Genomic DNA, 922,746 nt, shown 5'->3' with positions numbered 1-922,746 from the left:
TGGTCGGGTCGATCCCGGCGCGTTCCAGCGCTTCCCACGAGGTCTCCAGCATCAGACGCTGTTGGGGGTCCACGGCCAGCGCCTCACGCGGCGAGATCCCGAAGAAGCCCGCATCGAATTCCCCGGCATCGTGCAGAAACCCGCCTTGGTGCGCATAGCTGGTGCCGGGGTGGTCCGGGTCCGGGTGGAACAGATTCTCCAGATCCCAGCCACGGTTCACCGGGAAGTCGCTGACCCCGTCCCGCCCATGAATCACCAGGTCCCACAGCTCTTCCGGAGTGGAGACTCCACCCGGCAGCCGACACGCCATGCCCACGATCGCCACCGGCTCAGTCGACACGGCCGCGAGCGCTGATGGCGGGCCCGGTACCTCCTCCGGGGCCGCCGTGTCCCCGATGAGCTCGTCACGGAGGAAGGCGGCGAGAATCAGGGGCGTGGGGTAGTCGAAGAGCAGAGTGGTCGGCAGAGTCCGGTCGGTGAGTGCGTTCAGGCGGTTGCGCAACTGCACGGCGGTGGCCGAGTCGAACCCGATCTGGTTGAACACCATGTCCGGTTCGATGGCATCCAGTGAGGGGTGCCCCAAGACGCTTGCGGTCTCCTGGCGGACGGTCTCCAGCAGGATGCGTTCCTGTTCCGGCGCGGACTCCCCGAGAAGGCGAGTGATCAACATACCTGTCTCGGCGGGCAGTTCGGCCATGCCCGGGAGCTGATCGTCGATGGACCCCGCATCGGCAGGAGCGGCGCTCTTGAGCCAGTAGTGCTGGTGTTGGAAGGCATAGGTGGGGAGCTCCAGCGCGGCATGCGCCGGGATGTCGCCGAGCAGCGCGGTCCAGTCGACGCGGACACCCCGCACATACGCCTCACTCAGGGACGTGAGCACGCGACGCATGCCACCCTCGTCCCGGCGGAGCGTCCCCGTCACCACGACCGGTCCGGCATCCGCCTGCTCCGCTGCCGCCTCGATGCTCATCGTCAGCACCGGATGCGCGCTCACCTCAACAAACGCCGCAAAGCCTTCCTCAAGCAACTGGTCAATCGACGGCGCGAACCGCACCGAGCTCCGCAGATTCCGATACCAATACCCCGTGTCCAGCTCCGCCGTGTCCAGCCACCCCGCCTCCACCGTGGAGAAGAACGGGATACGGGACGACACCGGCCGGACCTGCGACAACGACAGGGCAAGCTCCTCCTCCACCGCCTCCACCTGCGCTGTATGCGAGGCGTAATCGACATCGACCCACCGCGCGCGCATCTCCTCCCCCTTGCACTCGTCCACCAGCTCCCGCAGGGCCTCCACCTCACCGGCCACCACCACCGACGACGGCCCATTCACCGCCGCCACCTCCACCCGCCCCGACCAACGGGACACCAGCGACTCCGCCTTCTCCACCCCCACTGCCAGCGACACCATCCCCCCACGACCCGACAATCCCGCCGCGATCGCTCGACTCCGCAACACCACCACCCGCGCCGCATCCTCCAACGACAACCCACCCGCCACACACGCCGCCGCAATCTCCCCCTGCGAATGACCCACCACCGCCGCAGGCTCCACCCCAAACCACCGCCACACCCGCGCCAACGCCACCATCACCGCAAACGACACCGGCTGCACCACATCCACCCGATCCAACGACACCCCACCCCCCACACCCCGCACCACATCCACCAGCGACCACCCGGTCAGCGGGTCCAACACCCCCGCACACTCCCGCAACCCCTCCGCGAACACTCCACACGACTCCAGCAACTCCGCACCCATACCCACCCACTGCGCCCCCTGACCAGGGAAAACAAACGCCACCCGACCCCGGACATCCGCCTTTCCCGCCCCGCTGCCCTCCGCAACCGCCGCCAGCCCCGCCAACGCCTCAACCCGATCCCCCGCCACCACCACCGCACGATCGGACAACGCCGCGCGGCCAACGGCCAGCCCCGCACCCAACTCCCCAACACTCACGTCCGGATGCGCCCGCACGTACTCCACCAACCGCCGCGCCTGCCCCCGCAACCCCGCACCACCACGCCCCGACACCACCAACGGCACCACACCACCCGGCACCTCCATCACCGGCGCCACCTCAGTGGCCACCTCCGGAGCCTGCTCCAAAATCACATGCGCGTTCGTCCCACTGACACCAAACCCCGACACCCCGGCCCGCCGCGGACGCCCCACCTCCGGCCACGCCCGCTCCTCGGCCAGCAGCTCCACCGCACCCGCCGACCAATCCACCTGCGCCGACCGCTCATCCACATGCAACGTCCTCGGCAACACCCCACGCCGCAACGCCAACACCATCTTGATCACACCAGCCACACCCGCAGCCGCCTGCGCATGACCAATATTCGACTTCAACGACCCCAACCACAACGGACGCCCCTCAGGCCGATCCTGGCCATACGTGTCCAAGAGCGCCTGCGCCTCGATGGGGTCGCCCAGGGCCGTGCCCGTCCCATGGGCCTCGACCGCGTCCACGTCCGCCGCCACCAGCCCGGCGCTGCTCAACGCCTGCCGGATGACACGCTGCTGCGACGGACCATTCGGCGCCGTCAACCCATTTGACGCACCATCCTGATTCACCGCACTGCCCCGCACCACCGCCAACACCCGATGACCAAGACGCTCCGCATCCGACAACCGCTCCACCAGCAGCACACCCGCGCCCTCGGAGAAGCCGGTGCCGTCCGCCGCGGCCGCGAACGCCCTGCAACGGCCGTCCTTGGACAACCCGCGCTGACGCGAGAAGCCGACGAAGATACCGGGGTTGGCCATGACGGTCACCCCTCCGGCCAGCGCCATCGAGCACTCGCCCAACCGCAGTGCCTGTACGGCCAGATGCAAGGCCACCAGCGACGAGGAACACGCCGTGTCCACCGCGACCGACGGACCCTCGAAGCCCAGCGCATAGGACACCCGCCCCGACAGGACGCTCGCCGAGGTGCCCGTGCCCATGACCGCCTCGAGCTCCTCGGGGACCCGCGCTCCGGAGCCGTAGCTGTGATACGTCACCCCGGAGAAGACGCCGATGTCCTTGCCGCGCAGCGCCGTCGGGTCGATCCCGGCGCGCTCGAACGCCTCCCAGGAGGTCTCGAGCATGATGCGCTGCTGGGGATCCATCGCCAGCGCCTCACGCGGCGAGATCCCGAAGAAACCCGCGTCGAACTCCCCCGCATCACGCAGAAAGCCACCCTCGCGGACATAGCTGGTGCCCGGGTGATCCGGATCCGGGTCGAAGAGGTTCTCCAGATCCCACCCACGGTCCTCCGGAAACCCACCGACCGCGTCACCACCAGAGGCCACCAGGTCCCACAGCTCCTCCGGCGTGGTCACCCCACCCGGCAACCGGCACGCCATCCCCACGATCGCGATCGGCTCCGACAGGCCACGGCGTATGTTGGCGTTCTCCCGCTCGAGCCGCTCGTTCTCCATGAGCGTGACACGCAGCGCTTCGACGACCTGCGCTTCGGGAGTGGTCATCCCAGCCTCCGCATTCCGAACCGACATTACTTCCCGGCCTTGTTCATGGCTCGTTGCACCAGACTGGCGACATCCATATCGGCGATGGTGGCGGCCGACTGCCCATGCGCCGGTTGCCCGTCCGCCGGTCGCTCTTCCACCGGCTGCTCCGCTTCCGCATCCCGGACCAGCGTCATGAGGGTGTCCAGGATGCCCAGCTCCTGGAAGCGGCTCAGCGGTGTGCCGGCCAGCGCGCGGCGCAGGTCCTCCTCGCTGCCGTTGTCCCTTTGCGTGGGTGGAGCGTCGTCCGGGCAGAGTCTCATCCGCAGGTGGCGCATCAGGGCGGTGGGCGTCGGATAGTCGAAGACCAGCGTGGCCGGGAGGCGTATCCCGGTGTGGTTGGCCAGGCGGTTGCGCAGTTCCACCGCCGTGAGGGAGTCGAAGCCGATTTCGTTGAACGCCAGGTCCGGCCCGATGGCGTGAGCTGAGGCGTGGCCCAGGACCCGAGCGGCTTCCCGGCAGACCAGGCCGAGCAGGATCTGCTCCTGCTCCTCGGCCGTGGCCCTGGTCAGGCGCTGGGTGAAGGCGTCCAGGTCGGCGGCGGTCCGTGCGGTGCGCCGACTCCGCCGGACGAGGCCACGGAGCAACGGTGGCACCGGTCCGGTGGCGGCCTGGGCCCGCAGTGCGCCGGGGTCCAGTTTCATGGGGAGCACCACCGGCTGGGGCATGTGCAGTGCGGTGTCGAACAGTTCCCCGCCTTCGCTCTCCGACAGCCCGGCCACTCCCCCGCGCACCATGCGCTGCTGGTCGGCGTCGGTGAGGTGGCCGGTCAGCCCGACCCCCGCACCCTGTGCCCACAGCCCCCAGGCCAGGGAGATGCCCGGGAGGCCCTGGGCGCGGCGTCGGTGTGCCAGCGCGTCCAGGAAGGCGTTGGCCGCCACATAGCTGCCCTGCCCCGAGCTGCCCAGCGTGCCCGCGGCCGAGGAGAACAGGACGAAGGCCGCCAGATCCAGGTGTCGGGTCAGGTCATGCAGATGGAGTGCGGCGTCCACCTTCGGGGCGAGGACCGTGTCCAGTCGCTCCCTGGTCAATGCGGTGATCACACCGTCGTCCAGCGCGCCGGCGCTGTGCACCACGGCCGTCAGCGGCGCGTCGCCGGGCAGCGAGGACAGCAGCTCGGCCAGGGCGTCACGGTTTGCCACATCGCACGCGGCGATCCGTACCCGTGCGCCGAGTGAGGTCAGTTCCCGCTCGAGCTCGGTGGCGCCGCTGGCCTGGGGTCCGCTCCGGCTGGTCAGCAGCAGATTCCGCACGCCGTGCTCGGTCACGAGACGCCGGGCGGCCACCTTGCCCAGCGATCCGGTGCCACCCGTGATGAGCACGGTGCCGTCCGGGTCCAGTCGGCGCGGCAGGGTGAACACGTTCTTGCCGATGTGCTGCGCCTGGCTCATGAAGCGGAAGGCGGCCGGAGCGCGCCGGATGTCCCATACGGTCACCGGCGGCGGGGTCAGCACCCCCTTCTCGAAGAGGTCGACCAGCTCGGTCAGCATCTGCTGGATGCGCTCGCCACCCGCCTCGGCCAGGTCGAACGCCCGATAGGCCACGCCGGGGTGCTGGATGCCCACCTCTTCGGCGTCCCGGATATCGCTCTTGCCCATCTCGATGAACCGGCCGCCCTTGGGCAGCAGTCGGAGTGAGGCGTCCACGAAGTCGCCGGCGAGGGCGTCCAGCACCACATCGACGCCACGGCCCCCGGTCATCGCGAGAAACCGCTGCTCGAACTCCAGCGTCCGGGAGTTGGCCAGCCGTCCCTCCGGGACACCGGCGGCGCGCGCCGCGTCCCATTTGGCCGGCCCGGCCGTGCCGTAGACCTCGGCGCCCCAGTGCCGGGCCAGCTGCACCGCGGCCATGCCGACGCCACCGGCGGCGGCATGGACCAGGACCGACTCCCCGGGCTCCAGCCGGGCCAGGTCCCGCAGCCCGAAGTAGGCGGTGAGGAACACGCAGGGGACCGCGGCCGCCTGCTCGAAGGACCACCCCTGGGGGATACGTACGAGGGTGAGGCAGTCGGCCACGGCGATGGGGCCACCCGCACCCTCGAAGAGCCCCATGACCCGGTCACCCGGTGCGAAGCGGGTGACACCGGGGCCGACCTCCGTGACCACACCGGCGCCCTCGTTGCCGATGCTGATCTCGCCGGGGTACATGCCCAGCGCCATCAGCACATCGCGGAAGTTGAGTCCCGCGGCACGTGTCTCGATCCGGACATGGCCCGGGGGAAGTGGCGCGAGCGCCCCCGGGGACGGCAGCAGTGCCAGGCCCTCCAGCGTCCCCGGACCGCGGGTGCCCAGCCGCCACGCGGGCTCTCCCTCCGGCGCCACGAGTGCCTCGTCGGCCGTCGCCCGGGTCAGGCGCCGCAGATGGCAGACGCCGCCGCGCAGCGCGAGCTGTGGTTCGTCTCCGGCGAGCAGTGCGGGCAGCAGCGTGGGCAGGGCCTTCGTGGAGGCCGGTGTGGCGTCCAGGTCGAGCAGCAGGATCCGCCCGGGGTTCTCCGACTGCGCGGTGCCGACCAGCCCCCAGGCCGCGGCGACCGCCGGGTCGACCGGATCGGCATCCCGCACCCCTACGGCACCCCGCGTCAGCACCACCAGGCGAGAGTCCTCCAGCGAGGGCTGCGCAAGCCACGTCTGCAGCACGTCCAGCACCTGGCCGGTCAGCTCACGTGCGCGGGCCGCGTCGGTGTCGTCACGTACGGCCTCGCCGGGGCCGATCTCGTACAGCAGCACTGGCGGTGCGTCGGCTCGGGAGGCCAACTGCCGTACGTCATACGGGGTCTGCACAGAGACGGTGTTCAGTGGTGCGTCGGCGGCGGCGATCCGCAGCTCCTCCCACCCCACGAGGAACATCTGGTCCGTCGACGTCCGTGTGGCGGCATCCGGCAGCGTCGTCGGCATGGGCCGTGACACCAACGATTCGACCACCGCGACCGCCGCCCCGCTCGGATCGGCCAGTCGCAGGCCCACCCCATCCGTGCCGTTGGGCGTGATACGTACGCGCAGCGCCGAAGCGCCGGAGGCCTGCAGGGAGACTCCGCGATAGGCGAACGGCAGTGTGGGCCCTGCCTGGTCCTCGGGACGGTCGCGGAACGCGGTGGCGTGCAGGGCCGCGTCGAGCAGCGCGGGATGCAGCCCGAACGCGGTGGCGTCGGCCGACAGTTCCTCGGGCAGGGTGACCTCGGCATAGATCTCGTCGCCCCGCGTCCACGCGGCCCGCAGACCACGGAAGGCCGGGCCGTAGCCGTAACCGCCGGCCTCCAGCTCCTCATAGATGCCACGCACCCGCTCCTCCGGGACCGCCACCGCCCCGGTGGGAGGCCACTGCGTCAGGTCCGCGTCCACCTCATCGGGGATCTCCTGGGAGAGCGTGCCGCTGAGGTGGCGAGTCCAGGGTGCGTCTGAGGCATCGTCCTGGCCACGTGAGTGCACCGCCACCGGGCGACGGCCGGAATCATCCGGTGCGCCGACACTCACCCGCACCTGCACACCCTCGCGCTCGGGCAGGGCGAGCGGTGCTTCGACGACCAGCTCTTCCACGACACCACAGCCGGCCTCGTCACCGGCGCGCACCGCCAGCTCCACGAACGCCGACCCCGGCAGCAGCACCGTGCCCGCCGCCGCGTGGTCGGCCAGCCATGGATGCGTACGGAGCGACAGTCGAGAGGTGAACAGCAGGCCCCCCGACTCCGGCAGTTCGGTGACGGCGCCCAACAGCGGGTGGTCGGCCCGGGCAAGTCCCAGCGCGGCCGCGTCCACCGTCTCGCCTCGCCGTCCAAGCCAGTAGTGCTGATGCTGGAAGGCGTAGGTCGGCAGCTCCAACGCGGCATGCGCCGGGATATCGCCGAGCAGCGCCGTCCAGTCGACGCGGACACCCCGCACATACGCCTCACCCAGCGATGTGAGCATGCGGCGCATACCACCCTCGTCCCGGCGGAGCGTCCCGGTCACCACGATCGGCCCGGCGTCCGCCTGCTCCGCTGCCGCCTCGATACTCATCGTCAGCACCGGATGCGCGCTCACCTCAACAAACGCCGCAAAGCCTTCCTCAAGCAACTGGTCAATCGACGGCGCGAACCGCACCGTGCTCCGCAGATTCCGATACCAATACCCGGCAGCCAATTCCGCCGTGTCCAGCCACCCCGCCTCCACCGTCGAGAAGAACGGAATACGTGAGGACACCGGCCGGACCTGCGACAACGACCGGGCGAGCACTCCCTCGATCGTCTCCACTTGCGCCGTATGCGAGGCGTAGTCCACCTCGATCCGCCGCGCTCGCACCCCCGAGCCCTCGCACTCCGCCACCAGCTCCCGCAAAGCCTCCACCTCACCGGCCACCACCACCGACGACGGCCCATTCACCGCCGCCACCTCCACCCGACCCGACCACCCCTCAACCAGCCGCCCAGCCTCGTCCTCCCCCACCGCCAGCGACACCATCCCCCCACGACCCGACAACCCCGCCGCGATCGCACGGCTCCGCAACACCACCACCCGCGCCGCATCCTCCAACGACAACCCACCCGCCACACACGCCGCCGCAATCTCCCCTGCGAATGACCCACCACCGCCGCAGGCTCCACCCCAAACCACCGCCACACCCGCGCCAACGCCACCATCACCGCAAACGACACCGGCTGCACCACATCCACCCGATCCAACGACACCCCACCCCCCACACCCCGCACCACATCCACCAGCGACCACCCGGTCAGCGGGTCCAACACCCCCGCACACTCCCCCAAAGCCTCCGCGAACACTCCACACGACTCCAGCAACTCCGCACCCATACCCACCCACTGCGCCCCCTGACCAGGGAAAACAAACACCACCCGGCCCTGAGCGTCCGCCCTTCCCACGACATCGCCACCGGCCGCCTCACCTCCCGCCACGGCCTCCAACCCGGCCACGGCCTCACTCCGGTCCCCCGCCAGCACGACCGCGCGCTCCGACAACGCCGCCCGCGACGCGGCCAATGACCGTGCCAGATGACCCAGCTCCACGTCCGGCCGCCGCTCGACGACATCCAGCAACTGCCGCGCCTGCGCCCGCAACCCCGCATCACCGCGCCCCGACACCACCAACGGCACCACACCACCCGGCACCTCCGGCATCGGGACACCATCCCCCGGCCGGTCCGGAGCCTGCTCCAAAATCACATGCGCGTTCGTCCCACTCACCCCGAACCCCGACACCCCAACCCGACGCGGACGCCCCACCTCCGGCCACGCCCGCTCCTCGGCCAGCAGCTCCACCGCACCCGCCGACCAATCCACCTGCGCCGACCGCTCATCCACATGCAACGTCCTCGGCAACACCCCACGCCGCAACGCCAACACCATCTTGATCACACCAGCCACACCCGCAGCCGCCTGCGCATGACCAATATTCGACTTCAACGAACCCAACCACAACGGACGCCCCTCAGACCGATCCTGGCCATAGGTCGCCATCAATGCCTGAACCTCGATCGGATCACCCAGCGTGGTGCCCGTGCCATGCCCCTCGACCGCATCCACATCCGCCGCCACCAGTCCCGCCCCGGCCAACGCCTGGCGGATGACACGCTGCTGCGACGGACCATTCGGCGCCGTCAGGCCATTCGACGCACCATCCTGATTCACCGCACTACCCCGCACCACCGCCAACACCCGATGCCCACGCCGCTCCGCATCCGACAACCGCTCCACCACCAGCACACCCACACCCTCGGCCCACCCCGTACCGTCCGCCGACGCCGCGAACGACTTGCAGCGGCCGTCTTCGGCCATGCCGCGCTGCCGCGAGAAGCCGACGAAGGCGCTGGGGGTGGACATGACGGTGGCTCCTCCGGCCAGCGCCATCGAGCACTCCCCCGACCGCAGCGCCTGCGCGGCCAGATGCAGGCCCACCAGTGAGGAGGAGCATGCCGTGTCGATGGTCATGGCCGGTCCCTCGAACCCCAGCTCATAGGCGACCCGGCCGGTGAGCACGCTCGCCGAACTGCCCGTCATGAGGTAGCCCTCGACGCCTTCGGGGACCGTGTCCACGTCCGTGGCGTAGTCCTGGTTGAGGGTGCCGAAGTAGACGCCGACATCCTTACCGCGCAGGCCCGTCGGGTCGATTCCGGCGCGCTCCAACGCCTCCCACGACGTCTCCAGCAGCAACCTCTGCTGCGGATCCATCGCCAGCGCCTCACGCGGCGAGATCCCGAAGAAACCCGCGTCGAACTCCCCCGCATCACGCAGAAAGCCACCCTCGCGGACATAGCTGGTGCCCGCGTGATCCGGATCCGGGTCGAAGAGGTTCTCCAGATCCCACCCACGGTCCTCCGGAAACCCACCGACCGCGTCACCACCAGAGGCCACCAGGTCCCACAGCTCCTCCGGCGTGGTCACCCCGCCCGGCAACCGGCACGCCATCCCGACAATCGCGATCGGCTCCGACAGGCCGGCCTCGATCTCGGTGAGTCGCTGCCGCGCCTGGTGCAGGTCGGCGGTCACCCGCTTGAGGTACCGGACCAACTTCTCGTCGTTGTCCACCGGAGGTCACCTTCCCCTTCACTCGTAGGCGCGGTCGGAATCCGACGGGTCCACGATTCCGAACTCGTCGTCGATGAAGGCCAGTACGTCGTCCACCGACGCCGCTTCGAGCGTCGCTTCGATGTCGGTGCCTCCGGCAGGCCCGGGGGCATCGGTGCTGAGCTTGGCCGCCAGGGCCCGGAGCCGGGCGGCGGCGCCGGTGTCCTTGGCGCCTTCCGGTGGCCGGGCGGCCACCAGTTCTTCGAGCCTCGCCACTTCGGCCAGCACCGGGTCCTGGGTGGTATCGGCGCCCAGACGGGCGGTCAGGTGGTCCGCCAGGGTCAGGGGGGTGGGGAAGTCGAAGGCGAACGTGGCGGGGAGTCGCAGCCCGGTGCGGGCGAGGAGCCGGTCCCGTAGCTCTATCACCGTGAGCGAGTCGAAGCCGACGTCCGTGAAGGCGACATCGAGGCCGATACGACCGACCGAGGCGTAGCCGAGCACATACGCCGCCTCCTGCCGCACCAGGTCGAGAAGGATCGCCTGCCGGTCCGTGGCGCCCGCCCCGGCCAGTCGTACGGTGAGCGCGTCGGCGTCGTGCGCATGCGCCGACCGGGCCTTCTGCCGGGTCCGCCGGGGCTGGGGGACCAGCCCACGTAGCAGCGGCGGCACCGCCCCGGTGGCGGCCTGGGCCCGTAGCACACCGAGGTCCAGCTTGATCGGGAGGACCATGGGTTCGGCTCCACGCAGCGCGGTGTCGAACAGTTCCATGCCCTCGGCCTGGGATAACGCGGCGAGTCCGTCGCGTGCCAGCCGACGGTGATCGGTGTCCCCGAGCTGGGCGGTCATGCCCTCGTCCTGGGCCCACATACCCCAGCCGAGGGAGATCGCGGGGAGCCCTTGGGTGACCCGGTGCTGTGCCAGCGCGTCGAGATAGGCGTTGGCGGCGGCGTAGTTGCCCTGCCCCGAACTGCCGAAGGTGCCGGCGGCGGAGGAGAACAGGACGAAGGCCGACAGGTCCAGATCCAGGTCCCGGGTCAGCTCATGCAGATGGAACGCCCCGTCCACCTTCGGCCGCAACACCGCGTCCATACGCTCCGGCGTCAACGCCGTCAGCACACCGTCGTCCAGAACACCGGCCGTATGCACCACCGCCGACAACGGGGCATCCTCCGGAATCACATCAAGCATCCCAGCCACCGCATCCCGATCCGCCACATCACACGCCACGATGCGTACCCGCGTACCCGCCTTCACCAGCTCCGCCTCCAGCTCGACGGCACCAGCGGCCCCAGGCCCACTCCGACTCGCCAACACCAGACTCCGCACCCCATGCACCGCCACCAGATGCCGCGCCACCACCGCACCCAGCGCGCCCGTGCCACCCGTCACCAACACCGTCCCATCCGGGCCCACAACACCCGGTACGGGCTCGGGCACCGCCACGACACGGGTCAGCCGCCGCAGGAAACACGCACCCGAACGGACCGCGGCCTGGGTCTCATCGGCGGCGAACAGGGCGGGGACGAGGGTGCTCAGCGTCGCGTACGACGACGGCTCGTCGTCGACGTCCACCAGCAGGATGCGCCCGGCGTTCTCCGACTGCGCGGTGCCGATCAGCCCCCATACGGCGGCGATGGCGGGGTCGACCCGATCATCCGGGTCGACGGCGACCGCACCCGTGGTCAGCACGACCATCCGTATGCCGTCCAGCGCGGGTTCGGTCGACCACGCCTGGACGACCTCCAGTACGCGGCCGGTCAGCTCACGCACGCTTCCGGTGTCGGTCACTTCGACGGTCACGGCGTCGAACCGGCCACCTCGCTCGGCCAGGGCGCGTACGTCGTCGGCCGTGGCCACCCGCACCGTGCTCAGTGGGGAGCCGCCGGGCGTCAACGCCGTCTCCTCCCATATCGGACGGAGCAGACGGTCGTGTGTCGAGGCGGCCTTGAACTGCTTCGGCTCGACCGGGCGGGACACCATCGAGCCCACCGAAGCCACCGGGGTACCGGACTCATCGGCCAGGTCCAGGGTCAGGGTGTCCTCTCCGGTGAGGACCACCCGGACCCGCAAGGCCGTGGCACCGGTGGCGTACAGCGCCACATCGCGCCAGACGAAGGGGAGGGCTGTCCGCTGGTCGGCGCGTTCCGCACGGGGCTGGAACGCGGCCGCGTGCATGGCCGCGTCGAGGAGTGCCGGATGCAGTCCGAACCCCGCCGCCCGGACCCGATGCTCCTCCGGCAGCGCCACCTCCGCATACACCGCACCCTCCGACCGCCACGCCGCCCGCACCCCCTGAAACACCGGCCCATACCGATAGCCCACCCGTTCCAGACCGTCGTACAAGCCCTCCACCTCAGCCGGATCCACCGCCACCGCACCCACCGGAGGCCACACCGACAGCCCCGCGTCGGGGACGGAGATCCCCTCCGCAGGACGCAACGTCCCGGTGGCATGCCGCACCCACGCAGCACCTACGCCAGCGTCCTCCGCCCGTGAATACACCCGCACCCCACGCCGACCACCCTCATCGGCCTCACCCACACTCACCCGCACCTGCACCGCCCCACCCTCCGCCAACACCAGCGGAGCCTCCATCACCAACTCCTCCACCCCACCACACCCGACCTCATCCCCGGACCGCACCACCAACTCCACAAACGCCGCACCCGGCAACAACACCGCACCCGCAGCCACATGATCAGCCAGCCACCCATGCGACCCCAACGACAACCGCGACGTGAACAACACCTCACCCGAACCCGGCACCTCCGTCACCGCTCCCAACAACGGATGCCCAACACCCACCAACCCCGCGGACGTCACATCGCCCACACCCTGCCGCTCCCCCACCAACCAGTAATGCTCCCGCTGGAACGCATACGTCGGCAGGTCGACCGAACCGGTGGGCGTTCCGCCCAGCACGGTCGCCCAGTCCGCGTACACACCCCGCGTATGGCAGGTGGCCAGAGCCGTGATCAGGGCACGGGTCTCGTCGCCCTCCCGACGGAGAGCCGGTACGAAGGCGGCGTGCGCGTCGTCCACGCACTCGCGGCCCATCGCGGACAGCGTGCCATCGGGACCAAGTTCCAGATACGTACTCACCCCATACTCGGCCAGCGCCCGCACACCGTCCGCGAACCGCACCGCCGAACGCACATGCTCCACCCAGTACTCCGGCGAACACACCACTTCCGGGTCCGCCAACGCCCCCGTCACGTTCGACACCAGGGGGATCACCGGCGCCGAGAACGACAGGCCCTCCACCACCCGCCGGAACTCCTCCAGCATCGGCTCCATCCTCGCGGAATGAAACGCATGCGAAACCGCCAGCCGCCTCGTCCGACACCCCCGCGCCGATAGCTCTTCCGCCACCCGTAGCACCGGCTCCTCATCCCCCGAGAGCACCACCGCCGCAGGCCCGTTCACCGCAGCGATATCCACCCCCGCCACCAGCAGCGGCCGCACCTCCTCCTCACTCGCGCCCACCGCCACCATCGCACCGCCCTCCGGCAGCGCCTCCATCAACCGACCCCGCGCCGCCACCAACACCGCCGCATCCGCCAACGACACCACACCCGCCACATACGCCGCCGCCACCTCACCCACCGAATGCCCACCCACCACATCCACCACCACACCCCACGACTCCACCAACCGGAACAACCCCACCTCCACCGCAAACAACCCCGCCTGAGCAAACACCGTCCGCTCCAACAGCTCCCCATCCCCGAACACCACCTCCCGCACCGAACCCGACACACCACCCGCACCCAACTCCCGGTCCAACGCCTCACACACCACATCAAAAGCCTCCCGGAAGACGGGGAACGCCTCATACAACCCACGCCCCATCCCCACCCGCTGACACCCCTGACCAGCGAACAACACCCCCAACCGACCACGCACCACCGAACCCGACACCACACCGGCCACCGACTCACCCCGCACCACCGCCGCCAGCCCCGCCAACGCCTCCTCCCGATCCCCCGCCACCACCACCGCACGATCCGACAACCCCGCCCGCCCACAACCCAAGGCGAGGGCGACCTCGCCGAGATCCTGGTTCGGTCGCTGAACCAGGAGGGACAGCAACCTCTGCGCCTGAGCACGCAGCGCGCCCTCGCCTCGCCCGGACACCGGAAGAAGCGCCAGACCACCCGGCAACTGCGGTGGTGCGGAAGGGGCAAGGTCAGGCACGTCCGGAGCCTGCTCCAGAATCACGTGGGCGTTTGTCCCACTCACCCCGAACCCCGACACCCCGGCCCGACGCGGACGCCCCACCTCCGGCCACGCCCGCTCCTCGGTCAGCAGTTCCACCGCACCCGCCGCCCAATCCACCTGCGGGGTCGGCTCATCCACATGCAACGTCCTCGGCAACACCCCATGCCGCAGCGCCAACACCATCTTGATCACACCAGCCACACCCGCAGCCCCCTGGGTATGGCCGATGTTGGACTTGAGCGAGCCGAGCCACAGCGGACGGTCCTCCGGTCGCCCCTGGCCGTATGTGGCCAGCAGGGCCTGCGCCTCGATCGGGTCGCCCAGCGCCGTACCCGTCCCATGGGCCTCCACCGCGTCCACCTCGGAGGCGGTGAGGCGCGCATGGGCCAGTGCCTGCCGGATGACACGCTGCTGCGAGGGGCCATTGGGCGCCGTCAGGCCGTTCGACGCACCGTCCTGGTTCACCGCACTGCCCCGCACCACCGCCAGCACCTGATGACCGTTCCGCTCCGCGTCCGACAGCCGCTCCAGCAGCAGCACTCCGGCGCCCTCGGAGAAGCCGGTGCCGTCCGCGGCCGCGGCGAATGCCTTGCAGCGTGCGTCGGCGGCGAGTCCGCGCTGGCGTGAGAAGCCGATGAACGCCCGGGGGGTGCCCAGGACGGTGACGCCACCGGCCAGCGCCATCGAGCAGTCTCCCGCCCGCAGGGCCCGCGCCGCCAGGTGGAGGGCGACCAGGGACGCGGAGCACGCGGTGTCGACCGTGACGGCGGGGCCCTCGAACCCGAAGGTGTAGGAGATCCGGCCGGACAGCACACTTCCGGCGTCGGAGGTCATCAGATAGCTCTCCAGGGCCTCGGGCAGCTCCGGCAGCCCGGCGCCGTAGTCGCTGCCCGCGAACCCGGAGAAGACACCGACGTCCTTGCCGCGCCACGCGGTCGGGTCGATTCCGGCCCGTTCGAACGCCTCCCAGGAGAGCTCGAGCATGATGCGCTGCTGCGGATCCATCGTGACCGCCTCGCGCGGGGAGATCCCGAAGAAGCCCGCGTCGAACTCCCCGGCGTCGTGCAGAAATCCGCCCTCGCGTACGTAGCTGGTGCCCCGGTGGTCGGGGTCCGGATGGAACAGGTGCGCCAGATCCCAGCCGCGGTTCTCCGGGAAGCCGGTGATTCCGTCCCGCCCGTGCAGCACCAGGTCCCACAGTTGCTCCGGGGAGGACACTCCGCCCGGAAGCCGGCAGGCCATCGCGACGATCGCGATCGGCTCCGTTTTCTCGGCCTCCAGCTCGCGGACCCGCTTCTGGGAGCGGCGGGCGTCCGCCAGCACACGCTTGAGGTATTCGCGCAGCTTCCCGTCATCTGCCATCAGTGGTCACTCCTGAAGGAAACGGTGGCGTGTGCTGGAGGGTCGGCGGTGTGCGGTGTGCGGTCACGCGGGGCCGGGCGGTCACGATGTGCCGAACTCCCGGTCGATGAGCTCGAACATGGCTTCGTCGGTCGCGGTGTCCACGTCGAACTCCTCGTCCTCGTCGGCGGGTGTGGCGCCTTCGGCGGTTTCCCACTGCTCGACCAGTAGCTGGAGGCGGGCCAGCACCGTGGCGTGGGTCGTGGCGTCGGGGGTCACCTCGGCCAGGGTCGCGGCCACGGTGTCGAGCTCGGCCATCAGCATCTCGGAGGTGTCGACCTCCTGGCCCAGTTCGGCCAGCAGATAGCGGGCCAGTGGCGCGGGGGCGGGATGGTCGAAGATGAGGGTGGCCGGCAGCCGCACCCCGGCGCGGCGGGAGAGCCGGTTGCGCAGCTCCACGGCGGTGAGCGAGTCGAAGCCGATCTCCTTGAAGGGCTGGTTCGGTTCGATGAGGTCGGCCGAGGCGTGGCCGAGGACGGCGGCGGCCTCCTGCTGGACCAGGTCGAGCAGGATCTTCTCCTGCTGGCCGGCGGTCGCCCTGGCCAGCCTGCTCACCAGGTCGTCCGTGTCCGCAGCCGCGTTGTCGACGGCCCGGCGGGGGGCTCGGACGAGGGCGCGCAGCAGTGCGGGCAGCGAGCCGGATCCGGCCAGGGCGCGCAGTGCGGCGAAGTCCATGTGGGCGGGGACCAGCACGGTGTCGGGTCCGCGCAGCGCGGTGTCGAAGAGTTCCATGCCCTCGGGTACGGAGAGGCCGAGCATGCCGCCCTTGGCCATGCGCCGCTGGTCGGAGTCGTCCAGGTGTGCGCTCATGTCGGTGACCTGTTCCCACAGGCCCCAGGCGAGCGAGGTGGCGGGCAGCCCCCTGGCGAGGCGGTAGCGGGTCAGTGCGTCGAGGAAGGCGTTGGCTGCGGAGTAGTTGCCCTGGCCCGGGGAGTCGAAGGTGCCCGCACCGGAGGAGAAGAGGAGGAACGCGGCGAGGTCGAGGCCGCGGGTCAGCTCGTGCAGGTTGAGCACTGCGTCCACCTTGGGACGGAACACGGCGTCCAGCCGTTCCGGCGTCAGGGTGGTGATCACTCCGTCGTCCAGCAGGCCGGCGGTGTGCACCACGGCGGTCAGCGGGGCGTCCTGGGGGATCGAGCCGAGCAGTGCGGCCACCGCCTTCCGGTCGGCGAGGTCGCAGGCCGCCGTGCGCACGGTGGCTCCCAGCGCGCTGAGCTCGTCCTCCAGCTCCGGCATTCCCGCGGCGGCCCTGCCGCGGCGTCCGGCCAGGACGACGTTGCGCATCCCGTGTTCGGTGACCATGCGCCGGGCCACCAGGCGGCCCAGGGAGCCGGTGCCGCCGGTGACCAGGACGGTGCCGGTGGCGTCGAGGGGGCGGGGCAGGGTGAACACGTTCTTGCCGATATGCCGTCCCTGGCTCATGTACCGGAAGGCGGCGGGGGCGTTTCGTACGTCCCAGGTGTTCAGCGGCAGCGGGTGCAGCGCTCCCCGGTCGAACAGCTCGGTCAGTTCGCGGAGCATCTCCCCGATCCGGTCGTTGCCCGCCTCGTAGAGGGAGAACGCCTGGTAGGAGACGCCGGGATGGGTGGCTGCCACCTCCTCGGGGCTCCGCAGATCGGCTTTGCCCATCTCCAGGAACCGGCCTCCTCGGGGCAGCAGCCGCAGCGAGGCGTCCACGAACTCCCCGGCCAGGCTGTCCAGCACCACATCGACGCCCCGGCCCTGGGTGGCGTCCAGGAAGCGCGGGGCGAAGTCCACCGTGCGCGAGTTGGCGAGCCGGTGTTCGCCGATTCCGGTGGCGCGTACGGCGTCCCATTTGGCGGTGGCGGCGGTGGCGAACACCTCGGCGCCCCAGTGCCGGGCGAGCTGTACGGCGGCCATGCCGACCCCGCCGGCGGCGGCGTGGATCAGTACGGACTCACCGGATCGGAGCCCCGCGAGGTCGCGCAGCCCGTAGTAGGCGGTGAGGAACGCCATCGGCACGGTGGCGGCCTGCTGGAAGGACCAGCCGTGCGGGATCCTGGCCACGGTGCGGTGGTCGGCCACGGCCAGCGGGCCGACGGCGTCGGGGAACAGCCCCATCACCCGGTCGCCGACGCCGATCCCGTCCACTCCGGGACCGATCTCGGTGACCACTCCGGAGCCCTCGTTGCCGATGGTGGCGTCGACCCTGTTCATGTCGAGGGCGACCAGCACGTCCAGGAAGTTCAGCCCCGCCGCCCGGACCTCGATCCGGACCTGACCTGCGGCCAGTGGCTCCAGCGCGGCGGGCGCGGGGCGCAGGGCCAGACCTTCGAGGGTGCCGTCGGTGCCGGGCTCCAGCCGCCAGGCCGCCGCGCCCGCGGGTACGGCCGGCGCGCCGGTGGTGTCCGCGCGGGTCAGCCGTCGGGCGTAGCGGATGCCGTCGCGCAGGGCCAGTTGCGGCTCTTCCTCGGTGAACACGCTGGACAGCAGGGCCAGGGACGGCTGCGCCCGGTCGGTGTCGACCAGGGTGATCCGCCCGGGGTTCTCGGCCTGGGCGGACCTCAGCAGACCGCATACGGCGGCGGCGGTGGGGTCGGTCAGCTCCCGGTCGTGGTGCACGGCCACCGCGCCGTGGGTGAGCACGAGCAGCCGGGTGTCCTCCAGTTCGGATGCGGCCAGCCAGGTCTGCAGCAGTTCCAGCACCCGGCCGGTGGCCTCCCGTACGCCGCTCGCGCTCGGCTCCTGGTCCTCGCCGGCCAGGTCCGGGAGCAACGTCTCGGGGGCGAGGTCCGGGAGCGACGTCTCGCGCGTCAGGTCCAGGAGCAGCACTTCGGGCACGCCCAGGTCGGCGGTCTCGGCCAGTTCCCGGATGTCCTCGGCGGTCGCCACCGGTACGGGGTGCGGTGTGTCCGCTGTGGTGGCGGGCGCCGGAAGCTCGTCCCAGCCGACACGGAACATCCGCTCCCGGGCCGGGGAGGCTCCGGTGTCCAGCAGTTCGGTGGCCACCGGCCGGGAGACCACCGATCCGACGGCGGCGACGGCCGCGCCGCCGGTGTCCGCCAGCTGAAGCGCCACCTCCTCGGGGCCGTTCGGCGTGATGTGGACGCGCAGGGCGGACGCTCCGGCGGCGTGCAGGGCGACGTCCCGGTAGGCGAAGGGCAGCGCCAGCGTGGCCTGCTCGGCACCCAGGTCACGGAAGGCGATGGCGTGCATGGCGGAGTCGAGCAGCACCGGGTGCAGGCCGAAGCCGTCCGCCGAGAGCCCCTGGTCCTCGGCCAGTGCGACCTCGGCGAACACCTCCTCGCCCCGGGTCCACACCGCGCGCAGGCCCCGGAAGGCCGGTCCGTAGCCGTATCCAGCGGCCGCCATGTCCTCGTACGCCTCCGACACCCGCTCCGGGTCCACTGGCACCGCCCCGGCCGGTGGCCACTGGGTGAGGCCGGTGTCCGGTGGGGTGGTAGTGGCGGCCGGGGCCAGGACACCGGTGGCATGTCGCGTCCAGGCCGCCCCCGGTGTGCTTCCCTCCGCGCGGGAGCGCACGGAGAGCGGGCGCCGCCCGGCGTCGCCCGCCTCGCCCACGAACACCTGGAGGCGGGCGCTGTCGCCCTCGGACAGGGTGAGCGGTGCCTCGATGACCAGCTCTTCCACCACACCACAGCCGACCTCGTCACCGGCGCGCACCGCCAGCTCCACGAACGCCGCCCCGGGCAGCAGCACCGTGCCCGCCGCCGCGTGGTCGGCCAGCCACGGATGCGTGCGCAGCGACAGCCGGGAGGTGAACAGCACACCGCCGGACTCGGGGAATTCGGTGACCGCGCCCAGCAGGGGGTGCTGGGCCGGTTCGAGGCCGAGCCCGGCCGCGTCGCCGAAGCTCTCGGTCGATTCCAGCCAGTAGTGCTGGTGCTGGAAGGCGTACGTGGGCAGCTCGATCCGGCGCGGCTCCGCCCCGGCGAACACCGTCGACCAGTCCACCGGGAGCCCGCCCACATGGCCCTCGGCGAGGGAGGCCAGGAACCGCCGCGCACCCCCTTCGTCGCGTCGCAGTGAGCCCACGGCCACCGCGTCGGCCCCGGCGTCCTCGAACATCTGCTGTAGGGCTGTCACCAGCACGGGATGGGCGCTGGACTCGACGAAGAAGCCGAATCCGTCGGCGAGGAGTTCGCGGACGGCGCCCTCGAAGTTCACCGGCCGGCGTGCGTTGCGGAACCAGTACTCGGCGTCCAGTTCGCCGGTGTCGAGCACACCGCCGGTGACCGTCGAGTAGAACGGGATGTGTCCGCGGCGCGGAGCGATGTCGGCGAACATCGCCAGGATGCGGTCCCGCAACGGGTCGACCTGGGCGCAGTGGGAGGCCACCGTCGAGCCCACCACCTGCGCCCGGATCCCGTCGGCCTTGCAGCCGGCCACGAATTCCTCCAGCGCGGCCACCTCGCCCGCGACGGTCACCGCCGAGGGGCCGTTGCGTCCGGATATCACCAGCCGCTCGCCCCAGGCCGCCAGCCGCTTCTCCACGGCGTCGGCCGACAGCGCCACGGAGGCCACCGCGCCCTTGCCCACCAGTTCGTCGGCGAACAGGGCGCTGCGCAGGACCACGATCCTGGCCGCCTCCTCCAGGGACAGCGCCCCGGCCACATAGGCCGCCGCGATCTCTCCTTGGCTGTGGCCGACCACCGCCGCCGGTTCGACTCCGGCCGCCGCCCACGCCGCCGCCAGGGACACATGCACCGCGAACAGCGCGGGTTGCAGAATCTCGATGCGGTCCAGGGAGGGCGCTCCGTCGGCACCCCGGATCACATCGGTGACGGACCAGTCCAGGAGACGGCCCAGCGCGTCGTCGCATTCGGCGAACCGGGTGGCGAACGCCGGTGAGGAGAAGAGCAATTCGGCCGCCATGCCCCGCCACTGGGAGCCCTGGCCGGGGAAGACGAAGGCGATGTGCCCGGTGGCCGGGCCGGTACCGCGGATCACCTCGGGTGCGGGGGTGTTCTGTGCCAGGGCGGTCAGGCCGCGCAGCGCGCCGTCCCGGTCGGCGGCCAGCACCACGCCGCGCTGCTCCAGCGCCGCGCGCCCGGAGGCCAGCGACCAGCCGAGGTCCGGCAGGGCCACCGCGGGGCGTTCGTCCAGGAACGACAGCAGGCGCCGCGCCTGGGCGCGTAGTCCCGACTCGCCCCGCCCGGACACCAGAAGCGGCACCGGGACATCGTGGCCAACGTCGAACAACGGCGATGTCGGAGAGGACGGCGCCGGATCGGTGGCGGCGGCGGTTTCGGCAGCCGAGCCAGTGGTGGGGTCGGGTTCGGTGGGCTGGGGGGACGGGGCCTCTTCGAGGATCACATGGGCGTTGGTGCCGCTGATGCCGAAGCCCGATACGGCGGCCCGGCGCGGTCGTTCCGTCTCCGGCCATGGCTGTTCGCTGGTCAGGAGCTCCACGGCGCCGGCCGACCAGTCCACCTGGGGCGTGGGCGCGTCCACGTGCAGGGTGCGGGGCAGCAGGCCGTGCCGCATCGCCATCACCATCTTGATCACACCCGCCGCACCGGCGGCCGCCTGGGTATGGCCGATGTTCGACTTCACCGACCCCAGCCAGAGCGGGCGATCACGGTCCCGGCCGTACGTGGCCAGCAGGGCCTGCGCCTCGATGGGGTCGCCCAGCGCCGTACCCGTGCCGTGTGCCTCCACCACGTCCACCTCGGCGGCCGAGAGTCGCGCGCTGCTCAGCGCCCGGCGGATGACGCGACGCTGCGAGGGGCCGTTGGGTGCCGTGAGGCCGTTGGACGCACCGTCCTGGTTGACCGCCGAGCCGCGCACCACCGCCAGCACCGGGTGTCCCGCGCTGACCGCGTCGGACAGGCGCTCCAGCAGAAGCACACCGGCGCCCTCGGAGAACCCGGTGCCGTCCGCCGAGGCCGCGAACGCCTTGCACCGGCCGTCGGGGGCCAGTCCGCGCTGCCGGGAGAAGCCCACGAAGGCGTCGGAGGCCGCCATCACGGTGACCCCACCGGCCAGCGCCATCGAGCACTCCCCCGCGCGCAGCGCCTGCGCCGCCAGATGCAACGCCACCAGCGACGACGAACACGCCGTGTCGATCGTCACGGCGGGGCCTTCGAGGCCGAGTGCGTAGGAGACCCGTCCCGACAGCACGCTTCCCGCGCCACCGGTGAGGATGAAGCCCTCCAGCCCTTCGGGTACCTCGGCGAGACCGGCGCCGTAGTCGTGGAACGCGATACCGGAGTAGACACCGACGTCCTTGCCCCGCTTGCTGGTCGGGTCGATCCCGGCGCGCTCGAACACCTCCCAGGACAGTTCCAGCATGATCCGCTGCTGGGGGTCCATCGCCACGGCCTCGCGGGGCGAGATGCCGAAGAAGCCCGCGTCGAATTCGCCGGCGTCGTGCAGGAATCCCCCTTCCGTGGCATAGCTGGTGCCGGGGTGGTCCGGATCGGGATGGAAGAGGTTGTCGAGGTCCCAGCCGCGGTTCACCGGAAAGCCGGAGATGCCGTCACCGCCGGTGGACACCAGCTCCCACAGCTCCTCCGGGGTGCTCACCCCGCCCGGCAGCCGGCAGGCCATGCCGACGATGGCGATGGGAGCGGAGGTGGCCGCGACCGCCTTGTCGTACTCGTGCTTCAGCCGGGCGTTGTCCTTCAGCGAGGCGCGCAGGGCTTCGACGATCTGTTCACTCTGGCTGCTGCTGCTCATGGCTGCTCCCACCGCTTCGAGTGCGCGATCACAACTGGGTTCCGTCGAATGCCCGTTGGACCAGTCCGGCGATATCCATTCCATCGATCAGGTCGAGCTCTTCGTCGGCGGACGGCCGACTCCCGTTTCCCTCGGTCGCATCCGTCCTGGCCAGCGACCGCAGCGCGTCGAGCACTCCGGCCTCGCGGAACCGGCTGAACGGCACGGAGGCCAGGACGCGGCGGATCTCCTCCTCATCGGCCTCACTGACCTCGTCGTCGTCCTGGTCTCCGAGGAGTTCGGTGCGCAGGTACTCCACCAGCGCGGCGGGCGTGGGGTAGTCGAAGACGAGAGTGGCCGACAGCCGGGTGCCCAGAGCGGCGCCGAGGGTGTTGCGCAGGTTCACCGCCGCCAGGGAGTCGAACCCCATCTCCTGGAAGGCGCGTTGCGGTTTGACGGCCTCGACACCGCTGTGTCCCAGTGCGACGGCCGCGTTCTCGCGCACCACCTTCATCAGCGCGCGTTCCCGCTCGGCGTCGGAGCCCGCGGCCAGTTCGCGCAGGAAGTCCGAGGCGGACTCGTCGGTGGCCTCGTCCGCCCTAAGACTGTCGACGATCTCCTGAACGCCCGGTAGGTCACCGATCAACGGACTGGGCCGCAGCGAGGTGAAGGCCGGAACGAACGCCGCCCAGTCGATGTCCGCCACGGCCACCAGCGTGTCGTCATGGCGCACGGCGTGTGTCAGGGCCGCCATGGCCGCCTCGGGCGCCATGGGCAGCACCCCACGGCGGCGCAGCTGCTCCTGGGCGGTGGCGTCGGCGGCCACACCGAAGCCGTCGATCACACCCCAGGCCACCGAGGTGGCCGTCTGCCCCCTGGAGCGGCGACGCTCGATCAGGGCGTCGAGCTGTGCGTTGGCCGCGCCGATCAGTCCTTGGCCGCCACCGCCCCAGACGCTGGCGACCGAGGAGAACACCACGAACAGGTCCAGCTCCCGATCGGCCAGGAGCGTGTCGAGATGGAGCAGACCGTCGGCCTTGGCCGCCAACGTCCGGGCCAGTTCATCGGCGCTGGTGGCGTCGGTCTGGGCGATCCGTGCGAGGTCGGCGGTGTGGACGACGCCGGTGACCTCGGGATACGCGGCGGGGCCGGTGAGCAGCCGCTCGACCGCGTCCCGGTCGGTGAGGTCCGCCGGGCACACCGTCACCTTGGCGCCCTGACCGCTCAGCTCGTCCCGCAGGGCCACCACATCCGGCGCCTCCGGATCCGGCGCCTGCGGATCGGTCCCGACGGTCAGCACCAGGTGTTCGGCACCGGCACCGGCCAGCCAGCGCGCGGCGTGTCGGCCCAGACCCTCCGTACCGCCGGTGACCAGGATGGTGCCACGCGGCCGCCACTCCGGCTTGGCCACGGCGGCGGGCAGTGGATGGCCCCGCATCCGTCGTACGAACGCGCCCGTGGCACGGATCGCGAGCTGGTCCTCATCACCCGGATCGGCCAGCGCGCCGAGCAGGGTCCGGGCGGCCCGGTCGTCGAACACGTCCGGAAGGTCCACCAGCGCCCCCCAGCGGTCCGGCTGCTCCAGCGCCACGGCCAGGCCGAGTCCCCAGACCGCCGCCTGTTCGGGGGCACTGAGCCGGTCCGCCGCTCCGACACTCACCGCGCCTGTGGTGGCGCAGTACAGACGGTGGCCGGAGCCCAGGTCGCCGAGAGCTTGCACCAGGGCCAAGGTGGCCGCGACACCCTCGGTGAGCGTCGCGGAGCCGGGACGTTTGCGCTGGTCGAGCGCGAGCAAGGACAGCACTCCACCGATGTCCTCATGGTCCGCCAGCACGCCACGCAGCGTCTCGGCGAGGGCGACGCGGTCCGCCGATTCGGCTCCGCCGAGCCGTAGCGTCGTGGTGCGCAGACCCTGGCGATTCAGCGCCGGGGCCACCTGGGCCGCGTAGTCCTCGTCGCGGCAGCCGTACGGCAGGACGACCAGCCAGGTGCCGGTGGGTACGCCGGAGGCGGCACCGGGAAGCGGCTTCCAGGTGACCTGGTAGCGCAGCCGGTCGGCCGCGGACTTCTCACCGCGCTTGCGTCGCCAGTCCGACAGCACGCCCAGCGCGCCGCCCACGGCGTCCAGCGCGGCGCGGTCGTCCTCGCCGTCGGCCAGGTCCAGCGCCTCGGCCACCGAGCCCAGGTCCTCGCGTTCGACGGCGGCCCAGAACCGGGCGTCGTCGGTGTCGTCGGAGGAGTCGGGGCTCTGGTGAGCGGCGGGCCGGGTGTCATGGAGCCAGTAGTGCGCACGCTGGAAGGCGTACGTGGGCAGATCGGGGAGGTGGACGGGCGGAACGGCACCGCCGAACAGGGCGCCGAAGTCGATACGTACGCCTGCCACATGGAGTTGGGCGACGGCGGACAACAGCGCACGGACCTCATCGCCCTCCCGCCGCAGGGACGGCACCACCACGGACTCCGCGGCCGCCGACTCTTCCGGCAGACAGTCACCGACCATCGCGGACAACACCGCGTCCGGCGCGAGCTCCAGATACGCGCTCACTCCGTAGTCGGCGAGTGCTCGCACTCCATCCGAGAACCGCACGGCCGAACGCACATGTTCCACCCAGTACTCCGGCGAGCACACCGTCTCCGCATCCGCCAACGCACCCGTCACGTTCGACACCAAGGAGATCACCGGCGCCGAGAACGACAGATCAGCGATCGCTGCCCGGAACTCCTCCAGCATCGGCTCCATATGGGCCGAGTGGAACGCATGCGAAACCGCCAGCCGCCTCGTCCGACACCCCCGCGCCGATAGCTTTTCCGCCACCCGCAACACCGGCTCCTCATCGCCGGAAAGGACCACGGCCGCAGGCCCGTTCACTGCCGCTATGTCCACCCCTGCCACCAGCAGCGGCCGCACCTCCTCCTCACCCGCGCCCACCGCCACCATCGCACCGCCCTCCGGCAGCGCCTCCATCAACCGACCCCGCGCCGCCACCAACACCGCCGCATCCGCCAACGACACCACACCCGCCACATACGCCGCCGCCACCTCACCCACCGAATGCCCACCCACCACATCCACCACCACACCCCACGACTCCACCAACCGGAACAACCCCACCTCCACCGCAAACAACCCCGCCTGAGCAAACACCGTCCGCTCCAACAGCTCCCCATCCCCGAACACCACCTCCCGCACCGAACCCGACACACCACCCGCACCCAACTCCCGGTCCAACGCCTCACACACCACATCAAAAGCCTCCCGGAACACGGGGAACACCTCATACAACCCACGCCCCATCCCCACCCGCTGACACCCCTGACCAGCGAACAACACCCCCAACCGACCACGCACCACCGAACCCGACACCACACCCGCAGACGACTCACCCCGCACCACCGCACCCAACCCCGCCAACGCCTCCTCCCGATCCCCCGCCACCACCACCGCACGATCCGACAACCCCGCCCGACCACAACCCAACGCGAGCGCGACCTCGCCGAGATCCTGGTTCGGCCGCTGAACCAGGAAGGACAGCAACCTCTGCGCCTGAGCACGCAGCGCGCCCTCGCCTCGCCCGGACACCGGAAGAAGCGCCAGACCACCGGGCGGCTGCGGAGCAGAGGGGGCGGGCTCGGGTACGTCCAAGGGCTGTTCCAGGATGACGTGGGCGTTGGTGCCGCTGACCCCGAACGCGGACACCCCGGCCCGGCGCGGGCGCCCCACCTCCGGCCACGCCCGCTCCCCGGTCAACAACTCCACCGCACCCGCCGACCAATCCACCTGCGGGGTCGGCTCATCCACATGCAACGTCCTCGGCAACACCCCATGCCGCAGCGCCAACACCATCTTGATCACACCAGCCACACCCGCAGCCGCCTGCGCATGACCAATATTCGACTTCAACGAACCCATCAGCAGCGGCCGCTCACGATCCTGGCCATACGTGGCCAACACCGCCTGCGCCTCGATCGGATCACCCAACGGCGTACCCGTCCCATGGGCCTCGACCGCATCCACATCGGCCGCCACCAGCCCCGCAACCGACAACGCCCGCCGGATCACCCGCTGCTGCGACGGACCATTCGGCGCCGTCAACCCATTCGACGCACCATCCTGATTCACCGCACTGCCCCGCACCACCGCCAACACCCGATGGCCAAGACGCTCCGCATCCGACAGCCGCTCCACCAGCAGCACGCCCGCGCCCTCGGCCCACCCCGTGCCATCCGCCGCGGCCGCGAACGACTTGGATCGGCCATCCGGGGCGAGCCCACGCTGACGGGAGAACTCCACGAAGGCGTCCGGCCCGGCCATCACCGTCACCCCACCGGCCAGCGCCATCGAGCACTCACCCGACCGCAACGCCTGCGCCGCCAAATGCAACGCCACCAACGACGACGAACACGCCGTATCCACCGTCACCGCAGGACCCTCGAACCCCAGCACGTACGACACCCGACCCGACAGCACACTTCCCGCGCCGCCGGTCATGAGGTAACCCTCGGAGCCGTCGGGAGCCGTGTCGAGGCGGCTGGCGTAGTCGTGGTTGACCATTCCGGCGAAGACACCGATGTCATGGCCGCGGAGCGAGGCCGGGTCGATCCCGGCCCGCTCCAACGCCTCCCACGACGTCTCCAGCAGCAGCCGCTGCTGCGGATCCATCGCCAGCGCCTCACGCGGTGAGATCCCGAAGAAGTCGGCGTCGAACTCGGCCGCGTCGTAGAGGAATCCGCCTCGCCGCGCATAACTGGTCCCGGCGTGGTCCGGGTCCGGGTCGAACAGGTTCTCCAGATCCCAGCCACGGTCCACGGGGAAATCCCCGATGCCCTCGCCCCCGGCCGTAACCAGCTCCCACAGGTCCTCCGGCGAGGACACGCCGCCCGGCAACCGGCACGCCATCCCGACGATCGCGATGGGCTCCGTGGGGTCGCTCGCCGCCCATGCCGATCCGGTCGGGCCGGTGTCCCGTCCGAGAAGCCGGGCGTGCAGGAACGACGCGAGCGCGGCCGGTGTCGGATAGTCGAAGGCGAGTGTGGTCGGCAGCTCGGCGCCGGTCAGGTCGCGCAGGCGGTTGCGGAGCCGGACCACGTTCAGGGAGTCGAAGCCGAGTTCCTGGAAGGCCCGTTCGCCGTCGATCGTCGACGCGTCGTCATGTCCCAGCACCGCGGCCGCGCTGCTCAGCACCACATCCAGGGCCAGCAGGTGGCCCTCGGCCTCCGTGCCGGCCTTCAGTCGCTCGGCGAAGGCCGTGGTGCCGCCGCCCGGGGTCACTGCCTCCTCCGGCGGCAACCGTCGTGCGGGAAGCAGCTGACCTGCCGTAGTGGCGTCCGATACGGGGGCGTCGGGCCAGTACCGCCGGTGCTGGAAGGCGTAGGTCGGCAGGTCGACCCTGCGCCGAGAGGCCCCCGAGAGCAGCGCGGTCCAGTCGACCGGAACGCCACGGACGTGCAGCCGGGCGAGCGCGGCCACGGCGGCGACCGGATCGGCCTGTTCGCCGTGCAACGTGGCCACGAACATGGCCGGGTCGGCACCGTCGCCCAGCGCTTCCTGCGCCATGGCGGTGAGGACACCGTCGGGGCCCAGTTCCAGGAACGTCGTGGTGTCCCCGGCGTGGAGCGCACTGACGCCGTCGAGGAAACGGACGGTCCTGCGGGCGTGCTCGACCCAGTAGTCCGGGGAGCACAGCTGGTCGGGGGTGGCCCAGTCGCCCGTGACGTTGGAGACGACGGGCACCGTCGGAGGCGCGTACGACAGCCCGGCGGCGACGGCGCGGAACGCCTCCAGCATGCCGTCCATATGCGCGGAGTGGAAGGCATGGCTGACCCGCAGCCGCTTGGTCCGGTACCCCTCGGCGGCGCATTTCCGCTCGACGGCCACCACGGCGTCCTGGTCGCCGGAGACGACGACGGAAGCGGGCCCGTTGACCGCGGCGATGTCCACGGCGCCCGGTTCATCGGCCAGCAGAGACCGCACCACGGCCTCGGGAGCGTTGAGCGCGACCATCGCGCCAGCGGGCAGGGCCTGCATCAGCCGCCCGCGCGCGGCCAGCAGCGCGGCGGCGTCATCGAGTGACAGCACGCCCGCCACATGGGCCGCGGTCAGCTCTCCTACGGAGTGGCCGGCGAGGGCGTCGGGGCGCACTCCCCAGGACGCGTACAGCCGGAACAGCGCGGTCTCCAGCGCGAACAGCCCCGCCTGGGCGTACACCGTCCGGTCGAGCAGTTCCGCTTCGGGGGATCCTGGCTCGGCGAACACGACGTCCCGGACGGGGTGCGCGACATGCCCGGCGTCGACCAGATGCCGGTCCAGTTGCGCACAGGCCGCGTCGAAGGCTTCGCGGAACACGGGATAGCGCGCATGCAGCTCCCGGCCCATGCCCCCGTACTGGCTGCCCTGTCCGGTGAACAGCACCGCCAGCCTGCCGGGACTCGGCACACCTCGCGCGACCGGACCATCGCTCGGCCCCATGATGGCGTCCAGCCCGCTCAGCAACTCCGCACGCCCCACGCCCACGACCACGGCCCGGTGGTCGAATACGGCTCGTGTGGTGATGAGCGAGTGGGCGATGTCGCCCGGGTCGACTTCCGTGTGCCGGCGGGCGAAGTCCGCGAGCCGGGCCGCCTGGCCGAACAGCGCGTCGGCGCTCCTGGCCGAGATCACCCACGGTATGGCGGGGAGCGCGTCCGGGTCCGCCGCGACGGGCTCGGGGGCGGTGGCAGTGGCGGGCTCGGTGGCAGTGGCAGGCGCCTGCTCGACGATCACATGGGCGTTGGTGCCGCTGACGCCGAACGCGGACACTCCGGCCCGGCGCGGGCGTTGCGCCTCCGGCCAGGGCCGTTCCTCGGTCAGCAGTTCCACCGAACCCGCCGACCAGTCCACCTCCGGGGTGGGTGCGTCGACGTGCAGCGTACGCGGCAGGACACCGTGCCGCATCGCCATGACCGTCTTGATCACACCGGCCACACCCGCGGCGGCTTGGGCATGGCCGATGTTGGACTTCACCGAGCCCAGCCACAGTGGCCGGTCGCGGTCCTGTCCGTAGGTGGCGAGGATGGCCTGCGCCTCGATGGGATCGCCCAGTGCCGTTCCCGTGCCGTGCGCCTCGACCACGTCCACCTCGGCGGCCGACACACCCGCACTGGCCAGTGCCTGCCGGATGACGCGCTGCTGCGACGGTCCGTTCGGCGCCGTCAGACCGTTCGACGCACCATCCTGGTTGATCGCACTGCCCCGCACCACCGCCAGCACCTGGTGGCCGTTCCGCTCCGCGTCCGACAGCCGCTCCAGCAGCAGCACACCCACACCCTCGGCCCACCCCGTGCCATCGGCCGCGGCGGCGAAGGGCTTGCACCGGCCGTCGACCGACAGTCCGCGCTGGCGGGAGAAGTCCACGAAGGCGTCCGGCCCGGCCATCACCGTCACCCCACCGGCCAGCGCCATCGAGCACTCCCCCGACCGCAACGCCCGCGCCGCCAGATGCAACGCCACCAACGACGACGAACACGCCGTGTCCACCGTCACCGCGGGACCCTCCAGGCCCAGGGCGTAGGCCACGCGCCCGGACAGGACGGCCGCGGAGACGCCGGTGATCCGGTGTCCCTCGACCTCGTCCGGAACGTGGCGCAGGCGGATCGCGTAGTCCTGGGTGTTCATGCCGGTGAACACGCCGATGGCGCTGCCGCCCACCGTGGTCGGGTCGATCCCGGCCCGCTCGAACACCTCCCATGAGGTCTCCAGCAGCAGCCGCTGCTGCGGATCCATCGCCAGCGCCTCACGCGGTGAGATCCCGAAGAAGTCGGCGTCGAACCCGGCGGCATCGGGCAGGAAGGCGCCGTGCCGGACGTAGGAGGTGCCGGGGTGGTCCGGGTCGCGGTCGTAGAGCGCCGACAGATCCCAGCCACGGTCGTCCGGGAAGTCGCCGACGGCATCACCGCCCTCGCTGATCAGGCGCCAGAAGTCCTCGGGACTGTTCACCCCGCCCGGGAAGCGGCAGCTCATCGCCACGATGGCGATGCCATCGTCCGATGCCTTGTCCGCAGGTGCCGGGGCGGCGGGGGTGCTCGGCGAGCCCAGCAATTCGGTGTGCAGATGGCTGGTGAGGGCCCGCGGGCTGGGGTGGTCGTAGAGCAGGGTCGAGGGCAGCCGGAGCCCGGTGGTCGCGTTGAGCCGGTTGCGCAGTTCCACGGATGTCAGTGAGTCGAAGCCCAGATCCCGGAAGGCACGTGCGGCGGCGAGACCGTCCGCCGAGGAGTGCCCGAGCACCTGGGCGGCATGGCGTGTGACCAGGTCCAGCAGCATCTGCTCCCGTTCGGCGGGGTCCGCTGACTCCAGCCGTCGTACGAGGTCGGTCCGCGGCAATTCCGTACGGCTCACGACCCGGCGGCCTGGCGGCACCAGCTTGTGCAGCAGAGGGACGACCGGGGTGGTAGTGGCGTGGGCGCGCAGGCCCGCGAGGTCCAAGCGGGCCGCCACCAGTGCGGGCGCGGCGCTGCGCAGACCGGCGTCGAACAGCGCCAGACCGGTCTGCTCCGACAGGGCGGTCATCCCGAAGCGCCGGGCGTGCTGGCGCAGGTCGGCCGCGGTGAGATGGGCCGTCATCTCGCTGCTGAGCGCCCAGTGGCCCCAGGCGAGCGCGGTGGCCGGGAGCCCTGCCGCCCCGCGCTGCCGGGCCAGTGCGTCCAGGAAGGCGTTGGCCGCCGCGTAGTTGGCCTGTCCGGGGTTGCCGAAGACGCCCGCGGCCGAGGAGAACACCACGAACGCCGCGAGGTCCATGTCGCGCGTCAGCTCGTGCAGGATGAGGGCCGCCTCCGCCTTGGGGCGCAGGACGGTGTCCAGCCGTTCGGGTGTCATGGCGGTGACCACGCCGTCGTCCAGGACCCCGGCGGTGTGGACGACCGCCGTCAGGGGAGCCTCGCCGGGAAGCGCGGCCAGCAGCTCCGCCACCGCGGTCCGGTCACCGATGTCGCAGGCCACGGTGCGTACGGACGCGCCCAGCGCGCCCAGTTCGGACTCCAGCTCCGCCATACCTTCGGCGGCACCGCCACGGCGGCTGACCAGCAGGAGGTTGCGCACGCCGTACTCGGCCACCAGGTGCCGGGCGAACAGCCGGCCCAGTGCACCCGTGCCACCGGTGACGAGAACCGTACCCGCCGGGTCCAGCGGCCGCCGTGGCCCTTCCTCATCCCGCGTCGCGCGCACGAGCCTCGGTACGGATGCCGCCCCGGCGGTGATGGCGATCTGCGGTTCGCCGGTGGCCAGCGCGGCGGGCAGCAGCGCGCCGGAGGCGGCGTCCTCGTCCATCGCCACCAGGACCAGCCGGTCCGGGGCCTCCGACTGTGCCGAGCGCACGAGCCCCCAGACCGCCGCACAGATCGGGTCGGTGACCTCGCGGGTGACGATGACCAGCCGCGCATCGGTCTCCGGCACGGCCAGCCACGCCTGGACCCATTCCAGCGCCTGCGCGGTCAGCGCCCGGAGGCCGTGCGTGGTGTCCGCCAAGTCCACGCAGAGGAAGGGCGGTACGTTCCCGTGGGCGGTGAGCGTCGTCAATTCGGCCGGGCTCGTGACCGTCGCCGTCGCCGGATCCGAGGTGGCGAGGGCGGATGCGGCCGACGCGACCGGGAGGGGGCACCACTCCACCTGGAACAGTCCGTCCTGCGGATCTGTCCCGGCGCCCGACAGCAGCTCGTCGGCGGGGAGTGGCCGCGACATCACCGAGCCCACGGAGCCGACCGCCCGACCTGCGGAGTCCGCCAGCTCCAGCGCCACACCCCCGTGACCGTCCGGGCTGATCCGGGCACGGAGTGCGGTCGCCCCGGTCGCGGACAGCGACACCGCGCGGTAGGCGACGGGCAGCGCCAATGCCTCACCGTAAGTGTCAGCATGTGTGTCGGCGTGTGTGACGGCGTGGCATACGGCTTCCAGCAGTGCGGGGTGCAGTGTGCAGCGCTCCGCTTCCTCGTGCTGGTCGTCGGCCAGTTCCACCTCGGCGAAGATGTCGGTGCCACGGGTCCACGCCGAGCGCAGGGCACGGAATGCCGGACCGACGCCCCGTCCGCCCTGTGCCATGTCGTCGTACACCTGGTCCACATCGACGGGTGTGGCTCCGGCCGGCGGCCACAGCGCAAGGTCGATATCGGGTGCGGTGGTGGTCTCGGCGAGGGTGCCCGTGGCGTGTCGGGTCCAGTCCGTCCCGTCCGACCCGTTGCCCTGCCGCCGGGAGTGGACGGTGAGTCGTCGCCGGCCGGAGTCGTCCGCCCCACCGACGACCACCTGGAGCTGCACGCTCATGCTCTCCGTCAGCACGAGCGGGGCCTCGATCAGCAATTCGTCGACGACACCGCAGCCGACCTCGTCACCGGCACGTACCGCCAGTTCCACAAAGGCCGATCCTGGGAGGACGACCGCACCGGCCACCGTGTGGTCGGCCAGCCATGGGTGAGTGCTCAGCGACAGTCGGGAGGTGAACAACACCCCGTCCGTGTCGGGCAGTTCCACCCATGCGCCCAGCAGGGGGTGCTGAGCACCGGCGAGACCGACGGCGGTCACCTCACCGGATCGGTGGCCACTCTTGAGCCAGTAGTGCTGGTGCTGGAAGGCGTAGGTCGGCAGCTCCAGCGCGGCATGCGCCGGGATGTCGCCGAGCAGCGCGGTCCAGTCGACGGGGACACCGCGTACGTACGCCTCGCCCAGGGACGTGAGCACGCGACGCATGCCACCCTCGTCCCGGCGGAGGGTGCCGGTCACCACGACCGGCCCGGCGTCCGCCTGCTCCGCTGCCGCCTCGATGCTCATCGTCAGCACCGGATGCGCACTCACCTCAACAAACGCCCGGAAGTCCTCCTCCAGCAGACGCTCGAGGGACGGCGCGAACCGGACGGTACTCCGCAGGTTGCGGTACCAGTACCCGGCGTCCAACTGCGCCGTATCCACCCATCCCGCCTCCACCGTCGAGAAGAACGGAATACGGGACGACACCGGCCGGATCTGCGCCAACGACCGGGCAAGCTCCTCCTCCACCGCCTCCACCTGTGCTGTATGCGAGGCGTAATCCACATCCACCCACCGCGCCCGCACCCCCGCACCCTCGCACTCCGCCACCAGCTCCCGCAGAGCCTCCACCTCACCGGCCACCACCACCGACGACGGCCCATTCACCGCCGCCACCTCCACCCGGCCCGACCACCCCTCAACCAGCCGCCCAGCCTCGTCCTCCCCCACCGCCAGCGACACCATCCCCCCACGACCCGATAGCCCCGCCGCGATCGCACGACTCCGCAACACCACCACCCGCGCCGCATCCTCCAACGACAACCCACCCGCCACACACGCCGCCGCAATCTCCCCCTGCGAATGACCCACCACCCCACCCGGCACCACACCAGCCGCCAACCACACCCGCGCCAACGACACCATCACCGCAAACGACACCGGCTGCACCACATCCACCCGATCCAACGACACCCCACCCACCCCCACACCCCGCACCACATCCACCAACGACCACCCCGTCAACGGATCCAACACCCCCGCACACTCCCCCAAAGCCTCCGCGAACACCCCACACGACTCCAGCAACTCCGCACCCATACCCACCCACTGCGCCCCCTGACCAGGGAAAACAAACACCACCCGGCCCCGGACATCCGCCGCGCCTGCCCCGCCGCCCTCCGCCACCGCCGCCAGCCCCGCCAACGCCTCAGCCCGGTCCCCAGCCACCACCACCGCACGGTCCGACAACGTTGCCCGACCGGACGTCAGCGCCGCCCCCAGCTCCACCACACTCACACCCGGGTGGCCCTCGACGAAGCCCAGCAACTGCCGCGCCTGCGCCCGCAACCCCGCATCACCACGCCCCGACACCACCAATGGCACCACACCACCCGGCACCTCCGGCATCGGGACACCATCCCCCGACCGGTCCGGAGCCTGCTCCAAAATCACATGCGCGTTCGTCCCACTGACACCAAACCCCGACACCCCAACCCGACGCGGACGCCCCACCTCCGGCCACACCCGCTCCTCGGCCAGCAGCTCCACCGCACCCGCCGACCAATCCACCTGCGACGACCGCTCATCCACATGCAACGTCCTCGGCAACACCCCATACCGCAACGCCAACACCATCTTGATCACACCAGCCACACCCGCAGCCGCCTGCGCATGACCAATATTCGACTTCAACGAACCCAACCACAACGGACGCCCCTCAGACCGATCCTGGCCATACGTCGCCAACAGCGCCTGCGCCTCGATCGGATCACCCAACGGCGTACCCGTCCCATGGGCCTCCACCGCATCCACATCGGCCGCCACCAGCCCCGCAACCGCCAACGCCCGCCGGATCACCCGCTGCTGCGACGGACCATTCGGCGCCGTCAACCCATTCGACGCACCATCCTGATTCACCGCACTACCCCGCACCACCGCCAACGCCCGATGCCCAAGACGCTCCGCATCCGACAACCGCTCCACCACCAACACACCCACACCCTCGGCCCACCCCGTGCCATCCGCCGCGGCCGCGAACGACTTGCACCGCCCATCGACTGCAAGCCCACGCTGACGGGAGAACTCCACGAAGGCGTCCGGCCCGGCCATCACCGTCACCCCACCGGCCAGCGCCATCGAGCACTCACCCGACCGCAACGCCTGCGCCGCCAAATGCAACGCCACCAACGACGACGAACACGCCGTATCCACCGTCACCGCAGGACCCTCGAACCCCAGCACATACGACACCCGACCCGACACCACGCTCGCCGAGGTGCCGGTCATCAGGTGGCCTTCCAGACCGGCCGGTGTGTCCGCTCCTTCGGTGGAGCCGACTCCGTAGCTCTGATGCATCATCCCGGCGAAGACGCCCACGTCCTGGCCTCGTAACGAGCCCGGATCGATTCCGGCCCGCTCCAACGCCTCCCACGACGTCTCCAGCAGCAACCTCTGCTGCGGATCCATCGCCAGCGCCTCACGCGGCGAAATCCCGAAGAACCCCGCGTCGAACTCCCCGGCGTCATAGAGAAAGCCGCCCCGCCGCGCATAGCTCGTCCCCGCGTGATCCGGATCCGGGTCGAAGAGGTTCTCCAGATCCCACCCCCGATCCGCCGGGAATTCCCCGATCCCCTCACCCCCTGCCAGAACCAGCTCCCACAACTCCTCCGGCGAGCCGACCCCACCCGGCAATCGGCAGGCCATCCCCACAATCGCGATCGGATCGTCGCCCGCGCCAGAGCCCGCGGCCGAAGCAGGAGCCGAAACCGCAGCGGTCGGCGGCCCCGATGCCACTGCCGTACTACCGCCGCCGAGCAGCTCCCGCCGCAGCATGCCCCCCAACGCCAGCGGTGTGGGATGGTCGAAGGCGGAGGTGGCGGGCAGGCGGAGCCCGGTGGCCTCGCTCAGCCGGTTGCGCAGCTCCACCACGGTGATCGAGGTCAGGCCGAGGTCGGTGAAGGCCCGCTCGGGCTCGACGGCCTCCTTGTCGGCGAGGCCCAGCAGGTCGGCGAGGTGTGCGCGGACGAGGTCGGTGAGCAGCCGGCCCCGGTCGGCTTCGTGCGCATCCGTGAGCCGCTCCCGCAGTGCGACCGCGGCGGCCTCGTCCACGGTGGCGGTACGGGCCGGGACGTCGATCAGGTCCCGCAGCAGCGGGGAGGACGTCCCGGTGGGCACGGCCGTCGAGTCGAGCTTCATGGCGACGAGTTGGGCCTGGTCCACGGCCAGGGCGGCGTCCAGCGCCGCGAGCGCCTGCTGCGGGTTCAGGGCACCGGTCGTCTCGTCGGTCTCCCCTTCCCACGGCCCCCAGGCGATGGACTGGGCCGGTATCCCGCGCATGCGCAGATGCTGCGCGTAGGCGTCGAGGAAGGCGGCGGAGGCCGCCTCGGTGGTCTCCCCCGCCGCGCCGAGCAGCCCCTTGGTCGAGGAGGACAGTACGAACGCGGTGAGATCGGCGTTCCGGGTGAGCTCGTGGAGTGTTCTGGCCTCGGCGGCCACTCGCGCGTCGGACGGCTCGTCCACGGCCTCCCAGGCATGCACGACCACGCTCAAGGAGCTCCCCGCCTTGGCCAGCGCGCGCCTCAGCTTCGTGCGGTTGTCCAGGTCGCATTCGACGAGCCGCACATCGGCCCCGGCGTCGGTGAGCTGGGCGCACAGCTCAGCCGCCCGCCCGCCCTGCCCTGGCGGGGCGATCAGCAGCAGTCGGCGGACACCGTAACCGGCCACCAGGTGCCGGGCGATGGCGGCGCCGCGCCGGGTGTCCACTCCGGTGACGACCGCGGTGCCGTGCGGGTCGAAGGCCACGGAGGTGTCCCGCTCGGCGTCCCAGCCCAGGCCCACGCCCAGGCCCACATCCGGCCCCACGCCCACACCCAGGCCCGCGTCCAGCGCCACCCGTTCGAGCCGTGGCAGCAGCACCACGCCCGAGCGCACCGCGCTCTGTGGCTCTCCCGAGGCCACCGTGGCCACCAGGGCGGAGACAGACGCCTCGTCATCCGGCTCGTCGAGGTCGACGATGGCGATACGGCCGGGATGAGCGGCCTGCACGGACCGCACCAGCCCCCACAGCGCGGCCTGTCCCGGATTCCGCAGGTCCTCGCCCGTGGTGGTGGCCACGGCACTGTGGGTCAGCACCACCAGCAGCGCATCGGACAGTTCGGCGGAGGCGAGCCACGTCTCGACTTCCCTCAGAACCACCTCCGTCGCGGTGGCGCGCCCGGAACCCTGAGCGGTGGCGTCGGCCGCGGTATCCACAACAGCCGCTAGCAGGGCCACGGCAGGCGGGGGGCTGCTTCCGGCGGCCACCGCCGCCCCCAGCCCATCCGTGTCGAGGTGCTCGACCGGCTCGATGCCGGTGGCCCGCAACAGGCCGACGAGCCCCGTATCCGGCTGTCCGAGCAGGGCCCACCGACCGGGCCGGGGTTGGGAGGCGGTCGGCTGGGAGGCGGTCGGCTGGGGGATCCAGTTCGTGCGGAAGAGCGCGTCGTGGTAGGTGTTGCCGACCGCGCGCAGCCGTGCCGGGCCGTCCAGGAGCCGGTGCCGGGTGACCTTTCCGGTCGTGGTGCGCGGGATCCGCGCGATCTCGTACAGCTCCTCGGGGACCTTGAAGTACGACAGCCTCTCCCGGCACAGGGCGAGCGCCTGGGCCGGATCGAAGCCACCGGGCGCCGGGACGATGAAGGCCACGGGGACTTCGCCGAACACCTCGTGCGGCTTGCCGACCACGGCGGCGTCGGCCACGCCGGGTGCCATCCGCAGGACGTCCTCCACCTCGACGGGGTGGATGTTCTCCCCGGCGCGGATGATGAGTTCCTTGAGCCGCCCGGTGACCGTGAGATAGCCGTCCCGGTCGCGGCGGGCGAGGTCGCCGGTGTGGAACCAGCCGTCCCGTAGCGCCTCGGCGGTGGCTTCGGGCTGGTTGTGGTAGCCGGCCATGATGTTCGGGCCGCGGACCCACACCTCGCCCTCGGTCCCGTCGGGCACGTCCAGGCCGGTGCGGTGGTCGACCACCCGCAGGGCGAGGCCGGGGACGGGGAGTCCGCAGGAGCCCTCGACCCGGGCCCCGGTCGGCCAGTTGATGGCGATCGAACCCGAGGTCTCGGTGCTGCCGTACGCGTCGATGAGCGGCGCCCCGAAGGCCTCCTCGACCGAGCGCCGCAGCGCCGCGGTGGTCACGGCGCCGCCGACCAGGCCCACCCGCAGCTCCGGGGCGGTGAACCCGGGCGCCTTGGAGGCGCGGACGAGGAAGTGGTACAGCGTGGGGACCCCGGCGATGACCGTGGAGCGCTCCTGGCCCCACTGCTCCAGCACATCCTCGGCGGAGTGTCCGTCGGTGATCCGGGCGGTCGCTCCGACAGCCGTCACGGCCAGCACGCACACGATGTGGGAGAGGCTGTGGAACAGGGGCAGCGGCCAGAGCACGCGGTCCTCGGCGGTGAGGCCGAGCGCGGGTACGTACGACGCGGCGACCGACCAGAGACAGTTGCGCTGGGTGGCGAGCACGCCCTTGGGCTTGCTGGTGGTGCCGGAGGTGAAGAGCATCCAGGCGATGTCGTCGAGCCCGTGGTCGTCGCGGGCCGGTGTGCCCGGCTCGGTGGTGGCGAACCGTTCGTAGGACAGACAGCCCGGGGGGACCGGATCCTCCCCCACGACCAGCACGGTCGGCGGGCTCGTCCCGGGTGACAACCGGCGCAGCAGCGGCAGGTGGGCGGAGTCGGTGATGACGACCTGGCTGCCGCCGGCGGAGAGCAGATGCTCCAACTCGGCCTGGGAGACATGCGGATTGACCGGGACGCCGATGCCACCGGCGCGGACGACGGCGAAGTAGCTCTCCACCATCTCGACGCGATTGCCGAGGTACATGGCCACACGGTCACCCGGCAGCAGACTCAGTCCGGCCAGATGGCCGGCGAGGCGGCGGGTGCGCACCTCCAGTTCGCGGTAACTGATGGCGCGACGGGCGTCGATGTAGGCGGTTTTGTCGCCGAAGCGGCGGCTCTGCTCGGTGAGGAGGTCCTGGATCGGGCGGATCAGTTCGGCGCGCAGCATGCACCTCTCCCCTCCCTGCGGTCAGGGTTGCGGGTGATGTGTCAGCGGCTTCACCCACTCCAGCTTCACACCGGAAAACTAGAAGAATCCCCTGATTCACCCCCCTCATCCCCCCTTACTTGGTGATCGCCAAGCCCCCCTTATCCGTGGTCGGTTCGGCCGCTCTCCGTAGGCCGCGCGGCACCCGCTGATAGGTTCACCGCACCGGAGGAGGGAAGAGCGGATGTGCCCTGCGGGCCCGGACACACCACAAGCGGACACGCCGAAAACGGACACGCCGGAGCCGGACACACCAGAAGCGGATGCGCCGGAAGCAGACGTGCTCATCGTCGGCTACGGACCCATCGGCCAGGTGCTGTCCATCCTGCTGGCCACCCGGGGCTGGCGCGTGCTGGTCGTGGAGCGGTGGGAGCACCCGTACACGCTGCCCCGGGCGACCAGCTTCGACGGTGAGACGGCCCGGACCCTGGCGTCGCTGGGGGTGGCCGGCTCGTATCCGGAGATCGGTCTGCCGGCCGACGCCTACGACTGGCGCAATGCCGAGGGCAGGTCCCTGCTGCGGGTCGAGCTGGCCGAGCGCGGTGCGCACGGCTGGCCGGAGACGACCACCATCCACCAGCCGGCGCTGGAGGCGGTACTGTGCGCCCGCGCCGAGCGGCTGCCCAACCTGCGGGTGCTGCGCGGTTACGGCGCGACGGACCTGGTGGACCACGGCGCCGGGGTCGAGCTCACGGCGACCGATACGGCGGGTGGGCGGTTGCGGTGCGCCGCCTCCTGGGTGGTGGGTTGCGACGGGGCGAACAGCTTCGTCCGCGACCACATCGGGGTGCGCACCACGGATCTCGGCTTCTCCTTCGACTGGCTGCTGTGCGATGTGGTGCTCCATGAACCGCGGGTGTTCTCCCCGCTCAATGTGCAGCACTGCGATCCGGACCGGCCGACGACGGCGGTGGGCAGCGGTCCGGGGCGGCGCCGCTGGGAGTTCATGCGGCTGCCCGGGGAGAGCGTGGCCGAGCTGAACCGGGCGGAGACGGCCTGGCGCCTGCTGGAACGCTTCGATGTCACCCCGGAGAACGCCACGCTGCAGCGGCACACCGTCTACAGCTTCCAGGCCGCCTGGGCCGACGAATGGCGGCGCGGGCGGGTGCTGCTGGCCGGGGACGCCGCCCATCTCATGCCACCGTTCACCGGTCAGGGCATGTGCGCGGGCATCCGGGATGTGCTCAATCTGTCCTGGAAACTGGACCTGGTGCTGCGGGGCGCCGCCGGTGAGCGGCTGCTGGACAGCTATCCGCGTGAGCGCGTCGACCATGTGCGGGAGGCCATCGACACCGCGGTACGGCTGGGCAGGGTGCTGTGCGTGACCGACGCCGCCACCGCCGCGAGCCGGGACGCCTCGCTGCTCGCGGGCGTGAGCGCGGACACCGGCCGGGGCAGGCGGCGGGGCGCGGGTCCGCCGCTGCGGACCGGTCTGCTGTACACCGGGATCGGCACGGCGCCGGTGCCGCCGGCCGGGGAGGTCATGCCGCAGGGCCGGGTGCGGCGCGAGGGCGTGACCGGGCTGTTCGACGAGGTGGTGGGCACCGGTCCGGTGCTGCTGGGGTCGGCGGATCCGGCCGCCGCGCTGGAGGAGTCTCAGCTCACCTTCCTCACCGGGCTCGGCACACCTGTGGTGCACATGGTGGCGGGGGACGCCGAGGCGGCAGCGGGTGCCGTCGTCGATGTCGACGAGGTGTATCTGCCGCTGCTGAGAGCGGCGCGGGCGCGGTTCCTGCTGGTACGCCCGGACCACCACATCTACGGCGCGGCCCGCACCTCCCGTGAACTCACCGCGCTGGTCGGTCAGTTCAGGTCCGGGCTGCTGGAATGACGAGGCTAGAGGAAATGCGGCAGATCCTGCCGCCGCTTGACGTTGACTTTACGGAACACCCGGGTGAGGTGCTGCTCGACCGTGCTCGCGGTGATGTAGAGCTTGGCGGCGATCTCGCGGTTGGTGTAGCCCTTGGCCGCCAGTAGCGCGATCCTGCGCTCCTGCGTGGTGAGGGCGGACAGCCCGTCCTGGCGCTGTTGCGCTGCCAGCTCGGCCTCGGGAGCGATGGGGTCGAGAGCGGCCTCCCGGCACAGGTGCTCGGCGCCGGTCTGCTTCGCGAGATGCCAGGCGCGGTGGGCCACCCGGCGGGCATTGCGCTGGTCCCCGGTGTCCTTGAAGGCGATGCTGAGGTCGATCAGCGCACGGGCCAGTTCGTAGTCGTCGCCGCTGTCCTTGAGCATGTCGACGGCCTCGGTGAGCAGTTGCGGGCGGCGGGTGACCCGGCTGACCGCCGCCAGGGTGCGCAGGCACAGCCCGCGGGCCCGGGAGGGGCCCGGGAACAGCCGGGCTATCTGTTCCCGTACCAGACGTTTGGCCTGGTCCTGGTCGTCCTGTGCCAGCCATGCCTCGGCCGCGCTGGTCCGCCACGAGACCGCGTCGGCGCCGGGCGCGTGCCAGGTTTCGGCGAATCTGCCGCAGGCGAGGAAGTCCGCGAGCGCGGCCTGCGGGTGGTGGGTGGCCAGCCGGTAGTGGCCCCGGGCGTGCAGATAGTGTGCGCCGTGGCGGCTGTGCAGGACCGGTTCGGGTATCGGCTGAGCCACGTACTTCTCCGCCTGCTCCAGCCTGCCGGACCGGGTGGCGGCGAGGATGGCGCAGCCCAGCACCCCGGCCAGGCCGATCCCCCAGCCCTGGGGCGCTACGAGGGCCATGGCGCGGGCCGCCAGGTCGTGGGCGCGGATCAGGTCTCCCTGCCGCAGATGGGCCTCGGCGCGGAGGGCGAGGAACTTCCCCTGCCAGGCGACGGCATGGTGGGCGGCGGCCTCGGCCTCGAGCTTTTCGCACCAGGCCACGACCTCGTCCGGGCGACCCGCGGAGAGCAGCGCGCGCAGGGCGAGGGCTCCGGCCTCGGCGTTCCACAGTGAGCCGTGGTCGAGGTGGAAGGTGCGCAGCAGCAGTTCGGCGCGGTGTACCAGCTGGTCGTCGCGTCCGCGGATCAGGTCGTCGGCCAGGGTGACCGCCGAGGGCAGCCAGGGGTCGTGGCAGGGGGCGGCCTCGGGGGTGGCCGCCGCGACCGACTGGGCCAGTTTCCGCAGCCCGGTGTGGAGGGGGTACGCCATCGCCGCCCAGTTCGTCAGGGGGCGCAGGTCCTCGGTTCCGGAGCCGGCGCCCTGGTGGGAGCGGGTGCGCAGGGCGTCCAGTAGGGCGGTCAGCTCGGTGAGCGCACCGGCGTTGGCCAGACCGAGCACCAGCTCGGAGACATCCTGCCGGTCCAGGTGGCCCGCGGTGAAGTCGCGTAGCTGGGGACGGAGATGACGGACGGCGACCTGCGGTTTCAGCTGCCACTCCAGGCGGCTGAGCCGGGCGCGGATGCGCGCCGCGGTGGGGTCGTCGGTCCGGGTGCGCTGGGCGAGGTCCAGGCAGCCGAGCGCGGTGCCCACATCGCCGGCCGCCAGCGCCTCGTCGGAGGCCGTCACCAGCACCTCGGTGGCGCAGTCGGCACGGGGGTCCCCGGCGCTCATCAACTGCCCGGCCACCGTCAGCGCGGGCGCACCGGCCTCATGCAGCAGCTCGGCGGCGGCGCGGTGCAGTGCGGCCCGGCTGTCGGCGGGCATGTCGTCCAGTACGGCGGTGGCGGCCACCGGATGGCGGAACGCATGGCCCTTGGTGAGCAGTCCGGCGCCGACCAGGGCGTGCAGGGCCCAGCTGGTCACCGTGGCGTCCACCCCGGCCAGCCGGGCCACGTCGGTCACCGAGGCCGCACCGCCGAGTACCGCGAGGGCGCGCACCACGGACAGCATCGACGGCCGGGAGTGCGTCACGAGGTCGAGCAGGGCCCGTCCGTAGCCGTCCGGATAGCATGCGCCACCGGCCTGCTGATCGATGATCAGGGCCTGGACCGCCAGGGGGTTGCCGCCGCTGATGCGGTGGAGCTCGGCGGTCAGCCGCGGGGAGGCGATGTGCGGTCCGAGCAGCCGGACGGCCAGGGCGTCGACCGCGCCGCGGCTCAAGGGGCTCAGGGGGATGCGGTGTGCGTTGGGGCTCTGCGAGAGCAGTCCGGCCAGCAGGGGCGAGCGCGGCCACCGCAGCGTGTGGTCGTCGGTGAGCAGCACCAGGATGCGGGCGGAGTGCAGCCACGGGACGATGCCGGCGAGGAAGTGCAGGGAGGGCGGGTCCAGGTAGTGGGCGTTGTCGATCCAGATCACCAAGGGGGTGGTCTCGGCCAGCTGGGCCAGCTCCATGGTGAGCTTCTGGAAGACGTCGACGACGTGGACCTCCCAGTCGCCGCCGGCTAACTCCCCGTCGATGCCGGTGTGTTCGACCGCCGAGGTGAGCAGGGCGCGCACTCGGTCCCGGCTGGGCGGCGGGATCGTCATGCCGTGGAAGAGCTGGGTCACCACGCCGAACGGCAGCAGATGTTCCCGGAGCGAGGCGGTGGCCCTCAGGACCAAGGCGCCGTCCGGTTCGAGGGTTTCGAGGAACTCGTGCACCAGCCGGCTCTTGCCACTGCCCAGCGGCCCGTCCACGACGGCCAGCTGCCCCTTGCCCCTGGAGGCATCGGCGAGCAGCCCGCCCAGGCCGGCCAGGATGTCGTCGCGCTCGACCAGGTCGGGGGGTCCGCCGCCGGGCCCGCGATCCCCCTCGTTTCCCTGGCCTTCGTGGTCCCTCCGGAAACCGATCGCCGGCCGACCGGCGTCGGCCGTTGCATCGTGGCATTCCATCAAGCTCACAGGCACCCCAGCTTTCTGAAATTCCTCAATCCGCGCGGCCGCTCATAGGGCATGTCCGCGCGAAAGCGCATGACGAGCAGGCAGAACTCCTCGGCGGCACAAGCGCGTCGCCCACCCTCGATGCCCGCGGCGTCCCGCCGGGGAAGAGAATGGGTGAGGGAAATATACGAGCCGGGCCGGAGTCTTTTGTTTCAACAGCATGTAAACAGCGTGGGGCTGCGACATGCACCGGATGGGGGCACTCTCGGGTCCTATGCGTAGGTCCCGGTGCGCCGCGCTGTCAAGCGAGTGAGTCGTACATCACGAAACGATCACGCCGCGCTTTTCGGCCGCCTCGGTGTGGCCCTCGTCCCTACGGGAGGGCACCGTACGGGCGGTGTGGACGAGCGGAGGGGGCCGGCGATTGGGCCGAAAGTCGACGGTCCTCGAGGGGTCCCACGTACGTGGCTCGGCGTACCGCCGCCGAACGAGGCCGGCACGGCGAGGGGATCGCCGCCCGACGCGAAGAGGGATCAGGTCACCGCGTATGAAGTGACCCGATCCCCTGGGTGTGTGCGCCTTACATCACCTCACTGCTGTCAGACCAGCCGTACCGCCTGCTCGTACGAGGGCCGCGGCAGCCGGTCCCGGTAGGCTTCGGCGCCCGGGTAGCCGATGTTGACCAGCAGAATCGACCGCCACCGGCCATCGGGGAAGAACTCCTTGTCCACCGCCGCGGCGTTGAAGCCCTTCATCGGCCCGGCGGCGAGCCCCGCGGCGCGGACGGCCAGCACGAAGTAGCCCGCCTGGAGCACCGCGTTGAAGTCCATGTGGGACTCGCGCAGCTCCTGGTTGGCCTCCAGCATCTGCTGTAACTGCGGGTTGGACGGCGCGAGGAACGGCACATACTCCGGGTAACGGGTGTCCGCGGCCAGCACCGCGGTGACCGGAGCCGAGGCGGTCTGCTCCTGGTTGGGCTGCGCCACCCCGGTCAGCAGCCGCTGCTTTCCTTCCTCGGTACGCACGTACAGAATGCGCAGCGGATTGATATTCGCCGAGGTCGGGGCCCATTTGAACAGTTCGTAGATGGCCTGCAGACGGTCGTCGCCCACCGGCTTGTCGCTGAAATCATAGGCCGTCTTGGCCTCGGTGAAGAGAAGTTTCCGCCCCTCGGGGGAAAGTGCGTACAGGGCCTGATCTATATCGGGGGCCAGGGTGCTGTCCGACATGGCCGTTCCACTCCTTGCTCACGGTATGGCAATCGCGTCCACAGCGTACGCGTAGGTCATGTGCGGCGGATGAGACTTGGTCAGGTGCGGCAGTGCGTGGTCTATCGCCGCGCGGATCATGTGTGGCACGCTCTTGGCATGATGCTGGCGGCGCGTCTTTCCGGAAAGCGGGCGTTCCCTTGAGGGCCGCCGTGCTGACGGAGCCCGGTGCGCTGTCCGTGGTGTCCGTGCCGGAGCCGTCCTGCGGCCCCGGTGACGTGCTCATCCGCATGCGGGGCACGGGGCTGTGCGGCTCCGATCTCGCGGTGCACGCGGGACACCGGCGGCCACCGCGGCTGCCCTGGATCCTGGGCCACGAGGGCACGGGGCGGATCGTCGAGCTGGGCAGTGCGGTCAGCGGTCTGCACACCGGCCAGGACGTGGTCATCGAACCGGACTACTGCTGTCTGACGTGTGCCCCCTGCCGAGCCGGACGGACGTCGGCCTGCGCCGGCCGGGCCGCCGTGGGACTGACCGTTCCCGGTCTGCTGAGTGACTACGTCGTGGCGCCGGCCGCGTTCGTCTGGCCCGTCGCCCCGCGGCTGCCCCTGGAGGACCTGGTCTGTGTGGAACCCGCGACCGTGGCCCGGGCGGCGATGCGGCGCTCGGGCATCGCGCCGGGGCAGAGCTGCCTGGTGATCGGGGCCGGTTCCCAGGGTCTGCTGCTGTGTCAGGCGCTGGTCGGCCACGGTGTGACGGTGTTCGTCCAGGAGCCCAACGAGGCCCGGCTCGACCGCGCGTGTTCGCTGGGTGCCACGCCCCTGCCACCGGACACGGACGGCCTCCCCTGTCTCTTCGAGACCTCCGGCGCCCCCGGAGTCATCGAGCAGGCGCTGCGACGGCTCGCCACACCCGGCACCGCCGTTCTGATCGGGATGAACACCTCCCCTCTCGGGGTCTCCCCCCGCGATCTGGTGGCGGGGCAGATCACCCTCATCGGCAGCATGATCTACGACCATCCGGTGGACTTCGCACAGACCGTCAGCGCGCTGGAGTCGCCGACACCGCCCCGGCTCGGGGCGGTGGTCAGCGACGGCTATGCCCTGGAGGACGTCCAGGAGGCGTTCACCGCGGCGTACACCGCGGCGGGAAAGGTGTGGGTCGACCTCTCCTGAGCGGCGGCTCCGGCGCGGCCGCCCGGCGGCGAACCTCACGCGGCGGGCCCGCTCAGCCGCAGCACACTCCCCTCCCCATTGGCCGCTACGAGGAGAGCTCCGTCCGGGGCGACGGCGAGCCCGGCGAACTGGCGCGGGCGGCCGGGGACTCCGGGGACCGGCTCGGGTTCGGTGCGCGTGATCCCGGGCGGCAGGCCGACCGCGAGGTTCTCGGCTTCGATCCTGCTCGCTCCCGTGGCCGGCGAGATCGCCCGCAGCCGCCGGTGCGCGACCTCCACCGTGAACAGCTCATCCCCGCGCACGGCCAGGCCCTGCGGCGCGCCGAGCCCGTCAGCGACGACCACCGCCACGCCGTCCTCCAGCCGGAGCACCGCGCCACGTCGGTCGTCGCTGACGTAGCAGCGCCCTTCGCGGTCGATGGCGACGTCCACGGGGTGGTCGAGTCCCTCGGCGAGCACGCTCACGGTGTCGGTGTCGTCGATGCGCAGGATGCGGCCCGCACCGGTCTCGGCCACCACGAGGGAGCCGTCCGGTGCGACGGCGATCCCGGTGGGCTGGTCCAGCCCGGTGGCGCGTGCCCGCGTGGTCTTGTTGACGGGGTCGTGGGTGCGCACATCGCCGAGTTGTGAGGTGAGGTGCAGCAGGCCGTCGTCGGCGGTGACGTTGTGCACGGCGTACATCAGCTCGTGGGTGACGATACCGGGCTCGTCTTCATCCTCGCCGGAGCCGAAGCCGGAGCCCGAAACCTCCGGGCTGGCCAGGCGGAAGTGGTCGGCCGCGTACACCGTGCCACCGAGGTCGACCGTGATGCCGAACGGCCCGTCGAACCCCTGAGGGACCACCACCCGGGTCCTGCCGTCCGTGTGCATCTCCGCGATCCCGCCACTGGCGAAGCTGGAGACGAACATCCGGTTCTCGTGGTCGAACGCGGCATTGTCCAGCCCCACGATGCCGCTGGCGACGACCGTCCGGGCCCCGGTGTTCAGATCGATCCGGGTCACCAGACCGGCCATGCCACGGGACAGGACGACGAGCACACCGCCCCGGTCGAACCGTACCGCGACCGGGTCGTCCACCTCCTCGGCGACCAGCTCGGGCACCCCACCGTCGGGCGGGATCCGCCAGACCTGGTTGCGCATCATCTGCGGGTAGTACAGGCAGCCGTCGGGTCCGAGCTGCATGGCATTGCCCAGGGCCAGTCCGTCGGTCAGCACCGCGGGGTCACCGCCGCCGGGGAACAGCTCCATCAGCCGGCCGTTCATCTTCATCTCGTTGACGAAGAGGCGGTCGCCGACGCAGGTGATGCCGTTGGGCACCGACACCTGGTCGGAGACGAGGGTGTACGCGCCGTCCGGGCTGCGCCGCCACACCCGGCCGGGGGTCAGATCGGCGATGTACATCGAGCCGTCCGCCCCGAAGGCCAGGTCGTCCGGCGCCTCCACCGGGCCGTCGAGCGGCACCACCGCCTCGACGTCACCCGAGGCGGGGTCCACGGCGCTGATCTGCCCGGCGAGGAACTGCGCCACGTACAGCCGTCCGTCGGGGCCGAACGTGACGCCGTTGGAACCCCACAGCCGGTTCGCCCTGGTGAGGCGGCGCACCTCCATGCGGTCGCTGGTGGCCTGGCCGCGGCCGGTGCCGTCGAACCGGCTGGGGTGCATCGTCGCTCCTTGGGAGTGGGTGATATCCATCGGGTGACATCCATCGGTGTCAGACGACCAGCACGTCGTTCATGCCGCCGTTCGCGCGCCAGCGCCTGAGCAGCTCGTGGAAGGCGATGGGCCCGTCGCCGAAGGACTCGCTGCGCTCCCTGGGCATGCCCTCGTTGTTGTAGTAGCCGGGGGTGCACTCGGCCTGGAAGGCGTAGAGGTCCGCCGCCTTCTCCCGGATGGTGGCCCGCCAGGCCGCCTCGGCCTCGGCGGTCGGCTCGACATACCGGGCCCGGCGCTCGCGCGCCTCGGCGAGCACCTCGGCGACATGGATGGCCTGCTCGTCGAGGATGTGCACATAGTTGACGGCGCTGGCGTTCTGCAGCGGGCCGAGCTGGAAGAGGTTGGGGAAGCCGTGGCTGTAGAAGCCGTGGAGTGTCTTCGGGCCGTCGCGCCAGGCTTCGGTCAGGGTGAGCCCGCCGCGGCCGTGCACCGGGAGGAGTCCGGAGGTGACGCCGGAGACGCCGACCTCGAAGCCGGTGGCGAAGATGACGCAGTCGACCTCGTACTCGACGCCGCCGGCCACGACGGCGTTCTCGGTGATGCGCTCGACACCCCCGTGGTCGGCCGTGTCCACGAGTGTGACATTGGGCCGGTTGAAGGTGTCCAGGTAGGTGTCGCTGAACGTGGGGCGCTTGCACATGTAGCGGTACCAGGGCTTGAGCGCCTCGGCCGTCGCGGTGTTCTCGACGATGGAGTCCACGCGGTCGCGGATCCCGTTCATCTTCTGGAAGTCGGCGATCTCGTAGAGGCGTTCGCGCTCCTGGGGTGGCAGGCCCAAGTAGCTGTCGGTCGGGACGAGCTTCTGCTGCAGCCGCGCGGTGCTCGTCCAGCCGTCGTTCACCAGGTCCTCGGCCACCTCGCCGCCGGTGACGACGGCGAGGAAGTTGTCCCTGCGGCGCCGCTGCCAGCCGGGCGTCAACGATGCGGCCCACTCCGGATCGGTGGGGCGGTTGCCGCGCACATCGACCGAGGACGGCGTGCGCTGGAACACATACAGCTGCTCGGTGTCCCGTCCCAGATGGGGCACGACCTGGATGGCGGTGGCGCCGGTGCCGATGAGGGCCACGCGCTTGTCGGCGAGTCCGTGGAGTCCGCCGCTCGCGTCACCGCCGGTGTAGTCGTAGTCCCAGCGGCTGGTGTGGAACGTATGGCCCTTGAAGGTCTCGATGCCCGGGATGCCGGGGAGTTTCGCCCGGCTGAGTGTTCCGCTGGAGATCACCACATGGCGCGCCCGGATGCGGTCGTCCCGGTCGGTGTGGACGGTCCACTCCAACTCGGCGTCGTCCCAGTGGAGTTCGGTCACCTGCGTCCGGAAGCAGACATCGCGGTAAAGGTCGAAGTGGCGCCCGATCGCCCGTGCGTGCTGTCTGATCTCCTCGCCCGGCGCGTATCGCCACTGGGGTACGTAGCCGATCTCCTCGAGCAGGGGCAGATAGACGTAGGACTCGATGTCGCACTGGACACCCGGATAGCGGTTCCAGTACCAGGTGCCGCCGAAGTCCCCACCCTGTTCGACCATGCGGATATCCCGCACACCGGCCTGCCGCAGCCGCGCACCGGCCAGCAGACCGCCGAAGCCGCCCCCGATGATCAGCACGTCGACCCGGTCGTGAAGTGGTTCCCGGGTGAACTCCGGTTCCACGTACGGGTCCTGGGCGTAGGAGCCGAAGTCGCCGGCGATGCGCCGGTACTGCTTCCGGCCGTCGCGGCGGATCCGGCGGTCACGCTCGGCCCGGTACTTCGCCCGCAGGGCGTCCGGGTCGAATCCCAGCTCCTCGGCGTCCAGGGAGGTGGCGGCGGTGGGCTGATGGCGGGGGGTGGACATAGGGGGTCCTCGTGCCTCTGGCGTCGGAAGGTCTGCGGGGCTCGGCGCCGCAAGAGGTCCGTTGATCGGCGGCGCGGGCTCAGCCTCACAGAAAACGTTCCCATTGCGCAAGGTTTCCCATTGGGCAAGAATCGGCCTTATCCCGTATGCTCACCGGCGATGACTATCGGCCTGCGCGAACGCAAGAAGGCGGCGACCCGCCAGTCACTGCACGACGCCGCCGTGCGCCTCGCCGCCGAGCACGGCGTCGAGCACCTCACGGTGGAGGCCATCGCCGATGCCGCCACCGTCTCCCGGCGCACCTTCTCCAATTACTTCGCCAGCAAGGAACAGGCGCTGCTGCATCACGACCGGGCGCGCACGGTCCGGCTGGTCGAGCTGATCCGCGCCCGCCCGGCGGGAGAGTCCCTGATGACGGCGGTGATCCGGGCGGCCGAGCAGCACTGCACCGAGTTCGCCGCCGACCCGGCGCAGGAGGAGCACTACCGGACCCTGCGGCTGCATCCGGCGCTGCTCCCGGAACTGGTCGCCACCTACGCCGCCGCCGAGCGCGATCTCGCCGAGGCCGCCGAGGAGCGCCTCCCCGCCGGACCGGACACTCCCCTGCGGGCCCAGGTCCTCGCCGCGACCTTGCTGGCCGCCTTCCGCGTCGTCGGGCAGACGGCTCTCGAACGCCGTGAGCACGATGTCGTGGACCTGCTCCGGCAGGCCATCGGCATCACCCGCGAGGGCTTCCGCTGACCGTTTTCACCCGGCCGGAGGACGGCCGGGGAGACCGTCGGCCCAAGCGTGGCCGGATCCGAGCGGCCCTCGATAGGTACCGGCTATCGAGATGATCAGAATCATATCTTGGCCCTTTCGACCCGCCGGGTTCTACCGTCGTGTCCATGGCATTGACAACGCGGCCGGAGCAGCGTCCGACGCGGGCGGAGCGACGGCCGTCCATGGCGCTCACATTCTGGCAATCGACGCTCGGCAAGAAGATCGTCATGGGCGTGACCGGTCTGATCATGATCGGTTACCTCTGCGTTCACCTGCTCGGGAACATGAAGATCTTCTTCGGTCCCGGGGAGTTCAACGGCTACGGACACTGGCTGCGCGTCATGGGGGCGCCCGTCCTGCACCATCAGTGGGGCCTGTGGATCGCCCGTATCGTCCTGGTCGCCGCGGTGGTCCTGCACGGTGTTTCCGCCTACCAGCTGAGCAAGCGTGACATCAAGGCCCGCCCGCAGGCTTACGTCCACGCCAAGCCACGGACGAGCTATGCCACTCGGACCATGCGCTGGGGCGGGGTGATCCTGGCCCTGTTCATCGTCTGGCACATCCTGGACCTCACCACCGGCACCACGCACAGTGGCGGATTCCAGGAGGGCCACCCGTACCAGAACGTGGTGGACACCTTCTCCACCTGGTACGGGAACGTCATCTACATCGTGGCGATGCTGGCCATGGGCATGCACGTCCAGCACGGCTTCTGGAGCGCCGCGCAGACCCTCGGCGCGGGCAGCCGTACCCGTGACCGTGCCCTCAAGGCCACTGCCAATGGGCTGGCGATTCTTCTCACCGCCGGGTTCATCTCGATACCCGTCGGTGTCATGACCGGAGTGGTGAGCTGACCATGACCTCGTACAGCGAATACACCGAGTACACCGTCGGCGAGCCGATCGAGGACGAGCAGGCGCCCTCCGGGCCGGTGAGCGAGCGCTGGGACACCCGCCGCTTCCAGGCCAAGCTGGTCAACCCCGCCAACCGCCGCAAGCACACCATCATCGTGGTGGGCACCGGCCTGGCCGGTGGCGCCGCCGGCGCCACCCTGGCCGAGCAGGGCTACCACGTGGTGCAGTTCTGCTACCAGGACTCGCCGCGACGGGCCCACTCCATCGCCGCCCAGGGCGGCATCAATGCCGCGAAGAACTACCGCAACGACGGCGACTCGATCCACCGGCTGTTCTACGACACCGTCAAGGGCGGCGACTTCCGCGCCCGCGAGTCCAACGTCCACCGCCTGGCGCAGATCTCGGTGGAGATCATCGACCAGTGCGTTGCCCAGGGCGTGCCGTTCGCCCGGGAGTACGGCGGTCTGCTGGACACCCGCTCGTTCGGCGGTGTGCAGGTCTCCCGCACCTTCTACGCCCGCGGCCAGACGGGCCAGCAGCTGCTGCTCGGCGCCTATCAGGCGCTGTCCCGCCAGATCGCGGCGGGCAATGTGGAGATGCACGCCCGCACCGAGATGCTGGACCTGATCGTGGTCGACGGGCGGGCGCGTGGCATCGTCGCCCGCGATCTGGTGACCGGCAAGATCTCCACGTACTTCGCCGACGCGGTGGTGCTGGCCAGCGGCGGCTACGGCAACGTCTTCTATCTGTCGACGAACGCCATGAACTCCAACGCGACCGCCATCTGGCGGGCGCACCGGCGCGGCGCGTACTTCGCCAACCCCTGCTTCACCCAGATCCACCCGACCTGCATCCCGCGCTCCGGGGACCACCAGTCCAAGCTGACCCTGATGAGCGAGTCGCTGCGCAACGACGGCCGGATCTGGGTGCCCAAGGCGAAGGGCGACACCCGTCCGGCCGCCGAGATCCCCGAGGACGAGCGCGACTACTACCTGGAGCGGATCTATCCGTCGTTCGGCAATCTGGTGCCGCGCGACATCGCCTCCCGCGCCGCGAAGAACGTCTGTGACGAGGGCCGCGGCGTCGGCCCCGGCGGCCAGGGCGTGTATCTGGACTTCGCCGACGCCATCGCCCGGATGGGCCGCAAGGCGGTCGAGGAGAAGTACGGCAACCTCTTCGACATGTACGAGCGGATCACGGCGGAGAACCCGTACGAGGTCCCGATGCGCATCTACCCCGCGATCCACTACACGATGGGCGGGCTGTGGGTCGACTACGACCTGCAGACCACCGTGCCGGGGCTGTTCGCGATCGGCGAGGCCAACTTCTCCGACCACGGCGCCAACCGGCTCGGCGCCTCCGCGCTGATGCAGGGCCTGGCCGACGGCTACTTCGTCCTGCCGTCCACGATCAACGACTATCTGGCCCGCCACCCGCACAAGGAAGAGGTGGACGCCGGGCACCCCGCGGCCGTGGAGGCGGTGCGGGAGACCGAGGACTGGCTGGCCAAGCTGCTGGCCGTCGACGGTGACCGCACCCCCGACTCGTTCCACCGCGAGATCGGCGAGCTGGTGTGGGAGTTCTGCGGCATGGCCCGCACCGACGAGGGGCTGCGCAAGGCGCTGGACCGCATCCCGCAGATCCGCGAGGAGTTCTGGCGCCGGATCAAGGTGCCGGGCACCGGCGAGGAGTTCAACCAGTCGCTGGAGAAGGCCAACCGGGTCGTGGACTATCTGGAGCTGGCCGAGCTGATGTGCCTGGACGCCCTGCACCGGGCCGAGTCCTGCGGTGGCCACTTCCGCGAGGAGTCCCAGACCCCCGATGGTGAGGCCGCCCGCCGGGACGAGGAGTTCACCTACGCCGCGGCCTGGGAGTTCACCGACACCGGCGCCGCCCCCGTGCTCCACAAGGAGCAGCTGACCTTTGAGTACGTCCACCCCACTCAGCGGAGCTACGCATGAAGCTCACCCTGCGCGTCTGGCGCCAGAAGAACGCCGACACACCCGGTGCCATGGCCACTTACCAGCTCGACGGTGTCTCCCAGGACATGTCCTTCCTGGAGATGCTCGACATCCTCAACGAGGAACTCATCGTCAAGGGTGAGGAGCCGGTGGCCTTCGACCACGACTGCCGCGAGGGCATCTGCGGTGCGTGCAGCCTGGTGATCAACGGTGACGCCCACGGTCCGGAGCGCACCACCACCTGCCAGCTCCATATGCGGTCCTTCCAGGACGGCGACACCATCGACATCGAGCCGTGGCGTGCCTCCGCCTTCCCGGTCATCAAGGACCTGGTGGTGGACCGCTCCGCCTTCGACCGGGTGATCCAGGCCGGTGGTTTCATCACCGCCCCGACCGGGGCCGCGCCGGAGGCACACGCCACTCCGGTGCCCAAGGCGGACGCGGACTTCGCGTTCGAGCACGCCGAGTGCATCGGCTGCGGCGCCTGCGTGGCGGCCTGTCCCAACGGTGCGGCGATGCTGTTCACCTCGGCCAAGGTCAACCACCTCAATGTGCTGCCCCAGGGCTCTCCCGAGCGGGAGACCCGGGTGCTGGACATGGTGTCCCAGATGGACGCCGAGGGCTTCGGCGGCTGCACCCTCACCGGTGAGTGCGCCACGGCCTGCCCCAAGGGCATCCCCCTGTTCTCCATCACCGCAATGAACAAGGAGTGGCTGCGGGCGACCCGCAAGGTCAAGCGCTGATCCGCACTCCCCCGAGAACGGCACCCCTCGACAACGCTCCGTGGATGGGGTGTCCCGGCGGCGGAGGTCTCACCGGACGCAAGACCTCCGCCGCCACCCGACCCAGCGGCCGGGCGCCGGGCAATCGGCTCATGTGCCCGGCGCCCGGCCGCTAGGTTGGGCGCATGTATGCCACGCGAGTCTCCCGACGTGTGAACGCTCCGCGCTCGGCCGTCTACCGGGCGCTCCTGGACGCGAGCGCGGTCGCGGCCTGGCGGGTGCCCGACGGCATGACCTGCCGGGTGCATGAGTTCGACCCCCGCGAAGGCGGGACCTTCCGCATCTCCCTCATCTACGACGACCCGGCGGGCACCGGCAAGTCGGGCGGCCATACGGACACCTACCACGGCCGCTTCAGCCGGCTGGTGCCGGACGAGCAGGTGGTCGAGGTGTCCGAGTTCGAGACCACGGACCCCGCCCTGCGCACCACGATGACGATCACGACCACGCTCACCGACGCGGCGGGCGGCGGCACGGACGTCCACATCCTGCACGAGGGGCTCCCCGACGCCGTACCGGCGGCCGACAACGAGCTGGGCACCCGGATGAGCCTGGACAAGCTGGCCGCGCTCGTCGAGACGGGCCGGGCGCCTCGGTAAGAGGATCCGCTACTACCGCCGGTCGCGGTCGAAGAACGCCTGGGCAAGGCCGTCGAGCACATGGCCCAGACGGCGGTCGAAGGCGTCCTGCGGATCGGGGGGCCGGGGGGCCTCCCGCAGGGCGCGCGTGGAGAGCGGGTACGCACCGCTCTCGGCGGCCTTGTCCAGGAACGACGGCCCGGGCGCGCCGGTTTCGCTCGCCCCGGTCTCGCTCGCGCCGGTCCGGCGCTGTCCGGCCTCGTGCCGGCGGGCCTCGGCGAAGGCATGCCCCTGGACGAACGCGAGCAGGGTCCGCCAGGCGTCGAGCATGTCGCCGGTGTCCAGCCCGTGACCGTCCAGAAGGGCCAGGGTGGACTCCGTCATCGCCAGCGTGCCCGGCCCGAAGTCCTCGGCGTTGAGAGCGTGTCGGGCCAGCCAGGGATGGCGCAGGGTCACCTGGCGGATCCGGTGGGCGGCTTCGGTGAGATCGGCACGCCAGTCGCCGGTGGGGGGCGGGGCGATGGCCTCGGCGCTGACCCGGTCGACCATGAGGGTGATCAGGTCGTCGCGGCTGTCGACATAGCGATAGAGGGACATGGCACCCGCGCCGATGTGCTCGGCGACCTTCCGCATGGTCACCGCGTCGAGCCCTTGGCCGTCCGCCACCTCGATGGCGGCGGTCGCGATGGCCTCGTGGGACAGGGCGGCTCGTGCCGCCTTCGCCGGTTGCGCGGCCTTCTCCCAGTTCACCATGGGCAGCAATCGTACGCTAGCGTACGCTGTACTCTTAGGCGTACAACGTACGCAAGGGGTTCTCGTGCCCTCCGCGACCCCGCGCCGTCCCGACACCTGGAGCGCCACCATGGACACCATCGCCCCCGCCGCCGACTGCGACGTGCTGGTCGTGGGCGCCGGTCCGACCGGCCTCACCGCCGCGGGCGTACGCCGCCACCGAGGGCGAGTACGTCCTGGTCCGCCCCGACGGGCACATCGCCATCCGCACCCACGACCAGGCGGCCCTCGACGACTACCTGCGCCCTGCCCTGCCCCCTCCGGGCCGTGCGGGCAGCGACCGTGCGGGCAGTGCGGACCGGCCCCGGTAACTCATGCGGGCCGATCGTCGTCGAAGGAGTCCAGATGGGCAGTGAGGTCGTCGACGAAGCGGGCCAGAAGCCGGCCGAAGACCTCGCGGTCGTGCGGGCTCCAGCCGGCGAGGGCGTCGCCGAAACATCCGAGGACGGTCCGCATATAGCGGTCGGTCGCCGCAGCTCCCTCGGTGGTCGGCTCGATGAGCCGAGCGCGCTGATCGTCCGGATCGGCGACCCGGTGGACCAGTCCGCGCCGCGCCAGCTCGTTCACCTGCCGGGTCACATGGGGCCCGACGACCTGCATCCGTGAGGCGATCTCCCCCACCCGCAGAGGACCGCCCGCCACATGCAGGATGACCAGCACCGACATCGCGGGCCGGTCCACGGATACACCGGCGGCCTCCATGGCGCGCTCGGTCAGGCGGCCCCGGTTCACGGCAGCGCTGAGCTGCGTCAGGCGGGGCAGCATGGCCAGCAGGTCGTGTCCGCCTTCGCCGCCCTGCTCGGCCTCCGGTTCCTCGGCGGCCATCCCGCCCTCCACATCTACCTAAGTTAGGTATATAGTCAACCCATCGCGCCCACGCCTGGGGCCCATTTACGCCACCAAAAAGGATACCTGAGTTAGGTATGCGCCAGGCCTTCCCCGCAGGAGGGCCGGAGAGGAGTGCCCATGGGCGCCATGAACACCGCGCCGAAGCGCACGGCCCTGGTCTCCGGCGCCAGCATCGCCGGTCCCGCGCTGGCCTACTGGCTCCACCGGTACGGCTTCGCGGTCACCCTCGTCGAGAAAGCTGCCGCCCTACGCGGTGGCGGCTACCCCATCGACATCCGCGGCACCGCGGTCGAGGCCGTCCGGCGCATGGGGGTGCTCCCCCGGCTCCGGGACGCCCACGTCGGCGTCCGCCGGATCTCCTTCGTCGACGCGGAAGGCCGTCCGATCGCCGACCTCCGGCCCGAAGCCCTCTCCGGCGGCGAGGAAGGCCATGACCTCGAAATCCCCCGCGGAGAGCTGGCCGAGATCCTCTACGGCGCGATCCGCGACGATGTCGAACTCCTCTTCAACGACTCCATCGCCACCCTCCACGACCATGACGGCGGTGTGGACGTGACCTTCCGCGGCGGAGCCCGGCGCACCTTCGACCTGGTCATCGGCGCCGACGGCATCCACTCGCACACCAGGGGCCTGGTCTTCGGCCCCGAGGAGCCCTACCACCGCTATCTCGGCCACAGCTTCGCCGGATTCACCATGCCCAACCATCTGGGGCTCGCCCACGAGGGTCTGACCTGGAACGTACCGGGCAGGACCGCCGTCCTCTACGCACCCCGCGACGGCGACCGCGTCCACGCCTTCCTCAGCTTCCTGCGCCCCGACCCGCCCCTCGACGCCTTCCGCGACCCCGCCGCCCAGCGCGACCTCGTGGCCGGGACGTTCGCCGGGTACGCATGGGAGATCCCGCGCATGGTCGCCGCCCTGCACGCCAGCGACGACCTCTTCTTCGACGTGGTCAGCCAGATCCATATGCCACGGTGGTCCACCGGCCGGGTCGCCCTGGTCGGCGACGCCGCCTACGCCCCGTCGTTCTTCTCCGGCCAGGGCTCGAGCCTGGCACTGGTCGGCGCGTACGTCCTCGCCGGCGAGCTGGCCACAAGCCCCGGCCACGCCGACGCCTACGAGAGGTACGAGCGCACCCTGCGGTCATTCGTGGAGATGAACCAGGCACTCGCCACCGAGGGGAGCGCGGGTCTGTCTCCCCGTACCCCCGAGGACCTGGCCCGGCGCAACGAGGCGCTGCGCGACCCGTCCCCCGTGCTCAACAGCGCGGGCCGGCACGCGCACTCGGCGCTGGCCCTCCCCCGCTACGACGCCGCCTGAGGGCAGGTCACGCCGATATCGGCGCCGGCCCGGTCAGCCGGTGGCGCCGTTGGCCCGGGTGGGGCCCGAGCCGGTGGTCACGATGGACGGGACCCGGCCGGCGGGGTCGAGCCGCGCCCGCCAGTGGCGACGAGTTCACCCGGGCGGAGCCTGGCGGGCAGTGGATGTGGCAGGCGAACGCCGACCCTGCGTGGTGGTCGCTGCGCCGCTCCCCGGGCCGGCTCGCCCTGGTCTGCCAACCGAGCCCGGTCGCCGATGACTTGCGGCCGGTGCCCCATGTGCTGACCGGCCCGGCAGGGCAGGGGCCTCGCCGAAGGCACGGTACGGCTCGGCTGACAGGACCAGGGGCACGGTGGGCGGGTGCGGACACCGTCCCGCTCAGAGGCCGTAGCGGCTCTTCAGATGGCGCCAGAAGTCACGGAGCATCCACGTGTCGAACTCCGTGATCCGCGTGGCGCTTCCCGCCTTCATGAGGAAGCAGCACTGCCCGGTCGGGGTCCAGTCGTAGAAGTCGTCGAGGCCGAAGGTGTGGCCGACTTCATGCAGGTAGATGTGGATGTTGTCCTGGTTCAGCGCACCGGTGAAGTACTCCTGCCCCACACGCTGACCCCAGTCCCCACCGGCGCCGCCCTGGAAGCCCTTCGTCAGCCACAGCGACTGGTCGTAGTGGCGGGCCGCACCGCCCGGGCAGCGCGAGTAGTTACCGTCCTGGTGGAAGAAGCGTCCGCAGTCGGGGGAGCACTGCGGGGCGCCGCCGCCGTCGAGGTTCCCGGCGTAGATGTCGACCGAGTTGTCGGTCCACTGGAGTGTGGAGCGGTTCTTCACGGCCCAGCCGACGATGTTGACGGGGACATTGGTGTAGGGCCAGGCGTTGTGTCCCTTGCCGTTCTCCACCATGGCCGCCATCCACTTGGCGTACTGCTGCTTCACCGCGGCGTGGATCCGGTCGCGCAGCGCGGCGCTGACGGGGGCGTCGGACTCCCAGCGGACGCAGTAGTTGACGCTTCCCCTGTTGGCCATGACCTGGTCCCAGCCGTAGTTGCGGAAGCCGTAGAGGTCCGGGTAGGTCGACTCGACGTGGTTCCACACTTCGCCGAGCGGCTGCACCAGGTTGGCGGGCGGGTTCCAGTCGTCGGCGACCCGCGACGGGGCGGCCGTCGCGGCACCGGGCGCGGCGACCAGCGCGGCCAGAGCGGCCAGCACGGTGGCCAGGCGCGCGAGGAATGAGCGCACTGTGAACTCCCTTGAGTGGCTGACACGTTGTCAGCCTCAGGTCGCCGCCACCGGCGCTGGGGTTGCCGCCATGGATCCGCGATCGCCGCGTACGCGTGGGTCTCGCTCGCTTCGGCCGGTGGCCAACAGTCCCGCTCAGACCGGCCGGGTGGCCACCACCAGTCGGCAGCGAGGGCTGCCGTCCGCCCGCCGGCCGAGCTCCTCCAGCGCCCGCAGTTCGACCTCGAACCCGGCCCGGAGCAGCTCTTCCCGCACCTCCGCGAGCCGGAAGGTCCGGTAGTACATCACAAAGCGCGGCCGCCAGACCGCGTTGCGCACCCGCATCGCGGTGTCGAACGCCAGGAGCTCCCAGTAGTGCCGGGATCCCGGACGGGCCGGTGCCCCGATCGGGAAGGCGAACCGGCCGCCCGGGCGGAGTACGGAGTGGACCTGGGTGAAGAGCCCAGGCAGCTCCCGCGGCAGGAAGTGGCCGAACGCCCCGAAGCTCACCGCCAGGTCGAAGACCGGCCCGAACGGAAGGGCGCGTACGTCGGCGCGTACCCAACCCGTGTGCGGGGCGTCCGGCGCCATCGGCGCACGGGCCCGTCCCGCGGCCAGCATGCCGACGCTGAAGTCGACGCCAGTGATCCGCTCCCGGCACACCTGCCGCAGCACACCCATGCCCGCGCCGGTTCCGCAGCACACGTCGAGGCCGCTGTCGAAGGGCCCGAGCCCGCGCAGAGCGTCGGTCACCGAGTCCAGCACCGAAGCGGGGGTCCGATATCCGGTGTGGTCGAACTTCGGGGCCAGCAGGTCGTAGCCGTGCTCGACGGACGACAGCGCCTGGACGACGAGCTCACGGAAGGTGGGGCCCTGGGGTGCGGACATCACCCTCAGCATAGAGCCCCACCGGCGCAGGGCGGTCGTACGTGTCGCACTGAGTCACTTGTCACGCCCCGACCTGTCATGCACCTGGACAGGGCGCCGGTGGCGTGCTGTGATGCCCGACAACGATGTCAGGCACGACGTGTCGTCCTTGACCATCCCCCGGCACTTCCTCGGCACTTCCTCGGCACCCCACCGACAGGAGCCGCACGATGCCCCTCGACCGACGTCGCTTCCTCCGCACCAGCGCCCTCACCCTCGGCACCCCCGCGCTCGCCGCCCACCTGGCCCCGGCCGCCGTGGCATCCTCGGCATCCCCGGCCCGGCGGCCGAGGGCCCCGCTGGCCGACGCCCTCGACCGGCTCCCGTCCGGGAGCGTCACCCCGCGCGGATGGCTGGCCGAGCAGCTCCGTCTCCAACTCCATGGACTCTGCGGCCGGTACGAGGAGCGCTCGCACTTCCTCGACTTCGATGCCACCGGCTGGACCCACCCGGACCAGGACGGCTGGGAGGAGGTGCCCTACTGGCTGCGTGGCTATGTCCCGCTGGCCGTGGCCACCCGTGACCAGGCAGCGCTCGCGAACTCCCGCAAATGGATCGACGCCATCCTCGCCACCCAGCAGAGCGACGGCTTCTTCGGGCCGCGCTCCCTGCGGACAAAGCTGAACGGTGGCCCCGACTTCTGGCCGTACCTCCCCCTCCTCATGGCCCTGCGCACCCATGAGGAGTTCACCGGCGACCAGCGCGTGATCCCCTTCCTGACCCGCTTCCTGAGCTTCATGAACGCGCAGGGGCCGGGCGCCTTCGACTCCAGCTGGGTCTCCTACCGCTGGGGCGACGGGCTCGACACCGCGATGTGGCTGTACCGCCGCACCGGCGAGGCATTTCTCCTCGACCTCGTCCACAAGATGCATACGTACGGCGCCAATTGGGTCGACAACCTCCCGAGCCCGCACAACGTCAATATCGCCCAGGGCTTCCGCGAGCCCGCCCAGTACGCGCAGCTGACCGGCTCCGCCGAGCTCAGACAGGCGACCTACCGCACCTATGCGTCGGTGCTCGGTGCGTACGGCCAGTTCCCGGGCGGTGGCATCGCCGGCGACGAGAACTACCGCCCCGGTTTCGCGGACCCCCGGCAGGGGTTCGAGACCTGTGGCATCGTCGAGTTCATGGCCAGCCATGAGCTGCTGACCCGGGTCACCGGCGACCCGGTCTGGGCGGACCGCTGCGAGGACCTGGCCTTCAACATGCTGCCCGCCGCCCTCGACCCCCAGGGCACCGGCACCCACTACATCACCAGCGCGAACAGCATCGATCTGAACAACGCGGTGAAGTCCCAGGGGCAGTTCCAGAACGGCTTCGCGATGCAGTCGTACCAGCCGGGCGTCGACCAGTACCGCTGCTGTCCGCACAACTACGGCATGGGCTGGCCGTACTTCGCCGAGGAGCTGTGGCTGGCCACTCCCGACAAGGGGCTCGCCGCCTCCCTCTACGCCGCGTGCCAGGTGAGCGCGAAGGTGGCCGGCGGTACGGCGGTCACCTTCACCGAGGACACCGACTATCCGTTCGACGAGACCATCAGGCTCACCCTGGCCACCCGCGAGAAGGTGGCCTTCCCGCTCCATCTGCGCATCCCCGGCTGGTGCGAGAACCCCCGTATCGAGGTCAACGGCCGGGCGGTGGCCGCGCGCGGCGGTCCGGCCTTCGTCAAGGTCGACCGGAGCTGGACGGACGGCGATGTGGTGACGATCCGCCTGCCGCAGCGCACCACCCTGCGGACCTGGTCCGCCCAGCACGGCGCGGTCAGTGTCGACCACGGCCCGCTGACGTACTCCCTGCGCATCGGCGAGGACTTCGTGCGCTACGCCGGCACCGACACCTTCCCCGAGTACGAAGTGCACGCCACCACGCCGTGGAACTACGGCCTCGCCCCCGGAGCCCTTCCCGTCCTCACCCGCGACGACGGTCCGCTCGCCGCCAATCCCTTCACTCACGAGGGCACCCCGGTCCGCATGACCGCCCAGGCGCGTCGCATCCCCGAGTGGGTCTCCGACGACGAGCAGGTGGTCACCCCGCTGCAGCAGAGCCCGGCCCGTGCCGACACACCGGCCGAGACGGTCACCCTCATCCCCATGGGCGCGGCCCGGCTGCGCGTCACCTGCTTTCCGACGGCCACGCCGGACGGCCGGGCTTGGACCCCGGAGCCGCCCTTCCGCCGTCTGCGGAACAAGCACAGCGGCAAGGTGCTGGCGGTCGACCAGATGTCCACGGCCAACAGCGCCCGTGTGGTGCAGTACGACAACACGCCGACGGGAGACCACGCCTGGCAGTGGATCGACCGGGGCGACGGCTGGTTCCTGATCCGCAACGGCCACAGCGGCAAGGTCCTGGGCGTCGACCGGATGTCGACCGCCAACAGCGCCATCGTCGTCCAGTACGAGGACAACGGCACGGCCGATCACCTCTGGAGGAAGGTGGACAACGGCGACGGATGGTTCCGCGTCCTCAACAAGAACAGCCAGAAGGTGCTGGGCGTCGACGGCATGTCCACCGCCAACAGCGCCCAGGTGGTGCAGTACGACGACAACGGAACCGACGACCATCTGTGGCGGCTCGTGTGATCGGGCCGGGGCGGACGAGCAGGGCGGGGCCAAGTGGTCGGGCCCCGCGCTCCCCTGGTGACTCGTCGTAACGCATTGACGGAGTGAGTACTCACTCCGTACGGTACCGGCATGCCAGAGAACCCCTCCACCCCGCCCCGGCGCCGTGCGCCGGCCATGGATCCCGACCAGCGCCGCGCGATGATCGTCGCCGCCGCGCTGCCCCTGGTCGTCGAATACGGTGCCTCCGTGACGACGGCGAAGATCGCCCGGGCCGCGGGCATCGGGGAAGGCACGATCTTCCGCGTCTTCGAGGACAAGGACGCCCTGCTCGCGGCCTGTATGGCCGAGGCCGTGCGGCCCGATGACACCGTGGCCCATCTGGAGTCGATCGCCCTGGACCAGCCGCTGGCCGACCGGCTCGCCGAGGCGGCCGATGTGGTGCGCGGGCACATGGCGCGCATCGGCGCGGTCGCCGGGGCGCTCGCGGCGGCCGGGCGGCTGGAACGTGTCGCCCCCAAGCCCGATAAGGACGGGCGCCTCCCGGACCGCGAGGCGAGCCTGGCCCGGCCGCGCGCGGCGCTGGCCGCGCTCTTCGAGCCCGACCGGGACAGTCTGCGGCTCGCCCCGGAACGGCTCGCGGACGCCTTCCAGCTGACGCTGATGTCGGCCGGGCGGCTGGGTGCCCCCGAGCCGCTGACCACCGAGGAAGTCGTGGACCTCTTCCTGAACGGCGCGCTCGCGGCACCCGGGGAGGCCAGGTGACCGGACCCGACACGTACGCCGAACTCCCGCCCCGTCGCCGGACCCTGGTCACCCTCGCCCTGCTGGGCTGTGCCTTCCTGGCCATGCTGGACGGCACCGTGGTCGGCACCGCGCTGCCCCGCATCGTCGAGCGGATCGGCGGAGGGGACGCCTGGTACGTCTGGCTCGTCACCGCCTATCTGCTGACCTCCTCCGTCAGCGTGCCGGTCTACGGCCGCTTCTCCGACCTCTACGGCCGCCGCCGGTTACTGATCGGCGGGCTCATCGTCTTCCTGATCGGCTCCGTCGCCTGCGGCCTGTCCGCCGCCATGCCGGCGCTGGTCCTCTCCCGCGCGCTCCAGGGCCTGGGCGCCGGAGCCCTGCTGACCCTCGGCATGGCGCTGGTCCGCGACCTCCACCCACCCTCCCGCCCCCAGGGCCTGATCCGGATGCAGACGGCGATGGCCACCATGATGATCACGGGCATGGTCGGCGGCCCGCTCCTCGGTGGGCTGCTCGCCGATCACGTCGGCTGGCGCTGGGCGTTCTGGCTCAACCTCCCCCTCGGGCTGGCCGCCATCGCCGTCATCGCCCTGGCCCTGCCCGACCGCCGTCCCGCCGCCCCGCCGTCCGGCCGGCTCGACGCGGCGGGGATCCTCCTCCTCGCCGCCGGGCTCTCCCTGGCGCTGACCGGCCTCAGCCTCAAAGGCAACGCGACCGCCGGACACGCCCCCGCCTGGACGGACCCGGCCGTCATGGGCTGTCTGCTCGGCGGTCTGGCGCTGCTCGCGTCGCTCGTACCGGTCGAGCGGCGGGCCACCGTCCCCGTCCTGCCCCTGCGGCTGTTCCGGCACCGCACCTACACGGCCCTGCTGACCGCCGGTTTCTTCTTCCAGGTCGCCGCCCTGCCGGTGGGGATCTTCCTGCCGCTGTACTTCCAGCACATCCGCGGCCATTCGGCCACCGCCTCCGGTCTGCTGCTGCTCCCCCTGCTCATCGGCATGACCCTCGGCAACCGGCTCACCGCGGCCGCCGTGCTGCGCAGCGGGCACGTCAAGCCGGTCCTGCTGACCGGAGCGGGGCTGCTCACCGCCGGCACCGCCGCCTTCGTCGCGCTGAGGGCCACGACGCCGCTCGCGCTGACGTCCGTCCTGCTGCTGCTCATCGGGCTCGGCACCGGACCGGCCATGGGCGGGCTCACCATCGCCACCCAGAACTCCGTCCCGCGCGCCGACATGGGCACCGCCACCGCGGGCTCCGCGCTCACCAAGCAGCTCGGCGGCGCGGTCGGCCTGGCCTGCGCACAGTCCCTGATCGGCCACTCCGGCACGGCCGCGCCCACCGCGCCGGCCATCGGCTCCACCATCGCCTGGAGCGGAAGCGCCGCCGGGCTCCTCGCCCTCGGGGGGCTGCTCCTGATGCGCGACATCCCCATCGCCACGCCCGGACGGCGCCCCGGCGCGCCCACGCCGGCGTCCGGCGTCGCCACGCCCGGGACGTCCCGGTAGCCCACCGGCCCGGCAGTTTCGGCACGGCCTGTCGATCGCACTTGACCTCAAGCGCTTCAAGTGTCGGATGCTCGTCATATGACAACGACAGGGACAGAGGTCCGAGGCTCCCCGATGACCATCCAGCAGGTGTCGAGACTGAGCGGCCTCTCGGAGCCGACACTGCGCTACTACGAGAAGATCGGCCTGATCCCCGCGGTGGACCGCGACCGGGACAGTGGCCACCGGCGCTACCACCCCACCGTGGTGGAGACGATCAAGGCGCTGGGGTGTCTGCGATCGACCGGCATGAGCGTGCAGGACATGCGTGCCTACCTCAGCCACCTCGACGAGGGCGCGCAGGGCGCCGCGCCCCTGCGCGACCTCTTCCGGCGCAATGCGGAGCGCCTGGAGCGGGAGATGGCGCTCATGGCGGTCCGTCTGCGCTATCTGCGGCTCAAGGCGGAGATGTGGGACGCGCGGGAGCGCGCCGACACCGATGCGGAGCACCGGGCGATCGACGAGATCACGGGCGTTATCGACGCGCTGTGAGCAGTGCGTTTCGGAAAGGATGCAAAGGAATTCATGGAAGGCAACACTGTCCCCGTGTCCGCTGACACCGACCCTGGTGGTGGCGAACTCGTCCTGGTGACCGGAGGCAATGGCTATGTCGGCACCCATGTGATCAGTGGCCTGCTGCGGAGCGGCCATCGGGTGCGCACCACGGTCCGTTCGCACGGCCGGGCGGCGAGCGCCGCCGCGAGCGTCCGGTCGGCCGTCGCGGCCTCCGGTGTCGAGCCGGGCGGGCGGCTCGACATCGTCGGCGCCGACCTGACGGCGGACGACGGCTGGGACGACGCGGTGGCCGGGTGCACCCACGTTCTGCATGTCGCGTCGCCGTTCCCCTCCGTCCAGCCGGAAAACGCGGACGAGCTGATCGTCCCCGCACGGGACGGCACCCTGCGGGTGCTGCGGGCCGCACGGGACCACGGTGTGCGCAGGGTCGTGATGACGTCCTCGTTCGCCGCGGTGGGATACAGCTCCAAGGACGGTGACACCTACGACGAGAGCGACTGGACCGACCCCGCGGACGACAACCCGCCCTACATCCGGTCCAAGACCATCGCGGAGCTGGCCGCCTGGGATTTCGTGGCGAAGGAGGGGGACGGCCTCGAACTGGCGGTGATCAACCCGAGCGGCATCTTCGGTCCGGCGCTCGGCCCCCGGCTCTCCGCCTCGACGGAGCTCGTGAAGGCGATGCTGGAAGGGGCGATGGAGGCCGCCCCTCGAATGCACTTCGGCATGGTGGACGTGCGCGATGTGGCCGACCTCCATCTGCGGGCCATGACCCACCCCGCCGCGGCCGGGCAGCGCTTCCTCGCCAGCGGCGAACGGGCCGTCAGCTTCCTGTGGATCGCTCGGATACTGGCCGAGCACCTCGGAGAGCGCGCCGCCCGGGTACCGATGCATGAGGTGAGCGACGAAGAGCTACGGGAGGCCGCCGGCGCCGATCCGGCGCTGCGGGAAGCGGCCGGGCAGGCGGAGAAGGTACCGGTCCTGCGGAACGAGAAGGCGCGTGCCACCTTCGGCTGGACCCCGCGCGATCCGGTGACGACCATCGTCGACACCGCGGAGAGCCTGTTCCGCCTGGGCCTGGTGAAGGGCTGAACCGCCCCTGGCCCGGGCCGCCCGCCCGCCGTCCGTCGGTGGTCCGGCCACCAACCGTCGGTGGTCCGCCCGCCAACCGTCGGTGGTCCGCCCGCCCTCCGTCGGTCTTCCGGCGCGGCGGGCCCGGGTCCCGGCGGGGGCGGTAAGGTCGGCTCATGAAGTGATGACCCGGCGCACCGATCGCGATCCGCGTGAACGCCGTCCGAGCCTGTGCTCCGGCGTCCGATCGTTGTGCCCGCAGCACCCGTCATCCACTTCACACGATCGGATCCGTATGACCGACCTGACCGACGCCACGTTTCTCGACGAGGTCGCCGAGCGACTCGCCGCCCTGCCCGCCGTACGCGCCGTCACCCTCGGGGGCTCGCGTGCGCAAGGCACCCACACCCCGGAGAGCGACTGGGACCTGGCCGTGTACTACCGGGGCGGCTTCGACCCGGCCGACCTGCGGGCCGTCGGCTGGGCCGGCGAGGTCTCCGAGCTCGGCGAGTGGGGCGGTGGTGTGTTCAACGGGGGCGCCTGGCTGACGATCGACGGACGGCGCGTGGACGTCCACTACCGCGACCTGGAGTTGGTGGAACACGAACTCGCCGAGTCGCGGCAGGGCCGCTTCCACTGGGAGCCGCTGATGTTCCACCTCGCGGGCATCCCCAGCTATCTGGTGGTGGCCGAACTCGCCCTCAACCAGGTGCTGCGGGGCACCCTGCCCCGCCCCGAGTACCCGGAGGCGCTGCGCGAGGCGGCGCCTCCGGTGTGGCGCGGGCGCGCGGCGCTGACACTGCGGTACGCCTCGGCCTCGTACGTCGGACGTGGCCAGGCCACCGAGGTGGCGGGGGCGTTGGCGACCGCCGCCCTGCAGACGGCGCACGCGGTGCTGGCGGCGCGCGGTGAATGGGCCACCAACGAGAAGCGCCTCCTCCAGCGGGCGGGTCTGCGCGGTATCGACACGATCGTGGCAGGGCTGCGGCCGGAGCCCGCCGCGCTGGCAGAGGTGGTCGCCGAGGCGGAGGCGCTGCTCGAAACCGCCGGCTGAGCGGTGTCGTCCTGGGCGTGCCTCAACCGAGTCCGTGCCGGTGCGCGTAGGCGATGGCCTGGCCCCGGTCACGGCTGCCGGTCTTGGCGAAGACGCGGTTGACGTGGGTTTTGACGGTGGCCTCGCTGACGAACAGCGATCGGGCGATCTCGCGGTTGGACAGGCCCTTGGCCATGCAGAGGAGCACTTCGGCCTCGCGTGCGGTCAGCCCGGCGGGCAGCTCCCGCGATCCGGCGGTGGGCTGCTGCCGGGCGAGCGCGACGAGGCGGGCGTGTACGGCGGGGTCCAGAAGGGCCTGCCCGCGGGCGGCCGCCCGCAGCGCCCGATCGACGTCCTCGCGCCCGGCTTCCTTGGTGAGGTAGCCCAGGGCTCCGGCGGTGAGCGCCGCGTTGATGGATTCATCGTCGACGAAGGTGGTCAGCACGACGACATGCGTCCCGGGATGGTCCATGGTGATGTGCCGTGTGGCTTCGATGCCGTCCATGTGCGGCATGCGCAGATCCATCAGCACCACGTCCGGGGAATGCTCGGCGACCGCGGCCAGGGCCTGCCGACCGTCGCCGACGGCGGCGACCACCTCGACATCGGGCAGCCGCTCGCAGATGGTGACCAGTCCGTCGCGGACGATGGTCTGGTCGTCCACGATGACCACCTTCACGCCGGGACCTCCGCTTCCACACTCCAGCCACCGGCTTGGGGAGCCGCGCCCTTGGGACCCGCGTCTTCGGGACCTGCGTCCTCGGGACCCGCGTCCTCGGGACCCGCGCCTTCGGGACCCGCGTCCTTGGGACCCGCGTCGAGTGTGCCGCCGAGCAGTTCCACACGCTCGCGCATGCCCGTGAGGCCGAAGCCACCGCCGGTCCCGGCAAGCTCTCCGGCCGGATCGACGCCAGATCGTACCGTCGCCTCATTGGTGACCGTCAGACGGGTGGACGCTTCACCGAAGGCCAAGGTGACGGTGACGGCGGCGCCCGGTGCGTGCTTGCGCGTGTTGGTGAGCGCTTCCTGGACGACCCGCAGCAGGGCCATTCCGGCCGCCGGTGGCAGCGGCCGTACGGAACCGGCGATCCGGAAGTCGGCGCCTTCGTCCGCGGCGAGGGCGGTGAGCTGTTCGTCGAGGGCGACCGGCTCCTCGCGCAGCGCCCGCACCGCCCGGCGGGTCTCGTCCAGGCCCTCCACGACCAGGCGGCGGGACCTGCCGATCGCGGCCCGCACCTCGTCGGTGCCGGCGCCGTCCTCGACGATGGAATCAAGAGCGGTGATCTGCACCGACAGCGCCGACAGCGTGTGGGCCAGCACATCGTGCACCTCCCGCGCGATCCGGTTGCGCTCGGCGAACAGCTCCGCGCGCTCGTGCTCGACGGCGCCGCGTTCCCACGCCACCGCCAGCTCGGCCTCGGATCGCAGCCGGTCCCGGCGCTGGCGGCGTACGACGCCCAGCAGCAGGCCGAACAGCGCGCCCACCCCCACGGCGGCGAGCTTCGTGACGTCCTGCCCGTCGATGGCGAGGGCGACGGCGGTGGCCGCGAAGCCGAGGCCGGCCAGGGCCGTGGCGGGGAGCAGCCCCACCAGCATGACGGCACACATCGCCGCCACCCCCACGACCACGGCGCCGAAGGAGGCCGACGCCCCCGCCACCCCGCCGCAGACCGCCACCAGAGCCACCGAGCACACACCGACCGTCGGCCGGTCTCTCCGCAGCCCCACCAGCCAGCCGACCCAGCCCAGACCCAGGCCCACGGTGGCCACCAGCGCGACGAGGCCGCGGGCGTCGAGGCCGGGATGTGTCGCCTGCACCGCCCCGTACATCAAGCCGCCCAAGGCGAGCAGGCCCACGGCCCATTCCGCGGTCGGCTCATTGACATCCAACCGGCCGGACGGTCCGCCGGGGCCCGACCGGAGTTCACCAGTACTCATCCGACCAGCATGCCGCGCCCATGACCTGCCCAGTCCCGGGGGCCACCGCGCACACCGTGGCCCGTCGCTCACCGAACGCCCAGCCGGCCCCGGTCCGACGCCCCGAGGAGCACCTCCCGCGCACGCCAGGCCACGATGGCGGTGCGGGCGATCACCTCGGCGAGCGCCATCAGGAGAATCGCCGGGGCCCAGGCCGTCGGATCAAGGTGGTAGTCGGTCGAGAAGCGGCCGATCGCCTCGTCGCCCCCCTGCGTGGCGAACAGCTGGAAGGCCATGCGGAAGCCGCAGCCCACCACCCACAGCACGGCCGCCATGGCCGTGGCGCGCGCGATGACCTCACCGGCGTCGTTGTGGTACACCCGGGTCAGCATCCCGGCCCCCGCGCCCAGAGCGAGCCCGATCAGCGTCGTGGCCACGATCAGCACGAGATCGTTGCCCGACGTCGGGATCTCGTGCAGGTACTTCGTCGCCGCCCATGCCACCAGCGCCACCGGGAGCAGCAGCGCCTTCGCCGTCAACCGTCGGCCACGCAGTTGCAGCAGCACGATGCCCACGAGGGCGATATCGATCAGCCAGTCGTTGATATCCATGCCGCCATGCTCGGCCGGAGCCCCCGCCGCACACGTCAACCCACAGGTCCACCCCGGGTGGACATGAGCCTCCACCCCACATCCGAGCACCGCGCGGTGAGCGGTGGCGTCGTGCCCGCCGGGACGGAACCGTCAGCGGTGTGGCGCACCGGCCGTCCGCGGCGGTAGGCGGTCCTTCAGCCGCGCCGGGTGAGGATGCTCAGTGTGTTGGCCGCGACGATGGCGCCTATGCTCGTCCACTCCGTCCAGCCCAGGTTCTGCCCGAGGCCGACCCAGCCGACCAGGGCGGCGAGGACGGGGTTGACGCTCATGAAGAGTCCGAACGCCTGGGCGGGCACCCGGCGCAGGGTGAACAGGTCCGCGAGGTACGGCACGGCCGAGGAGAGGACGCCCGCGGTGACGGCGTACGCCACGGCGCTCGCGGTCGGCGGCTGATGGACGGCGACGGCGATCCCGACCGGCAGGAACATCAGGGCGGAGAGCCCCGCGGCCGCCGCCGACCCCTGGGCGCCGGGGACCCGTCGGCCCACGGTGCGGTTGAGCAGGATGTACGACGCCCAGCACACGGCGGCCAGCAGCCCGAGGCCCATGCCCAGGTAGTCGGCCGAGGGCCGTGGGCGCATCAGTGTCACCACGGCGGCCGCCGCGATCAGCGCACAGCACGCGTCCGCCCGGCGCCGTGAGGTGGCCAGCGCGATGCACAGCGGGCCGAGGAACTCCAGGGTCACCGCCAGCCCGAGGCCGATGCGGTCGATGGCGGTGTACAGGGAGAGGTTCATGGTGCCGAACACCACGGCAAGCCCCATCACCGGCCGCCACTGCCACCAGGTGAAGCTCCGCAGCCGGGGCCTGCCGACGGTCAGCAGGACGATCGCGGCCACGTACTGGCGGACGGCGACGACCCCGACCGGGCCGAGGACGGGGAAGGCGTGGGAGCCGATCGCGGCGCCGGTCTGGTTGGACAGTCCGCTGCCGATCATCGTGGCCACACCGGCGAACCGCCGCCCGGTCGGCTGCTGATCCGGGTCCGGGTCCGGGCTCGGGCTCGGGCTCGTGCTCGGCCCCAGGTCCGCATCCAGGCCGGGGCCCGGGTCGGAGGCGGGGGTCGGTGGGATCCGGTGTGCGGTTCCCGTCGATCGTGCGGCGGCGATACGTGACGCGGGAGCTGGTCGCATGCGTCGATCGTGCGCCGGACCCACACATGCGCATAATGCGTTCGGTGTCTTATCTATACGCTGGACGCATGGATGTGGAGCTGCGGCAACTGCGCTGCCTCGTGGCGATCGTCGACGAGGGCACCTTCACCGACGCCGCCATCGCGCTCGGAGTCTCCCAGGCCGCCGTCTCGCGGACCCTGGCCTCGCTCGAACGCGCCCTGGGGACACGGCTGTTGCGGCGGACCTCTCGCGAGGTGACCCCGACGGGCACCGGGCTGCGCGTGGTGGCACACGCCCGGCGGGTGCTGGCCGAGGTGGACGGCCTGATCCGGGAGGCCATATCGGGCCACGCACATCTGCGGATCGGCTACGCCTGGTCCGCGCTCGGCCGCCACACCCCCGCCTTCCAGCGCCGCTGGGCCCAGGCGTACCCCGAGACGGATCTGCACCTCGTCCGTGTGCATTCCGCGACCGCCGGGCTGGCGGAGGGCGTCTGTGACCTGGCCGTCGTGCGCAGACCCCTCGACGAGCGCCGCTTCGACTCCGCGATCGTGGGGCTGGAGCGACGGCTGTGTGCCGTGGCCGCCGACGACCCCCTCGCCAGGCGCCGCTCGGTCCGGCTGGCCGACCTCAGCGGACGCACCCTGCTGGTCGACCGGCGGACCGGCACCACCACCGCGGAGCTGTGGCCACCCGACTCCCGTCCGGCCACGGAGGAGACCCACGACGTGGAGGACTGGCTCACGGTGATCTCCGCGGGCCGCTGCGTCGGCATGACGGCGGAGTCCACCGCCAACCAGTACCCGAGGCCCGGAATCGCCTACCGGCCGGTCCGCGACGCCGAGCCGATCGCGGTGCGTCTCGCCTGGTGGCGGGACGACCCGCATCCCGCCACCCAAACCGCGATCGAGCTGCTCACCACCCTCTACCGCAACGGCTGACACCGCCGGGGATGGACGGTTCCGGATAATCCAGTACGGATCGAATTGCTTATCCTGGGCCACATGACCGCGATGGCGCCCACCCAGAACGAACCGGACCTGTCCTTCCTCCTCGACCACACCAGCCACGTCCTGCGCACCCAAATGTCGGCCGCACTCGCCGAGATCGGACTGACGGCACGGATGCACTGCGTACTGGTCCACGCCCTGGAGGAAGAGCGCACCCAGGCACAGCTCGCCGAGATCGGCGACATGGACAAGACCACGATGGTGGTGACGGTGGACGCACTGGAGAAGGCGGGTCTCGCGGAGCGGCGCGCCTCGACCCGGGATCGCCGGGCCCGGATCATCGCGGTGACCGAGGAGGGCGCGCGGATCGCCAAGCAGAGCCAGAGCATCGTGGACCGCGTCCACCGGGAGGCGCTGCAGACGCTCCCCGAGACCCAACGCGCCGCCCTGCTACGGGCCTTGACCCGGCTGACGGAGGGGCATCTGGCCGCACCCGCCGAGAGCCCCCGCCCGGCCCGACGGGCGCGCCAGAGCGAGAAGTAGCAACCGCAGCCGGAGCCACGCCACACCTGGAGCCACGGGCTGAGCCACGAGCCGAGCCACGAGCCGAGCCACAAGTAGAGCCGAAACAAATAGTCTGCAACAAAACCATCTGCTACGGTCACTCCTGTCGCGTCTACCGACAGGAGTGACCGCATGTCCGCCACCGCGTCCGAGTCCGCCCCGCCCTCTTCCCGCGTCCCCCGATCACGCCAACTGGCCCTCGGGGTCATCGCCACCGGGATGTTGATGGTCATCCTCGACGGCAGCATCGTGACCGTGGCCATGCCCGCCATCCAGAGTGATCTGCGGTTCTCCCCCGCCGGGCTGAGCTGGGTCGTCAACGCCTATCTGATCGCGTTCGGCGGTCTGCTGCTGCTCGCGGGCCGAATCGGCGATCTCATCGGCCGCAAGCGGATGTTCCTGGCCGGCACCGCGGTGTTCACCGCGGCCTCGCTGCTGGCGGCCGTGGCCACCTCCCCCGCGGCACTGATCGCCGCCCGGTTTCTGCAGGGGGTCGGCAGCGCGCTGGCGTCCGCGGTCAGCCTGGGCATTCTCGTCACCCTCTTCACCGAACCCGCCGAACGCGCAAAGGCGATCGCCGTGTTCAGCTTCACCGGCGCCGCCGGAGCCTCGATCGGCCAGGTGCTCGGGGGCCTTCTCACCGACGCGCTCAGCTGGCACTGGATCTTCCTGATCAATCTGCCGATCGGACTGCTGACGCTCGCGGTTGCCATATCCGTCCTGCCCGCCGACCGCGGGCCCGGTCTCGCGGCCGGCGCCGACGTCCTCGGCGCCCTGCTCGTCACGGCCGGGCTGATGCTGGGCATCTACACCGTCGTCAAGGTGGCGGACTACGGATGGACGGCGGCGCACACGCTCGGCCTCGGCGCCGTCTCGCTCCTCCTGCTCGCCCTGTTCCTGGTCCGCCAGGCCACCGCCCGGACCCCGCTGATGCCCCTGCGGATCCTGCGGTCGCGCGGTGTCGCTGGGGCCAACCTGGTCCAGGTCCTGATGGTGGCCGCGCTCTTCTCGTTCCAGATCCTCGTCGCCCTCTATCTGCGGAATGTGCTGGGATACGGTGCCACCAGGACCGGCTTGGCCATGCTCCCGGCCGCCCTCGCCATCGGTGCCGTGTCACTCGGCGTCTCCGCGCGGCTCAGCGCCCGCCTCGGCGACCGCGCGGTGTTGCTGGCCGGGCTGACGCTGCTGGCCGGGGTCCTCGGACTCCTCGTCCGCGTCCCGGTGCACGCCCGGTACCTCCCCGACCTCCTCCCGGTCATGCTGCTCGCCGCCGGCTTCGGACTGGCCCTCCCCGCGCTGACCAGCCTCGGGATGTCCGATGCGAAGGCGGACGAGGCCGGGCTCGTCTCCGGGCTGTTCAACACCACGCAGCAGATCGGCATGGCGCTGGGCGTCGCGGTGCTGTCCACCCTGGCGGCCGGCCGCACCGACGCGCTGCTCACCCGGGGCAAGGGCCGGGCCGAGGCGCTGACCGGCGGCTACCACCTGGCCTTCGCCGTCGGAGCGGGGCTCATCGTGACGGCCTTCGCCGTGGCGTTCACCGTGCTGCGAGGGCCCGCGCCGAAGCGCCCCGCCGCGCCGCGGAAGGCCAACCCGCCCGCCGCGCCCGTCACCACCATCTGACCTCCTCTTCCCCCCTTCCGAACGAAAGGTGCGCCCTCATGGCGACGACCGAGACCACCAGCCCGACGAACGACGCAGGAACGAAACCGGGAGCCGGACCCGCGCCCCGGGTGCTCACCGAGGACGAGCTGTCGCTGATGCTGCGGGACCAGCGGTTCGGGGTGCTCGCCACGGTCAGGCGCAGCGGCCATCCCCATCTGTCGACCGTGATCCACCACTGGAGTCCGGAGGAGCGGGTGCTGCGCATCTCCTCCACCGCCGACCGGCTCAAGGTGCGTCAGCTGCGGCGCGATCCCCATGCCGCCGTGCATGTGGGCGCGCCGGACGGCTGGTCGTTCGCCGTCGCCGAGGGCGAAGCGGAGGTATCGGAGGTGACGGCAGTCCCCGGGGACGCGGTCGGGCGCGAACTGCTCTCCATGACGCCCGGCTTCGCCGATCCGCGCGAGGAAGCGGCCTTCCTGGAGCAGTTGGTGGCGGACCGGCGGGTGGTGATCAGGATCCAGGTGTCCCGGCTGTACGGAACCGCCCTCGACATGGCCACCAGCTGACCACCCGCCGGAACTTCCTCCTTCCCCGGGCCGGTGGTTTCCCTGCCCGGACACGGTGAACATCGTGTCCGGGCCGTACGTATCGGAAGTGTGGCGCACGTGATGAACGCACCCGGTGTTCGGGTGCGGAGGGCCGGGTGTCCCCCATGAGGAGGAGAGCTACCGTGAACGCACATCATCTGCCGTCCCGTCCGCGGGCGCCGCGGTTCGGCGCCCTGGCCATCGCCGCGTCGGCGCTCGTCCTCGCCACGGCCTCCCCCGCCCTGGCTCACACCGCGGTGAGCGCCTCCGACTCGCACACCCTGGCGAAGAACGTGACACTGACGTTCGAGTCGGAGCCGCGGTATCCCGCCCGGCCGCTGAAGCTCGAACCCGCCACCCCGTCCGCCTCACCCTCGGCCTCCCCGCACCCGGAGAGCCGGGCGCCGAACTCTGACGGCAAGTCGCCCTCCAAGGCGGCGACGTCGGACGACGGGTCCCCGTGGCCCGCCGTGGGAGTCATCGTCGGCGTCTGTCTGGTCGCCCTGGCCGGAGGTTTCGTGCTGATTCAGCAGCGGCGCGGCACGGGCACCGGATGAGCCAAGGGGCGCCCCGCCGCGCCGACGGCCCCGCGCCCCGGGTTTGCTGCCGGGCCGAGTGGTAACGCGGTGGACATGACCGAGAAGAAGAACGCACACACCAGTGTCAGGAGCGCCAACGCTCACGCGAAGGCCACCACCACCAAGGCCAAGGAGGCAACGGCAAAGGCCAAGGACACCGCGAGTGAGGCGGAGACCACGGCGAAGACCGCCGCCGCGAGCGCCGCGACGACGGCCGCGCACACCGCTCATGTCGCCGCCGACAAGGCCCATGTGGCTGCTGAGAAGGCCGTGGCCACCGGTCGTACCGTGGCGGCCGAGGCCCCCAAGAAGGCGGCCGCGGCGGCCGGTTCGGCCTGGGTCGCGCTCAAGGCGCGGAAGGTCCAGGCAGCCGTCGCCGGCGCGGGAGCCGCCGCGGCGGGCGCCACCGCGGTGGTCCTGCGCAGGCGCGCCGCCCGGCGTCGCAGCCCGCTCGCACGGCTGACCGGTGGCCGGCTCGGCGCCTGAGGTCCGGCGTCGGCGTACGCGGCCTCTTCCCCTGCGCGCCGGCCACCGCCGCCCGCCCCTGGCCTTCCGGCCACCGGCCGGGCTTACTCGGCCGCCCAGGTCACCGGCAGCTCATGGACACCGTAGAACGAGGTGTTCTCCCGGTACCGGATCTCCTCCGGGGCCACCGCCAGACGCAGGCCGGGGAACCTGGCGAGCAACCGCTGCAGGAGCACCTTCAGCTCCACCCGCGCCAGCTGCTGGCCCAGGCACTGGTGCACACCGTGTCCGAACGCGAGATGGGACGTGTGCGGCCGGTCGAGGGCGAGGCGGTCGGGGTCGGCGAAGCGCTCGGGGTCCCGATTGGCGGTGGACACCAGACCGGCCACCATCTCGCCCTTCGCGATGGGATGACCGTTGATCACGGCGTCCTCGGTGGCGGTGCGCACGGTGCCGAAGTTGTTGACGGGGAAGTAGCGGAGGAACTCCTCCACGGCGTCGTCGAGCAGGTCGGGGTTCTCACGCAACCGGGTCAGCTTCTCACGGTCCTCGAACAGCGCCAGCATACCGAGGCCGATCAGGTTCTCCACCGGTTCATGACCGGCGAAAATGATGGTCATGGCGATGCCGACCACCTCCTCGTCGGTCAGCGCCCCGCCCTCGACCTCGCCGTGCAGCAGCCTGCTGATCATGTCGTCCGCGGGCTCGGCCCGTTTGGCGCGGACGAATCCCCGCATCTCGTCCCACCACGCGGTCGCCATCGCGCCGACGGCCTGGTCGTCGCCGCCGGTCTCCCTGAGCGTGCGTACCTCGTGGTCGAACTTCTGGTGGTAGGTGTACGGCACGCCGAGAATCTCGGAGATCACCATCGCGGGCACCGGGTTGGCATAGGCCGCCACGAGATCGGCGCTGGTGCCCATCGCCTCCATCGCGTCGAGGTGCTGGTCGGCCAGCCGCTCGATCCGGCCGGTCAGTTCGCGCGCACCGCGCACCGAGAACTCGGCGGTGAGCGTGCGGCGGTAGCGGGTGTGGTCCGGTGGGTCCATGGAGAAGAAGAAGCCCGCCGGTATCTCCGGGCTCATCGCCGGGAACGGCACCCTGGCGCCGCTGAAGCGGGAGTCCGCCAGCATGGCCCTGATGTCGTCGTGCTTGGTCAGGAACCACATCACCAGGCCGCCGGGCAGCTCCAGTTTGCCCAGCTCACCCGCGTCCCGCAGGCGGCGGTGGTTCTCCGGGGGGTCGTACGGACAACGCCGTTCGGCCTTCACGGTCCCGGGAAGGGGCACGGTCTCGCTCACTGTTGACTCCCTCGTTTGTGCCTCAGGGGCGGATGGTGCGTCAGGCACGATGCGGTGTGGTCTATCCGCTCGTATGTGGTCATGGATGTGTGGTCAGGGATGTGTGGTCAGGGATGATCCGTCCGCTCGATCCACTTCGCGGACAGATCCTGGAGCAGGGTCGAGATCCGCACCCGCGCCGCGCTTGACGGATCGAGGTCGAGGATCGACTCGTCGAGTTTGTTGAGCTCTTCGAGGACGAGAATGGCGGCCGCCGCGTCGTCGGGCAGCATTTCGGCGCGCAGATGGCGGGCGAGTTCGACGGCCGTGGGATGGTCGAAGGTGAGGCTGGCGGGCAGTCCCAGCCGAGTGGCGCGGGCCAGCTGGTTGCGCAGTTTCACGGCCGCCACCGAGTCGAAGCCCATATCGACGAAACCCCGGTCCGGGTCGACCATGGCGGCGTCCGGATGGCCGAGGACCATCGCGACCTGGTCGCGGACGAGCTCCAGCAGGATCTCCTCCTGCTCGTCCTCCGACCGCCCGGCCAGCCGCTCCAGCAGCGTGGCCGCGGATGCCTCGGCCGCCACGGGTTGATCGACCGGCTGCCGGGCCGGTTCGGTGCGTGCCGGGGCCGGTGTCGCGGTGGTGACCCGGACCGCCTCCCCGGGCCCGGCGCATGCCACGTCGAACAGGGCGAGGCCCAGGTCGGTGGAGACGGAGACCGCGGGCAGTCCAAGGGCCCTCCGGTATGCGGCCAGCGCGTCGGCGTACGCGGGGCCCGGTGTCCCGTCGGCGGAGGTGAGCAGCACAAAGCGGTCCAGCTCCAGGTCCCGCGTGGCCATGTGCAGATTCCAGGCCGCCTCCAGCTCCGACCGCAGCCGTGCCCGCAGGGCTTCCGGGGAGAGCGCGTGGGCCGGGGTCCGCTCCGGGTCCTCGGCCACGGTGTGCACCACGCTCCGCAGGCGCGGAATCGTCTCCAGCAGCTCTGCCAGCGCCTGACGGTCCGCCGGATCGCACGGGGCGAGCCGGACGGTCGCGCCGAGGGCTTCCAGCTCGGCCATGTCGCCGTTCCCGGCCGCGTCGCGGTTCCGGGCTGCGTGGCCGCTCCCGGCCATGTCGCCGTCCGCGGCTGTGTCGCCGTCCCCGGCCAGGACCACGTCGTTCACGCCTCGCTCGACGATCAGGTGCCGGGCCACGTCCATGGCCGACCCGCCGGTCACCAGCACCGTGCCCGCATCCCAGGCGGGCGGGTTCTGCTCGGTGACCGCCACCGCGGCCAGATCGGGCACCAGCAGCGCCGACGCCCGGACCGCGATCCGGCCCTTCCCCACGGCCACCGCGGCGGGCAGCAGCCGCAGATCGGACGCATCGGTGTCGACGAGTGTCAGCCGTCCCGCGTGGGCCGCCTGGCTGCCCTCGACCAGCGACCACACCGCGGCCGCGGCCAGGTCCTCGACCTCCTCGCCGCCCGCCACGGCGAGCGCGCGCCGGGTCACCAGCACCAGCCGCGAGGCGGTGAAGCGCTCCTCGGACAGCCACGTCCGTACGGCGTCGGTGGCGCGGAGGGCCACCTCGGACGCCGTCGCGCCCTCGGACACGCAGGGGAGGAGCACGACGTCCGGCACGTCCTCGATGGCCGCCAGGTCCGGATACACCGCGACCGGCGCGCCGAGCGTGTCCGGTTTCCAGCCCTTCGGGTCGCCGACGAGCCCCCACCGGACGAGGCCGAGGTCCGGTTCGTACGGCGGAGCGCACACCGTCCACGCCGTCCTGAACAGTGACGCGTTGGCCTGCCGCAGCCGCTGCCCGGACACCGGGCGCAGCACCAGCGAGTCCACCGACAGCACGGGCGCACCGGCGGCGTCGGTCACCTGGAGGGAGACCGTGTCCGGGCCGAGGGGCGCGAGGGTGACCCGCAGTCGGGTGGCACCCTCCGTGTGCAGGGTGACCCCCGTCCAGGAGAACGGCAGATGGGTCCGCTCGGGCTCGGTGACCAGCCCGGCCAGCGCCTCCGCGCACAGGGCCCGGTCGAGCAGGGCGGGGTGCAGGGTCCACCGCCCGGCCTCGGACCCGGACATCTCCGGCAGCTCGATGTCGAGGTAGATCTCGTCGTCGCGGCGCCACGCCGGTGTCCCGGTGGACTCCAGCGGACGAGCGCCGGTGGGCGGCCAGGTCTCGGTGTGCGGCGCCGTCGCGGGCGGCCGGTGCGCGCCGAGGACGGCGGTGGCGTGGCGGACCCACCGCTCGTCCCGGCGGCAGTAGACGGTGACCGGGCGGCGGCCGGACTCGTCCGCGTCCCGGACGGACACCTGCACCTCGGCCCCGCCCCGTTCGGGGAGGACAAGTGGCTCGTGGAGGGTGAGTTCGTCCACCGTACGGCAGTCGAACTGCAGCCCCGCCTGGAGCACCAGCTCCAGGAAGCCGGTCGCCGGGAACAGGGGCACGCCCAGGCCCCGCCGACCGGTCGGCCAGGAGTGCGCGTCGGCGGAGATACGGCCGGTGAGGAGGACACCGTCCGCGTCGGGAAGTGGCACCGTCGCACCGACCAGCGGATGGTCCAGCGCGCCGAGCCCGAGACCGGCCGCGTCCCCGGGGGTACGGGAGGGCTCCAGCCAGAAGCGGGCGCGCTGGAAGGCGTAGGTCGGCAGCTCGACCCGCCGGGCGCCGGGGAAGACGGCGGCCCAGTCCAGCTCCACGCCGTGGGTGTGCAGCTGGGCGAGGGCGGTGGTGACCGTGACCGGCTCGGGCCGGTCGGCGCGCAGGGTGGGGATGAACTCGGCGTCGGCTCCGGTGATCTGGGCCTGTGCCAGGGCGGTGAGGGTGCCGTCCGGTCCGAGTTCGAGGAAGGTGCCGGTGCCGAGCTCGCGCAGCCGGTCCAGCCCGTCGGAGAACCGCACCGTCTCACGCACCTGCCGCACCCAGTACGCGGGAGAGCACAGCTCCTCCCCCGCCACCGAACCCGTGAGGTTGGATACCACCGGTATCCGCGGGGTGCGGAAGTCCACGGTGCCGAGCACCTCGGCGAACGCGGTGAGCATGTCGTCCATCAGCGGCGAGTGGAAGGCGTGGCTGACCCGGAGCCACCGCGTCTTCACCCCACGGGCGGCCAGTGCGTCGGCCACACCGCTCACCGCGTCCTCGTCCCCGGACACCACGACCGACGACGGTCCGTTCACGGCCGCGAGGGCGACCCGGTCGGTCAGGAACGGCCGTACCTGGTCCTCCGGTACGGCCAGGGCCACCATCGTGCCGCCCGGGGGCAGCGCGCCCATGAGGCGGCCACGGGCCGCGACCACCTTGGCGGCGTCCTCCAGCGACCAGAGGCCGGCCACATACGCGGCGGCCAGCTCTCCGACGGAGTGCCCCAGCAGATAGTCCGGGCGCACCCCCCAGGAGGACACCAACCGGAACAGCGCCACCTCGAGGGCGAACAAGCCCGCCTGCGCATACGCGGTGGCGTCCAGTGCGCCGGTGGCGTCGGACACCACCTCGTCGAGCGGACGGTCCAGATACGGGTCGAGCGCGGCGCGGACCTCGTCCCACGCGGCCGCGAACACCGGGAACGTCTCGTACAACTCTCGTCCCATACCGGCCCGTTGCGCACCCTGGCCCCCGAAGAGCAGGGCCACCCGGCCGGGGCCGGCGGTGCCGAGGACCACGCCCGGCGTGGGCTCACCGGCCGCCAGCGCGGCCAGTCCGTCCAGCAGCTCCGCCCGGTCCGCGCCGACCACCGCGGCGCGGTGCGAGAGCGCAGAACGGGTGGTGGCCAGCGACCAGCCGACGTCCACCGGGTCGGGCCCGGGGTGCGCGGTCAGGAAAGAGCGCAACCGGGCGGCCTGCGCCCGCAGTCCGGGCTCACCCCGGCCGGACAGCACCCAGGGCAGCACCACCGGGGCGGGCTCGGGTGCCGGTTCCGGATCGGCCCCCGGCTCCGCGGGGGGCTGTTCGAGAATCACATGCGCGTTGGTCCCGCTCACTCCGAACGAGGACACCCCGGCCCGGCGGGTGCGGGCGGCCGACGGCCACTCCATGGGCTCGGTCAGCAGCTCCACCGCACCGGCCGACCAGTCCACATGGGTCGACGGCCGGTCCAGGTGGAGGGTCCGGGGCAGCACCTCGTGGCGCATCGCCAGCACCATCTTGATCACACCGGCCACCCCCGCGGCCGACTGGGTGTGCCCGATGTTGGACTTGACCGAGCCCAGCAGCAGCGGGCGTTCGCGCTCCTGCCCGTAGGTCGCCAGCAGCGCCTGTGCCTCGATGGGGTCGCCCAGGCTGGTGCCGGTGCCGTGTGCCTCCACCGCGTCCACGTCCGTGGCGGCCAGCCCGGCACTGGCCAGCGCGGCCCGGATCACTCGCTGCTGCGAGGGTCCGTTCGGCGCGGTCAGGCCGTTCGAGGCGCCGTCCTGGTTGACGGCGGAGCCCCGTACGACCGCAAGGACCCGATGGCCGTTGCGGCGAGCGTCGGACAGCCGTTCCAGCAGCAGCAGGCCCACGCCTTCGCCCCAGCCGGTGCCGTCCGCCGCGTCGGCGAACGCCTTGCAGCGTCCGTCGGCGGCCAGTCCGCGCTGCCGGGAGAACTCCACGAAGATGCCCGGGTTCGCCATCACCGTCACCCCGCCGGCCAGGGCGAGCGAGCACTCGCCGGACCGCAGCGCCTGCGCCGCCAGGTGCAGGGCGACCAGCGACGACGAGCAGGCGGTGTCCACGGTGACCGCCGGCCCTTCCAGACCGAAGGTGTACGAGAGCCGGCCGGAGACCACGCTGCCGGCGCCACCGGTCAGGAAATAGCCCTCGGACCCCTCGGCCGCCTGGCCTGCTCCCGTTCCGTAGCCCTGCGATGCGGCGCCGACGAACACCCCGGTCTGGCTTCCCTTCAGCGACGCCGCCGGGATACCGGCCCGCTCCACCGCCTCCCAGGCCACCTCCAGCAGCAGCCGCTGCTGGGGGTCCATCGCGAGCGCCTCACGCGGCGAGATCCCGAAGAACCCGGCGTCGAACTCCCCCGCGTCGTACACAAAGCCACCGGCGCGGACGTACGAGGTACCCGTGCTGTCCGGATCGGCGCTGTACAGGCCGTCCAGGTCCCAGCCCCGGTCGTCGGGCAGGTCCGAGATCGCGTCACGCCCGGTGTCGAGCAGCTCCCACAGCTCCTCGGGCGAGGTCACCCCGCCCGGATAGCGGCAGGCCATCCCGACGATCACGACGGGGTCGCGGCCGGTGTCCGCGGGGGCGGCGGGCGTCGGCACGGCCTCGTCGACGGTGCCGCCCAGTTCCCGGAGGAGATAGGCGGCCAGGACCGCCGGTGTCGGGTAGTCGAAGATCGCGGTGGCCGGCAGCCGGACCCCGGTGGCGGTGCGCAGCCGGTTGCGCAACTCGACGGCCGTGAGCGAGTCGAATCCGGTCTCCGCGAAGGTACGCGCCGTGTCGACATCGGCGGGGGTGCCGTGCCCCAGCACGGTCGCCACATGCGTACGGACCAGGTCGAGCACATGCTGTTCGCGCTCGGCGACCGGCATGGCGGTCATCCGGTCGCGCAGTGAGGACGCGTCGTCGCCCGATCCCGCGCCGGTCGCGCGGCGGATCGGGGCGCGGACCAGACCGTGGAAGAGCGCGGGCAGCGCACCGGCATCGGCCTGTGCCCGCAGCGCCGCGGCGTCCAGCGGTGTCGCCAGCACGACCGCCTCGGTGGCCGCCCTGGCGCTGTCCAGGAGGCGGAGCCCCTGATCGGTGGCAAGCGGCGTGGCACCGGCCCTGGCCATCCGGGCGAGGTCCCGGTCCGACAGATGGCCGGTCATCCCGCTGCGCTCGGCCCACAGTCCCCATGCCACGGACACACCCGGCAGCCCGGCGGCCCGGCGATGCGCCATCAGCGCGTCCAGCCAGGCGTTCGCCGCCGCATAGGCGCCCTGTCCCGGACTGCCCAGAACACCCGCGGCCGAGGAGAACACCACGAATTCCGCCAGCTCACGACCGGCCGTCAGCTCGTGCAGATGCCATGCGGCGTCCACTTTCGGCCGCAGCACCTCGCGCACCCGCTCCGGGGTGAGCGACTCCACCACCCCGTCGTCGAGCACGCCCGCGGTGTGCACCACCATCCGCAGCTCGGGCACGGTGTCCAGCAGCCGGGCCAACTCGTCCCGATCGGCCACATCACAGGCCACCACTCGTACCTGGGCGCCCAATTCCCTCAGTACGGCGGTGAGTTCGGTCGCGCCCGGTGCGTCCGGCCCCCGCCGTCCGGCCAGGACGACGTCCCGTACCCCGTGCCGTTCGACCAGGTGACGGGCGACCAGCCCGCCCAGGGTGCCGGTGCCGCCCGTGATGAGCACGGTGTCCCGCTCCCGCAGCGGCTGCTGAATGGACAGCACCAGCTTGCCGACATGGCGTGCCTGGGAGAGGAAACGCAGCGCGTCGCCCGTCTGCCGGACGTCCCAGGACCGGGTCGGCAGCGCGGTGAAGACCCCCTGTTCGAAGAGTGACACCAGCAACTGGAGCAATTCGCCGATCCGGTCGGGGCCCGCGTCCATGAGATCGAACGCCTGGTAGCGCACCCCGTGCTCGGCGGCGACGCGCTCACCGTCGCGGATGTCGGTCTTGCCCATCTCCAGGAAACGGCCGCCGTCGGCGAGCAGACCGAGCGACGCGTCCACGTACTCGCCCGCGAGCGAGTTCAGCACCACGTCCACCCGGTCGAAGCGCTCGGCGAACTCCAGAGTGCGGGAGGAGGCGATCCGGTCGTCGGCCACTCCGCCGGCGCGCAGTGTGTCCCACTTCCCCGGGCTGGCGGTGGCGTACACCTCCGCGCCCAGCCAGCGGGCCACCTGCGTCGCGGCCATGCCCACCCCGCCCGCGGCCGAGTGCACCAGCACCGCTTCACCGGACCGGAGACCGGCCAGGTCCATCAGCCCGTACAGGGCGGTCAGGAACACCACCGGCGTGGCCGCCGCGTCGGCGAACGACCAGCCCTCCGGCAGCCGCGCCAGCAACCGGTGATCGGTCAACGCCACGGGGCCGAACGCGCCGGAGAACAGGCCCATCACCCGGTCACCGGGCGTCAGGCCGGACACACCCGGGCCGATGTCGAGCACCACCCCGGCGCCCTCGCTGCCGATGACGTCCTGGCCGGGGATCATGCCGAGGGCGACCACGACGTCCCGGAAGTTCACCCCGGCCGCGTGCATCGCCACCCGCACCTGCCCGGCGCCGAGCACACCCGCGGCTTCCGGGCAGGGGACGGCGGCCAGATTCTCCAGCGTGCCCTGGATGGTGACATCCATCCGCCACGGCGTCCCGTCCCCGGGGGCCGGAGCGGTGGCGGAGGGGGTCAGCGCAGCCAGCCGAGGCGTCAGGGCACGGCCACGGCGCAGCGCGAGATGCGGATGGCCCGCAGCCACCGCTGCGGCCAGCACCGCACCGGAATCCTGGTGGCCGTCGTGGTCGACGAGGAGGAAGCGGTCCGGATGCTCGGCCTGCGCGCTGCGGAGCAGGCCCCAGACCGCCGCCGCGCCGAGGTCCTCGACGTTCTCGCCGGGAGCCGTCGACACCGCGCCACGTGTCAGCACGGCCAGCCGCGACCGGGCGCAGCGCTCGTCGGCGAGCCACCGCCGGATCGCCGTCAGCACCCGGCCGAGGACGGTGGACACCGCGTCACCGGCCGACTCGCAGGGCAGCACGACGACGTCGGGGACGGCGGTGTCGGAGACGACGGTGTCGGAGACGACGGCGACCGGTCCCAGGTCGTCTCCCAGGACATCTCCCAGGTCGTCTGCCAGGACGTCTACGAGGTCGTTGAACTCCACCAGTGCCTCGGCGGCCGTGGCGGTCGGCAGCGGTGTCTCGGTCCAGTCCATGCGGTACAGCACGTCCTGGTCCATGCCCCGAGCGTCCGCGATCTGTCGGCCGGACAAGGGACGCAGCGCCAGCGACGCCACGGACAGCACGGGCGCACCCGTCGGATCGGCCACCTCCAGCGACACCGCGTCCGGACCGGCCGGGGACAGCACCACGCGGATGGCGGAGGCGCCGACCGCGTGCAACGCCACCTTGCTCCAGGAGAACGGCAGATAGGCCTGGCCGGGTTCGGTGAGGAAACGACCGAGCCCCACTCCGTGCAGGGCGGCGTCGAGGAGGGCGGGGTGCGCACCGCACCGCGCCGCCACGTCCTGTGCCGTCGGCTCCAACGTCACCTCGGCGAATATCTCGTCGTCGCGTGTCCACGCGGCGCGCAGCCCTTGGAAGGCGGGGCCGTATCCGTGGCCGCGCTCCGCCATCGCCTCGTACATCCCCGAGACGTCGACGGGCCGCGCGCCCTCGGGCGGCCACACCTCCAGCGACCGGGTCGGCGCGGTGGCGCCCCCGGCTTCTGTGACACCGAGGGTGCCCGAGGCGTGCAGCAACCACTCCCCGGCGCGGCACGAGTGCACCGTGACCGGCCTGCGGCCCGACTCGTCCGCCGCGGAGACGGCCACCTGCACCTGGACGCCGCCCTGGTCCGGCACCACCAGCGGGGCCTGGAGGGTCAGCTCCTCCACCACCGGGTGGCCGAAGTGCTGCCCGGCCTGCAGGGCGAGCTCGACAAAGCCCGTACCGGGGAAGACCACCGTGCCCCGCACCCTGTGGTCCGCCAGCCAGGGCTGTCCGGCCGGCGAGAGCAGTCCGGTCAGCACACCGCCCTCGGTCCCGGGCAGCGGCAACACCGCGCCCAGCAGGGGGTGCTCGATATCGCCGAGCCCCAGACCGGACGCCTGGGTCACCGCCCGCACGGGTTCGAGCCAGAAGCGTTCCCGCTGGAAGGCGTAGGTGGGAAGGTCGACCGTCCGGGCGCCCGCGAAGAGCGGACGCCAGTCCACCTCGAAGCCGTGGGTGTGGAGGTCGGCGAGGGCGGTGAGGAAACGGACGGGACCGCCGTCGTCACGGCGCAGCGATCCCGTCACGACGATGTCGGTGTCGACGGCGTCGGCGGTGTCCTGGATGCCGACGGTCAGCACGGGGTGCGGGCTCACCTCGACGAACACGGTGTGGCCCTGACCCATCAGGGCTTCGAGGGTGCTCTGGAATTCCACCGTGTGCCGAAGGTTGCGGTACCAGTAGTCGGCATCGAGTGCGCGGGGGTCGGTGAGCCGCCCGGTCACCGTGGAGTGGAACGCGATCTGCCCGGCGCCCGGCTGGACCGGCGCCAGCGCGTCCGCCAGCTCCTCCCGGATGCGTTCCACCTGTGGGGAGTGCGAGGCGTAGTCCACCGGGATCCGCTTGGCTTTCGGGAACTCCGCGAGCACCGCGTCCAGCGCCTCGACCGACCCGGACACCACGGTGGACGCCGGGCCGTTCACCGCCGCCACCGACAGCCCGGGGCGGTCGCGGAGCCGGTCGGCGGGCACCGGTACGGACACCATGCCGCCCTCGCCCGACAAGGCCAGCAGCGCCTTGCTGCGCAAGGACACGACCCGCGCTCCGTCAGACAGGGACAGAGCGCCCGCCACGCACGCCGCCGCGATCTCGCCCTGCGAATGGCCCACCACCGCCGATGGCACCACACCATACGAACGCCACAGCTCGGCCAGGGACACCATTACCGCCCACAACACCGGCTGCACGACATCGACACGGGCCAGCGCTTGTTCATCCGCCAGCACATCGAACAGCGACCACTCGGCGAACGGAGCCAGCGCATCGGCACATTCACGCATTCGCCGTGCGAACACGGGCGAGGAGTCCATCAACTCCAGCGCCATCCCGGCCCACTGCGAACCCTGTCCCGGGAAGACGAACACCACCTCCCGGCCGGGCTGGGCGGCGGCGCCGCCGATCTCGATGGCGTCCAGCCCCCGTCGTAGTTCGACGAGGTCCGCGCCCACCACGACGGCACGGTGCGACTGAAGCGAACGGGCGGCCACCAGCGTCCATCCGACATCGGCGGGATCCAGCCCCGGATGTGCATCGATGAAGGACGCGAGGCGTTCGACCTGGCCCCTCAGCCCGGCCTCTCCGGCGCCGGACAGCACCCACGGTAGGGGCAGCGCCCTCCGGTGCAGGTCGGGCAGCGGCTCGGGGACCGATTGCGGGAACGTCTCGGACGCCGACTCCGCCAACGGCCCGGGGACCGGCTCCGGCAACGGCCCGGACGCCGACTCCGGCAACGGCCCGGGCACCACCTCCGGTCCGTCCACCGCCTCCGGCCCGGCCACCGCATCCGGCCGGGCCGTCACCGGCCCCTGTTCGACGATCACATGGGCGTTGGTGCCGCTGACCCCGAACGAGGACACGCCCGCCCGGCGCGGAGCGCCGTCCCCTGGCCACTCCCGCGCTTCGACGAGCAACGCGACCTGGCCCGCCGTCCAGTCCACATGGGGCGAAGGCTCGTCGACATGCAGGGTCCGCGGCAGTACGCCGTGCCGCATGGCCATCACCATCTTGATCACACCGGCCACACCGGCGGCCGCCTGGGTGTGCCCGATGTTCGACTTCACCGAGCCGAGCCACAGTGGCTGGTCCTCGGGCCGTTCCTGACCATACGTGGCGAGCAGCGCATGTGCCTCGATCGGGTCGCCGAGGCTGGTGCCGGTGCCGTGCGCCTCCACGACGTCGATGTCGGTGGCGGACAAGCGGGCGTTCGCCAGCGCCTGGCGGATCACCCGCTGCTGCGACGGGCCGTTCGGCGCCGTCAGGCCGTTGGAGGCACCGTCCTGGTTGACGGCGGAACCCCGCACCACCGCCAGCACCCGGTGGCCGTTCCGCTCGGCGTCGGACAGCCGCTCCACCAGGAGCATGCCCGCGCCCTCACCCCAGCCGGTGCCGTCCGCAGCCGCCGCGAACACCTTGCAGCGTCCATCGGCCGCCAGCGCGCGCTGGCGGGAGAATTCCAGGAAGGCCGCCGGGGTGGCCATGACGGTCGCGCCACCGGCCAGGGCCAATGAGCATTCGCCGGAGCGCAGGGCCTGCGCGGCCAGATGCAGCGCGACCAGCGACGACGAACAGGCGGTGTCCACGGTGACCGCCGGGCCCTCGAGACCGAAGGTGTACGCCAGCCGGCCCGAGGCGACACTGGCGGCGCTGCCCGTGCCCAGGTAGCCCTCCGCGCTCTGCGGAGCCCCGCTCGCCAGAGCGGCGTAGTCCTGGCCGTTGGTCCCGATGAACACGCCGGTCCGGCTGCCCTTGAGCGTGGCGGGGGACATATGGGCGCGCTCGAACGCCTCCCAGGCGACCTCCAGCAGCAGCCGCTGCTGCGGATCCATGGCGATCGCCTCACGCGGCGAGATCCCGAAGAACCCGGGGTCGAACGCGGCCGCGTCATCGAGGAAGCCGCCCGCCCGGACGTAGGAGGAGCCAGGATGGTCGGGATCCGGGTCGTACAGCTCGGCCAGGTTCCAGCCACGGTCCGCCGGGAACTCCGAGACGGCGTCGCGGCCATCGGCCAGCAGCCCCCACAGGTCCTCCGGCGAGTTCACCCCGCCGGGGAAGCGACAGCTCATCCCGATGATGGCGATCGGTTCGTCGTCCACCGGACGTGGCGCCACCGGGACCGGTGTCCGGACGGCCAGGCCCAGCGCCTCCCGGCACACATGCTCGGCGAGCGCCGCCGGGGTCGGGTAGTCGTAGATCACGGAAGCCGGGAAACGTGCGCCGGTGGCCGCGGTGAGCCGGTTCCGCAGCTCCACGGCGGTGAGCGAATCGAAGCCGATTTCCTGGAACGGCCGGGCCGGGTCGATCGCCTCGGATGCCGCGTAACCCAGTACGGCGGCCACATGCGTGCGGACGAGGTCCAGCACGGTGGCCTTCCGTTCCCGCTCGGCCATGGCTTCCAGGCGGGTGGCGAACGCGTCGGCCGCCTCGCTGCCGGCCGGACCGGTCAGCCCGGTCGTCCCGGTCGTGGATACGTCCCTGAGCAGCTCCCTCAGCAGCGGGCTGGGCCGTGAGGCGGTGAGCCGCGCCCCGAAGGTCGCCCAGTCGATGTCGGCCACCATCACGGTGGTTTCGTCAGCCGCCAGCACCAGGCCCAGGGCGGAGAGCGCCGACTGTGGCTCCATGCCCTGCGACCGCGCCACTCCCGCGGCCATCCCGGAATCGGCCCAGGCTCCCCAGGCCACGGATGTGGCCACCAGTCCCTCGGCCCGGCGCCGCTGGGCCAGTCCGTCCAGAACGGCGTTGGCCGCCGCATAGCTCCCCTGGCCCGCATTGCCTACGGTGCCGGCGGCCGAGGAGAACAACACGAAGGCGTCGAGGCCGGTGTCACGGGTCAATTCGTGAAGATGGCGTGCGCCGTCGGCCTTGGTCCGCATCACGTCGCGGATCCGCTCCGGAGTCAGCGATTCGAGCACACCGTCGTCGAGAACACCCGCCGCATGCACCACGGTACGCAGATCCGGAATCGTCCCCAGAACAGCCGCGAGTGCCTCGCGATCGGCGACATCGCACGCCACCACGCGCACCAGGCCACCCAGCTCGGCCACCAACTCCGCGACGCCAGGCGCCTCGGCCCCCCGACGACTCGTCAGCACGATCCGCTCCACGCCACTCTCCGCCAGCCAGCGCGCCACCTGGCGGCCCAGCGCCCCCGTACCACCCGTGACCAGCGCGGTGCCACGACCACGCCACGCGGCCGACACCGCAGCGGTCGGCTCCGCCCGCGTCAGACGGGCAGCCCACACCCCGGTGGCACGGATGGCGATCTGATCCTCACCAGTGTGCCCGGCGAGGATGGCGGCCAGTGCCTCCCCTGCCTGATCGTCCATGACCGCCGGCAGGTCGATCAGCCCACCCCAACGATCCGGATGCTCCAAACCGATCACGCGGCCGAGACCCCAGACCCCGGCCCGGTCAGGCTCCACCACGTCCCCGTCCGCCACGAAGACCGCACCGCGGGTGACACACCACAACGGCGCATCCATCCCGGCGGCCAGGAGGCTCTGCAGCAGGGACACCGTCGCCTCGACCGACAGCAACGACACCACACCCGCGACCGTCACATCGCCCGGCTCCACCGCTGTCACGACCCGGACCTCGGCCCCGGCCGACCGCAGCGCGACGACCACCTCGTTTCCGTCAGTACCGTCGGTACCGTCAGCACCCGGCTCCACCACGATCAGCCAGGTCCCCGTCAGCACCTGCCCGGACGGCACGCCCGTGACCGACGTCCAGCCAAGCCGGTAACGCCATCCGTCGACCACCGACTGTTCCTGCTGCGCCCTCCGCCACGACGCCAAGGCAGGCAACGCTGCACTCAACGGCTGTTCCTCGTCAACGCCCAGGGCCTTCGCATCCCCGCGCTCGACGGCGTCCCAGAACGCGGTGTCAACGGCGCTGGCCGCGGGCCGGAGCGAGGACGGCTCCAGCCAGAACCGCTCACGCTGGAAGGCATAGGTGGGCAGATCGACCCGCCGACCTCCGGGGAACACCGCCGGCCAATCGATCTGGATGCCCCGGACGTACAGCCCGCCCACGGCCTCCATGGCAGCGGTCGGCTCCGGGCGATCCGGGCGGAGTACGGGCAGTCCGTCGCCATCGGCCAGAGCTGACAGCGTGCCGTCGGGGCCCAGCTCCAGGAAGGTACTGACGCCCAGGCCACGGAGTGTCTCGAGCCCGTCGGCGAACCGGACGGTCTCCCGAACGTGGCGCACCCAGTACTCCGGCGAGCACAGCTCCTCGCCCACCACCACACCGGATACGTTCGACACCACCGGCACGTTCGGGGCCCGGAACTCCACCCCCCGCAGCACCTCGCCGAACTCCGCCAGCATCCCGTCCATACGCGACGAATGAAACGCATGGCTCACCCGCAACCACCGCGTCCGCACTCCCCGCCCGGTGAACACCTCCTCGACGGCACGAACCGCCGCCTCATCACCGGAGATGACGGTCGCCGCCGGGCCGTTGACCGCCGCCACGCTCACCCGGCCCTCGTAACCGGCCAGCTGCGGAAGGACCTCGGACTCCGCGGCCTGGAGAGAGACCATCGAGCCGCCCTCGGGCAACGCCTGCATCAAACGACCCCGAGCAGCCACCACCCGCGCCGCATCCTCCAACGACCACACACCCGCCACATACGCCGCAGCCACCTCACCAACGGAATGACCCAGCAGATAATCCGGCTTCACACCCCACGAGACCATCAGCCGATACAACGACACCTCAAGCGCAAACAAACCCGCCTGCGTATACGCCGTCTCCCCGATCAACTCCTCGTCATCACCCCACACCACCTCACCCAAAGGCCGCTCCAGATGCCGGTCCAGCTCCCCACACACCTCATCCCAGGCTGCGGCAAACACCGGGTAGGCCTCATACAACCCACGCCCCATCCCCAACCGCTGCGACCCCTGACCCGCAAACACCACACCCAACCCACCACCAACAGGAACACCCACAACCACCGAACCCAACCCACCCAACAACTCATCACGATCCGCACCCACCACCACCGCACGATGCGACAACGCAGAACGAGCAGCCACCAACGACCAACCCACATCAGCCAAATCCCATTCGGGGTTGTCCACCACAGACCTGCGCAACCGCTCCACCTGCGCGTACACCGCGGCCTCGCTCTGACCGGACACCACCCACGGCACAGCAGGCAGCCCAACCCGCTCGCCCTCAGCCTCCTCCACCACCTCAGGCGCCTGCTCCACGATCACATGCGCATTCGTCCCACTCACTCCAAACGCCGACACGCCCACCCGACGCGGCCGATCCACCTCCGGCCACACCACCTGCTCAGTCAGCAACTCCACCCCACCAACCGACCAATCCACATGCGGCGACGGCTCATCCACATGCAACGTCCGCGGCAACACCCCATACCGCAACGCCATCACCATCTTGATCACACCAGCCACACCCGCCGCCGCCTGCGTATGACCGATATTCGACTTCACCGACCCCAACCACAATGGCCGACCCGCATCCCGATCCCGACCGTAGGCGGCCAACAACGCCTGCGCCTCGATCGGATCACCCAGCCTCGTCCCCGTCCCGTGCGCCTCCACCGCGTCGACATCCCGGGCAGCGAGCCCGGCGCTCGCCAGCGCCTGGCGGATCACCCGCTGCTGCGACGGACCATTCGGCGCCGTCAACCCATTCGACGCGCCGTCCTGGTTCACCGCGGAGCCGGAAACCACGGCCAGCACCGGGTGGCCGTTCCGCTCGGCGTCCGACAGCCGCTCGACCAGCAGCATGCCGACACCCTCGGACCAGCCGGTCCCGTCCGCGCCGGCGGCGAAGGACTTGCAGCGGCCATCGGCGGCCAGCCCGCGCTGGCGCGAGAACTCCACGAAGGTGGCGGGCGTCGCCATCACCGTCACCCCGCCTGCCAGGGCGAGGGAGCACTCGCCCGACCGCAGCGCCCGCACCGCCCAGTGCAGCGCCACCAGCGAGGAAGAACACGCCGTGTCCACCGTGACCGCCGGGCCCTCCAACCCGAACGTGTAGGCCACCCGACCGGACACCACACTGCTCGCGTTGCCGGTCAGGCGATATCCCTCGGAGCCTTCCGGGGCCTGCCCGTCTCCGCCGCCGTATCCCTGCGCGGACGCGCCCACGAAGACACCGGTCTGGCTGCCCTTGAGCGTCGACGCCGCGATTCCCGCCCGTTCGAATGCCTCCCATGACGCCTCCAGCAGCAGCCGCTGCTGCGGATCCATCGCCAGCGCCTCACGTGGCGAGATCCCGAAGAACCCGGCGTCGAACTCGGCCGCGTCATGGAGGAAGCCACCCGAGCGGACGTACGACCGGCCCGAGTGAGTGGCATCGGCGTCGTACACACCGGCCAGATCCCAGCCACGGTCGGAGGGGAAGGGCGACACGGCGTCGTCACCGGCGCTGACCAGGCGCCACAGTGCCTCCGGAGAGTCCACACCACCCGGGAAACGGCAGCTCATCGCGACGATCACGATCGGATCGTCGTCCACGGCACTCGGCACCTGCGGTATCTGTATCTCTTCGGCCAGCCCGAGCGCCTGACCGCACACATGCTCGGCCAGCGCCGTCGGGGTCGGGTAGTCGAAGATCACGGAAGCCGGGAAGCGCAGCTGGGTAGCCGTACTGAGCCGGTCCCGCAGTTCCACGGCAGTCAGCGAGTCGAAGCCCAGCTCCTGGAACGTCCGGTCGAGATCGATCGCGGTCGGTTTCCGGTGACCCAACACCTCGGCGGCATGCGTCCGTACGAGCTCCGCGACCGCACGATCCCGCTCCTGCCGCGACAACCCGCTGAGCGTGGCGACGAATTCGCCGGCCGTCGATGTGATCGGCTCGGGCGTGTCGGCGATCAGCTCGCTCAGCAGTGGGCTCGGGCGCAGGACCGTGAACCTCGGCCCGAACCGCTCCCAGTCCACATCCGCCACCACGAGCGCCGTCTCGCCATCACACAAGGCCCGCCGCAACGCCACCACCGCCAACCCCGGCGCCATCCCCGACACACCACGCTCAACCAGAAACTCCTCACCCCCAACAGCCATACCACCGCCGTCCCACATACCCCACGCCACCGAAGTCGCCACCAACCCCACACCACGACGCCGCCACGCCAACCCATCCAAGAACGCATTCGCCGCCGCATACGCCGACTGACGACCGCTCCCCCACACCCCCGCAACCGACGAGAACAGAACAAAGGCATCCAGATCGGCGTCCGCCAGCAGTGCGTCCAGGTGCGCCGCTCCGGCGACCTTCGATCGCACGCTCTCCTCGAACTCGTCGGATGTCAGGCTGTCCGCCGCGCCCCAACTTGGCACCCCCGCGGCGTGCACAACGACCCGGAGATCGGGAATGCCGGCCAGCAGTGCCGCGACCGCGTCCCGATCGGCCACGTCACACCCGGCCACAGTCACCTGGACTCCGAGCTCCTCCAGCTCGGTCACCAAGTCGGCGGCACCGGGGGCCTCGATCCCCCGTCGGCTCGTCAATACGATGTGCTCCACGCCGGTCCCGGCCAGCCAGCGCGCCACATGACCACCCAGCGCGCCCGTACCCCCAGTGATCAAGGCGGCTCCCCGGCCATGCCACTCGGCCGACGTGTCCGCCGAGTGTGTCACCCGTGTCAGCCGGGCGCCCCACGCCTCAGCGGCACGGATTGCCACCTGATCCTCCCCGGTGCGCCCGGCGAGAACCCCGGCCAGCAAGGAGCCCGTACGCGCATCCACCTCCGTGGGCAGGTCGATCAACCCGCCCCAACGCTCCGGATGCTCCAGGCCGATCACACGGCCCAGCCCCCAGACCGCCGACGCGTACGGATCCACCACATCCCCGTCCACCACGGAGACCGCGCCCCGGGTGACACACCACAACGGCGCATCGATACCGGCTGCCAGGAGGTTCTGCAGCAGCGACACCGTCGCCTCGACCGACAGCAACGACACCACACCCGCGACCGCCACATTGCCCGGCTCCACCGCTGTCACGACCCGGACCTCGGCCCCGGCCGACCGCAGCGCGACGACCACCTCGTCTCCGTCAGTACCGTCAGCACCCGGCTCCACCACGACCAGCCAGGTCCCCGTCAGCACCTCCCCGGACGGCACACCCGTGACCGACGTCCAACCAAGCCGATACCGCCAACCGTCGACCACCGACTGTTCCTGCCGCGCCCGCCGCCACGACGCCAAGGCAGGCAACACGGCACTCAACGGCTGCTCAGCATCAACCCCCAGAACATCCGCATCCCCGCGCTCGACCGCGTCCCAGAACGCCGCGTCCACCGCGCTGGTCGGGGCCTGGACCGGGGACGACTCCAGCCAGAACCGCTCACGCTGGAACGCATACGTCGGCAAATCCACGTGCCGAGCCCCCGGAAACACCGCTGCCCAATCGATCTGGATGCCCCGGACAAACAGCCCGCCCAAAGCCTCCATGGCAGCGGTCGGCTCCGGGCGATCCGGGCGGAGTACGGGCAGTCCGTCACCATCAGCGAGAGCGGTCAGCGTGCCGTCGGGTCCCAGCTCCAGGAAGGTACCGACGCCCAGCCCACGGAGAGTGTCAAGCCCGTCGGCATAGCGCACGGTTTCCCGCACATGACGCACCCAGTACTCCGGCGAGCACAATTCCTCGCCCGCCACCACACCCGACACATTCGACACCACCGGCACGCTCGGGGCCCGGAACTCCACCCCCCGCAGCACCTCGCCGAATTCCTCCAGCATTCCGTCCATACGCGACGAATGAAACGCATGACTCACTCGCAACCACCGCGTCCGCACCCCCCGACCAGCCAACACACCCGCGATGTCAGCGGCCTCGTCCGCATCCCCCGAGATCACCACCGACTCGGGACCGTTCACCGCCGCGACAGACACACCCCTGCTCAACAGCGGACGCACCTCATCCTCCGACGCCGCCACCGCCACCATCGCCCCACCCGACGGCAACGCCTGCATCAAACGACCCCGAGCAGCCACCACCCGCGCCGCATCCTCCAACGACCACACACCCGCCACATACGCCGCAGCCACCTCACCAATGGAATGACCCAGCAGATAATCCGGCTTCACACCCCAGGACGACACCAACGCAAACAACGACACCTCAAGCGCAAACAAACCCGCCTGCGCATACGCCGTCTCGCGGATCAACTCCTCGACATCACCCCACACCACCTCACCCAAAGGCCGGCCCAGATACCGGTCCAGCTCCCCACACACCTCATCCCACGCCTCCGCGAACACCGGATACGCCTCATACAACCCACGCCCCATCCCCAACCGCTGCGACCCCTGACCCGCAAACACCACACCCAACCCACCACCAACAGGAACACCCACAACCACCGAACCCAACCCACCCAACAACTCATCACGATCCGCACCCACCACCACCGCACGATGCGACAACGCAGAGCGCGCAGCCACCAACGACCACCCCACGTCAGCCAAATCCCATTCGGGGTTGTCCACCACAGACCCGCGCAACCGCTCCGCCTGCGCCCGCACCACCGCCTCACCCACACCCGACACCACCCACGGCACCGCAGGCAGCGCCACACGCTCGCCCTCAGCCTCCTCCTCCACCACCACAGGCGCCTGCTCCACAATCACATGCGCATTCGTCCCACTCACCCCAAACGCCGACACGCCCACCCGACGTGGCCGGCCCACCTCCGGCCACGCCACCTGCTCGGTCAGCAGCTCCACCGCACCAGCCGACCAATCCACATGCGGTGACGGCTCATCCACATGCAACGTCCGCGGCAACACACCGTTGTGCAGGGCCAAAACCATCTTGATGAGTCCGGCGACACCCGCGGCGGCCTGAGTGTGCCCGATGTTGGACTTCACCGAGCCCAGCAGCAGCGGCCGCTCCGGATCCCGGCCCTGACCGTACGTGGCCAACAACGCCTGCGCCTCGATCGGATCACCCAGCGTCGTCCCCGTCCCGTGCGCCTCCACCGCGTCGACATCCCGGGCAGCGAGCCCGGCGCTCGCCAGCGCCTGCCGGATCACCCGCTGCTGCGACGGACCATTCGGCGCCGTCAACCCATTCGACGCACCATCCTGATTCACTGCCGAACCCCGCACCACCGCCAACACCCGATGCCGGTTCCGCTCAGCATCGGACAACCGCTCCACCACCAGCATCCCCACACCCTCGGAGAATCCGGTGCCGTCCGCCGCCCCCGCGAACGCCTTGCACCGACCGTCCGCGGCCAGGCCGCGCTGGCGGGAGAACTCCACGAACAGGCTCGGTGTGGCCATCACCGTGACACCGCCCGCAAGCGCCAGCGAACACTCACCGTTCCGCAGCGCCTGCACCGCCAGATGCAACGCCACCAGCGACGACGAACACGCCGTATCCACCGTCAGTGCCGGTCCTTCAAGGCCGAGGACATAGGCGATCCGGCCGGACATCACCGATGCCGAATTGCCCGTTCCGACATGGCCTTCGAACTCCTGCGGATGATCTGCGCCCAAAAGACTGACGTAGTCCTGGCCATTGGTACCGGCGAACACTCCCGTCGTGCTGCCCCGCAGCGACCGAGGATCGATCCCCGCCCGCTCGAACGCCTCCCACGACGCCTCCAGCAGCAGCCGTTGCTGCGGATCCATCGCGGTCGCCTCACGCGGGGAGATACCGAAGAACCCCGCGTCGAACGAGGTCGCGTCATGTACGAAGCCACCTGTCCGCGTGTACGAGGTACCCGAGTGGCCGGGATCGCTGTGGAAGAGCCCGGCCAGGTCCCAGCCACGGTCGGTGGGGAAGGCCGACATCGCGTCCCCGCCCTCGGTGAGAAGACGCCACAGGTCCTCCGGCGAGCTCACTCCGCCGGGGAAGCGGCAGCTCATTCCGACGATCACGATCGGATCGTCGTCCACGAGGGGCCCGCTCGGCTCGGCGCGCAGGGGCTCGGCAGGCAAGGGCTCCGCGGCCGTCCCCAGCAGTTCGGAACACGCGTATTCCGCCAGGGCGAGGGGGGTCGGGTAGTCGAATACGGCAGTGGCCGGCAGCCGCAGACCGGTCGCGGCACCCAGTCGGTTGCGGAATTCGACCGCTGTCACGGAGTCGAAGCCGAGCTCCTTGAAAGCGCGATGGGACGGCACGCTCTCCGGGTCGGTATGCCCGAGCACCACCGCGACGTTGCGGCGCACCGTGTCGAGCAGAAGTCGCCGCTGCTCGGCCGCGTCGAGTCCGGCCAACCGCTCACCGAGTCCGGACCGGTCGACGCCCGTCTCCTCGACGACGGAAGCGGCCCCCGCGTCGACGAGTCGCCGTACTTCCGGAAGGTCGGCGAGCAGGGGACTGGGCCTGGTCGCGGTGAAGGCGGCGTAATGACGTTCCCACTCGATGTCGGCGACGGTGACCACCGTGTCGCCCTGCTCGATGGCCGTACGGAGAGCGGCCACCGCCAATTCGGGAGACAGTGCCGGAACGCCATGCCGCCGGGCCACCTCACCGGCTTCACTCTCCCCCATACCGCCACCGGCCCACAGGCCCCAGGCCACGGAGGTCGCCACCAGGCCCTCGGCCCTGCGGCACTCGGCCAGTGCGTCGAGGAAGGCATTGCCCGGTGCGTAGTTGCCCTGCCCTGGTGTACCGACGGTCCCGGACAAGGAGGAGAAGAGCACGAACGCGGACAGCTCCATGTCGCGGGTCAGCTCGTGCAGATGCATCGCACCGTCGGCCTTGACGCGCAGTACCCGGTGCAGCTGCTCAGTGGTCAGGGACTCGACCGTCGCATCGTCCAGCAGGGCGGCCGTGTGCACCACGGCCGTCAGCGGGCCTACCTCGGCTATCAGCGCGGCCAGTTGGGCACGGTCGGCCACATCGCACTCGGCCACCGTCACCGCCGCCCCGGCCACCTCCAGGTCCGCGACGAGCTCGGAGGCCCTGGGCGCGTCCATGCCGCGTCGGCTCGTCAGCACAAGGTGCTCCGCACCCTGCCGCGCCAGCCACCGCGCGATATGGCCACCCAGTGCTCCGGTGCCTCCGGTGACCAGTACGGTGCCGCTCGGATTCCAGGACGGCAGGTCGGTCCGCAGCGCGGGGGCATGGGCGAGCCTGCGCCCGAAGGTCCCCACCGCCCGGATCGCGACCTGGTCCTCACCCGAGGCACCAGACAGGACCTTTGCCAGCTGTGCACATGTCCTCGCGTTCACGTCGGTCGGCAGGTCGATCAGACCACCCCAGTGCAGTGGCTGCTCGAGCGCGATCACACGGCCGACGCCCCACACCAGCGCCGATGCCGGTGCGGGCTCGACGAGGGTGTCCCCGGGCCCGGTCGACACGGCTCCTTGGGTCAGGCTCCACAGCGGGACCTCCACACCCGCGTCCCCCAAAGCCTGAGTCAACAGCACCGTCATCGCGAAACCGACGGGAACGGAGGCGAAGTCCGGGTGCGGCCGCTGGTCCAGGGCGACCAGCGACACCACACCCCTGACATTCGTCGCGCCGCTCGTGCCGGTGGTGCTGCTCGTGCCGGTCTGGCTAGTCGGACTGGTCGACGTAGTCATGCTCGTCAGCTGGGCGGACAAGGCAGCACGATCCATGTGCCGCTCGTCCACCGAACACACCACTGGCTCGGCCCCGTGCTGAGCGAGTGCCTCGCAGACGCCGGAGACCCACGCATGCTGGGCCTCCGCCTGGGAAACCACAACCAGCCAAGAGCCCGACAGCATCGCGGCCCGGTCGTCGGCGAGCGGCTTCCAGTTGACCTGGTACCGAACCGCCTCGAGCGCGGACCTCTCGTGCCGCCGGCGGCGCCAGGCCGACAAGGCGGGCAGCAGGTCACCCAGCGACGCGTCATCGACCTGCAGAACGGTCGCCAGCGATGCGGCGTCCTCGCGCTCGATGGCTGCCCAGAACTCGCTGTCCGCGCTGGTGTCCCCGTCTCGGACCACGCCCGGGGCGGTGGGCTCGGCCCAGAAGCGCTCCCGCTGGAATGGATAGGTCGGCAAGTCGACATGCCGGGCGCCGGTCCCTCCGAACACCTGCTGCCAGTCCGCCATCACCCCTCGTACGGACAGTTCGGCCAGCGCGGTCAGGAAGCGGGCGGGGCCGCCGTCGTCGCGGCGCAGCGATCCGGTGGTGATGACCGGGGTGTCGGTGGCGTCGGCGGTGTCCTGGATACCGATGGTCAGCACCGGATGCGGACTGGCCTCGACGAACACCGTGTGCCCGAGCTCCAGCAGCCCCTCGATCGTGGACCGGAATTCCACGGTCTCCCGCAGATTCCGGTACCAGTACCCCGCGTCCAGCTCCGCGGTGTCCATCAGCCGCCCGGTCACCGCCGAATAGAACGGCACCTGTCCCCCGCGCGGCGCGACGCCCGCCAGAGCCTCCGCCAGCTCTTCCCGGATCTCCTCCACCTGCGGGGAGTGCGAGGCGTAATCCACTGGAATCCGCTTGGCCTCAGGGAACTCCACCAGCACCGCGTCCAGCACCTCAACCGACCCGGACACCACCGTCGACGCCGGACCGTTCACCGCCGCCACCGACAAACCGGTACGGTCCCGCAGCTGATCGGCGGGCACCGGAACCGACACCATCCCACCCCGCCCAGACAAGGCCAGCAGCGCCTTACTCCGCAGCACCACCACCCGGGCGCCATCCGACAGCGACAGACCACCCGCCACACACGCCGCCGCGATCTCGCCCTGCGAATGACCCACCACCGCCGACGGCACCACACCAAACGAACGCCACAACTCGGCCAGGGACACCATCACCGCCCACAACACCGGCTGCACCACATCGACCCGCCCCAGCGCCACCTCATCGCCCAGCACGTCCGACAGCGACCACTCCACCAGCGGAGCCAACGCATCCGCACACTCGTCCATCCGTCGCGCGAACACCGGCGAGGACTCCATCAACTCCAGCGCCATCCCGACCCACTGCGACCCCTGACCCGGGAAGACGAACACCACTCCACCAGGCGATCCGGCCTCGCCGGTCACCACTCCTCGGTCGGGAGTTCCGTTCGCCACCGCCTCCAGACCACGCAACAGTTCAGCGCGGTCGGCCCCCACGACCACCACCGCACGGTGAGACAACATCGCTCGGGTGGATGCCAGCGACCAGCCGATATCGACCGGATGTACGCCACCATCGGCACCCACGAAGGACCGAAGCCTGGCGGCCTGGGCCCGCAACCCCGCCTCGCTCCGTGCCGACAGCACCCACGGCACGGCTGAGGGTTCGGTCGTTCGCACCGTCTCGGGTTCGGCCGCCACGGATGCCTGTTCGAGAATGACATGCGCATTGGTGCCACTTACGCCGAACGACGAGACCCCGGCCCGTCGCGGCACTCCCCTCTGAGGCCAGCGGGACGGTTCCGTGAGCAGTGCGATCCGTCCGGCCGTCCAGTCCACGTGGGGAGTGGGCTCGTCGATATGGAGGCTCTGCGGCAGCACACCGTGGCGCATCGCCATCACCATCTTGATCACACCGGCCACACCCGCCGCCGCCTGCGTATGACCGATATTCGACTTCACCGAGCCCAACAGCAGCGGCCGCTCGGGATCCCGGTCCTGACCGTAGGTGGCCAACAGGGCCTGCGCCTCGATCGGATCACCCAGTGTCGTCCCCGTACCGTGCGCCTCCACCGCGTCCACATCCGCCGCCGACAGACGAGCATTCGCCAGCGCCTGCCGGATCACCCGCTGCTGCGACGGACCATTCGGCGCCGTCAACCCATTCGACGCACCATCCTGGTTGACGGCGGAGCCACGCATGACGGCCAGCACCCGGTGGCCGTTCCGCTCGGCGTCGGACAGCCGCTCCAGCAGGAGGATGCCCACGCCTTCGCCCCAGCCGGTGCCGTCCGCCGCCGCCGCGAACGCCTTGCACCGGCCATCGGCAGCCAACGCCCCCTGACGGGAGAACTCAGCGAACGCGGTGGACGTGGCCATCACCGTCGCGCCGCCCGCGAGCGCCATACCGCACTCGCCCGCGCGCAGAGCCTGCGCGGCCAGGTGCATGGCGACCAACGACGACGAACACGCGGTGTCCACGGTGACGGCCGGTCCCTCGAGCCCGAAGATGTAGGACAGCCGGCCGGACGCCACGCTCGCCGCGCTGCCGGTGGCCAGATGGCCGTCGGTACGTTGCGGCGCGTTGCCGACGAGGGCGGCGTAATCCTGGCCGTTGGTGCCGACGAACACTCCGGTGGAGCTCCCCCGCAGCGCGTCCACGGCGATCCCGGCCCGCTCGAAGACCTCCCACGAGACCTCCAGCAACAGCCGCTGCTGCGGATCCATCGCGACGGCCTCGCGCGGCGAGATCCCGAAGAAGGCGGGGTCGAAGTCGGCAGCCGTGTAGAGGAAACCGCCCTCCCCGACCGAGACGCCATCGGCTCCGTCGACCAGATCCCAGCCCCGATCCAGCGGAAAGGCGGATATGGCGTCCGTTCCCGATTCCAGGAGCCGCCACAACTCTTCGGGTGAGTCGACGCCACCGGGGAACCGGCAGCTCATGCCGATGATCGCAATCGGGTCGTCATGCACCAGAGTCGTGGCGACCGTCGCCGAGCGGGCTGCCGATCCCACCCCTAGCAGCCGCTCCCGCAGGTGGCCGGCGAGGAGTTCCGGCGTGGGGTAGTCGAACACGACCGAGGCAGGTGTCTGTACGCCGGTGGCCGCCACGAGGCGATTGCGAAGCTCGATCGCGGTCAGAGAGTCGAAACCGACTGACTGGAACGTGGCCGCGGGGTCGATCGCCGCCGGGGTGGCATGGCCCAGAACGGCGGCCACCTGGCTACGTACGAGCTCAAGGACCGCCCGGTCCCTCTCGACCGGAGGGAGGCCCCGCAGTCGGTCGACGAACTCGTCCGCCACGGGCGCGCGGCGAACGGCGCCACCCAGCACATCACCAAGCAATGGGGTGGGCCGTGCCCCGGCGAACCGCGAGGCGAAGTGCTCCCAATCGATGTCCGCGATCAGCAGCGCGGTCTCGTCATCGTCCAAAGCTCCCTGCAGGGCGGCCAGCGCCAGTCGTGGCGCCATGGCCCGTGCGTGCCCGGCCCCCATCCCGCTGTCGGCCCAGGCGCCCCAGGCCACAGACGTGGCCACCAGCCCCTCCGCCCGGCGCCGCCACGCCAGACCGTCCAACACCGCATTGGCCGCCGCATAGCTCCCCTGGCCCGCATTGCCCACGGTCCCGGCGGCCGACGAGAACAACACAAAAGCATCCAGATCCCGACCCCGCGTCAACTCATCCAGATGCCGCGCCCCCGCCACCTTGACCCGCATCACGTCGCGGATCCGCTCCGGGGTCAATGATTCGAGCACACCGTCGTCGAGAACACCCGCCGCATGCACCACGGTACGCAGATCCGGAATCGTCCCCAGAACAGCCGCGAGTGCCTCGCGATCGGCGACATCGCACGCCACCACGCGCACCAGGTCACCCAGCTCGGCCACCAACTCCGCGACGCCAGGCGCCTCGGCACCCCGACGACTCGTCAGCACGATCCGCTCCACGCCACTCTCCGCCAGCCAGCGCGCCACCTGGCGGCCCAGCGCCCCCGTACCACCCGTGACCAGCGCGGTGCCACGACCACGCCACGCGGCCGACGCCACACCGGTCGGCTCCGCCCGCGTCAGACGGGCAGCCCACACCCCGGTGGCACGGATGGCGATCTGATCCTCACCGGTGTGCCCGGCGAGGATGGCGGCCAGTACCTCCCCTGCCTGATCGTCCATGACCACCGGCAGATCGATCAGCCCGCCCCAACGATCCGGATGCTCCAAACCGATCACGCGACCGAGACCCCAGACCCCGGCCTGGCCAGGCTCCACCACGTCCCCGTCCGCCACGAAGACCGCACCGCGGGTGACACACCACAACGGCGCATCCATCCCGGCGGACAGCAGGTTCTGCAGCAGGGACACCGTCGCCTCGACCGACAGCAACGACACCACACCCGCGACCGGGGCCTCGCGCTGGTCCACCTCCGTCACGACCCGGGCATCGGCCCCGGCCGACCGCAGCGCGACGGCCACATCAGCACCGTTCGCACCCACCACCAGCCACGTGCCCCGCAGACTCGGCTGCTCAGGAACATCTCCGATCGGGGACCAGCCGAGGCGGTACCGCCACGATTCGACCAGTGACCTCTCCTGGTTGCGGTGGCGCCATGCCGCCAGGGCGGGCAGAGCCGCGCTGAGTGACTGCCCGGCGTCGATACCGAGCGAGCCGAAATCCTCACGTTCGACCGCGTCCCAGAAGGCCGCGTCAACGGCGCTGGTCGCGGGCTGGACCGGGGACGGCTCCAGCCAGAACCGCTCACGCTGGAACGCATACGTCGGCAAATCCACCTGCCGAGCCCCCGGGAACACCGCCCGCCAGTCCACCTCCACACCCCGGATAAACAGCCCACCCAGGGCCTCCACAGCAGCGGTCGGCTCCGGACGGCCCGGACGCAACACTGACACACCATCGCCACCGGCCAGCGCGGTCAGCGTGCTGTCGGGCCCCAGCTCCAGGAAGGATCCGACACCCAACCCACGAAGCGTCTCCAGCCCGTCGGCAAAGCGCACGGTCTCCCGCACATGACGCACCCAGTACTCCGGGGAGCACAACTCCTCGCCCGCCACCACACCCGACACATTCGACATCACCGGCACGTTCGGGGCCCGGAACTCCACCCCCCGCAGCACCTCGCCGAATTCCTCCAGCATTCCGTCCATGCGCGACGAATGAAAGGCATGGCTCACCCGCAACCAGCGCGTCCGCACTCCTCGCCCGGTGAACACCTCCTCGACGGCTCGAACCGCCGCCTCATCACCGGACAACACCACTGACTCGGGACCGTTCACCGCCGCGACAGACACACCCCCGGTCAACAGCGGACGCACCTCATCCTCCGACGCCGCCACCGCAACCATCGCCCCACCCGACGGCAACGCCTGCATCAAACGACCACGCGCGGCAACCACCCGCGCCGCATCCTCCAACGACCACACACCCGCCACATACGCCGCAGCCACCTCACCAACGGAATGACCCAGCAGATAATCCGGCTTCACACCCCACGAGACCATCAGCCGATACAACGACACCTCAAGCGCAAACAAACCCGCCTGCGCATACGCCGTCTCCCCGATCAACTCAACGTCATCACCCCACACCACCTCACCCAAAGGCCGGCCCAAAAGCCGGTCCAGCTCCCCACACACCTCATCCCACGCCTCCGCGAACACCGGATACGCCTCATACAACCCACGCCCCATCCCCAACCGCTGCGACCCCTGACCGCACACACCACACCCAACCCACCACCAACAGGAACACCCACAACCACCGAACCCAACCCACCCAACAACTCATCACGATCCGCACCCACCACCACCGCACGATGCGACAACGCAGAACGAGCAGCCACCAACGACCACCCCATATCAGCGGAATCCAGATCCGGATTCCACTCCGCGAAGGCCCGTAGCCGCACGGCCTGCGCCCGCACCGCCGCCTCACCCACACCCGAAACCGCCCACGGCACCGCAGGAAGCCCAACTCCCCCATCCCGAGGCCCCTCCACCACCACAGGCGCCTGCTCCACGATCACATGCGCATTCGTCCCGCTCACTCCGAACGACGAGACACCCGCCCGACGCGGCCGGTCCGCATCCGGCCACGCCACCTGCTCGGTCAGCAGCTCCACCGCACCGGCCGACCAGTCCACATGGGTAGACGGCTCGTCCAGGTGCAGGGTTCGGGGCAGCACCCCGTGGCGCATCGCCATCACCATCTTGATCACACCGGCCACACCCGCCGCCGCCTGCGTATGACCGATGTTCGACTTCACCGAACCCAGCCACAACGGCCGCTCCGGATCCCGGTCCTGACCGTAGGTGGCCAACAGAGCCTGCGCCTCGATCGGATCGCCCAGCGTGGTGCCCGTGCCATGCGCCTCGACCGCGTCGATCTCCGACGCCGAAAGTCCGGCGCTCGCCAGCGCCTGCCGGATCACCCGCTGCTGCGACGGACCATTCGGCGCCGTCAACCCATTCGACGCACCATCCTGATTCACCGCCGAACCCCGCACCACCGCCAGAACCGGATGTCCGTTGCGCTCAGCATCAGACAGCCGCTCCACCAACAGCAGCCCCACACCCTCCGACCAACCCGTCCCATCCGCACCAGCGGCGAAGGACTTGCACCGGCCATCGGCAGCCAGCCCCCGCTGACGCGAGAACTCCACGAAAGCGGTGGGGGTCGCCATCACCGTGACACCGCCCGCAAGCGCCAGCGAGCACTCACCCGACCGCAGCGCCTGCACCGCCAGATGCAATGCCACCAGCGACGACGAACACGCCGTATCCACCGTCACCGCCGGACCCTCAAGCCCGAGCGTGTACGACACCCGACCCGAAATGACGCTGCCCGAACTGCCGGTGAGGAAGTAGCCTTCCGATGTGTCGGCGGCGCCGTAGCCCTGCGGGGAGGCTCCCACGAACACTCCCGTCCGACTGCCCCGGACCGAGGCGACCGGCACCCCCGCCCGTTCGAACGCCTCCCATGCCGCGTGCAGCAGCAGCCGCTGCTGCGGGTCCATCGCCAGCGCCTCACGCGGCGAGATGCCGAAGAGGCCCGGGTCGAACTCGCCCGCGTCGTGGACGAATCCGCCGACACGCGCATACGAGGTGCCCGGCTCCCCCGCAGTCGCGTCGAAGAGGCCGGTCAGATCCCATCCACGGTCCGCAGGGAAGGCCGTGATGGCGTCGCCGTCGGAATCGACCAGCCGCCACAGATCCTCGGGAGACTCGACATCCCCGGGGAAGCGGCAACTCATGCCGACAATGACGATGGGGTCGTCATGATCCGGTGCGACCACCGGCAGCGGCGGCACACTTTCCCGCGGCGCGCCGAGCAATTCCACCTTCAGATGTTCGGCGAGGGCCGCGGGAGTCGGATAGTCGAAGATCATCGTGGCCGGCGGTCGGATGCCGGTGGCTGTGGCAATCCGATCGCGCAGCTCCACCGCGGTCAATGAGTCGAAGCCGATCTCCTGGAACGTCCTGCCGGGGTCGATCGCCTCAGGGCCCGGGTGCCCCAGCACCGCCGCCGCAGAAGCACGCACCAGCTCGACGGCCGCGCGCATACGCTCGCCCTCGGACAGGGCGTGGAGGCGGGCCGCGAATTCGCCCGCTCCAGTCCCCAAGTCGGCTGTGTCGGCTATCAGCTCGCTCAGCAGTGGACTCGGACGCAGCGCCGTGAACCTCGGCCCGAACCGCTCCCAGTCCACATCCGCCACCACGAGCGCCGTCTCGTCATCACACAGCGCCCGCCGCAGCGCCACCACCGCCGACCCCGGCGCCATCCCCGACACACCACGCTCAACCAGAAACTCCTCACCCCCAACAGCCATACCACCGCCGTCCCACATACCCCACGCCACCGAAGTCGCCACCAACCCCACACCACGACGCCGCCACGCCAACCCATCCAAAAACGCATTCGCCGCCGCATACGCCGACTGACGACCGCTCCCCCACACCCCCGCAACCGACGAGAACAGAACAAAAGCATCCAAGGACATATGGCGCGTCAGCTCATCCAGGTGGAGGGCGCCCATGACCTTCGGCCGCATACCGGCCTCAAGGCCCTCTGCCGTAAGGGCGCTCAACGGGCCCCAGCTCGGGACTCCCGCGGCATGGACGACCACGCGAAGATCCGGGATCGTCCCGAGCAGTTCCGCGACCGCGTCCCCATCGGCCACATCACACGCCACGATCCGGGCCGACACACCCATGGCCGATAGTTCGGCGACCAGTTCCCGAGTCCCTGGAGCGTCCGGGCCTCGCCGACTCGTCAGCACGATCTCCGCGACACCGGTCCCTGCGAGCCATCGGGCGACATGGCTCCCCAGGGCCCCCGTTCCACCGGTGATCAGCGCGGTCCCCGACGCTTCCCACGCAGCGGACTGCCCCGGGCCCGGCGTCATCACACGGCTCAGACGACAGCCGAAGACTTCATTGCCACGGATCGCGGTGTGATCCTCACGCGTGGCGCCTGAGAGCACCGAGCACAACAGACCGGAGGTCCGCTCATCCCATGAGGTGGGCAGGTCGACCAGCCCGCCCCAACGCTCCGGATGCTCCAGGCCGATCACACGGCCCAGCCCCCAGACCGCCGACGCGTACGGATCCACCACATCCCCGTCCACCACGGAGACCGCACCCCGAGTGACACACCACAACGGCGCGTCGACCCCGGCGGACAGGAGGTTCTGCAGCAGCGACACCGTCGCCTCGACCGACAGCAGCGACACCACACCCGCGACCGGGCCCGCGTCCAGCTCCTCGACCGTGACAACGCGCACCTCGGCGCCGCTGGCCCGCAACGCGGCGACAACGTCCGTCTCCGCTCCGTCGGACTCGATCACCACCAGCCACAGCCCGGAGAGTTGCGAAGGGGGACCCACAACCGGGGTCCAGGTCACCCGATACCGCCATGCGTCGACCACCGACTCTTCCCGCCGCGCCCGCCGCCACGACGCCAAGGCAGGCAACGCGGCACTCAACGGCTGCTCAGCGTCAACCCCCAGAACATCGGCATCCCCGCGCTCGACCGCGTTCCAGAACGCCGCGTCAACGGCACTGGTCGCGGGCTGGGCCGAGGACGGCTCCAGCCAGAACCGCTCACGCTGGAACGCATACGTCGGCAAATCCACCTGCCGAGCCCCCGGAAACACCGCCCGCCAATCCACCTCCACACCCCGGACGAACAGCCCACCCAAAGCCTCCATGGCAGCAGTTGGCTCCGGACGACCCGGGCGGAGTACGGGCAGACCATCACCATCAGCGAGAGCGGTCAGCGTGCCATCCGGCCCCAGCTCCAGGAAGGTACCGACGCCCAGCCCACGGAGAGTGTCGAGCCCATCGGCAAACCGCACGGTCTCCCGCACATGACGCACCCAATAATCCGGCGAACACAACTCCTCACCGGCCACCACGCCCGACACATTCGACACCACCGGCACGTTCGGGGCCCGGAACTCCACCCCCCGCAGCACCTCACCGAACTCCGCCAGCATCCCGTCCATACGCGACGAATGAAACGCATGGCTCACCCGCAACCACCGCGTCGGCACCCCCCGACCAGCCAACACACCCGCGACCTCGGCCACCTCATCCGCATCCCCCGAAAGCACCACCGACTCGGGACCGTTCACCGCCGCGACAGACACACCCCCGGTCAACAGCGGACGCACCTCACCCTCCGACACCGCCACCGCCACCATCGCCCCACCCGACGGCAACGCCTGCATCAAACGACCCCGAGCAGCCACCACCCGCGCCGCATCCTCCAACGACCACACACCCGCCACACACGCCGCAGCCACCTCACCAATGGAATGACCCAGCAGATAATCCGGCTTCACACCCCACGAGACCATCAGCCGATACAACGACACCTCAAGCGCAAACAAACCCGCCTGCGTATACGCCGTCTCACCGATCAACTCAACGTCATCACCCCACACCACCTCACCCAAAGGCCGCTCCAGATACCGGTCCAGCTCCCCACACACCTCATCCCACGCCTCCGCGAACACCGGATAGGCCTCATACAACCCACGCCCCATCCCCAACCGCTGCGACCCCTGACCCGCACACACCACACCCAACCCACCACCAACAGGAACACCCACAACCACCGAACCCAACCCACCCAACAACTCATCACGATCCGCACCCACCACCACCGCACGATGCGACAACGCAGAACGAGCAGCCACCAACGACCAACCCACATCCACCGCATCCAACCCAGCATCACCGGCCACAAACCCACGCAACCGCTCCGCCTGCGCCCGCACCGCCGCCTCACCCACACCCGACACCACCCACGGCACCGCAGGCAGCGCCACACGCTCGCCCCCAGCCTCCACCTCCACCACCACTGGCGCCTGCTCCACGATCACATGCGCATTCGTCCCACTCACCCCAAACGCCGACACCCCCACCCGACGCGGCCGATCCACCTCCGGCCACACCACGGGCTCAGTCAGCAACTCCACCCCACCAACCGACCAATCCACATGCGGCGACGGCTCATCCACATGCAACGTCCGCGGCAACACCCCATACCGCAACGCCATCACCATCTTGATCACACCAGCCACACCCGCCGCCGCCTGCGTATGACCGATATTCGACTTCACCGACCCCAACCACAACGGCCGCCCCGCATCCCGATCCTGGCCATACGTGGCCAACAGTGCCTGCGCCTCGATCGGATCACCCAACGCCGTGCCCGTACCGTGCGCCTCCACCGCATCCACATCCACCGCCGACAAACGCGCATTCGCCAACGCCTGCCGGATCACCCGCTGCTGCGACGGACCATTCGGCGCCGTCAACCCATTCGACGCACCGTCCTGATTCACCGCCGAACCCCGCACCACCGCCAACACCCGATGGCCGTTCCGCTCAGCATCGGACAACCGCTCCACCACCAGCATCCCCACACCCTCGCCCCAGCCGGTGCCGTCCGCCGCCGCCGCGAACGCCTTGCACCGCCCATCGGCGGCCAGGCCGCGCTGGCGGGAGAACTGGACAAAGGTGCCGGGTGTCGCCATCACCGTCACGCCGCCCGCAAGCGCCAGTGAACACTCACCGTTCCGCAGCGCCTGCACCGCCAGATGCAAGGCCACCAGCGACGACGAACACGCCGTATCCACCGTCACCGCCGGGCCCTCGAGCCCCAGCGTGTACGACACCCGACCGGACGCGACGCTCGCCGCGCTGCCGATTCCGACATATCCCTCGAGCTCGTCCGGAACCGCCGAGAGCCGCGAGACATAGTCGGAGGACATCAGTCCGGCGAACACCCCGGTCCGGCTGCCCTTCAGGGAGCCGGTCGGAATACCCGCCCGCTCCAGAGCCTCCCATGATGCCTCCAGCAGCAGCCGCTGCTGCGGATCCATCGCCAGCGCCTCACGCGGCGAGATCCCGAAGAGGCCGGGGTCGAAGTGGCCGGCGTCCGGCAGGAAGGCGCCCTCTCGGGCGTACGACCGACCGGCGCGATCAGGGTCCGGGTCGTACAGGCCGTCCAGATCCCAGCCACGGTCGGTGGGGAAACCGGAGACCGCGTCCACCGCCGACTCCGTCAGCCGCCACAGATCTTCCGGCGAGCTGACTCCACCCGGAAAACGGCAGCTCATGCCGACGATCGCGATCGGCTCGCGGCTCTTGGCCTCGACATCCGCCAGGCGCTGGCGCGTCTGACGCAGATCGGCGGTGAGCTTCTTGAGGTACTCGAGTACCTTTTCGTCGTTCGACATCCCCGTGCCAGTCCCCTCGATCCCCGGTCGGACGTTCTCGCTGCTCATGACCCATCGAGTTCCTGGTCGATGATTCCGAACATGTCGTCGAGCGAGGCCGATTCCAGGTCTCCCTCGACGTTGCTCGACCGCGCCGGACGGTGCAGGTCAGCCCACATCGAAACGATGGTCTCCATCCGCGAGGACAACTGCTCGCGCATGGTGTCGTCCTCCGCCATCACCGAAATCATGGCGGCGACCTTGTCCAGCTCCCTGAGCCGGGCCGCGACCGGGTCGGCGGTCTCCGGCGCGACCTCGGCGAGCACATGCTCCGCCAGCGCCGCCGGGGTCGGATAGTCGAAGATCGCGGTCGCGGCCAGCCTGATTCCGGTGGTGGCGCCCAGCCGGTTGCGCAGTTCCACCGCGGTCAGCGAGTCGAAGCCGATCTCCTGGAAGGTCCGCGCCGGATCGATCGCCGACGCGTCCGGGTGCCGCAGCACCGCGGCCACCTGCCCGCGTATCAGCGCCAGTACGGTCTGGCTCCGTTCCGCGTCCGCCATCTCGGCCAGGCTGTTCCGCAGCGCCACCCCACCGTCACCGGCGTCGGCGGCCCGGCGCGGCGGGGTCGGTGCCAGCGCGCTCAGCACGGGCGGCACCGTACCGGTGGCCACCACCGCCCGCAGGTGCAGCGGAGTGGCCACGAGGGTGGCTTCGCCACTCCGGCACGCGGCGTCGAACAGCTCAAGACCACGCTGATCGGACAAGGGAACTGCGCCCGTGCGGGCCATCCGGGCCACGTCCTCCTCCGACAGGTGGGCGGTCAGGCCACTGCGCTGCTGCCACAGGCCCCACGCCACCGACACCGCCGCGAGTCCCTGGGCCCGCCGGTGGGTGGCCAGCGCATCGAGGAAGGCATTGGCCGCGGCGTAATTGCCCTGCCCGGGGCTGCCCAGCACTCCAGTGGCGGAGGAGAACAGTACGAACGCGTCCAGGTTCAGTCGGCGTGTCAGCTCGTGCAGATGCCATGCGGCGTTCGCCTTCGGCCGCAGGACGGTCTCCATGCGTTCGGTGGTCATGGAGCCGATGACACCGTCGTCCAGCACCCCGGCGGTGTGAACGACGGCACGCAACGCCGGAATGGTGGCAAGCAACGCGGTCAGCTGGGCGCGATCGGCCACATCACAGGCGGCGATGCGGATGCGGGCACCGAGCGCCTCCAGTCCGGCGGCCAGGTCCGCGGCGCCGGCCGCGGTGGCACCGCCACGGCTGGCCAACACCAGGTCAGTCGCGCCATGGGCGGTCACCAGGTGGCGTGCGACCAGACCACCGAGGGTCCCCGTCCCGCCGGTGACCAGTACGGTGCCGGTGTCCCAGGCGGGGGCCTTCCCGTCCGGTACAGGTGCCTTGACCAGCCTGGGCACCAGTACCGTCCCGGTCCGGATGGCCGCTTCGGGTTCTCCCGTCGCGAGCACCGCGGGCAGAACCCCGAGGTCCGAATCGTCGTGGTCGATCACGACGAGCCGGTCGGGGTTCTCCTGCTGTGCGGTGCGCAGGAGACCCCGTACGGACGCTGCCGCCAGATCCTCCACGTCGTCTCCGGTGGAAGTGGCCACCGCGCGGCGGGTGAGCACCATCAGGCGGGTATCGGTGAATCGCGCGTCCACCAGCCAGTCCCGCACCACTCCCAGTACTCGGCGCAGGGCGGACGAGACCGCTTCCGGGGCCGGACCGTCGTCCGTCTCCGGCAGACACGGCAGGACCAGCACATCCGGCACCTGGCCGACGGAGGCGAGGTCCCGATGGCGCTGTGGCGGCACACCGGCCGTGGTCAGCGCGGCGGTCAGCCGCGGCTCGTCGTGGCCGCCCAGCAGTGCCCAGGACAGAGGCTGCGAGCCGACGGTCCCCGTGGGGAGGGGGAGCTCCTTCCAGTCCAGCCGGAACAGCGCATCGCTCCGGCCGCCACCGGCCACTTCGAGCAGCCGGCTCTCCGCCACCGGACGCATCGCCAGCGTGTCGATGGACAGCACGGGAGCCCCGGTGGCATCCGCCATCCGAATGGCCACCGTATCCGGACCCGCCGGGCTGATCGCCACCCGGACGGTGGTCGCACCCACCGCGTGCAGGGCCACCCCGCTCCAGGAAAAGGGGAGATGGGCCTGACCCGGCTCGCTCACGAAAGCGCCCAGGCCGATGCCCTGCAGGGCCGCGTCCAGCAACGCGGGATGCACTCCGCACCGGGCGGCGTCGCCCGCCAGCTGCTCGGGCAACGCGACGTCCAGGAAGACCTCGCTGTCATGGATCCACGCCGCCCGCAGCCCCTGGAAGGCAGGGCCGTACTGATACCCCCGCTCGGCCATCGCCGCGTACAGCTCGGTGACGTCGATCGGCCGGGCATCGGCCGGTGGCCAGGCCGACAGGTTCGCGGGCGGATCGCCATGCTCGCCCGTGCGCAGGGTGCCGCCGGCGTGGCGTATCCAGTCGCCCTCGCGGCGGGAGAACACCGTGAGGGGGCGGTTCCCGAGGTGGTCCGGGCCGCCGACCGACACCTGGAGCTGCACGGTCTCCTGGTCGGGCACGACGAGCGGCTCGTGCAGCGTCAGCTCTTCGAGTGTGTCGCAGCCGAACCGCGCCCCCGCCTGCAGCGCGAGCTCCACGAACGCGGTGCCCGGAAGAAGGACCATGCCGAGGACGGCGTGGTCGGCCAGCCAGGGCTGCCCGGCCAGCGACAGCGCGCCGGTCAGCACACAGCCGTCCGCGTCCGGGAGCGGCACCGCCGCGCCCAGCAGTGGATGGTCAACGGCTCCCAGGCCCAGTCCGGATGCGTCACCGATGCGTGTGGACGGCGTCAGCCAGAACCGCTCACGCTGGAAGGCATAGGTGGGCAAGCCGACGTGTCGAGCGCCGGTGCCGGCGAAGACCGTCCGCCAGTTGACCTCGGCGCCGTGGACGGACACTTCTGCCAGCGACGTCAGGAACCGATTCACGCCTCCCTCGTCGCGGCGGAGGGAACCGGTGGCCACGATGGGGGTGCCCGTCGCATCGGCGGTGTCCTGGACTCCGATGGTCAGCACCGGGTGCGGACTGGCCTCTACGAACACCGTGTGGCCCTGCTGCATAAGGGTTTCGACCGTGCCCTGGAACTCGACAGTCTCGCGTAGGTTTCGATACCAGTACCCGGCGTCCAGCTCCGCGGTGTCCATCAGCCGCCCGGTCACGGTCGAATAGAACGGCACCTGCCCACCGCGCGGCTCCACACCCGCCAGAGCCTCCGCCAACTCCCCCCGGATCTCCTCCACCTGCGATGAATGCGAGGCGTAATCCACTGGTATCCGCTTGGCTTCCGGGAACTCCGCGAGCACCGCGTCCAGCACCTCGACCGCACCGGACACCACCGTCGACGCCGGACCGTTCACCGCCGCCACCGACAAACCGGTGCGGTCCCGCAGCCGATCGGCGGACACCGGGACGGACGCCATCCCGCCCCGGCCCGACAGAGCCAGCAGCGCCTTGCTGCGCAAGGCCACCACCCGCGCCCCGTGCTCCAGCGACAGACCGCCCGCCACACACGCCGCCGCGATCTCGCCTTGTGAGTGACCCACCACCGCCGATGGCACCACACCGTACGAACGCCACAACTCCGCCAGGGACACCATCACTGCCCACAACACCGGCTGCACCACATCCACCCGACCCAGCGCCGCCTCATCGCCCACCACATCGAGGAGCGACCACTCAGCGAACGGAGCCAGCGCATCGGCACATTCACGCATTCGCCCCGCGAACACCGGCGAGGAGTCCATCAACTCCAGCGCCATCCCGGCCCACTGCGACCCCTGACCCGGGAAGACGAACACCACCTCGCGACCGGGCTGGGCAGCGCCGCCGATTTCGATGGCGTCCAGCCCGCGCAGCAGTTCCGCGCGGTCCGTGCCCACGACGACCGCCCGGTGCGACAGGGCCGCGCGGGTCGCGACCAGGGACCATCCCACATCCAGGGGGTCGAGCTCAGGGTTCTGCCGCACGAAGGATGCCAACCGCTCGGCCTGCGCCCGTAGCCCGGCCGCCCCAGCACCCGACAGCACCCATGGCACCGCGGGCAGCCCCGCCCGGTCGGGGGCCGGCTCACCGCTCTCGTCCAGCTCCGGTGCCTGTTCGAGGATCACATGGGCGTTGGTGCCGCTCACTCCGAACGCGGACACCCCGGCGCGGCGTGGGCGGTCCTGGTGGTCGGGCCACGTGGTCTGCTCGGTCAGCAGCTCCATGGCCCCGGCGTTCCAGTCGACGTGCGGGGAGGGTGCATCGATGTGCAGGGTTCGTGGCAGCACGCCGTTGCGCAGGGCCAGAACCATCTTGATGAGTCCGGCCGCGCCCGCGGCCGCCTGGGTGTGTCCGATGTTGGACTTCACCGAGCCCAGCAGCAGCGGCCGTTCCGGATCCCGGTCCTGACCGTAGGTGGCCAACAGGGCCTGCGCCTCGATCGGATCGCCCAGCGTCGTCCCCGTGCCGTGTGCCTCGACCGCGTCCACATCCGCCGCCGACAGACGGGCATTCGCCAGCGCCTGCCGGATCACCCGCTGCTGCGACGGACCATTCGGCGCCGTCAGCCCATTCGAGGCACCATCCTGGTTGACGGCGGAACCACGCACCACCGCCAGCACGCGGTGGCCGTTCCGCTCCGCGTCGGACAGCCGTTCCAGGACGAGCACCCCGGCGCCTTCGGCGAACCCGGTGCCGTCGGCGGCGGCGGCGAATGCCTTGCACCGCCCGTCCGGTGCGAGTCCGCGCTGGCGGGAGAACTCGACCAGCAGGTCCGGTGTCGTCATCACGGCCACGCCACCCGCCAGCGCCAGTGTGCTTTCGCCACGACGCAGCGACTCGCAGGCCCAGTGCACGCTGACCAGCGAGGAGGAGCACGCGGTGTCCACGGTGACGGCGGGGCCCTCGAGGCCGAGGGTGTAGGCCACGCGGCCGGAGATCACGGAGGTGGAGTTCCCGGTGAGCAGGTACCCCTCGGAGCCGTCCGGAGTGGCGGCCTGGCCCGCGCCGTACGTCGTCGATGCGGCACCCGCGAACACCCCGGTGCGGGTGCCCTTCAGGGCGAGGGGATCGATACCGGCGCGCTCGAAGGCTTCCCAGCACGCCTCGAGCCACAGACGTTGCTGAGGATCGGCGGCCAGCGCCTCCCGGGGGGAGATGGTGAAGAATCCCGCGTCGAAGTCCGCCGCGTTCTCGAGGAAGCCGCCGGTCCTGGCGTAGGTCGTGCCGGGCCGGCTCCGGTCCTGATCGTAGAGCGCGTCAAGGTCCCAGCCGCGGTCGGTCGGCAGTTCCGATATCGCGTCCGCGCCGCTCTCCAGCAGCCGCCACAGCGCCTCCGGGGAGTCCACACCGCCCGGGAGCCGACAGCTCATGCCGACGATGGCGATCGGCTCGTCGGCCGGGTGCGCAACCACGGGTGCCGGTACGGCCACCGCCCCATCTGTGGAGCCGGACAGCACGGCGTCGAGATGGCGGGCGAGCGCGGCCGGAGTGGGATGGTCGAAGATCAAGGTGGCCTGCAGCCGTCGTCCGGTTGCCGTGCGCAGCCTGTTGCGCAGTTCGACGGCGGAGAGCGAGTCGAAGCCGAGTTCCTTGAACGGCCGCTGCGGGGTCACCGATTCCGGACCGCCGTGGCCGAGCACGGCCGCCGCCTGTCGGCGGACCAAGTCGAGCAGAGCGTCGAGACGTTCGTCCTCCGCCAGCCCCGCGAGACCGTCGTAGCCACCGTTGTCCACCGCGTCGGCCGGGCCCGGAAGGGCGCGGGCGAGCGGAGCGCGTACGAGGCCGCGCAGCAGGGCGGGCACCGGCTCGGTCGCTGATGAGGATGGTTCGTACCGCATCGGCACCAGCAGGGTGTCGCCGGTCGCCAGGGCGGCGTCGAAGAGGGCCAACCCCTCATCGGTGGACAGCGGGCGGACGCCGGACCGGGCGAGCCGGTCGGTGGTCAGGTGTTCGGTCAGCCCGCTGCGCTGCTCCCAGAAGCCCCAGGCCAGCGAGGTCGCGGGCAGTCCCTGTGCCCGGCGGTGTGCGGCCAGCGCGTCCAGGAAGGTGTTGGCCGCCGCGTAATTGCCCTGCCCCGGGCCGCCGAGCACCCCGGCCGCCGAGGAGAACAACACGAACTCGGCCAGGTCCCGGTCCCGGGTCAGTTCGTGCAGATGCCATGCGGCGTCCGCCTTGGGGCGCAGCACCGTCCGCAGCCGCTCGGGGGTGAGCGACCCGATCACGGCGTCGTCGAGGACACCGGCGGTGTGCACCACGCCCCGCAGATTCGGTAGCGAGTCGACCAACGCGGCGGTGGCGTCCCGGTCCGCCACATCGCATGCGGCCACCCGCACGCGCGCCCCGGCGGCCTCCAGCTCGGCGACCAGCTCCGCCACGTCCGGAGCGGTGTTGCCGCGGCGGCCGGCCAGCACCAGCTCCGTCACTCCGTGCTCGCGCACCAGGTGGCGAGCCACCAGGCCGCCCAGCGTCCCGGTGCCGCCGGTGATGAGTACGGTGCCGCCGGAGAGCGGTCGGGGAATGGTGAGGGCCAGCTTGCCGATGTGCCGCGCCTGGGAGAGCCGGCGGAAGGCGTCATCCGCCTGACGTACGTCCTGGATCCGCAGCGGCAGCGGGGTGAACACGCCCTGCTGGAACAGGGAGAGCAGCTCGGTGAGCAGTCGGTGGATCCGGTCGGGGCCGGCGTCGAGCAGTTCAAAGGCCCGGTACGCCACGCCGTGGCGCGCCAGCACCTCCTCGGCGTCCCGGAGGTCGGTCCTGCCCATCTCGATCAGCCGCCCGCCGGGGCGCAGCAGTCCGAGTGAGCAGTCGAGGAGTTCGCCGGTCAGCGAGTTGAGTACGACATCCACCCCGTCCGGCGCGCCCGAGCGGAAGTGTTCCGCGAACTCCGTCGAGCGGGAGGACGCGATCCGCTGCGGGGCGACACCGCATGCGCGCACCGCATCCCATTTGGCCGGGCTCGCGGTGGCGAAGACCTCGGCGCCCAGCCAGTGGGCCACCTGCACTGCCGCCATCCCGACGCCACCTGCTGCCGCGTGCACCAGCACCGACTCGCCGCTGCGCACATCGGCCAGGTCGACCAACGCGTACATCGCGGTGAGGAAGGCGATCGGGGTGGCGGCGGCCCGCGGGAAGGACCAGCCGGCCGGGATCGGGGCCACCAGCCGGTGATCGGTGATCGCCACCGGCCCGAAGGCCCCGGAGAACAGGCCCATCACCCGGTCTCCGGGGGCCATTCCGGCCACTCCGGAGCCGATCTCCAGCACGGTTCCGGCGCCTTCGCTGCCCAGTAGGCCAGCCTGGTCCGGGTACATCCCCAAGGCCAGGAGGACATCACGGAAGTTGACCCCGGCGGCGTGCATGGCCACCCGGACCTCGCCCGCGGCCAGTGGCCTGGACACCTCCGCGCAGGGCGCGAGGACCAGATGCTCCAAAGTGCCCTCGCCGTCGGCCTCCAGCCGCCAGGTGTCCGTTTCCGCTGGGATCGGCAACGCCGGCGAGGTGGCCCGTACCAGCCTGGGTACCAGCGCCTTTCCGGCCCGGATGGCCACCTGTGGTTCGTCGGTGGTGAGCAATGCCGGGAGCGCGGACCCTGCGGACGGATCGTCGGCCGCCGTGTCCACGAGCACGAAGCGGCCGGGGTTCTCGGTCTGCGCGGTGCGTATGAGGCCCCACACCGCGGCGGCGGCGAGGCTCTCCGGATTTTCACCGGCCATGGTCGCGACCGCGCCCCGCGTCACCATAACAAGGCGGGTGTCCGCGAACCGGTCGTCCGCCAGCCACGCCTGCGCGACTTCGAGGACGCGGCTATTGAGCGCGTACACGCCTTCCGGGCCTTCCTCAGCGGCGGAAGCCCTGAACACCACCGCCCCGGCCTGGGGCTGGACCGCCGCCAGCTCGGCCAGTTGCGCCGCGGACTCGATGACGGGGAAGTCATCCTCATCCGGGCCGTCGGGCGAGCCGGGCAGGGCGAGCTCCGTCCAGTCCACCCGGAACAGCGCATCGCTGTGGCCATCGCCCAGCCCGCGCTCGGACACCGGGCGCAGGACCAGAGAGTCCGCCGAAAGCACCGGTGCCCCCGTGCCGTCCATGGCCAGGAGCGAGATGGCGTTCGGCCCTGCCGGTGTCAGCGCGACCCGCAAGGTGGTGGCACCGACGGCGTGCAGGGTGACACCGGTCCAGGCGAACGGAAGGTGCGGCCGGCCCGGTTCGGTCACGAACGCGCCCAGTCCGGCGCCGTGCAGGGCGGCATCCAGCAGGGCGGGATGGACACCGAAGCGGCCCGCGTCGCTCGCGGCCGTCTCGTCCAAGGCCACCTCGGCGAACACCTCGTCACCGCGCCGCCATGCCGTGTGCAGCCCCTGGAAGACGGGCCCGTACGCGTAACCGCGGGTGCTCATCTCGGCGTAGACATCGGTGAGATCGACCCGTGTGGCGCCCTCCGGCGGCCACACCGTCCGGTCCACGGTGGCCGTGTCGCCACCGGGGCTGACGCTGCCGGTGGCGTGCCGTATCCAGGCCCGGTCCCCGCCCGGCCTGGAGTACACCGTGACCGACCGGCGACCGTTCTCGTCCGGCCCGCCGACCGCCGCCTGGATCTGTACGTCTCGTACGTCTCCGTGCTCGGGCAGCACGAGCGGCGCCTGCAGGGTCAGCTCGTCGAGCGTGCGGCAGTCCACGTGCAACCCGGCTTGTACGGCCAGTTCCACGAATGCGGTGCCCGGCAGCAACACCTTGCCCAGCACGGCGTGATCGCCCAGCCAGGGGTGGGTGGCGGTGGAGAGCGAACCGGTCAGCACACAGCCGCCGGATTCGGGCAGGGGCACCACCGCGCTCACCAAGGGGTGATCGAGACCGACAAGGCCCGCGCCCCCGACATCGGTCGCGCCGCGCACCGGATCCAGCCAGAACCACTCATGCTGGAACGCATAGGTCGGGAGATCGACCCTCCGCGCCCCGGCCTCGGCGAACAGCGGCTGCCAGTCCACCGGCACACCCTCGATGAACAGCCGGCCGACGGTGCTGAGGAAGCGGGCGGGGCCGCCGTCGTCGCGGCGCAGCGATCCGGTGGTGATGATGGGGGTGTCGGTGGCGTCGGCGGTGTCCTGGATACCGATGGTCAGCACCGGATGCGGACTGGCCTCGACGAACACCGTGTGCCCGAGCTCCAGCAGCCCCTCAATCGTGGACCGGAATTCCACGGTCTCGCGCAGATTCCGGTACCAGTACCCCGCATCCAGCTCCGCGGTGTCCATCAGCCGCCCGGTCACCGCCGAATAGAACGGCACCTGCCCACCGCACGGCGCGACGCCCGCCAGAGCCTCCGCCAGCTCTTCCCGGATCTCCTCCACCTGCGATGAATGCGAGGCGTAATCCACCGGAATCCGCTTGGCCTCAGGGAACTCCACCAGCACCGCATCCAGCACCTCAACCGACCCCGACACCACCGTCGACGCCGGACCGTTCACCGCCGCCACCGACAAACCGGTACGGTCCCGCACCTGATCGGCGGGCACCGGGACGGACACCATTCCGCCCTGGCCCGACAAGGCGAGCAGGGCCTTGCTGCGCAGCACCACCACCCGCGCGCCATCCGACAGCGACAGACCACCCGCCACACACGCCGCCGCGATCTCGCCCTGCGAATGACCCACCACCGCCGACGGCACCACACCAAACGAACGCCACAACTCGGCCAGGGACACCATCACCGCCCACAACACCGGCTGCACCACATCGACCCGCCCCAGCGCCACCTCATCGCCCAGCACGTCCGACAGCGACCACTCCACCAGCGGAGCCAACGCATCCGCACACTCGTCCATCCGCCGCGCGAACACCGGCGAGGACTCCATCAACTCCAGCGCCATCCCGACCCACTGCGACCCCTGCCCCGGGAAGACGAACACCACTCCGGAGTGCGTTCGGGCCTCGCCGATCGGGGCGCTGCCACTGGCCACGGCCGCCAGCTCACGGAGGAGGCCATCGCGGTCGGCGCCGACGACCACGGCACGGTGTGGCAGGGCGGCACGGGTCGACGCCAGCGACCAGCCGACATCCACCGGACTCAGCTCCGGCCGGTCGCCGACAAAGGCCATGAGACGCTCGGCTTGTGCGCGGACACCGGACTCGCTCGCGCCCGACACCACCCACGGCACGACCCTTGATCCGTCGCGTTCCGGCGAGAGTTCGGGCTCGGCGACCGGTTCGGGGCCTTGCTCCAAAATCACATGGGCGTTGGTGCCGCTCACGCCGAAGGCCGACACTCCGGCGCGGCGGGGCCGTGTGGTCTCGGGCCACGGCGTCTGCTCGCCCAGGAGCCGCACCGCGCCGGTGGACCAGTCCACATGGGGAGTCGGCTCATCGATGTGGAGGCTCTGCGGCAGCACACCGTGGCACATCGCCATCACCATCTTGATCACACCGGCCACACCCGCCGCCGCCTGCGTATGACCAATGTTCGACTTGATCGACCCCAGAAGAACCGGCCGCTCCGGATCCCGATCCTGACCGTAGGTGGCCAACAGCGCCTGCGCCTCGATCGGATCACCCAGTGTCGTCCCCGTACCGTGCGCCTCCACCGCGTCCACATCCACCGTGGACAAACGGGCGTTCGCCAGCGCCTGCCGGATCACCCGCTGCTGTGATGGACCGTTTGGCGCCGTCAGCCCATTCGACGCACCGTCCTGGTTCACCGCCGAACCCCGCACCACCGCCAGGATGGGGTGCCCGTTGCGCTCAGCATCGGACAGCCGCTCGACCACCAGCATTCCGGCACCCTCGCCCCAACCGGTGCCGTCCGCCGCCGCCGCGAACGCCTTGCAGCGTCCATCGGCCGCCAGTGCGCGCTGGCGGGAGAATTCCACGAAGATGCCGGCGGTCGTCATGACGCTCGCGCCACCCGCCAGGGCCAGCGAGCACTCGCCGGACCGCAGGGCCCGTACCGCCAGGTGCAGGGCCACCAGCGACGATGAACACGCCGTGTCCACGGTCAGCGCGGGGCCTTCGAGACCGAGGACGTAGGAGACCCGGCCGGACATGACCGATGCCGAGTTGCCCGTGCCCACCCGGCCCTCGAAGTCGCCCGTCTCGTCCGCCTTCAGCAGGGCCGCGTAGTCCTGGCCGTTCGTCCCCGTGAACACGCCGGTCTCACTGCCCCGCAGCGTCGTGGGGTCGATGCCGGCCCGCTCCAGCGCCTCCCACGACACCTCGAGCAGCAGCCGCTGTTGCGGGTCCATCGCCACCGCTTCACGCGGGGAGATTCCGAAGAATTCGGCGTCGAACTCTCCGGCTCCGGTCATGAACGCGGCCGCTCGGGTGGCGGAGGTGCCCCGGTGGTCGGGGTCCGGATGGAAGAGGTTCGCGGTGTCCCAGCCCCGGTTCTCGGGGAACGGGCCGATGGCGTCGGCGCCGTCGGCGAGCAGCCGCCACAGATCCTCGGGAGACATCACGTCCCCCGGGAAGCGGCAGCTCATCCCCACGATCGCGATGGGCTCGTCGTCCACCGCGCCGATCGCCTGGACCGGGAGGGCCGGGGCCGAGCGGTCCTGGCCACCGTGCAGCAGTTCGCCGCGGAGGTACTCCGCCATCGCCAGTGGGGTGGGCTGGTCGTACGTCAGCGTGGCCGGCAGCCGGAGGCCGGTGGCCCGGTTGAGCCGGTTGCGCAGTTCGACCGCGGTGACCGAGTCGAAGCCGCTCTCCTGGAAGGCCCGGCCGGGGTCGATGGCATCCGGGCCGGTGTGCCCGAGTACGACCGCGACATGGCGCCGGACCAGGTCCAGCACCGCGCGCTCCCGGTCGGCGTCGGCCATCCCGGCGATCCGCTGCGCGAATTCCGAGCGCTCGTGGCCCGGCTCGGCGCTCTCCTGACCGACTCCGGCCTGGATCAGCGCCCGCACCTCGGGGAGTTCGGACAGCAGCGGGCTGGGGCGGGTCGCGGTGAACGCGACGTAGTGCCGGTCCCAGTCGATCTCGGCGACCGTGACGACGGTGTCGTCCTGCTCGACGGCGCGTGCCATGGCCGCGACCGCCATCTCGGGTGCCATCTCCGGTACGCCGTGGCGGCGGGCCACCTCGCCCACCCCGCCCTCGCCCATGCCGTCGCCGGCCCACAGACCCCAGGCGATGGAGGTGGCGACCAGGCCCTCGGCCCGGCGCTGCTCGGCCAGCGTGTCCACGAAGACGTGGCCGGGTGCGTAGTTGCCCTGTCCGGGTGCGCCCAGGGTGCCCGACAGCGAGGAGAAGAGGACGAAGGCGGACAGGTCCATGTCGCGGGTCAGCTCGTGCAGATGCACCGCACCGTCGGTCTTGACGCGCAGCACTCGTTGGAGTTGCTCAGTGGTGAGCGAGTTCAGGGTGCCGTCATCGAGCACCGCCGCGGTGTGCACCACCGCGGTCAGCGGTCCGACCTCGGCCAGCAACGCGGCCAGGGCGTCCCGGTCCCCGACGTCACACGCCGCCACCGTCACCCGGGCGCCGAGCGCCTCCAGCTCTCCGGCCAGCCGCTCGGCGCCCGGCGCGGCCATGCCGCGGCGGCTGGTCAGCACCACGTGTTCGGCGCCCCGGTCGGCCAGCCACCGGGCGACATGGCCGCCCAAGGCTCCGGTGCCGCCGGTGACCAGTACGGTGCCGCGAGGTTGCCAGGACCCGCCGCGCTCGCGGGCCGGCGCATGCGCCAGCCTCCGGCCGAAGAGCCCACTCGGGCGGATCGCCACCTGATCCTCGCCCGAGGTGCCGGCCAGCACACCGGCCAGGTGGTCCTGGGTACGCGGGTCCACGCCCTCCGGCAGATCGATCAGACCGCCCCAGCGCAGCGGCTGTTCCAGGGCGATCACCTTGCCGAGGCCCCAGGCCAGGGCCTGCTTCCGGCGGACGGCCGGGTCGCCTTCGCCACCGCCTTCGCCACCGGTTGTGGCACCGCTACGGGCATCGTAATTGGCACCGCTTTGGGCACCGCTTTGGGCACCGCCACCGACGCCGTCGCCGTAGCCGAGCGAGATGCCACGTTGGGTGAGGCACCACATCGGCGCTTCCAGACCGGCGTCTCCGAGCGCCTGCGAAAGCAACAGCGTCATCGCGTATCCCTGGGGGACCGAGGGATACGCGGGGTGCGGGCTTTCGTCCAACGCGGTCAGCGACACCACACCGCTGATCCGGGGGGTGTCGGCCAGGACGGCGCCCAGCCGGTCGGCCAGCGTGGCACGGTCCAGTTCGGACTCGCCGAGAACGACCATGAGGGGCTCGGCACCGTGACGGGTGAGCGCACCGGTCACCCCGGCGACCCACTCGTGCTCGGCCTCCGCATGGGAGACCACGACCAGCCAGGCGCCGGCCGGCGACGTGGCGGGTGCGGTGAGCGGCTTCCAGCGGACCTTGTACCGCCATGAGTCGATGGTGGAGACATCACGGCGTTCGCGCCGCCACTGGGACAGGGCGGGCACCACCTCGTGCAGCGACTGCCCGTCGATGCGCAGCGCTCCGGCGAGCGACTCGAGGTCCTCACGCTCTACGGTGTCCCAGAAGTCGGTGTCGACCGTGCCGGTGGAGGTCTCGGACGGCGTGGCGTCCAGCCAGTAGCGCTCCCGCTGGAAGGCGTACGTCGGCAGGTCCACCCGGCGGGCGCCGGGGAACAGCGGCAGCCAGTTCACCTCGACACCATGTGCGTACGCCTCGGCCAGCGCGCTGAGGAAGCGGACGAGGCCACCGTCGTCCCGGCGCAGTGAGGCCAGGACGAGTCCGCCGTCCGCGCCCGCGTCGTCGAGCGTTTCGCGCAGGCCTGTGGTCAGGACCGGGTGGGGGCTGATTTCGATGAAGGTGTGGTGGCCGCCCTCCAGCGCCGCGCGGGTGACCTGCTCGAGCTGCACGGTCTCGCGCAGGTTGCGATACCAGTAGTCCGCGTCCAGTTGCGCGGTGTCGATGGGCCGTCCGGTCACCGTGGAGTGGAAGGGGGTCGTGCCGGTGCGCGGCTCGATGGACGCGAGGACCTTCAGCAGTTCCTCGCGGATCCCTTCGATCTGGGGCGAGTGGGAGGCGTAGTCCACGGGAATCCGCTTGGCCTCGGGGAACTCCGCCAGCACCGCGTCCAGCACCTCGACCGCACCGGACACCACCGTCGTCGCGGGGCCGTTCACCGCCGCGATCGACAGCCCGGGGCGGTCCCGCAGCCGGTCGGCGGGCACCGGGACGGACACCATTCCGCCCTGGCCCGACAAGGCGAGCAGGGCCTTGCTGCGCAGCACCACCACTCGGGCGCCATCTGCCAAGGTCAGACCACCCGCCACACACGCCGCCGCGATCTCGCCCTGCGAATGACCCACCACCGCCGAGGGCACCACACCGTACGAACGCCACAACTCCGCCAGGGACACCATCACCGCCCACAGCACCGGCTGGACCACATCGACACGAGCCAGCGCCGCTTCATCACCCAGCACATCGAACAGCGACCACTCCACCAACGGAGCCAACGCATCCGCGCACTCGCCCATCCGTCGCGCGAACACCGGCGAGGACTCCATCAGCTCCAGCGCCATCCCGGACCACTGCGCCCCCTGACCCGGGAAGACGAACACCACCGAGCGTCCCGGCTCGGCCGCGTCCGCCGCCTCCACCACGCCCGGTGCCGGTGCGCCCTGTACCAGGGCCGTCAGCCCGGCCAGCAGTGCGGTGTGATCGCCGCCGAGCACCACCGCGCGATGTTCCAGCATCGCGCGGCTGGTGAACAGCGAGAAACCGATGTCCGCCACGCTCTCGTCAGGGTGGCTCATCACGTGTGCGCGCAGTCGTTCCGCCTGTGCGCGAATGGCGCGCCGGTCCCGGCCCGAGATGATCCACGGGACCGCCGCGCCTGGTTCGGCATCGTCGGGCGCCTCCGCGTGCGTCGGCGTCGGCGCCTGCTCGATAATCAGGTGTGCGTTCGTTCCGCTGATGCCGAACGACGACACTCCGGCGCGCCGGGGCCGCCCGGCCTCCGGCCACGCCGTCTGCTCGCCCAGCAGCCGCACCGCGCCGGTGGACCAGTCGACATGGGGAGTCGGCTCATCGATGTGGAGGCTCTGCGGCAGCACACCGTGGCGCAGCGCCATCACCATCTTGATCACACCGGCCACACCCGCCGCCGCCTGCGTATGACCGATATTCGACTTGATCGAGCCCAGCAGCAGCGGCCGCTCCGGATCCCGGTCCCGACCGTAGGTGGCCAGCAGGGCCTGCGCCTCGATCGGATCACCCAGCGTCGTCCCCGTGCCGTGCGCCTCCACCGCATCGACGTCCTGGGCGGCGAGTCCGGCGCTGGCCAGCGCCTGGCGGATCACCCGCTGCTGCGATGGACCATTCGGCGCCGTCAACCCATTCGACGCACCATCCTGATTCACCGCCGAACCCCGCACCACCGCCAGGATGGGGTGCCCGTTGCGCTCAGCATCAGACAGCCGCTCCACCAGCAGCATGCCGATGCCTTCTGCGAAGCCGGTGCCGTCCGCCGCTCCCGCGAACGCCTTGCAGGTGCCGTCCGGTGCGAGCCCGCGCTGACGGGAGAATTCCACGAAGACGGTGGGGGTGGACATCACCGTGACGCCACCGGCCAGCGCGAGTGAGCACTCACCGAGGCGCAGCGCCTGTATCGCGAGGTGCAGTGCCACCAGCGACGACGAACAGGCCGTGTCCACGGTGACCGCCGGGCCCTCGAGTCCGAAGGTGTAGGCCACGCGGCCCGAGGCGACGCCGGCCGCCGCGCCCGTGCCCAGATATCCCTCGACGCCGTCCGGGGTGGTCGACAGGCGGGTGAGGTAGTCGTGGTGCATCACGCCGGTGAACACACCGATGCGCTCGCCCTTGACGGAGGTGGCGGGGATACCCGCGCGCTCGAACACCTCCCACGATGTCTCCAGGAGCAGCCGCTGCTGCGGGTCCATGGCCGCGGCCTCGCGCGGCGAGATGCCGAAGAACCCGGCGTCGAACTCGGCCGCGTCGTAGACGAATCCACCGCTGCGGGCATACGACGTACCGGGGCGATCCGGGTCCGGATCGTACAGGCCGTCCAGGTCCCAGCCGCGGTCGGTCGGCAGGACCGATATCGCGTCGCCGCCGGAGCGCACCAGGTCCCACAGCGCTTCCGGTGAGGTGATCCCGCCGGGGTAGCGGCAGCTCATTCCGACGATCACGATCGGATCGTCGGCGACGAGGGCGCCCCCGGCCGGTGTGGCGACGGCGCCGCTGTCCGCGCCGACGACTTCGGCCAGCAGATGCTCGGCGAGCGCACGCGGTGTCGGATAGTCGAACACGGCGGTGGCGGGCAGCCGTACGCCGGTGGCCGCGCTGATCCGGTTGCGCAGTTCCACCGCGGTCAGCGAGTCGAAGCCGATCTCCTGGAAGGTCCGCGCGGTGTCGACCGATTCCGTGGACGCGTGGCGCAGCACCGCCGCGATGTGATTGCGCACGAGGTCGAGTACGGCCTGATCCCACTCGGCGCGGTCCACGGCGGCCAGTCGGTGTCCGAGCGCGGAGGCCGAGTCAGGGGCGTCGACCGCCTGGGCAGCGCGCCGGATTCGGGGGCGGACCAGGTCGCGCAGGACGGCGGGCAGGTTGTCGACACCCGCCCATGCCTGGAGATTCAGCGGTGCGGCCAGCACCATCGCCTCATCGGCGGCGAGCGCCGCGTCGAACAGATCGAGTGCCTGAGAGGTGGGCATCGGCACCGCGTGGGAACGCGCCAAATCGTCGCCCGACAGGTGCTCGGTCTGCTCGCTGCGTTCTTCCCAGAACCCCCACGCGATGGACACCCCCGGCAACCCCTGCGCCCGCCGATGCGCAGCCAACGCATCCAGAAACCCATTCGCCGCCGCATAACTCCCCTGACCCGCATTCCCCAACACACCCGCCGCCGACGAGAACAACACAAACGCCGACAGATCCAACCCACACGTCGCCTCATGCAAATACCAAGCCCCCAACGCCTTCGGCCCCAACACCCCAACCAACCGCCCACCATCCAAAGAACCAACCACCCCGTCATCCACCACACCCGCCGCATGCACCACCACCCCCAACCCCTCAATCGACCCCACCAACCCCGCCACCGCACCCCGATCCGCCACATCACACGCCACCACCCGCACCCGCGCACCCAACCCCTCCAACTCCCCAACCAAACCCCCAACACCCGGAGCACCCCACCCCGACGACTCACCAACACCACCTCACCCACCCCATACACCGACACCAAATGCCGCGCCACCAAACCACCCAACAACCCCGTCCCACCCGTCACCAACGCCACACCACCACCCACATCCGAAACCACACCACCAGCCGGACCACCACCACTCACACCCACCAACCGCGGCACCCACACCCGACCCCCACGCACCGCAACCTCCGACTCCCCCAGCCCCACCACACCCGCAACCACACCCACATCCCCATCAACACCCACATCCACCAACACAAACCGCCCCGGATGCTCCGACTGCGCCGACCGCACCAACCCCCACACCGCACCACCACCCACATCCACCACACCCTCACCACCCACCGACACCGCACCCCGCGTCACCACCACCAACCGCGAACCCCCAAACCGCTCATCCCCCACCCACAACCGCAAAACCTCCAACACACCCACAACATCAACCCCCGACAACACCACACACCCCGGCACCACCCCACCCAAAGCCACCTCACCCCACTCCATAAACGACCCCACCCCACACACACCCACATCCACCCACTCCACCCGATACAACGCATCGGTCCCGTTCCCCCGCCCGTCGTGCAGCTGCTGAGCGGAGACCGGTCGCAGGGCCAGTGAGCGTGCCGACAGGACGGGCGCACCGGTGACGTCCGTGGCCCGGAGGGCGACCGCGTCGCGGCCGGCCGGGGTCAGGGTGACGCGCAGGACCGTCGCACCGACCGCGTGCAAAGTGACGCCGCTCCAGGAGAACGGCACATAAGCCTGGTCGTCGTCGGTGACGAAGTCGCCGAATCGCACCCCGTGGAGTGCGGCATCGAGCAGTGCGGGATGGATCGCGCACCGGGCCGCGTCCCCCCGAGCCTCCTGAGGGACCGCCACCTCGACGAAGACCTCGTCTCCCCGGCGCCAAGCCTCCCGCAACCCCTGGAACACCGGCCCATACGCATACCCCCGCTCCGCCAACACCCCATAAACCCCCTCCACCCCCACCCGCTCCGCACCCACCGGCGGCCACACCTCCACAGCCGACACCTCAACCTCGGCCACCCCCACCACACCCACCGCATGCCGAACCCACTCACCCTCCCGACACGAAAACACCGACACCGAACGACGGCCCCCCTCGCCAGGACCACCCACCGCAACCTGAACCTCCACCTCACCCCGCCCCGGAAGCACCAACGGCCCCTCCAACGTCAACTCCTCAACCACCCCACACCCCAACCGCAACCCCGCCTGCAACACCAACTCCACAAACCCCGTCCCCGGCAGCAACACCACACCGGAGAGGGCATGATCAGCCAGCCAGGAGTGGGTGGCCAGGGACAGCCGACCGGTGAGCAGGCGGCCGCCGGACTCGGGCAGCGCGACCGTGGCCCCGAGAAGGGGGTGGTCGAGCGCCCCCAGTCCCAGCGCGGAGGCGTCACCGTGGCCGGGCCGGGGCGTCAGCCAGTAACGCTCCCGCTGGAACGGGTAGGTCGGCAGTTCCACCCGTCGCGCCTCACCGAAGGCCGCGGCCCAGTCGACCCGTACGCCGTGCACCTGCAGCCGCGCCATGGCCGAGTAGAACTGGGCGAGCCCGCCCTGGCCACGGCGGAGCGAGCCGGTGACCACCACGGTCTCGCCGGAGGCGTCCGCCGTGGCCTGGATGCCCATGGTCAGGGCGGGGTGGGTGCTCGATTCCACGAAGACGCGGTGGCCGTCGGAGAACAGGGCCTGCAGCGCGCCCAGGAAGTCGATGGGCTTGCGGGCGTTCCAGAACCAGTAGTCCGCGTCGAGTTCGGTGGTGTCCAGGAGTCCGCCGGTGACCGTGGAGTAGAACGGAACGGTGGACTGGCGGGGCGCCACGTCGGCCAGCAGGGTGAGCAACCGTTCGCGCAGCGGTTCCACCTGAGGGCCGTGGGACGCCACGGTGGCGGGCACGACGCGGGCACGTACGCCGTCCGCCTCGCATGCGGCCACGAACTCCTGGAGACTGTGCGGGTCGCCGGCCACCGTGGCCGCCGCGGGCCCGTTCACCCCGGCCACCGCGAGGCGTTCGCCCCACGGTTCGATCCGGGCGGCCACTTGCTCCGCGGGCAGGGCGACCGAGGCGATCGCGCCGTTGCCCACCAGCGTTTCGGCGAACAGGCGGCTGCGCAACACCACGACCTTGGCCGCGTCCTCCAGCGACAGCGCCCCGGCCACACAGGCGGCCGCGATCTCGCCCTGGGAGTGGCCGACCACGGCGGAGGGAGTGATCCCGTAAGAAGCCCACAGCTCGGCGAGGGACACCATCGCGGTGAACAGCACCGGCTGGACGACCTCGATGAGGTCGAGCGAGGGCGCACCGGGCGCGGATCGCACCACGTCCTCGATGGACCAGTCGAGATGCGTCTCCAGTGCACGGGCGCACTGGGCGAACCGGCGGGCGAAGGCCGGGGAGGTGTCCAGCAGTTCCACGGCCATTCCGGCCCACTGCGAGCCCTGTCCCGGAAAGACGAACACCACGCCGGTGTCGGGACCGGCCACTCCCTCCACCACGTTCGGGGCCGGCTCTCCGGTGGCCACCGCGGCAAGGCCGGTCAGCAGTTCCCCCGGGGTGGATCCGATCACCACCGCGCGGTGTGACAGCGCCGAGCGGGTGGTGGCGAGGGTCCACCCGAGGTCGCCGGGGTCCGCTGCGGTGGCCACGGTGGCGAGCCGGGCCGCCAACGCGCGCAGACCGGCCTCGCCCTGGCCCGAGAGCACCCAGGGCACCGCCACCGGTTCGGTGCGGGGCTGATCGGTACGGGGCGGATCGGTGTGCTCGGCCTCCGGCGCCTGCTCCAGGATGGCGTGCGCGTTGGTGCCGCTCACGCCGAAGGCGGACACACCCGCCCTGCGCGGCCGGTCGCTCTCCGGCCAGGGAGTCCGCTCCGTGAGCACTCGCACCGCTCCTGCGGACCAGTCCACATGCGGGGTCGGCTCGTCCACGTGCAGGGTGCGCGGCAGCACACCGTGCCGCATGGCGAGCACCATCTTGATGACCCCGGCGACACCCGCGGCGGCCTGGGTGTGGCCCAGGTTCGACTTGACCGATCCGAGCCACAACGGCCGGTCCCGCTCCTGACCGTAGGTGTCCAGCAGGGCCTGTGCCTCGATCGGGTCCCCGAGCCTGGTGCCGGTGCCGTGCGCCTCCACCACGTCGACGTCGCCCGTGGACAGCCGGGCGTCGGACAGTGCCGCGCGGATGACCCGACGCTGCGAGGGCCCGTTGGGCGCCGTCAGCCCGTTCGACGCGCCGTCCTGGTTGGCGGCGGTGCCACGCACCACCGCCAGCACCCGGTGGCCGTGTCGTTCGGCGTCGGACAGCCGCTCCACCAGCAGCATCCCGGCGCCCTCACCCCAGCCGGTGCCGTCCGCTCCCGCCGCGAACGCCTTGGACCGGCCGTCCGGTGCCAGTCCGCCCTGCTTGGACAGCTCGACGAAGGTGTTCGTCGTCGTCATCACCGTGACGCCGCCCGCCAGCGCCAGCTCGCACTCCCCGTTGCGCAGCGCCCGGACGGCCAGATGCAGGGCGATCAGCGAGGACGAGCACGCGGTGTCCACGGTGACCGTCGGCCCTTCGAGGCCGAAGGCGTAGGCCACCCGTCCCGAGAGGACGCTGGCCGCGCTGCCCGTGCCGAGGTGGCCTTGCACATCGTCCCGCGCCGCGCTGAGCAGCGTCGCGTAGTCCTGACCGTTGGTGCCGATGAACACCCCGGTCAGGCTGCCCCGCACGGCGTCCCGGTTGACGCCGGCCCGCTCGAACGCCTCCCAGGCGGTCTCCAGCATCAGCCGCTGCTGCGGGTCCATCGCGATGGCCTCCCGGGGGGATATCCCGAAAAGCCCCGCATCGAAATCGGCGATGCCGTGCAGGAATCCGCCGTAGCGGGTGACCGACTTCCCGGCCCCGCCCTCGGGGTCGTAGAGGCCTTCTGTGTCCCAGCCACGGTCGTCGGGGAATTCCGACACCGCGTCGCCACCGTCGCGCACCAGGTCCCACAACGCTTCCGGCGTTGCGATGCCGCCGGGGAAACGGCAGCTCATGCCGATGATCGCGATGGGCTCGTGGCCCTTTGCCTCGATGTCCTGCAGGCGCTGGCGGGTCTGCCGCAGATCCTTCGTGACCTCTTTGAGGTAATGACGAAGTTTCTCTTCATTCTCCACAGGACGACCCTCTCAACGCGGTGCTGGACTCACTCGGAGTCGAACTCGACGGCAGGTTCACGAGATACCGAATTCCTTGCCGAGGAGGTCGAACATCTCCTCGTCCGTCGCGGAATCCAGTTCAATGTCACGGTCGGTGGCCGCGCCCCAGTGGGACAGCAGGCTCTTGATCTTCGCGGCGACCTCGGCACCGGCCACGTCGCTCGGGGACAGGTCGGACAACACCGCTTCGAGCCGGTTCAGCTCGTCGAGCACGGACGTCGTATCGTCCTCGGTCCCGCCCTGGAGGAGTTGGGCCCGGACGTGGTCGGCCAGCGCCGCGGTGGTCGGATAGTCGAAGATGACCGACGCCGGGAACGGTACGCCGGTGGCGGTGGCCAGCCGGTTCCGCAGCTCCACCGCGGTGAGCGAGTCGAAGCCGACCTCCTGGAAGGTCTTCGAGGGGTCGACTGAGGCGGGCTTCGCATGCCCCAGCACGGCCGCGACGTGGGTACGGACCAGTTCCAGCACCGCTCGTTCGCGCTCGATCGGCGACATGCCGCGCAGCCGGGTGGCGAATTCCTCGACCGGTTCCATGGGAGGGGTGGCGATCGTGAGTAGTTCGCTCAGCAGCGGGCTCGGTCGTACGGCGGTGAACCGGGAGCCAAAGCTCGACCACTCCACGTCCGCGATCATCATCGTGGTCTCGTCCGCGACCAGTGACTGCTGAAGCGCGGCGAGCGCCAGATCCGGGGGCATGCCGGGGAGCTGTCGCTGAGCCGCCCCCATGCCGCTGTCGGCCCATGCTCCCCAGGCCACGGATGTGGCCACCAGCCCCTCGGCCCGGCGCCGCTGGGCCAGTCCGTCCAGAACGGCGTTGGCCGCCGCATAGCTCCCCTGGCCCGCGTTGCCCAGCGTCCCCGCAGCCGACGAGAACAACACAAAGGCATCCAGGTCCCGACCTCGCGTCAACTCATCCAGGTGTCGCGCCCCCGCGACCTTGACCCGCATCACCTCCCGGATCCGCTCCGGGGTCAGCGACTCCAACACACCGTCATCCAGCACACCCGCCGCATGAACCACCACACGCAAATCCGCGATCCCGGCTACCAACGCCGCCACCTCTCCCCGATCAGCCACGTCACACCCCACCACCGACACCACCGCACCCGACGCCTCCAGCCCCGCCACCAACTCCGCGACGCCGGGTGCCTCGGCCCCCCGACGACTCGCCAACACAATCCGCTCCACGCCGGCCCCGGCCAGCCAACGCGCCACATGGCCGCCCAGCGCGCCCGTACCCCCGGTGACCAAAGCAGCCCCACGACCACGCCACTCGGCGGACGTGTCCGCCACCGGTGCCACCCGGGTCAGCCGGGCACCCCACGCTCCAGCGGCACGGACCGCCACCTGGTCCTCTCCCGTCCCGCCGCTCAGAACCCGACACAGCCAGGCCCCGACACCCTCATCCACAACCGGCGGCAGATCGATCAACCCACCCCAGCGATCCGGATACTCCAAACCGATCACCCGGCCAAGCCCCCACAGCCCCGCCTGATCCGGATCCACCACATCCCCGTCGACCACCGAGACCGCCCCCCGAGTAACACACCACAGCGGCGCGGTCGTTTGAAGCGTCTGCAACAAGAGGACGGTCTCCTCGACGGGCAGCAGCGACACCACACCCGCCACGGCAGGGACGGTCTCCGGCGCCGTGATGTCTGCGAGCTCCGCGACCTCCGCCACCGTCACCATCCGCACCTCGGCCCCTGCCGCGCGCATCGCACCCATCAGGTCATCGGCGCCGCCGCCGGGCTCGACCACCAGCAGCCATGTGCCGGTGAGGACGGACTCCTCGGAGACGCCCGGAATCGGCGCCCACCCGAGCCGATAGCGCCAGCCGTCGATGACAGATTGCTCCTGACGCACCCTTCGCCACGCCGCCAGAGCGGGCAGAGCCGCGCTCAGCGGCTGCCCAGCGTCGATGCCGAACGAACCGAGATCACCACGCTCCACCGCGTCCCAGAAGGCCGCGTCAACGGCGCTGGTCGCGGGCTGGGCCGAGGACGGCTCCAGCCAGAACCGCTCACGCTGGAACGCATACGTCGGCAGATCCACCTGCCGAGCACCCGGGAACACCGCCCGCCAATCCACCTCCACACCCCGGACGTACAGCCCGCCCAGAGCGGCCATGACGGTAAGGGGCTCCGGGCGATCCGGGCGGAGTACGGGCAGTCCGTCGCCATCGGCCAGAGCTGACAGCGTGCCGTCGGGGCCCAGCTCCAGGAAGGTACTGACGCCCAGGCCACGGAGTGTCTCGAGCCCGTCGGCGAACCGGACGGTCTCCCGAACGTGGCGCACCCAGTACTCCGGCGAGCACAGCTCCTCGCCCGCCACCACACCGGATACGTTCGACACCACCGGCACGTTCGGGGCCCGGAACTCCACCCCCGCAGCACCTCGCCGAACTCCGCCAGCATCCCGTCCATACGCGACGAATGAAACGCATGGCTCACCCGCAACCACCGCGTCCGCACTCCCCGCCCGGTGAACACCTCCTCGACGGCACGAACCGCCGCCTCATCACCGGAGATGACGGTCGCCGCCGGGCCGTTGACCGCCGCCACGCTCACCCGGCCCTCGTAACCGGCCAGCTGCGGAAGGACCTCGGACTCCGCGGCCTGGAGAGAGACCATCGAGCCGCCCTCGGGCAACGCCTGCATCAAACGACCCCGAGCAGCCACCACCCGCGCCGCATCCTCCAACGACCACACACCCGCCACATACGCCGCAGCCACCTCACCAACGGAATGACCCAGCAAATAATCCGGCTTCACACCCCAGGAGATCATCAGCCGATACAACGACACCTCAAGCGCAAACAAACCCGCCTGCGCATACGCCGTCTCGCGGATCAACTCCTCGTCATCACCCCACACCACCTCACCCAAAGGCCGGCCCAAAAGCCGGTCCAGCTCCCCACACACCTCATCCCACGCCTCCGCGAACACCGGATACGCCTCATACAACCCACGCCCCATCCCCAACCGCTGCGACCCCTGACCCGCACACACCACACCCAACCCACCTCCGACTGGGCCGCCCACAACCACCGGCCCCTCCAAAGCCCCCAGCAACCCCGCGCGATCCGCACCCACCACCACCGCACGATGCGACAACGCAGAACGCGCAGCCACCAACGACCACCCCACATCAGCGGAATCCAGATCCGGATTCCGCTCCGCGAAGGCCCGTAGCCGTGCGGCCTGCGCTTGCAAACTCGCCTCGTCCCGAGCCGAGAACGCCCAGGGAATCGCCGGGAGTTCCAATCGCTCCGGCCCGGGCTCAGCTTCGTCCGTCCTGTCGGGGGCCTGCTCCAGAATCACATGGGCGTTGGTACCGCTCGCCCCGAACGATGAGACTCCGGCGCGGCGGGGCCGCCCGGCCTCCGGCCACGCCATCTGCTCGCCCAGGAGTGCCACCGCGCCAGCGGACCAGTCCACGTGCGGTGTCGGCTCGTCGATGTGCAGGCTCTGCGGCAGCACACCGTGGCGCATCGCCATCACCATCTTGATCACACCGGCAACCCCCGCCGCCGCCTGCGTATGACCAATGTTCGACTTCAACGACCCCAACCACAGCGGCCGCTCCGGATCACGATCCTGACCATAGGTGGCCAACAGGGCCTGCGCCTCGATCGGATCACCCAGCGTCGTACCCGTACCGTGCGCCTCTACCGCATCCACATCCACCGCGGACAAACGGGCATTCGCCAGCGCCTGCCGGATCACCCGCTGCTGCGACGGACCATTCGGCGCCGTCAACCCATTCGACGCACCGTCCTGATTCACCGCCGAACCCCGCACCACCGCCAACACCCGATGGCCGTTCCGCTCAGCATCAGACAGCCGCTCCACCAACAGCAGCCCCACACCCTCCGACCAACCCGTCCCATCCGCACCAGCGGCAAAGGACTTGCACCGGCCATCGGCAGCCAGCCCGCCCTGGCGCGTGAACTCCACAAAGACCTGCGGCGTCGCCAGCACGGTGACTCCGCCCGCGAGCGCCAGCGAGCACTCCCCGCGCCGTAGCGATTCGCTCGCCAGATGCAGCGCCACCAGCGACGACGAACACGCCGTGTCCACCGTCAGAGCAGGCCCCTCCAGACCGAACGTATAGGCCAGCCGCCCGGATGCCACGCTGCCCGCGATGCCCGTGCTCCGATAGCCCTCGATGCTCTCCGGGACATCGGCGAGCCACGAGCCGTAGTCGTGGTACATCACACCCGTGAAGACCCCCGTCCGGCTGCCTTTGAGCGTGTCCGGGGCGATTCCGGCCCGCTCGAACACCTCCCAGGCCGCCTCCAGCAGCAGCCGCTGCTGCGGATCCATCGCCAGCGCCTCACGCGGCGAGATCCCGAAGAACCCGGCGTCGAAATCAGCGGCGTCATAGAGGAATCCGCCGTCTCGGGCGTACGAGGCCCCGGCGCCGTCCTTGGCCCCGGCCAAGGTCGCCAGATCCCAACCCCGGTCCGTGGGCAGCGCGGAGACCGCGTCGGTGGCCGAGTCGACCAGGCGCCACAAATCCTCGGGGGACTCGACACCCCCGGGAAAGCGGCAGCTCATGCCCACGATCACAATTGGATCGTCGTCGACGGCCGGCAGCGGCGCGGTCGGGTCGGCGGCGGGCAGGGAGCCCCATATCTCGGCCAGCACACGCTCGGCCAGCAGCTGCGGGGTGGGGTGATCGAAGACGGCGGTGGCGGGCAGCCGTACGCCGGTGGCCGCGCTGATCCGGTTGCGCAGTTCCACCGCGGTCAGCGAGTCGAAGCCGATCTCCTGGAAGGTCCGCGCGCTGTCGATGGACTCCGCGGAGACGTGGCCGAGGACGCCGGCCACGTGTTCCTGCACCAGGCCCACGACCCGGTGTTCCCTTTCGGTCTCTGTTGCCCCGGCGAGTTCGTGTCGCAGTCCGGCAGGGGTACCTCCGGTCCCGACTGCCCTACGGACGGGGGCGGTGACCAGACCGCTCAGGATCGACGGCAATGTGCCCGCGGCAGCCTGTTCCCGTAGCGCCGGCATGTTCAGGGGCGTGGCCAGGACCATCGCCTCATCGGCGGCGAGCGCCGCGTCGAACAGGTCCAGTCCTTGTTTGTTGCTGATGCTCGTTCCCACGGACCGGGAGATCCTCGACAGCTGCACCTCGGCCAGATCAGTGGTCAGTTCGCTGCGTTCTTCCCAGAACCCCCACGCGATGGACACCCCCGGCAGCCCCTGCGCCCGCCGATGCGCAGCCAACGCATCCAGAAACCCATTCGCCGCCGCATAACTCCCCTGACCCGCATTCCCCAACACACCCGCCGCCGACGAGAACAACACAAACGCCGACAGATCCAACCCACACGTCGCCTCATGCAAATACCAAGCCCCCAACGCCTTCGGCCCCAACACCCCAACCAACCGCCCACCATCCAAAGAACCAACCACCCCGTCATCCACCACACCCGCCGCATGCACCACCACCCCCAACCCCTCAATCGACCCCACCAACCCCGCCACCGCACCCCGATCCGCCACATCACACGCCACCACCCGCACCCGCGCACCCAACCCCTCCAACTCCCCAACCAAACCCCCAACCCCCGGAGCACCCCACCCCCGACGACTCACCAACACCACCTCACCCACCCCATACACCGACACCAAATGCCGCGCCACCAAACCACCCAACAACCCCGTCCCACCCGTCACCAACGCCACACCACCACCCACATCCGAAACCACACCACCAGCCGGACCACCACCACTCACACCCACCAACCGCGGCACCCACACCCGCCCCCCACGCACCGCAACCTCCGACTCCCCCAGCCCCACCACACCCGCAACCACACCCACATCCCCATCAACACCCACATCCACCAACACAAACCGCCCCGGATGCTCCGACTGCGCCGACCGCACCAACCCCCACACCGCACCACCACCCACATCCACCACACCCTCACCACCCACCGACACCGCACCCCGCGTCACCACCACCAACCGCGAACCCCCAAACCGCTCATCCCCCACCCACAACCGCAAAACCTCCAACACACCCACCACATCAACCCCCGACAACACCACACACCCCGGCACCACCCCACCCAAAGCCACCTCACCCCACTCCACAAACGACCCCACCCCACACACACCCACATCCACCCACTCCACCCGATACAACGCATCGCGGCTGCCGACCCGGGCGTCGGCGAGCTGTCCCTCCGGGACGGGCCGGAGTACCAGGGAGTCCACCGACAGGACCGCCTCACCCCCCTCATCGGTCACCCTCAGCGACACCGTGTCCGGCCCGGCGGGCGCCAGCGCCATCCGGACGGCGGAGGCGCCGACCGCGTGCAGCCTGACGCCGCTCCAGGAGAACGGGAGATACGCCCCGCCGTCGTCGGTGATCAGGCCGCCCAGTCCGACGCCGTGGAGCCCGGCGTCGAGCAGAGCCGGATGTATCGCGCAGCGAGCCGCATCACCTCTCGCCTCCTCCGGTACCACCGCCTCGACGAAGAGCTCGTCTCCCCGGCGCCAGGCATCCCGCAGCCCCCGGAACACCGGCCCATACGCATACCCCCGCTCCGCCAACGCCCCATAAACCCCCTCCACTCCCACCCGCTCCGCACCCACCGGCGGCCACACCTCCACAGCCGACACCTCAACCTCGGCCACCCCCACCACACCCACCGCATGCCGAACCCACTCACCCTCCCGACACGAAAACACCGACACCGAACGACGGCCCCCCTCACCCGGACCACCCACCGCAACCTGAACCTCCACCTCACCCCGCCCCGGAAGCACCAACGGCCCCTCCAACGTCAACTCCTCAACCACCCCACACCCCAACCGCAACCCCGCCTGCAACACCAACTCCACAAACCCCGTCCCCGGGAACAGGACCACACCGGATACCGAGTGTTCGGCCAGCCACGGCTGACCGGCCAGCGAGAGCACACCGGTGAGCAGCGCACCTCCGGAATCGGGCAAGGGCACTATCGCACCCACGAGGGGGTGGTCGACCTCGGCCGAGCCGGGTGTCGACCGGAGGGAAGCCGCCCAGAAGCGCCGACGCTGGAAGGCGTAGGTCGGCAGGTCGATGGCGTGCGCGTCCAGCCCGGCGAACGCCGCCCGCCACTCCACCGCGACGCCCCGGACATGCAACCGGCCCAGCGCGGTGAGGAAGGAGACCAGGCCGCCGTCGTCGCGGCGCAGCGATCCGGTGGTGATGACCGGGGTGTCGGTGGCGTCGGCGGTGTCCTGGATACCGATGGTCAGCACCGGATGCGGACTGGCCTCGACGAACACCGTGTGCCCGAGCTCCAGCAGCCCCTCAATCGTGGACCGGAATTCCACGGTCTCGCGCAGATTCCGGTACCAGTACCCCGCGTCCAGCTCCGCGGTGTCCATCAGCCGCCCGGTCACCGCCGAATAGAACGGCACCTGCCCACCGCACGGCGCGACGCCCGCCAGAGCCTCCGCCAGCTCTCCCCGGATCTCTTCCACCTGCACCGAATGCGAGGCGTAATCCACCGGAATCCGCTTGGCCTCAGGGAACTCCACCAGCACCGCATCCAGCACCTCAACCGACCCGGACACCACCGTCGACGCCGGACCGTTCACCGCCGCCACCGACAAACCGGTACGGTCCCGCAGCTGATCGGCGGGCACCGGGACGGACACCATCCCACCCCGACCCGACAAGGCAAGCAACGCCCTACTCCGCAGCACCACCACCCGGGCGCCATCCGACAGCGACAGACCACCCGCCACACACGCCGCCGCGATCTCGCCCTGCGAATGACCCACCACCGCCGACGGCACCACACCAAACGAACGCCACAACTCGGCCAGGGACACCATCACCGCCCACAACACCGGCTGCACCACATCCACCCGGCCCAGCGCCGCCTCATCACCCAACACATCGAACAGCGACCACTCCACCAGCGGAGCCAACGCATCCGCACACTCACCCAACCGCCGCGCGAACACCGGCGAGGACTCCGCCAACGCCAGCGCCATCCCCACCCACTGCGACCCCTGACCCGGGAAGACGAACACCACTCCACGATCCGCCCCGACCGCGCCGGTGACCTCCACCGCGTCCAACCCACGTCGCAGTGCGGCGAGGTCCGAGCCCACGACGACGGTGCGATGGGGCAGCAGCGCACGCGTAGATGCCAACGACCAGCCCACGTCCACCGGGTCAAGCGAGGGGTGGTCGTCGACAAAGGTCCGCAAGTGCTCGATCTGCGCCCGCAGACCCGCATCGCTCGCGCCCGAGAGCACCCAGGGCACCGCCACCGGCTCGACACGATCCTGCCTGCTCTCGGCCGCCACCTCCGGTGCCTGCTCCAGGATGACGTGGGCGTTGGTGCCGCTCACGCCGAAGGCCGACACTCCGGCGCGTCGCGGTCGACCCTCCTCCCGCCACTCGGCCGGCTCGGTGAGCAACTCCACCGCACCGGTGGACCAATCCACCTTCGGTGTCGGCTCATCCACATGCAGTGTGCGCGGGAGCACTCCGTGCCGCAGCGCCATCACCATCTTGATCACACCGGCCACACCCGCCGCCGCCTGCGTATGACCGATATTCGACTTCAACGACCCCAACCACAGCGGCCGCTCCGGATCCCGGCCCTGACCGTACGTGGCCAACAGCGCCTGCGCCTCGATCGGATCACCCAGCGTCGTCCCCGTACCGTGCGCCTCCACCGCATCCACATCCACCGCCGACAAACGAGCATTCGCCAACGCCTGCCGAATCACCCGCTGCTGCGACGGACCATTCGGCGCCGTCAACCCATTCGACGCACCGTCCTGATTCACCGCCGAACCCCGCACCACCGCCAACACCCGATGGCCGTTTCGCTCAGCATCGGACAACCGCTCCACGAGCAGCATGCCCACGCCCTCGCCCCACCCCGTGCCGTCCGCCGCCCCGGCGAACGCCTTGCACCGCCCGTCCGGGGCCAGCCCGCGCTGGCGCGAGAACTCCACGAAGGTGCTGGGCGTCGCCATCACCGTCACGCCGCCCGCGAGCGCCAGCGAACACTCGCCCCGCCGCAGCGCCTCACTCGCCAGATGCAACGCCACCAGCGAGGACGAACACGCCGTGTCCACGGTCAGCGCGGGGCCCTCCAGACCCAGCGCGTAGGCGATCCGACCGGACATCACGCTGGTCGCGGCACCGGTCAGGGCATATCCCTCGTCCGACGCCGAGGGATAGCCCTGGGCCCAGCCGCCGATGAAGACACCGGTCCTGGTGGCCCGCAGAGAGGTCGGCGCCATCCTGGCGCGCTCGAAGACCTGCCACGCCGACTCCAGCAGCAGTCTCTGCTGGGGGTCCATCGCCAGCGCCTCACGCGGTGAGATGCCGAAGAGTTCCGGGTCGAACTCCGCGGCGTCGTAAAGGAATCCGCCGGTACGCGCATAGCTGGTGCCGGGACGGTCCGGATCCGGGTCGTACAGCGCGTCCGTGTCCCAGCCACGGTCGTCGGGGAAGTCGCAGAGCACTTCCCGGCCCTCGCTGACGACCCGCCACAAGTCCTCGGGGGATTGGATGTCTCCCGGGAAGCGGCAGCTCATCGCGATGATGGCGATCGGCTCGTCGAGGGCCGCCGCGCCGACGGGCACAGCCTCCTCGGCGGAGGGCATCTCGAGGGAGCCCGCCCGGTCGCCGCCGAGCAGCTCCGAGCACAGCAGGTCGGCAACGGCCCGACAGCTCGGGTGGTCGAACAGCAAGGTGGCCGGGAGACGCAGTCCGGTGCTCGTGTTCAGCCGGGTCCGCAGTTCGACCGCCGTCAGCGAGTCGAAGCCCAGTTGCCGGAAGGGCACCATCGGGTCGATGGCCGCCGGGTCGCGATGCCCCAGGAGTTCGGCCGCGTGCTCGCGTACCAGATCCACCAGCATCCGGTCCCGATCGGCCACGGGCACCCCGGCCAGTCGCCCCCGCAATCCGGAGCGGTCACCTGCCACCGCCAGGGCGCCGGAGTCCTTTCGCAGCTGTGGCAGTTCGCTGAGCAGGGGGCTGGGCCGACCGGCCATGAAGGCCGGGCCGAAGGTCTCCCAGTCGACGTCCGCGATGACCGGGCAGGGCTCGTCCGCTCCGACGACGTGGCGCAGCGCGGCGACGCCCGTCTCCGGCCGCATCGGGCGCAGGCCGAGGCGGCTCAGCCGCTCCTCGTTCTCGGGCGCGAGGCTGCCGCCCCAGGTGCCCCATCCGATCGAGGTGGCCGGTAGGCCGCGTGCCCGGCGTCGCTGTGCCAAACCGTCGAGCACAGCGTTCGCCGCCGCGTATCCGGCCTGGCCGGCGCCACCCCAGACCGCCGCTGCCGAGGAGAAGAGGACGAACGCCTCAAGCGACGCGTGGTCGAGCAGCTCGTCCAGGTGCAGGGCGCCGGTGACCTTGGCGTCGAAGACGGCGGCGTACTCGTCGAGATCCGCGTCGATCGCACCGCCGAACCGCACGGTTCCCGCGAGATGGACCACGGCGGTGAGGTCCGGCACCGACGCCAGCACCTCGACGAGAGCGGCCCGGTCGGTCACATCGCAGGCCGTCATGGTGACTCGTACGCCGAGCGCGGTCAGTTCGTCCTCCAGCGCGGCCGCCCCCGGGGCCTGCGAGCCGCGACGGCCGAGCAGCACCAGGTGCTCCGCACCCGCCTGTGCCAGCCACCTTGCCACCCGCGCACCCAGCGCACCGGTGCCTCCGGTGATCAGAACCGTGCCGTGCGGGCGCCATGCGTCGGCCGGTCCGGTCGTGGCCGCCGGTTCCAGCCGTCGGCCCAGGGCCGCCGAAGGCCGCACCGCGACCTGGTCCTCGCCGACCGTCTCGGCCAGCACGGCGACGAACCTCCCCGCCACCTGTGCGTCCCAGTCCGTGGGCAGGTCGATCAGCCCACCCCAGTGTCCGGATCGCTCCAGTCCGGCCACGCGTCCGAATCCCCATATCGCCGCCTGGGCCGGGCTGGGTTCCGGATCCCCCGGCAGGGCCGCGACGGCCGACCGGGTGACACACCACAGCGGAGCCTCGACCTCGGCGGCGGCGAGCGCACACAGCAGCTCGACAGTGTGCGCCATCCCCTGGGACAGGGCCCGGTGGGTCGGATGCGGACGCTCGTCGAGGGCCAGGAACGAGACGACACCGGAGATGTCATCGGATCCGACCGCGTCCGTCAGCAGCCCGGTCAGGCTCTGACGCTCCGCGTCGTACGGCACCTGGAGGGTACGGACCCGCGCGCCACCCTGCTCGGCCAGCGCCTGGGCACCGGCCATGGCCCACTCGTCCCCTTCGGGGACCACCGCCAGCCACTCTCCGGACAGGGGCGGGGTGTCCATCCCGGGCAGTGGCTTCCAGGCGATCCGGTATCGCCACGCGGCCGCGGCGGACTCGGCAGTGTCCGCTCCAAGCCAGAACCGTTCCCGTTGGAAGGCGTATGTCGGCAGCTCGACGGGCGAGACACCGGCGAAGAGCGGTCGCCAGTCGACCCGGACACCGCGCACATGGAGTTCGGCCAGGTGGCTCAGAAAGCGCTGGATCGTGCCGTCGTCGCGGCGGAGCGATCCACTGGTGAGGATCGGGGTGTCGGTGGCATCGGCGGTGTCCTGGATGCCGATGGTCAGCACCGGATGCGGACTGGCCTCGACGAACACCGTGTGATCCTGGCGTATGAGGGTCTCAACGGTGCCCTGGAACTCCACGGTCTCGCGCAGATTCCGGTACCAGTACCCGGCATCCAGCTCCGCGGTGTCCATCAGCCGCCCGGTCACCGTCGAATAGAACGGCACCTGCCCACCGCGCGGCTCCACACCCGCCAGCGCCTCCGCCAGCTCTCCCCTGATCTCCTCCACCTGCACCGAATGCGAGGCGTAATCCACCGGAATCCGCTTGGCCTCCGGGAACTCCACCAGCACCGCATCCAGCACCTCAACCGACCCCGACACCACCGTCGACGCCGGACCATTCACCGCCGCCACCGACAAACCGGTGCGGTCCCGCAGCCGGTCGGCGGGCACCGGGACGGACACCATCCCACCCCGGCCCGACAGAGCCAGCAGCGCCTTGCTGCGCAAGGCCACCACCCGCGCCCCATCCGCCAGCGACAAACCACCCGCCACACACGCCGCCGCGATCTCACCCTGCGAATGACCCACCACCGCCGACGGCACCACACCAAACGAACGCCACAACTCCGCCAGCGACACCATCACCGCCCACAACACCGGCTGCACCACATCCACCCGGCCCAGCGCCACCTCATCACCCAACACATCGAACAGCGACCACTCCACCAATGCCGCCAGCGCATCCGCACATTCGCCCATCCGCCGTGCGAACACCGGCGAGGACTCCATCAACTCCAAGGCCATCCCGGCCCACTGCGACCCCTGCCCCGGGAAGACGAACACCACGTCTCCGGATGCTCCGGCGCCCCGTACCACGCCGGGCGCGGGCACCCCATCAGCCACCGCGTCCACACCGCGCAGCAACTCGTCGTAGTCAGCCCCCACGACCACAGCGCGGTGCGACAACGTCGTACGTGTCGATGCCAGCGACCATCCCACCTCTGCCGGGGTGGGACGGGGACCGCGCGCCAGGAAGGCACGGAGCCGCTCGGCCTGCGCCCGTAGCCCCGCCTCGCCCTGGCCCGACAACACCCAGGCGACCGTCGTGGCTTCGGGGCCACCTTCCCCGATGGGATCGGTCGGCTGGGCCGCCTCCGGGGCCTGCTCCAGAATGACGTGCGCGTTGGTGCCGCTCACTCCGAACGACGAGACGCCCGCTCGGCGCAGACCACCGGTCGCGGGCCACGGCATTGCCTCGGTGAGCAGCTCGACCCGGCCGCCGGACCAGTCGACGTGTGGCGACGGCGCATCCACATGCAGGGTCCGGGGCAGCACGCCGTGGCGCATCGCCATCACCATCTTGATCACACCGGCAACCCCCGCCGCCGCCTGCGTATGACCGATATTGGACTTCACCGAGCCCAGCAGCAGTGGCCTATCCGGCGCCCGGTCCCGACCGTAGGTGGCCAGCAACGCCTGCGCCTCGATCGGATCACCCAGCGTCGTCCCCGTACCGTGCGCCTCCACCGCGTCCACATCCACCGCGGACAAACGGGCATTCGCCAACGCCTGCCGGATCACCCGCTGCTGCGACGGACCATTCGGCGCCGTCAACCCGTTCGACGCACCGTCCTGATTCACCGCCGAACCCCGCACCACCGCCAACACCCGATGCCCATGGCGCTCGGCGTCCGACAGCCGCTCGACCACCAGCATCCCGGCGCCCTCGGCCCACCCTGTGCCATCCGCCGCCGCAGCGAACGCCTTGCACCGCCCGTCCGCGGCCAGCCCACGCTGGCGGGAGAACTCCACGAACATGGCCGGTGTGGCCATCACCGTCACTCCGCCCGCCAAGGCCAGCGAGCACTCGCCCGCCCTCAGCGACTGCGCTGCCAGATGCAATGCGACCAGCGACGACGAGCATGCCGTGTCCACGGTGACCGCCGGACCTTCGAGGCCCAGGGTGTAGGACACCCGGCCCGAGGCCACGCTCGCCGCGGTGCCGGTCAGCCGATAGCCCTCGGCCGCCTCTCCGGCATCCGCCGCGTAGCCCGCCGACGAGGCTCCGATGAACACACCTGTGCCACTGCCCTTGAGGTGCCCGGCGGGAATCCCCGCCTGTTCCAGCGCCTCCCACGCCGTCTCCAGCAGCAGCCGCTGCTGCGGGTCCATCGCCGCGGCCTCGCGCGGCGAGATGCCGAAGAACCCCGCGTCGAACTCGGCCGCGTCATAGAGGAATCCGCCGTCGCGTGCGTACGAGGTACCGGGGTGGTCGGGGTCGGGATGGTAGAGGCCATCGAGGTCCCAGCCCCGGTCGGAGGGAAAGCCGGAGATGGCGTCTTCGCCGTCGGCCACGATCTGCCAGAGATCATCCGGCGAGTGCACCCGGCCGGGGAACCGGCAGCCCATGCCCACGATCACCACCGGATCGCCACTGTCGGGCGTCGGCCCCGTCGCGGGCACGGTCCGCTCGTCCACCCCGTCGTGGAGCCTGCGGTGCAGATGCTCGGCGAGTGCGGCGGGCGTCGGATAGTCGAACAACAGGGTGCTGGGCAGGGGGAGGGCGGTCGCCTCGCCGAGCCGTTCGCACAGCTCGACGGCGGTGATCGAGTCGAACCCCAGTTGCTTGAAGGTGTGCTCGGCGCCGATGGCCGCCACCGACTCGTATCCGAGCACGACGGCCGCGTGCGCCCGGACCATGCCGAGCACCTCGCCACCGCTCCGGCCCGGGTCCGAGTCCTCAGGCTCGGAGACAACCGCAGGTGCGGAGACAACCGCAGGTGCGGAGGTGACCGCACGCGCAGGCGTAGCCCCGCCCTCGGGGCCTGACGCGGACATCCAGTACGACTCCCGCTGGAAGGCGTACGTGGGCAGCGGGATCCGCCGTCCCCCGGACACCAGCGGGTCCCATACCACCTCGGCGCCCGAGACATACAGCTCGGCCAGCGCGGTGACCAGGGCCAATGGCTCGGGCCGGTCGCGGCGGAGCGCGCCCACCAGCGTCCCGGGCCTGGTCAGGCAGTCGCGGGCCAGGGTGGTGAGCGCCTTGTCCGGGCTCAGCTCCACGATGGTGGTGACGCCCTCGTCCTCCAGCGCGCGGATGCCGTCCAGGAACCGTACGGTCCGACGGACATGCCGTACCCAGTACTCGGGGGAACACAGCTCTTCCGCCGTGGCGCGGCTGCCGGTCACATTCGATATGAGCGGTATCCGCGGCGGCCGGTACGTGAGGCCCTCGGCGACATGCCGAAGCTCGTCGAGGACGGGGTCCAGATGCGGCGAATGGAAGGCGTGGCTGGTCCGGAGCCGCTTCGTTCTGCGTCCGCGGTGGGTCCACTCCGCCGCGAGGTCGAGTACGGCGCGCTCATCCCCCGAGATCACCGTGGCGGCCGGTCCGTTGACCGCGGCCACGCAGATCCGGGCGCTAGCGTCCGACGCCTCGCCCGTCATGAGGGTCCGGGTGACCTCGTCCTCGGTCGCTTCGAGCAGAACCATGGCGCCCGGTTCCGTCACGGCCTGCATCAGCCGGCCGCGGGTGGCGACGAAGGCGGCGGCGTCCGTCAGCGACAGCACACCGGCGACATGGGCGGCGCTCACTTCGCCGAGGGAGTGGCCGATCAGCACGTCCGGTACGAGCCCGAAGTCCTCGAGCAGCCGGAAGAGCGCCACCTCCACCGCGAAGAGTCCGGCCTGGGCGTACACCGTCTGGTCGAGCAGCTGGGCGTCGTCGCCGTGGATGACGTCCCGAAGGGGACGGTCGAGGTGTGCGTCCAGCGCCGTGCACACGGTGTCGAGCGCTTCGGCGAACACGGGGAAGGCGGCGCTGAGTTCGCGTCCCATGCCGAGACGTTGGGATCCCTGGCCGGCGAAGGCGAAGGCGAGCCTTCCCGCCCTCGCCGTGCCGGTCACCAGGCCGGGCGCCGTGCCGCCTTCGGTGAGCGTGTCCAGGCCGGGTGCCGCGTCGGTGGCCTCCGTGGCGAGGAGCACCGCGCGGTGTTCGAAGGTGGTCCGGGTGGTGGCGAGGGAGAAGGCGAGGTCGGTGAGGTTCGGCGACCGCTCCAGATACGGCCGTAGCCGCATCGCCTGGTCCCGGAGCGCGGCCGCGGTCGTCGCCGACAGCGCAAGTGGAACCGGTACGGAGACAGGAAGGGGGCTCGGGTTCGGGAGCGCCCCGGGTTCCGGGTGTGCCGAGGCGTGCGAGGGGGCCCGGACGGGTGGTTCGGCAACCACCACATGGCAGTTGGTGCCGCCCATCCCGAACGAGCTGACGCCGGCGATCAGGCGGTGGTCCGCCTTCGGCCACTCCCCCGGCGCCAGGCGCATTTCCAGGTTGAGCTCGCCCAGGGGGATGCGGGGATTCGGCGTGCGGTGATGGAGAGTGGCGGGCAGCCGACGGTGGTGGATGGCCAGTGCCGTCTTCAGCAGTCCGGCGATACCGGCGGCGGCTTCGAGGTGGCCGATGTTGGTCTTCACCGAACCCAGCTGGACCGGCCCCGTCCCGCTCCGGCCGAAGACGGCGCTCAGGGCCGCCGCCTCGACCGGGTCGCCGAGGGCCGTTCCGGTGCCGTGCAGTTCCACGTACTGCACGGCGCCGGGTGAGACCGCGGCCCGCCGCTGGGCCAGCCGGAGCACCTCTTGCTGACCGCGGGGGTCGGGGGCGGTGAGCGAGGTACCGCCGCCGTCGTTGTTGACCGCGCTGCCCTCGATCACGCAGTAGACGGTGTCGCCGTCGGCGAGGGCGTCGGACAGCGGTTTCAGGACGACGATGCCACCGCCCTCGCCCCGCACATAGCCGTTGGCGCGGGCGTCGAAGGTGAAGCAGCGGCCGTCCGGGGAGAGCGCACCGAAGGCGGCGATGTCGGCGGCGGTTTCCGCGGAGAGGTTCAGGTTCACTCCGCCCGCAAGCGCCAGCCGTGACTCGCCGCGGCGCAGGCTCTCCACGGCCATATGTACCGCGACCAGGGAGGATGCCTGGGCCGCGTCGACGGTCACGCTGGGGCCGCTCAGGCCGAGCACATGGGAGAGCCGGTTCGCGAGCATGCCGCGCTGGACGCCGGTCAGCGTGTGGTGCGAGCGGCCGCGGGCGCGGATCAGCGAGGCGTAGTCGGCGGACCCGGCGCCGATGAACGCGCCGACGGTGGCTCCCCGCAGGGTGGCGGGCACGATGCCCGCGTCCTCCAGCCCCTCCCATCCCAGCTCCAGGATCAGTCGCTGCTGGGGGTCCATCGTCACGGCTTCGCGTGGCGAGATGCCGAAGAAGGCGGGGTCGAAGCGGTCGACGTCGTCGATGAAGCCGCCGTGGCGGATGGCGGGCGGCATGGACGGGTCGCCGGCCCACCGCCCGGCGGGCACCTCGCTGATCGCGGAGACGCCCTCGCTCAGCAGCCGCCAGAACGCCTCGGGGTCGGGTGCCTGCGGAAAGCGGCAGGACATTCCGACGACGGCGATGGCCTCGTCCGGTTCCATGCTGTTCCTCGGGGCGGAATCGTCTGTGGAAGGGTCTGCCGGACCGTGCGCCGAATCACCTACGGGGTCGTCGTTCACTGATCGCGCCCTCGGACCTGCCAGACCTGCCAGACCGACCGTCCGGGGTCCGCGGCGGCCGCGGAGACCACGGCCACCACGTCGTCGCAGAACCGCTCGATCGTGGCGCGGTCGAAGAGGGACGTGCTGAACAGCACGGTTCCGGCGAGGCCGCCGTCCTCCGCGTTCTCGTACAGGTCGATCTCCATGTCCACGTTGACGGTCACCGGGGGATGGGTCATCAGGAACGGTTCGGCGGTCAGCCCGGTGAGCATCAGGGGCCGCTGTGGGGTGTTGACGATCTGGAAGATCACCTTTACCGGCGGATCGTCCGACAGCCGCTTCCCGGCCTGGCCGCCGGTGGCTTCGTCCGAGTGCTTGAGTACGGAGACGAACGGCAGGTCCTGGTGGGTGAAGGCGTCGGACATCGCATCGCGCACCGTGGCCAGCAGGGTGCCGAAGTCGGTGGCGCCGGAGACCTCGGTGCGCAGCGCCAGCATCTTGGAGACGAGGCCGACCACGTTCTCCAGTTCGTCCCGGCCACGGTTGGCCATGGGCACACCGACGAGGACGTCCTGGTGGTCCGAGCGGGCGGCCATGACCACCTTCAGCGCGGTCAGCAGCGTCATGTACAAGGTGGCGCTGGACGATTCGCCCAGCCGCCGGGCCGCCTCCACGGCGTCCTTCGGCAGTCGCCAGTGGTGGATGCCGCTCTCGTACCGGGCCGGCGTGGCGCGGGGCCGGTCGGTGGGCAGTTCGGCGGGTGCCATTGCGTCGAAGTGCCGCTGCCAGTAGTCGAGTTGGCGGCGCAGCAGGTCCCCGCGCAGCCACTCGCGCTCCCAGTTCGCGACATCGGCGTACTGGACGGGCACGGGTGGCAGATCGGGTTCGGCGCCGCGCAGCAGCGCCGAGTACACGAGGGACAGATCGCGGACCAGCACACCCTGGGACCAGCCGTCGGTGACCAGATGGTGCAGGGTGAGCACCAGCACATGGTCGAGCTCGGCCAGGCGCAGCACACGCAGCCGCGCCAGTGGGCCGCTCGTGAGATCGAAGGGCCGGGCCGCCTCCTGTCCGGCCAGTACGGAGGCCTCGGCCTCGTCGTCCGCCTCGGCCACCTCCACCCGGACCGGCACATGCGGCCGGATCACCTGGACGTACCCGTCGGCTTCCTCGACGAAGGTGGTGCGCAGGGCCTCGTGCCGGTCGATCAGCAGGTCCATCGCCCGCCGCAGGCAGTCGAGGTCCAGTCGGCCCGACACGCGCACGGCCATGGGGATGTTCCAGTGCCCGGCGTCGAGGACATCGCCGAAGAAGAGGTCCGTCTGCTGCTGTGCGAAGGTGAGGGGGACGGGCTGATCGCGTCGGGTGGGGATCAGCGGCGGCAGCTCGGGGTCGGGAACGGACCGGGTCGCGGCGGTGAGCGCGGACGCCAGCTCCCTGGGCGTGCGCTGCTGGAACACGGTCTTCAGCGGTACGTCGACGCCAAGGGCGGTCCGGAGCCTGGCGACCACCCGGGTGGCGATGAGGGAATGGCCGCCCAGTGCGAAGAAGTCGTCGTCGATGCCGACCCTGGTGGCGCCGAGCAGATCCGTGTAGACGCGGCAGACGGCCTCTTCCTCGGGGGTGCGGGGGGCGACGTAGCCGACCTCGAGCACGGTGCGCAGGTCGGGGGCGGGCAGCGCCTTACGGTCGATCTTGCCGCCGGAGGTCAGGGGCATGGTGTCCAGCAGGACGAACGCGGAGGGCACCATGTACTCGGGCACCGCGGACTCGACGTGGTGGCGCAGGGTTTCGGTCAGCCGGTCGTGCCGGTCCGCGGCGGTGGCATCGGCCACCACATAGGCCACCAGCCGCTTGTCCCCCGGGGTGTCCTCACGCACCATCACGGCCGTGTGGAGCACGTCCTGGTGCCTGGCGAGGATCGCCTCGATCTCGCCCGGTTCGATCCGGAAGCCACGGATCTTCACCTGGTCGTCGATCCGGCCGAGGTATTCCAGGTTGCCGTCGGGCAGCCAGCGCACCAGGTCGCCGGAGCGGTACATGCGCGATCCATCGCCGTGGAACGGGTTCGCCACGAACCGGGCGGCGGTCAGGTCCGGGCGGCCGAGATAGCCCCTGGCCAGGCCCGCTCCGGCCACGCACAGCTCACCGGGCACTCCCACGGGGACGGGCCGGAGCCGCCGGTCGACGACGTACACCCGGGTGTTGCCGATCGGGCGGCCGATGGGGGCGGTGAGCGGCCACTCGGCCACTTCGGCGGGGAGCGAGTACGAGGTCACCACATGGGCTTCGCTGGGACCGTAGTGGTTGTGCAGCCGCAGCTCGGGGCGGCGGGCGCACAGCTCGCGCAGATCGTGGTGGAGGGAGAGGGGTTCACCGGCCTGGGAGAGATGGCGCAGCGCGGCGAGTTCGGTGCCGTGCGGATCCACTTCCTCGGAGATCGCCCGCAGCATCACATTCGGCACGAAGAGCTGGTCGATCTCATGGGTGTGGACCCATCGGGCGAACTCGACGGGGTCCATGCGCAGTTCTTCGCCGGGGATGACGACCGTCTCGCCGTACAGCAGCGCCGAGAAGATCTCCTGCAGCGAGATGTCGAAGGTCAGCGTGGCGAACTGGGCCGTCCTGGCGTCGGGGCCGATCGGCAGGGCCTTCTTCTGCCAGGCCACCAGGTTGAGCACGCAGGCGGCGGGCATGAGGATGCCCTTGGGGACTCCGGTGGAGCCGGAGGTGTAGATGACGTAGGCGAGGTTCTGGGCGCTGGGCCGTGCCGTGGGCGGGGTGGAGGGCCGGCCGGTGAGCGATTCGCGCTCGGTGTCGAGCAGGATGAGCCGGATCCCGGCGGTCCCGGACTCCGTTTCGGAGGACGTTTCGAGCAGGCCGGTGAAGCGCTGCTGGGTGACGGCGACGGTCACCCCGGCGTCGGCCAGGACGAACTGGATACGGTCCCGGGGGTGGTTCGGGTCGATGGGCACATAGGCCGCTCCGAGCTTGAGGATCGCGAGGATCGCCACGATCATCTCGGCGCCGCGGTCGACACACAGCCCGACCAGGGTCTCGGGGCCGATGCCCCGGCTCTCCAGGAGGTGGGCGAGCTGGTTCGACCGCTGGTCCAGCTCGGCGTAGGTGATGCGGTCGGCGCCGCTGATCACGGCCACCGCGCCGGGGCGGCGCTCGGCCTGGGCGGTGAAGAGCGCGGGCAGCGATCCGGCCGGTACGGGGCCCGTGGTGTGGTTGAACTCCTCCAGGACCTTCGTCCGCTCGGCGTCGTCGAGCGGGGAGATCTCGGAGAGGGGCCGGTCCGGCTCGGCCAGAACACCTCGCAGGACGACGGTGACATGGTGCAGCAGCCGCTCGACGGTGCTCCTGTCGAACAGGGCCTTGCTGAAGACGATGTGACCGAGCACGCCGTCCTCGGTCTCGACGAGATGGACCTCCAGGTCCATGCGCGTGAGGATCCGGCCGTGGTCGTAGGGCTCGGTCTCCGCGCCGGGCAGGGCGAGCCGCTCCCCCGGCACGTTGATCATCTGGAAGAGCACCTGTACCAGGGGGTTGCGGGACAGGTCCCGCTCGGGGTGCACCTGCTCCACCAGATACTCGAAGGGCAGGTCACCATGGGCGAAGGCACCGGCCGCCAGGTCCCGGACCCGTGCCAGCAGTTGGCGGAAGGTGGGGTCGCCGGACAGGTTGGTCCGCAGCACCACGGTGTTGACGAAGAACCCGATGAGCCCCTCGACCTCGGCGCGTCCCCGGTTGGCCACCGGGGTGCCCACCGTGATGTCGTCGCTGTCCACGTACCGGCCCAGGACCAGCTGGAAGGCGGCCAGCAAGGTCATGTAGAGGGTCGCGTTCTCACCGGCGCCCAGCCGGCGGGCGGCCTGGATCAGTTCGGCGGGCAGCTCCCAGCGGACCGCGTCGCCTTCCTGGCGGGCGACCGAGGGCCTGGGCCGGTCGGTGGGCAGCTCCAGCGCGGGCGCCATACCGTCCAGCCGCTTCGTCCAGTAGTCCAGCTGGCGGCGCAGGGTCGGACCGGACAGCCAGTCGCGCTCCCACTCGGCGTAGTCGGCGTACTGCACGGGCAGCGGCGGCAGTACGGGCTCCCGCCCGGCGTCGAGGGCCTCGTACGCGGCGGACAGCTCACCCACCAGAATGCCCTGTGACCAAGCGTCCGTGGCCACGTGGTGCACCGTCAGCAGCAGGACGTGGTCGTGTTCGTCCAGCCGCAGTACCTTGGCCCGCAGCAGCGGCCCGGTGCTCAGGTCGAAGGGCTCGGTGATCTCCGCTCCGGCCAGCTGCCGGACCGCGGTGAGCCGCTCCTCCTCCGTGCCGTCGGGCACCGATGCGATCGGCACCGGGACGGGGGCGGGGGGCTGGATCCGCTGCACCGGTTGGCCGCCGGTCTCGGTGAAGGTGGTGCGCAGCGCCTCGTGCCGGGCGACCACGAGCGAAAGGGCCCGGGAGAGATGGGCGACGTCCAGGCGGCCGCGCACCCGCACCGCGAAGGGGAGGTTGTACGAGGCGTTGCCGGGCTCCAGCTGGTCCAGAAACCACAGTCGTCGCTGCGCGAATGACGCCCTCAGCTCACGGTCCCTGGCGACGGGCACCACACCCGTGGATTCCTTTCGCCTGGTGCGCTCGAAGAGATTACTCATGGCCGCGCTGAGACCTTGGGATTTGGGCGCGCCTGATTGCCCCACAACACAGCCTTCCCCGACGACTGATGGAAATGGTTTTGCGCGATTATTTCGCTGATACTGCCACTGCTGCTTGCCCAGCTATGGCGCGGACGCCATTTAAAGCTATGGCGCGGACGCCGTTTATAGGGAAGTCAGCACCCGTGCACCATCGCCCCGGCCCGCGCCGGTATTCGACGTGCGGCATACAAGGATCCGAGGTCCGGCGAAGCGCGCCCGTCGGCTGAAACTCACCGGGCGGGCGGCGCCCCTATTCGAGGCGAGCATCCGGAGCCCCTCGAACTCCGCGGAGCGGGCGGGCGGTTGGGCGACAGCCCGCGTACCGGCGCCCACCAGGCTCTTGCCGGATTCATGAGGCGTCAGCCATGCGGTGACGCCAGGACCGGACAGGGAATTTCCGCGAAATGCGCCACGCTGCGGTGAGATGTCGTTTTCCTCGCGATCCTCGCGATCCAAGACAGCGTTTCCTGAGGTCAACCGGTCGGTCATTCGGTCCATTAAGGCAGCACGTGCAACCGGTCGCGCGATCCCGGTGATATCGGATGCGCGCAACGCCAAAACACTCACCACAGCCCCCGTTCGCCGTCCAGCGAGTCCCCCTGAGGTGAACCTAGATCGTTGGCTGATCCGCTGTCAACCCGCACCTTTTCGGCGATAAATAGGGGGAGTTGCCGACCTGCGCGAACTCACCGGCCCGCGTGATCCGCCGGTCGGCGGTGACGCGAGGTGATTTCGGTCACCACGCCCATTTCGGTGTCCAGGCGCCGGTGTCGCGGTGGCCGGGCGGCGCGGAGGCGAGGTGGTCGCGGAGCGCGCTCAGGGCGGGGTGCGGGTTGTCGCGGTGCCAGATCAGCGAATGCGGATAGACCGGGGTCGGGTGGCGCACCGCGATGCGCCGCAGCCCGTAGTCGGCGGGCCAGACCAGGCGGGTCCGTTCGCCGACGAAGGTCGCCAGCGTCGAGGAGTCGGCGATCGTGTCGAGGAGCGGCTCGGGGCCGAAGTACGGGCCGATCGCGTCGATGGTGATCCCGAACGCGGCGGCGAGGTCGTCGTAGTAGGCGGCCCATTCGGTACCGGGCACGATGCCCGGCATCCAGATCCGGTGCCCGGCGAGCTCGGCCGGGGTGACCTCGCGGGCGGCGGCGAGCTCATGGGACGGTCCGGTGAGCAGCTGGATGGGCTCCTCGTGGACCCGGGTGGCCTCGATGCCGCCGGGGAGCCGCCGCGCGGGCACGGTGACCGCCCGGAACGACGCGTCGATCGTGCCGGTGCGTACGGCGGCGATGGCCGCCTCGGCGTCGAAGAGGGTCACCACATCGAGTTCGACCTCGGGGTGCGCGCGGTGGAAACCGCGCAGCAGATCGGCCGGTGCGAGCCGCCGCCCGATCACATCGACGCGCAGCGCGCGGCGGCCGGGGCGTACGGAGGCGGCGGCCCGCTCCTCGGCCCGCAGCAGCTCCCGGGCGTGGGGCAGGAACGCCTGCCCGTCGATGGTGGGCCGGGCGCCGCGCGCGGTACGGGTGAACAGCCGCACACCGAGCTCCTTCTCCAGCGCGGCGACGCGCTTGGAGACGGCCTGCTGGGTGATGGACAGCTCGGCGGCCGCCTCCTGGAACTGGCCCGCGTCCGCGACGGCGACGAAGGTGCGCACGGCCTTGAGGTCCACGTCGGCCACCTTAGCCGCACAACTCATGGTTGTGGCATGTCGAGGGCGTTGTTTGAACCGACCGCCCCGGCTCGCTTGGATATCGCCCGTTCCACGTGAGGTTCTTCGGGCGAGATGGCGGGGTGCGCTGCACATGGGGGCGAGGCGGAAGCTGGGGCGGCAGTTCGGATGGCTCTGGGCGGCCTATGCGGTCAGCGCGTTCGGCACCTGGCTCGCGTTCGACGCGTTCCCCATGATCGCGATCACGGTGCTCCATGCCGGGGCGGCCCAGGTGTCGCTGCTGGCGGCCGCGGGGCTGGCGGTGGGTGCGGCGGTGGCGGTGCCGCTCGGGCCGTGGATGGAGTTCCGCCGCAAGCGGCCGGTGATGATCACGATGGACGTGGTCCGGTTCGCGGCCCTGATGACCGTACCCGTCCTGTTTCTGCTCGGCCGGCTCACCTTCGTCCAGCTCGTGGTCGTGTCGGTGGTCGTCTCCGCGGCCGACATCGCCTTCACCGCGGCCAGCGGCGCGTGTCTGAAGGCGCTGGTGCCACGGGATGACCTGCTGGTGGCGAACGCGCGGTTCGAGTCCACGTCCTGGACCGCCACCATGCTCGGCCCGCAGATCGGCGGGGCCGCGATCGGGCTCTTCGGCCCGGTGATGGCCGTGGCGGCCAACGCGGTCAGCTTTCTGCTCTCCGCGGCGGGGATCCGTGCGATCGGCGGCACCGAGCCACGCCCCGAGCGCACCGGCCCGCCTCCACGGCTCCGCGCCGGTGAGCTGCTGGAGGGCTGGCGGTGCATTCTGACCCACCCGACACTGCGCCCGCTGTTCTTCAACCAGGTCCTGGTGGGCGGGCTGATCATGGCGACCGCGCCGCTGCTCGCCGTCCTCATGCTGGGCAGCCTGGGGTTCGCGCCCTGGCAGTACGCCATGGCCTTCACACTGCCGTGCGTCGGCGGCCTGATCGGCTCCCGGCTGGCTCCCCGGCTGGCAGCGCGGTTCGGGCGGCACCGGGTCATGCTGACCGCGGGGGCGCTGCGGGCGTGCTGGCTGCCGGGGTTGGCCTTCGTGCGCCCCGGTACGGCGGGGCTGGTGCTGGTCATGGCGGTCGAGCTGGGGCTGATCTGCTGCATGGGCGTGTTCACCCCGTTGTACGCCACCTATCGGCTCGACCGGACCCCGGCGGACCGGGTCGCCCGCACCCTCTCCGCGTGGTCGGTCTCCAGCAAGGCCACCATCGCGACCCTGACCGCCCTGTGGGGCCTGCTGGCCGCTGTCACCGGCCCCCGGATCGCGATCGCCACAGCCGGAGTCCTCAGTCTGGCGACCCCGCTCCTCCTCCCCCGGCACGGGCACGACGCACCCCGCCCCGAGCAGGAGCCGGCGCCGAGCCACACCTGATCCGCGGTCCGCATCACCGGCCCGGAACACGATGGACGACGCCGTCACGACGCCGCACGCCAACAAGACGCCGCACGCCAACAAGGGGATCAGGAGCGGGGATGCTCGGCGGTAGCCGTCATCCGGGCGACATGAGCCGGGGCCACCACCGGGGTTCGCACGATCTACTCCCCCATTACGCAAGCGACTTGCAATTCTTGCGCTACGCTTGCGTGCATGACGCGACGACTTGCTGAAGTGGCGAAGAAGGTCGGTGTCAGCGAGGCCACGGTCAGCCGGGTGCTCAATGGCAAGCCCGGGGTCTCCGAAGCCACCCGGCAGGCGGTGCTGTCCGCGCTGGACGTCCTCGGCTACGAGCGGCCCACCCAGCTGCGGGGCGACCGGGCCCGGCTGGTCGGGCTGGTCCTGCCGGAGCTGCAGAACCCCATCTTCCCGGCGTTCGCCGAGGTCATCGGCGGGGCGCTGGCGCAGCTGGGGCTGACTCCGGTGCTGTGCACCCAGACCAAGGGCGGGGTCTCCGAGGCCGATTACGTGGATCTTCTGCTGCAACAGCAGGTGTCCGGGGTGGTGTTCGCGGGCGGGCTGTTCGCACAGGCCGACGCGCCGCATGACCACTACCGGCTGCTCGCCGAGCGCAACATTCCGGTGGTGCTGGTCAACGCGGCGATAGAGCATCTCGGTTTCCCGGGCGTCTCCTGTGACGACGCCGTGGCCGTGGAGCAGGCGTGGCGGCATCTGGCCTCCCTCGGCCACGAGCGGATCGGGCTCGTGCTCGGACCGAGTGACCATATGCCGTCGGCGCGCAAGCTGGCCGCGGCGCGCGCGGTCGCCGGCCGGCTCCCGGACGAGTTCGTGGCCCGGGCGATCTTCTCGATCGAGGGCGGCCACGCCGCGGCCTCGCGGCTGATCGACCGGGGGGTCACGGGCATCATCTGTGCCAGTGACCCGCTGGCCCTGGGGGCGATCCGGGCGGCGCGCCGCAAGGGGTTCGGCGTGCCGTCGCAGGTGTCCGTGGTCGGCTACGACGACTCGGCGTTCATGAACTGCACCGAGCCGCCGCTGACCACCGTCCGCCAGCCCATCGAGGCCATGGGCAGAGCGGCCGTTGAGCTGCTGAACGCGCAGATCGGCGGTGCGGCCGTACCGTCCGAGGAGCTGTTGTTCGAGCCGGAGCTGGTGGTACGCGGCTCCACCGCGCAGCCGCCACGGGAGTGAGGCGCCGGCGGCGCGACCGAGGAGGCCCAGCGGCTGGTCTCGGGGCCCGTCCAGAGGCGGCCGACAGGGGGTTGAGCAGGGGGTTGGCAGGCGGCCGCAAGGCGGTCGGCAGGCTCAATCCGGCTGATCCACAGTTCAGTTGAATAATTACAGAATCTACGCGACATCTTGCGGCCCGTTGTCGACGGTGCTTGAGTGTGCGGCGCACTCACGGTTGTGTGCGCCCCGCTCGCGGCCGTGGGGCTTCCCTGCTCCTGTACAGAGGGGTCCACCCATGAGAAGCACCGGGTTCCGCCGTACGCTCATCGCGCTCAGCGCCTGCTCCCTCGCCCTCACCGCCTGCGGAGGGTCCAACGACGGCTCGGCAGACGGAAAGACGCGTATCACCGTCAACTGCATGCCGCCCAAGAGCGCCAAGGTCGACCGCCAGTTCTTCGAGGAGGACATCGCCTCCTTCGAGAAGCAGAACCCGGACATCGACGTCGTCGCGCATGACGCGTTCCCCTGCCAGGACCCGAAGACCTTCGACGCCAAGCTGGCCGGCGGCCAGATGGAGAACGTCTTCTACACGTACTTCACCGACGCCCGGCATGTCGTCGACATCAACCAGGCGGCCGATCTCACGCCGTACGTCAAGGAGTTGAAGAGCTACCCCACCCTCCAGAAGCAGCTGCGCGACATCTACACGGTCGACGGCAAGGTCTACGGCATCCCGCGCACCGGCTACTCGATGGGCCTGATCTACAACCGCAAGCTCTTCGAGAAGGCCGGGCTCGACCCCGACAAGCCGCCGATGACCTGGGAGGAGGTCCGCGCCGACGCCAAGAAGATCGCCGCGCTGGGCAAGGGCACGGTCGGCTACGCGGACTACAGCGCACAGAACCAGGGCGGCTGGCACTTCACGGCGGAGCTCTACGCACAGGGCGGCGACGTCGTCAGCGCCGACGGCAAGAAGGCCACCATCGACACCCCCGAGGCGCGCGCCGTCCTGCGGAATCTGCACGACATGCGCTGGGTGGACGACTCGATGGGCAGCAAGCAGCTCCTCGTCATCAACGACGCCCAGCAGATGATGGGCTCGGGCAAGCTGGGCATGTACCTCGCCGCGCCCGACAACATCCCGATCCTGGTGAAGGAGAAGGGCGGCAACTACAAGGACCTCGCCATCGCCCCCATGCCCGGTGGCAAGGGCACGCTCATCGGCGGCGATGGCTATATGTTCCAGAAGAAGGACACACCCGCCCAGATCCGGGCCGGCCTCAAGTGGCTCGACCACATGTTCCTGACCCCGGGCAAGGGTTTCCTCGGCGACTACGTCCGCGCCAAGAAGAACGACGCCCCGGTGGGCCTGCCCGAGCCGCGGCTGTTCACCGGCGCCGCCGACACCAAGGACCAGCAGGTCAAGAAGGCCAACGCCAATGTCCCCGTGGGCAACTACCAGACCTTCCTGGACGGCAATCAGAAGCTGCGGATGAAGATCGAGCCGCCGCACGCCCAGCAGATCTACTCCGTGCTGGACGGAGCCGTCTCCGCCGTCCTGACCAAGAAGGACGCCGACATCGACCAGCTCCTCGAGGACGCCTCCGGGAAGATCGACAGCACCCTGGCCCGGGGCTGACCCGATGACCAAGACGGCTGCGCGGCCGCCCGCCGAGGCGATCGCCGTCCACCCGGTGCAGGCGCCGCCCCCGGCGGGGGGTCGGGGGCGGCGCCGCCTCGCCGACCAGGCCCGTGCCTACGGCTTCCTCCTCGGCGGTCTCGTCTGCTTCGCGCTGTTCTCCTGGTACCCGGCGATCCGCGCGGTCGTGATCGCCTTCCAGAAGTACACGCCCGGCTCGTCCCCCGAATGGGTCGGCACCGCCAACTTCACCCGGGTCCTGCACGATCCGGAGTTCACCGCGGCGTGGCGGAACACCCTCACCTTCACGCTGCTGGCGCTGGTCATCGGCTTCGCGATCCCGTTCCTGCTCGCCCTGGTCCTCAATGAACTCCGGCACGCCAAGGCGTTCTTCCGGGTCGTGGTCTATCTGCCGGTGATGATCCCGCCGGTGGTCAGCGCCCTGCTGTGGAAGTGGTTCTACGACCCCGGCGCCGGGCTGGCCAACGAGGCGCTGCGCTTCGCGCACCTGCCCACCTCGAACTGGTCCAACGGCGCGGACACCGCCCTGGTCTCCCTCGTCATCGTCGCCACCTGGGCCAATATGGGCGGCACCGTCCTGATCTATCTGGCGGCCCTGCAGTCCATCCCCGGCGAGCTGTACGAGGCGGCCGAGCTGGACGGTGCGAGCCTGCTGCAACGCGTCCGCCATGTCACGATCCCCCAGACCCGGTTCGTCATCCTCATGCTGATGCTGCTGCAGATCATCGCGACGATGCAGGTCTTCACCGAGCCCTTCGTGATCACCGGCGGCGGCCCGGAGAACGCCACGGTCACCGTCCTCTACCTCATCTACAAGTACGCCTTCCTCTACAACGACTTCGGTGGCGCGTGTGCGCTGAGCGTGATGCTGCTCGTGCTGCTCGGCGCCTTCTCCGCCCTCTATCTGCGGCTGACCCGCTCCGGGGAGGACGACGCATGAGTACCCGGACCCTCGTCTCCCCCGCCGCCCTGGCCCGCCCCCGCGGCCGGGCCGTCTACTGGACGGTCTTCACGGCCGTGGTGGTGCTGTTCGCGGTCGCCTTCCTCTTCCCCGTCTACTGGATGGTGACCGGGGCGATGAAGTCGCCGGACGAGGTGGCGCAGACCCCGCCCACCCTCGTTCCGAAGCACTGGCACTCCAGCGGCTACACCGACGCCTGGGACCTGATGCAGCTTCCGCAGCATCTGTGGAACACGGTGGTCCAGGCGGCCGGTGCCTGGCTGTTCCAGCTGGTGTTCTGTACGGCCGCCGCCTATGCCCTGTCCAAGCTGAAGCCCGCCTTCGGCAAGGTGATCCTCGGTGGCATCCTGGCCACGCTGATGGTCCCGGCCCAGGCGCTGGTCGTGCCGAAGTACCTGACCGTCGCCGATCTGCCGCTGATCCACACCAGCCTGCTCAACGACCCGCTCGCGATCTGGCTGCCGGCCGTGGCCAACGCCTTCAACCTCTATCTCCTCAAGCGGTTCTTCGACCAGATCCCACGCGATGTCCTGGAGGCCGCCGAGATCGACGGCGCCGGGCGGCTGCGCACCCTGTGGTCGATCGTGCTGCCCATGTCGCGTCCGGTGCTCGGCGTCGTGTCGATCTTCGCGCTGGTCGCGGTGTGGCAGGACTTCCTGTGGCCGCTGATGGTCTTCTCCGACACCGGCAAGCAGCCGATCAGCGTCGCACTCGTCCAGCTGTCGCAGAACATCCAGCTGACCGTGCTCATCGCCGCGATGGTCATCGCCAGCATCCCGATGGTCGCGCTGTTCCTCGTCTTCCAGCGGCACATCATCGCCGGGATCAGCGCGGGCAGCACGAAGGGCTGACTTCGCCCCCTCGACAGAAAGGCATCCACCGTGGCCCAGCCCACCCCTGCCCGGACGCCCCTCGACTGGTGGCGCTCCGCGGTCATCTACCAGGTGTACGTGCGCAGCTTCGCCGACGGGGACGGCGATGGCACCGGCGACCTCGCGGGCGTCCGCGCCAGGCTGCCGTATCTCGCCGAACTCGGCGTCGACGCCCTGTGGTTCAGCCCCTGGTACCAGTCGCCCATGAAGGACGGCGGCTATGACGTCGCCGACTACCGCGCCATCGATCCGGCCTTCGGCACCCTGGCCGAGGCGGAGAAGCTCATCGCCGAGGCCCGGGAGCTGGGCATCCGCACGATCGTCGACATCGTGCCGAACCACGTCTCCGACCAGCACCCCTGGTGGCGTGCCGCCCTCGCCGGCGGCCCCGAGCGCGAGCTCTTCCACTTCCGCGCGGGCCGTGGCGACCACGGTGAACTGCCGCCCAACGACTGGAAGTCGGAGTTCGGCGGCCCGGCGTGGACCCGGCTGCCCGATGGCCACTGGTATCTGCATCTGTTCGCCCCCGAGCAGCCGGACCTCAACTGGGCGCACCCTGCCGTACGCCAGGAACACGAGGACATCCTGCGCTTCTGGTTCGAGCGGGGTGTGGCGGGCGTCCGCATCGACTCGGCCGCCCTGCTGGCCAAGGATCCCCGTCTGCCCGACTTCGTCGAGGGCCGCGATCCGCATCCGTACGTGGACCGCGACGAGCTCCATGACATCTACCGCTCCTGGCGAGCGGTGGCCGACGAGCACGGTGGTGTGTTCGTCGGCGAGGTGTGGCTGCCGGACAGCGAGCGCTTCGCCCGCTATCTGCGCCCCGACGAGCTGCACACCGCCTTCAACTTCTCGTTTCTGGCGTGCCCCTGGGAGGCCCGGCGACTGAGGGCGTCGATCGACGAGACGCTCGCCGAACACGCTCCGGTGGGCGCGCCCGCCACCTGGGTGCTGTGCAACCACGATGTGACCCGCACGGTCACCCGCTACGGGCGCCAGGACACCGGTTTCGACTTCGCCACCAAGGTCTTCGGCACCCCCACCGACCTCGCCCTCGGCACCCGGCGGGCACGCGCCGCCGCGCTGCTGTCGCTGGCCCTGCCCGGCGCCGTCTACGTCTACCAGGGGGAGGAGCTGGGCCTGCCCGAGGCCGACATCCCTCGCGACCGCATCCAGGACCCGATGCACTTCCGCTCCGGCGGCACCGACCCGGGCCGCGACGGCTGCCGGGTGCCGCTGCCGTGGGGGGCCAGCGCGCCGTACGCCGGTTTCGGCTCGCGCGAGGAGCCGTGGCTGCCGCAGCCCGCGCACTGGGCGGCGTACGCGGCCGATGCGCAGGAGGCGGACCCGGGGTCGATGCTCGCCCTCTACCGCGAGGCGATCCGGATCCGCCGCGCCACCCCCGGTTTCGGCGACGGGCCGCTGACCTGGCTCCCCTCGGCCGACGGTGTCCTGGCCTTCGCCCGTGACCACGGCCTGGTCTGCGTGGTCAACCTCGCGGACACCCCCGCCGAGCTGGACCACACCTCCCGGCTACTACTCAGCAGCGGCCCGCTGGACGACCAGGGCCGCCTTCCGCGGGACACCGCGGCCTGGCTGCTCGCCTGAGCCACACCCCCACCGCACCGCGCTATCCCACCACCCCCACCACGAAGGGATCAGCACATGCACAGCAGCAGCATCGCATCGGCATCCGCCAGGCGCCTGTCGGCGATCGGCGCGACCGTCGCCCTGGCGGCCGGCATGCTCGTCACCCTGACCCCCACGGCCGCCCACGCGGCGGCGGGCGCCTCCTTGCCCTTCACCTCGGTCGAGGCCGAGTCGGCCACCACCACGGGTTCGAAGATCGGCCCCGACTTCACCCAGGGCACGCTCGCCTCCGAGGCGTCCGGGCGCCAGGCCGTCCGTCTCAACGGCGGTCAGCGCGTCGAGTTCACCGCACCGCGCGCCGCCAACGCGGTGAACGTGTCCTACAGCGTGCCGGACGGCCAGTCGGGCGCGCTCAACGTCTATGTCAACGGCACCAAGCTGGGCAAGACCCTCACGGTCACGTCCAAGTACTCGTATGTGGACACCGGCTGGATCATGGGCTCGAAGACCCACCACTTCTACGACAACGCCCGGCTGCTGCTCGGGCAGAACGTCCAGGCCGGTGACAAGATCGCCTTCGAGGCGGCGAACGCCCAGGTCACCGTGGATGTGGCCGATTTCGAGCAGGTCGCGGCGGCGGCGAGCCAGCCCGCCGGATCGGTCTCGGTCACCTCCAAGGGCGCCGACCCCAGCGGGCAGGGCGACTCCACCCAGGCGTTCCGGGACGCCATCGCCGCCGCCCAGGGCGGCGTGGTCTGGATCCCGCCGGGCGACTACAAGCTGACCTCCTCCCTGAGCGGTGTCCAGAACGTCACCCTGCAGGGCGCCGGCAGCTGGCACTCCGTCGTGCACACCTCGCGGTTCATCGACCAGACCAGCTCCTCCGGCAACGTCCACATCAAGGACTTCGCGGTCATCGGCGAGGTCACCGAGCGCGTCGACTCCAACCCGGACAACTTCGTCAACGGCTCGCTCGGCCCGGGCTCCAGCGTGTCGGGCATGTGGCTCCAGCATCTGAAGGTCGGTCTCTGGCTGACCGGCAACAACGACAACCTCGTGGTCGAGAACAACCGCATCCTCGACACCACCGCCGACGGCCTCAACCTCAACGGCAGCGCCAAGGAGGTACGGGTCCGCAACAACTTCCTGCGCAACCAGGGCGACGACTCGCTCGCCATGTGGTCGCTGAACTCCCCGGACGTGAGCAGCAGCTTCGAGAACAACACCATCTCGCAGCCGAACCTCGCCAATGGCATCGCCATCTACGGCGGCAGGGACATCGCGGTCAAGAACAACCTGATCTCCGACACCAACGCGCTGGGCAGTGGCATCGCCATCTCCAACCAGAAGTTCCTGGACCCGTTCCATCCGCTGGCCGGCACGATCACGGTCGACGGCAACACGCTCGTGCGCGCGGGCGCCATGAACCCCAACTGGAACCACCCGATGGGCGCCCTGCGCGTCGACTCCTACGACAGCGCGATCGACGCCACCGTCAACATCACCAACACGAGCATCACGGACAGTCCGTACAGCGCCTTCGAGTTCGTCTCCGGCGGCGGCCGGGGCTACGCGGTCAAGAACGTCAATGTGACCGGCGCGACCGTGGCCAACCCCGGAACGGTCGTCGTCCAGGCCGAGGCGCAGGGAGCGGCGAAGTTCAGCAAGGTCACCGCCTCCAGCGTCGGCGCGGCGGGCGTCTACAACTGCCCGTTCCCGGCCGGTTCGGGCACCTTCGAGGTCGGCGACGGCGGCGGCAACTCCGGCTGGAGCAGCACCTGGTCGGACTGCTCCACCTGGCCCCAGCCCGGCCAGGGCAACCCGGACCCCGACCCGGGCCGCAATCTCGCCAAGGGCCGCCCGGCCACCGCGACCGGCTCCCAGGACGTCTACACCCCCGGCAAGGCGGTCGACGGCGACGCCGGCACCTACTGGGAGTCGACCAACAACGCCTTTCCGCAGGCCCTGACCGTGGACCTGGGCTCCAGCCAGGCCGTCCGCCGGCTGGTGCTGAAGCTGCCGCCCTCCTCGGCGTGGGGTGCCCGTACCCAGACCCTGTCCGTGCTGGGCAGCGCCGACGGCTCCGCGTATACGACGGTGGTGGGCTCGCAGGGCTACCGCTTCGACCCGGCGACCGGCAACAAGGTCACCGTCGCCCTGCCCGGCACCACGCAGGTGCGCTATCTGAGGCTCAATGTCACCGGCAATACGGGCTGGCCGGCGGCCCAGCTCAGTGAGGTGGAGGCGTATCTGACCTCGTGACCCCCGCCCCCGCGCTTCGCCGCCCGGAGCCGCCCCAGAACCGCCCGGAACCGCCCCGGAGCCACCCGGGCGCCCCGGTTCCCGGCCCGGCGAAGCGCGGGACGAGGCGTTTGGATCATGAGCATCACCAGGGGCGCTTGCATGATCATGCATAAGACTGCATACTCCTGCTGTGTCCAAAGTTCTCACCTCCCTCCCTGTCGGCGAACGCGTCGGGATCGCCTTCTCCGGCGGCCTCGACACCTCGGTAGCGGTCGCGTGGATGCGCGACAAGGGCGCGGTGCCCTGCACCTATACCGCCGACATCGGCCAGTACGACGAGCCCGACATCGCCTCGGTCCCCGGGCGCGCCACGACGTACGGCGCGGAGGTCGCCCGGCTGGTCGACTGCCGGGCGGCCCTGGTCGAGGAGGGGCTCGCGGCCCTTGCCTGCGGGGCGTTCCACATCCGCTCCGGCGGCCGGGCCTACTTCAACACCACCCCGCTCGGGCGGGCGGTCACCGGCACCCTGCTGGTGCGCGCCATGCTCGAGGACGATGTGCAGATCTGGGGCGACGGCTCCACCTTCAAGGGCAATGACATCGAGCGGTTCTACCGCTACGGCCTGCTGGCCAACCCCTCCCTGCGGATCTACAAGCCCTGGCTGGACGCCGACTTCGTCAGCGAGCTCGGCGGCCGCAAGGAGATGTCGGAGTGGCTGGTCGCCCACGACCTGCCCTACCGGGACAGCACCGAGAAGGCCTACTCCACCGACGCCAACATCTGGGGCGCGACCCACGAGGCCAAGTCGCTCGAGCACCTCGACACGGGCATCGAGCTCGTCGAGCCGATCATGGGCGTGCGGTTCTGGGACCCGACGGTCGAGATAGCGGCCGAGGACGTCACGATCGGCTTCGAGCAGGGCCGGCCGGTGACAATCAACGGCAAGGAGTTCGCCTCCGCCGTCGATCTGGTGCTGGAGGCCAACGCCATCGGCGGCCGGCACGGCATGGGCATGTCCGACCAGATCGAGAACCGCGTCATCGAGGCCAAGAGCCGGGGCATCTACGAGGCACCGGGCATGGCGCTGCTGCACGCGGCGTACGAGCGGCTGGTCAACGCGATCCACAACGAGGACACCCTGGCCACCTACCACAGCGAGGGACGGCGGCTCGGCCGGCTGATGTACGAGGGCCGCTGGCTGGACCCGCAGGCGCTGATGGTGCGCGAGTCGCTGCAGCGCTGGGTCGGCGCGGCGATCACCGGCGAGGTGACCCTGCGGCTGCGGCGCGGTGAGGACTACTCCATCCTGGACACCTCCGGACCGGCGTTCAGCTACCACCCGGACAAGCTCTCCATGGAGCGGACCGAGGACTCCGCCTTCGGGCCGGTGGACCGGATCGGCCAGCTCACCATGCGCAATCTCGACATCGCCGACTCGCGCGCCAAGCTGGAGCAGTACGCCGGTCTCGGCATGGTCGGCAACGCGCATCCGGCGCTGATCGGCGCCGCGCAGGCGGCCTCGACCGGGCTGATCGGCGCGATGCCGCAGGGCGCCTCCGAGGCGATCGCCTCGGACGGACATGTGTCCGGGCAGGACACGCTGCTCGACCGCGCCGCGATGGAGTTCGGCGCCGACTAGGTCTTCGCTCCACACCGCGCGACAACGGCCAGGGCACCCCTCGACGGGGCGTCCTGGCCGTGTGCTTTCCCCGGTGGGCGCGGGCCGGGTCAGCCCGCGGGCTTGTCCGCCGCACCGCCGCCGAGGCCATCGACGTACGAGGCGATCCAGGCCAGCGGGGCGTTCCAGTTGATGGTGATCTCGTTGGTGGAGTACGCCATCAGGCTGTCGGTGTAGCACATCGCCGGGGCGCAGCCCTTCAGCTTCTTCTTGGCGACCACGTCCTGCAGCCCGGAGTTCGGGCCACCGGCCAGCGAACCGGGTGCCGGATGGGGCAGCCTGTGGTCCCGCTGGTGGGCCCAGAAGCGGTGGTGCTGGTTGTGCGAGTTCCGCTCGCCGTAGCCGGTGACATAGGACTGGTTGAGCGGATTTCCGCCCAGCACGTAGTCCATGCCGCGGAGCACCGCGTCGAGGTAGCGGGGCTTGCCCGTCAGGTCGTGTGCGGTGGCGAGCACGATCATGTTGTTCAGCACCTGGCTGTTGGAGCCCCACTCGTACTTGCCGTCCTTCGGCGCGTACGGAACGCCGTAGGCCGACTTCGCGGAGTCCGCGGCGTAGCGGTCGGCGGCCTTCGTCACCATCGTGCGCACCTCGGCGCGCTGCTTCGCGGTGAGCTTGCCCGGCACGGTGGCCAGGTCGAGCGCGCCGAGGCCCGCGGTCGAGGCCCAGGACATGCCGCCGCCGCGCGGGAAGAGCGCGTCGACGTCGCGGTGCAGCGGCGAGCCGAGCACCGCCTTGGCGTAGGTGTGATCGCCGGTGCTCAGGAACAGTTCGGACGCGGCCCAGTAGAACTCGTCGCCCACGGAGCGGTCGCCGTAGGCGCCGCCGCCCGTGGAGTCCTTGTCGCTGGCGAAGATCTTCGGATGTGCCTTGGCCGCGTCCCACGCGGTCCGGGCCGCGTGCAGACAGCGGGCGGCGAACTCCGGGTCGTAGGACTTGAAGACGCGGGCGCTCTGCGCGGCGGAGGCCGCCAGGTTGAGCGTGGCCGCGGTGGACGGCTTGTGCAGCTCACGCTGCTGCTTGTCCTGGTCGGGCCGGGTCGGGAAGCCGGTCCACTGCTTGTCGTGCACCTTATGGAACGCCATCCCGGCGAGCGGCTTGCCCTGGGGCACCTGCATGCGCAGCAGGAATTCCATCTCCCAGCGGGCCTCGTCCAGGATGTCCGGAACGCCGTTGCCGCGCTCGGGCACCCGGAGCCGGCCGTCGCCGAGCGGCGCGGCGTCGACACCCTTGGTGGTGTGGGTGCGCTCGTAGGCGGACATCAGCTGGGCCACCGAGATTCCGCCGTTGACGACGTACTTGCCCTGGTCACCGGCGTCGTACCAGCCACCGGAGACATTCCGGCGGTAGTCGCACTCGCCCTTCTGGCACGGGACGTCGGTGTCGCCCCGGTGCGGGGCGGCCTTGTCGTGGCCCGCGGGGCGGGCGTACTTCGAGCCCACGAGGTCCGCGTCGATCTTGATGCCGCTGCGGTTGTGGTAGAAGTACGCCAGCGCGTCGCCGCGCAGCGAGCGGTAGAGGTGGTCGCCGATGGTGAACGGCTCGCTCTTCTTCCCGCCGATGGTGACGGTGTACCCCTCGCCCGCGTCGGTGACCTTGCTGAAGTCGAAGGTCTGGACGTTCTGCCGGGAGCTCGGGTCGACGCCCGCGGGGTGGGTGGTCCCGCTCGCCCGCTCGGTGCCGTCGGCGGCCCGGAGCGTCCAGGTCAGCGGCTTGGTGGCAGACGTGACGACGGTCCCCTTCTTGGGGCCGTGGGTCAGATAGCCGACCTGGTTCACCCGCACCGGCGAGCCGGTGTCGGCCTTGGGAGCGGCCGTCCCGGCGCCGTGCCGTGCGTGGTGATCCACGGCGCCGGCCGCGGGCGCGGCCAGGGCGCCGAGGGCGAGGCCGGCCGCGATCGCCGCGCCCAGCGTGCGGCGGCGGCGATCGGTCCGATCAGGGGCGGTACGTACGCGAGGAGCAGAAGACAAGTCTCAGCACTTCCGAGGGTTTCGGCGTCTTTTCCGTCCCTCAGAGGCTAAGAAAACGTCCTGGCCTGCAGCTTCGTACGCTTAGCCGAAATCCGCATACACCAGGTGACCGAGCACGGCCTCCTTCAATCGAGGTATTCCGGCAGGTGAGCACGGGTGGCGGCGGGCTACCGGCGGGGGTCTACCAGCGGGCGAGATCGGCCTGGAAGGACGGGTCGAAGCGCCGCATGTACCCGGTGTCATCGCGGTTGCGCTGTCCGCAGTGGACGTACTGCTCGTGCAGCCGCGCCAGGGCGTCGGGGTCCAGCTCCACACCGAGGCCGGGGGCGGTCGGCACGGGCACCGAGCCGTCGGTGAACGTCAGCGCGCCGTCCACGATCACGTCCTCGGACTTCCAGGGCCAGTGGGTGTCGCAGGCGTAGGTGAGGTTCGGGGTGGCGGCGGCCAGGTGGGTCATCGCGGCCAGGCTGATTCCCAGATGCGAGTTCGAGTGCATGGACAGGCCCATGCCGAAGGTGTCGCAGATACCGGAGAGCAGCTTGGACCGGCGCAGTCCGCCCCAGTAGTGGTGGTCGGAGAGGACGACCTGGACGGCGTCGGCGGCCACCGCGGGGGCCAGCTCGTCGAAGGCGACCACGCACATATTGGTGGCCAGCGGCATGGGAACCTCGCGGGCGACCGCGGCCATGCCGTCGATCCCGGGGGTGGGGTCCTCCAGGTACTCCAGCACACCGTCGAGCGCCCGCCCGACCTTCACCGACGTCTGTGTCGTCCAGACGGCATTGGGATCCAGGCGCAGCGGATGGCCGGGGAAGGCGTGGCGCAGCGCCCGTATCGCCTCGATCTCCTCCTCCGGGGGCCGGACGCCGCCCTTCAGCTTGATCGCGGTGAAGCCGTAGTCGTCCACCATCCGCCGGGCCTGCGCCACGATGGCGTCGGGGTCGAGGGCCTCGCCCCAGGAGTCGGGCTCCTGGCCGGGGTGGGCGGCCCACTTGTAGAAGAGGTAGGCGCTGAACGGGACCGCGGACCGCACGGCGCCGCCGAGCAGGTCGCAGACCGGGCGCCCGACGGCCTTGCCCTGGATGTCCAGGAGCGCCACCTCGAACGGGGAGGCGACCCGGTCGACGGTGCTGCTGGTGGTGATCATGCCGGTGAGCCCGGAGCCGCCGGCGCCGCCCACGCGCTCGATGACCCGCTGGACGCGCTGGTGCAGCTCCTCGGTGGCGAAGGCGTCGAGCCCGACGATCTCGTGTCCGACGGCCGCGAGGCGCTCCAGGTGGAGCTCGTCGGCGTAGGTCTCGCCGAGCCCGGTCAGGCCCGCGTCGGTGTGGAGCTGCACGATCGAGCGGAGCGCGAAGGGCTCGTGGACGCCGACGGAGTTGAGCAGGGCCGGGTCGCGGAAGGCGACGGGGGTGATGGTGACATCCGTGATGCGCAGAGGCGCTCCGTCAAACATCGACGTCCATTCATGTGGTTGAACGTGTGGTAGGTGTGTGAAACCCACCAAGGGCATGCCCGGGCGAGGAGGGGGCAAACCACCGGCTACAACTCATGCGTTTCCCTGCGGAATTGTTGCTTCGGGAGTCATGGACCCGCGGGAGCGGGCGATCGCAAGGCCTGCACACACTCCACGAATGTTCGCATATGTGAACGACGCGAGGAGAGCCGTGAATCCCCCCGTCCCCGCCCGGACCGTCTCCGGGTGACCCCGGCGCGCCCGCCCGGAGCGGTGTGTTCCGGGCGGGACGGGGCCGTCGAGCGGCAGCGGCGGACCGCTGTGGCCGTCATGACACGACCTTCGGCAGGACTCGGTCAGCGAAGCCCTGAGGCCGGCGTGGGCACGGCACGGGTGACCTGGATCTTCTCCCGGAACATCAGTTCCTCGACCCGGGGGGCGATCTCCTGCTGCCACCGCTCGCTCTCGTAGACCGCCGCGTAGAGCCGCTCGCGTTCCGCCTCGTCGGCGAACCGCCGCATCCACACATAGCCGTCGGGGTCCTCCTCGTCCATGAACGAGGCGATGACGTTCATCCCCTTCGACTTCTGGAAGGGAATGATCACCTCCTCGATGAAGGCGACCCATTCGTCCCGGCGGCCGGGCCTGATCTGGTAGCGGCGGATCTCGTAGAACATGCACGTCTCCTTGCGGCTGGTGTGGGGGCTGATGTGACGGGTGGATGGCCTCGGGCGTCCGCCGTCGGCGCGGAGTGGGTCAGGCGCCGACGCGGAGGACCAGCTTGCCGCGGGTGTGGCCGTCCTCCCCCTGGCGGTGGGCGCGAGCGGCCTCCTCCAGCGGGAAGACCTCCTCGACCTCGACCGCGACCTCGCCCTTGTCGATGAGTCCGGCGATCGTGGTCAGGGCGGCACCGTCCGGCTCGACGAGGAAGGCGCTGGTGCGGATCCCACGGGCGTCCGCGGCCTCCCGCACCTCGGGGGCGACGCCACCCGGGACGGCCACCAGCAGTCCGCCCTTCCTGAGCACCTTCAGGGAACGGGTGCCGGTGGCGTCGTGGTCCTCGCCCAGCAGGTCGATCACCACATCGACGTCCTCGACCACGTCCTCGAAGCGCTGCGCGGTGTAGTCGACCAGCTCCGCCGCTCCGAGCCGGCCGAGCCATGCGTGCCGGCTCTCCCGGGCGGTCCCCACCACCCGCGCCCCCAGATGCCGGGCGAACTGGACGGCGAAGTGTCCGACGCCACCGGCGGCGGCGTGCACCAGAACCCGCTGCCCGGCCGTCACATGCGCGGTGTCCACCACGATCTGCCAGGCCGTCAGCGCCGCCAGCGGCACGGCGGCGGCCTCCTCATGGCTCAGGGTGGCCGGCTTACGGGCGAACTGGCGGGCCGGAGCCGTGACGTACTCGGCGTAGCCACCGGCCTGCCGGGGGAACCACGGCATGCCGTACACCTCGTCGCCGGGGGCCAGCGTGGTCACCCCGAACCCGACTTCCTCGACCACACCGGAGACATCCCAGCCCAGGGTGAACGGCGGCTCGCCGAGCACACCCGCCATACCGCCACCCTGACGGGTCTTCCAGTCGACCGGGTTGATACCGGCGGCACGCACCCGCACCAGCACCTCGGTGGGCAGCGGCTCCGGCCGCGGGACCTCCGCGACGCGCAGCACCTCCGGGCCGCCGAGCGCGTCCTGTACCACCGCACGCATCATGGACCTGGCCACGTGTGCCTCCTGAACTCATCGTTCTCGTCACGCCCGCTCTCCGGGCGCGCTCGCACGCTATCCGCGGGGGCCTGGTTACCCACAAGGGACACTGCTACCTTTTGGGTAGTACCAGCATCCGGAAGGTCCTCCATGAGTACGCGATGTCACACCGGCCAGCACGACCATCATGATGTGTACGAGGCCCAATGCCCGTGCCGCGCCATGCTGGATCTGCTCGCGAACAAGTGGTCGGCGCTCGCCATCGGGGCGCTGGAGGACGGCCCGCTCCGGTTCGGCGCCCTGCAGCGCCGTCTTCAGGGGGTCAGCCCCAAGGTGCTCACCCAGACGCTGCGCCGCCTCGAAGACGCCGGTCTCATCGAACGGACGGTCTACCCCGCCGTCCCGCTCCACGTGGAGTACGAACTCTCTCCCCTGGGCCACAGCGCGTCCGTCCCGCTCAGGAACCTGCGCCTGTGGGTCGAGGACAACCTGGACCTCACCACCGCGCCCGCGAAGCCCATGTGACGGCGCCGGTCCCCTCCGGCGCCGCCCGCCCCCCCCTCAGCACCCTCCTCGCGGTCGGAGAGCGCCCTTTCCGGGTCCGGGGCTCCTCAGGCGGCGGGGACGGTGCGGATGGCGGCGATGTCGAACTGGAGGCGGACCTTCTCACTCACCAGCGCGCCGCCCTCGGCCAGTCGGGCGTTGTAGGTCAGGCCCCATTCGGAGCGGTTGATGGTGGTGGTGCCGTCGAACCCCGCCCGCTGGTAGCCGAAGGGGTCCGTGACGTACCCGATGTAGGTGAGTTCCAGGACGACGGGGCGGGTGATGTCTCTGATCGTGAGGTCCCCGATCATCCGGTAGACGTCCGGGCCCGCGAGTTCCACGGCGGTACTCGTGAACCGGATGTGGGGGTAGGTTCTGGCGTCCAGGAACTCCCGGCCCATCAAGTGGTCGTCGCGCTGCTCGACACCGGTCTGGACACTGGCGGTGGACAGCACGACCTCGGCCCGGGAACGGCGCGGGTCGCGGCCGTCGAAGTAGAGGCGGCTCTCGAATTCCGTGAAGGCGCCACGTACCGTGCTCACCATGGCATGGCGGACGGAGAAACCGATCCGGCTGTGGGCCGGATCGACGATCCACTCTCCGGTGAGCGCCGCGAGGCCGGTGTCCGGCACAGCGACGGCGCCGGACGTCGCCCGGGCAGGGGGGACCTCCGATGCGGCGTTGGCGACCGCGCGACGGGAAGTACTGCGGCTGAACAGGTTCATGCCACCCGTTGTTACTTTCAACTTAGGGGGTGACGCAACCCTTGATCAAGAGCAGTTACTCAAGGATCTTGAGTAATTACGGCCGGGTGCCCTCCGAGCGCGCTCAGTTGTGGCCCGCACGAGGACGCCCGTGCCCGACGCGGGGCGGCGTCCACACGGCTGTATAGGTCATCCTTGTCAACGCCCGCTGATCACCACGATGTTCCCCCCGAGGAGAAGTCCCCGTTGACGACCGACAGCTACTACGAGCCGATCGATGAGTACCGCTACAAGCCCACCGCACACGTCAGTGGCGCCTGGAGCACCGACGAACAGCACTTCAGCCCGCTCGGTGGGCTGATCGTCCACGCCATCGACCGCCACCTCGCCGCCCTTCCGCACACCGGGCTGCTCCTCAGCCGCATCAGCTTCGACATCCTCGGGCGCCTGGCCCTCGACGAGTGCGAGATCCGGGTGGAGACCGTACGGCCCGGCCGCACCATCGAACTCATCGAGGCCGTCGTGCTCATCGCCGACCGCCCGGTGGTCCGGGCCCGTGCGTGGCTCCTCGCCGCCGTGGACACCGCGGCCGTCGCCGGTGGCGCCGGGGACCGGCTCACCCCTCCCGAGAAGCTCGCCCCCTGGGCCATGGCCTCCCTGTGGCCCGGCGGATACATCGCCTCCCTGGAGTCCCGTCCGCTGGCACCGCCCCAGCCGGGCCGCGCGACCGTCTGGGTCTCCACCCCGCTCGCCCTCGTGGCCGGGCAGACCAGCACCCCCCTGGCCTCGTACGTCGCGCTCGTCGACACCGCCAACGGAATCGCCGTACGCCAGCCGCCCACCACCTGGATGTTCCCCAACGTCGACCTGACGCTCCACCTCCACCGCCAGCCCGAGGGCGGCTGGGCCGGGCTGGACACCACGGTCACCTTCGGTCCCACCGGCCAGGGCATCACCAGCACCGTGCTGCACGATCTGCGCGGCCCGATCGGACACGCCCAGCAGATCCTCACCGTCCGCCCGCTGCCCGGCGCCTGACCTCGTACGAGACCCGCCGCCACCGGTGAGGTGGCGGCCTCCCTGTACGATGACGCGGCAAGCAACGAACCACTCTGCCTGACGCAGAGCTGGCGCGACCGCCCGGCGGCCGCGGTCTTCTGCCCCTCATCGGCGCGGACCCGGTATCTACCCCGGTCCAGCGCGAGAGGACAGCTCTCGGCGCACTCCGCCATGCCGGCCCGGGTGCGCTACCAGGCGGCGGAAAGGCGTCGGCCGTGGCATCCGCGGTCTCCAGCACCACCCCTCCTCCCGCACAGCGCGCCGGCTACCGGCACCTGCTGCGCACACCGGGCGCATGGACCTTCCTGCTGCCCGGCTTCGCCGCCCGGCAGCCGTTCGCGATGCTGACGATCAGCATCGTGCTGCTGCTGCGCCACACCACCGGGTCGTACGGACTCGCCGGCGCGGTCGCGGCCGTCACCGGCGTGTCCATGGCGCTGTTCGCGCCCCAGAGCGGCAAGCTGGCCGACCGCCATGGGCAGAGCGCGGTCCTGGTGCCGGGTGTGCTGCTCCACGCGGCGGCCGCCGCCCTGCTGACGGCGCTCGCCCTGGCCCATGCGCCCCTGTGGGCGCTGATCGCCGCCGCGGTGCCGACGGGCGCTTCCGTCCCGCAGGTGGGGCCCATGGTGCGGGCCCGCTGGGCGGCCGCGCTCGGGGACGGCGCTGTCGGGGACGGCGCCCCGGGCGGATCCGGGCCGCGTTCGGGACGCCATCCGCTGCTGGCGACGGCGGCCGCGTTCGAGTCCGTGACGGACGAGCTGACGTTCGTCATCGGCCCCGTGCTCGCGACCGGTTTGAGCACCGGTGTGCACCCGGCGTCCGGCCTGATCGCGGAGGCGGCGCTGACGCTGGTGGGCGGACTGCTCTTCGCGGCCCAGCGCCGTACCGCCCCGCCGCTGGGCGCGGCGCGGGCGGACACCCGGAAGCGGCCCGCCTCGGCCCTGTCCGTACCGGGCGTACGGGTCCTGGCCGTGGCCTTCCTGGGCGTCGGCTCGGTCTTCGGCGGAATGCAGGTGGCCCTCACCGCCTTCGCCCAGGAACACGGCCAACCGGGCCTGAACGGCGTGCTGTACGGCGTCTTCGCGGCGGGCAACATGCTCGCGGGCGTGGCCTGTGGCGCCATCGCCTGGCGCACCTCCCCCCGGCGGCGGCTGCTGACCTCCTACGCCGCGCTGACGCTGGTCTGCGCAACGCTGTGGGCGGTACCCGCGCCGCTGCCGCTGGGCGGGCTGGGGCTGCTGGCGGGCCTGTGCATCGCACCGGCGCTGATCACCGGATACACCCTGGTGGAGGCCCTGGTCCCGGCCACGTCCCGGACGGAGGCGTTCACCTGGCTGACCGGCTCGGTCGCGCTGGGGCAGGCCGCGGCGGTGACGGCGGCCGGACAGCTGGCGGACGGATTCGGCGCGAGCGCCGCCTTCACGGTGCCGCTCGTCGGCACGGCGCCGGCCCTGCTGACCGTGGTGTCCCTGCGCGCCCGGATCACACCGCGCGGCGTCTCCACGGCGGTACGCCATGAACAGCCCACCGCCGATACGCACAACGGGTCGCTCCAGACGGCGGACACCGCCTGAGCGACGCCCCGGCCCTCCGGGCCGTACGGTCCCGGCACGCGCTCAGGCGAACGTCACCCGCGCCGTGGCGTGCCGGGCCTCCCGGTGGGTGGCGATGCGCAGATCGGCGCCGCCGCCGGAGGGGGTGCCGGACGCCACGAGGCGTTCCCCGGCGAACAGCGGCTTCCGCAGCCGGTAGGACAGCGAGGCCACCCGCCGCGCCGGGGCGTGGCGGCGGACGAGTTCGAGCATGAGCAGGGCCAGCAGCGGACCGTGGACGACGGGGCCCGGGTAGCCCTCCTCCCCTTGCGCGTACGGCGTGTCGTAGTGGATGCGGTGGGCGTTGGCGGTGAGCGCGCTGAACCGGAACAGCAGGGTCGGATCCGGCTGCAGCGGGAGCTGCCACGTCCCCTCGGGGTCGGGCGCGGCGGACGCGTCGAGGGCTGCCGGGTGGTGGCGTACCGAGCCGCGCCCCGCCCGGTAGACGATGTCCTGTTCCTCGACGAGGCAGGTCCGGCCGCGCTGGCGCAGTTCCCGGCGCTCGGTGACGAACAGCAGCTCCCCCGTGCTCCCGTGCTTGGCCGTCACCGTGCCCAGGCTGCTGATGCGTTCGGCCGGCTCGCCGAGGCGCGGCGGCTCGGTGATCTCGCATCGTCCTCCGGCGATCATTCGCTGCCGGTGCGGGATGGGCGGCAGGAAGTGTCCGTTGCGGGGGTGTCCGTCGGCTCCGAGCTCCCGCTGGGCGGGCCAGTGCAGGAAGTAGAGCCAGTGCCACAGCGGTGGCAGGGGCTCGCCGTCCTTCGCCACGGCCTCGGGCAGGTCGAGGACCGCCGACAGGGCCGCGACGGGGCCTACGGGCAGCGCGTCCTCGGCCGCGACCGGTCCCGGGGCCCATGAGGCGACGTACGAGCTGAGCGGGGGCGGGGTGGGTTGCATGGTGCTTCTGTCTCTCCTCGTGCGTGAGTCGGTGGTCAGATCATGCGTGAACGGGTGGTCAGACCGGGAAGGGTTCCTCCGCCAGGAACGACGACACGATCGTGGCGGCCGCCGGGCGGCACTCCTGGAAGTAGCCGTGCCGCGCGCCCTCGAAGATGTGCGTACGCGCCTGGGGGATGCGCGAGGCGAGCAGGGGTGCGTTGACCGCCGGGGTGAGCCGGTCGTCCGCGCCGTGCAGGATCAGGGTGGGCGCGGTGATCAGCGGGAGGACGTCCCAGGCGTCGTGTCGATTGCTGGCCACCAGGTGGCCTCGCCGGGCGTGCGGGGGCATACCGGGGGCGCCGAGGGTCGTATAGGGCCCGGGGTGTGCGGACCGCCAGGCCGGGGTGTACATCAGGTCGATCAGCGCTTCGTTCGCCGCCCGCCCGTCGGCCTGGGCCAGGGAGCGCCGCACCCCCATGTCGCGCTCCGTCGCGTGGGGCCCGCCGGGCGAGGTGCAGCCGAGGACGAGCCGGCGGATCCGGTGCGGATGGCGGGCGGCGACCCACTGGGCGACCCGTCCGCCCATGGAGGTCCCGTACAGATCGGCGCGCTCGATGCCCAGATGGTCGAGGACGGCGATCACATCGTCGGCGAAGCCCGGCGTCGAATAGGGCTGGTCGGGCTTTTCGCTCTCCCCCGTGCCACGCCAGTCCATGGTGAGGGTGGTGTGGGTGGCGTGGAAGTCCGCCCGTATGCCGTCCCACCAGTGGTGGTTGTTGGCCTGGCCCGCCAGGAGCACCAGCGGGGGCCGTCCGGTGCCGTGGTGCTGATAGGCGAGGAGGGTGCCGTCCAGCGCGCGGGCGTGGCCGCTGACCTGCTGATGGACGTCGGTGCTTGCCATGGGTGTCTCTCGCCTTTCGGGCCTCGGGTGCCGTTTTCGGGTTCGGGCCTCAGGTGTCGCTTTTCGGGGCTTCGGGCTTCAGTTGTCGTCGGTCGGTGCGGCCCTCGTGTGCAGCTGGGCGGAGGGCCACCGCTCCTGGTCCACGGCCGAGGTGATCTGGTGGAGCAGTTCCCGGGCGACGGCCTCCACCGCCGGGGGTGTCCGCCCGGCTCGCGACATCCCGAGGGCGATCGAGCGCCATACGTCGGGTTCGCACAGCGGTGCCGCGCCGAGTGTCCCATCGGCCACGTCCTCGGCGATGCCCAGCCCCGGCAGGATGGTCCAGCCGTGCCCGGCCCGGACGAGTTGCTTCTGCACGCGCATGGAGTTTGTCTGCACGGCGATGTCCATCTCGACCGCGGCCCGTCCGGCGGCCCCGTCGATCAGGCTGCGCAGGGCGTGCCCGGCCGCGGGCATGACCAGCGGATGCTCGGCGGCCCGCGCGAGGGGAACGGGCTGATCGTCCGCTCGAAGAGGGCGACGCCCAGCTTCTCCCCTGGGACCTCCATGAGTATCCATGATGACACTGAGCTCGGAGGCCAATCCCGCCTCACCCCGCCTCCCCCCGTCTTCCCGTCTCACAGGAGCGTCAGAGCATGAGCACCCTCGACATCGTGTCCGAGGACGAGCGGTTCATCACCGAGGAACTGGCCCGTGGCTGGATGAGCCTGGCCGGTGCGATGGGCGGCCACACCGTGGTCTCCACCCTCCTGCTGCGCTTCGGCACCGAGGAGCAGAAGCGCCGCTATCTGCCGAAGATGGCCACCGGCGAGATCCGGGCCACCATGGCGCTCACCGAACCGGGCGGCGGCTCCGACCTCCAGGCGATGCGCACGGTCGCCCGTAGGGACGCGGACGGCTATGTGGTGGACGGCTCCAAGACCTGGATCACCAACTCCCGCCGTTCCCGGCTGATCGCCCTGCTCTGCAAGACCGACCCCGACGCCGCCCCCGCACACCGGGGCATCTCCATCCTGCTGGTCGAGCACGGGCCCGGTCTGACGGTCTCCCGCGATCTGCCCAAGCTGGGCTACAAGGGTGTCGAGAGCTGCGAATTGTCGTTCGACGGCTACCGGGCCCCGGCCGACGCCGTTCTGGGCGGTGTGGAGGGCAAGGGGTTCGCCCAGATGATGAAGGGGCTGGAGACCGGCCGGCTGCAGGTCGCCTCCCGTGCGCTCGGCGTCGGCCGGGCGGCGCTGGAGGACGCGCTGGCCTACGCCCAGGAACGCGAGTCGTTCGGCAAGCCGATCTGGCGGCACCAGTCGATCGGCAACTACCTCGCCGACATGGCCACCTCGCTGACCGCGGCCCGTCAGCTCACCCTGTACGCGGCGCGGGAGGCCGACGCGGGGCGGCGCGTGGACATGGAGGCGGGCATGGCGAAGCTGTTCGCCTCCGAGACCGCCATGGAGATCGCGCTCAACGCCGTGCGCATCCATGGTGGTTACGGCTACTCCACCGAGTTCGACGTGGAGCGCTACTTCCGCGACGCGCCCCTGATGATCGTCGGTGAGGGCACCAACGAGATCCAGCGCAATGTGATCGCGGCTCAGCTCGTGAAGCGCGGCGGGCTGGAGTGAGGGCGAGGGGAGTCAGACGGGCTGGAGTGGGGCGGGCCGGTGTGGGGCGGGCCGGAGTGGCGTCCGCCCGCCCGCCGCGCGCTCAGCCGCCCGCGATGACCTTGCCCGGGTTGAGAATCCCGTGCGGGTCGAGGGCCGCCTTGACGGCACGGTGCATGTCCAGAACGGCCGGTGCGAGCTCCCGCTCCAGACCGTCCCGCTTCAGCAGGCCCACCCCGTGTTCGCCGGTGACCGTGCCGCCGAGGTCGATGGCGTCCGCGATGATGTCGTGGAAGGCGGCCTGGGCCCGCTCCCGGGCCGCGGTGTCGCCGGGCTGGGTGATCAGCAGCGGGTGGAGGTTGCCGTCACCGGCATGGGCGATGTTGGCGATGAGCGTGTCATGGCGGGTGGCGGCCCGCTCGATCCGCGCCAGCATCTCCGGTACGGCCGCCTTGGGCACGCAGACGTCCTCGGTGAGCACCGGGCCCAGCCGCTCCAGCGCCGGATAGGCGAGCCGCCTGGCCGAGAACAGCGCGTCGGCCTCCTCCTGGTCCGTGGACTGCGCGGCCCAGGTCGCCCCCGCCTCCTCGAAGCAGGCGAGCATGCGCTCGGCCTCCTGCGCCCCGGCCGGGCCCGGGGCGTCCGTACGGCCGAGGAGCACCACGTCCGCGTCGACGGACAGGCCCATGTTCTTCCACTTGTCGACCGCCGCCAGGCAGTGCCGGTCGATCAGCTCCAGCGCGGACGGGGTGAGCCCCGCCGCCCCGATCGCGGCCACCGCCCGTCCCGCCGCCACGACCGAGGAGAAGTATCCGGCGACCGTGCGCTCGGCCTCACGCCGCGGCCGCAGCCGCACCGTGATCTCGGTGATCACTCCCAGGGTGCCCTCGGAGCCGACCATCAGCCCCGCCAGGTCGTACCCGGCCACCCCCTTGGCGGTCCTGCGGCCGAGCCGTACGAGCTCACCGGTGCCGGTCACCATCTCCAGGCCCAGCACATAGTCGCGGGTGACGCCGTACTTCACACAGCACAGCCCGCCCGCGTTGGTCGCCACATTGCCGCCGATGGTGGACCAGGGCGCGCTCGCCGGGTCCGGCGGGTACCAGAGCCCCTGCTCGGCACAGGCGGCCCGCAGATCGTCGTTGACCACACCCGGTCCGACGACCGCGAGGCGCTCCACGGGGTCGATCTCGTGGATGGTGTCCATGGCCTCGGTGGAGAGCACCACACAGCCCTCGACGGCGTTGGCACCACCCGAGAGACCGGTGCCCGCGCCGCGGGTGACCAGCGGAACGCCGTGCCGCACACAGGCCCGCACCACGGAGCGCACTTCCGGCGCCGTACGTGGCCGCACCACCACGAGGGGTGTGCCGTACGGCGCCCACTCCGCCTCGTCGTGGACGAACCCGGCGGCGACACCGGGGTCCTCGACCATGCGGCCGTCCGGCAGCTCCTGCCGCAGATCATCGATCAACACGCCCGGTCCCCTGCCTTGTCGTCGAGCACGGTGCTTCCGCCCGCACGGTACCCACCGACCCGAGAAGCCCTGATCACCGCCCCCGCCACCGGTGGGCCGCGGGCCGGTCCTTGTGCGAGAACCATCGTTCTCCTACGCTCGTACCCGAAGGGGAGAATGCTCGTTCTCCCGTTCCGTCCGCTCCCCTCCCCCGCCCTGCTCCACGGCCCGCAAGGAGACGCTGTGACCGACGCCCCACGCCCGCCGTTCCCCCCGTTCACCCGGGAGACCGCCATCCAGAAGGTCCGTCTGGCCGAAGACGGCTGGAACTCCCGCGACCCGGAGAAGGTCGCCCTGGCCTACACCGTCGACTCGCGCTGGCGGAACCGCGCGGAGTTCGTCACCGGGCGCGAGGAGATCATCGCCTTCCTCACCCGCAAATGGGCGCGCGAGCTGGACTACCGGCTCATCAAGGAGCTGTGGGCCCACGACGGCGACCGCATCGCCGTGCGCTTCGCCTACGAATGCCACGACGACTCCGGCAACTGGTTCCGCTCCTACGGCAACGAGAACTGGGAATTCGACGACGCCGGTCTGATGCGCCTGCGCTACGCGTGCATCAACGACCTCCCCATCGAGGAGTCGGAGCGTCTCTACCACTGGCCGCTCGGGCGCCGCCCCGACGACCACCCCGGGCTGAGCGACCTCGGCCTCTGACCGACCGGCACCAGGAGAGCGGCGAAATGATCAGTCCCGAGACCGCGGAGCTCCGGATCCTCGACGCGGCCGAGACCTTGTTCTACGGACGGGGGCTCCAGGCGGTGGGCATGGACGAGATCCGTTCCGCCTCCGGCGTCTCCCTCAAACGGCTCTACCAGCTCTTCCCGTCCAAAGGGGAGCTCATACAGGCGTATCTGCGGCGGCGCGACATCCGCTGGCGCCGGAAGCTGGCCGCGTACGCCGATGCCCAGGACACACCCGAGGAACGCATCCTCGCGGTCTTCGACTGGCTCCACGAATGGTTCGGCGAGCCGGACTTCCGCGGCTGCGCCTTCAGCAACTCCTTCGGGGAACTCGGCGCCACCTCCTCGCCCGTGGCCGAGACGGCACGCGCCCATAAGGAGGCGTTCTTCGGGTACCTCGCCGAGCTGACGGCGGCCGCGGGCAAACCGGCCTCGCTCTCCGGCCACGTGGCCCTCCTCGCCGAAGGCGCCATCACCACCGCGGCCATCACCGGCAGCGCCGAACCCGCGCACCGGGCGAAGGAAGCGGCACGCGTCCTGCTGGCGGCGGCATAGCCGTCGCCACCAAGGACATGGCCGTCTCCCACCAGGACATGGCCGCCACCGACAAGGGCGTAGCCGCTACCATCCAGTCTCATGCGGGGGTGGTGGGAGCGGGGCCGGGCGCTGGGAGCGGCCCACCCCCAGGTCGTGGACATCGGGATCGCGCTCCTGGTCCAGGCGGCCATGACGATGCCGTTCGTGGTGCCGCGGCCGCCCGATCAGGAGCCGGCGACCTGGCCCGCCTACGGGCTGACCACGCTCACCGTCATCCCCCTGATCTGGCGGCGGCACGCTCCCCTCGCCGTGCTGACCGCGATCATCGCGACCAGTGCGCTGTACAAGCTGGCGGTGGAGGGGCCGGGCCAGCCGCTGCCGTACACCGGGCTCGTCATCATCTACACGGTCGCCGTCGTTTCACCGCCGTGGAAGCGGCTGGTCGCCGGGGGTCTGCTGACGGTCGCCGTGCCGGTGTCGGTGTGGCTGAACACCCGGACCGCCCGTGAGCTGACCTTCTCCCTCTTCGTGTTCGCGGCGGCCTATGTCTTCGGGCGGCTGACCGATGCCCGGCAGCGGGAGCACCGGATCGAGGCGGAGCGGGCCGCCGCGCGCGAACGGGCCCGGATCGCCCGGGAGATGCACGACATCCTCTCCCATGCGGTGAGCCTGATGATCGTGCAGGCGGAGGCCGGTCCGGTGGCGGTGCGGACGGCGCCGGAGCGGGCCGAGGCCGCCTTCGACGCCATCTCCGCGACGGGCCGGGACGCCATGGTCCAGCTGCGCCGGATGCTGGGTGTGCTGCGCGAGGCCGATGAGCCGGACCGCGCTCCGCGTACGCCACAGCCGGGCCTGGCCGGTCTGCCCGAGTTGCTCGACCGGATACGGGCGAGTGGTCTCGAGGTGGCGTACGTGTCGGCGGGGGCCGTGCGGCCGCTGCCGGAGGCCACCGGGGCGAGCGTCTTCCGGATCGTCCAGGAGGCCCTGACGAACGTGGTCAAGCACGCGGCGGCCCGCGGCGTTTCCGTCCGACTCACCTATGGCGACGGTGCGGTGGACATCCGGGTGCTGGACGACGGGCGGGGGCCGCGGTCCGGTTCCGGCGGCGGCCACGGTCTGATCGGGGTCCGCGAGCGGGCGGCGGCGCACGGCGGTACGGCGGTCACCGGGCCGGGCCCGGACGGCCGGGGCTTCGAGGTACGGGTCCATCTCCCCGTATCCTCCGCGGCGGAGGTGGCGCGTTGACGATCCGGGTGGTGGTGGCCGACGACCAGGAGCTGGTGCGCAGCGGCTTCGCCATGATCCTCGACGCCCAGCCGGACATCGAGGTGGTCGCGGAGGCGGGCGACGGGGCCGAGGCCGTCGAGGCGGTGCGGCGGCACACGCCCGAAGTGGCCCTGCTGGACATCCGGATGCCAGGTGTGGACGGTATCGAGGCGTGCCGCGAGATCGCCGCGTCCGGCGCCTGCCGGACGGTGATGCTGACGACCTTCGACTCCGACGAGTATGTCTACGAGGCGCTGCACGCGGGCGCGAGCGGCTTCCTGCTGAAGGATGTGCGCAGGGACGATCTGGTGCACGCGGTACGGGTGGTGGCGCGGGGCGACTCGCTGCTCGCCCCGTCGGTGGCCCGGCGTCTGGTGGAGCAGTACACCCGGGCCACCGCCCGGCCACGGCGGCCCGACCCCCTGCTGGACACCCTGACCGGACGGGAGCGGGAGACACTGCTGCTGCTCGCGCGGGGGCTGTCGAACGCCGAGATCGCCGCGGAGCTGGTCGTCAGCGATCACACGGTCAAGACACATGTCGGCAATGTGCTCGCCAAGCTGGGGCTGCGGGACCGGATCCAGGCGGTGATCCGGGCATACGAGACGGGCCTGATCACGGCCGGGGATCCCCCGCCCGGGGGAGCTACCCGGCCCGGCTCCTCCCCCGCGTCGGCGAGGAACTGACACCCCGAACACCGCTCGCGCGGGCGATCCGCCCGAGACCGCCGGTCACCAGGATGGAGCCACCGAGAACAACGGCTCATTTCACTGGAGTTGACCATGAAGAACACCAGCCGCACCCTGCTGGCCGCGGCGCTTGTCCTGGGCGCCGTGGCGGGCCCGGCGGTGCCGCCGGCCCTCGCGGCCACCTCGTCGCCCGCGGACACCTTGCCCGCCACGGCCTCCACACCGTCCGGGATCCCCGAGCTGGAGGCCGCCATCGCGGAGCTGCCGACGGATGAGGCCACGGCCGCGCTGGTACGGCTCGGGGGCACCGGGGGCGTCTGGAGAGGCAGTTCGGGCGTGCACGACCTGACGACCCACCGCCCGGCCGATCCGGCGGGCCGCTTCCGCGCCGGTTCGGTGACCAAGGTCTTCACGGCCGCGGTCGCCCTGCAGCTGGCCGCCGAGGGCACACTCGACCTGGATCGCACCGCACGCTCGTATCTGCCGGAGCTGATCCCGGCGTCGTACGCAACGGTCACCGTACGGCAGTTGCTCAATCACACCCACGGCATCCCGGCCGCCGATGTCCCCGGGGACACGGTCGAGGAGCGGTACGCCGACCGCTTCCGGATCCACACCCCCGAGGAGATGGTCCGCTCGGCGACCGCGGAGAAGCGCGAGTTCGCGCCCGGCGAGAAGCAGCACTATCTGAACATCGGCTACACCATCGCCGGACTGGTCATCGAGCGGATCACGGGCGACACCTACGAACACCAGGTGACCCACCGGATCCTCGAGCCCCTGCGGTTGCGCGACACCTACCTCCCGGGGACGGATCCGCATATCGCGGGCCCGCACAACCACGGCTACCAGAGGATGCGGCTGGAGGACGGCACGACCGGGTTGCGCGATGTGTCGGTGTGGAGCCCGACGGACGGCTGGGCGGCCGGGGACATCATCTCGACCACGGCGGACCTGGAGCGCTTCACCCAGGCCCTGTTCCAGGGCCGGGTGGTGCGCGGTCCGCTGCTGCGGGAGATGTTCACCCTGCCGAAGGTGGCGGACTTCACCACCGGCGACCCGGCCGCGTACTCGGCCGGTCTGTCGATGAAGAAGCTGGGCGGCCGGGAGGTGTGGGGGAAGTCGGGCGCCCGCTGGGGCTACACCACCGGCATCGCCTCCACCCGCGACGGCTCGCGCACCCTCGTCTACAGCGTCAACTCCACGGACGCCAAGGGCCAGGAGATGAACACGGTGGTGCGGGACATCATGGTGGCGGCCTACGGCAGCCCCTGAGCGGTGCCTCACGGCGGCGCGTCGCCCCGCGCCCGTGCCGTCGCGAGCACCTCGGGCAGATCGGCCAGCCGGTCCAGGCCCCGCACCGCCCTGGCCATGCGGTGGTTGCCGGAGAGCGGGCCGCGATGGCGGTGCAGAAACGACCAGTAGCCGGTGGTGTAGGGGCAGGCGCGCTCGCCGGTGCGGTCCCTCGGGCGGTAGGCGCAGGGGCCGCACAGGTCGCTCATCCGGTCGATGTACGCCCCGCCGGAGGTGTACGGCTTGGTGGTCATCAGGCCGCCGTCGGCGTACTGGGACATCCCCACGACGTTCGGCAGCATCACCCAGTCATAACCGTCGACGAAGCAGCGGTGGAACCAGTCCGTGACCGCCGCCGGGTCCCAGCCGTCCTGGAGCGCGCGGCTGCCGAGCACCATCAGCCGGGGGATGTGATGGGTCCATCCGGTGTCCCGGACCTGTTGCAGCGCGTGGCGCAGGCAGCGGGCGGTGACCGCGTCGGCGTCCAGCTCGAGGAACCAGCGCGGCAGCGGCTCGGTGTGGCCGAGGGCGTTGTGGCCACGGTAGTCGGGGCCGAACCACCAGTAGACGTGCCAGATGTACTCGCGCCATCCGGCGATCTGCCGGATGAACCCCTCGACGCTGTTCAGGGGCGCGTCGCCGGCCCGCCACGCCCGCTCGGCCCGGTCCACGCATTCGGCCGGGTGCAGCAGCCCGAGGTTCAACGGTGCCGAGAGCAGGCTGTGGCCCAGCACGGGATCCGCGGCGAGCATCGCGTCCTCGTACGGGCCGAACCACGGCAGCCGGTGTGCGATGAAGTGGCGCAGGGATGCCAGTGCCTCCCGGCGGGTGGCGGGGAAACATCGTGGACCGTCGCGTCCGACGAAGGACACCCGGCCCTCGCGCTCCCAGCGGTCCAGATCGTGCCGGACCTCGTCGTCGATCTCGTCCTCCTGGGGGCGCCACGGGTCGGGTGCGCCAAGGGTGCGGGCGCCGCGGGGCGGGGGCTCCCGGTTCTCCCGGTCCAGGTTCCAGTGCCCGCCGGCGGGCTGGTCGCCGTCCATGAGCAGCTCGTGTTCCCGGCGCACCCAGCGGTAGAAGTCCTCCATCCGCATCCGCCCCGGGGTGCGCTCCTCGGCCCAGGTGGCAAAGGCGTCGAGCGGCGTCAGAAAGCCTCTGGCGGGCAGCACATGGACCTGTTCGAGCGACTCGACCAGGCCCAGCGCGGCGTGGGAGGTCGGCCGGCAGACGGTCACCGGCTCGCGCCCGGCGGCCTCGGCCAGCCCCTCGCGGTACGTCCGCGCCCGTACGTACCGCACGCGGTCGCCGAGTTCGGCGGCACGGTGCCGCATCGCGGACAGCAGGAGATGGGCCTTGGCGCGGTGGAAGCGACGGCGGCGCAGCACCGCCCAGGACTCGATCATGATGAGCGGGGCCCGTGGATCGGGGCCGTGGTGGCGGTGGTCGATGAAGTGCGGGCCGAGTTGATCGCCGAAGAGCCAGTGCGGGCGTACGGCCATCGTGCGAACTCCTGGGAGGCGGCTGGAGGGACGGACTCCTGGCGGTGGGAGGATGGCGCCCGCCGCGGGCGGCCCGGCGGACCGGGCGGCGGCGGACGCCCTCAGGCTATGCGCCACTCCCGCCCGGTCGGCCCGCGACGCGCCTCAGTCCGCCTTCAGGGCCGTGAGGACGTTCAGCCGGGCCGCGCGGCGGGCGGGCCACAGGCCCGCCACCACGCCGACGAGTGCGGCGCCCGCGAGGGCCATGGCGATGCGGCCCCAGGGGATGACCATCTCGTACCCCTGGATGCTGTCGGAGGCGAGCCTGCCCGCGGCCCAGCCGAGGAAGATGCCCGCGCCGATGCCCAGAAGGGCACCGAACAGCGAGATGAGGACGGACTCCAGGTGGATCATCCGCTTGGTCTGCTCGGGCTGTAGCCCGACCGCGCGCAGCATCCCGATCTCTCGGGTGCGCTCGAACACGGACATCGCGAGGGTGTTGACGACTCCCAGGACGGCGATCACCACGGCCATGGCCAGCAGCCCGTACAGGACGTTGAGGAGCAGGGTGATGGCCTCGCCGCCGGCGGACTCGGCCAGGTCGTCGGTGTTCCGCAGCTGGATGAGGGGGTTCTGGTCGAGGGCGCGCTGGAGGGACCGACGTACCGTCTCGCCGTCGCCGTCCTTGGTGTGCACCAGGACCGAGGCGTCCTCGATCTCCTTCAGATGGGGCTGGAGGGTGGCCAGCGGCATCATGGTGGCCGGGAGGAATTCGTCGTCGCGGTAGATGCCCCCGATCCGCAGGGTGCCCCGGCTGCCGTCGCCGTAGACCACCGGCACCCGCTGTCCCATGGTCCATCCGTGGATGTCGGCCGTGGAGGTGTCGATCAGCAGGTTCTTGCCGCCGTTCGCGCCCAGTGCCGCGAGCGACCCCGATGCGAAGCTCGGGTCGAGGAGGTCGCGGATGCTCCGGGGGTCCACACCGGTCAGGTTCACCTCGTCGCCGCTGATCCGCACGGCGCTCCGGCGCTGCGGGCTGGAGGAGGTCACGGCCGTGGACTTCGCCAGGGTGTCCTGGACCGACGCGGGCAGGGGGCCGCTGTTCCGCGACGAGATCTCGAAGTCGGCGGTGACGGTGTTTTCCGCCCGCTGGTGCAGCGATGTCGTGGCGGACACCGCGACCACGGTGAGGCCGGTGACCATGGACAGCCCGATCATCAGGGCCGAGGCCGTGGAGGCGGTGCGCCGGGGGTTGCGCCGGGCGTTGCGCGGGGCCAGCGTGCCCGGGACACCGAAGCGGCGCAGGAGGGGGCCGGCCAGGGCGATGGCCGGGCCGGAGAGCGCCGGGGTCACCACGATGATGCCGATGAGCAGCAGAACGGACGGGAAGAGGACGGTGGTGCGGCCCTGCTCGCCGCTGGACGCGGTGTACAGCACGCCGAGCACCCCGATCACGATCAGGGCGACACCGATGGCGTTGCGCCTGCGGAGGCTGCGGACCGGCGGGGGCGTGTGGAGCGCGGACATGGCGGCCACGGGAGGCACGGCGGCGGCGCGGCGGGCGGGCAGATAGGCGGCGAGCATGGTGACGACGACGCCCACCAGGAACGAGACGAGTACGGTGCCCGGGGCGATGACCAGCGGCCCGTCGGGGAAACCGGATCCGGTGGACGCGAAGAGCTGCCGGAGGCCCATGGCCACGCCGATGCCGAGGAGGAACCCGGCGGCGCCCGCGCACAGCCCCAGCAGGGCGGCCTCGATGAGGACGGAGCGGGTCACCTGACGGCGGTCGGCGCCGACGGCCCGCATCAGGGCCATCTCCTGCGAACGCTGGGTGACCAGCATGGTGAAGGTGTTGCCGATGACGAAGATGCCGACGAACAGGGCGATGGCCGCGAAGACGAGCAGCACCTGGCTGAGCCCGTCCGCCCCCTCGGCGGCCTCGGCCTGCTGCCGGGCGCGCAGTTGGGTCCCCGTGCTGATCTCGGAGTCATCGGGCAGCAGGTCGCGCGCCTCGGCCGCGAGCCGCTGCTCGGAGGTGCCGCGCTTGGCCTGAAGGGAGACTCCGTCGTACTGGCCGGGCTTCAGCAACAGCTTCTGCGCGGTGGCGTCGTCGAAGAACACCGCGGTGCCGCCGGAGCCGGAGGTGTCGTCGGTGCGGACGATGCCGACGAGTCTCTTGTGCAGCACCGGCCCGTCGACGGCCAGCCGGACGGTGTCGCCGACCTGGTAGCCGCCCTGATCGGCGGTGCTGGTGTCCATCAGCACCTCGTCGGGCCCGGTGGGGGCGCGTCCGGCGGTCAGCGGGTGGCGGTTGTCCTTGCCGTCGGCCTGGGGGAAGTAGTTGCCCGCCATGGTCACGTCGTCCTCGCCGAGGGGGTGGCCGTCCTTCGCGGCCACGGCGGCGAACCCCTCGACGGAACCGGTCACAGACGCCACGCCGGGCAGCCGCTGCAGACGCCGCAGGGTGTCCTCCCCCACCGTTCCGGGCTCGCCGGCCTTCTGGTCGAACGGCGGTGTGGCCTGGACCGAGATAGTGCGCAAGGTGGTGAGGTAGCGCTCCTTGTAGGCGTTGCCGACGGTGTCGGTGAAGACGAGGGTGCCCACGACGAAGGCGACGCCGAGCAGAACGGCGAGCATGGTCATCAGCAGGCGGGCTTTGTGCGCGAGGACGTTGCGCAGGGCGGTGCGGAACACGGGGGCCTTCCGGGAGGGTGCCGGGTGAGGGGTGCTCGGGGAGCGGGACGCGCGTCAGGCGCGGCGCGTGGGCGACAGGCGCGGGAGTCTGCGGCAGGCGCGGGGCGCGGACGTCAGACCTGGTGCGCCGGCGTCAGGCGGCCCATGCGCTCCAGGACGGCCTCGGCGGTGGGCGCGTGGAGTTCGTCGACGATGCGCCCGTCGGCCAGGAAGACCACACGGTCCGCGTAGGAGGCGGCGGCGGGGTCGTGGGTGACCATGACGACGGTCTGGCCCAGCGCGCTCGTGGAGCCGCGCAGGAACTCCAGGATCTCGGCGCCACTCCGGGAGTCCAGGTTGCCGGTGGGCTCGTCGGCGAAGACGATGTCGGGCCGCCCGGCCAGCGCGCGGGCGACGGCGACGCGCTGCTGCTGACCGCCGGAGAGCTGGCCGGGCCGGTGGTCGAGCCGGTCGGCCAGGCCGACGGTCTGGATGATGCTCTCCAGCCAGGCCCGTTCCGGCTTACGGCCGGCGATGTCCATGGGGAGGGTGATGTTCTCCACGGCGCTCAAGGTGGGCAGCAGATTGAACGCCTGGAAGACGAAGCCGATGCGGTCGCGGCGCAGCCGGGTGAGCTGACGGTCGTTCAGGGAGCCGATCTCCGTGTCGCCGAGGCGGACCGACCCGAAGGACAGCGAGTCGAGACCGGCCATGCAGTGCATCAGGGTGGACTTCCCCGATCCGGAGGGACCCATGATCGCGGTGAACTGGCTCCGGACGAAGCCGACCGTGACCCCGTCCAGGGCCACCACACGGGTGTCCCCCGTGCCGTACACCTTGGTCAGGTCGGTGGCGTGGGCCGCGTAGCTCTCCGGGGCGGAAGGGGGCAGGTTTGCGTGCATGCCGATCCTCGGTGGACGCTCGATGGATTGCCCCTCGTGGCCGAGGGTGCCGCCGCTGATGGCGACGTCCATGAGCCTCCCGCTCGGCCACCCTTCGGCGGATCCCCCGAACCTCCGGCGCCGCATCCACCGATCGGGGGAGATTGCCGCGGGACGGCCCTTCCGGCCGGACCGCGATGACGCGGGACCGCGATGACGCGGGACCGCGATGACGGCGGGACCGCGATGACGCGGGACCGCGATGACGGCGGGACCGCCCTTCACGGCGAGAGCACTCTTACGGCTCGACCGCTATTCGGCACGCCCCGTGCGGAACGCCCAGGCCGCGACCTCGACCCTGTTGCGCAGGCCCAGCTTCGCCTGGACCGACCCCAGATGGGTCTTGACCGTGCTGGGCGCGATGTACAGCTCGGCCGCGATCTCCGGGTTGGTCAGTCCGCGGGCGATGCCCTGGATGACCTCCTCCTCTCGGTCGGTCAGCGGATCGGCCGGCTCGGACGCGCCACGTCGCCGCGCCTTGGTGAAGTGCTGCAGCAGACGGAGGGTGATCTGCGGGGCGACCATGGCGTCCCCGCGGACGGCCGCCCGGACCGCCTCGGTCAGCAGCGCCGGACCGGCGTCCTTGAGCAGGAAGCCCGACGCTCCGTTCGACAGCGCCGTGTACACATATTCGTCGAGGTCGAAGGTGGTGACCACGACCACTTTCGGCGCCCCGGCATGACCGCCGCCGGCCAGTCGGCGGGTGACCTCCAGACCGTCGGGCGGAGGCATCCGGATGTCCACGAGACACACGTCCGGCCGTGTCTCACGGGCCAGCGACAGGGCCGAGGCCCCGTCGGCGGCCTCGGCCACCACCTCCATGTCGGACTCGGCCGACAGCACCATGCGGAACCCGGCCCGCACCAGATGCTGATCGTCCGCGACCAGGATGCGTATGGTCATGCCGTCCTGCCCTCCCGTAGCCGCAATCCGGATCGTACGGCGTGCCGCCCGCGCGCACGGGCGTTCCGTGACGCCTCGTCGGGGTGCAGCGGTACGGAGGCGTGGACGCGCCACCCGCCTTGGGGGCGGTGCCCCGCCTCGAAGGCGCCGCCGAGGAGCTCGATCCGCTCGCGCATGCCCATGATGCCGAAGCCGCCGCCGAGCCGGCCGAGGCTGCCGCGGTGTCCGGACGGGGAGCCTTGTCCGTCGTCCTCGACGACCAGTTCGGCGTGGCGTGCCGCGACCCGGGCGGACACATCCACCGACCGCGCCCCGCGCGCATAGCGCTGGGCGTTGGTCAGGGCTTCCTGCAGGACGCGGCTCAGCCCGCCGGTGACCTCCGCGGGGACGTCCTCCGGCAGGTCGCGGCCGAGGTCCAGCCGGATCGGCAGCCCCGTCGCCCGTGCCTCGTCGACGATGCGGGTCAGGACCTCGCCGAGGTTCTCCGGATGCCTCGGGGTCTCGTCACCGCGCATCGAACCGACCAGACGCCGCATCGATGTCAGCGCCTCGCCGCCCGCGTGCTCGACGGCCTCGAGCATCTCGTTGAGCATCTGCGGGTCGGGGGTGCCCCGGCCGGTGACATGGCGCACGGCCTGCAGCTGGACCACGATCGCGGTCACCTGATGGGCCACGGTGTCGTGCAGGTCGCGGGCGAGCGCCAGCCGTTCCTCCTGGCGCACCAGTTGTCCGGTGCGTTCCTGCTGGGCGTCGTAGAGGCGCAGCACCAGGCCGCAGACGAAGGCCAGGGCCAGCACCAGCAGGGTGTTGTCGGAGAAGTCGCCGGGATTCGAGTCCCGCAGCACCGGGACGGAGTACACGCTGACGCTCACCGCCGCCACGGCCGCCAGGGCCCACCGGGGTGTGCAGCGGCGCACCGCCACGGCGAGGAGGAACAGCAGACCCATGAGTTCGCTGCCACTGGTCTCGCTGGTCACCATGTTCACCGGCAGCAGGTGATAGGCCACGGTGGCCACGAAGGTGCCGGCGCAGGCCACCAGCACGGCCCGCGGGACCCAGCGGACATCGCGCACCACGGCCAGCACGGCCATCGCCCCGGCCAGGGCTCCGGAGCAGACCGGCACCCAGTCCCCGACGTAGGACTCCGTGTCGAAGGTCGGGTTGAAGACCATCCGTTCCCGCATGTCCTCATAGACGGAGAAGAGGAACAACAGCGCCAGCGCCAGGATCAGGATCCGCCCCGGCCAACGTCGGTAACCGGCGCGCCGGCCGGTGGACACAGCTATTCGCACCCGCGCCACCCTACGCACCTACGGAGGCGATTGCCGCCCGCCTTCCGCGCGCGGGTCGGTGGGCATGGGTGCGGGCCGGGCGTCGCGCACCCGCTCGGGTGTCCAGTACGCGGGGTCCGGCGGATCGGCCCGGTGGGTCCGCGGGGTGTCCGGGGCCTGGGGATCGCCGGTGTCCTGGCCCCGGGCGGTGACGGCGAGGGCCGCGACGATGCCGGTGGCCGCGATCGCCGCGGTGAGGAGGGTTGCAGTGAGCGGGCGCATGGCGTTCTCTCCCGATGCCGGAGGCTCTCCCGATGCCGGAGGCCGGGACCCCTGGGTGCGGGGCCCCGGCCGAGTGCGGTGTGGTGCTCAGCCGTTCGCGGTGTTGTTGTAGATCGTTTGGATCTTGTTGTCGAAGTAGGGGCTGTCGATGTAGGCGGGCGGATCGGTCCGGGTGCTGGTGACCCCGATCTCGGTACCCAGGCCGGTGGTCTCGTTGTAGTCCCGCAGCCAGGGGCCGCCGCTGGCGCCCTCGACCATGGTGCACCCGTTCCGCACCCGGGAGCCGTCCTGCCACGTGCCGATGTTCTGGCACACGTAGGGCACCTCGCCGTCGTAGCCGAAGGCGGCCGGGTAGCCCCAGACGGTCACGGTGTTGACGTACCCGTAGTTGTAGCCGAGCCCCATGCCGCCGACGGTGTTGACCAGCTTGCTGGAGCCGTTGTCCCAGACGTTGGCCACGCCGATGTCGTAGTTCAGGTCACTGCTGTTGATCCAGCCGTTGAACGAGGTGAGCGTCTTGGCCGACCAGGTTCCGTAGGGCCGGGAGCCGTTGTAGTAGGCGGGAACGAACACCCAGTTGGTCGCCCAGGTGCCGCCGGCGCCACCGTGGACGCAGTGCCCGGCGGTGAACACCATGTTCTTCGTGGGATTGTTGACCGCCGCGGCGGAACAGGCGTAGTCGCCGCCGTTGGTCGGGTTGTGGAAGAAGACCTTCCCCTGCACGATCGAGGTCGCGATACGGACCCCACGGGCCTTCTTCGACGTGGTCGCCTTCTGCGGTTTCGCGAGCTGAGAGGGTTTGGCCGCCGCGTCGACGGCCGCCTTCCGGGACGCCTTGGCGTCGGCGGGCGTGTCGGCCTCGACGGCTCTGCGCATGCGCTGCGGAGTCCAGTAATTCTCGGCGGACTCAGCGGATGAGCGGGACGCCGCACTCTTGTGCGTGGACACCGCGGAATCCGCGGTACGTGTGACGGTGCTGTGCGAGTCGGCGGACGCGGCCGCCGGAATCGTCAGGGCGAACGCGAAAACCAATCCGCTCGCCGACAGAACGACCTTGCGTATCTGCACCAGTCCCCCCAAATTCTGATCGGGACAGGGGGCGGACGCCCCCGGTGAAATCCCGGCCGCACCGTATCGTTCGCCGAAGTGCGCACGCCAAGGGCCTAGGGGTGGCGAGAACGGTATCCGGCCAGGCATGACAGCCGGGCGGTACGGAAAATCGCTTCCCGGCTCCTGGGCTGCCCACCCCGGCAAAAGCGGAATGGGTCTTGTACCGCATTGAACGAGGAATTCCGACGCGTCGACGCGCGTCAACGCACGACACGTCCCACCACCGCCTCTGTGGCGACGGCCGCCCCACTTCCACAGTGTCCGGAATCCGCATTCGCATTTAGCCCGCTGAATTCATGGAGGGGGCATTCATATATGCACAGCAGTCCCGCACAGCGCGATATGCACCGCCTACCGCAGTGGATACGGGAGCACGACGGACCGCCCGCCGCCCCACCTCGTCCACGACCCGCCGGGCGCACCACGGGGATCCGCCGAGGAATCGTCACCGCAGGGAAGTTGGCCTGACGCGATCACTTCGTTAGCCTCCCGGCAGCCCCGCAGATCCGCCGCTCCCGAGGAAGACAATGCAGTGACGAACCCCCAGGACGACCAGGACACGCAGGCCCCGCACCCCACATCGGACGCGCCGCCCCCGGGCTGCCCCGCCCACGCCGCACGGCTGTACGGGCCGGACTTCCGGCGCCGGCCGGCCGAGACCTACCAGCGGATACGGCACGAGAGCGGACAGGTCGCCCCCGTCCTGCTCGAAGGCGACATCGACGCCTGGTTCGTCCTCGGCTACCGCGAGACGCGCCAGGTGCTCTCCGACGTCGAGACCTTCGGCCGGGACCCGCGCCGCTGGAACGGCTGGGACAGCGTGCCGCCGGACTGGCCGCTCCTGCCGTGGGTGGCGTACAGCCCGATGATGACCTTCACGGAGGGCGACGAGCACCGCCAGCGCGCGACGGCCGCCAGCGACGCCCTCGCCACGATCGACCCCTTCGTGCTGCGCGGGCACTGCGAGCGCTTCGCCGACCAGCTGATCGACAAGTTCGCCGCGAGCGGCAAGGCGGACCTGGTGTACGACTACATCTACTCGGTGCCCACCCTCGCCACGGCCGAGATGTTCGGCCTGTCCGACGACGAGGCCGGGCTGGAGGCCCTGGCGGGAGGGCTGACCGTCTCGTTCCTCTCCAACGAGGAAGCCATCGCCGGCCAGCAGCAGGTCGCCGCGTACGTGGCGGAGCTGGTGAAGGCCAAGCGCGAGGCGCCGGGTCCCGACCTCACCTCGCAGTTCATCCTGAACACCCCGGACCTCACCGAGGAGCAGCAGGCCGGCGACCTGATGGTGCTGATGGCCGCCGCGCTGCCGCTCACCTCGTACTGGATCGGCAACACCCTGCGGCTGATGCTCACCGACGAGCGCTTCGCCATGACCCTCTCGGGCAACCGCCGCAGCATCGGCGAGGCCATGAACGAGGTGCTGTGGGCGGACTCCCCGCTGCAGAACCTCATCGGGCGGTACGCCACCCGCGACACCGCCCTCGGGGGCCGGCGCATCCGCACCGGCGACCTCGTCGTCCTCGGTCTGGCCGCCGCCAACGCCGATCCGCTGCTGTGGCCCGACACCCCCGTCGGCCACGGCGGGAACCACGCGCATGTCAGCTTCAGCGGCGGTGACTACGGCTGCCCGGTGGGCGGTCCCGAGACGGCCAGGATCATCGCGGAGACGGCGATCGAGGTGCTGCTGGACCGCGTTCCTGACCTGACGCTGGCGGTCGCGCCCGAGGAGCTGAGGTGGGTGGACTCCTTCTGGTACCGCTGCCTGGAATCGCTGCCCGTCACGTTCAGCCCCACGGCGGTCAACGCGGGCTAGCACCCGAGACTCCCCCGGCGCCGGGCGGCGCCGGGGGCCGTGGGTGTCCGGTGGTGTCAGTGGCCGGGTGGCTGCTGGAGCATGGCGAGGGTCAGGACGTTGCCGCCGATGCCCCAGCCGCCGTCGGTGACCTCCTCGACCAGGACCATGGTGTTGGCGCGGGCGCGCTCGCCGTAGATCTCGACGTACAGCTCGGTGGTACGGGTGACGATCTCCTGCTTCTGCTTCTCGTCGAGGGATCCGGCGGGAACCTTGAAGTTCGCGAAGGGCATGGTCGTTCTCTCTTCCGGTGGGGAAACGGGGTGGAAAGTGGTCGTGCGGGGCGCCGTGGCGGTCAGACGATGCCGCCGTTGGCGCGGATGACCTGGCCGTTGACCCAGTGGCCGGCCGGGGAGGCGAGGAAGGCGACGACCTCGGCGATGTCGGTGGGGGTGCCGAGGCGCTCCAGCGGGGGCTGGGCCGCCATCCGGGCGATGGTCTCCTCGTCCTTGCCCTCGAGGAACAGGTCGGTGGCGGTGGGGCCGGGGGCGACGGTGTTTGCGGTGACGTCCCGGCCGCGCAGCTCGCGCGCCAGGATCATCGTGAGCGCCTCGGTCGCTCCCTTGCTTGCGCTGTAGGCGCCGTAGGTGGGGAGGGCCAGGCCGACGATGGACGTGGAGAAGGTGATGAGCGCCCCGCCGGCGCGGATCCTGCGGGCGGCCTGCTGGGCGACGACGAAGGTGCCGCGGATGTTGGTGCGGTGCAGCGCGTCCAGCTCAGCCAGGTCCAGCTCGGCGATGGGGGCCAGGTACAGCCGGCCCGCCGCGTGGACGACGACGTCGACCCCGCCGTATTCGGACTCCGCGGTGTCGAAGAGCGCGGCCACCTGCCGCTCGTCGGCCACATCGGCCCGCACGGCGACGGCCCGGCCACCGGCTGCGGCGATGTCCTGGGCGGCGGCTTCGGCCGACTCCCGGTGGCCCCCGTAGCCGATCACGACGGCGTATCCGTCGGCGGCCAGCCGCTTCACCGTCTCGTGGCCGATACCGCGGGAACCGCCGGTGACGATGGCGACGCGGGGCCGGTCGGTGGGGTGCTGGGGCGGGGTTGCCTGGGGTGACATGGAGACTCCTGGAACAGGGTGCTGGCGGGCGGATGCCACGGGGTGTGGCCGTGTCCGGGGCGTCGGCGGTGTCGCCGCCGACGCCCCGGCGGTGTCTCCACTCTGGGCCGGGGTCTCGGGGTCAGCCAGGGCTGTCCCCACCCAGGGGTTGTCAGCCCCTGGCTCCGCCCACCGGCACACGCGACCATGGGGGCGTGAACCACTCCGAATTCGCCGCGTTCCTCAAATCCCGGCGCGACCGCATCCGCCCGGCCGACGTGGGCCTGCCCACCGGGCCGCGGCGGCGGGTGCCCGGGTTGCGCCGCGAGGAGGTCGCCCAGCTCGCCGGGCTGTCCGCGGACTACTACACCGAGCTGGAGCGCGGACGCGGCGCTCAGCCCTCGGCCCAGGTGCTGACCGCCCTCGCCCGGGCGCTGCGGCTGAACGGCGACGAGCGCGACCATCTGTTCCACCTCGCCGACCGCCCCGTTCCCCCGGTGACGCACGGCCCGGCCGCGCAGGTCCAGCCGGCCCTGCTCGGCCTGCTGGACCGGCTGGCCACCACCCCCGCCCAGGTCATCACCGACCTGCACCAGACCCTGGTGCAGAACGAGCTGGCCGCCGCGCTGGTCGGCCGTCCCCCGGCGGTCCGCGGGCCCGCGGCGAGCTTCGTCCACCGCTGGTTCACCGATCCGGACGCCCGTGCGCTCTATCCGCCCGAGGACCACCCCCACCACTCCCGGGTCTTCGTCGCCGATCTGCAGGCCGTCGCCGCCCGGCGCGGCGGCGACACCGAGGTACGGCGGATGGTGGCCGCGCTGCGACGCCACAGCGAGGAGTTCGCCACGCTCTGGGACACCCACGACGTCGCCCTCCGGCGGACCGACCACAAGCGCATCGTCCACCCCGCGCTGGGCGTCATCGAGCTGGACTGCCACTCCCTGTTCAGCGAGGACGGCCGCCAGCGCCTGCTGTGGTTCAGCGCCCCGCCCGGCACCGAGGGCGCCGCCCAGCTGGAACTTCTCTCGGTGATCGGCACACAGGACATGACGGCCGACGCACACGGGACATGACGGCCCACGAGATCGCGCCAACGTGGTGACGTTCGGGGTGCGGAGCGAGCACACGGCCCGTCATCGGGAACCCCTGTCGCAGTACGAGCGGACCTCGCCCCGTGCCGGGGCACGGCACCGGGCGGGCCCGCAGGTCTCCGACGCACACAAGGATCCCGTATGACTGGACCAGCCCCTCTTCTGACCCTGAACAACGGCGTGCGGATGCCCGCTCTGGGCCTCGGCGTCTACCAGAGCCCGCCCGACGAGACCATCCCGGCGGTGACGACCGCGATCGAGAACGGCTATCGCCTCATCGACACCGCGGCCGCGTACGGCAACGAGAAGGAGGTCGGTGAGGGCATCGCCCGCTCGGGCATCGCCCGCGAGGACATCTTCGTCATCACGAAGGTGTGGATGAGCGACTACGGCTACGACGCCACCCTCCGCGCCTTCGACACCAGCCTCACCAAGCTGGGCCTGGACCATCTCGACCTGTATCTGCTGCACTGGCCGGCCCCGTCCGCGTTCGACACCACGGTGGCCTCGTACAAGGCGGCCGAGAAGCTGCTGGCCGACGGCCGGGTGCGGGCCATCGGCGTGTGCAACCACACGCCGGCGCACCTGACCGATCTCATGGCGCGCACCGACGTGGTGCCCGCGGTGAACCAGGTCGAGCTGCATCCGTTCTTCAGCCAGCCCGAGCTGCGGGCCTTCGACGTCCGCCAGGGCATCCAGACCCAGTCCTGGTCGCCCATCGGCGGCGTGAACCGCTACGGGGGCGAGAGCCCGGACAAGGTCAGGGACCCGCTCCAGGAGCCCACCATCACCGGCCTCGCCGAGAAATACGGCAAGACCCCGGCCCAGATCATCCTCCGCTGGCACATCGAGCACGACCTGTGCGCGATCCCGAAGTCCGTCAAACCACATCGCATCGCGGAGAACATCGCGATCTTCGACTTCTCCCTCACCCCGCACGAGGTGGCCGCCATCGACGCGCTCGACACCGGAGCGCGTGGCGGTCCCGACCCCGACCAGGTCGGGCCCGACACCTTCTCCTGAGACAGCCGCTTCTCCCGGACACCGCTTCTCCCGGGACACCGCGCGGGGCGGCCACCGGGCCGCCCCGCACAGCTCCCGCCACACCTCCTCGGACCGGGTCAGGGCTCCGGGTCGTCGGCGAAGTGCCGGAAGCCGTGCCGATCCTGGTGCAGGGTCCACAGGGTGTCCGCCAGCACGGCCGGATCCTTCTTCTCGTGCCCGGGAACGATCGCACCCGGGATGATCAGCTGCGCCACGTGGATGCCCTCGCCGGCGAGGGTGTCGTGCAGCAGCCGGCCGTACGCGCTCTCGGCGGCGAAGGCGACGGAGGTGCCCGCCCGCTCGGGATGCGGCACCACGGCGGTGCCCCCGTTGACGAAGAGCACCGTGCCGCGGCCCAGGGCGCGCATACCGGGGAGCACCTGCCGTACGGCGGTGACCGGGCCGTACACGGAGAATTCCAGCGGGCCCGTGAGGTCGTCGGCGGTGGTGTCCAGGACCGGCAGCATGAACTCCCGCTGCGGCACCGGGCTGTACTGCAGGACCTCGATCGGCCCCAGGGCCGTGGCCGCGGCGTCCAGGGCGGCGGCGAGGGCCTTCGGATCGCGTACGTCCGCGGCGAAGCCACGCGCCGTTACCCCCTCGCCGGCCAGGCCGGCGGCCAGGGCGTCGAGCCGGCCCTGGTCGCGGGAGACGAGGGCGATGTCGTAGCCCTCACGGCCGAAGCGGCGCGCGACGGCGGCGCCGAGACCGGGGCCGGCTCCGATGATGGCAAGGGTGGTCATGGGTTCTCCGGGTGCTCGGGCGCCTCAGGGGCCGGGGTGTCGCGGTGACGGGGTGGCGGGGTGGGGTGAAGGGGGTGGGCGGTGGCCGGGTGAAGGCGGTTGTCGGTGGCCGGCTCGTTCACCGTCACCGGGGCAGGAGCCTCATCGTGGTGGCGCGCGCCGTGTCCGCGACCATGGGCTCCACGTAGGTGCCGCTGTAGCGGCTGTACTTGGAGCGGTACGCGTCGTCGACCCGGTCGTTGACACCGGGGTCGCCCTCCTCGATCAAGGTGACGTCCCGGTCCACGCCGCCGGAGCGGATGTGGCCCTCGTGGCTCCCGTGGGCGGTGCGCCACCAGGAGCCGTCGGTGCCGCGGTAGGAGCGGACGTAGAGGTCGTCGCCGTCACGGACGACCCAGATCGGCACCGCCGTACGCGGTGTGCCGTCGCCCCGCAGCGGCGCCATTTCCAGCTCGTCCGTCGTCGCGATCCGGTTGAGTTCGTCGCTCGTCCATGTCGTCATCGTCTGCCTCCTTCACGAGTAACCGAAAGGGGAGAATTCCATCTCGGGAGGAAGACAACCAGGGAGAGAATCTTCCCCCCGGGCGGCCGGCGAACGATGCCCCACCGACCAGTATGCCGAGCGGGAGGTCACCCGGCGAGGGCGGCGAACGCCTCGTCCAGGAGGGCGGTGAGGTCGGGGCGGCCGTCGGAGGCCGTCCAGTGGTCGAGGGCGATGTTCAAGCAGCCCAGAGCGGCCGCGGCCTTCACCGACAGGGCCAGGGGCGTGGCACGCCGAGCGTCGCCGGGCCGCTCGGCGAGGGCCCGGGCCAGCACGGGCCGCCAGCCGTTCTGCTTCTCCAGCAGCCGGGCGCACAGCGCGGGGGTGTTCCGGACCAGGCGGGTCGTCGCGAGGGCGCCGACCGGGTCCCGGCGGTGGTACGCGATGACGACGTCCAGTGCGCGCCGCAGTGCCGTCCAGTCGTCCTCGTCGGCGGGTCTGGTCCGCAGGGCGTCGGCGGCCTGCTCGCCGTAGGCGTCGAAGGCGCTGAGGACGGCCTCTTCCTTGCTGCCCACGTAGCGCAGGAAGGTGCTGCGCGAGACACCGGCGGCCGCGGCCAGGTCGTTGATGGTGACCTGCTCGAAGCCCTTGCTCCGGAACAGGGCGGACGCCACCTCGGCCAGCTCGGCCCGGATGGCCGCTCGCGCGATGTCTCTCGTGCTCGTACGCGCCGCTCCGTTCACCCCGCGATCGTACCGCCGGGCTGAACCACGATCGCGGTGATGAGATCCGAACCCTGTTGTGACACCGAGTTCCATGCTAGGAATGCTGCTCCACGGCGATCCTTCGGTTCCAGACCTCGGTGAGCGGGAGAGCGGCATGCGGGGACTTCAGGGCAAGAGGATCGTCGTCGCGGGCGGCGCCACGGGAATCGGCGCCGCCACGGCCGAGCGGCTCGCCGAGGAGGGCGCCTCGGTCGTCGTCGGCGACATCAATCTCGTGGGCGCGAAGGCCACCTCCCAGCGCATCGCCGAGGCCGGCGGCACCGCGGTCGCCGTCGCGTTCGACCTCGCCGACGAGGAGTCGATCGGTGCGCTGGTCGACCGGGCCACCGCCGAGTTCGGCGGGATCGACGGGCTCTACAACGTCGGCGCCGACCTCTCGGACAACCATCTGGGCCGGGACACCGACCTGCTGGAGATGGATCCGGCGGTGTGGCGGCGCACCCACGAGGTGAACCTGCTCGGCTACGCCCTCACCTGCCGGGCCGCCATCCCGCGACTGCTGGCCCAGGGCGGCGGCGTCATCGTCAACACCTCCTCCGGCGCGGCCTGGGGAGGGGAGCCCCGGCGTCCCGCGTATGCCGCCTCCAAGGCCGGGATCAACGCACTGACCCGCCATATCGCCTCCCGCTGGGGCAAGGAGGGCATCCGCTGCAACGCCGTGGCGCCCGGGCTGGTCATGGGCGACACCCAGAAGCAGCGGGACGACCAGCGGCTGCAGGCCATGGCGCTGAAGATCGCCCGCAGCCCGCGGCTGGGCGAGCCCGCGGACGTGGCCGGCACCGTGGCCTTTCTCCTCTCGGACGACGCCGAGTGGGTCAACGGCCAGGTGTGGTCGGTCTGTGGCGGCATGAGCCTGCGCGACTGAGACGTCGCCGGCTCACCTCACCGGTCCACGACGTGGCCGGTCACCGCTTTCCGCACCCCTTTGTCACCCGGCGTTCGCACGCCGTTGGGCGGCAATCCCGCCGCCGTCCTCGGTCTCGACATCGCTCGGCGGCCCACCGGGATCCCGGCCCGGGAAAGGCGTTCGGAGAGGAGTAGTCTCCTGCGCAGCGGCTCGTACGGTTCGTTGGCCCCACACCCATACGAGGAGAGACCGGTTGTCGACGTTTGTCGTGTTCGACCTCGAGTTCACCTCGTGGTCGGGATCGCTCGAGCAGGACTGGTCGGAGCCGGGGCAGCTTCGCGAAATCGTCCAGATCGGCGCGCTGCGCATCAGCACCGGTCATTCCGCTGACGACCACTGTGTTGTCGAGGAATACGAGGCGCTGGTCAGGCCGGTGGTCAATCCGCGGCTGTCCCCGTTCTTCACCGGTCTCACGGGCATCGACCAGGAAACCGTGGACCGCGAGGGAGTCGCCCCGGCCGAGGCGCTCAGTGACTTCCTGGCGTTCTGCCGGGGGCAGTCCGTGCTCTCCTACGGCAACGACATGGTCGTCCTCGGGGAGAACGTGGGGTGGGCCCGGGCGCGCGGGGAGCAGATCAAGAACGGCTTTCTCGGCGCCGGCTTCCTGAATATCCGCCCATGGCTGAATACCATCGCCCCGATCACGGCATCGGCCAACTCCGGTCGGCTGTGGGAAGCGCTCGGCCTCCCCAAACCCGTGGCCGGCAGGGAGCATTCAGCCCTCTTCGACTGTTATTCGATCGCCGCGGCGATCAGACACCTCTGCGCCGGTGGGGCCGTCCTGCCCGAGGGCTGCCTCTAGCGGCTGGGCGAATCGGCCATGGCGAGCGTGTCGTCCGACGCGCCCCCGGCGAGTGGCACGATGGCCCGGAGATCTTGGTCGGCGGCGCTCATGCGCGTCGTCCGATAGGCAGGAAAGGAACCCCCTTATGACCGCAGTGCGCGGAACAGCCGTCGACATCCCCACCCGGGACGGCATCGCCGACGCCTATCTGGTCCATCCCGACGACACCGACCGCCACCCGGCCGTTCTGCTGTACATGGACGCGTTCGGCCTCCGGCCCCATCTGCGGGGGATGGCCGACCGTCTGGCCGCGGCCGGTTACACGGTGCTGGCGCCCAACGTCTTCTACCGCCACGGGCGCGCTCCGGTGGTGGAGCTGCCCGACTTCCTCGACCCGGCGGCGCGCCCGGCGATCTTCGAGCACATCGCCCCGATGGCGCAGGAGCTCACTCCCGAGCGCGCGATGAGCGACGCCGGCACCTATGTGGAGTGGCTGGCCTCCTGCCCGCAGGCCACCGACGGGCCCGTGGGCCTCACCGGGTACTGCTTGGGCGCCGGGCTGGCCCTGCGGACCGCCGGAAGCTACCCCGACCGCGTTGCGGCGGCGGCCGGTTTCCACGGTGCCCACTTGGCCACCGAGGCGGCGGACAGCCCGCACACGGTGGCCGGGCAGGTCACCGCCGAGCTGTACTTCGGACACGCGGACCAGGATCAAGCCCTTCCCCCCGAGCAGATCGAGCGCCTGGACAAGGCCCTCAACGAGGCCGGCGTCCGCCACCGCACCGAGGTCTACACGGGCGCTCAGCACGGCTACACCCAGGCCGACACCTCCGCCTACAACGCCGAGGCCGCCGAACGCCACTGGGCGGCCCTGCTCGACCTCTTCGGCCGCACGCTCTGACCGCGGCTGGTGACCAGCCGCCCCGGGCTGGTCACCACCCTCCGGCGGCCGGGCCTAGAACTGCCGGAGGTGGTCACGGAGGGTGCGGGCCACCTGCGCCATGAGGGCGTCGGCGCCGGGCTGGGTGCTCGCGGGCACGAGCGACTCGGTGAGCACGGCGATGGCGAACGCCTGGCCGTCGGAGTGCTCGACGATGCCGACCTCATGGCGGAGGTTGAGGAGGGTGCCGGTCTTGGAGGACCAGGTGGTGGCGTCGGAGCTGAAGTCCGGGGCGAGCCGGTGCCGCAGCACGTTGTGGGCCATGAGGTCGCGCACGTGCAGCGCCACATCGGGGTGGATCTTCGACGGTGTCCACAGGGCCTGGAGCAGGTCCACCCAGGCGCGCGCGCTGCCGGTGTTGGCGCGGGTGGTGTCGAGTTGCGGCACCCGGTGACCGCGGCCGCTGGTGCCGGCGTCGATGGCCAGCGCGTGGGCGAGATGCACCTGCTCGGCGTCGAAGCGCTCCACGGGGGTTTCGGTCAGTTCGCGCATGCCGTGCCGGACGGTGATGCCACGCAGCCCGAGTCCCTGGAGGATCTCGGCGACCTGGGCGGGCGGGGTGAGGCCGAACAGCGCGTCGGCCGCCGTCCCGTCGCTCACACAGGTGCTCAGGTAGAGCAGATCCCCGATCGCGATCCGGGCGGGGTGGCGGAATCGGCTCAGCCCGGTGGGGCCGGGCGTGGTGATCCGTCCCGGGGGCACGTCGAGCAGCGTCGCTCCGTCGAGTTCGCCGCGCCGGATGCGCTCGGCCGTCGCCAGCGCGAGCGGGACCTTGACCAGGGAGGCGGACGGCAGCTGGGTGTCCGGGTCGATGCCCAGCTCGTCCCCGGTGTGGAGATCCCGTACGAGCAGGCAGCCGTGCAGTCCGCCGTCGCGCAACTGCTCGCGCAGATCGCGCAGCAGGGTCTCGGTGCTCACGCTTCCGTTCCTTCCTCGGTGTCCGCCCGGGTGTCCGCGCCGAGGCAGCGGGCGATGGCGCCGCCCAGGCGCCCCTCGATGGGCTGCGGATTGCCGTCCGCGGCGGCGGCGAGAGCGAACCCCCGGCCGAGCGTGATCTCGCCGATGGGCCGCCACTTCAGGGCGAGTTCGGCGGCCTGCGCGGGAGAGCACAGCAACAGGTCGCGGGTGCTGAGGACTTCGGCGGCCGCGGCCGTCAGATCGGTGGCGGCCACGAGCTGTGCGGGCCGCAGACCGACCGCGTCGCGCAGCCGGGTCAGCGGGTCGCGGATATGCGGCACATCGTCCTCCGGCTGGATCCAGATACGGCGGGCCGGGCCCGGAGCGGCCCGGCCGACCCGCAGCGTCTCGAGATAGACCCGCCGCACACCGGGATCCCGGACTCCGGCGAGCCCGAGCGGCACGGACCAGGTGGCCTCGTCCGCGGGCACCGCGAGCAGGGCGGCCCGCACCAGCTGTGCGTGGATGAGCTCCAGGCGCTGCGCCGGCGCCGCCACGCGGAGCTCGAGCGTGATGCCGTGCGCGCGTGCCTCGGCGACGAGGCGGGCCAGACCGGCCGTTGTGCAGATGCCGGGCACCGCGAGCCGCCACGGCTTGCGCTTGGCGGCCTCGGCCTCGTGCAGCAGCACATCGGCCGCCTGTACGAGCTGTCTGGCCACCGGCAGCATCTCCCGCCCGAAGGGGGTGAGTTGGGCCCGCCGTGAGGTGCGTTCGAAGAGCTGCTCACCGAAGCGCTCCTCCAGAGCGGCCACCCGACGGCTGGCCACCGACTGGGACATCCGGGCGGCGGCCGCCCCGACGGTGAAGCTGCCACGCTCGCTCACGCTGACGAACGCGCGGCACGCTCCCACCAGATCCACATCCGCACTCTATGCCAGATCGGCATGGAGATGCGCATGAGCGTATTGGACCGCATAGCCGCCGGGCGGCGAAGGTGATCCCGATGCCCACGGCCGCGCCCCGGTAAGGGGCCGGTCGTTCCATCCCCTGTGCCCCCTGCGTGACGGGGGCCCAACCGGAGGTCAGGATCATGCGATTCCCCCGTGCCCGGCACACCGCCCTCGGCGCGCTCACCGCGCTCACGCTTCTCGTCCCGCTGACGGCCTGCGGCCAGGACGGATCCTCGGACTCGTCGGGGTCGTCGAGTGCGTCGGGCTCGCCGTCCGCGTCCACCGATCTGGCGGCGAAGGCGGGCAAGGACACGGCGTCGTCCACCGTCGAGTTCAAGAAGCTGGAGCACTCCTACGACGCGCGGCTGGGTGTCTACGCCATCGACACCGGCACCGGACACGAGGTGGCCTATCGCGACGGCGAGCGGTTCGGCTACGCCTCCACGTTCAAGGCGCTGGAGGCCGGTGCCGTGCTGCGGAAGGTCGAACTGGGCGGGCTGGACCGGGTGATCAGGTACTCCAGGGACGTTCTCGTCGACAACTCCCCCGTGACCGAGAAGCGCGTCGACACCGGGATGAGCCTGGGCGCGCTGTGTGACGCCGCCGTCCGCTACAGCGACAACACGGCGGCCAACCTGCTCTTCGACCAGCTCGGCGGGCCCAGGGGCCTCGACGCCACGCTCGAGAAGATGGGCGACGACGTCATCCGGATGGAGCGCCGCGAGCCGGAGTTGAGTCGCTGGGTCCCCGGTTCCACCCGGGACACGAGCACTCCGCGGGCGATGGCCAAGGATCTGCGCGCGTTCGTGCTCGGCGATGTCCTCGGCGACGGAGAGCGCGCACAGCTCACGAAGTGGCTGCGGACCAACACCACCGGGGACGCGCTCATCAGGGCCGGGGTGCCCAAGGACTGGCAGGTCGGCGACAAGACAGGAAGCGGCAGCTACTACGGTGGCCGCAATGACATCGCGGTGGTGTGGCCGCCCGACTCCGCTCCCATCGTCATGGCGATCATGTCGAACCGCGGTGACAAGGACGCCACGTCCGACGACAAGCTGATCGCGGACGCGGCGCGGGTCGTGGCCGGCCGGCTTTCGTAGCACCCCTCCCCTGCCCATCCGCTCCTCCGCGGGGATGAGCCGCCCGCTCAGCCCCGGAGGAAGTACAGGACGGTCATGGTGACGGCGGTCGTCAGAACGACGCCGCGCAGCAGCCAGGCGGGGAGACGACGGGCGATGTGCGCCCCGGCCACCCCGCCGGCCACCGCGCCGACCAGCATGGTGATGAGCACGGACGGTGCGCTCAGCGCGTCGGAGGCGATGAGGAACAGCCCGGTCGCGCTGAGGTAGATGGCCGTGAGCTGGGCGACCCGCATCGGGTTGCCGGCCGAGGTGTCGAGGCCGAGGCCGATGCTCCACACGGCCAGCATCATGATGCCCACGGCACCGCCGAAGTAGCCGCCGTACAGGGCGAGGAGGAACTGGCCGATCAGGACGGCCCGGGGGCTCATGCCGACCGCATGGCCCTTCGCGTCGCTCAGCACACGGGAGACGTGGCGCCCGAAGGCGAGGATCACCGTGGCGAAGGCGAGCAGCCAGGGCAGCGCGGCGTCGAACGACACCGCGGGCAGCGTCAGCAGCAGACCGGCACCCAGCCCGCCGCCGATCGCACTGACCACGGTCAGCGCCCGCGTGGACGTGCCCCCGACCGGGGCGAGATCGCGCCGGTACACCCACGCGCTCGCCACGGTTCCGGGTACGAGGGCCACGGTCGAGGACGCGTTCGCGGTCACGGGGGACAGACCGGCCGCGACCAGGGCGGGGAGCGCCACGAACGTGCCGCCGACGGCGTTCAACGCCCCGGCGACCACGCCCGCCAGCAGAACAATCACCATCTCCGACACCCGCCGAGCATCGCCCCACGGCCCGTGGGCGCACAATGCGTGATCCACAGAGCCTGCGCAAGGCTGTGCCATAGGCTCGACAGGGTGCGTTATGACCTGGACGACCTGCGGCTCTTTCTCCACATCGTGGCGGAGGGCTCGATCACGGCGGGCGCCCGCCGGATGCATCTGAGCCTCCCGTCGGCCAGCGCCAGGGTGCGCTCGCTCGAGCACCACGCGGGCGTGGCCCTGCTGATCCGTGGCAGGCGGGGGGTGCGCCCCACCCCGGCGGGGACGGCGCTGGCCCGCCACGCCCGGGATGTGCTCGACCGGACGGCGCGCCTCGAAAGCGCCGTGGCGAGCTACGCCCGGCCGCCGACCGCGCCACTGACCCTGCTGGGCGGCGGCTCCGCGATGCATCACCTCGTGCCGCGGGCCCTGGTCTCGTTCCTCCGCGCACACCCGGACGTCGATGTGACGGCGTCCGAGAGCCGCACCCCACGCACCGTGCGGCTGCTCGCCGACGGCGAGGCGGATCTGGGCGTCGTTCTCGACACCGAGGCGCGCGACTGCGGTCTCGCCATGGAACCCCTCTGCGATGACTCCCTGGTGGTGATCGGCCAGTCCGGCGGGATCCTCGCGGGGCGCGCCGCGGTGGCCTACAGCGAGATCGCCGAGCACCCGCTCGTGGGGCTCGACGCCGGCTCCTCGCTGCGGCGCTCGATCGAGAAACACCTGGGTCCGCACGCTCCGGCGGTGCGCTACCGCACCACCGTCGCCCACCTGCCCACTCTTGTCTCCCTCGCGGCCGCCGGTGTGGGACTCGCGGTCGTGCCGCGCCGCGCCATCGCCCCCGGCCGGCCACTCGATGTGTGCGAGCTCCAGGATCCCTGGTCACGCCGCACCCATCTGCTGGCCTGGGGCGAGAAGGCCCGGACCTCGTCCACCGCCACCGCGGCGCTCGCCGAGCACCTGCGCCGGGCGGCCGTGTCCGGGCCGGAAGGGGGCACGGGCGTTCCGGCGATGTGAACGCGGGGCTCGTAGGAGCCGAATCAGCGCTGTCGCGCGCGTCCCGTATCGAGACGGCGCAGTTCCAGCACACTGTCCGCGAGTGTGCGGTCGCCCAGCGATTCGAGCACCGCTTCCTCGGCCTCCGCGGTGAGCGTGGCGAAGTACTCACCGGCGTGTGCGGTCACCTGGCACACCGGCTCCACCCCGGGCGAGCAGGCCCACAGGGGCTTGTCGCCGACGGCGCAGCGGTAGATCTCCGCCAGGGTGATCCGGTCGGTCGGCCGCCCCAGCCTGGCCCCACCGGTGCGGCCCTTGACGCAGACGACCAGCCCCTCCTCCGTCAGCGGGACGAGGAGCTTGCGGACCAGACTCGGGTTGGTGTTCAGCATGCGGGCCAACTCGGCGGAGCTCAGCGGTCCGGAGTCGTCGTCGGCGGCGACCGCGAGGAGGAGCATCAGCTGCAGCGCACGGGAGAACCGGATGTCCAACAAGGTCTCCACCTCCGCGCGCAGATCGTGGCACAGCCTACTCGACGGTGCCATTTCGCCGTTCCCCTAAAGTGCAATCGATGCAGTTGCAGTTTACGCGATCAAAACTGTACCTTTCAGATTCACACTTTTGGCCCTCCGGGGGAAGCCACCCCGGAGCGACACGACTGGAGAGCGACACGGTGAACACCCGCGCGGCCACGGCACTGTCCCGCCCGTTCGCACTGGGTTCGGCCAAGCTGCCGAACCGGATCGTCATGGCACCCATGACCCGCGGACACTCCCCCGACGGCGTTCCCGGTGAGGATGTCGCCGCCTACTACGCGCGCCGGGTCGCCGCGGGGACCGGCCTGATCATCACCGAGGGCACCACCGTCGACCACCGGTCCGCCGGCTTCCTCGACGGCGTCCCCCGGTTCCACGGCGAGGCGCAACTCGCCGGATGGCAGAAGGTCGTCGACGCCGTGCACACCCACGGTGGCGCGATCATGCCCCAGCTCTGGCACGTGGGCATACAGCGGCCCGCAGGGGCGCCGCCGTTCCCCGACGCCCCGTCCGTGGGGCCGTCCGGGGTCGCGCTGGACGGCACGGCCGGAGCGGGCGAGACGATGACCCTCGCCGACATCGACGATGTCATCGGCGCCTTCGCGAAGGCCGCGCGGGAGGCCGAGCGGATCGGTTTCGACGGCGTGGAACTGCACGGCGCGCACGGCTATCTCATCGACCAGTTCCTCTGGGAGCGCACCAACCGGCGCACCGACGGCTACGGCGGCGACCTGGCCTCGCGTACCACGTTCGCCGCCGACCTGGTGGCCGCCATCCGCGAACAGGTCGCGCCCGACTTCCCCGTCGTGCTGCGGTTCTCCCAGTGGAAGTCCGAGAACTACGAGGCCCGGCTCGCCGAGAGCCCCAAGGAACTGGAAGCCGTGCTCACCCCGCTGGCGGAGGCCGGGGTCGACGCGTTCCACGCGTCCGGACGCCGCCACTGGCAGGCCGAGTTCCCGGACACGGGGTCGGAGCTGAACATCGCCGGATGGGCGAAGAAGGTCACCGGTAAGCCGGTCATCACCGTCGGCTCGGTCGGCCTGGACACCGTCTTCCAGCCGGGCTCCCTCTCCGGTGCGAACGCTGCCGTGGACACCATCGAGCGGCTCCTCGACCGTCTGGAGCGGGACGAGTTCGACCTCGTGGCGGTCGGCCGCGCACTGCTCGCCGACCCCCAGTGGGCCGAGAAGGTCCTGAACGACCGGATGAGCGAGCTCATTCCGTTCAGTAAGGACTCGGTGGCGTCCCTGCACTGAGCCGAGCGCCCGCTCGGATGCCGCGGCGGGGGGAATCGGCGCCGACCGGCACGGGGGGGGGAATCCGGTCGGCGCCGAGCACGGGGTGTAGAGGTAGTTTAACATTTCACGACCACCTCGCTCGGGCCGGGCCGGGGTGGGCGGACGTCAAGGCTTCCGGTGCGAACCGGAATGCGGACGGGGGCGCCGAGGTTATGACGGCATGAGCGATTCATCCCGTCATGGCGCTCTGTCTCCGGCCGAGCGCGCGTCCATCCGTGAACAGCTGGTGGCCGAGCAGGTCGGCACCAGGGAGCAGATCGCGGCCCTGAACCGCGAATTCGAGGGGATCGTCGCGTCGAACGCCCTGGTGGCGGTCGATGACGAGCACGACCCCGAGGGGTCGAGCACCGCCTTCGAGCGGGCCCATGTCGCCGCCTTGCTGGCCCAGGCACGCGATCATCTGACCGCCCTGGACGAGGCGCTGCGGCGGCTGGACCGCGACGACTACGGACTGTGCGCGGTGTGCGGCGAGCCGATCCCGGCGGAGCGCCTGGAGGTACGCCCGGCGGCGGACACCTGCGTACGCTGCGCTACCGCCCGGCCCCGCTGACCGGCGCGACGCCGAGCGGCTCCGGCCTGCAGAGGGCCGGCTTCGTGGGTGGCCCGCCCCGGCCGATGGCTCAGACCACGGACGCGCGGTACGCCGAAGGATGTATGGGCGGTTTCATCAGTGGCTACGACCTTCGTGGCGATGTGGGACGTGAGGATGGCGGAAGTCACCCCGCCTTCCGGAGGACCTCCCCATGACCGAGCCGCACACCGGTACGCCCGCCCCCTCGACCGCCGCCGCCCTGCTCCGGGCGCTGACCGGTGGTCTGGTGATGGCCACGGCACTCGGCGTCGGCACGGCCCTGGGTCCGGTCGCCGCCGACGCCCTCGGGCTCACCGGCTTCGCGGCCCGGGTGCTCCCGGGCGCGCTGGTCACCGCGCTGGCCGTGCCACTCGTACTCCTCCTCCTACGCCGGGGGCGCCGGTCCCCGGCGTGGCTCGGGTTCGGCGGGGCGGGCGCGAGCCTGCGTGCGCTGCTGACCGGAGTGGGGGTGACGGCGGCCGCGGCCGCCGTCGTCCTCGGCGCGGGCACCGCCGCGGGCATGCTGCGCTGGTCGCGTATCGAGCCCGCCGCCCTCGCCGGGTTCCTCCTCTCGAACGGGGTGGTCGCCCTCCTGCTCGAAGCCCTGCCGGAGGAGACGACCCTGCGCGGCTACGCCTGGACCTCATTGCGCACCCGGTTCGGCGCTGCCGTGTCGGCCCTCGGTACGACGGCGGTGTTCCTGCTGGTGCCGGGGGCCTCGACGGTGGTCGGGGCCGCGACCGCGCAGCTGGCCGACGGCGATCCGGAACCGATCGGGTTCGCCCCGGACGGGCAGAATCCCGCCGACTACCTGATCCTCCTGACCGTGTTCGGACTGACGCTCGTGGCGGCCCGGACGGCCGTGAGCCGGGCTCCGCTGTGGGCCGCCATCGGCACCCATCTGACCTTCCTGACCGTCAACCGGATCGTGCTGGAGGGCGACCGGCGCGGCGCGGGCTGGCACACCGAGCAGACGACACCGGACGCGGTGCTGCTCGTCCCCGCCTATCTGCTGCTGGCCACCGCCGGTTTCGCGGTGTGCCGACGGGCCGCGCGACGGCGTGGCGCCGAGCCTCCCCTGGCGGTGGCGGAGCGGCCCGAACACCCGGCGCCATACGCGTGACGCGTTGATCAGCGCTGACGGGATCTCTGTCAGGTAGCCGGCCAGCTGTCAGGTCGCGGTCCAGCTGTCGGGCCGCGACCCGTCGGTGTCGGTGAATCCGTACTCCCCGGCGAGCTCGGCGGAGCTCACCGACCGCTGGTTCCACCTGGCCCGGTCGGGGTCGGCGGCCAGCGCGGCGACGGCGCGGCCGACATAGCGCGGGGACTCGGAGGACGCGAAGCCTCCGGGAGCGGTCGGGCGGCCCTCGCCCCTGTCCGGCAGCAAGGCGTCACGCCAGTTGTCCTCGCCGACTCCGTAGGCGTCGAGCATCATCTCCGAGCGCAGCCAGCCCGGTGTGATGGCCACCGCCGTCGCCCCGTACGGCGCCAGTTCGTGGCCCTGGGAGAAGGCCAGCCGGTTCACCGCGGTCTTCACCAGGTCGTAGAAGACCGAGATGCGATACCGGTCGGCGTTGTACGCGGCGGTGCCGTCGGTCATCTCGACGAGCAGACCACCCGGCTTGCCGATCAGCAGCGGCAGCAGGTGGTGCGAGGTGATCAGGTGGGTGTCGAGACCGAGCCGGAGAATGCGCAGCCCGTCCTCCAGGCTGTGTTCCCAGATCGGGGTGTTCCAGTCGGCGGGCCCGCCCTTGAGCCGCTCGGCGCCCCAGATGTCGTTGACCAGGACGTCGATGCCGCCGTGATCGTGGCGGATGCGCCGGGCCAGCCGCCCGACCTGCGCGGAGTCGAGATGGTCGGTGCGGATGGCGATGCCGGTGCCACCGAGCCGCGTGACGAGCTCGGCCGTCTCCTCGATCGTCTCGGGCCGGTCGTAGTCCGACCCGCCCCTGCCCGACACGCTGCTGCGCCCGGTGCAGATGACGGTGGCGCCGGCCTCGCCCAGCGCGGCCGCGATCCCGCGCCCGGCGCCGCGGGTCGCCCCGGCGACGACGGCGACACGTCCACGCAGTGCCTCGTGATCGAGTGTCCGGCTCACCCGATGAGTGTCGCAGACCGAGGAGCGCACACACCGGACCGCGCGGCCGTGGCGGACCAACCGTGCTGGCCCGGCGAGTAGTTGTCTCCCCGATGCCATCGCCTGGCCGATACCCCGAAGCGCAGGCGCGTTTCGCCCGGTGAGACGATGCGGTCGCCCAATCTTCAACAATCGAAACGGAGGGCGAATGCATAAACGTCGTGGAATCGTGACCCCCCGCTGGAGAGTCGCGGCGGTCGCGTCCACGGTGGCCGTAGCGATCGCGGTTCCGGTGGCGATGGCCCAGGCTTCGGCCGAGCCGCCACCGGAGGTCAGCGCCCAGGGCGCCTACCTGCTCGACACCGGTTCCAACAAGGAGCTGATGGCCAAGGACGCCAACACCAAGCGTCCGATGGCGAGCACCACCAAGATCATGACTGCCCTCGTGGTGCTCGAGACCCGAGGTCTGGACCTCAACAAGCAGGTCACCGTCAAGCAGGAATACCGCGACTATGTCACCAAGGCGGGCGCCAGCACGGCGGACCTGCAGACCGGTGACAAGCTCACCGTCAACCAGTTGCTGTACGCGCTGATGCTGCCGTCCGGCTGTGACGCGGCGATGGCGCTGGCCGACACCTTCGGCACCGGCGACACCACCGCCGAGCGCACCAAGTCCTTCATCTCCAAGATGAACGCGAAGGCGAAGGACCTGGGGCTGGCCAACACCAACTACGACTCGTTCGACGGTGTCTCGGCCGACAGCGACAACTACTCGACGCCCCGTGACCTGGCGCAGCTGACCCGCCGCGCCATGGACAACGCCACGTTCGACACGGTCGTCAAGTCGGTGTCCACCAAGCAGGAGGCACCGGCGGCCAACGGTCACACTCGGTACTACTCCTGGGACAACACCAACCAGTTGCTGGGCTCGTACCAGGGCGCCATCGGCGTCAAGACCGGGACCACCACCCCCGCCGGACCCTGTCTGGTGTTCGCCGCCAAGCGCGGTGACAAGGAGGTCGTGGGAGTCGTGCTCAACGACGCGGACCGCTACCCGGACGCGAAGAAGATGCTCGACTGGACGTACGACACCACCACCGAGGTGAAGTGGCGCCAGCTTCCCAAGGGCGCCCAGCGGGACTGATCCACAAGCCCCGCGAAGGCGACAGCACGGTGCCCCGGCCGGACTCGTTCCGGCCGGGGCACCGGTGCGTGGGCACCCGCGCCCGCGGGTTTCGCCGCACCCTGGGGTTTCCCTGGAGTACGGGAGCGGACGCGGGGAAGGCGCTGGTCGGGAGAGCCGAGGGTCAGGGGCGGGCACCCCGAAGGGAAGGGGCGCCCGCCCCGGGGGCTCCTGCCGCGCCATGCCGGCTTTCCCCGGCCGCCCCGGACTCCGCGGCCACACTGGGGCTTCCGCGGCCGCCGCCAAGTTTCTGTACCGGCTCTCAAGCGCAACTCAGCGGCCCTTGAGGACAGTTGGGGTAGCCACCCGCCGTCCTCGAACGGAGTCGACCATGGCCTTCACCCTCGACCCTGAGCTCGCCGCGGTGCTGCAGGCCCTCGCCGAGCAGAGTGGCCCCACTCCCCCGCCCGCACGCGACGACTGGCGGACCCTGCGCGCCAGGGGCACGGCCTCGATGCGGTGGCTGGCCTCCCTGCTCCCGGCCTATCCTTCCGGCTTTCCCCTGGTGAAGGCTGACTCGCACAAGGTGCGGTCCGCGGACGGGGCGGAGATCCTCGTCCGCTGGTACGAGAAGGCCGACTCCGCGCCGGGTTCCGCGGTCGTCTACGCCCATGGCGGAGGGATGATCGCCGGCAGCGTCGACCTCTACGACTCCGTCGTCGCCGGATACGTCCAGGCCACCGGGGTGCCGTTCCTGTCCGTCGACTACCGCCTGGCCCCCGACGCGGCCACCGGCACCGGACCCGTCGAGGACGTGTTCGCCGCGCTGACCTGGTTGGACGGCCAGGCGGCCGAGCTGGGGGTCGACCCCCGCCGCATCGCCGTCATGGGCGACAGCGCCGGGGGCGGGCTCGCCGCGGGCACCGCGATCCTCGCCCGGGACCGCGGAGTTCCCCTCGCTCGCCAGGTGCTGCTGTATCCGATGCTGGACGACCGCACTCTCACCCCGGATCCACGGCTGACCCCGTATGTCGCCTGGACCTGGGACGACAACTGGACCGGCTGGCACGCCCTGCTGGGCACCGCCTTCGGCACCGACGCGGTCCCGCCGGAGGCGGCGCCCGCGCGCGTCGCCACCGTCGCGGGCCTGGCACCCGCCTATGTCGAGGTCGGAGAGCTCGACATCTTCCGCGCCGAGGCCGTCACCTACACACAGCGGCTCGCCGAGGCCGATGTCTCCACCGAACTGCATGTCCACAGCGGGGCCATCCACGAGTACGACCGCCTCGCCCCCGCTTCCCGGCTCGCCCGCCGGGCCATGGAGGACCGCAGGCGGGTGATCTCCGCGCTCTGAGAGCCCGTCATGAGCCGGAGCGGGGATCCGGCACCGCTCGCCCGCCTGCGTCGATGGCGTCGGTCCGCCGGGCCGCGGCGCTCTCGCGCAGCGAGCCGATGAACGCCCCGGCGGCAGGGGTGAGGGCATGGTCGGCCATCCGCACAAGCAGGATCCGGCGCACCGGCGCGGGCGGCCGCAGAGGCAGTACGCTGACGCCCGGGCGAATGCCCTCCAGGGCAAGGGTCGGTGCCAGCGCCACGCCCAGACCGGCGGCCACCATGGCCTGCGCCTCCTGGTAGTCGTGCGCCGCGTAGGCGATCTGTGGTTCGAAGCCGACCGCCCGGCAACTGCGGACCAGGGCCTCCGCCACCGGGTGGCGGTCGGCACGGGTGATCCATGGATCGCCGGTGAGATCGGCGAGGGTGGCGTCGGTACGGGAGGCCAGCGGGTGGCGATCGCCGACCAGGAGGGCCGGCGGATCGTCCAGGAGCGGGGTGATGTCGACATCCTCGCGGTCGATGCGGCACCAGTCATAGTCCCACATCAGCGACATCTCGATCTCCCGGTTCTCGAGCATCGACCACAGGCCCGCGATGCGGGCGCTGCGCACGCTCAGCCGTACGTCGGGATGGGTGTCGCGGAAGGCGATGACCGCGGGCGGCAGCAGCGAGGCGCCGACGGTGGGGAAGGTGCCGATGCGCAGGGTGCCCGCCCGGAGCCCCGCGAAGTCGGCGAGCTCACTCTCCGCGGCCTTCAGCTCGCGGGCGATCCGCTCCCCCCGGTCGGCCAGGGCACGCCCGGCGTCGGTGAGGGTGACACCCCGTGCGTGGCGCTCCAGCAGCGGCTGGCCCGCCTCCGTCTCCAGTCGGCTGATCTGCTGCGACACCGCTGACGGCGTGTAGTTCAGGGCGCGGGCGGTGGCCGTCACCGAACCGCGCCGGGCCACCTCGGCGAAGAGCAGCATGCGCCGGACGTCCAGCACGGCATCGCCTCCAGCGTTCAGTCCTGCTTAATACCCCTGCAGATTTTCGAGATTGTACTTCACGCTGCGGTAACACACCGTAGATGCCACCGCCCACGGATGAGCTGTCGGCGGGGTGTCTGTTCCATGTCCATGGGGAGCCGGTTGTGTTGCGTCTGCAGGGCGAGATGATCCGCGGGGGAACCAGCAAGTGCTGGATCTTCGACCACCACGATGTGGTGGCCACCGGAGTGGACGCCGACACCCTGCTGCTCGCCGCCTTCAACGCGGCCGACCCCCGCCAGATCGACGGGGTGGGCGGCGCCTCCTCCACCACCTCCAAGGCCGCGATCGTCCGGACTTCGGCCGAAGCGGGCGTGGATGTCACCTACGCCTTCGCGCAGGTCGGCATCGGCGACGAGCGGGTGGAGTGGACCAGCAACTGCGGCAACTGCGCTACCGCGGTCGCGCTGTACGCCGTCCACCGCGGTCTGGTGCCGATCACCTCGGACACCACCACGGTCCGCATGCTCAACGTGAACACCGGGGCCCGTCTCACCGGCGCCATCCCCACCCCCGGCCTGACCGCGCCCGACGAGGGCACCGCCGCGGTGCCCGGCACCGACGCGCTCGGGGTGCCGGTCCTGCTGGGGTTCCAGGACCCCGCGGGTTCGACCACTGGCCGTGCGCTGCCCACCGGCCGCCCCCTGGACACCCTGACCGGACCGGACGGCCCCGTCGAAGCCTCGCTCGTCGACGCCGGCGCTCCCGCCGCGCTCTTCGACGCCAAGGCGTTCGGCCTCGACGGCTCCGCGTCCCTGACCGCGTTCGCCACCGTGGTGCCCGCGCTCACCGTGCTGCGCCGCCGGGCGGCGCTCGCGATGGGGCTGGTCCGCGAGGACGCCCCGGTCAGTCACGCGGTGCCCAAGGTCGGTGTCGTCGGCGACCCCGTAACATATCGCACCACTCACGGCCGTCCGGTCACTCAGGACCAGTACGACGTGGCCGTGCGCATGGTCTCCATGCACGCCGCGCATCCGGCGATCGGCCTCACCTCCGCCGTCGCCCTGGCGACGGCCGCCGCGACCCCCGGCACCCTCGCCCACCGCGTCACCCGGCAGACCGCCGACGGCACGCTGCGCCTGGGCACCCCCGCGGGCGTCATCACCGCCCGAGCCGTCCCCGCACCGGACGGCGCGTCCCCCACGGTGCTCCTGCACCGCGCCGCCCGGCGCATCGCCCGAGCCGAACTCCTCGTTCCCGTCCCGGAAGGACGCCCCGTATGAGCCGCAACGTCGCCGCCCCGGGCACCGTCGCCGCGCCCGACCGGCGCGGCCGCATCCGCCTGCTGCTGTCCCGCCTCTATGTCCAGTGCCTGCTCGCGGTCCTCGCAGGGGTCGTCGTCGGTTCGCTGTGGCCCTCCTTCGGAGCCGATCTGAAACCGCTGGGAGACGGTTTCGTCGCGGTGGTGAAGATGATGATCGCGCCGATCATCTTCTGTACGGTCGTCCATGGCATCGCCTCCATGAGCGACCGCCGGACGGTCGGCCGGGTGAGCCTCAAGGCCCTGGTCTACTTCGAGATCCTGACCACCATCGCTCTGGTCATCGGCCTGGTCGTGGTCAACGTCGTCCGGCCCGGCAGCGGACTGCACGTCGATGTCTCCACCCTGAGCAGCGACAGCCTCCCGGCGGAGGCGACCCAGGCCCATGAGAGCTTCGCGGACTTCGTTCTCAGCACCATCCCGGACACCCTCGTCAGCGCGCTGACGGGCGGCGAGATCCTGCCGGTGCTGCTCGTGGCGGTCCTGTTCGGCTTCGGTCTGCAGGCCAGTGGCGAGCCCGGGGCGAGCATCGCCACGAGCATCGAGAAGCTTTCCACGGTGCTGTTCCGGCTCATCCGCTGGATCATGCGGTTGGCCCCCATCGGCGCCTTCGGCTCCATGGCCTTCACCATCGGCAACTACGGCCTGGGCACCCTGCGCCATCTGGCCCTGCTGGTCGGCTCGTTCTGGCTGACCGCCCTCTTCTTCGTCCTGGTGGTCCTCGGCACGGTCATGCGCCTGGGCGGCCTGCGTCTGCTGCCGTTCCTCCGCTACATCAAGGAGGAGCTGCTGATCGTGCTCGGCACCTCGTCCACCGAACCGGTGCTGCCGCGCATGATGGCCAAGCTGGAGCACGCGGGCGCCTCGAAGCCGGTCGTGGGCATCACGCTTCCCGCCGGATACTCCTTCAACCTCGACGGGACCGCCATCTACCTCACCATGGGGTCGGTCTTCCTCGCCCAGGCCGTGGGGGTGGACCTCAGCCTCACCCAGCAGCTGACCATGCTCGCCGTCATGCTGCTCACCTCCAAGGGCGCGGCGGGGGTGACCGGTTCGGGGTTCGTCGCCCTGGCCGCCACGCTCAGCGCCGTCCCCCATGTCCCCGTGGCAGCCCTCGCGCTGATCTTCGGCATCGACCGCTTCATGTCCGAGGCGCGGGCCCTGACCAGCCTGGTCGGCAATGGTGTCGCCACCTTGGCCGTGGCTCGCTGGGAGGGGCAGCTGGACGAGGCCCGGGCCCGGGCGGTGCTCCGTGGTGACCTGCCCTTCAACCCCGACGACACGGCCGCCACCGACCTCGTTCCCAAGGAGCCGGCGGGACCGTCCCGCGAACCCGTACCCGCCATCGGCTGACCCCGCCGCCACGTGGCGATCCGCCCGGGCCGGAAGCATCCGCTTCGGCCCGGGCGTGTGCTCGTCGACCCGCCACCTTCCCTTGCACGCGGGTAACACCAGCAGTGCCGGATGTGCAATTGCCGTTCATCGATGAGGTTGCCTACCGTCGAGGCGCAGACGGCGAAGCGCGCGCCAAGCCTCCCCTCTCTTCACCACTCGCGGGAGCACCTCATGTCCACTTCCACCGGCACCACCCCCGACACCGGCCTCGACGCCACCTTGCTCAACCGGGTCACCGAAGCCGTGCGCACCGCCGGCGAACTGCTGCGGAAGCGTCACACCCCCCAGGCCCGCGGGGTGTCCCTCGACGAGATCGTCACGGAGATCCACGCCAATGACGACGCCGTACTCGACGTCCTGAAGGCGCCACTGATGGCCGCGAGGCCCGGCGCGCACTGGGCCGAGGACGAGTTGGAAGGCGGTGCGCTGCCTCCGGGCGAGTGGTGGATCGTCGACCCGGCCGAGGGCAATATCAACCATGTGCACGGCATGGACGACTGGGCCGTGACCGCCACCCTCGTCCGCGACAACCACCCGGTCCTCACCGTCGTCCACCTTCCGCTGACCGGCGACTGGTACACCGCGGTGGCCGGTCACGGCGCCCAGCTGAACGGGGCGCCGCTGCGGGTGTCGGCCAAGACGGACCTGGGTGCGGCCCTGGTCGGCACGGGTCAGGCCCGGCCCGGGGAGGACGAGCGCACGTTCCATCGGATCGGCGCCTCGGTCACCCAGATGCTGATCCACGGCCTGGTCGTCCGGGTCTCGGTGCCCGCCACCCTGCAGCTGATCCAGGTCGCCGCCGGCCGTATGGACGCGTTCTGGCAGTTCTCCGATGTGCGCTCGGGTCTGGTGGCCGGGGCCCTGCTGGTCGCCGAGGCCGGGGGCACGGTCACCGACACTCAGGGCGATCCATGGGACCTGACCGGCCGTGACTTCCTGGCCACCGCCCCCGGTATCCACGCCGCGGCCGTCGCCGTCCTGTCGCCCCGCGCCTGACGACCCGCACCCGGCAGGTCACGTGTCAGGCATCGCCTGACCCCCGCGCCCGGCAGGTCACTTGTTACGCACCGTCTGACCACCCGCGCCCGGCAGGTCCTGCCGCGCACCGTCTGACCACCCGCACTCTCGCAAGGAGCACACCCGCATGACCAGCATCGGCATCCTCGGCACCGGACGCGTCGGAGGCGGTCTCGCCCACGCCCTCGCCACCGCCGGCCACCAGATCACCCTCGGCCACCGGCAGCCGCCCCAGGAGGCCACCGACGAGACCAACACCGCCATACCGGCGATCCACCGCGCCGACCAGCGCACCACCGCCGCCACCACCGACATCGTCATCAACGCCACCCCGGGTGACACCGCCCTGGAACGCCTCTCCGCCCTGCACACCGAGTTGGCGGGCAAGATCCTCATCGATGTCTCCAACGCCACCCGGCACACCTCCGACGGGCTTCCCTCCGACCTGTGCTACCCCGGCGGCAGCCTGGCCGAGCGGCTTCAGCGGGCGCTGCCCGCGACCCGGGTGGTCAAGACCCTCAACACCATGCTCTTCCCGGTCATGACCGCCCCCGCCGTGCTGTCCACCCCGCCCACCGCCTACCTCTCCGGGGACGACGCGGACGCCAAGGCCCTCACCGCGGACCTCCTCGCCGACCTCGGCTGGAAGCCCGAGTGGATCGAGGACCTCGGCGACATCAGCACCGCCCGCGCGACCGAAGCCCTCGTCCTGCTCGTGCCCCATGTGCTGCGCCGCCACGGACTCCGGCCGTTCGCCGTCTCCCTGGCCCGCTGAACCTCCGCGCACCATCCGCAGAACCTCAAGCCAACATCGTTCGTCTTCTCCTTCGAACAGCCGCCGGACGAAGGACGCGCATGACAGGCAGAGACGGGGAGACGACGGGGAGTCCCACCACGGGGTCGGCCGACCCGGGCGGGCAGCGCAAGGGGCGCCGCCCGCTGCGGATCGCTCTGCTGGTCGTGGTGTCGTTCCTGGTGCTGCTCGGCGGCGGGGTGGGCTGGGTCTACTTCAAGCTGAACGGCAACATCACCACCTTCGGGGCGGACGGTCTCTCGGACGATCGGCCCGAGGGCAATGCCGCCGGCCAGAACGTGCTGGTCATCGGATCGGACACCCGGTCGGGCGAGAACAGCAAGCTGGGCGGCGGCACCGGAGACGTGGGCCGTTCGGACACCGCCCTCCTGCTGCATGTCTACTCCGATGGCAAGCACGCCGTGGGGGTGTCGATACCCCGCGACACCCTGGTCGACATCCCGCCGTGCCGGCTGCCCGACGGCAAATGGACCAGAACGCAGCGGAACACCATGTTCAACTCGGCGTTCTCCGTGGGCGAGACCGCGCAGGGCAACCCGGCCTGCACGCAGAACACCGTCGAGAAGCTGACCGGGCTGCGCATGGACCACACCATGGTCATCGACTTCGAGGGCTTCGCGCGGATGACCTCCGCGGTCGGCGGGGTGCGGGTGTGTGTGCCCCAGGACGTCTATGAACGCGATCTGAGCCCCAATCGCGGGACCCGCGGCAAGCGCATCTTCAGCAAGGGGGTGCAGACGGTCTCCGGACAGAAGGCGCTGGACTACGTCCGCATCCGCCACGGCATCGGCGACGGCTCCGACATCGGGCGCATACAGCGGCAGCAGGCGTTCATCTCCAGCCTGCTCAAGAAGGTGAAGGGCCAGGGGTTCGACCCGACCACGCTGTATCCGCTGGCGGACGCGGCCACCAAGTCCATGACCGTGGACCCCGGGCTCGGGTCGGCCAAGAAGCTGATGTCCTTCGCCATGTCGCTGAAGGACATCGATCTGCACAACACCAAGTTCCTCACCATCCCCTGGCGCTACCAGGGCGAACGCGTGGCCATCGTCCAGCCCGACGCCGATGCGCTGTGGGCCGACATCAGGGCCGACCGCACCATCGACGGGAAGGCGGCCGGTGGGAAGAAGGACGGGCAGCGGGCCTCCGCCACTCCGAACGGCACCCCGAGCGCCACGTCCACCGTGGCGGGCGCGGGCATCAGCGTCACCGTGTACAACGGCACCACCACCCCGGGGCTCGCCGCACGCGCCGCGGACACCCTCAGGACACATGGCTTCACCGTGGCCGGCGCCACGAACGCCGACAGCCAGGACCACGCCACCACCGTGATCGGCTACGGCCCGGGCGAGCGGGACAAGGCCCGGACCGTGGCCCGGCTCTTCCCCGGCGCCGGACTGCGGCCCGCCACCACCGCGGGCATCAGCCTCACTCTGGGACAGACCTACCTCACCGCGCCCTCTCCCGGCGCCTCCACGTCCTCCACACCGTCCGCGCTGCCCTCGAAGGTGGCCGAGGACGCCCGCTCCGCCGACGACGACCCCTGTTCCAATCTGTCCTACGGCTGACCGGCGTTCTTCACGCACTGTTCAGGCATGGCGCCCGCTCCCCCGGGCATCCGGAGATCAAGCCGCTCACCCCGGCACGGCACAACCGCACCAGAGCACATCGAAGGGGACGACAACGTGGGCATCGTGAGCTGGATCATCCTCGGCCTGCTGGCCGGAGTCATCGCCAAGATCCTTCTCCCCGGGCGTGACCCGGGCGGGCTGGTCGGCACCACGATCATCGGCATCGCGGGGGCCTTCGTGGGCGGCTGGATCTCCGCGCAGTTCTTCGACCGGGAGGTGCAGAAGGAGTTCTTCGACCCCGCCACCTGGGGCGCGGCGATCGGCGGCGCGTTCGTTCTCCTCGTGCTGTATCGCCTGCTGTTCGGCAATTCACGGAACTGACGGCGCGCGGGCCACGCCTCAGGACGCCGTCGCGCCCGCGAGCCGGCGGATCGTACGGGCGGAGGGCGACCCGGGGTCGGCCGTGATCAGGACCACCTCCTGGTCGTCCTCGGGTACCAGCAGGACGTCGCAGTTCAGATTGAGCGTCCCGGCCGTGGGGTGGTCGATGGTCTTGGTCCGGTGGCCGGGAGCGTGGACCGGACGCTCGTCCCAGATCTGCCGGAACTCCTCGCTGCCGGTGCGCAGTTCGCCCAGCAGCGCGGTGAGCGCCGTGTCATGGGGGTAGCGGTCGGCGGCCCGGCGCAGCCGTGCGACCACGATGTGGCCGAACTGCTCGGCGCTGGAGCTCTCGTACGCGTGGCCCCGGGCCAGGAAACGACGGCGGGCTAGGTTGCCGTGCCGGCCGAGGTCGTCGCCGAGCAGGGCCTGCGCCAGCGGGTTCCAGGCGACCACGTCATAGGCCGCGTCGGTGACGATCGCCCCGGTGTCGGGCAGCCGCCGCAGCATCTGGGCGATATGCGGGCGGACCCGCCGCACCGCTCGCACACCCGGGGGCGCGCTCGTCCCCGCGAGCCGGAACAGATGGCTGCGCTCGGCGGGCGTAAGCCGCAGCGCCCCCGCCAGCCCGTCCAGGATGCGCGGCGAGGGCCGCGGGCCCCGGGCCTGTTCCAGGCGGGTGTAGTAGTCGACCGACATATGGGCCAGCTCCGCCACCTCCTCCCGCCGCAGACCCGGCGTACGGCGGTGCGGGTCGGCGGGCAGACCGATGTCCTGGGGGCGCAGCCCCTCGCGGCGGTCCCGCAGGAAGCGGGCCAGTTCGTGCCTCGCCATGCTGCCTCCTTCGGCTGCCTGGTACAGGTTGTCCCTGGCAGGGTGGCCGTGGCCGGGGAACCCTTGATGTCATGAACGATCGCACAGCACTGGTCACCGGTGCCAACAAGGGCATCGGCAAGGACATCGCACGTCAGCTGGGAGCCGAGGGGCTCACCGTGTACGTGGGCTCGCGGGACGCCGAGCGGGGGCGCCGGGCCGTCGAGGAGATCGGCGGCGGCGCCCGGCTGATGGTGCTCGACGTGACCGACCCCGAAAGCATCGCCTCGGCCGCCACGCGGCTGGACCGGCTGGACATCCTGGTCAACAACGCCGGGATCATGGTGGACGGCGCCACGGCGCCCGAGGCGGATCTCGATAGCTTCCGCCGGACGTACGAGACCAACGTCTTCGGTGTTCTCGCCGTCACCAACGCCTTCCTTCCGGCCCTGCGCCGCTCTCCCGCGCCCCGGATCGTGAATGTTTCCAGCGGTACCGGTTCGCTGACCTGGAGCTCGGACCCGGAGCATCAGTTCGCCTTCTCCGCCGGAACGGGCGCGGCCTATCGCTCCTCCAAGACGGCCCTGAACGCCCTGACCCTCTACACCGCACAGGCCCTGGCCCCCGAAGGCTTCAAGGTCAACGCACTGGCCCCGGGGCTGCGCAGGACCGATCTGAACGCCCGCGCCGCCGAGAGCGACGGGGACCCGGCCGAGGCGGCGGCGGGCGCGGTCCGGCTCGCCCTCCTGCCGGACACCGGGCCCACCGGCGGGTTCTTCTCCTGGGACGGCACTCCGGCGCCCTGGTAGGCCCCGGTTCGCACGGGCCGTACGGTGGCGGCTCCCGCCCGTCGCCGCGGTGTCCGCCCGCTCCCGCCGACCGGGTCAGTCGGCGGAGAGCTGGGTGTTCGGCACCCGCCAGGCGGCGATCACGAAGGCGATCAGGCCCACCGCGGCCCCGGTGAGGAACACCACCCGCAGGGCGCTGACATAGCCCTCCAGGAACGGCTGCGCCACGCCCGGATCGAGGTGGCGGAGGAAGGCCGAGTCCTCCAGGTTCACCCCGCCGTCGGGCCGCAGCACGCCCTTCAGTGCCTCCGCGTTCGCCGGGTCCCCGGCGAGCCGCCGGAACGAGGCGTCCTGGGAGGCCACGGTCAGGCGCTCGCTGATCCGCGAACCGGCCAGGGAGAAGAGGATGGACAGGAAGGCGGCGGCGCCCACCGTGCCGCCGTTGGAGCGGAAGAAGTTCACCGACGCGGTGGCCGCCCCCATGTCCCGCCCGGGCACCTCGGACTGGGCGAGCGTGGTGATCGTCTGCATCGCGGCGCCCAGGCCCGCCCCCATGAACACCATGCCGATGGCGACGTACCACAGCGGGCTGTCGTCCCTCAGCGTGGCGAACACCAGCATGGCGACGGTGAGGGAGCCGACACCGCCCACCAGATGGACCTTGAACCGGCCCGTCCGTGACATCAGCCGGCCCACCACGAGGGTCACGGTCACATTCGCGGCCATGGTGGGCAGCGTGGCCAGGCCCGCCTTCATCGGGCTCATGCCCTTGGCCAGCTGCAGATACAGCGGAAGCGTGGTCATGGCGCCGAACATGGTGATGCCCACGGTGAAGTGCAGCACGGTGCCCAGCCGGAACGCGCGGATGCGGAACAGCTTGACCGGCAGCAGCGCGGCGTCCGCCATCCGCCGCTCCAGGAGCACGAAGGAGACCAGACCGACCACTCCCACCGCGTACATCACCAGCGCCCGGGGAGAGCCCCAGCCCCAGCTCCGCCCCTGTTCGGCGACGATGAGCAGGGGCACGATCCCGACCGCCAGCGTCAGCGCCCCGCCGTAGTCCAGGCGGTGCCGTACGGGCTGGTGGGGCACGTGCAGCACACGCAGGATCACCACGATGGCGAGGGCCGCCAGCGGTATGTTCACCAGGAAGATCCAGCGCCAGCCGTCGAGCCCGAGCAGGGTGGCGCGCCCGGCGAACACCCCGCCCACCAGCGGGCCGACGACGCTGGAACCGGCGAACACCGCCGTGATGTAGCCCTGGTAGCGGCCGCGCTCGCGTGGTGAGGTGATGTCGGCGATGATCGTCATGGCGAGGGACATCAGTCCGCCACCGCCGAGGCCCTGGACCGCCCGGAAGGCCGCGAGCTGGTGGATGGACGTGGCGAAACCGCACAGCAGCGACCCGAAGGTGAACAGCACGATCGCGGTGAGATAGACCGGCCGGCGGCCGTAGATGTCCGAGAGCTTCCCGTACAGCGGGGTGACGATGGTGCCGGTGACGAGATAGGCGGTGGTCACCCACGCCTGGGCGGTGAGGCCGTGCAGATCGTCGGCGATGGTGCGCAGCGCCGAGGAGACCACGGTCTGGTCGAGCGCGGCGAGGAACATGCCGAGCATCAGCCCGGACAGCACGGTGACGACCTGGCGGTGGGTCAGCCGGCCGGGGCTCTGGGGCTCGGTGGGCTCGGTGGTGGTGGATGAGGAGGACATACGTACCTGCGAACCTTCTCTGCCGCGCGTGGGGGGCCGGGGAAAGCCGGGGCTCCAAGCCCGGAGCGGGGAGTCGACACCGGAGGCCGGGGAAGAGCGGAGGGCCGGGAACCGGGGAAGGGCGGAGCCCGGGCGCGGGGGCCCGGGCTCCGGGAGCCGGGTGTTATCCGGCGATCTTCTCCAGGTCGGCGACGGCACTGTCGATCTCCGGCAGCGCCAGCATCTCCAGCCGCGCCCGGCGGGCCTTGGCGTGGCAGTCGTCGTCGGCCAGCAGCTCACGGCAGACGGTGGTGATGCCGTCCGGCGTGGGGTCGGTGATGTGCCGGCCGAGGCCGAGTTCCTCGACCCGCTGTGCGTTGCCGGGCTGATCGCCGAACTGGGGCAGCACCGCCATCGGCGTGGCCGTGCGCAGCGATTCGCGGATGCTGTTGAAGCCGCCGTGGGTGAGGAAGAGGTCCACGGATTCCAGCAGCAGGGGCTGTGGCAGCCGTTCGGTGATGTGCACATGCGGCGGCACCCCGTCGGTGTCCACGGGGAGACCGGCGGTGGCGAGGACGACGGTGCACTCCTCCAGCCGCGACAGCCCCTGGATCATGGCGCGCAGGGTGTCCACCGGATCCGGCAACGGCATGGGCGACGCGGGGACGTCCGCGTCGCTCTTGCCGTGGAACATGGGGATCGCGGTGCCGATGGCGGCGAATATCAGGGGCCGGTCGGTGGGCAGGTCGGCCACCCAGCGCGGCAGCACGGCGCCGCGGTCCACGTCCACCGTCTGCCGGTAGGACCAGGAGGCCGGCAGATGCCGGGCGAAGGAGAAGGCCGGTGGCACGTAGTCGATGCGCCCGTGCGGGATGAGCGACAGCGGGTCCTCGGCGGTGGACAGCCCCTGTCGTTTCCGCAGGGCGTTGAGGCCCGGCAGGATTCCGGCCGGGTCGAAGGTGTTGGAGGCCCCGGAGGGGGTGGGCAGCTGGGGTATGCCGAGCGCTTCGGCGATCACGCAGGAGGCGAGGTCCATGCCGTCGCGCAGGATGAGGTCGGGGCGGAAGTCGTGTGCCACGGGGAGCAGGGTGTCCAGCAGCATCGTGGCCATGGGGCCGGAGATGGCCTTGGTCATGAGGCGCAGTATGCGCGCCAGCGGTGGCTCGCCGTCCCTCTCCGGCGGACCGCCCTGGGCGTTCTCTTCGGCCAGTACGGTGCCGAGGAAGACGGACGGGCTGAAGTCGCCGATGGCGCTGGTCACCCGCACCTCCTCCCGCTCGAAGACGAAGGCGAGGGCCGGGGTGGTGACGACCAGCACCTCATGGCCGGCGGCCGCGAGGGACCGGGCGAGGGGTAGCTGGGCCCGTCCGTGGGAGGGGCTGCCGAGCGTGGTGAACATGACCCGCAACGCAGGGGCCTTTCTGTGGGAAGGGTCTCGTACGGCGAGAGGGGGTGGTGGGGCGGTCAGCCGGCCATCGCGAGCGTGCGGCCGATGCCCTCGCAGGTCAGCCCGGCGCGGCGGAGCCGGTCCGGGTCGAGCAGATTGCGGAAGTCGTAGACGTGCGGGGAGCCGAGCAGTCCGGCGATGTGCTCCCAGTCGAGGTCGCGGAACTCCGGCCACTCGGTGAGCACAAGACAGGCGCGCGCTCCCCTCAGGGCCTCCTCGGGGGTGTCCGCGAGGGTGAGCAGATCGCTGAGGTCGGGGCGGGTCTCGCGGAGGGCGGGGTCGTAGGCGTGGAGCTCGGCGCCCCGCTCCTTGAGCAGCCGGGCGATGGCCAGGGCCGGTGAGTCGCGCAGGTCGGAGGTGCCCGCCTTGAAGGCCAGGCCCAGCACGGCCAGCCGTACGCCGCGCAGTGAGCCGTCGCCCGGTGTGCACCCGGCCACCACGCGCTCGACGAGCCGCCGCTGGTGCTCGACGTTGGTCTCGATGGTGGCGCCCAGCAGCGGGAAGTCCACGCCCGACTCCTGGCAGACGGTCAGCAGGGCGTGGGTGTCCTTGGGCAGGCAGGAGCCGCCCCAGCCGGGGCCCGGCCGCAGGAACGCCGAGCCGATACGGGGGTCGTGGCCGATGCCCGCGAGCACATCGTCCACATCGGCGCCGAAGTGCTCGCACAGGGTGGCGAGGTTGTTGGCGAAGGAGAGCTTCATGGCCAGGAAGAAGTTGGCCGCGTACTTGGCGAGTTCGGCGCCCGCGGCGTCGGTGAGCACCAGCGGGGCGTCCAGCCCGGCGTACAGGCCGGCCACCCGCCGCGCCGCGTCCTGGTCCGCGGCGCCGACCACGATGCGGTCGGGGTGGAGGAAGTCGCGCACCGCGTAACCCTCGCGGAGGAACTCCGGGTTGCTCACCACGGCCACGTCCGGACGGTTCAGCAGCGCGGCGACGCGCTCGGCGGTGCCGACGGGCACGGTGGACTTGTTGACCACCACGCTGCCGTGCGGCAGTTCGTCACGGATCTGGTCCGCCACGGCCTCGACGGCGGCCAGGTCGGCGGCGCCGCCGACGCCCATCGGGGTCGGCAGGCACAGGAACACCACATCGGCGCCGGCGACCGCGGCCCGGGTGTCCCGGACGAACTCCAGCCGGCCGGAGTCCAGTCCCTCGCGGACGAGTTCGGGCAGGCGGGGCTCGAGGATGTCCACCTCGCCCCGCCGGAGCCGCTCGACCTTGTGGCGGTCGGTGTCCGCGCACACCACTCGATGGCCGAGGGTGGCCAGACAGGCGCCGGTGGTCAGTCCGACGTATCCGGTGCCCACCACGGCGACGCGTCGTATCTGCACAGGGGTTCACCACTTCTGCTGGGGGTCAGATGCGGGCACGTGGCAAGGGCCGGTCCGGCGGTCGCCCGGTAGCAGACGAGCGGGCCGGACACCCTCGTCCGGCCGGGACCGCGAACCGGAGACCAAAGTCACCACGCGTTGACAAAACATAACGCGTTGACCCCGATCTTGGTCAACAAGTGATGACAACGGTGGATGACTTCTGGACATGCGAGGCTGAACCGGCAGCATGTACGGCACGGTCCAGGCGGAGGTACGACAAGTGAACCGGGCAAGCGACCCGCGAGGGTGCGACGATCTCCCCCCGCGCGCCCGCAGATACGACGCGGCGGGCACGCGCAGCGCACTGCTGGGGGCCGCCGCGCTGCGTTTCGCCAGGTACGGCTACGACCGCTGCAGCGTGCGCGACATCGCCAAGGACGCGGGGGTGGACGCTGCCCTGGTCTACCGCTATTTCGGCTCAAAGCAGGCGCTGTTCGACGCCGTGTCGACCAGCACCGGCCTGTTCGAACCGCTGCGCCATCTGCCGCTGGACGAGGTGTCGGCGTGGATCTGCGATGTGGTCTCGATGGGGCCCACCGAGGAAGAGGCCCCGCATCCGCTGCTGACCAAGCTCCGCTCCTCCAACCGGGAGGAGACCGTGGGGCGGCTGCGCGAGGAGGTCGCCGAGGTGTTCTCGCAGGGGTTCGCGCGGCGCCTGGAGGGCGAGGACGCCGAGCTGCGGGCCGAGTTGCTGGCCGCGTGGCTGATGGGCATCACCCTGCTGCGGCTCGCGATCCGCTCACCGGCGCTGGCCGCCACGCCGGACGAGACCCTGCTGCGGTTCCTGCGGGCGGGTATCGATCCGCTGCTGGACTCGGGCTGCCCCGGGGGCGGAAGCGAGGAGGGCTGACCTCTCCTCGCTCCGCCCCCGGGGCAGGGGAAACCCGCGCCGCGGCTAGACGTTCGGCACGCGCAGCTTGTCCCAGCTGGTCTTGCCGGGGACGCCGTCGGCGTCATCGCCGGAGTAGCCCAGTTTGCGCTGCCAGGCCGCGTAGGACTTGCGGTCCGCCTCGGTCCAGTCGGGGCTCGGGCCCTCCTCGTAGCGTCCGCAGCCCTCGGCCACCAGCCGCTTGCCCATTGCCGTGATGATCTTGCTTACCCGGCCGGAACGGAAGAAGTCGGCGCCCGGGAACGGCTCATACTGAGCCGGTGGCTTGGGCGCCGGGCCGTCCGGCTTGGCGCCGAGCCGCTTGGCGATGCGGCCGCGCATGGAGTCCATCGTGAAGCCACGCGGGTCGATCTTGCCCGGCTGCCACTCCAGATGGCCGATCACCGACCGCTGGGTCCAGCCGTGGGCGCGGCAGATGGCCGCGGACACCTTCTCGATCGCCAGCTTCTGCGCCTCAGGCCACGGGTCCTCGCCATCGCCGAGGTTGATGCACTCGAAGCCGTAGAAGTGGCGGTTGCCGTCGGTGTCCGCCTCGTTGTCGGGCGGCAGCGCGGATTCGTCGACGACGGCTCTGAGCACGTCGCTGTCGCCGAGCCCCGCGTGGTTGGCGCGGCCGTGGCCGACCATGTGGACCACGCCCGCCTTGTCGATGACACCGTGGCACAGCGGCCCCGGCAGTGCGGAATGTCCCTCGTAGCACAGCTCCACGGAGGAGTCGGTGCCCTGGGTGACGGTGTGGTGGATCATCACCCCGTTGACCGGGCCCCAGGGCCCCTTGGAGTTGCGGTTGTGAGTGCGCCAGTCGCGGTACTCATGGACTTCCAGTCCCTCGTCGCGAAGCGCCTTGAGCAGACGGTCGGCGGTGAGCGGCGTGGCCATGGATGTGCTCCTTAGGGGTTCGGCATGGTGATGTACGGATGCCACGGTCACGGAACTCAATGGGCTCCGGACCGGGCCTATGTTTCCGGTTCGGCGTCCTTCCCGGCCCTGGTCTCGGCATCCGCCTCGGCCTCCGCCGCGAGCGCCTGCGCGTCCGCGGCCGGGGCGGGCGTGGCCAGCGGCCCGAACACCATCCGCAGATCCAGCTCCGCCTGTTCGGCCGTCACCCAGGCCAGCGGGGCGTAGTGCACCTGGATCCCGGCCGGGGCCTGGAACAGCGGGGTGCGGGCCGCGTTCACCGGCCACTCCACGGTGCCGGTGGCGGTGCGGGCCGGGATCAGCCAGTGGTCCCCGGAGCGGTAGGCGCCGTCGGGGGCGAAGTACACCTCGACGCCGTCCTCCAGCGGGAGCCAGCGGCCCTCCTCGACCTTGAGCGCACCGCGCTTCAGCCGCGCGGCCGCGCCCTTGCGCGGGCGCCGGGCGCTCTCCCGGTGGTCCCAGCGGCGCAGGAACGGCCGCAGCTCCGGGCGGCGTCCGACGCCCGGCTCCGGCTCACCGGACAGCCGCACCCGCCGCCCCGGCAGGTCGACCTCCTCCACCCGCAGCAGCGGCAGCGGTTCACCCCGGCTGGTGTAGGCGGTGTCCACGAACTCCACCAGGTCCCCGACGCCCAGATCCAGCTTGTCGTCGCCGCCCAGTGACGCCAACTCCACCCAGGTGCCGTCGAGTTCGTCGACCGGGAAGACCACCGAGCCGTTCTCCCGGGACCATTTGAAGGTCGCCTCCTTCGCCGTACCGCCGTCGTGGATCTCCACCCGGTACAGCTGGTTCTCCGGGCCCCGGTAGCGGGCGTCCGGCCGCACCAGGCAGGGGTCCTCATCCGCGTGTTCCGGCCGCTCGCCGCGGGCCGCAAGACGGGACCCGGGCGCCGACGCCTTCCGCGCCCACGCCTCGAACGCCTTGCCGACCTGCTCCTTGCTCGCCCCTTCCGGGCTCTCCAGCTCCAGGGCCGAGCCCTCCAGCGGCAGCACCTGCCAGACCACCTTGACCCGCGCCGCGGTGTCCGGCATGGCCGAGCCGAGGGCCACCTCGCGCAGCGCCGGGTCCTCGGCCGCGGTGACCGACCGCTCCCACACCTTGAGGCAGACCAGGAACGGCCGCTGCTCCGGCAGCCGGTCCCCGGGTCGCTCCGGGTCCCGGTAGGCGTCGGGCTGGTCCCAGTAGGTCCAGGTGGCGGACGGCTCCTCCGGCTCGGGCGCGTCGGCCTCGCCCTCCTTGCCGGTGGCCCCGTCCGTCGCCTCGTCGTCGACCGGCACACCGGGCAGCGGCCGGGTCGCGTCGCACAGGATGCCGTCGACGTAGTAGCGGCCGCCCTCGATGATCAGGTCGTCCAGATCGCGGCTGCCGCCCTTGAAGGTGATGTGGAATCCGGCGTCCGTGGCCGGGCCGCCGTGCCGGCCGATCAGGTCGGCGGCCAGCGTTCGGGCCTGGTGGAGCTGGATCGCGGTCTGCTCGTTGGCGTCGGCGTCGAGCTGTACGCGGCCCTGCTGGGCGACGACGGCGGAGTAGCGCCGGTCGGGCCGGAAGGTGAGACGGGAGAGATCGGCGTGCATGGAAGGGGTCCCCCTCGAAAGGTTCGGAAGTCGGGCGGGCGCGGGCCGGGGCCCGGACGAGCGGGCCGGGGGTCGGTGTCACATCGGGTCATGTCACGGCGATGACTCCCGCGTCCGTGCCCGCCGGGGCGTACTCCGCGAGCCGCGCCCGTAGGCTGTCCTCGCGCTGCGGCTGGTACAGGTCGTGGAAGGCGCCCATCTCGGCGCCGTCCTCGGCGCCCCGGCGAACCTCCTCCGCGCAGCCGGCCGCCAACTGCCCGTACACCGGTGTGCCGTACCGCTCGCCGCCGAACAACGGCCGCACCCGCCACGCCTCCTCGGCCCCCACCAGATCCGGCTGGCAGCGGTGGCGGCGGGGGGTGCGCGAGCCGGGCGGCACATAGCTGAACCGCAGACATCCGACCCCGCGCCGGGCCACGTGCATCCGCCCGGTGAAGAGGCTGTTCTCACCGATCTGGACGGCGTGGGTGTGCACTTCGCCGATGACGGTGGTGCGGTGGGCGTGCAGCACGGCGTGGGCGTGGCGGCAGTCCGGGGCGGACAGCGCCGGGCGGTCGTGTCCGGTGGCGTCCAGGATGGAGTCGCGGATGTGGAGGGCGAGCGGGTCGGTGTGCACCTCCTCGCCGATGACCTCGATGGTGCCGAGGATGCTGCGCTCGATCTGGACGCATGCGGTGGTGCGCTCCAGGACCAGACTGGGCTCGTCGGGCGAGCGCGGCTCGCACTCCGGCTCCAGGGACCAGCCGGGGACGAGGGTGCAGTGGCGCAGCACCACGGCGCCGACCGGCCCGGTGACATTGAGGCCGCGCCCCGCGATCAGCAGCCCGTCCAGCACGATGCGCGGCGCCTGGCCACCGGGGTGCTCCGGTTCCTCCCGCGCCCGGATATTGAGCGCGTCGGGGCGGTTGCTGTACCAGTCCAGCAGCCGGATCACCGGCCGGGTTCCCTCGGCGGCGCGCAGTTCCAGGCGGTCGCCCGGGTCCAGGTCGAAGTCCAGCTGCTCCTGGTAGGCGCCGCTGTGGGTGATCTCGATGATGCCCTCGGGGCCGCACCGCCCGCCCCGCCGGTCGTGCTGCCACTGCCGGTACGCGTCCATGATCCGCTGATGGGCGCAGCCCGGCCCGACCCGGTAGACCTCCGCGGCCGGGGAGGTCTCGCGGTCGTCCCGCTCGTACTCCCCGCCGCCCATGTCGTCGGGGTACGCGTAGTGGTAGGTGACCCAGACGCCGTGGCGTGGCGCGGCGCGCGAGCCGAAGGCGATCCGGCCGCGCTCGGGGTCGATGACCACCTGGCCGCGCTTCGCCCGGTAGCGCCAGTCGGTCAGATCGGCCACCACGATGTCCGACGGCGGTACGGGCTCGTCGTGGCCGTCGCGCCAGACGGTGAAGCTCTTGCCGGGTCCGTAGGAGTCGAGGAGATGGTCCGCGAGCTGCCGGCGGCCGATGTACGCGGGCACGTTGTCGAGGGTGGCGATGTGCGCGGTGGACGGCTCGGGTTCGGGCCGGGTCACCAGCGGGGTGTCGTTGCCGAGGATCGAGAAGGTGTAGAGGTTGCGGGCCCGGTCGATGCAGTACGCGGGCGCCTTGGTCACGTGGTAGGGCTTCAGCCGCCAGACGAACAGCCCGACCCCGGCCGGGGTGTGGCCGCCCTGCCTGCGGCGGGAGCCCGCGCGCCGTACGTCCACCGAGCGCGCCACCGTCCCGAACGGCCCGCCCGCCAGGTCCAGCGCCGCGCCGTCCCGCAGATCGGCGAGCCGGCCCCGGGAGAGCCTGCGCAGGTCCGCCGCCGCGCCACCCGTCCCGCCGTAGAGCTTGACCGGCTGCTGGTGCGCGGTGAGCCGGGAGAACTCCACGGCGCGGGCGGGCCATCCGGCCACCGACGCGGAGAGCTCCTCCAGCAGCGCGAGCGTGCCCTTGCGCCGCCGGTTGGCCACGGTGGCGGCGACGTCGCGGCGCGGCGCCAGTGCCTCGGCCAGCCGTGCCCGGGACGCGTCCGGCGGCCCGCCGTCGCGCAGTCCGGTGGCCAGGACCCGTTCGTAGCCGGGCAGCGGGCGGTAGCCCACCAGATCGCCGAGGTAGGGCAGCACCCATGCGGTGGCGGTCTCCACGAACCAGTCGTCGTAACTCCGCTCGGCCCCGTCGCGTACGCGATCGACCTGCTCGGCGATGACGGCGAGCAGGGCGCGCAGGGGCTCGCCCGCCTCGGCGTCCCTGAGGCGGTGCCACTGCGGAAGCAGCTCGGCGAGCCCGTCCGGCTCCCTGCTCATGAGGTGACCTCCGTAAGGATCAGCGTGTCCGGGACATCGGGTGAGAGCAGCGCGAGCCGCGCCGGGCGGATGCCGCGGAAGACGGACACCGAGCGGCCCTCGGCGAGCCGGCGGGTGTCGGTGATGTCGGGGTTGAGGCGGAGCAGTTCGGCGAGCGGGATGCCGTGGCGCCCGGCGATGTCGGTGAGGGTCTCGCCGTCCGTGGCGGTGACCCGGTAGGTGTCCTCGGCGTACTCGGCGGGCCGGGCGGGGACCACGGCGCTGGGCTCGGTGAGCCGGCCGGCCAGGTCGGCCAGCTCCCGCGGGGTGCTGGAGGCCGGGACGCCGGTGAAGGCGTCCACGTCCACATAGTCCACACCGGGCACCGACTGGGCGGTGGCGAGGACCTCGGAGAGCACGGCGGGCTGCCCCAACTCCCGGCCCGGATAGCCCAGTTCGCGCAGCAGGGCTTGGCGCAGCCGCGGTTCGACCAGCTCCCAGGAGTGGTCCGGCGCCACCTTCACCCGCGCCACCAGTACCAGCAGGACGAGCTCGCGCACATCCACCCGGACCGGCAGCCGGGTGTCCCCGTAGGCGGCCAGCGAGGTGCGCAGGGCGCGCAGCACCTCCGCGTCCGCGCCGATCGGCGCGTCGTCCACCCCGGCCACGGTGACATGAAGCACCTTGCGCCGCCCCTCGAACAGTTCGCGGGCCAGGGCTCGGCCGATGCCCGCGCGGGATCGGGCGAAGTCCTCGTAGTCCTGGAGGGAGACCAGCCGGTCGAGCGCGGAGACGGCGAGCGGGATGGTGCGGCGGGTCATCCCCGGGCCGTCGCCGTCCGCGCCACCGGTGGCGGGCTGCGGGTTGGTGACGGCGGTGACGCCCAGCGGCCGGGTCAGGGCCTGGGTGATGCGGTCCGCGGGGACGTTGGCGGCCTTGCCGGTGCCGAAGCGGTAGCGGGCCCGTACGTTCTCGTGGCCGCTGGGCAGCCGGGCCCCGTGCACCCCGTCGCCGAAGGTCACCGTGGTCCGCCCGTCGCCGGTGGTCCCGGTGACGTAGACGCGCTCGTACGGTCCGCGTCCGGCGAGGCTGTCCACCCGGTGCCACAGCAGCCCGTCGACCCGAATGTCGAGGGCGGGGGTGGCGCCCAGCGGGTTGTCCGCGGGGAGCCAGGTCAGTGGCGACTGCCATAGCGCGAAGGTCTGGTTGGCCAGGGCGGGATCGCCGCTGCCGATGGGTTCGTCACGGCTCTCGCCGTGGGTGGCGGGCACCACGTTGCCCTGGACCCGGACCGTCTCCCGGCGGTAGCGGTACGCCAGGTCGGCGGTGAGGGTCAGGGTGGTGTGGACGTGGTCGCCGGGCAGTTCGGGGTCGACGCGCTGGTCCACGGCGGCGATCATCGCCAGTTCCGTGCCCCGCACCCCCGTCGGGCCGCCCGGCCCGGCCGGGCCCGGGATGTCGGTGCGCTCGCCGGAGACGGCGATCCGGCGGCCCGGCCGCAGCCCGTCGTACAGCTCGGCGAGCTCGATCTCGTTGCCGTGCACATCCTCGCCCAGTGGCTCGTCCGCCGGGCGCAGCGGCTCACCGCCCGCGTGCACGGTGGTGTCGCGGATCGCGGAGAGCAGCACATCGTGTTCGTCGAGCCACGGGTCGGCGAGCGTGAGCTGGGTGCCGCGGCCGGTGATGCCGTAGTTGGTGTACGCGGCGGTGCGCACGGCGACGACGCGTGTGGTGACGAAGGCGAGGTTCTTGTCGCCCGGAATGCCGTCCGGCTCGCCGGAGCCCTTGCGGGGGCGCTCGATGGCCACCCAGCTGCCGACGGTGACGGAGTTCTGGACCGAATCCAGTGGCAGGACATAGCGGTTGGCGGGCTCGGGCACGGTGGCGATGCCGATCTCGACGGCCGGCGGCTCGCTGCCGGGGGTGAACCGCAGCGTCAGTTCGTAGCTCCCGTACGGGATCTGCTTCGGGGGCTCGCCACGGCTCAGCATCCACTGCTGGGTCTCCCCGTTCTCCACGACCACATGCACCCGGCCGTCCTCGGCGGGCCGGGACACGAACAGGGTGAGCGGGGGCAGTCCGGGCAGCAGGGTGGCGGTGACACCGGGCTCCTGCGAGTCGGTGGGACGGCTCCTGAGCCAGCCCAGGTCATGGTCCTGGCCGAGGCGGGTGGAGAGCTGGACCTTTCCGGGGCCGAGGTCGAACTCGGCGCTCTGCGGCAGGTTCTCGGAGCGCTGCCACGACGTCCCGGTCTCGATGTGCTGGAACTCCGCCTTCACCGGCACCTTGCCCGCCGTGTCGTACACGATCCGTACGGCGGTCAGCTCACCGCCGGTCAGCGGCCAGTCGGTCTGCCGGATGACCCGGCCCCGGTCGTCCTGCACCGGCTTGAGCGGCGCCATCGCCCCGAAGGGCGCGGCCGTCACCCGCATCGCCAGCAGCTCGCGCAGGAGGGGGACGGTCCCCGGCGGGGCGGTGGCGGCCGGGGCGGCCCGCCGCCACGCCGCGTACATCCCGTGGGCCACCCTTGGGTCGAGGGCGGAGAGCAGCCCGGCGGCCAGGTCGGAGCCCGGCCCGAAGAGCCGCCTCGGATCGTGCGCCGCCGTGGAGCGGGCGCCGGAGGGGGGCCGTACGACACCGGTGCGCAGGGCGGGGAGGACGGCGCCGAGCGCGCGTACGGCGGCGGAGCCGTGGGCGGCGGTGGCAGGGGACCCGGTGGCGCTGTCGGCCGCGGGCCGGTCCTCGGCGAGCTGCGACCTCAGCCGCACCTCGCCGCCGGGACCGGAGGAATCCAACTCCCCTGCGTGCTCTCGCAGTTGGCCGAGAACCGCCTCCAGCCGCTCGAACCAGGCGGCGACCTCCTCGTACGGGGCGGCCAGCACCTGTGCCTCCGCCAGCCGGTCGTGCGGTTCGGCGAGCCGCCGGGCGAGCTGCGCGGGCGTGGTGATCCCGTCCAGGTCGGCTCGCAGCGGCGCCAGCACCTGCGCGTCGAACTCCTCGATCAGACGGCTGACGGGACGCGGATTGGGATGGTCCGGCGCGGGCTCGGCGTCCCCCCGGTCGTCCGGGTCCTCGCCCGCCTCGGGGTCGGTGATCCACCGGCGTACCTCGTCCACCAGTTCCTTGAGGGACGGCGGGGCGGACTCCGGCAGCCCGATCGCCGTCACGTCCTCCTCACGGTCGACGCTCACGCGCGCGACCGGCAGCAGCAGCCGCTGCCCCCCACTCCCGGACTCGGCCGTACCGCCGAAGACGAAGAGCAGCTTGTCGCCGACGGTCAGCCCGAGCGAGGTCCCCGAGACGAACAGTTCGGACCTTCGCCGCAGGTCGTCGGGGCCGATCAGGGCGGGCCTGCGGCGGCGCACCGCCAGTTCGTTCCAGGCCCAGCGGGCAGCCAGGTCCTCGCTCGTCTGATAAGTCTGCGACTCCTCGTCGGAGGCCGCCGGGACGCTGTGGCTGATGGCGCCGCGCGGAATCGTCACCACCACGTCCTCGGCGCGCGGATCCCGGTCCAGGGTGTACGCGAGGTGGGTGTCGGCGGCCACGCCGGGCCGTGGCACATGCCCGACCAGCCGCCCCAGGAGGGCGAGCGAGCGGTGGTCGTGGGCGGTGCGCAGATAGCCCTCGTCGGCGATGCGCTCGGAGTGGAAGGTCAGCAGGTCGCCCAGGACCGCCCAGGCGTCCAGCAGCCCGATGGCCGGGTCGTCCGGGGTGCGCACGGTCAGGCCGCGCAGCGCGGGGTAGGCGGGAGAGGCGAGCCGGTCGAGCATGGCGGCCAGGAAGGAGCCGTAGTCGCCGACGCGGTAGTCCAGGGCGGTGCGGCCGGGCGGGTTGTGCGGGGCACCGGGGGCCCGGCGCTCGTCGTGGCCGCCGCAACCGCAGCCGCAGCCACCGGAGTTGATGTGGTCGGGGTGGTCGCTCATCGGGCCCCCTTCAGCTCGATGACCAGACGGCCGTTCTCGGGCCGGTCAGGGTCGTTGTCGCATTGGGCGATCTCCAGGGGGCCGAGCCGCAGGATGCCGTCCTCCAGCGCCTCGCCGTGCGATGTCTCGTACGAGGTGCCGTCGTCGGGCCCCTTCGGTCCCTCCAGCCCCTCGTGCCACAGCCGTCGCAGCCGGGTGACCTCGACGCTCAGCACGCCCGGCACCGCCGCGGCGACGGCCACCAGCCGGCTGAGCCGCACCGGTTCGCCGAAAGTCAGGGCGTCGGGGTGGAAGAAGCCGAGCCGCCCGCCGGAGAACCGGCGGCTGCCCAGCGCCCGGTACAGCTCGGCGAGGATCTGCCCGTGCTGGTGCCCGGGCGCGGCGCACACGGCGAGCGCGATGTCCAACGGCACGGCGCGGGCCGGGCCGACCACCAGGTCGTGTCCGATCCGGCGGTAGCCCTCCAGGGCGTGCGCGACCGAGTCGAGGAGGGCGGGGGACGGCGCCCCGGTCCCGTACGCGTCGATGGCGATGTGCGCTTCCTGCACACTGCCGGTCCAGCGGATCTCCGCCGCCGCCCGCCGCACACCGGGCAGCCCGGAGGCGAGCGCCGCGTAGTCCTCGGCGGTGATGGCCCGGTGCCGGGTGCGCTTCAGGTCGAGCGGGGCGAGCTGGCGGACCTGCTCGACCGGCTCGGGCTCGGTGCCGCCGACGGCGGGCAGCGGATTGCGCACCCCGGCCACGGGCAGGGGTCGCCCGGTGGCAGCCTTTTCGGGGCGTTCCGGATCCCGGCACAGCACCAGGTGGTTGATGGCCTCGGGCCCGACGTTGCCCGCCGTGCCGCCGCCGATCCGGTAGTGGACGGCGAGCCGCCCCCCGGGCGCCGGTTCGGCGCCGTAGCGGCCGTCGCCGAAGCGCAGCGCGATGCGGCCGTCGTCCTCCAGCTCCCCGACGAAGTGACGGTCCCGGGGGCGGGAGCCCAGCAGATCGCGGCGCGGTGTCCAGGTCTCGCCGTCGGCTTCGATCCGTACGGCGGGGAGCGCGGCCCGTGGATCTGGGGCGAGGGCGGCGGCCGGTCCGTGCAGCACCGGGTCCTCGGGGCGCAGCCCGGCCGCGTAGGCCCGGCCCCAACTGTGGGCGATCTCCCAGGCGATGCGCCCGTCCAGGACGGTGCCCGCCCGGGCCCTGGCGGTCAGTGCGCCAAGGCGCCGCAGCTTGGCGTCGAGCAGCCGGTCGCAGCGGTGCAGCAGTTCGCGCAGCGCGCGGACGGGGTGGCGGGCCAGTTGGAGGCGCTCCAGCACGCGCAGCCCGAACAGGACGGTGAGCTCGGCGATCTCCTCGTCCGAGAGCCCGTCGCGGTCGCGGGCGCTGCGCCACAGCTCGGTGAGCCGCTGCCGCACCCGCCCCGGAATGGCGGCCAGGTGCTCGGCCTGCCCGGCGGCGATATGGCGCGGATCGGGGAAGGGCACGGCCTGGGTGACGGGCGCCTGGTGCAGTACGGGCCGAAAGCGCGGCGCGATCCCCGGGTAGACGGACTGGGCGAGAAGTGTCCGCAGGGCCTCGGCCTGGGCGTACGCGGTGCCGGGCACGACCTTCTCGCGCCGCTGCCCGGCCGACTCCAGGCCGATCCCGGCCCGGCCGGTCGCCTCGAGGCCGACGGTGGTGAACAGCTCCCGTACGTCGTCGGCGGTGAGCGGCCGCCCGTGGCGGGCCCGGTCCAGCAGGGAGTCGATGAGCCGCGCGGGCGCGTTGCCGGCGTCCTTGTCGAAGCAGCCGAAGGCGGGAGGTTCGCACGAGCCGACGACGGCGGGGACGGGCGGCACGGTGAAGGTCTCCGGTGTGCCGCAGCAGAAGGTCAGCGAGCGCCCGTGGTCGACGAGCACCACATTGCCGCGCGCCACGCTGACGTCCTCGATGGGTGCGCAGTCCGTACCGCCTCGCGTTCCCGCTGTGCCTGACAGGCACAGCGGGAAGGCCAGGGCGTCCTCCGCCGCCCAGGTGACCTCCAGCACCGGCTGTTCGGCGAGCCGGTCGACGGCGGGGGTGACGGAGGTGAGGCGCACGGCCTGCCGGTGCGACGGGTCGGCGTCGCCGGGCGTGCCGGAGCGCGGCCCCCGCACCTCCTCGAAGAGCAGCAGATCGCCGGGGTGCAGGTCGATCGTGCGGGTTTCGCACTTCTCGTCGGCCCATGCGTCGCGCAGCGTGGCGGAGGTGGCGCCGACGGGCAGCGAGCAGACCTCGCCGCCCCAGGTCCACAGGCGGATGCGGTGGTGTTCCGGCCGCAGGTGGAGGGGTCGATCGGTGACGACGGGCTCGAACACCTCCACCGACCCGCGCTCGTCGAGCACGGCCAGCTCCCGGTCGTCGAGCACCGCCCCGATGTCCGGCCGGTCCAGCGGGCCGAGCGTACGGATATCCACGGCGGCGAAGCGGTACTCCCCCGGGTCCAGGGTCAGCGGCTCGACCGTCTCCACGGTGACGAAGGCGCGGGCGTTGCAGCCGTCGTGCATGGCGTAGTCGATGAGCCGTACGTGGCGGCGTACGGACACCCGGCGGCGGGCGGTGTCGAGATAGGCCTCGGTGGCGACCGCGTCCTGCTGGTAGCTGATCTGGTCGGCGGTGTAGGCGAGCAGCTCGACCAGGGTGGTGCCGAGGTCGGCGGCGTTGCGCTCGATCCAGTCGGGGGTGGTCAGGCGCAGCCGGTCCAGGACGACCTGGCGGAGGGTGTCGTAGTCGCGGGCGGTGTAGTCGATGACGGGGGCGGGACCGGGAGCGTGCGCGGGCCGGAAGGTGGCGGGGAGGTCGTCGCCCGCTTCCTTGCCGTCCACGCAGTCGAAGGGGGTGGGGCAGTCGGGCCGGAAGGTGAACTCGGCGGAGAAATACCGCTGGTCGAAGCCGGGGAAGGGCTCGGTGCCGGGCCGCCCGTAGGGATCGGTGTCCACGAGGGAGAGCCGGTAGGCGGAGGTGTCCCCGGCCCGGTCGACGGTGACGTGCAGCTTGTCGTCGAGCTCCGGGTCCTCCTCGCGCTCGACGGAGATGTCGAGGACCTCGATGCCGGTGATCCGGCGGCCGCCGTCGATGCGTACGTTCTCCGGGCACAGGCCGTGCGGGGCCTTGCCGAGGAAGGTGACGGTGAGGGTGGTGCCCTGTTCGGTGCTGTCGCCGACTTCGACGGCGTCGACTCCGTTGAGGTGGGCGGCCCTGATGAGACCGCGCCGTGACCCGGCGGTCTGCTGGTTCATGCGGATCCCCTCCCCTCGAACACCTCGTCGCGCAGACTGGCGGTGGCGCGCACCACGTACCGCAGATGGACACGCACGACGTTCTCCTCGCTGACCACGTCCAGCGACTCCACCTCGATCAGCTCGCCGAGCCACCGCTGCAACGACGCCTGGACGGACAGCTCGACGGCGGAGGCCAGTTCGGGGCTGTTGGGCGTGAAGACGAGGTCGAGGAGGCCGCATCCGAAGTCGGGCCGCATGACGCGCTCGCCCGGGCTGGTGAAGAGCAACTGCTCGATCAGATCGCGTATGTGCTCGTCGTGGTCCGCGTGTGCGGTGCGCCCGCGCCGGTCGATCCGGAACGGGAAGGCGATGTCGGTCCGTACCGTGCGGCTCCTGCCGGTCCGTGTCCTCATCCGCACCTCACCCCTTGCCGCGCGGCGGAGACGACCGGTGGCCCCTGCGGCACGAGCCCCGCGCTGAAGCACTGTGCCGAGGAGGTGTCGAGCAGTACGGGCACACCGTCGATCAGCACCGCATCGCGGTCCGGAGTCCACCGGACGGTGGTGCACGGCAGTGGGACGCGGTCGACGGTGTGCGGGCAGCCGACGACCGTGAAGACGTCGTCGGCGGATGGCATGGGCTGCCCGTCGAGCCGCACACCGGACGACGGAACGGATGCCGCCCGTACGCGTCCGCCGTGCGGGCAACTGATCACGGCGGTATGGCTGACGAGATTGCCGGAATTCCCGGACACGTCCCTTGTCCCTCCCCGTTCTCGTGCGCTGGCTAGGTGGCTAGCAGGCTGGTTATCGCTTCTTGGGCACGGTCAACCGGCCCTGGTTGAGGTCGACTTGGTCTCCGACCAGGGAGACGGAGGCCCCTTGGCCGTTGTCGATGTGCACGCCGGTCGCGTCGATCCGTATGGACGCGCCGCCGGGCGCCTGGAGCAAAATGCCCTCGGCCGGAACGTCGGACATCACGATCTTGTGCTTCCCCGGTGTCTGGATCACCACGGGGTGCGCGGTCGCCGGATCGGTCCGCGCGTCCTCCGGGAGCTGCTCCCTGGCCCCGAACCAGCACCCCGTCCAGATGGGGAAGCTGGGGTCGCCCTGCTCGAACTCCACCCACACCCCGGCCCCGACGGAGGGCACGACATATTGCCCGGCGGGCCGCAGCTGGTCCCCGGTGAAGGGAAAGCAGGGCATGGCCCAGGTCGACGGCTCATCGCCGAGGACATCGGGCACCTCGACGGTGATCCGGCCTATTCCGAGCGGGTCCTGGTTATCCCGCACCCGGCCCCGGAACTTGCCGAGGAAGCGGTTGTTGGGCGTTGCCGCCATAGGGGCTCCTTGAGGGCTCAGGCCCGAACGGTGTCGCTCCGGGCGATGAGCCCTTCGCGGGTGAGGGTGAAGTTCTGCTGGAAAGAGCCGGGCCGCAGATGGTGGGTGACGGACTTGACGTAGTACTCGCCGTCATAGGTGGCCCCGGCGCCCCGGACGCCGACGAGCTGGCGTGGCTGGAGGATGTACCCGTGCCGATTGACGTCCAGCGAGCCGGAACCGGAGATGGCGTCGGCGGAGACGGCGGCCCGCGCCAGCGCCTCGGCCTCGGCCTGCGCCCGGTCCTTCTTGGCCGTGCCGGAGAGCGTCTTGCGCTTGAGGGCGGGGGTGGCCCGCTTGCCGAGGGGCGGCCTGAGGGGGCTGATGTCGGGCTGGGCGAGGAGGGTGGAGGTGCGGGTGGCCGGGTCCTGCCACCGGGCCTGGGGCTCCTCCCGTGCGGTGCCGTCGTAGGCGAACGTCAGCTGGTCGACGGTGGAGTTGACGTCCATGTTGACGCTGAGCGCGTGCTGGGGTGTCCCGACGCGCTTCTCGGGGCCCCAGTAGGCGGTGGAGACCCCGGCCACGGGCCCGGGGATGAGGTAGAAGACGTAGCCGTTGGCCTGCGCGAGGTCGGTGACGTACTGCAGGTCGGTGCCGGTCTGGTAGTCGACGCGGCGTTGCGCGTTGGGCGGCTGGAGGATCTTCTCCTCGATGACCTCCGCCTCGATCCCGTAGTCGGTGTACTTCGAGAGGATGCGCGTCACGCGCTTGAAGGGCGGGAGGTTGGGATAGCGGTCGGTCCGCTCCTCGAGGTCCATGAGGAGGGTGAGGTCCTCGCCGGTGACGGTGAGGGTCGTCTGCCCCGGCTGATTGCTGGCCCCCACCTCGTGGCGCACGATGAGCCCGTCGAGGAGGACGATCGGCGTGCCCTTGACGGCGGCCGTGACGACCACGCGGGTGCGGGGGTCGAAGAACCCCTCCGGGAGCAGCCGGTCGATGATCGCGCCCTTTTTGGTGAGGTCGAACGCCAGCTGGAAGCCGCTGCGTTCGCCCGCGGTGGTGGTGATCTGCGCGGACAGCAGCGCCTCGGTGACCTCGGGGGGCACGGGGCGGGTGAGCTTGGGCCCCATCCGTAATTCGAGGTGAATGGGCCCCTGCCCGACGGGCTCATCGGCCACGCATCCCACCCCCTGGCCCGCTTCCGGGGAACCCGCTCGGGAACCCGTCCGGGATCTCGATCTCCTCACCCGGCTCGGCGGTCAGCTCGCGAGGGTCGAGGACAGGGTTGGCGTCGGCGATCCGCCACCAGGCGGCGGGGTCGCCGAAGTAGCGCTGACCGAGGTGGTCGGGGCGCTCGCCGCTGCTGACGGTGTGGGTGGCGGTGTTCTCGTCCGGCTCGCCGAGGGGCGGCAGCAGCCGCCGCTTGACGTACCGGACGGGGGTGCCGTCGGGCTGGGTGTGGATCCCGATCTCGGCGTCGTGGTAACGGCTGGAGCGGGGGTAGGGGTGCGCCCCCGGAATCGCGTCGAGCGCGCTCTCGTACGGCTGTGGCTCTGTCATCTGCCTCTACACCCTCCCCAGTCCGATATCCCCGCTGTTCAACCCCAACGCGCTGAGTGCGCCTCCGCGGGCCGCCGCGGCGAGCCGCTCCTTCTGCGCGAGATGCGCGAGATAAAGCTCTGCGCCCCGGTGGCCGGCGGGGAGATCACTGACGGTGAGCACCTTCAGCCCGATGCTGAGGGAGGCGCGGATGGGGTTGAGGTTGACGTCGAACGCCGATTCGTTGATGGAGAGCTCGGTGATGCGGACCGGCATGACGCGCTTGCTGCCCCAGGTGAAGAGGGTCAGCGGCATCTCGAGCGGGCTGATCTCGATGGTCCCCTTCTTGGACAGCCGCATGGCCTCCCGCAGTTTGGCGGTGGTCGGCTGCACGAGCATTTCGAGCGTCGCGAGTTGCGGGTGTATCCCGTCGGGCGCGGCCACCTCGAACTGATCGGTCGCGTCGATCTCCGCCGTGAACTTCCATGTCTCCTGGGCGGGGCCCTTGAGGCGCAGCGCCTCGTTCTTGTCCCCGCTCCCGCTGCCGCCTCCGCCGCTGTCGGCTTGGTCGCCGGCGGATTGGGGAGCCAATGACCGCTCCAGTGTGTCCGGATTGAACTGCAGCACAATGATGCGCTGCGGCGTCCCCCGCTCAGGATCGACGAGGACTATTCCGGAGCGGATGGGTTTGGGGATGTCGGGGTAGCGGGTCATAGACGGGCCTCCAGGCGGGCAAGCAATGGCGAATAGTCGTAGTCAGGGAAGAGCCGAGGAAACAGCTCCAGCATGTACGTCAAGTTATCTGCGAAGTCCCTGAAACGTTCATCTCGGATAGACGCCTCGGTAAAAAGGTACTGCCAGCCGAAAACACCCTTCGTCATAACTAGAGCCTCAAGGTATCCACAGTAGTCCACATCCATTCGGATGCATTCATCCTCATATTCTGCAGTTCGGTCCAAGTTGCTGTCGATAAACCAAATTTCCAGAGGGTTCACGCTAGGCTGAACACGAACGGCCGATAGCATTCCATTCGCCGCTCGAGGTGCGTAGTCGATGATTCGGAGCTGTGAGTAGAACTCCGATTCCTTCGATGGAGATCCGTCCCGCCCGGGTTCGGGCGGGAGGTCAAGAAGGCAGTCAAAGAACTCCTTGATCGAGAACTCCCCTCGGAGGCGACGGGAGGTGCCAACAGTGGTCCAGCAGGAGGACATCTCAGAAATCCCTACCATGCAATTTTCCAGGCCCGGATCCAAAATCACCCCTTCCCATCCACTCAGATTTTCAAATACCCCCCTCAGGGTTCCGGGAGGCTCAGCCTCTCCCCAGATTCCCAAGTTTTCGAACAGAACGTCTACAGAGCTACACTGACGGAGCTCGTTGAATGACTTCAGGTGGGCCTTTTCCGTGAAACTCAGTTCGCGCATGGCACCGCCCTTCGGGTGTCGTCAAGGCCACTATGGCTTTGGGTCGAAAGTGGCATGCCCTTGATTTACGGCGTCGATGAGATTCTGCTTGTCTGCGGCATAATTCTCGAGGGGTGTTTTCTTTTTGCTATGCAGGGCGTCTATGGTGGCGAGAAGCTGCACCTTTGTCCTGATGTTGCGATTCCTGGATCTTGCGGCTTCCTCGATCAACTTTGCGAACGACTCTCGAATGAAGAGCATTCTTTCGAGGCGTGATACAGGGTCATGATTAACGAAGGCCCTGTTTGACGGATTCGGCACCGGCGGCTTTTCTAGAGTGGAATTTGACTTACTGGATGGAAGTCCGGCTGGAGCGGGTTTCTCTTCCCATGTGCCGCGCTCGCGATTCGGCTCGTATATCCCCCACTCTGTTCGTAGGTGACTCGGGAATCCGATAATGCTACCGGCATGGTAGTTGAGATCCACCTTGTACCACACCGGCTTCTTATCCCCGGACCTCACCCAATTCTCTGGGTACCGCTCGACATCCCACTTGAACCTGGTATTGACGCCGCGTCGCGCTGGTATCAGGTTAGAACCCTTCGCAGGCCCTCCCAGTCGCTTCGTCAATAGGTGCATGCGAACCCAGAGGTTTCGCCTATCGGTATTGAAGTCGTATTTGTTTAAATGCCTGAAGCCGATGGGTTCTGTTGCCAACTCTGCTTCAGTTGATTCCTCACCGTGAGTGCCGACGAATGCTTTGTTGATGTACTCGGCTTTGAAGTTCCGCGCCAACTTATTGTCGGCAAAATTTGGGATCTTCGTCTTTGGCAGAGATGGATCGGCCGGGATTTCTATGTAATCATCTTCATCGTCGGCTGAATATTCTCCTGGGGTTACGGGAAGCGTCGGATTCAAGGTTGCGACGTCGGTGAATTCTTTTCCTCCCGCGCGTTGCAGGCTCGTAAGTCTGAAGTGCAGCCGCAGCCCTGCAAGCATTGCCATGTGAATGAGTCGAGGAATTCCTCGCCGCAACTTGGGACGCAGGATGCGTCGAAGTCGTTGGACGATGAGCGTCAATCGCGCCATCTTTGCGGCGGGCGATTCCTCATCTTTCTTCTGTCGCTGCTTGTGCGGCTTGGACTTGGGCCGGCCCGGGCCGCTCTTGCCGGGATGGGGCTTGCGCTTGTCGGGGCCCTTCTTCCTCGGCCGCCTGCCGGGGCCGTCCTTGTCGGGTTTGGGCTTTCGGGCGCCGGGCTTGTCGCCGTCCTTGTCGGGCTTGGGTTTCTTGGGGTCGTCCTTGTCGGGCTTGGGCTTGGTCGGGTCCTGGTCCTTGGGATCCTTGGTGTCCTTGGGCGAGGACGTGTCGTCGTTCTTCGGCCTGTCCTCGGGGCCCTTGTCGTCCTTGGGGGTGCCCGGGGTTTTGTCGTCCTTGGGGTTGGGCTTCGGCTGCGGCTCGGGCTTCGGCTTGGCCGGGGGTTCCGGCTTGGGCTTGGGTTTCGGGGAGGGGGTCGGCCGGGTGTCCGGGCGGTCTTCGGTGGGCTTGGGTTTGCCGTTCTTGTCCTTCGTGGTGGAGGCCGGGGTCTTGGTCTCCGATGTTGGCTTCGGCCTGCCAGGGGTTTCCGGCCGGGTGGGCTTGGTCTGCGGCTGCGTTGTGGGCTTCTTGGGGTCCGGCCTCGTGTCGGGCTTCGGCTTCGTGGTGGTTGCCGTCGGGCGCGTTGTGGGGGTGGTCGTCCCGGGCGGGGGCGGCTCTTGGGTTTTCTGGTTGCCGGGCTTACCCGCCCCCTCGTCCGCACCGCCCTTGCCCCCCGCCCCACCCTTGCCGCCCTTGCCCTGCCCCAGCTTCGCCGCGATGGCCCTGAAGCGCCGGCCCACCTTCGCGACGTACTTGCCGATCCCCGACAGCAGCGCCTGGTAGGCCAATTCGAGAAGCGCCACAATGCCCGCCGCGACGGCCTTCGCGAAGAGGATTCCCGCGCCGCCCATGCGGACGAGCTTCAGCCAGTCGAGGACCGCGCCCACCGCGCGCAGGATCGCGCCGAGCGCGCCGATGGCCGTGCGGATGGCGTCGATGACGGCCATCACCCAGCCCGCCCCCGGGATCAGCTTGGCGATGACCTTCGTGATGACGATCTCGCCGATGATCAACGGCAGTTGGGGGACGATCGCGTCCCACGTCTCCTTGACGATCTGCTCCAGCGTGAAGCCGCCCTTGAACAGCTTGTCCAGGATCGCCTTCGGGACGCCGATAATCTCCTGGATCTTGGACTGGAACCACTCCTTGACGGCCGACTTCACCTCGCGGAAGAGGTGGTTCTTCGCACCGTCCACGGCCGAATTCTTCGCGCCGCTCAGCCACCCGCCAGGGTCGGTGAGGAAGTCGACCGCGATGAGCATGAAGTCGCCGAGCGCGCCCAGCAGCTTGGAGGCGAAGTCCAGGACCGCCTTGACCGCGTCCACGACGGCCTTGATGACGTCCATCAGCATCTTCTTGAGGACGTCCAGGATGCTGCTCAGCAGCTTGCCGAGGGCGTTCAGCAGGTCGGTGATGGCCTGCTTGAGCATCGTGGCGAGCTTGTTGACGAGGGCGATCGCGGCGTTGATCAGGCCGGTGATGAAGTTCCGGATGCGCTTGGCAAGGTCGATGACGGCCCGCACCATCGCCTTGGCGAACTCGATCAGGTCATTGATGAAGTTCTTGATCGCGTCGACGATCGCCTTGCGGGCGTCGTTGATCCAGCGCTCGACGGTCTCCTTGAAGTTCTTGATGAAGTTGACGACCGCGTCCCGCGCCTCCCGGATGACACGGACGATCGCGTTCTTGATCTCGATGACCTTGTTCTTGATCCATTCAAAGGCTTTCGAGATCCAGTTGCCCGACTCCTGGACGCTGTCGTCGCGCTTCTTCTCGGCGTCCCGCTCGGCCTGGTCGCCCTTGTCCTTGATCTTCTTGTCGCTGTCGTCCTTCTCCTTGTCGACGTCCTTGTCGGTCTGCTCTTCCTTGTCCTTGACGTCCCTACGGATCTTCTCGTGGCGCTCGGTCTTCTTGTCGCCGAGCGACTGGAGCTCCTTGTCCTGCTCCGTGCGCCAGTCCGCGCGCTTGGCGGTGACCTCCGTCATCGCCTTCTCGCGCTCGCTCGCCTGGCTCTTCGTATTGCCCGCGACCTCGGCGTCGACCTGCTGTTTGTGCTTCTGCTGACCGTCCCGGAAGTCACGGTCCTTGGTCTGCCGCCCCTCGGACATGCCCTTCTGGCCGTCGGTGAACGCCGCCTGGAACTGCGGTCCGCGTTCGTGCTCGGCCACTTCCGACGCGGCCTCGGGAGGGACGGCCCCCGTCGCCGCGCCGCCGCCGGGCGCACCGCCGCCCCCGCCGCCTCCCTGCCCGGGCACCTTGGCGGACATCTGCTCCTTGGGCGCGTCGGGATAGACCTGGTCCTCGCCCATCCCACGGCCCGCGTCGTCGCGGCCCGTCGCGACGGTCTCCTGGCCCTTGGTGTCGACTGCGGAGCCCTGCTCACCGGCCGTCCGGTCGGCGTCGCCCCGCATCTGCACGCCCGGCGCGTTGCCCGCCTGGGCCTGCTTGAGCGCTTCGTCCTTGGTCGGCAGCCCGGCGAACTTCGCGGCCAACTCCTGCGGGTCCACTACGGGTTTGTCGGCGCCGAAGAGGCTCGCGACCCCGTTCACGATCTTGCCGCCGATGAAGCCCAGCGCCATCTTGAAGGTGTCCCAGCCGCCGGGCTCCTCGGCCTTCTCCGCCTCGATCTGCCCCTCTGGCTCCTTCGCGCCCGTGACCTCGGCATCTTCCTTCTCCGGCGCCTCGGACTTCTGGGCCGGATCCTGCGAGTACTGGGCCGCGGCGTCGGTTGCCGGTTTGCCCTGGAGGGTCTGCGGGGCGCCCGCCGGGCGCTGCATCGAGGGCGGGGCGGCGGCGAGCGCCTTGTGTTCGTCGCCGACGGTGCGGTCCACCGAGCCGCTCACACCGGTCATGGCCTGCAGCGCCACATGCGGCTTGAGCCTGGAGGCGGTGGACAGGCCCGCTTCCGGGGACACCTGGGAGAGGTTCGGGGCCGGGCCCGAGTCCTTCTTCTTGCCCTTGGCCGGGGCTGACGCCTTGCCACCGCCGCCACCAGCTCCGCCACCGCCACCACCGCCGCGCGGTGTCTTGGCGACCGGGACCGACTTGGGCGCTGTGGGCTTCGCTCCTGACGCGGACTTGGGTGCCGGCGTCTCCTTCGGTGGCGAGGGTGCAGGGTCGGCGGACTTCTTCGGTTCCGGGGCGGGCGGTGCGGCCTCCGCCGCCGGGGCCTCCGTACGCTCCGCCGGCGTGCCCTGCTCGCTCTGCGCCCCGCTGCTCGCCCCGCCGGGCGTATCCGCGTTGGAGCCGCCCGTGACCTGGGTGTCCCTCGCGGGTGAGGGGGACTTGGCGTCCGCCGTGGGCTCGCTCTTGGCCGCCGGCTCCGCGTCCGCCTTCTTCTGCTCCGCCTTGGCCGCGGGCTCCTGCGCCGCCTGGCCGCCCACCGCCTGCTGGGACGCCTTCTCCTGCGCACCGCCGGACGCCTCACCCCCCGCGGAGGTGCCCTTCTCCTCCTTCGCGGCCTGTTCCGTGGCTTCGCTGCCGTCCTCCGACCTGCCCGCGGCCTCCTGCACCGTCGTCTGGGCGACGACGGGCCCGTCCTTGGGATCGGCGCCGCTCTTCGGGTCGCGTGTCAGGGCAGGTCCCGGTCGGCTCTCGGCGGCCTGCTCCACGGCGAGTGCGCCAAGCCCGCCGCCTGCCGCCGCGCCGTCGTCCGCCTCCGCCGACGGCTCGGCCTCGGCGCCCGAGTCCAAGGCGTCCTCGTCGGGTTCGGCGTCCGCCGCCTCGTCCTCGGCGTCCTCCGCGTCCCGTTCGGCCTGCACCTTGTCGGCCTTGGTCACCGGTGGGGCGGGGAACGACGGGGCGGGAGGGGTGGCGGACGAGGAGGGGTCGAGCGTGTCCGCGGTCGGTACGCCGGACACATCGAGGTCCTGCTCGGGCAGGAAGTCCTCCGGCTGGAGCTTGATGTCCCAGGCGCTCTTCTCCCCGCCCCCGACCTCGACCTCCGACTCGCTGCCCGAGCCGAATGGATCCCCCTCGGCCTGCTCCTCCGGGCCGTCCAGATCCTGGCCACGCATGCCGTCGAGGGTGGAGAACGCGCCGGGCGACTGGGTGTCCTTGCCGGACACCGTCGGCGAACCGGTGGGTTTCTCCGCGCCCCGCTTGTCCCGCTGCTTCAGCTGCTGACCCGCCACGAGCGCGTCGGCCGCGCCCGGACGGTTCTTGGCCGCCGACTCCTCCTTGCTCGGCGTCGCGACGCCCTGCTGCTCCTGGCCTTCCTTGCCCTCCCCCGCCTTCCCTTGCTTCCCCTTCTCGGAGCCCTCGGCCTTCTTCTCGCCACCCTGCTGCCCGCCTTCCGGCTTCCCGCCCGAGGACGAGGAAGAGGACGACGACGGCTGCTGGGACGAGGGCGCGGCGGCGGGTGCCCCCGAGGCCGAACCGCCGGACTTCCCACCCGACGCGGGACTTCCGCCCTCCCGCCCCGCCTCGGCGCCCGGCCTCTGCTCCTGGCTCCCGCCCCGGCCCTCCCGCTCGGGTGTGCCCCCACCGTTCCGCGGCGTACTGCCCGGCGCGCCCTCCCCCGCGGGCTCGTCCTTCTCCGGACCCGGCGCGGGCGCGGGGCGCCGGTCCTCCTCGCGGCGCTCCTCCGCCCTCCCCCGCTCCCTCTCACGCTCGAACAGCAGCTCCGCGACCGGATCCGGCTCGACGTCCGGGGCGGCCAGCGACTCCCGCTCCAGATCGTCGTCCGCCTCGATCTCGTCGACGAAGTCGAGCACCCGCTCGTGCTCCGAGCTGAGGAGCCTGGTCTCCAGGCGGTCGAGGACGGCATCTTGCACCTCGTCCGGCATTCGCGCCAGTTGCATACGGGTGCGCTTGGAGCGGTCCTCGGGGTCGCCGCGCAGGGAGCGGATCACCCCATTGGCGAGACGGTCCACCAGCGTCGCCGGGTCCAGTTTCTCCATGCGGTTGCGGTCGGCGTCGACCGTGGCGTAGCGGAGCCAGCCCGGGGTCGCGGACTCCCGCGGCGCCACGTCCGCAACCGGTTGCCCGCCGCGGACCAGCTCCCGCGCCGTGCCCTCCGCCTCGCGCTCCATCGCGTCCTGCGGCAGGCTCACCGCGCCCAGGTCGCGGCCCGCGCGCAGGGTGCCGAGGCCGTGGGGGTTCTGGACGGTGTGCAGCAGTTCGTGGGCGAGGAGCCGTTGGCCTTCCGTCGTGCCGGGGCGGTAGGTGTTCTCACGGAAGAAGATGTCCTGGCCGACCGCCACCGCGTCCGCGCCCAGCAGTTCGGTGAGATGGCCGGCGTCGCGGTCGGTGTGCAGGCGGACCTGGCCGAGGTCGTGGCCGAGCTGTTCCTCGAGGTCGCGCCGGACGCTCGGGTCGAGGGGCTGTCCCGCGCCGCTGACGATGTCCTTGGGCTCGGGCGCACGGGCCTTGCCGGTCCGCTCCTTGCGCTTGCGGCGCTTGGCGGACTGGGACGCGCGGTCGTCCTGGGTGGCGGACGGTGTGTTGCTCATGTCCCCTCCCGCCCCCTTCCGGACAGGCCCGCATGCACGGCCCGGGCCAGGGCCTCGCCCAGCCGCGCCGGGGAGGTGGTGGCGGGGAGCGGGGGCAGCTCGGACAGGGCCTCGATGGCCGTGCCCTCCCCGGCCGCCGCCAGCGGTACGCCACGTTCCTGTACGAGGCGGGTCAGCTCGGTCTGGAACGCCGCCGAGACCCGGTCCGGGTCGATCCCGGCGCCGAAGCCGGACAGCGTCAGCTCGCCGATGTCCACCCGGACCGCACGCGGTTGCTCGTTCAGACCCATCCGTGGACCTCCGAGGGCGTGAGCGAACGGTCCAGCTTCTGGTACTCGGTGCGTGCCGCCGCGAGCATGTGGCGCATCTGGAGGCGGTCGCCCTCCTCCGCGGCGAGGAAGGCGCCCGAGAGCGCGATGTTGCGGATCGAGCCGCCCGCCACGGTGAGTTGGGCGAGGCGCTGGGGGTCGATGTCCTTCATCGGCGCCCGGGCGGGGAGCACCCGGCGCCAGATCTCGGCGCGCTCGCTCTCGCCGGGGAAGGGGAAGTCGACGACGAAGCGGATCCGGCGCATGAAGGCCGGGTCGAGGGCCTTCTTCATGTTGGTGGTGAGGATGGCCAGGCCGCGATACGCCTCCATGCGCATCAGCAGATAGCTGACCTCCAGGTTGGCGTATCGGTCGTGGCTGTCCTTGACCTCGCTGCGCTTGCCGAACAGCGCGTCGGCCTCGTCGAAGAGGAGCAGTGCGCCTCCGCGCTCGGCGGCGTCGAAGACCTTGCGCAGGTTCTTCTCCGTCTCGCCGATGTATTTGCTGACCACTTGGGAGAGGTCGATGATGAAGAGGTCCAGGCCCAGCTCCTTGGCCATCACCTCGGCGGCGAGGGTCTTGCCGGTGCCGGAGCCGCCCGCGAAGAGGGCGGTGACGCCGAGGCCCCGGCGGAGTGTCGCGGCGAAGCCCCACTCCTGGTGGACGGTGGCGCGCTGCCGCACATGGGCGACGACCTCGCGCAGGATCCGCGACTGGTGCTCGGCGAGCACCAGATCGTCCCAGGCGGCCTCGGGTTCGATCCGCCGGCCCAGCTCGTCCAGACCGATGCGCGCCTCGATGAGCCCGGCCCGCCAGACGAGTTCGGCGGGGTCGAGCGCGTCCGTGTCAGCGCCCGTTTCCGCGCCCGTGTTTGCGCCCGTGTCCGCGTCGGGGAGGTCACGGCGTACGGCGGCGGCCGCGGAGCGGATGACATGCGGCGGCAGCTGGAACTGGGCGACCAGCGACCGCAGATGGCGCTCCTGGATCCGCGGGACGTCGGCGAAGGCGTCGGCCCAGAGGGCGAGTTGTTCGGCGTCGTCCAGCCCGGGCACGGTGACGCGCTCACCGCGCGGGCGGCCGGTCGGGCGCGGGTCCGGGCTGGAGACGACGAGGGGCACGGCCGCGGCGGCGATGAACGCGTCGGTGGCGGCCGTCTGTTCCCGGTCCATCTCACCGACCTCCAGCAGGAGTGCCGCGGGCAACAGCACGGCCTCGCGCTGCCAGAGGCGGGCGAGCCGGTCGCGCTCGGCCGCGTCGGTGGGGACGTCGTCCGAGGCCATGACGTACAGGGCGAGTCCGGTACGGCGGGCGGCCGTGGCGGCGATGTCGGTACGGGTGGTGAGGTCGCCGCCGACGAGTTCGACGCGCAGCGGGGCCTCCGGGCGGGACTCGTTCCAGCCCGCGGCCACCCGGTCCGCCGCCCGGCCGTAGGAGGCGGGCAGGGTCCGCGGGGCCTGCGCACGGCGCAGCAGTCCGTGCAATCGGGCGTCGAGGTAGGGCGATCCGGCCAGGAAGTGCAGGATGCGCTCGTCGATCCGCAGCCGGGAGGTGGTGAGCCGGGTCTCGTCGTCCAGCTCCATCAGGCGCCAGCGGCGGAGCGGGGACACGGGGGTGAGCGCGCTCCAGTGCGGCTCGTCGAGGGCGGCGAGGGCGAGCGAGAAGGTGGGGTACGTACGGGTCGGGTCGCCGCTGGCGGCGCCGCACCGCGCGGCGGCGGTGGGGTCCAGTTCGGCGGCCGCCGCCAGCAGGACGAGCTGGCGCTCGAAGGTACTGAGGCCGAAGCAGGCCACGAGCGCGTCGAGGGTGGCGGGGCCGGAGATCGCCTGCGGAGTGGGGGCGGGGTGGGTGGCGGTGTGCCGCTCGCGGGCTCCGGTGGGGGGCGGCTGGGCGGCGGTGGCGGGGGCGTCGTCCGAGGCCGCGGAGGGGCTGTGCGTACGACTCCTGCCGGAACGGGAGCCGTTGGGTGCGGGCCCGGTGGTCGTCGCCTGGGACCTGGTCCGTTGGGACGTATGGCCGTCGTCGGCGGGGGCGGTGGTGGCGGCATCTCGGGATGCGGCGGCGCCGCCGGAGGAGGAGGCGGTGGGCCCGGAGCCGTTGGAGGTGGCGCGGCGCGCGTGGGCGTCGACGCGGGCCAGCACGGCCTGGACGGCGGCGGCCAGGGCCTGGCCGTCCTCGGCCGCGATGGCGTTCCCACGCGTGACGGCATCCCCACCCGCGACGGAGTCCCCGCCCTCGTTGGCGCCCCCACCCGCGATGGCGTCCCCGCCCGCGACGCCGTCACCGTCCGCGATGGCATCGGCGGCCGCCGATGTGCGGCCGTCCCGCGTACCCATGCTGTCGTCCACCCCCTTCTCCCCCATCACGCGCCTCAGCTCTCCGTGTCCTCGGAGCGCCCGCCGCGGCGCCGGGGCGTGGCCTTGCGCGTACGGGCGGGCGAGGCGGCCGACTTGGCGGCGGCGGTCTTGGTGGTCTTGGTCGCGGCCGACTTGGTGGCGGCGGCCTTGGCCGTCTTGGCAGCGGCGGTCTTGGCGGCGGGCGTCTTGGCAGCGGCCGTCTTCGCCGCGGCGGAACGCTTCTTGGCGGGCTTGGCGGGGGCCGAGGTCTCGTCCTCCTCCGCCGCCGCCTCCGCCCGGGCGGGCTCCTCGGGTCGCTCCGGCTCGGCCCCCGGCAGGGAGGGCGGCTCCGGCGCTCCCGGCGCGCCGAAGGGCAGCACCCGCACCGTGGGCCGTTCCACCGGCTTCGCCGGGACCGGCTGCTCGCGCCCCTCGATCAGGACCAACGAGCCCTGGTAGCAGACCGACAGCACATACGGGGTCTGGTAGAGCATCCCCCAGAGCTTGGAGGTCTCGTCCACGTCCATCTGCGTCGGTGTGAAGCGCACCCGCTGCAGCGAATCGGCCAGGTCGCTGCCCGTCAGATACGAGCGCCGGGCGGCCTCCTCGATCACGTCCTTGGGCAGGATCGGTATCTCGTGCAGGGTGCGCACCACGCTGCCGATCAGGCGCTGCCCGACCAGCTCGGACTCCTCCCCGTACGCGCTGATCAGGTAGTGCAGATCCATCGCCGCGGCCGGTCGCTTGAGCAGCGTGCCGTCCGAGGCCCGGGTGGGCAGGTCGGTGGAGCGCAGGGAGGCGTTCGGGGTGACCTGGTAGAGGAAGATGTTGATGGTCGGTTCGGTGGGCGGCTCCGTGGGGGGCCTACGGGTGTCCACCGTGACCGCGATGTCGATCTCGGGCCGCAGATTGTTCGCGATCAGCAGCGCGAGGGCCTGGGTGACGGTCGCGAACGCGAGTCCGTTGCTCATCGTGTCAGTCCCTCCTCTCGCCGCGCGCCAGGTAGTCGTCCAGGCTCAGCGCGGGTGCGCGCCGTCCCGTCGGTCCGGGGCGGGCGGCCGCGGCGCGGTCGGCGCCGGGCGGGGCGGCGGCGGTGACCTCCAGCCGCCCGATCTGGACATGCACCGTGCGCTGGGCGGCTCGGCCGCGGCGCCGCCCGGCGGGGACCCGCGCGGCATCCCGGCCCATGGCTGCGTCGGCCGCGCGGGGCGGCAGCGGCGCGGCGGCCGCCGCGGGCCACAGGCCCCCGGACGGCGGGCCGGGCCGGGGCCCGGCGGCGGCCGGTGCGGCGTCGGGTGCCGGGGCGGCCGTGTCGCCCCGCCGGGTGGCCGGGGTGTCGGGGGCGGCCGGTTGCGGCCTGACGGTGATCTGTGTGCTGGGGAGCAACAGCGGTGCCGGGGCCGGGGGTTCGGCGTACCGCTCCACGTCCTCGTACGGTGTGGGCTCGGCGCGTATGACGGTGTGCCGGTCGGTCCTGACCTCGCGCTCGTGCCGGACCACCTCCTGGTGGCGGTCGGCCGCCGGTGGCGGGGCCACCCGAGTGGACGCGGACTCCCCCGGCAGCGGCCGATCTCCCCCCAGCGCCTCGATCCGCTCGTACGGTCCTGGCAGCCGCGGCCGGGCCCGGACCGGGCGGTCGCCGGCGCCACCGCCCGCCGCCGACCCGGGCGCGGGCACGGGGGCGTGCCGCGCGAGCAGCCGGTCGAAGAAGTCAGCCATCTGCGCACAGCTCCAGGTAGTAGCGGCGCCGCAGCGGGCTGAGCGCCAGGATCTGAGGCTCGCTCCAGCCGTATGCGGTGGCGAGCAGGTGGACATCGAGGAGCAGGTCCCGTGCCCAGTGGTCGAGTTCGGCCCACAGGTAGGAGGCGATATCCAGCTCGGCCCGGGTGGCCTCACCGCATTCAGGGCAGGCGACGTTGAGCGTCACATCGGCCGCGGGGTCGGCGCGTTCGGCGGCCTCGGCGAGCTTTCGCTGCACCGGCTCGGGCAGTTCGGCCACCGGGAGGCGGTCGGCCGGGACGGGCTGCCCCGCACGGTGTACGGAGACGAGGCAGCGGGCGAGCAGGGCCCGCCGGGCGCGGGCCGCGGCCGTGAACGCATCGGCGGCCTCGCCACCGCCCGCGGCCACCGGCCCGCCCACGCCCACGTCCTCACCCAGGAGACCGTCCCCGGCCCCGCCCGGTCCGGACGCCGCACGACCACCCACGTCGCCCGCCACACGCCCGCCCGCATGGCCCTCCGCAGGCCCGCCCGCTCCACCCGCCACACGCCCGCCCGTTCCGGGCGCCGCCTGCGCGGCCGCTTCGAGGTCGGCGACGGTGGGCAGCCGGAACTCGACCGTCCACTCACCCTCCTCCACCCGGAGCGGCCCGTCCCGCTCCCGTGGGCGCACCCCCAGGTCGCGGGCGTCGAGGTCGAACTCCATGGCCTCGCCACACGCGCCGCATTCGGCCCGGATCTGCATCCGCTCGCCGAAGAGCGCGCGCCGCAGGGCGTACAGGTCCGCCTCGCGCTCGCCCACCGGCAGCGACAGCAGTTCGTCCGCGGCGGACTCCGGGCGGGCCGCCCGGTGCAGCAGCAGGGCGCGGCCGGGGCCGTGGTGCGCCAGCCCCGACTCCCAGATGGCCAGCAGCTCCGCGGGCCCCGTGTTCCCCATCTCTCAGGCCGTCCGCTCCCCGTAACGTACCGTTCCCCGTACCCGCGACCGGCGCCGTCACGATGACCGTCGCCGTCACGATGACACCGCCGCCGTCGCGTCGCGATGACCGTCGTCCCGATGACGGCCGCCGCCGCGCCACAGCCCCAACAGCGCCGTAGCCGCTCCCGTCCGCCGTCCCGCGCCCCGTCCCCCGCCTACGCGGGGTGGGTGAACGAGGGCTCTTCCGGCTCCGGCACCTCGTAGTCCCGCTCCCAGCCCTCGCACTCCAGCTTCAGGCTCTGGATCGCGACCGCGTTGGCGTTGGCGTCCAGCTCGCCGAGCACCTGGTACTCGCTCGGCCAGGTCCGGTAGAGCTTGTGCGAGACGGCGACCTGTCCGGCCTCGTTGAGGACCTGGATGACGATGTCCTTGCGGAAGTCGGCGAGCGAGACCTCGGAGCCGAGCCCCGCGCCGACCTGCCAGACCTTGTTGGCCCAGCGGTCGAACTCGGGGTCATGGGTCACGCCGCGCTCCAGGGTGATCCCCTCGAACTCGGAGCGGCCCGGGGACTTGCGGGGCGAGCTGGGGTCGCCGCCGTTGCGGTGCTTGACGACCTCGGTGGTGCGCTTCAGCGGACTGATTTTGCTGATGCCCGCGACCGTACGACCGTCCCAGAGGACCAGAAACTTAAAGTTCTTGTACGGGTCGAAGCGATGGGCGTTGACCTGGAACTCAGCCATCACATTCCTAAATCTCGAACTGTCCGGCCATCTGCTGGATCTTGACGATCACGAACTCCGCGGGCTTGACCGGCGCAATACCGACCACGACATTCACGAGGCCGTTGGCGATGTCCTCGTCCGTCGTCGTGTCCTTGTCGCACTTGACGAAGTACGCCTGACGCGGAGTGCCGCCCTTGAACGCGCCCTTCTCGAACAGCGTGTGCAGATAGCCGGATGCGTTCAGCCGGATCTGCTGCCACAACTGCTCGGTATTGGGTTCGAAAACGACCCATTGCAGTCCGCGACGCAGGCTCTCCTCGATATGCAGCGCCAGCCGCCGTACCGGGACGTACTTCCATTCGCTGTCGAGCGCGTCGGCGCCCCGCAGCGTGCGGGCGCCCCAGACCAGCGGGCCGACCACCGGGAAGGTGCGCAGGCAGTTGATGCCCAGCGGGTTGAGCAGTCCGTTCTCGCGGTCGGTGAGCTGGACGCCGAGCGAGTAGACCCCGGCCAGCCGCGCCTCGGTCCCGGCCGGTGCCTTCCACACCCCGCGCTCGCCGTCCGTACGGGCGATGACGCCCGCGAGCGCCCCGGAGGGCGGGAAGGCCCGCAGCCGCCCGGTGAGCGGGTCGGTGAGCCGCAGCTGCGGGAAGTACAGCGCGGCGTGGTCGCTGCGGACCGGCTCGAAGGCGCCGATCCCGGCGCGGGCCGCGTCCACGCTGCCCCAGGCGGAGGGCGCGTCGACGAGCAGGAAGATCCGCCGCTCCCGGCAGAGCCGGTCGGCCGCCGACAGCACGGTGACCATGTCGCCGACGGACTCGTACCCGGCGAGCTCGGGCAGCGAGAGCAGGTTGACGTCCTCGATGTCGCGCAGCGCCTGCAGGCCGGTCTTGTCCGCCTCGCTGCCGATGAGGTCGCGGGGGCCGGGCGGGGCGCCGTCCTCGCCGCCGGACAGCGGGAAGACGGGCGGGTTGACCGATGCCTCCAGGCCGAGGTCATTGGCGCATTCGCCCAGGAAGCGCACCACGTCGTCGGGGTCGATGGAGCCGGCGACGACCTGGAGGCGGCGGCCGAAGGCGGTGACCTCGGTGCCCGCGAAGGCGTGCTTGCCGGGCGCGTCGGGCAGGGCGCGCAGCTTGCGCTCCAGGAGCAGGGCCAGCTCGGTGACGTCGCACGGAGCCTCGCCGTCGCAGTCCGGGTCGTACAGGGTGAACGCGCGCTCCACCTCGCCGATCTTGACCGTCAGCTCGACCGCCAGATGGGGGAGTTCGCCCGCGAACGGCTTGGAGACCGTGCCGGAGGGGTCCGGCCGGCCCTCGCCGACGGCCTTGACCCGGATCAGCGCGGACCCGGCGTTGATCACGGTCTCGGCGTGGCGGCCGTGGGCGGGGTCCATGGACAGGTTGGTGAAGGACTCCCGGGAGGTGCCCCGGGCGTCGAGCACATGGAGGTTGAAGGTCTCCTCCGGGCACGGGGTGTCGTAGTCGATGGCCAGCCGCAGGCCCGAGCCCCAGTGGCCGGGCTCCTTGGCGTGCACCTCCAGCACGGGGCATGCGCTGTGGCCCTCGGTGGAGTCGAGGGTGACGCAGGCGGCCTTGCCGGTGCCGGCCTTGGTCACGCGGACGACGACCGCCACGGTGCCGCCGTTGCCGAAGAACTGGTGCACCGCGTAGCCGACCGCGCTCTGCGAGGTCAGCCCCCCGAAGCGGCGCTCGAAGTCGGCGAAACTGGTGATGCGCACCGGGGTGTTCAGCGGGCCCCGCCGGGTGTGGCCCACGAACGCGGTCACCGAGGTGGTGACCGAGGCGATGGTACGGACGCTGCTGGGAAGCTCTTCGATGTAGACACCGGGATAGCCCGCGGGCGTCGGCATTCCCCCTCCATTCTCTTCGCGCATCAAGAGATGAGGAGGGGAAGTGAAGATCACACGCGCGGATTTCCCGCCGTGTGCACACTTTCTCCTTACACTTCCCCCGGTCGCACGCCCCCGCGAAACCGGTATCGCAGGATTCGGAACGTCGCTTGCGGCTCCTGATGCGTGAGTGCGCCTTGAGTCTCCGTGCCGGGCATGATTCCGGTCAAGACATTGATCCGGTCATCTCTTTCCTGGTGAATTACTAGATCGTTTTGCGGTCTCCACAAAGTTGACCAAGCTATTATCGTGCGCGAACACTCCCGGCAATTCGTGATCACGAAATTCCGCCCGGAGCGTGCGGGCGACGAGAACGAGCCGAAAAGGTGAACGATGCGGCGCGCCGTTTTGCGGTCCCGCGCTCCGGGCGTTATCGCACCCGCGCCCGCGGGCCGCACGCCTGGTGACCAGCGCGTCAGTCGTGCGCGAGGGGCTCCGTCGTGCGCGAGGGCCTCAGTCGCGTGCGAGGTCCTCAGTCGTGCGCGAGGGGCGACGGTGCGAGGACCGCGCGCCCGTCCAGCCAGGCCGGCCGGCTGAGCAGCGGGCGGAAGTGGGTGAACAGGGCGAGGAGTTCGGGACCACGCCGTTCCCGGAGCACGGGGTCCCGGCGGACGAGGTCGAGTTCGTTGGCGGCCGACAGCTCGGCGAAGTCCCGGAGCAGCCGCGGTTCCGGGGTGTACGCACGGCCGGTGAAGCGGTCGTGGAAGACCACATCGGCATCCCCGAGGGCCCGACACGTGGCCTTGCGGTCGCAGCTCGCGTAGAGGTAGACGATGGCTTCGGCTTCCGCGCCGATCACCGCCGCGAGCTCGCCGCGACGCCCGAGGGGCAGCAGGGTCACGGGAAAGCCGTCGGTTCCGTAGAACGCGTGGCACAGTCCGGCGAGTTGGAGTTCCGGACGGGCTCCCCAGGCGGCGAGCCGGGCCCGTACGCGCTGGAGGTGGGCGAGGAGGGTGCCGCCGGGGTGGGCGATGCGCGCGGCGCCGAGCCGGCGCAGCAGTGTGACGGCCCGGTCGGCGGCGGCAGGAGGGGGAGCAGCAGGCACAGGTCGGGTCCTTTCGGTGCTGGGCAGGTCGGCACCCGTACCGCACCGGCACCCGGTCCGGATCCTCGTGCGAGCGCCGTACGGGTTGCCGCCTGAGCCCTACAACGATCGTCGCGACCACCGGCCACCCCAGTCAATCCTGGGGATTGCTCGCCAACTCCAAGCTCTAACTTGGAGGTTATGACTCTGGATGATCTGCGGGTGTTCGTGGCCGTGTGCCGCGCCGGCAGCCTCAGCGCCGTCGCCCGGGAGCTGACCTGCACACAGTCGGCGGTGAGCCAGCGGGTGAAGCGGCTGGAGCGCGAGACCGGCGTCAGCCTGCTGGAGCGCCAGCCGCGCGGTGTCGTACCCACCCCGGCCGGACGCATTCTGTGCGAGGCGGCCGCGGACGGGATCGCCGGGCTCGATCTGGCGCTGCGCCGCCTGAGCGACCTCGTGCACGGGGAGAGCGGCTCCGTACGGATCACCACCGGCAGCACCACCGTGCGGCACTTCATGGCCGAGGCGATCGTCTCCTTCCGCCGTCGCTATCCGAACGTGAACCTGGAGTTCCAGACCGAGAGTTCCAGCCGCGGCTGCCTCGACGCCCTGATCGCCGGCCGGCTGGATCTGGCCTGGATCACCCTCGGCGCCCCGGTGCGCGGTGTCGAGCAGCGGCCCGTGGCCGAGCTGCCCTGGGTGCTCGCCATGCGGGCCGGGGACCCGCTCGCGGCCCGGTCGCATGTGGAGGTGTCCGACCTCGCCGACATCCGTCTCTTACGGCTGCCGCCGAACTCCACCTCCGGCGGGCGCCTCCACGCCGCCCTGGCCGAGCTGGGCATACGGGCCGGCTCCGATACCGGCGTCGCCGACTGGGACACGGCCCTGCTGCTGGCCGAACTCGGCCTGGGGCGCGCCGTGGTGCCCGCACTGCCGGGACTGCCGGTGCCCGGGGGCGAGGGGCCGCTGCGGCTCGTCCCGATCCCGGCGCTGCCACCGCTGCCGGTCGGCTGGGCCGCACGCCGCTGGGACGCGCTGCCGCCGCTGGCCCGGGCCTTCGCGGACACGGTGGCCCGCACCCTGAGCGAAGACGCCTCCCGCGAACGGCACTCCGCCCGGCCCGTCGAGTGATCATTTTCGGACTTCCCCCGCCAACGCGCGCAGATGGTCATCCCCAGGAGGCGCACACCCCATATGCTTCTACATGCGTGTAGAAGCGCGGAGGGCGGACGCAGGCAAGAACGTGCGATGGGCCGCGAACGTTCCGCGGCCCATGGCCCGTTGTCGCGCGACCGCCGTCCTTCGCCGCACGCGCCCGTAACCCCCCACGCTCACGCGTGCAGTAGGCAAAGCGAAGGAGTGAACGCCACGATGGTGTTCAAACGACTGCTCGGCTCGCTCGGTGTCGGCGGGCCCACCGTGGACACGGTGCTGGACCCCGGCCCGGTCCGCCCCGGCGGGCCGCTGACCGGTCAGGTCCATCTCCGGGGCGGCACGGCGGACTTCGAGATCGAGCAGATCACGCTGGAGCTGGTGGCCCGGGTGGAGGACGAGCACGGCGAGGAGGAGCGGGAAGGGGTCGTCCTCTTCGACCGCTTCACCGTCGGCGGCGGCTTCCGGCTCGCCGAGGGCGAGCAGCGCAGCCTCCCGTTCACCGCCCACCTCCCCTGGGAGACGCCGATCACCGAGCTGTACGGGCAGCCGCTGGGCATCATCCTCGGGGTCCGCACCGGGCTGGAGATCGCGGGCGCGAAGGACAAGGGCGACCTCGACCAGCTGACCGTGGATCCGCTGCCGGTCCAGGAGGCCGTTCTGGAGGCGCTGGGCCAGCTCGGCTTCGGCTTCAAGTCCGCCGATCTGGAGCTGGGCCATGTCGGCGGCACCGGGCAGCGGCTGCCGTTCTACCAGGAGATCGAGCTCACCCCGGCCCCCCAGTACGCCCACGCCATCAACGAGCTCGAAGTGACCTTCCTGGCGAGCCCGGGCGGTATGGACGTCGTCCTGGAGGCCGACAAGCGCGGCGGGCCCTTCTCCGCGGGGGACGACGCCCTCACGCTCTTCACCGTCGGCCATGAGGGCGTCGAGCACCGCGACTGGAACACCGAGGTGGACGCCTGGATCCGCCACCTCGTCGAGCGGCGCGCGGCGTACGGCTCGTCCGGCCCCTACGACTCCTACGGCCACGGCGAGTACGGCGCGCCCGGCCACGGCCACCACGACGGCCACGGCCACGGCCATGGGGACCACCACCATCACGGCGGGCGGCGCTCCGGCCCGAGCACCGCGGCGATCGTCGGGGGCGTCGCGGCGGGTGTCGCGGTCGGCGTCGTCGGCGGAATGGTCGCCGCGGAGGTCGTCGACGAGATCGGCGACGCCTTCGAGGACGAGGAGGACGAGGACTGACGGCCGCCCCGGCCCCGGGGCGGTCCCCGGCCCCGGGGCGGACCCCGGGCCGGTAAGTCCGCTCCCGCACCCGGCGTTTGGGCCTGCCCCGGTGCGGCCGCGGCCCGACGGCCGTGGTCCTATGGGGCCACATCGCCAGCCGGCGATCGGACCCGCCGTCGAGGAGGACGCACCACCATGACCGCCGACAGCCGCCCGGAGCCGCCCCACCTCGGCGACGAGCGCGCGACCCTGCGCGCCTTCCTCGACTACCAGCGGGCGACACTCGCCATGAAGTGCGAGGGGCTCGGCGACGAGGAGTTGCGGCAGCGGTCGATGCCGCCCTCGACGCTGACCCTGCTGGGCCTGGTGCGGCACATGGCCGAGGTGGAACGGGCCTGGTTCCGGCGGGTGTTCGAGGACCCCGACGCGCCGATGGTCTGGGCGCCGACGATCGACTTCCAGGCGGCGTACGACGTGAGCGGGTCGTCCAGGGCCGAGGCGTTCGCGGCCTGGGAGGCGGAGGTCGAGACCTCGCGCCGGATCGAGCGGGAGGCGGAATCGCTCGACCTGGTGGGCTATCAGCCCCGGTGGGAGGAGGAGGTGTCGCTGCGGATGGTGCTGGTGCATGTGCTGCTGGAGTACGGCCGCCACAACGGGCACGCGGACTTCCTGCGCGAGGGCGTGGACGGGGTCGTGGGGGCCTGAGCCCCCCGCTCGGGCGCATGCGCGCTGTCCGGCACACCATGCCCCGGCCCGGTCCCGGCGGATCCCACCGCCCGCGCACGCGCCCCGGGCCACGCCGGGGCGCAACGGGCGCCCTTCCGGCCCGGTGAGGACTGCGGTGTGCGCCCGCCACGGTGATCGCGCCCGGCCTGGCGTCCGGCAGCGGACCGCGCCCTCGACCGGGCATGGCGGCGTCATCCGGTGCCGCATGTGACGTCGGCGGGTGGTTCGGCGGGCGGCAGGCGGCCGGTTCCAGACAGCGGCTGAGGCCGCGCGGCCCGGCCGGGGCCACGCGGCCCCGGGAACTGGTTGAGGCGGCCAGGGCTGGGCACTCCGTGGGGCGCGCGGACTGATACGACCTCGCCGCGTCCGGAACTCCCGGGACATCCGGAAGGACGATCATGAGCGAGCCCAGGACATCCCCCCGCATGCTCGGCATCTACCTCAACGACCACCTCGCCGGAGCGACGGCCGGAATGGAGCTGGCCCGCCGCACGGCCCGCGAGCACCGGCGGTCGCCCTTCGGCGGTGAGCTGGAGGACCTCGCCGTACAGATCATGGAGGACCGTGCGGCGCTCCTGTCCCTCATGGCCGACCTCGAGGTGCCCGTACGCCGCTACAAGGTCTACGGGGGCTGGCTGGGCGAGAAGGCGGCGCGGCTGAAGCCCAACGGCCGCCTGCGGCGGCGTGCCGGGCTCAGCTCGGTCGTCGAGCTGGAGTCGCTGCGGATCGGCGTGGAGGGCAAGGCGATGCTGTGGCATTCGCTGCTGGCCGCGGCCGGCGAGGACACCCGGCTGGACACCGACCGGCTGACCGAGCTGCTGAACCGGGCGCGGCTCCAGCGCGAGCTGCTGGAGTCGCTGCACGACGGCGCGGCCGCCACGATGTTCAGCCGCGACCGAACGGAGTCGCGAGAGGCGGTGGTCGGGCCATGACGCCTCCGCCGGACGGCGCCGCCGAGTTCCTCTTCGTCGGCAACGCCACCCTCCTCATCCGCTACGGCACGCTGACACTGCTCACCGACCCGAACTTCCTGCACCGGGGCCAGTACGCCTATCTGGGCAAGGGGCTGATGTCCCGGCGGCTGACCGAGCCCGCCCTGGCCGCCTCCGACATACCGTCCGACCTGGACGCCGTGGTGCTCTCGCATCTGCACGGCGACCACTGGGACCGGGTGGCACGCCGAAGGCTGGACCACTCGCTGCCCATCATCACCACCCCGCACGCCTCCCGGCGGCTGCAGGGCGTCCATGGGTTCAGCCGGGCGACCGGGCTGCCCACCTGGCACGATCAGGTCCTGGTGAAGGATCACAGCCAGGTCCGGGTCACCGCGCTGCCGGGCAGACACGCCCCCGGCCGGTGGCAGAAGCTGCTGCCACCGGTGATGGGAAGCCTGCTGGACTTCGGCGAGCCCGGACGGCCTCCTCGGCTGCGGGTCTACATCACCGGCGACACGCTGATGTTCCCGGGCATCCATGAGATCGCCCGGCGCTACCCGGAGGTGCATCTCGCGGTGGTCCACCTGGGCGGCACCCGGCTTCCGGGCGGGCTCATCGTGACCATGGACGCGCTCCAGGGGGCCGGTCTGGTCAAGGCCGTACGGCCGGAGCGGGTGCTGCCGGTGCACTACGACGACTACGCCGCCTTCAGCTCCCCGCTCTCCGCGTTCCTGGAGGAGAGCCGGAGCCCGGACTTCCCGTCCACGGTCGTCCACTGCGCACGCGGGGAGCGCGTCACCGTGAACGCGCAAGGGGTGCTGGCGACGCCGTGAAGGCCGCCGTCGCCGTCGTGGCGGGCGTGGCGGTCAGACCGCGCTGGTGGGCGTCTGGTCGTCGCTGTGCAGCCGTCGCAGACGTTCCACCAGCTGCGGACGGTGCAGGTCCACGACGAGCGCCATCAGATCCGGATGGCGCAGCAGCGGTGCGGCCCGGCAGTCGAGCGCGTCGGGGGCCGTGAGCCGCCGCCACTCCCCGGGGGATCCGCCGCCGTGCTCACAGTGGCCGAGCGCCGCCACGGCCTGGGACGCCAGCGTGGAGCAGGTGAGCAGGGCCGCCGCCCAGCTCGCCACGACCTCGTCCACCCAGGTGCGCCAGACGCCGTCGGGGCCGCTGATCTCGTACGGCTCCGCGTCCACGAGCCAGTCCAGCCGGAAGGAGCCGTCCGGCCCGGCGAGGGGCGCCAGGGGGCAGTCGGTGGGGGTCGCGTAGCGCAGCAGGGTGGCCAGCGTCACGGCCTGTCTCGCCTGGGCCTCGGCGAGCGCCGCGTTCATCGCTCCGTCAGCCGCCGGGTAGGCCCTGATCAGCCACTGCGTGGTCGCAGCGATGACGGATGACAGGTCCAGGGACAAACGACGCCGCTCCTTGTACGCGATAGATGTCAGCACCGTACCCGCGGAACGGCGGTGTCTAACATGACATAGATCACATTGACGGGCTCCGGCATGACGCAGATCACGCCATGCGTCGGCGCGCCGAGCACTGCGTAACCGGCCGCGCACCGCATAGTGGCCGGTTGGCCGGGTACCTGGGGCCCATGAACGCGCCGGGCCCCGCCGTCGGCGTGGTCGTCGCCACCCGCGACCGCGCGGAACGTCTCGCCACGGCTCTGGACCACCTCACCGACCTGCCGGAGCGGCCACCGGTCGTGGTCGTGGACAACGGCTCGACGGACCACACCAGGGCCATGGTCGCCGAACGGTATCCCCAAGTACGGGTCCTGGCCCAGGGGGACGACCGCGGGTCGCTTGCGCGCAACGACGGCGTACGCGCCATCGGCACCCCCTATGTGGCCTTCAGCGACGACGACTCCTGGTGGCACCCCGGAGCCCTGGCACGGGCCGCCACCCTGCTGAACGGCCATCCGCGGCTGGGCGCGCTGGCCGGTCAGCTGCGGGTCGGCCCGGCGGAGCGGCCCGATTCGCTGAACACCACGCTCGCCGCCTCCCCCGTCGGCCGCGCGGAGGACCTTCCCGGACCGGAGGTGTACGACTTCCTCGCCTGTGCGGCCGTGGTACGCCGCGGCGCCTTCCTGGAGGCGGGCGGCTTCCATCCGCTGGTCCTCTCCGGCGGCGAGGAGACCCTGCTCGCCTACGACCTCGCGGCGATGGGCTGGGGCGTCTCGTACTGCCCCGAGGTGGTCGCCCACCACGAACCGGCCCCCTCGCCGTCCGAGGAGCGCACCGCCGCGATGCGACGCGACGAGCTGATCGGCTGCTGGCTCCGCCGCCCCCTCCCCCTCGCGGCCCGCCGCACCGCCGAACTCCTCACCGAGGGCGGCCGGGACCCGGTGGCGCGCGCCGCACTGCGCGGCCTGCTCGCCCGGCTACCGGCCGCACTGTGGCTACGCCGCCCGCTGCCCCCGTGGGTCGAGGAGGCCGCCCGGCGCGTGGACGAACAGCGCGCGGACGAGGGCCTGCGGCGGGACGAGAGGCAGATCGTCACCTATGACTGATGACGGGGCCGCCCGTCGATGCGACCCGGCGGCGCCGGGGGTGCGGTAGACGCCGGGGGCGCGGCAGGGACGGGGTGCGGCACGCGCTGCAGCTGCGGCAAGCACGGGGGGTGCGGCACGCGCTGGGGTGTGCGCCAGGCGCCGGGGGTGTGGCACACGCCGGAGGTGCGGCACACGCTGAGCGCGTGGCGCGCGCTAAAGGTGCGATACGCGCTGGAGGCGCGGCACGCACTGGAGACGCGGCACGCACCAGAAGCGCGGCAGACCGGGGGCGCGGCACGCACTGGGGGGACGGCAGGCGCCGGAGGTGCCGCACGCGCCGGAGGCGCGACAGGCCCCGGAAGCGGCGGCGTGGGAGTCGCGGGCGGGGCCGGTGATGGCCGCACGGCGGTCGCCGTCAACACCCCGCGCCCCCCAGGCGTATCCGCCGCGCACACCCCGAACCGGCCGGCCGAACGCCCGAGCCGCCGCCCGTGATCGTCACCGACAGCGGACGGCGGGGACGCACGGGCAGCCGCCCAGCGGCACACCGGCGGCGGCGCCGCCTACCTGGTGACCGCGCGCCGCACGCCGTAGGCCGCCGCGCCCAGGGCCAGCACCGCCGTGCCGGAGACCACCGAGGAGACGGGCAGGGCGAAGGCCAGCAGCAGGCAGCCGGCCAGGCCGAGCCCCGGCACGATCCGCGGGGGGCGGCCCTCGGCAGGGGTGAGGGTCCAGGCGGAGGCGTTGGCGACGGCGTAGTACGCCAGCACCCCGAAGGAGGAGAACCCGATCGCACCGCGCAGATCCGCCGTCGCCGCCAGGACCGCCACCACCGCGCCCACGGCCAGTTCGGCGCGGTGCGGCACCGCGAACCGGGGGTGCACGGCGGCCAGCGCGGGCGGGAGGTGCCGGTCACGGGCCATGGCCAGGGTGGTCCGGGAGACGCCCAGGATCAGCGCGAGCAGCGACCCGAGCGCGGCCACCGCCGCGCCCGCCCGCACCACCGGCGCCAGCCACGCGAGCCCGGCGGCGCGCACGGCCTCGGCCAGCGGGGCGCCCGCCGCGGCCAGCCCGCCGCTGCCCAGCACGGTCAGCGCGGCGATCGCGACCGCCGCGTAGACGGCCAGGGTGATGCCGAGCGCGAGCGGAATGGCACGGGGGATGGTGCGTGCCGGGTCGCGGACCTCCTCGCCGAGCGTGGCGATACGGGCGTATCCGGCGAAGGCGAAGAACAGCAGGCCGCCCGCGCGCAGCACCCCGCCGAGGGTGGCGTCCCGGCCGATCTCCAACCGTGCCGCGTCCGCCTCCCCGGAGGTGAGGAGGGCGACGACCACGGCGGCCAGCACCGCGAGTACGACGGCCACGATGGCCCGGGTCAGCCAGGCGGCCTTGTGCACCCCCACGAAGTTGATGGCCGTCAGCGCCACCACGGCCGCCACCGCCACCGCGGACGCGTGGTCGGGCCAGACGTAGGAGCCGACGGTCAGGGCCATCGCAGCGCAGGAGGCGGTCTTGCCGACCACGAACCCCCAGCCGGCCAGATACCCCCAGAAGTCGCCCAGCCGCTCACGGCCGTAGACATAGGTGCCGCCCGAGCGCGGATAGCGGGCGGCCAGCCGCGCGGAGGAGGTGGCGTTGCAGTACGCCACCACTCCGGCGGCCACCAGGCCGAGCAGCAGCCCCGACCCCGCCTCCCGCGCCGCGGGCGCCAGCGCCCCGAAGATGCCCGCGCCGATCATCGACCCCAGACCGACCACGACCGCGTCGAAGACCCCCAGACGGCGCCGCAACTCCCCAGGCCCGGCCGGGTTGTTCGCCGTATCGCCCACCCCCTAAGCCCCGGTCCGTGATCATCAACCGCGAGGGAGCGGCCAAGGCCTGCAGGGTGGTGGTGATGGCGGCGGAGTCCGCGTCCAGATGCGCGACCAGGATGGTCCGACCGTCGGCTCCGTGTCCCATGGGGGCATCGTAGCCACAGCAACACCTCAACAGGTCTGCGGGTGTTCCACGTGACGGGCTTCGACCATCGCCGCGCCGGCCGGGCGGGGGCGCGGGCACGCCCGGCCGGGCCGCCGAGCGCCGAGCGCCGTGCGGGCCGAGCGGGGTCCTCCTCTCGGCCCGCCGCTCTACGATGGGGACATGCCGGTCAGCGAACCCTCCTCAACTGCGACCCGGTCGCATACGCACCACAGCGGCGCCGCGCAGTTCTCCACGGCCGCCAATGTCTTCTCGCTGCTCTCCGACCCGACCCGGCTGCATCTGGTCTGGTCCCTCGCCCGGGGCGAGGCCGATGTCAACACCCTCACCGAGGCCAGCGGGGCGGCCCGCCCGGCGGTGAGCCAGCATCTGGCGAAGCTCCGGCTGGCCGGGCTGGTCCAGGTGCGCAAGGAGGGCCGCCGCTCGGTGTACTCCCTGCACGACGGCCATCTGCGCCGACTGGTCACCGAGGCCGTCAACCACGCTGACCACATGGTCACCGGCGCCCCGCCGCACGACTGAGCGCCGGGGCGCGGTGGACACCGACCGCACCGCACCCCTCCCCCGGCGTCGCCGGAGCTCCTCACCCGCCGTGATGCGCCAGCAGATGATGCGGGTCCCGCGCGCCCGGCCCAGGAGCCGGATCGGTGTGCACCAGGGCGGCGGTCAGCCGGGGCACCGTATGGCGGAGGGCGTGTTCGGCCTCGACCGCCACATCGTGTGCCGCGCGCAGCTCCAGGCCGCCGTCCACCTCGACCGTGACCTCGGCGCGCAGCCGGTGGCCGATCCAGCGCATCCGGAGTTCGGTCACGCGCAGCACTCCGGGGACCGCGCGCAGGGCGGCCTCGCCCGCGTCGACCACCGCCGGGTCGACGGAGTCCATCAGCCGCCGGAACACCTCGCGGGCCGCGTCCTTGAGGACGAGCAGGATCGCGGCGGTGATGGCCAGGCCGACGAGCGGATCGGCCGCCCGCCAGCCGAGCGCCACACCGCCCGCGCCCACCAGCACGGCCAGCGAGGTGAAACCGTCGGTGCGGGCATGCAGTCCATCGGCGACCAGGGCCGCCGAGCCGATCCGCCGCCCGACCCGGATCCGGTGGCGGGCCACCCATTCGTTGCCCAGGAAGCCGAGGACCGCCGCGACCGCGACGACGCCCGGATGGGAGATGTCGCGCGGGTGCAGCAGCCGGTCCACGGCCTCGTAGGCGGCCAGGGCCGCCGAGGCGGCGATGGTCAGGACGATGACGATCCCGGCCAGGTCCTCCGCCCGGCCGTAGCCGTAGGTGAACCGGCGGTTCGCCGCACGGCGCCCCAGGACGAACGCCACGCCGAGCGGCACCGCGGTGAGCGCGTCGGCGGCGTTGTGGACGGTATCGCCCAGCAGCGCCACCGAACCGGACAGCATGACGACCCCGGCCTGGAGCACCGCCGTGGCGCCCAGGACGGCCAGGGAGAGCCACAGGGCACGCATGCCCTCGGCCGAGGACTCCAGCGCGGAGTCGACCTTCTGCGTCGACTCATGGGAGTGCGGTTTCAGCAGATGCGCGAGCTGGTGCCGCCGATGGGACCAGCGTCCGTGGTGACGGGACTCCATGACGCCATTATGTGCATACACGCGCACCCGTGCACCTGTCGGGTTCCAGGGTCCCCAGCGCAACCCGTAGGGTCCAGCGTCCTAACGCGACCCGTAAGGCAACAGCGCCATCTCCCGCGCGTTCTTGATGGCGCGGGCCAGCTGCCGCTGCTGCCGCGCGCTCACCCGGGTCACCCGGCGGCTGCGTATCTTGCCGCGGTCGGAGACGAACTTCCGCAGCAGCTCGGTGTCCTTGTAATCGATATAGGTGATCCCCGCCTTGTCCAGCGGGTTCACACGGTTGCGCCGGGCGTCCCGGCGGGTGGGGTCGAGGCGTCGGGCCATCATCGGGTCCTTGTCTACGTGGTACGTGCGGTGTCCGTGCTCAGGTCAGGACACCTGGTCGAGCAGTTCGTCGAAGGCGTGCGGCAGCCGGCGCCAGGCGTCCGGCCCGGCCGCGTACTCGGCGTCGGTCAGCAGACACGAGTCGAGCAGCGCCAGCAGCCCGTCACGGTCGAGGCCGGGCGAGGTGAAGGTGAGGTGCTGACAGCGGTCGCCGTGGTCGGGATGCCAGTCGAGCGCGGCGGCGACCCGCCGCTCGGCCGGGACCATCTCCCAGGCGGCGTCCGGCAGCGCGGCCAGCCACGGCCCGGCCGACTCCACGCACAGCGCCCCGCCCGCCGCCTCCCACGACAGCAGGGTCTCGCCCCGGTCCGCCAGCCAGAAACGGCCCCGGCTGCGGGCGGCCGCGCAGGTCAGGTCCTCCAGCGCGGCGTAGAGCCGCCCCGGGTGGAAGGGCCGCTCGCGCCGCCAGACGAGGGTGGCCACCCCGTGGTCGTCGCCGTCCTGCGGCAGCAGCGCGCACGCCGGATGCTGACGGGCGGCCGCCGCCGCGATGTCGAAGCCCTGGAGAAGGGCGGGCCCCAACACCCCCTCGCCGAGCCGCTTGTGCCGAGCGCCCGGGGTGAGGTGGGCGAGCAGGGCCAGGTCACCGTCGTCCGCGGACTCCTCGGACGACTCGTCCTCGGCCACGGCGATCACGGTGGGATACTCCAGCTGCCGGGCGAAGGTGTCCGCGATGGTGCGCTGGTCGGTCGGGGCGGCGGCGAGACCGGCCTCGGCGAGGTCGTCGCCGTTGGCGAGGTACGGCACCATCAGGGCCGGGTCGACCGCGGTGGCCACCCCGGTCAGCTCCAGCGGCGCGCCCTCGGCCGCGATGACGGCGGCCATGGCCTGGGGCTCGACCGACTCCCACAGTTCGACAACGGCGAGCCGGTGCCCGCCGCCCGCGGCCAGCCGCAGCAGCTCGGGGACCATGTCCTCGCGCAGCGCACAGCACGCGCAGTCGTTCACCAGCGGCGCCTCGCCCTCGCCGAGCGGCCCGGAGGCATCGCGCACGGTGCGGCGCACGGCGCGGTCGGTGGCGGCGGACAGGTCGTGGTGCAGCGCCACGGAGCCGGGCACCGTGCGCAGGATCTCCTCGACGGCGGCGCGGCGGGCGTCGGCGTGCAGTCCGCCCACGACCGCCACGGCCAGCCGGTTCTCGTCCGCGATCACCGGCCCCTCCGCCCGCGTCCGTAACGCCGCTCGAACCGCTCGACGCGGCCCGCGGTGTCCACGACGCGCTGGTTGCCGGTGTAGAAGGTGTGGCTCGCCGAGGAGATCTCCACGTCGATCACCGGGTAGCTGTTGCCGTCCTGCCATTCCACCGTCTTGTCGCTGGTGGCGGTGGAGCGGGTGAGGAAGGCGAAGTCGGCGGACCGGTCGCGGAAGACGACGGGCCGGTACGCGGGGTGAATTCCGGGCTTCATGGCGATCAGCGCTCCTCGCGGAAGTCGACGTGGCGGCCGGCGACCGGGTCGTACTTGCGCAGGGTCATCCGGTCGGGGTCGTTCCGCCGGTTCTTGCGGGTCACATACGTGTAGCCGGTGCCCGCGGTGGACCTCATTTTGATAATCGGGCGTAGTTCATTGCGTGCCATGAGCCACAGCATACACGGTAGTGGTTTTCATTTTCATCTAGCTGCTAGGCTGCCGCGACATCCACACCACACCACCGAACGGAGGAACCATGTCCGCCCACTGCCAACTCACCGGCCGGCAGCCCGGCTTCGGGCACCACATCTCCCACTCCCACCGCCGCACCAAGCGCCGGTTCGACCCCAACATCCAGCACAAGCGCTACTGGCTGCCGAGCGAGGGCCGCCACATCCGGCTCACCCTCAGCACCAAGGCCATCCGGACCGTCGACGTGATCGGCATCGAAGCGGCCGTGGCCCGTATCCGCGCCCGGGGAGGGAAGGTCTGATGGCCAAGAAGAGCAAGATCGCCAAAAATGAGCGGCGACGCGTGATCGTGGCGCGCTACGCCAAGCGCCGCGCCGAACTGAAGGCGCTCATCGCCGACCCCCGGACCCCGGAGCAGGAACGCCTCGACGCCCAGCGGGAACTGCGCCGCCAGCCCCGCGACGCCAGCGCCACCCGCGTACGCAACCGCGACTCCATCGACGGCCGCCCCCGCGGCCACCTGCGCGCCTTCGGCCTCTCCCGCATCCGGCTGCGCGAAATGGCACACGCGGGCGAACTCCCGGGGGTGACCAAGAGCAGCTGGTGATTCCCCACCGCTCCGGGTCCGGGTCACACCGCCGGGGTGTGCCGCTTGGCACACTATTCATGTCGTGCCGACGTCGGTGGTCCGCCCGTCGGCGTCGACGGCTCTCGTCCGCCGGCGCCGACAGGGCGTCCGGCTACGGGACGTCGGCGAGGCGGAGGTCACCCTCGGCGGGCGGTGCGAAGAAGCCGGCCACCTCCGCGACGGTGACCTCGGCGAGAGCGGCCGGGGTCCAGCGGGGGCGGCGGTCCTTGTCGATCACCTGGGCGCGGACGCCCTCGACGAAGTCCGGACGGGACAGGGCCGCACACGAGACGCGGTACTCCTGCTCCAGGACGCGCTCCAGCGAGTCGAGCTCCCGCGCCCGGCGCACGGCGGCCAGCGTGACCTTCAGCGCCGAGGGGGACTTGGCGAGAAGGGTCTCGGCGGTCTCCTTGGCCGCCGGTTCCCCGACGGCCATCAGCCGGTCGACGATCTCCTCGACGGTGTCCGCCGCGTAGCAGTGGTCGATCCACTCCCGCTGGTCGTCCAGGGTTCCGGCCGGGGCCTGCGCCGCGTACCGGGGAAGGACGTCCGGCACCGGGTCCGCGGCCAGGTCCCGGGTCAGCGCGGGCAGCAGCTCGGACGGGACGACATGGTCGGCCAGCCCGCACCGCAGCGCGTCGGCGGCGCCCACCGACGCGCCCGTGAGCGCCAGATGCGTCCCCAGTTCGCCCGGTGCGCGGGACAGCAGATAGGTGCCGCCGACGTCCGGGACGAAGCCGATCGTGGTCTCGGGCATGGCCACCCGGGAGCGCTCGGTGACGATCCGCACGCTGCCGTGGGCCGAGACCCCGACGCCCCCGCCCATCACGATGCCGTCCATCAGGGCCACATACGGCTTGGGGTAGCGGGCGATCCGGGCGTTGAGCGTGTACTCGTCGCGCCAGAACGCCCTCGAGGCCGCGCCGCCGCCCGAGGTCACATCCCGATGGATCATGCGGATGTCGCCGCCCGCGCACAGCCCGCGCTCCCCCGCCCCGTCGATCACCACGGCCCGGACGCCCGGATCCCGCTCCCAGGCGGTGAGGGCCTCGGCGATCCGGGTCACCATCGGATGGGTCAGGGCGTTGAGGGCGCGGGGCCGATTGAGGGTGAGATGTCCGGCGCGGCCCTCGGTGCGCGTCAGCACGGCGTCGTCGTCGAGCACGGAGTCGGTCACGCGGTCGGTCACGGAGTCGCTCACGGGGTGTTCGGTCCTTCCGGCGTCTGGTGCGTTCGCGGATCACCACCGATCCGTCACCGCCGATCCTCTCAACACCGCCGATCCTCTCAACGGGCCATCGGCCCGGGACAGCCGCGCCCTCTGCTTGACTGGGTACATGCTGTCGATCGGTTCCGTGGTACTGGGGGTCTCGGACGTCCGGCGCGCGGCCGCGTTCTGGACGCGGGCCCTGGGATACGTCCCGCGCGGGGAGATCGAGGACGACTGGGTGGTGCTGGTGCCGCCGGACGGCCGCGCCGGGACGGGCCTGTCGCTCGGCCGCAGCGATACCCCGGTCCAGGGGCGCCCACGGGTCCATCTGGATCTCTACGCGGGGAACGCGGCCGATCAGGCCGCCGAGGTGAAGCGGCTGGTGTCGCTGGGGGCCCGGCGGGTCCGCTGGGAGCTGTATCCGCCGGACGCCGATTTCATCGTCCTGGCCGACCCGGACGGAAACCGCTTCTGCGTCATCGACACCGGCCGCGGCTGAGCCCCGCTCCCGCACCGCGAGCGCCGCGGCACAAAACGCTCTGGACAGGCGCGGCCCCGCCGGGGAGGGTGGGCGCGGCCCATCACTGACCCCCGAGGACCCGTCTGATGACTGCTCATCCGCTGCCCACCAGCACCCCCGCCGCCGAGGGCGTGGACGCGCGGGGCGTCCACGCCTTCCTCGACGCCATCGAGGGCGCGCCGGACATCGAGCCGCACAGTCTGATGATCCTGCGTCACGGCCGGCTCATCGCCTCCGGCTGGTGGGCGCCGTACACCGCCGAGCGGCCGCATCTGCTCTACTCCCTCAGCAAGAGCTTCACCTCCACGGCGGCGGGGCTGGCCGCGGCCGAGGGGCTGCTGAACCTCGACGATCCCGTGATCTCGTACTTCCCCGAGTTCGAGGCGGAGATCACCGACCCGGGCAGCCGCGCCATGCTCGTCCGCCATGTCGCGTCCATGGCCAGCGGACATGCCGAGGAGACCGTGGAGCGGGCGTTCGGCGGGGACCCGGAGGAGCCCGTGCGCGGCTTCCTGCGGATTCCGCCGGATCACGCGCCGGGCACCGCCTTCGCCTACAACCAGCCCGCCACGTACACCCTCGCCGCGATCGTCCAGCGGGTGACCGGGCAGTCGCTGACGGAGTATCTGCGGCCGCGTCTCTTCGATCCGCTGGGCATCGGCGAGACGGCCTGGCTGCAGGTGCCGGCCGGGCGCGACCTGGGCTTCAGCGGGCTGTTCGCCGCCACGGACGCGATCGCCCGGCTGGGGCTGCTGTATCTGCGGGGCGGCGCGTGGGAGGGCGAGCGGCTGCTTCCGGAGTCCTGGGTCGCCGAGGCGACGCGGGAGCACATCGCGACCGAGGAGGCCATGGCCAATGGCTCGGGGCCGGACTGGCGGCGGGGGTACGGATTCCAGTTCTGGATGTCCCGGCACGGGTACCGGGGCGACGGGGCGTTCGGGCAGTTCTGCCTGGTGCTGCCGGAGCATGACGTGGTGATCGCCACGACGGCGGAGACCGAGCGGATGCAGGCCGTCCTGGACGCGGTGTGGGAGCATCTGCTGCCCGCGTTCGGCGAGGCGCCCCTGACCGGCCGCGAGGACGAGGACGCCGCGCTGGAGCGGCGGCTGTCCCGGCTCGCCCTGCCGCCCCTCACGGCGAAGCCCGCGCCGCTCACGGACCCCGGCGCCTGGTCGGGCGCGGAGTTCGGCCCAGAAGACGGCGCCTGCGCGGATCAGCCGACCCTGACGGGGGTCACGGTGGCCGAGGACGGCTCCGGCGGGTGGACCGTCTCGCTGGCCGAGGAGGGGTCCCGGCTGGACCTGGGGTTCGACGGCGCGGGGTGGCGCGTCCACGACGGGCCGCGGGCGCCCGTCCCCACGGCGGTGAGCGGGGGCTGGACGGACCCGGACACCCTGACCGTGGACGTGGCGTTCCTGGAGACCCCGCATCACCTGGTGGTCACCTGCTCCCTCGCGGACCGCGTCTTCACCGCACGGTGGCGCACGGTTCCGCTGCACCGGGCCCCGCTGCACGTCATGCGCGCACCAAGGCCGCGTTGACGCCTTCCGCCGTTCTGGAAGGGCACCGTTCTGAAAGGGTGGGGCTCTGGTCCGGGGCAGCCCCCGGGATGGACCGAGGCCCCGTTGCGGGCGGACTGCGGAACGAGGCTGAGATGCGCGAGATCGATGCGACGGGCGGGGTCGAGGGACAGGGCGCACGGAGGGATGCGCCGGGCGTGCGGGCGCACCCGGCCGGGGGTGCGGGATCCGCGGGCGCGGTGTGGGTGCTGCGCCCCGACGGGGGCCTCGACCGGCCGGACCACCCCCTGTTCACCGGCGCGTGGCAGGTCGGCCGGGACAGACCCACCGCCGCCGTGATCGTGGATCTCTCACGGATCCGGGAGATCACGGCGGACGGGGTACGGGGGCTGCTGCAGTGCGCGCGGGCCCTGGCCGAAGCCGGTGCCGCGCTGCTGCTCGCCGGGGCCGACGAACCGGTGGCACGGCTGCTGCGCGTGGCACTGGTGGACGGCACGATCCGGATCCACGACACCGTCGAGGCGGCCGTCGCCGCCTGCGGCGCGGCGGCGACGGGGGCGGACGCCGCCGCGCGGGACGGCGGCCGGACGGCGGTGCCCGAGGTGATACGGCTGCGCCGGGAGACCGTCGATCTGCGCGCCAGACTGCGCTCGCACCCGCTGATCGCACAGGCGCAGGGCGTCCTGCGGGAGCGCTACCGGCTGCCCGATCCACAGGCGGCGTTCACCCTGCTCCAGCGCAGTTCACAGACGCACAATGTCAAACTGCGGACCCTGGCGGCCGCGCTGCTGCGCATGGACCGGCCCGATCCGGACAGCCCGCTGTGGTTTCCGCGGCGCGTGCCCGAGGACGCCCCCGCGCTGCCGTTCCTGCCGGGGGTACGGCCCGGCGAGGTCAACCGCGGCACGGTGGTGAAGAGGGTGCTGAACCAGGCCCTGGAGGTGCTGGGCTCCGACATGGGCGATCTGCAGCTGGCGGACCCGGTGAGCGGGCTGCGGATGGAAGAGCACCAGGGGTTCGGCAGGGAGTTCCTCGACTTCTTCGCCCATGTCGACGGCGAGACCTCGTGTGCGACGGCGGCGGCCCGCGCCCGGCCGGTGATGTCGGACATCGCCACCGACCGCGTCTTCTCCGACGCCGCCCGCGAGGTCATCCTGGCGACCGGCTCCCGCACCGCGCACAGCATCCCCATGACCGGCGCCTCCCGCCGGGTCGTCGGAGTGTTCTCGGTCCATGTCTCGCAGGCGGGGCGCAGCCTGACCAACGCCGAGGCCGGGATACTCCACCAGCTGGCCACCCGGGCGGGGCTGTGGCTGGAGTGGCATGAGCGCACCGTCGTGCTGGACGCGCTCGAAGATCTGCATCAGCGCGCCCAGGGCGCGGACCCCGAAGCGGCTCCCCGTCGGGCTGACCCGGAAGCGGCTCCCCGACGGCCTGACCCGGAAGCGGCCCCCCGACGACCGGGCCCCGGAGCGGCTCCCCGGCGGTCGTCTCTTGGGAATCCGCGCAGGGGGTACCCGGCAGGGTCGTGACAGCGCTGCTCGGGGCCCGGCGTCGGGAGGATGACCATGGCTGTACCGGCCGCGACCCGCTCCGGTGGCATCCACGCGCCGCCGTGGCTCGGGATCTACCTCAACGACCACCTGGCCGCCGCCACCGCGGCGGTCGGGCTGGCCCGCCGGATGACCCGCAGGCACCGGCGCTCTGCCTACGGCGGCGAACTGGCGCGGCTCACGGCGGAGTTCGTGCAGGACCGCAGGTCACTGCTGTGGTGCATGGCCTCGCTGGACGTCCCCGTCCGCCGCGGCAAGATCCGCGCGGCGCGGGCGGCCGAGCGCGCCTCACGGCTGACGCCGGCCGGCCGGCCGCGGCGACGCTCGGGGGTGAACACGCTGGTGGGGCTGGAGGCGCTCCGGGTGGGCGTGGAGGGCAAGGCGCTGCTGTGGCGGTCACTGCTCGCCGTGGCCGTCCACGACACCCGGCTGCAGACGGGCCGCCTGGCCGAGCTGCTGGAGCGGGCCGGGCAGCAGCTCACGGCCCTGGACTCGCTGCACTCCCGGGCCGCCTCGGCGCTGATCTCGGCCGACGACCCGGCGCGGGCCGCGTCCGGTCCGCCCGCTTCAGTCGGTCGCCGGCGGGCACTCGGGGACGATGAATGACCTTCCTGGCGTGCCCGAGTCGTACTGGCTGGACACCGCGCCGCCCGGCACCCCCCACCCGGCCCTGACCTCGGACCTGGAGGTCGATGTCGCCGTCGTAGGCGCCGGCATCGCGGGGCTGAGCACCGCATGGGAGCTGACCCGCGCCGGGCACCGAGTGGCGGTGCTGGAGGCGGACCGGATCGCCGCGGGGGTGACCGGCCACACCACCGCCAAGCTCACCGCGCTGCACGGGCTCATCTACGACCGGCTGCGCCGCACCCGCGGCCCCGAGGGCGCTCGGATGTACGCGCGGTCGCAGTCCGACGCCGTCGAGCGCGCGGTGGCGATCACGGCCGAGCTCGGTATCGACTGCGATCTGGAGGACGTCCCGGCCTTCACGTACACCGAGGACCCGGCGCGCGCGGACACCATCCGCGCCGAGGTGGACGCCGCCTACGAGGCGGGGCTGCCCGCCTCGTATGTGACGGAGACCGGGCTGCCCTATCCGGTCGCGGGCGCGATCCGGGTCGAGGGAGGGGCGCAGTTCCATCCGCGCGGCTATCTCCTCGCGCTCGCCGAGGATCTGCGCGCCCACGGCGGGCGGATCCACGAGCACACCCGCGCCACCGGCCTGGTGGAGGGCTCCCCCTGCCGGGTCACCACCCGGAGCGGTGCGGTGGTGACGGCCGGGGACGTGGTGATCGCCACCCACTACCCGGTGTTCGACCGGGCGCTGCTGTTCACCCGGCTCTCGCCGCGCCGCGAACTCGTCGTGGCCGGGCCCCTCCCCGCCGAACGGGACCCCCGGGGCGCGTACATCACCCCGGAGCATCGCACCCGGTCGGTGCGCACCGCGCCGTACGGCGACGGGACGCGGCTGCTGATCGTGACCGGGGAGTCCTTCACACCCGGCACCGGGGACACCCCGGAGCGCTTCGAGCGGCTGGCGGACTGGACCCGGGAGCGCTTCCCCGGTGTGGAGATCACCCACCGCTGGGCCGCCCAGGACAACGACCCCACCGACAGCGTGCCGATGGTCGGCCCCTTCCACCCCGGCGCGCGCCACACCTACGTCGCGACGGGCTTCGCCGGCTGGGGCCTGAGCGGCGGCATCATGGCGGGCCGGCTGCTCACGGCGCTCATCAGCGGCGAGCGGCCGCCGTGGGCCGGGCTGTACGACCCCCGGCGGCTGCGGACCGCGCTGCGCGAGGCCCCGGCGCTGCTCGGCCACCAGCTCGAGGTCGGGCGGCATTTCGTCGGCGACCGGCTGCGCGCCCCGCAGGCCGGCTCGGTCGACCGGATCGCCCCCGGCACCGGGGCCCTGGTCCGGGTGAACGGGCGGCACTGCGCCGTCTACCGGGACGAGGACGGCGCGGCTCACGCGGTCTCGGCCCGCTGCACCCATCTGGGCTGCCTCGTCGCGTTCAACGCCGCCGAGCGGACCTGGGAGTGCCCCTGCCACGGCTCCCGCTTCGGAACCGACGGCCGGGTGCTCCAGGGCCCGGCCAACCGGCCCCTGGAGCAGCGCGACATCTGACCCCCGCCTGCCCCCGCGCGACGCCTGAACTCCGACTGAACTCCGCTACGCATGCCCCCGCGGCATCCGCCCGCGGCGTCTGATGAAAAGACGCACATGGCCTCGGGCCATGGGGGTATACGCGCTGGCGTCACCCCTCCGGCTGAGAAAGGACCACTGCCGTGCTGATGGCCCACCCGGTCGTACTTCAGAACCTCATCGAGCAGTACGAGACGCTGCGGATACTGCACGCCGAATCGGGCGGCACCGAGGTACGACAGCGGATGGACGACCTCGCCTACACCCTGTGCGTCTCCACCGGGACGCGGGATGTGGACGCCGCCCTCATCGCCGCCCGGCACCAGCTGCCCGGCGCCCGCGTGGGGGACGACTCGGCCCTCACGGCCGGGGCGGGTACATCGGGCGGCTGAGCCCGCGCCGCCCACCCTGGAGGCGCCGCCGCCGGATCAGCCCTCGGCCCCCCGAGCCAGCTCGGCGAGGTCCATGGTCTGGTTCGCGGGCGGCGCCTTCACCGTGACCGGCTCATTGAGGCCCGAGAAGGTGATGGTCATGTCGAGCGGGCCCTTGTCCCCCTCGCCGCGCATCCGGAACCGCTTGGTGTGGCCGTCCTGGTCGATCCACAGGTCCATGGACAGCCGGTCGACCCCCATCTTCTCGTACTCCGTAAGGCTCTTCTCGCGGCGCTTGCGGGTCGCCGCGTCCTCGTCCTTCAGGCTCTCGCGCATCTGGGCGAGGGTGATGGTGCCCCGGTAGTGCGTCGTGCGCGCCCCGTCGATGGTTTCCTCGCCGACCCGCTTCACATCGTCGGCACCGGAGAGGAAGGCCGAGTCGTCGGCCGGGTTCTTGTCGGCCTGGCGGGAGAGCGAACCGCCGCCCAGCCCGCCGGTCGCCTTCTCGCCCAGGGCCGAGAAGTCCAGCTTGAGCCAGCTCTTCCCGTTCAGCTCGCCGGCGGCCTCCTTGCCCCCGTCGAGGTACATCGCCCCGTCCACCATCCGGATCTCCACCGCCGCGTCGGTGCCCTGGCCGACCGCGCGCATCGTCATCCGGACCGCGACGGGCTTGGTGCTCATCGCCGCCTCGCCCTCGATCCGCCCGTCCTCGGGGGTGCGCCCGGTCATCCGGTAGCGGAACGAGGTGAGCTTCTCGCTCTTCTTCGCGGCTGCCCGCACGGCCGCCGCCGGGGCCATCCGCACCTGCTCCGAGGACTTCTCCCCCGCCTTGCCCTCCGGCTTCCCGTCCGCCCCGGACGAACCGCAGCCGACCGCACCGCCGCAGAGCAGCACGGCGGCGAGCACGGCACCGGCCGCGCGAGTGCCTCTGCCATGTCCCCCATATACGACCATGGCCATATACCCCACCCCTTGCAGAACTTCTGTTCGTTTCTCTGTGATCCGGGACAGTACCAGCAGCGGGTGACAGCCGACTCCCGACGGTCATGCGCACACCGCGCAGCGTGTGCCGACCCCTCTCGGCGTGGGCATACTTGAAGGCGCGACATTGGTTCGCTCTCCGCCAAGGGCGCCACGGTGGAGCCGCCACCTCGCACACGCGCTCATGGCGGACGACCCGGGCAAGGGTGAGATGACACCATGACGCGACCGGACACCCCGCGGGACGAGCGGTCCGTCCGGTCGGAGGATCTCCCCGGCAAGGGGGCCACCGCCAAGGCCACGGTCGACGGGCACGGCATCGTCACCCAGTGGAACGAGGCGGCCCGCGGGCTGCTCGGTTACCTCCCGGCCGAGATCGTGGGCCGGCCCGCGGCCGATCTGCTGCATGACGCCTCGCCCGCCCGCGCCGAGGTGCTGGCCGCGCTGCGCTCCCCCTCCCCGCCCACCCGGCTGAACGGGCGGGCCACCCTGCTGCGCCGCGACGGCTCCAGCGTGGAGCTGGGGATGCTGGCGCACCGCCGCACCTCGGCCACCGGGCCCCCCGAGTGGCTGGTCGTCTCCGCCGTACCGCGCCCGGTGCACACCGTCGGGGACGAGGAGCTGATGCGGCGCACCTTCCTCGAGGGGCCCTGCACGGCGGCGGTCTACGACTCCGGGCTCCGGCTGCGCTGGGCCAATCACGACCTGCGGCGGGTGATGGGCCTGGCCCAGGAGGAGATGCGCGGGCTGCGGCTTCCGGAGCTCCTGCCCGGCCCCGAAACCGAGGCGGCCGAGCGGACCATGCGGCGGGTGCTGGAGACGGGTAAGCAGCGGAACCTGGATCTGACCACGCCCGTACCCGGCCACCCCCGCCCCCTCGCCTGGTCCATCGACATCGCCCCGCTGCGCGACGACGAGGGCCGGATGGCGGGCGTGATCCTGTCCGCCCATGACATGACCGGCCCGCGGACCGCCCGGGACCGGCTGACGCTGCTCAACGAGGCCAGTGTCCGGATCGGCAGCACGCTGGACATCGACCGGACCGGGCAGGAGCTGGCCGATGTGGCCGTCCCGGCGCTCGCCGACTTCGTGACGGTCGATCTGCTGCCCACCGTGCACGACGGGGGCGAACCGCGCCCCGGCTCGCCGGGCGACCATGTGCTGCTGCGCCGGGTCGCCGTCCAGTCGGTCTTCGCGGGCTGCCCGGAGGCCGTGCTGCGGCCGGGGCAGGTGGCCGCCTACCCCGACTTCTCCCCCTCGGCCGAGTGCCTGAAGGCCGAGCGGGGGCTGCTGCACCGGGTGACCGACCCCGCCGTCGCCCGGTGGGCCGACGAGGATCCGGACCGGGCGGTCATGGTCCGCCGGTTCGGGTTCCACTCGACGATGGCCGTTCCCCTGCGGGCGCGCGGCATCACCCTCGGCGTGGCCAACTTCTCCCGGCACCGCCGCCCCGAGCCGTTCGAGCAGGACGATCTGCTGCTCGCCGAGGAGATGACGGCCAGGGCCGCCGTGTGTGTCGACAACGCCCGGCGGTACACCCATGAGCGGCACACCGCGCTGGCCCTGCAGCGCAGTCTGCTGCCGCGCACCCTGCCCCCGAGCGCCGCGGTGGAGCTCGCGTCCAGCTATCGGCCGGCCGACTCCCGGTCCGGGGTGGGCGGCGACTGGTTCGACGTCATCCGGCTGTCGGGCGCGCGGGTCGCCCTGGTCGTCGGGGATGTGGTGGGCCATGGCGTCCGGGCGTCGGCGGCCATGGGACGGCTGCGGACGGCGGTGCGCACCCTCGCCGACGTCGATCTGCCCCCCGATGAGCTCCTCACTCATCTGGACGATCTGATCAATCATCTCACCACCGAGTCGGAGAGCAGCGCCAGCGATCCGGACGCGGCGGAGGCGGCCTACGCACAGGTCGGCGCCACCTGTCTGTACGCGGTCTACGACCCGGTCTCCCGTCGCTGCTCCCTGGCCCGGGCCGGGCATCCGCCGCCCGTGCTGGTCACGCCCGACGGCACCGCCACCCTCCTCGACCTGCCCGGCGGACCGCCGCTGGGGCTGGGGAGCCTGCCGTTCGAGGCGGTCGACCTCGAACTGCCGGAGCGCAGTCTGCTGGCCCTCTACACCGACGGTCTGATCGAGACCCGCTGCCAGGACGTCGACAAGGCGATCGACACGCTGCGCCGCACGCTCACCCGGCCCGCCGACTCGCTGGAGGGCCTGTCCCGGACGGTGCTGGCCAAGCTGCTTCCGGGCCATCCCACCGACGATGTCGCCCTGCTCCTGGCCCGCACCCGGGGGCTGGGCGCGGACCAGGTGGCCACCTGGGAGCTGCCGAACGACCCGGCCGTGGTGGCCCGGGCCCGCCGGGACGCCGCCGAGCGGCTGGCCGCATGGGGCCTCGAAGAGGCCGCCTTCACCATGGAGTTGGTGGTCAGCGAACTGGTCACCAACGCCATCCGGCACGCCACACCGCCCATCAGGCTGCGCCTGATCCACGACCGGGCGCTGATCTGCGAGGTCTCCGACGGCAGCGGCACCTCACCGCATCTGCGCCGGGCCCGCGCCTTCGACGAGGGCGGCCGCGGACTGCTGCTGGTGGCCCAGCTGACCCAGAGCTGGGGCACCCGGCAGACCGCCACCGGCAAGACCATCTGGGCCGAGCTGGCCGTGCCGACGCCGTAGGGGCGGTCGGGTAGGGGCGTCGGGTAGGGGCATCCAGTGGACCTCCCGTAGCGGCCCGGGGCCTGAGGCCGCACGACGGCGGCGGCCACCGGACGGCTTCACGGCAGCAGCTCCCGCCGCACGGCTTCACTACAATCGCGGAGCAACGAAGCCCCGCTCAGCACAGGCTGAAGGCTGTCATCCATGCGTTCCCAGCACCCACGCGACGCCGGTCCCCTGGCCGCGCTGAGCCCCGCCGAATCGGCCCGTCTCATGGCGGTGATCCGCGAGACGGCGCTGAGCCGGGGACGGCTTCCGCTGCCCGCCCGCCCCGTGATCGGCGCCTCCTGGGACCGGATGCTGCGCCTGGGCCTCGACCCGGATCGCGGCCGCGCCCCGCGGCCGCTGGCTCTGGACGAGCTGGAGCTGCGCAGGCGGCAGACCCGGCTGGCCGAGGTGCTGCCCACCTTGCACAACGGGCTGCTGGAGGCGGCGGAGGCGGCAGGACACATCATGATCATCGCCGATGCGGAGGGCCGGATCCTGTGGCTCGACGGCCATCGGGGCGTCCGCCGGCAGGCCGACGGCATCGCGCTCGTGGAGGGTTCGCACTGGGCCGAGGACGTGGCCGGAACCAGCGGAATCGGCACCGCGCTGGCCGTGAAGTCCCCCGTACGGGTGCATTCGGCGGAGCATTTCGTGAGCGCCTTCCACACCTGGAGCTGTGCCGCCGCCCCCGTCCACGACCCGCGGGACGGACGGCTGCTGGGCGTCATCGACGTCAGCGGCCCCGCCGGGACCGCCCATCCGACGGTGCTCTCCCTGGTCACCGCGACCGCCCGGTGGGCCGAGGGCGAACTGCGCCTCGCCCACAGCCGGGATCTGGAGGGCCTGCGCGCCGTCGCCGCCCCGCTCCTGGCGCGGATCCACGGCAAGGCCGTCGTGGTCGATCACCACGGCTGGATCGCCGGGGTCACCGGGGTGACCCCGCGCGAGCGCCGGCTGTTGCTGCCGAAGGCGCCGTACGAGGGGCCGGTCTGGCTACCGGCGCTCGGCGCGTGCGCGGTGGAGCCGCTGCCCGGCGGCCATCTGCTGCGGGTGCTGGACGGCGAGAGCGCCGAGGGGGGCGGTCCGGCCGGCTGGGGCGATCTGCTGCTGGACGTACGCCATCCGCACCGCTGGAGCCTGACCTTCTCGGGCCCTTCGGGCGCCTGGACGCATGAACTCAGCGCCCGCCAGGCCGAGGTGCTGCTGCTGCTCGCCGCGCACCCCGAGGGGCGTACGGCGGCGCAGCTGGCCGAGGACCTGTTCGGGGACCCGACGCGGACGGTGACCGTACGGGCCGCGATGTCCCGGCTGCGCGGGCGCATCGGGGCGGTGCTGGCGCACCGCCCCTACCGGATCGCCGACAGCGTCCGCATCGACGTGGCAGGCCCGGACCACCCCGCCGAACTGCTCCCCTTCAGTTCGGCCCCCGCCATCGCCAAGTTGCGCCGCAACCCCGCGATGTAGAGATTCCATCCGCCTCCACCTACCTCAGCGGCTCCCCGCGATCTCCTCCGGGCGCAGCACCTGGGCCAGCCGGTCGGCCGGCAGCAGGCCCTTCTCCAGGACGAGTTCGGCCACGCCGCGCCCCGTGGCCAGCGCCTCCTTGGCGATGCTGGTGGCCGCGCCGTAGCCGATGTACGGGTTGAGCGCCGTGACCAGGCCGATGGAGTTCTCCACGGAGGTGCGCAGCCGCTCGGTGTTGGCGGTGATGCCCGCGACGCACCGCTCGGCCAGCACCAGGCAGGCGGCGCGCAGATGGGTGACGCTCTCGGAGAGGGAGTGCAGGATGATCGGCTCGAAGGCGTTGAGCTGCAGCTGTCCGGCCTCGGCGGCCATCGTGATGGCGACGTCGTTGCCGATCACCTCGAAGGCGACCTGGTTGACCACCTCGGGGATCACCGGGTTGACCTTGCCCGGCATGATGCTGGAACCGGCCTGCACCGGGGGCAGGTTGATCTCGTTGAGCCCGGCCCGCGGGCCCGAGGAGAGCAGCCGCAGGTCGTTGCAGCTCTTGGAGAGCTTGACGGCGATGCGCTTGAGGACGCCCGACAGATGGACGAAGGCGCCGCAGTCCTGTGTGGCCTCGACCAGGTTGGCGGCGGTGACCAGCGGCAGTCCGGTGATGGCCGCGAGGTGCCGGCGGGCGGCCTCGGCGTAGCCCTTGGGGGCGTTGAGGCCGGTGCCGATGGCGGTGGCGCCGAGGTTGATCTCGTGCACCAAGGTGGCGGCCTCCAGCAGCCGGCTCTGGTCCTCCTCCAGCATCACGGCGTACGCCGAGAACTCCTGGCCCAGCGTCATGGGCACCGCGTCCTGCAGCTGGGTGCGGCCCATCTTGAGGACGTCGCGGAACTCCTCGGCCTTGGCGGCGAACGCCTGGCGCAGCGTCTCCATGGCCGCGTGGAGCTCACGGACGGCGATGATCGTGGAGACGTTGACGGCGGTCGGGTAGACGTCGTTGGTGGACTGGCTGAGGTTGACGTCCTCGTTGGGGTGGAGGTGGGCGTAGTCGCCCTTCTCCTGGCCGAGGAGTTCCAGCGCCCGGTTGGCGATCACCTCGTTGGCGTTCATATTGGTCGAGGTCCCGGCGCCGCCCTGGATCACATCGACGGTGAACTGGTCGTGCAGGGCGCCCCCGCGTATCTCCTGGCAGGCGGCGGCGATGGCGTCGGCCTTGGCGGAGGTGAGCAGCCCGAGGTCCTCATTGGCGCGGGCGGCGGCCTCCTTGACCGCGGCCAGGGCGCTGATCAGGTGCGGATAGGCGGAGATGGAGGTGCCGGTGATGGGGAAGTTCTCGCCGGCGCGCAGGGTGTGGATGCCCCAGTAGGCGTCGGCGGGGACGTCGCGGTCGCCGAGCAGATCATGTTCGCGGCGATAGCCGGTGGCAGTCATGGCGTGCGGTCTTCCTTGGTTCCTCGGGGAGGGTGGGCGGGTCAGGCGGCGGGCGGGGCGAGGGCGTCGGTGGGGTGTACACCGCCGACGCCGACTCCGCCGCCGTACACCGGCGTGGTGGCGAATTCGGTGAGGACACCGGCGTCGATCCCGCAGTGGGCGAGGGCCGCGGCGGTCACCGGCATCCGGGCGCGGTCCGCGCCGTCGGCGATCTTCACGGCGACGGCCCGGCCGTCGGGCAGCGCCGCGATCTGTACGCCCTCGAAGCCGTCCTTGGCGATCAGGCCCGGTACGGCGCGCATCAGCCGGGCCACGTCGCGGTCGGGGCCGGACGCCATGTCCGGGTGGGCGCGCAGCGCTGCCGCGACCCGGCCCTCGGGGGTGTCCATGGTGCCCGAGGCGATCCGGGCGGCGGCCGTCGCGAGCCCGCGCAGGGAGACGGAGAACAGCGGGGCGCCGCAGCCGTCGACCGAGACCTGGGCGACCCGCTGTCCGGTGAGGTCCTCCACGGTCTCGGCGATCATCCGCTGCAGCGGATGGGCCGGGTCGAGGTAGTCCGCCAGCGGCCAGCCGCGCAGCTGGGCGGTGAGCAGCATCGCGGCGTGCTTGCCGGAGCAGTTCTGGGCCAGCCGGGTGGGCTCGCCGCCGTCCCGCAGCCAGGCGTCGCGCTCGGCGGCGCCGTACGGCAGGTCGGGGACGTTGCGCAGATCGGCCTCGGTGAGCCCGGCCTGGTCGAGGATGCGGCGCGCGCCGTCCAGATGGCGCCGCAGGCCGGAGTGGCTGGCGGCGGTGAGGGACAGCAGCTCCCCGTCCAGCGGCAGCCCGGCCCGCAGCAGGGCGACGGCCTGGACGGGCTTGAGCGCGGAGCGCGGGTAGAAGGCCACGTCGATGTCGCCGGCCTGGAACGCGACCCGGCCGTCGGCGGCCAGGACGACGACCGAGCCGTGGTGGACGCCCTCGATGACCCCGCCGCGTACGACATGGGCGAGCGGCACATGGCGGGGTTCGCGGAGGGCGGGGGGCTCGGCCGGGGTCCGGCGGGTCGCGTCGAGGGTCCGTCCGAGGGGGGTGTTCATGGTGGTGCTCTCGTACTCGGGGGTGTTCACGGGGTGGGATTCCTCCAGGAGGTGGTGGAGGGGCAGGGCGGCCGAGGGGTGGCCTCGGCCGCACGGGAGAAACGATTCCTCAGTGGGGGTCAACGGCGCGGGTTCACCGGCGCGGCCTCACCGGGGGTCCTTCATCCGGCCGCGGGACGCGAACCAGCCGATGACCAGCGCCGCCAGGATCGCCGGAAGCGCCATCACGGTGAGCCGGCTGGGTCCGCCGTCCGCCCACATCAGGACGAGGACGGAGGCCAGGAAGCCCAGAGTGACGATCTCGGTGTACGGAGAGCCGGGAAGCCGGTAGCCGGGGCGGGTGAGCTGACCGGCCTGGGCGCGCCGCCAGAACAGCAGATGACAGAGCATGATCACGGCCCAGGTCGAGAGGATGCCGATCGCGGCGAAGTTGAGCACGATCTCGAACGCCTTGTCCGGCACCACATAGTTCAGGCCCACGCCCAGCACACAGAAGAAGGCCGTCAGGAGGATGCCTCCGTAGGGCACCTGGGTACGGCTCATGGCGCCGGTGAACTTGGGCGCGGAGCCGGACATCGCCATCGAGCGCAGGATCCGGCCGGTGGAGTAGAGACCGGAGTTGAGGCTGGACATCGCGGCGGTGAGCACGACGAGGTTCATCACGCCGCCGGCCGCCGGGACACCGATCTTGGACAGCACGGTGACGAACGGGCTCTCGTCGCCCGAGTAGGAACCGGAGGGCAGCAGCATCGAGAGCAGCACCACGGAGCCGACGTAGAACAGGCCCACGCGCCACATGATGGAGTTGATCGCCTTGGGCATGATCTTCTCGGGGTTCTCGGTCTCACCGGCGGCCACGCCGACCAGCTCCACGGAGGCGTAGGCGAAGACGACGCCCTGGATGACCAGCAGCATCGGCAGTACGCCGTGCGGGAAGACGCCGCCGTGGTCGGTGATCAGGCTGGGCCCGGTGCTGGTGCCGGCCACCTGCTCGCGGGTGACCAGCAGGAAGATGCCGATCGCCATGAAGACGACGAGCGCGCCGACCTTGATGATCGCGAACCAGAACTCCAGCTCACCGAAGATCTTCACCGAGATCAGGTTGACCGTGAGCACCACGGCGAGCGCGATCAGGGCGATCACCCACTGGGGGATCTCGGTGAACATCCCCCAGTAGTGGGTGTAGGTCGCGACGGCCGTGATGTCGGCGACCCCGGTGGTGGCCCAGTTCAGGAAGTACATCCAGCCCGCGACGAAGGCCCCCTTCTCCCCCAGGAACTCACGGGCGTAGGAGACGAACGCGCCGGAGGACGGCCGGTGCAGCACCAGCTCGCCCAGGGCGCGCACGACCAGGAAGGCGAAGATGCCGCAGACCGCGTAGGCCACGGCCAGCGACGGCCCGGCGTCCTTGAGCCGCCCGCCGGCGCCGAGGAAGAGGCCGGTGCCGATCGCGCCGCCGATGGCGATCATGTTGACATGCCGGGCCTTGAGGGACTTGCTGTAACCGGCGTCGCCCGCGTCCACATGCGCGGGGTGCCCGGCCTGCTGCTGTTGGCGGTCTTCTTGCCGGAGGGACTGCTCGCTCACGCCTGCTGTCCGCCTTCCGTCGGTACTGTCGTCCGGTCGTCCGCCGTGGCGGGCCGCACGATGGAGGTCAGGGTGGTCTCCACGCGTTCGAGGTGGTGGGTCATCGCTTCCACCGCGTCGTGCTCGGACCCGTCGGCGAGCGCCTCGACGATCGCCCGGTGTTCTCGGTTCGACTGCTCACGGCGGCCGCCGAGCTCATTGAGAAATGCCGACTGCCGGGCCAGGGCATCGCGGATCTCCTCGATGACCCGACGGAAGACCGGATTCCGGGCCGCCTGGGCGACGGCGAGATGGAACAGCGTGTCCATCGCCACCCATGCGGTGGTGTCGGTCTCCCGCTCCATCCGCTCCAGCAGATGGGACAGGTGGTCGAGGTCCTCGGCGGAGCGGCGCAGCGCCGCGTAGCCCGCCACCGGGATCTCGACGTGCCGGCGCACCTCCAGGAGGTCACTTGCGGCGTAGTCGCCGAAGGTGGGATCCTCCACCGGCCCGCTGGAGATGACGAAGGTGCCCTTGCCGGTGCGTGAGGCGGTCAGCCCCATGGTCTGCAGGGCCCGCAGGGCCTCGCGGAGCACCGGTCGGCTGACCTCCAGGCGACGGCAGAGCTCCGCCTCGGAGGGGAGTTTGTCCCCCACCGCGTAGTCGCCGCGCTCGATCGCCTCGCGGAGGTGGGTGAGGACCGCTTCCATCGCGCTGATGCGGCGGGGGAAGTCGAACCCTGAACCACCTGTCTGGCTGTCTGACAAGTTCACGCGGTGATCCTCAGGCGTACACCGGAGGGTTGTCAAGGGTCGACTTTCCCCTCCCCGTCGACCGTTCTGTGTTGATATGGGGTATTCATCCCGAACGCCGAAGACCGTTGAGTCCGCGGCCGACGACCAAGGCGCGGCGTCCGGGACCGTTCCACCGAGCCGGATTCAGGAGCCGAGAGCACCATGCGCCACCGCCTCACCAGCGCCACCGCGGCCCTGCTCCTGCTGTGCGGCCCGGCCGCCGCGGGCTGCGGCGGCGGGGCGGACCCGGACCGGGTCGGCGTGGTGCTGCCACTGCTGGCCTCGCCCTTCTGGGAGGCGTACAACGACGAGATCCCGAAGCAGGCCGCCAAGGCGGGCGTACGGATCCTGCCGACGGTCAACTCCGATGACCAACCGGGCAAGCAGATCACCGATATCGACAATCTGCTGGCTCAGGAGGTCAAGGGCCTCGTCGTCACCCCGGTCGACTCCGCCGCCATCGGTCCCGGCCTCAACGCGGCCCGGCGCGCCCATGTACCGGTCGTCGCCGTCGATGTGGCCCCCGACCGGGGCAAGGTCGCCATCGTGGTACGGGCCGACAACCGGGCGTACGGCGTCAAGGCGTGCCGGAGCCTCGGCGACGCGGTACGGCGGGGCACGGTGGTGCAGATCCAGGGCGATCTGGCCTCGACCAACGGCCGGGACCGCACGGCCGGCTTCGACCGCTGCATGGCGCGGCACTACCCGGACATCAAGGTCCTGGACGTCCCCGCGGCCTGGCAGGCGGAACGGGCGGCGGCCGGTCTGGAGGCGCTCTACAGCGCCCACCCCGGCATCAAGGGCATCTACCTCCAGGCCGGCGGCGTCTATCTGGCCCCCACCCTGCGCACCCTCCAGAGCCACCACGCCCTGGTCCCGGTGGGCCGCCGCGGCCACATCACCATCGTCTCCAACGACGGGATCCCGCAGGAGCTGACCGCGATCCGCGAGGGTCTCATCGACGCCACCGTCTCCCAGCCGGCGAACCTCTACGCCGCCTACGCCATGCGCTATATCAAGCGGGCCATGGCCGGGAAGCCCTTCAGGGTGGGGCCGACCCGCCACGACAGCACCATCGTCCGGCTGCCCGGCGGCAATCTGGAGGATCAGCTGCCCGCCCCGCTGGTGACCCGGGCCAATGTCGACAGCCGCTCCCTGTGGGGCAACCAGGTATGACCGAAGAGCCGCCCCCGTCGGCCGAGGCGGGTGGGATCAGCGCACACGTCGTCGCCCGGCTCACCACCGGGGAGGCCCAGAAGTCATAGTATTAAGGGAAATGTATCCGCAGATGGGACGGGTGCGATGGCCATCCCCCAGGGAATCGCGCCGACCGAGACGCATGTCCCGTTCGACATGGCGGATGCGGCCTCGGCGCTGATCGACGCCACGGGGATCATCATCGGCTGGACCCCGGCGGCGGAGAGACTTCTCGGCTATCCGGCGGCCGACGCGATGAAGCAGCCGGCCAGGATGCTGCTGGTGGCACCCGAGGACGCGGCGCAGGCCGAGGCGATCGGCTCGTGGTGCCAGGCGCACGACGGCTGGGGCGGCCTGGGGCGGCTCCAGCACCGGGACGGCCGCCGGATCGAGGTGGGGCTGCGGGTCTGCGCGATGCGCAATCCGGGCGGCGACGTCTCCTGGCTGGTCTCCGGGATCGATGTGGGCTCCGTCCCGGCCTGGGCGCTCAGCGGCTCGCTGCTCCAGGCGTTCCTCACCCGGTCGCCGATCGGGATGGCCGTGCTCAGCCCGGATCTGCGCTATGTGTGGATGAACGACACGCTGGAGCGCTACGGCGGGCTTCCGCGCGAGCAGCGGATGGGGCGCCGGATGTCGGAGTGCCTGCCCGGGCTGGACACCGAGGCGCTCGAAGGGCAGATGCGGCAGGTGCTGAAGACCGGCAGGCCGGTGATCGACTACGAGTACCGGGGCTGGACGATGGCCCATCCGCACCACGAGCACGCGTACTCGACCTCCTTCTTCCGCCTGGACAACGCCGAGGGCCGTCCGGTGGGCGTGTGCTACATGGGCATCGACGTCACCGACCGCTGGCACGCCCGGGAGCGGCTGGCGCTGCTGAATGAGGCCAGCGCGAACATCGGCAGCACCCTGGACGTCATGCGCACCGCCCAGGAGCTGGCCGACTTCGCGGTGCCGCGGCTCGCCGACTTCGTCACCGTCGACCTGCTGGACTCCGTACTGCGCGGCGAGGAGCCCATGGAGAGCGCCGGCGACACCCTGCCCGCCTTCCGCCGCACCGGTCAGGCATCGATCCGGGAGGGCTGTCCGGAGTCCATCGCGAGGCCCGGGGACGCGGTCGCCATCTCGCCCACGTCCCCCTTCGCCTGCTGCTTCTTCTCCGGGGAGGCCCTGCTCGACCCCGTGATGGACAGCTCCATCAGCGCCTGGTCCGGGGACGATCCGGCGCGGACGGCGAAGGTGCGCGAGTTCGGGATGCGGTCGCTGATGGTGGCGCCGATCGGGGCCCGCGGCGCCCTCCTGGGCGTGGCCTCGTTCGTCCGCTCCCGCCACCCCGACCCGTTCGAGGAGGACGATCTGCTGCTCGCCGAGGAACTGGTCGCCCGGGCCGCGCTGAACATCGACAACGCCCGCCGCTACAGCCGTGAGCACGCCGCCGCGCTGGCCCTGCAGCGCAGTCTGCTGCCGCACGCCCTGAGCGGCGGCCAGGCCGTCGAGGTGGCCTCGCGCTATCTCCCCACGGACGCGCGCAACGGAGTCGGCGGCGACTGGTTCGATCTGATCCCGCTGTCCGGTGCCCGGGTGGCGCTGGTGGTCGGCGACGTGGTCGGGCACGGCATCAACGCCGCGGCCACCATGGGGCGTTTGCGCACCGCCGTGCACACGCTCGCCGATATGGACCTGCCGCCCGAGGAGTTGCTGGCCCACCTCGACGACCTGGTCATCCGGCTCACCGAGGAGGAGTCCGGGCAGGAGGGCGTGGCGGCCGCGGTGCTCGGCGCCACCTGTCTGTACGCGATCTACGATCCGGTCACCCAGCGGTGCACGATGGCGCGGGCGGGCCATCCGACCCCCGCGATCGTGGACCCCTCGGGCGAGGTCTCCTTCCCCGCGCTGCCCGCCGGTCCCCCGCTGGGCCTCGGGTCGCTGCCGTTCGAGTCGGCGGAGCTCGCGCTGCCCGCCGGAAGCCTGATCGCCCTCTACACCGACGGACTGATCGAGACCTGCGACCAGGACATCGACATCGGTCTCGGCCGGCTGAGCAACGCCCTCGGCCAGGCCGGGCTGCCGCTGGAGGAGCTCTGCTCCCTGGTGGTCGACACCCTGCTCACCTCCCCGCAGACCGACGATGTGGCCCTGCTGCTGGCCCGTACCCGCGCGCTGGGCGCCGGGCATGTCGTCTCCTGGGACCTGCCCTGCGATCCGGCCGTCGTGGCCAGCGCCCGCTCCCTGGCGATGCGCCAGCTCGCCGAGTGGGGTCTGGAGGAGGTGATGGCGACCACGGAACTGATCGTCAGCGAGCTGGTCACCAACGCCATCCGCCATGGCGTCGGCCCCATCCGGCTGCGGCTGATCCGGCACGACGTGCTGATCTGCGAGGTCGCCGACACCAGCAGCACCTCACCGCGGCTGCGCCACGCCCGCACCACCGACGAGGGCGGCCGCGGGCTGTTCCTCGTCGCCCAGCTGACCCGTCGCTGGGGGACCCGCTACACCGAGGGCGGCAAGCTCATCTGGGCCGAACAAGACCTCCCGGAACCGGCATGAGGCACGCTCCGGCGCACCCCCGCCCTATTCATGATCGGCTGACTCCCGCACACTGGCCCTGGGCCAACAGGAGGGGAGCGTCGAAGGTGCGGAGGCCGGTCGGCGGCGGGGATCGGTGGGGGCGGCGGCTCGCCTCCCCGTGGTGGCGCGGCGCGCTGGCGCTGCTGGCGGGCGCGCTGCCCGCGCTGGCCTTTCCCGAGCCCTCGCTGTGGTGGTGGGCGTATGCCGCCCTGGTGCCGTGGCTGCTGCTGGTGCGCTCGGCGCCCACCGGCCGCCGGGCGGTGCTGGACGGCTGGCTGGGCGGCGCCGGGTTCCTGCTCGCGGCGCACCACTGGCTGATGCCGAGCCTGCATGTGTTCATCGTGGTGCTGGCGCTGCTGCTGGGGCTGTTGTGGGCGCCCTGGGGGTGGCTGACGCACCGGCTGCTGCACGGCCGCCCGGGTTCCGGACGGGTGGCGGCGGCGCTGGTGGTGCTGCCGTCCGCCTGGCTGATGGCCGAGCTGGTGCGGTCCTGGGAGTATCTCGGCGGGCCCTGGGGGCTGCTGGGCGCGAGCCAGTGGCAGGTGGCGCCCGCGCTGCGGCTGGCCTCGGTGGGCGGGGTGTGGCTGCTCGGCTTTCTGCTGGTCATGGTGAACGTCGCGGTGGCCGTGCTGATCGCGGTGGCCCGGGCCCGTACGGTGGCGCTGGCCGGGCTCACCGCGTGCGGCGCGGCGGCGGCCGCGGCATGGGCCTGGGTGCCGCAGGCCAAGGAGCCGGGGACGGCGCGGATCGCGGTGGTGCAGCCGGGGGTCATCCACGGTCCGGGGCCGCGCTTCGAGCGCAGCGCGGAGCTGACCCGGCAGCTGGCCGACCGCCATGTCGACCTGGTGGTGTGGGGCGAGAGCAGCGTGGCCCAGGATCTGACCACCCACCCGGAGGTGCGCCGGCGGCTGGCCGGGCTGTCCCGGACGGTGGGCGCGGATCTGCTGGTCAACGTGGACGCGCGGCGCAGCGATAGGCCCGGGATCTACAAGAGCTCGGTGCTGATCGGGCCGAACGGCCCGACGGGGCAGCGCTACGACAAGATGCGGCTGGTCCCCTTCGGGGAGTACGTCCCGGCCCGGCCGCTGCTGGGCTGGGCCACCTCGGTGGGCAAGGCGGCCGGTGAGGACCGCCACCGCGGCACCGGGCCGGTGGTGATGAACCTCCCGGGCTCGCTGCGGATCGGGCCGCTGGTGTGCTTCGAGTCCGCGTTCCCGGACATGAGCCGGACCCTGGCGCGGGAGGGGGCGCGAATGCTCGTCGTCCAGTCCTCGACCTCGACCTTCCAGGGGAGCTGGGCGCCCGAGCAGCACGCCTCGCTGGCCGCGCTGCGCGCCGCCGAGACCTGGCGGCCGATGGTGCACGCCACGCTGACCGGGGAGAGCGCGGTGTTCGGGCCGCGCGGCGAGCCGGTGGGCCCCCGGATGCCCACCGACGCCGGCGCGGCCACCGTCTACACCGTGCCGCTGGGGCAGGGCACGAGCCCGTATGTGCGGATCGGGCCCTGGCCGGTGTACGGGGCGATGGCGGCGCTCGCCGTCTTCTGCGCCGCCGAGGGGGGCCGGGCGCTCAGACGGCGGACGGACCGGCCGTCGGACCACGGTCCGGACCGGCGGACAGACCAGCCGACTCCAGGGCGTCCCTGACGACCCGTTCGCACAGCTCGTGGGTACGCAGCGCGTCCTCGGCGCCGATCCGCCGCCCGGAGCGCACCGCGTCCAGGAAGGCGTCGGTGATCTGCTCGATCCCGCGCTGCCGCGCCACCGGCACCCAGTCGCCCCGGCGGCGCACGCTCGGCTGGCCCTTGTGGTCGATGACCTCGGCGAGGTTGAGCACCTGCCGCTTGGTGTCCTGGCCGGAGACCTCCAGGACCTCCTCGGTGGAGCCGCTCATCCGGTTCATCACGCCGAGCGCGGTGAATCCGTCCCCGGACAGCTGCAGCAGTACATGGTGTATCAGCCCGTCGCGGACCCTGGCGCGCACATCGATGTGGTCCACCGGCCCGGGCACGAGGAAGCGCAGCGTGTCGACGACGTGGATGAAGTCGTCCAGCACCAGGGTGCGCGGGTCCTCGGCGAGGCCGACGCGGTTCTTCTGCAGCAGGATCAGATCGCGCGGATGGTCCAGGCACTGCGCGTAGCCGGGCGCGTAACGCCGGTTGAAGCCGACCATCAGGCTCACCCCGCGCTCCTCGGCGAGCCGCACGATCCGCTCGCTGTCGGCGAGGTGGTACGCGAGCGGCTTGTCGACGTAGGTGGGCACCCCGGCCTCGATCAGCCGGGTGACGAGGCCGGCGTGGGTGTCGGTCGGGGCGTGCACGAAGGCCGCGTCCAGCCCGGCCGCGAGCAGCGAGTCGAGGCCGGCGTGGCGCTGGGCTTCGGGGACGCGATAGGTGTCGGCGACCCGCCACAGGGTGGCGGGGGTGCGGGTGTGCAGATGCGGCTCCAGGCCGGGACGGGCCATGAGTACGGGCAGATACGCCTTCTGCGCGATGTCGCCGAGCCCGACGCAGCCGACCCTCATATGTGCTCCCCGCAATCCTCGCTCATGCCTTCCGCTGTGCCCCCGAAGGATACGTGCGGGTGGGCGGATGCCAGTCGGCGATGCCGTCGAAGGAGCGCAGGGCCAGACCGGGGACGAGGCGGCCGACGGCTGCGATGGCGGTGTCGCGCAGGGCGACGGCCGGGGCGCTGGTGAGGGTGATCATGCGGGCGGTGCGCGCCGAGCGGCGTACCACGTCCATCGTGCGGGGCAGCCGGTCGCGGGTGTAGGCGGCCAGGGCTGCGGAGGGGTCGGCGGCGCCGGGGGCCAGATGGTGGGCGAGGACGACGGCGTCCTCGATGGCCTGGTTGCCGCCCTGCCCCATCGTGGGGGCCATCGCGTGGGCGGCGTCGCCGAGGAGGGCGACCCGGCCCCGGTGGTAGGCGGGCAGGGGCTCGGCCATGTACCGGATGTCATGGCGCAGCACGTCCTGGGGCGCGGCGGCGGCGAGGATGTCGGGGACGGGCCGGTGCCAGTCGCCGTAGAGCCGCAGCAGTTCGGACCTCTCGTCGTCGGGGGCGCGGCCGCCGGACGGGGCGACGGCCGCCGCGTAGGCGTAGACCCGGCCGTCCTTGAGCGGCTGGGTGCCCCAGATCCGGCCCCTCCCCCAGGTCTCATGGGGCTCGAACGGACGCCCGGGGTCGGGGATGACGACACGCCAGGTGGTGAATCCGGCGTAGCGGGGCCCGGGGTGGTCGGGGAAGAGCGTGCGGCGGACGGCCGAGTCGATGCCGTCGGCGCCGATGACGAGGTCCGCCTCGTGTGTGCCGTCCTCGGTGGTGACGCGGGCCGGGCGGTCGGCGCCGCCGGGGTCGGCCAGCCGGGCGGCGGCCCCGGTGCGGACCACGCCCTCGGGGAGCCGGGAGACCAGCAGGTCGACGAGGGTGGACCGGTGGAGGAGGACCAACGGGCCGCCGAAGCGCTCGGCCGTCGCCGCGCTGTCCATCCGGGAGAGCCGGCGGCCGCCGGGGGTGCGCAGTCCGCCGCCGCCCTGCCAGGCGGCGAGCGCGCGTACGTCGTCGCCGAGGTCGATGGCGTCCAGGGCACGCTGGGAGTTGGGGGCGAGCGAGATACCGGCGCCGACGGGCTCGAGGCGGGCGGCCCGCTCCAGGACGGTGAGGGACCAGCCGCGGCGGTGCAGGGCCGCGGCGGCGGTGAGCCCGCCGACTCCGGCACCGATGACGACGGCACGGGGCTGCTGCATGACTCCTCCAAGTCAACTACAGGTGTAGTACTCATGACGTTACTACATGTGTAGTGCGGACGGCGGATGGGCTTAGGTTGGGCCCCATGACCGCTGATCGAACCGCCGCCTCCGCATCGGCCGCGTCCGTCTCCGCGTCGGCCGCGTCCGCGTCCGCCGCCTCCCGGGCCGAGCTGATCGCCGACACCGCCCTGGGGCTGCTGGCCGAGCGCGGGATGCGCGGGCTGACGCACCGTGCGGTGGACGAGGCGGCCGGGCTGCCGCTCGGCTCGACCTCCAACCACGCCCGGACTCGCGCCGCCCTGCTCAAGGCGGCGGTCCGGCGGCTGGCCCAGCGGGAGTCGGAGGTGCTGACGCCCGATGAGATGCCACGTTCGGCCGGCGCGGCGCGGAACGGGGCCGATCCGGTCGCGGAGCTGGCCGACGCGCTCTCGCTCGCCCTGCACCGCTCGCTCACCGCCCAGCGCGATCTGCTGATCGCCCGCTACGAACTCGCCCTGGAGGCGACCCGCCGCCCCGAACTGCGGGAGTTCTACGACGCGACGGGGCGCGGCTTCCGCGAGCCGCTCGAGGCGATGATGACGGCACTCGGCTCCACCGAGCCCCGGCGGCACGCGCGGTCGCTGGTCGCCTGGTGCGAGGGGCTGATGTTCAGCTGCGCCGCGGGCGCCGACCACGACGCCGTACCCGACCGCGCGACACTGCGCACCGGCTTCGCGGAGCTGCTGCGCGGGATGCTGAACGAATAACGCGTGGCGGGCCGAGTGGCCGGACCGCCATCATGACCGCCATGACGACCACAGAACGCCATGAAGCACCCCGGACCGCCGATGAACGCACCAGCCTGGAGGGGTGGCTGGACTTCCATCGCGCGACCCTCGCCCTCAAATGCGAGGGGCTGGACGACAAGCAGCTGCGCGAGGCGTCGGCGCCGCCGTCCGACCTGACCCTGCTCGGCCTCGTACGGCATATGGCCGAGGTCGAGCGCAACTGGTTCCGGCGGGTCCTCGCCCACGAGGACGTACCGCCGATCTGGTACAGCGAGGAGGACCCGGACGGGGACTTCCACACCACCGACGGGGACACCACGGAAAGCGCCTTCACCATCTGGCGGGACGAGATCGCCAAGGCCAAGGAGGCCGCCGCGGGCCGTTCCCTGGACGATGTCGTCACCCGTCCCGGCCGTGGGGACTACAACCTGCGCTGGATCTATCTGCACATGATCGAGGAGTACGCCCGCCACAACGGCCACGCCGACCTCATACGCGAGCGGATCGACGGCGTCACCGGCGACTAGGGCACATAGCGAAGGCGCCCCGCGGTCAGTGGGCGTGGTGGTGCTCGTGGGCGTGGTGGTGCTCGTGGGCGTGGCCGTCGCGGTGGTCGTGGCCCGGGGGGCGTTGCGCCAGGGCGAGGGTGCGGGCGGTGACTTCGTCCGCTGAAACGGCGCACCGGCCGGCGAGCGTGTCCTCCAGGGCGGCCAGCCAGAGCCGGTAGTAGTGGTACGGCTCGTCGGGCGCCGCCGCGGCCTCCCAGGCCGCGATCCGGGCGATCAGCGCGGCCTGGAACTCCGGCCAGGTGAAGGCGCCCGCCTCGTACAGGCTGACGGCCATGCCGAAGGCCCGGCTCTCCCAGGGCTCGGCGAACACCAACTCGCCGTTGGAGCGCGGTGGCGCGGCCGGGCCCTCGATGTCCAGTGGCGCGGTCATGGTGCCGCCACCTTGGCCACGCCGACCATCACCTCCCGGGTCACCAGCGGCACGAGCTGTTCCTCGGAGAGGTGCTCGGTGCCGGCCGGACGCTCGGGCAGTACCAGCCAGCGCACCTCGCTGGTGGAGTCGTGGACGGTGATCCGCACGTCGTCGTCGAGTTCGAGGCCCATCTCGGACAGCACCGTGCGGGGCTCCTTGACCACGCGTGCGCGGTAGGCGGGGTCCTTGTACCAGCTCGGCGGCAGTCCGAGCACCGGCCACGGGTAGCAGGAGCACAGCGTGCACACCACCACATGGTGGGTGGTCGCGGTGTTCTCCACCACGACGATGTGCTCGCCCTGCGACCCCGAGAAGCCGAGCTCCTCGATGGCCGCGGTGCCGTCCTGGAGGAGCCGCCGCCGGTACTCCGGGTCGGTCCACGCCCTGGCGACGACCTTGGCGCCGTTGAGCGGGCCCACGTTGGTCTCGTAGGTGGTGATGATCTCGTTCATCACCTTCGGGTCGATCAGGCCCCGCTCGGTGAGCAGTTGCTCGAGCGCCTCGGTGCGCAGGGCCACGGGAGGGGCCTCGCCCGGTCCGCCATCGGTGGGGGTCATGAGGTGGCCTCCAGGTAGTTCTCGAACAGGTCGGCGGTGACCGCGAAAGGCTCGGCGTCGGCGCCCCACAGCTCGCGGGAGTCGAAGCGCACCGAGTAGACGTACTGCGGGTTCTCGCCCCGGAAGTGGGCGTTGGTGTCCGGCAGTACGAAGGCGGGCTGGACGACCTCGACGGTTCCGGTGTGTCCCCGTGCGTAGCCCGGCAGCCGGGTGTGCCCGGGCACCGACATGGCCTTCGTCCGCACCCGCTCGCCGACGGCGAAGGCGGGCGCGCGGTCCACCGGGCGCAGCGAGCCCTCGGCGCTCGGCGCGTAGTCGGGCACGGCGGGCTCGGGGATAGGCGGCTCCTCCACGTCTTCGCCCCGCAGATTGCGGGCGCGTGCGCCGATCGCGCCCGGCGCGAGGACGGCGCTGTCGGCGAGCATCAGCTCCGCGCCGCCCAGCCAGCGCCCGTAGTAGCCGTCGTCCAGGTAGGCGGCACGGTCCAGGCGCTCGAGCGCGTGCCGGAAGGCGTCCAGGTTGACGCCGCCGAAGGCGATCCGGCCGGAGAGACTGGCCAGCGCGAAGGCCCGGCCCTGCCAGGGCTCCTCGAAGACCGGCTCATCGCGCCTCGGTGGACGGACGGGGCCCCATCCGGGGGTGCCGCCCATATCAGCGATGCCATCCATGGCACGCCTCCCCACATGGCCACATAACGGAACTATGGGAATGAATCGTATGCGACGGGCGCCATCCGGGCCGCGCCGACGGCGCCGCGTAGGCCCCGGGGACCGCACCGAACGTCGCGGCCCCGGCACCCGGGCGAGTCAGACCAGGACGCGGCCGAGGAAGTCGCGGATGTACTCGGTGATCGGCCGCAGATGGCTTTCGAGGGCGAAGTGCCCGGTGTCGAGCAGATGGATCTCGGCGTCGGGCAGGTCCTGGCCGAACGCCTCCGCGCCCGCCGGGCCGAAGATCTCGTCGTTGGCGCCCCAGACCGCCAGCAGCGGGACCCGGGAGTCGCGGAAGTACTGCTGGACCCGCGGATAGAGGTCCACGTTGGTGGAGTAGTCGCGGAAGAGCCTGAGCTGGATCTCGTCGTTGCCGGGCCGGTCCAGGAGCGCCAGGTCGTGCACCCAGTTGTCGGGGCTGACCAGAGTGGGGTCGGGGACTCCGTTCAGATACTGCCAGCGAATACTCTCGGCGGTCAGCGCGCCGCGCATGGGAGCCTCGGTCTCCGGTCCGGAAGCCTCGGCGTAGGCGAACACGCCGTCCCAGAACGACTTGACGAAGCCGTCGACGTAGGCGTTGCCGTTCTGGGTGATGATCGCGGTGATGCGGTCCGGGTCGCGCAGCGCGAGCCGCCAGCCGATGGGGGCGCCGTAATCCTGTACGTACATCGCGAACCGGTCGACGCCGAGGCTCTGCAGCAGGCCCGAGGTGACCTGGGTGAGGGCGTCGAAGGTGTAGGGGAAGTCCCGCAGCGAGGGCATCGCGGACTGGCCGAACCCGATGTGGTCGGGGGCGATGACGCGGTATCGGTCGGCGAGTGCCGGGATCAGCCGGCGGAACATGTGCGAGCTGGTCGGAAAGCCGTGCAGCAGCACCACGACGGGCGCCTGGGGGTCGCCGGCCTCCCGGTAGAAGACCTCCAGGCCATCGACGGTGGCGGTGCGGTGGTGGACTACGGTAGTCATCACTCTAACCTTTCTGCGGGGCTTCGGTGGTTACACAACCCAGTCGAGCACGCCGGAGCTAACCAGTCAAGAAGTTTTAGAGGGTTAGATTGAATCCTGGGGTCGCCGTCTCCGTACAGCGGCGCCCTGATTCCAGCCTCCGCCCGCCCACAGGGGTCGGCCAGTGCGGTCGACACCGAGGCGCCCGCCATCACATCGGCGTCCGGCACCCGGCACTCGGCGCCCCGCACTCGGCACAACCGCTCACACGCTGCGCTAACCTGTCACACGAGGCAAAACGGTTAGGACGTGTCATGGTGACCACGCAGGAGCAGCAGGACACGCTGCTGGAACTCCTCAACAGCACACCGGTGGTCCGCGGGGTCGTCCAGGACCAGCTCGCGGATCCGGAAGCGGCAAGGGCCTGGCAGCAGGCACACGGTGGCAGCGGCACCGCGGAGGAGCACGCCTGGCTCCTGCGCGCGCGGGACGCGCTGCAGGACGTGGTGCGCGGCGCCCGGCCCGCCGCTTCACTGGCTCCGCTCCTCGACGGGGTCACCTCCCACCCGGAGGTCTCCTCCGAGGGGGTGTCCTGGGAGCTCGACGCCCCCGAGGAGCGCCGGATGGCGGTGGAGGCGGTGCTGGCCTGGAGCGCGCTGCTGGAAACGATGTCCGGGCGGCTGCGGCCGTGCGCCAACCCGGAGTGCCGGCGCTTCCTCCTCGACCGCAGCAAGACCAACAAGGCCCGCTGGTGCTCGATGGCGGTCTGCGGCAACAGGATGAAGGCCAGGCGCCACTACCAGCGCACCCGGGACGGAGCGGCCGAGTAACCGTCGCAGCGGCAGCGGCAGAGGGCAGCGGCAGCGGCAGCGGCCTGAGCCTCCGGCCTCTGCTCGGCCTCCAGCCCGCTACCAGTCCTCTAGTCGTCGACGGCCCCCTCCAGAGCCAGCGTCAGCCGCAGGATGGCGGCCCGTACCCCGTCGCCGTACGGGTCCTCGCCGAGCGCAGCGGCGGCCGCCCGCGCGAGCGCCAACTGGCCCCGGGCCGCCTCCTCCTGGCCCAGCTTCAGGTAGCCGGTGGCCACATTGAGGTGGAGGGAGGGGAAGAACGCGCGCGGCGCCAGGGCCCCGGTGAGCCCGTCGGCGGCGGTGAGCGCCCGCAGGTTCCAGATCAGCTCGTCGAGCGGATCGTCCTGGGTGTCGGCCAGATAGTGGGCGAGGGCGCAGCGGTGGAAGGGGGCGCCGTCCCGTTCGATCTCCTGCCACAGCGCGGCGAGGCGATTGCGCGCCTCCTCCCGGTCACCGCCCCGGTGCAGCATGACCGCCTGCCCGATCCGGGTCAGTACGGCATCACCCTCGGGCGCCTCCCGCTGCGCTTCCGTCATCGCGGCCTCCCGTCCTTCGAGCGGAGCTAGGGGGTGTCCTGCGGATCATGCACCGTTCTCCCGGCCCCGCTCGGCGTGTCGTGGTTCGGCGGGGCCCCGGGGGTGTCGTCCTTCGGCGCGCCGTAGCGGAGGGCCAGTTCGGCGACGGCGCCGGCGACGGCCGAGCGCAGCTCGGGCGGCCCCAGCACCTCGGCGTCGGTGCCCAGCCGCAGCATGTCGTGGACCGCGACCGGCAGCGATTCCACGGGGAGGACGACACGCCGGCGCCCCCGGTCGTCGGGCGGGTCCGCCGCGGCCACCGCCTCCGCGCCCACCGCCCCGAACTGCATCGGGAGCAGCTTCACCCCGCGCTCGGAGAGCAGGAGTTCGGCCTCGCCGTGGAAGCGCGAGGACTCCAGACGGCGGGACGACTCCTCCCAGTAGGCGGCGAGGTCGAACCCGGCGGGCCGTTCGAAGGCCTCCTCCAGCACCTCGGCGGCGAGGATCCGGGAGACCCGGTAGCTGCGCACGGTGTCCTCGACCCGCGCCACCAGGTACCAGATGCCGCCCTTGAGGACGAGGCCCAGCGGGCACAGCTCCCGCCGCACCTCGCCGCGCCAGCGGCGGTAGTGCACCCGCAGGACCCGCAGCTCCCACACGGCCTCGGCGGCGGCCGCCAGATGGGGCACCGGCTCGGCGTCCCGGAACCAGCCCGGCGCGTCGAGGTGGAAGCGCTCCTGGATGCGGCGGGAGCGCTCGCCCAGTTGGGCCGGGAGCGCGGCCCGCAGCTTGAGCTGGGCCGTGGTGAGGTCGGCGCCCAGGCCCAGCTCGGCCGCCGGGCCCGGCATCCCGGCGAGGAAGAGCGAGTCGGCCTCGTCGCCGGTGAGCCCGGTCAGCCGGGTGCGGTAGCCGTCGAGCAGCCGGTAGCCCCCGGCCGGGCCGCGGTCGGCGTACACCGGCACACCGGACGCGCTCAGCGCCTCCACATCGCGGTAGACGGTGCGCACCGAGACCTCCAGCTCGGCGGCGAGCTCGGGCGCGGTCATCCGGCCCCGGTTCTGCAGCAGCAGAAGCAGCGAGAGAAGGCGGTCGGCGCGCATGCGGTCCATTGTGGCCGCCGTACCTGACAAAAGATGTCAGGTACGGCGGCCAGGGTGGCTTCCACGGCCGAACCACAGCGGATCCGGCCCCTGACCGGTCTCTGACCGGCCCATGTCCGGCCGCTGACCGGCCCCTGACCTGCCCCTGAAAGGACCCGCCATGACCACGCACACCACCGGCCACTTCACCTACGCCGACTGGAAGGAGACCGCCCTCGAAGAGGTCGAGGACGGCGGCGCGAAGCTGGCCCAGGCCGTGGTGACGAACGCCTTCTCGGGCGGCATCGAGGCACCGCGGACCAGCTGCAATTACGCGATCACCTATCTGTCCGAGAAGACCGGCGTCTGCTGCGGCTACGAGCTGCTGACCGGCACCCTCGACGGGCGCGCGGGCAGCTTCGTCGTCCTGCAGCACGGCAGCTGGGGCGAGGACGCCACCGTCCACTGCACCTTCGAGGTGGTGCCCGGATCCGGCACCGGCGAGCTGGCCGGGCTCACCGGATCGGGCACCTTCGCCGCCGTACGCGGGGAGACCGAGATCCCCTACAGCTTCGACTACACGCTCTAGCCGTGCGGTCCGGTCAGGCGCCGAGGTCCGGGATCCGCCAGTCGATCGGGGTGTGCCCCTGGGCCTTGACCGCCTCGTCGATATGGGTGAAGGGGCGCGAGCCGAAGAACTTCTTCGCCGACAGCGGGGACGGGTGCGCCCCCTTCACCACCGCATGCCGCGACTCGTCGATCAGCGGCAGCTTCTTCTGGGCGTAGTTCCCCCAGAGCACGAAGACGGCCGGATCGGGACGCGAGGCCACGGCGCGGATCACCGCGTCGGTGAACTTCTCCCACCCTTTGCTCTTGTGGGAGTTGGCCTCGCCGCCCCGGACCGTCAGCACCGCGTTGAGCAACAGCACACCCTGCCGCGCCCACGGCATCAGATAGCCGTTGTCCGGCACCGGGTGGCCGAGCTCCTCCTTCATCTCCTTGAAGATGTTCCGCAGCGACGGCGGGGTCTTGACGCCCGGGCGCACCGAGAAGCACAGACCGTGGCCCTGACCCTCGCCGTGGTACGGGTCCTGCCCGAGGACGAGCACCTTCACCTGGTCGAACGGCGTGGCCTCCAGGGCGGCGAACACCTCCTCGCGCGGCGGGTACACCGGCCCCCTGTCCCGCTCCCCCTCGACGAACTCGGTGAGCTCCTTGAAATAGGGCTTCTCCAGCTCCTCGCCGAGGACTCCGCGCCAGGACTCGGGCAGCACATAGGGCACGTCTACAAACCTCCGGTCGTGTTCCGTCTAGGGCACAGAACCTACCGGCGGCCACTGACAACGCCTCATGTGGACCGGGCACCGACCGGCGGTGCCCAGCCTCATGGGACCGGGCACCGGCCCGCGGCGCCCCTGCCGCGGGGTCGGACCGGGCGCCGGTCAGCCGATTCCGGCGCCCAGCAGGATGCCGCCGTCCACGACGAGCGTCTGGCCGGTGACCCACGCCGCCTGGTCGGAGGTGAGGAACGCGGCCGCGCCCCCGATGTCCTCCGGCGCGCCGAGCCGCTTCATCGGATAGGCCGCGGCGGCCTCCTCCTCCCGCCCCTCGTACAGGGCGGTGGCGAACTTGGTCTTCACCACGGCCGGAGAGATGGCGTTGACGCGGACCCGCGGGGCGAACTCCTGGGCGAGCTGCACCGTGAGGTTGATCATGGCGGCCTTGCTGACGCCGTACGCCGCGATGAACGGCGAGGACGACATCCCGGCGAGCGAGGCGATGTTGACGATCGTGCCGCCGTTCTCCTGCTGCCAGGCCTTCCAGGTCCGCTGGGCGAAGCCGAGCGCCGAGACGACGTTGGTCTCGAAGACCTTACGGATCACATCGAGGTCGAGATCGGCGATGGGCGAGTACACCGGGTTGGTGCCGGCGTTGTTGACCAGGTGGTCGATCCGCCCGAACGCCTCCATCGTCCGCTCGACGGCGGCCGCCTGGTGCGCCTGGTCATGGGCCTTCCCGGCGGCGTAGATCGCACGGTCGGACCCGAGCCGCTCCACGGCCTCCTTGAGCGCGTCCTCGTTGCGCCCGGTGATGCACACCCGGTCACCGCGGGCCACCATCGCCTCGGCGATGGCGTAGCCGATTCCCCGGCTCGCCCCGGTGATGAGCGCGGTCTTGCCGCTGTCCTGTATCTGCTCGGACATCTGGTGGGTGACTCCTGATCAGTTGAGCGGGCCGCCGGCTACGTACAGGACCTGGCCGGAGACGAAACCGGCCGCCTCGCCGGTGAAGAAGGCGACCGCGTTGGCGATGTCGCCGGGCTCCCCGACCCGCTGCACCGGGATCTGGCTCGCGGCGGCCTTCTGGAAGTCCTCGAAGCCCATGCCGACGCGCTGGGCGGTGGCGGCGGTCATGTCGGTGGCGATGAACCCGGGCGCCACGGCGTTGGCGGTGACCCCGAACTTGCCGAGTTCGATGGCGAGGGTCTTGGTGAAGCCCTGCATTCCGGCCTTGGCCGCGGAGTAGTTGACCTGGCCGCGGTTGCCCAGCGCCGAGCTGCTGGAGAGGTTGACGATCCGGCCGAAGCCCGCGTCCACCATGTGCTTCTGGCAGGCGCGCGACATCAGGAACGCGCCCCGCAGATGCACGTTCATCACGGTGTCCCAGTCGGACTCGCTCATCTTGAAGAGCAGATTGTCGCGGAGCACGCCCGCGTTGTTGACCAGGATCGTCGGCGCGCCGAGCTCCTCGGCGACACGCGCGACGGCGGCCTCGACCTGCTCGGCGTCCGACACATCGCAGCCCACGGCGATGGCCTTGCCGCCCGCCTCGGTGATCTTCTCCACGGTGTCCGCGCAGGACCCCTCGTCGAGGTCGAGCACGGCGACGACGCGACCCTCCTCGGCCAGGCGCACGGCGGTCGCCGCGCCGATGCCGCGGGCCGCGCCCGTCACGATGGCAACGCGCTGCTCGGTGGTGGACATGCGGGTTCTCCCTCGCATCGATGGCGGCTCACCGTCCCGGCCCCGGGAGTGAGCAACCGCTTAGTCTCTCCTGCGCACGAGACGCTATGAGGCCCGCCACCGCCTGTCAACGACCGCCCATATGTACTCGCTCACCTCCGGCCACTTTCACCCGGTGTGTCACCGCACCGGCAGCCGTTGTGTCACCGCACGAGCAGCCGGTGTGTCACCGCACCAGCAGATCGAGCAACCGCTCGACCTCCGCCTCCGCGTCCGCCGTCAGCCCCGTGTGCACCGGCCCCGGCTGGACGACCGTGGAGCGCGGCGCGACCAGCCAGCGGAAGCGCCGTCCCGGATCGTCCTCCGCCGCCTGACCGGCCCGCTCTCCCCCGCAGCAGACGCACTCCACCGCGCGCAGCGCGGCCCGTACCGCCCGCACGTCCGCCGAGGGATCGAGGGCACGCAGCCGGTCCTCGTCCAGATGGACCCGGGCCGCGACGAAGGACGTGGCGCGGCAGTAGACGACGACACCCGCGTTGATCTGCTCACCGCGCTCGACCCGGGGGACGACGCGCAGCACGGCGTATTCGAAGACGTCCCGGCCGTTGTGGAACCCGCTCACTTCGACGCCTTTCCCTCGACCCACACCCGCAGCCACTCCGGGGCCTTGGACGGCTCCTCACCGGCGCGCTCGCCCAGCGTGATCCCCGCCCCGACCGTGGCCGCCCGCTCCAGCAGCACCTCGACATAGGCGCGGCGCACCGCGTCCGGCCCGTCGAAGCCCGGCTCATCGGTCAGCCACTCGTCGGGGACGTCCGCCACCACCTCGGTGAGCAGTTCCTCGGTGATCAGCGGCGCCAGCGCCTCGGCCGCCGCGGCGACATCGGGCGCGAACGGCGCGAGCACATGCTCGGAGGCGTCGTACGGCTTGCCGGCGGCCTTGTCCAGACCGCGCCAGCCGTGGTGCCAGATCATCGTGGCGCCGTGGTCGATGAGCCACAACTGCCCGTGCCACACCAGCATGTTGGGGTTGCGCCAGGAGCGGTCCACATTGCCGATGAGCGCGTCGAACCACACCACCCGTCCGGCCTCCTCCGCACCCACCTCGAAGGCGAGCGGGTCGAAGCCGAGCGAGCCGGGAAGGTAGTCCATGCCCAGATTGAGCCCACCACTGGCCTTGAGCAGCTCCTGCACCTCCTGGTCGGGCTCGCTCAGACCGATCACCGGATCCAGCTGCATCCGCACCAGCTCCGGAACCCGCAGCCCCAGACGACGGCCCAGCTGACCGCAGACCACCTCGGCGACGAGAGTCTTACGGCCCTGTCCGGCGCCGGTGAACTTCATGACATAGGTGCCCAGATCATCGGCCTCGACGATGCCCGGCAGCGACCCGCCTTCACGCAAGGGCGTGACATAGCGGATCGCGGTGACTTCGGTCAACATTTTGCCAGGCTATCCGACGTACTGACCTTGCAATTCACCATTGACTCCGGGCAGGAACACCGCTCATGACGGTCGCCCCCACGCGCCGGAGTGTTCTCACCACGGCAGCCGCACCGATCGGGTGATCTCCGCCGTGACACTGGCGCTGACCTCCGTACCGGACTTCGTGCTGGCCCTGCTGCTGGTCGGAGTCGTCTTCCTGCGCCTGGGGTGGCTGCCACCTGGGTGGGGGCCGACGACCAGTGGCGGCGGCACCCGGAGCTGTTCGTGCTGCCGGTGACCGTACTGCTGACCCGCACCGTGTGCGTGCTGTCCCGGCAGGTCCGGGCCGGGGCGATCGCGGCGCTGAACGCCGGATACACGGCGCAGGCCCGCCGTCTGGGCGTGCCTGCGGCCCGGCTGGTGCTGCGCCATGCGCTGAGCGATCAAAACCGCCGCACGACACGGTCCCCCGTCCTGATCGCCGAAGCCTGGCATGACCGTGGCCCGGGTGCAGAATGGGCCAGGGGGAGAAAGAAGGTGTCTCCATGACCACGCACGCTCCCCACACCGACCACGCCCACCAGCATGGCAGCGGCTGCGGCCACGTCGCGGTCCCGCACGACGATCACACCGACTACGTCCACGCCGGCCATCTGCACCGGACACACGACGACCACGTCGACGAGTGCGAGCCCAGTGGCCACACCGTCCACGAAGGCCACGACCACCAGCACCACGACGACTGCGGACATGTCGCCGTACCGCACGGCAATCATGTGGACTACGTCCACGACGGGCACCGTCACGCCCAGCACGAGGGCCACTGGGACGACCACTGACCCCGGGGAAAGCCCCGGACCGACGGCCTGGGGCTGAACCGTGTGCCCGCCTTTCACCGGCCCGTTCTACCGGCCCGGCCGGGTCACCGCCGCATCGTTGTACGGGTCCTTGGGCGCGGGGACACGCTTGACGGTCGTGGTGTCCAGGGCCGGGCTCGCGTCGTCCGTCCCGACCTTGCCGGTGGGGTGCCAGGTGCCGGTGACGGTGACCCAGGCATCGGCGGGCGGCGCCGCGGCCCCGTGGACACGCACCTTGCGCACCGTCGCGTCGGCGGCGCAGCAGCTGATGGCCAGGCGGCTGACGTACCAGGTGCCGTGGTGGCCGGGGGTGACGAAGCCGGTGAGTCGCACGGTGTGCCCGCGGAGGGTGCCGTCGGTGTCCCAGACCGCGCGGGAGCTGAAGTCGTTCAGCGACATCTCCACGATCCCGTTGCGCGGGAGGGCGGGGAAGAGGCTGTCTCCGGTGGTGGGGGGCTTCGCCTTGGCCTCGTCGCGGGCGGCGGTGTACGAGCCGAGAGCGGGGGGCGCGAGGAACAGGATGGTCAGGGCCGGTACGTACAGCAGCCAGGCGATCCGCGGCCCCCGAGCGTGATCGTGTCCTTGGCCTTGACGGCCACCGCCCTGACGGCCACCGTGGTCGTGATCCGTACGCGGGCGGTTGAAGGGAAAGCCGTCGCGGGCGGCGCTGACCGCGCCGAGCACGATCAGCAGCACCCCCGAGGCGATGAGCGCGGGCCGCAGGCCCGGGCGCACATAGCGCAGATACAGATCGGTCAGCAGCGAGATGTGCAGCAGACCGACACCGGTGAACAGAAGCAGCAGCACCTGGACGTTGCGCTTCACAGCAGCCACCACCCCACCAGAGCACTGGACAACACCGCCACGACCCAGGTGGCCGACGAGAAGCGCAGGGCGAAGGCCCGCCCGAAGGTGCCCGACTGCAGCGCGATCAGCTTCAGGTCGACCATCGGGCCGACCACCATGAAGGCGAGCCGGGCGCTGGGCGAGAACCCGGTGAGCGAGGCGGCGACGAACGCATCGGCCTCGGAGCACACCGCGAGGAGCACCGCGAGCAGCCCCAGCATGGGCACCGACAACCACACGGAGTCGGAGAAGAGCCGCAGCACGGAATGCGGCACCGCCACATTGAACGTGGCCGCGGCCGCCGCACCGACCACGAGAAACCCCCCGGCGTGCAGGAAGTCGTGCTGGAGCGAGACCCGGAACTCCTCCGCCCGGCTCGCACCGGCGGTGTGCCCGGTGGGCCCCTTCGGGGCGCGCAACCACTCCTCACGGCCCAGACGGAGCCACAGCCAGCCCATCACCACGGAAGTCAGCAGCGAGGCGACGAGACGGGCCGCGACCATCCAGGGATTGCCGGGAAAGGCCACGTACGTCGCCATCAGCACGATCGGGTTGATGGCGGGGGCCGACAGCAGGAAGGCCAGCGCCGCCGCCGGGGTCACCCCACGCCGCATCAGACTGCCCGCCACCGGAACCGACGCACACTCACATCCCGGCAGCACCGCCCCGGCCACGCCCGCGACCGGCACCGCGAGCGCCGGGTTGCGCGGCAACACCCGGGTGAACACCCACGCCGGCACGAAGGCGCTGATCGCGGCCGACACCACAGTGCCGAGCAGCAGAAACGGCACCCCCTGGATGACGATCGCGGTGAACACCGTCCGCCACGCCGCCACCGCCCGGCTGTCGAGCCCGGCGGAGATCTCGGGCCCCAGCACGATGGCGACGACACCGAGCACCGCCACGGGCAACCCCGCGATCAGCGCATGAGAGGCGACACGTACGGCCACGCGCAGGCCACCGCCCCGGTCGGGATATGCGGCCGGTGGCGTCCGGTCGTCGGCAGGGCTCTCGGGCAGCGGTGGCGCGACGTCGACATCCCTGTCCACTACGCCTCCCCTCACACAGGACTCTTCATCACGGCGACATCCGCGGCCACACCCTAGCGGCGGTCGATCGATGACCGTCATGGTGCCGTGTCAGCTCTCCGTGTCAGCTCTCCGGACCGGGCGCCGCGTCGCCGAGCAGCGGATCGGGCAGGCGGGCCCAGCGCTCGGCGCCGAGGGCCAGTTCACCGTCGTCGAGTACGGCCGAGTCCAGCGCGGCCCGCAGCCGGTCGGGGTCCAGGTCGGCGCCGGTGAAGACGATCTCGTTGCGCCGTTCGCCGTAGTAGTCGTCCCAGTACCACGAGGCGAGCGTCCGGCGCTGGGGCGAGGCGGCGCGCCATGCCGCGGGGTCCTCGTCCTCCAACCAGCCTCCCGCCTCGTGCAGTTCGAGGTGGCGCCCGGCCGAGCGCCAGGAGATGACCGTCCGCGGGCGGGTGGCCATCCACAGGTGTCCGCGGCTGCGCACCACCGACGGCATGACGCGCGGCAGGCTCTCCGTCAGCCGCTCGGGATGCAGCGGGCGCCGGGACCGCCAGAGCACCGAGGTCACGCCGTGGTCGACGCCGCGGCGGCGTACGACGGGGGCGACGATGTCGAGACGGTCGGCCGGTGCGGCCGTGCTCCAGCCGGAGTCGGCCCGCACCAGAGCCGTCAGCGCGGTGAGATCGGCGTCGTCGGAGTCGAGATGCACCAGTGCCGACGGGTTGAGATGGCCGAGCAGGGCGCGGCATCCTTCCCGGCGGCCGTCCCCCTCCCCCGGTCCGCCCCGCAGGACCATCACCTGGGCGGCCTCCAATTGGCGGGCGGCGGCCTCGGCGACCGTGAGGGGCGCGGCGTTCGGGTCGTGGCCGAAGACGCGGGTGGCGCGGTGCACACAGCGCAGATCGTTCAGCAGGCGGCCGGGGTCCACGCCGACGGCGGTCGGGGCCAGTTCGTAGTGGTGTGACAGCGGAGTCCTGCCCAGTGGGGTCCGCCACAGCTCGGCGAGAAACGGCGCGGTGTCCACGGTGTCAGGGAGCGCGAGCACGACATGCGGACGCGAGGCGGTCCGGGCGATGGTGTCCAGGTCCTGCCGGATGATCACCGCCGGGTCTCCGGTCGCCCCCTGGCACAGCGAGCCGCGCCGCCGTTCCTCACCACCCATGACGAAGCGCTGTACGAAGGGGTACCGCCCCGTCCCGTCGGCGTGGACCGAGACCGAGAGCACCAGCGCGTCGGGCGAGGCACACCGCAGCAGGTCCAGTACGCGCCCCCGGACTTCCGGGGTGTTGCCGCACACCAGGCCCAGGAGACCCCGGCGCGCGGTCGCACCGGCGTTCACTCGTCCGCCCGCGCAAGGGCGGTCACGACGGCGTGGGCGGCTCTGCGCATCCGTAGCAGCACCGGCGGCACATCTCCTCTTGGATATCGACGTCACGGTGTCACCGCGGAGACTACATGGAAACGGTACCCATTTTCATATACGGTGCGGGGGACCACCCGCCGAACAGGAAAGGACCCTTGACGTCATGGCCGTGCCCAAGCGGAAGATGTCCCGGAGCAACACCCGCCACCGCCGCGCCCAGTGGAAGGCGAACACGCCGGAACTGGTGACGCTCACCATCGACGGCCGCGAACACCGCGTACCGCGCCACCTCGTCCCCGCCTACCGGCGCGGACTGCTGCACCCCGAGGGCTGACCGCCCGATGGCCGACCGGCTTCCGGTGACGGTCCTGTCGGGTTTCCTGGGATCCGGCAAGACCACCCTCCTCAACCACCTCCTCAACCACGTCCTCAACACCGCGAAGGACTGCGCGCCGCGGTGATCGTCACCCCATCCTCGGCGCGGCCACGAGCGCGGCCATCCCGTCGGGCTGCGTCACCGCCGTGACCCCGTCCTCCGGCACGGGCACCATCACCTCGCCGCGCGGCAAGGCCAACAGCGGCTCGAACACCTGGAAGGCCAGCACCGACGGCTCGGCCTTCGCCGCGGCCACCCGGGGGAAGGCCATAGGGGCGGGTGACACGATCGTCCTGCGCCGGGGCGCCTGAGGACGGTGCGGGAGCCGGGGCCCGCCCCCGGGCAGGCCCTAGGGTCGCGGCATGCGCATCGTCTCCCTGCTGCCCGCCGCGACCGACATCGTCGCCGAACTCGGGCTCGCCGAGCACCTGGTCGGCCGGACACACGAATGCGACTGGCCACCGCAAACCGTGGCGTCCGTTCCCGTGGTCACCGGAGCCGACCTCGACCAGAACACCCTCACCAGCCGGGAGATCTCCGACGCGGTCGGCGGATCGGCACACTCCGGGTCGTCCCTCTACACCCTCGACACCGAAGCGCTCGCGGCCCTGAGCCCCGACGTGGTGCTCACCCAGGACCTGTGCGAGGTGTGCGCCGTCTCGTACGAGAAGGTCAGCCGGGCCGTCCGGCTGCTCGACGCCGACACCCGCGTCCTCAGCCTGGAGCCACGCACACTGGAGGACGTACTGGACTGCCTGGTCACCGTCGGTGAGCTGCTCGGCGTGCGCGAGCGTGCCGAGCGGCGCCGGGCCGCCCTGCGCGACCGCCTCGAACGGATCCGCCGGTCGGTCGCGGGCCGTGCCCGGCCCCGGGTCGTGGCGATCGAATGGCTCGACCCGCTGTGGCCCGCCGGGCACTGGGTCCCCGACCAGATCACCGCCGCCGGCGGCGAACCGCTGCTCGCCGCGTCCGGCGCGCACACCAAGCCGATGACCTGGGAGGCGGTGCGCACCGCCCGGCCGGAGGTGGTGCTCGTCCTGCCGTGCGGCTTTCCGCCCGAACGGACCCTGCGCGAGACGGCCCTGCTCACCCGCCTCCCGGGCTGGGCGGACCTGCCCGCCGTACGGGACGGGCGGGTCTGGGTGCTGGACGGGCCCGCCTACTTCAACCGCCCGGGCCCGCGCGTGGTGCGCGGAGCGGAGGTGCTGGCCCACGTCCTGCACGGCGTACAAGCCGGGACGGCGGTGACGGCGGACGAGGCATGTCCGTACCCGGACGCGCCCGGCCGGTGAACGCGGGGGCGGGTTCGGGAAGGGCTCCCGCGAACAGGTCGCCCGCGGGAGCCCTTCGCTGTCCGCCTGCCGGTGAAAGGTGAGAAGACGATCACAAGCAGGACATCTGCCGGACTACGCCGTCACGGTGCCAGCAGCAGGCTGTTGCCGCGCTCCTTGGCGGCGGCGTAGCGCTTGGCCACGTCCTGCCAGTTGACGACCTTCCACATGGCCTCGATGAAGTCCACCTTCTGGTTCTTGTACTGCAGGTAGAAGGCGTGCTCCCAGGCGTCGAAGACCAGGATCGGGGTCGAGCCCTGGCCGATGTTGCCCTGGTGGTCGTAGACCTGCTCCACGTTGCAGCGGATGAACTGCCGGATCGGACCTCTCTCCGACGCGTCCGACTTTCCCCACCGGCATGCGACCGCTCGGGTACACATCACCGGCCCACTTATTGCACACTATGCGCAATAACATAACGAGTGCAGGAAGGGGTCGGCGTGAGTTCTCCGATCGTGCTCGGCATCGAGTCGTCGTGCGACGAGACCGGCGCGGGACTCGTCCGCGGCGGGCGGCTGCTGGGCCATGCGCTGGCGTCGAGCATGGACGAGCACGCCCGCTACGGCGGCGTCGTCCCCGAGATCGCCGCCCGCGCGCATGTGCACGCGCTGCGGCCGGTCGTACAGCGGGCCCTCGACGAGGCAGGTCTGCGGCTGTCCGATATCGGCGCGGTCGCCGTCACCACCGGTCCGGGCCTGTCCGGCGCGCTCCAGGTGGGCCTGGCCGGGACGAAGGCCGTCGCCTACGCACTCGGCGTCCCGCTGTACGGCGTACACCACCTCGCCGGCCATGTCGCCGCCGACACCCTGGGACACGGCCCGCTGCCCGACCCCTGCATGGTGCTGATCGTCTCCGGCGGCCACACCTCGCTCCTCCTCGTACGCGATCTGGTCCGCGATCCGATCGTCCACCTCGGGGACACCCTGGACGACGCCGCGGGGGAATGCTTCGACAAGGTGGCGCGGGTCTTCGGGCTGCCGTATCCGGGCGGTCCGGCCATCGACCGGGCGGCGCGCGCGGGGGATCCGCGCGCTGTCCCCTTCCCGCGCCCACTTGCCGGATCGCCGGACCACCGGTACGACTTCTCCTTCTCCGGTCTGAAGACGGCCGCCGCCCGCTGGGCGGAGGGGCACGCGGGCCGCGAGCTGCCGGTGCCCGACGGCGCGGCCTCGCTCCAGGAGGCGGTGGCGGACGTACTGACCCGCAAGGCGGTCGAGGCGTGCACCGAGCACGGCGTGGACACACTCGTGGTGGTCGGCGGGGTCGCCGCCAACTCGCGCGTGAGGTCCCTCGCCGAGGAACGCTGCCGGACCGCCGGCATCACCCTGCGCGTGCCGCCGCTGCGGCTGTGCACGGACAACGGCGCGATGATCGCCGCCGTCGGCGACCTCCTCGTACGCGCCGGAGCCGAGCCCGCCCCGCTCGACATGTCGATCGACCCTTCGGCGCCACTGGAGTACGCGGCTCTGCACCCCGTCGCGACGACCACGGCCAGGACGGTGGCGGCGTGATGGACATCCGTGTCTTCAAGGGCACCGGCCTCCTCGACCACGCCGCCGCCCTGCACTCCGTCTACGTCGACGCCTTCTGCGCCCCGCCCTGGAACGAGGACGAGGAGAAGGCGGCGGAGTTCGTGGAACGGCTCCCGGTGAACGCGGGTCGCCCCGGCTTCACCGCGGCCCTCGCCTTCGCGGGCCCGGATGTCGTCGGCCTGGCCACCGCCTGGACCACTCTCGTCCCCTTCCCCACCGACCGCTGCTATCCCCAGGCCGCCGTCAGCCTCGGCCCCGACCGCACCGTGGAGTGGCTGTGCGGGGCCCGCGAGATAGACGAGCTGGCCGTCCGCGCCGATGCCCAGGGCACCGGCCTCGCCGCCGGGCTGCTGGAGGCGGTCACCGCGGACGCTCCCGACGGCCGCTCCTGGCTGCTCACCTCCGTCCAGTCGGGGCGGGCCATGTCCTTCTACCGCCGCCAGGGCTGGACCCAGGCCACCCATCCCGCCCCCGACGGCAAGGGCATCGTCGTCTTCCTCGGCCCCGGCCACCCCGCCCGGCATCTGGCCGTCCCGCCCCTGTAAGCATCCGGAGCCCCACCTTGCGCACCGCCGAGATCCGCCGCCGCTTCCTCGGCTTCTTCGCCGAGCGCGGTCACACCGTCGTGCCCAGCGCCCCGCTGGCGACGCCCGACCCGACGCTGCCGTTCGTCAACGCGGGCATGGTCCCCTTCAAGCCGTACCTGACCGGCGAGGCCTGAGACAGCGGCGCGCGGGTCCGCATCCGCTCGGGGGATGCGGGTCCGCATCCGCTCGGCCCGTCACGCCGGATACGCGGACCTCGGCCGCCGGAGGTGACGGGGTCGGCGCCCGCAACCCCCTTGGGCATGCCGTCGTACGGAGGGACGGCGTACCGGGGTGGCCGAGCGGACCGGCCACCCCGGTCTCTCCCTGGCCGCGGTCGCGGTGCCGGTCGCCGGTGTCGTGGGCCGATCGCCACCGGCATCGCCGTCGGCCGTGACCGTCGGCCCCAATACCGACGACCACTTATTGCATATGGCTTGCAATAGCTACATCATTGCAGCAGGCTGATGGTGTGCGGGGTCGACCCGACAGCCTTCGTCATGATCCGCGCCTGTCGGTCCGGGGCATGTCCTTCCGATGGCTGATCGTCTTCTCAATCCGGCACCCGCCGGACAGGCCGACCCCGCACACCGACTCGCCCTGATCAGCGATCCAGCGCCCGCCGGTCACACTCTCCGCGATCGACTTCAAGGCCAGCAGGGCCGATGGCGAACAATCCGTCGTCTTCCCGCTGAAGGTGGCCGGGCTGACCACCCCGTCCATCGGCGAGATACGGCTCGACGGCCAACCGCTCCCCCGCCGCATCGACCGGCGCACACCACCCAGCGCCGCGCCATCCAGTACGTGCACCAGAACAGCGCCGGCTCCTTCGAGGAACACCGTCCAGTGCAGGCACTGCGACCGCCCTGCTCTTCATCAGCCACGACCTGCCCGCGGTCCGCGCGCTCGCGGAGGAGGCCGCACTGTTCGAGGACGACCGCTGTGTGCGACGCGGGCCCGTCAACAAGGTCCTGTCCGCCGCGTGGTCCGGTACGCCGAGCTCCGGCGGCGACGGCGCGTGACCACGCAGCCCGGAACGCCTTCGGCGCCCCCTCATCGGCCAGGCCGAGCGAGGGCGAGGCCGCCCAAAAGCCTGTCCGGATCCGGTTGACCGCGCACGGCCGGGCTCGGAGTCGCCGGAAGCGCCTGAGTCCGCAACGCTGTTGTCGTAACCGCTTCCGTCCACCAAGAGTCTTACGGCGCGTCCACCGCCGAGTTCGGAGTTCCGCAGTGCTTTTCGACGTCACCCGCACCGGACTCGCCGACATCTTCGGCGACGACCGGCTCGCGACCCTGCCCGCCACCGCCTTCCCGCCCTCCACCGCAGACACCGAGGGCGCCCGCCTCCTGCAGACCGTCGGCGTCCCCACCGGGACGCTCCGGCTGCGTCAGCCCGACGAGGACTCCGGTCGGCTGCCCCTCGTCCAGGACGTCGTTGACGCCGAGGACTTCGAGGGCTTCGAGGACTTCGAGGGCGCCTCGGAGGGCGGCGCGGGCGAATGGCCCGTCATCGGCTGGCTGCTCAACGCCCACCTCGCCCTCGACCCTGGTTCCGGCAAGGTGCACGCCTTTGACGCCGACGAGGAGACCGTGCAGGAACTCCACACGGACGTCTCCTCCTTCGTCCAGGTCGCCCTCCGGTTCCAGTGCCTGCTCGAGGAGTTCACCTTCAGCGGCGACGACGCGGACGAGGAATCCGACTTCGAGCGCCTGGAGCGCGAGGTCACGCGTATCCGTCAGGAGACGAGCAGCGTTGACCCGCTCCCCTTCCAGGACGACGAGACGGTCTGGTCGGTGGTCGCCGGGGAGATCGCCGCGGGCCGGCGCTTCAAGGGCGACAGCCCGGGAGCCCGCTCGCTCTATGGGTGATCGCCAGCGGATGTCGCCCACGCACCGCGCGCGCCGACCGCTCCACCCGCAACATCTCCGCGCACGGCATCGGTTACGTTCTGGCCGACGTTCTGGCCGTTGCCTGCTCGACCCGGGCGAGAGCCAACCACGGCTTCGACACAGTCCACCACCCATCCTCCGTCTCCCCTTGCTTAACCTATCGAAATTCGATAGATTCCCATCGTGACTCGATGGAAGGATGGGGCATGGGACAGCTGGCAGTGCGTGCGCTTCGCGCCGTGCTCGCGGTGGTGCTCGCCGGCACCGTGAGCGTGCAGGCATTGATGATGTGGGTGCTGGTCAGTGGGAACGACCCGGAGGACGGGTCGCTCCCACTGACCCCGCTGCGCGTGATCACGATCCTGGGCATGATGTCGGCCCAGGTCGCCGTGGTCAGCGTCTGGCGGCTGGTGACGATGGTGCGGCGCGGCACCGTGTTCTCCCATGCCGCCTTCCGGTACGTGGACGCCGTGATCGGCGCGATCGTCGCGGCCGCCCTCCTGTGGTTCGCGGTCACGGCCATCAATGCGCCGGGCCAGCGGGACGACCCGGGCGTCACCGTCATCATGGGCGGGATCGGCGTGGCCATCCTGGGGGTCGCCCTCATCGTCCTCGTGCTGCGGATGCTGCTCGCCCAGGCCGTCGCGCGCGACGTCGAAGCGACACAGATGCAGGCCGAGCTGGACGAGGTGATCTGATGCCGATCGTCGTCGACATCGACGTCATGCTGGCCAGGCGGAAGATGTCCGTGGGCGACCTCGCGGACCGCGTCGGGATCACACCCGCCAACCTGGCGGTACTCAAGAACGGCCGGGCCAAGGCGGTACGCTTCGCAACGCTCGCCGCGCTCTGCGAGGTACTCAAGTGCCAGCCGGGCGACCTGCTGCGCTGGGAGCCCGAGGACGCCGCGAGCGAATGACCCGCCCACGGGCGGCCGCGACAACGCCGGGGCGTCGCTCTCGTCGCTGCCGCCGATGACCGCGAGGAAGATTTCCTCGAGAGTCGGCTGCTTCTCGACGTACTCGACCTTGGCGGGTGGGAAGAGCTGCTTGAGCTCGGCGAGCGTACCGTTCACGATGATCCGACCCTGATGAAGGATCGCGATCCGGTCCGCCAGTTGCTCGGCCTCGTCCAGATACTGCGTGGTGAGCAGCACGGTCGTTCCGTGGCCGGCGAGCTCCTTCGCCGCATCCCACACCTCGATGCGCGCCTCGGGGTCAAGACCGGCCGTCGGCTCGTCCAGGAATATCACCGGCGAATTCCCGATGAGGCTCATAGCGATGTCCAGCCGGCGGCGCATCCCACCTGAATACGTGGACACTCTCCGCGCGCCAGCTTCGCTCAGCGAAAAACGCCTGAGCAGGTCATCCGCGATGGCGCCGGGGTCCTTGACGCGGCGCAGCCTGGCGACGAGGCGGAGGTTCTCCCGACCGCTGAGGATCTCGTCGACGGCGGCGAACTGTCCGGTGAGACTGATGGACTCCCGCACGTCCGCCGGTTGCGTGGCAACGTCGAAGCCATTGACGTTCGCCACCCCCGCGTCGGCTTTCAGAAGCGTGGCGAGGATCCATACGGCCGTGGTCTTACCCGCTCCGTTGGAGCCGAGCAGGGCGAAGATGCTGCCCGGCGCCACGTCGAAGTCCACACTGCGCAGCACTTCGAGTTTCCCGTACGACTTTTTGAGACCTTGCACGCGAATCGCCGGTCCGGCGATCGATTGGACTGTCATGGTCATCTTCCTCCCTCATGGAGCTGTTCCAGGCGACTGCGCGGAAGCTCCTGCGGAAGAATGGAGGGTTGACCCAGCGTCAAGGTCAAGCCTGTTCCGACCATGACATCCAGATCACCGGTCGATCGGACACATCGCAGCAACGACGGACTGCTTGCCCCGAGCTCGGTAGGCCGCGAACCCGCCATACTCATAGCTGTCGGTGAACCACTCACGCGTCGGTTCCTGCGACTCACCGGCCAGAAAGCAGCGAACCCGCATGCTTCGCCCGGCGGCAACGCCGACGCCGGTGAAGACCCCCTGGAGACCGCACGCCGCGAAACGGCCGAGGAAACCGGACTCGAACTCGGCCGGGGCCAACCACGCCTGCTGCTGACGCACTACCGCCTGCCGGGTCCCCGCCGGCCACTGGGCAAGATCGGTTTCATCTTCGACGGCGGCCGACTCAGCCCCGAGCAGCTGCGCCGCATCCGGCTCGACCCGGCCGAACACGACCTGTGGGCCGGTCCCGGCGTCACCCCAGACCTGGTCACCGACCTCGTCGACCACTCCTACGGCCTCGCCCTGGAGACGGTTCCGCACCACCGCCGTCCCGGATGACGCAGTGACGCGATGGCTGCGCCGGCTTTCGCCGGGCTCAGCCGCACACCCCCTCAGTCGGCCAATTCCGCGAGCAGACGCAGAGCCTCATGCGACCGGCTGTCCGACTCCGCGGAATAGGCCACCAGTTGCTGGCCCGGCGCTGAAGGCACAAGAAGCCGTTCGAAATCGAGCGTGAGGATACCGACCAGCGGGTGAGCGATCGTAGCCCTGCCATTGGTGCGGCCCCGGACATCGTGCCTGGCCCACAGACGTCGGAAGCTCTCGCTGCGCAGGGACAATTCGCTTACCAGCGCCTCCAGGTCCGGATCGTCGACCTCCGTGCCGGCCAGCCCGCGCAGGCAGGCCACGAAGTCCTGACGCGGATCCGGTTCGACAGGGAAGTTGTCCGGGTCCAAAAACACGGTCCGGAGGAGGTTGGTCCCCGGTGTGTGCACGGGCGAGAGGGCCTGAGCCAGCGGATTCGCCGCCAGCACCAGGAACGTATGGGTCTGCACGAACGCCGGCGTCGTCGGCCAGGAGTCGATCAGCCGAGCCAAGACGGGAGAGACCCGATGACGGTGAGCACGCTCGCGCGAACGCGGGACATACGGGACAGAATGGGCGAGCGCGAACAAGTGCGTGGTTGCGGACTCGTCGAGCCGTAGAGCCTGAGCGAGCGCCCGGAGGATCTCCGCGGACGGCCGCCGGTCACGTCCCTGTTCCAGACCGAGGTAGTAATCCACGCTGATACCGGAGAGCGTCGCAACTTCCTCGCGACGCAGGCCGGGCACACGCCGACGTGCGCTCTCCGGAAGGCCGACATCCGCAGGACGCAGGAGCTCGCGACGAGCCCGCAGATACTCGCCCAGCAGATTCACGGTGCTGTCACCCATGAGGGCAAGGGTAAGCCGGAACGAGCCGCGGACCCTGGTGCCGACAGCACCAGGGTCACGGCTCACTTCCTCCGCTGCGACGCGGGACCTAGCGTCGGGTCCATGGCAGCAGAAACACTTGACGGCCTGACCGCCGTCGTCACCGGTGCCAGTTCCGGCGTCGGCGCGGCCGCGGCACGGCAGATGGCCGCGATGGGTGCGTCAGTCGTCGTCGTGGGCCGCGCGGTGACCAGAACCCGCGCCGTCGCCGACGAAGTCGGCGGCACCGCCCTTCCCGCGGACTTCGCGCGCTTCAGCGAAGTGCGCGAACTCGCTCAGCACCTGATCTCCCGCATACCGCGGATAGACATCCTGGTCAATAACGCCGGTATCGTTTCGCCTCAGCGGCAAACGACGCCAGATGGTCATGAATTGACCGTGCAGGTCAATTTCCTCTCTCCGTTCCTTTTGACATCGCTTCTCCGGGAGAAGCTCCTGCGGGCTCCCTCCGCCCTTGTCATCAACACCGGCTCCAATCTCTACCGGTTCGGCAAGCTCGACCCGGACGATCTGGACCAGAATCGGAGCCGTTACTCACAGATGCGCACGTACAACGCCTCGAAGCTGGCAAGTGTCGTACACGCCGCCGAGATCAACCGCAGGGCACCGGACACCATGACCGCTGTCGCGTTCCACCCCGGCACCGTCCGCTCCGGCCTCGACCGCAACTCCGCCCTGATCACGACAGCAAAGGCAAGCCTGATCGGTCGGCGCCTGACGCGGTCACCGGAGGAGGGCGCCGAGCCGATCATCAGGATCGCCACCACCGAACGCAGCAAACTGAGAAACGTCTTCTACAACCGGCTCGAGCCGGAGCCACTGCGTGCCCCCGCCGCGGACGCGGATCTGGCTGCGCGTCTGTGGCAGCGGGCCCACGAGCTTACGCACGCATCGACGTAACAGCCCCTACTGAGACGATGTCTCAACGACATTGGTTCGTCGTTCACGGCGTACTGCCTCGTGTGCGCTGCCGGTGTCCCCTGACGTCGCAGGCGTCCGATGTGGCCCGCCGCGCGCTGGGACTCGCCGAGCCAGATCCGCGGGACGTACCGCTGAACCGTCTCGACCACCGACCGCTGGTCGGGGGCGGTGAGGGGGATGCGGTAGCGCAGGCGGGGAAGGCCGGGGTGGAGCGGCTCCTCGTCGCGGACCAGACCCCACAGGGCGGGGTCGTGTGCGGCGACGACATGGTGCGTGAGCTTAGTGGGCCCCTGGGCGATGCGGGCAGTCAGCTGGGCTGGGTGTCCACGTCGCTCGCTACAGAACGTTCGTGGACGACCTACGGGTTCCCGGCGCCCTCGATGTTGAAGATCATCCTGCGCAGCACCTTGAGCGCGGCCACGTATTCCTCGTCGCTGATGCCGTCGTGGACCACAGCACGAAGTTCGGTTACCAGTTCGCGCAGCCGCATCCTGGCGGCTTCTCCGGCGTCGGTGACGTACAGACGATGTCCGGCGTCGGTCCGCAGCCAGCCGCGGTGGAGCAACTGGGCGACCACACGGGGAATCTCGTGTTGCCCGTCTGCGAGGGGCAACAGCTGGGCGGCTATCTCATCGCGGCTCGGCGCCGCGGGCCAGTACTTGACGCTATTGAGTACCCAGTACTGCGGCTGCGTGACGTCGATCCCAGCCATGGCGTCACACAGATGCCGGGTAACGACCGCGTGAACCTGACCACTCCAGTAGCCGATGGGCTGGCTGGCCAGCATGTCGTCGGTGGCAGCCGGATCGGCCGGCGCCTGGTCGGTGGTGGTACCAGTCAGGAAGTCCATGATCACGACGCTACATCCGCACACCCAACGCCGTTGCGGTGGCGCGGCGCATTTTCCCTGCTGACCGTGTTCGTGGCTTCGTTGGCGGTGGTTGTTGGGTGAGGTATGAGGAGGCGTGACTTCTGAGGGGGGTTCGCGGGGCGGTGGCCCGGTACCCGTTGCCGACCGGGCTGTCGGCGGCGGCCGGCCAGTCGGTGAGGATCCGCGTGCCGCACCGCTCGGCCTGGTCGATCATGGCGTGCACCGATCCGTCGCCGCCGTCTCGACGCGCACACGGGCCACGGTCGCGCCCTGGAGGGTGAGGCGCGTGTCTTCGGCGCCGGGAAGAATCGCGTCGAAACGCTCCAGCCGTCGGCCGTCGAGCGTGACGATGCCGTCAAGGACCACCAGAACGGTGGCGAACGCGGCCGAGACCGACAGCTGGGCGTCGCCCCGGAGAAGATCGAGGCTGCCGCGGATGCCGCTGCGCACCATGAGGTTGAGCGCCCGCGCCCTGCCGTGAACAGCGGTCGTGGCCACTTCGGAGGTCCCGGCGAACGCGACGATCTGGGTGTGACTCAGATCGTGGACGACACCGTCGATGGACAGCTGAAGAGGCACGGGGGCGGCCGACAGCAGATGGCGCTCCATCCCCGGAAAGGGTGAGAAGGGGCCGGTGTCCTCGATGTCCGCGAGGCTCAGCCGCCACGTGGCCGTCCCCGGGGAATCCGCGGCGGGCTCGCGGTGGATCTCACGGGTCCAGCCTCGTCCGTTGGCCCACCGCTGTGGTTCGAGCGTGTCCATCGGGATGATGTGTGCGGTGTCGGCCGAGGCGTTTCCCGGTTCTCCGGAGGGCTTCTTCGGTGACTGCATGTCGAGTTCGTCTCCATCCCGTCCGGCCTGGCCGATCGGCTTCAGTGGCGGGAGTGTCGGGGGTGCGGCTTCGGTCGGGGAAGTACGGGGGTGGTGCGGGTTGCTCGTCCTGCTCAGGGTCAGTATCCGGCGGTGCCCATGTGGGGGTAGGTCCAGTCCAGGTCGGGGTTCGGCCTGCTCATTTTCTTCGGCCGGCCGCGCGAAGGCGAAGAATGCCGCACACGCCCGCCCCGCGCACGTCCGCCCCGCGCACGTCCGCCCGGCCCGGGCGAAGAAGCTCGCGGGTGAGGACCGGCGCGGCCCGACCGCCCGCTTCCGCGGGGCACTTCGATATTCGATCGCGTGAGACGGAGGGGGCTGCCAGGCTGCCGCCATGCATCACGCGGAAGTACTCCTCATCGGAGGGCGGGCCGGGGTCGGCAAGACGACGGTGGGGTGGGAGGTTTCGGCGTTGCTCCGAGGTGCGGCGGTCCCCCACGCGGTCATCGACGGTGACTTCATGGGGCAGGTGCATCCGGCTCCGGAAGGAGATCCGCACCGTGCGGAGATCACGGAAAGCAATCTGACCGCGGTGTGGACGAACTACGCCCGCCGCGGCTACCGGCGTCTGATCTATACCAACACATTGAGCGTGGTGCCCGAGGCGGCCGGCATGTTCGAGCGGGCCATGGGCCGCGGGGTGCGGATCGTGCGGGTTCTTCTCACGGCCACCGACACGACCACGCGGGAGCGGCTGGAGCACCGGGAAATCGGCTCGGAATTGGAGACGGAATGGGAGAGCAGTACCCGTAAGGCGCGGTTGCTGGACCAGCGGGCCCCTGCGGACGCGGTACGGGTGGCGACGGACGGGCGGGCTGTCGCGGACATCGCGCGCGAGGTGGTGGCTGCCACCGGCTGGGCCGAGCAGCACTCCACGAGCAGGCCGTGATCAGACCGGTGGACCGGTCCGGCGGTGGCCGCTGGACGGATGCTCGACTGCGTCAAGGAAGGCGAGGGAGCCGAGGAAGTCAAGGGAGCCGAGGAAGTCGCGGAAGGCCCGGTCGGTGCGGGTGGTGTCACCGGTGGCGTCCAGGTCCATGAGGAGACCACGGATGACGGCGAGAACGAGCGTCGCGAGTTCCGGCCGACCGATGCTGCGCAGGCCGTCCTCGAGCGGCCCGAGCCAGTCGGTCGTCGCGGTGCGCCGGAAGTCGGGCCACAACTGCTGCTCCGCGCTCTCGCGCAGCTGACCGAACATCCGCAGGTAGGGCTGCCCGTCCGGGCCGGTGATGGAGATCCAGGCGCGGTTCAGGGTGGCGGTGTACGGCTCGTCGGGTCGCGCCCGCAGGAGGTCGCCGAAGGTGTCGAGCTGACGTTGCCGCGCGTGCCCGAGGACGGCCCGCAGCAGGGCGTCGCGGGTGCCGAAGTGATAGATCAGCATCCGGGCTGAGGTGCCGGTGGCGGTGGCCAGCGGCTCGAGCCGGTCGGGGAGGCCGTGCGTGAGGGCGTAATCAGCGCAGGCGTCGAGCAGCCTCTCCTTGATCTGCGGTTGCGGTCGTCTGCCCACGGTTCTACTTTTTCACGTAACAGCTACTACGTCTATATTCGGCAGGGGCGGTCGATGCCGACGTGGAGGTGGTGGCGATGAGAGTGGTCTTCGTGCACGGGGCGTGCGTGCGGGACGGGTCGTGGTGGTGGCACCGCACCGCCGAGCTGCTGGAGAAGCGGGACGTACCGAGCGTGGCACCCGCGCTGCCGAGCTGCGGCGAGGCGGGTCTGCCCGGCGGCGTCGACGGTCCCGGGCTGCCCGAGGATGTCGCCGCGGTGCGGCAGGTGCTGCGGGCCGGCGACGAGCCGACCGTCGTGGTCGCCCACAGCTACGGCGGCATCGTCACCGCGGAAGCCGCCGCGGGCGTCGGGTCGGTGCGCCACCTGCTACTGGTCTCCAGCTACCTGCCCGAGGTCGGGCAGAGCCTGTCGGACTTCGGGGACGGCAGCCCCGCCCCGTTCCTCGACGTCGACCCCGACGCCGGCACGTTCGGGGTCCGCCCCGGACTGCTCGTGGACACCTTCCTGCAGGACTGCGACCCCGAGGTCCAGGCGCGGGCGGCGGACCACCTCGCCCGGCAGAGCGTGCGGGTGACCGGGCAGCCGGTCGGGGCGGCCGCATGGCAGCAGGTGCCCTCGACGTACCTCGTCTGCGCCCAGGACCGGGGCACCCCGCCGAGGCTGCAGCGGGAGTTCGCCCGCCGGGCCGACAGCGTCGTCGAACTCGACGCCGGCCACCACCCGTTCCTGTCCCAGCCCGAATCGGTCCGGGACCTGCTGCTGAGCCTGTGACGGCAGCCGCGGACGGGCCGGGCCGGCGGTCCGAGGGCCAGGAGGCCGCCGTGAAGCCCGGGCACCGGCGGCACCGCCATCCGCACCGCACGGAGGTCCGGATGGCGCTGCTGAAAGGCGCCGGGATCCGCGGCACTCCGCACCACACCACGCACCACGCACCACTCGCTGCTCGGCCGAGTGCCCGAAGAGGCTGCCTGAATACGGTGCCCGTGGAAGGGGCTGTCAGGCCGCGCGCGTCAGCTCGATCCGGCCGAACAGGAGGGCATAGCCGGAGGGAAGCTGGGCGAGGATACGGTCCACCAGGCCGTCTCCCGCGAGTTGCGTGACGACCTTGAGGACGGAGCCGGTGTCCCAGCGAGCGGTGGCGGGAGTGCCGCCCACCCGGGTGGCGATGTCCTTGACGAAGCCCCAGCCGGTGAGGGGCTCGGGGGCGGGGATCTGTTCGGCGAGCACCCGGGCCGCCTCCACGGGCAGACGGGCGGCGAGGTCGACCCGCTCATCGCCGGTGAGCTGCCGGCCCAGGCCGGCGAGCACGGCACGGACGACCGTCTCGGCCCGTTCACGGGTGGGGTAGGCCCCTTCGTAGCGGACCTTCTCCAGCATCTGGTCGAACGTCATCTCCGCCGCGGTCGGGGCGTATTCGGACTGGACCGGCATGGCTGGGTCGATTGCCTTTCTCGTCATGCTTGCTCATCATGCTCGCTCGTCATGATGTGGTGTATGCAAGTGATCGCAGGGTGTACGGGAGTGATCGCGGAGATCGGACGGAGGCCGGAGGTCGGGAGGGGCGGCCGGAGGCCATGGAGGGCGGGGCAGAGGACGGGAAGGGAGTGCCCGGCCTTCCTGGCGTCCTCCGCCCGCGATGGTGAATCCCCCTGGACTCCTGGGCCCCTGGGTCAGCCCCGGATCTGCTTGCGCTCGGCGCCCTCGCCGATGGCGATCTTGCGGGGCTTGGCCCGCTCGGCGATCGGGATGCGCAGCGTCAGGACACCTGCTTCGTAGTCCGCCTCGATGCGCTCGGTGTCGAGGGTGTCGGCCAGCATCAGCTGGCGGGAGAAGACTCCGAGCGGCCGCTCGGACAGCTCCATCTGCACATCGTCGGCCTTGGTGATCGGCCGCCGCTCCGCCTTGACGGTGAGCATGTTCCGCTCGACATCGATATCGATCGCGTCGGTCGAGACGCCGGGGAGGTCGAGGGCGATCACATAGTCGTCACCCTCACGGTAGGCGTCCATCGGCATGGTGGACGGCCTGGACCAGGTGCCGGACGAGCCCATGAGCTGCTGGGTGAGCCGGTCGAGCTCGCGGAACGGGTCGGTGCGCATCAACATCGTGAAACACCTCCACTGTGATTGTGTCTTTGGGCGGTAACCGCCAATGCGCTGTAACCTGCGTCTGTTGTAGCATGTCATCGGAACGATGACAAATGATTGTGTCGTCGATCCGATGACGAAGGAGGGATACGCCATGGTCAACCCGGAGGAGTCTCACGAACCCGCCCCCCACCCCGCCCCCACGTCGTTCCCTGCCACCTCGGCGGCGCTGGAGGCCATCAACGAGGTCGTGCGCACCGCCACCGCCCCACCAGACCGAGGGCCGGAGGCACCCCGGACCAGCTCGGAGCAGGCCCTGGCCGCGCTGTTGCTGCTGCGGGAGGTCAGGGACCAGCTCGCCGGATGGGAGCCGTGGCTGATCGAGACGGCCCGCGAGGCGGGCGCCAGCTGGGCCGAGCTCGCCCATCCCCTGGGCGTGGCGAGCCGCCAGGCCGCCGAGCGTCGTTACCTGCGCGTACGACCCGGGTCCCCCGGTGCCACCGGCGAACAGCGAGTGCAGGCCACCCGTGACCGCCGCGCCGCGGACCGCACCGTCACCTCATGGGCCCGGGGCAACGCGGCCGATCTGCGGCGGCTCGCCGGGCAAGTCACCGCCCTCACCGATCTGCCCGCCGAGGCCCGCGACCACATCGCCCGACTGACGGACGCCCTCGCCCACGACGACGCCGCCCAGCTCGTCGCCCCGCTCGCCGAAGCCCATCAGCACCTGACGGAACGTCATATCGAGCTCGCGGACCGCGTCGACACCGTGGCCCGCCACGCCGACGAGCTGCGGCAAGCGAGCGGCGACCAGCGGCGCGGCACGGACTGACCCCGCCCCGAGCCGGCCGATGCGCCATCGGGACCCGCGGCGCAAACGCTCGGCTACGCGACCCCCAAGGGCGCGGCCGCGACGTTCCAGGAGGAACTCATCGCCGCCGGCCGGAATCCGCGTCGGCGTCGGCCGCCACCTGGCGCAGTGTGCGCCGCGTCCGTACGGACCTGGCCCGGGCCGGATCGGGGCTGCGGTGCCGGGAGCCATGCGTGTCGTCCTTCTTCACCAGGAGCCACGCTTCCCGCTCCGTGCCCTGACGGATGCGGGTGAGCGCGTAGCCGCCGTGGAGTTTGTGGCCGCGCAACTGGAACGAGGCGTGGCCGCGTTCGAGGGCTTCGGCGAACGGGATCTCCTTGCCCTTACGGTCCGCCGAGGTGCTGCGGTACGTCCCCTCGTCCCACAGGATCACGGTGCCCGCTCCGTACTCGCCTTCGGCGATGGTGCCCTCGAAATCAGCGTATTCGAGCGGATGGTCCTCCGTGGGCATGGCGAGCCTCTTGTCGTGCGGATCGCCGGAAGGCCCCTTGGGGACGGCCCACGATTTGAGGACGCCGTCCACCTCGAGCCGGAAGTCGAAGTGGGTTGTGGTGGCGTCATGGATCTGCACGACGAAGGAGGACTGAGCATCTCGGTGCTCGCCACGGCTCACGCCGCCCTTCGGCTCCGCCGACTTCGCGAAATCCCTCTTGCGGCGGTATTCCTCAAGATCATCGGTGGTCGGCATGGTTCCTCCCTTCCGGCGCGGGGTCCGCCGGGCAGGTACCCACCCGATTCCACGCTAAGCGGGTGCATGGGGGCGGGGGGCGAGCTCACTCACCGATCGCCGCACGGACCAGCTGAGCGTCGGCTCCACCAGGGCCGCTGACGGAGCCGGCGCTCAGTTACTCACGCCGCCGGCCGAGGACGCAGAACTCGTTGCCTTCGGGGTCCGCCATGACAACCCACGGCTGGTCGCCCTGCCCGATATCAACACGCCGTGCGCCATGAGCCTCCAGGCGAGCCACCTCGGCGTCCTGGTCATCGGGCACGAAGTCGAGATGCAGTCGGCTCTTGGCCTTCTTGGGCTCATCGAGCAGGACGAACTCCAACCCCGGCAGGCGATCCCGCTCCGGGCGGATGGCGAACTCCACATCGGAGGAGTGGACCACAACCCAGCCAAGAGCCTCGGCCCACCACTGCCCCAGAGCCGCCGGATCCGCGGAGTGAACGATGACGTGTCGCCATTCCAAGGTCATCGGCTGAGCGTAGACCTGACAGGGCTTCGACAACAGGCATGCGTGCGCCGGCGCTGCTCGGGCTCGGCGGATGAGCGCCGACTGGCACCGGCTAGCGCGTCACGCGGTAGCGGAGACAGACGACTTTCGAGCTGAACGTGTGGGTCTCCACGAGTTCGAGATCCACCCGGCGCTCGTGCTGGGGAAAGAACGGAGTGCCGCCGCCGACCAGCACCGGGTAGACCCTGGCCCGGTACTCGTCGATCAGACCCAACGCGGCCACCTCGGCGGCGAGAGCCGCGCCGCCGATCGCGATGTTCCCCTCCCCCGGCTCGGCCCGCAATCGCTCGATCTCCTCCGCCGGGCCGCCGGTGGCCAGGCGGGCATTGCCCTGCACCGCCGACAGCGTGGTGGAGAACACCACCTTGGGGAGCGGCTTCCAGAGTGCGGCCCATTCGAGCATGGAGTCGTCGAGCGATGGATCCTGATCGGCGGTCTCCCAGTACAGCATCGTCTCGTACAGCCGTCGTCCCAGCAGGTGGGCGCCGACCTCTCGAATCTCGTCGGTGACGAAGCGAAAGACCTCCTCGTCGGGCGCCGTCCAGTTGAAGCCGCCGTCCGGCCCGACGATGTAGCCGTCAAGTGAGACGCCCATCGAATAGGTCACCCTGCGCATCGGAAGTCCTCCTCGGTAGGGGGTTCGACAGATACGACCGCCGGACGCCGCAGAACTCATCGCGGCTCGCGGAATCCTGCCGTTCCGGCGGGCCTCGCGGGGTGTGTTCACCGCGAAAGCGGTGGGGAGACCCGGAGCCAGACGTGGCCAGCCGATCGGTCGCGCAGCACCCCTCCGGTGCGGCCGGCCGATGGTCAACCCTTGGATTCCCCCGGCGTTCGCTTGCTCAGGAACTGCTTCGCGGCCTCGATCGCTTCATTCTCGAGTTCCTCGACGGAGACGCCCCAGGACTCTTCCCAGCCGACCAGGTTGTGCCCGCAGTTGACCAGCGGCTCCAGGTCTTCGGGAAAGCCGAGGTCATACGCGATGTCCGTCCAGATGAGATGCGTTCCGGCGGGAGGATCGAGGGATCCGTCGGCGATCTGTTCAGCGATCCAGTAGGCCATGGCCCACTTCGCCTCCCGTGGGTCATCCGGCGGGTGGAAACCCAGTCCCAGTTCCTCCAGTACTCGGTCGAAGAGCTCAGGCGCCTCGGGCTCTTCGCTCCGCAGCAGACCGGCCAGCATGGCGAGCGAGGGACTGTCGACACCGGCGATCAGCGCGTCCAGACCCGCCTGGATCAGTCGATCCGACCCGATGCGTTGACCGAATGCCCTCTCCCTCGCCATATGGCGGAGTTGCTTGAGGGCGTCATCCTGGTTCATCTCGGGCTTCTTCGTCGGCATCTGGAGCAAGGGCACTCTCGCACGGCCGCCGACATGTCGCCATCGAGTTTCCCTCCGCCTGGCGGGTGATCAGGACATGAGGACGCTACGCGTATTCGCGGCAACGCTGCCATCGAGGAGCCGACCGAGTTCGGTTACCCACACGCGCCTGAGTAGCCATGCTCAGGTGGTCGCGCCGTCTCCCGCCTAGTTTTCCGAGCATGATGCCGCCGACGCAGCCCCGTGATCTTCTTGAGGATGAAGCGCCGCTACCGCACTCCACCGGCAATACCTCGCTGGTCCTGGGCCTCGTGGCCGTCATGATGCTCGGCTGCCCGTGGTTGCCTGATCCTGTACCCGGATGGATGCGGTACTTGCCGCTCTACCTCGTTCTGCCCACGGGCATCTGGGCGGCTCTGGAGGGTGCGGTCACCCTACGGAGCATGCGCGGCCAGGCGGACGCCGACCGTCGCCGGGCACGGGCCGGCATCCTGCTCGGCACCATCGCCATCATCGTGCCCCTGGCAGTCCTCGCCTGGGCCTGCTGGCAACTGCGTGACATCTGATCCTGGGGCGATGGCTTTTCGTGCCGCGTCGGGTGCCGCAGCGGCGCGTGCCGGGCACGGGGTCATCGGCTGATCGGGGTGGCACCGGTCGCGGTGAGGGACAGGTCCCACAGCCGGGCGGCCGCGTCGGAGTCGATGGCGTATGTGCGGACGCCGCCGTCATCCATGGGCGCGTCAGGGGCGGAGACACGTGCGACGTCGCAGTCTTCCAGGTAGAGGCCGCCGCGGTCGTCGAGGAGTGGGGACGTGGCTGCCCACAGGCCGGTGGCGGCGCCCTGGGAGGGCGTCTTGAAGTCGGCACCGATCACCTTGCCGTGCTCGTCCACCCAACCGCGATCGACCTGCTCCCGGAGCGTCATCTCCCGTTGCAGGCCGGTGACGATCTTGCCCGGGTGGAGTGCGAGCGCCCGGATGCCGTCGTTGCGTCCGAGAGCGTCGAGCCGCACGGCGAACAGAGCGTTGGCGGTTTTGGCCTGGCCGTAGGCCAGCCACTTGTCGTAGCCGGTGCGAAAGTGCGGGTCGTGCCAGCGGACGTCGGTCAGGGCATGTCCGGCGGAGCTGTTGACGACGACGCGCGCACCGCCCGCGGCGGCCAGGAGCGGATAGAGCTCGCAGGCGAGAGTGAAGTGTCCGAAGTGGTTGGCGGTGAACTGGCCCTCCCAGCCCGGGCCGACGCGCCGCTCCGGGGTGGCCATGACGCCGGCGACGGCCATGAACAGGTCGAGCCGGGCGAGGGAGTCGCTGATCCGTGCGGCGGCGGCGCGCACACTGCCGAGGTCTGTCAGATCCATGGGGATGACCTCGCAACCCGCCACCTCCGCGAGCGCGGCGCGGGCGATGTCGGGTCGGCGTGCCGGAACGATGACCCGGGCCCCGGCCGCCGACAGCGCCCGGGTGGTCTCCAGGCCGAGCCCGGAGTAACCCCCGGTCACGACGGCGCTCGTGCCGGAGAGGTCGAGGCCGGTCATGACCTCCTCGGCGGTGCTGACGGCGGAGAAGGGCGAGCCGAGCGGCTGCTGATCAGTGCTGGTCATGTCGACGACGCTACGATCTAGAGCGAGGTCTAGATCAAATCCTGGAGTGGGGCACATGGCGACTGGCGAGACCACCGCGGAGTCACTGAGCATCGGTGTGGTGGCCGAGCGGACCGGACTCAGCGTGCACGCCCTGCGCTTTTACGAGCGCGAGGGCCTGCTGGTCGGACCGGTCGAGCGCACCTCCGGCGGTCGGCGGCGGTACACCGCGTTCGACGTCGACTGGTTGCTGATCTGCGTCAAGCTGCGCGCATCCGGCATGCCGCTCGCCGACCTCAAGCGGTTCGCCGAACTGGTGCGGCACGGTCCGGGCAACGAGGCGGAACGGCTGCGGCTCCTCGACGCCCACCGGCAGCGGGTCGACGCACAGATCCAGGCGCTGGAGGAGTGCCGTTCCGTCATCGCCTGGAAGGTCGGCGTCTACGCCGAACACCTCGCCCGCGGCGAGGCCGGCGGACTCTGGGACCCGACGGCCTGAGGGGCAAGCACAGAACCGCGAGGGCCGGACGCAGTGCGTCGTGGGTGGCGGTCATGACCGGCGAGAGTGACCTGCGGAAGCCACGGCCATTCGTCGACGGCCGGCCGCGACAGCTGGAGCCCGTCCCACCCCGCTGCGGGCGTTCGGTGTCCGATTCGCAGGGTGGCGTGGGGGCGCGCAGCATGGAAGTGGCCGGCTGCCTTCATTGCGCGAGGTGACAGGCCATGACCGGTTGAGCCCGCTGGAAGCACGGGTCGCGGCCCGGGCCGAGGCCGTCCGGACGGTCACCTAGGGGCGTGGCGAGACGTCGAGGACCGCCCGCCGGGGACGCTCCCGGCACGGTGTGCCGGTCGGAGGAGCCAGTGTGCCGGTCGGAGGAGCCATAGGAGGTCGGCGATGGCGTCGCACGCACACGGAGACGAACCGATCGTGGTCGGCCTCGACCCCGAGCCGGGCAGACGCGCGGCACTCGGCTGGGCCGCCGACGAGGCGGACCGGCGCCGCCTGCCGCTGCTGCTGGTCCTCGCGCAGAACGTGCCGACCCCCGGGTACCGGCCGACGGGCGGGCGGCCGTCCTGGGAGGAGTGGAACGAGTCGCTGCACACGACGGGAGACCGCATGCTGAAGGAGGCGGTGGCCTTCGTCGAGTCCCGGCATCCGCAGGTGCGGGTATCGGGGCTGCTGGCCGAGGGGCATCCGGCGTGGGTGCTGCGTGAGCAGGCGCGGAACGCCACGGTGGTGGTGGTCGGGTCCTGGCGTCTGAGCGCGCTTCAGGAGCTCTTCACCTCCGCCGCCGTCGCCCTGCCGCTCATCGCCCACGCGCCCTGCCCCGTGGTGGTCGTGCCGGAGCCGGAGCAGGTGCCCGAGACGGAGCGGGCGCCCGAGGCCCAACACGTCCCCGCGCCGGAACACGCCCCCGAGGCGGAGCACGCCCCCGAGCGGCAGCCGCATTTCGTGGTCGGGGTCGACGGCAGCCGTCATTCCGCGGCCGCCGTCGACTTCGCCTTCGACGAGGCCGCCTTGCACGGCTCGGCCCTGCGCGCCCTCTGCGTGTGGCAGCCCCCGCGGCTCGGAACCCCCGACGAGGAGGCCGCCGTCCAGGAGTGCCGTCGGCTGCTGTCGGAGACGGTCGCCGGGCGTACCGCCGACCATCCGGAGGTGGAACTGCGCCAGGACGTCGTGGCGGGCCACCCGGTGCAGGTCCTGACCGAGGCGTCCGAAGACGCTCTCGGCCTGGTCGTGGGCACCCGCGGACACGGCGGGTTCACCGGCCTGCTGCTGGGCTCCGTCAGCCAGGGGGTGACGCAGCACGCACGCTGTCCGGTCATCACCGTCCCGAGCGCCTGACCACGGCCGCGGCCCCAAGGGCCCGTCCGGTTCGGTGTTCCTCAGGCCCTGGTGTGGTGGGGGGCGATCTCCCTCAGCAGCTCCATCACCGCCCGGGCGCGGGCGGTCTGGGTCATGCCCTTCACCGAGGCGATCTGGACTTCGAGCGGGGGGCTTCCGTCCCGCAGCTCCAGTTCCGCGATCTCGCCGCCGCCGTAGGTCTGGCCGGTGGCCGGCCGCTGGTTCAGGACGGAGTATCCGAGCCCCCGGGCCACCAGGGAACGTACGGTTTCATAGCTCCGGGTGCGGTAGCGGACATCGGGCGCGGTGCCGGTGGCGGCGACCAGCGAACGGAAGTAGTCGCGGCTGTGGGGCAGGTCGAGCAGGACGAGGGGTTCCGCCGACAGTTCGGCCAGTTCCACGGAGCCCTGCCGGGCCAGCGGGTGATCGGCCGCGACGATGACATAGGCCGGGGCCCGCGCGATCGTCTCGCTGCGCAGGTCCGTCTCGGCCGTCAGACCGAGGTCGTAGGTGAGGGCGAAGTCGATGCGCCCCGCGCCCAGGGCCTGGACGAGCTGGTCCGTCTCCCCCTCCACCACATCGATCTCGATGCCCGGGTAGCGGTCGGTGCATTCGCTGAACAGGGGCGGCAGATAGTACGGGGCCAGGGTCACGAAACAGCCGACGGCCACCGGTCCGGAGATCGTCTCGCCGTCTCCCCGGGCCTCCCGCTCGATCTCGCGCGCGCGGGCCAGCAGCTCCCGCGCGTGCTGCTGCAGCCGCTCCCCCGCGGGCGTCAGGGTCAGTCCCCGGCCCCTGCGGCGGATGAACAGCTGCACCCGCAGGTCGCGCTCCAGGTTGTGGATGGCCGCGGACACGGCGGACTGCGCGATGTGGAGCGCCCCCGACGCCTCCGTCATCGAACCGCGCTCGGCGGCGACGAGGAAGTAGCGGAGCTGGAGGAGGGTGAAACCCACCGGTGACGTCATGCGTGACCCTCGCGCCTGGTGATCGGTGTCCGTGCCGATGCCGACCCTATGCGGCGCCCGGACCCTATGCGGGCGGTGCAGGGTGGCGCTCCTCGGGCGCGTCGGAGACGTCCTCGGGGCGCAGCAGGGCGGAGCCGGCGGTCTCCTTGAGGGACAGGGCGGCGATGAGGCCGCCGACGGCGAACACCATCAGATAGGGGCCGGGCAGCAGGGTGCTGCCGGTCGCGGAGATGAGCACGGTCATCAGGTACGGCACCGTGCCCGCGAACAGGGCGGCGGTGAGGTTGTAGGCGATGGACAGGCCGCTCTGGCGAGTGCGGGTGGGGAAGATCTCCGCCGACCACACCGCGTAGGTGCCGAGGATCGCGGCGAGGATCGCGCCGAGCAGCAGACCGGCGACCCAGGTTCCGGCGAGCCCGGTGCGCATGAGGAGGAAGGCGGGGGTGGACAGGACCAGGAGGGCCGCGGTGGCCCCGACGAAGACCGGTTTGCGGCCCACGCGGTCGGACAGCAGCCCGAACACGGGGACCAGCACCAGCCCCAGCAGTGAGATCACGGTGGACAGCAGGGCCGCGCTGCCGGCCGAGTGGCCCAGGTGGTCGGTCTCGTAGGTGACCAGGTACGTCAGCACCATGTAGAAGGGCACGTGCATGGCGGCCATCAGGCCCGCGGCCTGGAGCAGGTGCCGCTTGTGGCGGCGGAGCAACTCCCGTACGGGGGTGCGCGGCACGGTGTCGTTGGCTTCGAGCGTCCGGTATTCGGGGGTGTCCTCGATCTTGTTGCGGATGATGAAGCCGATGACGCCGAGCGGCGCGGAGACGAGGAAGGGGATGCGCCAGCCCCAGGCGGTCAGCTGGTCCTCGTCGAGCCCCGTCGACAGCAGCAGATAGACGAACGAACCGGCGAGGAAGCCCAGCAGGGAGCCGACCTCCAGCCAGCTCACCCCGAATCCGCGGCGGCGCCGGGGGGCGCTCTCGGCCAGGAAGCTCGCCGCGCTGCCGAACTCGCCGCCCGCCGCGAATCCCTGGATCAGGCGCAGGATCACCAGGAGCACCGGGGCGGCGACCCCGATCGCCGCGTAGCCGGGCAGCAGGCCGATCGTCAGGGTCGCGCCGGACATCATGAAGATGACCAGCGACAGCGTGCGCTTGCGGCCGATCCGGTCACCGAGCGGTCCGAACACCAGGGCGCCGATCGGCCGGATGCCGAAGGACACGGCGAACACGCCGAATACGGCGAGCAGTCCGGTGGTGCTGTTCTCGTCCGGGAAGAACACGGTCGCGACGGTGCCGGCGAGATAGGCGTAGGCGGCCCAGTCGAACCAGTGCACGAACACGCCGACGGCTCCCGCGGCAACGCTTCTGCGCAGTGCGACGACGTCGGTGGCCACCTCGACCTCGGCCGTGGTGACGTCGGTGTGAGTGGTGGGCATGCGCGCCTCCTTGGGGATGGGTGGAACAAGCCGGAGCTGTGCGGGGGCCGCCTCGGTCAGGAGGCCGCACTGGGTGCCGCCTCGGTCGGGAGGCCGCACTGGGTGCCGCCTCGGTCGGGAGGCCGCACTGGGTGCCGCCTCGGTCAGGAGCTCGCGCTCGCGTAACGGCTCGAACTCCGGTCCACACCGGTCCAGGCCAGCGCCACCGCCCCGTCGAGCAGGGCCCGCTGGGCGTTGCCGCCCACGCAGAACGCGGCGAACTCGTGCTGATGGTTGGTGGCGGGCAGCGAGCCGATGCCGATGTACGGGTGGATGGCGGGCACCGTCTGCGAGACGTTGCCCATGTCGGTGGAGGCGCGGTTCATCCGGGCGGCCTGTCCCGGCGGCGCGAACTCCCGCCCCAGGGCGAGGGCGTTCGCGCGGTAGTGGGCAAGAGCGGTCTCGTCCGTGCGGAACTCCGCGTACGGCTTGCTCTCCGGCTCGATCTCCAGCTCGCATCCGGTCGCGAGGGCACCCGCCTCGAAGGCCCGCATGACCCGTGGTTCCAGCTCGGCCAGTTCGGCGAGGGTCTCCGCCCTGACGTACCAGCGGCCGGTGGCCCGCTCCGGGATGGCGTTCGGGGCGTCCCCGGCGTGGGTCACCACGCCGTGCACCCGGGCGGAGGCGGGCAGTTGCTGGCGGAGCAGCCCGATCGCGACCTGGGCCACGGTGAAGGCGTCGGCCGCGTTGATCCCGGCCTCGGGGTAGGCCGCGGCGTGTGCGGACCTGCCGGTGTAGGAGATCTTGGAGTGGCTGACCGCGAACGGACGGGCCTCGGCGACGTCGACCGGCGCCGGGTGCACCATCATCGCGAGGTCCGTCCCGGCGAAGGCGCCCCGGTCGAGCAGCTCGATCTTGCCGCCGCCGCCCTCCTCCGCCGGGGTGCCGTAGACCTCGACGGTGAGGCCGGCGTCGTCGGCGACGGCGGCGAGGCCGAGCGCGGCGCCGACCGAGCTCGCCGCGATGAGGTTGTGCCCGCATGCGTGGCCGAGGCCGGGCAGCGCGTCGTACTCGGCGCACAGCGCGATCCGCACGGGCCCGCTGCCGAACCGGGCGTGGAAGGCGGTCTCCAGGCCCCGATAGGACGTGGTGATGTCGAATCCGGCGCGGTCCAGCGGCTCGGGTACGGCGGCCGCCGCCCGGTGTTCCTCCCAGGCCGTCTCCGGGTCGGCGTGCAGCCGCTCGGACAGCCGGATCAGCTCCTCGGCGTGCCGGCCGACCTCGCGCCGGGCGGCCTCTTTGAGCGTGTCCGTCGTCCCAGGCATCCCTGGGGTCCCCATCGTCCCCATCACCGATCGCCCGGCACGCCGTAGGAGGGGGCGGAGGCGGGATCGAGTCCACGGCGCACATAGTCGTCCCGCTGCGGCAGCCAGACGGCGAGGAGTTCGGCGAGCCGGTCGACGGGGTCGTCGGCCCAGTCCACGCGCAGGTCGGTCACCCGCCACTCCACGTCCGCGACGACCGCGAGGCCCGCGGAGTGCACCGGCCCCTCCTCGCCACCGGCCTCGACCGCGGCCTTCAGGGCGGTGACCAGCCGCTCCTCCAGCTCCCCCGAGGCGGCGGAGTAGGCGTCGAGGAGGACGCCCGGGATGTGCTCGCCGCACAGCATGTTGCCCGCCGCCACCGCGCCCTCCGCGGTGGCCGAGGCGTGCTTGCCCAGGGTGTGCGCGCCGCTGTGGACGACCCCGGGCCCGGAGCGGCCCAGCACGGTCAGCTGACGGTGGACGATGGACCTCGCGTTCCGCGCCGCGCCGGTGACAGCGGCCAGGGCGCGTTCCGCGTCGCCGTGGTCGGCGAGTTCCGCCAGCAGGCTGGTGCCGAGCGTGGGGTCGGTGACGTTCTGGGACGCCGCCGCGCCGACCCCGGGCCGCAGATGGGCGACCCGGGCGGCGACCGCCGGGCTGGACGAGCTGACCGCGATGCCGAACCGCTCGCCGTCGCGGACCACCAGGGAGAATGTCATGCCCGCTCCTCCCCGGGGATCACGGCGACGGCGTCGATCTCGCACAGCCACTCCGGGCGGGCCAGGGCCGATACGACCAGGCCGGTGGAGATGGGGTGGACGCCCTTGGTCCAGCGACCCACGGTGCGGTACACCGCCTCGCGGTAACGCGGGTCGATCAGATAGATGGTCAGCTTGACCAGGTGCTCCATCCGGCTGCCCGCCTCTTCGAGCAGCATCTTGATGTTCGCCATGGCCTGTTCGGCCTGTGCCTCGGCGTCGCCGATGCCCACCGACTCGCTGGTGTCGAGGTCCTGGCCGATCTGGCCCCGGACGTACACGGTGTCGCCGGCGACGACGGCCTGGCACAGGTCGTTGTCGAGGTTCTGCTCGGGATAGGTGTCGCGGGTGTTGAACGGACGGATCCGGGTGTGCCCGCCGGCAACGACCGGGGCGTTGACGCCGTTCGCCCGGCGGCCCTCGTTCGTGGAGGTCATCGTCTGCTCCTCAGTTCTTCCAGACCGCCGGCTCGGCGCCGGGCCGGTCGGTGGTGCCGTACGCGAGATAGCCGCGCTGGGTCGTGATGTGATCGGCGACGTATCCGGCGTCGTGCCAGACCCCCCAGATGAAGCTCGATCCGCGGCGGGACAGCCAGGGCAGGCCCAGGAAGTACACGCCGGGCTCGGAGGACACCCCGCGTCGCTGGTTCGGCCGGCCGTTCTCGTCGAACGCGTCGACCTCGAGCCAGCTGTAGTCGGTGGCGAAGCCCGTCGCCCAGACGATCGAGGTGACACCGGCCGCGGCCAGGTCGAGCTCCAGCCGGGGGTCGGCCACGCCTGCCGGGTCCGGGCCGAGGACGTGGGCCGCCGGCTCCTCGGGGAGGTCGAGCCCATTGCGCTCGACGTACTCATCGGCCGCCCGGAGGAGTTCGAGGTACTTCTCGTCGCCGAGCGAGATATTCGTGGCGAGATCCGGCGCGAAGCGCAGCACACCGTCGTCGTAGGACGCGGTCAGACCGACGAGCTCGACGCCGTCGGCGGCCAGGGCACGGAAGTCCACGGTGTGGCCGCCGCGGGCGCCGCTCACCGCGATGGTGACGTGTTCGGCCCCCTGGGGAGGCGTCTCCGCGTCCCAGCGCCCGAGCACACCGAGCCACCAGCAGAAGTCGCGTCCGCGGTACTGGCGGGCGGGACGGTCGTGCGGGCCGACGGAGAGGAGGACCCGGCGGCCGGAGCGGCGCAGCTCATCGGCGATCTGGACCCCCGAGGAGCCGGCCCCGACCACGAGGACCGCGCCCTCGGGGAGCTGCTCCGGGTTGCGGTAGCCGCTGGAGTGGAGCTGCACGGGGACGGCGCCGTCCGGGACGATGGGCGGGACCACGGGCCGCTGGAACGGCCCGGTCGCGGCCACGACGAAGCGCGCGTCGACGGGGCCCCGCGAGGTCTCGACCCGGAAGCCGGGCCGACCGGTCCGCCTGCGCACCGAGGTCACCTCGACACCGCACCGGACCGGGGCGCCTATCTTCTCGGCGTAGGTGACGAAGTAGTCGGCGATCTGCTCCTTCGAGGCGAAGGCGTCGGGGTGGACGTCGGGGTCGACATCGGAGAACTCCAGCCCCGGGAACCGGTCGTGCCACGCGGGCCCGTTGGCCACCAGGGAATCCCACCGCTCCGAGCGCCACCGCTCGGCGATGCGGTGCCGCTCCAGGACGATATGCGGCACACCGTGGGCTCCCAGGTGCTCGCTCATCGCCACGCCGGCCTGGCCCGCCCCGACGACGACTACCTCAGTCTCTTCACTCAACTTTCCGCCTCCGCTCAGGCGGTAGCGCATCCCGGTGTCGCGTTGACCGTGCTGTGGGTGCTACCGCACGAGGGATCCTTGGGCATGGCCGCAGTGCTGTCCAACAGATGTTTCCGCTGTAGGCGATCTGATTTACAGATGTGGACACCTGTGGCCGGTGGCTACGCGGGCGCAACTGCCCAGCGGCGCGGGAGGCTTGGCCGCACTCCTGAACGTCACCTAGCGACGGGAAGCCTCTCCGGAGTGTTGGCCAGCACTTCTTCGCGTGTACCGTCGGGCCCCGCCGAGCGGATGACTGGTCGGCACCAGGTGTCACAGGCCTGGTCTAGCCTCCCGAAATATGAACCTGGACCTGGTGGGACGACGGGCGATGGTGACGGGGAGCAGCGGAGGCATTGGCGCCGCAGTGGCCCAACGGCTGGTCGACGAAGGGTGCTCCGTTTGGGTGCACGGTCGCGACCCTGAGCATGCCGGAGGGGTCGCGGCGCGGCTTCGTGCTGCCGGCGGGATAGTGGACGTCGTACTGGGGGACCTTGCTGATGCCAATGCCGCCGGGACGGTGGCTGAGCAGGCCCTCGCGTGGGGTCCTCGCTCAGCGTGCGACCGCGGTGCCGCGGCATGGCCGTGGGCGCCGATCCGGTCGAGACCCAGTGCCCATGCCGCCGGCTACGGGCCGGGTGGCAGGAGTCCGCGGGCCAGAGTGAAGGCGGCCGTGGCGGTGGAAAGGAGGGCGTTGATCCGTCCGAGGATGCGTGCCGTCCTGTCGGGGTCCTGTGCGTCGACGGCCGCGGCCAGGTCGTCGGCGTACTCCCGTGCCCTCACCGCCTCGTCGGACGTCGCGGTGTCCGCGTCCCTGCGCAGGGCGTCGATCAGTTGCTGATGGGGGATGTCAGGCGCGTTCGTCCTGTTGCCGTAGCCGCCGTGGACCACCGAATGATGGCTGTTGACGTTCGCCACGACGAAGCCGCCCGGTCCAGTGGAGATGTGCACCCCTTCGCCTCCCGTCCAGATGAAGTTGCCCTCGTACTCGGTCCAGCCCTTGTACGTCACGCTGTAACTGCCGAACCGCCAACCCTCCACATCGATCAGCTTGTGCTTGAGCGGCTCGGCCAGGACGCGCATGGCGTCCGCCCGGTTCCATCCTCGCCGGGCGAAGTAGTCGGTCATCATCACGCGCCGCCCCGGGTTCGCCGCCCGTCGGCAGATCTCGCGGAATGCCTGCCCCTGATACATCTCCAACTGGCTCGCGGCGACCGACGGCTCCGGCAGCCGCCGCCGATGCACGATTCCGCGGATCCATACGAACAGGGCGTAGATCATCCAGCAGAGCAGGGCGATCAGAACAACCAGCTTCTGTGCCAACTCCACGCTCGTCACCCTCCCCCGTCGGCCCCAAGCCAGCCCATTTTAGGACCGGTTGGTGCGCTGTGACCCTGACCTGTCACGGGCTTCGCGGACAAGCGGCTACTGGGGCAGGGGACGGTCGTGGACGACGTTCTTCATGACGAGGGTGGAGTTCAGGCGCTGAACGCCCGGGAGTCTGGCCAGCCGCTGGTCGTAGAGCTGCTGATAGGCGGACAGGTCGGTGGTGGCGACGCGCAGCAGGTAGTCGGGGTCGCCGAAGAGCCGCTGGGCCTGGGTGACATGCGGGATGGCGGCCACGGCCTCTTCGAAGGCGGTGACGGTGTCGGCGTCCTCCCAGCGCAGGGTGGCGAAGACCAGGGCCTCGAAGTCCAGGCCGACGGCGGCCGGGTCGACGACGGCGCGGTAACCGCGGATGGCGCCCTCGCGTTCGAGGTCCCGCAGGCGGCGGTGGCAGGGCGAAACGCTCAGCCCCACGCGGGTGGCCAGCTCGGTGATCGTCAGGCGGCCGTCCAGTTGCAGCTCGGTAAGAATTTTCCGGTCCAGGGCGTCCATGGAGAAGATTCTCCCTCATTCGGCGCGATCACGAGGATGGAGCGGAAACACTTTCGGGCAATTCGCACGTAATCTTCCCTCTCGGGGCAAGGGATGCGAGAGGGATCGATCGATGGACACGACGACGGTGGCGGCTTTCCTGGCAGTGGACCTGCTGCTGGTGTTCACCCCCGGCGCGGACTGGGCCTATGCGATCGCGGCCGGGCTGCGGGACCGTTCGGTCGTCCCGGCGGTCGCCGGGCTGATAGCCGGATACGCGGGATACACGCTGCTCGCCGTCGCCGGTCTGGTGGTGATCGTGGCGAGTTCGGCCACGGTCCTCACCGTGCTGACCGTCGCCGGGGCCGCCTACCTGATCTGGCTGGGCTGGGGCGTACTGAGGCAGCCCGCCGCGTTGACCGCGTCCACGGCGACCATGGCCGCCTCACGCTGGCAGATCGCGCTCAAGGGAGCCGGTATCAGCGGCCTGAACCCGAAGGCGCTGCTGCTGTACTTCTCGCTCTTCCCGCAGTTCATCCACCCCTCGGGCGGCTGGCCCGTCGCCGCGCAGACCGGGCTGCTCGGCACCGTCCACATGACGGCCTGCGCGGCCGTCTATCTCGCCGTCGGCGTCCTGGCCCGTACCGTGCTGAGGACCCGGCCCTCGGCGGCCCGGACGGTGACCCGGGTCTCCGGTGTCATGATGATCGCCATCGGCGGCCTTCTGCTGGTGGAACGCCTGGCGGGCTGGTGAACCCGCCCCCCGTACGAACATGCGATGCAGGCGGCTACGCGGCCCTCACGCTGTTCCCCGCACCTCCCCCTCGAACCCGACGGGCAGCTCGGCGATGGTCCACACAGCGCCGCCTACGGCCCGGCCCTCAGCGTGTGTGGCGGCGGACCGCACACTGCCCCACGGCGAGGTGAGGGCTGCCAGGCTCAGACCGTTGGCGGCGGACCCGGTGGAGACCATGAAGACATCGACGTCCCGCTCGAAGATCTCGCTCAGCCTGCGGCGGGCGCTGTCGGTGAAGGGGTCGTTGCCGTACGGCAGGACCTGCCCGGCAGCCGCGTCGGCGACGGCCTGGACTATCTCCGGGGATGCTCCGGCCATGTTGTCGCTGATGAAGGAGCGGCCGGCGGGGGTGGTGGCGATGGTGGTGCTCATGAGTGGGCTTTCCTCGGTGTCAGGTTCCGGACGGGTCAGAGGGTGATGGTGCCGCGGATGTAGCCGGTGGCGGCGCCGCCGACCCAGACGGTGCCGTCCTCGTCGGCGGTGACCTCGATGGTCCCGGCCCGGCCCAGGCGCGCGCCCTGGGAGACCCGGTAGGCGGACGGCACCGCGCCGGTGGCGGTGAGCCACTGCCCCACCGAGGCGTTCATGCTGCCGCACACGGGATCCTCGGCCACGCCGACGCCGGGAGCGAAGGTGCGCATCTCGAAGTCGTGCCCGGATCCCTCGGGGTGGGCACCGATCGCGCCGACCATCGCGTCCGGGATGAGGGACAGGTCGGGTTCGAGGGCGAGCACCTCCTCGGCCGTGGCAAGCCTGACCACCGCCCAGCCGGGTCCGTTGTCGACCCGCTGGTGGCCGATGACACGATCCCGCCGGATACCGAACGCGGTGACGATCCGGTTCAGGTACGCGTCGTCGAGCGCGCCGTCGCGGACGAGCGGCGGGGCGGCGAACGACAAGATGCCTGCACCGCGGCGCACGGTGACCAGGCCGGCGCCGCACTCCTGCACGATGCGGTCGGCGTACCGGGGCGCGCCCCCGTTGTCCAGCCACGCGCGCGCGGAGCCGAGCGTGGGATGCCCGGCGAACGGCAGCTCACCTCCAGGGGTGAAGATCCGCAGCCGGTAGTCCGCGTCCGGCGTGGTCGGGGGCAGGACGAACGTGGTCTCGGACAGATTCGTCCAGCGCGCCAGGCGCCGCATCTCCTCGTCGGTGATATCCGTCCCGTCGAGGACGACGGCGACCGGGTTGCCGAGACAGGGGGTCGTGGAGAACACGTCGACCTGCATGAACGAGCGTGCGCGAGGCGTCGTCATCAAGGGCCTTTCACAGTGGCGGAAGCGGCGGAAGCGGTCCTCGGGCGGCCCGCGTGCCCATGGAAGCCCCATCCCAGCGGCTGCCGGCCCGGTGGAAAACAGCCAGTCACGACCGAGTGGACTGGTTGCCGGTGCCGGGAGAAGGCGGGGGCAGGATCCCGCACGATGGCGTCGCATCCCGTACCGACGCGCACGCCCGCCTCGACACCCATGTGCCGTGATCGCGTCCGAATACCGGCGGCGACCGGGGCAAACCCCAGGCCGGGCACGATCATCTTATCGAGTTAATGCCAGCGGCTCTCCGAGGCCGAATGGGTGCACCGGCCGCTACTGTTCCCCGGGTCTGGACGGATTCCCGGATGTTTGCCCCCTCCTTTCCTCTTTGCCGGTGACACGCACGCACGCCAGCCATCGCCCTCACGAAGGAGAGCCCGCCCGATGACTGTTGGTACCAGCTCGGAAGCACCTCTGGAGCCGCCACGGCAGTCCAGCCTGAGCACGGCGGCCGCCCGCAATCTCGCCACCACGACCAAGTCCGCCCCGCAGATGCAGGGGATCACCTCGCGCTGGCTGCTGCGGACGCTCCCCTGGGTGGAGGTCAAGGGCGGCACCTACCGGGTGAACCGCCGGCTGAGCTACACCGTCGGCGACGGGCGCATCGAGTTCGTCCAGGACGGTGCCGACGTCCGGGTGATCCCCCGCGAACTCGGCGAACTGGCCCTGCTGCGCGGCTTCGAGGACGTGGAGGTGCTGACCGCCATCGCCGACCGGTGCGTCCAGCACGACTTCCGTGCGGGCGAAACGCTGGTGGAGCGCGGGAGGCCCGCCGAGGAGTTCCATCTGATCGCCCACGGCCGCATCAGCCAGACCTCCGTCGGTCCGTACGGCGATGAGACCGCCGTGGCCGTACTGGCCGATGGCGACCGGTTCGGCGAGGGCGCTCTGCTGAACGAGGATGCCCGGTGGGACTACACCGCCACCGCCGAGACCTCCGGCACCCTGCTCACCCTCTCCCGCGCCGACTTCGCCGCCGTGCTGTCCTCGGCGCCCAGTCTCCAGGCCCACATCCGGGAGTTCAGTTCACTCCGCGGCCAGGCACAGAACCATCGCGGCGAGGCCGAGATCGCCATGGCGGCCGGTCACACCGGCGAACCCGCGCTGCCCGGTACGTTCGTCGACTACGAGCTGAAGCCGCGCGAGTACGAACTCTCCGTCGCGCAGACCATTCTGCGGATCCATACGCGGGTCGCCGACCTCTACAACGAGCCGATGGACCAGACCGAGGAGCAGCTCAGGCTCACCATCGAGGCGCTGCGTGAGCGCCAGGAGCACGAGCTGATCAACAACCGGGAGTTCGGTCTGCTCCACAACGCCGACTTCAAGCAGCGCATCCAGCCCCACTCGGGCCCGCCCACCCCCGATGACCTGGACGAGCTGCTGTGCCGCCGCCGCGGCTCCAAGTTCTTCCTCGCCCACCCCCGGACGATCGCGGCGATCGGGCGGGAGTTCAACGCCCGTGGGCTCTACCCGACCCATGTCGACCTCGGCGGGCAGCAGGTCCCGGCCTGGCGCGGCGTCCCGATCCTGCCCTGCAACAAGATTCCCATCACGAAGGAGAACACCAGCTCGGTCCTCGTCATGCGCACCGGCGAGGACAACCAGGGCGTCATCGGGCTGCGTCGGACGGGTCTGCCGGAAGAGTACGAACCGGGGCTGTCGGTGCGCTTCATGGGCATCGACGAGAAGGCGATCATCTCCTACCTCGTCAGTACGTACTACTCCGCCGCCATCCTGGTGCCGGATGCGCTCGGTGTGTTGGAGAACGTGCAGATCGCCCGCAGCCGCGACTAGCGGTCCTGCCCTGCCCGGCGGCTACGGGAGCCCGGCGCTCCGAGCCGGCCGAGCGTGTCCGAGATCCGGGACAGCCACCCACCCCATCGAGGAGCCATGGATGCCCGCGCCCGAGCCTTCCCCTCCACGGCCGAGTCCGCCCGCGGCCGCTTCCCCCTCCGGGGCGTTTGTCCTCGCTGAGGCCGCGGCCCGCGCCCGCGACATCAGGGCCGCCTTTGGCGGCGGCGGATCCCCCGCGCCGTCCTTGCCCGCACCGCCGCCGGCCGACGTCCCTGCCACCGACGTTCCCGCCACCGACTCCCCTCCCTCCGACGCACCTCCCGCCGACGCACCTCCCGCCGACGTTCCTGCCGCCGAGGTGCCAACGCCGGGCGCCGGCCTGGGCCGGATCCCGCGTGGCCCCAGTGGCCTGGGCACCGTGGGCCTGCACCTGGCCCGGTGCGAGAGCGCGTCGGCGCAGGTAGTGCCGGTGGAGCCCGTGGAGCCGCCGATGGCTCCGGCCGAAGGCACCCCGGTCCCGGGCCTCTACCACCATCCGGTGCCGGAGCCCGACCCGGTACGGGTGGAGGAGGTCAGCCGCAGGATCAAGGCCTGGGCGCTGGACGAGGTCGATCTGTACCCGGAGGACTGGGAGGACCAGTTCGACGGCTTCTCCGTGGGGCGCTATATGGTCGCCTGCCATCCGGACGCTCCCACCGTCGACCACCTGATGCTCGCCACGCGCCTGATGGTCGCCGAGAACGCGGTGGACGACTGCTACTGCGAGGACCACGGGGGATCGCCCATCGGCCTCGGTGGGCGCCTGCTGCTGGCGCACACCGCCCTCGACCCCTTGCACACGACGAAGGAGTACCAGCCGCGGTGGGCGGAGTCGCTCCACTCGGACGCGCCCCGGCGCGCGTACCGCTCCGCCATGGAGTACTTCGTCCAGGCGGCCAGCGCCTCCCAGTCGGACCGGTACCGGCATGACATGGCCCGACTGCACCTGGGGTACCTCGCCGAGGCCGCCTGGGCCCAGACGGACCACGTGCCCGAGGTGTGGGAGTACCTGGCGATGCGCCAGTTCAACAACTTCCGCCCCTGCCCCACCATCACGGACACCGTCGGCGGCTACGAGCTGCCGGCGGACCTGCACGCCACGCCCGCCATGCAGCGCGTCATCGCGCTCGCCGGGAACGCCACCACCATCGTGAACGACCTGTACTCGTACACCAAGGAACTCGCCTCCCCCGGGCACCACCTGAACCTGCCCGTGGTGATCGCCGACCGTGAGGGCATCTCCGACCGCGAGGCCTATCTGAAGTCGGTCGAGGTCCACAACGACCTCATGCACGACTTCGAAGCCGCCGCCGCGGACCTGGCCGCGGCCTGCCCCGTCCCGAGCGTGCAGCGCTTTCTGCGGGGCGTGGCCGCGTGGGTCGACGGCAACCACTACTGGCACCGGACCAACACCTATCGCTACAGCCTGCCCGACTTCTGGTGAGAAGAATGGACTTATCTGTGACCAGCACCGACCTCTCCACCGACGCCGCCGTCTCCACCAGCGCCGCCTCCGTGTTCATCCCCGCCCCGGTGACGCCCTACCAGGGGGACATCGCCCGCTACTGGGACCGCGAGGCCAGGCCGGTGAATCTGCGTCTCGGCGATGTCGACGGCCTGTACCACCACCACTACGGCATCGGCGCCGTCGACCGCACCGCCCTCGGCGACACCGGCGACAGTGCGTACGAGAAGAGGCTGATCGCCGAACTCCACCGGCTTGAATCGGCACAGGCCGAACTCCTCCTGGACCACCTCGGCCCCTTGGAGCGCGACGACACGCTCGTGGACGCCGGCTGCGGCCGTGGCGGTTCGATGGTCATGGCCCACCAGCGTTTCGGGTGCAAGGTCGAGGGCGTCACTCTGTCGGCCAAGCAGGCGGACTTCGCCAACCGGCGTGCCCACGAGCTCGGCATCGAGGACCACGTCCACGCCCGCGTCTGCAATATGCTCGGTACGCCCTTCGAGACCGGGCAGACCGCGGCCTCGTGGAACAACGAGTCGAGCATGTACGTCGACCTGCACGACCTCTTCGCCGAACACTCCCGCATCCTCGAGGTCGGCGGTCGCTATGTGACCATCACCGGCTGCTGGAACCCCCGTTATGGCCAGCCCTCGAAGTGGGTCTCCCAGATCAACGCGCACTTCGAGTGCAACATCCACTCCCGCCGGGAGTATCTGCGCGCCATGGCCGACAATCGCCTCGTACCGCAGGCCGTCGTCGACCTGACCGCCGCGACCCTGCCGTACTGGGAGCTGCGGGCCACGTCCTCGCTGGTCACCGGCATTGAGGAGGCGTTCATCAACTCCTACAAGGACGGCTCCTTCCAGTACCTCCTGATCGCGGCCGACCGCGTCTGACCGCCTCCTGGAACCTCGCCCCGTCGCCGTCCGGTGGCGGGGCGAAGCGCTGTCGGCCGGCTCTCGGGCTGTCTCCGTACACTGACGGGCATGGCATGCCGCATCAGTGAACTGGTCCTCGACTGCGCCGACGCCGAGCGGCTCGCCGCATTCTGGAGCGAGGTCCTCGGCTACGTGGAGCTCGGCCGGGAGGACGACGGAAGCATCGCGATCGGGCCGCCCGACACCGGTTTCGGCGGTCTGCAGCCCACCCTCGTGCTCAGCCCCAGCAGCGACCCGCGGACCGGGAAGCTCCCGCTGCACATCGACGTCAACGCCACCGACCGCGACCAGGACGCCGAACTGGAGCGGCTGCTCGCCCTCGGCGCCAGGCCCGCGGACGTCGGCCAGACCGGCACCGAGAACTGGCACGTCCTGGCCGACCCGGAAGGCAACGTGTTCTGCCTTCTGCGCACCCGCCTGCAACAGCCCTGACCGGGGCCGGACGCGGCCACTCCGGGTGCCCTGGGCCGGTGTCTCACCGGGTGTGCTCGTGGCCGGTCATCATGGTGATCAGGCTGTGGGGTGCGCCTGCTCCGTAGAACATCTCGTGGACCTGGACTCCCTCGGCGGCGGCCGCGGCGCTGCGGGGGAACATGGCCCCTTCGTACGCGGTGAGCGCGGCCTCGGTGTCCTCGGGGTGCGCGGCGAGGGCCTTGCCGAGTTCGGCGCCGTCGTACATGGCCAGGTTGGCGCCCTCGCCGTTCGGGAGCGAGAGGTGGGCGGCGTCGCCGAGCAGGGTCACCCCCGGCCGCCGCTCCCACCGGTGCTCGACGGGCAGGGCGTGGAGGGACCGCAGGACCGGCGCGGTGTCACCGTCGGCGATCAGCGCGATGAGTTCCGGTGCCCAGCCGTCGAATTCCCGCGCGATCCGTGCGGTGGCCGCGGCGGCATCGGTGAAGTCGATGTCCGCGAACCAGTCCCGCGGCCGGGCCAGCATCACGTAGGAGTGCAGCGTGCCGGCCCTCTCCCGGTGAGCCAGGAATCCCTTGCCCGGCGCGAGCGCGAACAGCGACCCGCTGCCGACCGCTTTCGCGCCGGCCGGGTGCCGGGTGTCGGCGTCGAACAGGGAGGTCTCGACGTACGACATGCCGATGTACTCGGGTGCCGCACCGGAGAGCAGTGGCCGGACTCGGGACCACGCGCCGTCGGCGCCGACCAGCAGGCCGGTGGTGACGGTGGTGCCGTCGGCGAAGGCCACCTCGTGGCGTCCCGCGCCGAGGGCACGGGCACCGCTGACCTTGTGGCCCCACCGGACGGTGCCGGCCGGGAGCGAGTCGAGGAGCAGCTGCCGCAGCTCGCCGCGCAGCACTTCGGGGTTGCCACCCGCACCGTCGTCGGCCTTGTCGAGGAGGACGGTCCCGGCCGGGTCGAGAACCCGTATCGCCTGGCGGCCCTCCAGGACGATGCCACGGAACTCGTCCATCAGGCCGGCCGTCCGCAGTGCGGGCTGGCCGCTGTCCTCGTGGATGTCGAGCATCCCGCCCTGCGCACGCGCCATCGAAGAGGCCTCCGCCTCGTAGACCGTGGCCGGGATGCCGTTGAGGTGCAGGACGCGGGCGAGTGTCAGGCCGCCGAGTCCGGCACCGATGATCGTGACGTCAGTGGTCATGGTGGTTCCTTGCCGTCGGACGCCCGCCGAATGGGCATCCGGCAGGATGTCCCGAACGGTTCCGGACTCCGCCGACACGCCACCGACAGCGCGACCGACAGCCACCGACAGAGGGCATGTGCGTACCGACAGCGCCGTCACCCCTGACGGGCGTAACGTGTGCATATGGGTGATGTTCGGTGCGGTTGGTGCGATGCGCCGCTACCGGATCAGGCCGGCCGCAACCGGCGGTATTGCAGTCCGGCACACCGGCAGGCGGCCTGGCGGGCGCGGTCTCGATGGCCGGCGGCGGCCGAGACGCGGCAGGCGATGGTGCTCGCGGGCACGGAGCTGCTGGACCGGGTTCAGTCGGCGGCGCGGCAGGCGGGCGAGCTGTCCCCGGCGCGGGAAGCCACGGTGGGCTCTCACTGTGCCGCGGTGGCGGAGGTTCCCGGGCTGGCCGAGCGGTTGGTGCGGTATGCGGTGCTGGCCGATCGGCAGGCCGGGGTCGGCTGGACGCGGATCGGTGCCGCCTTCGGGATCAGCGCCGAGGCGGCCAGGCGCCGCTTCGGGCGGGTGCGGCACGTGGCGGAGGAGGAGCAGGGGCCACGGGACGATGCCCCGCCTGCCGCCGGCTCCGGTATGGAGCTGCTGGATGCGTTGCTGTGCACGGTGGTACGGGAATCAGGCGCGTCCATGGGGCTGGTGTATCTGCTGCCACCGGGCGGACAGGTGCTGCGGCTGGCCATGATGACCGGGGTGCCGCCGAAGATCGCCGAGCTCTGGGAACGGTTGCGGCTTCCGGCTTCGGGCCCGTTGGCGGACGCGGTGCGTGAGCGGCGCCTGGTGTGGCTCGTCAGCCAGGCGGAGCTGGCGCGCCGCTATCCGAGGGCAGCGCTGGTATGGCCCTACCCGGTGGCGCTCGCCGCCGCACCGATCACATCCGGCGCCACCGCTTGGGGCGGACTGGTGCTGCTGTGGCCCGGTCCGCACCGGCCGCACCTGAGCGCCCGTGAGCGCGCCGTGATCGGCTCCACCTGCGACCGGGTGGCGGCCTTCCTGCGGCATGCCGCCGCGGACGGGCACCCGATAGCGCCCGAAGAGCCGCATGTGGCGGCCCCGCCGCGCGCCTGGACCGCCGGGCCCCTCCAGGCACAGGCCGCGGTGGACTTCGCCGGCCGCCTTCCGGAGGGCTGTTGCGCGCTGGACGTGGCGGGCCGGATCACCTTCATCAGCGCCACCGCCGCCGATCTGGTCGGTGGCAGCGTTCCGGATCTGCTCGGCGCACCGCTGTGGGAGGCGCTGCCATGGCTGGACGACCCGGTCTTCGACGACCGCTACCGGGCCGCGGTGCTCGGCCGCAGGCCCACGTCCTTCACCGTCCTGCGCCCGCCGGACCGCTGGCTGTCCTTCCAGCTCTGCCCGGATGCCTCCGGTGTCAGTGTGCGCATCTCCCCCACCGACGACACCGCCCCGATCGACCGCCCGGAGCGCGGGGCGGACATCGCCACACCGACCCGCTCCGGCAGGCTGTACGACCTGATGCACCTGGCCGGCGCGCTCACCGAGGCCGTCGGCGTTCAGGACGTGGTCGAGCTGACCGCCGACCTGATCCTGCCCGCCTTCGGCGCCCAGGGCTTCGTCCTGTCCGTGGCAGAGGGCGACCGGCTGCACATCGTCGGCCAGCGTGGCTACCCACCCGATGTTCTCAACCGCCTCGACACCCCCGCGTTCCGGGACGACACGGCCCCCAGCGTGCGCGCCGTGAGCACGGGAGCGCCCCTGTTCTTCGCGTCCCCGCACGAGATGAACCGGCTCGCTCCCCACATCCCACGGCTGACCAAGAGGGCGGCCTGGGCGTTCCTGCCGCTGCTGGCCTCCGGTCGCCCGGTCGGCTGCTGCGTGGTCTCCTACGACCGGCCCCACGACTTCACCCCCGACGAACGCGCCGTCCTGACCTCTCTGGCCGGACTGATCGCCCAGGCCCTGGACCGCGCCCGGCTCTATGACGCCGAACACCAGCTCGCCCTCGGTCTCCAGAGCGGCCTGCTCCCCGCCGCCCTTCCGACCGTGCCCGGGCTGGAGGTGGCGGCCCGCTATCTGCCCACGGCGCGCGGCATGGACATCGGCGGCGACTTCTACGACCTCATCCGCTGCGACGCCACCACCATCGCCGCGGCCATCGGCGACGTCCAAGGCCACAGCGTGAACGCCGCCGCCCTCATGGGACAGGTCCGCACCGCCGTCCACGCCACCGCCGGGGCGCATCCCGGGGAAGTCCTCGCCCGCACCAACCGCCTGCTCACCGATCTCGACCCGGGCCTGTTCACCAGTTGCCTCTACGCCCATATCGACCTGGCACGCCACGTTGCCCACCTGGCCACGGCCGGCCACCCGCCCCCGCTCCTGCGGCACCCCGACGGACACACCGAGGTCCTCGACCTGCCACCCGGCCTGCTGCTGGGCATCGATCCCGGCGCCGACTACCCGGCCACGGAGATCCCACTGCCGCCCGGCGCCGTGCTGGCCCTCTACACCGACGGCCTCGTCGAGAGTCCCGACATCGATCTCGACGACGCGACCGCCCAGCTCGCCGACCAGCTCACCCAGGCCGGAGGCCAGCCCATGGACACCCTCGCCGACACCCTCATCCACCACGATCCGCACACCGATCCCCACAGCGATGACATCGCCCTGCTCCTGCTCCACCCGCAATCGGTCGTCGCATGACAGAGCCGTCGCCCGGCTCGCCGGGCCCGCGCCCTCAGCGCCGTGCCCGAGCCCTGTGCGGTGGGACGAGACGCTCGCCGGACACGAGCGTGCCTGCCTGCTTGATCTGCCGCAGCACAGGAGAGACCTCCATGCTCTGGAGGCCGGGCAGCGACCCGATGCGGTCCGAGGTGTACTCGAACAGTTCGTCGAGGTCGCGGCAGTGCGCGACGGCCTGGAGGTTGTAGGGCCCGGAGACGGCCGCGGCGAAGGCTATGCGGGGTTCCCGCGCGAGGGTGCGTCCGATGTCCTTGACCGCCGTCGGGTGCGCGCGGAGCCAAAGGTTCGCCCGAGCGTGATAGCCCAGTGCGGCCGGGGCGATCTCGACATCGATGTGGACGACCCGGCGCCGGAGCAAGGCCTGCAGACGGCGTGACGCGCGCCCGGGCGTGAGGTTCGCCGCCGCGCCGAGATCGACGAGGCCGGCGCGACCGTCCGCGGCCAGAAGGTCGAGCATCTTCTCATCCTCGGGTCCGAGGTGCACCGGAACGCGAGGGACCACCGGGGATTCGGTGAAGGGGACGCCGTCGCTCCCGAGCGTCGACTCCTGCTGTGGCGTCAGCGTGCCCCGTAGCGCGGCCCAGTAGTGGCCACGGCCTCCGACGAACTGACGCAGTATCGCGGACGCGTTGATGTCGACGACGGCTGCGGTGCGCGGAAGTCGCCGGCCGAGGAGGTCCTCGCGCTGTTCCCGCGTCCGCGACCGTACCGCGCAGGTGATTTCGGAGCCCGCGGCGCCGAGCGCCACCCAGCTGACATCGTCGCGCTGCGCGAGCGCGTCGGCGATCGCCGTGACACTGCCGGGGCGGCACCGCAGTCGCACCAGCCATCTGCTCTGTCCCAGCGCCCCCGGATCGACGACACCGGCTACGCGGATGACGCCATCGGCGAGCAACCGGCGATAGCGGCGGCCGACGGCCCCCTCGGAGAGGCCGAGCACCGCCGCGATCGAGGCGAACGAGGCCCGCGGAGCCACCTGGAGTGCGCGCATGACCCGCACATCATCGGGCCGCACAGCGGCGGATTCGGCCATCAGAGCTCCTGTCATGAGGGCGATCGTACAAATCCGTGCCCCGGACGTGCCCCGAGTGCCATGGAGCGGCAAGGCTTGCGGCGCATCAGGGGTGCCGCTCGTGGCAGTCGGCACTCCGCAACTCGAAGCACGGGAAAATAAGGGGATGACACGGAATGTCGTCAACTGACGCGGACCGGCACCCGCCAACCGCTCTCATCGTCGGGGCGTCGCGGGGTCTCGGACACGCGATGGCGGCCGAACTCTTGGAGAGGGGATGGGACGTCATCGGCACGGTCCGGGACGTCACCGCTCGTACTCTCCTGCACGATCTCGCGGACCGCTCCGACGGGCGCGTCCGCGTCGAGCGCCTCGACATCAACGAGCCCACCCAGCTGGCGCCCCTCCACGAGCGTCTCGCCCCACGCACACTCGACGTGCTCTTCGTCAACGCGGGGACCACGAACAACGAGCCGACGCCGATCGGTGCCGTTCCGACAGCCGACTTCGTGGAGGTGATGGTGACCAACGCGCTCAGCCCGATGCGCGTCATCGAAGCACTCGAAGACCTCGTCTCTCCGACCGGGCTCATCGGGGCGATGTCCTCCGGCCAGGGCAGCATCACCAACAACACGACCGCATCGCGCGAGGTCTACCGCGGCAGCAAGGCAGCGCTGAACATGTTCCTGCGCGGCTTCTCGGTCCGGCAGGCCCAACAGCACGGAGCCCAGCGGGCCTTCGTCCTCATGGCGCCCGGCTGGGTCGGCACCGCGCTGGGGGGACCGGACGCGCCACTCACCATCGGCGAGAGCGTCCCGCGGGTGGTGGATGTTCTGCTGTCGAGGCTGGGGAAGCCCGGTCTCGCGTATCTGGACCGCTTCGGTCAGACCGTCCCCTGGTGAACTCCACCGCGGAAGCGGGCACCGCTCACTGCGCTCCGCCCGCGACAGCTCCCCGTTCGATTGCCAGCCGGGTCAGTTCGACCCTCGTGTTGATGTCGAGCTTGGTGAAGATGTGCTTCATATGGGTGTTGACGGTGTGCACGGACACATAGAGCCGGTCGGCGATGGCGCGGTTGGTGAGACCGTCCACGACCAGCGGGATCAGTTTCCGCTCGGATTCGGTCAGGGTCCCCCACCCCGGGGGGCCGGTCGTGTGGTGCCGCGGGGCGCCGGTGCGCACACCGAGCTGGCGAAGGCGCCGCCGGATCCGTTCGTGATCGCGCAGGGCTCCTGAGGCCGACACCAGCTCGCCCGCCTCTTCGAGGTGCGGGATCGCCGCCGTCGTATCGGCCGAGGTGGCCAGGAGTTCGCCGAGGTCCTCGCAGGCCGCGGCCAGGGCCAGCGGCCTGTCACCGCTCCGGTAGGCGGTGATCGCGGACGCCAGTGCCCGGGGGTCGCGGTGGAGCAGGCCGTCCACATGGGCGCGGACCGCCGCCATGATCTGCTGGCTGTCGTCCCGTGCGACCAGGGTGCGCAGTGCGTCGGACACGGACCGCGCGGCTGACGAGTCGGCGCCACGCAGCGCGATGCGCACGATGCCGGGCCAGTGGGACGGACCCACCGTGAGCAGCCGCGTCGGCTCACCGTCCCCGAAGTTTCCCGTGAGTGCCTCGGCCGCGGCGCCGTCCTGGCCCTCCGCGTCCGCCAGGCAGGCGCGCGCGAGCACCACCCACCGGCCGTAGCGCTGGGTGTGGGTGCCGGAATCGGCTTCGGCGGCGCGGAGATGGTCCCTGGCCTTGACGAGGTCACCGCGTCTGATCTCCACCAGTGCCCGTACGGAGTGGGCTCGCGGATTCGGGCGGGTGATCTCGAGTTCGTCCGCCACCATCAGACTGGCCTCGGCCTCCACGGCCGCGTCGTCCAGCGCTCCCTGTTCGAGGAGTGCGCAGGCGCGGGCGGCATGCCAGTGGGGAAGTGACCAGCCCAGGCCCCGCGCCTCCGCCTCGCGCTGTCCGTCCCGCAGCATCCGCTCGGTGTCCGCGAGCCGGTCGGTGGCGGTCAGCACCATGGCCAGCCACAGCGCCGGAATCCGCGGGGGCCGCAGATAGAACCCGGCGGATTCGGTGCCGGAGTGTCCGGCGGCCGCCTCCGCGAGTTCGAGGGCGCGGGCGAGGCGGCCGCGGTAGAAGAAGGTCTGCGACTGGAACACCATGGCGCTGACGACGACGGCCGGATCGTCGCTGCGGTAGGCCTCCGCGACCAGCCCGGTGTCGGTCTGCTCGGCTGCGGTGATGTCCCCGAGGTACACATGGCCCGTGGCCTTGGTCTTCAGCAGCCGGACACGTAGGTCGGACGGCAGCTCGGGCAGGTCCAAGGCCTGCCGGAGGTGGGTCATCGCGGCGGCGTCGTCGCCCGCGGCCTGGTGGATCTCGGCGGCCGCCAGGCGCAGGCATGCCTCCTGCAGCGGCTCGGGACCGTCCGACAGGGTGGCGTCGACCAGACCGAGCGCCTCGTGGATCCGGCGGGTCCGGCCGAGGTATTCGGCGGCGTCGGTCAGCAGGGCGATACGCCGCCGGTCGTGCGGGTGCAACAGTGAGGCGATCCGCTGGGCCAGGTCCGCGGCCGCGTCGGGGGCCGACGGCGACAGTTCCTGTACGGCGGTGGTCAGCGTGGTCACGGCGTCGTCGTCGACCGGGCCGCCCGCCATGACGACGTGCCAGGCAACTTCGGCCGACCGGGCCCCGATGCCCCGCAGACTGTCGGCCGCCTCCCCGTGCAGTGCGGTCCGCACCGCCCGGGGCAGGTTCTCCTGGAGAGCCTGCCGGATGAGGTCGTGGCGAAAGGCGAGTCGCGGGCCGTCGGCCGAGAGCAGACCGGCGCTCAGGGCGGCCTCGACGCCCGACAGCAGGCTGCCGACGCGCCTGCCGAGCATGCGGGCGGCCGTGCCGAGGTCGAATTCGCGGCCGAGGACGGAGCCGATCTGGAGCAGCCGCACGGCGTCCTCCGGGAGCCGGTCCAGACGCGCGGCGACACTGCGCCGGAAACCGGCGGGGACACCGGGGTGCGGGAGGCTCGCCACGCCCGTCTCCCCTGTGCCGGCGTCCGTCTCCGCGAAGGCGCGCACCAGTTCCAGCGCCAGGAACGGATTGCCCGCGACGCCTCGCAGGAGCCGGGCCAGACCGGGTGACGGCCTCGTCCCGAGCACATCGGAAGCGATGTGCAGCAGCTCCTGCTGTGGCAGGGGACCGAGGGTCAGCCAGCGGGCTCCGAGGTGTTCGAGGTCCTCCCGCACCCGGGCCACGGTCGGCCGCTCCGCCTCCGACCGCACCGCCAGCACCCACAGGATCCGCGAGGCGGCCAGTCGTCCGGGCAGCGTACGGAGGACGAAGAGGGTGGCCGGATCGGCCCACTGCGCGTCGTCCACGACCACGGCCACCGGGGCGCGCTGGGCCCGGGCCTCCAGGGCGTCCGCGATGCCGTCCAGCAGCCACAGCCGCTGGTCGTCGGTGGCCGCGACGGCTTGGTGGGAGTCGTCGGAGGGCTGCAGGGCGGACTGCAGGGCGGCGCCCGCCGCGTACTGGTCGAGTTCGTCGGCCCGTACGGACACCACGTCGAACCCGAACCGCCGCGCCATCTCGTCCAGCTCCGCGAGCAGCCGGCTCTTGCCGACGCCGGGGGCGCCCTCCACGACGACGTAGGCACCCCGTCCGCCACGCACCGCTTCCAGGTCCTCACGGACAGCGGCCATCTCGTGGTCGCGTCCTCTGAGGGGCAGCCCGGCCGAGGCCCCCTTGCCGCGCCCACGCGCCCGGTCGCCCGCGGGGTCTGTGCTGCGCATGGGGCAAGCATGCCGCACGGCCACAGCGCCCTCAACGCCGGTGCCTTTGTGATCGACTCTTTCACCCGGGTGATTCCCGCCGCAGCGCCGTCCTGTCACCCCATCGCGACGCATGCTCCGGACCGTCCAGATCTCTTGCCCCTGGAGAGGAGCACGACGTGCGTACAGGCAAGGAATACCTGGCGGCGCTGAACGACGGCCGCACGGTATGGGTGGGTGACGAACTCGTCGAGAACGTGGCCACGCACCCCAAGACCCGGGCGTATGCCCGCAGGCTCGCGGACTTCTACGACCTGCACCACCGCCCGGAGCTCCAGGACGCCATGACGTTCGTGGACGAAGAGGGCGTCAGGCGGTCCATGACGTGGTTCCAGCACCGCTCCAAGGAGGACCTGCGGCGCAAGCGGCGCTACATGGAGACGGTGCTGCGGGAGCTCGGCGGCGGGGCGACCCCGCGCACCCCGGACGTCAACAACTACGTGCTGCTGACCTACGTGGACGACCCGGAGCCCTGGAGCAGCCAGTCCGTCGGCACCGACGGCAGGGACCTGACCGAGGGGATCCTCGACTTCTGGCACGAGGTGCGGGAGGCCGACCTCAATACGACACCGGCGTTCGTCGACCCGCAGACGGACCGCTCGCGCGATGCCGCACAGGCCGATTCCCCGGCCCTGCAGGTGGTCGGCACCTCGGACGAGGGCATCACCGTGCGGGGTGTGAAGGCGATCAGCACCGGCGCGGCCTTCGGCGACTGGATCCACATCGGCGTCTTCTACCGGCCGGGCATCCTGCCGGAGCAGATCATCTTCGGGGCGGTGAAGCCCAACACCCCCGGGGTCACCATCGTCTGCCGGGAGAGCAACGTCCGGGACGGCGAGGACGTCGAGCACCCGCTCGCCTCCCAGGGGGACGAGCTGGACAGCGTCATCGTGTTCGAGGATGTGCTCATCCCCTGGAACCGGGTGTTCCACATCGGTAACCCCAAGCACACCTCGCTCTACCCGCAGCGCGTCTTCGACTGGCTGCACTACCAGGCCCTGGTGCGGCAGATGGTGCGCGCCGAGCTGATGCTCGGTCTGGTGCTGCTGATGACCGAGCACATCGGCACCTACCAACTGCCGCCGGTGCAGACCCGTATCGCCCGGTTCGCCGGCTTCCACCAGACGATCAAGGCGCATGTGATCGCCTCGGAGGACGAGGGCTTCACCACGCCGGGCGGCCTCTACAAGCCGAACGTCCTGATGTTCGACTTCGGGCGGGCGTTCTACCTGGAGAACATCGCGGGCATGGTGCACGAGGTCATCGACCTGGCCGGTCGTGCCTCGCTCATCTTCCCGACCGAGGGGCAGTGGCAGCGGCCCGAACTGCGGCCGTGGCTGGAGGCGCTGCAGACGGGACCGGTCGGCAGGCCGCACGACCGGCTGAAGATCAGCCGCGTGATCCGCGACCTGTTCCTGTCCGACTGGGGCGACCGCATCAGCACCTTCGAGAACTTCAACGGCACGCCCCTGCTGGCGATTCGCACCCTCACCATGAAGCGCGCCGAGATGTCCCCGGGCGGCAGCATGGCGGACCTCGCGCGCAAGGTCTGCGGCATCGAGCCGGCGCGCGACGCCGAGGAGAAGGAGACCGCGTACACGGCTCAGGCGGACTACGCCCGGCGCCAGGACGCTTCCCGCAAGGGCGCCTCCTAGCGGGATGCCGGGGCCCGGATCAGAGCACACCGCACTCCCGGGCCCTGGCGATCGCTCCGCTCCTGTCGTGCGCGTCGAGCTTGCGGAAGATCGCCCGTACCTGTGTCTTGACGGTGTTGTGGGACACATAGAGCTCGGAGGCGATCTCCCGCAGGGTCAGCGGGCCGCACAGGGCGCGGAGCACTCGGCGCTCCCCCAGCGACAGGTCCTGGGGACCGGGCACGGCGGGCGGCACGACCGCCTCGCCGCCGACTCGCCTCAGCAGATCCGTCATGACGCCGGGTGACTCGCACCGGTCCGCCGCCCGCTCGGCCGCCTCGCGGGCCTCCCGCGAGGCGTCCGCGTCATGCCGCGCGTTCTCCAGTCGCACCCACATGACGTGATACAAGGCGCGTACGTGGGGTTCGCTGCCGGTCTTTGGCGAGCCCGCAAGCGCCGTCTCCGTGTCGGCCAGGACCCGTTCGGCCTCCTCGATCCGTCCCTCTTCGACGAGGAGGCCGGCCCGGCAGATATGAGCGGGCACGGCGACGAAGTGCCGGCCCAGACCGGCCGTCGCGGCCGCCTCGACGGCCTCGTCGCTCAGCATGCGCGCGGGCTCCTGCCGTCCGGCCATCAGCGCGCACAGCGCCCGCAGTCCCAGCGCGCGAACGAGCGCCAGGCCGTGACCCGCGGCGTGCGCGTCCCGGGTCGCCTCGCCGAGCAGCACCTCCGCCTCCTCGTACCGGGCGGTCCACAGCAGCGCGGCGCCGCGGGCCGTACAGCCCAGGGCGCGCCAGGACGTGAGCGGCAGGGCGCCGGCGACGGCGGATTCGCCGAGCCGGTCGGCGGTCAGGACCTCCCCCTTCAGACAGCAGGCCACGGCCTGGGCGACGGCGGCGGCGTCGGACACCGTGCTGCCTCCGCCGACCGTCTCGGGTCCCGTCGCCCGGAGCTGGGCCACGTCCAGCCAGCGCCGGGCCGTTTCCGGGGCGCCCCCTGACAGGGCCGCCATCGCGGCCACGACGCACAGGCGTGCGTCGGTGGCCACCGTGCGGGGCGGCAGGAGGCCCAGCCACCGCGAGACCCGCGCACCGCGGCCCGCCGAGATCGTCTTCTCCCAGGCGCCGAGGATCGAGGTGACGGCCGCCGGCTCATCACCGCCCAGCACCCAGTGCCGTACGGCCGCGGTGGTCTCCCCCTGCCGCGCGTACCACCGGGCCGCGGCCCGGTGCAGGGACACCACGGTGTCCGGCCCTTCGGAGGTGAGGGCGTCGGACAGCAGCGGAGCCAGTGCCCGGTGATGCCGGTACGCCGACGGATCGGCGGCCACGGGCACCAGCAGTTGCACGGTCCTGGCGAGCTCGCGCAGCAGTACGCCCGCCCGGTGCCCGGCCAGGGCCTGGCACGGGCCGGTGGTCAGCTCGTCGAGCACACTGGTGCGCAGCAGGAACTGGCGCTGTTCCGTGGTGAGCCGGAAGAGCACCTCGGTGGCCAGATACTCGGCCACCGCCTGCCTGCCGTGCGCCACGTTCGCTTCCGTGTCGGCCGAGCGGGCGAGGGTGCGCCCCATGATGCACAGTCCCGCCGCCCAGCCCTCGGTGGCCTCGTACAGCGCCTCGGCGATGTCCACGGCCGGAGCGGACCCGAGCAGGCCGGTGAGCACCTCTTGTGCCTCGCCGGGGGTGAAGGCCAGGTCGTGCTGGTCGAGTTCGGCGATCAGGCCCCGGGCGCGCAGGGTGGGAACGGGCCGTCCGGGAACGTGCCGGGTCGACAGCACGACGCGGAAGCCCTGGGGCAGCCTGGCCAGGAAGTCCGCAAGGCTGCGCACCGCGTCCGCGTCCGTGATGGCTTCCAGTCCGTCGAGGATCAGTGTGAGCGGCCCCTCGCCGCCCAGTCCGGCCACCAGGCTCGGCAGGATCTCCTCGAGCCATGCGTCGAGCGTCCACTCGTCGCTGTCGAGGCGGACGGGCAGTTCGGGCCGTACCTCCCGCAGCGCCCGCAGGATGCCGGCCCAGAGCCGGCCCGGGGCGTTGTCGTACCCGTCCAGGCCGAGCCAGGCGCACTCTCCCCGGGCGGCGGGGCCACGGGACCACTCGGTCAGGAGCACCGTCTTTCCGGCCCCGGCCGGCGCGGACACCACCACCACGGGCTCGGACATGGCGTCGAGCCGGCGCAGCAGACGCGGGCGGGTCAGCAGATGCGGGGGCTGGACCGGGGGACGCAGCTTGAAGGCGGGCACGGAGTTGGTCATGGCACCTTTGCGTGGGGTCGTCGGGACGGGCTGAGCCCCCGACGTCCCTGGCCGGCCTCGTGGGAGCCGGACGTCGGGGGCGGCGGGGCCGGTCACGGGCCCCGCGGCGGCCTCCTTTCGGGCCGCTGCCATACGCGCTAGTGGGGCGCCCCGAGCGTGCCGAAGCCGCCCGCGAAGTGGAGCAGCGGCCGGCACTCCGTCCGGTGGTCGCAGTAGCGGACGTCACCCACGAAGATGGTGTGATCGCCGCCGGGGAGCGCCTCGGCGACATCGCACACGATCACCGCGATGGCGTCCTTGAGCACGGGCACACCGTGGTCGTCGAAGGTCTCGACGCCCGCGAACTTGTCCGGCTTGGAGGCGGCGAAGTTGCGCGCCAGGGCCTCGCTGTCCTCGCCGAGGACGTTGACGGCGAAGCGGCCGTGCCCGGCGATCGCGGTGCGGGTGTACAGGTGGTTGGCGATGCACACGAGCAGCTGGAGCGGGTCCAGGGAGAGGGCGGATACGGCGCTGGCCGTCATGCCGATGGGTGTGTCTCCTGAGCGTGTGGTGATCACGCTGACGCCCGTGGCGAGCCGGCTCATCGTGGCTCGGAAACCGACCGTGATGTCGAGGGTTTCAGTCATCGGGGGACCTCCGTGAGAGTGGGGCTGGACCCTGGTGCCTGCCGAGCAGTGTGTGTCGCGGGCTGTTAACACCGGCGAAATCGGTTCGTGGGCCGGAGGCCACCGGGCGTCCACGCGGGCTGCCCGCTCATCGGCGCAGCCGGTCGACCAGGCGTCTGAGATCGGCGGACGGCGCCACGCCCAGCTCCTCCATGACGCGCAGATAGCCTCGGTACAGGTCGAGCAGTTCATCGTCCGAGCCGGCCGCCTCGGCGGCGCACAGGGCGACCCGCCAGGCCTGTTCCCGGTAGGGGTCGCCGTCCAGCACCTGGCGTGCCAGCCGGCGGGCCTCCCGGACGCGGCCGAGGTGCAGCGCCACGGTCGCCGCGTCCACGCGGGCCCGCAGGAGGGCGGCGTCGAGTTCGGCGCGCCGGGTGTCGAGCCATTGCGTCGAGAGGGAGTCGAAGTAGGAGCCGCGTTCGGCGATCTCCAGGGCACGCCCGAGGGTGTCCCACCGGTGCTCGCCGTCCTGCCGCGCGGCTTCCGCCAGCAGCCGCTGGAGGGTTCCCGAGGCGCTGATGACGGCGGAGGCCGGTGTCAGCCGGTACACATCCGCGTCCTGGAGAAGCGACAGCCCGTCGGGCAGCACCTCGCGCAGCCGGTAGACGGCCTGCCGGAGGTAGCTGCGCCCGGTGGTGTCGCTCCGTCCGGGGAACAGCGCCTCCACCAGCGCCCGGCGTCTGGCGCTCGCCGCGGGCTGGTGCAGCAGATAGGCGAGCAGTTCGACGCTCTTGGCCAGCCGCGGGTGGATCTCCCGCCCGTCGACGGCCAGCCGCACCGGGCCGAAGTCCTCGAGGGTCAGCCGGGGTACGGCGCCCCCGATCACCGGCCTGGCGGTGGCGAGCGCGGACACGAGCTCGTGCCAGCGTGAGGAGTGGGTGGGTTCCGCGTCGGCCCGCCGCACGGCGACGGAGGGCATGTCCTCCAGCGCCTGCACCAGGAGATTGCGGGGCCCTTGGGTGGTGGCGACCTCCAGCGCCAGATCGGCGGCGGCGTCCGCGCCGTCCTCGTCGCCGGTGCGCCACAGCGCTTCGCTCAAGTAGACGGCCGCCGTGGGGAGTTCGACCCGTCTGCCGCCCGTGCGCATGGTGGAGACCGCGGTGGTGAGGTGGGGCACGGCCTCGTGGTCCCGGCCGGCCAGCAGCAGCTCCAGACCTCGCCAGGTGCCGGCCAGTTCCGCGGTGAACGCGTAGCGCGCGCACCCTCGGCGCTCCGCCTCGGCCAGGGCCCGGCCCGCTCGTGGCAGATCGCGGTCCAGACGCAGGGCCAGCTTCGCCTCCAGGAGCAGGCTGAGGATCTCGTACACCCGGGATCCGGTCGAGGCGATCCGCTGTCGCCCGGCCAGCAGCGCGGGCCACGTCTCGTCCCGGCGTCCGAGGTCCGCCATCAGCTCGGCGGCCTCGAAGGCGGCCAGCCAGACGGGCCCCGGCGCGTCTCCTACCGCCGCGTACGCCTCCTCCGCCTGGGAGATACGTCCTTCGGCGCGCAGCGCCGCGACCGTCCATGACGTGCCCGCCACCTTCCGCCAGGCGCCGGACATGCTGTCCCGCAGTTCGCGCAGGTGCCCGGAGCGGTAGGCGATGCGCATCACCATGGCTTCGAGGGGGCCCGCGACCCGGTCGAGGAGGTCCGGGGCGAGCTGGGGTGTGCTGTTGTCCGCCAGGGCCAGCACGGCCGCCGCGATGTCGCGGGGGTCTCCCGGCGGCATGACGTCCAGGATCTCGCGCGCCCCGTCGATCCTGCCGACGTGCCACAAGCACCACACCAGCAGGGCCAAGTCCTCGTCGCCGCCCGGCTGTTCGGCGAGCGCGCCCCACCACGCACGACCGTGGTGGTCGGCCAGCTGCGCGCCCCGCCAGCACTGTTCGAGCCCCAAGGCGACGCGGAGCGCCGCCGAGGCCAGGCTCGGGGTGGGCGCCGGGCGCATGCGGTCGAGCCAGCTCTCGGCGGTCGTCAGGTCGAATCGCCCCAGGACCTCGGGCAGGGCCCGTTCCGCCACGTCCCGGGCGGCGGCGGTGTCGCCGCTCATGAGCAGCTCGGACACCGCGTCCTCATGCCGCCCCCTGCCCTGGAGCAAGGTGGCGTATCCCCGGCGCAACACCCGCAGGGTGTCCGCGTCCAGGCCCTCGATCTCACGCTGGAGATGGTGGCGGAACCGCGGCAGGGCGACCATCCGGCTCCCGTCGGAGGACCAGCTCAGCGGCAGCCGCCGGCCGCGGAGGGCGGCCAGCGTCCGGTCCGGCGAGGCCAGTCCGAGCGCGTTCGCCCGCTCGGCCGTCACCCCGTCGTCCAGCAGGCTGGTGCGCACCAGCAGTGCTGTCTCCGCGGGCGTGAGCTGGGTCAGCAGGTCGGCCGCGAGACACCCGTGCTGTACGGCGGAGGCCGAGGCGTCGGCGCCCCACCAGTCGTACAGGACTCCGCCGACCCATCCGCCCGTCGCCTCGACCAGCCGGGACGGGTCGTCGGCCCGGTCGACGGCCCGCAGGGCCTCGGTGGCCTCGGCCACGTCGAAGGCCAGGTCCCGGTCCTCGAGGAAGGCGACGCGATGGACATCGCCGAGGACTCCTTTGAGGCCCGGGGGCAGCTCCACGCGCGAGATCAGGACCAGCCGCGGCCCGTCCGGCAGGCTCCCGGCCAGGGCGTCGAGCAGCCCCTGCGCACCGGGAAGCCCACCGATCGTCTCCGCGCGGTCGAGCACCAGCACCAGTTCGGTGCCGGCGAGCGCCCGGGCGAGCAGGAGGCCGATCTCCGACGCCGAGAGTCCCCGCGCCGGCGCGTCGGTGAGTGCGGCGGCCGCGGCCGGCGCATGGGGCTCGACGGCCGCCCGCAGACGGCACGTCAGCGCCTCGGCACCGGGATCGACATGGCCGGGCATCCCGGCGAGCGATACCCAGGCGACCGGTCCGGACAGCGCCTGGGCCGCCTGGACCGCGGCGGTCGTCTTGCCCGACCCCGCCGAGGCGGCCATGACCAGTACCGGGTTTTGGTCCAGCAACCGGTGGATGCTCCGGACCAGCCTCGGCCGGGGGATGACATGACCGGGCAGCCGAGGCAGGCCACCACCCGCCTCGCCCGGGTCGTTGCTCCTCATGGATGACCGCCTCTCGACGGTGTGCCCGCTCGCCGAAGTCAGTCCGCCGTGCGGGGTTCGAGAACGAAGGTGTGCCGCAGCAGGGTGTACGGCTCGTCGGTCAGCTCGCTGCAGGGCCCGGCGTCGGCCGCGTAGGTGTCATAGGACTCGACCAGCGACTCCTTGACCCCGAACACCGGGTCCGCGTCCAGGTACGGGTCGTCCGACGGGAAGAGCATGGTGGTCACGCGCTGGAATCCCGGCGCCTCGATCAGCAGGTGCACATGGGCGGGACGCATGAGCGACCTGCCGGTCGCGCTCATGAGCTCGCCGACCGGGCCGTCACCGGGGATCGGGTAGCTGGACGGGCGAATGGAGCGGAAGCCGAAGTGTCCGCTCTCGTCGGTCCGGAACAGCGCGCGCATGGCCGGGTCGACCTGGCCGGGCACATCCACGTCGTAGTGGCCGTCCGCGTCACTGTGCCAGACGTCCACCGCGGCGCCCTCCACCGGCGCTCCCGCACGGTCCACGACCCGTCCCTCGAAGAACAGCGGGGTGCCGGGCAGACCGCCGGAGATGTCGGCGGCGTCGGCGTGCCGCGGCCGGTCCTCCCGGAAGAAGGGGCCCAGGACGCTGTTCTGGGTGGCTTCCGTGGGGCGCTGATTGCTCAGGGCGTCGACCAGCATGGTGATGCCCAGCACGTCGGACAGCAGGATGAACTCCTGGCGCGTGGACGTGCACTTCTGCCCGGTGCGGGTCAGGAAGTCGATGCCCCGGGCCCACTCCTCCTCCGTCAGGTCCACATCACGGACGAAGTCGTGGAGATGGCGCACCAGTGATTCCAGGATCTTGGCGACGCGGGGGTCCTCGGTGTCCCGCATGGTCGAGATCATGGCCTCGGTGATGGTGTCGCTCGTCAGATCACGCATGCGCGCTCCCGTGGTGGTTGAGTGTTCGCTGACGGAGTGGGTCGCAGAGTTGTTCGTCGCCGGGTGAGTTCATGGCGTCTCGCCGGCCCAGGCGCGGGTCAGGAGGGCACGTACCGCGTCCCGTTCCACCGGTCGCGGATTCCAGTAGCCGTCCCGCACGATGAGGTCGGCCGCCTGCTCGATCCCCGATTCCGGCATGCCGAGGTCCCGCAGCGCCCTGGGGGCGCCGAGCCTTCCGGCGAAGTCGAAGAGGCCGCTCGCGGCGTCGTCCCAGGCCAGCGCCCAGGCGATGCGTGCCATGGCCTCGGGGGCCGCCGACCGGTTGTAGGCGACCACATGCGGCAGCACGACCGTATGGGTTTCGGCGTGCGGAAGCCCGAAAGTGCCGCCCAGCACATGGCACACCTTGTGGTGCAGGGCCATGCCCACCGTGCCGAGGCAGGTGCCGGCCAGCCACGCGCCGTACAGCGCGTCCGCCCGCGCCTCGGCGTCGTCCGGGCGCCACGCGACGACCGGAAGGGATCGCGTGAGGGAGTCGAGCGCCTCGCCGGCCATCAGGAAGGCGACCGGGTCGCGGTCCTGTGCGTAGAGGGCCTCCACGGCGTGCGCCATCGCGTTGATGCCGCTGACCACCGATATCGCCGCGGGAAACGTGAGCGTCAGGTCGACGTCGTACACCACCGTCCTGACCAGCACTTCCGGCAGTCGGCGGGTGGTCTTCTTATGGCCTTCGGTCTCTCCGAGGATCGGTGTCATCTCGGAACCGGCATAGGTCGTGGGCAGCGCCAGCTGCGGAAGACCGGTCCGTACGGCGATCGCCTTGCCGAGACCGATGGTCGATCCGCCGCCGATGGCGAGCACGCAGTCCGCTTCCACGGATTCGGCGTACGCGACCGCCTTCTCGGTGACCTCGACGGGGGTGTGCGGTGCCGCCTCGGTGAACGTGCCGACCGCCGCGGCTCCCAGCAGCTCGCGGATCTTCGATGCCTGGTCCACTTGGCCAGGGGTGCACAAAATGAGCACCCGACCGCATCCGAGGGCATCGACCTCCTCAGGGATACGGCTGCGTGTACCGCTGCCGAAAACCACCTTGGTGATCTGTCCCCGATGCACGAATGTCTTCATCAGAATTTCCTCGGTCCCGCCGCTCCTCGGTTTATGGATGAAGCCTCGGCACTGGGATCTCGCGCGTCAATGGATTCGATGGGCGATAGCGGGAAGCGACGTGGAAATACCGTGTTCAGGCGACCGTTACCGACACGGTGGCCGCGGTGCCCTGACCGATATCACTCATCTGCGGGATGTCCGGGACCCGCCGCCCCGGCCGAATACTTGAGATTGCCTTTCGGAAGCAGCGTCCGATGGATCCATATTGGCCAAGGGTGGAGTAGAAAAGATGGATAAAGTGGTCGCCACGGCCCTGGAGGCGGTGGCGGATGTGCCGGATGGTGCGTCATTGGCGGTGGGCGGATTCGGTTTGAGCGGTGTGCCGAACGTGTTGATCCAGGCGCTGTTCGAGCGGCGCGTCGGCGGCCTGTCGGTCGTCTCGAACAACTGCGGGGCGCTGGAGTCGGGTCTGGCGGTGCTGCTGGCGGCGGGCCGGATCGGGCGGGTGACCGGCTCGTACATCGGGGCGAACAAGGAGTTCGCGCGGCAGTATCTGGCCGGGGAGCTGGAGGTGGAGATGATTCCGCAGGGCACCCTGGCCGAGCGGCTGCGGGCCGGCGGTGCGGGGATCCCCGCCTTCTACACCCCGGCCGGGGTCGGCACCCAGGTCGCGGAGGGCGGACTGCCCTGGCGGTACGACGGCTCGGGCGGGGTGGCGCTGGCCTCACCGGCCAAGGAGGTGCGGACCTTCGACGGGGTCGCGTACGTACTGGAGCGCGGAATCCGCACCGACTTCGCGCTGGTACGGGCGGCGAGGGGAGACCGCCACGGCAACCTGGTCTTCGGCAAGTCCGCCCGCAACTTCAACCCGCTGGCCGCGATGGCGGGCAAGGTGACCATCGCGGAGGTGGAGGAGCTGGTGGAGCCGGGCGCGATCGACCCCGACGCGGTGCATCTGCCGGGGATATTCGTGCAGCGGGTGGTGGCCCTCACCGCGGAGCAGGCGGCGGACAAGAAGATCGAGCGGCGCACGGTGTCCGTGCCCGCGGCGCGAGGGTCGGTGAGCGGCTGATGGCCTGGAACCGTGAGGAGATGGCCGCCCGGGCCGCGGGTGAGCTGGCGGACGGCCAGTACGTCAATCTCGGCATCGGGCTGCCCACGCTGATCCCCAACCATCTGCCCGAGGGCGTGGAAGTGATCCTGGAGTCGGAGAACGGGATCCTGGGCACCGGCCCCTACCCCGGCGCGGAGCAGGTCGACCCCGACCTGATCAACGCGGGCAAGGAGACCGTGACGGTGCTGCCGGGCGCCTCCTTCTTCGACTCGGCGCTGTCGTTCTCGATGATCCGCGGCGGCCATATCGATGTGGCGGTGCTGGGCGCGATGCAGGTCTCCGCGCGGGGGGACCTGGCCAACTGGGCGATCCCCGGGAAGATGATCACGGGGATCGGCGGGGCGATGGACCTGGTGCACGGCGCCCGCACGGTCATCGTCGTGATGACACACACCGCCAAGGACGGCTCGCCGAAGATCCTCGCCGAGTGTGCGCTGCCGCTGACCGGGCAGCGCTGTGTGAACCGGATCATCACCGACCTCGGCGTCCTCGACATCACCGACGCGGGCCTGGTGCTGGTCGAGTGCGCGCCGGGCGTCGCCGTCGAGGAGATCGTCGCCAGGACCGGCGCCGAACTGACCGTCGCGGAGGGCCTGCAGTGAAGAACGTGTACATTGCCGACGCCGTGCGCACCCCGACCGGGCGCTACAACGGCGGCCTGGCCTCGGTGCGCCCCGACGATCTGGCGGCCCACGCCATCCGCGAAATCCTCGTCCGTACCCCCCAGTTGGACCCCGCGCGCATCGCGGACGTGTACCTCGGCAACGCCAACGGCGCCGGTGAGGAGAACCGCAACGTCGGCCGCACGGCCGCGCTGCTGGCCGGTCTGCCCACCTCGGTGCCGGGCGTGACGGTCAACCGGCTGTGCGCCTCCGGTCTGGAGGCGGTCGTTCAGGCCGCCCGGGCCATCGCCGTCGGCGACGCGTCCATCGCGGTCGCCGGGGGCGTGGAGTCGATGACCCGGGCTCCGTATGTGCTGCCCAAGAACGACCGGCCGTTCCCGGCCGGCCACGCCGAACTGCACTCGACCACCCTGGGCTGGCGCATGGTCAATCCGCAGATGCCCCCGCGGTGGACCATCCCGCTCGGGGAGTCGGCCGAACTCATCGCCGACAAGCACACGATCAGCCGCGCGCGGCAGGACGAGTTCGCCCTCGACAGCCACCGCAAGGCCGCCCGCGCCCAGGCCCGGGAGCTGTTCGACGCCGAACTCGCCCCCGTGCCGGTCCGGCAGCGCAAGGGCGACCCGCGCCTGTTCGCGGCCGACGAGTCCGTCCGCCCGGACGCCTCCCTGGAGGCGATGGCCAAGCTCAAGCCGTCCTTCCGGACCGAGAACGGCACGGTCACCGCGGGCAACGCCTCCCCGCTCAACGACGGCGCGGCCGCCCTGCTCCTGGTCGACGAGGAGGGTCTGCGGGCCACCGGCCGCGAGCCGCTGGCCCGGGTCTCGGCCACCGGAGTGTCCGCGATCGACCCGGACTACTTCGGCCTCGCCCCCGTCGAAGCCGTCCACCGGGCCCTGGCCAAGGCCGGCCGGACCTTCGCCGATCTCGATGTGCTGGAGCTGAACGAGGCCTTCGCCGCACAGGTCCTCGGATGCGTGGCCGAATGGCCCGAGTTCGACCCGGCGATCCTCAACCCGCAGGGTGGCGCCATCGCCCTCGGGCACCCACTCGGCGCCTCCGGCGCCCGCCTCGCCGGAACCGTCGCCCACCAACTGGCCCGGCGTGGCTCCGGAACCGGCATCGCGACCCTGTGCATCGGCGTGGGCCAGGGCCTCGCGCTGGTCCTCGAACGCTGAACCGGACCCGCCCGCCTCTCCGCCGCCCCGCCGCGCGTCCATGCCGCGCACGTCGCCGCCTTGACAGCGCGGGGGCGCGTCACCACGATGGAAACTATGGAAACGAATCGAGTTTCTGCAGTTTCCAAGCGTGTTTCCGAACGCGTTTCCGAGCGCGTTTCCGAGCCGGCTTCCGAACGCGTTTCCGAGCGCGACGAGCGGCGTGCCGAGGTGATCGTGGAGGCGGCCGGCCGGCTGTTCTTCGCGCCGGGCTTCGCGCGGGTGAGCATGGACGAGCTCGCTCGTGAGCTCGGGATGAGCAAGAAGACGATCTACCGTCACTTCCCGGACAGGCGCAGCCTGGTGGCCGCGGTGCTGGATCGGCAGTTCGCGGCGGTGGAGCGCACGCTGGCGGCGGCCGAGGACTCACCGGGCCAGCCGTTCGAGGTGCGGGTGCAGCGGTTCCTAATCGCGGCGGGCACGGAGCTCGAGCGGATCGGAGCGGCCCAGCTCGCGACCGGGCGGGGCGACGCGATGCTGCGCCAGTACGTGGAGCAGCGGGTGGACGCGGTGATCTACCGGCGGCTCGACGAGCTGTTCCGGGACGGGCACCGGCGGGGGCTGCTGGCGACGCCGCCCGAGCTGCTGAGCGAGATCACCCGCGGCGCGCTGGAACGGCTGCTCACCTCGCGACTGCCGCATGAACTCGACTGGACCGCGGCCGATCTGCTGCGGGCGGCCGTCGACACCGTGCTCCACGGGGCGATCCGCTCCGCACCCCCCGGCACCGGCGAGGAACGACCCCCGGTGGTGCCCCCGACAGGCCGCGACGAGAAGGAGGGCCCATGACCGAGGCGACCGGCAGGGTGGCATTGGTGACCGGAGCCAGCAGCGGAATCGGAGCGGCCACCGCGCGCCTTCTGGCCGCGCGCGGGATGCGCGTGGTGGTCAACTACCTCCGCAGCGAAACGGCTGCCCAGGAGGTCGTGGCCGACATCGAGGCATCGGGCGGCCGGGCCATGGCCGTGCGGGCCGATGTGCGCGAGGTGGCCGCCATCGAGAACATGGTCGAGCGGGTCCGGGCGGCATGGGGCGGCATCGACGTGCTCGTGCACAACGCGCTCATCCCGTACGCGGTGAAGTCGTTCCACGACATGACGTGGGAAGAACTGGGCGGCAAGCTCGACGCCGAGATGCGTGCGGCGTTCGCGGTCACCAAGGCCGTTCTGCCCGCCATGACCGAACAGGGCTGGGGACGCATCGTCTATCTCAGCACCGGCCTCAGCCGCAGGCCCCGGGAGGGCATGATCGCGCTGGGCACGTCCAAGGCAGCCCTGGAGCAGTTCGCCCGGTACCTCGCCCAGGAGTTGGGGCCGCAGGGCATCACGGTCAACATCGTCGCGCCCGGTCCGGTGGAGGACACGCGCATGGCGGATGTGTTCGACGATGCGCACAAACAACGGCAGGTGGCCGCCACTCCAGTGGGCCGCCTGGCCCACCCGGCCGACGTCGCCCAGGCGGTCGCCTTCTACACCGGCGAGGACAACGCCTTCATGACCGGCACCACGGCCGCGGTCAACGGCGGGATGTCCATGTACTGAGCGCGCCCGCGGCACGCGCCGCCGCATGGCGGTGACACGATCAAGGAAAGGCGTTCATGCACACCATCGATCTCGCCTACGTCGGGCGGGGCCTGCACGAGGAGCTGGCCGCCTACATCGCCGACCAGCAGGACTACTACGCCGATGAGGGTGTCCATGTCGCGCTGCGCGACGGCTGCGCCTGGGACGAGGAGCGGCTGCGCCGCGGCGCCACCATCGGACTCGGCCGGGCGCTGCTGTCCCGCCTGACCGACGGCACCCCCTGGGTCGCGCTCAACGTCAACACCCATCGCCCGCTGTTCTGGTTCCTCGCCCGCCCCGGCCTGACCTCCCTGGCCGACCTGGCCGGGCGACGGCTGGCGGTACACGCCCCCCACACCGCACCCGGGTGCTTCGCCCGGATCGTGCTGCGCCAGGCCGGCCTCGACCCCGACCGCGACCTCCACACCGTCGTCCGCCCGCCCGGCGACTACGGTCTGGACCTGCGGGCGCTGCACGACGGCAGCATCGACGCCGCCTACGTCGGCAGCACCATGGCGCCAGAGGCGGTGGCCGCCGAGCACGGCTGGCAGGTGCTGGGCTGGGTCGGCGACCACTTCCGGATCCCCACCGTCGGCGTGGCCGTCGACCCCACGTACATCGCACCGGACGACCCCGCGGTCCAGGCCGTCGTACGAGCCCACCGGCGTGCGCTGAAGGTGATCCGCGAGGACCCCGACACCACGGTGCGGCACATGCGGACGTTCCTCGGCGGACAGACGGCGGAGGAAGCCCGAGCGCACTACGAGCGGTTCATCGCGCCGTATTTCACCGCCGACGGCCAGGCCGACCTGTCCATCGGCGCCACCGCGATCACCGCGGTCGCCGCCGAACTCGGCGTCCCGGCCACCGTCACCGCGGCCGAGTTCTACCGCGCCCCGGCCACCACACCCTAGGAGCCGCGGACGTCGGCGCGCCGCCGCGGTGGGTGGCACACGGGTCTTCGGGGACACGCCGACACCGCCATGGCCAGGGGCCATGGCGGTGTGCGGGAGAGCATCGATTCCGCTGGGGAGATAAGGCGGACGCCCCGGCTCAGCCGAACTGGCCGACCTTGTAGTCGCCGGCCGGCTGCTGGTTGATGATGTTGATGCGGTTGTAGCAGTTGATGATGGCGATAAGGGTGATCAGCGCGGCGAGCTGGTCCTCGTCGAAGTGCTTGGCGGCGTTGGCCCAGGCCTCGTCCGTGACCCCACCGGCCGCGTCCGCGACCCGGGTGCCCTGCTCGGCCAGCTCCAGTGCGGCACGCTCGGCCTCGGTGAAGAGGGTCGCCTCCCGCCAGGCGGCGACCAGGTTGAGCCGGATCGAGGTCTCGCCGGCGTGGGCCGCTTCCTTGGTGTGCATGTCGGTGCAGAAGCCACAGCCGTTGATCTGGCTGGCGCGGATCTCCACCAGGGTCTGAATGCTGTGCGGCAGCGTCGAGTCCGCGAGCACCTTGCTGACCGAGGCGAAGCCCTTCATCGCCTTGGCCGCGAGGCCGTTGCCGTAGTAGTTGACACGGGGGTCCATGGGTCCTCCTAGCAGAATGGCCGTTACGCACTCATGACCGGGCAGCCCGGCGAGGTGTGACACCCATGGCCGTGTGAGGTGGGTCTCCGCGGCCGTGTCATCGCCGTACCGGCCGGGCGACCGGAAGCGGCCGCGCCGCGGGAGCGCGAAGCGAGGAATGCGGCGATCTTGCTCGGGGTGAACACCCACATCACCTTGTGGATGCCTTCCTTCGAGGCGGCCACCGTCAGGAACGTCTCGGGCTCGCCGTCCCGGTAACACACCACGCCCGTCAGGCCGTTGGCCTCGACCAACCTGGGCTCCGCGTCCCGCCAGAGCCGCGGATAGGTCGCCAGTTTGGCGATACGCGCAGGGCCCAGCACCGGGATACGAGCGCAGGCCCGCAGCCCGTTGCCGTCGGACAGACTGGTGGCATCGGGGGTGAGAAGGGCCTCCAGCGACGCCACGTCCCCGGTGCGCGCCGCGAAGACGAAGGTGTTCAGCAGGCGCCGGTGCTCCGCCGTGTCCACGCTCTCCCGCTGCTCGTCCGACAGATGCTTGCGGGCCCGGCTGACGATCTTCCGCACGTAGACCGGGCTGATGTGCAGCATGTCGGCGATCTCGGGATAGCCGTAGTCGAACGCCTCCCGCAGCACATACGCGGCGCGCTCGAGGGGGCTCAGTTTCTCCAGCACCAGCAGCAGGGCCAGCTCCAGTGCCTCCGCGCGCTGCGCGCCCACCTCCGGATCCGCGCTGGTGTCGATGGGCTCGGGCAGCCACGGCCCGATATAGGTCTCCCGGCGCACCCGCGCCGATTGCGCCACGTTGATGGCCAACCGGGTCGTGGTGCTCGAGAGGAAGGCCACCGGGCTCACCACCGCGGAGCGGTCCGTCTTCTGCCAGCGCAGCCACACCTCCTGGACCACGTCCTCGGCCTCGACCACGCTGCCGAGCACGCGGTAGGCGATGCCGAACAGACGCCCCCGGTGCCGCACGAAGACGGAGACGGCCTCTTCAAGGTCCCCTGCCGGGGGACGCGGTTTCAGATCCATGATCCTGCGGTCATACCTCTGAGTAGTAAGCCGTGTGCGTTCCTACCCGGCCACACTGGATCGGGGCGGTCCGCAACCGCATCGCATAAACGAGTGATTCGAGCCGGTTGCCGCTTCGTGCACACCGCCATCACACGGCGCGGCAGGCCGTCGCTTTCCGTACCGCCCGCCCCGTACCGCCGGCCGCGGTGGCCCGCTACGGGGCCAGCGTGATGGTGGTCGCCGTTCCCTGCCGCGCCATCTTCGCGTAGGGGCTCAATGTCCCGGCCTTCTCCAGGAGCGGGTCGGCGACGGCGGGATCGATGCCCGGCCACCTGACGGAGAGGTCGACGCGCAATACGTAGCCCCCGTCTTCCGGGTCCCGCCCGAAGGCCACGGTCGCCGCCACGGAGATCGCGGCGGGGTCGAGCGCGGCCTGCCGTGCCACCAGGCTCAGCGCGCCGTGGAAACAGGCGGCGAGACCGGCGGCGAACAACTGCTCGGGATTGGTCCCCTGACCGTCCCCTCCCAGCTCCGCGGGCATGCGCAGCGGGAGATCCAGGAGTCCGTCGGCCGAGCGGGCTCTCCCCGAGGCCCGCCCATGCCGCGCCGTTCCACCGCTCACCGTCACGGTCGCGGTGTAGACGGGGGCGAAGGACGCTCCGTCGAAGTCATGGTCGGTGGACAGCTCGGGCAGCCGGATCTGCTCGGTCATTGCGTCACTCCGTCGACGTTGGCGGCACACGGCCGGGCGCGAACACCTAGTTGACCGGCGAGTCACACGTGGTGTGACAGTCCCTGGTCAAGCACCACCCATCACGGTGGCGGCGGGAACGAAAGGTGTCACATATCCTGGGACGGTCTGGTCGTAGTGAGTGGCAACCTCTCGACGATCGGAGCAGACCGTGGCTATCACCGAACGACGTCTTTCCACCATGGTGCTGGTGATCGGCACCGGAGGGGCCGGGCTGCGGGCGGCGATCGAACTGGCCGAGGCCGGTGTCGACGTCCTCGCCGTCGGCAAGCGCCCCAAGGAGGACGCCCACACCGCCCTCGCCGCCGGAGGGATCAACGCGGCCCTCGGCACCATGGATCCCGAGGACAGCTGGCAGCAGCACGCCGCCGACACGCTCAAGGAGAGCTATCTGCTGGCCGATCCCCGCACGGTCCAGATCGTCACTCAGGGTGCCGCCCGGGGAATCGACGACCTGGAACGCTACGGCGTGGACTTCGCCAGGGAAGAGGACGGGCGGATCTCCCAGCGCTTCTTCGGCGCGCACACATTCCGGCGCACCGCCTTCGCCGGCGACTACACCGGCCTGGAGATCCAGCGCACCCTCATCAGACGCGCGGAGCAGCTCGACATCCCCGTGCTCGACGGCGTGTACATCACCCGGCTCCTGGTCCACGACGGGGCCGTTTTCGGCGCGTACGGCTTCGACCTCACGCAGGGAACGCGCTATCTGATCCACGCCGACGCCGTCATTCTCGCGGCGGGTGGCCATACCCGTATCTGGCGGCGCACCTCCTCACGACGTGACGAGAACACGGGCGACTCCTTCCGCCTGGCCGTGGAGGCCGGAGCCCGGCTGCGCGACCCGGAGCTGGTGCAGTTCCATCCCTCCGGGATCATCGAGCCGGAGAACGCGGCCGGCACCCTCGTCAGCGAGGCCGCCCGGGGTGAGGGCGGCACGCTGCGCAACGCGCTCGGGGAACGGTTCATGAGCCGCTACGACCCGGCGCGCATGGAGCTGTCCACCCGCGATCGCGTCGCCCTGGCCTCCTACACGGAGATCAAGGAAGGGCGCGGGACGCCCAACGGCGGGGTGTGGCTCGACGTCTCCCATCTGCCACGGCACACGATCATGACGAGGCTCCCCCGCGTCTACCAGACCATGCTGGACCTCCAGATGCTGGACATCACCCGCGATCCGATCGAGATCGCGCCCACGGCGCACTACTCGATGGGCGGGGTGTGGGTGCGTCCCGAGGACCACAGCACCGACGTCCGCGGTCTGTACGCCATCGGTGAGGCGTCGAGCGGGCTGCACGGCGCCAACCGCCTCGGCGGGAACAGTCTCATCGAGCTGCTGGCCTTCGGCCGCATCACGGGCCAGGCGGCCGCCGCCTACTCGGCGTCCCTGACCGCGCAGCCGCGGTCGGCCTCGGCCGTCGCGGCGGCCCGCGCCGAGATCGACGATCTTCTCGCGGCCGACGGACGGGAGAATGTCCGCGCCCTGCAGCGCGCCATCCGCAACACCATGACCGAGCATGCGGGGGTCGTACGCGACGAGGAGGGGCTGCGCGCCGGGCTGGTGGAGCTCGCGCTGATCGAGAAGAGGATGCAGGACGTCGGCGTGCACCCGGACATCGCCGGCTTCCAGGACCTCGCGCACGCCTTCGATCTGAAGTCCGCCGCCCTGTCGGCCCGGGCCACCCTCGAAGCGGCGCTGGAGCGGCGCGAGACCCGCGGCTGCCACAACCGCAGCGACTACCCCGACCTCGATCCCGCTCTGCGGGTCAACCTCGTGTGGTCCCCCACGACCGGTGTCACCCACGAGAGCATCCCGGCCGCACCGGACGAGATCTCCGCGCTGATGCAGGAGGTCTCGACCGAGGGAAAGCTCGTCGAATGACCTCGTAACACTGAGTACCGAGAGAGGAATCCGTTATGAAGATCGCAGTGATCGGTGGAACGGGGCTCATCGGCTCGAAGCTGGTCGGCAAGCTCAAGGCACACGGGCACGAGGCGGTCGCGGCGGCCCCCAACACCGGGGTCAACACGCTGACCGGCGAGGGGCTGGCCGAGGTCCTGGAGGGCGCGTCGGTCGTGGTCGACGTGTCCAACTCCCCCTCGTTCGAGGACGAGGCCGTGATGGACTTCTTCCGCACCTCCACCACCAACCTCCTGGAGGCGGAGGCCCAGGCCGGTGTGGCGCACCATGTGGTGCTGTCCGTGGTCGGCACCGACCGGCTCCAGGACAGTGGCTACTTCCGGGCCAAGCAGGTCCAGGAGGACCTGATCAAGGCGTCCGGCATCCCGTACTCCATCGTCCACGCCACCCAGTTCTTCGAGTTCATGAACCGGCTGACGGACGCGGCGACCGAGGGCGACACCGTTCACCTGGCCCACGTCAAGATCCGGCCCATCTACTCCGACGACCTGGCCACGGCCGTGGACCGCGCCGCGCTCGGTACCCCGACCAACGATGTGGTGGAGGTCGCGGGCCCCGATGAGTTCGAGCTCGACCAGCTCATCCGCGAGATGCTCGCCGCCAGGAACGACCCCCGCCAGGTCGTCGCGGACCCGGGCGCGAAGTACTTCGATGTCGAGCTGCAGGAGACCTCGCTGCTGCCGGGTCCGGACGCGGAGATCACCGAGACCAAGTTCAACGATTGGCTGGTGCAGCAGCGCTAGCCCGCGGGCGGCCGCACGGCGCCCGTCGGCGGAGGGGACCGGCCGTCCCCCGCCACGGGCGCCTTCGCCTGCCCGGCGGAAGAGTGGCAAAAAGGTGCCGCGATACCGGTGCCGGGTGTCACAAGTCGGAGTGCCATCTGGTCACGCAGGTAGAAAGGCTCATCGTCTCACCCGTACCCGTACCTCGACGGCGGCGCGCCACCGGCGCGATCGCCCGAGTCGGAATGGAGATGACACAGCATGCGGCACCATACGGACTCTGATTGCGGCCGGCGTATCGCTGCGGAGATCGAGCGTGTTTCCTGCGGCTCCGGCTCCGGACGTCATGGCAAGTGGCTGGTGGGCCTGCGGTTCCACACCGCCGACTGCCAGCGGTTTTGGCTGTACTACGTGGTGGACGGGGCCTGCGATTCGTCTCATGCGGTGTGCCGGGCCCTGCGGTGTGCCGACCATGACCCGGACCGGATGGCCCGCAGTGGGGTCCGGGCCGAAGCCGATCGGATCCAGGTCCAGCAGATCCTTCGGGACGCTCTCGGCTCTTTCAGCCTGACCCGTTCCTTCTGACGCGTGAGGGAGGTTGCCGTATGGAGCACGCTGACGCGGTGCCGATCGCGGAGCTGCTCGACGAACGCCGGTATCTGCTGGACGTCGCCTACTGGATGCTGGGCGGCCCCCGTGAGGCGGAGGACGTCGTCGATGAGACCTACCGCCGGTGGTACGGGCTGTCCGACGCGGAGCGCCGGCGGATCACCGCGGCCCGGTCCTGGCTCGCGAAGACCGCGGGCGGGATCTGTCTGAGCCGGCTCACCCACCCCGACCGGGGTGCGACCGGCCGGAAAGAGGTTCACCGCACGGAGACCGGAGACACCGAGGGGGTACCGCCGAGGCTGGTGGCGGAGGTCAGCCGGGTCCTGCTGAACGCGCTGGACTCGCTGCCGCCGCCCGAGCGGGCGGTGTTCGTGCTCCATGACGCCTTCGGCATGGCCCCCGATACGGTCGCCGACATCGTGGGGCGCACCGAACCGGAGTGCGCCGAACTCGCCGACCGGGCCCGCCACTGCCTCCGGACGCGGCGCTCACACCCCACGACGCCGGAGGAGCACGATGCCCTCGTCCGCGCCGTCCGCGGGGCCTGTGCGAGCGAGGACGCCGAGCAGCTCGCGTCGCTGCTGTGCCCGGACGCCACGGCGTTCTTCGACGGCGGTGGCAAGGTCCGGACGCTGATCAGGCCCGCGCACGGCAGCCGGGGGGTCGCCCACAGCCTGCTGACCCTCCTGGCCCACCGCCCGCGCACCACGCTGACCACCCATTCCGTCAACGGGCGCACCGGCCTGGTCGCCCGCTACGACCGCCGGGTCGCCGCCGTCATCAGCCTCGATGTCACCGACCACCGCGTCGCACAGGTCTGGGTCGTCCTCAATCCCGAGAAACTGCGCTCCTGGAACCGGCCCCCCGCCCCCGGTCCCGATCACCTGTGAGCGGCGGCGTGCCCGTCCAGCCAGTCGCCGTAGCGGGTGGGGGCGATATGGGCGTCGGCGCCGGGGAGGAGGTCACCGGGTTTGAGACCGGCGCCGAAGCAGGGGCTGCGGGAGTCGATGAACACCCGGCGGTGCTCCCCGGCGTCGGTGAGGACGGCACGGACGAACGCGTCGAGCGGGATCTGGGCGGGGCCGGCGATCTCATGGACGCCGAGGAGGGGGCGGAAGCAGGCGGTGTGCGCGACCAGCGTCGCGACGTCGGCACAGGACACCGGCTGGATCTGGGCGGGTGCCAGCCAGATGATCCAGTCTTCCGTGGCGGCATCGGCGATGTCACCGACGGACTCGAAGAGCTGGGTGGTGCGGATGATCGAGTACGGCATGGGAGACCGCCTGATCAGCTCTTCCTGGGCGTGCAGGGCCCGGAAGTACCCCTCCTCCCGCAACCGCTCCACACCCACCACGGACAAGGAGACGTGGTGCCTCACACCGACGGCGGCCTCCACGGCGAGGAGGTTGGCCGCCCCGCGGCACAGCGTCTCCATGACCGCCTGCTCATCGATCACCAGGCCGGATTCCTCCGTGAGGACCCCGTCGTCGAGTGAGGGCGGTCCGGACAGATCGACCACGACGGAGCAGCCTTCGAGGGCCTCGGCCAGGCCTTCTCCCGTGAGGACATCGACCCCGCTGAAGGCCGAGACCAGATGGGCCTCGTGTCCGTGTTCTCTGATTCCGGCAGCGGTCTCGACGCCCAGGGGTCCACCGTCGTCGATCACAACGACCTTCATGGAGAAGCCTTCCCTTCCTGCGGAGGCCGGTCCGGATGCCCCCAAGACGTCATCCACGGCAGCGCTCACCGTGGGGCTCTTCACATCACATGGACCGGGTAGTGCGCCCGTCTGTGACAGGTGCCGCTGAAGGCGGGGCAGCCCGCTGAGCCTCGCGGGCGGCGGGGCCGGAAGGACGGCTCGCCCATGATCATCCAAGGGCGCCAAAAAAGTTCGGCCGGCGATGTCGAGAACGCGCGACCTGCTCCGTCCCCGGGGTGAACGCGACCACAATGGGTCGCATCAGCACCGAGGAGACACACGATGGCCAAGTACTTGCTGCTCAAGCACTACCGTGGCGCTCCGGCCGCGGTCAACGACGTGCCCATGGACCAGTGGGCGCCGGAGGAGGTCTCCGCGCACATGAAGTACATGAACGACTTCGCGGCGCGGCTGGAGGAGACCGGCGAGTTCGTCGGCGGCCAGGCACTCGCCCCCGAGGGGACCTGGGTGCGGTACGACGGTGAGGGGCGCCCGCCGGTCACCGACGGCCCGTTCGCCGAGACCAAGGACCTCATCGCGGGCTGGATGGTGATCGACGTCGACAGCTACGAGCGCGCCGTCGAGCTGGCCGGGGAGCTGTCGGCCGCCCCCGGGGCGGGCGGCAAGCCGATCCACGAGTGGCTCGAGCTGCGCCCGTTCCTGGCCGAGTCGCCCAACACCACGGACTGCCCTCATCAATGAACGAGGCCCTGATCCGGAGCCTCACGCCGAGTGTGCTCGCCATCCTCGTCCGCCGCGGAGCCGACTTCGCGGCGGCCGAGGACGCCGTACAGGACGCACTGGTCGAGGCGGTCCGCGGCTGGCCGGCCGACCCTCCGCGGGATGCGAAGGGCTGGCTGGTCACCGTGGCCTGGCGCAAGTTCCTCGACGCCACCCGCTCGGATGCCGCGCGCCGCCGGCGTGAGGACCGGGTCGAGGAGGAGCCGGCGCCCGGGCCCGCGCCCGCGGTGGACGACACGCTCCAGCTCTACTTCCTGTGCGCCCACCCGTCGCTGACGCCGTCGTCCGCGGTCGCGCTCACCCTGCGCGCCGTGGGCGGGCTGACCACCCGCCAGATCGCCGAGGCCTATCTGGTGCCCGAGGCGACCATGGCGCAGCGCATCAGCCGGGCCAAGCGCACCGTCTCCGATGTGCGATTCGACCAGCCCGGCGATGTCGCCACCGTGCTGCGCGTCCTCTACCTGGTCTTCAACGAGGGCTACTCCGGCGACGTCGACCTCTCCGCCGAGGCCATCCGGCTCACCCGGCAGCTCGCGGCCCGGGTCGACCACCCCGAAGTGGCGGGGCTGCTCGCCCTCATGCTGCTCCACCACGCCCGGCGCGCCACCCGGACCGCGCCGGACGGCAGTCTGGTGCCGCTCGCCGAGCAGGACCGCGGCCGGTGGGACACCGCGTCGATCGCCGAGGGGGTGGTGATCCTGCAGGCGGCCCTCGCCCGCGACCGGCTGGGCGAGTTCCAGGCCCAGGCCGCCATCGCGGCACTCCACGCCGACGCGCCCACCGTCGAGGAGACCGACTGGGTGCAGATCCTGGAGTGGTACGACGAGCTCGTGCGCCTGACCGACAGCCCGGTCGTCCGGCTCAACCGCGCGGTGGCCGTCGGCGAGGCCGACGGCCCGCGGGCCGGCCTGGCGGCGCTCGCGGAGCTGACCGACTCGTCCCCGGCCTCTCCGAAGAGGGGATCCCCCATGCCCCGCCACACCGCGGTGGCGGCGTACCTCCACGAACGCGACGGCGACCTGGCGACGGCGGCACGGCTGTACGCAGAGGCGGCCCACCAGGCGCCCAACCTCGCCGAGCGCGACTATCTGACCCGCCAGGCCGCCCGGCTCAACACCCTTCGGCGTGGCTGACGCGTCGCGCCCGGCGGCCCGGCCTCCGCGCGGGCTCGGCCGGGTGCGCGCGGTGCCGCGATGAGTTCCGGCCGGGACGCGAGTCTGTTCTGGTGACCGTCGTCGGACGCCGTACGACGCTGCCCGGTACGAGACACCTCGGAGGACAACCATGACGACCGCACCGGACGACCCGACCACCACGCTGCCCGGCCGCCCGCCCATCGTCGACCTGGCCACCTGGCAGGCCGCCCGTGACGAGCTGCTGGTCCGCGAGAAGGCCCACACCCGCGAGGGCGACGCCATCGCCGCGGCCCGCCGCTGGCTGCCGATGGTGGAGTTCGACGGGACGGTCGAAGTCGTCGGACCGGATGGCCCGGTCCCGTTCCTGGACCTGTTCCAGGGCCGCGACGAGCTCATGGTCTACAAGCACATGTGGTACGACGGCGCGCCGCACCAGGGGCAGTGCGAGGGCTGCACCACCACGGCCTGGCAGCTGAAGGACGCCGTGTACCTCAATGCCCGCGGCGTCTCGTTCGCCATCGTGACCACGGGCCGGTGGGACGAGGTGGCCTCCTTCGTCGACTTCATGGGCTACACCCAGCCCTGGTACTCGGTGCGCGACGTGGACGCGCCGGTCGGCGGGGACATGGGTTACCTCACCTGCTTCCTGCGCGACGGCGACCGGGTGTTCCTCACCTACTCCACGACCGGCCGTGGCAACGAGACGGCCAGCGGGTTCCTCGGCCTGCTCGACATGACGCCCTACGGTCGCCGCGAGGCGTGGGAGGACGACCCCGAGGGCTGGCCCGAGGCCCCTGAGGTCGGCGCGCCGGTCGGCGGGCATGGCGCGCCGATCTGCTGGTACTGGCGCACGGACGCGGACGGGAACGCCGCCTGGGGCCCGACCAGCCGCCCCGCAGCGCAGTGGACCCGCCCCGGAGCGACCCGCGCGGAGACCCTCGGAAGGCAGGGCCCGCACTGCTGACACGCCTTCGCCGACGGTGTCGGCAAGGGCGTGGGGCGCCCGCGCGCCCGGTCGACACGGGCCCTGGTGGGAGACGGACGCCGTCCAGGCTTGCCACTCCCCCGGGGTCCGACCCGGTCTACCGCTTGTACGGATCCCCGTCGGGGAGCCATGCGTCCGGCGCGTGGATGCCGAAGTCGCCGACGCCTTCCGTCAGGGCGTCGACGGTGCTCAGTACGGCCGGGCGGAGTTCGTCCCGGCGCCAGACGAGAGACCAGGTCCAGTAGAGCTTCGGCCCGGCCACGGGGCGGGCGGCCAGATCGGGCGGCAGCGAAGTGGTCTGGCCCTTGGGCGAGTTGAGGACGGGCCGCCCGCTCCGGCGCACATGGTCGAAGAACACGGGACCGGTGATGCCGCCGTCCGTGATGCGCGCCACCGGGACGCCGGTTTCTTCGGCCAGTCGCCCCGCGTAGTCGTTCCAGGAGAGCCATGTGGTGGTGTCGTCGTCCAGCAGCGCGACGGTGTCCCGGGCGCGGACCTCGCCGGTGTCCTGCCCGGCCGAGACGGCGTAGAGCCGCTCCGCGCCGATGAGTCTGGCGCCGAGTCCCAGCTTCTCCAGGTCGTCGTCACGGATCCAGCACACCGCGAGGTCGAGGCCGCCGTCGGCGACGCGGGCGGCCTGGGCGTGGGAGGGCGCGACCCAGGCGTCGATGTGCAGGCGCGCCACCGATGAGGCGCGGGCGGTCAGGTCGGCGGGCAGCCAGTTGACGTAGCCGAGCCGGACCGGTTCCGAGCCCGCGATCCTGGCGGCGCGGTTGCGGAGGTCGTCGGCGCGCTCGAGCAGGTCCCGGGTGTGCGGGAGCAGGGCCGCACCGGCCGGAGTGAGGGCCACCGAACGGCGGTCGCGGTCGAAGAGCCGGACGCCGAGATCCCGTTCCAGCGACTTGATCTGCTGGGAGAGGGAGGGGCCGGCGATCAGGAGCCGCTCCGCGGCCCGGCCGAAGTTCAGCTCCTCGGCTACAGCGACGAAATACCGCAACTGGCGCAGCTCCACGCCCGCAATGCTACCCGCGGCCGGAGCCCCGGCCGGTCCCGCCCTCGTCCCCGGGTACTCCCGCTCTGCGGCCCCGACGCACGGGTGCGGACGGTCTCGTATCGGGGCGTCCATGTGACCGGCTTCCTCCCAGCTGGCAGGCGCCGCCTCCCATCGCAGGTCACAGCGGTGCCGGGGCGAGTGGGAGGCACCTCGCCCTCCTTGGGTTTTTGTCGACCGGTCGTCTATGTTCATGGAGAGCCGGTCATGAACACCGGTCCGGACAACCCCACTGGAGACAGTCACCATGAGCACTCCTGACCAGAAGGTCGCCATCATCACCGGCGCCTCCCAGGGCATCGGCGCGGGCCTGGTCGAGGCCTACCGGAAGCTCGGCTACGCCGTCGTCGCGACCTCGCGCGGGATCGCTCCCTCACCGGACCCGCAGCTCCTCACCGTCCAGGGCGACATCGCCGACCCCGCCACCGCCGAGCGGGTGGCCGGCGCCGCGATAGAGCGCTTCGGCCGCATCGACACGCTGGTGAACAACGCCGGCGTCTTCGTCGCCAAGCCGTTCACCGAGTACACGCAGCAGGACTACGACACGGTCACCGGCATCAACCTGAGCGGTTTCTTCCGCATCACCCAGCTCGCGGTCGAGCAGATGCTCCGTCAGGGCGGCGGGCATGTCGTCCAGATCACCACCAGCCTGGTCGACCACGCCAACTCCGCGGTCGCCTCCGTACTGGCCTCCCTGACCAAGGGCGGACTCCAGTCGGCGACCAAGGCCCTGGCCATCGAATACGCCACCCGTGGGGTGCGCAGCAACGCCGTGTCACTCGGCATCATCAAGACGCCGATGCACCCGGCGGAGTACCACGACACCCTCGCCGCCCTCCACCCGGTCGGCCGGATGGGAGAGATCGGCGACATCGTCGACGCCGTGACCTACCTGGAGAACGCCCCCTTCGTCACCGGCGAGATCCTCCACGTCGACGGCGGCCAGAGCGCCGGCCACTGACGCCCGCACCGCCCGGGCGTCATTCCCGCCGCCCGGGCGCCCTTCTCGGCGTCGGCTCTCAGGCGACGCCCCTCATCGGAGCTGACACCATGAGTACTGATTCGCTGAACGACCCCCTGCACGAGGTGCTGAGCCGCTGGCAGGCCGCTTTCGACGGCCACCGGACGGACGCGATGGCCGACCTGTTCACCCCCGACGCCCTCTTCCAGGGGTTCGGACCCGAAACGATCTCCGGCCGGGACGCGGTGCGCGGCTACTACGCGGCCGTTCCGGACTACCGCAGGGCCCATCTGGGGAACGTCCAGGGCTACCGGATCGGCGAACACGTGGCCGGTGGCTTCGCCGACGTCACCTTCCGGGATCCGACGGGCTGGGAGGCCGCGGTACATCTGTCGTTGGTCCTGCGGCGCGAGGGCGGCGGTTGGCGGATCCGCCAGTATCACGTCTCCCGGATCGTCGCTGATCACTGAGGCGTCGGCGCCCGTAAGAGGCTGCGCCTACCAGCAGAGAGGACGCCGATCCTGGCATTCGCCCTGGTGGCGGGCGCAGCCTGGGGCCATGCAGCAGCACGTCACCGACGCCCGAGGCCTACGTCACTCACCCTGGGGCCATGTCGTCCAGGCCGCCGCCGCGCTGGGAGCGGGCATGGGTGTGGGCCGTTTCGTCTACACCCCGATTCTTCCCCTGATGCACGCTCAGGCCGGGCTGTCCGCCGCGACGGGGGCGAATCTCGCCACCGCCAACTACGTCGGCTATCTGCTCGGCGCGCTCGCCGGAACCTTCCTGCCCCGGCTGACGCGTTCCCCGGCCGTGCTGCGGGGTTGCCTGGTGGTGCTGGCGGTGTCCCTGGCCGCGATGCCGCTGACCCACTCCCCCGGCGTATGGCTGGTGCTCCGGCTGGGTGCGGGCGTGGCCAGTGCGCTGATCTTCGTCATCGCCGCCGGTTCCCTGCTCAGCCATCTGCGCGACCACCCCGCGCACCTGCCGGGGTGGGCCTTCGGGGGAGTCGGGGCCGGTATCGCCCTGTCCGGGCTGCTCGTCCTCGCCCTGCGCACCATCGCCGACTGGCAGGCCGCGTGGTGGGCCTCGGCCGGGCTGACGGCGCTGCTCGCCATGCCGGCATGGTTCCTGCGGCCGGAACCCGCGCCCCCGTCGGCGTCCGCCACGCCCGGCGCGGAGCGGCGGGCGGCCGGCCCGCGCACCCATCGGTGGTTCACCGCGCTCCTGGCGTCCTACACGCTGGAGGGCATCGGCTACATCATCGCGGGCACCTTCCTGGTGGCCGCGATCGAGCAGAGCTCTCCCGGCTGGATCGGCAGTGGTGCCTGGGTGCTGGTCGGCCTGGCGGCCATCCCGTCCGCCGCGCTGTGGGCGGGGCTGGGCCGGCGCTGGTCCCGCCCGGGCCTGCTGCTGGCCGCCCTGGCCGTCCAGGCCGTCGGCATCGCGCTGCCCGCGCTGATCGGTGGCGTCGCCGCCGCGCTGCTCTCCGCGGTGCTCTTCGGCGCCACGTTCATCGGCGTCAGCACGCTCGCGCTCGCGACCGGCGCGCATCTGCGCTTCCCGCGCGCGGTCGCCCTGCTGACGGCCGGATACTCGGTGGGCCAGATCCTCGGTCCGCTGGTCGCCACCCCGCTGCTGCGCCACGGGTACCACCAGGCCCTGATCCTCGCGGCCGCCGTCGTCCTGGCGGCCGCCGTCGCGGCAGCCCTGCTCCGGATCGGTTTCCCCCACCACATGCCCACGCCCGGCCATCCGGTCGCGCGCTCGGAACCCGCACCGGGCGGGCAGCCCGCGGCCGTCGACACCGCGCGGGCGCAGGCGGACTGACCTCCGCAGGAGGCCCGCCGTCGTGGGTGGCACGCCCCTCAGCCGGATCCGGGCATCCCCGGCCGACCGGGCCGGTCCCTCAGAAGGGGGATCGACGGGTGCACAGTGGAAGACATGGGGTTTCGTCGGCGGCTGACGGATCTGATGAGGCCATGGCAACCGGGACACGCCTTGGTGGCGATCCCGGTCGGGCTGATCGTGGTGATCACCTGTGTGGACCTGCTGACCCCGACCCAGGTCCATCTGGGCCCCCTGCTGGTGGTCGCCCCGGCCCTCACCCCGTCGTTCGCCGGTCCCCGGGTCACCGCGCTGATCGGCGCGCTGGCGGTGGCGGCCCAGGTGGTCATCGCGGCGCTGCGCGGTGGCTTCACCGTCAATCACCAGGTGCAGATCGCGGCCATCGCCGTGATCTCGCTGCTCATCGTGGTCTACGCCCAGGAGCAGCGGCGGCGCCACCGTGAGCTGGCCCGGGTGCGGTCGGTGTCCGAGGCCACGCAGCGGGTCGTACTGCGGCCGTTGCCGCACCGGCTGGGCCCGCTGCGGGTCGCCTCGCTGTACATGGCGGCCGAGGACGAGGCGCAGATCGGCGGGGACCTGTACGCGGCGACCCGGGTCAAGGACTGCACACGGCTGATCATCGGAGATGTCCGGGGCAAGGGGCTGACCTCCATCAGCGACGCGTCGGTGCTGATGGGTGCCTTCCGGGAGGCCGCCCATTTCAGCCCCGGGCTGGTGGAGCTCGCCGATGTCCTGGAGCGCAGCGTCTGCCGGCATCTGGCCGAGCACACCACCATCGCGCACGCCGAGCGCGTCGGTGCCGCCGAGCGGCTCGCGGCGGAGGCGGAGCTCAAAGAGCACTTCATCACCGCCCTGCTGGTCGACATCCCGGACGAGGACAACGTGGTGTACATGACCAACTGCGGGCATCCGCCGCCCCTGCTGCTGCCCGAGCGGGGCGGGGTGACCACCCTGTCCGCGACCCAGCCCGCCCCTCCGCTGGGCATGTGCGGACTCCCGAGGGGCTCGAGCTCCTCCGGCACGCCCGACGCCTTCCCCTTCGAGGACGGTGACACGCTGCTGCTCTACACGGACGGGGTGATCGAGGCCCGCGCCCCCGACGGGTCCTTCTATCCGCTGGCCCAACGGGTCGGGCAGTGGAGCGGCTCCGGTCCCGAAGGGCTGCTGCTCCACCTCCGCCGCGATCTGCTGGACCATGTCGGCGGGCGGCTGGGGGACGACGCCGCCATGGTGGTCATCCAGCGCTCGCCCGCCCTCCACCCGGTCCAGCAGCTGAAGAGGATCGTGCCGGTCAACGGCGCCCACCGCTGATCCGCGGCGTGTCGATACGCGGCTCCGCCGCATGGGCGACCGGCCACGACACCGCCGCGGATGAACGACGCACCTCGCGGCACTTCCCGCGGAGCGCTCAGCGGACCCGGTCGACGCGGCGCTCGTCCCAGACCGGCTCCGCCGTCTCGCGGACGACACCGTCCGAACCGAAGACCAGGAAGCGGTCGAAGGACCGCGCGAACCAGCGGTCATGGGTGACAGCCAGCACCGTCCCGTCATAGGCGCCGAGCCCGTCCTGCAGCGCTTCGGCCGACTCCAGGTCCAGGTTGTCCGTGGGCTCGTCCAGCAGCAGCGCGGTCGTCCCGGCCAGTTCGAGCAGCAGGATCTGGAACCGGGCCTGCTGACCGCCCGAGAGCCGGTCGAAGGTCTGGTCGCCCTGGCGGTCGAGCTCATAGCGCCGTAGCGCGCTCATCGCGCGGCCCCGGTCCCGGGCGTGCTCGGTCCACAGGATGTCGACCAGCGTGCGCCCGAAGAGCTCCGGATGGGCGTGGGTCTGGGCGAAGTGACCGGGCACGACCCGCGCGCCCAGCTTCCACTCCCCCCGGTGGTCGACGCTCTGGCCCGCCAGGAGCCGCAGGAAGTGGGACTTGCCCGAGCCGTTGGACCCCAGGACGGCCACCCGCTCACCGTAGAAGACCTCCAGGTCGAAGGGGCGCATCAGGCCCTCCAGCTCCAGCGCCCGGCAGGTCAGCGCCCGCACCCCGGTGCGTCCGCCCGCGAGCCGCATGGTGATGTCCTGTTTGCGCGGGGGCTCCGGTGGCGGCCCTGCCTCCTCGAACTTCCGCAGCCGGGTCTTGGCGGCCTGGTAGCGGGAGGCCATCTCATCGCTGCGCGCCGCGTACCGCTGCATGTCCAGCACCAGCCGTTTGAGCTGGGCATGCTTCTCGTCCCAGCGCCGCCGGAGTTCCTCGAAGCGCTCGAACCGCTCCTCGCGGGCGTCGTGGTAGGTGGCGAAGCCGGCGCCGTGCACCCACACATCGCTGCCCGCCGGGCTCGGCTCGACGCTGACGATCCGGTCGGCGGCGCGGGCCAGCAGTTCCCGGTCGTGGCTGATGAACAGCACGGTCTTACGGGTCTCGCGCAGCCGCTCCTCCAGCCACTGCTTGCCCGGCACATCCAGGTAGTTGTCCGGCTCGTCCAGCAGCAGCACATCGTCGGGCCCGCGCAGCAGCGCCTCCAGCACCAGCCGCTTCTGCTCACCGCCGCTGAGGGTGCGCACCTGGCGCCACTGGGCCCGTTCGTACGGCACTCCGAGCGCCGCCGTGGTGCACATGTCCCATACCGTCTCGGCCTCGTAGCCACGCGCCTCGGCCCAGTCGCTCAGGCTCTGGGCGTAGGCCATCTGGGCGGCCTCGTCGTCCCGCTCCATGATCGCCAGCTCGGCCGCGTCGACCGCGCGGGCGGCCTCGCGGACCCGGGGCTGGGCCACCGACACCAGCAGGTCGCGCACCGTCCGCTCATCGCGCACGGAGCCGATGAACTGCGGCATCACCCCGAGCGAGCCGCTGACCGTGACCGTGCCGCCGTGCGGCTCCACCTCGCCGGAGACCAGCCGCAGCAGCGTGGTCTTGCCCGCCCCGTTGGGCCCGACCAGGGCGGCCACCGTGCCCTCCGCGACGCGGAACGACACATCGCCGAGCAGCAGTCGTCCGTCGGGCAGGAAAAAGGCGAGGTGCGCGGCCTCCAGATGTCCCATGGTCCGGCATTCTCACGGCCCGGCCGCCCGGTCGGCAAAGCGATTTCCCGAACCGGGCCCGGCGAATTCCCCAACCGGGCCCGAGGACGCCCGCAGATGGCTGAACGCGGGGGCCGGGCCATCCGTATGGGAGAGAAACGTCCCCTGATCAGGAGGCACCACCATGACGCAGTCGGCAATCAACGGGCAGGGCACCACCCGCCGCGCCGTCGTCACCGCGGCGGGAGCGGCCGGGCTGGCCGCCACGCTTGCCGCATGCGGCAAGGACGACAGCGGCGATTCGGACAGCGGCAGCGCGGGCAGCGCCCAGGACGCCGGCGGTTCGCAGCCGTCGCAGAGCGCGGAGGGCGGTCAGTCGGCCGGCGGGGACGGTATGGAACTGGCCAAGACCTCCCAGATCCCCGAGGGCGGCGGCATGGTCTTCAAGGACCACAAGGTCGTGGTGACCCAGCCCAAGGCGGGCGAGTTCAAGGCGTTCTCGTCGATCTGTACGCACCAGGGCTGCTCGGTCGGCGATGTGACCGGCGGCACCATCAACTGCCCGTGCCACCAGAGCAAGTTCGACATCACCGACGGCAGCGTGAAGGGCGGACCGGCGCAGAAGCCGCTGCCGGGCGCGCAGATCAAGGTGCAGGGAAGCTCGATCTGGATGGCGTGACGGCCGTCCTCCGCCAGCAGGCGACCACCTCGTCGGCCGCGGTGACGGCGGCCACGAGGGCGAGGGTGTGGCGGACCATCGCCGGGGTGTACGAGGCGGGCACCCCGGCGATCGCGTCCTCGGGCACCACGGCCGTATAGCCGAGGTTGACGGCGTCGAAGACGGCGGCCGGGATCGCCACATTGGCCGACACGCCGGTGATGACCAGCGTGCGGCAGCCCAGATTGCGCAGCAGCGCGTCCACCTCGGTCCCGGCGATCGGCGAGAGGCCGTGCAGCCGCCGTACGACCAGGTCCTCGGCGGCCACCGGAACCGGTTCGGCGATCTCCACCGCCGCGCTTCCGGTGAGCTGCCGGACCGGCAGCCGCTCGACGGCCCGGAACAGGGGTGCGTTGCGGTTCGCGCCGCGTCCGTCGGCGCGCCGCTCGGCCACCGCGTGCAGCACCTGGACGCCCGTGTCGTGGGCGGCCGCCACCAGCTGGGCGACACGCCCGAGCGCACCGGACTCCTGGGCCACGGCGGCCAGTTCGGGCAGGGCGCTGTCCGGGCCCACCACACCGCGCTGGCATTCGACGGTGAGCAGGGCGCAGGCTTGCGGCCGGAGCAGTTCCACCAGGTCTTCGCGGGGGCTCGGGGTCACGGCGCCGGAGAGTAGCGTCCCTTGCGTCATCAAGGAAGAGCCATCATCCTGTGCCGCACATCCAGTGACCGGGAGGTACAGGGTCGGATGACCGTCACCCAGCGGCGGGGACGCCGCATCATGATGGCCCAGGACGAGCTGGACGCCTTCCTCGCCGAACAGCGCACCTGCCGGGTGGCGACCGTGGCCGCGGACGGGCGGCCGCATATCAGCCCGCTGTGGTTCTGCTGGGACGGCGCCGCCCTGTGGCTGTACTCCCTGACCCGCAGCCGCCGCTGGGCCGAGCTGCGCCGCGATCCGCGGATCGCGGTGGTGGTCGACGACGGACACGACTACGGCGAACTGCGCGGGGTGGAGCTCTCCGGCGAGGCGGTCCCGATCGGCGAGGCGCCGCGCACCGGCGTGTCGTGCCCCGAACTCGACACGCCCGAGCGGATGTTCGCGGCGAAGTACTTCGGCCTGGACGCCATGCCGCACGACGGGCGCCACGCATGGCTGCGTCTGGCCCCCGAGGCGATCCGCTCCTGGGACTTCCGCAAGATGCCACAGGGCTGACCCGGGCCCCGGGCGGGGGCTCCGGGTCGGTCGGCGGGTCAGTCGATGATCTTCTCGCCGACGGAGCGCAGCACCTCGACCGCCGCCCGGATCGAGGGCCTGCGGTCGGCGTCCGCGCGCCAGATCGCGTAGATGTGCCGCCGCATCGTGGGCTGGCTGACGGGCACCATCCGCACCCCCTCGGGCACCGGGCCGCGGCCCAGCCGGGGCACCACGGCGATGCCCAGCCCGGCGGCGATCAGCGAGAGCTGGGTGTGGTGCTCATGCGCGGTGTGCCGGATCCTCGGCTCGATGCCCTTGCCGCGCAGGGTCACCATCAGCCAGTCGTAGCAGAACCCGCCCTTGGGCCAGGAGACCCACTCGTCGTCCACGAAGTCCTCCGGCTCGACCGCGCGGCGGTGGGCGAGGGGGTGGTCGGCGGGCATCGCCACATCCACCGGGTCGTCCAGCAGGGCGGCCTTCACCAGCCCGCCGGGCATCGGCAGGGGCTTGTTGTACCAGTCCAGGACCACGGCCAGATCGATGTCGCCGCGCACCACCGAGGGCACCGACTCATCGGGCTCCATCTCCTGCAGCCGCACATTCAGCTGCGGATGCTCGGTGCGCAGTCGGCCCAGGGCTTCGGGGAAGAGACCGCGGACGGCGGTCGGGAAGGCGCCCAGCAGCAGCTCGCCGACGGCATGGCCACGCTGCGCCTCCAGATCCGCCTGGGCCAGCTCCACCTGGGAGAGGATGCGCGCCGCGTGGTCGGAGAGCAGCCGCCCGGCGTCGGTGAGCCGGATCCCGCGCCCGTTCTTGGCGAGCAGTTGCTGACCGGTCTCCCGCTCCAGCTTGGCGAGTTGCTGGGAGACGGCGGAGGTGGTGACGTGCAGCCCCTCGGCGGCGCCGCTCACGGAGCCGTGGCGGGCCACGGCGTGCAACGTCCGTAGGCGATCCAGGTTCAACAACATGTAAGGAATCCTACGCGATACCGCGAACGAAATCTCGCTTGTCCTAAGAGGTTGTAGCCCACATCGTAAGGGCATGACCTCAGCGCCCGCCTCGGCACCCCCTGCCGCCGCCTCCACCGCGGAGACCCCCTCCTCCCCCGCCCGCCGACCGCTCCTCGACTGGCGGATCCGCTTCGGCGTGCTCTCCCTGATCTGGGGTTTCAGCTTTCTCTTCATCAAGGTGGGCAACGAGGCGTTCGCCCCCTTGTACGTCACGCTCGGGCGGATGCTGTTCGGCACCGCCGTGCTGCTCGTGACGCTGGTGGTGCAGCGGGAGCGGCTACCGCGCGGGGCGCGGGTCTGGGGCCATCTGGCGGTGGCCGCGTTCTTCCTCAACGCACTGCCGTTCTCGCTGTTCGCCTACGCCGAGCTGACCATCCCCTCCACCCTGGCCGGTATCTGCAACGCCGCCTCGCCGCTGTGGGGGATGCTGCTCGCGGTGGTCGTGGTCTCCGACGACCGGCCGAGCCGTCAGCGTGTCGCGGGTCTCGGGCTCGGCTTCATCGGCGTGTTGATCGTGCTGGGCGCCTGGCAGGGCTTCTCCGGCCAGGACCCGCTGGGCACGGTGCTGGCGCTGATCGCCTCGGCCAGCTACGCGGTCGGCTGGCAGTACGTCCGGCGCACGCTGAGCGACACGGGCCACTCCCATCTGTCGATGTCCGGCGGCCAGCTGCTGCTCGGTACCGTGCAACTCGCCCTCGTCGCACCGGTGTTCGCGACGTCGCCCACCTCCTTCCCCCTGCTGCCCGTGCTCTCCGTGCTCGCCCTGGGCGCGCTGGGCACCGGCGTGGCGTTCCTGGTCCAGTACGGGCTCGTGGATGAGGTCGGCCCGACGACGGCGATGATGGTCACCTACTTCGTCCCGGTGATCGCCACCACCGCGGGCGTGGCGATCCTCGGGGAACACCTCACCTGGAACACGCCGGTGGGCGCGGCCGTCGTCCTCATCGGCGCGGCTTTGACCCAGCGGCGCTCCGGCGCGTCCCGGGCCGCGTCCGGCGGACGCACCCGCACCATACGGGTCCATCGCACAGGCTCCTGAGCAGGTCAGATGTGTCGATGTGGGGCGGCTCCGCCGCGTGGGCGGCCGGCCGCGACGGGGCCGCCGTCGGCCGACGACGCATCGCGACACTTCCGGCGGAGCGCTCAATCCAGCCGCCCCGAGACCGTCGCCCCCGCCGCCGCGGCCACCGCGGCGGCGACCGTCTCGATCTCGTCGGCGGCCAGCGGCGAGACCGTCAGCCGGATCCCCGGTGGCGAGGCCACGCGGAAGCGCGCCCCGGGGGCGACGGCCCAGCCCGAGGCCAGCAGCCGGGCGACGGCGCCGGTCTCGTCCGGGACCGGCACCCACACATTCATCCCGCTCCGCCCGTGCGCGGCGATCCCCCGCTCCCGCAGCGCCCGCACCAGCGCGGCGCGCCGTGTGTCGTACGACGCCGCCACCGCCGCCGCGTCGACCGCGCCCGTCCGCCACAGCCCGCCGACCGTGTCCTGCAGCAGATGGCTGACCCAGCCCGGCCCCAGCCGCTGGCGGCCGCGCACCCGGTCCAGGGTGACGGGGTCGCCGGTGAGCACCGCGAGCCGTAGATCGGGGCCGTAGGCCTTGGCGGTGGAGCGGACCAGCGCCCAGTGGTCGGTACCCCCGGCCAGGGGGCGCAGCGGGAGGTCCACGATGCCGTGCCCGTGGTCGTCCTCGATCAGCAGCACGGAAGGGTGGGCCGCGAGCACCGCTCGCAGCTCGCGGGCGCGGGTCGCGCTCACCACCGCGCCGGTCGGGTTCTGCGCCCGGTCGGTGACCACCAGCGCCCGCGCCCCCTGGGCCAGCGCCTGCTCCACCCGCTCGGGCAGCGGTCCGTCGTCGTCGACCCCGACCGGGACGGCGCGCAGCCCGAGCGCCGGGATCAGGTCGAGCAGACTGCCCCAGCCGGGGTCCTCGACCGCGACCGCGTCACCGGGACGCAGATGCGCGGCCAGCACCCGCTCGATCGCGTCGAGCGCGCCGGAGGTGACGGCGACCGGCCCGGCCGGCACCCCGTCCGCGTCGAGGGCGGCCCGGGCGAGTTCGGCGACCTCGGGGACGACGTCCGGCGCGCCGTACAGCGTGGGGCGCTCCGCCGCGCGGGCCGCGGCCGCCGCGAGCGGCGCGCCGAGCGGGGGCAGCAGCGCGGGGTCGGGGTTGCCGCTCGACAGATCGCGCGCCCCGGTGGCATCGACGCCGATCCACTCGCGGGGCGTACTGGAGGGGCGCGAGCGCACCCGGCTCCCCCGGCGCCCCGCCGTTTCGATCACGCCCCGTTCGCGCAGCACGCGATAGGCGGCCGCGACCGTATTGGGATTCACGCTCAGCCGCTGCGCCAACTCCCGCAAGGGCGGCAGCAGTTGGCCCGGTGGCAGCTCGCCGGCGCCGACCGCGCGCTCCACACTGGCCGCGATCTCGGCTGCGCGTCGGCCGACGATCGGATATTCTCCTAGCACAAACGCTATTTTGCACTAATGCAATGGAGGACGCAAATGCCCGCCCCGGACGCCACCGCCGCGACCAACGCGCCCGACAACGCCTACGCACCGACCGACCGCACCGTGCCCACCCGCTCCCGCGAGCGCGCGTCCTACGACCGGGAGGTGGTGCACGCGATCCTCGACGAGGGCTACGTCTGCCATCTGGGCTTCATACGCGACGGCGCCCCCGTCGTCCTGCCGACCCTCTACGGCCGGGTCGGGGAGCGGCTGTACCTCCACGGCTCGACGGGGGCGCGTCCGCTGCGCATGGCGGGCGCGCCGGGCGGCGCGGAGCCGGGGCTGCCGGTGTGTCTCACCGTCACCCATGTCGACGGGCTGGTCCTGGCCCGCTCGGCGTTCCACCACTCCATCAACTACCGCTCGGTGGTGGTGCACGGCATCGCCCGCCCGGTGACCGATCCTGCCGAGCGCACCGCGGCCCTGGACGCCCTGGTGGACCATGTGGTGCCCGGCCGCGCCGCCGACTCCCGGCCCGCCAACGCCAAGGAGCTGGCCGCCACCGCCGTGCTCGGCCTCGACCTCGAGGAGGTCTCCGCGAAGATCCGCACCGGCGGGCCCAGCGACGACGCCGAGGATCTGGGACTCCCCCACTGGAGCGGCGTGGTGCCCGTCGCCCGCGTGTACGGCGCGCCGGACCCCGCCGACGACCTCGCGCCCGACACGCCGGTGCCCGGCTACCTCACCCGGCTCTGACCCGCCCCGGAGGGCGGGGGCCCTGGTCACCGGGGGCGGGGGCCCTGGGCCACCGGGGGGCGGGGGCCCTGGGGCACCGGCGCGCGGGGGCCGGTCACCCTCCCGCCGTGTACTCCCGCTCCCCCTCGACCGGCGCCGAGGCCGCCACCGGCTCGGCGGCGGCGCCCTTCGGGGTGGAGGTCTGGGCGATCAGGGCGCCTGCCAGCACCACCACACCGCCGACGACCTGCGCCACGCCCAGGTGCTCATCCAGCAGCACCCACGCCAGAACGGTCGCGATCACCGCCTCCAGACAGGCGAGCACCCCGGCCACCTGCGGTGAGAGCCGGCGCACCGACAGCACCCCGGTGAGATACGCGATCACCGTGGCCACCAGCACGATCCAGGCGAGCAGCACCAGGGCGGGAACGCGGGCGCCCGCCAGGTCGGCGCCGCCGGTGAGGACCGTCCAGTCCATGCCCCAGGGGCGGCCGACCGCGGTGAGCGCGACGGCTCCGATCAGCAGCCCGTAGGCGATGACGCCGAGCGGATCCGCCGGGTCCTGGCCGTCGCTGCCGTGGTCGGAGAGGACGAAGTAGCCCACCTGGCAGAAGGCCGCGCCGAAGGCGAGCAGCAGGCCGAGGGGGTTGAAGCTCAGCCCGGACCAGACCTCCACCACACACGCGAGCCCGCCGACGGCCAGGACGACACCGACCGCCGCGGCCCGGCTCACCGGGCGGCGCTGGACGAACCGCACCCACCCCAGCACCAGCGCGGGCGCCAGGTATTCGACGAGCAGCGCGACGCCGACCGGGATCCGGGAGAGCGCCGCGAAATAGCAGGCCTGCACCCCCGCGACGGCCAGCAGACCGAACCCCACCAGCAGGGCGGGACGGCGGGCCGGCAGCCGGCGATGGCGCCAGACCAGGGGCAGCAGGATCAGGGCAGCGCCGGTCACCCGCAGCCAGGTGACCTCGAGCGGTGCGAGCCCCGCCTCGATCAGTGGTTTGGCGGCGACACCCGATCCGCCGAACGTGAGCGCCGACACCAGGGCGAGCCCCAGGCCGACCTTCCTTTGCTGTGAGTGGCCTCCGGATACCTGCACCGGGCCATCATGTCAGCTCGCGTCAGCACCGTCATCCCGTTGACTGCTGGCAGGCCTCCACGGCCAGGGCGGTGACCAGCGGTTCGACGGCGACGCCCGCACACCGCAGCACCTCCACGGCGCGACACTCCCGGTCGCGGACGAACGCGGCGAGGAGGTCGAGGCCCCCGGCGCGGGACCCGCCACGGGAGGCGGCGCGGCGGACCGCCGCATCGAGAGCGGCCGTCGCGGCGGGCGACCATCCGGCGAGCCCGCTCCCCGCCGGCGCCGCCGCCCCCGAGACCTCGACGGTGCCGCTCCACCGGAGCCCGTAGCCGATGACGCGCTGCACCAGATACCCCAGCAGCCGTATCACCTGGGGCGTGCCGCCGGGAAACACCTCCCGTACCTCCGGGTCGGACTCCAGGAGGCCGTGCAGCAGATGGGCGGTGTCGATCTGCGCGTCACCATCGCGTACGGCGCGCCGGCGAGCCCCCGCGATCACGGTGGCCACCACCTCGCTGACCCGGTCCTGGCATCCGGCGTCGTCCGGGCCGGCGGAAAGGGTACGACTTCGCACGCTCTCACCCCATCAGTCCCTTGAGGCCGGAGCATCCTCGCGGGGAAGCATGTGCGCATCCCACCATGGTTGTGCGCGGATGACCGGTTCTCATCCTCGGGGAGGAGAGGAAGGGGGCACACCGGAACTGACGACTCGTCAGTATTGAATGTTCCGGACCCCGGGGCTACGTTGCCCGGCACCGTCGCACCACCCACCGCAGGAACCCGCCGAAGGGACTCCCCCATGGCCGAGGTCAGCGCGCAGACACGCATCGAGGCACCGGCCGAGAAGGTCTGGGCCCGGCTGACGGACTTCTCCGCATACGGCGACTGGAACGCCACCCACACCAGCTTTCCGCGGGGCGGCCCGGCCACGTTGGAAGTGGCGGCGACCTACGAGGAGAACATGAAACTGATGGGCTTTCCGGCCGAGGTGACCTGGACCGTCGAGGAGTGCGAGCCCGCCCGGCTGCTGGCCACCCGGGGCAAGGGCCCGATGGGCGTGAACCTCGCCATGCGCTATTCGCTCACACCGGACGGCGATGCCACGACGGTGCGCGTGGACGGGGAGTTCACGGGGGCGGCGGTCTCCTTGATGGCCGGGAAGCTGAAGGACTCGGCGACCAGCGCGCTCAACGAGTCGCTGCGCAAGCTGAGCGCGCTGGTCGTCTGACGCCGCATAGGCACCGGGTTCCCCGTCCACCCCGCCGCCCCCGCGCGGCGTACCCCCGTCCGATCGGGCTCAGCTCTCGCCGCCCCGCTCGGTGCCGCCGTTTTCCTCGTCCTGTTCGGCGAGGATGAGATACAGCCGCTTGCGCGACTCGTTGATGACGGAGACGGCCTTCCGCCGCTGCTCCGCGCTGCCGGTGCGCCAGACCTGGGAGAACGCCTCCATCAGCCCGAATCCCGCCTGGCGGACCTCCTGCATGGCCTCCCAGTCGATACCGCGCCCGGCCTCCTCCCACGGGGCGGCGGGCCCCGCCTCGGCCTCGGCGCGGCCGGCGTCGGTGAGCGCGAACAGCTTCTTGCCGCCCTCGCTCTCGCTGCCGATCAGCCCCTCGTCCTCGAGCAGCTGAAGGGTGGGATACACCGAGCCGGGGCTGGGCCGCCAGGCTCCCCCGCTGCGCTCGGCGATCTCCTGGATCATCTCGTAGCCGTGCATCGACCGGTCCTTCAGCAGGGCCAGGATCGAGGCGCGCACATCGCCGCGCCGCGCCCGCCCACGCGGCCCGCGGCCACCGGGGCCGCCGCGGCCTCGGCCGCCGAACGGGGGCCCACCGAAGGGCGGGCCGTCGAAACCGGGGCCGAACGGGCCGAATGCCGCGCGCCGCCCCTCACCCTCGCCCCGGCCGCGGTGGCCGGGTCCGCAGTGTTCACGTCCATGTCCATGGGAACGCATCGTGACGCTCCTTTCTATCGTCGATCCATCACGACACGTCAACGATATATCGGAACCGATCGGATGCCAACCCCTTGGCTCGCCGACCTGTGTGAAGCCGGTTGTCGTCCGAGGGCACAGCCACGGGTTCTTCCTGGCCGCGCCGTTTCCTAGACTCACGGCATGAAGAACAACACGTGCACCCACTGCGGCACCGTCGGCCTGGCGGAAGGTTTCATCGAGGACGCCGGTGAGCACTCGCGCGGGTACGCGCGCTGGATCGAGGGGGCGATGGAACGGGGATTTTTCGGGGGCGCCAAGCGGATCGGCCGTCCCCGGCGGAAGATTGTGGCGTTCCGCTGTCCTGAGTGCGGGCACCTCGAGCTGTTCGCCGCCGACGAGGGGTAGTCGGCCCTCGTTCCCGCGCCACCGGCCAAGGCCCCACCGCCGCCCCTGAGGGTGCCACGGCCGGGCGATTGGCCATGGCTGACCCGCCACAGGCCGCCTACGGTCGGCGTATGCGGATACGTATCGTCGACGCCTTCACCGAGCGCCCCTTCGCCGGCAACCCGGCCGGGGTCGTCCTCCTCGACACCGACACCTTCCCCGACGACGGCTGGCTGCAGCGGGTCGCCGCCGAGGTCAATCTCGCCGAGACCGCCTTCGCCCACCCGCTCCCGCGGGCCGCGGAGGCGGACTGGGCGCTGCGCTGGTTCACCCCGGTCACCGAGGCGCCCATGTGCGGCCATGCCACGCTCGCCACCAGCCATGTCCTGAAGACCACGGGGACCGCGACCGGCACGGTCCGCTTCGCCACCCTCAGCGGGGTCCTGTCGGCGACGGCCGACGACGGCGGCTCGATCACGCTGGACTTCCCCACAGCCTCACTGACCGCGCTGCCGGTCTCCCAGAAGACGGCCGAGGTCGCCGGAGCGCTCGGCGCCGAGATCGTGTCCGCCCATCACGCCGGCCCGCACATCGACGATCTGCTGATCGAACTGGCCGACGAGAAGACCGTGCGCGCCCTGGCCCCCGACCTCGCCGGGCTCCAGCGGCTCAGCCACCGGGGTGTCATCGTGACCGCGGCCGCCGAGGACCCCACGCGCGGCTACGACTTCGTCTCGCGGATGTTCGCCCCAGCCGTCGGCATTGACGAGGACCCGGTCACCGGAAGCGCCCACACCGCGCTCGCGCCCTACTGGTCGGCCCGGTTCGGCCGCGACGAGCTGACCGGGCTGCAGGCGTCCGCGCGCACCGGCCTGGTCCGCACCGCGCTGCGCGGCGACCGTACGCTGCTGACGGGCGGCGCCGTCACCGTCATCGACGGCGAATTGCTGGCCTGAGCCCCCCTCGGCCACGGCGGACGGGTGGATCAGGCCGTGGGCAGCCAGTCCACCCGGCCCGCCAGCAGGGCGTATCCCACGAAGGCCACGATGTCGATCAGCGCATGCGCGGCGATCAGCGGCCCGACCCGCCCCCAGCGGCGGTAGAGCAGCACGAAGATCACACCCATCGCCAGGTTGCCGAAGAAGCCGCCGATCCCCTGGTAGAGGTGGTACGAACCGCGCAGCACCGAGCTGGCCAGCAGGGCGGCCATCGGGGTCCAGCCCAACTGCCCGAGCCTGCGCAGCAGATAGCCGACCACGATCACCTCCTCCAGCACCGCGTTCTGCACGGCGGAGGCGATGAGTACGGGGATCTTCCACCACACATCGGGCAGCGACTCGGGCACCACCGTCAGATTGCCCCCGGCCGCCCGCGCCCCCAGATACAGCAGCAGCCCGGTGCCGCCGATCGCGGCCGCGACCGCGGCGCCCCACGCCAGGTCGAACCGCGGCCGGTCGCGGTCGAAGCCGATCGCCCGCAGCCCGGCGCCCTCGCGCAGCAACAGATGGGCCACGAGCGCGACCGGCACCAGCGCGGTCGAGATGCCGAACAGCTGCCAGGCGAGATCCAGCCAGGGCCGCCCCGGCGCGGCGGAGGAGTTGAGATGGGCCGCCTGGTCCTTGAGCCCGCCCGGTTTGGTCACCGAGCCGATAAAGCTGATCAGTGCGGACAGCCCGCTCGCGCCGAGGGACAGCGCCAGCACGAGCAGCGTCTCGGTGCGCAGCATCCGCCGCGAGAGCCCGTCCTCGACCGGGGCATCCACGCCCCGCGCCTGTGACCGCACTCCTGTCCCCACTTCCGCTTGTCCGCCTCATCGGGTGCGTCCGCCCCGCTCACCGGACAATACGGTGTCATGGTCGCCGGTGTGGGTGTCACCCGGAGAGATCGGTGGGCCAGGTGTGCACCGGTGCGTCGGTCCGCATCAGGGCGCAGTAGCGGCGGGTCATGGACGCGAGCGCGGCGTCCCGGTCCAGCCCGCCGGCCAGCGCCCGGTGGTAGGTGGCCGTCTGCCAGGACGCGCCGTTGACCCGCAGCTTGCAGCGCTCCTCGATCACGCCGAGGTAGCGGTCGCGGTCGGCGGGCTCCACACCCCAGGAGTCGAGGCCGGACGCGGCGAGCGGCAGCAGCTCCTCGCGGACCAGCCGTACGGCGGAGGTGCGGGCCAGGGAGGCCGACCGGCCGGATTTGGGCCATTGCAGGACCGCGTCGATGCCGTGCCGGCAGGCCGCGTCGAAGTTGGCGGCGGCGGCCGTGAAGGGCAGCCGGGTCCACACCGGGCGGGACTCCTCGGCGAGCGCCCTGACCAGCCCGTAGTAGAAGGCGGCGTTGGCGATGACATCGGTGACGGTGGGCCCGGCCGGGAGCACGCGGTTCTCCACGCGCAGATGCGGCACACCGTCCACGACGTCGTAGACGGGCCGGTTCCAGCGGTAGATCGTGCCGTTGTGCAGCGCCAGTTCCTGGAGCTCGGGCACCCCGCCCTCGTCCAGCACCCGTAGCGGGTCCTCGTCCTCGCCGGTGGAGAGCAGGGGCGGAAAATAGCGCAGGTTCTCCTCGAACAGCTCGTAGGCGGAACCGATCCAGCGCTCACCGAACCAGGTGCGCGGGCGGACCCCCTGGGCGGCGATCTCCGGCGGACGCACATCGGTGGCCTGCAGGAACAGCGGCGGCCGGGATTCGCGCCATGCCTCATGACCGAAGACGAAGGGGGAGTTGGCGCCGACCGCGATCTGCACGGCGGCCACCGCCTGCGCCGCGTTCCACGCGTCCGCGAAGCGCCCCGGGGTGACCTGGAGATGGAGCTGGACGGAGGTGCAGGCCGCCTCGGGGGCGATGGAGGCGCTGGCGTAGGTGAACCGCTCACGGCCCTCGATGTCGATGAGGAAATCCTCGCCGCGGGCGGCCAGCATCTGCTCGTTGAGGAGTTTGTAACGGTCGTCATAGGACAGGCTCGTGGATCCCAGATCGTCCGCGGCGAGGGTCGGCAGAATTCCGATCATCACGATCTCGGAGGACACTTCCCGCGCCTTGCGATCGGCATATGACAAACCGGTTCGGAGCTCTTCCGAGAGCTGATCGAGAACGCGTCCGCGCAAACGGTGGGGCACGATGTTTACTTCAAGGTTGCACTGCCCGAGTTCGGTCTGGAAATCATGACTCCCGATGCGCTCCAGAACCTCCGCGTTCATCATCCTCGGCAGTCCGTCGGCCCCGGCGAGATTCAGCTCGATCTCCAGCCCCATGAGATTCTTCGGGCGGTCGAATCGCTTGTCGGCCAGGAGCCGGCCCAGCCCGTCGAGGCACTGCCGCAACCGGACGCGCTGCCGTCGCCGGCCGGACGGGTCGAACTCACCGGCCATGAGCTTGTCCCCCATCGAAGCGTCCCTCCTCGAGTGGATCATCGGTGCCAGCCGTCTGCACACCACGCTCGATGATGCCCACCAATGTGATCGATAACGCCCCGCGATCCCCACCCAGCCGGTAGGCTCTCTGGAACTGTTCATTGTGCCGGAAAAATGGACCGGCGAGTTCCAGCCTACCGCGCCGGCCTCAAAATGCCAGGTCATATCCGTTCATCTGGCATGGAATCGGGGAAAATCCCCGCCTTCTCGGGGTCTGGATAAGGTCTTGTCGGCAATGCGGGCAGCGGCTAGATGAAACACAACGGGAACACGTGTCGTATAAACTCGGCTAACGAGGCAGAGAGATAAGGCCCGAACGGTCTGTTCCGGTTCCCCTCTGACCCGTGTTCCACCGACAGCGCCGCCCAAACCCGGCCCGCTATCGCTTCACCGTGTCTCCAAGCGAGAGGCGACCCACCATGCCGCTGCATGTGCCCCAGGCCCCCGCGCCCGCCCTGCGCAGCGTCCTCACGGCCCTTGATTCCCCCACCGCCGTCCGCGAGGCCCGCACCCCGGTACTCTCCACGCTCACCGGCCCCTTCGAACCCGAACTTCCGCTCCCCGTCCATGTCCTGGACGACATCACCACCGCCGACGGCCCGCCGACCACCCGGCTCACCGGCTGGCGCTTCCTGATCCGCGACGGCGATCGCACGGTGGCCGCAGCCGAGGCGATGCTCACCGCCGACGGCTGGGCCTTCTCACACTTCTCCGAGGGCCCCTATGTCAGCTCGGCCGAACTCGCCCTGAGCCAGGCCGAGTCGCTGCCCTCGGCGTACCAACCGCGGCTGCTGTCCATCCCCGAGCTCTACATGGTCACGCTCTGGCTGCACGGCGACCTGACGGCGGACGGCGCCGAAGGCGGCCTCGGCGCGGGGGACCTGCTGGTGCCGCTCGCCCCGGCCCCACCGGGGATCGCGCCCCACCGGGCGCATGGCGCAACGGATCTGCTGTCGGTCCTCACCCACCGGCTCACCCGGGCTCCCTTGCTTGGCTCACCCGCCTGACCTGGGCCTCCGTCAGGTTGGGAGCGCCCCGTGACCGCCGGGTCACGGGGCGCTCCGCAGCATCCTCGTAACAGTCCGGCGGCGATGAACCGTCCGGACGGGTGATGCGTCATTATCTAGCGAGACCGGTACCGCGAAATCCCTGCGGATTCCAGGCCGTAGGGCAACACTGGAGCAATCGACCGACTCAAACCACGGGGGGCGGCCATGAACGCCGCAGCGAGCCGCAGGACATTCACCACTCCGCAGCGAAAGAACCCTGTCATGTGCCAGCATCAACCACCCTGCCCGTCAGCCGACTCCGCCGACCGGGAGGCCGCCCATCTGGTGGCGCACCACCCGGAGCAGGGATGGAGCCTGCTGTGCAACGGCGTCCTGCTCTTCGAGGACACCGGTGAGCTGCTGCCGGACGGGCGCGTCATCGCACCGTGCCGGCCGCGGGGTTCCGAGCACATCGTCACCGCGGCCTGACGGCCGCCCACGCCGTCACCACGGCCTGACCCGCCGTCGACGGCACGTACCCGCAGGGGCCGGCCCGGCGTATCCGCCGCACCGGCCCCATTGACGCATCTGCCGCATGTGTCGAGGGGAAGCCCTCAGCCCTCGTAGGACTCCAGCGGCGGGCAGGAGCAGACGAGGTTACGGTCGCCGTAGGCCCCGTCGATCCGCCGCACCGGCGGCCAGTACTTGTCGGCCGCCGAGACCCCGGCCGGGAAGACCGCTTCCTCCCGGGAGTACGGGTGGCCCCACTCCCCGGTCAGCGACGCCGCCGTATGCGGGGCGTTCCGCAGCGGGTTGTCCTCCTTGGCCCACTCGCCGGAGCCGACCTTCTCGATCTCGGCCCGGATGGCGATCATCGCCTGGCAGAACCGGTCCAGCTCCGCCAGATCCTCGCTCTCGGTCGGCTCGATCATCAGCGTCCCGGCGACGGGGAACGACATCGTCGGCGCGTGGAAGCCGTAGTCGATCAGGCGTTTGGCCACATCGTCGACCGTCACGCCGGTGGCCTTCGTCAGCGGCCGCAGATCCACGATGCACTCATGGGCCACCAGGCCGCCGGGGCCGGTGTAGAGCACCGGGTAGTGCGGTTCGAGACGCTTGGCGACATAGTTGGCGCCGAGCACCGCGACCTGGGTCGCGCGGCGCAGCCCCTCGGCGCCCATCAGCCGGATGTACGCCCAGGAGATCGGCAGGATCCCCGCCGAGCCCCACGGCGCGGCCGAGACCGGGCCGACGCCGGTGGCCGGGCCCGCGGCGGGCTGCAGCGGATGGTTCGGGAGGTAGGGCGCCAGGTGCTCGCGCACCGCGACCGGGCCGACGCCGGGGCCGCCACCGCCGTGCGGGATGCAGAAGGTCTTGTGCAGGTTCAGATGCGAGACATCGCCGCCGAACCGGCCCGGCTCGGCGAGCCCGACCAGCGCGTTGAGGTTGGCGCCGTCCACGTAGACCTGGCCGCCCGCGTCGTGCACGGCCGCGCAGATCTCGGTGATGTGCCCCTCGAACACGCCGTGGGTGGAGGGGTAGGTGACCATCAGCACGGCCAGTTCGGCACCATGCTTCTCGATCTTCGCGCGCAGGTCATCGGTGTCGATCTCGCCGTCCTCACCGGTCTTGACCACGACCACCTTCATGCCGGCCATCACGGCGCTGGCGGCGTTGGTGCCGTGCGCGGAGGACGGGATCAGGCAGACGGTGCGCCGGCTGTCCCCGTTGGCGCGGTGGTAGGCGCGCACCGCGAGCAGCCCGGCGAGCTCGCCCTGGGATCCGGCGTTCGGCTGCAGGGAGACCTTGTCATAGCCGGTGACCTCGGCCAGCCGCTCCTCCAGCTCACGGATCAGGGTCAGATAGCCCTGGGCCTGCTCGGCCGGTGCGAAGGGGTGCAGCGCGCCGAACTCGGGCCAGGTGACCGGCTCCATCTCGGTGGTCGCGTTGAGCTTCATGGTGCAGGAGCCGAGCGGGATCATGCCCCGGTCCAGCGCGTAGTCCCGGTCGGCCAGCCGCCGCAGATAGCGCAGCATCGCGGTCTCGGAGCGGTGCTGGTGGAAGACCGGGTGGGTCAGATAGCCGTCGTGGCGCAGCAGGGCCGCGGGCAGCGCGTCCGGCGCCGCGGCGTCCAGCTCGTCGATCCCGGGGATCCCGGTGGGGTCGCCGTTGCCGCCGTCCACCCCGAAGGCGGACCACACGGCGGCGAGCTGCGCACGGGCGGTGGTCTCGTCGCAGGCGATGCCGACGTGGTCGGCGTCGGTCAGCCGCAGGTTGACCCCGGCCTCCCGGCCCGCGGCGACGACCTCGGCGGCCCGGCCCGGCACCCGCGCGGTGAGGGTGTCGAAGAACGCGCCGTGCACCACCTCGACACCGCCGGCCCGCAGCCCCTCGGCGAGCACGGAGGCGTAGCGGTGGGTGCGGCGGGCGATCGCGGCGAGCCCGTCCGGGCCGTGGTAGACGGCGTACATCCCGGCCATCACGGCCAGCAGCACCTGGGCGGTGCAGATGTTGCTGGTGGCCTTCTCCCGGCGGATGTGCTGCTCACGGGTCTGCAGCGCCAGCCGGTACGCCTTGTCGCCGTCGGCGTCCACGGAGACCCCGACCAGCCGGCCGGGAAGGTTGCGGGCGTAGGCGTCGCGCACCGACATGAACCCGGCGTGCGGTCCGCCGAAGCCCATCGGGACGCCGAACCGCTGGCTGTTGCCCACCGCGATGTCCGCGCCCAGCTCACCGGGCGAGGTGAGCAGGGTGAGCGCGAGCAGATCGGCGGCGACGGTGACGATGGCGCCCAGCTCATGGGCGCGCTCGATGACCGGCCGCGGATCGCGCACCACGCCGGAGGCGCCCGGGTACTGCAGCAGTACGCCGAAGACCCCGCGCTCGGCGATCTCGTCCGGAATGCCCTCGGCCAGATCGGCGACGACGACCTCGACACCGGTCGGCTCGGCGCGGGTCCGCAGGACCGCGACGGTCTGCGGCAGGCACTCGGCGTCGACCAGGAAGACGCCCTCCTTGACCTTGCCGACGCGCCGCGACAGCGCCATCGCCTCGGCGGCCGCGGTGGCCTCGTCCAGCAGCGAGGAACCGGCGGTGGGCAGCCCGGTCAGATCGGCGACCACGGTCTGGAAGTTGAGCAGGGCCTCGAGCCGGCCCTGGGAGATCTCCGGCTGGTAGGGCGTGTACGCGGTGTACCAGGCGGGGTTCTCCAGCACATTGCGCAGGATCACCGGCGGGGTGTGGGTGCCGTAGTAGCCGAGACCGATCATCGACGGCAGCACCTGGTTGCGGTCGGCGAGTCCGCGCAGCTCGGCGATGACCTCCGGCTCGCTGCGGGCCGGGGGCAGGGCATCCAGCGCCTCGGTGCTCTTTATGACCTCCGGTACGGCGGCCTCGGTGAGCTCGTCCAGCGAGCCGAAGCCGACATGGGCGAGCATCTTGGCCTGCGCCTCGCCGTCGGGGCCGATATGGCGCTGCTCGAACGGAGTACCGCGTTCCAAGTCGGAGAGTGCGATGCGATTGGCGGTCATCTGCGGGGGCCTCCTGGTCTGTAACGACCGGCGAGGGGCACCGCGGCGCGGGTGCCCGGACGGCCTCCCCCTCTGTCATCTCAACCTGAGAGCTTCACCGGTCCATATACCGCCTGACCGGTTTTCACCGTCGGTGAGGAGGGGTTCCGGAGCTCTGCTCGCCCGTGGCCCGCCCTGCTTTCCAGAGTGACCTCACCCGCACGGTACGTGTGCCTGAGAGATTCCGGGGAGGGTTTGCTCCTTCGGCGCCTCCGACAGCGTCGGCGGAGGACTCTCCCGCACGGGGTTTACAGCCACAGTCAGCGTACCAGCGGTTCTACCGTGGGGGACGGTCACCGGCGTTCGAGTGGCCGAGCGCGGAGATGTGGCTTTTTGTAGGTATCAATGGTCACTTGCCACCTGTGGGAGAGAGCGTGCAGACCGATATCGACCCGCGGACCCTGATCGGCCGCAAGGCATTCGACCGCGAGGGCTCCAAGATCGGCACCGTGGACGAGGTCTATCTCGACGACGCGACCGGCGAGCCCGAATGGGCGGCCGTACGCACCGGGCTGTTCAGCCGGGACGTCTTCGTGCCGCTCGAACCGAGCGAGGTCGTCGGCGACACCCTGCGGGTGCCGTACGACCGGGCACTCATCAAGGACGCCCCGGACTTCGGCGTCGGCCGCCACCTCTCCCCCGAGCAGGAGCTGCAGCTCTACCACCACTACGGGCTGGACGTCACGGGCTGACCTTGGCGGCTGCGACCGGCCTTGCTGGTGGCCTGGGGCGGCGGCCTGCTGGTGTCCCGGGGCCTGCGCGCGGCCCCGCATGTGGCCTGAGCTCTGCCCTCCGCTTGGCCTGAGCTCTGCCCTCGCTCGTGGCCCAGAGCCTGCCCCCGCTCGGGTCCGACGCCCGGTCCCGGGGCCAGGCCATCCTGTCCCCGGGACTGCTCACGGCCCGGGCCGTTGCCCCGCATACGGCCTGGACCCCGCCCCGCTCAGGTCCGCGCCCCAGCACCGGAACCGAGACATTACGCGCCCGCGGCCAGGGCGTCGGGGCCCGAGGCCTGCTCACGCTCGAGCCCGACGCCCGATCCCGAAACCAGGCCATACGCCCCCGCGGCCAGGCCGACCGGCCCCAGGGCCTGCCCGCCGCCCGGACCGTGGCCCCGCATACGGCCTGGACCCCGCCCCGCTCAAGTTCCGCCCCCCAGTCCCGGAGCCAGGACATTACGCGCCCGCGGCCAGAGCGTCGGGGCCCGAGGCCTGCTCACGCTCGAGCCCGACGCCCGATCCCGAAACCAGGCCATACGCCCCCGCGGCCAGGCCGACCGGCCCCAGGGCCTGCCCGCCGCCCGGACCGTGGCCCCGCATACGGCCTGGACCCCGCCCCGCTCAAGTTCCGCCCCCCAGTCCCGGAGCCAGGACATTACGCGCCCGCGGCCAGAGCGTCGGGGCCCGAGGCCTGCTCACCCTCGGGCCCGACGCCCGATCCCGAAGCCAGGCCATACCAGGCCGACCGGCCCCAGGGCCTGCCCGTGGCCCTGCATACGGCCTGGGGCCCGCCCCCGCTCAGGTCCGCCGTCCGGGCTCGGGGTCAGCCCATCCACGCCCGCGGCCGGTCCACTCGGTCTCGAGGCCAGGTCATCCGGGCCCTCGGTCTGCTCTGAGCCCATGGCTATGCGCTCCCCCGGGTTCCGGCCCGTGGTCCGCTCCCGGCCCCTGGTCCCGTCCGGGGCCAGGTCCGAAGCCGCCTCCGCAGCCACGTCGAGGGGCGGACCCGCGGCGTCCTCCGAGGCCGGGCCCGGGCCCGTGACGGCCTCCCGGGCCACGTTCGGGCGCGGGCACGCGGCGGCCTCCGAGACCAGGTCCGCAGCCTCTCGCGGGATCGAGTCCGAGTCCGTGGCCGCCTCCCGGGCCACATCGGGGCCCGGGCTCGCGGCGTCCTCCGGGACCTTCTCCGGGCCCAGATCCGGGCTCAACTCCGGCGTCGTGACCGCCTCCCGGGCCACGTCCGGGCGCGGACTCGCGGCGTCCTCCAGGACGGGGCCCGCGACCTCCTCCGTGGTCGGGTTCGCCTCCGGGTCCGGGCTCACGGCCCGGTGCGGGGCCAGATCCGCGTCCGGGTCCACGTCCGCGCCCGCGCCCGCGCCCGGAGTCCCGTCCGCGTCCGCGGTCGCGGCCCTCCCCGGGATCGCGTCCAGACCCGGAGCCGCATCCGCCTCCGGTCGCAGCAGGGGCAGCGGTTCGGTTGGCTCCAGCGCTGGGTCGTCCACGGCGAACGTCCGCACCCGCCCCGGCCGCGACCACGGCTCCTCGAAGCGCACGGTCACCCGGCCCACCCCGCTCCCCTGCACCCAGCCGGCCCCGTACTCGGCGTGGCGCACATCGGAGCCCGGCATCCAGCGTCGCGGCTTCCCAGCGTCCTCAGGAGCCTCTCCCGCGCCCTCTGCCACGGACTCCGGCCTCTCGGGGCCCGGCACGCTCCGGGCGTCCCCCAGCGCCTCATGAGCCGCTTGGGCGGCCTGCGCGGCCTGCGCCGCCTGCGCGAAGAGATCCTCCTGGGTGTAGTCCGCCAGACCGCTGACCCCGACCCCCAGCAGCCGCACACCCGCCGTGGTGTCCACGCCGTCGATCAGCCGCGCCGCGGCCTCCCGCACCACCCCCGGATCGTCGGTCGGCCCGCGCAGGGTCTCCGAACGGGTCAGCGTGGAGAAGTCGTACCGCCGCACCTTGATCACGACCGTCCGCCCCGAGCGGCCGGCCTCGCGCAGCCGCCGCACACAGCGGTCGGCGAGCCGCGCGATCTCCAGCTGCACCCGGGTGCGGTCGGTGACGTCGACGTCGAAGGTGTCCTCCACCGAGATGGACTTGGCGTCCCGCTCGGCGACGACGGGCCGCTCGTCCCGGCCCTCGGCCATCAGGAAGAGCGACGCGCCGTGGGCCCGGCCCAGCAGCCGCACCAGCTCGGCCTCGCCCGCCTCCCGCGTCTCGGCCACGGTGTGGATCCCGGCCCGGCGCAGTGTCTCCGCCGTGGCGGGGCCGACGCCCGGGAGTGTCCGCACCGACATGGGGCCGAGCAGCTCGCGCTCCGTCCCCGGGTCGATGACCACCAGCCCGTCGGGCTTGGCCTGCTCCGAAGCGATCTTGGCGAGCATCTTGGAGCCGGCGAGCCCCACCGACCCGGTCAGCCCGGTGGCCGCCTTGATGTCGGCCCGCAGCCGCTCCCCCACGGCGCGCGCCGCCCCGACGGTGGGCTCGGTGCCGCCCGCCTCCAGATCGACGAACGCCTCGTCCAGACTGAGCGGCTCCACCAGGGGCGAGAGCGTGTGCAGCAGGGTCATGACCGCGTCGCTCACCGTGCGGTAGAGGGTGAAGCGGGGGATGAGGAACGCCGCGTTCGGACACAGGCGGCGGGCCTGGGCCATCGCCATGGCCGAGTGCACGCCGAACACCCGGGCCTCGTAGGAGGCCGTGGCGACCACGCCACGCGGCCCCAGACCCCCGACGATCACCGGCTTACCGCGCAGGCTGGGCTTGGATGCCTGCTCCGCCGAGGCGTAGAAGGCATCCATGTCCAGATGGAGAATCGTCGGCGCACCCCTCACACCTACGATGCTGCCGCACACCACTGACAATGGGCGGCACGACGGCCCGGAGGCGGGCCCGGGGCGCCGCTCGGCTCACGTCCGGGGCGGCGCCTGACGAAAAGGCGCCTGGCGAAAAGTGCCCGACGAAAGCTGCCCAGCGAAAGGGCGAGCGCTCAACCGGCCCGGTTGCGACGCGCCGCGAGCTCATCGGTGGGGTTGTGCCGGATCAGCGTCTCACCGGTGTCCACCCGCTCGCCGTGCAGCTGGGACAGCGCGCTCTCGACATCCCGCCAGACGACGCCCACGGCGATCCCGAAGACGCCCTGACCGCCCTGGAGGAGGTCCACGACCTCATCGGGCGAGGTGCACTCGTAGACGGTCGCGCCGTCGCTCATCAGCGTCATCTGGGCCAGGTCGTCGAGCTCCCGGGCGCGCAGATGGGTCACCGCCGCCCGGATGTTCTGCAGCGATACGCCGGTGTCCAGCAGCCGCTTCACGATCTTGAGGACGACCACGTCCCGGAAGCTGTAGAGCCGCTGGCTGCCCGAGCCGTACGCGGGCCGGACGCTCGGCTCCACCAGGCCGGTGCGGGCCCAGTAGTCGAGCTGGCGGTAGGTGATGCCCGCGGCCGCGCATGCGGTGGGTCCGCGGTACCCGACCCGCTCCGTCTCCCCCGCGGCGGGCTCACGCGGCGGTGCTGCCTGTGCCGCGACCCGAGCCTTCAAAGCCGGATCGGCCGGTGCGCTCCCCTGGAGCGTATACGGACCGCCGGCTGCCGTGCCGTCGCCGGTGCTTCTCACGCCGACCTCCGTCCTCGACCTGCCATCTTGAAGGTAGGCAGTCACCCGGGGTGCGTCAACGATCGCCACACTCGGCACGCCGAGTGATAATCACCCTAAGGGTGGTTTCCCGTGTCCCTCGTCCGGGAAAGGCTACTCGAATGCGCGAGCGAGGACCGGCATACCGTTCACTGGCTGCTGGTTCCGAAGTCCTCGGGCGAGATCTGGTCGAGGAACTCGCGGAACTTCTCCACCTCGTCCTCCTGCTCGTCCGGGATCGCGATACCGGCGTCGTCCAGCACGCCGTCGCTGCCGTAGATCGGCGTTCCGGTGCGCAGCGCGAGCGCTATGGCGTCGGACGGCCGGGCACTGACCTCCACGCCGCTGGCGAAGACCAGCTCCGCGTAGAAGACCCCCTCGCGCAGATCCGTGATCCGGACCTCCGTGAGCTGCTGGCCGACCGCTTCGAGTACGTCCTTGAAAAGGTCATGGGTCAGCGGGCGCGCCGGAGCCATGCCCTGCTGAGCGAAGGCGATCGCGGTCGCCTCACCTGGTCCGATCCAGATGGGGAGGTACCGGTCGCCTCCCACTTCACGCAGGAGCACGATCGGTTGGTTGGAGGGCATTTCCACCCGGACACCCACGACGTCGAGCTCGTTCACACAGCAACCCTAGGACGTGCCCGGCCGGTTTGGATAGTCGGGGCCCGGTCGCTCACCGCTCCTGGACCCTCAGAGCCGACCGCACCAGCGCCGCGTGCAGCTGTACGGAGAGCGTGGCAAGCTCCCGCACGCTGGCCTCCGCATGCGCTCTGGTCTGCGGGTTTCTATGCAACCGCAGCGGAGCGACCACCTGCTCGACCATTCCGGCCTCGCGCTCGGCGGAGGCTTTCATGATTCGCAGATGACGTGGTTCCAGGCCGAAACGACCAAGTTCGGCGATGAGCCGGGCGACGGTCACCGCCTCGATGTCGTACCCGCCGTCCGCGGTGGGCGCGAGCAGCCCGTACGACTCCCATTCGGCCAGCTGCACCTCGCTGACCTCGGCCGTTGCCAGCAACTCGGCACGACCCAGCCGGGCGGCCGTGGGGCCGCCCGCGCCCATCCCGGTACCGCCGTCGAGCGCACCGGGCTGCAGCGCTCCCTGCGAGACGGCAGGAAGCTGCAACGGCTCGCCCCGCTCCAGGGCGTCCAGATGCTCCCGGATGACCTTGAGCGGCAGGTAGTGGTCACGCTGCATCCGGAGGATATGGCCGAGCCGCTCCACATCCCGCCGGCTGAATTTGCGATAGCCGGAGGGCGTCCGCCGCGGCTCGACCAGACCTTCCGACTCCAAGAAGCGGATCTTGGAGATGGTGACCTCGGGGAACTCGTCCCGCAACAGATTCAGCACGGTGCCGATGCTCATCGACCGGCTGCCCGTGGGGGCGGTGCCGGTACCGGCACCGCCCGACGGTGTCTGAAGCATGGACCTCCCCTGACGGGTCAGATGCCGACGCCCCGCTGGCTCGGGTAGAAGACCAGCCGGTACTTCCCGATCTGCACCTCGTCGCCGCTGGCCAGCACCACCGGCGCGTCGATCTGCTCCCGGTTGAGGTACGTACCGTTGAGGCTGCCGACGTCCGAGACGGTGAAGCTGCCGTCCTGGCCGCGCCGGAACTCCACATGGCGGCGGGAGACCGTCACATCGTCCAGGAAGATGTCGCTCTGCGGGTGACGGCCCGCCGTGGTGACATCACTGTCCAGCAGGAAGCGGCTGCCCGAGTTCGGCCCGCGGCGGACCACCAGCAGCGCCGAACCCATCGGCAGCGCCTCGACGGCGGCCTGCGCCTCCGGGCTGAGCGACGGCAGCGGCGTCTGCCCGGTCACCTCGGAGTCGTACGCCTCGAGACCCGAGATCGAGATGGTGGAGGTGGTCTCCGAGGCACGCTCGGAGGGCGCGCCGCCCCGCAGCGGGGCGCCGCAATTGGAACAGAACCGGCTGGCCTCCGCGTTCCGGTGGCCGCACCGCTGACAGACAGGCAAGCCGAACCCTCCACCACTGTGAGCGGCCGCTGGCTCCTGGAAACCTATGGGGCCGGTCGCGGAGGGGTCAACAGACTCGCCCTGGGCACCGACCTGGTCCCGGAACAGCGGGCGCTCCTCGGTCCCCCCTCCGCTCTCCTCCGCGGCACGCGAGGCGCGGTGGCGAGCGGTGCTGCTGCCGCCATCCTGGCGGGCACTCTTGCCGAACAACTTCCCGAACAACTTCACGGGCGATTCCCCTTGACTGAAACAGACCCGCCCGTGGGGCAGGACAAACCCTCGATGCACACACCAGACGGTCCGGACATCCTCACAACGTCCGTGACCACCAGACAGTTTCCATCACGCGCGGATCTTCTGGTGCGTTGACCCCCCGCGTCCACATGGTCTCCCCGAGAGACCCTCATTTCGAACCGCCTCACCGTGATGACGACCGAGCGTAGTCAGGCCGCTTCGCCGATCGCAAGGCATCCACAACGATCTTCTTCTCCCGCCGCACGGACACAGTGGCCTGCTCCTTCTCCAGGCTCTGCACCACCCCGCCGGGGATGTTCAGCGCCGGCTCCAGATCTTCCGGCTTGCCGATCACCTTCACAACATACGGTTGCGTCACTTTCTGTCCATCGATCTGGATCGCGCCACCGCTGTCCGCGAAGTAGGTGCCGGCGACCACCCGCACCTTGCCGATCTGGATCGCCTCGGCGCCCGCCGCGCGCAGCTCCTGCACCGTGTCGAGCAGCATGTCCGACTCCACGGAGCCCCGGGAGTCGTCGATGGTGATCGTGATGCCGGGACCCTGTGCTGCCACCGTACCCGCGAGCACGCCCAGCTGCTGCTCCTTCTGGAGCGTCTGTTTGCGGGCCTCCTCGGCCTGGTCCGAGCTGTTCTCCAGCTCGGTGCGCTGGTTCTCCAGCCGGCGCTTCTCGTCCTGGAGCCGCTGGGTGCGGGAGTCCAGCTCGTCGAGGATCCGGACCAAGTCCTCCTGCCGGGCGCCGCGCAGCACGCTGTTCTCGTTGGTCGAGCGCACCTGGATGGCGAGGCCCAGGCCGAGGCCGAAGAGCAGCAGGGCGACGATCAGCTGCGCACGGGTCAGCCGCGGCGGCCATACGCCCTTCAGCAGCCGCTGGCGGCCGGACAGGGCCGCTTCCGACCCCTTCTCCGCCCCACGGCCGCCCTGCCCGGCTCCGGGGCCGGGGGCGGGCCCCACACGCTCTCCGGAGCCGCTCCCGGGCCCGCCGGGGGGCCTGGTGCCCTCGGTGGGCGGAGTGGGCCTGCCACCCGCCTTGACGGGCCGGTCCTGGGCCTGCGGCGGCAGGGCCTCGGGCAGCACGGCCTTGGGCAGGGGCGTCCGGAGAGCGACGTCCTTGAGACCGCCCGGCGGCGGCCCGGCGGGCCTGGCCGGCTCGCGTCGCGGGGGCGTGGACGGCCTGCCCTGTTCACCTCGCGGAGGCGTAGAGGGCCTGCCCGGCTCACTCCGCGGGGGCCCGGCGGGCCTGCCCTGCTCACCTCGCGGAGGCGTAGAGGGCCTGCCCGGCTCACTCCGCGGGGGCCCGGCGGGCCTGCCCGGCCGCTCCCGTACGTCACGGTGCTCGGGCTTCCGGGCGGGCGACGGGGTGCCCGGCCGCGGCGTTTCGGCCACCGAGGGCCGCGCCCGCTCACGCGGCTCCCCGGAGGGCGCGGGCTTCTCGGCCGTCTCCGGCCTCCGCGGCGGCTCGGGCGATCGCCGCGGCTGCTCAGCGGCCGGTTCGGGCTTGTCGGCCTTCGCTGCCGGCTCCGGCTTCTCGGGCTTCGCGTCCCCCTCGGCCAGTCGCGGCGTTTCGGCCGACTGTCGCGGCGTTTCGGCCGGCCGTCGGTTTTCGGCCGACTCCGGCCGCTCGGGCTTCTCAGGGGTGTCGTCGGTCGTCATCGGCGTCACGCCCGGAAGACATGGCGGCGGATTGCGGCCGCGTTGGAGAAGATCCGGATACCGAGCACCACCACGACTCCCGTCGACAGCTGGGCACCGACGCCCAGCTTGTCGCCGAGGAAGACGATCAGTGCGGCCACCACCACATTGGACAGGAACGATACGACGAAGACCTTGTCGTCGAAGATCCCGTCCAGCATCGCCCGGAAGCCCCCGAAGACCGCGTCGAGTGCCGCCACGACGGCGATCGGCAGATAGGGCTCGACCACCGTCGGCACCACGGGTCGGACCACAAGCCCGACCACGACTCCCACGATGAGCCCCAATACGGCGATCACGATGTGCCCTTCCCTGTGTCGGCGTCACCCTTGCCGGAGCCACCGGCTATCGGTTCCGCGGTGCGTACGATCAGGCTCGGCGCGGCCGGAAGCCGGAGCGAGTCCTGGGCGGAAATGCTCGTGCGGATGTCATAGTTCTGCTGCAGCACATGCAGATACTGGCCGTCCGCACTGTTCTGGAAAGCGGTGCTCAGCCGCTGCCCGTCCCCCACCGCGAGCACCGTATACGGCGGCGCCAGCGGCTTGTTGTCGACCAGTATGGCGTCTCCCGCGGCCCTGATCGCCGAGAGCGCCGTCAGCCGCTGCCCGTTGATCGAGATGGCCTCCGCGCCCGACTCCCACAGGCCGTTGACGACGCGCTGCATATCGTGGTCGCGCACCCGGCCGGTATCGGAGAAGTCGGCGCTCTCCCGCGGTCCCCCGCCGCTGCCGGCCGCGCCCTTGGCGTCGTCGACCACCAGCTTCACCCCGGGGCCGGTCACTTCGTTGGCCCCCGAGAGCAGCGCCACCAGATCGGCCTTGGCTCCGCCGTGCTTCTCCAGTGCCTGCCGCTGCTTCTCCCCGACCTCGCCACGGAGCTTGTCCACGCTCCTGGCGAGCTCGTCCGCGTTCGAGTTCCCCGTCTCGATACGGTCGATGAGTTCTCCCCGCTCCTTGGCCAGCGTGGGCGCCGATATCCGCGCCTCGGCGGCGCCGACGGTGATGACCACCGCGACCAGGACAAGGCCGAGAGCCAGCCCCAGTTTGGCCCGCATGGTGCGCGGCAGGCCCGAGCGACCGGTCTCACCGCGCCGCGCGGCGGCCTCGGCGTAGCCGTCGTCGAGACTGTGGTCCATCACATTGGTCAGCAGCGACATGGACGCGTCGAGGCGCGGACGAGGGCGCGGCGATGCTGTGCTCCGAACGGGGGGCGGCTGCGACATGCCGCACATCGTCGCACGTGGGGGCCGCCGCCACCGAATGGCCCCTCCGGCGTGCCGGATCGGGGACCTCGGGGCGGCGGCCCCCACGCGCTCAGACGTGCGGAGACGGCCTCGGGATCAGCGCCCCGCGCTGTCCACCACGCTCGACCACTCGTCCAGCAGGGCCTGCGCGGACGCGTCGTCCGGGCCCTCCGCCCACAGATGGGTGACCGCCTCGGCCGGGTCGGGCAGCACCATGACCCACCGCCCGTCGGCCTCCACGACCCGCACCCCGTCGGTGGTGTCCACGGAACGGTCGCCCGCCGCCTCCACCACATGCCGCATGACCAGGCCCTTGACCGCCCAGGGGGTGGCCAGATCGCGCCGCTGGACATGCGCCCGCGGGATGCGCGCATCGATCTGGCTCAGCGTCAGCTGGGTGCGCGCCACCAGCCCGATCAGCCGGACGAAGGCGGCCGTACCGTCGAAGACGCTGCTGAACTCGGGGATGATGAATCCGCCGCGCCCGTCACCGCCGAAGATGGTGGTCTCCGACCGGGCGACCCGGGTCAGATCGTCCGCCGCGGTCGTCGTCCACTCCACCTGCGTGCCGTGATACGCCGCCACCTGCTCGGCGATACGCGTCGTGGTCACCGGAAGCGCCACCCGCCCGCTGCGCCGCTCCGCGGCCACCAGGTCCAGCATCACCAGCAGCGTCCGGTCGTCCTCCACGATGCGGCCCCGCTCGTCGACGAGCGAGAACCGCTCACCGACCGGGTCGAACCGCACTCCGAACGCGGCACGCGCCGAGGCGACGATCTCGCCGAGCCGGGCCAGCCCCGACCGGCGGGCGTCGGCGGTCTCCGTCGGACGCGCCTCGTTCAGACCGGGGTTGATGGTCAGCGCGTCCACCCCGAGCCGTCCCAGCAGGCTCGGGAGCACCAGCCCGGCGCTTCCGTTGGCGGCGTCCACGACGACCTTGAGACCGGATTCGGCGATCCCGCTGATGTCCACGGCGCGCAGCAGCGAGCCCGTGTACGAGTCGAAGACGCTCGACGGGAAACTCAGGTCACCGATCTCGCCCGGGAAGGCCCGGCGGTACTCCTGCCGGGCGTAGACCCGGTCCAGCTTCCGCTGACCGGCCGCGGACAGATCGGCGCCCCGCTCGTCGAAGAACATGATGTCCACCGAGTCGGGCACCCCGGGCGAGGTCCGGATCATGAAGCCGCCGGCACTGCCTCGCGCGGTCTGCTGCCGGGCCACCGGCAGCGGCACGTTCTCCAGGTCCCGTACGTCGATGGCGCTGGTCTGCAGGGCGGAGATCATCGCCCGCTTCAGCGCCCGCGCGCCCCTGGAGTGGTCACGCGCGGTGGTGACCGTGGAGCCCTTCTTGAGGGTCGTCGCATACGCTCCGGCGAGCCGCACCGCGAGCTCCGGAGTGATCTCCACATTGAGGATGCCGGAGACGCCGCGCGCGCCGAACAGATGGGCCTGCCCCCGGGACTCCCAGATCACCGAGGTATTGACGAACGCACCCGCCTCGATGGTCTTGAACGGATAGACCCGGACATTGCCCTGGACGATCGATTCCTCGCCGATCAGGCACTCATCACCGATGACGGCCCCGTCCTCGATCCGGGCGGCGCGCATGATGTCGGTGTTCTTCCCGATGACACAGCCGCGCAGATTGCTCTGCTGGCCGACGTACACGTTGTCGTGCACCACCGCCTTGTGCAGAAAGGCGCCGCTCTTCACCACGACATTGGAGCCCACGACGGTGTGCTCACGGATCTCGGTACCGGCCTCCACCTTGGCGTAGTCGCCGATGTAGAGCGGGCCGCGGAGCACGGCCTCCGGATCCACATCCGCTCCTTCGGCGACCCATACGCCGGGCGAGATCTCGAATCCGTCGAGCTCGACATCGACCTTGCCCTCGAGAACGTCGGCCTGGGCTTTCACATAGCTCTCATGGGTGCCGACGTCCTCCCAATAGCCCTCGGCGACATACCCGAAGATGGGCTTGCCTTCCTTCATCAGCTGAGGGAAGACATCTCCGGACCAGTCGACCGGAACATCGGGCTCGACATAGTCGAAGACCTCCGGCTCCATGACATAGATGCCGGTGTTGACCGTATCGGAGAAGACCTGACCCCAGGTGGGCTTCTCCAGGAAACGCTCGACCTTTCCGGCCTCGTCGACGATGGTGATACCGAATTCGAGGGGATTGGGGACGCGCGTCAGACAGACGGTGACAAGGGCTCCGTTTTCCTTATGGAAATTGATCAGATCCGTGAGGTCAAAATCCGTCAGGGCGTCACCCGAGATCACCAGGAAGGTGTCGTCCTTGAGCGCTTCCTCAGCGTTCTTGACGCTACCGGCAGTGCCGAGTGGCTTCTCCTCATTCGCGTACGTGAGCTCCATGCCGAGCTCCTCGCCGTCACCGAAGTAGTTCTTCACCAGGGACGCGAGGAACTGGACTGTCACCACGGTCTCGCTGAGCCCATGCCGCTTCAGCAGCCGCAGCACATGCTCCATGATCGGCCGGTTGGCCACGGGCAGCAGCGGTTTGGGCATGGTCGAGGTCATCGGGCGCAGACGAGTTCCCTCGCCCCCTGCCATCACGACGGCCTTCATGTCGGAAGCGTCCTCCTTGAAGAGACGACGGTCATGCCGACCGTGCACGCCCGATGGCCCTTACACTTACCGTGCTACGGGCCCCGGCCTCATATGGACGCCGCTACGGCGAGCTCAGTCGGCCGCGGTGTCCGCCCTGACAAGTCGGCGGACCTGAACCACGTAGAGGACTCCTGCCCACCAATAGAGTGTTGTACCCCATCCGGCGAACGCCCATCCGAAAATTGCGGCGGTCGTGTGAAGCAAGCCACTTCCCTCACTCAGAAGGAGCAAGGGGAAGGCATACATCAGGTTGAAGGTCGCCGCCTTGCCGAGGAAGTTCACCTGGGGCGGCGGATAGCCGTGGCGCCGGAGGATGCCCACCATCACCAGCAGGACCAGCTCTCGCGCGAGAAGGACCGCGGTCAGCCAGAGGGGCAGGATCTCGCGCCAGGTGAGACCGACAAGCGTCGACAGTATGTAGAGCCGGTCGGCCGCCGGGTCGAGAAGCCGGCCGAGGCTGCTGATCTGGTTCCAGCGACGGGCCAGCTTCCCGTCGAGATAGTCGCTGACACCGCTGAACGCCAGCACCAGCAGTGCCCAGCCGTCGCTCTTGGGCCCGCCGAACTCGGGCCGGAGGATCAGCCACAGGAAAAGCGGCACGCCGACGAGGCGCGCCGCGCTGAGGATGTTCGGGATGGTGAGCACACGGTCCGTCTGAACTCGTGTCTCCTGTACCTCCACCCGGGAGCCTCCCGTGAGAAACAGGCCGATGATGCTCCATGACTCTACCGGTAGGCCCGCATGGGTTCCGCACCGGGGCGTACCGGACATGGACATAAAAAAGACCCCGAGGGAAGTAGATTCCCATCGGGGTCTTTTTGAAGAATTGTTCGGCGGTGTCCTACTCTCCCACAGGGTCCCCCCTGCAGTACCATCGGCGCTGAAAGGCTTAGCTTCCGGGTTCGAAATGTAACCGGGCGTTTCCCTAACGCTATGACCACCGAAACACTATGAAGTTGAACCGGAACCACACCCCAAAGGAACAACAAAGGGGGGTTCAATACGGTTCGTTGCTTCAGAACCAACACAGTGGACGCGAGCACCTGAGGACAAGCCCTCGGCCTATTAGTACCAGTCAACTCCACCGGTTACCCGGCTTCCATATCTGGCCTATCAACCCAGTCGTCTACTGGGAGCCTTAACCCATCAAGTGGGTGGGAGTCCTCATCTCGAAGCAGGCTTCCCGCTTAGATGCTTTCAGCGGTTATCCCTCCCGAACGTAGCCAACCAGCCATGCTCTTGGCAGAACAACTGGCACACCAGAGGTTCGTCCGTCCCGGTCCTCTCGTACTAGGGACAGCCCTTCTCAAGACTCCTACGCGCACAGCGGATAGGGACCGAACTGTCTCACGACGTTCTAAACCCAGCTCGCGTACCGCTTTAATGGGCGAACAGCCCAACCCTTGGGACCGACTCCAGCCCCAGGATGCGACGAGCCGACATCGAGGTGCCAAACCATCCCGTCGATATGGACTCTTGGGGAAGATCAGCCTGTTATCCCCGGGGTACCTTTTATCCGTTGAGCGACGGCGCTTCCACAAGCCACCGCCGGATCACTAGTCCCGACTTTCGTCCCTGCTCGACCCGTCGGTCTCACAGTCAAGCTCCCTTGTGCACTTACACTCAACACCTGATTGCCAACCAGGCTGAGGGAACCTTTGGGCGCCTCCGTTACTCTTTAGGAGGCAACCGCCCCAGTTAAACTACCCACCAGACACTGTCCCTGATCCGGATCACGGACCCAGGTTAGACATCCAGCACGACCAGAGTGGTATTTCAACAATGACTCCCCCTGAACTGGCGTCCAGAGTTCACAGTCTCCCACCTATCCTACACAAGCCGAACCGAACACCAATATCAAGCTATAGTAAAGGTCCCGGGGTCTTTCCGTCCTGCTGCGCGAAACGAGCATCTTTACTCGTAGTGCAATTTCACCGGGCCTATGGTTGAGACAGTCGAGAAGTCGTTACGCCATTCGTGCAGGTCGGAACTTACCCGACAAGGAATTTCGCTACCTTAGGATGGTTATAGTTACCACCGCCGTTTACTGGCGCTTAAGTTCTCAGCTTCGCCACACCGAAATGTGACTAACCGGTCCCCTTAACGTTCCAGCACCGGGCAGGCGTCAGTCCGTATACATCGCCTTACGGCTTCGCACGGACCTGTGTTTTTAGTAAACAGTCGCTTCTCGCTGGTCTCTGCGGCCACCACCAGCTCACCGAGTACATCGGATCACCAGCAATGGCCCCCCTTCTCCCGAAGTTACGGGGGCATTTTGCCGAGTTCCTTAACCATAGTTCACCCGAACGCCTCGGTATTCTCTACCTGACCACCTGAGTCGGTTTAGGGTACGGGCCGCCATGAAACTCGCTAGAGGCTTTTCTCGACAGCATAGGATCATCCACTTCACCACAATCGGCTCGGCATCAGGTCTCACCCACATGAGGGACGGATTTACCTACCCCTCGGGCTACACCCTTACCCCGGGACAACCACCGCCCGGGCTGGACTACCTTCCTGCGTCACCCCATCACTCACCTACTACAGGTCTGGTCCGTCGGCTCCACCACTCCCCTTTGCCCGAAGGCTCCGGGGCGGCTTCACGGACTTAGCATCGCCTGGTTCGACGTTGGCGCTTCAAAGCGGGTACCGGAATATCAACCGGTTGTCCATCGACTACGCCTGTCGGCCTCGCCTTAGGTCCCGACTTACCCTGGGCAGATCAGCTTGACCCAGGAACCCTTAGTCAATCGGCGCACACGTTTCCCACGTGTGTATCGCTACTCATGCCTGCATTCTCACTCGTGAACCATCCACAACTCGCTTACACGGCTGCTTCACCCGGCACACGACGCTCCCCTACCCATCACAGCGGTCGTTGGACCTCATGCTGCAATGACACGACTTCGGCGGTACGCTTGAGCCCCGCTACATTGTCGGCGCGGAATCACTTGACCAGTGAGCTATTACGCACTCTTTCAAGGATGGCTGCTTCTAAGCCAACCTCCTGGTTGTCTCTGCGACTCCACATCCTTTCCCACTTAGCGTACGCTTAGGGGCCTTAGTCGATGCTCTGGGCTGTTTCCCTCTCGACCATGGAGCTTATCCCCCACAGTCTCACTGCCGCGCTCTCACTTACCGGCATTCGGAGTTTGGCTAAGGTCAGTAACCCGGTAGGGCCCATCGCCTATCCAGTGCTCTACCTCCGGCAAGAAACACACGACGCTGCACCTAAATGCATTTCGGGGAGAACCAGCTATCACGGAGTTTGATTGGCCTTTCACCCCTAACCACAGGTCATCCCCCAGGTTTTCAACCCTGGTGGGTTCGGTCCTCCACGAAGTCTTACCTCCGCTTCAACCTGCCCATGGCTAGATCACTCCGCTTCGGGTCTTGAGCGCGCTACTAAAACGCCCTATTCGGACTCGCTTTCGCTACGGCTTCCCCACACGGGTTAACCTCGCAACACACCGCAAACTCGCAGGCTCATTCTTCAAAAGGCACGCAGTCACGACCGTGCTCCGAAGAACACGGCGACGCTCCCACGGCTTGTAGGCACACGGTTTCAGGTACTATTTCACTCCGCTCCCGCGGTACTTTTCACCATTCCCTCACGGTACTATCCGCTATCGGTCACCAGGGAATATTTAGGCTTAGCGGGTGGTCCCGCCAGATTCACACGGGATTTCTCGGGCCCCGTGCTACTTGGGAAATACTCAAGCAAGTTGCTGACATTTCGGCTACGGGGGTCTTACCCTCTACGCCGGGCCTTTCGCATGCCCTTCGCCTACATCAACAATTTCTGACTCACCGACCGGCCGGCAGACCGATCAAGAGCACTCCCACAACCCCGTATGCGCAACCCCTGCCGGGTATCACACACATACGGTTTAGCCTCATCCAGTTTCGCTCGCCACTACTCCCGGAATCACGGTTGTTTTCTCTTCCTGCGGGTACTGAGATGTTTCACTTCCCCGCGTTCCCTCCACATACCCTATGTGTTCAGGTATGGGTGACAGCCCATGACGACTGCCGGGTTTCCCCATTCGGACACCCCCGGATCAAAGCTCGGTTGACAGCTCCCCGGGGCCTATCGCGGCCTCCCACGTCCTTCATCGGTTCCTGGTGCCAAGGCATCCACCGTGCGCCCTTAAAAACTTGGCCACAGATGCTCGCGTCCACTGTGCAGTTCTCAAACAACGACCCGTACCCCGTCACCCACACCCATTGATGTGGTTCACCGGGACCGGTCGAAGGAACAAGCAAAAATTGCCCGTGCCCTCAGACACCCAACAGCGTGCCCGACACCGTCCTGTGTTCCGAGCCGTGTTCCACGCCCCGAGGGGCAGTACTAGCGGTCATCACACGAAGGACTGTGCCGAATAGTCAACGTTCCACCCATGAGCAAACCGTGCGAGACATGCGCTCGCAGTCGGCTATGCGCTCCTTAGAAAGGAGGTGATCCAGCCGCACCTTCCGGTACGGCTACCTTGTTACGACTTCGTCCCAATCGCCAGTCCCACCTTCGACGGCTCCCCCCACAAGGGTTGGGCCACCGGCTTCGGGTGTTACCGACTTTCGTGACGTGACGGGCGGTGTGTACAAGGCCCGGGAACGTATTCACCGCAGCAATGCTGATCTGCGATTACTAGCGACTCCGACTTCATGGGGTCGAGTTGCAGACCCCAATCCGAACTGAGACCGGCTTTTTGAGATTCGCTCCACCTCACGGCTTCGCAGCTCATTGTACCGGCCATTGTAGCACGTGTGCAGCCCAAGACATAAGGGGCATGATGACTTGACGTCGTCCCCACCTTCCTCCGAGTTGACCCCGGCAGTCTCCTGTGAGTCCCCATCACCCCGAAAGGCATGCTGGCAACACAGAACAAGGGTTGCGCTCGTTGCGGGACTTAACCCAACATCTCACGACACGAGCTGACGACAGCCATGCACCACCTGTACACCGACCACAAGGGGGCCTCTGTCTCCAGAGGTTTCCGGTGTATGTCAAGCCTTGGTAAGGTTCTTCGCGTTGCGTCGAATTAAGCCACATGCTCCGCCGCTTGTGCGGGCCCCCGTCAATTCCTTTGAGTTTTAGCCTTGCGGCCGTACTCCCCAGGCGGGGAACTTAATGCGTTAGCTGCGGCGCGGACGACGTGGAATGTCGCCCACACCTAGTTCCCAACGTTTACGGCGTGGACTACCAGGGTATCTAATCCTGTTCGCTCCCCACGCTTTCGCTCCTCAGCGTCAGTATCGGCCCAGAGATCCGCCTTCGCCACCGGTGTTCCTCCTGATATCTGCGCATTTCACCGCTACACCAGGAATTCCGATCTCCCCTACCGAACTCTAGCCTGCCCGTATCGAATGCAGACCCGGAGTTAAGCCCCGGGCTTTCACATCCGACGCGACAAGCCGCCTACGAGCTCTTTACGCCCAATAATTCCGGACAACGCTTGCGCCCTACGTATTACCGCGGCTGCTGGCACGTAGTTAGCCGGCGCTTCTTCTGCAGGTACCGTCACTCTCGCTTCTTCCCTGCTGAAAGAGGTTTACAACCCGAAGGCCGTCATCCCTCACGCGGCGTCGCTGCATCAGGCTTTCGCCCATTGTGCAATATTCCCCACTGCTGCCTCCCGTAGGAGTCTGGGCCGTGTCTCAGTCCCAGTGTGGCCGGTCGCCCTCTCAGGCCGGCTACCCGTCGTCGCCTTGGTAGGCCATCACCCCACCAACAAGCTGATAGGCCGCGGGCTCATCCTGCACCGCCGGAGCTTTCCACACGCATCCCATGCGGGAGCGTGTCGTATCCGGTATTAGACCCCGTTTCCAGGGCTTGTCCCAGAGTGCAGGGCAGATTGCCCACGTGTTACTCACCCGTTCGCCACTAATCCCCGGCCGAAACCGGTTCATCGTTCGACTTGCATGTGTTAAGCACGCCGCCAGCGTTCGTCCTGAGCCAGGATCAAACTCTCCGTGAATGCTTCCGGGATATCCCGGTGACACAGCCACGAGAGCGGAGCAGACCGGAGGAATAATCCAGTCCGCTCACAGCGTCCTCGCTGTGTATTTTCCAAAGGAACCTCGTCCGAGATGGACGGGGTTATCAACATATCTGGCGTTGACTTTTGGCACGCTGTTGAGTTCTCAAGGAACGGACGCTTCCTTCGAAACCGTTTCACCGGTTTCTCCGGGCGCTTCCCTTCGGTGTTTCACACGCTATCAGACCATTTCCCGCTCTCCGAACCGGTGTCTTTCGCAAGGCATGCGAAAGCGGATCCGAGATTTGGATCAAGTAGCTGATGGCGCCGCCCTGAACCTGGATGTACACGCAGATGACCGCAGTGCTTCATCCGGTGGGCAGGGCTACGACAGTACAGCGCCCCGCGCGGCCGTGGCAAATCGATTCCAGGCCCGAGCGTCCACTCTGCCAGCGCCACGTGTGCGGAATCCGAAGTTCCTATGACTTACTCTTCTGGGCAGTGCGCTGTCCTGGACAGACGGTGACGGCGCGTGATGATTCTTCACCCCGGGAGGCCCCATGACCAGCGTGACCTCACCGGTCACCGGCCGCGTGATCGGACTCGAAGCGGTTCCCGATCCGGTGTTCTCCGGCGCCATGGTCGGTCCGGGCACGGCGATCGACCCGGTGCTCGAGCCCTTTGTGGCCGTGGCTCCGGTCGACGGCATCGTCGTCTCTCTGCACCCGCACGCGTTCGTCGTCGTGGACGGGGAGGGGCACGGTGTGCTCACCCACCTCGGCATCGACACGGTGCAATTGAACGGTGAGGGCTTCGAGGTGCTCATCAACAAGGGGGACACCGTCAAGCGGGGCGACGCGATCGTGCGCTGGGACCCGGCCACCGCCGTGGCCGCGGGCAAGTCGCCGATCTGCCCGATCGTGGCGCTCGAGGCCACCGCCGATGCCCTGTCCGACGTCAAGCAGGACGTCGACGTGAAGCCGGGCGACACGCTCTTCAACTGGTGAGCCGCGCGTACGCTCGGCGGCCGGTGGGGACCGGAGCCGTGCGGCGCGCACTGCTGGTACGACATCCACCATGGCGGGGTTCCGCCGTATCGACCGGGGACGGGTGACATGGAGACAACGCTGCGAGGCGTCGGCGTGAGCCACGGGGTGGCCATCGGCGAGGTGCGCCATATGGGGACGGCGGTCCTGGAGCCGCCGGCGAGGCAGATTCCGGCCGATGAGGCGCCGCGTGAGCAGGGGCGGGCGCGCCAGGCCGTGGAGGCCGTGGCGGCCGATCTGGTCGCGCGTGGCAATCTGGCGGGCGGCGAGGCCCAGGCCGTGCTCGAGGCGCAGGCCATGATGGCGCAGGACCCGGAGCTGATGGCCGACGTCGAGCGGCGTATCGCCGTGGGCAGCACCGCCGAGCGCGCGGTGTACGACGCCTTCGCCGCCTACCGGGCGTTGCTCGCGGGGGCCGGTGACTATCTGGCGGGCCGGGTGGCCGACCTCGATGATGTGCGGAACCGGATCGTGGCGCGGCTGCTGGGTGTGCCGATGCCGGGTGTGCCGGACAGTGATGAGCCGTATGTGCTGATCGCGCGGGACCTCGCCCCCGCCGACACCGCGCTGCTCGACCCGACGCTGGTGCTGGGGTTCGTGACCGAGGAGGGCGGGCCGACGAGCCACAGCGCGATCCTCGCCCGTGCCCTGGGAGTGCCGGCCGTGGTCGCGCTGCCCGGTGCCGGGGATCTGGTCGAGGGAACCCTGATCGCCGTGGACGGCAGCACGGGTGAGATCTTCGTGTCCCCGAGCGAGGAGAAGCGGGCCGAGCTGACCCGGGCCGCCGAGGAGCGCCGGGCCGCGCTGGCCGCCTCCTCCGGTCCGGGCGCGACGTCGGACGGGCACAAGGTGCCGCTGCTGGCGAACGTCGGCGGACCGGCCGATGTGCCGGCGGCGGTCGAGGCGGGCGCCGAGGGTGTGGGGCTGTTCCGCACCGAGTTCCTCTTCCTCGACGACAGCACCCAGGCGCCGTCGGAGGAGAAGCAGGTCGAGGCGTACCGCCAGGTGCTGGAGGCGTTCCCCGAGGGCCGGGTGGTGGTGCGGGTCCTGGACGCGGGCGCGGACAAGCCGCTGGACTTCCTCACCCCGGCCGATGAGCCCAACCCGGCGCTGGGTGTGCGCGGTCTGCGTACCCTGCTGGACCACCCCGAGGTGCTGCGGACACAGCTCACGGCGCTGGCCAAGGCGTCGGAGGGGCTGCCGGTCTATCTCGAGGTCATGGCCCCGATGGTGGCCGACCGGCTGGATGCCAAGGCGTTCGCGGACGCGTGCCGTGAGGCGGGGCTGCGGGCCAAGTTCGGCGCGATGGTGGAGATTCCGTCCGCCGCGCTGCGGGCGCGCTCGATCCTTCAGGAGGTCGAGTTCCTGTCGCTGGGCACCAACGACCTGGCGCAGTACACCTTCGCGGCCGACCGTCAGGTGGGTGCGGTCTCGCGGCTGCAGGATCCGTGGCAGCCCGCGCTGCTCGACCTGGTGGCGGCGTCGGCGGAGGCCGCGCAGGCCGAGGGCAAGAGCTGTGGGGTCTGCGGTGAGGCCGCCTCCGATCCGCTGCTGGCGTGTGTGCTGGCCGGTCTGGGCGTCACCAGCCTCTCCATGGGTGCGGCCTCCCTTCCGTATGTGCGCGCGACGCTGGCCAAGCACACGCTCGCGCAGTGCGAGCGTGCCGCGTCCGCGGCGCGCGCGGCGGACACCGCCGAGGATGCCCGCCGGGCGGCGCAGGCGGTGCTGTCCGGCGAATGAGCCGGGTGAGCTCCTGACCGTGAGCCGGTGAGCTTCTGGTGAAGGCGTCCCGCCGTGTGGCGGGACGCCTTCGGTCATTCCGGGCCGCCGAACGGGATGCCCGCCCGGTATTCGACGCCGTGCTCCGGAGGGATGGGCTCACCGGTCTCGGCGTCGGTGCAGTACGCGGTGAACACCTCCGCCTCGCTCAGCGGGCGCAGCCAGCCGTCGTGCAGCGCCCAGCCGCGAACCGTCTCGGGGGCGTCCGCGACGATGGTGCGCAGCACCAGACCGCCGGCGCTGCGCAGGGCGAACCCGCAGGCCAGGACGGTGCGGAAGACCAGCCCCGAGGGCTCGGGCAGCTTCGGCGGGCCCGCTTCCCCGGCGTCGGCGTGGAGCACGGCGACCAGCGAGGTGCCGTCCGCCGGGACGCTGCAGACCAGATGGTGGACGCCTGGCCCGACCGCCTCGACGACCTTGCGCAAGGCGGCCCCGGCGCGGTCGAACGCGGCGCGGGCGGTGGTGTCGTCGCGGCACTCCCCGCGGTGGCCGGCGCGGGAGAGCAGCGCCGTGGCGTACTCCCAGGTGGCCTGCTCATCGGCCACCCCGATGAGGCGTGGGACCAGGCGGTCGATCGGCTGGCCCTCATAGGTGACGGTGCCGCCCGCGGCGGCCAGCTCCGCCGTATAGCGAGTGCGGCTCGCGGGGGTGTCCGGGTCGAGCCGGGTGTCCGCGCAGAACTCCTCGTAGGCGACGGGGTCGAACAGGGCGACGGTGGTGTGGACTCCCTTGGCCGCCAGCGCCTTCAGCAGCCCTTCCATCTGCCGTAGATACGCGCCGTGGTCGTCGAAGGCGAACGATGCGTAGTGCCGCATGGCCGCGAAGTCCCGCTCGTCGGCGAGCAGGGCCACCGTGCTGGGCACCTCTCTGCGCAGGGCGCGGCGGGCGGTCTGGCTCCTCGTCCGGTGCCGGGTCCTCGTATTCGTCTTCGCTGTCTTCGGCTTCGTCGTCTTCGGCTTCGTCGTCTTCGGATGCGGCTTCGGTTTCCCGTGCTCGCCCCGGTGACTGCCGGGGCGGCCCCAGTCCTCGCTCCGCTGTCCGGTGTGCGCCATGACTCCCCCTCAGCGCGGATGTTCAGTGCTCACTCACCGTAACCGGGGCCACTGACAACGCCTCGTCGCCGCGGTCCCGTACCAGGTGGCGCTGTGCGCCGCACATCGCTGCCAGTCCGGCGCCGAGGCCGAGCCAGCCGAGGGGGCCCGCCGCGATCGCCGCCGTCACCGCGAGTGGTCCCACGCTGCGCTGGACGGCCTGGGCCAGGCCGTGCACGCCGAGGTAGGCACCCTGCGCGGCGGGCGGGGCGAGGACGACGGACAGCTCCCAGGAGATCGTGGCGTGCAGCATCTCCGCGACGGTGAAGGCGGTGGCGGCCAGCACCAGCGTGACGGCCGCGAGCCAGGGCGCGCCCACGGTCGAGGCGGCCAGCGCCGCCCCGCCGAGGAGGAACGCGCCGGCCAGCGGCCACAGCGAGGCGCGTGCGGTGTGCGGGGTGGCGCCGAAGCGGGCGAACGGGACCTGGAAGAGCACCACGAGCACGTTGTTGAGAACGAGCAGCAGGGGGACGAGTTGATGCGGTGCGCTGGTGGCCGTCACGGCCCACAGCGGCAGACCGATCTTGAAGACGGAGTCGTCGAGGAAGAGGACGGCCTCGCTGGCGGTGTAGGTGAGATAGCGGCGGTCGCGCCAGGGGTTGGGGGCGGTGGTTTTCCCGGGTGCGGATGCGGAGTTGCTGGGTGCGGATTGGCTCGGTGCTGATTCGCTTGGTGCGGAGTCGTGCGGCGTGGGTTCGCCGGGTGCGGTGGCGTCGGGCGTGGGTTCTGCGGATTCCCCTGGCGCGGGAGTGGACTTGGCCGCTACGCGGGCGGCCGGGGGCGGTTCGGCGCAGCCGAGGGTGAACAGCGCGGAGGCGAGGAAGGAGAGCGCGTCGCCGATGAGGAGCCAGCGGTAGACGGTGACCGTACCGCCGGTGAGTGCCGCTGCCGCCGCGAGGCCGCCGACGGCCCAGCCCACGTTCATGGCGGTGCGGCTGATGGCCTGGTAGCGGACGCGGTCGGGGCCCGCTACGCGGGTCGCGTACAGCTTGGTCAGTACGGAGGCCGCGCGGTCGCCGATGCTGCCCACCGAGGTGATGGCGAGCAGGAGCCCGAGGTCGGTGGTGGTGAGGAGGGCGAGTGAGGCGACGGCGCGGACCAGTTGGACGATGATCAGCAGCGGGCGCAGCGGTACGCGGTCGGCGAAGAGGCCGCCGAGGGGTGGGCCGGCGATGCCCACGCTCCCTGACACGGCGAGCAGTACGCCGATTTCGGCTGTGCTGAGCCCGGCGGCGTAGGTGAAGTAGAGCGTCGCGGTCGCGCCCCACAGGCCCGAGCCGATCCGGTCGACGAAGGTGACGGTCAGCATGCGCCGGCCGTCCCGGCCGCCGGGGATGCGGTCGCTCAGCGCGGTGCGCCACGTTGGCTTGCCCACCCTGGTCCCCCTTGACATTCGATTTTGTATTGATACAGAATGTTTTCTGTGGCGACACAATATGAGATCACCGGTGCCTCGGCCAAGGGGATTGCCGCGTCCGTCGAACAGGGCGTGGTGGAGGGGGCGTTGGCGCCCGGCACCGCACTGCCTCCGGTGCGCCGGCTGGCCGAGCGGCTGGGCGTCAGCCCCGGCACCGTCGCGACCGCCTACAAGGAGCTGCGACGGCGCGGGATCGTGGTGACCCACGGGCGGGGCGGCACGGTGGTCGCCCCGACGCCCGCGGTCGCCTCGCGGCGCCCGCCGCCGGTGCCGGAGGGGGTGCGCGATCTGGCGGGCGGTCACCCCGATCCGGCCTTCCTCCCCGCGCTGCTGCCGGCCGCCCGCCTCTCCCCCGGAGTCCGGTCGCACCGCGCCCAGCCCCGGCTGCCCGGTCTGGAGGAGCTGGCCCGCGCCTGGTACGAGCGCGATGGCGTGCCGGCCGAGCACCTCACGTTCGCCCATGGCGCGCTGGACTGCGTGGCCCGGCTGCTGTCGGTCGAGCTCAGGCCGGGTGACGCGGTGGCGATGGAGGACCCCGGCTACCACCATCTGCTGGACCTCGTCCCGGCGCTGGGGCTGCGGACCGTGCCGGTGGCCGTGGACGACGAGGGGATCCGGCCGGACGCGCTGCGGGCGGCGCTGCGGTCCGGGGCGCGTGCGCTGATCTGCAGCCCGCGCGGGCAGAACCCTTACGGCGGCTGGTTCTCGGCGGGGCGGCGGGATGCGCTGCTGGCGGTTTTGGGCGAGGCGGCGGGTGAGGTGCTGGTGATCGAGGACGATCATGCGGCGGATATCGCGGGGGTGCCGCTGCACAGCCTTACGGCGGGTGGCCTGGAGCGCTGGGCGCAGGTGCGCACGGTCTCCAAGCACCTGGGGACGGACCTGCGGTGGGGTGCGCTCGCCTGCGACCGTACGACGCTGGCGCGGCATGACGGCCGGATGGTGCTGACCTCGGGCTGGGTCAGCCATGTGCTGCAGGAGACGGTGGCCCGGCTGATGACCGACCCGGAGACGCAGGGCCTGGTGGCCGCGGCGCGGTCCGCCTACGCGCGGCGGCGTGAGGCCCTGCTGGCCGAGCTGTCGGCTCGGGGGGTCGCCGCGCATGGGGCGAGCGGGATGAATGTGTGGGTGCCGGTGCGGGATGAGGCGGCGGTCGTGAACGGGTTGCGGACGCGGGGGTGGTGGGTGGCGGCCGGTGCGAGGTTTCGGCTGGGTGCGGGGGCGGGGGTGCGGATTACTACGGCGGGGTTGGGGGTGGGGGACGCGGAGGGTTTGGCGGGAGATTTGGCGGGGGTGTTGGGGGAGGCGCAGGCCACGTATGGGGGGTAGGCGGGGGTTTTCCCCACCCCGCCCCTTCCCGAACCGGGGCGCTGCCCCGGGCCCCGCTGGGGCTGCGCCCCAGACCCCGTTTCGGGGGCTCCGCCCCCGGACCCCCGCCGGGGCTCCGCCCCTGGACCCCGCTCCTCAAACGCCGGAGGGGCTGGGAGTGGGGGCCGGAGGGGGTGGGGGTCTGGGGGGCGGAGGGGCTGGGAGTGGGGGGCCGGAGGGGCTGGGGATCTGGGGAGGCGGAGGGGCTGAGGGTGGGCGGACAGGCTGCGGGCGCGGACGTGCCGGAGGGGCTGGAAGATCGCACGGGCTGGAGGGTCCAGAGAGGACGGGCTGGAGGGTGCAGAGAGGCTGGGGTGCGGCTCCGCCCCGGGCTTGCTCCTCTCAAGCGCCGGCCAAGCCTCGCTTCTCCTCCGCCAGGCGCTCGTAGTACCGCAGCAGCTCCACGTCGTCCACCGAGCCCGGGTTGACCGCCTTGTCCAGGGAGGTGCCCTGGAGGAGGCGCTTGACCGGGACCTCGATGCGTTTGCCGGTCAGGGTGTGGGGGACGCCGGGGACCTCGATGATCTCGTCCGGGACGTGGCGTGGGGAGAGCTGGGTGCGGATGGTGGTCTTGATGCGGGTCAGCAGGTCCTCGTCGAGGGTGGCGCCGGGGGCGAGGTGGACGAAGAGCGGCATCCAGTAGCCGCCGTCGGGTTGTTCGACGCCGATGACGAGGGATTCGCGGATCTCCGGGAGCCGTTCGACGGCCTCGTAGATGTCGGCGGAGCCCATGCGGACGCCCTGGCGGTTGAGGGTGGAGTCGGAGCGGCCGTGGATGACCACGGTGCCGCGGGAGGTCAGGGTGATCCAGTCGCCGTGGCGCCATGCGCCGGGGAACATCTCGAAGTAGCTGTCGCGGTAGCGGCTGCCGTCGGGGTCGTTCCAGAAGCGGACCGGCATCGACGGCATGGGGCGGGCCACGATGAGCTCGCCGACCTCGTCGACCACCGGTTCGCCCTGGGGGTCCCAGGCCTGGAGGTCGGTGCCGAGGCCGGGGGCCTGCAGTTCGCCGATGTAGACGGGGAGGGTGGGCACGGCGCCCGCGAAGCAGCTGCAGACATCGGTGCCGCCGCTGACGGAGGCGATCCACATGTCCTCGGCCACCTCGTCGTGGATCCACCGGAAGCCGTCGGGCGGCAGCGGGGAGCCGGTGGTGGCGACGCAGGTGACCCGGGAGAGGTCGAAGTCGCGGCCGGGGTGGACATCGGCCTTGCGGCAGGCCATGACGTAGGCGGCGGAGGTGCCGTAGAGCGTGGTCCCGGTGCGCTCGGCGACGCGCCACTGGGCGGCGGTGTCCGGATAGCCAGGGCTGCCGTCGTAGAGGACCACGGTGGCGCCGACCAGCAGCCCGGACACCAGGAAGTTCCACATCATCCAGCCGGTGGAGGTGTACCAGAAGAAGCGGGCGCCGGGGCCGAGGTCGCAGTGGAGGCCGAGCTGCTTGAGGTGTTCGAGCAGGATGCCGCCCTGGGACTGGACGATCGCCTTGGGCAGGCCGGTGGTGCCGGAGGAGTAGAGCACCCACAGGGGGTGGTCGAAGGGCAGCGGCTCGAAGACCGGCTCCACCGGTTCGCGCACGACGTCGTCCCAGACCAACGCGCCCTCGGGGGCGGGGGTGTCCAGCAGCGGGATGTGGACGACGGCGCGCAGGCTGGGCAGCTCGGCGCGGAGTTCGGCCACGGTCGCGGTACGGTCGTGGGTCTTTCCGCCATAGCGGTAGCCGTCGATGGTGAAGAGCACCACCGGTTCGACCTGCTGGAAGCGGTCCAGGACGCTGCGGGCGCCGAAGTCGGGGGCGCAGGAGGTCCATACGGCGCCGACGGCGGCGGTGGCCAGGAGGGCGACGGTGGCCTGGGGGATGTTGGGGACATAGCCGCTGACCCGGTCGCCCGGGCGGACGCCGAGGCGGCGCAGCTCGGCGGCGACGGCGCCGACCTGGCCACGCAGTTCGGCCCAGCTGACCGGGCGCGGGTCATTGGCCTCGTCGACGTGGAGCAGCGCGGGCTCGTCCGCGCGGGCGGGGTCCTCGGCGGCGCGCAGGGCGTGCTCGGCGTAGTTGAGGGTGGCGCCGGGGAACCAGCGGGCGCCGGGCATGGTGGCGTCGGCGAGCACCCGCTCGTACGGGGTGGTGAAGCGCACCTCGAACCATTCGGCGAGGGCCTGCCAGAAGGTCTCCAGCTCCTCCACCGACCAGCGGTGCAGTGCGGCGTAGCCCGCGGCCGGGTCGTCCTTGCTGGGGGCGGGCGCGCCGTGACGCTCGGCCGCCCAGGCGTGGAAGGCGGTCAGCCGGGACCGGGCGATCCGGTCCGCGCCGGGCTGCCACAGGGGCTGTGGCCGGTGGTCGGAGTGGGCTGCGGTGGTCATGGCTGTCGGCTCCCGGGCTGTCCGCGTCGGATGTGTCCATGGGTGGTGCATCCGCCTCGTATGCGTCCGGTCAGGACGATGCCATGTGATCGACTCCGACACCAGGGGCGCCACTCCACATCACAGGGCGGGATCATGTGGGAGGACCACAGGTGAACGGCAGTTGAACCATATCTCTGCCGGGTCTCGGCAATGGCAGGCTGATCAGTATGGATGCGCGTGACCTGGTGCGGTCGGAGAAGCTGGTGCGGTCGGTGAAGGTGATCTGCACGGCGCAGGGGCTGCGGTCACTGCGCTCGGCGTGGCGGCGTCGGCGTGCCGACGCGGTCGGGCTGCCCCGCCGGGGCACCGAGCTGGCCCGGGTGCCGGGTGAGGTGGAGGGGGCCGATCCGGAGCCGGGTGGCGGGGTGGTGCGGTTCGCCAGGTCCTCGCTGCGGGTGCGGGTGACCACGGGTGGCGCGGTGTTCTGCGGCTGGGACGGGGCCGAGCCGGAGCCGTCGTACGCGCTGGACGGGCCGTGTCCGGAGGCGGACGAGCGGGCGGAGCTGGAGCCGGACACCGGGGGCGGCTGGCGGGTGGTGTCCGAGCGGGTGACGGTGATGGTGTCGCGGACCGGCACGGTGGAGGTGCGCACCCCGGGCGGGGTGGTGCTGCGGCGGGATCTGCCGCCGCGCTGGTGGGAGCCGGCCGGGGCGCCGGGGCCCGCGGAGCCGGGTGCGGGGGTGGGCGGGGAGGGCGCGCGCTGGCTGCAGCGGTCCGAAGTGGCGGCGGACGCACGGTTCTTCGGGCTCGGCGGCCGGGCGTCGGGGCCGCGGCTGCGGGACGGGGTGTACCGGCTGTGGAACACCGATCCGGGCGGCAGCTTCGGGCCGGGCGACGATCCGCTGTATCTGACCATGCCGGTGCAGCTGGTGGTGGCCGACGCGGGCACCCATCTGGTGTTCCACGACAACTCCTGGGACGGCTCGGTCACCCTGCGGGAGGGCGAGGAGGGCGCGGGTTCGGGCCACGACCGGCCCGGCGGCTGCCGGACGCGGATGGAGGGCGGCCCGCTGCGCTACTGGGTGATCGTGGGCACCCCGGCGCGGGTGCTGCACGGCTGGACGGCGCTGACGGGCGCCCCGGCCGTTCCGCCGCGGTGGGCGCTCGGCCACCATCACGCGCGCTGGGGGTTCCGCGACGCGGAGGAGGTCCGGCGGGTGGTGGCGGGCTATCGGGAGCGGGATCTGCCGCTGTCGGCGCTGCATCTGGACATCGACCACTTCGTCGGCCACCGGGTGTTCACGGTGGACGGCGCGCGCTTTCCCGATCTGCCGGGGCTCGCCGCCGAGCTGCTCGAGGACGGGGTGCGGCTGGTGTCGATCGTCGACCCCGCGGTGAAGGCGGAGCCGGGCAACGCGGTGTACGCGAGCGGGGCGGCGGAGGACGTCTTCGTACGCGACACCCGGGGCCGTGAGGTGCGCGGAGTGGTGTGGCCGGGCGAATCGGTCTTCCCCGACTTCACCGATCCGCGGGTGCGCAAGTGGTGGGGCGGGCTGTACGCGGAGCGGCTGGCGCAGGGCTTCTCCGGGGTGTGGCACGACATGAACGAGCCGGTGTCGTTCGCCGCCTTCGGGGAGACGACCCTGCCACGCTCGGCCCGGCACGCCCTGGAGGGCCGCGGCGGCGACCACCGCGAGGCGCACAACGTCTACGCGCTGGCGATGGCGCGGTCCGGCTACGAGGGGCTGTGCGAACTGCGCCCCGACGAGCGGCCGTTCCTCTTCTCGCGCTCGGGGTGGGCCGGGCTGCAGCGGTACGGGGGCAGCTGGTCCGGCGATGTGGCCACGGGCTGGGCGGGGCTGCGGGCCTCGCTGTCGCTGGTGATCGGACTGGGCCTGTCCGGGGTGCCGTATTCGGGTCCCGACATCGGCGGTTTCACCGGCTTTCCGTCGCCGGAGCTGTATCTGCGCTGGTTCCAGCTGGGCGCGTATCTGCCGTTGTTCCGCACCCATTCGGCGATCTCGGCGGGGCGGCGGGAGCCGTGGGAGTTCGGCTCGGAGGTACTGGAACACGCGGCGGCGGCACTGCGCGAACGGCAGCGGCTGATGCCCTACTTCACGACACTGGCGCAGCTGGCCGCGCGCACCGGCGCCCCCTACGTGCGCCCCATGTGGTGGCGGACGCCCAAGGACCGCGCGCTGCGCGACTGCGAGGACGCCTTTCTGCTGGGCGACGCCCTGCTGGTGGCGCCGGTGCTGGAGGAGGGCGCCCGCCGGCGCCCGGTGCGGCTGCCGCGCGGCCGCTGGTACGACACGGTGACCGGCCGGGCCCACGACGGCCCGGGCCACGTGGTCCTGGACGCGCCGCTGTCGGGCATCCCGGTACTGGCCCGGGCCGGTTCGGTGGTCCCGGTGGCAGGGGCGGACGGTGGGGTGGAGCTGGAGGTGTGGACACCGTGTCAGGGCCGTAAGGGCGTGGGGGCGGGCACGCTGGCCGTGGAGACCGGCGACGGCTGGGAGAAGCCGGAGCTGCTCCGGTTCGCCACCCGGCTGCGGGACGGTGTGCTGACGATCGAGCGGGAGGGCGGTGGCGAGGTGGGATATCCGGTACGGATACGGGGTGAGGCACCGGCGGAGGAGGGCAAGGCGGCGCGTCGGACGAGTTGAGGGGGCGCGGGCGATCCGCGCGGAGGCCCAGCGCCGTGGGCAGCGGCGGATCCCCCCGAGGGCGGGCTTGTGGCCGTGGGCTTGTTTTCGCTTCGGGGGGTGGGATAAGTGATGGGCATGCCAAGACTCGCCGTCGCGCTGCGTGCGCTCGCCCTGCCCGTTGCCGCTCTGTTGGCCGTCGCCCCGTCCGCTCCGGCGCAGGCGAAGCCGGAGCCGAAGGCTCCGAAGGAGTTCGTGGCCCTCGGCGACATCGATCCGACGATCCTGCAGGAGATCCGCTACTTCACGCCGCACAACTTCACCGGCGATCCCGTGGACGGTTACCGCCGGCCGATGTGCATCCTGACCCGCCCGGCCGCCGAGGCGCTGCACCGGGCACAGGGGCAACTCCTGGAGCGCGGCTACACGTTGAAGGTGTACGACTGCTATCGGCCGCAGCGCGCGGTGAACGACTTCGTGGAGTGGGCCAAGGACCTCGGCGACCAGCGGATGAAGGGCGAGTTCTATCCGGAGGTCGACAAGACCCGGCTGTTCGAGGACGGCTATATCGCCGAGAAGTCGGGGCACAGCCGGGGCAGCACCATGGACCTGACGATCGTGCGGCTGCCCGCGCTGCCCACCCGGCCCTATGTGCCGGGCGAGAAGCTGGTGCCGTGCTACGCGGCCAAGAAGGACCGCTTCCCGGACAACTCGGTGGACATGGGGACCGGGTACGACTGCTTCGACACGCTCTCGCACACACTCGATCCGCGGATCAAGGGCGTGCAGCGGGCCAACCGGCTGCTGCTCAAGGGCACGTTGGAGAAGCTCGGGTTCGTCAATCTGGCCGAGGAGTGGTGGCACTACACCTACAAGCCGGAGCTGTTCCCGGACACCTACTTCGACTTTCCGGTCTCGCGCCGCTCGTTGACCGGCTGAGCCTCACAGCCGTCCCCCGGCGGTGTCCGAGGACAGCCGCTGGGCGATGTGGACGGGGATCACGGACGCCAGGATGAGGAGCGCGGCGACGACGTTGACGACGGGGGCCTGGTGGGGTCGGGCCAGGTTCTCGTAGATCCAGATGGGCAGGGTGCGGGTGCCGGGCCCGGCGGTGAAGGTCGTGACGACGATCTCGTCGAAGGAGAGCGCGAAGGCCAGCAGTCCGCCCGCGAAGAGCGCCGAGCGCATGGCGGGGAAGGTGACGTACCGGAAGGTCTGCCAGGGGCGCGCCCCGAGGTCCGCGGACGCCTCGGCCAGCGAGGGCGCGATACGGCGCAGCCGGGCGCCGATGTTGTTGAAGACGATGACGACGCAGAAGGTGGCGTGCCCGACGACCACCGTGAACAGGCCGAAGCCGATGCCGATCGGGTCGAGGACGGTGCGAAAGGCGGCGTTGAGGGCGATGCCGCTGACGATGCCGGGCAGCGCGATGGGCAGGACGAGCAGGAAGGACACGGTCCGCCGTCCGAAGAAGCGGTGGCGGTGGACGGCGTACGCGGCCAGGGTGCCGAGCACCAGGGCGATCGCGGTGGCGGCGAGGCCGGCCTTGAGCGAGGTGAGCAGGGCCTGGCGGGCGCCCTCGCTGTGCAGGGCGGCCCGCCACCAGCGGCCGGTGAGGCCGCTGGGCGGCCAGCCGAAGGAGCGGTCGGTGTTGACGGAGTTGAGCAGCACCAGCAGCAGCGGGACGTAGACGATCGCGAGGCCGGCCGCGGTGACACAGCCGAGGACCACCCGGGCGGTGCGCGAGATGCGCATCTGTCCACCTCCTGGAGCGACTGGAGCGATAGGGCGGCTGGGGCGATAGAGCGACTGGAGCGATAGGGCCGCTGGAGCGGCTAGAGCGAGTCGAGGGCGCCCGCACGGCGTACGGCGGCCAGATAGCAGACGATGAGGACCACGGGTACGGCCGAGAGCGCGGCGGCCATCGGCAGGTCCAGGGTGACCTGCGAGGCGATGACATTGCCCAGCAGCTGGGTCTTGCCGCCCACGATCTGCACGGTGAGGTAGTCGCCCAGGCTGAGCGAGAAGGTGAAGACGGATCCGGCGAGCACGGCGGGACGTACGGCGGGCAGGACGACGGAGCGCAGGGTGCGCCAGGCGCCGGCGCCGAGGTCGGCGGAGGCTTCCAGCATCCGCTCGGGGAGCCGTTCGAGGGCCGCGTACACCGGCAGGATCATGTAGGGCAGCCAGAGGTAGGCGAGCACGATGACGACGGCGGTGGTGCCGTAGCCGGGTCCGTGCAGCCCGAACGGGGCGAGGGCGGCGCCCACCACGCCGTCCTCGCCGAGCATGACCCGCCAGGCGTACGCCTTGACCAGATAGCCGGCCCACAGCGGGGTGAGGACGGCGACCAGCAGCGGCCGCCGCCAGCGCCCGCCCGCGACCCGTGCCATGAAGAAGGCCATGGGCAGGGCGAGGAGCGCGTCGACGACGGTGACGGCGGCCGCGATGGACAGGGTGCGCAGGGCGATGGTGCGGTAGACGGGGGTGGTCAGCAGCTCGTGGAAGTTGTCGGTGTTCCAGGTGCGGACGACATCGGAGGTGAAGGAGTCGGTGGCCCAGAAGGCCGACAGCAGCAGGATGGCGAGCGAGCCCAGATAGGCCAGGGTCAGCCAGAGCAGGGGCGGGGCGAGGAGCGCGGTCAGCCGCAGCCGCGAGCCTGGGGTGGGCGCGGCGGGCATCTCAGCCCTTGACCTCCGTCCAGGCCCTGGTCCACTGGGCGTAGTCGGTGCAGTCGGTGTCCTTACGGCCGTCGAGGCACTGCTTGATGGGCGTGGTCCAGAAGTGGACGCGCTGGAAGTACTTCTCGTCGTCCGCGTGGAAGATCGCGCAGTGGTCGGGGGCGGCGGTCTCGGCGCACGCCTTACGGTTGGACGGAGCCTCGCCGAAGTACTCGGCGACCTGGGCGTTGACCTTGGGCGAGACGATCCAGTCGAGCCACTTGTAGGCGCAGTTGGGGTGCTCGGCCTTGGCGGAGACCATCCAGGTGTCGGACCAGCCGGTGGCGCCCTCCTTGGGGAGCACCGCCTTGACCGGGGCCTTCTCGGCCTGGGTGAGGTTGGCGATGACCTGCCAGCTGGTGCCGATGACGCTGTCGCCGCCCTTGAAGGCGGTAATCTCCTTCTGGTAGTCGCTCCAGTACTCCCCCACCGCCTTGTGCTGCTTCTTCAGCAGGGCCACGGCCGCGTCGAGTTGCTTCTGGTCGAGCGCGTAGGGGTTCTTGATGCCGAGCGAGGGCTTGGCGTGCATCAGATAGAGCGCGGCGTCGGCGATGTAGATGGGCGAGTCGTAGGCCGTGACATGGCCGTCGTACCGCGCGGCGTCGTCGAAGACGGCGCGCCAGGAGTCGGGCGCCGAGGTGACCTTGTCGGTGCGGTACATGAGGAGGTTGGCGCCCCGGCCGTGCGGAATGCCGTACATCCGGCCGTCCTTGGAGTTGAACGGCTGCTGTTTGAGGGCCGGGAAGATGTCCTTGTAGTTCGGGACCAGCTTGGTGTTGACGGGGGCCGCGTCGCCGGAGGCGATGAGGCGCAGGGTGGCGTCGCCGGAGGCGGAGACCGTGTCGTACTGCCCGGTCTTCATCAGCGAGACCATCTCGTCGGAGGTGCCGGCCGTCTTGGTGTTCACCTGGCAGCCGGTCTTCTTCTCGAACGGGTGGACCCAGTCGACCTTGGGGTCGTTGGAGCCGTCCTCGGCGTAGCCGGCCCAGGCGATGATGTTGACCTTGCCTTCGCCCTTACCGAGCTTGTCGGGTGCGTGGCCGCCCTTGTCGTCGTCGTTTCCCGAACCGCATCCGGCGGCGGTCAGCAGCAGCGCGCAGATGGCGGCCGCGGACCTCCACGCAGACGTCTTCCGTTTCCGCATCTGGTCCTCCTCGTCCCGCTTGGCACTTGAGGCTCGGCCAGTATCAGGCGGGTGGTATGCCCCCGCCAGGGTGCCGTCGGCAATGACAAGGTCAACTCGGTACGGGGAAGGCATCCCGTTCGTCCCAGGAAAGCCCGATCTCGCCGCCCGGGCGTGCGGATTCGGGGAGTCCGGTGAGGTTCTGGCGGAGCACGGTGAGCCGGTCGCCGTGCGGAAGCACGATGGTGAAGCGGGTGTGCGCCCCGGCGTGCACGATATCGGTGATGCGCCCGGTGACGGTCCGGCGGCCGTCGGCGGACTGCCGGGCGGACGGTTCGGCGGACTGCAGGGCGGGCACTTCGGCGGACTGCCGGGCGGACGGTTCGGCGGGGTCGGTGAGCAGGATCCGCTCGGGCCGGATGGAGTAGGTGCCGGGGCGGCCCACGACGCGGACCGCGGCCTCCCCGCGCAGCAGGTTGGTGGTGCCGACGAAGCCCGCGACGAAGGCGGTGGCGGGGCGTTCGTACACCTCGACCGGCGGACCGGTCTGTTCGATGCGGCCGTCGCGGACCACGGCGATGCGGTCGCTCATGGTCAGCGCCTCGTCCTGGTCATGGGTCACCAGGAGAAAGGTGATGCCGGTGGTGCGCTGGAGCTCCTTGAGCTCGGTCTGCATCTCCTGCCGGAGCGCCAGGTCGAGCGCGCCGAGCGGTTCGTCGAGCAGCAGCACGGCGGGCCGGTCGACGAGCGCACGGGCGAGGGCGACGCGCTGGCGCTGGCCGCCGGAGAGCTCGGTGGGGCGGCGGGAGGCGAAGCCGTCCAGCCGTACGGTGGCCAGCGCCTCGTGGGCACGGGCGAGCCGCTCGGCCTTGCGGACGCCGCGCACGGTCAGCGCGTAGGCCACGTTCTGCTCGACGCTCATCTGCGGGAAGAGCGCGTAGTCCTGGAAGACGGTGTGCACATCGCGGCGGTTGGGGGGAGTAGCGGTGACGTCGTCCCCGGCGAGTTCGATACGGCCGCCGGTGGGCTGCTCGAACCCCGCGATCAGGCGCAGCAGGGTGGTCTTCCCCGAGCCGGAGGGCCCGAGCAGGGTGAAGAACTCGCCCTCGTGAACGGTGAGGTCGACGGCGTCCACCGCGCGCACCGTCCCGAAGTCCTTGGTGACGGCCTCCAGCCGGACGGCCGTGCCGGTCCGCGTCGTGGCCCGGGCCTGCGTCTGCGTTTCCGTCTCCGTCTCCGCCACCGACCGCTCCCCTCGCCCTTCGGCTGATCAGGACCGTGATCGCGGTCACTGTACCGGGGTTACGCGCGCTACGGTCCCCGTGCCACACTTCTGACACATCGTCAGTTACCAGGTATCGGGAGGGGCCGTGTCCCCCACGCGTGTGCCCGTGGTCGACGGGTGGTTCAGCTCCGAGGGCGGGGAGTTCCGGCTGCTGGGGACGGGCTGCCGGGGCTGCGGGGCGGTGTACTTCCCGCGGGAGGACGTCTTCTGCCGCGCCCCGGGCTGCGCGGGCAGCGAGCTGGCGGAGGTGCCACTGTCCCGGCGCGGCCGGGTGTGGTCCTACACCGACGGCCGCTACCGGCCGCCCGTCCCCTACCCGTCAGGACCCGAGGGCGAGTGGCGGCCGTACACCCTGATCGCCGTGGAGCTGGCCGCCGAGCGGATGGTGGTGCTGGGGCAGGGCGCCCCCGGGGTGACCGTGGCCGATCTGGCCGTCGGGATGGAGGTCGAGGTGGTGCCCGGGGTGCTGGGCGAGGAGGGCGGGCGCACCCTCACCACCTGGCACTGGCGGCCGGTCGCCGGGGAGGCGTCATGACCGGTGAGGTGGCGGTGCTCGGCGCCGGGATGCACCCGTGGGGGAAGTGGGGCCGCGGCTTCGTGGAGTACGGCACGAAGGCGGCGCGGGCCGCGCTCGCGGACGCCGGGCTCGAGTGGTCCGCGATCCAGTCCGTGGTGGGTGCCAACACCGTGCGCTGCGGCTATCCCGGTCAGGTCGCGGGCGCGACCTTCGCCCGGGCGCTGGGCTGGCAGGGCGCCCGGGTCACCAGCGTGTACGCGGCCTGTGCGTCCGGCGCGCGGGCCATCGACACCGCCCGCGCCCAGATCCTGGCCGGTATGGCGGACACGGTTCTGGTGGTGGGCTCCGACGCGGCGCCCAAGGGCTTCTTCGCCCCGGCGGGCGGTGAGCGGCCGGACGATCCGGACTGGCTGCGCTTCCGGGTGCTGGGCGCCACCAACCCCGCCTATTTCGCGCTCTGGGCCCGCCGCCGGATGGCGATGTACGGCGACACGGCCGAGGACTTCGCGCGGGTGAAGGTGAAGAACGCGGCCGCCGGCGCCGCCAATCCGTACGCCCGCTACCGCTCCCCCGTCACCGCCGAGGAGGTCGCCGCGTCCCCGGTGGTCGCCGATCCGCTGCGGCTGCTGGACATCTGCGCGACCTCCGACGGGGCGGCGGCGCTGGTGCTCGGCAGCATGGAGACGGCGCGGCGGCTCGGGGTGAGCCGCCCGGTGCGGATCCGCGCGGTCTCCTCCGTCTCCCCCAGCCATCCGCGCACCGCGCTGGATCTGCCGGACATCGCCACCGACTCGGCCCCGCCGGGCTCCCCCGCGTCCGATCCGTTCCGGCCCTCCATCGCCCGGGCGGCGTACGAGGAGGCGGGGCTGGGGCCGGAGGATCTGTCGCTGGCCGAGGTGTACGACCTGTCCACCGCCCTGGAGCTGGAGTGGTACGAGGACCTCGGGCTGTGCGAGCCCGGGGAGGGCGCGAAGCTGCTGCGCGAGGGGGCGACGGCGCTGGGCGGGCGGATTCCGGTCAACCCGAGCGGCGGGCTGGCGTCCTTCGGGGAGGCGGTTCCGGCGCAGGCCATCGCCCAGGTATGCGAGCTGACCCAGCAGTTGCGCGGGCAGGCGGGCGAGCGGCAGGTGGCGGGGGCGAGCGCCGGAATCACCGTGAACCAGGGGCTGTTCGGGCACGGCTCATCGGTCGTCGCGGTCCGCTGAGCGGTGCCCGAGGGGGCGCCGGTGCCGGGGCAACGTCCTTACGGTTGTCACGAACACCGTTGCCGTCCATCACCTTGACGCCCCCTGACCACCGGTGAACACTGCTGCGGTGTCAGTCGGCGTCGCCGCGCGCAGGCTCTTCTGACGTTCACCCCCCATGGGCGATTCCGATGCACCCGCACGCTCGAAACGACCCAGCACGGAGGACCGGGGCCACCCGCCCCGGGCGAGGTCCTAGGAGCCGACATGAGCAATGGGGACATCTTCACCGGTGAGGTCATCGGCACCGCGATACTGATTCTCTTCGGGGCGGGCGTGTGCGCCGCCGTCACGCTGAACGGCTCCAAGGCCAAGGCGTCGGGGTGGATCGTCATCGCCTTCGGCTGGGGCTTCGGCGTCATGGCGGGCGCCTACACCGCCGCCCCGCTGTCCGGAGCCCATCTGAATCCGGCGGTGACCGTGGGCGTCGCCGTGGACACCGGCGACTGGGACAAGGTGCCGCTCTACATCCTCGGGCAGCTGATCGGCGCCGTGATCGGCGCGGTGCTGGCCTGGGCGCTGTACTACGCGCAGTTCGCCGCCAACGCGGACGAGAAGACCGCCCTTCCCACGCTCGGGGTCTTCTCCACCGTCCCGGAGATCCGGAACCCGGTGGCCAACCTCGTCACCGAGATCATCGCGACGGCCGCGCTGGTGCTGCCGCTGCTCGCGTTCGGCCAGGTCGACGGCATCGGGATCGGACCGGTCGCCGACGGCGGCGGCACCGTGGTCCTCGGCTCGGGCATCTCCGTGCTGCTCGTCGCGTTCCTGGTGGTCGGCATCGGCCTCTCCCTGGGCGGGCCCACCGGCTATGCCATCAACCCGGCGCGCGACCTCGGGCCCCGCCTCGCCCACGCCCTGCTGCCCATCCCCAACAAGGGGACCTCCGACTGGGGTTATGCCTGGGTCCCGGTGGTGGGCCCGCTGATCGGGGCCGTGCTGGCGGGTCTCGTCTTCAACGCAGCCTTCTGACCGAAGGAGACGCCATGCCGCATCCGACGGACACCTACGTCGCCGCGATCGACCAGGGCACCACCTCCAGCCGCTGCATCATCTTCGACCGCGACGGCGCCATCGTCGCCGTCGACCAGCGCGAGCACCGCCAGATCTTTCCCAAGCCCGGCTGGGTCGAGCACGACGCCACCGAGATCTGGGCCAAGGTGCAGGCCGTGGTGGCCGGTGCGCTGGCCAGGGCGGGGCTTCGGGCCGACCAGCTGACCGCGCTGGGCATCACCAACCAGCGCGAGACGACGGTCCTGTGGGACCGCCGCACCGGCAAACCGGTGCACAACGCGATCGTCTGGCAGGACACCCGCACCTCGGGACTGTGCGACCAACTCGGCGGCGAGGTGGGCCAGGACCGCTTCCGGGACACCACCGGGCTGCCGCTCGCCAGTTACTTCTCCGGGCCCAAGGCCGCCTGGCTGCTGGACAACGTCCCCGGGCTGCGCCACCGTGCCGAGCAGGGCGAGATCGCCTTCGGCACCATCGACTCCTGGCTGATCTGGAACCTCACCGGCGGCACCGACGGCGGAGTGCACGTCACCGATGTCACCAACGCCGGACGCACCCTGCTGATGGATCTGCGGACCCTCCAGTGGGACCCCTCGATCCTGGCCGCCATGGGCCTGCCCGAGGCGATGCTCCCGGAGATCCGCTCCTCCGCCGAGGTGTACGGCACGGCGGTCGGGCAGCTGGCCGGTGTGCCGGTGGCCTCCGCGCTCGGCGATCAGCAGGCCGCCGTCTTCGGCCAGACCTGCTACGGCGTCGGCGAGGCCAAGAACACCTACGGCACCGGCAGCTTCCTGCTCCTGAACACCGGTGACCGCCCGGTGCCGTCCAAGAGCGGGCTGCTGACCACGATGGGCTACCAGCTCGGCGGTGAGCGGCCCGTCTACTGCCTGGAGGGGTCGATCGCGATCACCGGGGCGCTGGTGCAGTGGTTCCGCGATCAGCTGGGCATCATCCGCTCCGCCGACGAGATCGAGCCGCTCGCCGCGAGCGTGGACGACAACGGCGGGGCGTATATCGTCCCGGCCTTCTCGGGTCTGTTCGCCCCGTACTGGCGCTCGGACGCCCGAGGTGTGATCACCGGCCTCACCCGCTATGTCACCAAGGCGCATCTGGCCCGTGCCGTCCTGGAGTCGACCAGCTGGCAGACGCGCGAGGTGGTCGACGCGATGTACCAGGACTCCGGGGTGCGGATCAGCTCGCTCAAGGTCGACGGCGGAATGACGGCGAACGGCCTGCTGATGCAGCATCAGGCCGATGTGCTGGGCGTCCCGGTGATCCGCCCGGTGGTCGCCGAGACCACCTGCCTGGGCGCGGCGTACGCGGCCGGGCTGGCCACCGGCGCCTGGCAGGACCTCGACGAGCTGCGGGCCCACTGGAAGCGGGACACCGAGTGGACCCCGGGGATGTCCGAGGAGGACAGGACGCGCGAGTACGGCAACTGGCGCATGGCGGTGGAGCGCAGCTTCGGCTGGCACAAGGAGGAGCAGCCGGCCGAGGGCTCCTGAGCCGCGTACGGTGCCATCGCTCGCGAACGGCGGCCCGTACCCCGGACGGCGGGGTACGGGCCGTGCCGCGCGGTCAGCCCCGGGGGGCGGTGGCCAGCATCGCGTGCTCCACCACCGAGATCAGCACATGCTTGACCGACTCGCGCTCCCGGGCGTCGCACAGGACCACCGGGGTGCCCGGGTCGAGGTCCAGCGCGTCGCGCACCGAGTCCTCCGGATAGCGGTCGGCGCCCTGGAAGCAGTTGACCGCCACGGTGAAGGCGATGTCCCGCCGTTCGAAGTAGTCGATGGCGGCGAAGCAGTCCTCGAGACGGCGGGTGTCGGCCAGCACCACGGCGCCCAGCGCGCCGGTGGCCAGCTCGTCCCACAGGAACCAGAAGCGGTCCTGTCCCGGGGTGCCGAAGAGATACAGCACCAGGTCCTCGCGGAGCGTGATGCGCCCGAAGTCCATGGCGACGGTGGTGGTCGTCTTGGACTCCACCCCCGCGATGTCGTCGACCGGCCGGCCCGCCTCGGTGAGCAGTTCCTCGGTGCGCAGCGGCCTGATCTCGCTGACCGCCCCCACCAGGGTCGTCTTGCCCACCCCGAAGCCGCCCGCCACCAGTATCTTCAGCGTGACCGGTTCGACGACATGCGGGCGGACCAGGTCAGAGTGCCCGTAGCCCATTGATCACCTCGCGCAGAATCCTCTCGTCCGGCAGTTCCGCCGGAGGTACGGGCCGCGACACTCGGACGAGTGCGGCGTGGAGCAGATCGCCGATGAGCACACGGATCACGCCGATCGGAAGGTCGAGCTCCGCCGCCAGTTCGGCGACGGACTGCGGACTGTCCCGGCTCAGCTCGACGATGTCGATGTGCTCCGGGGACAGCGTCTGGTCGGCGACGGACCGGTGGTTCGCGCTCTCGGCGACGACGACCGCGATCAGATCCAGCTTCTCCTCCGCGGCGCTGCGGGTGCGTCCCCGCGTCATCGCATACGGTCTGACCACCGGTCCCGCCGCGTCGTCGAACCACCGGGCGGCGCTTTCCGGGTCTCCGCTCATCTTCCCCCGGCCTCCGTCACCCGCTGGAGCGCGGAGCCGAGCCCAGATGCACGCCGACCCGTTTGACCAGCAGCGTCATCTCGTATGCTATCTGGCCCACATCGGAGTCGGCGTCGGCGAGGACGGCGAGACAGCTGCCGTCGCCCGCCGCGGTGACGAAGAGGAAGGCGTCGTCGAGTTCGACGATGGTCTGGCGGACCCGGCCGACGTCGAAGTGGCGGCCGACGCCCTTGGCGAGGCTGTGGAAGCCGGAGGCGACGGCGGCCAGGTGCTCACCGTCCTCCCGGGACAGATCGCGTGAGCCTCCGGTGGCGAGCCCGTCCCCGGAGAGCACCAGCGCCTTGCGGATGCTGCCCACTCTGCCGACCAGTTCATCGAGCAGCCAGTTGAGTTCGCCCGTTCCATTGGGCGAGCCATTGGATGCTGCGGCGTTCGATGCGGTCATCGACCGTCCCCCTCATGTGTCGTTCCCGGGCTGACGCCCGCATCGCCGGATCCGGTGGCCGACTGCCGCCGACCGCGCTGCCAACCCCGTTGGAGCGAGGCCATGGTGGCCCTCGCCTGCTCGGCTTCGCGCTCGGGATCGATCTCGGCAGCGGTTTTGTCCGCCTCGTCCGGGGGTGCGGGGTCGTTCTTCAACTGCGGGGCCAGGCTGGCCTGCCGTACCCGCTTGGGGAGGCCGGAGGCCGCCCGCTGGGTGGGCACCGGGCTCTGCTCCGGGCCCTTGCGCTCCGGCCCCGTGCGCCGCGGGCCCTGGTTCTGGCCCTGGGCCTGGTCCTGGCCCTGGCGTTCGGAGCGGTCGGCCCAGGACGGCTGTCCCGGGCCCTGCGAACGGGTGTGCCGTCCGCCGGACGTGCCCTCGACCGGTCGGCCGTGGTCGGCGACCAGTACCGGCGGGACACGGCGGGGCAACGGCGCGGGGCCGCCGCCCGGTGCCGGGTCCGGGCCGTCCGGAGTCTGCTGATGCTGCTCGACGGTGGACGGGGCGGGCCCGGTGCGCGCGGACTGACGCGCCTTCAGGCCGCGGGCCCGGAAGATCCCGCCCACTTCCTCGTCCTCGTCGGCGCCGTCGTGACCCTCATGTGCGAAGGACGAGGTGAGGGAGGCGAGCTGCGAGGCCTGCTCGGCCTCGTCCACGGGCCCGAGCCGGACGTCGCCCACGCCGCGCCGCGTGGTGTCGGCGAACCGCCCGCCGGTGTCCCGGTCGCCGCTGTCGCGGTCGTCGCTCTCCCCCCGGCCGCCCTCGTCGGTGAGCAGGTTGGAGGGGATGAGCACGATGGCCGTGGTGCCGCCGTACGGGGAGGGCTGCAGCGAGACCCGCACCCCCTGCCGCTGGGCGAGCCGGCTGACCACGAACAGTCCGAGCCGGTCGGTGTCGGAGAGCTGGAACTCGGGGGTCTCGGCGAGCCGGAGGTTGGCCTCCAGCAGCGCGTCCGGCGTCATGCCCAGACCGCGGTCGTGGATCTCCAGGGTGAAGCCCTTGGCGACCCGCTCGCCGTGCACCTGGACGGCGGTGTGCGGCGGCGAGAAGACGGTCGCGTTCTCCAGGAGTTCGGCGATCAGGTGGGTGAGGTCGCCGACGGCCGGGCCGACGGCCGCGATCCGGGGCAGCCGGCGGATCTCGATCCGCTCGTAGTCCTCCACCTCGGCGACGGCGGCGCGCACGACGTCCATCAGCTGGATCGGTTTGCGCCACTGCCGGGAGGGGGCGGCGCCGGAGAGGATGACCAGACCCTCGGCGTGCCGCCGCATACGGGTGGTCATATGGTCCAGGCGGAACAGATCGGCGAGCTCGTCGGTGTCCTCGGTGCGCCGCTCCATCGTGTCCAGGAGGGTGAGCTGACGGTGCAGCAGCACCTGGCTGCGGCGGGCGAGGTTGACGAAGACCTCGGAGACGCCCTGGCGCAGTTCGGCCTGTTTGACCGCGGCCTCGACGGCGGCCCGCTGGAGGGTGTTGAGGGCCTGCCCGACCTGTCCCATCTCGTCGGGGCCGTAGTCCAGCCGGGGCGCCTCGGTCTCCACGTCGATCTGCTCGCCCGCGCCGAGGCGGCGCATCACGCTCGGCAGCCGGACGCTGGAGACCTCCTGGGCGTCCCTGCGCAGCCGGGACAGATCGCGGACCAGGCTGCGGCCGATCCGGAACGAGACGAAGACCGAGACGATGAGCGCGATCAGGCCGAGGACGCCGGCGATCCCCGCCTTGAGCAACACGCTGCTGGCCACCGGGTCGATGCGCTGCTTGAGCCGGTCGGTGGCCTCGTCGCCCAGCCGGTCGTAGTCGTTGAGGACGGGGTGGGCCGCGGCCTCCCAGTGCTCCTGGTCCAGGGCCCTGATGGCCGTGGTGGGGTCCATCGAGGAGAGCACCTTGCCCTCGGCCACCCGGAGGGCGGCGGGGGCGGCGTTGGTGCGCCGGTAGTCGGCGAAGACCTTCTGCTCGGAGTCGGGGAGGATCGGCAGGTTGATCTCGTAGAGCAGGGTGCGCTCGGCGATGAGGTCGGACATCGCCTGGAGGTCCGACATCGTCATCTTGCGCGCCGTCAGCGCCGAGACGTACAGCGCGTCCTCGCGGGAGAGCGCCTCCCGGGCGCGGATCATGGCGACCAGCGCGCGGCCCTGTTTGTCGAGGTCGGTGTCGGGCACCGCGTGGAGGGAGCTGCGGAAGGTGTAGCAGAGGTCGACGAGCTTGTTGTAATACTCATATGCCTGGGTCGAGGAAATGCCGTCGTCCTCGACCTTGCGGCGCAGGCTGTCCAGCCCGTCGGCCGCCTTGAGGATGTTGTCGAGCTGTTCCTCGGAGTCGTCGTTCATCTTGCCGTGCATATCGCCGTCCGACTCGGCGGCCCGTAGCTTGTCGATGGCCTGGTCGGTTTTGCGCTGCAGGGAGTGGAGCACGGGCAGGGCGTCCGACTGCCGCGGATCGGCCAACAGGATGAGCGTCTGGCGGCGTTCCTTCTGGACGGCGTGCACCGCGTCCTCGGCCGGCCGGCCCGCCTTGTCGATGATGTCGGCCGCGTCCAGCAGCTGGATCGCCTCGCGACCGGTGATCACCGTGGCGAAGGCCCATATCGCCGTCAGCGACACGAGCGGCACCAGCAACAGCGCCACGATCTTCCTGCGGATGGACTTACCGCGAAAGCGCATGGCCTCCCTAACGTCAACCCCGAATTCCGGGGGCCGTGTTCCGAGTTCCGACAACGAGCGGCGCGAGCCTACTACTGCCAGTTGGACATATCGAAGGCATGTCCACTTGATGCAGGGAACTCCTTACACTGCGTGATCAGGAGTTGTCGGGCGATTCCCCGACTTACCCCCCGCGCTCGGGGCTCTTCTCCCGGGCACCGCATGCCGCCATTCGGCCGCGGTTGGCTGGTTTTCCCCTCCCCAGGGGAACCCCGGGTCGGTGCCATTCGTGATCCGTAGGGGCACACTAGGGGGGCATACAACCCAAGTCCCGCTATCTGACTCGGCCGCACCGGGGCAGCCTTGGAAAGGGGTGGGAGCGTCATGGACGCGATGGACAAGGATCGCGACATCCCGGCACACGGGGCCCGGCCGTTGTGGACCGAGGAGCCGGCGCGCAGGCGGCGGCTGCCCGATCCCGTCCGCGCCGCGGCGGTGCGGGCGGTCATCATCATCGCCGTGACGCTGGTTCAGACGATGGTCGCGCTCCTGTGCACGCTGGCCGGCTCATGGTCCGCCTTCCCCACCGTGCTCGCCACGGTGGCGAGCACGGTGGTGGCGACCTGGGGCGTGCTGGACGTATGGGTGACCCGGCAGGTCTGGCGCCAGCGGTACGGAGTGGTGTCCCGGCCCAGCAGCACGGCCCGGGAGATGCGCCGGCAGCGCCGCCGGGCCGGTGAGGCGGAGCCGGTCACCTCCCGGCCGGCTGCGGAGCGCGGGCCAGCTCGCGGCGCAGCCGCATAAAGGGCCTGGGCCGGTCGACGCCGAGGGCGGCGGTGGAGATCCCGCCACGTTCGTAGACGGCGAGGAAGCCGCCCCCGTCGGCCGGGGCGCCCTCGACGATCCGGACGGTGTCGCCCGATGCGCGCCGCCCGGCGTACTGGATACGGGCGCCGTACTGGTCGGACCAGAAGTAGGGCAGCGCCTCGAAGGGTTCGACGGTGGCCCCGGCGAGCAGATTGCGGGCCGCCACGGCGCCCTGCAGCATTCCGCTGGTCCAGTGCTCGGCCCGGACGGTGCGCGCGGTGCCAGGCTGGGCCAGCCGGGCCACGTCCCCGACGGCCACGACATTGGGCAGCGCGGTGACACAGCCCTCGTCGCACCGCACCCCGTCCTCCAGGGCCAGACCGGAGCCTTCCAGCCAGCCGGTGACGGGACGCACCCCGACGCCGACGACCACCACATCGGCGGGCAGCACGCGCCCGTCGGTGAGTTCCACGCCGGTGACCCGGACGCTGCCGCGCAAGCCCGCGACGCCGGTGCCGCACAGCAGGGTGGCCCCGCCCCGCGCGTGCAGCCCGGCGCACACCCGGGCCATCTCCTCGCCCAGTTGGGGCACCAGCGGCAGCGGCGCGGCCTCCACAACGGTGACATCGAGCCCGAGGGCGGCACAGGAGGAGGCCACTTCGGCGCCGATGAAGCCCGCGCCGATCACCACCACCCGGGCGGCGCCCGCGCGCAGCGCGGCGCGGAGCCGGGTCGCGTCGTCGAGGGTGCGCAGGGTGTGCACCCCGTCCAGCCGCGGAAGGGGCAGCGTCCTCGGGGTCGCCCCGGTGGCGATGACGACGCCGTCGGTGCGCAGCGCGCGGCCGCCGGTGAGGCGGATCTCCCCGGCGGCGGTGTCCAGCGCCTCGGCCCGGACGCCGAGCAGCCATTCGGCGTCGAGTTCGGCCTCCTCCTCGGGGTCGGTCAGGGCGAGGCGGCCGGGCCCCTCGCCCGGATCGCCGTCGCCGGTCAGGAACTCCTTGGACAGCGGCGGGCGGTCGTAGGGGCGGTGGCGCTCCTCCCCGACGACGACCAGCCGCCCGTCGTATCCCAGCGAGCGCAGGCCGCGCGCCGCGTGCAGTCCCGCGAGCGAGGCCCCGACGACCGTGACCGTGGTGAGCGTCCGGGCCGTCGTCATGCGACGGCTTCTTCCGGTGCCGCGTGCACGGGCTCGCCGGGAACGGTGCGCACCGCGGGGTGGACATACAGCATTCCGTCCACGACCGTGACAGCGTGGGTCCGTACGGGCTTGCGGGCGGGCAGACAGGTCGGCTCGCCGGACCGCAGATCGAACAGCGCGGCGTGCAGCGGGCATTCGACGTAGCAGCCCTCCAGCCACCCATCGGAGAGGGAGGCGTCCTGGTGGCTGCAGGTGTCATCGATGGCGTAGAACGCTCCGTCGGTGTGGAACACCGCGATCGCCACGGTGGCGTCGCCGGCCTCGACACGCAGCGACTCACCCTCCGGCAAGTCCTCGATACGGCAGACGGGAATCATTGGCCCCCCTCACGTTGATCGGTATCATGCGTTGTGGATAGTGCACTGAAAAGCGCGATGCGCAACAGAATCCAGATCGGGAAGGCAGCCGTCAAGAGTTCCCCGGACCGAGGGGCCCCACGCAGAGCCACCGGATGGTGAGATCAGAACCATGACGAACACGACCGAGGATCGGGCCGAGGAGAAGCGGGGGGCCGCCGGGGCAGTGCAGTCGGTGGACAGGGCGGTGAGCGTCCTGGAGATCCTTGCCAGGCTCGGCGAGGCCGGAGTGACCGAGATCGCCGACGAGCTGGGGGTCCACAAGTCGACCGCCTTCCGGCTGCTCGGCGTTCTGGAGAACCGCGGACTCGTCGGGCAGGAACGCGACCGGGGGAAGTACTACCTGGGCGCCGGGGTGCTCAGACTCGCCGGCGCCGCCGCCATCCGCCTGGACATCTCGCAGGAGGGCGCCCCGGTGTGCCGGGCGCTGGCCGACGAGACCGGCGAGACGGCCAATATCGCCGTTCTGGACGGGGACGCGGCGGTCAACATCATGCAGGCGCGCGGCGCCGCGGCGGTGACCGCCTTCAACTGGCTGGGGCGGCGCACCGCGCTGCACGCCACCGCGAGCGGCAAGGTGCTGCTCGCCCACCTGTCGGGCGAACGCCGGGAGCGGCTGGTGACGCGGAAGCTGCCGCGGTTCACCGAGCACACCATCACCACCTCCGCCGAGCTGCGGCAGCAGCTGGAGACGGCGGCCGAGCGCGGCTACGCCTACTCCTGCGAGGAGTTGGAGATCGGGCTGAACGCGGTGGCGGCGCCGGTGCGCGGCCACGACGGCGCGCTCATCGGGGCGATCGGCGTCTCGGGCCCGGCGTACCGGATGGCGCAGAGCCGGCTGCCCGATCTGGCCGAGTACGCCGTGAAGACCGCCGAGGAGCTGTCCCGGCGGATGGGCTTCCCCGGCTGAGCCGCCGCATCACCCCACCCACCCGACGAGGGGGCCGGACGACTCCGGCCCCCTCGTCGCGTCTGTGGCCAGGGGCGCCGGGGAGCGTGTGATCGACGCGAAACCCCCAGTCAGCGCCGGTTTACAGGCGGTTTTCGCGAACCCCTTGACCGCACGGGGCGGCGACTTTCAGGATGTCTCTCATCGCGCAACATGCCGCGCTATACGCAACTGGGTGGTAACCGGCGGCCGTTGGAACGGCCTCGGCCTCACCCTCCATCGAGGCAGTCATGCCAGCTCCCGTGCACCGGTCCCTGCGATCGCAGGAGAACAGAGGAGTGAGCCATGCCGCAAGAAGCCCGCGCCGTCGTCGCGGTCAAAAAGGGCGCCCCCGTGGAGGTGCTGCCCGTGCTCGTGCCCGAACCCGGCCCCGGTGAGGTGCTGGTGGGAGTCCAGGCGTGCGGGGTGTGCCACACCGACCTGCACTACCGGGACGGCGCGATCAGTGACGAATTTCCCTATCTGCTCGGACACGAGGCGGCCGGAACGGTCGAGGCCGTGGGCCCCGGCGTCACCGGACTCGCACCCGGTGACTATGTGGTCCTGGCCTGGCGGGCGCCGTGCGGCGGCTGCCGCTCCTGCCGCCGGGGCCGCCCGTGGTACTGCTTCGACAGCCGCAATGCCGCCCAGCCGATGACCCTGACCGACGGCACCCCGCTCAACCCGGCGCTGGGCATCGGCGCGTTCGCCGAGAAGACGCTGGTCGCGGCGGGACAGGCGGTGAAGATCGACCCCTCGGCACGCCCCGAGGCGGCGGGCCTGATCGGCTGTGGGGTGATGGCCGGCTACGGCGCGGCCGTGCACACCGGCGGGGTGTCCAACGGCGACACGGTCGCGGTCATCGGCTGCGGCGGCGTCGGCAACGCCGCGATCGCCGGGGCCGCGCTGTCCGGGGCGCGCCGGGTGATCGCGGTGGACATCGACGACACCAAGCTGGACGCGGCCACCCGCTTCGGCGCCACCGACACCGTCAACTCCCGTGGTACGGACCCGGTCGAGGCGGTGCGCGAGCTGACCGGGGGCTTCGGCGCCAATGTGGTCATCGACGCGGTGGGCCGTCCGGAGACCTACACCCAGGGCTTCTACATGCGCGATCTGGCCGGGGTGCTGGTGCAGGTCGGGGTGCCGGATCCGGAGATGCGCATCGATCTGCCGCTGATCGATCTGTTCTCGCGGGGCGGTGCGCTCAAGTCCTCCTGGTACGGCGACTGCCTGCCCAGCCGCGACTTCCCGGTCCTGGTCGACCTCCATCTCAGCCGCAAGCTGGATCTGGACGCGTTCGTCAGCGAGACGATCACGCTGGACGAGGTCGAGACCGCGTTCGCCAAGATGCAGCGCGGCGAGGTGCTGCGGTCGGTGGTGGTTCTGTGAACACCCAGAACAAGCGTGTCGTCATCGTCGGGGCCGGAATCGTCGGCTGCTCGCTCGCCGATGAGCTGACCGCCCGCGGCTGGCAGGACATCACCGTCCTGGAGCAGGGCCCACTGCTCGCCCCCGGCGGCTCGACCTCACACGCCCCCGGCCTGGTCTTCCGGACCAGCCCCTCCAAGACCCTGACCGACTTCGCCACCTACACCGTCGAGAAGTTCTCCTCCCTCGAGGTCGACGGGCTGTCCTGCTTCAACCCGGTGGGCGGCCTGGAGATCGCCACCAGCGAGGAGCGCTGGGCCGATCTGCACCGCAAGGCCGGGCTGGCGGCCTCCTGGGGCGTACGGGGCGAGCTGCTCGGCCCGGCCCAGTGCGCCGAGCTGTGGCCGCTGCTGGACGCGGACCGGATCCTCGGCGGTTTCCACACCCCGGACGACGGGCTGGCCCGGGCGCTGCTCGCCTCCCGCGCCCAGATGGAGCGGGCCACCGCGCACGGCGCCCGCTTCCTGGACCGGCACACCGTCACCGCCATCGAGCGGGAGGACGGCCGGGTGACCGCCGTCGTCACCGACCGGGGCACCTTCCCCGCCGACATCGTGGTCTCCGCCGCCGGGTTCTGGGGCCCGCTGATCGGCGCGATGGCGGGGGTCCCCGTCCCCCTGCAGCCGCTGGCCCACCAGTACGCCAGGACCGGGCCGCTGCCCGAGCTCGCGGGACTCAACGACCCCCGTACGGAGGCGAGCCGGCCGATCCTGCGCTTCCAGGACCGCGACCTCTACTTCCGCGAGCACACCGACCGCATCGGCATCGGCAGCTACGCCCACCGCCCGCTCCCCGTCGAGCCGGCGCGGCTGCCCGCGTACGACGAGGCCCCGGTGATGCCGTCCTCCCTGCCCTTCACCGCCGAGGACTTCGCCCCCAGCTGGGCGGACAGCGTCGAACTGCTCCCCGCGCTCGGCGCGAGCCGGGTCGAGGAGGGCTTCAACGGCGTCTTCTCCTTCACCCCCGACGGTATGCCGGTCATCGGCGAGTCCCGCGAGGTGCGCGGCTTCTGGCTGGCCGAGGCGGTGTGGGTGACCCACTCCGCGGGCGTCGCCCGGGCCGTGGCCGAGTGGCTGACGGACGGACGGCCGGGCATGGACGTCCACGAATGCGATCTGTACCGCTTCGAGGACGCGCAAGCCTCTCCCGCCTATGTCGCCGAGCGCGGAGCCCAGAACTTCGTCGAGGTCTATGACGTCATCCATCCGCTGCAGCCGATGGAGCAGCCGCGTCCGCTGCGGGTCAGCCCCTTCCACGTCCGGCAGCGGGAGCTGGGCGGGTACTTCCTGGAGGCCGCGGGCTGGGAGCGGCCGCACTGGTACGAGGCGAACGCCCCGCTCGCCGAGTCCATCGACCTGCCGCCGCGCGACGCCTGGTCGGCCCGCTACTGGTCGCCCATCGCCGCCGCCGAGGCAAGGGCCACCCGGGAGCGGGTCGCGCTGTACGACATGACCCCGCTCAAGCGGCTGGCGGTCACCGGGCCCGGGGCGCTGGACTTCCTGCAGCACATGACCACCAACCAGCTGGCGAAGAAGCCCGGTGCGGTCACCTACACCCTGCTGCTGGACGAGGCCGGGGGCATCCGCAGCGATCTCACCGTCGCCCGGCTGTCGGAGCGCCACTTCCAGGTCGGCGCCAACGGCGGACTGGACCTGGACTGGCTGCTGCGCCACGCACCCGATGACGTCCATGTCTCCGACATCACGCCCGGCACCTGCTGCATCGGCGTGTGGGGCCCACTGGCCCGGGAGCTGGTCCAGCCGCTGACCCGCGACGACTTCTCGCATGAGGCGTTCGGCTACTTCAAGGCCCGGCAGACGTATATCGGCCATGTCCCGGTGACCGCGATGCGGCTGTCCTACGTCGGCGAGCTCGGCTGGGAGCTGTACACCACCGCCGACATGGGGCTGCGGCTGTGGGACACCCTGTGGGAGGCGGGACAGCGCCACGGGGTGATCGCCGCCGGGCGCTCGGCCTTCAACAGCCTGCGGCTGGAGAAGGGCTATCGGGCCTGGGGCCATGACATGACCACCGAGCACGATCCCTACGAGGCCGGGGTCGGCTTCGCCGTCCGGATGAACAAGGGCGACTTCGTCGGGCGCGCGGCGCTCGAGGGCCGCGGCGAGCAGACGGCGGCGCGCAGGCTGACCTGTCTCACCCTGGACGACCCGGCCGCGGTCGTCATGGGCAAGGAGCCGGTGTACGCCGATGGCGTCCCGGCCGGCTATGTGACCAGCGCGTCCTACGGATACACCATCGGCCGGACCGTGGCCTACGCCTGGCTGCCCGCCGCGGCCGCCGTGCCCGGCACCGCGGTCCACATCGAGTACTTCGGCGAGAAGGTCCCCGCGACCGTCGCCGCAGAGCCCCTCTTCGACCCGCGCATGGAGCGGATCCGCCGCTGACGCGAGCGCGTGCCCCGCTGACGCGAGCGCGCGCCGAGAGCGTGTGTCACGAGCGCCCGCGGGCGCGGGAATCGACCGCTTGGAGGACCCCTGATGGCCCCCGTCCACGCTGTGATCGTCCCGGGCCCCGGCGGCATGGGCCCGGCCGCCGCCCACCCCCTCGAACTCTTCGACCCCCGCCGGCTGATCGCCGCACCCGCCTGAGGAGAACCCCATGACCGTGGCTCCCGAGTCCCCCGCCGCCACGACCCCCAGTCTGCTCGCCACTCTCCCCGGCCATTGGTACACCGCTCCCGGGATCTTCCGGCGGGAGCAGGAGCACCTCTTCGAGGCCATGTGGTTCTGCGCGGTGCGCGGGGCCGATCTGGACCGGCCGGGTGCGTTCCGCACCGTGCAGATCGGCCGGGAGAACGTGCTGATCACCCGCAACCGGCGGGGTGAGCCGCGGGCGTTCCTCAACATCTGCCGGCACCGCGGCGCCCGGCTGTGCACCGAGGAGTCCGGGACGGTGCGGCGCTCGCTGCAGTGCCCGTACCACGCCTGGACCTACGATCTGGACGGCAGGCTCACCGCCGCCCCCAACCTTCAGAAGATGCCCGATATCGACCGGGTCGAGCGCGGACTGGTGCCGGTGCGGCTTCGCGAATGGCTCGGCTATGTCTGGGTCTGCCTGGCCGAGGAGCCACCATCGTTCGAGGAGACGGTCATCGGGGCGGTGGCCGACCGGCTCGGCGACGCGGCATCCGTGGAGCGCTACGACGTGGCGGGGCTGGCGCTGGGCCGCCGGATCTCCTATGACGTCCGGGCCAACTGGAAGCTGATCGTCGAGAACTTCATGGAGTGCTACCACTGCGCGACGATCCATCCCGAACTCACCGACGTACTGCCGGAGTTCGCCGACGGCCTCGCGGCGCAGTACTTCGTGGGGCACGGCGCCGAGTTCGCCGAGGAGGCCCAGGGGTTCACGGTGGACGGCAGCGAGGGGTTCGGCCGCATCGCCGGGATCGCCGAGGAACAGGACCGCCGCTACTACGCGATCACGGTACGGCCGCAGGTCTTCCTCAACCTGGTCCCCGACCACGTGATCGTGCACCGGATGTTTCCGCTCGCCCCCGATCGCACAGTGGTCGAATGCGACTGGCTCTACGCACCCGAGGTGGTGGCGTCCGAGCGGGATCTGTCGAAGTCGGTGGAGCTGTTCCACCGCGTCAACGCCCAGGACTTCGACGCCTGTGAGCGCACCCAGCCCGCCATGGACTCCCGCGCCTACCGCGACGGCGGGGTGCTGGTCCCCAGCGAACACCACATCGGCGCCTTCCACCGATGGGTGACCGACCATGTCCCGACCCCCGACGCGGAGGAATGCCCGTGACGGACCTCTTCATCGGTGGCCAGTGGACCCAAGCGATCGACGAACGCACCCGTGAGATCCGCTGCCCGGCCGACGGATCGCTGGTGGCGGTCGTCGACGAGGGCGGCGGCAAGGACGCGGCCGAGGCGGTGGCCGCCGCCCGGCAGGCGTTCGACCAGGGGCCCTGGCCCCGAACTCCGGTCGGGACGCGCGGCGATCTGCTGCTGCGCGTCGCCGATCTGGTGGAGCGCGACAAGGCCGGGCTCGCCCGCGCCGAATCGCTGGACACCGGGAAGCGACTGGCCGAGAGCGAGCTGGACATCGACGGAGTGGTGGCCTGCTTCCGCTACTACGGACAGCTGGTGCGCACCGAGGCGGACCGGATCGTGGACACCGGCACCGAGCACACCGTCAGCCGGGTGGTCCATGAACCGGTCGGGGTCTGCGCGCTGATCACCCCCTGGAACTATCCGCTGCTGCAGACCTCGTGGAAGGTCGCGCCCGCGCTGGCCGCGGGCAACACCTTCGTACTGAAGCCCAGTGAGCTGACCCCCAGCACGGCGATCGCCCTGATGCGGCTGCTGGCGGAGGCCGGGCTCCCGGACGGGGTGGCCAATCTGGTGCTCGGCCCGGGTGCCGAGGCCGGGGCCCCGCTCACCGACAACCCCGATGTGGACATGGTGTCCTTCACCGGCGGCCTGCGCACCGGGCGCCGGATCATGGCCGCCGCCGCGGGCACGGTCAAGCGGACCTCGCTGGAGCTGGGCGGCAAGAACCCCAACATCGTCTTCGCCGACGCGGACTTCGAAACGGCCGTGGACTACGCGCTCACCGCGGTCTTCCTCCACTCCGGACAGGTCTGCTCGGCCGGGGCCCGGCTGCTGGTGGAGGACCGGGTGCACGACGCCTTCGTCGAGGAGGTGGTGCGCCGCGCCCGCGGGATCCGGCTGGGCGGGCCGTTCGACGAGCGGGCCCAGACCGGCCCGCTGATCTCCGCCGCGCACCGGGCCAAGGTCGAGGCGTATGTGGCGACGGGGCTCGCGGAGGGCGCCCGGCTGCGCTGCGGCGGCGCCCGTCCCGACGATCCGGCCCTGGCCGACGGCTACTACTTTCTGCCGACCGTCCTCGACCGCTGTCACAGCGGTATGTCGGTGCTGGCCGACGAGTCCTTCGGGCCGGTGCTCACGGTGGAACGTTTCGCCGGTGAGGACGAGGCGGTGCGGCTGGCCAACGACACCGTGTACGGGCTCGCCGGAGCCGTATGGACCGGCGACGAGGGGCGGGCGCAGCGGGTGGCCTCCCTGCTGCGGCTGGGCACCGTATGGATCAACGACTACCACCCCTATCTGCCGCAGGCGGAGTGGGGCGGGTTCAAACAGTCGGGGAGCGGACGGGAGCTGGGGCCCTGCGGGCTCGCGGAGTACCGGGAGGCCAAGCACATCTGGCGCAATACCCGGCCGCGGCCGCAGGGCTGGTTCGCCTGACCGGTGAATCCGCCCCCGGGCCCGGGGGCGCGGGGAGGCGGCGAGGGCCCGCGCTGCGCCATTCGGGTGAGCTCCGGTCAAGGAGATTGCCCGCACCCCACCGGAATGGGTTACTGAATCCGTCCGATTCCGGTGGGCTGCCCATCCTTTCCGGTGGAGTGGAAGACGCCTTGCCAGATCGGAGCCGTCATGCCCTTTCGCCCGCATGGACTCATCCTCGTCACCGATCCCGGTGAGAACTGCATCGCCGTCGTCGATCCGGAGTCCCGCAGGCTCGTCCCGACGCTCAGCGCGCCGATCCCGCTTCCGGCGCGGCGCATGCCCGACCGCCTGGTGGTGCACACCGCGCTCGACGGTCTCGACGCGCTGGCGGCCTTCCACCGCGGCACCCTGCTGGACGGCCTCCCCGGCGCCCCGGACGGGCCGGCACTCACCGGGGCGCGGGCGGGCGAGTGGCCCGGTGTCGACATCGCCCGTCCGCTGGGCACGTTCGAGCTCTTCAACCAGTTCTCCGGGATCTTCCCCGACCAGGGCCCGTACAGCGGCGGGACGTTGGTCACCATCATCGGCAGCCACTTCTCGGGCGCCACGGCCGTGTTCTTCGGGTCCCGCCGGGCGGCGAGCTTCTCCGTCCTGGACGACCAGACCATCATCGCGGTGAGCCCCTCGGGGACCGGAGCGGTCCCGGTCAAGGTCACCACTCCGGGCGGTACGGCCCCCATCGGCTACTTCTACTACGTCGCCTGGCCCACCCTGACCGGGCTGCTGCCCATCGCCGGCCCGATCGGCGGCGGCAATATCGTCGAGCTCACCGGCGTCAATCTGAGCACCGCGCGGCTGGTGCGCTTCGGCAGTGCCATCGCCTCCCCCACGGCCGTCTCCGACCAGCATCTGCTCGTGGCCGCTCCCCCGGCGTCGGGGCCCGGCACCGTCTCGCTGTACGTCATCAGCGTGGGCGGAGTGAGCAACCGGCTGCTCTACACCTACGCGCCCGTGCCGGTCGTCACGGAGGTCAACCCGGCCACCGGGTCGGTCGCGGGCGGCGAGACCATCGTCCTGACCGGCACCGGGCTCACCTTCGTCACCGGTGTCACCATCGGCGGAGTCCCCGCGGAGTCCTTCGAGTCGTACTCCGACACCCTGCTCGCCGTGGTGACGCCCCCGGGCGTCCCCGGCCCCGCCGACATCACCGTCACCACCGCCGGGGGCAGTGTGACGGTGCCGGGCGGCTTCGCCTACACGGCGTCGACCACGACGGCCATCACCTCCGCGCCCGATCCCTCCGTCGTCGGCCAGCCGGTGACCTTCACCGCCGTGGTGACGGGCGTTCCGCCCACGGCGGGCACCCCCACCGGCACGGTCACCGTCGACTTCGGCGACGGCAGCCCGAGGGTGAACGCCTCCCTCACCGACGGCACGGCCACGGTCAGCCATGTCTACACCGCACCGTCGGTCACCCCGTACGCCATCACCGCCGAGTACGGCGGCGCCGCGTACTTCACGTCCTCCACCGGGACGGACACCCAGACCGTCGAGGCGGCGGCGACCACCACCACGGTGACCTCCACTCCCGATCCGTCCGTGCCCGGACAGTCCGTCACCTTCGTGGCCCAGGTGGCCCCCGCGCCGCCGGGGGCCGGTGCGCCGACCGGGACGGTGACGTTCGACTTCGGCGACGGCTCCCCGACCGTCACCCTGCCGCTGGCGAACGGGGCGGCGACGGCGACCCACGCCTACACGGACGTCCCCGGGAGCCCGTACGCGGTCACCGCCACCTACAACGGCGACACGAACTTCACCTCCTCCGTGGGCACGGACAGCCATACCGTCGAGCAGGCCGCGACGGCCACCTCCGTGACCTCCGCGCCCGACCCCTCGGCGGTGGGCGAGCCGGTGACCGTCACCGCCACGGTCACCGCGGTCCCCCCGGGAGCGGGCACACCGACCGGCACCGTCACCCTCGACTTCGGCGACGGCACCCCACCCGTGACATCACCCCTCACCGGCGGCTCGGTGACCGCCACCCACACCTACACCGGTGCCACCGGCAGCCCCTACAGCATCACCGCCACCTACAGCGGCGACAGCAACTTCTCGGCCTCCACGGGGACCGACCTGCAGTCGGTGGGGCAGTCCTCGACCACGACCGCCGTGGTCTCCGCCCCCGACCCCTCGGCGGCGGGCGAGCCGGTCACCGTCACCGCCACGGTCACCGCGGTCGCCCCCGGAGCGGGCACACCGACCGGCACCATCACCCTCGACTTCGGCGACGGCACCGCGCCGGTCACCGCGCCCGTGTCCGGGGGCCAGGCGACGGCCACGCACACCTACACCTCCGCCGCGGGCAGTCCGTACCCCATCTCCGCCACCTACAACGGCGACGCGGACTTCCGGACGTCCCTCGGCACCGACTCGCACACCGTCCAGCCGGCCGCCACCGCGACGGCCGTGACCACCACGCCCGACCCCTCGACGGTGGGCGATCCGGTGACCTTCACCGCCACGGTCACGGCCGTTCCGCCCGGCGCGGGCGCCCCCACCGGCACGGTCACCTTCGACCCCGGGGACGGCACCCCGCCCATCACCGCGCCCCTCACCGGCGACACGGCGGCCGCCACCTACGCCTACACCGACACCGCCGGCAGCCCGTACACGGTCACCGCCACCTACAACGGCGACACCGACTTCACCGCGTCCAGCGGCACCGACACCCAGACCGTCGCCCCGGCCGACACCGCCACCGCCATCGCCTCCGTGCCCGACCCCTCCGCCGTGGGCCAGTCCACGACGTTCATCGCGAAGGTCACCCCCGGCACTCCGGCGGCCGGTTCGCCCACGGGCACCGTGACGTTCGAGTTCAGCGACAGCACCCCACCCGTCACGGCGCCCGTCACCGGTGGCACGGCCACGGTCACCCACACCAACCCGGAGACCGCGACCCCGTACACGGTCGCGGCCACCTACAGCGGCGACCAGAACTTCAACCCGTCCTCGGCGGCGGACACCCAGCAGGTCGTCCAGGCCGTGTCGACCACGGTGGTGACCGACTCGCCGGCCCCCTCGGTGACCGGCGAACCGGTGACCTTCACCGCGACCGTCTCGGCCGCCCCACCCGCCTCCGGCACTCCGACCGGCACGGTCACCTTCGACTTCGGCGACGGCACGGCGCCCGTCGTCCTCCCCCTCACCGGCGGTACGGCGACCACCGATCACGCCTACACCACCGCGGCCGGCAGCCCGTACACGGTCACCGTCGGCTACGGCGGCGACGACAACTTCGTGGCGTCCGTGGGCACCGGCCTCCACACCGTCGACCCGGCCGCGACCGCCACCACGATCACCGCCACGCCCGACCCGACCGTCACGGGCGAGCTGGTCACGGTCACCGTGGCCCCCACCGGGCCCGGTGCGGGCACCCCGACCGGGCCGGTCACCATCGACTTCGGCGACGGCACCCCGCCGGTCACCGCCGAGTTGGTGGCCGGTTCGGCGGCGGTCGTCCACGCCTACACCAGCACGGCCGGCAGCCCCTACACCATCTCGGCCGAGTACGCCGGCGACACCGACTTCGCCCCGTCCGAGAACAGCATCGACCACGCCGTCGCACCGGCCTCGACCACCACCCTCGTGAACTCGTCGCCGAGTCCGTCGGCGGTGGGCCAGACCGTGACGCTGATCGCGCGGGTGGCGCCGGTGCCGCCGGGCGCGGGCGCGCCGACCGGCACCGTCACCTTCGACTTCGGCGACGGCAGCGCGCCCGCCACCGCGACGATCGCGGGCGGGGTGGCCTCGACCTCACACGCCTTCACCTCCACCGCGGGCAGCCCGTACACGGTCACCGCCACCTACGGCGGGGACGACAACTTCGCCACGTCCACCGGCACCACCGCCCACCAGGTGGAGATGAGCGTCTCCGCCACCTCGACGACGGTGAGCTCCGCTCCGGACCCGTCCGTCGCCGGTGAGGCGGTGACCGTCTCCGCGACGGTCGCGGTCCTCCCGCCCGCCTCGGGCACCGCCACCGGGACGGTGACGTTCCTGTTCGGCGACGGCAGCCCGGCCGTGACCGTCCCGCTCACCGGCGACACGGCGACGACCAGCCATGTCTACACCTCCACCGCGGGCAGCCCCTACACCATCAGCGCCGAATACAGCGGCGACGGCGACTTCACCGGGTCGACCGGGCTCGACACCCAGACGGTCACCCCGTCCCCGTCGTCCACGGCGGTGAGCTCCGCGCCGGATCCGTCCGTGACGGGCGAGCCGGTCACCTTCACCGCGACCGTCACCCCGGGCCAGGTGGCCGCGGGCACCCCGACCGGCACGGTGACCTTCGACTTCGGCGACGGCAGCCCGGCGGTCAGGGCGCCCCTGGACAACGGGACGGCGATCGCCGTCCACGCCTACCCCTCCACCGCGGGCAGCCCGTACGACGTCACCGCCACCTACAGCGGGGACGCGAGCTTCACCGGATCCACGGACACCGACACCCAGACCGTGAACGCGGCGGCCACCTCCACCACCGTCTTCTCCTCACCGGATCCGTCCCAGTCGGGCCAGCCGGTGACCGTCACCGCCAATGTCGCGGTGCTCGCCCCGGGGACCGGCACCGCCGGTGGCGCGGTCGTCTTCGACTTCGGCGACGGCACTCCGACGGTCACCGCCACCAGCGTGGCCGGAGTGGCGACGGTCACCCATGCCTACACGGGGACCTCCGGCAGCCCGTACACCATCACCGCCACCTACGGCGACGACGGCGACCTCGCCTCCTCCACCGGCACCGACGTCCACACCGTGCAGCCGGCCTCGACCCTCACCACGGTGACCGCCGATCCCGACCCGTCGCTGGTGGGCGAGGCGATGACGGTCACGGCGACGGTCGCACCGCTGGCACCGGGGGCCGGGGTGCCGACCGGCACGGTCACCTTCGACTTCGGCGACGGCACCGCGCCGGTCACCGTGCCGCTGGCCGGAGGGGCCGCGATCCTCGCGCACGCCTACGCGAGCAGCCTCGGCAGCCCGTACACGATCACCACGACGTACAGCGGCAGCGACGACTTCAGGTCCTCGGTGAGCACCGAGACGCAGACGGTCCTGCAGGCCGCGACGACCACCACGATGAGTTCCGCGCCGCGGCCGTCCGTCGTGGGCCAGCCGGTCACCTTCACGGCGACCGTGGCGCCGGTGGCACCGGGCGGGGGTTCGCCGACCGGGACGGTGACATTCGACTTCGGCGACGGCGGCGCCCCGGCCGCGGTCCCGGTCGTCGACGGCGTGGCGACGGCCGTGTACGCGTATACGAGTGCGGCGGGCAGCCCGTACGCCGTCACCGCCACCTACGGTGGCGACCCCGACTTCACGGCCTCCGCCAACACCGTCACCCACTCCGTCGGCCGGGCCTCGACCGCGATGGCGGTGGCCTCGGCCCCGGATCCGTCGGTGGCGGGCCAGCCGGTGACCGTCACCGCGGCCCTCTCGGTCGTCGCCCCGGGAGCCGGAACCCCCACCGGCACCGTCACCTTCGACTTCGGCGACGGCACGCCGATCGTCACCGCACCGGTCACGGCCGGGGTGGCGTCGGCCACGCACGCCTGGGCCGACACCTCGGGCAGCCCGTACACCATCACGGTGGGCTACAGCGGCGACGGTGACTTCACGGCCTCCAGCGGCACCGACACCCACACCGTCGGCCCGGCCGGCACCCACACCGATGTGGTGTCCTCGCCCGATCCATCGGTGACGGGCGAGCCGGTGACCATCACCGCGACCGTCTCCACCGTCGCCCCGGGCGCCGGAACCCCCACCGGCACCGTCATCGTCGACCCCGGCGACGGCACGGCCCCCGTCACCGCCTCCCTGACCGGGGGCGTGGCGACCGTCGTCCACGCCTACACCGAAGCCTTGGGCAGCCCGTACACCATTACGGCCACCTACAGCGGCGACGCCGACTTCACCGCGTCCAGCGGCACCGGCACCCAGACCGTCGGCCTCGCCTCGACCACCACCACCATCAGCGATCTGCCGGAGCCGTCGGTCACCGGCCAGCCGGTGACCTTCCAGGCGCGGGTGGCGCCGGTCGCCCCGGGGCAGGGCTCGCCCACGGGCACGGTGACCTACGACTTCGGCGACGGCACCGCGCCGGTCGACGTCCCGGTGACGGACGGGGTGGCGACCGCCGTGCACACGTACGCGACCGCGGCGGGCAGCCCTTATACGGTCACCGCCGCCTACGGCGGGGATGACCTGTTCATCGCTTCCGTGGTCACGGAAACGCACTTCGTGGAGCGGGCGTCGTCGAGTACGACGGTCGGCTCCTCGCCGAATCCGTCGGTCACGGGCCAGCCGGTGACCGTCACCGCGACCGTCTCGGCCATCGCACCGGGGGCCGGAACCCCCGGCGGCACCGTCACCTTCGACTTCGGCGACGGCACCCCGACCGTCACCGCACCGGTCACCGGCGGGACGGCCACCGCCACCCATCGCTATCCGACCGCCCTCAACAGTCCGTACACCATCAGGGCGGACTACAGCGGCGACGCCGACTTCGCACCGTCCAGCGGCACCGCCACCCAGAGCGTCGCCCCGGCCGCGACCGGCACCACGGTGACCTCGGCCCCCGACCCGTCGGTGCCGGGTCAGGAGGTGACCATCGCCGCCACCGTCGCACCGGCCGCGCCCGGCAGCGGAATCCCCACCGGCAGCGTCACCTTCGATCCCGGCGACGGCACACCGACCGTCACCGCGCCGCTCACGGCGGGGTCGGCGAGCATCACCCACACCTATACCGGCACCTCCGGCAGCCCCTACACCATCACCGCCGCCTACAGCGGCGACGCCGACTTCACCACCTCCACCGGCACCGACACCCAGACGGTCGGTCAGGCGGGCACCGCCACCGCCGTGGTCACCTCTCCGGACCCGTCCGTGGCGGGTGAAGTGGTCACCCTCACCGCCCGGGTCTCGGCGGTGGCTCCGGGGGCGGGCTCCCCCACCGGCACCGTCACCTTCGACTTCGGGGACGGCACACCGACCGTCACCGCACCGGTCGCCGGCGGGGTGGCGAGCACCACCCACGCCTATGCCACCTCGGTCGGCAGCCCCTTCACGGTCACCGCCGCCTACGGCGGAGACCCCGACTTCGCCCCGTCCACCGTCACCGGGACCCATACGGTGCTGGTGAGCGCCGCCACCACATCGACCACCGTGACCTCTTCGCCGGACCCCTCGGTGACGGGCCTGCCGGTGACCTTCACCGCGACCGTGGCACCGACGCCGCCCGGCGCCGGGGTGCCCACCGGTACCGTCACCTTCGACTTCGGCGACGGCTCGGCGACCGCCACGGCGACGCTGTCCGGCGGGGTGGCGACCGTCGTCCACGCCTACTCGAGCGCGGCGGGCAGCCCCTACACGGTCACCGCCGGCTACAGCGGGGACGTCAACTTCAGCACCTCCGCGGGCACGGACACCCAAACGGTCGCCCCGGCGGCCACGACCACGACGGTGGCCTCCGCACCGGATCCCTCCGTGGTCGGCCAGCCGGTGGCCCTCACCGCGGCCGTGGCCCCCGTCGCCCCGGGCGCGGGGGTGCCCACCGGCACCGTCACCTTCGACTTCGGCGACGGCTCTCCGGTCGCGTCGGCGTCGCTGACCGGCGGGGTGGCCACGATCAACCACGCCTATGCGAGCGCCGCCGGCTTCACGGTGACCGCGACCTACGCCGGTGACACCAGCTACACCGCGTCCACCGGCAGCGACACCCAGACCGTGAACCAGGCGGCCACCGCCACTGCAGTGGTCTCCTCGCCGAACCCCACGGTCAGCGGTCAGCCCGCCACCCTCACGGCGACGGTGGTGCCGATCGCCCCGGGGGCGGGGGTGCCGACCGGGACCGTCACCTTCTCCTTCGGGGACGGCACCCCGAACGTCACCGCGCCGCTCACCGACGGCCTCGCGTCCGTCAGCCACTCCTTCGCGGGTGCCGCCGGCGGCCCGTACGCCGTCACGGCCACCTACAACGGGGACGCCGACTTCACCGCCTCCACCGGCACCAACGTCCAGACGGTCAACAGGGCGGCCACCACGACGGCGGTGACCTCCTCCCCCGATCCCAGCGTCACCGGACAGACCGTCACCCTCACCGCGACGGTCTCCGCGCTCGCCCCGGGCACCGGGACGCCCACCGGCACCGTCACCTTCTCCTTCGGCGACGGCACCCCGAACGTCACCGCGCCCCTGTCCGGTGGCACGGCCCTCGCCACCCACGCGTACACCAGCGCCGCCGGCAGTCCCTACGCGGTCAGGGCCACCTACAACGGCGACGCCGACTACACCTCGTCGACCGGAACGGACACCCAGACGGTGGGCCGGGCGGCCACCACCACGACCGTCACCTCGTCCCCCGACCCCACCGTCGCCGGCCAGAGCGTGACCCTCACCGCCACCGTCGCCGCGGTCGGGCCCGGCTCGGGCACCCCGACCGGCACCGTCACCTTCACCTACGGCGACGGCACCCCGGCCGCCACGGCTCCGCTCGCCGGGGGCGTGGCCACCGTGACCCACGTCTACGCGGGGACTTCGGGCAGCCCCTACGCCGTCACCGCCACCTACAACGGGGACACCGGCTTTACGACATCCACCGGCACCGACACCCAGACGGTCAACAGGGCGGCCACCACCACGACGGTCGCCTCCTCGCCCGACCCCAGTGTCACCGGCCAGACCGTGACGCTGACCGCCACGGTGGCGTCCCTGCTGCCCGGCGCCGGGATCCCGACCGGGACGGTCACCTTCTCCTTCGGCGACGGCACTCCTAACGTCACCGCGCCCCTGTCCGGTGGCACGGCCACCACCACCCATGCCTACACCACCCGGACCGGCAGCCCCTTCACGGTCACCGCCACCTACAACGGGGACACCAACTACACGGCGTCCACCGGCACCGACACCCAGACCGTGGGCCGGGCGGCCACGACCACCGCCGTGGTCTCCGCGCCGGACCCCTCGGCGACCGGGCAGTCCGTGACCCTCACCGCCACCGTGGCATCCGTCTCCCCCGGTGCCGGAACCCCGACCGGGACGGTCACCTTCTCCTTCGGCGACGGTACGAACAACAGCACCGCGACCCTCTCCGGCGGCGTCGCGACCGTCACCCACACCTACACCACCAAGACCGGCAGCCCCTTCCCCATCACGGCCGCCTACAACGGGGACACCAACTTCAGCTCGTCCAGCGGCACCGACACCCAGACCATCAACGCCAAGATCACGACCGCCACGACGGTGACATCATCCCCGGACCCCTCGGTGGTGGGTCAGTCGGTGACCATCAGGGCGACGGTCTCGTCCCCGACCGGTACCCCGGTCGGGGCGGTCACCTTCTCGTTCGGTGACGGCACCAACACCGCCGTGGGAATCCTGTTCGGCGGTATCGCGACCGTCACCCACACCTACACGACCACCACCGGGAGCCCGTTCACCATCACGGCCACCTACAACGGGACCGAGAACTTCGCCACCTCCAGCGGCACCGACACCCAGACCGTCAACAAGAGCGCCACCGCGACGGCCGTGTCCTCGTCCCCGAACCCCTCGACCACGGGTGACCAGGTGACCGTCACCGCGACCGTGACGCCCGTCGCCCCCGGAGCGGGGACGCCCACCGGGACGGTCACGCTCGCCATCACCGGGCGCAGCCCGCAGACCGTGCCGCTCGTGTCCGGCACGGCCACCGCCACGTTCAACCCGCTGCCGAAGGGGACGCATACCGTCACCGCCAACTACAACGGCGACGTCAACTTCGCGACCTCCTCGGCGACCACCACACAGACGGTGAACACCGGTCAGGGGTAGCCCGCCGGGCTCACGGCCGGTCCGCCGCCTCGACGGGCGCATCCGCGTCCGCCTCGGGGCGGCGGTACATCCGTGTCGCGGTGATCTGGCCGTGCACCTGCTGCTCCTCCTCCGGCTCCCGGACCGGCAGGCCCGGCCGCAGATGCTCCTCGACGCTGATGTACTTCAGCCCGGCCCGCAGATCCGCGTCATTGCGCAACCGGATCACCAGCGGGAACTCGGCCAGCGCGGTGGTGTCGAACAGCCCCGTCGTATAGAGGAGCTGGACCCCGAGCGCGTCCGCGACCGCACGCTGAAGCTCCAGCAGATAGGTGGCGTTGGCGCGGCCGATGGGGTTGTCGAGGAAGAGGGTGCCCGCGTGGCGGTGCTTGTCGCGGCCCCGGTCGTTGCTGCGCAGGGCCGCCATCGTGCAGTACAGCGCGATGGCGGCGGTCAGCAGCTGGCCGCCGGAGAACACATCGCCCATCTGTCCCACCGGCACCCGCTCGGCCCGCAGCACCGCGTCCGGTTTGAGGATCTCGACGGCCACTCCGCGCGGCTGGAGCGCGGCATGCACGCCGCGCAGCAGCAGCGACATGCCGTCCCGCCGCAGATCGGAGTTCTTGCGGACGGCGGAGCGGGTGGCCTCGTCGATGACCTCGCCGAGCCGCTCGGCGAGCGTGGCCTGGTCGGGATCCTCGAAGCGGATCCGCAGGAACTCCTGTCCCGACCACTCGCCGAGCCCCTCCGGGAGCCGGGAGAGCCGCTGCGCCGAGCGCAGGGTGGCCAGGCAGGACTCGACCAGGCCGCGCAGCCGGTCCACGATGGAGTCGCGGTTGCGCTCCAGCTGCTCCAGCTCGTCGGTGAGCACGCGCAGCCGGGGGGCGAACGCGTCGGCCCAGGCGGCGGCGTGCTCGGGCAGCGCGGCCGCGGGGAGCTCGCGGATCTGCTGGCGGGCGGGGGTGCGCACCTGCTCGTAGCGGGTGGAGTTGGCGTGCCGCACGAGCACATCGCCGGCCTCCCGCACCGCCGACTCGGCCCCCGACAGATCGGCGGCGCAGCCGCGCAGTGAGCGGCGGGTCTCGGCGGCGGCCTGACGGGCCTCGGCGAGATCGCCGGCGTACGGCTCGGGCCGCTCGCCGTCGTCCTCCGCGCCGGGGCCCTCGCGCAGCAGATCCCGCAGCAGGGCGGCGGTCTCGTCGAAGCCGCCCGCCGCGTCCTCGGCGGAGCGGTGGGAGCGCACCAGGTCGGCGTGGGCGGTACGGGCGGTGTCCAGGGCGTCCGTACGGGCGGCCAGTTCGCCGTTGGCGGTGCGCAGCAGCTCCTTCGCCTGCTCGGCGTCGGCCGGGACCGTCTCCTCCGGCAGCTCGGTGTGGGCGTCGCCGTCGGCGGGGGCGAGCCGCTCGGCCTCGCCGCGCAGCCGTCCGAGCTGCTCGCTCGCCGTCGACGCGCGGCTCTCCAGCATCTGGACGAGCGATTCGGCGCGGGCGGCGGCGGCCTGCCGGGAGGGTCCGTCGGCGCCGTCGGTGCCCTCCAGGAGCTGGGCGGCGCGGGTGCGGACCTTGTTGGTGAGCCGGTCGAGGGAGGCGAGGGCGGCGCTCTCGTCGCTTTCGGCGCGGGCCTGTTCGGCGCGCAGATCGGCGCCGACGCCGACCTTCTCGTAGACCTGGGAGGCGGCGCGGTACGCCTCGCGGAGCGCGGGCAGCGAGGTGGTGGGCGGCTCGGTGTCCTCGCCGAGGTCGTCGGGGGCGCCCGCGATCTCCGCGCGCTCGGCACGCAGGGCGCGGGCGGTACGGTGCGCGTCGTCGGCGGCGCGCTGGGCGGCGCGCCGGTCCTCGTCGGCGGAGCGGGCCCGGTCCACGCAGGCCGCGGCGCGCTCCTCGTACTCGGCGGCCTCCTCGGCCAGTTCGCGCAGCCGGGTCTGCCAGGTGGCGCGCTCCCGCAGCCGGTAGGCCAGACCGGCCAGCGCGTCCGCCACCCGGCGGGCCCGCTGCGCCGCCTCCTGGCGTTCGTCCCGGACGCGGGCGGCCTCGGTGGCGGCCTCGTCGGCCTCCGCCCGTACCGCACGCGCCTCGACCAGCTCGCGCTGCGCGCTGTCGGCGGTCTCCCGGCCGGTCTCCGCCGCCGCCGCGAGCTCCGCGAGCCGCCCCGGCGGGCAGCCGGTGCGCCAGGAGGCGAGCCGCGCGGACAGCGCCCGGTCTCCGGCCAGCCGGGCGGCGAGCGCCCTGATCTCCTCGTCCCGCTCGGTGGCGCGGGCCCGCAGCTCGCGCCGCTCGTCGTCGGCGGCGCGCTCGTCGTGCATCGCCGGGTTCGGCGGCACGAGGAAGACCCCGCTGTCCTCGGTGCCGGGGGCGGGCGTCGGCGCGAGCAGCGCGGCGGAGGTCCCGACGGCCACGGCGGACCGCGGCAGCAGCGACGCCTGGCCGAGCACCGCGCGGGCGCGGGCGTGGGTGTCGGGGTCGGTGATGACGACGCCGTCCACCAGCTCGGGGCGGGCCGCGAGGACGGCGGCGTGGTCGACGGGGTCCACGGCCTGGGCGAGGTAACGCCAGCCGGGGAGGGCGGGGATGCCGTGCTCGCCGAGGTATTCGACGGCCGCCAGCACATCGGGGCTGGGCGGCAGCAGGCCCCCGTCACCGAGCGCGCCCAGGATCCGCGCGTCGTCGGCGGCGGCGGTCCGCAGCTCGAAGAGCTGGCGCTCGGCGGAGGCGACGCTCTCCTCGAGGAGCTCACGCAGCGCCTCGGCGTTGCGGTCCAGCTCCTCGGCGGTCAGCGGCCCGTCCGCGAGGGGCCGCGGGGCGGGGCGGGAGCGGTCGCCGCGGCCCCGGCCGGGTGTGCCACCGGGCTCGGGGGCCCAGCAATCGGAGTCGTCGGTGGGGGCGGTGTCGCTGTCGGCGTCGGGGGCGTAGGAGCCGGGGTCGGGTTCGGCGTGGATGCCGTCGGCAGTGCCGGTGGCAGCCTCCGACTCGCCCCGACCGTCGCCATGGGCTGCCTCCGACTCGCCCCGACCGCCATGGGCGGCGTCCGCGGAAGCCTCCGTCCCGGCCCGACCGCCATCGGCCGCATCGGCCGCAGCCTCCGTCCCGACCCGACCGCCGCGGGCGGCATCAGCCTCTGCCCGGCCGCCATGGGCCGCATCGGCGGCAGCCCGCGACTCGGCCCGGCCCTCGTCGCCGTCCCCGACCCGAGCCGACACCTCCCCGGGCGGCCGGGAGTCGGCCGCCACGGTCCGGGCGCCGTCGCGCGGGCCGTCCGGGCACGGGCCGCCGCCCAGCAGGGCGTCCCCGACCTCGTCGATCCGCACGGTCACCCGCCCCGCGCGCCGCGACTCCGCCGCGAGCGGACGACGCCGAGGAGCCTCCCCCGGACCCGCCTCCGCGTCATCGCCAAGGGCCATTCCCTGCGGAGCGGAACGCGTCTCCTCCGCCTCATCCACCGCTCCGGCATCCGCCCGCCAATCGCCGATGGAAGCGAAGTCGTCCACCGACTCCTCAGCACGCGCCGCCATCTGGCCCGCATGGCGCGGCTCACCGAGCGTACGCGGGCCGGAAAGGTCATCTCCGCGCGCCGGCCAGGCATCCGCCCGCCGGTCGCCGACGGAGGCGGCATCGCTCCTGATGGGCTCGGCAGGGCCTGCCTCGCCCAGTGGGCCTGCGCCCGGGAGTCCGTCGCCCGCGGAGGCGGGGGCGCCCTTCGCGCCCGCACCCGGGCGCGCCTCGTGCGCCGGGCCGACGTGCGGCTGTCCGTACTCGACGCCTGCGGCATCATCCTCCGCGCCCGCGACACCATCCGTCCACGGGGCCGCCGGGCTGGTCGCGGGCGAGCCGGGGTCGGCGTCCTCGTTCCCCGGGATGGCGGTCGGCTCGCCCGTCGCGTGCGCCGGGTCGGCACCCGGCGCGTTGCCCTCCTCGCCCGGGAGGTGTTCGCGAGTGTCGGGGAATGGCTCCTCGAAGGCGTAGGCGTAGGCGTGGTCGGGGGGCGCGGGCTCGGCGTCCTGGGGGATCGTGGGGGTGGAGGCGCGGAAGGCGGCCGGGAGTTGGGACAGGCCGATGTCGTCCGCGTCCTCCTCGTCCACACGGACCGTGATCCACCCGGCCCGGTCGGAGTCGGTCGGCAGGGCGCGGGTGCCCCGCCGGCCCACGGCGCCCGCGTCCGGAACGCGCACCGTCACCCCGCGCGCCGCGCGCGCGTCCGCCGCCGAGGGGCGGGCGGCGGCGCGCGGGGCGGGGACGGCGGCGGAGGGCTGCGGCAGGCCCAGCAGTTCGATCAGGCGCTGTTCCGCGCCCAGCGCCTCCGCGGCGCTCCGCTCCGCGTCGTACGCGGACTCCGCGGCCCGCGCCGCGTCCGCCGCTCGCGCCGCGGCCAGGTCGGCGCGGGCCTCCTCGGCGGCGGCCGTCTTCGCGTGGTCGGCGGTGCGCCGGGCGGCCTCGCGGGCCTCGTCGAAGGCGGCGACCGTGGTCTTCTCGGCGTCGCTCGCGGCGAGGGCGGCGCGGGCCGGGTCGGCGTCGGGGGCGGAGTCGTCGAGCCAGCCGGCGCGGACGGCCTCGGCGGTCTCCTGCTCGACCTCGGCGAGCCGCTGGCGCAGATGCTCGGCGTCGCTGCGGGCGCGCTGGGCCGCCGTGGCGGCGGAGGTGGCGTCGCGGTGGGCGGCCTCGCCGGCCTCCTGGAGGGCGGCGGAGCGCTCCTCCTCCTCGCCCGCGACCCGCTCTCCGTCCGCCGCCGCCGCGTGCAGGGCGCGGACGAGGTCGCCGGCGGCCTTGGCGCGGGCGGCGAGCGCGGGGGCGGCGTCCCGCTCGGCCTCGCGGATGGCGGCGGCCACGCGCGCGGAGCGGTCGGCGGCGGCGCGGTGGCGCAGCACCGTCTCGGCGGCCTGCCAGGCGGAGTGCAGGGTGCGGGCGTCGTTGAGCTCGCGGCGCTGCGCGGCGGCGCCCTTCTCGGCGGCGGCGAGGGCCAAGGAGGCGTGGCGGTAGGCGAGTTCGGCGGCGACGAGGTCGCTGCGGCTGCGGGCTGACTCGGCATCGGTGACGGCCTGGGCGGCGGAGCCGACCCGCTCGGCGAGCTCGGCGGCGCGCGCCCGCTCCTCCGCGCCGCGTGCGGACAGCCGCCGGGCGAGCGTACGGGTGCGGCGCTCGGCGCCCGCGTGCACACCGCGGGCCTGCTCACGCCGCTCCGCGGCCTCCGCGATGCGCTGGAGCAGATCGAGCGAACCGGCGGTGAAGTCGCGCTCGGCGGTCAGCTCGGCGCGGCGGCCGAGCTTGTGGGCGAAGCCGTGGACGAGGTCGGCGAGCCCGTCGGTGTCGCGGGTGTCGGTGACGGCGCGCAGCAGCAGGTCGGTGAAGTCGGAGTCGTTCTTGACCGCGAAGAGCCCGGCGGCCTCGCCCTCGTCGGCGTTCATCTCCCGCTGGTAGCGGAAGAGTTCGGGGTCGAGGCCGAGTTCGCCGAGGTGTTCGTTCCAGCGCTCGTGGATCTCCACCCAGACCACGTCGAGATGCGGATACGCCTTGCCGGCCTCCGTAAGGGCGTCACGGAAGCCCTTCATGGTGCGGCGGCGGCCGCGTGCGGTGGAGGCGCCCTCGACGGCGGGCCGCACCGCCGCGGACTCGGCGACCGGAAGCGAGTCCAGGCTCATTCCGGGGCCGGGCCGGAAGGAGTACCACGCCTCGGCGAACTTCCGCGGGTCGTTGGAGACCTGACGGCCGCGCCATTCGCTGACCTTGCCGACGACGACGGTCTCACCGGTGACGGTGTGCTGCCATTCCAGCGCGACATGTCCGCAGTCGTCGGCGAGCAGGAACTTGCGCAGCACACCGGAGCTGGCTCCGCCCAGGGTGTTGCGGTGGCCGGGCAGCATCACCGAGAAGATCAGCTTGAGCAGGACGGACTTGCCGCCGCCGTTCTCCAGGAAGAGCACACCGGCGGGGGCGGGGCGGCGCGGCGGGCCGACCGGCTCCTCCTCGAAGAACTCCGCCTGGGTGGGCGCGGGGCTGGGCACCGGCTCGCCGACTCCGCGCAGGTCCAGCACGGTGTCGGCGTAACGCGCACCGGCCGGCCCGATGGAGTAGAGGCGGATCCGGGACAGCTCGTACATGGCGGCGGACTCTCGTTGTCGGAAGGGGTGGTGATGTCGGGCGGGCGGGGAGGGGGCGGGGTTCAGGAGTGGAAGGGAAGACCGGCGTCGGCCACCAGATCGAGGTCGTCGCCCTCGTCGGGGGGCAGCAGGGTGGCACTGCCGTCGCTGACGGGGACGACACCGAGCTCCAGCAGCTCGGCCATGGCGGCGGTGGCCGCCATGTCGCGCACCTGGAGCTGATAGCGGGCGGTGGTGCGGTAGGTGCCGCCGGACTCGTCCCCGGTGCGCTGCAGAAAGCCGGAGTCGACCAGGAAGGCGAGGGCCTTGCCGACGATGCCGGTGGTGGAACCGGCGAGCCTGCGCGCGTCCTTGGTGGCGCCGGTCGCGCTGCGCCGGGCGTACACCCGCCAGGCGGATTCCAGCCCGGGCGCGCCGGTGGCGGGGTCGGTGTTCTCCCCCTGCTCCTCGGCGCGCTCCTCCAGCCGGCGGCACGCCTGGCGGACGAAGGCGTCCACACCGTTGACGGTGACGCGGCCGATATAGCCGTCGTCGGCGAGGTCCTCGGGGCGGGGGAACGCCAGGGCGGCGACGGCGAGATGGGCGAGGCCGTGGAGAAAGCGGTCGGCGGAGTCGGTGGCGGCCCGGCGGGCGTAGTCGCCCATGCGGACGGCGAAGACGGAGTCCTCGGCGGCGGTCACGGCCATTCCGGCGCGGGTGGAGACCTCCAGCACGATGAGCCCGAGCCCGGCGGCGACGGCGTCGGCGAGGCGTGCGAAGGCCGGTTCGTCGCGGTGGCGGCGCAGCAGCTCGGCGTATTCGACGTCCCGCGCGGGCAGCAGCTTGGGCTGGAGTCCGAAGGCCACCAGCCGTGCGGCGTCGGCCGCGTCGGCGGGCGTGATCCCGGGGGCCGCCGGGGCGGGGGCCGCATCCGGGGCTGTCATGTCGTCGGTGTCGTACTCGGTCACGGCTGAACCTCCTCGCGCGGGGCGTCTTCACTGGTCTTGGCCATCAGGCCACCTCCGCCCGGTCGGCCGCCATACCGACCGCGTCCAGGAGGGCGGTGCCCACTATCAGGTCGGCGCCGCCGAACTCGGGGTCGTCCAGCTCGGTGCCGTCGTCCACGGCGAACAGCAGCCGCTGCTCGCCCTGGCGGTAGGCGGTGCCGACCGGGGGGCTGGCGGCGTGGACGGCGAGGAGGGCGATCAGATAGGGCAGTTCGGGGTCGCGGCGGCGGGCGTCGGCGAGCAGCCCGGACAGCCGGCGGGGGGCGTCGGCGGGCAGCTCGAGCAGCTCCATGGCCACCGCCAGCTGCTCCTCGCTGAAGCGGCTGTCGTCGGGGGTGGCGATGAGGTCCGGCTCGGGCATCTCGGCGCCGAGGTGCTCCCGTTCCACCGGCGGGGTGAGCAGCATCTCGACCAGGTCGCCCATGCGCACCGAGGTCGGGGTGCGCAGGCCGGTGCCGCGGGCGAAGAACGCGTCGGTGACCCGGGCCGCGCGGTCGAGGGGGAGCGGGAGGACGGGGGCCAGCAGCTGTCCGTACAGGTCGTATCCGGAGCGCGGGGCGGGGGGTGCGAAGGCTTGGCGGTCCTGCTCGGCGCGGAACAGCGGACCGGCCTCCAGCAGCCGCGACTGCAGCTGGGTGTGGCGCCGGATGCAGTCCTTGACGATGTCGACGAGCTCGGCGGCGCGCCGCTTGTGCTCGGCGCCCTCCGCTTCGTCGCGCGCCTTGCGGATGTTGGTGAGGATCGCGTTCTCATGGCGGTAGCGGTCGGCGACGTGGTCGAGCGCCTCGCTGATCAGCTCGGGGACGGTGCTCAGCCAGTCGACCGCGCGGACGTTGCGCCGGGTGGCGTCGAGGGTGCGGCGCAGCGTCTCCGAGTACTGCACGGTGCGGTAGCGGGCCTGCTCGGCGGCGAGTTGGGCATCGGCGAGCCGGCCGCGGCTGATGAGGACCTCCAGCTTGACCTCGGCGGCGATCTGGGCGCTGGTGACATCCGTGTCCAGCGCGCCGACCAGGACGTTGACCGCCTCGTCGGTGGTGCGCAGATAGACGCTGCCGCCGGGGCCGGGCACCTCTTCGATCAGCTTGAAGTCATAGTCCCTGCGGACATAGACCCCATCGGGCCCGAAGGTGCCGTAAACGGCGCGGAAGCCGCGGTCCACACTGCCGACGTTGATCAGGTTCTCCAGCACCCAGCGGGCGACCCGGTCGTGCTCGGCGGCGGGGCGTCCGGGGGCCTGGGCCGCGACGCGGGGCAGCAGCCTGGCCACTATCTGCTCGTGGTCGGCGCCGGTGTCGAAGTCCATGTGGAGCGTGACGAGGTCGATGGCGGCGAGGGCGACCTCCGCCATCGCGTACACCCCGTACTCCCCCGCCAGGTTGGCCTTGCGCGCGTCGAGGTCGTGCAGCGGCGCGGTGCAGGCGAGCGCGCGCAGCCGCCGGGCCAGGCCCTCGTCGGCGGCCGGGCCCGGGGCCGGCCGGGCAGCCCCTTCAGCGGTGTTGAGCTGGGGCGCGGCGGCCCCCGGGGGTGGAGATGTCACGTCGCACAGAGTAGGCGGTCGCACCGACAACGTACGAAACGGCACGGAGATCCCGGTATGACGCACCCGGTCCCCCGGGCGTGCACGCGCGTACACCGGCGTGTCCCCCGCACCTCACCGATCCGTCAGTCTACGGCTCACCGGCCGGTGGTCCGTCCAGGGCGAGCGCCGCGAAGGTGGCCAGCCAGTGGTCGCCGGTGAAGTCCCCGGAGTCGGTGGCCGGGAGCCCGGCGGCCAGATGGTCGCGGGCCGCCGTCCGCAGCACGTCCGCCCGCGGATCGCCGTGCGGCAGGGCGGCGGCCAGGCGGCGGAGCGCGGCGGCCCGGCTGAGGATGAGGCCGAGGAGATGACCGATCTGCGGATCGGCGGGGTCGGAGACGACGGGCGGGGTGAGCACGGTGACGGGAGCGCCCCATTCGACGCCGGGCAGGAAGCGTTCCAGCCAGCGCGCGAACTCCTCCTGCGGCAGCACCCGGCTCATCGCCTCGGCCTCGGTGAGCGCGGGCGAGAGGAAGTCCTGTCCGGAGGGCTCCCAGTGGACGGGGGCGTCGCGGTCGTCGGCGAACCAGCCGAGGAGGGCCTCGGTCACCGGTTCGACGATCGTCTTGAGGCCGGCGGCGGCCGCGCTGTCCAGGACCAGGCCGAGGGCGAAGGCGCTGTTGGTGTGGACGCCGTGCCGCACCGGGTAGGTGGCGCGTGCCAGCCATTCGCCCAGCAGCGCGCGGACGGCGTCGGCGGCCGCTTCCAGGGCCTTCGCCCAGCGCTCGCCCGCGGGCCCCGGGAGGCTCCGGCACTCGGCGGTCAGCGCGAGCAGCCAGGCCCATCCGTAAGGGCGCTCGAAGGAGGGGTGGGCACGGAGGTAGTCCGCCTCGGCGGCCAGGGCATCGACCGTAAGGTGCCCGTCCAGTACGGCGGTGACCTCGTCGGCGCGGACGCGGTCGGGGCAGCGGCGCAGCAGCCGGACCAGCAGCCAGTGCATATGGACCGCGGAGTGCCAGTCGTAGGAGCCGTAGAAGGCGGGGTGGTGGTGACGCGGCTCCACCAAGTCTTCGGGCCCGCACAGCAGATGGGCCGGGGCGTTGGGATAGGCCCGGGTGACGTTGGCGGTGGCGAGGGCGGCGAACCGGGCCGCGTACCGGCCGAGTTCGCTCGCCGTCTCGTCCGGCCCGTCGGATTCGTGCGGCTCGTGTGGCTCGTGCGGCTCGTGTGGCTCGTTCAGCGCATTCGGCTCGTTGGGGTCGTGCGGCTCGTGCGGCTCGTTCAATGCGTTGCTCCCTCGGCGATGCGCAGGTCGGTCCGGGTGCGCACGGCCGCCCCGATGATCGCCCGCAGCGCGTCGGCGGACATGGCGGCGGGCAGCGCGGGTTCGGCGCGGTCCACGACCTGTTCGGGCGCGTACGGGAGGTGGACGAAGCCGCCGCGCAGGGCGGGCCGCTCGGTGGCGATGAGATGGGCCAGGCCGTAGAAGACGTGGTTGCACACGAAGGTTCCGGCCGTCTGCGAGACGGCGGCCGGAATCCCGGCCTCGCGGACGGCCGCGACACACGCCTTGACGGGCAGGGAGGCGAAGTAGGCGGCCGGGCCGCCCTCGATGACCGGTTCGTCGATGGGCCGGCGTCCGGCGTTGTCGGGTATGCGGGCGTCGTCCACGTTGATCGCGACCCGCTCGACGGTGACATCGGGGCGCCCGCCGGCCTGGCCCACGCACAGCACCAGATCGGGGTCGGCCTCCGCCACGGCCGCGGCCAGCTCCTCCAGCGCGGTGCCGAAGACGCAGGCGAGCTGTACGGCCGTGACCTCGGTGCCGGGCGGCGGATCGGCGGCGACGAGGGAGACGGCCTGCCACGACGGGTTGACGTCCGCGCCCGCGAAGGGCTCGAAACCGGTGAGGAGAACTCGGGTCACAGCGGCCCCCTTCAGAAGGCGAAGAGCGAGATGATGGCGATGTTGCAGACCAGCAGCGCTCCGGCGGTGGGGATCTGCGCCTTGATGGGCCCGTACTGGTCCTTGAGTTCCAGCAGCGCGGCGGGGACCAGGTTGAAGTTGGCGGCCATGGGGGTCACGAGCGTGCCGCAGAAGCCGGCCAGCATGCCGACGGCGAGGACGACGGGCGGATCCCCGTGCATCTGCTGGATGAGCACGGGCCAGCCGATGGCGGCGGTCATCACCGGGAAGGCGGCGAAGGCGTTGCCCATGATGATGGTGAACAGGGCCATTCCGACGCAGTAGACGGCCACCGCGATGTACTTCTGGCCGTCCGGCAGCAGCTGTTCGGTGATCTTGCCGACCTGGGTGCCGACCCCGGCCACCTGGAAGATGGAGCCGAGCACGGCGAGCAGCTGGGGCAGCAGCAGCGCCCAGCCCATGGACTCCAGCAGGCTCCGGCCGGCGTGCAGGGGCACCGAGGGCCGCCGCTCGCGCACCACGACCATGGCGACCAGCAGCCCGACGATCGCGCCGAAGCCGAGGCCGAGAATGGTCTCGCTGCCCTCCTCCAGGACCGGTTCGCCCCCGATGTGCCAGTGCTTGACGGCCGACGCGCAGACGACGGCGACCAGCGGGATGGTGAGCGCCGGGACGAACAGCTTGCTGCCGAGCCGGGCGGCCGTGGCGACGCGCTGCTCGGTCGTGGTGGTGCGCGGCACACCACGCCCGGTGAGCTGGAAGCCGCCGAGGCAGACCATGGCGAGGACGGCGACGCCCAGCGGTTCGGCCGGGGCCTTCTTCTCCACCACCCAGCTGCTGTAGAAGAAGCAGCCGCCGAGCAGCCCCCAGAAGGCGGCCGAGCCGAGGCGCTTGGGGTTGCTGCGGTCGACGGCCATCTGGGCGGCCATGGCGAGGAAGACGGCGCCGACGAGCCAGTAGAACCACTCCGCCTTGATCACTTGGCTTCCTCCGCGGTGCGGCTGCCCTCGGCAGCGGATCGGCCGCCCAGGGCGGCGAGTTCGTGGTCCAGGGAGCGGTCCAGGCGCAGCAGCCGGAAGCCGTGGATGAGGAACGCGCAGACGGCGGTGGGGATGGCCCACAGCGCGAGCTGCAGCGGCTCCAGATGGGTGTGGTAGGTGGTGTTGACGAAGCCGGTGATCAGCAGGATCGAGCCGATGGCCAGGAAGCAGTCCTCGCCGAAGAACAGCCCGACCGTGTCGGCGCTGGCGGAGTACGAGCGGACGCGCTCGCGGACCCGCTCGGGCAGCGGGCCGTGGCGGCGTTCCGCGGCACCCTCGGCCATCGGCGCGACCATGGGCCGCACGCTCTGGGCCGGGCCGCCGATGCTGGTGAGGCCGAGCGCGGCGGTGAGCTGGCGCAGCGCCAGGTAGAGGGCGAGGAACCGGCCGGTGGTGAGCTTGCCGAGCCGCCCGATGAGGGTCCGGGCCTGCTCCTGGAGGCCGTTGCGCTCCAGGAGACCGATCACGGGCAGGGTGATGACGAAGATCGTCACCGAGCGGCTGGAGGCGAAGCCGTCGCCGAAGGCCGCCAGGATCTCCTGGGGCGAGAGCTTGGCCAGCAGTCCGGTGGCGATGCCGGCGACCCCCACCACCAGCAACGGGTTGCGTCGTGTGGCGAAGCCGAGGATCACCACGAGGACGCCAAGGAGAACGATCATGCGTCCCGCCTTCCGCGCAGAAGGACCTCACGGGGGCGTGAGGAGAGTGCACCGGAGGCTAGGCGTTCGTTCAACGATCCGACAAGAGCCTGAAACGAACTTGTTCCGGCTCCGTCGGATCGTTTACCGCTGGGAAACCTCTATCGCCGGGACATCTTCCGCCCGTAGGCATCGGCCAACTGCCCCTGGGAATCGTCCAGATAGGAGGCGAGCAGCCGCTCCGCCTCCACCGCGTCGCCGCTCTGCAGCACCTCCAGGATCTGGCGGTTGCGCACCAGATAGGGGGCGTGGAAGCGGCGGGGGTCGGCCATGACATGGAAGACCAGCCGGAGCTCGGCCAGCACCCCGCGCATGAGTTCGTCGGCGCGGGGACTTCCGGCGAGGGAGACGATCGCCTGATGGAAGCGGATATTGGCGGTGGACAGGTCCTGCCAGGCCCGGTCCCGCGCGGCGCGCTCGCCCGCCAGGACCGCCGCCTCGACCGCCTGGACCGCGTAGGGCGGCTCCCCCAGGCCGCGCACCGTCGCGCATTCGACGAGCCGGCGCACGCGGTAGATGTCATTGAGGTCGTCGACCGTGACGACGCGGACGAACACCCCGCGGTTCAGCTCGTGCACCAGCAGCCGCTCATGGGTCAGCAGGCGGAACGCCTCGCGGAGGGTGTTGCGCGAGACGCCGAGCGCGCCGCCCACGCTGTCCTCGGACAGCCGGGTGCCGGGCGGGAAGAACCCCTCGGCGATGCGGTCGCGCAGGATGTCGGCGACGCGCTCCGCCGTACTGGTGCGGCCCAGCAGCGCCCGGTCGGCCTCGAGCCCGGCGGCGAGACCGGAGACCTGGGAGTACCCGGTCGCCCCCGCAGTCTCCGGCGCCTCCGGCACCGCCGCCGACTCCGCCGTCTCCGGGCTCTCCGGCAGCCCCGGCGACTCGTCCGACGATCCCCCCGACGATTCGCCGGACCGGCGATTTACGCCTTTTGTCCCGTTCGCCACATCAGCCCCTGTTCGATGTCTCGTTCGTCCCGTATAGCGAGAAGTCAAGCCCAGAAACCGTCACCGGACAACAGACATCTTGTCGGATCGTTCAACGATCGCTTACCTTGTGGTGCCATCCATAGCCCCTCACGTATCCCCACGCCCCGATACGCCCCGAACGGACGGATATGACCGCATCCTTGGCGAACCTGTCCATCGATCTCAACGCCGACCTCGGCGAGGGGTTCGGCCGCTGGGAGCTCACCGACGACGAGACCCTGCTGTCCATCGTCACCAGCGCCAATGTCGCCTGTGGCTTCCACGCCGGGGACCCCTCGACCATGCGCCGGGTGTGCGAGCTGGCCGCCGAGCACGGGGTGCGCATCGGGGCCCAGGTCTCCTACCGGGACCTGGCCGGTTTCGGCCGGCGCAGCATGGACGTCCCGCCGCGGGAGCTGGCCGACGAGATCGCCTATCAGATCGGCGCGCTGGAGATCTTCGCCCGCGCCGCCGGGGCGCGGGTGCACTACGTCAAGCCGCACGGCGCGCTCTACAACCGCAGCGTGCACGACGAGGCGCAGGCCGCCGCCGTGGTCGAGGGCGTCCGGCTGGCCGCCGGGGGCCCGCTGCCGGTGCTGGGGCTGCCCGGGTCCCGGTTGCACGAGGCGGCCCGCGCGGCCGGGCTGCCGGTGATCGCCGAGGCGTTCGCCGACCGCGCCTACACCGCCGCCGGGACCCTCGTACCGCGCGGCGAGCCCGGCGCCGTGGTCCACGACCCGGACACGGTGGTCAAGCGCGCCCTCGGCTTCGCCCGGGACCGCGCGGTGACCTCGATCGACGGACAGCGCATCGAGGTGGACGTGCGCTCGCTGTGCGTCCACGGCGACACCCCCGGCGCCGCCGACCTCGCCCGCCGGGTGCGGAGCGAGCTGACCGCCGCCGGAGTGCGCGTGGCGGCGTTCACATGACCCTGCGGTCCCTGCCCGTCGGCGAGCACGGGCTGCTCATCGAGGTGGACAGCGGCGAGGCGGCCGAGGCGCTCCACGCCGAGCTGCTGCGCCGCGCCGCCGCGCGGAAGCTGCCCGCCGTGCGCGAGATCGTGCCCGCCGCCCGCACCGTGTTCCTCGACGGACTTGCCGACCCCGGGCGGCTCGCCGCCGAACTGCCCGGCTGGCGGATACCGCCGCTGGACCGCGGCCACAGCGAGATCGTCGAGGTGTCCGTGCGCTATGACGGGCCCGATCTGGCCGAGGTCGCCAAGCGGTGGGGGGTGACGCCCGAGGAGGCCGTACGGATCCACTCCGGCGCCGAGTTCCGGGTGGCCTTCTGCGGCTTCGCGCCGGGCTTCGGCTATCTGACGGGCCTGCCCGAGCGGTTCCATGTGCCGCGCCATGCGACGCCCAGGACCCGGGTGCCGGTCGGCTCGGTGGCCCTCGCGGGCGGGTACACGGGCGTCTATCCGCGCTCGTCGCCCGGCGGCTGGCAGCTCATCGGCACCACGGACGCCGCGCTGTGGGACACCGCGCGGGAACCGGCGGCGCTCTTCACCCCCGGCACCCGGGTCCGCTTCGTCCCGGAACCGGGTACGGCGGGCCCGGCACCGGGCGTGCGTCCGGAAGGGACGGCGCCATGACCGACAGCGCCTTCGTCGTCGTCCGGCCGGGAGCCCTGACCACCGTCCAGGACCTGGGCCGCACCGGCCATGCCCATCTGGGGGTGCCCCGCTCGGGTGCGCTCGACCAGCCCGCCCACCGGCTCGCCAACCGCCTGGTGGGCAACGCCGAAGGGGCCGCGACCCTGGAGACCACCCTGACCGGCTGTGCGGTGCGGCTGCGCCGCCCGGCGACGGTCGCGGTCACCGGCGCGCCCTGCCCGGTCACGGTCGACGGCCGCCCCGCCGCGTGGGGAGCGGCCGTACGGGTGCCGGCGGGGGCGCTCCTGGAGGCCGGGGCCGCCGCCCACGGGGTGCGCAGCTATGTGGCGTTCGACGGTGGTGTCGAGGCCGAGCCGGTGCTCGGCAGCCGGGCCACGGATGTGCTCTCCGGGCTGGGCCCGGCGCCGCTCGCGGACGGCGCGGTGCTGCGGCTCGGGGCGCCGGGCGGGCCCGCGCCCGGGGTGGACGGGGTGCCCCATCGGGGCGTCGCACCGGAGCTGGTGCTCCCGGTGGTGCTCGGCCCGCGCGACGACTGGTTCACCCCGGCGGGGCTGCGCACCCTCACCACCGGGGAGTTCCGGGTCTCGGCCGCGAGCAACCGGATCGGTCTGCGCACCGAGGGCCCTTCGCTGGAGCGGGCGAAGGACGGTGAGCTGGCCAGCGAGGGGATGGCACTCGGCGCGCTCCAAGTCCCGCCGGACGGACGGCCGGTGCTCTTTCTCGCCGACCATCCGACGACCGGCGGCTACCCGGTGGTGGGCGTCGTGCCGGAGCCGTATCTGGCCGCCGCCGCGCAGGCCGTCCCCGGCACCCCGGTGCGGTTCACCCCGCTGGGCCGGGCCTCCTGGGGACCGCGTGCGCCGCGGACCGGCGCGGGCGGCCTCGGCCAATAGCGGGCCCTTGCGCCAGGAGGCCAGGAGGTGTCCGGCGGGGTGTGACGCCTGCGGCGGGCTGCTCCCCTCCCCGCCCCTTCCCACAACTGGGCTCCGCCCCAGCCCCCGCTCCTCAAACGCCGGAGGGGCTGGAAGGCGGGGCCTCGCCCCGGACCGGGGTCCAGGGGCGGATCCTCCGCCGCATGGTCCGCCGGACGCCCCGTCACCGGCCCTGCCCCGCAGCCGCGGATGAACGACCGCACCTCGCGGCACTTCCCGCGGAGCGCTCAGCGGGCCCGCCGAGCGCCGACCCGCTCCCTGCGCTGCGCCTTGCGGCGCAGGGCGCGGCGCTCCTCCTCGCCGACGCCGCCCCAGACCCCGTGGGTCATCCCGGTCTCCAGCGCGTACTCCAGGCATTCCTGGATCACCGGACAGCGGTGACAGACCTCCTTGGCCCGCGCCTCCTGCTGCTGGGCTGCCGGGCCCGCCACCCCCACCGGGAAGAACAGCTCCGGGTCCTCGTGCGTGCATTCGGCCTTCTGCCACCAGGCCATGGCTGCCCCTTCCGTGAACGACGGTGCTGAAAGTCGCCCGCCGTCGGGCTCACACGCATGGTTCGCGAGCGGGCGCCGCCCGGGAATCATGCGGGCGCGTCCTGGCGGGCTTTGATATGGGTCGGGTTTCCGATCGCGGCGGCGGCAAACGGATCCGAACGCGCCATGCCCCATACGGGGCTTACGGGGCTTGCTCGGCGAGTTCCCAGGCCCTCAGTCCGTCCCCGGCGGCGTCCGTTCCGGCGGGCCGTAACCGCCGCCGCCCGGCGTGTGGACGACCAGGATGTCCCCCGCTCCGACGTCCGCCGCGTCGCGGCCCTCCAGGCGGTCCACCGAACCGTCGGCGCGCTCGATCAGGTTCGCCCCCAGCGCGCCCGCCTCGCCGCCCGCCATGCCGTACGGGGGCACCCGGCGGTGGCCGGTGAGGAGGGCGACGGTCATCGGCTCCAGGAAGCGGATGCGGCGGGTGACGCCGTGGCCGCCGCGCCGGCGGCCGCGCCCGCCGCTGTCCCGGCGGATCGCGAAGCTCTCCACCCGCACCGGAAAGCGCCACTCCAGCACCTCGGGGTCGGTCAGCCGGGAGTTGGTCATATGGGTCTGTACGGCGTCCGCGCCGTCGAAGCCGTCTCCGGCGCCGGAGCCGCTGGCGACCGTCTCGTAGTACTGGACGCGGTCATTGCCGAACGTGACGTTGTTCATCGTGCCGGAGCCCTCGGCCTGGACGCCCAGGGCCGCGTACAGCGCGCCCGTGACGGCCTGGGAGGTCTCGACGTTCCCGGCGACCGTGGCGGCCGGGAAGACGGGCGCCAGCATGGAGCCCTCGGGGATGCGGACCTCGAGGGGCTTCAGGCAGCCGCTGTTGAGCGGGATGTCCTCGGCGACCAGCGTCCGGAAGACATAGAGCACGGCCGCCATCACCACCGAGCTGGGCGCGTTGTCGTTGCCCGGCCGCTGGGGCGAGGTGCCGGTGAAGTCCAGGAGGGCGCCGCGCGCCGTGCGGTCCACCGTAAGGGTGACGTGGATGACCGCCCCGCTGTCGGTCTCGTAGCGGTACGAGCCGTCGCCGAGGCCGGTCACGATGCGGCGCACCGACTCCTCGGCGTTGTCCTGGACGTGGCCCATATAGGCGTGCACGACATCGAGGCCGAACTGCCCGATCATCCGGCGCAGTTCCTGGATGCCCTTCTCGTTGGCGGCGATCTGGGCGCGCAGATCGGCCAGGTTGGCGTCCGGGGCGCGGGACGGATAGGGCCCGCCGGTCAGCAGTTCACGGGTCTCCCGCTCGCGCAGCGCCCCGTCCCGTACCAGCAGCCAGTTGTCGAAGAGGACGCCCTCCTCCTGGATGGTGCGGCTGAAGGCGGGCATGGAGCCGGGGGTGATACCGCCGATCTCGGCGTGGTGGCCGCGCGAGGCGACGAGGAAGAGCAGTTCGTCCCCGGCCTCGTCGAAGACCGGGCTGACCACGGTGACATCGGGCAGATGGGTGCCTCCGTGGTACGGGTCGTTGATCGCGTACACATCGCCGGGCCGCATCGTGTCCCCGTTGCGCCGCAGCACCTCCTTGATGGACTCGCCCATGGAGCCCAAGTGCACCGGGATGTGCGGTGCGTTGGCGATGAGATTGCCCTCGGCGTCGAAGAGGGCGCAGGAGAAGTCGAGCCGCTCCTTGATGTTGACGGAGTGGGCGGTGTGCTCCAGGCGCACGCCCATCTGTTCGGCGATGGCCATGAAGAGGCTGTTGAAGACCTCCAGCATCACGGGGTCCACCTCGGTGCCGACCGCGGTGGTGCTCGGCCGCGGCCGCACCCGGGTGAGCAGCAGATGGCCGCCCTCGCCCGCGGTGGCCTGCCAGCCGGGGTCGACCACGGTGGTGGCGTCCTCCTCGGCGATGATCGCGGGCCCGGTGACCCGGTCCGACGGGCGCATACGGTCGCGCTCGTACAGCGCCGTCCGCTGCCATCGCCCTTCCGCGAACATCCTTACGGTCGTCACGGGCGCCAGTTCGCCCTCTGTGGGCGGCCGCTGAACGGCATGGCCGCCGACGGGCCCGGACGCGCCGACCGCCTCGACCGACACCGCCTCGACGACCAGCGGCTTGTCCATGGTGAAGGCGTAGCGCTCGCGGTGTGCCCGGACGAAGTCCTCGGTCATCGCGGGGACGGAGCCCAGCGGGACGGGGATGCTGGAGTCGGTGCCCGCGTACCGCAGATGGACCCGGGCGACGGTGTCCAGGGTGTCCTCCGGGACGCCGTCCGCGAGCAGTTCGTCGCGGGTCCGGCCGGCCAGCCGCCCGCACAGTTCGCGCACCCGCGGCAGCGTCTCCTCCCCCAGCTCCGCCTCGACGGCCTGCTCGCGCATGGCGGTGGCGTCGGCCACCCCGATGCCGTACGCGGAGAGCACCCCGGCGAGCGGCGGCACGATCACCGTGCCGATGCCGAGCGCGTCGGCGACCGCGCAGGCGTGCTGGCCGCCCGCGCCGCCGAAGCTGGTGAGCGCGTAGCGGGTGACATCACGCCCGCGCTGTACGGAGATCTTCTTGACCGCGTTGGCCATATTGAGCACCGCGATGTCCAGGAAGCCCGCCGCGGCCTCCTCCGGTCCGCGCCGGTCGCCGGTCGTCTCCGCGATCTCCTCGGCGAGCGCGGCGAAGCGCTCCCGGACCGTCGCCGCGTCCAGCGGCTGGTCGGCGTGCGGGCCGAAAACGGCCGGGAAGTGGTCCGGCTGGATCCGGCCGAGCATCACATTCGCGTCGGTCACGGTCAGCGGGCCGCCGCGCCGGTAGCAGGCGGGGCCGGGGACGGCCCCGGCCGAGTCCGGCCCCACGCGGTAGCGCCGGCCGTCGAAGTGGAGCACCGAACCGCCGCCCGCGGCCACGGTGTGGATGTTCATCATCGGGGCGCGCATCCGCACCCCCGCGACCTCGGTGCCGAAGACGCGCTCGAACTCGCCCGCGTAGTGCGAGACATCGGTCGAGGTGCCGCCCATGTCGAAGCCGATGACGCGGTCGTGTCCGGCCTCGCCGGAGGAGCGCGCCATGCCCACCACCCCGCCCGCCGGTCCGGACAGCACCGCGTCCTTGCCCCGGAAGTGCGCGGCCTCCCGCAGCCCTCCGTTGGACTGCATGAACATCAGCCGGATACCGCGCAGTTCGGCGGCCACGTCCTCCACATAGCGGCGCAGGATGGGCGAGAGATAGGCGTCGACCACGGTGGTGTCGCCGCGTGACACCAGCTTCATCAGCGGGCTGACCTCGTGGGAGCAGCTCACCTGCGGGAAGCCGAGGTCGCGCGCCACCTCGGCCAGGGCCCGCTCGTGGGCGGCGTGCCGATAGCCGTGCAGCAGGACGACGGCTGCGCTGCGGAAGCCGTCGCGGTGGGCGGTGCGCAGCGCCTCGGCGGCGGCGTCGAGGTCCAGGGGGCGGACGACCTCGCCGTGGGCGTCCACCCGCTCGGGGATCTCCACCACCCGGTCGTACAGCGCCTCGGGGAGCAGGATCCGGCGGTCGAAGAGGCGGGGGCGGTTCTGGTACGCGATGCGCAGCGCGTCCCGGAAGCCTTCGGTGACGACGAGGACGGTCGGCTCGCCCTTGCGCTCCAGCAGGGCGTTGGTGGCGACCGTGGTGCCCATCTTGACGACGTCGATCCGGTCGGCCGGGACCGGGTCACCGGGGCCGAGCCCCAGCGTCTGCCGGATCCCGGCGACAGCGGCGTCGGTATAGCGCTCGGGGTGGTGGGAGAGCAGCTTGCGGGTGACCAGGCGGCCGTCCGGACGCTTGCCGACGACGTCCGTGAAGGTTCCGCCCCGGTCGATCCAGAATTCCCAGCGACCCGTCACCCCGCCATTGTCGCAGCGGGCGGCGGTGTGTCGGCGGTGAGCGGGTCGGCGGGCGGCGGAGACAGCGGCGGCGTGGTGGGGACAGGCTGCGGGGCGGCGGACGAGGGCGTGGGCCGCTCGGTGAGGGGGCCGGCGGGCGGATGAGGGAGCAGGGCGGGGGCAGGACCGCTGGTCACCGCGGTGAGCGCGGCGAGGGTCGCCCCCCGGTCCCGCTCCTCGAGCAGATGGGCGGTGCCCCGGAGGCGGTGCCTCCACTCCTGGGCGGCCAGCGCGACCAGACCGGGCAGGAGGTCGGTGCAGCGGTCCGCGATCCAGCGGGTGCCGCGGGTCGCCATCCACCACGCGGAGGCGGCGCGCGAGGGCGCTGGGCCGTCGAGCTCCAGGGACGGCGGGGCGCCGGTCGCGACGGACCGGGCGCGCAGGGCGCTGTGGAACTCCCTGGCCAGCAGCCGGTGCCCGAGCTCGCTCGGGTGCAGCCGGTCCACGCTCCAGGCCCGCCGCTCGGCGACCCAGCTGTGGTCGCCGAGCTCCACATGGACCGCCTCGTACCGCTGGGAGAGCGCGTGCACCACTGTGTTCACCGCGCGCATCCGGCGCCCCAGCGGGCGCGCGAGCGCGGACGGCAGCCCCAGCATCCGCCCGGGGTCGGGCAGGCAGGCGGTGAGCACCACGGCGCCGTCGGCGCGCAGCGCGCCGATCGTGCGGTCGAGGGCCTCGGCGACCCGGTGGATGTCGAACGAGTCGCGCAGCGTGTCGTTCCCGCCGACCACGACCGAGGCCAGATGCGGGCGGGCGCGGCGGGCTTCGGCCAGTTGCTCATCGGCGACATCGGCGGCCAGCGCCCCGCTGCGGGACACATTGACGAACTCCACCGGCTCATCGGGATGCGGCCCGGTGGCGGCCGCCAGCAGTGCGGCCCAGCCACGCCATCCGCCGCCGGGCGCCGGGTCGCCCAGCCCCTCGGTGAGCGAGTCGCCGAGGGCGGCGAACCGCAGCCTGCGCGGCTCGGCGCCGTCGCCCGGGCCGGGCGTCTGGCCCGGTGTCTGGCCGGGCGTCTGGCCGGGCGTCCGCCCCGCCGGGTGCGGGGCAGTGGTGGAACCCTGCCCCGCACCCTCCGGCTCCGTCTCCGCCTCCGTGAGGACGGCCTCCGTAAGGCCGGCCTCCTTGAGGACGCCCTCCGTAAGGACGGTGTCCGCAGCGACGGCCTCCGTAAGGACGTTCTCCGTAAGAACGTTCTCCGTACGAGACGGTTCCGTACCAGCGCGGTCCCCCGTGTGAGCGCCGGTTGCGCTCACCGCACACCGCCGACTGCCCGGTGCGCCGAGACCGCCGCGGCGGCCGGGAGCGCCGCGGCCGGGACCCGGCCGCCGTCGGCGCACCGGACGCCCTCGGTGGACGCGTCATGGGCGGTCAGGAACGAGGCGACCGCCGCGGGCCAGCCGTAGCGCTCGGCTCGTGCCCGGGCCGCCGCCCGGCGGAGGGGCTCGGAGCGGGACAGGACGCGCTCCACGGCGTCCGCGAAGGCCGTTCCGTTGTCCGCGGCGGTCTCGCCCGCGGCGCCGACGATGTCGGGCAGCGCGGAGAGCGCGCTGACGACGACGGGCGAACCGCAGGCCAGCGCCTCCAGGGCCGCGAGCCCGAAGGTCTCCGCCGGGCCCGGCGCCAGCACGACATCGGCGCTCGCCTGGATGGCGGCGAGCCCCGCCCGCTCCGCCACATGACCGAGGAAGACGGCCGGAAGCCCCTCGGCGTGGGCGCGGGCCTCCAGACGGGCCCGCAGCGGCCCGTCCCCGGCGACCACGAGCGCCGCGGAGACGCCGCGCCGCCGCAGCTCGGCGAGCGCGTCCAGCGCCCGTCCCGGCCGCTTCTCGGGCGAGAGCCGCGAGCACATGGCGAGGAGCACGGCCGCCTCGCCGCGGTGGTGGTCGCGCAGCGCGGCGTCGTGGTGGGAGGGGTGGAAGTGGCCGAGATCCACGCCCAGAGGGGCGCGTACGACATTCCGCGCGCCGATCCGTACAAACTCGCGCGCCGCCCATTCGGTGGTGCAGACGATCCGCGAGTACGCCCGCGCGGTACGGAGGTTCAGCCGGTCCGCGGCGCCCTGGGCGAACCCCTCCGGCACACCCCAGGTGCGCAGCACGGCGTCCGCGCTCTCGTGGGAGACCATCACGGCCGGTACGCGGGCGCGCCGCGCCCACTCCCCCGTCCAGCGGAGGGTGGTGCGGTCCGACACCTCGAGCCGGTCCGGTGCGAGGCCGTCGAGCAGCCGGGTCAGCCGCCGCCGGTCGGTCAGGACGCGGTAGCCGCCGGTGCCGGGGATGGTCGGCCCGGGCAGCGTGATCACCCGCCCCTGCCGGGTGTGCTCGTCCGAGACCCGCTCGCCCGGCACCACCAGGACGGCCTCGTGCCCGGCCGCCTGATAACCGGCCCCGAGCTCGCGCAGCGCGGTGCGGAGGCCGCCGGAGGCGGGGGTGACGAAGTTGGCCAGCCGGACGATGCGCAGGCCCGTGCCCTCGCTCATGCTGCTCTCTCCTCCCACGGCGCTCATGCTGTGCGCCTTTCACTCGCTTCTCCGCCGACGCGGCGCAAAGGCGCGGGCATCGCGGCCACCCGCGGCCCGGCGGCCGCGCCTGCGGCGCTCATAGCGCGCCCTTCACCCGCTCCTCCGCCCACGCGGCACAGAGCCGCGGCCATCACGGCCACCCGCGGCCCGGCGGCCACGCGTGCCGCGCTCATAGCGCGCCCTTCACCCGCTCCTCCGCCCACGCGGCACAGAGCCGCGGCCATCACGGCCACCCGCGGCCCGGCGGCCACGCCTGCGGCGCTCATGCCGCGACCGCCGTACGGGCCGCCAGCACCTCGGTGTAGTGGTCGATCAGCTGGTCGCCGATCGCCTCCCAGGTGCGGCCCTCGACCGCCTCCCGGCCGGCGTGACCCAGGGCCGCGCGCAGCTTCGCGTCGGCCGAGAGCAGCGATACGGCGTCGGTCACCTCGGTCGCGTCCCCGGGCGGCACCAGCAGCCCCGTACGCCCGTGGTCGACGAGGTCGAGCGGGCCGCCCGCCGCGGGCGCGACCACCGGGACGCCGCTGGCCTGGGCCTCCTGCACGGTCTGGCAGAAGGTCTCCTGGGGCCCCGTGTGGGCGAAGACGTCCAGCGACGCGAAGACGCGGGCCAGGTCGTTGCCGGTGCGGCGGCCGAGGAAGCGGGCCCTCGGCATGGCCGCCCGCAGTGCGGGCTCGCTCGGCCCGTCCCCGACCACGACGACCTGGACGCCGGGCAGCCGGCTCAGCGGCGCGAGCAGCTCGACGTTCTTCTCCGGGGCGAGACGGCCTATGTAGCCGACGATCAGCTCACCGCCGGGGGCGAGGGAGCGGCGCAGCTCCGGGTCGCGGCGCGAGGGGTGGAAGCGCTCGGTGTCGACGCCGCGCGGCCACAGCCGGATCCGCGGCACGCCGTGGTCCTCGAGGTCGCGGGCGGAGGCGGTGGAAGGAGCCAGGGTGCGGTCGGCGGCGGTGTGCACGGCGCGGATGCGCCGCCAGGCCGCGTTCTCGCCCGCGCCGAGGTAGGTGCGGGCGTAGGAGCCGAGGTCGGTCTGGTAAACGGCCACCGCCGGTATCCGCAGCCGGAGCGCGGCGGTCATCCCGCGCGCACCCAGCACGAAGGGGCTGGCGAGGTGGACGACGTCGCTGTGGTGGGAGGTGATGGCGGCGGCGAGCTTACGGCTGGGGAGGGCGACCCGGACCTGCGGATAGCCGGGCAGGGGCAGGGAGGGGATGCGTATGACGGGGTAGGGATGGGACCGGTCGAGCTCCCCTTGGCTCTCGGGTGGACCGCCGGCCGTGGCGGGCGGTGAGCCTCCGGGGGGACCCGCCGGTGCGATGACCAAGGGGTGATGACCACGGCGGTGGAGATGGTCGGCCGTCTGCAGCGTGCAGTGAGCGACGCCGTTGATGTCGGGTGGGAAGGATTCAGTCACGATGGCGACACGCATACCGGTGTTGTCGGCGTACGAAGGGTGGCTCCGGCATCGTGCACGTTTCGCGCCGTAGAACGTCCCATGAGCGTTGGCCTTCGCACTCCCCGGGCACCGCTCATGACCCCGGCGAGATCACATCAAACCCGTACGAACCCGCCTCGATGAGCGCACGGTCACCCGGCGTGAAACTGTCGCCCGGGTGAACACCCTGTTCGGGCGGCGCGGAGGTACGGAGGGTGACGAGCCCTTCACCCTGCCGGGGAAGACGCGTCTTTCGCCCCCGAGGTTGCGCCCCGCGCGAGATCGCGCTCCGGGGCGGCCGACGGGGTCAGAAGTCCGGGGTCTCGGGCCCGATGCGGCTGCGGACCGCCGTCTGGACCTCGGCCTCCTCCGCCGGGTCGGCGGCCAGCCTGCGGAGCTGTTCGACGACGCGGGTGTCGGCGGTGGCGGCGTGGCGGGCGGCGAGTTCGCGGGTGCTCTCCTCGCAGTCCCAGAGGCATTCGACGGCGAAACCCGCCGCGAAGGACGGATCGGTGGCGGCCAGCGCGCGGGCGGCGCGGCCGCGCAGATGGGAGGAGGCCGTCTCGCGGTAGACATGGCGCAGTACGGGCGCGGCGCAGGAGATCGTCAGGCGCCCGGCGCCGTCGACGAGCGTCCACAGGATCTGGGAGTCCGGGCCCTCGGCCCGGACCGTGCGGCGGAGGGCGGCGAGCACGAGCGGGCTGTCGTACTGACCGCCGCGGCAGGAGAGCATCGCGGCCGCCGCGTCACCGAGGGCGTCGGGGCGGTGGGCCCAGACGCGGGCCCGGTCGAGGGCGGAGATACTGCGCATGCGTTCGAAGGCGGAGAGGGCCGCCTGGGAGACCAGCTCCGAGGCGTCCGGTTCGGTCACGGCCGCCTCGATCAGGTCGAGCACCTCGGGGTCGCCGATCTCCGCGAGATGCCGCAGCGCCGCGGCGCGGGCGGCGTCGGGGGCGGACGCGGCGGCGGCGAGGAGTTCGGGCCGGTCCTCGGGACCGGCGACGGCGGCCAGGCAGCGGGCGGCCGCGTCGGGGCGGCGGGCGTCCGGCTTCAGATCGTGCTCCCGCTGGGCCCACAGCAGGATGTCGTGGACGCTCCATCCGGGGCGCGGTCCCGAGGGCCGCAGCTGGCGCTGCCACCGGTCGAAGGCGCCCTGCTCCGCCGCCGCGCGCACCCGCGGCCCGTGGTGCGGATCGCCGGCCCACAGCCGCCAGGGCCGGGGCTCGTAGGCGCCGCGTACGACGGCGGCCAGCTCGGCGTCGCCCTCGGAGGTCTCGGGGAAGCGGGCGAGGACCGCGGGGGCCAGGCCGCGCAGCCCGGGGTCGTCGTCGCGCAGGGCCAGCTCGTCCAGGGCCCATTCCCAGTTGCTGCCGGCCGCGGTGTAGCGGCGCAGCAGCCGCAGGGCGTCGGCCCGGCCGTAGGCGGCGAGGTGGCCGAGGACGGAGAGGGCGAGCCCGGTGCGCGCCTCGTCGTCGTTGACCAGGTCGTCGGGGTGGAACAGATGCTGTTCGATTTCGTCGAGCTCGGCGTCGAGGTCCAGGCAGAGCCTGGCGTAATAGAGCGAGCGGTTCTCGACCTGCCAGTCACGGCGGGGGTCGCGCAGCACACAGTGGTGCAGTGCCGCGAGCGCCTCGGCCCGCGGCGCGGCGAGGGCATGCAGGGTCCCGTCGCCGCGGCCTCGCTGAAGGAGGCCGAGCAGGGTGCCGCTGGGCGCTATGTCTGGATCGAACATGAGGTCAGCATCCGGTGCGGGAGGTTCGCTGGCAACGGGATTTCCGTCGATCGGCATTCTTGCCGATGTCCTGGCGCCGTATGCCTGATGAACGGCGTGGGACTGCGGGACTCCCGAGCGCCGCAGCCTACCCGGAATCGCGCCCTCCGCCGATTCCCCGCCGATATGACCCCGGAAGGCCATCGGCATATGCCGCAAGCACCACCGGATCGGGTATTGCCAAACCGCTTACGGGATGTCGCAGCCTGTGCAAGAGTCGTTACCGGTCCCTCCCCTCAAGACCCGGCCGCGCCGCGCCCGTATCGGAGAACGTCATGCCGTCCCCCCGCTCCGCGGACCATCCCGCCGTTCCACCTCCCCAGCGTGACACGGTCGACGCCCTTATCTCGCAGACCCAGCGGCTCCGTGGCGGACTCGACGCCGTCCGCCGCGACACGGTCGCGGATCTGGGCGGTACGGACGACGCGCAGGTGCGCTGGCAGCGCGCGCTGTGCGAGCTCGCCGTCCACCAGCTGGACGATCTGGACCGGCATCTGGGCGAGCTGCGCGAGGGACTGCTCGCCGATCCCCCCGGAACGGAGGAGGGGACCGAAGCCGACGCGGCGGAGACCGGGACGGAAGCCGACGCGGCGGAGACCGGGACGGAAGCCGACGCGGGCGCGGCGGACGGGGCCCCGGCCGGGAGCGGCGCCACCGGCCGCGGTTCGCTGCTGAGCCGGGTCGGCAGCGCCGAGTGGAACCTCCTCTCCGACGAGGTGACCTGGTCCGACGAGCTGTGCCGGATCTTCGGCCGCGACCCGGCGGACGGCGGGCTCACCCTCGACGAGCTGCCCTCCTGGGTCTTCTCCGAGGACCAGCCGATCCTGACCGCGATGGTCACGGACTGCCTGGTGGACGGAAAGCCGATCGACGGCGAGTTCCGCGTCGTGCGCGCGGACGAGGTGGTGCGCACCGTCCATATGGCGGGCGAGCCGGTGCTCGACACCGACGGCAGCACCGCCTCCATGTGGGCCGTGCTCCGGGACGTGAGCGAGCTGCGCCGCAGCGAACGGGCGGTGCGCGAAAGCCGGGACACCCTCAGCCACCAGCGGCGGATCGCGCGGACCGAGCGCCGGCTGGCGGTGGAGGTGCAGGAGGCCGTGCTGCCGCCGTGGCGGGGCTCCCTCCGGCTTCCGTCCGGTGACGGCTTTCCGGGCGCCGGCCCGGCGGCCGACGGCGCCGCCCTCGACATCGCCGCCCACTATCTCCCCTCCGAGTCCAGCGCCCAGATCGGCGGCGACTGGTACGACGCGCTCGAACTGCCGGACGGACGGACCCTGCTGAGCGTCGGCGGCCTCACCGGCCATGGCGTGACCGCGACCTGCGGTATGGCCATGCTGCTGGGCGCGGTGCGCGGCATGGCGGTGGCCGGGATCGAGCCGGGCCCGCTGATGGGACGGCTCAACCAGCTGCTCGCCGTCTCCTCCCAGCCCGCGCTGGTCGGCGCCGCCTGCGGGCAGTACGACCCGCGCACCCGCACCCTGGTGTGGGCGCAGGCCGGACACCCCGCCCCGCTGCTCTTCCGCGACGGGACGGGGCGCCCGCTGCGCTCTCCCGACGGCGTGCTGCTCGGCGCCACCACGGGCGCCACGTATACCCAGTCCGAGGAGCGGCTGGAGCCGGGCGATCTGCTGGTGCTGCACACCGGGCGGCTCGCCGGGGACGCCGAGGGCGCCACCGAGCGGCTGCTCGCGCTCGCCCCACGGCTGACCGCCGCCCATGGCGCACAGGAGTGCGTACGGACCGTGGCCGAGGCGTTCGGCGACGAGCCGCGCGAGAACGACGCCTGTGTGCTGATCGCCAGGGTCACCGGTGCCCGCGCATGACGGGGCTTCCCGCGTCGGCGTGGCGCGGTGATCGGTCCTCGTAGGGCACGGTGATCGGCGCTCGTAAGGCGTTGGCTTCCCGTACGGGTGACGTGTTTCGTCGGGGTTGACTCGTCGTAAGGCGCTGCCCCCTCGTCGGGCCCCTGGTGCGCTGTGGCCCGGCCGCTAGACGGCCGCGCTCCGGGCGATGGAGCCGGACCCTTTCAGCCCCGGGCCACCCTTGCTCGCGCCGGCCTTCGGCATCACCTGCTGGATCTCCTCACGCAGCTCGCGGATGGCCGGTGTCGTGGAGTACCGCCCGGTGAGCCGGTACATCTCGCGCAGCCGGTCCCAGGTGCGATGCGAGGAGTTCTGCTCGATCGTCAGCAGGGCCATCCGGGCATAGCGCTCGGCCTGCTCGGGATCGCCGCCGATGAAACAGGACGAGGCGATGGAGATGTGGTCGAAGATCTGGGACCGCTGGCGCCCGCCCTCCCGCATCCGCAGCGCCTTCTTGGCATGGCTCTCGGCGATGCCCGCGACCCCCGGCTCGTGCTCGGCGAGGGTGCGGTAGACCAGCCCCTGCATCCCGTACAGATCCGCCTCGTTGAACAACTGCATCCAGCTCGGCGCCGGCCCCTCGTCCCGGTCCGAGATGAACAGCTCCTCCGCCTCGCCCAGGGTGCGGCGCACCGCCTGGCCGTGGCCCTTGGCCGCCTGCGCCCATGCCTCGATGGTGCAGAACATGGCCCGGGTGCACGGCAGCGCCGCCTCGCCCGCACCGGCCTTGGCCAGCTTCATCAGATCCAGGGCGTCGTCCGGGCGGCCCAGGTGGACCATCTGCCGGGCGGCCCGGGAGAGCGCCTCGCTCGCCCGGGGGCGGTCGCCGCCCTCGCGGGCCGCGTGGGCGGCGATGACGAAGTACTTCTGGGCGGTGGGCTCCAGGCCGACGTCATGGGACATCCAGCCGGCGAGCACCGCCAGGTTGGCCGCCACCCCCCACAGCCTGCGCTGCAGATGCTCGGGGTGGCGGTAGGCGAGCATGCCGCCCACCTCGTTGAGCTGGCCGACCACGGCCTTGCGCTGGAGCCCGCCGCCGCGGGCCGCGTCCCAGGCGCGGAAGACCTCGACCGAGGTCTCCAGGGCGTCGATCTCCTGGGAGCCGACCGGGGCGGCCTCATAGCGGTCGAAGCCCACGGGCTCGACGGACAGGGGATTGTCGGTACGGGGCGCGTCGGTGGCGAGGGTGGGGTCGGAGAGCAGAAACTCGCTCATGGCACCGGTGATGGCGGATCCTGCGGCGAGCGCGGCGCCCGCACCCACCAAGCCGCGTCGGTTGAACATAAGGTCCATTCCCGTGAATTCGGTGAGGACCGCGGCCGTGGACTCGGGCGGCCAGAGCAGCCCGTCGGCGGGCTGCCCCTTTCCCGAGCGCCCCCCTCGTCCGAACCCGAGGTCCTCAGTGGTCACGACTCGACCGAGACGCTCGGTGAACAGGGCGGCCAGCACCTTGGGCACGGGATCGCGCGGCGTCTCGCCGGTGTCGATCCAACGCCGCACCCGCGAGGTGTCGGTCGCCAGCTGCGGATGGCCCATGGCCGCCGCCTTCCGGTTCACGAGCCTCGCGAGCTCCCCTTTGGACCAGCCGGCGAGGCCGAACAGGTCCGCAAGACGGGTGTTGGGTTCCCTCGTCACGTCAAGCCCCCAGGTTCCTCGGCTGACTTGACAGTAACGGTCCCGTCACGAGCCGTGCGACTATTCGCCAGGGTTCGCCAGGGTCCGCCAGATGGTGTGCCACCCGTACAGGGGTGTGATGTAGGAGTGCGTTACCCGGCCCCGTGGCGGATCGAGCTGAACCGACCGCATTCCCCAGGGTGCGGCCCCGCCTCGGGCCCGGGTGCGTACGCAACTCGTCGGCACACGAAGGGATCTGTATCGCCCATGTACGCAGCGTCGTCCTCCGTGTCCGTCCCGCCCCGGCCGTACCGGCGGCAGCTGCCCGGCTCCGGGCCGTACCTCGATCCCGCCCACGGCGGCCGGGCCCGGCGGACCGCCGCCCTCGGCACCGTGCCGCCTCGCGGGAGACTCGACTTGTCCGGTCCACAGGGTGCGCAGCTGCGCACCGCGATCACCTCGGTCCATCGCATCTGTCCGGAGTTCAACCCGGTGCAGGTGCTGCGGCGCAGCGGACGGTCCGTGCTCCTGATCGGGGCGACCGGTCGCAGCACCGCGGTGGCCAAGTGCCTGCTGGACCACTCCCCCGCGTGGGCCGAGCGGTTCCGCCGGGAAATAGCGATGTACCGGACGTTCGTCCGCCAGCGCCCGCCGGTGCGGGTGCCCCGGCTGATCGCCGCCGACCCGGACAACTGCGCGCTGGTCATCGAGCGGATGCCCGGGCGGATCGCGGCCGCGCAGCGCCACCCCACCGAGCCCCCGCCGCGCGCCGATCTGGGGGCGGTGCTGGGCGCGATCCGCAGGGTCAACCAATGGCGGCCGCCCGCCGATCTGTTCGACGCCCCCATCGACTACGCCGGCCGGCTGACCCGCTATCACGAGCTCGGGCTGCTGACCGACCGGGACATGGGCGATCTGCAGAAGCTGCTGCGCGGTGTCTCGCAGGCCTGCGGGCGGCAGACCCCGGCGCAGTTCTGCCACGGCGACGCCCTGTTGAACAATGTCCTGCTCTCCCCCGCGGGCCCGGTGCTCCTCGACTGGGACCACGCGGGCTGGTATCTGCCCGGCTATGACCTGGCCACGCTGTGGACGGTGCTGGGCGACGCCCCCGTCACCCGACGCCAGATCAGCCAGTTGGCGCAGGCCTCGGGCCCGGCCGCGCGGGACTCCTTCCTGGTGAATCTGATGCTGGTGCTGACGCGGGAGATCCGCCAGTACGAGACCGCGGTGCAGCGCACCATGCACGATCCCGCCCCCGTGGTGCCGGGCGCCGTCCCGGCCGGTGAGGAGCAGCGGCTGCTGCTGCGCCGGCTGCATGACGACTGCGCGCTGGCCCGGCGCGCGGTGCGGGCGGCGGTCGGCACCCGCTGAGCGGAGGCGGATGGCGGCAGGGGCGCGTCACCGGTCTGGACCGGTGACGCGCCGCGGTCGGGCTGACATGCGAACACGCGTCTGGGTGACGGCGATTGACGTCACGCCTGGCAGCGCATATCTCTAAGTGGCTCGGCCCGGCCCGCTTGAGGAGGCTGCAATGCCAGAATCCGCACAGGACAGCGCCCACGACGCGAACAGAAACCCGTCCGGCCCCACCCGGAGAACCACACTGCGGACCGCGGGAGCCGCGGCGTCCGCCGCCCTTCTGCTCCCGCTGGTCTCGGCGACCCCCGCCGCCCATGCCGACCAGCCGCGGGCCGACGGTCCTCCTGCCGATGGCGGTGCCCTGCAGCGCGCCTTCGCGGCCGCGGCCGCCGAGTACGGCGTTCCGCTCAGCGTGCTCCTGGGCGTCTCGTACCTCCAGTCGCGCTGGGACGGCCACCGCGGCGCGCCCAGCGTCACCGGCGGCTACGGGCCCATGCATCTCACCGACGCCCACACCGCCCTGCTCAGCGCCCCGCACCACGGCCAGGGCACCGAGGACGCGCGCGGCGACCTCGCCCGGCCCCTGAGGGTCCCCAAGGCCGCCGTTCCCGAGCCCCGGCAGCTGCCCGCCCGGCTGCGCACGCTCGGCCGGGCCGCGGAGCTCACCGGGCTCTCCGCGGAGGCGCTGCGCGGCGATGAGAGCGCCAATGTGCGCGGTGGCGCGGCCCTGCTGGCCGCCACGCAGAAGCGGCTGGGGCTGCCGCCGAGCGAGGACCCCGCCGGCTGGTACGCGGCGGTGGCGGCCTACTCGGGCGCCGATGACGCCACGGCCGCGGCCGCCTTCGCCGACGAGGTGTACGCGGTGATCCGCGGCGGTGCCGCGCGGACGACCGCCGACGGTCAGCGGGTCTCGCTCGACGCGGCGCCCGCTCTGGCGCCGGACACCCGGCAGCTGCGGACGCTCGGTCTGCCGTCCCGTGCCCGGGATCCGCACGTAGAGGCCCCCGAGGATGTGTCCTGCGAGTGGATCCCGGCGCCCTACGAGGAGTTCGGGGACAACGACTACGGCAACCACGACCTGGGCGACCGCCCCGCCTCGCAGTCCATCGACTACATCGTCATCCATGACACCGAGGGCTCCTGGGACACCACCATCAAGCTGGTCCAGGACCCCACCTACGTGTCCTGGCAGTACACCCTGCGCTCCTCCGACGGGCATATCGCCCAGCATGTGCCGCTCAAGGACGTGGCCTGGCACGCGGGCAACTGGTACGTCAACGCCAAGTCCATCGGCCTGGAGCACGAGGGGTTCCTGACCGCTCCGGACGCCTGGTACACGGAGGCGATGTACCGCTCCTCGGCGCGGCTGGTGCGCTATCTCGCCAAGCGGTTCGACATTCCGCTGGACCGCCAGCACATCCTGGGCCATGACAATGTGCCGGGCACCACCACCGCCACCATCGCGGGCATGCACACCGACCCCGGCCCCTACTGGGACTGGGCACACTACTTCACCCTGCTCGGCGCGCCCTTCCGGCGCACCGCGGGCGCCTCCGGCGGGCTGGTCACCATCCGCCCCGACTACGACACCAACCGGCCCGTCTACACCGGCTGTGAGACGGCGGGCAAGGAGTGTGCCCCGCACGGCTCGGCCGCGGTGCGGCTGCACACCGCGCCGCGTGCGGACGCCCCGCTGGTCAAGGACATCGGGCTGCGCCCCGACGGCTCCGACTCGACCACCGGCGTCAATGACACCGGCGCCCGCGCCACCACCGGGCAGCAGTTCGCGGTCGCGGGCCGTGAGGGCGACTGGACGGCGATCTGGTACCTCGGCCAGCGGGCCTGGTTCCAGGACCCCAAGCGGCGGCCGACGGCGGTGAGCGCCAAGGGGCTTGTGGTGACGCCCAAGGCCGGGGTGGCGGAGGTTCCGGTGTACGGCCGCGCCTATCCGGAGAAGGGGGCGTATCCGGAGGGTGTGCCGGTGCAGGCGGTCTCGCCGCTGCCGTACAAGCTGCTCGCCGGGCAGTCCTATCCGCTGGGGCTGAGGACGCGGGGCGAGTATCTGTGGGCGACCACCTTCGATCCGGCCGGTCACAAGGTGGTGCGCGGCCAGGACGTGTACTACCAGATCCAGTTCGGGCACCGGGTGGCGTTCGTCCGCGCCGCCGATGTGACGGTCCGGCGCTCGGGGAAGTGAGCCCGACGGGCCGTCAGTCCGCCGCGTGAGCGTGGTGGGACGGGCCGTCCGGGGGCCGTGGGCGACCGTGCCGGCTGTGTGCCGCACGGGCGTCTCACGGCCCTCGGCGTGTGTGCCGTACGGTCCCTCGGCGGCACTCCTCAGCGCTGCTGGAACATCTCCGCGGGCAGCGGCTTGAGCAGCCGGTACAGATCGTCGGTGATCGGCCGGTCCCAGCTGGCGATGGTGACGAGCACGCCGTCGCTGCGGTCGAACTGGGCGCAGGAGATCCGGCCCTCGGAGAGTTTGATCCGGCGGACGATGAGGAGGTTGTCCTCATGCATGACCGGGCTGTCCTCGGTGTCCACCACCTGGACCGGCTCGTCGTTCCCGAGCGCCGCCAGCAGCTGGGTGACCTCGAACGGCGGCTGGCCCTCCGCGACCTCCCGGGCCGGGGACCCCTCGGGCAGATTGCCGATGATCATCGCCGGGCCGCGGCCGCCGAACAGGTCGTAGCGCAGGAAGACGCCCTGGCAGGTGCCGTCCGGAGCGGGCAGCAGCCCCGCCCCGAGATCGCCGGGCCAGTCTCCCGGGTCCATGGCGAGGACGTCGAAGTCCGGCCCGGTGGGCGTGGCGGCGCTGCGGCGGCGGAGGAAGGACATGCGGACATGGTACGTGGCCGCGTGCCGGTTACCGTGCCGGGGAGCGGGCGGGCCGCACCCCTCATCCGGGGTCGGGAGCCGGGCGCTGGGGCAGGCCGACCGTGGGGGTGATCAGCCGCTTCGCCAGCCCGGCGCGGTCGGTGCCGACCTTACGGTAGACATCGGACAGCAGCCGGGCGACCTCACGCTCCTCCAGCCCCGTCGCCTCGCTGATCCGGGCGTCCGGCCAGCCCTCGGCGGCCCGCTCGGCGACCGCCTGCTCCTGGGAGGTCAGCGGGCTGGTGTGATCGACACGCAGCTGCATGGGGCGCAGCCCGGCGGCGGACAGCTCGTCGCGGGCCCGGGCCGCGAGCGCGTCGGCCCCGCAGCGCACCGCTCCCTCCAGACCGCGGTAGAGCCGGTCGCCGGCCTCCTGGGGCAGGCCGATGCGGCGCAGCGCGGCGCCGTGGTCGACCAGCGCCACGGCCAGGTCGTAGGAGGCCGGTGACCGCATCAGATGGCTGACGGCCTCGGCCAGCAGCTTGATCCGGTCCGGCCCCTGGGTCACGGTGGCCGCGGTGTGCAGCGCCTTGCCGATCGCGGAGTGGGTGCCGAACTGACGGGCGCGGCGCACCGCGTCGTCGGCGACCTCGGCGGCCTGCGGGGGATCGGTCAGCGCGAGGGTCTGGGCGAGGTGGAGCTGCCAGGGGCACCAGGCGGGGTTGCGCATACCGCGCCCGTCCATGCGGCGGCCGACCTCGGTGAGCTGGTGCCGGGCCTCGCGGTGCAGATTGGCGGCCAGCAGCAGCTCACCGCGGACCGCCGGTACGTCGGGGCAGAGCGTGGCCTGCGGCAGGGTCTCGCCGCGGTGCCCGGCCGAGAACTCCTGCGCCTCGCGGACCCGGCCCTGGCAGATCAGCGTTCCGATGAGGGTGCCGACCGCGGTCCAGTGCGCGGGTGTCGAGGAGCCCACCAGATCGGCGATCCGCATCCCCTCCCGGGCCAGTTCCTCCGCCTCCCCGAGCGCGCCGCGGCGCAGCCGGGCGTACCCGAGAAGAGTGAACCCGAACGCCAGATGGGAGCCGCGCCAGCCCTTGCGCTCGCATTCGGCGATGCCCTTGTTGAACAGTTCCTCGGCGCGCCCGGGCTGGTCGCAGTGGAGGAAGACGAGGGCGACCAGGATCGGCCCTCGAAGCCCCAGTCGTCATCGGTCCAGCTGAGGCCGTCGCCGAGGGCCTCCTCCGCGTAGTGCAGCGCGGTGGCGACCGGCTCGCCGCGGGTCATCGCGTCCCAGGCGCGCAGCCCCAGCAGATAGCGCTCGGCCATGCCGCGGCCGGTGAGGTGGTCCGCGAGCCGGGCGAGGCGCCGGGAGCGGGCGGGCGACTCCTTCTCATCGGCGCGGAACATGTTCCACATGAGCTGCTCGGTCTGCATCCGCAGCCGGGTGCGGGCGCTGGTGGCCCGGCCGATCTCGGCGGCGACGACCTGGGCGGCCTCCTCCATGCGGCCGCTGTGGCCGTATGCCTGGGCGAGCCGGTAGGTGATCGCCTCGCGCAGGTCGGGGCCGAGCGCGGGCTCTTCGAGTGCGGCCCGCAGATGGTTGACGGTGACGTCGGGCTCGGTGAGCTGGGCGGCGCAGCCGAGCTCGTACAGCACGGCGGGGCGCTCCTCCAGGGCGGGTGGTTCGCGCAGCGCCCGGGCCAGACAGCGGCGCCCGGCGTCGGGGGCTCCGGCGCGCAGGTACTCCCGGGCGGCGGCCCGCAGATGGTGCACCACCCAGGTGTCGCCCTCGGGGTGCATCTCCAGCAGATGCCGGCCGGCGGCCGCGGAGCCCAGACCCGCGCCGAGCACCACGGTGGCGGCCTGGCCGTGCATGGCCACCCGCAGGGCGCCGGGGATGGCCTGGTAGACGGCGGTGGCGATGAGCGGGTGGAGGTATTCGAGGGGCCGGGTGCCGTTTCCGGGGCGCGGCGGGGCCAGGATCCGGGCGTCGACGAGCCGCGCCACCACATCGACGGCCTCGCTCTCGCTGAGCCCGGCGACATTGGCGGTCAGCGCCGGGGTGGCCTCGATACCGAGGACGGCGACGGCCCAGGCGAGGCGGACGGCGGCGGTGCCGAGGCGGGTGAGCCGGTCGTTGAGCCCGCTGTCCTTGGCCGAGGAGACCAGTTCACGCAGCGCGGGCAGGTTCTCCGACTGCGGTTTCAGCCGACGGTCGCGGATCTTGGCGGTGAGTTCGGTGATCTCCCAGGGGTTGCCGCCGGTCATCGCCCAGCACTCGCGGCAGAACGCGTCGTCGGCGTGGTCCCCGAGGACCTCCCGGACGATCCTGCCGACTCCGCTCGGGGTCAGCGGCGCCAGTACATGGGGACGTGATCCCTGGCGCTCGACAAGAGCCCGTATCACGGCGACGTCGGCGGTCAGGCCCTCCGGGCGGTAGCCGACGGCGAGCAGCAGGGGCAGGTCGGCGGTGCGCGAGGCGAACCGGGTCAGCCAGTCCAGCGATTCGGGGTCGGCCCAGTGGACATCGTCGAGGATCATGACGACCGGGGCGTGTTCCACGGCGAAGCGGGTCACCAGCCAGTCGAGGCCGTCGCGGACGCCCTGGGGATCGGGTGCGCCGCCGTGGCCCGAGACCACCAGGCCGACCGCGGGCGCGACGATGTCGTACCAGCCGCCGAGGATCCTGCGGTGCTCGTCCTCGCCGGTCGCCGCGAGCACCGGCTGGAAGAGCTGGCGCACCACATGGAAGGCCGCGCCCTGTTCGTGCTCACCGCCACGGGCCCGGAGCACGGTGCAGCCGCGTGCGGCGGCCCTCCGGCGCGCCTCGCCGAGCAGCGCGGTCTTGCCGACGCCGCCGGGGCCCTCGAAGGCGATCACTCCGCCGCCGCGGGTCTCGGCCCGATCGGCGGGGCCCGTCCCGCACAGTTCGGTCAGCGCGGTGTCCACCGCGCGCAGCTCCCGATCCCGCTCCAGCAGTGTCCGGCGCGTCAGGTCCTGTTGGCTCATGTCCTCCGCCACGTTCATCCCCTCCGGCAGGTGACGCCGAGCGTAGCGCGGATGGCACGCTCCGTAGCCCCCAATGGGGGTTTTTCCGCCGGGCATTGCCAGTGGCACACGCCAATTCACTGCCTCCTCTATCGATGCCACGTTCCGCACGCGAGGATGACCGGATTCACCGGGTTGGCCAGATGCCGCGCACGCCTGTGGTATGCGCGGCCGCGGCCGCCCGACCGACGAAGGGGGCGGACACGATCATGCACGCGCACGCTTCGCGACCACAGGCCCGGCAGACGACTCTGCTGCGCCGGGCGGCCCTGTTCGACTTTCCGGCCTCCGCCGACCTCAGTCCCGGCACCGAGGCGGCCAGGCAGCACACCATCCAATGGCTCTCGCGGTTCGGCGTCTTCGAGGACCGCGCGTCCGTCGCGGAGTACGACGCGCTCCGCTTCGACGTGCTGGCGGGCCTGTTCTACCCCAGGGCGACCGGCGCCGATCTGAATCTGGGCAGTGACCTCGTGGGCTGGTACTTCGTCTTCGACGATCAGTTCGACGGCGAACTGGGCTCCCGTCCGGAGGCCGTGGCACGGCTGGTGGCGGACGTCATACGGATCACCGAGGAGGACATGGCGCACGGCAGGGCACAGGGCGGCGAGGGGCCGCTCCTGGAGAGCTTCCGCGACCTGTGGCGCCGGATCAACTCCGGGCGGCCGCGGGTGTGGCGGGACCGCTTCCGCCACCACTGGCTGGAGTACCTGCACTCCTACCACCACGAGGCCCTGGAGCGGACCGGCGCGCTGCCCGGCGGCGGGGACGCACCGCGCTCGGTGGAGGCCGTGCTGGCGCTGCGGCGTCACTCGATAGGCGTACAGCCCTGTCTCGACCTGAACGAGCCGTTCGGCGGCTACACCCTGCCGCCCGCGCTGCACGGCGGCTTCCCGATGGCGCGGATGCGGGAGGCTACGGACGATGTGGTGGTCTTCACCAATGACATCGCTTCCCTGGACAAGGAACTGGCCGTAGGGGACGTCCACAACAGTGTCATCGTCCAGTGGGAGCGCGCGGGTGGTGAACTGGAGGACGCGGTAGGCCATATCGCCGACCTCGCCAACGCACGCTATCGATGGTTCGAGGAGACCGCGGCCAGGCTGCCGGCGCTGCTCACCGAGGCGGGGGCGGACCCGGGAACCCACCGGGCCGTGGGGCGCTATGTGGACGGCATGCGGCATGTGATGACGGGCAATCTGGGCTGGTCGCTGCGTACGGCACGCTACGACGAGCGGGGCACCGAGGCGGTCAGCGGGGGACGGCAGCGGCCCTGGGCCCAGTTGACCGGCGCGGAGGAGCTGATCCGCGCGGGGCGGGGCGCGCCGCTGCCACCGCTGGACAGCGGTTCGGGCTCCCGTTAGCCGGGTTCAGCCCGCGTAGAGCTGCTCGATCTGCGCGGCACAGACCTTGTAGACCGCGTCGCGCCGCAGTTTGAGCGAGGGCGTCAACAACCCGTCCTCCACGGTGAATTCCTTCGGGAGAATACGGAAGGCCCTGATCGACTCCGCCCTGGACACCGAGAGGTTCGCCGTGGAGACCGCCTGCTGGATCTCCGCGTGCAGCGCCTTGTTCGCCGACGCGTGCTCCCGGCCGACGGGAAGCCGCGCGCCGACCACCTGGTGCCACCGCGCCAGCATCTCGGCGTCCAGGGTGATCAGCGCCCCCACGAACGGGCGGTTGTCGCCGACCAGGACGCACTGCGAGATCAGCGGATGCGCCCGCAGCCGCTCTTCCAGCGGCAGCGGGGAGACGCTCTTGCCGCCGCTGGTGATGATGATGTCCTTCTTGCGGCCGGTGATGGTGAGATAGCCCTCGCCGTCGAGGAATCCGACGTCTCCGGTGTGCAGCCAGCCGTCGCGCAGCGCGGCCCCGGTGGCCTTGGGATCGTCCAGATAGCCCTCGAAGACGGTGCCGCCGCGCACCCACACCTCGCCGTCCGGCGCGATGCGCACCGTCGTGCCCGGCATCGGGCGGCCCACCGTGCCGTGCCGGGGACGGCCGGGCGGCTGGGCGGTGATCGCCGCCGTGGTCTCGGTGAGGCCGTAGCCGTTGTAGACGGTGATCCCGGCGCCGGCGAACGTCAGCCCCAGCTCCCGGCTGAACGGTGAGCCACCGGTGACCGCGTAGCGCACCCGGCCGCCCAGGACGGCTCTCAGACGCCGGTAGACCATCCGGTCGAAGACGGCGTGCAGGGCCCTGCGCCCCGGGCCCGGGCCCTTTCCGCCGCCCTGTGCCTGCCGCTCGACGGCCGCGGCGTAGCGCATCGCCGTGGCCATGGCCCGCTGGAAGACCACTCCCCTGCCCGCGTCCTGGGCGGCGGTCCGCGCGGCCGCGATGATCTTCTCGAAGATGTAGGGCACCGCGAAGACACAGGTCGGGCGGAAGCTCTGGAAGGACGGCAGCAGGGCGGACGGGGTGAGCTCGGGTTCGTGCCCCATGAGGATGCCGCCGCGCACACAGAGCACTTGGACCATCAGCCCGTAAATGTGCGCCAGCGGGAGGAAGGCGAGGATGGCGGGCTGCACCCCGGGCTCGGCGAACAGCCCGCTCCAGCCGGCGGACAGGGTGTCGCATTCGGCGGCGAGATTGGCATGGGTGATCATGCACCCCAGGGGCTGTCCGGTGGTGCCCGAGGTGTAGCAGATGACCGCGGTGCAGCGGGGTTCCACGAGCCAGCGGCGCTCGGTGACCAGTTCCTCGTGGACGTCGGCGCCCCGCCGCCACAGCTCCGCCACGCACCCCTGGTCCATCTGCCAGATGGAGCGCAGCCAGGGCAGGTCGTCGCAGACGGCGCCGACCGTCATGGCGTGGTCCTCGCCCTCGACCACCACGGCCACGGCCCGCGTCTGGGCCAGGATGCAGCGCACCTGCTCCGCCGAGGAGGTGGGGTAGACGGTCACCACCTGGGCCCCGACCGACCACAGGGCATAGCTGAACAGCGTCCACTCGTACCGCGTCCGCGCCATCAGGGCCACCCGGTCCCCGAACCGCACGCCCTCGGCCAGCAGGCCCTTCGCCAGCGCCAGCACCTCGTCCCGGAAGGTCCCGGCGGTCACCGGAGTCCACCGGCCGTGGTCGGTGGCGTCGCGCCGGGCGAGCTGGGCCCGGTCCGGTTCGCGGGCCGCGCGTTCGTAGACCGAGTCCGCGAGCCCGCCCGCGCCCAGAGGTTCCACCATGTGAGGGAGACTGAATTCGCGCACGACACCCCCTGTTTTCGGCCGACTTGCCGCCCCGCACAACGGGGAAGTGGGAGGGAAAACTACCCTCCGGGGCCGGGGCTGCATAGAGCGATGGACGATTCTGTTCCCGCCCGCGGAGACCTGCCGCGACCTGCCGCTGTTACCGTGAGTCATCCTCACGTTTCACCACGGTACATGACCAACTCGTGAACCTCTGGTGAACGTACGGAAAAACGGGCCTCTCGGTCGTGCCCGGCGAGGCAGGGATCCCTCAGGGCATTCCGCGTGCTGATTCTGGCCGATAACGCACTCACCGCCGCGGGGCCGGGCGCCGCGGTGTGCTCCTCCGAGGGGCGACATGCCAGGGGCGGGCGGGTCCGGTCGGACCCGCCCGCCCCCGATCGGCGGTACCGGTTCAGGTGAGGTCGAACTCGCCCTCACGCGCGCCCAGGACGAAGGCGCGCCACTCGGCCGGGGTGAAGATCAGTGCCGGGCCCTCGGGACGACGGCCGTGGCGCATCGCGATGAACCCCTCGACGAAGGCGATCTCCACATCGCCCACACCCTGGCTACTCGACTGCCACTGGGCGCCCGAGAGGTCGAGATCGGGCTTCTCTGCGCTTCCTGTCAGTGGCTGTGCGGTGGTGGTGGTGTCGGCCACGTCAGCTCATCCTCCCGGATCGTCGTCCGCGCCCCACCCTAGCGATCGTGACGGGTGCCGCACAGGCCACGAAAGAAGGACTGAGGAGGAGACTCAATTGGCGGGCGGCGTGTCCGCGACCACCCACATCGAGAAGAACTGCGAGCCCCCGCCATAGGCGTGGCCGAGCGCCTTACGGGCGCCGTCGACCTGGTGTTCGCCCGCCCGTCCGCGCACCTGGAGCGCGGCCTCGGCGAACCGCAGCATCCCCGACGCGCCGATGGGGTTGGTGGACAGCACCCCGCCGGAGGGGTTGACCGGAAGCTCGCCGTCGATCTCGGTCACCCCCGACTCGGTGAGCTTCCAGCCCTCGCCCTCGTCCGCGAAGCCCAGGTTCTCCAGCCACATGGGCTCGTACCAGCTGAAGGGCACGTACATCTCCACCGCGTCGATCTCCCGGCGCGGATCGGTGATCCCGGCCTGGCGGTAGACATCGGCCGCGCAGTCCCGGCCGGCCCTCGGCGAGACGCAGTCCTTCCCCGCGAAGAGCGTCGGCTCGCTGCGCATGGCGCCGCCGTGCATCCAGGCGGGCGGATACGGGGCACGTTCCGCCCCGGCCCGGTCGGTGAGCACCATGGCGCAGGCGCCGTCCGAGGAGGGGCAGGTCTCCGAGTAGCGGATGGGGTCCCACAGCATCGGGGACGACCGCACCTTCTCCAGCGTCAGATCGTGCTCGTGCAGATGGGCGTAGGGGTTGCGCAGGGCGTTGCGGCGGTCCTTGTAGGCCACGAGGGCGCCGATACCGGAGGGCGCGCCGGTGCGCCGCATGTACGCCCGTACGTGCGGGGCGAAGAAGCCGCCCGCCCCGGCCAGCAGCGGCTGCTGGAAGGGGATGGGCAGGGACAGCCCCCACATGGCGTTCGACTCCGACTGCTTCTCGAAGGCGAGGGTGAGCACGGTCCGGTGGACACGGGAGGCGACCAGGCCCGAGGCCACCAGCGCGGTGGAGCCGCCGACGGAACCGGCGGTGTGCACGCGCAGCATCGGCTTGCCGACCGCGCCGAGCGCGTCGGCGAGGTACAGCTCGGGCATCATGACGCCCTCGAAGAAGTCGGGCGCCTTGCCGATGACGACGGCGTCGATGTCCGCCCAGGTCAACTGGGCGTCGTCCAGGGCCCGTACGGCGGCCTCCCGGACCAGCCCGGCGATGGAGACATCCCGGCGTGCGGCGGTGTGCTTGGTCTGGCCGATCCCGACGACGGCCACCGGCTCCTTGGTCACAGGACATCCCCTTCCAGGACCGCCACCAGGTTCTGCTGCAGACACGGGCCCGAGGTGGCATGGGCGAGGGCCCGGTCGGCGGCGCCGCGGTGGATGGCGGCGGCGGCCTCGCCGAGGCGGATCAGCCCGGCGGCCATCATGGGGTTGGCGGCCAGCGCCCCGCCGGACGGATTGACGCGTACGCCCTCCCCCAGCCCCAGCTCCCGGCGGAGGATCAGCTCCTGCGAGGTGAACGGCGCATGCAGCTCGGCCAGGTCGGCGGGGGCCTCGAAGGCGCCCGCGCGCTCGGCGGCGAGCCGGGTGGACGGGGAGCGGGTGAGGTCCCGTACGCCGAGGCTGTGCGCCTCCGTCCGGTGGTCCATGCCGCGGATCCAGGCCGGGCGGTGGCAGAGCCTGCGCGCGGTGTCCCCGGCGGCGAGCACGACGGCGGCCGCGCCGTCACCGACCGGCGGGCAGTCGTGGCGGCGCAGCGGCCGCACCAGATAGGGGTCGCCCAGCAGGGCCTCGGGCGGCGGTGAACCGGTCACCTGAGCGTGCGGATTGTCCTCGGCCGCGGTCCGGCTGCGCGCGGCGACCGCGGCCAGTGCCCGCTCGTCGGCGACGGTGTCTTCGGCGTCTTCCGCGTCGAGCAGCGCCTGGGCCTGGAGGGCGGCGAGGGAGACCGAGTCCGGCCACAGGGGCGCCACGTAGTACGGATCGAGCTGGCGGGTCAGGACCTCCCGCAGATCGCCGGGCGAGGACTTGCCGTAGGAGTAGACGAGCGCGGTCTCCGCCTCGCCCGTCAGCAGCCTCGTCCACGCCTCGTACAGCGCCCAGGCGCCGTCCATCTCCACATGGGACTCGGAGATCGGCGGCCAGGCGCCGACGCCGTCGAGGGCCATGGTGAAGGAGAAGGCCCGGCCCGCCAGATAGTCGGAGGAGCCGGAGCAGGTGAAGTCGATCTCGCCCGCCCGGAGTCCGACGGCGTCGAGCACCTCATGGAGGACGGGCATCAGCATCTCGACCTCGGAGACCTCCGCGCTGTCGCGCCGGTGGTCGCTCTGGCCGAAGGCGACGATGGCAACCTCTCGCATCTACAACAGCTCCTTGTAGGTGTCGTAGTCGGCGTCGGGTTCGCCGGTGGGGCGGTAGTGGTCGGGGTAGCGGCTGTCCTCGCTCCATACGGGCTCCACGCGCAGCCCCATGCGCACCTGTTCGTAGGGGATGCCGCCGACGCGCCCGTGGAGGGCCAGACCGGCGCCGTCCAGGGCGATATGGGCGTAGACGTACGGCACTTCGATATCGAGGTTGCGGGCCTTGATGTTCACGATGCAGAAGGTGGTGACCGTGCCGCGCGGGCCGACCTCCACCTGCTCGTCGGTGGCGACCCCGCAGGTGGGGCAGGCGCCCCGGGGCGGGACGTACACCTTGCGGCAGGACGGGCAGCGCTCCCCGCGGATGGTGTGGTCGGCGAGGGCCTTCAGATAGCGCGACTGGGCGCGGCCGGGTGCGTAGGTGTAGTCGAGGCGGGCGGGGGCCACGATGCCGGTGACGGGGTCGGTGAACTCCCCGCTGTGCGGCACGGCTTCGCCGCCCTCGGCGCCGTCGTACGGCTCGAAGCAGGCGATGTCGGTGATGGCGCCCACCCGCTCCCCCGCCCAGCGGATCCGCACCCGCATACCGGTGCGCACCGCGTCGGGGCCGGGCGCGTCGAGGACGTGGAGGAGAGCGGTGTCCGCGCCGTCCAGCCGCACCAGCACCCAGGCGAAGGGGGTGTCCAGGGGCTGGCCGCGGCGCGGCGCGGGGTTCCAGGCCCACGTGGTGACGGTGCCGGTGGGAGCGACCTCGACGAGGTCGGACAGCTCGTCGGCGGTGACCGGGTCGTATTCGACGGGCGGCATCAGCACCCGGCCGTCGGTGGTGCGCACGCCGAGCACGGTGCGTGTCCGCAGTCCGGTGAGGAAGGCGCTCTGCACCGGGCCGAGGGAGCGGGTGAAGGGGAACTCGACGATTAGAGGCGCCTGGAGCACCTCGGGTGAGGGAGCCGGGGTCATGGGGGTGTGTCTCCTTCCGCGCGGCCGGCGTGGGGCGGCGGCCTGAGGTGTTGGGGGATCACGCCCGGCGGTAGACCGGCGGCCGTTTCTCCGCGAAGGCTTTCGAACCCTCCTTGGCGTCGGCGGTGTCGAAGACCGGCCAGCCGCGTTCGAGTTCGGACTTCAGGCCGTCGGATTCGGTCATCTCGGCGGTCTCGTAGACCGACGCCTTGACCGCCTCGACGGCGAGCGGACCGTTGGCATTGATCAGCTCGGCGATCTCCAGGGCCTTCTCCAGCGCCGTGCCGTCCGGGACGACATGGCCGATCAGCCCGATCCGCGCCGCCTCCTCGGCCGGGTAGGGGCGCCCGGTCAGCAGCATCTCCAGGGCGTGGGTGCGGGGCAGCTGGCGGGCCAGCCGTACGGTGGAGCCGCCGATTGGGAACAGCCCGCGCCGGACCTCGAAGAGCCCGAAGGTGGCGCCGCGGCCGGCGACCCGGATGTCGGTGCCCTGCAGGATCTCGGTGCCGCCCGCGACACAGGGGCCCTCGACGGCGGCGATCACCGGCTTGCGCGGCCGATGGTGGCGGAGCATCGCCTTCCAGTGCAGATCGGGGTCGGCCGCGAGGCGGTCGCGGACGTGCTCCCCATCCATCCGGCCGCCGGCCGCGAGCGCCTTGAGGTCCATTCCCGCGCAGAAGGCCCCACCGGCGCCGGTGAGCACCACGGAGCGCACGGCGTCGTCCTCGTCGGCCTCGGTCCAGCCGTCGTACAGCCCGACCAGCATCGGCAGCGAGAGCGCGTTCCTGGCCTCGGGCCGGTTCAAGGTGAGCACCAGGGTCGCGCCGACGCGCTCGACGATGAGGTGTTCGGTCCCGCTTGTCACGACGTCCTCCCGTCTCGAGACCTAGAACAGGTTGCAGCAGGGGAAGGCCGACTTCAAGAGAAATCTGATGCTCAGTCAGATTTCTTCGACCGGGGGCCTTCCCACCTCATCCCGGCGCGGCTCTAATGAGCGCCGAGCCGCCGGATCGAGGGGTCAGGAGGAGTCATGGAGTACAACCTTGCCGACCTGTTCGAGTCGATCGTCGACACGGTGCCGGACAGAGAGGCGCTGGTGTATCTGGACCACCCCGGCACCGGAGCCGAGCGGCGGCTCACCTACGCCCAGCTGGACGCGGCCGCCAACCGGCTCGCCCACCATCTGCGGGACAGCGGTATCGCCCCGGGCGAGCATGTCGGGCTGCATCTGTGCAATGGCGTCGAGTACCTCCAGACCGCTCTGGCCTGCGTGAAGATCCGGGCGGTGCCGGTGAACGTCAACTACCGCTACGTCGAGGACGAGTTGGTCTATCTCTACCGCGACGCGGACCTGGCCGCGCTGGTCTACGACGCCGAGTTCGGCGAGCGGGTGGCCGCCGCGCTGCCGCACACCGACAGCCTGCGCCATCTGGTGCGGGTCGGCACCGGGGGCGGCAACGGAGACGGCCCGGGAGACGGCTCCCGTACGTCCGTGGCGTTCACCGACGCCGAGGCGTCCGGGTCACCCGAACGCGGCTTCCCGGGGCGGTCCCCCGACGACCGCTTCATCATCTACACCGGCGGCACCACCGGTATGCCCAAGGGCGTGATGTGGCGGCAGGAGGACCTCTTCTTCTCCGGACTGGGCGGCGGCGCTCCGACCGGCCGGCCCGTCGGGCGCCCGGAGGAGCTGGCCGAGCGGGTGGCCGCGGGCGGCGAGGGGCTGGTCTTCTTCCCCACTCCGCCGCTGATGCACGGCACCTCCACCCTCACGGCCTTCATCGCGTTCAACTTCGGTCAGAAGGTGGTGCTGCACCGGAAGTTCGTGCCTCAGGATGTCCTGAGGACGGTCGAGAAGGAGAAGGTCACCACCGTCTCACTGGTCGGCGACGCGATGCTGCGGCCCCTGGTGGACGCCCTGACCGGCCCCCTCAAGGGCACCGACCTCTCCTCGCTGCTCAGCGTCAGCAGCTCGGGCGCGATCCTGTCGGAGACCGTACGCGCCCAGTTCGCCGAACTCGCCCCGCACACCCTGCTGCTGAACAACTTCGGCTCCTCGGAGTCCGGGTTCAACGGCACGGCCACCGACGACTCCGGCCCCGAGAAGGGCTTCCGGCTGCACGTCAACGCCCGTACGACGGTGGTGGACCCGGCGACCCTCGCCCCGGTGGCACCCGGCGAGCCCGGCCGGATCGCCCAGCGCGGCCATGTGCCGCTCGGCTACTACAACGACGCGAAGAAGACCGCCGAGACGTTCTTCGAGGCGGACGGGGAGCGCTGGGTGCTGCTCGGCGACATGGCGACCGTCGACGAACAGGGCGTGATCACCGTCCTCGGGCGCGGTTCGCAGTGCATCAACACCGGGGGCGAGAAGGTCTATCCCGAAGAGGTCGAACAGGCCCTCAAGGCCCATCCGGACGTGTACGACGCGCTGGTGGCGGGCGTCCCCGACCCCCGCTGGGGCCATCGCGTCGCGGCCGTCGTCCAGCCCCGGACACAAGCCTCCGGGCTCACCGCCGACGCGGTCCGCGACCACTGCCGGGAGCGGCTCGCGGGCTACAAGATCCCGCGTACGGTCGTCTTCACCGACCGCATCCAGCGCTCCCCCAGCGGCAAGGCGGACTACCGCTGGGCGCGGGCGGTCGCACAGGAGGCGGACCCGGACAGCCCGGACGGGGACTGAACCGCCCAGCACGGCGGCCAGGGCCTGTCCGGCGGATGGTGACGCCTGCGGCGGGCCGCTCCCCACCACGCGTCGGGTCACGGATGGAACCGCCACCGGCCTTCGGACAGGACATCCACCTCGCCGTCCCTGACGCGAACGGCCGTCTCGTCGTCGATGAAGTAGATCGGGAAGTCCGCCCGCGCAACGATGCGATCAGCCCAGGCGTCGTCCCGCTCGGGGAAGTCCGGCGAGTACAGGTGGGGCTTGAGATACCAGTCGAAGAGGCCGAACGGCGGCTCCACGGTCGTCGCGCCGAGCACGTGGAGGTCCGCGGCGTCCCCGATGACGTCGGCGGAGTGTCCGGTGAGATTCCGGCTGAAGATCATTGACCCGGCGCTCACCCCCACGTAGACCCGGCTCTCCAGCGCCTCCAGGAAGCCGTCGGCCAGGCCGTTGCCGGTGATGCTGCGCGCGAGGTGGTAGTGGCTGCCGCCCTCGACGTAGATGACGTCGGCGTGCAACAGCCGGTCGAGCACCATTTGCCGGGGCAGGCCGTTCAGCTCCAGGACGTCGAACTCCCGCCAGCCGAGGCCGTGCAGCAGGTTCATGTCGGCGACGAACCACCCGTGGTCCCCGGGCTCGGCAACGGACGCCGTGGGAACGTACACGACGTTCGCCTCCCCGAACGGCTTTCCCAGCATGTCCCGCAGCGCATCCCGCAGCGTCTCGTTACGCAGGCCACTCGCCGTCAGCAGAAGGTTCATCGGGCGAGCCAAGCACGACTGACGGGCGCGCGCAACGAACCCAGGATCCACCCATACCGCCATGACATGGCCGCATCAGGAACCGGCACTGAGGAGCGGGCCGCCGGTCGGAGGCCGGCGGGGCGGGGGCCCGACCCGCACCGCGGGCTTACGGCGCCGTCCGCTCACACACCGACGGCAGGGACCGCCCCAGCGCCACGCTGTGCAGCGCGTCCAGATGCCGCCCATGGATCACCGCCGCGGCCCCGGCCGTGAGCCGCCCCACGCAGGAGGGGGCCTCGCGCACGGCGGCCGAGTCCGCGATGGCGCGCACGAGTTCGCCGTTGATCCGGTTGATCTCCAGCCGGATCTGCCCGAGGTCGGGGCGTTCGGTGGGAGCCTGTGAGGGGTCGGCGTCCCAGCGGCGGTAGAGGCCGCGCTGGACGACCTTGCTGGCCTCGATCTGGTCGCGGAAGATCCTGGAGGTCGCCACGGGATCGGCGCCCAGCTCCTCGGCCTGCCGCGCCACCGCGTCCAGCACCTCCCGCTCCCGCGCCGGGTCGTCGATCGGGCTGTCCGTGCCCCACTTCGCGGCGGCGACCTCATCGGCCACCAGCACCCGTTGCGCGGACAGATCGACCAGCGGCCGCAGGGCGCCGTGGACACGGGCCGGACCCGCCGGAGCGGCGAAGGCGGCGGTGGCCCCCGTGGCCAGCACGGCGGTGGTCAGCGCGGCGATCAGCGCATGACGCGGGGACAGATGCGGTCGCATGGGCGGGGGTTCCTCTCTCGCGGGGCGGGCGGCCCGAGGCGTCGCCCCAGCAGCCCCGGGGGGCGCCCGACGGGTTCTGGAACGATAGGACGCCACACCCTCGGCACGCCACGGGGCCGGTCCCGCGGGAAAGCGGAACCGGCCCCGTGGCGCGTTGGCCGGATCGGGCGGCGCCGGCGCTCATCGGCACTGCTCGCCTTACTGGTTGCCACTGGCGCTCAGCAGGCCGCCCCACACCCTCACTACTGCGACTCCGCACCCTCCCAGTAGGGCGCGCGCAGCCGCCGCTTGTAGAGCTTGCCGTTGGGGTCGCGCGGCATCTCGGCGATGAACTCCACCGACTTGGGGCATTTGTAACCCGCCAGCCGGGTGGTGCAGTGGGCGAGGATCCCGGCGGCCAGCTCGGGCCCCGGCGCATGCCCCTCGGCGGGTTCCACGACCGCGATGACCTGCTCGCCCCAGTCCTCGTGGGGGATCCCGAAGGCGGCGGCGTCGGCGACGGCCGGGTGGGTGAGCAGCGCTGCCTCGATCTCGGCGGGGTAGATGTTGACCCCGCCCGAGATGATCAGGTCGATCTTGCGGTCGCGGAGGTAGAGATAGCCGTCGTCGTCCAGGAGGCCGAGGTCCCCGACGGTGAAGAAGTCGCCGATGCGGTTCTTCTCGGTCTTGCTCTTGTCCTTGTGGTAGGCGAAGCCCCCGGTGCTCATCTTCATGTAGACGGTGCCGAGTTCACCGGCCGGGAGCCGGGTGCCCTCGTCGTCGAAGATGGCGAGCTCGCTGATGGGCCAGGGGCGGCCGACGGTCCCCGGCTTCTTCAGCCAGTCCTCGGCGGTGGCGAACGCGCCGCCGCCCTCGCTGGCCGCGTAGTACTCCTCGACACAGCCGCCCCACCACTCGATCATCGCGCGTTTCACATGGTCGGGGCAGGGTGCGGCGCCGTGGATGGCGTGGCGCATCGAGGAGACGTCGTAGGACCGCTTGATCTCGTCGGGCAGGGCGAGCAGCCGGTGGAACTGGGTGGGCACCATATGGGTGTGCGTACAGCGGTAGGTGTCGATGAGGCGCAGCATCTCCTGGGGCGTCCACTTGTCCATGAGCACCAGGGGATGGCCGATGTGCAGCGACGAGCTCGCGAACTGCAGTACGGCGGTGTGGTAGAGCGGTGAGCACACCAGATGGACGTGGTCGGGCTCCTCGGAGCGCGGGGTGATGCCGAAGAAGCGCAGAAAGCCGCCGAGGTGGCTCTCCTCGGGGAGCTTTCCGGTCAGCGCACGGCGGATGCCGCGCGGACGGCCGGTGGTGCCGGAGGTGTAGTTCATGACCCAGCCCAGCTCGCGGTCGGCGGGCGGCTCCTCCGGCTGCCCCTCGATCAGCTCGGCGTACGGGCGGAAGCCGTCGATGGCACCGACCGCGTAGCGGTGGGTCGCGGGCAGCGCCGCCTCGTCGGCGGCCGCGGCCGCCCGCTCGCCGTAGCGCTCATGGGCGATCAGCACCTTGGCGCCGGAGTCGGAGACGATCCAGGCGATCTCGGGGCCGACCAGATGGTGGTTGACCGGCACCAGATAGAGCCCGGCCTGGGTGGCGGCGAGGGCGGCGACGAAGAACTCCACCCCGTTGGGCAGGACGACCGCCAGGGCGTCGCCGCGTCGCAGCCCGGCGGCGCGCAGCCCGGCGACGAGCCGGTTGCACGCGCTGTGCAGCCGCCCGGCGGTCCACTCCTCACCGTCCGGGGCGATGAGCACGGTGCGGTCGGGCTCGAGCGCGGCCTGGGCCCAGAAGCCGTTGGGTGTAGGGGACATGGCGGTCCGGTCCTCCTTCTGACGGCGGTGTCAGGCGGTGTGGGACGAGATCGGGCGAGGTGGGGCGGGGGCGAGCAGGGTCGGGCGAGGCCGGGCGGGTTGCGGTGCGCCCGGTCAGGCGCGCTCGGCGATGCGGATGACGCGGTCGATGGCCCGCTCGAAGCCCCGGGTCAGGTCGTCGAAGACGGCCTGGACCGGGCGGACCTCGTCCATCCGGCCGACGATCTGGCCGACCGGCGTGCCGAGCAGCGGTTCCACCTCGTGCTTCTGGATGCGGGAGACGGCCTCGGCGACGAGCAGTCCCTGGAGCGGCATGGGCAGTGGGCCCGGGCCGTCCGGGTCCTCCCAGGCGTCGGTCCACTCGGTGCGCAGCTGGCGGGCGGGTTTGCCGGTCAGAGCGCGGGAGCGCACGGTGTCCCCGGAGCCGGCCGCCAGCAGCTTGCGGATGAGGGCCGGCGAATGCAGTTCGGCCTCCTCGGTGGTGAGCCAGAGGGAGCCGATCCACACGCCCTGGGCGCCCAGCGCCAGCCCGGCGGCGATCTGCTCACCGCTGCCGATACCGCCCGCGGCGAGCACGGGCAGCGGGTCCACGGCCCGCACCACCTCGGGGGTGAGCACCATGGAGGCGATCTCGCCGGTGTGGCCGCCCGCCTCGTACCCCTGGGCGACGATGACATCGAGCCCCGCCTCCTTGTGGTGGAGGGCGTGGCGGGCGCTGCCCGCGAGGGCGGCCACGAGGATGCCGTGGTCATGGGCGCGGGCGACGACATCGGCCGGGGGCGAGCCCAGGGCGTTGGCCAGGAGTTTCACGGGGTAGTCGAAGGCGACGTCGAGCTGGCTGCGGGCCACCTCCTCGAGCCAGCCGGTGATCCGCCAGCCGGACGCCTCGCCCTCGGCGAGCTCGGGGACGCCGTGCTTGGCGAGGGTGTCCCGGACGAACGCCCGGTGGCCTTCGGGGATCATCGCCTCGATATCGGCCTCGGTGACCCCCTCCACCTTCTTCGCGGGCATCACCACGTCCACGCCGTAGGGCTTGCCGTCGGCGTGCGCCTCCATCCAGTCGAGGTCGCGGGCCAGCTCCTCGCCCGCGCCGTAGCGGACCGCGCCGAGCACACCGAAGCCGCCGGCCCGGCTGATCGCCGCGGCCACGGCGGGGAACGGCGTGAAGCCGAAGACGGCGTGCTCGACACCCAGCCTTGTGCTCAGCTCCGTCTGCATGGTCGGCAGGATGCCGCAGGGGGGCGGACGAGGGAAGAGTTTTTCTGACGCTACGTCAGATTCGGTGGAAGAAATGCGCCCCCAGGGCCGTCGGGAGGACTCTCCGAGGACTTTCGGGTGTCACTTCCCCAGCACCGCCATGGCCGCGTTGTGCCCGGGGATTCCGCTCACCCCGCCGCCGCGCACCGCCCCCGCGCCGCAGAGCAGCACATTGGCGTGGCGCGTCTCCACGCCCCAGCGGCCGGTGCCCTCCTGGGCGTACGGGAAGGCCAGGTCCCGGTGGAAGATGTTGCCGCCGGGCAGCCGCAGCTCGGCGTCCAGGTCCAGCGGGGTCTTGGCCTCGATGCACGGCCGGCCGTCGGCGTCGTGGGCGAGACAGTCGGTGATCGGCTCGGCGAGATGCGCGTCCAGCTCCGCGAGGGTGGCGCGCAGCAGGGCGGTGCGCGCCGCGTCGTTGTCCTCGGTGAACAGCCGGGCGGGGGTGTGCAGTCCGAACAGGGTCAGGGTCTGATAGCCCTCGCGTGCCAGCTCCGGGCCGAGGATCGACGGGTCGGTCAGCGAATGGCAGTAGATCTCCGACGGCGGCCGGTGCGGCAGCTCCCCCGCGGCCGCCTGGCGGTACGCGTCCTCCAGGGCGCCGTACCCCTCGGCGATGTGGAACGTCCCGGAGAACGCCTCGCGCGGGTCCACCTCGCGGTCGCGCAGCGCGGGCAGTCTGCGCAGCAGCATGTTCACCTTGAGCTGCGCCCCTTCCGCGGGCGGGCCGGGCGGCTCCTCGCCCAGCAGCCGGGCCAGCTCGCGCGGCGCGGCCCCGACGAGCACATGCCGGGCGGCCGCGGTGGACTCCCCCGCCTCGCCCTCGTACCGCACCTCGGCCGAGGTGCCGTCGGTGGCGATCGCGGTGACCTCGCACCCGGTCGCGATCCGCGCGCCCGCCGCGCGGGCGGCGTCGGCCAGGGCATCGGTGAGCGCGCCCATGCCGCCGACGGGGACGTCCCAGTCGCCGGTGCCGCCGCCGACCACGTGGTAGAGGAAGCAGCGGTTCTGACGCAGCGACGGGTCGTGGGCCCGGGCGAAGGTGCCGATGAGCGCGTCGGTGAGGACCACGCCCCGGACCAGGTCGTCGTCGAACGCCGCCTCGACCGCCTCCCCCAGCGGCCGCTCGAACAGCGCCTGCCACGCCGCGTCGTCCCCGATCCGGGCCCGCAGCTCCTCCCGGGTGGGCAGCGGCTCGGTCAGCGTGGGGAAGACGCGCTCGGCGACGCGCTGGGTCATGCCGTAGAAGCGCTGCCAGGACTCGTACTCCCGCTCCGATCCGGTCAGCCGCGCGAACGCGGCGCGCGTCCGGGCGGAGGAGCCGGCGTCCACCAGCAGCCCGGTGTGGCGCCCGCCCCGGACCTCGGGCGTGTACGAGGACACCGCGCGCTTGCGCACCGCGAAGCGCAGTCCGAGGTCGTCGACGATCCGCCGCGGCAACAGGCTGACCAGGTAGGAGTAGCGCGAGAGCCGTGCGTCCACGCCGGGATAGGGCCGTGTCGACACGGCGGCGCCACCGGTGTGGCCGAGGCGCTCGAGCACCAGCACGGTCCGCCCGGCGCGGGCGAGATAGGCGGCGGCGACCAGACCGTTGTGACCGCCGCCGACGATGACGACGTCATACGCATCGCTGTGAGACATGCCCTCTGGTTAGCACGCGCTGATCGCCGGGGCCAGAGCGCCGCAGGTCACCCCTGCCGCACCCGCCGTCCCGGCGCTTGGGCCATGGCCGCCGCCCAGGCCGTCCCGGCCACCTGGGCCCGCTCGGCCGCCTAAGCGCTCCGCGGGAAGTGCCGCGAGGTGCGGTCGTTCATCCGCGGCTGTTTCGTGGCCGGTCGCCCACGTGGCGGAGCCGCACATCGACACAGCCCCGCGCCCCTTCGGGGCGCACCCGAACCGCACCGGACTTCATCGAGGCCGCTCAGGCCCGCTCGGCCCGCTCACCCGGCCCCGCCGCCTGGGCCGTGGCCACCGCCTGGACCCTCTCGGCCGTCTCGGCCACCCAAGCCCGCTCGGCCCGCTTCAGCCGCCCAGGCCCGCTCGGTTGCCTAGGCTGTCTCCGTCGTCTCCGTCGTCTCCGTCGTCTCCGCCGTCTCGGCGCCCCGGCCCAGCCGCTCCAGGCAGTGGGCCTCGTCACCGCGGCTGACGACGGTGTCGGGATGGTCGGGGCCCAGGACGCGGGTGCGGGCGCGGGTCACCCGGCGGTAGCCGTCCAGCGCGTCGGACCAGCGGCCGAGCCAGCCCAGAGCGACGGCCACCTCACGACGGCTGACCAGGGTGTCCGGATGGTCGGGGCCCAGGGCGCGCTCGCGGAGGTCGCAGACCTCCCGCGCCTCGGCCAGCGCCTCCTCCCAGCGGCCCAGCCGGCCGAGGCTGACGCCGAGGCCGTGCCGGGCGCGCAGGGTCTCCGGATCGGCCGGGCCGTGGGCGCGGGTGCGGTCCTCGACGAGGGCGCGGTAGGCCGCGAGGGCCTCCGCGCCCCGGTCCAGCCGCCCCAGGCCGACGCCGATCTCGTAGCGGGCGGCGAGGGTGTCGGGATGGTCGGGGCCGAGGGTGCGGGCGCGGTCGGCGGCCACCTCGCGGAAGATGTCCAGGGCCTCCCGCCAGCGGTCGAGGCGGCCGAGGGCGTACGCCACCTCGTAGCGGGTGACCAGCGTGTCGGGGTGGTCGGGGCCCAGCACCCGGGCGCGGTCGGCGGCCACCCCTTCCGCCATGCGGTACGCCTCCGTCAGGCGCCCCAGACAGCCCAGGTTGAAGGCGAGGTTGTGGCGGCAGCGCAGGGTGTCGGGGTGGTCGGCGCCCATCGTGCGCTCGCGGGCGGCGAGCACCGCCGCATAGAGGTGCTGGGCCTCGGTGAAGCGGCCGAGGCGGCCCAGGGTGAACGCGGTCTCCTGGCGGGCGGCGAGGGTGTCCGCGTGGTCGGGGCCCAGGGCGCGCCGGCGGCCCGCCGCGACCCGCTCGTACTCGCGCAGGGCGTCGCCGGGGCGGCCCAGGATCCCGAGGGCGAAGGCGGCCTCATAGCGGCTGGCGAGGGTGTCGGGATGGTCGGGACCCAGCGCGCGCTCGCGCTCGGCGGCCACCTCTTGGTGGGTTGCCACGGCCTCCTCCCAGCGGCCCAGCCGCCCGAGGTCCAGCGCGGCGCGGTGCCGGTCGGCGAGCCGGGCCCGGACTCCGGACGGAGGCGGCGGCGCGGGCAGCGCGCTGACGCGGCGTCCGGTCCAGGCGCCGGTGAGCCCGGCCGTCGCGTCGGGCGGGGTCGCCGACAGCAGTCCCACGCCGCCGGTGTGCGCCTTGGAGCCGGTGGTCATGTCCCGGGCCCAGGACGGAAGTCGGGGAGCCGGGGGTCCGGCGGCCGGGAGGGCACCGCGCGGCCCGGGGAGCGGCGGAGCCGTCGGCCATCGGGACGGGCGCGCCGGGGCGATCCGCCGGGCGAGCTCGGCGGCGTCGCGTGGCCGCCCCTCCGGGGTCTTGGCCAGCAGGTCGAGGACGGCGCGCTCGAACCGCTCGGGGAGTTCCGGCCGGTGGCCGCGCGGCGGGGCGGGCTGGGTGTGGCGGTGGCCGACGAGGACCGCCCATGCGTCGTCGAGGGCGAACGGCGGCGCCCCCGTGGCCAGTTCGTAGAGCACACAGCCCAGGGAGTACAGATCGCTGCGGTGGTCGACCGGGTCGCCCGCGATCTGCTCGGGCGACATGTAGTGCGGGGTGCCCATGGCGACGCCGGTGCCGGTGAGCCGGGAGGTGAAGCCGACGTCATGGCCGAGGCGGGCGATGCCGAAGTCGCAGAGCTTCACGGTGCCGTCGGTGAGCCGCATGATGTTGGCCGGCTTCAGATCGCGGTGCACCACGCCCTGGTCATGGGTGTAGGCGAGGGCCGCGGCGACCTGCTCCGCGATGTCCAGCACCTCGGGGACCGGCAGCGGGCGGCGCTCGTTGTCCTTCAGCAGCTGACTGAGGTTACGGCCCTCCAGCAGCTCCATGACCAGGTACAGCGCGCCCTCGTACTCACCGAAGTCATGCACCACCGTGACCCCGCGGTGCTGCAGCGCGGCGGCCACCCGCGCCTCCCGGCGGAAGCGCTCGCGCACCACACCGGTGAACGAGGGGTCGTGGCGCGACCCCAGCGGTTTGAGGCATTTGACGGCGACGCGGCGGCCGAGCGATTCGTCGCGCGCCCGCCACACCTCGCCCATTCCCCCGCGCCCGATCCGGTCCAGCAGCCGGTACCGGCCCTGGATCAGCCTGATGTCCGCCATGCTCCCCCTGCCTTGGCGGAAGTCAGCTTCCGCCGCCCCCGTGGAGACCGGCCGCGTGCGGCCGAACCCCCGTCGCATCCCCGCTGTCCAGTATGGCCGCGTTTCTGCGCAGTTTGTAGGGCGAGGGGCGGCTGCCCGGTCCGAGCCGCTCGACCGCGCGCATGATGTGCTTCGGCGGGAGCTGCCAGCGGGCCGTGGGCGGGATGCAGCGCAGCGCCCTGCCCATCGCCCGCAGGCGGCGGGTGACCGCGGCCGGCGGGGGCGCGGGGCGCCCGTACAGTTCGTGGGCGTACGGGGGCAGGGACCCGTAGGCGAGCGCGGCGAAGCGCCCCCAGATCGCCTCACGCGCCGGGACGAGCAGGGCATGGACCGGGGGCCGCCGCAGAAAGGCGTCCACCTCCCGGGACTCGGGGGTGTCGGCGAGTTGGGGGCGCACCTTTGCGAAGTACGCGGCGAGCGCCGCCGTATCGGCCGGTACGTCGGCGGGGTCGAGGCCGACCAGCCGGGCGGACACCACGTTCTCGGCGACATAGGCGTCCGCCTGGGCGTCGGTGAGCGGATAGCCGGAGCGCCGCATCACATGGAGGTACGAGTCGATCTCGGCGCAGTGCACCCACAGCAGCAGCTCGGGCTCGTCGACGCCGTGCCGGACACCGGTGACGGGGTCGGTCAGGGAGAGCCTGCGGTGGATGCCCCGGACCTTGGCGCCCGCCCGCTCGGCGGCCTCGGTGGTGCCGTAGGTGATGGTGGCGACGAACCGCGCGGTGCGCAGCAGCCTTCCCCAGGCGTCCTTGCGGAAGTCGGAGTTCTGGGTGACGCCGCGCACCGCGAGCGGATGCAGGGCCTGGAGGTACAGGGCGCGCACCCCGGCGATCCACATCACCGGGTCGCCGTGCATCTGCCAGGTGACCGACCGGGGGCCGTAGAGCCCCGGGTCGGCGTCCGATCCGCCCTGCCGTATGGCCGATCCGCCCTGCCGTATGGCCGCCGCCATGGCCACCACCTCCCGACGGCCAGCCTAGGCGGCGCCGGGCCCGTGGGCGGGCCCCGAGGGGCTCACTTCTTCAGGGGCTGGGTGAAGCGCAGCATGTTGCCGGAGGGGTCGCGGAACGCGCAGTCGCGGACGCCGTACGGCTGGTCCATCGGCTCCTGCAGCACCTCGCCGCCCGCGGCGCTGACGCGCTCGAAGGTGGCGTCGCAGTCGTCGGTGGCGAAGATGACACCGCGCAACAGGCCCTTGGCCATCAGCTCCGCCATGACCTGTCTGTCGGCGGGCGAGGCGTTGGGGTCGGCCAGCGGCGGCTCCAGGACGATGTTCACGTCCGGCTGTGAGGGCGCCCCGACGGTGACCCAGCGCATTCCCTCGAACCCGACGTCGTTGCGGACCTCGAGGCCGAGGGCATCGCGGTAGAAGGCGAGCGCCTTGTCGTGGTCGTCGACGGCGATGAAGCAACTGGAGAGTGTGATGTCCATGCGCTCACGCTACGGCCGGTCGGCGGGGCTCGCTTCTCCGTTCCTGACCGGTCGCGTGTGGATCTTGGCGATACAGGCCGGGATGGCGGCGCCGTGGTCATGGCTCCGGGCCCGGTAGCTGCTCGGGCTCTCGCCGACCAGCTCGGTGAAGCGCGAGCTGAACGACCCGAGCGAGGTACAGCCGACCGCCATGCAGACCTCGGTCACCGTGAGGTCGCCGCGGCGCAGCAGCGCCTTGGCCCGCTCGATGCGGCGGGTCATCAGATAGCTGTACGGCGTCTCGCCGAAGGCGGCGCGGAAGCTGCGGGAGAAGTGGCCCGGCGACATCAGGGCGCCACGCGCGAGCGCCGGGACGTCGAGCGGCTCGGCGTAGTCGCGGTCCATCCGGTCGCGGGCCCGCCGCAGCCGGACCAGGTCATCGAGCTCCAGCCGTTTCACCGGCTCAGTTTCCCACAGCGCCGGAGGCCGGGAAGGAACTGCCCGGGGCCGGGAAGGAGGTGCGACCGGCCGGGAGAAGCGGCCGGCCGCACCGGTCAGGAATGGAGAAGCCCCCGTCACGCGGGCGCGGCTAGCGTCATCGCCATGGACCTCACCATTCACTGGACCTTCCTCCCGCACGACGACCCGGACGCCTCGCTCGCCTTCTACCGCGACACCCTCGGCTTCGAGGTCCGCAAGGACGTCGGATACGACGGGATGCGCTGGATCACGGTCGGCCCGGCCGGGCAGCCCGGAACCTCCATCGTCCTGGAGCCCCCGGCCCTCGGCCCCGGCATCACCGACGACGAGCGCCGCACGGTCATCGAGATGATGGCCAAGGGCAGCTACGCCCGCGTCACCCTGGCCACCGCCGACCTCGACGGCGTCTTCGCACGGGTGCGGACCAGCGGCGCCGAGGTCGTCCAGGAGCCGACCGAGCAGCCGTACGGCATTCGCGACTGCGCCTTCCGCGATCCCGCGGGCAACATGATCCGCATCAACGAGCTGCGCTGAGCCGTCCGGCCCCGGCAGCCACGAGCCGTGAACCGGACGTATTGTTCGAACCTGGTCAGATCGAGCCAGGCGACCCCGCTGGAGATCGCGAAGGCGGCCCCGCCCGAACAGATGGAGACACGATGAGCATGGCCACGGACACGGACCAGCGGTCACCTGTGCCCCACATCGCCGACAGCCACGATCTGATCCGGGTGCACGGCGCGCGCGAGAACAACCTCAAGGACGTCAGCATCGAGATCCCGAAGCGCCGGCTGACGGTGTTCACCGGCGTCTCCGGCTCGGGCAAGAGCTCGCTGGTGTTCACCACCATCGCCGCGGAGTCGCAGCGGCTGATCAACGAGACCTACAGCACCTTCGTCCAGGGCTTCATGCCGACCCTGGCGCGGCCCGAGGTCGATGTACTCGACGGGCTGACCAGCGCGATCATCGTCGACCAGCAGCGGATGGGATCCGATCCCCGCTCCACCGTCGGCACCGCCACCGACGCCAACGCGATGTTGCGCATCCTCTTCAGCCGGCTCGGCGAGCCGCACATCGGCCCGCCCGGCGCGTACTCCTTCAACGTGGCCTCGGTCTCGGCGAAGGGCGGGTTCACGGTCGACCGCGGTGCCGAGAAGACCAAGACCGAGACGGTGAGCTTCAGCCGCACCGGCGGCATGTGCACGCACTGCGAGGGCCGGGGCTCGGTCTCCGACATCGACCTCACCCAGCTCTACGACGACTCCAAGTCACTGGCCGAGGACCCGTTCACCATCCCCACCTACACCGGTGGCGGCTGGGTCGTGCGGGTCATCGCCGAGTCGGGCTTCTTCGACAAGGACAAGCCGATCCGCGAGTACACCAAGAAGGAGCGGCACGACTTCCTCTACCGCGAGCCCACCAAGGTGAAGATCAATGGCGTCAACCTCACCTACGAGGGGCTGATCCCGAAGATCCAGAAGTCGTTCCTCGCCAAGGACCGCGAGTCGATGCAGCCGCACATCCGGGCGTTCGTGGACCGGGCGGTCACCTTCGCCGAGTGTGCCGAATGCGGCGGCAGCCGGCTCAGCGAGCTGGCCCGCTCCTCCCGGATCGGCAAGGTCAACATCGCCGACGCCTGTGCGATGGAGATCCGCGACCTGGCCGAATGGGTCCGCGGACTGGACGAGCCGTCGGTGGCACCGCTGCTCGCCAAGGTGCGGCACACCCTCGACTCGTTCGTGGAGATCGGCCTCGGCTACCTCTCGCTCGACCGGGCCTCGGGCACGCTCTCCGGCGGCGAGGCGCAGCGCATCAAGATGATCCGCCACCTCGGCTCCTCGCTCACCGATGTCACCTATGTCTTCGACGAGCCCACCATCGGCCTGCACCCGCATGACATCCAGCGGATGAACGACCTGCTGCTGCGGCTGCGGGACAAGGGCAACACGGTGCTGGTGGTGGAGCACAAGCCGGAGACGATCGCCATCGCCGACCATGTCGTGGACCTCGGACCGGGCGCCGGCACGGCGGGCGGCACCATCTGCTTCGAGGGCAGTGTCGAGGGGCTGCGGGCGAGCGAGACCGTCACCGGCCGCCATCTCGACGACCGGGCCGGGCTCAAGGAGACGGTCCGCAAGGCCACCGGCGCCCTGGAGATCCGGGGCGCGACGGCGAACAACCTGCGGAACGTCGACGTCGACATCCCGCTCGGCGTGCTCTGCGTCGTCACCGGCGTCGCCGGCTCCGGCAAGAGCTCACTGCTCCACGGTTCCATCCCGGCCCCGGAGGGTGTGGTCTCGGTGGACCAGACCCCGATCCGCGGCTCGCGCCGGAGCAACCCGGCGACGTACACCGGGCTGCTCGACCCGATCCGCAAGGCGTTCGCGAAGGTCAACGGCGTCAAGCCGGCGATGTTCAGCGCCAACTCCGAGGGCGCCTGCCCCACCTGCAACGGCGCCGGCGTGATCTACACCGACCTGGGGATCATGCAGAGCACCGCCACCACCTGCGAGGAGTGCGAGGGGAAGCGGTTCGACGCGTCGGTGCTGGAGTACCACCTCGGCGGCCGTGACATCAGCGAGGTACTCGCGATGTCGGTGGCCGAGGCCGAGGAGTTCTTCGGCAGCGGTGAGGCGCGCACGCCTGCGGCCCACAAGATCCTCCAGCGGATGTCGGACGTCGGACTCGGCTACCTCACCCTCGGCCAGCCGCTCACCACGCTCTCCGGCGGCGAGCGGCAGCGGCTGAAGCTGGCCGTCCACATGGCCGACAAGGGCGGCGTCTACGTCCTCGACGAGCCGACCACCGGTCTGCACCTCGCCGATGTCGAGCAACTGCTCGGCCTGCTCGACCGGCTCGTCGACTCCGGCAAGTCGGTCATCGTCATCGAGCACCACCAGGCGGTCATGGCACACGCCGACTGGATCATCGACCTCGGCCCCGGTGCCGGTCACGACGGCGGCCGCATCGTCTTCGAGGGCACCCCCGCCGACCTCGTCGCCGAGCGCTCCACCCTCACCGGCGAGCACCTCGCGGAGTACATCGGCGCCTGACCGAGGTGGCCGGCGCGGGCCACGAGAGCCGCCGGAGCCGCGGTGTCGGTGGTATCTCGGGGCTGTCGGTCCGATGCCGGTGGCTTGTCGGCGCAGGGCCGGTGGTTTGTCGGCGGAGGACCGGAGCCTTGCCGGAGAGCCTGCCGGGTGCCCGTCCGGCGGGCATCCGACAGGCGAGGAATCCGCATGACCACTCATGTCACGATCATCGGCGCCGGACTCGGCGGGCTCACGCTCGCCCGCGTCCTGCACGTCCACGGCATTCCGGCCACCGTCTACGAGGCGGAGTCCTCGCCGACGGCGCGTCCGCAGGGCGGGATGCTCGACATCCACGACTACAACGGCCAACTGGCCCTGAGGGCGGCCGGTTTGATGGATGAGTTCCGCGGCATCGTCCTGGAGGGCCGTCAGGCGGTGCGGGGTCTGGACCGGGAGGGAAACGTCCTGCTCGACGAGCCCGACGACGGTACGGGCGGACGCCCCGAGGTGCAGCGCGGCGAGTTGCGGCAGCTGCTGCTCGACTCGCTCCCGGCGGGCACCGTCCGGTGGGGGCACAAGGTCCGCTGCGTGCGTGGCCTCGGCGAGGGTCGCCATGAGGTGACCTTCGCCGACGGCGGCACCGTCGTCACAAGCCTGCTGGTCGGCGCGGATGGCGCGTGGTCACGGGTCCGGCCGGTGGTTTCCGGCGCGAGCCCCGTGTACGCCGGCACATCGTTCGTCGAGACCTATCTGTTCGACGCGGACACGCGGCACCCCGCTGCCGCGAAGGCGGTCGGTGGAGGGTCGATGTTCGCGGGCGATCAGGGCAACCGGCAGATCGGGGCCCAACGGGAGAAGGATGAGACCCTTCACGTCTACGCGATGCTGACCGAACCGCTGGAGTGGTTCGGCGGTATCGACTTCGACGATCCCGCCGCGGCCACCGAACGGATCCTGCGGGCGTTCGACGGCTGGGCACCGGAACTCACCGCCCTGATCACCGAAAGCGACACCGCACCGGTGCTGCGCCCCCTCTACTCGCTGCCGGTCGGCCACCGGTGGGACCGGGTGCCCGGGGTGACCCTGCTCGGCGACGCCGCCCACCTCATCCCCCCGAACGGCGAGGGCGCCAACCTGGCCATGCTGGACGGCGCCGACCTCGGTGAGGCCCTCGCCGCGCACCCGGGCGACACCGAGGCCGCGCTCTCCGCCTACGAGCAGGCGATGTTCCCGCGCAGCGCCGAGCAGCTCCCGACAGCCGAAGACCCTGACCATCCCACCCTCCAGGACGTGATGAACATCTTCGCCCGGGACGAGCAGCCCTCATGAGCCGCCGGCTGAGGCCACCACGGTGACGGGCGCACCTCCTCAGGTGCCCGACGGCTCCGCGATCGCCGTTCGTGGAACGGTGCACCGTGACCGTTCCACGAACGCGCTCGTCTAGGCCGCCCGCCCGGCGGTCACCTGCGACGCGGAGCCCGACGCGGCGGGTGCGGCGATGCGCAGGGACTCCACCAGGTCGCGGTAGAGGGCGTCCGACTCCAGAAGTTCCTCGTGGCGGCCCTGGGTGCGCACGCGGCCGGCCTCCATGACGACGATCGTGTCCGCGTCGACGACGGTCGACAGGCGGTGGGCGATCGTCACCACGGCGCCGGTGACCGCACGCGAGCGGATGCAGTCGTGCACGGCCGCCTCGGTCGGACCGTCCAGCTGGGCGGTGGCCTCGTCCAGGAGCAGCACATCGGGGGTGGCGAGCAGGGCACGGGCCAGGGCGATGCGCTGGCGCTCGCCGCCGGAGACGTCGGCCGAGGACAGGGGTGTGTCCAGGCCGTCGTCGAGTGCGTCGACCTTGTCGGCGAGCCGGACGTCCCGCAGCGCTTGCCGGAGTTGATCCGTGGTGGCGTCGGGTCGGGCGAGCAGGAGGTTGTCGCGGATCGTTCCGGGGACCAGCGGGGTGTCCTGTTCGACGTAGGCGAGGCGGGAACGGACGTCGGCGTGGGTGAGACCGCGGTACGGACGGCCGTCCAGGAGCAGCTCGCCGTGTGTCGGTTCGAGGAAGCGCAGCACGAGGGAGAGCAGGGTCGTCTTGCCCGCGCCCGACGGGCCGACGATCGCGGTGTGGCCGCGCCGGGGGATCGTGAGGTCGATGTCCCGCACGGTGGGCGCCCGATCCGGGCCGTAGGCCGCGGTGACCTTGCTGAGGCGCAGAACGGGAGTCTCGTCCGGGCTCGCGACGGTGCGTGTGCCGTCGGCGGTGGAGGTGCCGTCGGCGGTGGGGGCGGTGGCCTCGGTGGACAGGGCGTCGGCCTGCCGGATGCGTTCGGCCGCGGCGATGCCGGCTTGCAACTTGGTGACGTTCTCGCTGACTTCGGTGACGGGCTCCATCAGCGCGAACGCGTACAGCAGGAAGGCGATCAGGCCCGAGACCTCGAGCCGGCCCTCGCCGACGCGCCAGGCCCCCACACCGAGGATCGCGATGATGGCCAGGTGGATGCCGGACCACGCCGTCGTCCAGGCCAGCGCCTCGCGGCGGACCGCCCGGGTGCCGTACCGCGCCGCCGCACGCGCGTCGGTCATGATCCGCCCTTCCATGCGGTCCTCGGCGCGGTTGACCTTCACGGTGCGTATCGCCCGCAGCGTGCCCTCCAGGAGGCCGCCGAGCCGCCCCACGTGTTCCTGGGCCTGCTGCTGCGCCTGCGCGATCCCGGGCATCAGGAACGCGAAGACCGCACCCGTGAGCACCACGGCGACCAGGGTGGTGGCGAGCAGCACCGGGTCGAGGCAGCCCATCAGGACGAGGCTGCCCACGAGCATGACCATCCCGTTGATCAGGCCGATCAGCGATTCCGAGGCGGCCTCGCGCAGCAGCACCGTGTCGGAGGTGACGCGGGTGACGAGCTCGCCGGCCGGGCGCGAGGTGACGGCGGGCACGGTGGCCCGCAGGAAACGGCGTACCAGCGACTGCCTGGCCTCGAGGACCACGCGCTCGCCCAGCGTGCCGAGCAGCGTCCACTGCCGGAACGACACCGCGCCGCCGACCACCAGCAGGACGAGGAGCGTCGTCACCGGGCCCACCAGCGACGTCGAGCTGCCCAGCGCGTCGAGGATCTGCTTGGTGACCATGGGGGTGGCGAGGCCGAGACCGGATACGACCAGGGCCAGGCACAGACCGTGGATCAGCGTGGGCCGATGGGGACGGGCGAACGACCACAGGATGCGCAGCCGCGGTGCGGCATTTCGGACGCGGGGCAGGGACGGGGTGGAGGTGGACATACCCATAATGGAACATCGCCGTTCCAAAAAGGTCAACTGAGTTTCGATTCGGCATGCGGTGCACCGGCGAGGCACTACCGTGGGCGCATGGGGTCCGACCGCACTGCCGCGCACGGCACAACCACGCACGAGAGCACCACCCGCGCCCGCACCCGGCGCGCGATCCTGGACGCCGCCGTCGCCCGGCTCTCCGCCGACCACGCGGCCTCCCTGGCCGACGTGGCGGAGGCGGCCGGGGTGGGGCGCACCACCGTCCACCGGTACTTCCCCGAGCGGTCCGACCTGCTCGCGGCCATCGGTACGGACGTACGCGAGCGGATCGAGACGGCGACCGACCGCGCACGGCTCGACGACGGCACGGCCCCAGAAGCCCTGGACCGCCTGTGCCTGGAGTACTTCGAACTCGGTGACCGTCTGATGCTGCTGGACGACGTGCCCCAGTTCTGGGCGTGGTCGGGCCTGGAGGACGAAAAGGACGCTCCGTCCGACCGTGCCGTGCTCGCCCTCGTCCGGCGCGGCCAGGAGGACGGCACGCTCGACCCCGACGTCGACGCCACCTGGCTGCAGAACGTCCTGTGGGCCCTGCTCTACGCGGCCTGGGAGCAGACCCGGGAACACGGCACCCCCAAGCACACCGCGATCTCCCTGTGCCTGCGCACGCTCAGGAAGGCCACCACCGCCTGAGCCCCGGCCGCTCCGGGCCTGGCGCGGTGAGTGCCCGTTCCCTCCGGTCGGCGGGGGTGCGACCGCCGGTCGGTGGATGCCGGTCGGACGGCCGGGGCGGGAAGTGTGGGCCGCACAGAGCCCTCACGACCAGGAAGCCGATGCGTCATGGAACACAAGCTCCGCCTGCTGAGCCGGCGTGCCGTCCTCGCCGGTGGCACGGCAGCGGTCGCGACCGGAAGCCTCGCGGCGTGCGCGAAGGAGAAAGGGGGCGGCGGCAACCGGAGCAACGGTGGGCGGTTCCGACAGCGGCGGCGCGGCCGGCGGGGGCCCTACCCGTTCCTCTGCCCTCCCGCGGCCGGAAGCGTTCCCGCGGACATCCCGGTCCGCCGACCCCTACGCACTGGGTTCCTACTCCTGCCTGGCGCCAAGCCCTCTCGGGGCCTCCTCCCGGAGGATGCTGACCGCGCCGGTGGACCGGCTCCATTTCGCGGGAGCACGCGGCCGAGTGGGCGGGCGCGTCTTGACCGAGCGCCGGGGCCTCCAGCCACTTGGCGGAGGGGTTGACCACTCGTCCATGGACGCACGTCTGACCTGCGTGTTCGCAGACCGGCCAGGGCAGAGGAGGAGCGCTTGGTCCCGGCCCTGTCCCCTGCTGGCCAGGCGATGATGCCCCCGGTCGGGGGCATTCACCGCGGGGAGGCGGATGGTGGGCGCGGCGCCGCGTCAGTCACGGTGAAGGGCAGGCGCAGCACAGCATCGGCGAGATGCACCCCACGCATACGGCACTGCGGGCGACCGATCGCCCCTCACCTTCTCAGCGGCGCACCCGTGGCATCCCCAGGCCGATCCAGGAGATGATCTCCCGCTGGATCTCGTTGTTGCCGCCGCCGAAGGTGAAGACGACGCTGCTGCGGTAGCCGCGCTCCAGCTCTCCGTGGAGGACCTCGCCCGCCGAGCCCTCCTTGAGGGGACCCGCGGCGCCGACGATCTCCATCAGCCAGGCGTAGGCGTCGCGGCGCGCCTCGGAGCCGTACACCTTGACGGCGGAGGCGTCCTGTGGGGTCAGGGTGTCGCGCTGGAGGGCGTCCACCATCTGCCAGTTGAGCACCTTCATGGCGTCCAGCCGGGCGTGGGTACGGGCCAGCCGGCCGCGCACCCAGGCCAGGTCGATCACCCGGCGGCCGTCGGGGAGCTTGGTGTCGGCGGCCCACTGGCGGACGCCGCGCAGGGCGCGGATGGCCATGGTGCCGTGGGCGGCGAGGGTGACCCGCTCGTAGTTGAGCTGGGTGGTGATCATGCGCCAGCCCTCGTTCTCGGGGCCGACCCGGCGGGTGGCGGGGACGCGGATGTTCTCGTAGTAGCTGGCGGTGGTGTCGTGGGAGGCGAGGGTCTTGATGAGGGTGGCGGAGTAGCCGGGGTCGGCGGTCGGGACCAGCAGGATGCTGATGCCCTTGTGGGGTTTGGCGTCGGGGTCGGTGCGGACCGCGAGCCAGACCCAGTCGGCGGTGTCGCCGTTGGTCGTCCAGGTCTTCTGGCCATTCACGATGTAGTCGTCGCCGTCGCGCACCGCGCGGGTCTTGAGGGAGGCGAGGTCGGTACCGGCGTCGGGCTCGCTGTAGCCGATGGCGAAGTCGATCTCGCCGGAGAGGACCTTGGGCAGGAAGTACGCCTTCTGCTCCTCGGTGCCGAACCGCATGATCGTGGGCCCGACCGTATTGAGCGCCATCAGCGGCAGCGGCACACCGGCCTGGGCCGCCTCGTCGAAGAAGATGAACTGCTCGACCGGGCCGAGCCCGCGCCCGCCGTACTCCTGGGGCCAGCCGACCCCCAGCCAGCCGTCGGTGCCGAGCCGGCGGATGGTCTCGCGGTAGAACCGCTTCTGCCCGGTGGAGTCGGCGTAGCGGGCGTAGGCGTCGTCGGGGACCAGTTGGGCGAAGTACGCGCGCAGCTCATCGCGCAACCGCCGCTGATCAGGGGTGTATTCGAGGTCCACGGCCCCTCCTGGAGTCTCGCGTGCGCCGTGACGGCGGTCTGGGAGCGTCCTGGGATCGAGGGGCACGGTAGAACGTGTTCCAACAATACGGAAGGGCCGTGGACCGGGCCCGTCGACCCGGTCCACGGCCCGGGCCTCAGCCCTCCACCCGGGGCGGGCTGTCGTCGGTGCCGCGCCGCAGGACCTGTACCGGCTGGCCCGGACGCCAGGTGCGCAGCACCATTTCCCCGTTCTCCAGGGCGGTGTGCACCACCTCGGTCAGCTCGGCGCGGTAGAGGTGGAAGGGTTCGGGCGGCCGGACCTCCTCGGCGAAGCGGGCGACCGTCTCGGGGTCGGTGACCTCGACCGCCCGTCCGCTCACCCGCACATCGCCCTCGGTCAGCCCCTCGCCGGGGCCGGGATTGGCCTGCACCGAGAACCGCGGATCGCGGCGCAGGTCGAGCGCCTTGCGCGAGTCGGGCATCATGCCCAGCCACAACTCACCGGAGGAGAAAGTGACTTCGAGCGGTGTCACCCGCGGGGAGCCGTCCTGGCGCAGGGTGGCCAGCACATGGTGGCGGTAGCGGCCGAAGCGGTCCTGGGCCCAGTCGGCGAAGGCGGGCTCGGCCGCCGCGAATCCGGCCCAGCTGGTGGTCGGGTAGGTCATCGTCATGGCGCCCATGCTCGGGCCGTTTCCGGACGTCTCCTGTCGGGATTTCCCGGCTTCCGACTCCCGCGCCTGATCCGGCGGCAGATACGCGTTCCACTCGGTGCCCGGCAGCGGATAGGCGACCCAGGTCCGGGCGTAGGACGGCGGCCGGGCCTGGCCGCGCCGCAGCAGCAGCGCGGTGGGTTCACGGGCGGCGCGGCGCAGCAGCGTGGGCAGGGTGGTGGACCGGTTGTTGCCGCTGGTCTGCGCGGAGGAGCAGCCCGCGTGGTACGCGACGGGCAGGGCGCGGTCGCCGGTCACCAGACAGGGCGGCCGCAGCCCCAGCCGCTGCAGCCCCTGCGCGGCGGCGCGATAGCGCCCGGTGGTGTGGTCCGACTGCTTGGCGGTGTGGTGGAGAATGACGAACTGGCTGGCCAGATGGAGGGTGATGACCACCCCGAGGGCGACCGCCAGGTGCTGCGGCGAGCGCGCGGCCCGCACCGCGCGGAACACAAGACCGGCGATCGGCAGCGCCAGCAGCGCGTAGGAGGGCATCAGGAAGCGCGGTGCGGAGTAGCCGATGAGCAGCAGATACGGCAGGGCGAGGGTGGCCGCGCAGACGATGGGCAGCACGGTCAGCGGTACGGCGGGGAGCCGGGCGGCGGGTCTGCCCAACCCCACCCGCACCCGGCGCAGCTCCTGGCGGTCGCGCAGTGCGGCGTGGACGCACAGGAGGGTCAGCACGGGCAGTGCCAGCCACCATACGGTCAGCTCCGGGTGGCGCAGCGGCACCTCGCAGGGGCGGCACAGCTGAGGTCCGTTGAGGCTGCGCAGCGCGGCCCCCACGCTGAAGTGGAGGCCCATGCCGCCCTCGACGTCGCTGGAGATGTTCAGCCGCTCGCCGATGCCGCCGAAGCGGTCGTACGCCTCGCCGATCCACTGGGCGGCGCCGAGCAGCGGTCCGCCGATCAGCGCGGGCAGGGCCGGCCGCCAGGTGCGCACCCCGATCGCGCCGATCAGCAGCGGCAGGGTGAGCCATCCCCCGTCGGGGGTGCGCACCAGGGTGACGCCCGCGAGGACGGCGGCCAGCCACCAGCGGGCGTTGGTCTCGTGCGACGCGCGGAGGAACCAGCCGACGGCGGCGACGGCGCCGATCGCCACCCAGAGGTTGGGCATCACCGCGGGCCCGCTGATCTGGGTGATCCACAGTCCGGAGAAGAGCAGCGCGGCCAGGGCGACCTGGGCCGGGGGCAGCAGCCGGGCCCAGACCCGGAAGGCGCCGTAGAGCGCGCCCGCGGAGAGCAGCATGAGCAGGATCCGCAGTGCCGGGATGGAGTCGGTCGCCGCCACGAGGGGCGCGACCAGGAGACTGACGCCGCGCGAGCGGGGTGCGCTGAAGTACGCGGGCGGGGTGCGCGGATCGACCTGGGAGACGTACACGGACTCGTCCCAGCCCAGCGCGTGGCCGGTGTGCGGGATGACCATGGCGAGCTGGACCAGGGCGTACCCGATGGCCACCAGCCCGAGCCAGGGGGCCGGGCGACGGTACCGCCGCGGCTGGCGTGGCTGGGGGCGCGGGGGCAGGACGGCGGCCGCCGGTGCGGCAGTATTCTCCATGCGCGCACCATATGATATCTATGTACCTTTTTCGTCCTATTAGGCCATCCGGCTCAGTGTCCAAGGGGTGCCATGGACGCGACGGATCCGTAGGCTGTTGCAGCGGTGCACAGCCCCCATCCGGCGGAGGACGGACACACCCATGAAGATGCTCATCAACGTCCCCGAGACGGTGGTCGCCGACGCGCTGCGCGGAATGGCCGCCTGCCACCCCGAACTGATCGTCGACGTCGAGAACCGGGTGATCGTCCGGCGGGACGCGCCGGTCGAGGACAAGGTGGGACTGGTCTCCGGCGGCGGATCGGGACATGAGCCGCTGCACGGCGGTTTCGTGGGACCCGGCATGCTCGACGCCGCCTGCCCCGGCGAGGTGTTCACCTCCCCCGTGCCGGACCAGATGGTGCGCGCCGCGGCGGCGGTGGACAGCGGCAAGGGCGTGCTGTTCATCATCAAGAACTACACGGGCGATGTGCTCAACTTCGACATGGCCGCCGAGCTCGCCGAGGACGAGGGCATCCAGGTCGCGAAGGTCCTGGTCAACGACGATGTGGCGGTGACCGACAGCCTCTACACGGCGGGCCGGCGCGGCACCGGGGCCACTCTGTTCGTGGAGAAGATCGCGGGTGCGGCGGCCGCCGAGGGCGCGCCGCTGGAGCGGGTGGAGTCGATCGCCCGGCGGGTGAACGAGCTCTCGCGCAGCTTCGGCGTCGCGCTCAGCCCCTGTTCCACCCCGTCCAAGGGCGGCCCCACCTTCGAACTGCCCGCCGGGGAGCTGGAGTTGGGCGTGGGCATCCACGGCGAGCCGGGGCGTGAGCGGCGGGCGATGATGACCTCCCACGAGATCGCCGACTACGCGGTGCAGGTGGTGGTCGAGGACCTGCGCCCGGAGAACCCGGTGCTGCTCCTGGTCAACGGCATGGGCGCGACCCCGCAGCTGGAGCTGTACGGCTTCGCCGCCGAGGTGCACCGGGCACTCGGCGAGCGGCAGGTGGCGGTGGCGCGTACGCTCGTCGGCAACTACGTCACGTCACTCGACATGGCGGGCGCCTCGATCACACTGTGCCAGGTCGACGAGGACCTCCTGCGGCTGTGGGACGCGCCCGTGCGGACCGCCGGGCTGCGCTGGGGTGCCTGAGGCCGGCCGGCCCCCGATACGTACGCTGTCGCCGTTGGCTACGACCGAGGAGGCGCCTGTGTCCAGCAGTGAACCCGCCGTCGATGACACGCTCGACACCCCTTTCTTCCTCCGCTGGCTCACCGCCGCGGCCACGTCCGTGAGCCGTGAGGCGGCCCGCCTCACCGATCTGGACTCCGCGATCGGCGACGCCGACCACGGCACCAATATGCAGCGCGGCTTCGCCGCCGTGACCGAGGCGCTGGAGAAGGAGCCGCCCGGCTCGCCCGGGGCCACGCTCATCCTGGCCGGGCGCCAGCTGATCTCCAAGGTGGGCGGGGCCTCCGGACCGCTGTACGGAACGCTGCTGCGGCGGGCCGGAAAGGCGCTCGGCGACGCCGAGCAGATCACCCCGCAGCAGCTGGCGGACGCGCTGCGGGCCGGGGTGGACGCGGTGGCGCAGCTCGGCGGCGCCGCGCCCGGCGACAAGACGATGCTGGACGCGCTGCTTCCCGCCGTCGAGGCGCTGGGCGGGGCCACCGGGTCGTTCGCCGCCGCGGGCGAGGCCGCCGAGAAGGGCGCGCTGGCCACCGTGCCCATGCTGGCGCGCAAGGGCAGGGCCAGCTATCTGGGTGAGCGCAGCGTCGGCCATCAGGACCCGGGCGCCACCTCGTCGGCGCTGCTCATCGCGGCACTGGCGGAGGCGGCACGATGACCGACGAGGGTGAGAAGAAGCTGGTCGGCATAGTGCTGGTGTCGCACAGCGCGGCGGTGGCGGACTCGGTGGCCGAGATGGCGAAGGGGCTGTCCGGCGGTGGCGCGGCACCGGTCCGCGCCGCGGGCGGCACCGAGGACGGCGGGTTCGGCACCAGTCCGGAGCTCATAGCGGAGGCGGCCCAGGCGGTCGACCGGGGCGCCGGAGTGGCCGTCCTGGTGGACCTGGGCAGCGCGGTCCTGGCCGTCAAGGCGCTGCTGGCCGAGGGCGATGAACTGCCGGAGGGCACCCGATTGGTGGACGCGCCGCTCGTGGAGGGGGCGGTCGCGGCCCTCGTCACCGCCTCCACCGGGGCGGATGTGGACGGGGTGCTCCAGGCGGCCTCGGAGGCGTACGACTACCGCAAGGTCTGACACCGCACCGCTATTGAACGGGGCTCCGCCGACGAAGGCGGGGCCCCGTTCAGCCTTCAACGACTCCCCCGTCGCAATATTGCGGGCCGTTTATTGCACTGATGCTCGCCGCGTACGGGGCGAGTCGCCCGTTTCGGACCGCCTCGCGCACGGCGAGACCTCACCGGCCCCCGGCCGTCAAGTGATAGGCGCGATACCAGAACGGGCTTCCGAATCCGTCGATCTTGCGTCTAGACTGCTGATGTCCGAGTGGGGGGACCGGCGGCACTCAGGGGGAATAAATGGGCGTAATTGAGTGTGCCCGCGCGCACCTGGCATCCATCGAACCGATGATGCCGACGCGGGTGTCCCACCGGCCAGGGCCCCATTGCGGGCCGGCTCGGATTCCACGTGCGGAAATGACCCGACCGCGCCGATCTCATGGTTCCTTGAGCGTCTGATCTTCGCGCCCGTCGCGGCGCGTTCGACACATCGACCATGAGGCAGCGGTCGCACCCCCGCTTCTGCCTTCATGGTGCCGCACACAGCGCGGACGGCAATCCATATTTTCCGGAGAAGCAAGGGTTTCCGCGTGCCTGTTTTCTTCTCCTTAATCAACGGATATCGACATTTTCGACGTGGAGGAGTCAGTCGCATGACCACACCCACGCTCAGCCCCGGCCGCTTGGACGCGGATACCGTCCGCGAGTCGGTGGACGTCGTACTCGAAGACTTTCTGACGGCCAAGGCCCGTACCACTCCGCAACACCATCTGCCGTATCTCTCCGGACTGCTCAAGGATTTCCTGTCCGGCGGAAAACGCATACGGCCCCTGTTGTGTGTCACCGGATGGCAGGCCGTCGGCGGCGGTGAGGACACCGACGCGGTGTTCCGGGTGGCCGCCTGCCTGGAGATGTTCCACGCCTTCGCGCTGATCCACGACGACGTCATGGACGACAGCGACACCCGCCGCGGCCGGCCGACCATCCATCGCACCCTGGCCGCGCTGTGCGCCACCGACCGCAGGCCGGAGCAGATCGAGCGGTTCGGGGTCAGCGGGGCGGTGCTGCTCGGCGACCTCGCGCTCACCTGGTCGGACGAGCTGCTGCACTCGGCCGGCCTCACCGCCGCCCAGTTCGACGCCGTACTGCCGCTGCTGTCGGAGATGCGCACCGAGGTGATGCTGGGCCAGTACCTCGATCTGCAGGCCACCGGGGAGCTGACGGACGACGTCGAGGCCACCCTCACGGTCAACCGGTACAAGACCGCCAAGTACACCATCGAGCGTCCGCTGCACGTCGGAGGCGCCATCGCGGGCGCCGGCCCGGAGGCCATGGAGGCGTTCACCGCCTACGCCCTGCCGCTCGGCGAGGCGTTCCAGCTCCGCGACGACCTGCTGGGCGTGTACGGCGATCCGGAGTCCACCGGCAAGTCCCAGCTGGACGATCTGCGGGCCGGGAAGAACACCACCCTGATAGCGCTCGCCCTGCGCGGCTCCGACAGCGCCCAGGCGGCGCGGTTGCGCAGCCTCATCGGCAATCCGCGGCTGGACGAGCGGGACGCCGTGACCATCCAGGAGATCTTCGCCGCCACCACCGCCCGGGAGGCCGTCGAGCAGATGATCGACGACCGCCGGACACAGGCCCTGCGGGCCCTCGACGACGCCCCATTCACCGCGGACGCGGTCAACGCGCTGAAGCTGATCGCCCGCATGGCCACTGTGAGGAACTCATGACGACAGGACTTTCCACGGCCGGGGCCCAGGACATCAGCCGGAGCAGCGTCCGCCCGTACCTGGAGGAGTGCACCGGCCGCTTCCAGGAGATGTTCGACCGCCATGTCGTCACCCGGCCCACCAAGGTCGAATTGACCGACGCCGAACTGCGCGAGGTCATAGCCGACTGCAACGCGGCGGTGGCCCCCCTCGGCAAATCGGTTTCCGATGAGCGCTGGATCTCCTATATGGGGGTGGTGCTGTGGTCCCAGAGTCCCCGCCATATCAAGGACATGGAAGCGTTCAAGGCCGTCTGCGTCCTGAACTGCGTGACATTCGTGTGGGACGACATGGATCCCGCACTGCATGACTTCGATCTCTTCCTGCCGCGGCTGCGCGCGATCTGCGAGAAGTACTACGGCCCCGAGGACGCACAGGTCGCGTACGAGGCCGCCCGCGCCTTCGTCACCAGCGACCATATGTTCCGCAACTCGCCCATCAAGGCGGCGCTGTGCACCACGTCCCCGGAGCAGTATTTCCGTTTCCGGGTCACGGACATCGGTGTCGACTTCTGGATGAAGATGTCGTACCCGATCTACCGGCATCCGGAGTTCACCGAACACGCCAGGACAAGCCTGGCCGCGCGGATGACCACCCGCGGACTCACCATCGTCAACGACTTCTACTCCTATGATCGCGAGGTCTCGCTGGGCCAGATCACCAACTGTTTCCGGCTCTGCGATGTGAGCGACGAGACCACGTTCAAGGAGTTCTTCCAGGCCCGGCTCGATGACATGATCGAGGACATCGAGTGCATCAAGGTGTTCGACCGGCTGACACAGGACGTCTTCCTCGATCTGATCTACGGCAACTTCGTCTGGACCATCAGCAACAAGCGCTACAAGACGGCCGTCAACGACGTCAACTCCCGCATTCAGTAAGGGAACGGGGAACCGTGACTCCCGCGAAGAGCTCCGCACAGCCGGAGCGCCCCTGGACCACCGGCACGGCGCCCGGCTCGATGCCGCTGCTGGGACACACCGTGGCGCTCTGGCGCCGTCCGCTGCAGTTCCTGGCGTCCCTGCCCGCCCACGGCGATCTGGTGGAGGTCAGGCTGGGGCCCAGCCGCGCCTATCTGGCCTGCCATCCCGAGCTGGTCCGCCAAGTGCTGCTCAATCCCCGTGTGTTCGACAAGGGCGGGGTCTTCGAGAAGGCGCGGCAGCTGCTCGGCAACAGCCTCTCGGTCTCCCGGGGCGAGGACCACCGCACCCAGCGGCGGATGATCCAGCCCGCGTTCCACACTCCGAAGATCGCCGACTACACCGCCGCGGTCGCCGATGACACCCGCGCCGCGATCGGCTCCTGGGAGCCGGGGCGGACGCTGGACATCGGCGACACCATGCACGCCCTGCTGATGCGGGTCGCCGCGCGGACGCTGTTCTCCACCGGGATCGACGAGGCGACGATCGACGAGGCGCGCCACTGTCTGCGCATCGTCTCGCACGGCATCTACAAGCGCACCATGGCGCCTTTGGGCATCATGGAGAAGCTCCCCACCCCGGGCAACCGCCGCTATGACCGGGCCAATGCCCGGCTGCGGAGCATCGTGGACGAGCTGATCCGCGACCGCCGCCGCTCCGGCGCCGACCACGGCGATCTGCTCTCCATGCTGCTGCGCGCCGAACACCCCGAGACCGGCGAGCGGCTGGACGACGGCGAGGTCCTGGACCAGGTGGTCACCTTCCTGGTCGCCGGGAGCGAGACCACCGCCTCGACGCTCGCCTTCGTCTTCCATCTCCTGGGCGCCCACCCCGAGGTGGAGAAGCGAGTGCACGCCGAGATCGACGAGGTCCTCGAGGGCCGCATCCCCACCTTCGAGGACCTGCCGTCCCTGGAGTACACCCGCGGGGTCATCACCGAGTCGCTGCGGCTGTATCCGCCGTCCTGGATGGCGATGCGGGTCACGGCGGCCGAGACCGACCTCGGCGGGCGGACCATCCCGGCGGGCACGATGATCCTCTACAGCGCCCAGGCGCTGCACCACAACCCCGACCTGTTCCCCGGACCCGAGCGGTTCGACCCCGAGCGCTGGCTCCCCGACCGGGCCAAGGACGTGCCGCGCGGGGCGCTGCTCCCGTTCGGCGCGGGCAGCCACAAGTGCATCGGGGACGTCCTGGCGCTGACCGAGACCGCCCTGATCGTGGCGACGATCGCGAGTCGGTGGCGTCTTCGCCCGGTGCCCGGGACGACGTTGCGCCCCGAGCCGAAGGCGACGCTCGAACCCGGCCCGCTGCCCATGGTGTGCGAGCCACGCTGACGACGTCCGGTCCGGGGTCCGCCCCGGACCGGACGCCCCGTACCTTCCGTACTCTCCACCTCGCGAGCGAAGGACATCTTCCGCATGAGGACCGCGCAGCATCCGGCGACGCGCCACTGGCGGCACGCCCTCGCCCCCGGCCGGCTTCCGCTGGCCGGCCATGCCCTGCTGATGGGCCGCAAGCCACTTCAGTTCCTGGCCTCCCTGCCCGCCTACGGCGATCTGGTCGAGCTCCGGCTGGGGCCCCGGCCGGTCTTTCTGCCCTGTCATCCGGAACTGGTCCAGCAGGTGCTGGTGAACGCGCGGATCTACGACACCGGCGGGCCGGTCAAGGAGAAGGCGAAGCCCATCCTGGGCAACGGCCTGATCACCTCCGACTGGGCGGACCACCGACGGCAGCGCCGGCTGGTGCAGCCCGCCTTCCAGGCCGCCCGGATCGCCACGTACGCCGAGGTGATGGAGGAGGAGTGCGAGGCCGAGTCGACGGCGTGGACGGCGGGCCGTCCCCTCGACGTGAGCCATGAGATGCTCGCGCTCACCGCGCGGGTGACGGCCCGTGCGCTCTTCTCGACCGATATGGCGCCGCATGCCGTGGCCGAGATCCAGCACTGTCTGCCCATCGTCGTGGAGGGCGCCTACCGGCAGGCGATCGACCCCACCGGGCTCATGGCCAGGCTCCCGCTCGCGGCGAACCGGCGCTTCGACGACGCGCTCACCCGGCTCAACCAGCTCATCGACCGCATGATCGACGACTACAAGCGGGCGGACGACGGCGACCGCGGCGATGTGCTGTCCGCGCTCTTCGCCGCGCAGGACGACGAGACCGGCGGCACGATGTCGGACCAGGAGATCCACGACCAGGTCATGACCCTGCTGCTGGCCGGGATCGAGACCACCGCCTCCGCGCTGACCTGGGCCTGGTTCCTGCTCGGCCGCAATCCCCGGGCCGAGGCCGCGCTGCACGCCGAGGTCGACGAGGTGCTGGGCGGGCGGGCCCCGCGCTACGCCGACGTCCCCCGGCTCGCCCACACCCAGCGGGTGTTCAGCGAGGCGCTGCGGCTCTTCCCGCCCGCGTGGCTGGTCACCCGGACCACCACCGAGGCCACCGAGCTCGGCGGACGGCGGCTGCCCCCGGCGTCGGACGTGCTGATCAGCCCGTATGTGCTGCACCGCGATCCGGCCCTCTTCCCCGACCCGGAATCCTTCGACCCCGACCGCTGGCTTCCCGAGCGGGCCAAGGACGTGGCGCGCGGCGCGTATCTGCCGTTCGGCGGTGGCAGCCGGAAGTGCATCGGCGACGTCTTCGGCATGACGGAGGCGACGCTCGCCCTGGCCGCGATCGCGGGCCGCTGGCGGATGCGCCCGATTCCGCGGACGAAGATCCGGCCGAGGCCGCAGATGAGCCTCACGGCCGGTCCGCTGCGCATGATTCCGGAACCACGCTGAACGCACTGGCGCTCGGCGGACCGGGGCGGTCCGTCGAGCGTCCCCTGCTGAGGCGGGCCGTCGATCACGCCCTCCCGCAGCGGCCGATCGCGGCTTCCCCCGAAACCGGAATCGGGGATCGTTCCCCGTTCCTTCAATGATCTGAACACCTAACCGGAGAGATTCCCCCGGTTAGTGTTAGGGTTGCGGGCCATGGGCAGCCGTGTGGAGAAAGAGACACCGTTGCGCCGAGACGCACGGCGCAACCGCGAGATGCTGATAGCTGCCGCCCGGGAGATCTACACGGATCAGGGTGTGGACGCCCCGCTCGACGACATCGCCCGTCGGGCCGGAGTCGGCAGCGCCACTCTCTACCGGCGGTTCGCCGGCCGGGCGGAACTCATCGAGGCGGTATTCGGCGATTCCCTGCGGGACATCCTGCGGGCCGCCGAGGAGGCCCGCTCGGCGCCGGACGCCTGGATCGGCCTGACGGCCTATCTGGAGCGCATATTCGGGCTGCTCGCCGCCGACCGGGGCACCAACGACCTGATGACCACCGGCATCCAGGGCGTCCCCTCGCTCGACGCGCTCCGTAAGGAGAACCACAAGACGCTCGACGTCCTTCTGCGCCGTGCGCAGGAGCAGGGCGCGGCCCGTAAGGACGCCACCGCGGAGGACCTGCTGTTCCTGCTGGCCGCGCTCGGCCGCGCGGTCCCCGGCTCGACCGTCGCCGCACCGCTGGCCTGGCGCCGCTATCTGGCCCTGCTGCTCGACGGACTGCGCCCCGAGGGGTCCCACCCGCTCCCGGCCCCCTCGCTCACCGGGGACCAGCTCGGCGCCGCCATGCTCCAGCTCGGCAAGGTGCGGCGGCCGCGGATGGGACGGGCCGACTAGCCGCGGATGGGACGGGCCGACTAGGGGGCATTCGGGGCGGGACGCGCCGACCCGGGGCGTCCTGGGCGGGGCGGATCACCACAGCGGCCGGGTGAAGTGTGTCGCCCGCCTACATATCCGAGCCGAAGTGCGCATTTCTACGGTGTGGCAACACAAAATCGTCCCCGCACCCCGCTCGGAAGTGGTGACCCATGACCACCCCGGATTCTCCGGCCTCCGCTCCCCCGACCCCGCCCGGTTCGCTGCGCCGTATCGTCGCCGCGAGCCTGATCGGCACCACCATCGAGTGGTACGACTTCTTCCTCTACGGCTCGGCGGCCGCGCTCGTCTTCAACAAGCTCTTCTTCCCGGACTCGGATCCGCTCGTCGGCACGCTGCTGTCGTTCCTGACCTACGCGGTCGGCTTCGCCGCCCGCCCGGTCGGCGCCCTGGTCTTCGGCCATTACGGCGACCGGCTCGGCCGTAAGAAGCTGCTGATCCTGAGTCTGCTGATGATGGGCGGCGCGACCTGCGCCATCGGGCTGCTGCCCACCCACGCCACGGTCGGTTCGGCCGCGCCCGTACTGCTCACCGCGCTGCGTCTGATCCAGGGCTTCGCGCTCGGCGGCGAATGGGGCGGGGCGGTGCTGCTGGTGTCGGAGCACGGGGACGCGCGACGGCGCGGATTCTGGGCGTCCTGGCCGCAGACCGGCGCCCCGGCCGGGCAGTTGCTGGCCACGGGGGTGCTCTCCGCGCTCACCGCCCTGCTCTCCGACAGCGCCTTCGAGTCGTGGGGGTGGCGGGTGCCGTTCCTGCTCTCGGGGGTGCTGGTCCTGGTCGGCCTGTGGATTCGTCTCTCTGTCGATGAATCGCCGGTCTTCAAGGCGGCACAGGCCCGAGCCGAGGCCCGTAAGGCGGCCGCGGGCGAGGCGACCACCGAGAAGATGCCGCTGGTGGCGGTCCTGCGCCACCACTGGCGCGATGTGCTGATCGCCATGGGCGCACGGATGGCGGAGAACATCAGCTACTACGTCATCACCGCCTTCGTCCTGGTCTACGCGACCTCCGACCATGTGGGCCTCGGCAAGCAGACCGCGCTCAACGCCGTACTGATCGCCTCGGCCGTGCACTTCGCGGTCATCCCGGCATGGGGCGCGCTGTCGGACCGGATCGGGCGCCGCCCGGTGTATCTGCTGGGCGCGGTGGGCGTGGGCGCGTGGGCCTTCCCGTTCTTCCTCCTCATCGACACCAAGGGCTTCCCGGCCCTCTTGCTCGCCGTGACGGTCGGGCTGGTCTTCCACGGGGCCATGTACGCGCCCCAGGCGGCCTTCTTCTCCGAGATGTTCGCGACCCGGATGCGGTACTCGGGGGCGTCGATCGGCGCGCAGTTCGCGTCCGTCGCGGCCGGTGCGCCCGCCCCGCTGATCGCCACCGCGCTCCTGGCCGACTACGGCAGCGCCACCCCGATCGCCCTCTATGTGATCGCGGCGGCCCTGCTCACCCTGGTGGCCGTGGGCGTCGCCAAGGAGACCCGGGACCGCGATCTGGCCGCCGTCGAACCGACCTCGGCCCCGTCCCCGCGGCCGGCACCGGACGCGGCGGAGCGCACGGCCCGTTCGGCCTCGGCTCAGTAGCCCACGGCCGAGGCCAGGCGGTGCAGCCGCAGGGCGAGCTGGATCTCCAGGGAGCGGGCGGGCGACTGCCAGTCGGGGCCGAGCAGCCGCCCGACCCGCTCCAGCCGCTGCGCCACCGTGTTGACGTGCACGTGGAGGGCGTCCTTCGTACGGGCCGGGCTCATGCCGCCGGCGAAGTACGCGTCGAGGGTGCGGATCAGCTCGGTGCCGCGCCGCTCGTCGTAGTCGATGACCGCGCCCACGGTGCGGGTCACGAAGTCCTGGACGCCGGTGCCGTCCGGGGCGCCCTCGCGGGTACCGGCCAGCAGCAGCCCGAGAAAGCCGAAGTCCTCGGCGGCGGCGCCCTGTCCGGCCCGGCCCAGCACCCGCAGGGCGGCCAGACAGCGCCGCGCCTCGGCATAGCCCGCGGCGACCTCCCCGGGCCGTGCGGCGGGCGCGGGGACGGGTGCGGAGGCGCCGACGGTGACCGCGGCGTGTACGGCGGTGCCCAACTGCCGGGCGGTGCGGCGGGCGAGGGCGTCGGCGGTGTCGCCGTCGGCCAGCGGCAGCAGCAGCACGGTGCCGCCGTCGCGGGTGGCGGCCAGACCGTGCCGGGTGACCGCCAGATGGGACGCGGCGGACCACAGCCGCCGACGGCCCTCGGCGTCCTCGGCGGGCGCGCCACCGGGCCCACCGCCGGGTGCGCCGCCTGATCTGCTTCCCGGTGTCGCACCCGGTCCGCTTCCGGGTGTGCCGCCGGGGCCGCTTCCGTGTGCGGCGGCGGAACCGGTGGCGGGGGCGCCGCTGTCCAGGGCCTCGATGCCCGCGGCGAGCACCACATGGGGCGTGTCCAGGTCCGCCCGCAGGCGCGCGGCGCGCTCGCGCAGCAGCCGGGGCTCGCGGTCGGGGGTGTCGAGGAGGTCGTCCAGGAGCTCACCGCGCACCCGCTGTTCGGCCTCGCCCGCCGAGCGGCGGGCGAGCTGCAGCAGCGAGGTGACCATCGCGGCGCGCTCCAGGGTGCGCTGGTCCATGGGGTCGAGCCGGGGGTGGCCGCGCAGCACGAGCGCGCCGAGCAGTTCGCCACCCGCCGAGACGGCGGCGACCCAGTCCTCCTCGCCGTCGCGCACCGCGTGGCCGTCGGCCCGGGACCGGTCGACGGCCGCCGCGGGCGCCTCGCCGACCTCGAGGAACTCCACGGAACCGCTGAGCACCTCGGCCACGGCATCGGCCACGTCGTGCACCCCGCCACCGCGCAGCACCAGCTCGGTGAGCCGGTCGTGGACCTCGGAGGCGCGCTCGATGACCCGGCTGCGGTCCCGGATGATCTCGTTGGCGGCCTCCAGCTCGGCGAGCGCCGCACGGGTCTCGGCGAGCAGATGGGCGGTGTCGATGGCCACGGCGGCATGGGCGGCGAACGAACCGAGCAGGGCCGTCTGCTCGCGTTCGAACACCCGGGCCCGGCGGTCGGCCGCGAACAGCACGCCGATGACACCGCTGCCGAGCAGCAGCGGCACCCCGAGGATGGCCACGAGCCCCTCGTCCCTGACGCCCGCGTCGATGGTGTGGGTGTGCTGGAACCGCGGATCGTGGAAGTAGCTCTCGGTGACATAGGGGCGGGCGGTCTGGGCCACCAGGCCGCCGAGCCCCTCCCCCATGCCGAGCCGCAGCTGCTGGAAGCGGGCCGAGACCGAACCGTCGGTGACCCTCATATAGGTGTCACCGGCCGTCGGATCGTTCAGCGTCAGATAGGCGACCTCGGTGCCCAGCAGGGAGCGGGCGCGCTGCACGATGGCCTGGAGCACCGCGTCCAGATCGCGCAGCCCCGCCAGGTCGTGGGCGGTCTCGTAGAGGGCGGACAGTTCGGCCTCGCGGCGCCGTCGCCCCTCCAGCTCGCCGCGCACCCGCAGGGCGAGCAGCTTGGCGCTCTCCAGGGCCGCCAGCCGGTCGGCCGGGGCCTTGTCGGCGCGGGCGCGCAGCACCGGGCGCTCGTACGCCTCGGCGGGCGCGCCGCGTACGAGCAGTTCCAGGTAGGGGGCCTCCGGCCGGTCGTCGGGCATGGTCACAGGCATACTCCCGCCGGGCCCGACGACGCCAGCCGTAAGGCGGCCCGGTACCCCTTCTATGGAGCGGCCGGGCAATACGCGGCCTGGTGGCTGAGCCAATGGACCACCGTCCGTCGATGGCTGAGCCAATTTGTCCGCCAGTGGCTGAGCCAATCGGCCACTGTCCGCCAATGGCTGAGCCAATTGGTTTTCGTGGCCCGGTGGCTGAGCCAATCGGCCCTCGTCGCCCGGTGACCGATCCGATGGGCCGCTCAGTGGGCGCTCCATCCGCCGTCCATACTCAGCGAGGCACCGGTGACGAAGGACGTGTGCGGACCGCAGAGATACGCGACGGCCTCGGCGACCTCATCGGGTTCGACCAGCCGCTTGACCGCCGTATCGGCCAGCATCACCTCGGCGACGACCCGCTCCGGCGAGATCCCGTGGGCCTCGGCCTGGTCGGCGATCTGCCGCTCCACGAGCGGGGTGCGCACATAGCCGGGGTTGACGCAGTTGGAGGTCACCCCGTGCGCCGCGCCCTCCAGGGCGGCGACCTTGGAGAGCCCCTCCAGACCGTGTTTGGCGGCCACATAGGCCGACTTGTACGGGGAGGCGCGCAGCCCGTGCACCGAGGAGACGTTGACGATCCGGCCCCAGCCCTGTGCGTACATATGCGGCAGCGCGCCGCGCACCAGCCGGAACGGGGCCTCGAGCATCACGGTGAGCACCCGGGAGAAGACCTCGGGCGGAAAGTCCTCGATGGGCCGGACGAGTTGCAGCCCGGCGTTGTTGACCAGGATGTCGATGCCGGCGGCGACCCGTTCGGCGGCGTCGAGGTCGGTGAGGTCGAGGGGGTGGGCCTCGACCGGGCCGGGCAGTCCGGAGGCCGCGGCGACCAGGTCGGTGAGGCCCTCGGCGTCCAGATCGACGGCCCGCACCCGCGCCCCGGCGGTGGCCAGCCGCAGCGTACAGGCCCGGCCGATGCCCCCGGCGGCGCCCGTGACAAGTGCGGTACGGCCGGACAGATCGAGGCCGTCGGACGGCCGGGGGCCCGGGCCTGGTGTGGTGGACGCGCTCATGAGGGGCACATTAGGCAGCCCTGGGGCCCGGTCCGATGTGGGGGCGGCACATACTTCACTCCGCGACGGTGGGCTCGAACCATGTCGGGCCGTCCTCGAGCGCCTGCTTGATACGGGACAGGGAGAAGTCCTCCATCTCGGGCAGCGCGTCGAGCGGGAACCAGCCGACGTCCAGCGACTCGTCGTCGTTCACCCGCGCCTCGCCGCCGACCGCGCGGCAGCGGAAGCAGACGTCCACGAACTGGCACCGGTCGTCGTTGGGGTAGGTCACCGGCGCCAGGGTCCGTACGAGCACGATGCGTTCGGGGACACAGCGCACCGCCGTCTCCTCCGCCACCTCGCGGACCACCGCCGTGGCCGGCTGCTCACCGGGTTCGGGGATGCCGCAGATGATCGTCCAGCGGCCGTTGTCGGCCCGGCGGCCCAGCAGCACCCGCCCCTGGTCGTCGAAGACCACGGCGCTCACGCCCGGCAGGTACAGCAGTTGGTGACCGATGGAGGCCCTGAGGTCACGGATGAAGTCGGGGGTCGGCATGGGCCGAGCGTATCGGGCGGAAAAGGGGGCGCGCACGGCGGCCGAACGGCGCCCTCCGCGGCGGGTGTTTCACGACCGACTCATCGTTTCTGCGCACCATATACACATTCCTTATGACAAGCGCTACGGTTTCGGGTGTCATGGCTCGCACCACGGCCGTAAGGCGTGTCGGTGCGGTGCCCGTCACGACGGGGGGTCGACGGGATGACGTCATCAGTGGTGGAGCCTGTCGTGCAGGACCACGGCAGACCGGCCGACGGATGTGCCGGCGCATCCGATATCGCGGGGGTTCTGATCCTGGCCGGCTGCGCCGTCTGGGCCCTGATCGCGGCCATGGGGCGGCCGGCCCGCCCCGAGGGGGTGCTGCTGGCGGTGCTGGCGGTGGCCGCCGGTTACGCCTGCGGCCGGATGGCCGGCTCGCTGCTGCCGGTGGCCTCGACGGCGGCCGCCGGGCTCGCGGGGTTCGGCCTGGCCTGCGCCTCGCCGTATGGGCTCACCGGCCATGAGGGAGCGGGCCCGGGACAGCTCACCCTGGCCACGGGCGCGGTCTGCTGTGCGGCCTGGGCCGCCCCGCGGGCGCTTCGCCCGGCGCTGTGGCTGCTGGCCACGGCGATCACGCTGACAGCCGCGATGGCCGGCTCGACGGCGGGCGCGGTCGCGAGCGGGGCCGTCCTGGTGTGCTCGCTCACCGCCGCCCGGCGCCGGCACCGGCTGCCGGCGCTCGCCGTATGTGTGCTGATCGCGGCGGTCGCGGTCGGCGGCACCTGGGCGGTGTCCAAGGACGCGGTCCCGGGCGGTCTCCCGCCCGCCCTGCGCGCCCATCTCACCGAGCACCGGATCCGGCTGTGGCAGGACGCGGTCCGTATCGAGGAGACGGACCCGCTGCGCGGTGCGGGCCCGGACCGCTTCGGTGAGCTGAGCCCCGCGGCGGCCCAGCCGCAGGGCACAGAGGCCAAGCCCCATTCGGCGCCGCTGCAGCAGGCGGCCGGTCAGGGGCTGCCGGGGGTGATCCTGCTGGGCGCCGCCTTCGGCTGGATGCTCCACGCCCTGTGGCGCTCCCCGCGCCCGACTCCGGTGGTCCTTACGGCGGCCGCGGCGCTCACGGCACTGGCCGTCGTGTCCTGTCTGGGCAACGCCCTGAGCTTCTCCCAGATCACCGCGGGAGCGGGTCTCCTCGCCGGACTGGCGACCGCCCGCCTGAACGACGACCCGGGGGCGGTGCCATGAGACCCGGCACGGCGGGAGAGCACGCGCTCTCGAACGCGTCCGACGACAGTGCATGCGGGCCGCCGATGGCCGCGACGGACAGCGCCTCCCCCGAAAGACATCCCCGTCCCCCGCAAGAGGGGAACGGGGACCGGCTAGACCTGGGAGGTGCGCGCCGCGATCAGCCGCAGCCGGTCGCGGATGACCCGGACCGCCGCCTCCGCGTCGTCCACCGTGACCGTGAAGACGCGCCCGTCCCCGAGGCGGACCACCACGCCCTCGCCCCGGCGCACCACCACCGCCGTGCCCTTGTCGGGGCGCCAGCGGTAGCCCCAGCCGCCCCACTGGCAGGGGGTGACCTTGCGGGCCACATCGGCGTGGACCACATCGCTGAGCGGGATACGGCGGCGGGGGAGCCCCATATGGCCGCAGCGGATCTCCAGCACTTCGTCGTCGACCCGTACCGCCACATGGACGAAGGCGAGGGTGCCGAAGAGCATCAGCAGCCCGGCGGCGACACAGCCGATGACGGACATCAGCAGCGGAGCGAGGCCGGAACCCCATGGTGAGTCGACGGCGAGGTCGACACCGAGCGCCAGGCACGCGGCGCCCGCCACGGCCAGCACCCACTGCACCCGGTTGTGGGCTCGTCCGGTCCAGACCGCGGGCGGCTGCCCGTGGGCGCTCGGCGTTCCGTGGTCGTGGTGCCTCATGGTTGGCAGCGTACTCAGATTCCGCCCACACGGCAGCGGGGAGAGTGATTCCGCTGGTGAAGAGCGTTTCGGTCAGCGCACCGCAAGAGGCGCCGCTGTCAACCCCGCGCCGGGGCCACGGGTGCCAGCAGCGCTCCCTCGGCGTAGGTCAGGGCGACCTCCGGCAAGGCGGCCTCGCGCCCGCCGAGGATGACGGTCAGCCCCCCGGGGGCGGCCGCGCCGTCCGGCGGGAAGGGGTCGGCGCCGATCCGGCGCAGGGCCTGGGCGGCGACGGCCCCGGCCGAGCCGTGGAGGGCGATCGGCGGCGCGTCCGGCTGCTGCACGGCGGCCCGGATGCGGTCGGCGACCAGTTCGTAATGGGTGCAGCCCAGGACGACGGTCGTTACCTCGCGCGGGGTGCGGGCCGCCGCGGCGGCCACCGCGGCGTCGATCCCCTCGGTGTCGGCGTGCTGCACCGCGTCCGCGAGCCCCGGGCACGGCACCTCGGTCACCTCGACGCCGTCCGCGAAGTCGCGGATCAGTCCGCGCTGGTACGGGCTGCCGGTGGTGGCCGGGGTGGCCCAGATCGCGATCGGACCTCCCCCGGCCGCCGCGGGCTTGATGGCGGGCACGGTCCCGACGACCGGCAGAACGGGCTCCAGCTCGGCGCGCAGCGCGGGCAGGGCGTGGACGGAGGCGGTGTTGCAGGCGACGATCAGCGCGTCGGGGCGGTGCGCGGCGGCGGCCCGGGCGCAGCCCAGGGCGAGCTCGGTGACGTCCTCGGGCGTGCGCGGACCCCACGGCATGGTGGCGGGGTCGGAGGAGAGAAGGAGATCGGCGTCCGGCCGCAGTCGGCGCATCGCGGCGGCGGTGGGCAAGAGCCCGATTCCGGAGTCCATAAGCGCGATCTTCACCCGGTCACTTTAATGGATCGGTCCGGTGCGCCCGACGGCCGGGCACACCTTCGGGCAGACTTCGGCGGGTGAGCGCGCTGATGTGGATCGCCGCCGGGTCGTTGGCCGCATGGCTGTGGCTGCTGCTGGGCCAGGGCTTCTTCTGGCGTACGGACGTCCGGCTGCCCCGGAGGGGCCCGGACGGCTCCGGGCCGCCGGAGCCCGCGGCATGGCCCTCGGTGGCCGTCGTGGTGCCCGCCCGGGACGAGTCCGCCGTGCTTCGGGCCAGCCTGCCCTCGCTGCTCGCCCAGGACTATCCGGGGCCGGCGGAGATCTTCCTGATCGACGACGGCAGCTCGGACGGCACCGGAAAGCTCGCCCGTGAACTGGCCGAGGAGTACGGCGGGCTGCCGCTGACCGTCGACTCCCCCGGCGAACCCGGCCCCGGCTGGACCGGCAAGCTGTGGGCGGTGCGGCACGGCATGGCGCTCGCGACGACCCGTCTCGCCGCGGACCGTAAGGACGACGGCGCCCATAGGGACGACGGCGGCCGTGACGACGGCGACCGTGACGACGGCGACCGTAAGGACGACGTCGGCGTCGACTACCTCCTGCTGACGGACGCGGATATCGCCCATGAACCGGACTCCCTGCGGGAGTTGGTGCGCGCGGCCGAGGCGAACGGACTGGATCTGGTCTCCCAGATGGCGCGGCTGCGGGTGGCGACCGGCTGGGAGCGGCTGATCGTGCCCGCCTTCGTCTACTTCTTCGCCCAGCTGTACCCCTTTCGGTGGGTCAACCGGCCCCGGGGGCGCACCGCGGCGGCCGCGGGCGGCTGTGTGCTGCTGCGCCGGGAGGCCGCCGAGCGGGCCGGGATCCCGGAGGCGATCCGGCAGTCGGTCATCGACGACGTGGCGCTGGCCCGCACGGTGAAACGGTCCGGCGGACGGATCTGGCTGGGGCTGGCCGACCGGGTCGACAGCGTGCGGCCGTATCCGCGGCTGGGCGAGCTGTGGCGGATGGTCACGCGCAGCGCGTACACCCAGCTGCGCCACAATCCGCTGCTGTTGCTGATGACGGTCGCGGGGCTGGCGGTGGTGTATCTCGCGCCGCCCGCGGCCGTGGCCGCCGGGGTGCTGACGGGGCGTCCCGCGCTCCTGTCGCTGGGCGCCGCCGCCTGGGTCCTCATGGCGGGCAGCTACATCCCGATGCTGCGCTACTACCGGCAGACCCTGTGGCTGGCACCGCTGCTGCCCCTGACGGCCCTTCTCTACCTCCTGATGACCGTGGACTCGGCGGTGCGGCACCACCTCGGACAGGGCGCGGCCTGGAAGGGGCGCACCTACGCCCGCCCCAGCGCCGCGCCCTGACGGCCGCGCCCCGTGCACCGGGACTTCACTTGCGGCCGGGCGTCCAGTTCATGCCCCAGCCGTAGGCGTGGTCGAGGGTGCGCTGCGGGCTGACGCCGCGCTGCGGCACCAGATAGCGGGCCTCGCGCTGTACGACGAGATCGCTGCCGGTGTTGGTGATGAGCGCGAGCGCGCAGACCGGGGACGGGACGGTGCACTCGTCGAGCGAGAAGTCGATCGGCGCGCCGAACTGAGGCTGCAGGGTGACCGTGGCGTGGAGGTTGGCGAAGCTGCGGGCGCCCTCGTAGATGGTCACGAAGACCAGGATCCGGCGGAACGAGCTCAGGTGGTCGAGGTTGATGGTGAGGTTCTCACCGGCCGCCCGGGCACCGGTCCGGTCGTCCGCGTCCAGGTGGATGAAGGGCGGCTGGTGCAGCGAGCCGAACGAGTTGCCGAGGGCCTGGACCACGCCCTTGCTGCCGTCGGAGAGTTCGAACAGCGCCCCCAGGTCGAGATCGAGCTCGTTGTGCATGGCCATGGCCTTGCCCAGCTTGGAGGCCCAGCCCGAGAACTGCTTGTGCACCTGCCAGTTGAGGTTGACCCGCATGGTGCCGGAGGTGCCGCCCTGCTTGGTGAGCGAGACCGCGGGCGCCTCCTTCGTCAGGGTGACCTTGCTGAGGCTCACCGGCGCCGTGGCGGGCGCGGGGGCCGGGGCGGCCGGTGCGGTGGGCGGGGGCGGCGGAAGGGGCGTGGAGGCGGCGGTGGGCGGCGGAGGCGGGTACGCCCCGGCCGGCGGGCCGGACGGCGGTGCGGGGGCGGCGTACGGGTTCGGCGCGGCCGCGTGCGGGGCCTGTGCCGCGTACGGGTTCTGCCCGGCGTTCGGCGGCGCGGCGGGGGCGGGAACGGGGGCCGCGGGCTGAGCCGGCGTCTGCTGCGGTTCGTCGACACTGATGCCGAAGTCCGTGGCGAGCCCCGCCAGCCCGCTCTCGTACCCCTGGCCCACCGCGCGGAACTTCCAGGCGCCCTGCCTGCGGTACAGCTCGCCGAGGACGAAGGCGGTCTCGACGGTGGCGTCCTCGCTGTCGAAGCGGGCGAGCTCCGCGCCGCCCGCCGCGTCCAGCACCCGGATGTGCAGACCGGGGACTTGACCGAACGTTCCGCCATCGGCCGAGGCCGCGAGGACCACGGTGTCGATGGCGGACTCCACGCGGGCGAGGTCCACCGAAAGGGTGTCGGTCACGGTGTCACCCGTGGTCCGCTTCCCCTCGTGGCGCACCGCGCCGGAGGAGTGCGCCGCCTGGTTGTAGAAGACGAAGTCCCCGTCGGACCTGACCTTCCCGGACATCAGCAGCAGCGCCGAGGCGTCCACGTCCGGTGCCCCCGGTCCGGCGCGCCAGCCGAGCTCGATCCGCACCGCGCTTGCCGGTACTGGCGTGTTACCGCCCTTGCGCATCGCCATTTCCGTCCCCCTGCCTCTCTGTTCGCTCGGCCACCGGGCCGCTCGGCCGCCGCATATCGCGTACGGCCGGTGGCTACCCGCTGAAAACGCGCTCTTTACACGATCTCAACGTACCCTGACGACCGATTTTCCCTGGTTCGCTCGGATTGGGGATCCACGGCCACTCCGAACACTGAAAACAACCCTCCTACCGGACTCCCCAATCAGCACATGGTGGGCTTAACTTATGGTCTATGACCTCCCCCCGCAGCACTTACGGTGGCGGCTACTACTCCTCGCCGTCCTTCCCGGACACCCCCATCTACGACAGCCTTGTCGCCGAGCGGGGCACACCACAGATCGCGCCCATCAGGGTGCCGTCCGCGTACGACACCGGAAGTCATCTTCCGGCCCTGCCCTCAGCGCTTCCCGCGCTGCCGGCCGCGCCCTCGCCGCAGCCCATGTACCAGGGCTACCAGCAGCAGCCGCAGCCCACCGGGCTGCAGCAGGCGCACGCGCCGTACATCCCGCCGCAGCCGACCGGCCCGCGGGGCTACCCGGGCGCCCAGCAGCCGCAGATGCAGCGCCCCGGCCCGGCCGCGCCGATGGGCTACGAGGCGATGCGCCCGGCCATGACGCGTCCGGCCGCGCCGCGTCCGGCGGCCCCGGCGCCGTCTCCCTACGACGACCCGTACGGACGTCAGCAGTACCCGGGCGGCCGGTCGCCGCAGCCGGGAGGCGGCTACTGACACGTGTCGGGAGGTGGTGCGACCGGGCCGGTGCCCGGTCGCGGGAAGGATCGGGCCGGATGGGGCTTCCCCGTCCGGCCCCTGACTTTTTTCCGGGGCCTCACGCCCCTGGATGTCCGGGGGCCGGGACGGTGCCGATTCTCGAGGGGCCGTTCGGCCCCTCCCCGGCGGTGGAACGCCTCGCGATGCTGGACCGAGCAATGCCGCGAGCCCTCTCCATCACGGGGGCGGACCGGGCTCTCACTCCACTGCGGTGAAGGGCGACTCGACCGGTCCGCCTCGTTCGGTGTGGGGCGCGGGGCCGGCAGGGGAGCCGGTCCCGCGCCCCATGCGTAACGCGCGCCGGGCCCACCGTAAGGACGTCACCAGGACCACTGTGAGAGCGTCATCCGGCCCGCCGTAAGGACGTCATCGGCTCGTGGCCGTACCGCGCACGGTCTCACTGACCCGTTTCGCGCTCCTTGATCCGCTCGGCGATCACCGCGGCCTGAATGCGCCGCCCCACGCCCAGCTTGGACAGGATCGAGGAGATGCGGTTCTTGACGGTCTTCTCGGCCAGGAACAGCCGCTCGGCGATCTGCCGGTTGGTCAGCCCGTCGCCGATGAGCTGGAGGATCTCCCGCTCCCTCGGTGACAGGTTCTCCAGCTCCACGGGACCGCTGGGCGCGGGGCCGCGCAGCCGGGCCATCACCCGGGCGGTGGCGCCGGGGTCCAGCATGGACCGGCCGTCGGCCACCGTACGCACCGCCGACACCAGGTCGGACCCGTTGATCTGCTTGAGCACATAGCCCGCGGCCCCGGCCATGATGGCGTCGAACAGCGCCTCGTCGTCGTCGAAGGACGTCAGCATCAGACACGCGAGATCGGGGAGCCGGGCCCGCAACTCCCGGCAGACCTCGATCCCTTCGTGGTCCCCGCCGTCGCCCGAGGAGCCGAGCCGTACGTCGAGCACCGCGACCCGTGGCCGTACGGCGGGGGCGCGGGCGATGGCCTCGCGGGCGTTGGCCGCCTCGCCGACCACCTCCAGATCGGACTCGGCGTCGAGCAGGTCACGCAGTCCGCGCCGCACCACCTCGTGGTCGTCGAGCAGAAAGACCCTGATGGGGCCGTCGGGGTCGGCGGTCTGGGGCACGGCCTCTCCTCCATGGCGCACGGGTCGCCGGTCGCGATCCGGCTGCCCAGCTTTACGTTCTGCCGCAGGGCGGCGTAAGGGGCCATTCGGCCCCCGGGCCGCTCCCCGCGCCCTCCGGCCCGATCATGGCGAGATCCCGCCCGCGTAGGGCCCGTACAGATCCAGCAGCCGGGTGCGGGCGCTCTGCAGCCGGCCCCCGATCACCTGGGCGCAGGCCAGCGCGAGGGCATAGCCGAGCTCCGGGTCCTCGTCGCACAGCCGGCGCACCGTCTCCGCGTTGAATTCGTGCGCGCGCACCGGGCTGAGCGCCTCCGCGCCCAGATGCCAGGTGTCCGGCGGGAAGAGCCAGGACCAGCCGATGAGCTCCCCGGGGCCGAGGGTCTCGATCACCGCGGGCCGACGCCCCGGAACATGCAGATCGAGGGTGACCGCCCCGGTGCGGATGATCCAGAAACGGTCCGCCTTACGGCCCTCCTCGAAGATGCGGCCGCCCGCGGGGAAGGACACATCGTGGGCGAGCGCCATCAGCCGCTCACGATGTTCGGTCTTCAGCGCGCTCAGAAGTCCCATCATGACCTCACCTTGCCGTCTCCTCTCCCCCCTCGCCCCTCGGCGGTCACTGTGCGTACGAACTGTGCGTACGAGAGGCACCGATCCAAAGCGATACACCGACGATCGGGTATCGCTTCACCCTTACCCATTTCCGGTCACGTTTCCGATATGACACGTCATTCGTGGTCGTGATGACCGATGAGACCCCACTCCCCGTACCCTCGGCTGCTTCACCGACCCTGCGATGTCGCTCGTACTCGTCACCAAACGGGAGGCACTGGTGCTAGCCGACCCTCGTCGGTCCGCCGATCGAGCCGGAGAACACCTGCTCCACCGCCATTTCACCGCCGACGAGCTGCCCCGGCTGCGGGTGCAGATCGAGGAGTGCGCGGCCTGGGCCGGGCTCAGCGAAGCCCGCCGCGGGGACTTCGTGCTGGCCGTCGACGAGATCGCCAACAACGCCATCGAGCACGCCGGGGGCACCGGCTCGCTGCTGCTGCGGCGGATCGGCGACGAGTTGGAGTGCCGGATCAGCGACTCCGGCCCCGGCTTCTCCGAGGACGTCATCCCCCGGATCCTGCCGGGGCTGGACGGCGCCACCAGCGGCCGCGGACTGTGGCTGACCCAGCTGGTCACCGACCGGCTGGTGATCAGCGCGGGGGCGGTGGGGGCCGTGGTGACGCTGGCCATGCGGCTGCGCTGAGTGAGCCGCCGGACTCCCTCGGCGATCGCTTCGGCGGGACAATGGGAGGGGACACACCCATGTACCGGCAGGAGAGGCGGTGGGCACGGTGGAGCTTCCCGTGGTCGTCGGGGTCGACGGTTCGCAGGCCGCCTCGGACGCCCTGGACTGGGCGGCCGAGCTGGCCGGGCGCCGCGGGCTGCCGCTGCGCGTCGTCCACGCCTCCCTGTGGGAGCGGTACGAGGGCTACGTCGCCGGAACGGCCGCCGACCGCCCCGCCGAGCGGCTCCACAGCGAGGCGGTGCTGGCCACCGCGGCAGAGCGGGCCGGGCGGCGGGTGCCGGCCCTGAAGGTGATGACCGACCTGGCGGCCGACGACGCGGTCACCGCCCTGCTGCGCGCCGGGCAGAGCGCCGAGGCGCTGGTGGTCGGCTCGCGCGGCCGCGGCGAGTTCGCCTCCCTGCTGCTCGGTTCGGTCGGGCTGGGCATCGCGGCCCGCGCCCAGTGCCCGGTGGTCGTGGTGCGCGGCCGCCCGGAGAACGTGCACGGCGGGATGAACCGGGTGGTGGTGGGGATCGCCGAGCACGAGCGCCCGAGCGACCGGGAGCCCGCGCCGCCCTCGGCCGCCGTCGCGTTCGCCCTGCGCGAGGCGCGGCTGCGCGGCGGGGAGCTGGAGGCGGTGCACGCATGGCGCTGCGCGGGCCCCGAGGACCACGAGGCGCGCGAGAACCATGGAGCACACGAGGACCACAGGGCACGAGAGAGCGAGAGGGCGCCTCAGGACCACAGGGCACGTGAGAACCACGGGGCGCGTGAGGACCACGCACGGCGCGCCGCCGAGCTCCTGGACGAGACGCTGGGCGGCGCCACGGCGGCCGGGCTGCCGCCGGTGCCGGTGGCGCACCGCCCGGTCGAGGGCTCGGCCCGCAAGGCGCTGCTGGACGCCTCCGCCCACGCCGATCTGCTGGTGGTGGGGGCCCGGCGGCGCCAGGGGCACTTCGGCATGCAGCTGGGGCTTGTCAACCACGCCGTACTGCATCACGCCAAGTGCCCGGTCGCCGTGGTGCCGGTTTCCTAGGCTCCCGTCCCTCAGCGGCCCCTGACCCTGGCCGAGTTCCTTCCATAGCCGCCACCGCGGGCCCCTGCCCCGGCTACCCTGCTGGTGAGAGGCTCATGGGGGGATGGTGGCCAGGTGTCGGGCAGTGCGGATCAGGGACGCCATCCGGCCCTCCCCCAACTCCGGCTCGACCAGCTCCTCGATGAGCTCCAGGCGCGGCTGGACGCCGCCCGGTCCACCCAGGACCGGATGCACAACCTCCTGGAGGCCGTGCTCAGTGTGGGCCGCGAGCTGGACCTGGAGCAGGTGCTGCGCCGGATCGTGGAGTCCGCGGTGGTGCTGGCCGACGCGGAGTACGGCGCGCTGGGCGTGATCGACCGGCATCGGCTCTCGCAGTTCCTGCCGGTGGGCATATCCGAGGAACGGGCCCATCGCATCGGCCCGTTGCCCAGCGGTCACGGACTGCTCGGCGAGCTGATCCGCCACCCCCAGTCGCTGCGGCTCACCGATCTGTCGGAGCATCCGGCGAGCTACGGCTTCCCCGAGCACCATCCGCCGATGCGCTCGTTCCTGGGGGTGCCCATCCGGGTCCGTGACGAGGTCTTCGGGAATCTCTATCTGACCGAGAAGCGCGGCGGCGCCCAGTTCGACGCCGATGACGAGGCGGTGCTGACCACCCTGTCGGTCGCCGCCGGGGTGGCCATCGACAACGCCCGGCTGTACCACGAGAGCCGGCGCCGCGAGCAGTGGCTGGAGGCGCTCGGCGTCATCACCCGTACGCTGCTGGCGGGCACCGCGGCGGGCGAGGCACTGAGCCTGATCGCCCGGCTCGCCCTGCAGGTGGCCCTCGCCGACTCGGCGGCGATCCTGCTGCCGGCCACGGGCACCGACTCGCTGGTGGTCGAGGTGGCCGAGGGGCATGACGCGGGGGCCATCGACGGGCTCATGGTGCCGTCCGACGGCTCGCTGGCCGGGCTCGCCGCCCGCACCGGACGCCCCGCGGTCGCCTCGGACGTACGGGTGGACTCCCGGGCCCGGTCCTGGCCGCTGCCGGCTCCGGAGAGCGAGTTCGGCCCGGTGGTGGCCGTGCCGCTGGTCGCGGGCGCGCGGGCCTCCGGTGCGCTGCGGCTGTGCCGGCTCGCCGGGCGGCGGCCCTTCGACGACCATGAGGTGGAGCTGCTCTCGGGGTTCGCGGCGCAGGCGGCGCTCGCCCTGGAACTGGCCCGGCACCGCGCCGAGTCCGAGCATATGGCGCTGCTCCAGGACCGCGACCGGATCGCCCGGGACCTCCATGATCTGGCCATTCAGCGGCTCTTCGCGACCGGCCTCACCCTGCAGAGCGCGGGCCGGCTGATCGAACGCCCGGAGGCGGCCGAACGGGTGGGGCGGGCCGTGGACGACCTGGACGAGACCATCAAAATCATCCGTTCCACCATCTTCGCCCTGCGCACGGTCGGGGACGACGGCGGCGAACCCGCCACGCTGCGGCGCCGGCTGGTCAAGGCCGTCCGGTCGGCCTCCGACACCCTGGGCTTCGCACCGTCGCTGCTGATGGACGGCCCGGTGGACACCGATGTGCCGGACACGACCGGCGACCATGTGCTGGCGGTGCTCGCCGAGGCGCTCAGCAACACCGTGCGGCACGCCCATGCCCAGCGGGTGGAGGTGCGGCTGACCGTCGGCGCCGACATCACCTTGGTGGTCACGGACAACGGGGTGGGCATCGGGGGCGCCGCCCCCAGCGGAGGGCTGGTCAACATGCGGTCGAGGGCCGAACTCCTGGGCGGCACACTGGACATCGAGGCGCCCGAGGCGGGCGGCACCCGGCTGGTCTGGTGTGTCCCTCTGAACCGCCGACGGCCCGCCGGAACGGCGAAAGGGCTGGCCCCGTGATATTGCTCTCTCTTCACCGAATCCGCGCATATCCGGCCCGCCATGCGGTACCCACGGATGGGGAAGGGGGTATGTGATCCATGCGAATGATCTGGGGGCTGTGGCGCTGGCGGCGTAATCCGCTGCGCCGTAAGACGGACATCGTGGAGGCGTGCGCGGCGATGATCGCCGCGGCGCTCATCCTGCTCGTCGCCCCCGCCGCCGGCTGGGCATCGGGCTCCATGGCACACGGAGCGCTGGTGAGGGCCGCGCACGAACAGCGGGCCGAGCGCCATCCGCTCTCGGCCACCGTGCTGAAGGTGCTGCCGCATCCACCCATCGACTCCGATCCCGAGACCGCTTCCGCGTCAGACGCCCACCGTCGCGTCCTCGCCCGCTGGACGGGACCGGACGGCAGCAGACACCAGGGCACGCTGGGGGCCCACCCCGGTGCCGACCCCGGTGAGCGGTTCCGGATCTGGACCGACGACCACGGCCGCCCGGTGGGCCGCCCGCTGGACGCCGCGACGGCCACCACCCACGCCGTGCTGGCGGGGATCGGCGCGGCCGGTGCGACGGCGGTCCTGGTGGACGGCGCCCGGCGGCTGATCGTATGGCGGCTCATGCGCCGGCGCTACACACAGTGGGACATCGCCTGGGAGCGAGCCGGTCAGGACTGGGGCCGGGCGGACGCCGGCAGCTAGCCCCCGCGAGCGGGCCGTCGGTCCCTGCGAGTGGGCTGTACACGGGCGGGAGTTGTCATATGAACGCCAACTCCGCCCGTGGTCCACAGGCAGGTCATCTCATGGTGCCGTGCGCACGCTACGGTGGGGCATTCCATATGCGCAGCGGCAGTCGGCAGCGGCGGTCAGGCGCGCACACCGGCAACGCACGAGGTGGGGGCACAGCAGCACCATGGCACAGGGCTCGGTCGTCCAGGTGACGCACAGCGGAACGTCGCGGTGGCGGCGCCGCACCGGAGAGTACGCCTCCCTCACGGCGGCCCTGGAGGCCGCCGGGGACGGTGATGTGCTCTCCATCTCGCCCGGCACCTACCGCGAGAATCTGGTGGTGGGCCGGGCCGTCACACTGCGCGGTCCCGAGGGCTCGGCCCGCGGTTCGGTGCGCATCGCGCCGGTCGACGGAGTCGCCCTGACGATTCGTGCCTCCGCCGTGGTCCAGGATCTGCATGTCGAGGGCCAGGACTCGGCCGCCCCCGCGCTGCTGATCGAGGACGCCACCCCGGAGGTGTCGGACGTACGGGTCGCCACGCGCTCGGCGGTCGGCATCGAGGTGCGCGGCGGCGCCCGTCCCACCGTGCGGCGCTGCACCGTGGACAACCCCGCGGGCGTCGGGCTCAGCGTGCTGGACGGCGCGGGCGGGGTGTTCGAGGAGTGCGAGGTGGTGGCCGCCGGGCAGTCCGGGGTGGCGGTGCGCGGCGGCGCCCGTCCGCGCCTGGACCGCTGCCGGGTCCACCACGCGTCCGGGGCGGGCTTCTCGCTGACCGGCGAGGGCTCCTCGCTGGAGGCCGTCGGCTGCGAGGTGTACGAGATCCGGGGCGCCGGGGTGCAGGTCTCCGGGCGCGCGACCGGGCACCTCACCGACTGCCGGGTGCACCGTACGACGTCCGACGGGGTCAATCTGGACACGGACGCGGTGCTCACCCTCGCCGACTGCGAGATCCATGACATCCCGGAGAACGCCATCGACCTGAGGTCGCGTTCGGTGCTGACGCTGACCCGCTCCACGGTGCGCCGGTTCGGGCGCAACGGCCTGTCGGTGTGGGACCCGGGCACCCGGGTGGACGCCAACCAGTGCGAGCTGCACGAGAGCACCGGCGACTATCCGGCGGTGTGGGTGAGCGACGGGGCGACCGCCGTGCTCGACTCGTGCCGGGTGCGCGAGGTGCCGGACGCGCTGTTCGTGCTGGACCGCGGGTCGCGGGTCGATGTGGTCGACAGCGATCTGTCCCAGGTGCGCTCCACCGCGGTCTCGGTCAGCGACGGGGCCATCGTCCAGCTGGACGACTGCCGCATCCGGGAGGCGGCCACCGGGGCGTGGTTCCGCGACCACGGCAGCGGCGGCACGCTCGCCAACTGCACCATAGACGGGGCCTCCACCGGAGTGATCGTCACCAAGGGCGCCGATCCGACGGTCGAGCGCACCACGGTCTCCGGGCCGACGGAGGCCGGGTTCTATGTGTCCGCCGAGGGCCGCGGCACCTTCACCGGCTGCCGGGTGACCGGCAGCGGGGGCTACGGCTTCCACATCATCGACGGCTGCCGCACCACCTTGACCCGGTGCCGCACCGAGCGGTGTGCGCGCGGCGGGTACGAGTTCTCCGAGGCGGGGCCGCTCGTCGAGGACTGCACCAGCGACGAGAGCGCCACCACGGCGCTGGGCTCCCCGACCGCGCCCGGCGGGCTCCCGCTCACCGCGCCCGCCGTGGAGACCGCCGCCTCGACGGGCGGGCTGCTGGGCGGCGTCCCGTCACAGCGGTCCGTCCAGACCTCCGCGCCCGCCGTCGAGCCCCCGGTCTCCGTCCGCCCCTCCTCGGCGGTGCTGGGCGAACTCGACACACTGGTCGGGCTGGAGAGCGTCAAGCGCGAGGTGCGCGCCCTCACCGACATGATCGAGGTGGGCCGGCGGCGCCAGGAGGCCGGGCTCAAGGCCGCCTCCGTCCGCCGCCATCTGGTCTTCACCGGCTCCCCGGGCACCGGAAAGACGACGGTCGCCCGGCTCTACGGGGAGATCCTGGCCTCCCTCGGAGTGCTGGAGCGCGGCCATCTGGTGGAGGTCTCCCGGGTGGACCTGGTGGGTGAGCACATCGGCTCCACGGCCATACGCACCCAGGAGGCGTTCGACCGGGCGCGCGGCGGGGTGCTCTTCATCGACGAGGCGTACGCCCTCTCGCCGGAGGACTCCGGCCGGGACTTCGGCCGGGAGGCGATAGACACCCTGGTCAAGCTGATGGAGGACCACCGGGAAGCGGTCGTGGTCATCGTCGCGGGGTACACCGCCGAGATGGAGCGCTTTCTGTCCGTCAACCCCGGTGTGGCCTCCCGCTTCTCGCGCACCATCACCTTCGGCGACTACGCCCCGGAGGAGCTGCTGCGGATCGTGGAGCAGCAGGCCGAGGAGCATGAGTACCGGATCGGCGAGGGGGCGGCCGAGGCGCTGCTGAAGTACTTCACGGCGCTTCCCAAGGGCCCGGCGTTCGGCAACGGACGCACCGCCCGGCAGACCTTCGAGGCGATGGTGGAGCGGCATGCGGGCCGGGTCGCCCAGCTGAGCGACCCGACCACGGACGACCTCACGCTGCTCTATCCCGAGGATCTGCCGGAGCTCATCTGACCGGCGGCCCCCTCCTGCGGAGGGGGCGGCGTCTGTTCCGGGAGCCGGGCCAGCAGTCCGGCCCGCTCCCGGTCGAAGACGGGGTCGGCCTGGTAGTCCCCATGCCCCAGGATCGGCGCGGGCAGCGGGTGTTCGGGCGTACGGCCGTAGACCAGCGGGTCCTTGAGCGCGTCGCGGTCGACCTCGGGCCCGCTGCCGTCGGGCAGCCGGATGGGGCCGCCGATCGGGTCGGTGTAGCGCCACAGATTGCGCCAGCAGCGCACCTCGCCGTGGAGCGAGAGCAGCTGCGTGGGCCCGAAGTAGGCGGGGAACCAGCGCCCGTAGAGCCGCTCCAGCGGTGAGCCGTAGGTGAGCAGCGCGACCTGGCCGCGGGTGCGGTGGTCCAGCTGCCAGACCGCCGCGGCAGCCAGCACACTGCCCTGGGAGTGGCCGGAGATGACCAGCCGGCCGCCGAACCGGCGGGTCCAGGTCTCCATCCGCCAGGTCAGATCGGGCACCGCCCGCTCGGCGTAGCACGGGGGCGCGAAGGGGTGGGCGGCGCGCGGCCAGAAGGTGCCCACGTCCCACAGGATGCCGATGGTGCGGCGGGCGGAGGGGCTGCGGTAGGCGCGGCGGGCCCAGGTGACCAGCATCAGGAAGGCCAGCCCCATCAGCCAGGAGCCCAGCGCCTGGGCGGTCTGGGCGGCGGCGTCCACGGCCCCGGGCGCGTCGTCGGCGGCCCGCCCCGGCACCTGGTCCGTGACCCAGGCCCCGGTGACGGCGGCGGCGCCGAACAGCAGGGTCAGCAGCGCGACGGGGCCGACGATCCACGGGGCGGAGTCGGTGAGACCGGCGCGGGCGATCGTGCGCGCGATCCGCCGGGTGCGCACCGGATCGGGCCGCTCCCCCGGATAGCCGTCCATGATGGTCGGCAGCAGCCGGTTGCGCACCCGCCACACCCTTACGGTGAAGATCAGCAGCAGGACGACCAGGGCGAGCAGCAGCGCGGGGATGGACGTGGCCAGCCAGGTCAGCAGAACCGGCGGGGCGATGCCCGGCCCCTCACCGGGGGTGGCGCCGCCGTCCAGCCAGTCGGCGAAGCGCTGGGCGATACCGCCCGCGAGTACCGCGCCGAGCCCGCAGGCGAGCACGGCCACGGCGGGCCCGGCGAGCCCGTACAGCGGAGTGCGGCCGGGAGCGGACCGGTGGAGGACCAGGGCGCACACCGCCATGGTCACGATCAGCGCGCCCTCCCCTATGGCGATGGCGCAGAACGCCTGGTTGCCCGGCAGCTTGCCGGTGGAGGCCCAGTCCGGGCGGGACCATCCGGCGTAGAGCACGGAGAGCGCCAGCACCGCGAGGGCCGCTCCGGGCAGCGCGGTGATGGTGATGCGGTCCAGCTCCCCGTCGACCTTGGTCTCGCTGCGGCCGCGGTAGCACACCACGGCCACCACCGCGACCGCGACCGCGGCGAGCAGCGTCAGCAGGGCCCAGCCCGCGGCGTCCTGCAACCCGCCGCCGCCCGGCTTGCGGTCGTAGGTGGTGGTGGGCAGGGTCAGGCCCGCCGCGATGGTGAGGAATCCGGCGGCGGTGTGCGCGGCACGCAGCCGGGCGACGATCCTGCGGCCGTACCAGAAGCCGGGCAGGCACAGCGCGGGGCGGTTGCCCGCCTCGGGGGCGGACTCGTCGACCGGGCGCTCCAGCGGCGGGGAGGACTCGTACGCGCTCCAGGTGCGGTTGGACAGGTACCACAGCAGTCCGGTGAGCGCGCCGGGCAGCACCGCGGCGAGCGCGAGCCTGCGGCCGGGCTGGCTCCACCATCCGTGGTTCTCCGGGGACAGGAAGCCGAGCCAGGACTTGCCACCGGCGCAGTCGGCCGAACCGGCACACTGCCAGGCGATCAGGTCCAGGGCCACCTCGCAGGCCCCGGCGATCAGCAGCACGGTCAGGGTGAGCGCCACGAGCCGGACGAACAGGCCGTAGGTGCGCACGGTCCGCTCGCGCCGGTCGGCCGGGGGCCGCATCCAGTGGGCGAGGTTGGCGACCATGAACGGCAGTAAGAGCAGCCACAGGGCGCGGGAGCTGTTGCCCGAGGTGAGGTTGCACCATACGTACGCCTCGCGGATCGGCCCCTCGCGGTCCGGGCCCTCCCGGTCCTCCGGCGGCCGCTGCTCGGCGTCGACCTCGTCCGTCCTGCGGTAGACCGCCGCGGTCTCGTCGCCGGTGACCCGGCAGGTGCGCGGATCGCGCAGCATCTCCTCGGGGGTGGTGCCGCCCACACCGTGGACGAGGAGTTCGAGATCGGACGGCGATGCTCCGCCCTTACGGGCTGCCGTCGCCCGCTGCGCCCCGTCGGCCGGCGTGTCCGTAGGCATGGTCGCTGGCACCGTGTTCCCCCGATTCCGGTGTGGTGCGGTCGTTCCGCTCCAGGATTGTGCCCATCGGCCACCTCCCCCGACCCTGACAGGCCGGGCGTGGCGAAATCGTAACCCCGGGTGCTGTGGCGACCGGCTGTCCCCGCCTCATGCGAAGATGAACGCGCGGGCGACGAGGGCCGACCGGAGGGAGACGAGGCAGGGTGAGCGACAACCAGAACCTCCTCGCGGAGCAGCGGCGCGCCCTGATCCTCGACGAGGTCAGGCGGCGCGGCGGGGTGCGGGTCAATGAGTTGACGCGCAAGCTCAATGTCTCGGACATGACGGTTCGTCGCGATCTGGACGCGCTGGCCCGGCTGGGCGTGGTGGAGAAGGTGCACGGCGGGGCCGTGCCGGTGGCCGAGGCGAGCACGTACGAGCCCGGGTTCGAGGCCAAATCGGGCCTCGAGCTGAGCGCCAAGGAGGACATCGCGAAGGCGGCGGCCGCGATGGCCACGCCGGGCACCGCGATCGGTCTGGCCGGGGGCACCACGGCCTTCGCGCTGGCCCAGCAGCTGCTGGAGGTGCCGGATCTGACCGTGGTGACGAACTCGGTCCGGGTGGCCGATGTGTTCTACAACGCCCAGCGGTCGGCGGCGCTCGGCGGGGTGGGCCCGCGCCCCGGTGCGGCCACCGTCGTGCTCACCGGCGGGGTGCGCACACCGTCGGACACCTTGGTGGGGCCGGTCGCGGACGCGGCGGTGCGCTCGCTCCACTTCGATGTGCTCTTCCTCGGAGTGCACGGCATATCGGTGGAGGCGGGTCTGTCGACGCCGAATCTCGCGGAGGCGGAGACGAACCGCCACTTCGTCAGGGCCGCGCGGCGGGTGGTGGTGGTCGCGGACCACACCAAGTGGGGCACGGTGGGGCTGAGTTCCTTCGCCACGCTGGACCAGGTGAACGCGCTGGTCACGGACCCGGGGCTGCCGGAGGAGGCACGGGCGGAGATCTCCGAGTATCTGCCGGAGCTGGTGGTGGCGGGCGAGCCGTCCCGCACCGCAGACATCTGACACCCCGGCAGTTATCGTGTGTCCATGACACACCGGTTGCGTGCCGTCGGACTGGAGTACGTCGAGACCGCCCCGTTGCGGCTGGTCTTCGTCGCCGAGATCTCGGCCTCTCCCGAGGCGGTGTTCGAGGCGTTCACCGATGTCGAGGGCTGGCCTCGGTGGTTCCGGTCGGTGAAGGAGGCCCGCTCCACGGACGGCGGCAAGGGCCGGGCCATCCGCCTCGTGGGCGGCGGCCGCTTCCGCGAGACGGTCATGGCGGTCGAGCCGCACGAGCGCTATGCCTACCGCGTCGACGAGACCAACGCACCGGGCCTGCGGGCGCTGTTGGAGGAGTGGACGCTGCGGCCCACGGACGGCGGCGGGACCGTGGTGCGCTATGTGTTCGCGGTGGACGGCACGCCACTGCTGCGCGCCGTCGTGCGGGCGATGCGGCCGGGGCTGCGGCGCGCGTTCCACCAGGCGGTGCGGAACCTGGACCGGATGGTGGCGGCGGCCTGACGGCCCCACGGGCGCGGGCCGGCCGGTCCGGCATTGTGCGCCGTCAGTCGGTCCAGTCGCCCGTGGTGAGGAAGATGTCGAGCGTCTTCACATACGGCTCGATGTCCAGCCCCTGCTCCTCGAGCCACGCGTCCGAGTAGTACTTGTCCAGATACCGCTCCCCCGGGTCGCACAGCAGGGTCACCACGCTCCCGGTCCGCCCCGCGGTGACCATCTCCGCGACGATCCGCAGCGCGCTCCACAGCCCCGTCCCGGTGGAGCCGCCCGCCTTACGGCCGATGGCCCGCTCCAGGGCGCGCACCGCCGCGACGCTCGCCGCGTCCGGGACCTTCATCATCCGGTCGATCGCGCCCGGTACGAAGCTGGGCTCCATCCGGGGGCGGCCGATGCCCTCGATGCGTGAACCGTGGTCGCTGGAGGCGGCGTCGTCATGGTGGACCCAGCCGTCGAAGAAGCAGGAGTTCTCCGGGTCGGCCACGCACACCCGGGTGTCGTACTGCATGTAGTGGACATAGCGGGCGAGGGTCGCCGAGGTGCCTCCGGTGCCCGCCGTGGCGACGACCCATGCCGGTTCGGGATACCGCTCCAGACGCATCTGCTGATAGATCGACTCGGCGATGTTGTTGTTGCCGCGCCAGTCCGTGGCCCGCTCGGCGTAGGTGAACTGGTCCATGTAGTGACCCCCGGACTCCGCCGCGAGGGCGGCGGACTCCTCGTACATCGTCCGCGGGTCGTCCACGAAATGGCACTGGCCGCCATGGAATTCGATCAGGCGGCACTTCTCCCGGCTGGTCGTGCGGGGCATCACCGCGATGAAGGGCACCCCGATCAGCTTGGCGAAGTACGCCTCGGATACGGCGGTCGAGCCGCTGGACGCCTCGATCACGGGTTTGCCCGGCCGGATCCAGCCGTTGCACAGCCCATAGAGGAACAGCGAACGTGCCAGACGGTGCTTGAGACTCCCTGTGGGGTGGGTGGACTCGTCCTTGAGGTAGAGATCGATCCCCCAGCGCTCGGGCAGCGGGAAGCTCAGCAGATGGGTGTCCGCGGACCGCTGGGCGTCCGCCTGCACCTTTCGGACGGCCTCCTTCAGCCACTCGCGATAGCCGTGGTCGCTGCGGTCCACGTCGATCGTCTTGATGATCCCGCGCGCCGTGCCGTCCAACGCCCACTCCTCCTGCTCGTGCCCACGCCCAGCCCAGGTGGCATACTCGTGCCGTTTCGATCCTCATTGTCCCCCAGTGCGCCCTGGTGCCCGGGGCCGGTCCCGGGCACACTGCGCAGCAGGGAAAATGAGAGACGGCGGCAGAAGCGCCAGTCGGAGCCATCGGGGAGGCGGTTGTGATGGCCGATAACGAGTTCAACGCCAGGGGAGTGCGGATCGAGCGGTTCCTGCGCTCGGTCACCCGCGCCGGACAGGTCTTGATCAAGGACGGCAGGCTGGAGTTGCTCACCAGCAACGGCCGCGAGATCGACAGCGCGCCGGTGCAGTCGGTGCGCGCCAGCAAGCCCTGGTTCGTGGACGGGGACCAGGCCATGGCCACCGTGAACGGCACCCGTTACCGTCTCACCCTCGGCTCGCAGGACACCAAGTCCACCTCGGCCAAGACCGGCTCCGGGGCCGCCAGCCGCTTCCTCGACGCCGTCCGGTCCGCTCGGGGGCACTCCCAGAAGCGGTGAAGTGGCCGAGTTGCGCATGCGCGCGGTGGGGCCGACCCTGGACGAGTATCAGTATCACTGAGGGTCAACAAGCGGTGACGCTGAGAACCGTCCCACCGGTCGCGCCCAGCAGCCACCACTGCTGAACGTGTTCGTCGCCCGCATCTGAATCAGGCTAGCCCCAACTTCTTCAGGGAGTCGCAGCCGTGATCAGTCGTCCTAGCAGGCAGTGCACGGTGGAGCTGCAGGCCCTGCCGTCGCGGATCGGACAGGTCCGCAGAATCGTGTCGGCGCAGTTGCGCTACTGGCATCTGGATCCGCTCATCGACCCGGCGGCGCTCGGCGTCACCGAACTGCTCACCAATGTGCATCGGCACGCCGAGCCGGACAAGCAGTGCACGGTGGAGATCGTTCTCATGCTGGACCGGTTGACCGTTTCGGTCCGCGACCAGGATCCGCGGCTGCCCCGCCTTCGGGCATGCGATCCCGTGGCCACGCATGGCCGGGGGCTCGCGCTGGTCGCGGCCGTCAGCCAGAGCTGGGGAATGCACGCACGGGAGGACGGCAGCGGGAAGGTCGTCTGGTTCACGCTGGCCGTGCCGCGGCCCACCGCCTCCGCCAAGTCGCCCCTCACGGCGCATGGAGCGGGCCGTACCGCACCGCCCCATCGCACGGACGCCTCCCGCCCGGCGGCGCCCACCACGCCCATCACCGGCCCCGCTCCCCCGCCCGGACCCGCCACCGCCCCGACACCGGTCGCCCCGGCACCGGTGCCCGTCGCACCGGCACCCACCCCCGCACCCGTCGCCCCCGCGCCCGTCGCCCCGGCACCGGCCCCCGCGCCCGTCGCCGCGGCCCCGGCACCGGCACCGGCCGCTGCCGCGGCCCCGGCGCCTGCGGTGCGCGAGCGGGCTCCCGCGGCCGCCCGGTCGGCAGCCTCCCGCTGAGCACGCAGGCGTCCCGCCTCCCGCGAGGCGGGACGGTCCGGACGGCCCCGGCAGCCCGGACAGCCCCCACCGCTCCACCCGCCTCAACCGCCCTGTCAGCCCGGACCGCCTGAGCGCCCCGCGTCAGCGCCCCCACCGTCAGCGGCGGTCAGCGGGCCCCGCCCTTCGCATGGCGTCCGAACTGCTCGTCCAGGACGGACAGTCGGCGCCAGTACTCGTCCTCATCGATCTCACCGGCCGCGAAGCGACGGCCCAGCACCGCGATCGGCGATCGCTCGCCGAACTCCACGGACCCGTGCCGCCAGGGGGCGCGTCCGCGCCACCCGGCGCGCCTCAACAGGAAGACCGCACCACCGACGACCAGCGCCCACATCAGCGGGAAGAGCAGAATCCACGGTCCGGGGCCGTCGCCGTCGGCGAAGCCGTGCGCCAGGGTGTTCATGATGATCGCGCTCCTCGGGAGTGATTGTCTCATGGCCCGTTCTCATGGCCACCTCTCACGGCCTTTTCTCATGGCCACTTCGAGGATCACTCCCTTACGGCGCCCGGTCGTCGTACGGCCGACGACATTCCCGGTACCTCCAGGGGAGTACGCGTGCCGGGGGCGGCCCGTTCTGTACCTACTAGTGTGTACGATCGCATCGAGCGGAGCGAACGTAAGCGAACGCCCGCGAACGCACGCCCCGCCGACAGGAGTTCACCGATGCTCGTCATGCAGTACCGGATCACCCTGCCCGCCGACTACGACATGAGGATCATCCGGGACCGGGTGGAGACGAAGGGGCCGCTGCTCGACGACTTCTCGGGGCTGGGCCTCAAGGCCTACGGCATCCGGGAGCGGGGGGTGGACGGCTCGCCGGTCCATCAGTACGCCCCGTTCTATCTGTGGACCGCGCCCGAGGCCATGAACCGCTTCCTGTGGGGCCCCGGATTCCAGGGCATCGTCCGGGACTTCGGCAGGCCCACGGTCGAGCACTGGCAGGGGCTCGCCTTCGAACGGGGCCCCGCGGCGGGCGCCGCGCCGCGCGCCGCCACCCGCCACGCCGTGCCGGTTCCGGCCGCCGCCGACCCCGCCTCCGTCGTCGAGGACGCGCTGGCGCGGCTGGCCGAGCGCGCCCGTACGGACGGTGTCCACGCGACGGCCCTCGGCATCGACCCGCGTGGCTGGGAGCTGATCCACTTCACGCTCTGGGAGGGCTCCGCACCGCCCTCGGAGCCCGGCGACCGCTATCAGGTGCTCCATCTGTCGACCCCGGACCTGGACGCGCTCCCCCGGGGCCGCCAGTGGTGACGGCCGTAAGGAGCGCGCGGTGGTCCGGTGAGCGCCGTAAGGGCCGGGCGCTCACGGGCCACCGGCCATGGGCGGGTCAGCCCACGCCCAGGGCCGCCAAGGGGTCGTCCAGCACCGGCTGCCACGCCAACTCCGCCGCGCCCACCAGGCTGTTGTGGTCCAGCGTGCACGGCAGAATCGGTACGCCGCCGCTCCGGCCCCACAGGCTCCGCTCCGCCACCACCGCGCGCAGCCGCTCCGGGTCCGCCTCCAGGAGTTCGCGGTGCAGCCCGCCGAGGATGATGCGGTCCGGGTTGAGGATGTTGACCAGTCCGGCGAGCCCGAGGCCGAGCCGGTCGATGAGCTGGCTGGTGGCGGCCCGTACGGACGGTTCGGTGGCGTACTCCTCGCGCAGCAGATCGCGGGCCTGCTGCAGCAGGGACACCTCCGGGCCCGGGTCGCGCCCGGCCGCCGTGAGGAAGGCGAGCGGATCGGCCTCGATGTCCAGACAGCCGCGGCTGCCGCAGTGGCAGGGCGGGCCCTCGGGGTTGACGGTCAGGTGGCCGACTTCGAGGGCGAGCCCCGCGCTGCCCGTGTGCAGCCGCCCGTCGAGCACCAGCGCGCCACCGACGCCCCGGTGCCCGGTGGCGACACAGAGCAGATGCTGGGCGCCGCCGCCCGCGCCGTGGCGGTGCTCGGCGAGCGCCGCCAGGTTGACGTCATTGCCCGCGAAGCCGGCGACCGGTTCCCCGTCGTCGCCACGGATCCCGGCCGCGGCCAGGCTGCGGTTGAACAGCTCGCGCACCGGAGCGCCCGCGGGCCAGGCGACGTGCAGCGGGTTCAGGGCGGTGCCCTCCGGTTCGGCGACCGCGGACGGGACGGCGAGCCCCGCGCCCACACAGCGGCGGCCGGTCTCCCGCAGCAGCCGGGCACCGGCCTCCACCACCGCGTCGATGACATGCGCCGGGTCGGCGGGCACGGTCATGCAGCCCGGGGCGGTGGCCACGGTCCGGCCGCCGAGCCCGACGAGCGCCGCGCGGAAGCCGTCGGCGTGCACCTGGGCGGCGAGTGCGACCGGCCCCCGGGGGGCGACCGACAGCCGGTGCGAGGGACGGCCCTGCGCCCCCGCGGCCCCGAGCGGCCGTGAGTCGACCTGGATCAGGCCGAGCGCCTCCAGCTCGGCGGCGACGGCGCCCGCGGTCGCGCGGGTCACCCCGAGCTCGGCCGTGAGCACCGCGCGGGTGGGCGCGCGGCCGGTGTGGACGAGTGCCAGTGCCGGGCCAAGAGCGCTTCGGCCGCGCTCGAGCCTTGTCCGTGTCTGGGTCACGCCCCTATTCTCACTTTGTGCCGACTCCAAACAAAACACGGACGGCCATCCTGGGCGCGCGCCGCTCCGTCGCCGCGGATCGCGACCTCGCCCGACTCCGCGCCGCCATCACCGTGTTCTTCTTCCTCGACGGCTTCGTGTTCGCCGGATGGGTCGCCCGGATCCCCGCGATCAAGGACCAGACGAGCGCCTCGGAGGGCGCGCTGGGGCTGGCCCTGCTCGGCGTGTCCGCGGGCGGGACGGCCACGATGATGGCCACCGGACGCCTGTGCCGCCGCTTCGGCAACCACCCGACGACGGTGGCCGCCGGTGTGCTGTTCGCCGGCTCCGTGGCGCTGCCGCCGCTGACCCACTCCGCACTCGCCCTCGGCCTGGTGCTACTGGTCTTCGGCACCGGGTTCGGCGCGCTCAACGTGGCCATGAACAGCGCGGCGGTCGACCTCATAGCCGCCCTGCGCCGCCCGGTCATGCCCGGCTTCCACGCCGCCTTCAGCCTGGGCGGGATGGCCGGGGCCGGGCTCGGCGGGCTGATCGCCGACCACCTCTCCCCCACCCGCCATCTGTCGCTGCTCGCGATCTTCGGGCTGCTGCTCGCGGCGGCCGCCGGCCGGACGCTGATCTCGCTGCCGGTGCCCGCGCCGCGGGACGGCGCCGGGCCCGCGGCCGAGGCCGGAAACGCCGCCGCCGCACCGTCTCCCGGCGCGGAGCGGCCGGGCCGCGCCCGGTGGCTCGTCGCCGTCTTCGGCCTGATCGCGCTCTGCACGGCGTACGGCGAGGGCGCGATGGCCGACTGGGCGGCGCTCCATCTGCACCAGGACCTCGACGCGTCCGCCGGGCTCGCCGCCGCGGGCTACTCCGTCTTCGCGCTGATGATGGCCGTCGGCCGGCTGACCGGCACCGCACTGCTCGAACGGCTCGGCCAGACCAGAGCGTTGATCGTGGGCGGCACCACGGCCGCGGCCGGCATGCTGCTGGGCTCGCTCGCGCCCACGGTCTGGCTCGCGCTCCTGGGCTTCGCGGTCACCGGGCTGGGGCTGGCCAACCTCTTCCCCGTCGCCATCGCCCGGGCGGGCGCGCTGACGGGGCCGGGCGGGGTCGCCGCGGCCTCCACGCTCGGCTACGGCGGCATGCTGCTGGGCCCGCCCACGATCGGCTTCCTCGCCGACTGGTACTCGCTGCCGATCGCGCTCACCACGGTCGCGGCGCTGGCGGCCGTGGCGGCGGTGGTCGCGTACGGCACACGGAACGCCGTACGCCCGGCCGGAAACTGACGCCCTCGCCGTCCGGCCCCGGCGGATGTCCGAGGCGGCTGGCATGATTCCGCCATGGATACTGCCGAGTTGATCGAAATCGTGGACCGCGAGGGCCGGCTGCTGGCCGACGCCGCGGCCGAGGCCGGAGTGGACGCCCCGGTGCCCACCTGTCCCGACTGGCGCGTCCGCGACCTGCTGTCCCATCTGGGCCAGGTGCACGGCTGGGCCACCCGGATCGTCGGCGAGTGCCTGACGGACCCGGTCCGGCCGACGCTCCAGCCGGCGCCGGCCGACGCCGAGCTCGTGTCCTGGTACCGCGAGGTCCATGGACGGCTGGTCGGCACCCTTACCGATGCGGACCCCGAGCTGAAGTGCTTCACCTTCCTGCCCACGGAGTCCCCGCTGGGCTTCTGGGCCCGGCGCCAGGCCCATGAGACGGCCATCCACCGGATCGACGCGGAGTCGGCACGGGGCGGGGACCTCTCCCCGTTCACCCCGGAGTTCGCGGCCGACGGGGTCGATGAGCTGCTGGTCGGTTTCCACGGCCTGGACCGGTCCCGGGTGCGCACGGACACCCCGCGCACGCTCCGGATGAGGGCCACGGACCATGACGCGGTGTGGACGATGCGGCTGTCCCAGGACGTTCCGCGCACCGAGCGCGACGGCGAGGGGGCGGCCGACTGCGAGCTGAGCGGCCCGGCCGGCGATCTCTATCTCGCGCTCTGGAACCGGCTGCCGATCACCGCGCTGACCACCGAGGGGGACGAGAAGCTGGCCGATCTGTGGCGGGAGCGCTCGGGCATCTGATACACCGAGCCACTGGGTTACCGACGGGTAATATCACGTGCTAGCTTCCTGACATGTCACGTCGATCGATGTCCGCGCGCCGCCTGCGCCGCGCGATGAACTGGTGGCCGCCCTATCTCTTCGCCGGAGTGCGGGTGGTCCACCTCGCGGAGGACTGGAGCAGTGTCCGGGTCAGGCTGCGGCTGCACCGCTTCAACTCCAACTATGTGGGGACCCACTTCGGCGGTTCGCTGTTCGCGATGAGCGACCCGTTCTGGATGCTGCTGGTGATGAACCGGCTCGGCCGGGACTACATCGTCTGGGACAAGGCCGGCGAGATCGACTTCGTCTCGCCCGGCCGCGGCGATGTGTTCGCCGACTTCAAGCTCACCGAGGAGCGGCTGGAGGAGATCCGCGAGGCCACGGCGGACGGCGGCAAGGCACTGCCGTGGTTCGAGAACGACGTGGTCGCCGCGGACGGTACGGTCGTGGCACGCGTACGGAAGCAGCTGTATGTGCGCCGCAAGCAGCGTGACGGGCAGCGCGAGCCGGGGAGGACCGACTCGGCGGCAGCCACCGGACAGCAGGCGGAGGGCTGATTCGAGATGACCGGACCCCGTTCCCAGGACGAGCGCGACGCGCTCACCGTCGAGATGGTGTTCGCCCTGGTCACGGCCGGTCTACTGGCGGCCGTGCTCTATGTCGCGGTCGCGAGCCCCGCGCTCTTCGGCGAGCTGGGCCGGGCCCGGGAGACGGCCTGGAAGGGCGCCGCCTTCGCGGTGGCCACCGCCGGATTCGCCGTCCGCCTGGTCCGGGCGCTGTGGCTCTTCTCCCGGGCGCGGCGCTGATGGCCGAGAGCCCGCGGCCGACACGGTGGCAGTGCGCGGGAGCGCGCTGGGGCCGGCGCGGGCCCGCGCTCGTCTGGCGCCATCCGGCCCAGGGCGAACGGCTCTCCCCGCTGACGCCGGACCGCCCGCTCTCCTTCACCACCGGGCCCCGGCGCGACTGCGTCGGCGTCCGCAGGAGCGCCCGGCACACCCCGTGCCCGGCCGGGGCCGAGGTCCCGGCCGCCGCCGTATCGGCGCAGTGCCCGGACTGCGCCCGGCTGGACCGCTCGTACTCCGTGGCCGCCGACACCCGTACCGACGACCCGCGCCCCTACGACGTCTATCTCGCCTGGTTCGGCCCGGATCTGATCAAGGTGGGGATCACCGCGGCCGAGCGGGAGGGGGCGCGGCTGCTGGAGCAGGCCGCGCTCTCGTACTGCCTGCTGGGCCGTGGCCCGCTGATGGCCGCGCGCCGCGCCGAGGCCGTGCTGGGCTCCGCGCTCGGCGTCCCGGACCGCTTCCCCTACGCCGCCAAGCGCACCGCCCGCGAGGCAGCGCCGCCCCCGGAGCGGCGGGCCGCCGACCTCGCCGCGCTCCACCGTCGGGCGCGCGGCCTGGGCGGGCTGCCGGAGTCGCTGGCCCTGACGCCGTTCGAGCCGGTGCACCACGACGCGGCGTTCCAGCTGGACCGGGTGCGCCCCGCGCCGGGGCTGATCCAGCTCGTCCCCGAGGCCACCGTGGCCGGGCGGATCGACGCCGTGGCGGGCCCGGACATCCACCTGACCTCGACGGACGGCCGGATCCTGCTGCTGGACACCCGCCGGCTGGCGGGCTGGCCGCTGGCGGCGGCCGCGGCTGACGCCCCGACGACGGCACCGGTGGCGGCACGGGAGCGGGAGACGCGGGCCCCGGAGGGGCTGTTCTGAGCGGGCCCCGGAGCACCGGGCACCGAGCACGTGGCACTCTCGCCACCGCTCCCCGGGCCCTTGCTCAGCCCAGCCAGCCGGGCCGGACCAGACCCGACTCATAGGCGAGCACGACGAGTTGGGCGCGGTCGCGGACGCCCAGTTTGACCATCGTGCGGCTCACATGGGTCTTGGCGGTGAGCGGGCTGACCACCAGCCGCCGGGCGATCTCCTGGTTCGACAGCCCCATGCCGACCAGGGCCATCACCTCCCGCTCCCGCTCGGTCAGCTCCGCCAGCGCGGCCGCGGGCGCGGGTTCCCTGGAACGGGCCGCGAACTCGGCGATGAGGCGGCGGGTCACCCCGGGCGACAGCAGCGCGTCGCCGCCGACGACCGCGCGCACCGCCCGCAGCAGCTCCTCCGGTTCGGTGTCCTTGACCAGGAAGCCGGAGGCGCCGGAGCGGATCGCCTCGAAGACGTACTCATCGAGCTCGAAGGTGGTCAGCATGACCACCTTCACCTCGCCCAGGGCCGGGTCATCGGTGATCCGGCGGGTGGCGGCGAGGCCGTCGAGCACCGGCATCCGGATGTCCATGAGGACGACATCGGGGTGCCGCTCCCGCACGAGCGCCAGCGCCTGCTCCCCGTCGGCCGCCTCGCCGACCACCTCGATATCCGGCTGTGCGGCCAGCAGGGCGCGGAAGCCGGCGCGGACGAGGATCTGGTCATCGGCGAGCGCGACACGGATCACGGCCTCTTCCCCGTACCCCTCACTCATGGTGTCTCCCTCGCGCTCCTGAACGGGATCCGGGCCCGGACGCGGAAGCCGCCGTCCGGGCGGGGGCCCGCCTCCACCGTTCCGCCGAGCGCGGCGGCCCGCTCACGCATGCCCACCAGACCGTTGCCACCGCCCGTCACCTCGCCCCCGGCCGCCGGACCGTCGTCGTCCACCCGCAGCTCCAACTCACCGGGGGCGTAGCGCAGCAGGACGTGGGCGTTCCGGGAGCTGGAGTGGCGGACGACGTTGGTCAGGGCCTCCTGCACGATACGGAACGCCGCGAGGTCGGCGCCGGGCGGCAGGGCCGTGCGTACGCCCTCCACCTCCACCCGCACCGCGAGCCCCGCGTCCGCCGCCTGTCCGGTCAGCTCCTCCAGCCGGTCCAGGCCGGGCGCGGGCGAGCGGGGCGCGGCGCCGGACGCGCCGGAGGTCCGCAGGGTGTCGAGGACCTGGCGGACCTCACCCAGCGCCTCCTTGCTGGCCGCCTTGATGGTGGTCAGCGCGGTGCGGGCCTGTTCGGGGTCCTGGTCGAGGAGAGCGAGGCCGACGCCCGCCTGGACGTTGATGACCGAGATGCTGTGGGCGAGGACGTCATGCAGTTCCCGGGCGATCCGCAGCCGCTCCTCATCCGCCCGGCGCCGGGCCGCCGCCTCCCGTTCGGCCCGTTCGCGGACCCACCGCTCACGCCGTACGCGGACGAGCTCGGACGCGGCGACGATCGCCATCGCCCAGGCGGTAATCCCCAGCTCCTGCCCCCATCCGACGGGCCCGTCACCGTCCGGCGGCAGCCAGCGGTAGAGCCAGTGGCCGATGAGCAGATGGCCGCCCCACAGCAGCCCGAGCGCGCTCCACGCGGCGATCCGCCGCCCGGCGGCGACGGCCGCCACACAGGCGACGACGACGCTGAGGAAGACGGGCCCGTACGGATATCCGGCGGCGATGTACACCACCGTCACCGCCGCCGTGCCGACCACGACGGTCCCGGGGTGGCGATGGCGCAGGAGCAGCAGCGCGGGCCCGGCGAGCAGCAGCGCGCCGGCCCCGGGCCCGAGGCCCACCCGGGCGGGCTGGTCATGTGCGGCGAACCCCGTGCCCATCAGCTGGACGACGGCGATGGCGAGCGAGGAGGGCCAGGGGACGGCCGAGCGCGGTGCGCCGAAGGGCATCTCGCGCCAGCGTCCGCCCGGCCGGTGCCAGGGGCCGGGCTCCCCCGTGAATCCGTGCATACGGGCAACGCTAAACCGGCCGGGCGGACCCGGCGTCCCCCTTGCGCGGTGCCCGCACGTACTCCCGGCGGAGTACGTCGCGCCGGGTGAGCCCGGAGGGCCGGGACGCTCCCGGTCCTCCGCGTCACCGGCGAGGCCGCGCGACGCTTCATCAGCGAAGCCTCAAGACCGCCACGCGACCCACTACCGGCGAAGCCTCAAGACCGCCACGCGGCACATCACCGTCGTATGACGCGTGTTCGCCGCGCGACGCCCGAGCGAAGGCGGCTAGTTGCGGTCCATCGCCGCCAGGGCCCGGCGGGCGGCCGGGTGGGTGCGGACGAGGTCGCCCAGGGTGGTGGTGCCGCGGGTGATCTTCGTAAAGACGCGCCAGGCCGGGCGGAAGCCGGTGAGCGCCGCGTGGAACATCCCGGGGCGGCGGGCGAAGACCGTGTACAGACGGCGGCCGACGCCCATCTCCACACCGAGCCCCGCCTTGATCGCGAAGGCGTAGTTCAGGGCCTGGCGGCGGGCGTCCACCGCGTCATGCGCCTCGGCGACGCGTACCGCCCACTCCCCCGCGAGCCGGCCCGAGCGCAGCGCGTAGGAGATGCCCTCGCGGGTCCACGGCTCCAGCAGCCCGGCCGCGTCCCCGCACACCAGGACCCGGCCGCGGGAGAGCGGCGAGTCATCCGCGCGGCAGCGGGTCAGATGGCCGGAGGAGATGCTCGGCTCGAATCCGGCGAGGCCGAGCCGGGCGATGAAGTCCTCCAGATAGCGCTTGGTCCCGGCGCCCTCGCCGCGCGCCGAGATGACGCCGACGGTCAGGGTGTCGCCCTTGGGGAAGACCCAGCCGTAACTCCCCGGCATGGGGCCCCAGTCGATGAGCACCCGGCCCGCCCAGTCCTCCGCGACGGTTTCCGGAACGGGGATCTCCGCCTCCAGGCCGAGATCCACCTGGTCCAGCTTCACGCCGACATGCGCGCCTATGCGGCTGGCGCTGCCGTCCGCGCCGACCACGGCCCGCGCCAGCACCGTCTCGCCGTCGGCGAGCACCACGGCGACCGTGCGCCGGTCGGGCACGGCCGGGCCGTGCTGTTCGACGCGGGTCACCGCGACGCCCGTTCGGATCTCGGCGCCCGCGTCCTTGGCGGCCTCGACCAGGGCCGCGTCGAACTCCGGCCGGTTGATCAGCCCGAAGAGCGCGTGCTTGGAACGGCGGGTGCGGGCCAGCTTGCCGTTGAGCGAGAAGGTCACCGCGTGCACCCGCTCCCGCAGCGGCAGTTCGAAGCCCGGCGGGAGCGCGTCGCGCGAGGGACCGATGATGCCGCCGCCGCACGTCTTGTAGCGCGGCAGTTCGGCCTTCTCCAACAACAGCACCCGGCGTCCGGAGCAGGCGGCGGCATGGGCCGCGGAGGCACCCGCGGGGCCCGCGCCCACCACGACGACGTCCCATACCGTCTCATTGTCCGGGGCTGCGTTGTCGCTGCTCACGTGTGGATCCGCTCCCAATCGACCGACCTGATGCGCCTTCCCGGCATCCTACGGCTCCCCGGCGGATGACCCCGCTGTGGGATGATCGGCCACGCGGCATCAAGCCGTACATACGTGCCCATCGCAGCGCATCCCGCCGCCCACCGTCGCACCCAGGAGTGACCCCCATGGAGAAGGCACCTCTCGCCGCCACCGTAGCCGCCCTGCAGCCGCGCGCCAGGGCCGAGCTGGCCGAGCTGGTGGCCTTCAAGTCGGTCGCGGACCCGGCGCAGTTCCCGCGCGAGGAATGCGAGGCCGCCGCCCGCTGGGTCGCCGACGCCCTGCGCGCCGAGGGGTTCGAGGACGTGGCGCTGCTGGACACCCCCGACGGCACCCAGTCCGTCTACGGCTTTCTGCCCGGCCCGGCCGGTGCCCCGACCGTTCTGCTGTACGCCCATTACGATGTGCAGCCCCCGCTGGACGAGGCCGCCTGGCACACCCCGCCCTTCGAGCTGACCGAGCGCGACGGCCGCTGGTACGGGCGGGGCGCCGCGGACTGCAAGGGCGGCGTGATCATGCACCTCACCGCCCTGCGGGCGCTCAAGGAGCAGGGCGGGGTCCCGGTCAACGTCAAGATGATCGTGGAGGGTTCGGAGGAGCAGGGCACGGGCGGCCTGGAGCGCTATGCCGAGGCCCGTCCCGAGCTGCTGACCGCCGACACGATCGTGATCGGCGACGCGGGCAACTTCCGGGTCGGGCTGCCGACGGTCACGGCCACGCTGCGCGGAATGACGCTGCTGCGGGTCTCGGTGGAGACCCTGGAGGGCAATCTGCACTCCGGCCAGTTCGGCGGGGCGGCCCCGGACGCGCTCGCCGCGCTGATCCGCGTCCTGGACTCGCTGCGCGCCGAGGACGGCTCGACCACCGTCAAGGGCCTCGATGCGGACGCGGAGTGGGACGGGCTGCAGTATCCGGAAGAGGCGTTCCGCGCCGACGCCAAGGTTCTCGACGGGGTCGGACTGGTCGGCTCCGGTACGGTCGCCGACCGCATCTGGGCGCGCCCCGCGGTCACCGTGCTCGGCATCGACTGCCCGCCGGTGGTCGGCGCCACCCCGTCCGTCCAGGCGAGCGCACGGGCGCTGATCAGCCTGCGGGTGCCGCCGGGCGTGGACGCGGCCGAGGCCAACCGGCTGCTCGCCGAGCACCTCCGGTCCTCGGTGCCGTGGGGCGCGCGGCTCTCGGTGGAGCAGGTCGGCCAGGGCCAGCCGTTCCGCGCGGACACCACGAGCCCGGCGTACGCGGCGATGCGGGAGGCGATGCGCCTGGCGTACGACGGCCAGGAGATGGCCATCGCCGGGCAGGGTGGCTCGATCCCGCTGTGCAACACGCTGGCCTCGCTCTACCCGGAGGCGGAGATCCTGCTGATCGGGCTGAGCGAGCCGGAGGCGCAGATCCACGCGGTCAACGAGAGCGTCTCGCCGCAGGAGTTGGAGAAGCTCTCGCTGACCGAGGCGCTGTTCCTGGGGATGTACGCGGCGAGCAAGGGCTGAGCCTCCCCCGCCTGCCCACGGGTACGGGGTGGGCCGGTGACGTACGAGGCGGGCCGGTGGGTCAGCCGGTGGGGACGCCCGCTTCGAGGTAGAGCGGGCGGCCCTGCTCGCGGGCGCGCAGCGCCCAGCGCAGTCGGCTCAGCCGCACCGGCGGCAGCAGCGCGGCGGCCTCGCTCTCGGTGACGAAGCGCCAGCCGCGCAGTTCGGAGCCGGGCAGCAGCACCTCCCGGGCGGCCGCGCTGGAGAGCTTGCCGCCGTCGAAGAGCAGCCGCAGGCCCCCGTAGCCGGGCGGCTGGGGGCGTTCCCAGTCGGCGACCAGCAGCCGCAGGGGCTCGTCCAGCCGTACGCCCAGCTCCTCGGTGACCTCGCGCACCCCCGCGCACATCGGGGGTTCGCCCGGTTCGACGACGCCGCCGGGGAACTCCCAGCCGGGTTTGTAGGTGGGGTCGACGAGCAGCACGCGGTCCTCCTCGTCGAAGAGCAGCACCCCGGCGGCCAGCGTCTCCGCCGTCGGCTCCGGGGTCTGCACGATGTCGCAGCTCCCGGCGCCCTCGCGGACGGCGTCGGCGATGTGCTGGGCGGTCTGGCGCGGGGTGATGCCGGTGGTGTCCACGACATGGGCATCGGCGGTCAGCCAGGGCAGGGCCGCCCGGTAGGGGGCGAGATGGGCCAGGCACCACTGGCGTACGGACTCGCTCGCGTCCGGGTCCCCGGGTATCGCCTCGCGCCCGGCTATCCGCTCGCGAAGGATCGTTTCATCGGTGTGGAGCAGTACATGCCGCACGGGGATGCGACGGGCCGCGAAACCACCGAAGATCTCATCCCGGTACTCCTGTCTGAGGAGCGTCATCGCCACCACGAGCGGACCACCGACCTCCGCGATCAGCGCCGCTCCGGTGTCCACGACCAGCCGGCGCCAGGAGGGCAGATCCTGGTAGTCGGACACCTGTTCAAGACGTTTACGCGGAAGCATCATCCGCAGACCGTTACCGACCAGCTCCGGGTCGTAGAACGTGCTGCCGGGCATGAAGTCCACCAATTCACGGGCCGTGGCGGTTTTACCCGCACCGAACGCACCGTTCAGCCAGACGATCACATTTCCCCCTATTCCATCGCCTCCTGACAGTTGCCCGCATCACCCTGCCACGGAAACGCCCGAAGACGACCGAGTGACGGATCGCGCCGCTCCGGACCGTATGGGCGCAAGACGCGGGGCGGTGCGGTGGGGCTCGGCCGGGGGTCGTGGGGCCCTTGTGCCACAGGGGTCACCGTGACCACATGGACCACGGTGACCCCTGTCGTATCAGCCCTTGCCGTGTCAGCCCTTGCTGGCGCCGAGGGTGAGTCCGGCGATGAAGTGGCGCTGCAACAGCAGGAAGACCAGCACCGTGGGCAGCGCCACGATCACCGAACCCGCGGCGAGCAGGTTGTAGTCGGTGAAGAACTGGCCGCGCAGATTGTTGAGCGCGGAGGTGATGGGCAGCTTCTCACCGTCGGAGATGAAGACGAGCGCCCACAGGAAGTCGTTGTACATCCAGGTGAATTGCAGGGTGGCGAGCGCGGCGAGGGCCGGCCGGCACAGCGGGAGGGTGATGTTCCAGTACTGCGTCCACACCCCCGCGCCGTCCACCCGCGCCGCCTCCACGATCTCCTCGGGGAGGGTGCGCATGAAGTTGGCGAGGACGAAGACGCAGAAACCCACCTGGAAGGCGACCTGGACGGCGAGCACGGCCCAGTAGGAGTCGTACATCGTCATCGAGTCCGACATCCAATAGGGCAGGTTGATCTTGGTGAAGAGCACATAGAGCGGGGTGACGATGACCTGCTGGGGCAGCAGATTGCCCGCCGTGAACACCATCAGCAGCACAAGCGCGCCGCGCATTCTCAGCCGGGTCACACAGAAGGCGACGAACGAGGCGAGAAACAGCGTCAGCAGCACTCCGGGCACCGCGATGATGAGCGAGTTGATGAAGTACTTGCCCATTCCGGAGTCGTTGAACGCCTGCGCGTAGTAGTCGAACGACAGATGGCGCGGCAGCGAGAAATAGCCGTATTTGGCGGTTTCCTCATACGGCCGCAGCGAGGCGTAGACGGCGAGCAGCAGTGGGGCGAGAAAGGCGAGCGACACGGTCATCAGGAACGCGTGCAGCCCGAGCCGTCCACGGCTCACCCGGCGCTTGCCGGTGCCGGTCACCGGCGCCACGGTCCGTGCGGGGGCGGTCCGGGTGATGGTCATCCCTTCTTCCCCCCTCGGAGCTCCTGCACCAGATAGGTCACGATGAATCCCATGGACACGGTCAGCAGGACGACGGCGATCGCGGAGCCGAAGCCGATCCGGCTGGCCTCGCCGATGATGTTGTCGGTGACCAGCACCGAGAGCAGTTCGAGCCCGTTACGGCCGTGGTTGATGGCGTAGACGATGTCGAACGCGCGCAATGCCTCGATCACGGTGATGACGCCGACGATGACATTGACCGGCCGCAGCGTGGGCAGCACGACCCGGAAGAAGGTCTGGGTCTCGCTGGCGCCGTCGATCGCGGCCGCTTCCTTGAGCGAGGGATCGACGGATTTCAGCCCGGCCAGATAGAGGATCATCACATACCCGGTATGTCGCCAGGCGGCCGCCAGCAGGACCATCCAGATATTGAGTTCCGGATCTCCCAGCCAGTCCACCGGATTGTCCTTGTTGGCCAGAATCGCGTTCAGCGCGCCCTGGTCACGGGAGAAGATCAGCTGCGCGATGAAGCCGACGATGGCGAGGGAGAGCACCACCGGCATATAGAGGGTGGACTGATAGAACCGGCTGAACCGGACGCCCTTGTCCAGCAGTACGGCCAGCAGCAGCCCGAAGGGGGTCGCGACACAGCCGAGGAAGGCCACCCAGAGCAGATTGTTGCGGACGGCGGGCCAGAACGGCGGATAGTCGGTGAAGAGGGTCTTGTAGTTGTCGATGCCGACCCATTGGATATCGCCGATCCCGTCCCAGTTGGTGAAGGACAGACCGATGGAGGCGAGGGTCGGACCCCAGATCAGGGCCAGGTCGAGCAGGATGGGTATGCCCAGCAGCACGCCGATAACGGCGAGGTCGCGGGAGGTGAACCTCCGGGGACCCCGCCGTTTGGCACGCCGCGCGTTGATGAGCGGCACGGCGCGAATCTCCTAGTTGGCGGCGAAGATGGTCTTCTTCTGGGACTCGATGTCCTTGGTCAGGGAGTCGATGTCGTTCGGCTTGTTGATGAACTGCTGAATGGCCCGGATCATCACCTGGGACGCGAAGTCCGGCCGGGTGTCGCGGTCCATGAACTGGGATATCTGCTTGGCGTTCGAGACGAGGTCGACGGCCTTTTTCTGCAGCGCGTTGTACGAGGAGGTGGACGCGCCGTCGTTGACGGCGATGTTGTTCGGGTCCCGCTTCAGGTAGATCTCCTCGGCGGCAGGTGTGGCGAGGTACTTCAGCAGCTCCTTGCCCTCCTTCTGCCGCTTGGACTTCTTCGCGAGCAGAAAGCCGTCGATCGGTGCCTCGACCGCGTCCTGGCCATAGGCGGAGTCGATCTCGGGGAAGGCGAAGAAGTCCAGATCCTCGCGGTCGGCGTCGGAGAACTGCTGTCCGGGGTGGGGCAGTCCGAAGACCGCCATACCGGACTTCTTCTGCGCCAGGCTCTGGGCGGCCTCCTGCCAGGTCCGTCCGTTGCCGCCCTTCTGGTGGTATGGCATCAGCCCGCGCCACAGATCGAATACGTTCTTGACTCGGGGATCGGTCCAGGACTCCTTGCCGCCCATCAGGGAGATATGGAAGTCGTAGCCGTTGGCCCGCATATTGAGATAGTCGAAGGTCCCCATGGCGGGCCAGCCGTCCTTGTCGCCGAAGGCGATGGCGTCGAGGCCGTCCTTGTCCATGCGCTTGGCGAGCGCCCGGAACTCGTCGAAGGTCTTCGGGACCTCATAGCCGCGCTGGGCGAAGACGCTCTTCCGGTAGAAGACCGCCCAGGGGTAGTAGTAGTACGGCACGAGGTACTGCTTGCCGTCCTTGCCGCTGGACTGCGCCTTGAGCGCATCGGAGAAGCCGTCGAAGCCCTTCCACAGGTCGCTGATCTCGGCGAGCTGCCCCTGCTCGGCGAAGAACTGCATGCGGTACCCGGCGAACCACATGAAGACGTCGTCGGGGGTGCCCTTCAGATAGCGGTTGATGCCTTCCTGAAAGGCTTCGTGGTTGACGGTGTTGACCTTGACCTTCTTGTCGGACTTCTTCTCGTACGCGTTGAAGACCTCGGCGAACGCCTTCCGGGGCACGGCGTCGGAGGCGTTGGAGCCGATCTTCACTTCGTTGCCCGGACCACCGCAGGCGGTCAGCAGCGTCGGCAGGGCGACCGCGCCGGCTCCGGCCGCGGTACCTCGTAGCAGCGCACGGCGGGAGATCCGATGTCCTGACAATGACGGTGCCATGTGCCCCTCCACAGAGGTCCAATCAAACACAATCGAACGCGAGTGAGGGGATCTCACCCGGCACCCAGGCAAATCGTCAAGGGTTTTGACGAGATATCGAACAACTGTTATCGCATCTCTTCCAACAGACTCCAACAGGGTCTACCGTAAACGCTCGCATGTGACGCAGCCATGACACTGCGTCACCCCCGTTGGGAACGGAGGACCCGCATCGTGCGCCACCGCTGTTTTCGACCCTCGAAGCGAAGAGTCATCGGAGCACTGAGCGCCGGCCTGCTGGCCACGGCCGGCCTGGCCCTCCCGGCCGTCGCCCAGCCGTCGCACCCCGCCGAGGTCACCACACCGGCCTCCGCGCCAAGCGCCGCGCCCGGTGACGGGCTCGCCCTCACCCCTCCGATGGGCTTCAACAACTGGAACTCCACCCACTGCCGCGCCGAGTTCAACGAGGCGATGGTCAAGGGCATCGCCGATATCTTCGTGGCGAAGGGGCTGAAGGACGCCGGATACCAGTACGTCAACCTCGACGACTGCTGGGCGCTGCCGCAGCGCGACGCGAACGGCAAGCTGGTCCCCGACCCGGTCCGCTTTCCGAACGGCATCAAGGCCGTCGCCGACTACGTCCACTCCAAGGGTCTGAAGATCGGCATCTACACCAGCGCGGGCACCAAGACCTGCAACACCGCCGGCTTCCCCGGGGCGCTCGGTCATGAGAAGTCCGACGCCCAGCAGTTCGGGGACTGGGGCATCGACTACCTCAAGTACGACAACTGCAATAACCAGGGTGTCGACGCCAAGCAGCGCTACCGCGACATGCGCGACGCGCTGAAGGCCGCGTCCGAGTCCACCGGCCACCCCATCGTCTACAGCATCTGCGAATGGGGCGAGAACAAGCCATGGCAGTGGGCCGGCGAATTCGGCCAGCTGTGGCGGACCACGGGCGACATCAGCGACAGCTGGGGCAGCATGCTGTCGATCGCCAAGCAGAACCTGCCGCTCGCCCAGTACGCCGGACCCGGCCACTGGAACGACCCCGACATGCTGGAGGTCGGCAACGGCGGGATGACGGACACCGAGTACCGCAGCCACTTCTCGCTGTGGTCGATCATGGCCGCACCGCTGCTGATCGGCACCGATCTGCGCAAGGCCAGCGCCGAGACCTATGAGATCCTCGGCAATCACGAGGTCATCGGCGTCGATCAGGACCCGCTCGGCAAGCAGGGCACCGTGGTCTCCTCCGAGGGCGGGCGCTGGGTCATCGCCAAGGAGATGGCGGACGGCAGCCGCGCCGTCGCGCTGTTCAACGAGACCGACCGGCCGCAGCACATCGCCACCACGGCGACCGGGGTCGGGCTGCCCCAGGCGACCGCATACCGGCTGCGCGACCTGTGGTCGCACAAGGACTACAACACCGCCGGGGCCATTTCGGCCACCGTCCCGGCCCATGGCACCGTGCTCTACCGGGTCTCGGCCGACGCGCGCTGGGCCTCCTACCCGCCCGTCGCCGAACTCGGCATCGACGGCACCTCGCTGACCGAGGCCGGGGCCACCGCCCAGGTCGCCACCACGGTCACCGACCTCGGCCGCACCCCCGCCCATCAGGTCTCGGTCCGCCTCACCGGCCCCGACGGCTGGCGGATCAAGGCCACCTCCCCGACCCGGGCCGCCTCGCTGCCCACCGGCTCGAAGCTGGTCACGCGCTGGCAGGTGACCGCGCCCGCCGGGGCCGCGCCCGGTGCCTACGATCTGACGGTCGGCGCCGACTACCGCTCACCGAAGGGCGCCAAGGCCGCCGCGCGGCTGGTCTCGGCGGTCCATGTGGTGGTCGCACCGCCCTCCGGCAGCTCGTACGCGAGCGATCTGCCCTGGCTGAGCGCGCTCAATGGCTGGGGTCCGGTGGAGAAGAACACCAGCGTCGGCGAGAGCGCGGCCGGTGACGGCCATCCGCTTACCCTCGGCGGCACCACGTACGACAAGGGCCTGGGCGTGCACGCGCCCAGCGAGGTCACCTACTACACCGGTGGCCGGTGCTCGCGCTTCACCGCACAGGTCGGCGTGGACGACGAGGAGGGCGCCGAGGGCACGGTCGCCTTCGAGGTCTGGGCGGACGACACCAAGGTGGCGTCGTCCAAGACGCTGACCAACGCCGATCCGGCCACCGCCCTCGACGCCGCCATCGGCAAGGCGAACACGGTCCGGCTCGTCGTCACCGACGGCGGGGACGGGGTCACCAGCGACCACGGGGACTGGGCCGACGCGTCCTTCACCTGCTGAGACCTCTTCACCCCACGGAAACGCGCCCCTCCCCGCGGCCGCCCGGGCTCAGCACTCGGGCAGCCCGGGGAGGGGCTCGTCGTTGTTCCCGCCCTTGACGTAGACGACGCTCACATAGACATCACGATGGCCGTTGTCGTCGTCGGTCCTGGCCCACCACACGTTCGACCACGTGCCGTAGGTCTCCCGGCGGCCCAGGTTCTCCTGGCAGAAGAAGTAGTTCACGCCGTGTCCGAGGGTGCCGACCGGCTCACCGCCATGGGTGTACGAGGTCGCGTCCCGCCACACCTCGCAGTCGTACCGCCCACCGCCGCTGCCGTGGCAGACGGGCGCGGCCCCCGAGGGCGGGGCCGATGAAGCCGCCGGGCCGCCCCCGTCGCCATTGCCGCCGTCCGGGCCGCGGGACGCGGACGGTGAGGCCTTGCCATCCGGCCGCTCGCCGTCCTGCCCGGCCGTGCCGCTCGCCCTTCCGCCACCCGGTGAGGCGGTCTTCCCGGGCCCCGTCGGCTTGCCCGGCGGGTCCTGGTCCTTGGCCGACTCCGCCGCCGGATCCTTCGTCGGCCCCGAGGCCGTGGTGTGGTCGTCGCCACCGACCAGCGCGTACGTCACCCCACCGGCGATGAGCACCACGGTGGCGGCCGCGGCCGCGATGAGCGCTCGGCGGCGCCCGCGCCCCGCGCCTCGCGCGTCGGCCCCGTCCCCCGCGCCCGGCTCCCCGCTCACCAGCGGCTCCGCCGGGGGCGGCGGCCCGAAGCCCGGTGACGGGGCGGCCACCGTGCCCGGTGCGGACGGGGGCCGCACGCCCTGCGGCGTCCGCCCGGCGGCCACGTCCGCCAGCATCCGGCGCGCCTCGGCGGCGGACGGCCGCCCCCGCGGATCCTTGTCCATCAGCGCGTGCAACACGGGTGCCAGCGGCCCGGCCCGCCGCGGCTCGGGCAGCGGTTCGGTGACGATCGCGGTGAGCGTCGACCATACGGAGGTGCGGCGGAACGGCGACGAGCCCTCCACCGCCGCGTACAGCGTCATCCCCAGCGCCCAGATGTCGGAGGCCGGGCTCGGGTCCTGCCCCTGGGCGCGCTCCGGTGCGAGATAGTCCAGGGAGCCGATCAGCTCGCCGCTGCGGGTCAGCTTGGTGGTCGCGCCGTCCTCGGGCGCCTCCAGGCTGGCGATGCCGAAGTCCGTGAGGACGACACGGCCCGCGCGGTCCAGCAGCACATTGCCGGGCTTCACATCCCGGTGCAGCACCCCGGCGGCATGGGCGGCGCCGAGCGCGTCGGCGACCTCGGCGCCGATCCCCGCGGCCTCCCGGGGGTCGATGGTGCCCCGCTCGTCGATCACATCGTCGAGCGAGGGCCCGTCGATCAGCTCCATGACGATGAGCGGCAGCCCGTCCTCCTCGGCCACATCGTGGACCGTGATCACCCCGGGGTGCCGGATCCGGGCCGCCGCCCGCGCCTCCCGCTGCATCCGGGTGCGCAGATCGGCCAGCTCGGCACTGGAGGCGTCGGTATGGGGCGCAGCACCTTGACGGCGACCTCCCGGCCGAGCACCGCGTCCACGGTCCTGCAGACCACGCCCATGCCGCCCCGGCCGAGCCGGCCCGTCACCCGGTACCGCCCGCCCAGGAGCCTGCCGGACAGATCGCCGCCCATGTCCACCGGTGCCACCGCTCCGCTTCCCCCTCGCGCCGTCCTCGGCCCAGCCCGGCCGCTGCCGGGCTCGGGGCCTGGGACTTCGGCTCAGGGCGAACAGCTTAGGGGGAGTCGGTGACAGCGGGGCTCAATCGCCGGTCGGACGCGTGCCCGCCGCCGGGCCGAACCCCTCCAGCCGCGCCTCCTGGGCTGCCGCGGCGGCCGCGCCCACCAGCCCCGCGTCGGTGCCCATCTGTGCCGGGACGACCTCCAGTCCCTGGACGAACGACAGGGTCGCGTAGTCGCGCAGGGCGCGCCGCAGGGGCGTGAAGAGCACGTCCCCGGCGCCCGCCACCCCGCCGCCGATGACCGCCACCTCGATCTCGACGAGCGCGGCGGTCGCGGCGATCCCGGCGGCCAGGGCCTGGGCGGCCCGTTCGAAGGAGGCCCGCGCGACCGGGTCGCCCTCCCGCGCCGAGGCGGCGACGGCCTGGGCGCTGGTGTCGCCGTCCGGGCCCGGGCGCCAGCCGCCGTCCAGGGCGCGGCGGGCGATGTTGGGACCGCTGGCGATCCGCTCCACGCAGCCGCGTCCGCCACAGGGGCACAGGTCGCCGTTCAGCTCCACGCTGATGTGGCCGATGTGCCCGGCGTTGCCGGTCGGGCCCGGGTGCAGCAGGCCGCCCAGGACCAGCCCGCCGCCCACGCCGGTGGAGACCACCATGCACAGCGCGCTCCTCCGGCCGCGTGCCGCGCCCTGCCAGTGCTCGGCGGCCGTCATCGCCGGCCCGTCGCCGACCAGCGACAGCGGCAGTGCGCCGGTGGTCTCCCGGACCCCGGCGACCAGCGGGAAGTCACGCCAGCCGGGGATGTTGACGGGACTGACGGTGCCCACGGTGGCGTCGACCGGGCCCGCGCTGCCGATGCCGACGGCGGCGACCCGCGACCAGTGCGCGGTGGCCCTGAGCTCCTCGAGCACGGCGGTGACCTGCCGCATGACCGTCGCGCCGGCTTCCTGGGCACGGGTGGCGCGGCGGGCCCGTACGACCAGCTTTCCGCTCCCGTCCACCAGAGCGCCCGCGATCTTGGTCCCGCCGATGTCCAGTGCGGCGATGAGGTCACGTGGCATAGGTGTCGACTCTCCTGGTGGGCATGCTGGTGGGCATGGGCGTGTTCAGTGTGCGACAACAGTCTTCCCGCCGCTGACAACGTTGTCCAGGGGCTATGCTCGTCACTCCCTCCCCCACGACGACCAGCGACGGGACGAGCGCACTGTGACCGACACCGCCCCGAGCACCGCCACCCGCCGTTACGGCACCCGGCCCACTATGAAGGATGTCGCCGCACGGGCCGGGGTCGGCCTCAAAACCGTCTCCAGAGTGGTCAACGGCGAACCGGGCGTCACCCCCGACACCGAGCGCCGCGTCCAGGAGGCCATCACCGCACTCGGCTTCCGCCGCAACGACAGCGCCCGCATTCTGCGCAAGGGCCGTACGGCGAGCATCGGACTGGTCCTGGAGGATCTGGCCGATCCCTTCTACGGTCCGCTGAGCCGCGCCGTCGAGGAGGTCGCCCGAGCCCATGGCGCGCTGCTGATCAACGGGTCCAGCGCGGAGGACCCCGAGCGCGAGCAGGAGCTGGTGCTCGCCCTGTGCGCGCGCCGGGTCGACGGCCTCGTCATCATCCCGGCCGGCCATGACCACCGCTATCTGGCCCCCGAGATGGCGGCCGGAATCGCCACCGTCTTCGTCGACCGGCCCGCGGGCCGGGTCGGCGCCGACGCCGTCCTCGCCGACAGCTTCGGCGGTTCCCGCGACGCCGTCGCCCATCTGATCGCCCACGGCCACCGCCGGATCGGCTTCCTCGGCGACCTGCCGGGCATCCACACCGCCGCCGAGCGGCTGCGCGGCTATCACGCGGCGATGAGCGAGGCCGGGCTGCCGGTCCATGACGCCTGGGTCTCGCCCGGCCCCACCGATCCGGAGCGGGTCCGGGCCGCGGCCACCGCGATGCTGAACGCCGCCGAGCCGGTCACCGCGCTCTTCGCGGGCAACAACCGGGTCACGGTCACGGTCGTACGGGTCCTGGCCGAGCGCCCCGCACCCGCCGCGCCGGTGGCCCTCGTCGGCTTCGACGACTTCGAGCTCGCCGATCTGCTCTCCCCCGGGATCACCGTCATAGCCCAGGACTCGGCCCAGCTCGGCCGCACCGCCGCCGATCTGCTCTTCCGCCGCCTCGACGGCGCGGGCGGGGACCCCCAGCGGGTCGTCCTGCCGACCCGGCTGATCCCGCGCGGCTCGGGCGAACTGCCCCCGCCCACGACGTCCACCCCCTGACCGGCCTGCCCCCGCGCGCGACGCCCCTGACCGGCCTTCCGCCGCGCGCTGTGGCCGTTCCCCGAACGGCGCGTTTTCCCCCGAACGCCTGAACGGCCCCGCTCCGGTTGCCCCGGCCCCCCACCGCCCCGAGGGTGGATGCGGAGGGCCCGGGACCCCGGCCGACGGAACGAGGGAGACGCGATGAGCGGGCGCCGAACGCGGACGATCTGCGCGGTGAGCCTCATGGCCGTGCTGGCGCCGGCCGCCGTCGGCTGTTCGGACGACGGGGGCGCCCCGTCGTCCCAAGTGTCCCGGGCCTCCGCCGCGATCGCCTCCGCGAAGGCGTCGGCCCAGGCCGAGCTGGGCAAGATCAAGGGTGGCTCCCAGGCCAAGCGCGAGGTGCGGGCCGGCCGGGTGACCCGCGACGGCGCGGGGCGGGCCGTGGCACCGCTGACCGTCACCAACGGGGGCAAGCACGCGGCCAACTACGCCATCGAGGTCAACTTCCGCAACGGGAGCGGGGACTTGGTCGACGCCGTCGTCCTGCACCTGTCCAAGGTGCCCCCGCACCGGCCCACCAGGGCCACCGCCCGCAGCCACCGCAAGCTCACCGGCCGCACCACGGCACAGGTGGGCACCGCGGTGCGGTACTGATCACCGCGGTGCCGATGGTGCGTTCAAGGTGCCGACGGTTCGTTCAAGCCGCCAGGACCTTGGCCTTGGCCCGCTCGTACTCCTCGGGCGTGAGCTCGCCGTGGTTCTTGAGCTCCACGAGATGTTCGAGCTCCTCCGCCCGGCCGGTGGTGGCGGTCGTGCGCATGAACTCCCGGAAGTCCTTCTCCGCCTGCTCGGCACGCTTCACCTCGCGCATGCCCATGCCCCGCCCCCGTGCCACCAGGTACACGAAGACCCCGAGGAAGGGCAGCAGGAGGGCGAAGACGGTCCAGCCCGCCTTGGCCCAGCCGCTCAGCGAGTCGTCACGGAAGAGGTCGGTGAAGACACGGAACAGAAGCGCCAGCCAGAGGATCCAGAGAAAGACCCACATCGTGGTCAGGAAAACATTCAGCAATGGGTAGGTCATCGTCAGCCTCCCGTCGGCCACGCCCGGCGCGGCCGTGAGCACCCCGCCGGGCCCCACGCCTTCAGCTTACGGCGCCACGGTCGGCGCAGCGCCGGATGCCGTGGCGGCGGGCCGTGCGTAGAACTGGGAGTCCGGAGGGTGATCGGGCGACGCGGGCTGGAAGGGCAGGCGGCCGTGGATCTCCAGATTCTCCCGCTGGCCGTCACCATGATGGCCGGTCCTCAGATCGTGGCCGCGGTCATCCTGGTGACCACCGCGCGGCCGGTGCGGGTGTCCCTGGCGTTTCTGCTCGGGGTGGCGGTCGCGACCGCGGCGGGGGTCGCTCTCGCCCGGTGGCTGTGCGGGCTGCTGGGGCAGGTGGTCTCGCCGGGCAGTCCGGACCACCGGGGATCGGCCGCGTCGGTCGTACAGCTGGTGCTGGTGGGGCTGTTGGCACTGGTCGCTGTCAAGAACGTGGTGCGGCGGCGGACGGTCGAGCCGCCGAAGTGGCTGGGCGCGCTGATGGAAGCCGGTCCCCGTAAGGCGCTCACGACCGGCTTGCTGATCATCCTGCTCATGCCGTCCGACATCGTGGTCATGCTGACCGTAGGGGCGAATCTGGAGCAGCACCGGGCGGGGTTGGCGGCGGCGCTGCCGTTCATCGGCGCCACCGTACTGATCGCGGCGCTGCCGCTGCTGGTCTACCTCCTCCTCGGCGACCGGGCGCGACGCGCGATGCCACGGCTCCGGGAGTGGCTCGCCACCCATAGCTGGGTGGTCAATGTCGCCGCATGCCTGATCTTCATCGTGCTCATCCTGACTCCCTGAGGCCTCCCCCCGCCACCTGAGGTCTGCCCCCCTGACGGCTCGTGGCCCCTAACGGCCCCTGCCATGCGCCCCCGTGCGGCCCGTGGCGGCCAGGAGGGCGATCACCGCGAGGGCGGCCAGCAGGATCAGCACCAGGAAGAGCACCGTCAGCACGGTGGGGTGGTTCCACAGGGCGAACACCGCGACCGGCACCAGCAGAGCCGCCGTCGTCAGTCCCCGCCGGTGGTCCGCGGTCCAGATGCCCGCCCGGCCGGTACGCATCCCATGGGCGGCGCCCCAGCGAGCGGCGCTGTCGGCGAGGACCTCGGCCGTGCCGCGTACCCTGCTCGGCAGCCGACCGGGGCCGACGAGATAGGCGCCGAGCGCGACCACGACGCCGAGCACCAGCACGGTGAGCACGGTGACCCGCAAAAAGCGCACCACCGTGTCGAAGAGGACCGAGGCGGCCTCCCTGGACAGCACGCTCGCCGGCACATGGTCGAGGTAGTAGCGACGGCCCACCGCGAGAACCAGCGCCAGGGCGAGGGAGGCGAGCGCGGTGCCCAGGGCCGCGCGGGCGAGCGCCCGGCGGCGCCGGTGGGCGAGCAGCACTCCGGTGCCGCCGAGCATCACCGTCAGCGCGGGCAGCCAGTTGCCCGCCAGGTCGAGGATGCGCGCCGACCGTCGGATGGTGTCGAGCCGGTCGGAGTGGAAGAGGACGAGCCGCTGGTGGATGTCGGGGATGCCGGTCACCGCGGGCAGCCCGGCGTCCACGAGCTGCTGTCTGACCCGCTCCACTGCGGCGCCGACGTTGAGGGTGACGGTGTGGCCCTCGACGCCGACCGGCCCGCCGCCCTTACCGGTGAGGGCACCCACGACGGCGGTGTGCGCGGCCCGGTTGGCGCCGGTCCACACGGCGGGGAACTGCTCACTGCGTACGATATGGGCCGCCACCTTCCGCACCGCCTGGTCCAGGGCCGAGTCCAGTTGCGGGGCCAGCCCCTCGATGGTGTCGGCGGCCCGTTCCGGAAGGCCGTGGGCGCGCAGCCAGGAGGCGATGTCGGCGGTGACCTCCCGGCTGTTGTGGCGGATGTCGACGGCCTCGCTGACCTGGTCCACGGCGGTGTCCTGGATCGCCGGGTCCTGAGCCAGCGGGGCGACCGTCGCCACGTAGCGGTCGGTGTCCAGGACGATGTCGTGGACCCACACCGTCAGCACGGACACCGGTACGAGCAGGCAACCGAGCAGGATCAGCAGGGCCGACACGGCGCTTCTGGCCATGAACCCATCTCCCGCCTTCTCGGGCGGGGCCGCATCCCGGGTGACACGTGCGGGTGAGCGGATATGGCCAAGCGGATCAGCGGGCGCGGCGGACCGGGTGGAACTGTGGACTCCGGCGCGGTGGGCCCCGGCGGACGGGCGGACTCAGTCGGGTCTACGGCTCCCGCAAGTCGACAAGCGCCCACCGAACTGCGGACTCCAACAGGCCCGCAGGCTCCAACAGACGCGCGGGCTCCAACGGGCCCGCAGCCTCCGGCAGATGAGCTGGCTTCCGCCGATCTGCGAGCCCCGGCGGACCGACGGAACCGATCGACTTGCCGAGGTCAGGACGCGGCAGGGGCCCGCCCCGCCAGCGCGTCGAGTTCGGCGCGGCCGAGGCCGGTCAGCCGCTCGACCTCGGCGCCGTCGAGCGCCCCGCAGTCCAGCCCACGTACCAGATGGCCGCTGAGCGCCTTGGCGGTGGCCGGTTCGTCGGCGATGCCGGTGCCTCCGGCCGTACGGTCCACATACGCGGCGAGCCGTTCCGCCGCTGCCTCCAGGCCCTCGCGGTAGAACGCGTAGACGGCGGCGTAGCGGGTGGGGAGATGGCCGGGGTGCATGTCCCAGCCCTGGTAGTACGCGCGCGCCAGGGACCGCCGGACCAGGCGGTGGTGGAGCCGCCAGGCATCGTGGACCCGCTCGGTGGGGCCGACGGGCAGGACGTTGGTCGAGCCGTCGGAGAGCCGTACGCCGGTGCCGGCGGCGGCGACCTGCATCACGGCCTTGGCGTGGTCGGCGACGGGGTGGTCCATGGACTGGTGGGCGGCGCCGACCCCGCAGGAGGCGCTGTAGTCGAAGGTGCCGTAGTGCAGTCCGGTGGCGCGCCCCTCGGCGGCGTCGATCATCCGGGCGACGGTGGCCCGGCCGTCCGAGCCGAGGATGGCCTGGGTGGTCTCGATCTGGATCTCGAAGCCGATGCGGCCCGGGGCGAGCCCGCGCGCCTTCTCGAACTCCTCGCACAGCCGGACCATGGCGGTGACCTGCTCGGCATACGTCACCTTGGGGAGGGTGAGCACGAGGCCGTCCGGCAGTCCGCCGGCGGCCATCAGCCCGGTGAGGAAGATGTCGAGGGTGCGGATGCCGCGGTCGCGTACGGCGGCCTCCATGCACTTCATGCGGATGCCCGCATAGGGGGGCGCGCCGCCCTCCGCGCAGGCGGCCGCGAGGAGCGAGGCGGCGCGGGCGGCCGCGGCGTCCTCCTCGGCGTCGGGGCGCGGGCCGTAGCCGTCCTCGAAGTCGATGCGCAGATCCTCCACGGGCTCGCGCTCCAGCTTGGCCCGCACCCGGGCGTGGACGGGTTCGGCGAGGTCGTCGGGGAGGCCGAGGACGGCGGCGAAGGAGTCGGCGTCGGGCGCGTGCCGGTCGAGGGCGGCCAGTGCCTGGTCGCCCCAGTCGCGCACGGTGGTGACGGTAAGGAGGTCGGCGGGCACGTAGACGGTGTGGACGGGCTGGCGGGTGCCGGGGTCGCCGGGGTAGCGGCGGGCGAGCTCGGCGTCGACGGCGGCGAGGGAGTCGGCGATCGACGCCCGTACGGCACCGGGCAGGCTGGTCGGCACGGTCTCCTGAGGCTTCATGTCCGCTCCTCCGCCCTTCCCACCGAACCCAGCTTGTTTCCACGCTACGGAAACGATGATCCGTAGCGCGAAGTTATCCGGGCGTTCGACGGCGGGTCAACACCCCCTTCGGCAGCCGCGAGGCCCCGTACGCGCATCGCGTACGGGGCCTCGCGGAATGCCCTGCGGGGATCGCGGAGGATCAGCCCTTGCGGGTCTTGACCTCTTCGGTCAGCTGCGGGACGACCTCGAAGAGGTCACCCACCACGCCGTAGTCGACCAGATCGAAGATCGGGGCCTCGGCGTCCTTGTTGACCGCCACGATCGTCTTCGAGGTCTGCATACCGGCCCGGTGCTGAATCGCACCCGAGATACCCGCCGCCACGTACAGCTGCGGCGAGACCGTCTTACCGGTCTGCCCGACCTGGTTGGTGTGCGGATACCAGCCCGCATCCACCGCCGCACGCGAAGCACCCACCGCCGCGCCCAGCGAGTCGGCCAGCGCCTCGACGACGGGGAAGTTCTCCGCACCGCCCACACCACGACCACCGGAAACCACGATCGCCGCCTCGGTCAGCTCCGGACGCCCCGTCGACTCACGCGGCGTACGCGACACCACCTTCGTCCCCGTCGCCTGCTCCGAGAACGACACCGACAGCGCCTCCACCGCACCCGCGGCCGGAGCGGCCTCCACCGCCGCCGAGTTCGGCTTCACCGTGATCACCGGCGTACCCCTGCTGACACGGGACTTGGTCGTGAAGGCCGCGGCGAACACCGACTGCGTCGCCACCGGACCCTCCTCACCCGCCTCCAGATCCACCGCGTCGGTGATGATGCCCGACCCGATACGGACCGCGAGGCGCGCCGCGATCTCCTTGCCCTCCGCGGAGGACGGAAACAGCACGGCGGCCGGCGACACGGCCTCATACGCGGCCTGGAGCGCATCCACCTTCGGGACCACGAGGTAGTCGGCGAACTCGGGCGCGTCAGCGGTCAACACCTTCACGGCACCGTGCTCGGCCAGAGCGGACGCGGTGCTCTCCGCACCGGCACCCAGCGCGACCGCGACGGGCTCGCCGACACGGCGGGCCAGGGTCAGCAGCTCCAGAGTGGGCTTGCGGACGGCACCGTCCACGTGATCGACGTAGACAAGGACTTCAGCCATGGGAATCGCTCTCCTGCGACATGCGAAAGAAATGAGGGCGGGGGAAACAGGTCAGACGAACTTCCGACCCGCCAGGCGGCATCAGATGAACTTGCGCTCCGCGAGAAAGACGGCGAGCTGCTTGCCGCCCTCGCCCTCGTCCTTGACGATCGTGCCCGCCGTACGGGCCGGGCGCTCCGTGGCACCGTCCACCGCGGTCCACGCACCCTCGAGACCGACCTCGCCCGACTCGATCTCCAGGTCCTCCAGGTCCCAGGACTCCACCGGCTTCTTCTTCGCCGCCATGATGCCCTTGAACGACGGGTAACGCGCCTCACCCGACTGGTCCGTCACCGACACCACCGCCGGAAGCCGCGCCTCCAGCAGCTCGGTCGCGGAGTCGCCGTCCCGTCGCCCCTTCACGGTGCCGTCCTCGACCGACACCTCCGACAGCAGCGACACCTGCGGCACACCCAGACGCTCCGCCAGCATCGCCGGGAGCACGCCCATCGTGCCGTCGGTGGACGCCATACCGCAGACCACCAGGTCATACCCGGTCTTCTCCACCGCCTTGGCCAGCACCAGCGAGGTACCCAGCGCGTCGGTGCCGTGCAGATCGTCGTCCTCGACATGCACCGCCTTGTCCGCACCCATCGACAGCGCCTTGCGCAGCGCGTCCTTGGCATCCTCCGGACCGACCGTCAGCACGGTGATCTCCGCCTCGTCAGCGTCCTCCGCGATCTGGAGGGCCTGCTCGACCGCGTACTCGTCCAGCTCCGAGAGCAGACCGTCCACATCGTCGCGATCGACGGTCAGGTCCTCGGCGAAGTGCCGGTCGCCGGTGGCGTCAGGCACGTACTTCACACAGACAACGATCCTCAAGCTCACGCCGGCTCTCCTACTGCATCGTCTCTACCGAGCTGCCTTGTTGCTGGCAGCATAGGCGCCTTCGGGGGCGGGACCCGGGCGGTACCGCGGGCGGTTTCCTGCCGGGGCGGCCCATGCACCGAAGCAAAATATTACTCGTCAGTACACCCAGCTCATTCCCCGGACGCAAGCCGCGTGAACTGTGACCTTGCCAACGCGGCGATCAGCGGGAGGAGCGCACGCCGCCGGGCGGCGCGGCTCAGTCGCGCAGCGCGTTGAAGCGCCCCTGGTGGTACAGGAGCGGACGGCCCGCCCCGGCCGCGGTGCCCGTGGTCACCTCGCCGATCACCACCCGGTGGTCCCCGGCGGGTATGCGGGTCACCACCCGGCACACCAGCCACGCCAGCACCCCGTCCAGCACCGGTACGCCCTCCGGTCCCGAGCGCCAGTCGGTGGCCGGTCCGAAGCGGTCGGCACCGCTGCGCGCGAAGGTCGCGGCCAGCTCCCGCTGGTGCTCGCCCAGGATGTGGACACCGACGTACTCGGCCTCGGAGAGCACCGGCCAGCTCGAGGAGCCGCTGCCCACGCCGAAGGAGAGCAGCGGCGGCTCGGCGGCGACGGAGGCGAGGGAAGTGGCGGTGAAGCCGACGGGGCGGGTGCCCTGGGCGGTGATCACGGCGACGCCGGAGGCGTGCCGGCGGAAGACGGAGCGGAAGAGGTCGGACGTGCCGAGTGAGGACGTGCCGAGGTCGTGCGTTGCCGTCATGGAGTTGTCCTTCTGCCGGAGGTACGGGCGGGGGGGCGGTGCTTGTCGTCGTTCGCTCACCCGCCCGGACACCGTGCGCCGGCGGTCCGCACCGGGTCCCCGTGCACACGTCCGCAGAGAAGGAGTCCAGGCCGCATGCTGTTCAGCCTGGCCACGTCGGGTGCGGACCGTCAAGTGCGTCCGGGGCGCGGTGGCTCACACGGCATCACCCAGAGCGGCGATGACATCGGCCCGGCGCGGCTGCCCGGAGGCCCGCCGCACGATCCGCCCGGCCGCGTCGAGCACCAGCACGGTGGGGGTACGGGCGATGCCCAGGTCCCTGACGAGCTCCAGCCGCGACTCGGCGTCGAGCTCGACGTGCGCCACCCCGTCCACCATCGCGGCCACCTCGGACAGCGTCCGCCGGGTGGCCCGGCAGGGCTGGCAGAAGGCGCTGGAGAACTGGAGCAGCGTCGCCCGCTCCCCCAGGTCCGCGCCCAGCTCGGCGGCGCCCAGCCGCCGGCCTCCGTCGCCGTCTCGCACCTGTCTCCTCCCGATAGGGCCTCCCCCCTGCAGCGTTACGGGCGGCCCGGAGATTCCCGGGAGGCCCCTGACGTGATGAGGATCTCTTGGCCGGGCGGCGCCGTCCGGTAGCACATCGAGACGACATCGGGCACCATCTGCCAGAAGCCGGAAACCTACGGCCGCGTAACTTCCGCCGGGAGAACCCTCCCAGGGCATACGACGAAGGGTCCTCAATGGCAGAGCTCGTCTACCCGCCGGTGATCGGCATCGCCCGCACCATGTTCAAGGCGCTCGATCTGCGCTTCGACATCAAGGGCACGGAGAATATCCCGCAGGCGGGCGGCGCGGTTCTGGTGAGCAACCACATCGGCTATCTCGACTTCGTCTTCTGCGGGCTGACCGCCCGTCCGGCGAAGCGGCTGGTGCGGTTCATGGCGAAGGAGTCGGTCTTCCGGCACAAGGTCTCCGGGCCGCTGATGCGCGCGATGAAGCACATTCCGGTGGACCGCGCGGCGGGCATGGACGCGTACAAGCACGCCCTGAGGGCGCTGCGCTCCGGCGAGATCATCGGGGTCTTCCCGGAGGCGACGATCTCGCGGTCGTTCGCCCTCAAGAACTTCAAGTCGGGCGCGGCCCGGCTGGCGCAGGAGGCGGGCGTCCCGCTGCTGCCGATGGCCCTGTGGGGCACCCAGCGGCTGTGGACCAAGGGCCAGAAGCGGGCGCTGGGCCGCCACCACTTCCCGATCACGATGCGGGTCGGCGAGCCGATGGAGGCCGACCCGACCGAGCCCTCGGACACCCTGACGGAGCGGCTGCGCGGCCGGGTGCAGGAGCTGCTGGAGGCGGCGCAGCGGGCGTATCCGGTGCGGCCCAAGGGCCCGGACGACACCTGGTGGGTGCCGGCCCATCTGGGCGGCACCGCTCCCACCCCGGCCGAGGCGCTGGCCCTGGACCGGGGCCGGTAGCGAAACCTGAGCGGGCGGGCCCCGGAGGCCCGCCCGTACCGCACCCCGGGCCCCAGGCCTGTACCGCCTCCGGGCCCTAGCGGCCCATCTCCTCCTTGACGGCGGTGATGAAGCCGTCCACGTCCTCCTCCGTGGTGTCGAAGGAGCACATCCAGCGCACATCGCCCGCGGCCTCGTCCCAGAAGTAGAAGCGGTAGCGCTTCTGGAGGCGCTCGCTGACCTCGTGCGGGAGGCGGGCGAAGACCGCGTTGGCCTGGACCGGGTGGAGAATCGTCACTCCGTCCACCGAGCGCACGCCGTCGGCCAGCCGCTGGGCCATGGTGTTGGCGTGGCGGGCATTGCGCAGCCACAGATCGCGGGCGAGCAGGGCCTCCAGCTGGACGGAGATGAACCGCATCTTGGACGCGAGCTGCATGGACAGCTTGCGCAGATGCTTCATGGCGCCCGCCGCGTCCGGGTCCAGGACGACCACGGCCTCGCCGAAGAGCATCCCGTTCTTGGTGCCGCCGAAGGACAGGATGTCGACGCCCGCCGCATTGGTGAACGAGCGCATCGGCACGTCCAGGGACGCGGCCGCGTTGGCTATCCGGGCGCCGTCGAGGTGGACCTTCATCCCGCGCTCGTGGGCGTGATCGCAGATGGCGCGGATCTCGTCCACCGTGTAGACGGTGCCGAGCTCGGTGTTCTGGGCGATCGAGACGACCTGCGGCATCGCCCGGTGCTCATCGTCCCAGCCCCATGCCTGGCGGTCGATGAGCTCGGGGGTGAGCTTGCCGTCCTCGGTGGGGACGGTGAGCAGCTTCAGCCCTCCGACGCGCTCGGGCGCCCCGCACTCGTCGACGTTGATATGGGCGGTCTCGGCGCAGATGACCGCGCCCCACCGGTCGGTGAGTGCCTGGAGGGCGACGACATTGGCGCCGGTGCCGTTGAAGACCGGGAAGGCCTGTGCGTGCGGGCCGAAGTGGCTGCGCATGACGAACTGCAGATGCGCGGTGTAGTCGTCCTCGCCGTAGGAGACCTGATGGCCTCCGTTGGCGAGCGCGAGCGCGGCGAGGATCTCCGGGTGGGCGCCGGCGTAGTTGTCGCTGGCGAAGCCGCTCACCTCGGGGTCGTGGTGGCGACGGGCGTCGGTCCTCACGGCTTGGGGGTCAGCCACAGGCGGGTTCCGTTCACTTCCTGGGCGGGCTGGTCCCAGAGTCCGGTGATGGCCTCGGCCAGCTCCTTGACGTCCGTGAAGCCCGCGAACTTCGCGTTGGGGCGCTCCGCGCGCATGGCGTCGTGCACCAGCGCCTTGACCACCAGGATGGCAGCGGCCGCCGACGGGTCGCCCTCGCCCCCCAGTTTGCGGAAGGAGTCGGCGAGCGCGAGCGTCCAGGCCTCGGCGGCGGCCTTGGCGGCGGCGTACGCGGCGTTGCCCGCGGTGGGCTTGGTCGCGCCCCCCGCGCTGATCAGCACGAAGCGGCCCTTGCCGCTGCGCAGCAAGGCGTCGTGGAAGGCGAGGGAGGTGTGCTGGGCGGTCCGGATCAGCAGATTGTGCAGGGTGTCCCAGTCGGCGAGCGGGGCGTCGGCGAAGGTCTTACTGCCGCGCCAGCCGCCGACCAGGTGGATCAGCCCGTCGACCCGGCCGAACTCCTTCTCGGTGCGGTCGGCCCAGGCGCGGGTGGCGTCGAGGTCGAGCAGGTCGACCGTCTCGCCGGTGACGCTGGCACCGCCGTGGGCGTAGCGCGCCGCGTCCACGGCCTCGGCCAGGCGCGCCGGGTCGGAGTCGGAGGCGACGACGGTGGCACCGGCCTCGGCCAGGCGGAGCAGGGTGGCCCGGCCCGCGGGGCCGGCCGCGCCGGCCACCGCCACCACCGCACCGTCCAGCGGCCGCTCGCCCGGTTCGTTCGGGCTGGGGCTCGACGTCGGTGTGGTCATGCTCACTGCCTCCTCGTCCTTCCCCGCACGGCGGCTGTCCGCCGTCGCGGGGCTCATGCCGCCGCCGGAAGGTCGCTGCCGGCCGTGATCCCCTTGGTGGAGGCGACCACGTCGCGCAGCTTCTTCGCGAGCGCCTCGTAGAACATGCTCAGCGGAAACTCGTCGGGGAGCACGTCATCGACGAGCTTGCGCGGCGGCTGGGTCAGGTCCAGGGCTTCCGGGCCCTTGGCCCAGACCGAGCCGGGGTGGGGTGCGAGATACGTCGACACCAGCTCGTACGCCTTGAACCAGTGGACCAGTTTGGGGCGGTCGATGCCGTCGCGGTAGAGCTTCTCGATCTCGCCGCACAGCTGGTTGGTGACCTGCGAGGCGCGGGACCAGTCGATATGCAGGGTGTTGTCCGTCCAGCGTACGACGTCGTGCTGGTGGAGGTAGGCGAAGAGCAACTGGCCGCCGAGCCCGTCGTAGTTGCGGACCCGCGCGCCGGTGACGGGGAACCGGAACATCCGGTCGAAGATCACGGCGTACTGGACGTCACGGCCCTGGGCGACGCCCTCGGCCTCCAGCTTCACGGCCTCCTTGAAGGCCGTGAGGTCGCAGCGCAGCTCCTCCAGTCCGTACATCCAGAACGGCTGCCGCTGCTTGATCATGAAGGGGTCGAACGGCAGGTCGCCATGGCTGTGGGTGCGGTCGTGGACCATGTCCCACAGGGCGAACGCCTCCTGGCAGCGGCGCTGGTCGGCGAGCATGTCCCGGATGTCCTCGGGGAGTTCGAGCCCCAGAGCCCGGACCGCGGCGTCGCTGACCCGGCGGAAGCGGGCCGCCTCGCGGTCGCAGAAGATGCCGCCCCAGGTGAACCGCTCGGGGGCCTCGCGGACGGCGATGGTCTCCGGGAAGAGCACCGCGGAGTTGGTGTCGTAGCCGGAGGTGAAGTCCTCGAAGGCCAGGCCGCAGTAGAGCGGGTTGTCGTAGCGGGTGCGCTCCAGCTCGGCCAGCCAGTCCGGCCAGACCATGCGCAGCACCACGGCTTCCAGGTTGCGGTCCGGGTTGCCGTTCTGCGTGTACATGGGGAAGACCACCAGGTGCTGGAGGCCGTCGGCGCGCGTACGGGCGGGCTGGAAGGCGAGCAGCGAGTCGAGGAAGTCGGGGACGCCGAAGCCGCCCTCGGCCCAGCGGCGCAGATCCGCGACGACCGCCCGGTGGTAGTCGGCGTCGTGCGGCAGCAGCGGGGCGAGCCCCTCGATGGCCTCGATCACCCGGGCGATGGTCGCCGCGGCGGTCTCGCGGGTGGGCGCGCCCTCGGCGTCGAAGTCGATGGAGCCGTCCTTGGACTGCCAGGGGCGAAACGTTTCGACGGCGTCCTTGAGGGTCGGCCAGGCCGGATGTTCGACCACACGCTCTGCAGGCAGAACGCCACCTTCAGCTATCGGTGACGAAAGAATTTCCGTCATGACCACTCCTTCACCGGAGAAACTTGCGTACGGCCACCGTATCCGTCGGACACCCCCTCGCTCAAGCGACGGTACGGGAAATCATCCTGTGCCACACCCGCACCACCGCAGTTTTTCCTGCCCCCATCGGCTCGGCTCATGCCACGGCCCCGCTTGAGCAGTCCTGTCATGAGCGGCCGGTATGGTGTGCGCCGGTCCGGCGGCCCGCCCGCCGAGAGCCGACGAATCTGCCTCCCCACTGCCTCCCCCCGACCCGACGAAGACGACCCGACGAAGGCCGTCAAGGGCCGTCAGAAGAGCGAGACAGCGTTGACTTTTCTCACCATCGGACACCGCGGAGTGATGGGCGTCGAGCCGGAGAACACCCTCCGATCCTTTGTCCGCGCCGAACACGAGGGCATGGACGTCATCGAACTGGACCTGCACCTCAGCAAGGACGGCGCGCTCGTGGTGATGCACGACGCGGACGTCGACCGCACCACCGACGGCAAGGGCCCGATCAGCGACTTCACCCTCGCGGAGCTGCGTGAGCTGGACGCCGGGGAGGGTGAGCGGATCCCCGTCTTCGAGGAGGTCGTGGACGCCGTCAAGGCGCCGCTCCAGGCCGAGATCAAGGACACGGCGGCCGCCCGGGCGCTGGCCGAGGTGCTGGCCGGCCGCGATCTGCTGGACCGGGTGGACGTCCTGTCCTTCCACGACGAGGCGCTCGCCGAGATCCGCAGCCTGCTGCCGACCGCCCGCACCGCCCTCGTGGCCAGCCGCTTCGGCCTCGATGTGATCGACCGGGCGCACGCCGTGGACGCCGGGATGCTGGTGCTCAACATCCGCAGGGTGACCCTGGAGCTGGTGGAACGGGCACACGCCGCCGACCTCAGGGTGATCGGCTGGACCGTGAACACCCCCGACCATCTGAAGCTGGTCCGCGGTCTCCGCCTGGACGGCGCCACCACCGACTTCCCGGAGATCCGGCGGGCGGCGCGCTTCACGGCGTGACGCCCCCGCGGGCCACCCTCACCCGTACGGCGTAAGCGGCGCTCAGTCGAGGGGCTTGACCAGCAGCTCGAACTCGAGGTCGGCACGGCGCGGCACGCCGACCCGCTCATCGCCGTACGGGAACGGGGACCGCTCGCCGGTACGGGCGTAGCCGCGCCGCTCGTACCAGGCGATCAGCTCCTCACGGGCGGTGATCACCGTCATATGCATCTCCGCCGCACCCCATTCCGCCCGCGCGAACCGCTCGGCCTCGGCGAGGATCGCCTTGCCCAGGCCCCCGCCCTGCAGCGTGGGCCGGACCGCGAACATGCCGAAGTACGCGTGGTCCCCGCGGTGCTCGAGCTGGCAGCAGGCGATCAGCTCACCGTCCCGCTCGACGATCACCATGCGGCTGTTCTCGTCCCGCACCACGGCCGCGACGCCCTCCGGGTCGGTGCGCCGCCCGGCCAGGAGATCCGCCTCCGTGGTCCATCCGGCGCGGCTGGCGTCCCCGCGGTAGGCCGACTCGATCAGGGGCACCAGCGCCTCCACATCGGCCTCGGTGGCCGGACGGAAGGCGAGCGGGGAGGCGGTGGCTCGTACGGTGGCGTCCGCGGTGTCCATGGCGTCGGAGGGTCCCTTCGGCGAGCGGGGGCGGGGGGCGGTCGCCGGTGGTGGCGGCAAAGTGACCTTAACCTGCCCCAAGCGGGTGGGGTTGCGTAAGGTCGCGGCATGGTTCACGTACTGAGCAGTCGCATTCTGCTGCGGCCGACGGACCCCGAGCGCTCCCGGGCGTTCTACGGCGAGGCGCTGGGTCTCGCGGTCTTCCGGGAGTTCGGGACGGGCCCCGAGCGGGGCACGGTCTACTTCCTCGGCGGGGGCTTCCTGGAGGTCTCCGGCCGCTCCGACACCCCGCCCGCCCCGGGCCTCCAGCTGTGGCTCCAGGTGGCGGACGCGGCGGCGGCGCACAAGGAGCTCACCGCGCAGGGGGTCGAGGTGCTGCGCCCGCCGAAGAAGGAGCCGTGGGGGCTGGTGGAGATGTGGATCGCGGATCCGGACGGCGTGCGGATCGCGGTCGTGGAGGTCCCCGAGGACCATCCGATGCGCTACCGGCCCTGACTCCTTCCTAAAGCCCTTACGGACACATCACCCCACCTTTACGGAAACATCGGCCGGCTTTACGGAAACATCGGCCGGACGGCGGCCGGGGCGGCCGGGCGCCCCGGCGCCGCTCGGCCGCCCCGGCGCCGTCCGCCCGCCTGCCCACGGCTCACGGTGGCCGGGGGCGGCGGGGCGGACGCCGGGCGTACCGGGGGATCAGCCGGGCTGGGTGTTCTCCTTGTGCTCGCCCCAGCCGTGCCAGCGGTCGATCTCGATCCAGGCGCTGACCCGGCCGCGGTCCCGCTGCGGATAGTCCTTGCCGAGGTACTGGCGGGACAGCCGGTCGATTCCGGACAGGTCCTTGTCGTCCTGGAGCTCGACGACCCGGCCGATGAGGCTGATGTGGTTGTACCAGTTCGCCTCGTCGAGCACGGTGAGCGTGACCCTGGGGTCGTTGCGGATGTGGGTGAGCCGCTTGCGGCCCTCGTCCATGTTGACCAGGATCCGGCCGTCGTCCCAGAGGTACCAGGTGGCCGTGGACACCGGCTGGCCGTCGGACCGGATCGTCGCGATCACGGCTGGGTTGGGCTTCTTGAGCATGGCGACCGCGGCCTCGGGAAGCGGTGGATTCGACACGGGCTCTCCTCCTCGTAGAACGGCTGTCACGTCCCGTGGTGCGGCGGGGGCCTGCATGATCCACGGGCCGCATCTCTCACGGTGCCATACCGCGCCGCGCGCCCCTTGCCACTCCGCACGCCTCGCGCTCCCCCACTGCGCCCATGCGCTCCCATGTGTGTCGCCGCGGCAGGGGATGTCTCCTGGTATTACGTCCCCCTTCGGGAGGTGTGCCGTGCACGGAGCTCCGCTCGTCGGCTGGCTGCTGGTCGCGCTGTGCGCGGCCACGGGTGCCTACTGTCTGCTGCAGATGCGCGGTGAGCCGCCCGGGCCGGGGCGGCGGGTGGCGGGCGCCGAGGCACTGATGGGGTGGGGGATGGCGGCGATGGCGGTGCCCTCCACCGTGCTGGACCCCCGTCCATGGGGTCCGCCCGTGTTCGCGGCGGTCTTCGCCGTGGCCGCCGTAAGGGCTCTGCTGCCGATGGCGAGCGGCGCGGGCTTTCCGGGGCACCGTCTGCATCACGCCATCGGGGCGCTCGCGATGGTCTATATGGCGCTCGCGATGATGACGGGCAGCACGGGCGGCCACCATCACACCGGCCGGCTGGCACCGGGCCGGATGGCGGGCGGGGTGCCGCTACTGACCGGGGTACTGCTCGTGTACTTCGCGGTCTACGTCGTACGGTCCGGGCTGCGGCTCGTACCGATGACGGACGGCGCACTGGACGGCGCGGGGGCCGGGGCCGTGGACGATGCGGGGGCCGGCGCCGGAGTCGGGGCGGGCGCGGGGGCGGGGGCGGGCTCGTCCGGTATCGGCTGGTCACGGCGGCCCGAGCTGCGGCATGCCTGCAGGCTGTCCATGGGGATAGGGATGTTCGCGATGCTTCTGACCGTGTGAACGGGCGGCGGGCCGGGCCCTGGCCGCGCCCGTAGCCGCACCGTGGTATGCGTCACTTCCCCGTCGTGACCGTACCCGGCCCGAGCTTCGCGATCATAGGGTGACCGCCATGTTGGTCCCGTTCGCGCTGATGGGCCTCGGCGCACTGGCGGCGGCAATGGCGCCGCGCCTGCTGTCCCGCTCCGACTGGATCGACCGCGAACCTGTGCTCGCCCTCTGGGTGTGGCAGTGCGTGGTCGTCGGGGTGCTGTTGTGCTGCGCGCTGACCATGGCGCTCACCGCCGCGGCCGCCTGGGAGGCCGTGCGCGGCAATGTCTTCGCCCCCGCGCCCAAGGGCGTGGTGGAGGCGTACGCGCTCTCCGGCTACGGACCGCTGGCCGCGCCCGTCGCCCTCGTGCTCGCCCTCGGGGCCGTCTGGAGCGCGGTGATGCTCACCCGCGAGATCGGCCGCGCCCGCGCCTGGCGCAGGCAGCACCGCGCCGAACTCCTCGTCCGCTCCCCCGTCTTGCCCGGTGAGGAGCCCAGCGGGGAGCGTCTGGTCGTCCTGGAGGGCGACAAGCCGGACGCCTGGCTGCTGCCGGGCACCACGCCCCAACTCGTCATCACCACGGCGGCGCTGCGCCGCCTCAAGGGCCGTCGGCTGGACGCCGTCATCGCCCATGAGCAGGGCCACGCCCGCGCCCGCCACCACTGGCTGCTGCACTGCTCGGGCGCGCTGGCCACCGGCTTTCCGCAGGTGACCATGTTCGCGGCGTTCCGCGACGAGGTGCACCGGCTGGTCGAGCTGGCCGCCGACGACTCCGCGTCCCGGCGCTTCGGACGGACGACCACCGCGCTCGCGCTGGTCGAACTCAACGAGGAGCGCGGGGTGTTCGGCCCCAGCCCGAGCGCGCTCGCCCAGGTGCCGAAGCGGGTGGACCGGCTGCTGGCCCCGGCCTCCCGCCTCTCGGTGGGGCGCCGCTGGCGCCTTACGGCCACCGCGGCGCTCGTCCCGGCCGTCCCGCTCGTGGTCACCCTCGTCCCGGCGCTGCGGGTACTGGGGTAGCCGTTCGCGGCACGAGGCTCCCGTTCGCGGCACAAGGCTCCTGGCCCCGGCCGTCGGGCGTCGGGCGTCGGGCGTCGAGCGTCGGAGGAGCCCCCGGCTCGCGGCCGTCACAGGGGCCTCCTGGCTCCGGGGCCCGCCCGTCGGCGATCATCGACCCATGCAGCCGGCAACCCTCCACCGCCGAGCCGCCCGCACCGCGGCCGTGTTCACCGCCCTCTTCCTGGTGCTGCTCGCCCTGGTGACCGCCCATTGGGGTCCCCTGGGGAGCGCCGACCGGGAGATCGTCATCGCCCTGCACCGCTCCGCCGTGGCGCACCATGGCTGGACCCGGACCAACAGAGTGCTCTCGGACTGGATCTGGGACCCCTGGGCGATGCGGGCGCTGCTGGCCGTGGCCGTGGGGTGGCTGCTGTGGCGCCGGGAGCGGCGGCTCGCCCTCTGGGTCGCCGTCACGGCGGCGGTGGGCACGGGGCTGCAACAGGCGGTGAAGGCCGCCGTGGGCCGGGGGCGCCCCCGGTGGCCGGATCCCGTGGACTCGGCGCACTACGCGGCGTTCCCCTCCGGCCACGCCCTGACCGCGATCGTCGCCTTCGGGCTGTTGCTGTGGCTGATGACACTGCACGGTGCGCCGGCGAAGTGGCTGCGGCTCATGGCCGCCATTGCCGCCGTGTCCGTGCTGGGCGTCGGCTTCACCCGCCTGTATCTGGGCGTCCACTGGCCCAGCGATGTGCTGGGCGGCTGGCTGCTGGGCGCGGCGCTGGTGTACGGGGCGATCGCCTCGTACGGCTACGCCCAGAGCCGTACGGGTGAGCGCGAGTCGTCCCCTGATGGGAGAGTGCGGTCATGAGCAATCTCGATGTGAGGCCCGCGGCGACCGTATGCGGCGGCCGCGATGACGTCACCGCCCAGCCGGTTCGCGAACTACTGGCCGCCAAACAGGTCCCGCTGGGCGAATCCACGATGGTGCGCCGGCTGCTGCCCAGCCTCGGGCGGCGCATGGTCGGTGCCTGGTGCTTCATCGATCACTACGGCCCGGACGACATCGCCCAGGAGCCGGGCATGCAGGTCCCTCCGCATCCGCACATGGGGCTGCAGACGGTCAGCTGGCTGCACGACGGCGAGGTGCTGCACCGTGACAGCGTCGGCAGTCTGCGGACGGTGCGCCCCGGCGAGTTGGGGCTGATGACCTCGGGCCGGGCCATCGCGCACTCCGAGGAGTCCCCGCGCGACCACGCCCGCCTGCTGCACGGGGCCCAGCTGTGGGTCGCGCTGCCCGACGGCGACCGCCATATCGCCCCCAGGTGGGAGCACCACGCCGAGCTGCCCCGGGTGACCGGCGGCGGAGGGCTGCGGGCGACGGTCATCCTCGGCGAACTGGACGGCGCGGCCTCGCCCGGCACCACGTTCACTCCGCTGATGGGCGCGGACATCGCCCTCGCGGCCGGCACCGACGCCCGGCTGCCGGTGCGTCCCGACTTCGAGTACGCGGCGCTCACCATGTCCGGCGAGGCCGAGGTCGACGGGGTCCGCCTCGCCCCCGGCTCCCTTCTCTACCTCGGCTGCGGGCGCACCGAACTGCCGCTGCGCGCGGATGTGGACAGCGCGTTCATGCTGCTGGGCGGTGAGCCCTTCGAGGAGAAGATCGTGATGTGGTGGAACTTCATCGGCCGCTCCCACGATGAGATCACCCAGGCGCGCGAGGACTGGTCGGCGGGCACCCGCTTCGGCACGGTGCACGGCTACGACGGCGACCCGCTCCCCACCCCGGAGCTCCCGCCGGTGCCCCTCAAAGCCCGCGGCCGCACACGCTGACCTGCGACGTCCGTCCCTGGTTGGCTGCCGTGTGCGGACGCGGACCCGCGGACGACTATGCGGCACCCGCGGTGATGTCGAACCCGGCCGCGCCCGGAACCGCGGCGAGCAGCGCACGCGTGTAGTCATGCTGTGGGCGCTCGTAGAGGTTCTCGGCCGTGCCGTGTTCCACGATGTCACCGCGGTACAACACCACGACCTCGTCGCTGACATGCCGGACGACGGCGAGGTTGTGCGAGATGAACACCATGGTCAGACCGAGTTCGCGGCGCAGCCTCGCGATGAGGTTGAGGATCTCCGCCTGGACCGAGACATCGAGCGCCGAGGTGATCTCGTCCGCGATCACTACCTCGGGCCGGAGGATCAGCCCACGCGCGATCGCGATCCGCTGGCGCTGCCCGCCCGAGCACTCGTGGGGATAGTGGTGGATGGTGTCCGCCGGCATCCTGACGGTCTCGAGCCAGTGGACGATCTCGTCCTGGTGCTTCTTCACACGGGCGTGGCGCGGATCCACGGCTTCGGCGAGCGCCTCGCCGATGGTGCGACGGGGATTGAGCGAGGAATAGGGGTCCTGGGGGATCATCTGGACCCTCCGCCGCATTCCCGCGCGGCCCGCACCGCGGGTGTCGAACACGTCCAGACCGGTGATCCTGACACTTCCCGCCGTCGGCCGGACCGTACCCGCCAGGGTCTTCGCCAGTGTGGACTTCCCCGATCCCGACTCCCCCACGACTCCGACGGTTTGTCCCCTGGCGACATCCATGGTGATCCCGTGCAGGACGCGCGTCGCGCCCCGTCCCCGGCCGTAGCTCACTTCGAGGTCACGGACCTCGACGGCCGCCGTCTTCTCAACCATGCGAATGCTCCTTCGGCGCTTCCGGGGTCCACGGCATACCAGGCAGTGTCTCCACCGGACTGTCGATGTCGGGGGTGGCCTCCAGGAGCGCCCTCGTGTAGGGATGGCGGGCGGATTCCACGGTGAGGTCCGCCGCGTCGATCTCCTCCACGACGTCGCCGTGGTACATGACGATCACGCGATGACAGAGCGCGCGCACCACCCCGATGTCGTGCGAGATGAACATGATCGAGGTGCCGAATCGGCTGTTGACGCGCCTCAGTTCGCGCAGGATCTCCGCCTGGACCGTCACATCCAGAGCCGTGGTCGGCTCGTCGGCGATGATCAGTCGCGGCTCGGTCGCCAGTGCCGTCGCGATCATGGCCCGCTGCCGCATGCCGCCCGAGAGCTCGTGCGGATACTGCTTCATGCGGCGCTCGGGATCCGTCATGTGCACCGCCTGGAGTGCCTCCACCATGCGGCGCTTGGCCGCACCCCCGGCGACACCCTTGTGGGTGCGCAGCACCTCGGTGAGCTGGGTCCCGACGCGGAGCGCCGGGTTGAACGTGGATCCCGGGTCCTGGTAGACGAGGCTGACCGTCTCGGCCATGAGGCGCGGCGGAACCGGCCGGCGCAGATCGAGGTCGCCGACGGCCATGCGCGAGGAGCCGAGGGCGAGGCCGTCGGGCAGCAGCCCCGCGAGAGACATGGCGGTCAGGGTCTTGCCCGAACCGCTCTCGCCCACGACGCCGACGATCTCACCCGGCTTGATGCCGAACGAGATGCCCTTGACCAGCGGCTTGTCACCGCTGTGAACCCACAGGTCCTGTACGTCGACGAGATACCCTTCCCTGGGCGTCGCCGTGCCCCGCTCGGCGCCGTCGGCGCTTCTCCGGCCCCTCCGGGCTGCTGTCCCCCTCCCCCTCCGCGGGTTGGCCGCGGCCGCGAGGCCGTCGCCGATCAGGATCGCGGCGAGCCCGGTCACGATGACGAGCCCTGCCGGGCCCACCATCTGGAACGGGCGGCCCGCCAGCAGCGACGGCAGCGCCTCGCTCAGCAGCCTCCCCCAGTCGTAGGAGGGTGACTGGACGCCGATCCCCACGAACGAGAGGGCGGAGAGGGCCGTGAGCGTGCTGGCGAAGGTCGACGCCGACAGCACCAGCAGGGGCTCCGCCATATTGGGCAGCAGGTGCCTGATCGCGATCCTCGGGTGGCTCACGCCGAGCAGGCGCGCGGCCTGGATATACTCCTGCTGGGACACCTTCGCGGCGAGATTCGCGGTGAGGCGGGCGAAGTAGGGGATCCCGGCCACGCCGATGGCGATCACCACCGAGGAACCTCCCGCGCCGAGCACCGCCGCGACGACGAGCGCGAGGAGGAGACCGGGGAAGGCGACCATCGCGTCGATGATGCGGAGGCAGACCTCCCGGGCCCGGGGCGCCATGAGCCACACACTGGTGCCCAGGAGAATGCCGAGGGCGACCGCGATCGCCGTCGCGCCCGCGGTCATCAGAAGGGTCAGGCGGGTGGCGACGAGGCTGCGCAGCAGGACATCGTGACCGGCGGCATCCGTGCCGAGCAGGTGGCCGGACGAGGGCTGTGCGAACCGGCTGCCCAACGCGTCCGCCTCGCCGGTGAGGAAGACCGGTGCCACCGCGGCGATCAGGACGACGATGCCCAGCAGGACCAGGCCGAGGACGAGTCCGGGGTTTCCACGGTGTCGTCGGCTACGCGGAGACATGTGACCCCCCGAGGGTTCGTTGGTCGATCAACCCGAGCAGGACGTCGACGAGGAGGTTGACGATTGCCGCGATCATGCCGATGACGATCACCATCCCCTGGATCACCGGGTAGTCGCGGTCGAGAATGGCCTTGATGATGCCGCTGCCGAGACCGGGCAGCGCGAACACCGACTCGATGATGATGGCCCCGCCGATCATCCCGGTCAGGATGAGCCCGCTCAGGGTGAGCGTGGTGGTAAGGAGGTTCGGCAGCGCCCACCTGACATAGCGCTTGTGGGCGGGAAGCCGCCAGCCGTGCGCGGTTCTCATGTAGTCGTGGTCGAGCACGACCGCCGTTTCCCGGCGGACGACCCGGGAGACCGTACAGATCGGTCCGATCACGATCGACGCGATGGGCAGCACGAACGACTGGGTGGCGAAGCGGGGCGTGTACGCCGGAGGATAGAGAGGCACCACTCCGATGCCGACGGCGAACATCACGACGAGGAACGACGCCATGATGTAGCCGGGAACGGCGTCGAGGAAGCCGGTGACCACCCCGAACGTCGTGTCCAGCCACTTGTGCCGGCCACCCCGGGTGAGCACACCGACGAGCATTCCCAGTGGAACCGAGACCAGCAGCACGATCACGATTCCCACCAGCGCGATGGTCGCGGTGAAGGGGAGCCGGTTGAAGATGATCGTTTCCACGGGCTGCCGGTACATGAACGACGTGCCCAGGTGTCCGGAGAAGACATCCCCCACATAGTCGACGAACCGTTCCCAGACCGGTTGATCGAGTCGGAGTTCGTGCCTGACGCGTGCGATGTCCGCGAGATCGGCGTTGGCGCCGGCGATGCCCGCTGCCGGGTCGCCGGGGATGAGCTGGACGATCAGGAACGACACGACGAGCAGCGCGACGAAAATCGCGACAAGGCCGGCGAGCCGTCGGGCGGCGAACCCGAACCAGGGCGAAGCGGGCCGGAGGAGTCTTCGCCGGCCTGTTGTCGAGTGGTCGCTCCCGGAGACAGGTGGCCGAAGCCCCGGGATCTCCGTGGAGTCGTGAGAAGACATGAGGTGTTGGGCCTTCCGGCTACTTGTGGATGCGGAGGGTGGCGGGGTCGAGGTAGTCGTCGAACGTGCGGATGCTGTACCCCTCGGCGACGACCGTGGTGGACGGCAGGGTGGACAGCGGGATCGCGTCGACCCGTTTCAGGAACGACTTCTGCGCCGACCGCAGAGCGGCGCACTGCGCGGCGCGGTCGAGGTTGCCCATGGCCCGGTCGACGGCCGCGTATCCCTCGTCGTTGACCCGTCCCATCTTGTTGCGGCCGCCCTTCTCGGTCGGCGGGCCCATGACACGCAGGAGGGAGGATGTGAGCGTGCCCATCATGTTGTTGTCGCCCTGGACGTTGATGTCCCAGTCCTTGCCGCCCGCGGAGGTCACGGTGGCCCAGTTGGCGTTGTCGAGGGAGTCGACCTTCACCGTGGCCCCGGCCTTGCGCAGCGCTTCGGCGATGTAGTCGTTGCCACCACGGAGCAGGGTCGTGCCGACGATCCGGAAACGGACCCCCTTCAGCTTCTTGGCGGCAGCGGCACGGTCGGCGGCGACCAGCGAGGACCGGTCGGTGTTGACACAGGGCACCTTGGCCGATCCGACCGAGCGGATCACACTGCCCCGCTGACCGCTGACGATGTCGCTGAAGGTCTGTGCGTCGATGGCCTGCGCCACCGCCGTACGCAGGTCGGGCCGGCTCGCGAACACCGTCCCGGGACGCTCGTTGAACAGCAGATACGTCGTGGTGTTCGACGCGCTGGAGGTGGCGAACCGGGAGTCGCCGTCGAACCGGTTCACGTTTTCGTCGGCGACCACGCCCACGTCCAGACTGTAGGAGACCAGCTTGGTGGCGATCGTCGAGTAGTCGGCGATCGGCGTGAGGTCCAGATGCTCGGCGGGAACCCCTCGCAGCGGTTTGGCGAATCTCGGCCATGCCGCGTACGTGTTCCGAAGGGTGAGCTTGTAGGACACCGCCGGCCGGGAGGAGGTCAGGGTGTAGGGGCCGGAGAACGCCCCCTCGACCTTCCCGGCCGCCAGTTGCCCGGCATCGTCCAGCCCCGCCGGGCACACGATCCCGGCCGACGGCAGGCTCAACCCGGTCAAGAAGTCCGACCATGGAGCGGAGAGAGCGGCCTTCACCGTGCCCGCCCCATCGTCGGCCGTGAACGTCGCCGTGGCCGACCCCAGCGCGAGCGTACGGCCCGGGGATCCCGTCTTTGGCGAGGCGAAACGGGTCAGCGACCGCGCCACCACCGACGGTGTGATCGCGCTCCCGTCAGAGCAGGTCAGCCCCTTGCGGAGGGTGAAGGTGTAGTGGGCGGCGTCCTCCGCCTTCCACGTCGATGCGATGCCACCGACGAGGCGGTTGCCGGAGTCCTTGCGCACCACCGTGTCGAACAGCAGCCGGGCAACCGTGTAGTCGTCGCCACCGGCGGCCAATGCCGGATCGAAAGTCGCCGGATCGGTGTTCAACGACATGTTGATCGTGTCCGTCGACCCCCTCAGCGCCTCCTCATCCACCCCACACCCGGTGGCGCTCAACCCCAATGCGGCCACCACCGCCAGCACAGCGCCCGACTGACGAAACACGACTGCCTCCCACGCGACGGCCGAAAAGGTGCCCGGAGCCTAAGTCGCACACATCTGTCTTCGGCCTATCGGGACGCAGCACGCAAGGAATTCGGCAATGGCACAGCCCTGGTGCACGGTTTTTCCGCAAGACCCGGCGGTAGGTTTCCGGCAGGTGACGGGGGCCGCACGAAAGCACGGCGCGGCACATTCCCTGGAGCCGCATCAGCAGTGGCGCTGCCGAGCGCGCGCACGATTTTGGACACATGGGCGTCCCCGCCGCATGATGCGGTGCATGGTCGACACGCTGGACTTCCAGATCATCAACGCCCTGCAGATCCATCCCCGGGTCTCATGGGCTCAGCTCGGGAGGATCCTCCGTGTCGACCCCTCGACGATTTCACGCCGATGGTCGGCTCTCACCGGCCGGCGGCAGGTGTGGACGAGCTGTTCCGAGGGCGAAGCCCCACATCTCCGCGAGCAGATGATCTCCGCTCTGGTCGAGATCAGCTGCGCTCCCGGCCGACGGGAGCAGGTGCTCGGGGAACTCGGCCCGCAAGGGCCCGTATCCAGCGTGCACTGCACTTCCGGCCCGCGGGACCTGTACATCATGATCTCCACCGACAGCCTGCTCTCCATGGATCGGTACATAGACGAGCGGATCGCTGTGATCCCCGGCATCCTCGGCACCCGCACCCACTACCTGCGAAAGATCTTCTTCGAAGGGTCGAGCTGGCGGCTGAAGACGCTCTCCAAGGAACAGGTCATGGCGCTTCACGACCTCCGGCCCAGCGATCCGCCCAAGCGGCCCACGCCCGCCCACCGGGCCGTCGTCACCGCGCTCCACGCGGACGCCCGTCGAACCGCTGCCGATATGCAGCGGGAGCTGGGCCGATCCCTTTCCATGATCTCGCGGGACATCGACGCGGTGCTCGCCGCGAGCTGGGTCAACTGGCGGGTCGACTTCGCGCATGCCCTCATGGGCTGGCCCGCCGCGGCGGCGTTGTGGCTCGCCGTCGAGCCCCTGGAACTGGAGCGCGTCGTCGCCTCACTCCGGTTGCTGAACCAGGTGCGGCTGTGTGCCTCCGTGACCGGTGACGCCAACCTCGCGGCTTTCCTCTGGCTGCGCAACCTGCAGGAGCTGGACGAGATCGAGAACAGGCTGACCACGGTGTTCCCCAAGGTGCGGGTCAAGGACCGGTGGATCGTCCCGAGGATCGCGAAGCGAGCCGGCCACATCCTCGATCTGGACGGCCGGCACCTGCGCCTGGTCCCCCTCGGACATCACCCGGTGTTCGAGGACTGAGGGCGCCGACGTCGCGAATCCATGCGTTCTCAGGTCTGGATCTCGGTGATCCGTGCCGATGAACCGGCGTACGGACCGGATGCGCGGCACGTCCCATAACCTCGGCGCCGGGCAGCCCGTACCGGCGCCCGCGCATCGAGGAAGAGAGAGGGCGCTCGTGGACTTTGAGCAGCTCGTGGCGTTTCGCCGAACACTGCACCGGAACCCGGAGCCCGCGTTCTTGGAGATCGGCACGGCGGCCCGGATCGAACAGGCCCTCCAGGGACTGCCCCTCCGCGTCCTCACGGGGAAGGCTGCTCAGGACCTCTCAGCCGTCGTCAACTTCCCGCCCCCGGAAACCCTGGACACATGGGCGGCTCGCGCGGCCGATTCGGGTGTCCCGGCAGATCGGGCCCGGTACTTCCGGGAGAACGGCACCGCGCTGGTCGTTGATCTCGTGGGCGTGGCCGGTCCCGGGCCGCGATGGGGGCTTCGCGTCGACATCGACGCACTGCCGATGCGCGAATCGGCCGATGCCGGCCATTTCCCGGTGGCGAACGGCTTCGCCTCGACGAACGGCGCGATGCACGCGTGCGGCCATGACGCCCACGCCACCATCGGCGTCGGCTTGCTCCACCGGCTGTCGGACCGTGACTTCGCGGGGACACTCCGGGTCATGTTCCAGCCTGCCGAAGAGGGAGTCCGGGGAGCACAGACGATGATCGACGCCGGGGTGGCCGACGAGATCGACACCATGCTCGCGGTCCACATGGCGGGAGACATGGCCGTCGGCGGTGTCGTGGGGAGCTTCACCGGTGGTCTGGCAACCCGCAAGCTGAAGGTCGACTTCGAGGGCAAGGCCTCGCACGCGGCCGGCGCACCGGAAGCCGGCCGCAACGCACTGCTCGCGGCAGCGATGGCCGCACTGGGCATCATGGGGCTCCCGCGCTTCGGCTCCGCGGACACGCGTCTCAATGTCGGCACGCTCGTCGCCGGCGACGGGGTGAACATCGTGCCCTCGTCCGCGGTGATGACCTGCGAGGCTCGTGCGACCGATGACGAGGTCGTCGATGAGCTGGTCGACCGGGTCCGATCCATCGTGGAGGGGACGAGCCTGGCGCAGGGGGTCCGGGCGAACGTCGCGGTGATGGGTCAATCCGCCACCCTCGCACCGGACGACGACATGATCGACCGCATCGTCGAGGCGGCCACCGCCCATGACGATGTCACCGAGGTCATCAGGACCCAGGCGCTCGCGGGAAGCGATGACGCCAACCTCCTCATCAGGCATGTCCAGCGACGCGGGGGCAAGGGTGCCTATCTGATGGTGGGAGCGGGCAGCCCCGGGCCCCATCACAGCGAGACCTTCGACATCGCGGAGCAGGCGATTCCCACCGCGATCGACATCCTCGCATCGCTGATACGCGGGTGACCCGCCGTCCGCCGTCGGCCCGGCGCCGACGTACGAAGGCCGACCCACATGCCAGGCGTGCCGCCCGGCCCTACTAGAGTCCGATCGCGGACAGGTGATCAGCGTGGCTCCGTCGCACCGACCGCGCCCCCCAGGGGTCGCGGCGCACGGCAGCGCGCCACCTCACCCTCAACACGAAAGGCACCGCACCATGGTGGGCGGCAACGCTGTCGTACTCGACGACCCGGTGGGCGCGTCGCTCCGGGGGCACCACGCGCATCTGGCCCGCGGACGCGGCGGGGCCGTCAGCTATCTGCCGGGAGTCGCGACGTTCTCCGCGGTGCCCGCCGAGGCGGGCTCGGCCGAGTGGGCCGACATGGCCCGGCTGCTGGGGCCGGGCGGGTTCGCGGACATGTTCACCTGCCCGTCGATCCCGCCGCCGCACTGGGAACCCGTCTTCGTCCTCGAAGGGCGTCAGATGGTCTGGGCGGGCGCCGGCTCGCGTGTCCCTTCCCAGGCCGAGGCCCGTACGGGGATGGTCGAACTGGGCCCGGGCGATGTGCCCGAGATGCTCGACCTGGCCGGGCGGACACAGCCGGGGCCGTTCTGGGCGCGCACCGTCGAACTCGGCACCTATCTCGGGATCCGCGACAACGGCACGCTGGTGGCGATGGCGGGGGAACGGCTGCGGCCCCCGGGATGGACCGAGATCAGCGCGGTCTGCACCGCACCCGAAGCCCGTGGGCGGGGCTATGCCGCCCGCCTGGTCGGCGCGCTCGCCGCGCGCATCGTGTCCCGGGACGAGCGTCCCTTCCTGCATGCGGCCGACACCAACACGGGCGCCATCGCGCTGTACGAACGGCTGGGCTTCGAGACCCGCAAGCCGGTGACGTTTCGCGGGTTCCGCACCCCGGTCAGCTCGTAGCGCTCACGCAGTGGCGGCCGGTGGCGCGCGTCGCGGCCAGTAGGCCATGGGCCGCGCGTTCCGCGGAGGCGAGGGCGCCTTCGATGTGTCCGGCGTGCGCGGTCGCCGGGTCGGTCGACGCCTGCCGTCGGCCAGGTTGCCGGGCAGCCGCCGGGTGTGGGTGTCCTGGACGACGGTGTCGGGTGACGGCGAACTCCATGGTTTCCTCCGTCTCGCGGGCGCTGCCGGTCAGGTGTCCGGTAAGGGTCTGGCCGCGCATGACGAACCGGGTGCCGCCCGGGCGTGATCACCTGTCGCCGGGGCGGACGACGACGGCCTTGGTCTCGACACGTCCGCTGTGTTCGAAGCGGAGAGTGAAGGGCACCAGGTCTCCGGCCCGCCAGCGGGCCGTGGCCGGGACGGTCACATCGCTGGTGAACGGTGACATGTCGAGCGTGCCGCCCGCCGGAACCGGCAGGGAGTCCGCGACCTGCCGGGAGGCGGCTCCCCTCCCGGTCATCCGGTGACGGCTGAGCGAGATCCCCTCGGCGACCGCGGCGGAGGTCACCTCGACCAACCGGTCCCGCACCCCGCCCGTGTTGGTGACGCGGAAGAACGCGGCGGTCCGGGGCACTCCCGGGGCGGGCAGGAAGAGCTGTGCGTCGGTGACGCCGATACGCGGGGGCCTGCCCGCGTTGCCCGAGGCGGTCCAGGTGGCGAGGCCGCCCAGGGCGAGGACACAAGCGCAGAACGGGGCGGCCGCGGCCCGCAGGGAGTCCGTGAGGCGACGGCGGGTGGGCGTCCAGGAGGGGGTCGTCATCGGGCGGGTCTCCACCTCGGTGTGGGGTCGCAGCCGCGGGCGGGCAGTCTCCCGGCGGCGTACATGGGCGTCACAGTGGCTTCCGGGCGGAAGTCGCGGCGGGCCGGGCGGGGCGTGGGCCGGTCGGCGACGGCTGCCAGGCGCGCAGCCGCAGGCTGTTGCCGACCACGAGCAGCGAACTGACCGACATCGCGGCCGCCGCCGGCATGGGATTGAGCAGACCGACCATGGCCAGCGGTACGGTCACGACGTTGTAGCCGAACGCCCAGAGCAGATTGGCGCGGATCGTGCCGAGCGCACTGCGGGCGAGGCGTACCGCGTCCGCCAGGGTCTCGATGTCACCGCGTACCAGCGTCACATCGGCCGCCCCGATCGCCACATCCGTGCCCGTGCCCATGGCGATGCCGAGGTCGGCGCCGGCCAGGGCGGCCGCGTCGTTGACCCCGTCACCGACGACGGCGACCCGGCAGCCCTGCTCCCGCAGCTCGCGGACGAGGGCGGCCTTGTCCTCCGGGGTGCACCGGGCGTGCACCTCCTCGATACGGAGGTCGGCGGCGACGGCCCGGGCGGGCGCCTCGCGGTCGCCGGTGGCGAGCACCGGTCGCACGCCCAGGCGGCGGAGCCGCTCCACGGCCCGGTAGCTTCCCGGCCGCAGTACGTCTCCGACCTCGATCAGGGCTTCGGGCTCGCCGTCGACGCGAACCACGACCGGTGTGCGGGCGGCGGTCTCGGAGGCCGACAGTGCCTGAGCCAGTGCCGGGGGCAACGCGTCGTCCGGAGCCAGGACCTCGATCAGCCGGCCCGCCACCCGCCCGCGTACGCCCTTCCCCGGCAGCGCGACGAAGTCGGCCACGGCCGGGAGCGGCTCTCCGGGATCGGTGCGCCGGGCATGGGTGGCGATGGCACGCCCCAGCGGGTGCTCCGATCCCTGTTCGACGGCGGCCGCCAGCCGGACCAGTTCCGCCTCGCCGAGTCCGCCCGGCACGGCGGTGACCCGGGCGACGCTCATCTGCCCGGTGGTGAGGGTGCCGGTCTTGTCCAGGACGACGGCGTCGAGGTGCCGCAGCCCCTCCAGCGCCCGCGGTCCGCTGACCAGGACGCCCAGTTGGGCGCCCCGGCCGGTCGCCGCCATCAGCGCGGTGGGGGTCGCCAGGCCCAGCGCGCAGGGGCACGCCACGACCAGGACGGCCACGCTCGCGGTGATCGCGGCCTGCGGCTCGGCGCCGGCCCCGAGCCAGAATCCGAGGACCGTGACGGCCAGGGTGAGCACGACCGGGACGAAGACGCCCGCGGCCTTGTCGGCGAGCCGCTGGGCCCGTGCCTTGCCCGCCTGGGCCTCGGTCACCAGCCGGGTGATCCGGGACAGTTGTGTATCGGCACCCACCGCGGAGGCCCGTACCAGGAGCAGGCCCCCCGCGTTGACGGCACCGCCGATCACGGGCGTGCCGGGGCCGACTTCCACCGGCTCGCTCTCCCCGGTGACCAGGGAGAGATCGACGGCCGAGCTGCCCTCCACCACCGTGCCGTCGGTGGCCAGACGCTCCCCGGGCCGGACGACGAAGACCTGCCCGACCCGCAGCTCCTCGATCGGGACCAGGCGCTCGCCGTCGCCGTCGCGTACCGACACCTCCTTGGCGGCCAGCCGGGCCAGGGCGCACAGTGCCGCGCCGGTCCCCCGCCGGGCCCGGGTCTCCAGGAAGCGGCCGGCGAGGACGAACAGCGGTACACCGACGGCGGCTTCCAGATAGATATCGGCGACGCCGTCCGAGGCGGCGGGCACCAGGCTGAAGGGCATCCGCATACCGGAACCGCCGGCCCCGCCGAAGAACAGCGCGTAGGAGGACCAGGCGAAGGAGGCCGCGACACCCAGCGAGACCAGGGTGTCCATGGTCGCCGCCGAGTGGCGCAGGCCGCGCGCCGCCCGCAGGTGGAAGGGCCAGGCTCCCCAGACGGCGACGGGGGCGGCGAGCACGAAGCACAGCCACTGCCAGTTGCGGAACTGCAGACCGGGAACCATCGACAGGACCAGCACCGGGACCGCGAGCAAGGCCGTGATCACCAGCCGGTCGCGCTCCTGGCGGGCGCCCTGCGCCTCGTCCCCGTCCTCGCGCCGTTCCTTCGTGGGCGGCTCGGGCAGCGCGGCGGTGTAGCCGGCCTGCTCGACGGTGGCGATCAGCTGGTCCGGGCCGACCTCGGGCGGGTGGGTCACCCGTGCCCGGCCGGTGGCGAGGTTCACGCCGGCCGTGACCCCGTCCAGCCTGGCCAGCTTCTTCTCGACACGCTTCACACAGGCCGCGCAGGTCATGCCGCCGATGGCGAGGTCGGTCACGACGGCCACCGCCGCCGGTTCGCCGGCCATCAGTGCCCACTCCCCTGGTCCATGTCTCCCATGTCCATTCCGCCGCCCTGCCCGTCTCCTGAGCCGCCGTCTGTCGTGCCGGTGCCGTGCATACCGGGGGCGACGGGCCCGGCGCCCGCGCCGACGGCATAGGAAACGGCGAACGCCAACACCAGCAGCAGAAGGAATCCGCACAGCGCCGGCGGGGGCAGTGCCCTGGACAGGAACGCACCGGGCGTCCGGCGGGCGGAGGGGCGGGGCTGCGCCATATGAGGAAACTCCCGATCGCTCCGTACGGCTTCAGCGGATTGGGCCGTACCGGTAGAGGAGTCGGGACGACCGACAGCCGAGTTCCGACGCCTGGCCGTGACGCGCGTCACGACACCAGGCTCGCCCGGCGGGCGCGGGTCCTGCTCAGCCCTGTTCATAGTGGCTCGGTCGGCCGTCACGGTGGACGAGACGGCCGAGCCGCTCCGCGCGGGCGCGGGGCATGAGCGTCCAGGTGCCGTCGGTGCGGTGCAGGGCGGCCGAGTGCCAGGGGGTGGTCCAGACGTCGGCGGCGTCGAGGAGGCGGATGCCGAACTTGGGGGCGCCGATGGGCTGGGGGTGGATGGACAGCCGTACGGAGCCGGGGTGGTGCTCGGCGATCAGGTCGCCCCAGGCTCTGCTGCGCTGGATGACGCCGTAGGCACGTGTGCGGCAGGTGCGTTGGAGGGCGGAGCGGGTGCCGGTGAAGCCGGCGGTGTCGTCGACGAGGAACCGGGTGATGCCCCGGTACAGGGCGAGGGTGTGGTCCTCCGAGCGGACCTCGGCCCGCAGCGCCTCAAGGGTGGGGGCGTACCGCTCGTGCACCTGGGCGCGCTTGGTGTCGTGGGGCAGGTCGCCCAGGACGTCGCGCAGGTCGAAGACGGAGAGGCGGTGCAGGCCGGACTCCCGGATGAGGCATCTGAGTCCGTCCGCGTAGGCGTCTATGTGGTCGTCCGGGACGCGGATCAGATCGCCGAAGACATGGCCGTCGGAGCAGATGATCACGCGGGCGCCCGGCGGGTGGACCCGCTCGATCGCCTCGCACAGGGTGTTCAGAAAGCCGAGGGAGAGGCGTTCGCCCTGGTCGGGGAGGTGGCCGAGGACCTTGGCGGGGTTGGGGGACTTGCAGGGGAAGCCGGGGAGGGTGAAGACCACGGGTTCTCCGGCGCGTACGAACCCGGCGATCTGGCGCAGCTGGTGTGCGAACGCCCCGGCCACCGCGGGCGCGGGGTCGGTCGTGCGGTGGTACGGCAGCAGCAGGTCCAGGATGGCGGCGCTCATGCTGCTCGTGGGGCGGGTGTCCGGTGCGGTCGTCAGCGGCATGAGGGGTGGTCCTCCGTGAAGGTGTGCGCAACGCGGGGCATGCGGGCATGGCCGTATGGCGCCTCGGCGTGGCACGCCGGGCGCCGGCGGATGGGGTGCGGGTGGTCGGCCGGGGTGCGGTCCGCACACGGATGGCGCGCGGGACCGGCCCCGTGCGCCGGATGGGGGGTCTGCGGTCGAAGGCGTCGGGTCAGACGCGTCGGTCGTAGCCGACGGGCAGGTCGTTGGTCCCCCGGCCGAGGACGGCCGGGATCCACTCGATGTCCCCGTCCTCGATGGCCAGGTGCGGTCCGGGGAGGCGGGCCAGGAGGGTGCCCAGGGCGATCTGGAGTTCGGCGCGGGCCAGTGCCGCGCCGGGGCAGAAGTGGATGCCGTGGCCGAAGGCCAGGTGGGGGTTGGGTGAGCGGTCCAGGTCGAGGGTGTCGGGGTCGGGGAAGCGGCGCGGGTCGCGGTTGGCCGCGCACAGGGAGACGATCACCGAGTCCCCGGCCGGGACGTCCGTGCCGTGCAGCTCGCTGTCCTGGTCGAAGAAGCGCCAGGTGGTCAGCTCGAAGGCACTGTCGTAGCGGAGGAGTTCGTCGACGGCGCGGGGCATCAGCTCCGGGTTGTCGCGCAGCCGGGCGAGTTCGGCGGGGTGGCGGAAGAGGGCGATCAGGGCGGTGGTGATCTGGTTGGTGACCGGCTCCTGGCCCGCCACCAGGAGCTGGAAGATCATCGAGTCCAGCTCCTCCTGGGAGAGTTCGCGGCGGTCACGGGCCACGACCAGGCGGCTGAGCAGATCGTCCTCCCCGTGTTCGCGCTTATGGGCGACGACGTGTTCGCGCTTATGGGCGACGACCTCGGCTATGTAGCTCTGCAGCCCGTGCAGGCGGGCCTCGTACAGCGGGCGTCCCGGGTCGGTCGGTCCGACCGGCTGGACGACCTTGCCCCAGTCGCGGTCGAAGCGGGCCGCCAACTCCGTTGGCAGCCCGATGACTTCGGCGAGGACCTGGAAGGGGAAGCGGGCGGCGAAGCCGGTGACGAGGTCCGCGGGGCCGGTTTCCGGGAGGGCGTCCACGAGGGCGTCGGCCAGCTCCTGGAAACGGGGCCTCAGATGCTCGATGCGGCGCGGGGTGAAGGCGTCGGTGACGAAGCGCCGCATGCGGGTGTGGGCCGGCGGATCCTGGTGGAGGAGGTGGGCCTGGAGCTGGGAGTGCTGGGGCTCGGGCATGATCGAGGCGCGGGCGCGCCAGCGGTCGTTGCCCCGGTCGTGGTTCTTGCCGAGGCGGTCGTCACCCAGTGCGGAGTGCGCGGCGTCGTAGCCGGTGACGAGCCAGGCGTGGACGCCGCTGGGAAATAGGACGCGGTGGACCGGGCCGGTCTCGCGCATCCGCTCGTAGAGGGGGTACGGGTTGCTCTTGTAGGGGCAGCCCATCAGCGGCACGGGCTCGGGCAGGGCCTCGGGGGCCGTCCCGGATTCCTGGAGGGTCATGGAAGGTGCTCCTCAGAGGGCGAGTTCGGGCTGGTGGTGGTCCAGCCACAGGGCGAGGTCGACGACGCGTTCGAGGCGGAGGCGGTGGCCCCACTCCAGTTGGCCGGGCGGGGTGTCGAGGCAGGGTTTGAGGCGGGTCTCGTCGGCGAGGGAGCGGACGGTGTCGTCGGCGAGAGCATCGCGGGCCAGGTTCTGCAGGCCGCGGTTGTAGTCGGGGTGGTGGGTGGCCGGGTAGTGGTTCTTGGGGCGGTGCAGCACCGAGTCGGGGGCCAGTCCGGTGCCCGCCGCGCGCAGCAGGCTCTTCTCCCGGCCGTCGAAGTTCTTCAGGGCCCAGGGGGTGGTGAAGGCGTACTCGACGAGCCGGTGATCGCAGTAGGGGACGCGCACTTCCAGGCCCTGTGCCATGCTCAACCGGTCCTTGCGGTGGAGGAGTTGACGCAGCCAGCGGGTGAGCGAGAGGTGCTGCAGCTCGCGCTGCCGGTGTTCGGTGGGCGTCTCGCCGTCGAGATGCGGTACGGCGGCCAGGGCGGTGCGATAGGTGTCCTCGCGGAACTCGCCGATGCGCAGGTCCAGTTCGGGGTTGAGCGGCATCGCGGCCTCGTCGCCGGTCACCAGCAGCCAGGGGAATGTGGGCGCGGCGAGCGCCTTGGGGCTGTGGAACCAGGGGTAGCCGCCGAAGACCTCGTCGGCCGCCTCGCCGGACAGGGCGACGGTGGAGTGTTTCCGGATCTCCCCGAAGAGGAGGTAGAGCGAGGTGTCCATGTCGCCGACGCCGATCGGCGAGTCGCGGGCCACGACCACGGCCTTGCGGTGCTCGGGGTCGAGCAGGGCACGCGGGTCCAGCACCACCGTGCTGTGGTCGGTGCCGATGAACGCGCCCGCTTCCATGGCGTACGGGGTGTCGTGGCCGGTGCGCAGAACATCACCGGTGAAGCTCTCGGCCTGGTCGCTGTAGTCGACGGCGTAGGAGCGGATCCGGGCGCCCGGGCCCTCGCGCAGCCGCAGTTCGTCGGCGAGCAGGGCGGTCAGCACGGTGGAGTCGATGCCGCCCGACAGCAGGGAGCACAGGGGGACGTCGGCCTCCAGCTGAGCGCGGGCGGCGGCGCTCACCAGGTCGTGCACGCGGGTCACGGTGGCGTCCCGGTCGTCCGGGTGGGCATCGGCCTCCAGCCGCCAGTAGCGGCGCTCCCGGATGCCGTCCCGGTCCAGGAGGAGCAGACCGCCGGGCTCGACCTCCCGCACACCTGACCAGACCGTCGGACCGGTGGTGAAGAGCAGGCTGTACGCCTCGCGCAGCCCGTCCGCGTCCACCCGGGGCCGGATCTCCGGGTGGGCGAAGAGCGCCTTGGGTTCGGAGGCGAAGGCCAGACCGCCGTCCACCTCCGCCCAGAACAGGGGCTTGACGCCGAGCCGGTCGCGGACCAGGAGCAGCCGCTGCGCCCGCTCGTCCCAGACGGCGAACGCGAACATGCCGTCCAGGTGGCCGGCCACCTCCTCGCCCCACTCGGCGTAGCCGCGCAGCACCACCTCGGTGTCGCTGCGGGTGCGGAACTCGTGTCCCAGGCCCTTCAGTTGTGCGCGGAGTTCATGGTGGTTGTAGATCTCGCCGCTGTAGCTGAGCACGGTGGTCGGGGCGTCGGGCCGGTCGGTCATCGGCTGGACGCCACCGGCGATGTCGAGGACGGCCAGGCGGCGGTGGCCGATCGCGGCGCGCCGGCCGAGCCAGACTCCGCCCGCGTCGGGGCCGCGGGGGGTCAGGGTGGCGGTCATGGCCTCGATGACCGGGGCCAGGGTGCGGGGGTCCTGGTGGAAGGAGACCCAGCCGGTGATTCCGCACATGGGTGCGACTCCTCGGTGACGGTGAGGTGGGGGCTCAGGGGGGTGCGGCGGGGCGCCGCGTCCGGTGAGGTGGGGGCTCAGCGGGGTGCGGCGGGCGCCGCTTCGGTGGTCTTCTCGGTGCGGTTCGCGGGACCGCGAGCGGGCCGGGCGAGCAGCGGTACGGCGAGGCAGGCGGCGAGGGCGGCGAGGGCCAGACCCGCCCGTACGCCGTCGTCCGGGCCCGCCAGTCCCCAGGCCGCCGTGGCCAGCGCCGGTCCGAGCGTGAAGCCGAGGCCGCGGGCGAGCTGGACGGTCGAGCCGACCGTGGCGGCGCGGCCCGGCGGGGCGGCGCCCATAACCAGGGCCTGGGCCGGGCCGCCGTTCAGCCCCATGCCGAGTCCGGCCAGGGCGAGCCGCCAGGCCACGTCGGGAGGGGACCAGCCGTCGCCCAGCGGGACGAGCAGCCACAGGCCGACGGCGGTGAGCGCGGCGCCGGTGACCGCGACGGGCCGGGCCCCGTAGCGGTCGGCGAGCCGTCCGCCGAGCGGGCCCGCCAGCCCCATGCCGAGGGGGAAGGCGAGCACCGTCAGGCCGGTGGTGGTCGCGCTGACGTCCTCGTCGCGCTGGAGGTGCAGGGCGACCACGTAGTGCATGGCGGCGAAACCCACCGCCAGCGCCAGCACCGCGCCGTGCGCCCGCAGCAGCCCCGCCGCCCGCAGTACACCGGCCACCGGACGGCCGCCCGGACCCCGCAGCCACCACCACAGCGGCGGTGCGGCGACGAGGGCGAGCGGCAGCCAGGCGGGGGTGTCGGAGGCCAGGGTCAGGGCCAGCAGCAGGATCGTTACTCCGGTGGCCATCAGGGCGGTGTCGGCGAGGAAGCGCCGGTCCGCGCCGCGCAGACGGCCGTCCCGGGGCATCGTCCGCCACACCACGGCCAGCGCCAGCAGACAGAACGGGATCTTGACCAGGAAGATCCAGCGCCAGCCGAGCTGGTCCAGGAGCAGACCGCCGACCGCCGGTCCGGTGACGGCGCCCAGGGGGCCGAGGGTCGCGGGCACGCTCATCGCCCGCCCGCGCAGCCCGGGCCGCACGGAGCGGATCGCCAGCACCGGCATCAACACGAACAGCACGGCGCCGCACGCGCCCTGTCCGATGCGGGCGGCGATCAGCCAGGCGGCCCAGGGAGACGCGGCGGCAAGCGCGCTGCACAGCGCGAAGCCGCCGGTCGCGGCCAGCAGCGCGGGGCGGGTGCCCACGCCGTCGAGCCAGCGGCCGACGGGCAACAGGAGGGCGGCGACGGGGAGTTGATAGCCCAGAACCGCCCATTGGGCTGTCGCCGCCGGCACCCGCAGGCCCTGGGAGATGTCCGCGAGCGCCACGTTGACGATGTTCATGTCGAGCATCGCCACGAACGCCAGCGCGCCCGCCACGGCCACCAGGAGCCAGCGGTCGTGGACTTCGGGTGGATCCACCGGCCGCTCGGGTACGTCCCCGGGCTGATCCGCACCGGACGCGTCGTCGGTCATACACCCCTCCCTCTGGTCCTTCCGGCAGACCGGCCGCCGAGCGACGGCCTCGCTCTAGAAGTCGGGCGAACCGCGGGGTGAGTTCCCGGATGTATCAGGAAAAACGGCTGGAATTCAGGAGGGGCTGACGGGTTGCCCTCGGTGCTCGTCCGCCGGGTCGGCCGCTTCCGGTCCCTCCCGCCCGTCCGCCGGTTGCCGGTGGTCGAAGGCGATCAGCGGGTCCCCGGTCAGCGGGTGCTCGACCACGGCCGCGCGCACGCCGAACACCTCGGCCAGCAGGGCCGGGCGCAGCACCTCGCGGGGCGTTCCGGAGGCCACCACGCGGCCTTCGTGCAGGACGTGCAGCCGGTCGCACACGGAGGCGGCGGCGTTGAGGTCATGCAGCGACACCAGGGTCGTACGGCGGCGGCCGCGCAGCAGGGCGAGGAGTTCGACCTGGTGGCGGACGTCGAGGTGGTTCGTCGGCTCGTCCAGGACCAGGACGTGCGTCCGCTGGGCGAACGCGCGGGCAAGCAACACGCGTTGGCGCTCGCCGCCGGACAGCTCGGTGAAGCCGCGGTCGGCGTGGTCCGCCATGCCGACGTCCGCGAGAGAGCACGCGACGATGTCCCGGTCGGCGGCGTCCTCCCCGGCGAACGCCCGCTTGTAGGGGGTGCGGCCCATGGCGACCACCTCGCGTACGGTCAGCTCGAAATCGCCGCCCCGCTCCTGCGGGAGCGCGGCGACGTGCCGGGCCGACCGCGCGGGGCTCAGCGCGCGGAGGTCGGTACCGTCGAGCAGAACACGTCCGGCGGCGGGTTTCAGATGCCGGTACACGGTCCGCAGGAGAGTGGACTTGCCACTGCCGTTGGGCCCCACCAGGCCGGTGATCTCGCCTTCGGCCGCGATGAGGTGGGCATCGGCCACGACCGTACGCCCGGCGTACGCGACCCGCAGGTCCTCGATGTCGATCCTCAACTCCCGCTCCCCAAGCGCCGGTCCAGCAGATACAGCAGCGCCGGAGCGCCGATCAGCGAGGTGACGACCCCGACCGGCAACTCCTGCGTGTCCATGGCCGTGCGGCACACGATGTCGACCACCACCAGCAGCAGCGCGCCGAAGAGCGCCGACACGGGCAGCAGACGGCGGTGGTCGCCGCCGACGACCAGGCGGCAGACGTGGGGGACCATGAGGGCGACGAAGGCGATGGCCCCGGAGACCGCGACGAGGACGCCGGTGAGCAGGCTGGTGACCGCGAACAGCTCACGGCGCAGCCGTACGACGTCGATGCCGAGCCCGGCCGCCGTCTCATCGCCCATCAGCAGCGCGTTCAGGCCCCGGGCCCGGGCCTGCAACAGCAGCAGGACCACCGGAACCGCCACCGCCGGGGCGGCCAGCAGTGGCCAGGTCGCGCCGCTCAGGCTGCCCATCAGCCAGAACAGCACACTGTGGGTCTGCTGCTCGTCCCCGGCCTGGAGGACGAGGTAGCTGGTGAAGCCGGACAGGAACTGCCCGATGGCCACCCCGGCGAGCACCAGCCTGAGCGGCGCGAATCCCCCGCCGCGCCGGGCCACCGCCCAGACGAGGGCGAAGGTGGCCAGGGCTCCCGCGAAAGCGGCACCGGACAGACCGAGGCCCAGCACTCCCCCGGTGCCAAGGCTGAGCACGATGGCGGCGACGGCGCCGAGGGAGGCGCCGTTGGAGACGCCCAGGAAGTACGGGTCGGCCAGCGGGTTGCGGACGAGGGCCTGCATGGCCGTACCGACCAGGCCGAGCCCGGCACCCACCAGAGCCGCCAGCAGGGCGCGGGGCAGGCGCAGTTGCCAGACGATCAGGTCGTTGGTGCCGGGCCGGGGGGCTTCGCCGGACAGTCTGCGCCAGACCACGCTCCACACCTCGCCGGGCGGGATCGACGTGGACCCCCTGGCGACCGCCGCCGTGAGGGCCGCGAGCAACGCGACCGCCAGGAGCAGCGCCAGCGGCCCGGCGGGCACGGAACGCCGCGTGCGCACAGCGCCATCGGTGCCCTTCGCCCGCACCGTGGCGTCGAGCACCATCAGCCGACCTTGCCCGGGTGGAGGGCCTTGGCGATCTCCTGGACGGTGTCGGCGTTCTCGACTCCGGCGATGGTGGTCCGCTCGGAGCCGATGCGCAGGAAGTGGCCCTCCTTGACGGCCTTCAGGCCCTTGGTGGCGGGGTTCGACTTCAGCCACGTCCGCGCCTCGTCGAACGCCTTCTCGTTCGCCGCCTCGCTGCCCCGATCGCGGACGCCCAGCTGGATCCAGTCCGGGTTCCTGGAGATGACGTCCTCCCAGCCGACCTGCTGGTAGTCGCCGTCGCAGTCGGCGAAGACATTGCGGGCACCGGCCAGAGTGATCACCGCGTTGGCGACCTGGCGGTTGCAGACGACGGTGGGTTGCTTGGTGCCGGCGTCGTAGTCGAAGAAGAAGTACGTCGGCCGCTTGTCCTCCGCCGTCCTGCCGACCGCCTTCCGGACGGTGTCCACCTTCTTCTTCATGCCGTCGACGAGTGCCTTCGCCTTCGCGCCGGTGCCGGTGACCGCGCCGAGGGAGGTGATGTCGGCCTCCACCGCGGACAGGTCGGTCACCGGGCGTTTGTTCCGCGCCGCACAGGCGGTGGACTTGAGGTAGATGTGCTTGATCCCGGCCGCCTTGAACTCCTCCTCGGTGGGCGCGTCGCCCATGCCACCGCCCATGTTCATCGAGGCGAAGGTGTCGATGTACAGATCCGCGCCGGAGCCCAGGAGCTTCTCCTTCGGGATCATGGATTGGCCGAGCACCTTCACCTTCCGTGCCCGCGCATCGAGTTCACCGGGCAGGGTGCCCTTGCCGGGCGGGAAGCCGGTGCCGATGACGTGGTCACCGGCGCCGAGGCGGAGCAGCAGTTCCAGGCTGGAGGCGTTACTGGTGACGATCCTCTCGGGGGCCTGGGAGAACGTGGCCTTGGCGCCCGTGCAATCGGTGACGGTGACCGGGTAGTCGCCGGTGGCCGACGTCTCGCCGGCGGGGCCCGCCTGGTCACCGCCGCCACTGCCGCCTCCGTCGCCGCAGCCCGCCACGAGGAGGCCGCACAGCACCGCGGCCGTCGTACCCCACCACACACGAGAACGCATCGAAACTCTCCTGGATCCACTGGATACACGGGTTGCCCCGGATCAGTAGTCGTGGCGGATGCGTCATGGGTTCCCGCCCGTTGGGGGCCGGTGATGTCGGCTGCAGACCAGGTACGTGGCGTCGATGACGTCCGGCTGTCCGGGAGCGGCAGTTGAGGGAGCGACGGGAGAGATCGTGCACCGCAAGTTTCGCCTGACTCTGGGGCGACTGGCAGCCCTGGCCTGTACGTCCGTCATCGCCGTGGCGGGCTGTGGCGGTGGCGGCGGCGAATCCGGGGCTTCGAAGCCCACCTCGAAGTCGGCCTCCAAGCCGACCGCCGGCGCCGGGCTCATCCCTGTCGCCCAGGCCTGTGATGGCCTGTTCGACGAGGCCGTCGCGAAGGAGGCCCGGGAGCCGAACGGGCCCAGCGAGGTCTATCCGGTCAGGACCGAGAGCACCGGTCAGGTGGCGAAGGCGCTGCGGGAGGAGTCGGCCAGGAGAGGCACGCCCGAGGACCTCTGTACCTTGACGGACAAGGCCGAGGGGAAGGAACTGCTCGCCCTCACCGCGGCGTGGACTCCCGACGCACCCCCGTCGGGCCGGTCGGTGCACTACACGACCACCGTCGGCCCGGAGGACGCCGGCAGGCTTCTCGTCTCGTGTGACCTCGGCAGCGGCGGCGGGACGGAATCGGGAGGCACTCGGTCCCTGGAGTTCGCCATGCGCGACTACTTCACCATCAGCGACCACTCCCACGCCAAACTGCTCATCGCCTCGGCGAAGAAGATCACGTCACAGTTGGACTGCCGGGAAGACCCGGAATACCCGGACCCGAAGGACGTGGCACCGCCGCCGAAGCCGGGACTGCGCTAGCGAGCGAGCCGATCGTTCTCTCACCCTGCGGCAGATGACGGCGGTTTAATCGAGTCATGATCTACCACGTCGTACCGCTTGCCGAGTGGAACGCTGCTCCCGACCGCCCCTATCGCCCCGCCTCCCTCACGGAGGACGGTTTCATCCACTGCTCTCCCGACGAGGAGACCACGCTGGCCGTCGTCAACGCCTTCTACCGCGATGCGCCGAGGCCGCTGCTGGCGCTGCTTCTCGACGAGGACCGGCTCACCGCGAAATGTGAATGGGAAGCCGCGGACCCCGCCCCGCCGCCCGGCGTCGCCGAGAACACCCTGTTTCCCCATGTCTTCGGGCCACTGAACCGCGATGCCGTGGCGCGGATCCAGGAGGTCGCCTGGGACTCGGCGGGCCGGGCGGTGGGGCTGATGGATATCAGCTGACGACGAGGGTCGTCACAGGGGCGCGAGGCGGGCCTTGAGCAGGCAGAACTCATTGCCCTCGGGGTCGGCGAGGACGTGCCACTGCTCCTCCCCGGTCTGGCCGATGTCGGCCCGGCGCGCACCGAGCTTCAGGAGGCGTTCGAGCTCGGCGTCCTGATCACGGTCGGTGGCGTTGACGTCGATGTGCAGCCGGGACTTCCCGGGCTCCGGCTCGTCCCTGCGGCTGAGGATGATCGTCGCCTGCGGGCCGCCGAACCCTTCGCGCGGCCCGATTTCGAGGGTTCCGTCGTCCTCGCGATGGAGCACCACGAAGTCCAGGACCTCGCACCAGAACCGCGCCAGCACCTCGGGGTCGCGGCAACCGAGCACGAGCTCACTGATACGACATGCCATTGACGAAACCTACTCTCAGCGTGGGAACTGCCGGGGTGGCCGCACGCAGATCTCGGAGGCTCCCCGCAGTGAGGACGCTCGGGAACCTATCGGGCGGGGCGAGCAGTGGCGAATGGATTTCAGGCTCTCGCCTGACTGTCACCCTCGGGACGCTCGTCGGGGCGGGGACTGGGGCTCGGACCGGGACCGGGACTCGGACCGGGAGCGGGACTGGGCCTGATGCTGGAGCGGACGGCCTCGGCGGACGACCGGGCGCCCGCGGCGCCGTATCGGCGCAGCAGCCACACGCCGTACGCGGCCTGGAAGACGAGCACGCTCGCCTGCCACCAGTCCGGCGCCGAGCCCGGCGAGCGGATCTGGAAGAAGTCGTCGAGGCCATGGACGACGACCATCGGCCAGACCGAGCCGATCGCGTAGCGCAGACCGGCACAGGTGAAGCCGAAGAGACCGGCGGACAGCATCTGCCACAGCGTGTCGTCGAGCGGGTCACCGAAGAACAGGAAGTTCTGGATATGCCCCGCTCCGAATAAGACGGCGACGCCCAGGGCCGCGCGGATCGGACCGAGTGGATTGAGGGCCTGCTGCACCAGGCCCCGGCTGTAGATCTCCTCGTTGATGCCGACCCACAGCAGCGAGACCAGGCCGCTGACGATGACGGTCGCACCGCCGTCGAGGCCGGCCACGGCGTACGAGCAGGCGATGAGCAGCATCGGCGCGGCCGGCCACCAGCGGTGGGGACGGCCGAGTGCGGCCACCGCGGAGGCACGCAGCCAGCCCCACCGCCACAGCACGCACCACACCCCCGCGGCACAGACGGCGTTGACCAAGGTGGCGCCGAGGTCCGGATACCAGGAGGGCGCCAGCGGGGGCAGGATCACCTCGGCGAACAGCAGCAGCACCGCATGCCATGCGAAGGTCAACTCCACCGCGCCCCAGAGCGGTTGACGGATGACGTGGCCTTTCCACCGATTCATCACGAGAACGAGCGTAGCCGCCGACGCGCAAGGGGGCAGGAGCCTTACACCGGCTTCCCCGCGCCACTCGTCTCGTTCCCTCCGGACAGCAGGGTGTCCAGCATGTACTGGCGCGAGCGCTCGATGCCTTCGAGGACGACCTGCCGGATCTCCTCCTCCGAGCCCCGCCTGATGGTCTCGACCAACCGCCCGTGGTTGACGCTGGTGTAAGGGGCCCGGCCGAGTTCACCCCGGAGGTTGAGGAAGCGTTCGATCTCCTCGTGCAGCGTGTTGATCATCGGAATCATCAGCGACACGCGTGCGACCTCGGCGATGGCCACGTGCAGCAGCCGGTTCGCCTCGTTCAGATCGGGGCGTGAGGTGTTCGCCGCCACGGTCGCCGCGCTGAGTGCCTCCAGGCGGTCCAGGTCTTCGGCGCTGGCTCGCTGTGAGGCGAGCACGGCCGCTTCAGGTTCGAGGAGCCGTCGCAGGCGGTAGGTGTCCTGGAGGTCGCCGAGGTCCGTCGGCTTGACGAAGGTGCCGCGCCGCGGGACGACGACGACAAGGCCTTCCCTGCGCAGCGCGTTGATGGCCTCGCGCACCGGGGTCTTGCTCATCCCGTAGCGCTCGGCGAGCCACGCTTCGACGATGACGTCGCCGGGGCGGAGGCGGCATCGGATGATGTCGCGCTTGAGGGATGCGTACGCCTGTTGCGCCATCGACGATCCCGAACTCAAACCACAGCTCCTCTTCAAGCACTGTGTGGCGGCCCTCGTCATCCGGCGACCACCTGCGCGACGACCTGTTGACATCGACCTTCCGCAGCGTATCATCCCTGTGAAATATCACAGGGATTGCACGAGTCGGCGGCACGAGTCGCCGTGTCCGACCCGTGCCGGACGTCCCCCCAGTCGGCCTCGCACATCAGCCAGAGCAGCACACATCACCCCAGAGCCGCGTTCACCGTCGACCGGATAAGGCCCCCAGATGACGCAACTTCGAAGCAGCAGTCCGACCGTGGATGGCTCCATGAACCGGTTGTTCCGGGCTCTGAGTGCCTTGGAGCGCGCGGGAAACAGGCTTCCGCATCCGTTCTGGCTGTTCTGGATCTTCGTGGCACTGCTCGGTGTGCTCAGTGCCGTGCTGGCCGGTGTGGGCGTGTCCGTCACACTGCCGTCGACAGGCGATTCCGTCGCGGTCAAGAACCTGCTCTCGCTGCAGGGAGCCAAGTACGCCGCGGAGTCCGCGCTGGACAACTTCGCCGGGTTCGCGCCGCTGTCGGTCGTGGTGGTGGTGCTTCTCGGCGTCAGCGTCACCGAGAAGAGCGGCCTGCTCACCGCGCTGCTTCGCGTCACGATCGGCCGGCTGCCCGTTCGATGGCTGACCTTCTCCATCGCGTTCGGCTCCATGATCGCGCACATCATGAGCGACTCGGCCTACATCGTGATGATCCCGCTGGGCGCGCTGGCCTTCCGGACCGTGGGCCGCAGCCCGGTGCTCGGCCTGATGGTCGCCTACGCGTCGACGGCCATCGGCTTCAACGCCAGCCCGCTGGTGACACCGGCCGACGCGGTCAGGTCGTCCCTGGCGGCCGAGGCCGCGCACACCGTCGATCCCGACTACGTCATCACTCCGGTGGCCACCTACTTCTTCACCGCGGTCTCATCGGTGTTCCTCGCCGCCGTCATCGCCCTCACGGTCGACCGCGTCCTGGCCCAGCGGCCCGAGTTCGTGCCGACACCCGAGGACGACGCGGCCGCCGACCGGCTCTTCAACACCACCGCCCAGGGCGAGGCGCCGCAGCACGGCGGGCCGGCCGGTGAGGCTCCCACCTCCTTCACCTTGAGCGCCGTCGAGAAACGCGCCATGCGGCTGTCCGGCGCGGTGCTCGCGCTCTACGTCCTGGCGGTGTCCGCGCTCCTGCTCCCGGGATCCCCGTTCCGCGGCGAGGGTGGCAGCATCGTGCAGTCCGTGGTCGTGGTGAACATCGCCGTGTTCATCTCGCTGCTGTTCGCGATCCTCGGCATCGTGTACGGCAGGCAGGTGGGCACGATCCCCTCCCTGTCGTCCGTCCCCTCCGCCATGGCCGAGGGAGTGAAGTCCTTCGTCCCGGTGATCGTGCTGTTCTTCGTGGTCGCGCAGTTCCTCGCCTACTTCACCTGGACCGGCATCAGCAATGTGATCACCGTCGAGGGCGCCCGGCTCCTGAAGTCCCTGGACGCGCCGCACCTGATCATCCTGCTGGTGATCATCCTGGCCATCAGCGGGCTGAACATCATCATCAGCAGCGGTTCGGCGATGTGGTCCATCCTCGCCCCCGTCGTGGTCCCCCTGGCGATGTACATCGGCCTCTCCCCCCAGGCGGCGATGGTCTCCTTCATGATCGGGGACTCGGTCACCAACACCACGCCCATGAACGCCTACTTCGTCCTGGCCCTGGGATTCCTCCAGCAGTTCAGGAAGGGCGCGGGCATCGGAACCATGCTGTCCTTCACGGTCCCCGTGGCTCTCGCCGTCCTGGTCTCGTGGTCGTCCTTCTTCGCCCTCTGGTACGCCCTGGGAATTCCGCTCGGCCCAGGGGTGCCCGTCAGATGAACCCCCGCCGCCCGTCCCGGCGGCTCCCCGCCGGACGACGCGCGCCCGATGACCGAAAGAAGCCGCGAACGGCTGTCACGACAGGACGGCTTCAGTCCCCCAACCCCCCGCACCACTTCAGAACGGAAGAGTCACGCACTATGGGCAGCATCGCCATCATTGGCGCAGGAAACGTCGGCCAGGCAATCGCCGGTCATATGTCCCTCCACGGACACGACGTACGGATCTTCGACAGGTGGGGCCGCGACCTTGAGCCGATCAAGGCCAACGACGGCATCGACATGACCGGCGACGTGGAAGGCCACGGCACACCCTCGGTGCTGACGACCGACCTCGCGCACGCCGTCCGCGGCGCCGAGGTGGTCATCGTCGCCGTGCCCGCCTTCGCCCACGCCTACCTGTCCCAGGAACTCGCGTCCGTCCTCGAGCCGGACCAACTCGTCCTGTTCCAGCCGGGCGTGCTCGGCAGCGGCGTCGAGCTCGCGCGCATGTTCGCGCTCGCCGGCCGGCAGCCCTGCCTCATCGCGGAGACGCCGACCAGTCTGTACACCTGCCGGCTGCGCCGCCCCGCACACGTCTACATCGGGGCCATCAAGCACGCCGTCCCGCTGGCCGCCGTACCCAGCGCGGACACGCCCCGGGCCCTCGACATCCTGCGGACGTACTTCGGCGACCGGTACGTGCCGGATGAGGACGCGCTGACCGTCGGGCTCAACAACTGCAACCCCATCTACCACGTTCCGCCGGCGGTGCTGAACTTCAAGACGGTCGAGGACGCCGACCGCCATCCGCTGCACAGCCTGGTGACCCCGCGCATCGCCGAGGTCATCGACGCCCTGGACCGCGAACGCCTCGCCCTGGCGGACGCCCTCGGCGTGAAGGCGGCCAGCTTCTGGGACTTCCTCAACACCGCCTACGAGGTGTCCGAGGGCAGCTTCGTCGAGCGCATCGTGCAGGGCTACGGCCGTCAGGCATTCCCCGAACCCGACTCGATCAAGCACCGGTACTTCACCGAGGACATCCCCTTCGGACTGGTCATCTGGAGTTCGCTGGCCGCGCAGATCGGACTCTCCGTGCCCCTGACCGACTCGTTCATCGCCCTGAGCGGGCCCCTGTGCGGACAGGACTTCGTGGCCGGCGGCCGCACGGCGAAGACGCTGGGCCTGCTCGGCTCCGATGTCGACGGCATCCGCGCGGCGTTCATCGACGGCGTGGTGTAGACGTGCGCCACACGTCGTAATCCACCGCACGTCGCGATCGCCCGCGGGGCGAGCCGCCGCTGCCCCGGAAGGCGCCACGCCGTCCGGGGCAGGGCGGTCGCCTCCGCGCTGGAGCTTGTTGCCTACGCTGTGCTGATGCAGGAGATGCGCATCAGCCTCGGATCCCTCCCGGACGACGCCCCATGACGGAGCTGATCCGCCGCGCGCTGGCCGGCCGAGCCGCCCGGACGGCGCCGCCCCCGAAGTCCCCGCGCGAGCGCACCTGGAAGCAACTGTCTCCGCTTCTGCGGCTGCTGATCCTGACCCAACTCGCCTTCAACATCGGCTTCTTCGCGGTCCTGCCCTTCCTCGCCGAATACCTCGGCACCGCGATCGGCATGGCGGGGTGGATGGTCGGATTCGTCCTCGGTCTGCGGACCTTCAGCCAGCAGGGGCTGTTCGTGGTCGGCGGCTGGCTGGTGGACCGTTACGGTGTGCGCCCGGTGGTGCTGACCGGGTGTGTCGCGCGGATCGCGGGTTTCGTCTGGCTCGGCCATGCGGAGCGGACCTGGGCGGTGATCGGCGCGGTGCTGCTGATCGGCTTCGCGGCCGCGCTGTTCTCCCCCGCGGTGGAATCGGAAGTGGCCCGGCAGGCGGTGGCCTGGGAGGAGGAGGGCCACGGTTCGCGCACCCGGGTCCTGGCCCTGTTCACCGTCTCCGGCCAGGCCGGTACCTTCGTCGGCCCCCTCCTCGGCGGTCTGCTGCTCGGCGTGGACTTCCGCACCGCGTGCCTCGCCGGGGCCGGGGTCTTCCTCCTCGTCCTCGCCGGGCATGCGTGGCTGATGCCGCAGCACATCCCGGGCCGGGTCCGTAACCGGGAGCGGGGCGGCGTCCGCGCGATGGTGCGCAACCGGCGATTCCTCGCGCTGTGCTGCGCGTACGGCACCTATCTGCTCGCCTACAACCAGCTCTATCTGGCCCTGCCGGCCGAGGTGGAGCGGGCGGCGGGCTCCCAGGTGCCGCTGTCGTGGCTGTTCGCCCTGTCCTCGCTGCTGGTCGTCTTCGCCCAGCTCCCGCTCACCCACTGGGCGGGCAGCCGGCTCGACCTGCGCCGCTCGATGACCATCGGACTGCTTCTCATCGCCGCCGGTTTCGCGGTGGTGGCCGCCGCGCGCCCCGCCGCCTGGACGGGCACCGTCGCATTGCTGCCCGCCGCGGGCTATGTCGTGCTGCTCACCCTCGGCCAGATGCTGGTCGTCCCGGCCGCCCGCGCCTGGGTGCCCGACCTCGCCGAGGACGGGCGGCTCGGCCTCTACACCGGCGCGCTGTCGTCCGTCGCCGGCCTGATCGTCCTCATCGGCAGTTCGGCCACCGGCTCCCTGCTCGACCTCGGCCTTCCGCCCGCCGCGCCCTGGCTCGTTCTCGCCGTCGTCCCGGCCCTCGCGGTGGCACTGCTGCCCCGCCGCCCACATCAGGCCGACCGGCCACGGGCGCGGGGACAGGCGGATCAGCCCAGGGTGAGCAGTTCCTCGTAGAAGCCGCCGAACTCCCGTTCCCGGTCGACGAGGTGGATCTCCAGGATCCAGTGGCAGCGGCGTCCGGCCTTGTCGGTGCGGCGCAGCGGGGTGTCGTTGTCGGGCGTGATGTACGACTCCACGTGCGCGCCCTCGATCGTCTCGTGCGGGAACTCCCCGACCAGATGGCCGGCGTGCCAGCCGCCCAGCTCCCATCCGGCCTCGGCGGCCAGCCGCTCCACCTCGGCGTGCAGCCGCTTCCCGGTGATCTCCGGGTCGCTCTCGAAGAACCGCCTGCCGGCGTCGAAGACCGTGGGCAGATCGTCCCGCAGCCGCCGCTTGACGGGGTCCTCGCCGAGGACGAAGGTCCGGCCGAAGTCGGCCTCGTACTCCTCGAAGATCGGCCCGAGGTCGGCGAACACGATGTCGTCCGTGCCGATCACCCGGTCCGGCGGGTTCTCCCGGTACGGCAGGAGCGTGTTCGGGCCCGAGCGCACGATCCGCTTGTGCCAGTGCCGGGTGGTGCCGAACATCTCGTTCGCCAGATCGCGGATCCGGTCGCTGACCGCCCGCTCCCCCTCGCCCGGCGCCACCAGCCCGCGCTGCTCGATCTCCGCGAACAGTCGCACGGCCTTCGCCTGGGCATCCAGCAACCGTGCCGCGCGGGTGGGTTCGTCGTCCGCCATGGACCCGACGGTAGGCTGCCAGATCGTTTCTCGGCAACCGAATTGGCCACTGGGTGAGGTGCCCCGCACATGCATAAGACGATGCGCGACAGACTCAGGTCGATCCGGTCTTCGCGGACGGATCCGGTCGGCCTCGCCCCCTGAGGATGCCCCGGGCACTCCTCAGTCGGCGCGGCCGGTCGCCGCCACCGTCACGCCCAGGCCGATCATCGCGAGACCGCCCGCCCCGCCGACCATCGACAGGCGGCGGTCCGAGCGGGCGAACCAGGAGCGGGCGGCCGAGGCGCCCAGTCCCCACAGGGTGTCCGTCACCAGGCCGATGGTGACCGGGACCAGGCCCAGCACCATCATCTGGACGGGAAGATGCCCCGCCGAGTGGTCGACGAACTGCGGCAGCACCGCCGCGAAGAAGACGATGCCCTTCGGGTTGGTGACACCCACCACCATGCCGTCCAGGATCGACCGCAGATCACCGCGCCGCTCTTCGGCCGGGGCGGTCATGTTCGCCACGCGCATCTCCCCGCGGTGCCGGAACGCCTGCACCCCCAGGTAGACGAGATACGCCGCTCCTGCCAGCTTGACACCCACGAACAGCGCCACCGAGCTCTGCACCAGCGCGCCGAGGCCCCACGCCACGGCGACCACCAAGGCGTAGCAGCCGATCACGTTGCCGAGGACCGTGGCGAGCGCCGTGCGGCGGCCGTGCGCGAGGGCCCTGCCGACCACGAACAGCACACTCGGCCCCGGGATCACGATCACCAAGAGCGACATCGCCGCGAACGTGAGAACACTCTCCGTGGACACCACGTGTCCGCCACCTCCTGAATCGGCTCCGTCCAGGACATACAAACAGATGGCGGGAGGTCCGCTCCAGACTCGGGCCCCGGCCGGGGCTCGCGGGAAGTGGCCCCGGCCGGGGGGCGGCTGCCTTACGACTGAGCGCCGGACACCGGCGCGTTGAGGTTCTCGTGGACCGCGCGGGCGATGCCCTCGATGTTGGCGATGCCGTCGTCCATCGTGGCGTTGTCCTGCGAGAGCACCGTGATCGTGTAGTCGTGGTCGCCGCCGGTGAAGGCGCCGAGGCTGTGCACACGCCAGCCGTTCGTGGCCCGCTCCAGCCAGCCGTTCTTCACATGCACCTGTGCGTCGCCCGGCGCGCCGGCCGGGGTGCCCCAGCGCTGCGAGGGGATGACCTCGGACGTCAGCTTCAGGATGTAGGCGCGGGAGTCATCGCTGAGCACCGGGTTGGTGTGGGTCACCAGTTGGAGGAGCTTTTCCTCGTCGTTCGCGGTGATCTGGGTGAGCCCCCAGTGGCCCTCGCTGTCGAGGACGGTGTTGGTCATCCCCGCGGTCTGCAGGAATCCATTGATCTTGTCCGCCCCGAGCTGCTTCCACAACGCGGTGGTGGCGTCGTTGTCGGACTCGGTGATCATGGCGGTGGCACGGTCCTTCTCCTCCTGCGTCAGGGCGCGATCGTCCTTCTGCGCGTCCCACAGCAGGGTGCTGAGCACGGTCACCTTGACCGTGCTGGCGGAGTCGAAGTGCCGGTCGGCGTCCAGTGTGCAGGTGGTGTTCGTGGTGCGGTCGTGGAGGCTGATCGCCGTGGTGGCGGCGGAGCCGTCCAGTGCCGAGTTGATGTCCTCGGAGAGCTTGTGGGCGAGTTCCGGCCGGTCCGAGGTGCAGATCGCCGCCTGCGGGGTGGCGGCGTGGGCCGACCCCACTGAGGCGATCGTCGGCACGAGCACCCCTGCGGCCAGCGCCGCTCTTGTCGCCAGGGTGTTCCGGGGAGGCTGGGTTATTCGTCGGTGTCGACCCATGGTGCGCTTGTCCATTCTTCGTGGGGCAGTTGGACACGCGGTGCCTCCGCTCCGTTGCGAGGACATCCGGGTGCTCCGACCCTGGATGACGAGTCGGCGGCGGGTGAGGTTCACGAACGCGTCCGAGTCTCACAAGATCGCTCCACAATAGGCACAGCGCCCGGGCGGCCCGGACGCGGTGCGGCGGACGAGCCGGGCGGCGACGGCCGGTACGGCGAAGAACACCGCGCGGCCCGGCTTCCCCGAGCGACCCGGTCAGCGCTGAAGGGCCGTGAGGAAGTCTCCGAGGGCCTTCGCGACGGCGCCGGGGGCTTCCGCGGGGAGCAGGTGGCCGGCGTCGGGGACAGTGGTCAGGGTCGCGTGCGGGATGTGGGGCAGGAGGTGTTCGCGCAGGATGTGCGGCGGCTCCACCACGTCGTTCTCCGCGGCCAGCACCGTCACCGGAACCTCGATACGCCGTGCGGCATCGGTGATGTCCCGCGCGATTCCGTGCAGGGGCCACTCCTGCCGGGCCTCGGCATCGGCGGCGAGGCTGTCGCGCTCCGCGGTGGCCCGCACCGTCCCGGGCAGCGGCGTGGCGGTCAGAACATGGTCGAGGGCGTGTGCCACCGTCTCGGCCGAGTCATAGGCGTGTGACAGGCCCTGCCGGTACTCCTCTGTCACCATGGCGGGCGGCCGGGGCGGCGCGGGCGCGACGAGCACCAGGCCGGCCAGGCCGACCGGTCGGCGGGCCGCGACGAGCTGGCTCGCCTTGCCGCCCATCGAGTGGCCGACGAGGACGAACGGCCCCGACACACACGCCTCGATCACCCGGACGAGATCGTCGGCGAGCTGGTCGAGGTGATAGGGCCCGGGCAGCGCCCGTGAGGTGCCCCAGCCGCGCTGGTCGAAGCGGACCGTCGCCTGCCCGGGCGGCAGGTGGCCGAGCACACCGTTCCAGGTGTCGGCGGAGCCGCCCCAGTAGTGGGCGAACACCAGCGCCGGACCGTTGTCACCTCCGACTCGTACGTCGAGCGACCCGCCCGCCACGGGAACGGTCATTGTTGTTTCCTTCATCCTCGTGCCTTCCCTGTCGGCCGCGGAAAGTGACTCCGTCGTCCAGCCGCGGCTCTGTACCGGTAATCTGACCTGCTGGTCAGGCCCGGAGTCGACCGTAGGTGAGAAGGTGTCCGCTCCTTGGTGGAAAGGAACACGTTGGTTGTGGAAAACGGACACAGTGCGGTGCGGCAGCTGCGCTACCTGCCCGCCGTGGGAGCGGCGTACGGGGTGGAGGTCCTGGATTTCGCCGCGCTGCGTTCGATGGACACCCAGCGCCGTCGCACCCAGCCGCAACGCCCCGACTTCCATGTGTTCGCGCTGATCGGCTCCGGAACCGGCGGCCACGAAGCGGACTTCCACCACTACCGGCTGAGGGAGGGCAGCGCCGTGTGGATCCGGCCGGGCATGGTGCACCGCTGGAGCGACATCGACGCCTGCGACGGTCCGCTGATCCTCTTCCGGCCCGGCTTCCTTTCCGGCTTCACCGCGTCGGAGGCCGGCACACCGGTGTGCTGGCACCTGGACCAGCAGCGCCTGTCCCTCGCCCTGCTCGCGGCCGACCATCTCGGCCGCGAGCACGGCACGGCGGTCCACACACCGCGCCTGGCATCCCCCGCCCTGCTCTCCCACCTGCTGGCGGCACTGATCCTGCGCACGCTCCCCGACACACCGCCCTCGACCGGCGTGGCAAGCCCCGGCAGCCGAGCCACCGAAGTGTTCCGCGCCTATCGGACCACCGTCGAGAAGCGCTTCACCGAGTGGCACCATGTGGCCGACTACGCGCGGGCATTGGGCTACGACGTACGCACCCTCACCCGGGCCACGCAAGCCGCCACCGGCACGGGCGCCAAGACCTTCCTCGACCAGCGCATCCTGCTGGAGGCGAAGCGGCTGCTCGCCCACACCGAGCTGCCGGTCGGCGGCTGCGCCCGACGCCTCGGTTTCCGGGACGTCGGCAACTTCACCACGTTCTTCCGGCGGCAGGCCGGTCTGCCGCCCGCCGCGTGGCGCGCCGCGTACGGCACCCCCGGCCCACGTGGCGTCTGACCCGCTCTCAGCGACCGGGGGCCCGGAGCGTCACGGTTGCGGGGGCAGGTGCCGCAATCCGTTCTCCAGCAGGGCGAAGGCGTGTTCCGTGTCGGCCACCGCACCCGCGTAGCGCTCGTCGGCCGGCTCCCCGTACGCCAGGCGTTCGGCGTTGTCCTGCGCCAGCGCCCAGTGGACCGCGACGATTTGGACCGCGGCGAGCCGCGCGGTGAGTTCCGGAGTGTCCGCCGTCTCCCGCAGCGCCTCGGTCAGCGCGTGCTCGGCGCCGGTCTTGAACCGTGCCATCCGGGCCACCAGCGAGGGGGCGTCGAGGATCATGCGGTGGAGCCTGCGCACCGCGGGGTGGTCGTTGAGCCCGGTGATGGGATCCCGCTCGCGCAGCCCCTTGAGGAAGTGCTCGCGCAGTGCGGTCAGCGGGGCGGTGCCGGGCGGACGGGCCCGTACGACGCGTGCGGATTCGGTCTCGTGGTCGGCCAGGCGGTGCACCACGAGGTCTTCCTTGGTCGGGAAGTACGCGAAGAGGGTGCGCTTGGACACCTCGGCCGCCTCGGCCACCTGGGCCACCGAGACCTGGTTGAAGCCGTGTTCGAGGAACAGCGCGATCGCCGCGTCGGAGATCGCCGCGTGGGTCCGCTGCTTCTTTCGTTCCCGTAGCCCTGGCTTGCCGTCCACGGCGCCCACCGTAGCAGAAAACTGCCCCTGGTAGATTTCTGCACTCGGTATATATTTATCCCGAGTGAGCCGAGCCGGAGCGTCGAGCTGAGATGGAGTGACGGTGTTGACGGAGAGCACGACCGAGGTCGTTGTCGCGGGCGCGGGCCCGACCGGACTGATGCTGGCGTACGAACTGGCGCTGGCCGGGGTCGAGACCCTGGTGCTGGAGAAGCTGCCCCAGCGGATCCAGCAGGTGAAAGGCGGCTCGATTCAGCCCCGCACCGCCGAACTGCTGGAGTCCCGCGGCCTGCTGGAGCCGCTGCTGCGGCGGGCCATTTCGCGTGAGCCGGTGGGCGGCAGTTTCGGGGCCCTGCCCGTGCCCTTGGACTGCACCCCTTGGCGGACCGAGCACCCCTTCCCGATCGGAGTCCCCCAGTGGGAGATCGAGGAGGTGCTCGAAGAGCGGGCGACCGCCGCCGGCGCGCGGGTACTGCGCGGCGCCGCCGTCTCAGAGGTCGCGCCGGACGACGACGGTGTGGTCGTCACGGCGGACGGCCTCCTGGCGCGGGCTCACTATCTGGTGGCGTGCGACGGCGGCCACAGCACGGTGCGGAAACTCCTCGGGCTGCCGTTCCCCGGCCGGGCCGGAACACATCAGGCGGTGCTGGCCGATATCCGGCTGTCCGCCGTCTCATCACTGGTGCCGCGGCGGATGGGACTGATGAGCACCCTGACCCGTCAAGCGCGCGGCTACTGGTCCATGCTGGTCCCCATCGGCGGCGACCGGTACCGGTTCACCTTCGGGCACGCGGACCAGGCGGACACCGCCCGCGACACCCCCGTCACCCATGAGGAGATCGCGGCCGCGCTGGAGGCCGTGTACGGCCCCGAGACCACCCTCGGCGCCGTGGACAACTCCTCGCGGTTCTCCGATGCCACGCGACAACTGGAGCACTACCGTACGGGCCGTGTCCTGTTCGCCGGGGACGCCGCGCACATCCACCCGCCGCTGGGCGCCCAGGGCCTCAACCTCGGCGTACAGGACGCGCTCAACCTCGGGTGGAAACTGGCCGCGGTCCTCCAGGACCGGGCGCCGAGCGGCTTGCTGGACAGCTACCACACCGAGCGCCATCCGGTCGCGGCCCAGGTCCTGCACCACACCTCGGCGCAGCGCGTCCTGGCGGTTCCGAACCCGAGTGAGGACGTGGCCGCCTTGCGCGACATCGTCACCGACCTGCTGCGCCTGCCCGACACCAACCGCCATCTCGCGGGGCTGATGTCGGGTCTCTCGCTGCGCTACGACCTGCCCGGGGATCACCCGCTCACCGGCCGGCGCATGCCGAACGCCGATCTGGTCACCGAAACCGGCCCCACCCGGCTGTCGGCCTTGTTCGGCTCCGGGCACGCCGTCCTGCTCGACCTGGCCGGAGCCGTCCCGGCCGACCTTCCGCTCCCGCCACGAGTCGACCTCGTCCGCGCCACCTGCGCCGACGATCTGGGCGCCGCCGCCCTGCTCATCCGTCCCGACGGCTATGTCTGCTGGGCTACGGACACCCCCGCCGACTGCGGCGACACCCTGCTGGCCGCGCTCACCGGCGACCTCGCGAGCGTGCGCTGAGCCAGGCCGACGCCTATGCGAAGGCCCTCAGGGTGTCCTCGCCGTCGGTCCACCAGACGCCGAGCCGTTGGCGGACCAGCAGCCAGCCGTCCGGGCCCCGGCGGAACTCCCAGTCGTAGGGGCCGCCCATGGAGTAGGGGGATGAGGTGCTCCCGGGTGCGGTGACGGCGACGAACCACATATAGCCGATCCCCGTCGCCCGGTCGCCCTCCACGTCGACGTGCATGTTGAGGATGTGGTGCTGCATGCTCGCGTAGGGCGATTCCACCTCTTCCACCTTGGCCCGGATCGCCTCCTTTCCGTGGATCTTCTCCCACGGCCCGAACTCCAGCACCGCGTCCTCGGCCCAGCCCGCGATCCAGGTCTGCCAGTCCCTGCGGTCCAGCGCCCGCCATCCGCGGATCATCAGGGCGCGCAGTGCTTCCTTGTCCTCCAGGGCGTGCAGTCTGCGGGCCAGGCCGGCGTAGTCGGTGGTCGCTGTCATGACGGGCCTCTCTCGTCCATGGGTGCGGATCTGTCCTGCCCGACCGAGTCTGGGCCGGTCGAACGCCGCCGACCAGGCCGTACGCCGCCCAGGAGCACCGCACCCAGGCGGCCCACCGGCGGGCTGATGGAGGGCAGTTGGGCCGCGGCCACGGATGAGCGGGCCCCAGCCGGTCAGGTCTCCAGCAGGTCGGGGGTGAAGATCTCCTCGATCGTCCAGCGGTGCGCGGTCAGGCCCTGTTCGTGGTGGTAGCGCAGCAGTGTGTCGAGGGCCGTGCGGTTGGCGGCCACGCCGTAGGGCCACCAGTCCTCGGTCATCAGCTCCGCGTTCTCCTCGTACAGCGCGTTCAGCCAGGGCACCATGAACGGGGCCTCGTACAGCCGCCGTCCCTGCCGGTACCGCCGGGCTCCTGCCTCCTTCGCCGCCAGAAAGCCCTCGTAGACGGCGCGGGCCAGCCAGGGATGCCGGGTGAGCAGGTCTCGCCTGACGACGACGGTGTGCATCATCGGGAAGATCCCAGTGCGCCGGTAGTAGTCCCGCTCGCGGATTTCGAAGTCCGGAAACAGTCGCGTGACGTGCGGCGATCCATCGAGGACGGTCTGCGGCACATTCGCGGTGAACAGGACGTCGAGCTCCCCCGAGTCGAGCATCGGGCCCAGCGCCCTGCCCTCCGGTGCCGCGCTGATGTCGATGCCCTCCGGCCACACCTGCGGGACGAAGCCGAACGGTGGCGCCGGCGTGTCGAGCCCGCCGATGACCCAGCGGTTCTCCTCGGGGCGGAAGCCGTATTCGTCCATCAGGATGCCCTTGGCCCACACACCCGAGTCCTGGCCGTAGACACCGAACTCACCGATCGTCCTGCCCACCAGATCGGCCGGGCCGCTGATGCCGCTGTCCCGGTTCACGAAGACGCATGAATGCCTGAACACCCGGTTGGGGAACACCGGGAGAGCGATGACATCGGCCTCCCGCTCCAGCGCGCGCAGATAGAAGGTCAGGCCGAACTCCGCGACATCCACCTCGCCGTCGAGGAGGAGCCGGAACACCTCCGGCAGCGTCGCCCCCGTCGCCATCGCGACGTTCGGGACCCCGGGAATCTCGGCGGTCCCGTCGAACAGCGCCTGGGTCGTGTCGTACCGGAACGTACCGATACGCAACGTACCGATACGCAAGTCCGGATCCGGCATGCGTGCCTCCCTCGATCGCGGCCGGCCTGCCGCACCGGCCCTGTACGGCGCCGGTTCCCGTGCCGGTGCGAGCCGGTCGCCCCGCGCCGGAACCGTGCGCCGATCCACCGTAAATCCGCCGGACGAGGTGGCGCGGCCGGCATACGATGCCGGAAGTCCCGCCTCCTGGCCACAGCAGAGACGAGGGAGCGTGAACGGTGACCGTCAAGGGCGCGTTGTTCGACTTCTCCGGGACGCTGTTCCGCATCGAGTCCGCCGAGTCCTGGCTCCGTACCGTGCTGGAGCGGAGCGGGACCGAGGTCCCGGACGAGGAGGTCGTACGGTACGCCCGGGGCCTGGAGGAGGCCGGTGCGCTGCCCGGCGGCGCCCCGCCGCTCACGGTGCCGCCGCACCTGGAGGAGGCGTGGGCCGTCCGGGACCGCGGTGCCGAGCTGCACCGGGCCGCCTTCACCGGTATGGCCCGCGAGGTGCCGCTGCCCCGCCCCGAGCTGTACGACGCCCTCTATGACCGCCATATGGAGCCCGCGGCCTGGCGGCCGTACCCGGACGCCCCCGAGGTGCTGGGCGAGCTGCGCCGGCGCGGGGTACGGATCGCGGTGGTCAGCAACATCGGCTGGGATCTGCGGCCGGTCTTCCGCGCCCACGGTCTGGATCCGCTGGTGGACGCCTATGTGCTGTCGTACGAGCACGGGGTCCAGAAGCCGGACCCGAGGCTGTTCCGGGCCGCGTGCGACGCGCTGGGAGTGGACCCGGGGGACGCGGTGATGGTGGGCGACGACCGCCGGGCGGACGCGGGGGCGGCGGCCCTGGGCTGCCGGGTCCATCTGGTGGACCATCTCCCGGTGGACCGGCGTCCGGACGCGCTGCGCGCGGTTCTCGGCCCGCTGCCGGACGCCGCCACGGCCCCGTAGGCCTCCCAGGGCCCCGCAGGACGGAACGGGGCGAACCCACCGGTTCGGGCGATCCCCCCGTGTCGCCCGAACCGGCGGAGACATGCGGCCGCCCTCAAGGATCGGCGGACAACCGAACGTCGCCTGAGTATATTGGCTGACAGCCAGCCAACGCAGGAGTTTCAGCATGGTCCCCCGAAGCCCGTCGGTCAATGAGGAGTTGCGCCGCCGATCCCAGGCCCGTCTGCTGGAGGCGACGGTCGAGCTGGTCGACGAGCACGGCTACGAGGCGACCACCCTCGCCGATATCGCCGACCGGGCCGGGGCGGCCCGCGGCCTGGTCTCGTACTACTTCCCGGGCAAGCGGCAGCTGCTGCAGACGGCCGTCCACCGGCTGATGCACATGGAGCTGGCCCGGGGGCTCGAGCGGGAGCCGCGCCCGGAGGGCGAGGAGACCGGGCGGGAGCTGCTGGCGCGGGCGATCGACGCGATCCTGGGGCTGGCCCGGGACCGGCCGCGGCTGATGCGGACGCATATGGCGGGGATCCTCACGGCCGAGGGCTTCATCCAGTGCCCCGAGCAGCAGCGGCTGGCCGGTCTGCTGCGGGACACCGTCACGCGGTACGGCTCCGAGGACCCCGAGACCGACTACCGGCTGCTGCGCGCCCTGCTGATGGGCGCGGTGGTCGCGGTGCTGCTGCCGGGGGCGCCGATGCCGCCCGAGCGGCTGCGGGCGGAGCTGTTCCACCGCTACGGACTCGACTGGGAGCTCGGCCTCCCGCCGGGCGAGGAGCCGCCCGACGGGAGCCACGCTGGGACGAACTGACGGGCACTCAGCGGTAGTCGGGCTGCGTCTGCGCGTTGAGCTCGCGCAGCCGGACCGACGCGGCGCTGTCGGTGCGCCGGTCGTGGATCTTCAGGACATCGAAGCCCTTGTCGATGTCGTTGGAGTAGATGTAGCCGTTGTAGTAGTACGCGGACCAGGAGCCGCCGGTGATGAGCGTGTCGCTGGAGAGCGGCCCGCGCTCGAAGTAGCCGATCTCCTTGGGCTTGTCGGAGTCGGTGAAGTCCCAGACGGAGACGCCGCCCTGGTACCACGCCTGGACCATGATGTCGCGGCCCTTGGCCGGGATCAGCGAGCCGTTGTGGGCGACGCAGTTCTCGGTGTCGGCCTGGTGGCGCGGGATCTTGTAGTAGCTCCGGAAGACCAGCTTGCGCTTGTCCCCCTTGCCGACGATGTCGTAGATGCCGTCGGCGCCGCGGTCCTGGCCCACCTCGGTGTTGCAGGTCGCGGCGACGCCGCCACCCAGCTCATCGGTGAACACGACCTTGGTGCCGCGCTCGTTGAAGGTCGCCGAGTGCCAGAAGGCGAAGTTGACGTTGTCCTCGACCCGGTCGATGACCCGCGGCTTCGCGGGGTCGGCGATGTCGAGCAGGACCCCGTCGCCCATGCACGCGCCCGCCGCCAGCTTCAGCTTGGGGAACGTGGTGAGGTCATGGCAGCCGGTGGTCTGCGAGACGCCGGGGTTGGTGGGCCCGCCGGGGTTTCCGCCGTCCGGGAAGAGCACGGGGAAGTCGATGACCGCGGCCTTCTCGGGCGCCTTACGGGGCACCTTGATGACGGAGATGCCGTCATGCGGGGGCTGGCAGTCCGGGAAGGTGGCGCTGGGCGCGTACGAGGAGACGTAGATGTACACGTCCTTGCGCTCGGGCACCAGGGTGTGGGTGTGCGAACCGCAGGAGGTCTCGACGGCGGCGACGTACCGCGGGTTCCGCTTGTCGCTGATGTCGAAGACCTTCATGCCCTCCCACGAGGACTTCTCGGTCGCGGGCTGGGTGGTGCTGGTGCAGGAGTTGTCGCTGCACGAGGAGTCGGTGGAGAGGAAGAGCAGGTCTCCTGAGACCGACACATCGTTCTGCGAGCCCGGGCAGAGCACCTGGCTCACGATCTTCGGGCTCTTCGGCCGGCTGATGTCGTAGATGACAAAGCCGTCGTAGTTGCCCGCGAAGGCGTACGTGCCCTGGAAGGCCAGGTCGGAGTTGACGCCCTTGAGGTCCTGCTTGGGGATGTTGGTGAGGTGGCTGACATTGTCGCTGTGGACCACCTGGTCCACCCCGGGGATGTCGCCGTTCTCGATGGCCGCCCTGGCTTCGGACTGCTGACTCTTCGTCACCCGCTCCTTGTGCGGGGCGTCACCGGGGTCGGGCGTCGCGGCCGCCGGGCCCGCGGCCAGCAAGGTGGCCACCAGACCGAAGGCGGCCGCGGCCGCGCCGAGATATCTGCGCCGCTGCGGAGGTCTTTCCCACGGCTTCACTGCGTCCTCCCTTTGTCGCCGTCCCCGTTCGGAGTTGAACGGTTGACGGACCGGGGGAAGTATCGCTCTATCCATGTACACCACAACAGGTAGCAACATGTTCGTAAAGAGAATTTCCCAACGCGCCCGGCACGGGCGCGCCGCTGACGTGCTAAGACGGTCTGCGGATCCCAAGCGCCCCAGGAGGCCACGGTGTTGAACCGCCGTACGACGCTCCACACCGCATCCCTCGCGGCCGCCGTGGCGGCGGCCCTGGCACTCGTCCTGACCGGCTGTGACGCGGAGAGCGACGGCGGGGCCGGCGCCGGGAAGGGCAAGGACGGGAAGCCCGCGGTGATCGCGCCGGGCAAACCCGGCGAGGCGGCGAAGAAGCTGTCGGCCGAGGAGGCGGCGAAGGCGGGCGACGACGACTCCCCCAACACCGCCGACCGCTCCTACGTCCGCATGATGATCGAGCACCACGCACAGGCCCTGGTGATGACCGACCTCGCCGACGACCGGGCCGAGTCGGCGAAGGTCAAGCGGCTCGCGGAGCGCATCGCGGCCGGGCAGAAGCCGGAGATCGAGGCGATGCGCGCCTGGCAGAAGACCAACGGCGGCGCGCCGAAGGGCGACGACGGCGCCCATGAGGGCCATGACGCGAAGATGCCGGGGATGGCCACCGCGGCCGAGCTCAAGCGGCTGCGCGACGCCGAGGGCGCCGACTTCGACGCGCTCTTCCTCAAGCTGATGATCGCCCACCACCGGGGCGCGGTCTCCATGGCCACGGATGTGCTGGCCCAGGGGAACAACGTCCGGGTGGAGGAGATGGCGGGCGATGTGATCGCGCAGCAGAGCAGCGAGATCCGGCGGATGCTGCAGATGTCGTAGGCAGACAGCCGTAGCCGGTATTCGTAGCCGGATCTCGTATGCGTAGGCGGATCTCGTAGCGGGACGTCCACGGGCGTACGGGGCCGTGCGGGGCCGTTGGGTCCGGATCTCGTCGAACCGGGCTCGCGGCGCGCTCGCGGATCCGTGGACCGGTGGCCGGGAGGCGTCATCCGGGCCGGTCCCCCGGCGCGTAGTGCCGGACACGGCGCCCCGCCGAGTGGGATGCTGGAGACATCCTGCGGAAGGGGCTCCCTCGTGCTTCGCGTCGCGGTCGTCGGATCCGGGCCGAGCGGGGTGTACGCCGCCCAAGCGCTCGTCCAGCAGCAGGCTGTCCCCGAGGTGTCGGTGCATGTGCTGGACCGGTTGCCCTGTCCGTACGGGCTGGTGCGCTACGGTGTCGCGCCCGACCACGAGAAGATCAAGTCGCTGCAGCACACGCTGCGCGCGGTCCTGGAGCACCCCCGGGTCAGTTTTCTCGGCCATGTGCATGTGGGCCCGCCCCCGCTCGTGCCCGAGCGGCTGCTGGAGCTCTACCACGCGGTGGTCTACTGCGTGGGGGCCGCGACCGACCGGCGGCTCGGCGTTCCCGGCGAGGAGCTGCCGGGCAGCTTCTCCGCGACCGACTTCGTCTCCTGGTACAGCGCCCATCCCGACGCGACCGGCGACGCCTTCGCGCTGGGGGCGGACTCCGCCGTCGTCGTCGGGGTGGGCAATGTCGCGGTGGACGTGGCGCGCATCCTGGCCCGCGGGGCGGAGGAGCTGCGGCCCACCGATGTGCCGCACGCCGCCCTCGGGACGCTGTCCCAGAGCCGGGTCTCGGACATCCATATGGTCGGCAGGCGCGGGCCGTCGCAGGCGAAGTTCACCACCAAGGAGCTGCGTGAGCTGGGCTCGCTGACCGGCGCCGAGGTGCTGGTGCGCCCCGAGGAGCTGGCGCTGGACCCGGGTTACGCGGATCCGTCGGGCCTGCCGGGGGCCAACCGGCGCAATGTCGAGGTGCTGCGCGACTGGGCGCGGCGCGCGCCCGTGGGCCGGCCGCGCCGGATCCATCTGCGGTTCTTCCTGCGGCCGGTGGCGCTGCTGGGCGAGGGCGCGGTGCGCGCGGTGCGCTTCGAGCGGACCGCGCCGGACGGGCGCGGCGGGGTCGCGGGCACCGGGGTCTTCGAGGACATCGAGGCGCCGCTGGTGCTGCGGTCGGTGGGCTACCGGGGTGTGCCCCTGCCGGGGCTGCCGTTCGACGAGGAGCGCGGCACGGTCCCCAACGCGGCGGGGCGGGTGCTGCGCGGCGGCGAGCCCTCGTCCGGGGAGTACGTGGCGGGGTGGATCAAGCGCGGGCCGACCGGGGTGATCGGCACCAACCGGCCGTGCGCGAAGGAGACCGTGGCCTCGCTGCTGGCCGACGCGGAGGCACTCGCCACCCGCCCGGTGGTGGCGGATCCGCTGCGGGCGTTGCGCGAGGCGGGGGTGGAGCCGGTGGAGTGGACCGGCTGGCTGCGGATCGAGGCGGCCGAGGAGGCGCTCGGGGCGGCGCTGGGGCGTACGAAGGTGAAGATTCCGGACTGGACGGGGCTGCTGGGCGCGGCGCGCGAGCAGGACTGAACCGGGCGGGGCGTCGGCCGGGCTTCGCCGGCGGTCCTCGGGTCCGCGCTGTCAGAAGGGTTGACACAGGGCGGCAACACCCCTGAAATCAACAGATTGTTTAAGCCCTCTACGGTCGCGTCACCCAGATCCGCCGCCCATCCCGCCGCCCATCCCGTCGACCGTCCCGTCGACCATTCCGTCGCTCATCCCGTCGCCGCGCGAGGAGCCGCCATGACGTCCGTACGTCCTCCCGTGTCCATACGTCATCCCGTGGACGAGGTGCCGCCGCCCGGTCGGCTCGCCGCGTTCGGACTGCAGCATGTGCTGGCCATGTACGCGGGTGCGGTGGCCGTGCCGCTGATCGTCGGTGGCGCGATGAAGCTGTCGCCCGCCGATCTGGCGTATCTCATCAACGCCGATCTGCTGCTGTGCGGTATCGCCACGGTGCTGCAGTGCGTGGGGCTGTGGCGGTTCGGCGTCCGGCTGCCGATCATGCAGGGCTGCACCTTCGCGGCGGTCACCCCGATGGTGCTGATCGGCACCGAGGGCGGCGGGCTGCGCGCGATCTACGGTTCGGTGATCGTGGCCGGGGTGGCGATGATCCTGCTGGCGCCGGTCTTCGGGCGGCTGCTGCGGTTCTTCCCGCCGCTGGTGACCGGCACGGTGATACTGATCATCGGCCTCTCGCTGCTGCCGGTCGCGGGCAACTGGGCGGCCGGCGGCCAGGGCGCGGCGGACTTCGGCGCGCCGAAGAACCTGGGCCTGGCCGCCGGAGTGCTGGTCGTGGTCCTGACCGTGCAGCGCTTCGCACCCGGCTTCCTGAGCCGGGTCGCGGTGCTGGTGGGGATCGTGGCCGGGACGGCGGCCGCGATACCGCTGGGCTTCACCGACTTCTCCGGGGTGGGCGATGCCGACTGGATCGGTGTCTCCACCCCGTTCCATTTCGGCTCCCCCACGTTCGAGACGCCCGCCGTGGTGTCCATGCTGGTCGTCGCGCTGGTGACGATGACCGAGACCACCGGCGACTTCATCGCGGTGGGCGAGATGACCGGGCGCCCGGTCGACAGGCGGCGGCTGGGCGACGGGCTGCGCGCGGACGGCGCCGCGACCGTGCTCGGCGGGGTGTTCAACACCTTCCCGTACACCGCCTTCGCGCAGAACGTCGGCCTGGTGGGGATGACCCGGGTGCGCAGCCGCTGGGTGGTGGCGGCCGCGGGCGGCCTGCTGGTGCTGCTCGGGCTGGCCCCGAAGCTGGGCGCGGTGGTGGCGGCGATCCCGGCCCCGGTGCTGGGCGGGGCGGGGCTGGTGATGTTCGGTACGGTCGCGGCGAGCGGGCTGCGCACGCTGGCCGGGGTGGATTTCCGGGACAACCACAACCTCACCGTGGTCGCGGTGTCGGTCGCCGTGGGGCTGCTGCCGGTCGGCGTGCCGGGGATCTACCGGGAGTTCCCGAACTGGTTCCAGACGGTGATGGACAGCGGGATCAGCGCCGGGTGCGTCACCGCGATCGCGCTCAATCTGCTCTTCAACCACCTGCCGGGCGGGCGGGATTCAGCCCCGGTCGCCGCCGAGGCGTCCCTCCTGGAGAGCCGCGGCGGCGAGGACGCTGTCGAGCAGACCGGGGAACAGCGCGTCTAGGTCCTCGCGGCGCAGCGCGTTCATCTTGGCGGTGCCCCGGTAGATCTGATGGATCACTCCGGATTCGCGCAGCACCCGGAAGTGGTGGGTGGTGGTGGACTTGCTCACCGGCAGGTCGATGACCGAGCAGGTCAGCTCGGCGGACTCCTCGGCAAGCGTCCGCACCACCCGCATCCGCATGGGGTCGGAGAGCGCGTGCAGCACATCCTCGAGGCGGATCGCCTCGCGCCGTGGATGCTCCATCGAGCGCCCCGTCGCCTGTGGCTGGGGCCCGGTCGACGTGGTCTGCGTCTGCACGGCTGCTCCTCATCGCCTCGTTCGGTGACCTCCAGTGTAGTTTGACGATCGCCGTACTACTTCGGGCCAGGAGGGAACGGTGGTGATCCGGCTTACCGGACCGCGCGGTGGTACTGGTCCGGATTGCGCACCTGGCCGCCCAGTTCGGTCGCCGCGCGGCGGGCGAAGTAGGGGTCCCGGAGCAGCTCGCGGCCCAGCAGGACGGCGTCCGCCTCACCGTTGGTGACGATCTTCTCGGCCTGCTCCGCCTCGGTGATCAGCCCGACCGCGGCGACCGGCAGCCCGGTCTCCCGGCGCACCCGCTCGGCGAACCGCACCTGGTAGCCCGGCCCCGTCGGAATGCGCACACCGGCGGCGTTGCCACCGCTGGAGACGTCGAGAAGGTCCACGCCGTGGTCCTTCAGCAGGGCGGCGAGCCGGACGGTGTCCTCCGGGGTCCAGCCGTTCTCCTCCAGCCAGTCGGTGGCCGAGATGCGGAAGAACAGCGGCAGGTCCTCCGGCCAGACCTCGCGGACCGCGTCGACGACCTCCAGGGCGAAGCGGACGCGGTTCTCGAAGGAGCCGCCGTAGCCGTCGGTGCGGCGGTTGCTGTGCGGGGAGAGGAACTCGTGGACGAGGTAGCCATGGGCGCCATGGACCTCGGCCACCTCGAAACCGGCCGCGAGCGCCCGCCGTGCGGCGTCCGCGAACTGGCGGGTGATCTCGCCGATCCGCTCCACGGACAGCTCCTCCGGCACCGGATGGCCCTCGTCGAACGGAATCGGGCTCGGCGCCAGCGTCCGCCAGCTCCCCTGGTCGGCGGCGAGCGGCGCACCACCCCGCCAGGGGGCGTCGGTGGACGCCTTACGGCCGGCATGGGCGAGCTGAATGCCCGGGACGGCGCCCTGCCCCTTGAGGAAGCCGACGATCTTACGGAACGCCTCGACCTGCGTGTCGTTCCAGATGCCGAGGTCTCCGGGGGTGATGCGGCCTTCGGCGGAGACGGCCGTCGCCTCGACCAGGATCAGCCCGGTGCCACCGGTGGCGCGGGCGCCGTAGTGGACGAAGTGCCAGTCGTGCGGGACCCCGGCACCCTCGGCCCCATCCGCGCTGTACTGGCACATGGGTGACATCCAGAGGCGGTTGGGGATGGTCAGCGACCGCAGGGTGAAGGGCTCGAAGAGGGCACTCATGAACGTCTCCGTTTCTCCTCGCGGGGCCCGGCCGGACCGCGCGGTAGTACGGTAACCACCGTAGTACGACGATCGTCAAATTACGAAACCCTTCGTACGAGCACCCCTGGTCCCCCGCCCGGCACTCACGCCCATGACCTGCGGCGACACGGACACCCTCAGATATATGCGGATGCGCTCCCTCCGGTTGTCGGTGGTCGGGTGCAGACTCTGTGATGCCGGACACATCACCTTCCCCTCCGCCGATCCGCTCGCCGATTCCATCGCCTTTCGTTCCGCCGTCCTCCGGCACCCGCATCCGCACCCGCACCCGCACTCCAAGGAGTGAGCCGTCATGAACGATGTCCTGCTCGCCGTCGGCACCCGCAAGGGACTCTTCCTCGGTCGCCGCGGCGGCCGAGGGGGCTGGGACTTCACCGGCCCCCACTTCCCCATGCAGGCGGTCTACTCCGTCGGCATCGACACCCGGGGCGACCGCCCCCGGCTGCTGGCCGGTGCGGACAGCTCGCACTGGGGCCCCTCGGTCTTCCGCTCCGACGACCTCGGGGGCACCTGGCACGAGCCCGCCAAGCCCGCGGTGAAGTTCCCCGAGGGCACCGACACCTCGCTGGAGCGGGTGTGGCAGCTGCAGCCCACAGGGCCGGACGAGCCGGAGGTGGTCTACGCGGGCACCCAGCCGGGCGCGCTGTTCCGCTCCGAGGACGGCGGGGAGACCTTCGCGTTCGTCCGCGGCCTGTGGGACCACCCCCAACGGCCGGAGTGGGGCGAGGGGTTCGGCGGGCAGGCCGTGCACACGGTCGTCCCCGATCCGCGGGACCCACGGGCGCTCATGGTCGCCGTGTCCTCCGGCGGGGTGTACCGCTCCGCGGACGGCGGGGAGAGCTGGGCGCCGTCCAACATCGGGCTCAAGGCGGATTTCCTGCCGGATCAGTACCCGGAGTTCGGGCAGTGCGTCCACAAGGTCGCGCGGGACCCGGTCGACCTCGACCGGCTCTATCTGCAGAACCACGGCGGGGTGTACCGCAGCGACGACGGCGGGGCGCACTGGGCCGAGATCGGCAAGGACCTCCCGGCGGACTTCGGCTTCGCGGTCGCCGTCCATCCGCGCCGCAGCGGCGTCGCGTACGTCTTCCCCGTCAACGACGGCTCGGACCGCTACCCCCCGGGCTTCCGCTGCCGGGTGTTCCGCACCGAGGACGCGGGCGCCACCTGGGAGGAGCGCTCCGCCGGGATGCCGGACGAGCTGCACTACGGGGTGGTGCTGAGGGACGCGCTGCGCACCGATGACGCCGATCCGGTCGGGGTCTACCTCGGCAATCGCAACGGCGAGGTGTACGCGAGCGCCGACGAGGGAGAGAGCTGGCGGCAGATCGCCCGCCATCTCCCCGATGTGCTGTGTGTCCGGGCCGCGGTGATCGGCTGAAGTGATCGCGAGCGTATTCGGCCGGGCGATTTGCTGGGAGTGATCGGCTGAGAGTGATCGGGAGGCGGCACGCGGCCACTCGCTGAGCCACTAGAGTGACGCGGTGTGGCAGCACGACCCTTGAATGACATTGTGGAAGCGGGCTGGGCCAAGGCACTTGAGCCCGTCGAGGAACGCATCGCGGCGATGGGCGACTTCCTGCGGGCCGAGATCGCGGCAGGCCGTACCTATCTGCCCGCCGGGCCGAATGTGCTGCGCGCCTTCCAGCAGCCCTTCGACGAGGTGAAGGTGCTGATCGTGGGTCAGGATCCGTATCCGACGCCCGGACACGCGGTGGGGCTCAGCTTCTCGGTGGCACCCGAGGTCCGGCCGCTCCCCGGCAGCCTGGAGAACATCTACCGCGAGCTGCACACCGACCTCGGTCTGCCGCGCCCGTCCAACGGCGATCTGACGCCCTGGACCCAGCAGGGCGTCCTGCTGCTCAACAAGGCGCTCACCACGGCCCCGCGCCGGCCCGCCGCCCACCGCGGCAAGGGCTGGGAGGAGGTCACCGAGCAGGCCATCCGGGCGCTGGCCGGGCGCGGCCGCCCCCTGGTGTCCATCCTGTGGGGCCGCGACGCCCGCAACGTCCGGCCGCTGCTGGGCAGCCTTCCGGCGGTCGAGTCCGCGCACCCCTCCCCCATGTCCGCCGACCGGGGGTTCTTCGGCTCACGTCCGTTCAGCCGCGCCAACGACCTGCTCGTACAGCAGGGGGCCCAACCCGTGGACTGGCGCCTTCCCTGACCCCATCGTTCCAGGTGGGCGACGGGTAGTCTGCCCGCCATGACATCACATCCGAACACCCCTGCGGGCTGGTACGCAGACCCCCAGGGGACGCCCAACCAGCTGCGCTGGTGGGACGGTGCCCAGTGGACCGCGCATACGCACCAGGGCCAGCCCGGCCAGGCCCCTCCGACGCAGGCCGCGCCGCCCAACCCCAACCCCGCCAGGGTCCAGCACCAGGTGCAGCAGCAGGCACATGTGGGGCCCACGATGGGCGGCGGCGGCACGCTGTTCACCGAACCGGTGCTGGTGGTGAACCAGAAGGCCAAGCTGATCGAGCTCACCAATGAGTACAGCGTCTTCGACCAGCAGGGACGCACTCTCGGTTCGGTGGTCCAGGTCGGCCAGAGCACGCTGAAGAAGGTCGCGCGGTTCGTCTCGAGCCTCGACCAGTTCATGACGCACAAGCTGGAGATCCGCGACGCCAACGGGCAGCCGCATCTGGTGCTCACCCGGCCCGCGAAGTTCATCAAGTCCAAGGTGGTGGTGACCCGCCCGGACGGACAGCCGGTCGGCGAGATCGTCCAGCAGAACGTCATCGGCAAGATCAACTTCGGCATGCTCGTCAACGGCCAGCAGGTCGGCGCCATCAAGGCGGAGAACTGGCGGGCCTGGAACTTCGCCATCGTCGACCACACGGACAGCGAGGTCGCCCGGATCACCAAGACCTGGGAGGGCCTGGCGAAGACGATGTTCACGACGGCGGACAACTATGTGCTGCAGATCCACCGGCAGCTGCCCGATCCGCTGCTGAGCCTGGTGATCGCCACGGCCCTCACCGTGGACACCGCGCTCAAGCAGGACTCGCGCGGATTCGGCTGAGCCGGTGAGCGACACGGTGCCCGACGGTGCGATGCCCGACGATGCGGTGACGCATGTGCTCGGGATCGATTCGGGTGGTTCCGGCGTACGGGTGGCGGTGGCACGCGTAGCCGCTCCCGGCGGCCCCGCGGAGCAGTCACCGACTCGATCCTCGCCACCGACCTGGTCCCCTTCACCGCCCTGGCCCCCGTCACCGACTTGGTCCACGTCACCGACTTGGTCCTCGCCACTTACGTGGTCCTCGTCCACCCCCGCCGCCGTCGGCGACCGGGGCATCGCCGCGGAGAGCCTGCTGGCGCGGGTCATGCCCGCCGCCCAGGAGTTGCTGCGCGAGGCCGGGGCCCGGCGTCTCGGCGCGGTCTGTGTCGGCGCGGCGGGCATGGCCACACTCGGCGACGATCTGCGCGCCAGGCTTCCGGACGCGCTGGCCGAAGCCTTCGGCGTACGGCGACTCGCCCTGGCGGCCGACGCGGTGACCGCCTACGCCGGGGCGTTGGGACAGCGTCCCGGCGCCGTGGTCGCGGCGGGGACGGGCCTGATCGCGCTGGGCGCGGTGCCCGAGGGCTTCGTCGGTGGGGTGGCCGGCACGGACGGTGATTCCGGTGCGGACGGCGCGTCCGGCGCGGGCCGCGTGCCCGGCGCGGACGGCGTGTCCCCCACGGACGGCGTGTCCCCCACGGACGGCCTGCGCGACGCGCACGGCTCAGCCCGTACGGACACCGCCTCGGCCACGGGTGCCACGGGCGGCGACACCCTCTGGGCCACCGGCGGCTGGCGGCGCGCCGACGGCTGGGGCCATCTGCTGGGCGACTGCGGCGGCGGCGCGTGGATCGGCCGGGCGGGCCTGGAGGCGGCCATGCGCGCGTACGACGGGCGCGAGGGCGGCTCGAAGCCGCTGCTGGCCCGTCTGGAGGCAGTGTTCGGCCCGGCGACCGGGCTGCCGGGGCAGCTGTACCCGCGCCCCGACCGCCCCGCCGTCCTGGCCTCGTTCGCCCCCGAGGTGGGCCGGTGCGCCGGCGAGGATCCGGTCGCGGAAGCGATTCTGCGGGCGGCCGCCCGCCATATCGCCGAGGCCGCGGAGGCGGTCTGCCCCCGGCTGGAGTCGAGCGAGGTGGCGCTCACCGGCGGGCTGTTCCGGATGGGCGCGCCGCTGCTGACGCCCGTGCGCGAGGAGCTGGCCGCGCGGCTGCCCGGGGTCGGGATCACGGAGGCGGCCGGGGATCCGCTGGACGGGGCGCTGTGCGTCGCGGCGGCGCTGGCGTCGGACGGACTGCGGCTGCCCCGGGACCCGGCGCTGCTCAGCATCGTCTGAGCACCGCCCCGTACGGGCACGCCGCAGGGCTTCCAGGCCGCAGGGCTTCCGACGCGGGCCCCAACCCGTGGCTCCGTCGCGAAGCGCCAACCCGTAGCCCCAACCCGTAGCCGCGCCCCCGTGGCTCCCGGCACGGGTGTCCCATATGGGCGCTCAGCATGGGCGCCCAGTATGGGATTCCATGACCGGCAATTCCGGACACATGGTCGATTCTTCGATCAAGTATGGCCGCTGAACGCACATCACCGCACAACACCAGTTGACAAAATGGGGCAGATGCCCCCAGTCACACCCTCCCGAACAGCCGAGCCCATGGAGCGACTAACATGCGGCGCCATGAGCTCCCCCACAGGGCCCGCGTCCGGCCTGCCTGTACGAATGCCACGTCCCCGCCAGTCCGGACGGCACCGCCGACCGGAGGCCGCCGCCGCGCCTCTCGGCGCACCTCCGCTGGTGCTGGCCGTCCCGGGCGCCCCGAGCGACGGTGCCCGGCGCCTTGCCGAGGACCTGGTGAGCATCGCCCGCTCCGAGATGCCCGGGCTCGACGCTCAGATCGGTTTCCTGGACGGGGACGGCCAGGAGTACCCGCAGCTCGAGGCCGTGCTCACCCGTGCCGCCCAGGAGAACCCCGAGCGTCTGCGACAGGCGGCCGAGGCCGCCAAGGCCCTCGCCGACGAGGCGGCGGAGGCGATCGCCGCGGCCGAGGCCGCGGGCGAGGTCGTCGACGAGGTCCCGTCCGTCCCCACGGTCCCCACGGACGGTCCGGCGGCCGTCGTGGTCCCGCTGCTCGCGGGCCCGGACAGCGCACAGCTGCGCCGGATACGCCAGGCCGTGATGAGCAGCGGCTCCGCGGCCGAACTCACCGACGTCCTCGGCCCGCATCCGCTGCTCGCCGAGGCCCTGCACGTGCGTCTGTCGGAGGCGGGCCTGGCCCGCGCCGACCGCGCCCGTCTCTTCACGGTCGCGACCGCCGCGGACGGCATCATCCTCGCCACGGTCGGCGGCGAGGAGGCGGCCCAGGCCGGTGGCATCACCGGCATGCTGCTCTCCGCGCGCCTCGCGGTGCCGGTGATGGCGGCGGCGCTGGACGTGGACGGGGCCGTCCTCCGCGTCGCCGAGCAGCTGCGCTCGGCCGGCTCCGCCCGGCTCGCCCTCGCGCCGTACCTGATCGGCCCGGAGGTCTCCGCCGAGCTGATCTCGGCGGCAGCCGAGGAGGCGGGCTGCGCGGCGGCCGAGGCGCTGGGCGACTACCCGGCCGTGGGGAAGCTGGTGCTGGCGAAGTACGCGGCGGCGCTGGGCATCACGCTGCAGCAGGCGTCACCGGCGATGCGCTGACACCGCGCACAACGGAGCAAGGCACGAGAAAGCGGGGGCGGTGACCGTCGAGGTCACCGCCCCGCTCGTATCCGAAAGCCCCCGTATCCACCGGGCCCGTATCCGCCGGGCCCGCACCGGGCCCGCATCCGCCCGGGCCCGCATCCGCCCGGCGAACGTCAGCCGAAGACCACACAGGACGCCGCCGGAGCCGGGACCGAACCGCCACGACGCGGCACCCCCGTCGAGGGGTCGATGTCGAACCAGGTGACATCGCCCGAGCGCTCATTGGACACATAGAGCCGGCGTCCCGACGGGTCGAGCGTCAGATCGCGGGGCCAGTGGCCGCCACAGGGCGTGGTGGTGACCAGCTCCATGCGGTCGCCGGGCGCGTCGAGGGCGAGCGTCGCGATGCTGTCGTGACCGCGGTTGGTGGCCCATACGAAACGGCCGTCCCCGGAGACCACGACCTCGGCGGGGTAGGTTTCGACGTCCGTACCGTCAGGGATCAGACGGGTCTCGCCCAGCGGTTCGAGAACGCCGGACGCCGCGTCCCAGCGGCAGGCCGTGATCGTCGGATCGAGCTCGTTGATGACATACACGCGGTCGCCACGCGGATGGAACGCCAGATGGCGCGGACCGCTCCCCGGGCGCAGCCGGACCTCGTGGTGCGGACGCGGCCCGGGCAGCGCGTACACCTGGACCGCGTCGATCCCCAGGTCGACGGCGAGCAGCCAGCCGCCCGACGGATCGGGCGCCACGGCGTGGGCATGCGGCCCCTCCTGCCGCTCCGGATGCGGTCCGCTGCCCTCGTGCCGCAGCACGGCGGCCGGCTCCCCGAGCCGGCCGTCCTCCAGCACCGGCAGCGCGGTGACGCTGCCGGAACCGTAGTTGGCGGTCAGCAGCTGCCCACCGGCGAGCGCGAGATGGGTGGGCGCCGCGCCCCGCACCGGCACGGGCTCACCGAGCAGCGCGGGCGGATCCTGCGTGACGTCCAGCGCGGCCGCCGCCCCGTCCTCGGTCTCGCTCACCGCGTACAGCACGCGCCCGTCGGGGGCGAGCGCCAGATAGGACGGGTTGACGACCACGTCCGTGGAATTCCGGATCCGCAGCGCACCCGTCTGGTCGTCGACATCCGCGACGGTGATCCCGGCACCGCCCGCCCCAGTGAAGGACCCGATATACGCCCGCAACCCACTCCCACTCGCGCCCACCGCACTACCCTTCCGCCGACTCCGGTTCCGGTACCGCTCGGGGCCGACGGTAACAGAGCGGTCTAGACCAACGCTGATCCGTCGCGGACACGCGGGTCGCTCCCTACGCCTGGCGCAGATCGACGGCGTCCAGCGACAGGCGACGGCCGCCGCCAAGGTGGTCGACACCCAGACCCCGGCGTCGATCCAGCCGACCACTGACAAACTCATCTCGATGACAAAAACCAATGAGCCAGGCCCCCTCCGCCGGATCTGGCGCAATCGCCCGCTCAGGTTCACGCTGATCGGGCTGATGTGTCTCGCGCTCCCCGCGGGGTGCATCGGGGTGATGAACGCGGTGTCGGGCGAGTGCCTGCGGGCCAATATCAAGGTCTCCGAATCCGTTCTGCCAGGGACGTACCGGGGCCCCGACGGGATGCGGGTCAGCCTCTACCCCAACGGGGACATCCGGGTGCGCAACTGGCCCTACGACCCGTTCGAGGGGGACGGACGCCACTTCGACGGACAGGGGAGCTGGGCGTACCAGCTGGGCACGACCGTTCCCAGCGAGGAGAAGTTCCCGTATGTCGCGTTGAGCTTCGACGAGAGCGTCTCCGAGGGCGATGCCCCGGTGGAGGACCAGAAACTGATGGTCGGCGGCTCCTCCGAGGAGCCCGTGCTCTTCGAGCAGGACGACCCCGACAGCTGCCCCGACGCGGAGTTCAGGCAGTAGCCGCAGCCGCCCCACCGGGCCCGGAGGCTCCCCCGTGGGCACTGCGGGCCGGACTCTTGGCATGCTGTCCCCATGAGCACCATGCCCGCCGTGATCTTCGACCTGGACGGCACTCTCGTGGACACCGAGCCCCTCTACTACGAGGCGGGGCGGCGGACCCTCGAGCGGTACGGGGTCACCGGCTTCACCTGGGAGGAGCACTCCCAGTTCATCGGGATCGGCACCCGGGAGACCCTGGAGACGCTGCGCGACCGGTACGGCATCGAGGCGTCCGTGGAGGAGCTGCTCGTCGTCAAGAACCGGCACTATCTGGAGCTGGCCGCGGCGACCGAGATCTTTCCCGCGATGCGCACCTTCGTGGAGCGGCTGAGGGCCGCCGGGCATCCGCTGGCGGTTGCCTCCGGTTCCTCCCGCTCGGCGATCGAGACCGCGCTGAAGGCCACGGGGCTGGACGCGCTGCTGCCGGTGTATGTGTCCGCGGAGGATGTCGGGCGGGGCAAGCCGGAGCCGGATGTGTTTCTGGCCGCCGCGCGGCTGCTGTCCGTCGATCCGGGGCGGTGTGTGGTGGTCGAGGACGCCGGTCCGGGGGTGGAGGCGGCGCGGCGGGCGGGGATGCGCTGTATCGCGGTTCCGTATGTGGCCGGGCCGTCGCCGGACGGGGAGCCGTTCGCCTCCGCCGGGCTGCTCTTCCGGGGCGGGCAGCCGGAGTTCGACGCCCAGCGGGCCTACGAGTGGGTCGCGGCCGGCGGTTGAGGCCGTGAGACCATGCGTCGCATGCCCGGACATTCACGGGCATGTCGTAGGAGAGACGGAGGGCGTATGGAAAGACGTGGGGGTAGGGCGATCCGCCGTTGGGGGACGGCGGTCATCGCCTCGGCGGCGGCCTTGACGGTCGCCGTGCCGGCGAACGCGGCCCAGGCCACCGGGGCCAGGAGCGGCCCGTCGGGGGTCAGCGCCAAGGGCGCGTATCTGCTGGACAACAACACCAACAAGCAGCTGTGGGCCAAGGCGGCCGACACCAAGCGGCCGATGGCGAGCACCACCAAGCTCATGACGGCGGTCGTGGTGCTCGACAGCCGGGGTCTCGATCTCGGCAGGAAGGTCACCGTCAAGCAGTCGTACATCGACTACACCGCCCGCGTCGGCGGCAGCAAGGCGGACCTGAAGAAGGGGGACGAGCTCACCGTCAAGCAGCTGCTGTACGGGCTGCTGCTGCCGTCCGGCTGTGACGCGGCGATGGCGCTCGCGGACACCTTCGGCACCGGTGACACCACCGCCAAGCGCACCAAGTCGTTCATCGCGCAGATGAACAAGAAGGCGTCCGCGCTGGGGATGACCAAGTCCCACTACGACACCTTCGACGGCATCTCGCAGGGGGGACAGAACTACACCACGCCCCGCGACATGGCCAAGCTGGCCAGGCACGCGCTGAAGAACTCCACCCTCGGCACGGTCGTCAAGTCGGTCGACACCATCCAGAAGGCCCCGGCCGCCAATGGCAGGACCAGGACGTACTTCTGGAACAACACCAACCGGCTGCTGGGCTCGTACAGCGGCGCGATCGGCATCAAGACGGGCACCGGCACCGCGCCCGGCAGGTGTCTGGTCTTCGCCGCGAAGCGTGACGGACGCACCGTCGTGGGCGTGATCCTCAACGCTCCCAAGCGCTACCCGGACGCGAAGAAGATGCTGGACTGGGCCTTCCGGGCGCACACCAAGGTCACCTGGCGCCAGCTGCCCGAGGGCACGCCCCAGGACTGATCGCGGGACTCATCGCAGGATCCATGGCCCGCGTTCCACGCGGGTGGTGCCCCCGGCCGGATGGCCATCCGGCCGGGGGCACCGGGCCGTAGCGGCGGTGGTCAGCCGCACTTACGCCCGGTGTTGATGCACTTCACGGCCTTCTTCATCAGCGAGTTGGACATCACGTTGATGAAGTCGCCGTGGTCGGTCACCGGCTTGTGCAGCTGCTCGGGGAAGCTGTCGACCGCGAAGAGCGAGCCGGGCGCGACCTTGTAGGTGATCCGCTGGACCAGCTGCGGGATGGCCTTGAACCCCTTGGCGCACGCGCCCTTGGCGTCCGCGAAGGCCACATGGGTGCGGTGGTTGGCGCTGTCGGCGTTCTTGCCGTCCCAGCAGCTCTGGAACTTGAACGTACGGACCACCTTGCTGCCCTTGGGGCAGAGCGGGTACTTGTCCTTCAGCTGCCGGTTCTCGAATCCGGTGCAGCTCCAGGAGGCGTTGGCGTTGGCCGTGCCGTTGGTGAACGCCTTGGCGTCGCCGGTGATGATGCGCAGGAACTTGGGCATCTCGACGACCTTGGAGACCGCGCTGCCACGGAAGCTGATGGACGCGGTCTCCGGGCGCAGGATCCGCCCCACATTGCCCTCGGTGCCGCCACCGGGCTGGTCGGCGTCGGCCTCCTTCGTCCCGTCCTGCTGCCGCAGGACCGGCCAGTAGTGGGTGGAGCGGTCACCGTTGGTGCAGGTGGTCCCGGCGGCGGCGAGGTCGTCGTTGGTGGAGAAGGCGTCGGTGTCGCGGTTGCCGACGTAGTCGTGCATATGGTGGGCGCCGTTGCTCACACCGGGGGCGACGATCACGTTGTCCGAGTTGAAGTGCTTGTTCTCATTGCGGCCGCAGCGCGATGAGAAGGTGCCGCGGGAGGCGTTGGCCCGCGTACGGGGGTTCTTGACGTTCGGGCGCACCCTGCGGATGTCCACGAAGTCCGCCTTCACCGGGCCGGACTGCGCCTGGCCACCGGCGGCCGGAGCGGCGGGGGCGGCCGTTCCCGCGGCGGGGGTGGCGCCCGCCGGTGCGGAGGAGGCGCCTGCCGGTGCGGCGGCCGGGGCCGCCTGCTGCACGGTGCAGGACGCCAGCGTGTCCAGGCCGGACGGGCGGCTCGCCACCCGGCCGATCTCGTTCCCGATGCGGTTCAGCGCGCCACGCCGCTGGGTGCTCAGCGGCTCCAGCACCCGGGTGCGCACCCAGTCCTGGTCGGCGCTCGCGCCACGCGCGGCCAGCTGCCGGTAGGCGTCGGCGACCTGGCTGTCCATGGTCGCCAGTTCCTTGTCCACGGCGGGCCGCGCCTGCTGCGGCACATTCGACAGCCGGGTCGCGGCATCGGGACACTTGACGGTCATCGCCGCCCAGGCCGGTGCCTGCTGCCCGGCCGGGCGGCGGGCGGCGGAAGCGTCGTTGTCGGTCATCAGGAGCGCCCCGCCGCCCACGGCCAGTGCGGTCACTCCGACCACGGTCAGCCCGATGACCCTGGATCGCTTGTGTCTCTTCTTGTTCCTCATCCTTCGCCCCTCATCGGCAGTCCTCATACGCCGGGGACGTCTTGCCCTCGGCCACGTCGGGCCGCGCCCCCTCACCCCCGTCCCGGGGCGGAGGGCACGGCGCGACGCCGATGGATACGGACAGCGAGGCGATCGTTCTCAACGGTGGTCGCAACATCTCGTAAATAGCCGGAGGAGTCGGCGCATCGGCACATCTCCCTAGTGGCTTCACCACATGTCCACGGCCCGGCGATCTGCAACTGATCAGTTCCGGTTAAAGTGCTTACTTCGCTGTACCCCCGTCACCCCTTCGCCCGCGGAGCCCCCCATGTCCAGCGCGAACTCGTCCAGTGGGCGTCATCGCAAAGCCAAGCCCATGAGCCTCGCGGTCCGCCGCGCGTTCATCATCGCCGCCGTCCCGGTCACCGGTGCGCTGCTGTCCGCTCCGTCGGCGCTCGCCGCCGACAAGAGCGCCAAGACCACCACGGCCACCCAGTCCGTGGCCGCCGACGGGCTCGACCCCGCCGAGCAGAAGATCGCGGACAACCTCAACACCCGCGCCCAGAACCCGAGCCTCGGCGACACCTTCAGCGGCATCGTGCTGGACTCCAAGTCGGACAAGGTGATCTGGGGGCATGACGCCGACACCGCGCTGATGCCCGCGTCCAACGCCAAGCTGGCCACCGCCACGGCGGCGCTGACCGTGCTCGGCCCCGAGCACCGGTTCACCACCAAGGTGGTCTACGGCGATGGCACGCTGACCCTCATAGGCGGCGGCGACCGGCTGCTGAGCACCGCCGACGTCACCGAGCTCGCCAAGTCCGCCGCCGCCGGGGTCAAGAGCGCGGGCCTGGGTTCGGTGAAGGTCCGTATCGACGACAGCCTCTTCGCCGAGCCGTCCCTGGCCAACGGCTGGAACGACTCGTACTACGACGACCAGGTCGCGCCGGTGCGCTCCCTGGTGGTGGACGGAAAGCTGTCCGCGGACACCTCCATCGACGCGGGGAAGGTCTTCGCCCAGCAGCTCGCCGACCAGGGTGTCACCGTCGACGGTGAGGTCACCCGCGGCACGGCGTCGGCCACGGACGTGCCGGTGGGACAGCATCTGTCCCCGACGCTGGCCGAGACGGTCAAGAAGATGCTCAAGACGAGCAACAACGACATTGCCGAAACGATGCTACGCATGACGGCGATCGCCGCCGGTAAGCCCGCCACCTTCGAGGACGGCACGGCCGTGGTGCGGGACGTCCTCAGCCGGCGCTACGGCGTCTCGATGGAGAACTTCGAGATCTACGACGGCAGCGGGCTCTCCCGCGCGGACCGCATCCCGGCCCGGACCGTCGCGGACATCCTCGATCTGCTCACCGATCCGCGCTACAGCCATCGGCTGCGCTCCATCGACGAGGGCCTGCCGGTGGCGGGCGAGGCGGGCAGCACCCTGGGGCCCGAGTGGGGCCGCTTCGACACCGCTGACTCCCAGTGCGCCGTCGGCCAGGTCAAGGCCAAGACGGGCACCCTGACCGGCGCCATCGCGCTGAGCGGCCTGACGAAGGCGGCGGACGGCCGGTGGAAGGTCTTCTCCTTCATCGAGAACCAGTCCTCGGCCGACCCGGCCGCCACCAAGGACACCCTCGACGGCCTCGCGGCCACGGTCAACGGCTGCTGGGCGTAGCCCGCTGCCCTCCAGGGCTCACCAGACGGCCGCCGACTCCACTGTCCGGAGTCGGCGGCCGTCGGGCGTCCAGCAAGGGGGCGCCGCAACCGCTCGCCGCCGGGCCCTCCGCGTCACGCGCGCAAGTAGGCGAGCACGGCCAGCACCCTGCGGTGTGTCTCGTCCGCCGGCGGAAGGTCCAGCTTGCTGAGGATGCTGCTGATGTGCTTGCCCACGGCGGCCTCGGACACGACCAGTTGCCGGGCGATGGCACCGTTCGACTTGCCCTCCGCGATCAGCCCCAGAACCTCCCGCTCCCGCGCGGTGAGCCGTTCCAGGGGATCGCGGTGCCGTCTCAGCAGCAGGCGCACCACTTCGGGGTCCACGACGGTGCCGCCGTCCGCGACCTCGCACAGGGCGTCCACGAAATCCGCCACCTGCCCGACCCGGTCCTTCAGCAGATAGCCGACGCCCGTGCCGTCACCGGAGTCCAGCAGTTCCGAGGCGTAGGTCCGCTGCACGTACTGGCTGAGGACCAGGACGGGCAGCGTGGGCCGCTTCCCGCGCAGTCGCACCGCCGCGTGCAGCCCCTCGTCCTGGAACCCCGGGGGCATGCGCACATCCGTCAGGACGATGTCGGGAGCGTGCTCCTCGACCGCGGCGAGCAGCGCGGGAGCGTCCCCCACGGCCGCGACGACGTCATGCCCGCAGCGGCCGAGCAGCCCGATGAGCCCTTCTCTCAGCAGCACGCTGTCCTCGGCCAGTACTACGCGGAGCGATCGGTCCGTACGCAAGGAAACTCCACACGCAACAGGGTCGGTCCGCCCGGCGGACTGGACAGGGCGATTCTCCCATTCAGTGCCGAAACCCGGTCCGCGAGTCCGGTCAGACCGGTTCCGGCGGCGGCGTCCGCACCGCCCCGGCCGTTGTCGCGCACGTGGAGGAAGAGCCGTCCGTCCCGGTGGCTCCCGCTCACCTCCGCACGGCTCGCCCCGCTGTGCCGGGCGATGTTGGTGAGGGCCTCGCACACCACGAAGTAGGCGGCGGCCTCGACCGCTTGGGGCAGCCGTCCGGGCAGGGCCAGCTCCACGTCCACGGGGATCGCGGAGCGGTCCGCGGCGTCGGCGACGGCCGCGGGGAGACCGTGGTCCGACAGCACCTTGGGGTGGATGCCGTGGATGAGTTCGCGCAGCTCCTCGAGGGCCGTCTCCGCCTCCTCATGAGCCTTGGCGAGCTGATCGGCGACCGGCCCGGGAGGTACGTCCAGGCGGGCCAGGCCGAGCGTCATCGTCAGCACCACCAGCCGTTGCTGCGCCCCGTCGTGCAGATCTCGCTCGATGCGGCGCCGTTCCGCCTCGAAGGCGTCCACCAGCCGAAGGCGGGAGCGGGTCAACTCGACGACCCGCGTGCCCAGGTCGGCCTCGCGCGAAGCGATGAGCACACGCGTCAGTGCGGCCCGGGCACCGGCCACCACCCCCAGGACATAGCCGCACAGCCCCAGGAGCACCACCCCGAGCACGGCCATGGCGAAGGCCGCCGGCCAGGTGGTGACGGTCCACAGCTTGAGCACCTTCACCTCCTCACCGCCACCGACCGTGCGCATCAGCAGCGGCGTCGCGACCATCGACAGCGGGGCGAGCAGGGCAACCGCGACGACGAGCGCGTCGACCGGCCACAACAGCACGGCGAACAGCAGGGCATGGCCCAGCTCCCGCCACGTCGCCTGCTCCCTCATGCGACAGGTCAGCCAGGCCCACAGGCCAGGGGCACTGGGCGCCCGGTGCTGGTCGACGGCCGGGCCCACGTCGATCAGGCGCATCCTGTGCCGTTCCACCCAGGCCACCGGGATACCGGCGAGGGCCGCGAGAACGAGCAGCGGGAGCCCCACCAGCACGATGGCGAGAACCACTCCGGCCGCCGCCGTGGCCGCGATCACCACGAGGGCCACGGCACCGGTCACCGCCCCGGTGAGCAGGTATCCGGCGGACCGCCACGGCCACGAGGACAGCAGGAAGCCCGGCCCGGACATGGCGTGCCACACATTCCGCGGGTGCATGGAGGTCACCGTAGAAGGCCCCGCTCCGCCGGCGCCATCGGGTCAGGCGGACCATCGGGGGTATGCCTGGCCCTACCCCAGGACTCGGTTCTGCCGTACTGCGTCGCGGGGCCCGCCTCCGGTTTCGTGGAGTCACCGACCAGAAGGAGAAGGGGACATGAACGATGAGGCGATCCGGATGCGCTCCGTCAGCAGACGCCACGGAACCGGCGAGGGCGCGGTGACGGCGCTCGACCAGGTCTCGCTCTCGTTCCCCCGGGGAACGTTCACCGCCGTCATGGGCCCCTCCGGCTCGGGCAAGTCGACCCTGCTGCAGTGCGCAGCGGGGCTGGACCGGCCCACGTCGGGATCGGTCACCCTGTGCGGGACCGAGCTGACGACGCTGAGCGAGACCAAGCTGACGCTGCTGCGCCGCCGGCGCGTCGGGTTCGTGTTCCAGGCGTTCAACCTGCTGCCGTCCCTGACCGCCGAGCAGAACGTGACCCTGCCCCTGCGCCTCGGCGGGCACCGCCCCTCCACGGCCCGGGTGCGTGAGGTGCTCCGGCAGGTCGGACTCGGCGAGCGGGCGCGGCACCGGCCGGCGGAGCTGTCCGGCGGCCAGCAGCAGCGCGTCGCCCTGGCCCGCGCCCTGATCACCCGGCCCGATGTGCTCTTCGGCGACGAACCGACCGGTGCCCTCGACTCGCGGACCGGCCGTGAGGTGCTGGCCCTGCTGCGCGGCATGGTGGACGGCGAGGGCCAGACGATCGTCATGGTCACGCACGACCCGGTGGCCGCCTCCTACGCCGACCGGGTGCTCTTCCTCGTCGACGGGCGGGTGAGCGGCGAGTTGGCCGGGGCCGGTGCCGGCACCATCGCCGCGCGCATGGCCACGTGGGAGGCCGTGCCGTGCTGAGTGTCGCCCTGGGCACCCTGCGCACTCGCTGGGTCACCTGTGTCGGCAGCTTCGTCGCCCTCTCACTCGGCGTCGCGCTGACCGCGGTGATGGGCCTGGCCCTCGCCTCGTCACTGGAGGCACCCGCCCGCGCGCCCGAGCGGTTCGCCGCCGCGCCGGTCGTGGTCAAGGGGGCCGACACCCTGCGGGTGCCCACCCCGGTCGGCGTCCGGGTCCGGAAGCTGGCACACCCGCGCGCCGTGCCCGCCGGGACCGTCGCGAAGCTGAGAAGGCTCGGCGACGTCGTCGCGGACCGGTCCTTCACCGTACGAGCGCGGGGCGGGCCGAAGGACCTGGTGGGGCATCCCTGGTCGACTGCCGCCTTCACCCCGTACCGGATCGATGCGGGACGCCCACCCCGCGCGGCCGACGAGGTCGTGGTCAGCGGGGACTGGGCGAAACCGGGCGAGCGTGTACGGACCGATCGCGGCGCCGTACGTGTCGTCGGAACCGTCGCGCGGCGCGACTTCGAGAACGCCGTCTTCTACACCGACGCGCGCGCGGCCCAACTCTCCCCGGACTCCTTGCAGTTGGTCGTCGAGGCCGACCCGGCGGCGGTACGCGAGGCCGTGCGCGGCAGCGACGGCGTCCGGGTCCTCACCGGGGCGGGACGCCGCTACGCCGATCCCGCCCCGGACCGGGACAGCGAGGCCCTGACGGCCATGAACGCCATGTTCGGCACGGCCGGCGGGGTCAGCGCCTTCGTGTCGGTGTTCGTGGTGGCCTCCACCTTCGCGTTCGCGGTCGCCCAGCGGCGCCGGGAGTTCGGGCTGCTGCGCACGGCGGGAGCGACTCCGAGCCAGATCCGCCGGATGGTGTTCGCCGAAGCCCTCGTGGTCGGTGTGCTCGCCTCGGCCACCGGCTGTCTGATCGGCGCGTTCGGTGCGCCGCGGCTGGTCGGCTGGGTGGTCGACGGTGATCTCGCGCCGAGCTGGTTCACCATCGGCGACCACGTCTGGCCGTACCACCTGGCCTTCTGGACGGGACTGCTCATCGCGCTGTGCGGCGCGGCAGCCGCGTCCTGGCGAGCCGGCCGCACCGGCCCCGCACAGGCACTGCGCGAGGCGTCCGTGGACATCGGGACGATGACCCGGGGGCGCCGGCTGTCCGGCCTGGCCCTGCTGGTGACCGCCACCGTGACACTGTGCCTGGCCCTGGTCACGGACCCGGATGAGCTGCTGCATCGGAAGACCTATGTGAGCCGGCCGATGCTGCTGATCACCGCGGTCGCGCTGCTCGCGCCGGTGGTGGTGCGACCGCTGACCCGGCTGATCACCTGGCTCCCGGCCCGGCTGCCCGGTGCCGGCGGCATGCTGGTGCGGGAGAACGCCGCCGCCGGCGTACGCCGCACGGCCGCCATCGCGGCACCCGTACTGGTCGCGGTCGCCCTCGCCGGTTCGCTTCCGGGCGCCACCGCGACGCTGAACCGGGCCAGGGCCATCGAGACCCGTCAGCAGACGGCCGCCGCATTCGTCATCACCCCCGCCGACGGGGCGGGCTTCGCCACGGCGACGCTGCGAAAGCTGCGCGAGGTACCCGGCGTCGAGGTGTCCGCGACCGCTTCGAGCGCGGTCTATGCCCTGGAGGACGGTACGTCGCTCATCGAGTCCGATGCCCGTGCCGCGGACCCCGGCCCGCTCGCCGCCACGACCCGGCTGCCCATCAGCTCCGGAAGGACAAGCGAGCTCGATGACGACTCGATCATCGTCAACGAGGAGTGGCAGCGGCACACCGTGGGCGAGCGTGTGCGGGTGTGGCTCGGCGACGGCACGAAGAGGTCGCTGCGGATCGCTGCGGTGATGGCCACCGGCACCGGTGACAACGGCGTCTACGTCACCCCGCGCAACGCCCCGGGCACCACCGTCGACCGCATCGACGTCGCCCTCGCCCGCGGTGCCGACGCGGACGCCGCGGCCACCGGACTGCGCGCCGCGGTGCACACCACCGGCGGGCACGTCTTCACCAAAGACCAATGGCTGAGGGCGAGTTATCCCGAGACCGCGAACCGAACGACCCGGCTCGGCCTGCTCCTGGTCCTCGGCGTCGCCCTCCTCTACACGGTCATCTCCCTGGCCAACACCATGGTCATGGCGACGTCCGACCGCGTCCGCGACCTGGCCGTGCTGCGCCTGGCCGGAGCCACCACGTGGCAGGTGCTGCGGCTGGTGGCAGCCGAGGCGCTGACCGTGGTCACGGTCGGCACGGTCCTGGGCCTCCTGGTCGCCGGGCTCAACCTGGCGGGCATGTGGAGTGCTCTGGCCCTGCTGTCGGTGTGGGCCACGGTGGAAATCCCCTGGACGGCCATCGGCACGGTGGTGGGCGTGTGCACGGTGGTCACCGTGATCTCGGCGGTCGTCCCCGCCGCGTTCGCCCTGCGCCGGCGGGCCGTGGAACTGGCGGGCCTGCGGGAGTGACCCCGCCCATGACCCCCGTTGCCTCCGGCACGCTCACACGTGCCGGAGGCCGCGGTGTCAGCGGTTCATGGCCGCCCAGAACTCCTCGAAGGACATCTGGCGGTCGCCGTTGGTGTCGAGCGAGTCGATCAGCGCCTGGGCCTCCGCGGCGGTGATCTCCGAGCCCTCCAGCTCCGCCACGACCTGCCGGTATTCGTCCGCGGTGACCAGACCGTCTCCGTCGAGGTCGTAGCGCTCGAACACCTTGCGCGCCGCCGTCTCCATGATGTCTGTCATGTGCTCCGCCTATGTACGATCTTCACTGGCGGGCCCAGACTATCCCGGTCGTCTCCGGGCCCTTCATCCCGCCGAGGCGGCATCCGGACAGGCCCTAGCCCAGGAAACTCAGCCGGACCTGGCGGTCGGGGTTGTCGACGTTCGTGTCCACCAGGCACACCGACTGCCAGGTGCCCAGCGCCAGCCCGCCACCGATGACCGGGAGGGTGGCGTGTGGGGGTACGAGGGCGGGGAGGACGTGGTCGCGGCCGTGGCCGGGGCTGCCGTGGCGGTGGCGCCAGCGGTCGTCGGCGGGGAGCAGCTCGCGCAGTGCGAGGAGCAGATCGGTGTCGCTGCCGGCGCCCGTCTCCAGGATCGCGATCCCGGCCGTGGCATGCGGCACGAAGATGTTGAGCAGGCCGTCGCCGCCGCCCGCCACCTCCCGTAGATACGCCTCGCAGTCGGCGCTGAGGTCGGCGACGGTCTCGGTGGAGCCGGTGGTGACGTTGATGGTGTGGGTACGGAATGTGCTCATGGAACCATCCTGGTACGCCACCGCGTAAAACTCCCGCAACAAAGGTCCGAGGGGCAAGACACCGTTGACCGGTTCCGGACGCCGTCGCTAACTTCAAGGGCATGTCTACGTCAGCCCTGCTCACCACGCGCGGTCATATCGACCTGCTGCGGGTGGCGTCCGCCGCGTGTCCCGGCCTCCGCTGACCTTTCTTCTCCCCCCTCACTCCTCCCGCTCGCCTCTGTCCCGTTCCGCCGTACCGCGCTGACCGTCGTGGCGTACGGGTGTCGAGGCGTACCCCCTTTTGTGGAGCCCCCATGTCCCCGGTTCTCGAACCGGTCGTGCCGCTCTCCGCGCGCCGCCGCCCCGTGCCGCGCTGGCTGCGCCGCACGACCGGACCCCTTCTGCTGCTGGTGCTCTGGCAAGTGTCCAGCGCCACCGGTGTGTTGCCTTCCGACATCCTGGCCTCGCCCGGCACGATCGCCGGTACCGCCTCCGACCTGCTCCAGGACGGCACCCTCCCGCACGCCATGCTGGTGTCGGTGCAGCGGGTGCTGATCGGGCTGCTGATCGGCGGGGTGACCGGTGTCGCGCTCGCGCTGATATCCGGGCTCTCCCGGCTCGGCGAGGACCTCGTCGACGCGAGTGTGCAGATGCTGCGCAGCATCCCCTGGGTCGGCATGATCCCGCTGTTCATCATCTGGATGGGCATCGGCGAGGCCCCGAAGATCGCGCTCATCGCACTGGGCGTCACCTTCCATCTCTATCTGAACGTCTACGCGGGCATCCGCGGCGTGGACGCCCAGCTCATCGAGGCCGGGACCGCCCTGGGGCTCGGCCGCTGGGGGCTGATCCGCCATGTGGTGCTGCCCGGGGCGCTCCCCGGCGCGATGACCGGGCTGCGCTACTCGCTCGCCACCGCGTGGCTGGCGCTGGTCTTCGGCGAGACCATCAACGCCGATGACGGGATCGGCTTTCTGCTCAACCGCGCGCGGGAGTTCTTCCAGACCGATGTGATCGTGGTCTGCCTGATCGTCTACGCCGCCCTCGGCCTGCTCGCCGATTTCATCGTCCGCACTCTGGAGAGGCTGCTGCTGCAATGGCGACCGAACTTCACCGGCAAGTGAACTCTCCGGAGAAGGAGTTGGAGAAGGAGAAGGTGGCGGGGGGAGAGAACGGCGGGGCGGCGGTGCGCGTTCGTTCGCTGACCCGCTCCTTCGACGGCCGCGCGGTCATCGACAACCTCCAACTCGACGTAGAACCGGGCGAGTTCGTGGCACTGCTCGGCCGCAGCGGCTGCGGCAAGTCCACACTGCTGCGGGTGCTGGCCGGGCTCGACCGGGAGATCGAGGGCGAGGTGCTGGTGCCGCGTCGCAAGGCCGTCGCCTTCCAGGCGCCGCGGCTGATGCCCTGGAAGCGGGTCTGGCGCAATGTGCTGCTCGGGCTGCCCGGCCGCCCGGGGCGGGCCGTGGCCGAGCGGGCGCTGACGGAGGTCGGCCTCGGCCACCGCGTCGACGCCTGGCCCAAGACCCTCTCGGGGGGTGAGGCCCAGCGCGCCTCGCTCGCCCGGGCGCTGGTGCGCGAGCCCGATCTGCTGCTGCTGGACGAGCCGTTCGGCGCGCTGGACGCGCTCACCCGGATCACGGCCCAGCAACTGGTCGCCGAGTTGTGGCAGCGGCGCGGCTGCGCGGTGCTGCTGGTCACGCATGACGTGGAGGAGGCACTGCTGCTCGCCGATCGCGTCCTGGTGATGGACGGGGGCGTGATCGCGCATCAGGTCCGGGTCGACCGGGACCGGCCGCGTGACATCGCCGATCCGCTCCTCGCCGAGCTGCGCACCGAGCTTCTGGACCGGCTGGGTGTGAAGGCGCCCGAGCCGGCCGTCCACAAGGTCGCCTGACGGCGCCTGGTTTCCCCGGTCGCGTCCCCTCGCGATCTCCCCGAACTTCTCGTACTACCCGAACGGACCCGCTGACATGAGACGGCGCATCCTCCCCGCCCTGTCCCTCCCCCTCGCCCTGCTGCTGTCCGCCTGCGTCAGTTCGTCGCCGCACAACGGTTCCGGCTCCTCCGGCAACACCGACGGCAAGGGCGATGTGACCCTCAACGTCGGCGATCAGAAGGGCAACGACGAGGCGGTGCTGCGCGCCGCCGGGCAGCTCGACAACCTTCCCTACAAGATCAAGTGGTCGACGTTCACCTCCGGCCCGCCGATCCTGGAGGCCGTGAGCGCCAAGGCCGTGGACATCGGCGGGGTCGGCAACACCCCGCCCGTCTTCGCCGCGGCCGCCAAGTCGGACATCAAGGTCGTGGCCGCCAAGCACGGCACGGCCGACGGCGAGGCGATCCTGGTCAAGAAGGGGTCGCCGCTGAAGAAGGCCGGCGACCTCAAGGGCAAGTCGGTGGCGGTCGCTCAGGGCAGCTCCGCCCACTACCAGCTGGTCGCCTCGCTCGCCAAGGCCGGGCTGTCCATCAAGGACGTACAGGTCAAGTTTCTGCAGCCCGCCGACGCCCTGGCCGCCTTCACCCGCGGCAAGGTGGACGCCTGGGCCGTCTGGGACCCGTACACCTCCCAGGCGCTGCGCCAGTCGGACGGGCGGGTGCTCACCACGGGCAAGGGTGTGGTCAACGGCCTCAACTTCCAGGTCGCCAACCCCTCCTCCCTCGAGGACGCGAAGAAGGCGAAGGTCATCAAGGACTATCTCGGGCGGCTGCGCCGGGCCCAGGACTGGGTCTACGAGCACCCCGAGGAGTGGGCCAAGGTGTGGGGCAAGGAGACCGGGCTGCCGTACCAGGTGGCGCTGGACTCCGTGAAGCGGACCAACGGCACCCGGGTGTACGTCGCGGTCGACAAGCCCGCCGTCGCCTCCGAGCAGGAGATCGCGGACGCCTTCGCGAAGCTGAAGCTCACCCCGCGCCGCTTCCAGTTCGCCGACTACGTGGACACCCGTTTCAACGGCGATCTGCCGCCGTCCACCTCCGCACCGCGCACCTACGGAAAGGGGTCCTGAGACACCCCTTGGGAAAGGGATCCTGAGACGCCCCTTTTCGGAAGCGTCGCATCGGGTAAGCGCGTCTGCATCGTCAACCGCGAGAAACACACCCGATGAAACGAGGTGAGCGTCATGCACACCGCCACGGCCCAGCGGACGGCCACCCAGCCGTCCGCGCTCCGGGCGACCCTGGAGTGCCGCCCCGAAGCGGCCTCGCACGCACGGCATCTCACCGGCACCTTCCTGGAGAGCCTGCATCCGGCGCCCGATCAGGGCGCCGCCGAGGCGGTGGTGCTGGTCGTTTCGGAGCTTGTCACCAATGCCGTACGGCACTCGGGGGGCCGGTTCTGCTCGCTGCGCCTGTCGGCCCAGCCCGACGCCATCGCCATCGCCGTGGGTGATGCCAGCCGCGTACCACCCCAGCGGCGCACTCCGGATGTCCGCGGAGAGGGCGGCGGATTCGGCTGGGCGATGATCTGCGACATGGCCACGGCCACGGCCGTGAACGAGGAGCCGGACGGCAAGACCGTGAACGCGATCGTCGCCCGGCAGGGGCGGGCGAGGGGGCGTGCCGCTGCCCCGACACCGAGTTGACCTGCTCCGCCACCGAGTCGACCTGCCCCGACACCGAGTCGACCCGCGCCGCCACCCACCCGACGACGCCCCGCCCTGGCCACCGGGCCCGAGCCGGGAAGCCGCACCAGCCCTCACGTTACGGCGCCGCCCCCTCCCCCGTCCGCGCACGGTCGACGGCCACGGCGATCCCGTCGAGGACGCGTTCGAGGCCGAAGACGAAGTCATGGTCGGTCGCCGGGTCGTCGTACGCGCCATCGGGCGCCGCCTCGAACAGGCCCGAGGAGAAAAGCAGCGCCACCTGCGGAAAGCGGTCCGGGGTGATGAGCCGGGCCAGGGTCCTGCCGTAGGCCCGCTCGGTCTCCTCCTGACTCAGGCCCGTCTCGCTCCTGCCCTGCGCGTGTTCCTGGGCGAGCAGGGACGCGTGGCGCACATAGCCGCTGAGCAGGGTCAGACTGCCGACCTTCGCGGCCCAGTCGAGTTCCGTGCCGCTCAGCGCGCTCAGGCCCGCTTCCATCCACGCGATCTCATGAGGCCCCATCGGCGGCCCCGCGATGGGGAGCCGGGGAAGCCAGGGCCGGTCGTGGTGGACCAGCCGCTGCGCGACGGTCCACTGCCGTAGCCCCGCACGCCACTGGCCGGGAGCGGTCTCGACCTCGGGCGGAGCGCCGAGCGCCAGGTCCCGCATGAGGACGAGGAGCTCGTCCTTGGATCCGACATGGCGGTAGAGGGACATCGGGGAGACGCCCAGCTCCTTCGCGATCTTCGGCAGCGTCGCGCCCGCCAGCCCGTCGCGGTCCGCCAGTTCCACCCCCGTACGCACCACGCGCTCGGTGTCGAGCGCGGCGGGCCGGCCGAGGCCGGAGGCCGATACCGGGAGCCTCCACAGGCGGGCCAGCTCGGCGGGCGCCTCGTCCTGCTCGGCCGACATGGCGCTTCTCCTTCTCGTACCTCGGTTGCTCACCAGGTACATCATGGCGCACGGCTACTTAGTTTCTCTCATATAGATTATCCCTTATACTAAGCGTGCGCCGAGGGCTCGCTCATGTCCCGTTGCCCCATGGGCCCTCATGTCAGGACGGAGAGAGTTCCAGGTGACAGCCATAACGCAGTCCCATGCCCCGGGCCCCGCCCGGGGCCCTGTGCGCCGGACCGAACGGGCCCTGGCGCCCGACCTGGCCCGGGGCACCATGCTCTTGTTCATCGCGCTCGCGAACGCCGCGGTGGCTGCCTTCGGCAACCAGCCGGGCGCCGAGGCGTCCCCCCACGGCTGGGAGCGCGGATTCAACCTCGCCATGTTCGTCTTCGTGCACGCCCGCGCCTATCCGATGTTCGCCGTGATGTTCGGCTACGGGCTGGTGCAGCTCACCCGCAGGCAGGACGCGCAGGGCGCCGGGCCCGGCGCGGCGCGCTCGGTGCTGCTGAGACGCAATGCGTGGCTCATCGCCTTCGGCCTCGTGCACGCCGCGCTGCTCAACTTCGGTGACTTCCTCGGGGCCTACGGCATCGTCGGCATCCTCTTCACCCTGTTGCTGCTGCGCCGCGGCGAGCGGGTGCAGCGCGTCGTGCTGTGGCTGTGGGGCTGGATGGTGGTCTACGTCGCCGTGGTGGCGGCCATCGCCGTGTACCACGCCACGAACAGCACATCAGGGTCCGCCGCCGTACCGACGGACGGTGTCGATTCGCTCACCGCCCCCGACTACGCCGCGTCCGTGGCCGACCGGCTCGGCGAGTGGCCGATCCACACGCTGACCGTCCTGCCGTTCATCGTGATCGTCTGGCTGGGCGCGTGGGGCGCGCGCCGTGGCGTACTGGAGGACCCGGCGCGGCACCGGCGCCTGCTGATCCGCACCGCCGTGATCGCGCTCGGCATCGCCTTCGCGGGCGGGGCGCCGATCGGCCTCGTCAGCGCGGGATTCGTGCATGTCGACGGCGCCACCGCGGACGCGTTCCTGTTGCTGTACGAAGTGAGCGGCCAGTTCGGCGGCCCCGGATATGTGGCGCTCTTCGGGCTCCTCGCCCTACGACTGTCGAAGGCCCGTTCCGACGCGCGGCCGAAGCTCCCGGTGGCGGCGCTCGCGGCCCTGGGCCAGCGGTCGCTGAGCGGCTATCTGTTCCAGTCGCTCGCATGGGTGCTGCTGCTCTCCCCCTTCACCCTCGCGCTCGGAGAGCGCACCGGCAGCCCGACGCTCACCGCCTGCCTGAGCGCGGTTTTCGTCTGGCTCGCCACGGTGGCCGGGGCCCATCTCCTGCAGCGGCGTTCGCTTCCGGGGCCCGCCGAGAAGGTGCTGCGGAGGCTGACGTACGGACCCCGGTAGCCGCTGTGTGCCGCTTGATGGCGCCCCGAACCGCTACTCGATCGTGCGCACCGCGGCCTGCGTCAAGCTGGTCGCGGTGCGCACCGCACTGGCCACGGCGGTCTGCGGATCGAGCCCGCACAGATCCATGAGGGTGAAGAGCGCCTCGGCGCTCACGACCACCGCGAGATCCCGTTTGAGCTGGGCGAACGCTTCCGGATCCGTCGCCCCGAGGGTGGCGTCGAGCGGCCGGAGCGCATGGTCGATGAGCCCGAAGCGGATTCCGGGCCGCGCGGTCGCGGTGGCGGGCTTGGTGATGGTGGCCGCGATCATCGCCCGCACCGCCCCCTCGCGGGCGAGCACACCGCGCAGCAGGAACTCGCAGGCGAAGGCGGTGCGCTCGACGGGGTCGGCGGAGTCCGCGACCGGTGCGAGCGCCTCGGCGGGTGACGGCCAGACGCCCGCCAGCGCCTCGCTGATCAGCGACTGGAGGTCGGGGAAGTACCGATAGGCGGTGGCCTCGGAGACCAGCGCCGCGCGGGCCACCAGCGGCATGGTCACCTCCGCGCCCGTGCCGATGAGTTCGCGGGCCGCCGCCACGATCGCCGTGCGGGTGCGCTGTTTTTGGTTGATACGGCCGCTGCCCGTCTGCGCAGTCATCGCAGAACCCCTCCTCTTCGTTCAACTCCGCAATCGTAGCAACTCACTCTCGTCATGAGAGTGGACTTGCATAACGAATTCGCTCTCTCTACTCTCATGAGAGCCAGCTCTCACGAAGGAGGCAGCGATGAACAGGGTTTCCGTGGTCGGCCCGGACGGCGGCGAGTCGATCCAGCTCGGCCCCACGCGGATGCGCATCCTCGAGGACGGCGGCACCACCGGGCACCGCCTGGGCATCGGAGAGATCACCATCGCCCCGCACACCCAGGGGCCGCCGCAGCACCGCCACGCCGAGCACGACGAGGGCTTCTACGTCGTCTCCGGCACCGTGCACTTCACCGTCGGGGAGACGACCCATGTGGCCCCGGCCGGCACGCTCGTGATGATCCCGCCCGGCGCACCGCACACCTTCGCCAACCACGGCGACACCCACGCGGTGGTGCTCAACACCTTCACGCCCGACCTGTATGTGCAGTACTTCCGCGACCTGCGGAACATGATCGCCGACGGCCGGGAGCTCACCCCGAAGGCGACCGCAGAGGCCATGAGCCACTACGCAACGGTCCCCGCGACCGACTTCGCCTGACGACCGGCCCCGGCCAACTCACTTGCAAAACCAGTCCACTTGAGGAGCAGCACATGACCCGCACCACCCACACCCTCACACTCGGCCAGGGCACCCTCGATGTCTCGGTCGACCTCCACGGCCGGCAGGGACACCCCTTTCTGCTTCTGCACGGAGGCGGCGGCCCACAGACTGTCGCCCCGTTCGCCGGCCTCCTCGCCGAGCAGCGGCCGGCCAGGGTGTTCTCCCCCGTCCACCCCGGCTTCGACGGCACCGCCCGCCCCGACTGGCTGACCGATGTCACCGCCCTGGCCCAGGTCTACGCACAGCTGCTCGACGCGCTCGATCTGCGGGACGTGGCCGTCGTCGGCAACTCCATCGGCGGCTGGATCGCCGCCGAACTGGCGACCCTGGGCAACGACCGGATCAGCAGCGTCACCCTCGTCAACGCGGTCGGGATCCACGTCCCCGGCCACCCGATCGCCGACACCTTCGACCTGACCCCCGTCGAGCTGTCCCGCCTCTCCTTCCACGACCCGTCGAAGTTCCGCTTCGACCCCAGCGCCCTCTCCGAGGCGCAGCGCGCGGTCATGGCCACCAACCGCGCCACCCTCCAGGTGTATGCGGGCCCCCACGCCATGGCCGATCCCACCCTGACCGAGCGCCTGGCCAAGGTTGCCCACCCGACCCTGGTGGCATGGGGCGCGAGCGACCAGATCGTGGACGCCGACTACGGACGCGCGTACGCGCAGGCCGTCCCGGAGGCCGAGTTCCGCCTGCTGTCCGGCACCGGCCATATGCCCCAGTCCGAGACGCCCGGACAACTGCTGCCGGTGGTCTGGGACTTCGCCGACGGCCACGCCACCGGCAGGCCGCGCACCTGAGCCGTCCGTCCCCGCCCCTTCGCATACGCCGTGCACACGGCGAAGGCCGGCCGTCTCGGCGACGACCGGCCCGACGTCCAGTGGCGTACGTTCAGCCGCCGACGTTCACATCGATGCAGGCGTAGAAGGCGTTGGAGGTGTCCGCGATGTTCCAGACCGCGAGAACCTTCTGCTTGCCCTTCAGGCCGCCGAAGTCGACCTGGTGGGTGACGGTCTCGCCCGGCTGCGCCCCGCCGTCGTTGATCTCCGCGATCTTCTGACCGCCGACGAAGTACTGCCAGGTGTTGGTCGCGTGACGCGCGGTCAGCTTCCAGGTGAAGCTCGCCTTGGACGGGACCGGCGTGACGGCCCAGCCCTTGCTGTCGTCGTCGAGTTCGGCGAACCGCGAATTGCCACCGCTGCAGCTCGTCAGGCCCTTGGGGCCTTCGACGCTCTGCGGCTCGTACTTGATGTCACCGCAGGCCACGGTTCCGGCGGCGCACTGTGCCTGACGGCTCGGCGGGTTCGAGATGTAGCCGTGCGCGCTTGCCTCGCCCGCCGGGAGGCTCAGCGCGATCAGAGGCGCTATACCCGCGCCGACGAAGACGGACACCCTGCGTTTCATGTTCATGCCAACTCCTTAGCGGTGAGGGCGCCACGCCGGACGGGAAGCCCTTACCGAAGGTCAGGATGTGGGGGGATGTGGGGGGTGGCTGCGACGGAACGCTCCATGGACCGCAAAGGCGGCCACGAGACCGCTCCGCACTAGGTCTAGACCATACCGTCTGTCCGTTCACGGTCAAGACATCGAACGGATGTGGTCTGGTCCACTGTCATCCCCGCCGACGTCACCGCCTCACCGGCCGGGCCCGCACCGCGGCGTCCGGCGGCCAGGACACCACGACAGCCGGACGCGAAAACGGTCTGAAGAACAAGTGGCCCAGGCCGAAAGGGAGTTCAGGACGAGAGGGCGGTCAGCCGCCGCCGGTCGTGGGGTGACGAACGGCGGTCCAGCCGCTCTTCCAGACGGCCCCGGGCCGCATCGCAACGCCCCGCGGACACCAGCGCGAACAGCAGTGTCTCCTCGACGATCTCACGCTGCGCCGCACTGCCACCGACACCGGGCAGCCGTGGCAGCAGCCGCTCCAAACCGCGCACCGCCTCGGTCCAGCGTTCTTCGAGGATGTCCTCGAACGCCGTGCACAGCGGGGCGATGACACTCCGCTGCACCTCATCGGCGCGCAGGGCGTGGACCCGCAGCCGCCCCAATCCCGGCAGGTCGCCCGCGGCGGTGAGGGCGATGGCGGCGTGCAGGGCGACGAACGCGGTGGCCGGACGCTCCAGGACGTCCACGGGAGCCGTGTCCAGGACGTCGCCGATCGGGAACGGCCCCTGCCACGCGCCCGCCAGCCGGGCCCGCCACAGCAGCGAACCGGAGTCGACCAGGGCGCGGACCCCGTCCACCTTCCCGGGGGACAGTTGCTCCGCCCACCGGCGGCGGACCGCCACCGTGTCCTCGAGGGCGAGTTCATGCAGGGCGGCGTGCCAGGAGAAGTGGGCGCGGTGGGTACCACCCCGGCCCTGGTGGGCCAGCCATCGCCGCAGTCGCTCACGGCCCGCCTCGTGGTCGCCGCGCTCATAGTGCACATGGGCCAGGGCGTGCATCGCGTGCCCGGAGGCGGGTTCGGCGGCCAGGGCCTGTTCGGCCAGGGCTCCGGCCTCGTCGTAACGCCCCTCCTCCTGCCGCATGAAGGCGAGCAGGGACGTGTGGAACCAGCTCTCCCCGTGCGCCGGGGCGGTCCGCTCGACCACGCGCAGCGCGGTGGTGCCGTCGAGGTCGCGCAGACCGGAGAAGGCGATGGTGGGCACCGCGACGGCGAGCGCCAGCGCATCGCCCGGGTACTCCCCCAGGTGGCGCAGGAGGGCGGCGTCGCCGTCCGCGGGCGTGTGCAGGACACGGCGGGAGACGACGTCGACGAAGGAGCGCTCGTAGTCATCGGCCCGTTCGCGCACCGCGCGCCGGGCATCGGCCAGGGCACGGGAGACGTCCACGTCGGCCCCGCACTCATGCCCGATGAGCGCGAGCGCGGCATGGCCGACGGCGAATCCGGGGTCGAGCGCCACGGAGCGGCGGAGCGCCTGCGGGGCCCCGGCCCGGACCTTCAGCAGCCGGTCCACTCCGAGGCGGTAGGCGGTGGCGGCGGCCGCGTGCGTACTGAGGGGGAAACCGGAGGCGTCCGTGGGCCGACGTGTCCGGCGCCGGGCGGAGCCGCCACCGGCGGGGAGGGCGGGGGCCGTCCACGGGTCGAGGACGGCCTCGGCGACGGTGGCGGCCTGCGCGCGGATCTCCGGGATGGCGGTCGTCTCCCACAACTCGCCACGGCGGGGGGCGCCGAGGGTCCACAGCGGGCGTGTGGTGCCGCCGTCGGCGCCGTGCAACCGTCCGTCGTCGGTGGCGACGCCCATGCTCAGCGGGCCGGGCATCGCGGCGCCCTGGTCGAGCAGGCTCCGCCACAGCGGGTCGGCCGTGTCCGACAGCCGCAGACCCGGCCCCGTACAGTCCACCACCCAGCCCACGGGCAGTGTTCGCGGGCCGTCGCCGGTGGTGAGGGAGACCGTCAGGGAGCCGTCGGGCCGCGCCGAGGCGGCGGCCAGCCGCCCCTGGTACGTCCGCATCCGCCGGGTGCGGCGCATGCGCGCCACCGCCTCCGCCGTGGCCGGGGACATACGGTGGCGGTGGGTGTTCCACAAGGAGCCGTACTGTGCCACGAACTCGGCCCGCTCCTCGAGGGACATCGACGTCCAGATCTCGGCCGTGACCGGGCGCAGCCCGTCCACCGCGGGCCGCCAGTCGCCGTGGGTCCGCATGACGCGGCCGATGTGCTGACGTACCGCGGCGCGCAGCGCGGGCAGGGACAGGCCGTGCAGTGGTGTCGTACACGCGGCGGCGGGCAGCGGGTCCACGGCATGCGCCTGCGGCAGCCGTCCGCCACGGGAGACGGTGTGCACCGTGCGGCCGGGACGGTCGAGCGTCATGGCGATGTCCACCGAGGTCAGCCCGGTGCCGACGAGGAGGACATCCTCCTTGTCGCCCTGGCCGAGGGCGGCGTCCAGGGCGCCCGGCGCCCAGGGGTCGGCGATGAAGCGGTCGTTGCCGCGCAGGGCCTCCGGCGCCCATTCGGCGTTCGCGCGGGAGGGCCCGGTGGCCAGCACCACGCGGTGCGCGTCGACGGTGCGGCCGTCGGCGAGCTCCAGCCGGGCCGTCGGGTCCCCGCCGGGGAGGGTGGTCCAGCGGCAGCCGGTGGCGCGGGTGCGCAGCCGGCGGACCGTGACCACGCCCTGCGCCGCCATGATCGCCCGCCCGAGGGTGTCGGCGAGGTAGGCGCCGTAGCGGTAGCGCTCCGCGAAGTCGCCGCCGCGTACGCCCGGTTCGCCGTGGCGGCACAGCCACCGCACGAAGTGTCCTGGGTCGTCGGGGTAGCAGCTCATCTTGCCCGCGGGCACATTGAGGCGGTGGCGCGGGTCGAGGGTGGAATAGGCGATGCCGCGCCCCGCCTCCGGGGCCGGGTCGATCAGCAGGAGTTCGAACGGGGTACGGCGGCGGGCCGCGGTCTCGCAGAGCTGGATCGCCACCAGCGCACCGGCGGCGCCCGCGCCCACGATGGCGACGGTCCTCGTACACGGCCCTGACGTCGTACACGGCTCTGGCGATGCCATGTGATACCTCCTGCTTCCCGGGAACCGGCGGCCGAGCAGAACCGGTGCCCCGCTCACGCAACCGGTACCGTAGCCAGCTAAGTGTACCAATTCAATGAACTTGGTGAACTGATGGAAGAACGGCGGTGAGCCCTTGGCCGGAGGCCGGTGCCCAAGCCGGTGGTTTGGTGCCTCGGCCCATGAAACGGACGTGCGTGATAACTTGCCCAGGTGCGGATCACAGCCAAGTCGGACTATGCCGTCCGGGCGATGGCCGAACTGGCGGCCGCGGAGGGCTCACCCCTGACCGCCGAGCAGGTGGCGACCCGGCAGGACATTCCACTGCGTTTCCTCTTCGGCATCCTGCGGGAGCTGCGCCTGGCCCATCTGGTGCGCAGTGTGCGGGGCCCTGAAGGCGGATATCTGCTGGCGCGCCCGGCGAAGGAGATCACCCTCGCCGACGCGATCCGCGCCATGGACGGCCCGCTGGCCAACGTACGGGATGTGGGCCTCAGCGGTCTGGAGTACCCGGGAGCGGCGGCGGTGCTCCCCGATGTGTGGCGCGCGGTGCGGGCGAGTCTGCGGCAGGTGCTGGAGAAGACCACCTTCGCGGATCTGGCCGCCGGTGAACTGCCCCCGCTCGTCCAGGCGCGGGCCCGCGAATACCTCGACGACGTCCGCCACTACGACACATGACCGGCGGATAGTCGGGGCACGCGGTTCAGCCCTGTACGGATTCGCTCTCGTCGGCGGTGTCCGCGGACCGCTCGGCGACCCGGCCACCGACCGCGGGAGCGACGAACACCACCGTGGTGACACACGCGGGAACGGCGGGCATGACGGTGCGCAGTCCGTGGTGTTCGCCGAGGAATCACCGCATCGTCCGGCGCGGCAGGGTGCGGAAGCGGAGCCCACGGCCGCGGCGGCCCCGCCCGCGGACCATCTGGTGGCGGACCACCGGAGCCGGTGACGGACAGGGAGACCGCCGCCGAAGTCCGCCCGGCGGAACCCGCCGACGCCCCGCTGATCCCCCGTTCGCGGGCCCGGACCCAGCGTGCGTGGCCGGGGGAGAAATCGCTCGCCGGGCGGGCCGGGCGCTGCTAGCTTGCGGCCGTGGATCTCTTCTCACGCTCGTGGACGGCGTTGCGCACGGCGGTCGCCGAGCTCCCGGACGAGGACTTCGCCCGGCCCTCCGGCTGTGCCGGCTGGCTCGTACGGGACCTGGTGTGCCACCTGATCATCGACGCCCAGGACGTCCTGATCACCCTCGTGACACCTGCCGAGACGGAACCGACGCGCACCGCGGTGACCTACTGGGAGGTCGCCGAAACGCCACCGACCGGCGATGACCCGCTCGACGCGCTGACCGTCCGGATGGCCGCCGCGTACGAGGAGCCGTGGCTGCTGAAGTTCCACCTCGACGACGTCGGCTCCGCCGCCGGGCGTGCGGCCGGGCTCGCCGACCCGGGGCTGTGGGTCAGCACCCGCGACGAGGTGTTCACCGTGGGCGACTACCTCTCCGTGTATGTGCTGGAGTGGACCCTGCACCACCTCGACCTGATCGCACACCTCCCGGGCGCGGCGGAACCGCCCGCCGAGAGCCTCGCCGGGGCACGCGAACTGCTGGAGCGGATCGCCGGGGCGGCGTTCCCCGCGTCGTGGTCCGATACGGACGCGCTGCTGGTCGGCACCGGCCGGCGCGCCGCGACCGACGCGGAACAGGCCGAGCTGGGCCAACTCGCCGCGAAATTGCCGCTGTTCCTCGGATAGTCCAACGGCCCAACGGGCAGGCCGGTCACCGCGCTCGCACGTGTCCGCGGTGTCCGCGTCGCGCGGCGGTCCCCCATGGGCGGCGTCTGGAGGCCCTGAGCGCACGGGAGTTGGAGGTGCTCGCGCTGCTCGGCGAGGGGCTGTCGAACGCCGACGCCGGTGGGCGGATCCACATCGGCGAGGCGACGGTGAAGACGTACGTCAGCCGGATCCTGACGAAGTTGCGCTGTGAGAACCGGGTGCGGGCAGCGCAGCCGGCACGGGACGCGGGGCTGAGCACCACGCCCTGATGCCGTGGGCGTCATCCCGCGCGCCGGACCACCGGGTTGCCCTGGTGGGTGAAGGCGGCCCAGAGGTGGATGCGGTCGAGGTCGGTGCGGACGGCTTCGTCGCAGAGTTCGGCGTGGAGGGTGGGCGGTGGCTCACGCCGCGGGTCGAGCATCCAGAGCTGGGCCGCGCGCAGGGCGTCCACCGGGGCCAGGCCCTGTCCGGTGACGAAGTCGTGGAAGACGGCCATCATCAGGGCCGTGGTGGCGTCGTGGACGGCCCAGCGCGAGCCGATGACATCGGCCGCACCACGGGCGATCAGGGCGGTGGACAGGGTCAGGGCCTCGTCGTGGTCGCGGGTGCTCAGGTCCGTCTCGCAGGCGCTGAGCACCACCAACGGGCCCGCGACGTCCGGCTGCCCGGTGGCGGCGCCGTCCAGGATGCGGGCCACGGTCAGACGTCCGGCGTCGTCGGGACCGGCCGGTGGGGCGGCGAGCCACAGTGCCGAACGCGTGGGATCCGGACCGGCCAGGGCGTGGCAGGAGATGTGCAGGACGGCGACCGGGGAGCCGCCGCCGGGCAGGACGGCGAGGATGTCCTCGGGGGTGCCCGGCGCGTCGCCGGCGGTGGCCGTGGGGAACTCGCCGTAGCGGAGGCCGTCGGGGTAGCAGGCCGCGCGCAGCGCCTCCGCCTCGATCTCGGCCCATACGAGGCTGAGTTCGGGGTCGGCGACCAGCACCTGCCCGGCGGTGGTGGGCAGCCGGTCCCGGGTGGCGGCGCGCAGGAACTCGGCGCCGGAGGGCGCGTAGCTGAGCACCGCGTCCTCGCAGGCGTACCGGTGCTCGCGCCCGGCGGTCCCGTACGGAGTGCGGGCCGCGTGCCAGGCGACCGCGCCGAGGGGCCCGCAGGGCACCAGCACGATCCGCGGCGGCCGGTGGAGCGGGCCCACGGCTGCCAGGACGGGGCCCATCGCGGCGGGCCAGGCCCAGTCGCACAGGTCGCACAACGCCGCTTCCCACCGCTCGTCCCGCTCCACTTGCGGGCCCGCGTCGGCCGGGGCGTCGGCGGAGGCCCGGGAGCGCCGGGCGGTGGCGTCGAGGTAGCGCTCCAGTGGCGGGCTGCCAGGGGTGAGCAGCGGCAGCTTCAGGACGGTGGGCTGCGCGTCGCCGGTGCCGGGGCGGAGGATCAGGGCGATGCCGGGCATGCCGGGGCGCTGCCCGGGGACGAGATAGACGAGCGCATCGGCCCCGGCGGCGGTCAGACCGGCGGTCAGTGACGGCAGGTCCGGGGGGCCGAGCAGTTTCCAGGCGTCCGCGCCGCTGCCCGCGGCCAGCGCTTCCAGTGCCCTGCGCCGCAGCGTGCCCGGGATCTGCGGCTCGGTGGACTGACCACTCGGCGTGGCCGGGGTACCGGGCTGAAGCGGGTCCGCGGAATCGGGCTGGGGCGGGTCCGCGGAATCGGGCTGGGGCGGGTCCGCGGAATCGGGCTGGGGTGGGTCCGCGGCGACCTCGGCGCGCCACTGCCGGGCCAGCTCCGGGTGTCCCCGGGCTTCGAGGAGTTCGGGAATGCCACGGGACGCGGCCGCGGCCCGCAGCACCAGGGCCCGGCCCCGTTCCAGCGCGTCCACCGCGTCGGCCGGGCGGTCGCACACGGTGGTCCAGTAGGCCAGCCACAGCGCCTGTGCCGACCCGAAGCGGGCCACGGACAGGCCGTGTTCGGAGCCGAGTTGGAGGAGAACGTCGGCGGACAGCCTGACCAGCGCCTCGCTTCTGGTGGCCAGGGCGGCCTCCCGGTCCTCCGTGGCGCGCGGACCGCCGCGCTCACGGCGCAGCCAGTGGGCTTCGGAGAGCTGGGTCAGGGCGTCGGCGGAGTGCGGCAAGCCGTTTCCCCGGGCGAACATCGCGCGGACCTGGGACAGCTCGGTGATGCACGCATCCAGCAGGTCCGGGTCATCGAGGTGGCGGGCCGCGTGCAGCAGGGCCCGGCCGAGCTGGTATCGCAGCCGGAGTTCCTCGCGGGGGGTGGGCTGCGGTCCTTCGAGGATCCGGTGGACCTCCGCGATGGCCTCGTCGGCGGCGTCCCGGCTGGGCTCGATCATGATCAGCCGGATCAGCGAGGAGGCGCGCAGGGCAGGGAAGTACGGCCTGAGCATGGGGGCGATCCGCCGGGAGTCGGTCCCCACGACCTCCCGCAGATACCAGGCCGCGGCGCGGAATTCCTCCGGATCCTGGCTGCGGGCGGCCTGTTCCTGATGCACCTCGGCCAGGGTGCTGGCGAGGGTGAAGCGGTTCTCCTGGTCGGGCGGCAGGGTGGCGTACAGGCCGGTCAGCTCCTCGATCAGGCGCGGCAGCACGGTGGGATCCCCGCCGCGGCGGGCCAGCGCCAGGTCGTTCTGGGCGGCGAACACCACCAAGGTGAGCTTGTTCGTCAGTGTCAGTGAGTCATCGCCCTCGCCGGCGGCGCGCAATTCCCTGCCCATTGCCCGGGCGGCGTCGGCGGTCCGAAGACTGCCCCCGAGTGTCGCCGCCTCATGGACGAGCCCGGCCAGACCGGTGGCCAGAGTGCGACGGGCGGCCGTGGCCCGCTCACCGTCCCCCGGCGAGGTGGCCATCATCTCCCGGAGCCGGGCGGCACTGGTCTCCAGGTGTGCCAGATCACCGGTCTGGGACACCCGTACGCCGTCGACCAGAGCGGTCACCTGCTGCTCCAGGCCGAAGTACCCCGGGCCGCCGGGACGGTCGTCGGGGTCCGGCCCCGGCTCCGACATGGCCTCGTCCACCTCGTCGAAGTCCATCGTGCCGGGCACCAGGAGGTTGGCGTGCACCAACAGGACGGCGTGCAGCTTGGCGATACGGGCCCGTTCGGGTGTGTGCTCCGGCAGCTCCCGCAGGGCCCGCCGGGCGACGTCCGCGCCGTGACGGACACGCGGGGCCAGCTCCCGGGGGTCGCCCTCGCCCGATCTGAGCCCGGTCAGCAGCTCGCGCAGCGGCGCGAAGGCCGGTCGGTCCAGGCCGAGGGCCGCCAGTTCCCCGTCGGCCTCCTCGGGGGAGACCGTGACGCGGTCCGCGGTCCGGAACAGCCACACCAGGAGCTCCGTGAAGCGCGCCAGGTCGTCGGAGGCCCAGCGCAGCACGCTCTGAACGGCGTCGGCCAGCGGGTCGTCGGCGCGTTCCCCGGCTTCGCCGCGCCCCTCGGCTTCCCCACTCTCCTCGGCTTCCTCGCTCCCCTCCTCGGCTTCCCCGCTCCCCTCGGCTTCCGCGATTTCCGCGAGAGGGGCTGTGCCGGTCGGCTCCGGTTGCCCGGCCGCGGCCGGGGAACTCTCCCCGGACGGGGCCGAGAAGCCGGGGGCGGACGACAGCGTCAGCTCGATCTCCGCCATGAGAAGCCCGAGGAGCCGACGCAGTTTCGGATCGTCCGGGCCGCCGGCGAGGCGCTCGATGACCTCCCTGGCCTCCACCAGGTCGTCCCCCGGTGACGCGGTCAGCAGCCGCGGGCCGGAGGTCCCGGGCGGCGGCTCCTGGCGGCGGCCCTGGTGTTCCGCGCGCACGGCCCGCCCGTACTGCGCCGGGACGAGCAGTTGGAGCAGCACTTTCCGGGCGTTCGCCGCGAGTGGATCGGTCAGCGGTCTGGTGCGGTCGGCCCAGCGCAGATGGCGCAGCCCATAGGCGCGTTCGCGACGGGCGGCGTCGGACTGGTCGCCCGCTTCACGGCTGAGGATCCGGACGCCCATCAGCACGCCCAGCAAGGGGACGAAACCGTTCCGGAGCGGGTCGTCCGCGGGCAACAGCCGTTCGACGGCGGCGACATGCTCGATCGCATGGGCCAGTGCGACGGTCCGCCCCGGGTCGTCCCCCGCTCCGGTCACCACGTCGCGGGCCTGGCGGGCGGCGATGGCGGCCCACGCCCGCAGCGCCTGCGCACGCTCCTGGCCGCCGCCGTCACGCCGTTGCTCGTCCTCCATGCCGCACTCCCCCCGGTGCCCGGACATGTATCCGCTGACGACCAGCCTCCCACGGGGCGCAAAGGGGCTGTAGCACCCGAGCGGCCGGCGGGAGGGTGCGTTCTCAGGCGTCCGGCAGCACTCCGGGCCGGAACTTCTCGACGCCGACGACGCGGTGGACATGGTGCGGCTCGATGTACACCGCCACGCGCACCTCGCCGGGGGCCAGCCAGGGGAAGGTCTCCGTGCCCAGGTACTTCCGCGCGAGACGGTCCATGACGTGCACGCCGGGCTCCCCCTCGACGAAGCGGACGGCACGGCCCCGGATCTCCACCCGGTGATACGGATCCTCGGTGTCCATACAGCACAGTGACACCCGGGGATCGCGCCGAAGGTTCTCCTCCTTGATGCGGCCCGCCGAGGTGTTGATCACCACCAGGCCGTCCTCCAGATCGGCCCACATCGGGGTCAACTGCGGCGACCCGTCCGGGTTCAGGGTGGCCACGTGCCAGAACCTGGGTTCCTGAAGCCAAGCGCGGGTGATCTCGTCCAGGGTGGCAGCCATGCGGTTCCGCTCCTTACTCATCGTTCAAGCGGTCCAACGCATACCCGGCCACCAGGGTTCCGAACGGCCGCCGCCCCGGTCGCGGCCAACCACTCACCGGCCGTTGGCCGAACGGCCGCCTGAGGCTACCGGCACTCCGTATGCTCACTGCATGATCGATGTGCCGCTCTCCGCGCTGGAAGTCGCCATGGTCCAGACTGGTACGCGAGCCGTGGACACGCTCCGTGACACCACTGCCTTCGCCCAGCGTCTCGACGCCCTCGGCTACCACCGACTCTGGTATGCTGAGCACCACCACTCCCCCGCCATCGGCGCCTTCCCACCCGTGGTCCTGACCGCCCACGCGGCCGCGTCGACCTCGGCCATCCGCCTGGGCTCCGGAGGCGTACTCGCCCCCAACCACGCCCCCATCATGCTGGCGGAACAGTTCGGCACCCTCGCCGCGCTGCACCCCGACCGGATCGACCTGGGCATCGGCCGCGGCCCCGGCACCTTCGACGAGACCACGGCCCGGGCACTGCGGCGTGGCGCCGGGCCGACGACGGACGACGAGTACCGGGACGACGTGGCGGCGACGCTGCGGTTCCTGGTCGAGGAGGTCGCGCTCGGCACGCTCCCGGAGCCGTGGCTGCTGGCCTCCAGCAACGGCGGTGCGGCGCTCGCCGCGCGGCTCGGCCTGCCCATGGCCTTCGCCCATCACATCCGTCCCGACAACACGCTCGCCGCGCTCGACCACTACCGTGCGCACTTCGCCCCCTCCCCGTGGTGCGCGAGCCCCCGGGTGCTGGTGTGCGTGGAAACCATCTGCGCCGAGACCGAGGAGGAGGCGGCGCGGCTGTCCGGCCCGATGAACGTCGTCAAGGCCGGGCTCCTCAAGGGGCACAGCGAGGTCCCGTTCCCCTCGCCCGAAGAGGCGTCGGAGCACCCCTTCACCGCTGAGGAGCGGGCGGGGGTCACGGCGTTCGGGGCCCATCAGGCGTACGGCACGCCCGAGACCGTCCTGCGGCGGCTGACGGAGGTGGCGAAGGCGACCGGCGCGGAGGAGCTGATGCTGGTCACACCGGTCTACTCGCTGGCCGCCCGCCTGCGCAGTTACGAACTCGTCAAGCAGCACGCCGCCACGGCGTAGGCGACGATGCCGCGGCGCTGATACTGATCGGACAAGCTCACGGGAGGTGCCCCGGGCCGCTCATGGCCCGGGGCGCCGGTGTCTCACAAGAATCACACAAAGCCGTCTCCTAGGGTTCCCGGCGACCAAGACGCACAACTCGTAGGAGGTTGCGCCATGTTCGGCAGTCGCCGTCCACGTGTCCTCGCCGCCCTGTGTGCGGCCCTGGCCATCGCGATGTTGGCCTCGTGCAACAACAAAATGGGGAGCACGGCCGAAGGTGCCACCTCTGACACCGACGCCTCGGGTTCCGGCACGAAGCCCAACATCGTGTACGTCCTCACCGACGACCTGGCGTGGAATCTCGTGAAGTACATGCCGCACGTACAGGAGATGCAGAAGAAGGGGACGACCTTCAGTAACTTCTTCGCCACCGACTCGCTGTGCTGCCCCTCGCGTACGTCCATTCTCACCGGGCAGTATCCGCACAACACCGGGGTCTTCACCAACAGCGGCGATGACGGTGGCTACCGCGCCTTCATGAAGAAGGGCAATGAGAAGAAGACCTTCGGGCCCGCGATGCAACGCGCCGGCTACCGCACCGGGTTCATGGGCAAGTACCTCAACGGATACCAGCCGGGCGACAAGAACGGCACCGACAAGCCCTATGTGCCCTCCGGCTGGGACGAGTGGGACGTCGCCGGGGAGGGCTACAATGAGTACAACTACGACCTGAACGAGAACGGCAAGGTCGTGCCCTATGGGAAGGCCCCCCAGGACTATCTGACGGACGTCCTGTCGAAGAAGGCCACCTCGTTCATCGGCTCCTCGGCGGAAGAGAAGAAGCCGTTCATGCTGGAGGTGGCCACGTTCGCACCGCACGGCCCCTACACACCCGCGCCGCGCCACAAGGGCAAGTTCCCGGGGCTCAAGGCTCCGCAGACCGATGCCTATGACAAGGCGACCGTCAACGCGCCGGAATGGCAGCGCTCATTGTCACCGCTGACGTCGAAGGAGAAGAAGGGGATCGACCGGAATTTCGCCAAGCGAGCGCGCTCGGTCCAGGCGGTCGACGAAATGATCGGTCAGCTGGAGAAGACGCTCGAGGACAAGGGCCTGGCGGACAACACCTATATCGTGTTCGGGTCGGACAACGGCTTCCACATGGGCGAACACCGGCTCCGCACCGGAAAGCAGACCGCCTACGACACCGATATCAATGTGCCGCTGATGGTCACCGGACCCGATGTTCCGGCGGGTAAGAAGGTGTCCCAGCTCGCCGAGAACGTCGACCTCAACCCGACCTTCCAGGACCTCGCGGGCGTGGATTCGCCGTCGGGCGTGGACGGGCGCAGCCTCAACGACCTGATGCACGGCCGGACCGAGGACGAGTGGCGCGATGCCGTCCTGGTCGAGCACCATAAGGCGAAGTCCAAGAAGGGCGATCCCGACGCGGCGCCCAAGAACGCGGGCGACCCGCCGACCTACGCGGCGATGCGCACCGATGACTCCCTCTATGTCGAATACACCGATGGGGAGCGGGAGTTCTACGATCTGGACTCCGACCCCGAGCAGCTGACCAACCGGGAGGCGTCCCTCTCGGCCGAACAACGGGCCGCCCTGCACCGCACCCTCACCGCGCTCCAGCGGTGCAAGGGCGCGGAAAGCTGCCAGGACGCGTCCCGGACGCAGAGCTAGCGGCGCCCTGAGGCCCGGCTCCGGCTACTGGCCGGGGCCGGGTGCCGCTTCCGGCCCGGTCGCCTCGAACTCGACGCGGACCTCGTCGGACAGCTTCAGCGCACCCAGGAACGCGCTGTACGGCTTGATGCCCCAGGTGGACTGGGTGACGGACGCCCAGCCGCGCAGCGTCCCCCGGGGATCGCCGCTCCCGTGCACCGTCACCGGGTGGGTCCGGCCCTTGATGGTGAGGTCGCCCGTGATCTCGAAGGACTCGGGCGTTCCGGTGATCCTCGTGGAGCGGAAGGTGATCGTGGGGTGCTCCGCGGTGTGCAGCAGCCCCTTGCCCTCCAGCGTCCGCTCGATCTCGGCCCGGTCGCCCTCGGAGAGCGGCTTCAGCCCGCCGGTCGCCTCCCGGACGCTCAATGAGTCCGTCTCGACCGTCACGGTCACCGACGACTCCTCGGGGGCGCCGCCGACCACCGTCGCCTCCCCGGACCATCGGGTGGCCTCGATCGTCAGATCGTGCCCCGCCCTCCGGCCGAGCCCGGTACGGCTGGTCTTGATCAGCAGTCGTCCGCCCGGCGGTCCGAGGCGATGGCTTCCCTCACTCAGTGTCACAGCACTCACCGTACGCGACGGCTCCGGGCTTTCGTGGCATCCATCCCGGTACGTCCCATGGCCGCGTCGTGGCGCTCAGCCGCCCAGGGCGTGGATCTGGTTGACGATGGCGCGCATCTGGGGTGCGGACTTCTGGGCGTAGTCACGGCCGGTGAAACCCCACCAGTCCCAGCAGCCCTGAGGGTTGCCGCGGACCAGGCTGATATCGGTCTGCGGGTAGAGGATGACCAGGTTGTTGGTGTCGGCGTATTCGTTCAGATGTGACGCGCGGGCGAACCGGTCTCCCACGAACTTGTTGTCGCTGAGACAGCCGTGGAGGGCGACGACGAGCTTGCAGGGGGCGCCCTGGGCGCAGGAGTCCGGTGTGTAGCGGAAGCCCGTGCTGCCCAGGCTGTACCACTGGGCCCAGCCGCCCGGTACGTAACGGTCCTGGTCATAGCGGGTCAGGGTGCCCGACTGCCCGGGCGCGGGCGCCTTGACCGCGGCGTCGCCGAACCAGTGGCGCAGCATCTCCCCCTGCGGGTCGTTTCCGCAGTTGATCAGGAAGGGGTAGAAGGTGGCGCCGCAGGGCAGCGGTCCGTTCGGGGTGGGCCAGCCGTGGCCTGCCGGATCGGTGTCGTGGTAGGCGGTGCGCGCCCCGAAGTCCCGGTAGAACCGCACCCCTTCGTCGCTGACGCGGTCGCGGACCAGCGGGTCCTTGGTGCCGTGGTAGGTGTAGACGGGGGTGTCCACGAGGTTGGCCACGGGGTCGATGCGCCCCTCGGCCGACCAGCGGCGCGCTATCTGCTCGATGCCTTCGGGGTCGGTGGAGACCAGGCCGGTGCCGCAGGCGATCAGGCCGGTGATGATGCCGCCCTTGCCGCAGTAGTACGGGCCGGCGGCGAACACGCCCGTGCCCTTGACGGTGCCCGAGTACGCCACCTGCAGCTGAGAGGCCATGAAGCCGCCGGAGGAGATTCCGGTGACGTAGGTGCCGGTGATGTTCAGCCGGGGCAGGCCGGGCTCGTCGGCGGACGCGGTCGGGCCGGTCAGCACGGCCAGGGCGGTGATGAGGGTGGTGAGGGCGGCTCGCAGGGCGCTTCGTCTCATGGGTGCGCTCTCCTTGTGGGGGCTACGGAGGGATGGAGATCACCTGAGGTCGACCAGCCGGTCGGCCACCGTCCGCGCATGGCCGCCGAGCAGGATCGTGTAGTGGTTCGAGGAGTGGATCAGTTCGCCGGTCAGCCGGGACGCGTGGCCGAGCCAGTGGTCCACCGTCTGCCGCGGGAGCATCGGCGGGGTCCGGCCCATGAGTCCGAGTGGCGCGTGCAGCAGCAGCGTGGGCACGGCGAGGCGGGTGAGGTCCGCGCCGAAGGAGCCGGCGTGGCAAAGGAGTTCGCGCCCGTCGGCCCGCACGGCTTCGGTCAGGACCCGGGAGCGGCGGGCACCGGGCGGCCCGGTGAGGTCGTACCGCGCATACGCCTCGATGTCCTCGTTCCAGGACGGCCCCAGCGCCGGGTGGTCCCGGAAGCCGTCCAGATACGTCTCGTCGTCGGGGTAGGTGCGGCCCAGGCGCGCCATCGCCGGGCCGAGGGTGAGGTCCAGCAGCGCGTCCGGATCGGCGCCCGCGGGCACCGGGAGCGGAAGCCCGCCGTCGACGAGCAGCAGCCGGTCGAAGAGCTCGGGTGCGCGGGCGGCGGCCCGCAGGGCGACGTAGGCGCCCATCGAGTGGCCGGTGAGCGCCACCGGCGAGCCGCCGCCCAGCAGCTCGGCGGCGCGGCAGACGTCCGCGGCGTGGCGCCCGATGCCGTACGGGCCGGGGGTGTGCGCGCTGCCGCCGCGACCGCGCAGATCGATCGCGTACAACGACCACTGGGCGGGCAGATGGCGGGCCACGCCCCGGAAGGACATGCCGGATCCGGTGATGCCGTGAGCGGCGACGACGGCACGCGGTCCGGTGCCGAACCGCAGGACGGACAGCACTCAGCCGTCGACGGGCAGTTCCAGCTCGATCGGCTCGCTCATCGGACCTGGCCCCGGTGTGCGCGGAGCTCGGGTGCGAGGACCTGGCCGGTGGGGCCGGGCGGTGTGGCGACGCTGGGCTGCATGGGATCTCCCGGGCGGTCGGACGGTGGGGCCGCCCACCACCATCGGCGCTCCCGCCCCGGCACACCATGTGCCGATGCCCAACAACCCGCCCTCGCCATATGGGCGCATGCGCACACCTGATGACCCCGGGGCGGCATCGGCCTAGCCTTCGGCCATGCTGACGCCCCAGCCCCAGCCCCAGGCCGACCAGAGACTCCGCGGCGCGCTGGCCGGTGCCCTGCTGGACCACATCGACGCCCTGACCACCCGCGTGGTGGCGGACATCCATGCCCACAGCGAGATGTACGCCTCGGAGCGTCCGGTCTCCGGCCCGGACCTCACCGCCGTGTGCCGGGACAATCTGATCCGCGCGCTGGAGGACTTCGGCGGCCTGCCGCCCACGGGCGACTTCGAACAGGCGGCGCGCGAGACGGGCCGGCGGCGTGCCGTCCAGCAGGTGCCGCTGGACACGGTGCTGCAGGCGTACCGGCGTGGCGGACGGGTGATGTGGCAGGCCATGACCGAGGTGTTGCGCGGCTGGTCCGAGGTGGCCCAGGACACGGCGCTGGAGGTCGCGGGGGCGCTGTGGGAGACCATCGACCGCTATTCGTCGGTGATGGCCGACGCCTATCGGATGGCGCAGCTGGAGTTGCACCATCGGCAGGACACCCGGCGTGGCGCCCTGTTCGAGGCGCTGCTGGACGGGAGGGGCCACGATCCGGTGGTGGCGAAGGCGGCGGCGGCCGCGCTCGGCGTTCCCGAGCGGGACCGTTACGCCATGGTGGTGGCGGCCCAGGACCCGGCGGCGCCACCCCATCCGGCGCCGGTTCTGGCCGCGGCCGACGTCTGGTCGTTCTGGCGGCCACGGGCCGAGCGGTATGCGGGGATCGTACGGATCGGCCCGCGCGCCCCCGGGATGCTCCTCGGGATCCTGCGCAGGCATCTGGGCGCCACCGCCGGTGTCTCACCCCCCTTCGCCCGCCTCGCCGAGGCGGGGTCGGCGCTGCGCCTGGCGGAACGGGCGCTGCGCACGCTCACCCCGCGCAGTGGCGAGGTCGCGGCGCTCGACGAGCGGTTGCCGGAGGCCCTGCTGTGCGAACAGCCGGAGATCACCGAGCGGCTGGTGGCGCACTACCTGGGCGGTGTCCTGAGCAGACCCGTCGAGCGTGAAGTGCTCCTGGAGACACTGTCGGTCTGGCTCGGCACCGGCGGCTCCGCGGGGCGCTCCGCCGAGCGGCTCTTCTGCCACCGCAACACCGTACTCAACCGCATCGGCAGGATCACCGAACTGACCGGCTGGTCGCCGGATTCGGGCGAGGCCCGGCTGGGCTGGGCGCTGGCACCGCGTGCGCTGCCCGGTCCGGCCGCCGACACCGACGGCCTCTCAGGCGCCGGGCCGGTGTGACGCCTACGGTCCCGCCGCTGGCGGCGGTGCCATGGCGGGGATGACGCCACCGGCGAGAACGGCCTCCCGCTGCCGGGGGGAGAGCCGGTGGCGGACGGCGTACTCCTCGTCCCGGGTCGCATTGCGGACGCGGAGTGTCGGGGCACCGGCCGGGGAGAGGGCCTCGCGCAGCCCGGACAGGTGCAGCCGGTCGTCGGTCTCGATGCGCTCGTAGTCGGCGGGATCCTCGAATTCCAGGGGCAGCACACCGAAGTTGACGAGGTTCTGCCAGTGGATACGGGCGTAGGACTTGGCGATGACGGCTCGCAGTCCGAGGTAGCGCGGTGTGATGGCGGCGTGTTCGCGGGAGGAGCCCTGGCCGTAGTTGGCACCGGCGACGATGAGATGCCCGGTGTCCTCCCGGACCGCCTCGGCGCGCCGCGGGTAGTCGGGGTCGAGCCGGGTGAGGGTGAATCCCGCGAGCTTGGGGATGTTGGAGCGGTAGGGCAGGGCGGCCGCTCCGGCCGGGGAGATCTCGTCGGTCGAGACATCGTCACCGGCCTTGAGGAGCACGGGGCCGTGCAGACTGTCCGGCAGCGGATCCAGCTCGGGCAGTGCGGAGATGTTGGGGCCGCGTTCCAGCGCCACGCGCGCGGCCTCGTCCGGTGGCAACGGCGGCTCCAGCATGGCGTCGTTGTTCGAGGGCGGGTCGGGCAGATCCGGCGTGGGAGGGTCCGCCGAGAGGCGGTCGGCCCAGTCCCGCGGATCGGTGATGACGCCGCTCAGCGCGGAGGCCGTGGCGGTCTCCGGTGAGCACAGCCACACCGCGTCGTCCTCGGTGCCGGAACGGCCGGGGAAGTTGCGCGGGAAGGTGCGCAGGGAGTTGCGTCCCGAGGCCGGTGCCTGTCCCATGCCGATGCAGCCAAGACAGCCCGACTGGTGGATCCGGGCACCGGCGGCGATCAGGTCGAACGTCGCCCCGCGGCGCGTCAGGTCCTGGAGGATCTCGCGGGATGTCGGGTTGATGTCGAAGCTCACCCCGGCCGGGACCTGCCGCCGGGCCACCATGGCGGCCGGGACGGCGAAGTCGCGGAACCCGGGGTTGGCGGAGGAGCCGATGACGACCTGGGCGATGGGCTCTCCGGCCACCTCCCTGACCGGCACGACGTTTCCCGGGGAGGTGGGCCGTGCGATGAGCGGCTCCAGGGACGACAGGTCGATCTCCTCGTCGAGGTCATAGGACGCGTCCTGTTCCGCGGTGATCTCGACGAAGTCATCGCCACGCCCCACCCCGTCGAGGAAGTCGCGCACCGCCTCGTCCGCGGGGAAGACGGTGGTGGTGGCGCCGAGTTCGGCCCCCATGTTGGCGATGACGTGCCGGTCCATCGCGGTGAGGGAGGCCAGACCGGGTCCGTAATACTCCAGGACACGCTGGACGCCTCCTTGCACCCCGTGACGGCGCAGCAGCTCCAGGATCACGTCCTTGGCGCTCACCCAGGGGGGCAGTTCCCCGGTCAGCCGGATGCCCCAGACCTTGGGCATGGTGAGGTGGAGGGGCCGTCCGGCCATGGCGAGTGCCACTTCCAGGCCGCCGGTGCCGATCGCCAGCATGCCCAGGGAGCCGCCGGCGCAGGTATGCGAGTCCGAACCGGCGAGGGTTTTCCCGGGAGCGCCGAAGTGGTGCATATGTGTGGGGTGTGAGACGCCGTTGCCGGGTTTGGAGAACCACAGTCCGAAGCGGCGGGCGGCCGAGCGCAGGAAGAGATGGTCCTCGGCGTTGCGCTCATCCGCCTGCAGGATGTTGTGGTCCACGTACTGCACGCTGGCCTCGGTCCGGACCCGGTCCAGGTCCAGCGCCTCCAGCTCCTGCATCACCAGCGTGCCGGTGGCATCCTGCGTCAGCGTCTGGTCCACGCGCAGCGCGATCTCCTCCCCCGGCTCCATCCGGCCGGACAACAGGTGATCGCCGATCAGCCGCTGCGCCACGGTGCCGTGCGCGCGAGCACGGGGCAGATCCATAGAGCCACCGCCTTCCGGGCGGAGCGTCCGGGCCCTCCGGGCGCCCCACAGCGGGTTCCCCCCTCAGCTACCCCCATACTGCACCCGCCGGGGGCCACGGTCATGGCCCGGCGGTGCGGATGCGCGGTCGGCGGCCGTCTCTTACCATCCGGCCCCCTCCGGATCATTTTTGTCGCGACTCTTGACGTAAATCAGCGGGCGTTCGCATGCTGTGCTCCATGCCGACCAACTCCGAGCACAGGTTGCACATCGACAGACGGACGTTGTTGACCGGAGTCGCCGGATCCCTGGGAGTCGCGGCGGGACTGCCCGCGACCGCGGCCCAGGCGTCTCCCACGGAGGGCGCGCCGATGCGGCGGCACCCGTCGAACTGGCCCCAACTCCAGCCCTACGGCCTCGCGGACACCCGGCTGGACCTGTGGCCGCGTCAGGACAACTCCTTCGTCCTCCCGCTCGAACCGCGGCCCCGCGACCGGGAGCGCGGCGTGGTCTGGATGCGGGACACCTACGTCAACTGCTTCGTCGTGGACGGCCGTCCGCTGTACGTGGCCACCGGCACCACCCGCGTGCCCGGGCTCGACGCGGCCGCCCCCTGGAACGACGGCATCTTCGTGTGGATCTCCCGGTCCCTCCGGGGGCCATGGCGGCTGGTGGACACGACCGGCATCCGGCCCGGCGCCGAGCGGGGCAAGGTGTGGTCGCCCGAGTTCGTCGGCGAGAACCGGCCCGGGCGCACGGTCGTCGCTCCGTGGCAGGATTACTGGTACGACGACCGGTTCGGCAAGCGCGGCCAGGTCTGGGCCCCGGAGCTGCACTACTTCAACGGCACCTGGTACCTCGTCGCGTGCATGGGCGACCACTCCCGGAAGGTGGGTTCGTTCCTGCTGGTGAGCGAGGGCGGGGTCGAGGGCCCGTACCGGCTCGTCGAGGGCAACCTCGACAAGCCCTTCGGCGATGCGTTCATCGGCGGGCCGGACTTCATCGAGCCCGGCGCCTACCACCACATCGACGGCAGCCTCTACACCGAGGGCGACGACGCGTGGCTGGTGCTCCACAACGACCTGTACGCGCCGTTCCGGAACGACATGGAGGACATCCACCCGACGACCAGGCTCCCCACGTTCCGGCAGATGCCGTACGCCCCCGAGCCGTATCTCGAGGGCGCGTACGTGTTCAAGTACCGGGGCAAGTACTACCTCGTCCAGGCCGCGTGGGACCGTACGTCCATCGATTCCGACGGCAGCACGCGCTATGCCTACGACCCACCGGGCCCGGGCCGGGTGCAGTATCAGTACGACGCCGTCGTGGCCGTCTCGGACAGCTTCGAGGGGCCGTACTCCCAGCGGTGGACCGCGGGGGTCGGGGCCGGCCACAACAACTTCTTCGTGGATCACGGCGGCCGTCTGTGGGCGACGTTCTTCCGCAATCCGAACTTCGGCTACTGGTCCCATCCGTCGCGCATCGCCGACGCCGCCGTCCCCGGTGTCGTACGGCTGGAATGGACCGGCCCGGAGGGCAACCGCCTCTATGTCCAGCGCCGGAAGCGGGATGGTGTCACGGGGTGACCGGGCCGTCGAGCTCGACGATGATCCGGACGCTGTCCGGGCGGGACCAGGTGGAGCTGCACATCACCGCGCGCCCGGAGGCCGCGTCCCGGCTCAGGCTCTCCACCAGCCACACCGGCCGGTTGTGCGCCGTCTCCAGCCCCTCCGCCACCCGCCGGTCGGGCAGCACACTGCTCACCCGGCACCAGGCACGGACCGGGGTCACCCCGCACATCTGCCGCAGGATCGTGTCCAGCGACTCCACGGCGTGCACGGCCGCGTCCAGCTCCGGCAGCATGTCGACCGGGATCCACTCCTGGGACCAGCCACTGAGCAGGCCGTCGATGTACGACTGCCGGGTCAGCAGGTGGACCGCGCTGCCCTCGGCACGTTCCAGCCGTTCGGCGATGGCGCCCGTGACCGGGACGGTGGTCACGTCGCGCACCACGGTGCGCGGTTCACCGCCCGCCTCGCGGATGGTCTGGTGCATCGAGGGGACCCGGCTCTGGGAGAGTACGTAGTCCAGCGGACGGCTGACGAAGGTGCCCGCGCCCCGGACCCGGCGGACCAGATAGCGGCCCTCCAGCTCCTGGAGGGCGGATCGGGCGGCCGCCCGGCTGACGCCGAAGCGGGCGGCGATCTCGTGCTCGCCGGCGACCCGGACATCAGCCGGCTGGTCTGCGATCTCGGCGGCGAGTACCTCGGCAATCTCGGTATATCGACTTCTGGGCACATCGCCACTCTGAGCGTCCACGGGTTGTCCGGACAAGTCAGCGAAATAAACCATTCCGCATCCAGCTGGTGAACGTTGAGGACAGATGTCATGGCCTCGGGATGCCACCGGGAGGGACGGTTCAAGGCCGCCGCCCGAGGGGCGGCGGCCTTGCGTCAGTGGTGGTGCGGGGTCGGTGCCGGGTGTCAGGCGTACACCTTGCGCACCCAGACGGCCAGCCCCTCGATGAGCAGCACCAGCGCCAGCACCATCAGGACGATGGTGGTGACCACCGGGAACTGCAGCACCCGGGCCGCGTTCAGCAGGTCGTAGCCGATGCCACCGGCGCCGACGATGCCGAGCAGGGTCGCCGAACGCAGATTGACGTCCAGCTGGTACAGCAGGTGTCCCACCACCGCCGGCCAGGCCCGGGGCAGCACGGACCCGAAGAACACCTGGTGCCTGCGGGCACCGGTGGCGACCAGGGCCCGGGCCGGGCCCGGATCGGTCTCCTCCAGGGAGTCGGCCACCAGCTTGCCGAGCAGGCCGACCGAACCGACGCCGAGGGCGAGCGCGCCGGAGACCGCGCCCAGGCCGGTCACGACGACGAAGACGATCGCCAGGACGAGCTCCGGGATGGCCCGCACCAGGAGGATCACCGTGCGGAAGAACCGGGCCACCCGGGGCGACCCCACCACGTTCCGCGCCGCGAGGGTTCCCAGCGGCAGCGCCAGGACCAGCCCGATGAGGGTGCCCGCGAGCGCGATCTGCAGGGTGACCCACAGATCGGCCCAGAGCTGGTCGCCGATCCCACCGGTGCCGGGCGGCAGGAAGTCGCCCAGCGTCGGGAAGAACGACTCGGCGCCGCGCCGCAGGGTGCCCCAGGACAGACCGGAGCGGATGGCCGAGGCCACGACCAGGGCGACGGTGAGCACCAGCCAGGTGGTGCGGCGGATCCGCCGGGCGTCCCAGCGCGGCAGACCGCGGCGTACGGCCGTGCCACCGTGGGCCGGGGACGTCGCGGTGGCGATGGCGGTGGTGGCCGCGGTGGCGCCGGAGGACGGGCGGGCCGGAGCCGTGCCGCCCGGCCGCTCGTCGCGGCGCGCGCCCTTTCGCTCCCGGCGCCAAGGGCGCGGCCGCCGCGCCGCGGTGACGTCCTGGAGCAGCGTGCGCCGGATGGCACCGGAGATGGACTCGGCGACGAAGCAGAGCAGCAGCAGGACCACCGCGATGGCCATCGCCCGCTGGTAGTCCAGGGTGGTGATCGCCGTGGACAGCGCGTATCCCAGCCCGTTGACGCCGACGAAGCCGAGCACGGCCGAGGCGCGCAGGTTGATGTCGAGCCGGTGCAGTGCGGTGGCCACCAGGGACGGCAGTGCCTGCGGCAGCACCGCGGCGGTGATCTGCTGCAGCCGCCCGGCGCCGGTCGCGCGCAGTGCGGTGCGCGGCCCCTCGTCGGTCTGCTCGACGGCGTCGGCGTACAGCTTGCCCACCATGCCGACGGAGTGGACACCGAGCGCCACCACACCCGTCATCCCGCCCAGCCCGAAGACCCGGAAGGCCGCGATGGCGAAGACCACCTCGGGCACCGCGCGGCAGAGCACGATCACACCGCGCGAGACGAGACGGGCACCGGCCCCCGGGGTGGTGTTGCGGGCTGCCAGCAGGGCCAGCGGCACGCTGAGCACCACCGAGAGCACGGTGGCGGAGACCACGATGGCCAGCGTCTGCCAGATCAGCGAGAACAGTTCACCGGGCGGCGGGAAGTCCAGTGGCAACGTCCGCGACAGGAAGGCCACCGCGTTGTCGGCGCTGTCGGTGAGCGTGGCGATGTTGATCCGGAGCGCGATGAACGCCCACACCCCGCCGATCACACACAGCAGCAGCGCCGTGGCCGCGCTGAGCCCGGCCGCGGTGGGGCGGGCCAGGGTCCGCCGGTGCGGACGCGTGGCGCCGGGGCCGGGACCGGGGGCGGCGGGGGGCGCGGCCGGGGGATGGTGGTCGACTACGGACACTCAGTCCCCCTTCGTGAACGCCGACGAGGCGGTGGCCGACGCGGCCGCCGGGGCGGGGAGGGATCCGGGAGCGGCGGTGGGGCGGGGAGGGACGGCAGAACCGGTCGCGACGGCGGCGGCCACGCCCTCGGCGCTCCCGGCGGCCACCTCCTCGTACAGTCGCATCACCGTGGCGCGGTCGATGCCCTCGGTGGCCACGTCCATGACGACCCGGCCCGCCCGCAGGCCGATGATCCGGTGCGCCCAGGACAGCGCCAGGTCGACCTGGTGGAGGCTGCACAGCACGGTCAGTTCCCGCTCCTGGGCGACGCGCGCCAGCAGCCGCATGACCTGCGCCGAGGACTCGGGGTCGAGGGAGGCCACCGGCTCGTCGGCGAGCAGCAGACCCGGTTCCTGCATCAGGGCGCGGGCCACGGCGACGCGCTGCTGCTGGCCGCCGGAGAGGGTGTCCGCCCGCTGGAAGGCGTGTGCGGCCAGGCCCACCTGTTCCAGCCCGTCCAGCGCGCGCTCGCGCACCGCCCGCGGGTAGCTGAGCAGCCCCAGCCGGGGTCCGCGCAGCGATCCGAGGGCGCCGGTGCACACGTTCTCCAGCACGCTGAGCCGACCGACCAGGTGGAACTGCTGGAAGACGAAGCCGATCCGGCGGCGCAGCGCGCGCAGCTCGGACCGGTCGGCCCGGGCCAGCGCGGTGCCGAGGACGGTGCCGTCGCCGGAGGTCGGCGCCTGGAGGCCGTCGAGCAGCGAGAGCAATGTCGACTTGCCGGAGCCGGAGAGCCCGAGCAGCGCCACGACCTCGCCGGGCCGCACCTCGAAGGACACATCGTCCACGGCGAGCAGGGAGTCCGCGCCGGTGCCGAACCGCTTCGTCAGGCCGTCCAGCCGGATCACCGGCTCCCCGGCGGTGACCGGGGAGCCGGTGGCGGTGGCGGTGGCGGAAGTGGCCGCGGTGGCGGTGGGGGCCGGGGCCGTCACGAGCCGTCCTTGCACTGCGCGTCCTTGGTCGCGTCGCAGACCGCGCGGACGCTGTCGTAGTCGGAGTCCTTGACCTCGGCGAAGCCCCAGTTGTCGTCGATCTTGCAGCCGTCGCCGGAGCAGTAGCCCTTGGACTCCATGTAGTCGGCGTTGCCCTTGGTCAGGAACGCGTCGATGATCTTCTTCTGCAGGCTCGCGGTGAGGTCGGTGGAGACCGCGGCGGGCGAGCCGGGGATCTCGGTGGACTTCCAGACGGTCTTGAGCTGGCCCTTCTTGAGCTTGCCCTGCTTGATCAGATCGCTGTCCACCATGGTGTCGAAGGCGAACCCCGCCTCGCAGTCGCCGGAGGCGACCGACAGCGCCGAAGCGTCGTGACCGCCCGCCATGACCTTGGTGTAGTCGGCGGGCTTCACGCCCGCCTTCAGCAGACCGGCCTGCGGATAGAGATAGCCGGACGTCGAGGTCGGGTCCACGAAGCACACCTTGTGGCCCTTGAAATCGGCGAGGCTGTTGATGTCCTTGGAGCCGCCGCGCGTGATGCCGTACGACTTGTAGCCGGGCTTCGCACCCTTGGCGGTGACCAGCGCGCCGGCCAGCTTCACACCCACTCCGCTGTCCTTGGCGACGACGTAGGAGAGCGGACCGTAGAGCGCGACGTCCGCCTTGTGCGCCCGCTGCGCCTCGATGACGGCGGCGTAGCTGGTCGCCTTCTGCATCTGGACCTTCTTGCCGGTCTCGGCCTCCAGCAGCTTGACGAGCGGGGCGTACTGCTGGGCGAGGGAGGTGGAGTTCTCGGACGGGATGGCCGCGACCACCAGAGAGTCGGGATCCCGTCCGTCCGACGTGGAGCCGTTGTCCGAGGCACTGGCGCCGCAGGCGGTGAGCACGAGGGGCAGCAGCGCGGCGGCGAGGGGAAGGCGGAGGTGGCGAGGCATGGGGCGTCCTTCGAGCGGTGGGGCGATTCGGGCCTCTCGGGGAGGTGAGGGCACCGGCGGTAACGCCCACCTTGCGGAGAACAGGTGTGCACGCCCCTCGCCGTCGGTTACGGCTGGCTGAACGGTGCGGGAGACAACGGGTGGCTTGACCGGACAACCCGGGGGTCCGGCACCGTCGTGCCGGACCCCCGGGTTGCCTGCTTTCGCTTGTACGCGTCAGCGCCGGCCGACGTGGCCGCCGTCGTCGGTGGCGCCGTTCGTGTCGTCGGCGTCGTCCTCGCCCGCCTCCAGCAGGCCCGCCGCCGCGCCCACGATGCGCGGGTCGGCGACGCCGACGACCTCCTCGTCCTTGTCGGTGTAGTCGAAGCGGGCGAGCACACTGCGCATGGCCTCGACACGGGCCCGCTTCTTGTCGTTGCTCTTGACCACCGTCCAGGGCGCGTACTCCGTGTCCGTCTCCCGGAACATGGCCACCTTCGCGGCGGTGTAATCGTCCCAGCGGTCCAGCGAGGCCAGGTCCATCGGGCTGAGCTTCCACTGCCGTACGGGATCCACCTGGCGGATGGTGAAGCGGGTGCGCTGCTCGCTCTGGGACACCGAGAACCAGAACTTCACCAGGTCGACGCCGTCGTCCACGAGCATCCGCTCGAACAGTGGCGCCTGCCGGGTGAAGCGCTGGTACTCGTCCTGCGAGCAGAAGCCCATGACCCGCTCGACGCCCGCCCGGTTGTACCAGGACCGGTCGAAGAGCACGATCTCACCCGCGGTCGGCAGATGCTCCACGTACCGCTGGAAGTACCACTGGCCACGTTCGCGCTCGGTGGGCTTCTCCAGCGCGACGACCCGTGCGCCGCGCGGGTTGAGGTGCTCGGTGAAGCGCTTGATCGTGCCGCCCTTGCCGGCCGCGTCCCGCCCCTCGAAGACGATGACGAGCCGGCGTCCGGTCTCCTTGATCCAGCTCTGCAGCTTCAGCAGTTCGATCTGCTGCAGCCGCTTGTGCCACTCGTACTCCCTGCGCTCCATGCGGTGCGGGTACGGATAGTTCTCCCGCCAGGTGTCGACCGGGCTTCCATCAGGCCGGATGAGCACGGGGTCGTCGTGGTCGCTGTAGTCGACCCGCAGGTCGGACAGCTCGGACAGCAAGGGCGGCGTTGTCATCCAGTCCTTCCTTTCGGCACTCAGTGGAACTGCGGCACAATCAGATAAATTCCGTACGCCACCACCGCGGCGCACGCCACGAAGCACAGGCCGGCCTGGGTGAGGCCGACGGTGGAGCCGGTGCCGTTCTCCTCACGGGCCGCCTCCACCCGGGCGAGGCCCAGGACGCCGAGGGCGAAGACGACGACCACGGCGACGGTGACGCCGATGCTCACCGCGGTGACCTGGCCGAGTGCGCTCCAGTCGAGATGCATCGCTTTCAACTCTCCGTGATTCGCAGGGACTTACGCGGCCGTGCCGACCTTGGCCGGCGGCTCGGTGCGGATGGTGACCTCGTGGGCGTCGTTGACGTTCTTCGCGTCCACCGGGTTCCGGCGCGAGAGGAGCACGATGCCCAAGGCGAGGGCCGCGCCGACCAGGGCGACGACCGCCGCGCCGATGTTGCCGCCGCTCTTGACCACGCTCGCGGAGACGCCGCCGACCAGCGCGGCGGCGGGCAGCGTGACCATCCAGGCGATCACCATGCGGCCCGCGACACCCCAGCGCACCTCCGCCAGCCGTCGGCCGAGCCCGGCACCCAGGATGCTGCCGGAGGCGACCTGCGTGGTGGACAGGGCGAAGCCCAGGTGCGCGGAGGTGAGGATGACGGTGGTGGAGGCGGTTTCGGCGGCGAAGCCCTGCGGCGACTGGATCTCGGTCAGCCCCTTGCCCATGGTGCGGATGATGCGCCAGCCGCCCAGGTAGGTGCCGAGGCCGATGGCGAGCCCGGCGGAGGCGATCACCCACAGCGGCGGACCGGCGTCATGGCCGAGCGAGCCCGCCGAGATCAGGGTCAGCGTGATGACGCCCATGGTCTTCTGCGCGTCGTTGGTGCCGTGCGCGAGGGAGACGAGCGAGGCCGAGGCGATCTGGCCGATCCGGAAGCCCTTGGTCACCGACTTCTTGCGGGCGCGGTCGGTGAGCCGGTACGCGAGGTAGGTGGCCAGCAGCGCGGCGACACCGGCCACGATCGGCGAGGCCACCGCGGGTATCAGCACCTTCTCGACCACCTTGTCGAAGTGCACGCCATGAGAGCCCGCACCGACCCACACGGCACCGATGAGCCCGCCGAACAGGGCGTGCGACGAACTCGACGGCAGCCCGACCAGCCAGGTCAGCAGGTTCCAGAGGATCGCCCCGACCAGCCCCGCGAAGATCATGCCTGGGGTGACCAGGGTGTCGTCGACGATGCCACCGGAGATGGTCTTGGCGACCTCGGTGGAGAGGAAGGCGCCGACGATGTTGAGGATCCCGCTCACCAGAACCGCGGTTCTGGGGGTGAGCGCGCCGGTGGCGATGGATGTCGCCATCGCGTTGGCCGTGTCATGGAAGCCGTTGGTGAAGTCGAAGGCGAGGGCCGTGACGATGACGACCGCCACCAAGAAGGTGATGTGGTCCATTCCTGCATGCAAACAAGCCCAGGCCAATGCTCGGCGAACTCGAGGCAAAGGCAGCACAAGGACGACGCGCGCAGGTCGTGGGCATCGTTGTCAGAGCGGTGTCACCCCGGTGGATGACCCCTCTCACCCGGTCGGACCCTGCCGCGCGGCCCGGCGCCACGGGTCCCGCGAACGTGGAGGAGGCATGGCTCTCGAGGGGGATTCAAAAGCCTCGGGGAACACCCAAAGGGAAGCGAGAACACCATGGTGGCGTCTTCGGCTCTCGGCTCCGGACGCGGACGGACCCGCGCACGTGTCGCGGCGGCCGGATGCGCCGTGGCGGTGTGCGCGAGTGTGGCGGCCCCGGCCGCCGCGCGGGACGACACGTCGAGCGCGAAGCCCACGGTGGTGCTGATCCACGGCGCGTACGCGGACGGCTCCAGCTGGAACGGTGTCATCCCGCGCCTGGAGCGCCGCGGCTACCGCGTCATCGCCCCGGCCAACCCGCTGCGCGGTCTGTACACCGACTCCACCTATATCGCCTCCGTCCTGGACAGCATCAAGGGCCCGATCGTGCTGGTGGGCCACTCCTACGGCGGCGCGGTCATCAGCACGGCCGCCGCGGGCCACCCCCGGGTGAAGTCGCTGGTGTACGTGTCCTCGCTGATGCCCGACAAGGGCGAGAGCGGGCAGTCGCTGGCCGCCCGGTTCCCCAGCGAGCTCGCCACCGCCACCAGGGCGGTCCCCTACCGGGCCGGTGACGGCATGCGGGGCAAGGACCTGTACCTCAAGCGCGACAAGGTCCACCGGGTCTTCGCCGCGGACCTCCCGGCCAGTACGGCGAGGCTGCTGGCGGCGACCCAACGGCCCGCCGCTACGACCGCGTTCTCGGAGAAGGCCAAGGTGGCCGCGTGGCGGCAGATCCCGTCCTGGGTCCTCGTTGCCAAGCAGGACAAGACCATCAACCCTCGGCAGGAGCGGTTCCAGGCCAAGCGCGCCCACTCCCACACCGTGGAGATCAACTCCTCCCACGTGGCCATGATCGCCCACCCCCAGGAGGTCACCGACCTCATCATCAAGGCCGCCACGGCCACGGGCACGGCCCGGCCCTCGCCCGCCGCCAAGCCTTCCGGCTCCCGCGCCGGGGCGGAGTCCCGGCCCGCCGACACGGCCGCCGCGTGGGTGACCGGGGGCGCGGCGGCCCTTCTGCTCGGTGGTGGAGCCCTCGTCCTCGGCCGCCGCCGACGCCGGCGGTCGCGTTCTTCGCGCGGGTAGGGCGGCTACAGCCGCCCTACCGCGGTGCGAGCCGCCACATGGCGGTTTTCCGCGCCGAGTTCGGCCGCGGCGGCCGACAGGTAGTTGCGCACCCTCCCGGGCGACGGCGCGGCGTGGGACGCGATCTCCGCCACCGGTGCCCGTCCTCGGCCGGCGACAGCATTTCGCCTCGTCGCCGGTTCCGGCCTACGCCACCACGGTGATGCCGTCCTCCAGTGCGAGGAGGGAGGCCAGGGCGTCCCGGATGAGGCGTTCGTCGTCCGCGAGCAGAACCCTGATCATTCGGGCGTCTTCCAGGGAATCCGCGCGGTGAGGCGGAAGCTCCCGTCCGAGCGCCGTTCGGTGGTCAGTGTGCCGTCCACCTCGGCCAGGCGCTCGCGCAGCCCCGGCAGGCCGCTGCCGGTGCCGGTGCCGGTCCGGGGGGCCGTATCCGCCCCGTCGTTCTCCATGACGAGCGCCACCCAGCCCGAGATCGTCGCGCGCACCGACACCTCGCAGCGCGAGGCGCCCTGCGCATGGCGGAGCATGTTCGTCGTGCCCTCGCGGACCACCCAGCCGAGCGCCGCCTGTGTCTGTGCGGGCAGCCGCGCCGCCGGGCCGTTCTCGATCCGGCAGTCGATCCCGGCCGCCTCCAGTACGGACCGGGCCCCGGCCAGCTCGGCGAGCAGGTCGGCGGTGCGGTAGCCGCGGACCACCGCGCGGATCTCCCGCTGGGACTCCTGCGCGATGTGCTGCACCTCCTCCATCTGGGCCACCGCCTCCTCCCGGCCCCGCCGCGCCAGCTGCACCGCGAGCTCGCTCTTCAGCGCCACCACCGCGAGGTTGCGGCCGAGCACATCGTGCAGATCGCGGCCGAAGCGCAGCCGCTCCTCCGCGACGGCCAGCCGCGCCTGTGTCGCCCGCGCCTTGGCGAGCTCCTCGATCAGCCGCACGCTCCAGCCGGTGACCCGCATCGCCGTGGCCATGAACGGCACCATCAACAGGACCCCGCCGACCGTGAGGGCCAGCGGATCCCCCGACAGCCCGCTCGCCACCGCCACGCCGAGCGTCGCCACCGGCACCGCCCCGACCACCGCCACCCCTGCGCGGCGCGGCAGCGCCAGCATCGGCGGGCCCGCGTAGAACATCATCAGCCAGATCAGGTAGCTCACCAGGTCCCGGGCCCCGATGCGGCCGGTGACCAGCAGCGCGCAGCCCACCGCGGCCATGGCCGCGGTGGCGGCGACGTACAGCGCGACCAGCCCGACCGGGCGGGGTCCGGCGCCGAGGTAGCGGCGCAGGGCGGCGCGGGAGAGCAGCAGCTGGGCGCCGACATGTACCGCGCCCACCGCCGCCACCACGGCCGACCCGAGCGTGCCGGCGTCCGACGTCTTGATCCAGAACGCCCACAGCCCGGCCTCGGCGGCGGCGAAGAAGGCGAGGGTGCCGAGGGTGTAGCGGTGGTAGCGCTCGGGGCCGTCCGGGCCCCCGAACCGCTCCACCCAGGTCTCCACGCTCAAGTTCCCCCGCCCCGTCACCGCGGGCCGCGACTCCTCGGGCTCGGACACCTCCGGCCCCGTCATCACGGGCGCTGTCATCACGGGCTCCGCCACCTCGGGCTCCGCCACCGCTGGCTCCATCACCTCGGGCTCCGCCACCGCTGGCTCCATCACCTCGGGCTCCGCCACCTCAGGCTCCCGCCGCTCTCAACTCCGCGGCCCCCAGCGGAACCGCCGACGCACAGCAAACACTGCCAGGCCCGTCCATGCCAGCGCGAGGATCACCGCCCGGAGCTGATCCATGGCGGCCAGGTCATCCGTCCAGCCGCCCCGCAGCAGATCCATCACCGGCGAGAACGGCAGCCAGGCGGCGATGTCGGCCATCATGTCCGGCATCACCTCACGCGGCGCGAAGACCCCGGAGCCGGCCATCGTCACCAGCAGGAACGGCAGGAACGTCATCTGGGCACTCTCCGATGTCCGGGTGAAGGCCGCCGTCAGCGCCGCCCCGGCGACCAGCATGGCCACGCCGCTGAGCAGACCGAGCACCGCCAGATGCGGTGCGGCCGGTGCGTCCGCGTCGAGGAACGCGGTCATCCCGACCGCCAGCAGCAGGGACTGCACGACCGCCAGCAGGAACGCCGGGAGCGCGCTGCCGACGAGGATCTCCCAGTCGCGCACCTCGCCACTGCGCAGCCGCTTGAGCACCAGGCCCTCGCGGCGCACCACGTACACACCGACCAGGTAGGTGTAGACGGAGAAGAGCAGCGCCGTGGCCAGCGCGGCGGGCAGCATGACGGTGGCCACCGACAGGCCGGTGCCACCCAGGTCCAGCTCCTCGACCGTGCCGCGCATCGCGAAGGCCATCACGCTGGGCAGGACCACCGCGGTGACCAGGGATGCCTTGCTGCGCAGCAGCAGTGTCAGCTCGGCGCGGCCGAGGGCGGTCATACGGTCGGCGGCGGTGCGCCGGGGGGCCGTGGCCACGGGCGTCGGTGCCGTACGGGCCGCTGACGTCGTCATCGTGCCTCCTCGCTGTCCAGGCCCTTCGCGATCTCCATGAACGCCTCCTCCAAGGTGGCGGACCGGGCGTCCAGACCGCGCAACTCCACGCCCCTGTCCCGGGCCCACACCAGCAGCGCCGTGGCCGTGCGCTGCAGATCGGTGGTCTCCAGCCGGACCGTCCCCCCGGCCTCCTCGTAGCTCGACACACCCAGCGGTGCGAGCGGCGGCACATCGCCCAGGAAGTGGTCCCTGGGCAGCTCGAACCGCATCCGCGCGGGCCGCTCGGCGACCACGTCGGCGACCCGCCCCGAGGTGGCGATCCGCCCCGCGTGCATGATGGCCAGCCGGTCGGCCAGCTGCTCGGCCTCTTCCAGATAGTGGGTGGTGAGCAGCACCGTCGTGCCCTGCTGCTTCAGCTCCCGGATCAGCTCCCAGGTCTCGCGGCGGGACTGCGCGTCCAGGCCGGTCGTCGGCTCGTCCAGGAACAGCACCTCGGGCCGTCCCAGCAGGGCCAGCGCGAGATCGAGGCGCCGGCGCTCGCCACCGGAGAGCTGCTTGACCCGCACCGCCGCCCGTTTGGACAGCCGGGTCAGCTCCAGGGCCTCGGCCACGGGGCGGGCGCCGCTGGTGCAGCCCGCCCACATGCGTGCGGTCTCGGTGACCGTCAGCTCGGTCGGGAAGCCGCCCTCCTGGAGCATCACCCCGATACGGGGGCGGACGGCGGCGCGTTCGCGGTACGGGTCGCGGCCGAGCACCCGGACGGTTCCGGCGGTGGGGGTGGCCTGCCCCTCCAAGACTTCGAGGGTGGAGGTCTTACCGGCCCCGTTGGTCCCCAGCAGCGCGAAGAGCTCACCGCGGGCGACCGTGAGGTCGATGCCGCGCACGGCCTCGAAGCCGCGATAGTGCCGCCGTAGGTCGGCGGTTTCGATCACAGTGTCCATGCGTTCCAGACTCCCGGCGCGGCGGGCCCGGCGGCAGTGCGCTCTGTCATGCGTCCAGCTGACATCTGTCATGCGAACCCTGGAGATACGTCACCGGAGATACCGTCAGAGGTCCTTGACGGCGTCGGTGAGCGCCTGGTCGAGGATGGCGGCACCGCGGGCGATCTCGTCGTCGCTCGCGGTCAGCGGGGGCGCGATCCGGAAGATGCCTCCCATGCCGGGCAACTGGACGATGTTCATGTGCAGCCCGAGTTCGAAGCAGCGCCGGGTGACGGCCGCGCCGAGCCGGTCGGCGCCACCGGCGCCGAGGACCTGGTCGCCGGCCAGTTCCATGCCCAGCAGCAGCCCACGGCCGCGGACATCGCCGACGGCGTCGTGGCGGGTGGCGAGCGCGTCGAGATGGCCGCGCAGTGCCGAGCCGAGCTCGCGCGCACGCTCATCGAGGCGGTCGCGGACCAGCACCTCGAGGACGGTGTTGCCGACGGCGGCCGGCAGCGGGTCGCTGACATGGGTGGTGAAGAACAAGAACCCGCGCTCATGCGCCCGCTGCTCGATCTCGGGGCTGGTCACCACGGCGGCCAGCGGCAGCCCCGCGCCGAGCGTCTTGGACAGCGTGAGGATGTCCGGGACGACGCCCTCGTGCTCGAAGGCGTACCAGTCGCCGGTGCGGCACAGCCCGGTCTGCGCCTCGTCGAGGATCAACAGCATGTCCCGCTCCCGGCACTTCTGCGCCAGGGCGGCGAGATAGCCCGGCGGGAGTTCGATGACCCCGCCGGAGCTGAGGATCGGTTCGACCAGGCAGGCGGCGAGGCTGCCGACCGACTGGGCGTCGATCAGGTCGAAGCCCAGGTCGAGCTGGCGGCGCCAGTCGAGCGCGCCCTCGGCGTCCACGAAGTCGGGGTGGAAGCGGTCCGGGACCGGCAGCGCGAAGTTACCCGGCGCGGCGGGTCCGTAGCCCTTGCGCCCGGCGCTGTAGGTGGCGTTCGCGGCGGCCTGGGTCATCCCGTGCCACGAGCGGGCGAACGAGACGATCTCATGGCGGCCGGTGACCAGTTTCGCCATTCGCACCGCGGCCTCGTTCGCCTCCGCCCCGGTGGTCAGGAGCAGCACCTTCTCCAGTGGCTCGGGCAGGGTCTCGGCGAGCCGGCGCGTGAGGTCGACGACCGGGCGGCTGAGCATGCCGCTGTGCAGATGATCGAGGAGGGCGACCTGCTCGCGAACCGTCGCCACGATCGCCGGGTGGGAGTGGCCGAGGATCGCGCTCATCTGGCCGGAGGTGAAGTCGAGCAGCTCGCGACCGCTCTCGGTGAACACCGATGTGCCCGCGGCGCGGGCGATGATCTCGGAGGTGAAGGGGGCGTGGCCGCTGTAGCGGATGAGGTGGCGCTCCGGGGCGGCACCGGCAGTCTCGGAAGGCATGGGAACGACGGTAGGGATGCACCGCTGCGCGCGTCCATCGCACAGATCCGACCGCTCTGTCAGGCGGAACCGTACAGCGAATCCATACGGCCGAACCTACAATCGGGCGCATGCTCAACTCGGGGCGGCTGCGGCTGCTCAGCCTGCTGGAAACCCTGGGTACCGTCCGCGCGGTCGCCGAGACCCTGCATCTGAGCGCCTCGACGGTCTCCCAGCAACTGGCGGTCCTGGAGACCGAGACCCACTGCCGGCTGCTGGAGCGGACCGGACGGAAGGTGCGGCTGACCCCGGCCGGTCTGCTGCTGGCCCGTCGGGGCCGGGAGATCCTGGACCAGATGGCCGAGGCCGAGGCCGAGTTGCACGCCCTGAACGACGAGCCCATCGGCACCGTACGGCTCGGGGCGTTCCAGAGCGCCATCTACCCCCTCGCGGTCCCCGCGGCGACCCGCCTGGCCACCACCCATCCGCGGCTGCACCTGGAACTGATCGAGCTGGAGCCGCACGAGAGCGGACCGGCCCTGCGCTCGGGGGAGGCGGATGTCATCGTCACCACCACCGACTACGCCGGCCTCTCCTGGGGCGCGGACCTCGAGATCATCCCCCTGGGAACCGACCCGATCGTGGTGGTGCTGCCACCCGACCACCCCCTCACCGGCCGCACGACGGTGAACCTCGCGGCCTGCGCGGAGGAGACGTGGGCGTGTGACCGGCCGCGGTCGTACATGGCGGATCTGACCGTACGGCTGTGCCGCGAGTCGGGCTTCGAACCCCGGGTGGCCTGCCGGTTCAGCAACTACCTGATGCTGCTGCGCCACGTCGAGTCGGGCCGGTCGATCACCCTGCTGCCCGCCCTCGCCATCACACCCGACCACGCCGTCGCCACCCGGGAGCTGAGCACACCGGTGCACCGCAACGTCGCCATCGCGGTGCGCCGCGGCACAACGCGGCGCGCGGCGGTGCACGCGGTCATCGCGGCGCTGCGCGACCACCCCGAACTCCCGGCCCTGTCCGCACCGCACCAGCGCCCCGGCCGGGAACAGGGCGGCTTCGGTGCGTGATATTTTCGGTGCCGCCGTGCGCCGCCGCGAACCGAGGAGGTGAGACCGATCAACGCTGTGACAGGTCGGGCCTCCCTCCCCCGCATGGTCAGGGAGTGCCCGCGGAAGGCATCCCGAAAGGCGTGAAACGCCATGCGCTTCACCTCCGAGACATCATCCGACGGTGTCCGCGAACAGCTCTTCGTCCTCGATGAGATTCCCAGTGTGCTGTGGACACCGGAAGGTGCCGCCGGTACGCGTCCCCTGATCCTGATGGGGCACGGTGGCGGTCAGCACAAGAAGGCGCCCGGCATCCTGACGCGCGCACTCCGCCACGTGGCGGAGTGCGGTTTCGCGGTGGTGGCGGTCGACGTGCCCGGGCATGGCGACCGTCCGGTGGTCGAGGAGTACGACCGGATCGCGACCGAGAACCAGGCCCGGGTGGCGGCCGGAGAGGAACTGGCCCCGCTCATCGCCGACTTCCAGGCGCTGGTGGCCCGACAGACCGTGCCGGAATGGCGTGCGGTCCTGGACGCGGTTCAGCGACTCGAACACGTCGGCCCCGGGCCGGTGGGCTACTGGGGCGTCTCGCTGGGGTGCGGACTCGGCGTTCCGTTCGTCGCCGCCGAACCCCGGGTCCGCGCGGCGGTGCTGGGCCTGGGTGGGGCTCTGGCCTCGGCCGGGGACGCCGCGCGGATCACCGTCCCGGTGGAGTTCCTGGTGCAGTGGGACGATGAACGGGTGCCGAGGGCCGAGGGCCTGGCGCTGTTCGACGCCTTCGGTTCGGCCGAGAAGACGCTGCACGCCAACCCCGGCAGGCACGGGGATGTCCCGGCCTTCGAGCTGGACAGCGCGCTGCGGTTCTTCGCCCGGCACCTCGGCTGAGCGCGCGCCCGGGCCAGTCGCGCCGCGATCGGCGCGGCTGGGCCGGGGCCTCAGCTGATCCGGGCGTATTCGCGGAACTCCCAGTCGGTGACGTATCGCCGGAACCTGGCCAGCTCATCGCGCTTGAAGGTCAGGAAGGCGTCCACGAAGGGCTTGCCGAGCACATCGGCGAGCCGGTCGTCGGCTTCGAGGGCGTCGAGTGCCCGGCCGAGGCCGGTCGGCAGTGCGGCGGCGGTGCCCCGGTCGTGGCCTTGGCCGGTCATCGGCGCCGGGGGCTCCTCGGCGGCGGCGATGCCCAGGTGGGCCGCGGCGAGCAGACCGGCGATGGCGAGGTAGGGATTGGCGGTGGCATCGCCGAGGCGCACTTCCAGACGGGTGGCGCCACCGCGCTCGGGCGGGATGCGGACCAGGGCGTTGCGGTTGTCCAGGCCCCAGTTGATCAGCCAGGGGGCCGTCGTGTCCGGGCCGAAGCGCTTGTACGAGTTGACGGTGGGGTTGAGGAGCGCGGAGAGCGCGGGAGCGTGGGCGAGCACTCCGGCCAGGGCGTGGCGGGCCGTGGCGGACAGGCCGTAGGCGCCCCGGGGCGCGTCGAAGACGTTCCGGCCGTCCGCGTCGACGAGGGAGAGGTGGAGGTGGAAGCCCGAGCCGCCTCCGTCGTTGAACGGCTTGGCCATGAACGTGGCCAGCCTGCCCTCCGCATGGGCGAGTTCCTTGATCGCGGCCTTGAAGCGAAAGGCCCGGTCGGCGGCGTCCAGCGCCTCGCAATGGCTGAGGTTGATCTCGAACTGGCCGCTGTCGAACTCGCGGTTGCCGCCGCTGACGTCGAGCCCGAGGGCGTGCAGCGCGCGGATGGTCCGCAGCAGGTGGCCGTCCGGGTCGCCCGTGCGGCCGGTCGTATAGACGTGGCCCGGGGCGGGGGCGTAGCGCCGCCAGCCGACGAGCGAGTCCGGGTCCGGGTCGAGCAGGACGTACTCCAGCTCCGGGCCCACGACCGCCGTCAGGTCCCCCTCGATCAGCAGGCCGATGACCTGACGCAGCAGGTCCCGTGGCGATTCGGGCACGGGCAGTCCGGTGGCCGGGTCCCGGACGTCGCCGATGCACCCGGCCACACCCGCTTCCCACGGCAGCGGGACGAGCGTGGTGAGGTCGGGGCGTACGAGGATGTCCGGCATACCGGCTTCGAGGCCGCCCGGGATGTGCGAGTGATCACCCAGTGCGCCCGTGTGATAGACGGCGCGGCTGAAGGCGAGTCCATGGCCGACCGCATGGGGCAGGTGGTGCAGCAGGATGTCCCGGCTGCGCTCGGAGCCCATCAGGTCGGGATAGGCGACCCGTACGACATCGATGCCCTCGGCGGCGAGTGCCTCGGTCCGCCGGCGGACGCGGTCGGCTGTCTCGGCGCTCAATGGTCGCTCCGCAAAAGTTATTTGATGCCAAACGGGAGGGCCCACACGATACGAGGCGGCCGGGCCCTCCACAAGGGATCGCCGCGATGCGGCCAGGGCGCGAACGTCGCCCGTCGCCCGGCGCACCCGGGGCTACATTTGATCGCGAACGAATGACACGGCGGTCCCTGCCGCCCGCAGCCGAGGAGGATGCCATCGTGCCCGGGCGCCGCCGATCCATCGCCGAGACCGAACAGGCCGTCCAGGAACGGCTCGGCGGCTTCGAGTTGCAGCGCGAACAGATGGCCGCCGTCGCCAATATCCACCGCGCCGCCGCGGCCGTCCGCCAGCACCTGGAGAACTCCGTGCTGCGCCCGCATGATCTGACCTGGACCGGGTTCGTGGTGCTGTGGGTGCTGTGGATCTGGGGCGAGGCCGAGACCTGGTCGGTCGCGGAGGAGGCGGGCATCTCCAAGGGGACACTGACCGGGATCGCGCGCACGCTCGAGTCACGCGACCTGGTGGCCCGCGCACCCCATCCCGACGACGGCCGGCGGGTCCTGCTCTCGCTGACGCCCGAGGGCGAGGAGCTCATGGAGCGCCTCTTCCCCTCGTTCAACGCCGAGGAGGCGTTCGTCGCCACCCCGCTCAGCGCCGAGGACTGTCTGCGGCTCGCCAACGGGCTGCGCGCCATCGTGGCCCAGCTGGAGGAGCACGGCGAAGAGCGTCGGCGGCAGCTGCTCGACGGAAGGGAGCCGGCCCCGCGCCGCTCGGGCCGCCGCTCCCGCCAGTGACGCCGCGCCCCGTCAGGGCGCCGGCAACCGAAGACGGCAACCTTGACCCCGCCTCGTGGCGGAGTTAGCTTGTTTGGGGCCAAACAAGCTGGAGGACCGGGACATGCCCCAACAGCCGGACACCGCTGTGCACGAGGCGCGGATCGCCGGCGTCGCCGTCGACACCCGGCACTGGATCGGTGGCCGGCGCGTGGCCTCCGCCGACACCTTCCCCGACGTCTCGCCGATCGACGGCAGCACCCTCGCCCGCATCGCCCGCGGCGGCCCCACCGAGGCCGAAGCCGCCGTGGCCGCCGCGAAGGCCGCCTTCCCCGGCTGGGCCGCCACGTCCCGGGCCGAGCGCGCCCGCGTCCTCCACGCCATCGCCGACGGGGTGGAAAAACGCCTCGAAGAGCTGGCGATCGTCGAGACCACCGACAACGGCGCGCTGCTGCGCTCGCACCGCCGGGGTGTGATGCCACGCGTCGCCCGCAACTTCCGCTTCTTCGCGGACTGGCTGCTGCCCCTGGGCCACGAGGACTTCACCACCCACGCCGGCGGCCCCGCCGCGCCCGGCCACACCAACCACGTCAGCTGGGACCCGGCGGGCCCCTGTGTGCTGATCACCCCGTGGAACGCCCCGCTGATGCTGGCCACCTGGAAGGTCGCCCCGGCCCTGGCCGCCGGGAACACGGTGGTCCTCAAGCCCGCGGAGTGGTCCCCGCTGACCGCCTCGCTGCTCGCGGACATCGCGGCCGAGGCGGGACTGCCGCCCGGTGTGCTCAATGTCGTCCAGGGCCACGGGGCCGAGATCGGCGACGACCTCACCTCCCACCCGGACGTCCGCCGGATCAGCTTCACCGGCTCGGTGGCGACCGCCCGGCACATCGCCGCCTCGGCCGCACCGAACCTGACCCCGCTGAGCCTGGAACTCGGCGGCAAATCACCGCTGTTGGTCTTCGCGGACGCGGATCTGGAGCTGGCCGTCGACATCGCCGTGGAGCAGTTCGACAACGCCGGGCAGGTGTGTCTGGCCGCCACCCGCCTCCTCGTCGAGGAGTCGATCGCCGACGAGTTCACCGAGCGCTTCATGGCGAAGGCCGCCCGGTTGCGGCAGGGCGATCCGCGCGAGGAGGCCACCGACATCGGGCCCACCATCCACCCCCGCCAGATCGAGCGGATCGACGGCTTCGTGCGGCGGGCGGTCGCGGCCGGTGCCCGTGTGGTCTTCGGCGGCGGCTCCCAGGCCCGGCTCGGCGGTCTGTACTACCGGCCCACCCTCCTCACCGAGGTCGCCCAGGACTCGGAGGTCGTCCAGGAGGAGGTCTTCGGCCCGGTGCTGACCCTGCAGACCTTCGTGGACGAGGCGGAGGCGATCCACCTCGCCAATGACACCCGCTTCGGGCTGGCCGCCACCGTCGCCACCGGCGACCACCGGCGGGCCGAGCGCGTCACCGACCAGCTGGTGGCGGGCACGGTCTGGGTCAACTGCTTCTTCGTACGCGATCTGCGGGCGCCCTTCGGCGGCTCCCGCCTCTCCGGCGTCGGCCGCGAGGGCGGCACCTGGAGCTTCGACTTCTACTGCGACCTGAAGAACCGCGTGCTGGCCCCGAAGGGATTCCACGGCCATGGGTGAGATCGTCGGGGCGGGTCTGCTCGCCCATGTCCCCACCATCGTGCTCCCGGAGGAGACCCGGCGCGAGCTCAACGACGGCAAGGAGATCACCCTCGTCACCGGCCTGCGGCAGCTCCGCGAGGACGTCTTCGCGCGCGACGACTACGACACCGTCGTCGTCCTGGACTCCCACTGGGCCACCACGGTCGAGTTCGTCGTGACGGCCCAGCCGCGGCGCGCCGGACTGTACACCTCCGAGGAGCTGCCGCGAGGCATGTGCCGGATGCCGTACGACTTCCCCGGCGACCCCGAACTCGCCCACGCCGTCGCGCACTTCGCCGACGCCCACGCCACCTTCATCACCGCGATCGACGACGCCTGTCTGCCGATCCAGTACGCCACCGTCAACCTGTGGAAGTTCCTGGGCGAGGGCCTGCCCGGCAAGCGGTGGATGTCGATCGGGGTCTGCCAGACCGGCGACCTGGAGGACCACCTCCGGCTGGGCCGGGCGCTCGCCGACGGCATCGCCGCCACACCCGGCCGCCGTGTCCTCCTGATCGCCTCCGGCGCCCTCTCGCACACCTTCTGGCCGCTGCGCGAGATCCGGGACCACGAGGCCAGCGACCCGCGCCACATCTTCAGCCCCGAGGCGAGGGCGGCCGACGAGGAACGCATCGCCTGGTTCAAGGAGGGCCGCCACGACAAGGTCCTCGACACCATGGACACCTTCTGGACCTACCGCCCCGAGGCGAAGTTCTTCCACTATCTGATGATGGCCGGTGCGCTCGGCGACCGGGCATGCGTGGCCCGGGCCCGCCAGTACGGCACGTACGAGAACGCCGTCGGCACCGGCCAGGCCCACCTCTGGTTCGACCGCCCGGCCGACGGCTGGACTGGCACCGGCCCGCCCGCCTCCGCCACCGCGCCCACCCCGCACCGCCCCGTCTGAGGAGAGCCGATATGCCCGAGTACCGCCGCATCCTCCTCGACGGCGCCGTGGTGGAGACCGTCCGTGAGGGCGACGCACTCGTCGCCGGGGACGGTCGCCGGGTCGGAGTCCAGGAGGCCCGGCATCTGCCGCCCGTGGTCCCCTCCAAGGTGATCGCCGTCCACCTCAACCACCTCAGCCGCGTCGCCGAGTTCCAGAGCCGGCTCCCCGCGGCCCCCACGTACTTCCACAAGCCGACCTCGGCGCTCAACTCCCACCAGGGCGCCGTCGTGCGCCCCGAGGGCTGCAAGTGGCTCAACTACGAGGGCGAGGTCGCCATCGTCATCGGGAAGACCACCCGGAACATCGCGCCCGAGCAGGCGGCGGAGCACATCGCCGGTTACACGATCGCCAATGACTACGGGCTGCACGACTTCCGGGACACCGACGCCGGTTCGATGCTCCGCGTCAAGGGGTCCGACACCCTGTGCCCGCTGGGTCCCGGGCTGGTCACCGACTGGGACTTCCACGGCAAGTACCTGCGCACCTATGTCAACGGCAGGCTCGCGCAGGACGGCTCCACCGACGAGATGAAGTGGGACATGCACTACCTCGTCGCCGACATCGCCCGCACCATCACGCTCCACCCCGGTGACGTCCTGCTCTCCGGGACACCCGCCAACTCCCGCCCCGTGCGGCCCGGCGACGTGGTGGAGGTGGAGGTGGAGGGCCTGGGCCGGCTCACCAACCACATCGTCACCGGCCCGGCCCCCATCCGTACCGACGTCGGCGCGCAGCCCACCGAGTCGGAGGAGGTCCGGTCCACCGCCCTCGGCGGCGACTGGGAGTTCCGCGGCATCCGCCCGCCCGAGCGGCCCTGAACCACGGCTCGTCGTCACCACCTCGTCCGGACCAACTCGTCGTGACCAAGGAGTGGACCCTATGGATCTGAACGGCTGGCTCGCCACGGCGCTGGCGTCGAACGCCGATTGGGCGAAGACCTTCGGCCCCTACCAGGCCCATCCTGCGCTCGCGGTCGACGACGACCGGTTCGCCGCCGCGTTCGAGGTCTTCACCGAGCGGCTCAAGGACAACTACCCCTTCTTCCACCCCCGTTACGCGGGCCAGATGCTCAAGCCACCGCATCCGGCGGCGGTCGTGGGCTACCTCACGGCGATGCTGATCAACCCCAACAACCACGCCCTGGACGGCGGCCCGGCCACCGCCGAGATGGAGCGGGAGGCCGTCCAGCAGCTCGCCACGATGTTCGGCTACGACACCCACCTCGGACACCTCACCACCAGTGGCACCATCGCCAACCTCGAGGCGCTCTTCGTGGCGCGCGAACTGCACCCCGGCAAGGGCGTCGCCTACAGCACCGAGGCGCATTACACCCATGGCCGGATGTGCGGTGTGCTGGGCGTGGAGGGCCATCCGGTCCCGGTCGACGACCTCGGCCGCATGGATCTCGACGCGCTGGAGAGCCTGCTGCGGACCGGCACCGTCGGCACCGTCGTGCTCACCGCCGGGACCACCGGGCTCGGCGCCGTCGAGCCGATCCACGAGGCGCCGGCGCTGCGCGAGCGCTACGGTGTGCGGATCCACGTCGACGCCGCCTACGGCGGTTTCTTCACCCTGCTCGCCGGGGCGGAGGGCCCCGAGGGCCTGCCCGAGGAGCCGTGGCGGGCCATCGCCGAGGCCGATTCCATCGTCGTGGACCCGCATAAGCACGGCCTCCAGCCGTACGGCTGCGGCGCCGTCCTGTTCCGTGATCCCTCGGTCGGCCGGTTCTATCTGCACGACTCGCCGTACACCTACTTCACCTCCGAGGAGCTGCACCTCGGCGAGATCAGCCTGGAGTGTTCGCGCACGGGCGCGGCGGCCGCCGCCCTGTGGCTCACCTTCCAGCTGATACCGCCCACGCGCGAGGGGCTGGGGCAGTCGCTCGCGGCGGGCCGGCGCGCGGCACTGCGCTGGGCCGAACTCATCGAGAATTCCGAGCAGTTGGAGCTGCACCAGGCCCCGGAGCTGGACATCGTCAGCTACTTCCCGGTGACCGAGGCCGGCACCCTGTCGCAGATCGACGCGTCCAGCGCCCGGATCCTGCACGAGGGGATGACGGACGACGACCCCGTCTTCGTGAGCACGCTCCGCCTCGGCGCCGATCGGCTGACGGCCCTCCATCCGAAGCTCGTCCGGGACGCGGACGGTGCGCGCATCCTGCGCAGTGTGCTGATGAAGCCGGAGTCCGAGAGCTATGTCGACCAGCTCCACGCCCGCCTGGAACGGCTCGCACGTGGATGACCGTCACCCCCAACTCATCCGCGTCAGGAGCGTGACGGCATGACCAGCGTCCACGGCTACTTCCCGCCCAAGACCGCGACCGGCGCCTCGTCCCTCATCCCCTCCCCGCCGTGGCACTACTCCGGCGACCTGCTCACCATCGAGTACCGCACCGACCCGGCGCGGGTGCGCGAGCTGCTGCCGGAGCCGCTGGAGCCGGCCGCCGAGGATCCGGGAGCGGTCGCGCTGATCTGGGCCGACTGGCAGTCCTGCGCGACCGGCGGGCGGGAGCTGCTGGATCCGGTGCTCTCCCAGTACAAGGAGACCTTCGCGGTCGTCCGCTGCGCCTACCGGGGCCGGACGTACTCCCGCTGTGTCTATATCTGGGTCGACAAGGACTTCGCGATCGCCCGCGGACTGCACCAGGGCTATCCGAAGAAGCTCGGCTCGATCCATCAGACCCGCCCCCATCCGTACGGGCCCGCCCCGCGCATCGAGGCCGGCGCCCGGTTCGGCGCGACCCTCGCCGCGGCCGACCGGCGCCTCGCCCAGGCCGTGGTGACCCTGCGCGAGCCGTCCGAGACCGGCGGCTTCGTCAACGGCCACCCCATGGCCCACCACCGCTGGCTGCCCTCGATCGAGAACGGCAAGGGGCTCGCCCTCGACGAGCTGGTCGAGTCCGGGGCCGCCTCCTTCGAGGGCGGGCGGCCGTGGGTCGGCGACGCCGAACTGGAGCTGTTCGAGGCGCCCACCGAGGAGCTGGCCCGGCTGGAGATCCACGAGCCGATCGCCGCGTACTACCGCCAGGTGGGTGTGGTCTGGGACGGCGGCAGGCTGCTGGAGTCCGGCACCTCGCGGGCCCGGTAGCAACCCCGTCTGCGACGATCTCCGCGTGGACTACCCGAACAACCAGGCCCCCGGTGCCCCCGTCCGCTCCGGCATCCCGGAGCACGGCCGCGTGCCCAAGTACTACGCCGTCAAGGCCCAGATCGACCAGCTCATCGACGCGTTGGGAGAGGGCTCCCCCATCCCCACCGAGCGTGATCTCTCCGAGCGGTTCGAGGTCGCCCGGGAGACGGTGCGCCAGGCGCTGCGCGAGCTGGTGCTGGAGGGCAAGCTGCGGCGACAGGGCCGCGGCACGGTGGTCGCGGGCCCCAAGCTGGCGCAGCCGCTGTCGCTGGCCAGCTACACCGAGGGCGTACGGCGCCAGGGGCGCACCCCGGGCCGTGCGCTGGTCACCCTCGACCGCTTCCCCTGCCCCGACGCACTCGCCGCCGAGACCGGCCTGACCCGCGGCGAGCCCGTCTGGCATCTGGAGCGGGTGCTGCTCGCGGATGACGAGCGGGTCGGCCTGGAGAGCACCTACGTGGCGGAGGCCCGCGTGCCGGATCTGGACACCGCCTTCGATCCGGACTCCTCCTTCTACGCCTACCTCGCCGAGCGGGGCATCGTCTTCGGCGACGCCGACGAGCGGATCGAGACCGTGCTCGCCACACCGCGCGAGGCCCTGCTCATCGGCACCCCGCCGGCCCTGCCGATGCTGCTCATCCACCGTGTCTCGCGGGACACCGAAGGCCGTCCGCTGGAGCGGGTGCGCACGCTGTACCGGGGCGACCGGTTCTCCTTTACGACACATCTGAGCGGCTGAAAAATGCCCCTTTGCACCCATTTGCAACATCACAAAAAGATAACGGGTCTAGCCCAAATGTGATGCCCGGTTCACGCTCTCGTTGACAGCCGGATTCCTCCGGTTCCCCACACCCCTGGAGCGTGACGGACGTGAGAGTGATAGTCGTCGGAGCCGGCGTGGTGGGCACCATGCACGCCTGGCACGCAGTGGAACGCGGCCATGAGGTCGTACAGATCGAGCGCGAGACGGAGGCTCGTGGCGCCTCGCTGCGCAATTTCGGCCAGATCTGGGTGAGCGGCCGAGCGGGCGGCGCGGAGCTGGACACCGCGCTGCGGGCCCGGGAGCTGTGGGAGGAGATCGGCGGCCGCGTTCCGGCGCTGGGCTTCCGTCCGAACGGCTCCCTGACCCCGGTCCGCGGCGCTCTGGAGCTGGCCGTCGCCGAGGCCGCCGTGGCCCGCGCGGACGCCGCCGCGCGCGGCTACAAGCTGCTGACCGCGGACGAGGCACGGGCCGTCAACCCCGCCCTGCGCGGGGAGTTCGACGCCGCCCTGTACTGCGAGCGGGACGCGGCCGTCGAGCCGCGCACCGCCCAGCTCGCCCTGCGCGCCGAGTTGCTGAACTCCCCGCGGTACACCTTCCTGCCCGGCCGCGAGGTCCGGGAGGTGATCGGCGAGCGGGCCGTCCGCGACGACCACGGCGAGGTGCACACCGGCGACGCCGTCGTCCTGTGCACCGGCGCCTGGCTCGGCGGCCTGGTCCGCGAACTGGCCGGCCCGGATCTGCCGGTGCGCCGGGTCCGGCTCCAGATGATGCAGACCGACCCGCTGGGCGAGCCGCTGACCACCTCGATCGCCGACGCCGACAGCTTCCGCTATTACCCGGCGTACGCCTCCCCCGCCCTGGAGGAGCTGAACGCGCGGCAGCCGCAGGCCGACACGGCCGAGGAGCACCGGATGCAGCTGCTGATGGTGCAGCGCGCCGACGGCGGACTGACCATCGGCGACACCCACGAGTACGAGCACCCCTTCGCCTTCGACACCCTCGAGGACCCCTACGACCACCTCACCGGTGTCGTGGAGTCCCTCCTCGGCCGCCCGCTGCCGAAGATCCGGCGCCGCTGGGCCGGGGTGTACGCACAGTGCACCGACACCGGCCGGGTCGTGCACCGCCAGCGGGTGCGCGACGGTGTCTGGCTGGTCACCGGGCCCGGCGGGCGCGGTATGACCTGCTCTCCCGCGATAGCCGAAACGACCGCGAACGAACTGGGCTGGTGACGCACATGGCTACCCCGACCGACACCACCGACACCACCGACACCACCGGCACGATCCGCCTGGTGGCCCTCGACATGGCCGGCACCACCGTCGCCGACGGCGGCCTGGTCGAGCGCGCCTTCGACGCCGCCTCCGGTGAGCTGGGCGTCGTGCCCGGCACCCCCGACCACGCCGAGAAGCTCGCCTATGTCCGCGCTACCATGGGCGAGTCCAAGATCTCCGTCTTCCGCCATCTGTTCGGATCCGAGGAGCCGGCGCAGCGCGCCAACGCCGCCTTCGAGCGGGCGTACGGCGAGCTCGTCGACGGCGGTCTGATCGCCCCCGTGCCCGGCGCCCGCGAGGCCATCGAGGAGCTGGCCGCCGACGGCCGTACCGTCGTCCTCACCACCGGCTTCGCCCGCGTCACCCAGGACGCCATCCTGGACGCGCTCGGCTGGCGCGGCCTGGTGCCGCTCACTCTGTGCCCCGCCGACGCGGGCGGGCGCGGGCGGCCGTACCCGGACATGGTGCTGGAGGCGTTCCTGCGGACCGGGGCCGCCGAGGACGTGGCCCAGGTCGCCGTCGTCGGCGACACCTCCTACGACGTGCTCAGCGGCGTCCGGGCCGGGGCGGGTCTGGTCGCCGGGGTGCGCACCGGGGCCCACGGTGACGAGGCGTTCCACGCGGCCGGGGCCACCCATGTGCTGGACTCGGTCGCCGAACTGCCCGCCCTGCTGCGGGGAGTCGGCTGATGGGCATCCGCTTCGACGCGGTCACCGTGGCCTACGACGGGAACGTCGTCCTGGACGCCCTCGACCTCACCGTGGCACCCGGCGAGGTCATGGCGCTCCTCGGGCCGTCCGGATCCGGCAAGACCACCGCGCTGCGGGCGGTCGCCGGGTTCGTACGGCCCGCCTCCGGGCGGGTCTTCCTCGGCGACCGCGACGTCACCGATCTGCCGCCGCACCGGCGGGGCATCGGGATGGTCGTCCAGAGTTACGCGCTCTTCCCGCATCTGCGGGTCGAGGACAACGTGGCGTTCGGCCTCAAGGCCCGCAAGGTCCCCAAGGCCGAGATCCGGACCCGGGTCGCCGAGGCGCTGGAGATGACCGGCATGGCCGCCTACGCCCGCCGCCACCCGCGCGAGCTCTCCGGCGGCCAGCAGCAGCGCGTGGCCATCGCCCGCGCGCTCGCCATCCGCCCGGACGTCCTCCTCCTCGACGAGCCGCTGTCCGCGCTCGACGCCCAGCTGCGCTCCGGCATGCTGGCCGAACTCGCCCGGCTGCACCGCGAGTTGCCCGAGGTGTCGATCCTGTACGTCACCCACGACCAGGTCGAGGCGCTCACCCTCGCCGACCGGATCGCGGTGATGGACAAGGCCCGGCTCCAGGCGTGCGGCACCCCGCGGGAGCTGTACCGGGCCCCGGCCGACGCGTTCACCGCCTCCTTCGTCGGCAACGCCAACCTGCTGCCGGTGACGGTCGGTTCCGCGGGCGTGTCCTTCGCCGACGCCGAGATCGCGGTCGACACGGCGGGGGCGGTGCCGGGCGCGAGCGCCACCCTGTGCGTACGCCCCCATCTGGTCGGCATCGGGGCGGGCCCCAACCGGCTCACCGGCACGGTGGCGGAGATCCAGTGGCGGGGCGCCACCCACCGGCTGTACGTCGATGTGGGTGGCCACCGGGTGATGGCCGATGTGCGGGAGCTGCGCGAGCCACCTGCCCATGGCGACCCGGTGACCGTGCACTTCGCGCCCGAGGACGCCGTGCTGCTGACCGCCGGAGTGAGCGGCCATGGCTGAGCGGATCAGCGAAAGCCGGCCACGGCGGGCAGGCGCCCCCAAGGGGCGCGGGCTGGGCGGAAATGCGGCTCCGCCGCGTGGGAGCGACCGGCCGCGACGGCGCCGCGGACGGTCGACGGCAGCTCAGGGCACGTCCACCGGAGCGTCTGGCGCGGCGCTGAGCACTCCGGCAAAGGCCCGGCCCCGTGCGGCCGTCTGGGCCTGGGCGTGGGCCCTGCCGCCCGTCGGCCTGCTCGCCCTGGTCTTCCTCTATCCGCTGGCCCTGGTCGTCCAGCAGTCCGTACAGCCCGACACCGGTGGCACCTCCGTCCAGCCGTATGCCGACGTCTTCGCCTCGGAGGCGTTCCGCGAGGCGCTGTGGACCACCGTATGGCTGGCGGCGGCCTCGACCGCCGGATGCCTGGTGCTCGGCTTCGTCCTGGCGCTGATCATCGCCTTCGTGCCCTTCCCGGGGGCGCGGGCGGCCGCACGCTTCGTCGATGTCTTCCTGTCCTTCCCGTCCTTCCTGATCACCCTCGCCCTGCTGTTCATCTATGGCTCGACCGGCATGGCCAACGGTCTGTGGGCGGATGCCACCGGCGCCGGCGAGGGGCCCTTCCAGTTCCTCACCACGCCCTGGGGCGTACTGCTCGCCGAGATCACGTACTTCACACCGTTCGTGATGCGGCCGCTGCTCGCCGCGTTCTCCCAGCTGGACACCGCGCAGCTGGAGGCGGCCAGTTCGCTCGGGGCCCGGGCGCCCCGGATCATCCGGCAGATCATCCTGCCCGAGGCGCTGCCCGCCCTCGCGGCGGGCGGCAGCCTGGTCCTGGTGCTGTGCCTCAACGAGTTCGGCATCGTGCTCTTCACCGGCGCCAAGGGCGTCACCACCCTGCCGATGCTGGTCTACGGCAAGGCCATCCTGGAGTCCGACTACCCGGGCGCCTGTGTGGTCGCCGTCGTCAACGTCCTGATCTCCGTGGGCCTCTACGGCCTCTACCGGGTGGTGAGCCGCCGTGCTGGTGCATAGCCGCAGGGCGAGATGGGCCGTGTGGGGGGTCTTCCTGATCCTCTTCCTGCCCCTCTTCGCCCTCCCGCTCCTCGTCGTCCTCGGCGCCTCCTTCGCCACCCACTGGTCCGGCATCCTTCCCTCGGGGACTACCACCGCCAACTACCAGGCCGCCACCCGCGGCGAGGCCCTGCAGGCGCTCACCACCAGCCTGGTCACGGCGGTCACCGCGAGTCTGCTGGCGCTGGCCGTGGGCACCTGGGCCGCGCTCGCGGCGGCGGGGCTGAAGAAGCGGTCGCGCAGGGTGCTGGACGCCCTGTTCGTGCTGCCGGTCGCCGTGCCCTCCGTCGTCGTCGGCCTGGCGATCCTGGTGGCCTTCTCCCAGCCGCCGGTGCTTCTCAACGGCACCCGCTGGATCGTCATCGCCGCGCACACCGTCCTGGTCACCGCCTTCGCCTACCAGTCGGTGTCCGCCGCGATCACCCGTCTGGACCCGGCGTACGAGCAGGCGGCGGCCTCGCTCGGGGCCCGCCCCGCCACCGTTCTCCTGCGGGTGAAGCTGCCGCTGCTGCTGCCGTCCCTGACCGCGGCCGTCGGCCTCTGTTTCGCCCTGTCCATGGGCGAGTTGAGCGCCACGATGATGCTCTACCCGCCCGACTGGACCCCGCTGCCGGTCCTGATCTACGCCGCCACCGACCGCGGCGCCCTGTTCACCGGCTCCGCGATCGCCGTGGTCCTGATGGCGGCGACCCTGCTGGTGCTGCTCGCCGTCTCCCGGATCCGCACCCGCGCCTCCTACCGCTGACCCCGCGATTCCCCTTCCACCGCAAGGAGTTCACCTCGCCATGCCCGCAAACGTCCGCAAGCCGCTCGCCGCCCTCTGTGTCCTCGCCCTCCCGCTGACCGCCTGCGGCGGCAACACCGCCGCCTCCGACGAGAAGGTCGTCACCGTCTACAGCGCCGACGGCCTCAAGGGCGAGAAGGGCGACGGCTGGTACGACCGGATCTTCAAGGACTTCCAGAAGGAGACCGGTATCAAGGTGAAGTACGTCGAGGGCGGCTCCGGGGAGATGGTGCAGCGCGCCACCCGTGAGAAGTTCAATCCGCAGGCCGACGTCCTGGTCACCCTCCCGCCGTTCATCCAGCAGGCCGACACCAAGGGCCTGCTGCAGAAGTACACCCCGAAGGGCGCCGAGCAGGTCGGCGGCGCCGACAAGGCCGCGGGCGGCACCTGGACGGCCGTGGTCAACAACTACTTCGGCTTCGTGCGCAACACCAAGAAGGTGAAGCAGGCCCCCGCCACCTGGGAGGACCTGCTCGACGGGAGCTACAGGAACAAGCTCCAGTACTCCACCCCGGGCGTCGCCGGGGACGGCACCGCCGTCCTCATCAAGGCCATGCACGACTTCGGCGGCGAGAAGCCCGCCATGGAGTACCTGGCCGGGCTGCAGAAGAACAACGTCGGCCCGGCCGCCTCCACCGGCAAGCTGGCGCCCAAGGTCGACAAGGGCGAACTGCTCGTCGCCAACGGCGACGTCCAGATGAACTACGCCCAGTCCAAGTCCATGCCGAACCTCGGCATCTGGTTCCCGGCCCGCGGCAGCGGCAAGCCCACCACCTTCGCCCTGCCGTACGCGGCCGGTCTGGTCACCAAGGCCCCGCACACCGCGAACGGCAGGAAGCTCCTGGACTACATGCTGAGCCGCACGGCCCAGAAGCAGGTCAGCGAGGTCGGTGGCGGCTTCACGGCCCGTCAGGACATCAAGGCCACCGACGCCAACGCCACCGCGCTCACCCAGCTGATGGACGGCGTGGAGGTCTTCCAGCCCGACTGGAACGACATCCAGAAGAACCTCCCCTCCTACATCGACGCCTGGAAGTCGGCCACCGACAGCTGAGCCCGGCTCAGGCGGGACGTACCACGTACACGGCGCCCGCGTTCGCGGTGAAGGCCGTGACACCCGGCTCCGGCCGGGTCGTGGGAACGGGCGCGTCCCCGGAGGTCACCCGCACGTCCTTCGCCGTGCGCAGCCGTGCCGGCCCTCCCGCCCGGGCCGTCAGCCGCGCCTCGCCCAGCGCGCCGCCCCGCCAGCTGATGTCCACCTCGAATCCGCCCCGCGCCAGCAGGCCCCGCACACTTCCGTCCGGCAGTTGCGACGGGAGGGCGGGCAGCAGATGCAGCTCGTCGTGCTGGCTCTGCAGCAGCCATTCGGTCACTCCGGCGCAGGCGCCGAAGTTGCCGTCGATCTGGAACGGCGGATGCAGATCGAAGAGGTTGGGGGCGGTGCGCTCGGGGGTGAGCAGATCGGCGAGCAGCTTGTACGAACGGTCTCCCTCCTGAAGGCGCGCCCAGAAGTTGACCTTCCAGGCGAGTGACCATCCGGTGCCCGCGTCACCGCGTCGCACCAAGGTGGTGCGCGCCGCGGTGAAGAGCTCCGGGGTGCGGGTCCGGCTGATCTGGTTGCTCGGATGCAGCCCGTACAGATGGGAGACATGGCGGTGCTGCTGCTCGGGGGCGGCCGCGTCCCAGTCCTGCTGCCACTCCTGCAGCTGGCCCTGCGCGCCGACCTTCATGGGGGCGAGCCGTCCGCGCGCGGCGAGCACCCGGTCCCGGAAGGCGGCGTCGGTGCCGAGGGTGTCGGCGGCCGAGGCCACGGCGCCGAACAGGTCGCGCAGCAGCTGCATGTCCATCGTCGGCCCGGCGCACAGCGAGCCGCCGCCCCCGCCGTGGTGGGCGTTCTCCGGGGAGACGGAGGGACAGGTGACCAGCGCGCCGGTGGCCGGGTCGGTCACCAGCGCGTCGAGGAAGAACTGGGCCGCGCCCTTGAGGACGGGGTAGCGCGTCCGCAGTTTCCCCGTGTCGCGGGTGTACCGGTAGTGCTCCCAGATGGCCATGGACATCCAGGCGCCGCCCATGGGCCACATGCCCCAGAAGGCGCCGTCGACGGGGGCCGTGCCGCGCCAGGCGTCGGTGTTGTGGTGGGTGACCCAGCCGTCCGCGCCGTACTGGGTGCGCGCCGTCGACCGCCCGGCCACGGCCAGCTCGTCGAGCAGGGCGAAGACCGGCTCCCAGCACTCCAGGAGGTTGGCGGGGGCGGCCGGCCAGTAGTTCATCTCCGTATTGATGTTGATGGTGTACTTCGAGCCCCAGGGCGGGCTCGTCAGGTCGTTCCAGATGCCCTGGAGGGTGGCCGGCTGGGTGCCGGGGCGGGAGGCGGCGATGAGCAGATAGCGGCCGTACTGGAAGTGCAGCTCGACCAGTTGCGGATCGCCGCCGGAGCCGAAGCGGGAGACGCGCTCGTCGGTGGGCAGGGCCGCCGCGTCGCTGCTGCCCAGGTCCAGCGAGGTACGGCGGAACAGCGCGCGGTGGTCCTCGACATGGCGGCCGCGCAGCTGCCCGTACGGGCGGCCCGCCGCCGGGTTGAGGTCCGCGGCCGCCCGGCCCGCCGCGTCACCGTTGGCGTTCTCCCAGGTCACATAGGTGGTGCCGATGGCGACCAGGACGGTCGCCGCGTCGGCTCCCCGGACGGTCACGGTCCCGCCCGCGCTGGTGGTGGTGCCGCCCTCGGCGAGCACCCGCACCAGCGCGCGGAACCCCACCGCGCCGTCCACCCCGCCCGTGGCGTCCCCCCTTCCTTCGAGTGCGGCGGTGAGGGGATCGGGCGAGGACAGGGAGGTGTGCAGCGGGCTTTCGAACGTGGCGCCGAAGGAGAGCGCGCCCTTCCTGGACGCCGACAGCCGGACGACGATGACGCGGTCGGGAGCGCTGGCGAACGCCTCACGGGTGAACGTCACCCCGTCGCGGGTGTACGTGGTGGTGGCCACCGCCGAATCCAGGTCCAGCTCCCGCCGGTAGCCGGTCACCGCCCCGGCCGTCGGCAGGCTCAGCAGGAGGCTGCCGATGGTCTGGTACTGCGCCTGGCCGCCGGGCACTCCGAGGAAATCGGAGTTGATCAGCGTCTCGGCCTCGGGCCACTTGCCGTCGAAGACGAGCTGCCGGATGCGGGGCAGGGCGGCCAGGCCCTTGTGGTTGTCGTAGCTGTGCGGCCCGCCCGCCCAGAGGGTGTCCGCGTTGAGCTGCAGCCGCTCGGTCTCCGTGGCCCCGAACACCATCGCGCCGAGCCGCCCGTTGCCCAGTGGCAGGGCGCTCAGCCAGTCGGCGGCGGGCTCGCGGTACCACAGCGCCAGCGGCCGGTCCGCCTTCTCGCGCCGGGCGGGCTCCGCGGCGTGGGCCGTCCCGGCGGGCAGGCCGGCGGCCGCGAGGCCCGTGGTGGTCGTGGCGGCCAGGGCCATGAACTGTCGGCGCGGGACATCAGGGGTCACTGCGACTCCAGGAAGGGGTGAGTGGGGGTCTGCCTCGATCCCGGATGCCTCGATCCGGGATCTGCCTCGATCCGGGATCCGGTCAGCGGCCGTGACCGGTCGTGGGCCGGCCCATGGCGTAGGTGATGCCACCGAGGAGGTGCCGCCGGAAGGCGGGCTCGGCGTAGGACTCCTTGGTGTGGCCGAGGCCGGTGTAGAAGGCCCGGCCGCCCTTGTACGTCTGGTACCAGCTGATGGGGTGGTCCCCGTTCATGGTGCCGCCGGTGTACGAGGACTCGTCCAGCGCGGCGAGCACATGCACGGTGGCCGTACCGCGCGGATTGGTGCGGTAGTTGTACCACTCGTCGGTGCGCACCCAGGTGTCCCCGAGGTGGGCCGTCGCCGGGTGGGCGTGGTCCTCGACCTTGATCGTGGCCTGCTGGATCGCCGGGTGGGACTGGAACCACGCACCGCACAGCCCGCCGTAGAACGGCCAGTCGTACTCGGTGTCGGCGGCGGCGTGCACACCGACGTAGCCGCCGCCCGCCGCGACATAGCCCTCGAAGGCCGTCTGTCCGCCGGTGTCGAGGACGTCGCCGGTGGTGGACAGGAAGACCACCGCGGCGTAGCGGGCGAGGTTGCCGGGGGTGAAGGCGGCGGCGTCCTCGGTGGCGTCGACGGCGAAGCCGCTCTGCGCGCCGAGGTCCTTGACGGTGGCGATGCCGTCGGGGATGGAGTCGTGGCGGAAGCCCGCCGTCTTGGAGAACACCAGCACCCGGCCCGCCCTGGGCCGCCTGCGGGCGGACGTGGCCCACGCGGGCGCGGACGCCGCGCCGGTGAGCAGCAGGGCACCGGCCGCGGCCTTGACCACGGTGCGGCGCTGAGTGGGGGCGGGCAGATCGGGACGATTCCTGTGCACGGGGAACCTCCGGGGAGAAGTGTGATTCTCAAAGGGGGTTGGGCACAGGCGCGCGCCGTCGCGCCCAGGGCGCCGCACGGACACGAGCCTCGGTGAGGGGAGGGGCTGCCTCCGTGGGCGTAAGGGGACGGTACCGAGTCGGCCCCACTTTGCAAAGCCCGTTGACAAAAAGCTCTGGCCGCCATCCGGTCACCGCCTCGTGGGCGCGGGGCGGCCCGCCAGCCGGGGTGTGAACGTGGCGTGGAAGATGGTCGACGCGGCGCCGACGGCGGCGGCCTCGCGGCTGAGCACGGACCGTTCCACATCGACCCGGCGCAGCCGTCTGGCGGTCGGGAAGTCGTTGACGATACGGGAGATCTCGGCCGTGTAGAGGTCGGCGACCCCGTCGGTGAAGAACGGCCCGCCGAGCACGACCAGGTCGATGTCCAGCAGGTCCACCAGGGACAGGGCGCCCCTGCCGATCGCCCCGGCCACCTGGCGCACGGCCTTCTCGGCGACCGGGTCACCGGCCCCCGCCGCCGCGCTCACCACCCGGTGGGCCTCGCGCGGGTCGTGCGCGGCGCGCGGGCCGAGGACCATGCCGAGCCGGGCGGCCGTCTCGGGGATGGACACCGGCGGATTGCACTCGGGCAGGATCTCCGGCCGTCCGTCCGCGTCGACCCGTTCCAGGGCGACGGCGCACAGCTGGCCGAACTCCCCCGCGTTGGCGCTGACTCCGCGGTGGATGTCGCCGCCCAGGAAGAGCCCGGCGCCGACGCCGGTGCCGAGGTAGAGGTACACGAAGTCGCGGGCGCGCCGGTTGCGCCCGATCCACCGCTCCCCGATGGCCGCGGCGGAGGAGTCCTTCTCCATGACGATGGGGCAGCGGAAGCGGTCCTTGAGCATGTAGAGCAGCGGCACGTCCCGCCACACCGACAGCAGCGGCGGGTCGAGGACGGTGCCGGAGGCCACGTCGACGGGTCCCGGGGTGGCCACGCCGATGCCGAGGAATCCCCCGGGCCGCACCGCGCCACCGGCGGCGGACAGCACCCCGCGGCCCAGCCGGGCGATGTGGTCGACGAGCTGGTCCGGGCTCGCGGTCTGCGCGACGGGTTCCGTACGGCTGCGCACGATGGCGCCGTCGAGGTCGACCACGACCGCCGTCAGCACCTCGGGGTCGACATGGATGCCCAGCGCGTGCCCGGCGTCACCGCGCAGCCGCACCGGGGTGCGCGGCTTGCCGGAGGTGGCCTGCCGCCGGTCGTCCTCGACCAGGATGCCGCGGTGCAGCAGCGATCGCGAGATCCGGGAGACCGACTGCTGGGTGAGGCCGGTGCGGTGCGAGATCTCGCCACGGGTGATGGTCCCGGCCAGCCGCACCGCCTCGATGACCACGCACTCGTTGAACGAGCCGAGGTCGATCTGGTTCGCGCCGCCCCAGGACTCCCGGCGCTGCTCGCCACCGGCCCGGGAGGCGTCGGCGAAGTGGGTGGCGATGGGTTCCCTTAGCCAGCGCACGGGCTGCCGCTCGCGGGCGGTGCCGGGCCGGTCCGCGGAGCGCGTGAGGGCGGCGGCCAGGTCGAGGTAGACGCGGTGCGAGGACTCCGGGTGCCGGGTGCAGTCCAGGCCGACCATGGCCCGCAGGAAGGTGCGCCAGGTGGTGCGCACCGGAAGGGCGTGGTGGACCACCCCGCCCCGGGCACACCGCTGGGACGAGGGCCCGCCCTCCCCGGTGTCCCACAGGGTGATGGCGTGCAGCGAGGCGCCGGGGTGGCGGCGCCGGGCCTCGGCCAGGTATCCGGCCAGCCGGTCCTGGCCACGCCGCTCCCCCGGCGCCGGGGACGACGGGGCCTTCAGCGCGGCCTCCACCGCCGCGTCGACGGCGGCGATGACATCGGCGCCGGGAGAGCCGCCCGGCGGGGCGCCGTGGTGGCGCTCGGGGGCGGCCGGGCGGGTGCCGACGAGCAGCAGCGCCCGGTGGGTGTCCAGATACAGGCCGAGCACCCACACCTCGGCCCGCGGGAGCGGGGGACGGGTGGGCACGGCGGGGACGGTGGCGTTGCCGGGCGTGACCCGCCAGCGCTGGCGGATCGCGGCGACGGCCGCGTGGCTGTAGCCGAGTTCCCGGGCGACCGCGCGGGAGGCGCCGCGGCCGTCGGGTGCCAGCACCGTACGGGTGATGACCTCGGCCTCGTCGATGATGCTGGGCCGCCCGGGCCGTGGGCGCTCCCGCAGGCCCGCCACGCCGGAGGCGTCGAAGCGCTGCCGCCAGTTGCCCACCGTCTGCCGGGAGACCTCGAGCCGCCGGGCGATCTCGGCGTTGCGCAGCCCCTGGGCGGCGAGCAGGACGACGGCGGCGCGGACCGCGCGCGAACCGCCCTCCGCCACCCAGTGCTGCAGCAGCCTGCGGTCCTCCTCGGGCAATCCCGAGGCGTCCTGGTACGGCGGGTTCACGACGCCCCGCGCGCCAGCCGGAGGGTCAGGATCTGGAACGGGCGCAAGGTCAGGTCCAACACGCCCTGGCCGTGAGCCAGTTCGGCCGTGGGATGCTCCATCAGGTCGGTGACGTGGACGCGTTCGACGGCGAATCCGGCGGTCAGGGTGGTGCGCACCCGGCCGCCTCGCGACTCGTAGAGCCGGACCACGACGTCGCCGGAGCGGTCGTCGGCGAGCTTGACCGCCTCCACCACGACGCCCGGATCGTCCACCGCGACCAGCGGCGGTCCGGTGAGCCGGGGGCCGGCGGGGCGCAGCGGGAGGCTGAACGCGTATCCCCCGGCCACGGCGTCGCCGATGTCGGCGCCGGGGTACAGCGCGTAGCGGAAGCGGTGCCGGCCCCGGTCGGCATGGGGGTCGGGGCTGTGCGGGCCGCGCAGCAGGGTGAGCCGGAGGGTGGTGGTCGTTCCGCCGTCCTCGCGGGTGAGGCGGCTGACGTCGTGCCCGTAGGTGGAGTCGGTGAGCAGGGCCGCGCCCCAGCCGTGTTCGCCGACGTGGACCCAGCGGTGCGCCCACGCCTCGAAGCGGGCGGCGTCCCAGCTGGTGTTCTCGTGGGTGGGCCGCTCGACATGGCCGAACTGGATCTCGGACGCGAGGCGTTCGGCGTGCACGTCCAGCGGCCAGGCGGCCTTGAGGACGGTGTCCTCCTCCCGCCAGTCGATGTCCGTGTCGACCTCCAGGATCCGGCTGCCCGCGGCCAGGCTGAGGCGCTGCACGACGACAGACCGGCCGGTGGTGCGCTCCACCCGGACACGGGCCAGCAGCGGGCCCTCGTCCTCGAGCCGGACGGCGGTCGCGGTGTCCAGGTCGCGGTGGGTGTTGCGGTACTGGGCGTCCAGGTTCCAGGCGCTCCAGCGCACCGGATCGTCGGGGTGGAGCTGCAGCAGGTTTCCGGCGCCACCGGGCGCGATGGCCTCCCTGCGGCGGTCGTGGTCGTATGCGGAGCGGACCAGCCCATCGCGGTCGATATGGACCGTCAGCGCGCCGTTGTCCAGCACGTATCCGCCCGCTTCGGCGGGGCGGGCGGTGACCGGCGCCTGGTCGGCGGTGCCGGTGCCGAGGACGGCGGCACCGAGCGCGGGGGCCTGGGCGAGCACGGCGTACCGGCCGTCGGACAGCTTCTGCACCGGGCCGCCGGTGGCGGGCGGCGCGTCCAGGCGGACCACCTCGCGCCGGGCGTGCGGGGCGGCGTTGAGGACGGCGAGGGGTGCCGTGGTGTCCGGGGTGCCCGCGGCGCGGGCCACGATCCGCTCCAGGCCGCGGTGGATGGCGCGGTAGGTCTGCTCGGCCTGCTCGTGGACCCAGGAGATGGCGGTGCCGGGGAGGATGTCGTGGCACTGGTGGAGCAGCACCTGCTTCCACAGCGCGTCGAGCGTCTCGTACGGATAGGGCTCGCCGGTGCGCACGGCGGCGGTCGCCGCCCACAGCTCGGCCTCGCGCAGCAGGGCCTCGCTGCGCCGGTTTCCGCGCTTGGTGCGGGCCTGGCTGGTGTAGGTGCCGCGGTGGGTCTCCAGATACAGCTCGCCGCGCCACACGGGCGCGTCGGGGTACTCCTCGCGGGCCTCGCGGAAGAAGTCCGACGGCGACTGGAGGCCGACCCGTGGCGAGCCTTCGAGGTCGGCCAGGCGCCGGGCCTTCTCCAGCATCTCGCGGGTGGGCCCGCCCCCGCCCGCGCCGTCGCCGAAGCCGAAGGGGGCCAGGGAGCGGGTGCCCGCGCCCTTCTCGGCGTATGTGGCGGCGGCGTGGGCCAGCTCGGCGCCGGACAGGGTGGCGTCGCAGGTGTCCACGGGCGGGAAGTGGGTGAAGATCCGGGTGCCGTCGATCCCCTCCCACCAGAAGGTGTGGTGGGGCAGCTTGTTGGTCTCGTTCCAGGACAGCTTCTGGGTGAGGAACCAGCGGGCGCCCGCGAGCGCGGCCAGCTGCGGGTAGGCGGCGGTGTAGCCGAAGGAGTCGGGCAGCCAGACGCCGTCGGTCTCCACGCCGAGTTCCTCGGCGAAGAAGCGCCGGCCGTGGACGAGCTGACGCGCCAGGGCCTCGCCGCCGGGCAGATTGCCGTCGGCCTCGACCCACATGCCGCCGACCGGTGCCCAGTTGCCGTCGGCCACCGCCTTCTTGATCCGCTCGAAGACGTACGGCTGGTGGTCGCGCATCCAGGCGTAACTCTGGGCGGAGGAACAGGCGAAGACCAGCTCCGGGTACTCCTCGGCAAGCGAGGCCATGGTGGAGAACGTCCGGGCGCACTTGCGCACGGTCTCGCGCAGCGGCCACAGCCAGGCGGCGTCGATATGGGCGTGGCCCACGGCGGCGATGGTGTGCGCGGAGTCGTGGGCGCGCCGGTCCAGGACCGGGCGCAGGATCGCGCGGGCCGCCGCGGCGCCCGCGGCGACGCGGCGCGGGGGCACGCTGTCCACGGCCCGCTGGAGCGCGCGCAGGATCTCGTGGCGGCGCGGCAGCCCGAGGGGCAGTTCGCGCATCAGCTCGTCCAGCACCTCCATGTCGTGGATGAGCTGCCAGACGTCCTCCTCGCGGACCACCAGGTCGGCACGGTGCAGCCGGTACAGGTCCTCCTCGCCCGCGGTGAGCCGGTGGCCGTAGTGGGTGCCGATGCCCGCGCCGCCGACGATGGGCGGATTGGCGGCGGCCTCGACGAGCAGGCACACCCGCTCGCCGCCGACGGCGCGGAGGGTCAGTGGCACCGAGCGGTTGTGGGGGTGCAGGCCCTGCAGCGGGGTGCCGTCGGCGTCGTGGACCAGGCCCTCGGCCTGGCCTCCGGGGCCGCGGGAGAGATCGAAGCCGAGGTCGAACAGGGCCTCCACCCGGCGGCCCGCCCACCGTTCGGGAACCGTGGCGGTGGCGCGGAACCAGGTGGTCGACCACGGGCCGCCCCAGCTGTCACCGGTGACGAACGGCCGGTACTCGGCGCGCAGCGCGTCGGCCACCGGCACCGGCTCCCCCGGGATGTGCCAGGCGGCGACCTCCAGCGGGACGCGGTCGCCGTACAGCGCCGGTCGCAGGCGCTCGGCGAGGAACTTCGCGATGCGCTCTTCCACGGCGTGGCGGTCGTCGTGCATGGTCGGCCCTTCCTCCTGCCTGCCTCCGGGAAAGTGCGCGTGCCGTTTATGTAAAACCATGTGTGTTATCACGTCAACGCCTGGGCCCAATTACCGTTCCGTTGCTGTGGACGGCGGCTGTGACCTGCGGATTCACTCGGCAAAAGAAACGGTCCGACGCCCTGTCAGGAGGAAAATAAGCGGCCTTCCATCGACAGTGTCAGATAAGAGGATTGACATTGGGCACAGAAATGCGGCGGGGAGGAGTCGGCGTTCTCCTCCCCGCCGCGTGGGCCGTCCGGCGATTCCCCTCGGGTTGTCCGGCGCGGCCCTGCCCGGTCCCGGCTCAGCCGGTGGTGAAGGTGAAGTCGTCCAGGTCGAAGAGGTTGCCCTGGCCGGTGACGCCCTTGAAGACGAAGTAGAGCGTCGTCGTCCCGGAGGGGGCGCCGCCGAGCGTGGCGCTCACGTCCTGGAAGTTCTCCCAGCCGCCGGTGGCCGGCACGGTCGCGGTCCCCAGCAGCGTCCCGGTGGGGCTGCCCGCGCGGACCTCGATGGTGCCGCCCGGTCCGCCGGAGGAGATGCGGGCCGTCAGCTTGGTGGCGTTGTTCAGGAGGTACGGCTTGAACGAGATCCAGTCGCCGTTGTCGGTGAAGCCGACCGTCTTGCCACCGTGCGCCGTGGAGTGGCTCGCCTGCTCGATGCCCTGGAAGGCGGTGTAGTGCTCGGCCTGGCGGTGCTTCGGCTGAGCGACATGCTGGGTGTGGGTGGTCAGCGCGGGCTGGCCGCTCGCGCCCTTGTCGGTGTATTCGGCGTCGAAGACCCCGAAGATATTGGCGTTCTCGTCGTGTTCCCCGTCCGCCAGCGTCTGCAGGGTGCCCTCACAGCCGGTGGCCGAGGTGATGGGGTGGGCGTGGCTGTCGTGCCCGAGCAGATGGGTGATCTTCACCTTGGCGCAGTCGATGGTGCCGTCCTCCGGGTCGCTGACCTTGATCCGGAACGGCACCTTGTCGCCGAAGGTGAACAACTGGCCGTCGCCGGGCAGTTCCAGGGTGACCGTGGGCGCGGTGTTGCCGACGGTGATGTGGACGCTCGCCGTGCCGGTCAGGCCGCCGGGGTCCCGGGCGGTCAGGGTGGCGGTGTAGGTGCCGTTGGCGGTGTAGGTGTGCGCCGGATTGGCCTCGGTGGACTTCCCGCCGTCGCCGAAGTCCCAGCTGTAGCCGATGGCGTCGCCGTCGGGGTCACTGCTGCCGGACGAGGAGAACCTCACCTGGAGCGGGGCCTTGCCCGAGGTCTTGTCGGCCGCCGCCTGGGCGACCGGCGCCCGGCCGCCGACGACGTTCTCGATGCGGTACAGCGCCGAGTTGGCGTCACCCGCGCCCCATCCGGTGCCGTAGTCCAGGACGTACAGCGCGCCGTCCGGGCCGAAGGCCATGTCCATCACCTGGGTGCCGGTCCAGGGGAAGGCGTTGATGGAGCCGACCGTGCCGTCCGCGCCCTGGTCGATCCGCTTGATCCACTTGCGGCCGAACTCCCCCGCGAAGAAGTCGCCGTCGTACTCCTGCGGGAACTTCACCGGCGAGTTGAGATTGGCGTTGTAGCGGTAGACCGGTCCGGCCATCGGGGATTCCGAGCCGTTGCCGAACTCGGGCACCGACCCGCCGTCGTAGGGGATCCAGGCGGGCTGGGCCGGGGGCAGGTCGGTGAGGCCGGTGTTGTTCGGCGAGGTGTTCTTCGGCGCGGCGCAGTTGAAGGCGGAGCCGGAGGTGCCGGTGGCGAAGTCGTAGTCGATGTACGGCTGGTTCTTGCCGACGCAGTAGGGCCAGCCGAAGTTGCCGGCCTTGGTGACCCGGGCGAACTCCACCATGCCCTGCGGACCGCGGGTGGAGCTGGCGTTGCCCGCGTCGGGGCCGTAGTCGCCCACGTAGACCACGCCGGTGGCTTTGTCGACGCTCATCCGGAACGGGTTGCGGAATCCCATCGCGTAGATCTCGGGGCGGGTTTTCGCGGTGCCGGGGGCGAAGAGGTTGCCCGCCGGGATGTCGTACGAGCCGTCCGCCTTGACCTTGATGCGCAGGATCTTGCCGCGCAGGTCGTTGGTGTTGCCCGCGCTGCGCTGGGCGTCGAAGGCCGGATTGCGGCTCGCCCGCTCGTCGATGGGGGTGTAGCCGTCGGAGGCGAAGGGGTTGGAGTCGTCGCCGGTCGACAGGTACAGATTGCCCTGGGCGTCGAAGTCGATGTCGCCGCCGACGTGGCAGCACATGCCGCGGGAGGTCTTGACCTCCAGCACGGTCTTCTCGCTGGCCCGGTCCAGGGTGCCGTCGGTCCTGAGCACGAACCGGGAGAGCCGGTTGACGCCGTCGAACCTGGTGAAGTCCGCGGCCGTGCCGTTCTCCGGGGCGTCACCGCCCGGGGTGTTCAGCGGCGGCGCGTAGTAGAGGTAGATGAAGCGGTTGGCGCCGAAGCCCGGGTCGACCCCGACGCCCTGCAGCCCCTCCTCGTCGTGGCTGTAGACCGGCAGGGTGCCGGCGACCTTGGTGGTGCCGGCGGCGTCGGTGAGGCGCAGGGTGCCGTCGCGTGAGGTGTGCAGCACCGAGCGGTCGGGCAACACGGCCAGCGACATCGGCTCACCCGTCTCGGCCACCCCCTTGGCGAGGGTGACCTGCTGGAACACGGGGGCGGCGGCCGTCCGGTCGGGGTCGGGCTTCGCGTCCGCCGCCGGGGCCGTGAGCGTCAGGGTGGCTCCGGTGAGCAGTGTTCCGGTGAACAGCGCGAGGGATCTGCGCAGTCCGAGGCGTTTCCTGTGCACGTGGGTCCTCCGTATGCAGTGGGGATACTCGCGGAAGTGCTGAGCACAGGCGCGCGCCGTCGCGCCGCGGTACGGGCCTTCGGCAGGGTGGAGGGGACCCTCGTGCCCGTACTCGACACCGTCCTAGCCGTGGCCCGCCGACGCGGACAGCTCACCCACGAAGGGCACGGGCTCGGGACGGGAACATGGGGTGCCGACCGGGAGCGAGGTCCGCCCCGCCCCGGCCAGCCCTGTCCTCAGGGGCTCTCCCACAGCGGTCCCCCCTCGGTCTGCGGCGGCGCCTCGGGCGGGGGTGGCGCCTCGGGCGGGGGTGGCGCCACAGGCGGGGTGGCGCCACAGGCGGGGTGGCGCCACAGGCGGGGGTGGCGCTCGTCGCGTTCGGTCTCAAGGCCTCTGCACGCTCCCATCGGTGGTCCGCAGCAGGGCCCAGCGGTCGTGGGCCAGGGGTTCGGGGGCGGGGTACCGGCGCGCGGCGCTCTCGTCGAAGTCGACGCCCAGCCCCGGGGCCTCCCGGGGCTCCATCGCACCCAGGCGCGGCACGATCGTTCCGGGGAAGACCTCCAGAACCGCCTCGCGGAAGGTCGCCGCCTCCTGGACACCGAAGGCGGGGCTGGAGATGTCGAGGGCGACGGTGGCCGCCTGCGCGAGCGGGCTGACGTCTCCCGGCCCGTGCGGGGCGAGCCGGACGCCGTGCAGTTCGCAGGCGGCGGCGAGCTTACGAGCCGGGGTGAGGCCGCCGAGCGTGGGGATCCGGATCCGCGCGAAGTCGATCACCGGTCCGGCCAGCAGCGGCAGGAACTGGGTGGGGTCGCTGAACAGCTCGCCCATCGCGAGGGGCACCGGGGACGCGGCGCGCAGCCGCGCGAAGTGCGCGGCGTCCTCCGGGGCGAGCACATCCTCCACGAAGTACAGCCCGGCGTCGGCCACCCGGCGCAGGAACTCCACGGCCTGGCGCGGGTCGAGGCGCTCATGTGCGTCGTGCAGCAACTCGACATCGTCGCCGACCAGTTCGCGGGTGCGGCGCAGCACCGGGGGCACCGCGCGCAGATAGGCGGCGCTGTCCCAGCGGCCGGAGCGGTCGTGGCGGGCCCGCGCCTCCCCGGCGCCGGCGGGCGCGGCGCCGTAGGTGTCGGAACCCGGGACGGCGGTCTGGACGCGGACGTGTCCGAAGCCCCGTTCGCGCGCGGCGGCGACCTTGTCGGCGAGCTCTTCGGCGTCCCGGCCGTCCACGTGGGTGTAGGCGGCGGCGCGGTGCCGGAAGCGGCCGCCGAGGAGGGCGTACAGCGGGGCGCCGAGCCGCTTGGCCTTCAGGTCCCACAGGGCGACGTCGACACCGCCGAGGGCGTTGCCGGTGATCGAACCGCCGCGCCAGTAGGCGCTGTTGAGGGCCAGGCGGTGCAGGTCCTCGATGTCGCCGGGGTCGCGGCCGCGCAGCAGCGGCGCGAGGTAGTCGTCGATCACACTGCGGACGGCCAGGGTGCGCTGGGGGTCGCTGGCACATCCGAGGCCGTACAGCCCGGGATCGTTGGTCTCGATCCGCACGATGAGGTACGGACAGCCCTGCGGGCCCGTCAGGAACGTGCGTACGGCGGTGATGCGGAGCTTGTCGCCGCGCTCCGCCACCCAGGGGGCCTGGGCCGGCGGGAGGTGCGGCTCATGGGGTGCGGACATGCGCTCCCATTCCGGTAGCCGAATGGCAATCGTCCATTCGAACGTAAAGAGGGTTCAGGAGCGGTGTCAATGACCGTACCGGGATACGGTCGGACCGGGGTGCGCGGCGGTGTGCGGGGATCAGTGCTCGCCGAGCCGCTTCAGCAGGGTCCGCAACGAGTGGGCCGCCTCGGTGACATGGGCGGCGATCTCGCTCAGCCGGGCGTCGTCCATCCGGCTGCGCGGCGCCGAGCAGCTGATCGCGTCGCCGCCGCCGTGGCCGGTACCGAGCGGGACCGCCACACAGCGGATGTCCACCGAGCTCTCGCCCTCGTCCTGCGCCCAGCCGCGCTTTCGGGCGTCGGCGAGCTGGGCGAGCAGCTCGTCCGGATCGGTGACGGTGCTCGGAGTCAGCGCCGTCAGCGGCCAGTTGAGCCGACGCTGGATCTCGGCCGCGTCGTACTGGGACAGGATCGCCTTGCCGAGCGCGGTGGCATGCGCGGGCAGCCGGCGGCCGACCGCGGAGTACATCCGCAGGGCATGGCGGGATTCGCGTTTGGCCAGGTAGACGACGTCCGTATCGTCCAGCCTGCCCAGGTGGACGGCCTCGCCGGTCTCCTCGGCCAGCAGGTCGAGCACGGGCCCGGCGATCCCGGCGAGGTCGTCGCTCTCCAGATAGGCGGTGCCGGTCAGCAGCGCCTTGAGACCGAGGCTGTACAGCGTTCCCGACGGGTCGGTCTCCACCCAGCGGCGGGACTCCATGGTGCGCAACACGGCGTGCAGGCTGCTCTTGGGCACGGCCAGGGTGCTCGCCATGTCGGCGAGCGAGAGCCGGGCGCCCTCGGCACCCAGGAGTTCGAGCACTTCCAGGACGCGCGCTGCGGACTTGACGTCCTCGTGACGCCGGATCCGCGCTGCTCCCGACACCGATTCCACGCCAGCCTCCGCTCCCCGGCCCGGCGCCCCGCTGGCCCCGGTTGCCGACACCTTACGCAGCTTGTCTTGACGCTATATCACGGCGAGCCTATGTTCCGTTACTCCAACGTCATTCGGTCTTCTGAACGCATCGGCATGAGGCAGGGGCTCGTATGCATGCCAGAAATCCGCTTTCCCCCCTCTCAGGGCGTTCCTCCCCGCCGTCACCGCGCGCCCGCCTCGCGGCGCCGGCCCTCGCCGCTGCGCTGTCGGCCCCGTCCTTGAGCGGCGGCGGCAGCGCCTCGGGGGCGGGCTCCGCGGACGTGACGATGTGGACGTTCAAGCAGCAGCATGTGGCGGGGTTACGGGCGGCCGCCGCGGAGTTCGGGGAGAAGACCGGCATCCGGGTCCGGATCGAGGGGCCGGGGAGCCGCATGTCTTCGCCCGTGTCCACCTTCCGCTCGCCCGGCCGGCGCTGATCACCGTGGCGCTGCTGACGGCGATCCCGGCCTGGAACGCGTATCCGCTCACCAAGGTGTCGCTCAACGACGAGTCCGCGTACACACCCTTCCTCGCGCTCCAGCGGTACTTCGGTAACGGGCTTGTCGGGGCGGTGAAGGGATGACCCACGTCCTGGTGACCGGCGCCGCGGGCCACATCGGGCGCCATGTGGTCGAGGATCTGCTGCACCACGGCTACCACGTGACCGCGGCCGACCGGAAACCCGTCCACGACCGGCGCCTGGAGCGCAGCCTCGCCGGGGACCTGCGCGACCGCGAGCTGGTGCGGGAGGCGCTGCGCGGGGTGACGGCGCTCGTCCACCTCGCGGCGATCCCGCACCCCGACACCCGGGATCCGGCGGGCCAGTTCACCGCCAACTGCCACACCGCCTATCTGACGCTGGACGAGGCCGGGCGCGCCGGGGTGCGCCGTGTGGTGGCCGCCTCCAGCATCGGCGTGCTCGGGCTGGCGTGGTCGACCCACCCGCGCTCCCCCGGCTACGTACCGGTCGACGAGTCGCACTCCACGCTCGCCGAGGACCCGTACGGACTCTCCAAGCTGGTCCTCGAGCAGGTGGCCGAGGGCACCCACCGGCGCTGGGGCACCGACACCGTGTGTCTGCGCTTCCCCTTCACCGGCACCGGCCCACGGCTGACCCGCCAGCTGGCCGCCGTGCGCGCGGATCCCGGACACCACGCGAGCGACCTGTGGGGGTGGCTGGACACCCGCGACGCCGCCGCGGCGGTGCGCGCCGCGCTCGGCGCAGAGGTGCACGGCAGCCATGTGCTGTACGTGACGGCCGCCGACACCTCCTCGGACCTCCCCACGGCCGAACTGCTGGCCCGCTACCACCCCACCGCCAGGATCGTGGCGCCGCTGTCCCGCTTCGCGGGGCTGTACGACGCCTCGCGCTGCACCCGGCTGCTGGGCTTCGCCCCCACCCACGGCCGGCGTACCGCCGACGCCGTCGCCGAGGGCCCCCACCGCTCCTCCCCCACGGAAGGACCATGAGATGGCACAGAGCCCCGGCACCCGTCGCCGGACCTTTCTGACGGCCGCGGCCGCGGGCGCCCTGGGCGCCGGCGCGCTCGCCGCGGCGGAAGGCCGGGCGGCAGCCGCCGCATCCGCCGACGCCCCCAGGACACCCGCCGCCGCGCCCCGTCTCGCCCCCTCGCGATACGTGCACATCTTCTACTACCCCTGGTACGGCAGCCCCGCGGTCAACGGCTCCTGGCGCCACTGGCCGCAGGGCGGCCTCACCCCGCCCGACCGGATCGGCTCCGACTTCTACCCGGCGGCCGGGGCCTACGACTCCGGCGACCGCGCCGTGGTCGACCGCCATATGGGGTGGCTGGCCCAGGCCGGAACCGGGGTGCTCGTCACCAGCTGGTGGGGGCAGGGCGGTTACGAGGACCAGCGGGTGCCGCTGCTCCTGGACGCGGCGGCCGCGCGCGGGCTGAAGGTGGCCTGGCATATCGAGCCCTACGCCGGCCGCACCGCGCGGTCCGTGGTGGACGACATCGGCTATCTCATCCAGCGGTACGGCGGCCACCCGGCCTTCTACCGGGACGCGGCACACGGCGACCGCGGCGCGTACTACGTCTTCGAGTCCCTGCGGATCGTGGACTGGGCCCCGCTGGACCAGGTGGCCGACCGCGCCATCGTGCTGGCCCAGACCACCGATGTGTCGAAGGTCGCGCACTTCGGCGGCATGTACACCTATGACGCCATCGCCGCGGGCAACAACCCGCAGTGGGCCGGCCCGGCCGCGTACTGCCGCGACCACGGCATGGTCTGGGCGCCGTCCATCGGCCCCGGCTATATCGACGACCGCGCCGTGCCCGGGAACACCACGCCCACGCTGGAGCGCGAGGACGGCGCCACCTATGACCTGGAGTGGAACAACGCCCTCTCCCCCGCCAACGGGGGCCCGCCCACCTGGGTCTCGATCACCTCGTTCAACGAGTGGCACGAGGGCAGCCAGATCGAGCCCGCGGCCTCCGCCCCGCCCACCGCGCAGAGCTACCGGACCTACAGCGGGGCCTACGGGAGGACGGGCGCCGCGGCCGAGACGGCGTATCTCGACCGCACCGCGTACTGGGTGGCCCGGTTCGAGGCGGCCCGCCGCCGCTGAGGCGTGGTGTGCCGGGGCCCCGGCCGGGGCCCCGGCCGGGGCCCCGGCGAACCGCGCTAGAGGACCGGTTTCGTGGGCCGGTCGGGGGTCAGCGCGAGCTGCTTCTTGAGCATCCGGCCCCCGTCTCCGGTGAGGCGGAGGTAGTAGTCCGAGGAACAGGCGGTGCCGTCCTCGTCGAGCGCCCAGATCCCCGAACCGGCCGGGACCATCGACGCGTTCTCCGCCGTCTTGGCTATCTGGTTGCCCTCGTTGTACTCGTCGAACATGGAGATGTAGATGCCCTGCGCGCCCACCCGCACCATGTTGTAGAACTGCCGCCACATGAAGTCGCCGTGTGCGCGCTGCCGCGACTGGGTGTCCCCGGGGAGCACACAGGGCTGGTAGTCGATCCCGTTGGCGTTGCAGTCGGCCTGGTCCGGGGTGTTGACGCCGGAGAAGAAGCGGTCGGTGTCGGCGATGGTGCCGATGCGCCCCACCATCCACGGCGAGAGCATATGGAAGGCGTGGTAGACGCCGAGGTAGCCGGGGCGCGAGTCCTCGTTGCCGGACCGCCAGTGGGTGGGGACCCCGCCCATCACATAACAGCCCTGGGCCTTGAACCAGTTCACGACGTCCAGGCAGTCCGCGGCCGACCAGGGCTTGTTGGCCTCGTTGAAGCCGAAGCCCCAGATGCCCACCACCGGTTTGCCGTTCTGTCTGGCGTAGGCGGAGGACGACGTGTGGGCCCTCATCTTGTCGGTCCAGTCCTGCTTCAGCTGGCTCTTCATGTCGAGCCAGCCGGTGGCGTCGTACATGATGTAGAACTTCCGGCCGTACTTCTCCGCCGCCGAGCGGACCTTGGTGGCCATGGCGTCGCGCGTCGGCCCCTCGGGGCTGAAGGGGTTGAAGCGCTGGAGGGCTGCGGTGTCGATGTTGTACTGCTGCATCCAGCGGAAGTGGGTGTCCACGGTCTGCTGGTCGTAGGAGGAGAACAAGGTGGCGGGCTGGCCGTTGTTCAGGTTGCTGTAGTCGGTCCGGTAGCCCTTGGTGTACTCACGCATATCGGGCCAGCTGTGAATGCCCGTGTTGTCCGGCGACGGCGGCCGGGACATATCGGCGGCCCAGTGCCACCAGCCGTTGATCGGGGCGCCGTCCCCCGCACAGGCGAACCAGCCCTGATAGCCGACGGTGACCTTGCCGACGACGTCACCGGGCGGACTGGCCGCGGTGGCGGTGGCCGTCGTCAGCTTGGCGGCGCCCAGGGCACCGAGCGCCGTGGCGCCGAGCGCGGAACCGATGAGATGGCGGCGTGACATACCCATGAGGGCCTGCCTTTCCGGCAGTGAGCGGCTTGAGTGGGGGTGCTCGCTGCGGCGGATCGTAATCACGCGTTCATGGTTCCGCAATTTAATGGACGGTTAGCCGAATTCAGGCGGAAGCGCTCTTCGTCGTTTATGCCTCATTCCCGCATTCGGCGATCAAGGATCGAGTGGCCGGCGGTGGTCAGCGGCCGCGGGTGCGAGTGCGGGTGCGAGTGCGGACGCCGCCGTAACTCTCCTCCGTGACCTTCTCCGGCCAGGTGGTCTCGGGGCGGTCGTCGCCCGCGCCCTCCCACATCGCCAGGTGCTGCATAAACCGGTCGGGTGTGGCGCCGTGCCAGTACTCCTCGCCGGGCGGACAGGTCACGGTCTCGCCGGGGTGGGCCTCGAAGACCGTGCCGTCGCGGGTACCGATCAGGGCGATGCCCCCCACCACGTGCAGGGTCTGGCCGACGGCGTGGCGGTGCCGGGCGGTGTGGGCGCCCGGGGAAAAGCGCACCATGTCCTACAGCGCGGGACCGCGCCGGGTGGCGGGTCCGCTCGCCGGGGAGCTCGCCCCGGACTGGGACACGCTGACCGCCGGCACCGATCCCGACCAGCAGCTGGTCATCCGGACCGCCGAGGTCGGCACGCCCACCCACGACGGACTGCGTATCCTCGCCTCCTGGGCCGCCGACCAGCACCTCTCGGCGTCACCGGCCGACTGACCCGGCCGCACCGCCCCGCCGGGATGTGCCTAGGCTGAGCTCCTGTCAGGACAACAGCGGAACGGGGGACACCATGCGGAAAGAGGCGGTTCGATACCTTCGCTGCCCCTACTGTTCCGGCGGTTTGACGATGGCCGAGGGCACCCTGCGGTGTTCCCAGGGGCACAGCTTCGACGTGGCGAAGCAGGGGTATGTGAATCTGCTGCGCGGGGCCGCCAAGTTCAGCGCGGACACCGCCGAGATGGTGGCCGCCCGCGCGGACTTCCTGGCCGCCGGTCACTTCGCGCCGATCGCCGGGGCACTGGCCGCGCTGGCGCGCGAGACGGCACCGGCGCCGACGGGCGGGGACCCCGGCTGCGTCGTGGACATCGGCGGTGGCACGGGCTACCACCTCGCCCGGGTGATGTCGGAGTTCCCGGGCTCCGAGGGCATCCTGCTCGACATCTCCAAGTTCGCCGCCCGCCGGGCCGCCCGGGCGCATCCCCGGATCAGCGCGGTGGTGGCCGACGCCTGGGACGAGCTGCCGTTCGCCGACGGTGCCGCGTCGGTGGTCCTCAACGTCTTCGCCCCGCGCAATCCGGCCGAGCTGCGGCGGATGCTGCGCCCTGGGGGTGTGCTGCTGGTGGTGACGCCCCGGCCGGACCATCTGCGGGAGCTGGTGGAGGCCCTGGGGCTGCTGCGGGTGGACGAGCAGAAGGACGAGCGGCTGGCGGACCGGTTCTCGGCGCATTTCACCGAGGTGGCCCGGGAGCGTTCGCGGAGCACCATGACGCTGGACCACCAGGCCGTGCCGCAGCTGGTGGGGATGGGGCCCAACGCCTGGCACCAGCAGGGCGAGCGGCTGAAGGAGCGCGTCGCGCTGCTGCCAGAGCCCTGTGACGTGACGCTGTCCGTCACCCTCACCGCATACCGTCCGCTGGTCTGACACCGCCGCGAGGACGCCCCGGCCCGCCGGGCTCCGAGCAGCGCCGTCAGGTCCAGACGGTGTATCCGCCGTCCACGCGGATCGCCTCGATGCCGCTGATGTACCGGGCGCCGCAGCGGTCCTGGGGCAGGACGAGCTGCGGGCCCGCGCGGTCGAGCGGGGTGCCGTCGATGGTGACCGCGAGCAGGACGGGGGCACGGCCGAAGTCCGGGTCGATCTCGGCCCAGGACAGCAGCGTGCGATGGCCGTCCGCGCCGCGTACGGCGATCAGGAAGCGCAGGCGGTCCTTGCGCCGGGCGGGGTCGAAGGCGGGACCGGCGGAGACCAGGACGTCGTGCAGGAACGGCCCGGTGAAGCGGTGCTGCTGGATGCCACTGGTGGCGCAGTCGAAGCTGACCTGTGCCCGGTGCTGGGGCCAGGAGAGCAGCTCGGACACCGTCAGCCGGCCCGGGCGGTTCAGATCACCCGTGAGGGCGAGCTCCGCCACCGGACCGGCGGCCGTACTGGCAGCGGCGAGGGAGTCACTCACGGGCTACCACCTCCTGGAGGACCGTTACCCGACCCCCAGTCCCGCGCAAACGCATCTGCCATGCTGGACGATTGGAGATCAAGAAGATGCGAGGTGAAGAGAGCCATTTCCCTCGCATCTGCGGCACGTCTCCGACTCACCCGAGGTTCGGGCTCCCGGGCCGCAGGCGCCAGTGCCGGCCACCGCGGACGAGCGTCGCGACACCCAGGAGGAGGAAGCCACCGCTCGCCACCGCCAGCAGCGCCCAGACGATGATCTCCCGGCCCGGGTGGCGCAGATCCTCGCGCAGGTTGCGCCACCGGGCTCCGCCGTGCCGCACGTATGCGGCCAGGAGCACGACCCAGACCAGTCCGCTGACCACGAAGAGCACATCGCTGATCTGGATCCATGCCGAGGCGACGTTGGTCGCCGCCTGCCAGGCTCCGCCCAGCCCCGCGGAGCCCAGCGAGATCGCCAGCAGGCTGATGCGCGCGCCGCGAGCCATGGGAGTCGGGAGCCGCGGACGGCGCGGGTCCGGCCGAGGCGGCGGGGACGGACAGGGCCGGCGGGCCCTGGCCCCGCTCCGGCCGGAGGTCCGAGCCGTTCTTGGCGATCATGAGTTACGTCCTCGAGGTGTGATCTCGGAAAATGATTTTGTAATGGATGTTTTAATTTAGATGCTTACTTATAGCATGCATGACCACCGGGATGTAAGTCTCATTCACCAATAGACCATGTGCTACGATGGCTGGGTGGCCAGAGAAGAATCGGACTCAGCGCGGCGGATTCCCGCGACCGCGGCGGCGATGGTGGACCTGCTCAACTCCCGGCCGCACGGTCCCGGTTTTCCGGACACACTCCAGACCCCGGAGACGGCGGGCGCCGTCCTGCGCCCGTTCGGCCAGCCCGCGACGGAGGCGCCATCACCGCAGCGCATCGCCAAGATCCGCGGGCTGCGCACGACCCTGATGGACATCGCGTCCGCGCCGGACAGCGCCGGGGCGGGACCCGGCTGGGCACAGCTCGCCGAGCGGGCGTCCGCCGTCACGCTGCGGCAGGATTTCTCGGAGCCCGGGACGGTGCGGCTGCGGCAGGTGGGCGGCGACCCCGTGGTGGGTGGCATCACCCTCGCGGTGGCGGAACTCGTCTCCGACGGCACCTGGCCCCGTCTCCGCATCTGCGCCAACGAGCTCTGCAGCCACGTGTTCTACGACACCACGCGCAGCCGCACCCAGCGCTGGCACTCGTACGAGGCCTGCGGCAACAAGAGCAACGTGGCCGCGTACCGCGCCCGGAAGAAGACCCGGCACGGAAGCTGATTCCGGGCCGGGTCTCGCCAACCTCCTTACGGAGAAGGTCAGTCAGCCGGGACAGATCAGTTCGCCTGCCACCAGCCGGTGACCGCCGTGGCGTACTCCTCCGCGCCTTCCTCCCAGACGAAGTGGCCCACATCGATGATGTCGAGCCTGCTGTTCGGCAGCCGCTCGTGCAGGTACTCGGCGTTCGCCACCAGCACCACGATGTCCTTGCGCCCGGCGATGACCCGCACCGGCGTCTGAATGCCCGACAGCAGGCCGCTCAGGACCGGCAGCTCGGTGGGATACACCCGGACGTGCGGCATCTGGTCGGCGAACCGCTCGCCCACATAGGAGGCGAGGTAGTCCTCGCGGACCACCTCCGGCAGCCCGTAGCCCTCGATGGAGTCAATGGCGACGGCCACGACGCCCTTGGACCGATGATGTAATTGTCTATTCTCGATAGACCATGCACATAGCCCGCCCCGACCGGGCGAGGCTCTCGCCACCACCGTCACCGCGCCCCTGGTGTCACAACACGGCGTGGGCCGCGACCTCCTCGGGTTCCGGAGCCGGCCGGGCCGTCCAGTCCAGGGGTCCGGCCGTACGGCGGCCCTCCGTGGCATGCCGTTGTCCGCGCACCTGAACGGCCTCCCACCCATCGGGGGGTTCCGGACCGACGCGGTAGGCGATGTCCGGTTCGCTCGCGCGGCGGGTGACCTCGCACACCCGCACCTGCCCCTGCGGGGCGAGCGCCAGCATCCGGAAACACCGGTCCGCCGCCTCCCCCATCACCCTCGGGGCGGTGTCCGGCTCCCCCGGCCGGAACAGCAGATAGGCGTCTCCGGTGACCACGGCGACATGGAGACACGCGGGGCCGGGGCCCATGGGCGCGGGTCCGGCGCCGCGGCCGGCGAAACGGTCGCGCATCGCGAACGCGGCCCGTACCGCCCGAGCGGCGTCGTCCTCACTCGTCTCGGGGTGGCCGAAGAGCGCCGAGAGGACCGGTCCGGCCGCATGGGCCATGGTCCCGCCGAACCGTGCGGCCTCCTCGCGGACGACCCGTTCGGCCTCCCGCAGCGCCTCCTGGACGCTCGACGGATCGTGGCCGTGGCCCTCCAGGGCGTGGCGCACCCATACGAGGCTGATCCGCTTGTGTTCCACCGTGGACTCGTTCAGCCGCCGTGGCCGGGTGGCCCGCCCGCCCACCGCGGTGAGCCCCGCCCTGCTCTGGGCCGGGGCCTCCCGCGCCGTGTCGGTCCTGGGGACGTCGGCCCGGGGGACGTCGGCCCTGGGGACGTCGGTCCTGGGGACGTCGACCCTGGGGACGTCGGCCCTCGGAAGGGGCGTCACATCGACCAGCGAGGGCGGGGACGGAGGGTCGAGCTCCGGGGCGTGGGCGAGGATCGCCCGCTCCAGCCTCTGCATCTCGCGGGTGGGCTCGAGGCCGTACCGCTCGACCAGCTCGACGCGGCGGTGGCGGTAGGCGGCAAGCGCTTCGGTCTGCCGGCCACAGCGGTAGAGGGCCAGCATGAGCTGACAGCTCAGGCGCTCGCGCGTCGGCTCGGCGGCGGCCACCGCCTGCAGCTCCCCGAGGACCGCATGGTGACGGCCGCACGCCAGCTCGGCCTCGAAGAGGTCTTCCAGCGCGTTGAGCCGGCTGTTCTCCCACGCGGCCAGCTCCGGCCAGACGAGGCCGTCCTCGACGAGGTCCGCGAGCGCGGGTCCGCGCCACAGCCCCAGGGCCTCCCGCAGCACCCGCGCGGCCGACTCGTAGGAGCCGGCGGCCACTTCGGCGTGGCCGCGCTCCACCGCCCGCCGGAAGCGGAGCAGATCGACGGCGTCGGGATCCACCCGCAGCCGGTACCCGGGGGCGTCGGTCACCAGCACCGCCCGGCCTTCGGAGCCGGGTGCGCAGGACAGTGTCCGGCGCAGGTCCCGGACCGCGTTCTGCAGCATCTTCCGGGCGGTGAGCGGGGTGTCGCCGGGCCACAGGGCGGCCAGCAGCCTGCTCGTGGCCACCACGCTGTTGGCGTGGATGAGCAGATGGGCGAGCGCCCCTCGTTTGATGACTCCGCCGAGCGGCACCGGTGCCCCGTCATCGAGCACCTCAAGGGGGCCGAGCAAGTGGAAGTCCACGGAACCTCACCTTCTGTCTGGATGTGCGTGTCCCCGTGTGTCCCCCGTGTCCCCCGTGTCCCCCGAGCCCGTCTCCAGGGCGTCGGCCATCGCCAGCCGCAGCAGTTGCATGCGATGGGTGGCCCCCGTCTTGGCCCGGATGCGTCGCATATACGTGTCGACGGTGTGCGGACTGAGGCCCAGAGCACGCGCCACGGAGGGGTAGGTGTGCCCCTCCAGGACGCGGTCCAGAACCTCGCGTTCGCGGTCGCTGAGCAGTTCCAGCGGTGGGCGGTCGGGCCGTCCGGCGCGCTCGGCGGCGCCGGAGGCGGCTGTGGCTTCGGACGAGCCCACCGCGCGTTCGTCGGGCCGTCTCACCCCATGGCCCCGTAAGCCGGACATGCGATACGGCACCGCCCCATCATCGGTTCGTCGGCAGAGCCCTGCCGTAAAAGCCCCAGCCGGTGTCGTCGTCCTCGGGCGCGTCGGAGCCGCTCCCCACCGCCAGGGTCGCCCCGGCGACGGCGAGCGAGTGCAGGCCCCGTGTGCCGGTTCCGGCACGGTCGTGCGCCGACTGCGCGGCCGCGCCCACGAAGAGCGAGAGGGCCGGTGCGGCGATCGCGGTCATGACGGCGGTGAGGAACAACGTGCGCATTATGGCCTCCGGTTGAAGAGATCCGGTGCGGAATTCGGCCCTGGGCTGGATGGATCGATCATGACGGGGACCCGGCCCGCGCACCACGCGTTCCGCCGCTCACCAAGGTGTCGGGCAACAAAACGAGGGGGGAGCATAGGGGGCGTAACGGGACTCTTCGGATGTCCGGTTTCGCCTTGCGTGGCCATCCGCGGCACCTGACCGCCCGCGCCTGGGCGGGTGGTCATGGCGTGGCGTGGAGCACCAGCAGGAGCAGTTCGCACGGGGCGACGGCTTCGGAGAGCGTGCACGAGTGGCGTGCGGGGACGTAGCACATCTCCCCTGCGCGCAGCCGTAGTTCGACCATCGCGCTCCGGTGGTCCGTACGGCCGTCGTTCTCGACGCGGCAGCGCACTCCGCCACGGAGCGGGAAGAGCAGGACATCGGCGCCGACATGCCCGAGGGGGAGCGCCGCCCCGGCGGGAAGCAGCCGTTCGTACGCCTCGACGGGGTAGCCCATGACATGGCCCAGATCGGCGGCGAGCCTGTGCGCGCCGGTGCCGGGGGGCGCGGGCCGCCACTCCCTGTCCGCCGGTTCCCCGCCGTACGTGGCGTAAATACCCGGGAGGACGGTGTGAGCGCGCTCGGGCCACACCACCGCGGGGCCCCTGTCCTGGTACGTCGAGAGGCACAGCGCCATGTCACGGAGGAAGAGTTCCCAGTTGGTATCGGACAACCCTTGCCCTTCGCTCTCGAAAGGTCGCATCTCGTGACCGCCACCGGCAGCGGGCGACACAAGCGCTCTCCGAGGCGATCGAGCACCGATCGCACGGCAGGCATGGGCAGCTGACGACGTGGAACGGCCCGTCCGGGCCGCCCGAAGTCCGTGTCTGCGGAACCCCCCGCGCAGGCGATGCCCATCCTCGCCCGCCGGTGGTGCGGTATGCCAGTCCCTTTTCGACGGTCCCGCGCCGACGTGACACACACCCCGCCGAAACGGGCCCCACGGAAACGGACTCCGCCGAAACCGGGTCCCGCCGAAACGGGTCCCGCCGAAACCGGGCCCCGCCGAAACCGGGCCCCGCGGAAACACCTGAGGCCGCGACGGTATCCGCCGTCGCGGCCTCGCACCCCCGTTGACTCGCTGATGGCAGACCGCGCCGACTACCCGGCGGCCTCCCGCACACCGGCCTCGCGTTCGCTCCGGTCGTCGCGCCCGTCTTCGCTCTCGTCGTGGTCCAGCAGACCGGCGCGGGCGGCGAGGACTCCGGCCTGGAACCGGCTCACCGCGCCGAGAGTGTCCATGATGTCGGCGACGTGCTTGCGCGTGGTGCGCAGCGACATCCCCAGCCTGCGGCCGATCGCTTCGTCCTTGTAGCCTGCCGCCAGCAGGCGGAGAATCGTTCCGTCCAGCTCCTTCGCCACGGATTCGAGGCCGTCGGCGGCGGCGTCCGAGAAGGGCCGGGCATGGGCCCACGCGTTCTCGAAGACCGAGCAGAGATAGCGGACGAGGGACGGCTCGCGCACCATCACCGCCCCCAGGCTCCCCTCCCGGTCGGGCACGAAGGCCAGGTCCCGGTCGAAGACGATCAGCCGGCCGAACGGATCGTGGACGGTCCGGTATTCGGCGCCCAGGCCGGACATGACGGCCACGTAGGCCTGACTCGGCGCGTTGAACCGGGCCGTGTGGTTGTAGAGCGTACGCATGCGCACCCCCCGGGCGAGCAGCGCCGTGTCACGGCTGATCGCCTCCTCCAAGACCTCCGGTGCCCGCCCGCCGCCCGGCTGGCTGCTCAGCACCTCTTCCTGGCACTCGTTGGAGGCCCGGTTCAAGGCGGCGCGGACCTCGTCCAGATGCCCGATCACCTCGATGCTGCCGGTGTCGAAGCGCCGACCTTCGAGGAAGTGTGCCCGCAGCCGTCCGAACTCGACGCTGATCCGGTCCAGTTGGCGCCGCCGCTCCTGCAGGGACTCCTGGATCGGGGCGGCGAGCGCGGCGGCGGCCAGGTCGGGGTCGACGGGCACCAGGAGCGCCGGGTCCGTGGAGTGGGAGCGCAGCAGGCCCAGTTCCGTCAGCCGGCGGAGCCCCGCGTCGAGCTCTTCCTCGGGCATTTCCAGCTCGGATAAGGTGCCAAGGAATTCTCGGGTCACCTGCTGGAATCTCAGGATGCAGGAATAGAGCTCGGCTTCGGCATCACTCACATACGAGGAGTCGCAAGCGGTGGGCTGGAGGGGCGGGTTCACGGGCTCTCCCCTCGTCCGTCGACGAGTCGTAACGACGGGCAATCGGACGGGAATCCAACATCGGACGGCCGGTGTCTCAGCAGCATTTTGTTTCTTTTCTCTTCTACCACTGGTCCTGTCAGAAGGGCTTCGGAGAGACAGACGGCCATCGCCGCGGTGGGGTTCACCGGGGCCCCGTACCGCTGGGCAGGGCCGCGCCCAGGAGGGCGGCCACGGCCGTCGTATGGCCGTCGAAGGCCAGCGTGACCGGCGTGTCGAGGACCTGCCATCCGGCCGTCTCGGGCATCGGCGCGGGCTCGGGCAGGGTGTCGGCGTCGCGCACCGGAAGCAGGGCGAAGACCTCGAGGGTGTCCCGGGTGGAGTGCACATCGAAGAGGCGGACCCACTCCGGATCGGCGGCCAGGCCGGTTTCCTCCCGCAGTTCCCGTACGGCGCCCTGCTGCCAGGTCTCGCCGACCTCCACATAGCCGCCGGGCAGCGCCAGTTGGCCCATGGCGGGCTCGATCGCGCGGCGCACCACGACCACTCCGAGCCGGCCGGACAACGTTGCCACGGGCTGGAGGACCACCGCGGCGGGCAGCGGGTTGCGCCATTGGGTCTCACCGCAGCCGGCGCAGTCCCGTGGCCATCCGGCACCCTCGGCGCAAGCGGTACCGCAGTAGGGACAGTGTGTGACGCGGCGTCCGCGCGTGTAACCCATGAGCCTCCCCCTCCGCTTCCTCGGCGTACGGCAGCAGGCAAGATACAACAAGCGGGGCTCCATACCGGCGGGGATGCCCGGGACCCGGCCCGCCGCGCCCGGAGCCACCGCGTCCGGAGGGACCGACCTCCCGGGAAAGCTCCGGTCATTGAGCGGTCATTTCCCCAACCGGGCCCCGGGCGTTCGCAGTTCCCTGCGAATTCCGCCCGATCCCTACAGTTGTCGGCGTGCTGAATCGACTTCTCCCCGCTTCGGGGCCGGGACGCGTTCTGGCCTTGGCGACTCTCTTCATCACCATGGGGCACGGCGCCTTCATGACGTGTTCGGCGCTTTATTTCACGACTGTGGTCGGCATTTCCGTGGCCCAATTGGGGCTGGGGCTGACCATCGCCGGAGCGGTGGGGCTGTTCGCCGGAGTTCCGCTGGGACATATCGCCGACCGCCGCGGAGGACGCGAAACGGCGGCACTGCTGATCGCCCTCAACGGAGTGGCGGCCGCCGGCTATCTCGTCGTGGGCTCCTTCGCCCAATTCACCCTGGCCGCCTGTCTGTTCGTGGTGATGGAGCGAGGCGGCCGGGCGGCACTCCAGACGGCCATCGCGAGCACCCTGCGGGGCGAGGACCTGGTGGAGACCCGGGCCCATCTGCGGGCGATCACCAATGTGGGTGTGGCGGTGGGCGCCGGCTTCGCGGGCATCGCGCTGCAGCTGGACACCCCGGCCGCGTTCCGTACCGTCCTGGTGCTGGACGCGCTGTCCTTCCTCGTGGCCGCGGCCGTGCTGACCGCGCTGCCGAAGGTGGCGCCGGTGGCCACGGCGGCGGACGGCCCCGGGCAGCCCCGGCTCGCCGTGCTGCGCGACCGGCCCTTCGCCCTGGTGACGGCCTTGAGCGCGGTGCTGTCCCTGCATGCGGTGCTGCTGGAGATCGTGGTGCCGCTGTGGATCGCCGGGCACACGGACGCCCCGCGCTGGATGGTGACGGCCCTCTTCCTGCTCAACACGGCGAACGTGGTGGCGTTCCAGGTGCGGATCGCCAAGCGGGTGACGGAGATTCCGCTCGCGGTACGGGCCGTCCGGCAGGCCGGTTTCGTCCTGTGCGCCGCCTGCGCGCTGTTCGCGGCGTCGGCGGCGGACGGTGTGGTCATGGCCGTGGTCCTCCTGCTGCTGGCCGGCGCCGTGCATGTGTACGGGGAGATGGTGCTGTCGGCCGGGGCCTGGGTCATCGGGTTCGACCTCGCGCCACCGGACAAGCAGGGGCAGTACCAGGGGTTCTTCTTCTCCGGATACGCGGCCTCCGTCATGATCGCCCCCACCTTTCTCACCGCCACCGTCCTCCGCGGCGGTGCCCTCGGCTGGCTGCTGCTCGGCGGCCTGTTCGTCCTCGCGGGCCTGGCCATGAAGCCGGTCGTCAGCTGGGCCGAGCGCACCCGCGCCCCACAGCCGGCGCACAGCGGCTGACCCCCCAAGGAGCACTGCGATGGAACAACGAACGTCCCTCTCTCCCGTCCGACCGCCGGTGCCGAACGCCGGGGACGGGCCCGCCCACGGCGTCTTTCTGGCGGACGCGGCCGATCCGCATGTCCCCCTGCGCGAGCGGCTGCTGGGAAACGGCACCCCGCCGGCCGATGTCACCGGCCGGCCCCGGCCGGACCTGACGTCCGGCCCGTCCGATGCCCTCCACGAGGAGGTGTCCGAGCAGTTGTGGAGCCGTGGCCTGGCCGCGATCCAGCTCGATGAGCCGCTGCCCAACGACCGGTTCACCGCGCTCGGCGCGTTCCTGGGCACCGCCATGCCGGAGCGGGACCCGGCGGTCGCGCCGTATGTGGAGGAGGAGGTGATCCTCAATCTGCGCAGTGAGCACGCCCGCACCGACGACGTGGCCCTGCAGCCCTTCGCCGTCAACTACCTCTCGCTGCACACCGAGAGCAGCGGCGCCCCCGTCGAGCGGCAGCCGCGCTACATCGTGCTGATGTGTCTGGCCCCCGGGGACGCCTCGCAGGGCGCCAGGACGGTGCTGGTGCCGATGCGGGAGGTGGCGCGCCGGCTGGCACCGGAGACCCTGGCCGTGCTGTCCCGGACCCGGTACCGCGACCGCCCCGGTGTTCCCACGATCGCCCGGCGGGTCGGGGACCGCTGGGTGTTCTCGCTGCGCGACTTCCTCGCCGATGAGCTCCAGTGGTCCTACGAGGGGCCGGAGGAGGACGCCACAGCCGTGGGCGACGCGTTCCGCGAGCTTTTGGCGGCGATGTACGCGCCCGAGCACGCGCAAGGGCTCCAGTGGCGGCGCGGGCTTCTCGTCGTCATCGACAACACCTACTTCTTCCACGGGAGAACCAGCGGTTCGGCCACGCCCGAGGCCCGGCTCCGGCATCTCAAGCGCCTGCGCGTCGTGTAGCCCATGCCATCCGTTCACGCTCGCCCACAGGGGCGGCCCACTCGGGGAAACGCATGAAACTCTTCGAATCCGTACCGTCTCCGCGTCCGTGTCACGCCCCGCCGGACGCGTGTGAGACCGCGGCGCGTCCACCGCATCCCGGTGGCATCCGCGACGTGTTCTCACCTGGCGTCGACCATCGTGTCCTGGAGGTCTACGCCCGGGCCCGCGACCCCCACGACCCCCTGGAGCTGCGGAACCTGTGGCTGGGGCGGGTCGAGCACGAGCTCGGCGGCAACGCCCTGCGCCCGGCGCTCGCCGAGACCTGGCGGTCCAGCAGGCCGCGCCGGGACGTCGCGCCCGAGGAGGTGCTCTCCTCCCGCGCCACCGTGCGGTTCGTCAAGGAGCTCTTCAACTGGTTCTTCCGTGACGACCTCTACGGCGAGCTGCGGGACAACGCCCGCTACATCCTCTCCAGCGGGTCGATCGACGAGGAGCGGTGGGGACTGCCGCAGAGCCTGAAGGAGTGCATCCGCTACGCCCTGGACCGGGACTGGTACGGCTACTCCGACTCGCGCGGGCGTGTCCCGGCCCGCGAGGCGATCGCCGCGTACGAGAACGCCCGCATCCAGGGGGCGCGCTACGGCACCGAGAACGTGGCCATCACCATGGGCGGCACCTTCGCCATCAGCACGCTCGCGGACTTCGTGCTGCACGGCGGCCCGCGCTCGCCCTCACCGGCGCTGTGCGCGATCCCCAACTACCCGCCCCTGGTCGAGACGATTGCCCGCCGGCACGACGTCCAGCTGGTGCCCCTGGTCTCCCAGGACGGCCAGACGTCCCTCGAACCGCTGATCGACGCCCTCACCCCGGACACCCCGATGGTGATGCTGCAGACGGTGGGCAATCCGACCGGCGCCGCCGTGGCCGAGGCCGATCTCATCCGGCTGATCCGGGCCGCCTCCCCCTCCACGGTCATCGTGCTGGACGAGTGCCATGAGTGGCTCGGGGACTACGGGAAGCGCTCCGCTGACCGCGCCGCGCCGCAGGTGGTGCGGGTGTCCAGCCTGTCCAAGACCTGGTCGGCGCCGGGGCTGAAGGCAGGGTGGTTCCTCGCCGACCCGGCGTTCATCGACGAGTACTACGAGTACGCGTCGTCCTCCTTCGGCGGCCCGCCCTCGTTCTTCTACACGACCATCGAGGTGCTCGCCCGCCTGGAGCGGTGGCTCATCACCGGGGTCGAGACGCCGGGGCCGGCCGAGGCCAAGGAGTTCGAGTCCTCCTACGACATCGACCTGGCACGACTGCGGAACGCCTACCGCGGCTACCGCGCCGAGCGGCTGCGCCGGAGCGAGGATCTGACCGTGCTGCGGGACGCGGCCACCGTACGGCTGTCGGAGATCCCCGGCCGGGTGCTTCCGCCGCGCTTTTCCATCAACACCGCCGTGGAGCTGCCCGGTTGGGACGACTCCTACCGATGTTTCCGCGACGTCCTGCGGGAGACCGGCGTCTCGGTGTTCCCCGGAATCCTCACCTTCTGCCTCTCCGGCGGTGTCGTCAGGGTCACCACGGCGCGGCCCTGGGACGAGCTGTCCGCCGCCTTCGACCGGCTGCGCTCGCACGCCGCGCCGGGATACGGGGGCTGAGCCATGGACGGATGGTTGACCGCGGGCGGCCGCAAACTGGTCCTCGGCATGGTGCATCTGTCACCGCTGCCCGGTACCCCCTTTCACGAGGACGGTTCCTTCGGCCGCACGCTCGACACCGCGGTCCGGTCCGCGCGGGCGCTGTACGAGGGCGGGGCGGACGGCTGCCTGATCCAGACGGTGGACCGGGTCTACACCGTGGACGAGGAGTCCGACCCGGCCCGCACGGTGGCGATGGGCCTGATCACACGCGCGGTGGCCGAGGCGACCGATGAGCGGTTCCACATCGGCGTACAGCTGATGCGCAACGCCCTCACGGCGTCCCTGGCGGTGGCGAAGGTCGCGGGCGGCGGCTACATCCGCGCCGGCGCCCTGGTGGGGCAGACCCTCACCGCACACGGCATGGTGCGGGCCGATCCGCTGCGGGTGATGGAGTACCGCCGCCGGATCGGCGCCGAACACATCAGGATCATCGCCGAGATCGACTCGATGCACTTCCGGTGGTCCGACGGGCAGAAGACCACGGCCGAGGTGGCGCGGGCGGCGCGGGCCGTCGGGGCCGACGCGGTGTCGCTGTGCCACCCGGACGAGGACACCGCGCTGGGCATGATCGCGTCCGTCCGCGAGGCCGCCCCCGGCCTGCCCGTGATCCTGGCCGGGCACACCCGCCACGAGAACGCGGCACGGCTGATGGCCGCGGCGGACGGGGCGTTCGTCGGCACCTGCCTGGAGCGCGACGGCTGGGGCGGCGAGATCGACCGCGACCGGGTGGCGGAGTACGTCGACATCGTACGGAGGCTGGAGCGGTGAGCGGCCGCAGCGAACCGAACACACCGGCCGGCGCCGGAATCCAGGCACCACCGCCACCTCTGGACCCGCGGGTGATGCTGCGCCAGGTCGACGCCCTCGCCGCGGACCTCCGCGAGCGGACCGGGCCCTTCGACGAGCAGGTGCGCACCCTGCTGCCCGCGCGGTGGGCGGCGGTGGACACCGTCAGCATCGTGGGCGACGGCGACTCCTACCACGCGGCGTGCGCCGTGCGGATGGCCTTCGCCTCGCTGGCCGGGGTGGACTGCCGCCCGGTGAACGCGCTGCGCTTCGTGGAGTACGACCACCCCGGGTCCGGCGGCCGCCCGCCCCGTACGGAACTGACGCTCACCGTCTCCGCCTCCGGCCGCACACCGCTCGTCGTGCGGTCGGCCGAGCTGGCCCGTGCGGGCGGGGCGCATGCCATCGCGGTCACCGCGACGCCCGACAGTCCGGTGGCACGGGCGGCCGACGGCGCGCTCCTGGTCACCCTGCCGGACACCGAGCGGTCGCCGGGCGTGCGCACCTACCAGGCCAGCCTGCTGGGCCTGCTGCTGATCGCCATCCGGCTGGGCGAGCTGCGCGGGCGCCTCAGCGGACCGGAGGCGGACGCGCTGCGGGGTGAACTGACCGCGCTGGCCGGACCGGTCGGGGCGACCGCCGAGACCGCCCGGACCCGGTGCCGTGAGACCGCCGAGCGCATCGCCGACGCGGCCGTGCTCGGCGTGCTCGGCAGCGGCCCCTCCCACGGCACCGCGCTCTTCGCGGCCGCCAAGGTGATCGAGACCTCCGGCGTCTTCGCCACCGGGCAGGACCTGGAGGAGTGGTGCCATGTCGAGCGGTTCGCCCGCCCGCCCGAGGCGCCCGTGATCGTGGTGGCCGCGCCGGGGCGCTCGTACCGGCACGCCGCGGAGGTGGCCGCGAAGGCGGCGGCGCTCGGGCGGCGTGTCATCACCGTCGCGCCCGGGGACGACACCGCGATCGCCCGGCACGGCCGGTCCGCGCTGCCGGTGACCGGACACGTCCGGGAGGAGTTCTCGCCCCTCCTCTACCACGTGTTCGCCGCCCCTCTTTCCTGCCATCTCGCCCAACTCCTGGGACGGGCGCCGTTCCTGGCCGACCTGCCCCGTCCGATCCCGACCACCCCCCAAGACCGCGGAGAGACACCGTGACCCGGACTACGGACGACCTGTCCACCCAGCAGATCATCTCCCTTCTGACGGAGGAGTTGCACGACCTCGACCCCGCGGAGCGCAGGGCGAAATCGCTCGAACTGCTCTCGGTGTTCGGCCGTGCCAAGGCCGACGAACTGCCCGCCGAGGAGCGCCCGGAGGCGCCCGGGACACCGCCCGGCCCCCTGCTGATCTGCGACTGGGCCGAGGACCTCGGTCTGGACGGCACCACGCAGCAGCTCGGCATCACCGTCGAGCCCGGCCCGACGAAGGTGACGAAGACCGCCGACGCCACCGGCCACTCCCTGGTGTCCAGCGGTCATGTGGGAGCCGACATCCTCCATGTCCCGGCGGGCAGTGGTTTCGCGCCCCACACCCACCCCGGCGACCATCTGCTGTTCGTGCTCGCGGGCACCGGGACGATCGCGGTGGCCGGGGAGATCGTGCAGACCCGTCCCGGGCAGGTGTACATGGTCCAGGGGGCCATCACCCACGCGGTGGGCGCGGTCAGCGACCACATGATCCTGTCCGTGGGCGCGCCGCACCGCCGCCTCGACAGCCTGGACCGGCAGGAACTCACCGCGTATGCGGCGCTGTTGAGCGAGTTCGGGGAGATCACCTGCCGGATCTGCGACATCCGGGCGACCAGCGGCGAGGAGCTCGCGGCGAAGGGCTGCACCCACTCCCCCCACCGGTTCGGGTGAGCGATGGCCTCGCCAACCAGCGCCGACGAGGTGTCCACCGCCGCGGCCACCGACGCCGCGATGGCCCACACCTACCGCGGCATCCCCATCGGGGACCGGCTGACGCCGCACCCCACCCCGGTGTCCTGGCTCGCACACCACGCCAGGACCCGGGGCGGGGCCCCCTTCCTGACGACCGTGGCGGACGACGGTGAGCTCACCACGCTCAGCTACGGCGAGGCCGATCTGCTCAGCCGGCGCCTGGCCCGATGGCTGCGCACCGAGCTCCGGGTGGCGGCCGGGCGGACCGTGGCCCTGGCCCCGGTCAACGACCCGGCCTCGATCGTGGCCGTCCTCGCGGTGCTGCGGTCGGGCTGCCCGCTGCTGCTGCTCGGCCCGCAGGACCCCGCGGACCGGCGACGGCAGCAGACCGAGGCGGTGCGGGCGCAGGTGGTGCTGCGGCCGCCCTCGGTGCCCGCCGGGGCGCTGCCGGAGGCGGTCGTCCTGCCCGATCCGCGGACCCTGGAGGGGCCGCGGGACGACCTCGGCGGCCCGGAGATCGACCCGGACCAGGACGCCCTGTTCTTCGCCACCTCCGGATCCACCGCGGCCTCCAAACTGGTCGCCCAGTCCCACTACAACGCCGCCGTGAACGCGGAGGCGCTCGGCCGCCACCACCGGCTGCGCCCCGGTGACCGGCTGCTCGGCTGCCTTCCCGTCCACCATGTCAACGGTCTGCACTTCACCGTCCTCGGCGTGCTGGCGGCCGGGGCCCATGTGCTGCTCGCGGACGGCTTCGATCCGCTGCGCTACCCCCGGCTGCTCCAGCGGTTCCGGCCGCGGATCGCCAGCGTCGTCCCCAGTGTGCTGGAGGCGCTGCTGGAAACGTGGCGCTCGCCCCGGCTCCCGGACGACTTCGGGTACTTCGTCTCGGCGGCCGCGCCGCTGACCACGCGCACCGCGCGGGCGGTGTGGGACCGGTTCGGTGCCCGGGTGCTCCAGGGCTACGGGCTGACCGAGACGGTGAACTTCTCCACCACGATGCCGGCCGATCTGTCCGAGGACACCTACCGGCGGCTGATGCTCGACACCGACATCCCGTCGATCGGCACGGCCCTGTTCGGCAACGAGGTGGCGGTGCTGACCCCGGAGGGCGAGCGGGCGGCCCCCGGACAGGTGGGAGAGATCTGTGTGCGCGGCCACAATGTGATGTCCCGCTACGAGGCCAACCCGGCCGCGACCGGCGAGGCGTTCGCGGGCGGCTGGTTCCACACCCAGGACCTGGGGATGGAGGTCACCGACCCGGATCGCGCCGAACCCTTCGTCGTCGTCACCGGGCGCCGCAAGAACATCGCCAAGGTCGGCGGCGAGACCGTCTCCCTGGACGAGATGGACCGGGTGCTGCGCGCCGTGCCCCAGGTGCGGGACGCCGCGTGTGTCGCGCTTGCGCACCGCTTCCTGGGCGAGGAGATCGTGGCGGCGGTGGTGCCGGCCCCCGGCGCCGACGGCCCTCCCGATGTGCTGCCCGCACTGGCCGCGGCGTTCCGGCCCGCGGTGCTGCCCCGCCGTGTGGTGCCGTTCGACGCCATCCCGAGGACCCGGACCGGCAAGGTCCTCCGCCGCGAGCTGGCCGACCGGCTGGCCGCCACGGCGCGGGACGGCGCCACGGACGGCCACCCGCACCCGGCCCCCGCATTCCCCCCGCCCAGCCCCAGGAGTACCCCATGAACACCCCCACCGGGATGACATCCCGCGTCACGGACCTGCTGTGTACGGTCCTCCAGATCGAGCCGCCGCCACCCGGGGCCGATCTGATCGAGTCCGGTCTGCTCGACTCCATCGGCTTCATGAATCTGTTCATGGCGATGGAGAAGGAATTCGGCATCGGTGTGACGGCCGCCGACCTGTCCCAGGATCGCTTCCGCACCGTCGAGCGCATCGCCGCGTTCGTGGCGGGCAAGCTGGGCCCCGCGGTCGCCGAGACGGTGCTGACCGACCCCCGCACCGGAGCGGAGCGGCGGCGGATCGCACTGGGCGGTGAGCCGGAGGTGGCGGCCGCGGTGGCCGAGTCCCGCGCCGCCGCGCCCGCCTGGGCCGCGCTCACGCCCCGCGTCCGGGCGCGCCGGCTGCTCCGCCTCGCCGACCTGATCGAGGAGCGGTCCGCCGAGTACGTGGCGGCCGAGCGGGCGGGCACCGGCAAGCCGGCCGCCGAGGCCGCGGGCGAGGTCGAGAACTGCGCCGATCTGCTGCGCTTCTACGCGGGCGCGGTGCGCGCCGACGTCGCTCCGGCGGGCGGGCACCATCTGCCCGGCCGGGAGAGCTGGGTGCGCTGGGAGCCGCTGGGTGTCATCGGGGTGATCGTGCCCTGGAACTACCCGTTGATGATGGCCGCGTGGCGCATCGGGCCCGCGCTGGCCACCGGGAACACGGTGGTCCTCAAGCCCGCGCTGACCACCCCGGACACCGCGCTGCTCCTGGCGCGGGACGCGGCGGCGACGCTGGGGCCCGGTGTCCTGCTGACGGTGCCGGGCGACCGCGACACCGGCCGTCTGCTGGTGGACAGCGACGTCGACGCGGTGGCGTTCACCGGCAGCGAGGCGGGCGGCCGCGACATCGTCACCCGTGCCGGACTGCGCCGCGTCAGCCTGGAGCTCGGCGGCAACTGCCCGGCGCTGGTGCTGCCGGACGCTCCGCCGGACACCTTCGAGGCGCTGGTGCGGGCCGCCACCTACAACGCCGGGCAGAGCTGCGCCGCCCCCGCCCGCGTCATCACCCTCCGGGAGAACTACCTGGAGACCGTCGAGGGGCTGGCCAAGGCGATGGCCGACCGGCGCGCCGGTGTCCACTTCGGCCCGCTCAACAACGCGGACCAGGCGGCCCGTTACGACCGGATCATCGGGCAGAGCGCGGCGGCCGTCGAGCACATCGCCCCGCTCGCGCCGCCCCCGGGCGAGGAGGGCGGCCACTGGCGGCCCGGCCGCATCCTCGCCGACCTGCCGCCGGACGATCCGGCGGTGCTGGAGGAGGTGTTCGCGCCGGTGCTCACGGTGCAGGCGGCGGACGACCACGCCGAGGCCCTGGCCCTGGCCAACTCGGTGCCGCAGGCCCTCGCCGCGAGCGTCTGGGGCACTTGTACGGACACCGTCCTGGAGCTGGCCCAAGGGCTGAACGCCGGGGAGGTGTGGGTCAACTGCTGCCTGGAACAGACCGCGGAACTGCCACACGGCGGACGTGGTGGCTCGGGCCACGGCACGGACATGAGCGTGCTGGCGCTCACCGAGTACCAGCGCCCCAAGACCGTGACCGTACGCGTGGGCAGGGGCTGAGCGATGGCGGAGACCCGGTTCCCGGCCGAGCGGACGGCGGCCACGTGGCGATGGGAGGTGAGCCAGGACCCGCGGGAGGCACACGCGCTGCTGTGCGCGTGCGACGCCCACCAGGCGGCCGCCTCCGGCACCCCGGCCCCCCGGCGCCGCCCCGAGACCACCGAACACCGGGTGCGGTCCGGCGCGGTGCGTCTGCTGCGCCACGGCGCACACCCCGCCGGGATGTTCACCCTGACCTGGGATCCGCCGTTCACCGTGGACGAGGGCGTGTTTCCCCGCGCCGAGCGGCCGATTCACCTCTCCCGGCTGGCCGTGGCGCCCGAGTGGCTCGACAACGGGTCGCTGGTGGGGCTGCGATGTCTGCGCCACGCCATCGAGGAGGCGGAGCGGGCCGGTGCGGACGTACTGCGCTCGGAGGCCAACCCTGACCTCACGGACACCCGGTCGCTGCTGGACGTCCTGGGGTTCCGGCAGTACGGGCCCACGCTCGGCGACGCGGGCGGCAGCCGCCGCGCCCATCTGCAGAAGACCCTCCGCGCGGCGGCCCCCGCCCCCGGCCGGGAGGGCTGATGGCGGCGACGATACGACGGGAGAGCGTCGGCACCACCGTGGGCCACCGCGGGCAGGGGCCGGCCGAGGTGGACGCCTACACCCTGGACACCGGCGCGGGCCTGGCCGTGGTGGTGTGGACCTACGGGGCGCAGCTCGTGGAGGTCCTGGTCCCCGACCGGGAGGGCCGCACCGGCAATGTGGTGGTGCGCCTGCCCGACCTCGGCGGCTATGAGAACCGCGCCGCCAATCCGTATGTCGGCTCCACCGTGGGCCGTTACTGCCGGTGTGTGGCGGGCGGCCGGTTCCGGCTCGACGGCGTCGAGTACCACCTCGACCGCAATGACGGCGACCACCACATCCACGGCGGAGACCTCGGCTTCGACCGGTATGTGTGGGCGGCCGAGGCGGAGCGCTCGGGCGAGGTGCTGTCGCTGCGGCTGCGCCTGGACAGCCCGGACGGCGACCAGGGCTACCCGGGCGCGCTGTCCGCCGAAGTGCTCTACCAGGTCTCCCCCGACGGGACGTTGACCTTCGCGTACACGGCCACGACCACCGCGAGCACCATCGTGGGGTTCACCAACCACGCCTACTGGAACCTGGCCGGCACCGGACGGATCGACGGCCATCTGCTGGCGCTCAACTCCACCCGGGCGGTGGTCTTCGACGACCAGCTCATCCCCCTCCCCGGGCCGCCCGCGGACATCACCGGGAGCCCGCTGGACCACCGCGCGCCCAAGCCGGTGGGCGAGCTGCGGCTGGACAACTGCTTCGTCCTGGACGACCCGGACTGGGCGGCGCGGCTGCACGACCCCGCCTCGGGGCGCACCATGCGCGTGGTCACCGACCAGCCCGCGGTGGGGGTGTACTCGGCCGACGGCTTCGCCGGGCGGCGGCGGTCCGGCATCTGCCTGGAGACCGGCCCCATGCCGGACGCACCCAACCGCGACGACTATCCCCCGGTGCGCCTCGACCCCGGCGAGACCTATCGCCATCGCACCGTTCATCACTTCTCGGCCCACTGAGCCGCACCCGCCCACCGGGCCCGATCCACAGGAGGTATACGCGTTCATGGACCCACTCATGGTTTCCGTGGCGGAGGCCGTGCGGCGCCGCGCGGAGGCGCCGCCACCGGCCACCGCCCTGGACCCGGACGCCGAGCTGTCCGCCCTCGGTGTGAGCTCGCTGGGGGTGGCGGGCCTGGTCGTGGACCTGGAGGAGACCTTCACCTTCCGGTTCCCCGACGACGCCGTCACCCCCGAGGTGTTCCGCACCATCCGCACCCTCACCGACACCGTCCGCACGCTGTGCGGACCGCAGGCCGGCTGACCATGCGGATCCATGGAGACGCGGTCCGGGTCGGTGTCCACTCGGGCCAGCAGTACACGACCTTCGCCGAGGCGCTGAAACTGTGGCGGACGGCGGAGGAGCTCGGCTACGACTGGGTGTCCCTCTTCGACCACTTCCGCCCGCCCATGGGCGGCCCGGCGGGCCCGTGCTTCGAGGGCCTGTCGCTGCTCTCGGCGCTCGCGGCGCACACCAGCCGGATCCGCTGCGCCGTGCTCGTCTCGGCGGTGACCTGGCGGCACCCGGCGCTGGCCGCCGCTGCCGCGGCCACCATCGACCATGTCTCGGACGGGCGGCTGGAGTTCGGGCTGGGCGCGGCCGGTGCGGATCTGGCCTACGGCCAGTACGGCATCCCCTTTCCGAGCGCCGGGACCCGGCTGGACATGCTGGACGAGGCCTGCCGCGTGATGCGGGCGCTGTGGACCGGCGGCCCCGCGACGTTCGCCGGACAACACTTCCGCCTCGAGGACGCCCATCTGCGGCCACGCCCCCTCCAGCGGCGGCTGCCGCTGGTGATCGGTGGCGAGGGCGAGCGGCGGATGCTGCGGATCGTCGCGGAACACGCCGACATCTGGAACACCCTCGCCCGCACCCCGGACAGCTACCGCCACAAGCTCGGGAAACTGGCCGAACACGCCGCCGTCGTGGGCCGCGACCCCGGGACCATCCGCCAGTCGGTGACCTTCCGGGCGATCCTCGCCGAGGACGAACGGCAGGCGCTGGAGCGCAAGGAGCGGCTGCTGGAACGGGTGGGCCCCGATTCGCCGGTGTGGCCGGAGTATCTGGTCTTCGGCACGCCCGAGCAGTGTGTGGAGCGGCTGCGGCCCTATCTGGACCTGGGCGTACGCGACTTCCTGCTCGGCGCCCGGCCGCCGGTCGACTGGCAGACCCTCGAACTCTTCGCCCGGCATGTCGCCCCGGCGCTGCGCGCCCACCCGGCCGGCTGAACGGCCGGCCGCCACCGACCACCTTCCCTCACACCGCGGCCCACGGAGGCTCACCATGGAGAACTACTACTACACGGACGGCTTCGCCACCTTCTTCGACAGCCGGTACACGGGATGGGTCCACACCTTCTCGCCCCGGCTCGCCGACCACCTGGACCGGCAGGGACTGCCGGAGCGTTCGGTGATCGACCTGTGTTGCGGCACGGGCGTGACGGCGTCCGTCTTCTGTGCGGCGGGCTGGCAGGCCACCGGCGTGGACGGGTCGGCCGCGATGCTGGACATCGCGCGCAAGAAGCTCGCTCCCGCCGTGGAAAGCGGCACGCTGACGCTGATCGAGGCCGACGCCAGGACCTTCCGCACCCCGCGCCCGGCCGCCGCCTGTGTGAGCCTGGACGGGGCCCTCAACCACCTGGGGTCGGTGGCGGAGCTGACCCAGTGCTTCACCTCGGTGCGCGAGGCACTGCTGCCCGGCGGGGAGTTCATCTTCGACCTCTACGCCGGATCACACTTCCGCCACTGGAACAACGTCACCCTGACCGACGACGCCGAAGCGGTGATCGTCAAGCGCGGTGTCTGGGACGACGGCGCGAGGACGGGGATGCTGCGCGTCTCCGGCGTCTTCGGCACGGGGATGGCCGCCGAGCGGGTGGACCAGACGCTGCGCAGCTGGGAGTACGACGACGCCGAGGTGGCCGGAGCGCTGGAGGCGGCCGGCCTCGTCCCGGCCGAGCACGACTTCGAGCAGGCTTACGTCAAATGCGATTCGGGCTCGTGCTCCCTGACCCCCGTCCCCTGCCGCACCATCCACCGCGCCCGTAAGCCCCTCGAAGAGAAGTGACCGGCCGCTCACCCACCCCCTCACCACACAAGGAGCAGCGATGACGACGACACCGCACTTCACCCCCACTCCGGCAGCCACTCCGACCACCGACTCCCTGTTCTGCTCGTCCGTGGCGGTCTCCGCCCTGTCGGCCGCCGTGGAACTCGGGCTGCTGGACGACCTCAAGGACCGCGGCGAGATCCGGTTCGACGACCGTCAGGAGGGCGCGGACCGGATCGACCCCGCCGTGGTCCGCGGCATACTCCTGCCCCTGGAATGGGCCGGCATCGTCGAGCTGGACGACCGGTCCGCCCGCCCGGGACCGGGCTTCGAGGCGGCCTACCTCGACCGCGGCTACTTCTACTGGCTGGCCGGTGGCAACGGCGAGCTGACCAGCCGGGCACCGCATGTGGCGCTGGAGCGCAACCGGCACGGCGAGTTCTACCACCGGGACATGCGGGCCGTGGCGGTGAGCTCCCGGATGATCGGCGACGTCGAGGTCGAGCTGCGCTTCGACAAGATCCTCGCCGACCAGCCGCCGCGTGCCGTGTGCGACCTGGGCTGCGGCTCCGGCCAGCGGCTCATCCGTATCGCGGGCAATCACCCCGGTGTCCGTGGCGTCGGAGTGGACATCGCGCCCGCGGCCGTGGAACTGTCCGGGGCCTCCTTCGCCGAGGCCGGGATGGCGGACCGGATCTCGGTCCACCACGGCGATGTGCACGCGCTGCCCCAGCTGCCGGAGTTCGCCGGTATCGACACGGTCACCTGTGTGTTCATGGGGCATGACTTCTGGCCCTACGACAAGTGTGTGACGGTGCTGCGCCGGATCCGCGAGGTCTTCCCCGATGTCGAGCGGTTCCTGCTGTGCGATGTGGTGCGCAGCGAGGTGGCGCCGGGTCCGCAGACGCCCATCTTCACGCTGGGCTTCGAGTTCGCGCACGCGCTGATGGGGGTGACGCTGCCGACGCGGTCGGAGTGGATGGCGGCGTTCGACGCCTCGGGCTGGGAGTGCGAGGCGGTCCAGGAGTTCAACCGGCCGCCCGGCGGTCTGCTCTTCGAGCTGCGCCCCGGCCGCTGACGCCCGCGGGGTGCTGTTCCCCTCCTCGCTCCTTCCCGCCCCTTCCCACAACCGGGGCTCCGCCCTCACCCCGCTCCTCAAACGCCGGAGGGGCGGGACGGCGGGAGGGGGAGGGGAAGCATCGATTGCGGCTCCGCCCGCGTGGCGCTCCGGACCCGCCGTAGAGCCCCGACGAAAGCGCCGCTCGCCTCCTGGGAAGGGGGCGAGCGGCGCTTTCGTCCGTCGGGACGGATAGGGGGTCGGCCGGTGTCAACGCCAGGCGCGGCCGGAGACTCCGCTCAGATTCCAGCCGTCCGGCCGGTCGAGGGCGCTCAGCGCGGGCGGCATCTCGGCGCCGGTCGCGCGGACCATCAGGCTGGGGAGGTACATATCGCGGGTGAACAGGCCGGTGGGCTCGTCGAGTTCGGCGCCGAGCGCGCGCAGCGCCGCCACCCGCACCGCCGGCAGATCGCGGACCCACATCAGCACCTCGGCGCCGGGCAGCCACGTCAGGGCGGCCTCCACCAGGTCCGCGAACACCTCGTCGGAGGTGGCCTCGCAGTCCACGATGGTCGTAGGAGTTTCCCCGTCGTCGGTGTCGACGCCCGAGCGGTGTCCGATGAGATAGCCCTCGACGGGTCCGTCACCGGCCACCAGGTGGAAGTACCGGGCCAGGGGGTTGGCGGCGCGCCAGCGGAAGTAGGCGGCGTCCCGCGCCGGGCGCGGGCCTTCGCCACCCGGCAGCCGGGCCACCAGCCCCGCCATCGCCTCCGCGTCCACGGCGGCCAGCGGACGTAGGGTCAGGCCGGACCTGGCTCCTCGGGTGGCGGGCAGCTCATGCCACGGCCATTCGGCCACCAGTGGCTTCTCGCGTTTCACCACCGCTTGCGCCCAGGGGCCGATCGGGCGCCATCCGTTCATCAGCATGGCGGGGCCAGCCCCCTGGTCGCCGAAGTCCAGCAGCCAGGGCACACCGTCGGCGCGCAGCCGGGCCACCACCTCGTCGGTGAGCATCCGGAACAGCGGGCTGCCCTGGTACCGGGGGGCGACCACGGTGTCGGTCAGGCAGGGCAGCATGAACCGGTCCCCCGCCACCTCCCAGCAGGCGCCGAAGACCCCCACCATGCCGACCAGTTCTCCCCCCTCGCGGGCGAGGGTGACATACCGGTCGTCGAGGTGGGGGTTGGTGGCGTACTTCCAGTCCATATAGGCCAGGTTGGCGTCGCGGCCGCCGCGCCAGAGCGAGTCCTGGAAGTCGGCGATCTCCGCTCGGTCCCGGGCCGTGCAGGCAGTGAAGGAGAACTCGCTCACGCGCCGCCACCGCCGCCGGGGACGGCCTCGTCGGCGGTGAAGCGCTGCTGGAGTGCGCGCAGGTCGGTCTTGCCGTTGGCGTTGGCGGGCAGCGACTCCAGTGCGAGCCAGCGCGACGGCAGCATGTACCCGGGCACCTTGTGCGCGAGCCGTGCCTTCACCTGTGCGGTCGTCAGCGAGACACCGGCGGCGAGGGTGTAGGCGGCGCAGATCAGCGGGGACCCGGCGGCGCCCGGCACCGACACCACCGCCCCGGCGGCGATCTCCGGCAGCGAGTGCAGCTCGGTCATCACCTCGTCCAGCTCCACGCGGTAGCCGTTGACCTTGACCTGGCGGTCGGCGCGGCCGTGGAAGCGCAGCAGCCCGTCGGCGTCCTTGCTGCCGAGGTCTCCGGTGCGGTACGCGCGCCGTCCGGAGCCGGAGGGCAGCTCGATGAACGAGGCCGCGGTCCGCTCGGGGTCACGCCAGTATCCCGGGCTGACGCCCGCGCCGCCGATCACCATCTCGCCCACCTCGCCGGGGGCGACCGGGCGCAACTGGTCGTCGACGGCCTCCAGCCACTCGCCGGGGATGGCCCGGCCGACCGGAAGCGCCTCGTCGGGCAGTTCGGTCAGGGTGTGGAAGGAGCTGGCGATGGTGGTTTCGGTGGTGCCGTAGAAACCGGTGAAGGTGACGTGGGGCAGCCGGCGCATCCAGTACTCCACATCCGTGGGCGGGAAGACCTCACCACCCCACAACACCCGGCGCAGGTGCGGGAAGTCGTCCTTCTCCACCACATCGTGGCGTGCCATCGCGCTGAGCACGGACGGCACCGAAAGCCACTGGGTGAGCCGTGCCTCGCGGATGAACGCGGCCAGTGTGGTCGGCAGCAGGCTCGCCTCCGGCGGGACCAGATGCAGCTCGGCCCCGCAGATCAGCGGCCCGTACACATCCCACAGCGAGCCGTCGAAGTGCATCTGGAGGTGGCAGGAGATCCGGTCGTCCGGGCCGAGCCCGAAGTGTTCGTTGGCCCAGGTCACGAAGTGGACGATGCCGGAGTGGGTGAGCGGTACGCCCTTGGGCTCGCCCGACGAGCCGGAGGTGAACAGCACATACGCCACATCGGACGCGCCGCTGACCGGCTCGGGTGCCGTCGTCGGCGCCGAGGCGATATCGGCCGCGGTGATCGAGGGAAGGTCGCCCGCGGCCGTGGCGTCCCCGTCGGGCAGGCACAGGCCCGCCACCGCGCCGGGCGCGGCGGCGGCCGCCACCTCGGTGGCCAGCGGGGTCCGCTGCCGGTCGGCGAGGAGCAGGCATGGCGCGGTCTGGTCCACGATGGACACCAGCCGGTCCACCGGCGACGCCGTGTCCAGGGGCACACAGACGCCACCGGCCTTGAGCACACCGAGCAGGAACACCACCGCGTCCGCGCCCTTGGGCACCAGCACGCATACGCGGTCGTCCGGGCGCAGCCCGCCGGCCCGCAGCGCGTGGGCCAGCCGGTGGGAGCGTTCCTCCAGCTCTCGATAGGTCAGCCGGGTCGGTCCGAACACGACCGCGTGCGCTTCCGGAGTTCGCGTGGCCTGTGCGCTCACCAGCGCGTCAAGACGGGTCATCCGATTCTCTTCCTGTGTCAGAGCTTGTCGATGTGCACCCGGACCGCGGTGCCGTCGCCGATCAGGCCCTCGTGAGCGGCGTCCGCGACGGGGCCGAACGTCACGCGCCCGGCCAGGGTCTCGGCCTTCAGCAGCGCGTCGTGGGCGCGGATCCGTGCCGCCACCGTCTCGGGCAGATCCACGCTCAGCGCGATGTGGTCGGACACCTCGAAACCGGCCGCGCGGCGCGCCTGCTGCACCACGCGCACCAGGTCGCGCGCCGCGCCCTCGGCCGCCAGTTCCTCGGTCACCTCGACATCGAGGACGACCAGTCCGGCTCCGCCGGGCAGCGCCGCGACGGCGCCCGGTCCATCGGCGACGAGCCGCAGCTCGTACTCACCGGCGAGCAGTTCCCGCCCCGCCGCCACGACGTGTCCGTCCTCGTTCGTCGTCCAGTCGTCGGTGGCCGCGGCGCGGATGACCTCCTGCACCGCCCCGCCGAGACGGGGCCCGCATTTGCGGGGGTCGACGGTCAGCCGCATCCGGCCGTGTGCGGAGACATCGGTGGTGAGCTGGACGTCCTTGACGTTGAGCTGGTCGCGCAGCAGCGCGGTGTAGGGCTCCAGCGCGGGGGCGTCGGGGTCGGCGATCACCAGCCGCGCCAGGGGCAGCCGCAGCCGCAGCTGATGGCTCTTGCGCTGGCCGAGCGCGGTCGAGGCGACCTCCCGCACCCGGTCCATCACCCGCACCAGCTCCGGGTCGGACGGCAGTTCCCCGGGAGTGGGCCATGAGGTCAGATGCACCGACCGGCCGCCGGTCAGCCCGCGCCAGATCCGCTCGGTGATCAGCGGCAGCAGCGGTGCCATCAGCCGGCACAGCACTTCGAGCGCGGTGTGCAGGGTGTCCACCGCCGCGCGGTCTCCGGCGGCGAACCGGTCGCGGGAGCAGCGGATGTACCAGTTGGTGAGCACATCCAGGTGGTCGCGGAGTGCGGAGCACGCGCGGGAGAGGTCGTAGCCGTCCATCGCACCGGTCGTCAGCTCGACCAGGGCACGGGTCTTGGCGAGGAGGTAGCGGTCCAGCGGATGGTCCGCCTCGGTGCGGACGTGGCCCTCGGTGTCGCCCGCGTACAGGGCCAGGAAGTGCCAGGCGTTCCACAGCGGCAGCAGCACCTGGCGCAGGGCTTCCTTGCTGCCGGCCTCGGTGACCTCCAGGTCGCGGGCGCGCAGCAGAGGGGAGCTCATGAGGAACCAGCGCATGGCGTCGGAGCCGTCGCGGGCGAAGACGTCGTTGACATCGAGGTAGTTGTTGCGCGCCTTGGACATGGCCTGGCCGTCGTGGCCGAGCACCACCCCGAGGACGGTGCAGTTGGCGAAGGCCGGCCGGTCGAACAGCGCGGTGGACATGACGTGCATGTTGTAGAACCAGCCACGGGTCTGGGCGTAGTACTCGACCACGAAGTCACCCGGGGAGTGGCGCTCGAACCACTCGGCGTTCTCAAAGGGGTAGTGCACCTGCGCGAACGGCATGGAGCCGGTCTCGAACCAGCAGTCCAGCACCTCGGGCACCCGCCGCATCACCGCCCGGCCCGATGGATCGTCGGGGTTGGGGCGCGTCAGCTCGTCGATGTACGGACGGTGCAGATCGCTCGGCCGTACGCCGAAGTCGCGCTCGATCTCGTCCAGGGAGCCGTACACATCGACCCGGGGGTGGGCCGGGTCGTCCGACACCCACACCGGGATGGGGGCGCCCCAGTAGCGGTTGCGGGAGATGTTCCAGTCCTTGGCGCCGCGCACCCAGTTGCCGAACTGGCCGTCGCGCACATGTTCGGGTGTCCACCGGATCCGCTCGTTGAGTTCGAGCATGCGGGTGCGGAGCCGGGTGACGGCGACGAACCAGGTGGGGATGGCCTGCTGCAGCAGCTGACTGCCGCAGCGCCAGCAGTGCGGGCGGGACCGGGTATGCGGCCGGCTGCTCAGCAGGGCGCCGCTGGCCGCCAGCAGACCGGTCACGGTCTCGGCGGACTCCAGCACCGGGGCTCCGGCGCACGGCGGCACCTCGTCGGTGTACCGGCCGCCGGAGTCGACCGGATAGGTCCGGCCGATGCCCGCGTCGGTGGCGAGGGTGTGGTCCCGTTCGTCGAAACACGGGGTCACGGCCACCGCACCGGTGCCCTCGTCGGTGTCCACGAAGCGTTCCGCCACCACGACATGGCTGTCCTCGGCGGGGGCGGAGAAGTCGAACAGCGGGGTGTAGGCGCGTCCCGCCAGCTCGGCGCCGCTGTGCCGGGCGACCACCGGGCCGTCGCCCACCAGCTCGGCATGGGCGCCGAGCCGGTCGGCCGCGACCACCAGGCGCCGCCCGGCGTGCTCCACCACGGCGTACTCCGCGTCGGGGTGCACCGCCACCGCCGTGGCGCCCGGCAGCGCCCAGGGCTGGTCGGACTCCACCAGCAGCAGCTCGCCACTGTCGAGCCGTACGCCCACGATCACGGTGCTGCCGGGCACGTCGCGATGGGTGTCGCTGCCGTCGATACGGCCGCTGCTCTCGGCATTGGCCAGCGGGGTCTCGCAGTGCGCGCAATACCAGGAGACCGAATGTCCCTGATAGATGAGCCCCTTGTCCCACATGGTTTTGAACGCCCACATGACGCTCTCCATGTAGTCGAGGTCGTGGGTTTTGACGGACTCGTCGAAGTCGACCCAGCGGGCCTGCCGATTGACGTAGTCGCGCCATTCTCCGGTGTAACGCATCACCGTCGTCCGGCACACCTCGTTGAACCGCTCGACGCCCATCCGCTCGATATCGGACTTGGCGGTGATGCCGAGTTGTTTCTCGGCGTCCAGCTCCGCGGGCAGCCCGTGCGAGGTCCAGCCGAACCGCCGCTCGACCCGGCGGCCGCGCATCGTCTGATAGCGCGGCACCACGTCCTTCGCATAGCCCGCCAGCAGATGCCCGTAGTGCGGCAGGCCATTGGCGAACGGCGGACCGTCGTAGAACACGAATTCTTCGGCGTCGTCGGATTTCCGCGCTGCCACGGACTCATGGAAGATGTCGTGCTTCTCCCAGTAATCCAGTACGTCGAGTTCGACATCGGGAAAGTGCGGTCTCGCGGGTACGCCTTCGGCCCCGGCCTTTGGATATGCCATCGCTCAGTAAACCTCGCAGGGTCGGCCCGCAGTGCAGTGAGGGCCGACTCTAACGATGGGCCGGGCAACGTCCGGTAATCGTGGAAACATCGGCTTCCCCACCGGCGGCGCCGCGCGATTACCCGGCGGTTCCGTTCACCGTGGCCGGGCACAGCCGCCGCGGCGCGGTGTCGTCGCGGAGCTTGGCGTCCGCACAGCCACCGGGCAGGCCCTTGTGGGGTGTTGTGCCGAAGTTGGCGGTGACGGTGAGGGTGTCGTCGCCGAAGACGGTGCGCTGCACGGTGCGATCGGCGGTCAGCGCCCGGAAGTCGGTCAGCGGCTCGGTACCGGCCGCCTGGTGCAGGGGCGCGAAGTACCGCTGGAGGGTGGCGAGTTGGCGGCCGCTCCTGTTCAGCGAGTCGCCGGTGAGCACGAAGTTGAGCGGGGTGTTGTCCAGCATGCCGAGCAGCGCCCGGTCGGTCTTCTGCCGAGGCAGCTTGTCGTACGACAGCTCCCAGCGCTCGGTGTTCACCACGGAGTCGTGGAGCGCGGTCTCGTACAGGGGCACCCGGTACACCGGGTCGTACATCGCCTTCGCCACATCGGCGGGCAGCTCCGCGGGCTTGAAGAAGACGCCCGGCGCGTCGGCGGGGGCGTAGCCGCCCCAGGTCGCCTTGTCGCGCTGCGCCGCCCACAGACCGCCCGCCACCGGGGTGCCCGAGCCGTGGTCGAAGGCGAGGTCCCGGTTGGCCCAGGCCCCGGCGGACTCCGAGCCCAGGACCAGCCCGCGGTCGGAGAGCCGCTTCATCCGGGCCAGCCGGTTGGCGCGGTCCTCCGCCTTGGTCATGGGGTGAGCGGTGCTGTGGTCGCGGAACAGCTCACCGGCCGCGTCCACATCGAGGAAGTAGCTGTCGGCGCCCGCCTCGGTCATCTCGCGGATGCGGTCGGCGAGGTAGTGGTGGCGCGGCTCGGCCCTCTCGAACGCCTCGGAGGAGAGGTAGCAGCCGCGGTCGTGGAAGCCGGGGACGGGCTTGCCGTCGGCGTCCCGGACGCAGAAGTCCGGGTACACCGTGCCGGGCCAGGTGGACGTCGGCGCGTCGGAGGTGGCCGGGTCCTGGCCGTTGGCGAACGAGTCGTACGGGCCGACGAGATAGCCCGCCTTCTTCGCGGCCGCGGTGGCGGCGGCGTCCATCGGCCGGTCGTCGGCGTCGTAGCCGAGCCACATGCGGTCCACACCGAGGCCGCGCAGCCTGCCCATGAAGCCGGCCTTGCGGGCGTCGCCCCACAGATAGGCGTGGAACGCGCCGAGCAGCTTCCCGGTGGCCGGTGTCTCCCGGATCTTCTCCCGCAGGCTCTTCAGCTGTCCGTGTTCGCCGAGCCAGGCGCGGTAGTCGCGGGCGGCGGCCACCGGGGAGCCGTCGGTGAGGGAGAAGGCCACGGTGTACCGCGTGGTGCCGTCGGCCCGCGAGAACCGGTGGGTGGCGGCGGTGCGCAGCCTGCCCGCGTCGGAGGTGACGCGCAGCGATGTGCCGATGTCAGTGGGCACGAGATAGCTCACGCCCTGGCGGTCGCCGAGCGTGTAGCCCCACAGGGGCATCGACAGATCCGACTCCATGGCCATGTCGGTGTCGACCAGATCGGCCCGGGAGGAGTTCCAGAAGCGGTCGGCCACCGGCAGCGACAGCCCCTCGCCGCGCGGCAGCTGTACGGCGGTGGCGCGCCGGTCGGTGCCGGTGACCGGCCACGAGAGGGTGCGCGCGGTCTCGCCCGCGGCCTTTCCGGTGGCTTTGCCGGTGGACTTGCGGGGGGCCTTTCCGGTGGCCGTCACCGACAGCTCCAGCCGGCCGCGGTCACCGGCACGGGCCGTGACGTCCAGTCCGGTGTCCGGATAGCTCCAGCGGGCGGTGCCCGCGGAGGTGGTCACCGAGCCCGGTTTCCCGGGGGCGGTGGCGGCGGGCGCGGACAGCTCGACGGTCCCCCGACCCGTACGAGCCGTGACCCGCAGCGAGGCGGTGTCGACGGTGGCGGTGCCGCCCGACACCGGGACCTCCACACGGTGGCCACCGACCACGACCGGCCGGGGCGCGTCCCCGGAGCGGGTGGTGCCGGAGTGGGCGGTGGAGGCGAGGGTGGTCGAGGCGAGGGCGAGGCAGGACGCCGCGCCCGCGAGTGCCACCGCGGCGGTCACCCGCGGCGGGGCGAAGTGGTTGCGTTTCATGGGACGTTGATAGCGAGCCGATATAAGAGGGCTTCTAAGAGGCGGCCCCGGAGGGCTTCGGCGGGCTTACGCCTGCGGGGCCGGACCGCCGGACCGATGGCGCGGGATGCGCAGCCGGAAGAGCGCACCGCCGCCCTCGGCCGCCTCCGCGGTGAGCGCGGAGCCGTGCGCCCGGGCGATCTGCCGGGCCATGGCCAGCCCCAGCCCGGAGCCGGGGAGCGCACGGGCCTGCCGGGAGCGGTAGAAGCGGTCGAAGACGTACGGCAGGTCCTCGGCGGCGATACCGGGCCCGTGGTCACGGACGGTGAGGTCGATGGCGTGTGGGCCGGTGGTCAGCCGGATCTCCACCTCGGCGCCGGGCGGGCTGAACTTCGCGGCGTTGTCCAGCAGATTGGTCAGCAGCCGGGCCAGCCGCGCGGGCACCCCGTCCACCGTGACCTCGGCCAGCTCCATGGTGAAGGTGGTGTGCGCCCAGTGCGAGCGGGCCTCCTCGACGCACCGGGCGGCCAGCAGATCCAGCCGTACCGGCTCCACCAGCGGCAGCGGCTCCTTGTCCCGCGCCAGCTCGATCAGGTCGTTGACCAGACCGGTCACCTCGCGCAACTGCCCACCGAGCGCCGACGCCGCACGGTCCCGCTGGGCGGGGGTCAGCCGGTCGGCACGGGCCAGCAACTCGGCGTTGGTGCGCAGCGCGGTCAGCGGGGTGCGCAGCTCATGGGAGGCGTCGGCCACCAGTCGGCGCTGGGCGGCCACCGACTCCTCCAGCTCGCCGAGCATGGTGTTGAAGCTCCCTGCCAGCCGGGAGATCTCGTCCCCGCGCCGCCCCACCTCCGGCGGCAGCTCGATGCGATGGGCCGGATCGCGGGTGGCGGCGATCCGTTCGGCGGTGGCGGTGAGCCGGGTGACCGGCGCCAGCGCCCGCCGGGAGGCGAGATAGCCGAGCCCGGCGGCGAGCAGCGCCCCCGCCGCGCCGATGGCGGCGAGCAGCCGCGCGGCCTGGCGTTCGCCCTGCTCGACGGTGTCGGAACGCACCGCGAGCTGGAGCGCGCGAGGGCCGCGCAGTGGGGTGGTCAGCGTGCGCATCCGGTGTCCGCGCACGGTGACCTCGCCGTAGTACGCGCCGCGGGTGCCCGCGGCCACCTGGCGGGTGGCGTCGGTGACCCGGATCAGCAGGTCCCTGCCCGCCGGGTGGCCCGGTGTGCCCGTCCGCGGGGTGACGACCTGTGCGCAGGCCGGGGCGGCCAGCCAGCGGCATTCGCCGTACAGCGTCCCGGTGCCCTCGTCACGCCGCTCCTGGGCGAGCAGGGTGGCCTGCTGGGTGAGCTGGAGGTCGAGCTGCCGCACCAGTTCGTAGCGGATGACCACGTACGCGGCGACGCACACCCCGGCCGTGACCAGCGCCACCGCGGCCGAGGTGATCAGCGCCATCCGGGTGCGCAGCGGCAGACGGGCCGTCAGACGGCTCCCGGCTCGGCTTTCTCGGGACCGCCGGTCTCCGGACCGGCGTTCTCCGGACCGGCGGCCTCCGGACCGGCGGCCTCCGGACCGGCGAGCGGCGCTCATCGCTCGCCCAGTTCGTAACCGATGCCGTGCACCGTGTGGACCAGCCGCGGCGCGCCCTCCGCCTCCAGTTTGCGACGCAGATAGCCGATGTACACCGCCAGCGAGTTGGAGTCCGAGGCGAACTCGGTGCCCCACACCAGCTCCTGGATCGGCTCCCGCGGCAGCACCTGACCGGGATGGCGCAGAAACACCTCCAGCAGCGCGAACTCGGTGCGGGTGAACTCCATCCGCCGGCCGCCGCGCATTCCGGTGCGGCTCTCCGGATCGACGGTCAGATCGGCGAAGGAGAGCACACCGGACACGTTCTCGTCGACGGCCTCGACGGGCGCGGCACGCCGCAGCAGCGCCCGCAACCGAGCCAGCAGCTCATCCAGCGCGAACGGCTTGACGAGGTAGTCGTCGGCCCCCGCGTCCAGCCCCGCCACCCGCTCGCTGATCTGGTCCCGGGCGGTGAGCACCAGGACGGGCGTACGGTCGCCGAGCCCGCGCAGCCGGCGGCACACCGCCAGCCCGTCCATCACCGGCATGGCCAGGTCCAGCACGATGGCGTCCGGCGGTGCGGCGGCGACCGCGCTGAGAGCCGCCAGCCCGTCCCCGGCCACCCGCACCTCGTACCCCTCCACGGCCAGCCCGTCCACCAGGGCGGCGCGGACCTCCGGATCGTCGTCCACCACCAGCACGGCCGCCGTCCGGGGGTCGGTGGGCTTCCCCCGACCGGACGGGGAGGACGCGGCAGCGGACATCACGGGGCCTTTCGGATGGGCACAGGTCAGCCCCCACCCTGGCAGAACACGCTCTTAGAACACTCTTAACGGCATCGGCCACACTGGGCGAGTGCGGATCGGCCGGGGCACGGCGCGCGCCCGGTCGCCGCCACCACGGGCCGTGGGGCGCCCACGCCACGGCCCGTCGGGCGCCCACGCCACGGCCCGTCGGGCGCCCACGCCACGGCCCGTTAGTCCAACACCCCCGCGCACTTGTCCATGGGCGGCCGCCCCGCCGCCGTCCCAAGGTGGAGCACCATTCCCACCAGCGAGGGAGGAGCCGGCGCGTTGACCTACGCAGAGGAGGGGCGGCCGAAGGAGGGATGGCCCGGCCGCAGAGCGGTCGTGGTCACCACCACACTGGCCGGAATCGGAACGGCCATCGGCACGGGCGGTGGCACCGCGCACGCCCGTGACACGGCACCCGGCCGTGCCGCCGCACACGTCCGCGCCACCGAGCGCACGCTGCGGTCGAGGCGGCTGGAGGTCCGGGTGGACCCGGAGTTCCCGCGCGTCGTCGCGTACATCGACCGCGAGACCGGCGCGGTGCTGCACGGCCAGCGGGAGCCGGTCCGTTCGGTGCTCATCGACGGCGTCGAACGCACCCCGCGCACCACCGCCGTCACCAGCGGCCCGGACCACATCAGCTACACCCTCGCCTTCGGCGCGCCCACGGCCACCTCGGGGGCGGACACCTCCGGCACGGGCACCGCCGACGCGTCCGCCTCCGGCACGGACGCCGAGATCGACATCCGGATCCGGGTCAGCGAATGGCAGGTCGACTGGCGGGTCACCCGGATCGCCGACACCGACGCGCTGCGCGTGGGCACCCTGCGCATCCCCCAGCTCGCCTTCCTCAGCGTCCGCGCCGACCAGCCGGGCGCCACCCTGCTGGCCGCCCGGATCGACCTCGACCAGGCCAAGAGCGGTGACACCGCCGTCCGGCCCACGGCCGACACCCCCACCGACGGCGCACCCATCGGCTGCGCCTACGCCGTCGTCAGCACCGACCGGCTCGCGGCCGCCGTCGAGACCAACACGGTCTGGGACAAGCCCTCCTCCGCCGCGGGCACCACCTGGGACAACGGACGGCTGTGGCGGCAGACGGTACGTGAGGACGGTCAGATCACCACCCGGCTCACCTGCGGTGAGTGGACCCACCGGGCCGCCACCGCGGCCGTCGGCGCCACCGAACCACTGCCCTGGGCCACCGTGGTCCTCACCCGGGACCGCAACGGCGACGGCGTGGTCGACTGGCAGGACGCCGCCATCGCCTTCCGCGACATCATGGTCAATCCGCTCGGCGCCGACGAGCAGCATCTGCGGGTCGTCCCGCACATCCCGTTCAACTTCGCCAGCCAGGCCACCAACCCCTTCCTCGACACCCTCGACAACGTCAAGCGGATCGCGCTGGCCACCGACGGACTGCGGCAGTACACCGTGCTCAAGGGCTACCAGTCGGAAGGTCATGACTCCGCCCACCCCGACTACGCGGGCAACTACAACACCCGCGCCGGTGGCCTGGCCGACCTCAACACCCTGTTGCGTTCCGGGCGCCGCTGGAACAGCGACTTCGCGGTGCACGTCAACGCCACCGAGTCCTATCCGGTGGCCAACGCCTTCTCCGAGACGCTGGTCGACAGAGACGACAAGCAGTGGGACTGGCTGGACCAGTCCTACCGCATCGACCCCCGCCGCGACCTGGTCTCCGGCGACATCATCCGGCGCTTCCAGGATCTGCGGAACGACGCCGACCCGGCCCTCGCCGCGCTCTACATCGACGTCTTCCGCGAGTCCGGCTGGAACTCCGACCGGCTCCAGCGGGCCCTGCGCGACCAGGGCTGGCGCGTGACCACCGAATGGGGCCACGGGCTGGAGCGCTCCTCGCTGTGGTCGCACTGGGCCACCGAGACCGACTACGGGCCGGATACCTCGCGCGGTATCAACTCCCGGCTCATCCGCTTCATCCGCAACCACCAGAAGGACGTCTTCGCCGACAAGTGGCCGACCCTGCTGGGCATTCCGCGGATGGGCAACTTCGAGGGCTGGACCGGCAAGACCGACTGGACCGCCTTCTACCGGCTCATCTGGACCCATAGCCTGCCCGCCAAATACCTCCAGGCGTATCCCATCCGCACCTGGGGCGACCACGAGATCACCTTCGAGGGGCCCGGCCGCACCTCGGTCACCGACACCGGTGGCGTCCGCCGCATCACCACCGACGGGCGGCTGGTCTACGACGGCGGTGGCTATCTGCTGCCCTGGGAGCCGCGCGAGGCCACCGACCCGGCCAAGCTCTACCACTACAACCCGGCCGGTGGCACCACCCGTTGGCCGCTGCCGCGCGGCTGGTCGGAGCAGCGGTCCGTGGTGCTGTACCGGCTCACCGACCAGGGGCGCGCCGAGCCGGTCACGCTGCCGGTGCGCGACGGCCACGTCAGCATCACCGCCGACCCCGACGTCCCGTATGTGGTGCTGCGCTCCCGGGCCCGTGCCCAGGCGGCCCCCGGCTGGGGCGAGGGCACCCCGCTGTACGACCCCGGTTTCCGCTCCGGATCGCTGCGCGGCTGGCAGACCACCGGCCCGGCCACCGTCGAGCGCAGCCCGCTGGGCGACTACGAACTGGTCGTCGGCGAGGGCGCGGCCGCCACCGTCGGCCAGCGGCTCGACCGGCTGGCCCCCGGTGGCTATGTGGCCTCCGTCCAGGTGGAGGTGGGCGCGAAGGCCGGTGACCGGCGGCGGGCCGCGCTGCGGGTGCACACCGCCGACGGCGTCACCGCGGAGAACTGGACCGAGACCTCGACCGCCGTCAACCACATGGCCGCCGACCGCAAACACGGCACCCGTTTCCAGCGGATGTTCACCTTCTTCACCGTCCCCGAGGGCGGCGGACCGGTCAGTCTCACCCTGGCGGTGGCCGAGGGCAGCGCCCGGGTCCGTTTCGACCGGCTGCGGGTGGTGCGGGCCCGGCGCACGACGAAGCCCGGCGCCCTGGTGTACGAGGACTTCGAGCGGGTGCCCCAGGGCTGGGGCCCGTTCGTCAAGGGCGACGCGGGCGGGGTGACCGACCCCCGCACCCATATCGCCCAGCGGCACGCCCCGTTCACCCAGGCCGGCTGGAACGGCAAGGTGATCGACGATGTGCTCGAAGGCGGCCAGTCCCTCAAGTCACGTGGTGAGAACGCGGGTCTCGTCTACCGCACCGTGCCCCACACCGCCCGCTTCCGCCCGGGGCGGCGCTACCGGGTGAGCCTGACGTACGCCAACGAGGCGGCCGGTCAGTACGCATGGATCACGGCCGTGGACGAACCCGGACCGCGCGAGTTGGAGCGCACTGCCCTGCCCGCCGCCGCCGGGCGGGCCAGCCACCGCTACACCGTCACCGCGCCCGCGGACGGTGAGATGTGGGTGGGGCTGCGGAAGACCGGCGACAGCGGTACCGCGGAGTTCACGCTCGACTCCTTCACCGTGGAGGAGCTGGACTGACCCGGCCGAGGGAGCGGGGCGGCGCGGACACATCTCCGCCGCCCGGCTCCCTTCCCCTTCTCCGCCAAGCCCCCGCCAGGGCCACCCTCCCCTTGGCGGCCGGGCAGTCCGTGGACGAAGATCGGCGAGTGATGGGACACAGCCGACCGGAGGGGACCGCGGATGTATCACACCTGGATGCGGTACTTCACGCCCAGCCCCGCCCATCACCGGCTCGGCCTGGTGTGTCTGGGTGTCGGCCTCCAGCACGGCGCCCTGCCCGTGGTCGGCCCGCGGGTCCTGGACCACCATGTGGCGGTGGTCATCAGCGCGGGCCGCGGATGGTTCCGCGGCGCGGACGGCCGCCGCCGTACCGTCACCGCGCCCGCGCTGCTCTGGCTCACCCCCGGGGTCACCCACCACTACGCCCCGGACCCGGATACCGGATGGGACGAGGCGTTCGTCGACTTCACGGGACCGGCCACCGCCGCCTACGCCGACCTGGGCTATCTTGACGCGGACGGCCCCGTGGTCGCGCTCACCGACACCGCCACCGCCCGGACGGCCATCGGCCGGATCGCCCGCGCCGCGCGTCAGGGCAATCCGTTCCTGGAGGTCGAGACCGCCGCCGCCGTCCATGAACTCCTCGTCGCCCTCCGCCGCGTCCGCGCCGACACCGGCGCCGACGGACATCCGGTGCTCCAGGCGCTGGCCCGGGACGCCTTCCAGCCGCTCTCGGTGACCGAACACGCCGCCCGGCACGGCATGACACCGGCCGCACTGCGCACCGCGGTACGCCGCGGGGCGGGGTGCAGCCCCAAGGACTATCTCCTCGGCATCCGGCTGGGCCGGGCCAAGGAACTCCTCGTCGGCACCGAACTGCCGGTCGCCGCCATCGCCCGCCGCGTCGGCTACGACGATCCCGCCTACTTCAGCAGGCTGTTCGCCCGCCGCGTGGGCACGGCACCGGTCCACTTCCGCGAGCAGCAGTGCCGCTCGGTCCCCGGTGGCTTCACCGACCGCGTCCCCGATCCGAGCCGCCCACCGACGATCCCGCCCTCGGCACCGGCGGACGACGCACGGCGCGGCGGCGGTGACCGGCGGCCGTGACCGGAGGCGGATGACCGGCGGCGGATGACCGGAGGCGGATGACCGGACGCGCGCCTTGGGCCGGCCGGACGGCTCCGGAGGGCGGCGGGGGGCACGGCTGGGGGCACGGCTTCAGCCATCGGAGGCCCCGGCGCGTGCTGATCCCCTGAGCTCGCTGGTGGACGGGGTGCGGCCGGTGCACGGCCCGGGCGGCACCGGCCGTACCCTCGGCCGCCGCGTGTTCCACTTCACCATCCCGAATACCGGACGGCCCCCTGCACACCGCCGGACGGGCCCGTACGCTGGCTGGTGCAGCTGGTTCGCCCCGTCCGCCAGGCGGGACGCGTCGTAAGAGGGAACCCGGTGGGAATCCGGGACTGCCCCGCAGCGGTGAGCGGGAACGACCGCCGTCATACGCACTGGGTCCGGTAGAGGGACCTGGGAAGCGACGGCCACTAGGTGTCCTCCCTCAAGAGGACGCGCCCGTGAGTCCGAAGACCTGCCATCTGCCCGCGTACAGACGACTCGTGCGCGGACACCCGGTGACCTCGAGGGCGGGTCGGCGTACATTCCGGTCGGACGACCGCGCGCGTGCCGCGCGAGGTCGTGGCGTCCGGTCCGTCACCCTTCGCGCTCTCCTCCGTCGCCGGGATCTCAGGGATTCATCTCGCGAAGGAGATCTCCGTGACACCGAAGTCCGCAGCCGCGGCAGCACGGGCCACCGTGTACGGCTACCCCCGCCAGGGCCCGAACCGGGAACTGAAGAAGGCGATCGAGGGCTACTGGAAGGGCCGCGTCACCGCCGACGCGCTCCGGGCCACCGCCGCCGAACTGCGCGGCGCCACCTGGAAGCAGCTGGCCGGGGCGGGTATCGACGAAGTTCCCACGGGTGACTTCTCGTACTACGACCACGTGCTCGACACCACCGTCATGGTCGGCGCGATCCCCGACCGCCACCGGGACGCCGTCGCGGCCGATCCGCTCGACGGCTACTTCGCGATGGCGCGGGGCACACAGGACGTGGCACCGCTGGAGATGACCAAGTGGTTCGACACCAACTACCACTACCTGGTTCCGGAGCTGGGTCCGGACACGGTGTTCACGGCCGACTCCGCCAAGCAGGTCGCGGAGCTGACGGAAGCCCTCGCCCTCGGCCTTGCGGCGCGGCCGGTCCTGGTCGGGCCCGTCACCTACCTCCTCCTCGCCAAGCCCGCCCCCGGCGCGCCCGCGGACTTCGAGCCGCTCACCCTCCTGGACCGTCTGCTTCCGGTGTACGCCGAGGTGCTGGCCGACCTGCGGGCGGCCGGTGCCGAGTGGGCGCAGCTCGATGAGCCCGCCCTGGTCCAGGACCGCACGCCGGCCGAGCTGAACGCCGCCGGCCGCGCCTACCGCGATCTCGGCGCCCTCGCCGACCGTCCGAAGCTGCTGGTCGCCTCGTACTTCGACCGCCTCGGCGAGGCCCTGCCCGTACTGGCCAAGGCCCCGGTCGAGGGGCTGGCGCTGGACTTCACGGAGGCCGCCGCCGCCAATCTGGACGCGCTCGCCGCCGTCGGCGGGCTGCCCCGCAAGCGGCTGATCGCCGGTGTCGTGAGCGGCCGCAACATCTGGGTCAACGACCTGGAGAAGTCCCTGGCCAGGCTCGGCACCCTGCTGGGGCTGGCCGACCGGGTCGATGTGGCCGCCTCCTGCTCGCTGCTGCACGTCCCCCTCGACGCGACGGGCGAGCGGGACATCGCACCGCAGATCCTGCGCTGGCTGGCCTTCGCCCGGCAGAAGACCGCGGAGATCGTCACCCTCGCCAAGGGCCTGGCCCGCGGCACCGACACGATCACCGCCGAACTGGCCGCGAACCGGGCCGCCCTCGCCTCCCGTGCCAACTCCCCCATCACCCGTGACCCGGCCGTCCGCGCCCGCACCGGCGCGGTCACCGAGGCCGACGCCCGCCGCTCCCAGCCGTACGCCGAACGCGCCGCGGCCCAGCGCGACCGCCTCCGCCTGCCGCTGCTGCCGACCACCACCATCGGCTCCTTCCCGCAGACCGGCGAACTGCGCACCGCCCGCGCCGACCTGCGCGCCGGCCGCATCGACACGGCCGGGTACGAGGAGCGCGTCAAGGCCGAGATCCAGGAGGTGATCTCCTTCCAGGAGAAGACCGGCCTGGATGTGCTGGTGCACGGCGAGGCCGAGCGCAACGACATGGTCCAGTACTTCGCCGAGCAGCTCACCGGCTATCTCGCCACACAGCACGGCTGGGTGCAGTCCTACGGCACCCGCTACGTCCGCCCGCCGATCCTGGCCGGTGACATCTCGCGCCCCGAGCCGATGACCGTGCGCTGGACGGCCTACGCCCAGTCCCTCACCGACCGTCCGGTCAAGGGCATGCTCACCGGGCCGGTCACCATGCTCGCGTGGTCCTTCGTCCGCGACGACCAGCCCCTCGGCGACACCGCCCGCCAGGTCGCCCTCGCCCTGCGCGACGAGGTGGGCGACCTGGAGGCGGCCGGGACCTCGGTCATCCAGGTGGACGAACCCGCCCTGCGCGAGACCCTTCCGCTGCGCACCGAGGACCGGCCCGGCTATCTGTCCTGGGCGACCGAGGCCTTCCGCCTCACCACCGGCGGCGTACGGCCCGGCACCCAGATCCACACCCATATGTGCTACGCCGAGTTCGGCGACATCGTCCAGGCGATCGACGACCTCGACGCCGATGTCATCAGCCTGGAGGCCGCCCGCTCCCATATGCAGGTGGCCCGCGAGCTGGCCGCCCACGGCTATCCGCGCGAGGCCGGGCCCGGTGTGTACGACATCCACTCCCCGCGCGTGCCCAGCGCGCTGGAGGCGGCCGAACTGCTCCGCACCGGCCTCAGGGCCATCCCCGCCGAGCGGCTGTGGGTCAACCCCGACTGCGGTCTGAAGACCCGCGGCTGGCCCGAGACCCGCTCCGCACTGGAGAACCTGGTCACCGCGGCCCGTACGGTCCGCGGTGAGCTGCCCGCGTCCTGACCCGGACGACCGGCCGGGGCCGGGCGCCACGCGCTCCGGCCCCGGTGCCCCAGGCCGAGCCGACGCCGGACGTGGTCAGGCGGCTGTCGCGCCGGACGGGGGGCGCCGACGGAGCGCCTGGTCCATCGACTTCCGCCAGCCCCCGGGCGTGACGCCCTCCCTGGCCGAAAAGGCACGGCTCAGCGCGCTTCCGGTGTCGTAGCCGACCCTGACCGCGATCTCCTGAACGCTCAGCGGCGTCTCCCGGAGCAGCACCTTCACCCGGTACATGCGCCATGAGGTGAGGTAGCCCAGCGGGGTGTCCCCCGTCTTCTCCTTGAACGAGGCGGCGAACGCCGAGCGCGACATCCCCGCCTTGCGGGCGAGTTCGTCGACCGTCCACGGATGGGCCAGGTCCGCGTGCAACTCCCGCATGGCGACGGCCAGCCGGGGGTCCCGCAGTGCGGCGATCCAGCCGATGGTGCCGCCCCCGACATCGGCGCAACAGCTCCGTAGTGCCTGGACGAAGAGCACATCGGACAGCCGGCTCATGATGAAGCCACCACCGAGCCCGCCTGCCGCGCTCTCCCTCGCGATGAGGTCGAACGTGGTGCGCAGGAGGTGGCCGGAGGTGTGGTCCAGGTTCAGCCGGAACAACGGTGGCAGCAGCGCGAAGAGTGGTTCGGCCGCCACGGCGTCGAAGGCGAACCGGCTGGACACGATCTGCGTCAGCTCACCGTCACCCCCGACGCGGGCCGCGTTGCCGGGAGCTTGGGAGACCAGTCCGTCGCAGTCGACGACCTCACTGCCCGTGGTGTCCTGAAGGGTGAACCTCACGCCCGCGCGGACCAGGAAGCAGTCGTTGGCCTCCAGACGTTGCGGCCCGGCGAGCGTGTCCCCGACGAGCCAACACGAACCGCTGGAGATCAGGACCAGCCGGGCGAGGTCCCGGGGAGGGAAGGAGATGCCCCACGGCGCACGGGCGTCCACCCGTACGTACCGCGCGTCCTCGATCTTCATGGTGGCAAGAAGGTCGTCGATGGGATCCATCTCCACCCTCCTGGACGATCTGCGCCAAACCACGGACGCAAGGATACAGATCGTCCAGCCGTGCCGCCCTATCGTGGAGATGTTCAAAGAACAAAGGAGGGGAAATGCGAACATTCCAGATCGACACGGGCGGCGGCCTGATCGCCCCGGCCACCCGTCCGGTGCCGGCCCCGTCGGCGGGCGAAGTGCTGGTCCGCGTCAAGGCCAGCTCCATCAACGCGCGCGACCTGCTCATCGTCTCCGGCAGGTATTCCATCGAGGTGCCGCCGGGGCGCATCCCGCTCTCCGACGGCGCGGGCGTCGTGGAGGCGGTCGGGGACGGGGTTTCGCGGTTCCGGGTGGGGGACCGCGTCGTGAGCACCTTCCATCCGACCTGGCTGTACGGTCCCTTCCCGCAGTGGGGGGAATTCCACGGGACCCAGCGCGATGGCTGGCTCACCGAGTACATCGCCCTCGACGAGCAGAGCCTGGTCGCCATGCCGGACCAGCTCTCCTTCGAGGAAGCGGCCACGCTTCCCTGTGCCGCGCTCACCGCGTGGTCGGCGGTGAGCGGAGTCGGCCCGGGCGATACGGTCCTGATCCAGGGCTCGGGCGGGGTGTCGGTCTTCGCGCTGCAGTTCGCCCGTCTGGCCGGGGCACGTGTGCTCGCCACGACATCCAGCGATGAGAAGGCCCGACGGCTCGGCGCGCTCGGCGCGTCCGATGTCGTCGACTACGTCAGCACACCGGAGTGGGGCGCCCAGGTGCGGGCGCTCACCGGTGGCGGTGCCGACCGTGTCGTCGAGATCGGTGGCGCCGGAACGCTCGCCCAGTCCGTCGAAGCCGTGGCCTACGGCGGGCAGATCGCCCTCGTCGGCAATCTCGCGGCGGGCGGCGGGATGGATGTGACGCGATTCTTCCGCCGCGCCGCCACGCTCAGGTCGATCAGCGTCGGCAGCCGGAGCGACTTCGAGCGGATGAACAAGGTCATCGGCCGGCATCGGCTGCGGCCCGTCATCGACCGTGTCGTGCCCTTCGACCAGGCGCCGGAGGCGTTCGCCCACTTCGAGAAGGGGCCACGCTTCGGCAAGGTCGTCATCGGTCACTGACGACGTACGGCCCCTGATCCTCTACGGCCACTGATCCTCTACGGCCACCGAGAGGCGGGTCACGGGCGCGGAGCGGCGGTGCGGGCGCCGGTGACGCGGAGGAGGTCGAGCTTGCCCGCGTCACTGCTTCCGGTCGCCGCCGTGTAGGTGACCATGCGCAGGTCCGCGCCGGGGACGACGAGGACATCGCAGTCCAGGTGGATGTCTCCGGCCTCCTGATGCCGGATCGTCTTCCGGTCGCTCGTGTGCTGGGCGGCGGTCGTCCGGGTGGCCCAGTAGTGCGCGAACACCTCGGACTCCGCCCGCAGTTCCCGCACCAGCCGCTGGAGCCGGCCGTCGGCGGGGTAACGGGAGACGGCGTCCTTGAGGTCGGCGACGATCGAGGCTTCGAAGGTGTCCTGCCCGCGCGCGGGCCGGATGTGAAGGGTCGCGGCGCGGGCGGCACCGCTGCCGAACAGGGCGCGGGCCAGGCTGCGTTCGGCGGCCGGGAGGGTGGCGGCGTCGCCGTGCAGGGCACTCCACATGGCGTTCCACCACACCAGGGTCCAATCCGCGGTGAACACCCCGATCGGGACGTCGCCCAGGCGCGCGGCGAGCCGCTGGATGCCCGGGGGCACATGGGCGTTGACCGTCCCGTCGCGCGGGGGAAGGAGCCCGGCGCCGCGGTAGAGCTGGTCGCGCTCGGCGCGGGAGAGCTGGAGGGCGCGGGCGAGGGCGCCGACGACCTGGTCCGAGGGGTTCTTCGCACGCCCCTGCTCCAGGCGCAGGATGTAGTCGACCGAGAGCCCGGCCAGCTGTGCGAGCTCCTCGCGGCGCAGTCCCGGGGCGCGGCGGGTGGCCGTCGGGGCGAAGCCGGCGTCGGCCGGGGAGAGACGGTCGCGCCAGGCGCGCAGGAGCGCGGCGAAGTCGGAGCCGGAGGAAGCCATGGGTTCATTCTCGCCGTGCGGCGCCGGATGAGCCTGGGTACTGCCAGTCCTAGTGACGCGGACGGCACTGGCCGGCGGGGGCGGAGGCGGCGAACGTGGAGCCCGCCGCGCCCGGTCCGGGCGCCATCGGCCGACCAGTGAAGGACCCCTTGATGAAGCACACCCTGGTGATGACGGGCGCGAGCCGCGGGATCGGCCGCGCCGCGGCGGAGCACATCCTGCGCCACTCGCCCCATACCCACCTCGTCGTGGTGGCCCGCGCGTCCTCCGGCGCCCGGCTCGCCGAGGAACTCGCCGGGGGCGGGCACACGGTCTCGCATGTGTCGGCGGACCTCGCCTCGCTGCGGAGTGTCCGCTCCGCCGCCGCCCAGATCCGTGACCGGCTGGAGCGCGGTGATCTGCCACCGCTGCGCGGGTTCGTGGGCAACGCGGGCATGCAGTACACCAACGCGCTGACCGAGTCCCCCGAGGGGTTCGAGGCCACGTTCGCCATCAACGTGCTCGCCAACCATCTCTTCGTCCGCCTGCTCCAGGACCACTTCGCCGCGCCCGCCCGGATCGTGATCACCGTCAGCGACACCCACTTCGGCGACTTCAGGCACAACCTGGGCATGGTGCCGAGCCCGGTGTGGAACTCCCCCGATGTCCTCGCCCGTCCGGGCGCCTTCCCCGGGCCGGGCACCACGGCCGGTGGCCGCACCGCGTACTCGACGAGCAAGCTGGCCGCCATCCACCTCGTGCACGAGTACGCGCGCCGGCTTCCGGCCGGGATCGACGCCATCGCCTACAACCCGGGCTTCGTCCCCGGCACCGGCCTCGCCCGCAACGCGGGTCCCGTCTCCCGGTTCGCCATGCGGCGCGTCCTGCCGGTGCTGACCCTCACCCCGTTCGCCACCGGCCGGGCCACCGCGGGCCGCCACCTCGCCGATGTCGTCCTGGGCACGATCCCCGCACCGACCGGCTCCTATGTCGACCGCGCCGAGGTGGCGCGGTCGTCGCGGGAGTCGTACGACCCGCAGCGCGAGCGCGAACTCTGGGACGCCGTCGAACGGTTCACCGTGGCCCACGCGGCCTGACCACTGGAGGTGTCCGGGGATGCGGCGGAGACCGGATCCCGACCGGATCAGCCCAGCTCCGCGACGAGCTCCGCCACCTGCCCGGGCATGGACAAGAACGGCGAGTGGGAGGCGTCGAGCGCCGCGACCGCGGTCGGATTGTCCGGGAAGGCCACGGTGGCGTCGCTGATGAGCTTCTTCTGGAGCGCCGGGCGCACCGCCATGTCCCGTGCGCAGGTGATGTAGGTACGGGGGACCGAGCCCCAGCCGTCGCGGGTGAGGGTGGTGGTACCGAGCGCGATGCCGATCGGAGCGTCGGGCGTCAGCAGTCCGAAGGCCGCCTCGGCGACGGCCGGGTCGACGTCGCCGTAGAACGCGTCCCGCAACTGGCGGCGATATGCCACGTCGCCCGAGACGAGGTCCAGCCGCAGCGCCCCGATCGCGGCGGGATCGGCGCGGACGCAGGACTGGACGAGGGCGCCCGCGTTCTCGGGCATCCGGACATAGGCGAGGGCGGGGACGTCCGAGGCTGGCATGAGCGCGGTCAGATACACCGCGTGGGCCACCGACCCGGGTGCCTGCTCCGCGGCCCGCGTCAGTACGGTGCCGCCCATGCTGTGGGCGATCACCGTGACCGGGCCGCCCCGGCCGACCCGTTTGATCTGCGACACCAGGAGGTCACCCGCCTGGTCGAGGTCCACGTCCGCCACCGGCGAGACCTCGGTGGCCAGTGCCTCGGCGTCGAAGGGGCGGCGGGTGAGGCAGGCGGGGCGGCGTGCGCGCAGCCCGTGGCCTGCCATGTCCACCGCGACAGCCGAGCGGCCGGCCCCGGCCAGAGCGGCGATCACCTCGGTCCAGCACCAGGCCCCATGCCAATTGCCGTGCAGGAACAGCAGCGGGGTGGCTCGAGCGGGCATCGTCGCTCCCTTGCGCCGTGGGGATCGCAGTGCGGTCCGTCACCGTAGACCGCGGAAGGCGGCCCGCACCTCCTCCACCAGCACGTCGGGGTGCTCCAGCCCCGGAAAATGACCGCCTCGGTCCAATGCGTGCCAGGACCGCAGATCCATATAGCGCCGCTCGGCCCAGCGCCTGGCCGTGGGCCATGGCTCGGCCGGGAAGAGCGAGCACGCGGTCGGCACGGTCACGGGCCGGGCGTTCTCCTCTTCCGCGCTGCGCGGCGTCCAGCGCAGCGCCTCCCAGTACCAGCGGGAGGTGGACGCTCCGGTGCCGGTGAGCCAGTACAGCGCGATGCCCTCGGCCTGCCGGTCGAGGCTCACCCCTCCCCCGGCCTCGGCCCGGGTGTCGGCGTAGGCGGCGAACTTCTCGCCCAGCCAGGCGGCCAGCCCGGCGGGCGAGTCGACCAGGGCGTAGCCGAGGGTCTGGGGCCGGGTGCCCATCTGGATCCCGAAGCCGTAGCCGTCGGCCAGGTGCAGATCACGCCGTTCGATCATGCGCGCCTCGGCCGGGGTGGCGGTGTCCCGGTCCTGCGGGAGCGGTGAGGCCACCGGCATCGTCAGGTGCAGACCGATCACCCGCGAGGGAAACCGGCGGGCCAGCTCGGTGCTGATGAACGCGCCCCAGTCGCCGCCGTGCGCGGCGAAGCGGTCGTACCCCAGGCGGCTCATCAGCGTGGCCCAGGCGTCGGCCGTCCGGGCGGGATTCCACCCCGTCTCCGTGGGGCGGCCGCTGAAGCCGAACCCGGGCAGCGACGGGACGATGACGTCGAAGGCGTCGGCCGGGTCGCCGCCATGGCCGGCCGGATCGGTGAGCGGTCCGATGACCTGCTCGAACTCCAGGATCGACCCGGGCCAGCCGTGGGTCAGCAGCAGCGGCATCGCGGCGGGCTCCGGCGACCGCACATGCCAGAAAGCCAGCTCCAGGTCGTCGATGACGGTGCGGAAGTGGCCGATCGCGTTCCAGGTCTTCTCGCGCGCCCGCCAGTCCACCTCGCGCAACGCCGCGAGGAGCGCCCGCATCCGGTCCAGCGGCACGCCTTGGGACGCGTCGGTCACGGTCTCGGGTTCGGGGAGGCGGACGCGGTCCAGCCGGGAGCGCAGATCGTCGAGGTCGGCGTCGGGGACGGAGATGGCGAAGGGTTCGATGTCGGGCGGCACCGCGCCCGCGGGGTAGGTCGGCACGCCACGAACGCTAGGACCGGCCCGGGGCCGCGGGAATGCGCGCGATTGCCGTACAGGGATCACCGATTGCGGTAGGCCGACGGCCGGACTCCCGTATGCCGTAGGAACGCCGTGGACAGTGAGCCGGGGCTGCCGAATCCGCATCGCGTGGCGACCTGGGCGACGGACAGCCCACCGGCTCCGAGCAGCCGCTGCGCCTCCTCGACCCGCAGCCGGGTGAGATAGCGGTGCGGCGTCTGACCCGTGGCCTCCTTGAACACCCGGATGAAGTGGTAGACGCTGAAGCCGACTTCGGAGGCCAGGTCGGCCACCGTCAACGGCCCGCCGAGCCGGTCCCGCATCATCGCCACGGCCCTGTGCACCCAGGGCCCTTCGGCGCTCTCCCGGCTCGCCTTCGCCGGCCGGACGCCGCCGCCGAGCAGATGCACGGCGAGGAACGTCGCCGCGGACTCCGCGTACAGGTCCTCGGCCTCACCGGCCGCGCCCAGCGACCGCAGGGTGTGTTCGACGAGCGGATCCCCCGAGGCCACCGCGGCGGCCATCCGCTCATAGTCGACGCCCGCCCCGCCCAGCTGCTCTACCGTACGGGCGACGGTGACGTGTGGAATGTGCACCTGGAGGGTCCGCAAGGGGGCCACGGACCGGTAGCGGCGCACCGACGCCACGCCCGGAAGGGCCATATCGACCTGTCCGGGCAGCCAATGCCGCCGCTGCCAGCGGCCACCGGTGTGAGTCTCCATCGACGCGTCGCCCGCGACCGTCAGCACCAGGTGCAGATCGTCGGTGGCGGGCAGTGCCACCCGCTCCACGCGCGCAGTGTGATGGAACCGCTGCAGCAGCAGCGACCGCCAGCCCAGGCTGTCCCAGCTGCTGAACGTCCGCTCGACATACGGGTTGGCGTCGAATCCGGTATACGGCTCGAGGTCGAAGTCGGGAGCGTCGCACACCACATCGAGCATACCGATGGCCGGTGCGGACCGGGCCTTCCCTGGCGTTCGGTCCCTCAGGCGTCCAGGGAGGGGTAGTCGATGAATCCCTCGTCAGTGCCGCCGTAGAAGGTCGTCGTATCGGGTGTGTTGTACGGTCCGCCCGCTCGCAGCCGGGCCGGCAGGTCGGGGTTGGCGAGGAAGAGCGCGCCGAAGGACAGCATGTCGGCCGTGCCGTCCTCGATGAGCGTCAGGTCCGCCGCGCTGGTGAATCCATCCGTCGCGGGGTTGAGGATGAAGGTTCCGGAGAACTCCTTGCGCAGGAGATTGCTCAGATCGCGGGAGCTTTCGACGACATGCAGATAGGCAGGGCCGGTCTCGTTCAGCCGGCGGACCAACTGGGCGTAGGTGGGCTCGAGCTCGGGCTCCTCGATTCCGTTGTAGCGAATGCCGGGCGAGATACGTATCCCCGTGCGCCGTGCCCCGATGGCCTCCGACACGGCCGCGACCACCTCCGCCGCGAACCGGACCCGGCCTTCGACCGAGCCGCCCCACTCATCGGTGCGCAGATTGGAGCTGGGCGCCAGGAACTGGTGGATCAAGTAGCCGTACGCGGCGTGCAGTTCGACCCCGTCGAACCCCGCCTCCACGGCGTTGCGCGCGGCCCGGGCGAAATCCGCGATCGTCTCCCGCACCTCCTGGGAGGTCAGCGCGCGGGGGGTGGTGAAGTCCTTCATGCCGTGGACGGTGAACAGCCGGCCGGGAGCGGCGATGGCCGACGGGGCGACGTGCACCATCCCCTCGGGCAGCAGATCGGGATCGCCGATCCTGCCGACGTGCGCGAGCTGGGCGAAGACCGTGCCGCCCTCGGCGTGCACCGCGTCGGTGACGCGGCGCCAGGCGGCGATCTGCTCGGCGCTGTGCAGCCCCGGGGTGTAGGGGAAGCCCTGGCCGACCGCCGATGGCCGCGACCCCTCCGTGATGATCAGGCCGGCGGTGGCCCGCTGCGCGTAGTACGTCGCCATCGAGTCGGTGGCCGTATCGCCGGGCCCGAACGCACGGGCCCGGCCCATGGCGGGCATGACCAGGCGGTTGCGGAGGCGCAGCCCGGCAAGGTCGATCGGATCGAAGGGTGTGGTCACAACGGCTCCCGCGGGTTGAGGGACATGACGTCGAACGACGAGATCGTTGGTTGGCCAACGATCTCGCCGGAGAGCCACCATAGCCCATTCATTGGTCGACCAATGATTGGGCGGCCACGATAGTCTTGCCCCCATGACCACAGAGCTCCCCCACACCGGCGCGACGGAGGACGGATACGGCGGCGCCGTCAGCCAGACCCTGGCGCGCGTTGCCCGCCTGCACCGCCTCGCCGGTGGCAGGCTGCTGCGTCCGACCGGCCTCTGTTCCGGTCAGGAATTCCTGATGATGGCCCTGTGGGATGCCGGACCGGTCCGCCAGTCGGAGCTGGCCAGGGCGCTCGACCTGGACCCGTCGACCGTGACCCTGACCCTGCGGCGACTGGAGCAGGGCGGGTATGTCATCCGCGCACGCGATCCGCATGACCGGCGCGTCATGCTCGTCCGGGCCTCGGAGGAGAGCTACGCCCTGCGGCCCGAGGTCGCGCAGGTCTGGGGGCAGCTGGAGGAGCACATCCTGGACGGGCTGGACGACGCGGAGCGGGAAGCCTTCGCCAGGATCCTCGCCAAGGTCGAGAAGAACCTCGCCCCCGGCGAGGACACCTCCCCCGACGTCTAGGCCCTGTCCGGCGGTCTCCGCGGGACAGGGCCTGGCGCGCGATCAGCGGTCAGTCATTGCGTGTCCATGAGCCCAGCACCATCAGCGTCTTGGTTCCGGTGACCTGCCCGACCCGGCGCAGGGCGTCGATGACCTGCTGCAGATGCTCGATGTCCCGCACCCGGACGTTCACCAGGGCGTCGGGGTCCCCGGCGATGGTGAAGACCGCCTGCACCTCGGGGACCGCGTAGGCGGTACGGACGATCTCCCCGACCGGGGTCGTACCGGTGTAGGACAGCTCCACGAACGCCTCGATGCCCCAGCCGAGCTTGGTGTGGTCGATCTGCACGGTGAAGCCCTTGATCACCCCGCTGTCCTTGAGCCGGTCCACGCGGCGTTTGACCGCGGCCACCGACAGCCCGACCTCGGGTGCCATCTCGGAAAAGGTGCGCCGGCCGTCCTCGCGCAGCATCCGCAGCAACTGGCGGTCCACGTCGTCGAACTCGGACATCGCCCCTCCGTTCCGCACCCCGCGCACACCCCGCACGCACGCAAATTCTTTTAGTACAGCACCCCCAATTGCCCCTTCATTTTGCGTCTTTTCGCCGATCAACCGCAACTTACTTGTGCTCGCCCTGAGGGTGTTGCTGTCCTAGGCCCGGACCCATGAACGTCGAGGACCTCGCCCCGTTCGTACCCCAGGAGCGCCCTTCATGCCTGTCGACCGTCTGCTTCCCACCCGTGAGGCGGAGGATCTGCTCGACCTCGTCCGCGAGATCGCCGACAAGGAGCTGGCCCCCCGCGTCGAGGAGCACGAGCGCACCGAGAGCTATCCCGAGGGGCTGTTCCGCCTGATGGGCGAGACCGGGCTGCTGGGTCTGCCCTACCCGGAGGAGTTCGGCGGAGGCGGCCAGCCCTACGAGGTCTATCTGCAGGTCCTCGAAGAGCTGGCCGCCCGCTGGGCCGCCGTCGCCATCGCCACCAGCGTCCACACCCTCGCCGCCTTCCCGCTGCTGACGTTCGGCACCCCCGCCCAGCGCGAGCGCTGGGCGGGGGACATCCTCGGCGGACGTCTCATCGGTGGCTACAGCCTGTCCGAGCCGCAGGCCGGATCCGACGCGGCGGCCCTGACCTGCCGCGCCGACAAGGCCCCCGACGGCTACCGGATCACCGGCGCCAAGGCGTGGATCACCCATGGCGGCAAGGCGGACTTCTACGCCCTGTTCGCCCGCACCGGTCCGGGCAGCGACGGCATCTCCTGCTTCTTCGCGCCCGGACACACCGACGGCCTCACCTTCGGCCGGCCCGAGGACAAGATGGGGCTGCACGCCATCCCCACCACCTCGGCGTTCTGGGACGATGCGCCGCTGGCCACCGACCGGCTCATCGGCGTCGAGGGCCAGGGGCTCCAGATCGCCTTCAGCGCCCTGGACTCCGGCCGGCTGGGCGTCGCCGCCTGCGCCACCGGGCTGGCCCAGGCCGCCCTGGACGCCGCGACCGCCTACGCCCACGAACGCACCACCTTCGGCCGCCGCATCATCGACCACCAAGGGCTCGGCTTCCTGCTGGCCGACATGGCCGCCGCGGTCGACTCGGCGCGCGCCACCTACGTGGACGCCGCCCGCCGCCGTGACCACGGACGCCCGTACACCCGCCAGGCGAGCGTCGCCAAGCTGACGGCGACCGACGCCGCCATGAAGGTCACCACGGACGCGGTCCAGGTCTTCGGCGGCTACGGATACACCCGCGACTTCCCCGTGGAGCGCTATATGCGCGAGGCGAAGATCATGCAGATCTTCGAGGGCACCAACCAGATCCAGCGGCTGATCATCAGCCGTCAGCTCGCCCACTGACCTGGCCCGGCGGGTGCTACCAGGGCACGGTCTGGCCCTGGTAGTTGAGGTACCGCAGGCCCGGTTCGCCGCTGTGGCGGTCGATCGTGTCCACCACGCCGGGGATGGACTGGTCGATGGTCAGCGGCGCGTCCGGTCCGCCGAGTTCGGTGCGGACATGGCCGGGGCACATGAGCAGCAGCGTGTGCGCGGCGTCGGCGTAGCGGGCGGCGTAGCTGCGCATCAGCTGGTTCAGGGCGGACTTGCTGGCGCGGTAGACGTCCTGACCGCCCCGAGTGTTGAAGCCGACGCTGCCCTGGCGCGAGGACATCACGCCGATCGTCCCGGCTGGCGCGACCAGCGAGCGGAGGGACTCGACGACCCGCATCGGGCTGAGCGCGTTGGTGACCATGACCTCGACGAACATCTCGGTCGGGACGTCGCCGATCGGGATGTTGCCCCGGGTGATGCCGGCGTTGACGAACAGCAGGTCGAGCGTGCGCTCCGCCAGGCGCTCGCGCAGCGCGGCGATCTGCTCGGGGGCCGTCATGTCCAGCGACTCGACGGTGACCCGGCCTCCGGACGCCTCGGCCAGGTCGTGGAGGCCGGTGCGCCGATCGCCACGGACGGTCCCGATGACGTTCCAGCCGCGGTGCGCGTACTCGGTGGCGAGGGCGAGTCCGAGGGTGCGGGACGCCCCGACGATGAGTGCGGTCTTGGAGCTCATGCCTGAACCTCCGGCTTGAGGACCTTCTCGCACCACTCGCGGAAGGTCGTGGGGCTGGTGATGCGAGGGGTGCGCGGTACGCCGTCGTCGAGGCCGTTGTTCTTGGCGTCCGCCATGTTGACGTAGGCCTCCACGAACGCGTCCCCGAGGCCGTGTCCGGCGAGTCCGGCGCGGAGGTCCTCGAGCGACTGGCGCTCGTAGCGGACCGGGCGGCCGAGCACATCGGACATGATGCGCGCCATGTCGATGGCCGAAAGGTCCTCGGGGCCCAGCACCGGGACCTCGCCCGTCCCCGTCCACGAGCGGTCGAGCAGCAGGCCGGCGGCGACCGCGGCGATGTCCCGGGTGGCGGCCGTCGGTGCGGTGCGGTCGGGGGCGGCGGTGTCGGTGTACACGCCGTCGTCGCGGATCGAGGCCCGCTGCCGCAGCAGGTTGTCCATGAAGGACGGGCAGGCGAGCGCCCGGTAGGCCACGCCGGTGCTCGCGATGAGGTCGTCCATGGCCAGGGACGCCGTCACATGGCCGGCGCGGTCGGCGACGGGGGTGCCGCGGCCGAGCGCCGAGACGCCGACGACGTGTCCGACTCCGTGGGCCGTGAACGCCTTCGCGGCGGCGCGGGTGAAGCCGGAGTACGCGGTGTCCATGCTCGGCGTCCGCGGGTCCGGCGGGACCAGCCAGAAGACGGCGTCCGCGCCGGCGAAGGCCCGGTCGACGACCTCGGGGTCGCCGTGCGAGCCGGTGACGACGTCGACGCGGGCACGGACCTCGTCGGGGAGTCGCGCGGGGTCGCGCACGATGACCCGCAGCTCTTCGCCGCGATCGGGGGTCTCGCCCAGCAGGATGTCCAGCAGCCGGCCGCCGATCTGGCCGGTGGGAGCAGTGATGACGATCATGCTGTGAGTCTCGGGGCGGCCACCTGCGGACGTCCAATACCCTTCCCGGCAATTGATACCTTCAGGGCATGGATCTCGATCTGCGCAAGCTCCGCTACTTCGTCGCGGTGGCCGAGCACCGGCACTTCGGCCGTGCGGCGGAACAGCTCTATATCGCCCAGCCGGTCCTCAGCCGCCAGATCAGGGCCTTCGAACAGGAGATGGAGTGCACGCTGCTGGTACGGAGCACCCGCAGCGTGGAGCTGACCGATGCCGGGAAGCGGCTCTACGAGGAGGCGCAGCGGATCCTGGCGACCGTCGCCTCGGCCGTGCGGAGCGTCCACGACGTGGATCGGGGCGTCCAACGGCTCGTGGTCGCCTTCTGCTCCGGGCTGTATGTGTCGGAGGCGCTCCGGGCGTTCTCGGCGCGCCACCCGGAGGTCGAGACCGATGTCGTCCCGGTGCGCTGGTGGGAGCAGGACGCGCCACTGCGCGACGGCCGCGCCCAAGTCGCCTATCTGCGGCGGCCGTTCGACCACTCGGACTTGCGCATCATCCCCATCGGCCACGAGACCAGGGTCGCCTGCATGCCCGCGGCGCATCCGCTGGCGTCCCGTCAGGAGCTCACCTCCGCGGACCTCGACGGCGAGCGGATGCTCGACGCGCCGACGCGACGGACCTCCTCGCTCGAAGAGAAGTTCGAGCTCATCGCCTCCGGGCAGGGCATCGCGCTCGTCCCGCTGAGTGTCGCGCGGTCCTACTCCCGCCCCGAACTCGTCCACCTCCCCGTCACGGACGCGCCATTGGTCGAGACCTGCCTGGCCGTCCTCGCGGACCGGCGGGAGAAGGTGCTGCGCGACTTCCTGGAGATCGCCACCGAGACGCTGCGGGCCGGCACCACCTGAGCGATCGGCGGCCACGCGCCGCCGTGAACACGGCCTAGCGATGCCCGTCCCAGAGGGACCGCAGGCGCGGGCGGGGATCCCTCTGGACCGCCGAGACGGTGTCGAAGCGCATGGTGGTGCGGTGCCGGGTGCCGTACGCGGGCCAGCCGGGGTCTCCGTCGGTGGCGAAGGAGACCCACGCGCGGTGCATGGCGTCGGCCAGCTGCCCTGGGAGGCCGTCGCCGAGCAGCGGGGCGAGCGCCGGATCGTGGAGGTTGTCGAAGACGAAGGGGATCTCGGCGGCGTGGCAGGCGCCGAGGCGCCCGTCGAAGGTGGGTGGCCGCCAGGCGAACTCGTAGACGTGGGTGGCGCCGGTGTGGCCGGTGCGTGCCTCGGCGAGGCGGATGGCCGGGAGGCGGTAGAACCAGTCGGTGGCCAGGGCGGCCAGCAGCTCGCCGGGGGAGCCATCCGGGTGTTCCGCGCGATAGGCGGCCACGGCCTCGTCGGGGTCGGGACCGTAGCCGGCGGCCACCGTGCGCAGTTCGGGTTCGCCGATGAGGTCGAGCATGCCGGAGGGCACGAGGAAGAGCCGGTACTCGTCGCTGTTGGTGCCGACGAGGACATCGACATCGGCGGCGGCACCGCCGGCGATGGCCTCGATCGGGGGTGCGGGCAGCAGATCGCCGTCGACGACGGGTTCGAGGGGCATCAGATTCCGTGCGACCTCGCCCCACCGGGCGGGGTCGGGCTCGGCGAGGACGGCGGAGCCCAGGTCTTCCACCGCGTCGGCGAGCCGGCGCGGCGGAAGGGTGGCGAGGGCCCGGCGGGTCGGCGGCACGCCGAGCAGCTCGGCCAGGTGGTGGCCGATCCGCCGGGCGGTGGCCCGGGTGAGGACGTGGTGTGCCGCGCCGCTCTGCAGGACGGCCCGGCGGATGAGACCGGCGGTGCGGGGCGCGGCAAGCAGCGCTCCGATGCTCATGGCACCGGCGGACTGGCCGAAGAGGGTGACGTTGTCGGGGTCGCCGCCGAACGCGGTGATGTTCTCCCGCACCCAGCGCAGCGCGGCGAGCTGGTCGTGCAGGCCGAGATTGGCGGTGTCGCCCTCACCGAGGAAGAGAAATCCCTCCGCGCCCAGGCGGTAGTTGACGGTGACGCAGACGACGCCGTCGCGGGCGAACCGGCTGCCGTCGTAGAGCGGCACCGCGCCGGAGCCCTGGGTGAAGGCGCCGCCGTGCAGCCAGACCATGACGGGCAGCCGTCCGGCCGGGTCCGGCGTCCAGACGTTGAGGTTGAGGCAGTCCTCGCCGGGGATGTCCACCTCGGGGAGGAGCCGATCGGCGGGGGCGCGATAGGGGGCCTTCGGCGCGGTGGCCCCATAGGCCAGGGCGTCGCGAACGCCCTGCCAGGGCCGGACGGGCCGCGGCGGCAGGAAGCGGTTCGGGCCGAAGGGCGGCGCGGCGTAGGGGATGCCCTTGAACGCGGCGATTCCGCGGGTGGACGCACCGAGCAGGGCGCCGCTGGGCGTGGAGACGGTGACCATGGGAGTCCTTCCTCCGGGGGTGGGGCACCGGCGGCCCGCTTGTCCACCCACTTGGACGAGCACGACGAAGATGACGGGGTGAAGGGAAAGCGCCTGCACGGTGATCGCGCGAGCAGAGGGTACGTTGGCACGCACCGACCGGAATACGAGGGACATCATGGCCGCGAGGACATCGGCAGGCGGGCCGCGAAGGATGCGGGCGCGTCAGGCGGGAGCGGGTCTGGGGCTGGCGGTGCTGACCGCTGTGGCCGTGGCCGGCTGCGGTGGATCGGACCGGACCGACGGGGCGCCCTCGCGCGCTGACCAGCCGTCGGCGTCCCGTTCCACATCGCCCTCGAACAGCCCCTCCGGGAGTCGCAGCCCCTCGGCGAAGCCCTCCGTGTCGGCGGCGGACGGGCGTGATGTCGCCGCCTGCGCGGACGGCGACTGCGAGATCGCGGTGTCCGCTCCGGTGACGGTCCGGTTCAAGAGCCCGGCCGGTCCGGCGACGCTGTCGGTGACCGAGGTCGGGCCGAACAAGGTCCAGTACACGGTGAAGTCGGGCAATGGCCGGTCCCAGGGCGGGGCGAGCGGTCCGGGCCAGGGATGCATCACCGTGCTGCGCGACCACGGCAGCAGCAACTCATGCGGACGGGTGGACACCATGCGGCCGGCCGCTCAGCCCGGCGCCGTGGTGATCCTGATGGCGGCCGGGGAGGACGGCACGGCGATCCTGCGGATCGTCTCCAGGTGACCGGCCCCGGGGGTCAGCCCTCCACCGGCGGGCTGCCGGGGGAACGGGAGTGGCGGATGCCCGCCTCGTAGGTCTCCTTGAGGTGCTGGAGGGTGTCGTCGAAGTGGCGCACACAGCGACCCGGACGCCGAGCACGGCCGCGGGCTGCTCCTCGTCGCCGCGCTCGCCGATGCCTTCGGCGCCCGCGTCACCCCCGCAGGAAAGGTCATCTGGTTCCGGCGCCGGGTGCGGGGCGACCGGATCCCGGCACCCCGCACCGCCTCCTCCCCGCCGTAAAGCACCGGCACCGCGAGGGGCACCGGATCGGGTACGGCTACGCCGCCGCGGCACCGCCGGCCGTGACCGGTGAGGGGAAACGCGGCAGTACGTGGTCGGTGAGTTCGGCCAGTACGTCCTCGACGGGGCGGTCGCCCGGTCGCAGGTTGAAGGAGACATGCGCGACGCCGAGGGCCGACATCTTCTCCAGGTGTTCCACGAGGCCGTCCCGGCCGGTGCGGAGTCCGAGCCGGATGGACGTGGCGGGGGCCGCGGGATCGGGCAGGAGGTCGAGCATCATGGGGGTCAGATAGGGCTTGGGGCGGTCGGCCGTCAGCCGTTGCCACTTCTCCGTCTTCAGGCGGAGCGCTCCCAGGTCGCGCGGGTAGTTGAGGCTCGCGTCGACGTGTTCGGCGATCCACTCCGGGCTCTGCTGGGCATTGCCCGCGACCGCGATCGGGATGGTCCCGCCGGTCGGCTTGGGCAGCACATCGAGCTGCCGGTCGGCGGTGAGGCCGAGCCGTGGCAGTTCCATGCCCTGGCCGGGCGGCGGGGTGGACCAAGCGGTGCGCAGCACCTCGACGCCGTCGCGGAAGGTTTCGGCGCGGGTGGTGAACTCCACGTCGAAGAGCGGGTATTCGACCGGACGGTCACCGCTGGCCAGGCCGAGGATGAAGCGCCCGCCGGACAGCACGTCGACGGTCGCGGCCGCCTTGGCGACCAGGAGTGACCGGCGCAGTGGCAGCACGACGGCCGCGGTGCCGAGGACGGCGCGTTCGGTGATCGCCGCGAGATGGCCCAGGTGGGTGAAGGTCTCGAACACCGACCCGGCGTCGCCGAAGTGCACCGGGTCGTACAGCGGTACGTCCCGGACCCACAGCGCGGCGAATCCGGACTGGTCGGCGAGGCGGGCGAGTTGGGCGTGCGCTTCGAGGGACGGCACACCGAAGGGGCGGCCCGCCTTCCGGTCGGTGGCCGCCCGGGACTGTCCCCAGTCGTTGTCCAGGGGGAGTTCCAGGCCGAGGGTGAGGCGGCCGCCGTGGGGGTGGGTCAGGCGGCTCAGGGCAGTGGACATGACGCGAAGACGGCTTCCAGGAGAGGGGCAACGGGGGCGGGGAGGGAAGGGAATCAGGGGCGAGAACGGGCCGCGCCGCCGCGGCCGGCTGATGAGCACGGCCGCGGCGGCGCGGTCGAGAGAAGTGGTGTCGGGTCAGTTGAGGGTGTCGGGGTCCGGCCCGGTGCGCTGGCCACGGTCCAGAGCGTTGATCGCCTCGATGTCCTCAGGGGTGAGGGTGAAGTCGAAGACGTCGATGTTCTCCCGGATGCGGGCGGGGGTCACGGACTTGGGGATCACCACGTTCCCCAGCTGCAGATGCCAGCGCAGAACCACCTGCGCGGGCGTCTTGCCGTGCCGCTGCGCTATCGCGGCCAGGGCGGGGTCCTGGAGAAGCGCGCCCTGGGCCAGCGGGCTCCACGCCTCGGTGGCGATCTTGTGCTGGGCGTGGAAGTCCCGCAGCTGTCCCTGCTGGAGGTAGGGGTGCAGCTCGACCTGGTTGATGACCGGGACCACACCGCTGTGGTCGAGCAGCCGCTGCAGGTGGGCGGGCTGGAAGTTGGACACGCCGATGGCGCGGGTGCGGCCGTCGGCCAGCAGCTTCTCCAGGGCGCGCCACGTGTCCAGGTAGCGGTCGCGGGCGGGGGTGGGCCAGTGGATCAGGTAGAGGTCCACATAGTCGGTGCCCAGCTTGGCCACGCTGGCGTCGAAGGCCGCGAGGGTGGAGTCGTATCCCTGGTCGGCGTTCCACAGCTTGGTGGTGAGGAACAGCTCCTCGCGGGGGACGCCGGAGGTGGCCAGGGCGCGGCCGACCCCGGCCTCGTTGCCGTAGATGGCCGCGGTGTCGATGCTGCGGTAGCCGGCCTCGATGGCGGAGAGCACCGCGTCGGTGGTCTGCGCGTCCTCCACCTGGAAGACGCCGAAGCCCAGCTGCGGGATCTCGAGGCCGGTGTGGAGGGTGAGGCGGGGTACGGAGGTCATGGAGTCCTTCTCGGTTCGCTGGTGCTTGCGGGTATTCGCTGGTGCTTGCGGGTAGGTGTGGTGGTCCGGGGTCAGCCGAGCGTCGCGAGCGCGGTGGTGGCGATCCCGTGGTCCTGCTCGGGCGCGCCGCCGCCCACGCCGATCGCGCCGATCAGCCGGCCGTCGCGGTGGACCGGGACGCCACCGGCGAGGAACAGCAGCGGCCGGTCGAGGGCGGTGGGCAGGGTGTGGAAGACGCCTCCGGGCTGGACCGCGTCGACCAGGTCCGCGGTGGGGGCGTCGAGCTGCAGTGCGGTGAACGCCTTGCGGGTGCTGGTCTCCCCCGCGATCAGTACGGCCCGGTCGTCGCGCCGGAAGGCCAGGAGATGGCCACCGGCGTCGAGAACGCTGATCGCGGCCGTCACCCCGGCCGCCTCGGCGGCGGCGCGGGCGGCCTGGAGGAGGGCTTCGGCATCCTCGGTCGTGAGAGGGGCGACGGCGGTTTCGGTGGTGCTCATGGCGGGTCGGTCTCCTCGATGGTGGTGGTGCTGTTGGGTGACGGGTGGCTCAGTGCCGGGCGGTGGAAACACGGACCGGCTCGCTGGTGGCGCCGTCGTGGACGTGGCGGGTGTCGCGGCGCTCCAGGGCGGCGGAGAGGACGGCGAGGGCCAGGGCGGATCCGGCGAGGATGGCACCGACCCAGTTGGGGGCCGTGTAGCCGAGTCCGGCCGAGATCACCAGGCCGCCGAGCCAGGCCGAGAGCGCGTTGCCCAGGTTGAAGGCGCCGATGTTGACGGCGGAGGCGAGAGTGGGGGCGCCCGCCGCATGGTCCAGCACCCGCTTCTGCAGCGGAGGAACGGTCGCGAAGCCCAGGGCGCCGACGAGGGCGATGGAAACGGCGGCCGCGATCTTGTTGTGGGCGGTGAAGGTGAACGCGGCCAGGACCAGCGCGAGCGCGCCCAGCGACACGTACAGCATCGGCATCAGCGCCCGGTCGGCGAACCGGCCCCCGAGGAGGTTGCCGCCGACCATGCCGAGCCCGAAGAGGACCAGCAGCCAGGTGACGGAGGAGTCCGCGAAGCCGGCGACCTCGGTCATCATCGGCGCGATGTAGGTGATCGCGGCGAAGACACCGCCGAAGCCGAGCACGGTCATCGCCATGGCCAGCAGCACCTGCGCGTTGCGGAAGGCGGCCAGCTCATGGACCAGGTGCACACCCTCCGGCTTGGGGATGTCGGGGATGAGCTTGGCGATGCCCGCCAGGCCCACCACGCCGAGCGCCGCCACGAGGAAGAAGGTGGTCCGCCACCCCAGTGACTGGCCGATCGAGGTGCCCAGCGGCACGCCGACGACGTTCGCGACGGTCAGGCCGGTGAACATCATCGAGATGGCACCGGCCTTCTTCTCGGGGGCGACCAGGTCGGCCGCGACGACAGAGCCGATGCCGAAGAACGCGCCGTGCGCGAAGGAGGCGACGATCCGGCCCACGGCCATCACGCCGAAGGCGGGGGCGAGCGCGGAGAGCAGATTGCCCACCACGAACAGCCCCATCAGCAGCATCAGCATGTTCTTGCGGGAGATCTTCGTACCGAGCGCGGTCATCAGCGGTGCGCCGACCATGACGCCGAGCGCGTAGCCGGTCACCAGGAACCCGGCGGTGGGGATGGACACACCGAAGTCCCCGGCGACCTCGGGCAGCAGCCCCATGATCACGAACTCGGTGGTTCCGATCCCGAAGGCCCCGATGGCGAGGGCCAGCAGTGCGATGGGCATGAAAGTTCACTCCAAGTGATTGCTACCGCCCTTTACGAGCGTCCACGATACTTGCATACACACTAATTGCAAGCGCGCTATATTGCTCAGGCTGTGTATCACATCACCGTCACCACCGCGGGGCCCGGCCCCGCCTCATCCCGCCCCACCCAGGAGGCACCCATGCCCACGCCGGACCTCGACGCCACTCCCCTCGCCCAGAGCTGGTGCGCCCTGTCACTGCTGCACAGCGGGATCGAGACGCATCTCGAGGGGGCCCTGCACACCCGCCATGGGCTCAGCGCCCGCGAGTACGCGGTTCTGGACGTACTGAGCCGACAGCACGACGGGGAGAACGGCCATCTGCAGATGAAGCAGGTCGGCGAGGCCGTCGCCCTCAGCCAGAGCGCCACCACCCGCCTGGTCACCCGGCTCGAGGACCGCGAACTCCTCTCCCGCTACCTGTGTCCCACCGACCGGCGCGGGATCTACACCAATGTCACCGAGGCCGGTCTGACCCTGCTCCGCCAGGCCCGGCCGACCTACGAAGAGGCCCTGCGCGAAGCGCTCGACCTGGCCGCCCGGGACCCGAGGCTCGCCACCCTGGTCGCGGCCGTGGCGTCCTTGGAGGCATCACCCCCTGACGCTTCGTCACTCCGGATTCCGGGGTGCGGACTCCCCGGCTGACCTCACACCCCCGAGGCGAGCCCACCCGCCAGTGGCCCCGCACCCGGCTCCCGCTCGTCCGACAGCACCGTCTCGCGGAACGAGGCGACGACGGGCCGCAGATCGACGTGGTGCCATACCGCCCACAGGTGAACGGACGCCTCGTGCCAGGGCAATGTGCGCACGGCCACGGCGTCCGTCGCCCCGCGCACCATGCTTCTCTGCACCAGCGCCAGCCCGAGGCCGGAGGCCACCAGGCCGAGTGCCGTCAGCGGGTCCGCGGCGTCGAGCCGGATGTCGGGCGTGAAGCCGGAGGCGACACACGCGGCGACGAACGTGTCCCGCCACACCGGGTCGCCCGGCTCCTCGACCGCGATCCACGGCTGGCCGTCCAGGTCCCGCGCCGCGATCGTCTCGCGCGCGGCCAGCGGATGGCCGGCCGGGAGGACGAGCAGCAACGGGTCCTCCAGCAGCGGCGCGGCCCGCAGCACGGGGTCGTCGCGGTCCGGCGGCTCCCGCACCAGGGCGATGTCGAGGCTGCGCTGGCGCAGTCCCTCGAACTGCTCGGCCGCGGGCATGCTGTACAGCGCGACATGGATGCCGGGGCTCTCCTCCTGCAGCCGGCGCAGCGCCCCCGGCAGCACCCCCGTGTGCATGGCGTCGGCGACATAGCCGATGCACAGGCCGCCCTCCTCACCCCTGCCCAGCCGGCGGCCCAGGTTCTCCAGCCGGTCGGCATGGCGCAGCAGGGCCCGGGCCTCGCTGAGGAAGATCGCGCCATCGCGGGTGAGCCGGATGCGCTGCTGGCTGCGCTCGAACAGGGTGAGGCCGAGGTTCTTCTCCAGTTGGGCGATCTGCCGGCTGAGAGGAGACTGCGAGATGTGGAGTTGCTCGGCGGCGCGGCCGACGTGTTCGGTCTCGGCCACCGCGATGAAGTAGCGGAGTTGGCGCAGGTCAAGCACGTAAGACCTCCGAGGACTCAACTCTATCCAAGAGAGTCTTGGACAGTCTGAAGTACCGATCCTACTGTCGAAGACGCAAGAACGGCGGACCGGCCGGAAGCCATGAGTCCGCCCCCTCTCCTCTCTTCGCAAGGACCTTTCATGACCATCAAGTCCCTGCTCCCCGGTCGCCTCGGCTTGGGCACGGCACCGCTCGGCAGCATGTTCCGCGACGTCTCCGCCGAGGAGGCCGCCGCCACCGTAGACGCCGCCTGGGACCACGGCATCCGTTACTACGACACCGCTCCCTTCTACGGCGCCGGCCTGGCGGAGATACGCCTCGGCGACGCGCTCGCCGGGCGCCCCCGCGACCAGTACGTGCTCAGCACGAAGGTGGGTCGGGTCATCCTCGACGAGGTGGAGGACCCCGCCGACCGTGACTTCGGCGAGAAGGGCGGCCTGTTCGAACACGGCCGTCCCAACAAGATCGTGCACGAGTGGACGGCCGACGCCACCCTGCGGTCGATCGAGGACAGCCTGCGGCGCCTGCGCACCGACCGGCTCGACATCGTCTGGGTCCACGACGTCGCCCAGGACTTCCACGGAGACAACTGGCTCGCCGTCTACGAGACCGCCCGCACCGGCGCCTTCCGCGTACTGCAGCGGCTGCGCGACGAGGGCGTGATCAAGGCATGGGGACTCGGCGTCAACCGCGTCGAGCCGGTGGAGCTCACCCTCGACCTGGACGAGCCGAAGCCGGACGCGTTCCTGCTCGCCGGGCGCTACACGCTGCTGGACCACGACCGCGCGCTGCAGCGGCTGCTCCCCACGGCGGTCGACCAGGGGGTCGACCTCGTCGTCGGCGGCCCGTACAGCTCCGGCATCCTCGCGGGCGGCACCCACTTCGAGTACCAGGACGCGCCCGCGCACATCATCGAGAAGGTCACGCGCATCAAGCAGCTCGCCGAGCGGCACGGCATCAGCGTCAAGGCGGCCGCCCTGCAGTTCGCCCTCGCCCATCCGGCGACCGCGGCCGTGATCCCGGGTGCCACCCGGCCCAGCCGTATCGCCGAGGACGTCGCGGCCCTCGACGAGACCGTCCCCGCGGCGTTCTGGACCGAGCTGCGCGACGCCGGACTGGTCTCCCCCCTGGCTCCCCTGCCCACCGACTGATCCACCCTCCCGTCCTCCCACCCCGACAGGAGCATTTCCATGGCCTCCACCACCGCCTCCCTCGACCTGCCCGTACCACCCGAGCGGGTGTGGCAGCTCATCGGCGGCTTCGACTCGCTGCCCGACTGGCTGCCGTACATCTCCGAAAGCGTCCCGTCCGAGGGCGGCCGCGTCCGCCATCTGCGCAACGAGGAGGGCGGTGTGATCGTCGAGCGGCTCGTGGCCTTCGACGACGCGGCGCGCTCATACAGCTACGCCATCCTCGACGCGCCGTTCCCGGTGACCGACTACCTGTCCACCCTGACCGTGCGCGAGGTCCCCGGCCGGTCCGGCGCCTCGCACGTCGAGTGGTCCGGGACGTTCACCCCCACCGACGTCAGCGAGGACGAAGCGGTCGCGCTCTTCCACGGCATCTACGCCGACGGTCTCGCCGCCCTGCGGAACACCCTGGAGGGCTGACCGCCTGACGGCCCGCCACGCGGAAACGCCTGACGGGCCGCCGCGCGGAAACGCCTGACGCCCCGCCGAGCCGAACGCCTCGGAGACCGCCCGCCCGGGAGCACCACGCGCCCGGGCGGCGGCGTTGGCGGCGTTCCCCAACCCAGGCTCAGGACGCGGGCGTATGGGCGGTGGACCGCCGGACCACCAGCTCGGCCGGGAACTCCCGGCGCCGGGCGGGCAGCGTGCGGTCCTCGATCCGCTCGATCAGCATGCGCACGGCCATCCGCGCCATGTCGGTGATCGGCTGCCGCACGGTGGTCAGGCCGTACGCCTCCCACGCGGCCATCGCGATGTCGTCGTACCCAACCACCCAGACGTCCTCGGGGACCCGTACGCCCAGGGAGATCGCGCCGTCGACGGCGCCGAGGGCGGTGAGGTCGTTGGCGCAGAAGACGGCGGAGGGGGGATGCGGGCGGTCGAGCAGTTCGCGCATCGCGGCGCGCGCCGTGTCGTGGGAGAAGTCCCCCGGCCGCACCAGTTCCGGCGCCAGCGGGCGCCCCAGTTCGCCCAGCATCTCGCGGAAGCCGCGCTCCCGGTGGAGCGCGGTGCTGGCCGACTGCGGTCCGCGCAGAAAACCGATGCGCTCGTGTCCGGCCCGCACCAGGTACCGGGCGGCGAGCCGCCCGCCGGCCACATTGTCGGCGGTGACCTGGTCGCAGCCGATGTGGTCCAGCCCGCGGTGGAGCAGCACCACGGGCTCGTTGCGCTGCAGCGCCTCTTCGAGCGGCTTGGACATCTCGGTGACCGTCGTGAACAGGAGCCCGTCCACCGCGCCTTCGCGGATGGCCTCCAGGGCGCTGGCCTCGCTCGGTCCGGTGGCGTTCCACAGGGTCATCCGCTGCCCCGCGCGGCCGAGTTCATCGCCGACCGCTTCCAGCAGCTGCGGATAGAAGGGGTTGGTGATGTCCGCGACGACCACGCCGATCGTGCCCGCGCGCCGGGTGCGCATGGCCCTGGCGGCCGCGTTGGGGTGGTAGCCGGCCTGTTTCATGGCGGTCAGGACGCGTTCCCTGGTCTCCGGGGAGACCCGGGCGCTGCCCTGGAGCACCCGGGAGACGGTCGCCTGTGACACTCCGGCCAGCCGGGCCACGTCCTGACTGGTGACCACAGCTCCTCCGTAGGGCCGGATCCGCGGGGCCGGATCCGGTCCCGACGGTGCTTTTGGGTGTTTACGTAGTCATCCTAGCGGCGTGCCCATCGGCGGCCCGCAGGGGTGCTGAGCAAAAGATCTTCGGGGGGCATGTTTACGTATTCATGACGGAGGCGTACGGTCCCATGAATACGTAACCACGCGCCGACGAGGCGCCGAGAGATTGGCTCCGCCATGGTCCTGACCCTGAAAGCCGCCGCCGCCGAGAAGAGCACGCCCGGCAGCAGCAGCCCGGAGGTCATCGACGCCGTCACCGGGATCATTTCCGACATCCGCTCCCGCGGCGATGTCGCCGTCCGTGAGTACTCCGCCCGGTTCGACCGCTGGGAGCCGGAGTCCTTCCGGCTGACGGCGGAGGAGATCGAGGAGATCGTCGCCCGCGTTCCCGAGCAGGTGCTGGAGGACATCCGCTTCGTCCAGCGCCAGGTGCGCGCCTTCGCGGAGCGGCAGTTGGCCTCGCTGGGCGAGTTCGAGATGGAGACCCTGCCGGGCGTTTCGCTGGGGCAGAAGCACATCCCGGTCGCCGCGGCCGGTGCCTATGTGCCCGGTGGCCGCTACCCGCTGCTGGCCTCGGCGCATATGACCATCGTGACCGCCAAGACCGCGGGGGTGCCCCGGGTCGTGGCGTGCACACCGCCCATCCGGGGCGAGGTGCCCGAAGCCACGATCGCGGCCATGTATCTGGCCGGGGCCGATGAGATCCATCTGCTGGGCGGGGTGCAGGCCATCGCCGCCATGGCCCTGGGCACCGAGAGCATCGGCAAGGTCGACCTGCTCGCCGGGCCGGGCAACGCCTATGTGGCCGAGGCCAAGCGGCAGTTGTTCGGCGAGGTGGGCATCGACCTGTTCGCCGGGCCGACCGAGACCCTGGTGGTCGCCGACGAGCACGCCGACCCGTTCATCGCGGCCGTGGACCTGCTCAGCCAGGCCGAGCACGGCCCCGACTCCCCGGCGGTGCTGATCACCACCTCGGAGCGGATCGGCCGCGAGGTCATCGCGCACATCGAGGAGATCCTGCCGGACATGCCGACCCGCGATCTGGCCGGGCCCGCCTGGCAGGACCACGGCGAGGTCCATGTCGTCGGCGACCTCGACGAGGCGTACGCACTGGCCGACTCCTACGCCAGCGAGCACGTCCAGATCCTCACGGCCGAGCCCCGCAAGGCCCTGGACGCCATGCGGAACTTCGGCGCGCTGTTCCTCGGCGAGGGGACCTGCGTCTCCTACGGGGACAAGGTGATCGGTACCAACCATGTGCTGCCCACGCGCGGCGCGGCCCGCTACACCGGCGGGCTGTGGGTCGGGAAGTACCTCAAGACGGTCACCTACCAGCAGGTCACCGACCCGGCGTCGAGCGCGCTGCTCGGGGAGGTCTGCGGCCGGGCGGCGCGCACCGAACTCTTCGAGGGCCACGCCCGCTCCGGCGACGTCCGGGCGGCCAAGTACGCGGGGCGACCGCTGAGTTGGGCCCCCGGCCACTCCTACGACGCCTGACCCATCCCATCGGCATCCGCGCGGAAGAGCCACGCGGAAGAGGAGGAGGCAGCCATGCCCTCCGGAGCATCGACGGCGTCAGGGGCCCCGGCCAGGCGGGCACTGACGTCCAGCACCATCGGCAGCGTGATCGAGTGGTACGACTTCACGATCTACGGGACCGCGGCCGCCCTGGTCGTCAACCGGCTGTTCTTTCCGCAGGTCAGCTCGACCGCCGGGATCATGGCCGCCTTCGCGACCTTCGCGGCCGGGTTCCTGGCCCGCCCGCTGGGCGGGTTCGTGGCCGGGCACTACGGGGACAAGGTCAGCCGCAAGGCCACCCTCGTGGTGACACTGACCCTGATGGGATCGGCCACCACCCTGATCGGCCTGTTGCCGACGCACGCCCAGATCGGTCTGTGGGCCCCCGCCCTGCTGGTCTTCCTGCGCCTGGTGCAGGGGTTCGCGGTCGGCGGCGAATGGGGTGGCGCGGTGCTCATGGCGGTCGAGCACGCGCCGAGCGGCCGGCGCGGTCTGTACGGGGCGTGGCCGCAGACCGGGGTCTCGGCGGGGCTGCTGCTGGGCACCGGTGTCTTCAGCGCCGTATCCCTGCTGCCCGATGAGCGGTTCCTGGCGTGGGGGTGGCGGCTGCCCTTCCTCGCCAGCGCGCTGCTGGCCACCGTCGGCCTCTACATCCGCTCCCGGATCTCCGAGCCCGAGTCGATCGCCCAGGCGACCGAGAGCGGAGGGCGGTCCCGGCGGCCGCTGGTCGACGTGGTGCGCAGGCACCCCAAGGAGGTGCTGATCGCCGTCGGTGCCCGGTTCGCGGAGGGCGGCAACTACTACATCTTCACCGTCTTCATCCTCACCTATCTCTCCGAACAGCTGGACCTGTCACGGCAGGTGGGGCTGACGGGGGTGATGGTCGCCGCCGCGGTGGACATCGCGGTGATCCCGCTGTGGGGCGCGCTCTCCGACCGGGTGGGCCGCCGGCCGGTGTTCATCGGGGGCGCGCTGTTCATGGCGGCCTTCGCGGGACCGTTCTTCCTGCTGGTCGACACCCGGTCGCCGGTGCTGATCTGTCTGGCCCTGGTCGTGGTCATGGCCTTCGGGCATGGTGCGGTGTTCGGCCCGCTGGCCGCGTTCTACGCCGAGTTGTTCCCCGCCCGGGTCCGCTACAGCGGAGTGTCGATCGGTTATCAGGCGGGCAGTGTGGTGCTCGGCGGTTTCACCCCGATGCTGGCCACGTCGGTGATCGTGTGGAGCGACGGGGCGTCCTGGAGTCTGATGCTCCTGGTCGCCGCGGGCGCCCTCGTCGCCGCGGCGACGATGGTGGCCGCTCCCGAGACCTTCCGCCGAAGCCTGGACGCGGAGCCGGGCGGGGCCGTTCGGGACGGCGCTCCGGATCCGGAGGCGGTCACGACGTCGAACTGAAAATTCCCAGTGGACAGGTGGGCGGGTTTCCGGCGGGCCGATGGGCCGGAAACCCGTCCATTTCGTTTCTCCTACGGCATGTCCTCGGCGGCCTGAAACTCCTACGGATATCCCACCCGCCCCGCCGAAATGGGTTTCTGAAGGACACACGAGCGGCCACAGGTGTTGATGCGACGCCCACCGTGCCTTTATCGGGCAGGAGTTCGACGTCCGTCCACCGCTTCGGCGTGGCCGATCCGGTTCCGTTGCACATGTCGATGTGATGGCCGCTCAGTTCACCGCGACGCAGGCGTTCCCGCATTCTCCCGCCCCCTCCGCCCCTGGTAGAGCTTGCGCCCCAGCCGGGTCTCGGGCCGTCCCCGCAGGGAAATCCGGCAAGTCGAAATTCCGTCAGCCGCACGGGCCCCGCTTTTTGGACTTTACCAATGCATTACCATGTCGGTGAATCGATAAATCGTTTCCTCATATCTACGATCGCAAGCTATGACCGACGCTCCCCGCGACAACTCCGCCACCCGTGCCCGCTGGCAGACGTGTCTCAAGCTGGCCCGCGAACTCCTCCTCATCGGGCCGGACAACAGCGACCTCAAACTCGAATATCTCCATACCCTGATCGACACCGGCCGCCTCGGCCCCACCCACCACCCCCGCAAGAAAATCCTCATCATCGGCGCCGGTATCACCGGCCTCGTGGCCGGCCGTCTGCTCAAGGACGCGGGCCACGACGTCACCATCCTCGAGGCCAACACCGGCCGCGTCGGCGGGCGCATCAAGACCTTCCGCACCACCAAGCACCATCAGCCGTTCGACGACCCCGCCCAGTACGCCGAGGCGGGCGCCATGCGGTTACCCGACTTCCATCCGCTCGTCCTCGCCCTCGTCGACAAACTCGGGCTCGGCCGCCGCCAGTTCTACAACGTGGACATCGACCCCACCACCGGCAGCGGCCCCGATGTCCCCGCCCTCCCGGTGACGTACACCTCCTTCACGGGCCGCACCTGGAGCTACGGCGACGACAGCCCCGACTTCCGCGAACCCGACAAGCGCGGCAACACCTGGATCCGCGCCAACCGCGTCCAGGTGCGGCGCGCCGACTACGCCACCACCCCGGAACGGATCAACGAGGGCTTCCACCTCACCGACGACGAGGTTCGCGCCCCCGCCGTGCGCATGGTCGACGACGCGCTGGAGAGCGTGCGGGACTACTACTCCGACGTGGTGGACGGGCAGCGCGTCAACAAGCCGTTCGACCAGTGGGTCGAGGGCTGGGCGCGGGTGATCCACGACTTCGACGGCTCTTCGATGGGCGGCTTCCTGCGCGACTACGCCGGGCTCAGCGATGAGGCCATCGAGGCCGTCGGAACGCTGGAGAACATGTCCTCGCGGCTGCACCTCTCCTTCTTCCACAGCTTCCTGAGCCACACCGACATCAGCCCCACCGTGCGCTACTGGGAGATACCGGGCGGCAGTTGGCGGCTGCCCGACGCCCTCCACCGGGGCCTGCGCGACGAGGTGCGGTTCGGCCACCGCATGATCCGCCTCGAGTACGACGACCCCAGCCGCGACTTTGTCCCAGGCGGCACCGGCGCCGTCGGACCCGGCGGGTGGGGCGTGGCCGTGCAGACCGTCGCCGAGGACAATCCGGCGGGCCCGACCCAGCTGTGGACCGCGGACCTGGCGATCGTCACCATCCCGTTCTCCACCCTGCGCTTCGTGGAGATCGTCCCCTCGATGTCGTACAAGAAGCGCCGGGCCATCATCGAGACCCACTACGACCAGGCCACCAAGGTGCTGCTGGAGTTCAGCCACCGGTGGTGGGAGTTCACCGAGGACGGCTGGCGCAACGAGCTGGAGAGCATCTCACCGGGTCTCTACGACTACTACCAGCGAGGCGGCGAGAGTGGCGCCGCGCCCGCCCCCGCGCTCACCGAGGCGGGCATCGCCGATCTGCTCGGCGCCGCGGTCAAGGACAGCGGTGTCACCGACGAGGTGCGGCAGTTCAACAGCACCATGCCGCTGCGCGGCCCCGCCGTCCGCCCCGCCACCCACTGCTTCGGCGGGGGCTCGGCCACCGACAACCCCAACCGGTTCATGTACTACCCCTCGCACGAGGTCGAGGGCAGCACCGGTGGCGTGGTGCTCGCCTCCTACTCCTGGTCCGACGACGCGGCGCGCTGGGACTCCATGCGGGAGGCGGAGCGCTATGTCTACGCCCTGCGGAACCTCCAGGCCCTGCACGGCCGCCGCATCGAGGTGTTCTTCACCGGCCGGGGCGCCACCCAGAGCTGGGCCCGGGATCCGTACGCCTTCGGCGAGGCCGCCACGTACACCGCGCACCAGATGACCAGCTTCCACCTGGACGCCTCCCGCCCCGAAGGCCCCGTGCACTTCGCCGGGGAGCACACCTCCCTCAAGCACGCCTGGATCGAGGGCGCCCTGGAGAGCGCCGTCCGCGCCGCCCTCGCCGTCCACCAGGCCCCGCCCGTCACCACCCCGGGCCCCGGCCAGGGGGGCCGCTGATGACCGAGCTCACCCCCGAGTGCACGGTCGCCCGCTATCTGGCGCGCCGGCTGGCCGAGTTGGGCATCACCCATCTGTTCGGCGTGCCCGGCAACCACCTCGGCCCGTTCCTCACCGTCCTGCGGGCCGAGGGCGACATCGAGTGGGTCGGCACCCCCACCGAGGGCGGCGCGGGCCAGGCGGCCGACTCCTACGCCCGCCTCCACGGCATCGGCGCGGCCGCGGTCACCTACAGCGTCGGCGCGTTCAACCTGCTGGGCGCCTGTGGCGGCGCCTATGTGGAACACGTCCCGCTCGTCGCCATCAACGCCTGCCCGCCGTACGAGCAGTGGCAGAACTACCGCGCGCTGGGCCTGCTCACCTCGCATATGAGCCCCCGCCGGGAGAGCAATCTGGACGTCTACCGGCAGGTCACCGTGGAAGCCCAGGTCATCTCCAACCCGGGCCTGGCCCCGGGCCAGATCGACGCCGCGCTCACCGCCTGCCTGTCCGAGCGCAGGCCCGTCTATCTGGAGGTCATGGAGGACCTGTGGGACGAGCCCTGCGCGGTGGCCGAGGAGCCGCTGCTGCGCCGCGAGCGGCCGTTCAGCGCGCGCAACCGGACCATGCTGGCGAGCGCCGTCGACGCGATCCTCGCGCTGATCGAGGAGCATCCCGGCCCGGACGGCAGGCCCCGCCCGATCGTCTGGGCGGGCGAGGAGGTCGAGCGGTTCCGCCTCGATCGGCAGCTCACCGACCTGACGCAGGCCACCGGGGTGCCGTTCTGCACCACCGTCGGCGCCAAGGCCGTCGTCGACGAGCGGGGACCGCAGTTCCACGGCGTCTACAACGGCAAGGCCAGCCACCCGGATGTGCACTGGATCTTCAAGGACTGGGCCACCTGCCGGATCGGCCTCGGCGCCTGGTCCACATCGAAGAACCTCAACGGGGAGCAGTGTGTCGGCACGGACTGGGTGATGGCCGCCCAGGGCGGGGTCGGCGTCGGCACCCGGTACTTCCCCGACGTCCAGCTCACCCGGCTGATCCCGGCCCTCCAGGACGCGCTGGTGGCGCGCTACGGCTCCGGGGGCCTGACCGGCGACTACTACGCCGAGGCCCACGCCCACCAGGGCGCGCCCGACGACCGGCCCGCGAGCCTCCAGGACCACCGCGCCACGCTGCGGACCGCCGGCTCGTCGTCCCGGTCCGGCGAACGGCTCACCTACGACGGCGTGTTCGACCGGATCAACCACTTCCTGGGCCGGGAGACCCGGGAGGACTGGACGGTCGTCTCCGACGCCGCGTTCTCCCTCATCGGGTCGATGAACCTGACCCTGCCCGCGGGCGGGTTCCTGTCGCAGATCAGCTGGCTGTCCATCGGCTGGTCGGTCGGCGCGGCCACCGGCGCCGCGCTCGCCCCGGAGCGGGGCCACGCCCGCCCGATGGTGTTCGTCGGCGACGGCGCCTTCCAGGAGACCTGCCAGGAGATCTCCACCCACACCAGGCTCGGGCTGCGGTCGGTGGTGTTCGTCATGGACAACGGACACTTCTACGGCATCGAGCAGATGCTGGTGCACCCGTCCTACTTCGCGGACCGGGACGCGCGCGACGCGGACACCACCAATGGCGCGGACTTCTACAACGTCCTCCACCCGTGGCACTACGACCGCCTCGCGGAGGTCTTCGCCGGCGAGAAGACCCCGGCGCACGGGGTCGGCATCGCGCACACCGACGACCTGGACGAGCTGCTGGCCCGCCTCACCGACCCCACCGACCCCGTCAACGCCGGACCACTGCTGGTCCGCGTCCGCCTGCGGAGGCACGACTACCCGCGGGCGATGGCATACAAGCTGGAAGAGGAGTAGGGACATGTCGGAATTCATCAACGTGATGATCGCGTTCGACGCGGTCTCGATCGCCAAGCGCTACCCCGACGCGTCGCGGAACCCCGACGCGCCGACGCAGGTCGACCACGCCCTGATCTACATGACGACGCGCCAGGACCGCGTCGTCGGCACCTCCGGGGCCGAGCTGAACTTCCGGGCCAACCCCAGGGACATCATCCGGTGGCGCGAGACCACGCTGTCGCTCAACAGCGAGTACTGCGCCTTGCTGTACCGGTACCTGAGCGGCGACCAGCTCATCAGCAAGCCGCGGATCGTGATCGGCGACGGCACCTACCCGATCCCGAAGGACGGGGCCACCGACCAGCCGGATTTCGAGACCCAGGACTATCAGGACCACTACTGGGAGGCGGACGTCAAGAAGACCGGCCAGGTCACCTACCGCTTCTTCTTCCAGCTCCTGGACAGCGACCAGAAGTTGGTGGGGTACTTCCAGTGGGACCCGTTCATCACCATCGACAAACGCTCCTGACGGGCATCGCCGCGACCGGGTAGCGGCACGTCACGCAGGCGGTGCGGACACCGCACCGCCTGCGGGGCATGGTCCGGTGGTGCCTTCGGGTGACGATCGGGGTCCATGGGCCGTGTCCAGGGCGTCTTTCCGAGTGGGGTTGCGTTTGTCCTGGTAGGCCGTAGGGGACCCGGGGCCGGAAGATCCGTCCGATGTCCATGGCCAGGAGGTGCCCCCGTGAATCAGCAGGAGCAGCGTCATCCGGTGGAACAGCACCCGCAGCCGGAGTTCCCGCAGCAGGACCAGGCGCATCCCGGCGAGACGGAGGCGATGGAGCCTCGGCCCGATCATGGCGAGAACACCTACGAAGGCCACGGGCTGCTGAAGGGCCGGCGCTCCGTGATCACCGGGGCCGATTCGGGGATCGGCCGTGCGGTCGCTCTCGCCTTCGCCAGGGAAGGCGCCGACGTGTGCTTCAGCTATCTGCCCGAGGAGGAGAAGGACGCTCAGGAAACGGTGCGCCTCATCGAGGCGGCCGGGCGCCGGGCAGTCCCCTTCCCCTGCGACATCCGCGAGGAAAGCGCATGTCAACGGCTGGTGGACAAGGCGGTCGAGGCGTTCGGCGGGATCGACATCCTCGTCAACAACGCCGCCTACCAGATGTCGCGGCCCGAGGGGCTGGAAGAGATCACGACCGAGCAGTTCGACCGGGTGATGCACACCAACCTCTACGCCATGTTCTGGCTGTGCAAGATGGCTCTGCCGCACATCCCGGAAGGCGGCAGCATCATCAACACCACCTCGGTACAGGCGTACAAACCCAGCCCGCATCTGCTCGACTACGCCACCACCAAGGGCGCGATCGTCACGTTCACCCAGGGGCTGGCCGGCAATCTCGCCGAGCGCGGCATCCGCGTCAACGCCGTGGCCCCCGGCCCCGTGTGGACGCCCCTGATCCCCGCCACGCTGCCGGACACCTCGACCTTCGGACGCCAGAGCCCCCTCAACCGCCCTGCGCAACCCGCCGAGATGGCCCCCGCCTATGTCTTCCTGGCATCGCAGCAGGCCAGCTACATCACCGCCGAGATCGTCAACGCCACCGGGGGCACGCCGCTGCCCTAGCGCGACCGGCGCCACACCGGCTCAGGACCCCGCGTGGAAGACCTCCGCGGCGTGCGCCGCCGCCGGGGCGCTCAGCAGGGTGTGGAGCCGGTGGAACAGTTCGCCCGCGGCCACGCCGTTCCACTCCTCCGGGAGGAGTTCCAGGGGAAGTCCCGGGTCGCGGTAGGGCATGCGGCGCCACTGGGTCAGCATCGGCGCATAGGTACGGAACGCCTCCAGCGGTGGCGGCTCGTGCCGTGTCACCGCGTCCAGGACGGGACGGTAGCGGTCCAGGAAGTCCGCGTACAGGGCGGTGAGTTCGTCCAGGTCCCACCAGGAGCGGACCTTCTCCCGCAGGTCCCCGAAGCCGAAGTGGTCACCGGTGAAGATGTCGACGTACGCGGACAGTTCCCGGCGTTCCAGGGTGCGCCGGGTCTCGGCCGCCAGGTGTCCGGGGGCGATCCAGACGCCCGCCGCGGCGGTGCCGAAGCCCAGCCGGGTCAGGGTGGTGCGCAGTGCGTGCCGCTTCTCGCGCTCGGACTCGGGCACGGAGAACACCACGAGGACCCAGCCGTCCTCGCGGGACGCCCTGGCCTGCCGGAAGATGCGTACGTCCCCCTCGGCAAGGGTCTGCAGGGTGGACTCGGCGAGCGAGTAGCCGGCAAGACCGTCATGGCGCTCGCCGCGCAGCACATCGCGGCGTTTCATCCGGGAGACCGAGGACCGCACGGCCCGGCTCTCCACGCCGAGGTCCGCCATGAGGCTGATCACCGAGGCGACCGAGAGCCAGTTGTGCTCGCCCCGGGCGTAGAGGCCGAAGACCGTGAGGATGAGCGGGGCGTGGCGGGACTCCCGCTCGCCCGCTGGGGTGGTGGCCGTTGTCGTCTGCGCGGTCATGTACCGGCACCCTAACGCCTGGCGCGGCGGAGTGATCACCTGCTCCCGGACGGGGCCCGGTGCGCCGCCGCACCGCGCGACCGGCCCGCCGGGGCCGTACGGGAGGGGGCTGACACCCCACCCCCCGCTCCGACGGGTCCGCCTCACCCCCCGGTGTGCGGCGCCACGAGTCGTTCCTCCGGGATCACGGCCACACCGAGGATCTCGATCATGGCCTCGGGCTGCCACAGCGCCGTGCAGCCGATGCCCGCCATGGCCGGGTAGACCGGCCCGGCGAGTTCGCGCCAGATCTTGCCGATCTCCTTGCCGTGCGCCTGGTAGCCGGGGATGTCGGTGAGGTAGATGGTCACGCTCACCAGGTCCTCGGGCTGTCCGCCGGCCTCGCGCAGCGTGGTGAGCAGGTTGCCGAACGCCTGCCGGAACTGTTCGACGATCCCGCCCGGAACGATCTTCATGTCGGCGTCGAGGGCGGTCTGTCCCCCCAGGTGGAGCGTGTTTCCGACGAGTGTTCCGTGTGAGTAGCCGCTGGGTGTCGGCAGGGTGGTCGGGTTCACGGGGACGGGGGTCATGGGGCCTCCGGCTCGGTTGCGTTCCGTCCTGTCCCACGGTCGGGCAGGTCCATCCAGGTGTATTGACTTTAAATGACGACCGTGAGAAACACGAGACATCGGATCCTGGTCCCCGACTGAACGGAGCCGACACCATGGAGCCCGACCTCAGCAAATACCGCCTCGAAGGCGACAATTCGATGTACCGGCTGCCCAGCGGCATCGTCGCCCCCGTGGTGACGCGCGGCGGCCTGGAGAGCGGCAACACCGCCGACTCGGGCGGTGCCGTCCGCGTCTCGGGCGTGAGCATCCAGCACACCCCGGCCACCCGCCTCTGGTTCGGCAAGGTCAGCAATGAACCCGGCTACCGCTCGGTGACCCACCACCACGGCGAGGCCGAGACCGGCGGCTACGTCCTCTCCGGCCGGGCCCGCATCTACTTCGGCGAGCGGTTCGAGGACTACGTCGACATGGAGGAGGGCGACTGGGTCTTCGTACCGCCCTTCATGCCGCATGTGGAGTGCAACCTCTCCCGCACCAAGCCGCTGACCTGGATGACCACCCGGACACCGGAGAACATCGTGGTCAACCTGCCCGACGTGGCCGACGCCGAGCTGCGCGACTGGCTGGACCGCTGATGTCCGGGACGCCCCCCACCTCGGCCGTCTTCACCGCCGCCGTCACCCTGAAGCCCACCCAGCCCGAACACTTCGACCTCGCCTTCACCGCCACCACCCAGCCCTGCCCGTGGCCCAAGGCATACGGCGGCGATCTGGTCGCCCAGGCCGCGGCGGCGGCCATGCGGTCGGTGACCGACGGCAAGTCACTGCACTCGATGCACAGCTACTTCCTGCGCCCCGCCGACATCGGGGCCGAGGTGCGCCACGAGGTGGAGGTGTTGCGCGACGGGCGCGGCTACAGCACCCGGCAGGTGCGCGCCTATCAGAACGGCAAGCCGCTGTACGTGTGCCTGGCCGGCTTCGCGGCGGGCGAGGCCGGGGCGGTCTTCGACACCGCGTTCGCCGACGAGGTGCCCGGCCCGGAGACCCTGCCCAGCTCGGCGGAGTACCTCGCGGAGCGCGACGGCGGGTCCATGACCGAGGAGTCCAAGGCGTACTGGTCCGGCGGTCGCGGCTTCGACATGCGGCATGTCCCCGGCCCGCTCTACCTCACCGTCGAGGGAGAGCGCGTTGCGCACCAGGCGGTCTGGCTGAGGCCCTTCGACCCGCTCCGCCCGGTCGACGGGCTGACCGACGCCGGGCGGGACCTGGCCGCCCTGGCGTACGTCTGCGACTACACCATCCTCGAACCCGTCCTGCGCGTGCTCGACCTGCCCTGGGCCAGGCCCGGTCTGGTCACCGCCAGCCTCGACCACGCGATGTGGTTCCACCGTCCGGGGCCACTGGGCGACTGGCTGCTCTACGTCCAGGAAGCCGTCGCCGCCGACGCCGGCCGCGGCCTGGGCACGGGCCGCTTCTTCACACGCGATCACCGCCACCTGGCAACCGTCGTCCAGGAGGGCCTGATCCGTCCCACCTGACCCGCCGCGCTTCCCGGCGGGCTCCCGGAAGGACTCTTCCGTGACTCTTCCGCTCTCCCTCTCCCCCTCCGCGCACCTCGACACCTTCACGCGCGACCAGCTGCCGCCCGCGCATCTGTGGCCGACGATCGAGTTCACCACGCCGGAACTGCGCTACCCGGACCGGCTCAACGCCGCGACCGAGCTCATCGACACCCCCACCGCGCTCTTCGGCCCCGGCCGCCCCGCCCTGCGCACCCCGGACGGCGGACTGTGCACCTACGGCGAACTGCGCACCCGCGCCAATCAGATCGCCCAGGTGCTCACCGAGGACCTGGGCCTGGTGCCGGGGCAGCGCGTCCTGCTGCGCTCCCCCAACAACCCCTGGACCGTGGCGGCCTGGCTCGGCGTCCTCAAGGCCGGTGGTGTCGTGGTGACCACCATGGCCGCCCTGCGCGCCCGGGAGCTCACCCCGATCGCCGAACGCACCCGGCCCTCGATCGCCCTGGTGGACCACCGGTTCACCGACGAGGTCCGCACGGTCCGGGACACCGTGCTGCCCGGGCTGGCGGTGGTCGGGTACGGCGGTGGCGGCCCGGAGGATCTGGTGGCCAGGGCCACGGGCAAGTCCGGCGAGTTCGCCAACGTGGACACCGCCGCCGACGACGTGGCGCTCCTCGGCCCCACCTCGGGATCCACCGGCGCGCCCAAGATCACCATGCACTTCCACCGGGACATCCTGTCCATCGACAACACCTTCGGCCGCCACACGCTGGGCCTGGTGCCGGACGATCTGGTGGCCTGCACCGCTCCCCTGGCCTTCACTTTCGGCCTCGGCATGCTGGTCGTCTTCCCGCTGCGGGCCGGTGCCTGCGCCCTGCTGACGGAGTCCGCCACGCCCCCGCGGCTCGCGGAGATCGTGCGGCGGCACGGTGTCACCGTGCTGGCGACCGCGCCCACCGCCTACCGGGCGATCCTGCGCGAGGGCAGGGAACAGCAGCTGGCCGGGGTGCGGATCGGGGTCTCGGCGGGCGAGCACATACCCCGCGCCACCTGGGAGGACCTGAGGGATCGCATCGGCCTGAAGGTGGTCGACGGCATCGGCGCCACCGAGCTGCTGCACATCTTCATCTCCGCCGCCGGGGACGCCGTCCGGCCCGGCGCCACGGGAAAGGCGGTCCCCGGCTTCCGCGCCACGATCCTGGGCCCCGACGGCACGGAGCTCGGCCCCGGAGAGCCGGGCAGACTCGGTGTCATCGGCCCGGTCGGCTGCCGTTACCTCGGTGGCGAACGACAGCGGGACTACGTCCTGGAGGGCTGGAACATCACCGGTGACATCTTCCACCGGGACGAGGAGGGCTACTTCCACTACCACGCCCGCAGCGACAGCATGATCGTCTCCTCCGGCTACAACATCGGCGGCCCCGAGGTCGAGTCCGCCATCGACACCCACCCCGACGTCGTGGAATCCGCCGTCGTGGCCCGCCCCGACCCGGAGCGCGGCTCGATCGTGTGCGCCTTCGTGGTGCTGCGGGACGGCGTGCCCGGCGACGCGGCCAAGGTGAAGGAGATACAGGATCACGTCAAGCGGCTCCTGGCGCCCTACAAATACCCGCGCGACGTGCGGTTCCAGGACGCCCTGCCGCGCAACACCAGCGGCAAGCTGCAGCGTTTCAAGCTGCTGCGCCAGGTGCGCCCGGCCCATGACGACGAGCGGGCCACCGAGGCCGTCGCCGAGAGTTAAGAGGAACCCCCGTGAACATCGCGATCATCGGCGGCGGTCCCGGCGGGCTGTACTTCGCGGCCCTGATGAAACAGCTCGACCCCGCCCACCAGATCACCGTCTGGGAACGCAACGCCCCCGACGACACGTTCGGCTTCGGCGTCGTCTTCTCCGACGAGACGCTCGGCGGCATCGAGAACGCCGACACCACCATCGCCGAGGCCATGGCCCGGCGCTTCGCCCGCTGGACCGACATCGACATCCACTACCGGGGCGAGAGCCACACCGTCGGCGGCCAGGGCTTCGCCGCCATGAGCCGCAAGGAACTGCTCCGCCTGCTCCAGGACCGCTGCCGCGACCTCGGCGTCACCCTGCACTTCTCGACCGTCGCGCCGGACACCGAGCGGCTGCGCGCGTCGTACGACCTGGTGGTGGGGGCCGACGGGGTCAACTCCTCGGTACGGGCGGCCCACGCGGACGTCTTCCGCCCCTCGCTGGACCGCCGGCACAGCACGTACATGTGGCTCGGCACGGACCGGGTCTTCGAGGCCTTCCAGTTCTTCGTCGAGCAGACGGAATGGGGGGTCATGCAGGTGCACGGCTACCCCTACTCCGACACCGGCTCCACCTTCATCGTCGAGATGCACGAGGACGTCTGGCGCCGGGCCGGTTTCGACGCCACCGACCGGGCCGGTGCCGCACCGGGCGCCTCCGACGAGCGTGCCGTCGCACGCGTCCGCGAGCTCTTCGCCGACGCGCTGGACGGCCACCGGCTGTTCGCCAACAACTCCAAGTGGCTGAACTTCACGACCGTACGCAACGAGCGCTGGCACCACGGCAACCTCGTGCTCATCGGGGACGCCGCCCACACCGCGCACTTCTCCATCGGCTCGGGCACCAAACTGGCGATGGAGGACGCGCTCGCTCTCGCGGCCTGTCTGCACGAACATCCTGACGCCGAGGGGGCGTTGACCGCCTATGAGACCGAGCGGCGCCCGGTCGTGGAGTCCACCCAGCGGGCGGCGCAGGGCTCACTGGAGTGGTTCGAGAACATCGGGATGTACGCCCACCAGGAGCCGACCCAGTTCTGCTTCAACCTGCTCACCCGCTCCCGCCGCATCACCTACGACAACCTGCGCACCCGCGACCCCGACTTCGCCGACCAGGTGGACGCCGCCTTCGCCGCCGCGCAGGGCCTCGACACGGTGGCACCGGCGATGTTCCAGCCCTACCGGCTGGGGCGGCTGGAGCTCAAGAACCGGGTGATCGTCTCGCCGATGGACATGTACTCCGCGGCCGACGGCGTACCCGGCGACTTCCACCTCGTCCACCTCGGCTCCAAGGCCATGGGCGGCGCCGGACTGGTGATGACCGAGATGGTGTGCGTCTCGCCCGAGGGCCGCATCACACCCGGCTGCACGGGCCTGTGGAACGCCGAGCAGCGCGATTCCTGGCGGCGCATCGTGTCCTACGTCCACGAGCGGAGCACCGCCCGCATCGGCCTCCAGCTCGGCCACTCGGGCCGCAAGGGCTCGACCCGGCTGATGTGGGAGGGCATGGACGAGCCGCTGCCGGAGGGCAACTGGGAGACCGTCGGTCCGTCCGCGCTGCCGTACGGCCCCGACTGCGCGGTGCCGCGCGAGGTCACCCGCGCCGAGATGGACCGGATCGCCGCGGAGTTCGTCGCCGCCGCCCGCCGGGGCGCCGAGGCCGGCTTCGATCTGCTCGAACTGCACTGCGCCCACGGCTACTTGCTGTCCTCCTTCCTCTCGCCGGTCGCCAACCACCGCACCGACGCCTACGGCGGCCCGCTGGAGAACCGGCTGCGTTTCCCCCTGGAGGTCTTCGACGCCGTACGGGAGGCGTGGCCCGCGGAGCGGCCGATGATCGTGCGCATCTCCGCCACCGACTGGGTGCCGGACGGCAACACCGAACACGACGCCGTCGAGATCGCCCGCGCGTTCATCGCCCACGGGGCGGACGCCATCGACGTGTCCTCCGGGCAGGTCACCAAGGACGAGCGCCCCGCCTTCGGCCGCTCCTACCAGACCCCGTTCGCCGACCGCATCCGCCATGAGGTCGCCGCCGCCACCGGCACCGCCGTCATCGCGGTGGGCGCGATCGCCTCGTACGACGACGTCAACTCGCTCCTGCTGGCGGGCCGCGCCGATCTGTGCGCCGTGGGGCGCGCCCATCTGTACGACCCGCACTGGACGCTGCACGCGGCGGCCGAGCAGGAGTACCGGGGCCCGGGCGCCGAGTGGCCGGTGCCGTTCGCCGCGGGCCGCCGCAAGCCCCCGGCCGCGCGCACCGACGCCGTACGGCCCCGGCTGTCCCTGCTCCGGTCCGACCCCGCCGACCAGACCGTCCATCTGCGCTGGATCCCGGCCGCCACCCCGGCCCCGGAACCGGCGCCCGTCCCCTGACGCGTGGCGTGGCCGGGCGCGGCGGCGGAATCCGGGCTCAGTCCGTCGCCGCCGCCCGGTAGGGGCGGAAGAAGGCGCGCAGCTCCTCCGCGTAGAGCTCGGGCTCCTCGAACGGCGCGAAGTGTCCGCCGCGCGGGGGCTCGGTCACCCGCACGGCGTTGGTCATGCGCTCCAGCCACGCCCGCGGCGGGCGCACGATGTCGCCGCGGAAGAGCGAGAAGCCGGACGGCACCTCGACCCGGCGGGCGAGCTGCGCGGGCGGGATCGCGGCGTTGGCGTGATACATGCGCATCGACGAGCCGATCGTGCCCGTGAGCCAGTACAGCGTGACGTTGGTGAGGATCTCGTCCTTGGTGAAGCTCCGCTCGATGTCACCGCCGCAGTCGCTCCACGAACGGAGCTTCTCGACGATCCACGCGGCGAGCCCGACCGGTGAATCGGTGAGCCCGAAGGCGGCGGTCTGCGGTTTGGTGCGGTGGATAGCGGCGTAGGCGCCCTCGGCCGCGCTCCAGGAGGTGACGTCCTCGAACCAGGCGCGCTCCTCGGGTGTGAGGTCCGCCGGGTCGCCGGTGAAGACGGGCAGGCCGCCGTCCATGCGGTGCACGGCCACCACCCGGTCGGGGTGGTCGAGCCCGAGGTAACGGCTCACATGGCTGCCGATGTCCCCGCCCGCCGCGCCGAACCGCTGATAGCCGAGGACGTCCATGAGCTCGGCCCACAGCCCGGCGACGGCGATGGAGTTCAGCGGCGGGCCGGTGGGCCGGTCGGAGTAGCCGAAGCCCGGCACGTCGGGGACGACCACGTCGAACGCGTCGGCGGGGTCGGCGCCGTGCGCACCGGGGTCGGTGAGCAGCGGGATGACCTTCGCATAGCGCCAGAACGAGTCCGGCCAACCGTGGCTGAGGACCAGCGGCAGGGCGGGCCCGGCCGGGGCGGTGGCCCGGACGTGTGCGAAGTGGATCCCGAGGCCGCCGAGCCGGACGCGGAAGCGCGGCAGCCGGGCGAGCGCCGCCTCCTGGGCCGGCCAGTCGAACTCCTCCGCCCAGTAGGCGACCAGCTCGCGGAGGTAGTCGAGGTCGGTCCCCAGCGACCACCCGGCGTCCTCGGGCGCGTCCGGCCAGCGGGTCGCGCGCAGCCGCGCGCGGAGGTCCTCGAGCTCCGCGGGTGCGGTCCGCGGGGCGAACGGCTCGGGGCGGGGCGTGGCATCCGGCATGGCACGTACCCTACAAGCCGCGCCACGCCCCTCCGCCGACACGCTGAGCGCCCAAGCGGCCTCGATGACGTCCGGTGCGGTTGGGGTGCGCCCCGAAGGGGCGCGGGGCTGTGTCGACATGCGGCTCCGCCGCGTCGGCGCGACCAGCCACGGCACAGCCGCGGATGAACGACCGCGTCTCGCGGCACTTCCCGCGGAGCGCTCAGTCGCCGGTCACCCCCAGTTTCCGCAACTCCTGCCGCAGCACCGGAGCCAGCGCCTCGGCGTAGGACTCCGCCAGGTGGCTCTCGTCGCGGTAGACGAACGTGTCGCCCACGGCCACCGGACACCCGCCCGACCGGGGGCACAGCCACGGCTTCGGATCGACCACGGCGGCGCCGGCGCGGCGGGCGCCCTGCCGGTTGGCCTCCCGGCGGGTGGGGTCCTTGATGGCGTCGCGCTGGTCCGGCTCGCAACCCCGCAGCCGCAGGGGGCGGCTCGCCGCGCACTCGACGGGATCGTCCTTCGGCCATGGGTTGTCGAGCAGGACGGTTACCTGGTCGGCGGCGCGGGCCAGTTGCCGGTAGACGCGTTCGTATCCCGCGGCCCAGTCCCGCAGCGGGTCCCGCAGGGGCCGCACCGATGTGCCCGCCTCGGAGGAGGAGGCCACGACCAGCATCGGGTGCAGCCGCTCGATCCGCCTCAGCGCCTCCTCGCGCCAGGTGTCGCACGCCTCGTACGGCCGGTGACTGTTGACGATGGTGATGTCGGCGGTCTTGCAGGACGACTTGGTCAGCGACACCAGCTTCCAGCCGTACCGGCGGCTCAGCTTCTCCAGTGCCGGGAACCACTGAGCGGCGTGGGAGTCCCCGTAGAGGACGACGACCTTGTCGGAGGTCCGGTCCCCGTAGACGCACTCGGGCGACCGGGTGGCGGTGTAGTTGACGTGGCAGCTGTCGCGGTAGACGGCCGACCGCTTCTTCTTGATGGCGGTGAGTGGCGGTGTCAGGTTGCGCGGCAGCCCGGTGGCGGCCGTGGCGATGAGGCCGGTGAGTCGGGACCGCGGGTCCGGTGCGGTGGCGAGGGTCTCGTTCAGCCCCTGCGCGCGGACGGCGGAGCTGATCGGTGGCGGGAAGGACGCCGCGACGAGGGCGGCGGACACGACGGTGGCCGACAGGCCGAGGCCGAAGGCCACCGCCGCCGAGGGCTTTCGGCGCAGCGGGCCGCGGAACCGGACCGGGTTCTCCACCAGGTGCAGGCTCGCCCATGCCAGCAGCAGGGCGACGGCGCACAGCGCGAGGTTCGGCCAGGTGCCCGCGGGCCGTCCCAGCGCCATGGGGCCGATCAGCAGCAGCGGCCAGTGCCACAGATACCAGCCGTACGAGAGGTCGCCCAGCCATGTCGCGGGGCGCACGGCGAGCAGCCGGGAGGCGGCGGACGCCGACGGGTGGCACCCGCCCGCGATCACCAGGGCCGCACCCAGCACGGGCAGCAGCGCGAAGTGGCCGGGGAACGGGGTGTCGTCGTCGTACAGCACCGCCGACGCGGCGATGCCGGACAGCCCCAGCCAGGTGCCGACGGCGGACACGCCACGGGGAAGCCGTGCCAGTGCCCCGGCACCGAAGGCCAGCAGGCTTCCGGCACCCAGTTCCCACAGCCGGGTGTGCGGGCCGAAGTACGCCCACGACGGCGAGGTCTCGGCCACCTGGACGCCCTGGACATACGAGACCAGGCACAGCGCGCCCAGCGGCAGCGCCCGCAACGCCGGCCGCCGGATGAACTTCCAGCCGGCGAGCAGCAGGAGGGGCCACAGGAGGTAGAACTGCTCCTCCACGGACAGCGACCAGAAGTGCTGGAAGGGCGATGGCGCGCTGCCCTCGTTCAGATAGTCGGTGCCCGAGACCGCCAGGTCGATGTTCATGACGTACAGGGCGCCGGCCAGCGCGTCGTGCATGAACTCGGTGTAGCGGATCTTCGAGGCGAAGAGCCGGCAGCCCACCATGGTGACCAGCGCGACCAGGGTCGCGAGCGGGAGGATGCGCACCGCGCGCCGGGCGTAGAAGCGCCGCAGGGACAGCGATCCGGTGTGTTCGGCCTCCTTGAGCAGGCCCGAGGTGATGAGGAATCCGGAGATCACGAAGAAGACATCGACCCCGGTGTAGCCGCCGGTGACGTACGGGACTCCCGCGTGCGCGAGCACGACCAGGGTGACGGCCAGCCCGCGCAGCCCCTGGATGTCGCGCCGGAGCGCGGCCTTCGGGGTACGGCCGGAGCGGGGTACGCGGTGGCCGCGCAGGCGCCGCGGCAGTCCGGTGGCCTGTGGGCCCGGCGCCGTGTCCCGCTGGGGGCGGGAGGCGGTGGGAGTGTGCGTCATACCGTGAACTGTCCGCAGCACAGGGGGTGTTTCCGTGATGCGGAGCACACACGGCCAGATCGACGGCAGAGCCGTACGCGGGGAGCGGGCCGCGCCGGGCCCCTGGCGAGGGGTCCGGCGCGTGCGGTGGCTCGTCCCGGGCTCGGGCCCGGATCATACGAAGGCGCTCTGCCCGGTGATGGCCTTGCCCACGATGAGCGTGTTCATCTCGCGGGTGCCCTCGAAGGAGTAGATCGCCTCGGCATCGGCGAAGAACCGCGCGATGTCGTAGTCCAGCACGATGCCGTTGCCACCGAAGATCTCCCGGCACCAGGCCACGACCTCGCGCATCCGTGAGGTGACGAACGCCTTCGCGAGCGCGGAGTGTTCATCGCGGAAGATCCCGGCGTCCTGCTGACGGGCCAGCTGTACCAGCATGCCCCAGCACGCGGTGATGTTGCCGAGGCTCTTCACCAGCAGATCCTGGACCAGCTGGAAACCGGCGATCGGGCGCCCGAACTGCCGGCGCTCGGTGGCGTACGCCAGCGCCAGCTCATAGGCGCCGATCATCACGCCCAGGGCCTGCCAGGCCACGCCGCCGCGGGTGGCACGGAGGATCTCCGCCACATCGCGGAAGGAGTTGACGCGCTGGAGCCGGTTGGCCTCGGGGACCTTGACGTCGGTCAGGGTGATCTCGGCGTTCTCCACGATCCGGAACGCCAGCTTGTTCTCGATCTTGACCGGGGTGAAGCCCGGGCTGCCCTTCTCCACCACGAAGCCCTTGACCTGGTTGTCGGCCTCGTCGCGGGCCCAGACGACCACGAGATCGGCGAAGGTGGCATTGCCGATCCACCGCTTGGCGCCGTTGAGCACCCAGTTCTCACCGTCCCAGCGGGCGGTGGTGCGCATGCCACCGGCCACGTCGGAGCCGCCGAGCGGCTCGGTCATGGCGAAGGCGCCGATGATGTCCATCGAGGCCATCGCGGGCAGCCAGCGGTCCCGCTGCCGCTGGTCACCACCGCGGAAGATGCTGTACATGGCCAGTCCGCTGTGGACGCCGAAGAAGGTGGCCGACGACGCGTCGGTGCGGGTGCACTCCATGGACACCATGCCGACCAGCAGGTTGCTGGTGGCGGGCAGCGGGTCGCCGTAACCCTCGTAGGGCAGGCCCGCGAGCCCCAGACGGCGGAAGACATCGATGAGTTCGCGGGGGAACTCGCCCTTGGCCCAGTACTCGTTGACCAGGGGCTTCACCTCGTCGCGCAGGGCGGTCCTGGCCTTCAGCAGCAGCTTGCGCTCCTCCTCGGGCAGCAGGTTCTCGTAGCCGTAGAAGTCGGCGGTGAGCAGCTCGGCGGGGTGGTCTTCGCCCAGCGGGGCGGGGGTCGGGGTGGGCAGTGTGGTGGTCATCGCGCATTCTCCTCGGGGGTGTGGGGGCGCAGTGCGGACAGCACGGCGAGCTGCTTGCGGTCGCGTTCTTCGGTGAGTTCGGCGTAGGAGCGGTCGCCGTAGGCGTGCTCGACGGCCTCGATGAGTGCTTCGGTCTGTTCCGGGCCCTGCTCGGGGGTGCCGAGCCCGTCCCACATCCGCCGCATCGAGGGGCCGATGTGCTCGGCCATGTGCCGGTAGCCGCCGGGCCCTCCGCCGAGGTGGGCGCCGAGGAAGGGGCCGACCGTGGACCAGCGCAGACCGAGCGAATTCCGCACGATGGTGTCCAGGTCGGCGGGGCTGACCACGCCCTGTTCGACGAGGTAGAGGGCCTCGCGGCTGAGCGCGTTCTGGAGGCGGTTGCCCACGAAGCCGGGGATCTCCTGGCGCTCGACGACGGGGGTGCGGCCGACGGAGCGGTAGAACTCCACCGCCCGGGCCACGGCCTCCTCGCCGGTGCGCACACCGGGCACCACCTCCACCAGCGGCACCAGATGGGGCGGGTTGAACGGGTGGCCGATCAGCACCCGGCCGGCGTCGTCGAGGTCCCCGGTGAACGCGGTGGCGGGAATCGCCGAGGACGAGCTGAGCAGCAATGCGTGGGCGGGCGCCTCGCGGACCAGGGTGGCGAACAGCTCCTGCTTGAACGCCACGTCCTCCGGCCCGTTCTCCTGCACGACATCGGCACCGCGCACCGCCTCGGTGACATCGGCGGCGAGCCGGACCCGGTCGGCGAGGCCCCGGACGTCCAGACCTTGTGCGGCCAACTGCGGTGCGGCGACGGATAGTTGATTGTCGATTGCCTCGGCGAGGTCGGGCCGGGGGTCGGTGACCCGCACCGTGAGGCCATGGCCGGCGAACAGGGCGGCCCAGGACAGCCCGATGGTTCCGGCGCCGACCACCGCCGCGGTGCCGAACGACTCACTCATCGCATGTGCTCCTTCCGGTTCGACAGGTAGTCATGGACGGGCGTGGCCGGGGCCAGCGTCAGATCGGTGATGAGGTGGCTCGCGGAGATCACCTCGCGCACCGGCAGATCCGCCAGCGGGGCCAGCACATGCTCGAACAGCTGCAGCCGGGCGGGGCCGGTCCAGGCGCCCTTCACCTCGACATCGGTGATCTCGGTACGGACGAGCTGCGCCACCTGGGGCGTGCCGTCGAATCCCGGAACCAGCTTGAGGAGATAGGTCGGCACGGTGATCTGCCGCGCCGCCTCCTCGGGGTCCATCTCGTAGTGCTTGTAGCCCATCGTGGCCGTCGCCACCCGGAGGGTGCCGTAGTCCAGGACACCGACGAGGGCGCCGTGGTCCACGTACAGCCCGGGCTGTCCGACGGTCTTGGGGTACGCCCCCGCCTCGCGGCCGGAGGCGGTGGCGGGGAAGTTGTCCAGGTACATCGCGTGCAGGTACTCGCCCCACTCACCGTCGTAGCGGACCTGGATCGCCTGTCCCGACTCGGTGTACGGCCCGTACCCGGTCACATCGCCCATCCGCATGACCTCGAAGCGCACCAGCGGTTCGCCGATCTCCAGCGGCTCGGGCACCACCGCGCGCAGCGCGTCGGCGTCGGTGCGGTACACGATGTTGAGGTACTCACGGTTGGTGAACCGCGGCACGACCGGTGCGTAGGCCGGGTTGACCAGCGGCGTCGCGATGCGCCGGGCCACGTCTGCTTCCTTCATGACCTCTCTCCGGCCTCTGCTACTTGCCCTGCCAGCGCGGGGCGCGGCGCTCGGCGAAGGCCGTCATGCCCTCCCGCACATCGGCGGACGACTTCAGGGCCGCCATCTCCCACTCCTGCGCGCGGAAGGCGTCCGGCTCGGGGACACCGTCGGCGGCGCGGGTGATGCGCTTGACGGCGGCGAGCGCGAGCGGGGCGTTCGCGGCGAGCCGTTCGGCGAGGTGCACGGCGGTGTCGACGGCCGTGCCCGCGGGCACCACCCGGTTGGCGATGCCGAGCGCGCCGGCCCGCTCACCGGAGATGGTCTCCCCGGTCAGCAGCAGCTCCATGGCCAGGTGGTACGGGATCCGCTTGGGCAGCCGGATCACACCGCCACCGGCCGCGACCAGGCCCCGGGTGACCTCCGGCAGGCCGAAGGTGGCGTCGTCGGCCGCCACGATGAGGTCGCAGCCGAGCGCGAGCTCGAAGCCACCGCCCAGCGCCCAGCCCTCCACGGCGGCGATCAGGGGCTTACCGGTCGCGGCCTGGGTGAGCCCGCCGAAGCCACGCCCCGGCACCTCGGGTGACTCACCGGCCAGCGCGGCCTTGAGGTCCATTCCGGCGCTGAAGGTGCCCTCGGCGCCGGTCAGCACCCCGGCGCGCAGATCGCTCCCGTCCTCCAGTGTGTCGAGGGCGGCGGCGAGTCCGGCGGCGACGGCGGCGTTGACGGCGTTGCGTGCCGTGGGCCGGTCGATGGTGATGAGCAGGGTCGAACCGATTCTCTCGGTCCGCACCGGGGGACGGTTGTCCATGGTGGATGTCCTTGGGTGGTGTCCGATGGGGTGTGCGGGCGCGGCGGGGTGTTCCGGCGCGGCGCCGTGCCCGATGAGGTGTTCCGGCGCGGTGCGCTCAGGAGCGGTCGGCGAGTTCGCGCAGGACCTCGTCCGTGTGCTCGCCGGGGAGCGGGGCGAGCCGCCGTACGGAGGCGGGGGTGGCGGCGAAGCGCACCGGGATGCCGATCGAGCGGGTCGCTCCCTCGCTGGGGTGGTCCACCACATCGAGCAGATGCCCGTCGCGGACGTACGGGTCCTCGGCGGCCCGGTCCAGTTCCAGCACCGCCGCCATGGGGATGCTGTGCTTGGCGCAGACCCGCTCCCACTCGGCGGTGGTCAGGCTCGGCGCGCACTCCTCGATGAGCTCCGTCAGCGGGTCGATGTCGGCGTCGCGGATGGTGTCGCCGTTCACCCGCGGGTCCTCGGCGAGATCGGGGCGGCCCGCGGCGGCGAAGAAGTCCCGGAAGTTGCGCGGGTTGTACGGCATCACACAGGCGAGGCCGTCCCGGGTGCGCACCGCGCGGTGTCCCCTGGTCATCGACAGCGGGAAGCCGGTGGGGCCGATGGGCGGCTCGAAGGAGTGGCCCGCCAGATGCTCGACCAGGTTGAAGGCGAGCAGCGTGTCGGTCATCGGGATCTCGATGTACTGCCCGGTCCCGGCCTTGTCGCGGTGCACCAGCGCGGCGAGCACCGAGTAGACGATGGTGAGCGCGGAGACCTTGTCGGCGATGATCGTCGGCAGGTAGACGGGGCTGCCGATGGCCCGGTTCGCCATGTCCACCAGCCCGGACGCCGCCTGCACGGTCTCGTCGTAGGCGGCGTTGCCCGCCCGGTCGGAGCCACCGCGGAAGCCCTGTCCGTGGGCGTAGACGAGGCGCGGGTTGCGCGCGGCGATCCGCTCATGGTCCAGGCCGAGGCGGGCCAGCGCACCGGGGCGCATGTTGGTGATCAGCACATCGGCGGTGTCGATGAGCTCCAGCGCCCGCTCGCGGCCGGCGTCCTGCTTGAGGTCCAGGGTGACGCTGCGCTTGTTGCGGTTGACGTTGAGGGCGAGCGGCGTCATGCCCGGTGTGGTGCGGTACGGGCCGACCCGTACACCATCGGCCGGGGACTCGATCTTGATGACATCCGCACCGAGGTCACCGAGGATCTGGGCCGCGTACGGCCCCATCACCACGGTGGACAGATCGATCACCCGCACGCCGTCCAACGGGCCGGCCGGGTTCTTGGCCGTCGTGTCCATCACCACTCCTGTCTCGCGTTCTTCCGTTTCCACCACCGAACCTAATGGCAGATACACGGACAGGGAATGATCATGTGGCGAAAGGCGGTATGACCACAGCGGTCACACCGTTTTCCGGGCTTTTTCCGGAAAGGAATTGAAGGGGAATTCTACGCCGACATCGGGTCGGCGAAGATGGTACGTGCCCGGCTGACGAGACCCGCGAGATCAGCCCCGTCCGCCGCCCGGTCCCTGCGGAACAGCAGCCCCGTGACCAGGGAAGGCTCAAAGTCATCGACGGGCAGGACGACCACGTTGTCCAGCCGGTAGCGGTGCATCGGGCTCTTTTCGGAAAGCATGGTCATCGAAAAGGCGATACCGGTGGAGATCACCTCGGCCGCACCGGAAAAGTCCGCAGTCTTGATCCGAATTCGCTTCTTGACTCCCGCGTGATTCAGCCGCGCATCGATTTCCTCGAAATACGCGGGCAGCGCGTCATACGGGGTGGCCGTATAGGACAAGTCCTTGAGATCGTCCAGGGTGATCGAGGTCCGGTCGGCGAACCGGTCGGCCGGCACGGCCGCGCCCAGCCGCTCCCTCATCACCTGGATGACCTCCAGCGCCGGGTCGGCCACCGGCAGCCGGGCCAGCGCCAGCGCCAGCCGTCCATCGCGCACCCCGGTGACCAGGTCGGCCGAGGTGCCGGGCCAGCGCCGCAGCTCGAAGACCTCATCGCAGTCCTCTTCGAGCAGCCGGACGCGCTCGCGCAGATCCGGGTGGACTCCGGCGGGGATGCCGATCAGCTCCGTGGTGCGACACCGCCGCACGGCCTCGCTCAGCCGCCAGGGAATCGAATTGACGCTGTCGAGCACCTCGCGGGCCATCGGCAGCAGAGCCGTCCCCGCGGGCGTCAGCTCGACCCGGTGGGTGGTCCGCTCGAACAGCGCCTGCCCCAGCTCGCGCTCGAGATCCTTGATCCGCTGACTCAGTGGGGAGGTCGCCATATGGAGCCTGCGCGCCGCCCGCGAGAAGTTGAGTTCTTCCGCGACGGCCACGAAATAGCGCAGGTGCAGCATGTCCACACCCTCAATCTACCTCGCGGTACGGTGCCCTCCGCGCGCTTGCGGCTCCGCCGTGGACCAGGGGCGCGGGCCCCGATCCACCGGACGCGCGGGCCGCCTCCCGGCACACCGGCACACCGTGACAACGGCTCGGTTCAGCCCGATCGGCGGCGGCGATACGCCTGGGTCTTCGCGCGGTTGCCGCACAGCTGTGGCGAGCACCATCTGGCCCGGCCCGGGCGGGAGTTGTCGTAGAAGACCCACTGGCAGTCGGGGGCGGGGCACATCCTGAGCCGGCGCCAGGTCCCGTTCGCCGTGGCGGTCAGGGCGGCCATCACGAGGTGCGCGAGGGCGGTGTGCACGGGGTCGGCGGAGATGGTCAGCCGGGCGCCGTGCGCCGCGGTCAGGGTGACGTCGAAGGAGTAGCCGACCGGGGCAGCGGCGCCGCCCTGGCCATCCCGGCCGTCCTCGCCATCCCGGCCGTCCTCGTCATCCCGGCCGTCCTCGTCACCCTGGCCGTCCTCGCCGCTCTGGCGCAGCGCGGCACGCAGGGCCGTGCGCAGTTCGCGGGCCGCGGTCAGGTGGCCCTGATGGACCCTGGTGTCCGGGGTGTCGCCGTCGAGCAGGCCGTGCTCCCGCAGCCAGCGTTCCAGGTCTCCGGGCGTGGCGAGATCGTCGTGCGCCGTAAGGCGCCGGCCGTGTGCGACGAATCCGCGCAGGTCCTCGGTGTTGGCGAAGTGATGGAGCAGCGCGATGCCGTCGGGGAGGCCGTCGACGTCCTCGGCCCTAGTCGGCGGCAACACGACCGATGTCTCCGCGGACCCGCCGGTAGGCATCCTTCACCCGGATCCGATCGCCGTCGAACTCGAACATGTCGCAGCCGTGTACGTCGTGAGCCCCGCCGTCGGCATCGGTGCCGGTGTACGACCATTGGGAAGCCCCCCGGTCTCCGGTGATGAAGGCCACCCCGCCGACCTGCGGCTCAAGGTCCGCGTCGTAGGCGAGCATGAGGGCAAACCCCTTGCGCACCTCGGCTCGTCCGCGGAAGGTCATGCCCGGCTCCGGGCCGACGGACGCACGGAACACACAGTCGTCCGTCATGAAATCCATCAGCAGATCGAGATCCTTCCGCCGCCACGCCTCGCCGAAGTCCGCCAGCCGCTCCAGTGTCATCCCCATGACTAGACCCTTCCTGTGAAGTGGGCGTCGAGATAGGCATCCGGGTCCGGGCCCTCGGGGTTGGCGAGCACATGGCCCAGCCACGCCCGGCGCTCGAAGTCGGTGACGGCCAACTCCCAGACGCAGCCGACGGCCTCGCTCGGATGCGGCCTCAGCGCCTCCGGCCGCTCCCGGGGCGCCGAGAAGAGTCGCTGATGAATCTCGTGCTCACCGTGCCACCAGTCCACCAGCGCGAAGCAGTAGTCCGCCGCGTCGTGCGCGATGGCGAACCCGATGCCATAGCGGCTGTCCGTCCGAGCGGGGCTGGGCAGCACCGAGGCCGCCATCTCCACCGTCGCGGCCACCAGCGCGGGGCGTGGCCCCTCGGCCGCCGCGCTGATGCCGTACACCTTCACCGCCCATCCGCCGATCGTCTCCAGGCCCAGGAAGCTGATGGCCCGAGGACGGTGCGGCTGCCGAAGGACGACCGATCCCTGCCGCACGCCCATGACCCACCCCTCCCTCTCGACACCAGTTAAGTGATTAGCAGGTGTCGCCTTGGTCGCACAAGAGCATACGGTCTTCGGCGGCGGTCGTCCTTTCGGCCGATGCCGGAGGTCAGGAACCCGCTATCCGGTGGATCCAGGGTGGTCGCCTCGCGGGCGAACCTCGGCTCATGGCTCGTCACACACGACACTCGACCCGCACGCCGTGGATCGTCACGGCGCTGGCCACCGCCCTGACGGGCGTGGTCGGCTGCACCCCCGACGCGATGTCCGCCCAGAGCGGCACCAGTACCACCCCCGCGCCCGGAGCCGCCGGAATCGGGGACACACTGCACCCCGGGCTCGGCAACGGGGGCTATACGGTGCGCCATACCGGCCTGGCACTGCGCTTCGCCGAGGACCTCAAGACCTACACGGCGACCACCACGTTGCGCGGCCGGGCCACCCACGCCCTGTCCCGTTTCGACCTCGACCTGACCGGGACCACGGTGCGTTCGGTGACGGTCGACGGCCACGAGGCGACCTGGACCCGCTCCGGTCAGGAGCTGCGCGTGACGCCCGCTGACCCGGTGGCCGACGGCCGGGACTTCTCGGTGGAGGTGACCGTACGCGCGCCCGTGGCGGGCCCTGAGGAGGCCGGGAAACTCGGCACCTCGGCGATCGGGATGGTGCGGGCGAAGGGGGTCGTCCAGACCATCAACCAGCCCTCGGGCGCCCATCGGATCGCGGCGTTCGCCGACCATCCGGACCAGAAGGCGCCGACCACCATCACCATCGCCGCACCCTCGCGGATGAACGCCATCGCGAACGGCGAACTCACCGCCACCCGGCGCGAAGGGGCGAACACCGTCCGCCGGTTCGAGAGCCGCCAAAAGCTCGCGCCCGAACTCATCCAGATCGGCGTCGGCCACTTCACCGTGGTCAAGCGGCGGGGACCGGACGGAATCACGCTGCGCCACGCCCTGCCCACCGGCGAAGTCAACGACCTCATGCCGCAGATCGACGCGGTCGTGCCCAAGGCGCTGCGTTTCCTGACCCAACGGCTGGGCCCGTTCCCGCTGCGGACGTACGGCCTCTACGCCACGCCTCTGGGCGGTGAGCTCGAGACGCAGTCCCTGACCCTGCTCGCCAACGAGGAGCTCACCAAGGACGGTATGGAGACCAACGGCTCGGACGCGATCGTCGCGCACGAGATCTCCCACGAGTACTTCGGCAACAGCGTCTCTCCCCGCCGGTGGCGGGATCTGTGGCTCAACGAGGGCCACGCCGTCTACTACGAGGGCCTGTGGAACCAGCAGGCGCGCGGCACCGATCCGGCCGACGCCATGAAGAGCGCGTACCGGGAGGCCACCGCCCAACTGCGCAAGCAGGGGCCGGTCGCCGATCCCCGCCCCGGCGCCTTCACGCCCAAGGACAGGGCTCCCTACGGCTGGGGCGCCTACCAGGGTGGTGCGCTGGTGTTGTACGCGCTGCGGCAGAAGGTCGGCGAGGCCACGTTCCAGCGCATCGAGCGGGCCTGGGTGGCGGAGCACCGCGACAGCACGGCGGGGACCGGGGACTTCATCCGTCTGGCGAGCCGCGTCGCCGGCCGCGACCTGGAGCCCTTCCTGCGCTCCTGGCTGTACTCCACGAAGCTCCCGGCCATGCCCGGCCACCCCGACTGGCACACCTCATGACGGACGGACCCGCTGGCTAGTGCTCTGACCGGGAAGGTTCGCCGGGTTGGTGGGTCATTCGCGCTCGGAGGCGGCGGCGAGGTGGCGGCGGCAGAGGTCGGCAGCTGTGAGGTGGGGCTTGTGCAGCGCGTCGCTGTAGAGCCGCATCTCACGGGCTGCTCGGTCCAGGTGCTGCCAGGAGCCGAACAGACGTTCCTTCCAGCTCCCAGACCTGCCTGGCGGCCTACGGCCCCTCCGGGACAAGCACGCGGCCGACGACCAGTGAGGCCCTTGGCTCAGAGGGCGGTATGCGGGGCGAGGAGGCTGGTGCCGCACCAGTTCTGCTGATGGAGGTGTTCGAGCACGGCTGCCTCCGCCGAACCTGGGTGGCGGCGTGTACCGACGATGACGGGTTCGGTCAGGGAAGGCAGGAACGGGCGGGCTAGCTGTTCGAAGCTTTCGGGCACGGCCGATGCCGGAACCACGGTGACGCCCAAGCCCTGGGCTGCCAGTCGCACGGCGGTGGAGATCTGTGACACTCGGGCCACCGTGGGCGGGCTGATGCCCGCGTCGGCGAGCAGGCGGGCGAGGTATTCGTCGAGCAGGCTGGCGCGGCGGAAGCGCACCCATCCCTGTGTCGCAAGGTCTGCCATGCGCAGGGCCCTGTCGCTGGCGAGGAGCGGGTGTCCCTCGGGCAGGACGGCGACGTAGGTCTCCTCGCCCAGGGGGTGGATGTCGAATGTGCAGCCGGTGGGGATGCGGTGGACGAGAACCATGTCGAGCGTTCCCTGGCGGGCCAGCCGTTCCATATCCGCTGGATCGGGCTCCTCGTGGAGAATGACCTGGAGTTTCGGGTGGCGGTGGCGGAGCCGGCCCAGTGCCAGAGGAAGCTGTCGTGCTCCCAGGCCCATGTGGACGGCGATGATGAGTTCACCGGCCAGTTCCCCGGAGGCGGCACGGGCAGCCAGGACGGCTCTGCGGGACGCGGTGGTCGCGATCTCTGCCTCGGCGAGGAAGGCGCGTCCGGCCATGGTCACTGTGACCCCACCCGACGTCCGGGTGAACAGTTGTACACCGAGGTGCTTTTCCAGAGCGCCGATCTGCTGCGACAAGGACGGCTGCGTGACGCGCAGACGCTCAGCAGCCGCTGTCATGGAGCCTTCTTCGGCCACAGCCAGAGCGTATTCGTATTGCCGCAGGTTCATCCGCTTCCACTTTCCGGCGACATAGGCAACGCCAATCTCAGCTATGCAGTGACACTATTTGTCTCTATGTCTCGCGGATCCTACCGTGGTGCATGTCCGGTGGATCGCCGCCGCCGAAAGCGGCGGCCATCAGGGCGGGAGTCGGTACGGGCGTGCCTGTGAGGGGCCCGTGGCGGCGAGGCCGCCCTGCGGGTTCTGTTCGACAACGCATCGTCTAGTTCCCGGGCAGTTGCCCCGGAGGCCCGCGTCACCCGGACGCTCACCAACTTGGACGGGAGTGGCAATCGTGGCACATCAGACAGGCGTTGGCCGCAGCGACGGAGTATCGCCGAAGAACGCCGATTCGAGACTGGCGGGAAAGGTCGCGCTCGTAACGGGTGCTTCCAAGGGCATCGGGGCGGGCATCGCGCGGGAATTCGCTGCGGCCGGAGCGTCGGTCGCGGTCAACTACGCCTCCAGTGCCGCCGACGCCGAGCGGGTGGTGCAGGACATCCAGGCGCGAGGGGGGACCGCGATCGCCGTGCAGGGCGACGTGTCGGTGCCTGCGGATGTTGAGCGCCTCTTCGCCAGGGCTGTGGACGCGTACGGCCGGTTCGACATCCTCGTCAACAATGCCGGCGTCTATCACGCACAGCCGCTGGAGACCGTCACGCAGCAGGAGATCGACCGTCAGCTTTCCGTCAACGTGACCGGACCGATCCGCACGATCCAGGAAGCCCTTAAGTACTTCGGGTCCGACGGCGGGTCGATCATCAACATCGGATCGCTGGACAGCGCCCGCGCGGTGCCGGGGATGTCGGTGTACGCCGCGACGAAGGGCGCCGTCGATGCCTTGACGCGAGTCCTGGCCGCCGAACTCGGCCCTCGCGGGATCCGAGTGAACACCCTGGCCCCTGGCGGTGTGGAGACGGAAGGCATCCACGCGGCCGGCTTCATCGGCAGTGACGCCGAGACGGACATGATCGGGCGCACCCCCCTGGGCCGTATCGGTCAGCCCGAGGATCTGGCGCGGGCGGCGGTCTTCTTCGCCTCCGACGACGCCGCATGGGTCACCGGAGAGCGCCTCACCGCCTCTGGCGGCCTGCGAACCTGACACACCCTGACAACGCCGGAGTCTGCAGACCCGCTCCGCGGGATCCTCATGGGGACGCTACTTTCGATCATCAACCCACCGCACAGGACCTGTGACCGCGCTAGAGGTGCTGAGAGGTCATGTCACTTGGCCAGTCTGCGGTGACATATGAGGGTCGCGGCGAGGCGGTGAAGGCGAGGAAGTGTTCCGGCTTGCGCTCGTAGCGGCAGTGCAGGCGTCGGCAGCCGGATCCACGACCCAGCGGGGCCGGCCCAGGTGTCGGGATGACTCGATGCCCTTGCGGGCGAGGCGGTGCCGGATGCCGCGGAAAGCGAGCCATCGCCGCGGGTGAGGGTAGTCGTAGCCCTTGTCCCCGTGCAGCTTGCGGGGCCTCCGACGTCGGGGGCCGCGACGGGGATGCACACTGGCCCGCCTCGACCTCATGACCGACCGCCACCGGTGCTTGCCTCGGGCCGGCGACGCGGACGACTCCACCGACTCCACGCTGGTGCTCTGACCGGGAAGGTTCGCCGGGTTGGTGGGTCATTCGCGCTCGGAGGCGGCGGCGAGGTGGCGGCGGCAGAGGTCGGCAGCTGTGAGGTGGGGCTTGTGCAGCGCGTCGCTGTAGAGCCGCATCTCACGGGCTGCTCGGTCCAGGTGCTGCCAGAAGGCGAGCGGCAGGTCGAAGTCGTCACCGACGTCGACCAGGCAGTCGACGGCGACTTCCAACTCGTTGTGCTCCAAGAACTCAAGCGTAGCTGCGAGATCGGTGTCCGGCTGGCCCGCCAGGTGGGCTCGGGCGTCGAGGTGGCCGCGGGTCCGGTTCCAGCTGGAGTGAAGCGCCTCACGATCAACGGTCATGGTGTCAGTGTTGCTGGTGCCGTTTGCCAGGTCACGCTGCTTTCGCCGGTCGTCCGCCCCAGCGGACGCCCTTCTCGCTGCGGATCCGGGCCCGCTCCCTGCGTTGGGCGGCCAGCACGTCGGGATGTCTGGCGTTCTGGTTGCGCCAGCGCAAGTAGGCGTGCAGCGACCGGGTCTGCACCGGGTGGTTCGGGTGGTGGGAGTTGGCGATGGTGAAGTGCCGCAGCGGCCCGAAGTGGGCCTCGATCGGGTTGGCCCAGGACGCGTAGGTCGGAGTGAAGCACAGCTCGACCCGGTTCTTCTTCGCCCATCTGCGGATCTTCTCGCCTCGGTGCAAGGACAGATTGTCCAAGATCACGTAGATGGGGGCGCCGTCCGGGCGGGCCGCCCGAATCGATTTCAGCGCGGCCAGGGTGTTCGCGGCGCTCTTCCTGACCCGGTTGACGCCCCACAGGGTGTCGTCGCCGACCGAGTAGCAGCCGTGGAAGTACCGCACCCCGTGGGCGCGGTGGTAAGTCGCGGGATGGCGCTCGGGGCGACCGGCGGGAGCCCAGCCGGCTCCGGCTGTGGGGCGGATGCCGAGCGGGCCGAACTCGTCGAACGCGAACACGCGGTCCGGGAAGCGTTCCAGCACCTCCTCGATGCGGTCGAGCTTGGCATCGCGCTCAGGGTCGGGCGATTCCTTCCACGTCTTGGTGCGCTGGAAGGTGACGCCACGACGGGCGAGCAGGCACCGTAACGCCTCGCGACCTATGCGGATCAGGCGGCCATGCACTTTCCGCAGGTAGGCGGCGAGTTTGCGGACGGACCAGCGAGTGAACGGCTGGCCCAGCCTGGCCGGGCGAGTGGTGGCCGTCTGGACGACGAAGTCCTCGTCGTCAGGACTGAGCAGGCGGGGACGGCCTCCCGCCCACCGAGGGTCCAGACAGGCCAGGCCGATCTCGTTGAACCGGTGGATCACGTCCCGGACGGTGTCCTCGTCGGCCTGCACCAGCTTCGCGATCACCGGGACCCGGTTCCCGCCGGCCGAGGCCAGCAGCATCATCGCGCGCCGGTACCGCACCGAACTGGTGCTGCCCCGGCGCACGATCTGCTGCAGCTTCTGCCCCTCTTGGTCGGTCAACCTGCGCACACGGACAGGCTCTGCCACCACACCCCCCCCCAGCGGTCGGAACGGATATCACCGCACATCCAACCGCTGGAACCGTCGACCCGGCGAACCTTCCCGGTCAGAGCACTAGCGGTTGCGCACCGCTCCGGTGTCCCAGGCCCAGGCCGCGATCTCCACGCGGTTGCGGACGGCGAGCTTGGTCTGGATGTTGCCGAGGTGGGTTTTCACCGTGGACAGCGACAGGTGCAGTTCGGCGCTGATCTCCTGATTGGTCCGGCCCACCGCCACCAGCCGGGCGACATCCAGCTCCCGGCCGGTCAGCCGGTTCGCCCCGGTGACGGCGCCGGGCCGGCTCGCCCACTGCCGCAGCAGACGCACGGTGATCGCGGGAGACACCAGCGCGCCACCGCGCGCGGCCGACCGCACCGCCTCCACCAGGAGTTCGGGACCGGCGTCCTTGAGCAGGAAACCGCAGGCGCCGTTGCGGATCGCGGTGTGCACGTAATCGTCCTGGTCGAAGGTGGTGACCACGACGACCCGCAGCGGCTCCGCCACTCCGGGTCCGGCCAGCAGCCGGGTCACCTCCAGGCCGTCCAGCTTCGGCATACGGATGTCGACCAGGCACACATCGGGGCGGTGCCGCCGGGCCAGCTCCACGCATTCGGAGCCATCGGCGGCCTCGCCCACCACCTCGATGCCGGGCTGGGAGCCGAGGATCAGCCGGAATCCGGTGCGCACCATCGCCTGGTCATCCGCGATCAGCACCCGGATCGGGGCGTCGTCGGGGGGCGGGGTGTTCGCGGCATCGCTCACGTGGTGGATCCTTCCAGAGCCGCCTAGTGGTAAAGCGCGCCAGAAACCGTCCAGCCGCCGTCGTTCATGCAACCGCTCGGCAGGATACCGTCCACCGCCTCACGGCTTCGGTGTGCGGCGCAGAAAGCGGATGACCGGGTGGCCCGGTTCGTGGGTGACATCGGCCCGGACGTCGTAGACCTGCTTGATGAGGGACGGGGTCAGCACGTGGCCGGGGGTGCCCTCGGCCACGACGTGTCCCTCGCGGAGGACGAGCAGGCGGTCGCAGTACATCGCGGCGAGGTTGAGGTCGTGGAGGGCGATCACGGTGGCGATCGGCAGACCGACGACGAGGTCGAGCAGATCGAGCTGGTGCTGGATGTCGAGGTGGTTGGTCGGCTCGTCGAGCAGCAGCTCGTACGGTTCCTGGGCGAGGGCCCGGGCGATCTGGGCGCGCTGGCGTTCGCCACCGGAGAGGGTGTGCCACGACTGGTCGGCCCGGCCGGTCAGCGCGGTGCGCTCCAGGGCGGCGTCGACGGCCCGGGTGTCCGTGGCGGTGGACGACGACCAGGCGCGCCGGTGCGGGATGCGGCCCAGGGCCACGACCTCGCGGACGGTCAGTTCGGTCTGGGTGTGGGCGTGCTGTTCGACGGTGGCGATACGGCGGGCCGTGGCGCGGCGGCCGACCCGCGGCAGTGCGCGGCCGTCCAGGGTGACGACTCCGGCGGAGGGGGCGAGGATGCCGGCGAGCAGCCGCAGCAGGGTGGATTTCCCGGAGCCGTTGGGGCCGAGCAGGCCCACCGTCTCGCCGGGGCGCAAGGTGAGGGTGACGCCGTCGACGATGAGCCGGCCGTCGGCGCGGCGGCTGACGCGGTCCGCGCGGAGTCCGGGTGCGGCCTCCGCGGTGGCGGGTGGAGGGGAGGCGGTCATGTCTTCCTCCGGCCGCGGTAGAGCACGGCGACGAAGGCCGGTACGCCGATGAGGGACGTCACCACGCCCACCGGGACCTCCTGGGGGTCGATCACGGTGCGGGCGGCGGTGTCCACCCACACCAGGAAGATGGCTCCGGCCAGTGCGGTGACCGGCAGCAGGCGGGCGTGGCCGGACCCGGTGAGGGCGCGGGTGGCGTGCGGGAGGACCAGACCGACGAAGCCGATGGCCCCGGCGGAGCTGACCAGGGTCGCGGTGAGCAGCGCGGTCGCGCACAGCAGCACGAGGCGGGTGCGGGCCACGTGGACGCCGAGCGCCGCCGCGGCCTCCTCCCCGAAGGCGAACGCGTCCAGGGTGCGGGCGTGTCCGAGACAGACCAGGAGAACGGCGGCCAGGACGACGGCGCACAGCAGCACATCGCTCCAGCCGGCGCCGGTGAGCGAGCCGAGGAGCCAGAACAGCACGGCGCGGGTGGTGTCGGCGTCCGCGGAGGTGAGGACGGTGAACGAGGTCAGCGCGGAGAACAGTTGCATGGCCGCCACCCCGGACAGCACCACCCGGTCGGTGCTGCCGCCGAGGCTGTGGCTGAGTGCCAGGACCAGGCCGAAGGAGAGCAGCGCGCCGATGAACGCGCCGGCCGACAGCGACACGGCCCCACCGCCGACGCCGAGGACGACCACGGCGACGGCGCCGGTGGAGGCGCCGGAGGACACCCCCAGGACGAAGGGGTCGGCCAGCGGATTGCGCAGCAGGGACTGCATCACGGCCCCGCAGAGGGCCAGCCCCGCCCCGCACACCGCGGCGAGCAGGGTGCGGGGCATGCGCAGGTTCCACACGATGCCGTCGCGCAGCGGTGGCAACGTGCCCTCGCCCAGGCCGAGATGGGCGGTGACCGCCGCCCAGACGTCGGCCGTGGAGATGTCGGCGGGACCGATGGTCACGGCGACGGCGATCGACGCCAACAGCGCGGCCGGCCCTCCCGCGATCAGCAGCAGGAGGCGGGTGCTCATGTGGCGAGTCCGAAGTGGCGCAGCCCGGCGGCGACCTGCTCGACCCCTTCGACGGTGCGGATGGACGGGTTCATGGCCTGCCCGCTCAGCAGGACGTACCGCTTCTTCTTCACGGCGGTGAGATTGCGGGTGGCGGCGTTGGTCTCCAGGAAACGGATCTTGGCCTTGGCGTTCTCCGCGGTCTGCTGCCTGCGCGTGAGATCGCCGAGGACGATGACGTCCGGGTCGCGGTCGGCCACGGTCTCCCAGTTGATCTGCGGCCATTCGTCGTGGGTGTCGGAGAAGGCGTTCTTCGCCCCGACGGCCCGGGTGATGGCGCCCGGCGCGCCGCAGCAGCCGCCGAGGTAGGGCGACTGGGCGTTGGCGAACCAGTACATGAGGGAGACGCCGGGGGCGTCCAGTCCCTCGGTGGCCGTCCGCACCCGCTGCTTCAACCGTGCGATGAGCTTCTCGCCCCGCTCGTCGACGCCGAACGCGCGGGCCAGGTCGCGTATCTCGCCGTAGACGGTGTCCAGGGTGAGTGGCTTGCCGCGGGAGCCGTCGCCACCGCTGTCGGGGTCGCGGCCCGCCGCGCAGTCGGACGGCGAAACATACGTGGGCACGCCCAGCTTCTCGAACTGCTCACGGGTGGCCACGCCGCCCTTGCCGAGGGTGGAGACGAACGAGGCGGTGACGAAGTCGGGTTCGGTGTCCAGGGCCTTCTCGAAGGACGGCATGTTGTCCGCCAGGCGCGGCACCGTCGCGTTGGCCTTCTCCAGGCCCTTCATCACCGGGTCGGTCCAGGTGGCGGTGCCGGCCATGCGGTCGGCGAGGCCGAGGGAGAGCAGGATCTCCGTCGTGCCCTGGTTGAGGGAGAGGGCCCGCTTCGGGGCGGACTTCACCGTGACCTTGTGGCCGCAGTTGTCGATGGTGCGCGGATAGCCGGCACCGGCGGGCTTCGTGGCGTCCGAGCCCTCGTGGCCGGAGCCACCGCACGCGGTGAGCAGGAGGGCGGGGGCGAGCAGGAGGGCCGCGGTACGGCGGGCAGAGCGGAGCACGGGCATGCCTCGGTTGTCGGGGCTCGTACGCGGAGCCTGGCCTACGGACGTCCTCCCCGCACGGGGCGCGGAGGTGCCAGCAGGTCTTCGGACTCGGGTTCGTCCGGACGGGGCCCCTTCCCGGTGCTCGTTCGCGGCGGCCTCGCGGCCGTCACGGACTCCTCCCAGTGGTGTCACATGCCCCGCCCGTCCCCCTCACCGCTGCGCGTCAGCTCCGGATTCACACCGGATTCCCTGGCCTCGGATGTGGCACGACTGGCTCCCCGAGAGTATCAAGATCGTCGAACGATCAGGGTGTCGGACCGGTCACGGGGTGGGAGACCGCGTCCCGGAGTCGGTTCGGCCGCCGACGGGCCTGCCTCACCTCGCGGTCGACGGCCCAGGCGTCGCCGACCGGCCCGAGGTGGCCGAGCTTGTCGGGATTGATCACCGCCCGGATGGCCTGGATCTGCCCGTCGAGCACATCGAGCACCAGGGCCTGGAGCACCTTGCCGTCCCGCTCGCGGAAGACCGCGCCGGGCTGGCCGTTGACCTCATGGAGCTCGAACGACACATCGATCCGCAGCAGCCAGGGGAAGACCGTGCCCAGCAGCCGGGCCACGTTCTCCGCGCCCATGACGGCCTTGGCCAGTTGCGGGGCCTTGCCACCGCCGTCCCCGACCAGTTGCACGTCGGCGGCCAGCAGGTTGCGCAGCGCGCCCACGTCGCCGTCCTTCAGCGCGTCGAAGAACCGCGTGGCCAGCTGCTGCCGCTCCCGCCGGTCCGCCTCGAACCGCGGCCGCCCGGCCGCCATATGCCGCCGCGCCCGCACCAGCAACTGGCGGCAGGCCGCCTCCGACCGGCCCACCGCCGTGGCGACCTCGTCGAACCCGAAGGCGAACACCTCCCGCAGCACGAACACCGCCCGCTCCAGCGGGCTGAGCCGCTCCAGCAGCAACAGGGCCGCCATCGACACCGAGTCGGCCAGCTCCACCGCCCGGGCCGGATCCTGATACGGATCGCTGAGCAGCGGCTCGGGGAACCACGGGCCCACGTACTCCTCCCGTCGCACCCGCGCGGAGCGCAGCACATCGATCGAGATGCGCGTCACCGTGGCCGACAGATAGGCCTTGGTCGACGTGGGCCGGGTCGTCGAGCCGTCGAAGCGCAGCCAGGTCTCCTGCACCGCGTCCTCGGCCTCACTCACACTGCCCAGGATCCGATAGGCGATCGAGAACAGCAGCGGCCGCAGCTCCTCGAACTCCTCGACCTTGTTCACGCCGATTCCCCCTTCCCCCTGGGCCCGTTGCCGGTCAGTGGAACTGCCCGGCCTCGTAGTCACCGGCCGCCGGCTGCCGGGTGATGACGTTCAGCCGGTTCACCATATTCATGAAGGAGACCAGGATCACCAGGGCGGTGAGCTGCTCCTCGTCATAGTGCTCGGCGGCCTTCGCCCACGCCTCGTCGCCGACCCCACCGGCCGCGTCCGCGACCCGGGTCCCCTCCTCCGCCAGTGCCAGCGCGGCCCGTTCGGCATCGGTGAAGACGGTGGCCTCCCGCCATACCGCGACCAGGTTCAGCCGCACCGGGGTCTCACCGGCCGCGGCGGCTTCCTTGGTGTGCATGTCGATGCAGGCGGCGCAGCCGTTGATCTGGCTCACCCGAATCGCCACCAGCTCCTGCGTCGCCACCGGCAGCGGCGATTCCTTGACCGCTCTGCCGGCCGCCATGACAGGCCTCAGGACCTTGCCGGCGGTCTGGCTGGCGGAGTAGTTCAGTCGCGCGTCCATGGTGTGCTCCTCCGAAGTCGTTCCGTGGCTACACCCCTGAGACGAGACGGCCCGACCGCCTGTGACATGGCCGCGTGTGACCCGCATCTCCCGGCCGTCGGCTCCGCTCGGCAGCCGCACGGCGTCCATCACCGCTGTGATCCGGTCAGTTGTACGCTACGGCTCTCGCACGCTTCATGGTCGGCGGGATCCAACGGGAGACAGAGGTCATCGTGACAGAGCGAACCGGCAGAATACGTTCACCCCGTGTCCACGCGATGACCTCGGGGGTGCTCACCGGGACGATCGCGCTGTACATCACGCTCGTCGCCTTCGGGAACATCACCGACTTCGACAGCAACCAGCAGTTCGTACGCCATGTCCTGGCGATGGACACCACGTTCAAGGACGAGGACCTGATGTGGCGGGCCATCGACTCCACCGCGCTCCAGGACACCGCCTACGTCGCCATCATCGCCTGGGAGACCCTCGCCGCTCTCGTGCTCCTCGCGGCGACGGCCATGTGGTTCGCGGGTCCGCCCGGAGCCCGCGTACGCCGCGCCCGGCAGGCGAGCACCGTGGGGCTGCTGATGCTGATGCTGCTGTTCGGTGCCGGGTTCATCGGCATCGGCGGCGAGTGGTTCGCCATGTGGCAGTCGGAGAAGTGGAACGGCCTGGAGGCCGCCACGCGCGTGTTCATGATTTCCGGGATCGTGCTGCTGCTCATTCACCTGCTGCCCTCGGCGGAGCGAACCGATCCGGGTTCCGAGGACTGACCGAGCGGGCGCGGCAGACCAGCTGCCGCGGGCACTTGACCCTCCTTGCCGCGGACTCTTGACAGTGACGTGGGCCACCTCTAGCGTCCGCAGCATCGCCCTGAGAGAGCGCTCTCTCGGCCGCCCCGCGTGACCACACCGCTGGGCTCTCCCTCGCTCTTTTCGCTCTTCCGTGCGTGCACGGAAAGGAGAGTCATGTCCCCTACACCCCCGCGCTTCCCGCCCTTACGGCGTCTCCTCGGCCGCCGGCGAGGGCCGGGCGTCGTCCTCGCCGCCCTCGGCCTCCTCCTGTCCCTGCTCTCCATCGGCCCGGCCAGTGCGCGTGCCGATCTGCGCACCACCGACACGGCGGGCGCGGTGTCGAGCCCGCGGAGCGCCAACGCACCCGTGCGCGTCGCGGAGTTCGTCGCCGAGTGCCCGTTCACCCACCGGCTGCCGGACGACCCGATCGTGTTCCCGGGGCTCCCCGGCGCGTCCCATATGCACAGCTTCTTCGGGAACGACTCGACCAACGCCCGCACCGATCTGGCCGCCCTGCAGAGGGGCCGGACCAGCTGCAGCCCGACCGTCGACCTGTCGTCGTACTGGACCCCGACGCTCTACGACAACGGCAAGGAGGTCGAGCCCACCGGCACCACCTTCTACTACCTCGGTGAAGGCGTGCGCGACGACGTGATCGCCACCATCAAGCCGCTCCCGCTGGGGCTGCGGATCGTGGCGGGCAACGCCAAGGCCACCGGGGTCGGCGACCCCACGTCCATCGCACGCTGGTCCTGCCTGCACCACGGAGAGGTCAACCCCTCCAAGGACTTCGTGAACTGCCCGGCCGGCTCGATGCTGGAGTCCTACCTCGACTTCCCGCAGTGCTGGAACGGCAAGGACCTGGACTCCCCCGACCACAAGAGCCACATGGCCTACCCGGTCGGCGGCCAGTGCCCGGCCACGCACCCAGTCGCCGTGCCGAAGCTGCGCCAGGTGCTCCGCTACCCGGTCAGTGGCGACCCCGCGCGCTTCAAGCTGGCGTCGGGGGCCGGGTACACCATGCACGGTGACTTCTTCAACGCCTGGCCCGAGGACGAGATGGCCCGGCGGGTCCGCGACTGCATCAACGTGATCATCAAGTGCGGTGCCGACGGCCGTCCCTGACGGATAGGGAGTGGGCCGGCCACGCGGCCCGGCAGGGCGACACCGCCGTGGCTGTGGGCGGAGTCCCGTCACCGGGGCTCCGCCCATGCGAGACGAGGGGAGTCGACATGACAGCGGCAACCGTCACACGGTGCGCGGTGTCCGTGGCGGCGCTGCTCGCCGCCGCCACGCTGCTCACCGCCGGCTGTGGCGACGGGAAACCGCCGCGTGAGGGGCGGTCGACGTCGGCCGCGCGGCACCCCGCCGCCCGGTCCCCGGGCGGGCAGGCGACATCGGGGACCTTCAACTCCACCGATATCGGCTGGATCCAGCTGATGATCGCGATGGACGATCAGGCGACACTCCTGCTGGACCTGGTCCCGGGCCACTCTTCCGACGCGGGGGTGGAGAAGTGGGCGAAACCGGTGGCCACCGCCTACCGCGGCGAACTCGTCCAACTACGAGAACTGCTCGCCCGAGCGGGCGTCCCCGACACCAACCCGCACCGGGGGCACGACATGCCCGGCATGGTGACCGAGGGCGAACTGCGCACCATCAAGGGCACCGAGGGCGCCGCCTTCGACACCCTCTTCCTCGCGGCGATGCGCGAACACCTCGACCAGGCGGCGAAGATCGCCCACGCGCAGCGCTCGGCGGGCGCCGATCCGGCCGCGAAGAGGCTGGCCGCGAGCGTGGAGAAGACCTCCGTCACCTGGCGCGCCCGTCTTCCCTAGGCGCGGTCCGCTCGCTGCTCCCGCCGTGGACGGTCGCAGGTTCAGGCGGGCGGCAGCGCGGCGGCGGCCGAACCGGCGAGCTCGGTGGCCAGTTCGCAGGAGCGGTCCTTGGCCCCCGCCCCCTTGATGACGAGAGCCACCCGCTCGGTCCCCTGCACCCGGTCCAGGCCGGTGTACTCACGATGGACCACCTCGACGCGGCAGCTCCCCCGGCCCTCGTTCTCCGGCAGAACGATGGCCTGGCGATGGCGGTCTCCCAGCTCGGTCGACCGGGCGCTCTTGTCGCGCGGCAGGTCTCCCTGGTCGAAGCGCAAGTCCACCTCGTACTCGCTGGTGGTGCTCTTCCACTGGCACTCCCAGCGGCCGAATCCGACCTCCGGCTCCCGGGCGTCGATTCCGGGCACCTTCTCCAGCGCCTTGACGTCGAGCAACGTACATGCGTCCAGGTGTGCCAGCGAATTGGCGGGAAAACCGGGAGAACGCCGCGGAATCTCACCGCGGTTGAGCAGCTTGATCGCGACTCCCGTGGCGCGATCGGCGGTTTCGCACAGCGGTTCCTTGACGTCAGCGGGCGCTCGCGCGGCCGCGGTGACGCGGAGGCTGTTGTCGCGAGCGCCGGTCACCGCCATGACCCGCTCGCACTGATCGCTCTCGGCGGCGCGCTCCACGACGGTCACCCGGCCCGTGGTCTTGCGCGTCACGCCCTCCGGCAGCGAATCGGCGTCGAGCTCCACCCTGACGTCCACGACCTCCTCGCTGCGGTCCTTCAGGACCACGTCACAGCGGTTGAAATTGCCCAGGTCGCGGTCGAGTTGGGCCTCCCCGTACCGCTGGAACACATTGGTGTTCAGCAAGGCGCAGGGGTCGGCCGTGCGGGGTTCGCCGATGAAGCCCGCGCCGCTCGGCCTGGCCGGCGACGGGTCGGCCGTGTCCTCGGCTTCGCCACCCAGGCTCAGCACGATGAACGGAACGGAGATGGCCAGTGCCACAACGGCGGCGGCGCCGGCCGTGAGTAACGGGCGGCGCCGGACGAGGGCGGCCGCGGTGGTCGTCGTCCGGCGCCACGGTCCGCCCGCCGGGTCCTCGCTGTGCGCGAGGGTGGCCGTATAGCGCGTGGTCGCCGGGGCCGGCGGGAGCGTCGGGAACCGCTCCGGCGGTCCCGCGAGTTCGGTGAGGGCGCCGAGCGCCTCGGCGGCGGTGGGCCGGGCCCCGGGGTCGCGCTGGAGCATCGCGGTGAGCACCCCGCCGAGCGGCCCGACGCGGGGGCTGAGGGCCTCCATCCGGACCACCCGCCCGGCGCCGCGCAGCGGCGGAGTCCCGGTCACCAGCCAGTACATCGTGGCGCCGAGGGAGAACACGTCGGACGCGCGCTCGGGTGCGCCGCGGAACGCCTCGGGGGCGGCGAAGAACGGGGTCAGGCTCACCGGACCGTTGGGCGTGATCGTCTCACTGCCGTCCACCCGGTACGCGGCGCCGAAGTCGGTCAGCTTGGCCACCCTGTCGTGGGTGATGACGATGTTGCCGGGCTTGACGTCGCAGTGCACGATGCCCTTCTCGTGCAGGGCCGCCAGCGCGCCCGCGATCTGCGCGCCGATATGCGCCGCGAGCTCCGGGGCCATCTTCACCGGGACGTCCAGGCTGCCGCCGGTCACATGCTCCATCACCAGCCAGAACGTGGCCTTCTTGCCCTTGCCCGCCCGGACGGCGTCGTAGAGGGTGACCACGTTCGGATGGCTGAACTTCGCCAGGGCGCGGGCCTCGGCCAGCAGCTCGTCGAAGTCGGCCTGGCTGTTGTCCTCGAGCAGGGCCCGCTTGAGGACGACGGACCGGCCCAGCTCGGTGTCGACGGCGAACCAGACCGCGCCCCGCCCTCCTTCGACGGGCCCCTCTGTGAGCCGGTACTTGCCCACTCGCTCCCCCCGCCGCACGACACACTCCCCCCATACGAGACCAGAACTCCAGCCGTTACGGACACGCAGATCGAACCTACTGCGTACACGTGGAGACACGTACCGTTTGCGGTGCTCGTGAGGAACCGCGGGGCGCGGAGCGTGCCCGCGACGGACGGGACCTGGCCGATTGAGAAGGGAATTCACCCACCACTCCAGAAATCTTCACCGTTGTGGAGGTTGCGGCGCCCGGAAGCGCAGGCGACGGGGGCAGCCGCCGCTGCCATATGCCAGCGGCCCACCGCTGCACCGGAGTCGCCGCGGTGCCGGGCCTCCCGCCACGGGAAGACCCGGCACCGCGCCCCCGGCCGGAAGTGGCTAGGAATGGGTGACCTTGATGCCGGATATGTGGACCTCGCCGTAGTTGTCGCCGTCGCACGGGTCCGAGTTCTCGCAATTGGCCTGCGTATAGGCCCCTGCCTTGAAGTAGTTGCTGTCGTCGTCGGAGGAGATCGTGGTCTCCCGCTCCCCGTTGTAATAGGCGTCGATCTTCCCGTTCCGCGCCACGAACTTGGCCTCGAACTCGGTGCCCAGCTCATAGTCGTCGGTGACGAGATGGTGGTGGGTGTCGTCGCCGTCGGTGATGTAGAGCTTGCTGCCTTCGAGCCGGAAGACCGTGACGTCGTCGTCCCCGCCGTGGATCTGGGCACCGACGAGATGCGGCTTGTCGTTCGGGAGCGCGGTGAACGCCTCCTTGACCACGAGCGTGTGGGTGCCCTCGGTGGTCGACCAGCTCGCCTCGTCCTCCCCGTCGTCCGTCATCTCCCGCAGCTCGGCGCGCGGGTAGCTGGAGCCCCCCGTGGTCACACCGTCGACGGGGGCCCGGAACTGGACCGCGCCGCAGTCCTCATCCGCCTGGAACCAGGGCTTGGCGGCGAACGTGGCGAGGTCGGGCTGGGTGATGTCGGTCGGGTCCTCGTCCTCGCCGGTGGGCAGGGTCAGCTTCCAGTCGGTGAGGTCGAGGACGTCGGCGGGGTACTCGCACTCGGCGGCCGTGCGGCCGTCGCGGGTGGGGATGCCGGCCTGCGCCGGGAGCGCGAGGGCGGCCGTCGACGCGGCCGCGGTGATGCCCGCGAGAACGACGATGCGCATGCACCTCATGGGGATTCCTTCCGTTTCGGCGGACAGGCGGCCGTCATCCCCACGGGTCATGGAGACGTCGTCATGCCACTTCGGCGCCCTGCTGAGCGCGGGCGGGCCCGTCCTGTGGATGGTCATGGTCGGCCGCCGTTTCCGGGACGGGTCCCGGAAGCGGGCACGGCGGGAATCCCGCTCTTGTGTTAAGACTCCGGCGCGGGATCGGGCCAGAGGTCGTCGTCCTCGATCAGGTCCAGGTCGGGCGGTACGAGCGTGGTGGACTCCACCAATCCCTTGAGCAGGTTGTGCAGCAGCCCGTTGTCCGCCGGGCGGCCCTGCGATTTGTCGTGCATCAGCGGGTATCGGAAGCCGGTGTTGCGCAGACGGCGGCGTACGGCCTCGATCCGGTACTCGATCTTGCGCTCGTTCCATCCCGCGCCCGGGCGGAGGTAGCTGAGCTGCTTGGCCGCCGTGGCGTACGTCAGAGGTCTCGGATCCTCCTCGTACAGCAGATACCGCTGACCGAGGACGACCAGCAGCAGCCGTTCGTCGTCGTCCAGCGGCCAGATCTCCGGCCGAAGGGTCTCGGCGCGCCGCCGCGACACCGGCCCCTGGTCGTCATGGCCCGCCACATACAGCTCCACCAGGTGCTCGCGGTAGCCGGAACCCTTGACGAACAGCGGGGTGTAGCCGGTGTCGAGCGGGATCGGCTCGCTGCTGAGATGCATCATCGTGCCGCGCGGCAGCCGGACGAGCTGCCGTCCGGTGTTCCGCAGCCACCACTGGCCCTGGCGGTAGGTCAGCTCGCCGTGCCGCCGGCTCACCCGGAGGTCGTCCACGCCCACACCCAGGTCCACGTCCGGCTTCTCGCCGCGCCCGAAGCAGACCGTCAGCCCCGGCCGGGGCGGGGCACTGAGATCGCCGGTCACGGTGCGGGCGTGCAGAGTGCCGGGGGTGGTGGGCGCGACTCCGCGCGCGAGGCTGGCGGAGAGGGGCATCGGCGGTCTCCTCGGTTCGGGCGATTCTCGACGCGTACAGCGGCGCCCACCAGGATCCACGCCCTCCTCCGGGACCCGTCCCCAAAGCGAGCCGCGCAGGCGGAGCATGCCCGGGCGCCACTGCTCATCGGCCTTTCCCAGCTTATGAGTTGGATGGCGTGTCCGGTCCGGGACGGGTCCCGACACCCCGGACGGACGATGCCCGAACGACCCCGGCACGGCCGACCCCCGGCCACCGGACCGGCGGACAAAACGAACCCGCGGACCACCGGATCCGCGGACCAGCGGACCAGCGGACCCGCGGACCAGCGGACCACCGGATCCGCGGACCAGCGGACCAGCGGACCCGCGGACCAGCGGACCACCGGATCCGCGGACCAGCGGACCAGCGGGCCAGGAGGGCACGATGACCGGCTCACCGGATGAGGACAACTGGCCGGAACCGGCCCCGGCCCAGCGGCCCGGGCAGCTCACCGCGGCCGCCGTGCTCCTGGTCGTCTCGGCCTTCATCGGTACCACGATCGCCGTGAACGACCCGGAGCTGACGCAGTTCGTGTATCTGCTGCTCTTCGTCACCATCGGTGCCGCCATCCGCATCCGCAAGGGCGGGCGGGCGGCCCGCGTCACGGCGTCGGTGACGGCCGCGCTGCTCTTCCTCTATCTGGGCCCGCATGCGATACGGGGGCTGTCGGACCCGGGCGGGGTGTACCAGCCGGATTACGCGGTGCGGGCCATCATCGCCATCGTCGGCTCCGGGACGGGTGTGGGCCTGCTCTACTCGGCGCCCAGCCGCGCGTACGTCCGGCCACGCCGCCACCGGACTGCCCGGTGACCCCTCGCCGCCCGGCGCCGCCGGGCCCGGCCGGTCAGCGCTGGTGTTCGGAGGCGGAGGGCCGTGGCTCGGTGGGCGTGGCGGTCATGTCGAGCAGCAGCATGGCGTCGTGGTCCGGGGTGCCGGGTTCGGCCGTGTAGACGCCCATGCGGTGGCCGGGAGTGCCTTCGAGGGCCATGCCCTGAAAGTCGAGGGTGATCGTGCCGACGTGGGGGTGCTGGAAGGTCTTGGCGGTGTGCTTGCGGCCGGTGACCTCGTAGCGCTCCCACAGGCCCGCGAAGTCGGGGCTCTTGAGGAGCAGCTCCCCGACGAGGGTGGTGAGGTCGGGGGCGTCGGGGTCGGTGCCGGCCAGGGTGCGCAGCCGGGCGACGCAGCCGCGGATCTGGTTCTCCCAGTTGGGGAAGACCTCCTGGGCGGCGGGGTGGAGGAAGAGGTAGCGGGCCAGGTTGCGCTGTTTGACGGGCCAGTCGGCGATGCCGGCGTAGAGGGCGAGGCCGCCCGGGTTGTACGCGAGGATGTCCATGCTGCGGCTGAGGATGTACGCGGGGCTCGGGCGCACCGTTTCCAGCAGCAGCTTCAGGTGGGGGCGCACGGTGCGGCTGGGGGCCGGGGCGGGCTTGGGCGCGTAGCGGGCGGCGCGGACGGCCAGGTCACGCAGGTGCTGGTGCTCGGCGTCGTCGAGCTGCAGGGCACGCCCGAGGGCATCGACCACGGCGGGGCTGGGGCGGGTTTCCTTGCCGCGCTCCAGGCGGGTGTAGTAGTCGATGCTGACCCCGGCGAGGGTGGCCAGCTCCTCGCGGCGCAGGCCGGGGGTACGGCGGATCCCGGGCCCCGGGGTGAGGCCGGCGGCCTGGGGGCTGGTCTGGGTGCGGCGGGCGCGCAGGAAGCGCCCCAGTTCCTCGCCGCCGCTGTGCTGCTCGGGTGCCATAGGGCCAGTGTCTCCCCGCCTCCACCGGAACACGCCCGGTGAGGGGGGCCCTGTCACACCCCCGCTGGCCGCTCCCCCGCACAGCTCGGCCTGCCTGACGCGGGCGCGAGGCGGCAGGCTCGATGGTGTCGCGCCGGCCGGCCTCCTGGGCCCGGAGGACGGTCGAGCGGTCCGGCGCCGCCACTGGCGGCCCCCTTCCACCATCCCGCCCCCCTATCGAGGAGCTGCGCCCATGCGCGCCACCCTGCTGTACGCGGCCGACGACGTACGTGTCGAGGACGTCGCCGACCCGAAGATCCAGAACCCCACCGACGCGGTCGTGCGGATCGTGCTCTCCTGCATCTGCGGCAGCGACCTGTGGCCCTTCACGTCGCTGCCGCACACCGACACCCCCCGCCGCATGGGCCACGAGTTCCTGGGCGTCGTCGAGGAGACCGGCTCCGAGGTGCGCGGGCTCGCCCCCGGTGACGTGGTGGTGGCCCCGTTCATGTGGGCCGACAACACCTGTGCGTACTGCCGCGACGGTTTGCAGACCTCCTGTGTGCACGGCGGGCGGTGGGGCGTGAACGGCGTCGACGGTGGCCAGGGGCAGATCGCGCGCGTCCCGTACGCCGACGGCACGCTGGTGAAGCTGCCGGTGGGCGAGGACTCCGAGCTGCTGCCCGATCTGCTGACCCTGTCCGACATCATGTGCACCGGCTACCACGCGGCCCGCACCGCCGGTGTCGAGCGCGGCGACAGCGTCACCGTCGTCGGGGACGGCGCCGTGGGCCTGGCGGCCGTGATCGCCGCCAGGCTGCAGGGCGCCGAGCAGATCATCCTGATGGGCCGGCACACCCCGCGCACCGTTCTGGGCCGCGACTTCGGCGCCACCGATGTGGTGGCCGAGCGCGGCGAGGAGGGCATCGCGCGGGTGCGTGAGCTGACCGGTGGCGAGGGCACCCGCAAGGTCCTGGAATGCGTGGGCCTGACGGACGCGCTGGTGCAGAGCCTCGGCGTGGTCCGCGACGGCGGCACGATCAGCCGGGTCGGCGCCCCGCAGTACAGCGATGTCGCGTTCGGGTTCGGCGACTTCATGCGCAACATCACGCTCACCGGCGGCGTCGCCCCGGCCCGCGCCTATATCGGGGAGCTGATGCCGCACATCCTCGACGGCTCGATCCGGCCGGGTCGTGTCTTCGACCGCACGCTGGGCCTGGAGGACATCGCCGACGGCTACCGGGCGATGAACGACCGCGAGGCCCTGAAGGTCCTCATCCGCCCGTGAACCGGAGCCGGCGCCAGACCGACCACAGCATCAGGAGAACTGACCACCGATGAAGTACATCAACCTGGGTGACCTGGAGGTTTCCCGTATCGGTCTGGGTGCGATGGGCATGTCCCATGGCCTCACCGGCGCCGGGACGGACGACGCGGAGTCCATCCGCACCGTCCACCGGGCGCTGGAGCTGGGCGTCACCCTCATCGACACCGCGGAGATCTACGGCCCCTACATCAACGAGGAACTCCTCGGCCAGGCCCTGAAGGGCCGACGCGATCAGGTGGTACTGGCCACCAAGTTCGGCATGATCGCCCACTCCGGGGCGGGCCCGTGGAACCTCGACTCCAGCCCGGCCAACATCCGCACCGCCGTGGAAGGGTCGCTGAAACGGCTGGGCACCGACCACATCGACCTGTACTACCAGCACCGAGTCGACCCCCACACCCCCATCGAGGAGACCGTCGGGGCGGTGGCGGAGCTGGTCGCCGAGGGCAAGGTGCGGCATATCGGCCTGTCCGAGGCCGGGCCGGACACGATCCGCCGCGCCCATGCCGTCCACCCCATCACCGCGGTGCAGTCCGAGTACTCGCTGTGGACCCGCGGGCTGGAGGAGCGCGTCCTGCCGGTGCTGCGTGAGCTGGGCATCGGCCTGGTCCCGTTCTCACCGCTGGGACACGGCTTCCTCACCGGCACCGTCCGTGACGAGGCCGACTTCGAGGAAGGCGACTTCCGGCGCGGCAACCCGCGCTTCACCGGCGAGAACTTCCGGCGCAATCTGCGTCTCGCGGACGAGGTCCAGGCCATCGCCGCCGAGGCGGGCGCCACCCCGGCCCAGGTCGCCCTCGCCTGGCTGCTCGCCCAGGGCGATGACATCGCGCCCATCCCCGGCACCAAGCGAGTGGCCCGCGTGGAGGAGAACACCGCGGCCGACCGCCTCCGGCTGAGCACGGAGGTCCTGGCCAGGCTCTCCAGCCTGCCCCCGGCCGTCGGCGACACCCACACCGAGGCGGGGATGCGGATGCTGGAACGCTGAGCCCGCTGGTGCGGTCGCCGCTGCGTGATGAGTCGGGACCGCGCCACCTCGGGGGTACTTACGACGGCACGCTCGCTCCGAGGCGCTGGGCCATCGCCCGTGCCCCGTCGAGGACCAGCTCGACGTAGTGCTCCTTCTCGGCGTCGCCCCACCGCGGGGTGGGCACCGAGATGCTCATGGCCGCCACGCAGTTGCCGAGCCGGTCGTACACCGGGGCGGCGACACAGGCCGCGTGGTCATTGGACTCGCAGTACTCCTCGGTCCAGCCGCGCTCGCGGGCCTCTTCGACCTCGGCCAGCAGCCGCTTCCGCGTGGAGATGCTGTTCGACGTCATCTGCTGCAGCGCCTTGTCGTTGGGGAACAGCTCATCGAGCTCCTGGGCCGGCAGCGCGCTCAGCAGCGCCTTTCCGCCCGCGGTGCAGGACGCGAGCAGCCGGCTGCCCACCTGCGACACCAGCCGCACCGAGTACTTGCTGTCGATGCGCACGATGAACACCGCGAATCTGCCGTCCCGTACGACCACCTGGACCGTTTCGCCGCAGGCCCGCGCCACCTCGCCGGCACACTCCCGGCCCACGGTGGCGAGGTCGAGCCCGCGCTCGTATCCGGCGCCGAGCCGCAGGGCGTTGAGCCCTATGGCGACGCGTCCGGTCTCCTTGGAGACGGTCACATAGCCTCGGTCGGCCAGGGTGTTGACGAGTTCGTGGGTGGTGGCACGGGGCAGGCCGAGGTGCTGGGTGATCTCCGGAACCCGCAGCCCCTCATCCTGGTCGACGAGCAGCTCCAGGATGTCCAGGCCCCGGCGCAGAGCCGGAGCGGTGAGTCGCGCCACGATGTCCTCCCAGCACACCTACCAACAGACGATGTCCAAAATATCAGACGCCTGGGTCTGCGAAACAGGCTCCGCGAGACAAGGCGGCCGGTCAGTCGTCCGCGGGTGCGTCCGCGTGGCGTGCCGACCCGGGCTCGGGATCGGGTTCGGGTTCGGGCAGTGGCTCGGTGTTGCGGGCGCGGAGGCCGTCGAGGGAGATACGGAGCAGGCGGCGCCACTGGCCGGGGTGGCTGTCGTCGGTCGCCTGGACGACCTGGCTCAGGGAACTGCTGAGCAGGACCAGGTCGGCGGTGGTGACACCGGCGCGCAGGAGACCCGCGTTCAGGCAGCGGGTGCGCAGCTCGTCGATGAAGGCGTCGCGGTACTGGGCGCATGCGCGCGAGGGGGCGCCGGTGGCGGCGTAACTCTCGACCAGGGCGCGGTTGCGGGCCTGATGGGTGAGGGTCTGCTCGAAGAAGCCGGTCAGGGCCTCCCAGGGATCTTCGGTCGCCTCCGCCGCCCGATGGGCGGTGGTGAGCCAGCAGGTGAACTCCCGCTCCAGGACCGTGGCGAGCAGGTCGTCCTTGGTCGGGAAGTGGCGGTAGAGCGTGCCCATGCCGACGCCGCTGCGCCGGGCGATCTCCCGGACGTCGACCGTGCCGCCCCGCTCGGCGAAGACCACTCCTGCCGCCTCGATGATCGCGGCGCGGTTGCGCTCGGCGTCCGCCCGGCGGGCGCGCTTGGCCGGGGGCTGCGCAGCCGGGGATTGCGTGGCCGGGGGGTGCGTAGGCGTGGACTGGTCGGCGCTGGTCACGGCATTCAGAGTACAAGCGGCTTTTACGGAGCGCCTGCTCCGGTTGTGTTACCTTCAAGAGGAGCACTCGCTCCGGTTTGGTTGTGCGCGATTGCGCGCGAGGTCCGCCCTGACCTCCGCACGCCTGCTCCCGCCCGAGCCCGGCTCCCAGACAGAACCGCCGGCGGACCACCGGTCCGCCAGATGAGGAGACCTCCTTCCATGGCAACACTTGGCTTCATCGGCAGCGGTCGGATCGGCACGAGGATCGCCCGGCTCGCGATCGCGGCGGGTATCGACGTCGTCCTGTCCAATTCGCGCGGGCCCGAGACCCTGACCGAGACGGTCGCGGAACTCGGGGAGCGCGCCCGGGCCGCGACGCCCGAGGAGGCGGCCCGGGCGGGCGACTGGGTGGTGGTGAGCATCCCGCTCAGCCCCTACCAGCAGCTTCCGGCGGCCGCGCTGGCGGGCAAGGTCGTGCTCGACACGATCAACTACTACCCGTTCCGCGACGGGGACTTCGCGGTGCTCGACTCGGGCGAGAGCACCACGAGCGAACTCATCCAGAAGCACCTGACCGGCGCGAAGCTCATCAAGGCGTTCAACAACATCAACGACGCGCACATCCCGGCACTCGCCCGCCCCACGGGAGCCGCCGACCGCTCCGCCCTGCCGATCGCCGGCAACGACCCGGAGGCGAAGGCGAGCGCCGCCGCCCTCATCGACCGGCTGGGCTTCGACACCGTCGACGCGGGCCCCCTGGCGGAGAGCTGGCGTTTCGAGCCGGAGACCCCGGCTTATGTGGCGCCCTACTACGCCGACAAGGACGCGCTGAAGGAGTTCGTGGCCACGATGAGCGAGGAGATCAGGGCCGGCCGCCCGCTGCAGACCCTGCCCCCCGAGGACCCGGGCACCCCGCTGTCCGCGCAGCAACTGCGCGCTCTGCTGGCCGAGACGTCACGCGTCCTGCCCGCCGACCGCGCGGTGCGCTGAGCCTGGCGGCGCTGACGGTACGTCGCGGGGCGCGCAAGCGCGCACGGGCCGGTCGGCCCCGAGGCGCTGCGGGGGGGGTGTGCGGCGAATCTTTCCCCTCCCCGCCCCTTCCCGATACCAGGGGCTCCGCCCCTGGACCCCGGGGTCTGGGGCAGGCACGGACGGGGCGGGAAGCGGCCCGCCCCCCCATACCCATGGCCGGGGGCCTCGCCCCTAGCCTCCAGGGGGCTGGGGCGGAACCCTGCCGCGCGGCGGAGCCGCATACCGATACTGCGAGCCGCACGCGCCCGTTACCAGTGGCTTCGCCCCCGGAGTCCGGGGTCTGGGACGGAGCCCCAGTTTCGGGAAAGGGCGGGGTAGGGAGCAGCCCGCCCGCGCGTTGCCACGGGCCTCGCCCCCGGACCCCGAAGGCCAGCGCAGAACCCCGCCACGCGGCGAAGCCACATACCGATACTGCGAGCCGCACGCGCCCGTTACCAGTGGCTTCGCCCCCGGAGTCCGGGGTCTGGGACGGAGCCCCAGTTTCGGGAAGGGGCGGGGTAGGGAGCAGCCCGCCCGCACGTTGCCACGGACCTCGCCCCCGGACCCCGAAGGCCAGCGCAGAACCCCGCCACGCGGCGGAGCCGCATATCGATGCCGCGGGACGAGGCGGGGAGGCGAGCAGCCTGGCCGCCTCTGCCCGCTGCCAGGGGCTTCGGGGTCCGGGGCGGAGTCCCGGTTTCGGGAAGGGGCGGGGAGGGGAACAGCCCGCCGCAGGCGGGCCCGGAGCCGACCGGCCTGGGCACACCGGCCATCCGCCCAAGCGGCCCTCGTCAGTTGACGTCGAGGGCGATCCGCCCCAGCTCGCCCAGGTCGGCGATCAGCCGGTCCCCGGCGCTGATGGGCGTCGGGGCGCACAGGGTGCCGCTCAGGACGATGTCCCCGGCTTCCAACCGCCGTCCGCCGCGCAGCAGGTGGCGGGCCAGCCACGCGACCGCCTCGGCGGGGTCGCCCATGACGGCGGCCGCGCTTCCCGGCACCGTCCGGGAGCCGATCGACAGCGTGGAGGTGATCTTCGCCAGGTCCGCCCCGGCCGGTGGTGCCACCGGGGACCCCAGCAGCGCGCGGGCCGCGTTGGTGTTGTCGGCCACGAGCATGGGGAGCGTCCGCGGGCCGCCGCGCCACCTGCTGTCGACGATCTCGAAGGCCGGTGCGACCGCGGCGGTGGCGTTGCGGACGTCCTGCGCGGTCACCTGCGGGTCGGGCAGCGCCTCGCCCAGGATGAACGCGATCTCCACCTCTGCCATGGGGGTGAACAGCCCGGCCGTGGCGAGGGGTTCGCCGTCCTCCAGCAGCCGGTGGGCGAGCAGGTGGCCGGCGGCGGGCTCGGTGGCGCCGAAGGTGTCCCGCACGGGCTGCGCCGTGAGGCCGACCTTGTAGCCGACCACCCGACCACCGGCGGCGATCGCCAGATCGCGGGTCACGCTCTCGACGGCATAGGCCGTTTCGAGGTCATCGAGCTGATCGGCCGCGGCGGCGTCGACTGCGGCGGCATCGACCGCAGCGGCGTCGTCCGCCGTGGCCGCGTTGCCCGCCAGCCACAGCCGTCGGCCCAGCTCCGCGGTCAGGTTCTTCCTCATCCGTCTCTCCCTACGAGCCCTGCGAGCCCAACGAGCCCAACAAGCCCAAAAGCCCTACGAGCGCTGGTGACCAGGGATGATCACAGCACGGCCGGTGGCGCCCTGCGACAGCGCGGCGTACGCCTCGTTGATCGCCGACAGTTCGTATTGTTCCCCGAGCAGCTTGTCGAGCGGCAGGCGGCCGGTCTTGAACAGTTCGACGAGTTTGGGGATGTCGACCGGTGTGTTGGCCGAGCCGTAGAGACTGCCGATCAGCCGCTTCTCCTGCTGCACCAGGGGGTTGATGGGTACGGCCGCGGTGGCGCCCACCTTGCCGAGGCCAACGGCGACGGCGGTCCCGCCGGTGCCCACGACCTCGACCGCCTGCGCGAGCGTCTGGGGCGTGCCGACCGCGTCCAGCGACCAGGCCATCGGTTTCGGCGAGATCCTGGTGAGTTCGTCGGCGAGGCGATGCGTACGGGCGTTGACCGCGTGCGTGGCACCCAGTTCGAGCGCCTTCTCCAGCTTGGCGTCCACCGTGTCGACCGCGACGATCGGATCGGCGCCGACGAGGCGCAGTCCCATCACCGCGCTGAGCCCGACGCCACCGGCTCCGATGACCACGACACCCTCTCCGGTGGCGTCCTTCATGACGTTCAGCGCCGCGCCGGCCCCGGTCACCACGGCGCATCCGGCGATCGCCGCGATCTCCGGCGGGATGTCCGGGTCGATCGTGAGGACCGACCGCTCCGAGACGACGCACTGCTCGGCGAAGCAGGAGACCCCCATGAGGTGGTGGACCTTCTCGCCGTTCAGATTCAGCCGCTGCGTCCCGTCGAGCAGGCCGTTGGAGGCCGCCTGCACCCGGCCGAGCGCACACAGGGCGGGGCGGCCGGTCGTGCAGAACTCGCAGTCGCCGCACCGCGGACGCCACAAGGTGATGACGGTGTCGCCGGGGCGGACCCGGGTCACCCCCTCCCCCACCCGCTCCACGATGCCGGTCCCCTCGTGCCCGAGCACCGCGGGCAGGCGGACGTTGAGATCGCCGTTCATGTAGTGCAGATCGCTGTGGCACACACCGGCGGCGAGCACGCGGAGGGTGACCTCGCCCGGTCCGGGGGCGTCGAGGTCGACGTCCTCGACGGTCAACGGCGCACCGGGCCGGTGCAGTACTGCTGCCTTCATTGAGCCACGCCTCACTGTGTACGGATCACCGGGTACGAAATTTCAGACGTTGTCTAACAGGTTGTCGTGCGGGGTTGAGTATGTGAGCCGCTCTCAGCCGCCGTCAAGCACGTTGACGAGGGTGCCGACGCATGCAACCGTGTCTTGAGATTGAGACTACGTCTCATATTTAGGACGACTGAGGGAGCGTGCTTGATGACCGATGCGACGAACGCGCAGGTCCTGGCGCATAAACTCGACGCCGCCGCAGGCGCGTTCGAGCAGTGGAACCGCCTCCAGCCGGCCGGCCGTGCCCCGTACCTCGAAGCCATCGCCTCCGCGCTCGAAGAGGCCGCGCCGAAGCTCGTGGCGATCGCGGACGAGGAGACGTCCCTGGGGCAGACCCGGCTGCAGAACGAAATGGTCCGCACGGTGTTCCAGCTGCGGCTGTTCGCCGAAGTGGTGACGCGGGGGGAGTATCTCGGGGCCACGATCGACCGCGCCGACCCCGCGTGGCCGATGGGCCCGCGGCCCGATCTGCGCCGGGTGCTCGAACCGCTCGGCCCCGTGGTCGTCTTCGCCGCGAGCAACTTCCCGTTCGCGTTCAGCGTGGCGGGCGGGGACACCGCCTCGGCGCTCGCGGCGGGCTGCCCGGTCGTGGTCAAGGCGCACTCCGGCCACCCCGGGCTCTCGGCCGCCACGGCGGAGGTGGTGCACCACGCGCTGCGGTCCGCGGGCGCACCCGAGGGACTCTTCGACGTGGTCTTCGGTACGGAGGCCGGCCGGGCCGCCATCGTGGACCCGCGGGTGAAGGCGGGCGCGTTCACCGGATCGATCGAGGCGGGCCGGGCGCTCTTCGACCTCGCCACGGGCCGTCCGGAGCCCATACCGTTCTTCGGTGAACTCGGCAGCGTCAACCCGGTGTTCGTGACGGAGGCCGCCGCCGAGCGGCGCGGGCCCGAGATCGTCTCGGAGTTCGTCGGCTCGTTCACCCTCGGCGCCGGACAGTTCTGCACCAAGCCCGGCATCCTGCTGGTCCCGGCCTCGGCCGGGCTGGTGGACCGGCTTCCCGGCGCGGTTCCGGGCAACGCGTTGACGTTGCTCAACGATCGCATCCGGACCTCCTACGCCAGTGCGGTACGGGAGTTGCGCGACACGGCCGGGGTGCGCGTCGTGGTGAGTGGCGACCACGCCGCCCCCGATCCGTCGCCGACGGTGCTGTGCACGACCTCGGCGGAACTGCTCGGTGACCCCGAGGCGCTCGTCCGGGAGGTGTTCGGACCGGCCGCGCTGGTCGTGGAGTACGCGGAGGAGAGCGAACTGCTCGAGGTGGCGAAGGTCATCGACGGACAGCTGACCGCGTCCATCCAGGGCGAGGACGACGATGCCATCGCAGCGGAGCTGATCAGGCTCCTGGCCGCCAAGGCCGGACGTGTGCTCTGGAACCAGTGGCCCACGGGCGTATCGGTCACCTATGCCCAGCAGCACGGCGGCCCCTACCCGGCCACCACCGCGCCGGGTACGACCTCGGTGGGGACCGAGGCCATCTCCCGGTTCCTGCGGCCGGTCGCCTATCAGGGCCTGCCACAGCATCTGCTGCCGGCCGCCCTGCGCGACGCGAACCCCCTGGGGATTCCCCAGCGGGCCTCCTGACGCCGGGCCGCGGCGCACGCGCGAAAGGGGCCGTGCGCGCGGGAAGCGGAAAGGGACCGTAGGCCCGGGAAAGGCCGCTCCCCCCGGCGGGCCCTTTCCCGTCCCCTGGCCGCTGCCCCCGGACCGCTCGACGCATACGGCCGCTCACGGCATGTGCGCATGCGGCCGCTCAAGGCCTGCGGAGGTGATGCCGCGCGATGGCTTCACTCGCGTTCAGACCGAGCAGTTGCAGGCTGCGGGCGTACTCCTCGCGCAGGATCGTGACGGCACGCTCCACGCCCCGCTCGCCACCTGCCATCAGGCCGTACAGATAGGCACGGCCGATCATGACCGCGTCGGCCCCGAGCGCCCGTGCGGCGAGGATGTCCTGACCGTGGGTGACACCGCTGTCCAGGATCACCGTGGCGTCGGGGCCGAGTTCCTCGCGTATTTCGGGCAGCACCGTGAGGGTGGCCGGCGTGCGGTCGAGCTGCCGCCCGCCGTGGTTGGACACGATGACACCGTCCGCGCCCGCCTCGACGACCCGGCGTGCGTCCCGCGGGCTGAGGATCCCCTTGACCAGCAACCGGTGCGGCCAGTGGGCGCGCAGCCACGCCAGGTGCTCGTAGCTCAGCGTCGGTTCGAAGACGACGTCGGCGACCCGTACGGCGTCGATCGTGTCGCCGGCCAGGCCACCCACGCCGCTCACGCCATCCACACCGCTCACGCCACCCACACCGCTCATGCCGCTCAGCGACGCGAAGGTGATCGGGGCCGTGGTCAGCTTGTTCAGCGCCCAGGACGGGTAGCGGGCCATCCCGAAGAGTGTCCGCAGGGTGAGCGAGGGCGGGATCGTGAGGCCGTTGCGCATGTCCTTGGGGTGCCGGCCCGCCACCGGTGTGTCGACGGTGAGGACCACGGTGGTGAACCCGGCCGCGAGCGCGCGGTCGAGAAGCTCGGTGTTGAGGCGCTCGTTGCGGGTCAGGTAGAGCTGGAACCAGTGTTCGCCGCCGGGCGCCGCCGCGGCCACGTCCTCGACAGTCGAGGTGCCCACGGTGGACAGGGTGTAGGGCAGGCCGTGGCGGGCGGCCACGCGCGCGACCGCCGCCTCACCCTCGTGGTGCATCATCCGGGTGTAGCCGGTCGGCGCGAAGATCAGCGGCATCGCGATCTCCCGGCCGAACAGCCGCGTGGACAAGTCCGGATGGTCGACCGGCGACAGGTACTCCGGCACGAGTTCGACCGCCGCGAAGGCCGCCCTGTTGCGCCGCGCGGTCAGCTCCGCGTCGGCCGCGCCGTCGACGTAGTCGAACACCGCACGCGGAGTGGTGCGCACCGCCACCGCGCGGAGATCGCGGATGGTCAGTGCGGCCCCGAGCCGCCGCTCGACCGGGTTGAGGGTCGGCCGGCGCAGTTGCAGAACCTCCCGGAGCTCGGTCCACCGGGGTCGCTGCCGCGCCACACGAGGCCGCTCGGGGGCTGCGGATGCCGCTTGGGGCTGGGTGCCGGTCACTGTCATGCCTCTCGATATGCGGGTGTCGAAGGCCGTTCCACGAACGACGAGATATCAGACGCTGTCTGAGAAATCGGAGTCTTGCTCGCGGTTTCGGCGGGCGTCAAGCCTTGACGTGCGCCGCACACGTGGGCACCATCTGGTTTGCATATTAGACAGCGTCTTATATTTCAGACACAAGAAGGTGCCATGCAACTCGGTCTGGCAGGCAAAACCGCTCTCGTCTGTGCGTCCACCTCCGGTCTCGGCCGGGCGACCGCCCGGGCCCTGGCGGAGGAAGGCGCCACCGTCGTGGTCACCGGCCGCTCCGGTGAGCGCGCCAAGGAGGTGGCGGGCGAGCTGCCCCACGCGGTCGGCGTGGGCTGTGACCTGGTCGCGGACGGCGGCGCGGAGCGGCTCCTCACGGCGGCCCGCGAGGCCGTCGGCGATCTCGACATCCTCGTACTGAACGGGCCGGGTCCCGCTCCCGGACCGGCCCGCGCCATCGACACCGCCGGGGTCGCGCAGGCCATCGCCACGCTGGTCACGCCCCAGGAGATCCTGGTGCGGGGCACCCTGCCCGCCATGGTCGAGAAGGGGTGGGGCCGCATCCTGAGCATCAGCTCGACGAGCGTGCAGGCGCCCCTGCCGAACCTTTCGCTGTCCAACCTCGGACGGGCCGCGCTCGCCGGATACCTCAAAACCCTCGCCGCCGAGGTCGCCGCCCACGGCGTGACCGTCAACTCCCTGCTTCCCGGGCGCATCGCCACCCCGCGCGCCCGGCAGATCGACGAGGCCGCCGCCCAGCGCACCGGCCAGTCGCTCGACGAGGTCGAGGCCGCGTCCAAGGCCACGATCCCGGCCGGGCGCTACGGCGACCCCGCCGAGTTCGGCGCCGTCGCCGCGTTTCTGTGCAGCACCCAGGCCGCGTACGTCACGGGCAGTGCCCTGCGGTGTGACGGCGGCATGGTGCCAACTCTCTTACGCGGTCAGAGAGTTCACCCCGACTCCCCCAGACGAGAGCAGCGCAGCCGCATGAGCCATATTCCCGTCACCGACACAGCAGCCGACGCCAGAGCCGGCCGGTCCCCCGAGCTGCCCCCGGCCGCCATCCGCCGAACGGCCCTGGCCGGCATGATCGGCACCACGATCGAGTGGTACGACTTCTACATCTACGGCCTCGCCGCGGCACTGGTCTTCGGCACGGAGTTCTTTCCCGACTTCTCACCGGCGGCCGGCACACTGGCCGCGTTCGGCACCTTCGCGGTCGGCTTCATCGCCCGTCCGCTCGGCGGAGTGATCTTCGGTCACTTCGGGGACCGCGTGGGGCGCAAGAACGCGCTCATGCTCACGCTGTTCCTGATGGGCGCGGCGACCGTCATCGTCGGTCTGCTGCCGGGCTACCGGACCATCGGCATCTGGGCGCCCATCCTGCTGGTCACGCTGCGCTTCCTCCAGGGCTTCGCCGTCGGCGGCGAATGGGGCGGCGCGGTGACCATGGTCGTGGAGTCCTCGCCACGGGACCGGCGCGGCTTCTACGGGAGCCTGCCGCAGATGGGGGTGCCACTGGGGCTGGTGCTCTCCTCGACCGTGTTCGCGGTGGTCTCCACACTGCCCGATGACGACCTCCTCGCCTGGGGCTGGCGCATCCCCTTCCTGCTCAGCATCGTGTTGATCGCGGTCGGGCTGTTCCTCCGCTCGCGCATCACCGAGACACAGACGTTCGCCCAGGTGAAGGCGGCGGGGCGGGCCCGCAAGGTGCCCGCCATGGAGGCGTTCCGCCACCACGGGAAGGCGATCGCCCTCACCGTCGGCATGTATGTCTCGGCCGGTGTCCCCTTCTACATCGTCTCGGTGTTCGTGCTGTCCTACGGCTCCTCCCACCTCGGTCTGTCGCGGAGTGTGCTGCTGACCGGGATGCTCATCGCGGCGGTGGCCGAGGCGCTGACGGTGCCCTGGTTCGGCGCGCTGTCGGACAAGCTGGGCCGACGGCCCGTGTTCCTGGGCGCCGCCGCGTTCACTGCCGTTCTCGCCTTCCCGTTCTTCTGGCTGCTGGCGACCGGGCAGACGGGCCTCGCCTGGCTGGCCATGCTGCTCGCGCTCGCCGTGGCGCACGCGGGGATGTACGCACCCACCGCGGCGCTGTACGCCGAGCTGTTCCCCGCGGACGTCCGCTACACCGGTACGTCGATCGGCTATCAGCTCGGCGGTGTCGTGGCCGGGTTCGTGCCGCTGGTGGCGGGCGCACTCGTCGACGCGGCCGACGGGGCCTCGTGGCCGATCGCCTCCATCTGGGCGGGAGCGGCGCTGATCGGGCTGGTCTGCGCGCTGATCGTCCGGGAATCCCGGGGCCGCGAGCCGCACGCCGAGCCCGATCGCTGAGTCGGGGAACTCCCCTCGCCCCGCACCACTACCGACCTGCCCGACGACCGACCCATGTGTTCCCCGACCGGAGGTGAAGCTCCATGACCGCCACCAAAGTCCACGTACTGAGCTGCGGAGCGATGAGCTGCGATCTGACGTGGCTGCTGCTCAAGGCCGGCCGTACGATGCGGACGCGCACCGAACACCAGCGGCCGCCCGAGTGGTACTCCTGCACCACCCACTGCGTGCTCGTGGAGACCCCTGGGGGAACCCTGCTGTGGGACACCAGCTGTCCCCGCGACTGGGAGACCCGCTGGGCCCCGACCGGTCTGCAGGAGTACTTCCCCTACGACCAGGTGAGCGACGAGGAGTATCTCGACGCGCGGCTCGGCCAGCTCGGCGTCCAACCGCAGGACATCGACTACCTGGTCCTGTCCCATCTGCACTTCGACCACGCCGGGAACATCGGCATGTTCACCGGCACCGGCGCGAAGCTGGTGTGCCACGAGAAGGAGAAGGAGTTCGCCTTCGGCTTCGACGGCGCCTTCAACGGTGCCCACCTCAAGGCGGACTACGCGGCGTGTGACTTCGACACCGTCAGCGGCGACACCGAGATCCTGCCCGGCGTCACCCTCATCGAGGCTCCCGGGCACACCCCCGGCACCATGGCGATGAAGGTCGAACTGCCGGAGACCGGGACCATGCTCTTCACCTCGGACGCCGTCTATATGGGGGACTCCTACGGCCCGCCGGCCACCCCCGCCGCCATCGTCAACGATCTGACCGCCTGGTACGGCTCGGTGGAGAAGCTCCGCGGCATCGCCGAGCAGTCGGACGCCACCGTAGTCTTCGGCCACGACGCCGAGCAGCTGCGCTCGATGCGGCTCGCCCCCAGCGGCTTCTACGCCTGATCGTCCGGGTCCCGGCCGGCGCTCCGGTACCGTTTCGCCGCGTCGCTGGGACCCAACCGATCCCCAGGAGGGACGCGTATGAGCACCACCGCTCCGGCCGGACCCGAATCCGTTTTCACCTACGGCGCCCCGGCGCTGAAGTTCGGGCCGGGAGCATCCGACGAGATCGGCTACGACCTCGCCCAGCACGGGGCCCGCCGGGTCCTCGTGATCACCGACGCCGGGGTGGCCGCCACCGGCGCGCCGCACCGCATCGCCGAGCGGATGTCCGCGTTCGGCATCGAAGCCCACGTCTTCGCCGGCGTCCACGTGGAGCCCACCGACGTCAGCCTGCGGGAGGCGGTCGACCATGCGCTGGCGTCGGGCCCGTGGGACGCCTTCGTCGCGGTGGGCGGCGGCTCCAGCATCGACACCGCCAAGGCCGTCAACCTGCTGAGCACCAACCCCGGCGAGCTGATGGACTACATCAACGCGCCGGTGGGCAGGGCGCTGGCGCCCGCGAAATCGCTCAAGCCGCTGGTCGCGGTCCCCACCACCACCGGAACCGGCGCGGAGAGCACCACCATCTGTGTGCTCGACGTCCTGGAGCTGAAGGTCAAGACCGGCATCAGCCACGCCCGCCTGCGGCCCACGCTCGCGGTCATCGACCCGGAGCTGACCTTCACCCAGCCCGCCGGGGTGACCGCCGCCAGCGGCATGGACATCCTGTGCCACGCGCTGGAGAGCTACACGGCCCGCCCGTACGACACCTACCCGCACAAGCGCCCCGAGCAGCGGGTGCCGTACTGCGGCGCCAATCCCATCTCCGACGCATGGTCGGAACGGGCGCTGCACCTGCTCGCGCGGTCCTTCCGCACCGCGGTCCGCGACGGCGACGACCCCCGGGCGCGCTCCGACATGGCGCTGGCGGCAACCTTCGCCGGTCTCGGCTTCGGCAACGCGGGCGTCCACATCCCGCATGCCAACGCCTACCCGATCGCCGGACGGGTGAAGGACTTCCACCCCGCGGGCTACCCCGCACACGAGCCGATGGTGCCCCACGGCATGGCGGTCTCGCTCACCGCGCCGGAGGCGTTCCGCTTCACCTTCTCCGCCCAGCCCGAGCGGCATCTGCGGGCCGCGGAACTCCTCGCCCCGGGGATGGAGCGCCCCGCCGACCCCGCCGAGTATCTGCCCACCGCGATCGAGCGGTTGATGCGCGACATCGGCATGCCCAACGGCATCGGCGGTGTCGGCTACGGCGAGGGAGACATCCCGGCGCTGGTGGAAGGCGCCATGAAGCAGCAGCGACTGCTGTCCACCGCCCCGCGCACGGTCACCGAGGACGACGTGGCCGGCATCCTCGACCGCTCTCTGACGCTCTGGTGATGTGAGGGACCCATGGCCATCTATGAACTCGCCTGCGCGACCGGACACCGCTTCGAGGTGATCCAGTCGTACACCGCACCACTGCCGAGCTGCCCGGAGTGCGGCGGCGCCACCCGCAAGATACCCAGCGACTTCGCCCTGGGTGGCACCGCCGCCGTGCCACCGCCGCCGGAGCGCATGCCACAGACCTGGAAGGGGACGTACCGCGGCGACCGTGACTATGTGACCGGTCTGCGGCGTACGGCCGAGTCCCGGCAGAAGCTGGAGGACAAGTACCCCGAACTCGCCGGGGACCGGCGGCCGATCGTCGCCCACGAAGGGAGATACGAGGCGGCGCCGCTGCGCGCGGGCGACGCGGTGCCCGCTCCCTCGGAAGGGGCCGGGCATGGCCACGGCCACTCTCACGGGCAGGGGCACTCGCATGCACACGGCCACGATCACGGGAGCGCCAAGAGCCGCCCCGCGACAGACGACTGAGCTTCGCGCCGACCACGTCCAGCCGCGGACGGGGGCGGACGTCCCGCCGTGGCGGGAGGACGGGGCCGGCGGCCACGACGGCCAGCACGCCGACCGGCACGGTGATGGGGAAGACCCAGCGCCAGCCGGCCCATTGGGTGAGCAGCCCGCCGATCACCGGCCCGGACGCGGCGCCGAGGGCGCCGATGGCGCTCCAGGTGCCGAGCGCGCGGGCGCGCCGGGCCGGCTCGGTGAAGGTGGTGTTCAGCAGGGACAGCGTCACGGGCATCAGCAGTGCCGCGCCGCCCAGCCCCTGAACGGCGCGGGTGGCCAGCAGCAGCTCGGCCGTGCCGGTCAGCCGGGCGGCCAGGCCATGGTGAAGAGGCTCATCCCGACGGTGAATGCGGCGACGACGCGATCAGCGTGCTGGCTCAACCGCGGTTGAGTGCAAGCGGCTCCACAGGGCGCGCCGGTGGGCCGCTTTCTGTGAGTTTTCTGAGAGTTCCAGGCCGGTCGACCGCCGCGGCCTGCCGGTTCCCGTCGTACGGGACTTCCCGTTCGCATGGCGCACTCACACTCGCGCAGCTCCGGCCCAGAAGAGCGGATCACTGTGAGGTGGTGCGCGCCACCGCGGTGCGCACGCTCGCCCCCATGCGAGTCCAGAACGTACGAGCCCAGAAAGGGCGACGAGTGCTTCATGCGGAACAGCGGCATTGCCAGTACCGGCACCGGACTGCTCGACAGCGCACCACACACACAGTGGAACAGACGGCTCATCGGCCAGGTGGCCATCCTGATTCTGGTGAACACCATGGTGGACACGGTGGTCACGGCGCCACTCCTCGTCCTCCCCGAAATGCTCGACCACTTCGGCACCGATCAGTCGGCGTGGATTGACGCCAGCTCGCTGCTGGCGGGTGCGATGTGGGCGCCGCTGCTCGGAAAGGGCGCCGACATCCACGGCAAACGCAGGGTGCTGATCATGACGTTGATCACCGCCCTGGTGGGCGCCCTGGTGTGCCTCGTCGCGCCCAACCTGTGGGTGTTCATCCTCGGGCGCCTGCTGCAGGGAGCGGCCGTGGGAGCCGTCTTCCTCACCGTCGCTCTCATCCGTGACATGTGCGCACCCGATATGGCGATGATCGCCACGGGCATCGTGACCTCCGGCTCGGCGCTCCTCAGCATCGTCATGCCGTCGCTCTTCGAGCTGACGGCAGGGGAGTTCGGCTGGCGGAGTGTGTTCGTGGCATCGGCGGTGTTCGCGGCCATCGCCGCGGTTCTCGTGCACCGCCTCGTTCCCCCGTCCACGCTCAAGACACCGGGCAAGCTCGACATCGCCGAAGCCGTTCTCCTCGGTGGAGGTCTGGCGGCGGTGCTCAGCTATGTGAGCCTCGGGGCGGAGTTCGGCTGGTTCGCCGTGGGCCCGCTCGCCCTCCTCGTCGGCGGCGGCGCGGCACTGGCCAGGTGGTTCCTGGTGGCGAGCCGGGTGCCCGAGCCCGTGATCGACATCAGGAACCTCGGCCGGCCCCTGGCGCTCACGCTCCTCGTGGTCGCCTTCGGAACCGGTGCGTATCAGAGCATGCTGACGCTCTTCGGCGTCATCGCCAAGGTCTCGCCGGATCAGCAGCTCGGATACGGAGTCGCGGCCCCGGGGGCGCTGGCCATGCTGTACGGCATACCGGCGATCGGCATCGTGCTCGGCGGCACCCTGGCCGGGGCGCTCGGGACACGCTTCGGGCCGGCCGCGACACTGGCGGGTGGAATAGCACTCGGATCGGTGGGCACCGTCGGGATGTTCTTCGGGGACTCCGTACTCCACCTCGCGGTCGTGTGCTCCTTCCTGCTGAGTCTCACCGCGGGAACGCTCGTGACCTCCGGCTTCAACATGGCGGCGACGCTCGCGCCGCCGGAACGACAGGGCGTCGTGTCCAGCATGGTGATGGTCATGGTCGCGGCGGGGGCGGTGATTCTGAAGTTCGTGGGGTCGGCCGTACTCCAGTCCACCAACACGGTCGTCGATGGAAAGACTCTCAACTCCGCTACGGGCATACACAGTTACACCGCCATGGCGGCCATCGCGTTCCTGGCCGCCGCCGTCGTGGCCGTCATCCTGCTGCGCACCCAGGGCGGCCGGGGCCGTCCGCGACGACGGAGCGCATCCCGCACACCGTCGGTTCTGGAGTCATGATGTTCGAAGTCCACGGACTCACCAAGCGCTACGGCGACGTCCTGGCCGTCGACGATCTGACGTTCGCCGTCCGCCCGGGGGAAGTGACCGGGTTCCTCGGTCCCAACGGCGCGGGGAAGTCGACCACCCTGCGGATGATGCTGGGCCTGGACGCCGCCAGTTCGGGGACCGCCACCATCGGCGGGCGCCCGTACTCCGCGCAGCCCGCGCCGCTGAAGGCCGTCGGCGCGCTGCTGGACGCGGGCGCGGTGCTGCCCAGCCGTACGGCCTACCACCATCTGCTGGCGCTCGCGGCGAGCAATGGAATCCCGCGCGACCGGGTGGCGAAGGTGCTGGCGGAGGTGGGTCTCGAGAGCGTGGCCGGCCGCAGAACCGGGACGTTCTCGCTCGGCATGCGGCAGCGGCTCGGCATCGCCGCGGCGCTGCTGGGCGATCCCCCGGCGCTGGTATTCGACGAGCCGCTCAACGGTCTCGACCCGGAGGGAATCGTCTGGATCCGCGGGCTCATGCGGCGGATGGCCGCCGAGGGGCGCGCGGTGCTGATGTCCAGCCATCTGATGAGCGAGATGGAACTCACCGCCGACCACCTCATCGTCATCGGCCGCGGACGGCTGATCGCGGACACCGCCATGGAGACGTTCATCGACACGCACTCCGGCCGTGAGGTCCTGGTGCGCGGTCCGCGGACGGACTCGCTGCGCCGAATGCTGTCACCGGCGGCGGAGGTGCGTGCGGACGGCGCGGACGGTCTGGTGGTGACCGGGATGGACGCGGCCGAGATCGGCGCACTGGCCGCGAAGGCCGGGCTGGAGCTGCACGAACTGACGCCTCGCCAACCGTCGTTGGAGCAGGCATTCATGGACCTGACGCGCGACGCCCTCGAATACCACGCGGAGAACACGGAGGCCGCGGATAACACGGAGAACCCCCAGAACACCGAGAACACCGAGATGATGGAGGCGAGCCGATGAGCGGGAGCGCCACGGCCACCGCACCGGCGGGCCGGGCAACGTTCCCGCACTGCCTGCGCGCCGAGTGGATCAAGATCCGTACCATGCGGTCGACCGTCCATGTCATCCTCGGCACCCTGGCGTTCTGTATAGGTCTCGCCTCGCTGAACGGCACATCCGCCGGGGGCGAATACGGCGACCTGACGGCCGCCGACCAGGCCGCCTTCGACCCGCTGGCCACCAGTCTGCGCGGCTATCTGCTGGCCCAGATCGCCCTCGGCCTGCTGGGCGCTCTGGTGATCACCTCCGAGTACGGTGCCCGTACCATCGTCAGCACGCTGACGGCCGTACCGCACCGGGCCCGCGTACTGGCCGCCAAGGCCACGGTCCTGGTCGCGGTCGTGCTGCCGGTCGGGCTGCTGGTGTCGCTCAGCGGCTTTCTCGTCGGGCAGGCGGCGCTGGCGGGTGCGGACGCTCCGCACCTCGGTCTGTCCGATCCCCAGGCGCTGCGCGGGATTCTGGGCGGTGGGCTCTATCTGACGCTCGCGGGCCTTTTCGGGCTGGCGATCGGCGCGGTGATCCGCAGTACGACGGCGACGGTGACGACCCTGTTCGGCGTGCTGCTGATCGTGCAGGCATTCGCGCCGGCTCTGCCCGGGGCGCTCGGTGACCGGGTGGCGAAGTACTGGCCGCCCCTCGCGGGCGGACAGATCATCACCGGCTACCGGGATCCGGCGCTGCTGGCGCCCTGGTCCGGGCTCGCCGTCATGGCAGGGTGTGTCGCGGCCCTGCTGACCGCGGCGTTCATCGTCTTTCGCAAGCGCGATGCGTAGCGGGCCGGAAGGCTAAAGGGCGGACGATCGGCGGGGACGTGACGGGACGGGACGGCGGATGACGGCATCGGAACGACTGCTGGTGGTGGAAGACGAGCCGACGCTGCGCGAGTTGCTCTCCGCGAGCCTGCGGCTGGCGGACTTCGCCGTGGTCCCGGTCGCGACCGGTGCGGAGGCGCTGGCCGCGGTGCGGGAGCGACGTCCCGATCTGATCGTGCTGGATGTGATGCTGCCCGACATCGACGGCTTCGAGGTCGTCCGCCGGTTGCGCGGGCAGCATCCCCCTGCCACGGCGGGGCATCCGCCGGTGTTGTTCCTCACCGCCCGCGACGCGCCCGAGGACAGGATCAGCGGGCTCCGGGCGGGCGGCGACGACTATGTCACCAAGCCGTTCAACCTGGAGGAGCTGGTCCTGCGCATCCGGGCCATTCTGCGCCGGACCAACGGCCGGCAGGCGGACGGCCGGCTGATCGTCGGTGATCTGGAGCTGGACCCCGACAGCCATCAGGTGACCCGGGACGGGCAGCCCGTACAGCTCTCCCCGACCGAGTTCAGCCTGCTGCGCGTGCTGATGGAGAACGCCGGGCAGGTGCTGTCGAAGTCGCAACTCCTGGAGCTGGTCTGGCAGTACGACTTCGGGGGCGACGACAGCATCGTCACGTCCTACATCAGCTATCTGCGGCGCAAGGTGGACCTGGACGAACCGAAGCTGATCCATACGGTGCGCGGCACCGGCTATGTGCTGCGCAGGCCCCGGCGGTGAGCGGGAGAACAGCGCGCGGGCCGCGGGGCAAGACTTCGCCGCGCGACCGGTTCTCGCCGCGCGACCGGTTCTCGCTGCTGGGCCGGTTCTCGCTGCGCGGCCGTCTGTTGGCGATCTCGCTGCTGCTGCTCGTGGTCGCCCTGCTCGGCAGCAACGCCCTGCTCATCGCCCTGTTCCAGCGGGACCTGGTGCATCAGCTCGACCAGCGGCTCCGCACCGCCGCCACGGCCACCGCGCGCCTGACCGACCTGCCCGACGTGGCGGGCGATCGGAGTCCACAGGCGCGCGACACCGTGGAGGAGCACCTGACCGGCGATATCTATCTCGCCTACCTCGGCTCCAACGGCCATGTGCGGCGGGTCATCCGGCCCGCCGCACACAGCGCTCCCGCCCTGCCCCGCCTCGACGCGACGGCGGTCGGCCGGCGCGACCGCCACCCCTTCGAGGTCCCGGCCGTCGACGGCGGCGAGACATGGCGGGTGATCGCCGTACCGGAAGCGCAGGCCACGGACCGCCACAGCGTCGTCGTCGCCAGCTCGCTCACCCAGGTCAACGGGACGATCAGACAGCTCGGCACCCGGATGTTGCTGATCGACTCCGTGGTGCTGGCGCTGCTCGGCGTGGCCGGGTGGTTCGCCGTGCGCGGCGGGCTGCGCCCGCTGCGCCGTATCGAGACCACCGCGGCGGCGATCGCGGACGGCGATCTGTCCAGCCGCGTACCGGAGTTGGCCGCCTCCCGCACCGAGCTCGGCCGTCTGGCCGCGGCGCTCAACGGCATGCTGGACCGGATCGAGGCGAGTGACGCCGCGCGGGCGGCCGCCGCGGAGCGGATGCGCCGCTTCATCGCGGACGCCAGCCATGAGCTGCGTACGCCCCTCTTCGGCATCAAGGGGTTCAGCGAGCTGTACGGGATGGGCGGGATGCCCGAGCGCACCGATGTCGACGCCGCCATGGGCCGCATCGAGCGGGAGGCGGCACGGCTGGTCCGGCTGGTCGAGGACCTGTTGCTGCTCGCCCGCCTCGACGAGTCCGCCGCCGCGGACCTCCCGCTCCGTCTCACCCCGATGGATCTGCGCACCCTGGCCGCCGACGCCCTGCACGACCTGCGCGCGCTCGATCCCGGCCGCCCCGTCACCCTCACCGGCCCCGGTGGCGGCCCGCCGGGGCCGGGGCCGGTCCTCGGCGACGAGGCGAGGCTGCGCCAGGTGACCTCCAACCTCGTCGGCAACGCGGTGTCCCACACCCCGCCCGGCACCCCGGTCCGGATCGGCGTCGGCACCCAGGACGGCCTGGCGGTGCTGGAACTCCACGACGAGGGCCCGGGGATGTCCCCGGAGCAGGCCGCCCGCGCCTTCGACCGCTTCTACCGCGCGGACGACGCCCGTGGCCGCACCCAGGGCGGCGGCGCGGGCCTCGGCCTCGCGATCGTCGACTCCCTGGTGACGGCCCACCACGGCCGGGTGGAGGTCCGTACGGCCCCGGACGAGGGCGCCACTTTCCGCATTCTGCTCCCCCTGCACATCTGAGCGCCGCCCCGCCGGGTATCCCGAGGACTCCCGCAACACCGAGGTCAGGAGGGCTTCTGCTCCTGGTTGACGATGAAGTCGGCCGGCATCTCGGGGCTCCAGACGGCGGGCGGGCAGTCCCAGTCGCCCGCCTTCCAGTTCTCGGTGATGCAGTCCATATCGCTGGAGTACTCGATCCAACTGCCCCACGGGTCCTGGATGTAGTGGAAGAAGTTGGAGCCCAGCGTGTGCCGGCCGAGGCCCCAGCCATGGCTGTGGCCCGCGGCGGCCATGGTCCGCGCGCCCAGGGCGATCTGGTCGATGTCGGCGACCTCCCAGCTGGAGTGGTGGAGGCCGGGGTGGGTGCCGGACACGAAGCCGAAGACGTGGTGATCGCCGGGGCCCGCGTTCATGAAGGTCGCCATGGACCGGACGCGGTCCGAGAGCCGCAGGCCCAGGGTGCGGGCGTAGAACGCCTCGGACGCGTCCAGATCCGTACTGAAGATCAGCATATGGCCGAGGCGTCGGGGGCGGGGCTTCTCGTCGGCGGTGAGCCAGCGGGCCTGGTCGACGCGGCGGACGCGATCGCCGAAGTTGGGCTCGTGGGCGTCCGTGGTGCCGAAGTCCCGCCAGGAGCTGATCTCCTCGTCCCGCAGATTCAGCAGATTGCCCTCGTGGTCACGGAACCACAGGCCGCCCGGCAGCTCGGCGTGGGCGTCGAGCAGGCGGACACCGAGACCCTCCAGGTGGCGCTGCCATTCGGGCAGGGACCCCGGGGCGACGGCGAACGCCACATGGTGCAGCCGCTTGACCGGCCCTTCCACCAGCACGGTCTGGTCCTGCTCACGGCCGTCGCAGCGGATGGCCACGGCGTTGCCCCGCTCGGCCGTGCGCAGGCCGAACGCGTCGTAGAAGCTCTGCCCCGTGTCCAGGGAAGGCACCTGGAGTCCGTAGTGCAGAAGGGCTTTGACACGCAACATTGGGTGTTCTCCTCACTTCCGACGCACCATGCAATCGTCCCCGATGTCCGGCCCCCCGACGAGTGGGAGCGCTGGGAGGCGGTCTCCAACGGAACCGCGGGAGGCTGACGCCGCGGGTACCGAGCGGCGACCTTGATCCCCGGCATCACGCGTCCACGGTGGACCCCAACCCTCGGGTCCGGCAGCCCCATCACACCGGTTGTCCTTCGCGCAGGCAGACGACTGTCCCCGATGTGGCGGCGGTGTGGAGCGCTTCAAGGGTGCCCACATTTCCGGCGAGCAGCGTGTCCGCCAGCTCGTTCAGGCTGCAGACGGCGTACCGATCGTGCTCAGGACTCAGAGTGATCGCGGTTCCGTCCGCGAGGGTCCCGCCGTAGAAGAAGCAGTCGAGGACCGGTCCGGTGCCTCCGACGTCCGCTCGGTGGTCGATGCCGATCAGCCTCGGGACGGGGCTCAGTTCGACGCCGGTCTCCTCACGCGTCTCCCGCAACGCCGCCGTCCACGGGTCTTCGCCGTGGTCGAGCATCCCGCCGGGCAGCCACCAGTCTCCCGCATTCGGCTGGCCGGGGCCGTACCGCAACAGGAGGACCCCGCCCTGGCGGTCGAGAAGTACGACGCAGGAGGCGATGAGTGTCTGGGGCTGGGTCTTGACCCACTCCTCACGGGGCACCCAGGCTCCGACGGGCATGCCTTCCGTACTGGGCCGCTGTGGCGGTGGTGTGGCGGCTTCCATGGTCACTCCCCATCGGCGGTCTCGGCCGCCAGTAGTCGGGCGCGCGCGTCACTATGAACATCCACCATCCGCAGCGTCCTCAACCGCCCGAACCCTGTGTGCGCCGCCGGTAGTAGTGCACGGTGACGACGGCCAGCAGCGGCCCCCACGCCACCAACGGCACGTAGCAGAGGTTCATCAGCCACTCTCCCCACCGCGTGATCTCCATGTCGGCGTGCAACGTGGTCCAGGTGAACAGCACGCCGTAGACCGTGCAGGCGAGTGCGCCCAGCGCCGCGGGTACGACCGCGGCATATACGGGGATGCGGCGGCCTCTCAGACCCGGGATCCAGCGCGGCCACACCTCGCCCCATGGCCGCACCAGCCCCAGCGTCAGGAAGGCCAGGGCCTCCTGGAACACGGACAGCAACGGCACGACGAGATACCCCCAGCCGGGGATGAGCATCGAATCGTACTCGGATTGGGCAAGCCCCAGCGGGACGCCGAGCACCACGGCGAACCGCCAGAGCGCGGAGGGCGCGGATGCCCATAAGGTCGCGGCCGCCACGCGTCTGGCCCACGAGGGGACGGGCGCGACGGTCAGGAGGGGCGAAGGGGCGGGCGGCGACGCGCTGATGGACATGACGATGGCTCCCCTATGCGTGTTTGCTCCGACATCCCGGAGATTGGCACGCACCGTCCCACGGCCACATCCACCCGGAGAACGCGACGGCGTACGCCTCGGGGTGCATGGGCGAAGGCGGGAGTCAGACCTTGGGACCACTGTCTGTGGTGATTCGGTGCCAGTGAGTCCGGGCGGTGGCGGTGGCGTTCGGGTGGCGGCGGTTCACCCGGACACCTGGGAAGGAGGACAGATCCCGACCGCATTGGCTCCTAGCCTGCAAACGAGCCACCGCTGAGAGCTGAGAACCGAGAGCTGAGAGCTGAGAGGGAGAAACGATGCGCATCGCTGTCACCACCCCGACCGGAAACGTCGGCTGCCACGTCGTCGCCACGCTGGTCCGCGCCGGGGCCCGGCCGCGCGTCTTGCTGCGCGACCCGGCCCGGCTGGCGCCGGAGGTGCGGGACGCGGTGGAGGCCGTGCCGGTCGACCAATACGACGCCGATGCGGTGGTGGCCGCGACCGCCGAAATCGACGCGCTGTTCTGGGTGAACCCGGCCAGCGGCAGCGGGGACCCGCTCGCCGAATACGACCGCGCCACCAGGAGCGTGGTCCGCGCCGTCACCGAGAACCGGATCGGCCGCGTCGTCTTCCAGAGCAGCGTAGGCGCCGAGAAACGTCATGGTGCCGGTGAGATCGACGGCCTGGCACAGACCGAGATCGCTTTGGATGGCACGGGCGTCGATGTCACCCACCTCCGCTGCGGCTATTTCTTCACCAATCTCGAGCTTCAACTCGGGGCCCTGCGAACCGGCACCCTCCAGGTGATCCTTCCGCTCGACCAACCGATGGGCTGGGTGGCGCCGCGCGATATCGCGGAGGTCGCCGCCACCCGTCTCCTCTCCCCCACCTGGTCGGGACGCTGCGTACAGGCCGTTCATGGGCCCGCCGACCTCACCTGGCGAGAGGTCAGCGACATCCTCACCGCCGCCACCGGTCGGCGGATCGGCGTCGAACAGATCACGGACGACGCCATGCGCACCCAGCTCCAGCAGGCGGGGATGCCCGACAGCCTGATCGAGGCCGTGATGGGAATGTCGACCGGCTTGCGCGAAGACTTCGTACCCGAACAGCGCCGCAGCCTCCGGACCACCACCCCGACCACCCTCGCCGCCTGGGCCTACGACCACCTCCGGCACCGGCTCGCCGACGCGTCGTAAGCCATTCGGGTCATCCCGAGTCATCCGGAGTCGTCCCGAGTCATCGGGGGTCGTCCCGAGTCATCGGGGGTCCTCGGAAGTCATCCGGAGTCGGAGTCATCCGGTCACTCGGCCACCACCGCGAGTGCCTCGACCTCCATGAGGAACTCCGGCCGCACCAGCGAGACGACCTGCACCGCCGAGGCGGCCGGCAGCCGGTCGTCGGGCATGTGGAGGGTGCGGGCCTCGCGGATGGCGGGCATGTGGGCCATGTCCGTGACGAAGTAGGTCAGCTTGATCACGTCGTCGAAGGTGGCACCGGCGGCGCCGAGGCAGCGCCGCAGATTCTCGAAGACCTGGCGGGCCTGCGCCGCCGGATCGCCCTCGCCGACGATGCCGCCCGCCTCGTCCAGCGCGAGCTGGCCGGAGACGGCCACGAAGTGTCCGGTGCCCTTGACGACATGGGTGTACTGGGCGGCGGGCACGACCCCGTCCGGGGCGGGGATCCTGATCAACTCACTCATAGGTGCAGCTCTATCACGGGCCCGGCAACGCCCGCCCCCGAAATCCCATGGTCAGGGCGTCCACGAGGAGGTCGACGAACACGCCCCCGAATCGACCGCCCACCGCGAGGGTGAACAGCGGCTGCGCTCCAGCCGCGCCCTGCCAAGTCTCAGGTCCTCACATCGGTTGTGAGGGTCAAGCGGGAGCGTGAGCGCCGTAGCGCGCCCGGCACCGAGCGGGGCGTCGCTTAGGCTCGACAGCTCTGAGTGATGATGCGGTGGGAGGCTGAACGGGCATGGCGGAGCAGCGAGTTGTCATCGTGACGGGTGGGGGCACGGGCATCGGGGCCGCCACGGCCCGTCTGTTATGTGAGGCCGGGCACCACGTGCTCATCTCCGGGCGGCGGCCCGAACCGTTGCGGCGCCTCGCGGAAGAGACCGGCGCGGTGGCGTACCCGTCCGACGTCGGCGATCCCGGCGCTGCCACCGGCCTCGTCCAGGCGGCCTTGGACTCCTTCGGCCGACTCGACGGCCTCGTGCTCAATGCGGGCATCGGGCGTGGCGGAGCCGTCGGGGACCTGTCGCTCGAGGACTGGGACGAGGTGATGCGCATCAACGTCACCGGTCCTCTGCTGCTCCTGCGTGCGGCGATCCCGCACCTGCTCCGGACGCGCGGAGCGGTGGTGGCGGTCGCCTCGGTCGCCGCCCTGCGCAATGGCACAAGCAATGCCGTGTATGCCACGTCCAAGGCCGCCTTGCTGCAGCTGTGCCGCTCCCTGGCCGTCGACTACGGGCGCCAGGGGTTGCGGGCCAACATCGTGTGTCCGGGCTGGGTGCGCAGCGAGATGGCCGACCGGCGGATGGCGCGGTTCGCCGAAGAAGCCGGGTTGGAGGGCGGCGGGATGGCGGGCGACATCGTGCAGGGCGGCGGCGTGGACTCCGCCTACGCGGAGACGACCCGAATCCTGCCCATGGGCCGCCCGGGCGAGCCACCCGAGGTCGCGGAAGCGATCAGCTGGTTGCTCTCCCCCGCCGCCTCATACGTCAACGGGTCGACGCTCACCGTTGACGGCGGCGCGACAGCGCTTGATCCAGGCACCCTCGCTTTTGACTTCCGCATCGAACCACGCGGGGAAGCAGAGCGGTAACCCCCGGCCGAGGCTCCCGGCGGAAGCGAGGTCACTGACGACTGAGGTCGGGACCGGTCCCGACGCGGGTCCATACGGTGGCGGCATGGTTCGAATGACGCGCCGCGGCGTGCTGGTCGGTGTGGCGGCCTTGGTGCTGGCGCTGGCCGGTTTCGGCGCGTACTTGTTGTGGCCCGCCCCCACTCTCGACGCCGCCGACGTCGACGCTGCGCTGCCGACCAAGCGGGACCTGCCCGGGTTCATCCCGCACGACGGGCTCACCGGATCCCTGTCGGTGCCCACCGACAACAAGGACGGCAGATCCGTGCTGGCCGGCGCCGGCCTGGACAAGCAGTGCCGGACGTGGCGCAAGGAAGGCGACGGCTGGGCGTGCCGACATCTGCACGGGGCGGGCATGGTCGTGCTCGAGCGGTCGAAGAACGTGTTCTTCCGGGTCAAGTCCGATGTGCTCGCCTACGACGACGAGGACGCGGCGAAGGCGGCCTGGGACGGACTGGTGGCCGACAACCGCGGCAAGATCGACAAGATCCCAGCCGCCAAGGAGCACTCGTCCGATCTGGGGGATGCGGGCCGGTCCTTCGAGGCCCCGGGCGTCACGGTCCTGGCGATCCGGATCGAGACGGTGGTCGTGGAGGCCATCATCTGGGACGGGAGCGACCAGGTGAGCGAGGGGGACGAGGAGGCGATGGTGAAGAAGTGGCCCGCGCTGCAGCTCTCGAAGATCGAGAAGCAGCTCGGCTGACGATCGGCGGTGCCGCATGCCGCGTGGCCGCGGCCGTGGCGGTGCCGGTCGTCGGCACGACCGGCGGCCTTGATGGGAAGAGTGGCGACATGGACGAGCGGACGGCCCACCCTCCGGGCGAGAACGGCCGGAGCCAGAGACCGGAGCCGGGGCCACCGCCGAGGGCCTCCGCCAACTCCGCGCCGAGTGCGACCATTTGCTGGCCGAGCGCGAACGTCTCCGCCACGAGCTGAACGGACCGCCCGCACACCCACCGCGGATCCCCCCGGAGCCCCCGCGCCTCCCGACGCGCTTCAGCCCGGACGGGAATGCCCTCCGCATCCACCCACAAGCGCCGGCCACCCTCGCCGTCCCCGGAGACACGTCCATCGCCCAACTCGCCTTCAGCCCGGACGGGCGCACCCTGGCCACCCTCGGCTTCCAGGACAAGACGATCCACCTGTGGCGTCTGGAGTAGCCGGAGTAGCCCGGTGTGCTGCGGGCCCCGGCCCCGGCGGCCGGCGGGGGCCGCCGACCGCCACCGGCTCGTGCCTCGCGAACGCGTCGTCCTGGTGCGGGACCTCGAAATTGGACCGTACCATTGACACTCACTGGTCTAGTCCTGTTTTCTCGTGGGCGCGCAGCCTCCCCCCACGCCGTCCGATCATCCCGTCCCACCTCGGTTCGGCTCCGCCTTCCCCCACACCAAGGAGCGGTCCCCATGAGCCTCCGTTTCCCCTTGAGCAAGAGGGTTCTGACCGGCATATGTGTCTCTGTCGCCACGGCCGGACTGCTCGCCACGGTCTCCGCGACGACCGCCGACGCGGGTACCCCCTCCGCCACCGCGAAGGCGGCACTCCCCGAGCACGCGCTCGTGGGTTATCTGCACTCGAGCTTCGCCAACGGCTCCGGATACACCCGAATGGCCGATGTCCCCGACAGCTGGGACATCATCGACCTGGCCTTCGGCGAACCCACCTCCACCACCTCCGGCGACATCCGCTTCAGCCTCTGTCCGCAGACCGAATGCCCGAACGTCGAGTCGGAGGACGAGTTCAAGGCCGCCATCAAGGCCAAGCAGGCCGCGGGCAAGAAGGTGCTGATATCCATCGGCGGGCAGAACGGCCAGGTGCAGCTCACCACCACCGCCGCCCGCGACAAGTTCGTCGAGTCGGTCGGCGCGATCATCGACAAGTACGGACTGGACGGCCTCGACATCGACTTCGAGGGCCACTCGCTGTCGCTGGACGACGACGACACCGACTTCAAGAACCCGAAGACCCCCGCGATCGTCAATCTCATCTCGGCCGTGAAGTCGCTCAAGGCGAAGTACGGATCCGACTTCACCCTCACCATGGCCCCGGAAACGTTCTTCGTGCAGCTGGGCTACCAGTTCTACGGTTCGGGCCCCTTCGGCGGCCAGGACCCGCGCGCCGGGGCGTATCTCCCGGTCATTCACGCGCTGCGGGACGACCTCACCCTGCTGCACGTCCAGGACTACAACTCCGGACCGATCATGGGGCTGGACAACCAGTTCCACACCATGGGCAGCGCCGACTTCCACATCGCGATGACCGACATGCTGCTCACCGGCTTCCCCGTCGCGGGCGACACCGACAACGTGTTCCCGGCGCTGGACCCGTCCCAGGTGGCGATCGGCCTGCCCGCGAGCCCCAACGCGGGCAACGGCCACACCCAGCCCAGTGAAGTGACCAAGACCCTGAACTGCCTGACGAAGAAGACCGACTGCGGCGGCTACCAGCCCCACGGCAGCTGGCCCGCCCTGCGCGGGCTGATGGCCTGGTCGATCAACTGGGACAGCTTCAACGGCGGGGAGTTCGCGAAGAACTTCGACGCCTACTACGGCGGCTGAAGCCGCGTCGGACACGCGTCGGCGGCCTCACCGGGCGGTCCCGGTGAGTCGTCCCGGTGAGGCGTCCCGGTGAGGCGTCCCGCGTCGATGTCAGCCGGCCACGCCGCCGGCGAACGGGAACGCCGTACCCGGCTGATCGGGTAGGGGCCGGGCACCCCCTGCCGTATGCACGTTTCCGGGGGCGAGGGGCGGGGACCCACCCTGGGTGAGCCGAGAACGTGGCAAGGCCACCGGCCCCGCGCGGCTGCGCTTCGACGGATGGATCGCGGGCACGGGCACCTCCTCCGGGACGCGCATCGTGCTGGGCCACTGGGCGCGGTCGCCGTTCGGGCCGTTCAGCGATGTGATGCTGGATCGCGCCGACGGTGAACGGCTGCTGCTCGCTCCCACGCCGGAGACGGCGGAGTTCATCGCCCTCACCTACACCTTCGACGCGGTGCGCATCGTGCCGGTCCGCGTGAGCGTCGACGCCGACACCTGGACCGTCACGGCCGGGGCGCTGGACCTGCGCTTCACCATGGGCCGGCGAGGGCCCCTGGGGCTTCTGCTGCGTGCCGTGCCCGGCGCGCTCGCCCGTCGTCCGGCATGGAGCGCGCTGCTGGACGTCCCCGCCCGCCTGCTGCTGTCCGGTGTGCGGACGCGTGGCAGCGCCGGGGGCGGTCGCCGGGAGTGGTACGGCGCGCGGGACCTGAGGCCGATCGTCGCGGTGTCGGCGGCCTTCGAGGGCGACGACCTCGGTGTGATGGCGCCCGTCGAACCCCCGGTGCGCTTCGGGTTCGGTTCGGTGCCCCGGAGGCCCAGCGTCACCCGGGTCACCACGACGGTGGCACTGGGCCGGGGCCGCGCACCCTTCAGGGCCCGGGCCTGAGACGGTCCTGGGACGGCCCCGAGCCGGGCCCGAGCCGAGGTCCTGAGCACGTGCCGGCCAAAAGGGTTTGAGGTCGGCGACCTTGGCTAGAAGAGTGACTGACCGAGGTGCTTCGGAAAGCAGGCACACCTGGCGGGAGCCGCGCGCAGCGCGCTGCGAGCCCCAGACCGTGCCGTGCCGGCCTCCCGCTCTGCTGTACAGCGACAAGCAGGGAGGAGATTACCTCGATGAGCGCGACGTGTGCAGGCGCCCGCCGCCGTCACGACGACACTCCTGACACCGCGGCCGACTTCGAGCGGCTTGCCGCCATGCCCGAGGGACCCGAGCGGGAGGCACTGGCCGAGAAGCTGGTCGAAGCGTGGCTGCCGATGGCCCACCGCCTCGCCCGCCGCTACCGCAACCGCGGAGAGAACCTGGAGGACCTGGAGCAGGTCGCCGCCCTGGGCCTGGTCAAGGCCGTGGACCGCTACGACCCGCAGCGCGGAGGCGCCTTCCAGCCGTACGCGATCCCCACGATCGTCGGGGAGCTCAAGCGCTACTTCCGCGACTGCGCTTGGGACGTGCACGTGCCCCGGCGGGTGCAGGAGCTGCGCAACAAGGTCCGCGCCACCATCCAGGAGCTGGCCAGCACGGAAGGCGCCGACCGCTCCCCCACCGTGGCCCAGGTCGCCGAAGCCGCCGGCATGAGCGAGGAGGACGTACTCACCGGCATGGAAGCCATCGACAGCTTCCGCTCCCTGTCCCTGGACGCCGCCCTCGCCGGCGCGGACGACGGCTACTCCCTGGCCGAGACCCTCGGCCGGCCCGAGGCCCGCTATGAGACGGTCATCGCCCGGGAGTCGGTCAAGCCCTGTCTGCACCGGCTGCCGGAGCGGGAGCAGCGCATCCTGTATCTGCGGTTCTTCCGCGATATGACCCAAGCCGGTATCGCCGAGGAGCTGGGCATCTCCCAAATGCATGTCTCCCGTCTCATCTCCCGCAGCTGCAGCAAGATCCGCAAGCAGGTCGAGGCCGAGCCGCAGCCCGGGAACACACCCGTGCCCGTCTGACGCCCCGTGGGTGAAGAGACTCCCCGTACGTGAGGCGACACCGCCGTCACCGCACGTATCACGCCGCATGATGATGAAGAAGAAGGAGCCTGCCATGCTCATGGCCCACCCCGCGGTTCTGACCGGCCTCATCCGACAGTACGAGACCCTGCGAACCCTGCACGCCGAGGACGGCGGCCCGGAGGCGCGGCAGCGGCTCGACGACGTCGCTTACACGCTGTGCGTCGTCACCGGCACCCGCGATGTGGACGCCGCTCTGATCGCCGCCCGGCATCAGCTTCCCGGGGCCCACACCGGGGACGACTCCCTTCTTCCCTCCGCCTGAGACCCACCCCCGTGTGCCCCGGCCGCCGGCCGGGGCACACGGCATCCCGCCGGGGTCACACCGCACCGCACCGCGCCGACCGGCCCGTACCGCCCCGCGTGCGCGGTTCGGCCGGGTGGCTATGGGGTGTCGGCCGATGCCGTCGCGGAGGGTCCCGCGTCGAGTCCGGTGAGGAAGGCGGTGAGGACGCGGCGCAGGCGGGGTTCCACCTCGACCACGGCGTGGCCGAGCCGGGGGTCGGTTTCGTAGAGCTCCCGCAGGCGCGGGCCGGGGGTGGCCATCTGCCACAGGGCCCCGGCCATGCTGGTCGCGGCGGCGATCAGGTCGACGGTCTGCGACTCGGTCAGTCCGAGCAGCCGTCGCAGCTCGCCGTCGATCAGCTCGATCTCCTTGAACGTCACCAGCTTGAAGGCGCGCACCGAATCGATCGAGACATTGCGCTCGAGGTTCAACGGCGCCTGTGCCAGCAGGTCGCAGAACATCGGCCGAGCCGCCAGCGTGGCGGCGACGACCTCGGCGACCTCCGCGGGCGTGGCGTGTGCCCTCCGTTCGAGGTCGCCGCGCAGGTCCGCGGACCACTGCCGCCAGCCTTCCGCGGTGAGCCGCAGGAAGATCTGCTCCCTCGTCTCGAAGTAGCGAAGCAGGGCCGACTTGTGCATCCCCACGGCCGCGGCGATGTCGGTGAGGGTGACATCCCGCACCCCGTGCTGGTGGCCGAGCGTACGGGCCGCGTCCAGGATCGCCTCTTCCCGCGCCTGCTTGGCCTGGGTACTGCGGGCACGTTGGAAGGCAGGCGTCGTCATGTTCCACATCATAGGAACCCGTAAGGCAACGGCGTTGCATTATTAAGAGAACGGTGTTGTACTAACGGCATGAAGCAACAGGTCTGGTTCATCACCGGTTCATCGCGCGGCCTCGGCCGCGCCCTGGTCACCGCCGCCCTCGAGGCCGGCGATCATGTCGTGGCCACCGCCCGCGACCCCAAGGCCCTCGCGGAGGCATTCGGCGAATACGGCGACGGCGTCCATCCCGTCGCGCTGGACGTCACGCGTCCGGAGGCGGCGCACGAGGCGATCGAGGCGGCGCTCGCCCGCTTCGGGCGCATCGACGTGCTCGTGAACAACGCGGGATACGCGAATGTGTCGCCCATCGAGACATCGGACGACGACGACTTCCGCGCCCAGTTCGAGACGAACTTCTGGGGCGTCTACAACGTCACCAAGGCCGCGCTGCCCACCCTGCGCCGCCAGGGAGCCGGCACCGTCGTGCAGATCTCCTCGATCGGCGGCCGGGTCGGCGGATCGCCGGGCATCGCCTCCTACCAGGCGGCCAAGTTCGCGGTCGACGGCTTCAGCCGGGTCCTCGCCGTGGAGACCGCACCGTTCGGCGTGCGCGTCATGGTCGTCGAACCGAGCGGCTTCGCCACCGACTGGGCCGGTTCCTCCATGACGGTCCACCCCATCCCCGACGCCTACGACGAGACGGTCGGGGCGATGAACCGGCTGGTGCGGCAGAGCACGACAGGAGCGGCCGGGGACCCCCGGCGCGCCGCCGAGATCATCGTCCGCACCGTCCACCGCGACCAGGTCCCGAGCCATCTCCCGCTGGGCGTGAACGCGACGACCATGGCGCGGGACTACTCCCAGCACCAGCTCGCCGAGGCGACCGCCTGGGAGGAGGTCAGCCGCTCGGCCGACTTCGGCGAGCCCTACCCCGCACCGCTCCCGCCCGAAGGCACGGCCGAGTAGGGCCCGTTGGGAGGGCGCCGGTCACACCACGCGCCGCGGGCCGCGACCGGCACGACGGTGGCTCTCGCGGTCACCCGTCCTCGCCGACCGGGCCGAGGAGCCCCGCCACGAGTCCACGGGCGTAGGCGGCGTCGAGTCCGGCGGGGCGGAAGAGGATGCGGTACATCAGCGGGGCGACGACACGGTCGATGACCGTCTCGACCTCGGGGATGTCGTCCCCGCGCTCGGCCGCGCGGGCCAGGATGAGGTCGACCTGGTCGGCGGCGTAGGCCGAGCACTGGCCGGCGTTGGTGCCGTCGGGGTCGCCGAGCAGGGCGTCACGGATATAGGCACGGCCGGCGGGCGAGGCCATCTCGTCGAGGAACTGCTCGGCCCAGGCCGCCAGGTCGGACGCCAGGGCGCCGTGGTCCTTGGGCGCGGTGTCGGGCCGCAGCCGCTCGACCGCCACGTCCGAGAGCAGTTCCGCGAGGTCTCCCCAGCGGCGGTAGATCGTGGAGGGGGTGACCCCGGCGCGCTGGGCGACCAGCGGCACGGTCAGGGCGTCGCGGCCCACCTCCGCCTCGAGCTCGCGTACGGCGGTGTGCACCGACGCCTGCACCCGGGCACTGCGCCCGCCGGGGCGCACCATCTGCCTGCTCATCCCTCCACCTTAAAGCAAATTTCTTGCTTCTAGACAGTGATGCGCCCCAGGCCGCCGCCCCGGGCCGTCGTCAGGCCGCCGGTGCGAGTACGCGGGCCGGCTCGGACCGCTCGTAGGCGTGGCCGACTCGCAGGAGCACGTTCTCCCCGAGGGGCCGCCCCAGCAGCTGCATGCCGATCGGCAGGCCCGCCGTGTCGTGGCCGACCGGGACGGACAGCGACGGCACTCCGGTGAGGTTGGCGGGGGCCGAGAGGCGTACGTAGGCGTCGGAGACGGTTTCGACGGTGCCGTCCGCCCAGGTGATCGTCTCCTGGTCGGCCTTGGCCGCGGTCGCCGGGACCGTCGGGGCGGCGATCACGTCGACGTCCGCCAGCACGCGCGCCCACTCCTGGCGCATCAGCGTCCTGGAGCGCTGGGCGCGCAGATAGTCCCCGGCGGGCATCAGCTCCCCGGCTTCGAGCAGGGTGCGCACGTCCACCTGGTACAGCTCGGGCACCGCGCGCAGGGTGCGCTCGTGGTAGGCGGTGGCCTCAGGCACCATCAGTCCCCACTGAGTGGCCTGGATATAGCGGGTCATGGGGATCTCGACCTCGACCAGGCGTGCGCCGAGGGCCTGAAGCCGGTCGACGGCCCGCCGGACCGCGGCTTCCACCTCCGGATCGACGTGCTCGAAGTAGTAGTTGCGCGGCACGCCGACGCGCAGTCCGGTCAGGTCCTCGCCCGCACCGGGCCGGTAGTCCTCCGCGGGCGCCTCCAGGGAGGCGGGGTCGCGGGGGTCGTGTCCGGCCAGGGCCGCCAGGACCAGCGCCTGGTCCTCGACGGTGCGGGTCAGGGGGCCGACGTGGTCCAGCGACCAGGACAGCGAGGTGACACCGTGGCGGGGGACGAGACCGTAGGTCGGTTTGAGGCCGACGACCCCGTTGAGCGCGGCGGGGACGCGGATGGATCCTCCGGTGTCCGTACCCAGGGCGAAGGTCGCGGCGCCCGAGGCGACGGCCACGGCGGATCCGCCACTGGAGCCGCCGGCGACCCGGCCGGCGTCCCAGGCGTTGCGGGTCTGCGGGGTGGTGAGCCCGTAGGCGAACTCATGGGTGTGGGTCTTGCCGATCAGCACCGCACCGGCCGCGCCGAGGCGGGCGGCGACCGTGCTGTCCGCCCGCGCGCGGTGGTCGGCGCGGACCCGGGAGCTGGCGGTGGTGGCCACACCGGCGGCGTCGATCAGGTCCTTCAGCCCCATGGGAATGCCGTGCAGCGGGCCGCGGGCGCGGCCGGCCGCGATGTCGTCCGCGGCCTTGCGCGCCGCGTGGCGCGCCTGCTCGGCGGTCACCGTGGCATAGGCGTTCAGCTGGGGTTCCAGCCGCTCGACACGCTCCAGGACGGAGTCCACCAGCTCGACCGGGGACAGCCGCCCGGCCCGGATCGCGGCGGCGGCCGCGGTGAGGGACAGTTCATACGGCCGCATCGTGCCGCTCCTCTCGCGCACGGTAGGCGGGGGAGGGCGGGGTGTCACCGAAGTCGAGTTCGCGCAGGACGGCGACGACCGAGTGGATGTGATTGGCGGTGGCCGCCGCCACGGCGTGGCGCTCGGGCGGCAGTGGGAGCCCGGCCCGGGCGGCCCAGCGGGCCGCTTCCGGAGGGGTGAGTTCAGCAGCGGACATGGTGTCTCCCTCATGGACCGGAGTGGCGGAGCGATTCCGAGAGGAGTGACCCCGGCGATCTCCGGCAACCCCGAAACAAAAGCTAACGGTTTGCGTTAGCCGACTGTAGGGCCTACAGTCCCTTAAAGCAAATGCGTCGCTTTTAGCGGGAAGGAGTCCCATGTCCAGCGCCACCTCCGGCGCCCCCGCGCAGTGCCCCTACGCAGCCGTCCCCCTCCGCGAGACGACGGCCGGCCGCACCGCGCCTCACCGCGCGACCCCGGCGCACCGCACCGCGCCCCTTCGCGAGACCACCCCGAACGGCACCGCGCCCCTCGTCCTCTACGCGTCGGTCCTCACGACCCTCCTGGCCGCGTCCAGCGCCCCCACCCCGCTGTATCCGCTCTACCAGGACCAGTGGGGCCTCTCCGCGCTCACCATCACGGTGATCTTCAGCGCCTACTCCCTGACCCTGCTGCTGGCCCTGCTCACCGTCGGAGCCCTCTCCGACCACCTGGGACGGCGCCCCGTCCTGGTGGGCGCGCTGGTCCTGGCGGCCGCGTCCATGGTGTTGCTGGCCACGGCGGACGGCGCCGGGCCGCTGATCGCCGCCCGGGTCCTGCAGGGAGCGGCCACCGGCGCGGCCACCAGTGCCTCGGGCGCGGCGCTCCTCGACCTCGACGACCCGCTGCGCCCCGGCCGATCGGCCCTGACCAACAGCATCACCCCGGTGGCCGGCATGGCCGGCGGCGTGCTCGTCTCGACCCTCCTCATCCCCCTCTCCCCCGCGCCCACCGTCACCGTCTACCTGCTGCTGGCCGCGCTGTTCGTGGCGCAGGCGGCCGCGGTCACCCTCACCGCGGAGACCGGGCGCCGACGCCCCGGCGCGCTGCGGTCGCTGCTCCCGCGGCTCGGCGTCCCGCCCTCGGCCCGCCGCGCGCTGCTGACGGCGGGCACGGGTGTCGTCGCCGTCTGGGCGCTCGGCGGTCTCTACTCCTCCCTGGGCCCCGCGCTCGTACGGCTCGTGGCCCCCGGCACTCCCCGTACGGCGGGCGGAATGGTGTTCTTCACCGTCAGCGCCGCCGCCGCGCTCACCGTATGGACACTGCGACGCACAGCTCCGGCCACCGCCGCCACCGGCGGCTGCCTGGCCGTCATCCCCTCCGCAGCCCTGAGCCTGGGCGCCCTGCACGGCGCCGGACCGCTCGCCCTGTTCGGCGGCGCGGCCCTGGCGGGCATCGCCTTCGGCGCCGTCTCCCAGGGGGCGCTGCGGATGATGCTCGGCTCGCTCGACGAGCGGGACCGGGCCACCACCGTGGCCGCCTACTACGTCCTGAGCTATCTGGCGATGAGCCTGCCCGCCGTCGCCGCGGGCGCCGCCACCCAGCACTACGGGCTGCGCACCGCCGCCCACGCGTACGCCATCGGTGCCGCCGTCCTCGCCGCCGCGGCGGTGGCGGCACTCACCGCGTCACGGCGCCACGCCGCGCCCCGGAACACCATCGCCCTCCCCCGCTAGAGATCAAGCCCCCTTCGCACGAGACCGAGGAAACGACGGACCATGCACACAGCACACAGCGCCGACATCCCCTTCTGGACCGTGGGCGACCTCACCGTCCACCGCATCGACGAGGTGCTCCTGCCGCCGCAGACCGGGCCGTGGCTGCTGCCCGACGCCACCACGGACGTGGTCACGCGACAGGACTGGCTGCGCCCGGACTTCGCCGACCAGGAGGGCATCCTGCGCCTGGACAGCCACAGCTTCGCCTTCGAGGTGAGCGGGCTGAAGGTGCTCGTCGACACCGGCATCGGCAACGGCAAGACACGGGCCAACCCCGCCTGGCACGATCTGCGCACCGACTATCCGGAGCGTCTGGCCGCCGCCGGATTCCCCCCGGAATCCATCGACTTGGTGATCCTCACCCATCTGCACACCGACCACGTCGGCTGGAACACCCACGAGGTGGACGGCTCATGGGTGCCCACCTTCCCCGGTGCGCGCTATCTCACCTCCCGCGCCGAACGGGAGTTCTGGGCGGACTACGACATGGACGAGCCGCGCGCGCAGATGTTCCGTGACTCCGTGACCCCGATCGAGGAAGCGGGACTGCTCGATCTGGTCGACGTCCCGGCCGAGGGCACCGAGGTCGCTCCCGGGCTGCGGCTGATCCCCACGCCCGGCCACACCCCCGGCCATATCGCCCTCCAGCTGACCAGCCGGGACCGGACGGCGCTGATCACCGGGGACTGCATCCACCACCCCGTCCAGCTCGCCCACCCCGCCATCGGCTCATGCGTCGACATCGCTCCCGAGCAGTCCGAGGCCACCCGCCGCGCACTCCTCGGCGCCCTCGCCGACACGGACACGCTCCTGCTCGGCACCCACTTCCCGCCGCCCACCGCCGGCCGTGTGATCACCCACGAGAACACCTACCGGCTCTCTCCCGTACACCCGGACGCGCGGTGACCACGGGCCAGGCCATCAGGGCAGCTCCGGCCCGCGGTACTCGCCCATCGCGTCGATGAGCCAGCGCGCCAGATAGTCGGCGAACGAGGAACGGGGGAACAGCCGGTACGTCGGGGCGCCGTCGACCTGCCAGAGCAGCACCGCGACGGGCCCCACCGTGGTCGACACCGCGTGGCCGGGGCCGAAGGCCCGGGGGTGGAGGTCCAGCGGGGAGCCCTTCTCCAGCACCTGCCGGGCGGCCGGGCCGCTCAGCTCCAGCGTGGTGCGGTTCGCCGAGACGTCCACGACCGAGCCCGGATCCGCTCCGAGCGCCGCCCGCAACTCGGCGACCACGGCGGTCCCGTCAGTCTGAGAGAGCACGAGCCACTCATCGGGTCCGAGCCAGAGAACCGTGTGAGCGTCCGATGCGGTGGTGTGGCCGCACTGCCGCGGCAGTGGCGCCCCCAGGGACTTCTCGATGCGGACGGCCGCTTCGGAGGCGGGGTCGACGCGCAGGTTCACCATGGTGCCGAACGGCCTCTCGGTCAGCGTGACTCCGCGCGGGCCGGTGACGGTGGCGGCGCGCATCCGCTCCGCCAGCTGTGCCAGGGGGCTGGTGCGCAGCGCCACCGGGCCCGCGCCTCCGCCCGCGCCTGCGGCGTTCGTCGGCTCAGCCATCTCGCCTGGTCCCTTCGGGGTCGTAGAGGACGGTGTCGGCCACCAGCACGGGCACCAGGTCCTCGCCCACCGGGGCGAGGAGGGTCTCGCCGATCCGTGCCCGCCCGTCGGCGACGAGAGCGAGGGCGAAGGGGCGGCCGAGGGCCTGGCTGTGGTAGCTGGAGGTGACGTGGCCGAGCATCGGCACCGGCCCGGCCTCGGGGGTGAGGGACACGTTCGGCGCGATGAGTTGCGTGCCCTCGGGCAGCCGGGTCCGCCGATCGCTCGGCAGCAGGCCGACCAGCTGCTTGCGGTCGGTGCGGGAGGTGTCGGTGCGGGAGTACGAGCGGTTGCCGATGAAGTCCTTGCGCTTCGAGACCACCCAGGACATGCCCGCGTCCTGCGGGGTGACGGTGCCGTCGGTCTCCTGGCCGACGATGATGTAGCCCTTCTCGGCCCGCAGGACGTGCATGGTCTCGGTGCCGTACGGGGTGATGTCGTACGGCCGGCCGATCGCGTACACCTCCTCCCAGACCGCCGGGCCGTACCACCCGGATACGTTGATCTCGTAGGCGAGTTCACCGGAGAAGGAAATCCGGCAGATGCGGGCGGGGATGCCGGAGGCCAGGGTGGTCTCGCGGAAGGCCATGAACGGGAAGCTCTCGTTCGACAGGTCGATCTCGGGCGCGAGATGGGCCACGACCTCGCGCGACTGGGGGCCGACGACCGCGATCGTCGCCCACTGCTCGGTCACCGAGGTGCAGTGGACATCGAGCTCGGGCCATTCGGTCTGCAGCCACTCCTCCAGCCAGTCCAGGACGGCGGCGGCGCCACCGGTCGTGGTGGTCGTGAAGTAGCGGTTCTCGTCGAGGCGCAGCGTCACACCGTCGTCGAAGATCATCCCGTCGGGCTTGCACATCACGCCGTAGCGGGCCATGCCGGGCTTCAGTTTCTTGAAGGCGTTGGTGTAGATCCGGTTGAGGAACTCACCCGCGTCGGCGCCCCAGATCTCGATCTTGCCGAGGGTGGAGGCGTCCATGAACGCCACGCCCTCACGGGCCGCGCGGCACTCGCGGGCCACGGCCGTGTCCATGTCCTCGCCGGGCCGGGGATAGTACCGGGGGCGCTTCCACTGCCCGACGTCCTCGAACACCGCCCCGTGGGCCACGTGCCATAGGTGGATGGAGGTCGTGCGCTCCGGATCGAACAGCTCGCCGCGCTCGCGCCCGGCCAGCGCGGCGAAGGCCACCGGCGCGTACGGCGCCCGGTAGCCCGTGGTGCCGATCCGCCCGGGCGACGCGCCCGCGCCGAGCGCCTCGGCGATCACACCGATGGCGTTGACGTTGGAGGTCTTGCCCTGGTCGTTCGCCGTGCCGAGCGAGGTGTAGCGCTTGATGTGCTCGACGCTGCGCATACCGGCGCCGGTGGACCGCCAGACGTCGGCGACGGTGACATCGCGCTGCGGGTCGACGAAGTGGGTGTCCCAGGTGGCGGGTGCGCTGCCGGGGCCAGGTGGGGGCACCAGCCACAGTGCGCGCACCGGGCCCGCCACGGCCCGGGGCCGCGCGTCGCCGTACGGCGGTTCGGGCGCGGTCACCGGGAACCCGGCGTCCGTCGCGGCCCGCGCACCGGCCCGTGCCCCTTCGGCGAGACAGCCGTCGAGGTCGTACGTCCCCCGGGCCGCGCCGACGATGTGCTGGTCCCGTACGGTGCCGTCGGGGACGAAGGCGACCAGGTCCTCGTCCCAGCGCAGCGTGCCCTGGCGCTGGCTGTGCAGATGCACCACCGGGCTCCAGCCACCCGAGACGGCGAGCAGGTCACAGTCGAACGACTCGCCCTCACCGGTGAGTTGACCCTCGGCGTCGAGGGCTCGAACGGTGACACCGGTGAGCCGGTCCCCGCCCGCGGTGTCCACCACCGCGCTGCCCGCCAGCACCCGCACCCCACTCGCCACGGCCACCTCGGCGGCCCGGCGGGACAGTTCGGGCCGCGCGTCCACGACGGCGGCGATGTCGATCCCGGCGGCGTGGAGATCGGCCACCGTGTCATAGGCGCTGTCATTCGTCGTCGCCACCACGGCCCGTGAACCCGGCGCCACGGCGTATCGGTTGAGGTACGAGCGCACGGCCCCGGCGAGCATCACCCCGGGCCGGTCGTTGCCCGCGAAGACCAGCGGACGCTCGTGGGCGCCGGTGGCCAGCACCACCTGGCGGGCCCGGATGTGCCACAGCCGTTGCCGCGAGACGCCTGCGGACGGCTCGGGAGCGTCGGCGCCGAGGTGGTCGGTGCGCCGCTCCAGGGCCAGTACGTAGTTGTCGTCGTAACTGCCGAACGCCGTGGTGCGCCGCAGGACGACGGCCTCCGGGGCGGCGTCGAGGGCCGCGCACACTTCGGCGACCCACTCCAGGGCGGTCTGCCCGCCGACCCTCTCGGTGCGCCCGGAGAGCAGCGAACCGCCGGGCTCGGGCTGGTCGTCGAGGAGGATCACCCGGGCGCCGGAGCCCGCGGCAGCGGCGGCGGCCGCGAGCCCGGCCGGTCCGGCACCGACCACCAGGACATCGGTGTGGACGTACTTCTTGTCGTAGCCGGCGGGGTCGGGGCTCGGGTCGAGCCGCCCCATCCCGGACAGCGTCGTGGCGGACAGCCCGTCGTACAGCTCTGCCGTCGTGGCGGGCAGCATGCCCTCGGAGCACGGTCCGTCGATCCGCAACAGGGCGTTGGGCTCCTCGACACCCGCGGCGACGATGCCGCGCGGGCGGCCGCGGTAGATCGACGGAGCGGCCTCGACCCGCCCGTTCGCCAGCATCGCCGAGGCGACGGTGTCTCCGGGGTGCCCGGTCATCTCCCGCCCGTCGACGGTGAACCGCAGCACGGTGCCGCGGTCGACGCGGCCGCCGTGCGGCAGCCGGAATCGCTGGTCGGTCATGGGTTCCCTCCGGCCTGGGCGATGTCGGGGCGGGGCTCGTCGAGCCGGTAGGCGGCCAGCACCTCGTAACTCACCGTGTCGCGCAGGACGTTGAACCAGCGGCGGCAGCCGGTGCCGTGCATCCACCGCTCGGCGAAGGGCCCCTTGGGGTTGTCGCGGTAGAAGACGTACGCGGCCCACTCCTCGTCGGTGAGCTCCGCGGGGTTTTTGGGGTAGGGGACATGGGCCTGTCCCCCGTAGTGGTATTCGGTCTCGTCACGAGGACCGCACCATGGGCAACTGATCAGCAGCACGATGTCCTCCTCAGTGGGCCACGGCCGCGGCGCCGTGTTCGTCGATCAGCGCGCCCGTCGTAAACCGTTCGAGGGCGAAGGGGGCGTTCAGCGGATGCGGCTCGCCGGTGGCGATGGTGTGGGCGAAGGTCCAGCCGGCGGCCGGGGTGGCCTTGAACCCGCCGGTGCCCCAGCCGCAGTTGACGTAGAGGTTCTCGACGGGGGTGGTGCCGATGATCGGGGAGGCGTCCGGTGTGACATCGACGATGCCGCCCCAGGTCCGCAGCACATGCGCACGGGCGAAGACGGGGAACAGCTCGACGGCGGCGGCCATCTGCCGCTCGATCACATGGAACGAGCCGCGCTGCCCGTAGCCGTTGTAGGCGTCGACGCCCGCGCCCATCACCAGCTCGCCCTTGTGCGCCTGGGACACGTAGACGTGCACGTGGTTGGACATCACCACGGTGGGGTGCACCGGTTCGTGCAGTTCGGAAACGAGCGCCTGGAGCGGATGGGACTGCACCGGCAGCCGGACGCCGGCCCGCTCGGCCAGCACGCTGCTGTGCCCGGCGGCCGCGAGACCCACCCGGCCGGCGAGGATACGGCCGCGGCTGGTCTCGACTCCCACCACCCGGTCGCCGTCCTTGAGGAAGCCGGTGACCTCGCACCCCTGGATCAGATCCACGCCCAGCTCATCGGCCCGCCGGGCCAGCGCCCAGGCGACGTGGTCGTGCTTGGCGATACCGGCCCGCGGCTGGAAGGTCGCGCCGAGGACCGGATAGCGGGTGCGGGGTGAGACATTGAGGATGGGGCAGACCTTGGCGACCTCGTCCGGCTCCAGCCACTGGGCGTCGACCCCGTTGAGACGGTTGGCGTTGACCCGGCGCACGCCCTCGCGGACGTCCTGGAGGGTGTGGGCGAGGTTGAGGACGCCGCGCTGGCTGAACAGGAAGTCGTAGTCCAGCTCCTCCGGAAGCCGCTCCCACAGCCCCAGCGCGTGCTCGTAGATCGCCGCGCTCTCGTCCCACAGGTAGTTCGAGCGGATGATCGTGGTGTTGCGTGCCATGTTGCCACCGGCCAGCCAGCCCTTCTCCAGGACGGCGACGTTGGTGATGCCGTGGTTCCGGGCGAGGTAGTAGGCGGTGGCCAGGCCGTGGCCTCCCGCGCCGACGATGACGACGTCGTACGAGGAGCGCGGCTCGGGGGTGCGCCAGAGGAAGTCCGGGTGCTCCGGCAGCGGCGTGGCGGTCATGCCGCGTCTCCGTTCGGGCGGGGCGGGTGCGTCGGGTGGGCCGGGTGAGCCGGGTGAGTCGAGTGGTTCAGCCGGGGATAGAGGGGGAACGCGGTGGCGAGCTTTTCCACCCGGTCACGCAGCAGGCCGGTGTGCTCGTCGCCGAGCCGCTCGGCCATCAGGGCCTGCGCGACGATGTCGGCGACCTCCCGGAACTCCGCCGTGCCGAAGCCCCGGGTGGCCAGGGCCGGGGTGCCGATCCGCAGCCCGGAGGAGACCATCGGCGGACGGGGGTCGAACGGCACCGCGTTGCGGTTGACGGTGATGCCGACGCGGTGCAGCCGGTCCTCGGCCTGCTGTCCGTCGAGCGCGGAGGCGCGCAGATCGACCAGGACCAGATGCACCTCGGTGCCGCCGGTCAGCACCGTGATCCCGGCCTCGGCCACATCGTCCGCGAGCAGCCGTCCGGCGAGGATGCGGGCGCCGTCCAGGGTGCGCCGCTGGCGCTCCGCGAAGTCCTCGCCCGCCGCCACCTTGAAGGCCACCGCCTTGGCCGCGATGACATGCTCCAGCGGGCCGCCCTGCTGTCCCGGGAAGACCGCCGAGTTGATCTTCTTGGCCAGGTCGGCCCGGCTGAGGATCACCCCGCCGCGCGGGCCGCCGAGGGTCTTGTGCGTGGTGGTCGTCACGACATCGGCGTACGGCACCGGGCTCGGGTGGAGGCCCGCGGCCACCAGCCCGGCGAAGTGCGCCATGTCCACCATCAGATACGCGCCCACCGCATCGGCGATCCGCCGGAACGCGGCGAAGTCCAGCCGGCGGGGGTAGGCCGACCAGCCGGCGACGATCATCTTGGGCCGGTGGGCGAGCGCCAGCCGCTCGACCTCGTCCATGTCGATGCGCAGATCGGACTCGCGCACGTGGTACGGCACGACGTTGTACAGCTTGCCGGAGAAGTTGATGCGCATGCCGTGGGTCAGATGCCCGCCGTGCGCGAGGTCGAGGCCGAGGATCGTGTCGCCGGGCCGCAGCAGCGCGAACATCGCGGCCGCGTTGGCCTGCGCGCCCGAATGCGGCTGGACGTTCGCCGCCTCGGCGCCGAACAGCTCCTTCACTCGGGCGATGGCCAACCGCTCGATGACGTCGACGTGTTCACAGCCGCCGTAGTAGCGACGGCCCGGGTAGCCCTCGGCGTACTTGTTGGTCAGGACCGAGCCCTGGGCCTCCATGACGGCGGCCGGGGCGAAGTTCTCCGAGGCGATCATCTCGAGGGTCGACCGCTGCCGGTGCAGCTCGGCGTCGACCGCGGCGGCGACCTCCGGATCGAGCTCGCTGAGCGGGACGGAGTGAGGGGTGGTGACCTGGGTGGGCGGGTTCGCTGCCATGTGCGCACCATCCTGGGAGGCGAACTACTGGACCACTGATCGGCAACTGATATATCAGCCTCTGCGGTAAGGTATGGGAGCTCGCCGGACAGGTCAAGGGGGTCTCATGCGGAACGTGGCGACCGAGCCCGGGGACGGCGAGGAGCTGTCCCTCGCCGAGCGCGCCTACCGCGCCGTCCGGGACCGTCTGGTCATGCTCGAGATCCGCCCGGGCGCGCCGATCAACGAGGACCAGCTGGCACAGTCCCTCGGCGTCGGGCGGACACCGGTGCGCGAGGCGCTCAAGCGGCTCCAGTACGAGCGCCTGATCACCACCTACCCCCGGCGCGGCACCTTCGCCACCGAGGTCAACATCACCGACCTGGCCTATATCTCGGAGGTGCGCCAGGAGCTGGAGCCGCTGGCCGCCGCCCGGGCCGCTCGGCGCGCCACCGCCACCGACCGTGCGACGCTGACGGCCCTACGGCGGGAGCTGGAGAGCGTGGATCCGCACCGGCACGCCGCCGCCGACCTCATGCACCTGGATCTGCAGGTCCACCGCGCCATCTACGCCGCCACGCACAACCCGTACTTGGAGGACACCCTCGTCCGCCACGACAATCTGGCCACGCGCATCTGGTGCCTGTTCATCGACCGCCTGTCCGACGTGGCCGGCCACGTCGGAGAGCACGGACCGCTGATCGACGCGATCGTCGCCGGTGACCCCGACAAGGCGGCACAGCTCGCCGGCAACCATGTCGAGGGCTTCGAACGGGCCATCCGCGCGGCCATCTGAGACGCCGACTCCCCGGCCGCCGCGGACGTGCGCCCGGCCCCGCCGCGCCGCGCCCCGGCCGTCACGGCGAGCACTCTCATGACGGTGCGGGCCGGCAGTCCCCACCACAGCTGAGGTGTTTCACCGACGCAACGCGTCGCGCGAGTTCGCTGCTTGAAGGCACGTCACTTCATTGGTGCGGACCTATTGACGGGACGCGTTCAACTCCCGAAATATATGGGCCGAGAGTCCGGCCGTGACCTTCCGGCCGAAAACCGCATGTCGCGGGCTGCGGCGGCGCCTGTCCGACGGACATGCCACTGCCGGGGCCCGTCCGCGTCTGAGGAAGGCATCCCCCCACATGAACGACCGCGAAGAATGCACCGCCCAGGACCGCGCACACCGCCGCCGCCGGCGGCGGACCGCCCTGGCCGTGGCCGCCGTGGCCGCCGTCGCGAGCACGACCGCGGCCGCCTGGGCCGCGAGCCCCGGTCAGGCCCCCACAGCGGCATCCGCCGCACCCGCCGCCGTGGCCCCCTACCTGTACAACGGATGGGGCAACCCGCCGGACCCGGGTGAGGTGATGGACGCCACCGGCGTCAGCTGGTTCACCCTCGCCTTCGTCCTCGACTCGGGCAACTGCTCCCCGCAGTGGGACGGCAGCCGCCCGCTGACCGGCGGGGCCGACGAGCAGACCGTGAAGGCCATACGGGCCAAGGGCGGCGATGTCGTGCCGTCCTTCGGCGGCGCGAGCGGCGCCAAGCTGGAGCAGTCCTGCGGCGACGCGAAGGCCCTGGCCGGGGCCTACCAGAAGGTCATCGACGCCTACGGTCTCAAGGCCATCGACATCGACATCGAGGGCGATGCCTACAACGACCCGGCCGTCCAGCAGAAGACCATCGACGCCCTGAAGCAGGTGAAGGCCGACAACCCGGGGCTGCTCACCTACGTCACCTTCCCCAGCGATCAGAACGGCCCCGACGACAGCATGATCCGCCGGGCCGCCGAGTCCGACTTCGAGGCCGACAGCTGGACCATCATGCCGTTCGACTTCGGCGGCGAGGGCCAGAACATGGGCGAGCTGACCAAGCAGGCCACCGACGGTCTGAAGAACGCCGTCAAGGGCGCCTACGGCTACAGCGACGACGACGCCTACCGGCACAGCGGCCTGTCCTCGATGAACGGCATCACCGACGTCAACGAGACCGTCTCCACCGACGACTTCGAGACGATCCTGGACTACGCCTCCCAGCACCACCTCTCGCGGCTCTCCTTCTGGTCCGTCAACCGGGACCGCCCCTGCCCCGGCGCCTACCCGAACGACGACACCTGCTCCGGGGTCGCCCAGGAGCCCTGGCAGTTCACCGGAATATTCGCCCGGTACCAGGGCTGAGGGAGACACACCACCATGACGAACGACACCACCAGGCGCGGGCGTCGGGGACGCCGCCGCATCGCCGGCTGGACCGCCGCGTTCGCCGCGCTGGCCGGTGCCGCCGCGGCGGCGCTGACCGTACCGGCGGCGCACGGCGCGGACGCCGAACCGGACTTCGGTCCCAATGTGCAGGTCTTCGACCCGTCCATGTCCGCCCAGGACATCCAGGGCAAGCTCGACTCGGTCTTCGGCGAGCAGGAGAAGAACCAGTTCGGCCAGGCCCGGCACGCCCTGCTGTTCAAGCCCGGCTCCTACGACGTCAAGGCCAACGTCGGCTTCTACACGCAGGTGGCGGGCCTGGGCCTGTCGCCCGACGACACCACCATCAACGGCCAGGTGCACGCCGAGGCCGACTGGTTCGACGGCAACGCCACGCAGAACTTCTGGCGGGACGCCGAGAACCTGGCCGTCAACCCGGATGGTGGCGCGGACCGTTGGGCCGTATCGCAGGCCGCCCCGTACCGCCGCATGCATCTGAAGGGCGATCTGCAGCTGGACGACGGCGGCTGGTCCAGCGGCGGTCTGCTGGCCGACACCAAGGTCGACGGGCAGGTGAAGTCCGGATCGCAGCAGCAGTGGCTCTCCCGCAACACCGAATGGGGCGGCTGGACCGGCTCCAACTGGAACATGGTGTTCGTCGGCGCGCAGAACGCCCCGGCCGGCAACTTCCCCAAGCCGCCGTACACCCGGGTCGACAAGACACCCGTGTCCCGTGAGAAGCCCTTCCTGTACGTCGACGACGACGGCGCCTACAAGGTGTTCGCGCCGGACGTGCGCAAGGACTCGACGGGCACGTCCTGGTCCTCCGGTGCGCCGAAGGGCACATCGATCCCGCTGGACGACTTCTTCATCGTCAAGCCGGGTGACACGGCCGAGGAGATGAACGCGGCGCTGGATGCGGGCAAGCACCTGCTCGTCACCCCTGGTGTCTACCACCTGGACGCGCCGCTGAAGGTGACCCGGCCCGACACCGTCGTGCTGGGCCTGGGACTGGCCACGCTGATCCCCGACAACGGGGTCTCGGCGATGACGGTGGCCGATGTCGACGGCGTCAAGCTCGCCGGCCTGCTCATCGACGCGGGCAGCGAGAACTCCGAGACGCTGATGGAGGTCGGCCCCAAGGACTCCTCCGCGAGCCACGCCGACAACCCCACGTCGCTGCACGATGTGTTCTTCCGGGTCGGCGGCGCGGGCGTGGGCAAGGCGTCCACCAGCCTGGTGGTCAACAGCTCGAACGTGATCGGCGACCACACCTGGATCTGGCGCGCCGACCACGGTGACGGCGTTGGCTGGGACTCCAACACGGCCGACCAGGGGCTCGTCGTCAACGGCGACGACGTGACCATGTACGGCCTGTTCGTGGAGCACTACCAGAAGCACCAGACCACCTGGAACGGCGAGGGCGGCCGCACGTACTTCTACCAGAACGAGATGCCCTACGACCCGCCGAACCAGGACGCCTGGATGAACGGCTCCACCAAGGGATACGCCGCCTACAAGGTGGCCGACTCGGTCAAGCGCCATGAGGCGTGGGGCCTGGGCAGCTACTGCTTCTTCAACACCAACAAGTCCGTCACCGCCGAGCACGCCTTCGAGGTTCCCCAGACCCCGGATGTGACGTTCCATGACATGGTCACCGTCTCGCTCGGCGGCACCGGCACGATCAATCACGTCATCAACGGCACGGGAGGCCCGTCGGACGGGGGCAGCAACGTCGCGAACGTGGTCGACTACCCCTGATCCCCCGGCTTCCCCGACGCACTCCACCAGCTCCACCAGCTCCACCAGTTTGACCAGTTCCACCGGTTCGCCTGTGGGGCGCGGGTACCACGCCCGCGCCCCACAGGCGGCTGAGCACACGTACGGACCGCAACTCGTTGTCGGATTCCCCTTCGTGAAGGACGGGCACTGATGAGCGTTTCCCGGCGAGCCCTGCTGACCACCGCGGCCGGTACGGCGGTGGCGGCCACCTCGATCGCTCCCCCGGCGCAGGCCGCGCAGAAGGTTCCCGGCCATGCCGCCGCCACGCTCGACGCGACGGCGGACTACGCGGTGGCCAAGCTGCGCGCGGTGGCACCGGGGGTGAGTGGCTTTCCGGTCGGTACGAAGTTCGAGAAGTGGACGTACTCCCAAAACGGCGACTGGGTCGGCGGGTTCTGGCCCGGCACCCTGTGGATGGCCTGGCTCCACAGCGGCGAGGAGCGGTTCCGCACCCTGGCGCTCGCCTCCGCGGAGAAGCTCGCCCCGCGCCAGGATGACACCGGCACCCACGACCTCGGATTCCTCTTCTACCCCTCGTGGGTCACCGCGTGGCGGCTCACCGGCGACGACAAGTGGCGGACGGGCGCGATCCGGGCCGCCTCCTCGCTGATCCGGCGGTACAACCCGAAGGGCCGTTTCATCCGGGCCTGGGGAGCGCTGAACGATCCGTCGAACGCGGGCCGGGTCATCATGGACACGATGATGAACCTCGATCTACTGGCATTCGCGAGCAGCCAGACCGGAGACCGCACGTACCTCGACATCGCCGTGGAACACGCGAGAACCACCCAGCGGAACTTCCCCCGCCCGGACGGCTCGACCCCGCATGTCTACGACTTCGACCCGGCCTCCGGCGCGCCCCTGGGCCCGGGCACCGTACAGGGCTACAGCCCGGCCTCCTGCTGGTCGCGCGGGCAGGCATGGGGGATCTACGGATTCACCACGATCTACCGCCGGACCGGCCGGCGGGAATTCCTCACCACCGCGCGGAAGCTCGCCGACTTCGCCCTGGGCGCGCTGAGCCCGGACCATGTGCCGGTGTGGGACTATCTCGCGCCGCAGGCGCCGCACGACATCAAGGACGCGTCCGCGGGGGCGGTGATGGCCTGTGGTCTGCTCGACCTGTCGCGGGCGACCGGCGAACCGCGCTACCGCGAGGAGGCGCTGAAGCTGCTCACCGCGCTGTCGGAGACCTGTCTGACCAGGAAGTCGACCCGCGCCGACGCGGTCGTGGCGCGCTGCACCCGCAATCGGCCGAGCGAGGACGGCGTCGAGATCTCGCTCCCGTACGCCGACTACTACCTGCTCGAAGGCATCCTGCGGGTGCTGCGGCCCGATGACATCGACCGGGCCATCGACCTGTCCACGGTCTGACACACCGACGGGGCTGGCCGCCGCCCGGTCGATGGGCCACACTGCTCACAGTTCCAAGGCCGAGCGACGCAAGGGGCGCTGATGGGCGCGTACGACGAGACTTACCACCGCAGCCTCGAGGATGTCGAAGGGTTCTGGCTGGACGCGGCGGCGGCGATCGACTGGACCCGGCCACCGACCCAGGCCCTGGACGACTCCCGTGCGCCGCTGCTGCGGTGGTTCCCCGACGGTGAACTCAACACCTCGTACAACGCGTTGGACCGGCATGTCGAGAACGGCCACGGCGACCGGACCGCACTGATCTACGACTCCCCGGTGACCGGTGCGGTCCGGCGCTTCAGCTACGCCGAGCTGCGTGATGAGGTCGCGCTCTTCGCCGGGGCGCTGCGCTCGCTGGGTGTGGGCAAGGGCGACCGGGTCATCGTCTATATGCCGATGGTGCCCGAGGCGGTCATCGCCATGCTGGCCTGCGCCAGGATCGGCGCGGTGCACTCGGTGGTCTTCGGCGGCTTCGCGCCCAAGGAGCTGGCCGCCCGTATCGAGGACGCCGAACCGGCCGTGATCGTCGCGGCGTCCTGCGGGATCGAGCCGACGCGGGTCGTGGAGTACCAGCCCATCGTGGAGGCGGCGCTCGGCCTGACCACCCATCAGCCGGACAAGGTCGTCATCCTGCAGCGCGACCGGGCGCGCGCGGAGCTCGGCGGGGTGTACGTGGACTGGGCGGAGCTCGTCGCCCGCGCCGAGCCGGTCGGCCCGGTCCCGGTGGCGGCGACCGACCCGCTGTATGTG

General features: G+C 71.6%; 710 protein-coding genes, 3 rRNA genes, 21 pseudogenes and 4 riboswitches (2 of these 738 running past the window's edge). Of the genes and pseudogenes, 342 read left to right on the top strand and 392 right to left on the bottom strand.

Annotated elements, in window-relative coordinates:
- From J8403_RS39455 to J8403_RS39435, 5 genes and pseudogenes are all read right to left on the bottom strand, one after another.
- A protein-coding gene (locus J8403_RS39455; protein ID WP_425519920.1) for a type I polyketide synthase crosses the window boundary here: on the bottom strand, window positions 1-3,445 show its beginning. The gene continues 4,922 nt to the left of window position 1, outside the view; the window shows 3,445 of its 8,367 coding nt (coding positions 1-3,445); it begins with the start codon at window positions 3,443-3,445; its stop codon lies beyond the left edge, outside the window.
- Window positions 3,446-3,504: 59 nt separating this feature from the next.
- Window positions 3,505-10,031 (bottom strand): annotated as a pseudogene (locus J8403_RS39450) (SDR family NAD(P)-dependent oxidoreductase).
- Between the two features lie 18 nt (window positions 10,032-10,049).
- Complete coding sequence (locus J8403_RS39445) at window positions 10,050-15,596, bottom strand: SDR family NAD(P)-dependent oxidoreductase (protein ID WP_425519919.1); 5,547 nt, start codon at window positions 15,594-15,596, stop codon at window positions 10,050-10,052.
- Between the two features lie 78 nt (window positions 15,597-15,674).
- Entirely contained in the window at window positions 15,675-22,295 is a 6,621-nt protein-coding gene (locus J8403_RS39440; protein ID WP_211127351.1) for a type I polyketide synthase, read from the bottom strand.
- Between the two features lie 28 nt (window positions 22,296-22,323).
- Complete coding sequence (locus J8403_RS39435; protein ID WP_211127350.1) at window positions 22,324-38,808, bottom strand: type I polyketide synthase; 16,485 nt, start codon at window positions 38,806-38,808, stop codon at window positions 22,324-22,326.
- A gap of 223 nt (window positions 38,809-39,031) precedes the next feature.
- Here J8403_RS39435 and mhpA point away from each other — a divergent pair, with 223 nt between their 5' ends.
- Window positions 39,032-40,678: a bifunctional 3-(3-hydroxy-phenyl)propionate/3-hydroxycinnamic acid hydroxylase MhpA gene (gene mhpA / locus J8403_RS39430; RefSeq protein ID WP_211127349.1), complete on the top strand. Its 1,647-nt coding sequence runs from the start codon at window positions 39,032-39,034 to the stop codon at window positions 40,676-40,678.
- Between the two features lie 5 nt (window positions 40,679-40,683).
- On the opposite strand, the gene J8403_RS39425 is transcribed toward mhpA, so the two are convergent.
- Complete coding sequence (locus J8403_RS39425; RefSeq protein ID WP_211127348.1) at window positions 40,684-43,572, bottom strand: helix-turn-helix transcriptional regulator; 2,889 nt, start codon at window positions 43,570-43,572, stop codon at window positions 40,684-40,686.
- 572 nt (window positions 43,573-44,144) lie between these two features.
- Window positions 44,145-44,774, bottom strand: a complete 630-nt coding sequence (locus J8403_RS39420; RefSeq protein ID WP_211127347.1) for a malonic semialdehyde reductase — start codon at window positions 44,772-44,774, stop codon at window positions 44,145-44,147.
- Window positions 44,775-44,965: 191 nt separating this feature from the next.
- Here J8403_RS39420 and J8403_RS39415 point away from each other — a divergent pair, with 191 nt between their 5' ends.
- The gene (locus J8403_RS39415) at window positions 44,966-45,928 is read left to right on the top strand and encodes a zinc-dependent alcohol dehydrogenase (RefSeq protein ID WP_211127346.1); all 963 of its coding nucleotides are present in this window, start codon (window positions 44,966-44,968) and stop codon (window positions 45,926-45,928) included.
- A 35-nt stretch (window positions 45,929-45,963) separates the two neighbouring features.
- Here J8403_RS39415 and J8403_RS39410 read toward each other — a convergent pair whose 3' ends face one another.
- Together J8403_RS39410 and J8403_RS39405 are read right to left on the bottom strand one after the other, a co-directional pair.
- Window positions 45,964-47,589: a hypothetical protein gene (locus J8403_RS39410; protein WP_211127345.1), complete on the bottom strand. Its 1,626-nt coding sequence runs from the start codon at window positions 47,587-47,589 to the stop codon at window positions 45,964-45,966.
- Window positions 47,590-47,638: 49 nt separating this feature from the next.
- Complete coding sequence (locus J8403_RS39405; RefSeq protein WP_211127344.1) at window positions 47,639-49,465, bottom strand: flavin-containing monooxygenase; 1,827 nt, start codon at window positions 49,463-49,465, stop codon at window positions 47,639-47,641.
- Window positions 49,466-49,624: 159 nt separating this feature from the next.
- Here J8403_RS39405 and J8403_RS39400 point away from each other — a divergent pair, with 159 nt between their 5' ends.
- The 5 genes from J8403_RS39400 to J8403_RS39380 all read left to right on the top strand — a co-directional run bounded on the left by J8403_RS39400 (window position 49,625) and on the right by J8403_RS39380 (window position 54,423).
- A complete protein-coding gene (locus J8403_RS39400; RefSeq protein ID WP_211127343.1) occupies window positions 49,625-50,206 on the top strand; it encodes a TetR/AcrR family transcriptional regulator in 582 nt (193 codons plus the stop codon).
- A 146-nt stretch (window positions 50,207-50,352) separates the two neighbouring features.
- Window positions 50,353-51,081, top strand: coding sequence for a succinate dehydrogenase cytochrome b subunit (locus tag J8403_RS39395; protein ID WP_211127342.1), 729 nt, complete (start codon window positions 50,353-50,355; stop codon window positions 51,079-51,081).
- A 2-nt stretch (window positions 51,082-51,083) separates the two neighbouring features.
- The gene (locus tag J8403_RS39390; protein WP_211127341.1) at window positions 51,084-53,042 is read left to right on the top strand and encodes a fumarate reductase/succinate dehydrogenase flavoprotein subunit; all 1,959 of its coding nucleotides are present in this window, start codon (window positions 51,084-51,086) and stop codon (window positions 53,040-53,042) included.
- Window positions 53,039-53,785: a succinate dehydrogenase/fumarate reductase iron-sulfur subunit gene (locus J8403_RS39385; protein ID WP_059142553.1), complete on the top strand. Its 747-nt coding sequence runs from the start codon at window positions 53,039-53,041 to the stop codon at window positions 53,783-53,785. Before J8403_RS39390 ends, J8403_RS39385 begins: the two co-directional genes overlap by 4 nt.
- Window positions 53,786-53,949: 164 nt before the next feature.
- Entirely contained in the window at window positions 53,950-54,423 is a 474-nt protein-coding gene (locus J8403_RS39380) for an SRPBCC domain-containing protein (RefSeq protein WP_211127340.1), read from the top strand.
- Window positions 54,424-54,435: 12 nt separating this feature from the next.
- On the opposite strand, the gene J8403_RS39375 is transcribed toward J8403_RS39380, so the two are convergent.
- Entirely contained in the window at window positions 54,436-55,155 is a 720-nt protein-coding gene (locus J8403_RS39375; protein WP_211127339.1) for a TetR/AcrR family transcriptional regulator, read from the bottom strand.
- A gap of 351 nt (window positions 55,156-55,506) precedes the next feature.
- On the bottom strand, window positions 55,507-56,019 hold the full coding sequence (locus J8403_RS39370) for a MarR family winged helix-turn-helix transcriptional regulator (protein ID WP_246586207.1): 513 nt from the start codon (window positions 56,017-56,019) through the stop codon (window positions 55,507-55,509).
- Between the two features lie 150 nt (window positions 56,020-56,169).
- Between J8403_RS39370 and J8403_RS39365 the strand changes: the two genes are divergently transcribed.
- On the top strand, window positions 56,170-57,363 hold the full coding sequence (locus tag J8403_RS39365; protein ID WP_211128659.1) for an FAD-dependent monooxygenase: 1,194 nt from the start codon (window positions 56,170-56,172) through the stop codon (window positions 57,361-57,363).
- A 378-nt stretch (window positions 57,364-57,741) separates the two neighbouring features.
- Here J8403_RS39365 and J8403_RS39355 read toward each other — a convergent pair whose 3' ends face one another.
- Entirely contained in the window at window positions 57,742-58,596 is an 855-nt protein-coding gene (locus tag J8403_RS39355) for a hypothetical protein (protein ID WP_211127338.1), read from the bottom strand.
- A 135-nt stretch (window positions 58,597-58,731) separates the two neighbouring features.
- Window positions 58,732-59,463: a class I SAM-dependent methyltransferase gene (locus tag J8403_RS39350; protein ID WP_211127337.1), complete on the bottom strand. Its 732-nt coding sequence runs from the start codon at window positions 59,461-59,463 to the stop codon at window positions 58,732-58,734.
- Window positions 59,464-59,672: 209 nt separating this feature from the next.
- Between J8403_RS39350 and J8403_RS39345 the strand changes: the two genes are divergently transcribed.
- From J8403_RS39345 to J8403_RS39320, 6 genes are all read left to right on the top strand, one after another.
- Window positions 59,673-62,081 carry a beta-L-arabinofuranosidase domain-containing protein gene (locus tag J8403_RS39345; RefSeq protein WP_211127336.1) on the top strand — a complete coding sequence of 803 codons (2,409 nt, stop codon included), beginning with the start codon at window positions 59,673-59,675 and terminating at the stop codon, window positions 62,079-62,081.
- A 111-nt stretch (window positions 62,082-62,192) separates the two neighbouring features.
- Window positions 62,193-62,825, top strand: coding sequence for a TetR/AcrR family transcriptional regulator (locus J8403_RS39340; RefSeq protein ID WP_246586205.1), 633 nt, complete (start codon window positions 62,193-62,195; stop codon window positions 62,823-62,825).
- Window positions 62,822-64,312, top strand: a complete 1,491-nt coding sequence (locus tag J8403_RS39335; protein WP_211127335.1) for an MFS transporter — start codon at window positions 62,822-62,824, stop codon at window positions 64,310-64,312. Before J8403_RS39340 ends, J8403_RS39335 begins: the two co-directional genes overlap by 4 nt.
- 78 nt (window positions 64,313-64,390) lie before the next feature.
- The gene (locus tag J8403_RS39330) at window positions 64,391-64,843 is read left to right on the top strand and encodes a MerR family transcriptional regulator (protein ID WP_211127334.1); all 453 of its coding nucleotides are present in this window, start codon (window positions 64,391-64,393) and stop codon (window positions 64,841-64,843) included.
- 54 nt (window positions 64,844-64,897) lie between these two features.
- On the top strand, window positions 64,898-65,959 hold the full coding sequence (locus tag J8403_RS39325) for an NAD-dependent epimerase/dehydratase family protein (RefSeq protein ID WP_246586203.1): 1,062 nt from the start codon (window positions 64,898-64,900) through the stop codon (window positions 65,957-65,959).
- A 274-nt stretch (window positions 65,960-66,233) separates the two neighbouring features.
- A complete protein-coding gene (locus tag J8403_RS39320) occupies window positions 66,234-66,992 on the top strand; it encodes a nucleotidyltransferase family protein (protein ID WP_211127332.1) in 759 nt (252 codons plus the stop codon).
- Between the two features lie 22 nt (window positions 66,993-67,014).
- Here J8403_RS39320 and J8403_RS39315 read toward each other — a convergent pair whose 3' ends face one another.
- The 4 genes from J8403_RS39315 to J8403_RS39300 form a co-directional block, all read right to left on the bottom strand.
- Window positions 67,015-67,635, bottom strand: coding sequence for a response regulator (locus J8403_RS39315; RefSeq protein ID WP_246586202.1), 621 nt, complete (start codon window positions 67,633-67,635; stop codon window positions 67,015-67,017).
- An 11-nt stretch (window positions 67,636-67,646) separates the two neighbouring features.
- Entirely contained in the window at window positions 67,647-68,909 is a 1,263-nt protein-coding gene (locus J8403_RS39310) for a sensor histidine kinase (protein ID WP_211127330.1), read from the bottom strand.
- A gap of 68 nt (window positions 68,910-68,977) precedes the next feature.
- Window positions 68,978-69,499 (bottom strand): hypothetical protein, encoded by a 522-nt coding sequence (locus J8403_RS39305; RefSeq protein WP_211127329.1) that lies wholly within the window; start codon window positions 69,497-69,499, stop codon window positions 68,978-68,980.
- 176 nt (window positions 69,500-69,675) lie between these two features.
- Window positions 69,676-70,674, bottom strand: a complete 999-nt coding sequence (locus J8403_RS39300) for an EamA family transporter (protein ID WP_246586201.1) — start codon at window positions 70,672-70,674, stop codon at window positions 69,676-69,678.
- 68 nt (window positions 70,675-70,742) lie between these two features.
- On the opposite strand from J8403_RS39300, the gene J8403_RS39295 reads away from it, so the two are divergent.
- From J8403_RS39295 to J8403_RS39270, 6 genes are all read left to right on the top strand, one after another.
- On the top strand, window positions 70,743-71,597 hold the full coding sequence (locus J8403_RS39295) for a LysR family transcriptional regulator (RefSeq protein ID WP_093469260.1): 855 nt from the start codon (window positions 70,743-70,745) through the stop codon (window positions 71,595-71,597).
- 63 nt (window positions 71,598-71,660) lie between these two features.
- Window positions 71,661-72,149, top strand: a complete 489-nt coding sequence (locus J8403_RS39290) for a MarR family winged helix-turn-helix transcriptional regulator (protein WP_211127328.1) — start codon at window positions 71,661-71,663, stop codon at window positions 72,147-72,149.
- Between the two features lie 153 nt (window positions 72,150-72,302).
- On the top strand, window positions 72,303-73,793 hold the full coding sequence (locus J8403_RS39285; RefSeq protein WP_211127327.1) for an MFS transporter: 1,491 nt from the start codon (window positions 72,303-72,305) through the stop codon (window positions 73,791-73,793).
- A 38-nt stretch (window positions 73,794-73,831) separates the two neighbouring features.
- Complete coding sequence (locus J8403_RS39280; RefSeq protein ID WP_211127326.1) at window positions 73,832-74,341, top strand: pyridoxamine 5'-phosphate oxidase family protein; 510 nt, start codon at window positions 73,832-73,834, stop codon at window positions 74,339-74,341.
- 164 nt (window positions 74,342-74,505) lie between these two features.
- Window positions 74,506-74,919: a hypothetical protein gene (locus J8403_RS39275; protein WP_211127325.1), complete on the top strand. Its 414-nt coding sequence runs from the start codon at window positions 74,506-74,508 to the stop codon at window positions 74,917-74,919.
- 75 nt (window positions 74,920-74,994) lie between these two features.
- Window positions 74,995-75,426 carry a hypothetical protein gene (locus tag J8403_RS39270; protein ID WP_211127324.1) on the top strand — a complete coding sequence of 144 codons (432 nt, stop codon included), beginning with the start codon at window positions 74,995-74,997 and terminating at the stop codon, window positions 75,424-75,426.
- A gap of 83 nt (window positions 75,427-75,509) precedes the next feature.
- Here J8403_RS39270 and J8403_RS39265 read toward each other — a convergent pair whose 3' ends face one another.
- The 11 genes and pseudogenes from J8403_RS39265 to J8403_RS39085 form a co-directional block, all read right to left on the bottom strand.
- On the bottom strand, window positions 75,510-76,703 hold the full coding sequence (locus J8403_RS39265) for a cytochrome P450 (RefSeq protein WP_211127323.1): 1,194 nt from the start codon (window positions 76,701-76,703) through the stop codon (window positions 75,510-75,512).
- 107 nt (window positions 76,704-76,810) lie between these two features.
- Complete coding sequence (locus J8403_RS44115) at window positions 76,811-104,305, bottom strand: type I polyketide synthase (protein WP_281427997.1); 27,495 nt, start codon at window positions 104,303-104,305, stop codon at window positions 76,811-76,813.
- On the bottom strand, window positions 104,209-110,442 hold the full coding sequence (locus J8403_RS44890) for a type I polyketide synthase (RefSeq protein WP_246586200.1): 6,234 nt from the start codon (window positions 110,440-110,442) through the stop codon (window positions 104,209-104,211). The genes J8403_RS44115 and J8403_RS44890 overlap by 97 nt, the downstream gene beginning before the upstream one ends.
- Window positions 110,439-127,523 (bottom strand): SDR family NAD(P)-dependent oxidoreductase, encoded by a 17,085-nt coding sequence (locus J8403_RS44110; protein WP_425519918.1) that lies wholly within the window; start codon window positions 127,521-127,523, stop codon window positions 110,439-110,441. The genes J8403_RS44890 and J8403_RS44110 overlap by 4 nt, the downstream gene beginning before the upstream one ends.
- Window positions 127,524-127,804: 281 nt before the next feature.
- Window positions 127,805-127,999, bottom strand: a pseudogene (locus J8403_RS44885) (SpnB-like Rossmann fold domain-containing protein); the annotation flags it as partial.
- Between the two features lie 240 nt (window positions 128,000-128,239).
- Window positions 128,240-131,758 (bottom strand): annotated as a pseudogene (locus tag J8403_RS39165) (type I polyketide synthase); the annotation flags it as partial.
- Window positions 131,759-131,824: 66 nt separating this feature from the next.
- Window positions 131,825-132,208 (bottom strand): annotated as a pseudogene (locus J8403_RS44880) (acyl carrier protein); the annotation flags it as partial.
- Between the two features lie 393 nt (window positions 132,209-132,601).
- Window positions 132,602-133,762: pseudogene (locus J8403_RS44875) on the bottom strand (beta-ketoacyl reductase); the annotation flags it as partial.
- Window positions 133,711-148,830, bottom strand: coding sequence for a type I polyketide synthase (locus J8403_RS44100; RefSeq protein WP_246586199.1), 15,120 nt, complete (start codon window positions 148,828-148,830; stop codon window positions 133,711-133,713). The gene J8403_RS44100 and the pseudogene J8403_RS44875, both read right to left, overlap by 52 nt.
- A gap of 74 nt (window positions 148,831-148,904) precedes the next feature.
- Window positions 148,905-153,542 (bottom strand): non-ribosomal peptide synthetase, encoded by a 4,638-nt coding sequence (locus tag J8403_RS39090; protein ID WP_211127320.1) that lies wholly within the window; start codon window positions 153,540-153,542, stop codon window positions 148,905-148,907.
- Between the two features lie 778 nt (window positions 153,543-154,320).
- The gene (locus J8403_RS39085) at window positions 154,321-155,250 is read right to left on the bottom strand and encodes a LysR family transcriptional regulator (protein WP_211127319.1); all 930 of its coding nucleotides are present in this window, start codon (window positions 155,248-155,250) and stop codon (window positions 154,321-154,323) included.
- 133 nt (window positions 155,251-155,383) lie between these two features.
- On the opposite strand from J8403_RS39085, the gene J8403_RS39080 reads away from it, so the two are divergent.
- The 8 genes from J8403_RS39080 (at window position 155,384) to argG (ending at window position 166,794) form a co-directional block, all read left to right on the top strand.
- Window positions 155,384-156,634: an MFS transporter gene (locus tag J8403_RS39080; RefSeq protein ID WP_211127318.1), complete on the top strand. Its 1,251-nt coding sequence runs from the start codon at window positions 155,384-155,386 to the stop codon at window positions 156,632-156,634.
- A gap of 216 nt (window positions 156,635-156,850) precedes the next feature.
- The gene (locus J8403_RS39075; RefSeq protein WP_211127317.1) at window positions 156,851-157,849 is read left to right on the top strand and encodes a LacI family DNA-binding transcriptional regulator; all 999 of its coding nucleotides are present in this window, start codon (window positions 156,851-156,853) and stop codon (window positions 157,847-157,849) included.
- 274 nt (window positions 157,850-158,123) lie between these two features.
- The gene (locus J8403_RS39070) at window positions 158,124-159,467 is read left to right on the top strand and encodes an ABC transporter substrate-binding protein (protein WP_211127316.1); all 1,344 of its coding nucleotides are present in this window, start codon (window positions 158,124-158,126) and stop codon (window positions 159,465-159,467) included.
- Window positions 159,468-159,471: 4 nt separating this feature from the next.
- Entirely contained in the window at window positions 159,472-160,428 is a 957-nt protein-coding gene (locus J8403_RS39065; protein ID WP_093469238.1) for a carbohydrate ABC transporter permease, read from the top strand.
- Window positions 160,425-161,300 carry a carbohydrate ABC transporter permease gene (locus J8403_RS39060; protein ID WP_211127315.1) on the top strand — a complete coding sequence of 292 codons (876 nt, stop codon included), beginning with the start codon at window positions 160,425-160,427 and terminating at the stop codon, window positions 161,298-161,300. The genes J8403_RS39065 and J8403_RS39060 overlap by 4 nt, the downstream gene beginning before the upstream one ends.
- A gap of 30 nt (window positions 161,301-161,330) precedes the next feature.
- Window positions 161,331-162,929: a glycoside hydrolase family 13 protein gene (locus J8403_RS39055; protein ID WP_211127314.1), complete on the top strand. Its 1,599-nt coding sequence runs from the start codon at window positions 161,331-161,333 to the stop codon at window positions 162,927-162,929.
- A gap of 57 nt (window positions 162,930-162,986) precedes the next feature.
- Window positions 162,987-165,173: a discoidin domain-containing protein gene (locus J8403_RS39050; RefSeq protein ID WP_211127313.1), complete on the top strand. Its 2,187-nt coding sequence runs from the start codon at window positions 162,987-162,989 to the stop codon at window positions 165,171-165,173.
- A gap of 172 nt (window positions 165,174-165,345) precedes the next feature.
- Window positions 165,346-166,794: an argininosuccinate synthase gene (gene argG / locus J8403_RS39045; protein WP_211127312.1), complete on the top strand. Its 1,449-nt coding sequence runs from the start codon at window positions 165,346-165,348 to the stop codon at window positions 166,792-166,794.
- A gap of 89 nt (window positions 166,795-166,883) precedes the next feature.
- Here argG and J8403_RS39040 read toward each other — a convergent pair whose 3' ends face one another.
- The 4 genes from J8403_RS39040 to J8403_RS39025 form a co-directional block, all read right to left on the bottom strand.
- Window positions 166,884-168,803, bottom strand: coding sequence for a glycoside hydrolase family 9 protein (locus J8403_RS39040; RefSeq protein WP_343245346.1), 1,920 nt, complete (start codon window positions 168,801-168,803; stop codon window positions 166,884-166,886).
- Window positions 168,804-168,984: 181 nt separating this feature from the next.
- Entirely contained in the window at window positions 168,985-170,259 is a 1,275-nt protein-coding gene (locus tag J8403_RS39035; protein ID WP_211127311.1) for a glucarate dehydratase family protein, read from the bottom strand.
- A 356-nt stretch (window positions 170,260-170,615) separates the two neighbouring features.
- Window positions 170,616-170,936 (bottom strand): NIPSNAP family protein, encoded by a 321-nt coding sequence (locus J8403_RS39030; RefSeq protein WP_211127310.1) that lies wholly within the window; start codon window positions 170,934-170,936, stop codon window positions 170,616-170,618.
- A 79-nt stretch (window positions 170,937-171,015) separates the two neighbouring features.
- The gene (locus tag J8403_RS39025) at window positions 171,016-171,969 is read right to left on the bottom strand and encodes an NADP-dependent oxidoreductase (protein WP_211128653.1); all 954 of its coding nucleotides are present in this window, start codon (window positions 171,967-171,969) and stop codon (window positions 171,016-171,018) included.
- A gap of 147 nt (window positions 171,970-172,116) precedes the next feature.
- Between J8403_RS39025 and J8403_RS39020 the strand changes: the two genes are divergently transcribed.
- A complete protein-coding gene (locus J8403_RS39020; protein ID WP_211127309.1) occupies window positions 172,117-172,491 on the top strand; it encodes a winged helix-turn-helix transcriptional regulator in 375 nt (124 codons plus the stop codon).
- Window positions 172,492-172,577: 86 nt separating this feature from the next.
- Here J8403_RS39020 and J8403_RS39015 read toward each other — a convergent pair whose 3' ends face one another.
- Window positions 172,578-173,234, bottom strand: a complete 657-nt coding sequence (locus tag J8403_RS39015) for a YceI family protein (RefSeq protein ID WP_211127308.1) — start codon at window positions 173,232-173,234, stop codon at window positions 172,578-172,580.
- 225 nt (window positions 173,235-173,459) lie between these two features.
- Between J8403_RS39015 and J8403_RS39010 the strand changes: the two genes are divergently transcribed.
- Together J8403_RS39010 and J8403_RS39005 are read left to right on the top strand one after the other, a co-directional pair.
- Window positions 173,460-174,251 carry a thioesterase family protein gene (locus J8403_RS39010; protein WP_211127307.1) on the top strand — a complete coding sequence of 264 codons (792 nt, stop codon included), beginning with the start codon at window positions 173,460-173,462 and terminating at the stop codon, window positions 174,249-174,251.
- A 236-nt stretch (window positions 174,252-174,487) separates the two neighbouring features.
- Entirely contained in the window at window positions 174,488-175,846 is a 1,359-nt protein-coding gene (locus tag J8403_RS39005) for an MFS transporter (protein ID WP_211127306.1), read from the top strand.
- A gap of 42 nt (window positions 175,847-175,888) precedes the next feature.
- Here J8403_RS39005 and J8403_RS39000 read toward each other — a convergent pair whose 3' ends face one another.
- The 3 genes from J8403_RS39000 to J8403_RS38990 form a co-directional block, all read right to left on the bottom strand.
- Complete coding sequence (locus tag J8403_RS39000) at window positions 175,889-176,761, bottom strand: HTD2 family dehydratase (RefSeq protein WP_211127305.1); 873 nt, start codon at window positions 176,759-176,761, stop codon at window positions 175,889-175,891.
- Between the two features lie 58 nt (window positions 176,762-176,819).
- Window positions 176,820-177,644 (bottom strand): alpha/beta fold hydrolase, encoded by an 825-nt coding sequence (locus tag J8403_RS38995; RefSeq protein WP_211127304.1) that lies wholly within the window; start codon window positions 177,642-177,644, stop codon window positions 176,820-176,822.
- A gap of 78 nt (window positions 177,645-177,722) precedes the next feature.
- A complete protein-coding gene (locus J8403_RS38990) occupies window positions 177,723-178,202 on the bottom strand; it encodes a LysR substrate-binding domain-containing protein (RefSeq protein WP_281427972.1) in 480 nt (159 codons plus the stop codon).
- A gap of 77 nt (window positions 178,203-178,279) precedes the next feature.
- On the opposite strand from J8403_RS38990, the gene J8403_RS38985 reads away from it, so the two are divergent.
- Window positions 178,280-179,263, top strand: a complete 984-nt coding sequence (locus tag J8403_RS38985; protein ID WP_211127303.1) for an acyl-CoA dehydrogenase family protein — start codon at window positions 178,280-178,282, stop codon at window positions 179,261-179,263.
- Between the two features lie 82 nt (window positions 179,264-179,345).
- Here the strand turns inward: J8403_RS38985 and J8403_RS38980 are convergent, their stop codons facing one another.
- Window positions 179,346-180,677, bottom strand: coding sequence for an FAD-binding oxidoreductase (locus tag J8403_RS38980; protein WP_246586431.1), 1,332 nt, complete (start codon window positions 180,675-180,677; stop codon window positions 179,346-179,348).
- A 264-nt stretch (window positions 180,678-180,941) separates the two neighbouring features.
- Here J8403_RS38980 and J8403_RS38975 point away from each other — a divergent pair, with 264 nt between their 5' ends.
- From J8403_RS38975 to J8403_RS38955, 5 genes are all read left to right on the top strand, one after another.
- Window positions 180,942-181,415, top strand: coding sequence for a nuclear transport factor 2 family protein (locus tag J8403_RS38975; RefSeq protein ID WP_211127301.1), 474 nt, complete (start codon window positions 180,942-180,944; stop codon window positions 181,413-181,415).
- 26 nt (window positions 181,416-181,441) lie between these two features.
- The gene (locus J8403_RS38970; RefSeq protein WP_211127300.1) at window positions 181,442-181,996 is read left to right on the top strand and encodes a TetR/AcrR family transcriptional regulator; all 555 of its coding nucleotides are present in this window, start codon (window positions 181,442-181,444) and stop codon (window positions 181,994-181,996) included.
- A gap of 81 nt (window positions 181,997-182,077) precedes the next feature.
- On the top strand, window positions 182,078-183,223 hold the full coding sequence (locus J8403_RS38965) for a sensor histidine kinase (protein ID WP_211127299.1): 1,146 nt from the start codon (window positions 182,078-182,080) through the stop codon (window positions 183,221-183,223).
- Window positions 183,220-183,930, top strand: a complete 711-nt coding sequence (locus J8403_RS38960) for a response regulator (protein ID WP_211127298.1) — start codon at window positions 183,220-183,222, stop codon at window positions 183,928-183,930. Before J8403_RS38965 ends, J8403_RS38960 begins: the two co-directional genes overlap by 4 nt.
- 96 nt (window positions 183,931-184,026) lie before the next feature.
- A complete protein-coding gene (locus J8403_RS38955) occupies window positions 184,027-185,208 on the top strand; it encodes a serine hydrolase domain-containing protein (protein WP_211127297.1) in 1,182 nt (393 codons plus the stop codon).
- Between the two features lie 8 nt (window positions 185,209-185,216).
- On the opposite strand, the gene J8403_RS38950 is transcribed toward J8403_RS38955, so the two are convergent.
- The 7 genes from J8403_RS38950 to J8403_RS38920 form a co-directional block, all read right to left on the bottom strand.
- The gene (locus J8403_RS38950; RefSeq protein WP_211127296.1) at window positions 185,217-186,725 is read right to left on the bottom strand and encodes a cryptochrome/photolyase family protein; all 1,509 of its coding nucleotides are present in this window, start codon (window positions 186,723-186,725) and stop codon (window positions 185,217-185,219) included.
- A gap of 144 nt (window positions 186,726-186,869) precedes the next feature.
- Window positions 186,870-189,401, bottom strand: a complete 2,532-nt coding sequence (locus J8403_RS38945; protein ID WP_211127295.1) for an ABC transporter permease — start codon at window positions 189,399-189,401, stop codon at window positions 186,870-186,872.
- Between the two features lie 113 nt (window positions 189,402-189,514).
- Window positions 189,515-190,282 (bottom strand): ABC transporter ATP-binding protein, encoded by a 768-nt coding sequence (locus J8403_RS38940; protein ID WP_093470852.1) that lies wholly within the window; start codon window positions 190,280-190,282, stop codon window positions 189,515-189,517.
- A 291-nt stretch (window positions 190,283-190,573) separates the two neighbouring features.
- On the bottom strand, window positions 190,574-191,224 hold the full coding sequence (locus J8403_RS38935; protein WP_211127294.1) for a response regulator: 651 nt from the start codon (window positions 191,222-191,224) through the stop codon (window positions 190,574-190,576).
- Window positions 191,221-192,516: a sensor histidine kinase gene (locus tag J8403_RS38930; protein WP_211127293.1), complete on the bottom strand. Its 1,296-nt coding sequence runs from the start codon at window positions 192,514-192,516 to the stop codon at window positions 191,221-191,223. The genes J8403_RS38935 and J8403_RS38930 overlap by 4 nt, the downstream gene beginning before the upstream one ends.
- Window positions 192,517-192,534: 18 nt before the next feature.
- Window positions 192,535-192,777 carry a hypothetical protein gene (locus tag J8403_RS38925; RefSeq protein ID WP_211127292.1) on the bottom strand — a complete coding sequence of 81 codons (243 nt, stop codon included), beginning with the start codon at window positions 192,775-192,777 and terminating at the stop codon, window positions 192,535-192,537.
- A gap of 87 nt (window positions 192,778-192,864) precedes the next feature.
- The gene (locus tag J8403_RS38920) at window positions 192,865-193,653 is read right to left on the bottom strand and encodes a trypsin-like serine peptidase (RefSeq protein ID WP_211127291.1); all 789 of its coding nucleotides are present in this window, start codon (window positions 193,651-193,653) and stop codon (window positions 192,865-192,867) included.
- 766 nt (window positions 193,654-194,419) lie between these two features.
- On the opposite strand from J8403_RS38920, the gene J8403_RS38915 reads away from it, so the two are divergent.
- Window positions 194,420-195,706, top strand: a complete 1,287-nt coding sequence (locus tag J8403_RS38915) for a cytochrome P450 (protein WP_211127290.1) — start codon at window positions 194,420-194,422, stop codon at window positions 195,704-195,706.
- 56 nt (window positions 195,707-195,762) lie between these two features.
- On the opposite strand, the gene J8403_RS38910 is transcribed toward J8403_RS38915, so the two are convergent.
- Window positions 195,763-195,978, bottom strand: coding sequence for a tautomerase family protein (locus J8403_RS38910; protein ID WP_211127289.1), 216 nt, complete (start codon window positions 195,976-195,978; stop codon window positions 195,763-195,765).
- 62 nt (window positions 195,979-196,040) lie between these two features.
- A complete protein-coding gene (locus tag J8403_RS38905; RefSeq protein ID WP_211127288.1) occupies window positions 196,041-196,808 on the bottom strand; it encodes an SDR family oxidoreductase in 768 nt (255 codons plus the stop codon).
- A 194-nt stretch (window positions 196,809-197,002) separates the two neighbouring features.
- Here J8403_RS38905 and J8403_RS38900 point away from each other — a divergent pair, with 194 nt between their 5' ends.
- Both J8403_RS38900 and J8403_RS38895 read left to right on the top strand, forming a co-directional pair.
- Entirely contained in the window at window positions 197,003-197,860 is an 858-nt protein-coding gene (locus J8403_RS38900) for a helix-turn-helix transcriptional regulator (protein WP_211127287.1), read from the top strand.
- A gap of 159 nt (window positions 197,861-198,019) precedes the next feature.
- Window positions 198,020-198,901, top strand: a complete 882-nt coding sequence (locus tag J8403_RS38895; protein WP_211127286.1) for an aldo/keto reductase — start codon at window positions 198,020-198,022, stop codon at window positions 198,899-198,901.
- A 98-nt stretch (window positions 198,902-198,999) separates the two neighbouring features.
- On the opposite strand, the gene J8403_RS38890 is transcribed toward J8403_RS38895, so the two are convergent.
- From J8403_RS38890 to J8403_RS38880, 3 genes are all read right to left on the bottom strand, one after another.
- Window positions 199,000-199,665, bottom strand: coding sequence for an SDR family NAD(P)-dependent oxidoreductase (locus J8403_RS38890; protein ID WP_211127285.1), 666 nt, complete (start codon window positions 199,663-199,665; stop codon window positions 199,000-199,002).
- 124 nt (window positions 199,666-199,789) lie between these two features.
- On the bottom strand, window positions 199,790-200,167 hold the full coding sequence (locus tag J8403_RS38885; RefSeq protein WP_211127284.1) for a DUF2255 family protein: 378 nt from the start codon (window positions 200,165-200,167) through the stop codon (window positions 199,790-199,792).
- A 128-nt stretch (window positions 200,168-200,295) separates the two neighbouring features.
- The gene (locus J8403_RS38880; protein ID WP_246586197.1) at window positions 200,296-200,889 is read right to left on the bottom strand and encodes a TetR/AcrR family transcriptional regulator; all 594 of its coding nucleotides are present in this window, start codon (window positions 200,887-200,889) and stop codon (window positions 200,296-200,298) included.
- A 136-nt stretch (window positions 200,890-201,025) separates the two neighbouring features.
- Between J8403_RS38880 and J8403_RS38875 the strand changes: the two genes are divergently transcribed.
- The 3 genes from J8403_RS38875 to J8403_RS38865 all read left to right on the top strand — a co-directional run bounded on the left by J8403_RS38875 (window position 201,026) and on the right by J8403_RS38865 (window position 203,523).
- Window positions 201,026-201,796 carry an SDR family NAD(P)-dependent oxidoreductase gene (locus tag J8403_RS38875; protein ID WP_211127283.1) on the top strand — a complete coding sequence of 257 codons (771 nt, stop codon included), beginning with the start codon at window positions 201,026-201,028 and terminating at the stop codon, window positions 201,794-201,796.
- A gap of 235 nt (window positions 201,797-202,031) precedes the next feature.
- The gene (locus tag J8403_RS38870) at window positions 202,032-202,640 is read left to right on the top strand and encodes a 3'-5' exonuclease (RefSeq protein ID WP_211127282.1); all 609 of its coding nucleotides are present in this window, start codon (window positions 202,032-202,034) and stop codon (window positions 202,638-202,640) included.
- Window positions 202,641-202,767: 127 nt separating this feature from the next.
- Window positions 202,768-203,523, top strand: a complete 756-nt coding sequence (locus J8403_RS38865; protein ID WP_211127281.1) for a dienelactone hydrolase family protein — start codon at window positions 202,768-202,770, stop codon at window positions 203,521-203,523.
- Between the two features lie 54 nt (window positions 203,524-203,577).
- Here J8403_RS38865 and J8403_RS38860 read toward each other — a convergent pair whose 3' ends face one another.
- Together J8403_RS38860 and J8403_RS38855 are read right to left on the bottom strand one after the other, a co-directional pair.
- Window positions 203,578-204,480, bottom strand: a complete 903-nt coding sequence (locus tag J8403_RS38860; RefSeq protein WP_211127280.1) for a serine hydrolase — start codon at window positions 204,478-204,480, stop codon at window positions 203,578-203,580.
- On the bottom strand, window positions 204,477-205,379 hold the full coding sequence (locus J8403_RS38855; protein WP_211127279.1) for a LysR family transcriptional regulator: 903 nt from the start codon (window positions 205,377-205,379) through the stop codon (window positions 204,477-204,479). Before J8403_RS38855 ends, J8403_RS38860 begins: the two co-directional genes overlap by 4 nt.
- 170 nt (window positions 205,380-205,549) lie before the next feature.
- On the opposite strand from J8403_RS38855, the gene bla reads away from it, so the two are divergent.
- A complete protein-coding gene (gene bla, locus J8403_RS38850) occupies window positions 205,550-206,509 on the top strand; it encodes a class A beta-lactamase (RefSeq protein ID WP_211127278.1) in 960 nt (319 codons plus the stop codon).
- 47 nt (window positions 206,510-206,556) lie between these two features.
- On the opposite strand, the gene J8403_RS38845 is transcribed toward bla, so the two are convergent.
- The gene (locus J8403_RS38845) at window positions 206,557-207,303 is read right to left on the bottom strand and encodes a sulfite exporter TauE/SafE family protein (protein WP_211128651.1); all 747 of its coding nucleotides are present in this window, start codon (window positions 207,301-207,303) and stop codon (window positions 206,557-206,559) included.
- Between the two features lie 93 nt (window positions 207,304-207,396).
- On the opposite strand from J8403_RS38845, the gene J8403_RS38840 reads away from it, so the two are divergent.
- On the top strand, window positions 207,397-208,320 hold the full coding sequence (locus J8403_RS38840) for a LysR family transcriptional regulator (protein ID WP_211127277.1): 924 nt from the start codon (window positions 207,397-207,399) through the stop codon (window positions 208,318-208,320).
- A 23-nt stretch (window positions 208,321-208,343) separates the two neighbouring features.
- On the opposite strand, the gene J8403_RS38835 is transcribed toward J8403_RS38840, so the two are convergent.
- Complete coding sequence (locus J8403_RS38835) at window positions 208,344-208,844, bottom strand: RrF2 family transcriptional regulator (protein WP_246586195.1); 501 nt, start codon at window positions 208,842-208,844, stop codon at window positions 208,344-208,346.
- 128 nt (window positions 208,845-208,972) lie between these two features.
- Between J8403_RS38835 and J8403_RS38830 the strand changes: the two genes are divergently transcribed.
- From J8403_RS38830 to J8403_RS38820, 3 genes are all read left to right on the top strand, one after another.
- The gene (locus tag J8403_RS38830; RefSeq protein WP_211127276.1) at window positions 208,973-210,091 is read left to right on the top strand and encodes an NADH:flavin oxidoreductase; all 1,119 of its coding nucleotides are present in this window, start codon (window positions 208,973-208,975) and stop codon (window positions 210,089-210,091) included.
- Between the two features lie 202 nt (window positions 210,092-210,293).
- Window positions 210,294-210,683 carry a TraR/DksA family transcriptional regulator gene (locus J8403_RS38825; protein ID WP_211127275.1) on the top strand — a complete coding sequence of 130 codons (390 nt, stop codon included), beginning with the start codon at window positions 210,294-210,296 and terminating at the stop codon, window positions 210,681-210,683.
- A gap of 193 nt (window positions 210,684-210,876) precedes the next feature.
- Entirely contained in the window at window positions 210,877-211,827 is a 951-nt protein-coding gene (locus J8403_RS38820; protein ID WP_211127274.1) for a CPBP family glutamic-type intramembrane protease, read from the top strand.
- Window positions 211,828-211,875: 48 nt separating this feature from the next.
- On the opposite strand, the gene J8403_RS38815 is transcribed toward J8403_RS38820, so the two are convergent.
- Window positions 211,876-212,802: an SDR family oxidoreductase gene (locus J8403_RS38815; protein WP_211127273.1), complete on the bottom strand. Its 927-nt coding sequence runs from the start codon at window positions 212,800-212,802 to the stop codon at window positions 211,876-211,878.
- A 187-nt stretch (window positions 212,803-212,989) separates the two neighbouring features.
- On the opposite strand from J8403_RS38815, the gene J8403_RS38810 reads away from it, so the two are divergent.
- Together J8403_RS38810 and J8403_RS38805 are read left to right on the top strand one after the other, a co-directional pair.
- Window positions 212,990-213,925, top strand: a complete 936-nt coding sequence (locus J8403_RS38810; RefSeq protein WP_211127272.1) for a D-alanyl-D-alanine carboxypeptidase family protein — start codon at window positions 212,990-212,992, stop codon at window positions 213,923-213,925.
- Between the two features lie 370 nt (window positions 213,926-214,295).
- The gene (locus J8403_RS38805; protein WP_211127271.1) at window positions 214,296-215,258 is read left to right on the top strand and encodes an alpha/beta hydrolase fold domain-containing protein; all 963 of its coding nucleotides are present in this window, start codon (window positions 214,296-214,298) and stop codon (window positions 215,256-215,258) included.
- 7 nt (window positions 215,259-215,265) lie between these two features.
- Here J8403_RS38805 and J8403_RS38800 read toward each other — a convergent pair whose 3' ends face one another.
- Window positions 215,266-216,222 carry a LysR family transcriptional regulator gene (locus J8403_RS38800; RefSeq protein WP_211127270.1) on the bottom strand — a complete coding sequence of 319 codons (957 nt, stop codon included), beginning with the start codon at window positions 216,220-216,222 and terminating at the stop codon, window positions 215,266-215,268.
- 146 nt (window positions 216,223-216,368) lie between these two features.
- On the opposite strand from J8403_RS38800, the gene J8403_RS38795 reads away from it, so the two are divergent.
- From J8403_RS38795 to J8403_RS38770, 6 genes are all read left to right on the top strand, one after another.
- Entirely contained in the window at window positions 216,369-217,487 is a 1,119-nt protein-coding gene (locus J8403_RS38795; protein WP_211128649.1) for a PrpF domain-containing protein, read from the top strand.
- Window positions 217,484-218,878: a C4-dicarboxylate transporter DctA gene (gene dctA, locus J8403_RS38790; protein WP_211127269.1), complete on the top strand. Its 1,395-nt coding sequence runs from the start codon at window positions 217,484-217,486 to the stop codon at window positions 218,876-218,878. Before J8403_RS38795 ends, dctA begins: the two co-directional genes overlap by 4 nt.
- A gap of 213 nt (window positions 218,879-219,091) precedes the next feature.
- Window positions 219,092-219,916, top strand: a complete 825-nt coding sequence (locus J8403_RS38785; RefSeq protein WP_211127268.1) for an inositol monophosphatase family protein — start codon at window positions 219,092-219,094, stop codon at window positions 219,914-219,916.
- Window positions 219,917-220,064: 148 nt separating this feature from the next.
- Window positions 220,065-220,712 (top strand): NADPH-dependent F420 reductase, encoded by a 648-nt coding sequence (locus J8403_RS38780; RefSeq protein WP_211127267.1) that lies wholly within the window; start codon window positions 220,065-220,067, stop codon window positions 220,710-220,712.
- Between the two features lie 80 nt (window positions 220,713-220,792).
- Window positions 220,793-222,319, top strand: coding sequence for an LCP family protein (locus J8403_RS38775; protein ID WP_246586194.1), 1,527 nt, complete (start codon window positions 220,793-220,795; stop codon window positions 222,317-222,319).
- Between the two features lie 117 nt (window positions 222,320-222,436).
- The gene (locus J8403_RS38770) at window positions 222,437-222,703 is read left to right on the top strand and encodes a GlsB/YeaQ/YmgE family stress response membrane protein (RefSeq protein WP_211127266.1); all 267 of its coding nucleotides are present in this window, start codon (window positions 222,437-222,439) and stop codon (window positions 222,701-222,703) included.
- 18 nt (window positions 222,704-222,721) lie between these two features.
- Here J8403_RS38770 and J8403_RS38765 read toward each other — a convergent pair whose 3' ends face one another.
- Window positions 222,722-223,534 carry a helix-turn-helix transcriptional regulator gene (locus tag J8403_RS38765; protein ID WP_211127265.1) on the bottom strand — a complete coding sequence of 271 codons (813 nt, stop codon included), beginning with the start codon at window positions 223,532-223,534 and terminating at the stop codon, window positions 222,722-222,724.
- A 71-nt stretch (window positions 223,535-223,605) separates the two neighbouring features.
- Between J8403_RS38765 and J8403_RS38760 the strand changes: the two genes are divergently transcribed.
- Window positions 223,606-224,322, top strand: a complete 717-nt coding sequence (locus J8403_RS38760; protein ID WP_211127264.1) for an SDR family oxidoreductase — start codon at window positions 223,606-223,608, stop codon at window positions 224,320-224,322.
- A 75-nt stretch (window positions 224,323-224,397) separates the two neighbouring features.
- Here the strand turns inward: J8403_RS38760 and J8403_RS38755 are convergent, their stop codons facing one another.
- The 3 genes from J8403_RS38755 to J8403_RS38745 all read right to left on the bottom strand — a co-directional run bounded on the left by J8403_RS38755 (window position 224,398) and on the right by J8403_RS38745 (window position 228,771).
- A complete protein-coding gene (locus tag J8403_RS38755) occupies window positions 224,398-226,014 on the bottom strand; it encodes an MDR family MFS transporter (protein WP_211127263.1) in 1,617 nt (538 codons plus the stop codon).
- A gap of 163 nt (window positions 226,015-226,177) precedes the next feature.
- Window positions 226,178-227,392 carry a glycosyltransferase gene (locus tag J8403_RS38750; protein WP_211127262.1) on the bottom strand — a complete coding sequence of 405 codons (1,215 nt, stop codon included), beginning with the start codon at window positions 227,390-227,392 and terminating at the stop codon, window positions 226,178-226,180.
- A 65-nt stretch (window positions 227,393-227,457) separates the two neighbouring features.
- Window positions 227,458-228,771 (bottom strand): UDP-glucose dehydrogenase family protein, encoded by a 1,314-nt coding sequence (locus tag J8403_RS38745; RefSeq protein WP_211127261.1) that lies wholly within the window; start codon window positions 228,769-228,771, stop codon window positions 227,458-227,460.
- A 262-nt stretch (window positions 228,772-229,033) separates the two neighbouring features.
- Between J8403_RS38745 and J8403_RS38740 the strand changes: the two genes are divergently transcribed.
- Window positions 229,034-229,663, top strand: coding sequence for a TetR/AcrR family transcriptional regulator (locus J8403_RS38740; protein WP_246586193.1), 630 nt, complete (start codon window positions 229,034-229,036; stop codon window positions 229,661-229,663).
- 45 nt (window positions 229,664-229,708) lie between these two features.
- Here J8403_RS38740 and J8403_RS38735 read toward each other — a convergent pair whose 3' ends face one another.
- The 21 genes from J8403_RS38735 to J8403_RS38635 all read right to left on the bottom strand — a co-directional run bounded on the left by J8403_RS38735 (window position 229,709) and on the right by J8403_RS38635 (window position 261,393).
- Window positions 229,709-230,581, bottom strand: coding sequence for a peptidoglycan-binding protein (locus J8403_RS38735; RefSeq protein ID WP_211127259.1), 873 nt, complete (start codon window positions 230,579-230,581; stop codon window positions 229,709-229,711).
- Between the two features lie 77 nt (window positions 230,582-230,658).
- Window positions 230,659-232,194, bottom strand: a complete 1,536-nt coding sequence (locus J8403_RS38730; protein WP_211127258.1) for a DUF6519 domain-containing protein — start codon at window positions 232,192-232,194, stop codon at window positions 230,659-230,661.
- An 88-nt stretch (window positions 232,195-232,282) separates the two neighbouring features.
- Window positions 232,283-234,460: a hypothetical protein gene (locus tag J8403_RS38725; RefSeq protein ID WP_211127257.1), complete on the bottom strand. Its 2,178-nt coding sequence runs from the start codon at window positions 234,458-234,460 to the stop codon at window positions 232,283-232,285.
- Window positions 234,457-238,362 carry a putative baseplate assembly protein gene (locus tag J8403_RS38720; RefSeq protein ID WP_211127256.1) on the bottom strand — a complete coding sequence of 1,302 codons (3,906 nt, stop codon included), beginning with the start codon at window positions 238,360-238,362 and terminating at the stop codon, window positions 234,457-234,459. Before J8403_RS38720 ends, J8403_RS38725 begins: the two co-directional genes overlap by 4 nt.
- Entirely contained in the window at window positions 238,359-241,604 is a 3,246-nt protein-coding gene (locus tag J8403_RS38715) for a putative baseplate assembly protein (RefSeq protein ID WP_211127255.1), read from the bottom strand. The genes J8403_RS38720 and J8403_RS38715 overlap by 4 nt, the downstream gene beginning before the upstream one ends.
- Entirely contained in the window at window positions 241,601-241,999 is a 399-nt protein-coding gene (locus J8403_RS38710; protein WP_211127254.1) for a GPW/gp25 family protein, read from the bottom strand. Before J8403_RS38710 ends, J8403_RS38715 begins: the two co-directional genes overlap by 4 nt.
- On the bottom strand, window positions 241,996-242,340 hold the full coding sequence (locus J8403_RS38705; RefSeq protein WP_211127253.1) for a hypothetical protein: 345 nt from the start codon (window positions 242,338-242,340) through the stop codon (window positions 241,996-241,998). The genes J8403_RS38710 and J8403_RS38705 overlap by 4 nt, the downstream gene beginning before the upstream one ends.
- Window positions 242,341-242,392: 52 nt before the next feature.
- Window positions 242,393-242,926 carry a phage baseplate assembly protein V gene (locus J8403_RS38700; protein WP_211127252.1) on the bottom strand — a complete coding sequence of 178 codons (534 nt, stop codon included), beginning with the start codon at window positions 242,924-242,926 and terminating at the stop codon, window positions 242,393-242,395.
- A gap of 17 nt (window positions 242,927-242,943) precedes the next feature.
- Window positions 242,944-244,083 (bottom strand): hypothetical protein, encoded by a 1,140-nt coding sequence (locus tag J8403_RS38695; protein WP_211127251.1) that lies wholly within the window; start codon window positions 244,081-244,083, stop codon window positions 242,944-242,946.
- Window positions 244,073-244,465: a LysM peptidoglycan-binding domain-containing protein gene (locus J8403_RS38690; protein WP_211127250.1), complete on the bottom strand. Its 393-nt coding sequence runs from the start codon at window positions 244,463-244,465 to the stop codon at window positions 244,073-244,075. The genes J8403_RS38695 and J8403_RS38690 overlap by 11 nt, the downstream gene beginning before the upstream one ends.
- A 6-nt stretch (window positions 244,466-244,471) precedes the next feature.
- Entirely contained in the window at window positions 244,472-245,158 is a 687-nt protein-coding gene (locus J8403_RS38685) for a hypothetical protein (protein WP_211127249.1), read from the bottom strand.
- Entirely contained in the window at window positions 245,155-245,868 is a 714-nt protein-coding gene (locus J8403_RS38680) for a hypothetical protein (protein WP_211127248.1), read from the bottom strand. The genes J8403_RS38685 and J8403_RS38680 overlap by 4 nt, the downstream gene beginning before the upstream one ends.
- A gap of 30 nt (window positions 245,869-245,898) precedes the next feature.
- Window positions 245,899-252,435, bottom strand: coding sequence for an eCIS core domain-containing protein (locus tag J8403_RS38675; RefSeq protein ID WP_211127247.1), 6,537 nt, complete (start codon window positions 252,433-252,435; stop codon window positions 245,899-245,901).
- Complete coding sequence (locus J8403_RS38670; protein ID WP_211127246.1) at window positions 252,432-252,725, bottom strand: hypothetical protein; 294 nt, start codon at window positions 252,723-252,725, stop codon at window positions 252,432-252,434. The genes J8403_RS38675 and J8403_RS38670 overlap by 4 nt, the downstream gene beginning before the upstream one ends.
- Window positions 252,716-255,103, bottom strand: a complete 2,388-nt coding sequence (locus J8403_RS38665) for an AAA family ATPase (protein WP_211128647.1) — start codon at window positions 255,101-255,103, stop codon at window positions 252,716-252,718. The genes J8403_RS38670 and J8403_RS38665 overlap by 10 nt, the downstream gene beginning before the upstream one ends.
- 8 nt (window positions 255,104-255,111) lie before the next feature.
- Complete coding sequence (locus J8403_RS38660; RefSeq protein ID WP_211127245.1) at window positions 255,112-256,047, bottom strand: Pvc16 family protein; 936 nt, start codon at window positions 256,045-256,047, stop codon at window positions 255,112-255,114.
- Between the two features lie 4 nt (window positions 256,048-256,051).
- A complete protein-coding gene (locus J8403_RS38655; RefSeq protein ID WP_211127244.1) occupies window positions 256,052-256,795 on the bottom strand; it encodes a hypothetical protein in 744 nt (247 codons plus the stop codon).
- Window positions 256,788-257,732, bottom strand: a complete 945-nt coding sequence (locus tag J8403_RS38650; protein ID WP_211127243.1) for a T4 family baseplate hub assembly chaperone — start codon at window positions 257,730-257,732, stop codon at window positions 256,788-256,790. The genes J8403_RS38655 and J8403_RS38650 overlap by 8 nt, the downstream gene beginning before the upstream one ends.
- A 197-nt stretch (window positions 257,733-257,929) precedes the next feature.
- Complete coding sequence (locus tag J8403_RS38645; protein ID WP_059144851.1) at window positions 257,930-258,454, bottom strand: phage tail protein; 525 nt, start codon at window positions 258,452-258,454, stop codon at window positions 257,930-257,932.
- A gap of 7 nt (window positions 258,455-258,461) precedes the next feature.
- Window positions 258,462-260,309 carry a phage tail sheath family protein gene (locus J8403_RS38640; RefSeq protein ID WP_211127242.1) on the bottom strand — a complete coding sequence of 616 codons (1,848 nt, stop codon included), beginning with the start codon at window positions 260,307-260,309 and terminating at the stop codon, window positions 258,462-258,464.
- Between the two features lie 511 nt (window positions 260,310-260,820).
- Window positions 260,821-261,393 (bottom strand): DUF6817 domain-containing protein, encoded by a 573-nt coding sequence (locus J8403_RS38635; protein ID WP_211127241.1) that lies wholly within the window; start codon window positions 261,391-261,393, stop codon window positions 260,821-260,823.
- Window positions 261,394-261,573: 180 nt separating this feature from the next.
- Between J8403_RS38635 and J8403_RS38630 the strand changes: the two genes are divergently transcribed.
- The 5 genes from J8403_RS38630 (at window position 261,574) to J8403_RS38610 (ending at window position 266,251) form a co-directional block, all read left to right on the top strand.
- A complete protein-coding gene (locus tag J8403_RS38630) occupies window positions 261,574-262,503 on the top strand; it encodes a LysR family transcriptional regulator (protein WP_211127240.1) in 930 nt (309 codons plus the stop codon).
- Window positions 262,504-262,743: 240 nt separating this feature from the next.
- Window positions 262,744-263,775, top strand: a complete 1,032-nt coding sequence (locus J8403_RS38625; protein ID WP_211127239.1) for a sporulation protein — start codon at window positions 262,744-262,746, stop codon at window positions 263,773-263,775.
- A 177-nt stretch (window positions 263,776-263,952) separates the two neighbouring features.
- Window positions 263,953-264,462 (top strand): DinB family protein, encoded by a 510-nt coding sequence (locus J8403_RS38620; RefSeq protein WP_211127238.1) that lies wholly within the window; start codon window positions 263,953-263,955, stop codon window positions 264,460-264,462.
- 419 nt (window positions 264,463-264,881) lie between these two features.
- Entirely contained in the window at window positions 264,882-265,415 is a 534-nt protein-coding gene (locus J8403_RS38615; RefSeq protein ID WP_211127237.1) for a hypothetical protein, read from the top strand.
- Window positions 265,412-266,251, top strand: a complete 840-nt coding sequence (locus J8403_RS38610; protein WP_211127236.1) for an MBL fold metallo-hydrolase — start codon at window positions 265,412-265,414, stop codon at window positions 266,249-266,251. The genes J8403_RS38615 and J8403_RS38610 overlap by 4 nt, the downstream gene beginning before the upstream one ends.
- A 33-nt stretch (window positions 266,252-266,284) precedes the next feature.
- Here the strand turns inward: J8403_RS38610 and J8403_RS38605 are convergent, their stop codons facing one another.
- Window positions 266,285-266,827 carry a hypothetical protein gene (locus J8403_RS38605; protein ID WP_211127235.1) on the bottom strand — a complete coding sequence of 181 codons (543 nt, stop codon included), beginning with the start codon at window positions 266,825-266,827 and terminating at the stop codon, window positions 266,285-266,287.
- Window positions 266,828-267,012: 185 nt separating this feature from the next.
- Between J8403_RS38605 and J8403_RS38600 the strand changes: the two genes are divergently transcribed.
- Window positions 267,013-267,930, top strand: a complete 918-nt coding sequence (locus J8403_RS38600; protein ID WP_211127234.1) for a glycosyltransferase family 2 protein — start codon at window positions 267,013-267,015, stop codon at window positions 267,928-267,930.
- Between the two features lie 545 nt (window positions 267,931-268,475).
- On the opposite strand, the gene J8403_RS38595 is transcribed toward J8403_RS38600, so the two are convergent.
- Window positions 268,476-269,741 (bottom strand): APC family permease, encoded by a 1,266-nt coding sequence (locus J8403_RS38595; protein ID WP_211127233.1) that lies wholly within the window; start codon window positions 269,739-269,741, stop codon window positions 268,476-268,478.
- A gap of 310 nt (window positions 269,742-270,051) precedes the next feature.
- Between J8403_RS38595 and J8403_RS38590 the strand changes: the two genes are divergently transcribed.
- Window positions 270,052-270,411, top strand: coding sequence for an ArsR/SmtB family transcription factor (locus J8403_RS38590; RefSeq protein WP_086710756.1), 360 nt, complete (start codon window positions 270,052-270,054; stop codon window positions 270,409-270,411).
- 61 nt (window positions 270,412-270,472) lie between these two features.
- Here the strand turns inward: J8403_RS38590 and J8403_RS38585 are convergent, their stop codons facing one another.
- From J8403_RS38585 to rpmG, 5 genes are all read right to left on the bottom strand, one after another.
- The gene (locus J8403_RS38585) at window positions 270,473-271,483 is read right to left on the bottom strand and encodes a cation diffusion facilitator family transporter (protein ID WP_211127232.1); all 1,011 of its coding nucleotides are present in this window, start codon (window positions 271,481-271,483) and stop codon (window positions 270,473-270,475) included.
- 81 nt (window positions 271,484-271,564) lie between these two features.
- Window positions 271,565-271,807: a 30S ribosomal protein S18 gene (rpsR, locus tag J8403_RS38580; RefSeq protein WP_211127231.1), complete on the bottom strand. Its 243-nt coding sequence runs from the start codon at window positions 271,805-271,807 to the stop codon at window positions 271,565-271,567.
- Between the two features lie 45 nt (window positions 271,808-271,852).
- On the bottom strand, window positions 271,853-273,019 hold the full coding sequence (locus J8403_RS38575) for a GTP-binding protein (protein ID WP_211127230.1): 1,167 nt from the start codon (window positions 273,017-273,019) through the stop codon (window positions 271,853-271,855).
- Entirely contained in the window at window positions 273,016-273,273 is a 258-nt protein-coding gene (locus tag J8403_RS38570) for a type B 50S ribosomal protein L31 (RefSeq protein WP_211127229.1), read from the bottom strand. Before J8403_RS38570 ends, J8403_RS38575 begins: the two co-directional genes overlap by 4 nt.
- 5 nt (window positions 273,274-273,278) lie before the next feature.
- Entirely contained in the window at window positions 273,279-273,443 is a 165-nt protein-coding gene (rpmG, locus tag J8403_RS38565) for a 50S ribosomal protein L33 (protein WP_211127228.1), read from the bottom strand.
- Window positions 273,444-273,532: 89 nt separating this feature from the next.
- On the opposite strand from rpmG, the gene rpmB reads away from it, so the two are divergent.
- Complete coding sequence (rpmB, locus tag J8403_RS38560) at window positions 273,533-273,769, top strand: 50S ribosomal protein L28 (RefSeq protein ID WP_211127227.1); 237 nt, start codon at window positions 273,533-273,535, stop codon at window positions 273,767-273,769.
- Window positions 273,769-274,074, top strand: a complete 306-nt coding sequence (gene rpsN, locus J8403_RS38555) for a 30S ribosomal protein S14 (RefSeq protein WP_198281329.1) — start codon at window positions 273,769-273,771, stop codon at window positions 274,072-274,074. Before rpmB ends, rpsN begins: the two co-directional genes overlap by 1 nt.
- Window positions 274,075-274,207: 133 nt before the next feature.
- Here rpsN and J8403_RS38550 read toward each other — a convergent pair whose 3' ends face one another.
- Complete coding sequence (locus J8403_RS38550; RefSeq protein WP_246586192.1) at window positions 274,208-275,296, bottom strand: enoyl-CoA hydratase/isomerase family protein; 1,089 nt, start codon at window positions 275,294-275,296, stop codon at window positions 274,208-274,210.
- A 136-nt stretch (window positions 275,297-275,432) separates the two neighbouring features.
- Between J8403_RS38550 and J8403_RS38545 the strand changes: the two genes are divergently transcribed.
- From J8403_RS38545 to J8403_RS38520, 6 genes are all read left to right on the top strand, one after another.
- A complete protein-coding gene (locus J8403_RS38545) occupies window positions 275,433-275,804 on the top strand; it encodes a VOC family protein (protein WP_211127226.1) in 372 nt (123 codons plus the stop codon).
- Between the two features lie 107 nt (window positions 275,805-275,911).
- Window positions 275,912-277,366: a serine hydrolase domain-containing protein gene (locus J8403_RS38540; protein ID WP_211127225.1), complete on the top strand. Its 1,455-nt coding sequence runs from the start codon at window positions 275,912-275,914 to the stop codon at window positions 277,364-277,366.
- A gap of 113 nt (window positions 277,367-277,479) precedes the next feature.
- On the top strand, window positions 277,480-278,877 hold the full coding sequence (locus tag J8403_RS38535; protein ID WP_246586191.1) for an ANTAR domain-containing protein: 1,398 nt from the start codon (window positions 277,480-277,482) through the stop codon (window positions 278,875-278,877).
- Between the two features lie 36 nt (window positions 278,878-278,913).
- Window positions 278,914-279,504, top strand: a complete 591-nt coding sequence (locus tag J8403_RS38530; RefSeq protein ID WP_246586190.1) for a hypothetical protein — start codon at window positions 278,914-278,916, stop codon at window positions 279,502-279,504.
- A complete protein-coding gene (locus tag J8403_RS38525) occupies window positions 279,497-281,023 on the top strand; it encodes an FAD-dependent oxidoreductase (protein WP_211127224.1) in 1,527 nt (508 codons plus the stop codon). The genes J8403_RS38530 and J8403_RS38525 overlap by 8 nt, the downstream gene beginning before the upstream one ends.
- 161 nt (window positions 281,024-281,184) lie before the next feature.
- Window positions 281,185-281,433, top strand: a complete 249-nt coding sequence (locus J8403_RS38520; protein WP_211127223.1) for a DUF5133 domain-containing protein — start codon at window positions 281,185-281,187, stop codon at window positions 281,431-281,433.
- Window positions 281,434-281,469: 36 nt separating this feature from the next.
- On the opposite strand, the gene J8403_RS38515 is transcribed toward J8403_RS38520, so the two are convergent.
- The gene (locus J8403_RS38515; protein WP_211127222.1) at window positions 281,470-282,372 is read right to left on the bottom strand and encodes an SCO4651 family lipoprotein; all 903 of its coding nucleotides are present in this window, start codon (window positions 282,370-282,372) and stop codon (window positions 281,470-281,472) included.
- 240 nt (window positions 282,373-282,612) lie between these two features.
- On the opposite strand from J8403_RS38515, the gene J8403_RS38510 reads away from it, so the two are divergent.
- Both J8403_RS38510 and J8403_RS38505 read left to right on the top strand, forming a co-directional pair.
- Window positions 282,613-285,072, top strand: a complete 2,460-nt coding sequence (locus J8403_RS38510; RefSeq protein ID WP_211127221.1) for a SpoIIE family protein phosphatase — start codon at window positions 282,613-282,615, stop codon at window positions 285,070-285,072.
- A 183-nt stretch (window positions 285,073-285,255) separates the two neighbouring features.
- Window positions 285,256-286,563, top strand: coding sequence for a GAF domain-containing protein (locus J8403_RS38505; protein WP_211127220.1), 1,308 nt, complete (start codon window positions 285,256-285,258; stop codon window positions 286,561-286,563).
- A gap of 24 nt (window positions 286,564-286,587) precedes the next feature.
- Here the strand turns inward: J8403_RS38505 and aspA are convergent, their stop codons facing one another.
- From aspA to J8403_RS38485, 4 genes are all read right to left on the bottom strand, one after another.
- Window positions 286,588-287,988, bottom strand: a complete 1,401-nt coding sequence (gene aspA, locus J8403_RS38500; RefSeq protein WP_211127219.1) for an aspartate ammonia-lyase — start codon at window positions 287,986-287,988, stop codon at window positions 286,588-286,590.
- Between the two features lie 41 nt (window positions 287,989-288,029).
- A complete protein-coding gene (locus tag J8403_RS38495) occupies window positions 288,030-289,064 on the bottom strand; it encodes an asparaginase (protein ID WP_211128644.1) in 1,035 nt (344 codons plus the stop codon).
- 147 nt (window positions 289,065-289,211) lie between these two features.
- The gene (locus J8403_RS38490) at window positions 289,212-290,651 is read right to left on the bottom strand and encodes an amino acid permease (protein ID WP_211127218.1); all 1,440 of its coding nucleotides are present in this window, start codon (window positions 290,649-290,651) and stop codon (window positions 289,212-289,214) included.
- Entirely contained in the window at window positions 290,648-291,403 is a 756-nt protein-coding gene (locus tag J8403_RS38485; RefSeq protein WP_208519231.1) for a FadR/GntR family transcriptional regulator, read from the bottom strand. Before J8403_RS38485 ends, J8403_RS38490 begins: the two co-directional genes overlap by 4 nt.
- Before the next feature lie 183 nt (window positions 291,404-291,586).
- On the opposite strand from J8403_RS38485, the gene J8403_RS38480 reads away from it, so the two are divergent.
- From J8403_RS38480 to lnt, 3 genes are all read left to right on the top strand, one after another.
- Window positions 291,587-292,600: a sugar ABC transporter substrate-binding protein gene (locus J8403_RS38480; protein ID WP_211127217.1), complete on the top strand. Its 1,014-nt coding sequence runs from the start codon at window positions 291,587-291,589 to the stop codon at window positions 292,598-292,600.
- A 126-nt stretch (window positions 292,601-292,726) separates the two neighbouring features.
- Window positions 292,727-295,168, top strand: a complete 2,442-nt coding sequence (locus tag J8403_RS38475; protein WP_211127216.1) for a SpoIIE family protein phosphatase — start codon at window positions 292,727-292,729, stop codon at window positions 295,166-295,168.
- Window positions 295,169-295,254: 86 nt separating this feature from the next.
- The gene (gene lnt, locus J8403_RS38470) at window positions 295,255-296,835 is read left to right on the top strand and encodes an apolipoprotein N-acyltransferase (RefSeq protein ID WP_211127215.1); all 1,581 of its coding nucleotides are present in this window, start codon (window positions 295,255-295,257) and stop codon (window positions 296,833-296,835) included.
- On the opposite strand, the gene J8403_RS38465 is transcribed toward lnt, so the two are convergent.
- Window positions 296,759-297,712, bottom strand: coding sequence for a Gfo/Idh/MocA family protein (locus J8403_RS38465; protein ID WP_211127214.1), 954 nt, complete (start codon window positions 297,710-297,712; stop codon window positions 296,759-296,761). The genes lnt and J8403_RS38465 overlap by 77 nt on opposite strands.
- Before the next feature lie 22 nt (window positions 297,713-297,734).
- The gene (locus J8403_RS38460) at window positions 297,735-298,934 is read right to left on the bottom strand and encodes an FAD-dependent monooxygenase (protein WP_211127213.1); all 1,200 of its coding nucleotides are present in this window, start codon (window positions 298,932-298,934) and stop codon (window positions 297,735-297,737) included.
- A gap of 86 nt (window positions 298,935-299,020) precedes the next feature.
- On the opposite strand from J8403_RS38460, the gene J8403_RS38455 reads away from it, so the two are divergent.
- Together J8403_RS38455 and J8403_RS38450 are read left to right on the top strand one after the other, a co-directional pair.
- The gene (locus tag J8403_RS38455; RefSeq protein ID WP_211127212.1) at window positions 299,021-299,683 is read left to right on the top strand and encodes a TetR/AcrR family transcriptional regulator; all 663 of its coding nucleotides are present in this window, start codon (window positions 299,021-299,023) and stop codon (window positions 299,681-299,683) included.
- Between the two features lie 41 nt (window positions 299,684-299,724).
- Window positions 299,725-300,231: a DinB family protein gene (locus J8403_RS38450; RefSeq protein ID WP_211127211.1), complete on the top strand. Its 507-nt coding sequence runs from the start codon at window positions 299,725-299,727 to the stop codon at window positions 300,229-300,231.
- A gap of 25 nt (window positions 300,232-300,256) precedes the next feature.
- Here the strand turns inward: J8403_RS38450 and J8403_RS38445 are convergent, their stop codons facing one another.
- From J8403_RS38445 to J8403_RS38430, 4 genes are all read right to left on the bottom strand, one after another.
- Entirely contained in the window at window positions 300,257-300,643 is a 387-nt protein-coding gene (locus J8403_RS38445; RefSeq protein ID WP_211127210.1) for a nitrile hydratase accessory protein, read from the bottom strand.
- Window positions 300,640-301,242: a nitrile hydratase subunit alpha gene (nthA, locus tag J8403_RS38440; protein WP_211127209.1), complete on the bottom strand. Its 603-nt coding sequence runs from the start codon at window positions 301,240-301,242 to the stop codon at window positions 300,640-300,642. The genes J8403_RS38445 and nthA overlap by 4 nt, the downstream gene beginning before the upstream one ends.
- Window positions 301,239-301,910, bottom strand: coding sequence for a nitrile hydratase subunit beta (nthB, locus tag J8403_RS38435; RefSeq protein ID WP_211127208.1), 672 nt, complete (start codon window positions 301,908-301,910; stop codon window positions 301,239-301,241). The genes nthA and nthB overlap by 4 nt, the downstream gene beginning before the upstream one ends.
- Window positions 301,911-302,048: 138 nt before the next feature.
- Window positions 302,049-302,918, bottom strand: a complete 870-nt coding sequence (locus J8403_RS38430; protein WP_211127207.1) for an alpha/beta fold hydrolase — start codon at window positions 302,916-302,918, stop codon at window positions 302,049-302,051.
- A 293-nt stretch (window positions 302,919-303,211) separates the two neighbouring features.
- Between J8403_RS38430 and J8403_RS38425 the strand changes: the two genes are divergently transcribed.
- Window positions 303,212-303,727 (top strand): CGNR zinc finger domain-containing protein, encoded by a 516-nt coding sequence (locus J8403_RS38425; protein WP_211127206.1) that lies wholly within the window; start codon window positions 303,212-303,214, stop codon window positions 303,725-303,727.
- A gap of 89 nt (window positions 303,728-303,816) precedes the next feature.
- Here the strand turns inward: J8403_RS38425 and J8403_RS38420 are convergent, their stop codons facing one another.
- On the bottom strand, window positions 303,817-304,281 hold the full coding sequence (locus J8403_RS38420; protein WP_211127205.1) for a hypothetical protein: 465 nt from the start codon (window positions 304,279-304,281) through the stop codon (window positions 303,817-303,819).
- A gap of 26 nt (window positions 304,282-304,307) precedes the next feature.
- Window positions 304,308-305,360 carry a helix-turn-helix transcriptional regulator gene (locus tag J8403_RS38415; RefSeq protein WP_485129830.1) on the bottom strand — a complete coding sequence of 351 codons (1,053 nt, stop codon included), beginning with the start codon at window positions 305,358-305,360 and terminating at the stop codon, window positions 304,308-304,310.
- A 160-nt stretch (window positions 305,361-305,520) separates the two neighbouring features.
- Here J8403_RS38415 and J8403_RS38410 point away from each other — a divergent pair, with 160 nt between their 5' ends.
- Window positions 305,521-305,928 carry a DUF3224 domain-containing protein gene (locus J8403_RS38410; RefSeq protein ID WP_211127203.1) on the top strand — a complete coding sequence of 136 codons (408 nt, stop codon included), beginning with the start codon at window positions 305,521-305,523 and terminating at the stop codon, window positions 305,926-305,928.
- 13 nt (window positions 305,929-305,941) lie between these two features.
- On the opposite strand, the gene ung is transcribed toward J8403_RS38410, so the two are convergent.
- The 5 genes from ung to J8403_RS38385 all read right to left on the bottom strand — a co-directional run bounded on the left by ung (window position 305,942) and on the right by J8403_RS38385 (window position 309,745).
- Window positions 305,942-306,622, bottom strand: a complete 681-nt coding sequence (gene ung, locus J8403_RS38405) for a uracil-DNA glycosylase (protein ID WP_211127202.1) — start codon at window positions 306,620-306,622, stop codon at window positions 305,942-305,944.
- Window positions 306,623-306,781: 159 nt separating this feature from the next.
- Window positions 306,782-307,543: an SDR family oxidoreductase gene (locus tag J8403_RS38400; RefSeq protein ID WP_211127201.1), complete on the bottom strand. Its 762-nt coding sequence runs from the start codon at window positions 307,541-307,543 to the stop codon at window positions 306,782-306,784.
- A gap of 18 nt (window positions 307,544-307,561) precedes the next feature.
- Entirely contained in the window at window positions 307,562-308,323 is a 762-nt protein-coding gene (gene fabG / locus J8403_RS38395) for a 3-oxoacyl-ACP reductase FabG (RefSeq protein WP_093469078.1), read from the bottom strand.
- Between the two features lie 205 nt (window positions 308,324-308,528).
- The gene (locus tag J8403_RS38390; protein WP_014058588.1) at window positions 308,529-308,924 is read right to left on the bottom strand and encodes a DUF3037 domain-containing protein; all 396 of its coding nucleotides are present in this window, start codon (window positions 308,922-308,924) and stop codon (window positions 308,529-308,531) included.
- A complete protein-coding gene (locus J8403_RS38385) occupies window positions 308,921-309,745 on the bottom strand; it encodes a HipA family kinase (protein WP_211127200.1) in 825 nt (274 codons plus the stop codon). The genes J8403_RS38390 and J8403_RS38385 overlap by 4 nt, the downstream gene beginning before the upstream one ends.
- 133 nt (window positions 309,746-309,878) lie before the next feature.
- Between J8403_RS38385 and J8403_RS44095 the strand changes: the two genes are divergently transcribed.
- The 3 genes from J8403_RS44095 to J8403_RS38375 are packed head-to-tail and all read left to right on the top strand — an operon-like array spanning window position 309,879 to window position 310,566.
- Window positions 309,879-310,025 (top strand): hypothetical protein, encoded by a 147-nt coding sequence (locus J8403_RS44095; RefSeq protein WP_246586189.1) that lies wholly within the window; start codon window positions 309,879-309,881, stop codon window positions 310,023-310,025.
- On the top strand, window positions 310,013-310,276 hold the full coding sequence (locus J8403_RS44090) for a hypothetical protein (protein ID WP_246586188.1): 264 nt from the start codon (window positions 310,013-310,015) through the stop codon (window positions 310,274-310,276). The genes J8403_RS44095 and J8403_RS44090 overlap by 13 nt, the downstream gene beginning before the upstream one ends.
- Entirely contained in the window at window positions 310,273-310,566 is a 294-nt protein-coding gene (locus tag J8403_RS38375; protein WP_211127199.1) for a hypothetical protein, read from the top strand. Before J8403_RS44090 ends, J8403_RS38375 begins: the two co-directional genes overlap by 4 nt.
- 66 nt (window positions 310,567-310,632) lie before the next feature.
- Here the strand turns inward: J8403_RS38375 and J8403_RS38370 are convergent, their stop codons facing one another.
- The 3 genes from J8403_RS38370 to J8403_RS38360 all read right to left on the bottom strand — a co-directional run bounded on the left by J8403_RS38370 (window position 310,633) and on the right by J8403_RS38360 (window position 313,797).
- Window positions 310,633-311,409 (bottom strand): TIGR03943 family putative permease subunit, encoded by a 777-nt coding sequence (locus tag J8403_RS38370; RefSeq protein ID WP_211128643.1) that lies wholly within the window; start codon window positions 311,407-311,409, stop codon window positions 310,633-310,635.
- Window positions 311,406-312,479, bottom strand: coding sequence for a permease (locus J8403_RS38365; protein ID WP_211127198.1), 1,074 nt, complete (start codon window positions 312,477-312,479; stop codon window positions 311,406-311,408). Before J8403_RS38365 ends, J8403_RS38370 begins: the two co-directional genes overlap by 4 nt.
- A gap of 103 nt (window positions 312,480-312,582) precedes the next feature.
- Window positions 312,583-313,797 carry a GTP-binding protein gene (locus J8403_RS38360; RefSeq protein ID WP_211127197.1) on the bottom strand — a complete coding sequence of 405 codons (1,215 nt, stop codon included), beginning with the start codon at window positions 313,795-313,797 and terminating at the stop codon, window positions 312,583-312,585.
- Window positions 313,798-313,984: 187 nt separating this feature from the next.
- Between J8403_RS38360 and rpmF the strand changes: the two genes are divergently transcribed.
- The 4 genes and pseudogenes from rpmF (at window position 313,985) to J8403_RS38340 (ending at window position 315,489) form a co-directional block, all read left to right on the top strand.
- Window positions 313,985-314,155, top strand: a complete 171-nt coding sequence (rpmF, locus tag J8403_RS38355; RefSeq protein ID WP_211127196.1) for a 50S ribosomal protein L32 — start codon at window positions 313,985-313,987, stop codon at window positions 314,153-314,155.
- 7 nt (window positions 314,156-314,162) lie between these two features.
- Window positions 314,163-314,299 (top strand): annotated as a pseudogene (locus J8403_RS44480) (GTP-binding protein); the annotation flags it as partial.
- Window positions 314,293-314,508, top strand: a pseudogene (locus J8403_RS44085) (hypothetical protein); the annotation flags it as partial. The pseudogenes J8403_RS44480 and J8403_RS44085, both read left to right, overlap by 7 nt.
- 51 nt (window positions 314,509-314,559) lie before the next feature.
- Window positions 314,560-315,489: a cobalamin-binding protein gene (locus J8403_RS38340; RefSeq protein WP_211127195.1), complete on the top strand. Its 930-nt coding sequence runs from the start codon at window positions 314,560-314,562 to the stop codon at window positions 315,487-315,489.
- Between the two features lie 122 nt (window positions 315,490-315,611).
- Here the strand turns inward: J8403_RS38340 and J8403_RS38335 are convergent.
- Window positions 315,612-315,833, bottom strand: a pseudogene (locus J8403_RS38335) (Fe-Mn family superoxide dismutase); the annotation flags it as partial.
- Window positions 315,834-315,968: 135 nt separating this feature from the next.
- On the opposite strand from J8403_RS38335, the gene tsaD reads away from it, so the two are divergent.
- The 3 genes and pseudogenes from tsaD to J8403_RS38320 all read left to right on the top strand — a co-directional run.
- Window positions 315,969-317,039: a tRNA (adenosine(37)-N6)-threonylcarbamoyltransferase complex transferase subunit TsaD gene (gene tsaD, locus J8403_RS38330; protein WP_211127194.1), complete on the top strand. Its 1,071-nt coding sequence runs from the start codon at window positions 315,969-315,971 to the stop codon at window positions 317,037-317,039.
- Complete coding sequence (locus J8403_RS38325) at window positions 317,039-317,605, top strand: GNAT family N-acetyltransferase (RefSeq protein WP_211127193.1); 567 nt, start codon at window positions 317,039-317,041, stop codon at window positions 317,603-317,605. The genes tsaD and J8403_RS38325 overlap by 1 nt, the downstream gene beginning before the upstream one ends.
- Before the next feature lie 17 nt (window positions 317,606-317,622).
- Window positions 317,623-317,775, top strand: a pseudogene (locus J8403_RS38320) (alanine--tRNA ligase-related protein); the annotation flags it as partial.
- 367 nt (window positions 317,776-318,142) lie between these two features.
- Here J8403_RS38320 and J8403_RS38315 read toward each other — a convergent pair.
- Window positions 318,143-318,484: a hypothetical protein gene (locus J8403_RS38315; protein WP_211127192.1), complete on the bottom strand. Its 342-nt coding sequence runs from the start codon at window positions 318,482-318,484 to the stop codon at window positions 318,143-318,145.
- Window positions 318,485-318,874: 390 nt separating this feature from the next.
- Here J8403_RS38315 and J8403_RS38310 point away from each other — a divergent pair, with 390 nt between their 5' ends.
- The 4 genes from J8403_RS38310 (at window position 318,875) to J8403_RS44870 (ending at window position 320,843) form a co-directional block, all read left to right on the top strand.
- A complete protein-coding gene (locus J8403_RS38310; RefSeq protein WP_211127191.1) occupies window positions 318,875-319,513 on the top strand; it encodes an SUKH-4 family immunity protein in 639 nt (212 codons plus the stop codon).
- Window positions 319,514-319,740: 227 nt separating this feature from the next.
- Window positions 319,741-320,232: a DUF2975 domain-containing protein gene (locus tag J8403_RS38305; protein WP_211127190.1), complete on the top strand. Its 492-nt coding sequence runs from the start codon at window positions 319,741-319,743 to the stop codon at window positions 320,230-320,232.
- Window positions 320,232-320,453, top strand: a complete 222-nt coding sequence (locus tag J8403_RS38300) for a helix-turn-helix domain-containing protein (RefSeq protein WP_211127189.1) — start codon at window positions 320,232-320,234, stop codon at window positions 320,451-320,453. Before J8403_RS38305 ends, J8403_RS38300 begins: the two co-directional genes overlap by 1 nt.
- A 171-nt stretch (window positions 320,454-320,624) precedes the next feature.
- Window positions 320,625-320,843, top strand: coding sequence for a hypothetical protein (locus J8403_RS44870; RefSeq protein ID WP_425519860.1), 219 nt, complete (start codon window positions 320,625-320,627; stop codon window positions 320,841-320,843).
- On the opposite strand, the pseudogene J8403_RS44865 reads toward J8403_RS44870, so the two are convergent.
- Window positions 320,772-321,263, bottom strand: a pseudogene (locus J8403_RS44865) (ABC transporter ATP-binding protein); the annotation flags it as partial. The gene J8403_RS44870 and the pseudogene J8403_RS44865 sit on opposite strands and share 72 nt — an antisense overlap.
- A gap of 102 nt (window positions 321,264-321,365) precedes the next feature.
- Between J8403_RS44865 and J8403_RS38290 the strand changes: the two are divergent.
- Window positions 321,366-321,863, top strand: a complete 498-nt coding sequence (locus J8403_RS38290) for an NUDIX domain-containing protein (protein WP_211127188.1) — start codon at window positions 321,366-321,368, stop codon at window positions 321,861-321,863.
- 53 nt (window positions 321,864-321,916) lie between these two features.
- Here the strand turns inward: J8403_RS38290 and J8403_RS38285 are convergent, their stop codons facing one another.
- Window positions 321,917-322,738 carry a helix-turn-helix domain-containing protein gene (locus J8403_RS38285; protein WP_211127187.1) on the bottom strand — a complete coding sequence of 274 codons (822 nt, stop codon included), beginning with the start codon at window positions 322,736-322,738 and terminating at the stop codon, window positions 321,917-321,919.
- Window positions 322,739-322,840: 102 nt separating this feature from the next.
- On the opposite strand from J8403_RS38285, the gene J8403_RS38280 reads away from it, so the two are divergent.
- The gene (locus J8403_RS38280; RefSeq protein WP_211127186.1) at window positions 322,841-323,677 is read left to right on the top strand and encodes an SDR family NAD(P)-dependent oxidoreductase; all 837 of its coding nucleotides are present in this window, start codon (window positions 322,841-322,843) and stop codon (window positions 323,675-323,677) included.
- Window positions 323,678-324,056: 379 nt separating this feature from the next.
- On the opposite strand, the gene J8403_RS38275 is transcribed toward J8403_RS38280, so the two are convergent.
- On the bottom strand, window positions 324,057-324,548 hold the full coding sequence (locus tag J8403_RS38275) for a MarR family winged helix-turn-helix transcriptional regulator (RefSeq protein WP_211127185.1): 492 nt from the start codon (window positions 324,546-324,548) through the stop codon (window positions 324,057-324,059).
- Window positions 324,549-324,779: 231 nt separating this feature from the next.
- Window positions 324,780-325,400: a HutD/Ves family protein gene (locus J8403_RS38270; RefSeq protein ID WP_211127184.1), complete on the bottom strand. Its 621-nt coding sequence runs from the start codon at window positions 325,398-325,400 to the stop codon at window positions 324,780-324,782.
- A gap of 373 nt (window positions 325,401-325,773) precedes the next feature.
- Here J8403_RS38270 and J8403_RS38265 point away from each other — a divergent pair, with 373 nt between their 5' ends.
- Window positions 325,774-326,328, top strand: coding sequence for an AAA family ATPase (locus J8403_RS38265; RefSeq protein ID WP_211127183.1), 555 nt, complete (start codon window positions 325,774-325,776; stop codon window positions 326,326-326,328).
- On the opposite strand, the gene J8403_RS38260 is transcribed toward J8403_RS38265, so the two are convergent.
- Window positions 326,329-326,946, bottom strand: a complete 618-nt coding sequence (locus J8403_RS38260) for a TetR/AcrR family transcriptional regulator (RefSeq protein ID WP_211127182.1) — start codon at window positions 326,944-326,946, stop codon at window positions 326,329-326,331. It abuts the gene before it with no gap.
- Between the two features lie 77 nt (window positions 326,947-327,023).
- Between J8403_RS38260 and J8403_RS38255 the strand changes: the two genes are divergently transcribed.
- Complete coding sequence (locus J8403_RS38255; protein WP_211127181.1) at window positions 327,024-327,719, top strand: alpha/beta fold hydrolase; 696 nt, start codon at window positions 327,024-327,026, stop codon at window positions 327,717-327,719.
- 225 nt (window positions 327,720-327,944) lie between these two features.
- Here J8403_RS38255 and J8403_RS38250 read toward each other — a convergent pair whose 3' ends face one another.
- Together J8403_RS38250 and J8403_RS38245 are read right to left on the bottom strand one after the other, a co-directional pair.
- Window positions 327,945-328,379: a DUF2267 domain-containing protein gene (locus J8403_RS38250; protein ID WP_211128642.1), complete on the bottom strand. Its 435-nt coding sequence runs from the start codon at window positions 328,377-328,379 to the stop codon at window positions 327,945-327,947.
- A gap of 239 nt (window positions 328,380-328,618) precedes the next feature.
- On the bottom strand, window positions 328,619-329,053 hold the full coding sequence (locus tag J8403_RS38245) for an Hsp20/alpha crystallin family protein (protein ID WP_211127180.1): 435 nt from the start codon (window positions 329,051-329,053) through the stop codon (window positions 328,619-328,621).
- A gap of 136 nt (window positions 329,054-329,189) precedes the next feature.
- Here J8403_RS38245 and J8403_RS38240 point away from each other — a divergent pair, with 136 nt between their 5' ends.
- Window positions 329,190-329,867: a type III effector protein gene (locus J8403_RS38240; protein ID WP_211128641.1), complete on the top strand. Its 678-nt coding sequence runs from the start codon at window positions 329,190-329,192 to the stop codon at window positions 329,865-329,867.
- A 97-nt stretch (window positions 329,868-329,964) separates the two neighbouring features.
- On the opposite strand, the gene J8403_RS38235 is transcribed toward J8403_RS38240, so the two are convergent.
- The 4 genes from J8403_RS38235 to J8403_RS38220 form a co-directional block, all read right to left on the bottom strand.
- Window positions 329,965-330,594 carry a DNA polymerase ligase N-terminal domain-containing protein gene (locus tag J8403_RS38235; protein ID WP_211127179.1) on the bottom strand — a complete coding sequence of 210 codons (630 nt, stop codon included), beginning with the start codon at window positions 330,592-330,594 and terminating at the stop codon, window positions 329,965-329,967.
- A gap of 157 nt (window positions 330,595-330,751) precedes the next feature.
- Window positions 330,752-331,105, bottom strand: coding sequence for a VOC family protein (locus J8403_RS38230; RefSeq protein WP_211127178.1), 354 nt, complete (start codon window positions 331,103-331,105; stop codon window positions 330,752-330,754).
- Window positions 331,106-331,196: 91 nt separating this feature from the next.
- Window positions 331,197-331,760: a dihydrofolate reductase family protein gene (locus J8403_RS38225; RefSeq protein ID WP_211127177.1), complete on the bottom strand. Its 564-nt coding sequence runs from the start codon at window positions 331,758-331,760 to the stop codon at window positions 331,197-331,199.
- 194 nt (window positions 331,761-331,954) lie between these two features.
- On the bottom strand, window positions 331,955-332,485 hold the full coding sequence (locus tag J8403_RS38220; protein WP_246586187.1) for a hypothetical protein: 531 nt from the start codon (window positions 332,483-332,485) through the stop codon (window positions 331,955-331,957).
- Between the two features lie 200 nt (window positions 332,486-332,685).
- Between J8403_RS38220 and J8403_RS38215 the strand changes: the two genes are divergently transcribed.
- Entirely contained in the window at window positions 332,686-333,030 is a 345-nt protein-coding gene (locus J8403_RS38215) for a hypothetical protein (RefSeq protein WP_246586186.1), read from the top strand.
- A gap of 62 nt (window positions 333,031-333,092) precedes the next feature.
- On the opposite strand, the gene J8403_RS38210 is transcribed toward J8403_RS38215, so the two are convergent.
- Window positions 333,093-334,064: an SDR family NAD(P)-dependent oxidoreductase gene (locus J8403_RS38210; protein WP_211127176.1), complete on the bottom strand. Its 972-nt coding sequence runs from the start codon at window positions 334,062-334,064 to the stop codon at window positions 333,093-333,095.
- 55 nt (window positions 334,065-334,119) lie between these two features.
- On the opposite strand from J8403_RS38210, the gene J8403_RS38205 reads away from it, so the two are divergent.
- Both J8403_RS38205 and J8403_RS38200 read left to right on the top strand, forming a co-directional pair.
- Window positions 334,120-334,542: a MerR family transcriptional regulator gene (locus J8403_RS38205; protein ID WP_211127175.1), complete on the top strand. Its 423-nt coding sequence runs from the start codon at window positions 334,120-334,122 to the stop codon at window positions 334,540-334,542.
- 396 nt (window positions 334,543-334,938) lie between these two features.
- Window positions 334,939-335,889: a universal stress protein gene (locus J8403_RS38200; RefSeq protein WP_211127174.1), complete on the top strand. Its 951-nt coding sequence runs from the start codon at window positions 334,939-334,941 to the stop codon at window positions 335,887-335,889.
- Between the two features lie 41 nt (window positions 335,890-335,930).
- Here J8403_RS38200 and J8403_RS38195 read toward each other — a convergent pair whose 3' ends face one another.
- The 6 genes from J8403_RS38195 to J8403_RS38170 form a co-directional block, all read right to left on the bottom strand.
- Window positions 335,931-336,857 carry a LysR family transcriptional regulator gene (locus J8403_RS38195; RefSeq protein WP_211127173.1) on the bottom strand — a complete coding sequence of 309 codons (927 nt, stop codon included), beginning with the start codon at window positions 336,855-336,857 and terminating at the stop codon, window positions 335,931-335,933.
- 64 nt (window positions 336,858-336,921) lie between these two features.
- The gene (locus tag J8403_RS38190; RefSeq protein ID WP_211127172.1) at window positions 336,922-338,289 is read right to left on the bottom strand and encodes an MFS transporter; all 1,368 of its coding nucleotides are present in this window, start codon (window positions 338,287-338,289) and stop codon (window positions 336,922-336,924) included.
- A 143-nt stretch (window positions 338,290-338,432) separates the two neighbouring features.
- Window positions 338,433-339,593, bottom strand: coding sequence for a M20 family metallopeptidase (locus J8403_RS38185; RefSeq protein ID WP_246586185.1), 1,161 nt, complete (start codon window positions 339,591-339,593; stop codon window positions 338,433-338,435).
- Between the two features lie 23 nt (window positions 339,594-339,616).
- On the bottom strand, window positions 339,617-340,291 hold the full coding sequence (locus J8403_RS38180; RefSeq protein WP_211127170.1) for a DUF1028 domain-containing protein: 675 nt from the start codon (window positions 340,289-340,291) through the stop codon (window positions 339,617-339,619).
- Entirely contained in the window at window positions 340,288-340,767 is a 480-nt protein-coding gene (locus J8403_RS38175; RefSeq protein WP_211127169.1) for a RidA family protein, read from the bottom strand. The genes J8403_RS38180 and J8403_RS38175 overlap by 4 nt, the downstream gene beginning before the upstream one ends.
- A 10-nt stretch (window positions 340,768-340,777) precedes the next feature.
- On the bottom strand, window positions 340,778-342,073 hold the full coding sequence (locus tag J8403_RS38170; protein WP_211127168.1) for a flavin-containing monooxygenase: 1,296 nt from the start codon (window positions 342,071-342,073) through the stop codon (window positions 340,778-340,780).
- Window positions 342,074-342,413: 340 nt separating this feature from the next.
- Between J8403_RS38170 and J8403_RS44080 the strand changes: the two are divergent.
- Window positions 342,414-342,635: pseudogene (locus tag J8403_RS44080) on the top strand (SDR family NAD(P)-dependent oxidoreductase); the annotation flags it as partial.
- Window positions 342,636-342,739: 104 nt separating this feature from the next.
- Here the strand turns inward: J8403_RS44080 and J8403_RS38160 are convergent.
- Together J8403_RS38160 and J8403_RS38155 are read right to left on the bottom strand one after the other, a co-directional pair.
- Window positions 342,740-343,441: a hypothetical protein gene (locus tag J8403_RS38160; protein WP_211127167.1), complete on the bottom strand. Its 702-nt coding sequence runs from the start codon at window positions 343,439-343,441 to the stop codon at window positions 342,740-342,742.
- A gap of 96 nt (window positions 343,442-343,537) precedes the next feature.
- Complete coding sequence (locus J8403_RS38155) at window positions 343,538-343,990, bottom strand: Lrp/AsnC family transcriptional regulator (RefSeq protein WP_211127166.1); 453 nt, start codon at window positions 343,988-343,990, stop codon at window positions 343,538-343,540.
- Between the two features lie 112 nt (window positions 343,991-344,102).
- Here J8403_RS38155 and J8403_RS38150 point away from each other — a divergent pair, with 112 nt between their 5' ends.
- Window positions 344,103-344,723, top strand: coding sequence for a LysE family translocator (locus J8403_RS38150; RefSeq protein WP_211127165.1), 621 nt, complete (start codon window positions 344,103-344,105; stop codon window positions 344,721-344,723).
- A 45-nt stretch (window positions 344,724-344,768) separates the two neighbouring features.
- Here the strand turns inward: J8403_RS38150 and J8403_RS38145 are convergent, their stop codons facing one another.
- Both J8403_RS38145 and J8403_RS38140 read right to left on the bottom strand, forming a co-directional pair.
- A complete protein-coding gene (locus J8403_RS38145) occupies window positions 344,769-345,137 on the bottom strand; it encodes a beta-eliminating lyase-related protein (RefSeq protein WP_343245339.1) in 369 nt (122 codons plus the stop codon).
- 35 nt (window positions 345,138-345,172) lie between these two features.
- Entirely contained in the window at window positions 345,173-346,021 is an 849-nt protein-coding gene (locus tag J8403_RS38140; protein ID WP_211127164.1) for a PhzF family phenazine biosynthesis protein, read from the bottom strand.
- 438 nt (window positions 346,022-346,459) lie between these two features.
- Between J8403_RS38140 and J8403_RS38135 the strand changes: the two genes are divergently transcribed.
- The 4 genes from J8403_RS38135 to J8403_RS38120 all read left to right on the top strand — a co-directional run bounded on the left by J8403_RS38135 (window position 346,460) and on the right by J8403_RS38120 (window position 350,746).
- Entirely contained in the window at window positions 346,460-347,872 is a 1,413-nt protein-coding gene (locus J8403_RS38135) for a family 2B encapsulin nanocompartment shell protein (protein ID WP_211127163.1), read from the top strand.
- Window positions 347,873-347,972: 100 nt separating this feature from the next.
- The gene (locus tag J8403_RS38130; RefSeq protein WP_211127162.1) at window positions 347,973-349,355 is read left to right on the top strand and encodes a family 2 encapsulin nanocompartment cargo protein terpene cyclase; all 1,383 of its coding nucleotides are present in this window, start codon (window positions 347,973-347,975) and stop codon (window positions 349,353-349,355) included.
- Between the two features lie 5 nt (window positions 349,356-349,360).
- A complete protein-coding gene (locus tag J8403_RS38125) occupies window positions 349,361-350,272 on the top strand; it encodes a geranyl diphosphate 2-C-methyltransferase (protein ID WP_425519859.1) in 912 nt (303 codons plus the stop codon).
- A 90-nt stretch (window positions 350,273-350,362) separates the two neighbouring features.
- Window positions 350,363-350,746 (top strand): VOC family protein, encoded by a 384-nt coding sequence (locus tag J8403_RS38120; protein ID WP_211127160.1) that lies wholly within the window; start codon window positions 350,363-350,365, stop codon window positions 350,744-350,746.
- A 43-nt stretch (window positions 350,747-350,789) separates the two neighbouring features.
- Here the strand turns inward: J8403_RS38120 and J8403_RS38115 are convergent, their stop codons facing one another.
- Entirely contained in the window at window positions 350,790-351,923 is a 1,134-nt protein-coding gene (locus J8403_RS38115) for an FAD-dependent oxidoreductase (protein WP_211127159.1), read from the bottom strand.
- Between the two features lie 309 nt (window positions 351,924-352,232).
- Here J8403_RS38115 and J8403_RS38110 point away from each other — a divergent pair, with 309 nt between their 5' ends.
- Entirely contained in the window at window positions 352,233-354,632 is a 2,400-nt protein-coding gene (locus J8403_RS38110; RefSeq protein WP_246586184.1) for a SpoIIE family protein phosphatase, read from the top strand.
- Window positions 354,633-354,666: 34 nt separating this feature from the next.
- Here J8403_RS38110 and J8403_RS38105 read toward each other — a convergent pair whose 3' ends face one another.
- Window positions 354,667-355,719, bottom strand: a complete 1,053-nt coding sequence (locus tag J8403_RS38105) for an Lrp/AsnC family transcriptional regulator (RefSeq protein ID WP_246586183.1) — start codon at window positions 355,717-355,719, stop codon at window positions 354,667-354,669.
- 140 nt (window positions 355,720-355,859) lie between these two features.
- Here J8403_RS38105 and J8403_RS38100 point away from each other — a divergent pair, with 140 nt between their 5' ends.
- Window positions 355,860-356,585 carry an SDR family NAD(P)-dependent oxidoreductase gene (locus J8403_RS38100; RefSeq protein WP_211127158.1) on the top strand — a complete coding sequence of 242 codons (726 nt, stop codon included), beginning with the start codon at window positions 355,860-355,862 and terminating at the stop codon, window positions 356,583-356,585.
- A 25-nt stretch (window positions 356,586-356,610) separates the two neighbouring features.
- On the opposite strand, the gene J8403_RS38095 is transcribed toward J8403_RS38100, so the two are convergent.
- Entirely contained in the window at window positions 356,611-359,463 is a 2,853-nt protein-coding gene (locus tag J8403_RS38095) for a helix-turn-helix transcriptional regulator (protein ID WP_211127157.1), read from the bottom strand.
- A 158-nt stretch (window positions 359,464-359,621) separates the two neighbouring features.
- Here J8403_RS38095 and J8403_RS38090 point away from each other — a divergent pair, with 158 nt between their 5' ends.
- The gene (locus J8403_RS38090) at window positions 359,622-361,157 is read left to right on the top strand and encodes a 4-hydroxyphenylacetate 3-hydroxylase family protein (RefSeq protein ID WP_211127156.1); all 1,536 of its coding nucleotides are present in this window, start codon (window positions 359,622-359,624) and stop codon (window positions 361,155-361,157) included.
- Between the two features lie 19 nt (window positions 361,158-361,176).
- On the opposite strand, the gene J8403_RS38085 is transcribed toward J8403_RS38090, so the two are convergent.
- The 5 genes from J8403_RS38085 to J8403_RS38065 form a co-directional block, all read right to left on the bottom strand.
- Window positions 361,177-363,387: a helix-turn-helix transcriptional regulator gene (locus J8403_RS38085; RefSeq protein WP_211127155.1), complete on the bottom strand. Its 2,211-nt coding sequence runs from the start codon at window positions 363,385-363,387 to the stop codon at window positions 361,177-361,179.
- 137 nt (window positions 363,388-363,524) lie between these two features.
- Window positions 363,525-364,013, bottom strand: a complete 489-nt coding sequence (locus J8403_RS38080; RefSeq protein ID WP_246586182.1) for a flavin reductase family protein — start codon at window positions 364,011-364,013, stop codon at window positions 363,525-363,527.
- A gap of 127 nt (window positions 364,014-364,140) precedes the next feature.
- On the bottom strand, window positions 364,141-367,143 hold the full coding sequence (locus tag J8403_RS38075; protein ID WP_211127154.1) for a BTAD domain-containing putative transcriptional regulator: 3,003 nt from the start codon (window positions 367,141-367,143) through the stop codon (window positions 364,141-364,143).
- 38 nt (window positions 367,144-367,181) lie between these two features.
- Entirely contained in the window at window positions 367,182-368,051 is an 870-nt protein-coding gene (locus J8403_RS38070) for a dioxygenase family protein (RefSeq protein ID WP_211127153.1), read from the bottom strand.
- Window positions 368,052-368,120: 69 nt separating this feature from the next.
- Entirely contained in the window at window positions 368,121-369,176 is a 1,056-nt protein-coding gene (locus tag J8403_RS38065) for a maleylacetate reductase (protein WP_211127152.1), read from the bottom strand.
- A 271-nt stretch (window positions 369,177-369,447) separates the two neighbouring features.
- On the opposite strand from J8403_RS38065, the gene J8403_RS38060 reads away from it, so the two are divergent.
- From J8403_RS38060 to J8403_RS38035, 6 genes are all read left to right on the top strand, one after another.
- Window positions 369,448-370,230: a CoA transferase subunit A gene (locus tag J8403_RS38060; protein ID WP_211127151.1), complete on the top strand. Its 783-nt coding sequence runs from the start codon at window positions 369,448-369,450 to the stop codon at window positions 370,228-370,230.
- The gene (locus J8403_RS38055; RefSeq protein ID WP_211127150.1) at window positions 370,230-370,874 is read left to right on the top strand and encodes a CoA transferase subunit B; all 645 of its coding nucleotides are present in this window, start codon (window positions 370,230-370,232) and stop codon (window positions 370,872-370,874) included. Before J8403_RS38060 ends, J8403_RS38055 begins: the two co-directional genes overlap by 1 nt.
- Window positions 370,871-372,073, top strand: coding sequence for a thiolase family protein (locus J8403_RS38050; RefSeq protein WP_211127149.1), 1,203 nt, complete (start codon window positions 370,871-370,873; stop codon window positions 372,071-372,073). The genes J8403_RS38055 and J8403_RS38050 overlap by 4 nt, the downstream gene beginning before the upstream one ends.
- Window positions 372,074-372,289: 216 nt before the next feature.
- On the top strand, window positions 372,290-372,901 hold the full coding sequence (locus tag J8403_RS38045) for a TetR/AcrR family transcriptional regulator (RefSeq protein WP_211127148.1): 612 nt from the start codon (window positions 372,290-372,292) through the stop codon (window positions 372,899-372,901).
- Window positions 372,898-373,653 (top strand): SDR family NAD(P)-dependent oxidoreductase, encoded by a 756-nt coding sequence (locus J8403_RS38040; protein ID WP_211127147.1) that lies wholly within the window; start codon window positions 372,898-372,900, stop codon window positions 373,651-373,653. Before J8403_RS38045 ends, J8403_RS38040 begins: the two co-directional genes overlap by 4 nt.
- A gap of 56 nt (window positions 373,654-373,709) precedes the next feature.
- On the top strand, window positions 373,710-374,588 hold the full coding sequence (locus tag J8403_RS38035) for an ABC transporter substrate-binding protein (protein WP_211127146.1): 879 nt from the start codon (window positions 373,710-373,712) through the stop codon (window positions 374,586-374,588).
- 139 nt (window positions 374,589-374,727) lie between these two features.
- On the opposite strand, the gene J8403_RS38030 is transcribed toward J8403_RS38035, so the two are convergent.
- The 3 genes from J8403_RS38030 to J8403_RS38020 form a co-directional block, all read right to left on the bottom strand.
- Entirely contained in the window at window positions 374,728-375,201 is a 474-nt protein-coding gene (locus J8403_RS38030) for a carboxymuconolactone decarboxylase family protein (RefSeq protein ID WP_211127145.1), read from the bottom strand.
- Between the two features lie 23 nt (window positions 375,202-375,224).
- Window positions 375,225-376,232 (bottom strand): sigma-70 family RNA polymerase sigma factor, encoded by a 1,008-nt coding sequence (locus tag J8403_RS38025; protein ID WP_211127144.1) that lies wholly within the window; start codon window positions 376,230-376,232, stop codon window positions 375,225-375,227.
- Between the two features lie 196 nt (window positions 376,233-376,428).
- Entirely contained in the window at window positions 376,429-376,926 is a 498-nt protein-coding gene (locus J8403_RS38020; protein ID WP_211127143.1) for an Ohr family peroxiredoxin, read from the bottom strand.
- A 220-nt stretch (window positions 376,927-377,146) separates the two neighbouring features.
- Between J8403_RS38020 and J8403_RS38015 the strand changes: the two genes are divergently transcribed.
- From J8403_RS38015 to J8403_RS38000, 4 genes are all read left to right on the top strand, one after another.
- Window positions 377,147-378,847, top strand: a complete 1,701-nt coding sequence (locus J8403_RS38015) for an L-aspartate oxidase (RefSeq protein ID WP_211128635.1) — start codon at window positions 377,147-377,149, stop codon at window positions 378,845-378,847.
- Between the two features lie 35 nt (window positions 378,848-378,882).
- Complete coding sequence (locus tag J8403_RS38010; protein ID WP_211127142.1) at window positions 378,883-379,629, top strand: SDR family oxidoreductase; 747 nt, start codon at window positions 378,883-378,885, stop codon at window positions 379,627-379,629.
- Between the two features lie 240 nt (window positions 379,630-379,869).
- Window positions 379,870-380,193 carry a hypothetical protein gene (locus J8403_RS38005; RefSeq protein WP_211127141.1) on the top strand — a complete coding sequence of 108 codons (324 nt, stop codon included), beginning with the start codon at window positions 379,870-379,872 and terminating at the stop codon, window positions 380,191-380,193.
- 20 nt (window positions 380,194-380,213) lie between these two features.
- On the top strand, window positions 380,214-381,107 hold the full coding sequence (locus J8403_RS38000; RefSeq protein ID WP_211127140.1) for a sigma factor-like helix-turn-helix DNA-binding protein: 894 nt from the start codon (window positions 380,214-380,216) through the stop codon (window positions 381,105-381,107).
- On the opposite strand, the gene J8403_RS37995 is transcribed toward J8403_RS38000, so the two are convergent.
- A complete protein-coding gene (locus J8403_RS37995; protein ID WP_211127139.1) occupies window positions 381,098-381,895 on the bottom strand; it encodes an SDR family oxidoreductase in 798 nt (265 codons plus the stop codon). The two genes, J8403_RS38000 and J8403_RS37995, sit on opposite strands and share 10 nt — an antisense overlap.
- Window positions 381,896-382,198: 303 nt before the next feature.
- On the opposite strand from J8403_RS37995, the gene J8403_RS37990 reads away from it, so the two are divergent.
- The 3 genes from J8403_RS37990 to J8403_RS37980 all read left to right on the top strand — a co-directional run bounded on the left by J8403_RS37990 (window position 382,199) and on the right by J8403_RS37980 (window position 384,757).
- Window positions 382,199-382,618 (top strand): YciI family protein, encoded by a 420-nt coding sequence (locus J8403_RS37990; RefSeq protein WP_211127138.1) that lies wholly within the window; start codon window positions 382,199-382,201, stop codon window positions 382,616-382,618.
- The gene (locus J8403_RS37985) at window positions 382,615-383,790 is read left to right on the top strand and encodes an RNA polymerase sigma factor (protein ID WP_211127137.1); all 1,176 of its coding nucleotides are present in this window, start codon (window positions 382,615-382,617) and stop codon (window positions 383,788-383,790) included. Before J8403_RS37990 ends, J8403_RS37985 begins: the two co-directional genes overlap by 4 nt.
- Before the next feature lie 151 nt (window positions 383,791-383,941).
- On the top strand, window positions 383,942-384,757 hold the full coding sequence (locus J8403_RS37980) for a DUF899 family protein (RefSeq protein ID WP_211127136.1): 816 nt from the start codon (window positions 383,942-383,944) through the stop codon (window positions 384,755-384,757).
- Window positions 384,758-384,875: 118 nt separating this feature from the next.
- Here J8403_RS37980 and J8403_RS37975 read toward each other — a convergent pair whose 3' ends face one another.
- Entirely contained in the window at window positions 384,876-385,799 is a 924-nt protein-coding gene (locus J8403_RS37975) for a LysR family transcriptional regulator (protein ID WP_211128634.1), read from the bottom strand.
- A gap of 277 nt (window positions 385,800-386,076) precedes the next feature.
- On the opposite strand from J8403_RS37975, the gene J8403_RS37970 reads away from it, so the two are divergent.
- The 4 genes from J8403_RS37970 (at window position 386,077) to J8403_RS37955 (ending at window position 389,946) form a co-directional block, all read left to right on the top strand.
- Window positions 386,077-386,790: an SDR family NAD(P)-dependent oxidoreductase gene (locus J8403_RS37970; RefSeq protein ID WP_211127135.1), complete on the top strand. Its 714-nt coding sequence runs from the start codon at window positions 386,077-386,079 to the stop codon at window positions 386,788-386,790.
- An 89-nt stretch (window positions 386,791-386,879) separates the two neighbouring features.
- On the top strand, window positions 386,880-387,260 hold the full coding sequence (locus J8403_RS37965) for a nuclear transport factor 2 family protein (protein WP_211127134.1): 381 nt from the start codon (window positions 386,880-386,882) through the stop codon (window positions 387,258-387,260).
- Window positions 387,261-387,348: 88 nt separating this feature from the next.
- Window positions 387,349-388,617, top strand: a complete 1,269-nt coding sequence (locus tag J8403_RS37960) for a YbfB/YjiJ family MFS transporter (protein ID WP_211127133.1) — start codon at window positions 387,349-387,351, stop codon at window positions 388,615-388,617.
- Window positions 388,618-388,731: 114 nt separating this feature from the next.
- The gene (locus J8403_RS37955) at window positions 388,732-389,946 is read left to right on the top strand and encodes a PP2C family protein-serine/threonine phosphatase (RefSeq protein ID WP_211127132.1); all 1,215 of its coding nucleotides are present in this window, start codon (window positions 388,732-388,734) and stop codon (window positions 389,944-389,946) included.
- 97 nt (window positions 389,947-390,043) lie between these two features.
- Here J8403_RS37955 and J8403_RS37950 read toward each other — a convergent pair whose 3' ends face one another.
- Window positions 390,044-391,663 (bottom strand): ATP-binding cassette domain-containing protein, encoded by a 1,620-nt coding sequence (locus tag J8403_RS37950; protein WP_211127131.1) that lies wholly within the window; start codon window positions 391,661-391,663, stop codon window positions 390,044-390,046.
- Window positions 391,664-391,826: 163 nt separating this feature from the next.
- Here J8403_RS37950 and J8403_RS37945 point away from each other — a divergent pair, with 163 nt between their 5' ends.
- Entirely contained in the window at window positions 391,827-392,321 is a 495-nt protein-coding gene (locus J8403_RS37945) for a Rieske (2Fe-2S) protein (protein WP_211127130.1), read from the top strand.
- Here the strand turns inward: J8403_RS37945 and J8403_RS37940 are convergent.
- Window positions 392,287-392,991, bottom strand: a complete 705-nt coding sequence (locus tag J8403_RS37940) for a cysteine hydrolase family protein (RefSeq protein WP_246586180.1) — start codon at window positions 392,989-392,991, stop codon at window positions 392,287-392,289. The two genes, J8403_RS37945 and J8403_RS37940, sit on opposite strands and share 35 nt — an antisense overlap.
- Before the next feature lie 57 nt (window positions 392,992-393,048).
- Here J8403_RS37940 and J8403_RS37935 point away from each other — a divergent pair, with 57 nt between their 5' ends.
- Window positions 393,049-393,516 carry a pyridoxamine 5'-phosphate oxidase family protein gene (locus J8403_RS37935; protein ID WP_211127129.1) on the top strand — a complete coding sequence of 156 codons (468 nt, stop codon included), beginning with the start codon at window positions 393,049-393,051 and terminating at the stop codon, window positions 393,514-393,516.
- A 38-nt stretch (window positions 393,517-393,554) separates the two neighbouring features.
- Here the strand turns inward: J8403_RS37935 and J8403_RS37930 are convergent, their stop codons facing one another.
- Window positions 393,555-394,463 (bottom strand): LysR family transcriptional regulator, encoded by a 909-nt coding sequence (locus J8403_RS37930; RefSeq protein ID WP_211128632.1) that lies wholly within the window; start codon window positions 394,461-394,463, stop codon window positions 393,555-393,557.
- A 76-nt stretch (window positions 394,464-394,539) separates the two neighbouring features.
- Between J8403_RS37930 and J8403_RS37925 the strand changes: the two genes are divergently transcribed.
- Complete coding sequence (locus tag J8403_RS37925) at window positions 394,540-395,547, top strand: DMT family transporter (protein ID WP_211127128.1); 1,008 nt, start codon at window positions 394,540-394,542, stop codon at window positions 395,545-395,547.
- Between the two features lie 104 nt (window positions 395,548-395,651).
- On the opposite strand, the gene J8403_RS37920 is transcribed toward J8403_RS37925, so the two are convergent.
- Window positions 395,652-396,980, bottom strand: a complete 1,329-nt coding sequence (locus J8403_RS37920; RefSeq protein ID WP_211127127.1) for an aminotransferase class I/II-fold pyridoxal phosphate-dependent enzyme — start codon at window positions 396,978-396,980, stop codon at window positions 395,652-395,654.
- A gap of 36 nt (window positions 396,981-397,016) precedes the next feature.
- Here J8403_RS37920 and J8403_RS37915 point away from each other — a divergent pair, with 36 nt between their 5' ends.
- Window positions 397,017-397,718, top strand: coding sequence for a pyridoxamine 5'-phosphate oxidase family protein (locus J8403_RS37915; RefSeq protein WP_211127126.1), 702 nt, complete (start codon window positions 397,017-397,019; stop codon window positions 397,716-397,718).
- A 94-nt stretch (window positions 397,719-397,812) separates the two neighbouring features.
- Here J8403_RS37915 and J8403_RS37910 read toward each other — a convergent pair whose 3' ends face one another.
- Both J8403_RS37910 and J8403_RS37905 read right to left on the bottom strand, forming a co-directional pair.
- On the bottom strand, window positions 397,813-398,802 hold the full coding sequence (locus tag J8403_RS37910; RefSeq protein ID WP_211127125.1) for an EamA family transporter: 990 nt from the start codon (window positions 398,800-398,802) through the stop codon (window positions 397,813-397,815).
- A 31-nt stretch (window positions 398,803-398,833) separates the two neighbouring features.
- Window positions 398,834-399,361, bottom strand: coding sequence for a Clp protease N-terminal domain-containing protein (locus J8403_RS37905; RefSeq protein ID WP_211127124.1), 528 nt, complete (start codon window positions 399,359-399,361; stop codon window positions 398,834-398,836).
- A gap of 225 nt (window positions 399,362-399,586) precedes the next feature.
- Here J8403_RS37905 and J8403_RS37900 point away from each other — a divergent pair, with 225 nt between their 5' ends.
- Window positions 399,587-400,015, top strand: coding sequence for a type II toxin-antitoxin system Rv0910 family toxin (locus J8403_RS37900; RefSeq protein ID WP_211127123.1), 429 nt, complete (start codon window positions 399,587-399,589; stop codon window positions 400,013-400,015).
- A gap of 69 nt (window positions 400,016-400,084) precedes the next feature.
- Here the strand turns inward: J8403_RS37900 and J8403_RS37895 are convergent, their stop codons facing one another.
- On the bottom strand, window positions 400,085-400,741 hold the full coding sequence (locus tag J8403_RS37895; protein ID WP_211127122.1) for a PadR family transcriptional regulator: 657 nt from the start codon (window positions 400,739-400,741) through the stop codon (window positions 400,085-400,087).
- Window positions 400,742-400,903: 162 nt separating this feature from the next.
- On the opposite strand from J8403_RS37895, the gene J8403_RS37890 reads away from it, so the two are divergent.
- On the top strand, window positions 400,904-401,128 hold the full coding sequence (locus tag J8403_RS37890; protein ID WP_211127121.1) for a hypothetical protein: 225 nt from the start codon (window positions 400,904-400,906) through the stop codon (window positions 401,126-401,128).
- A 110-nt stretch (window positions 401,129-401,238) separates the two neighbouring features.
- Window positions 401,239-402,063 carry a PhzF family phenazine biosynthesis protein gene (locus J8403_RS37885; protein WP_211127120.1) on the top strand — a complete coding sequence of 275 codons (825 nt, stop codon included), beginning with the start codon at window positions 401,239-401,241 and terminating at the stop codon, window positions 402,061-402,063.
- Between the two features lie 29 nt (window positions 402,064-402,092).
- Here J8403_RS37885 and J8403_RS37880 read toward each other — a convergent pair whose 3' ends face one another.
- Both J8403_RS37880 and J8403_RS37875 read right to left on the bottom strand, forming a co-directional pair.
- Window positions 402,093-402,833, bottom strand: coding sequence for a CPBP family intramembrane glutamic endopeptidase (locus J8403_RS37880; protein ID WP_246586429.1), 741 nt, complete (start codon window positions 402,831-402,833; stop codon window positions 402,093-402,095).
- Between the two features lie 145 nt (window positions 402,834-402,978).
- A complete protein-coding gene (locus tag J8403_RS37875; RefSeq protein ID WP_211127118.1) occupies window positions 402,979-404,481 on the bottom strand; it encodes a glutamate-cysteine ligase family protein in 1,503 nt (500 codons plus the stop codon).
- Between the two features lie 446 nt (window positions 404,482-404,927).
- Here J8403_RS37875 and J8403_RS37870 point away from each other — a divergent pair, with 446 nt between their 5' ends.
- Window positions 404,928-405,515 carry a hypothetical protein gene (locus tag J8403_RS37870; protein ID WP_211127117.1) on the top strand — a complete coding sequence of 196 codons (588 nt, stop codon included), beginning with the start codon at window positions 404,928-404,930 and terminating at the stop codon, window positions 405,513-405,515.
- 264 nt (window positions 405,516-405,779) lie between these two features.
- Window positions 405,780-405,986 (top strand): DUF5999 family protein, encoded by a 207-nt coding sequence (locus tag J8403_RS37865; RefSeq protein ID WP_043236576.1) that lies wholly within the window; start codon window positions 405,780-405,782, stop codon window positions 405,984-405,986.
- A gap of 125 nt (window positions 405,987-406,111) precedes the next feature.
- On the opposite strand, the gene gcvP is transcribed toward J8403_RS37865, so the two are convergent.
- Window positions 406,112-409,027, bottom strand: a complete 2,916-nt coding sequence (gene gcvP / locus J8403_RS37860) for an aminomethyl-transferring glycine dehydrogenase (protein ID WP_211127116.1) — start codon at window positions 409,025-409,027, stop codon at window positions 406,112-406,114.
- A gap of 65 nt (window positions 409,028-409,092) precedes the next feature.
- Window positions 409,093-409,217, bottom strand: a riboswitch (glycine riboswitch).
- Window position 409,218: 1 nt separating this feature from the next.
- Window positions 409,219-409,316, bottom strand: a riboswitch (glycine riboswitch).
- Window positions 409,317-409,428: 112 nt separating this feature from the next.
- On the opposite strand from gcvP, the gene J8403_RS37855 reads away from it, so the two are divergent.
- Window positions 409,429-409,758: a PRC-barrel domain-containing protein gene (locus tag J8403_RS37855; RefSeq protein ID WP_216345389.1), complete on the top strand. Its 330-nt coding sequence runs from the start codon at window positions 409,429-409,431 to the stop codon at window positions 409,756-409,758.
- Window positions 409,759-410,477: 719 nt separating this feature from the next.
- On the opposite strand, the gene J8403_RS44075 is transcribed toward J8403_RS37855, so the two are convergent.
- From J8403_RS44075 to J8403_RS37790, 13 genes are all read right to left on the bottom strand, one after another.
- Window positions 410,478-412,616, bottom strand: a complete 2,139-nt coding sequence (locus J8403_RS44075; protein WP_246586179.1) for a DNA polymerase IV — start codon at window positions 412,614-412,616, stop codon at window positions 410,478-410,480.
- Between the two features lie 155 nt (window positions 412,617-412,771).
- A complete protein-coding gene (locus tag J8403_RS37845; protein ID WP_059143932.1) occupies window positions 412,772-413,398 on the bottom strand; it encodes a MerR family transcriptional regulator in 627 nt (208 codons plus the stop codon).
- 167 nt (window positions 413,399-413,565) lie between these two features.
- Window positions 413,566-414,039 (bottom strand): bifunctional nuclease family protein, encoded by a 474-nt coding sequence (locus tag J8403_RS37840; RefSeq protein WP_014058684.1) that lies wholly within the window; start codon window positions 414,037-414,039, stop codon window positions 413,566-413,568.
- A 52-nt stretch (window positions 414,040-414,091) separates the two neighbouring features.
- Complete coding sequence (gene ftsR / locus J8403_RS37835; protein ID WP_211127115.1) at window positions 414,092-414,844, bottom strand: transcriptional regulator FtsR; 753 nt, start codon at window positions 414,842-414,844, stop codon at window positions 414,092-414,094.
- A gap of 17 nt (window positions 414,845-414,861) precedes the next feature.
- A complete protein-coding gene (locus tag J8403_RS37830) occupies window positions 414,862-415,689 on the bottom strand; it encodes a double zinc ribbon and FHA domain-containing protein (RefSeq protein WP_425519858.1) in 828 nt (275 codons plus the stop codon).
- 130 nt (window positions 415,690-415,819) lie between these two features.
- Window positions 415,820-416,743, bottom strand: coding sequence for a DUF881 domain-containing protein (locus tag J8403_RS37825; RefSeq protein WP_425519917.1), 924 nt, complete (start codon window positions 416,741-416,743; stop codon window positions 415,820-415,822).
- A 569-nt stretch (window positions 416,744-417,312) separates the two neighbouring features.
- A complete protein-coding gene (locus J8403_RS37820; RefSeq protein WP_014058688.1) occupies window positions 417,313-417,645 on the bottom strand; it encodes a small basic family protein in 333 nt (110 codons plus the stop codon).
- Window positions 417,642-418,568 (bottom strand): DUF881 domain-containing protein, encoded by a 927-nt coding sequence (locus J8403_RS37815; RefSeq protein ID WP_211127114.1) that lies wholly within the window; start codon window positions 418,566-418,568, stop codon window positions 417,642-417,644. The genes J8403_RS37820 and J8403_RS37815 overlap by 4 nt, the downstream gene beginning before the upstream one ends.
- Before the next feature lie 117 nt (window positions 418,569-418,685).
- Entirely contained in the window at window positions 418,686-421,181 is a 2,496-nt protein-coding gene (locus tag J8403_RS37810; protein ID WP_093468924.1) for a mannose-1-phosphate guanyltransferase, read from the bottom strand.
- 114 nt (window positions 421,182-421,295) lie between these two features.
- Window positions 421,296-421,904 (bottom strand): cardiolipin synthase ClsA, encoded by a 609-nt coding sequence (clsA, locus tag J8403_RS37805; RefSeq protein WP_211127113.1) that lies wholly within the window; start codon window positions 421,902-421,904, stop codon window positions 421,296-421,298.
- A gap of 147 nt (window positions 421,905-422,051) precedes the next feature.
- Window positions 422,052-422,168 (bottom strand): 5S ribosomal RNA (gene rrf / locus J8403_RS37800).
- Window positions 422,169-422,268: 100 nt separating this feature from the next.
- Window positions 422,269-425,387, bottom strand: a 23S ribosomal RNA gene (locus tag J8403_RS37795).
- A 287-nt stretch (window positions 425,388-425,674) separates the two neighbouring features.
- A 16S ribosomal RNA gene (locus tag J8403_RS37790) occupies window positions 425,675-427,201 on the bottom strand.
- The 16S, 23S and 5S rRNA genes sit together here, the layout of an rRNA operon.
- 560 nt (window positions 427,202-427,761) lie before the next feature.
- Between J8403_RS37790 and J8403_RS37785 the strand changes: the two genes are divergently transcribed.
- The gene (locus J8403_RS37785; RefSeq protein ID WP_093468922.1) at window positions 427,762-428,208 is read left to right on the top strand and encodes a PTS sugar transporter subunit IIA; all 447 of its coding nucleotides are present in this window, start codon (window positions 427,762-427,764) and stop codon (window positions 428,206-428,208) included.
- 108 nt (window positions 428,209-428,316) lie between these two features.
- On the top strand, window positions 428,317-429,987 hold the full coding sequence (gene ptsP, locus J8403_RS37780) for a phosphoenolpyruvate--protein phosphotransferase (RefSeq protein ID WP_211127112.1): 1,671 nt from the start codon (window positions 428,317-428,319) through the stop codon (window positions 429,985-429,987).
- 74 nt (window positions 429,988-430,061) lie between these two features.
- Here ptsP and J8403_RS37775 read toward each other — a convergent pair whose 3' ends face one another.
- Both J8403_RS37775 and J8403_RS37770 read right to left on the bottom strand, forming a co-directional pair.
- Window positions 430,062-431,078: a hypothetical protein gene (locus J8403_RS37775; RefSeq protein ID WP_211127111.1), complete on the bottom strand. Its 1,017-nt coding sequence runs from the start codon at window positions 431,076-431,078 to the stop codon at window positions 430,062-430,064.
- 22 nt (window positions 431,079-431,100) lie between these two features.
- Entirely contained in the window at window positions 431,101-432,492 is a 1,392-nt protein-coding gene (locus tag J8403_RS37770) for an MFS transporter (protein ID WP_211127110.1), read from the bottom strand.
- A gap of 48 nt (window positions 432,493-432,540) precedes the next feature.
- Here J8403_RS37770 and J8403_RS37765 point away from each other — a divergent pair, with 48 nt between their 5' ends.
- Entirely contained in the window at window positions 432,541-433,863 is a 1,323-nt protein-coding gene (locus J8403_RS37765) for an aminotransferase class I/II-fold pyridoxal phosphate-dependent enzyme (protein ID WP_211127109.1), read from the top strand.
- 381 nt (window positions 433,864-434,244) lie between these two features.
- Here J8403_RS37765 and J8403_RS37760 read toward each other — a convergent pair whose 3' ends face one another.
- Window positions 434,245-436,266: an acetoacetate--CoA ligase gene (locus tag J8403_RS37760; protein WP_211127108.1), complete on the bottom strand. Its 2,022-nt coding sequence runs from the start codon at window positions 436,264-436,266 to the stop codon at window positions 434,245-434,247.
- Between the two features lie 209 nt (window positions 436,267-436,475).
- On the opposite strand from J8403_RS37760, the gene J8403_RS37755 reads away from it, so the two are divergent.
- Both J8403_RS37755 and J8403_RS37750 read left to right on the top strand, forming a co-directional pair.
- Window positions 436,476-438,914, top strand: a complete 2,439-nt coding sequence (locus J8403_RS37755; RefSeq protein ID WP_211127107.1) for a glycoside hydrolase family 31 protein — start codon at window positions 436,476-436,478, stop codon at window positions 438,912-438,914.
- Between the two features lie 117 nt (window positions 438,915-439,031).
- Window positions 439,032-439,832, top strand: coding sequence for a M15 family metallopeptidase (locus J8403_RS37750; RefSeq protein WP_211128630.1), 801 nt, complete (start codon window positions 439,032-439,034; stop codon window positions 439,830-439,832).
- Between the two features lie 3 nt (window positions 439,833-439,835).
- Here J8403_RS37750 and J8403_RS37745 read toward each other — a convergent pair whose 3' ends face one another.
- The 4 genes from J8403_RS37745 to J8403_RS37730 form a co-directional block, all read right to left on the bottom strand.
- Window positions 439,836-440,648, bottom strand: coding sequence for an ABC transporter permease (locus J8403_RS37745; protein ID WP_211127106.1), 813 nt, complete (start codon window positions 440,646-440,648; stop codon window positions 439,836-439,838).
- Window positions 440,649-440,728: 80 nt separating this feature from the next.
- Entirely contained in the window at window positions 440,729-441,574 is an 846-nt protein-coding gene (locus J8403_RS37740) for an ABC transporter permease (RefSeq protein WP_211127105.1), read from the bottom strand.
- A gap of 1 nt (window position 441,575) precedes the next feature.
- Complete coding sequence (locus tag J8403_RS37735; protein ID WP_211127104.1) at window positions 441,576-442,757, bottom strand: ABC transporter substrate-binding protein; 1,182 nt, start codon at window positions 442,755-442,757, stop codon at window positions 441,576-441,578.
- A 91-nt stretch (window positions 442,758-442,848) separates the two neighbouring features.
- Entirely contained in the window at window positions 442,849-443,979 is a 1,131-nt protein-coding gene (locus J8403_RS37730; protein ID WP_281427970.1) for an ABC transporter ATP-binding protein, read from the bottom strand.
- A gap of 127 nt (window positions 443,980-444,106) precedes the next feature.
- Here J8403_RS37730 and J8403_RS37725 point away from each other — a divergent pair, with 127 nt between their 5' ends.
- The 4 genes from J8403_RS37725 to glpK all read left to right on the top strand — a co-directional run bounded on the left by J8403_RS37725 (window position 444,107) and on the right by glpK (window position 448,301).
- Window positions 444,107-444,556 (top strand): Zn-ribbon domain-containing OB-fold protein, encoded by a 450-nt coding sequence (locus J8403_RS37725; RefSeq protein ID WP_211127103.1) that lies wholly within the window; start codon window positions 444,107-444,109, stop codon window positions 444,554-444,556.
- Complete coding sequence (locus J8403_RS37720; RefSeq protein WP_211127102.1) at window positions 444,553-445,743, top strand: lipid-transfer protein; 1,191 nt, start codon at window positions 444,553-444,555, stop codon at window positions 445,741-445,743. The genes J8403_RS37725 and J8403_RS37720 overlap by 4 nt, the downstream gene beginning before the upstream one ends.
- A gap of 246 nt (window positions 445,744-445,989) precedes the next feature.
- Window positions 445,990-446,754, top strand: a complete 765-nt coding sequence (locus tag J8403_RS37715; RefSeq protein ID WP_211127101.1) for an MIP/aquaporin family protein — start codon at window positions 445,990-445,992, stop codon at window positions 446,752-446,754.
- 14 nt (window positions 446,755-446,768) lie between these two features.
- Window positions 446,769-448,301: a glycerol kinase GlpK gene (gene glpK, locus J8403_RS37710; RefSeq protein WP_211127100.1), complete on the top strand. Its 1,533-nt coding sequence runs from the start codon at window positions 446,769-446,771 to the stop codon at window positions 448,299-448,301.
- A gap of 73 nt (window positions 448,302-448,374) precedes the next feature.
- Here the strand turns inward: glpK and J8403_RS37705 are convergent, their stop codons facing one another.
- From J8403_RS37705 to J8403_RS37690, 4 genes are read right to left on the bottom strand one after another with little or no spacing between them, the layout of a single operon-like run.
- The gene (locus tag J8403_RS37705) at window positions 448,375-448,968 is read right to left on the bottom strand and encodes a GTP-binding protein (RefSeq protein WP_093468899.1); all 594 of its coding nucleotides are present in this window, start codon (window positions 448,966-448,968) and stop codon (window positions 448,375-448,377) included.
- A complete protein-coding gene (locus tag J8403_RS37700) occupies window positions 448,949-449,344 on the bottom strand; it encodes a DUF742 domain-containing protein (protein WP_211127099.1) in 396 nt (131 codons plus the stop codon). The genes J8403_RS37705 and J8403_RS37700 overlap by 20 nt, the downstream gene beginning before the upstream one ends.
- Before the next feature lie 16 nt (window positions 449,345-449,360).
- Window positions 449,361-449,789 carry a roadblock/LC7 domain-containing protein gene (locus J8403_RS37695; RefSeq protein ID WP_211127098.1) on the bottom strand — a complete coding sequence of 143 codons (429 nt, stop codon included), beginning with the start codon at window positions 449,787-449,789 and terminating at the stop codon, window positions 449,361-449,363.
- The gene (locus tag J8403_RS37690) at window positions 449,786-452,485 is read right to left on the bottom strand and encodes a sensor histidine kinase (protein ID WP_211127097.1); all 2,700 of its coding nucleotides are present in this window, start codon (window positions 452,483-452,485) and stop codon (window positions 449,786-449,788) included. The genes J8403_RS37695 and J8403_RS37690 overlap by 4 nt, the downstream gene beginning before the upstream one ends.
- Window positions 452,486-452,827: 342 nt before the next feature.
- Here J8403_RS37690 and J8403_RS37685 point away from each other — a divergent pair, with 342 nt between their 5' ends.
- A complete protein-coding gene (locus tag J8403_RS37685) occupies window positions 452,828-453,268 on the top strand; it encodes a hypothetical protein (protein ID WP_425519857.1) in 441 nt (146 codons plus the stop codon).
- Here the strand turns inward: J8403_RS37685 and J8403_RS37680 are convergent.
- Together J8403_RS37680 and J8403_RS37675 are read right to left on the bottom strand one after the other, a co-directional pair.
- On the bottom strand, window positions 453,216-454,427 hold the full coding sequence (locus J8403_RS37680; RefSeq protein ID WP_211127095.1) for an NAD(P)/FAD-dependent oxidoreductase: 1,212 nt from the start codon (window positions 454,425-454,427) through the stop codon (window positions 453,216-453,218). The genes J8403_RS37685 and J8403_RS37680 overlap by 53 nt on opposite strands.
- A complete protein-coding gene (locus J8403_RS37675) occupies window positions 454,424-454,786 on the bottom strand; it encodes a bifunctional 3-phenylpropionate/cinnamic acid dioxygenase ferredoxin subunit (protein WP_211127094.1) in 363 nt (120 codons plus the stop codon). Before J8403_RS37675 ends, J8403_RS37680 begins: the two co-directional genes overlap by 4 nt.
- A 151-nt stretch (window positions 454,787-454,937) precedes the next feature.
- On the opposite strand from J8403_RS37675, the gene J8403_RS37670 reads away from it, so the two are divergent.
- The 6 genes from J8403_RS37670 (at window position 454,938) to J8403_RS37645 (ending at window position 472,273) form a co-directional block, all read left to right on the top strand.
- Window positions 454,938-455,735: an IclR family transcriptional regulator gene (locus J8403_RS37670; protein ID WP_059145443.1), complete on the top strand. Its 798-nt coding sequence runs from the start codon at window positions 454,938-454,940 to the stop codon at window positions 455,733-455,735.
- 324 nt (window positions 455,736-456,059) lie between these two features.
- Window positions 456,060-457,145 (top strand): S-(hydroxymethyl)mycothiol dehydrogenase, encoded by a 1,086-nt coding sequence (locus J8403_RS37665; protein WP_211127093.1) that lies wholly within the window; start codon window positions 456,060-456,062, stop codon window positions 457,143-457,145.
- Window positions 457,142-459,589 carry a GcvT family protein gene (locus J8403_RS37660; RefSeq protein ID WP_211127092.1) on the top strand — a complete coding sequence of 816 codons (2,448 nt, stop codon included), beginning with the start codon at window positions 457,142-457,144 and terminating at the stop codon, window positions 459,587-459,589. The genes J8403_RS37665 and J8403_RS37660 overlap by 4 nt, the downstream gene beginning before the upstream one ends.
- Window positions 459,590-459,803: 214 nt before the next feature.
- Window positions 459,804-460,961, top strand: a complete 1,158-nt coding sequence (locus J8403_RS37655) for an aromatic ring-hydroxylating oxygenase subunit alpha (protein WP_211127091.1) — start codon at window positions 459,804-459,806, stop codon at window positions 460,959-460,961.
- Complete coding sequence (locus tag J8403_RS37650) at window positions 460,958-462,424, top strand: aldehyde dehydrogenase family protein (protein ID WP_211127090.1); 1,467 nt, start codon at window positions 460,958-460,960, stop codon at window positions 462,422-462,424. Before J8403_RS37655 ends, J8403_RS37650 begins: the two co-directional genes overlap by 4 nt.
- Before the next feature lie 189 nt (window positions 462,425-462,613).
- A complete protein-coding gene (locus tag J8403_RS37645) occupies window positions 462,614-472,273 on the top strand; it encodes an Ig-like domain repeat protein (RefSeq protein ID WP_211127089.1) in 9,660 nt (3,219 codons plus the stop codon).
- A gap of 10 nt (window positions 472,274-472,283) precedes the next feature.
- Here J8403_RS37645 and J8403_RS37640 read toward each other — a convergent pair whose 3' ends face one another.
- The 8 genes from J8403_RS37640 to J8403_RS37605 form a co-directional block, all read right to left on the bottom strand.
- Window positions 472,284-478,340 (bottom strand): hypothetical protein, encoded by a 6,057-nt coding sequence (locus J8403_RS37640; protein ID WP_211127088.1) that lies wholly within the window; start codon window positions 478,338-478,340, stop codon window positions 472,284-472,286.
- A 62-nt stretch (window positions 478,341-478,402) separates the two neighbouring features.
- Window positions 478,403-479,263 (bottom strand): hypothetical protein, encoded by an 861-nt coding sequence (locus tag J8403_RS37635; RefSeq protein WP_211128628.1) that lies wholly within the window; start codon window positions 479,261-479,263, stop codon window positions 478,403-478,405.
- Between the two features lie 67 nt (window positions 479,264-479,330).
- On the bottom strand, window positions 479,331-480,863 hold the full coding sequence (locus J8403_RS37630; RefSeq protein ID WP_211127087.1) for a hypothetical protein: 1,533 nt from the start codon (window positions 480,861-480,863) through the stop codon (window positions 479,331-479,333).
- A 130-nt stretch (window positions 480,864-480,993) separates the two neighbouring features.
- Entirely contained in the window at window positions 480,994-482,127 is a 1,134-nt protein-coding gene (locus tag J8403_RS37625; RefSeq protein WP_211127086.1) for a DUF2891 domain-containing protein, read from the bottom strand.
- Window positions 482,124-482,768: a pyroglutamyl-peptidase I gene (gene pcp, locus J8403_RS37620; RefSeq protein ID WP_211127085.1), complete on the bottom strand. Its 645-nt coding sequence runs from the start codon at window positions 482,766-482,768 to the stop codon at window positions 482,124-482,126. The genes J8403_RS37625 and pcp overlap by 4 nt, the downstream gene beginning before the upstream one ends.
- An 11-nt stretch (window positions 482,769-482,779) precedes the next feature.
- Window positions 482,780-483,748, bottom strand: a complete 969-nt coding sequence (locus J8403_RS37615) for a DUF979 domain-containing protein (protein ID WP_211127084.1) — start codon at window positions 483,746-483,748, stop codon at window positions 482,780-482,782.
- Complete coding sequence (locus J8403_RS37610) at window positions 483,745-484,467, bottom strand: DUF969 domain-containing protein (protein ID WP_211127083.1); 723 nt, start codon at window positions 484,465-484,467, stop codon at window positions 483,745-483,747. Before J8403_RS37610 ends, J8403_RS37615 begins: the two co-directional genes overlap by 4 nt.
- Before the next feature lie 140 nt (window positions 484,468-484,607).
- Window positions 484,608-485,345 carry a GntR family transcriptional regulator gene (locus tag J8403_RS37605; RefSeq protein ID WP_211127082.1) on the bottom strand — a complete coding sequence of 246 codons (738 nt, stop codon included), beginning with the start codon at window positions 485,343-485,345 and terminating at the stop codon, window positions 484,608-484,610.
- Window positions 485,346-485,626: 281 nt separating this feature from the next.
- Between J8403_RS37605 and J8403_RS37600 the strand changes: the two genes are divergently transcribed.
- Genes J8403_RS37600 through J8403_RS37590 form a run of 3 tightly spaced genes read left to right on the top strand, consistent with a single transcriptional unit; the run spans window position 485,627 to window position 487,985 of the window.
- Entirely contained in the window at window positions 485,627-486,406 is a 780-nt protein-coding gene (locus J8403_RS37600; RefSeq protein ID WP_211127081.1) for a LamB/YcsF family protein, read from the top strand.
- Entirely contained in the window at window positions 486,403-487,071 is a 669-nt protein-coding gene (gene pxpB / locus J8403_RS37595; protein ID WP_211127080.1) for a 5-oxoprolinase subunit PxpB, read from the top strand. The genes J8403_RS37600 and pxpB overlap by 4 nt, the downstream gene beginning before the upstream one ends.
- Window positions 487,068-487,985 carry a 5-oxoprolinase subunit C family protein gene (locus J8403_RS37590; RefSeq protein ID WP_211127079.1) on the top strand — a complete coding sequence of 306 codons (918 nt, stop codon included), beginning with the start codon at window positions 487,068-487,070 and terminating at the stop codon, window positions 487,983-487,985. Before pxpB ends, J8403_RS37590 begins: the two co-directional genes overlap by 4 nt.
- A gap of 266 nt (window positions 487,986-488,251) precedes the next feature.
- Here J8403_RS37590 and J8403_RS37585 read toward each other — a convergent pair whose 3' ends face one another.
- The 6 genes from J8403_RS37585 to J8403_RS37560 all read right to left on the bottom strand — a co-directional run bounded on the left by J8403_RS37585 (window position 488,252) and on the right by J8403_RS37560 (window position 498,082).
- The gene (locus J8403_RS37585; protein ID WP_059145458.1) at window positions 488,252-488,518 is read right to left on the bottom strand and encodes a WhiB family transcriptional regulator; all 267 of its coding nucleotides are present in this window, start codon (window positions 488,516-488,518) and stop codon (window positions 488,252-488,254) included.
- A 213-nt stretch (window positions 488,519-488,731) separates the two neighbouring features.
- Window positions 488,732-492,352 carry a hydantoinase B/oxoprolinase family protein gene (locus J8403_RS37580; RefSeq protein WP_211127078.1) on the bottom strand — a complete coding sequence of 1,207 codons (3,621 nt, stop codon included), beginning with the start codon at window positions 492,350-492,352 and terminating at the stop codon, window positions 488,732-488,734.
- On the bottom strand, window positions 492,349-493,647 hold the full coding sequence (locus J8403_RS37575; protein WP_211127077.1) for an SGNH/GDSL hydrolase family protein: 1,299 nt from the start codon (window positions 493,645-493,647) through the stop codon (window positions 492,349-492,351). Before J8403_RS37575 ends, J8403_RS37580 begins: the two co-directional genes overlap by 4 nt.
- Complete coding sequence (locus J8403_RS37570; RefSeq protein ID WP_211127076.1) at window positions 493,644-494,873, bottom strand: glycosyltransferase; 1,230 nt, start codon at window positions 494,871-494,873, stop codon at window positions 493,644-493,646. The genes J8403_RS37575 and J8403_RS37570 overlap by 4 nt, the downstream gene beginning before the upstream one ends.
- Before the next feature lie 304 nt (window positions 494,874-495,177).
- Window positions 495,178-496,344: a glycosyltransferase family 4 protein gene (locus J8403_RS37565; RefSeq protein WP_211127075.1), complete on the bottom strand. Its 1,167-nt coding sequence runs from the start codon at window positions 496,342-496,344 to the stop codon at window positions 495,178-495,180.
- Between the two features lie 313 nt (window positions 496,345-496,657).
- Entirely contained in the window at window positions 496,658-498,082 is a 1,425-nt protein-coding gene (locus tag J8403_RS37560) for a HEAT repeat domain-containing protein (RefSeq protein WP_211127074.1), read from the bottom strand.
- A gap of 314 nt (window positions 498,083-498,396) precedes the next feature.
- Between J8403_RS37560 and J8403_RS37555 the strand changes: the two genes are divergently transcribed.
- A complete protein-coding gene (locus J8403_RS37555; RefSeq protein ID WP_211127073.1) occupies window positions 498,397-499,947 on the top strand; it encodes a PP2C family protein-serine/threonine phosphatase in 1,551 nt (516 codons plus the stop codon).
- A gap of 165 nt (window positions 499,948-500,112) precedes the next feature.
- Here J8403_RS37555 and J8403_RS37550 read toward each other — a convergent pair whose 3' ends face one another.
- Window positions 500,113-501,621, bottom strand: coding sequence for a DNA-binding protein NsdB (locus tag J8403_RS37550; RefSeq protein WP_211127072.1), 1,509 nt, complete (start codon window positions 501,619-501,621; stop codon window positions 500,113-500,115).
- A gap of 246 nt (window positions 501,622-501,867) precedes the next feature.
- Between J8403_RS37550 and J8403_RS37545 the strand changes: the two genes are divergently transcribed.
- Both J8403_RS37545 and J8403_RS37540 read left to right on the top strand, forming a co-directional pair.
- Window positions 501,868-502,971, top strand: coding sequence for an aminoglycoside phosphotransferase family protein (locus J8403_RS37545; protein ID WP_211127071.1), 1,104 nt, complete (start codon window positions 501,868-501,870; stop codon window positions 502,969-502,971).
- Between the two features lie 160 nt (window positions 502,972-503,131).
- The gene (locus J8403_RS37540) at window positions 503,132-505,156 is read left to right on the top strand and encodes an N-acetylmuramoyl-L-alanine amidase (RefSeq protein WP_246586177.1); all 2,025 of its coding nucleotides are present in this window, start codon (window positions 503,132-503,134) and stop codon (window positions 505,154-505,156) included.
- 140 nt (window positions 505,157-505,296) lie between these two features.
- Here the strand turns inward: J8403_RS37540 and J8403_RS37535 are convergent, their stop codons facing one another.
- From J8403_RS37535 to J8403_RS37530, 3 genes are all read right to left on the bottom strand, one after another.
- Window positions 505,297-505,797 carry a hypothetical protein gene (locus J8403_RS37535; RefSeq protein ID WP_020873536.1) on the bottom strand — a complete coding sequence of 167 codons (501 nt, stop codon included), beginning with the start codon at window positions 505,795-505,797 and terminating at the stop codon, window positions 505,297-505,299.
- Between the two features lie 61 nt (window positions 505,798-505,858).
- Window positions 505,859-506,767: a helix-turn-helix transcriptional regulator gene (locus tag J8403_RS44645; RefSeq protein WP_343245336.1), complete on the bottom strand. Its 909-nt coding sequence runs from the start codon at window positions 506,765-506,767 to the stop codon at window positions 505,859-505,861.
- Window positions 506,692-508,785, bottom strand: a complete 2,094-nt coding sequence (locus tag J8403_RS37530) for an ATP-binding protein (protein ID WP_343245335.1) — start codon at window positions 508,783-508,785, stop codon at window positions 506,692-506,694. The genes J8403_RS44645 and J8403_RS37530 overlap by 76 nt, the downstream gene beginning before the upstream one ends.
- A gap of 248 nt (window positions 508,786-509,033) precedes the next feature.
- On the opposite strand from J8403_RS37530, the gene J8403_RS37525 reads away from it, so the two are divergent.
- Window positions 509,034-510,185 (top strand): isoafricanol synthase, encoded by a 1,152-nt coding sequence (locus J8403_RS37525; protein ID WP_211127070.1) that lies wholly within the window; start codon window positions 509,034-509,036, stop codon window positions 510,183-510,185.
- 6 nt (window positions 510,186-510,191) lie between these two features.
- Here the strand turns inward: J8403_RS37525 and J8403_RS37520 are convergent, their stop codons facing one another.
- The 6 genes from J8403_RS37520 to J8403_RS37495 form a co-directional block, all read right to left on the bottom strand.
- Window positions 510,192-512,024: an AMP-dependent synthetase/ligase gene (locus J8403_RS37520; RefSeq protein WP_211127069.1), complete on the bottom strand. Its 1,833-nt coding sequence runs from the start codon at window positions 512,022-512,024 to the stop codon at window positions 510,192-510,194.
- Window positions 512,025-512,418: 394 nt separating this feature from the next.
- Window positions 512,419-512,664 (bottom strand): DUF397 domain-containing protein, encoded by a 246-nt coding sequence (locus tag J8403_RS37515; RefSeq protein ID WP_086708648.1) that lies wholly within the window; start codon window positions 512,662-512,664, stop codon window positions 512,419-512,421.
- Window positions 512,665-512,757: 93 nt separating this feature from the next.
- Window positions 512,758-513,924 (bottom strand): thiolase domain-containing protein, encoded by a 1,167-nt coding sequence (locus J8403_RS37510; protein ID WP_211127068.1) that lies wholly within the window; start codon window positions 513,922-513,924, stop codon window positions 512,758-512,760.
- On the bottom strand, window positions 513,921-514,997 hold the full coding sequence (locus tag J8403_RS37505; RefSeq protein WP_211127067.1) for a thiolase domain-containing protein: 1,077 nt from the start codon (window positions 514,995-514,997) through the stop codon (window positions 513,921-513,923). Before J8403_RS37505 ends, J8403_RS37510 begins: the two co-directional genes overlap by 4 nt.
- Window positions 514,998-515,957, bottom strand: coding sequence for a Zn-ribbon domain-containing OB-fold protein (locus J8403_RS37500; RefSeq protein ID WP_211127066.1), 960 nt, complete (start codon window positions 515,955-515,957; stop codon window positions 514,998-515,000).
- Between the two features lie 58 nt (window positions 515,958-516,015).
- Window positions 516,016-516,822: a crotonase/enoyl-CoA hydratase family protein gene (locus tag J8403_RS37495; protein ID WP_211127065.1), complete on the bottom strand. Its 807-nt coding sequence runs from the start codon at window positions 516,820-516,822 to the stop codon at window positions 516,016-516,018.
- A gap of 165 nt (window positions 516,823-516,987) precedes the next feature.
- On the opposite strand from J8403_RS37495, the gene J8403_RS37490 reads away from it, so the two are divergent.
- Window positions 516,988-518,640 carry an acyl-CoA synthetase gene (locus tag J8403_RS37490; RefSeq protein ID WP_211127064.1) on the top strand — a complete coding sequence of 551 codons (1,653 nt, stop codon included), beginning with the start codon at window positions 516,988-516,990 and terminating at the stop codon, window positions 518,638-518,640.
- Window positions 518,641-518,717: 77 nt separating this feature from the next.
- Here the strand turns inward: J8403_RS37490 and J8403_RS37485 are convergent, their stop codons facing one another.
- From J8403_RS37485 to J8403_RS37445, 9 genes are all read right to left on the bottom strand, one after another.
- Window positions 518,718-519,386: a Type 1 glutamine amidotransferase-like domain-containing protein gene (locus J8403_RS37485; protein WP_211127063.1), complete on the bottom strand. Its 669-nt coding sequence runs from the start codon at window positions 519,384-519,386 to the stop codon at window positions 518,718-518,720.
- A gap of 148 nt (window positions 519,387-519,534) precedes the next feature.
- Window positions 519,535-520,137, bottom strand: a complete 603-nt coding sequence (locus J8403_RS37480) for a chorismate mutase (protein WP_211127062.1) — start codon at window positions 520,135-520,137, stop codon at window positions 519,535-519,537.
- A 242-nt stretch (window positions 520,138-520,379) separates the two neighbouring features.
- Window positions 520,380-521,936 carry an acyl-CoA synthetase gene (locus tag J8403_RS37475; protein WP_211127061.1) on the bottom strand — a complete coding sequence of 519 codons (1,557 nt, stop codon included), beginning with the start codon at window positions 521,934-521,936 and terminating at the stop codon, window positions 520,380-520,382.
- 114 nt (window positions 521,937-522,050) lie between these two features.
- Window positions 522,051-523,154: an NAD(P)H-dependent flavin oxidoreductase gene (locus J8403_RS37470; protein ID WP_211127060.1), complete on the bottom strand. Its 1,104-nt coding sequence runs from the start codon at window positions 523,152-523,154 to the stop codon at window positions 522,051-522,053.
- Between the two features lie 120 nt (window positions 523,155-523,274).
- Complete coding sequence (locus tag J8403_RS37465; protein WP_211127059.1) at window positions 523,275-524,831, bottom strand: phytoene desaturase family protein; 1,557 nt, start codon at window positions 524,829-524,831, stop codon at window positions 523,275-523,277.
- A 407-nt stretch (window positions 524,832-525,238) separates the two neighbouring features.
- Complete coding sequence (locus tag J8403_RS37460; protein WP_211127058.1) at window positions 525,239-527,443, bottom strand: serine/threonine-protein kinase; 2,205 nt, start codon at window positions 527,441-527,443, stop codon at window positions 525,239-525,241.
- Window positions 527,444-527,465: 22 nt separating this feature from the next.
- Complete coding sequence (locus J8403_RS37455) at window positions 527,466-528,437, bottom strand: oxygenase MpaB family protein (RefSeq protein ID WP_211127057.1); 972 nt, start codon at window positions 528,435-528,437, stop codon at window positions 527,466-527,468.
- 62 nt (window positions 528,438-528,499) lie between these two features.
- Complete coding sequence (locus J8403_RS37450) at window positions 528,500-528,916, bottom strand: VOC family protein (protein WP_059145481.1); 417 nt, start codon at window positions 528,914-528,916, stop codon at window positions 528,500-528,502.
- A gap of 9 nt (window positions 528,917-528,925) precedes the next feature.
- Window positions 528,926-529,345 (bottom strand): helix-turn-helix transcriptional regulator, encoded by a 420-nt coding sequence (locus J8403_RS37445; RefSeq protein WP_246586425.1) that lies wholly within the window; start codon window positions 529,343-529,345, stop codon window positions 528,926-528,928.
- Window positions 529,346-529,498: 153 nt separating this feature from the next.
- Between J8403_RS37445 and J8403_RS37440 the strand changes: the two genes are divergently transcribed.
- The 3 genes from J8403_RS37440 (at window position 529,499) to J8403_RS37430 (ending at window position 533,733) form a co-directional block, all read left to right on the top strand.
- Window positions 529,499-529,909, top strand: coding sequence for a VOC family protein (locus tag J8403_RS37440; protein WP_211127055.1), 411 nt, complete (start codon window positions 529,499-529,501; stop codon window positions 529,907-529,909).
- A 122-nt stretch (window positions 529,910-530,031) separates the two neighbouring features.
- Window positions 530,032-532,425, top strand: a complete 2,394-nt coding sequence (locus tag J8403_RS37435) for an ATP-binding cassette domain-containing protein (protein WP_211127054.1) — start codon at window positions 530,032-530,034, stop codon at window positions 532,423-532,425.
- Window positions 532,426-532,611: 186 nt separating this feature from the next.
- Complete coding sequence (locus J8403_RS37430) at window positions 532,612-533,733, top strand: FAD-dependent oxidoreductase (RefSeq protein WP_211127053.1); 1,122 nt, start codon at window positions 532,612-532,614, stop codon at window positions 533,731-533,733.
- A gap of 111 nt (window positions 533,734-533,844) precedes the next feature.
- Here J8403_RS37430 and J8403_RS37425 read toward each other — a convergent pair whose 3' ends face one another.
- Entirely contained in the window at window positions 533,845-535,677 is a 1,833-nt protein-coding gene (locus J8403_RS37425; RefSeq protein ID WP_246586176.1) for an ABC transporter ATP-binding protein, read from the bottom strand.
- Window positions 535,678-535,764: 87 nt separating this feature from the next.
- Here J8403_RS37425 and J8403_RS37420 point away from each other — a divergent pair, with 87 nt between their 5' ends.
- Window positions 535,765-536,361 (top strand): TetR/AcrR family transcriptional regulator, encoded by a 597-nt coding sequence (locus J8403_RS37420; RefSeq protein ID WP_211127052.1) that lies wholly within the window; start codon window positions 535,765-535,767, stop codon window positions 536,359-536,361.
- Window positions 536,362-537,157: 796 nt separating this feature from the next.
- On the opposite strand, the gene J8403_RS37415 is transcribed toward J8403_RS37420, so the two are convergent.
- Both J8403_RS37415 and J8403_RS37410 read right to left on the bottom strand, forming a co-directional pair.
- Window positions 537,158-538,336 (bottom strand): acyl-CoA dehydrogenase family protein, encoded by a 1,179-nt coding sequence (locus J8403_RS37415; protein WP_059145487.1) that lies wholly within the window; start codon window positions 538,334-538,336, stop codon window positions 537,158-537,160.
- Window positions 538,337-538,472: 136 nt separating this feature from the next.
- Window positions 538,473-540,581, bottom strand: a complete 2,109-nt coding sequence (locus J8403_RS37410; protein WP_211127051.1) for a pyridoxamine 5'-phosphate oxidase family protein — start codon at window positions 540,579-540,581, stop codon at window positions 538,473-538,475.
- A 142-nt stretch (window positions 540,582-540,723) separates the two neighbouring features.
- On the opposite strand from J8403_RS37410, the gene dhaK reads away from it, so the two are divergent.
- The 9 genes from dhaK to J8403_RS37365 all read left to right on the top strand — a co-directional run bounded on the left by dhaK (window position 540,724) and on the right by J8403_RS37365 (window position 550,765).
- Window positions 540,724-541,716 carry a dihydroxyacetone kinase subunit DhaK gene (gene dhaK, locus J8403_RS37405; protein ID WP_211127050.1) on the top strand — a complete coding sequence of 331 codons (993 nt, stop codon included), beginning with the start codon at window positions 540,724-540,726 and terminating at the stop codon, window positions 541,714-541,716.
- A 58-nt stretch (window positions 541,717-541,774) separates the two neighbouring features.
- Entirely contained in the window at window positions 541,775-542,410 is a 636-nt protein-coding gene (dhaL, locus tag J8403_RS37400; RefSeq protein ID WP_211127049.1) for a dihydroxyacetone kinase subunit DhaL, read from the top strand.
- Window positions 542,407-542,823, top strand: coding sequence for a dihydroxyacetone kinase phosphoryl donor subunit DhaM (gene dhaM, locus J8403_RS37395; protein WP_211127048.1), 417 nt, complete (start codon window positions 542,407-542,409; stop codon window positions 542,821-542,823). Before dhaL ends, dhaM begins: the two co-directional genes overlap by 4 nt.
- Before the next feature lie 634 nt (window positions 542,824-543,457).
- Window positions 543,458-544,537, top strand: a complete 1,080-nt coding sequence (locus J8403_RS37390; RefSeq protein WP_211127047.1) for a polyprenyl synthetase family protein — start codon at window positions 543,458-543,460, stop codon at window positions 544,535-544,537.
- Window positions 544,534-545,457, top strand: a complete 924-nt coding sequence (locus tag J8403_RS37385) for a terpene synthase family protein (protein ID WP_211127046.1) — start codon at window positions 544,534-544,536, stop codon at window positions 545,455-545,457. The genes J8403_RS37390 and J8403_RS37385 overlap by 4 nt, the downstream gene beginning before the upstream one ends.
- A 14-nt stretch (window positions 545,458-545,471) precedes the next feature.
- A complete protein-coding gene (locus J8403_RS37380) occupies window positions 545,472-546,833 on the top strand; it encodes a cytochrome P450 (protein WP_211127045.1) in 1,362 nt (453 codons plus the stop codon).
- A gap of 84 nt (window positions 546,834-546,917) precedes the next feature.
- Window positions 546,918-548,279 (top strand): cytochrome P450, encoded by a 1,362-nt coding sequence (locus J8403_RS37375; protein ID WP_211127044.1) that lies wholly within the window; start codon window positions 546,918-546,920, stop codon window positions 548,277-548,279.
- A 192-nt stretch (window positions 548,280-548,471) separates the two neighbouring features.
- Window positions 548,472-549,152 carry a TetR/AcrR family transcriptional regulator gene (locus J8403_RS37370; protein WP_211127043.1) on the top strand — a complete coding sequence of 227 codons (681 nt, stop codon included), beginning with the start codon at window positions 548,472-548,474 and terminating at the stop codon, window positions 549,150-549,152.
- A gap of 191 nt (window positions 549,153-549,343) precedes the next feature.
- Window positions 549,344-550,765: an MFS transporter gene (locus J8403_RS37365; RefSeq protein WP_211127042.1), complete on the top strand. Its 1,422-nt coding sequence runs from the start codon at window positions 549,344-549,346 to the stop codon at window positions 550,763-550,765.
- Here the strand turns inward: J8403_RS37365 and J8403_RS37360 are convergent.
- The 3 genes from J8403_RS37360 to J8403_RS37350 form a co-directional block, all read right to left on the bottom strand.
- On the bottom strand, window positions 550,759-552,813 hold the full coding sequence (locus J8403_RS37360; RefSeq protein ID WP_211127041.1) for a helix-turn-helix domain-containing protein: 2,055 nt from the start codon (window positions 552,811-552,813) through the stop codon (window positions 550,759-550,761). The genes J8403_RS37365 and J8403_RS37360 overlap by 7 nt on opposite strands.
- Before the next feature lie 245 nt (window positions 552,814-553,058).
- A complete protein-coding gene (locus tag J8403_RS37355; protein WP_211127040.1) occupies window positions 553,059-553,865 on the bottom strand; it encodes a 3-hydroxybutyrate dehydrogenase in 807 nt (268 codons plus the stop codon).
- Between the two features lie 55 nt (window positions 553,866-553,920).
- Entirely contained in the window at window positions 553,921-554,400 is a 480-nt protein-coding gene (locus J8403_RS37350) for an NUDIX hydrolase (RefSeq protein ID WP_211127039.1), read from the bottom strand.
- A gap of 216 nt (window positions 554,401-554,616) precedes the next feature.
- On the opposite strand from J8403_RS37350, the gene J8403_RS37345 reads away from it, so the two are divergent.
- Window positions 554,617-555,627 (top strand): O-antigen ligase family protein, encoded by a 1,011-nt coding sequence (locus J8403_RS37345; protein WP_343245333.1) that lies wholly within the window; start codon window positions 554,617-554,619, stop codon window positions 555,625-555,627.
- A gap of 134 nt (window positions 555,628-555,761) precedes the next feature.
- On the opposite strand, the gene J8403_RS37340 is transcribed toward J8403_RS37345, so the two are convergent.
- Together J8403_RS37340 and J8403_RS37335 are read right to left on the bottom strand one after the other, a co-directional pair.
- Window positions 555,762-556,319 (bottom strand): hypothetical protein, encoded by a 558-nt coding sequence (locus tag J8403_RS37340; protein WP_211127038.1) that lies wholly within the window; start codon window positions 556,317-556,319, stop codon window positions 555,762-555,764.
- Between the two features lie 98 nt (window positions 556,320-556,417).
- Window positions 556,418-557,212 carry a glutamate racemase gene (locus tag J8403_RS37335; protein ID WP_211127037.1) on the bottom strand — a complete coding sequence of 265 codons (795 nt, stop codon included), beginning with the start codon at window positions 557,210-557,212 and terminating at the stop codon, window positions 556,418-556,420.
- Between the two features lie 80 nt (window positions 557,213-557,292).
- Here J8403_RS37335 and J8403_RS37330 point away from each other — a divergent pair, with 80 nt between their 5' ends.
- Window positions 557,293-558,561 (top strand): glycosyltransferase, encoded by a 1,269-nt coding sequence (locus J8403_RS37330; protein ID WP_211128624.1) that lies wholly within the window; start codon window positions 557,293-557,295, stop codon window positions 558,559-558,561.
- Between the two features lie 25 nt (window positions 558,562-558,586).
- Here J8403_RS37330 and J8403_RS37325 read toward each other — a convergent pair whose 3' ends face one another.
- On the bottom strand, window positions 558,587-559,993 hold the full coding sequence (locus J8403_RS37325) for a TerD family protein (protein WP_211128623.1): 1,407 nt from the start codon (window positions 559,991-559,993) through the stop codon (window positions 558,587-558,589).
- A 239-nt stretch (window positions 559,994-560,232) separates the two neighbouring features.
- Here J8403_RS37325 and J8403_RS37320 point away from each other — a divergent pair, with 239 nt between their 5' ends.
- Complete coding sequence (locus J8403_RS37320) at window positions 560,233-560,727, top strand: DUF6643 family protein (protein WP_137964430.1); 495 nt, start codon at window positions 560,233-560,235, stop codon at window positions 560,725-560,727.
- Between the two features lie 439 nt (window positions 560,728-561,166).
- Here the strand turns inward: J8403_RS37320 and J8403_RS37315 are convergent, their stop codons facing one another.
- A complete protein-coding gene (locus tag J8403_RS37315; protein WP_086711097.1) occupies window positions 561,167-561,859 on the bottom strand; it encodes a response regulator in 693 nt (230 codons plus the stop codon).
- Between the two features lie 123 nt (window positions 561,860-561,982).
- Window positions 561,983-562,432 carry a cyclic nucleotide-binding domain-containing protein gene (locus J8403_RS37310; protein ID WP_211127036.1) on the bottom strand — a complete coding sequence of 150 codons (450 nt, stop codon included), beginning with the start codon at window positions 562,430-562,432 and terminating at the stop codon, window positions 561,983-561,985.
- Window positions 562,433-562,655: 223 nt separating this feature from the next.
- Between J8403_RS37310 and J8403_RS37305 the strand changes: the two genes are divergently transcribed.
- The 5 genes from J8403_RS37305 (at window position 562,656) to J8403_RS37285 (ending at window position 569,376) form a co-directional block, all read left to right on the top strand.
- Window positions 562,656-563,114 (top strand): ATP-binding protein, encoded by a 459-nt coding sequence (locus J8403_RS37305; RefSeq protein ID WP_137964433.1) that lies wholly within the window; start codon window positions 562,656-562,658, stop codon window positions 563,112-563,114.
- Between the two features lie 79 nt (window positions 563,115-563,193).
- Window positions 563,194-564,171: a universal stress protein gene (locus J8403_RS37300; protein WP_211127035.1), complete on the top strand. Its 978-nt coding sequence runs from the start codon at window positions 563,194-563,196 to the stop codon at window positions 564,169-564,171.
- Between the two features lie 114 nt (window positions 564,172-564,285).
- Window positions 564,286-566,043, top strand: a complete 1,758-nt coding sequence (locus J8403_RS37295; protein WP_211127034.1) for a GAF domain-containing sensor histidine kinase — start codon at window positions 564,286-564,288, stop codon at window positions 566,041-566,043.
- 80 nt (window positions 566,044-566,123) lie between these two features.
- Window positions 566,124-566,726 (top strand): Rv1733c family protein, encoded by a 603-nt coding sequence (locus tag J8403_RS37290; RefSeq protein WP_211127033.1) that lies wholly within the window; start codon window positions 566,124-566,126, stop codon window positions 566,724-566,726.
- Between the two features lie 211 nt (window positions 566,727-566,937).
- Complete coding sequence (locus tag J8403_RS37285) at window positions 566,938-569,376, top strand: right-handed parallel beta-helix repeat-containing protein (protein WP_211127032.1); 2,439 nt, start codon at window positions 566,938-566,940, stop codon at window positions 569,374-569,376.
- Here J8403_RS37285 and J8403_RS37280 read toward each other — a convergent pair.
- Window positions 569,346-571,730, bottom strand: coding sequence for a hypothetical protein (locus tag J8403_RS37280; protein ID WP_211127031.1), 2,385 nt, complete (start codon window positions 571,728-571,730; stop codon window positions 569,346-569,348). The genes J8403_RS37285 and J8403_RS37280 overlap by 31 nt on opposite strands.
- A 203-nt stretch (window positions 571,731-571,933) precedes the next feature.
- On the opposite strand from J8403_RS37280, the gene J8403_RS37275 reads away from it, so the two are divergent.
- Both J8403_RS37275 and J8403_RS37270 read left to right on the top strand, forming a co-directional pair.
- On the top strand, window positions 571,934-572,779 hold the full coding sequence (locus J8403_RS37275; protein WP_086711399.1) for a DeoR/GlpR family DNA-binding transcription regulator: 846 nt from the start codon (window positions 571,934-571,936) through the stop codon (window positions 572,777-572,779).
- A gap of 24 nt (window positions 572,780-572,803) precedes the next feature.
- The gene (locus J8403_RS37270; protein ID WP_211127030.1) at window positions 572,804-573,277 is read left to right on the top strand and encodes an SRPBCC family protein; all 474 of its coding nucleotides are present in this window, start codon (window positions 572,804-572,806) and stop codon (window positions 573,275-573,277) included.
- Window positions 573,278-573,320: 43 nt separating this feature from the next.
- Here J8403_RS37270 and J8403_RS37265 read toward each other — a convergent pair whose 3' ends face one another.
- Window positions 573,321-574,442 (bottom strand): PLP-dependent cysteine synthase family protein, encoded by a 1,122-nt coding sequence (locus tag J8403_RS37265; RefSeq protein WP_211127029.1) that lies wholly within the window; start codon window positions 574,440-574,442, stop codon window positions 573,321-573,323.
- 179 nt (window positions 574,443-574,621) lie between these two features.
- Here J8403_RS37265 and J8403_RS37260 point away from each other — a divergent pair, with 179 nt between their 5' ends.
- Together J8403_RS37260 and J8403_RS44060 are read left to right on the top strand one after the other, a co-directional pair.
- A complete protein-coding gene (locus tag J8403_RS37260; RefSeq protein WP_211127028.1) occupies window positions 574,622-574,957 on the top strand; it encodes a hypothetical protein in 336 nt (111 codons plus the stop codon).
- A 185-nt stretch (window positions 574,958-575,142) separates the two neighbouring features.
- Window positions 575,143-575,643 (top strand): annotated as a pseudogene (locus J8403_RS44060) (ATP-binding protein); the annotation flags it as partial.
- Between the two features lie 388 nt (window positions 575,644-576,031).
- Here J8403_RS44060 and J8403_RS37250 read toward each other — a convergent pair.
- The gene (locus tag J8403_RS37250) at window positions 576,032-576,325 is read right to left on the bottom strand and encodes an SHOCT domain-containing protein (RefSeq protein ID WP_211127027.1); all 294 of its coding nucleotides are present in this window, start codon (window positions 576,323-576,325) and stop codon (window positions 576,032-576,034) included.
- A 261-nt stretch (window positions 576,326-576,586) separates the two neighbouring features.
- On the opposite strand from J8403_RS37250, the gene J8403_RS37245 reads away from it, so the two are divergent.
- The gene (locus J8403_RS37245; RefSeq protein WP_211127026.1) at window positions 576,587-577,174 is read left to right on the top strand and encodes a DUF4865 family protein; all 588 of its coding nucleotides are present in this window, start codon (window positions 576,587-576,589) and stop codon (window positions 577,172-577,174) included.
- 76 nt (window positions 577,175-577,250) lie between these two features.
- Here the strand turns inward: J8403_RS37245 and J8403_RS37240 are convergent, their stop codons facing one another.
- A complete protein-coding gene (locus J8403_RS37240; protein WP_211127025.1) occupies window positions 577,251-578,480 on the bottom strand; it encodes an ROK family protein in 1,230 nt (409 codons plus the stop codon).
- 17 nt (window positions 578,481-578,497) lie between these two features.
- Here J8403_RS37240 and J8403_RS37235 point away from each other — a divergent pair, with 17 nt between their 5' ends.
- Genes J8403_RS37235 through J8403_RS37215 form a run of 5 tightly spaced genes read left to right on the top strand, consistent with a single transcriptional unit; the run spans window position 578,498 to window position 582,272 of the window.
- Window positions 578,498-579,751 carry an MFS transporter gene (locus J8403_RS37235; RefSeq protein ID WP_211127024.1) on the top strand — a complete coding sequence of 418 codons (1,254 nt, stop codon included), beginning with the start codon at window positions 578,498-578,500 and terminating at the stop codon, window positions 579,749-579,751.
- Window positions 579,752-579,805: 54 nt separating this feature from the next.
- Entirely contained in the window at window positions 579,806-580,540 is a 735-nt protein-coding gene (locus J8403_RS37230) for a maleylpyruvate isomerase family mycothiol-dependent enzyme (RefSeq protein ID WP_211127023.1), read from the top strand.
- Between the two features lie 53 nt (window positions 580,541-580,593).
- Window positions 580,594-581,118 (top strand): DUF4442 domain-containing protein, encoded by a 525-nt coding sequence (locus J8403_RS37225; protein WP_246586174.1) that lies wholly within the window; start codon window positions 580,594-580,596, stop codon window positions 581,116-581,118.
- A gap of 6 nt (window positions 581,119-581,124) precedes the next feature.
- Window positions 581,125-581,367, top strand: a complete 243-nt coding sequence (locus J8403_RS37220; protein WP_211127022.1) for a DUF6332 family protein — start codon at window positions 581,125-581,127, stop codon at window positions 581,365-581,367.
- Window positions 581,367-582,272, top strand: coding sequence for a DUF2797 domain-containing protein (locus J8403_RS37215; protein WP_211128620.1), 906 nt, complete (start codon window positions 581,367-581,369; stop codon window positions 582,270-582,272). The genes J8403_RS37220 and J8403_RS37215 overlap by 1 nt, the downstream gene beginning before the upstream one ends.
- Window positions 582,273-582,336: 64 nt before the next feature.
- Here J8403_RS37215 and J8403_RS37210 read toward each other — a convergent pair whose 3' ends face one another.
- The 3 genes from J8403_RS37210 to J8403_RS37200 all read right to left on the bottom strand — a co-directional run bounded on the left by J8403_RS37210 (window position 582,337) and on the right by J8403_RS37200 (window position 585,728).
- Window positions 582,337-583,002, bottom strand: a complete 666-nt coding sequence (locus tag J8403_RS37210; RefSeq protein ID WP_211128619.1) for a response regulator transcription factor — start codon at window positions 583,000-583,002, stop codon at window positions 582,337-582,339.
- A gap of 23 nt (window positions 583,003-583,025) precedes the next feature.
- Window positions 583,026-584,255, bottom strand: a complete 1,230-nt coding sequence (locus tag J8403_RS37205) for a sensor histidine kinase (protein WP_211127021.1) — start codon at window positions 584,253-584,255, stop codon at window positions 583,026-583,028.
- Between the two features lie 267 nt (window positions 584,256-584,522).
- Complete coding sequence (locus tag J8403_RS37200; protein WP_211127020.1) at window positions 584,523-585,728, bottom strand: geranylgeranyl reductase family protein; 1,206 nt, start codon at window positions 585,726-585,728, stop codon at window positions 584,523-584,525.
- Between the two features lie 167 nt (window positions 585,729-585,895).
- Here J8403_RS37200 and J8403_RS37195 point away from each other — a divergent pair, with 167 nt between their 5' ends.
- Window positions 585,896-587,257 carry a dipeptidase gene (locus J8403_RS37195; protein WP_211127019.1) on the top strand — a complete coding sequence of 454 codons (1,362 nt, stop codon included), beginning with the start codon at window positions 585,896-585,898 and terminating at the stop codon, window positions 587,255-587,257.
- A 61-nt stretch (window positions 587,258-587,318) separates the two neighbouring features.
- Here J8403_RS37195 and J8403_RS37190 read toward each other — a convergent pair whose 3' ends face one another.
- The 4 genes from J8403_RS37190 to J8403_RS37175 all read right to left on the bottom strand — a co-directional run bounded on the left by J8403_RS37190 (window position 587,319) and on the right by J8403_RS37175 (window position 591,700).
- Window positions 587,319-588,353, bottom strand: a complete 1,035-nt coding sequence (locus J8403_RS37190) for an NUDIX hydrolase (protein ID WP_211127018.1) — start codon at window positions 588,351-588,353, stop codon at window positions 587,319-587,321.
- Window positions 588,354-588,575: 222 nt separating this feature from the next.
- Complete coding sequence (locus J8403_RS37185) at window positions 588,576-589,493, bottom strand: carbohydrate ABC transporter permease (protein WP_211127017.1); 918 nt, start codon at window positions 589,491-589,493, stop codon at window positions 588,576-588,578.
- Window positions 589,490-590,404: a carbohydrate ABC transporter permease gene (locus J8403_RS37180; protein WP_161562351.1), complete on the bottom strand. Its 915-nt coding sequence runs from the start codon at window positions 590,402-590,404 to the stop codon at window positions 589,490-589,492. Before J8403_RS37180 ends, J8403_RS37185 begins: the two co-directional genes overlap by 4 nt.
- Before the next feature lie 12 nt (window positions 590,405-590,416).
- Entirely contained in the window at window positions 590,417-591,700 is a 1,284-nt protein-coding gene (locus J8403_RS37175) for an ABC transporter substrate-binding protein (protein ID WP_211127016.1), read from the bottom strand.
- Between the two features lie 213 nt (window positions 591,701-591,913).
- Between J8403_RS37175 and J8403_RS37170 the strand changes: the two genes are divergently transcribed.
- Window positions 591,914-593,971 (top strand): NPCBM/NEW2 domain-containing protein, encoded by a 2,058-nt coding sequence (locus tag J8403_RS37170; protein WP_211127015.1) that lies wholly within the window; start codon window positions 591,914-591,916, stop codon window positions 593,969-593,971.
- A gap of 48 nt (window positions 593,972-594,019) precedes the next feature.
- On the opposite strand, the pseudogene J8403_RS37165 reads toward J8403_RS37170, so the two are convergent.
- Both J8403_RS37165 and J8403_RS37160 read right to left on the bottom strand, forming a co-directional pair.
- Window positions 594,020-595,623 (bottom strand): annotated as a pseudogene (locus tag J8403_RS37165) (serine/threonine-protein kinase).
- Between the two features lie 127 nt (window positions 595,624-595,750).
- Entirely contained in the window at window positions 595,751-596,728 is a 978-nt protein-coding gene (locus tag J8403_RS37160; protein ID WP_211127014.1) for an ROK family protein, read from the bottom strand.
- Between the two features lie 145 nt (window positions 596,729-596,873).
- On the opposite strand from J8403_RS37160, the gene J8403_RS37155 reads away from it, so the two are divergent.
- Complete coding sequence (locus tag J8403_RS37155) at window positions 596,874-597,935, top strand: LacI family DNA-binding transcriptional regulator (protein ID WP_211127013.1); 1,062 nt, start codon at window positions 596,874-596,876, stop codon at window positions 597,933-597,935.
- Window positions 597,936-598,118: 183 nt separating this feature from the next.
- The gene (locus tag J8403_RS37150; protein ID WP_211127012.1) at window positions 598,119-598,571 is read left to right on the top strand and encodes a hypothetical protein; all 453 of its coding nucleotides are present in this window, start codon (window positions 598,119-598,121) and stop codon (window positions 598,569-598,571) included.
- 43 nt (window positions 598,572-598,614) lie between these two features.
- On the opposite strand, the gene J8403_RS37145 is transcribed toward J8403_RS37150, so the two are convergent.
- Window positions 598,615-598,998, bottom strand: coding sequence for an SHOCT domain-containing protein (locus J8403_RS37145; protein WP_211127011.1), 384 nt, complete (start codon window positions 598,996-598,998; stop codon window positions 598,615-598,617).
- Between the two features lie 174 nt (window positions 598,999-599,172).
- Between J8403_RS37145 and J8403_RS37140 the strand changes: the two genes are divergently transcribed.
- A complete protein-coding gene (locus J8403_RS37140; RefSeq protein ID WP_211127010.1) occupies window positions 599,173-599,805 on the top strand; it encodes a GAP family protein in 633 nt (210 codons plus the stop codon).
- 48 nt (window positions 599,806-599,853) lie between these two features.
- Here J8403_RS37140 and J8403_RS37135 read toward each other — a convergent pair whose 3' ends face one another.
- The 6 genes from J8403_RS37135 to J8403_RS37110 form a co-directional block, all read right to left on the bottom strand.
- Entirely contained in the window at window positions 599,854-601,065 is a 1,212-nt protein-coding gene (locus tag J8403_RS37135; protein ID WP_211127009.1) for a hypothetical protein, read from the bottom strand.
- A 323-nt stretch (window positions 601,066-601,388) separates the two neighbouring features.
- The gene (locus J8403_RS37130) at window positions 601,389-602,678 is read right to left on the bottom strand and encodes a DUF6986 family protein (RefSeq protein ID WP_211127008.1); all 1,290 of its coding nucleotides are present in this window, start codon (window positions 602,676-602,678) and stop codon (window positions 601,389-601,391) included.
- A gap of 181 nt (window positions 602,679-602,859) precedes the next feature.
- The gene (locus J8403_RS37125) at window positions 602,860-603,822 is read right to left on the bottom strand and encodes an electron transfer flavoprotein subunit alpha/FixB family protein (RefSeq protein WP_211122478.1); all 963 of its coding nucleotides are present in this window, start codon (window positions 603,820-603,822) and stop codon (window positions 602,860-602,862) included.
- An 81-nt stretch (window positions 603,823-603,903) separates the two neighbouring features.
- Window positions 603,904-604,689, bottom strand: coding sequence for an electron transfer flavoprotein subunit beta/FixA family protein (locus J8403_RS37120; protein ID WP_211127007.1), 786 nt, complete (start codon window positions 604,687-604,689; stop codon window positions 603,904-603,906).
- A gap of 238 nt (window positions 604,690-604,927) precedes the next feature.
- The gene (locus tag J8403_RS37115) at window positions 604,928-605,434 is read right to left on the bottom strand and encodes a flavin reductase family protein (RefSeq protein ID WP_211127006.1); all 507 of its coding nucleotides are present in this window, start codon (window positions 605,432-605,434) and stop codon (window positions 604,928-604,930) included.
- A 195-nt stretch (window positions 605,435-605,629) separates the two neighbouring features.
- On the bottom strand, window positions 605,630-605,989 hold the full coding sequence (locus tag J8403_RS37110; protein ID WP_246586422.1) for a TlpA family protein disulfide reductase: 360 nt from the start codon (window positions 605,987-605,989) through the stop codon (window positions 605,630-605,632).
- 182 nt (window positions 605,990-606,171) lie between these two features.
- Between J8403_RS37110 and J8403_RS37105 the strand changes: the two genes are divergently transcribed.
- Window positions 606,172-606,903, top strand: coding sequence for a lysophospholipid acyltransferase family protein (locus tag J8403_RS37105; RefSeq protein ID WP_211127004.1), 732 nt, complete (start codon window positions 606,172-606,174; stop codon window positions 606,901-606,903).
- Window positions 606,904-606,979: 76 nt separating this feature from the next.
- On the opposite strand, the gene J8403_RS37100 is transcribed toward J8403_RS37105, so the two are convergent.
- The 3 genes from J8403_RS37100 to J8403_RS37090 are packed head-to-tail and all read right to left on the bottom strand — an operon-like array spanning window position 606,980 to window position 610,271.
- Window positions 606,980-608,041 (bottom strand): threonine aldolase family protein, encoded by a 1,062-nt coding sequence (locus J8403_RS37100; protein WP_211128618.1) that lies wholly within the window; start codon window positions 608,039-608,041, stop codon window positions 606,980-606,982.
- A complete protein-coding gene (locus J8403_RS37095) occupies window positions 608,038-608,820 on the bottom strand; it encodes an SDR family NAD(P)-dependent oxidoreductase (RefSeq protein ID WP_211127003.1) in 783 nt (260 codons plus the stop codon). The genes J8403_RS37100 and J8403_RS37095 overlap by 4 nt, the downstream gene beginning before the upstream one ends.
- Window positions 608,821-608,873: 53 nt before the next feature.
- The gene (locus tag J8403_RS37090; RefSeq protein ID WP_211127002.1) at window positions 608,874-610,271 is read right to left on the bottom strand and encodes a DUF6421 family protein; all 1,398 of its coding nucleotides are present in this window, start codon (window positions 610,269-610,271) and stop codon (window positions 608,874-608,876) included.
- Window positions 610,272-610,580: 309 nt separating this feature from the next.
- Between J8403_RS37090 and J8403_RS37085 the strand changes: the two genes are divergently transcribed.
- The gene (locus J8403_RS37085) at window positions 610,581-611,264 is read left to right on the top strand and encodes a glycerophosphodiester phosphodiesterase (RefSeq protein ID WP_211127001.1); all 684 of its coding nucleotides are present in this window, start codon (window positions 610,581-610,583) and stop codon (window positions 611,262-611,264) included.
- 42 nt (window positions 611,265-611,306) lie between these two features.
- Here the strand turns inward: J8403_RS37085 and J8403_RS37080 are convergent, their stop codons facing one another.
- Window positions 611,307-611,867 (bottom strand): GNAT family N-acetyltransferase, encoded by a 561-nt coding sequence (locus tag J8403_RS37080; RefSeq protein WP_211127000.1) that lies wholly within the window; start codon window positions 611,865-611,867, stop codon window positions 611,307-611,309.
- Window positions 611,868-611,975: 108 nt separating this feature from the next.
- On the opposite strand from J8403_RS37080, the gene J8403_RS37075 reads away from it, so the two are divergent.
- A complete protein-coding gene (locus J8403_RS37075; RefSeq protein ID WP_211126999.1) occupies window positions 611,976-612,362 on the top strand; it encodes a VOC family protein in 387 nt (128 codons plus the stop codon).
- A gap of 198 nt (window positions 612,363-612,560) precedes the next feature.
- Here the strand turns inward: J8403_RS37075 and J8403_RS37070 are convergent, their stop codons facing one another.
- Window positions 612,561-612,980: a PPOX class F420-dependent oxidoreductase gene (locus J8403_RS37070; RefSeq protein ID WP_211126998.1), complete on the bottom strand. Its 420-nt coding sequence runs from the start codon at window positions 612,978-612,980 to the stop codon at window positions 612,561-612,563.
- Window positions 612,981-613,194: 214 nt separating this feature from the next.
- Here J8403_RS37070 and J8403_RS37065 point away from each other — a divergent pair, with 214 nt between their 5' ends.
- The 4 genes from J8403_RS37065 to J8403_RS37050 all read left to right on the top strand — a co-directional run bounded on the left by J8403_RS37065 (window position 613,195) and on the right by J8403_RS37050 (window position 616,714).
- Complete coding sequence (locus tag J8403_RS37065) at window positions 613,195-613,857, top strand: DUF5134 domain-containing protein (protein WP_211126997.1); 663 nt, start codon at window positions 613,195-613,197, stop codon at window positions 613,855-613,857.
- 109 nt (window positions 613,858-613,966) lie between these two features.
- The gene (locus tag J8403_RS37060; RefSeq protein WP_211126996.1) at window positions 613,967-614,902 is read left to right on the top strand and encodes a M56 family metallopeptidase; all 936 of its coding nucleotides are present in this window, start codon (window positions 613,967-613,969) and stop codon (window positions 614,900-614,902) included.
- 157 nt (window positions 614,903-615,059) lie between these two features.
- Window positions 615,060-615,749 carry a phosphatase PAP2 family protein gene (locus J8403_RS37055; RefSeq protein ID WP_211126995.1) on the top strand — a complete coding sequence of 230 codons (690 nt, stop codon included), beginning with the start codon at window positions 615,060-615,062 and terminating at the stop codon, window positions 615,747-615,749.
- Window positions 615,746-616,714, top strand: a complete 969-nt coding sequence (locus J8403_RS37050) for a pirin family protein (RefSeq protein ID WP_211126994.1) — start codon at window positions 615,746-615,748, stop codon at window positions 616,712-616,714. The genes J8403_RS37055 and J8403_RS37050 overlap by 4 nt, the downstream gene beginning before the upstream one ends.
- A gap of 55 nt (window positions 616,715-616,769) precedes the next feature.
- Here J8403_RS37050 and J8403_RS37045 read toward each other — a convergent pair whose 3' ends face one another.
- Genes J8403_RS37045 through J8403_RS37030 form a run of 4 tightly spaced genes read right to left on the bottom strand, consistent with a single transcriptional unit; the run spans window position 616,770 to window position 621,806 of the window.
- The gene (locus J8403_RS37045) at window positions 616,770-617,570 is read right to left on the bottom strand and encodes an ATP-binding cassette domain-containing protein (RefSeq protein ID WP_211126993.1); all 801 of its coding nucleotides are present in this window, start codon (window positions 617,568-617,570) and stop codon (window positions 616,770-616,772) included.
- A complete protein-coding gene (locus tag J8403_RS37040; RefSeq protein ID WP_211126992.1) occupies window positions 617,563-619,290 on the bottom strand; it encodes a dipeptide/oligopeptide/nickel ABC transporter permease/ATP-binding protein in 1,728 nt (575 codons plus the stop codon). Before J8403_RS37040 ends, J8403_RS37045 begins: the two co-directional genes overlap by 8 nt.
- A complete protein-coding gene (locus tag J8403_RS37035) occupies window positions 619,277-620,344 on the bottom strand; it encodes an ABC transporter permease (RefSeq protein ID WP_281427968.1) in 1,068 nt (355 codons plus the stop codon). The genes J8403_RS37040 and J8403_RS37035 overlap by 14 nt, the downstream gene beginning before the upstream one ends.
- A 19-nt stretch (window positions 620,345-620,363) precedes the next feature.
- Entirely contained in the window at window positions 620,364-621,806 is a 1,443-nt protein-coding gene (locus J8403_RS37030; protein WP_211126990.1) for an ABC transporter substrate-binding protein, read from the bottom strand.
- 385 nt (window positions 621,807-622,191) lie between these two features.
- Between J8403_RS37030 and J8403_RS37025 the strand changes: the two genes are divergently transcribed.
- The 3 genes from J8403_RS37025 (at window position 622,192) to J8403_RS37015 (ending at window position 625,517) form a co-directional block, all read left to right on the top strand.
- The gene (locus J8403_RS37025) at window positions 622,192-623,202 is read left to right on the top strand and encodes an Lrp/AsnC ligand binding domain-containing protein (RefSeq protein WP_211126989.1); all 1,011 of its coding nucleotides are present in this window, start codon (window positions 622,192-622,194) and stop codon (window positions 623,200-623,202) included.
- A 157-nt stretch (window positions 623,203-623,359) separates the two neighbouring features.
- Window positions 623,360-624,613, top strand: a complete 1,254-nt coding sequence (locus J8403_RS37020; protein ID WP_211126988.1) for an amidohydrolase — start codon at window positions 623,360-623,362, stop codon at window positions 624,611-624,613.
- Window positions 624,614-624,803: 190 nt separating this feature from the next.
- Complete coding sequence (locus J8403_RS37015; protein WP_211126987.1) at window positions 624,804-625,517, top strand: GNAT family N-acetyltransferase; 714 nt, start codon at window positions 624,804-624,806, stop codon at window positions 625,515-625,517.
- 286 nt (window positions 625,518-625,803) lie between these two features.
- Here the strand turns inward: J8403_RS37015 and J8403_RS37010 are convergent, their stop codons facing one another.
- The 10 genes from J8403_RS37010 to J8403_RS36965 form a co-directional block, all read right to left on the bottom strand.
- On the bottom strand, window positions 625,804-626,316 hold the full coding sequence (locus J8403_RS37010; RefSeq protein WP_211126986.1) for a copper chaperone PCu(A)C: 513 nt from the start codon (window positions 626,314-626,316) through the stop codon (window positions 625,804-625,806).
- A gap of 70 nt (window positions 626,317-626,386) precedes the next feature.
- Complete coding sequence (locus tag J8403_RS37005; RefSeq protein WP_211126985.1) at window positions 626,387-628,675, bottom strand: heavy metal translocating P-type ATPase; 2,289 nt, start codon at window positions 628,673-628,675, stop codon at window positions 626,387-626,389.
- Window positions 628,675-628,923: a hypothetical protein gene (locus J8403_RS37000; protein WP_211126984.1), complete on the bottom strand. Its 249-nt coding sequence runs from the start codon at window positions 628,921-628,923 to the stop codon at window positions 628,675-628,677. The genes J8403_RS37005 and J8403_RS37000 overlap by 1 nt, the downstream gene beginning before the upstream one ends.
- 145 nt (window positions 628,924-629,068) lie before the next feature.
- Window positions 629,069-630,004 (bottom strand): L-tyrosine/L-tryptophan isonitrile synthase family protein, encoded by a 936-nt coding sequence (locus J8403_RS36995; protein ID WP_211126983.1) that lies wholly within the window; start codon window positions 630,002-630,004, stop codon window positions 629,069-629,071.
- Window positions 630,005-630,194: 190 nt separating this feature from the next.
- Entirely contained in the window at window positions 630,195-631,475 is a 1,281-nt protein-coding gene (locus J8403_RS36990; RefSeq protein ID WP_211126982.1) for a cytochrome P450 family protein, read from the bottom strand.
- A gap of 12 nt (window positions 631,476-631,487) precedes the next feature.
- Complete coding sequence (asnB, locus tag J8403_RS36985; RefSeq protein WP_211126981.1) at window positions 631,488-633,314, bottom strand: asparagine synthase (glutamine-hydrolyzing); 1,827 nt, start codon at window positions 633,312-633,314, stop codon at window positions 631,488-631,490.
- A gap of 77 nt (window positions 633,315-633,391) precedes the next feature.
- Window positions 633,392-634,822, bottom strand: coding sequence for an MFS transporter (locus J8403_RS36980; RefSeq protein WP_211126980.1), 1,431 nt, complete (start codon window positions 634,820-634,822; stop codon window positions 633,392-633,394).
- 114 nt (window positions 634,823-634,936) lie between these two features.
- Window positions 634,937-635,779, bottom strand: a complete 843-nt coding sequence (locus J8403_RS36975; protein WP_211126979.1) for an ABC transporter ATP-binding protein — start codon at window positions 635,777-635,779, stop codon at window positions 634,937-634,939.
- Complete coding sequence (locus J8403_RS36970; protein ID WP_211126978.1) at window positions 635,776-636,858, bottom strand: FecCD family ABC transporter permease; 1,083 nt, start codon at window positions 636,856-636,858, stop codon at window positions 635,776-635,778. Before J8403_RS36970 ends, J8403_RS36975 begins: the two co-directional genes overlap by 4 nt.
- Complete coding sequence (locus J8403_RS36965; RefSeq protein WP_211126977.1) at window positions 636,858-637,934, bottom strand: ABC transporter substrate-binding protein; 1,077 nt, start codon at window positions 637,932-637,934, stop codon at window positions 636,858-636,860. Before J8403_RS36965 ends, J8403_RS36970 begins: the two co-directional genes overlap by 1 nt.
- 175 nt (window positions 637,935-638,109) lie before the next feature.
- On the opposite strand from J8403_RS36965, the gene J8403_RS36960 reads away from it, so the two are divergent.
- Together J8403_RS36960 and J8403_RS36955 are read left to right on the top strand one after the other, a co-directional pair.
- Window positions 638,110-638,787 carry a hypothetical protein gene (locus J8403_RS36960; protein WP_211126976.1) on the top strand — a complete coding sequence of 226 codons (678 nt, stop codon included), beginning with the start codon at window positions 638,110-638,112 and terminating at the stop codon, window positions 638,785-638,787.
- 56 nt (window positions 638,788-638,843) lie between these two features.
- On the top strand, window positions 638,844-639,206 hold the full coding sequence (locus J8403_RS36955) for a DUF952 domain-containing protein (RefSeq protein ID WP_211126975.1): 363 nt from the start codon (window positions 638,844-638,846) through the stop codon (window positions 639,204-639,206).
- A gap of 12 nt (window positions 639,207-639,218) precedes the next feature.
- Here the strand turns inward: J8403_RS36955 and J8403_RS36950 are convergent, their stop codons facing one another.
- The 3 genes from J8403_RS36950 to J8403_RS36940 form a co-directional block, all read right to left on the bottom strand.
- Window positions 639,219-639,599 (bottom strand): VOC family protein, encoded by a 381-nt coding sequence (locus J8403_RS36950; RefSeq protein ID WP_211126974.1) that lies wholly within the window; start codon window positions 639,597-639,599, stop codon window positions 639,219-639,221.
- A 119-nt stretch (window positions 639,600-639,718) separates the two neighbouring features.
- Window positions 639,719-640,573 carry a CPBP family intramembrane glutamic endopeptidase gene (locus J8403_RS36945; RefSeq protein ID WP_211126973.1) on the bottom strand — a complete coding sequence of 285 codons (855 nt, stop codon included), beginning with the start codon at window positions 640,571-640,573 and terminating at the stop codon, window positions 639,719-639,721.
- A gap of 44 nt (window positions 640,574-640,617) precedes the next feature.
- Window positions 640,618-641,289 carry a GntR family transcriptional regulator gene (locus tag J8403_RS36940; protein ID WP_211126972.1) on the bottom strand — a complete coding sequence of 224 codons (672 nt, stop codon included), beginning with the start codon at window positions 641,287-641,289 and terminating at the stop codon, window positions 640,618-640,620.
- 292 nt (window positions 641,290-641,581) lie between these two features.
- Between J8403_RS36940 and J8403_RS36935 the strand changes: the two genes are divergently transcribed.
- The 3 genes from J8403_RS36935 (at window position 641,582) to J8403_RS36925 (ending at window position 645,881) form a co-directional block, all read left to right on the top strand.
- The gene (locus J8403_RS36935) at window positions 641,582-643,147 is read left to right on the top strand and encodes an AbgT family transporter (protein ID WP_211126971.1); all 1,566 of its coding nucleotides are present in this window, start codon (window positions 641,582-641,584) and stop codon (window positions 643,145-643,147) included.
- A gap of 140 nt (window positions 643,148-643,287) precedes the next feature.
- Window positions 643,288-644,367, top strand: a complete 1,080-nt coding sequence (locus tag J8403_RS36930; RefSeq protein ID WP_211126970.1) for an NAD/NADP octopine/nopaline dehydrogenase family protein — start codon at window positions 643,288-643,290, stop codon at window positions 644,365-644,367.
- Window positions 644,368-644,549: 182 nt separating this feature from the next.
- Window positions 644,550-645,881 (top strand): MDR family MFS transporter, encoded by a 1,332-nt coding sequence (locus J8403_RS36925; RefSeq protein ID WP_211126969.1) that lies wholly within the window; start codon window positions 644,550-644,552, stop codon window positions 645,879-645,881.
- Here the strand turns inward: J8403_RS36925 and J8403_RS36920 are convergent.
- The 4 genes from J8403_RS36920 to J8403_RS36905 form a co-directional block, all read right to left on the bottom strand.
- On the bottom strand, window positions 645,854-646,546 hold the full coding sequence (locus tag J8403_RS36920; RefSeq protein ID WP_211126968.1) for a M24 family metallopeptidase: 693 nt from the start codon (window positions 646,544-646,546) through the stop codon (window positions 645,854-645,856). The genes J8403_RS36925 and J8403_RS36920 overlap by 28 nt on opposite strands.
- A 162-nt stretch (window positions 646,547-646,708) precedes the next feature.
- Window positions 646,709-647,353, bottom strand: a complete 645-nt coding sequence (locus tag J8403_RS36915; RefSeq protein WP_211126967.1) for a LysE family translocator — start codon at window positions 647,351-647,353, stop codon at window positions 646,709-646,711.
- A 122-nt stretch (window positions 647,354-647,475) separates the two neighbouring features.
- Window positions 647,476-648,267, bottom strand: coding sequence for a serine hydrolase (locus J8403_RS36910; RefSeq protein ID WP_211126966.1), 792 nt, complete (start codon window positions 648,265-648,267; stop codon window positions 647,476-647,478).
- Window positions 648,268-648,618: 351 nt separating this feature from the next.
- A complete protein-coding gene (locus J8403_RS36905) occupies window positions 648,619-649,404 on the bottom strand; it encodes an alpha/beta fold hydrolase (RefSeq protein ID WP_211126965.1) in 786 nt (261 codons plus the stop codon).
- Between the two features lie 159 nt (window positions 649,405-649,563).
- Here J8403_RS36905 and J8403_RS36900 point away from each other — a divergent pair, with 159 nt between their 5' ends.
- The gene (locus tag J8403_RS36900) at window positions 649,564-650,448 is read left to right on the top strand and encodes a helix-turn-helix domain-containing protein (RefSeq protein WP_211126964.1); all 885 of its coding nucleotides are present in this window, start codon (window positions 649,564-649,566) and stop codon (window positions 650,446-650,448) included.
- A gap of 30 nt (window positions 650,449-650,478) precedes the next feature.
- Here J8403_RS36900 and J8403_RS36895 read toward each other — a convergent pair whose 3' ends face one another.
- On the bottom strand, window positions 650,479-651,120 hold the full coding sequence (locus tag J8403_RS36895) for a TetR/AcrR family transcriptional regulator (protein WP_211126963.1): 642 nt from the start codon (window positions 651,118-651,120) through the stop codon (window positions 650,479-650,481).
- Between the two features lie 97 nt (window positions 651,121-651,217).
- Between J8403_RS36895 and J8403_RS36890 the strand changes: the two genes are divergently transcribed.
- The gene (locus tag J8403_RS36890; protein ID WP_211126962.1) at window positions 651,218-652,720 is read left to right on the top strand and encodes an FAD-dependent monooxygenase; all 1,503 of its coding nucleotides are present in this window, start codon (window positions 651,218-651,220) and stop codon (window positions 652,718-652,720) included.
- 13 nt (window positions 652,721-652,733) lie between these two features.
- On the opposite strand, the gene J8403_RS36885 is transcribed toward J8403_RS36890, so the two are convergent.
- Window positions 652,734-653,204: a nuclear transport factor 2 family protein gene (locus J8403_RS36885; protein WP_211126961.1), complete on the bottom strand. Its 471-nt coding sequence runs from the start codon at window positions 653,202-653,204 to the stop codon at window positions 652,734-652,736.
- 173 nt (window positions 653,205-653,377) lie between these two features.
- The gene (locus J8403_RS36880; RefSeq protein ID WP_211126960.1) at window positions 653,378-654,391 is read right to left on the bottom strand and encodes a PhnD/SsuA/transferrin family substrate-binding protein; all 1,014 of its coding nucleotides are present in this window, start codon (window positions 654,389-654,391) and stop codon (window positions 653,378-653,380) included.
- Window positions 654,392-654,588: 197 nt separating this feature from the next.
- Here J8403_RS36880 and J8403_RS36875 point away from each other — a divergent pair, with 197 nt between their 5' ends.
- Window positions 654,589-655,302, top strand: coding sequence for an HAD family hydrolase (locus tag J8403_RS36875; protein WP_211126959.1), 714 nt, complete (start codon window positions 654,589-654,591; stop codon window positions 655,300-655,302).
- Between the two features lie 166 nt (window positions 655,303-655,468).
- Window positions 655,469-656,107 carry a TetR/AcrR family transcriptional regulator gene (locus tag J8403_RS36870; protein WP_211126958.1) on the top strand — a complete coding sequence of 213 codons (639 nt, stop codon included), beginning with the start codon at window positions 655,469-655,471 and terminating at the stop codon, window positions 656,105-656,107.
- A 7-nt stretch (window positions 656,108-656,114) separates the two neighbouring features.
- Here J8403_RS36870 and J8403_RS36865 read toward each other — a convergent pair whose 3' ends face one another.
- Window positions 656,115-657,596, bottom strand: a complete 1,482-nt coding sequence (locus J8403_RS36865) for an LVIVD repeat-containing protein (protein ID WP_211126957.1) — start codon at window positions 657,594-657,596, stop codon at window positions 656,115-656,117.
- A gap of 192 nt (window positions 657,597-657,788) precedes the next feature.
- Between J8403_RS36865 and J8403_RS36860 the strand changes: the two genes are divergently transcribed.
- From J8403_RS36860 to J8403_RS36850, 3 genes are all read left to right on the top strand, one after another.
- Window positions 657,789-658,466 carry a DUF305 domain-containing protein gene (locus J8403_RS36860; RefSeq protein WP_211126956.1) on the top strand — a complete coding sequence of 226 codons (678 nt, stop codon included), beginning with the start codon at window positions 657,789-657,791 and terminating at the stop codon, window positions 658,464-658,466.
- 255 nt (window positions 658,467-658,721) lie between these two features.
- A complete protein-coding gene (locus J8403_RS36855) occupies window positions 658,722-660,065 on the top strand; it encodes an FAD-dependent oxidoreductase (protein WP_211126955.1) in 1,344 nt (447 codons plus the stop codon).
- A gap of 213 nt (window positions 660,066-660,278) precedes the next feature.
- Window positions 660,279-661,685: a nucleobase:cation symporter-2 family protein gene (locus J8403_RS36850; RefSeq protein WP_211126954.1), complete on the top strand. Its 1,407-nt coding sequence runs from the start codon at window positions 660,279-660,281 to the stop codon at window positions 661,683-661,685.
- On the opposite strand, the gene J8403_RS36845 is transcribed toward J8403_RS36850, so the two are convergent.
- Together J8403_RS36845 and J8403_RS36840 are read right to left on the bottom strand one after the other, a co-directional pair.
- Complete coding sequence (locus J8403_RS36845; RefSeq protein ID WP_059149370.1) at window positions 661,599-661,982, bottom strand: ArsR/SmtB family transcription factor; 384 nt, start codon at window positions 661,980-661,982, stop codon at window positions 661,599-661,601. The genes J8403_RS36850 and J8403_RS36845 overlap by 87 nt on opposite strands.
- Before the next feature lie 92 nt (window positions 661,983-662,074).
- Entirely contained in the window at window positions 662,075-663,154 is a 1,080-nt protein-coding gene (locus J8403_RS36840) for an NADH:flavin oxidoreductase/NADH oxidase (protein WP_211126953.1), read from the bottom strand.
- Window positions 663,155-663,488: 334 nt separating this feature from the next.
- Here J8403_RS36840 and J8403_RS36835 point away from each other — a divergent pair, with 334 nt between their 5' ends.
- The 5 genes from J8403_RS36835 (at window position 663,489) to J8403_RS36815 (ending at window position 668,868) form a co-directional block, all read left to right on the top strand.
- Entirely contained in the window at window positions 663,489-664,577 is a 1,089-nt protein-coding gene (locus J8403_RS36835; RefSeq protein ID WP_211126952.1) for a WD40/YVTN/BNR-like repeat-containing protein, read from the top strand.
- 105 nt (window positions 664,578-664,682) lie between these two features.
- A complete protein-coding gene (locus J8403_RS36830; protein ID WP_211126951.1) occupies window positions 664,683-665,360 on the top strand; it encodes a uracil-DNA glycosylase in 678 nt (225 codons plus the stop codon).
- A gap of 39 nt (window positions 665,361-665,399) precedes the next feature.
- On the top strand, window positions 665,400-666,221 hold the full coding sequence (locus J8403_RS36825) for an LURP-one-related family protein (protein WP_093468694.1): 822 nt from the start codon (window positions 665,400-665,402) through the stop codon (window positions 666,219-666,221).
- Between the two features lie 304 nt (window positions 666,222-666,525).
- A complete protein-coding gene (locus tag J8403_RS36820) occupies window positions 666,526-667,533 on the top strand; it encodes a BadF/BadG/BcrA/BcrD ATPase family protein (RefSeq protein WP_246586172.1) in 1,008 nt (335 codons plus the stop codon).
- 336 nt (window positions 667,534-667,869) lie between these two features.
- Window positions 667,870-668,868: a sirohydrochlorin chelatase family protein gene (locus J8403_RS36815; RefSeq protein ID WP_161562305.1), complete on the top strand. Its 999-nt coding sequence runs from the start codon at window positions 667,870-667,872 to the stop codon at window positions 668,866-668,868.
- A gap of 158 nt (window positions 668,869-669,026) precedes the next feature.
- Here the strand turns inward: J8403_RS36815 and J8403_RS36810 are convergent, their stop codons facing one another.
- The gene (locus J8403_RS36810) at window positions 669,027-670,061 is read right to left on the bottom strand and encodes a lactonase family protein (RefSeq protein ID WP_211126950.1); all 1,035 of its coding nucleotides are present in this window, start codon (window positions 670,059-670,061) and stop codon (window positions 669,027-669,029) included.
- Between the two features lie 214 nt (window positions 670,062-670,275).
- Here J8403_RS36810 and J8403_RS36805 point away from each other — a divergent pair, with 214 nt between their 5' ends.
- The 3 genes from J8403_RS36805 (at window position 670,276) to J8403_RS36795 (ending at window position 672,534) form a co-directional block, all read left to right on the top strand.
- Window positions 670,276-670,773 carry a hypothetical protein gene (locus J8403_RS36805; RefSeq protein ID WP_211126949.1) on the top strand — a complete coding sequence of 166 codons (498 nt, stop codon included), beginning with the start codon at window positions 670,276-670,278 and terminating at the stop codon, window positions 670,771-670,773.
- A gap of 72 nt (window positions 670,774-670,845) precedes the next feature.
- Window positions 670,846-671,526, top strand: coding sequence for an HAD family hydrolase (locus J8403_RS36800; protein WP_211126948.1), 681 nt, complete (start codon window positions 670,846-670,848; stop codon window positions 671,524-671,526).
- A 66-nt stretch (window positions 671,527-671,592) separates the two neighbouring features.
- Window positions 671,593-672,534: a D-alanyl-D-alanine carboxypeptidase family protein gene (locus J8403_RS36795; protein WP_211126947.1), complete on the top strand. Its 942-nt coding sequence runs from the start codon at window positions 671,593-671,595 to the stop codon at window positions 672,532-672,534.
- Between the two features lie 101 nt (window positions 672,535-672,635).
- Here the strand turns inward: J8403_RS36795 and J8403_RS36790 are convergent, their stop codons facing one another.
- Window positions 672,636-674,072, bottom strand: coding sequence for a DUF1996 domain-containing protein (locus J8403_RS36790; protein WP_211126946.1), 1,437 nt, complete (start codon window positions 674,070-674,072; stop codon window positions 672,636-672,638).
- Window positions 674,073-674,379: 307 nt separating this feature from the next.
- Here J8403_RS36790 and dacB point away from each other — a divergent pair, with 307 nt between their 5' ends.
- Window positions 674,380-675,723 (top strand): D-alanyl-D-alanine carboxypeptidase/D-alanyl-D-alanine endopeptidase, encoded by a 1,344-nt coding sequence (gene dacB / locus J8403_RS36785; RefSeq protein WP_211126945.1) that lies wholly within the window; start codon window positions 674,380-674,382, stop codon window positions 675,721-675,723.
- 113 nt (window positions 675,724-675,836) lie between these two features.
- On the opposite strand, the gene J8403_RS36780 is transcribed toward dacB, so the two are convergent.
- Window positions 675,837-676,496, bottom strand: coding sequence for a response regulator (locus tag J8403_RS36780; RefSeq protein WP_211126944.1), 660 nt, complete (start codon window positions 676,494-676,496; stop codon window positions 675,837-675,839).
- Window positions 676,469-677,731 (bottom strand): sensor histidine kinase, encoded by a 1,263-nt coding sequence (locus J8403_RS36775; protein ID WP_211128616.1) that lies wholly within the window; start codon window positions 677,729-677,731, stop codon window positions 676,469-676,471. The genes J8403_RS36780 and J8403_RS36775 overlap by 28 nt, the downstream gene beginning before the upstream one ends.
- A 184-nt stretch (window positions 677,732-677,915) precedes the next feature.
- Here J8403_RS36775 and J8403_RS36770 point away from each other — a divergent pair, with 184 nt between their 5' ends.
- Window positions 677,916-678,653, top strand: coding sequence for an ABC transporter ATP-binding protein (locus J8403_RS36770; protein WP_211126943.1), 738 nt, complete (start codon window positions 677,916-677,918; stop codon window positions 678,651-678,653).
- A complete protein-coding gene (locus J8403_RS36765) occupies window positions 678,647-681,106 on the top strand; it encodes an ABC transporter permease (protein ID WP_211126942.1) in 2,460 nt (819 codons plus the stop codon). Before J8403_RS36770 ends, J8403_RS36765 begins: the two co-directional genes overlap by 7 nt.
- 57 nt (window positions 681,107-681,163) lie before the next feature.
- Here the strand turns inward: J8403_RS36765 and J8403_RS36760 are convergent, their stop codons facing one another.
- Window positions 681,164-681,382, bottom strand: coding sequence for an EF-hand domain-containing protein (locus J8403_RS36760; protein ID WP_059149360.1), 219 nt, complete (start codon window positions 681,380-681,382; stop codon window positions 681,164-681,166).
- Window positions 681,383-681,476: 94 nt separating this feature from the next.
- The gene (locus tag J8403_RS36755) at window positions 681,477-681,896 is read right to left on the bottom strand and encodes a YjbQ family protein (RefSeq protein WP_211126941.1); all 420 of its coding nucleotides are present in this window, start codon (window positions 681,894-681,896) and stop codon (window positions 681,477-681,479) included.
- A gap of 101 nt (window positions 681,897-681,997) precedes the next feature.
- Here J8403_RS36755 and J8403_RS44860 point away from each other — a divergent pair, with 101 nt between their 5' ends.
- The 5 genes from J8403_RS44860 to J8403_RS36735 all read left to right on the top strand — a co-directional run bounded on the left by J8403_RS44860 (window position 681,998) and on the right by J8403_RS36735 (window position 685,462).
- On the top strand, window positions 681,998-682,081 hold the full coding sequence (locus tag J8403_RS44860; protein WP_350203233.1) for a putative leader peptide: 84 nt from the start codon (window positions 681,998-682,000) through the stop codon (window positions 682,079-682,081).
- Between the two features lie 111 nt (window positions 682,082-682,192).
- Window positions 682,193-683,002 carry an ABC transporter permease gene (locus J8403_RS36750; RefSeq protein ID WP_211126940.1) on the top strand — a complete coding sequence of 270 codons (810 nt, stop codon included), beginning with the start codon at window positions 682,193-682,195 and terminating at the stop codon, window positions 683,000-683,002.
- A complete protein-coding gene (locus tag J8403_RS36745) occupies window positions 682,975-683,775 on the top strand; it encodes an ABC transporter ATP-binding protein (RefSeq protein ID WP_211126939.1) in 801 nt (266 codons plus the stop codon). Before J8403_RS36750 ends, J8403_RS36745 begins: the two co-directional genes overlap by 28 nt.
- Window positions 683,776-683,851: 76 nt before the next feature.
- Window positions 683,852-684,886, top strand: a complete 1,035-nt coding sequence (locus tag J8403_RS36740) for an ABC transporter substrate-binding protein (RefSeq protein WP_211126938.1) — start codon at window positions 683,852-683,854, stop codon at window positions 684,884-684,886.
- Window positions 684,887-685,000: 114 nt separating this feature from the next.
- On the top strand, window positions 685,001-685,462 hold the full coding sequence (locus J8403_RS36735; protein WP_211126937.1) for an ATP-binding protein: 462 nt from the start codon (window positions 685,001-685,003) through the stop codon (window positions 685,460-685,462).
- 118 nt (window positions 685,463-685,580) lie between these two features.
- Here J8403_RS36735 and J8403_RS36730 read toward each other — a convergent pair whose 3' ends face one another.
- The gene (locus J8403_RS36730) at window positions 685,581-686,372 is read right to left on the bottom strand and encodes a TetR/AcrR family transcriptional regulator (RefSeq protein WP_211126936.1); all 792 of its coding nucleotides are present in this window, start codon (window positions 686,370-686,372) and stop codon (window positions 685,581-685,583) included.
- 163 nt (window positions 686,373-686,535) lie between these two features.
- Between J8403_RS36730 and J8403_RS36725 the strand changes: the two genes are divergently transcribed.
- The gene (locus tag J8403_RS36725) at window positions 686,536-687,759 is read left to right on the top strand and encodes a DUF418 domain-containing protein (RefSeq protein WP_211126935.1); all 1,224 of its coding nucleotides are present in this window, start codon (window positions 686,536-686,538) and stop codon (window positions 687,757-687,759) included.
- Window positions 687,760-687,792: 33 nt separating this feature from the next.
- Here the strand turns inward: J8403_RS36725 and J8403_RS36720 are convergent, their stop codons facing one another.
- Window positions 687,793-688,398, bottom strand: coding sequence for a TetR/AcrR family transcriptional regulator (locus tag J8403_RS36720; RefSeq protein WP_211126934.1), 606 nt, complete (start codon window positions 688,396-688,398; stop codon window positions 687,793-687,795).
- A gap of 127 nt (window positions 688,399-688,525) precedes the next feature.
- Here J8403_RS36720 and J8403_RS36715 point away from each other — a divergent pair, with 127 nt between their 5' ends.
- Together J8403_RS36715 and J8403_RS36710 are read left to right on the top strand one after the other, a co-directional pair.
- Window positions 688,526-688,984, top strand: a complete 459-nt coding sequence (locus tag J8403_RS36715; protein WP_211126933.1) for a cupin domain-containing protein — start codon at window positions 688,526-688,528, stop codon at window positions 688,982-688,984.
- Window positions 688,985-689,037: 53 nt separating this feature from the next.
- Entirely contained in the window at window positions 689,038-689,847 is an 810-nt protein-coding gene (locus tag J8403_RS36710; RefSeq protein ID WP_211126932.1) for an alpha/beta fold hydrolase, read from the top strand.
- Window positions 689,848-689,938: 91 nt separating this feature from the next.
- On the opposite strand, the gene J8403_RS36705 is transcribed toward J8403_RS36710, so the two are convergent.
- Both J8403_RS36705 and J8403_RS36700 read right to left on the bottom strand, forming a co-directional pair.
- Window positions 689,939-690,457: a lytic polysaccharide monooxygenase auxiliary activity family 9 protein gene (locus J8403_RS36705; RefSeq protein ID WP_211126931.1), complete on the bottom strand. Its 519-nt coding sequence runs from the start codon at window positions 690,455-690,457 to the stop codon at window positions 689,939-689,941.
- Window positions 690,458-690,783: 326 nt separating this feature from the next.
- A complete protein-coding gene (locus J8403_RS36700) occupies window positions 690,784-693,543 on the bottom strand; it encodes an FAD/NAD(P)-binding protein (protein ID WP_211126930.1) in 2,760 nt (919 codons plus the stop codon).
- 210 nt (window positions 693,544-693,753) lie between these two features.
- On the opposite strand from J8403_RS36700, the gene J8403_RS36695 reads away from it, so the two are divergent.
- The 3 genes and pseudogenes from J8403_RS36695 to J8403_RS36685 all read left to right on the top strand — a co-directional run.
- Window positions 693,754-694,218 (top strand): RrF2 family transcriptional regulator, encoded by a 465-nt coding sequence (locus J8403_RS36695; protein WP_014058908.1) that lies wholly within the window; start codon window positions 693,754-693,756, stop codon window positions 694,216-694,218.
- Between the two features lie 417 nt (window positions 694,219-694,635).
- Window positions 694,636-695,292, top strand: a complete 657-nt coding sequence (locus J8403_RS36690) for a maleylpyruvate isomerase N-terminal domain-containing protein (protein WP_211126929.1) — start codon at window positions 694,636-694,638, stop codon at window positions 695,290-695,292.
- A gap of 80 nt (window positions 695,293-695,372) precedes the next feature.
- A pseudogene (locus J8403_RS36685) lies at window positions 695,373-695,582 on the top strand (response regulator transcription factor); the annotation flags it as partial.
- An 11-nt stretch (window positions 695,583-695,593) separates the two neighbouring features.
- Here J8403_RS36685 and J8403_RS36680 read toward each other — a convergent pair.
- Window positions 695,594-699,520, bottom strand: coding sequence for a CHAT domain-containing protein (locus tag J8403_RS36680; protein ID WP_211126928.1), 3,927 nt, complete (start codon window positions 699,518-699,520; stop codon window positions 695,594-695,596).
- 103 nt (window positions 699,521-699,623) lie between these two features.
- A complete protein-coding gene (locus tag J8403_RS36675) occupies window positions 699,624-700,064 on the bottom strand; it encodes a PPOX class F420-dependent oxidoreductase (RefSeq protein ID WP_211126927.1) in 441 nt (146 codons plus the stop codon).
- A 151-nt stretch (window positions 700,065-700,215) separates the two neighbouring features.
- Between J8403_RS36675 and J8403_RS36670 the strand changes: the two genes are divergently transcribed.
- Together J8403_RS36670 and J8403_RS36665 are read left to right on the top strand one after the other, a co-directional pair.
- Window positions 700,216-701,193, top strand: coding sequence for an LLM class flavin-dependent oxidoreductase (locus tag J8403_RS36670; protein ID WP_211126926.1), 978 nt, complete (start codon window positions 700,216-700,218; stop codon window positions 701,191-701,193).
- Window positions 701,194-701,349: 156 nt separating this feature from the next.
- The gene (locus J8403_RS36665) at window positions 701,350-702,870 is read left to right on the top strand and encodes a sulfatase family protein (protein ID WP_211126925.1); all 1,521 of its coding nucleotides are present in this window, start codon (window positions 701,350-701,352) and stop codon (window positions 702,868-702,870) included.
- Between the two features lie 24 nt (window positions 702,871-702,894).
- Here J8403_RS36665 and J8403_RS36660 read toward each other — a convergent pair whose 3' ends face one another.
- The 3 genes from J8403_RS36660 to J8403_RS36650 form a co-directional block, all read right to left on the bottom strand.
- Window positions 702,895-703,470, bottom strand: a complete 576-nt coding sequence (locus tag J8403_RS36660; RefSeq protein WP_211126924.1) for a YceI family protein — start codon at window positions 703,468-703,470, stop codon at window positions 702,895-702,897.
- A gap of 75 nt (window positions 703,471-703,545) precedes the next feature.
- Window positions 703,546-704,559 (bottom strand): extracellular catalytic domain type 2 short-chain-length polyhydroxyalkanoate depolymerase, encoded by a 1,014-nt coding sequence (locus tag J8403_RS36655; RefSeq protein ID WP_211126923.1) that lies wholly within the window; start codon window positions 704,557-704,559, stop codon window positions 703,546-703,548.
- Between the two features lie 39 nt (window positions 704,560-704,598).
- Window positions 704,599-705,432, bottom strand: a complete 834-nt coding sequence (locus J8403_RS36650; RefSeq protein WP_281427965.1) for an alpha/beta hydrolase — start codon at window positions 705,430-705,432, stop codon at window positions 704,599-704,601.
- A 280-nt stretch (window positions 705,433-705,712) separates the two neighbouring features.
- On the opposite strand from J8403_RS36650, the gene J8403_RS36645 reads away from it, so the two are divergent.
- Window positions 705,713-706,942, top strand: coding sequence for a PucR family transcriptional regulator (locus J8403_RS36645; protein WP_211126922.1), 1,230 nt, complete (start codon window positions 705,713-705,715; stop codon window positions 706,940-706,942).
- Window positions 706,943-706,945: 3 nt separating this feature from the next.
- On the opposite strand, the gene J8403_RS36640 is transcribed toward J8403_RS36645, so the two are convergent.
- Window positions 706,946-708,940 (bottom strand): aconitate hydratase, encoded by a 1,995-nt coding sequence (locus J8403_RS36640; protein ID WP_211126921.1) that lies wholly within the window; start codon window positions 708,938-708,940, stop codon window positions 706,946-706,948.
- A 218-nt stretch (window positions 708,941-709,158) separates the two neighbouring features.
- Between J8403_RS36640 and J8403_RS36635 the strand changes: the two genes are divergently transcribed.
- Window positions 709,159-710,505 carry a family 43 glycosylhydrolase gene (locus J8403_RS36635; protein ID WP_246586171.1) on the top strand — a complete coding sequence of 449 codons (1,347 nt, stop codon included), beginning with the start codon at window positions 709,159-709,161 and terminating at the stop codon, window positions 710,503-710,505.
- On the opposite strand, the gene J8403_RS36630 is transcribed toward J8403_RS36635, so the two are convergent.
- The 7 genes from J8403_RS36630 to J8403_RS36600 all read right to left on the bottom strand — a co-directional run bounded on the left by J8403_RS36630 (window position 710,495) and on the right by J8403_RS36600 (window position 717,715).
- Entirely contained in the window at window positions 710,495-711,217 is a 723-nt protein-coding gene (locus J8403_RS36630) for a GntR family transcriptional regulator (protein ID WP_211126919.1), read from the bottom strand. The two genes, J8403_RS36635 and J8403_RS36630, sit on opposite strands and share 11 nt — an antisense overlap.
- A gap of 185 nt (window positions 711,218-711,402) precedes the next feature.
- The gene (gene phnE / locus J8403_RS36625) at window positions 711,403-713,211 is read right to left on the bottom strand and encodes a phosphonate ABC transporter, permease protein PhnE (RefSeq protein ID WP_211126918.1); all 1,809 of its coding nucleotides are present in this window, start codon (window positions 713,209-713,211) and stop codon (window positions 711,403-711,405) included.
- Window positions 713,212-714,183 (bottom strand): phosphonate ABC transporter ATP-binding protein, encoded by a 972-nt coding sequence (phnC, locus tag J8403_RS44475; protein ID WP_211126917.1) that lies wholly within the window; start codon window positions 714,181-714,183, stop codon window positions 713,212-713,214. It abuts the gene before it with no gap.
- Window positions 714,180-715,118: a phosphate/phosphite/phosphonate ABC transporter substrate-binding protein gene (locus J8403_RS36615; protein WP_211126916.1), complete on the bottom strand. Its 939-nt coding sequence runs from the start codon at window positions 715,116-715,118 to the stop codon at window positions 714,180-714,182. Before J8403_RS36615 ends, phnC begins: the two co-directional genes overlap by 4 nt.
- A 216-nt stretch (window positions 715,119-715,334) precedes the next feature.
- Window positions 715,335-716,276, bottom strand: a complete 942-nt coding sequence (gene ppk2 / locus J8403_RS36610) for a polyphosphate kinase 2 (protein WP_211126915.1) — start codon at window positions 716,274-716,276, stop codon at window positions 715,335-715,337.
- A 20-nt stretch (window positions 716,277-716,296) separates the two neighbouring features.
- Window positions 716,297-716,530 carry a hypothetical protein gene (locus J8403_RS36605; protein ID WP_093468654.1) on the bottom strand — a complete coding sequence of 78 codons (234 nt, stop codon included), beginning with the start codon at window positions 716,528-716,530 and terminating at the stop codon, window positions 716,297-716,299.
- 30 nt (window positions 716,531-716,560) lie between these two features.
- Window positions 716,561-717,715: an inorganic phosphate transporter gene (locus tag J8403_RS36600; RefSeq protein ID WP_211126914.1), complete on the bottom strand. Its 1,155-nt coding sequence runs from the start codon at window positions 717,713-717,715 to the stop codon at window positions 716,561-716,563.
- Between the two features lie 243 nt (window positions 717,716-717,958).
- On the opposite strand from J8403_RS36600, the gene J8403_RS36595 reads away from it, so the two are divergent.
- Window positions 717,959-718,969, top strand: a complete 1,011-nt coding sequence (locus J8403_RS36595) for an alpha/beta fold hydrolase (protein WP_211126913.1) — start codon at window positions 717,959-717,961, stop codon at window positions 718,967-718,969.
- A gap of 278 nt (window positions 718,970-719,247) precedes the next feature.
- Here J8403_RS36595 and J8403_RS36590 read toward each other — a convergent pair whose 3' ends face one another.
- From J8403_RS36590 to J8403_RS36575, 4 genes are all read right to left on the bottom strand, one after another.
- Window positions 719,248-720,636, bottom strand: a complete 1,389-nt coding sequence (locus J8403_RS36590; protein ID WP_246586169.1) for a sensor histidine kinase — start codon at window positions 720,634-720,636, stop codon at window positions 719,248-719,250.
- Between the two features lie 18 nt (window positions 720,637-720,654).
- Window positions 720,655-721,470: an ABC transporter permease gene (locus J8403_RS36585; protein WP_211126912.1), complete on the bottom strand. Its 816-nt coding sequence runs from the start codon at window positions 721,468-721,470 to the stop codon at window positions 720,655-720,657.
- Window positions 721,467-722,393, bottom strand: a complete 927-nt coding sequence (locus J8403_RS36580; RefSeq protein ID WP_211126911.1) for an ABC transporter ATP-binding protein — start codon at window positions 722,391-722,393, stop codon at window positions 721,467-721,469. The genes J8403_RS36585 and J8403_RS36580 overlap by 4 nt, the downstream gene beginning before the upstream one ends.
- A gap of 105 nt (window positions 722,394-722,498) precedes the next feature.
- Complete coding sequence (locus J8403_RS36575; RefSeq protein WP_211126910.1) at window positions 722,499-723,812, bottom strand: aspartate aminotransferase family protein; 1,314 nt, start codon at window positions 723,810-723,812, stop codon at window positions 722,499-722,501.
- A 110-nt stretch (window positions 723,813-723,922) separates the two neighbouring features.
- Between J8403_RS36575 and J8403_RS36570 the strand changes: the two genes are divergently transcribed.
- A complete protein-coding gene (locus J8403_RS36570; protein ID WP_211126909.1) occupies window positions 723,923-724,870 on the top strand; it encodes a LysR family transcriptional regulator in 948 nt (315 codons plus the stop codon).
- Window positions 724,871-725,002: 132 nt separating this feature from the next.
- Window positions 725,003-725,734, top strand: a complete 732-nt coding sequence (locus tag J8403_RS36565; RefSeq protein WP_211126908.1) for a dienelactone hydrolase family protein — start codon at window positions 725,003-725,005, stop codon at window positions 725,732-725,734.
- 50 nt (window positions 725,735-725,784) lie between these two features.
- Here the strand turns inward: J8403_RS36565 and J8403_RS36560 are convergent, their stop codons facing one another.
- Window positions 725,785-727,140 (bottom strand): glutamine synthetase family protein, encoded by a 1,356-nt coding sequence (locus J8403_RS36560; protein ID WP_211126907.1) that lies wholly within the window; start codon window positions 727,138-727,140, stop codon window positions 725,785-725,787.
- Between the two features lie 197 nt (window positions 727,141-727,337).
- On the opposite strand from J8403_RS36560, the gene J8403_RS36555 reads away from it, so the two are divergent.
- From J8403_RS36555 to J8403_RS36495, 13 genes are all read left to right on the top strand, one after another.
- The gene (locus J8403_RS36555; protein ID WP_211128613.1) at window positions 727,338-727,913 is read left to right on the top strand and encodes a MarR family winged helix-turn-helix transcriptional regulator; all 576 of its coding nucleotides are present in this window, start codon (window positions 727,338-727,340) and stop codon (window positions 727,911-727,913) included.
- 103 nt (window positions 727,914-728,016) lie between these two features.
- Complete coding sequence (locus tag J8403_RS36550) at window positions 728,017-729,528, top strand: aldehyde dehydrogenase (RefSeq protein ID WP_211126906.1); 1,512 nt, start codon at window positions 728,017-728,019, stop codon at window positions 729,526-729,528.
- Entirely contained in the window at window positions 729,521-730,456 is a 936-nt protein-coding gene (locus J8403_RS36545; RefSeq protein WP_211126905.1) for a 3,4-dihydroxyphenylacetate 2,3-dioxygenase, read from the top strand. The genes J8403_RS36550 and J8403_RS36545 overlap by 8 nt, the downstream gene beginning before the upstream one ends.
- An 11-nt stretch (window positions 730,457-730,467) precedes the next feature.
- Entirely contained in the window at window positions 730,468-731,316 is an 849-nt protein-coding gene (locus tag J8403_RS36540; protein ID WP_211126904.1) for a fumarylacetoacetate hydrolase family protein, read from the top strand.
- Window positions 731,317-731,377: 61 nt separating this feature from the next.
- The gene (locus tag J8403_RS36535) at window positions 731,378-732,739 is read left to right on the top strand and encodes a pyridoxal phosphate-dependent decarboxylase family protein (protein WP_211126903.1); all 1,362 of its coding nucleotides are present in this window, start codon (window positions 731,378-731,380) and stop codon (window positions 732,737-732,739) included.
- Between the two features lie 39 nt (window positions 732,740-732,778).
- Window positions 732,779-733,585 carry an acetoacetate decarboxylase family protein gene (locus J8403_RS36530; protein ID WP_211126902.1) on the top strand — a complete coding sequence of 269 codons (807 nt, stop codon included), beginning with the start codon at window positions 732,779-732,781 and terminating at the stop codon, window positions 733,583-733,585.
- Between the two features lie 25 nt (window positions 733,586-733,610).
- On the top strand, window positions 733,611-734,366 hold the full coding sequence (locus J8403_RS36525; protein ID WP_211126901.1) for a GntR family transcriptional regulator: 756 nt from the start codon (window positions 733,611-733,613) through the stop codon (window positions 734,364-734,366).
- Between the two features lie 131 nt (window positions 734,367-734,497).
- Complete coding sequence (locus J8403_RS36520; protein ID WP_211126900.1) at window positions 734,498-735,622, top strand: TIGR03364 family FAD-dependent oxidoreductase; 1,125 nt, start codon at window positions 734,498-734,500, stop codon at window positions 735,620-735,622.
- A gap of 5 nt (window positions 735,623-735,627) precedes the next feature.
- Window positions 735,628-736,353, top strand: coding sequence for an HAD family hydrolase (locus tag J8403_RS36515; RefSeq protein ID WP_211126899.1), 726 nt, complete (start codon window positions 735,628-735,630; stop codon window positions 736,351-736,353).
- Entirely contained in the window at window positions 736,353-737,402 is a 1,050-nt protein-coding gene (locus J8403_RS36510) for an ABC transporter ATP-binding protein (protein ID WP_211126898.1), read from the top strand. The genes J8403_RS36515 and J8403_RS36510 overlap by 1 nt, the downstream gene beginning before the upstream one ends.
- On the top strand, window positions 737,395-738,411 hold the full coding sequence (locus tag J8403_RS36505) for a 2-aminoethylphosphonate ABC transporter permease subunit (RefSeq protein WP_246586168.1): 1,017 nt from the start codon (window positions 737,395-737,397) through the stop codon (window positions 738,409-738,411). Before J8403_RS36510 ends, J8403_RS36505 begins: the two co-directional genes overlap by 8 nt.
- Window positions 738,398-739,195, top strand: a complete 798-nt coding sequence (locus tag J8403_RS36500) for an ABC transporter permease (RefSeq protein WP_211126897.1) — start codon at window positions 738,398-738,400, stop codon at window positions 739,193-739,195. The genes J8403_RS36505 and J8403_RS36500 overlap by 14 nt, the downstream gene beginning before the upstream one ends.
- Before the next feature lie 40 nt (window positions 739,196-739,235).
- Window positions 739,236-740,288, top strand: a complete 1,053-nt coding sequence (locus J8403_RS36495) for a 2-aminoethylphosphonate ABC transporter substrate-binding protein (protein ID WP_211126896.1) — start codon at window positions 739,236-739,238, stop codon at window positions 740,286-740,288.
- A 7-nt stretch (window positions 740,289-740,295) separates the two neighbouring features.
- Here J8403_RS36495 and J8403_RS36490 read toward each other — a convergent pair whose 3' ends face one another.
- The 7 genes and pseudogenes from J8403_RS36490 to J8403_RS36460 form a co-directional block, all read right to left on the bottom strand.
- Window positions 740,296-742,683 (bottom strand): glycoside hydrolase family 95 protein, encoded by a 2,388-nt coding sequence (locus tag J8403_RS36490; protein ID WP_425519916.1) that lies wholly within the window; start codon window positions 742,681-742,683, stop codon window positions 740,296-740,298.
- Window positions 742,684-742,804: 121 nt separating this feature from the next.
- Window positions 742,805-743,590 (bottom strand): annotated as a pseudogene (locus J8403_RS36485) (ThuA domain-containing protein); the annotation flags it as partial.
- Window positions 743,591-743,800: 210 nt separating this feature from the next.
- The gene (locus tag J8403_RS36480) at window positions 743,801-746,044 is read right to left on the bottom strand and encodes an ROK family protein (RefSeq protein WP_211126893.1); all 2,244 of its coding nucleotides are present in this window, start codon (window positions 746,042-746,044) and stop codon (window positions 743,801-743,803) included.
- The gene (locus J8403_RS36475; protein WP_211126892.1) at window positions 746,041-749,157 is read right to left on the bottom strand and encodes an alpha-mannosidase; all 3,117 of its coding nucleotides are present in this window, start codon (window positions 749,155-749,157) and stop codon (window positions 746,041-746,043) included. The genes J8403_RS36480 and J8403_RS36475 overlap by 4 nt, the downstream gene beginning before the upstream one ends.
- Window positions 749,158-749,482: 325 nt before the next feature.
- Window positions 749,483-751,942, bottom strand: coding sequence for a PQQ-dependent sugar dehydrogenase (locus tag J8403_RS36470; protein WP_211126891.1), 2,460 nt, complete (start codon window positions 751,940-751,942; stop codon window positions 749,483-749,485).
- Between the two features lie 384 nt (window positions 751,943-752,326).
- Window positions 752,327-753,613 (bottom strand): enolase C-terminal domain-like protein, encoded by a 1,287-nt coding sequence (locus J8403_RS36465; RefSeq protein WP_211126890.1) that lies wholly within the window; start codon window positions 753,611-753,613, stop codon window positions 752,327-752,329.
- Between the two features lie 120 nt (window positions 753,614-753,733).
- Window positions 753,734-754,519 (bottom strand): IclR family transcriptional regulator, encoded by a 786-nt coding sequence (locus J8403_RS36460; protein WP_246586167.1) that lies wholly within the window; start codon window positions 754,517-754,519, stop codon window positions 753,734-753,736.
- Window positions 754,520-754,830: 311 nt separating this feature from the next.
- On the opposite strand from J8403_RS36460, the gene J8403_RS36455 reads away from it, so the two are divergent.
- From J8403_RS36455 to J8403_RS36440, 4 genes are read left to right on the top strand one after another with little or no spacing between them, the layout of a single operon-like run.
- Window positions 754,831-754,986: a hypothetical protein gene (locus J8403_RS36455; RefSeq protein ID WP_211128733.1), complete on the top strand. Its 156-nt coding sequence runs from the start codon at window positions 754,831-754,833 to the stop codon at window positions 754,984-754,986.
- Window positions 754,987-754,991: 5 nt separating this feature from the next.
- On the top strand, window positions 754,992-755,132 hold the full coding sequence (locus J8403_RS36450; RefSeq protein ID WP_246586166.1) for a hypothetical protein: 141 nt from the start codon (window positions 754,992-754,994) through the stop codon (window positions 755,130-755,132).
- Window positions 755,129-756,019, top strand: a complete 891-nt coding sequence (locus J8403_RS36445) for an NAD-dependent epimerase/dehydratase family protein (RefSeq protein WP_211126888.1) — start codon at window positions 755,129-755,131, stop codon at window positions 756,017-756,019. The genes J8403_RS36450 and J8403_RS36445 overlap by 4 nt, the downstream gene beginning before the upstream one ends.
- Window position 756,020: 1 nt before the next feature.
- Window positions 756,021-757,142: a glycoside hydrolase family 99 protein gene (locus J8403_RS36440; protein WP_211126887.1), complete on the top strand. Its 1,122-nt coding sequence runs from the start codon at window positions 756,021-756,023 to the stop codon at window positions 757,140-757,142.
- A 59-nt stretch (window positions 757,143-757,201) separates the two neighbouring features.
- Here J8403_RS36440 and J8403_RS36435 read toward each other — a convergent pair.
- Window positions 757,202-758,443, bottom strand: a pseudogene (locus tag J8403_RS36435) (glycoside hydrolase family 99 protein); the annotation flags it as partial.
- A gap of 181 nt (window positions 758,444-758,624) precedes the next feature.
- Window positions 758,625-758,945 (bottom strand): annotated as a pseudogene (locus tag J8403_RS36430) (cupin domain-containing protein); the annotation flags it as partial.
- A 31-nt stretch (window positions 758,946-758,976) separates the two neighbouring features.
- On the opposite strand from J8403_RS36430, the pseudogene J8403_RS36425 reads away from it, so the two are divergent.
- Both J8403_RS36425 and J8403_RS36420 read left to right on the top strand, forming a co-directional pair.
- Window positions 758,977-759,147 (top strand): annotated as a pseudogene (locus J8403_RS36425) (transcriptional regulator); the annotation flags it as partial.
- Between the two features lie 73 nt (window positions 759,148-759,220).
- A complete protein-coding gene (locus J8403_RS36420; RefSeq protein WP_211126884.1) occupies window positions 759,221-760,072 on the top strand; it encodes a putative RNA methyltransferase in 852 nt (283 codons plus the stop codon).
- Window positions 760,073-760,118: 46 nt separating this feature from the next.
- Here the strand turns inward: J8403_RS36420 and J8403_RS36415 are convergent, their stop codons facing one another.
- Window positions 760,119-760,601: a molybdopterin-dependent oxidoreductase gene (locus J8403_RS36415; RefSeq protein ID WP_211126883.1), complete on the bottom strand. Its 483-nt coding sequence runs from the start codon at window positions 760,599-760,601 to the stop codon at window positions 760,119-760,121.
- 136 nt (window positions 760,602-760,737) lie between these two features.
- Entirely contained in the window at window positions 760,738-761,085 is a 348-nt protein-coding gene (locus J8403_RS36410) for an SLAC1 family transporter (RefSeq protein ID WP_211126882.1), read from the bottom strand.
- A 247-nt stretch (window positions 761,086-761,332) separates the two neighbouring features.
- Between J8403_RS36410 and J8403_RS36405 the strand changes: the two genes are divergently transcribed.
- Complete coding sequence (locus J8403_RS36405) at window positions 761,333-761,899, top strand: CGNR zinc finger domain-containing protein (RefSeq protein WP_211126881.1); 567 nt, start codon at window positions 761,333-761,335, stop codon at window positions 761,897-761,899.
- Between the two features lie 56 nt (window positions 761,900-761,955).
- Here the strand turns inward: J8403_RS36405 and J8403_RS36400 are convergent, their stop codons facing one another.
- The 7 genes from J8403_RS36400 to J8403_RS36370 form a co-directional block, all read right to left on the bottom strand.
- Window positions 761,956-762,300, bottom strand: a complete 345-nt coding sequence (locus tag J8403_RS36400; RefSeq protein WP_211126880.1) for an alpha/beta fold hydrolase — start codon at window positions 762,298-762,300, stop codon at window positions 761,956-761,958.
- A gap of 106 nt (window positions 762,301-762,406) precedes the next feature.
- Window positions 762,407-764,014, bottom strand: a complete 1,608-nt coding sequence (locus J8403_RS36395; RefSeq protein ID WP_211126879.1) for an AfsR/SARP family transcriptional regulator — start codon at window positions 764,012-764,014, stop codon at window positions 762,407-762,409.
- A gap of 6 nt (window positions 764,015-764,020) precedes the next feature.
- Window positions 764,021-764,347: a response regulator transcription factor gene (locus J8403_RS36390; protein ID WP_246586165.1), complete on the bottom strand. Its 327-nt coding sequence runs from the start codon at window positions 764,345-764,347 to the stop codon at window positions 764,021-764,023.
- Between the two features lie 67 nt (window positions 764,348-764,414).
- Window positions 764,415-764,648 (bottom strand): hypothetical protein, encoded by a 234-nt coding sequence (locus J8403_RS36385; RefSeq protein ID WP_211126877.1) that lies wholly within the window; start codon window positions 764,646-764,648, stop codon window positions 764,415-764,417.
- A gap of 223 nt (window positions 764,649-764,871) precedes the next feature.
- Complete coding sequence (locus J8403_RS36380) at window positions 764,872-765,363, bottom strand: hypothetical protein (protein WP_211126876.1); 492 nt, start codon at window positions 765,361-765,363, stop codon at window positions 764,872-764,874.
- Window positions 765,364-765,791: 428 nt separating this feature from the next.
- Complete coding sequence (locus J8403_RS36375) at window positions 765,792-766,871, bottom strand: helix-turn-helix transcriptional regulator (RefSeq protein WP_246586164.1); 1,080 nt, start codon at window positions 766,869-766,871, stop codon at window positions 765,792-765,794.
- Window positions 766,872-767,034: 163 nt separating this feature from the next.
- Complete coding sequence (locus J8403_RS36370; RefSeq protein ID WP_246586163.1) at window positions 767,035-767,424, bottom strand: NUDIX domain-containing protein; 390 nt, start codon at window positions 767,422-767,424, stop codon at window positions 767,035-767,037.
- A gap of 374 nt (window positions 767,425-767,798) precedes the next feature.
- Between J8403_RS36370 and J8403_RS36365 the strand changes: the two genes are divergently transcribed.
- From J8403_RS36365 to J8403_RS36300, 14 genes are all read left to right on the top strand, one after another.
- Complete coding sequence (locus J8403_RS36365; protein WP_246586162.1) at window positions 767,799-769,028, top strand: MFS transporter; 1,230 nt, start codon at window positions 767,799-767,801, stop codon at window positions 769,026-769,028.
- A 19-nt stretch (window positions 769,029-769,047) separates the two neighbouring features.
- Window positions 769,048-769,965 carry a TauD/TfdA family dioxygenase gene (locus J8403_RS36360; protein WP_211126874.1) on the top strand — a complete coding sequence of 306 codons (918 nt, stop codon included), beginning with the start codon at window positions 769,048-769,050 and terminating at the stop codon, window positions 769,963-769,965.
- Window positions 769,966-770,120: 155 nt separating this feature from the next.
- On the top strand, window positions 770,121-771,590 hold the full coding sequence (locus tag J8403_RS36355; RefSeq protein ID WP_246586161.1) for a pyridoxal phosphate-dependent aminotransferase: 1,470 nt from the start codon (window positions 770,121-770,123) through the stop codon (window positions 771,588-771,590).
- A 3-nt stretch (window positions 771,591-771,593) separates the two neighbouring features.
- Entirely contained in the window at window positions 771,594-772,400 is an 807-nt protein-coding gene (locus tag J8403_RS36350) for a BtpA/SgcQ family protein (protein ID WP_246586160.1), read from the top strand.
- A complete protein-coding gene (locus J8403_RS36345; protein ID WP_211126872.1) occupies window positions 772,397-773,569 on the top strand; it encodes an SIS domain-containing protein in 1,173 nt (390 codons plus the stop codon). The genes J8403_RS36350 and J8403_RS36345 overlap by 4 nt, the downstream gene beginning before the upstream one ends.
- Entirely contained in the window at window positions 773,566-774,273 is a 708-nt protein-coding gene (locus J8403_RS36340) for a cupin domain-containing protein (RefSeq protein WP_161562243.1), read from the top strand. The genes J8403_RS36345 and J8403_RS36340 overlap by 4 nt, the downstream gene beginning before the upstream one ends.
- Before the next feature lie 3 nt (window positions 774,274-774,276).
- Window positions 774,277-775,980 carry a class I adenylate-forming enzyme family protein gene (locus J8403_RS36335; RefSeq protein ID WP_211126871.1) on the top strand — a complete coding sequence of 568 codons (1,704 nt, stop codon included), beginning with the start codon at window positions 774,277-774,279 and terminating at the stop codon, window positions 775,978-775,980.
- Window positions 775,977-777,578 (top strand): aldehyde dehydrogenase family protein, encoded by a 1,602-nt coding sequence (locus tag J8403_RS36330; protein ID WP_246586159.1) that lies wholly within the window; start codon window positions 775,977-775,979, stop codon window positions 777,576-777,578. Before J8403_RS36335 ends, J8403_RS36330 begins: the two co-directional genes overlap by 4 nt.
- Before the next feature lie 3 nt (window positions 777,579-777,581).
- Window positions 777,582-778,148, top strand: a complete 567-nt coding sequence (locus J8403_RS36325; protein ID WP_211126870.1) for an N-acetyltransferase — start codon at window positions 777,582-777,584, stop codon at window positions 778,146-778,148.
- A complete protein-coding gene (locus tag J8403_RS36320) occupies window positions 778,148-779,152 on the top strand; it encodes an aldose epimerase family protein (protein WP_211126869.1) in 1,005 nt (334 codons plus the stop codon). Before J8403_RS36325 ends, J8403_RS36320 begins: the two co-directional genes overlap by 1 nt.
- A gap of 46 nt (window positions 779,153-779,198) precedes the next feature.
- Complete coding sequence (locus tag J8403_RS36315) at window positions 779,199-779,456, top strand: phosphopantetheine-binding protein (RefSeq protein ID WP_211126868.1); 258 nt, start codon at window positions 779,199-779,201, stop codon at window positions 779,454-779,456.
- 2 nt (window positions 779,457-779,458) lie between these two features.
- The gene (locus J8403_RS36310; RefSeq protein WP_211126867.1) at window positions 779,459-780,421 is read left to right on the top strand and encodes an LLM class flavin-dependent oxidoreductase; all 963 of its coding nucleotides are present in this window, start codon (window positions 779,459-779,461) and stop codon (window positions 780,419-780,421) included.
- 55 nt (window positions 780,422-780,476) lie between these two features.
- Window positions 780,477-781,259, top strand: a complete 783-nt coding sequence (locus tag J8403_RS36305; protein ID WP_211126866.1) for a class I SAM-dependent DNA methyltransferase — start codon at window positions 780,477-780,479, stop codon at window positions 781,257-781,259.
- Between the two features lie 40 nt (window positions 781,260-781,299).
- A complete protein-coding gene (locus tag J8403_RS36300) occupies window positions 781,300-782,319 on the top strand; it encodes a class I SAM-dependent methyltransferase (protein WP_211126865.1) in 1,020 nt (339 codons plus the stop codon).
- Window positions 782,320-782,568: 249 nt separating this feature from the next.
- Here J8403_RS36300 and J8403_RS36295 read toward each other — a convergent pair whose 3' ends face one another.
- From J8403_RS36295 to J8403_RS36270, 6 genes are all read right to left on the bottom strand, one after another.
- Window positions 782,569-783,609 (bottom strand): GNAT family N-acetyltransferase, encoded by a 1,041-nt coding sequence (locus J8403_RS36295; RefSeq protein WP_211126864.1) that lies wholly within the window; start codon window positions 783,607-783,609, stop codon window positions 782,569-782,571.
- The gene (locus tag J8403_RS36290; RefSeq protein ID WP_211126863.1) at window positions 783,606-785,204 is read right to left on the bottom strand and encodes an amino acid adenylation domain-containing protein; all 1,599 of its coding nucleotides are present in this window, start codon (window positions 785,202-785,204) and stop codon (window positions 783,606-783,608) included. The genes J8403_RS36295 and J8403_RS36290 overlap by 4 nt, the downstream gene beginning before the upstream one ends.
- Window positions 785,205-785,221: 17 nt before the next feature.
- Entirely contained in the window at window positions 785,222-788,332 is a 3,111-nt protein-coding gene (gene ileS, locus J8403_RS36285) for an isoleucine--tRNA ligase (protein ID WP_211126862.1), read from the bottom strand.
- A 118-nt stretch (window positions 788,333-788,450) separates the two neighbouring features.
- On the bottom strand, window positions 788,451-790,529 hold the full coding sequence (locus tag J8403_RS36280; protein ID WP_211126861.1) for a glycoside hydrolase: 2,079 nt from the start codon (window positions 790,527-790,529) through the stop codon (window positions 788,451-788,453).
- A gap of 66 nt (window positions 790,530-790,595) precedes the next feature.
- On the bottom strand, window positions 790,596-791,957 hold the full coding sequence (locus J8403_RS36275) for a sensor histidine kinase (RefSeq protein WP_211126860.1): 1,362 nt from the start codon (window positions 791,955-791,957) through the stop codon (window positions 790,596-790,598).
- Between the two features lie 131 nt (window positions 791,958-792,088).
- Entirely contained in the window at window positions 792,089-792,835 is a 747-nt protein-coding gene (locus J8403_RS36270) for a response regulator transcription factor (RefSeq protein ID WP_246586158.1), read from the bottom strand.
- Between the two features lie 309 nt (window positions 792,836-793,144).
- On the opposite strand from J8403_RS36270, the gene J8403_RS36265 reads away from it, so the two are divergent.
- From J8403_RS36265 to metE, 3 genes are all read left to right on the top strand, one after another.
- Complete coding sequence (locus J8403_RS36265; protein WP_246586157.1) at window positions 793,145-796,342, top strand: endo-alpha-N-acetylgalactosaminidase family protein; 3,198 nt, start codon at window positions 793,145-793,147, stop codon at window positions 796,340-796,342.
- A 162-nt stretch (window positions 796,343-796,504) separates the two neighbouring features.
- A complete protein-coding gene (locus J8403_RS36260; RefSeq protein ID WP_211126858.1) occupies window positions 796,505-797,431 on the top strand; it encodes a helix-turn-helix domain-containing protein in 927 nt (308 codons plus the stop codon).
- Between the two features lie 278 nt (window positions 797,432-797,709).
- A riboswitch (cobalamin riboswitch) is annotated at window positions 797,710-797,931 on the top strand.
- A 163-nt stretch (window positions 797,932-798,094) separates the two neighbouring features.
- Complete coding sequence (gene metE / locus J8403_RS36255) at window positions 798,095-800,413, top strand: 5-methyltetrahydropteroyltriglutamate--homocysteine S-methyltransferase (RefSeq protein ID WP_211126857.1); 2,319 nt, start codon at window positions 798,095-798,097, stop codon at window positions 800,411-800,413.
- A 75-nt stretch (window positions 800,414-800,488) separates the two neighbouring features.
- Here the strand turns inward: metE and J8403_RS36250 are convergent, their stop codons facing one another.
- Window positions 800,489-801,442 (bottom strand): AraC family transcriptional regulator, encoded by a 954-nt coding sequence (locus J8403_RS36250; protein WP_211126856.1) that lies wholly within the window; start codon window positions 801,440-801,442, stop codon window positions 800,489-800,491.
- 104 nt (window positions 801,443-801,546) lie between these two features.
- On the opposite strand from J8403_RS36250, the gene J8403_RS36245 reads away from it, so the two are divergent.
- Window positions 801,547-802,530: a zinc-dependent alcohol dehydrogenase family protein gene (locus J8403_RS36245; RefSeq protein ID WP_211126855.1), complete on the top strand. Its 984-nt coding sequence runs from the start codon at window positions 801,547-801,549 to the stop codon at window positions 802,528-802,530.
- A gap of 59 nt (window positions 802,531-802,589) precedes the next feature.
- Here J8403_RS36245 and J8403_RS36240 read toward each other — a convergent pair whose 3' ends face one another.
- Window positions 802,590-803,456, bottom strand: a complete 867-nt coding sequence (locus J8403_RS36240) for a helix-turn-helix transcriptional regulator (protein WP_211126854.1) — start codon at window positions 803,454-803,456, stop codon at window positions 802,590-802,592.
- 152 nt (window positions 803,457-803,608) lie between these two features.
- On the opposite strand from J8403_RS36240, the gene J8403_RS36235 reads away from it, so the two are divergent.
- A complete protein-coding gene (locus J8403_RS36235) occupies window positions 803,609-804,532 on the top strand; it encodes an SDR family NAD(P)-dependent oxidoreductase (RefSeq protein WP_211126853.1) in 924 nt (307 codons plus the stop codon).
- Window positions 804,533-804,579: 47 nt separating this feature from the next.
- On the opposite strand, the gene J8403_RS36230 is transcribed toward J8403_RS36235, so the two are convergent.
- The 4 genes from J8403_RS36230 to J8403_RS36215 are packed head-to-tail and all read right to left on the bottom strand — an operon-like array spanning window position 804,580 to window position 808,717.
- Complete coding sequence (locus J8403_RS36230; protein ID WP_211126852.1) at window positions 804,580-805,428, bottom strand: alpha/beta fold hydrolase; 849 nt, start codon at window positions 805,426-805,428, stop codon at window positions 804,580-804,582.
- Window positions 805,429-805,467: 39 nt separating this feature from the next.
- A complete protein-coding gene (locus J8403_RS36225) occupies window positions 805,468-806,649 on the bottom strand; it encodes an epoxide hydrolase family protein (RefSeq protein WP_246586156.1) in 1,182 nt (393 codons plus the stop codon).
- A 59-nt stretch (window positions 806,650-806,708) separates the two neighbouring features.
- Window positions 806,709-807,596, bottom strand: coding sequence for an AraC family transcriptional regulator (locus J8403_RS36220; RefSeq protein ID WP_246586155.1), 888 nt, complete (start codon window positions 807,594-807,596; stop codon window positions 806,709-806,711).
- A gap of 56 nt (window positions 807,597-807,652) precedes the next feature.
- Window positions 807,653-808,717 carry an alkene reductase gene (locus J8403_RS36215; protein ID WP_211126849.1) on the bottom strand — a complete coding sequence of 355 codons (1,065 nt, stop codon included), beginning with the start codon at window positions 808,715-808,717 and terminating at the stop codon, window positions 807,653-807,655.
- 133 nt (window positions 808,718-808,850) lie between these two features.
- On the opposite strand from J8403_RS36215, the gene J8403_RS36210 reads away from it, so the two are divergent.
- The gene (locus J8403_RS36210) at window positions 808,851-809,333 is read left to right on the top strand and encodes a MarR family winged helix-turn-helix transcriptional regulator (protein ID WP_211126848.1); all 483 of its coding nucleotides are present in this window, start codon (window positions 808,851-808,853) and stop codon (window positions 809,331-809,333) included.
- A 49-nt stretch (window positions 809,334-809,382) separates the two neighbouring features.
- Here J8403_RS36210 and J8403_RS36205 read toward each other — a convergent pair whose 3' ends face one another.
- On the bottom strand, window positions 809,383-809,823 hold the full coding sequence (locus J8403_RS36205) for an Lrp/AsnC family transcriptional regulator (protein WP_211126847.1): 441 nt from the start codon (window positions 809,821-809,823) through the stop codon (window positions 809,383-809,385).
- A gap of 202 nt (window positions 809,824-810,025) precedes the next feature.
- Here J8403_RS36205 and J8403_RS36200 point away from each other — a divergent pair, with 202 nt between their 5' ends.
- Entirely contained in the window at window positions 810,026-811,165 is a 1,140-nt protein-coding gene (locus J8403_RS36200; RefSeq protein ID WP_211126846.1) for an acyl-CoA dehydrogenase family protein, read from the top strand.
- A gap of 16 nt (window positions 811,166-811,181) precedes the next feature.
- Here J8403_RS36200 and J8403_RS36195 read toward each other — a convergent pair whose 3' ends face one another.
- Together J8403_RS36195 and J8403_RS36190 are read right to left on the bottom strand one after the other, a co-directional pair.
- Window positions 811,182-811,871, bottom strand: a complete 690-nt coding sequence (locus tag J8403_RS36195; protein ID WP_211126845.1) for an SDR family NAD(P)-dependent oxidoreductase — start codon at window positions 811,869-811,871, stop codon at window positions 811,182-811,184.
- Window positions 811,868-812,764, bottom strand: coding sequence for an NAD(P)H-binding protein (locus tag J8403_RS36190; RefSeq protein WP_211126844.1), 897 nt, complete (start codon window positions 812,762-812,764; stop codon window positions 811,868-811,870). The genes J8403_RS36195 and J8403_RS36190 overlap by 4 nt, the downstream gene beginning before the upstream one ends.
- A gap of 68 nt (window positions 812,765-812,832) precedes the next feature.
- Between J8403_RS36190 and J8403_RS36185 the strand changes: the two genes are divergently transcribed.
- Window positions 812,833-813,648 carry a LysR family transcriptional regulator gene (locus J8403_RS36185; protein WP_211126843.1) on the top strand — a complete coding sequence of 272 codons (816 nt, stop codon included), beginning with the start codon at window positions 812,833-812,835 and terminating at the stop codon, window positions 813,646-813,648.
- A 34-nt stretch (window positions 813,649-813,682) separates the two neighbouring features.
- Here the strand turns inward: J8403_RS36185 and J8403_RS36180 are convergent, their stop codons facing one another.
- Window positions 813,683-815,167, bottom strand: coding sequence for a carboxylesterase/lipase family protein (locus J8403_RS36180; protein WP_211126842.1), 1,485 nt, complete (start codon window positions 815,165-815,167; stop codon window positions 813,683-813,685).
- Between the two features lie 379 nt (window positions 815,168-815,546).
- Here J8403_RS36180 and J8403_RS36175 point away from each other — a divergent pair, with 379 nt between their 5' ends.
- Window positions 815,547-815,900 carry a hypothetical protein gene (locus J8403_RS36175; RefSeq protein WP_246586154.1) on the top strand — a complete coding sequence of 118 codons (354 nt, stop codon included), beginning with the start codon at window positions 815,547-815,549 and terminating at the stop codon, window positions 815,898-815,900.
- Between the two features lie 313 nt (window positions 815,901-816,213).
- Here the strand turns inward: J8403_RS36175 and J8403_RS36170 are convergent, their stop codons facing one another.
- The 4 genes from J8403_RS36170 to J8403_RS36155 all read right to left on the bottom strand — a co-directional run bounded on the left by J8403_RS36170 (window position 816,214) and on the right by J8403_RS36155 (window position 819,942).
- Window positions 816,214-817,230 carry a TIGR03571 family LLM class oxidoreductase gene (locus J8403_RS36170; RefSeq protein WP_211126840.1) on the bottom strand — a complete coding sequence of 339 codons (1,017 nt, stop codon included), beginning with the start codon at window positions 817,228-817,230 and terminating at the stop codon, window positions 816,214-816,216.
- A gap of 135 nt (window positions 817,231-817,365) precedes the next feature.
- Window positions 817,366-818,190, bottom strand: coding sequence for an aldo/keto reductase (locus tag J8403_RS36165; protein WP_211126839.1), 825 nt, complete (start codon window positions 818,188-818,190; stop codon window positions 817,366-817,368).
- A 71-nt stretch (window positions 818,191-818,261) separates the two neighbouring features.
- A complete protein-coding gene (locus J8403_RS36160; protein WP_211126838.1) occupies window positions 818,262-818,687 on the bottom strand; it encodes a GlcG/HbpS family heme-binding protein in 426 nt (141 codons plus the stop codon).
- Between the two features lie 49 nt (window positions 818,688-818,736).
- A complete protein-coding gene (locus J8403_RS36155) occupies window positions 818,737-819,942 on the bottom strand; it encodes an MFS transporter (protein WP_211126837.1) in 1,206 nt (401 codons plus the stop codon).
- Between the two features lie 162 nt (window positions 819,943-820,104).
- Between J8403_RS36155 and J8403_RS36150 the strand changes: the two genes are divergently transcribed.
- A complete protein-coding gene (locus J8403_RS36150; protein WP_211126836.1) occupies window positions 820,105-820,608 on the top strand; it encodes a MarR family winged helix-turn-helix transcriptional regulator in 504 nt (167 codons plus the stop codon).
- A gap of 2 nt (window positions 820,609-820,610) precedes the next feature.
- On the opposite strand, the gene J8403_RS36145 is transcribed toward J8403_RS36150, so the two are convergent.
- Window positions 820,611-821,549, bottom strand: coding sequence for a LysR substrate-binding domain-containing protein (locus J8403_RS36145; RefSeq protein ID WP_211126835.1), 939 nt, complete (start codon window positions 821,547-821,549; stop codon window positions 820,611-820,613).
- Between the two features lie 141 nt (window positions 821,550-821,690).
- On the opposite strand from J8403_RS36145, the gene J8403_RS36140 reads away from it, so the two are divergent.
- Together J8403_RS36140 and J8403_RS36135 are read left to right on the top strand one after the other, a co-directional pair.
- Entirely contained in the window at window positions 821,691-822,701 is a 1,011-nt protein-coding gene (locus J8403_RS36140; protein ID WP_211126834.1) for an aldo/keto reductase, read from the top strand.
- Between the two features lie 39 nt (window positions 822,702-822,740).
- Window positions 822,741-823,160: an SRPBCC family protein gene (locus J8403_RS36135; protein WP_211126833.1), complete on the top strand. Its 420-nt coding sequence runs from the start codon at window positions 822,741-822,743 to the stop codon at window positions 823,158-823,160.
- Between the two features lie 148 nt (window positions 823,161-823,308).
- Here J8403_RS36135 and J8403_RS36130 read toward each other — a convergent pair whose 3' ends face one another.
- Window positions 823,309-824,310: a LacI family DNA-binding transcriptional regulator gene (locus J8403_RS36130; protein ID WP_211126832.1), complete on the bottom strand. Its 1,002-nt coding sequence runs from the start codon at window positions 824,308-824,310 to the stop codon at window positions 823,309-823,311.
- Between the two features lie 216 nt (window positions 824,311-824,526).
- Between J8403_RS36130 and hisD the strand changes: the two genes are divergently transcribed.
- The 6 genes from hisD to J8403_RS36100 all read left to right on the top strand — a co-directional run bounded on the left by hisD (window position 824,527) and on the right by J8403_RS36100 (window position 833,235).
- Window positions 824,527-825,846 carry a histidinol dehydrogenase gene (gene hisD / locus J8403_RS36125; RefSeq protein WP_211126831.1) on the top strand — a complete coding sequence of 440 codons (1,320 nt, stop codon included), beginning with the start codon at window positions 824,527-824,529 and terminating at the stop codon, window positions 825,844-825,846.
- Window positions 825,847-825,900: 54 nt separating this feature from the next.
- A complete protein-coding gene (locus J8403_RS36120) occupies window positions 825,901-827,259 on the top strand; it encodes an MFS transporter (protein WP_211126830.1) in 1,359 nt (452 codons plus the stop codon).
- A gap of 483 nt (window positions 827,260-827,742) precedes the next feature.
- On the top strand, window positions 827,743-829,779 hold the full coding sequence (locus tag J8403_RS36115; protein ID WP_211126829.1) for a flavin monoamine oxidase family protein: 2,037 nt from the start codon (window positions 827,743-827,745) through the stop codon (window positions 829,777-829,779).
- Complete coding sequence (locus J8403_RS36110) at window positions 829,779-831,623, top strand: thiamine pyrophosphate-binding protein (protein WP_211126828.1); 1,845 nt, start codon at window positions 829,779-829,781, stop codon at window positions 831,621-831,623. Before J8403_RS36115 ends, J8403_RS36110 begins: the two co-directional genes overlap by 1 nt.
- Window positions 831,624-831,627: 4 nt before the next feature.
- A complete protein-coding gene (locus tag J8403_RS36105) occupies window positions 831,628-832,134 on the top strand; it encodes an inclusion body family protein (protein WP_211126827.1) in 507 nt (168 codons plus the stop codon).
- 216 nt (window positions 832,135-832,350) lie between these two features.
- Entirely contained in the window at window positions 832,351-833,235 is an 885-nt protein-coding gene (locus tag J8403_RS36100; protein WP_246586153.1) for an SDR family oxidoreductase, read from the top strand.
- A gap of 21 nt (window positions 833,236-833,256) precedes the next feature.
- On the opposite strand, the gene J8403_RS36095 is transcribed toward J8403_RS36100, so the two are convergent.
- Both J8403_RS36095 and J8403_RS36090 read right to left on the bottom strand, forming a co-directional pair.
- Window positions 833,257-834,111 (bottom strand): PaaX family transcriptional regulator, encoded by an 855-nt coding sequence (locus tag J8403_RS36095; protein WP_211126825.1) that lies wholly within the window; start codon window positions 834,109-834,111, stop codon window positions 833,257-833,259.
- A gap of 143 nt (window positions 834,112-834,254) precedes the next feature.
- Window positions 834,255-834,680 carry a RidA family protein gene (locus J8403_RS36090; protein ID WP_211126824.1) on the bottom strand — a complete coding sequence of 142 codons (426 nt, stop codon included), beginning with the start codon at window positions 834,678-834,680 and terminating at the stop codon, window positions 834,255-834,257.
- Window positions 834,681-834,814: 134 nt separating this feature from the next.
- On the opposite strand from J8403_RS36090, the gene J8403_RS36085 reads away from it, so the two are divergent.
- From J8403_RS36085 to J8403_RS36070, 4 genes are read left to right on the top strand one after another with little or no spacing between them, the layout of a single operon-like run.
- On the top strand, window positions 834,815-835,297 hold the full coding sequence (locus tag J8403_RS36085; RefSeq protein ID WP_059149298.1) for a cupin domain-containing protein: 483 nt from the start codon (window positions 834,815-834,817) through the stop codon (window positions 835,295-835,297).
- On the top strand, window positions 835,297-836,199 hold the full coding sequence (locus J8403_RS36080) for an acyl-CoA thioesterase (RefSeq protein WP_211126823.1): 903 nt from the start codon (window positions 835,297-835,299) through the stop codon (window positions 836,197-836,199). The genes J8403_RS36085 and J8403_RS36080 overlap by 1 nt, the downstream gene beginning before the upstream one ends.
- Window positions 836,200-836,239: 40 nt before the next feature.
- Window positions 836,240-837,922: an AMP-binding protein gene (locus tag J8403_RS36075; protein ID WP_211126822.1), complete on the top strand. Its 1,683-nt coding sequence runs from the start codon at window positions 836,240-836,242 to the stop codon at window positions 837,920-837,922.
- An 11-nt stretch (window positions 837,923-837,933) separates the two neighbouring features.
- Window positions 837,934-840,327: a bifunctional salicylyl-CoA 5-hydroxylase/oxidoreductase gene (locus J8403_RS36070; protein WP_211126821.1), complete on the top strand. Its 2,394-nt coding sequence runs from the start codon at window positions 837,934-837,936 to the stop codon at window positions 840,325-840,327.
- Window positions 840,328-840,364: 37 nt separating this feature from the next.
- Here J8403_RS36070 and J8403_RS36065 read toward each other — a convergent pair whose 3' ends face one another.
- From J8403_RS36065 to J8403_RS36015, 11 genes are all read right to left on the bottom strand, one after another.
- Window positions 840,365-841,540, bottom strand: coding sequence for an epoxide hydrolase family protein (locus tag J8403_RS36065; RefSeq protein ID WP_211126820.1), 1,176 nt, complete (start codon window positions 841,538-841,540; stop codon window positions 840,365-840,367).
- A gap of 202 nt (window positions 841,541-841,742) precedes the next feature.
- Window positions 841,743-843,893 carry an acyltransferase family protein gene (locus J8403_RS36060; protein WP_211126819.1) on the bottom strand — a complete coding sequence of 717 codons (2,151 nt, stop codon included), beginning with the start codon at window positions 843,891-843,893 and terminating at the stop codon, window positions 841,743-841,745.
- A gap of 153 nt (window positions 843,894-844,046) precedes the next feature.
- Window positions 844,047-845,279, bottom strand: coding sequence for an acyl-CoA dehydrogenase family protein (locus tag J8403_RS36055; protein WP_211126818.1), 1,233 nt, complete (start codon window positions 845,277-845,279; stop codon window positions 844,047-844,049).
- On the bottom strand, window positions 845,276-846,226 hold the full coding sequence (locus J8403_RS36050; RefSeq protein WP_211126817.1) for a 3-hydroxyacyl-CoA dehydrogenase NAD-binding domain-containing protein: 951 nt from the start codon (window positions 846,224-846,226) through the stop codon (window positions 845,276-845,278). Before J8403_RS36050 ends, J8403_RS36055 begins: the two co-directional genes overlap by 4 nt.
- Entirely contained in the window at window positions 846,223-846,978 is a 756-nt protein-coding gene (locus J8403_RS36045; RefSeq protein WP_211126816.1) for an acetoacetate decarboxylase, read from the bottom strand. Before J8403_RS36045 ends, J8403_RS36050 begins: the two co-directional genes overlap by 4 nt.
- 19 nt (window positions 846,979-846,997) lie before the next feature.
- Window positions 846,998-847,768: a crotonase/enoyl-CoA hydratase family protein gene (locus tag J8403_RS36040; protein ID WP_211126815.1), complete on the bottom strand. Its 771-nt coding sequence runs from the start codon at window positions 847,766-847,768 to the stop codon at window positions 846,998-847,000.
- Between the two features lie 97 nt (window positions 847,769-847,865).
- Window positions 847,866-849,032, bottom strand: a complete 1,167-nt coding sequence (locus J8403_RS36035; RefSeq protein WP_211126814.1) for a CaiB/BaiF CoA transferase family protein — start codon at window positions 849,030-849,032, stop codon at window positions 847,866-847,868.
- A gap of 149 nt (window positions 849,033-849,181) precedes the next feature.
- Window positions 849,182-850,087 carry a LysR family transcriptional regulator gene (locus J8403_RS36030; RefSeq protein ID WP_246586420.1) on the bottom strand — a complete coding sequence of 302 codons (906 nt, stop codon included), beginning with the start codon at window positions 850,085-850,087 and terminating at the stop codon, window positions 849,182-849,184.
- A gap of 140 nt (window positions 850,088-850,227) precedes the next feature.
- Window positions 850,228-850,875 (bottom strand): CGNR zinc finger domain-containing protein, encoded by a 648-nt coding sequence (locus tag J8403_RS36025; protein WP_211126812.1) that lies wholly within the window; start codon window positions 850,873-850,875, stop codon window positions 850,228-850,230.
- On the bottom strand, window positions 850,859-851,251 hold the full coding sequence (locus J8403_RS36020; RefSeq protein ID WP_211126811.1) for a nuclear transport factor 2 family protein: 393 nt from the start codon (window positions 851,249-851,251) through the stop codon (window positions 850,859-850,861). The genes J8403_RS36025 and J8403_RS36020 overlap by 17 nt, the downstream gene beginning before the upstream one ends.
- A gap of 2 nt (window positions 851,252-851,253) precedes the next feature.
- On the bottom strand, window positions 851,254-851,739 hold the full coding sequence (locus tag J8403_RS36015) for a hypothetical protein (protein ID WP_211126810.1): 486 nt from the start codon (window positions 851,737-851,739) through the stop codon (window positions 851,254-851,256).
- Between the two features lie 167 nt (window positions 851,740-851,906).
- Here J8403_RS36015 and J8403_RS36010 point away from each other — a divergent pair, with 167 nt between their 5' ends.
- Window positions 851,907-853,412, top strand: coding sequence for a M1 family metallopeptidase (locus J8403_RS36010; RefSeq protein ID WP_211126809.1), 1,506 nt, complete (start codon window positions 851,907-851,909; stop codon window positions 853,410-853,412).
- Window positions 853,413-853,687: 275 nt separating this feature from the next.
- Here the strand turns inward: J8403_RS36010 and J8403_RS36005 are convergent, their stop codons facing one another.
- Entirely contained in the window at window positions 853,688-854,596 is a 909-nt protein-coding gene (locus J8403_RS36005) for a LysR family transcriptional regulator (RefSeq protein ID WP_211126808.1), read from the bottom strand.
- A 286-nt stretch (window positions 854,597-854,882) separates the two neighbouring features.
- Here J8403_RS36005 and J8403_RS36000 point away from each other — a divergent pair, with 286 nt between their 5' ends.
- Window positions 854,883-855,689 (top strand): SDR family NAD(P)-dependent oxidoreductase, encoded by an 807-nt coding sequence (locus tag J8403_RS36000; protein ID WP_211126807.1) that lies wholly within the window; start codon window positions 854,883-854,885, stop codon window positions 855,687-855,689.
- A gap of 122 nt (window positions 855,690-855,811) precedes the next feature.
- Here the strand turns inward: J8403_RS36000 and J8403_RS35995 are convergent.
- From J8403_RS35995 to J8403_RS35955, 9 genes and pseudogenes are all read right to left on the bottom strand, one after another.
- Window positions 855,812-856,091, bottom strand: a pseudogene (locus J8403_RS35995) (IS5/IS1182 family transposase); the annotation flags it as partial.
- A gap of 120 nt (window positions 856,092-856,211) precedes the next feature.
- Window positions 856,212-856,529 (bottom strand): MafI family immunity protein, encoded by a 318-nt coding sequence (locus J8403_RS35990; protein ID WP_211126806.1) that lies wholly within the window; start codon window positions 856,527-856,529, stop codon window positions 856,212-856,214.
- A gap of 31 nt (window positions 856,530-856,560) precedes the next feature.
- On the bottom strand, window positions 856,561-857,679 hold the full coding sequence (locus tag J8403_RS35985; RefSeq protein WP_343245328.1) for an IS630 family transposase: 1,119 nt from the start codon (window positions 857,677-857,679) through the stop codon (window positions 856,561-856,563).
- A gap of 87 nt (window positions 857,680-857,766) precedes the next feature.
- The gene (locus J8403_RS35980) at window positions 857,767-858,453 is read right to left on the bottom strand and encodes a response regulator (protein WP_281427963.1); all 687 of its coding nucleotides are present in this window, start codon (window positions 858,451-858,453) and stop codon (window positions 857,767-857,769) included.
- 99 nt (window positions 858,454-858,552) lie between these two features.
- Window positions 858,553-859,362, bottom strand: coding sequence for an ABC transporter ATP-binding protein (locus J8403_RS35975; RefSeq protein ID WP_211126804.1), 810 nt, complete (start codon window positions 859,360-859,362; stop codon window positions 858,553-858,555).
- Window positions 859,359-860,372, bottom strand: coding sequence for a FecCD family ABC transporter permease (locus J8403_RS35970; RefSeq protein ID WP_211126803.1), 1,014 nt, complete (start codon window positions 860,370-860,372; stop codon window positions 859,359-859,361). Before J8403_RS35970 ends, J8403_RS35975 begins: the two co-directional genes overlap by 4 nt.
- Window positions 860,369-861,409 carry an ABC transporter substrate-binding protein gene (locus J8403_RS35965; RefSeq protein WP_485129833.1) on the bottom strand — a complete coding sequence of 347 codons (1,041 nt, stop codon included), beginning with the start codon at window positions 861,407-861,409 and terminating at the stop codon, window positions 860,369-860,371. Before J8403_RS35965 ends, J8403_RS35970 begins: the two co-directional genes overlap by 4 nt.
- A 61-nt stretch (window positions 861,410-861,470) precedes the next feature.
- Window positions 861,471-861,684, bottom strand: a riboswitch (cobalamin riboswitch).
- Between the two features lie 14 nt (window positions 861,685-861,698).
- Complete coding sequence (locus tag J8403_RS35960) at window positions 861,699-862,667, bottom strand: RNA polymerase sigma-70 factor (protein ID WP_211126801.1); 969 nt, start codon at window positions 862,665-862,667, stop codon at window positions 861,699-861,701.
- Between the two features lie 34 nt (window positions 862,668-862,701).
- A complete protein-coding gene (locus J8403_RS35955; RefSeq protein WP_211126800.1) occupies window positions 862,702-863,178 on the bottom strand; it encodes a carboxymuconolactone decarboxylase family protein in 477 nt (158 codons plus the stop codon).
- 257 nt (window positions 863,179-863,435) lie between these two features.
- Between J8403_RS35955 and J8403_RS35950 the strand changes: the two genes are divergently transcribed.
- From J8403_RS35950 to J8403_RS35940, 3 genes are all read left to right on the top strand, one after another.
- Window positions 863,436-863,933: a DUF2165 domain-containing protein gene (locus tag J8403_RS35950; RefSeq protein WP_211128605.1), complete on the top strand. Its 498-nt coding sequence runs from the start codon at window positions 863,436-863,438 to the stop codon at window positions 863,931-863,933.
- A 195-nt stretch (window positions 863,934-864,128) separates the two neighbouring features.
- Entirely contained in the window at window positions 864,129-865,079 is a 951-nt protein-coding gene (locus J8403_RS35945) for a DUF1996 domain-containing protein (protein ID WP_211126799.1), read from the top strand.
- Window positions 865,080-865,186: 107 nt separating this feature from the next.
- A complete protein-coding gene (locus tag J8403_RS35940; RefSeq protein WP_211126798.1) occupies window positions 865,187-865,792 on the top strand; it encodes a DUF305 domain-containing protein in 606 nt (201 codons plus the stop codon).
- 41 nt (window positions 865,793-865,833) lie between these two features.
- On the opposite strand, the gene J8403_RS35935 is transcribed toward J8403_RS35940, so the two are convergent.
- From J8403_RS35935 to J8403_RS35925, 3 genes are all read right to left on the bottom strand, one after another.
- Complete coding sequence (locus J8403_RS35935) at window positions 865,834-867,720, bottom strand: serine/threonine-protein kinase (RefSeq protein ID WP_211126797.1); 1,887 nt, start codon at window positions 867,718-867,720, stop codon at window positions 865,834-865,836.
- Between the two features lie 339 nt (window positions 867,721-868,059).
- On the bottom strand, window positions 868,060-868,842 hold the full coding sequence (locus tag J8403_RS35930) for a polysaccharide lyase family 7 protein (RefSeq protein WP_246586152.1): 783 nt from the start codon (window positions 868,840-868,842) through the stop codon (window positions 868,060-868,062).
- Between the two features lie 179 nt (window positions 868,843-869,021).
- On the bottom strand, window positions 869,022-869,816 hold the full coding sequence (locus tag J8403_RS35925; protein ID WP_211126796.1) for an FHA domain-containing protein: 795 nt from the start codon (window positions 869,814-869,816) through the stop codon (window positions 869,022-869,024).
- A gap of 406 nt (window positions 869,817-870,222) precedes the next feature.
- On the opposite strand from J8403_RS35925, the gene J8403_RS35920 reads away from it, so the two are divergent.
- A complete protein-coding gene (locus J8403_RS35920) occupies window positions 870,223-870,648 on the top strand; it encodes a hypothetical protein (protein WP_211126795.1) in 426 nt (141 codons plus the stop codon).
- 34 nt (window positions 870,649-870,682) lie between these two features.
- Here the strand turns inward: J8403_RS35920 and J8403_RS35915 are convergent, their stop codons facing one another.
- Entirely contained in the window at window positions 870,683-871,576 is an 894-nt protein-coding gene (locus tag J8403_RS35915) for a helix-turn-helix transcriptional regulator (RefSeq protein ID WP_211126794.1), read from the bottom strand.
- A 232-nt stretch (window positions 871,577-871,808) separates the two neighbouring features.
- On the opposite strand from J8403_RS35915, the gene J8403_RS35910 reads away from it, so the two are divergent.
- Both J8403_RS35910 and J8403_RS35905 read left to right on the top strand, forming a co-directional pair.
- The gene (locus J8403_RS35910; RefSeq protein WP_211126793.1) at window positions 871,809-872,843 is read left to right on the top strand and encodes an alcohol dehydrogenase catalytic domain-containing protein; all 1,035 of its coding nucleotides are present in this window, start codon (window positions 871,809-871,811) and stop codon (window positions 872,841-872,843) included.
- A 49-nt stretch (window positions 872,844-872,892) separates the two neighbouring features.
- Window positions 872,893-873,870 (top strand): aldo/keto reductase, encoded by a 978-nt coding sequence (locus J8403_RS35905; protein WP_211126792.1) that lies wholly within the window; start codon window positions 872,893-872,895, stop codon window positions 873,868-873,870.
- Between the two features lie 58 nt (window positions 873,871-873,928).
- Here the strand turns inward: J8403_RS35905 and J8403_RS35900 are convergent, their stop codons facing one another.
- Together J8403_RS35900 and J8403_RS35895 are read right to left on the bottom strand one after the other, a co-directional pair.
- Window positions 873,929-874,702 carry an IclR family transcriptional regulator gene (locus tag J8403_RS35900; protein ID WP_211126791.1) on the bottom strand — a complete coding sequence of 258 codons (774 nt, stop codon included), beginning with the start codon at window positions 874,700-874,702 and terminating at the stop codon, window positions 873,929-873,931.
- Window positions 874,703-874,793: 91 nt separating this feature from the next.
- Window positions 874,794-875,495, bottom strand: a complete 702-nt coding sequence (locus J8403_RS35895) for a TetR/AcrR family transcriptional regulator (protein WP_211126790.1) — start codon at window positions 875,493-875,495, stop codon at window positions 874,794-874,796.
- A 201-nt stretch (window positions 875,496-875,696) separates the two neighbouring features.
- Between J8403_RS35895 and J8403_RS35890 the strand changes: the two genes are divergently transcribed.
- Window positions 875,697-876,467, top strand: a complete 771-nt coding sequence (locus J8403_RS35890; RefSeq protein ID WP_211126789.1) for an NADPH-dependent F420 reductase — start codon at window positions 875,697-875,699, stop codon at window positions 876,465-876,467.
- 812 nt (window positions 876,468-877,279) lie between these two features.
- Here the strand turns inward: J8403_RS35890 and J8403_RS35885 are convergent.
- Window positions 877,280-878,086 (bottom strand): 2-keto-4-pentenoate hydratase, encoded by an 807-nt coding sequence (locus J8403_RS35885; protein ID WP_211126788.1) that lies wholly within the window; start codon window positions 878,084-878,086, stop codon window positions 877,280-877,282.
- A gap of 54 nt (window positions 878,087-878,140) precedes the next feature.
- Window positions 878,141-879,250: an alcohol dehydrogenase catalytic domain-containing protein gene (locus J8403_RS35880; protein ID WP_211126787.1), complete on the bottom strand. Its 1,110-nt coding sequence runs from the start codon at window positions 879,248-879,250 to the stop codon at window positions 878,141-878,143.
- 195 nt (window positions 879,251-879,445) lie between these two features.
- Here J8403_RS35880 and J8403_RS35875 point away from each other — a divergent pair, with 195 nt between their 5' ends.
- Window positions 879,446-880,882, top strand: a complete 1,437-nt coding sequence (locus tag J8403_RS35875; RefSeq protein WP_211126786.1) for an aldehyde dehydrogenase (NADP(+)) — start codon at window positions 879,446-879,448, stop codon at window positions 880,880-880,882.
- A gap of 169 nt (window positions 880,883-881,051) precedes the next feature.
- Here the strand turns inward: J8403_RS35875 and J8403_RS35870 are convergent, their stop codons facing one another.
- Window positions 881,052-882,323: an alpha-hydroxy acid oxidase gene (locus tag J8403_RS35870; protein WP_343245327.1), complete on the bottom strand. Its 1,272-nt coding sequence runs from the start codon at window positions 882,321-882,323 to the stop codon at window positions 881,052-881,054.
- Between the two features lie 240 nt (window positions 882,324-882,563).
- Between J8403_RS35870 and J8403_RS44045 the strand changes: the two genes are divergently transcribed.
- The 4 genes from J8403_RS44045 to J8403_RS35845 all read left to right on the top strand — a co-directional run bounded on the left by J8403_RS44045 (window position 882,564) and on the right by J8403_RS35845 (window position 887,473).
- On the top strand, window positions 882,564-884,735 hold the full coding sequence (locus J8403_RS44045; RefSeq protein WP_246586151.1) for an SDR family oxidoreductase: 2,172 nt from the start codon (window positions 882,564-882,566) through the stop codon (window positions 884,733-884,735).
- A gap of 83 nt (window positions 884,736-884,818) precedes the next feature.
- Window positions 884,819-885,628 carry an N-acyl homoserine lactonase family protein gene (locus tag J8403_RS35855; protein ID WP_211126785.1) on the top strand — a complete coding sequence of 270 codons (810 nt, stop codon included), beginning with the start codon at window positions 884,819-884,821 and terminating at the stop codon, window positions 885,626-885,628.
- A gap of 78 nt (window positions 885,629-885,706) precedes the next feature.
- Window positions 885,707-886,996, top strand: a complete 1,290-nt coding sequence (locus tag J8403_RS35850; RefSeq protein WP_211126784.1) for a hydroxyacid-oxoacid transhydrogenase — start codon at window positions 885,707-885,709, stop codon at window positions 886,994-886,996.
- Between the two features lie 12 nt (window positions 886,997-887,008).
- On the top strand, window positions 887,009-887,473 hold the full coding sequence (locus tag J8403_RS35845; RefSeq protein WP_211126783.1) for an FmdB family zinc ribbon protein: 465 nt from the start codon (window positions 887,009-887,011) through the stop codon (window positions 887,471-887,473).
- Window positions 887,474-887,558: 85 nt separating this feature from the next.
- Here the strand turns inward: J8403_RS35845 and J8403_RS44855 are convergent.
- Window positions 887,559-887,762, bottom strand: a pseudogene (locus J8403_RS44855) (MFS transporter); the annotation flags it as partial.
- A 387-nt stretch (window positions 887,763-888,149) separates the two neighbouring features.
- Here J8403_RS44855 and J8403_RS35835 point away from each other — a divergent pair.
- The 5 genes from J8403_RS35835 (at window position 888,150) to J8403_RS35815 (ending at window position 893,712) form a co-directional block, all read left to right on the top strand.
- On the top strand, window positions 888,150-889,640 hold the full coding sequence (locus J8403_RS35835) for an MFS transporter (protein WP_246586149.1): 1,491 nt from the start codon (window positions 888,150-888,152) through the stop codon (window positions 889,638-889,640).
- Window positions 889,640-890,611 carry an ABC transporter ATP-binding protein gene (locus tag J8403_RS35830; protein WP_211128600.1) on the top strand — a complete coding sequence of 324 codons (972 nt, stop codon included), beginning with the start codon at window positions 889,640-889,642 and terminating at the stop codon, window positions 890,609-890,611. Before J8403_RS35835 ends, J8403_RS35830 begins: the two co-directional genes overlap by 1 nt.
- Complete coding sequence (locus J8403_RS35825) at window positions 890,608-891,423, top strand: ABC transporter permease (RefSeq protein ID WP_211126782.1); 816 nt, start codon at window positions 890,608-890,610, stop codon at window positions 891,421-891,423. Before J8403_RS35830 ends, J8403_RS35825 begins: the two co-directional genes overlap by 4 nt.
- Window positions 891,424-891,481: 58 nt before the next feature.
- Complete coding sequence (locus J8403_RS35820; protein WP_211126781.1) at window positions 891,482-892,186, top strand: response regulator transcription factor; 705 nt, start codon at window positions 891,482-891,484, stop codon at window positions 892,184-892,186.
- 74 nt (window positions 892,187-892,260) lie between these two features.
- The gene (locus J8403_RS35815) at window positions 892,261-893,712 is read left to right on the top strand and encodes a HAMP domain-containing sensor histidine kinase (protein ID WP_211128599.1); all 1,452 of its coding nucleotides are present in this window, start codon (window positions 892,261-892,263) and stop codon (window positions 893,710-893,712) included.
- 44 nt (window positions 893,713-893,756) lie between these two features.
- Here the strand turns inward: J8403_RS35815 and J8403_RS35810 are convergent, their stop codons facing one another.
- From J8403_RS35810 to J8403_RS35800, 3 genes are all read right to left on the bottom strand, one after another.
- On the bottom strand, window positions 893,757-894,671 hold the full coding sequence (locus tag J8403_RS35810) for a VOC family protein (protein ID WP_211126780.1): 915 nt from the start codon (window positions 894,669-894,671) through the stop codon (window positions 893,757-893,759).
- 190 nt (window positions 894,672-894,861) lie between these two features.
- Entirely contained in the window at window positions 894,862-895,359 is a 498-nt protein-coding gene (locus J8403_RS35805; protein ID WP_246586148.1) for an NUDIX hydrolase, read from the bottom strand.
- Window positions 895,360-895,483: 124 nt separating this feature from the next.
- Entirely contained in the window at window positions 895,484-896,026 is a 543-nt protein-coding gene (locus J8403_RS35800; protein ID WP_211126778.1) for a hypothetical protein, read from the bottom strand.
- 317 nt (window positions 896,027-896,343) lie between these two features.
- Here J8403_RS35800 and J8403_RS35795 point away from each other — a divergent pair, with 317 nt between their 5' ends.
- On the top strand, window positions 896,344-897,225 hold the full coding sequence (locus tag J8403_RS35795; protein WP_211126777.1) for an NAD(P)H-binding protein: 882 nt from the start codon (window positions 896,344-896,346) through the stop codon (window positions 897,223-897,225).
- A 104-nt stretch (window positions 897,226-897,329) separates the two neighbouring features.
- Here J8403_RS35795 and J8403_RS35790 read toward each other — a convergent pair whose 3' ends face one another.
- Window positions 897,330-897,728, bottom strand: coding sequence for a RidA family protein (locus J8403_RS35790; RefSeq protein ID WP_211126776.1), 399 nt, complete (start codon window positions 897,726-897,728; stop codon window positions 897,330-897,332).
- Between the two features lie 275 nt (window positions 897,729-898,003).
- On the opposite strand from J8403_RS35790, the gene J8403_RS35785 reads away from it, so the two are divergent.
- The 7 genes and pseudogenes from J8403_RS35785 to J8403_RS35755 all read left to right on the top strand — a co-directional run bounded on the left by J8403_RS35785 (window position 898,004) and on the right by J8403_RS35755 (window position 903,691).
- Window positions 898,004-898,855 carry an SDR family NAD(P)-dependent oxidoreductase gene (locus tag J8403_RS35785; protein ID WP_211126775.1) on the top strand — a complete coding sequence of 284 codons (852 nt, stop codon included), beginning with the start codon at window positions 898,004-898,006 and terminating at the stop codon, window positions 898,853-898,855.
- A gap of 85 nt (window positions 898,856-898,940) precedes the next feature.
- On the top strand, window positions 898,941-899,597 hold the full coding sequence (locus J8403_RS35780) for a hypothetical protein (RefSeq protein WP_211126774.1): 657 nt from the start codon (window positions 898,941-898,943) through the stop codon (window positions 899,595-899,597).
- 196 nt (window positions 899,598-899,793) lie between these two features.
- Complete coding sequence (locus J8403_RS35775; protein ID WP_211126773.1) at window positions 899,794-900,054, top strand: hypothetical protein; 261 nt, start codon at window positions 899,794-899,796, stop codon at window positions 900,052-900,054.
- Window positions 900,055-900,372: 318 nt separating this feature from the next.
- Window positions 900,373-901,449, top strand: a pseudogene (locus tag J8403_RS35770) (chitinase); the annotation flags it as partial.
- A gap of 205 nt (window positions 901,450-901,654) precedes the next feature.
- On the top strand, window positions 901,655-902,317 hold the full coding sequence (locus tag J8403_RS35765) for a hypothetical protein (RefSeq protein WP_211126771.1): 663 nt from the start codon (window positions 901,655-901,657) through the stop codon (window positions 902,315-902,317).
- A gap of 227 nt (window positions 902,318-902,544) precedes the next feature.
- A complete protein-coding gene (locus J8403_RS35760; protein ID WP_211126770.1) occupies window positions 902,545-903,366 on the top strand; it encodes a SigB/SigF/SigG family RNA polymerase sigma factor in 822 nt (273 codons plus the stop codon).
- A gap of 94 nt (window positions 903,367-903,460) precedes the next feature.
- Window positions 903,461-903,691, top strand: a complete 231-nt coding sequence (locus tag J8403_RS35755; protein ID WP_211126769.1) for a DUF5133 domain-containing protein — start codon at window positions 903,461-903,463, stop codon at window positions 903,689-903,691.
- Window positions 903,692-903,810: 119 nt separating this feature from the next.
- Here the strand turns inward: J8403_RS35755 and J8403_RS35750 are convergent, their stop codons facing one another.
- Window positions 903,811-904,494: a TetR/AcrR family transcriptional regulator gene (locus J8403_RS35750; RefSeq protein ID WP_211126768.1), complete on the bottom strand. Its 684-nt coding sequence runs from the start codon at window positions 904,492-904,494 to the stop codon at window positions 903,811-903,813.
- A gap of 69 nt (window positions 904,495-904,563) precedes the next feature.
- Here J8403_RS35750 and J8403_RS35745 point away from each other — a divergent pair, with 69 nt between their 5' ends.
- The gene (locus J8403_RS35745) at window positions 904,564-905,439 is read left to right on the top strand and encodes an SDR family NAD(P)-dependent oxidoreductase (protein ID WP_211126767.1); all 876 of its coding nucleotides are present in this window, start codon (window positions 904,564-904,566) and stop codon (window positions 905,437-905,439) included.
- A gap of 70 nt (window positions 905,440-905,509) precedes the next feature.
- Here J8403_RS35745 and J8403_RS35740 read toward each other — a convergent pair whose 3' ends face one another.
- The 3 genes from J8403_RS35740 to J8403_RS35730 all read right to left on the bottom strand — a co-directional run bounded on the left by J8403_RS35740 (window position 905,510) and on the right by J8403_RS35730 (window position 907,737).
- The gene (locus J8403_RS35740) at window positions 905,510-906,079 is read right to left on the bottom strand and encodes a TetR/AcrR family transcriptional regulator (protein ID WP_211126766.1); all 570 of its coding nucleotides are present in this window, start codon (window positions 906,077-906,079) and stop codon (window positions 905,510-905,512) included.
- Window positions 906,080-906,149: 70 nt separating this feature from the next.
- Window positions 906,150-907,541, bottom strand: a complete 1,392-nt coding sequence (locus J8403_RS35735; protein ID WP_211126765.1) for an amidase — start codon at window positions 907,539-907,541, stop codon at window positions 906,150-906,152.
- Window positions 907,528-907,737: a hypothetical protein gene (locus J8403_RS35730; protein WP_211126764.1), complete on the bottom strand. Its 210-nt coding sequence runs from the start codon at window positions 907,735-907,737 to the stop codon at window positions 907,528-907,530. The genes J8403_RS35735 and J8403_RS35730 overlap by 14 nt, the downstream gene beginning before the upstream one ends.
- 160 nt (window positions 907,738-907,897) lie before the next feature.
- Here J8403_RS35730 and J8403_RS35725 point away from each other — a divergent pair, with 160 nt between their 5' ends.
- Window positions 907,898-909,235, top strand: a complete 1,338-nt coding sequence (locus J8403_RS35725) for an MFS transporter (RefSeq protein WP_211126763.1) — start codon at window positions 907,898-907,900, stop codon at window positions 909,233-909,235.
- A gap of 42 nt (window positions 909,236-909,277) precedes the next feature.
- A complete protein-coding gene (locus J8403_RS35720; RefSeq protein WP_211126762.1) occupies window positions 909,278-910,183 on the top strand; it encodes an MBL fold metallo-hydrolase in 906 nt (301 codons plus the stop codon).
- A gap of 15 nt (window positions 910,184-910,198) precedes the next feature.
- Here the strand turns inward: J8403_RS35720 and J8403_RS35715 are convergent, their stop codons facing one another.
- The 5 genes from J8403_RS35715 to J8403_RS35695 are packed head-to-tail and all read right to left on the bottom strand — an operon-like array spanning window position 910,199 to window position 916,633.
- A complete protein-coding gene (locus tag J8403_RS35715; RefSeq protein ID WP_211126761.1) occupies window positions 910,199-910,840 on the bottom strand; it encodes a sarcosine oxidase subunit gamma in 642 nt (213 codons plus the stop codon).
- Entirely contained in the window at window positions 910,833-913,745 is a 2,913-nt protein-coding gene (locus tag J8403_RS35710) for a sarcosine oxidase subunit alpha family protein (protein WP_211126760.1), read from the bottom strand. Before J8403_RS35710 ends, J8403_RS35715 begins: the two co-directional genes overlap by 8 nt.
- A complete protein-coding gene (locus J8403_RS35705; RefSeq protein ID WP_211126759.1) occupies window positions 913,742-914,038 on the bottom strand; it encodes a sarcosine oxidase subunit delta in 297 nt (98 codons plus the stop codon). The genes J8403_RS35710 and J8403_RS35705 overlap by 4 nt, the downstream gene beginning before the upstream one ends.
- Before the next feature lie 10 nt (window positions 914,039-914,048).
- Window positions 914,049-915,269, bottom strand: coding sequence for a sarcosine oxidase subunit beta family protein (locus J8403_RS35700; RefSeq protein ID WP_211126758.1), 1,221 nt, complete (start codon window positions 915,267-915,269; stop codon window positions 914,049-914,051).
- A complete protein-coding gene (locus J8403_RS35695) occupies window positions 915,266-916,633 on the bottom strand; it encodes a serine hydroxymethyltransferase (RefSeq protein WP_211126757.1) in 1,368 nt (455 codons plus the stop codon). The genes J8403_RS35700 and J8403_RS35695 overlap by 4 nt, the downstream gene beginning before the upstream one ends.
- Before the next feature lie 106 nt (window positions 916,634-916,739).
- On the opposite strand from J8403_RS35695, the gene J8403_RS35690 reads away from it, so the two are divergent.
- From J8403_RS35690 to J8403_RS35670, 5 genes are all read left to right on the top strand, one after another.
- Window positions 916,740-917,408 carry a GntR family transcriptional regulator gene (locus J8403_RS35690; protein ID WP_211126756.1) on the top strand — a complete coding sequence of 223 codons (669 nt, stop codon included), beginning with the start codon at window positions 916,740-916,742 and terminating at the stop codon, window positions 917,406-917,408.
- A gap of 340 nt (window positions 917,409-917,748) precedes the next feature.
- Window positions 917,749-918,780 (top strand): chitinase, encoded by a 1,032-nt coding sequence (locus J8403_RS44470; protein ID WP_211126755.1) that lies wholly within the window; start codon window positions 917,749-917,751, stop codon window positions 918,778-918,780.
- A gap of 15 nt (window positions 918,781-918,795) precedes the next feature.
- Entirely contained in the window at window positions 918,796-920,562 is a 1,767-nt protein-coding gene (locus J8403_RS35680) for a coagulation factor 5/8 type domain-containing protein (protein WP_211126754.1), read from the top strand.
- 171 nt (window positions 920,563-920,733) lie between these two features.
- Window positions 920,734-921,957 (top strand): glycoside hydrolase family 88 protein, encoded by a 1,224-nt coding sequence (locus tag J8403_RS35675; protein WP_211126753.1) that lies wholly within the window; start codon window positions 920,734-920,736, stop codon window positions 921,955-921,957.
- 81 nt (window positions 921,958-922,038) lie between these two features.
- Window positions 922,039-922,746, top strand: partial view of a propionyl-CoA synthetase gene (locus J8403_RS35670; protein ID WP_211126752.1) — the start only. It continues 1,170 nt past the right edge of the window; 708 of the gene's 1,878 nt are visible here — the first part of the coding sequence; it begins with the start codon at window positions 922,039-922,041; its stop codon lies off the right edge, out of view.

It is taken from the genome of Streptomyces yatensis, assembly GCF_018069625.1.
Classification (GTDB): Bacteria; Actinomycetota; Actinomycetes; order Streptomycetales; family Streptomycetaceae; genus Streptomyces; species Streptomyces yatensis.
The sequence above is the reverse complement of the archived record's forward strand: the minus strand, read 5'-3'. Positions and strand labels throughout refer to the sequence as shown.

Coding starts and splice junctions, on each gene's coding strand:
- J8403_RS37360 (WP_211127041.1), bottom strand. CDS start 552,813: ATGCCTGTGACCATGCCCGACGACCGGCCGGAGGCCCCCTACCTGGAA.
- J8403_RS38810 (WP_211127272.1), top strand. CDS start 212,990: ATGCATAAACGTCGTGGAATCGTGACCCCCCGCTGGAGAGTCGCGGCG.
- J8403_RS36675 (WP_211126927.1), bottom strand. CDS start 700,064: ATGGCTGCCACCCTGGACGAGATCACCCGCGCTTGGCTTCAGGAACCC.
- J8403_RS38225 (WP_211127177.1), bottom strand. CDS start 331,760: ATGCGCAGGGTGACCTATTCGATGGGCGTCTCACTTGACGGCTACATC.
- J8403_RS38715 (WP_211127255.1), bottom strand. CDS start 241,604: ATGAACCAGCAGACCGCCGGGTCACGGCGCGGTCTCATCAGGGCCGCC.
- J8403_RS36800 (WP_211126948.1), top strand. CDS start 670,846: ATGAGCACCATGCCCGCCGTGATCTTCGACCTGGACGGCACTCTCGTG.
- J8403_RS36445 (WP_211126888.1), top strand. CDS start 755,129: ATGACCCACGTCCTGGTGACCGGCGCCGCGGGCCACATCGGGCGCCAT.
- J8403_RS38650 (WP_211127243.1), bottom strand. CDS start 257,732: ATGGGGAACACGGGGCCCGCGGAGCTGCTGGCCATCTGGGAGTCGGGG.
- J8403_RS37135 (WP_211127009.1), bottom strand. CDS start 601,065: ATGGCCAGAAGCGCCGTGTCGGCCCTGCTGATCCTGCTCGGTTGCCTG.
- J8403_RS35810 (WP_211126780.1), bottom strand. CDS start 894,671: ATGTTGCGTGTCAAAGCCCTTCTGCACTACGGACTCCAGGTGCCTTCC.
- J8403_RS37965 (WP_211127134.1), top strand. CDS start 386,880: ATGAGTACTGATTCGCTGAACGACCCCCTGCACGAGGTGCTGAGCCGC.
- J8403_RS36135 (WP_211126833.1), top strand. CDS start 822,741: ATGGCCTCCACCACCGCCTCCCTCGACCTGCCCGTACCACCCGAGCGG.
- gcvP (WP_211127116.1), bottom strand. CDS start 409,027: ATGACCGCCAATCGCATCGCACTCTCCGACTTGGAACGCGGTACTCCG.
- J8403_RS36095 (WP_211126825.1), bottom strand. CDS start 834,111: ATGACCGCGCAGACGACAACGGCCACCACCCCAGCGGGCGAGCGGGAG.
- J8403_RS38305 (WP_211127190.1), top strand. CDS start 319,741: ATGGGACAGCTGGCAGTGCGTGCGCTTCGCGCCGTGCTCGCGGTGGTG.
- J8403_RS37635 (WP_211128628.1), bottom strand. CDS start 479,263: ATGACAGCCCCGGATGCGGCCCCCGCCCCGGCGGCCCCCGGGATCACG.
- J8403_RS38540 (WP_211127225.1), top strand. CDS start 275,912: ATGACTGCTCATCCGCTGCCCACCAGCACCCCCGCCGCCGAGGGCGTG.
- J8403_RS36310 (WP_211126867.1), top strand. CDS start 779,459: ATGCGGATCCATGGAGACGCGGTCCGGGTCGGTGTCCACTCGGGCCAG.
- J8403_RS36275 (WP_211126860.1), bottom strand. CDS start 791,957: ATGGCGCTGATCACCTCGGCCGCGGTGGCGCTGGTCACGGCCGGGGTG.
- J8403_RS38220 (WP_246586187.1), bottom strand. CDS start 332,485: ATGCCGACGAAGAAGCCCGAGATGAACCAGGATGACGCCCTCAAGCAA.
- J8403_RS39435 (WP_211127350.1), bottom strand. CDS start 38,808: ATGCTGCGCGCCGAACTGATCCGCCCGATCCAGGACCTCCTCACCGAG.
- J8403_RS36465 (WP_211126890.1), bottom strand. CDS start 753,613: ATGTCCGCACCCCATGAGCCGCACCTCCCGCCGGCCCAGGCCCCCTGG.
- J8403_RS37935 (WP_211127129.1), top strand. CDS start 393,049: ATGACCGTCACCCAGCGGCGGGGACGCCGCATCATGATGGCCCAGGAC.
- J8403_RS37980 (WP_211127136.1), top strand. CDS start 383,942: ATGACGACCGCACCGGACGACCCGACCACCACGCTGCCCGGCCGCCCG.
- J8403_RS38505 (WP_211127220.1), top strand. CDS start 285,256: ATGCGTTCCCAGCACCCACGCGACGCCGGTCCCCTGGCCGCGCTGAGC.
- J8403_RS37530 (WP_343245335.1), bottom strand. CDS start 508,785: ATGAGCCAACAGGACCTGACGCGCCGGACACTGCTGGAGCGGGATCGG.
- J8403_RS38765 (WP_211127265.1), bottom strand. CDS start 223,534: ATGGCGAGGCACGAACTGGCCCGCTTCCTGCGGGACCGCCGCGAGGGG.
- J8403_RS36735 (WP_211126937.1), top strand. CDS start 685,001: ATGCACACCGCCACGGCCCAGCGGACGGCCACCCAGCCGTCCGCGCTC.
- J8403_RS38910 (WP_211127289.1), bottom strand. CDS start 195,978: ATGCCCTTCGCGAACTTCAAGGTTCCCGCCGGATCCCTCGACGAGAAG.
- J8403_RS37810 (WP_093468924.1), bottom strand. CDS start 421,181: ATGAAGGCCGTCGTGATGGCAGGGGGCGAGGGAACTCGTCTGCGCCCG.
- J8403_RS38980 (WP_246586431.1), bottom strand. CDS start 180,677: ATGGTCGAGGACCCCGGTGTCGCCGCCGGGTTCGTCCACGACGAGGCG.
- J8403_RS36840 (WP_211126953.1), bottom strand. CDS start 663,154: ATGAGTGCCCTCTTCGAGCCCTTCACCCTGCGGTCGCTGACCATCCCC.
- ftsR (WP_211127115.1), bottom strand. CDS start 414,844: ATGCTTCAGACACCGTCGGGCGGTGCCGGTACCGGCACCGCCCCCACG.
- J8403_RS36325 (WP_211126870.1), top strand. CDS start 777,582: ATGGCGGAGACCCGGTTCCCGGCCGAGCGGACGGCGGCCACGTGGCGA.
- J8403_RS37075 (WP_211126999.1), top strand. CDS start 611,976: ATGGTTCACGTACTGAGCAGTCGCATTCTGCTGCGGCCGACGGACCCC.
- J8403_RS37030 (WP_211126990.1), bottom strand. CDS start 621,806: ATGTCGTTGAACACCGATCCGGCGACTTTCGATCCGGCATTGGCCGCC.
- J8403_RS38185 (WP_246586185.1), bottom strand. CDS start 339,593: ATGCCTGGGACGACGGACACGCTCAAAGAGGCCGCCCGGCGCGAGGTC.
- J8403_RS37895 (WP_211127122.1), bottom strand. CDS start 400,741: ATGCGTTCCCATGGACATGGACGTGAACACTGCGGACCCGGCCACCGC.
- J8403_RS36710 (WP_211126932.1), top strand. CDS start 689,038: ATGACCCGCACCACCCACACCCTCACACTCGGCCAGGGCACCCTCGAT.
- J8403_RS35695 (WP_211126757.1), bottom strand. CDS start 916,633: ATGGCAGCGAACCCGCCCACCCAGGTCACCACCCCTCACTCCGTCCCG.
- J8403_RS37720 (WP_211127102.1), top strand. CDS start 444,553: ATGACCGGTGAGGTGGCGGTGCTCGGCGCCGGGATGCACCCGTGGGGG.
- J8403_RS37175 (WP_211127016.1), bottom strand. CDS start 591,700: ATGGCACCGTCATTGTCAGGACATCGGATCTCCCGCCGTGCGCTGCTA.
- J8403_RS37005 (WP_211126985.1), bottom strand. CDS start 628,675: ATGGCCGGCGAACCGGCGGCGGTGGCCGTCGTGACCGACCTCGCCATC.
- J8403_RS38700 (WP_211127252.1), bottom strand. CDS start 242,926: ATGGCGGCAACGCCCAACAACCGCTTCCTCGGCAAGTTCCGGGGCCGG.
- J8403_RS38235 (WP_211127179.1), bottom strand. CDS start 330,594: ATGCCGACCACCGATGATCTTGAGGAATACCGCCGCAAGAGGGATTTC.
- J8403_RS36935 (WP_211126971.1), top strand. CDS start 641,582: ATGAACCGGTTGTTCCGGGCTCTGAGTGCCTTGGAGCGCGCGGGAAAC.
- J8403_RS36050 (WP_211126817.1), bottom strand. CDS start 846,226: ATGAGTGAGTCGTTCGGCACCGCGGCGGTGGTCGGCGCCGGAACCATC.
- J8403_RS38950 (WP_211127296.1), bottom strand. CDS start 186,725: ATGGCCGTACGCCCGCACTGGCTCTTCGGCGATCAACTCGGCCCGCAC.
- J8403_RS37440 (WP_211127055.1), top strand. CDS start 529,499: ATGGACCTCACCATTCACTGGACCTTCCTCCCGCACGACGACCCGGAC.
- J8403_RS39015 (WP_211127308.1), bottom strand. CDS start 173,234: ATGAACCTGTTCAGCCGCAGTACTTCCCGTCGCGCGGTCGCCAACGCC.
- J8403_RS39310 (WP_211127330.1), bottom strand. CDS start 68,909: ATGAGTACTGGTGAACTCCGGTCGGGCCCCGGCGGACCGTCCGGCCGG.
- J8403_RS37435 (WP_211127054.1), top strand. CDS start 530,032: ATGAGCATGGCCACGGACACGGACCAGCGGTCACCTGTGCCCCACATC.
- J8403_RS38825 (WP_211127275.1), top strand. CDS start 210,294: ATGAGCGATTCATCCCGTCATGGCGCTCTGTCTCCGGCCGAGCGCGCG.
- rpsR (WP_211127231.1), bottom strand. CDS start 271,807: ATGGCCCGACGCCTCGACCCCACCCGCCGGGACGCCCGGCGCAACCGT.
- J8403_RS37050 (WP_211126994.1), top strand. CDS start 615,746: ATGAGCAATCTCGATGTGAGGCCCGCGGCGACCGTATGCGGCGGCCGC.
- J8403_RS38535 (WP_246586191.1), top strand. CDS start 277,480: ATGCGCGAGATCGATGCGACGGGCGGGGTCGAGGGACAGGGCGCACGG.
- J8403_RS35915 (WP_211126794.1), bottom strand. CDS start 871,576: ATGGCACCCGAGCAGCACAGCGGCGGCGAGGAACTGGGGCGCTTCCTG.
- J8403_RS36945 (WP_211126973.1), bottom strand. CDS start 640,573: ATGAATCGGTGGAAAGGCCACGTCATCCGTCAACCGCTCTGGGGCGCG.
- J8403_RS38070 (WP_211127153.1), bottom strand. CDS start 368,051: ATGCGTGATCTGACGAGCGACACCATCACCGAGGCCATGATCTCGACC.
- J8403_RS37815 (WP_211127114.1), bottom strand. CDS start 418,568: ATGTCGCAGCCGCCCCCCGTTCGGAGCACAGCATCGCCGCGCCCTCGT.
- J8403_RS38445 (WP_211127210.1), bottom strand. CDS start 300,643: ATGACCGCGCCACTGGACATCGAGGGCCCGGCCGCGCCACCGCGCTCC.
- J8403_RS36045 (WP_211126816.1), bottom strand. CDS start 846,978: ATGAAGGAAGCAGACGTGGCCCGGCGCATCGCGACGCCGCTGGTCAAC.
- J8403_RS36530 (WP_211126902.1), top strand. CDS start 732,779: ATGACCAGCGTCCACGGCTACTTCCCGCCCAAGACCGCGACCGGCGCC.
- J8403_RS37700 (WP_211127099.1), bottom strand. CDS start 449,344: ATGAGCGGAGACCCGGAAAGCGCCGCCCGGTGGTTCGACGACGCGGCG.
- J8403_RS39380 (WP_211127340.1), top strand. CDS start 53,950: ATGTATGCCACGCGAGTCTCCCGACGTGTGAACGCTCCGCGCTCGGCC.
- J8403_RS37220 (WP_211127022.1), top strand. CDS start 581,125: ATGACCGGACCCCGTTCCCAGGACGAGCGCGACGCGCTCACCGTCGAG.
- J8403_RS37785 (WP_093468922.1), top strand. CDS start 427,762: ATGACCAGCGTGACCTCACCGGTCACCGGCCGCGTGATCGGACTCGAA.
- J8403_RS36665 (WP_211126925.1), top strand. CDS start 701,350: ATGTTCGGCAGTCGCCGTCCACGTGTCCTCGCCGCCCTGTGTGCGGCC.
- J8403_RS36115 (WP_211126829.1), top strand. CDS start 827,743: ATGACCGACGCTCCCCGCGACAACTCCGCCACCCGTGCCCGCTGGCAG.
- J8403_RS35795 (WP_211126777.1), top strand. CDS start 896,344: ATGCGCATCGCTGTCACCACCCCGACCGGAAACGTCGGCTGCCACGTC.
- J8403_RS37035 (WP_281427968.1), bottom strand. CDS start 620,344: ATGTCTTCTCACGACTCCACGGAGATCCCGGGGCTTCGGCCACCTGTC.
- J8403_RS39300 (WP_246586201.1), bottom strand. CDS start 70,674: ATGCGACCAGCTCCCGCGTCACGTATCGCCGCCGCACGATCGACGGGA.
- J8403_RS38415 (WP_485129830.1), bottom strand. CDS start 305,360: ATGCGCGCCGACCGCCTTCTCTCGCTGCTTCTGCTGCTGCAGAACCGG.
- aspA (WP_211127219.1), bottom strand. CDS start 287,988: ATGACTGCCACCGGCTATCGCCGCGAACATGATCTGCTCGGCGACCGC.
- J8403_RS37570 (WP_211127076.1), bottom strand. CDS start 494,873: ATGAGCGAGGGCACGGGCCTGCGCATCGTCCGGCTGGCCAACTTCGTC.
- J8403_RS36195 (WP_211126845.1), bottom strand. CDS start 811,871: ATGAGCTCCAAGACCGCACTCATCGTCGGGGCGTCCCGCACCCTCGGA.
- J8403_RS38325 (WP_211127193.1), top strand. CDS start 317,039: ATGGACATCCGTGTCTTCAAGGGCACCGGCCTCCTCGACCACGCCGCC.
- ppk2 (WP_211126915.1), bottom strand. CDS start 716,276: ATGACAACGCCGCCCTTGCTGTCCGAGCTGTCCGACCTGCGGGTCGAC.
- J8403_RS37115 (WP_211127006.1), bottom strand. CDS start 605,434: ATGACGGCAACGCACGACCTCGGCACGTCCTCACTCGGCACGTCCGAC.
- dhaM (WP_211127048.1), top strand. CDS start 542,407: ATGACCGACGAGGGTGAGAAGAAGCTGGTCGGCATAGTGCTGGTGTCG.
- J8403_RS35720 (WP_211126762.1), top strand. CDS start 909,278: ATGCACACAGCACACAGCGCCGACATCCCCTTCTGGACCGTGGGCGAC.
- J8403_RS38660 (WP_211127245.1), bottom strand. CDS start 256,047: ATGAGCAACGGACTCGCGTTCGCGACCGTCACCCAGGCCCTCGCGCTG.
- J8403_RS38685 (WP_211127249.1), bottom strand. CDS start 245,158: ATGACCCGCTACCCCGACATCCCCAAACCCATCCGCTCCGGAATAGTC.
- J8403_RS36165 (WP_211126839.1), bottom strand. CDS start 818,190: ATGACCTCCGTACCCCGCCTCACCCTCCACACCGGCCTCGAGATCCCG.
- J8403_RS39020 (WP_211127309.1), top strand. CDS start 172,117: ATGAGTACGCGATGTCACACCGGCCAGCACGACCATCATGATGTGTAC.
- J8403_RS38585 (WP_211127232.1), bottom strand. CDS start 271,483: ATGGAGTCCCGTCACCACGGACGCTGGTCCCATCGGCGGCACCAGCTC.
- J8403_RS36835 (WP_211126952.1), top strand. CDS start 663,489: ATGAACGATGTCCTGCTCGCCGTCGGCACCCGCAAGGGACTCTTCCTC.
- J8403_RS37125 (WP_211122478.1), bottom strand. CDS start 603,822: ATGGCTGAAGTCCTTGTCTACGTCGATCACGTGGACGGTGCCGTCCGC.
- J8403_RS38480 (WP_211127217.1), top strand. CDS start 291,587: ATGCGCCACCGCCTCACCAGCGCCACCGCGGCCCTGCTCCTGCTGTGC.
- J8403_RS38140 (WP_211127164.1), bottom strand. CDS start 346,021: ATGACGACGCCTCGCGCACGCTCGTTCATGCAGGTCGACGTGTTCTCC.
- J8403_RS36905 (WP_211126965.1), bottom strand. CDS start 649,404: ATGACCGTTCCCGTGGCGGGCGGGTCGCTCGACGTACGAGTCGGAGGT.
- J8403_RS37305 (WP_137964433.1), top strand. CDS start 562,656: ATGTCGCTCGTACTCGTCACCAAACGGGAGGCACTGGTGCTAGCCGAC.
- J8403_RS36970 (WP_211126978.1), bottom strand. CDS start 636,858: ATGGTGCTCGACGCCACGGTGCGGGCGAAGGGCACCGATGGCGCTGTG.
- J8403_RS38120 (WP_211127160.1), top strand. CDS start 350,363: ATGGCATGCCGCATCAGTGAACTGGTCCTCGACTGCGCCGACGCCGAG.
- J8403_RS38110 (WP_246586184.1), top strand. CDS start 352,233: ATGGTGCTCGCGGGCACGGAGCTGCTGGACCGGGTTCAGTCGGCGGCG.
- J8403_RS37475 (WP_211127061.1), bottom strand. CDS start 521,936: ATGTCCCCTACACCCAACGGCTTCTGGGCCCAGGCCGCGCTCGAGCCC.
- J8403_RS38135 (WP_211127163.1), top strand. CDS start 346,460: ATGACTGTTGGTACCAGCTCGGAAGCACCTCTGGAGCCGCCACGGCAG.
- dacB (WP_211126945.1), top strand. CDS start 674,380: ATGTCCAGCGCGAACTCGTCCAGTGGGCGTCATCGCAAAGCCAAGCCC.
- J8403_RS36280 (WP_211126861.1), bottom strand. CDS start 790,529: ATGAAACGCAACCACTTCGCCCCGCCGCGGGTGACCGCCGCGGTGGCA.
- J8403_RS38615 (WP_211127237.1), top strand. CDS start 264,882: ATGAGCGAGCCCAGGACATCCCCCCGCATGCTCGGCATCTACCTCAAC.
- J8403_RS36065 (WP_211126820.1), bottom strand. CDS start 841,540: ATGCCGGATGCCACGCCCCGCCCCGAGCCGTTCGCCCCGCGGACCGCA.
- J8403_RS37390 (WP_211127047.1), top strand. CDS start 543,458: ATGACCACACCCACGCTCAGCCCCGGCCGCTTGGACGCGGATACCGTC.
- J8403_RS37945 (WP_211127130.1), top strand. CDS start 391,827: ATGACGCAGTCGGCAATCAACGGGCAGGGCACCACCCGCCGCGCCGTC.
- J8403_RS36515 (WP_211126899.1), top strand. CDS start 735,628: ATGGCTACCCCGACCGACACCACCGACACCACCGACACCACCGGCACG.
- J8403_RS35750 (WP_211126768.1), bottom strand. CDS start 904,494: ATGACGACGCCTGCCTTCCAACGTGCCCGCAGTACCCAGGCCAAGCAG.
- J8403_RS37455 (WP_211127057.1), bottom strand. CDS start 528,437: ATGGCGGCGGCCATACGGCAGGGCGGATCGGCCATACGGCAGGGCGGA.
- J8403_RS35920 (WP_211126795.1), top strand. CDS start 870,223: ATGACCGGCTCACCGGATGAGGACAACTGGCCGGAACCGGCCCCGGCC.
- J8403_RS36775 (WP_211128616.1), bottom strand. CDS start 677,731: ATGTCCGGGCCGGGCTTCCTGCTGTCCTCGTGGCCGTGGCGGTCCGCC.
- J8403_RS39285 (WP_211127327.1), top strand. CDS start 72,303: ATGTCCGCCACCGCGTCCGAGTCCGCCCCGCCCTCTTCCCGCGTCCCC.
- J8403_RS38450 (WP_211127211.1), top strand. CDS start 299,725: ATGACGACCACAGAACGCCATGAAGCACCCCGGACCGCCGATGAACGC.
- J8403_RS35785 (WP_211126775.1), top strand. CDS start 898,004: ATGGCGGAGCAGCGAGTTGTCATCGTGACGGGTGGGGGCACGGGCATC.
- J8403_RS37080 (WP_211127000.1), bottom strand. CDS start 611,867: ATGGACACCGCGGACGCCACCGTACGAGCCACCGCCTCCCCGCTCGCC.
- J8403_RS35755 (WP_211126769.1), top strand. CDS start 903,461: ATGCTCATGGCCCACCCCGCGGTTCTGACCGGCCTCATCCGACAGTAC.
- J8403_RS35680 (WP_211126754.1), top strand. CDS start 918,796: ATGACGAACGACACCACCAGGCGCGGGCGTCGGGGACGCCGCCGCATC.
- J8403_RS38040 (WP_211127147.1), top strand. CDS start 372,898: ATGACCGAGGCGACCGGCAGGGTGGCATTGGTGACCGGAGCCAGCAGC.
- J8403_RS39035 (WP_211127311.1), bottom strand. CDS start 170,259: ATGTTTGACGGAGCGCCTCTGCGCATCACGGATGTCACCATCACCCCC.
- J8403_RS38970 (WP_211127300.1), top strand. CDS start 181,442: ATGATCAGTCCCGAGACCGCGGAGCTCCGGATCCTCGACGCGGCCGAG.
- J8403_RS37375 (WP_211127044.1), top strand. CDS start 546,918: ATGAGGACCGCGCAGCATCCGGCGACGCGCCACTGGCGGCACGCCCTC.
- J8403_RS36575 (WP_211126910.1), bottom strand. CDS start 723,812: ATGCCTTCCGAGACTGCCGGTGCCGCCCCGGAGCGCCACCTCATCCGC.
- J8403_RS35945 (WP_211126799.1), top strand. CDS start 864,129: ATGTCCCCTACACCCCCGCGCTTCCCGCCCTTACGGCGTCTCCTCGGC.
- J8403_RS36185 (WP_211126843.1), top strand. CDS start 812,833: ATGGATCTCGATCTGCGCAAGCTCCGCTACTTCGTCGCGGTGGCCGAG.
- mhpA (WP_211127349.1), top strand. CDS start 39,032: ATGTGCCCTGCGGGCCCGGACACACCACAAGCGGACACGCCGAAAACG.
- J8403_RS38065 (WP_211127152.1), bottom strand. CDS start 369,176: ATGAAGACATTCGTGCATCGGGGACAGATCACCAAGGTGGTTTTCGGC.
- J8403_RS35890 (WP_211126789.1), top strand. CDS start 875,697: ATGGCAACACTTGGCTTCATCGGCAGCGGTCGGATCGGCACGAGGATC.
- J8403_RS35805 (WP_246586148.1), bottom strand. CDS start 895,359: ATGCCCGTCGGAGCCTGGGTGCCCCGTGAGGAGTGGGTCAAGACCCAG.
- J8403_RS38710 (WP_211127254.1), bottom strand. CDS start 241,999: ATGAGGACACGGACCGGCAGGAGCCGCACGGTACGGACCGACATCGCC.
- J8403_RS38155 (WP_211127166.1), bottom strand. CDS start 343,990: ATGGACGCCCTGGACCGGAAAATTCTTACCGAGCTGCAACTGGACGGC.
- J8403_RS36080 (WP_211126823.1), top strand. CDS start 835,297: ATGTCCGGGACGCCCCCCACCTCGGCCGTCTTCACCGCCGCCGTCACC.
- J8403_RS37880 (WP_246586429.1), bottom strand. CDS start 402,833: ATGCTGCGCACCGAGACGCTGCTCGTGCTGGCGCTGTCCCTCGGCGCG.
- J8403_RS38410 (WP_211127203.1), top strand. CDS start 305,521: ATGACCACGCACACCACCGGCCACTTCACCTACGCCGACTGGAAGGAG.
- J8403_RS36930 (WP_211126970.1), top strand. CDS start 643,288: ATGGGCAGCATCGCCATCATTGGCGCAGGAAACGTCGGCCAGGCAATC.
- J8403_RS38145 (WP_343245339.1), bottom strand. CDS start 345,137: ATGAGCACCACCATCGCCACCACCCCCGCCGGCCGCTCCTTCATCAGC.
- J8403_RS37280 (WP_211127031.1), bottom strand. CDS start 571,730: ATGCCTACGGACACGCCGGCCGACGGGGCGCAGCGGGCGACGGCAGCC.
- J8403_RS36545 (WP_211126905.1), top strand. CDS start 729,521: ATGGGTGAGATCGTCGGGGCGGGTCTGCTCGCCCATGTCCCCACCATC.
- J8403_RS38425 (WP_211127206.1), top strand. CDS start 303,212: ATGGTGACCACGCAGGAGCAGCAGGACACGCTGCTGGAACTCCTCAAC.
- J8403_RS44860 (WP_350203233.1), top strand. CDS start 681,998: ATGTCTACGTCAGCCCTGCTCACCACGCGCGGTCATATCGACCTGCTG.
- J8403_RS39305 (WP_211127329.1), bottom strand. CDS start 69,499: ATGGATATCAACGACTGGCTGATCGATATCGCCCTCGTGGGCATCGTG.
- J8403_RS38190 (WP_211127172.1), bottom strand. CDS start 338,289: ATGCCCACCACTCACACCGACGTCACCACGGCCGAGGTCGAGGTGGCC.
- nthB (WP_211127208.1), bottom strand. CDS start 301,910: ATGGATGGCATCGCTGATATGGGCGGCACCCCCGGATGGGGCCCCGTC.
- J8403_RS37410 (WP_211127051.1), bottom strand. CDS start 540,581: ATGGAGAATACTGCCGCACCGGCGGCCGCCGTCCTGCCCCCGCGCCCC.
- J8403_RS37040 (WP_211126992.1), bottom strand. CDS start 619,290: ATGTCTCCGCGTAGCCGACGACACCGTGGAAACCCCGGACTCGTCCTC.
- J8403_RS35835 (WP_246586149.1), top strand. CDS start 888,150: ATGCGGAACAGCGGCATTGCCAGTACCGGCACCGGACTGCTCGACAGC.
- J8403_RS36475 (WP_211126892.1), bottom strand. CDS start 749,157: ATGCACGACGACCGCCACGCCGTGGAAGAGCGCATCGCGAAGTTCCTC.
- J8403_RS38275 (WP_211127185.1), bottom strand. CDS start 324,548: ATGGACTTCCTGACTGGTACCACCACCGACCAGGCGCCGGCCGATCCG.
- J8403_RS39065 (WP_093469238.1), top strand. CDS start 159,472: ATGACCAAGACGGCTGCGCGGCCGCCCGCCGAGGCGATCGCCGTCCAC.
- J8403_RS37250 (WP_211127027.1), bottom strand. CDS start 576,325: ATGAACACCCTGGCGCACGGCTTCGCCGACGGCGACGGCCCCGGACCG.
- J8403_RS38400 (WP_211127201.1), bottom strand. CDS start 307,543: ATGTCCGAGCAGATACAGGACAGCGGCAAGACCGCGCTCATCACCGGG.
- J8403_RS37215 (WP_211128620.1), top strand. CDS start 581,367: ATGGCCGAGAGCCCGCGGCCGACACGGTGGCAGTGCGCGGGAGCGCGC.
- J8403_RS36700 (WP_211126930.1), bottom strand. CDS start 693,543: ATGGCATCGCCAGAGCCGTGTACGACGTCAGGGCCGTGTACGAGGACC.
- J8403_RS39090 (WP_211127320.1), bottom strand. CDS start 153,542: ATGAGTAATCTCTTCGAGCGCACCAGGCGAAAGGAATCCACGGGTGTG.
- J8403_RS38600 (WP_211127234.1), top strand. CDS start 267,013: ATGAACGCGCCGGGCCCCGCCGTCGGCGTGGTCGTCGCCACCCGCGAC.
- J8403_RS38125 (WP_425519859.1), top strand. CDS start 349,361: ATGGACTTATCTGTGACCAGCACCGACCTCTCCACCGACGCCGCCGTC.
- J8403_RS36020 (WP_211126811.1), bottom strand. CDS start 851,251: ATGGGGATGACACTGGAGCGGCTGGCGGACTTCGGCGAGGCGTGGCGG.
- J8403_RS35825 (WP_211126782.1), top strand. CDS start 890,608: ATGAGCGGGAGCGCCACGGCCACCGCACCGGCGGGCCGGGCAACGTTC.
- J8403_RS35740 (WP_211126766.1), bottom strand. CDS start 906,079: ATGAGCAGGCAGATGGTGCGCCCCGGCGGGCGCAGTGCCCGGGTGCAG.
- J8403_RS38845 (WP_211128651.1), bottom strand. CDS start 207,303: ATGGTGATTGTTCTGCTGGCGGGCGTGGTCGCCGGGGCGTTGAACGCC.
- J8403_RS38720 (WP_211127256.1), bottom strand. CDS start 238,362: ATGAGCGACCACCCCGACCACATCAACTCCGGTGGCTGCGGCTGCGGT.
- J8403_RS38420 (WP_211127205.1), bottom strand. CDS start 304,281: ATGACGGAAGCGCAGCGGGAGGCGCCCGAGGGTGATGCCGTACTGACC.
- J8403_RS35780 (WP_211126774.1), top strand. CDS start 898,941: ATGGTTCGAATGACGCGCCGCGGCGTGCTGGTCGGTGTGGCGGCCTTG.
- J8403_RS35790 (WP_211126776.1), bottom strand. CDS start 897,728: ATGAGTGAGTTGATCAGGATCCCCGCCCCGGACGGGGTCGTGCCCGCC.
- J8403_RS36585 (WP_211126912.1), bottom strand. CDS start 721,470: ATGACGACGTCAGCGGCCCGTACGGCACCGACGCCCGTGGCCACGGCC.
- J8403_RS38375 (WP_211127199.1), top strand. CDS start 310,273: ATGACCACGCACGCTCCCCACACCGACCACGCCCACCAGCATGGCAGC.
- J8403_RS37245 (WP_211127026.1), top strand. CDS start 576,587: ATGCTCGTCATGCAGTACCGGATCACCCTGCCCGCCGACTACGACATG.
- J8403_RS37485 (WP_211127063.1), bottom strand. CDS start 519,386: ATGAACCTTCTGCTGACGGCGAGTGGCCTGCGTAACGAGACGCTGCGG.
- pxpB (WP_211127080.1), top strand. CDS start 486,403: ATGACCCTGCGGTCCCTGCCCGTCGGCGAGCACGGGCTGCTCATCGAG.
- J8403_RS36055 (WP_211126818.1), bottom strand. CDS start 845,279: ATGACCACCACACTGCCCACCCCGACCCCCGCCCCGCTGGGCGAAGAC.
- J8403_RS37290 (WP_211127033.1), top strand. CDS start 566,124: ATGCGAATGATCTGGGGGCTGTGGCGCTGGCGGCGTAATCCGCTGCGC.
- J8403_RS35940 (WP_211126798.1), top strand. CDS start 865,187: ATGACAGCGGCAACCGTCACACGGTGCGCGGTGTCCGTGGCGGCGCTG.
- J8403_RS38510 (WP_211127221.1), top strand. CDS start 282,613: ATGACGCGACCGGACACCCCGCGGGACGAGCGGTCCGTCCGGTCGGAG.
- J8403_RS38675 (WP_211127247.1), bottom strand. CDS start 252,435: ATGAGCAACACACCGTCCGCCACCCAGGACGACCGCGCGTCCCAGTCC.
- J8403_RS37990 (WP_211127138.1), top strand. CDS start 382,199: ATGGCCAAGTACTTGCTGCTCAAGCACTACCGTGGCGCTCCGGCCGCG.
- J8403_RS37260 (WP_211127028.1), top strand. CDS start 574,622: ATGGCCGATAACGAGTTCAACGCCAGGGGAGTGCGGATCGAGCGGTTC.
- J8403_RS36955 (WP_211126975.1), top strand. CDS start 638,844: ATGATCTACCACGTCGTACCGCTTGCCGAGTGGAACGCTGCTCCCGAC.
- J8403_RS36760 (WP_059149360.1), bottom strand. CDS start 681,382: ATGACAGACATCATGGAGACGGCGGCGCGCAAGGTGTTCGAGCGCTAC.
- J8403_RS39295 (WP_093469260.1), top strand. CDS start 70,743: ATGGATGTGGAGCTGCGGCAACTGCGCTGCCTCGTGGCGATCGTCGAC.
- J8403_RS37555 (WP_211127073.1), top strand. CDS start 498,397: ATGCCGTCCCCCCGCTCCGCGGACCATCCCGCCGTTCCACCTCCCCAG.
- J8403_RS36745 (WP_211126939.1), top strand. CDS start 682,975: ATGGCGACCGAACTTCACCGGCAAGTGAACTCTCCGGAGAAGGAGTTG.
- J8403_RS37755 (WP_211127107.1), top strand. CDS start 436,476: ATGGATGCGCGTGACCTGGTGCGGTCGGAGAAGCTGGTGCGGTCGGTG.
- J8403_RS38080 (WP_246586182.1), bottom strand. CDS start 364,013: ATGACTGAAACCCTCGACATCACGGTCGGTTTCCGAGCCACGATGAGC.
- J8403_RS37095 (WP_211127003.1), bottom strand. CDS start 608,820: ATGACCACACCGACGTCGAGCCCCAGCCCGAACGAACCGGGCGAGCGG.
- J8403_RS44645 (WP_343245336.1), bottom strand. CDS start 506,767: ATGCGGATCGCCGATCTGGTGGGCTCCTCGACACCCGCGCACTGGACC.
- J8403_RS36635 (WP_246586171.1), top strand. CDS start 709,159: ATGCCGACCAACTCCGAGCACAGGTTGCACATCGACAGACGGACGTTG.
- rpmG (WP_211127228.1), bottom strand. CDS start 273,443: ATGGCACGCAATGAACTACGCCCGATTATCAAAATGAGGTCCACCGCG.
- J8403_RS37695 (WP_211127098.1), bottom strand. CDS start 449,789: ATGACCGCATCGAACGCCGCAGCATCCAATGGCTCGCCCAATGGAACG.
- J8403_RS37565 (WP_211127075.1), bottom strand. CDS start 496,344: ATGCGTGTCGCCATCGTGACTGAATCCTTCCCACCCGACATCAACGGC.
- J8403_RS36350 (WP_246586160.1), top strand. CDS start 771,594: ATGGACGGATGGTTGACCGCGGGCGGCCGCAAACTGGTCCTCGGCATG.
- J8403_RS37420 (WP_211127052.1), top strand. CDS start 535,765: ATGGGGTCCGACCGCACTGCCGCGCACGGCACAACCACGCACGAGAGC.
- J8403_RS39075 (WP_211127317.1), top strand. CDS start 156,851: ATGACGCGACGACTTGCTGAAGTGGCGAAGAAGGTCGGTGTCAGCGAG.
- J8403_RS36015 (WP_211126810.1), bottom strand. CDS start 851,739: ATGGGCGTGCGGCAGGGATCGGTCGTCCTTCGGCAGCCGCACCGTCCT.
- J8403_RS35885 (WP_211126788.1), bottom strand. CDS start 878,086: ATGAGGAAGAACCTGACCGCGGAGCTGGGCCGACGGCTGTGGCTGGCG.
- J8403_RS37950 (WP_211127131.1), bottom strand. CDS start 391,663: ATGGGACATCTGGAGGCCGCGCACCTCGCCTTTTTCCTGCCCGACGGA.
- J8403_RS37355 (WP_211127040.1), bottom strand. CDS start 553,865: ATGAGCGCGTCCACCACACCAGGCCCGGGCCCCCGGCCGTCCGACGGC.
- J8403_RS35855 (WP_211126785.1), top strand. CDS start 884,819: ATGACCGCCACCAAAGTCCACGTACTGAGCTGCGGAGCGATGAGCTGC.
- J8403_RS37105 (WP_211127004.1), top strand. CDS start 606,172: ATGGCAGAGCTCGTCTACCCGCCGGTGATCGGCATCGCCCGCACCATG.
- J8403_RS35875 (WP_211126786.1), top strand. CDS start 879,446: ATGACCGATGCGACGAACGCGCAGGTCCTGGCGCATAAACTCGACGCC.
- J8403_RS37450 (WP_059145481.1), bottom strand. CDS start 528,916: ATGGACATCACACTCTCCAGTTGCTTCATCGCCGTCGACGACCACGAC.
- J8403_RS36505 (WP_246586168.1), top strand. CDS start 737,395: ATGGCTGAGCGGATCAGCGAAAGCCGGCCACGGCGGGCAGGCGCCCCC.
- J8403_RS37940 (WP_246586180.1), bottom strand. CDS start 392,991: ATGACGCAAGGGACGCTACTCTCCGGCGCCGTGACCCCGAGCCCCCGC.
- J8403_RS37775 (WP_211127111.1), bottom strand. CDS start 431,078: ATGGCGCACACCGGACAGCGGAGCGAGGACTGGGGCCGCCCCGGCAGT.
- J8403_RS36715 (WP_211126933.1), top strand. CDS start 688,526: ATGAACAGGGTTTCCGTGGTCGGCCCGGACGGCGGCGAGTCGATCCAG.
- J8403_RS37055 (WP_211126995.1), top strand. CDS start 615,060: ATGCAGCCGGCAACCCTCCACCGCCGAGCCGCCCGCACCGCGGCCGTG.
- J8403_RS37205 (WP_211127021.1), bottom strand. CDS start 584,255: ATGCACGGATTCACGGGGGAGCCCGGCCCCTGGCACCGGCCGGGCGGA.
- J8403_RS38670 (WP_211127246.1), bottom strand. CDS start 252,725: ATGGGTCTGAACGAGCAACCGCGTGCGGTCCGGGTGGACATCGGCGAG.
- J8403_RS37875 (WP_211127118.1), bottom strand. CDS start 404,481: ATGGGGGACAAGCTCATGGCCGGTGAGTTCGACCCGTCCGGCCGGCGA.
- J8403_RS37645 (WP_211127089.1), top strand. CDS start 462,614: ATGCCCTTTCGCCCGCATGGACTCATCCTCGTCACCGATCCCGGTGAG.
- J8403_RS35880 (WP_211126787.1), bottom strand. CDS start 879,250: ATGAAGGCAGCAGTACTGCACCGGCCCGGTGCGCCGTTGACCGTCGAG.
- J8403_RS36495 (WP_211126896.1), top strand. CDS start 739,236: ATGCCCGCAAACGTCCGCAAGCCGCTCGCCGCCCTCTGTGTCCTCGCC.
- J8403_RS38280 (WP_211127186.1), top strand. CDS start 322,841: ATGGCAGCAGAAACACTTGACGGCCTGACCGCCGTCGTCACCGGTGCC.
- J8403_RS39400 (WP_211127343.1), top strand. CDS start 49,625: ATGACTATCGGCCTGCGCGAACGCAAGAAGGCGGCGACCCGCCAGTCA.
- J8403_RS38515 (WP_211127222.1), bottom strand. CDS start 282,372: ATGGCCATGGTCGTATATGGGGGACATGGCAGAGGCACTCGCGCGGCC.
- J8403_RS38025 (WP_211127144.1), bottom strand. CDS start 376,232: ATGGATCTGAAACCGCGTCCCCCGGCAGGGGACCTTGAAGAGGCCGTC.
- J8403_RS38955 (WP_211127297.1), top strand. CDS start 184,027: ATGAAGAACACCAGCCGCACCCTGCTGGCCGCGGCGCTTGTCCTGGGC.
- J8403_RS38210 (WP_211127176.1), bottom strand. CDS start 334,064: ATGACCAGCACTGATCAGCAGCCGCTCGGCTCGCCCTTCTCCGCCGTC.
- J8403_RS38665 (WP_211128647.1), bottom strand. CDS start 255,103: ATGGGGGAGAAGGGGGTGGACGACAGCATGGGTACGCGGGACGGCCGC.
- J8403_RS37310 (WP_211127036.1), bottom strand. CDS start 562,432: ATGATGGGACTTCTGAGCGCGCTGAAGACCGAACATCGTGAGCGGCTG.
- J8403_RS36150 (WP_211126836.1), top strand. CDS start 820,105: ATGCCCACGCCGGACCTCGACGCCACTCCCCTCGCCCAGAGCTGGTGC.
- rpmB (WP_211127227.1), top strand. CDS start 273,533: ATGTCCGCCCACTGCCAACTCACCGGCCGGCAGCCCGGCTTCGGGCAC.
- J8403_RS38340 (WP_211127195.1), top strand. CDS start 314,560: ATGCGCATCGTCTCCCTGCTGCCCGCCGCGACCGACATCGTCGCCGAA.
- J8403_RS38060 (WP_211127151.1), top strand. CDS start 369,448: ATGGATAAAGTGGTCGCCACGGCCCTGGAGGCGGTGGCGGATGTGCCG.
- J8403_RS38245 (WP_211127180.1), bottom strand. CDS start 329,053: ATGTTGATGCGCACCGACCCGTTCCGCGAGCTCGACCGGCTCACCCAG.
- J8403_RS36655 (WP_211126923.1), bottom strand. CDS start 704,559: ATGAGACGAAGCGCCCTGCGAGCCGCCCTCACCACCCTCATCACCGCC.
- J8403_RS39345 (WP_211127336.1), top strand. CDS start 59,673: ATGCCCCTCGACCGACGTCGCTTCCTCCGCACCAGCGCCCTCACCCTC.
- J8403_RS36510 (WP_211126898.1), top strand. CDS start 736,353: ATGGGCATCCGCTTCGACGCGGTCACCGTGGCCTACGACGGGAACGTC.
- J8403_RS37465 (WP_211127059.1), bottom strand. CDS start 524,831: ATGTCTCACAGCGATGCGTATGACGTCGTCATCGTCGGCGGCGGTCAC.
- J8403_RS39060 (WP_211127315.1), top strand. CDS start 160,425: ATGAGTACCCGGACCCTCGTCTCCCCCGCCGCCCTGGCCCGCCCCCGC.
- J8403_RS37715 (WP_211127101.1), top strand. CDS start 445,990: ATGAGCAATGGGGACATCTTCACCGGTGAGGTCATCGGCACCGCGATA.
- J8403_RS35905 (WP_211126792.1), top strand. CDS start 872,893: ATGAAGTACATCAACCTGGGTGACCTGGAGGTTTCCCGTATCGGTCTG.
- J8403_RS37425 (WP_246586176.1), bottom strand. CDS start 535,677: ATGTCCACCTCCACCCCGTCCCTGCCCCGCGTCCGAAATGCCGCACCG.
- J8403_RS39395 (WP_211127342.1), top strand. CDS start 50,353: ATGGCATTGACAACGCGGCCGGAGCAGCGTCCGACGCGGGCGGAGCGA.
- J8403_RS37060 (WP_211126996.1), top strand. CDS start 613,967: ATGTTGGTCCCGTTCGCGCTGATGGGCCTCGGCGCACTGGCGGCGGCA.
- J8403_RS38805 (WP_211127271.1), top strand. CDS start 214,296: ATGGCCTTCACCCTCGACCCTGAGCTCGCCGCGGTGCTGCAGGCCCTC.
- J8403_RS38075 (WP_211127154.1), bottom strand. CDS start 367,143: ATGAGGAGCAACGACCCGGGCGAGGCGGGTGGTGGCCTGCCTCGGCTG.
- J8403_RS37885 (WP_211127120.1), top strand. CDS start 401,239: ATGCGGATACGTATCGTCGACGCCTTCACCGAGCGCCCCTTCGCCGGC.
- J8403_RS36245 (WP_211126855.1), top strand. CDS start 801,547: ATGCGAACATTCCAGATCGACACGGGCGGCGGCCTGATCGCCCCGGCC.
- J8403_RS37185 (WP_211127017.1), bottom strand. CDS start 589,493: ATGACCATCACCCGGACCGCCCCCGCACGGACCGTGGCGCCGGTGACC.
- J8403_RS38020 (WP_211127143.1), bottom strand. CDS start 376,926: ATGACCGAGCAGATCCGGCTGCCCGAGCTGTCCACCGACCATGACTTC.
- J8403_RS38195 (WP_211127173.1), bottom strand. CDS start 336,857: ATGACGTCACCGGTGGGTTTCACCCTCCTCCAGCTCCGCTACTTCCTC.
- J8403_RS35715 (WP_211126761.1), bottom strand. CDS start 910,840: ATGGCTGAGCCGACGAACGCCGCAGGCGCGGGCGGAGGCGCGGGCCCG.
- J8403_RS38250 (WP_211128642.1), bottom strand. CDS start 328,379: ATGCCGGTCCAGTCCGAATACGCCCCGACCGCGGCGGAGATGACGTTC.
- J8403_RS37900 (WP_211127123.1), top strand. CDS start 399,587: ATGGCCGAGGTCAGCGCGCAGACACGCATCGAGGCACCGGCCGAGAAG.
- nthA (WP_211127209.1), bottom strand. CDS start 301,242: ATGACCCCCACCGATGGCGGACCGGGCGAGGCCCCTCCCGTGGCCCTG.
- J8403_RS37090 (WP_211127002.1), bottom strand. CDS start 610,271: ATGACGGAAATTCTTTCGTCACCGATAGCTGAAGGTGGCGTTCTGCCT.
- J8403_RS35690 (WP_211126756.1), top strand. CDS start 916,740: ATGCGGAACGTGGCGACCGAGCCCGGGGACGGCGAGGAGCTGTCCCTC.
- J8403_RS37960 (WP_211127133.1), top strand. CDS start 387,349: ATGCAGCAGCACGTCACCGACGCCCGAGGCCTACGTCACTCACCCTGG.
- J8403_RS35950 (WP_211128605.1), top strand. CDS start 863,436: ATGACCTCGGGGGTGCTCACCGGGACGATCGCGCTGTACATCACGCTC.
- J8403_RS36805 (WP_211126949.1), top strand. CDS start 670,276: ATGACAAAAACCAATGAGCCAGGCCCCCTCCGCCGGATCTGGCGCAAT.
- J8403_RS36330 (WP_246586159.1), top strand. CDS start 775,977: ATGAACACCCCCACCGGGATGACATCCCGCGTCACGGACCTGCTGTGT.
- J8403_RS44100 (WP_246586199.1), bottom strand. CDS start 148,830: ATGGAACCGGACGAGGCCATCGCCGTCGTCGGAATGTCCTGCCGCTTT.
- J8403_RS36240 (WP_211126854.1), bottom strand. CDS start 803,456: ATGGCTTCCTCCGGCTCCGACTTCGCCGCGCTCCTGCGCGCCTGGCGC.
- J8403_RS38865 (WP_211127281.1), top strand. CDS start 202,768: ATGACCGCAGTGCGCGGAACAGCCGTCGACATCCCCACCCGGGACGGC.
- J8403_RS38100 (WP_211127158.1), top strand. CDS start 355,860: ATGTCGTCAACTGACGCGGACCGGCACCCGCCAACCGCTCTCATCGTC.
- J8403_RS39270 (WP_211127324.1), top strand. CDS start 74,995: ATGACCGAGAAGAAGAACGCACACACCAGTGTCAGGAGCGCCAACGCT.
- J8403_RS36820 (WP_246586172.1), top strand. CDS start 666,526: ATGCCCGCCGCCCAGGAGTTGCTGCGCGAGGCCGGGGCCCGGCGTCTC.
- J8403_RS39375 (WP_211127339.1), bottom strand. CDS start 55,155: ATGGTGAACTGGGAGAAGGCCGCGCAACCGGCGAAGGCGGCACGAGCC.
- J8403_RS38460 (WP_211127213.1), bottom strand. CDS start 298,934: ATGCAGCAGCCCCGTGCCGTCGTCATCGGTGCCGGAGTCGGCGGGCTC.
- J8403_RS36825 (WP_093468694.1), top strand. CDS start 665,400: ATGACATCACATCCGAACACCCCTGCGGGCTGGTACGCAGACCCCCAG.
- J8403_RS35675 (WP_211126753.1), top strand. CDS start 920,734: ATGAGCGTTTCCCGGCGAGCCCTGCTGACCACCGCGGCCGGTACGGCG.
- J8403_RS37130 (WP_211127008.1), bottom strand. CDS start 602,678: ATGAAGCCTCAGGAGACCGTGCCGACCAGCCTGCCCGGTGCCGTACGG.
- J8403_RS38230 (WP_211127178.1), bottom strand. CDS start 331,105: ATGACCTTGGAATGGCGACACGTCATCGTTCACTCCGCGGATCCGGCG.
- J8403_RS38475 (WP_211127216.1), top strand. CDS start 292,727: ATGGCCATCCCCCAGGGAATCGCGCCGACCGAGACGCATGTCCCGTTC.
- J8403_RS38465 (WP_211127214.1), bottom strand. CDS start 297,712: ATGAGGGTCGGCTGCGTCGGGCTCGGCGACATCGCGCAGAAGGCGTAT.
- J8403_RS36540 (WP_211126904.1), top strand. CDS start 730,468: ATGCCCGAGTACCGCCGCATCCTCCTCGACGGCGCCGTGGTGGAGACC.
- J8403_RS36770 (WP_211126943.1), top strand. CDS start 677,916: ATGAACGATGAGGCGATCCGGATGCGCTCCGTCAGCAGACGCCACGGA.
- J8403_RS39050 (WP_211127313.1), top strand. CDS start 162,987: ATGCACAGCAGCAGCATCGCATCGGCATCCGCCAGGCGCCTGTCGGCG.
- J8403_RS38175 (WP_211127169.1), bottom strand. CDS start 340,767: ATGACCTCCACGAACGAGGGCCGCCGGGCGAACGGCGTCAACGCCCCG.
- J8403_RS38255 (WP_211127181.1), top strand. CDS start 327,024: ATGAGAGTGGTCTTCGTGCACGGGGCGTGCGTGCGGGACGGGTCGTGG.
- J8403_RS38755 (WP_211127263.1), bottom strand. CDS start 226,014: ATGTCCTCCTCATCCACCACCACCGAGCCCACCGAGCCCCAGAGCCCC.
- J8403_RS37225 (WP_246586174.1), top strand. CDS start 580,594: ATGTCACGTCGATCGATGTCCGCGCGCCGCCTGCGCCGCGCGATGAAC.
- J8403_RS37505 (WP_211127067.1), bottom strand. CDS start 514,997: ATGCGAGAGGTTGCCATCGTCGCCTTCGGCCAGAGCGACCACCGGCGC.
- J8403_RS36580 (WP_211126911.1), bottom strand. CDS start 722,393: ATGGACACTGTGATCGAAACCGCCGACCTACGGCGGCACTATCGCGGC.
- rpsN (WP_198281329.1), top strand. CDS start 273,769: ATGGCCAAGAAGAGCAAGATCGCCAAAAATGAGCGGCGACGCGTGATC.
- J8403_RS37955 (WP_211127132.1), top strand. CDS start 388,732: ATGGGGTTTCGTCGGCGGCTGACGGATCTGATGAGGCCATGGCAACCG.
- J8403_RS36005 (WP_211126808.1), bottom strand. CDS start 854,596: ATGAACCTGCGGCAATACGAATACGCTCTGGCTGTGGCCGAAGAAGGC.
- J8403_RS36305 (WP_211126866.1), top strand. CDS start 780,477: ATGGAGAACTACTACTACACGGACGGCTTCGCCACCTTCTTCGACAGC.
- J8403_RS37160 (WP_211127014.1), bottom strand. CDS start 596,728: ATGCCACGTGACCTCATCGCCGCACTGGACATCGGCGGGACCAAGATC.
- J8403_RS38735 (WP_211127259.1), bottom strand. CDS start 230,581: ATGGCCACGCCGCTCACCGCCGACCGTCTGCTCAAGGCGCTTCGCGAC.
- J8403_RS36060 (WP_211126819.1), bottom strand. CDS start 843,893: ATGACGCACACTCCCACCGCCTCCCGCCCCCAGCGGGACACGGCGCCG.
- J8403_RS38725 (WP_211127257.1), bottom strand. CDS start 234,460: ATGAGCAGGGAGCCGGACGGGCTCGCCGAGCTGCTTCCGCAGTGGCAC.
- J8403_RS38085 (WP_211127155.1), bottom strand. CDS start 363,387: ATGACCAACTCCGTGCCCGCCTTCAAGCTGCGTCCCCCGGTCCAGCCC.
- dctA (WP_211127269.1), top strand. CDS start 217,484: ATGAGCCGCAACGTCGCCGCCCCGGGCACCGTCGCCGCGCCCGACCGG.
- J8403_RS39385 (WP_059142553.1), top strand. CDS start 53,039: ATGAAGCTCACCCTGCGCGTCTGGCGCCAGAAGAACGCCGACACACCC.
- J8403_RS38200 (WP_211127174.1), top strand. CDS start 334,939: ATGGCGTCGCACGCACACGGAGACGAACCGATCGTGGTCGGCCTCGAC.
- J8403_RS38750 (WP_211127262.1), bottom strand. CDS start 227,392: ATGTTCACCACGCTCGGCAGCCCCTCCCACGGACGGGCCCAGCTACCC.
- J8403_RS36250 (WP_211126856.1), bottom strand. CDS start 801,442: ATGGATCCCATCGACGACCTTCTTGCCACCATGAAGATCGAGGACGCG.
- J8403_RS36160 (WP_211126838.1), bottom strand. CDS start 818,687: ATGAGCACCACCGAAACCGCCGTCGCCCCTCTCACGACCGAGGATGCC.
- J8403_RS35910 (WP_211126793.1), top strand. CDS start 871,809: ATGCGCGCCACCCTGCTGTACGCGGCCGACGACGTACGTGTCGAGGAC.
- J8403_RS36550 (WP_211126906.1), top strand. CDS start 728,017: ATGCCCCAACAGCCGGACACCGCTGTGCACGAGGCGCGGATCGCCGGC.
- J8403_RS36755 (WP_211126941.1), bottom strand. CDS start 681,896: ATGAGCACATTCCGTACCCACACCATCAACGTCACCACCGGCTCCACC.
- J8403_RS38965 (WP_211127299.1), top strand. CDS start 182,078: ATGCGGGGGTGGTGGGAGCGGGGCCGGGCGCTGGGAGCGGCCCACCCC.
- J8403_RS36360 (WP_211126874.1), top strand. CDS start 769,048: ATGGAACAACGAACGTCCCTCTCTCCCGTCCGACCGCCGGTGCCGAAC.
- J8403_RS44470 (WP_211126755.1), top strand. CDS start 917,749: ATGAACGACCGCGAAGAATGCACCGCCCAGGACCGCGCACACCGCCGC.
- J8403_RS39405 (WP_211127344.1), bottom strand. CDS start 49,465: ATGTCCACCCCCCGCCATCAGCCCACCGCCGCCACCTCCCTGGACGCC.
- J8403_RS38655 (WP_211127244.1), bottom strand. CDS start 256,795: ATGGCTGACTTCTTCGACCGGCTGCTCGCGCGGCACGCCCCCGTGCCC.
- J8403_RS37525 (WP_211127070.1), top strand. CDS start 509,034: ATGCACGCGCACGCTTCGCGACCACAGGCCCGGCAGACGACTCTGCTG.
- J8403_RS38890 (WP_211127285.1), bottom strand. CDS start 199,665: ATGACCACCCTTGCCATCATCGGAGCCGGCCCCGGTCTCGGCGCCGCC.
- ptsP (WP_211127112.1), top strand. CDS start 428,317: ATGGAGACAACGCTGCGAGGCGTCGGCGTGAGCCACGGGGTGGCCATC.
- J8403_RS36595 (WP_211126913.1), top strand. CDS start 717,959: ATGGTGGCGTCTTCGGCTCTCGGCTCCGGACGCGGACGGACCCGCGCA.
- J8403_RS35730 (WP_211126764.1), bottom strand. CDS start 907,737: ATGTCCGCTGCTGAACTCACCCCTCCGGAAGCGGCCCGCTGGGCCGCC.
- J8403_RS37890 (WP_211127121.1), top strand. CDS start 400,904: ATGAAGAACAACACGTGCACCCACTGCGGCACCGTCGGCCTGGCGGAA.
- ileS (WP_211126862.1), bottom strand. CDS start 788,332: ATGGCATATCCAAAGGCCGGGGCCGAAGGCGTACCCGCGAGACCGCAC.
- J8403_RS36010 (WP_211126809.1), top strand. CDS start 851,907: ATGGCTCGTCACACACGACACTCGACCCGCACGCCGTGGATCGTCACG.
- J8403_RS37750 (WP_211128630.1), top strand. CDS start 439,032: ATGCCAAGACTCGCCGTCGCGCTGCGTGCGCTCGCCCTGCCCGTTGCC.
- J8403_RS37585 (WP_059145458.1), bottom strand. CDS start 488,518: ATGGCCTGGTGGCAGAAGGCCGAATGCACGCACGAGGACCCGGAGCTG.
- J8403_RS38010 (WP_211127142.1), top strand. CDS start 378,883: ATGAAGATCGCAGTGATCGGTGGAACGGGGCTCATCGGCTCGAAGCTG.
- J8403_RS36235 (WP_211126853.1), top strand. CDS start 803,609: ATGAAGCACACCCTGGTGATGACGGGCGCGAGCCGCGGGATCGGCCGC.
- J8403_RS37970 (WP_211127135.1), top strand. CDS start 386,077: ATGAGCACTCCTGACCAGAAGGTCGCCATCATCACCGGCGCCTCCCAG.
- J8403_RS39080 (WP_211127318.1), top strand. CDS start 155,384: ATGGGGGCGAGGCGGAAGCTGGGGCGGCAGTTCGGATGGCTCTGGGCG.
- J8403_RS36600 (WP_211126914.1), bottom strand. CDS start 717,715: ATGGACCACATCACCTTCTTGGTGGCGGTCGTCATCGTCACGGCCCTC.
- J8403_RS36035 (WP_211126814.1), bottom strand. CDS start 849,032: ATGGACACGACGGCCAAGAACCCGGCCGGCCCGTTGGACGGCGTGCGG.
- J8403_RS37675 (WP_211127094.1), bottom strand. CDS start 454,786: ATGATTCCCGTCTGCCGTATCGAGGACTTGCCGGAGGGTGAGTCGCTG.
- J8403_RS36260 (WP_211126858.1), top strand. CDS start 796,505: ATGTATCACACCTGGATGCGGTACTTCACGCCCAGCCCCGCCCATCAC.
- J8403_RS36085 (WP_059149298.1), top strand. CDS start 834,815: ATGGAGCCCGACCTCAGCAAATACCGCCTCGAAGGCGACAATTCGATG.
- J8403_RS38035 (WP_211127146.1), top strand. CDS start 373,710: ATGCACACCATCGATCTCGCCTACGTCGGGCGGGGCCTGCACGAGGAG.
- J8403_RS37760 (WP_211127108.1), bottom strand. CDS start 436,266: ATGACCACCGCAGCCCACTCCGACCACCGGCCACAGCCCCTGTGGCAG.
- J8403_RS37670 (WP_059145443.1), top strand. CDS start 454,938: ATGACGAACACGACCGAGGATCGGGCCGAGGAGAAGCGGGGGGCCGCC.
- J8403_RS36815 (WP_161562305.1), top strand. CDS start 667,870: ATGAGCTCCCCCACAGGGCCCGCGTCCGGCCTGCCTGTACGAATGCCA.
- J8403_RS44890 (WP_246586200.1), bottom strand. CDS start 110,442: ATGAGCAGCGAGAACGTCCGACCGGGGATCGAGGGGACTGGCACGGGG.
- J8403_RS36200 (WP_211126846.1), top strand. CDS start 810,026: ATGCCTGTCGACCGTCTGCTTCCCACCCGTGAGGCGGAGGATCTGCTC.
- J8403_RS39350 (WP_211127337.1), bottom strand. CDS start 59,463: ATGTCCGCACCCCAGGGCCCCACCTTCCGTGAGCTCGTCGTCCAGGCG.
- J8403_RS38290 (WP_211127188.1), top strand. CDS start 321,366: ATGACATCCAGATCACCGGTCGATCGGACACATCGCAGCAACGACGGA.
- J8403_RS36870 (WP_211126958.1), top strand. CDS start 655,469: ATGGTCCCCCGAAGCCCGTCGGTCAATGAGGAGTTGCGCCGCCGATCC.
- J8403_RS36320 (WP_211126869.1), top strand. CDS start 778,148: ATGGCGGCGACGATACGACGGGAGAGCGTCGGCACCACCGTGGGCCAC.
- J8403_RS37460 (WP_211127058.1), bottom strand. CDS start 527,443: ATGGCGGACATCAGGCTGATCCAGGGCCGGTACCGGCTGCTGGACCGG.
- J8403_RS37985 (WP_211127137.1), top strand. CDS start 382,615: ATGAACGAGGCCCTGATCCGGAGCCTCACGCCGAGTGTGCTCGCCATC.
- J8403_RS38780 (WP_211127267.1), top strand. CDS start 220,065: ATGACCAGCATCGGCATCCTCGGCACCGGACGCGTCGGAGGCGGTCTC.
- J8403_RS38215 (WP_246586186.1), top strand. CDS start 332,686: ATGATGCCGCCGACGCAGCCCCGTGATCTTCTTGAGGATGAAGCGCCG.
- J8403_RS36410 (WP_211126882.1), bottom strand. CDS start 761,085: ATGGCTCGCGGCGCGCGCATCAGCCTGCTGGCGATCTCGCTGGGCTCC.
- J8403_RS38730 (WP_211127258.1), bottom strand. CDS start 232,194: ATGCACGCCGATCTCTCCCGTCTCACCTTCCGGCCCGACCGGCGCTAC.
- J8403_RS35800 (WP_211126778.1), bottom strand. CDS start 896,026: ATGTCCATCAGCGCGTCGCCGCCCGCCCCTTCGCCCCTCCTGACCGTC.
- J8403_RS38775 (WP_246586194.1), top strand. CDS start 220,793: ATGACAGGCAGAGACGGGGAGACGACGGGGAGTCCCACCACGGGGTCG.
- J8403_RS37330 (WP_211128624.1), top strand. CDS start 557,293: ATGTGGATCGCCGCCGGGTCGTTGGCCGCATGGCTGTGGCTGCTGCTG.
- J8403_RS36170 (WP_211126840.1), bottom strand. CDS start 817,230: ATGTCCACTGCCCTGAGCCGCCTGACCCACCCCCACGGCGGCCGCCTC.
- J8403_RS38895 (WP_211127286.1), top strand. CDS start 198,020: ATGACTGGACCAGCCCCTCTTCTGACCCTGAACAACGGCGTGCGGATG.
- J8403_RS35955 (WP_211126800.1), bottom strand. CDS start 863,178: ATGGACGCGCGACTGAACTACTCCGCCAGCCAGACCGCCGGCAAGGTC.
- J8403_RS37195 (WP_211127019.1), top strand. CDS start 585,896: ATGGAGAAGGCACCTCTCGCCGCCACCGTAGCCGCCCTGCAGCCGCGC.
- J8403_RS35975 (WP_211126804.1), bottom strand. CDS start 859,362: ATGACCGCCTCCCCTCCACCCGCCACCGCGGAGGCCGCACCCGGACTC.
- J8403_RS36210 (WP_211126848.1), top strand. CDS start 808,851: ATGACCACAGAGCTCCCCCACACCGGCGCGACGGAGGACGGATACGGC.
- J8403_RS37145 (WP_211127011.1), bottom strand. CDS start 598,998: ATGACCTACCCATTGCTGAATGTTTTCCTGACCACGATGTGGGTCTTT.
- J8403_RS37590 (WP_211127079.1), top strand. CDS start 487,068: ATGACCGACAGCGCCTTCGTCGTCGTCCGGCCGGGAGCCCTGACCACC.
- J8403_RS36680 (WP_211126928.1), bottom strand. CDS start 699,520: ATGGAGGACGAGCAACGGCGTGACGGCGGCGGCCAGGAGCGTGCGCAG.
- J8403_RS36090 (WP_211126824.1), bottom strand. CDS start 834,680: ATGACCCCCGTCCCCGTGAACCCGACCACCCTGCCGACACCCAGCGGC.
- J8403_RS36315 (WP_211126868.1), top strand. CDS start 779,199: ATGGACCCACTCATGGTTTCCGTGGCGGAGGCCGTGCGGCGCCGCGCG.
- J8403_RS38820 (WP_211127274.1), top strand. CDS start 210,877: ATGACCGAGCCGCACACCGGTACGCCCGCCCCCTCGACCGCCGCCGCC.
- J8403_RS39025 (WP_211128653.1), bottom strand. CDS start 171,969: ATGCGTGCGGTGGTACAGGACGCGCTCGGCGGCCCGGAGGTGCTGCGC.
- J8403_RS38835 (WP_246586195.1), bottom strand. CDS start 208,844: ATGGCACCGTCGAGTAGGCTGTGCCACGATCTGCGCGCGGAGGTGGAG.
- J8403_RS38495 (WP_211128644.1), bottom strand. CDS start 289,064: ATGAACACCCCCCTCGGACGGACCCTCGACGCGACCCGCCGGACCCCG.
- J8403_RS37925 (WP_211127128.1), top strand. CDS start 394,540: ATGACCTCAGCGCCCGCCTCGGCACCCCCTGCCGCCGCCTCCACCGCG.
- J8403_RS38300 (WP_211127189.1), top strand. CDS start 320,232: ATGCCGATCGTCGTCGACATCGACGTCATGCTGGCCAGGCGGAAGATG.
- J8403_RS36205 (WP_211126847.1), bottom strand. CDS start 809,823: ATGTCCGAGTTCGACGACGTGGACCGCCAGTTGCTGCGGATGCTGCGC.
- J8403_RS35700 (WP_211126758.1), bottom strand. CDS start 915,269: ATGACCGCCACGCCGCTGCCGGAGCACCCGGACTTCCTCTGGCGCACC.
- J8403_RS36980 (WP_211126980.1), bottom strand. CDS start 634,822: ATGACCGACGACGCGTCCGGTGCGGATCAGCCCGGGGACGTACCCGAG.
- J8403_RS36750 (WP_211126940.1), top strand. CDS start 682,193: ATGTCCCCGGTTCTCGAACCGGTCGTGCCGCTCTCCGCGCGCCGCCGC.
- J8403_RS38105 (WP_246586183.1), bottom strand. CDS start 355,719: ATGACAGGAGCTCTGATGGCCGAATCCGCCGCTGTGCGGCCCGATGAT.
- J8403_RS36880 (WP_211126960.1), bottom strand. CDS start 654,391: ATGCCGGATCCGGACTTGCGTATCGGTACGTTGCGTATCGGTACGTTC.
- J8403_RS37540 (WP_246586177.1), top strand. CDS start 503,132: ATGCCAGAATCCGCACAGGACAGCGCCCACGACGCGAACAGAAACCCG.
- J8403_RS36105 (WP_211126827.1), top strand. CDS start 831,628: ATGTCGGAATTCATCAACGTGATGATCGCGTTCGACGCGGTCTCGATC.
- J8403_RS36705 (WP_211126931.1), bottom strand. CDS start 690,457: ATGAACATGAAACGCAGGGTGTCCGTCTTCGTCGGCGCGGGTATAGCG.
- J8403_RS37705 (WP_093468899.1), bottom strand. CDS start 448,968: ATGGGCTACGGGCACTCTGACCTGGTCCGCCCGCATGTCGTCGAACCG.
- J8403_RS37490 (WP_211127064.1), top strand. CDS start 516,988: ATGGAGTACAACCTTGCCGACCTGTTCGAGTCGATCGTCGACACGGTG.
- J8403_RS37655 (WP_211127091.1), top strand. CDS start 459,804: ATGACCGTGGCTCCCGAGTCCCCCGCCGCCACGACCCCCAGTCTGCTC.
- J8403_RS38985 (WP_211127303.1), top strand. CDS start 178,280: ATGAGCACCCTCGACATCGTGTCCGAGGACGAGCGGTTCATCACCGAG.
- J8403_RS35830 (WP_211128600.1), top strand. CDS start 889,640: ATGTTCGAAGTCCACGGACTCACCAAGCGCTACGGCGACGTCCTGGCC.
- J8403_RS36950 (WP_211126974.1), bottom strand. CDS start 639,599: ATGGCATGTCGTATCAGTGAGCTCGTGCTCGGTTGCCGCGACCCCGAG.
- J8403_RS36300 (WP_211126865.1), top strand. CDS start 781,300: ATGACGACGACACCGCACTTCACCCCCACTCCGGCAGCCACTCCGACC.
- J8403_RS38430 (WP_211127207.1), bottom strand. CDS start 302,918: ATGACTACCGTAGTCCACCACCGCACCGCCACCGTCGATGGCCTGGAG.
- J8403_RS38015 (WP_211128635.1), top strand. CDS start 377,147: ATGGTGCTGGTGATCGGCACCGGAGGGGCCGGGCTGCGGGCGGCGATC.
- J8403_RS38990 (WP_281427972.1), bottom strand. CDS start 178,202: ATGGATACTCATGGAGGTCCCAGGGGAGAAGCTGGGCGTCGCCCTCTT.
- J8403_RS38530 (WP_246586190.1), top strand. CDS start 278,914: ATGGCTGTACCGGCCGCGACCCGCTCCGGTGGCATCCACGCGCCGCCG.
- J8403_RS37745 (WP_211127106.1), bottom strand. CDS start 440,648: ATGCGCATCTCGCGCACCGCCCGGGTGGTCCTCGGCTGTGTCACCGCG.
- J8403_RS36140 (WP_211126834.1), top strand. CDS start 821,691: ATGACCATCAAGTCCCTGCTCCCCGGTCGCCTCGGCTTGGGCACGGCA.
- J8403_RS38630 (WP_211127240.1), top strand. CDS start 261,574: ATGACTCTGGATGATCTGCGGGTGTTCGTGGCCGTGTGCCGCGCCGGC.
- J8403_RS39330 (WP_211127334.1), top strand. CDS start 64,391: ATGACAACGACAGGGACAGAGGTCCGAGGCTCCCCGATGACCATCCAG.
- J8403_RS38385 (WP_211127200.1), bottom strand. CDS start 309,745: ATGTTGACCGAAGTCACCGCGATCCGCTATGTCACGCCCTTGCGTGAA.
- J8403_RS38620 (WP_211127238.1), top strand. CDS start 263,953: ATGACCGCCGACAGCCGCCCGGAGCCGCCCCACCTCGGCGACGAGCGC.
- J8403_RS36040 (WP_211126815.1), bottom strand. CDS start 847,768: ATGGACAACCGTCCCCCGGTGCGGACCGAGAGAATCGGTTCGACCCTG.
- J8403_RS39370 (WP_246586207.1), bottom strand. CDS start 56,019: ATGGCCGCCGAGGAACCGGAGGCCGAGCAGGGCGGCGAAGGCGGACAC.
- J8403_RS37010 (WP_211126986.1), bottom strand. CDS start 626,316: ATGACGACCCCCTCCTGGACGCCCACCCGCCGTCGCCTCACGGACTCC.
- J8403_RS35925 (WP_211126796.1), bottom strand. CDS start 869,816: ATGCCCCTCTCCGCCAGCCTCGCGCGCGGAGTCGCGCCCACCACCCCC.
- J8403_RS37230 (WP_211127023.1), top strand. CDS start 579,806: ATGGATACTGCCGAGTTGATCGAAATCGTGGACCGCGAGGGCCGGCTG.
- J8403_RS38150 (WP_211127165.1), top strand. CDS start 344,103: ATGGACACGACGACGGTGGCGGCTTTCCTGGCAGTGGACCTGCTGCTG.
- J8403_RS39070 (WP_211127316.1), top strand. CDS start 158,124: ATGAGAAGCACCGGGTTCCGCCGTACGCTCATCGCGCTCAGCGCCTGC.
- J8403_RS39340 (WP_246586205.1), top strand. CDS start 62,193: ATGCCAGAGAACCCCTCCACCCCGCCCCGGCGCCGTGCGCCGGCCATG.
- J8403_RS36790 (WP_211126946.1), bottom strand. CDS start 674,072: ATGAGGAACAAGAAGAGACACAAGCGATCCAGGGTCATCGGGCTGACC.
- J8403_RS37350 (WP_211127039.1), bottom strand. CDS start 554,400: ATGCCGACCCCCGACTTCATCCGTGACCTCAGGGCCTCCATCGGTCAC.
- J8403_RS37690 (WP_211127097.1), bottom strand. CDS start 452,485: ATGCGCTTTCGCGGTAAGTCCATCCGCAGGAAGATCGTGGCGCTGTTG.
- J8403_RS37270 (WP_211127030.1), top strand. CDS start 572,804: ATGACACACCGGTTGCGTGCCGTCGGACTGGAGTACGTCGAGACCGCC.
- bla (WP_211127278.1), top strand. CDS start 205,550: ATGCGATTCCCCCGTGCCCGGCACACCGCCCTCGGCGCGCTCACCGCG.
- J8403_RS37150 (WP_211127012.1), top strand. CDS start 598,119: ATGAGCGGGCGCCGAACGCGGACGATCTGCGCGGTGAGCCTCATGGCC.
- J8403_RS38455 (WP_211127212.1), top strand. CDS start 299,021: ATGACCGCTGATCGAACCGCCGCCTCCGCATCGGCCGCGTCCGTCTCC.
- J8403_RS39440 (WP_211127351.1), bottom strand. CDS start 22,295: ATGAGCAGCAGCAGCCAGAGTGAACAGATCGTCGAAGCCCTGCGCGCC.
- J8403_RS38590 (WP_086710756.1), top strand. CDS start 270,052: ATGCCGGTCAGCGAACCCTCCTCAACTGCGACCCGGTCGCATACGCAC.
- J8403_RS36420 (WP_211126884.1), top strand. CDS start 759,221: ATGCGGAAAGAGGCGGTTCGATACCTTCGCTGCCCCTACTGTTCCGGC.
- J8403_RS37680 (WP_211127095.1), bottom strand. CDS start 454,427: ATGACGACGGCCCGGACGCTCACCACGGTCACGGTCGTCGGGGCCTCG.
- J8403_RS36120 (WP_211126830.1), top strand. CDS start 825,901: ATGCCCTCCGGAGCATCGACGGCGTCAGGGGCCCCGGCCAGGCGGGCA.
- J8403_RS36850 (WP_211126954.1), top strand. CDS start 660,279: ATGACGTCCGTACGTCCTCCCGTGTCCATACGTCATCCCGTGGACGAG.
- J8403_RS37535 (WP_020873536.1), bottom strand. CDS start 505,797: ATGTCCTTCCTCCGCCGCCGCAGCGCCGCCACGCCCACCGGGCCGGAC.
- J8403_RS38940 (WP_093470852.1), bottom strand. CDS start 190,282: ATGCACGCAAACCTGCCCCCTTCCGCCCCGGAGAGCTACGCGGCCCAC.
- J8403_RS39420 (WP_211127347.1), bottom strand. CDS start 44,774: ATGTCGGACAGCACCCTGGCCCCCGATATAGATCAGGCCCTGTACGCA.
- J8403_RS36570 (WP_211126909.1), top strand. CDS start 723,923: ATGCTCAACTCGGGGCGGCTGCGGCTGCTCAGCCTGCTGGAAACCCTG.
- J8403_RS38270 (WP_211127184.1), bottom strand. CDS start 325,400: ATGCAGTCACCGAAGAAGCCCTCCGGAGAACCGGGAAACGCCTCGGCC.
- J8403_RS36740 (WP_211126938.1), top strand. CDS start 683,852: ATGAGACGGCGCATCCTCCCCGCCCTGTCCCTCCCCCTCGCCCTGCTG.
- J8403_RS39365 (WP_211128659.1), top strand. CDS start 56,170: ATGAACACCGCGCCGAAGCGCACGGCCCTGGTCTCCGGCGCCAGCATC.
- J8403_RS36030 (WP_246586420.1), bottom strand. CDS start 850,087: ATGCTGCACCTGCGCTATTTCGTGGCCGTCGCGGAAGAACTCAACTTC.
- J8403_RS37560 (WP_211127074.1), bottom strand. CDS start 498,082: ATGTTCGATCCAGACATAGCGCCCAGCGGCACCCTGCTCGGCCTCCTT.
- J8403_RS38205 (WP_211127175.1), top strand. CDS start 334,120: ATGGCGACTGGCGAGACCACCGCGGAGTCACTGAGCATCGGTGTGGTG.
- J8403_RS37045 (WP_211126993.1), bottom strand. CDS start 617,570: ATGGTTGAGAAGACGGCGGCCGTCGAGGTCCGTGACCTCGAAGTGAGC.
- J8403_RS37470 (WP_211127060.1), bottom strand. CDS start 523,154: ATGCAGACGGAGCTGAGCACAAGGCTGGGTGTCGAGCACGCCGTCTTC.
- J8403_RS39320 (WP_211127332.1), top strand. CDS start 66,234: ATGACCGACCTGACCGACGCCACGTTTCTCGACGAGGTCGCCGAGCGA.
- J8403_RS38785 (WP_211127268.1), top strand. CDS start 219,092: ATGTCCACTTCCACCGGCACCACCCCCGACACCGGCCTCGACGCCACC.
- J8403_RS38525 (WP_211127224.1), top strand. CDS start 279,497: ATGAATGACCTTCCTGGCGTGCCCGAGTCGTACTGGCTGGACACCGCG.
- J8403_RS37995 (WP_211127139.1), bottom strand. CDS start 381,895: ATGAAGGTCGTTGTGATCGACGACGGTGGACCCCTGGGCGTCGAGACC.
- J8403_RS36920 (WP_211126968.1), bottom strand. CDS start 646,546: ATGGCGGACGACGAACCCACCCGCGCGGCACGGTTGCTGGATGCCCAG.
- J8403_RS36565 (WP_211126908.1), top strand. CDS start 725,003: ATGCGCTTCACCTCCGAGACATCATCCGACGGTGTCCGCGAACAGCTC.
- J8403_RS38995 (WP_211127304.1), bottom strand. CDS start 177,644: ATGGCAAGCACCGACGTCCATCAGCAGGTCAGCGGCCACGCCCGCGCG.
- J8403_RS36730 (WP_211126936.1), bottom strand. CDS start 686,372: ATGTCGGCCGAGCAGGACGAGGCGCCCGCCGAGCTGGCCCGCCTGTGG.
- J8403_RS36190 (WP_211126844.1), bottom strand. CDS start 812,764: ATGATCGTCATCACTGCTCCCACCGGCCAGATCGGCGGCCGGCTGCTG.
- J8403_RS38760 (WP_211127264.1), top strand. CDS start 223,606: ATGAACGATCGCACAGCACTGGTCACCGGTGCCAACAAGGGCATCGGC.
- J8403_RS36490 (WP_425519916.1), bottom strand. CDS start 742,683: ATGGCCCTGGCCGCCACGACCACCACGGGCCTCGCGGCCGCCGGCCTG.
- J8403_RS37915 (WP_211127126.1), top strand. CDS start 397,017: ATGCCCGCCCCGGACGCCACCGCCGCGACCAACGCGCCCGACAACGCC.
- J8403_RS44045 (WP_246586151.1), top strand. CDS start 882,564: ATGCAACTCGGTCTGGCAGGCAAAACCGCTCTCGTCTGTGCGTCCACC.
- J8403_RS38000 (WP_211127140.1), top strand. CDS start 380,214: ATGGAGCACGCTGACGCGGTGCCGATCGCGGAGCTGCTCGACGAACGC.
- J8403_RS35990 (WP_211126806.1), bottom strand. CDS start 856,529: ATGACCGTTGATCGTGAGGCGCTTCACTCCAGCTGGAACCGGACCCGC.
- J8403_RS38115 (WP_211127159.1), bottom strand. CDS start 351,923: ATGACCACTGACGTCACGATCATCGGTGCCGGACTCGGCGGCCTGACA.
- J8403_RS39030 (WP_211127310.1), bottom strand. CDS start 170,936: ATGTTCTACGAGATCCGCCGCTACCAGATCAGGCCCGGCCGCCGGGAC.
- J8403_RS36110 (WP_211126828.1), top strand. CDS start 829,779: ATGACCGAGCTCACCCCCGAGTGCACGGTCGCCCGCTATCTGGCGCGC.
- J8403_RS37325 (WP_211128623.1), bottom strand. CDS start 559,993: ATGCGCAAGGGCGGTAACACGCCAGTACCGGCAAGCGCGGTGCGGATC.
- J8403_RS38545 (WP_211127226.1), top strand. CDS start 275,433: ATGCTGTCGATCGGTTCCGTGGTACTGGGGGTCTCGGACGTCCGGCGC.
- J8403_RS39410 (WP_211127345.1), bottom strand. CDS start 47,589: ATGCACCCCAGCCGGTTCGACGGCACCGGCCGCGGCCAGGCCACCAGC.
- J8403_RS38905 (WP_211127288.1), bottom strand. CDS start 196,808: ATGTCACCCCAGGCAACCCCGCCCCAGCACCCCACCGACCGGCCCCGC.
- J8403_RS37610 (WP_211127083.1), bottom strand. CDS start 484,467: ATGATCGTTCTCCTTGGCGTCCTCGTGGTGATCCTCGGCTTCGCCACA.
- J8403_RS38265 (WP_211127183.1), top strand. CDS start 325,774: ATGCATCACGCGGAAGTACTCCTCATCGGAGGGCGGGCCGGGGTCGGC.
- J8403_RS36180 (WP_211126842.1), bottom strand. CDS start 815,167: ATGGTCACCGTCTCCACGCCCAGCGGCGCCCTGCTCGGTGCGTCCACC.
- J8403_RS38180 (WP_211127170.1), bottom strand. CDS start 340,291: ATGACATTCTCCCTGGTGGTCCGCGACGGCGAGCGGTTCGGCATCGCG.
- hisD (WP_211126831.1), top strand. CDS start 824,527: ATGGTCCTGACCCTGAAAGCCGCCGCCGCCGAGAAGAGCACGCCCGGC.
- J8403_RS36615 (WP_211126916.1), bottom strand. CDS start 715,118: ATGCCTCGCCACCTCCGCCTTCCCCTCGCCGCCGCGCTGCTGCCCCTC.
- J8403_RS36965 (WP_211126977.1), bottom strand. CDS start 637,934: ATGCGTTCTCGTGTGTGGTGGGGTACGACGGCCGCGGTGCTGTGCGGC.
- J8403_RS38640 (WP_211127242.1), bottom strand. CDS start 260,309: ATGCCGACGCCCGCGGGCTATCCCGGTGTCTACATCGAAGAGCTTCCC.
- J8403_RS37340 (WP_211127038.1), bottom strand. CDS start 556,319: ATGAGGCACCACGACCACGGAACGCCGAGCGCCCACGGGCAGCCGCCC.
- J8403_RS37735 (WP_211127104.1), bottom strand. CDS start 442,757: ATGCGGAAACGGAAGACGTCTGCGTGGAGGTCCGCGGCCGCCATCTGC.
- J8403_RS39280 (WP_211127326.1), top strand. CDS start 73,832: ATGGCGACGACCGAGACCACCAGCCCGACGAACGACGCAGGAACGAAA.
- J8403_RS38005 (WP_211127141.1), top strand. CDS start 379,870: ATGCGGCACCATACGGACTCTGATTGCGGCCGGCGTATCGCTGCGGAG.
- J8403_RS38885 (WP_211127284.1), bottom strand. CDS start 200,167: ATGACGACATGGACGAGCGACGAACTCAACCGGATCGCGACGACGGAC.
- dhaK (WP_211127050.1), top strand. CDS start 540,724: ATGAAGATGCTCATCAACGTCCCCGAGACGGTGGTCGCCGACGCGCTG.
- J8403_RS37865 (WP_043236576.1), top strand. CDS start 405,780: ATGTGCCAGCATCAACCACCCTGCCCGTCAGCCGACTCCGCCGACCGG.
- J8403_RS38625 (WP_211127239.1), top strand. CDS start 262,744: ATGGTGTTCAAACGACTGCTCGGCTCGCTCGGTGTCGGCGGGCCCACC.
- J8403_RS36795 (WP_211126947.1), top strand. CDS start 671,593: ATGGAAAGACGTGGGGGTAGGGCGATCCGCCGTTGGGGGACGGCGGTC.
- J8403_RS36155 (WP_211126837.1), bottom strand. CDS start 819,942: ATGCCCATCGCACTGCTGGCCCTCGCCATCGGGGCCTTCGGGATCGGA.
- J8403_RS37385 (WP_211127046.1), top strand. CDS start 544,534: ATGACGACAGGACTTTCCACGGCCGGGGCCCAGGACATCAGCCGGAGC.
- J8403_RS38690 (WP_211127250.1), bottom strand. CDS start 244,465: ATGACAGAGCCACAGCCGTACGAGAGCGCGCTCGACGCGATTCCGGGG.
- J8403_RS36605 (WP_093468654.1), bottom strand. CDS start 716,530: ATGCATCTCGACTGGAGCGCACTCGGCCAGGTCACCGCGGTGAGCATC.
- J8403_RS39390 (WP_211127341.1), top strand. CDS start 51,084: ATGACCTCGTACAGCGAATACACCGAGTACACCGTCGGCGAGCCGATC.
- J8403_RS38055 (WP_211127150.1), top strand. CDS start 370,230: ATGGCCTGGAACCGTGAGGAGATGGCCGCCCGGGCCGCGGGTGAGCTG.
- J8403_RS36885 (WP_211126961.1), bottom strand. CDS start 653,204: ATGACAGCGACCACCGACTACGCCGGCCTGGCCCGCAGACTGCACGCC.
- J8403_RS35820 (WP_211126781.1), top strand. CDS start 891,482: ATGACGGCATCGGAACGACTGCTGGTGGTGGAAGACGAGCCGACGCTG.
- J8403_RS35970 (WP_211126803.1), bottom strand. CDS start 860,372: ATGAGCACCCGCCTCCTGCTGCTGATCGCGGGAGGGCCGGCCGCGCTG.
- J8403_RS36925 (WP_211126969.1), top strand. CDS start 644,550: ATGACGGAGCTGATCCGCCGCGCGCTGGCCGGCCGAGCCGCCCGGACG.
- J8403_RS39290 (WP_211127328.1), top strand. CDS start 71,661: ATGACCGCGATGGCGCCCACCCAGAACGAACCGGACCTGTCCTTCCTC.
- J8403_RS38285 (WP_211127187.1), bottom strand. CDS start 322,738: ATGGGTGACAGCACCGTGAATCTGCTGGGCGAGTATCTGCGGGCTCGT.
- J8403_RS38240 (WP_211128641.1), top strand. CDS start 329,190: ATGGTCAACCCGGAGGAGTCTCACGAACCCGCCCCCCACCCCGCCCCC.
- J8403_RS35745 (WP_211126767.1), top strand. CDS start 904,564: ATGAAGCAACAGGTCTGGTTCATCACCGGTTCATCGCGCGGCCTCGGC.
- J8403_RS36290 (WP_211126863.1), bottom strand. CDS start 785,204: ATGACCCGTCTTGACGCGCTGGTGAGCGCACAGGCCACGCGAACTCCG.
- J8403_RS35850 (WP_211126784.1), top strand. CDS start 885,707: ATGAGCACCACCGCTCCGGCCGGACCCGAATCCGTTTTCACCTACGGC.
- J8403_RS37000 (WP_211126984.1), bottom strand. CDS start 628,923: ATGGCGCAGCCCCGCCCCTCCGCCCGCCGGACGCCCGGTGCGTTCCTG.
- J8403_RS38920 (WP_211127291.1), bottom strand. CDS start 193,653: ATGCGCAGAGCCGTCGAGGCCGACACGCCCGCCGACGCCAAGGCGTCC.
- J8403_RS37665 (WP_211127093.1), top strand. CDS start 456,060: ATGCCGCAAGAAGCCCGCGCCGTCGTCGCGGTCAAAAAGGGCGCCCCC.
- J8403_RS36230 (WP_211126852.1), bottom strand. CDS start 805,428: ATGCCCGCTCGAGCCACCCCGCTGCTGTTCCTGCACGGCAATTGGCAT.
- J8403_RS37025 (WP_211126989.1), top strand. CDS start 622,192: ATGGTCGACACGCTGGACTTCCAGATCATCAACGCCCTGCAGATCCAT.
- J8403_RS35725 (WP_211126763.1), top strand. CDS start 907,898: ATGTCCAGCGCCACCTCCGGCGCCCCCGCGCAGTGCCCCTACGCAGCC.
- J8403_RS36640 (WP_211126921.1), bottom strand. CDS start 708,940: ATGGATCTGCCCCGTGCTCGCGCGCACGGCACCGTGGCGCAGCGGCTG.
- fabG (WP_093469078.1), bottom strand. CDS start 308,323: ATGTCCACCACCGAGCAGCGCGTTGCCATCGTGACGGGCGCGGCCCGC.
- J8403_RS37870 (WP_211127117.1), top strand. CDS start 404,928: ATGCCGCTGCATGTGCCCCAGGCCCCCGCGCCCGCCCTGCGCAGCGTC.
- J8403_RS36535 (WP_211126903.1), top strand. CDS start 731,378: ATGGATCTGAACGGCTGGCTCGCCACGGCGCTGGCGTCGAACGCCGAT.
- J8403_RS38645 (WP_059144851.1), bottom strand. CDS start 258,454: ATGGCTGAGTTCCAGGTCAACGCCCATCGCTTCGACCCGTACAAGAAC.
- J8403_RS38680 (WP_211127248.1), bottom strand. CDS start 245,868: ATGCGCGAACTGAGTTTCACGGAAAAGGCCCACCTGAAGTCATTCAAC.
- J8403_RS36720 (WP_211126934.1), bottom strand. CDS start 688,398: ATGACTGCGCAGACGGGCAGCGGCCGTATCAACCAAAAACAGCGCACC.
- J8403_RS36645 (WP_211126922.1), top strand. CDS start 705,713: ATGCTGACGCCCCAGCCCCAGCCCCAGGCCGACCAGAGACTCCGCGGC.
- J8403_RS37285 (WP_211127032.1), top strand. CDS start 566,938: ATGGCACAGGGCTCGGTCGTCCAGGTGACGCACAGCGGAACGTCGCGG.
- J8403_RS37430 (WP_211127053.1), top strand. CDS start 532,612: ATGACCACTCATGTCACGATCATCGGCGCCGGACTCGGCGGGCTCACG.
- rpmF (WP_211127196.1), top strand. CDS start 313,985: ATGGCCGTGCCCAAGCGGAAGATGTCCCGGAGCAACACCCGCCACCGC.
- J8403_RS37545 (WP_211127071.1), top strand. CDS start 501,868: ATGTACGCAGCGTCGTCCTCCGTGTCCGTCCCGCCCCGGCCGTACCGG.
- J8403_RS39000 (WP_211127305.1), bottom strand. CDS start 176,761: ATGCAACCCACCCCGCCCCCGCTCAGCTCGTACGTCGCCTCATGGGCC.
- J8403_RS36990 (WP_211126982.1), bottom strand. CDS start 631,475: ATGACCCTCCAGGAATCCGGGACGGCCCCCGAGGCCCTGCCCGAGCCC.
- J8403_RS37480 (WP_211127062.1), bottom strand. CDS start 520,137: ATGCGACCGCATCTGTCCCCGCGTCATGCGCTGATCGCCGCGCTGACC.
- J8403_RS35710 (WP_211126760.1), bottom strand. CDS start 913,745: ATGACCGACCAGCGATTCCGGCTGCCGCACGGCGGCCGCGTCGACCGC.
- J8403_RS37370 (WP_211127043.1), top strand. CDS start 548,472: ATGGGCAGCCGTGTGGAGAAAGAGACACCGTTGCGCCGAGACGCACGG.
- J8403_RS37600 (WP_211127081.1), top strand. CDS start 485,627: ATGACCGCATCCTTGGCGAACCTGTCCATCGATCTCAACGCCGACCTC.
- glpK (WP_211127100.1), top strand. CDS start 446,769: ATGCCGCATCCGACGGACACCTACGTCGCCGCGATCGACCAGGGCACC.
- J8403_RS38925 (WP_211127292.1), bottom strand. CDS start 192,777: ATGCGCCCGCTCACTGCAACCCTCCTCACCGCGGCGATCGCGGCCACC.
- J8403_RS38030 (WP_211127145.1), bottom strand. CDS start 375,201: ATGGACCCCCGTGTCAACTACTACGGCAACGGCCTCGCGGCCAAGGCG.
- J8403_RS37320 (WP_137964430.1), top strand. CDS start 560,233: ATGACCTCCCCCCGCAGCACTTACGGTGGCGGCTACTACTCCTCGCCG.
- J8403_RS38875 (WP_211127283.1), top strand. CDS start 201,026: ATGCGGGGACTTCAGGGCAAGAGGATCGTCGTCGCGGGCGGCGCCACG.
- J8403_RS38610 (WP_211127236.1), top strand. CDS start 265,412: ATGACGCCTCCGCCGGACGGCGCCGCCGAGTTCCTCTTCGTCGGCAAC.
- J8403_RS44870 (WP_425519860.1), top strand. CDS start 320,625: ATGAAGGATCGCGATCCGGTCCGCCAGTTGCTCGGCCTCGTCCAGATA.
- J8403_RS35845 (WP_211126783.1), top strand. CDS start 887,009: ATGGCCATCTATGAACTCGCCTGCGCGACCGGACACCGCTTCGAGGTG.
- J8403_RS37740 (WP_211127105.1), bottom strand. CDS start 441,574: ATGCCCGCCGCGCCCACCCCAGGCTCGCGGCTGCGGCTGACCGCGCTC.
- J8403_RS36670 (WP_211126926.1), top strand. CDS start 700,216: ATGATCGATGTGCCGCTCTCCGCGCTGGAAGTCGCCATGGTCCAGACT.
- J8403_RS35930 (WP_246586152.1), bottom strand. CDS start 868,842: ATGAGGTGCATGCGCATCGTCGTTCTCGCGGGCATCACCGCGGCCGCG.
- asnB (WP_211126981.1), bottom strand. CDS start 633,314: ATGTGCGGAATCACCGGCTGGGTCTCCTTCCACCAGGACCCCCGCACC.
- J8403_RS38130 (WP_211127162.1), top strand. CDS start 347,973: ATGCCCGCGCCCGAGCCTTCCCCTCCACGGCCGAGTCCGCCCGCGGCC.
- J8403_RS36335 (WP_211126871.1), top strand. CDS start 774,277: ATGGCCTCGCCAACCAGCGCCGACGAGGTGTCCACCGCCGCGGCCACC.
- J8403_RS38570 (WP_211127229.1), bottom strand. CDS start 273,273: ATGAAGCCCGGAATTCACCCCGCGTACCGGCCCGTCGTCTTCCGCGAC.
- J8403_RS36995 (WP_211126983.1), bottom strand. CDS start 630,004: ATGCCGCTGACGACCGCACCGGACACCCGCCCCACGAGCAGCATGAGC.
- J8403_RS37015 (WP_211126987.1), top strand. CDS start 624,804: ATGGTGGGCGGCAACGCTGTCGTACTCGACGACCCGGTGGGCGCGTCG.
- J8403_RS37500 (WP_211127066.1), bottom strand. CDS start 515,957: ATGACCCCGGCTCCCTCACCCGAGGTGCTCCAGGCGCCTCTAATCGTC.
- J8403_RS38935 (WP_211127294.1), bottom strand. CDS start 191,224: ATGACCATACGCATCCTGGTCGCGGACGATCAGCATCTGGTGCGGGCC.
- J8403_RS35735 (WP_211126765.1), bottom strand. CDS start 907,541: ATGCGGCCGTATGAACTGTCCCTCACCGCGGCCGCCGCCGCGATCCGG.
- J8403_RS36440 (WP_211126887.1), top strand. CDS start 756,021: ATGGCACAGAGCCCCGGCACCCGTCGCCGGACCTTTCTGACGGCCGCG.
- J8403_RS35760 (WP_211126770.1), top strand. CDS start 902,545: ATGAGCGCGACGTGTGCAGGCGCCCGCCGCCGTCACGACGACACTCCT.
- J8403_RS36270 (WP_246586158.1), bottom strand. CDS start 792,835: ATGTCCGCTGCCGCGTCCTCCCCGTCCGGTCGGGGGAAGCCCACCGAC.
- J8403_RS36385 (WP_211126877.1), bottom strand. CDS start 764,648: ATGCGCACGTTGTTCCTCACCGCCGTCATGACCGCGATCGCCGCACCG.
- J8403_RS37640 (WP_211127088.1), bottom strand. CDS start 478,340: ATGTACGAGCTGTCCCGGATCCGCCTCTACTCCATCGGGCCGGCCGGT.
- J8403_RS38095 (WP_211127157.1), bottom strand. CDS start 359,463: ATGCGCAGCACAGACCCCGCGGGCGACCGGGCGCGTGGGCGCGGCAAG.
- J8403_RS37365 (WP_211127042.1), top strand. CDS start 549,344: ATGACCACCCCGGATTCTCCGGCCTCCGCTCCCCCGACCCCGCCCGGT.